At 37.8% G+C, this 922,746-nt stretch carries 735 protein-coding genes, 7 tRNA genes, 1 other RNA gene, 35 pseudogenes and 2 other annotated features (1 of these 780 only partly in view); of the genes and pseudogenes, 384 read left to right on the forward strand and 394 right to left on the reverse strand.

Features of this window, described 5'->3' with window-relative positions:
* The first annotated feature begins 193 nt into the window (after positions 1-193).
* Positions 194-858: pseudogene (locus tag ALW18_00005) on the forward strand (transposase).
* A 397-nt stretch (positions 859-1,255) separates the two neighbouring features.
* On the opposite strand, the gene ALW18_00010 reads toward ALW18_00005, so the two are convergent.
* Complete coding sequence (locus ALW18_00010; protein AOE51041.1) at positions 1,256-1,468, reverse strand: hypothetical protein; 213 nt, start codon at positions 1,466-1,468, stop codon at positions 1,256-1,258.
* A gap of 477 nt (positions 1,469-1,945) precedes the next feature.
* Here ALW18_00010 and ALW18_00015 point away from each other — a divergent pair, with 477 nt between their 5' ends.
* The 5 genes and pseudogenes from ALW18_00015 (at position 1,946) to ALW18_00035 (ending at position 5,127) form a co-directional block, all read left to right on the forward strand.
* Positions 1,946-2,548: a hypothetical protein gene (locus tag ALW18_00015; protein ID AOE51042.1), complete on the forward strand. Its 603-nt coding sequence runs from the start codon at positions 1,946-1,948 to the stop codon at positions 2,546-2,548.
* Between the two features lie 26 nt (positions 2,549-2,574).
* Positions 2,575-2,811, forward strand: a complete 237-nt coding sequence (locus ALW18_00020; protein ID AOE51043.1) for a hypothetical protein — start codon at positions 2,575-2,577, stop codon at positions 2,809-2,811.
* Positions 2,812-3,115: 304 nt separating this feature from the next.
* The gene (locus tag ALW18_00025; GenBank protein AOE51044.1) at positions 3,116-3,712 is read left to right on the forward strand and encodes a hypothetical protein; all 597 of its coding nucleotides are present in this window, start codon (positions 3,116-3,118) and stop codon (positions 3,710-3,712) included.
* A gap of 64 nt (positions 3,713-3,776) precedes the next feature.
* Positions 3,777-4,145 (forward strand): annotated as a pseudogene (locus ALW18_00030) (hypothetical protein).
* A gap of 145 nt (positions 4,146-4,290) precedes the next feature.
* On the forward strand, positions 4,291-5,127 hold the full coding sequence (locus ALW18_00035; protein AOE51045.1) for a hypothetical protein: 837 nt from the start codon (positions 4,291-4,293) through the stop codon (positions 5,125-5,127).
* Positions 5,128-5,176: 49 nt separating this feature from the next.
* On the opposite strand, the gene ALW18_00040 is transcribed toward ALW18_00035, so the two are convergent.
* Positions 5,177-6,004, reverse strand: coding sequence for a hypothetical protein (locus ALW18_00040; GenBank protein ID AOE51046.1), 828 nt, complete (start codon positions 6,002-6,004; stop codon positions 5,177-5,179).
* 138 nt (positions 6,005-6,142) lie between these two features.
* A complete protein-coding gene (locus tag ALW18_00045; protein ID AOE51047.1) occupies positions 6,143-6,781 on the reverse strand; it encodes a hypothetical protein in 639 nt (212 codons plus the stop codon).
* Positions 6,782-7,145: 364 nt separating this feature from the next.
* Here ALW18_00045 and ALW18_00050 point away from each other — a divergent pair, with 364 nt between their 5' ends.
* From ALW18_00050 to ALW18_00080, 7 genes and pseudogenes are all read left to right on the forward strand, one after another.
* Entirely contained in the window at positions 7,146-7,838 is a 693-nt protein-coding gene (locus ALW18_00050) for a hypothetical protein (protein AOE51048.1), read from the forward strand.
* Between the two features lie 11 nt (positions 7,839-7,849).
* A complete protein-coding gene (locus tag ALW18_00055; protein AOE51049.1) occupies positions 7,850-8,638 on the forward strand; it encodes a hypothetical protein in 789 nt (262 codons plus the stop codon).
* 4 nt (positions 8,639-8,642) lie between these two features.
* The gene (locus ALW18_00060; protein AOE51050.1) at positions 8,643-9,839 is read left to right on the forward strand and encodes a hypothetical protein; all 1,197 of its coding nucleotides are present in this window, start codon (positions 8,643-8,645) and stop codon (positions 9,837-9,839) included.
* A 452-nt stretch (positions 9,840-10,291) separates the two neighbouring features.
* Positions 10,292-10,756, forward strand: a pseudogene (locus ALW18_00065) (hypothetical protein).
* A 2-nt stretch (positions 10,757-10,758) separates the two neighbouring features.
* Entirely contained in the window at positions 10,759-11,040 is a 282-nt protein-coding gene (locus tag ALW18_00070) for a hypothetical protein (GenBank protein ID AOE51051.1), read from the forward strand.
* 235 nt (positions 11,041-11,275) lie between these two features.
* The gene (locus ALW18_00075; protein ID AOE51052.1) at positions 11,276-11,605 is read left to right on the forward strand and encodes a hypothetical protein; all 330 of its coding nucleotides are present in this window, start codon (positions 11,276-11,278) and stop codon (positions 11,603-11,605) included.
* Positions 11,606-11,628: 23 nt separating this feature from the next.
* Positions 11,629-12,783: a resolvase gene (locus tag ALW18_00080; GenBank protein ID AOE51053.1), complete on the forward strand. Its 1,155-nt coding sequence runs from the start codon at positions 11,629-11,631 to the stop codon at positions 12,781-12,783.
* Here the strand turns inward: ALW18_00080 and ALW18_00085 are convergent.
* Positions 12,781-12,857 (reverse strand) — tRNA-Arg (locus ALW18_00085). The genes ALW18_00080 and ALW18_00085 overlap by 3 nt on opposite strands.
* A 113-nt stretch (positions 12,858-12,970) precedes the next feature.
* Between ALW18_00085 and ALW18_00090 the strand changes: the two genes are divergently transcribed.
* Positions 12,971-13,483, forward strand: a complete 513-nt coding sequence (locus ALW18_00090; GenBank protein ID AOE51054.1) for an adenine phosphoribosyltransferase — start codon at positions 12,971-12,973, stop codon at positions 13,481-13,483.
* Here the strand turns inward: ALW18_00090 and ALW18_00095 are convergent.
* The 5 genes and pseudogenes from ALW18_00095 to ALW18_00115 form a co-directional block, all read right to left on the reverse strand.
* A complete protein-coding gene (locus tag ALW18_00095; protein AOE51055.1) occupies positions 13,480-13,620 on the reverse strand; it encodes an SsrA-binding protein in 141 nt (46 codons plus the stop codon). The genes ALW18_00090 and ALW18_00095 overlap by 4 nt on opposite strands.
* 1,045 nt (positions 13,621-14,665) lie before the next feature.
* Positions 14,666-15,802 (reverse strand): annotated as a pseudogene (locus tag ALW18_00100) (hypothetical protein).
* Positions 15,803-16,753: 951 nt separating this feature from the next.
* Positions 16,754-17,908, reverse strand: a pseudogene (locus tag ALW18_00105) (peptidase M56).
* 1 nt (position 17,909) lies between these two features.
* Positions 17,910-18,269, reverse strand: a complete 360-nt coding sequence (locus ALW18_00110; GenBank protein ID AOE51056.1) for a transcriptional regulator — start codon at positions 18,267-18,269, stop codon at positions 17,910-17,912.
* A gap of 108 nt (positions 18,270-18,377) precedes the next feature.
* Positions 18,378-19,595: an MFS transporter gene (locus ALW18_00115; protein AOE51057.1), complete on the reverse strand. Its 1,218-nt coding sequence runs from the start codon at positions 19,593-19,595 to the stop codon at positions 18,378-18,380.
* A 135-nt stretch (positions 19,596-19,730) separates the two neighbouring features.
* Here ALW18_00115 and ALW18_00120 point away from each other — a divergent pair, with 135 nt between their 5' ends.
* Complete coding sequence (locus ALW18_00120; GenBank protein ID AOE54255.1) at positions 19,731-20,318, forward strand: hypothetical protein; 588 nt, start codon at positions 19,731-19,733, stop codon at positions 20,316-20,318.
* An 88-nt stretch (positions 20,319-20,406) separates the two neighbouring features.
* On the opposite strand, the gene ALW18_00125 is transcribed toward ALW18_00120, so the two are convergent.
* From ALW18_00125 to ALW18_00135, 3 genes are all read right to left on the reverse strand, one after another.
* On the reverse strand, positions 20,407-21,642 hold the full coding sequence (locus ALW18_00125) for a homoserine dehydrogenase (protein AOE51058.1): 1,236 nt from the start codon (positions 21,640-21,642) through the stop codon (positions 20,407-20,409).
* Positions 21,643-21,654: 12 nt separating this feature from the next.
* A complete protein-coding gene (locus ALW18_00130; protein AOE51059.1) occupies positions 21,655-22,836 on the reverse strand; it encodes a cystathionine beta-lyase in 1,182 nt (393 codons plus the stop codon).
* 145 nt (positions 22,837-22,981) lie between these two features.
* Positions 22,982-23,094, reverse strand: a binding site (SAM riboswitch).
* Between the two features lie 111 nt (positions 23,095-23,205).
* Positions 23,206-24,063, reverse strand: coding sequence for a transporter (locus ALW18_00135; GenBank protein ID AOE51060.1), 858 nt, complete (start codon positions 24,061-24,063; stop codon positions 23,206-23,208).
* 97 nt (positions 24,064-24,160) lie between these two features.
* Between ALW18_00135 and ALW18_00140 the strand changes: the two genes are divergently transcribed.
* From ALW18_00140 to ALW18_00155, 4 genes are read left to right on the forward strand one after another with little or no spacing between them, the layout of a single operon-like run.
* The gene (locus ALW18_00140) at positions 24,161-24,517 is read left to right on the forward strand and encodes a hypothetical protein (protein ID AOE51061.1); all 357 of its coding nucleotides are present in this window, start codon (positions 24,161-24,163) and stop codon (positions 24,515-24,517) included.
* Positions 24,518-26,128: a peptidase S8 gene (locus ALW18_00145; protein AOE51062.1), complete on the forward strand. Its 1,611-nt coding sequence runs from the start codon at positions 24,518-24,520 to the stop codon at positions 26,126-26,128.
* A 31-nt stretch (positions 26,129-26,159) separates the two neighbouring features.
* Positions 26,160-27,269 carry a hypothetical protein gene (locus tag ALW18_00150; protein ID AOE51063.1) on the forward strand — a complete coding sequence of 370 codons (1,110 nt, stop codon included), beginning with the start codon at positions 26,160-26,162 and terminating at the stop codon, positions 27,267-27,269.
* Positions 27,269-28,207: a 2-nitropropane dioxygenase gene (locus ALW18_00155; protein ID AOE51064.1), complete on the forward strand. Its 939-nt coding sequence runs from the start codon at positions 27,269-27,271 to the stop codon at positions 28,205-28,207. The genes ALW18_00150 and ALW18_00155 overlap by 1 nt, the downstream gene beginning before the upstream one ends.
* 33 nt (positions 28,208-28,240) lie before the next feature.
* Here the strand turns inward: ALW18_00155 and ALW18_00160 are convergent, their stop codons facing one another.
* The 3 genes from ALW18_00160 to ALW18_00170 all read right to left on the reverse strand — a co-directional run bounded on the left by ALW18_00160 (position 28,241) and on the right by ALW18_00170 (position 30,804).
* Positions 28,241-28,843: a peptidoglycan peptidase gene (locus tag ALW18_00160; protein AOE54256.1), complete on the reverse strand. Its 603-nt coding sequence runs from the start codon at positions 28,841-28,843 to the stop codon at positions 28,241-28,243.
* Position 28,844: 1 nt separating this feature from the next.
* Positions 28,845-29,312, reverse strand: a complete 468-nt coding sequence (locus ALW18_00165; protein AOE51065.1) for a hypothetical protein — start codon at positions 29,310-29,312, stop codon at positions 28,845-28,847.
* Positions 29,313-29,385: 73 nt separating this feature from the next.
* Positions 29,386-30,804: an alkaline phosphatase gene (locus ALW18_00170; GenBank protein ID AOE51066.1), complete on the reverse strand. Its 1,419-nt coding sequence runs from the start codon at positions 30,802-30,804 to the stop codon at positions 29,386-29,388.
* A 162-nt stretch (positions 30,805-30,966) separates the two neighbouring features.
* On the opposite strand from ALW18_00170, the gene ALW18_00175 reads away from it, so the two are divergent.
* Entirely contained in the window at positions 30,967-31,455 is a 489-nt protein-coding gene (locus tag ALW18_00175) for a hypothetical protein (GenBank protein ID AOE51067.1), read from the forward strand.
* 64 nt (positions 31,456-31,519) lie between these two features.
* Here ALW18_00175 and ALW18_00180 read toward each other — a convergent pair whose 3' ends face one another.
* On the reverse strand, positions 31,520-32,764 hold the full coding sequence (locus ALW18_00180; protein AOE51068.1) for a diaminopimelate decarboxylase: 1,245 nt from the start codon (positions 32,762-32,764) through the stop codon (positions 31,520-31,522).
* A 172-nt stretch (positions 32,765-32,936) separates the two neighbouring features.
* On the reverse strand, positions 32,937-33,440 hold the full coding sequence (locus ALW18_00185; protein AOE51069.1) for a hypothetical protein: 504 nt from the start codon (positions 33,438-33,440) through the stop codon (positions 32,937-32,939).
* A gap of 425 nt (positions 33,441-33,865) precedes the next feature.
* Between ALW18_00185 and sucC the strand changes: the two genes are divergently transcribed.
* Both sucC and ALW18_00195 read left to right on the forward strand, forming a co-directional pair.
* Positions 33,866-35,059, forward strand: a complete 1,194-nt coding sequence (gene sucC, locus ALW18_00190; protein ID AOE51070.1) for a succinyl-CoA synthetase subunit beta — start codon at positions 33,866-33,868, stop codon at positions 35,057-35,059.
* Between the two features lie 170 nt (positions 35,060-35,229).
* The gene (locus ALW18_00195) at positions 35,230-36,180 is read left to right on the forward strand and encodes a glycosyltransferase (protein ID AOE51071.1); all 951 of its coding nucleotides are present in this window, start codon (positions 35,230-35,232) and stop codon (positions 36,178-36,180) included.
* Positions 36,181-36,193: 13 nt separating this feature from the next.
* Here the strand turns inward: ALW18_00195 and ALW18_00200 are convergent, their stop codons facing one another.
* Positions 36,194-37,009, reverse strand: coding sequence for a lipase (locus ALW18_00200; GenBank protein AOE51072.1), 816 nt, complete (start codon positions 37,007-37,009; stop codon positions 36,194-36,196).
* An 87-nt stretch (positions 37,010-37,096) separates the two neighbouring features.
* Positions 37,097-37,528 carry a histidine kinase gene (locus tag ALW18_00205; protein AOE51073.1) on the reverse strand — a complete coding sequence of 144 codons (432 nt, stop codon included), beginning with the start codon at positions 37,526-37,528 and terminating at the stop codon, positions 37,097-37,099.
* 211 nt (positions 37,529-37,739) lie between these two features.
* Here ALW18_00205 and ALW18_00210 point away from each other — a divergent pair, with 211 nt between their 5' ends.
* From ALW18_00210 to ALW18_00240, 7 genes and pseudogenes are all read left to right on the forward strand, one after another.
* The gene (locus ALW18_00210; GenBank protein AOE51074.1) at positions 37,740-38,258 is read left to right on the forward strand and encodes a thioredoxin; all 519 of its coding nucleotides are present in this window, start codon (positions 37,740-37,742) and stop codon (positions 38,256-38,258) included.
* 64 nt (positions 38,259-38,322) lie between these two features.
* On the forward strand, positions 38,323-38,709 hold the full coding sequence (locus tag ALW18_00215; protein ID AOE51075.1) for a hypothetical protein: 387 nt from the start codon (positions 38,323-38,325) through the stop codon (positions 38,707-38,709).
* Positions 38,710-38,751: 42 nt separating this feature from the next.
* On the forward strand, positions 38,752-39,498 hold the full coding sequence (locus tag ALW18_00220) for a histidine kinase (GenBank protein AOE51076.1): 747 nt from the start codon (positions 38,752-38,754) through the stop codon (positions 39,496-39,498).
* Positions 39,467-40,186: a histidine kinase gene (locus ALW18_00225; GenBank protein AOE51077.1), complete on the forward strand. Its 720-nt coding sequence runs from the start codon at positions 39,467-39,469 to the stop codon at positions 40,184-40,186. Before ALW18_00220 ends, ALW18_00225 begins: the two co-directional genes overlap by 32 nt.
* Before the next feature lie 214 nt (positions 40,187-40,400).
* Positions 40,401-42,674, forward strand: a complete 2,274-nt coding sequence (locus ALW18_00230) for a transporter (GenBank protein AOE51078.1) — start codon at positions 40,401-40,403, stop codon at positions 42,672-42,674.
* Positions 42,675-42,685: 11 nt separating this feature from the next.
* On the forward strand, positions 42,686-43,069 hold the full coding sequence (locus ALW18_00235) for a hypothetical protein (protein AOE51079.1): 384 nt from the start codon (positions 42,686-42,688) through the stop codon (positions 43,067-43,069).
* Between the two features lie 161 nt (positions 43,070-43,230).
* Positions 43,231-43,881: pseudogene (locus ALW18_00240) on the forward strand (flagellar motor protein MotB).
* 72 nt (positions 43,882-43,953) lie between these two features.
* On the opposite strand, the gene ALW18_00245 reads toward ALW18_00240, so the two are convergent.
* The 3 genes from ALW18_00245 to ALW18_00255 are packed head-to-tail and all read right to left on the reverse strand — an operon-like array spanning position 43,954 to position 49,657.
* Complete coding sequence (locus tag ALW18_00245) at positions 43,954-45,036, reverse strand: RND transporter (protein AOE51080.1); 1,083 nt, start codon at positions 45,034-45,036, stop codon at positions 43,954-43,956.
* Between the two features lies 1 nt (position 45,037).
* Complete coding sequence (locus tag ALW18_00250; GenBank protein ID AOE51081.1) at positions 45,038-48,256, reverse strand: acriflavin resistance protein; 3,219 nt, start codon at positions 48,254-48,256, stop codon at positions 45,038-45,040.
* Positions 48,257-48,268: 12 nt separating this feature from the next.
* Entirely contained in the window at positions 48,269-49,657 is a 1,389-nt protein-coding gene (locus ALW18_00255) for a transporter (GenBank protein AOE51082.1), read from the reverse strand.
* A gap of 192 nt (positions 49,658-49,849) precedes the next feature.
* On the opposite strand from ALW18_00255, the gene ALW18_00260 reads away from it, so the two are divergent.
* From ALW18_00260 to ALW18_00270, 3 genes are read left to right on the forward strand one after another with little or no spacing between them, the layout of a single operon-like run.
* On the forward strand, positions 49,850-50,890 hold the full coding sequence (locus ALW18_00260; GenBank protein ID AOE51083.1) for a histidine kinase: 1,041 nt from the start codon (positions 49,850-49,852) through the stop codon (positions 50,888-50,890).
* A complete protein-coding gene (locus tag ALW18_00265; GenBank protein AOE51084.1) occupies positions 50,874-51,599 on the forward strand; it encodes a LytTR family transcriptional regulator in 726 nt (241 codons plus the stop codon). Before ALW18_00260 ends, ALW18_00265 begins: the two co-directional genes overlap by 17 nt.
* Positions 51,600-51,625: 26 nt before the next feature.
* Positions 51,626-52,672, forward strand: a complete 1,047-nt coding sequence (locus ALW18_00270) for a hydroxyacid dehydrogenase (protein ID AOE51085.1) — start codon at positions 51,626-51,628, stop codon at positions 52,670-52,672.
* A 110-nt stretch (positions 52,673-52,782) separates the two neighbouring features.
* On the opposite strand, the gene ALW18_00275 is transcribed toward ALW18_00270, so the two are convergent.
* The 5 genes from ALW18_00275 to ALW18_00295 all read right to left on the reverse strand — a co-directional run bounded on the left by ALW18_00275 (position 52,783) and on the right by ALW18_00295 (position 55,981).
* Positions 52,783-53,061 carry a GNAT family acetyltransferase gene (locus ALW18_00275; GenBank protein ID AOE51086.1) on the reverse strand — a complete coding sequence of 93 codons (279 nt, stop codon included), beginning with the start codon at positions 53,059-53,061 and terminating at the stop codon, positions 52,783-52,785.
* 7 nt (positions 53,062-53,068) lie between these two features.
* A complete protein-coding gene (locus ALW18_00280) occupies positions 53,069-53,965 on the reverse strand; it encodes a pirin (protein AOE51087.1) in 897 nt (298 codons plus the stop codon).
* Between the two features lie 73 nt (positions 53,966-54,038).
* Positions 54,039-54,398: a hypothetical protein gene (locus ALW18_00285; GenBank protein ID AOE51088.1), complete on the reverse strand. Its 360-nt coding sequence runs from the start codon at positions 54,396-54,398 to the stop codon at positions 54,039-54,041.
* Positions 54,398-55,027 carry a hypothetical protein gene (locus ALW18_00290; GenBank protein AOE51089.1) on the reverse strand — a complete coding sequence of 210 codons (630 nt, stop codon included), beginning with the start codon at positions 55,025-55,027 and terminating at the stop codon, positions 54,398-54,400. Before ALW18_00290 ends, ALW18_00285 begins: the two co-directional genes overlap by 1 nt.
* Positions 55,028-55,042: 15 nt before the next feature.
* Complete coding sequence (locus tag ALW18_00295; protein AOE51090.1) at positions 55,043-55,981, reverse strand: diguanylate cyclase; 939 nt, start codon at positions 55,979-55,981, stop codon at positions 55,043-55,045.
* Between the two features lie 326 nt (positions 55,982-56,307).
* Between ALW18_00295 and ALW18_00300 the strand changes: the two genes are divergently transcribed.
* The gene (locus ALW18_00300; protein AOE51091.1) at positions 56,308-56,523 is read left to right on the forward strand and encodes a hypothetical protein; all 216 of its coding nucleotides are present in this window, start codon (positions 56,308-56,310) and stop codon (positions 56,521-56,523) included.
* A gap of 65 nt (positions 56,524-56,588) precedes the next feature.
* Positions 56,589-56,813 carry a hypothetical protein gene (locus ALW18_00305; GenBank protein ID AOE51092.1) on the forward strand — a complete coding sequence of 75 codons (225 nt, stop codon included), beginning with the start codon at positions 56,589-56,591 and terminating at the stop codon, positions 56,811-56,813.
* 118 nt (positions 56,814-56,931) lie between these two features.
* On the opposite strand, the gene ALW18_00310 is transcribed toward ALW18_00305, so the two are convergent.
* Positions 56,932-57,831 (reverse strand): transcriptional regulator, encoded by a 900-nt coding sequence (locus ALW18_00310; GenBank protein ID AOE51093.1) that lies wholly within the window; start codon positions 57,829-57,831, stop codon positions 56,932-56,934.
* A gap of 301 nt (positions 57,832-58,132) precedes the next feature.
* Here ALW18_00310 and ALW18_00315 point away from each other — a divergent pair, with 301 nt between their 5' ends.
* The 6 genes from ALW18_00315 to ALW18_00340 all read left to right on the forward strand — a co-directional run bounded on the left by ALW18_00315 (position 58,133) and on the right by ALW18_00340 (position 64,502).
* Positions 58,133-58,555 carry a hypothetical protein gene (locus ALW18_00315; protein AOE51094.1) on the forward strand — a complete coding sequence of 141 codons (423 nt, stop codon included), beginning with the start codon at positions 58,133-58,135 and terminating at the stop codon, positions 58,553-58,555.
* Between the two features lie 111 nt (positions 58,556-58,666).
* Positions 58,667-61,933 carry a peptidase S41 gene (locus tag ALW18_00320; protein ID AOE51095.1) on the forward strand — a complete coding sequence of 1,089 codons (3,267 nt, stop codon included), beginning with the start codon at positions 58,667-58,669 and terminating at the stop codon, positions 61,931-61,933.
* 151 nt (positions 61,934-62,084) lie between these two features.
* The gene (locus tag ALW18_00325) at positions 62,085-62,513 is read left to right on the forward strand and encodes a hypothetical protein (protein ID AOE51096.1); all 429 of its coding nucleotides are present in this window, start codon (positions 62,085-62,087) and stop codon (positions 62,511-62,513) included.
* Positions 62,514-62,714: 201 nt separating this feature from the next.
* On the forward strand, positions 62,715-63,563 hold the full coding sequence (locus tag ALW18_00330; protein AOE51097.1) for a short-chain dehydrogenase: 849 nt from the start codon (positions 62,715-62,717) through the stop codon (positions 63,561-63,563).
* Positions 63,564-63,717: 154 nt separating this feature from the next.
* Entirely contained in the window at positions 63,718-64,080 is a 363-nt protein-coding gene (locus ALW18_00335; GenBank protein AOE51098.1) for a hypothetical protein, read from the forward strand.
* A gap of 179 nt (positions 64,081-64,259) precedes the next feature.
* Positions 64,260-64,502, forward strand: coding sequence for a hypothetical protein (locus ALW18_00340; GenBank protein AOE54257.1), 243 nt, complete (start codon positions 64,260-64,262; stop codon positions 64,500-64,502).
* 32 nt (positions 64,503-64,534) lie between these two features.
* Here ALW18_00340 and ALW18_00345 read toward each other — a convergent pair whose 3' ends face one another.
* Together ALW18_00345 and ALW18_00350 are read right to left on the reverse strand one after the other, a co-directional pair.
* A complete protein-coding gene (locus ALW18_00345) occupies positions 64,535-64,846 on the reverse strand; it encodes a hypothetical protein (GenBank protein ID AOE51099.1) in 312 nt (103 codons plus the stop codon).
* A 68-nt stretch (positions 64,847-64,914) separates the two neighbouring features.
* Positions 64,915-65,844: a hypothetical protein gene (locus tag ALW18_00350; GenBank protein ID AOE51100.1), complete on the reverse strand. Its 930-nt coding sequence runs from the start codon at positions 65,842-65,844 to the stop codon at positions 64,915-64,917.
* 101 nt (positions 65,845-65,945) lie between these two features.
* Between ALW18_00350 and ALW18_00355 the strand changes: the two genes are divergently transcribed.
* Entirely contained in the window at positions 65,946-67,376 is a 1,431-nt protein-coding gene (locus ALW18_00355; protein AOE51101.1) for a GntR family transcriptional regulator, read from the forward strand.
* A gap of 261 nt (positions 67,377-67,637) precedes the next feature.
* Here ALW18_00355 and ALW18_00360 read toward each other — a convergent pair whose 3' ends face one another.
* The gene (locus ALW18_00360; GenBank protein ID AOE51102.1) at positions 67,638-68,663 is read right to left on the reverse strand and encodes a luciferase; all 1,026 of its coding nucleotides are present in this window, start codon (positions 68,661-68,663) and stop codon (positions 67,638-67,640) included.
* 113 nt (positions 68,664-68,776) lie between these two features.
* The gene (locus ALW18_00365; protein ID AOE51103.1) at positions 68,777-69,160 is read right to left on the reverse strand and encodes a hypothetical protein; all 384 of its coding nucleotides are present in this window, start codon (positions 69,158-69,160) and stop codon (positions 68,777-68,779) included.
* 144 nt (positions 69,161-69,304) lie between these two features.
* Between ALW18_00365 and ALW18_00370 the strand changes: the two genes are divergently transcribed.
* From ALW18_00370 to ALW18_00425, 12 genes are all read left to right on the forward strand, one after another.
* Positions 69,305-71,281 (forward strand): 9-O-acetylesterase, encoded by a 1,977-nt coding sequence (locus ALW18_00370; GenBank protein AOE51104.1) that lies wholly within the window; start codon positions 69,305-69,307, stop codon positions 71,279-71,281.
* Positions 71,282-71,439: 158 nt separating this feature from the next.
* Positions 71,440-71,868 carry a hypothetical protein gene (locus tag ALW18_00375; GenBank protein ID AOE54258.1) on the forward strand — a complete coding sequence of 143 codons (429 nt, stop codon included), beginning with the start codon at positions 71,440-71,442 and terminating at the stop codon, positions 71,866-71,868.
* Positions 71,865-73,070 (forward strand): histidine kinase, encoded by a 1,206-nt coding sequence (locus tag ALW18_00380; GenBank protein ID AOE51105.1) that lies wholly within the window; start codon positions 71,865-71,867, stop codon positions 73,068-73,070. The genes ALW18_00375 and ALW18_00380 overlap by 4 nt, the downstream gene beginning before the upstream one ends.
* 18 nt (positions 73,071-73,088) lie before the next feature.
* Positions 73,089-76,724: a histidine kinase gene (locus ALW18_00385; protein AOE51106.1), complete on the forward strand. Its 3,636-nt coding sequence runs from the start codon at positions 73,089-73,091 to the stop codon at positions 76,722-76,724.
* A 17-nt stretch (positions 76,725-76,741) separates the two neighbouring features.
* Positions 76,742-77,107 (forward strand): histidine kinase, encoded by a 366-nt coding sequence (locus tag ALW18_00390; GenBank protein ID AOE51107.1) that lies wholly within the window; start codon positions 76,742-76,744, stop codon positions 77,105-77,107.
* A 10-nt stretch (positions 77,108-77,117) separates the two neighbouring features.
* Positions 77,118-77,927: a chemotaxis protein CheR gene (locus ALW18_00395; GenBank protein ID AOE51108.1), complete on the forward strand. Its 810-nt coding sequence runs from the start codon at positions 77,118-77,120 to the stop codon at positions 77,925-77,927.
* Positions 77,909-78,493: a chemotaxis protein CheB gene (locus ALW18_00400; GenBank protein ID AOE51109.1), complete on the forward strand. Its 585-nt coding sequence runs from the start codon at positions 77,909-77,911 to the stop codon at positions 78,491-78,493. The genes ALW18_00395 and ALW18_00400 overlap by 19 nt, the downstream gene beginning before the upstream one ends.
* A 3-nt stretch (positions 78,494-78,496) precedes the next feature.
* Positions 78,497-78,868 carry a preprotein translocase subunit SecA gene (locus ALW18_00405; GenBank protein AOE51110.1) on the forward strand — a complete coding sequence of 124 codons (372 nt, stop codon included), beginning with the start codon at positions 78,497-78,499 and terminating at the stop codon, positions 78,866-78,868.
* A gap of 369 nt (positions 78,869-79,237) precedes the next feature.
* Positions 79,238-79,831 (forward strand): hypothetical protein, encoded by a 594-nt coding sequence (locus ALW18_00410; GenBank protein AOE51111.1) that lies wholly within the window; start codon positions 79,238-79,240, stop codon positions 79,829-79,831.
* A 6-nt stretch (positions 79,832-79,837) separates the two neighbouring features.
* A complete protein-coding gene (locus ALW18_00415) occupies positions 79,838-80,509 on the forward strand; it encodes a hypothetical protein (protein ID AOE51112.1) in 672 nt (223 codons plus the stop codon).
* Between the two features lie 65 nt (positions 80,510-80,574).
* Positions 80,575-81,213, forward strand: a complete 639-nt coding sequence (locus ALW18_00420; GenBank protein AOE51113.1) for a hypothetical protein — start codon at positions 80,575-80,577, stop codon at positions 81,211-81,213.
* A gap of 10 nt (positions 81,214-81,223) precedes the next feature.
* Positions 81,224-81,898 carry a phosphoglyceromutase gene (locus tag ALW18_00425; protein AOE51114.1) on the forward strand — a complete coding sequence of 225 codons (675 nt, stop codon included), beginning with the start codon at positions 81,224-81,226 and terminating at the stop codon, positions 81,896-81,898.
* A gap of 414 nt (positions 81,899-82,312) precedes the next feature.
* On the opposite strand, the gene ALW18_00430 is transcribed toward ALW18_00425, so the two are convergent.
* Entirely contained in the window at positions 82,313-84,097 is a 1,785-nt protein-coding gene (locus tag ALW18_00430; protein ID AOE51115.1) for a glycan metabolism protein RagB, read from the reverse strand.
* Positions 84,098-84,099: 2 nt separating this feature from the next.
* The gene (locus ALW18_00435; protein ID AOE51116.1) at positions 84,100-87,174 is read right to left on the reverse strand and encodes a TonB-dependent receptor; all 3,075 of its coding nucleotides are present in this window, start codon (positions 87,172-87,174) and stop codon (positions 84,100-84,102) included.
* 410 nt (positions 87,175-87,584) lie between these two features.
* On the opposite strand from ALW18_00435, the gene ALW18_00440 reads away from it, so the two are divergent.
* Positions 87,585-88,655, forward strand: a complete 1,071-nt coding sequence (locus ALW18_00440; protein AOE51117.1) for a hypothetical protein — start codon at positions 87,585-87,587, stop codon at positions 88,653-88,655.
* Between the two features lie 53 nt (positions 88,656-88,708).
* On the opposite strand, the gene ALW18_00445 is transcribed toward ALW18_00440, so the two are convergent.
* The 5 genes and pseudogenes from ALW18_00445 to ALW18_00465 all read right to left on the reverse strand — a co-directional run bounded on the left by ALW18_00445 (position 88,709) and on the right by ALW18_00465 (position 100,980).
* Entirely contained in the window at positions 88,709-90,613 is a 1,905-nt protein-coding gene (locus ALW18_00445; protein ID AOE51118.1) for a metallophosphatase, read from the reverse strand.
* A gap of 1,004 nt (positions 90,614-91,617) precedes the next feature.
* Positions 91,618-98,603: pseudogene (locus ALW18_00450) on the reverse strand (hypothetical protein).
* Between the two features lie 19 nt (positions 98,604-98,622).
* Positions 98,623-99,756: a hypothetical protein gene (locus ALW18_00455; protein AOE51119.1), complete on the reverse strand. Its 1,134-nt coding sequence runs from the start codon at positions 99,754-99,756 to the stop codon at positions 98,623-98,625.
* Between the two features lie 52 nt (positions 99,757-99,808).
* Positions 99,809-100,381 (reverse strand): hypothetical protein, encoded by a 573-nt coding sequence (locus ALW18_00460; GenBank protein AOE51120.1) that lies wholly within the window; start codon positions 100,379-100,381, stop codon positions 99,809-99,811.
* 23 nt (positions 100,382-100,404) lie between these two features.
* Positions 100,405-100,980 carry a hypothetical protein gene (locus tag ALW18_00465; protein ID AOE51121.1) on the reverse strand — a complete coding sequence of 192 codons (576 nt, stop codon included), beginning with the start codon at positions 100,978-100,980 and terminating at the stop codon, positions 100,405-100,407.
* A 439-nt stretch (positions 100,981-101,419) separates the two neighbouring features.
* Here ALW18_00465 and ALW18_00470 point away from each other — a divergent pair, with 439 nt between their 5' ends.
* The 5 genes from ALW18_00470 to ALW18_00490 all read left to right on the forward strand — a co-directional run bounded on the left by ALW18_00470 (position 101,420) and on the right by ALW18_00490 (position 105,787).
* Positions 101,420-101,761 (forward strand): hypothetical protein, encoded by a 342-nt coding sequence (locus ALW18_00470; GenBank protein ID AOE51122.1) that lies wholly within the window; start codon positions 101,420-101,422, stop codon positions 101,759-101,761.
* A gap of 7 nt (positions 101,762-101,768) precedes the next feature.
* Positions 101,769-102,416 (forward strand): hypothetical protein, encoded by a 648-nt coding sequence (locus tag ALW18_00475; protein AOE51123.1) that lies wholly within the window; start codon positions 101,769-101,771, stop codon positions 102,414-102,416.
* A complete protein-coding gene (locus ALW18_00480) occupies positions 102,374-103,168 on the forward strand; it encodes a histidine kinase (GenBank protein AOE51124.1) in 795 nt (264 codons plus the stop codon). The genes ALW18_00475 and ALW18_00480 overlap by 43 nt, the downstream gene beginning before the upstream one ends.
* A gap of 5 nt (positions 103,169-103,173) precedes the next feature.
* On the forward strand, positions 103,174-103,860 hold the full coding sequence (locus tag ALW18_00485; protein AOE51125.1) for a LuxR family transcriptional regulator: 687 nt from the start codon (positions 103,174-103,176) through the stop codon (positions 103,858-103,860).
* A gap of 112 nt (positions 103,861-103,972) precedes the next feature.
* The gene (locus ALW18_00490) at positions 103,973-105,787 is read left to right on the forward strand and encodes a hypothetical protein (GenBank protein ID AOE51126.1); all 1,815 of its coding nucleotides are present in this window, start codon (positions 103,973-103,975) and stop codon (positions 105,785-105,787) included.
* On the opposite strand, the gene ALW18_00495 is transcribed toward ALW18_00490, so the two are convergent.
* Entirely contained in the window at positions 105,788-106,468 is a 681-nt protein-coding gene (locus tag ALW18_00495) for a Crp/Fnr family transcriptional regulator (protein AOE51127.1), read from the reverse strand.
* Between the two features lie 106 nt (positions 106,469-106,574).
* On the opposite strand from ALW18_00495, the gene ALW18_00500 reads away from it, so the two are divergent.
* The 8 genes from ALW18_00500 (at position 106,575) to ALW18_00535 (ending at position 115,231) form a co-directional block, all read left to right on the forward strand.
* Positions 106,575-108,959 (forward strand): ATPase, encoded by a 2,385-nt coding sequence (locus tag ALW18_00500; GenBank protein AOE51128.1) that lies wholly within the window; start codon positions 106,575-106,577, stop codon positions 108,957-108,959.
* A 102-nt stretch (positions 108,960-109,061) separates the two neighbouring features.
* Positions 109,062-109,235: a cytochrome C oxidase Cbb3 gene (locus ALW18_00505; protein AOE51129.1), complete on the forward strand. Its 174-nt coding sequence runs from the start codon at positions 109,062-109,064 to the stop codon at positions 109,233-109,235.
* Between the two features lie 2 nt (positions 109,236-109,237).
* A complete protein-coding gene (locus ALW18_00510) occupies positions 109,238-111,436 on the forward strand; it encodes a cytochrome C oxidase Cbb3 (protein AOE51130.1) in 2,199 nt (732 codons plus the stop codon).
* 5 nt (positions 111,437-111,441) lie between these two features.
* Positions 111,442-111,651: a cytochrome C oxidase subunit IV gene (locus ALW18_00515; GenBank protein AOE51131.1), complete on the forward strand. Its 210-nt coding sequence runs from the start codon at positions 111,442-111,444 to the stop codon at positions 111,649-111,651.
* Positions 111,648-112,568, forward strand: coding sequence for a cytochrome C oxidase subunit III (locus ALW18_00520; GenBank protein AOE51132.1), 921 nt, complete (start codon positions 111,648-111,650; stop codon positions 112,566-112,568). Before ALW18_00515 ends, ALW18_00520 begins: the two co-directional genes overlap by 4 nt.
* 5 nt (positions 112,569-112,573) lie before the next feature.
* Positions 112,574-113,992, forward strand: coding sequence for a cytochrome C oxidase (locus tag ALW18_00525; GenBank protein ID AOE51133.1), 1,419 nt, complete (start codon positions 112,574-112,576; stop codon positions 113,990-113,992).
* 12 nt (positions 113,993-114,004) lie between these two features.
* Entirely contained in the window at positions 114,005-114,451 is a 447-nt protein-coding gene (locus tag ALW18_00530; protein AOE51134.1) for a cytochrome C oxidase Cbb3, read from the forward strand.
* Positions 114,452-114,529: 78 nt separating this feature from the next.
* Positions 114,530-115,231: a hypothetical protein gene (locus tag ALW18_00535; GenBank protein AOE51135.1), complete on the forward strand. Its 702-nt coding sequence runs from the start codon at positions 114,530-114,532 to the stop codon at positions 115,229-115,231.
* A 2-nt stretch (positions 115,232-115,233) separates the two neighbouring features.
* Here the strand turns inward: ALW18_00535 and ALW18_00540 are convergent, their stop codons facing one another.
* The 11 genes from ALW18_00540 to ALW18_00590 all read right to left on the reverse strand — a co-directional run bounded on the left by ALW18_00540 (position 115,234) and on the right by ALW18_00590 (position 128,211).
* Positions 115,234-115,803 carry a cyclic nucleotide-binding protein gene (locus tag ALW18_00540; GenBank protein AOE51136.1) on the reverse strand — a complete coding sequence of 190 codons (570 nt, stop codon included), beginning with the start codon at positions 115,801-115,803 and terminating at the stop codon, positions 115,234-115,236.
* A gap of 56 nt (positions 115,804-115,859) precedes the next feature.
* Positions 115,860-116,087: a hypothetical protein gene (locus tag ALW18_00545; GenBank protein ID AOE51137.1), complete on the reverse strand. Its 228-nt coding sequence runs from the start codon at positions 116,085-116,087 to the stop codon at positions 115,860-115,862.
* Positions 116,088-116,168: 81 nt separating this feature from the next.
* Positions 116,169-117,533, reverse strand: coding sequence for a coproporphyrinogen III oxidase (locus ALW18_00550; protein ID AOE51138.1), 1,365 nt, complete (start codon positions 117,531-117,533; stop codon positions 116,169-116,171).
* Between the two features lie 71 nt (positions 117,534-117,604).
* Complete coding sequence (locus ALW18_00555) at positions 117,605-119,332, reverse strand: histidine kinase (GenBank protein ID AOE51139.1); 1,728 nt, start codon at positions 119,330-119,332, stop codon at positions 117,605-117,607.
* A 3-nt stretch (positions 119,333-119,335) separates the two neighbouring features.
* Positions 119,336-120,463 carry a histidine kinase gene (locus tag ALW18_00560; protein ID AOE51140.1) on the reverse strand — a complete coding sequence of 376 codons (1,128 nt, stop codon included), beginning with the start codon at positions 120,461-120,463 and terminating at the stop codon, positions 119,336-119,338.
* Positions 120,464-120,465: 2 nt separating this feature from the next.
* Entirely contained in the window at positions 120,466-121,845 is a 1,380-nt protein-coding gene (locus ALW18_00565) for a hypothetical protein (protein AOE51141.1), read from the reverse strand.
* A 51-nt stretch (positions 121,846-121,896) separates the two neighbouring features.
* Positions 121,897-122,463 (reverse strand): potassium-transporting ATPase subunit C, encoded by a 567-nt coding sequence (locus ALW18_00570; protein ID AOE51142.1) that lies wholly within the window; start codon positions 122,461-122,463, stop codon positions 121,897-121,899.
* An 11-nt stretch (positions 122,464-122,474) separates the two neighbouring features.
* Positions 122,475-124,508: a potassium transporter KtrB gene (locus ALW18_00575; GenBank protein AOE51143.1), complete on the reverse strand. Its 2,034-nt coding sequence runs from the start codon at positions 124,506-124,508 to the stop codon at positions 122,475-122,477.
* Between the two features lie 10 nt (positions 124,509-124,518).
* Complete coding sequence (locus tag ALW18_00580; GenBank protein ID AOE51144.1) at positions 124,519-126,207, reverse strand: potassium ABC transporter ATPase; 1,689 nt, start codon at positions 126,205-126,207, stop codon at positions 124,519-124,521.
* A 204-nt stretch (positions 126,208-126,411) separates the two neighbouring features.
* Complete coding sequence (locus tag ALW18_00585; protein ID AOE51145.1) at positions 126,412-126,693, reverse strand: hypothetical protein; 282 nt, start codon at positions 126,691-126,693, stop codon at positions 126,412-126,414.
* A gap of 168 nt (positions 126,694-126,861) precedes the next feature.
* Positions 126,862-128,211 carry a chemotaxis protein CheY gene (locus tag ALW18_00590; GenBank protein ID AOE51146.1) on the reverse strand — a complete coding sequence of 450 codons (1,350 nt, stop codon included), beginning with the start codon at positions 128,209-128,211 and terminating at the stop codon, positions 126,862-126,864.
* Positions 128,212-128,658: 447 nt separating this feature from the next.
* Between ALW18_00590 and ALW18_00595 the strand changes: the two genes are divergently transcribed.
* On the forward strand, positions 128,659-130,155 hold the full coding sequence (locus ALW18_00595) for a glycosyl transferase family 2 (protein AOE51147.1): 1,497 nt from the start codon (positions 128,659-128,661) through the stop codon (positions 130,153-130,155).
* Positions 130,156-130,214: 59 nt separating this feature from the next.
* On the opposite strand, the gene ALW18_00600 is transcribed toward ALW18_00595, so the two are convergent.
* The 3 genes from ALW18_00600 to ALW18_00610 all read right to left on the reverse strand — a co-directional run bounded on the left by ALW18_00600 (position 130,215) and on the right by ALW18_00610 (position 133,190).
* Entirely contained in the window at positions 130,215-131,369 is a 1,155-nt protein-coding gene (locus tag ALW18_00600) for a hypothetical protein (GenBank protein ID AOE51148.1), read from the reverse strand.
* A 276-nt stretch (positions 131,370-131,645) separates the two neighbouring features.
* Positions 131,646-132,542: a 3-beta hydroxysteroid dehydrogenase gene (locus ALW18_00605; GenBank protein ID AOE51149.1), complete on the reverse strand. Its 897-nt coding sequence runs from the start codon at positions 132,540-132,542 to the stop codon at positions 131,646-131,648.
* Positions 132,543-132,596: 54 nt separating this feature from the next.
* The gene (locus ALW18_00610; GenBank protein AOE51150.1) at positions 132,597-133,190 is read right to left on the reverse strand and encodes a cyclic nucleotide-binding protein; all 594 of its coding nucleotides are present in this window, start codon (positions 133,188-133,190) and stop codon (positions 132,597-132,599) included.
* A 265-nt stretch (positions 133,191-133,455) separates the two neighbouring features.
* On the opposite strand from ALW18_00610, the gene ALW18_00615 reads away from it, so the two are divergent.
* The gene (locus tag ALW18_00615) at positions 133,456-134,325 is read left to right on the forward strand and encodes a hypothetical protein (protein ID AOE51151.1); all 870 of its coding nucleotides are present in this window, start codon (positions 133,456-133,458) and stop codon (positions 134,323-134,325) included.
* Between the two features lie 242 nt (positions 134,326-134,567).
* Here ALW18_00615 and ALW18_00620 read toward each other — a convergent pair whose 3' ends face one another.
* Both ALW18_00620 and ALW18_00625 read right to left on the reverse strand, forming a co-directional pair.
* Complete coding sequence (locus tag ALW18_00620) at positions 134,568-140,534, reverse strand: hypothetical protein (GenBank protein AOE51152.1); 5,967 nt, start codon at positions 140,532-140,534, stop codon at positions 134,568-134,570.
* A 449-nt stretch (positions 140,535-140,983) separates the two neighbouring features.
* The gene (locus ALW18_00625; protein ID AOE51153.1) at positions 140,984-142,495 is read right to left on the reverse strand and encodes a hypothetical protein; all 1,512 of its coding nucleotides are present in this window, start codon (positions 142,493-142,495) and stop codon (positions 140,984-140,986) included.
* Positions 142,496-142,815: 320 nt separating this feature from the next.
* Between ALW18_00625 and ALW18_00630 the strand changes: the two genes are divergently transcribed.
* A complete protein-coding gene (locus ALW18_00630; GenBank protein ID AOE51154.1) occupies positions 142,816-142,926 on the forward strand; it encodes a hypothetical protein in 111 nt (36 codons plus the stop codon).
* Positions 142,927-143,167: 241 nt separating this feature from the next.
* Entirely contained in the window at positions 143,168-143,929 is a 762-nt protein-coding gene (locus ALW18_00635) for an NUDIX hydrolase (protein ID AOE51155.1), read from the forward strand.
* Positions 143,930-144,004: 75 nt separating this feature from the next.
* On the opposite strand, the gene ALW18_00640 is transcribed toward ALW18_00635, so the two are convergent.
* The 3 genes from ALW18_00640 to ALW18_00650 form a co-directional block, all read right to left on the reverse strand.
* Positions 144,005-144,754: a hypothetical protein gene (locus ALW18_00640; protein AOE51156.1), complete on the reverse strand. Its 750-nt coding sequence runs from the start codon at positions 144,752-144,754 to the stop codon at positions 144,005-144,007.
* A 3-nt stretch (positions 144,755-144,757) separates the two neighbouring features.
* The gene (locus ALW18_00645; GenBank protein ID AOE51157.1) at positions 144,758-145,021 is read right to left on the reverse strand and encodes a hypothetical protein; all 264 of its coding nucleotides are present in this window, start codon (positions 145,019-145,021) and stop codon (positions 144,758-144,760) included.
* A gap of 105 nt (positions 145,022-145,126) precedes the next feature.
* The gene (locus tag ALW18_00650; protein AOE51158.1) at positions 145,127-146,074 is read right to left on the reverse strand and encodes a ribonuclease BN; all 948 of its coding nucleotides are present in this window, start codon (positions 146,072-146,074) and stop codon (positions 145,127-145,129) included.
* A 485-nt stretch (positions 146,075-146,559) separates the two neighbouring features.
* On the opposite strand from ALW18_00650, the gene ALW18_00655 reads away from it, so the two are divergent.
* The 7 genes from ALW18_00655 (at position 146,560) to ALW18_00685 (ending at position 156,917) form a co-directional block, all read left to right on the forward strand.
* Entirely contained in the window at positions 146,560-147,405 is an 846-nt protein-coding gene (locus ALW18_00655) for a hypothetical protein (GenBank protein AOE51159.1), read from the forward strand.
* A 558-nt stretch (positions 147,406-147,963) separates the two neighbouring features.
* Positions 147,964-149,034: a hypothetical protein gene (locus ALW18_00660; GenBank protein ID AOE51160.1), complete on the forward strand. Its 1,071-nt coding sequence runs from the start codon at positions 147,964-147,966 to the stop codon at positions 149,032-149,034.
* Positions 149,035-149,114: 80 nt separating this feature from the next.
* Complete coding sequence (locus ALW18_00665; protein ID AOE51161.1) at positions 149,115-150,563, forward strand: glycosyl transferase family 2; 1,449 nt, start codon at positions 149,115-149,117, stop codon at positions 150,561-150,563.
* A gap of 3 nt (positions 150,564-150,566) precedes the next feature.
* Positions 150,567-153,428 carry a hypothetical protein gene (locus ALW18_00670; protein ID AOE51162.1) on the forward strand — a complete coding sequence of 954 codons (2,862 nt, stop codon included), beginning with the start codon at positions 150,567-150,569 and terminating at the stop codon, positions 153,426-153,428.
* Positions 153,429-153,458: 30 nt separating this feature from the next.
* Positions 153,459-155,531 (forward strand): hypothetical protein, encoded by a 2,073-nt coding sequence (locus ALW18_00675; GenBank protein AOE51163.1) that lies wholly within the window; start codon positions 153,459-153,461, stop codon positions 155,529-155,531.
* 6 nt (positions 155,532-155,537) lie between these two features.
* The gene (locus ALW18_00680) at positions 155,538-156,059 is read left to right on the forward strand and encodes a hypothetical protein (protein ID AOE51164.1); all 522 of its coding nucleotides are present in this window, start codon (positions 155,538-155,540) and stop codon (positions 156,057-156,059) included.
* 237 nt (positions 156,060-156,296) lie between these two features.
* Positions 156,297-156,917 carry a translation factor Sua5 gene (locus tag ALW18_00685; protein ID AOE51165.1) on the forward strand — a complete coding sequence of 207 codons (621 nt, stop codon included), beginning with the start codon at positions 156,297-156,299 and terminating at the stop codon, positions 156,915-156,917.
* 186 nt (positions 156,918-157,103) lie between these two features.
* Here ALW18_00685 and ALW18_00690 read toward each other — a convergent pair whose 3' ends face one another.
* The 4 genes from ALW18_00690 to ALW18_00705 all read right to left on the reverse strand — a co-directional run bounded on the left by ALW18_00690 (position 157,104) and on the right by ALW18_00705 (position 161,235).
* Positions 157,104-157,874, reverse strand: a complete 771-nt coding sequence (locus tag ALW18_00690) for a hypothetical protein (GenBank protein AOE51166.1) — start codon at positions 157,872-157,874, stop codon at positions 157,104-157,106.
* 81 nt (positions 157,875-157,955) lie between these two features.
* Entirely contained in the window at positions 157,956-158,921 is a 966-nt protein-coding gene (locus ALW18_00695; GenBank protein AOE51167.1) for a 3-phosphoglycerate dehydrogenase, read from the reverse strand.
* Positions 158,922-159,027: 106 nt separating this feature from the next.
* Positions 159,028-160,098: an MFS transporter gene (locus ALW18_00700; protein ID AOE51168.1), complete on the reverse strand. Its 1,071-nt coding sequence runs from the start codon at positions 160,096-160,098 to the stop codon at positions 159,028-159,030.
* 78 nt (positions 160,099-160,176) lie between these two features.
* On the reverse strand, positions 160,177-161,235 hold the full coding sequence (locus ALW18_00705) for an acyl-CoA reductase (GenBank protein ID AOE51169.1): 1,059 nt from the start codon (positions 161,233-161,235) through the stop codon (positions 160,177-160,179).
* Between the two features lie 75 nt (positions 161,236-161,310).
* Here ALW18_00705 and ALW18_00710 point away from each other — a divergent pair, with 75 nt between their 5' ends.
* Positions 161,311-161,664 carry a ferredoxin gene (locus tag ALW18_00710; GenBank protein AOE51170.1) on the forward strand — a complete coding sequence of 118 codons (354 nt, stop codon included), beginning with the start codon at positions 161,311-161,313 and terminating at the stop codon, positions 161,662-161,664.
* 63 nt (positions 161,665-161,727) lie between these two features.
* Here ALW18_00710 and ALW18_00715 read toward each other — a convergent pair whose 3' ends face one another.
* Complete coding sequence (locus ALW18_00715; protein ID AOE51171.1) at positions 161,728-162,255, reverse strand: hypothetical protein; 528 nt, start codon at positions 162,253-162,255, stop codon at positions 161,728-161,730.
* A gap of 255 nt (positions 162,256-162,510) precedes the next feature.
* On the opposite strand from ALW18_00715, the gene ychF reads away from it, so the two are divergent.
* From ychF to ALW18_00740, 5 genes are all read left to right on the forward strand, one after another.
* The gene (gene ychF, locus ALW18_00720; GenBank protein AOE51172.1) at positions 162,511-163,605 is read left to right on the forward strand and encodes a GTP-binding protein; all 1,095 of its coding nucleotides are present in this window, start codon (positions 162,511-162,513) and stop codon (positions 163,603-163,605) included.
* A 332-nt stretch (positions 163,606-163,937) separates the two neighbouring features.
* Complete coding sequence (locus ALW18_00725) at positions 163,938-164,621, forward strand: urease-associated protein (protein ID AOE51173.1); 684 nt, start codon at positions 163,938-163,940, stop codon at positions 164,619-164,621.
* A gap of 332 nt (positions 164,622-164,953) precedes the next feature.
* Positions 164,954-165,937: a hypothetical protein gene (locus ALW18_00730; GenBank protein ID AOE51174.1), complete on the forward strand. Its 984-nt coding sequence runs from the start codon at positions 164,954-164,956 to the stop codon at positions 165,935-165,937.
* Positions 165,938-166,062: 125 nt separating this feature from the next.
* A complete protein-coding gene (locus ALW18_00735) occupies positions 166,063-167,913 on the forward strand; it encodes a DNA topoisomerase IV (protein AOE51175.1) in 1,851 nt (616 codons plus the stop codon).
* Positions 167,914-167,985: 72 nt separating this feature from the next.
* Entirely contained in the window at positions 167,986-170,622 is a 2,637-nt protein-coding gene (locus tag ALW18_00740) for a DNA topoisomerase IV (protein ID AOE51176.1), read from the forward strand.
* A 109-nt stretch (positions 170,623-170,731) separates the two neighbouring features.
* Here ALW18_00740 and ALW18_00745 read toward each other — a convergent pair whose 3' ends face one another.
* From ALW18_00745 to ALW18_00755, 3 genes are all read right to left on the reverse strand, one after another.
* Positions 170,732-171,577, reverse strand: a complete 846-nt coding sequence (locus ALW18_00745) for a hypothetical protein (GenBank protein AOE51177.1) — start codon at positions 171,575-171,577, stop codon at positions 170,732-170,734.
* 64 nt (positions 171,578-171,641) lie between these two features.
* A complete protein-coding gene (locus ALW18_00750; protein ID AOE51178.1) occupies positions 171,642-172,649 on the reverse strand; it encodes a glycosyl transferase family 2 in 1,008 nt (335 codons plus the stop codon).
* A complete protein-coding gene (locus tag ALW18_00755; GenBank protein AOE51179.1) occupies positions 172,646-173,098 on the reverse strand; it encodes a restriction endonuclease subunit R in 453 nt (150 codons plus the stop codon). Before ALW18_00755 ends, ALW18_00750 begins: the two co-directional genes overlap by 4 nt.
* Positions 173,099-173,150: 52 nt before the next feature.
* Between ALW18_00755 and ALW18_00760 the strand changes: the two genes are divergently transcribed.
* Genes ALW18_00760 through ALW18_00770 form a run of 3 tightly spaced genes read left to right on the forward strand, consistent with a single transcriptional unit; the run spans position 173,151 to position 176,115 of the window.
* Positions 173,151-174,155, forward strand: a complete 1,005-nt coding sequence (locus ALW18_00760) for a DNA polymerase III subunit delta (protein ID AOE51180.1) — start codon at positions 173,151-173,153, stop codon at positions 174,153-174,155.
* A gap of 49 nt (positions 174,156-174,204) precedes the next feature.
* On the forward strand, positions 174,205-174,381 hold the full coding sequence (locus tag ALW18_00765; protein ID AOE54259.1) for a hypothetical protein: 177 nt from the start codon (positions 174,205-174,207) through the stop codon (positions 174,379-174,381).
* A gap of 39 nt (positions 174,382-174,420) precedes the next feature.
* Positions 174,421-176,115: an ABC transporter ATP-binding protein gene (locus ALW18_00770; GenBank protein ID AOE51181.1), complete on the forward strand. Its 1,695-nt coding sequence runs from the start codon at positions 174,421-174,423 to the stop codon at positions 176,113-176,115.
* Positions 176,116-176,147: 32 nt separating this feature from the next.
* Here the strand turns inward: ALW18_00770 and ALW18_00775 are convergent, their stop codons facing one another.
* Together ALW18_00775 and ALW18_00780 are read right to left on the reverse strand one after the other, a co-directional pair.
* The gene (locus ALW18_00775; protein ID AOE51182.1) at positions 176,148-176,879 is read right to left on the reverse strand and encodes a hypothetical protein; all 732 of its coding nucleotides are present in this window, start codon (positions 176,877-176,879) and stop codon (positions 176,148-176,150) included.
* A gap of 91 nt (positions 176,880-176,970) precedes the next feature.
* Positions 176,971-178,248: a flagellar motor protein MotB gene (locus ALW18_00780; GenBank protein ID AOE51183.1), complete on the reverse strand. Its 1,278-nt coding sequence runs from the start codon at positions 178,246-178,248 to the stop codon at positions 176,971-176,973.
* A gap of 95 nt (positions 178,249-178,343) precedes the next feature.
* Between ALW18_00780 and ALW18_00785 the strand changes: the two genes are divergently transcribed.
* Positions 178,344-179,705 (forward strand): succinate-semialdehyde dehydrogenase, encoded by a 1,362-nt coding sequence (locus tag ALW18_00785; protein ID AOE51184.1) that lies wholly within the window; start codon positions 178,344-178,346, stop codon positions 179,703-179,705.
* A 68-nt stretch (positions 179,706-179,773) separates the two neighbouring features.
* On the opposite strand, the gene ALW18_00790 is transcribed toward ALW18_00785, so the two are convergent.
* The 4 genes from ALW18_00790 to ALW18_00805 all read right to left on the reverse strand — a co-directional run bounded on the left by ALW18_00790 (position 179,774) and on the right by ALW18_00805 (position 188,909).
* Entirely contained in the window at positions 179,774-182,179 is a 2,406-nt protein-coding gene (locus ALW18_00790; GenBank protein ID AOE51185.1) for a transketolase, read from the reverse strand.
* Between the two features lie 190 nt (positions 182,180-182,369).
* Positions 182,370-185,126 (reverse strand): aminopeptidase, encoded by a 2,757-nt coding sequence (locus ALW18_00795; GenBank protein ID AOE54260.1) that lies wholly within the window; start codon positions 185,124-185,126, stop codon positions 182,370-182,372.
* A 192-nt stretch (positions 185,127-185,318) separates the two neighbouring features.
* A complete protein-coding gene (locus ALW18_00800; protein ID AOE51186.1) occupies positions 185,319-186,041 on the reverse strand; it encodes a hypothetical protein in 723 nt (240 codons plus the stop codon).
* 36 nt (positions 186,042-186,077) lie between these two features.
* The gene (locus ALW18_00805; GenBank protein ID AOE51187.1) at positions 186,078-188,909 is read right to left on the reverse strand and encodes an excinuclease ABC subunit A; all 2,832 of its coding nucleotides are present in this window, start codon (positions 188,907-188,909) and stop codon (positions 186,078-186,080) included.
* Between the two features lie 145 nt (positions 188,910-189,054).
* Here ALW18_00805 and ALW18_00810 point away from each other — a divergent pair, with 145 nt between their 5' ends.
* Complete coding sequence (locus ALW18_00810) at positions 189,055-189,531, forward strand: AraC family transcriptional regulator (GenBank protein AOE51188.1); 477 nt, start codon at positions 189,055-189,057, stop codon at positions 189,529-189,531.
* Between the two features lie 95 nt (positions 189,532-189,626).
* Here the strand turns inward: ALW18_00810 and ALW18_00815 are convergent, their stop codons facing one another.
* On the reverse strand, positions 189,627-191,015 hold the full coding sequence (locus ALW18_00815; protein AOE51189.1) for a hypothetical protein: 1,389 nt from the start codon (positions 191,013-191,015) through the stop codon (positions 189,627-189,629).
* 143 nt (positions 191,016-191,158) lie between these two features.
* On the opposite strand from ALW18_00815, the gene ALW18_00820 reads away from it, so the two are divergent.
* From ALW18_00820 to ALW18_00865, 10 genes are all read left to right on the forward strand, one after another.
* Positions 191,159-192,781, forward strand: a complete 1,623-nt coding sequence (locus tag ALW18_00820; protein AOE51190.1) for an ABC transporter ATP-binding protein — start codon at positions 191,159-191,161, stop codon at positions 192,779-192,781.
* 430 nt (positions 192,782-193,211) lie between these two features.
* Positions 193,212-193,745, forward strand: coding sequence for a PyrR protein (locus tag ALW18_00825; protein ID AOE51191.1), 534 nt, complete (start codon positions 193,212-193,214; stop codon positions 193,743-193,745).
* Between the two features lie 24 nt (positions 193,746-193,769).
* A complete protein-coding gene (locus tag ALW18_00830; protein AOE51192.1) occupies positions 193,770-194,699 on the forward strand; it encodes an aspartate carbamoyltransferase in 930 nt (309 codons plus the stop codon).
* 111 nt (positions 194,700-194,810) lie between these two features.
* On the forward strand, positions 194,811-195,143 hold the full coding sequence (locus ALW18_00835; GenBank protein AOE51193.1) for a ribonuclease Z: 333 nt from the start codon (positions 194,811-194,813) through the stop codon (positions 195,141-195,143).
* 76 nt (positions 195,144-195,219) lie between these two features.
* Entirely contained in the window at positions 195,220-196,125 is a 906-nt protein-coding gene (locus tag ALW18_00840) for a ribonuclease Z (GenBank protein ID AOE51194.1), read from the forward strand.
* Positions 196,126-196,183: 58 nt separating this feature from the next.
* Positions 196,184-196,828 carry a pyridoxamine 5'-phosphate oxidase gene (locus ALW18_00845; GenBank protein AOE51195.1) on the forward strand — a complete coding sequence of 215 codons (645 nt, stop codon included), beginning with the start codon at positions 196,184-196,186 and terminating at the stop codon, positions 196,826-196,828.
* Positions 196,829-196,930: 102 nt separating this feature from the next.
* Positions 196,931-197,452, forward strand: a complete 522-nt coding sequence (locus ALW18_00850) for a phosphohistidine phosphatase (GenBank protein ID AOE51196.1) — start codon at positions 196,931-196,933, stop codon at positions 197,450-197,452.
* Complete coding sequence (locus ALW18_00855; GenBank protein AOE51197.1) at positions 197,418-199,526, forward strand: polyphosphate kinase; 2,109 nt, start codon at positions 197,418-197,420, stop codon at positions 199,524-199,526. The genes ALW18_00850 and ALW18_00855 overlap by 35 nt, the downstream gene beginning before the upstream one ends.
* Before the next feature lie 30 nt (positions 199,527-199,556).
* A complete protein-coding gene (locus ALW18_00860; GenBank protein AOE51198.1) occupies positions 199,557-200,447 on the forward strand; it encodes an exopolyphosphatase in 891 nt (296 codons plus the stop codon).
* Between the two features lie 4 nt (positions 200,448-200,451).
* Positions 200,452-200,970: a hypothetical protein gene (locus ALW18_00865; protein ID AOE51199.1), complete on the forward strand. Its 519-nt coding sequence runs from the start codon at positions 200,452-200,454 to the stop codon at positions 200,968-200,970.
* Between the two features lies 1 nt (position 200,971).
* Here ALW18_00865 and ALW18_00870 read toward each other — a convergent pair whose 3' ends face one another.
* From ALW18_00870 to ALW18_00900, 7 genes and pseudogenes are all read right to left on the reverse strand, one after another.
* Positions 200,972-201,868, reverse strand: a complete 897-nt coding sequence (locus tag ALW18_00870) for a hypothetical protein (protein ID AOE51200.1) — start codon at positions 201,866-201,868, stop codon at positions 200,972-200,974.
* 1,086 nt (positions 201,869-202,954) lie between these two features.
* Positions 202,955-203,236 (reverse strand): annotated as a pseudogene (locus ALW18_00875) (hypothetical protein).
* Positions 203,237-203,551: 315 nt separating this feature from the next.
* Entirely contained in the window at positions 203,552-204,049 is a 498-nt protein-coding gene (locus ALW18_00880) for a hypothetical protein (GenBank protein AOE51201.1), read from the reverse strand.
* Between the two features lie 176 nt (positions 204,050-204,225).
* Positions 204,226-205,311, reverse strand: a complete 1,086-nt coding sequence (locus ALW18_00885) for a DNA polymerase III subunit gamma/tau (GenBank protein ID AOE51202.1) — start codon at positions 205,309-205,311, stop codon at positions 204,226-204,228.
* Positions 205,312-205,475: 164 nt separating this feature from the next.
* Entirely contained in the window at positions 205,476-206,717 is a 1,242-nt protein-coding gene (locus ALW18_00890; GenBank protein ID AOE51203.1) for a sodium:proton exchanger, read from the reverse strand.
* A gap of 94 nt (positions 206,718-206,811) precedes the next feature.
* Positions 206,812-207,885 carry a DNA topoisomerase I gene (locus ALW18_00895; protein AOE51204.1) on the reverse strand — a complete coding sequence of 358 codons (1,074 nt, stop codon included), beginning with the start codon at positions 207,883-207,885 and terminating at the stop codon, positions 206,812-206,814.
* A gap of 2 nt (positions 207,886-207,887) precedes the next feature.
* Positions 207,888-208,190, reverse strand: a complete 303-nt coding sequence (locus ALW18_00900) for a hypothetical protein (protein ID AOE51205.1) — start codon at positions 208,188-208,190, stop codon at positions 207,888-207,890.
* Positions 208,191-208,380: 190 nt separating this feature from the next.
* Between ALW18_00900 and ALW18_18160 the strand changes: the two genes are divergently transcribed.
* An RNA gene (locus ALW18_18160) (bacterial RNase P) lies at positions 208,381-208,713 on the forward strand.
* Here the strand turns inward: ALW18_18160 and ALW18_00905 are convergent.
* Genes ALW18_00905 through ALW18_00915 form a run of 3 tightly spaced genes read right to left on the reverse strand, consistent with a single transcriptional unit; the run spans position 208,713 to position 210,688 of the window.
* Entirely contained in the window at positions 208,713-209,258 is a 546-nt protein-coding gene (locus ALW18_00905) for a hypothetical protein (GenBank protein AOE51206.1), read from the reverse strand. The genes ALW18_18160 and ALW18_00905 overlap by 1 nt on opposite strands.
* A 45-nt stretch (positions 209,259-209,303) precedes the next feature.
* Positions 209,304-209,888: a methyltransferase gene (locus ALW18_00910; protein AOE51207.1), complete on the reverse strand. Its 585-nt coding sequence runs from the start codon at positions 209,886-209,888 to the stop codon at positions 209,304-209,306.
* The gene (locus ALW18_00915) at positions 209,885-210,688 is read right to left on the reverse strand and encodes a hypothetical protein (protein ID AOE51208.1); all 804 of its coding nucleotides are present in this window, start codon (positions 210,686-210,688) and stop codon (positions 209,885-209,887) included. The genes ALW18_00910 and ALW18_00915 overlap by 4 nt, the downstream gene beginning before the upstream one ends.
* A gap of 108 nt (positions 210,689-210,796) precedes the next feature.
* Here ALW18_00915 and ALW18_00920 point away from each other — a divergent pair, with 108 nt between their 5' ends.
* Positions 210,797-212,218, forward strand: a complete 1,422-nt coding sequence (locus ALW18_00920; GenBank protein ID AOE51209.1) for an ATP-dependent endonuclease — start codon at positions 210,797-210,799, stop codon at positions 212,216-212,218.
* Positions 212,219-212,240: 22 nt separating this feature from the next.
* Positions 212,241-212,972 carry a 3-deoxy-manno-octulosonate cytidylyltransferase gene (locus ALW18_00925; protein AOE51210.1) on the forward strand — a complete coding sequence of 244 codons (732 nt, stop codon included), beginning with the start codon at positions 212,241-212,243 and terminating at the stop codon, positions 212,970-212,972.
* Positions 212,973-213,057: 85 nt separating this feature from the next.
* Here ALW18_00925 and ALW18_00930 read toward each other — a convergent pair whose 3' ends face one another.
* Positions 213,058-213,720 (reverse strand): spermidine synthase, encoded by a 663-nt coding sequence (locus tag ALW18_00930; protein AOE51211.1) that lies wholly within the window; start codon positions 213,718-213,720, stop codon positions 213,058-213,060.
* Positions 213,713-214,444, reverse strand: coding sequence for a phytanoyl-CoA dioxygenase (locus tag ALW18_00935; protein ID AOE51212.1), 732 nt, complete (start codon positions 214,442-214,444; stop codon positions 213,713-213,715). Before ALW18_00935 ends, ALW18_00930 begins: the two co-directional genes overlap by 8 nt.
* Before the next feature lie 61 nt (positions 214,445-214,505).
* On the opposite strand from ALW18_00935, the gene ALW18_00940 reads away from it, so the two are divergent.
* Positions 214,506-215,054, forward strand: a complete 549-nt coding sequence (locus ALW18_00940) for an acyltransferase (GenBank protein AOE51213.1) — start codon at positions 214,506-214,508, stop codon at positions 215,052-215,054.
* A 208-nt stretch (positions 215,055-215,262) separates the two neighbouring features.
* Here ALW18_00940 and ALW18_00945 read toward each other — a convergent pair whose 3' ends face one another.
* Positions 215,263-215,745 (reverse strand): DNA-binding protein, encoded by a 483-nt coding sequence (locus ALW18_00945; GenBank protein AOE54261.1) that lies wholly within the window; start codon positions 215,743-215,745, stop codon positions 215,263-215,265.
* A gap of 280 nt (positions 215,746-216,025) precedes the next feature.
* Between ALW18_00945 and ALW18_00950 the strand changes: the two genes are divergently transcribed.
* The 4 genes from ALW18_00950 (at position 216,026) to ALW18_00965 (ending at position 220,931) form a co-directional block, all read left to right on the forward strand.
* Positions 216,026-217,183, forward strand: a complete 1,158-nt coding sequence (locus tag ALW18_00950; protein ID AOE51214.1) for a peptidase M14 — start codon at positions 216,026-216,028, stop codon at positions 217,181-217,183.
* An 87-nt stretch (positions 217,184-217,270) separates the two neighbouring features.
* Positions 217,271-217,750 carry a transcriptional regulator gene (locus ALW18_00955; protein ID AOE51215.1) on the forward strand — a complete coding sequence of 160 codons (480 nt, stop codon included), beginning with the start codon at positions 217,271-217,273 and terminating at the stop codon, positions 217,748-217,750.
* 82 nt (positions 217,751-217,832) lie between these two features.
* Positions 217,833-220,409, forward strand: a complete 2,577-nt coding sequence (locus ALW18_00960; GenBank protein ID AOE51216.1) for a phosphoenolpyruvate carboxylase — start codon at positions 217,833-217,835, stop codon at positions 220,407-220,409.
* 3 nt (positions 220,410-220,412) lie between these two features.
* Complete coding sequence (locus ALW18_00965; protein AOE51217.1) at positions 220,413-220,931, forward strand: damage-inducible protein DinB; 519 nt, start codon at positions 220,413-220,415, stop codon at positions 220,929-220,931.
* A gap of 35 nt (positions 220,932-220,966) precedes the next feature.
* Here ALW18_00965 and ALW18_00970 read toward each other — a convergent pair whose 3' ends face one another.
* From ALW18_00970 to ALW18_00990, 5 genes are all read right to left on the reverse strand, one after another.
* Entirely contained in the window at positions 220,967-221,443 is a 477-nt protein-coding gene (locus ALW18_00970) for a hypothetical protein (GenBank protein AOE51218.1), read from the reverse strand.
* A gap of 78 nt (positions 221,444-221,521) precedes the next feature.
* Positions 221,522-221,944: a DNA primase gene (locus ALW18_00975; protein AOE51219.1), complete on the reverse strand. Its 423-nt coding sequence runs from the start codon at positions 221,942-221,944 to the stop codon at positions 221,522-221,524.
* Positions 221,945-221,951: 7 nt separating this feature from the next.
* Complete coding sequence (locus ALW18_00980; protein ID AOE51220.1) at positions 221,952-222,923, reverse strand: deoxyhypusine synthase; 972 nt, start codon at positions 222,921-222,923, stop codon at positions 221,952-221,954.
* Between the two features lie 24 nt (positions 222,924-222,947).
* Positions 222,948-224,354 carry a decarboxylase gene (locus ALW18_00985; GenBank protein ID AOE51221.1) on the reverse strand — a complete coding sequence of 469 codons (1,407 nt, stop codon included), beginning with the start codon at positions 224,352-224,354 and terminating at the stop codon, positions 222,948-222,950.
* Between the two features lie 296 nt (positions 224,355-224,650).
* Positions 224,651-225,718 carry a 3-dehydroquinate synthase gene (locus ALW18_00990; GenBank protein ID AOE51222.1) on the reverse strand — a complete coding sequence of 356 codons (1,068 nt, stop codon included), beginning with the start codon at positions 225,716-225,718 and terminating at the stop codon, positions 224,651-224,653.
* 89 nt (positions 225,719-225,807) lie between these two features.
* On the opposite strand from ALW18_00990, the gene ALW18_00995 reads away from it, so the two are divergent.
* The 3 genes from ALW18_00995 (at position 225,808) to ALW18_01005 (ending at position 227,563) form a co-directional block, all read left to right on the forward strand.
* Complete coding sequence (locus ALW18_00995) at positions 225,808-226,980, forward strand: proline dehydrogenase (GenBank protein ID AOE51223.1); 1,173 nt, start codon at positions 225,808-225,810, stop codon at positions 226,978-226,980.
* Positions 226,981-227,016: 36 nt separating this feature from the next.
* Positions 227,017-227,391: a hypothetical protein gene (locus ALW18_01000; protein ID AOE51224.1), complete on the forward strand. Its 375-nt coding sequence runs from the start codon at positions 227,017-227,019 to the stop codon at positions 227,389-227,391.
* A 97-nt stretch (positions 227,392-227,488) separates the two neighbouring features.
* Positions 227,489-227,563: transfer RNA gene (locus ALW18_01005), tRNA-Val, on the forward strand.
* 65 nt (positions 227,564-227,628) lie between these two features.
* Here the strand turns inward: ALW18_01005 and ALW18_01010 are convergent.
* A complete protein-coding gene (locus ALW18_01010) occupies positions 227,629-229,110 on the reverse strand; it encodes a beta-lactamase (GenBank protein ID AOE54262.1) in 1,482 nt (493 codons plus the stop codon).
* A gap of 87 nt (positions 229,111-229,197) precedes the next feature.
* Positions 229,198-229,773, reverse strand: a complete 576-nt coding sequence (locus ALW18_01015; GenBank protein AOE51225.1) for a DNA-binding protein — start codon at positions 229,771-229,773, stop codon at positions 229,198-229,200.
* 538 nt (positions 229,774-230,311) lie between these two features.
* Between ALW18_01015 and ALW18_01020 the strand changes: the two genes are divergently transcribed.
* Complete coding sequence (locus ALW18_01020; GenBank protein AOE51226.1) at positions 230,312-230,809, forward strand: hypothetical protein; 498 nt, start codon at positions 230,312-230,314, stop codon at positions 230,807-230,809.
* A gap of 1,359 nt (positions 230,810-232,168) precedes the next feature.
* Here ALW18_01020 and ALW18_01025 read toward each other — a convergent pair.
* The 4 genes and pseudogenes from ALW18_01025 to ALW18_01040 all read right to left on the reverse strand — a co-directional run bounded on the left by ALW18_01025 (position 232,169) and on the right by ALW18_01040 (position 236,940).
* Positions 232,169-233,152: pseudogene (locus ALW18_01025) on the reverse strand (hypothetical protein).
* A 70-nt stretch (positions 233,153-233,222) separates the two neighbouring features.
* Complete coding sequence (locus ALW18_01030; GenBank protein ID AOE51227.1) at positions 233,223-234,005, reverse strand: hypothetical protein; 783 nt, start codon at positions 234,003-234,005, stop codon at positions 233,223-233,225.
* A gap of 191 nt (positions 234,006-234,196) precedes the next feature.
* Positions 234,197-235,861 carry a pseudouridine synthase gene (locus tag ALW18_01035; protein ID AOE54263.1) on the reverse strand — a complete coding sequence of 555 codons (1,665 nt, stop codon included), beginning with the start codon at positions 235,859-235,861 and terminating at the stop codon, positions 234,197-234,199.
* Positions 235,862-236,025: 164 nt separating this feature from the next.
* Positions 236,026-236,940, reverse strand: a complete 915-nt coding sequence (locus ALW18_01040) for a hypothetical protein (GenBank protein ID AOE51228.1) — start codon at positions 236,938-236,940, stop codon at positions 236,026-236,028.
* Between the two features lie 169 nt (positions 236,941-237,109).
* Between ALW18_01040 and ALW18_01045 the strand changes: the two genes are divergently transcribed.
* Positions 237,110-238,096 (forward strand): hypothetical protein, encoded by a 987-nt coding sequence (locus tag ALW18_01045; GenBank protein AOE51229.1) that lies wholly within the window; start codon positions 237,110-237,112, stop codon positions 238,094-238,096.
* A gap of 46 nt (positions 238,097-238,142) precedes the next feature.
* On the opposite strand, the gene ALW18_01050 is transcribed toward ALW18_01045, so the two are convergent.
* From ALW18_01050 to ALW18_01065, 4 genes are all read right to left on the reverse strand, one after another.
* Entirely contained in the window at positions 238,143-239,342 is a 1,200-nt protein-coding gene (locus ALW18_01050; protein AOE51230.1) for an alanine dehydrogenase, read from the reverse strand.
* A gap of 53 nt (positions 239,343-239,395) precedes the next feature.
* The gene (locus ALW18_01055) at positions 239,396-239,803 is read right to left on the reverse strand and encodes a hydrolase (GenBank protein AOE51231.1); all 408 of its coding nucleotides are present in this window, start codon (positions 239,801-239,803) and stop codon (positions 239,396-239,398) included.
* 14 nt (positions 239,804-239,817) lie between these two features.
* Complete coding sequence (locus ALW18_01060) at positions 239,818-241,374, reverse strand: chemotaxis protein CheY (GenBank protein AOE51232.1); 1,557 nt, start codon at positions 241,372-241,374, stop codon at positions 239,818-239,820.
* Positions 241,375-241,579: 205 nt separating this feature from the next.
* The gene (locus ALW18_01065) at positions 241,580-241,876 is read right to left on the reverse strand and encodes a hypothetical protein (GenBank protein ID AOE51233.1); all 297 of its coding nucleotides are present in this window, start codon (positions 241,874-241,876) and stop codon (positions 241,580-241,582) included.
* 174 nt (positions 241,877-242,050) lie between these two features.
* Between ALW18_01065 and ALW18_01070 the strand changes: the two genes are divergently transcribed.
* The 8 genes from ALW18_01070 (at position 242,051) to ALW18_01105 (ending at position 249,534) form a co-directional block, all read left to right on the forward strand.
* On the forward strand, positions 242,051-243,295 hold the full coding sequence (locus tag ALW18_01070; protein AOE51234.1) for a phosphohydrolase: 1,245 nt from the start codon (positions 242,051-242,053) through the stop codon (positions 243,293-243,295).
* A gap of 23 nt (positions 243,296-243,318) precedes the next feature.
* Positions 243,319-244,347 carry a UDP-3-O-(3-hydroxymyristoyl) glucosamine N-acyltransferase gene (locus tag ALW18_01075; protein ID AOE51235.1) on the forward strand — a complete coding sequence of 343 codons (1,029 nt, stop codon included), beginning with the start codon at positions 243,319-243,321 and terminating at the stop codon, positions 244,345-244,347.
* Positions 244,348-244,355: 8 nt separating this feature from the next.
* Complete coding sequence (locus ALW18_01080) at positions 244,356-245,744, forward strand: hydroxymyristoyl-ACP dehydratase (GenBank protein AOE51236.1); 1,389 nt, start codon at positions 244,356-244,358, stop codon at positions 245,742-245,744.
* Between the two features lie 10 nt (positions 245,745-245,754).
* Entirely contained in the window at positions 245,755-246,543 is a 789-nt protein-coding gene (locus ALW18_01085) for an acyl-ACP--UDP-N- acetylglucosamine O-acyltransferase (GenBank protein AOE54264.1), read from the forward strand.
* A 58-nt stretch (positions 246,544-246,601) separates the two neighbouring features.
* Complete coding sequence (locus ALW18_01090) at positions 246,602-247,168, forward strand: elongation factor P (GenBank protein AOE51237.1); 567 nt, start codon at positions 246,602-246,604, stop codon at positions 247,166-247,168.
* A gap of 85 nt (positions 247,169-247,253) precedes the next feature.
* The gene (locus tag ALW18_01095; GenBank protein ID AOE51238.1) at positions 247,254-248,183 is read left to right on the forward strand and encodes a UDP-3-O-(3-hydroxymyristoyl) glucosamine N-acyltransferase; all 930 of its coding nucleotides are present in this window, start codon (positions 247,254-247,256) and stop codon (positions 248,181-248,183) included.
* Position 248,184: 1 nt separating this feature from the next.
* Positions 248,185-248,547, forward strand: a complete 363-nt coding sequence (locus tag ALW18_01100; GenBank protein AOE51239.1) for a hypothetical protein — start codon at positions 248,185-248,187, stop codon at positions 248,545-248,547.
* Between the two features lie 114 nt (positions 248,548-248,661).
* Positions 248,662-249,534: a succinate--CoA ligase gene (locus tag ALW18_01105; GenBank protein AOE51240.1), complete on the forward strand. Its 873-nt coding sequence runs from the start codon at positions 248,662-248,664 to the stop codon at positions 249,532-249,534.
* 48 nt (positions 249,535-249,582) lie between these two features.
* Here ALW18_01105 and ALW18_01110 read toward each other — a convergent pair whose 3' ends face one another.
* From ALW18_01110 to ALW18_01130, 5 genes are all read right to left on the reverse strand, one after another.
* On the reverse strand, positions 249,583-250,776 hold the full coding sequence (locus tag ALW18_01110; GenBank protein AOE51241.1) for a peptidase: 1,194 nt from the start codon (positions 250,774-250,776) through the stop codon (positions 249,583-249,585).
* Positions 250,777-250,816: 40 nt separating this feature from the next.
* A complete protein-coding gene (locus ALW18_01115; GenBank protein AOE51242.1) occupies positions 250,817-253,462 on the reverse strand; it encodes a hypothetical protein in 2,646 nt (881 codons plus the stop codon).
* Positions 253,463-253,467: 5 nt separating this feature from the next.
* Positions 253,468-254,253 (reverse strand): hypothetical protein, encoded by a 786-nt coding sequence (locus ALW18_01120; GenBank protein AOE51243.1) that lies wholly within the window; start codon positions 254,251-254,253, stop codon positions 253,468-253,470.
* A gap of 100 nt (positions 254,254-254,353) precedes the next feature.
* Complete coding sequence (locus tag ALW18_01125) at positions 254,354-255,010, reverse strand: hypothetical protein (GenBank protein ID AOE51244.1); 657 nt, start codon at positions 255,008-255,010, stop codon at positions 254,354-254,356.
* A gap of 75 nt (positions 255,011-255,085) precedes the next feature.
* A complete protein-coding gene (locus ALW18_01130) occupies positions 255,086-255,616 on the reverse strand; it encodes a hypothetical protein (GenBank protein ID AOE54265.1) in 531 nt (176 codons plus the stop codon).
* A 318-nt stretch (positions 255,617-255,934) separates the two neighbouring features.
* On the opposite strand from ALW18_01130, the gene ALW18_01135 reads away from it, so the two are divergent.
* The 3 genes from ALW18_01135 to ALW18_01145 all read left to right on the forward strand — a co-directional run bounded on the left by ALW18_01135 (position 255,935) and on the right by ALW18_01145 (position 257,663).
* The gene (locus ALW18_01135) at positions 255,935-256,426 is read left to right on the forward strand and encodes a DNA glycosylase (GenBank protein AOE51245.1); all 492 of its coding nucleotides are present in this window, start codon (positions 255,935-255,937) and stop codon (positions 256,424-256,426) included.
* 359 nt (positions 256,427-256,785) lie between these two features.
* The gene (locus ALW18_01140; protein ID AOE51246.1) at positions 256,786-257,259 is read left to right on the forward strand and encodes a hypothetical protein; all 474 of its coding nucleotides are present in this window, start codon (positions 256,786-256,788) and stop codon (positions 257,257-257,259) included.
* A gap of 209 nt (positions 257,260-257,468) precedes the next feature.
* The gene (locus ALW18_01145; GenBank protein AOE51247.1) at positions 257,469-257,663 is read left to right on the forward strand and encodes a hypothetical protein; all 195 of its coding nucleotides are present in this window, start codon (positions 257,469-257,471) and stop codon (positions 257,661-257,663) included.
* A gap of 60 nt (positions 257,664-257,723) precedes the next feature.
* Here ALW18_01145 and ALW18_01150 read toward each other — a convergent pair whose 3' ends face one another.
* The 7 genes from ALW18_01150 to ALW18_01180 are packed head-to-tail and all read right to left on the reverse strand — an operon-like array spanning position 257,724 to position 261,956.
* Positions 257,724-258,500: a hypothetical protein gene (locus ALW18_01150; GenBank protein ID AOE51248.1), complete on the reverse strand. Its 777-nt coding sequence runs from the start codon at positions 258,498-258,500 to the stop codon at positions 257,724-257,726.
* Between the two features lie 10 nt (positions 258,501-258,510).
* The gene (locus ALW18_01155; GenBank protein AOE51249.1) at positions 258,511-258,882 is read right to left on the reverse strand and encodes a DNA topoisomerase IV; all 372 of its coding nucleotides are present in this window, start codon (positions 258,880-258,882) and stop codon (positions 258,511-258,513) included.
* The gene (locus ALW18_01160; protein ID AOE51250.1) at positions 258,882-259,469 is read right to left on the reverse strand and encodes a hypothetical protein; all 588 of its coding nucleotides are present in this window, start codon (positions 259,467-259,469) and stop codon (positions 258,882-258,884) included. The genes ALW18_01155 and ALW18_01160 overlap by 1 nt, the downstream gene beginning before the upstream one ends.
* Before the next feature lie 2 nt (positions 259,470-259,471).
* Positions 259,472-259,690, reverse strand: coding sequence for a hypothetical protein (locus tag ALW18_01165; GenBank protein AOE51251.1), 219 nt, complete (start codon positions 259,688-259,690; stop codon positions 259,472-259,474).
* A complete protein-coding gene (locus tag ALW18_01170) occupies positions 259,677-260,492 on the reverse strand; it encodes an N-acetylmuramic acid-6-phosphate etherase (GenBank protein ID AOE51252.1) in 816 nt (271 codons plus the stop codon). Before ALW18_01170 ends, ALW18_01165 begins: the two co-directional genes overlap by 14 nt.
* 20 nt (positions 260,493-260,512) lie before the next feature.
* Positions 260,513-261,220 carry a ZIP family metal transporter gene (locus ALW18_01175; GenBank protein ID AOE54266.1) on the reverse strand — a complete coding sequence of 236 codons (708 nt, stop codon included), beginning with the start codon at positions 261,218-261,220 and terminating at the stop codon, positions 260,513-260,515.
* 4 nt (positions 261,221-261,224) lie between these two features.
* Positions 261,225-261,956 carry a methyltransferase gene (locus tag ALW18_01180; protein ID AOE54267.1) on the reverse strand — a complete coding sequence of 244 codons (732 nt, stop codon included), beginning with the start codon at positions 261,954-261,956 and terminating at the stop codon, positions 261,225-261,227.
* Positions 261,957-262,014: 58 nt separating this feature from the next.
* Between ALW18_01180 and ALW18_01185 the strand changes: the two genes are divergently transcribed.
* The 3 genes from ALW18_01185 to ALW18_01195 all read left to right on the forward strand — a co-directional run bounded on the left by ALW18_01185 (position 262,015) and on the right by ALW18_01195 (position 264,111).
* Positions 262,015-263,214 carry a DNA methylase gene (locus tag ALW18_01185; GenBank protein AOE51253.1) on the forward strand — a complete coding sequence of 400 codons (1,200 nt, stop codon included), beginning with the start codon at positions 262,015-262,017 and terminating at the stop codon, positions 263,212-263,214.
* Entirely contained in the window at positions 263,198-263,431 is a 234-nt protein-coding gene (locus ALW18_01190) for a hypothetical protein (protein AOE51254.1), read from the forward strand. Before ALW18_01185 ends, ALW18_01190 begins: the two co-directional genes overlap by 17 nt.
* Positions 263,432-263,499: 68 nt before the next feature.
* Positions 263,500-264,111: a hypothetical protein gene (locus ALW18_01195; GenBank protein ID AOE51255.1), complete on the forward strand. Its 612-nt coding sequence runs from the start codon at positions 263,500-263,502 to the stop codon at positions 264,109-264,111.
* A gap of 32 nt (positions 264,112-264,143) precedes the next feature.
* On the opposite strand, the gene ALW18_01200 is transcribed toward ALW18_01195, so the two are convergent.
* From ALW18_01200 to ALW18_01210, 3 genes are all read right to left on the reverse strand, one after another.
* Entirely contained in the window at positions 264,144-264,767 is a 624-nt protein-coding gene (locus ALW18_01200; protein AOE51256.1) for a hypothetical protein, read from the reverse strand.
* A gap of 45 nt (positions 264,768-264,812) precedes the next feature.
* Positions 264,813-266,987, reverse strand: coding sequence for a peptidase (locus ALW18_01205; protein AOE51257.1), 2,175 nt, complete (start codon positions 266,985-266,987; stop codon positions 264,813-264,815).
* 147 nt (positions 266,988-267,134) lie between these two features.
* Positions 267,135-268,352, reverse strand: coding sequence for a cystathionine beta-lyase (locus ALW18_01210; protein AOE51258.1), 1,218 nt, complete (start codon positions 268,350-268,352; stop codon positions 267,135-267,137).
* 191 nt (positions 268,353-268,543) lie between these two features.
* Here ALW18_01210 and ALW18_01215 point away from each other — a divergent pair, with 191 nt between their 5' ends.
* From ALW18_01215 to ALW18_01240, 6 genes are all read left to right on the forward strand, one after another.
* A complete protein-coding gene (locus ALW18_01215) occupies positions 268,544-268,996 on the forward strand; it encodes an AsnC family transcriptional regulator (protein AOE51259.1) in 453 nt (150 codons plus the stop codon).
* A 48-nt stretch (positions 268,997-269,044) separates the two neighbouring features.
* The gene (locus ALW18_01220; protein ID AOE51260.1) at positions 269,045-270,679 is read left to right on the forward strand and encodes a carboxylesterase; all 1,635 of its coding nucleotides are present in this window, start codon (positions 269,045-269,047) and stop codon (positions 270,677-270,679) included.
* Between the two features lie 129 nt (positions 270,680-270,808).
* On the forward strand, positions 270,809-272,215 hold the full coding sequence (locus ALW18_01225) for a dihydrolipoamide dehydrogenase (protein ID AOE51261.1): 1,407 nt from the start codon (positions 270,809-270,811) through the stop codon (positions 272,213-272,215).
* A 103-nt stretch (positions 272,216-272,318) separates the two neighbouring features.
* The gene (locus tag ALW18_01230; GenBank protein ID AOE51262.1) at positions 272,319-273,608 is read left to right on the forward strand and encodes an aminobenzoate synthetase; all 1,290 of its coding nucleotides are present in this window, start codon (positions 272,319-272,321) and stop codon (positions 273,606-273,608) included.
* A gap of 28 nt (positions 273,609-273,636) precedes the next feature.
* Entirely contained in the window at positions 273,637-274,947 is a 1,311-nt protein-coding gene (locus tag ALW18_01235; GenBank protein ID AOE51263.1) for a potassium ABC transporter ATPase, read from the forward strand.
* Between the two features lies 1 nt (position 274,948).
* Positions 274,949-276,934, forward strand: coding sequence for a disulfide bond formation protein DsbD (locus tag ALW18_01240; GenBank protein ID AOE51264.1), 1,986 nt, complete (start codon positions 274,949-274,951; stop codon positions 276,932-276,934).
* Between the two features lie 33 nt (positions 276,935-276,967).
* Here ALW18_01240 and ALW18_01245 read toward each other — a convergent pair whose 3' ends face one another.
* The 3 genes from ALW18_01245 to ALW18_01255 all read right to left on the reverse strand — a co-directional run bounded on the left by ALW18_01245 (position 276,968) and on the right by ALW18_01255 (position 280,007).
* Positions 276,968-278,332: a flavoprotein oxidoreductase gene (locus tag ALW18_01245; GenBank protein ID AOE51265.1), complete on the reverse strand. Its 1,365-nt coding sequence runs from the start codon at positions 278,330-278,332 to the stop codon at positions 276,968-276,970.
* A complete protein-coding gene (locus ALW18_01250; protein ID AOE51266.1) occupies positions 278,316-279,563 on the reverse strand; it encodes a hypothetical protein in 1,248 nt (415 codons plus the stop codon). The genes ALW18_01245 and ALW18_01250 overlap by 17 nt, the downstream gene beginning before the upstream one ends.
* Before the next feature lie 69 nt (positions 279,564-279,632).
* Complete coding sequence (locus tag ALW18_01255) at positions 279,633-280,007, reverse strand: helicase (protein AOE51267.1); 375 nt, start codon at positions 280,005-280,007, stop codon at positions 279,633-279,635.
* A 167-nt stretch (positions 280,008-280,174) separates the two neighbouring features.
* Between ALW18_01255 and ALW18_01260 the strand changes: the two genes are divergently transcribed.
* Both ALW18_01260 and ALW18_01265 read left to right on the forward strand, forming a co-directional pair.
* On the forward strand, positions 280,175-281,710 hold the full coding sequence (locus tag ALW18_01260) for a magnesium chelatase (GenBank protein ID AOE51268.1): 1,536 nt from the start codon (positions 280,175-280,177) through the stop codon (positions 281,708-281,710).
* Between the two features lie 31 nt (positions 281,711-281,741).
* Positions 281,742-281,969: a hypothetical protein gene (locus ALW18_01265; protein ID AOE51269.1), complete on the forward strand. Its 228-nt coding sequence runs from the start codon at positions 281,742-281,744 to the stop codon at positions 281,967-281,969.
* Between the two features lies 1 nt (position 281,970).
* Here ALW18_01265 and ALW18_01270 read toward each other — a convergent pair whose 3' ends face one another.
* The 8 genes from ALW18_01270 to ALW18_01305 form a co-directional block, all read right to left on the reverse strand.
* A complete protein-coding gene (locus ALW18_01270) occupies positions 281,971-282,822 on the reverse strand; it encodes a metalloprotease (protein ID AOE51270.1) in 852 nt (283 codons plus the stop codon).
* Positions 282,823-282,944: 122 nt separating this feature from the next.
* Positions 282,945-284,303 (reverse strand): hypothetical protein, encoded by a 1,359-nt coding sequence (locus ALW18_01275; GenBank protein ID AOE51271.1) that lies wholly within the window; start codon positions 284,301-284,303, stop codon positions 282,945-282,947.
* Positions 284,304-284,498: 195 nt separating this feature from the next.
* Entirely contained in the window at positions 284,499-285,188 is a 690-nt protein-coding gene (locus tag ALW18_01280; protein AOE51272.1) for a pseudouridine synthase, read from the reverse strand.
* A 21-nt stretch (positions 285,189-285,209) separates the two neighbouring features.
* Complete coding sequence (locus tag ALW18_01285; protein ID AOE51273.1) at positions 285,210-286,028, reverse strand: 3-methyl-2-oxobutanoate hydroxymethyltransferase; 819 nt, start codon at positions 286,026-286,028, stop codon at positions 285,210-285,212.
* A gap of 192 nt (positions 286,029-286,220) precedes the next feature.
* Positions 286,221-287,648, reverse strand: a complete 1,428-nt coding sequence (locus ALW18_01290) for a serine dehydratase (GenBank protein ID AOE51274.1) — start codon at positions 287,646-287,648, stop codon at positions 286,221-286,223.
* Between the two features lie 191 nt (positions 287,649-287,839).
* On the reverse strand, positions 287,840-289,057 hold the full coding sequence (locus ALW18_01295) for an RNA methyltransferase (protein AOE51275.1): 1,218 nt from the start codon (positions 289,055-289,057) through the stop codon (positions 287,840-287,842).
* A gap of 72 nt (positions 289,058-289,129) precedes the next feature.
* Positions 289,130-289,843, reverse strand: a complete 714-nt coding sequence (locus ALW18_01300; protein ID AOE51276.1) for a hypothetical protein — start codon at positions 289,841-289,843, stop codon at positions 289,130-289,132.
* On the reverse strand, positions 289,836-290,741 hold the full coding sequence (locus ALW18_01305; protein AOE51277.1) for a hypothetical protein: 906 nt from the start codon (positions 290,739-290,741) through the stop codon (positions 289,836-289,838). Before ALW18_01305 ends, ALW18_01300 begins: the two co-directional genes overlap by 8 nt.
* A 91-nt stretch (positions 290,742-290,832) precedes the next feature.
* Between ALW18_01305 and ALW18_01310 the strand changes: the two genes are divergently transcribed.
* On the forward strand, positions 290,833-291,192 hold the full coding sequence (locus tag ALW18_01310; protein ID AOE51278.1) for a hypothetical protein: 360 nt from the start codon (positions 290,833-290,835) through the stop codon (positions 291,190-291,192).
* 257 nt (positions 291,193-291,449) lie between these two features.
* Positions 291,450-292,499, forward strand: coding sequence for an oxidoreductase (locus ALW18_01315; protein AOE51279.1), 1,050 nt, complete (start codon positions 291,450-291,452; stop codon positions 292,497-292,499).
* A 188-nt stretch (positions 292,500-292,687) separates the two neighbouring features.
* On the opposite strand, the gene ALW18_01320 is transcribed toward ALW18_01315, so the two are convergent.
* From ALW18_01320 to ALW18_01330, 3 genes are read right to left on the reverse strand one after another with little or no spacing between them, the layout of a single operon-like run.
* The gene (locus ALW18_01320; GenBank protein ID AOE54268.1) at positions 292,688-293,125 is read right to left on the reverse strand and encodes a sensor of ECF-type sigma factor; all 438 of its coding nucleotides are present in this window, start codon (positions 293,123-293,125) and stop codon (positions 292,688-292,690) included.
* A gap of 4 nt (positions 293,126-293,129) precedes the next feature.
* Positions 293,130-293,537, reverse strand: coding sequence for a hypothetical protein (locus ALW18_01325; protein AOE51280.1), 408 nt, complete (start codon positions 293,535-293,537; stop codon positions 293,130-293,132).
* A 30-nt stretch (positions 293,538-293,567) separates the two neighbouring features.
* Positions 293,568-294,110: an RNA polymerase subunit sigma-70 gene (locus ALW18_01330; GenBank protein ID AOE51281.1), complete on the reverse strand. Its 543-nt coding sequence runs from the start codon at positions 294,108-294,110 to the stop codon at positions 293,568-293,570.
* A gap of 173 nt (positions 294,111-294,283) precedes the next feature.
* On the opposite strand from ALW18_01330, the gene ALW18_01335 reads away from it, so the two are divergent.
* From ALW18_01335 to ALW18_01345, 3 genes are all read left to right on the forward strand, one after another.
* Positions 294,284-294,940 (forward strand): ABC transporter ATP-binding protein, encoded by a 657-nt coding sequence (locus tag ALW18_01335; GenBank protein AOE51282.1) that lies wholly within the window; start codon positions 294,284-294,286, stop codon positions 294,938-294,940.
* A gap of 45 nt (positions 294,941-294,985) precedes the next feature.
* Positions 294,986-295,642, forward strand: coding sequence for an ABC transporter ATP-binding protein (locus ALW18_01340; GenBank protein ID AOE51283.1), 657 nt, complete (start codon positions 294,986-294,988; stop codon positions 295,640-295,642).
* Positions 295,643-295,742: 100 nt separating this feature from the next.
* Complete coding sequence (locus ALW18_01345) at positions 295,743-296,432, forward strand: aspartyl beta-hydroxylase (protein AOE54269.1); 690 nt, start codon at positions 295,743-295,745, stop codon at positions 296,430-296,432.
* Positions 296,433-296,440: 8 nt separating this feature from the next.
* Here ALW18_01345 and ALW18_01350 read toward each other — a convergent pair whose 3' ends face one another.
* The 3 genes from ALW18_01350 to ALW18_01360 form a co-directional block, all read right to left on the reverse strand.
* The gene (locus tag ALW18_01350) at positions 296,441-298,138 is read right to left on the reverse strand and encodes a hypothetical protein (protein AOE51284.1); all 1,698 of its coding nucleotides are present in this window, start codon (positions 298,136-298,138) and stop codon (positions 296,441-296,443) included.
* 64 nt (positions 298,139-298,202) lie between these two features.
* Complete coding sequence (locus ALW18_01355; GenBank protein ID AOE51285.1) at positions 298,203-299,486, reverse strand: deoxyribodipyrimidine photolyase; 1,284 nt, start codon at positions 299,484-299,486, stop codon at positions 298,203-298,205.
* Positions 299,487-299,494: 8 nt separating this feature from the next.
* Entirely contained in the window at positions 299,495-299,956 is a 462-nt protein-coding gene (locus tag ALW18_01360; GenBank protein ID AOE51286.1) for a cell division inhibitor, read from the reverse strand.
* Between the two features lie 152 nt (positions 299,957-300,108).
* Here ALW18_01360 and ALW18_01365 point away from each other — a divergent pair, with 152 nt between their 5' ends.
* Positions 300,109-300,960 carry a dihydrolipoamide dehydrogenase gene (locus ALW18_01365; GenBank protein ID AOE54270.1) on the forward strand — a complete coding sequence of 284 codons (852 nt, stop codon included), beginning with the start codon at positions 300,109-300,111 and terminating at the stop codon, positions 300,958-300,960.
* Positions 300,961-301,028: 68 nt separating this feature from the next.
* Here ALW18_01365 and ALW18_01370 read toward each other — a convergent pair whose 3' ends face one another.
* From ALW18_01370 to ALW18_01405, 8 genes are all read right to left on the reverse strand, one after another.
* Entirely contained in the window at positions 301,029-302,738 is a 1,710-nt protein-coding gene (locus tag ALW18_01370) for a sodium:solute symporter (GenBank protein ID AOE51287.1), read from the reverse strand.
* Between the two features lie 158 nt (positions 302,739-302,896).
* Complete coding sequence (locus tag ALW18_01375; protein ID AOE51288.1) at positions 302,897-305,383, reverse strand: LmbE family protein; 2,487 nt, start codon at positions 305,381-305,383, stop codon at positions 302,897-302,899.
* Between the two features lie 6 nt (positions 305,384-305,389).
* Complete coding sequence (locus tag ALW18_01380; GenBank protein AOE51289.1) at positions 305,390-305,914, reverse strand: mechanosensitive ion channel protein MscS; 525 nt, start codon at positions 305,912-305,914, stop codon at positions 305,390-305,392.
* A 3-nt stretch (positions 305,915-305,917) separates the two neighbouring features.
* Entirely contained in the window at positions 305,918-306,511 is a 594-nt protein-coding gene (locus ALW18_01385; protein ID AOE51290.1) for a septum formation inhibitor Maf, read from the reverse strand.
* Positions 306,504-307,397, reverse strand: a complete 894-nt coding sequence (locus tag ALW18_01390) for a hypothetical protein (protein AOE51291.1) — start codon at positions 307,395-307,397, stop codon at positions 306,504-306,506. Before ALW18_01390 ends, ALW18_01385 begins: the two co-directional genes overlap by 8 nt.
* A gap of 48 nt (positions 307,398-307,445) precedes the next feature.
* Complete coding sequence (locus ALW18_01395) at positions 307,446-307,973, reverse strand: 3-deoxy-D-manno-octulosonate 8-phosphate phosphatase (GenBank protein ID AOE51292.1); 528 nt, start codon at positions 307,971-307,973, stop codon at positions 307,446-307,448.
* Positions 307,966-308,721 (reverse strand): hypothetical protein, encoded by a 756-nt coding sequence (locus tag ALW18_01400; protein AOE51293.1) that lies wholly within the window; start codon positions 308,719-308,721, stop codon positions 307,966-307,968. Before ALW18_01400 ends, ALW18_01395 begins: the two co-directional genes overlap by 8 nt.
* 253 nt (positions 308,722-308,974) lie before the next feature.
* Positions 308,975-310,900 carry a peptidase M1 gene (locus ALW18_01405; GenBank protein AOE51294.1) on the reverse strand — a complete coding sequence of 642 codons (1,926 nt, stop codon included), beginning with the start codon at positions 310,898-310,900 and terminating at the stop codon, positions 308,975-308,977.
* A gap of 185 nt (positions 310,901-311,085) precedes the next feature.
* On the opposite strand from ALW18_01405, the gene ALW18_01410 reads away from it, so the two are divergent.
* The 4 genes from ALW18_01410 (at position 311,086) to ALW18_01425 (ending at position 317,560) form a co-directional block, all read left to right on the forward strand.
* Complete coding sequence (locus tag ALW18_01410) at positions 311,086-314,283, forward strand: cytochrome C biogenesis protein (protein ID AOE51295.1); 3,198 nt, start codon at positions 311,086-311,088, stop codon at positions 314,281-314,283.
* A gap of 35 nt (positions 314,284-314,318) precedes the next feature.
* The gene (locus ALW18_01415; protein ID AOE51296.1) at positions 314,319-314,909 is read left to right on the forward strand and encodes a glutathione peroxidase; all 591 of its coding nucleotides are present in this window, start codon (positions 314,319-314,321) and stop codon (positions 314,907-314,909) included.
* 62 nt (positions 314,910-314,971) lie between these two features.
* Complete coding sequence (locus tag ALW18_01420; protein ID AOE51297.1) at positions 314,972-316,630, forward strand: 2-succinyl-5-enolpyruvyl-6-hydroxy-3-cyclohexene-1-carboxylate synthase; 1,659 nt, start codon at positions 314,972-314,974, stop codon at positions 316,628-316,630.
* A 96-nt stretch (positions 316,631-316,726) separates the two neighbouring features.
* The gene (locus tag ALW18_01425; protein ID AOE51298.1) at positions 316,727-317,560 is read left to right on the forward strand and encodes a GntR family transcriptional regulator; all 834 of its coding nucleotides are present in this window, start codon (positions 316,727-316,729) and stop codon (positions 317,558-317,560) included.
* 35 nt (positions 317,561-317,595) lie between these two features.
* Here the strand turns inward: ALW18_01425 and ALW18_01430 are convergent, their stop codons facing one another.
* Positions 317,596-318,810, reverse strand: a complete 1,215-nt coding sequence (locus ALW18_01430; GenBank protein ID AOE51299.1) for a sterol desaturase — start codon at positions 318,808-318,810, stop codon at positions 317,596-317,598.
* A gap of 114 nt (positions 318,811-318,924) precedes the next feature.
* Positions 318,925-320,118 (reverse strand): penicillin-binding protein, encoded by a 1,194-nt coding sequence (locus ALW18_01435; protein ID AOE51300.1) that lies wholly within the window; start codon positions 320,116-320,118, stop codon positions 318,925-318,927.
* A 257-nt stretch (positions 320,119-320,375) separates the two neighbouring features.
* On the opposite strand from ALW18_01435, the gene ALW18_01440 reads away from it, so the two are divergent.
* From ALW18_01440 to ALW18_01470, 7 genes are all read left to right on the forward strand, one after another.
* Positions 320,376-321,209: a 1,4-dihydroxy-6-naphthoate synthase gene (locus ALW18_01440; protein AOE54271.1), complete on the forward strand. Its 834-nt coding sequence runs from the start codon at positions 320,376-320,378 to the stop codon at positions 321,207-321,209.
* A gap of 67 nt (positions 321,210-321,276) precedes the next feature.
* Positions 321,277-321,804 carry a hypothetical protein gene (locus tag ALW18_01445; protein ID AOE51301.1) on the forward strand — a complete coding sequence of 176 codons (528 nt, stop codon included), beginning with the start codon at positions 321,277-321,279 and terminating at the stop codon, positions 321,802-321,804.
* Positions 321,794-323,296 carry a hypothetical protein gene (locus ALW18_01450; protein AOE51302.1) on the forward strand — a complete coding sequence of 501 codons (1,503 nt, stop codon included), beginning with the start codon at positions 321,794-321,796 and terminating at the stop codon, positions 323,294-323,296. The genes ALW18_01445 and ALW18_01450 overlap by 11 nt, the downstream gene beginning before the upstream one ends.
* Positions 323,297-323,329: 33 nt before the next feature.
* Positions 323,330-324,232, forward strand: a complete 903-nt coding sequence (locus tag ALW18_01455; protein AOE51303.1) for a 1,4-dihydroxy-2-naphthoate prenyltransferase — start codon at positions 323,330-323,332, stop codon at positions 324,230-324,232.
* Between the two features lie 38 nt (positions 324,233-324,270).
* A complete protein-coding gene (locus tag ALW18_01460; protein ID AOE51304.1) occupies positions 324,271-324,948 on the forward strand; it encodes a hydrolase in 678 nt (225 codons plus the stop codon).
* Positions 324,949-324,984: 36 nt separating this feature from the next.
* Positions 324,985-325,338 carry a hypothetical protein gene (locus ALW18_01465; GenBank protein ID AOE51305.1) on the forward strand — a complete coding sequence of 118 codons (354 nt, stop codon included), beginning with the start codon at positions 324,985-324,987 and terminating at the stop codon, positions 325,336-325,338.
* A 23-nt stretch (positions 325,339-325,361) separates the two neighbouring features.
* Positions 325,362-326,396 carry a mandelate racemase gene (locus ALW18_01470; GenBank protein AOE51306.1) on the forward strand — a complete coding sequence of 345 codons (1,035 nt, stop codon included), beginning with the start codon at positions 325,362-325,364 and terminating at the stop codon, positions 326,394-326,396.
* A gap of 39 nt (positions 326,397-326,435) precedes the next feature.
* Here the strand turns inward: ALW18_01470 and ALW18_01475 are convergent, their stop codons facing one another.
* Both ALW18_01475 and ALW18_01480 read right to left on the reverse strand, forming a co-directional pair.
* A complete protein-coding gene (locus ALW18_01475) occupies positions 326,436-328,742 on the reverse strand; it encodes an acyl-CoA oxidase (protein ID AOE51307.1) in 2,307 nt (768 codons plus the stop codon).
* 60 nt (positions 328,743-328,802) lie between these two features.
* A complete protein-coding gene (locus ALW18_01480) occupies positions 328,803-329,381 on the reverse strand; it encodes a GDP-mannose pyrophosphatase (protein AOE51308.1) in 579 nt (192 codons plus the stop codon).
* 205 nt (positions 329,382-329,586) lie between these two features.
* Between ALW18_01480 and ALW18_01485 the strand changes: the two genes are divergently transcribed.
* Positions 329,587-329,979, forward strand: coding sequence for a hypothetical protein (locus ALW18_01485; protein AOE51309.1), 393 nt, complete (start codon positions 329,587-329,589; stop codon positions 329,977-329,979).
* Between the two features lie 182 nt (positions 329,980-330,161).
* Here the strand turns inward: ALW18_01485 and ALW18_01490 are convergent, their stop codons facing one another.
* Positions 330,162-330,668 (reverse strand): hypothetical protein, encoded by a 507-nt coding sequence (locus ALW18_01490; GenBank protein ID AOE51310.1) that lies wholly within the window; start codon positions 330,666-330,668, stop codon positions 330,162-330,164.
* Positions 330,669-330,827: 159 nt separating this feature from the next.
* Between ALW18_01490 and ALW18_01495 the strand changes: the two genes are divergently transcribed.
* Entirely contained in the window at positions 330,828-332,744 is a 1,917-nt protein-coding gene (locus ALW18_01495) for a nucleotidyltransferase (GenBank protein ID AOE51311.1), read from the forward strand.
* 4 nt (positions 332,745-332,748) lie between these two features.
* Positions 332,749-333,354 carry a DNA polymerase III subunit epsilon gene (locus ALW18_01500; GenBank protein ID AOE51312.1) on the forward strand — a complete coding sequence of 202 codons (606 nt, stop codon included), beginning with the start codon at positions 332,749-332,751 and terminating at the stop codon, positions 333,352-333,354.
* Between the two features lie 8 nt (positions 333,355-333,362).
* On the opposite strand, the gene ALW18_01505 is transcribed toward ALW18_01500, so the two are convergent.
* The 10 genes from ALW18_01505 to ALW18_01550 all read right to left on the reverse strand — a co-directional run bounded on the left by ALW18_01505 (position 333,363) and on the right by ALW18_01550 (position 343,107).
* The gene (locus ALW18_01505) at positions 333,363-333,542 is read right to left on the reverse strand and encodes a hypothetical protein (protein ID AOE51313.1); all 180 of its coding nucleotides are present in this window, start codon (positions 333,540-333,542) and stop codon (positions 333,363-333,365) included.
* A gap of 10 nt (positions 333,543-333,552) precedes the next feature.
* Positions 333,553-334,026, reverse strand: coding sequence for a hypothetical protein (locus ALW18_01510; protein AOE51314.1), 474 nt, complete (start codon positions 334,024-334,026; stop codon positions 333,553-333,555).
* An 82-nt stretch (positions 334,027-334,108) separates the two neighbouring features.
* Entirely contained in the window at positions 334,109-336,016 is a 1,908-nt protein-coding gene (locus ALW18_01515) for an acetyl-CoA synthetase (protein ID AOE51315.1), read from the reverse strand.
* Positions 336,017-336,100: 84 nt separating this feature from the next.
* Positions 336,101-336,469, reverse strand: a complete 369-nt coding sequence (locus ALW18_01520; GenBank protein ID AOE51316.1) for a transcriptional regulator — start codon at positions 336,467-336,469, stop codon at positions 336,101-336,103.
* A gap of 16 nt (positions 336,470-336,485) precedes the next feature.
* A complete protein-coding gene (locus tag ALW18_01525; protein AOE51317.1) occupies positions 336,486-339,173 on the reverse strand; it encodes a sodium:proline symporter in 2,688 nt (895 codons plus the stop codon).
* Entirely contained in the window at positions 339,166-339,360 is a 195-nt protein-coding gene (locus ALW18_01530) for a hypothetical protein (protein ID AOE51318.1), read from the reverse strand. Before ALW18_01530 ends, ALW18_01525 begins: the two co-directional genes overlap by 8 nt.
* Positions 339,361-339,423: 63 nt before the next feature.
* A complete protein-coding gene (locus ALW18_01535) occupies positions 339,424-339,642 on the reverse strand; it encodes a hypothetical protein (protein AOE51319.1) in 219 nt (72 codons plus the stop codon).
* A gap of 11 nt (positions 339,643-339,653) precedes the next feature.
* The gene (locus ALW18_01540; protein ID AOE51320.1) at positions 339,654-341,189 is read right to left on the reverse strand and encodes an MFS transporter; all 1,536 of its coding nucleotides are present in this window, start codon (positions 341,187-341,189) and stop codon (positions 339,654-339,656) included.
* 22 nt (positions 341,190-341,211) lie between these two features.
* Complete coding sequence (locus ALW18_01545) at positions 341,212-342,585, reverse strand: porin (protein ID AOE51321.1); 1,374 nt, start codon at positions 342,583-342,585, stop codon at positions 341,212-341,214.
* Positions 342,586-342,687: 102 nt separating this feature from the next.
* Complete coding sequence (locus ALW18_01550; protein AOE51322.1) at positions 342,688-343,107, reverse strand: transposase; 420 nt, start codon at positions 343,105-343,107, stop codon at positions 342,688-342,690.
* 157 nt (positions 343,108-343,264) lie between these two features.
* On the opposite strand from ALW18_01550, the gene ALW18_01555 reads away from it, so the two are divergent.
* The 5 genes and pseudogenes from ALW18_01555 (at position 343,265) to ALW18_01575 (ending at position 349,234) form a co-directional block, all read left to right on the forward strand.
* Complete coding sequence (locus ALW18_01555; protein ID AOE51323.1) at positions 343,265-343,879, forward strand: hypothetical protein; 615 nt, start codon at positions 343,265-343,267, stop codon at positions 343,877-343,879.
* The gene (locus ALW18_01560) at positions 343,879-346,185 is read left to right on the forward strand and encodes a salicylyl-CoA 5-hydroxylase (GenBank protein ID AOE51324.1); all 2,307 of its coding nucleotides are present in this window, start codon (positions 343,879-343,881) and stop codon (positions 346,183-346,185) included. The genes ALW18_01555 and ALW18_01560 overlap by 1 nt, the downstream gene beginning before the upstream one ends.
* Before the next feature lie 15 nt (positions 346,186-346,200).
* On the forward strand, positions 346,201-347,817 hold the full coding sequence (locus ALW18_01565; protein AOE51325.1) for a 2-aminobenzoate-CoA ligase: 1,617 nt from the start codon (positions 346,201-346,203) through the stop codon (positions 347,815-347,817).
* Positions 347,817-348,080: pseudogene (locus ALW18_01570) on the forward strand (hypothetical protein). Before ALW18_01565 ends, ALW18_01570 begins: the two are co-directional and overlap by 1 nt.
* 182 nt (positions 348,081-348,262) lie before the next feature.
* Complete coding sequence (locus ALW18_01575) at positions 348,263-349,234, forward strand: aliphatic nitrilase (GenBank protein ID AOE51326.1); 972 nt, start codon at positions 348,263-348,265, stop codon at positions 349,232-349,234.
* 19 nt (positions 349,235-349,253) lie between these two features.
* Here ALW18_01575 and ALW18_01580 read toward each other — a convergent pair whose 3' ends face one another.
* Positions 349,254-350,234: a hypothetical protein gene (locus ALW18_01580; protein AOE51327.1), complete on the reverse strand. Its 981-nt coding sequence runs from the start codon at positions 350,232-350,234 to the stop codon at positions 349,254-349,256.
* Positions 350,235-350,450: 216 nt separating this feature from the next.
* Between ALW18_01580 and ALW18_01585 the strand changes: the two genes are divergently transcribed.
* The 7 genes from ALW18_01585 to ALW18_01615 all read left to right on the forward strand — a co-directional run bounded on the left by ALW18_01585 (position 350,451) and on the right by ALW18_01615 (position 361,681).
* Positions 350,451-352,424, forward strand: a complete 1,974-nt coding sequence (locus tag ALW18_01585) for a hypothetical protein (GenBank protein ID AOE51328.1) — start codon at positions 350,451-350,453, stop codon at positions 352,422-352,424.
* A gap of 68 nt (positions 352,425-352,492) precedes the next feature.
* Entirely contained in the window at positions 352,493-355,396 is a 2,904-nt protein-coding gene (locus ALW18_01590; GenBank protein ID AOE51329.1) for a hypothetical protein, read from the forward strand.
* 76 nt (positions 355,397-355,472) lie between these two features.
* Entirely contained in the window at positions 355,473-358,088 is a 2,616-nt protein-coding gene (locus ALW18_01595; protein ID AOE51330.1) for a hypothetical protein, read from the forward strand.
* An 83-nt stretch (positions 358,089-358,171) separates the two neighbouring features.
* Positions 358,172-358,579 (forward strand): hypothetical protein, encoded by a 408-nt coding sequence (locus ALW18_01600; protein ID AOE51331.1) that lies wholly within the window; start codon positions 358,172-358,174, stop codon positions 358,577-358,579.
* Between the two features lie 269 nt (positions 358,580-358,848).
* On the forward strand, positions 358,849-359,949 hold the full coding sequence (locus ALW18_01605; protein ID AOE51332.1) for an NADPH dehydrogenase: 1,101 nt from the start codon (positions 358,849-358,851) through the stop codon (positions 359,947-359,949).
* 47 nt (positions 359,950-359,996) lie between these two features.
* A complete protein-coding gene (locus tag ALW18_01610) occupies positions 359,997-360,914 on the forward strand; it encodes a gentisate 1,2-dioxygenase (protein ID AOE51333.1) in 918 nt (305 codons plus the stop codon).
* Between the two features lie 11 nt (positions 360,915-360,925).
* On the forward strand, positions 360,926-361,681 hold the full coding sequence (locus ALW18_01615) for an Asp/Glu racemase (GenBank protein ID AOE51334.1): 756 nt from the start codon (positions 360,926-360,928) through the stop codon (positions 361,679-361,681).
* A gap of 107 nt (positions 361,682-361,788) precedes the next feature.
* Here ALW18_01615 and ALW18_01620 read toward each other — a convergent pair whose 3' ends face one another.
* The gene (locus ALW18_01620; protein AOE51335.1) at positions 361,789-362,172 is read right to left on the reverse strand and encodes an XRE family transcriptional regulator; all 384 of its coding nucleotides are present in this window, start codon (positions 362,170-362,172) and stop codon (positions 361,789-361,791) included.
* Positions 362,173-362,408: 236 nt separating this feature from the next.
* On the opposite strand from ALW18_01620, the gene ALW18_01625 reads away from it, so the two are divergent.
* Positions 362,409-362,885: a hypothetical protein gene (locus ALW18_01625; protein ID AOE51336.1), complete on the forward strand. Its 477-nt coding sequence runs from the start codon at positions 362,409-362,411 to the stop codon at positions 362,883-362,885.
* 351 nt (positions 362,886-363,236) lie between these two features.
* Positions 363,237-364,544: a hypothetical protein gene (locus ALW18_01630; GenBank protein AOE51337.1), complete on the forward strand. Its 1,308-nt coding sequence runs from the start codon at positions 363,237-363,239 to the stop codon at positions 364,542-364,544.
* 21 nt (positions 364,545-364,565) lie between these two features.
* On the opposite strand, the gene ALW18_01635 is transcribed toward ALW18_01630, so the two are convergent.
* The 3 genes from ALW18_01635 to ALW18_01645 all read right to left on the reverse strand — a co-directional run bounded on the left by ALW18_01635 (position 364,566) and on the right by ALW18_01645 (position 366,173).
* Positions 364,566-365,507, reverse strand: coding sequence for a cation transporter (locus tag ALW18_01635; protein AOE54272.1), 942 nt, complete (start codon positions 365,505-365,507; stop codon positions 364,566-364,568).
* A 65-nt stretch (positions 365,508-365,572) separates the two neighbouring features.
* Positions 365,573-365,968: a hypothetical protein gene (locus ALW18_01640; protein AOE51338.1), complete on the reverse strand. Its 396-nt coding sequence runs from the start codon at positions 365,966-365,968 to the stop codon at positions 365,573-365,575.
* Positions 365,969-365,978: 10 nt separating this feature from the next.
* Entirely contained in the window at positions 365,979-366,173 is a 195-nt protein-coding gene (locus tag ALW18_01645) for a hypothetical protein (GenBank protein AOE51339.1), read from the reverse strand.
* Positions 366,174-366,426: 253 nt separating this feature from the next.
* On the opposite strand from ALW18_01645, the gene ALW18_01650 reads away from it, so the two are divergent.
* Both ALW18_01650 and ALW18_01655 read left to right on the forward strand, forming a co-directional pair.
* Complete coding sequence (locus ALW18_01650) at positions 366,427-366,933, forward strand: DNA-binding protein (GenBank protein AOE54273.1); 507 nt, start codon at positions 366,427-366,429, stop codon at positions 366,931-366,933.
* Between the two features lie 91 nt (positions 366,934-367,024).
* Positions 367,025-368,242 carry a hypothetical protein gene (locus ALW18_01655; protein ID AOE51340.1) on the forward strand — a complete coding sequence of 406 codons (1,218 nt, stop codon included), beginning with the start codon at positions 367,025-367,027 and terminating at the stop codon, positions 368,240-368,242.
* On the opposite strand, the gene ALW18_01660 is transcribed toward ALW18_01655, so the two are convergent.
* A complete protein-coding gene (locus ALW18_01660) occupies positions 368,234-369,775 on the reverse strand; it encodes a DEAD/DEAH box helicase (GenBank protein ID AOE51341.1) in 1,542 nt (513 codons plus the stop codon). The two genes, ALW18_01655 and ALW18_01660, sit on opposite strands and share 9 nt — an antisense overlap.
* A 167-nt stretch (positions 369,776-369,942) precedes the next feature.
* Here ALW18_01660 and ALW18_01665 point away from each other — a divergent pair, with 167 nt between their 5' ends.
* Positions 369,943-370,650: an endonuclease V gene (locus ALW18_01665; GenBank protein AOE51342.1), complete on the forward strand. Its 708-nt coding sequence runs from the start codon at positions 369,943-369,945 to the stop codon at positions 370,648-370,650.
* A gap of 6 nt (positions 370,651-370,656) precedes the next feature.
* Here ALW18_01665 and ALW18_01670 read toward each other — a convergent pair whose 3' ends face one another.
* Positions 370,657-371,169: a hypothetical protein gene (locus ALW18_01670; protein AOE51343.1), complete on the reverse strand. Its 513-nt coding sequence runs from the start codon at positions 371,167-371,169 to the stop codon at positions 370,657-370,659.
* Positions 371,170-371,297: 128 nt separating this feature from the next.
* Between ALW18_01670 and ALW18_01675 the strand changes: the two genes are divergently transcribed.
* The 3 genes from ALW18_01675 (at position 371,298) to ALW18_01685 (ending at position 373,374) form a co-directional block, all read left to right on the forward strand.
* Entirely contained in the window at positions 371,298-371,669 is a 372-nt protein-coding gene (locus tag ALW18_01675) for a hypothetical protein (protein AOE51344.1), read from the forward strand.
* Between the two features lie 150 nt (positions 371,670-371,819).
* Complete coding sequence (locus tag ALW18_01680; GenBank protein ID AOE51345.1) at positions 371,820-372,122, forward strand: hypothetical protein; 303 nt, start codon at positions 371,820-371,822, stop codon at positions 372,120-372,122.
* Positions 372,123-372,129: 7 nt separating this feature from the next.
* Entirely contained in the window at positions 372,130-373,374 is a 1,245-nt protein-coding gene (locus ALW18_01685) for a mechanosensitive ion channel protein MscS (protein ID AOE51346.1), read from the forward strand.
* On the opposite strand, the gene ALW18_01690 is transcribed toward ALW18_01685, so the two are convergent.
* From ALW18_01690 to ALW18_01705, 4 genes are all read right to left on the reverse strand, one after another.
* Complete coding sequence (locus ALW18_01690) at positions 373,371-373,769, reverse strand: thioesterase (protein ID AOE51347.1); 399 nt, start codon at positions 373,767-373,769, stop codon at positions 373,371-373,373. The two genes, ALW18_01685 and ALW18_01690, sit on opposite strands and share 4 nt — an antisense overlap.
* A complete protein-coding gene (locus ALW18_01695) occupies positions 373,720-374,187 on the reverse strand; it encodes an NUDIX hydrolase (protein ID AOE51348.1) in 468 nt (155 codons plus the stop codon). The genes ALW18_01690 and ALW18_01695 overlap by 50 nt, the downstream gene beginning before the upstream one ends.
* A 125-nt stretch (positions 374,188-374,312) precedes the next feature.
* A complete protein-coding gene (locus tag ALW18_01700) occupies positions 374,313-376,289 on the reverse strand; it encodes a dehydrogenase (GenBank protein AOE51349.1) in 1,977 nt (658 codons plus the stop codon).
* Between the two features lie 121 nt (positions 376,290-376,410).
* Complete coding sequence (locus ALW18_01705; GenBank protein ID AOE51350.1) at positions 376,411-378,015, reverse strand: sodium:proton antiporter; 1,605 nt, start codon at positions 378,013-378,015, stop codon at positions 376,411-376,413.
* 121 nt (positions 378,016-378,136) lie between these two features.
* On the opposite strand from ALW18_01705, the gene ALW18_01710 reads away from it, so the two are divergent.
* The 4 genes from ALW18_01710 to ALW18_01725 all read left to right on the forward strand — a co-directional run bounded on the left by ALW18_01710 (position 378,137) and on the right by ALW18_01725 (position 381,480).
* On the forward strand, positions 378,137-379,093 hold the full coding sequence (locus ALW18_01710; GenBank protein AOE51351.1) for a flavonol synthase: 957 nt from the start codon (positions 378,137-378,139) through the stop codon (positions 379,091-379,093).
* A gap of 66 nt (positions 379,094-379,159) precedes the next feature.
* On the forward strand, positions 379,160-379,510 hold the full coding sequence (locus ALW18_01715; protein AOE51352.1) for an SUI1 family translation initiation factor: 351 nt from the start codon (positions 379,160-379,162) through the stop codon (positions 379,508-379,510).
* A gap of 166 nt (positions 379,511-379,676) precedes the next feature.
* Positions 379,677-380,522, forward strand: a complete 846-nt coding sequence (locus tag ALW18_01720) for an ABC transporter substrate-binding protein (protein ID AOE51353.1) — start codon at positions 379,677-379,679, stop codon at positions 380,520-380,522.
* A 25-nt stretch (positions 380,523-380,547) separates the two neighbouring features.
* Positions 380,548-381,480: a transglutaminase gene (locus ALW18_01725; protein ID AOE51354.1), complete on the forward strand. Its 933-nt coding sequence runs from the start codon at positions 380,548-380,550 to the stop codon at positions 381,478-381,480.
* 3 nt (positions 381,481-381,483) lie between these two features.
* Here ALW18_01725 and ALW18_01730 read toward each other — a convergent pair whose 3' ends face one another.
* Positions 381,484-382,149 carry a uracil-DNA glycosylase gene (locus tag ALW18_01730; protein ID AOE51355.1) on the reverse strand — a complete coding sequence of 222 codons (666 nt, stop codon included), beginning with the start codon at positions 382,147-382,149 and terminating at the stop codon, positions 381,484-381,486.
* Positions 382,150-382,280: 131 nt separating this feature from the next.
* Here ALW18_01730 and ALW18_01735 point away from each other — a divergent pair, with 131 nt between their 5' ends.
* Both ALW18_01735 and ALW18_01740 read left to right on the forward strand, forming a co-directional pair.
* Positions 382,281-384,455, forward strand: a complete 2,175-nt coding sequence (locus ALW18_01735; protein ID AOE51356.1) for a DNA mismatch repair protein MutS — start codon at positions 382,281-382,283, stop codon at positions 384,453-384,455.
* A gap of 1 nt (position 384,456) precedes the next feature.
* Entirely contained in the window at positions 384,457-384,876 is a 420-nt protein-coding gene (locus tag ALW18_01740) for a thiol-disulfide oxidoreductase (protein ID AOE51357.1), read from the forward strand.
* Positions 384,877-384,959: 83 nt separating this feature from the next.
* Here the strand turns inward: ALW18_01740 and ALW18_01745 are convergent, their stop codons facing one another.
* The 3 genes from ALW18_01745 to ALW18_01755 form a co-directional block, all read right to left on the reverse strand.
* Entirely contained in the window at positions 384,960-385,937 is a 978-nt protein-coding gene (locus tag ALW18_01745; protein AOE51358.1) for a hypothetical protein, read from the reverse strand.
* A 129-nt stretch (positions 385,938-386,066) separates the two neighbouring features.
* Positions 386,067-386,969: a hypothetical protein gene (locus tag ALW18_01750; GenBank protein ID AOE51359.1), complete on the reverse strand. Its 903-nt coding sequence runs from the start codon at positions 386,967-386,969 to the stop codon at positions 386,067-386,069.
* 87 nt (positions 386,970-387,056) lie between these two features.
* Entirely contained in the window at positions 387,057-388,100 is a 1,044-nt protein-coding gene (locus tag ALW18_01755; protein ID AOE51360.1) for a chorismate synthase, read from the reverse strand.
* Between the two features lie 146 nt (positions 388,101-388,246).
* Between ALW18_01755 and ALW18_01760 the strand changes: the two genes are divergently transcribed.
* From ALW18_01760 to ALW18_01770, 3 genes are all read left to right on the forward strand, one after another.
* Positions 388,247-389,077: a phosphoesterase gene (locus ALW18_01760; protein ID AOE51361.1), complete on the forward strand. Its 831-nt coding sequence runs from the start codon at positions 388,247-388,249 to the stop codon at positions 389,075-389,077.
* Between the two features lie 307 nt (positions 389,078-389,384).
* Complete coding sequence (locus tag ALW18_01765; GenBank protein ID AOE51362.1) at positions 389,385-389,885, forward strand: hypothetical protein; 501 nt, start codon at positions 389,385-389,387, stop codon at positions 389,883-389,885.
* 58 nt (positions 389,886-389,943) lie between these two features.
* Complete coding sequence (locus ALW18_01770) at positions 389,944-390,336, forward strand: glyoxalase (GenBank protein AOE51363.1); 393 nt, start codon at positions 389,944-389,946, stop codon at positions 390,334-390,336.
* 36 nt (positions 390,337-390,372) lie between these two features.
* On the opposite strand, the gene ALW18_01775 is transcribed toward ALW18_01770, so the two are convergent.
* The 13 genes and pseudogenes from ALW18_01775 to ALW18_01835 form a co-directional block, all read right to left on the reverse strand.
* Complete coding sequence (locus ALW18_01775) at positions 390,373-391,041, reverse strand: hypothetical protein (protein AOE51364.1); 669 nt, start codon at positions 391,039-391,041, stop codon at positions 390,373-390,375.
* Positions 391,042-391,044: 3 nt separating this feature from the next.
* Positions 391,045-391,302: pseudogene (locus ALW18_01780) on the reverse strand (hypothetical protein).
* 258 nt (positions 391,303-391,560) lie between these two features.
* A complete protein-coding gene (locus ALW18_01785; GenBank protein ID AOE51365.1) occupies positions 391,561-393,588 on the reverse strand; it encodes a hypothetical protein in 2,028 nt (675 codons plus the stop codon).
* Positions 393,589-393,637: 49 nt separating this feature from the next.
* Positions 393,638-394,384, reverse strand: a complete 747-nt coding sequence (locus tag ALW18_01790) for a 3-ketoacyl-ACP reductase (protein AOE51366.1) — start codon at positions 394,382-394,384, stop codon at positions 393,638-393,640.
* A 55-nt stretch (positions 394,385-394,439) separates the two neighbouring features.
* On the reverse strand, positions 394,440-395,435 hold the full coding sequence (locus ALW18_01795) for a hypothetical protein (GenBank protein ID AOE51367.1): 996 nt from the start codon (positions 395,433-395,435) through the stop codon (positions 394,440-394,442).
* 33 nt (positions 395,436-395,468) lie between these two features.
* Complete coding sequence (locus ALW18_01800; GenBank protein ID AOE51368.1) at positions 395,469-396,131, reverse strand: Tellurium resistance protein TerD; 663 nt, start codon at positions 396,129-396,131, stop codon at positions 395,469-395,471.
* A gap of 1 nt (position 396,132) precedes the next feature.
* Positions 396,133-396,684, reverse strand: a complete 552-nt coding sequence (locus tag ALW18_01805; GenBank protein ID AOE51369.1) for a chemical-damaging agent resistance protein C — start codon at positions 396,682-396,684, stop codon at positions 396,133-396,135.
* Between the two features lie 3 nt (positions 396,685-396,687).
* A complete protein-coding gene (locus tag ALW18_01810; protein ID AOE51370.1) occupies positions 396,688-397,665 on the reverse strand; it encodes a hypothetical protein in 978 nt (325 codons plus the stop codon).
* 20 nt (positions 397,666-397,685) lie between these two features.
* Entirely contained in the window at positions 397,686-398,777 is a 1,092-nt protein-coding gene (locus ALW18_01815; protein AOE51371.1) for a tellurite resistance protein, read from the reverse strand.
* A 9-nt stretch (positions 398,778-398,786) separates the two neighbouring features.
* Complete coding sequence (locus ALW18_01820; protein ID AOE51372.1) at positions 398,787-399,395, reverse strand: Tellurium resistance protein TerD; 609 nt, start codon at positions 399,393-399,395, stop codon at positions 398,787-398,789.
* Between the two features lie 24 nt (positions 399,396-399,419).
* Positions 399,420-399,971: a chemical-damaging agent resistance protein C gene (locus ALW18_01825; GenBank protein AOE51373.1), complete on the reverse strand. Its 552-nt coding sequence runs from the start codon at positions 399,969-399,971 to the stop codon at positions 399,420-399,422.
* Entirely contained in the window at positions 399,940-400,797 is an 858-nt protein-coding gene (locus ALW18_01830) for a hypothetical protein (protein ID AOE51374.1), read from the reverse strand. The genes ALW18_01825 and ALW18_01830 overlap by 32 nt, the downstream gene beginning before the upstream one ends.
* On the reverse strand, positions 400,772-401,476 hold the full coding sequence (locus tag ALW18_01835) for a phosphoglycolate phosphatase (protein ID AOE51375.1): 705 nt from the start codon (positions 401,474-401,476) through the stop codon (positions 400,772-400,774). Before ALW18_01835 ends, ALW18_01830 begins: the two co-directional genes overlap by 26 nt.
* Positions 401,477-401,693: 217 nt before the next feature.
* On the opposite strand from ALW18_01835, the gene ALW18_01840 reads away from it, so the two are divergent.
* The 6 genes from ALW18_01840 (at position 401,694) to ALW18_01865 (ending at position 404,745) form a co-directional block, all read left to right on the forward strand.
* Entirely contained in the window at positions 401,694-402,059 is a 366-nt protein-coding gene (locus tag ALW18_01840) for a bleomycin resistance protein (protein AOE51376.1), read from the forward strand.
* A 2-nt stretch (positions 402,060-402,061) separates the two neighbouring features.
* On the forward strand, positions 402,062-402,604 hold the full coding sequence (locus ALW18_01845; protein ID AOE51377.1) for a hypothetical protein: 543 nt from the start codon (positions 402,062-402,064) through the stop codon (positions 402,602-402,604).
* Between the two features lie 601 nt (positions 402,605-403,205).
* Positions 403,206-403,469 (forward strand): hypothetical protein, encoded by a 264-nt coding sequence (locus ALW18_01850; GenBank protein AOE51378.1) that lies wholly within the window; start codon positions 403,206-403,208, stop codon positions 403,467-403,469.
* 56 nt (positions 403,470-403,525) lie between these two features.
* Positions 403,526-403,810 carry a hypothetical protein gene (locus ALW18_01855; protein ID AOE51379.1) on the forward strand — a complete coding sequence of 95 codons (285 nt, stop codon included), beginning with the start codon at positions 403,526-403,528 and terminating at the stop codon, positions 403,808-403,810.
* Between the two features lie 86 nt (positions 403,811-403,896).
* Entirely contained in the window at positions 403,897-404,334 is a 438-nt protein-coding gene (locus tag ALW18_01860) for a hypothetical protein (GenBank protein AOE51380.1), read from the forward strand.
* Between the two features lie 93 nt (positions 404,335-404,427).
* On the forward strand, positions 404,428-404,745 hold the full coding sequence (locus ALW18_01865; protein AOE51381.1) for a diacylglyceryl transferase: 318 nt from the start codon (positions 404,428-404,430) through the stop codon (positions 404,743-404,745).
* Positions 404,746-404,772: 27 nt separating this feature from the next.
* On the opposite strand, the gene ALW18_01870 is transcribed toward ALW18_01865, so the two are convergent.
* The gene (locus ALW18_01870) at positions 404,773-405,303 is read right to left on the reverse strand and encodes a hypothetical protein (protein ID AOE54274.1); all 531 of its coding nucleotides are present in this window, start codon (positions 405,301-405,303) and stop codon (positions 404,773-404,775) included.
* A gap of 254 nt (positions 405,304-405,557) precedes the next feature.
* On the opposite strand from ALW18_01870, the gene ALW18_01875 reads away from it, so the two are divergent.
* Positions 405,558-406,244: a lipoprotein ABC transporter ATP-binding protein gene (locus ALW18_01875; protein ID AOE51382.1), complete on the forward strand. Its 687-nt coding sequence runs from the start codon at positions 405,558-405,560 to the stop codon at positions 406,242-406,244.
* 74 nt (positions 406,245-406,318) lie between these two features.
* Positions 406,319-407,083 carry a hypothetical protein gene (locus tag ALW18_01880; GenBank protein AOE54275.1) on the forward strand — a complete coding sequence of 255 codons (765 nt, stop codon included), beginning with the start codon at positions 406,319-406,321 and terminating at the stop codon, positions 407,081-407,083.
* On the opposite strand, the gene ALW18_01885 is transcribed toward ALW18_01880, so the two are convergent.
* Together ALW18_01885 and ALW18_01890 are read right to left on the reverse strand one after the other, a co-directional pair.
* Positions 407,080-407,577, reverse strand: coding sequence for a hypothetical protein (locus ALW18_01885; protein ID AOE51383.1), 498 nt, complete (start codon positions 407,575-407,577; stop codon positions 407,080-407,082). The two genes, ALW18_01880 and ALW18_01885, sit on opposite strands and share 4 nt — an antisense overlap.
* Entirely contained in the window at positions 407,577-409,241 is a 1,665-nt protein-coding gene (locus ALW18_01890) for an amino acid transporter (GenBank protein AOE54276.1), read from the reverse strand. The genes ALW18_01885 and ALW18_01890 overlap by 1 nt, the downstream gene beginning before the upstream one ends.
* A 255-nt stretch (positions 409,242-409,496) precedes the next feature.
* On the opposite strand from ALW18_01890, the gene ALW18_01895 reads away from it, so the two are divergent.
* The 14 genes and pseudogenes from ALW18_01895 (at position 409,497) to ALW18_01960 (ending at position 421,069) form a co-directional block, all read left to right on the forward strand.
* A complete protein-coding gene (locus ALW18_01895; GenBank protein ID AOE51384.1) occupies positions 409,497-410,135 on the forward strand; it encodes an alkyl hydroperoxide reductase in 639 nt (212 codons plus the stop codon).
* A gap of 14 nt (positions 410,136-410,149) precedes the next feature.
* Positions 410,150-410,464 carry a thioredoxin gene (locus ALW18_01900; protein AOE51385.1) on the forward strand — a complete coding sequence of 105 codons (315 nt, stop codon included), beginning with the start codon at positions 410,150-410,152 and terminating at the stop codon, positions 410,462-410,464.
* Positions 410,445-410,702, forward strand: a complete 258-nt coding sequence (locus ALW18_01905) for a hypothetical protein (GenBank protein AOE51386.1) — start codon at positions 410,445-410,447, stop codon at positions 410,700-410,702. The genes ALW18_01900 and ALW18_01905 overlap by 20 nt, the downstream gene beginning before the upstream one ends.
* 88 nt (positions 410,703-410,790) lie before the next feature.
* A complete protein-coding gene (locus ALW18_01910) occupies positions 410,791-411,612 on the forward strand; it encodes a hypothetical protein (protein AOE51387.1) in 822 nt (273 codons plus the stop codon).
* Positions 411,612-412,172: an AraC family transcriptional regulator gene (locus ALW18_01915; GenBank protein ID AOE51388.1), complete on the forward strand. Its 561-nt coding sequence runs from the start codon at positions 411,612-411,614 to the stop codon at positions 412,170-412,172. The genes ALW18_01910 and ALW18_01915 overlap by 1 nt, the downstream gene beginning before the upstream one ends.
* A gap of 104 nt (positions 412,173-412,276) precedes the next feature.
* Positions 412,277-413,026, forward strand: a complete 750-nt coding sequence (locus tag ALW18_01920) for a heavy metal transporter (protein AOE51389.1) — start codon at positions 412,277-412,279, stop codon at positions 413,024-413,026.
* Between the two features lie 128 nt (positions 413,027-413,154).
* On the forward strand, positions 413,155-413,652 hold the full coding sequence (locus ALW18_01925; GenBank protein AOE51390.1) for a thiol peroxidase: 498 nt from the start codon (positions 413,155-413,157) through the stop codon (positions 413,650-413,652).
* An 18-nt stretch (positions 413,653-413,670) separates the two neighbouring features.
* Positions 413,671-414,045, forward strand: a complete 375-nt coding sequence (locus ALW18_01930; protein AOE51391.1) for a diacylglycerol kinase — start codon at positions 413,671-413,673, stop codon at positions 414,043-414,045.
* Between the two features lie 37 nt (positions 414,046-414,082).
* Positions 414,083-416,635 (forward strand): cell division protein FtsK, encoded by a 2,553-nt coding sequence (locus tag ALW18_01935; GenBank protein AOE51392.1) that lies wholly within the window; start codon positions 414,083-414,085, stop codon positions 416,633-416,635.
* Positions 416,616-417,287, forward strand: coding sequence for a hypothetical protein (locus ALW18_01940; GenBank protein AOE51393.1), 672 nt, complete (start codon positions 416,616-416,618; stop codon positions 417,285-417,287). Before ALW18_01935 ends, ALW18_01940 begins: the two co-directional genes overlap by 20 nt.
* Before the next feature lie 7 nt (positions 417,288-417,294).
* A pseudogene (locus ALW18_01945) lies at positions 417,295-418,692 on the forward strand (permease).
* Positions 418,693-419,303: 611 nt separating this feature from the next.
* Positions 419,304-420,437 carry a 3,4-dihydroxy-2-butanone 4-phosphate synthase gene (locus ALW18_01950; GenBank protein ID AOE51394.1) on the forward strand — a complete coding sequence of 378 codons (1,134 nt, stop codon included), beginning with the start codon at positions 419,304-419,306 and terminating at the stop codon, positions 420,435-420,437.
* A 152-nt stretch (positions 420,438-420,589) separates the two neighbouring features.
* Positions 420,590-420,677, forward strand: a tRNA-Ser gene (locus tag ALW18_01955).
* 304 nt (positions 420,678-420,981) lie between these two features.
* A tRNA-Ser gene (locus tag ALW18_01960) sits at positions 420,982-421,069 on the forward strand.
* A gap of 86 nt (positions 421,070-421,155) precedes the next feature.
* Here ALW18_01960 and ALW18_01965 read toward each other — a convergent pair.
* From ALW18_01965 to ALW18_02000, 8 genes are all read right to left on the reverse strand, one after another.
* Positions 421,156-421,869, reverse strand: a complete 714-nt coding sequence (locus ALW18_01965; protein AOE51395.1) for a hypothetical protein — start codon at positions 421,867-421,869, stop codon at positions 421,156-421,158.
* A gap of 156 nt (positions 421,870-422,025) precedes the next feature.
* Positions 422,026-426,801, reverse strand: a complete 4,776-nt coding sequence (locus ALW18_01970) for an endo-1,3(4)-beta-glucanase (GenBank protein ID AOE51396.1) — start codon at positions 426,799-426,801, stop codon at positions 422,026-422,028.
* A gap of 284 nt (positions 426,802-427,085) precedes the next feature.
* Positions 427,086-427,904, reverse strand: coding sequence for a chloroperoxidase (locus ALW18_01975; GenBank protein ID AOE51397.1), 819 nt, complete (start codon positions 427,902-427,904; stop codon positions 427,086-427,088).
* Positions 427,905-428,124: 220 nt separating this feature from the next.
* Entirely contained in the window at positions 428,125-430,701 is a 2,577-nt protein-coding gene (locus ALW18_01980) for a hypothetical protein (protein AOE51398.1), read from the reverse strand.
* 3 nt (positions 430,702-430,704) lie between these two features.
* Complete coding sequence (locus ALW18_01985) at positions 430,705-431,196, reverse strand: hypothetical protein (GenBank protein AOE51399.1); 492 nt, start codon at positions 431,194-431,196, stop codon at positions 430,705-430,707.
* A gap of 40 nt (positions 431,197-431,236) precedes the next feature.
* A complete protein-coding gene (locus ALW18_01990) occupies positions 431,237-441,736 on the reverse strand; it encodes a hypothetical protein (protein ID AOE51400.1) in 10,500 nt (3,499 codons plus the stop codon).
* Positions 441,737-441,844: 108 nt separating this feature from the next.
* A complete protein-coding gene (locus ALW18_01995) occupies positions 441,845-442,705 on the reverse strand; it encodes a hypothetical protein (GenBank protein ID AOE51401.1) in 861 nt (286 codons plus the stop codon).
* Positions 442,706-442,762: 57 nt separating this feature from the next.
* Positions 442,763-443,275 (reverse strand): hypothetical protein, encoded by a 513-nt coding sequence (locus ALW18_02000; GenBank protein ID AOE51402.1) that lies wholly within the window; start codon positions 443,273-443,275, stop codon positions 442,763-442,765.
* A 641-nt stretch (positions 443,276-443,916) separates the two neighbouring features.
* Here ALW18_02000 and ALW18_02005 point away from each other — a divergent pair.
* Genes ALW18_02005 through ALW18_02040 form a run of 8 tightly spaced genes read left to right on the forward strand, consistent with a single transcriptional unit; the run spans position 443,917 to position 450,794 of the window.
* Positions 443,917-444,774 carry an ATP phosphoribosyltransferase gene (locus tag ALW18_02005; GenBank protein AOE51403.1) on the forward strand — a complete coding sequence of 286 codons (858 nt, stop codon included), beginning with the start codon at positions 443,917-443,919 and terminating at the stop codon, positions 444,772-444,774.
* A gap of 6 nt (positions 444,775-444,780) precedes the next feature.
* Positions 444,781-446,070 carry a histidinol dehydrogenase gene (locus ALW18_02010; GenBank protein AOE54277.1) on the forward strand — a complete coding sequence of 430 codons (1,290 nt, stop codon included), beginning with the start codon at positions 444,781-444,783 and terminating at the stop codon, positions 446,068-446,070.
* Complete coding sequence (locus ALW18_02015) at positions 446,063-447,088, forward strand: histidinol phosphate aminotransferase (GenBank protein AOE51404.1); 1,026 nt, start codon at positions 446,063-446,065, stop codon at positions 447,086-447,088. The genes ALW18_02010 and ALW18_02015 overlap by 8 nt, the downstream gene beginning before the upstream one ends.
* A complete protein-coding gene (locus tag ALW18_02020) occupies positions 447,085-448,170 on the forward strand; it encodes an imidazoleglycerol-phosphate dehydratase (GenBank protein AOE51405.1) in 1,086 nt (361 codons plus the stop codon). Before ALW18_02015 ends, ALW18_02020 begins: the two co-directional genes overlap by 4 nt.
* Positions 448,167-448,745 (forward strand): imidazole glycerol phosphate synthase, encoded by a 579-nt coding sequence (locus ALW18_02025; protein ID AOE51406.1) that lies wholly within the window; start codon positions 448,167-448,169, stop codon positions 448,743-448,745. The genes ALW18_02020 and ALW18_02025 overlap by 4 nt, the downstream gene beginning before the upstream one ends.
* Entirely contained in the window at positions 448,742-449,458 is a 717-nt protein-coding gene (locus ALW18_02030) for a 1-(5-phosphoribosyl)-5-[(5-phosphoribosylamino)methylideneamino] imidazole-4-carboxamide isomerase (GenBank protein AOE51407.1), read from the forward strand. The genes ALW18_02025 and ALW18_02030 overlap by 4 nt, the downstream gene beginning before the upstream one ends.
* Entirely contained in the window at positions 449,452-450,204 is a 753-nt protein-coding gene (locus tag ALW18_02035; GenBank protein AOE51408.1) for an imidazole glycerol phosphate synthase, read from the forward strand. The genes ALW18_02030 and ALW18_02035 overlap by 7 nt, the downstream gene beginning before the upstream one ends.
* Positions 450,201-450,794 (forward strand): phosphoribosyl-ATP pyrophosphatase, encoded by a 594-nt coding sequence (locus ALW18_02040; GenBank protein AOE51409.1) that lies wholly within the window; start codon positions 450,201-450,203, stop codon positions 450,792-450,794. The genes ALW18_02035 and ALW18_02040 overlap by 4 nt, the downstream gene beginning before the upstream one ends.
* A gap of 48 nt (positions 450,795-450,842) precedes the next feature.
* Here the strand turns inward: ALW18_02040 and ALW18_02045 are convergent, their stop codons facing one another.
* The 12 genes and pseudogenes from ALW18_02045 to ALW18_02100 all read right to left on the reverse strand — a co-directional run bounded on the left by ALW18_02045 (position 450,843) and on the right by ALW18_02100 (position 462,578).
* A complete protein-coding gene (locus ALW18_02045) occupies positions 450,843-453,653 on the reverse strand; it encodes a hypothetical protein (GenBank protein ID AOE51410.1) in 2,811 nt (936 codons plus the stop codon).
* Entirely contained in the window at positions 453,654-454,670 is a 1,017-nt protein-coding gene (locus ALW18_02050) for a hypothetical protein (GenBank protein ID AOE51411.1), read from the reverse strand.
* Positions 454,667-455,464 (reverse strand): hypothetical protein, encoded by a 798-nt coding sequence (locus tag ALW18_02055; GenBank protein ID AOE51412.1) that lies wholly within the window; start codon positions 455,462-455,464, stop codon positions 454,667-454,669. Before ALW18_02055 ends, ALW18_02050 begins: the two co-directional genes overlap by 4 nt.
* A 30-nt stretch (positions 455,465-455,494) precedes the next feature.
* Positions 455,495-456,055 carry a hypothetical protein gene (locus ALW18_02060; GenBank protein ID AOE51413.1) on the reverse strand — a complete coding sequence of 187 codons (561 nt, stop codon included), beginning with the start codon at positions 456,053-456,055 and terminating at the stop codon, positions 455,495-455,497.
* 125 nt (positions 456,056-456,180) lie between these two features.
* On the reverse strand, positions 456,181-456,738 hold the full coding sequence (locus ALW18_02065) for a hypothetical protein (protein AOE51414.1): 558 nt from the start codon (positions 456,736-456,738) through the stop codon (positions 456,181-456,183).
* Between the two features lie 192 nt (positions 456,739-456,930).
* Positions 456,931-457,458 carry a hypothetical protein gene (locus tag ALW18_02070; GenBank protein ID AOE51415.1) on the reverse strand — a complete coding sequence of 176 codons (528 nt, stop codon included), beginning with the start codon at positions 457,456-457,458 and terminating at the stop codon, positions 456,931-456,933.
* Positions 457,459-457,577: 119 nt separating this feature from the next.
* A pseudogene (locus ALW18_02075) lies at positions 457,578-458,003 on the reverse strand (hypothetical protein).
* Positions 458,004-458,561: 558 nt separating this feature from the next.
* A complete protein-coding gene (locus ALW18_02080) occupies positions 458,562-459,026 on the reverse strand; it encodes a hypothetical protein (protein ID AOE51416.1) in 465 nt (154 codons plus the stop codon).
* 36 nt (positions 459,027-459,062) lie between these two features.
* Positions 459,063-460,307: an ornithine--oxo-acid aminotransferase gene (gene rocD / locus ALW18_02085; protein ID AOE51417.1), complete on the reverse strand. Its 1,245-nt coding sequence runs from the start codon at positions 460,305-460,307 to the stop codon at positions 459,063-459,065.
* A 165-nt stretch (positions 460,308-460,472) separates the two neighbouring features.
* Positions 460,473-461,450, reverse strand: a complete 978-nt coding sequence (locus ALW18_02090; GenBank protein ID AOE51418.1) for a DNA-binding protein — start codon at positions 461,448-461,450, stop codon at positions 460,473-460,475.
* 89 nt (positions 461,451-461,539) lie between these two features.
* Complete coding sequence (locus ALW18_02095) at positions 461,540-461,956, reverse strand: peroxiredoxin (protein ID AOE51419.1); 417 nt, start codon at positions 461,954-461,956, stop codon at positions 461,540-461,542.
* Between the two features lie 71 nt (positions 461,957-462,027).
* Positions 462,028-462,578: pseudogene (locus tag ALW18_02100) on the reverse strand (hypothetical protein).
* Positions 462,579-462,644: 66 nt separating this feature from the next.
* Between ALW18_02100 and ALW18_02105 the strand changes: the two are divergent.
* The 3 genes from ALW18_02105 to ALW18_02115 are packed head-to-tail and all read left to right on the forward strand — an operon-like array spanning position 462,645 to position 465,330.
* Positions 462,645-464,057 carry an RNA methyltransferase gene (locus ALW18_02105; GenBank protein AOE51420.1) on the forward strand — a complete coding sequence of 471 codons (1,413 nt, stop codon included), beginning with the start codon at positions 462,645-462,647 and terminating at the stop codon, positions 464,055-464,057.
* A gap of 21 nt (positions 464,058-464,078) precedes the next feature.
* Positions 464,079-464,612: a hypothetical protein gene (locus ALW18_02110; protein ID AOE51421.1), complete on the forward strand. Its 534-nt coding sequence runs from the start codon at positions 464,079-464,081 to the stop codon at positions 464,610-464,612.
* Positions 464,584-465,330 (forward strand): hypothetical protein, encoded by a 747-nt coding sequence (locus tag ALW18_02115; GenBank protein AOE51422.1) that lies wholly within the window; start codon positions 464,584-464,586, stop codon positions 465,328-465,330. Before ALW18_02110 ends, ALW18_02115 begins: the two co-directional genes overlap by 29 nt.
* Before the next feature lie 51 nt (positions 465,331-465,381).
* Here the strand turns inward: ALW18_02115 and ALW18_02120 are convergent, their stop codons facing one another.
* Positions 465,382-466,044 (reverse strand): hypothetical protein, encoded by a 663-nt coding sequence (locus tag ALW18_02120; protein ID AOE51423.1) that lies wholly within the window; start codon positions 466,042-466,044, stop codon positions 465,382-465,384.
* 81 nt (positions 466,045-466,125) lie between these two features.
* Between ALW18_02120 and ALW18_02125 the strand changes: the two genes are divergently transcribed.
* Entirely contained in the window at positions 466,126-467,217 is a 1,092-nt protein-coding gene (locus ALW18_02125; protein ID AOE51424.1) for a peptidase M42, read from the forward strand.
* 56 nt (positions 467,218-467,273) lie between these two features.
* On the opposite strand, the gene ALW18_02130 is transcribed toward ALW18_02125, so the two are convergent.
* The 3 genes from ALW18_02130 to ALW18_02140 all read right to left on the reverse strand — a co-directional run bounded on the left by ALW18_02130 (position 467,274) and on the right by ALW18_02140 (position 470,066).
* Positions 467,274-467,660 carry an ankyrin gene (locus tag ALW18_02130; protein ID AOE51425.1) on the reverse strand — a complete coding sequence of 129 codons (387 nt, stop codon included), beginning with the start codon at positions 467,658-467,660 and terminating at the stop codon, positions 467,274-467,276.
* 204 nt (positions 467,661-467,864) lie between these two features.
* Complete coding sequence (locus tag ALW18_02135) at positions 467,865-468,812, reverse strand: phosphoribosylaminoimidazole-succinocarboxamide synthase (GenBank protein ID AOE51426.1); 948 nt, start codon at positions 468,810-468,812, stop codon at positions 467,865-467,867.
* 306 nt (positions 468,813-469,118) lie between these two features.
* Entirely contained in the window at positions 469,119-470,066 is a 948-nt protein-coding gene (locus tag ALW18_02140) for a phosphate starvation-inducible protein PhoH (GenBank protein ID AOE51427.1), read from the reverse strand.
* A 103-nt stretch (positions 470,067-470,169) separates the two neighbouring features.
* Between ALW18_02140 and ALW18_02145 the strand changes: the two genes are divergently transcribed.
* The 5 genes from ALW18_02145 to ALW18_02165 all read left to right on the forward strand — a co-directional run bounded on the left by ALW18_02145 (position 470,170) and on the right by ALW18_02165 (position 475,123).
* Entirely contained in the window at positions 470,170-470,997 is an 828-nt protein-coding gene (locus tag ALW18_02145) for a hypothetical protein (protein ID AOE51428.1), read from the forward strand.
* Positions 470,998-471,109: 112 nt separating this feature from the next.
* A complete protein-coding gene (locus ALW18_02150) occupies positions 471,110-471,406 on the forward strand; it encodes an antibiotic biosynthesis monooxygenase (protein ID AOE51429.1) in 297 nt (98 codons plus the stop codon).
* A gap of 92 nt (positions 471,407-471,498) precedes the next feature.
* The gene (locus ALW18_02155; GenBank protein AOE51430.1) at positions 471,499-472,224 is read left to right on the forward strand and encodes an ABC transporter permease; all 726 of its coding nucleotides are present in this window, start codon (positions 471,499-471,501) and stop codon (positions 472,222-472,224) included.
* Positions 472,224-473,909 (forward strand): gliding motility protein GldG, encoded by a 1,686-nt coding sequence (locus ALW18_02160; protein ID AOE51431.1) that lies wholly within the window; start codon positions 472,224-472,226, stop codon positions 473,907-473,909. Before ALW18_02155 ends, ALW18_02160 begins: the two co-directional genes overlap by 1 nt.
* 95 nt (positions 473,910-474,004) lie before the next feature.
* The gene (locus ALW18_02165) at positions 474,005-475,123 is read left to right on the forward strand and encodes a DNA polymerase III subunit beta (GenBank protein ID AOE51432.1); all 1,119 of its coding nucleotides are present in this window, start codon (positions 474,005-474,007) and stop codon (positions 475,121-475,123) included.
* A gap of 281 nt (positions 475,124-475,404) precedes the next feature.
* Here the strand turns inward: ALW18_02165 and ALW18_02170 are convergent, their stop codons facing one another.
* Positions 475,405-476,775 (reverse strand): succinate-semialdehyde dehydrogenase, encoded by a 1,371-nt coding sequence (locus ALW18_02170; GenBank protein AOE51433.1) that lies wholly within the window; start codon positions 476,773-476,775, stop codon positions 475,405-475,407.
* Between the two features lie 71 nt (positions 476,776-476,846).
* Positions 476,847-479,084, reverse strand: a complete 2,238-nt coding sequence (locus tag ALW18_02175) for a trehalose-6-phosphate synthase (GenBank protein ID AOE51434.1) — start codon at positions 479,082-479,084, stop codon at positions 476,847-476,849.
* 80 nt (positions 479,085-479,164) lie between these two features.
* Here ALW18_02175 and ALW18_02180 point away from each other — a divergent pair, with 80 nt between their 5' ends.
* Entirely contained in the window at positions 479,165-480,964 is a 1,800-nt protein-coding gene (locus ALW18_02180; GenBank protein ID AOE51435.1) for a glycoside hydrolase, read from the forward strand.
* A 161-nt stretch (positions 480,965-481,125) separates the two neighbouring features.
* Here the strand turns inward: ALW18_02180 and ALW18_02185 are convergent, their stop codons facing one another.
* The 4 genes from ALW18_02185 to ALW18_02200 all read right to left on the reverse strand — a co-directional run bounded on the left by ALW18_02185 (position 481,126) and on the right by ALW18_02200 (position 486,496).
* Complete coding sequence (locus tag ALW18_02185) at positions 481,126-481,974, reverse strand: arylesterase (GenBank protein ID AOE51436.1); 849 nt, start codon at positions 481,972-481,974, stop codon at positions 481,126-481,128.
* Between the two features lie 108 nt (positions 481,975-482,082).
* Entirely contained in the window at positions 482,083-483,855 is a 1,773-nt protein-coding gene (locus ALW18_02190) for a DNA mismatch repair protein (GenBank protein ID AOE51437.1), read from the reverse strand.
* A 60-nt stretch (positions 483,856-483,915) separates the two neighbouring features.
* On the reverse strand, positions 483,916-484,752 hold the full coding sequence (locus ALW18_02195) for a hypothetical protein (GenBank protein ID AOE51438.1): 837 nt from the start codon (positions 484,750-484,752) through the stop codon (positions 483,916-483,918).
* 130 nt (positions 484,753-484,882) lie between these two features.
* Positions 484,883-486,496 carry a hypothetical protein gene (locus ALW18_02200; protein AOE51439.1) on the reverse strand — a complete coding sequence of 538 codons (1,614 nt, stop codon included), beginning with the start codon at positions 486,494-486,496 and terminating at the stop codon, positions 484,883-484,885.
* 248 nt (positions 486,497-486,744) lie between these two features.
* Between ALW18_02200 and ALW18_02205 the strand changes: the two genes are divergently transcribed.
* From ALW18_02205 to ALW18_02290, 18 genes and pseudogenes are all read left to right on the forward strand, one after another.
* Positions 486,745-488,142, forward strand: coding sequence for a tRNA modification GTPase MnmE (locus ALW18_02205; GenBank protein AOE51440.1), 1,398 nt, complete (start codon positions 486,745-486,747; stop codon positions 488,140-488,142).
* A gap of 250 nt (positions 488,143-488,392) precedes the next feature.
* Positions 488,393-488,944, forward strand: a complete 552-nt coding sequence (locus ALW18_02210; GenBank protein AOE51441.1) for a hypothetical protein — start codon at positions 488,393-488,395, stop codon at positions 488,942-488,944.
* A gap of 59 nt (positions 488,945-489,003) precedes the next feature.
* Complete coding sequence (locus tag ALW18_02215) at positions 489,004-490,143, forward strand: integrase (GenBank protein AOE51442.1); 1,140 nt, start codon at positions 489,004-489,006, stop codon at positions 490,141-490,143.
* 18 nt (positions 490,144-490,161) lie between these two features.
* Positions 490,162-491,725, forward strand: a pseudogene (locus ALW18_02220) (restriction endonuclease subunit M).
* Between the two features lie 239 nt (positions 491,726-491,964).
* Positions 491,965-492,909: pseudogene (locus ALW18_02225) on the forward strand (hypothetical protein).
* Between the two features lie 10 nt (positions 492,910-492,919).
* Positions 492,920-493,972: a hypothetical protein gene (locus ALW18_02230; protein ID AOE51443.1), complete on the forward strand. Its 1,053-nt coding sequence runs from the start codon at positions 492,920-492,922 to the stop codon at positions 493,970-493,972.
* Between the two features lie 31 nt (positions 493,973-494,003).
* A complete protein-coding gene (locus ALW18_02235; protein ID AOE51444.1) occupies positions 494,004-494,498 on the forward strand; it encodes a hypothetical protein in 495 nt (164 codons plus the stop codon).
* Between the two features lie 35 nt (positions 494,499-494,533).
* On the forward strand, positions 494,534-495,613 hold the full coding sequence (locus ALW18_02240; GenBank protein ID AOE51445.1) for a hypothetical protein: 1,080 nt from the start codon (positions 494,534-494,536) through the stop codon (positions 495,611-495,613).
* A gap of 74 nt (positions 495,614-495,687) precedes the next feature.
* Complete coding sequence (locus tag ALW18_02245) at positions 495,688-496,938, forward strand: hypothetical protein (GenBank protein ID AOE51446.1); 1,251 nt, start codon at positions 495,688-495,690, stop codon at positions 496,936-496,938.
* Complete coding sequence (locus ALW18_02250; GenBank protein AOE51447.1) at positions 496,938-499,769, forward strand: deoxyribonuclease HsdR; 2,832 nt, start codon at positions 496,938-496,940, stop codon at positions 499,767-499,769. The genes ALW18_02245 and ALW18_02250 overlap by 1 nt, the downstream gene beginning before the upstream one ends.
* Before the next feature lie 34 nt (positions 499,770-499,803).
* Entirely contained in the window at positions 499,804-500,451 is a 648-nt protein-coding gene (locus ALW18_02255; protein AOE51448.1) for a hypothetical protein, read from the forward strand.
* Between the two features lie 10 nt (positions 500,452-500,461).
* Positions 500,462-501,109, forward strand: a complete 648-nt coding sequence (locus ALW18_02260; protein ID AOE51449.1) for a hypothetical protein — start codon at positions 500,462-500,464, stop codon at positions 501,107-501,109.
* 50 nt (positions 501,110-501,159) lie between these two features.
* Positions 501,160-502,866 carry a hypothetical protein gene (locus ALW18_02265; protein AOE51450.1) on the forward strand — a complete coding sequence of 569 codons (1,707 nt, stop codon included), beginning with the start codon at positions 501,160-501,162 and terminating at the stop codon, positions 502,864-502,866.
* A gap of 103 nt (positions 502,867-502,969) precedes the next feature.
* Complete coding sequence (locus ALW18_02270) at positions 502,970-503,323, forward strand: excisionase (protein AOE51451.1); 354 nt, start codon at positions 502,970-502,972, stop codon at positions 503,321-503,323.
* A gap of 154 nt (positions 503,324-503,477) precedes the next feature.
* Positions 503,478-504,935, forward strand: a complete 1,458-nt coding sequence (locus tag ALW18_02275) for a DNA primase (protein AOE54278.1) — start codon at positions 503,478-503,480, stop codon at positions 504,933-504,935.
* A pseudogene (locus tag ALW18_02280) lies at positions 504,935-506,008 on the forward strand (hypothetical protein). Before ALW18_02275 ends, ALW18_02280 begins: the two are co-directional and overlap by 1 nt.
* A gap of 379 nt (positions 506,009-506,387) precedes the next feature.
* The gene (locus ALW18_02285) at positions 506,388-506,975 is read left to right on the forward strand and encodes a hypothetical protein (protein AOE51452.1); all 588 of its coding nucleotides are present in this window, start codon (positions 506,388-506,390) and stop codon (positions 506,973-506,975) included.
* A 26-nt stretch (positions 506,976-507,001) separates the two neighbouring features.
* Positions 507,002-508,165, forward strand: a complete 1,164-nt coding sequence (locus ALW18_02290; GenBank protein AOE51453.1) for a hypothetical protein — start codon at positions 507,002-507,004, stop codon at positions 508,163-508,165.
* 10 nt (positions 508,166-508,175) lie between these two features.
* Here ALW18_02290 and ALW18_02295 read toward each other — a convergent pair whose 3' ends face one another.
* Entirely contained in the window at positions 508,176-509,060 is an 885-nt protein-coding gene (locus ALW18_02295; protein AOE51454.1) for a hypothetical protein, read from the reverse strand.
* A 94-nt stretch (positions 509,061-509,154) separates the two neighbouring features.
* Between ALW18_02295 and ALW18_02300 the strand changes: the two genes are divergently transcribed.
* Both ALW18_02300 and ALW18_02305 read left to right on the forward strand, forming a co-directional pair.
* On the forward strand, positions 509,155-509,763 hold the full coding sequence (locus ALW18_02300; GenBank protein ID AOE51455.1) for a hypothetical protein: 609 nt from the start codon (positions 509,155-509,157) through the stop codon (positions 509,761-509,763).
* A 733-nt stretch (positions 509,764-510,496) separates the two neighbouring features.
* A pseudogene (locus ALW18_02305) lies at positions 510,497-510,797 on the forward strand (phosphopantetheinyl transferase).
* 839 nt (positions 510,798-511,636) lie between these two features.
* Here the strand turns inward: ALW18_02305 and ALW18_02310 are convergent.
* Complete coding sequence (locus tag ALW18_02310; GenBank protein AOE51456.1) at positions 511,637-511,864, reverse strand: hypothetical protein; 228 nt, start codon at positions 511,862-511,864, stop codon at positions 511,637-511,639.
* A 433-nt stretch (positions 511,865-512,297) separates the two neighbouring features.
* On the opposite strand from ALW18_02310, the gene ALW18_02315 reads away from it, so the two are divergent.
* The 3 genes from ALW18_02315 to ALW18_02325 are packed head-to-tail and all read left to right on the forward strand — an operon-like array spanning position 512,298 to position 514,850.
* Entirely contained in the window at positions 512,298-513,596 is a 1,299-nt protein-coding gene (locus ALW18_02315; protein ID AOE51457.1) for a hypothetical protein, read from the forward strand.
* A gap of 1 nt (position 513,597) precedes the next feature.
* Positions 513,598-514,599, forward strand: coding sequence for a hypothetical protein (locus tag ALW18_02320; GenBank protein AOE51458.1), 1,002 nt, complete (start codon positions 513,598-513,600; stop codon positions 514,597-514,599).
* Positions 514,600-514,610: 11 nt separating this feature from the next.
* The gene (locus ALW18_02325) at positions 514,611-514,850 is read left to right on the forward strand and encodes a hypothetical protein (protein AOE51459.1); all 240 of its coding nucleotides are present in this window, start codon (positions 514,611-514,613) and stop codon (positions 514,848-514,850) included.
* Positions 514,851-515,310: 460 nt separating this feature from the next.
* Here ALW18_02325 and ALW18_02330 read toward each other — a convergent pair whose 3' ends face one another.
* From ALW18_02330 to ALW18_02345, 4 genes are all read right to left on the reverse strand, one after another.
* Complete coding sequence (locus tag ALW18_02330; protein AOE54279.1) at positions 515,311-515,631, reverse strand: hypothetical protein; 321 nt, start codon at positions 515,629-515,631, stop codon at positions 515,311-515,313.
* Positions 515,632-515,711: 80 nt separating this feature from the next.
* The gene (locus ALW18_02335; protein ID AOE51460.1) at positions 515,712-517,628 is read right to left on the reverse strand and encodes a metal ABC transporter ATPase; all 1,917 of its coding nucleotides are present in this window, start codon (positions 517,626-517,628) and stop codon (positions 515,712-515,714) included.
* A gap of 22 nt (positions 517,629-517,650) precedes the next feature.
* The gene (locus tag ALW18_02340; GenBank protein AOE51461.1) at positions 517,651-518,964 is read right to left on the reverse strand and encodes an RND transporter; all 1,314 of its coding nucleotides are present in this window, start codon (positions 518,962-518,964) and stop codon (positions 517,651-517,653) included.
* A gap of 8 nt (positions 518,965-518,972) precedes the next feature.
* Positions 518,973-523,313 carry an acriflavine resistance protein B gene (locus tag ALW18_02345; GenBank protein AOE51462.1) on the reverse strand — a complete coding sequence of 1,447 codons (4,341 nt, stop codon included), beginning with the start codon at positions 523,311-523,313 and terminating at the stop codon, positions 518,973-518,975.
* 1,888 nt (positions 523,314-525,201) lie between these two features.
* Between ALW18_02345 and ALW18_02350 the strand changes: the two are divergent.
* Positions 525,202-525,450, forward strand: a pseudogene (locus ALW18_02350) (hypothetical protein).
* Between the two features lie 75 nt (positions 525,451-525,525).
* Here ALW18_02350 and ALW18_02355 read toward each other — a convergent pair.
* From ALW18_02355 to ALW18_02405, 11 genes are all read right to left on the reverse strand, one after another.
* Positions 525,526-525,810 (reverse strand): hypothetical protein, encoded by a 285-nt coding sequence (locus ALW18_02355; protein AOE51463.1) that lies wholly within the window; start codon positions 525,808-525,810, stop codon positions 525,526-525,528.
* 31 nt (positions 525,811-525,841) lie between these two features.
* A complete protein-coding gene (locus tag ALW18_02360; protein AOE51464.1) occupies positions 525,842-527,212 on the reverse strand; it encodes a peptidase S41 in 1,371 nt (456 codons plus the stop codon).
* A 117-nt stretch (positions 527,213-527,329) separates the two neighbouring features.
* Complete coding sequence (locus tag ALW18_02365) at positions 527,330-528,103, reverse strand: hypothetical protein (protein ID AOE51465.1); 774 nt, start codon at positions 528,101-528,103, stop codon at positions 527,330-527,332.
* 157 nt (positions 528,104-528,260) lie between these two features.
* Positions 528,261-529,121: a hypothetical protein gene (locus tag ALW18_02370; GenBank protein ID AOE51466.1), complete on the reverse strand. Its 861-nt coding sequence runs from the start codon at positions 529,119-529,121 to the stop codon at positions 528,261-528,263.
* A gap of 56 nt (positions 529,122-529,177) precedes the next feature.
* Complete coding sequence (locus ALW18_02375) at positions 529,178-530,530, reverse strand: hypothetical protein (protein ID AOE51467.1); 1,353 nt, start codon at positions 530,528-530,530, stop codon at positions 529,178-529,180.
* Positions 530,531-531,062: 532 nt separating this feature from the next.
* Entirely contained in the window at positions 531,063-534,335 is a 3,273-nt protein-coding gene (locus tag ALW18_02380) for a TonB-dependent receptor (protein ID AOE51468.1), read from the reverse strand.
* Positions 534,336-534,530: 195 nt separating this feature from the next.
* The gene (locus tag ALW18_02385) at positions 534,531-535,379 is read right to left on the reverse strand and encodes an iron dicitrate transport regulator FecR (GenBank protein AOE51469.1); all 849 of its coding nucleotides are present in this window, start codon (positions 535,377-535,379) and stop codon (positions 534,531-534,533) included.
* Positions 535,380-535,662: 283 nt separating this feature from the next.
* Complete coding sequence (locus ALW18_02390) at positions 535,663-536,223, reverse strand: RNA polymerase subunit sigma-24 (protein AOE54280.1); 561 nt, start codon at positions 536,221-536,223, stop codon at positions 535,663-535,665.
* Positions 536,224-536,591: 368 nt separating this feature from the next.
* The gene (locus ALW18_02395) at positions 536,592-542,516 is read right to left on the reverse strand and encodes a hypothetical protein (protein AOE51470.1); all 5,925 of its coding nucleotides are present in this window, start codon (positions 542,514-542,516) and stop codon (positions 536,592-536,594) included.
* A 208-nt stretch (positions 542,517-542,724) separates the two neighbouring features.
* The gene (locus tag ALW18_02400; GenBank protein ID AOE51471.1) at positions 542,725-545,589 is read right to left on the reverse strand and encodes a hypothetical protein; all 2,865 of its coding nucleotides are present in this window, start codon (positions 545,587-545,589) and stop codon (positions 542,725-542,727) included.
* 354 nt (positions 545,590-545,943) lie between these two features.
* Positions 545,944-547,404: a hypothetical protein gene (locus tag ALW18_02405; protein AOE51472.1), complete on the reverse strand. Its 1,461-nt coding sequence runs from the start codon at positions 547,402-547,404 to the stop codon at positions 545,944-545,946.
* A gap of 105 nt (positions 547,405-547,509) precedes the next feature.
* Between ALW18_02405 and ALW18_02410 the strand changes: the two genes are divergently transcribed.
* Positions 547,510-547,752: a hypothetical protein gene (locus ALW18_02410; GenBank protein AOE51473.1), complete on the forward strand. Its 243-nt coding sequence runs from the start codon at positions 547,510-547,512 to the stop codon at positions 547,750-547,752.
* A 1,143-nt stretch (positions 547,753-548,895) separates the two neighbouring features.
* Here the strand turns inward: ALW18_02410 and ALW18_02415 are convergent.
* The 8 genes and pseudogenes from ALW18_02415 to ALW18_02450 form a co-directional block, all read right to left on the reverse strand.
* Positions 548,896-550,605, reverse strand: coding sequence for a hypothetical protein (locus tag ALW18_02415; GenBank protein ID AOE54281.1), 1,710 nt, complete (start codon positions 550,603-550,605; stop codon positions 548,896-548,898).
* 28 nt (positions 550,606-550,633) lie between these two features.
* The gene (locus ALW18_02420; GenBank protein ID AOE51474.1) at positions 550,634-551,926 is read right to left on the reverse strand and encodes an MFS transporter; all 1,293 of its coding nucleotides are present in this window, start codon (positions 551,924-551,926) and stop codon (positions 550,634-550,636) included.
* A complete protein-coding gene (locus ALW18_02425; protein ID AOE51475.1) occupies positions 551,926-552,984 on the reverse strand; it encodes a glycosidase in 1,059 nt (352 codons plus the stop codon). Before ALW18_02425 ends, ALW18_02420 begins: the two co-directional genes overlap by 1 nt.
* A gap of 77 nt (positions 552,985-553,061) precedes the next feature.
* The gene (locus tag ALW18_02430) at positions 553,062-554,537 is read right to left on the reverse strand and encodes a hypothetical protein (GenBank protein ID AOE51476.1); all 1,476 of its coding nucleotides are present in this window, start codon (positions 554,535-554,537) and stop codon (positions 553,062-553,064) included.
* 12 nt (positions 554,538-554,549) lie between these two features.
* Complete coding sequence (locus ALW18_02435; GenBank protein AOE51477.1) at positions 554,550-557,645, reverse strand: hypothetical protein; 3,096 nt, start codon at positions 557,643-557,645, stop codon at positions 554,550-554,552.
* A 177-nt stretch (positions 557,646-557,822) separates the two neighbouring features.
* A complete protein-coding gene (locus ALW18_02440; protein ID AOE51478.1) occupies positions 557,823-562,031 on the reverse strand; it encodes a histidine kinase in 4,209 nt (1,402 codons plus the stop codon).
* 183 nt (positions 562,032-562,214) lie between these two features.
* Positions 562,215-562,795: pseudogene (locus ALW18_02445) on the reverse strand (transposase).
* A gap of 120 nt (positions 562,796-562,915) precedes the next feature.
* Entirely contained in the window at positions 562,916-563,308 is a 393-nt protein-coding gene (locus ALW18_02450; GenBank protein AOE51479.1) for a hypothetical protein, read from the reverse strand.
* Between the two features lie 573 nt (positions 563,309-563,881).
* Between ALW18_02450 and ALW18_02455 the strand changes: the two genes are divergently transcribed.
* The 12 genes and pseudogenes from ALW18_02455 to ALW18_02510 all read left to right on the forward strand — a co-directional run bounded on the left by ALW18_02455 (position 563,882) and on the right by ALW18_02510 (position 583,887).
* Entirely contained in the window at positions 563,882-565,732 is a 1,851-nt protein-coding gene (locus tag ALW18_02455) for a hypothetical protein (protein AOE51480.1), read from the forward strand.
* An 852-nt stretch (positions 565,733-566,584) separates the two neighbouring features.
* On the forward strand, positions 566,585-567,349 hold the full coding sequence (locus ALW18_02460) for a hypothetical protein (protein AOE51481.1): 765 nt from the start codon (positions 566,585-566,587) through the stop codon (positions 567,347-567,349).
* Positions 567,350-569,155: 1,806 nt separating this feature from the next.
* Positions 569,156-569,662, forward strand: a pseudogene (locus ALW18_02465) (hypothetical protein).
* An 88-nt stretch (positions 569,663-569,750) separates the two neighbouring features.
* Positions 569,751-570,998: a hypothetical protein gene (locus tag ALW18_02470; protein AOE51482.1), complete on the forward strand. Its 1,248-nt coding sequence runs from the start codon at positions 569,751-569,753 to the stop codon at positions 570,996-570,998.
* An 11-nt stretch (positions 570,999-571,009) separates the two neighbouring features.
* Positions 571,010-571,954: a hypothetical protein gene (locus tag ALW18_02475; protein AOE51483.1), complete on the forward strand. Its 945-nt coding sequence runs from the start codon at positions 571,010-571,012 to the stop codon at positions 571,952-571,954.
* 41 nt (positions 571,955-571,995) lie between these two features.
* Positions 571,996-573,942 carry a hypothetical protein gene (locus ALW18_02480; protein ID AOE51484.1) on the forward strand — a complete coding sequence of 649 codons (1,947 nt, stop codon included), beginning with the start codon at positions 571,996-571,998 and terminating at the stop codon, positions 573,940-573,942.
* Between the two features lie 129 nt (positions 573,943-574,071).
* Positions 574,072-574,944 carry a hypothetical protein gene (locus tag ALW18_02485; protein AOE51485.1) on the forward strand — a complete coding sequence of 291 codons (873 nt, stop codon included), beginning with the start codon at positions 574,072-574,074 and terminating at the stop codon, positions 574,942-574,944.
* A 36-nt stretch (positions 574,945-574,980) separates the two neighbouring features.
* Positions 574,981-576,303, forward strand: coding sequence for a hypothetical protein (locus ALW18_02490; protein AOE51486.1), 1,323 nt, complete (start codon positions 574,981-574,983; stop codon positions 576,301-576,303).
* A 26-nt stretch (positions 576,304-576,329) separates the two neighbouring features.
* Positions 576,330-578,426 carry a hypothetical protein gene (locus ALW18_02495; GenBank protein AOE51487.1) on the forward strand — a complete coding sequence of 699 codons (2,097 nt, stop codon included), beginning with the start codon at positions 576,330-576,332 and terminating at the stop codon, positions 578,424-578,426.
* 60 nt (positions 578,427-578,486) lie between these two features.
* Positions 578,487-581,489 (forward strand): hypothetical protein, encoded by a 3,003-nt coding sequence (locus tag ALW18_02500; GenBank protein AOE51488.1) that lies wholly within the window; start codon positions 578,487-578,489, stop codon positions 581,487-581,489.
* Between the two features lie 733 nt (positions 581,490-582,222).
* On the forward strand, positions 582,223-582,552 hold the full coding sequence (locus ALW18_02505) for a hypothetical protein (protein ID AOE51489.1): 330 nt from the start codon (positions 582,223-582,225) through the stop codon (positions 582,550-582,552).
* 690 nt (positions 582,553-583,242) lie between these two features.
* Positions 583,243-583,887: a hypothetical protein gene (locus ALW18_02510; protein ID AOE51490.1), complete on the forward strand. Its 645-nt coding sequence runs from the start codon at positions 583,243-583,245 to the stop codon at positions 583,885-583,887.
* Positions 583,888-584,659: 772 nt separating this feature from the next.
* Here the strand turns inward: ALW18_02510 and ALW18_02515 are convergent.
* Together ALW18_02515 and ALW18_02520 are read right to left on the reverse strand one after the other, a co-directional pair.
* Positions 584,660-585,007, reverse strand: coding sequence for a ketosteroid isomerase (locus tag ALW18_02515; GenBank protein AOE54282.1), 348 nt, complete (start codon positions 585,005-585,007; stop codon positions 584,660-584,662).
* Positions 585,008-585,125: 118 nt separating this feature from the next.
* A complete protein-coding gene (locus tag ALW18_02520; protein ID AOE51491.1) occupies positions 585,126-586,130 on the reverse strand; it encodes a hypothetical protein in 1,005 nt (334 codons plus the stop codon).
* Between the two features lie 108 nt (positions 586,131-586,238).
* On the opposite strand from ALW18_02520, the gene ALW18_02525 reads away from it, so the two are divergent.
* Together ALW18_02525 and ALW18_02530 are read left to right on the forward strand one after the other, a co-directional pair.
* Positions 586,239-586,805 (forward strand): hypothetical protein, encoded by a 567-nt coding sequence (locus ALW18_02525; GenBank protein AOE51492.1) that lies wholly within the window; start codon positions 586,239-586,241, stop codon positions 586,803-586,805.
* 490 nt (positions 586,806-587,295) lie between these two features.
* The gene (locus ALW18_02530) at positions 587,296-590,163 is read left to right on the forward strand and encodes an alpha-xylosidase (GenBank protein AOE51493.1); all 2,868 of its coding nucleotides are present in this window, start codon (positions 587,296-587,298) and stop codon (positions 590,161-590,163) included.
* A 70-nt stretch (positions 590,164-590,233) separates the two neighbouring features.
* On the opposite strand, the gene ALW18_02535 is transcribed toward ALW18_02530, so the two are convergent.
* From ALW18_02535 to ALW18_02575, 9 genes are all read right to left on the reverse strand, one after another.
* Entirely contained in the window at positions 590,234-590,536 is a 303-nt protein-coding gene (locus tag ALW18_02535) for a hypothetical protein (GenBank protein AOE51494.1), read from the reverse strand.
* A gap of 94 nt (positions 590,537-590,630) precedes the next feature.
* On the reverse strand, positions 590,631-590,843 hold the full coding sequence (locus ALW18_02540; protein AOE51495.1) for a hypothetical protein: 213 nt from the start codon (positions 590,841-590,843) through the stop codon (positions 590,631-590,633).
* Between the two features lie 194 nt (positions 590,844-591,037).
* Positions 591,038-592,204, reverse strand: a complete 1,167-nt coding sequence (locus tag ALW18_02545; GenBank protein ID AOE51496.1) for a hypothetical protein — start codon at positions 592,202-592,204, stop codon at positions 591,038-591,040.
* Positions 592,201-593,340: a UDP-galactopyranose mutase gene (locus tag ALW18_02550; GenBank protein AOE51497.1), complete on the reverse strand. Its 1,140-nt coding sequence runs from the start codon at positions 593,338-593,340 to the stop codon at positions 592,201-592,203. Before ALW18_02550 ends, ALW18_02545 begins: the two co-directional genes overlap by 4 nt.
* A complete protein-coding gene (locus ALW18_02555) occupies positions 593,337-594,428 on the reverse strand; it encodes an amine oxidase (protein ID AOE54283.1) in 1,092 nt (363 codons plus the stop codon). The genes ALW18_02550 and ALW18_02555 overlap by 4 nt, the downstream gene beginning before the upstream one ends.
* Positions 594,429-594,580: 152 nt before the next feature.
* On the reverse strand, positions 594,581-595,213 hold the full coding sequence (locus ALW18_02560) for a hypothetical protein (protein ID AOE51498.1): 633 nt from the start codon (positions 595,211-595,213) through the stop codon (positions 594,581-594,583).
* Between the two features lie 275 nt (positions 595,214-595,488).
* Entirely contained in the window at positions 595,489-595,878 is a 390-nt protein-coding gene (locus ALW18_02565) for a hypothetical protein (GenBank protein ID AOE51499.1), read from the reverse strand.
* Positions 595,879-595,880: 2 nt separating this feature from the next.
* Entirely contained in the window at positions 595,881-596,717 is an 837-nt protein-coding gene (locus tag ALW18_02570) for a permease (protein AOE51500.1), read from the reverse strand.
* Positions 596,718-596,788: 71 nt separating this feature from the next.
* Positions 596,789-598,516 carry a hypothetical protein gene (locus ALW18_02575; protein AOE51501.1) on the reverse strand — a complete coding sequence of 576 codons (1,728 nt, stop codon included), beginning with the start codon at positions 598,514-598,516 and terminating at the stop codon, positions 596,789-596,791.
* A 230-nt stretch (positions 598,517-598,746) separates the two neighbouring features.
* On the opposite strand from ALW18_02575, the gene ALW18_02580 reads away from it, so the two are divergent.
* The 5 genes from ALW18_02580 (at position 598,747) to ALW18_02600 (ending at position 605,626) form a co-directional block, all read left to right on the forward strand.
* On the forward strand, positions 598,747-599,367 hold the full coding sequence (locus ALW18_02580; GenBank protein ID AOE51502.1) for a hypothetical protein: 621 nt from the start codon (positions 598,747-598,749) through the stop codon (positions 599,365-599,367).
* A gap of 192 nt (positions 599,368-599,559) precedes the next feature.
* On the forward strand, positions 599,560-601,071 hold the full coding sequence (locus ALW18_02585) for a DEAD/DEAH box helicase (protein ID AOE51503.1): 1,512 nt from the start codon (positions 599,560-599,562) through the stop codon (positions 601,069-601,071).
* A 39-nt stretch (positions 601,072-601,110) separates the two neighbouring features.
* Positions 601,111-602,499: a hypothetical protein gene (locus tag ALW18_02590; protein ID AOE51504.1), complete on the forward strand. Its 1,389-nt coding sequence runs from the start codon at positions 601,111-601,113 to the stop codon at positions 602,497-602,499.
* Between the two features lie 59 nt (positions 602,500-602,558).
* Entirely contained in the window at positions 602,559-603,038 is a 480-nt protein-coding gene (locus tag ALW18_02595; GenBank protein AOE51505.1) for an ankyrin, read from the forward strand.
* Between the two features lie 50 nt (positions 603,039-603,088).
* Entirely contained in the window at positions 603,089-605,626 is a 2,538-nt protein-coding gene (locus ALW18_02600; protein AOE51506.1) for an excinuclease ABC subunit A, read from the forward strand.
* A gap of 82 nt (positions 605,627-605,708) precedes the next feature.
* Here ALW18_02600 and ALW18_02605 read toward each other — a convergent pair whose 3' ends face one another.
* From ALW18_02605 to ALW18_02620, 4 genes and pseudogenes are all read right to left on the reverse strand, one after another.
* Positions 605,709-606,878 carry a dehydrogenase gene (locus ALW18_02605; protein AOE51507.1) on the reverse strand — a complete coding sequence of 390 codons (1,170 nt, stop codon included), beginning with the start codon at positions 606,876-606,878 and terminating at the stop codon, positions 605,709-605,711.
* Positions 606,879-606,913: 35 nt separating this feature from the next.
* The gene (locus tag ALW18_02610; GenBank protein AOE51508.1) at positions 606,914-607,135 is read right to left on the reverse strand and encodes a hypothetical protein; all 222 of its coding nucleotides are present in this window, start codon (positions 607,133-607,135) and stop codon (positions 606,914-606,916) included.
* A gap of 61 nt (positions 607,136-607,196) precedes the next feature.
* Positions 607,197-608,078: an oxidoreductase gene (locus ALW18_02615; protein ID AOE51509.1), complete on the reverse strand. Its 882-nt coding sequence runs from the start codon at positions 608,076-608,078 to the stop codon at positions 607,197-607,199.
* Positions 608,079-608,262: 184 nt separating this feature from the next.
* Positions 608,263-608,496: pseudogene (locus tag ALW18_02620) on the reverse strand (hypothetical protein).
* A gap of 217 nt (positions 608,497-608,713) precedes the next feature.
* Between ALW18_02620 and katE the strand changes: the two are divergent.
* Complete coding sequence (gene katE / locus ALW18_02625) at positions 608,714-610,882, forward strand: hydroperoxidase (protein ID AOE51510.1); 2,169 nt, start codon at positions 608,714-608,716, stop codon at positions 610,880-610,882.
* Between the two features lie 327 nt (positions 610,883-611,209).
* Positions 611,210-611,395: pseudogene (locus tag ALW18_02630) on the forward strand (hypothetical protein).
* Positions 611,396-611,491: 96 nt separating this feature from the next.
* Here the strand turns inward: ALW18_02630 and ALW18_02635 are convergent.
* The 7 genes and pseudogenes from ALW18_02635 to ALW18_02665 form a co-directional block, all read right to left on the reverse strand.
* Positions 611,492-612,274 (reverse strand): annotated as a pseudogene (locus ALW18_02635) (hypothetical protein).
* A gap of 308 nt (positions 612,275-612,582) precedes the next feature.
* A pseudogene (locus tag ALW18_02640) lies at positions 612,583-613,293 on the reverse strand (hypothetical protein).
* A gap of 448 nt (positions 613,294-613,741) precedes the next feature.
* A complete protein-coding gene (locus ALW18_02645; GenBank protein ID AOE51511.1) occupies positions 613,742-615,001 on the reverse strand; it encodes a hypothetical protein in 1,260 nt (419 codons plus the stop codon).
* 41 nt (positions 615,002-615,042) lie between these two features.
* Entirely contained in the window at positions 615,043-616,026 is a 984-nt protein-coding gene (locus ALW18_02650) for a hypothetical protein (GenBank protein AOE54284.1), read from the reverse strand.
* 319 nt (positions 616,027-616,345) lie between these two features.
* Positions 616,346-617,491, reverse strand: a complete 1,146-nt coding sequence (locus ALW18_02655) for a hypothetical protein (protein AOE51512.1) — start codon at positions 617,489-617,491, stop codon at positions 616,346-616,348.
* Positions 617,488-619,536 carry a ligand-gated channel protein gene (locus ALW18_02660; GenBank protein ID AOE51513.1) on the reverse strand — a complete coding sequence of 683 codons (2,049 nt, stop codon included), beginning with the start codon at positions 619,534-619,536 and terminating at the stop codon, positions 617,488-617,490. Before ALW18_02660 ends, ALW18_02655 begins: the two co-directional genes overlap by 4 nt.
* 112 nt (positions 619,537-619,648) lie before the next feature.
* Positions 619,649-619,855, reverse strand: a binding site (cobalamin riboswitch).
* Positions 619,856-619,998: 143 nt separating this feature from the next.
* Positions 619,999-621,735, reverse strand: coding sequence for a hypothetical protein (locus tag ALW18_02665; GenBank protein ID AOE51514.1), 1,737 nt, complete (start codon positions 621,733-621,735; stop codon positions 619,999-620,001).
* 218 nt (positions 621,736-621,953) lie between these two features.
* On the opposite strand from ALW18_02665, the gene ALW18_02670 reads away from it, so the two are divergent.
* The 3 genes from ALW18_02670 to ALW18_02680 all read left to right on the forward strand — a co-directional run bounded on the left by ALW18_02670 (position 621,954) and on the right by ALW18_02680 (position 625,183).
* A complete protein-coding gene (locus ALW18_02670; protein AOE51515.1) occupies positions 621,954-624,065 on the forward strand; it encodes a hypothetical protein in 2,112 nt (703 codons plus the stop codon).
* 95 nt (positions 624,066-624,160) lie between these two features.
* Positions 624,161-624,742 (forward strand): hypothetical protein, encoded by a 582-nt coding sequence (locus ALW18_02675; protein AOE51516.1) that lies wholly within the window; start codon positions 624,161-624,163, stop codon positions 624,740-624,742.
* A 60-nt stretch (positions 624,743-624,802) separates the two neighbouring features.
* A complete protein-coding gene (locus tag ALW18_02680) occupies positions 624,803-625,183 on the forward strand; it encodes a hypothetical protein (GenBank protein ID AOE51517.1) in 381 nt (126 codons plus the stop codon).
* A gap of 52 nt (positions 625,184-625,235) precedes the next feature.
* Here the strand turns inward: ALW18_02680 and ALW18_02685 are convergent, their stop codons facing one another.
* The 9 genes and pseudogenes from ALW18_02685 to ALW18_02725 all read right to left on the reverse strand — a co-directional run bounded on the left by ALW18_02685 (position 625,236) and on the right by ALW18_02725 (position 636,558).
* Positions 625,236-626,465, reverse strand: a complete 1,230-nt coding sequence (locus ALW18_02685; protein AOE51518.1) for a hypothetical protein — start codon at positions 626,463-626,465, stop codon at positions 625,236-625,238.
* An 810-nt stretch (positions 626,466-627,275) separates the two neighbouring features.
* Positions 627,276-627,578 (reverse strand): annotated as a pseudogene (locus ALW18_02690) (hypothetical protein).
* A 3,157-nt stretch (positions 627,579-630,735) separates the two neighbouring features.
* On the reverse strand, positions 630,736-631,596 hold the full coding sequence (locus ALW18_02695; protein AOE51519.1) for a hypothetical protein: 861 nt from the start codon (positions 631,594-631,596) through the stop codon (positions 630,736-630,738).
* Between the two features lie 58 nt (positions 631,597-631,654).
* Complete coding sequence (locus ALW18_02700) at positions 631,655-632,110, reverse strand: hypothetical protein (protein ID AOE51520.1); 456 nt, start codon at positions 632,108-632,110, stop codon at positions 631,655-631,657.
* Positions 632,107-632,619, reverse strand: coding sequence for a hypothetical protein (locus ALW18_02705; protein ID AOE51521.1), 513 nt, complete (start codon positions 632,617-632,619; stop codon positions 632,107-632,109). Before ALW18_02705 ends, ALW18_02700 begins: the two co-directional genes overlap by 4 nt.
* Entirely contained in the window at positions 632,589-632,837 is a 249-nt protein-coding gene (locus ALW18_02710; GenBank protein AOE51522.1) for a hypothetical protein, read from the reverse strand. Before ALW18_02710 ends, ALW18_02705 begins: the two co-directional genes overlap by 31 nt.
* Before the next feature lie 19 nt (positions 632,838-632,856).
* Positions 632,857-633,327, reverse strand: a complete 471-nt coding sequence (locus tag ALW18_02715) for a hypothetical protein (protein ID AOE51523.1) — start codon at positions 633,325-633,327, stop codon at positions 632,857-632,859.
* Between the two features lie 97 nt (positions 633,328-633,424).
* Positions 633,425-633,607: pseudogene (locus ALW18_02720) on the reverse strand (hypothetical protein).
* A 1,127-nt stretch (positions 633,608-634,734) separates the two neighbouring features.
* Positions 634,735-636,558 (reverse strand): hypothetical protein, encoded by a 1,824-nt coding sequence (locus ALW18_02725; protein ID AOE51524.1) that lies wholly within the window; start codon positions 636,556-636,558, stop codon positions 634,735-634,737.
* 387 nt (positions 636,559-636,945) lie between these two features.
* On the opposite strand from ALW18_02725, the gene ALW18_02730 reads away from it, so the two are divergent.
* From ALW18_02730 to ALW18_02740, 3 genes are all read left to right on the forward strand, one after another.
* On the forward strand, positions 636,946-637,242 hold the full coding sequence (locus ALW18_02730) for a transcription-repair coupling factor (GenBank protein ID AOE51525.1): 297 nt from the start codon (positions 636,946-636,948) through the stop codon (positions 637,240-637,242).
* A 419-nt stretch (positions 637,243-637,661) separates the two neighbouring features.
* Positions 637,662-638,486: a hypothetical protein gene (locus ALW18_02735; protein ID AOE54285.1), complete on the forward strand. Its 825-nt coding sequence runs from the start codon at positions 637,662-637,664 to the stop codon at positions 638,484-638,486.
* 108 nt (positions 638,487-638,594) lie between these two features.
* Positions 638,595-639,695 (forward strand): permease, encoded by a 1,101-nt coding sequence (locus ALW18_02740; protein ID AOE51526.1) that lies wholly within the window; start codon positions 638,595-638,597, stop codon positions 639,693-639,695.
* Here ALW18_02740 and ALW18_02745 read toward each other — a convergent pair.
* From ALW18_02745 to ALW18_02775, 7 genes are read right to left on the reverse strand one after another with little or no spacing between them, the layout of a single operon-like run.
* Complete coding sequence (locus ALW18_02745) at positions 639,692-640,402, reverse strand: thiamine biosynthesis protein ThiF (protein ID AOE51527.1); 711 nt, start codon at positions 640,400-640,402, stop codon at positions 639,692-639,694. The two genes, ALW18_02740 and ALW18_02745, sit on opposite strands and share 4 nt — an antisense overlap.
* Position 640,403: 1 nt before the next feature.
* A complete protein-coding gene (gene thiH / locus ALW18_02750) occupies positions 640,404-641,522 on the reverse strand; it encodes a thiamine biosynthesis protein ThiH (GenBank protein AOE51528.1) in 1,119 nt (372 codons plus the stop codon).
* 7 nt (positions 641,523-641,529) lie between these two features.
* Complete coding sequence (locus ALW18_02755) at positions 641,530-642,303, reverse strand: thiazole synthase (protein AOE51529.1); 774 nt, start codon at positions 642,301-642,303, stop codon at positions 641,530-641,532.
* The gene (locus ALW18_02760) at positions 642,300-642,923 is read right to left on the reverse strand and encodes a thiamine-phosphate synthase (GenBank protein ID AOE51530.1); all 624 of its coding nucleotides are present in this window, start codon (positions 642,921-642,923) and stop codon (positions 642,300-642,302) included. Before ALW18_02760 ends, ALW18_02755 begins: the two co-directional genes overlap by 4 nt.
* Positions 642,907-643,512: a hypothetical protein gene (locus tag ALW18_02765; protein ID AOE51531.1), complete on the reverse strand. Its 606-nt coding sequence runs from the start codon at positions 643,510-643,512 to the stop codon at positions 642,907-642,909. The genes ALW18_02760 and ALW18_02765 overlap by 17 nt, the downstream gene beginning before the upstream one ends.
* Positions 643,512-645,335, reverse strand: a complete 1,824-nt coding sequence (locus ALW18_02770; GenBank protein AOE51532.1) for a thiamine biosynthesis protein ThiC — start codon at positions 645,333-645,335, stop codon at positions 643,512-643,514. Before ALW18_02770 ends, ALW18_02765 begins: the two co-directional genes overlap by 1 nt.
* 32 nt (positions 645,336-645,367) lie before the next feature.
* The gene (locus ALW18_02775; GenBank protein ID AOE51533.1) at positions 645,368-645,574 is read right to left on the reverse strand and encodes a thiamine biosynthesis protein ThiS; all 207 of its coding nucleotides are present in this window, start codon (positions 645,572-645,574) and stop codon (positions 645,368-645,370) included.
* 591 nt (positions 645,575-646,165) lie between these two features.
* Here ALW18_02775 and ALW18_02780 point away from each other — a divergent pair.
* Positions 646,166-646,519 carry a hypothetical protein gene (locus ALW18_02780; GenBank protein ID AOE51534.1) on the forward strand — a complete coding sequence of 118 codons (354 nt, stop codon included), beginning with the start codon at positions 646,166-646,168 and terminating at the stop codon, positions 646,517-646,519.
* Positions 646,520-646,604: 85 nt separating this feature from the next.
* Positions 646,605-647,060 (forward strand): hypothetical protein, encoded by a 456-nt coding sequence (locus ALW18_02785; GenBank protein AOE51535.1) that lies wholly within the window; start codon positions 646,605-646,607, stop codon positions 647,058-647,060.
* Between the two features lie 60 nt (positions 647,061-647,120).
* Here the strand turns inward: ALW18_02785 and ALW18_02790 are convergent, their stop codons facing one another.
* The 17 genes and pseudogenes from ALW18_02790 to ALW18_02870 form a co-directional block, all read right to left on the reverse strand.
* Positions 647,121-647,426 carry a hypothetical protein gene (locus tag ALW18_02790; protein ID AOE51536.1) on the reverse strand — a complete coding sequence of 102 codons (306 nt, stop codon included), beginning with the start codon at positions 647,424-647,426 and terminating at the stop codon, positions 647,121-647,123.
* Between the two features lie 663 nt (positions 647,427-648,089).
* A pseudogene (locus ALW18_02795) lies at positions 648,090-648,505 on the reverse strand (1,3-beta-glucan synthase regulator).
* Positions 648,506-648,578: 73 nt separating this feature from the next.
* A pseudogene (locus ALW18_02800) lies at positions 648,579-649,091 on the reverse strand (RHS family protein).
* A 64-nt stretch (positions 649,092-649,155) separates the two neighbouring features.
* Positions 649,156-649,794, reverse strand: a complete 639-nt coding sequence (locus tag ALW18_02805; GenBank protein ID AOE51537.1) for a hypothetical protein — start codon at positions 649,792-649,794, stop codon at positions 649,156-649,158.
* A 405-nt stretch (positions 649,795-650,199) separates the two neighbouring features.
* Positions 650,200-653,880, reverse strand: a pseudogene (locus ALW18_02810) (hypothetical protein).
* 347 nt (positions 653,881-654,227) lie between these two features.
* Complete coding sequence (locus ALW18_02815) at positions 654,228-654,611, reverse strand: hypothetical protein (GenBank protein ID AOE51538.1); 384 nt, start codon at positions 654,609-654,611, stop codon at positions 654,228-654,230.
* Between the two features lie 475 nt (positions 654,612-655,086).
* Positions 655,087-658,764: pseudogene (locus ALW18_02820) on the reverse strand (hypothetical protein).
* A gap of 19 nt (positions 658,765-658,783) precedes the next feature.
* Entirely contained in the window at positions 658,784-660,118 is a 1,335-nt protein-coding gene (locus ALW18_02825; protein AOE51539.1) for a hypothetical protein, read from the reverse strand.
* Between the two features lie 2 nt (positions 660,119-660,120).
* On the reverse strand, positions 660,121-661,896 hold the full coding sequence (locus ALW18_02830) for a hypothetical protein (protein AOE51540.1): 1,776 nt from the start codon (positions 661,894-661,896) through the stop codon (positions 660,121-660,123).
* 350 nt (positions 661,897-662,246) lie between these two features.
* Entirely contained in the window at positions 662,247-662,930 is a 684-nt protein-coding gene (locus tag ALW18_02835) for a hypothetical protein (GenBank protein ID AOE51541.1), read from the reverse strand.
* Between the two features lie 105 nt (positions 662,931-663,035).
* Entirely contained in the window at positions 663,036-663,578 is a 543-nt protein-coding gene (locus ALW18_02840) for a hypothetical protein (GenBank protein ID AOE51542.1), read from the reverse strand.
* Positions 663,579-663,598: 20 nt separating this feature from the next.
* Positions 663,599-664,537 (reverse strand): hypothetical protein, encoded by a 939-nt coding sequence (locus ALW18_02845; GenBank protein AOE51543.1) that lies wholly within the window; start codon positions 664,535-664,537, stop codon positions 663,599-663,601.
* A 4-nt stretch (positions 664,538-664,541) separates the two neighbouring features.
* Positions 664,542-664,937 carry a hypothetical protein gene (locus ALW18_02850; GenBank protein AOE51544.1) on the reverse strand — a complete coding sequence of 132 codons (396 nt, stop codon included), beginning with the start codon at positions 664,935-664,937 and terminating at the stop codon, positions 664,542-664,544.
* Between the two features lie 98 nt (positions 664,938-665,035).
* On the reverse strand, positions 665,036-665,425 hold the full coding sequence (locus ALW18_02855; protein AOE51545.1) for a phage tail protein: 390 nt from the start codon (positions 665,423-665,425) through the stop codon (positions 665,036-665,038).
* Positions 665,426-665,580: 155 nt separating this feature from the next.
* The gene (locus ALW18_02860) at positions 665,581-666,894 is read right to left on the reverse strand and encodes a hypothetical protein (GenBank protein ID AOE54286.1); all 1,314 of its coding nucleotides are present in this window, start codon (positions 666,892-666,894) and stop codon (positions 665,581-665,583) included.
* Between the two features lie 64 nt (positions 666,895-666,958).
* On the reverse strand, positions 666,959-667,423 hold the full coding sequence (locus ALW18_02865) for a hypothetical protein (GenBank protein AOE51546.1): 465 nt from the start codon (positions 667,421-667,423) through the stop codon (positions 666,959-666,961).
* 16 nt (positions 667,424-667,439) lie between these two features.
* Positions 667,440-668,429 (reverse strand): hypothetical protein, encoded by a 990-nt coding sequence (locus ALW18_02870; GenBank protein AOE51547.1) that lies wholly within the window; start codon positions 668,427-668,429, stop codon positions 667,440-667,442.
* Between the two features lie 309 nt (positions 668,430-668,738).
* Between ALW18_02870 and ALW18_02875 the strand changes: the two genes are divergently transcribed.
* The 8 genes and pseudogenes from ALW18_02875 (at position 668,739) to ALW18_02910 (ending at position 677,542) form a co-directional block, all read left to right on the forward strand.
* Positions 668,739-669,296 (forward strand): hypothetical protein, encoded by a 558-nt coding sequence (locus ALW18_02875; protein ID AOE51548.1) that lies wholly within the window; start codon positions 668,739-668,741, stop codon positions 669,294-669,296.
* 2 nt (positions 669,297-669,298) lie between these two features.
* The gene (locus ALW18_02880) at positions 669,299-670,228 is read left to right on the forward strand and encodes a hypothetical protein (GenBank protein AOE51549.1); all 930 of its coding nucleotides are present in this window, start codon (positions 669,299-669,301) and stop codon (positions 670,226-670,228) included.
* A gap of 402 nt (positions 670,229-670,630) precedes the next feature.
* A pseudogene (locus ALW18_02885) lies at positions 670,631-671,092 on the forward strand (hypothetical protein).
* A gap of 12 nt (positions 671,093-671,104) precedes the next feature.
* Positions 671,105-672,283: a hypothetical protein gene (locus ALW18_02890; GenBank protein AOE51550.1), complete on the forward strand. Its 1,179-nt coding sequence runs from the start codon at positions 671,105-671,107 to the stop codon at positions 672,281-672,283.
* 13 nt (positions 672,284-672,296) lie between these two features.
* A complete protein-coding gene (locus tag ALW18_02895) occupies positions 672,297-672,812 on the forward strand; it encodes a hypothetical protein (protein ID AOE51551.1) in 516 nt (171 codons plus the stop codon).
* An 11-nt stretch (positions 672,813-672,823) separates the two neighbouring features.
* On the forward strand, positions 672,824-675,265 hold the full coding sequence (locus tag ALW18_02900; GenBank protein AOE51552.1) for an AAA family ATPase: 2,442 nt from the start codon (positions 672,824-672,826) through the stop codon (positions 675,263-675,265).
* Positions 675,246-675,677 carry a hypothetical protein gene (locus tag ALW18_02905; protein ID AOE51553.1) on the forward strand — a complete coding sequence of 144 codons (432 nt, stop codon included), beginning with the start codon at positions 675,246-675,248 and terminating at the stop codon, positions 675,675-675,677. Before ALW18_02900 ends, ALW18_02905 begins: the two co-directional genes overlap by 20 nt.
* Positions 675,678-675,685: 8 nt before the next feature.
* A complete protein-coding gene (locus ALW18_02910; GenBank protein AOE51554.1) occupies positions 675,686-677,542 on the forward strand; it encodes a hypothetical protein in 1,857 nt (618 codons plus the stop codon).
* Positions 677,543-677,642: 100 nt separating this feature from the next.
* On the opposite strand, the gene ALW18_02915 is transcribed toward ALW18_02910, so the two are convergent.
* The 7 genes from ALW18_02915 to ALW18_02945 form a co-directional block, all read right to left on the reverse strand.
* On the reverse strand, positions 677,643-680,744 hold the full coding sequence (locus ALW18_02915; GenBank protein ID AOE51555.1) for a cation transporter: 3,102 nt from the start codon (positions 680,742-680,744) through the stop codon (positions 677,643-677,645).
* 11 nt (positions 680,745-680,755) lie between these two features.
* Positions 680,756-681,847, reverse strand: coding sequence for an RND transporter (locus ALW18_02920; protein AOE51556.1), 1,092 nt, complete (start codon positions 681,845-681,847; stop codon positions 680,756-680,758).
* A gap of 2 nt (positions 681,848-681,849) precedes the next feature.
* A complete protein-coding gene (locus ALW18_02925) occupies positions 681,850-683,115 on the reverse strand; it encodes a hypothetical protein (protein ID AOE51557.1) in 1,266 nt (421 codons plus the stop codon).
* A gap of 139 nt (positions 683,116-683,254) precedes the next feature.
* Entirely contained in the window at positions 683,255-683,644 is a 390-nt protein-coding gene (locus ALW18_02930) for a hypothetical protein (protein AOE51558.1), read from the reverse strand.
* Between the two features lie 121 nt (positions 683,645-683,765).
* Complete coding sequence (locus tag ALW18_02935) at positions 683,766-686,588, reverse strand: beta-galactosidase (GenBank protein ID AOE51559.1); 2,823 nt, start codon at positions 686,586-686,588, stop codon at positions 683,766-683,768.
* An 80-nt stretch (positions 686,589-686,668) separates the two neighbouring features.
* Entirely contained in the window at positions 686,669-687,976 is a 1,308-nt protein-coding gene (locus ALW18_02940; GenBank protein AOE51560.1) for a beta-mannanase, read from the reverse strand.
* Between the two features lie 4 nt (positions 687,977-687,980).
* Positions 687,981-689,696, reverse strand: a complete 1,716-nt coding sequence (locus ALW18_02945) for an alpha-L-arabinofuranosidase (GenBank protein AOE51561.1) — start codon at positions 689,694-689,696, stop codon at positions 687,981-687,983.
* Between the two features lie 324 nt (positions 689,697-690,020).
* Here ALW18_02945 and ALW18_02950 point away from each other — a divergent pair, with 324 nt between their 5' ends.
* The 3 genes from ALW18_02950 to ALW18_02960 are packed head-to-tail and all read left to right on the forward strand — an operon-like array spanning position 690,021 to position 694,756.
* Positions 690,021-691,106 (forward strand): GDSL family lipase, encoded by a 1,086-nt coding sequence (locus ALW18_02950; protein ID AOE51562.1) that lies wholly within the window; start codon positions 690,021-690,023, stop codon positions 691,104-691,106.
* Complete coding sequence (locus tag ALW18_02955) at positions 691,099-692,481, forward strand: sialate O-acetylesterase (protein ID AOE51563.1); 1,383 nt, start codon at positions 691,099-691,101, stop codon at positions 692,479-692,481. The genes ALW18_02950 and ALW18_02955 overlap by 8 nt, the downstream gene beginning before the upstream one ends.
* 1 nt (position 692,482) lies before the next feature.
* Positions 692,483-694,756, forward strand: coding sequence for a beta-glucosidase (locus tag ALW18_02960; protein AOE51564.1), 2,274 nt, complete (start codon positions 692,483-692,485; stop codon positions 694,754-694,756).
* 81 nt (positions 694,757-694,837) lie between these two features.
* Here the strand turns inward: ALW18_02960 and ALW18_02965 are convergent, their stop codons facing one another.
* The 4 genes from ALW18_02965 to ALW18_02980 are packed head-to-tail and all read right to left on the reverse strand — an operon-like array spanning position 694,838 to position 700,322.
* Positions 694,838-696,010 (reverse strand): N-acyl-D-glucosamine 2-epimerase, encoded by a 1,173-nt coding sequence (locus tag ALW18_02965; GenBank protein AOE51565.1) that lies wholly within the window; start codon positions 696,008-696,010, stop codon positions 694,838-694,840.
* Positions 696,010-697,194 carry a glycosidase gene (locus tag ALW18_02970; GenBank protein ID AOE54287.1) on the reverse strand — a complete coding sequence of 395 codons (1,185 nt, stop codon included), beginning with the start codon at positions 697,192-697,194 and terminating at the stop codon, positions 696,010-696,012. Before ALW18_02970 ends, ALW18_02965 begins: the two co-directional genes overlap by 1 nt.
* A 40-nt stretch (positions 697,195-697,234) precedes the next feature.
* Positions 697,235-699,160 (reverse strand): sodium:solute symporter, encoded by a 1,926-nt coding sequence (locus tag ALW18_02975; GenBank protein ID AOE51566.1) that lies wholly within the window; start codon positions 699,158-699,160, stop codon positions 697,235-697,237.
* 19 nt (positions 699,161-699,179) lie between these two features.
* Entirely contained in the window at positions 699,180-700,322 is a 1,143-nt protein-coding gene (locus ALW18_02980; GenBank protein AOE51567.1) for a beta-mannosidase, read from the reverse strand.
* A gap of 191 nt (positions 700,323-700,513) precedes the next feature.
* Here ALW18_02980 and ALW18_02985 point away from each other — a divergent pair, with 191 nt between their 5' ends.
* From ALW18_02985 to ALW18_03010, 6 genes and pseudogenes are all read left to right on the forward strand, one after another.
* On the forward strand, positions 700,514-701,389 hold the full coding sequence (locus tag ALW18_02985) for a transcriptional regulator (protein ID AOE51568.1): 876 nt from the start codon (positions 700,514-700,516) through the stop codon (positions 701,387-701,389).
* 297 nt (positions 701,390-701,686) lie between these two features.
* Positions 701,687-704,854, forward strand: a complete 3,168-nt coding sequence (locus tag ALW18_02990) for a TonB-dependent receptor (protein ID AOE51569.1) — start codon at positions 701,687-701,689, stop codon at positions 704,852-704,854.
* A gap of 48 nt (positions 704,855-704,902) precedes the next feature.
* On the forward strand, positions 704,903-706,411 hold the full coding sequence (locus tag ALW18_02995; GenBank protein ID AOE54288.1) for a carbohydrate-binding protein SusD: 1,509 nt from the start codon (positions 704,903-704,905) through the stop codon (positions 706,409-706,411).
* A 191-nt stretch (positions 706,412-706,602) separates the two neighbouring features.
* A pseudogene (locus ALW18_03000) lies at positions 706,603-707,496 on the forward strand (hypothetical protein).
* A 132-nt stretch (positions 707,497-707,628) separates the two neighbouring features.
* Positions 707,629-708,876 carry an alpha-galactosidase gene (locus tag ALW18_03005; protein AOE51570.1) on the forward strand — a complete coding sequence of 416 codons (1,248 nt, stop codon included), beginning with the start codon at positions 707,629-707,631 and terminating at the stop codon, positions 708,874-708,876.
* A gap of 26 nt (positions 708,877-708,902) precedes the next feature.
* A complete protein-coding gene (locus ALW18_03010; GenBank protein AOE54289.1) occupies positions 708,903-709,841 on the forward strand; it encodes a glycosyl hydrolase family 5 in 939 nt (312 codons plus the stop codon).
* Positions 709,842-709,930: 89 nt separating this feature from the next.
* Here the strand turns inward: ALW18_03010 and ALW18_03015 are convergent, their stop codons facing one another.
* Together ALW18_03015 and ALW18_03020 are read right to left on the reverse strand one after the other, a co-directional pair.
* Complete coding sequence (locus tag ALW18_03015) at positions 709,931-711,286, reverse strand: hypothetical protein (GenBank protein ID AOE51571.1); 1,356 nt, start codon at positions 711,284-711,286, stop codon at positions 709,931-709,933.
* A gap of 196 nt (positions 711,287-711,482) precedes the next feature.
* Entirely contained in the window at positions 711,483-713,354 is a 1,872-nt protein-coding gene (locus ALW18_03020; GenBank protein AOE51572.1) for a TonB-dependent receptor, read from the reverse strand.
* A 64-nt stretch (positions 713,355-713,418) separates the two neighbouring features.
* On the opposite strand from ALW18_03020, the gene ALW18_03025 reads away from it, so the two are divergent.
* Entirely contained in the window at positions 713,419-714,912 is a 1,494-nt protein-coding gene (locus tag ALW18_03025) for a GntR family transcriptional regulator (protein ID AOE51573.1), read from the forward strand.
* A gap of 40 nt (positions 714,913-714,952) precedes the next feature.
* On the opposite strand, the gene ALW18_03030 is transcribed toward ALW18_03025, so the two are convergent.
* The 3 genes from ALW18_03030 to ALW18_03040 all read right to left on the reverse strand — a co-directional run bounded on the left by ALW18_03030 (position 714,953) and on the right by ALW18_03040 (position 718,694).
* A complete protein-coding gene (locus ALW18_03030; protein ID AOE54290.1) occupies positions 714,953-716,380 on the reverse strand; it encodes a beta-xylosidase in 1,428 nt (475 codons plus the stop codon).
* Positions 716,381-716,504: 124 nt separating this feature from the next.
* Positions 716,505-718,037, reverse strand: a complete 1,533-nt coding sequence (locus ALW18_03035; GenBank protein ID AOE54291.1) for a glycoside hydrolase — start codon at positions 718,035-718,037, stop codon at positions 716,505-716,507.
* 192 nt (positions 718,038-718,229) lie between these two features.
* Positions 718,230-718,694, reverse strand: coding sequence for a hypothetical protein (locus ALW18_03040; protein AOE54292.1), 465 nt, complete (start codon positions 718,692-718,694; stop codon positions 718,230-718,232).
* A 510-nt stretch (positions 718,695-719,204) separates the two neighbouring features.
* On the opposite strand from ALW18_03040, the pseudogene ALW18_03045 reads away from it, so the two are divergent.
* A pseudogene (locus ALW18_03045) lies at positions 719,205-719,648 on the forward strand (hypothetical protein).
* Between the two features lie 181 nt (positions 719,649-719,829).
* Here ALW18_03045 and ALW18_03050 read toward each other — a convergent pair.
* Both ALW18_03050 and ALW18_03055 read right to left on the reverse strand, forming a co-directional pair.
* A complete protein-coding gene (locus ALW18_03050) occupies positions 719,830-720,408 on the reverse strand; it encodes a PhnA protein (protein ID AOE51574.1) in 579 nt (192 codons plus the stop codon).
* Positions 720,409-720,581: 173 nt separating this feature from the next.
* On the reverse strand, positions 720,582-721,631 hold the full coding sequence (locus tag ALW18_03055) for an endonuclease (protein ID AOE51575.1): 1,050 nt from the start codon (positions 721,629-721,631) through the stop codon (positions 720,582-720,584).
* A gap of 270 nt (positions 721,632-721,901) precedes the next feature.
* Here ALW18_03055 and ALW18_03060 point away from each other — a divergent pair, with 270 nt between their 5' ends.
* Complete coding sequence (locus ALW18_03060; GenBank protein AOE51576.1) at positions 721,902-722,444, forward strand: hypothetical protein; 543 nt, start codon at positions 721,902-721,904, stop codon at positions 722,442-722,444.
* 401 nt (positions 722,445-722,845) lie between these two features.
* Here the strand turns inward: ALW18_03060 and ALW18_03065 are convergent, their stop codons facing one another.
* Complete coding sequence (locus tag ALW18_03065) at positions 722,846-723,076, reverse strand: hypothetical protein (protein AOE51577.1); 231 nt, start codon at positions 723,074-723,076, stop codon at positions 722,846-722,848.
* Positions 723,077-723,308: 232 nt separating this feature from the next.
* On the opposite strand from ALW18_03065, the gene ALW18_03070 reads away from it, so the two are divergent.
* Positions 723,309-724,004: a hypothetical protein gene (locus ALW18_03070; protein ID AOE51578.1), complete on the forward strand. Its 696-nt coding sequence runs from the start codon at positions 723,309-723,311 to the stop codon at positions 724,002-724,004.
* Positions 724,005-724,086: 82 nt separating this feature from the next.
* Here ALW18_03070 and ALW18_03075 read toward each other — a convergent pair whose 3' ends face one another.
* The 7 genes from ALW18_03075 to ALW18_03105 are packed head-to-tail and all read right to left on the reverse strand — an operon-like array spanning position 724,087 to position 730,427.
* Positions 724,087-724,857 carry a tryptophan synthase alpha chain gene (locus tag ALW18_03075; GenBank protein AOE51579.1) on the reverse strand — a complete coding sequence of 257 codons (771 nt, stop codon included), beginning with the start codon at positions 724,855-724,857 and terminating at the stop codon, positions 724,087-724,089.
* A complete protein-coding gene (locus tag ALW18_03080; protein AOE51580.1) occupies positions 724,854-726,038 on the reverse strand; it encodes a tryptophan synthase subunit beta in 1,185 nt (394 codons plus the stop codon). Before ALW18_03080 ends, ALW18_03075 begins: the two co-directional genes overlap by 4 nt.
* Positions 726,025-726,660, reverse strand: a complete 636-nt coding sequence (locus ALW18_03085; GenBank protein ID AOE54293.1) for a hypothetical protein — start codon at positions 726,658-726,660, stop codon at positions 726,025-726,027. The genes ALW18_03080 and ALW18_03085 overlap by 14 nt, the downstream gene beginning before the upstream one ends.
* A complete protein-coding gene (locus ALW18_03090; GenBank protein AOE51581.1) occupies positions 726,657-727,445 on the reverse strand; it encodes an indole-3-glycerol phosphate synthase in 789 nt (262 codons plus the stop codon). The genes ALW18_03085 and ALW18_03090 overlap by 4 nt, the downstream gene beginning before the upstream one ends.
* A complete protein-coding gene (locus ALW18_03095; protein AOE51582.1) occupies positions 727,442-728,434 on the reverse strand; it encodes an anthranilate phosphoribosyltransferase in 993 nt (330 codons plus the stop codon). The genes ALW18_03090 and ALW18_03095 overlap by 4 nt, the downstream gene beginning before the upstream one ends.
* 23 nt (positions 728,435-728,457) lie before the next feature.
* Entirely contained in the window at positions 728,458-729,033 is a 576-nt protein-coding gene (locus tag ALW18_03100; protein AOE51583.1) for an anthranilate synthase subunit II, read from the reverse strand.
* A 2-nt stretch (positions 729,034-729,035) separates the two neighbouring features.
* Positions 729,036-730,427: an anthranilate synthase gene (locus tag ALW18_03105; protein AOE51584.1), complete on the reverse strand. Its 1,392-nt coding sequence runs from the start codon at positions 730,425-730,427 to the stop codon at positions 729,036-729,038.
* Positions 730,428-730,839: 412 nt separating this feature from the next.
* Between ALW18_03105 and ALW18_03110 the strand changes: the two genes are divergently transcribed.
* From ALW18_03110 to ALW18_03165, 12 genes are all read left to right on the forward strand, one after another.
* On the forward strand, positions 730,840-732,021 hold the full coding sequence (locus ALW18_03110) for an aldose epimerase (GenBank protein ID AOE51585.1): 1,182 nt from the start codon (positions 730,840-730,842) through the stop codon (positions 732,019-732,021).
* Between the two features lie 251 nt (positions 732,022-732,272).
* Positions 732,273-732,905, forward strand: a complete 633-nt coding sequence (locus ALW18_03115) for a chloroperoxidase (GenBank protein AOE51586.1) — start codon at positions 732,273-732,275, stop codon at positions 732,903-732,905.
* A gap of 105 nt (positions 732,906-733,010) precedes the next feature.
* Complete coding sequence (locus ALW18_03120; protein AOE51587.1) at positions 733,011-734,348, forward strand: hypothetical protein; 1,338 nt, start codon at positions 733,011-733,013, stop codon at positions 734,346-734,348.
* A gap of 22 nt (positions 734,349-734,370) precedes the next feature.
* Positions 734,371-735,105, forward strand: a complete 735-nt coding sequence (locus tag ALW18_03125) for a peptidase M17 (GenBank protein AOE51588.1) — start codon at positions 734,371-734,373, stop codon at positions 735,103-735,105.
* A 10-nt stretch (positions 735,106-735,115) separates the two neighbouring features.
* Entirely contained in the window at positions 735,116-737,002 is a 1,887-nt protein-coding gene (locus ALW18_03130) for an amidohydrolase (protein ID AOE51589.1), read from the forward strand.
* An 11-nt stretch (positions 737,003-737,013) separates the two neighbouring features.
* The gene (locus tag ALW18_03135) at positions 737,014-737,445 is read left to right on the forward strand and encodes a DoxX family protein (GenBank protein ID AOE51590.1); all 432 of its coding nucleotides are present in this window, start codon (positions 737,014-737,016) and stop codon (positions 737,443-737,445) included.
* 5 nt (positions 737,446-737,450) lie between these two features.
* Positions 737,451-737,924, forward strand: a complete 474-nt coding sequence (locus tag ALW18_03140; protein AOE51591.1) for a Dps family ferritin — start codon at positions 737,451-737,453, stop codon at positions 737,922-737,924.
* Positions 737,925-737,930: 6 nt separating this feature from the next.
* Positions 737,931-738,617 (forward strand): hypothetical protein, encoded by a 687-nt coding sequence (locus ALW18_03145; GenBank protein AOE51592.1) that lies wholly within the window; start codon positions 737,931-737,933, stop codon positions 738,615-738,617.
* Between the two features lie 69 nt (positions 738,618-738,686).
* Positions 738,687-739,439 (forward strand): hypothetical protein, encoded by a 753-nt coding sequence (locus ALW18_03150; protein ID AOE51593.1) that lies wholly within the window; start codon positions 738,687-738,689, stop codon positions 739,437-739,439.
* Positions 739,440-739,447: 8 nt separating this feature from the next.
* Positions 739,448-740,824, forward strand: coding sequence for a Fis family transcriptional regulator (locus ALW18_03155; protein ID AOE51594.1), 1,377 nt, complete (start codon positions 739,448-739,450; stop codon positions 740,822-740,824).
* 28 nt (positions 740,825-740,852) lie between these two features.
* On the forward strand, positions 740,853-741,155 hold the full coding sequence (locus ALW18_03160; GenBank protein AOE51595.1) for an acetyltransferase: 303 nt from the start codon (positions 740,853-740,855) through the stop codon (positions 741,153-741,155).
* Between the two features lie 9 nt (positions 741,156-741,164).
* Entirely contained in the window at positions 741,165-741,782 is a 618-nt protein-coding gene (locus ALW18_03165) for a tellurium resistance protein TerC (protein AOE51596.1), read from the forward strand.
* Positions 741,783-741,785: 3 nt separating this feature from the next.
* Here ALW18_03165 and ALW18_03170 read toward each other — a convergent pair whose 3' ends face one another.
* Positions 741,786-743,399 (reverse strand): hypothetical protein, encoded by a 1,614-nt coding sequence (locus ALW18_03170; GenBank protein ID AOE51597.1) that lies wholly within the window; start codon positions 743,397-743,399, stop codon positions 741,786-741,788.
* A gap of 432 nt (positions 743,400-743,831) precedes the next feature.
* On the opposite strand from ALW18_03170, the gene ALW18_03175 reads away from it, so the two are divergent.
* From ALW18_03175 to ALW18_03190, 4 genes are all read left to right on the forward strand, one after another.
* On the forward strand, positions 743,832-744,596 hold the full coding sequence (locus ALW18_03175) for an alpha/beta hydrolase (GenBank protein AOE54294.1): 765 nt from the start codon (positions 743,832-743,834) through the stop codon (positions 744,594-744,596).
* A 66-nt stretch (positions 744,597-744,662) separates the two neighbouring features.
* A complete protein-coding gene (locus ALW18_03180; GenBank protein AOE51598.1) occupies positions 744,663-744,971 on the forward strand; it encodes a phosphoribosylpyrophosphate synthetase in 309 nt (102 codons plus the stop codon).
* 3 nt (positions 744,972-744,974) lie between these two features.
* Positions 744,975-745,451 carry a dehydratase gene (locus tag ALW18_03185; GenBank protein AOE51599.1) on the forward strand — a complete coding sequence of 159 codons (477 nt, stop codon included), beginning with the start codon at positions 744,975-744,977 and terminating at the stop codon, positions 745,449-745,451.
* Positions 745,452-745,479: 28 nt separating this feature from the next.
* Positions 745,480-746,481, forward strand: a complete 1,002-nt coding sequence (locus ALW18_03190; GenBank protein ID AOE51600.1) for a glyceraldehyde-3-phosphate dehydrogenase — start codon at positions 745,480-745,482, stop codon at positions 746,479-746,481.
* A gap of 57 nt (positions 746,482-746,538) precedes the next feature.
* Here ALW18_03190 and ALW18_03195 read toward each other — a convergent pair whose 3' ends face one another.
* The 3 genes from ALW18_03195 to ALW18_03205 all read right to left on the reverse strand — a co-directional run bounded on the left by ALW18_03195 (position 746,539) and on the right by ALW18_03205 (position 749,130).
* Positions 746,539-747,558: a hypothetical protein gene (locus ALW18_03195; GenBank protein AOE51601.1), complete on the reverse strand. Its 1,020-nt coding sequence runs from the start codon at positions 747,556-747,558 to the stop codon at positions 746,539-746,541.
* Between the two features lie 63 nt (positions 747,559-747,621).
* Positions 747,622-748,137 carry a peptide methionine sulfoxide reductase gene (locus ALW18_03200; protein AOE51602.1) on the reverse strand — a complete coding sequence of 172 codons (516 nt, stop codon included), beginning with the start codon at positions 748,135-748,137 and terminating at the stop codon, positions 747,622-747,624.
* Between the two features lie 3 nt (positions 748,138-748,140).
* Positions 748,141-749,130 (reverse strand): protein-methionine-S-oxide reductase, encoded by a 990-nt coding sequence (locus ALW18_03205; protein ID AOE54295.1) that lies wholly within the window; start codon positions 749,128-749,130, stop codon positions 748,141-748,143.
* A 236-nt stretch (positions 749,131-749,366) separates the two neighbouring features.
* On the opposite strand from ALW18_03205, the gene ALW18_03210 reads away from it, so the two are divergent.
* Positions 749,367-750,419, forward strand: a complete 1,053-nt coding sequence (locus tag ALW18_03210) for a glycosidase (GenBank protein AOE51603.1) — start codon at positions 749,367-749,369, stop codon at positions 750,417-750,419.
* A 238-nt stretch (positions 750,420-750,657) separates the two neighbouring features.
* Here the strand turns inward: ALW18_03210 and ALW18_03215 are convergent, their stop codons facing one another.
* The 10 genes from ALW18_03215 to ALW18_03260 all read right to left on the reverse strand — a co-directional run bounded on the left by ALW18_03215 (position 750,658) and on the right by ALW18_03260 (position 776,183).
* The gene (locus ALW18_03215) at positions 750,658-756,651 is read right to left on the reverse strand and encodes a hypothetical protein (protein ID AOE51604.1); all 5,994 of its coding nucleotides are present in this window, start codon (positions 756,649-756,651) and stop codon (positions 750,658-750,660) included.
* 128 nt (positions 756,652-756,779) lie between these two features.
* Positions 756,780-763,601, reverse strand: a complete 6,822-nt coding sequence (locus ALW18_03220) for a hypothetical protein (GenBank protein AOE51605.1) — start codon at positions 763,599-763,601, stop codon at positions 756,780-756,782.
* A 170-nt stretch (positions 763,602-763,771) separates the two neighbouring features.
* Positions 763,772-764,926: a hypothetical protein gene (locus tag ALW18_03225; GenBank protein ID AOE51606.1), complete on the reverse strand. Its 1,155-nt coding sequence runs from the start codon at positions 764,924-764,926 to the stop codon at positions 763,772-763,774.
* Between the two features lie 2 nt (positions 764,927-764,928).
* Entirely contained in the window at positions 764,929-766,518 is a 1,590-nt protein-coding gene (locus tag ALW18_03230) for a hypothetical protein (GenBank protein ID AOE51607.1), read from the reverse strand.
* 198 nt (positions 766,519-766,716) lie between these two features.
* Positions 766,717-768,732: an alpha-glucosidase gene (locus tag ALW18_03235; GenBank protein AOE51608.1), complete on the reverse strand. Its 2,016-nt coding sequence runs from the start codon at positions 768,730-768,732 to the stop codon at positions 766,717-766,719.
* Between the two features lie 23 nt (positions 768,733-768,755).
* The gene (locus tag ALW18_03240) at positions 768,756-769,976 is read right to left on the reverse strand and encodes a hypothetical protein (protein AOE54296.1); all 1,221 of its coding nucleotides are present in this window, start codon (positions 769,974-769,976) and stop codon (positions 768,756-768,758) included.
* A gap of 102 nt (positions 769,977-770,078) precedes the next feature.
* Positions 770,079-771,587 carry a carbohydrate-binding protein SusD gene (locus ALW18_03245; GenBank protein ID AOE51609.1) on the reverse strand — a complete coding sequence of 503 codons (1,509 nt, stop codon included), beginning with the start codon at positions 771,585-771,587 and terminating at the stop codon, positions 770,079-770,081.
* Between the two features lie 29 nt (positions 771,588-771,616).
* Positions 771,617-774,547 carry a TonB-dependent receptor gene (locus tag ALW18_03250; GenBank protein ID AOE51610.1) on the reverse strand — a complete coding sequence of 977 codons (2,931 nt, stop codon included), beginning with the start codon at positions 774,545-774,547 and terminating at the stop codon, positions 771,617-771,619.
* A 29-nt stretch (positions 774,548-774,576) separates the two neighbouring features.
* Entirely contained in the window at positions 774,577-775,653 is a 1,077-nt protein-coding gene (locus ALW18_03255; protein ID AOE51611.1) for a hypothetical protein, read from the reverse strand.
* Positions 775,654-775,664: 11 nt separating this feature from the next.
* Entirely contained in the window at positions 775,665-776,183 is a 519-nt protein-coding gene (locus tag ALW18_03260; GenBank protein ID AOE51612.1) for a hypothetical protein, read from the reverse strand.
* Between the two features lie 394 nt (positions 776,184-776,577).
* Between ALW18_03260 and ALW18_03265 the strand changes: the two genes are divergently transcribed.
* Entirely contained in the window at positions 776,578-778,176 is a 1,599-nt protein-coding gene (locus ALW18_03265; GenBank protein ID AOE51613.1) for a hypothetical protein, read from the forward strand.
* Between the two features lies 1 nt (position 778,177).
* Here ALW18_03265 and ALW18_03270 read toward each other — a convergent pair whose 3' ends face one another.
* The 7 genes from ALW18_03270 to ALW18_03300 all read right to left on the reverse strand — a co-directional run bounded on the left by ALW18_03270 (position 778,178) and on the right by ALW18_03300 (position 786,419).
* Positions 778,178-778,477 (reverse strand): type VI secretion protein, encoded by a 300-nt coding sequence (locus tag ALW18_03270; protein AOE51614.1) that lies wholly within the window; start codon positions 778,475-778,477, stop codon positions 778,178-778,180.
* Positions 778,478-778,493: 16 nt separating this feature from the next.
* Positions 778,494-779,543, reverse strand: coding sequence for a hypothetical protein (locus ALW18_03275; GenBank protein AOE51615.1), 1,050 nt, complete (start codon positions 779,541-779,543; stop codon positions 778,494-778,496).
* Positions 779,544-779,557: 14 nt separating this feature from the next.
* On the reverse strand, positions 779,558-780,997 hold the full coding sequence (locus ALW18_03280; protein ID AOE51616.1) for a hypothetical protein: 1,440 nt from the start codon (positions 780,995-780,997) through the stop codon (positions 779,558-779,560).
* 123 nt (positions 780,998-781,120) lie between these two features.
* Positions 781,121-782,587, reverse strand: a complete 1,467-nt coding sequence (locus tag ALW18_03285) for a magnesium chelatase (GenBank protein ID AOE51617.1) — start codon at positions 782,585-782,587, stop codon at positions 781,121-781,123.
* Positions 782,588-782,605: 18 nt separating this feature from the next.
* Positions 782,606-783,724, reverse strand: a complete 1,119-nt coding sequence (locus ALW18_03290) for a hypothetical protein (protein ID AOE51618.1) — start codon at positions 783,722-783,724, stop codon at positions 782,606-782,608.
* 129 nt (positions 783,725-783,853) lie between these two features.
* A complete protein-coding gene (locus ALW18_03295) occupies positions 783,854-785,455 on the reverse strand; it encodes a sodium:proton antiporter (GenBank protein AOE51619.1) in 1,602 nt (533 codons plus the stop codon).
* A gap of 67 nt (positions 785,456-785,522) precedes the next feature.
* Positions 785,523-786,419 carry an oxidoreductase gene (locus ALW18_03300; protein ID AOE51620.1) on the reverse strand — a complete coding sequence of 299 codons (897 nt, stop codon included), beginning with the start codon at positions 786,417-786,419 and terminating at the stop codon, positions 785,523-785,525.
* A 147-nt stretch (positions 786,420-786,566) separates the two neighbouring features.
* Between ALW18_03300 and ALW18_03305 the strand changes: the two genes are divergently transcribed.
* The 4 genes and pseudogenes from ALW18_03305 (at position 786,567) to ALW18_03320 (ending at position 793,536) form a co-directional block, all read left to right on the forward strand.
* Positions 786,567-787,202, forward strand: a complete 636-nt coding sequence (locus ALW18_03305) for a hemolysin III (GenBank protein ID AOE51621.1) — start codon at positions 786,567-786,569, stop codon at positions 787,200-787,202.
* 1,662 nt (positions 787,203-788,864) lie between these two features.
* Positions 788,865-791,309, forward strand: a pseudogene (locus ALW18_03310) (hypothetical protein).
* A 204-nt stretch (positions 791,310-791,513) separates the two neighbouring features.
* The gene (locus tag ALW18_03315) at positions 791,514-792,389 is read left to right on the forward strand and encodes an acyltransferase (protein ID AOE51622.1); all 876 of its coding nucleotides are present in this window, start codon (positions 791,514-791,516) and stop codon (positions 792,387-792,389) included.
* Positions 792,390-792,471: 82 nt separating this feature from the next.
* Complete coding sequence (locus tag ALW18_03320; protein ID AOE51623.1) at positions 792,472-793,536, forward strand: agmatine deiminase; 1,065 nt, start codon at positions 792,472-792,474, stop codon at positions 793,534-793,536.
* Between the two features lie 78 nt (positions 793,537-793,614).
* On the opposite strand, the gene ALW18_03325 is transcribed toward ALW18_03320, so the two are convergent.
* The gene (locus ALW18_03325) at positions 793,615-793,917 is read right to left on the reverse strand and encodes a thioredoxin (protein ID AOE51624.1); all 303 of its coding nucleotides are present in this window, start codon (positions 793,915-793,917) and stop codon (positions 793,615-793,617) included.
* 458 nt (positions 793,918-794,375) lie between these two features.
* On the opposite strand from ALW18_03325, the gene ALW18_03330 reads away from it, so the two are divergent.
* A complete protein-coding gene (locus ALW18_03330) occupies positions 794,376-795,953 on the forward strand; it encodes a l,D-transpeptidase YcbB (GenBank protein AOE51625.1) in 1,578 nt (525 codons plus the stop codon).
* Between the two features lie 126 nt (positions 795,954-796,079).
* On the opposite strand, the gene ALW18_03335 is transcribed toward ALW18_03330, so the two are convergent.
* The gene (locus ALW18_03335; protein AOE51626.1) at positions 796,080-796,607 is read right to left on the reverse strand and encodes a glycoside hydrolase; all 528 of its coding nucleotides are present in this window, start codon (positions 796,605-796,607) and stop codon (positions 796,080-796,082) included.
* Positions 796,608-796,730: 123 nt separating this feature from the next.
* Between ALW18_03335 and ALW18_03340 the strand changes: the two genes are divergently transcribed.
* Genes ALW18_03340 through ALW18_03350 form a run of 3 tightly spaced genes read left to right on the forward strand, consistent with a single transcriptional unit; the run spans position 796,731 to position 797,719 of the window.
* Positions 796,731-796,928 (forward strand): hypothetical protein, encoded by a 198-nt coding sequence (locus ALW18_03340; protein ID AOE51627.1) that lies wholly within the window; start codon positions 796,731-796,733, stop codon positions 796,926-796,928.
* Positions 796,925-797,410: a hypothetical protein gene (locus tag ALW18_03345; GenBank protein ID AOE51628.1), complete on the forward strand. Its 486-nt coding sequence runs from the start codon at positions 796,925-796,927 to the stop codon at positions 797,408-797,410. The genes ALW18_03340 and ALW18_03345 overlap by 4 nt, the downstream gene beginning before the upstream one ends.
* 33 nt (positions 797,411-797,443) lie before the next feature.
* Positions 797,444-797,719 (forward strand): hypothetical protein, encoded by a 276-nt coding sequence (locus ALW18_03350; GenBank protein ID AOE51629.1) that lies wholly within the window; start codon positions 797,444-797,446, stop codon positions 797,717-797,719.
* Positions 797,720-797,763: 44 nt separating this feature from the next.
* On the opposite strand, the gene ALW18_03355 is transcribed toward ALW18_03350, so the two are convergent.
* Positions 797,764-798,051 (reverse strand): antibiotic biosynthesis monooxygenase, encoded by a 288-nt coding sequence (locus ALW18_03355; protein ID AOE51630.1) that lies wholly within the window; start codon positions 798,049-798,051, stop codon positions 797,764-797,766.
* Between the two features lie 2 nt (positions 798,052-798,053).
* Entirely contained in the window at positions 798,054-798,698 is a 645-nt protein-coding gene (locus ALW18_03360; protein ID AOE51631.1) for an NADPH quinone reductase MdaB, read from the reverse strand.
* A 98-nt stretch (positions 798,699-798,796) separates the two neighbouring features.
* Here ALW18_03360 and ALW18_03365 point away from each other — a divergent pair, with 98 nt between their 5' ends.
* Together ALW18_03365 and ALW18_03370 are read left to right on the forward strand one after the other, a co-directional pair.
* Positions 798,797-799,708 carry a LysR family transcriptional regulator gene (locus tag ALW18_03365; GenBank protein AOE51632.1) on the forward strand — a complete coding sequence of 304 codons (912 nt, stop codon included), beginning with the start codon at positions 798,797-798,799 and terminating at the stop codon, positions 799,706-799,708.
* Between the two features lie 83 nt (positions 799,709-799,791).
* Positions 799,792-800,223 carry a hypothetical protein gene (locus ALW18_03370; GenBank protein AOE51633.1) on the forward strand — a complete coding sequence of 144 codons (432 nt, stop codon included), beginning with the start codon at positions 799,792-799,794 and terminating at the stop codon, positions 800,221-800,223.
* Here the strand turns inward: ALW18_03370 and ALW18_03375 are convergent.
* The 4 genes from ALW18_03375 to ALW18_03390 form a co-directional block, all read right to left on the reverse strand.
* Positions 800,220-801,626, reverse strand: a complete 1,407-nt coding sequence (locus ALW18_03375; protein AOE51634.1) for a hypothetical protein — start codon at positions 801,624-801,626, stop codon at positions 800,220-800,222. The genes ALW18_03370 and ALW18_03375 overlap by 4 nt on opposite strands.
* The gene (locus ALW18_03380) at positions 801,613-802,284 is read right to left on the reverse strand and encodes a transcriptional regulator (GenBank protein AOE51635.1); all 672 of its coding nucleotides are present in this window, start codon (positions 802,282-802,284) and stop codon (positions 801,613-801,615) included. The genes ALW18_03375 and ALW18_03380 overlap by 14 nt, the downstream gene beginning before the upstream one ends.
* Positions 802,285-802,346: 62 nt before the next feature.
* A complete protein-coding gene (locus tag ALW18_03385) occupies positions 802,347-803,138 on the reverse strand; it encodes a PA-phosphatase (GenBank protein ID AOE51636.1) in 792 nt (263 codons plus the stop codon).
* Between the two features lie 165 nt (positions 803,139-803,303).
* A complete protein-coding gene (locus tag ALW18_03390) occupies positions 803,304-805,280 on the reverse strand; it encodes a sulfatase (protein ID AOE51637.1) in 1,977 nt (658 codons plus the stop codon).
* Positions 805,281-805,617: 337 nt separating this feature from the next.
* Between ALW18_03390 and ALW18_03395 the strand changes: the two genes are divergently transcribed.
* The 3 genes from ALW18_03395 to ALW18_03405 all read left to right on the forward strand — a co-directional run bounded on the left by ALW18_03395 (position 805,618) and on the right by ALW18_03405 (position 807,281).
* Positions 805,618-806,409, forward strand: a complete 792-nt coding sequence (locus tag ALW18_03395) for an aminotransferase class I and II (protein AOE51638.1) — start codon at positions 805,618-805,620, stop codon at positions 806,407-806,409.
* Entirely contained in the window at positions 806,387-806,770 is a 384-nt protein-coding gene (locus ALW18_03400) for a hypothetical protein (protein AOE51639.1), read from the forward strand. Before ALW18_03395 ends, ALW18_03400 begins: the two co-directional genes overlap by 23 nt.
* 97 nt (positions 806,771-806,867) lie before the next feature.
* On the forward strand, positions 806,868-807,281 hold the full coding sequence (locus tag ALW18_03405) for a hypothetical protein (GenBank protein ID AOE51640.1): 414 nt from the start codon (positions 806,868-806,870) through the stop codon (positions 807,279-807,281).
* A 60-nt stretch (positions 807,282-807,341) separates the two neighbouring features.
* Here ALW18_03405 and ALW18_03410 read toward each other — a convergent pair whose 3' ends face one another.
* Positions 807,342-808,016, reverse strand: coding sequence for a hypothetical protein (locus tag ALW18_03410; GenBank protein ID AOE51641.1), 675 nt, complete (start codon positions 808,014-808,016; stop codon positions 807,342-807,344).
* Between the two features lie 218 nt (positions 808,017-808,234).
* On the opposite strand from ALW18_03410, the gene ALW18_03415 reads away from it, so the two are divergent.
* The 5 genes from ALW18_03415 to ALW18_03435 all read left to right on the forward strand — a co-directional run bounded on the left by ALW18_03415 (position 808,235) and on the right by ALW18_03435 (position 812,932).
* Entirely contained in the window at positions 808,235-808,783 is a 549-nt protein-coding gene (locus ALW18_03415; GenBank protein AOE51642.1) for an AraC family transcriptional regulator, read from the forward strand.
* A gap of 24 nt (positions 808,784-808,807) precedes the next feature.
* The gene (locus ALW18_03420; GenBank protein ID AOE51643.1) at positions 808,808-809,254 is read left to right on the forward strand and encodes a transcriptional regulator; all 447 of its coding nucleotides are present in this window, start codon (positions 808,808-808,810) and stop codon (positions 809,252-809,254) included.
* Positions 809,255-809,617: 363 nt separating this feature from the next.
* On the forward strand, positions 809,618-810,052 hold the full coding sequence (locus tag ALW18_03425; GenBank protein ID AOE51644.1) for a hypothetical protein: 435 nt from the start codon (positions 809,618-809,620) through the stop codon (positions 810,050-810,052).
* A 5-nt stretch (positions 810,053-810,057) separates the two neighbouring features.
* On the forward strand, positions 810,058-810,663 hold the full coding sequence (locus ALW18_03430; GenBank protein ID AOE51645.1) for a hypothetical protein: 606 nt from the start codon (positions 810,058-810,060) through the stop codon (positions 810,661-810,663).
* 4 nt (positions 810,664-810,667) lie between these two features.
* Positions 810,668-812,932 carry a histidine kinase gene (locus ALW18_03435; protein ID AOE51646.1) on the forward strand — a complete coding sequence of 755 codons (2,265 nt, stop codon included), beginning with the start codon at positions 810,668-810,670 and terminating at the stop codon, positions 812,930-812,932.
* Between the two features lie 77 nt (positions 812,933-813,009).
* Here the strand turns inward: ALW18_03435 and ALW18_03440 are convergent, their stop codons facing one another.
* Positions 813,010-813,174, reverse strand: a complete 165-nt coding sequence (locus ALW18_03440; protein ID AOE51647.1) for a serine hydroxymethyltransferase — start codon at positions 813,172-813,174, stop codon at positions 813,010-813,012.
* A 218-nt stretch (positions 813,175-813,392) separates the two neighbouring features.
* On the opposite strand from ALW18_03440, the gene fumC reads away from it, so the two are divergent.
* Positions 813,393-814,790 carry a fumarate hydratase gene (gene fumC, locus ALW18_03445; GenBank protein AOE51648.1) on the forward strand — a complete coding sequence of 466 codons (1,398 nt, stop codon included), beginning with the start codon at positions 813,393-813,395 and terminating at the stop codon, positions 814,788-814,790.
* A gap of 130 nt (positions 814,791-814,920) precedes the next feature.
* On the forward strand, positions 814,921-815,418 hold the full coding sequence (locus ALW18_03450) for a hypothetical protein (GenBank protein ID AOE51649.1): 498 nt from the start codon (positions 814,921-814,923) through the stop codon (positions 815,416-815,418).
* Position 815,419: 1 nt separating this feature from the next.
* Here ALW18_03450 and ALW18_03455 read toward each other — a convergent pair whose 3' ends face one another.
* Together ALW18_03455 and ALW18_03460 are read right to left on the reverse strand one after the other, a co-directional pair.
* Positions 815,420-816,115: a hypothetical protein gene (locus ALW18_03455; protein ID AOE51650.1), complete on the reverse strand. Its 696-nt coding sequence runs from the start codon at positions 816,113-816,115 to the stop codon at positions 815,420-815,422.
* Positions 816,116-816,118: 3 nt separating this feature from the next.
* Positions 816,119-817,201 (reverse strand): magnesium transporter, encoded by a 1,083-nt coding sequence (locus ALW18_03460; protein AOE51651.1) that lies wholly within the window; start codon positions 817,199-817,201, stop codon positions 816,119-816,121.
* 73 nt (positions 817,202-817,274) lie between these two features.
* On the opposite strand from ALW18_03460, the gene ALW18_03465 reads away from it, so the two are divergent.
* Complete coding sequence (locus ALW18_03465; GenBank protein ID AOE51652.1) at positions 817,275-818,510, forward strand: imidazolonepropionase; 1,236 nt, start codon at positions 817,275-817,277, stop codon at positions 818,508-818,510.
* Positions 818,511-818,560: 50 nt separating this feature from the next.
* On the opposite strand, the gene ALW18_03470 is transcribed toward ALW18_03465, so the two are convergent.
* Positions 818,561-819,436: a hypothetical protein gene (locus ALW18_03470; protein ID AOE51653.1), complete on the reverse strand. Its 876-nt coding sequence runs from the start codon at positions 819,434-819,436 to the stop codon at positions 818,561-818,563.
* Between the two features lie 102 nt (positions 819,437-819,538).
* On the opposite strand from ALW18_03470, the gene ALW18_03475 reads away from it, so the two are divergent.
* Positions 819,539-820,573 (forward strand): arginase, encoded by a 1,035-nt coding sequence (locus tag ALW18_03475; GenBank protein ID AOE51654.1) that lies wholly within the window; start codon positions 819,539-819,541, stop codon positions 820,571-820,573.
* A 3-nt stretch (positions 820,574-820,576) separates the two neighbouring features.
* Here ALW18_03475 and ALW18_03480 read toward each other — a convergent pair whose 3' ends face one another.
* The gene (locus ALW18_03480; GenBank protein AOE51655.1) at positions 820,577-821,458 is read right to left on the reverse strand and encodes a cobalt-zinc-cadmium resistance protein; all 882 of its coding nucleotides are present in this window, start codon (positions 821,456-821,458) and stop codon (positions 820,577-820,579) included.
* A gap of 149 nt (positions 821,459-821,607) precedes the next feature.
* Here ALW18_03480 and ALW18_03485 point away from each other — a divergent pair, with 149 nt between their 5' ends.
* From ALW18_03485 to ALW18_03495, 3 genes are all read left to right on the forward strand, one after another.
* Positions 821,608-822,885: an RNA helicase gene (locus ALW18_03485; GenBank protein AOE51656.1), complete on the forward strand. Its 1,278-nt coding sequence runs from the start codon at positions 821,608-821,610 to the stop codon at positions 822,883-822,885.
* A 59-nt stretch (positions 822,886-822,944) separates the two neighbouring features.
* Positions 822,945-823,526, forward strand: coding sequence for a hypothetical protein (locus tag ALW18_03490; protein ID AOE51657.1), 582 nt, complete (start codon positions 822,945-822,947; stop codon positions 823,524-823,526).
* A gap of 65 nt (positions 823,527-823,591) precedes the next feature.
* Positions 823,592-824,425, forward strand: a complete 834-nt coding sequence (locus ALW18_03495) for an endonuclease/exonuclease/phosphatase (GenBank protein AOE51658.1) — start codon at positions 823,592-823,594, stop codon at positions 824,423-824,425.
* Between the two features lie 54 nt (positions 824,426-824,479).
* On the opposite strand, the gene ALW18_03500 is transcribed toward ALW18_03495, so the two are convergent.
* From ALW18_03500 to ALW18_03545, 10 genes are all read right to left on the reverse strand, one after another.
* Positions 824,480-824,911 carry a hypothetical protein gene (locus ALW18_03500; protein AOE51659.1) on the reverse strand — a complete coding sequence of 144 codons (432 nt, stop codon included), beginning with the start codon at positions 824,909-824,911 and terminating at the stop codon, positions 824,480-824,482.
* On the reverse strand, positions 824,911-826,044 hold the full coding sequence (locus ALW18_03505; GenBank protein AOE51660.1) for an N-acetyl-alpha-D-glucosaminyl L-malate synthase: 1,134 nt from the start codon (positions 826,042-826,044) through the stop codon (positions 824,911-824,913). The genes ALW18_03500 and ALW18_03505 overlap by 1 nt, the downstream gene beginning before the upstream one ends.
* A 95-nt stretch (positions 826,045-826,139) precedes the next feature.
* Positions 826,140-826,595, reverse strand: a complete 456-nt coding sequence (locus tag ALW18_03510) for a hypothetical protein (protein ID AOE51661.1) — start codon at positions 826,593-826,595, stop codon at positions 826,140-826,142.
* A gap of 83 nt (positions 826,596-826,678) precedes the next feature.
* Positions 826,679-829,582 (reverse strand): beta-N-acetylglucosaminidase, encoded by a 2,904-nt coding sequence (locus ALW18_03515; protein AOE51662.1) that lies wholly within the window; start codon positions 829,580-829,582, stop codon positions 826,679-826,681.
* 86 nt (positions 829,583-829,668) lie between these two features.
* The gene (locus ALW18_03520; protein AOE51663.1) at positions 829,669-830,151 is read right to left on the reverse strand and encodes an ABC transporter ATPase; all 483 of its coding nucleotides are present in this window, start codon (positions 830,149-830,151) and stop codon (positions 829,669-829,671) included.
* A gap of 11 nt (positions 830,152-830,162) precedes the next feature.
* A complete protein-coding gene (locus ALW18_03525; GenBank protein AOE51664.1) occupies positions 830,163-830,957 on the reverse strand; it encodes a CoB--CoM heterodisulfide reductase in 795 nt (264 codons plus the stop codon).
* A gap of 8 nt (positions 830,958-830,965) precedes the next feature.
* On the reverse strand, positions 830,966-831,412 hold the full coding sequence (locus ALW18_03530; protein ID AOE51665.1) for a phosphoheptose isomerase: 447 nt from the start codon (positions 831,410-831,412) through the stop codon (positions 830,966-830,968).
* Positions 831,412-832,743 carry a Fe-S oxidoreductase gene (locus ALW18_03535; protein ID AOE51666.1) on the reverse strand — a complete coding sequence of 444 codons (1,332 nt, stop codon included), beginning with the start codon at positions 832,741-832,743 and terminating at the stop codon, positions 831,412-831,414. Before ALW18_03535 ends, ALW18_03530 begins: the two co-directional genes overlap by 1 nt.
* A gap of 30 nt (positions 832,744-832,773) precedes the next feature.
* Positions 832,774-833,733 carry an organic solvent ABC transporter substrate-binding protein gene (locus ALW18_03540; protein ID AOE51667.1) on the reverse strand — a complete coding sequence of 320 codons (960 nt, stop codon included), beginning with the start codon at positions 833,731-833,733 and terminating at the stop codon, positions 832,774-832,776.
* 76 nt (positions 833,734-833,809) lie between these two features.
* Complete coding sequence (locus tag ALW18_03545; protein ID AOE51668.1) at positions 833,810-834,949, reverse strand: N-acetylmuramoyl-L-alanine amidase; 1,140 nt, start codon at positions 834,947-834,949, stop codon at positions 833,810-833,812.
* A 121-nt stretch (positions 834,950-835,070) separates the two neighbouring features.
* Here ALW18_03545 and ALW18_03550 point away from each other — a divergent pair, with 121 nt between their 5' ends.
* From ALW18_03550 to ALW18_03560, 3 genes are read left to right on the forward strand one after another with little or no spacing between them, the layout of a single operon-like run.
* The gene (locus ALW18_03550) at positions 835,071-837,779 is read left to right on the forward strand and encodes an organic solvent tolerance protein OstA (protein ID AOE51669.1); all 2,709 of its coding nucleotides are present in this window, start codon (positions 835,071-835,073) and stop codon (positions 837,777-837,779) included.
* A 4-nt stretch (positions 837,780-837,783) separates the two neighbouring features.
* On the forward strand, positions 837,784-841,092 hold the full coding sequence (locus ALW18_03555; GenBank protein AOE51670.1) for a hypothetical protein: 3,309 nt from the start codon (positions 837,784-837,786) through the stop codon (positions 841,090-841,092).
* A 2-nt stretch (positions 841,093-841,094) separates the two neighbouring features.
* Positions 841,095-841,475 carry a reactive intermediate/imine deaminase gene (locus ALW18_03560; protein AOE51671.1) on the forward strand — a complete coding sequence of 127 codons (381 nt, stop codon included), beginning with the start codon at positions 841,095-841,097 and terminating at the stop codon, positions 841,473-841,475.
* Positions 841,476-841,563: 88 nt separating this feature from the next.
* On the opposite strand, the gene ALW18_03565 is transcribed toward ALW18_03560, so the two are convergent.
* The 4 genes from ALW18_03565 to ALW18_03580 form a co-directional block, all read right to left on the reverse strand.
* A complete protein-coding gene (locus tag ALW18_03565; protein ID AOE51672.1) occupies positions 841,564-842,415 on the reverse strand; it encodes an N-acetylglucosamine kinase in 852 nt (283 codons plus the stop codon).
* Positions 842,416-842,566: 151 nt separating this feature from the next.
* Positions 842,567-843,568, reverse strand: coding sequence for a glyceraldehyde-3-phosphate dehydrogenase (locus ALW18_03570; protein AOE51673.1), 1,002 nt, complete (start codon positions 843,566-843,568; stop codon positions 842,567-842,569).
* 29 nt (positions 843,569-843,597) lie between these two features.
* Positions 843,598-844,584, reverse strand: coding sequence for a 6-phosphofructokinase (locus tag ALW18_03575; protein AOE51674.1), 987 nt, complete (start codon positions 844,582-844,584; stop codon positions 843,598-843,600).
* A 208-nt stretch (positions 844,585-844,792) separates the two neighbouring features.
* Complete coding sequence (locus ALW18_03580; GenBank protein ID AOE54297.1) at positions 844,793-849,265, reverse strand: hypothetical protein; 4,473 nt, start codon at positions 849,263-849,265, stop codon at positions 844,793-844,795.
* 158 nt (positions 849,266-849,423) lie between these two features.
* Between ALW18_03580 and ALW18_03585 the strand changes: the two genes are divergently transcribed.
* The 5 genes from ALW18_03585 (at position 849,424) to ALW18_03605 (ending at position 854,423) form a co-directional block, all read left to right on the forward strand.
* Positions 849,424-850,446, forward strand: a complete 1,023-nt coding sequence (locus tag ALW18_03585; protein ID AOE51675.1) for a tRNA threonylcarbamoyladenosine biosynthesis protein Gcp — start codon at positions 849,424-849,426, stop codon at positions 850,444-850,446.
* Position 850,447: 1 nt separating this feature from the next.
* Entirely contained in the window at positions 850,448-851,155 is a 708-nt protein-coding gene (locus ALW18_03590) for a 16S rRNA methyltransferase (GenBank protein ID AOE51676.1), read from the forward strand.
* 261 nt (positions 851,156-851,416) lie between these two features.
* The gene (locus ALW18_03595) at positions 851,417-852,055 is read left to right on the forward strand and encodes a hypothetical protein (GenBank protein AOE51677.1); all 639 of its coding nucleotides are present in this window, start codon (positions 851,417-851,419) and stop codon (positions 852,053-852,055) included.
* Positions 852,056-852,153: 98 nt separating this feature from the next.
* Positions 852,154-853,245: a permease gene (locus tag ALW18_03600; GenBank protein ID AOE51678.1), complete on the forward strand. Its 1,092-nt coding sequence runs from the start codon at positions 852,154-852,156 to the stop codon at positions 853,243-853,245.
* 2 nt (positions 853,246-853,247) lie between these two features.
* Positions 853,248-854,423 (forward strand): SAM-dependent methyltransferase, encoded by a 1,176-nt coding sequence (locus ALW18_03605; GenBank protein AOE51679.1) that lies wholly within the window; start codon positions 853,248-853,250, stop codon positions 854,421-854,423.
* Here the strand turns inward: ALW18_03605 and ALW18_03610 are convergent.
* Positions 854,420-855,838 carry a hypothetical protein gene (locus ALW18_03610; protein AOE51680.1) on the reverse strand — a complete coding sequence of 473 codons (1,419 nt, stop codon included), beginning with the start codon at positions 855,836-855,838 and terminating at the stop codon, positions 854,420-854,422. The genes ALW18_03605 and ALW18_03610 overlap by 4 nt on opposite strands.
* Positions 855,839-855,971: 133 nt before the next feature.
* On the opposite strand from ALW18_03610, the gene ALW18_03615 reads away from it, so the two are divergent.
* The 6 genes from ALW18_03615 to ALW18_03640 all read left to right on the forward strand — a co-directional run bounded on the left by ALW18_03615 (position 855,972) and on the right by ALW18_03640 (position 859,114).
* Positions 855,972-856,544 (forward strand): hypothetical protein, encoded by a 573-nt coding sequence (locus ALW18_03615; GenBank protein AOE51681.1) that lies wholly within the window; start codon positions 855,972-855,974, stop codon positions 856,542-856,544.
* Between the two features lie 156 nt (positions 856,545-856,700).
* A tRNA-Ser gene (locus tag ALW18_03620) sits at positions 856,701-856,784 on the forward strand.
* A gap of 7 nt (positions 856,785-856,791) precedes the next feature.
* Positions 856,792-856,869, forward strand: a tRNA-Pro gene (locus tag ALW18_03625).
* A gap of 27 nt (positions 856,870-856,896) precedes the next feature.
* A tRNA-Arg gene (locus ALW18_03630) sits at positions 856,897-856,970 on the forward strand.
* 67 nt (positions 856,971-857,037) lie between these two features.
* On the forward strand, positions 857,038-857,769 hold the full coding sequence (locus ALW18_03635) for a beta-lactamase (GenBank protein ID AOE51682.1): 732 nt from the start codon (positions 857,038-857,040) through the stop codon (positions 857,767-857,769).
* Positions 857,770-857,890: 121 nt separating this feature from the next.
* Positions 857,891-859,114 (forward strand): multidrug transporter, encoded by a 1,224-nt coding sequence (locus ALW18_03640; GenBank protein AOE51683.1) that lies wholly within the window; start codon positions 857,891-857,893, stop codon positions 859,112-859,114.
* Between the two features lie 5 nt (positions 859,115-859,119).
* On the opposite strand, the gene ALW18_03645 is transcribed toward ALW18_03640, so the two are convergent.
* Positions 859,120-861,474 carry a hypothetical protein gene (locus tag ALW18_03645; protein ID AOE51684.1) on the reverse strand — a complete coding sequence of 785 codons (2,355 nt, stop codon included), beginning with the start codon at positions 861,472-861,474 and terminating at the stop codon, positions 859,120-859,122.
* A 353-nt stretch (positions 861,475-861,827) separates the two neighbouring features.
* Here ALW18_03645 and ALW18_03650 point away from each other — a divergent pair, with 353 nt between their 5' ends.
* Together ALW18_03650 and ALW18_03655 are read left to right on the forward strand one after the other, a co-directional pair.
* A complete protein-coding gene (locus ALW18_03650; GenBank protein AOE51685.1) occupies positions 861,828-862,814 on the forward strand; it encodes a UDP-3-O-(3-hydroxymyristoyl) glucosamine N-acyltransferase in 987 nt (328 codons plus the stop codon).
* 96 nt (positions 862,815-862,910) lie between these two features.
* Complete coding sequence (locus tag ALW18_03655; GenBank protein ID AOE51686.1) at positions 862,911-863,867, forward strand: hypothetical protein; 957 nt, start codon at positions 862,911-862,913, stop codon at positions 863,865-863,867.
* On the opposite strand, the gene ALW18_03660 is transcribed toward ALW18_03655, so the two are convergent.
* A complete protein-coding gene (locus ALW18_03660; GenBank protein ID AOE51687.1) occupies positions 863,868-864,842 on the reverse strand; it encodes a LysR family transcriptional regulator in 975 nt (324 codons plus the stop codon).
* A 167-nt stretch (positions 864,843-865,009) separates the two neighbouring features.
* On the opposite strand from ALW18_03660, the gene ALW18_03665 reads away from it, so the two are divergent.
* The 5 genes from ALW18_03665 to ALW18_03685 all read left to right on the forward strand — a co-directional run bounded on the left by ALW18_03665 (position 865,010) and on the right by ALW18_03685 (position 870,328).
* The gene (locus tag ALW18_03665) at positions 865,010-865,426 is read left to right on the forward strand and encodes a peroxiredoxin (protein ID AOE51688.1); all 417 of its coding nucleotides are present in this window, start codon (positions 865,010-865,012) and stop codon (positions 865,424-865,426) included.
* Between the two features lie 201 nt (positions 865,427-865,627).
* The gene (locus tag ALW18_03670) at positions 865,628-866,806 is read left to right on the forward strand and encodes an acetyl-CoA acetyltransferase (protein AOE51689.1); all 1,179 of its coding nucleotides are present in this window, start codon (positions 865,628-865,630) and stop codon (positions 866,804-866,806) included.
* A 431-nt stretch (positions 866,807-867,237) separates the two neighbouring features.
* A complete protein-coding gene (locus ALW18_03675; protein ID AOE51690.1) occupies positions 867,238-867,999 on the forward strand; it encodes a hydrolase Nlp/P60 in 762 nt (253 codons plus the stop codon).
* 107 nt (positions 868,000-868,106) lie between these two features.
* Positions 868,107-868,946, forward strand: coding sequence for a hypothetical protein (locus ALW18_03680; GenBank protein AOE51691.1), 840 nt, complete (start codon positions 868,107-868,109; stop codon positions 868,944-868,946).
* 119 nt (positions 868,947-869,065) lie between these two features.
* A complete protein-coding gene (locus ALW18_03685) occupies positions 869,066-870,328 on the forward strand; it encodes a glycosyl hydrolase family 5 (GenBank protein ID AOE51692.1) in 1,263 nt (420 codons plus the stop codon).
* 203 nt (positions 870,329-870,531) lie between these two features.
* Here the strand turns inward: ALW18_03685 and ALW18_03690 are convergent, their stop codons facing one another.
* The 5 genes from ALW18_03690 to ALW18_03710 all read right to left on the reverse strand — a co-directional run bounded on the left by ALW18_03690 (position 870,532) and on the right by ALW18_03710 (position 877,694).
* A complete protein-coding gene (locus ALW18_03690) occupies positions 870,532-871,077 on the reverse strand; it encodes a hypothetical protein (protein AOE51693.1) in 546 nt (181 codons plus the stop codon).
* A gap of 122 nt (positions 871,078-871,199) precedes the next feature.
* Entirely contained in the window at positions 871,200-873,089 is a 1,890-nt protein-coding gene (locus ALW18_03695) for a molecular chaperone DnaK (GenBank protein ID AOE51694.1), read from the reverse strand.
* Between the two features lie 208 nt (positions 873,090-873,297).
* On the reverse strand, positions 873,298-874,278 hold the full coding sequence (locus tag ALW18_03700; GenBank protein AOE51695.1) for a hypothetical protein: 981 nt from the start codon (positions 874,276-874,278) through the stop codon (positions 873,298-873,300).
* A 55-nt stretch (positions 874,279-874,333) separates the two neighbouring features.
* Entirely contained in the window at positions 874,334-875,098 is a 765-nt protein-coding gene (locus ALW18_03705) for a hypothetical protein (protein AOE51696.1), read from the reverse strand.
* 94 nt (positions 875,099-875,192) lie between these two features.
* Positions 875,193-877,694, reverse strand: a complete 2,502-nt coding sequence (locus ALW18_03710; protein AOE54298.1) for a hypothetical protein — start codon at positions 877,692-877,694, stop codon at positions 875,193-875,195.
* 96 nt (positions 877,695-877,790) lie between these two features.
* On the opposite strand from ALW18_03710, the gene ALW18_03715 reads away from it, so the two are divergent.
* Entirely contained in the window at positions 877,791-878,852 is a 1,062-nt protein-coding gene (locus ALW18_03715) for a hypothetical protein (GenBank protein AOE51697.1), read from the forward strand.
* Between the two features lie 79 nt (positions 878,853-878,931).
* Complete coding sequence (locus ALW18_03720) at positions 878,932-881,355, forward strand: phenylalanyl-tRNA synthetase subunit beta (GenBank protein AOE51698.1); 2,424 nt, start codon at positions 878,932-878,934, stop codon at positions 881,353-881,355.
* A gap of 70 nt (positions 881,356-881,425) precedes the next feature.
* On the opposite strand, the gene ALW18_03725 is transcribed toward ALW18_03720, so the two are convergent.
* Together ALW18_03725 and ALW18_03730 are read right to left on the reverse strand one after the other, a co-directional pair.
* Positions 881,426-882,718 carry a hypothetical protein gene (locus ALW18_03725; protein ID AOE51699.1) on the reverse strand — a complete coding sequence of 431 codons (1,293 nt, stop codon included), beginning with the start codon at positions 882,716-882,718 and terminating at the stop codon, positions 881,426-881,428.
* Positions 882,719-882,732: 14 nt separating this feature from the next.
* Positions 882,733-885,303 (reverse strand): DNA gyrase subunit A, encoded by a 2,571-nt coding sequence (locus ALW18_03730; GenBank protein ID AOE51700.1) that lies wholly within the window; start codon positions 885,301-885,303, stop codon positions 882,733-882,735.
* Between the two features lie 280 nt (positions 885,304-885,583).
* Here ALW18_03730 and ALW18_03735 point away from each other — a divergent pair, with 280 nt between their 5' ends.
* The 5 genes from ALW18_03735 (at position 885,584) to ALW18_03755 (ending at position 891,317) form a co-directional block, all read left to right on the forward strand.
* Positions 885,584-888,133: a Clp protease ClpC gene (locus ALW18_03735; protein AOE51701.1), complete on the forward strand. Its 2,550-nt coding sequence runs from the start codon at positions 885,584-885,586 to the stop codon at positions 888,131-888,133.
* A gap of 247 nt (positions 888,134-888,380) precedes the next feature.
* Entirely contained in the window at positions 888,381-889,748 is a 1,368-nt protein-coding gene (locus ALW18_03740) for a 30S ribosomal protein S6 modification protein RimK (GenBank protein AOE51702.1), read from the forward strand.
* Between the two features lie 10 nt (positions 889,749-889,758).
* Complete coding sequence (locus ALW18_03745; GenBank protein ID AOE51703.1) at positions 889,759-890,121, forward strand: hypothetical protein; 363 nt, start codon at positions 889,759-889,761, stop codon at positions 890,119-890,121.
* A gap of 147 nt (positions 890,122-890,268) precedes the next feature.
* Complete coding sequence (locus ALW18_03750; GenBank protein AOE51704.1) at positions 890,269-890,673, forward strand: hypothetical protein; 405 nt, start codon at positions 890,269-890,271, stop codon at positions 890,671-890,673.
* A 230-nt stretch (positions 890,674-890,903) separates the two neighbouring features.
* On the forward strand, positions 890,904-891,317 hold the full coding sequence (locus tag ALW18_03755; GenBank protein AOE51705.1) for a hypothetical protein: 414 nt from the start codon (positions 890,904-890,906) through the stop codon (positions 891,315-891,317).
* Between the two features lie 51 nt (positions 891,318-891,368).
* Here the strand turns inward: ALW18_03755 and ALW18_03760 are convergent, their stop codons facing one another.
* Together ALW18_03760 and ALW18_03765 are read right to left on the reverse strand one after the other, a co-directional pair.
* Positions 891,369-892,877 (reverse strand): histidine ammonia-lyase, encoded by a 1,509-nt coding sequence (locus ALW18_03760; GenBank protein AOE51706.1) that lies wholly within the window; start codon positions 892,875-892,877, stop codon positions 891,369-891,371.
* A gap of 68 nt (positions 892,878-892,945) precedes the next feature.
* Positions 892,946-894,445, reverse strand: a complete 1,500-nt coding sequence (locus ALW18_03765) for a hypothetical protein (protein ID AOE51707.1) — start codon at positions 894,443-894,445, stop codon at positions 892,946-892,948.
* A gap of 290 nt (positions 894,446-894,735) precedes the next feature.
* Between ALW18_03765 and ALW18_03770 the strand changes: the two genes are divergently transcribed.
* The 10 genes from ALW18_03770 to ALW18_03815 all read left to right on the forward strand — a co-directional run bounded on the left by ALW18_03770 (position 894,736) and on the right by ALW18_03815 (position 906,656).
* Entirely contained in the window at positions 894,736-897,186 is a 2,451-nt protein-coding gene (locus ALW18_03770) for an aspartate kinase (protein ID AOE54299.1), read from the forward strand.
* A gap of 2 nt (positions 897,187-897,188) precedes the next feature.
* Positions 897,189-898,109, forward strand: a complete 921-nt coding sequence (locus ALW18_03775) for a serine kinase (protein AOE51708.1) — start codon at positions 897,189-897,191, stop codon at positions 898,107-898,109.
* A complete protein-coding gene (locus tag ALW18_03780; protein AOE51709.1) occupies positions 898,106-899,395 on the forward strand; it encodes a threonine synthase in 1,290 nt (429 codons plus the stop codon). The genes ALW18_03775 and ALW18_03780 overlap by 4 nt, the downstream gene beginning before the upstream one ends.
* Positions 899,396-899,480: 85 nt before the next feature.
* The gene (locus ALW18_03785; protein AOE51710.1) at positions 899,481-900,563 is read left to right on the forward strand and encodes a glycine cleavage system protein T; all 1,083 of its coding nucleotides are present in this window, start codon (positions 899,481-899,483) and stop codon (positions 900,561-900,563) included.
* Between the two features lie 2 nt (positions 900,564-900,565).
* A complete protein-coding gene (locus ALW18_03790) occupies positions 900,566-902,611 on the forward strand; it encodes a hypothetical protein (GenBank protein ID AOE51711.1) in 2,046 nt (681 codons plus the stop codon).
* Positions 902,612-902,681: 70 nt separating this feature from the next.
* Complete coding sequence (locus ALW18_03795; GenBank protein AOE51712.1) at positions 902,682-903,392, forward strand: transcriptional regulator; 711 nt, start codon at positions 902,682-902,684, stop codon at positions 903,390-903,392.
* A 197-nt stretch (positions 903,393-903,589) separates the two neighbouring features.
* A complete protein-coding gene (locus tag ALW18_03800; protein AOE51713.1) occupies positions 903,590-904,144 on the forward strand; it encodes an RNA polymerase subunit sigma in 555 nt (184 codons plus the stop codon).
* Positions 904,144-904,695, forward strand: coding sequence for a hypothetical protein (locus ALW18_03805; protein ID AOE51714.1), 552 nt, complete (start codon positions 904,144-904,146; stop codon positions 904,693-904,695). The genes ALW18_03800 and ALW18_03805 overlap by 1 nt, the downstream gene beginning before the upstream one ends.
* A complete protein-coding gene (locus tag ALW18_03810; protein AOE51715.1) occupies positions 904,676-905,728 on the forward strand; it encodes a hypothetical protein in 1,053 nt (350 codons plus the stop codon). Before ALW18_03805 ends, ALW18_03810 begins: the two co-directional genes overlap by 20 nt.
* A gap of 433 nt (positions 905,729-906,161) precedes the next feature.
* Complete coding sequence (locus ALW18_03815) at positions 906,162-906,656, forward strand: hypothetical protein (GenBank protein ID AOE51716.1); 495 nt, start codon at positions 906,162-906,164, stop codon at positions 906,654-906,656.
* 65 nt (positions 906,657-906,721) lie between these two features.
* On the opposite strand, the gene ALW18_03820 is transcribed toward ALW18_03815, so the two are convergent.
* Together ALW18_03820 and ALW18_03825 are read right to left on the reverse strand one after the other, a co-directional pair.
* A complete protein-coding gene (locus tag ALW18_03820) occupies positions 906,722-907,762 on the reverse strand; it encodes a cystathionine beta-synthase (protein ID AOE51717.1) in 1,041 nt (346 codons plus the stop codon).
* Positions 907,763-907,841: 79 nt separating this feature from the next.
* Positions 907,842-909,974, reverse strand: coding sequence for a protease 2 (locus ALW18_03825; protein ID AOE51718.1), 2,133 nt, complete (start codon positions 909,972-909,974; stop codon positions 907,842-907,844).
* A gap of 184 nt (positions 909,975-910,158) precedes the next feature.
* Between ALW18_03825 and ALW18_03830 the strand changes: the two genes are divergently transcribed.
* The gene (locus tag ALW18_03830) at positions 910,159-910,482 is read left to right on the forward strand and encodes a hypothetical protein (protein ID AOE51719.1); all 324 of its coding nucleotides are present in this window, start codon (positions 910,159-910,161) and stop codon (positions 910,480-910,482) included.
* A gap of 63 nt (positions 910,483-910,545) precedes the next feature.
* Here the strand turns inward: ALW18_03830 and ALW18_03835 are convergent, their stop codons facing one another.
* The gene (locus ALW18_03835) at positions 910,546-911,571 is read right to left on the reverse strand and encodes a threonine aldolase (GenBank protein ID AOE51720.1); all 1,026 of its coding nucleotides are present in this window, start codon (positions 911,569-911,571) and stop codon (positions 910,546-910,548) included.
* Positions 911,572-911,835: 264 nt separating this feature from the next.
* Here ALW18_03835 and ALW18_03840 point away from each other — a divergent pair, with 264 nt between their 5' ends.
* The 3 genes from ALW18_03840 (at position 911,836) to ALW18_03850 (ending at position 915,174) form a co-directional block, all read left to right on the forward strand.
* Entirely contained in the window at positions 911,836-912,726 is an 891-nt protein-coding gene (locus tag ALW18_03840) for a peptide chain release factor 2 (protein ID AOE51721.1), read from the forward strand.
* A 240-nt stretch (positions 912,727-912,966) separates the two neighbouring features.
* Positions 912,967-914,199, forward strand: coding sequence for a hypothetical protein (locus ALW18_03845; protein ID AOE51722.1), 1,233 nt, complete (start codon positions 912,967-912,969; stop codon positions 914,197-914,199).
* 57 nt (positions 914,200-914,256) lie between these two features.
* Complete coding sequence (locus ALW18_03850) at positions 914,257-915,174, forward strand: AraC family transcriptional regulator (protein ID AOE51723.1); 918 nt, start codon at positions 914,257-914,259, stop codon at positions 915,172-915,174.
* Here the strand turns inward: ALW18_03850 and ALW18_03855 are convergent.
* The 6 genes from ALW18_03855 to ALW18_03880 form a co-directional block, all read right to left on the reverse strand.
* Positions 915,171-915,545 (reverse strand): UDP-glucose 4-epimerase, encoded by a 375-nt coding sequence (locus ALW18_03855; GenBank protein AOE51724.1) that lies wholly within the window; start codon positions 915,543-915,545, stop codon positions 915,171-915,173. The two genes, ALW18_03850 and ALW18_03855, sit on opposite strands and share 4 nt — an antisense overlap.
* A 47-nt stretch (positions 915,546-915,592) precedes the next feature.
* The gene (locus tag ALW18_03860; protein ID AOE51725.1) at positions 915,593-916,657 is read right to left on the reverse strand and encodes a butanediol dehydrogenase; all 1,065 of its coding nucleotides are present in this window, start codon (positions 916,655-916,657) and stop codon (positions 915,593-915,595) included.
* Between the two features lie 71 nt (positions 916,658-916,728).
* On the reverse strand, positions 916,729-918,231 hold the full coding sequence (locus tag ALW18_03865) for an aldehyde dehydrogenase (protein AOE51726.1): 1,503 nt from the start codon (positions 918,229-918,231) through the stop codon (positions 916,729-916,731).
* A gap of 162 nt (positions 918,232-918,393) precedes the next feature.
* The gene (locus ALW18_03870) at positions 918,394-919,317 is read right to left on the reverse strand and encodes a hypothetical protein (protein ID AOE51727.1); all 924 of its coding nucleotides are present in this window, start codon (positions 919,315-919,317) and stop codon (positions 918,394-918,396) included.
* Positions 919,318-919,384: 67 nt separating this feature from the next.
* On the reverse strand, positions 919,385-920,449 hold the full coding sequence (locus ALW18_03875; protein ID AOE51728.1) for an inorganic phosphate transporter: 1,065 nt from the start codon (positions 920,447-920,449) through the stop codon (positions 919,385-919,387).
* Positions 920,450-920,473: 24 nt separating this feature from the next.
* Positions 920,474-921,118, reverse strand: coding sequence for a phosphate transport regulator (locus tag ALW18_03880; GenBank protein ID AOE51729.1), 645 nt, complete (start codon positions 921,116-921,118; stop codon positions 920,474-920,476).
* Positions 921,119-921,318: 200 nt separating this feature from the next.
* On the opposite strand from ALW18_03880, the gene ALW18_03885 reads away from it, so the two are divergent.
* Positions 921,319-922,746 carry the 5' portion of a methylcrotonoyl-CoA carboxylase gene (locus tag ALW18_03885; GenBank protein AOE51730.1) on the forward strand. It continues 201 nt past the right edge of the window, so only the first 1,428 of its 1,629 coding nucleotides appear in the window; its start codon is at positions 921,319-921,321; its stop codon lies off the right edge, out of view.

Here is a 922,746-nt window from a genome sequence, read left to right on the forward strand (position 1 = left end):
TTAATTCAAAAGAATTATTAAAATCCGATGTTTTCAAACATGGAATTAGATCTTGTTCTCCAGTGTCTAGGTATTTAATTTTTGGTACAACTAAAAAACTGATTTTGAACCAACAAATCCATAAGCATTATTAAAACGGTTCTGTCGCATCTATGGTTAACATCTTATCTTTAGATATTCAAAAATATATTATATGAATACTAAAGGTCATTGTTACCCTAAATCAATTATTCTTCAGGCTGTATATTTCAAACTGAGATTTACATTAAGTTATCGTGACGTTGAAGAAATAATGAAGATGCTTGGTGTTCATGTTGACCATGCTACAGTTCAGCGTTGGGTCTACAAATTACTCCCTTCATAGAAGCACAAATAAGAAATCGAAAACATCGGGTAGGTTATAGCTGGCGACTTGATCAAACATACATAAAAGTGAAGGGCGCTTGGTATTATTTATATAGAGTTGTAGATAAATCATGTAATACCGTTGATTTTCTTTTAACTAAGAGAAGATAGAGGATGAGTGCTCAATCATTTTTGATCAAGGCAATTAACACCAATGGTAAACTCAGAGTAATCACTATAGATAAAAGTTGCTCGAATAGGGGAGCTATCACAGTTTACAACAAGCGTTCGTATTGTAATATAAACGATAAGACAATGTAAATATCTAATCAACATTGTTTAGCAGGATCACCGTTTTGTCAAATAGAGGTTACAAAATGGATTAGGCTTTAAAAGTTTTGAATCAGCCAAAAGGACATGAACGGAATTGAAGTTGTACATATGTTGAGAAAAAATCAGATGATTAAACCTGGGTTAACTATGTTTAAATCGTTTTGTAAATTGGCTTCTTAACTTTTAAATCATTGATTTATCTCGAATTTATTTCACAGATGCGACAGAACCCAAATCAATGATTATATCCTTTGTTTACAAGTGCCACGGCAATACCCAATCTTAAAGTCACAAGGAATGCATAAACACACATTTTATGTAAACCCTCTTTTAAATCCTGGGACAACTATTTCAAATCATTCTTTAAACTGGCAGCATAATTTTAAAGTGCTTGAATTCTTGAACTTTAATACATAGATACAACAGAACCATATTTATACTACTATTTGTAAATCAGATACCTCAACAGGAAATTTTAGTAAGATTATAACCGAATAGTTAATGAGATAATTATAGTATTAGATGAGCAAATGGTTTAATTTTTTTGCAAATCTCTGAAAACTCCTGTTACTGTATTTTAGAGCCTACCAATTGAAATTATTTTCATAATATATATACATGCAAACATTGTATAAGTTACAATAATACCTCTTATTAAATTTTTAGGTTCGTCATTCGGATATTTACTTTTTAAGGTAGATAGTAAAAAAAGGATAAGTGGAAGATCAGCGAGCATGCTAAAAAAGCGCCAATTCGGTCCTTTCATGGAGTCAGGAAAAATTCGCCACATTATTCCACTCCATATAAATCCAACATTAATGCAAATAATAGTTTAGCGCGCTCAGCTGCATGAATATCACTTTGCCATAGTTTAAAAAATTTATAATAGCCCATAGAGTAATACCAGTATATTCTGCTTAATTAGAAAACCTCTGAACTACTATGTTCGCGGGCAGTCTGTATAATCCTACACCGAACTTGAACCTAAATCTGAAAGTGTTGTCTAAATGATTAACTCATAAGTCTTTACAGGTGCATATATAGGGGTTTACATGGAAAGATAGGTTACTTGTATTACTTTTTATTGAAGAGTTTCAGGATAGAATCTTTATGTATTTTTTTTTTGCAACAGAATGCACGAGCCTGCTGGAAAACAGGTAAAAATACCTATATCAGATCATTTGAATTTTAGTTACTTAGCCTTCGGATAACCTTAAATCCGGCAGTAATTAGTTGTAATGACCACAAACTATAAAATACAGGTGTAATGAATTATTCTAAAGAACTAAAAGCGGCAAAGATTTTTAACCTTTCCTCCTTTAACAACCTTACAGATAACATTTTTATCAGCAATCAGGCGGATGTTAATTACTATTCCATGAAAAGAGCTGATAATAATAGGTATCGTAAAGTAAAAGATATCCAGACTTCCAATATTAATATTAACCCCACCGTACGAATAGTGCACCTTTTAGGCGAAAATAAAAAATACTCGTCCTACCTTTCATTTGCCGTTGAACCTAAAGATAGATCTACAGGTATTGCCATCGTTTCGTTATGCAATGAAAGTAACGCATTCCTTTGCGATATAAGAATTCTTCCCCTGAACACCTTGTCGGATATAGCAGACCAAGAAGAGTATTCACAACTCCTTACTGTTAATCTTGACCGCTCAAAATTTGTTCTCAAAACTGACATTACTGTAGCGTTAACAGAAAACTCGGAGCCGCTATACAGCGTAGATGAAGTTGATGTAACTGTTATTGCCGATCTGGTCACGCAGAGTGAGGTGATTGAATTAAAGCGGGAGTTGGAATTCCAAGGTAGCAAGCTGGCCGCACATTATCTTCAGGAGGTTCTCGCTATATAAGGTTACTAATAAATAAACTTTCCACGATGAAGTCTTTTGAAATTCCGGATTTGCTAGTAGATGGACTAAATTTACAGCTTACGGACGCTGAAATTGAAAAATTTCATAATGCTCGTCAGGTTCGGAATAGTATAGCACATGGTGAAACTATTACATTAACTCTGCAGAAAGCAGGAGAAATTAATGATGTCTTGAAATTGATTGCCTATAAACTCGATAAGCATTTGAATGAACATTTTTTAATAAATGAAAATTTTAGCTAATACCTAAATAGCATATAAATTAGAAGTTAATATGGGAGATAAGGAGTTTAAAATTACATAACTACAAAGTTTGGGAAGTAAAAGATAACGATAATTACGATTGGGAAAATGTTGCGAGAGATGATCATGGTTATGTTATTATGATTGATGGTAGCAGGTACGATAGTCCTGAAGATGAATCTCATTATAGAGAAGAACGTGTACGTTGGAATGAACTAAGGAATAAATATAGTAAGTAAATATTGAGTTTCTACTAGTAATAACCCAGGTAGATATTGCCATTTTATCAATTTAAACATTATCGATGTTATCAAATATCAATTTTAAGGACTACACACAATCAAGACTAGATTTTTATAGTCAATTATCAGAATTCCAAATCGATTATGAAGAAATGGCTATTCCTATTGAGCTTGACCAAGCTTTTTTTGATATACTGGGAAGTAATTTTCATTATTATATTGAAAAAAGACTATCAGGACCGAAGTTCAGTAAAGTTGAAAATTTAGCCTACAAACAACTACTAAAAGAATTGTATCCTCAATTATTATCAATCTTTCAATACAATGGGCCAATAGTGTATTGGTTCAAAATAAATTATAGTGATGGATTAACAAACGAGAAGATTCTTACTCACTATATCAAGACAAAAGAGAAACCTAAAAATAGGGGATGGTGGACAAAGGCTAATAAAATATGTAACCACACTACAGAAATACTATATGTCGGAAAGGTTGAACGTGCCTTCGAAAACCGCTTCATCCAGCATATAGGCCTAGGACATAATTATACTACGGCATTAAAGTTACAAAAATGGATACCCGATCTCGAAAACATGTCAGTAACCCTACATTTCTTAAAAATACCTCATAACATGACAAATCACTTAGAGGATAATTGAAAATGTAATATGGAGAGAGCTTCAACCACTTTTGGGTGCGAGCCCACGCATTAAATAACATAAAATGACACAAAAAAGACTAGCAATTATTGTACTTGGTAACAGAAATTCTGGCAAATCAAGCACGTGGTATGAATTATTTGGCAGAACCATCCGTACAGGACATAAAAGACTTAGGCTGAATGGATCTGAGATTGCACACTTTGTGAAAAACTCTTCATTTGAGGAAAATAACGTAGATATAGATGCCGGAGTGTTTGTCAGAAATGCTTCGTTCGAAGAATGGGGTGATCTAGCCGAAGATTTCTTTGATGAAAATAATATGCCACGCATTATACTATGCGCCGTCCAATATAAAGACAAAGGTAAAGAAACGATCAATTTTTTTGTTAGGCATGGGTATGAGCTCTATATTCAATGGCTCAATCCTGGATTTAAGGATAAAGGGAATTATGACGATTTTCTCGGATTTGAATAGACATTTAAGACAGCTGGGGAATTTCATAAAATCGATGGTAAAGAAAAAAAGAACCGGTTGTTAAGGATTAAATCGTATCTCTATAAATGGTTGGAAAATAATGAATAAAGAAATTTATGTAGAAAAACTAGACGAATTGTATGACTCATTATTTGAATTTAATGAAAAACCGGAATTCTGGAGAGCAGCTTTAGGTTCGGCCCCAAGATATTTTGTACACACAAAATTCAATGGAAGTCACTATTTTGGCATGTCTAAGTTCTGTGTCTTAAAAAAAGTAACTATAGAAGAATATATATCCAATTATCGTTATATCACAGATGGGAACAATTCACAGCTAATTATCAAAAACAGATTCAACAGAAAGTGGATTCCAAGGAGTGGTATCAACAGTGATATTAGAAAGGCATTTGATAAATGGATACTGGAGTTCTTCCCAAATTACAGTATTGATAATGCTAATTTTATCAGTCTTCCTGAAAAATCGGTAATCTCAATATCTAAAAAAATAGTTACCCCGGAGGAATTGGAAAATATTCTTGATCTCAAAAGAAAAATAGGTAATATAGGAGAGAATATAGCTTATAATTATGAGATAGAGAGATTAAAAGAAAATGGAATTAAGAATGCTTCCAAGTATATTAAGCACGTGGCATTAACCAATACAGCTTCAGGGTTTGATATATCTTCCATTACAAGGAAGGAGGAGCGATTCATTGAGGTAAAATCATGTGTTTCAAAAACAGATCAATTCTTTTTGACCGAAAATGAAGTGTTGACACTTGAAAGGCTTGCGGATAAGGCATATATTTATTGTGTTGTAATTCCTGATCTAGATCCCCTGCAGGGATATGTTTATAAGGTCATCGAGAATCCAATCAAATTATTTATGGAAAAGAATTTATTAGAACCTGTAATGTATAAGGTAAAGCTTTAGTAAATTGACAAATCCCATGTCAATTGCATAATTAAATAGTATTATCAAATTAAGGATTGTTTTTGTTTTTCTCCAATTCTTCAAGGAAATAACTAAATGGCATCCCCATCTTTTTCTTAAACACATCAGTAAACTGCTGCGCTGTGCCAAAACCAGCCTCTTCTGCTATAGCTGTGAATGTGTAGTTCCTAAGTTTTGGATCTTGTTCGAGTTTCTGAACGATATATGCAATTCTCAAGTCACTTATATAATCAGGATACGATTTCCCCTTGTGATAATTAATCACCTGAGATAAGTATTTGTAATTGGTGCCGAAACTACTTGCGAGTTTCTCTATCTTGATGTCTTTATTTATAAAACAGTATTTGTCTTCAAATTTTTGCAGCTTAGTCAGTAAATCGGTCTCCAGTTCTTCGGATATATTGGGCCGCTGGACTTTGCTTGAGTTCACCTCAACAAGTTGCAGTTTTTGCTTATAAAGCTCAAAGTTTTTTGAATATTGCCTTAACCTGCCATTGCGATATATAAGGAACACGGATAAGGGCAGAAGTACAATTGACGCTATCAACAAAATAATCCTCAGTGCTTTCTCCCTAGCAAAATCCCTTTCAATACTTTCCTTTTCCTTGATCAATTCTGCAGTATCATATTCTTTGAGTATTCTTCCGGCTAAATATTTGAAATTCGAGTGTAATACCCTGTCAGCCTGCAGAAGCCGGGTAATATATAAAAGCTCGGCGTCCCGGTCCCCTTTGCATCTGTAATAGTCAATCAGCATCTCATAATTACGCCTCAAATCCGGCCGAATATATTTCTTATCCGTAAAAATCCTGTCAACTTTTAGCAAGTAGGGAAGTGCTCGTTCGCTTTTACACATTTCCCAGTAGCTGGACGCAATATAAAAGTAGGCCACTGAGAGATTGCCGAAATCTTTTTGCGTTCGCAGATACGGTATGGCCAATCCTATTTTTTCGATCGCACTGCTGTAGGATTTCCTGAAATACTCGTTAATCCCTTACGCATGATTAATATAAGGAAGCATTGAATCATCATCCAATCTTTTACTCTCTTCACAGGCGAGACGGTTCCATTCTGTAGATTCCTGGTAGTTCCCGAGTTTTGTGTTGCATAAGGCAAGTGAATGTAGGCAATTCAGATAAGCGCGGGTATCTTCCTTCTTAAAAAAATCTGTACAGGCAGTAAATAGAGAAATAGCATCGTTATAGAATCCAAGATAATATTTTATGTGGGCAATGTTATACTGTATCTTATGCTTAAGGTAATCGTTTTTGGTTGTCGCAATCAGCCTATTGGCAATCAGGTAATAGTCGAGCGCCTTATTATGTTCCTTGCGGCTGTAATACACAATCCCTTTTGTCAATATTGCAGATCCCAGTAATTCATTGCTATCACTACGCTCTGCTGCATAAATCATGTTATCGACATATGTTACCATCTGGCTGTAATCCACTTCATATATATAATTATTATAGCCATTAATGACCTCTTCAATGTTATCCTCCTCTTTTGCTTTTTGCAGGTAGGCATCGAGATAGTGAATCACGGATTTTTTACCGCTGTTTTGATCAATACGATCATAAATATAATCATAGCTTTTAGAAATGAGCGTATCATTTCGCTGGGCTATAAGCATACATGGGGTAAAAATTAAAGTATACAAAAACAAAATTGTAAGGCGTATAGTCATCTAATTGAATGTTTTATAGCATCAATTGATTTACAGAAGAGTAGTGAGCGACTCAAGTTTTGGGGGTAGCATAAAATTACACAAACCCATTTAAATACAAAGCTTTTCGGAAAAAAAAGCAACATGAATTTCCGGAAATTCCTATCAATGTTTCCGGAACCTATAACGTAATAATTTGCGGCGTTTGGCAGCTGCATCTAAGTTTGCTAACGAATTCACGGACTAGGATTGCACGATCGGCATTCCAGGTTCACTAACTCGGGTTAATGGGCTGACCAACTAAAATTACAAATCATTACCATTAACGATTATGAAAAAAGTTATCTGTATGCTTTTCCTGGTAGGAAGTGTAGCATGCTCAACCGAAGATTCCCCAGAAGATGCTCGCTCAGGAAATGCAGCTCTAAAATCCACTGCTTCTGATGATAGTGAAGCAGCTAATTTAGCAAATCCGTTTGATGACAGAGGTGTGGCGTACCTCCAACTTGCGGATTATTATGAGGCCTTGGATACAAAGCCTTCCGGTAACACAGCCATCATAGATGCCCTTGAAGCTATAGCTGTAAGTCTCAATATCTCCAGTCAGGAGTATGATCCCGAGGTATCGCAAGGTATCCACGAAATCAAACAGCTTTCAGCCTCACAACCCCAGACAGTCTTAGAAGGCTTAAATATAAGTAGTGAAGGACGTGGCCATCTACGTGCCGTGCTCAATGAACTCAAAGCGCTAAAGGACCAAGAGGCCGGATATGATGCAGTCTATAATGCACTTGTAAATCGAGAACAGTCAATCCTGGAATCCAGCCTGGTTCTCAAAGATAAAGAGACGCTGCTATCGACTTTATCCATCCTACGCTATAGCGTCTATAGTAAGAGCAGGAGGAAAAGGAAGGATAGGGATTGGGAGCTTTCGGTAGGCAATGTGATGGCGACATCCTATGGTGCCGTTTCGAGCCGACCTAATGCCATCATCAGCGGGGTAGCATCTGAATACATCAATTAAAAGGTACTTCTATGGATACGGTTAGGGAGAACGTCCGGTTTGCGATTTTTAAAGGAAACTACGAGACCATCCTTAGCCGTATCCTAATTTCTTCATCCCCACGCGATACATTAACCATTCTATTCCCTTTGAATTCTCAGGATAAAACCTTTCTGGCCTTATTTAATTCCGATGCCTCTGCTGAAGTAATAGCGAATAGTATCCAGAGGCTTACCGATAGTGAGTCACGGTTTTATCTGGTTGAAATTTATGAGCTAAAGAATCTGCTTTTTCAATTATCTGTACGATATCACTTTTCAGCCTGTATAATTGCAGAATGCTCTGCTCAGGAAGCCGGACTATTGAAAAAAATTCTAAAGAAGCTTTACCCATATGACAAAGTTGAAAACAATACAACGCAGCGCCTGTATTTAAATATGCTATTACAGTACCTGGATGAGATTTTGGATAAAACAGGTGTAGTGCTTTCAAGGGAAAATGAGCTCGCTAAAAATTTTACAGAGATGCTGCACAAGGCAATAAATCCTGAACATCAGGTTCGTTATTATGCTGAACGTCTATTTGTAAGCAGGAGATACCTTACCAAAGCGGTCCGTGCCAGCGTCGGGGAGACACCAAAAATGCTTATAGATAGGCAACTAATCGCCGTGGCCAAAATTATGCTTAAAAGAAGTGATACCGTTTACAGTATAGCAGAGGAACTTAAGTTTGAAAGCCCGGCCTCTTTTGCCACTTTCTTCAAAAAGCATACAGGATTGACCCCAAGCCAATACCGTACAGCACATTTAAATACTAAATAAGATTATGGTACAGCAATACCCTCTGGAATGGCTTGATTCCCTTATCTCAATAACCTTAAATCTGTCTAAGATGTATATCAGGGATTTGAGCAAAGATGATATACAGAACCTTTCGGATAAAGCGATTATAGAAGCCGTACATATCCAATCCGAATTAAAAAACCAAGTATTCTCATTGCATAAAGAGAGCCAGATCCGGCTTTTAGTACAGAAATACCACTCGGCATTTATCATACTGCTTGATACCTTAAGCGACTACGAAATCAATCCTGCATTCGCTAAAGAGGAATATGGCAATATTGCCAGTACGCTGATCTCAATACTGGATGAGTTGCTGTTCTTTATAGAAACGCGATTTTCCAATTACCTAACCCTCGAGGAGCGTGTCCCACCCACCTACCTGAATGTTTCGCGCAACGAGCTAAAAATGAAACTGGACCGTATCCAGAAAAAGCTAATCGCTGATGTTGCTGATCCCTCATTCACCTCTATCATACTGGACCATCTCTACCGTTTCATACACAATAAAAAAACGGAAAGTGTTACATTACGCGAGGTATTATACCATAAGGAACTTGTACAGAAGCTTGAGCTATTAGGGGCAGGGGATAACCATACGACACTCCACAACGCCCTAAATGAGCTACTGGTATATATGAATTTCAATAGTAGGGAATATATAAGCTATTTTACGCGTTCCATCGCTGAGAAGATCAATACACTGCAAACAAAAGTGGAACGTGTTGACAGCCTCCATTTCCATTATAAGGAGTTTAGCCAGATGCAGAGCCATCAGACCATGATACTGTATCCTCAGCATCAAGACCTTAAGGTTATCCTGGGGAACTGGTTCCAGCAGGAAATACTTTATTTGGAAAAGACCATGCACCTGCCTAATAAAAGTATCAGGGACATAAGAAAAACTTCAGCGGCTCCATTAAAGGTAGAGGAGAAGGTCAGGGTAAACCTATCTTCAGATCAGATAGCCCTTATTCTTAGGGCATTCGACGATTCAAGGCTTTTAGAAGCAAGATCAATGAGCCAGGTCTTTAAAATGATTGTTCCCTATCTCTCTACACCATCTAAAGAAGAGCTTTCATATGATTCCGTACGCACCAAATCGTATAACGCCGAATCAAAAGATAAAGAAGTGGTCATTTCTACCTTAGAAAAAATTATAAAGAGGTTAAACGATTATTAATTGAAATTTTTTATTTTATTTTTATTGTAGAAAAACCTTACAAAATGAAAAAGATCTTAGCTATACTTTATCCTTCGGATATACATACATTCCTTAAAGTAGCGTTTTATGTTGCGGTTGCTTTTATACCAATCTATGAATTCCTGCTTACCGGCTTATACTGGACAGATGCCAGCTACAAGCTGGGAGTGATATTTTCTAAGCTAGGCTATTCTTATATAGCTGCCTCAATCTTTTACATCCTATCACAGTATATCCCTATACTCAGGCCTAAAAGGGAGAGAAAAGAACACATACTTCATCAGGTTTACCTGCAGATCGAAACAATCAATACAATAATAAATAACCTGCAATTTCACCTTGGGCTTGAAGGGAAAAATATTAAGGATACTTATGTGCTACGAGAAGTATTAGAAGCGATACAGGCAGATTCTGAAGTTAATGGTTTTCCTAACAAAGAACTCACCAACAAGGACGAGGAGAAGTATTCAACCTGGGTTCAGTTAGATTTTAAAAATACAGATTCCAAGGGGAATTTCATGACCAACCACTATCATGAGAATTACGGCTTTGACCTTGAGGGGGCACTATCGAAACATCCTATTAAGGAACTGAATACGGCCAAATACAAAGATGATCTTATCAGCTCACTTAAAAAAGGCAACCTGCAATCTGCAACCTTCATAAAAGGCGATAAGGAGGTGAAACAGTTCATAGAAGCCAACCCTCAATTTAAAACCATAACAGTGTATGACGCCAACCTAAAAAGGCTGGATACAAGGCAGCGAAATACAGAAACTATGAGCAACAGCGAATCAAAGACACAGAAGAAGTCCCAAAAGGAAAGTGCTGAAGGCGAAGGAGAGGATGCGGGTACAGCGCAGAAAAATAAACGCGCTAAAAGGCAAGCCTTATGACAATGGATGGGATACAGCCATTGCTGGATTTCTTTGCTGCAATACGCAAAGATTTCAGGATCAGCGCGGCACACATTGGAGTCTTTGCTGCACTTTTAGCTTACAGAATCAGTAAAGGCAACGACACAGTTGTGAAGGTCTTCAGCAAAGATATTATGCCGATAGCAAAAATATCATCACCCTCTACCTACCTGAGGTGTGTGCGGGAGCTGCATGATTATGGCTATATAGTTTATAAACCTTCCTATAAGAAGACGGTAGCAAGTACAATCCAGTTTAAGTAATGAGAAAATCAAATCCATAAAAGCTCCGTAAAGGGGCTTTTCTGCTTAAATAACGAGAGATGATGAAGGAAGAGGATGACATATTCAGAAGCAGGATAAGCCGTGAAAAAGCGATGAAAATGCTGAGGGATAAAGGAATGGATGTGACATTGGAACAAGCAGCGAAAATCTTGGATTTTCTGAGGAAAATAGCTAATATAGCCGTTTCAAATCATTTAAAGAAAAGGAAATGAGTATGATAGCAGATTTGTATGTACGAGTAAGTACCGATGAACAGGCAGAGAAAGGGTATTCACAACGTAATCAGGAAGAGCTTTTAAGAAAATATTGCAGCATACATAATATCCAGATAAGGAATGTAATATATGAAGACTACTCCGCTAAAACCTTTAACAGGCCGCAGTGGAAAAAGTTGCTGCTCAATCTGAAAAAGAACAAGAATAAGATTGATTTGGTCTTGTTCCTGAAATGGGACAGGTTCAGCCGAAATGCAGGTGATGCTTATCAAATGATCAACTTATTACGCAAATTGGGTGTAGAGCCCCAAGCTATAGAACAGCCTTAGACTTTTCTGTGCCTGAAAATAAGATGATGTTAGCATTTTATCTTGCTGCACCTGAGGTAGAAAATGACAGACGGGCACTCAACACTTTTCATGGTATACGAAGGGCCAGGAAAGAGGGACGTTATATGGGAATGGCACCCTATGGTTTCGCAAATAAGGTTACTGAAGACGGGAAAAAATATATTGCACCTGTCCCAAAAGATGCAGCTATGGTAACCTGGATCTTTGAGCAAATAGCTAAGGAGGCCTTCAGTACGGAGTCTATCTATCATTTGGCAAAAGATAGAGGACTGAAGATGACCAAAAGTAACTTTTGGGTGATGCTACGAAATCCTCTATATGCCGGTAAAATAATTGTACCTAAATACAAGGATGAGGAGGAGATCTGGGTTAATGGTCAGCACGAGTCAATTATAAGTGAAGGATTGTTTTACCGTGTACAGGACGTCCTCGACGGTAAAAAAAGAACCTACAGGCCCAAAGCGCTAACAACTGAAAATTTCCCTCTCAGGGGATTCTTTATGTGCCCACAGTGCGGCAGTAAGCTAACAGGAAGCAAATGCAAAGGCCGGCATAAATATTATTTCTACTACCATTGCGACAAAGTATGCAAGTATCGTATTAATTCGGATGTTGCCAATCAACTATTCACCGAACAGCTTAATAGGTACAAGCCTATAGCTGCAGTAAAAAAGCTCTATACTGCAGTTTTGCTTGAGGCATATCGTGAACATACCGGATCCGTTTCTTCCGAAAAGAGAAAGGCACTGGAACAAATCACAGAATATGAGAAAAAGCTTTCTTCAGCAAGGAATCTTCTGGTTACTGAAAAGATTGATGTAGATGATTATAACATCATGAAAAACGAGTACAGGACAATTATCCAAAAATTAGAAAGGCAGCTTAGTGAGGTAAGTGATGACAGGGTAAGTATCGAACAGCTTATGAATAAAGGGATTGACAACCTTTTAAAACTAGGAGGGGCACTTGAAAAAACTTCATTAAGTGAAGCGCGTGACCTGATTGGTTTAATTTATCCCGAAAATTTCACTTTTCGCGGAAACGATTTCCAAACCGCTCGAGTCAATGAAATAGTCAACTGTATTTATTTGGTAAACAATGAGTTACAAGCAAAAAAAACGGGACAAAAGACGATTTTATCGCTTTGTCCCGAGTAGTGACCTCGACTGGATTCAAACCAGTAACCTTCTGAGCCGTAATCAGATGCGCTATTCAGTTGCGCCACGAGGCCGTTTTTGCTCTCAGTATCTAATTATCTGCGATATTTATCATACTGATTGCGGGTGCAAATATAGATATTAATCATTAAATTGCAAGCGTAAACGAATAAAAAATTAGAAAAAAATGACATTGAATCAGTATATACGTGACATTCAGGATTTTCCAAAAGAAGGAATTTTGTTTAAAGATATCACACCTCTGCTTGCAAACCCAAAAGCAGTTAAAGAATGCATGGCGTTACTTCTAAATAATCTAAAAGATCGCAAAATTGATACCGTTGTAGGGGTAGAGAGCAGGGGATTCTTTTTTGCTACTTTACTGGCTTATGAACTTTTTGCCGGTTTTGTACCGGTTCGTAAACCTAAGAAATTGCCATACAAGACGATTTCTGCCTCTTACGAGCTGGAATATGGTACTGATACACTCGAGGTTCATAGTGATGCTATAAAGCCGGGAGATCGCGTTTTAATACATGATGATGTTCTTGCAACAGGTGGAACGGCTAAAGCAGTTTGTGAGTTGGTAGAAAGACTGGGTGGAGAAATTGTGCAATGTAATTTTCTTATGGAACTATCGTTCCTTAATGGTAGAGAGAAATTAGGCAATCGAGAAGTATACGCGCCATTAGTGTATTAATCCAATGAGCGGGTGGTAACATAGTATTTCCAGGCAACAATTGCTTTTTGAAGTTTTGTCGCTTTAGCAAGGTCAAGCTGCTCTTTTGTGTAGTTTGGCAGAAGCCAATGGTTTAGTTTTGCTAGTATTTTAAACATGGCTGTAGGTTTTTGGTATATCAAATATAAGAAAAGGCTGCCCGATTAAGGCAGCCTTTAAGATTTTATTTGGGTTTGTCTATTTGCTTGTAGACACCGCTAATTGACCTTTTATTTTTCCTACATAGATATTTGGTATACTCGATTCATTTTTGTGAGGATCTGATGTTGTATAAGATTTCGAATCATTATTTTGATCTGATATTCTCAGATTGACAGTTGTTATAGCTCCTCTTGAATTTCTTTTGACATCTGAATATGCCATGCGTATTCCATGGTTTTCTAAATCTTCTTTATACGTATTTAGTTGAATGTCTGTAGTGTTTTTGTTTATAGTATAAAAAATATTATCCTTATTGTTATTATAAATAGGCTCTCCGTCTTCTCCTGTTCTTGTTGTTACAACTACTGTTCTTACACTTTGGGTTTTGTTATTTTGCCATATATTTTCATCTAGTTTTACACCTGTAGCTTTAAACCTATTGGTGGCAGTCTCAGACATTTTTTTTCGGTCTGAATATGCTGAAGCCTGATTGTCGTTTTGCCATGCATTTTCATCAATTTTAGCGCCAATAACTTCAAACCGATTTTTAGCGGCGTCAGGCGTTTTCTTTTTTTCTGAATTTGATGAGACAGGATTATCAATCTTTTTAGTTGTTAATACTATCGAACCGTCTTTGGTTTTAACATTGTACAACTTAAGTGTACTTTTGCTATCATAATCAATAATAGATTCAAATTTTTCGCCCGGAGGCGTATCTATATATTTAGATTTTTGGACTTTTCCGTTTATAATAACTACAACATCACTCTTTTTCATTCTGGAATTTATGTATTCAACAGGATTATAAATCTCAGATTTTACCTCCGTATCTGTCGTTGTGTTTAACGCTGTATTTGTTTTGTTCTGTTCAACTTTCTGAAAAGATATTTTATTATCGCTGTCCTTCGTTAATTTCTCAATATAAAGGTTAAAAGGATAGATAGGGGTATTGTCGGTAGAAATGACCTCATAGACAGGATAACTTTTAGTATTGTTTTTGTCTTTTACCATTACTGTGATTGCAGTAATTTCTCCCTTTTTATTTCTTTTCACGTTTTTGAATGTCACATCGGCGTCAAAGATATCTTTATACATTTCTTTTCGCTCGTTCATGGTTTTTTCAGAAAGATTCTTGTCTACGTTGGTTACTGCAAGAACGGGGTATTCAAGTTCGCTTCCGTATACAGCTTCTGATAAATAAGCAACTTTATCTTCTGTCGTATTTTCAGATTGTTTTTGTTTATTTGTGGCTTCACGCTCCTGCGCTATAACTTCTGTCTGAAACAGATAGAAAAATATTGCTGTAGCCGGAAGTATAAAGGCAAATTTGATTAAGCTTAGCCTTTTAGATTGTGGCTTGTTCAGCATAACAATTCGTTTTTTGATTAATGATTGATAAAAGTGATTGGTTATAGCAATACACTCTGGCTGCAAAGTGATTTTAAGCAGCGTTTTTTGATATGCTTTAAGATCTATTATTTCTTTAGCGGCTTCAGCATCAGCAATAAATTCCAGATTTTGTGTAACCTGTTTTTTGTAAAGCCAGCTTATCGGGTTAAACCATAAAAATGTACAGGTTAACTGATTTAAAAGCATATCCAGTGAATGCAATTGCCTGCTGTGTACTTTCTCATGTGCAATTATGTTTTCCAGTTCGTCAAAGGTAAGCGTGGCAGTGTTGTATACTATATACTTAAAGAAAGAGAACGGAGAGTTAACCAATGGCGAATCTATCAGGATAAATCCTTTACTGTATACTTTCTGCTGGCCTTTAAGAAGGCTTATAATTCTGTAAAGATCGATTATTAGTCTGCTAAAGAAAAACAACACACCCGCTGTATATAGTGCTAATGCAACATACCACCAATTGATTTTGAAAGACTGTTCTGCGGCGATATTGATAGCAGTCTGCGGAAGCATTCCCTGCATTATGAGAGGCTCATGAAGAACCGTCGGTGCTACCCATACAATTTTTGTATACACTATAAGCGGAAGCAGGGCAGAAGTAAATATTCCTGCAACAAGGAAAAAACGGCTTGAGTTAAAGAAGGTTTCCTTCCTGATTAGTAAATAATATGCCAGGAAAAATAGTGTAAGCAATCCGGATGCTTTTGCAAGGTATACAAATAAGCTTTCCATAATAATTTATTATTATTGATTATTCTGGTGTAGAAATTTGAAAAATATTGGGGCAGGATGAGCTGCCCCAATAGCTATAATAAATTGACTTATTATATATAACTAACCTCAGTTTTAATTCGATTTTTTCTTAAGTTCAGCTCTTGCTTTTTCAAGCTCTTTTCTTGCACTTTCCAGTTCAGCTTTAGCTTTTTGTAGTTCAAGGAGTATTTCCTTTTCCGATTCAAGATTTTCCTTCTCGCTACGGGCATTTCTCAAGCCACGTGCCGCAATTTTTGATTCCTTTCTCAAAGCCATAGCTTTTCTTACTTCGGGATCTTTAAAAGCTTTGCGAATCTCTGCGCTTGCTCTTTTCATTTCTGCTACGATTTCATCTCTTTCTGCTTCAGAAAGACTTTCAAAGGCCATCTCTTTTTTCCAGTCGATTTCAGCTAAGGCTTTCATTCCCTCATGAACGCCTGTAGATGCATATTCCATTATTTCATCTGTAGATGGCATTGGTGGCATTGGCGGCATCGGCGGCATTGGAGGAAGTTCGTCTCCATTTTGGTTATAAGTATAAGTGTAAAAGTTATTCGGTTTTTTGGTTGTCGTAATTTCTACAACACCTTTCTTACCTTCTTTACCGTATTTTTTTTTACCTTCTTTTGGAGATAATTTGGTTACAATAATGGTCTGGCCACTTGGAAACTGTACTTTGTCAGCATCGCCCTTAGGCTGCTTAACGCCGTTGATTACTACAAGAGCATCTTTATCCACGTTAGCTACTTTAGTCGTATTATCCTCAGATTTTGAATATGAATAAGAGGTTGTTAAAGGCTCTTTTTTAGTTGTCGATTCTGAGTAGCTCACGCTGCTTGCTACCGCATTGTCTTTTTTATCCGGCCTGCCAAAAGCTATGCTGTTTTCCTGCGCATCACTGCCTTTTTCAATTTCAATTGTAAAAGGTGGAATTGGTTTGTTCCCGGTAATCTCATAAACTTTAGATTGTGTTTTGTCTTTTACAAGAACTCTTACTCCGGTAATTTCAGAAGTTTCATTTCGTGTTACATTGCTAAAAGTAACATCGGCATCAAACTGATCTTTAAAGACTTTTGTTTCAGATGCCAGTTCATCATCTTTACTGTCTTTATCAACTGTAATTGCCACTTTAAATTTTTCACCCGTAACACTGTTTACGGTTGTAGCTTTTTCCTGAGCTACTGCCTTTACCTGAAATGCCAGCATGAATGCTGCAAGGGCAGGTAATACAATGGCATACTTCCATGAATTGCGTCTTTTAGACTGTTTTTTGTTTAACATAACGATTCGTTTTTTGATTAATGATTGATAAAAATGATTAGTGATTGCTATACATTCCGGCTGAAGTGTAATTTTCAGCAGGGTTTTCTGGTAAGCCTTTCTATCAGACAGCTGTTTGATTGCGACAGCGTCGGCGATAAATTCCAGATTTTGAGATATTAATTTTTTATAGAGCCATACAAACGGATTAAACCAAAAGGCGATACAGAACAGCTGACTGACTATCATGTCTGCCGAATGTTTTTGCCTGCTGTGTACTTTTTCGTGAGCAATGATGCTCTCCAGTTCTTCAGGCTGTAACACTGCCGAATTGTACACTATATAGTTAAAAAAAGAGAATGGCGATTTTACTTTCTTAGAATCTATAAGTTTGTAGTTTCCTTCTATTTTAATACTGTTGCCCTTTACTATGTGGCGGATAGACTTAAAATCAACCATAAACCGCATTAAAAAAAACAGAACACCAATAATATAGATACAAAATGCTACATAACTCCAGTTTATAGAGAACGCTTCTATTTCAGCCGTTCCTGCCAATTGTTGCTGCAGTATATATTGCTGTAATACCATCATATCCTTAGGAGCGGCTATTTGAGAAACAGCAACAGCTTTCGGAGAAGGTTCTACCCAGACTACTTTAGTGTATTCTACAAGTGGAAGCAGGGCAGAGGTGATTAGGCCTGCCAGCAAAAAGCCACGGTTCGAAGTAAAAAAGGTTTCTTTTCTCAGTAATATATAATAGGCCGTTAAAAAGAATGCAAGCAATCCCGACGCCTTAGCCATATAGATGATAAAAGCTTCCATATCATTCCTTTTTTTCGATCATATCAAGAATTTCACGAAGCTCATCGGCGCTTATTTTCTCTTCCTTTGCGAAAAAGGATATCATGCTTTTATAAGAATTATTAAAGTAATTCTCAATGGCATTGTTCATAAAACCTTTCCTGTAATCTTCTTTACTGACTTTGGGGAAATACTGGTGTGTGTTGCCGTAGGCATTATGGCTAACATACCCTTTTTCTTCAAGGTTTCTTATTATAGTAGACAGGGTGTTGTAATGAGGCTTGTCGTCCTCAATTTCCATCAGCACATCTTTAACGAAAGCTTTTTCGAGCTTCCATAGTATATGCATTATTTCTTCTTCCTTGTTGGTTAACTTTTGCATGACATCTTGTTTATAATTCAAAATTAAAACTATTTTTTTAGTTACACAACTATTTTTATAGTTAAATAACTAGAAGGGTCGTTTTTTGTTTTAGATGCCTGATGTGTACTATGTGTTTTCTTTGAGGAGTATTCGCTGAAGAATAATAAGGGCTATTGCGGCAAGTATACCGAGAAGTCCCATAACAATCCAGTTGGCCATGTAGCCCCAGTGGGCAATAATTTCAAGTCCGGTTTTACCGCTTACAATATGAGCAAGGCTAAAAGTCATTGTATAGTAACCCATATATTGACCCTCGCTGCCACGGGGTGCGCGTTCCATTGCAAATCCGTTAGTTTTTTTTTTCAAGCAGAAGACGGCATACGAGATTATAGCCATGCTTATAATAAGTATTCCTACCCAGCCCTGAAATAGCAGTGCCAGATAGCTTACACCCATAAGTAATGCGCCGAGGGCTATAGGTTTTATCTTTTGAATTTTTTTACGCTCTATATAACCTACAATTGGCATTTCACACAGAAGTACTAACAATCCGTTGAAGGACATTAGGAGTCCTGTATGGAATTCAGATAGTCCGTATTGCTCTTTGTGGTACAGCGGGAGCGTAGTAAACAACTGGAAAAACACCATAGCACCAATAAAACTGCAAAACAGGAAAAGCCAAAATGGTTTGTCATTAGTAATAGATCTTGTATTTTCTATCGTCTCTGTTACATCTATTTCTTCTTTGGCTTTCTTTTTCTCTTTTACCAGTAACATAAAAACCAATATAGATGATATGCACGATATACCATCTGCCCAAAATAATCCTTTATATCCTATGCCTAAAATTATAAGTCCACCCAAAGCAGGCCCTGCCATAAAACCAAAATTCACCGCGAGTCTTACTAATGTAAATGCCCTTGTTCGGTTTTCCGGTTTAGCATATGTGCCCAATGAAACAAACATTGCAGGACGAAACATATCGGCAACAACCATTATGCTAAACATCGCAATACACAACGCGTAAAAAGTGGTTATATACTGAATAATAAAGAACGATGCTCCGCTAATAAGCATGCTGAAAACCATCACTTTATAGAAACCTATCTTATCTGATAGTTTACCTCCAATCCATGATCCTAACATCGAGCCTGCACCAAAGCAAACCATGATCCATCCAACTTGTCCGTAGGTAAAATTGAGATCTTCTTTAAGGTATTTTGAAAGAAAAGGAAACACCATTGTACCTGCACGGTTGATGAAGGTTATGATGGCAAGTATCCAAACCTCGCGGGAAAAACCACGAAAATTATTTATGTAGCGGGAAAATGATTGCTGGAGCATTTGTATAGGTTGGTTTGCTGCAAAGTTACAAATGTTAAGAGTTTGGTTTGTTTACAAAACATAAATAAATTCAGAAGGCAATCTATCTTATATTACCTATTTTTGTGGAAACACAATTGTATGAAAAAGTTTTTTATCATAGCCGCAGCACTTGTATTACACACAGCTTCGGCACAGGAATGCAGTAAAGAAAATTCTCTTAAATACCAACAGCAGCTTAATAAAGAGTATGCTAACCCAGAAGAATCGCCGCTAACTAAAAAGGATATTAAAAAATTTAAATCGCTTGATTTCTATCCAATAGATATGGCCTATTGTGTTGAAGCAAAGTTTGTGCGTACACCCGATGAAAAACCTTTCGCAATGCCAACTACGACCGATCGTAAACCAATGTATGTTAAGTTTGGTGAAGTTGTTTTTAACCTAAACGGAAAAGAACATAAGTTGGATGTATTTCAAAGCCTTGATCTTATAAAACTGGAGAAATACAAAAATGACCTGTTCCTTCCTTTTACCGATCTTACATCTGGCAACGGAAGCTATGGCGGTGGAAGGTATGTAGACCTGAAACAGCCTGCAGCTAATACTATTCTTATTGATTTTAATACAGCTTACAATCCGTACTGTGCGTACAACCATGTTTATTCGTGCCCTATACCGCCCGCACAAAACGACCTTAAGACAGAAATTAAAGCGGGAGTAAAAGAATATAAAAAGCATTAGTATATAAAACACAAATCCCCAAAGTGTATTTCATCTTTGGGGAATTTGCCCTCCTCATAGCGATTTGGGGTTAGGTAGGTCCGGTATTTTATAAAGCCAGGGCAGGTTCAGCATTTGCTGCTTCTTTTTCGGTAACTACATTTAATAATATAAATGATCTGTCCCCGGTATTCCCTGCCTGAATCTTTTTAAGATTTTCCAATGTTATTGTTCCTGTTATGTAGCCAAGCTCATTGTTTGTGTAAGCTTCCTCAATGGTAAGGAACTGTTGTTTAAAGGTATCGGCATCCTCTTTTTTATGCCTTAACAGTACTTTTAAATTTACGTTATCCGAAAGGATAAGGTTTTCCTGCTGTCTTATTTTCTTGTATTCATACCTGTAATTATAACTTAAGGCAGATATATCAGACAATACTGCTGAAGCTGTTGGGTGTGCACCTGCTCCTTTACCTACAAAGAACTGAGTGTCGGCAAAGCTTGTTTTGGTAAGCACGCCATTAAATACATCATCTACAGTATAAAGGCGTTCGTCCGGCGATACAAATTTAGGTATTACAAAAGCTGATAACTGACCGTCTGTTCCTTTAAATGCCTGTGCAATAAGTTTAATCTTAAGTCCTTTTTCACGTGCATATTTTAGTTCCAGGCTACCGATTCCGTCAATACCAATATTAAAGATATCAGCTGGTTTCGCGATGTAACCAAATGAATGCGCAAGAAGTATAAGCAGTTTGTATTTCGCATCAAATCCACCTGTGTCAAGTATCGGGTTGCTTTCTGCAAAACCTTTATCCTGTGCTTCTTTTAATGCCACCTCATACGATAGGTTTTCAGCAAAAGTCTTTGTCAGTATGTAATTGGTTGAACCATTTACAATACCTTCAATAGATTCCAAAAGGTCATTATCATAATACTCTTCAAGATTACGTATAATAGGCATACTTGCACAAGCTGCAGCTTCATATAATAACGGAACATTATATTTTTCCTGAAGTTCCAGTAATTCGGTAAAATGCTCTGCAATCATTTTTTTGTTAGCAGATACTACAGCTTTACCTCTTTTAAGTGCTTCAGATACAATTTCGAAAGCGGCATCGGCATCATCAATAAGTTCAACAACTACATTGATCTCTTCATCATTCAGGATATCATTTTTGTCGAAGGTAAAATTCTCAATACCAATCTCTCTTGGTTTGTTTTTATCCTTAACACAAATGTTTTTTATGTTAGCTTTAAGTCCGGGTGTTTTTTGCAGTACTTCGTAAAGTCCAAAGCCTACACATCCAAAACCATAAAGGCCTATATTTAAAGTTTTTCTTGACATAGCTAGAATATGTTATACAGCAGCAGTTGCGTTCTTGTTAGTACTTTGTTTTACCGCTGTTTCCAGCGCTTGTTTTAAGTCTGCAATAAGATCGTCGGCGTCTTCAAGACCAACAGATAAACGAATAAGGCTATCGGTAACACCAGAACTGTAACGTTTCTCTGTAGGGATAGATTTATGAGTCATCTCGCACGGTAGGCAACAAAGGCTTTTAACACCGCCAAGGCTTTCAGCAAGTTTGAATAGCTTAGTGTTGCTTACAATTGCAGAAGCAATTTCTTTATCGTCAATTACAAGGTCAAAAGCAATTACGCCACCAAAATATTTCTGTTGGCTTTTTGCAATTTCGTGGTTGTGGTGCGATGGCAATCCAGGATAGTAAACGTTCTTAATGAGTTTTTCTTCAAGAAGGAATTCAGCAATTTTCTGAGCGTTTTCAGCATGTTGCTTAATACGAAGCGTTAATGTTTCGATACCGCGGATAGCTAACCAGCTGTCAAATGGCCCCAGTATAGCACCTGATGCATTCTGGATGAACTTAATTTTGTCTCCTAATTCCTGAGTTGAAGTAACAACCAGACCTGCAATAATGTCGCTGTGTCCTGAAAGGTATTTTGTAGCACTGTGTACAACGATGTCAGCACCAAGGTCAATCGGTTTTTGAGCTGCAGGCGATGCAAATGTGTTGTCTACGCAAAGTAGAATGTTGTTTGCTTTTGCCGTAGCTGCAATAGCCCTGATGTCTGAAATTTTAAGTGTTGGGTTTGTTGGCGACTCGATCCAGATAAGTTTAGTTTTATCGGTAACGGCAGCAGCAACGTTTTCTGCATTCGTAGTATCTACATATTTAATGCTGATACCAAATTTCTGGTAAATATGGGTGAATAATCTAAACGCACCTCCGTAGATATCGTCTACAGCAATAACTTCGTCTCCTGCTTCAAGAAGTTTTATAACTGCATCAATTGCTGCAAGTCCGCTCGCAAAAGCGTAACCGTTTGTACCGTTTTCAAGTTTTGCAATAATGTCTTCAAGAACTTTACGGGTTGGGTTATTGCTTCGTGCATAATCATATCCTTTATGAACACCGGGAGCGTCCTGAACGAATGTAGATGTTTGATAAATTGGAGTAGAGATTGAACCTGTTAATGGATCTACCGGAATGCTGTGTAAGATTTGAGTTGACTCTTTCATTTTGTTTTCTAATTTTAGTTTGTAAATTTTCTTTGTCAGTAAAAAACATCCTAAAACCAGTTATCGAAAGAGCATAAAATAAAAAATGCTCTCCCGATAAGTCAGAAGAGCATATAATATTTTTGAGTATTATGTACATTTTCTAAGCTTATCTTTCCGCTGCCATGCAGAGGTTGAATGTGGCACCTTATCATGCAAAAGCATGGCAGGTTGCCAAGACGTCATAGGGTCAAATCCCTCGGTCTTTCTGGATAAGAATAATTTTTTAAAGAACTTGCAGCAAAGGTACGGTACAATAAAATTAAAAACCAAATAAAATTTTATTTATTTTTTAAAGTATTGATTTTTAATAATTTGAAAACGTATTTTTTACTTGTAAATCTGCGAAAGCGTAATAATTACAATGGCAGTCAGTGCTAAAAAGAGTCCGAAATAATTTAGTTTTGTCACTTTTTCTTTAAAAATGATGATGCCGGCTAAGCTTCCGAGTATAATTACACCCATGTTCATAGCAGCGAAAACCGTAGATGGATTTTCGGCAAATGCCTTATGTGCTTTCAGGTAGAAAAGTATATTCCCGAAATTAAAAATACCAATCAACGCCCCAAACGCAAGGTTAACAACACCAAATTTTTGCTTTCCGGAGACAATCTGAATGGTAGCTGCTATAGCACTTACTACTAACGATCCGCAAAAAACAATGAACAATGATGTAGTGTAGGCTAATGTTGTATAGAGAGCGATCTGTTTAAAAAGAATGTCTACAATTCCAAAGCCGATAAGTACAATGGCAGGGTATATCCAGTTGTTGCTTTTGTTAGTATCCTGCCTGGAAAGGATCATCAAAATAGCAGGGAAACCCACACAAAGCCCTATGATTTTTAGCGTATTGAAATCTTCTTTAAAAATGAACCATGCCGCCAGTATAGGAATAAATAATGAGAGGCGTTGGGCGGTATCTGTCTTAACAATTCCCATGTGTTTTATAGATAACGCCAGAAACAAAAAGATAGAGGGCATCAGCAGCATTAAAGGTGCATAAATAGCCCATGGAGAAGATGTGTTAACTTCGCTGGTATCAGGGCTAAAAAAGAGATAACATAGCAGTATCGCGAAAACATAATTCCACGTAACCACTTGCGGAATAGTAACATTATAGCGTCTTGATATTTTAAATAGTATTCCAACTGCTACACTGCAGCATATACTTAGTAGTAAAAACAGCATTGATTATATTTTTTGTAGAGCAAAAGTAATCTTTTACCATATTCACCCAAGCCTGTACTATACTTCTTTTTGTATATTTGGTTTATAATCATTTGCAATGCATAAGCCTAATATACAAACTATCATACCACAGTTGCCTTCTCTGGATTTTGAGGTTTCTAAGCAGTTTTATGTCGAAATCCTAAACTGTATTCTTGTAGAGGAATTTCTTGATCTGCTTATTTTTTTCATAGATGACATTGAATTTCATTTATGGAAATGTGAGGATAAAAACATACCTGAAAACTCCAGTATCTATTTGCACGTAAATGAGATAGACCTGCTGTTTGAATATTACCAGCAAAAGCTTTTCGGAAAGATTGAAATAAGCGACAGGCCTTGGGGTATGCGTGAATTTTATATTACAGATCCCAGTGGCAACCTGCTTAAATTCGGACAAAAAATACAAAACTAAATGAAGAAGTTTTTACTGTGCTTAGCGTTGTTATCTGTTATTTTCTGCTATTCACAGGAAGACGCCTTGGTATATTTTAAAGATAAGCCCGATGCCGAATTTTATTTAGCCAATCCGTTGGAGATGCTTTCGCAGAAAGCTCTGAATAGAAGGGAAAAGCAAGGTATTTCTTTAGATGATAAAGATGTTCCTGTTGCATCACAATATGTTGATACTATTTCATCTACCGAAGGGATTACTGTAATGGCAAAGTCGAAATGGTTTAATGCCTTACATATCCGCGGCAGCATAGAAGCTATTACCTCGCTTAAAAATTTATCTTTCGTAAGTGGTATTGATTTTGCTGATAAAACGTTAAATATTAATGGCAGGGTCAGTATTACAAAAATGCAACATGATGCTGCTGAAAACCTTGAACCGGAGATTGTTTTTGATTATGGAAATTCGGCTAACCAGGTACAAATGCTTAACGGTCATTTACTGCACCAACAAAATTTTACGGGAAAAGGAATGTCTATCGCCGTGCTCGATGCCGGATTTCCCAATGTAGACGTAACTGATCCTTTTAAACGATTGCGCGAGAATAACCAGATTAAAGGCGGGTACAATCTTGTAAACCGAAGTGATAACTTTTACACGGGAGGAACGCACGGAACTATGGTTCTTTCTACCATGGGCGGTTATGTAGATGGCAGACTGGTAGGGACAGCGCCCGATGCTTCGTACTACTTATTCGTGACCGAAGATACCACAAGTGAAAACCCCGTTGAGGAATCGTATTGGGTTGAGGCTGCTGAAATGGCAGACAGCCTTGGTGTAGATGTAATAAATACTTCGTTAGGCTATTTTATATATGATAACGTAAGGTATGACCATACCTACGAACAAATGAACGGAGAAACAGCTTTTATAAGCCGTGGTGCCAATGTTGCTGCTACCCGGGGAATATTATGTGTAGTTTCTGCGGGTAACTCTGCGGCTACAGCGAATCCATACATCAGCGCACCGGCAGATGCACTGGGAGTACTTACCGTAGGTTCTGTAGATGCTAACAGGAATTACTCCAGTTTTAGTTCTATTGGCCCGTCATTCGACGGAAGGGTAAAACCTGATGTCATGGCAAGGGGTTCTCAGGCCACAATTGCTACTGTTGACGGAGATATTGGCGCAAATAGCGGAACATCGTTTTCAGGCCCCATTACAAGCGGACTTGTAGCTTGCCTGTGGCAGGCACTTCCGGAGAAAACCAATGTCGAATTAATAGATATTATACGTCAGTCAGCTGACAGGTATAATGCACCAACGCCACAATATGGCTACGGTATTCCCGATTTTAATGAGGCACTAAAAAGCGGTTGGAGCAGTACTGTTGAAGAAATTAAATTTACAGTATACCCAAATCCTGCCGATGACAATTTATACTTCCTTTTCCCTGATAAAGTAACCAATGCCACTGTGTTTATATTTAATAGCATTGGGCAGAAAGTTATAGACCAAAGTGTTTCAGTAACAGATACTTTTCTTGATATATCGGGTTTAGCAACCGGGGTATACAGTTACAGGATCGAGGCTTTAGGCATAAATCAAAAAGGGAGGATAGTAAAGAATTAATATGAGAAAGTACTTTTCGTTTTTCATTTTATTGACATTTTTTTCATGTGTCAGAAAATCCGATACATCAGCAGAACTGATTTTAGGTAATTGGGTAGAGGTAAAAAAGAAACCCGGCAAAAATGATATTGATTTGCCCCCACCGCCAGGTAATGATACTATCGGTTACGAGTTTAAACAAAATGGGATTTGCGAGTTTAAAAATGGGTATTACGACTGGAATAAATTTTATAATGACACTGTCACGGACAAGGAAACTAGAGTAATTCAATATCTTGGAGCAGAAACCCAATATAAAATATCGAAGAAAAGCTTAAGAATATTTAACCTTGCCAGTAAAAAATGGGATGCTTTCGGTATTAGTAAAATTACTAAGGACACCCTCATATTAAAGAATTATAAAGGCTTAATAACCTTTTCAAAAAATATATATAATACGTCTAAAGTTCCAGATTTTGATGCGATTATAGTTTCTTCTTCGTCTTGTTATGGCGCATGTCCTGCCAATGAAATCATAATATCAAAAAAAGGTGACGTACTTTATAAGGGAAATTTCTATGTTGAAAAAAAAGGTTGGTATACGTCAAAAATAGCGCAATCTCAGTTTAAGGAGATTTCAGAAAGATTTCAGAAAGCCAATTATATAGTGCTTAAAGATGATTACTACACCACGGTAACTGACAACCGTAGTGTTTCTGTTTCTTTTATAAAAAATGGTAAAATTTTTAAAACGATTGAAGATTATGCTGATTCTGCACCTAAAGAATTAATATGGGCTTATGTTCCTGTAATAATGCTGGCGCAAAAGCTAGATCTAAAGCCTAAGCAAGTTACTCCTTTTCTCAGTAATACTATTTTCAATTCAAGTTTAACTACGGGCGATAATTTAAAATCGATGGAGTTAACTGCTTCTGAAGGATTTTATCTCGTGTCACTCTTGCTGGATGCAAAAGTTACTAATGCAACATTCAATGATAATTATAACTGGTCTTACACTACACCCGCAGTTACAAAAATTACTACTGACGGAAGGTATTACAAGATTCGTTATATAGATGACAAAATCGAAATTAGAGATATAGGCTTTAATTTTATAACCGAAAACAAACTAAAGAACAAACTCGAAACCATAAAGAACTAATGAACAGAATTACTCAACTTTTTAATATTAAATATCCCATAATACAGGCGGGAATGATATGGGCAAGCGGATATAAACTGGCAAGTGCGGTTAGCAACGCTGGGGGACTTGGTATAATTGGTGCAGGCTCTATGTACCCGGATGTACTCCGTGAGCACATACAGAAATGCAAGAAAGCAACAGATAAGCCTTTTGCAGTTAATGTACCTATGCTATATCCAAATATTGAAGAGATAATGAATATTATAGTAGAAGAAGGTGTTAAGATCGTTTTTACTTCTGCCGGAAATCCTAAAACATGGACAGCTTTTTTAAAAGAAAAAGGCATCACCGTTGTACATGTGGTAAGTAGCGTGAAATTTGCACTTAAAGCTCAGGAAGCTGGTGTTGATGCTGTTGTTGCCGAAGGTTTTGAAGCCGGAGGACACAATGGGCGTGAGGAGACTACCACGTTCACACTTATCCCTATGGTTAAAGAAAAACTGGATGTACCGCTTATTGCCGCAGGTGGTATTGCAACAGGCGAGGGCATGCTTGCTGCTATGGTTTTAGGTGCTGACGGTGTGCAGATAGGCAGCCGTTTTGCTGCCTCTGTAGAATCATCATCGCATGAAAAATTTAAGCAGGCAATTGTTGATGCGCAGGATGGCGATACACATGTTACGTTAAAAGAACTGGCTCCGGTGCGTCTTATCAAAAATAAGTTTTTTCACGATGTAGTGGCGCTATATGCCAATGCGCCAACTGTCGACGATCTTAAGACACTATTGGGCCGAGCAAGGGCAAAAAAAGGTATGTTTGAAGGAGATCTTGACGAAGGTGAGCTAGAGATTGGGCAGATAGCGGGTATCATTCACGATATAAAACCGGCGGGCGATATTCTTCATGAAATTATCTCCGATTTTGAAAGAGCAAAACAAAAAGCAACAAATTTATAAATTCAAATCCCAACTAATCTAGTTGGGATTTTTTTATTTGTTTACTACTATATATAGAAGTTCGCTGTCAAAGATTGCTGCGGGTGAAATTACCTTTTCATGTTTTGGAATAGTATTGCCATAACGTTCTTTAAGTTTAGCTTTTACGGCTGGGTTAGAAAGATCAAAATCGGCTAATTCTTCAAGTTTACCGATTTCCAGACCCGTTCCTTCTTTGTAAATTTTCCAGATCAATTCTGAACAGTATATTCTGTCGTCACTCCATTCAAAGTAAAGGTCATAATTTTTGCCTGTCATTCTCTTTCCTGCCGCCTGCATTTTTTTCAAGTTATCGGCGGTCAGTACTTTATCATTTTTAAGGCGCTTTACTACGTAATGGCTGTCCTTACCTCGAGCAATCCAGTCGGCAAGTGGTGTTTTCTGTACAGGTTGCATTGCTTCAAAAACATAATATTTCCCATCGTCAAGAAAGATCAGACCACAATGCGAAAATTTAGATTTGGTAGCCAGTTGTATTGCCTGGCTTTGCGCCGATTGCGATGTCTGAAAAATCAGGTCGCCATTCTGTAGGCTTTTAGTATTTACAGGATCTTTTTGACAGCTGATAAATAAAATAGCTATTAAAATTGTCAGAATACTAATTCTCATTTTTTTGATGTTTGAATTTTTGACCTATTTTAAATGCTGAATAGGTTACCAGAATAACCATGGCAAATTGAATTATAGCCATATTAGTAGTGCTCGTAATTGGATAATTATACTTTAGTTCTTTTGATGAAATATCAGGGGTGACATATTGATTGTTTACTATCATCAGAAATGAAAAGGCAACAATAAGAACCTGTACGAGACCTAAAAATAAAATATTTGCTATTTTGTTGTATTTAAATGTAGAATACAAATACCAACTAGTATAAATTATTATGCTGAAAAATATTGTAAGTGCAAGTACGAAATATAAAGGACTTAATACAAAGTAGGTATCATGTATGTTTATATCTATGCTGTTTTCTTTAAATGCCTTAAAACCAAATGCGAAAATGGTCAACAGTATTGAAAGTAGTAATGGTGAAAATAGTAAGATATATTTTTTAAATGTTTTCATTTGTCGTTAAGAAATATCCTTCAAATATAAAAAAAGGCGCTAATAAAGCGCCTTCATTCAGAATTAAAATATATTAAAATTTATTTTCTACTTCTGCCGCTTCCAGCATGAGGTAATGCAGGTCGGTATTTTTAACGAATGGTTTTAGCAGATTGCTTCCCGGGCCAAACATTGCCAGTTCAACATAGTCTGCTGAGTGATCCATGCTTATCCATCCAACAGAATTGCTCTTTTGCTGAATCTGTGAGAATGCTTTAAACGGAACCTTTTTGTAATTATACAGTCCGCCTTCTTCTTTATGTAATCCATCGTAATAGGTCAGGATGGTTTTTGCATCTTCTTCAGACAGTGTAGTTTTATTGGCACTTTCAACAATTTCACGTACCTGCGCAACTGTATTGTTTGGCTTAATAGTATTCAAGATCCACTCGTTAGTGTGTGTGTATTTCTGAATGCTGTCAAAATTATTGTTGGCATCTTTACCATAAATAACACCCGGATTGGCATTACCATGATCGGTAGTTATCACAACCAGTGTATTGCCATCTTTCTCTGCGAAATCTATAGCCACTTTAATAGCTTCATCAAATGCCGCCTGATCGTAAAGTAATGCAGCAATATCGTTAGCATGAGCACCCCAGTCTACCTTACCGCCTTCAATTTGCAGCACAAAGCCATTTTTATGGTTCTTCATACGATCAATAGCTTTTTGAGCCATTTCTGCAAGGGTAGGGGTGTTTTCAGAAAGTTGTTTATCATTTAACCTGTCAATGCTATACGGAAGTCCGTCATCAGCAAAAACGCCAAGGATCGGCTTAGTAATATCGGCAGCCATCATTTCCTTACGGTTACGCGCAACTTGCCATCCTTTGTTTTTATAATAGGTGTAAACATCTTTTTTGTCCTTACGCAGTTCGGGGCTAAAATAGTTGTTACCACCGCCCATCATAATATCAAAACCAAGGTCGGGATATTGCTCTGCAATTTCTTCCTGGGCATTTCGGCTTTTGCTGTTTACACAAAAACCAGATGGAGTAGCGTGTGTAATAGGTACAGTAGTAACACAGCCCGCCATTTTACCGGCTTTCTTGAATTTTTGCCAGATAGGCATGTTTACTTCACCTTTAGGTCCGATGTTTAGCGATCCGTTATTTACGCGTGCGCCGCCGCCCCATGATGAGCTTGCAGCGGAAGAATCGGTAACAATAGAGCTGGCAGAAGCAGTATCCATTAATGCGCGGCTAACGCGCTGGTCTTTATATAACTGAAGCCAGTTAGAACCTTTACCTGTTTTTCTGCTAAGGTATAGGTCGGCCATGTTTAGGGTGCCGTTACTCATACCGTCGCTAACCATAAATATTATATTTTTGGCCTTTTTGTTTTTATTTAAACTATTTATGTCGAGTACATTGGCAGTGCTTTCAAATGGATTTATAAGTGTTGCGCCAAGTGTAAAAAGTGATCCGTTCCTAAAAAACTTTCTCCTGTTCATTGTAAATTAAGTTAGATTTCCAAAGGTAAAAAACTACAGCAAACCAACAGCAAAGGCAATATTATTTAAGCGTTATTTATTACGAAATGCTTTTTTGATATAGTTCATCTTTTATCGTTTATGAAAGAAAATTTTTATATTTGAATAACCAACAATCTCAATATGAAACTTTCAACTATTATTACCGCTTTGTCATTTACATTGTTTACTCTATCAAATTTATCTGCGCAGGAGAGTGAACCAGACGGAATTTTCACACCGGGAACTACCCAAACCATGAAGGCTATTAATGTAACACCAGTTTGCTGGGTGAACACTTCAAATGAATTTAATGCATATATTCCCGGAGAAACCCCAATATTATTAACGATTCAGAATGAAAAGAAACCGGATCTTGGTATGCTCCCCGAATTTAAAACGGTTTTTATGACAGCTTACTGCTTTGTACTTACTTCAGCAGACGATAAGCGCTATTATTTTGGCGTTGAAAGTAAAGAAGAAAAGCAAATGAACGAAATCCTTAAGAACTTGGGCAGTGAATTTATAAAAGCTGATTACGGTTACGGTTTTGCAAAACATACTGTGAAAGATAAAAGCCTTGAAAAGCTAAAGGCGGCTAAAAGTGTGTATGATATATTAGGAAAGGATTGAGATAAAAAAAAACCGCACTTTTCAGCGCGGTCTAAATAACTAAAAACAATTATTGTAATATAACTTATACAGTTACGGCTACAGGCGTAGGTGTTGCAGCAGGCTCAAATTCCATGATAACTTGGTTGCGGATAATGTCTTCAAAAGTTTCACGCTCCCTTATAACGTGGCCTTTGCCTTCGTACCAAAGTATTTCGGCAGGGCGTACGCGCGAGTTGTAATTGCTGCTCATAGAGAAGCAATATGCTCCTGCGTTGCGGAAACTTAATATATCACCTTCTTTAATTTCTGCAATACGTCGGTTGCTTGCAAATGTATCTGTCTCGCAGATATAACCTACAACAGAGTAGAAACGCTCTTTACCTTTAGGGTTAGAGATGTTTTCTATATGATGGTGCGAACCATAGAACATTGGGCGTATAAGGTGATTGAAGCCACTGTCAATTCCTGCAAATACGGTAGAAGTAGTTTGTTTAACTACATTTACTTTAGCAAGGAAAAATCCAGCTTCGCTCACAAGGAATTTACCCGGCTCAAATGTTAGTGTAAGGTCGCGGCCATATTCGGCACAGAAAGCATTAAAACGTTTGGTAAGTTTTTTACCAAGCTCTTCAACGTCTGTCTGAATATCGTCTTTTTTGTACGGAACTTTAAATCCGCTTCCAAAATCAAGGAATTCAAGATCTTTAAAATGTGCAGCCGTTTCAAATAGTATTTCGGCAGCATAAAGGAAAACTTCAATATCAAGTATATCAGAACCTGTATGCATATGTATACCGTTAATGTTCATGCCTGTATTTTCTACAATACGAAGCAGGTGCGGCATCTGGTGGATAGAAATACCAAATTTGCTATCGATATGCCCAACAGATATATTACTGTTTCCTCCCGCCATTACGTGTGGATTGATACGTATACATACAGGAGTAGCAGGGTGTTTAGCTCCAAACTGCTCAAGGAAAGACAGATTGTCTATATTGATTTGTACACCAAGTGCAGCAACAGCCTCAATTTCCTCCATAGATACACCATTTGGCGTATATATAATCATATCAGGCGAGTATCCTGCGAGTAATCCTAATTGTACTTCTTCATAAGAAACAGTATCAAGGCCAGAACCAAGTTGTTTCAGAAGCTTAAGTATAGATATATTTGATAACGCCTTTACAGCGTAGTTTATCCTTAAATGATTTACCTTAGAAAAAGCCTTTTCAAGCCTTTGGTATTGAGATTGTATTTTTGCCGCATCATACACATATAGCGGCCCTCCGAATTCGTCTACTAATTGTAGTAACTGTTTTGTATCCATCGTCGATCTTCTCTTTAATAAGATACAAAAATAAGCACCCTTAACTACTTAAAAAAGTAAATGACAGAAGATTAACAAAATATAACAAAATGTTATAAATATAACAAGTGTTTAATGAATCTTAAATCAAAATAACAATCAACTATTAGTTGAGGTGATTATCTGATGTTTGCTAGTTGCTTTTTACAAAGGTAAGTTTATGACCATCTACATATCTCAGGTCAAGTACCAATTTTCCGGTAGTGTCAATACTGTAGCATCCAAGTTTAGAATCATCAACTTTCATCGATTCTTTGCACTGCGATGATTCTGATTCAACGGTTACAAGATAATTGTAAGTACCACTTTCAAAACCATCATATACGGTATCGTCCTGGTTGTTATTATTCACTACAACTGTTCCATCGCCCTTAAATGTCCATGTAATGGCATTATCATTAAAATTGTGATTAACATCGGTCCATCCGCCACCTGATACATTAGAGAGGGACCAGGTATCTTCCAAGCCTTGCGCAACAGTTTGTTTATTGTCATCATCGTTGCTGCAGCTACTTAGTGTTAGTACAACAGTCATCATTGAAAATAGAATTTTTTTCATGGTTTTATTTTTATTTGTTGGTTTAAAATAAAATCCGGATAAGCCTAAAGTGGCATTTATGAGTTGCTCTAAAGGCATCCCGGAATAAGTTAATAAAGCATTTGCTATAGTAAGGTAACAGGCTAATCTGCATTAGCTTCATTGCTGCGACCCAAATATATAATGGTAAGCGCAATGGTTGTTACAAAGCATAAAACACTTTTCATAATAATTACATTTGATGCGTAAGTTGTTAAATAGAACGGTCTGTACTACTTAGATGTTTAAATGTTAAAAAGGTTGCGTTATATTGTGTTAACTATTGGCTATTTTAACATTTAGTGACTCTATTCCCTTTGGCTTTGATAATAATAAAATTTACAAACATTTTAAATTGACATAATACCCATTTGTAAAGTTTAAACATGCTTATAATTGTAGTGAGAAAAAATTAAAAATACTTATGGTCGTTGGATGTATTTTGCTATTTTTGTTCCACTTTTAATAAGATAAATGCAATACTTATGAATTTACACGAATATCAGGGAAAAGAAATACTGGCCAGCCACGGCGTACGCGTTCAGCGTGGTATCGTAGCTAACAGTCCTGCTGAAGCGGTTGCAGCTGCAAAACAGCTTACTGCTGAGACAGGTACAGGATGGCATGTTGTTAAAGCACAGATACACGCAGGTGGACGCGGAAAAGGCGGAGGTGTTAAGCTTGCTAAAAACCTTCAGCAGGTAGAAGAGATTGCGGGACAGATAATAGGTATGGACCTTATTACACCACAAACTCCTCCTACAGGTAAAAGAGTACACAAGGTACTTATTGCTGAGGACGTATACTACCCTGGAGAAAGTGAAACTTCAGAATTCTATATGTCTGTTCTATTGAACAGGGGTAAAGGTCGTAACATGATCATGTATTCTACCGAAGGTGGTATGGATATTGAAGAAGTTGCTGAGCACACACCACACCTTATCTTCACTGAAGAAATTGATCCGGCTGTAGGTCTTCAGGGCTTTCAGGCAAGAAGGATTGCTTTCAACCTTGGTTTATCAGGTAATGCATTCAAAGAAATGACATCTTTTGTTGCTTCTCTATACAATGCTTACATAGACAGCGATGCTTCTATGTTCGAGATCAACCCGGTGCTTAAAACATCAGACAATAAAATTATGGCTGTAGATGCTAAAGTTGTTCTTGACGACAATGCACTTTACAGACAGAAAAAATATGCCGACATGCGCGACATCCGTGAGGAGAATCCAATTGAGGTTGAGGCTAAAGAAGTTGGTCTTAACTATGTGGATCTTGACGGTACTGTAGGTTGTATGGTAAACGGTGCTGGTCTTGCTATGGCAACTATGGACCTTATTAAATATGCAGGTTTTGAGCCGGCTAACTTCCTTGACGTCGGTGGTACTGCTGATGCTAAACGTGTTGAAACTGCGTTCCGTATTATCCTTAAAGATCCTAACGTAAAAGCAATCCTTATTAACATTTTTGGTGGTATTGTTCGTTGCGACCGTGTTGCACAAGGTGTTGTAGACGCTTACAAAAACATGGGAGACACTATTAATGTGCCTATCATTGTGCGTTTACAAGGTACTAATGCAGATATCGCTAAAGAACTTATCGATAACTCAGGTATGCCAATTCTTTCTGCTACATTGTTCCAGGAAGCTGCAGACCAGGTTAAAGCTGCACTTAGCTAGTATACAAAATATCTTATATATTAATCCCGTCCGCATTGCGCGGATGGGATTTTTGTTTTCTTATGATTTGGGTGTGATTTATCATTTAAAATTTCAATTAATATGACTATTATTGCACCGTGAAAACTAAAATAAAACCTGAGTTTTATTTAAAATAATTTGACTTGTAAATGGAAAGTAACAAACCTGTTATTGGTATCGTATCGCCTTGCTATAATGAAGAAGCTGTACTTAGGGAGACATCTGCCCAATTGCATTCTCTCGTAGAGCAACTTATTGCTAACGGTAAAATATCAGAGAAAAGTTTTATCGCTTTTGTTGATGATGGTAGCAGGGATACTACATGGTCTATTATTGAGGATGAATCGCAAAACAAAGTTCATGTTAAAGGACTAAAGCTTGCAGGAAATGTGGGGCATCAAAATGCGCTGCTTGCCGGGCTTTTAACATTCAATGCTGAAGCTGATGCTCTTATTTCTATTGATGCCGATTTACAGGATGATATTTCGGTTATTGAAGATATGATCGATAAATATAAAGCAGGAACAGATGTTGTGTATGGAGTACGCAACAGTCGTGTTACCGACACTTTTTTTAAGAGAAATACAGCACTTATGTTTTATTATCTCATGAAAAAAATGAAGGTTAATGTACTGCACAATCATGCCGATTACAGACTTTGTAGTAACAGGGTAATTACGGCACTGTCGGGCTTTAATGAAGTAAATTTGTTTCTTCGCGGAATTATTCCGTCAATAGGATTTAAAAAGGACGTCGTTTATTATAATAGGCTCGAGAGATTTGCAGGTGAGTCTAAATATCCGTTTACAAAGATGTTGTCCTTTGCGTGGAATGGCGTTACATCTTTTAGCACGTTTCCATTAAAATTAGTTACTACTATCGGTTTCCTGATATTCTTTCTTTGTATTTTAATGAGTATATATGCACTCTCTGCTGTGTTTGCAGGAAATACAGTTCCGGGATGGGTGTCTACTGTGCTGCCAATGTACTTTCTTGGCGGTATACAACTATTTTGCTTTGGTATAATTGGCGAATATATCGGCAAGATATATTCGGAGGTAAAGCAAAGGCCACGCTACATAGTAGATAAAATAGTTTAATTTTTTAACTGCACTATTTCTTCTCCAATATTCTTTTTACTTCATTAACTAATAAAGGAAAGGCAGGGTACGCCATATTGTGTCCGTAGCCGTCCAATTCCAATAGTTTGGTGTCTTTGTGTCCTGTAAGTTTCATCATTCGTGTCATGTATGCATTCTCTTCATAACGGCCGAGCATTTCAAGTTCTCTGTCGCCGGTAATAAGTAGTAGGGGTGGAGCATCAGACCGAACATGAAATAACGGGGCAAGATCATCAACTAAAGGTTGTGTGTCTTTAATACCCCTTGACTGACGTTCTGTAAAATGGGTAATACACTGACCACTGAAAGGGATAAGCCCTGCGACTTTATTAGCATCAATATTATATTTAGATAGGTATTTTTTGTCGAGAACAGTCATAAGTCCGAGATAACCGCCTGCCGAATGTCCCGATATAAATATCTTAGACGGATCTCCACCGTACTTTTCAATAGAATTGAAAGCCCATGCTATAGCAGCAGCGCTATCTTCAATACATTCTACAACTTTTACCTTTGGGCTAAGCCTGTAGCCAACGCCTATAATACAGTATCCTTTATCTTTTAAGTCCTGTGGAATTTCTTTGCTTCCTTGTGTAAGTCCGCCGCCATGAAACCAAATAATAGTCGCAAAGTTTTTAATGTTTTTAGGGTAATATATGTCTACAACGCAGCGTTCGCTGGCATAAGCATTATCCTTATAAAATGTTTCGGGATAGTATTTTAATGATGTAACTGTAGTATATTCTGTTTTCTGCGCAAGTGTACTAAAGCCCGTTATAATTAATAGGGCTACCAGGAATTGTCTCATAAAAAAAGTGTTTAGCCAAATATAAAAAATCTTTAAGAAAAAACTTTAAACTATTTAGTTAAACACTCTCTGTATAGTAGATAAACGTTATTTTTTTGCTGAAGAAAATGTATTGATATTTTCTTTCCAGTAATCTACAAGGTTTTTAATTTTTTCCTTGTATTTATTATAGTCGTTACCTTTATGGATGTATCCCTGAATAGACAGTTTATTAGCCTGTTTAACGGAGTATTCATCCGCTGCATTTGATATAAAGATATACGGAATATCTTTATCGGCAAGAACTTCTTCTTCAATTATTATATTTCTCAGTTCAAAACCGCCAAGCTTAGGCATGTTGATATCTGATATAATTATAAAAGGTTCAACTTCCGGTCTTCGGATATATGCGAGAGCCTCGGTGCTATCAGAGAAAAACAATATATTATTCTTGTAGCCAAGGTCGCGGAATATCTCTTTTAAAATATCCCTGTCGTCTTCATCATCCTCAATAACAAGTATATCCCTGTGCATTTTCATAACTGGACTGATTTTTGGTTATATGTCTTATATTATAAAAAATATGTCGCAAAATATAAAATTTCCCTAAACAATGGGTTATGATTTGAATACAATTATTTACAATTTTATACGCAGTTGATGTAAGAAAATTATAGTGTATCTTAACTGTTATGTATTTGTTAATTATGTAAATTGCGTATATCAATTACCACTATAAAATTAAGAGATTATGAGACTTAAATCAATATTAGTCAGTGCATTTTTACTGTTTAGCATTACAGCAATAAATGCTCAGGAACAGGCATCTGCCATTATGAATAAAGCATATTCGCAGGCGGGGAAAGAAAATAAAAATGTCTTTTTAATGTTTCATGCCTCTTGGTGTGGATGGTGTAAAAAGATGGACAAAAACCTTACAGGCGACGCTTTGGCTAAATCATTCAACGATAATTATGTTACGGCACACCTTACGGTAAAAGAATCTCCTAAAAACCAAAATCTTGAAAACCCCGGAGGGCAGGAATTGCTTTTGAAATATAAAGCCGACAGGGCAGGGCTTCCATTTTGGGTAATACTTGATCCTAAAGGTAATGTACTGGCAGATTCGTTTAATACTAAAGGTGAAAACCTGGGCTGTCCTTCTACCCCGGAAGAAGTGGCAGAATTTACCACAAAGCTTAAAAGGACTTCAAAACTGACTGAAAGACAACTTGCGGTAGTTAAAGAGATATTTACGATTAAGAAGTAGTTATATTTCTAATTGAAATATCATCAATTTTCCAAATACTGTATTTTTACGAAATATAAATACAATGAAAAAATTAATATTCCTGTTTGTATTGGCTTTGGTTTTTCTTTCTTGTGAAACAAAAACAAAAGAAGGGGCAGTTCTTGTTTCTCCACAGCAATTTTCGCAGGAAATTGCTATGGGCACTGTTCAGCTTGTTGATGTGCGCACACCCGAAGAATTTAACAATGGTCATATTAAAGGCGCGCAGAATATCAATCTGCATGATGATGACTTTGCTAATCAGATCAATAAACTGCATAAAGACAAAACTGTTTATGTGTATTGTAAGGCAGGCCGCAGAAGTGCGGAAGCTACAGCAACATTAAAACAAAACGGTTTTAAAAATGTAGTAGAACTTGATGGAGGTACAAATGCATGGTCAGATGCCGGCCAGCCGTTAATAAAATAGCAATAAAATTTTCGGTATCGCATAATATCCCAATACTCAAAAATGGAAACACTAACTATAATTCTCTCAGTTATCCTTGTCATTTTCTTTGTGATACTATTGTCAGTTATCATTAGACTTCGAAAATCTGAAAAGGTTAAAAAAGATCTTGAGACCCGTTTTGTAGAGATGGAGAATAAAACCAATACGCTTCAGCTCCAAACACTCGAATCAAGGCTTAATCCGCATTTGTTCAAGAATATATTAAATTCTATCCAGTCGCATGCGTACCAGACCTATTTCGCTATGGATAAACTTTCAAACGTATTGGATTATATTCTGTACGAAAGCCAGAACCGCTTTGTAAGTCCGCGTGAAGAAATTGATTTTGCACTTAATCTTATAGAAATCAATAAAATTAAGATCAGTCCGTTATTTGCTATCAACATAAAAAAGAAGATAGACGAACTTGATCCGTTATATGAACAGAAAATACTTGCTCCGTTAATTTCGATAGATCTTATTGAAAATGCCTTTAAGCATGCCGATCTGCAAAGTTCGGATGCCTTTATATCAATGGTGATTGAATTTAAAGAAAGTCATTTTTCAATGATGGTATCTAATAAGATATCGCCAAAATCAACGTTTTTAAAAGAGCATAGCGGTATTGGTTCGGCTACGCTGGAACAACGCCTGAAAATTATTTACAAATCCTGCTTTAAGCTGGAACGTTATGTGGAAGAAGATATTTATATTGCCAAACTAAAAATAAACCTGCTTGAATACAAAAATCAGATGCTTACTGCTTGATGACGAGCTGCCGGGGTTAACATACCTGAAAATGCTTTGTGAACAAATAGACGTGCTTGAGGTGGTTAAGGCTTACAATAGTCCGGAAATACTGCTTAATGAATGGGAATCTATAGATTTTGACCTTCTGATTTCAGACATTGAAATGCCGGGAATTAACGGTCTTCAGGTTGCCGATGCAATAAGGGGCAAGGCTATTATTTTTACTACAGCTTATAAAAATTTTGCCGTAGATGCTTTCGAGAAAGATGCTGTAGATTATGTGGTAAAACCGGTAAAGCGCGAACGTCTGGAGCAGGCGGTTCAAAAAGTGGTTACCCGTATGAGTAAGCCTGTAGAAGCTGTAAAACAAATTCAACTGAATACTGATAAAGGTAAAGCGCTTATTAATGTCGCGAAAGTATTTTGTGTAGTAACGTCTAATGTAGATAGCCGCGATAAGATTCTTTTCTTAAATGATGCTTCTAAGATTACCGTAAAAAACAGTTCTTTTGAAAAACTGCTGGAGTTGCTGCCGAATGATCAGTTTTGCCGTATTAACAAAAAGGCTATAATAGCACTTAAGCACGTTCAGTTTTATAGCCACGATGAAATTACTACTGATATAGTACATGCCGATGGTAGACATTACACATTTCCGCTAAGCGAAATATACCGTAATGATTTTATGAAACGAGTTAAAGCTTAGAGTTAGTCTTAAAGGATATTTTATTGATAGCTATTGTATAAATTCTATCATCTCCATCTTTTTAGAAATTATCTTAACTCTTTTTAACGAAAATTTTCATTACATGATTCATCCCTTTTATTACAAAACCCTTATAACGTAACTATTCGCGTGCTGTTTACGTGCTTATTTCTGTGTAATATTGCCGCACATTAAATGATAAGCCAATAGACACATGATTAAACAATTTAAAACAAGCTTATTTTACGTCGGGGTAATAGCATTTTTCTCTGCTATTATTTACTGGGCGCTTAAAAATGGCAAAACCCTTGAAGCAGGCCAGAACATAGTTTCTAAAGTTTCGGGTAAAGGCCAGTGGGAAGATTTTACAGATTCACTATTTCATAACCTTACACATCCGTTAGCGCTGCTTTTAGTGCAGATTATCACTATTATATTTGTGGCACGCTGCTTTGGGTGGATATGCCGTAAAATTGGACAGCCTACCGTAATTGGAGAGATGATTGCCGGTATTGTTTTAGGCCCATCGTTAGTAGGTACAATGTTCCCGGAATATTCAGCTCTGCTTTTTCCGGCAGCATCTTTAGGAAACCTTCAGTTTCTTAGCCAGATAGGTCTTATACTTTTTATGTATGTTGTAGGTATGGAACTTGACCTTAGCGTCCTTAAAAATAAAGCTAAAGATGCAGTCGTTATCAGCCATGCGAGTATTATAATCCCTTTTACATTGGGTATTATTTTAGCGTACTTTATCTATCAGGATTTCGCACCAAGTGGTGTTGAATTTGCATCGTTTGGGCTCTTTTTAGGTATTGCCATGAGTATTACTGCGTTCCCCGTGCTGGCACGTATTGTTCAGGAACGCGGATTACACCGTACCCGTATAGGAGCATTGGTAATTACCTGTGCAGCTGCCGATGATATTACAGCATGGTGTATTCTTGCGGCTGTTATTGCTATTGTGAAGGCGGGATCTTTTGTTAGCTCACTATATATTATTGGACTTTCGATAACCTATGTTTTCTTAATGCTTTGGGTGGTAAAACCATTCCTAAAACGTATTGGCGACCTTTATGGAAATAAAGATACTATCACGAAACCGGTTATCGCTATCTTCTTCCTTACACTTCTTATCTCATCATACACTACAGAAATTATTGGTATTCACGCGTTATTCGGGGCGTTTATGGCAGGTGCTATTATGCCTGAGAATATGCGTTTCAGAAGCATCTTTATAGAAAAAGTCGAAGATGTATCGCAGGTAATGTTATTACCGCTGTTCTTTGTATTTACAGGACTTCGTACTCAAATAGGTACGCTTGACGATCCGTATTTATGGAAAGTTTGTGGACTTATTATTGCTGTTGCGGTAATTGGAAAATTCTTAGGGAGTGCTATCACAGCAAGGTTCGTAGGCCAAAACTGGCGGGACAGTCTTACCATTGGTGCGCTTATGAATACCCGTGGATTAATGGAGCTTATTGTACTTAACATAGGTTACGATCTGGGTGTGCTTTCTACAGAGATTTTCTCAATGATGGTTATCATGGCACTGGCTACTACGTTTATGACGGGGCCTGCACTCGACTTGATAGGGTACATTTATAACAGGAGGAAAAATTACATTCCGGCGGAGATAAGGCAGGAAAGCAGGTTTAAGGTATTGGTGTCGTTTGATAATCCCGACGGTGGTAAGTCGCTTTTACGATTGGCAAATGCTTTTGTTAAAAAGATGAAAGGCAACGCTATGGTAACTGCTATGCATATTTCTCAAAGTAACGAGATACATACTTTTAACCTTGAAGAATACGAAAAAGAAAGCTTTAAGCCTGTTTTGGCTGAAGCAGATTCACTGGGTCAGAAAGTAACAACTTTATTTAAAGCGTCAACAGATATTGATAGCGATATAGCTACAGTAGCGAATAAAGGCGAGTTTGACCTTGTACTTATAGGTATAGGCCAGAATATTTTTGAAGGTACACTTCTGGGTAAAATATTAGGATTTACAACAAGAATAATCAATCCTGAAAGTTTACTAAACACTTTTACAGGTAAGGAAAAACTTTTCGAAAATTCTCCTTTTGATGAGCGTACACAACATATTTTATCTAAAAGCGAAGCTCCGGTAGGTATATTAGTTGATAAAGAATTTGAAACCACCGACAGGGTTTTTGTAACCATTTTTGACCAGGCAGATGGTTTCCTTATTGAATATGCACAGAAACTAATAAGCAATATGGGTTCTCAGGTTACCGTACTGGATGCTGACGGATCGATCAAGAACAATTCTGAAATGAAGGAGGCTATCCGCAGTATTGAGCATAATGTGCCAAACCATATAAAATTGCTTAGTCAGCGTACACTTGAAAAAGAATTCCTTCAGGAGCAGGATCTTATGATCATAAGTGTGGACAGTTGGAAAAAATTGGTTGAGTCGAGAAGCACATGGCTTAACAATACGCCATCGTTATTAATTATTCAAAAATAACAGCACAGTATATGTACAGTTGTAAAGCAATGCTGTATGCAGTTTTATTAGTAGTATTTAGCGCGAGTGCCCAAGAAACAACTCCTTTTGTAACACCAGCTCCCGAAAAGAAAATTGAAGCAGGTTTTGATGGTATGATCGCCATGTCTTATGGTAGTGACACCTTTGGAATCAACGTAGGAGGACCGAGCCTTAAATACAAGTTTACAAAAGGCTTTAAAGTTGGAGTAGGGGCATTTCCTTCAATAATGATTGCAGATGAAAAAGCAGTACCACGTTTAGCGATTTCGCCAATAATAGAATATAAAAACTGGATGTTTATTACACCCTATTATGGCTATGACACTAAAGACAAACAAATATGGACGTTTGGCCTTGGTTATAAATTCATCTAAAAATTTACATAAAGTTATTTTAATCAAGTTAGTAAAGGATAGCAAAAGCTATCCTTTTTTATGAACCAAAAGATTATAAAAATTTGTTAACTCTTAAGAGTTGAGCGTCATATAACAACATTTTATATAGTTTTAATCCAAATTTCAATCAACCAATAAATATGAAAAACAAAATTATCGCGCTGGCAGCCTTAAGTATTATTCTGGCATCGTGCAACTCTAATTCAACTAGGGTAGAACAACGTTCTGAACCCAAAGACACAATTACAACTGGAACGACATCGACTACGATAACACGTGCATCAGGTGATTTTGATATTACTACTATACCTGTATCTGAAGTCGAATTAGGTGAGTTTCCTTTTATAGATCCGCCAAAAGGATATTGTTATGATTATTGCTCATCTTGGACGGGGAAAGCAAATCCTAAACATATTAAAAGCGCCGACAAAGAGTACTTTGCCGTGAAAGGTAAATTAATTCCTGTAGAAGGTAACGCCTATAAAGAGACCATTGAAAAAAATATGCAGACGGATACTGAGAAATTTAGCAGGGTGTTTGTCGAGAATAGTTATGATAAGGCTATTAAAGCTTTAGGCGGGGTTCAGGTAAATAATGAAACCGTAGCTAATAGTGAAGTAGAAAGAATAGGTAAAGACGAACTAACATCGAAAGGCTTTGGTAATTCAATTGACTTTAATCTTTTGGATCATATAAAGACTTATGTTATACGAACAAAAGACAAAACAGTCTGGATTCAGTTTTTTGGGCTTAACGATGAAAGCGGAAGAATCACTATCCTGGAAACTAAAAACTAATACAAAGCCCCCTGAAAACATTACGTTTGCAGGGGGCTAACCAAACAAAATTACTAGAAAAAATCTTTAGTTTTTTATTTCTGTTCCATCCCTTAACTCTTCGCTGGCTTGTTTAACCAGTTTTTCGTTAGGTGTAAGATCTCCAAATATTTCAGTCTTATCATCGGCATCACGGCCTTTTTTAACCGCTACGCGTTCTGCTTTATTACCTTTTACGCGAATTACAAATACACCTTCAGATGTATTTATAATTGCCGATTTCGGCACCACAAACGTACTTTCCTTAGAATTTAACGGTAGCAATACTTCGGCTACCATTCCCGGAAGCAGTTGGTTATTAGTATTGACAACATCCATTTCTACACGTTCTGAACGAAGCCTTAAATCTAACGCTCCCGACATACGCTGTATTTTCGCTTTAAAAGTTTCATTAGGTAATGAGCGAACTGTAAAACTCATCTCATCTCCATTTTTAAGGTAACCTGTATACATTTCTGGTACCGATACTGCAACCCTTAATTTCTTTTGGTCCTGTACTGTTAGTAACGGCAGGTCAGATCCTTTTCCTGCGGGACCAACATAGGCACCAATGTTTACATTACGCGATGTTACTACACCTGTAAATGGAGCACGTATCTGAAGGTATCCCTGGTTTACCTGAATTTCCCTTACCGATGCCTTTGCTGCCTGAAGCTGTGCATAATCTGAGCTTTTGCGCGATAGTGCGAGGTCGATATCATTTTTAGATATGGTTCCTTCAACTTTACTGGTTTCAAGTATTCGGTTATAGGTTGCGTTACTTGCGGTATAAACAGCCTCCATAGAATGTAGCCTAGATTGTGCCGCTGCAAGCTGCGAACTGATCTCCGGTGCTTCAAGTTCAATTAGCAGCTGTCCTTCTTTTACAACAGAGCCGATATCTACTTTAAGGTCTTTTACGTAACTCGCGACTTTAGCGTAAAGGTCTACCTGGCGGAAGCCCGATACTTCTGCCGGAAGGCTTAGCTGTGAAGAGAGTTTTTCTTTTGTAAGTTCAAATGTTTCTATGGCAGGTTCGGCTTCTACAGGTGCAGCTTTCTTTTCTTCGCCACAGCTGTTAAGTATAAGTGCCGTTAGCAATACTGCCGATGGTATAAATAGTTTTTTCATTTTATTGGTGTTCTATAGTAGGTGGTGCATAAAATTTACTTTCTTCATCTTCAGGATCAAGGGAAACCGACTGTGTAGTGGCTTTACCCTGAGCCCACGCAAAGATAAGCGGAAGGATAATCAGTACGGCAAAGGTAGAAAACAGCAGTCCGCCGATAACAGCCCTCCCTAATGGAGATACCTGTTCGCCTGCTTCACCGTGGCCTATAGCCATTGGCAACATACCAGCGATCATCGCTACCGATGTCATAATAATAGGTCGTAAACGAAGTGAAGCTGCCTCACGTGCCGATTGCAATGCATTGCCGTTCACCTTTCGGAGCTGTTCGGCATTGGTAATTAATAATACGGCATTGGCAATAGATACCCCGACTGACATGATAATACCCATGTACGACTGAAGGTTAAGTGTAGAGCCTGTTATTAGCAACATAAGCAATGCACCCAATACAACAGCAGGAACAGTGGTTAATACCACCAGCGATACCCTAAACGACTGGAAGTTTGCTGCCAGCATAAGGAAGATAACTACAACAGCCACCAATAGTCCCGATTCAAGGCTTTTCATGGTTTCACTAAGTACTTTGCTAAGTCCTATTGGTTCTATGAACAATCCGCGTGGCAATTCTCCAAGTCCGCTTATTACTGCCTGTACATCTTTAGATGCTGTACCAAGATTGGTGTGGTCTGTATTTGCTGTAACCGATATGTACGGCATAGCACCAAGGTTATCGTTTTCACCGTGTGTTTCAGATAACGTAATGGTTGCCACATCGCCGAGTACCGGCCTAACCGAATTCTTAAGCAATGGAATTTCAGCGATCTCTTCTTTGGTCATCATTTTATCCAGCGGAACCTGTACCTGAACATTGTACGAAAGTCCTGCTTTCTCATCGATCCAGGTATTTTTCTCCGTATAACGGGATGACGATGTAGATGCAATAAGCGAACGTGAAATGTCATTCATATCTACACCTAACTGTGCAGCTCTTGTACGGTCTATCTCAATATTGAAAGCAGGGTAGTGGATAGATTGTGCAATCTGTACATCCCTGAAGTAATCTGTCTTTTTAAGCTGAGTGATTATTTTGTTGGCATATTGCTCGTTCAGCTTTTTGTTTTTACCTGCAATTCTTATCTCAATTGGTGTAGGCGAACCCTGGCTCAATACTTTATCGGTAAGTTCTATGGGTTCAAAAGATATTCTAACACCCGGAACATTTTTTTTAATACGTGCCCTTAAATCGTCTTTAAAGGCATCCATATCTTCATTATGGTAGTCTTTAAGTGCAATCTGAAATACAGCCTCATGAGGACCTGCCATGAACATATAAATTGGCGATACCGAGAATAATGATGGGTGCGTACCCACATATACAGATGATATACCAATATGTTCTTTACCAACCTGGTTTTCAATTTGCTTAAGTACGGCCTGGGCTTTCTCCTCGGTACGCTCTAAACGTGTACCATCGGCAAGTCGCATCCTTAACTGAAACTGGCTGGAATTTACCCTTGGAAATACATCCTGCCCAATAACATTTATCATTACAACGGCAAGCCCTGTAATAACTATAAGGTATGTTAGGCTAACAAATTTACGGCGAACTAATAAGGTGTCTATCATTTTCATGAAGCCAATCCTGAAACGCTCAAAACGGCCTATTTTTCCGTTATCGTCATAGTCTTCCCTCTCAGAATACGCACCTTTTTCGCTGGTGCTGTGTTCGTGTTTGCCATGTCCTTCGGCTTTCATCAGCCAGTTGGCCATTACAGGAACAAAGGTTTGCGAAAGCAGAAACGATATTACCATTGAGAACCCAATTGCTAATGCAAGCGGCAGGAACAATGCTCCCGGTATACCTGTCATAATAAATGCCGGGGCAAATACTGCTAGTATACATAATAAGATCAATAGTTTAGGTAATGCGATTTCTTTACAGGCATCCCATATGGCGAGGGCCTTGGGTTTGCCCATGTCGAGGTGCTGGTGAATATTCTCTATAGTTACCGTACTTTCATCTACAAGGATACCAATAGCTAGCGCAAGTCCACTCAGGGACATAAGGTTAATTGTCTGCCCGAATAATTTAAGGAACAGTACTCCCGATATAATTGAAATCGGAATAGTAAGTATTACTATAAGTGCTGCCCTTTTATCGCCTAGGAAAAGTACAACCATAAGCCCGGTTAATACCGCACCAATTATACCTTCTGTAATTAAGCTTTTTACGGAGTTGATTACATAAACCGACTGGTCAAACTCATAAGAGATCTTAACATCTTCGGGCAATGTACTTTGTATTTTGGGGAGGTTAGCCTTAAGATTCTTAACTACATCCCATGTTGAGGCGTCGCCGGCTTTGGCGATACTTACATAAACCGAACGTTTTCCGTTTACAAGAGCGTAACCGTTAGTAATATCGGCACCATCTTTTACGGTTGCTACGTCACCAAGCGATAGATTTTGTACACCGCCTTTAAATAAAGGTATCTTTTCAAAATCTTTTACTTCCTTAATGGTGTTGTTGGTCGGGGTAAGGTAGTTTTTATCACCTATCCTCACGTTACCTGCGGGTGCAGTCTGGTTATTTATTCGTAATGCTTCAACAATCTGGTCCGGGGTAAGGTTATGCGAACGCAGCTGCGCAGGGTCAACATTAATCTCTATTGTCCTGGGACTTCCTCCAAATGGTGGTGGTGAAAGCAATCCGGGAATAGAGGTAAAGGAGGCACGTACGTAAACGTTGGCTAAATCCTGAAGTTCGTTATTATTCCGCGTTTTACTGCTCAATACTAATTGCCCGACAGGAAGAGACGAAGCATCAAAACGAATGATGAACGGCGGTTGCGATCCCTGCGGGAAAGCTGCCTGTATTCTGTTAGAAAGGGCACTTAACTCGGCAGCTGCCTGAGCCATGTTCGTGTCTTCATAGTACGTAACCTTCATCAGGGTAAGCCCCTGAATATTTTTTGTTTCTATAGATTTTACGCCATTGGCAAACAACATAATATTAATGTAGTTTTTGGCGAAATAAGATTCCATTTGGTCGGGAGTGTAACCTCCAAAAGGGTGGGCAAGGTATATAACGGGCAGGTTCATTTTAGGCAGGATATCTACCTTAATGTCCTTAACCGCACCTATACCGAAAAAGAACAGCCCGGCAACCAGCACCAATATGGAAATAGGCTTGCGAAGGGCAAAACGTATTAAATTCATTATTTAATAGTATTAAAATTCGTTTATAAAAAGATTAAAGTCGCCCGTTGCGGCAGCTTTCATAAGCAATGCCTGCCATACATTGGTGTAAATAATGTCGCGGTCGGTCTCGGCGCGGTTAAGCGTGTATAATGCCTGTGTAACATCAACAAGGTTGGTAAGACCATTATTGTAAAGTGTGGTGCGTTGCAGGTAAGCCTGCTGTGCCGCACGTACCTGCCTTGGTGCTTCTTTAAAGTTTTGCATGGCATAATCCATACGTACATTGGCAGCATCTTCCTGCGCCTTAAGCTGAAGGTCTACCGCCTTGTATTCTTCTTCAAGTCCCTGAGATATTAGCTTTTGGGCACTAACTTTTTTAGACGAACGTGCTATCGTGGTAAGATTCCAGGTAACACCAACTCCTAAAAGATAGTTTTGGCGGGTAGGGTTTATACCGTCTGCATAATTTGTAGTATACGAATTCTGATTGGTAGCATAATCGCTGTTAAAGCCCGATCCTCTTGTCTGGTATACACCAAAAAGGCTAAAAGTAGGGTAGTACTCCCTTTTAAAAAGACTAAGCTGATTATTGCTTACTTCTATACGGCTTTTATAGAACTGGCGCACAGGGTTGTTAAGGCTATCTGCCTGACTATTACCTGTAAGTATTGTTTTTGGTACAGACGCGACAAAGGTTGTGTCGACCGTGAAATCTGTAGGCTCTATACCCATAAGTTCTACAAGCCTGTTATTTTGCAGCTTCACCTGCTCTTTAATCTGGTTAAGGGCAATTTTTGCGCGTGATACTTCGGCAGATGCCAATGTAGAATCTACACCCGGAAGCAACCCATTTTTAACCCTTACGGCAGCGTTATTAAGCACAACCTGAGAGCGGTCGAGATTTTTAATCTGCGATCTCTCTAACCTTTGGCTTGCCAGCAGGTTAAGGTAGGCGCCGGCAATTTTTACTTTCTGCTGAAACTGTTCCTGTTCAAAATCTTTTTGTTGCCTTTGTGCATCGGCTTTAGCAATGTTGATACGCTGTTTCATTCTCCCGAAGGTGAAAAAATCCCAGTTCATGTTAACCAGGTAGAGCGCGCCAAAGGCGGCATTCCAGTTTTGTTCTGCAAGTGGCAGTCCCGAAGAAGCTACCCCAAGCCCCCCAAAACCATACAGGGGTCCGTTTTGTCCATTAACGGTACCGTAGTCCTGCTGGGCTGATAAATTCAGGTTAGGCAAATAATCGCGCCTGGCCTGTTTTACAGTTTCCTGTGCTGCTTTAGCATAGCTACCTTTGGCTTTAACCACGCCATAATTGGCTACGCCTGTGTTTATCGCTTCTTTAAGCGAAAGGCGCGTCTGGCTGAAACCGCTCAGTGAGCAGAGCAATAAAAACAGCGTTACTTTTTTTAAGTGCATTGAAATAAGTGAATTATATAGTAGGTGATCTGTGAAATTATGTACAAATTTATGATGGTGTTTCCTGCAAAATCAATTTTAAATGATGAATTCAATTCGTCACGTAATTTTAAATGATGAATTCAATTCGTCACGCAAACCGACGCAGTTACAGTTATATGTATTTACTTTGTAGTAAGAAATGTAATTTGAATGAATAAATTTTTTAAGAATGTAATTGAGAATAAATGGTGGCAGGAATTTTTTATACTGGCATTCTCTTTTATACTTTTTACGCTTAACGACTGGATACTTATTAAGTCATGGCGCGGCATATGGTCGGGTTGTGCCTATTTTCTTATGCTGTATGGGCATGCCCAGCTTAACAGGTTCGTATTGTTGCCGTTACTCATAAAAAAGCATAAGGTATTGCTTTATGTACTGCTAACAGCCCTGTTGATATTTGTGTTTTCGATAGTTATGTACGAGGTTACCACATTGTGGATCTACAAAAACTGTTTCCTATACAAATCATCAGAACAGAAAAGCTATATTTTTCAGGCAGCCACATTAGTAGCTACACTTATATGTATCCTATCGGTAGAAATGATACTTAAATTTTACCGTGACCGTAAAGATCTGGATCAGGAAAAGTTATTATACAATCAGGCGCAGCTAAACTCATTAAGAGAGCAGTTAAACCCACACTTTTTATTTAATACTTTTAATACGCTGTACGGTATAAGCCTTCAGTATCCTGAACGTACTCCTGAACTTATCATGCATGTATCACAGTTAATGCGCTATCAGCTGGAAAGTAACGAAAGGCAGTGTGTAGCACTTGAAGACGAAATTAGCTTTATAAGCAGTTACATAGAGCTTGAAAAAGAACGTGTGGGGTACCGTTGCAATATTAGCTTTAACAGCGAAATTGATAGTGCGAATGCGTATAAGATTCCGCCAATGCTGCTTATCTGCTTTATAGAAAATGCTTTTAAGCATGGTACATGTACCATAGAAAAATGTTTTGTAGACGTTGATATTACTGTTACCGATGGTAAAATGATAATGAGGGTAATGAATTCCCTACCGGAAAAGAAAACAGAAGTAATATCTACTAAAATAGGCATTAAGAACACTACCGAGCGATTAAAGTTGCAATACGGCAGTAATTATGAACTGGATATAGAGGAAACCGATATTTATACCGTAAATTTACAATTACAGCTTAAGCGTTATGAGCCAGCACGTTAAAAAATGTATAATAGTCGATGATGAGCCGGCTGCACACTATGTACTGGCGAACTATATAAGTCAGAATCCTTTGCTTGAGCTTGTGTTTGAAGGTTATAATGGGGTTGAAGCACTTGAATACCTTAGTAATAATAAGGTAGACCTTATGTTTCTTGATATTGATATGCCTGAAATTTCAGGAATAGAGATGTTACAGCAGCTTGCTAAACCGCCTCGCACCATATTGACTACTGCATATAGCGAATTTGCGCTTGAAAGCTATGAATACGGAGTACTTGATTATTTGCTTAAACCGATATTCTACCCAAGGTTTGTTAAGGCTGTAGACCGCTTTTTTGAAATGGAAGGTACCGATGTAGAGCAAGAAGATCCTAAAGAGGAAGTTGTAAACGGAACTATACATGTAAAGGTTGATAGTGATACTATTGGTATTGAAACAAACTCTATACTGTATGCCCAAAGCTATGGTAATTATGTAAAGATATTTACTCAAAAGCGTAATTATCTTGCTACAGTAACAACAAACGACCTGGAAAAAATGTTGCCATCGTCTCAGTTTATGAGAGCACATAAATCATATATTATTGCGCTTGATAAAGTAGATGAGGTAATGAAAGACCATGTGGTTATAAAACGTAACCCTATACCTATAGGCATTACCTACCGCCGGGAACTGGGCGAAAAATTGAAACACTTGATTAGAAACTAAATAAATTAACCCAAAACAAAAGAAGAATGACTCAGGTAAAAGCTTTTGCAGCTTATGACGCGGAAACGCCTCTAAAGCCATTTGAATTTGAACGTAAAGAAGTTGGCCCTAACCAGGTACAGATAGAGATATTATACAGTGGTGTTTGCCATTCAGATATCCACACTGCTAAAGGTGACTGGGGGCCTGCTATATACCCGCTTGTACCGGGTCACGAAATCGTAGGACGAATTGTAAAAAAAGGAGAGAACGTAGCTAAATTTACTGAAGGCGAACTTGCCGGAGTAGGGTGTTTTGTTGACTCTTGCCGTAAATGTTCAAGCTGCCTTGAAGGCGAAGAGCAATTCTGCGAAGAGGGTATGACAGGTACATACAACAGCTATGAGCGTGGTACAACTACACCTACTTATGGCGGGTATTCTACTACTATTACTGTAGATCAGGATTATGTACTGCATGTTTCTGAAAAACTTGACCTTAAAGGTGTTGCACCATTGTTATGTGCCGGTATTACTACATACTCGCCACTACGTTATCTTAAAGTTGGTAAAGGGCATAAAGTTGCTGTGTTAGGACTTGGTGGTTTAGGCCACATGGCTGTTAAATTTGCAGCGTCTTTTGGTGCGGAAGTTACTATGCTTAGTACGTCGCCATCTAAAGAGGCAGATGCAAAAGCGTTAGGAGCTCACAACTTTGCACTTACTACTGATCCTGCAACAATGGAATCGTTAGCAAATAGCTTTGATTTCATTATCAATACTGTTTCAGCTAAGCATGATTACAATACGTACCTTAATCTGTTAAGGAAAAACGGTACTATGGTAATTGTTGGTGCTCCGCCGGCTGGCGAACCATTACAGGCATTCACGCTTATATTTAAGAGAAGAGCTATTATGGGAAGTCTTATCGGAGGTATTAAAGAAACACAGGAAATGCTTGATTACTGCGCAGAACATAACATTACTTCTGATGTAGAAGTTATAGACATGAACTACATTAACGAAGCGTACGAACGTATGAATAAAAGCGATGTTAAGTACAGGTTTGTAATTGACATGGCTTCATTGAAATAAAGGATAAGGAGAAGGCCGCAAAGGTTATATACTTTTCTGAAACCTTTTAAAAAGGGCAACCATTATGGTTGCCCTTTTTTATGTGATAAATGACTTAATTTAAGCATTTATTATGCTGAAAGCACGTCGTGAATTTCGGGTGTCTTATCGAACATTTTTTTAGCGAAAGGGCAAAGTGGAATTATCTGCTTGTTGTTTTCGCGGGCATAAGTTACCGCGGCATCCAATAGTTTTCTGCCAATACCCTTAAAGTCAGGGTTTCCTTCGGTATGATCTATAATGAACTTATCTTTTCCTGCCCATACATAGGTCATTAAGCCGGCTTTTATATCGCCCTCTTTCGCAGCGAAGTAACCTTTAGCACCGTCGTCTGAATGTTTTATTTCCATTGATTGGTTATTTTTTTATTTTGAAATTAGTGTTCTGCGGAGGTAAGGGTACAAAACCGGTTTCTCCCGGTATCTTAGGGAATGTTTGTGCAACCCATCGTTCTTTTGCATCTTCAATCAGTTCCGGGGTAGAAGCCACAAAGTTCCAGTAAATATGCCGTGGTTCAGGAAAAGCGTCGCCACCAAAAATATACACTGTTGTGTTTTCGTTCATTGTAAATTCACAAAGTGAAGCATCTTTAGCTACAAGTAGTTGCTTTGGCTCAAATGTATTGCCATCGCTTTCAATACTGCCTTCTAAAATATAAAGTCCGCTTTCTCCATATAGGTCCTTGCCGATCTGAAGTTTCTCCCTGGTTGTAGTTTTAAGTTCTATAAAGTAAAGTGGACTATACACCGGCACATCCGATTTTTTACCGAAAGCCTCACCTGCAATAAGCTTTGCTTCAACATTGCCTATTTTCCACGTAGGAAGTCCGTTCTCTTCAATATGTGCGAAAGATGGTTCCATTTGCTCCAGATGTTTAGGTAATGCAACCCATATCTGCAACCCATGAAGTGATTTATCCGAATGGCGAAGGTAATCGGGTGTACGTTCTGAGTGTACAATCCCCTTGCCAGATGTCATCCAATTAACCTGTCCGGGTTTAATTTCTACTTCTGTGCCAAGACTGTCGCGGTGCATTATGCTGCCTTCAAACAGGTAGGTAAGGGTAGAAAGCCCAATATGGGGATGTGGGCCAACGTCGAGGTTTTCATGGTCGCTTAACAGGGCAGGGCCCATGTGGTCTATAAAAGCGAAAGGGCCTACGGTTCTTTTTTCCCTGAAAGGCAATAATCTGCCAACCAGAAAATTACCAATATCGCTGGGACGTTCTTCTAAAATTAAGCCGATATTTGACATAGTTGTGTGTTTGTTAGATACGTAAATTTAATAATTTCTAACCGATAAAAAGCCTTAGTTTTAAAAGAACAGTCTAATCCAGCGTTATAAATATATATGATCTTACAGCATCGTTTACATTTTTAGTGCGATGGCCTTTGCCTGTAGTATCTTCTACCAGTAAAACCTGCCCGGCGTTAAAGGTGCGTTTATCGCCAAGAGATGTTTCAATTTCAATAGCACCGTCCATCAGAATTATATACTGCCTGGTGGGTGCATTATGAAAATCGTAATCATAGCCGGCTGTTACTTTCCTGAATATAACCGTACCCGCTTTTTGTGCTTCTGAAAGAAAACCGATTTCTCCGTTATCGTTCAGCGGGATATTTAGATCTTTAAAGTGACTGTGTCCGTTAATGTCACTGTAAACCCTGGTTACCGTAAAGCTTTCCATTATGCAAAATGATTGGCAAACCATTGAACAGACAATTCAAGGTCTTCTCTTGTAAGATTGTGTCCTGTTGGTAAATTGTGAAAGGCGACATTATAACCAAGTTCTTTTAAAGTGTCTACGTATTTAGGAGTAGCTGTAGGAGCTATAGTGGGGTCTGCCTTTCCCGAGCTAAAAAATACAGGAACATTATCGGCTTTAACAGCCGGAATCGTAATCGCTTTAAAAGGTTGCATAGGGCGATATAATACAGCGCCTGCCAAAAATGAAGGGTATTTAACCAATGCAGCACCCGCAATATTGGCTCCGTTAGAGTATCCCAGGGCAATAACCTTTGTACTGTCGAAACCTTTTTCTACTGCTGCGGCTTTTACAAACGCAACCAGTTCATCGGTTCTAAAATCAAGATCCTGTTCGTCAAAAACGCCCATGCCTAAACGCTTAAAGAAACGTGGCATACCGTTTTCGCTTACATTACCACGAACACTTAACAGGTTTAGCGTATCGCCAAAATTTGCTGCCAGTGGTACCAAATCATTTTCATCACCACCTGTACCGTGAAGCAATAATAGGGTATAAGCACCGGGCTGACCCGATGCTTTGTATATATATGTTAATGGCTGAAATTCCATAATCTTATTTTTGAATTAATTAATAGGTACTAAATGGGCTTCGATATCTGCACGTCTTGATTCGTATTGCGCAGGTAGTTTAAGGCCTTTACCAAGATCTTCAAGGGTCTCGTCAATTGTAAAGCCCGGGTTATCGGTAGCAATTTCAAATAATACACCTCCCGGTTCCCTAAAGTATAGTGAGTGGAAATACTGTCTGTCTATTTGTGGTGTAATGTTGAGGTTTTTCTCAGCTACTTTTTCACGGAAATGCATTAGTATTTCATCATTTAAAACCCTAAAGGCAACGTGGTGTACTGTACCATTGGCTACATGCCCATGTTTTTCTGCCGGAAGCTCAACTAAGTCTACAATAGAAGCCTGATCGATAGCATCGGTAGCATAACGGTAACGGTTACTTTCCTGCCCAACTAATTTGTAACCAAAAATATCGGTAAGTACAGCAGCAGTTCCTGTAATACTGTTAAGTGTAAGCGTTACATTATGAAAACCTCTTGTTGCATGGGCCGCTTTAACCTCGTCAGTTTCCCAGGGTTTACGGGTGTCTTCGGTATTTTGTTCGATTAACTCTAATTTAAGTCCGTCCGGATCAAGGAAGGTTAAATATCTTTCTCCAAATTTTTCTGCCGGTTTGTTGTAAATAACATTGTATTTTTCGAAACGCTCAATCCAGAATTCAAGGCTTCCTTTAGGTACAGAATAGCCAATCTCTGTTGCCATACCTGTACCTTTGCGCCCTTGTGGGATGCCTTCGCCCCACGGGAAGAAAGTAAGTATAGTGCCTGCACTACCAATTTCGTCACCAAAGTAGAAGTGATATGTTCCGGGATCGTCAAAGTTTACTGTTTTTTTAATGAAGCGTAAACCTAATATGTTAGCGTAAAAGTTGAAGTTGCGTTTAGCATCTCCTGCAATAGCAGTAATATGGTGGATGCCTAAAATTTTATTTTCCATGATTATATATGTTTTAATTTGATACTGTAAAATTACTGTAGTGTACTAACCCGTGCATTGAACTGGGACAAGAAAGTAAAACAGCCGTTAGCAAACAGGCAATAGGTATGCCTTTTATAGTACCGCCTTTGTTTTCAGGTATTAGAAAATATCGGTATCAGAACGGGAATACGATATATCGTAAATTTATAGGTTGCTTCGTGCTTCTGTGGATAATATCACCCGAAAACGCAGCCAACTTTCATTTTTTAATATATCATTAAGATTTTTGAAGTTGAAAATGTCTATATTTGACCTTATCACTAATCATTTAATAGGAAAACATCATGAAAATCACGTTTTTAAGAAGCACGCTTATGGCTGCTGTACTTGTTGGAGGTCTTAGCCTTACATCATGTAAAGACAAAGAAACAGAAACTACAACAGAAACAGAAACTACAGTAGATGCTGATTCTACAGTAACTACAACTGAAACTGAAGTAGATGCACCAGGTACTGCTAACGATACTACAGTAACTGATACTACTAAGACAGCAAACTAATGATTAAGGCAGCTTTAAGCTGCCTTTTTTTATGCAATAAAGTTAAACACTTAAAACAGTATATTATGAAAGTTACATTTTTAAAGAGCATACTTATGGTTGCTGTGCTTACGGGCGCATTAAGCCTTACATCTTGCAAAAAAGAAACCACCGAAACAACAACTACTACTGAAGTTGACGCAACTACAGCTGAAGATACTTTAACTACAACAGATGTTGAGGTAGATGAAAATGGTGCTAAAGACACTATCTCGGTAACTACCGATACAGTTTTGGTTAAAAAACCGTAACAATACTCCTGCGGCGTTTGCGTGGCAGGCCGTCAATTATTATAATGAAGAAAGGACGACTCTATACAGAGCCGTCCTTTTTTATTTTTAAATCTATACCTAAAGAAAGTATATGGTGTTAACTTCTAAATGATGATGGTGTAGCATTGGTGAACTTCTTAAAGAAGTGGTTAAAATGCGCAGACTCGTCAAAACCTAACGCATAGCTTATTTCAGAGATATTCCAGTCGGTATGCTTAAGTAGTGCTTTTGCTTCGCTTAACAGCCGTTCGAATATATGATCTGATGTTGTTTTACCCGTGGTAAGCTTAATAGCACGGTTAAGGTGGTTAACATGCACATTAAGTTGTCCGGCAAAATCTTTTGCGCTTCGTAGTGAAAACTGCTGAGACGGCGATTCTATAGGGAATTGTCTTTCTAACAACTCTGTAAATACAGATGTAATTCGTGTATTGGCATCTACGTGAGCATATAGTGTTTCACTTGGGCGCATTTTTATCGCATAATGTACCATCTCCATAATATAATTGCGTATCAGGTCGAACTTAAACTGGTAGTCGCCCTTCATTTCATCAATCATTTTAGTAAATACATTAGTGACATATTCGTCATTTTCAACATCCAGTACGTAGGCCGGACTTGCTCCAGGCATATACATAGGCAGGTCTTTCAGGCTGCCTCGCATGTGCTCACTGAAAAAAGCATCTTTAAAAATACAGAAAAAGCCTGTTGTATCGGGAGTAATAGCTTCAAAAGTGTAAGGTACAGTAGGATTAAAAAACAACAGGGTAGTGCCGTTTACTTCAAAACTCTTATCTGCGTAATGATATATATAGTGACCGCGTATCAGGGCAATCTTATAATAGTCCCTTCGGGTATATTTTACAGGTTCTTTTCCCGGACCCATACAGTCTTCATGCCTGAAAACATTAAAGTGACCAAGGTCTTTTTGCAGGCCCTCGGGCATCCAGTTAAATTTCTGCTTGTATAAATCTTCAAGTGTTTCTGTCTTTGCCATGATTTATAATGTTTTAGGATACAATTGATGGTTATTTTACTTTACAAAAGTAGTTTGATACCAACTATAAAGTTATGTAAAAAGAAAAGTAAAAATTGTAAAATTCAAACAATTTTAGTCGTTATAGCCCGATTTCTATTGTTTGAAAATCACAATCAATAGTTTGATGCGGGTAATACCAAGTGTTTGTATAGCTATACCTTTGTAGTGTATGTTGGTTGTATTCTAAATCAATGAAGTATGAAAAATCCGAAAGCTAAAAGAGATAACGCTAAAGCGTATACAGTAGAGGTTGTATATTATGTATAACCTTCACTACCATATCTACCAACTTCCTCAGCCTGAAATTCATAAGAAAGGCTGGTATACATTCTGCCTTTTCAGTTCGGGTAACACAACCTCATTTTTATTACTGGATTCGTCTTCTGCACAAATGCCAAACGGACTTGATAACGGCCTGGTGTTTTCTATACAGGAAGATCAGTTGCCAAAACAGGTAAAAGACAATATAAAAAAATATCCGCTTTTTTATCAGAAAGGGTATGGCCCTTTTACATTAGGTACTTTACAGCAGTGCGATATTTCATCATTGTTCGATAAGATTACAAACCTTATTACTACCACATATATATATAAAGATTATCTGTTGGCAAATTTTGCGTTACAGCTTCTTCATTTTGGCATTAAACATTTTGCGGACGATAAGGCAACTCAAAGCATATAGCGAGTAGTTTTTTGTCGTAAATGTATTACTCTTAAACCTTAAAAGGGGGTATTTCTTTAGAGCTGTTTACAAAAGGTTATATATTTGTGAAAATCATCAATACCCTTTTGTATGCGTAAAAACCTGTTTTATATCGTTCTGCTTGCTGTAAGCAGTGTGTATGCCCAACCCAACTCGGCACCGAAATGGCTTCGTAATTCGGCTATTTCTCCAGACGGTTCCCAGATAGCTTTTTCCTATCAGGGAGATATTTTTAAAGTACCAATAAGTGGAGGCGACGCAGTACGCCTAACTATCCATGAGTCATATGATGCCGATCCCGTTTGGAGTAACGACGGGAAGCAACTAGCATTTTCGTCTATGCGTTACGGCAATAAAGATGTGTTTGTTATACCTTCTGTCGGAGGTGTTGCCAAAAGGCTTACCTACCATTCGACAGATGATATTCCAACGGATTTTTCACCATCGGGTGATAAGGTCATCTTCTCGTCATCACGTCTTGATGATGTGGCTTCGTCGGTATTTCCAACGGCTGTATTATCTGAACTATATGAAATAAATATAGCTGGAGGACAGGAAAAGAGAATTATATCTACACCGGCTGAAATGGCTACCTATAGCCCGGACGGTACATGGCTGTTTTTTCATGACAAAAAAGGATACGAAGATCCGTGGAGAAAACACCATACATCATCGGTAACCCGAGACCTTTGGTTATACAATACTAAAGATAAACAATATTATCCTGTAACTGATAGTACCGTTGAAGAGCGCAATCCTGTATTTGGCTACAATGGATCATATTTCTTTCTAAGCGAAAGAAATGGCACTTTCAATGTATGGAAAGCGAACCTAGCAAATAACAAAGAAAGCAATGCACAGCAGGTAACCAACTTTACAAAACACCCTGTTCGTTTTTTAAGCCGATCTAATAATGGTGTGCTTTGCTATACCTGGGATGGAGAAATATATACTCAGACTGATGGTGGCCAGCCTCAGAAGGTTGCTATAACATTGCAAAGTGACGAAAGGTATAACGAAAAAGTAATGCAGCCAATACGTGAGGATGCCAGCGAATTTTCGGTATCGCCAAACGGTAAAGAGGTAGCATTTGTAGTACACGGAGAAGTATTTGTAACATCGGTAGAATTTGGCCAGACCAAACGAATTAGCAATACGCCAGATCAGGAGCGTGATGTGCAGTTTAGCCCTGACGGAAGAAAATTACTCTATTCGGGAGAGCGTGGCGGATGCTGGAATATTTATGAAACGATTCTTGTAAACAAAGACGAGAAATACTTTTTTGATGCTTCACAGCTAAAAGAAACTGCAGTTGTAAGTTCGGGTAAAGAGTCATTCCAGGCACAATATTCGCCGGACGGCAAAGAGATCGCTTTTCTTGAAGAGCGTACTACTGTAAGGATATTAAACAGGGCTTCCGGTGATGTAAGAACAGTTTTGGCCGGAAAATATAATTATTCGTATAGTGATGGCGACCAGTATTACACATGGTCTCCCGATAGTAAATGGCTTTTGGTGCCTTACTTCGGTTATGAACGTTGGAATACTGATATTGGGCTTTTGAATGTTAATGATGGCGAACTTCCTATAAACCTTAGCGAAAGTGGGTATAATAATCAACAGCCAAAATTCGGGATGGATGGCGAAATGGTTTATTGGGCATCGGATAAAGAAGGGTATCGTTCGCACGGTAGCTGGGGATCTGAAAGTGATGTGTATGCAATATTCTTAACCGAGGCTGCGCACAAAAAATTCCAGCTTAGTAAGGCCGAATATGCTTTGTGGAAAGAACAGGAAGACGCTAAAAAAGACGATAAAGATAAACAATCGGATAAAAAAGAGAAGAATAGCGACAAAAAGGACAAGAAAGACGATGAGAAAGCTGAGCCTGTCAAAATTCTAAAAATAGACTTTGAAGGTCTTCAGGATCGTAAAGAGAAACTTACTATACATTCATCAAGGTTGTCTGACTTTGTGGTTGATAAAGATGCCGAAAACATTTATTACCTTACCCGTTTTGAAGAAGGCACCAACCTGTGGCGTACCAAATTCAGGGAAAAAGAGACTAAGCTTTTTGTTAGCCTTAACAGCGAAGATTCAAAAATTGCACTGGATAAAAAAGAAGAGAATCTTTTCCTTATTGATAAAACGGGAAAATTGCTAAAGATTACGCTGAAGGACGCTAAGAAAGAAACGGTTAATTTCTCCAGCGAAATGAACCTGAACGAAACTGCCGAACGTAACTATATGTTTGAGCACGCCTGGAGGCAGTTTAAAAAGAAATTCTATCTTGAAGATATTCATGGCACCGATTGGGATTTCTACAAAAAGGAATATGCTAAGTTTCTGCCATACATTAATAACTCTATAGATTTTGCCGACCTGCTTGGTGAAATGCTTGGTGAAGCGAATGCGTCGCATACAGGAGGCCGTTATCGTCCGGAACCCAACAAGACAAATGATGCTACTGCTTCTTTAGGTATTTATATTGACAATACATATGATGGCGATGGTATAAGAATTGCTGAGGTTATGGATAAGAGTCCGCTGCTTAAGGCAAAGCAGAAAATAAAAGCAGGATATATTATCGAAGCTATTGAAGATGTTGAGATAACATCCGAACAAAACTATTATGCGTTGCTGAACAGGAGAGCCGATAAAAAGACACTAATCTCGGTATTCGATCCTAAAGCTGGTAAACGCTGGAATGAAGTTATTGAACCTATAACGCTTACGAAAGAAAACCGACTTGCTTATGAGCGTTGGGTTAAGAACAGGGAAAAAGATGTTGAGAAAATGTCGGGTGGACGTTTAGGCTATGTCCACGTTACAGGAATGGATTCGCAGAGTTTCCGTCAGGTGTTTGAAAAAGCATTAGGTAAGTACAACGACCGTGAAGCACTAATAGTAGATACACGATTTAACGGTGGGGGATGGCTGCATGATGATCTTGCGACATTCTTAAGTGGTAAGCCATATATGAGCTTTGAACCGAGAGGGCAGAAGATGGGATCTGAACCATTGTTTAAATGGCAGAAGCCTTCGGCAGTGCTTATAAGCGAGGGTAATTACTCTGATGCGCATATGTTCCCTTATACCTACAAAGCACTTGATATTGGCAAACTAATAGGTATGCCGGTACCGGGAACGGGTACTGCTGTATGGTGGGAAAAAATGATCGATGGCAAAACTATTTTTGGTATTCCGCAAATAGGTATGCGTACCGTAAAAGAAGGGAAGCTAATGGAAAACTTTCAGTTGGAACCGGATGTAAAAGTTAAGAATGAGCCGGGTAAAACTAATAGTGGAGAAGACCAACAGTTGCGAAAAGCAGTAGATGAACTTCTTAAGAAATAAATAATTTACATGTAATGAACAGCCGCCTAATAGCGGCTGTTTTGCTTTTGTTTGAATTTTGTAAGCAATGCTTTGTTTTTTACAATAAGAGGCTATTGTTTCATAGTAATTTTGTATACTGATAATTAACCGTCAAACCAATCTAAGGACTATGAGAAACGAAAAAAATGCTGCTGTTATACAGGGATTGTATATTGCTGTTAACGAAAGGAACTTTGAATACCTTAATACTGTTAGCGATGCCAGAAGCGAATGGTTTGATATTCCTTTTAATATTACAAATTTGGGAATAACATCGGCGGCGGCCTCGTGGGAGAAAAGGTTCAGTCTTTTTCCCGATGTTACTTTCGAAATACAAAATCTTATGGCGTATCATAATTATGTAATAGTACAGGGAGTAGAAAGGGCAACGTTTAAAGGTATGCTGGCTTTTATTGATGAAGATATTATTACCGAAGGTTATCCTGTGGAGATCGCTTTTTGTGATATATACTACCTTGAAGATGGCAGGATATTAAAAGCTAATTCTAACTTCGATGTAAATGCTTTTAAAGAGCAGATTTGTGCGATACCTGTATAGCCATAATTTTATTGGATAGAATATCAGCCGCTTAATAAGCGGTTTTTTTGTTTTATAATTTAAATCTGTTTGTTTTTACACTCATTTTAATTGATTGTTTGATTTGAGCAATTATTGCTTTGTATGCCGCAATAAGTTGACTTTAAAGCCTCTATATCTTTGTGTTATCAAATAATAACAATTAATTTAATAGAATAAGAAATGAAAAATTCAAATCAAAAAGTATGGTTTGTAACAGGTGCATCAAAAGGACTAGGCCTGTCACTTGTTAAACGATTATTAAACGAAGGCCATAACGTAACAGCTACTTCAAGGAGTCTTTCTGACCTGGAGAGTGCTGTAGGAAGCCATATTAATTTTTTACCGCTTGCAGTAGATATTCTAAATGAAGAAAGCGTTGCTGATGCGGTTGATAAAACCATAAACCATTTCGGTAGTCTGGATGTTGTAGTAAACAATGCAGGTTATGGATTGTTAGGTGCATTAGAAGAACTTACCGATGCAGAAAGCAGGCAGAATTTTGATGTTAATGTATTCGGATCGCTTAACGTTATACGTCATGCATTACCACAATTAAGAAAACAGCAATCAGGGCATATTTTCAATATAGCATCAATTGGTGGATTTACAGGTGATTTCCCCGGCTTTGGAATTTACTGCGCTACTAAATTTGCAGTCCATGGCTTTACAGAATCGCTTGCTGCTGAGGTTGCGCCATTTGGCATCCATGCTACAGTAGTTTCTCCCGGTTACTTTAGGACTAACTTTTTAGAAGGCAGTTCTTTGGCAACACCTAAAAATGCTATTGAAGACTATAAATCGGTTAGGGACTCGCAATTGGCTCATGAAAACGACATTAACAATAATCAACCCGGCGACCCCGATAAGGCAGCAGCCGTGCTAATTGAAGTTGCTTCTATGGCACAGCCGCCGGTTCAGTTATTCCTTGGGCCAGATGCTTATCACCTGGCTGAGGTAAAAATGCAGTCGGTACAAAAAGAACTTGAGGCGTTAAGGCATATAGCCGCAGCCACAAATTTTGATAACTAATACACTCACGAACGGCTCCAAAATAAGGAGCCGTTCTTTATTTTTCTTTAAAATGTTTGAATAGTATAAACAATGCTGTGAATCTTGCAATAACAACTTTGTAATCGTGAAGTAACTTTGTTTCAGAAATATAAGGAATAATAAAGTATTTTTTATGGAAAATTCAACGCTTATTACTGCAAAAACTTTACTTGTAAATTTTACAGCAAGAGACAGTCAGTCTTCGACAGAGCTTCAATATGCACTTAATTATCTGGCTGACATCACTAGAAACGAGGAAGGTTTTATACGATATGAGGTGTTCCGCTCAGACAATAACCATCTAGATTATTATGTATTGCAAACCTGGTCTGGAGAGCGTGCTTTGGAAAGGCATCTTAACCAGATACATGTATTAGAATTTGCTGCTCAATGCAAGCTTTGGCTTGCAAGGCCATTTAGTATAGTGCCACTTTCTATGCCGTTTAAGGCAGAATGGCTAAAGCCTTTGATAACAAATAGTATAAGCCTTAACTAAGCTTTATAAGATTATCTATATTTCTAAACCATCAATTATTAATCATAATCAAAAAACGTATGAAAGCAGTTTATATGATGCTAAGTGGATTGATATTATCCATCATGGCAACACTGGCAATGGCAGGACTTTTATCTGTTAGTGCCTTAATAGAACCTAAAACTAATCAATCAATTACAATGGAATCAGAACAAGACTACACAGGAATGTGGGTAACCAAAGATGGTTATATTCGCCACGAATTATTATCTAACGGGCGTTATGATGAAGCAAGGGGTAATAAGCAAAGTGCTTACCAAGGGAGTTATACAATAACCGATGATCATATTGATTATAAGGATGATACCGGTTTTACTGCCGATGGCGACTTTAAAGACGGCGTATTACACCACGGCGGATATCTATTTTACAAACAAAATTAAATGGTAAGGGCAGCTAAATTAGCTGCCCTTTTTTATGAAACGGCAATGTTTAATGCCATTAATATTTCGCTGGTTAGCAGTCCGCTGCCGCCGCCATAATGCTGTACTATTTTGCATTCCGGGTTGTGCTCGGCAAAGAACTGGCGTAGTAACGCTTCACTTTCTTTAGATATACCGCAGCCTAATAGCACGATATCAAAGTCTGTTTTCCTGAAAAGTTCAATAGTTTCTTCGTCGCTGCCTGCGCCGTAGCCTGCCCAATTGTCGTTATTGTTTATGAGGCGTACTACTGTTTCCAGTATTTCGGGGTGCCTGCCTGTATATAGAATGTTTATCTTTTTCATACTTCACGAATTTACAATACAAAATTGAAGCATCCAAATAGTAAAAACATTGAACCAGGACAAGAAAATCAGTTAGCTACTATTTTTTTCTTTATTACTTTGTCTACCGCGCTCCTGTATCCCGAATTAATTAGGTATACCCCGTAGAGCGTTGTAGCCAATGCCAGAACCGTAATCCAGGTAATTCTTTCGCTAAGTATTAGTACACCCAGTAAAATAGCAATTATAGGATTTACATAGGCATAAGTAGATACCATTACTATTGGCAGGTGCTGTATAGCGTATAAGTAACTTAAATAAGATAGTAGTGAGCCTACGATTGTAAGATATAATAATGCCCAAAGGCTATCGGCAGTTATGGCAGAAAGCTGCGCATAATCGTCGAACATTAATGAGAACAGGAACAAACCGATACCACCACTTATAAACTGTATCGAAGCATTAGTGTACGGACTTGTTGTAAAGCTTGTATGTTTCATATAAATACTTCCCAGCGCCCAGAATACACAGGCACCGAATGACGCTACAACACCCCAAAAGTATTCGGGTTTTGCAAGATCGGCAAGGTTATCTTTAAATATCAGGATAATACCAATGCAGCCTAATGCAAACCCACCAATTATTTTCAGGTTGAATTTTTTCTTCTCCTTACCCGATATAATATTCATGATAACTATATAAATTGGCATTACAGAAACTATTAAGGCTGCGAGCCCGCTAGGTATATACAGTTCTGCCCAGCCTATAATGCCATTACCTAAAGTTATTAGCAGAATACCCGGAAGCGCCTGTTTGGCTATGTCTTTAAATGTGACTTTCTCCAGCATTTTAGCAAAATACATAATCACCAGGAGTAACAGCCCTGCACTAACCTGGCGGATACCAGAGAACAGAAAGGGAGGGAAGTCTTTAACACCAATGCGCAATGCCAAGTACGTGGTTCCCCAAAAGATGCATACAATTATAAGGGCAATGATAGCTTTGGTCTTAGTTTCCATTTGTTTTTACTGTGATAATTGAAAAGCCAAATTTCAATGATTTTTTTGAACCAATACAGATACAATTTTAGTATTTTTGACCAGTACAGTTTAAACAGGTTATGGAAAAGCTAAAAACAGAATATATTTACAATAGGATTGCAGCCAATATAGAACAGAAAATACTTGGTGGCGTACTAAAGACTGGTGAAAAGCTGCCGTCAGTACGGATAATAAGCCAGGAAAACGGTATAAGTATCAGTACGGTATTACAATCATATTATGTTTTAGAAAGCAAAGGACTTGTAGAAGCAAGGCCGCAGTCCGGTTACTATGTAACCTACTGTAGCAGGCTGCTTCCCAATCTGGTAGAGACCAGTACACCCAATAATCCGGCTGGACCTGAAGAGACAGAGAGTATTATTTCCCGGGTATATTCTGAAATTGGCAGAAAAGATAAGCTGCAATTTTCTTTGGGAGTTCCGGCAACTGAGTTACTTCCTGTAGCTAAGCTAAACAAAGCTTTTATGCATGCTGTACGTGATATGGACAGTAGCGGTACCAATTATGAACCTGTGGAAGGTAACCTTAAACTGCGCCGCCAGATTGCCCGTCACTCTTATATGTGGGATGGTAATTTAAAAGAAACCGATATTATAACTTCGGCAGGATGTATGAACGCGCTGGCGAATTGCCTGATATCATTAGTTTCTAAAGGCGATACAATAGCTGTTGAGAGTCCGGTTTATTTTGGTATCCTTCAGTTAGCTAATAGTTTAGGGTTAAATGTTTTGGAATTGCCAACGAATGCTATCACTGGGATTGAGATTGAAGCACTTGAAAAAGAACTGAAAAACAATACAATACAACTATGCCTGTTAGTAAGTAACTTCAGTAATCCGTTGGGTAGCTGCATGCCCGACGAGCATAAAAAAAAGGTTGTTGAACTTATGGAGCATTATAATGTTCCGTTAATAGAAGATGACCTGTATGGCGATATCTATTTTGGTGCGCATAGGCCAAAATCGCTTAAGACGTATGATAAAAGCGGCAATGTATTGTGGTGCGGATCGTTCTCTAAAACCCTTGCTCCGGGTTACAGAGTAGGGTGGGTTGCTCCCGGAAAATATAAAGACAAAGTTTTGAAAACAAAGCAGTTTCATAATATATCGTCAACTACTCTAACACAGGAAGCTATTGGTAGTTTCCTCGAAAACGGGCGTTATGAAAACCATCTTAGAAAGCTTAGGAATACACTTCATGGTAATTCGCTAAACTATCTTAGGACGATTGGCGAGAGCTTTCCTGAAGATACTAAAGTATCGCGCCCTAACGGAGGGTTTATGCTTTGGCTGGAACTAAACAAAGATATAGATACTTTCAGGCTCTACGAACAGGCAGTAAAACATAATATCAGTATTGCGCCGGGACGTATGTTTACCCTTCAGCAGCAATATAACAACTGTTTACGACTGAGTTACGGCCTTCACTGGACAGAAGAAGTAGAGCAGGGTTTACGTAAAATAGGCAGCTTGGCAAAAGGACTTTTTTAGGTGTTAATATTGCACTTTCTGTTCTCAAAACGCGGTTTTGCTGCGTAAAATTAAGAGGGGTCATTTGCTTGAAAATCAATTAAGTGAAAAACAATGTTGCACAATTTGGTTTTAAAAAAATGACGAAAAATGATGATTTCTTGTTTGTTTTTTAAAATGTTCGACCAAATCAAAACTGTTTGAATTTTACACTAAAAAAAAATCCCTGCTTTCAGATTTTTACAGATCGGAAAGCAAGGCTTTTTAGTATGTCATATTTGGTTATCCGTTTACTAATGGCATAACTTTACTTCCTATCAGTTCAATTGCATTGGTTAGCTGCTCATGAGAAAGCCCGGCGTTATCCATTTGAAATGTAAATCGAGAAACACCTCCCAGAACTTCACTGTGCCTTAGTAATTTTTCTGCAATTTCTTCGGGGCCGCCAACAAGAAGTGCACCGGTTGGTCCGTTTTGTGAATCGAAATGTGGACGCGTAACTGCCGGCCATCCGCGCTCTTTGCCTATGCGGGTAAAGGTTTCGGCATAGCCCGGAAAGAAAGCTTCAACCGCTTTTTCGGTCGTCTCGGCAACATAACCTAATGAGTGAACGCCAACTTTTAGCTTATCGGGTGAATGCCCTGCCTTTTCTCCGGCTTCCCTATATAGTTCTACCATCTGGCTGAAGTGACGTGTTTCGCCGCCAATAATTGCTATCATAAGTGGTAGCCCCAGAACTCCGGCACGAACAAACGATTCTCTGGTACCACCAACTCCAAGCCATATTGGCAATTCATTTTGTAGCGGACGGGGATATATAGGCTGGTCGTGCAACGCAGGCCTGAATTTACCCTCCCAGTTTATGGTTTCGTTATCGCGAATTTTAAGTAACAGTTCCAACTTTTCAATAAAGAGTTCCCTGTAATCATGAAGGTTAAAGCCAAAAAGAGGAAAAGCTTCGGTAAAAGAACCACGGCCAACTACAATTTCTGCTCTTCCCTGAGATATAAGGTCCAGCGTAGCAAAACTCTGGAAAACCCTAACCGGATCGGCAGCACTCAGTACCGTTACAGCACTAGTAAGCTTAATACGTTTCGTACGTGCAGCCGCAGCTGCAAGGATTATCTCATTTGCCGAATCTAAAAATTCTTTACGATGATGTTCGCCAATGCCAAAAATATCAAGGCCGGCTCTATCGGCAGTTTCAATACGTTCCAGTAAGTCGTTTAGTGCTTTTGCGTTTTGGGCAGGTGTGCCCGGGTTTGCTGTTACAGGTGCGGCAGCAAAACTGTCTATTCCAATTTCCATAATGATCTTTGGTTATTTACTACGAATTTACAAAAACATTACTTGTAAATAAGCAGTCTATAGGTCATGTAAAAAGAATTGCACATTTATTAAATTACCTTTTAGATGGTATATTAATTGCAACCTAGCCAGCTAACAGGATAATTAAATTTCGGTTTTTCTTTTGAATATACCTGATATTTTCCGGCATTGTCTTTTCTGTAAATATATAAGTCTTTAGAACAGGAGGCTTTGGCCACAGAATCTCCCGCCTGATAATTATCACTTTTACCAGGAGAATAATTCCAAAAATAAACCTCGTTATTTTTATTGTCAAAAAATGTTACTTTACTTTGTCTGGACACTTCAATATCTGATACAACAAAATTGTAGGCCGAATGATATTCTTTCCTCGACTTGTAAAACATTCGAATCTGAAATACCAACACTACACCGAGAAAGATAAATACAAAGTTCCTTAGCCTATTATTTCCAGGGGTATTTCTAATTTTATTCATATCGTAAAATTAGTACTAATATAATGAAAAGTTTTTCCTGTTATTAAAGTGTAGGTACCAAATATTACGTATTTTTCGGGTTAGTTTTTATTGAAGTGTTTTTTTCGCTTCAATCCTAATTTCCCAACAAACAAACTATTTATAATGAAATCTTTTTCAGGAAACATTTTCTTAGCCGTTGCCTTATCGGTATGCAGTATATTAACTGCTGAGGCAAAGGTAAAACTACCTTCATTTTTTACAGACAATATGGTGTTGCAGCAAAAAGCAACCGTTCCTTTTTGGGGTCAGGCTGCGGCTAACACCAGTATAAAAGTTATCTCATCGTGGGATAAAAAAAGTTACACGGTAAAAGCAGACACCAATGGTAATTGGACGGTAAATTTAAAGACACCTGCTTATGGCGGGCCGTATACTATTTCTATTAATGACGGAGACAATGTAGAGCTTAAAAATATTCTCATTGGCGAAGTATGGCTATGCTCCGGCCAAAGTAATATGGAAATGCCGCTTGATGGCTGGGGTAAAATAAACAATTTTCAACAGGAAATTAATAATGCCAATTATTCGCAAATACGCCTGCTTCAGGCAGAGCATGTGGATAGCGCCAAACCTTTAAATGATCTTAAGGTTCAGCACGGCGGATGGCAGGTTTGCAGTCCTGCTACAATTGCAGACTTCTCTTCTACAGCATACTTCTTTGCTAAAAAAATATACGATAAGAAACACATACCTATCGGCTTGTTGCATAGCTCTTGGGGCGGTACTTTGATAGAAGCATGGACAAGCAGCGGATCGCTTCGTAAAATTCATGATTTTGATGCAGGCCTTAAAGCGTTAGAATCTGATTTTGATAAAGATGCAATGCAGAAAAAGTACGATGCCGATATGAAGGTGTGGGCTGCCACTGCGGAAAAGGCTGATAGAGGCACTACCGGAAAGTGGGATACTAAAGATTTTAACGACGACAGCTGGAAAACAATGAGGCTACCCCAATATTGGGAATATGATGCGCTTAACGCCGTTGACGGTGTTGTGTGGTTTCGTAAAGAAGTAGACCTTCCTAAAAGCATGATAGGTAAAGAAATTACTTTTGAATTTTTTGCTGACGATGACGATGTGCTTTGGGTAAATGGTAGCCGAATTGGCGCAACTTCGGGCTATAATGTGAAACGTAATTATAAGATTCCTGCATCTTTGTGGAAAGAAAAAGGAAATGTAATTGCTATACGGGTTACCGATGCTACAGGTGGTGGCGGTATTTACGGAAAAGATACGGATATTGCCTTAAAAGCAGGAACAGAAACATTAGAACTTGCAGGTGACTGGAAGTACGCGGTAGGGGTTAACTACAAAGAGCTTGATGCTATGCCGTTTCTGCCTGCGGGGCAAAACAGGCCATCATCGCTTTATAATGCAATGATTCATCCACTTATAAAATTACCTATTGCAGGTGTTATCTGGTATCAGGGTGAAAGTAATGCCGACAGGGCGCACCAGTATCAGACGTTGTTTCCTTTGCTTATTGCCGACTGGAGAGAAAAATTCAATAATAAAGACTTGCCATTTTTCTACGTGCAGCTGGCAAATTTTATGAAAGCATCGGCAGAGCCCGTTCCATCGGCATGGGCAGAACTTCGTGAAGCTCAGTTACAGGCGTTAAAGATACCTAACACCGGTATGGCTGTTACTACAGATATTGGAGATCCGTTAGATATTCATCCAAAAAATAAGCAGGATGTAGGGTACAGGCTGGCAAGTATCGCTTTGGCAAAAGTATATGGAGAGAAAACGGAATACTCAGGACCCTTATATAAATCTTTTGTTGTTAAAGGAAGTAGTGCTGTTGTGTCTTTTGATCATACTACAGGGATGAAAGCGGCTGAAAACGCTACACTAAAAGGGTTTGCAATAGCAGGAGCAGATAAAATTTTTCACTGGGCAAATGCTAAAATTCAGGGAAATACTATAATTGTAACATCGTCAAAGGTTAAAAAGCCTGTTGCGGTGCGTTACAACTGGGCAGATAATCCCGAAGGAAATTTAGTAAATGGGGCAGGTCTTCCGGCTTCGTCATTTAGAACAGATGACTGGCAGGAATCTACCTTTGGTAAAAAATAAAAGATTTAAAAAAAAATTTGTAGGACACAAAGCAACTGTAAATAAGCATTATCATTGATGTTCGTTTACGTTGCGCCGTATAATGTTGTAAGACAAACCGTGTTTAATCATAACTTATATTAACATTTCTTTAACGCATGTTTCGCTACTTTTGGTTTGTGAATAAGAAAATCCAATCAATCCTATTAGTTGACGACGACCAGGATGACCAACTGTTATTTCAGGAAGCCCTGGCAATAGCAGACGTCGCTGTGCGTTATAGCAGCGCATGTAATGGCATAGATGCTTTAGAACAGCTTAGTATTGCCAATCAACTACCTGATGTTATGGTTATTGATGTAAATATGCCAAAAATGAATGGCATTGATTGCCTTAAAGCAATAAAGCAATCTGATAAATTACAGACAATACCTGTAATTATGTATTCTACTTCATGCAGTAAAGAATGCCAGCAGGAATGTCTTAACAGTGGTGCGGTAGCGTTTATGAAAAAACCTTCAGATTTCTCTGAACTGTCTACAAAAATTATACAAATATTAAATTTCGCTTTTTCCGAAAGCGACACACAAATGTCCATTATATTATGATACTAATTGTAGACGATATAAGGGCCAATATATTAGCCTTACAAAAAACACTTGAACTTCACGGATTAGAGGTAGATTCTGCCGACTCTGGTGAAGAAGCATTGAAAAAAATCCTTAAAGTAGAGTATTCCCTTATTATTCTCGACGTGCAGATGCCCGGTATGGATGGCTTTGAAGTAGCCGAGATATTAGCTGGCAGTAATCGTACCAAGGATATTCCGGTTATATTTTTATCGGCGGTAAACAAAGAGAAAAAGTTCATTTCTAAAGGTTATGAAAGTGGAGGGGTTGATTATATCACCAAACCTGTAGACCCGGATTTACTTATACTTAAAGTGAAGACTTTCCTTAAGTTGTATGAGCAAAACCTTGAGCTTAAAAACATACGCGACCTGTTGTCTAAAGAAGTAGAGATACGTAAAGAAGCACAGGAAAACCTTGAAAATAAGGTTGCCGAAAGAACACAGGAACTTCAGTCTAAAAATAGCGAGCTTGAATTTAGTAACCACGAATTGCAACAGTTTGCGTGGGTGGTTTCTCACGATTTGAAAGAACCGCTGCGTAAAATTGAAACGTTTATAAAAATAATTAAGGAGCGTTACCTAAAGGATGATGATATTGCCCGTGATTATGTTTTTAGAACAGTGAGATCGGCAGAACGAATGTCTAACCTTATTACAGATCTGCTTGATTACTCGCGACTTTCATCGGGAGTGGTGGCTGAAAGTACAGACCTTAACCTTATTTTAGACGAGGTTATTGCCGACTTTGATTACCGTATTGAAGAGAAAAAAGCAGCGATACATAAAACAAAACTTCCAATACTTACTGGCGTACCAAGTCAATTGAGGCAATTATTTCAGAATCTTTTGAGTAATTCGCTTAAATTTACCCGCCAGGATGTCGATCCGGTTATTACTGTGACCGCAGAAACTATAGCAGACAAAAGCTTTGACAGTGAGCTGTCTGAGAACGGCAATTATTGCAGAATAACAGTAACCGATAACGGAATTGGCTTTAATGAGGTTTATCTCGATAAGATATTTAAGATTTTCCAGAGCCTGAACGATCGTAATGCTTACGAAGGAACGGGGATTGGACTGGCAATAGCCAATAAGATAATAGAAAAACACAACGGAATAATTACCGCAAAAAGCAGCCCGGGCAGTGGTGCAAGCTTTATTATGGTATTGCCACTATAAAACGAATTTTTACTTACTATGGACGGTAATTTTAGAAGAAACTTATTTGTAAGCTCGGGGGTATCCATAACGATACTCCTTATTAGTTCTGCAGCATCATTTTTTAGTATAAGGAGCCTGCTTGATAGTAACGATTGGGTAAAGCATACCCAGGAAGTTATTTACAATCTTAACGAATCGAAATCGGTAATGGTAGATGCGCAGGGCAGTATGCGTGGTTTTTTAGTTACTGGCAAACAGGATTTCCTGAAACGCTACGAAAATGCTGAAGATGATACTAACGTATACATTGATAGGCTTGATCAGCTTACTGTAGATAATGCAAAGCAACAGGAATCTGTAAAGGAATTGAAACCATTAGTAGCTTCGTTTTATGACTACCTTGAAGATAAAGTAGCCAATAAAATAAAAAATGGTACTGTTACTCCCGACCAGCTGGATAACGGCAGGGAACTGATGGAGCAAATACGCGTATTGCTTAAGCGTATGGAAAATGAAGAGCAAAGGCTGCTTACCGAGCGTAACTCATCGTCAGAAAAATACGGTTTATATAGCTCTATACTTATTATAGCTGCTGCATTGGTAGCATTACTTATCACAATAATATTCTTTGCCAGAATATTGAGGGATTACAATGAGCGCCTTAAACTGCAATTGAAGCTTGAAGAAAGCGAAAGGGAAACGGCTGAAAGGATTATAGCGATAAGTGAAATAGCTACAGAGATATCATCAGGTAATTACGAGATAAGAGTTAATGACAGCCAAAGCGATGCTTTGGGCACAGTAGCAGTATCACTTAATAACATGGCGGTTGAGCTTAATAAATCTTTTAAGACGTTATCAGATAATGAATGGCTGCAATCGGGTATTGCCAAGCTTAATGATGTAATGATAGGTGAGAAAGGAATTTATGAGCTTACTAAAGATGTTATTGAACACCTTGCTGAATATACCAACAGCAGTGCTGCGGTATTATATATATTAGAAGGCGATGAACTTATAGCCTCTTCGGGTTACAGCTATGTTTCTGATAGTGCACGTAAACGTATTAAAGTAGGAGACGGACTTAGCGGACAGGCAGTTTTATCACGTAAAGCAATGGAGATAAAAGGTGTTGCCTCTGGTGACATAACTATATCGTATGCTTTGGGTGAAGCTAAACCGGCGCACATAATTGCTGTTCCGTTGATAGATGATAAAGTAACCGGAGTTATAGAATTGGCATCGGTTAAAGAATATTCTAAGAAACATATTGCATTCTTAACAGAAGCATCTGATAATGTTGGTATAGCAATTTCTGCTGCCCAGAACAGGAAGCGTTTACAGGAGCTTCTTGAAGAAACCGAATCGCAGTCGGAAGAATTAAGGGTACAGCACAGTGAGATGGAAAACATCAACGCTGAACTGGAAGCACAAACGCAAAAGCTTCAGGCTTCTGAAGAGGAATTAAGGGTACAGCAGGAAGAACTGCAACAGACTAACGAAGAGCTTGCAGAACGCAGTGTTTTATTGGAAGAAAGAAACGTTGAGATCCAGAAGAAATCGGAAGACCTTGAGCTTAGCACACGTTATAAGTCGGAGTTTCTTGCAAATATGTCGCATGAGCTTAGAACGCCGCTTAACTCGATATTACTATTGAGCAGGCTGCTTTCTGAGAACACAGACGATAATATGAACGATGAGCAGATAGAGTTCGCGAAAGTTATCCAAAGTTCAGGAAATGGGCTTCTTGGCCTTATTGATGAAATACTTGACCTTTCTAAAATTGAGGCCGGTAAGATGGAACTTGAGTTCATAGATATTTCTACAAAAGAAATTACCGATGTTCTTAAAGCCCTTTTCAGCGAAGTGGCAAAACAGAAAAATATAGAATTTAAGGTTATAGCGGATGACGCACCGATAGTGCTTAAAACCGATAAAATGAGACTGGAGCAGATATTAAAGAACTTAATATCAAACGCTATCAAATTTACATCGGAAGGTTCTGTTACCCTTGAAATTAAAAAACACAAACTAAACGAGAAGTTAGTAAACTTTACGGTTAAAGATAGTGGTATTGGGATACCGAGAGAGAAGCAACCGCTTATTTTTGAGGCATTCCAACAGGCAGATGGTTCAACGAAACGTAAATATGGCGGTACAGGTTTAGGATTATCTATTAGCCGTGAACTGGCTAAGTTGCTAAAAGGCGATATTACGCTTGTAAGTGAGCAAAATATAGGTAGTGAGTTTACACTTACTATACCTATTATTGGTTCCGCTAACATGCAGCCTGAAAGAATTGAAGTTACAAGAAGACCTATTGCCAATACTACTTTTTCTGCTTTAACGGCTTCAACCGCATTGGTTGCGGCTCCTTTAGCTGAAGATGAAACAGAAGTTTCTGCCGAAGAAGAAAAAAACAGCAAATACCTTAGTGCAACTATTCCTGATGATGTTCCTGATGACAGGAATACTATCAGTGAAAACGATAAGGTAATGCTAATTGTAGAAGATGACGTAAACTTTGCCAAATCATTGTTAGAGTTTACACGTCAGCGCGGTTACAAAGGTGTCGTATCTGTACGTGGTGACCATGCGCTTAACCTGGCTATTATGTATAAACCTGTGGGTGTGTTGCTTGATATTCAGTTACCTATTAAGAGTGGTTGGGAAGTTATAGAGGAGCTTAAAGCGAACTGGCAGACCAAGCATATACCAGTACACATGATGTCATCGCACAAAATGAAACAGGAAAGTTTGCTTAAAGGAGCTGTAAACTTCCTTGATAAACCTGTAGCATTTGAGCAGATACCTGAAATATTCAGGCGTATTGAACATATTGTAAATAAAGAATCGCAAAAGGTTCTTATCATTGAAGATAACCCTAAGCACGCTAAGGCACTTGCTTATTTCCTTGAAACGTATAACATCAATTCTGAAATTAAGAGCGATGTTACCGATGGGGTAGATGCGCTTCAAAAGGAAACTGTAGACTGTGTAATCCTTGATATGGGAATACCGGATCAGCAGGCGTATGATATTCTTGACAGGGTTAAAAAGAATCCGGGTCTTGAAAATCTTCCTGTAATTGTGTTTACAGGTAAGAGCCTTTCGATGAATGAAGAGCTTAAGATCAAGAAATATGCCGACTCTATAATTGTAAAAACGGCGCATTCGTATCAGCGTATGCTGGACGAAGTTTCGCTTTTCCTTCACCTTGTGGAAGAAAATAAAAAAGGCGCAAGCAGTAAAAAGGATAGTTATAAAAAATTAACGCTGCTTAACAATGTGCTTAGCGGTAAAACGGTACTTGTAGTAGATGACGATGTTCGTAATATCTATTCGCTTACCAAGTCGCTGGAAGTACTTAAAATGAATGTTATTACCGCTATAGATGGTAAAGAGGCTCTAAAAGCATTAGAAGAAAACCCTGGGGTTGATGTAGTATTGCTGGATATGATGATGCCTAACATGGATGGTTATGAAACGGCAACACGCATACGTGAAAATAGCAAATACAAAAAACTGCCTGTTATTGCCGTTACGGCGAAAGCCATGACAGGAGACAGGGAAAAATGCATTAACGCTGGTGCTTCTGATTATATTACCAAACCGGTAGATATAGATCAGTTACTTTCGCTTTTACGAGTTTGGCTTTACGATCAACTATAATAGTTAACGATTTAGAGATGGAGAAAAAGAAAATTTTAATTGTAGACGATGATCCCCGTAATATCTTTGCACTTACGGCTACGCTAAGGTCAAAATCATTTGACTGCCAGTCGTGCTCAGGCGCACCGGAAGCGATACAATTATTAAAGTCTGACGAAGATATAGACGCCGTATTAATGGATATGATGATGCCTGATATGGATGGTTATGAAGCTATACCTATTATAAAGGGTATTGCGCACAGGCAGGGGCTGCCAATTATAGCAGTTACCGCTCAGGCCATGATAGGAGACCGTGAAAAATGCCTTAGGGCGGGTGCCGATGACTACATATCTAAACCGATTGATGTAGATAAATTGTTAGAAATACTTAGTACTATTTAGAGAGGGAGAGATGATAAATGACCGTGAACTTGAACTGTTGATAAATGAAGTGTTTGAATACCACGGTTTTGATTTTGGAGGATATTCGCGGGCTTCTTTAAAAAGACGTATAGACAGGCTGTTGCAGCTTGACGGCTTTGATAAGTTTGGCGATTTACTATATAAAGTTAGAACAGAACCGGGTTACTTTAAACGCATGGTAGAGGAGATTACGGTAAATGTTACCGAAATGTTCCGCGACCCGTTGTTTTACAAACTGCTGCGTGAAGAAATTATTCCGGTGCTGGCTACAAAACCATTTATAAGGATATGGCACGCAGGGTGTTCTTCGGGCGAGGAAGTCTATTCTATGGCAATACTGCTGCAGGAAGCCAATTTGCTTCAAAAATCTTTGTTGTATGCTACCGACATCAATCCTTTGGTACTAGATACCGCTAAAAAGGGTATTTTTCCTTTGCAGATGATGAAACAGTATTCTGAAAACTACATGGTATCAGGCGGTAAAAAAGATTTCTCGCAATACTATACAGCCAATTACGGTTTTGCAAAATTTAGTAGTGACCTGTCAGCTAAAATGGTGTTTTCAGAACACAATCTTGTTTCAGATGGTTCATTTAACGAGTTCGACATTATACTTTGCCGTAATGTGCTGATCTATTTTGATAAAGAACTTCAGGACAGGGCTTTTGTATTATTCGATCAAAGTCTTGCAAAGCTGGGTTACCTGGCATTAGGAACAAAAGAAACACTTAAATTTTCTTCATTAGGTAAGAGATACAATCAGATCAATAAGGAGAAATTATGGAAAAAGATGGAATGATACGGGGATGTAAAGTGCTTATTATCGGCGGATCCGCCGGTAGCCTCGAAGTACTGATACAAATACTGCCCCAGCTTACCCAAATACCAACTTTTGCTCTAGTTATGGTATTACACCGTAAAAGCGGTGAAGACGCTACTCTTGAAGAGCTAATTGCTATTAAAAGTAAAATACCTGTGGTGGAGGTAGAAGATAAAACCCCTTTAAAGGCTGGTTATATCTATGTTGCGCCATCGGACTATCATTTACTTTTTGAAACCAATGATAATCTTTCCTTAGATACTTCCGAAAAAATAAATTACAGCAGGCCAAGCATCGATGTTTCTTTTGAATCGGCAGCCGAAGTATATGGAGAATCGCTTGTGGCTATACTCCTTTCGGGAGCAAATTCTGATGGTACTGAAGGTCTTCTTGCTATAAAAAATGCGGGTGGTGTTACTGTTGTTCAGGAACCCGAAAGTGCCCAGATGCCCTTTATGCCTAAAAATGCCCTAGAAGCTACCAATCCTGCTTACGTGCTGGATGTTGAGGGTATACTTCAGTTTATCACTTCTATTAATTCATAAAAAATGATTCAGTGTTATTGTGGTTCAGGAATGCCTTTTTCGGCATGTTGTGAACTTTACATTTCAGGAATTGAAAAAGCACCTACTGCCGAGGCATTAATGCGTTCGAGGTATTCGGCTTATGCTGTTCATAATGCTGATTATCTTTGGAACACCACACATCCTAAAGAGCGAAAATACCACAGCAAAGCGGCAATGCTCGACTGGGCAAAAAGTAACCAGTGGCTAAAACTGGAAATTTTATTTGCTAATGATACTATTGTTGAGTTTAAAGCCTATTACCTTGACAATACGCTCAGAGCCCAGGTACATTATGAGAAGTCTGTGTTTGCTAAAGAGGATGATTCCTGGTATTATATAGACGGGACTTATTGATAATTATTTCATATGTGTTTTAATCTTTTTCTTACGTAATTTTACTATAAACCAATTAATATCTAATAATTATGAAAAGATATGAAATTATCGATGGTATTTCCAGCTGGCTTCCACGATCAGATTTTCATCTATTCAGATTATAAGATTTAAAAATAGTATTAAAAGGCGCAGAGAAGCCCCTTTTATTTATTAGGTACCATGTTAAAAATTTATGTTTAAACCACCTGTAAACACTAATAAAATCTTAATACAGGGATTACGTTAAATTCTCTGAAAGACTTGTTTTTTTAAGGTGAAAAAAGTTACATTTGTTAATATTGTATTAAAAAAACCTCACAACTGATTATTAACAAATTAATATTTTTTATGACTACAGAAGAAATTAAGCAGAGCATTGCAAGTTGGACGTCTACCCGTGAAAATGCTAAGGTATTGAATAAAAAATTTCAACAGGGTAACAGCTTTTCGTATGATGTTCCTCCTTACGCTGATGCATCATCATATCTACATGTATATCCTGGTTTGTTTGACGGGCAACTATTGTTCTTTGTTATTCCGGCTGAATATGATAATGAACAGTATGCGGAAGAAATTGACAAGTATACAATTGTTTGTCCTGCAGAGAATGGATTATCCGGAGGCCACAATATAACACCAACCGAAGCGAATGCAAGAATACTTGCCTGGGAAGAGCATCACGTTGCGTGGATACAGCAAAAAGTAAATACTGTAGACGGCGTTTTCCAGGCTTTTGAAATAGCAACTGAAGACTTTGAAGCAGCGAGTGTAGTTATTACTCTAGGACTTAAAAAAACACCTAAAGCAGAACTTGATTTTAACGCAGATATGATTGTAACAAATAAGATTAATACGCAATTGGTTTATGACGATTTCAGCAGACCTATACCACCCTTTAGCTCAACTGCAGATGTACAGTCATTTTATCTGTTATCGGTCTAGTTTCGTATGAGTATAATTGATACCATTTTATTAAATTTTGACTATGCATTACCTATAATATTAATTATAGGAATTTTGGTAAATCTATGTTTTTATAAGTTTATCGCTTCAATGTACAAATGGATTTTCTATTATTTGTTAATTATGCTTTGTATAGATGTTGGTGCTCGAATTTATGGTCAGTTTGGTTCCAATCTAATATTACTACCGATATATAGTGTAATAGAGGTAATAATTATCACTGTATTCTATTACAAATTTCTTTTTGAGGCATCGCACAGGTTAGTAAAAGGCCTGTGCTTTATTGCCTCATTATACATATTGTGGGAAATCATAATTTTGATAGGTATCGAAACCAGTCAGTTTCAATCTTACGCTAAAGTAGCAGACAACTTTGTAGTCGTTACTTTGACATTAGCTTATTTCCATGAAAAAATTTATATTTTTAAAGAATCTAAATGGGATAATTTTCAGTTTAATACAGTTGTATTAGTTTATTTCTTTTTAAATATGATATTTTTTCTTCCTATAAATTTTTTAATAAATGAATCAACCGGATTGAAATTTTATTTTTGGTTTGGCACAAATATTTTAACTCTTTTATTCTATTCTTATTTAACCCATTCTATATGGAAAAATGGCAGGACCCGCAAGTTATTGCCTTCTGGATCGCGATAGTTGTTATTTTCATAGCCACACTTTTATTCTTTGTGGTTAGGATTCTGCATGCCGGTTACAAACGCATGACAGAGGCCAATCTGCGCGAAACACGCCTGCAATTAGAACATCAAAAGAAATTACTCGAAGTTAACCTACAGGCACAGGAAAAAGAACGTATGCGTATTGCCAGCGACCTGCATGACAGCCTCATTGGTAGACTTGTTGTGGTTAAGATGAAAAGCCAGATCGGGGCTACATCAGCCGATATTGACAGCATGCTTGAAGAGAGTATTGCCGAAGCGAGGCGCATATCACATGATCTTACACCGCCTTTATTAGAGTTTTCACGAATAGAAGAACTGGTCGATGACCTGGTGAGTCCGTGGAAGCATAAATTAAATATTGTATATTTAAGCGATATACGAAACACGGAAGACCTGCCGACACAATCTAAGATACAAGTACTTAGGGTAGTGCAGGAGCTTTTGGTAAATATAAACAAACATGCAGCAGCAGATAGTGTTACCGTACACCTTCGGTATACCGATAAATTGTTTACGCTTGTTGTTAAGGATAACGGCCGTGGGTTTGATACCGCAGCACTTAAAAAGGGCCTTGGCCTTGGTAACCTGGAACTCAGGGTGCAATACCTTAATGCGAATTACAAAGTAAAATCGGCACAGGGAAGGGGGACAGCAACAATTATAGCTGCATCTATATAAAATCCTGCTTATGAATAACATTACTATTGCGATCACAGACGATGACGCACTTATTGTAAGCCTCCTACAGGGTTACCTTCAAAGTATTGAAGACCTGACTGTGCAACTAACAGCTAACAGCGGTGAGGAGCTTTTGGCTTCACTTGCCTCGGCAGATACCTTACCCGATATTATCCTCCTGGATCTTAAGATGGCAGGTATGGATGGCATTGAAGTTACGCAAAACTTAAAGGAAATCTATCCCGATATAAAAGTCATCGTTATATCTTCTAATTACCAGAAACTGTTTATGGGTTTTATGCTTAAAACAGGTGTTTCGGCGTTTTTACCAAAGGGTATATCTCCGGTAGAACTAGTAGATATTATCAGGACGGTCTATAAACAGGGCTACTTTTTTAAAGAAGATCAAATGGCGGTACTTAGGGAGCAAATTCCTGCTAAGGCTCCTAAACCTGTATTACAGGACGAAGAATTGTTGTCTGAAAGAGAAAAAGATGTACTAAAGCTTATTTGCCAGCAAAAAACAGCCAAAGAAATTGGCGATGTGCTTTTTATAACGCAACGTACAGCTGAAGGCCATAAGAATAACCTGTTTGTAAAAACCGGAGCAAAAAACATAGCTGGGCTTGTTATATATGCAATACAACAGGGTGTTATGAGCGTAGAAGAGTTGCCCATTATCTAGATATGGACTTATTTATATAAACTACAAAAACCAGGTATTTTTACCTGGTTTTTTAATTCAGGTAATTTCTACCTTCGCTGTGTTGAAGGATTTAACGAGATTTGCCTAGTAAGAATAAGAAACATAAGTTTTATATAAAAGCCAGGCAGGTCTGAATAGTTCGGTTAGTCCCCAAACACTTAAACGAGTTTATGTCCCCCCAAAGAACAGTAATTTAAGAGACCTGCCTGTTTTTTATAGCAACGATAGTTGGACTTTAATAGTAGTTATCAATTTATTAGATGTCTTTGGAGCAGCGTAAGTAGTAAGGCGCTGCTCCTTTTTTTTGTATTTTTTTGAGTACTGGTTATTTATAGCAAAAAGGGCAGCCACATATTGGCTGCCCTTTTGTTTGGGTAATAGTCAAGCTTTTGATTAATCAATATAGCCCATATTCTGGATGAATCCTTTAGTTACATCCATAGTTTGTTGTGGTATAGGAAATATCCTTCTGTAAGGTTGTGTTGCCGGTTTTGCAGAACCCGGCTGTGCCTGGTCCAGAGTTCCAAAACGTACCATTTGAGGGCGTCTCCACATTTCCCAATACATTTCGTAACCTATTTCTTTATAAAGCGTTGCAGCATCAAGAGAAGCGATAGGTGTACCCGGTACATTACCAAACAATGCTTCACGCGTTCTGCTTGTGCGTAGTAAGTTAATATCGGCCAAAGCAGCACCTGTATTTCCGCTACGAAAATAAGCCTCTGCTCTCATTGTGTATATACCTCCTAAACGAAATAACGGAATATCAACTTTACTTGTACCATTATTAGCACCATCTCCCGGGTCAAATTCAAACTTAAAGCAGCGAACACCACGATTAATCTGGTTTTGCGCAAGTATAGACTGTGTTCTGTTATCAAAATCAAGTTCAGGAGTAAAGTTCATAGGTGTGGTAGTACTTTTTTCGCAAACAAGTGCCGATACTTTAATCCTTCCGTCTGATGTCATTTCGAAACCACCACCAGTAGTAAGTTTCGGACCATATTGCTGACCTACAAGGATACCTCTGTTAAAATGGAACCAAGGCTTAACAGTACCAGGAACCATATCTGTAGCAGGAACACTAGTAGTCGTAGCATCATTCATAAACCACGTACCATCGGCATATTGGTAATATCTGTGGAACCTTGGGTCATCATGGTTACCATTCCAGCTTGCATAGAACTCAGGAGTCATACATGACCCGTTGGTTCCCCTGTTACCCGGAGATACCCTCTGGTTACGTTCGCAAGACATATAGGCAAGGTCGTTATCACCATCACGTAATTTGTCAATTTTCTGTGTAATGGCAAACACAAGCTCTTTTGCGCCATTGTTATTGATAGAGAAGTTATCAAAATAGTTTGATGCAAGATTAAATTTACCCGAGTTAATTACTAAGCTGGTGTAGTAAATAACTTTATCCATATCAGTACCATTTCCGTCCAAAGCCGGTTCTGTAAACTTAAAAGTAGAGTTAGCATTGTAACGGTCTTTGTACACGGCACGGTTAAGATACATTTGAGCAAGTATAGAATAAGCAGCCTCTTTAGTGATCCTTCCATTGTGGGTTCTTTGTTCACCCAATGCAGCAAGGCTTGGTATTTGCTCTTCGACCGATTTAATCAGTTCGTCAATACCTTCGGCAGCCTGCTTAATTTCAAGTGGAGCACTTGGTGAAGACGGGTCACGGTAGGGAGCCTGTCCGTAAAGGTCAAAAGTTGTGTAAGTATAAAAAGCTAAAAGTACTTTCGCTTCAGCAAGAAAAATAGTTTTCTCCGGATCGTTACCGTTCTGTATTGTACGGATAGCGGTTAGTGAACGTGTAATACCATTGGTAAGCAGATTCCAGTTATCTGTAACAACAGCATTATCGGGAGCCCAGTTAAACTCGTGCATAGCACGCCATTTTCCACCATCACCCCAGTCACTTCCGCGGGTAGGAAGCATAGCTACATCGCTGCTGTATTCCTGCATGGCAATCATACCACCATTATCTGTAAAAGTCCTGTCGCCCAAACGGTCGTAAGCTGCTGCCAGGGCACTTGCTGCGTTACTAGCTTCATCACCAAGCACTTCGTCCATCACCTCTTCGTCAAGGCTGGTACAACCTGCCAAAACAAGCGCTGCACATGCTGTGATTATCGTTGTCCTTCTAAATATGTTTGTGAAATTCATGATTATAGTTTTAATGTTGTACCGAATAGGAATGTTCTTGATGTTGGGTAGCTTGAATAATCTATACCAATAGACTGGTTACCGCCATTAGGCTTAGGGCTGTTAATAAGCGGATCGTAACCGTTGTAATCTGTAATTGTCAATAGGTTTTGTCCTGTTATATAGAAGCTAATACCTTGTAGCCATTTAATATTTGCAGGCTTAAAGTTATAACCGATGCGTGCTGTGTTAAGACGGATAAAATCTGACTTTTCAAGATATAGTGTAGATATTTGCGGAGAGTTAGCAGGGTTAGCTGCAGAATTTGCATATACCGATGCTACGTTTCTGTCTGATGCTAGATTGTTGATATTCAATGCATTTAAAAATGTGTTGTTTAGGTTATAACCACCTGTCTGACCGATGATAGAGAATGAGAAGTCGAAATTCTTATAGCTCATTTCACTGTTTAAACCGTAAGTAAATGTTGGTATAGCACCCTCTATAATGTAACGATCATTTCCGTCAATAGTACCGTTTCCATCTTTATCCTGGTAAACGTTAGCACCATTCTCATCAAATCCTGTATGTTTAAGCAGGTAGAATGATCCCGCAGAATAGCCGCTTTTGTAAATGTTTGCATTTACACCCGACTGGCCCGGTCCTGATATTGTTCCGGAAAGTATTTCTGATACCGGAAGGTTTTTGATCTGATTGTCAAGTGTTGCACCATTTACATCCATCGACCATTTAAAATTGTCGTTGTCTATAATTTTACCACCCAGCATAAACTCTAAACCTTTGTTTACGATCTCACCATCAATATTTACCCAAACGTTTGTGGTAGGGCTAAGTACCTGAGAAGGTATGTTAAGAATTGCGTCTGTAGTAGTTTTATTAAAATAATCTACACTACCGTAAATTCTGTCGTTAAGGAAACCAAAATCAAGACCAATGTTAAACTGTGTTACAACTTCCCATTTAAGGTCAGGGTTCGGTGTTCTACCAACAGATATACCATTTACAAGCTCTAAATCGTCATACAGGTAGTAGCCATCGGCACCTGCAAGAGCGTAACTTGCTTTAGTAATTTTGTTTTGTACTTCCTGGTTACCCGTTTGTCCCCAGCTTGCTCGAAGTTTAAGGTTGTTTACAACATTAGATGACTTTAAGAAACTTTCCTGAGAAATGTTCCATCCCGCAGCAAATGATGGGAAGTAACCGTATTTGTTGTTTTCACCAAAACGTGTAGAACCGTCTGCCCTTAATGATGCCGTTAAAAGGTATCGGCTGTCAAAAGAGTAGTTAACCCTACCAAAATATGACTGTAGCTCATTTATCTGGGCGAAACCGGCAACACCCGATTGTACTCCTGCAAATGCAGGGTTATTACCCGGTTGGATACCAACATTCCTGTCAGCGATATTATCAATACTGAAGCTTGTTCCCGATCTTTCAAATTTCTGGTAAGAGAAACCTGCCATAGCATCAAACTTATGTTTGTCAGCAGCTATATCATATGTTAAGTAATGTTCTACCAATGAGTTTTTAGACTCAAGGTTGTTCTGTACATAACGTCCTCTTGGGTTAAGGTCGGTAAGGTTAGGATATATTGTAGTGTTCCTTTCTGCGATAGAACGGTCTATACCTAGATTCAGTTTATATTCAAACCCTTTTGCAATACGGAAAGATGATTCCATGTTACCTAATACCCTAAGCGTACGAGTCTCGTCTTCGTAAATGCTAAGCAGGTAAGCAGGGTTGTAGTGTGCATTCATGTTAAAGTTGGTGTACTCACCATTCTCGTCAAACACATTACGCGTTGGGTTAGCCATAAGTGTGTGGATGATTAACTGACCGTTAGATCCACCATCATCACTTGTAGGTACACCGTTATCTTTAGTTTCACTGGCAGTAAGGTTTACTTTAATCTTAAGACGCTGATCGTCTAAGAACGATTCGGCAGCATTAATCCTTCCAGATGTACGTTTAAAGTTACTTTGGTTAACAATACCTTCCTGATCCATTTGTGCAAGAGATACGTAGTAATTACCTGTATTACTTTGCTTAGAGTAAGAAAGAGAGTTGTTTTTGGTTACAGCTTCCCTGTAAATTACATCCTGCCAGTCTGTGTTTCCGCCGTGGTCAAAAGCGGGATCAGAAAGTTTTTCCCTGTATTGCTGAGCACTTAAAAGGTCAAGTTTTTTAGCAACAGTTGAAAGACCTACATAAGAATCCATAGTAAAGGTACCTTCGCCCTTTTTACCCTTTTTAGTAGTAACAATAACAACACCGTTGGAACCCCTTGCACCATATATGGCAGCCGCCGATGCATCTTTTAATACCGATATCGATTCGATATCACTTGTATTTAAGAAGTTTAGAGGATTTTTTGCAGAAGATGCTCCAAAACCAACGTTAGATCCGCCCGGGCTAACATCGTCGTTAGACAATGGTACACCATCTACAACAAAAAGGGGAGTACTTCCACTCCTGATAGAGCCAACCCCACGAATGGTTACGTTAAGGCCCGCACCCGGTTCGCCGCTGGTTTGTACTACACGCACACCGGCAACTTTACCTTGTAAAAGCTGATCTGCAGATGTGTTAACCCCCTGTCTGAACTGTTCCTCTTTTAACTGGGCAACAGATCCTGTAGCATCTCTTTTTGCTACTTTACCGTAACCTACAACAAGAACCTCATTAAGTTCGGATGCGTCCGGTATCATGTTTACAGTAAGAGTACTTCCCTTTACTGTTACTGTTTGGGTTTTGTAACCCACATAAATTACACTAAGTGTTTTGCCTTGTGCAACGGCAATTTCAAAATCACCATCCATATTGGTAACAACACTGTTGTTAGTGCCTGCTTCAATAATGGTAGCACCCGGTAATGGTAATCCGTTTTCATCAAGTACCCTACCTTTTACAGGCTCCTGTACAATTGTTGATGCATTTACTAAAGCCGTTCTGTCCGATTTTAAGGCTTTTGGTGGTTCGTTTACTGTTTTTTTACTGTACCCGGTTTGTAGGGTAAGTAAGGCAGGAACCAAAAAACATAGGTTTTTTAACCTGAAAGTTGTAATTTTAAAATACATTGAATTAAGTTATTGGTTTTACGATGCTTAATTGGGCCGTAGCTGTTGGCGCAGCTGCGGCTTTTTTTTGGTACTATTTGTGTTTCAGTATTTCAATCTTTTTTAAAAGAGCCGATGTGGCTTTTTACGGAAAACCGTACAGGCTCTAATTATTGACTGCGAAATAAGCGAATGTTAAGGGGAATTATTTTGTGTGAAGGTTATCTTTAAATTAAGTGATGGAGCCACTAAAACGCTATAGTTGGCGCTTGTTAACAGAAAAATCATGCTTAGTTTTCGTTTTGTTTTTTCTGAGCTAACAAAGGCTTAACCTGTGTATTCTACATTTGCCCGCATACCAAAATAATAACCCTTGAGACATAAGCTAATAGGGGTTAAATCTAAATTCCCATACTACAAATTTTAATTTTATGAAATCATTTATTTCAGCGGTTACTGTTCTGCTAACTACAGCAGCAGTAACGCATGTGCATGCTCAGAGCGATAATTTAAAGCTGAATCAGTTACAGGTTATAGGCTCGCATAATAGCTATAAAACAGCTATCGAACCCGAGCTTTACAAAGCTTTATATGCAAGAGATTCTGCTATTGCAGGAGTACAATATGAACACATCGCAATTGCAGACCAGCTTACAATGGGGCTTCGCAATTTGGAGATTGATATTTATGCCGATACAAAAGGAGGGAAGTATGCCCATCCTAAAGGGCTGGAGCTTGTAAAGCCAGAAAAAGCATATGATCCAAATGGCGAAATGAACAAGCCGGGCTTTAAGATCATCCACATGGTAGATGTAGACTTCAGGAGCTCTATACTTACGTTTGAAAGCTGTCTGCAAATGCTTAAAAAATGGTCAGACGAGCATCCGGGACATACCCCCGTATTTATTACGCTTGAACCAAAAGATGGCTACACCAATAATTTTGGTACGACCCCCGAAGCCTTTACGCCACAACTTTTTGATGAAGCAGATGCTGTGATACGAAAAAACCTTGGTTCTGATAAACTTATAACACCGGATATGGTGAGGGGCAAATATGCAACGCTGGAAGAAGCTGTACTTAAAGGCAACTGGCCGACACTTAAAACGGCTAAGGGTAAGTTTTTCTTCCTACTAGATGATAGTAAGAACAAAATGAAGATGTATATGGAAGGACATCCATCTTTAAAAGGGCGCGTTGCTTTTGTAAATGCGCAACCCGGAACACCGGAAGCTGCTGCCATGTTTAGGAATGAATCGAATAAGGACACGGATATTACTGACCTTGTTAAGAAGGGGTATATAATCCGCACCCGTGCCGATCTTAATACGGTACAGGCCCGTAAAAATGACTATTCATTGTTTGAACTGGCTAAGAAATCGGGAGCACAGATAATCACTACCGATTATTACCAGCCTAGTAAACTGTTTCCTTCTACGTACCAGATAAAATTTGATGACGGAAAATATGTAAGGACAAACCCTGTAAACGGATCCAAGTAACATATATTCCTAAAAAGGAAAAAAGCCTGCAAGATATAGCCTTGCAGGCTTTTTTATTTATTGTCAAGATTTATAACTTCTCCGGTTTTAAAATTAACAGTAAAATGACCTGCAGGTGCTCCGTTAAGAAATTTATCTAGAATTGAGAAGAATAAACTAAGGCTGTATTGTGTCATATCTGTTGATTGCTTTTTTTTAAGGATACAATCAGAAATTATTTTGTACTGTTTTATTCTGTCTGTTCCGATATCAGAGATTGCAAGCCTGTCTGCACTTCTGATACGATAGAAATCTATAATCAGATCAATACCTTTCCATTCTTTAAAGTCCTCCAGTTTCAATCTGTTCTTCTTTAGAAGATTTTCAGCTTTTTTAGCAGCATTTTTCCATTCGTCTGACGATTTATCTTTTATAAAATTTTCTATCGATTCCGAATTTCGATTAGCTAAGATCAACAGATCATAACCTGATATTTCTGATAGAAATTCTCTGAATTCTAAAGGCCAGTCGTCAGGCATAAACCGTAGCCTTACTAATTCTTTCAGGTGATAATCTGTAAATTCATGATAGCTTTTAGTTTTGAGTATAGCGTCATCCCAAATTTCGGTAGAATTGATACTTTTTAGATGTTTATGTTCTATAGCATACAGATCGAAAAGTTCATTAAAGCGTGGCACATTGTCTATAGTTATAGTTTCAATCTCAGCAATATTTCCCTTCTCAATTGTTAACAGTTTATATGCAGGAATATAAGCAGCCAATGATGGGGTTTGTATGTTAACGATTGTGTTGCCGTTTTTGGTAGTTCGAACACCGGTATCGTTAATATGCATGTGACCGCCAAAATGTATCTGGATGCCGGCATCGGCAAAAGTTTGAGCAACTTCTTCTTCGGGTATCCTGTTCAGTTGCCATTTGCCTTTCCCCATTAGCGATTCAATTTCTGCAGATGCATCATCATTAAATTCTACCATAGGGTAATGACTGAAAGCAATTAACGTTTTACCTCTTTTTTTGGCTTCATCCGCAACTTTTTTCACCCAGCTTACTAAGTGTTTTTTATGCGATAGTACATTGTTGTAACCAAGGTCTGCACCCGAATAATTCTTCGGATTTTTACCATCACCATTGCTATTTGCCTTAGGAATGTAAACGTTACCATCAATTGCCAATAACCAAAGTCCCTCAACAGGCTCGGTAAGATAGCTTACATCAGGAACAGAGTATCCTGGAGCCACATCATAAACCCTATATGACAATGATGATTTATTTTGAGCATTTTCGTATAAATAATTATCGGGGCTGTAATTGCTAAAAGGTGTTTCCCAGTAGATATAATTTGGCTTAGGGAAAAAGCCAAAATTATTTAAATAACGGGTGATGTCTTCATAACCCATTTTCGCAATGTCTTTTGTAACTACTACAGGCAATTCGTTTCGTTTAGGCTTGTACATTCCCTCATTACTAAAAATGGGCTGAGGTTTGCCACCTTCACCTAAAAAATCGTCTTTGCCCGACGGTTGTGCAAAAGGGCCAACCGGATCATGATTACCTGTAGTAATAAAAAATTCAATCCCATATTTTTGAGCGTATTCGTTTAATATGCGTTGTAAACCTCTTAGGTGGATAGGCTGACCATCATCGGTATAATCGCCGGGTAATGCAACAAGTTTGATATTACGTTTGGCAATATCATCTAGTGCGGTAAGAAAAGCAAAATAATTTTCGTTGAAAATGCGAGTGGAATGCAATTGCGAATCCATCGTTCGCAGTAACACATTTTTTCCGTTAACCGCATTTATGATGCCTTTATAATCTGTATCACTAAAAGTACCGTACAAATCCTGAAGATGGACGTCTGCCAGAAAAGCAACCTGTATTTCTTTGGTTTCTGACTGCGATAGTAATTGATGGGGAAGGAGAGTGATGAGTAGTAAAAGGCTATATAATCTGGACATGTAATTTTTAGCGCAAAATTCTGAAATGCTATATAAAGCCAATGTTATATAAAAGCAATATTTAGGTTAGCTATAAAATAAAAGCATCCCCATAAAGGGGATGCTTTCGTTAAAAATAATTTGGGTTTAGACTAAAATTTCTTCGTTACGGCAATTCGTTTCGTGATCACTCCTGCATCAGAAGTTACGTTAAGAATATAAATTGCAGATTCCAGTCCTGTAACATCCATACTAAAGTTTTCTGTAGTAATGTTTCCGTCTCTTACTAATCGTCCGTTAAGGTCATAAAGACTTGCTTTAAGATTGTTGTGAGAAGAGAAATCAGGTACTTTAACAAATACTTCTGTAGAAGCAGGATTTGGATAAATATTTATGTCAAGTTTGCTAAAGTCATCCACTCCAACCAATGGTGATACAACTATTGTAACACTTGCATCGCTGCAATTACCATCATTAATAGCATCGCATATTCTGTAGATTACAATATATGTACCGTCCGGTGTAGAAGCAGGAACATTAATACTTCCGTCTGCGTCAATAGTTACACCGGCAAGTCCTCCTGTGTTAACTATGCTTATTGTTATGTCAGTATCTTCAACAAGCTCGTTGTTGTAAAGGTCGTTAGCGGTAACATCTCCTGCAACACCACCAGTACCTTCAAGTATAGTATTTGCGCTAAAGTTATCATCAACTGCAACTAGTACATTAGTAACATTTAATGTAGCTGCGTTAGATAATTTAAAGCAATCGCTTGTTTGTAATAACATAACTCTGTACTGGTAACCATTGTAGCTTACCGGAACATTTGTTACCGTTAATGCGCTGGTTGTAGCACCAGAATATACAGGGCTTGTACCACCATCTGTAATATCAGTCCAGTTTTCACCGTCTTCACTTACCTGCCATTGGTATCCGGTTATGTTTCCGGCAGCAGTAGTAAAGGTAGCACTGTTGTTTACAGTTATATTTGCAGACTGTGGTTGCGTGGTAATATTAATAGCTTGTGGTTGTGTTATAGTTACGTTTTCAACCTTTACACATCCAATAGCATCTGTAATTGTAACAGTATAATCGCCAGCAGGTAGGTCTGTCGCTTCGGCATTTGTACCACCTGAAGGTAACCATTCGTAAGTATAAGGACCAACGCCTCCACTTACTGTTAGAGCGGCAGAGCCTGTTTCGCCATTACAAAGTGCATCTGTTTTAGTAACTGTCCAGATCAACGCTTCAGGCTGTGTAAGGCTAAAGTCTCTGGTGATTGAACAACCGTTAGCATCTGTAATAGCTACTGAATAATCGCCTGCTGAAAGGTTCGATGCTGTAGCACCTGTGCTAACATTAGGTGTCCATTCATATGTATATTCCTCAGTTCCTCCGGTTACTGTTAACGCAATTTCGCCGGTATTGGTACCACCACATACTATATCTGTCTGAACCACAGTAACGTCAAGAACATCCGGTTGTGTAATGTTGAAAATTTCAGTGGTAACACATCCAAACACATCTGTAATAGTAAGCGTATAGCTGCCAGGAGTAAGACCTGTAGCTGCAGGTCCGTTACCGCCTGTTGGCGCCCACGAATAGAAGTATTCCGGAGAATTACCCGTTACAGTAACACTTGCACTACCATTTGAACCACCGTTGCAAGACACATTTGTCTGTGTAGGAGATACAATTAGCTCAGGTTGTTGTGTTATAGCGAACGATTTAGAAGTTGTACATCCGTTAGCATCTGTTATAACTACACTGTAGTTTCCAACAGCTAATCCTGTAGCTGTAGCAGTTGTACTAACTGCCGGTGTCCATACATATTCAAATGGAGCGGTACCTCCCAGTACAGTTATACTGGCAATTCCCGTAGATGCCCCAAAACAGTTAATGTTAGTTGTAGTTGAGTTGGCAACTAACACACCCGGTTGTGTAATAATAATTTCTTTAGTACCGGTACAACCTGCACTATCAGTTATAGTTACAGTATAAGTTCCTGCTGTAAGTTCTGTAGCTGTGGCTGCAGTACCTCCGGAAGGAGCCCACGAATAGGTGTAGTTTCCTGCGCCACCTGTTGCAGTTACGGTTGCCGAACCGTTGTTCTGTCCGTTACAAAGTATATTTGTTTGTATTGATGTAGCGATTATTGCAGTTGGCTCTGTAATAGTAAACGATTGTGTCGCTGTACATCCATTAGCATCGGTTACGGTTACAGTATATGTACCTGCAGTAAGCCCTGTTGCTGTTGCAGCAGTACCACCTGACGGAGCCCATGAATACGTGTATACACCTGTACCACCTGTAACGTTTACTGTAGCAGACCCGTTAGACGCGCCGTTACAAACTAAGTTTGTCTGTGCACTTGCTGTAGCTACGAGAGCAGTAGGCTGTGTAATAGTAAACAATTGCGTAGCAGTACATAAGTTTGCATCGGTTACAGTTACGGTGTATGTTCCCGGCGCAAGTTCATTGGCTGTTGCCGCAGTTCCTCCCGATGGAGCCCATGAATACGTGTATGCTCCTGTACCACCTGTTACAGTTGCCGTAGCAGAACCATTAGTAAGTCCGTTGCAAGTTACATTAGTGTGCGATGGGGTAATTGCAAGGGCGGTTGGTTGTGTAATAGTAAACGATTGTGTCGCTGTACATAAGTTAGCATCTTTTACAGTTACAACATATGTTCCTGCAGTAAGTCCTGATGCTGTTGCCGCAGTACCACCTGACGGAGCCCATGAATACGTGTAAGTTCCCGTACCACCTATAACATTTACTGTTGCAGAGCCTGTAGCGGCATCATTACACAATATGTTTGTTTGTGCAGCCGGGGTGGCTACAAGAGGAGCAGGCTGTGTAATTGTAAACGATTGTGTCGCTGTACATAAGTTTGCATCGGTTACAGTTACGGTGTATGTCCCTGCCACAAGTCCTGTTGCCGTAGCGGCAGTACCACCCGATGGAGACCATGAATATGTGTACGCTCCTGTACCGCCTGTTACAGTTGCAGTTGCAGTACCATTATTAATACCGTTACAAGACACATTAGTGTGCGATGGGGTAATTGCAATTGCAGTTGGCTGTGTAATAGTAAACGATTGTGTCGTTGTACAGTTATTAGCATCTGTTACAGTTACAACATATGTTCCTGAAGTAAGTCCTGATGCTGTTGCCGCAGTACCACCTGACGGAGCCCATGAATACGTGTAAGTTCCCGTACCACCTGTAACATTTACTGTTGCAGAGCCTGTAGCGGCATCATTACACAATATGTTTGTTTGTGCAGCCGGGGTGGCTACAAGAGGAGCAGGCTGTGTAATTGTAAACGATTGTGTCGCTGTACATAAGTTTGCATCGGTTACAGTTACGGTGTATGTCCCTGCCACAAGTCCTGTTGCCGTAGCGGCAGTACCACCCGATGGAGCCCATGAATAGGTGTAAGTTCCTGTACCGCCTGTTACAGTTGCAGTTGCAGTACCATTATTGATACCGTTACAAGATACATTAGTGTGCGATGGGGTAATTGCAATTGCAGTTGGCTGTGTAATAGTAAAGGATTGTGTCGTTGTACATAAGTATTAGCATCGGTTACAGTTACAGTATATGTTCCTGCGGTAAGTCCTGAAGCTGTTGCAGAAGTACCACCCGTTGGAGCCCATGAATAGGTATATGCTCCTGTACCACCTGTAACGCTTACTGTAGCAGCCCCGTTAGACGCGCCATTGCAAAGTAAGTTTGTTTGTGCACTTGCTGTTGCTACAAGAGCATCAGGTTGTGTAATAGTGATCGATTGTGTCGCTGTACATAAGTTTGCATCGGTTACAGTTACGGTATATGTTCCCGGCGCAAGTCCATTGGCTGTTGCCGCAGTACCTCCCGATGGAGCCCATGAATAGGTATACGCTCCCGTACCGCCTGTTACAGTTACAGTAGCAGAACCATTATTAGCTCCATTACAAGATACATTAATTTGTGACGGAGTAATTGTGATAACAGTTGGCTCTGTAATCGTAAACGATTGTGTCGCTGTACAAGTATTAGCATCGGTTACAGTTACAGTATATGTACCTGCGGTAAGTCCTGTTGCTGTTGCAGCAGTACCACCCGATGGAGCCCATGAATAAGTGTATGCTCCAGTACCACCTGCAACGCTTACTGTGGCAGATCCGGTAGATGCGCCATTACAAAATAAGTTTGTTTGTGCATTTGCTGTTGCTACAAGAGCATCAGGTTGTGTAATAGTGATTGATTGTGTAGCTGTACATAAGTTTGCATCGGTTACAGTTACGGTGTATGTTCCCGGCGCAAGTCCATTAGCTGTTGACGCAGTACCTCCCGATGGAGCCCATGAATAGGTATACGCTCCCGTACCGCCTGTTACAGTTACAGTAGCAGAACCATTATTAGCTCCATTACAAGACACATTAGTTTGTGAAGGAGTAATAGAAATACTGGTTGGCTCTGTAATAGTAAACGATTGTGTCGCTGTACAACTATTATCATCGGTTACAGTTACAGTATATGTACCTGCAGTAAGCCCTGAAGCTGTTGCCGCAGTACCCCCTGATGGAGACCATGAATAGGTATATGCTCCTGTACCACCCGTTACATTTACTGTTGCAGAACCTGTAGTGGCACCATTACAAAGAAGATTTGTTTGTGCTCCTATCGAAGCTACAAGAGCACTAGGTTGTGTAATCGTAAAGCTTCTCGTTATAGAACATCCGCCGGCCAAACTGGCAGTAACAGTATAAGTACCGGCTGTAAGTGCACTAGCTGTAGCAGTTGTACTAACCGACGGTGACCATACATACGTAAGTGCCCCTGAATTTCCGGAAACGTTTATTGTTGCGGATCCTGTAGCAGTACCATTACACAGTATATCTGTTTGAGATGTTGTTGCTGTTAAAGTGTTTGTTGTGATTACAGTAAAGTTTTTCGTTATTGAGCAACCATTAGAGTCTGTAATTACAACACTGTAAGGACCAGCGGCCAGATTTGTTATTGCTTGTGTAGTAGCTCCGTTAGACCATAAATAGCTGTAGGGAGATGTCCCGCCTGAAGGGAAAACAGCTGTCTCTCCGCCAGTAGTACATGTTGCATCTGTACGGCTGGTAGATGCCACAAGCATTGTTGCAGGTTGCGTAATTGTAACCAATTGGGTAGCTATACAATTATTAGCATCGGTTATAGTTACCGTATATGTTCCTGCGTAAAGTCCTGTAGCAGTTGCCGCAGTGCCTCCTGAAGGTGCCCATGAATACGTATAACCTGGTGTGCCTCCGCTTACAGATACGGTAGCCGAACCGCTATTACCATTTCTACATGCCACATTAGTTTGTGCAGTTATCGTAGCAGTAATATCCGTAGGCTGAGTTATTGAAACCCATTGTGTAGTTTCGCATCCATTGGTATCAGTTACAGTTACCGCATATGTTCCTGCAGATAGTCCTGTTGCTGTCGAATCAGTGCCGCCAAATGGAGACCATGAATAGGTAAATGTACCGGTCCCACCTGTTGCTGATACAGTAGCCGAACCGTTAGATCCGTTAGCGCAAGATACATTAGTTTGTGCAGATACAGAAGTAGTGATTGCCGTTGGTTCAGTAAGTGTAAAGCTTTGTGTAGCTTCACAACCATTAGCATCGGTTACCGTTACAATGTATGTTCCGGCACCAAGCCCTGACGCTGTCGCAGCAGTACCACCCGATGGAGACCATGAGTATGTACGTCCGCCTGTACCACCTGTTACATTTACAGTTGCCGTTCCGTTATTTCCTTCAAAACAACTTGGGTTATTTATTGTACCCTGTGAGGCTACCAATATATCTGGTTCAGTAATAGTAAAACTTTGTGTTGCAGTACATAAGTTTGCATCGGTTACAGTTACCGTGTAAGTCCCTGCGTAAAGTCCTGTTGCCGTAGCTGCAGTTCCACCTGAAGGCGACCACGAGTAAGAAAGTGCTCCCGTTCCACCCGAAGCATTTACCGAAGCAGCTCCTGTTGCAGCACCATTACAACCTACATTGGTCTGCGCAAAAGGTGTTACGGTAATAACAGCAGGCTCTGTAATAGTAAAGCTTTGATTAGCTGTACAATTATACTCATCGGTTACAGTAACTGTATATGTGCCTGCAGTAAGTCCTGTAGCCGTAGCTCCAGTTCCACCCGAAGGCGACCATGAGTAAGAAAGTGTTCCAGTTCCACCGGAAGCGCTTACAGTAGCCGAGCCATCAGTTCCGCCGTTGCATGTTAGATTGCTTTGTCCAGCTGCGGTGACTGTAATTCCGGTTGACGGTTCAGTAATAGTAAAGCTTTGGGTTGCGGTACAGTTGTTAATATCTGTCACTGTTACGGTATATGTACCTGCCGAAAGCCCGGTAGCGGTAGCCGCTGTACCTCCTGAAGGTGACCAAGAGTAAGATAATGTACCGGTTCCGCCACTTGCTGTAACTGAAGCTGCGCCCGTTGCCGTACCCTTGCAGGCTATGTTGGTTTGCGAGAGCGGTGTTACCGTAATAGCAGAAGGTTGGGTTATACTAACATTTTGTGTAGTAAAGCAAGTATTCGTATCTGTAATTGTTACTACATAATTACCTGCTGTAAGCCCTGTGGCTGTCGCCGATGTACCTCCAGATGGTGACCATGAGTAAGTTAATCCACCTGTGCCGCCGGAAGCGGTTACCGTAGCAGATCCGGTTGCAGCACCGTTACAACCTACATTGGTTTGTGATGTTATCGAAGATGTAATTGTCGTAGGCTGTGTAATAGTAACACTTGCAGTTGCTGTGCATAAGTTTTGGTCTGTTACTGTTACCGTATATGTACCTGCAGTAAGTCCTGTAGCTGTAGCCGCAGTTCCACCTGAAGGCGACCACGAGTAAGTGTAATCTCCTGTACCTCCTGTAACGGTTGCCGTTGCAGTTCCGTTAGAGCCTCCATTACATGATACATTAGTTTGGCCTGGCGTTATAACTATTTGCGGATTTACAGTAACAGTTACTGTACCGCATGTTCCCGGAGTTACACATCCGCCTTCGCCCCTTACATAATAAGTAGTTGTTGTAGTTGGGCTAACACTAAATGTAGACGATGTAGTTGTGGTTACAGGCGTACCGCCACAGCTGCCTGTATATACATGCCATGCAGTAGCACTGTTAAGTGTTCCTGTAATGCTAACTGTTTTGCTTGATCCGTAACAGTTTATACCCGTGGCTGCAAGTGTAGGCTGCGTAGGTGCAGTACAAGCTGTACAGTCAACATTTGGTGTTACATAATTAGCAGGTGTTATGCCCTGTGTTCCTGAATTGGTTTTTGTCCAATTAAGCCTATTATTTATACTTTCCCTCAAATCATCAGAAGTTCCTGTCAGGGTACCAGTATATTTATTGTTAGGTAATTCTACACTATCACTTAAATTATACAATGCTACACAGTTTACTCCATTTGTCAATCCTAAGGGTATGACACTTTCGGCAGTGCCTAAAGCTATGTCTGACCTATTCCATGATGTAGAAGGGTCATAATTAGTTGAGTTTATATCTCCATGTACACCAGCTATGAAAATAGGGGATAAAGGCCTCATAATGTTTCCTATACTTTGATAAGCTAGTATCTGATCGCCTCCAAATAAATTAAAATTATACGGAGTTCCAGATGGATTAAGTACAAAAGAAGTTCCTGCCACGCCATTTACAGTAAGTGTGTTTGGAGACGTTTCAATAACCGAAATAATAGTACCACAGCTTACGCCACCGGTAGGTATGGTCCATCTAATGTGGGGTTCGCTAGTACTTGCCCATACAGCATTTCCCCATCCCTCTTCTGTGAAATAAATTATTTCTCCAGCAGGTATATCCTTTAAGGTAATAAATGAAAAACCGTCCAGCGTTGCAGTATCATAGCCTATAAAGGCAATATCACCCGCGGCAAGGCTTTGTGCGCTGAGCCCTTGTGAAAATATACAGGAGTATAAAAACACTAAGAGCAATAGTAATTTTTGTTTCATGTTTGGTGTGATTTGATTATTAATGGCAGAGATAAGCGTTATGCCAACCTCCTAAACGTTCCGGAATTTGGATAGCCTCATTCTTTTTTATAAAGTCTCCATTGTTGGATAAAGTCTCTATTTTTTTAAAAGTCAGGCCATCATTGTTATTGTTGGCTTCAAGAGTATATATGTAATGGTCAAATAATGTTTTATTATCTTCGAAATTTATAGTTCCCCTTGGTCCGTCAATTTTTATATCTTCTACAATTTTTATAACTGAATTTATATTTCCTGCTTGTTCAGGCTTTGTAATAATATGGTTTACTATAAGTCCGCTTTCGTATCCCAATAGTGAAAAAATTGAAGGTGCTTGTGAGTATGCAGCCAGATATTGATTTGTAAACTCGCAACTTTTATCGTTACTTTCAAGCCATGGGCTAACAATATACGCAGGTATAGGATTGCTCTTATAGTCTTCTATAAAAGCGTCGCTTATGGAGAATGCAGTAAAATAGAATGGATATTTAGATGTTATCTTATTTTTAGAAATAAATGCTGCTGTTTCTTCGGCATATAAACCGCTGAAAAATCCAAATACAGCGTCCGGATTGGCATTATCTATAACAGCTTCCATATACTTTTCCTCTTCCTCTCTTGGATTTAGTGGTGTTATATAATGTCCTGTAAAGTTTATGTTTTCTGTTAAAGAAGATTCAAGTGCTGATAATATTCCATAACCTGAATCATAATAAGAAGTAGCGGAGGCAATAGAGTTATAATTTTTTTCGGAAAAATATTTACCTAATAAATATCCTGATTCTGCAAGAGCGAAAGAATTTATATATATACCCTTAAAAGACTTTTTTGAATACGGCATAGTCGCACCAAGGTCTGTTGCTAGCACTAAAATATCATTAGCAGATGCATACTCGTAAACATGGCTTATATTGTTATGTCCAAAAAAACCAATTATAATATTAATACCTTCCTGAAAACTCAGCTTCTGTATTTTTTCTATTATTAATTGTTCATCTGCCCCAATCCCTATGCTCTCTACAAATAATTTTGCATTAAGATTGTTTAATTTTAATCCGCGAACAAAATCCCTGTCAAGTGTTTTGTATTGTCTTGACTGGGGGATTAAAACTCCGATTTTTATTTCACCACCCATAAAAAAAATGTAAAAAGAGAGGTAATATAGTACCTTTCTTAAATTATTAATATTAGTTTCTTGAAGGAAAGTAACCTTCAGTACATATACAAGTATTTACAGCCAGATATGGGCTTCTTATTCCAAAAGGTTGGCTACCACCTGCTATACTAAGCGTCCCCGAAATTGTTGTTGTAACTCCTCCTACATAATTGGTTGGATCTGGCGTACTTTCAGAATACATATTAGGAAAAGTTCCACCTGATCCAAAACCAAGGATATTACCATCGGTTTCATTAATAGGCGATCCGGTAGTAACAGGAACTACTGTTTGTGCTTTTACGTCTGATATAGCATGCGTATGCATTGGCATGTTTAGTGGCAACAGTGTCATTGTTTCATATCCACCAATTTCTCCTTGATCTATTGGGGTTAAACCGGGTCCTTGTCCTGGATGTACGATACTACGTCCTTGTAAATTAGGAATTCCAAAAGTTGTTTGTCCATCTCCGCCATAAGTTGTTCCCAATAGTGCAAAAAGTGGTGTGTTTTGAGCGATTGACAGTAATTGCCCGTTGCATTGCATCCAGCCAACCGGAGCAAATTGAAATCCGAAATGGCATATTGCACCTAAAATTTCGTCCATATTTTTTAAATTAGATTAATAAATTAATTTCTTGATGGAAAAATACCAACAAGTGCAATACTCGTATAAATTCCCAGATATGGACTTCTTGATGCGAAAGGCTGGCTTCCTCCAGCTATCGAAGGTGTTCCTGTTAATGTTGTACTAACCCCTCCTACAAAATTTGTTGGGTCTGGTGTGTTTTCAGAATACATATTAGGAAAAGTGCCACCTGAACCAAAACCAAGAGTATTGCCATCTGTCTCATTTATTGGACTTCCAGTTGTTGTAGCAATTACTGTCTTAGCTGTAACAGTATTCATAATATGTGTATGAGCCGGCATATTTGTAGTTAGAAGTGTTACAGATTCTGTTCCTCCTACTTGTCCCTGAACTACAGGTTGTAATCCCGGTCCTGTTCCAGGATGTACTATTGAGCGGCCTCTTAAATCAGGCAAACCGAAAGTAGTTTGTCCGTTTCCTCCATAGGTTGTGCCCAATAGAGAAAAAAGCGCGGTATTTTGGGCAATAGATAAAATTGCCCCATCGCAAAATGCCCATCCTTTTGGAGGAAAATTAAAGCCGAAAGCCTGTATCTGACCTAAAAATTGTTCCATGATTGTATTTTTAATTTGTTGATTATATGGTTATAGCTAATGTATTAATAAGGGAAATACTAAAACCACGTATATTCACCTGTTTTGTAATATTGTAATTTCAGCGTATTTTTACTGTAGCGGCAGCAAAATCTTAATCTTCAGATATTGTACTATTTTCTATTAGTACGGCATCAAATTTAGGTGCTATCAATCATCCGGATATAGGTATAACTACCTGTTTTCTAAATTGGGATCTTTTTCATAATACGTATAAGGCAATTATAATTATTATGTAAGAAAATTATAAGAGAGATGAAATTTGCAACTTTAATCTTATCTTTGAAATATGTTAATTATTTAACAGAAGCCTGTCTTCAAATATTTTTATCTTATTATTTTCATTTACAGGTTTGTTGAAAAATTAAGCTGATTCAATTACAACCAATTAATAATTAATCATATGAGTAAAAAAGAAAACACAATTACTCTGGAAGATGCTAAACGTTTTGCTGCCAGATGGAGAAAAGAGGAAGGGACTTATAATTCCCATCACGAACTTCATGGATTCTTAATTCCGATAGTAGATTTTGCAGAGGTTTTATCCGAAAAGCCGGATGCAGTAAGAGCCTATGTTGGAGTTGATGATCTTGGTGAAGAAAAACTAATGATGGTAGGTACCAGATATAATAAGGATACGGATACTTATGAAGATATTATTGCCGATAAAGGTGAATCTGCTATCTTTGATTTTTCAAGGCCATGTCCAAATTTATGCGATAAAGACAGTCCTTTGAACAAATAGTAATTGAATGTATTTATTAAAGATCCTGACCAATCTCGGTCTTTTTATTCTTTTTATAAATTTGGTATTATATTCTATAGGCTTCGCTAAAAATGGCAAAGCCTATAAATTTTTTGTTGTATATATTATCTCGCTTTTTCTAATAAACGTTATCACAGAGATTTATGCGATATTGAATATTAACAACCATTTTTTAGCTACTTATTACCTTTTTTGCCCCTTTCTACTACTAAGCTTTTTTTATTACTATTTGTTCGCCCGAGTCAATAAAAAAAAACAGCTATTCATTAAATTTTCGGCTGGTATCTTTGCTGCTTTACTTGCCATGCAGTATATGGTAGATCCGGGGCAGTATTTTAAATTTAATTCGATAGGATTACTAGTAACAAATTGTTTAGTAAGTGTTTATGCGGTTTTGTATTTATTTGAATTACTATCAGGTAAATTACCCTTTCAATACGCTACCATTGGCATATGTATCTACTTTATAAGTAGCGCATTAATTTTTGCATCTGCAACATCAATAGTGTCATTCAACGTAGAAATTAGTATGTTTATCTGGAAAATAAACGCATCATTGTTTATTGTATATCAATTACTAATTTTATGGGAATGGAAGCAAACCTTTTATCTAACTCAGAAGAAACAGGGTTAATTATTATAACGGGTATATTTCTTATGTTCTTTATGAGCATGATATTATTGCTGTTCTTTTTCTTCTCTAAAAAGAAGATCGTTCAAAAAGAACTGGAAAAGAAGAATCTTGAGTTGGACTACCAAAAAAATCTTATTCTTGCAACTATCGAGGTACAGGAAAATGAAAGAAAACGTATAGCACAGGATCTTCATGATGATATAAGTTCAAAATTAAATATTGTGTCCTTAAACAGCCATATGTTAACGACACCGGACTTAACACCCGATGAAGTTTCAGAGATTACAGTTAATATTATTAACCTTACAACTAAGACTTTAGAAAGTTCCAGAAGAATAGCACATGACCTTTTACCTCCTGTTCTGGATAAATTTGGGCTTCATGCAGGTGTTGAAGAGCTTTGTTTTGAATTTAACAGTAGTAAGTCGGTGATTGTAAAGTATGAAAATAATGTAACCTTTAATGAAAATGATAAAAACAGGCATCTTCATGTTTTCCGGATAATACAGGAGCTGATGAACAACTCATTACGTCATGGAAAGGCTACAGAAGTTTCATTATCTTTTAATAAGAGTAACGATAAAGTAATTTGTAAATATACAGACAACGGAAAAGGCTTTGACGCTAACAGGCTAAAAGAAAGTAAAGGGCTTGGGATGAAAAATATTGAAAGCCGCATTATTTTCCTTGAAGGAGATATTAAGATAGATTCGGCTGTTGGTAGAGGAATTGACGTAGTTTTTAATTTTTAGTAGTTATGGCAGATACTATAAGAATTGCACTCGCAGACGATGAAGTTCTTTTTAGGAAAGGCGTATCGTTTATTCTACAGCGCAAAAGAAATATAGATGTTATTTTTGAAGCCTGTAACGGAGAAGAAATGGTGTCTTTTTTAAGAGAAAATAAGATCAACAATACTAATCCTGATATAATTATTATAGACCTTAAAATGCCGGTTCTTAATGGCGTAGAGGCTACTAAAATTATACATTCAGAATTTCCGGAGATAAAGATTATTGCACTCACCAGCTATAATACCAAATCGTTTATTGCCAATATGATTGATGTAGGTGCTGCATCTTACCTGGTAAAAAGCACCACACCTCAGGAACTTTTAACTACAATAAACGAAGTGTATGAAAATGGATTTTACTACAACGACGAAGTATTGCAGGTAATACATGAGTGTCTTGCTTCGCCTAAGAAAAAAACGAAAGGTAGATTTCTGGAGGAGCAGCTTACCAATAGGGAGGTGGAAGTACTCAAGCTTATTTGCAAACAGCACAGCGGTGCAGAAATTGCCGAAAAACTATTTCTGAGTACGCGGACTGTTGAAGGTCACAGGAACAACCTGTTGCGCAAAACAGAATGCAAGAATATGATTGGGCTTATTATTTATGCTATCAATAATGAATACGTAACAATAGAGAGCCTTATAGAATAACACCATTTTTTTATTTACATAAGTTTAGCATTGTCAAAAATATCGAACAATGATATTTATCAGGTTTTGTATGCAAACGATATCTAATCTTTGCTGGCTAAACATTTTGTAAATGACATTACCAAAACAACTTCACACATTTCATATCCCCGTTATGGGGCTTGCCTACACAATTGATAGCCCTATAAGGGTTGCTCAATATGGCATAGACTCTGTTATTTCTATTGTAGACGATGAACTGATAGAAAAAATGAATGCTTTTTACAGCGAAAAGTTTGAACTTCCCTATAAAGAGATCACGCAGAAGATACAGGATTATCGTGCCGAACGCATTACAGCTTACCTTGATAAGGTAGATACTATAGTTAAACAAAAGTATGATTCTTTTTTTAAGGAGTTAACTGAAAGTAAAGAGGTATTAACCAACTTTATAGCGATGCTTCCTCAAAAATCTGAAATAAAGCAGGGCTTACAGGAATTTATCTCGGATAAAGCCGAGATGATTAACGGACTCAAAGAATATATTTCGCAAAATCTGTATCCGGGTTCTATTGATGTCAACATCATGACAAAAGTAGATAAAACAAATTTTGAGAAAAAAGAAGCACTACCTGTTATATACAACGATGCACATGCTTCTCTAAGAGGATTTGCAAATAGCAAACTAAGTTCTTCGCTTGTACTGTCGGCAGGTATGAATCCGTCATTATACAATTACATTGCGTCATTTGATGATTTTTTCCCTGATGCCAGTGGGCAGATAAAGAAGAAGATTGTACTTAAAGTAAGCGATTTTCGTTCTGCAATGATACAGGGAAGTTATCTGGCAAAAAAAGGAATATGGGTATCTGAGTATCGTATTGAATCGGGACTTAATTGCGGAGGGCACGCTTTCGCTACAGATGGTTTACTTCTAGGTTCAATTATGAATGAGTTTAAGCAAAGAAAAAGTGAGCTTATGGATACTGCATGCCAGCTTTTAATTAAGGCCCTGGCAAATACTCAGCGTACAGTTCCCTCAAACAGACCAACTCTAAAAATCACCGTGCAGGGTGGGGTAGGAACAACAGAGGAACACGACTTTTTACTTGATGAATATAATGTTGATTCTGTTGGTTGGGGATCTCCCTTCCTAATGGTTCCGGAAGCCACCTCTGTAGATGCAGCAACACGTAATTTATTAGCTGCAGCTAAAGAAAAAGATTTTTATAGGAGCGATATATCGCCGCTAGGAGTACCTTTTAATACAATTGAAGGGACTACCAATGATTTTTTAAAGAGTAAACGTATCTATGATGGTAAAGCCGGAAGCTCTTGCCCTAAAAAGCTCTTGGCACTTAGCCGCGAATATGATGAACAGGGTATATGTACAGCGTCTCGCAAATACCAGCAGATCAAATTAGGGCTACTGGATTCGGAAAAAGATAATCTGTCGGCATTGGAATTTAAGAAAAGATATGAAGCCATAACTGTAAAGTCCTGCCTTTGCGTGGGCTTGGCAAACGCGTCATACCTTGAGAACAATATCGCAATTAAGGGAGAGAAGCAAGGTATAGTTATTTGCCCAGGGCCTAACATGGCTTATTTTGATAAAGAAATTTCTTTAAAAGAAATGGTTGGGCATATCTATGGGTATAATTCGGTGCTGGCAAAAGGATATCGTCCTAATATATTTATTAAAGAACTCGGATTGTATGTTGATTTTCTTTCTAAAGAAATAAATCAGGTTATACCATCTAAGCCACAAATAAAAAAGTGGACAACCTTTAAGAACAACCTTCTTTCAGGAATCTATTATTATGAGGAACTTTTTGATACTACAAATTTCTTTGAATCATCTAAAGCAGATGTATTCGAAAAATTAGCATTTTATAAAGCAATAATAGAAGGTATTGTTATACCGGAAGAAGTTTTAGTAACAGCGTAATTAGTTTACCAGTTTTAGAAGTTTATTGCTGTCCGGGATGATTATTTTCTTTCCGGACAGTTCTATTATACCCTGTTTGTTAAGTTCAGACAATAATCTGATACAGCTTTCGGTTGCTGTACCTACCATACCTGCAATTTCTTCGCGGGATAGTTTAATTTTTAGGCTTTTATCTGTGTCAACGCCGAAAGTTTTATAAAGGTCTACAAGTGTTTCAGCAAGGCGTTGTTTTACCGATTTCTGCGCCATATTAACCAAATGATCATCAGCTTCTTTAAGGTCACCGCAAATGGTTTTCATAACATTCATAGAGAATTGGTTGTTTTCGTTGAAAAAGCCCATAACCTCGTTTTTTGGTATAAAGCACACCTCCATATCTTCAAGTGCAGTGGCAGTAAGATTTACAGGTTCGTCACTAATCATAGAACGTTGACCAAGCAGTTCGCCTTTGGTGATAAGCTTAACAATCTGGTCGTTACCGTTAGGGCTTAGCTTAGTAAGTTTGCATACGCCATCTTTAATACAGAAAATACCATTTACATTTTCACCTTCGGTAAAAATAGGCTCACCTTTCTTAATTGTGTACGAAGATTTGCATTCTGCCATTCTAAGCAATTCATCTTTGTTCAGTGCTTTTAAAGAACTGAATTCCCTCACTATACATTGTTCACACTTGCTCATCAGACTAACGCTTTAAGTTCTGCAAATTTAGTGATTTGGCATGACAATTATCATATTTTATTTACGAAAGGTGGTGCAATTTTGCATCAGGTAAAATGAGCAGATTATGGAAACGAAACATTGTTTTCATTGCGGACTTGATGTTGTAAAAAAGGAAGAAATTATTTTTGATGATAAATCTTTTTGTTGCAATGGCTGTAAGACCGTATATGAAATTTTTAGCCTGAACGGGCTAACCGATTATTACGATTTTGAAACCTTCCCGGGCGCTACACCACAGGATATTAAAGGGAAGTACGACTTTCTGGATAATGAAGCTATAGTAGACAGGCTGCTGGACTTTAAAGAAGAGAGCACACATATCGCCATGCTTTATATTCCGCACATCCATTGTAGTTCCTGCATCTGGATACTTGAAAATCTGCACAGGTTGCAGCCGGGAATCAGTAGCTCCCAGGTTAACTTTCACGAAAAGAAAACCCGTATTATTTTCAATCCCGAAAAAGTTACGTTAAAGCAGATTGTATACCTATTGAATTCTATAGGGTATGAACCTTATATAAGCCTTGATAATTATGACAACAAGCAGGAAAGTGTAAGCCGAAGCCTTATTTATAAGTTAGGTGTTGCTTTCTTTTGTTTTGGCAACGTAATGTTGCTTTCTTTTCCTGAATATTTTGAGGTAGAAGATTACTGGCTTGACAATTACCGTGGCTTTTTCCGTTGGCTGATATTTGTATTATCTCTGCCGTCATTCCTGTATTCTGCAAGCGGATATTATGTTTCTGCCTATAAAAGTCTCAGGGCGGGGATGCTGAATATCGATATTCCCATTGCTTTAGGGCTTATTGTAATGTTTGTGCGTAGTACTATAGACATTGTTTTTGGGTACGGGCAGGGATTCTTTGACAGTCTTTGCGGATTGGTATTCTTTATGCTTCTGGGCAGGTTATTTCAGCAGAAAACATATAATTTTCTTTCCTTCGAGAGAGATTTTAAATCATATTTTCCTATAGCTGTGACCAAAATTATGCCTGATAGGTCGGAAGTATCAGTACCTGTATATGATGTTGCAAAAGGTGATAGGCTGCTTATCCGCAACAGCGAACTTATACCTGTAGATGGCATACTAATAAGTGATACCACGTCTATTGATTACAGTTTTGTTACCGGCGAAGCAGAACCCATTCTTAAAAAGTCTGGCGACAAGATTTATGCCGGCGGCAGGCAAATGGGGAAAGTAGTCGAGATGGATGTGTTGAGTTCGGTTTCTCAAAGTTATCTAACCCAGCTGTGGAGTAACGAGGTGTTTGCAAAAAAAGATATACGGGACTATAAAACGATGACAGATACCATTAGCAGATACTTTACCCCATTGTTGCTTTTGATTGCGTTTGCATCATTTACCTATTGGATTTTTATTGATACGACCACTGCCTTTAATGTATTTACTGCTGTACTTATTGTCGCCTGCCCTTGTGCACTGGCATTAAGTGCGCCTTTTACATTAGGTAATGTATTGCGTGTAATAGGTAATAGGAAACTGTATCTTAAAAATGCTACTGTAATTGAACAAATGGCAAAAGTAGACACCATTGTGTTTGATAAAACCGGAACGATAACCACAAATAAAAAATCGACGATAAGGTTTGAAGGGTTTCAGGATGAAAAGATTGACGGTAAGGAGTTATCATTTATTAAAAGTTTGCTTCGTGGTTCTAACCATCCGTTAAGCAGAAGGTTGTATGATTTTCTACCGAAAACCTCTTTACAAATTGTAGACGATTTTGAGGAAGTGACGGGCAAAGGTATAAAAGCAACTGTAGATGGATTTTTTATACGTGTTGGTTCTGCTGTATTTGTTGGGGCAGAGGGCGAAGACACGTTGCAAACAAATATTCATATTTCCATCAACAGGAATTATATGGGTAAGTATGTTTTTGATAACCAGTACCGCGACGGACTCAAACAACTCTTTTCCGAGCTTAGCAAAAACTACAGTCTTAAAATACTCTCGGGAGATAATGAAGGAGAACTGGAAGTACTTCAGCAACTGCTACCCTCAAACACGCAGTTCGCTTTTAACCAAAAGCCTGATGAAAAACTTGCCTTTATAGAAAACCTGCAAAAGCAAGGTAAAAATGTAATGATGATTGGTGACGGACTTAACGATGCCGGTGCTTTGGCACAAAGCAATGTAGGTATATCCATATCTGAAAATGTAAATGTATTTTCTCCTGCCTGTGACGGTATCCTTGACGCTGGTGAGTTCAAAAAAATAGCATGGTATTTAAAGCTTTCTAAAAACACGGTTAAAACCATTAAGATGAGTTTTACACTGTCACTGCTTTACAATGTGGTAGGATTGTCTTTTGCTGTAACTGGAAAATTATCGCCGCTTACTGCCGCTATCATCATGCCGCTCAGCACTATAACCATTATCAGTTTTGTAACGGTAATGAGTAATTACTACGCCAGGCGAAAACAATAGCAAATTCCACAAAAAATCAATAAACAAAACCCCTAACCATGACAAATATCATGTTTTATCCGGTGGGTCAAAACTAACTTTGTTAACACAAAATTAAGAAGTATGAGCGTAATCTATCTATTAATCACCATCAGCCTTATAGTGGCACTGCTATTTTTATATGTGTTTGTAAGAGCAGTGAAGCAGGGCCAGTTTGATGATGATTACACACCATCTGTCAGGATGCTTTTTGACGATGAGACCAAACAAAACGAAAACAAAACTAACAAGGATTAATTATGGAAATGCAACAATTTTATTACGATAATAAAATAGTTAAAAAGTTCCTCTACGCCACGATAGTGTTTGGTGTGGTAGGAATGCTCGTTGGCTTGCTTATAGCTTCTATGTATATGTTCCCCAACTTAACAGACGGCGTTTCGTGGCTTAGCTACGGCAGGTTAAGACCGCTACATACCAATGCCGTTATTTTTGCCTTTGTGGGTAATGCAATGTTTGCGGGTATTTACTATTCAATGCAAAGACTGCTTAAAACACGTATGTTTAGCGATGTTTTGGGTAACATTCACTTCTGGGGATGGCAACTTATTATAGTGGCAGCGGCAATATCACTACCATTGGGTTACACATCTTCAAAAGAATATGCCGAACTGGAATGGCCTATAGATATTTGTATTGCGCTTATATGGGTGGTGTTTGGTATAAATATGATAGGTACTATCTTAAGAAGAAGGGAGCGTCACCTGTACGTAGCTATATGGTTTTATCTTGCTACATTTATTACAGTAGCTATACTTCACATCTTTAATAGTTTGGCATTACCTGTAAGTGCGATGAAAAGCTACTCGGTGTATGCCGGGGTTCAGGATGCTTTGGTACAGTGGTGGTATGGGCACAATGCTGTGGCATTCTTTCTTACCACGCCATTCCTGGGACTTATGTATTACTTCGTACCTAAAGCGGCTAACAGGCCTGTATATTCCTACCGACTTTCAATTATTCACTTTTGGTCACTGATCTTTATATATATCTGGGCAGGGCCACATCACCTGTTGTATTCTGCATTGCCGGACTGGGCCCAGAATTTGGGTGTTGCCTTCTCAATAATGCTTATCGCGCCATCATGGGGTGGTATGATCAACGGATTGCTAACCCTTCGTGGAGCATGGGATAAGGTGCGTACAAGTCCAGTTCTTAAATTTTTCGTTGTGGCAATTACCGGTTACGGCATGGCAACGTTTGAAGGGCCCATGCTTTCACTTAAAAATGTAAATGCAATTGCCCACTATACCGACTGGATCGTTGCCCACGTACACGTAGGTGCGCTTGCATGGAACGGCTTCCTTACTTTTGGTATGATCTACTGGTTAATACCCCGTATGACAAAAACTACTTTGTACTCTGTTAAACTAGCTAATTTTCATTTTTGGATAGGCACACTGGGTATTATTATGTATGCGCTTCCTTTATACGTTGCCGGATTCACACAGGCTTCTATGTGGAAACAGTTTAACCCGGACGGCACACTTAAATACGGAAACTTCCTTGAGACGATAAAACAGATCATGCCAATGTACTGGATGCGTGCCATTGGCGGAACGCTCTTCGTAATCGGTCTGTTAGTATTAGTGTACAACATCATAATGACGGTTAGACAAGGTCAAAAAATTGAAGATGAACTTGCTGAAGCACCTGCGCTTCAAAAAATAACAAACAAAAGGCTTAAGGGAGAGAAATTTCACCCGTGGCTGGAAAGAAGGCCCATTCAGCTTACAATACTTGCAACCATTGCAGTACTAATAGGCGGTGTAATACAGATTGTGCCTACCATAATGGTAAAATCTAACATACCAACCATAAGTACTGTAAAACCATACAGCCCGCTGGAACTTGAAGGACGTGACCTATATATCAGGGAAGGCTGTGTTAACTGCCACTCACAAATGATACGACCATTTAGGAGTGAGGTTGAACGTTATGGCGAATACTCCAAATCGGGTGAATATGTATATGACCACCCATTTCTTTGGGGATCTAAACGAACCGGTCCCGATTTAATGAGGGTAGGAGGTAAATACAGTGATAACTGGCATTTCAACCACCTTTGGGATCCGCAGAGTACATCAGAAGGTTCAATTATGCCGGCATACAAATGGCTGTTTGATAATGAGAAAATGGATTACTCCCAAACGAAGAAGAAAATGGAAGTAATGGTAAAACTGGGAGTTCCGTATACCGAAGAAGACATTGCCAATGCCGATAAAACAGTAAGCGAACAGGCTTTAAAAATAGAGCAGAGCCTGCATGCCGATCCCGACTTTGTGAAGAGCTATGAAGAAAGTAAAAAAGCTGCGACAGCAAGGGGAGAAGAGTTTGTTGCAATGCGCGACAGGGAAATTATAGCCCTTATTGCTTACCTGCAACGCCTTGGCACCGATATTAAAATTAAAGATACAACCGCAGTAAATAAAAAATAAAAGTCATGCTGAAGTTTGTAAAACATAATTTGGAAAGTATCTCAGGAATTGAGCTATATCCAATCATATCACTTCTTATATTTTTCATCTTTTTCGTAGTGCTATACTCATGGGTATACACCTATAAAAAGGATAAGATAAACGAAATGAGCAACATTCCTTTTACTGAAGGAAATGAAAACGGAAATACTAACAAATACGATACAGTACAATGAAAAAGTTTATTCCCGTATATGTAAGGGTTCCCGTAATATTTGCTCTGGTATTTATGGCTTTAGAGTTTTTTATAGACTCTGGCGACAGGCCTGCTTTTATAAAGTACCCAATGGTGTCGTTGTTTCTGGGCGTTTTTATCTTTATCCAGATTGCCATAGAGATAGTAGTGCTGGCAATAGACAGGGTTACGTACAGTCTTTTAACCGATGAACAAAAAGCAAAACTGGCTGCTGCCGATGCTATAGAGTTTAAAGATAGTGAATGGTTTAAAAAACTGAAAAGGTTCTTTGTGAAAACAAGGCCAATTGAAGAAGAAGGCTCAATCTTGATGGATCATGACTACGACGGTATAAAAGAACTAGACAATGTGTTGCCGCCGTGGTGGATAAAATTGTTCTATGCCTGTATTGTTTTTGCAATTATTTATCTGGCTAAATATCACATCTTCGGATATGGTGATCAGAAAAAAGAATTCGAGACAGAAATGGCTGAGGCAAAGCTGGCTGTCGAAGAATACAAGAAAACGGCTAAGGATCTTATTGATGCCGAAAGCGTAACGCTTCTTACCGAGCCTGCCGATCTTGCTGCAGGTAAAAAAATATTCGAAACCAACTGTGCTGCCTGCCACAGGCCAGATGCCGGTGGTGCTATCGGCCCAAACCTTACCGATGAGAACTGGCTATTGGGTGGAGGTATTAAAAATGTATTCCACACTATTACAGAAGGTGGCCGCGATGGCAAAGGTATGGTGGCCTGGAAAGGTACGCTTAAACCATCTGAAATACAGCTTGTAGCCAGTTATGTATTATCGCTGCAAGGTTCTAACCCTAAAGATCCTAAAGAACCGCAGGGTGATGTATGGAAAGAAGAAGCATCTAAGGCAGCGGATGATAAGGTAGCGGTAAACGAAAAATAAATGCTATGTCAAAACAACAGGATGAAGCGTTCCGGGATAGCATCGGGACGATAAATGATGAGGGTAAAAGGGTTTGGGTCTTCCCTAAAAAGCCTTCAGGTAAGTTCTTTAAATATCGGGTAATTGTCAGCTGGCTTTTACTTGCATTTCTGGTGATATCTCCATTTGTAAAAATCAATGGTAACCAGTTTGTTATGTTCAACATATTAGAGCGTAAGTTTAATATATTTAGTTTTCCGTTCTGGCCTCAGGATTTTCACCTTGTTGTCATTTCAATGATCATAGGGGTAGTGTTTGTTGCACTATTTACTGTTGCTTTCGGACGTATATTTTGCGGATGGATTTGTCCTCAGACCATATTCATGGAAATGGTTTTCAGACGTATTGAGTACTGGATTGATGGCGACCGAGGAGCACAAATAAAGCTGGATAAGCAGGAATGGAATGCTGAGAAAATAAAAAAGCGTGTGCTAAAATGGTTTGCCTTTTTTGTAATATCATTCATAATTGCAAATGTGTTCCTGGCATATTTAACAGGCAGGGATGAGCTTATTGAAATGGTTCAGCAAGGCCCTGCAAACAATATGGGGACTCTTGTAGCTTTACTGATATTTACGGCTGTGTTCTATTTTATTTTTGCATGGTTCAGGGAGCAGGTTTGTATTATCGCCTGTCCTTATGGTAGGCTACAGGGGGCATTACTGGATGATAAATCGGTTATTGTGGCTTATGACCATGTTCGTGGTGAAAGGGAAACCGGGCGCGGCAGGATGGTTAAAGGTGAGAATAGGGAATCTGTTGGCAAAGGGGATTGTATTGACTGTAAACTTTGCGTAAATGTATGCCCTACAGGGATAGACATTAGAAACGGAACTCAACTGGAATGCATTAACTGTACGGCTTGTATAGATGAATGCAATACAGTTATGGATAAAGTAGGGCTTCCGCTTGGGCTTATACGTTATGCCAGTGAAGACGAGATAACCAAAAAAGAAAAGTTTGTCTTTACACCGCGTATGAAAGGGTATGCCGCTGTATTGACAATACTTACAGGTATATTTATTGGTATGCTGTTTTTACGTAACGATGTTGAGGCTACTGTGCTTCGCCTGCCAGGACAATTGTTTGAACATAAGGGCGATAACATTAGTAATGTTTTTACATATAAAATTATAAATAAGACAACTAAAGATTTTAATGATGTGCACTTTAAACTTTCGGATCCCAATGGAATTGCAAAGACGGTAGGTGCAGCACATTTTAAAGTGCCTAAAGAAGCAATGGTTAGCGGAACTCTGTTTGTTGAGATAAACCCGTCTTTCCTTAAAGGCGATAAAACAAAAATTACGCTTGAGGTTCATGACGGTAACAGGCTGATAGAAACAGAAACCACTAACTTTTTAGGGCCGAGGAGTTTTAATTAAATAGAGACGATTATGAAAATTAACTGGGGTACGGGAATAGTAATAGCTTTTGCACTGTTTATGGCATTTATATTGTTTTTTGTTTTCAGGGTGCAAAGTGACAGTGCTTATGATAATGAACTTGTGGTAGAGGAATATTACAAGCAGGAACGGGTGTTGCAATCGCAGCTGGATAAAGAACAAAATGCCGTGTCGCTGGTACACAAACTACAAATACAGGATGTGGGTAACGATATACAAATAGAATTTCCTGAAGGATTTGATATAAATAAAATAACAGGGAAAGTGTCCCTCTACAGGCCGTCCAGCCAAAAGCTTGATTTTGAAATACCTATTTCACTTTCAACAAATCATCTGCTCATACCTAAAAGTGATCTGGCTGGCGGCCGTTGGGACATTACCATTGAGTGGCAGTATGATGGCAAAGGCTACATCAATAAAGAGATGCTTAATTTATAGTTGTCGGTTGTCGGTTACTGATTGTATTAGAAAATTATATTCAGTAACCGATAACTATCAACTATCAACTTCTATACAATGCTTTACTCTGCATTATTATTAGGATTGCTTTCCAGCCTGCACTGTATAGGTATGTGTGGGCCAATAGCTATGATGCTACCTGTAGACAGGCATGATCCTGTAAAAAGGGCGGCACAACTACTTTTATATCATTTAGGTAGAATAACAGCTTATGCAACCTTAGGACTTGTTTTTGGGATACTGGGTAAAGGGCTTTACCTTGCCGGTATGCAGCAGCAGCTATCAATCATTGCCGGATTAGTAATGATAGCCATTGTGATGATACCCGAAAGAATATTTGCACGCTACAATTTTTCTAAGCCGGTATATAAACTCATATCAAATATTAAGCAAAGCCTGGGTAGCCAGTTTCGTAAACGAAACAATAAGGCCCTATTTATAACAGGACTGCTTAATGGATTTTTACCCTGCGGACTAGTATACGCAGCGCTATTTGGCGCTATTGCTATGCAAAGTGAAAGCCTTGGGACTGTTTATATGGTTTTATACGGACTAGGAACCGTACCGCTTATGAGTGCAGTGGTTTATATTTCAGGATTTCTTAATAACCCTATACGAAACACTTTCAGCAAAATAGTGCCTTATGCGGCCGTATTTATTGGTATGCTGTTCATCGTGCGCGGACTAGGGTTAAGTATTCCTTATATTTCTCCCGGAACAATGAGTCTATTTGTGGGAAGCGCGCCAAACTGTGGATAGTTTTATACTCTGGATTTTAACCTGCTAAGCGTTTCCTGTGAAATATTAAGGTATGATGCAACCATTTTATTTGGCAGTCGTTTAATTATATCGGGTTTTTGTTCTAAAAGCTGTCTATAGCGTTCTATGGCATCCATAGTAATAAAAGACATCAATCTATTTGTGTTCGTTACATAGGCATACTCCAGGTATTTACTGTAAAACGTACTCCACTCCGGAATAATTTCTATCAGATCATAAAAATCTTTTTGAGCAATATATAGTAGTTGGGTATCTTCTAATGCTTGTATAAATTCCAATGAAGGTTCACCTGTTATAAAGCTTACCAGTGTGGTTGCAAACGTATCTTCAAAAGCGAGGTGACGGGTAGCTTCCTGTCCTTCCTCGTTGATAAAGAATATCCGTAAACAACCATTGCCAACGAAAAACATACGCTGGCTGGTTTGCCCGTTAGTAACCAAAACCTCATTCTTTTTTGGATTTAGCGGATGAAAATAGGAGAGGATAATTTCCATTTCAGATGATGAAATAGCTATTCTGCTGCTTATGTAATTTTCAAGCTGTTTATACATTTTTTTTTAAGATATCCGTCCTGCGAAATTACAATAATATGGCAAAGAAAAAGCTGCTATGCATTCTGCTTAATAACTTTCTCTGCCATTTTTCGCGCCCTCGGAATAATGATAAACGCAGCCACGTAAGATACAGGCAGCATAATACTCCATGCATTAAGAAATTTAATGAACCAGCATTCGTTAAATCCGTAGTTACGAATTAACCCTACAAATGCCATGATAAGTGTCATGGGTACAACAACAAACAATGTGTTGATGTATTTAAAATACTTTTTGTGCATCTTTTAAATAATTAAATTAATATGAGGCAAAGATGCACAGCCTAAGTACCTTAATTATTGATGTATGTCAAAAAAAGACAATTATATAGTCATAGAAAATAATTTGGTGTCAGGTGTTTTTCGTTTCAGCCGCAGGTCAAATGCCATACAGATGTTGCGTACAAAAGGTTTTCCTTTTTCAGTTACCTGTATATTATTCTTACCAAACTCCAATAAACCATCGGTTTCCATTTCCTTAAGGTTAATCAGTACATTAGGCAATTCGGCGAATGTATCTGCAGTATCATTCCATGACGTATACAGCCTGCACATAAGATTTAGAATATGTTTCCGTATAATAAGGTCTTCATCGGTAAGTAAATGTCCTCTAAATATTGGTAATTCATCAGCTTCAATACGTTTGTAATACTCTTCAAGGCTCTTTTCATTTTGCGCAAAACTGTACCAGCTGTCGCTTATAGAAGAAACGCCAAGCCCAATCATGAGTTGTGTTTTAGAGGCACTGTAGCCCATAAAATTACGATGAAGGTTACCATCGTTAAAAGAGTCAAACATACTATCTGTCGTTATTGCGAAGTGATCCATTCCAATTTCAAGAAAACCTTTATCCGAAAGTATTCTCTTGCCGGTTTCATATAGTTGTCTTTTTTCGTCGTCTTTAGGCAGGTTGTTTTCATCAAAACCACGCTGTCCGTTGCCCTTAATCCACGGTACATGGGCATAACTGTAAAAAGCAAGCCTGTCGGGATTAAGGGCTTTTGTTTTTTCGATGGTATCGATCATACTTTGAACGGTTTGGAAAGGCAGCCCAAAGACAAGATCATGGCTTATCGAGGTATAACCAATTTCGCGGGCCCAGAATGTAACTTTTGCCACATTGTGAAAAGGCTGTATGCGATTAATAGCTTTCTGAACAGTTTCGTTATAATCCTGCACGCCAAAACTAACCCTTGAAAAACCCAAGTTGTATAGGGTTTGAAGGTGCGCCCTGGTTGTGTTATTGGGATGGCCTTCAAAACTGAATTCATGGTGAGGTGCAATATCAGCACGTTCAAAAATGCCATTGATAAGTATTTCCAGGTTTTCCGGACTAAAAAAAGTAGGAGTTCCTCCGCCAAGGTGTAATTCTTTAATGCGAGGCCTTTTGGGTAGCATATTGCAGTACATAGCCCATTCTGTAAGCACGGCGGTTATATAGCGTGTTTCTACCTCATGACGCTTAGTAACGCGTTTATTGCACCCGCAAAAAGTACACATACTCTCGCAGAAGGGTAGATGTATATAAAGACTGATGCCTTCTGTAGCATTACTTTCATTAAATGATTTCAGGCATGTATACTTCCAGTTTTTAGTAGTGAAATTATTTTCTTCCCAGTAAGGTACGGTTGGATAGCTTGTGTATCTTGGACCCGGCACATTATACTTTTGAATCAGTGAATTTTTCATATCGTCATTATTTCCAATATTCAAAATTACTGAGTGCCAGTCTGCTAAAAAATGATAAAAATCATGTAACCCTAATAGGCCCTTTTAAAAACCAGTGTAAAGTTGCTTCCTTCACCGGGATTACTGCTTACTTTTATCGTTCCGCCCTGTGCTTCCATAAATTCTTTGCTAATAGCAAGTCCAAGCCCGGTGCCTTCTTTTTGAGTTCCCGGCACGCGGAAATATTTATCAAATATCTTATCCAGGTAATTCTCTGCTATACCCGGGCCATTATCCTTTACACTTACGCTTATAGTATGCTCTTGAACCGCTGCAATTATCGTTACCACAGTATCTTCGTACGAATATCGTATAGCGTTAGAAATAAGGTTTGAAAGTATCCATTGCGTCTTCTCTCCATCAGCTAAAACCTCAGGTAGATCGTTTGGAATTTGCGATTGCAATGTGATGTTTTTATAGATCGCGGCTGTTTTATGGCTATCTATTGTTTCGGCGGCAATAGTAGTAATATCGCAGGATGATATGTTAATACTGGTTTTACCTGTTTCTACCTGAGTAATATTAAGTAATTCGCCTGTAGTACGCAAAAGTCTGTTTGCATCGTCTTTAATGCTGTCTATTAAATTGTGCTGTTCTTCATTAAGGCTGCCTGTTTGTTCATTTTCTAATAATTGCAAACTCATTTTCATGGATGCAATAGGTGTCTTAAATTCGTGGGATACTGTCGCTATAAAATTTGTCTTTGCTGCATCCAGTTCTTTATGTGCGGTAATATTTCTTAAAATGATGACCGATCCAATTTTCTTTACATCTGTTTCCCCTGCCGGGATTATAGATATTGGAATGATATCTTTCTCAAAATAGCTTTCGCGGTTATTGGCATATATCTTAAGGGGCTGTTCTTTTAGTTGAGATTGCTGTGGATTAACAACCTCTTTGGTCAGGTTTCGTATAAGATCGTTACTAAGTGCTGTTTCCTGTGCCGGTTTGCCTATAAGGTCGGTACTTTTAAGCCCGGTAATCTTTAATGCTTCATCATTAGCAAAGAGTACAGTATAATTTTCATCAAGGCCAATAACAGGATCGTGCATGTTATTAATAAGTGTTTCAATACGCTTCTTTTCCATCATAAGCTTAGAGAAATCGCTGGCATTATATTCCTGTAATTTTCCTGCCATAGAGTTAAACGATTTTGCAAGGGTAGAAAATTCATCATGACCTTTAAAATACACACGTTGCGAATAATTCTTAGCGGCAATCTGACGAATACTTTCGGTAAGGTCGCGGATAGGGTTGGCTATATATCCGGGAAGGTTAACAATAAGCGTAAAGCCAATAACAAAACAGAATGAACTTACTAATGACATCCACATAATAGAATTGTCGGCAGTTTTGGCAGCACTGTTACTCTTTCGCTGAATGGCATCCATATTCAGTTTCATGATACCGTTAAGATCAGATCGAACCCTTTCAAGCAAAGCAATATTTTTGGGTTCTTTCTCAAAGTCATTAAAATGTTCAGAAAGATTATCTGTCAATTCGCTTTCGCCTATTTCAGTAACATTTTTTTGCTGCTTCTGCAAGTAGGCTTTAAACTTAGCTAAGTCGGGACCTGTTTCCTGTTCATCCAGAATGCGATACATATTGCGTGAATAATCAAGCGAATGGTAGTTGTCTGTCAGTATATTTTTGGTTTCTCCGGCAAGTACATTAACCTGACGGATACCTATTGCCGATAGTGCTGTAATCATAAAAAATAACAGGCTTACGGCTATAATGAGTTTGGTTTTTATTTTCATTTTTTATGACAGGATAATAAGGTCAATATCACTCGAAGATAATTTATTTAGCAGTTTGTTGAAAATGTTTGTAGATAAAATAACCTTAAGCAAAGTTAGCCTGGGTTTGCCTATACAAATGGTCGTTGCTTTAAGAATTTCTGCCTGTTGTGTTATAGTTGTGGTTACATGACTGTTTTCAATTTTAATTACTTCGGCTCCAAGTTCTGTAGCCAGCTTAAAATTGTTTATCAGGTGTCGTTGCCTGTCAAGCGGAATCCTGTCAGCACTCTCATTGGGTGTCTGTACATACAATACAAACCATTTACTATTATAGTAATTGGCAAGACGTGCTGTTTTACGAATTACCGTACGTGCTGTTTTATGGTTGCTGCCAATACAAGCTAAAAAGCGCTCATGTTTAAACGATGATCCACCTGCAATTTCGGTTTCTACTTTACGTTCTACCTGGCTTGCTACTTCTTTTAGTGCTAGTTCACGAAGCTGTAATATATGTTCCGGTTTAAAGAAGTTTTTAAGAGCTGATGCAATCTTATCTTCGGTATAAATTTTACCTTCTTTCAATCGGGCAATAAGTTCATCGGCAGTTAGGTCAATATTTACTACCTCATCAGCAGCTTTAAGTACGCTATCGGGTATACGCTCTTTAACCTCAACACCTGTAATTTCTTTTACATCATCGTTAAGGCTTTCAATATGCTGAATGTTTACAGCGCTAATTACGTTAATACCGGCATCAAGTATTTCTAAAACATCCTGCCAGCGTTTCTCGTTTTTGCTACCTTCAATATTGGTGTGAGCAAGCTCGTCTACAATAACCACTTCCGGGCGCAGGTTGATTATGGCCTGTAGGTCCATCTCTTCCAGATGCTTTCCTTTATAAAAAAGAGACCTTTTGGGTACTATGGGTAAACCGTCTAAAAGCTCATGGGTTTCCTTACGATTATGTGTCTCAATAAAACCTACTTTTACATCGATGCCGTTACGTAGCAGTGAATGTGCTTCCTGTAGCATACGAAAAGTTTTGCCTACACCGGCACTCATACCGATGTAGACTTTAAACTTACCTCTTCTTGACTTTTGTATAAGGTCAAGAAAGTGTTTCACATTATTTTCTTTTTCGCTATCCACACTTATAGCCTGAAGTTAACTGCAAGGGTAATCCTGTTTTCGCTCTTTTTTAAATCGGCTGCCCAAGGTGTAGAACCTGTAGGTCCGTTCGTCCATCCGCTTGCCGATGTAGTTCCGCCTGAACCTGTAAAATAAGGCACGCTAGAATTTCTGTAGCCGTATTCTATTCTAAAGGTTACAAAGTCGCTTGGCATAATATCAAAGGTAGTTGTAAACTGAAATATTTTCAGTTTATCACCATTGGCAATAGCCTCGTCATAGTTATTAGGTATATCGCCTGCAGCCGCAGGGGTAAAGGCAAGGTAAGGAGATACATTCACACCATTTACGACCGATTGGTTTGTCATATAATCGCCTCTTAAAGTTAGCGCCATTTTGTTATTGCTAAACCAGATACGGTTGGCAAGTGATGTACCTACCATAAAGTTGTCTTTCGCTTTTACGATATCGCCTTCTTCATTGTTACTCTGAAAACCGTAATGTGAGTTAAGGCTGAAAGCCGCCTGCGTAATGCCTTTAGATTGAGGATCGTAAAAATAACGGCCTACGATACTGTTGTCATGGTGAAAACGAAGCCTTTTAGACTGATTACCTTCTGTATCCGGGTTTTGAGTGTCACGGCCTAGATAGAAGTTAGCTACTAACTGAAGGTTTTCTGTAGGGCGGTAGTAGGTTGAACTTCCTAAGCCAGGACCTTTACTAAAGCTATTGTAGCTCTGCCATCCGTTAAGCAGCCATATTTCCTGTTTCAGGTTTTTTGCTGGATACATTTGTACACGTGCACCTGTAAAATAGAAAGGTGTAAAGTCACATAGCATACTTCTCTGGTAACTCCAGTTTTCCTGCGTTACGTAACTCTCAAGGCCAATATAACTCATAAAGATACCCATCTCTACGTTTATACCATGCCAAACATCAAAATGATAACCTGCTGCTGCCTCACGAATATATTTCAGGTTATTGATGTTAGTATTACGACCCCTGAATACAGAACCATCAACGTCATTAACCACAGATGCCATTTGTCCGTACTGAAGCCATAGCCTTCCTATAATGTTTTTGTAATTGGTTTCTATACCAATACTTGCAAGGTTAAGTGTAAACTCATTATGGCGTCCCATAGTAGCCGAAATGGTTTGGGTATTATCGGTAGGGTTGGCAAAATTATAGTTATAATAAGTGTCAAGGTAGGTTACCCCGGTAAGTATAGTTTCGCCATCTTTGTCTTTAAGGGTAAGTGGAAAATTTTTCTGTCTGTTCTGTCCGTTGATCCAGGTGAGATCCATACCATCAAAAGGTATTTTAGATGTAGTTATGGTGTCCTGCGCCCTTAAGCCCATCACCGCAATAAAAAGCAATACAATTGTGCTAATTGTTTTCATGAGAAATATTTAATTTGTTTAAATGTGTTTGTGTTCTGGAAGATAGTATGACTAATCTTTAGCCAATTTGTCTAAAGCAATATTGAGTTTTAGTACATTGATCTTTTTAGGGCCGAATAACCCCAAAAGTGGTTTATCGGTGTTATTTTCAACAAGAGTTTCCAGTTCGGTCACTTTCAGATTACGTGCTTTGGCAATTCGTTTTATCTGAAGTTTTGCTGAAAGTACAGATATATGAGGGTCTAACCCGCTGGCACTTGCTGTAACCATTTCCACAGGAATATCTTTCGTTCTAATATCCGGATTTTGAGCGAGGATAAGATCAATACGTTTTTGTACATCGGCAAGATATTCGGGGCTAGAAGGCCCTTTGTTACTACCACCGGAACCGGCGGCATTGTATGCCACCGCCGATGGCCTCGCATTAAAATAACCTTCGCTTTTAAATTGCTGTCCTATGTTGGCATAGTAGGTTTTTCCTTTGTCAGCTACTATTTCGCCCCTGCCGCGATTGGGCATTACCTGTGCAATGCCGTATACAACCGACGTATATACTCCCGAGAAGCAAATAATGCAAATAAGGGTAAGTTTCAGGGATTGTAAAAATGTTTTTTTCATGATATAAGTTTTTAGATAAAAAATGCAACAGCTATATCTATAAGTTTAATTCCAATAAAGGGTACAATAACTCCGCCTAAGCCATAGATAAATAAGTTACGCCTAAGCAATGCCGATGCTCCTATAGGTTTATATGCAACACCTTTCAGCGCAAGCGGAATAAGGAACGGTATTATAACCGCATTAAAAATTACCGCTGATAGTATAGCGCTCTCCGGACTATGCAATTGCATAATGTTTAATCCCTGCAATGCTGGAATAGCAGCAATGAATAAAGCCGGAATAATGGCAAAATATTTAGCAACATCGTTAGCAATACTAAAGGTGGTAAGTGTGCCACGTGTCATTAATAGTTGTTTTCCTATTTCTACGATCTCAATAAGTTTGGTAGGGTCGTTATCAAGGTCTACCATATTACCGGCTTCTTTAGCTGCCTGTGTTCCGCTGTTCATTGCTACGCCTACATCTGCCTGGGCAAGGGCAGGGGCATCGTTGGTACCGTCACCCATCATGGCTACCAGTTTGCCTTTTGCCTGCTCATCTTTTATGTAGTTCATTTTATCCTCAGGTTTCGCCTCGGCGATAAAATCATCTACCCCTGCCTTCTCTGCAATAAATTTTGCTGTAAGTGGGTTATCTCCTGTAACCATTACTGTTTTTACACCCATTTTACGAAGCCTTTCAAAACGCTCCTGTATTCCGGTTTTAATAATGTCCTGAAGTTCTATTACCCCAAGTACTTTTTCGTTTTCGGTCACAACCAGTGGCGTTCCACCTTTGCCTGATATCTTAGCTACTTTACTGGCTACCATTTCAGGAAAATGATTTCCATTTTTTTCTACCAACTGGCGCATAGCATCCGAAGCCCCTTTGCGTATCCTTCTATCCTCTATATCTACACCGGAACTTCTTGTTTCGGCAGTGAATTTTATAAAGACAGAATTTTTGACTTTAAAGCTTGGATCAACCCCGGCCAACTCTATAATGCTTTTCCCTTCAGGTGTTTCATCCGCCAGTGAGCTTAATACGGCAGCCTCTATAAAGCGTTTTTCGGTAATGCCATCGGCAGCATAAAAATGAGTTGCTTTACGGTTACCAATAGTTATGGTCCCTGTTTTGTCAAGTAGCAATACATCTATATCACCGGCGGTTTCTACGGCTTTACCAGATTTGGTAATTACGTTTGCACGTAAAGCCCTGTCCATACCAGCTATACCAATCGCCGAAAGCAGTCCGCCTATAGTTGTAGGTATAAGGCATACAAAAAGTGAAATAAATGCCGCAATAGTAATTGGCGCATGGGCAAAATCTGCAAAAGGTTTTAATGTAACACACACGATAATGAAAACTAATGTAAAACCTGCAAGTAGTATGGTCAGGGCTATTTCGTTGGGAGTTTTTTGCCTGCTGGCCCCCTCAACAAGTGCAATCATTTTATCAAGGAAACTTTCGCCCGGGCTGGTAGTAACCTGAACTTTTATTTTATCAGAAAGTACTTTTGTACCACCTGTAACAGAGCTTTTGTCGCCGCCTGCCTCACGAATAACCGGAGCACTTTCACCTGTAATGGCACTTTCATCTATAGTAGCAAGGCCTTCTATAATTTCTCCATCGGTAGGGATAATATCGCCTGCTTCGCAAATAAATACGTCACCTTTAACAAGGGTAGAAGAGGGCACAACGTTTATTTCGTCTACATATACCTCTCCAATTGGAAATATCTTTTTGGCGGGGGTTTCTTCACGCGTTTTTCTAAGGCTATCGGCTTGTGCCTTACCGCGTGCCTCGGCTATAGCTTCAGCAAAATTGGCAAACAACAGGGTAAAAAGCAGTACAAGAAATACCACGAAGTTATAAGCAAAACTTCCCTGTCCCTGTTCACCGTTAAGTATCCACAGACATACGCAAAGCATTACCGCAGTACCTATCTCTACTGTAAACATAATAGGGTTACGCGACAGGCTCTTTGGATTAAGTTTCACAAAAGACTGCTTTAATGCTTCCATTACAAGTTCTTTCTGAAACAATGATTTATTGGTTTTCATACATTAATTATTAAGTAAGAGAAAAGTATTCGGCTATTGGTCCAAGTGCCAGGGCAGGAAAAAAGGACAATGCAGCGATAATAAATATTACGGCAAATACCATAAGCCCAAATGTTGAGGTATCCGTTTTAAGTGTGCCTGAGCTTTCCGGTACATGTTTTTTCCCGGCAAGTATTCCTGCAATAGCAATAGGTCCGATAATAGGGAGGAAGCGTGACAGTAATAGCACTATGCCTGTTGTTATATTCCACCACGGGTTATTATCACCAAGGCCTTCAAAACCGCTACCGTTATTGGCTGCCGATGAGGTAAACTCATACAGTATCTCACTAAAGCCGTGGAAACCTGGATTATTAAGGGTGCTTGCTCCATATTCTGAAAAGGCAGTACTAAGTGCAGTACCGGAAAGTATCAGTAATGTGTGAAGCAAAGCTATAATCATGGCAATCTTCATTTCGCGGGCTTCAATCTTTTTACCCAAAAATTCCGGTGTCCGCCCCACCATCAGTCCGCTTATAAAGACTGCCAGTATAATAAATATGTAGAAGTTAAGTAAGCCTACACCACATCCTCCATAGAAGCAGTTTACCATCATGGCAAGCAATTGGGTTAAACCCGATATCGGCATGGCACTATCGTGCATAGAGTTTACAGATCCTGTAGATATAACCGTGGTAGCTATGCTCCAGTAGCCGGAAGCCGCAGCGCCAAACCGTGTCTCTTTACCTTCGGTAGCTCCTCCCGAAGTATCAATTCCCATCTGGCTTAGCGCGGGATTCCCATTCATTTCGGCCATAACTGTTGGTACTGTGAGCAGTAAGAAGCCAACTGTCATTACGCCAAATATCATTAATGCCAGTTTTTTTCTGTTGAGGTAAAATCCAAGGGCAAATATCATGGCAAACGGCACGATCATTTGTGCGGTCATTTCTATAATATTTGTAAAGTAGTTTGGATTTTCTAAAGGATGCGAAGAGTTAGCTCCGAAGAAACCGCCACCATTCGTACCTATATGTTTTATTGCAGTAAAAGAAGCTACCGGTCCTGTTGAAACCTGAACAGTTTCGCCTTCAAGTGTAACCATGTTTTGCTTTCCTTCAAAAGTCATAGGAGTGCCGTTCAGCATAAGCAATGCAGCAGTTATTATTGATAAAGGCAATAGTATACGTGTACACGATTTAATAAAGTACACATAAAAGTTACCAAGCTTTTCGGTAGTGCGCTCTTTAAGCGCATTAAATAGTATTGCTCCGGCTGCCAACCCTGTACCAGCCGATACAAACTGCAGGAACATCAGGAACAATTGCGACAGGTAACTTACGCCCGTTTCGCCTGAATAATGCTGGAGGTTGCAGTTCACTACAAATGATATCGAGGTGTTAAAGGCCAGGTCAGGACTCATATTCGGATTAGAATCCGGATTGAGAGGTAGCCATCCCTGGCACATCAGCACGATCATCCCCAGAATAAACCATATAAAATTGAGGGACAGTAAAATTTTAAGATGTCTTTTCCATCCCATTTCCTCTGTCTCGTCTATTCCGCTTCCGCGGAAAAACAGTTTTTCAAGAGGATTAAAAATGGGATCAAGGAAAGTTTTGCTGCCCTGGTAAACGCGGGCAATATATTTCCCGAACGGAATTGCCAGTACCAGTGTAAGGACGAACATTAGTATAATACCTAAGATTTCGGTGTTCATAACTTAGTGTGTGGATTGTGAGGTTAAAATTTCTCGGGTTTTATTAGTACATAACAGATGTACACAAAAACAAAAACAGCGAGTATAAAGAGTGCAATCATGGTGTTTAGATTTTATCAAAAAAGTCTATCGATTTAAAACATATGGCAAAAAGTGCGATGCCTGATGCCACGAGGATGGTGGTAAGTATCATAAATAATCTGATTATACCCCAGAGGCATTAACTTGTGAGATGTATTCTTTTCTAAGCGATTGCGGAAATAAGTTTGCTATACTGCAATTGTGCATTTCCATGAATGTAGATACCGAGAATACGTAAATGTTAGAGATTACATTTTTCGTTTCTGCGTTGCCGGTTATAAGTAATTGTTCTGCTATACTAAGGCATTTTTTAACCCTGTGTATATTTCCTTTACGGATGAGGTTTTTCGTGATCTCTGCAAATTGTACCGCTTTTGTGCAAGCAGATTTGGCCTGGTTTTTCATTTTGACATTTGTTTTATGTTCTGCCTACTTATGCCAAAAGATGTACCCTTAATTTGATAATTAGGTTAACGTGTTTATTTATAATGGTTTATTGCATTTTTGATATTGTGCCAAAAAGAAAAACCCTTTCAAAATGAAAGGGTTTGGTATATCAAAATGATATGGTATTTAGGAAATATTGTATTCTTCCAGTTTTCGGTATAGCGTTGTAAGGGCAATATTCAAAAGTCGGGCTGTTTCAGTTTTATTGCCGTTAGTGTGATTGAATACTTTACGAATGTGTATTTTTTCGGCAGATGCCAATGAAAATGCCGAAAGCACTTTACTGTCATCTTCAACCGGACTGTTTTCGTGGTACTGAATTTCGACAGGAAGGCTCGACGGGGTTAGGGTAGTGCTGTTCTCTAAGATTACACTGCGTTCGATAACATTTTTTAGTTCACGAATATTACCCGGCCAGTTGTGCATTTTTAACAGGCTGATAAATTCTGCTGATGCGCCTTGTAACTTTTTATTTGTTTTTAAAGCAAATTGTTTAACGTAGTGTAGTGTTAGCGGTTCAATATCCGATATTCGTTCCCTAAGAGAGGGTAGATTTATCTGGAATATGGAAAGTCGGTAAAACAAGTCCTGACGGAAATGTCCTGCTTCAATTTCTTTCTTAAAATCACGGTTAGTAGCGGCAATAATACGAACATTAACCTTGGTTACTTTACTTTCACCAACTTTAATAAATTCTCCGTTTTCTAATACACGGAGCAATTTAGCCTGAAGATCTAATGCCATTTCGCCAACCTCATCTAAGAAGATAGTTCCGTTATTTGCTTCTTCAAATAAACCTTTTTTATCTTTAGTAGCTCCGGTAAATGCCCCTGCTTTATGCCCAAACATTTCACTTTCCAATAAATCATGGCTAAAAGCCGAACAGTTAATAGCAACAAAGTTTTTAGTATTCCTGCTGCTCGCCTGATGTATAGCCTGCGCAAAAACCTCTTTACCGGTTCCGGTCTCTCCCGTTAGTAACACAGTAGTATCGGTAACCGCAACTTTCTTAGCAAGTTCAATAGTGTCTTTAGTTACTTTAGATGTACCCAGAATGCCATCAAAAGAATATTTATTGCCGAGTTTTTCTTCAAGTTGCTGTACTCTTTGCGAAAGTGTCGCTTTTTCCAGTGCGCGATGTATCAGGGGGATGATCTTGTTATTATCATCGCCTTTTATAATATAGTCAAAAGCACCATTTTTAATGGCCTGTACACCGTCCGGAATATTGCCGTATGCAGTTAAAAGTATAATTTCTACAGATGGAAATTTTGCTTTTATCTGTTCTACCATTTCAACGCCATTGCCGTCGGGTAGCTTTACATCACAGAGAACAAGGTCAATATCCTGATCCAATTTTTTTAAGCCTGTTTTGCAATCACCGGCCTGAATAACCTCAAAGCCTTCCAGGGCAATAATACGTGCCATGAGGGCTCTTAGCTTTTCTTCATCGTCTATAATCAGGATCTTTTTCACGGGATAATTTTTTTACAAAGTTATAGGATTGTTCTGATTCTGCTTACTATACAACAAAGGTTTTATTACAAACAAAAAAGCTCCACTATCACGAATGACGGTGAAGCTTTAAATATAGTTGGGATATGTTTTGTAATTAATACTTCTTATTATATATCTTATAACTCTGTTCCAACCTCACTGGCGCGATACAAACCCAGTATTTCTAGGCATCTTTGGTTGTAGTTTCAATGAAAAAGTGTGGAATTTTTCCACATTTTTTTTATAAGTTCCACACTTTCCTCAAGATTGTAATTTAGTAAAACCCTTATAATCATTGATAAGGCCAATGGCACGGCTCTTGCAAAATGTGTATATGTTAAATTCTTTCAATGTTTCATTACAGGTTCTTATCGAGATCCCATGAAACGAAAAAAAGTCTGACTGAAACCTTAAGCACACACACCTATGAAAAGTGAAACAATTACATCAAAGCAATTATATTCTTCGGAAAATGGCACAATTGAACAAAATCATTTTCGTGTTTACAATAATACACCATTGGAAGTAGCTTCTCCTTTTGAATTTGCAGGGAAAGATTATCTGAATGATGTTTTCGAGAAAGTGACCAGGACATCGCAAAAACCATTTGCACTTTTAGTGCTGGTAGCTACATTTGCGTTAATGTTTGGGTCTGCTTACTTGGTTTACGAATTACAACCGGAGTTTTATGAATTCAATTCAAGCAGGCTAAATTCAACCTGGGGATTTGTTTTTCTGGTTATAACATCTGCACTGCTAGTATTTAAACTGCTTTTCTTTGCCTATAGTATATTTCTTTATTTACGATACAAACCGGTTGAATCTGTATCAGATGAATTGCTTCCAACAGTAACAGTAATAGTTCCGGCATATAATGAAGGTAAATTAGTACTTGATACATTAATAAGCCTTGCAAACAGTGATTACCCGGTAGAAAAATTACAATTACTAGCCGTTGATGATGGTAGTAAAGATGATACATGGTCTTATATGCAACAAGCTAAAGAAATGTTAGGCGATCGTCTTGCAATCTATCAGCAACCAGAAAATAAAGGAAAACGTCATGCATTATATCGCGGGTTTAACCTTGGCACAGGAGAAGTTTTTGTAACTGTAGATAGCGATTCTATTGTAAAAGAAGATACTTTGAGAAACTTAGTTAGTCCTTTTGTAACTAATGAAAATTGTGGTGCAGTTGCAGGAAACGTAAGGGTACTAAATAAAGACAAAGGTATATTACCAAAAATGCTTAATGTAAGTTTTGTAATGAGCTTTGAGTTTCAACGTTCTGTTGAGAGTATGTTCGGTTCAGTAATGTGTACGCCGGGTGCTTTGGCGGCTTACCGTAGTTCTGCTGTCTTTGCGTGTCTTCCTGATTGGATTAACCAGACTTTTATGGGACAGCCTTCTGATATTGGAGAAGACAGAGCAATGACAAACATGATCCTAAAACAAGGGCATCACGTATTGTTCCAGAGAAATTCATATGTACTTACAGATGTACCGGAAAAATTTAGCGGCCTGTCTAAAATGTTTATTAGGTGGGACAGGAGTAATGTTCGTGAAAACATTATGATGTCTAAGTTTGTATTTAAAAACTTCCGGGAGGGTTCTAAAGCCGGGTCAAGATTACTATTCATCAACCAGTTGTTGAAAATTGTATTGACGTATCCGTTCCTATTGTTTATGCTGTTTTTTATAGTAATGCATCCAATATTATTTGTTAGCTCAACACTTTTCAGTATTCTTGTTATGTCTACTTTCCCAGTGTTGTTTTATGCTAAACGATACGATCTTCCACAGTCATTCTGGGCATATTCATACAGCATCTTATATACTTTTGGGCTATTCTGGATTACTCCGTATGCTATTGCTACTGCAAATAAAAGAGGATGGCTAACACGTGGTTTACCTCAAAAATAATTGTCACACTCAAATAATAAAAATGCCTCATAATTCTTTATATGAGGCATTTTTTATTTCTATCTGTTATGAGGATATTCATTTACCCAATGAAATCCTCTGTTCATAAGAGGGTAATCTTTTTCATCTGTTCTTTTAGTATGCAGTTTAAGGGAATCCTTTTTGAAATTACCCTTAAATATATATTGATCTTTATCAGTCTTACGATAGTGTAATTTGGCTACTTCGGTAGAATCAGAATAATTTGAAAGTACAATTTCATGCTTTACTGTATCGGTTGTAATTTTAAAATAGTCAAGATCATCATAAGATGATGTTTTCATTTTAAAAATATTGGCAGATTTACTTTCAATAACAAGGTATTTCCATCGCAAAGTATCGGTAAGTACCGGCGCTAAAGTATCATTGTTAATTATAAATTCTTCCACTTCATAAATACCATGCAAAGCTGTTTTTGGTGCTGCATCTCCGTACTGCGACCTACTCTGTAAATTGTTAAATACTGTAAAACCAAGTCCGGCTACTAGTGCAACACCCTTTATAACTTGTGTTGTAATATTTGCCCACCGTTTTTCAAAAGGGTTGATACTTTTCTGAGGCTCGGCGGCTTTGTTCAGGATGAATACACCAATTAGCCTTTTATAATCTAATGCAACAAGAAATAACGATAACACTACCAGTTGCAGCGAAAACAATTTTACAGGTATGTCATATGACATATTCATTAAAAAGACATTCAGCATAACGCCAAAGCTTATCAGTGCTCCAAGTGTCCTGGTTTTTCTATAAATTAAGAATCCTGCAGCCATGATCTCACAGAACCCAGAAAATATAGTGTAGGTGTCAGAAAATCCTATAAATGTCCAGGCAAGCCCCATTGGTGATTTTTGACCTAATGGTATTAATAATGCAGATAATCCCGGCTGGCCAAATTGAAGTTTAATTACCTTCATTAAACCATAGACCAGTAGAAAGAATGCCAAGTAGTAGCGTATGTATACTTCTTGCCAATACAAAAGTTTATTATAACTATTTCTTTTTCTATCCAGGATGCTCCAAATAAAAGAAATAATCAACGCTACAATAATCTTAAGAGTTATGCCATAAAAGTCGTATAAAGTGTCACCACTTCCGCTTGGATGATGTATTACCGACTCATTAAAAAAATAGCTTCCCGACCATTTTATTAGCTGCGGCCACAGTATATCTGACAAAAATGGAAAAATGGAAACAGCACATAAAATGATAAAGAAACGAAAAATCAGTTTTTTAGCCAAACTCCATGGTTTGGGAGCGATAGTATTGGTTTGGTTCATACAGGTTATTGTTTGGTATTTACTATAACGACTATAGAATCTATTTTGTTGTAATCTTTTTCCTTTGTTTTTTAATTTTCATAAAATTTAATACTATCAAAACACAAAACCCGGATAGTTATAACTATCCGGGTTCAAACAATAATTTTATACGATTGTGACTTTATCTAACAATTACACCGTAAAATAATTAGCGTTTAAAATGTCATCTATAAGTCCTTGCTTTGTCGGATTCCAATCTAAAACTTCTTTTGTTTTTTCGGCTGAAGCCACACATTCTATAGAAGCAAAATGGGTAAACCAACCAAAATGATCGGCTGCCTCATCACCGGTTTTACTCATGACAGGTATACCAAGTCCATTTGCTATAGCAACCGCTATTTCACGAAAGGGGATTCCTTCTTCGGCTACCGGGTGAAATACTTTTAATTCGGGTTGTTTCTCAACAATAAGCCTGTATAACGAGGCTGCATCATGACGATGTACCGCAGGCCAATGATTCTTACCTTCGCCAACATAAGCAGATATATTTTTTTCTCGTGATAAAGCTATAAGCATAGGTACAAAACCATGATCGCCTTCTCCATGTACGCTGGGCGGAAGCCTTACGGTATATACATTTACACCTTTTGCGGCAACAGTTGCCGCTGCTTCTTCTGAAGCGGCTCTTGGCACTACATCAGACCCGGCCTTAATTGTATCATCTTCGGTAATTTTGTTATCAGAGGTAAGCAATCCTATACCCGAAGTAATGACCAGAGGTTTGTTAGTACCGATTAATGCTTCACCTAATGCGGTTATAACAAGGCGGTCGGCTTCACAACTGGCTTTGTACTGCGAAAAATCGTGGTTAAAGGCGGTATGGATTACCGCATCACAGTTAGTAGCTGCCTGTTGAATTATTTTAAGGTCATTTACATCACCACGGCAAACTTCTGCACCGGTTGCCAGTAATTTTTCGGCTGCCTTATTGGAACGAACAAGTCCAAGAACCTCATGATTGTTTTTTAATAAATCTTCAACTATTGCGGAGCCTACAAATCCTGAGGCTCCTGTTACAAATACTCGCATATTTTTAAAATTTTAGTATTACAAAATTCTTATATATACGATTTATAAAATGGGTCATTTGACACTATTTTCAGTTTGTATTTGTGAGTGTCTTATACGATTTAAAGTTTTAAGTGAAATGCCTAAATAGGAGGCAATCATTCGTAGCGGTAAACGGGATTTCAGGTGCGGAAATGTTTTCAAAAAGTCATTATACCTATCTTCAGGTGTGGCCCCAAGGGTAGTAAGCATACGGTGCCTGTTATAATATATGTTTTGCGAGATAAGCCTTTCAGATAGTTTTTTAAGTTCAGGTATGTCCTGAAGTAAAGTATTAAAATCATCTTTTTGCCACAGCAGAACAGTAGTAGTTTCGATAGCATTGATACTTACCAGCGAGGGTATTTGCTTATCATAACTTTCAACATCAAGAGTCCAGGTGTTTTCCGGTGAAAATTGCAGTATATGCTCGTTACCATCCGAGGTCGTACTAAACATGCGGATAAGCCCTTTAACTACAAATATCTTGTTGCGGCATATCTCTCCCGCGTTAAATAAATACTCATTTCTTCCCAAGGTTTTCGATATAGCCAAATCGCTAATTCTACGAATAACTTCTTCAGAAATTCCAGCCTGTGTTTTAAGATAAATTTCAAATTCGGTACGCATAAAGTAAAAGTAGAAAAATCCATTTACATTACAATTTATGATTCAAGGAATTATAACGATATGAGTGATGTAGTTTGCTATAGTATTACTTCATTCTTGAGATGCTTTTTTTTACATATCCATTGTCTGATACTATTTGATAAGGGTGGGTGGCAGGTGTTTTTTGTGTATCCGCTTTATCTTAATACAGAACTTTAAAGAAAATTATGGGAGAAAAAATCATATTTAAATTATATTTTTACGCCTCACAATTTAAAATTTATACATGGCTTCAGGATTTTTTGCAATTTTGGATGATTTGGCTGCATTGATGGACGACGTTGCAGTGGCTAGTAAGGTTGCAACCGGCAAAACAGCAGGTATATTAGGCGACGATTTGGCGGTAAACGCAGAAAAGGCAACAGGATTTCTTTCTTCGAGAGAATTACCGGTATTATGGGCAATCACAAAGGGTTCATTTCTGAATAAGTTGATAATTGTTCCGATAGCTTTACTGTTAAATGCATTTTTGCCCATAGCAATAAAAATTATATTGGTCCTGGGCGGTTTTTATCTTGCGTATGAAGGAGTAGAGAAAATTATTGAATACTTTTTTCATAAATCTAAAGATGGACATGAAGTTATTGCCGAAAGCCAGGAAAATGATAGTGACGCAGAGAAAAGTAAAATTAAGTCTGCTGTAACTACGGACTTTATTCTTTCTGTAGAAATTGTAATTATTGCACTTGGAACTGTTTTAGACAAAAGTTTAACAGTACAAATATTAACTGTATGCGTTGTAGCAATTTTGGCTACAGTTGGTGTGTACGGAATAGTAGCGCTTATTGTAAGGATGGATGACGCAGGATACAAATTGATTAAGCATTCAAACGAAAAAGGCTTTTTATCTACAGTGGGAAATATACTGGTTAAGTCTTTACCTATAGTTATTAGAATTCTGGCTGTAGTTGGTACTATTGCTCTTATTTTGGTATCGGGAGGAATCTTCGTTCATAATATAGAATTCTTCCACCATCTTCTTCCGGTAGTGCCCTCAATCATCAAAGAATTTTGTCTTGGTTTGCTGGCGGGACTAATTGTTGTTGTACTTGTATCAGGTAGTAAAAAAATATTTTCTTTAGTAAAAGGTAAATAATTCACGTAATATAAAAATAAGGATTACTATTTATTAATCATAGATCACGATATCCAACATATATATAACAAAAAACGCTTACAACTTGTGAGCGTTTTTTGTTTAATCAATTTTGCTTTAAAATAATGATGCACATAAATTGATTATAAATAAAAAGGCCACCGGCAATTAATACCGGTGGCCGTCTCTCATACATAGTAAATCATTAACCTAATATTACAATGCCTAAAACATATGAAAGTTTATTCCTCTCTGTTAAGGTATACCCATCCGGTTTTAGATTCACCGTTAGAGCGCTCAACCATGTAAAAGTATGTTCCGGTTGGTAACTCTTTTCCGTTACTTCCCTGACCAACCCATTCGTTGGTATAATTGGATTTAGTGTATACTTCCTGTCCGTATCGGTTAAAGATTGACAGTTTTCTAACACCTAGAGAACTAAGGTCAAAGTTGTCGTTCTTGCTGTCATTATTAGGCGATACACCACGTGGTATATCACAGGTTGTGCTTGTAACAGGCATAGAATCTTCACCTATACATCCGTCTGCAGTTGTAACGGTAACAGTATATATACCTATTGCATCAGGTGTTATAGCACGATCTTTAGATGCAAAACCTTCAGGACCTGTCCAGCTATATTTGGCAATATCGGTATTATAAGAACCATCTATATCATTTGCTGTAAGGGTATATACTCCCGGTTCACAATCTTCAGTAATTACCACTTTTATAGCATCGGTATTTTGGGTAACATTTATAGATTGCGTTGCTTTACAATCTCCAATAGTTACAGTCACGTCATAGCTGCCAAAGTCTGTAGCTGTAATGCTGCTGTCTGTACCTACAACAACACCATTTAGAGTCCACTCATAGATTGCATCTGCAAGTTCAAAGTTCTGCGCGCTTACAGTAATAACCGCATTTTCCAGCATACATACATTTTGATTGTCACCAAGTGTAAATCTCGGCGTAGGGTTTATTGTTACTTCAAAGCTGCTTTCAGCTGTACATACAGGAATAGTGTTGCTTTGCGCAAATACATAAATTGTCTGAGACGTAGTTATAGCTGATCCGGCAGTAATTTCTGTACCTGAACCATTATCACCACCCGTGGCAGTAAAATACCTGTTGCCTGCGCTTAGTGGTAAAAGCGTATAGCTGTCACATTGTTCAACATTTTGAATAACATCGGCTATTGGAGCAGGAAGTGTAGTTACGTTAACACTGTCTGAAGATGTACAGTTGCCAACCCTTACAGTTACTTCATATACGCCCGGTTCGCTTACAGTAATTGCACTTGTTGTTTCAGTAAGTATCACACCGTCTTTAGTCCATGCGTAAGTTGCATCTCCTGTTTCAAAAGCAGTAGATGTTACTTCAAGTATTGTATCTGAGTTTTCGCATATAGAACGATCTTCAGTAAGCGCAAACTCCGGTGCCGGATTCACAGCAAGTGTAAATGTAGTAACGCCATAACATGAGGTAGTATTATCCTCAATCCTTACATAAATAGTCTGCGGATTTTCTATATTTTCATAAGAAGATCCCATCGCATTTTCTCCTGCTTCAGCATCAGCTACAGATGTATGGTAGCTTATTTCATAATTTGTAGCATCCAATTCATCAAGTATAATAGCTGTATTAGAAGTAACATCAAAATTGGCTATACCTTCATTATTACATTGTGTTAGATTTAAAGGCTGCTTAACTGTCGATGTAACATCTGGATAATATTCTATTATAATACTATCTGATGCAGTACAAGAAAGGCCTAATAATTCAGCGTTGATAGCATATGTTCCTGCTTCTGTTACAGTAAGTGTTGCTCCATTTTCATTTGGAATTTCAACACCGTCTTTTGTCCACTTAATTATGAATGCTTCAGCGTCTAAGTTACTATTAAGTACGTGTTCCGATCCTTCACAAATGGCGTTTTCGGCAGCGACTGTAAGGTCAATTCCCAGGTTCAATTTACCCAGGTCAAAACTTTCTGCACCTAGAAATACTGCCGAATCCAGACGTTCGTCACCTCTGTCTGCAATAACCATTTTTATATGGTACGGCTGTCCCATTATAACGTCACCCTGGGCTTTCATAACAGTAGTTCGTCCATTATAGTTTATTGGTGCGTTTGAGCCAAAATTTTCTCCATCGTAAACTCCGTAGTAATCGCTGAAGAAATCACCATTTTCCGAGTCACAAGTATCATTGTATAATCCATCTCTGATTGTAATAACAGAAACTGGTGTGTTTGTTCCAGGTACAACTGCAAGGTTTCTTTTATTTCCCTGAGCATCGGTTAAAATAAATGCAAATGCATCTGAATATTCACATTGATATGTTCCATATTCCTCAGAAGCAAACATAAAGTCAAAACTTATCTGATCTCTAAGTGGAATAAAATCAAATTCAAGGATTGAAGCATTATGAGATACCATCGGTAGCCCTGTGCCTTCTTGGATTATTTGTTCAAGGTCTGGATCTCCAACCCAGCCGTCTGCCATACCGTTTAATGCTTCAAAATTTGGTCCGGCAGCATCGTTAGCATTACCTGTACTTAGTACAATACCTGATTCAAAAGGAAAATCTGAACCATTTTTATTAAAATAACCGATACCGTCCGGTCCGCCAAAAGTAGATCCTGTCGTGAATGTTACATTACTAACCTGAGCACATCCTGAGTTTACAAGTACGTCGCGTACAAGTTCTTCTACCGTATACTGTGTAGTATTTGTAGCGATTGGTTTAACAGGTGTTGAAATACAAATTGAAAAATGAAAGTTAGGGTTAAAGCTATCTTCAGAAATTCTTATTGTGTATTTCTGCCCTACAGTTAAATCTCTAACATAAGCAGAAGTTTCATCACCAAAGCCAGACGCACATAATAAATTATTTAGGTTTCCACAAGCGCCTTCATATAATGCGTATCCAAATGATGTATTTTGGGTTAATGGAGTTATATTAATTGTATGTGTTTGCGCTAATGCGGTAAATGTAAACCATACATCGTTAGATGGTGTACCAAATTGATTACATATTGCTTCGGTTGATATTGTAGCGCCGCTTGTAGTACCTCCGCGTACAATTGTACAATCAGGTGTTGTATTTACAGTAAGATCAATAGCTGTAGCACATTCGTCATTTGTAATCATTGTAGGAACTGCAACTCTATCTGTCCATGCGCCTTTGCTATCCGAGTCACAAACTGCTCTAACATAAGCAGCATACAGAGTACCCGATTCCAAAGGCTGTCCATTTACTGTTGTAGTTGCAATGTATGGACTTGTAGCGGGAAGACCATTTGTTGTTGCGGTAGGAGCAGGAAAAGTCGCTGGTTGAACAATGATTTCCCATTGTGTTTCTGTATCTGCCGGAGACCATGTATATTCTATAGAAGACGTTGTAGTATTACCCTCAGCTAGGTCATCTATGTCAGCACAATCCGGTATTGCTTCAAAAACTACATTATCTATTGCTACAGGAGCATATCCTGCAGATGGAGAATCAGCATGCCATGCAACATAAACCGGTCCGGTATATCCTTGAAGTGATATGATCTCTTTTATAAAACTTTCATTGTTATACACTGCTGAAGGAAGAATTACCGTAGTAAAATCGGCAATATCTTTTCCTGTAGTAGATATCATTACCCTGAAACGCGCGTTTCCACTACCTGTTCTGTAATGAAATCGTAATCTATCATTTCCTGTAAGGATAATTTGAGGTGAAATTAACCAGTCGTTAATATTTGATGCCCCAGTATAAATTTGCGCATATTGGTCGCCTTCATAACCTGCCGGAAATTGACCGTTAAGATTCCATGATGAAGTGCCACCATTGCCGGTTGTCTTCGTCCAACAGGCTTCCGTTTGAGAATTCGAATTAAAGCCTTCGAAAAATGGTACAGTAAAGGCTACACATTCGGTTCTAAATGATACAGGACCTACCCACTCACTAAATTCACCCGATCCGCATGATGCTCTAACATAATAGGTATATTCGGTATTAGGAGTTAAGTTATCGGCAAGGTATGGGTTTGTAGTAACAGGAGTTCCTGCAATTCCGTCGGCAGGAGGTAGAGTACCTTGAGATAAATCTTTTAAAGCAATTTCCCATGCCGTTTCATTGTGGCCTTTCGTCCAGGCTAACTGTGCAGATGTAGTTGTAATATCGCTAACAGATGGCGTTAGAGGAACCGCACAAGCAGGCCAGTTCTCAACATAAACGTCGTCAATTCTCACTCTGGAATATGTTGCACTTCCTGATGGTACATACCATGCTATATTTACATTCTGTCCTTCATAAGCACTTAAGTCAATAATTTTTTCAAGATAACTATTGTTCTCAATAGGTGTTAAAGGTAGTAAGTCTGTTGTAAAATTGTCAGGATCAATACCGGTAGTAGATATTTTAACCGAAAAATGTACTAGAGAAGATGATGTGCCCTGATATTTGTAGCGCAACCTCTGATTTGCTCCAATTGTTAGTGTTGGAGAAATAAGCATATCATCATTATCAGTATTTATATCATTATAAAATGCAGCCGATTGCTGGCTGTTGAAACCATTCCATTGGTCATTTATATCCCATTTTTCGCCATCATTATTTCCATCATTTACTATCCAGCAAAATTCTGTAGCAGAATCTTCTTCAAAACTCTCGTAGAAAGGTGTTGATAACGGATTACATAATGTAGAAAATCTAAGTGGACCTGCCCATGTACTGTAAGTGCCATCGCCACAATTAGCACGAACATAAAATTCGTAGTTTGTAGACGGATTTAATGTAGTTGCATTAAAGTTTGTCGCATTTATATCAGTTCCCGATCCTGTAGGTAGTCCCAGTCCTTCGGTTTGAACAACATATTGCCAAGAAGTCGCAGTTTCCGCTTCAGTCCATGATAGCATTGCTGATGTTGTTGTAATACCACTTACAGTTAAAGCAGTTGGCGATTTACAATTTTCTCTCTGTATTGTAAAATTGTATGAGGTTACACCGTTGCCTGCAGACAATAAAATATAATAGTCAATCCCTGCCGTTACGTCGATTTCCGAAATTGCAAGGTCGCCCAACACGTAGTCATTAAAATCGGCTGCAATACAATTTGTGCCAATATCTGCACAAGAATTATACACAAACATAGATGCTGTGTCGTTTGTTAGTTCTGTAGCTTTAATTGTAATTATCTCATTTGCGATAGGGGTGTATTTATAGATAACATCGTTACCGCCAAGATAGCTTCCCCACTGAGACGTGCCACAATTTGCACCCGGGCTTCCGCTATAATAATTTTTAGCGTTTGATGTGTTGTCTACAATATTATATGGTAAGCTGCTTACCACAATCGGGTCGCTACAAGTATCACCCAAACGATTTGTACTGAAAAAAACAGGCCCAATCCAATCACTTTTACCTCCTAAAACACATACTGCCCTTATTTGGTATTTATAACCTTTATTTATTTCAAGATTTGTAACGGTATAGGGTAAAGTGCCTGTGTAAAGTTGTCCGCTACCTGTAAATGGATCTTGTTCGCCCACAATTTCTATATCCCACTTTGTAGCATTGCTTGGGCTATCCCAATTAAGATCTACTGTAGAAGTCGTTGAATTTGTAGCGGTAAGGTTAGTTGGGTTTAAGCATTTTTCTGTAACACTTACATTGTCAACAAGCCACCTGTCTGCAAAATTTGCTTTCATTATAAAAGCCACGTATACCTGCTGTCCATAAAATTCGGGTGCGAAGTTTAGTGTTTTTAGCACATACTCACGTTGTTGAACACCATTTATTTGAGATTCTGTCCATTCCTGCATAAGAGTATAATCAGCAAGATCTGCCTGATTAGCAGATGTAGAAATCTTAATCTGATAAATACCACCCTGATCGCCAACAATGCCTAATCTGGAGTAAAAATTTAATATACCATTTTCCGGTACTGTAAACTGCTTAGTAATAAGCCAGTCTTCCGGGGTAGTTAGTGCACTTTCCCTTTGTATGTATGCGGCAGTTGCACCTTGATAAGGCGGCAATTGTTGATTACCTGCTGGAGATTTTTGCCATGAGTAGGTAAGCCCTACACCGTTGTCATACACGCCCCAACCCGGAGGTGGAAAAGCGGCACCTTCAAATGTTTCTTCCTCTAATTGCGCATAGCCAAAAAAGCAGCACAACAAAAAAAGAAAACTTAAGGTAATTTTTTTCATAGTCATAGTTTATGTTTAAGATTAGAAAATACAGAAGTAAATTAAAACGGAGATTTACATTTTAGTTATTACGGAAAAATGAATTCTGTAACAGGACAGAATTCGTAACTTATTCTTTAAAATTAATGTTCCTCAGATGCAAAGCTATCAAACCTGTATGCTAAACGGATTTATAAAAGGGTTACAAATCATTTACACAGCCTGTAAAACACCTTACATTTTATGTACATCTTTAAAAAAGCCCTGATATTTAGTATATTGTAACCTCGAAATTTATAAAATCAGCTTATAGTATATCTAATTTTAGATGTACATTAAAGTTGTTTTTAAAGGAAATAATAGCAGGATAAAACGTGACTTTTTTATAGTTTGCAGGGTTATACAACGTATACAGATACATAGCTACAGCTGTAGTGACTATAGGTTTCCGGTATTCAAAAAATAAATATACAGTGTTAGAAATTCTTAAAAAAGACGGTCAGGTTTTGGTTTTCATCCAAACCTATTTTCTTTCTTAAACGGGAACGGGCAACCAAAATACTATTAGCACTTTGTTGTGTTATAGCCGAGATTTCTTTGGTAGAAAAATTCATTTTTGCGAAGGCACAAAGCCTTATCTCATTTTTTGTGAGTGTTGGATACTTATGAAGCAGTTTTTTATAAAATTCTTCATCAGTCTCCACAAACAGTTTTTCAAACTCTTTTTTATTAAATGATTGGTTGCCCTTTTTCAGATCGGAGATTATCTGGGTAAGCATTTTATTATTCGGCGTATCTATAACTGTCTGAAGCTCATTTAGTCCTTTATGGGTGTAGTCTATAATCTCGCTTGCCTGCATTATTTGTATAGCATTACTGGTAAGTTCTTTGTTCTTACTTTCCATCTGCTTAATAAGCAGTTTATTTTCAGTTTTACGTTGTTTTAATTTTATGCGCTGTAGCCTGTACATAAGGAATATAATTACAGAAAGCGGAGCAAGCAATATTATACTGAAAATAAATATATTTTCTCTTCTTCGTGCTTCGGTTAAAGCATCCTGCTGTTTTATTTTTTGATCGTTTTCAAATTCAAGCAGTTCTATCTTCTTTTTATTTTTCTGACTTATATCTTTTTCTGATAGCTGGTTTGTAATACGTAGATAATAATTAGACTTCTTGTAATCATTTTTTTCTTCATACAAGTTTGCCAGCGTTTTAGCAGCAAACAGCCTGGCATCATCTAAATTTAAACTATCACCTAATCGGAATGCTTTGTCAAGATAAAGCAATGCCGAATTTTTGTCCCTTAAAGTATCGTTAGCACCCCGATAATAATATAAATATGCTAAATCGGTTGGCTGTTTTGCCTTTTTAGCCAAGGCGATTCCCTTATCAGAATAAAATTTACTGCTATCGACTTGTTTGAGGTTACTAAAAACAATAGACAAATTTTGAAAAGTTATAATTATTCCAGCTGTGTCCCTTAGCCTTATACTATGCTTTTTATGAATATTAAGCATTTCAAGTGCCTTTATATAATTCTTGCTTTCTATTTCTATAACAGCAAGGTTACTGTAAACAAGGTATGCTTCAACATTTTTTTCACCGGTTGTTCCTTTGGCAAGAGATTCTTTAAGTCCCTTGAGCGATATATCGAAAAATTTCCTTGCTCGTTCAGTATCTTTAAGTTGCATGTAGGCACATCCAATATTATTGTAGATGAAATGCATTTGCGACGGATCGATCTTTTTCTGAAGTGCCAAAGCCTTGTAGCCATAATCCAAAGCCAAAATATTTGATTGCTGGTTTATGCAGGCTACAGTTCCAACTTTATACAGGTATAAAAGCTGATTTTCGCTAATATTGTCTTTATATTTTAAAGCATTGTCGAGGTATATAAGTGCTTTTTCAGGATTGGAACGCATATTATTCGTAGCCTTATTCAATAAGTCTTTTACGAGTGTATTCGTTTCTGAAGATTGTCCCATCAGACATTGACCTGTAAGTAACAGGATGCAAAAAAATATGATGCGTATACAATTTTGGGACATTAATTTTTTATCCAAATATAATTAAAATATCACAGATTGAGATATATCAGTTTTGGTTGTAGAGGGAGTACGGTATGGGACGTTGCCTTTCAAAATTGCAATGATGCCTATTATAATATCCAATTCGCTTTCCAAGAATATCACTAAAAATCGAAGACTATACCTTGGACGTTAAATACTATCAATTAATGAGGTATATAGTTTAATTAGCCTACCTTACAAAATAATGAAATTTAACCCACTTAAATCATAGTACCATGTCAAAAGGCCAGGATACCAAGAAAGGTAGCAAAAAAGAACCAGTAAAGACTGCCAAAGAAAAAAAGGAAGCTAAAAGAGAAAAGAAAAATAACAAAAGCTTTGACTAGCTATTATAAGGCCCCTGTAATTATAGGGGCCTTATAATTTGTTTTACAATAGATATTTATGTTTAATAATAAGTGTTTCTCTGCACGTTTCTTTTCCTGAAATTCATTGGATATTTTAAACGGTTTTGATTGAAATTCATCATTAGACAATGAACTAACTATATGATTGAAAAACGTTAAAAATTGGTAAATGCATGTTTTTTTAAATTAAAAAACGATGTAATTAACTACATTTGTGTAAATGAGGAATAACGAAAGCTTACAAGATGTACTAACAAGAAGGTCGGAAATTGCATGGGAAGAATTCCTTCCATCAATTTCTATTGACTGTGTTGTTTTTGGTTTTCACGACGGTGCATTAAAAGTATTGTTACTGAAAACAAAGGATAGAGAACTTTGGGCACTTCCCGGAGGCTATATGGGAAAACAGGAAGATGTTAATGCTGCTGCTCAACGAATTTTATTTGAGCGTTCCGGTGCAAAAAATATTTACTTACAACAATTTAGCGTTTTTGCCGACCTGAACAGGAGTGAAGGTTTTTTTGAAGGTTTTCCCAATACACTTTGGCATAAGCAAAGATTTGTTTCTTTAGGCTTTTATGCTTTGGTAGATTTTACAGATGTCGTTCCGGTTATTGACGATATTTCTACGCATGCTGAGTGGCGCGATATCAATGATATTCCTGAAATGATGATGGATCACCGTCAGATTTTTGACGAGGCGCTTATTACGTTACGCAGGCAGCTCAATTACAAACCAATTGGTTATAATTTGTTACAGGAAGAATTTACAATGCCTGAACTGCAAAGGCTTTATGAGATCATTTTAGATAAAAAACTTAACAGGGGTAATTTCTATAGAAAGATGATCGCATATGATATTCTTGATAAAATGGATGAGCCCAGAAAAGCAGGCGGAGCACATAAAGCACCAAACCTTTATAAGTTTAATACTGAAAAATACCAGGCGGCACTAAAAAATGGTCTGAAGGAAGAGTGGTAATATTATTTATCTGATGTCGATATTTTCAACAAAAAAGCAGAGTCTATTGGGACTCTGCTTTTTTGTTGAAAATTATTAAATTTCATGTGTCAAAAGTACTACCTGATAGTGTTCAGAAGACTTATACAATGTTATTGATGATAAGATCTTTAGATCATTGGAAAGATTATTCCATAATTCGTCTTTATTTTCATAGTTATAATCCCTTTTTGATCTAAACAAAACATAAATACTAAAGTCATCAGGGCTAATAAAAATATCTCTGTTTTCCTCAAAAACGAGTTTAGGTCCTTTGTACATTATCTCGGCTTCTTTATTATAGATAAGTTTCGCAAGCCTGTCATATAATATTTTATTTCCTTCCATAGAATTTGGATCAAATTCAAGTTCTTCGCGTGTTCCGGGAATACGGACTAAAACTTCCTCAAAGTCAAAAATTGTATTTTCCGTATCGATAACGGCTTCTTCATTTTCTGCCGAAGATAACTCAATTAACTGGTGATGCATATTTTTTTCACGCACCTCCGGAAATTTCAACGTTTTTCCCTGATTACTTAAAGTAGTCCAGATCAGGTCATCATCATCTGTATCATTAAGCGTAATATCCCTGAAAAGGACGTAGGTTTTAAACTCATTGTTATCTTTTGGGAGCAGATGCTGATCATATCTAAAGTAATCTCCTTTATGTACAATATCTGCAGAACGGCTTGAAATAGCCTTTTGCAGTATGTTGTAAAAAATTGTATAGTTATTAGTGTTTCCTATTTCCAGTTCCAGCTCGTTCTGATGGCCGCTTAAGCGTATTACAATGTCTACTGTTCTCATATTTTAGTTGAAATAATGTTTTTTGGTTGTAGTTTGGGCGTTTAGCAGGTCGGTCAGGGATTCTGTATCTGTCATACGAATATCTTCGAGTACAGCTTCATCAAGCTCAAATTCAATTATAGTACTATAATTGAAATCAGGTTTATCGGTTGGCTCATGATAATCTGCATCAGATATAGCATCATCCCATTCTGTATAAAACAGAATTTCTTTCTGCCGGCTATATTCAAAATTCAGCAAAGCAAAAAGTGTTACATGTTTTTCCATAACTGCTTTTACTTAAAGTTACAGTAATTAAAGCCTGCATACCCTGCCATTATCATATAATTAACGTAAGACTGATTAAAAGATGGTGTAGTTTCGATGAAACTATTATTTCTTGGAAGTAGTAGCGTCCACGATGTTCTTATTATCTTTCTCCGTTTCTGTTTCTTCCACATAAACGGCATAATCAGCAGGTATTATTCTTTCGCCCTTAAACGTGGCATAGGCGCGGGTAAACTCTGCACTTATGTAGAGTATAGCGGCTGAATAATAAACCCACAGCATAATTACAATTAACGATCCTGCGGCACCGTAAGGCGATCCAGCCTGGGAGGAAGTAATATAGATTCCAATTATATATCTGCCCAAAAGAAATAAGAATGCAGTAAATAGTGCGCCGGCGCGTACGTCTTTCCATTTTATTTTTGCATCAGGAAGCACTTTATAAATAACGCCAAATATTACAACCAAAACTACAAAACTTACAAGTAAGCTTAACACGCTAAATATAATTACAGATGTATCCGGCAGCCATGATTTAAGTATCGTATTAAATGCTGATAGCGCACCATTAACAATAAGCGAAACAACAAGTATAAATCCAAGGCCAATGATTATCGATCCGGATAGGAGCCTGTCCTTTAAAAGTTTTAGCCATCCTCTTTTCGGTTTAGCTTTAACTTTCCATATCATATTTATAGAATCCTGTAAATCTCCAAATACTGTTGTTGCTGCAATTATAAGTACAATAGCACCAATTATTAGTGAAAGCTGAGTTTTTCCCGATAGCTCCATATTACGTATTACTTCCTGGATTTGAGCGGCTGCTTCATTTCCCAAAAGTCCTTTTAACTCGCTGAATAAACTGCCCTCAATTGCATCTTTTCCAAAGAAAGCACCAGCTAACGATATAACGAGTAATAACAATGGAGCCAAAGAAAAAATAGTATAATAAGCCAGTGAAGCACTAAGTTTTAGCCCCTTATCTTCCGAAAAACCTTTAACGGTGTCTTTTAGAATTTTAAAACTGTTCTGGATTACACTTTTTACTTTCATATGTATTGAGTTTGTACCACTAAAATATAACATGGTCGCCGGTTAAGCCACAGTATTAACATAACTATAATAAGGAATCAATATCATTTTTGTCACCTTATAAATTAGAATTGTCACCTTTTTTACAACCACATTTTATCTATTAGAGTATCTGTTCTATTTGTAAGGTGCTTAATACCTACGTTGTATTTGTGTAATTAGTTCGAGCATGATTTCCACTCTCCCGGGTGAAACAACATATCGATGTTTTATTAGAAAATACACTCTTTTTGAGTATGAAATTTTTTAATTTTTTATATAGAAAGATTAATACTGTTAATTGCTTTTTTTTTCGATGAAACGTAGTATATTTTCGATTAATATCTTCTTAAATATTTCATAAAGTATTCAAAAATAATTATTCTTGTATAAGTAATCTTTAATGTATGTGTTTGATTATCTATTTGTTAGGTAATTGTGAATTTAATGTTTAAAAAAGAAGCGATATGAATTTTAAAACCAGATTATCATACAACAACAGAATATCATTTGTTTACAGAAACGGAGAGGTAAATCAAACACCTTTTACAGAAGTTATTTTTTCTGGAGATGACTATATTTTGGCCAAATCAGATTCGGATATTTTTTATAGTGTATTGGATTTGGATGGTAATCTTACTAAAGACGATTTAAAGATTATTCACCGTTTTCAAAATGGATTACTGCTTACCTATAAACCTTTTCAAAAGACGTATTCGTCGTCCGATGGTTTTGCATATAGTATAAATTACAATGTATTTAGTATTCTTAATTTCAGTTTCTTAAAAAGCAGTACGGTAGCAATAATACAGGCAGATGAAATAGTAGAAGAAAGCACCACTGAAATTTTTAATGTTAAATGTAATAAAACCGTGCTTTGCAACTTTTTGAACAAGCCAGTTTATAAATTTAGAGACTTCATTTTTTCGGAGATACTGGATAACCAATATATTATTACCGGTAATTCATTGTTCGCTAATAAGGGTAACATAGATAAGGCTTCTAACGGTTTCTTTGATTTTGATATTTACAGATCAAGAAAGATATGGAGTGTTGTGAATATTTTTGACCAAGTAAGTCATACAATGGAAACTGATATATCGGGAACAACTGTTACCGGATTGAGTTTTAAAGATGCAGAAATCAATCTTACAAACAGGCTTTCAGTACCTAAGCTACCTAACAAAGAAGATTGTAAGGATGTTAAGATTTATACTGATTTAAAGAACGAATCTGTAATGTACAGAACTTGGAAAAAGAAAAATAAACTGCATGCTATGATTAAAAATGTACTCTCTATATCCATAAACTAGCGTTTTAGAGTTTCTTTAATATTTAAATTCTGATTAAAGAATACTTCTGTCAATTGTTTTAAGTAGTTTTAAAAATTAAACGATCGTTAAAACCTTGTATAATTAGTTAAATAGTGTTAAGCATAATTTGAGGCATCTGTAAAAATTACCAGGTGCTTTTTTGCATTTTAAACGTTTGATATTGTGAACGCTATGTAACTCCAATAATTGTGACTATATATGCATATTATAAATAAAAAATCAAATTTGGATTAATTTTTAATAGTACGCTAACATTTTAGTTTTTCGGAGATTACTTTAAAGACTAATTTTAAACCAACCCTCGAACTTACTATATATTAATTTGCAATGCTCTCTATTTCTTCCTTAAAAAGGAGGGGTGCTAACTATTGCCTATTAACGAAACATCTGAGGGATTGCTAATAAATAAACACTATTAAAATGACCTCATTAATTGATTACGCGCAGTACTGGTGGTATTCCTTCAGTTCCTACACACTCATTGTGAAAATAGCAATTGGAGTTATTTTAGTTTGCAGCGTGGCAACACTTATCCTAATGTCAAGAATTTTTATCGTCCGTAGTAATAAACGGAGAAAAAAAGAAATTATCTTAAAGCTCAGGCCAAAGGTGTTTTCATTTTTACGTAATATTTTACTTTCTAATGATACGTATACGCCAGATGATGTCTATGCATTATATGTACAAAATTTTGACAGACTAAATGATAAGTCATACATATCTGTTGTTCCCACTCTTGAAGATATTGTTAACCAGGAGCGAAAAACAATCAACGCGGCCAATTATAACAGTATCATTAAGGGATTAAAAATAGATAAATGCCTGGAAGAAAGATTGGATTATTCAAGTACCCGCATGAGAATGCTTGCTTTACAGTCGCTATCAAGGCTTGGTCTAACGATTTCAGACAGTAAAATTTTACCTTATGCTTATTCAAATGATGATGCTTTAAGGAAAGAATCCAGAATTTCGTATATGGGTGTCAGTAATAATAATCCGTTTAAATTTTTCGATGATACCGATAACATTAATGAATGGGAAGAGATAAACCTAATGCATCAATTTGAAGTGCATCATAAAGAACACTTACCCAATTTTAGTAAATGGATTGAATATTCTGATGACGCCGAAAAAATTAAATTTTTTATCAGGCAGGCCGCCTTTTTCAACCAGCAAACGGCATTAAACACCGTTGAAAAGTTTATTGAGCACGAAGATTACAGAGTACGTAAAGAGGCGATACTTGCTGTTGGAAAAATGAAATCGCTTGAAAGTGAAACAGTATTGATTGAAATCTATTTCTCTCAGCCATTACAATGTCAGTTTGCTATTATCGAAAGTATATCTTTTATGAATAGTGGAAAATCACTGCAATTTTTGAAGAAAGCTTATGATCTGGCCGAAAACCCGGATTTAAAACGTTTATGTGCAGAAGCTATTTATTTTTATGGAAGCGAGGGGAAGCTTCTGTTTAATAGCCTTCTGAAAACTGAGAGTTTTGACAACAGGACAATTCTGGATCATGTGCAGAATTCCCTGATAATTTCTACGCTCAAAACATTTCATGGTTTTGCTAAAAACTACAACCGTACATCGGTAACATTATAATACCATAACAAACACTACACACCTTACATAACATTACGGCTTGTTAAATTAAAACTGGCCGTATAAAATCATATTATCTAATGGGAGAGACCAATTTTTTTGAGGCTTTCGTGTTTACCTATGCCTCTATGTTACTGCTGCTGTATCTTATGTTAGCACTATTTTCATACATAAACACGAGAAGGTACAGAACGTACAATACCCGGCTTGATGACGGCTTCTTAATGGAATCTCCATTAACACCGGGAATATCTGTAATCGCGCCGGCCTACAATGAAGAGAAAACTATAATTGTAAGTACAAGGTCGTTACTTTCTCTTAATTATCCGCAATATGAAGTAATCATAGTTAATGATGGAAGTACAGATGATTCACTTGATTTACTAATAAGTGAATTTGAACTTGAGGAAACACCATTTGCCTACGTTGAGAGAATTAAAACCGAACCTTATAAAAGGATATTTAAATCAGTAAACCCTGAATACTCTCATCTTATTGTAGTAGATAAGGAAAATGGCGGAAATAAAGCGGATGCTTCAAATGCGGGTATTAATGCTTCTCAATACCCCTATTTTCTTTGTACGGATAGTGACTGTATCATCGATAAGAATGCTTTATTAAAGATGATAAAGCCGGTACTTAATTCGCGTAAAAGGGTTATTTGTGTTGGCGCTACTTTAAGAATGTCTAACAATTGTGAGATAGAGAATGGAGCCATAAAACGTGTGAAGCCGCCCAAACAGTGGATTCCGAGATTTCAGGAACTGGAATATCTTCGTGCTTATTTATTTGGAAAAATGGGGTGGAGCCTTGTAAACTGTGTGCCTAACGTATCGGGAGGTTTGGGCTTATTTGATAAAGAGATTGCCATTACTAGCGGAGGCTATGATCCGGCATCGCATGCGGAAGATATGGATATTATGATCAAGATGTCTGCCTATATGATAAATAATAAAGAGAAATATAAGGTTGAATATATTCCGGTTTCTGCATGTTGGACAGAAGGGCCTCCAGATGTTACAATACTTGGACGCCAAAGGACGAGATGGGCGAGAGGGCTGGCGCAAATATTCTTTGTACATAGAAGGATATTTTTCAATCCCAAATATAAAAGGCTTGGTATGGTAATTTTTCCGATACAGCTCTTAACAGAATTTCTTGCACCGGTTATTGAAGCCGTAGGACTTATCTATTTTATTTATCTTATCGTTACAGGGCAGTTAAATTGGAGTACGGTAGGGATTATATTCCTTTATTCCTATTCAGCCGCAATAATGTTCGGGTCACTGGTAATACTAATGGATAATGTAATTAAAAGGCATTATGAGACTACAAGGGAGATCTTTCAATTATGGATGATGGCATTTTTGGAGCCATTTATTTACCATCCGCTTCAGATATTTTTCTATCTCAAAGGATACTTTAAATTTTTCACCTCAAGCGACATGGAATGGGGAACCATGACGCGCCAGGGATTCCAACAGGACACAATACCGGATTCTAAAGCAATAACAGAAAATAACATATAAACAATGCTAAAAAGATTTATACATATAGCCCTGACATATATATTCACCATTTGTTTTTTCGGAAACGCATATAGTCAGGAACCTACCGCAACTCAATATTACGCTCTCGCTAAGAAAGAAAGTGCAAAGAAAAATTTTGCTAAGGCAACATCCTATTCTGAAAAGGCATTGAAAAAAGCTCCTAAAAACATGGATATTAAAGAGTATTTGGGAAAGTGCTACATGGACACTAAAAAGTTTGACATGGCGAGGTTAACCTTGCTGGAAGTTTTGAAGGAAAACCCTAAAAGGACCGATTCGCGTTACTACCTGATTAATATAGAAAGCCAGACAAAACGTTATTATAGTGCGGTTTGTTACGTAAACGAGATACTTGAAGTAAAGCCTTATGATAAAGAGCTATGGATAAAAAAGATTAACCTTTATAATTTAATGGGTGATACTGTAGAATCTGACAGGCAGTTAAGAAGGCTTTACCAAATATTTCCTGAGGACAACGAGATAAAAGCTATTTATACCAATACGCTAAAAGAGAACGCCGGTAAGCATAATAAAAAAGGCGATGTAGATGATGCAGCCAAACAATATGAAGATGCTTTAGCTATAAATAAAAAAGACGTTGAATCTTACCTAGGGTTAATTAACGTCTACACTAAAGCGGGAAATTATCAGGGAGCATTGAGTACTGCCGATAAAGGCTTAAATGCATTGCCGGGAAATAAAGCCCTCGTTGATAAAAAGATTGGTGTCCTTGAAAAAATGCATAACTATCAAGATGCTATTAATTTGGTAAAACAACAACTTAAAAAAGGACAAGGTGAATACTATAACAAACAGCTTAGCTACCTTACCGCTGAAGCTGCCAGGTATTACAAAAACTCAGATCCGTACGAGTTGTATGGGCAGGTATACGAGAAAGACAAGGCCAATACAGAAGCACATGATTATTTGCTGAACACTGCCGTAAGCAGAGGTTATTATGGCGATGCACAGGCTATACTTAACAAGTCACTTAAAAGTAATCCGCAGTCAAAAGAGCTTTTGGCTAAACAACTGTATGTTTACGAAAACCAGCAGAACAAGCAAGGTGCGAGGGCTACAATACAAAAACTGTTTAACTTCTATGGAGAAGATCCGGATATAAGGCAGAAATATGAATATTATATTCTTCAGGATGCTAAGGATGAATTTAGCGATGGTAATTATGATGATGCTTTGGTATTGTTTGAAACCCTTGGTAATAATTCAGATTACGGTAAATCGGCTAACAATTATATCTATTCAATTTATCTTCGAAAAAAAGAGTACGTAAAGGCGATGGATCATATCGAAAAGCTAATTAAAGCGTACCCTAAAGAGACTGAATATCTCTTAAAGAAAATGGACCTTCTTGCTGATATGGGCGATTATGATAATGCCTACGCCATGGCAAAAAGCTATTATGATCAAAACCCGGAAAGCCTTCAATTTAAGTATATGTATAATGACATGGCTTTTGAATATATGAAGTATCTTCAGCAAAAAGAAGATTATGCAATGGTTGCTTCTATTGCCGATGGATTAATAGTATCAAACCCAGATAATCTGGAAGCATACAACTATGCGATTTCGGCAAGGGTAGCAATGAAAAACTACGATGAGGCAAGGCGACTTACAGAGCAGGCACTTAAATATTATCCGGATTCTAAAGAATTGCGCTTAAAAGAAGCAGGATTGTACTCTGCAAATGGAGAACATGATAAGGCAGTACAGGCGTTACACGAAATTGAAAAAGATTATCCGTACAACAGTACAATACGAAGTTCTCTTATAGAAGAAATGATGGTACATGCAAAGGATAGGGAAGAGCGCGGTGAAAATCGTGAGGCTATGAATATTTATCGTGAAATTACTTTACTTAATCCCAAAGATACACTGGCCCCTGTAAAACTTGCCAACCAGCATATTAAGAGAAAAGAGTACACCGATGCCATGATAATTGTAGATAATGCCCTTAAAGAAAACAAGGATAACAATCAGTTGTTGTATCTTAAAGGTATAATTTACGAAGAAACTAATGATTTTAAAAGAGCGAAAGAATATCAGGGAAGATATAGCCCACCGTCAAACAGGCTTGCCGAATATAAAGAGCACATGCAGTATTTAGATTCCAGATTACTTAAAAATCAAATTAACCTAACATATCTTAAAGCAACAGCCGATACACTACCTTTCAATTTGTCGGTTGGAGCGCTTGAGTATGTTCGCTTTGCGAAAAAAGATACCTACGCTGCAAGGGTAAATTACACAGGCAGAGAGTCTGGAGTTGGCATACAGGGAGAAGTTGACTGGTATCATAAATTCAGGAATAAGTCTTATTTTTATGTAAATGGTGCGGTAGCCAGTAAATTCTTTCCAAAGTACAGGGCTGCGTTCTCATTTTACCAGCCATTTGCAAAAACATGGCAGGCGGAATTGGGTGGTAGATATATGTACCTGCAGGATAACAGGAGTCTTTATACAGGAATCGTTGGGTTAGAAAAGACACTTGGCGATGTATGGCTAAACGCAAGACTGTCGTTACTTACAGAAGGAGATAATTTATATTATAATGTGTTGGGACAGGCTCGTTTTTATATGAATAATCAAAGGCACTATGCACAGGCAATGGCATCTGTTGGTAATGCCCCGGAAGACCTTAGCCTGGACTTTCAGGTAAACAATACGTTATCGTTTCCCACTACAATGGTGGGAGCCGGATATTTTCATTCTGTTGGTTTCAGTACGGTTTTTGGAATAATGGGCAACTGGTACAATTATCACGTAGCTAATGATACTTATCTAGATCAGTACACATTAATGCTAAGTATTAAAACTAAATTTTAAAGAATAATGTTGATAAGGTTAAACTTGATTATGATACTCCTATGTTTCAGTTGCAATTCTCAGCAGACTGACCTTATTATATATAAAAAAAATGAGATTATACCTAACATAATTGTAGAAGGTGGTATTTCTGAGTCAGTAAAAGATCACTTTAATAACTTGTTTGAAAAAGCTACAGGAACTGTTATTAAAGAGAATACGGATTCTTCGGACAGGTTTATTACAATAAGGTTTAAATTATCCGGTAGAGGTAACGAGGACAATTTCAGTATCGTATCGAAGAAGAACATAGTAACTATAGAAGGAGCACATCCTTCAGATATTATAAATGGTATCAATTACTTTTTTAGAAAATATGCAGGCCTGTTCTATATTTCAGGTAAAGGTATAGTCGGCAAAGAAGTAAAGGAAATTGTCGTACCAAAGAATTTATCCTATCGCCAGTCGACAGCATTTGAATATAGAGAGCCATATTTTCCGGATAATTATGATTTGGTGTTTAGACAATGGTATGGCACTCAAGCCATGGAAGATATTTGGGGATTATGGGGGCATAACATTGCAAAAGCAGTAACTCCTTCACCAAAAATGTTTTCTGTTATAAATGGTAAAACCTGCGAAGATCAGTTTTGTTTTACGAGTCCCGAACTAGAAAATGCGTTGGTATCTTATGTAAAAATGCAGACAGAAGAAAACCCGGACTATTCGAAGTTTATGATACAGGCCAATGATAATAGTGTAGTTTGCCTTTGCGATCGTTGTAAAGCTGCGGGTAACACAAAAACTAATGCCAGTCCTACCGTATTCTCGCTGTTAAATAAACTGGCAAAACAATTTCCTGATAAACAGTTTGTAAGTACTGCGTATATCACGACCCAACATGCACCTAAGTTTAAGTTGGAAAATAATACTGCTATCATGATAAGCACTATGGCATTTCCTAAGGGAATAGTTTTGGAGAAATCGCACAAGAAAGAAGAAATCGAAAAGATATTTTCCGAATGGAAAAAGGTAACTAAAACTATTTACCTCTGGGATTATGCTGTGAACTTCGATAACTATTTTAAAGCCTATCCTACGTTGCTTTCTACTCAGGCTAATTTAAAATATTACGAGAAGCTTGGTGTAAAAGGTGTTTTTATGCAGGGTAGTGAAGGGGAGTATTCGGCTTTTTCAGATCTCAAATGCTATATATACGCATTGCTACTGAGCAATCCTAATATTGATGTAAAGCAGGAAATAGTACGTTTCTTTAAAGCGAAATATCCTGGGTCATCAGATTTGTTGGCAGATTATTATTTAGGAATCGAGAATAAAAGCTTTAGTTCTAAAAGAGCCCTCGATATTTATGGAGGCATGGCCGAATCTAAAAGAAAATATTTTAAAGCAGAGGGTTTTAATAACTTTTACAACGCTTTATTAAATAGGACTGAAACACTATCGGATGATGAAAAGAAAGATAGTAAACCCTTATTGCTGTCGCAGACTTTTATTAAACTGGAACTACTAAGGACTGATAATAACGCGTTAGTAAATATACCCGAAGCGAAGTCACTTTTAAACCGATTAAAAGAGCTATCACGCGATACAGGGATTAAAATCTATAATGAAATGGGGTATTTGATCTCTGATTACTGTAAAGAATGGGATGTCGAAATTATCAATCAGCCTTACGCTAATCTTGCATTTGGCAAAGATGTAAAGTTACTATCGAAGCCTGACGATGATTATAACAACCCCTCAATACTAACTGATGGAGATATTGGTTTTAGTGATTATTACAACAATTGGATGTTGTTTACCGACGAGGCAATTTCGGTTAGTTTCGATGCAGATGATGTAAGAGGTGCTAAGACGATAGAAATGGATTTTTTACATGATGTACAACACAATATCTACGCACCTAAAAAGGTTGAAATAATTATCGGGTCAAAAAAATATGGGGCAGCTATAATAACTGATGATAATAAATTAAGCAAGAAGCATGTAAAGATAGCTGTCGAGATAGAACCATCAGATAAAATAATTGAAGTAAAGACTTTTAAAACAGAGGAATTTAAGAATAAGTCTATGGCGTGCGATGAGATATTTTTTAAAAAATAAAACCACATGAAAACATTAATAAACAGGTATACGGTAGTATTGATTTTACCAATACTACTATGCTTTACTAATTGCAAAAAATTAAATGACACAACAGAGCTTACTACTTTAAAAATGGAAGATCCTGTTCGTCATTACAGTCCAATAATGCAGGGGATAAAGCAGAACATCAAAGTAAAATTAACCAATACAGGAAAGAATCCATTGGTTGTAAAAAACGTATTGCCATCCTGTGGCTGTACCATTGCAAAATTTCCATCGCATGGTATAACACCAGGCAATTCTGCAGATATTGTAATGGTTTATGATAGTTCTAAAAACACAGGATATACTGCCGTATACACAACCATATCTACCAACACAAAAGAGCAGGTGCACTCATTCTTTTTCGATATCAATGTAGTTCCCAATTCCTTACATACAAAAGATTATGAAGAGCTGCATTCTGAACAGGTTGGGAAGGGCACGAAATATAACAGGGATGAAATTGATGAAGAAACGAATATAAGGCACTATGAAACAAGGTGATAAATAGTGATAAAAATACAGGAGCGATATCATATATATATATCGCTCCTGTTGTCTTAGTAGTAATTTTAGTTATTGTAAAGCTACAAAGTAGTTATGAGAAAAGATATCCCTATTCATAGGGATATTTTGGATTGATTGATAACACCATAAAAACGTTTATGTTTGCTTTAACGTAACTATTCATACAGAATGGCTAACTTTAACCCTTAAATATATACCTGAAAGATTTACATCATGTCTCAATTTATTAAAATATATCCCGAAAACCCAAACGAAAAGGAAATTGCCAAAGTGGTGAAGATACTTCGCGATGGAGGGCTTATAATATATCCAACCGATACAGTATATGGATTAGGTTGTGATATTACTAATAGTAAGGCGTTGGAACGTATCGCCAAGATAAAGGGCATTAAGCTGGATAAGGCTAACTTCTCTTTCGTGTGCAGTGACCTGAGTAATATATCAGATTATGTAAAGCAGATTGATACGTCAACATTTAAGATACTTAAGCGATCGCTTCCGGGACCATATACGTTTATCTTGCCGGGTAATAATAATCTCCCTAAAGAATTCAAGAAAAAGACAACCGTAGGTATCCGTGTGCCTGATAACAACATAACGTTAGAGATAGTGCGTCAATTGGGAAATCCAATTGTTTCAACTTCAATTTATGACGAAGATGAGGTTTTGGAATATTCCACAGATCCTGAATTGATCTTTGAAAAATGGCAAAACCGTGTTGATGCTGTTATTGATGGTGGATATGGCGATAACGTTGCCTCCACAATCATAGATCTTTCAGGTGATGAACCTGTAGTTGTAAGGGAAGGCAAAGGAGATCCTGACGTTTTTTAGACTACGTATGTCACTACTAGAAGAAACGACTAAGTAATCTTTTATTTTTAGATTGTTACACTCAATTACATTGCATTTAGAATGACAAATGATTCATCATTTAAAAACAATAAGAAATATACTTTATTATCTTGGAGTTTGCCGTCCTTCTATAGCCTGACCTAAATTATAACTCGATATATTTAACTATTTATTGGACAATCGGCTAAAAAATCTTTTTACATTGGCAATTTTTTCTGAGAATGCGTGAAAGATAAAGTTAGAAGGATGTTCAAAACTAAGTCTCCTTCCTTCAATAGCTCCATCATCCGTAAATAAATCGTAACATTTTCCTTTTATAATGTGCCATCCCTCACTTAGTAGTAAATCATCGTTAAGATAGTTTGCCTCAGAAGATAATGTATGTACATTTCCATCTTTACAGAGGTAAAATGCAAATCGATCTTGCTTGTCGCAAAAAAAAAGGTATTCAGGCCCACTGGGATCACAGCGTTCTATCCAAAAAAAAGTTTCAATACATTGTGGTAAATCTTCTAAGTCTACTTCAAAAGATTCATTAGTGTTAGGAATACCGGCTAGCTTTTCAAAACGAGCTACAGAGTCCTTAAGAGGCTTATATTTATTTTTTCTAGCACCTAGTAGCTCCATCTTGAAATGGGAAACAATGTAAAGTTCACTAATGTCTAATGTTGTAAGTAATGTTATTATTTTTTCTGATAGTATTAAGGTAAATGTACTCAAATCGTCATGATCAAAGCCAATTGGCTTGTGATGATATGAAAATTTTTCAAAAGGAATCTCGAGTATGTCAAATAATGAATTATAATCCTCTTTATCTTCATCACTTTCAAATTCAAAATTTTGCCAATCTTTCATATCACCTTGAAATTCGTTGATTATGGATGTAATAAATTTCTTCGATCTGAATATATCCTGACGTAAAACCTGTTTGATCATTATTGGTAAATTTGGAAGGGAATAGCACAAAAAATCCTACGTTTACGGGCGTAGGATTGTAATTTGATATAATATACTTAATTAAGAATTCTCAGTTTTTAGCAAGCTGATGATCTGCTCTGCAAGTTCGGTACCTATACGGTCCTGAGCTTCAAGTGTAGCAGCACCGATATGCGGGGTAAGTGATACTTTTGGATTCATCAGTACCTGTATAGCAGGTTTCGGCTCTTCTTCAAAAACATCAAGACCTGCGAATGCTACTTTACCTGAATCAAGTGCATCAACAAGTGCAACTTCATCAATTACACCACCACGTGACGCATTAACAATACCAACACCATCTTTCATGGCATCAAACTCGGCTTTTCCAATAACATAACCGCCTTCCTGTGCAGGTACGTGAAGCGTAATAAAGTCGGCATGTTTGTAAATATCTTCCATTGGTTCAGTAACGATATCCACATTGATGAATTGTCCGTTGTAGAAATCAACCCTGATCTCTGCATTACCAACAAATTTATCTGACGCAATAACACGCATACCCAGTCCTAAAGCAATTCTTGCAACAGAACGGCCAATACGCCCAAAACCTATAATACCTAATGTTTTACCACGAAGCTCGATTCCATTCGTGTAGGCTTTCTTAAGACCTTCGAAGTTTGTGTCGCCTTCAAGAGGCATATTGCGGTTGGCATCATAAAGGAAACGTACACCGCTAAAAAGGTGTGCAAATACAAGCTCTGCAACAGAATCTGATGAGGAAGCAGGTGTATTTATTACATGAACACCTTTTTCACGTGCATATTCTACATCAATATTATCCATACCAACACCACCACGGCCAATGATCTTAAGACCCGGGCAGGCATCGATAATGTCTTTACGTACTTTAGTAGCACTACGCACCAATAATACGCTAACATTATTTGTGTTTATATAATTGGCAACCTGTTCCTGTGCCACTTTTGTCGTTATAACTTCAAATCCGCCATCTTCAAGGGCAATTACACCGCTTTTAGATATACCGTCATTTGCTAATACTTTCATTTTATTTATTTAAAAATTTAAAGATTGAAAAATTGAAAATTCAATCGGATATTTAGAGAATCTCATTTCGGCAGGAGTAGAGCTACTGCCAATTGCGATTGCTTTACTATATACTTTTTTCCAGTTCCTGCATCGCATTTACTAATACCTGAACGCTTTCTATCGGCATAGCATTATAAATAGATGCTCGGTATCCACCTACAGAACGGTGGCCCGGTAATCCGCTAATACCTTTAGATTTCCAAAGTTTATCAAACGCATCGGCATGTGCCTCATCATTTAGAAGGAAGGTTACATTCATTTTAGAACGGTCTTCTGTATTGGCAGTACCTTTAAATAACGGATTGCGGTCTATCTCAGTATAAAGAAGGGCTGCTTTGGCGTTATTTTTCTTTTCCATTTCAGCAATACCTCCATTGTTCTTAAGCCATTGAAGCGTAAGGTAAGAAGTATATATAGCGAACACAGAGGGAGTGTTATACATACTCTCTTTATCGATATGCTGTTTATAATCAAGTATAGAAGGAATCTGTCTTCCTGTTTTCCCAAGAATATCTTCTTTAATAACAATTAGAGTAGTACCTGCAGGTCCCATATTTTTCTGCGCTCCGGCATATATAAGATCGAACTTAGAGAAATCAAGCTGACGGGAAAATATATCCGAACTCATATCACATACAACGGGAACGCTAACTTCAGGGAAACTTTGCATTTGCGTACCATAGATGGTATTGTTGCTTGTGCAGTGAAAATAATCTGCATCTGCAGGAACAGTATAATCTTTAGGGATATAAGAATAGTTGTCAGCTTTAGAAGAACCAACGATTAGTGTATCACCAAACTGCCTTGCTTCTTTAATAGCTGCGGCTGCCCACGTTCCTGTATCCAGGTAAGCAGCTTTACCATGTTGAGTCATTAAGTTATAAGGTACCCTTACGAACTCAAGGCTTGCACCTCCCGAAAGGAACAACGCCTGGTAACCTTTTCCTGTAAGTCCCATAAGCTCTAAAACAAGAACACGGGCTTCGTCCATAACGGCTACGAAATCTTTGCTTCGGTGGGAAATTTCAAGAAGGGAAAGTCCTGAATTGTTGAAATTTATTACAGCCTGTGCGGCTTTTTCGAAAACTTCCTGTGGCAGGATAGATGGCCCTGCGCTGAAATTATGTTTTTTCATTGAATGAGATGAATTTTGGAAATGCAAATTTCCTAATAATGCGCCGAATAACAACTAATAATAATATAAAAAAAACGGCTATATTTTTGATAAAAATGCAAGAGTGTCAATATTATCTGCGTAATCTAACAGAGTTGGTTTTTGCGTGTTCCCGAAGGGAATACTGTCTTCCGTTAAATTATTGCTCACAACACATTGAAGCTGTTCATGTTCTGTTGCCAGTTTTTCTTTAAGAGCATCTAAATTGTCGTAATATTCATAAAATACGCTAGAAATTGGCGAGGCATACCCCTTATCTTCTTTTATGGTAAGAAATTCGTTATCCAGAAGCTTAAAATTACTCATCAGGAACACGGCTTTATTATAGTCGTAATTGTTCGCGTACTTGTCGTAATGAATTACATCCCTGTACTCGTAAATTGCTTCAAAGAAATTTTTAAAATCATAGCCTTCCGGAACAAATAACTTAGAAACATTACGGCATCCTAAACCAAAATAGCGAAAGATGTCTTCACCTAATCCTATTAGGTTTTCACGTGATTCGTTACCTGTAAGTATAGCGGCAGAGTTTCTATTCTTACGAATTATAGATGGCTTATCTTTAAAATAATATTCAAAATAGCGGGCAGTATTGTTGCTTCCTGTAGCAATAACAGCATCAAAATCCTGAAGCTTGCCTTCTGTGAATATAACAGACTCTGCAAACTCGGGCTCAACAGCAATCAGGTATTTTGCTAAAAAGGGCAGGAGGTGCTGATCGTTACTCGACGTTTTTATTAAGGCTTTATGTCCTGTTATCAGTACAGATAAGAAATCATGAAAACCAACGAGCGGAATATTTCCTGCAAGCACCAGTCCCACAGTTTTCGGCTGAACTTCTTCCAGGTTATAATTTTCCAGCCAGTTATCAAGGTTTTCAGGAGTTAAGGCTTCTGCCCAGGATTCCAATGCAAAAAACACCTGGTCCTCTGTGTACCAGCCATTATGCGATCTTGAAAGGCTTGCAAGTGCAAGCATATTTTCATAGAAAGGGCTGTTGTGTACTATATTGTCTTTTTGCTGGCTGTTATCCAGATGAAACTGGCTTAAAAACTTTCCAAGCTCAATAAAAGCGTTTTTTCTTTTCGTTAACGTCATTATGTTTGCGTATGAATGGATTTGCTCGTAATTTTGTTGCAAATTTACGATTAAATACTAAGATACGAATACGCTATGGCAATCATTATAACAGACGAATGTATTAACTGTGGGGCTTGCGAACCTGAGTGCCCAAATACGGCTATATATGAAGGAGCCGATGACTGGAGATATAAAGACGGTACAAGCCTTCGTGGAAGGATAGTGCTCCCTAGTGGAGAAGAAGTTGATGCTGACGAACCGCGTACACCGGTATCTGACGACATCTATTATATCGTACCCGATAAATGTACCGAATGTAAAGGTTTCCATGACGAACCACAGTGTGCTGCTGTATGCCCTGTGGATTGCTGCGTTCCCGATGATAACCATGTGGAAAGCGAAGAGACGCTTCTTAACAGACAGTCATTCCTGCACAGCGACGAATAATAACAATAAAAAAATCCTGAAGTTAACTTCAGGATTTTTTGTTTTCATAGCAATTGAATATTCTTATGGATTCTTGGTATACGTTTCTACCGTAACTCCATCTGAACTTTTATCATAGGTTTCTACAACAAAGTTCCCTTTTCCGTCAAAATAGCCTACAGAGGTTGTAGTTCCAGTCGTATAGATGTAATTATTGTTAGACGTTTTTCTTAACGTGCCATGATTCACATTGGTTGGCGATGCTATTTTATAGCCGTTAGCATCAGTTACAAACTGGTAACGTTGTCCATTCATTGTGTAAAAGCTTGTCTGATTTATTTGAGTCGGAACACCATCTCCTGAAACAGATGTTGTTGCTGTTACCTGAACTGGTGTAGGCTGAACATCTTTATTCAATTTTTTAGAGTCAGCGTCTTTTAGCTCTATATCCTGTGAAGCATTTCTCGTTTCAGTTTTAGTAACCGATTTTGGGTTTGCACCATCGTTTACTGTTACTTTAGTTGTTTTTGTCTCTTTCGTAACATTTTTGTTTACCTGCGCGCTAAGCGATAAGCTTAACGATAGCATTATAACTGCTGCAATAGTTTTCATGACTTTTTTGTTTTTAGGTTTTATTCACTAACAAAGTTATAGTCTGATTGTTAAACAAGTATGTATAAAAACATAAAGTATTGGTAAAAAAGAGTTGAGTGGCAAAGCGGCAAAGTTTCAAAGTTTTTAAAGTCTGTTGGTGTATTGCTTACAACTATATAATACTTCATTGGACCACTTTTTGACTTTGCTACTCAGCTACTTTGTAACTCAAAATCAAAACCCTATATTTGCACCCTCAAAAAAAGCCAATTCATGAAAGCAGGTATAGTAGGATTGCCAAACGTAGGTAAATCGACACTTTTTAATTGTTTGTCTAACGCTAAAGCACAAAGCGCTAACTTCCCGTTTTGTACTATAGAGCCTAACATCGGTGTAGTAAACGTACCGGATCCAAGGCTTGAAAAGCTGGAAGAACTTGTTAATCCTGAGCGTGTACAGCCTGCAACAGTAGATATCGTAGACATTGCAGGACTTGTAAAAGGAGCAAGTAAAGGTGAAGGGCTTGGTAACCAGTTTCTGGGTAACATCAGGGAGTGTAATGCTATTATCCATGTGCTTAGATGTTTTGATAATGACAATATTATTCACGTTGACGGTAGCGTAAACCCTATTCGTGACAAGGAAACTATAGATATAGAGCTTCAGCTTAAAGATCTTGAAACTGTTGAAAAACGTTTAGAGAAAGTAAAAAGAGCTGCTAAGACAGGAAATAAAGAAGCACAGGTTGAAGAAGCGTTATTGGAAAGAATAAGAGAAGCTTTATTACAGGCAAAATCGGCAAGAACTGTTGAACCTAAAAATAACGATGAAGCTATACTTCTTGAAGATTTTCAGCTTATCACTACAAAACCGGTACTTTATGTTTGTAACGTAGACGAAGGTTCTGCAGCTACCGGTAATAAATATGTTGAACAGGTTCGTGAACTTGTAAAGGATGAGAATGCACAGGTTATGTTCCTTGCTGTAGGTACAGAGGCTGATATTACAGAGCTTGAAACCTATGAAGAGCGTAAAATGTTCCTTGAAGACCTTGGGCTTACAGAGCCTGGATCATCTTCATTGATCAGGTCGGCTTATAAATTATTAAACCTTCAAACGTACTTTACGGCAGGTGTTAAAGAGGTAAGAGCCTGGACTATTAATATTGGAGATACAGCACCACAGGCTGCAGGTGTTATTCATACAGACTTTGAGAAAGGATTTATCCGTGCAGAGGTTATAGGGTATGATGACTATGTAACGTATGGTACGGAAGCTAAAGTGAAAGAAGCCGGTAAACTTAAAGTTGAAGGAAAAGAATATATCGTTAAAGATGGTGATGTAATGCACTTTAGATTTAACGTGTAATTTAATTACGAAATACAAATTATGAGCCTGTTAGAATTTATCTGACAGGCTTTTTTAATTTTGAAGTGTATGCTAAAATATAATATTTTAGCATTTTTATTACAACACATAATAATTCTATCAGCTTTTTAGTTATGGATTTACAAAGTATATTCTTATGAATTTTTTTTTTAAAGGGATTGGTTTTATTTACTATGATATTGTGTAATGATTAATTAAGGAAGGGCAGTTGAGTTGTATTTTGATTACCCAACACGTGCGCAATTCATAAGAATAATTAAGTTTAACAAGTTAGGCTGGGAAAAAGGTATAAAAAGATTAGATCGTAACGTATGAACAAAAAACTGAAACAGGTATTAAAATTTACAGGCAGGTTTATACTCGGTATACTTGCTTTTGTAGTGGTCTATGTACTGGTAGTTTTTATCACATCGCATATACCGATAAATTCCAGTCCGGAAAAAAGCGATGACGTTACTATTTATATTAACTCCAATGGAGTGCATACCGATATACTTGTTCCGCTAAACAATGATGTAAAAGACTGGACGACCTCCATCCGCTTCGATCAGACAAAATCTAAAGATAGTATAATGAAGTATGTCGCTTTCGGCTGGGGTGATAAAGGTTTTTATCTTGATACACCGGAATGGAGCGACCTGAAAGCCAGTACAGCGGCAAAGGCGGCTTTTTATTTAGGAACATCGGCAATGCATACGCGTTTTTACAATGTTGTGAAAGAAGATGCTGAGTGTGTAAAAGTTACAATCAGCAAAGATGATTATAAGGATATGGTAAAATATATTGAGGATAGCTTTTTGTTAGATGCCAACAACAATGTGCAATGGATACCTAACCAAAGTTACGGGCAGTATGATGCTTTCTATGAAGGTAAAGGCAAATACAGCCTGTTTTATACTTGTAATACTTGGGCGAATAACTGCTTAAAGGCTGGTCATCAAAAAGCTGCCTTGTGGACAGTTTATGACAAAGGAATTTTTTATCATTATCAATGATTTTTATAGATAATCCAAAAAGGAACTGGTTGGTTCCGCCATTTTTCTTAATTATATGTATTACGGCTTCGAGTATTCATGATTATGTACGATTTCATTATCACGATTATTTTGCAGTGTTAAATATTACCTTGTTTTTGTCCGCTATACTGGCAATTGTTTTTTCGTTTATAAATTCGCTTTTTATGTTGAAACAAATGATTTACAAAAAGATTAGATATCCATTATTTTTTTTGATAATAAATTTATTGCCTCTACTGTATGTTTTTATTTCAATTATTTACGTCACGTTGTTTAACTAAGTTTGGCACTCTTTTTGCCTTTCTTAAGGTATGAGAAACATAACTAAAACATCCAATACATTTCTTTTGCTGTTTTTGTTCCTTGGTTTTTCGGCGAATGCCCAGGACTATGCAAAAGTAGATGCCACTGTAAAAGGATATCCAAAATCCTTTGCTACACCCGATAAATTAGCCACACAAATCAGAAAGGATTTTAAACGTGATGATGAAAAAGCCCGTGCTATTTTTACATGGATTGCTACCAATGTAAAATACGATTATGCAGCCTACGGCGTTAACGAAAAGCCTGTTGCATACTCATTTAAAACTCAGGAAGAAAAAATTGCCAAGCAGAAAGCTTTGAAGACTGAACTGGCTCAAAAGACCTTAAAATCTAAAAAAGGAGTTTGTCAGGGATATGCAACATTATATACCGTAGTAGCTGATGAGCTTGGGCTTGAGAGTGTGATAATTCCGGGTACTTCCAAATCACACCCAATGCATATTGGTAAAGCACCGGGAGCAAGCGACCATGCCTGGAACGCCGTTAAGATAGATGGGGAGTGGAAGCTTTTGGATGCTACCTGGGGTGCCGGAACGATGACCGGAGCAAAACCTGAATTCGTTTTTAAATTCAACGAAAAGTACTTCTTCAGCGATCCGGATACCTTTTTCCTGAACCATTTTCCCGATGATAAAAAATGGCTGATGACCAACAGGACAGAAAAAGAATTTGCCAATCTGCCCTTATATTATGGCAACTGCCTTATGGGTGGTTATGAGTTTTTAACTCCTGATGCAGGAGTTCTTACTACTTCATCTTCGGGAGCTGTTTCATTTAAGATTAAAAACTTACAACCGGGAGATAAAGTACATTATGCGTTTAGTAAGGATAGGGTTTTTAAAGAAGTTAACCCTGTTGAGAGTGGTAATGTGGCAGCATTTTCAATTCCGTTAAACAATAATTCTGTAGGTACGCTTACCGTTTATATTAATCAGAAATCGGTTGCAGCTTATAAGATAAATAAGGCATAAACCTAAAACAGGCAGTTTGCTCTAAAAATAAGCCGGATTTTGCAATGCTTTTTAATAAGTTTCTGCAATCCGGCTTTCATTTTTTGTACAGAAATGGTACATTAGCAGAAAATCCATAAAACTTTATGCTGGAGCAGAATCAGTACACTGAAGATAACATCCGTTCACTCGACTGGAAAGAACATATCCGTATGCGTCCGGGTATGTATATCGGTAAGCTGGGCGATGGGTCCTCTCCCGATGATGGTATCTACATCCTTATAAAAGAGGTTATTGATAACTCAATTGATGAGTTCGTTATGGGTACCGGTAAAACTATCGAAGTTACCCTTAAAGATAAAACCGTAAGTGTGCGCGACTTTGGCCGTGGTATTCCATTAGGCAAGGTGGTAGATGTTGTATCTAAAATGAATACGGGTGGTAAATACGACTCAAAAGCATTTAAAAAATCAGTAGGTCTTAATGGTGTTGGTACAAAAGCGGTTAATGCTCTTTCTAACTATTTCCGTGTAGAATCGGTTAGGGATGGTATACTTAAAGCTGCTGAATTCTCTGCCGGAGAGTTAACACTTGAAGAAGATCAGGTGGAAACAAGCAAACGTAAAGGAACGAAAGTAATCTTTACTGCTGATGAAGCCATATTTAAAAACTACAAATACCGTAACGAGTACATCATTAAGATGCTTAAAAATTATTGTTACCTGAACACAGGTCTTACAATAATTTACAACGGTGAAAAATATTTTAGCGAAGACGGACTTAAAGACCTTCTTGCTGAAACCATAAGTGAAGACGACAGGATCTATCCAATTATCCATTTAAAGGATGAGGATATCGAAATTGCCATGACCCACAGTAGAACCCAATACAGCGAAGAGTATTACTCATTCGTTAACGGACAGAATACTACACAGGGTGGTACGCATTTAGGTGCTTTCCGTGAAGCAATTGTAAGGACTATCAAAGAGTTTTACAATAAGAACTTTGAAGCGTCTGATATACGCAAATCAATCGTAAGTGCGATAAGCGTTAAAGTTGAAGAGCCGGTTTTTGAGTCGCAAACTAAAACGAAGTTGGGATCTACCGATATGGGACCTGAAGCGCCAACGGTACGTACGTTTGTAAATGATTTTATCAAGAATAAGCTTGATAACTTTTTACACCGTAATCCGGATGTTGCAGAAGCATTGCTTAAAAAGATCTTACAGGCAGAACGTGAGCGTAAAGAACTTTCGGGAATCCGTAAGCTTGCAAGAGACAGGGCTAAAAAAGCATCGCTTCACAATAAGAAACTACGTGATTGCCGTGTACACCTTACCGATGCTAAAAATCCAAGAAGTTTAGAAAGCACACTTTTTATTACCGAGGGAGATTCAGCTTCAGGTTCTATCACCAAATCGAGGGATGTAAATACCCAGGCTGTTTTTAGTCTTAGGGGTAAGCCGCTTAACTCGTACGGTATGAGTAAAAAAATCGTATACGAGAATGAAGAGTTTAACCTGTTACAGGCTGCACTTGACATTGAAGAGGAAATGGAGAACCTGCGTTACAACAACATCGTAATTGCTACCGATGCCGACGTTGACGGTATGCACATCCGCTTGCTGCTTATAACTTTCTTTCTGCAGTTTTTCCCGGAACTTATAAAAGAAAACCACCTTTATATTTTACAGACGCCACTTTTCCGTGTCAGAAATAAAAAGGAAACCATATACTGTTACTCTGATGATGAGCGCAGAAATGCTATAGAGAAACTGAAGGGGAAACCGGAAATAACACGATTTAAAGGTTTGGGAGAGATATCCCCCGACGAATTCAAGCACTTTATTGGGCAGGATATTCGTCTTGACCCTGTTTTGATGGATAAAGCTACACCGATAGAAACTTTATTAGAGTTCTATATGGGTAAAAACACACCGGACAGGCAGGAGTTTATCATCAATAACCTTAAGGTGGAACTTGATGCAGTGGAGTAGATAGATGTAGAGGCTTGCCACAACTACATCTGTACCAAAAAATACAAAAATATATACATTCGAAAGTAATACATGGACGAAGAAAATTTTGAGCCTTTAAAAGAAGGAGAACATTTTTACGACAGGATAGGAGACCCTGAGTCTGGCGATACCATTACCAAGGTAACCGGTATGTACAAAGACTGGTTTCTGGACTATGCGTCTTACGTTATTCTTGAGCGTGCTGTACCTGCAATTGAGGACGGATTTAAACCCGTTCAGCGTAGGATTATGCACTCGCTTAAAGAACTTGACGATGGGCGTTATAATAAGGTTGCCAACGTAGTAGGGCACACTATGCAGTATCACCCGCACGGTGATGCAAGTATTGGCGATGCAATGGTGCAAATTGGCCAAAAGGAACTTCTTATTGATACTCAGGGTAACTGGGGTAATATACTTACGGGAGATGGTGCTGCTGCATCCCGTTATATTGAGGCGCGACTTTCTAAGTTTGCGCTTGAAGTGTTATATAGCCCTAAGATTACGCCTTGGCAAGCGTCTTATGACGGCAGGCGTAATGAACCGATTAATCTTCCGGTTAAATTCCCATTGTTATTAGCTCAGGGCGCCGAAGGTATTGCTGTTGGTTTGTCTACAAAAGTACTTCCACACAATTTTATAGAGTTGATCGACGCGTCTATAAAAATATTAAAAAACAAGCCTTTTACAATTTACCCTGATTTCCCTACTGCCGGTATTGCAGACGTTTCTGCATACAATGACGGTATGCGTGGCGGGCGTATAAGGGTTCGTGCTAAGATTTCTCAGTTAGATAAAAGTACTTTGGTTATCACGCAGATACCATTTAGTACTAATACAACAACTTTAATTGATAGTATCCTTAAGGCGAATGAAAAGGGTAAGATAAAAATCAGGAAAATTGAAGATAATACCGCTGCAGATGTTGAGATCCTGATACATCTTCCGGCTGGTGTTTCTCCTGATAAGACAATCGATGCATTATTTGCCTTTACAGCATGTGAAACATCGGTAGCGCCACTTGGTTGTGTTATCGAAGACCATAAACCATTGTTTGTTGGTGTTTCGCATATGCTTAAGATATCTACTGCACGTACAGTAGATCTGCTAAAACGTGAACTTGAAATTCAGCTCGATGAATTAGAGGAGCAATGGCACTTTCAGTCGTTAGAGCGTATATTTATTGAGAACAGAATATACCGCGCTATTGAGGAAGAAGAGACGTGGGAAGGAGTTATAAAAGCGATAGATGAAGGATTAAAACCTTTCACTACCCATTTAAGGCGTGCTGTTACAGAAGATGATATTGTTCGGTTAACTGAAATACGAATCAAACGTATTTCTAAATTCGATATTGATAAAGCTCAGGAAAAAATTGAAGCACTTGAAGGTGAGATAGAGCAGGTGAAACACCATCTTGCTCATATTGTAGAATTTGCAATAGACTTTTTCCAGGGACTTAAAGATCGTTACGGTAAAGGGCGTGAGCGTAAAACGGAACTTAGAAGTTTTGATAACATCGAAGCTACAAAAGTTGTGTTACGTAACACTAAGCTTTATGTGAACCGTGAAGAAGGCTTTGTAGGAACAGGTTTAAAGAAAGACGAGTATGTCGCAGATTGTTCTGATATTGATGACGTTATTGTATTCCTTCGTAATGGAAGCATGATGATTACCAAAGTGGATGTGAAAACATTTGTTGGTAAAGACATTATTCACGTTGCTGTATTTGATAAAAACGATAAGCGTACTATCTATAACATGATTTACCGTGATGGTAAGTCAGGGCCTTCATACATTAAAAGATTCAACGTATCTGGGGTAACCCGGGATAAGGTGTACGATCTTTCTGCCGGTACTAAAGACTCTATGGTATTGTATTTTTCTGATAATCCTAATGGTGAGGCAGAGGTTATTACAGTATTGCTTCGTCAGGTAGGTAGCGTTAAGAAATTGAAATTCGACCTAGATTTTGCTACCATGGCAATTAAAGGCCGTGCCTCAAAAGGGAATACGGTTACTAAATATCCTATCAAAAAGATTGAGCTGAAAGAAAAAGGTATCTCTACACTTAAACCCAGAAGGGTTTGGTTTGATGATACCGTACACCGGCTTAATGTTGATGGCAGAGGAGAGCTTTTAGGTGAATTCAGGCCTAATGACAGGTTGTTAATAATCAATCAGTCCGGAAAAGTAAAAACTATTATTCCGGAGCTTACCACGCATTTCGATGAAGGTATGATTGTTCTGGAGAAATGGGTTCCTAATAAACCTATTTCAGCTATTTATTTTGATGGCGAAAAAGAACGCTATTTTATAAAACGTTTCCTTGTAGAGAATGAAAACAAAGAGGAAATATTTATTACTGAAAATCCTAAGTCGCAACTAGAGATTGTGTCTACTGATTACCGTCCTGTTGCGGAGCTTGTATTTGCAAAGGTAAAAGGTGTTCAGAAAGAAAATCTTGTTATAGATATGGAAGACTATATCGCTGTTAAGGGCATTAAGGCGTTAGGTAACCAACTTACGTCTGATAAATTAAAACAGGTAAACCTTCTTGAATCATTGCCGTACGACCCTCCTGTGGAAGAAGTTCCTGAAGAAATGGAAGTATTGGGTGAAACAGATGTTAATGATACTAATATCACTCTTGAAGATGATGGACAAATAACATTATCTTTGGATTAGAGGATGAAAATAAAACTAAAAACTCACGCCTGTCGTGAGTTTTTTTATTACTATAAATAAGAAAGGCTCCGCATTGCGGAGCCTTTTGTATGTCATATTAAAGAATGAATTATTTACCAGCTTTCTGGTTTTTCATTTCTTTTTCTATCATGTCGTAGAACTGGTCAATTTTAGGAAGTACAAGGATTCTTGTTCTTCTGTTTGTAGCTCTTCCTTCAGCAGTATCATTAGATGTAAGTGGAATGTATTCTCCACGTCCTGATGCTACTAAACGTTTTGGATCGATACCAAAATCATTTTGAAGTAATCTTACAATTGAAGTTGCACGTTTAACACTTAAATCCCAGTTGTCCTGAAGTACAGGGTTTTTGATAGGCACATTATCAGTATGTCCTTCAACCATACATTCAAAGTCGGGTTTATCCTGAACGATTTTAGCAACTTTACCAAGAACTTCTTTAGCTCTGTCGCTTACCTGGTAGCTACCGCTTTTGAATAGAAGTTTATCAGCGATAGAGATGTAAACCACACCTTTCTCAACGTTAACTTCGATATCCGGATCGTTTACACCAACAGCTCTTTTGATACTTGTAACAAGTGCAAGTGTAACCGAGTCTTTACGTGTAAGTGCATCCTGAAGCCTGGTTATTTTAAGATCTTTCTCTTTAAGGCTTTCAAGCGATTTTTCAAGGTTTTGTGCACCTTTAGATGATAGGGTTGTTAAGTTGTCCCTGGTATTCATCAGGTCACTTTTATCTTTTCTAAGATCATCTACTTGTCTGTTTAATAGGTCTCTTTCTGTAAGGCATGTATTCAGCTTTACAGTAGCGCTATTTAACAAGTCCTGAATTTCTTTGTTTTTTGCTTCCAATTCAGCAATCTTTTTTTTAGAACCGCACGAAGTGGATGTCAGCGTCATGGCTGCTAAGGCAAGTACTAGAATGGCTCTTTTCATAAACTCCAAATTTTAAATTTTAAACTAAATTACATATTAATACTAAAAACTATAACGAGTTTGTCTATAAACTATTGTTAAAATTTTTATCAAATATCTTGCCTTTTGTGACATAATACAAGTAGATGATACTATTAATTTTGTAGTAATTTTTATACTTCTTTGATTCTCTTTTGTTTAGGAAGTGAAAAAATCTTAAATAAAATTGAAAATGAGCACTTAAAATTGCCCATAAGTGTGCAAATTTACCCTGTAATAGAAATCGTATCCCTGCGATGCTATCAAAAAGTAGTCTTATAAACAGTACAGTAAACAATTTTGATGTTGGAAGGTTCTTTATCATCATCCATAACGAGTTCCTGAAATTCAGGAATGTTTTACGCGGATTTTCAGTTTTAAGAGTAGCTCCGCCAACATGGTAAATTACAGATTCGCTGCAAAAACGGACTTTGTAATTCTTGTTGAATGCTCTCCAGCAAAGGTCTATTTCTTCCTGATGTGCAAAAAAGTCTTCATCAAAGCCCCTAAGCTCATTAAATACTTTTCTTCGTATAAAAAAGCATGCGCCGGATGCCCAGAAAATTTCGGTAGTATCATCATACTGTCCACGATCTTCTTCTATAGTGTCAAAAATTCTTCCTCTGCAAAAAGGGAAGCCATATCTGTCTATAAATCCGCCGGCTGCACCTGCGTATTCAAAATGAGTTTTGTTTTTATAATCTAATATCTTTGGTTGAATGATAACCGTTTCATTATCAGCTTCGAAAAGTTCAATTATAGGGTTAAGCCATCCTTCGGTAACTTCTACGTCAGAGTTTACAAGTGCATAAATTTCTTCTTTCACACCTTGCAGGGCCTCATTATAGCCTTTGGCATAGCCGTAGTTGCCTTTGTTATGAATAATCCGTATTTCAGGATAGGCCACTTTTATAAATGCCACTGATTCGTCAGTAGATGCGTTATCGGCAACATAAATTTGCGCCTCCTGAGAATATTTTACTACAGAAGGAAGAAATTCTTCAAGTAGCTTTTTTCCGTTCCAGTTTAAAATTACAACAGCTATGGTTTTCATCGGATAGGTGTATATTCGGGTAAGTCATGCAGGAAAAAGTATTTTTCCTGTTCGTAATCCATCTGGCAAAAGTAGTGATTTAAGCCATTGGTAACCATTAAATGTCCCGCATTAAGGGTCATATTGTAACGTGCAATCTGGTCGAAAGTATGCTGTGAAATTGTTATTGCGGGCGCTTTACATTCAACAAGTAAAAAAATAGTTCCATCAGGATGAAATACAACTACATCATAGCGTTTGGTTAAACCATTAATTTTAATGATCTTCTCTACATTTATATATGATTTAGGGTATTTTTTTTCTTCGAGTAAAAAACGTACCACGTGTTGACGTACCCATTCTTCCGGGGTGAGGATTATAAATTTTTTACGGATTTCATCAAAAATGGCGACCTTATTTTCACTATTTTTGAATCGAAAAGTATAGTTATTGAAATTAAGTTTCTGCATGATGCAAATTTAGTTCTTTTGGCTACAAACCTCATAATTTAATAGCAGTATAGTGGACGAAGTTTCAAAGATTGTAAACGAAATAAAACAGGGCAACATAAAGCCCATTTATTTTTTTATGGGCGAAGAGCCTTATTATATCGACAGGCTTACAGAATATATTGAAAACAATATACTTACTGAAGAAGAAAAGGGATTTAACCAAATGGTGCTGTATGGAAAAGATGTTACTATAGAAGATGTAATATCTAACGCAAAACGCTATCCTATGATGGCCGATCGTCAGGTGGTAATCGTCAAAGAAGCCCAGGAATTGGCACGTACAATCGAAAAGCTGGAAGGCTATGCCGAAAACCCTCAGCCTACTACTGTGCTTGTATTCGCGTACAAATATAAAACGCTAGATAAGCGTAAAAAAGTGACTAAGCTGCTTGAGAAAAAAGGCGTTGTTTACGAAAGTAAAAAAATGTACGATAATCAGGTAGGCGACTGGATTAAGCGGGTGCTTTCCGGTAAAGGTTATACTATAGAACCTAAAGCGGCTGCAATGCTGGTTGAATTTTTAGGTACTGATTTAAGCAAGATCAACAATGAACTGGAGAAGCTTATGATCATTCTTCCTCAGGGGAGTACAATTACGGCGCATGTCATAGAAGAGAATATTGGTATTAGTAAAGATTATAATGTGTTTGAGTTGCGAAAAGCTATTGGTGAACGTGATCAGCTTAAAGCGTATAAAATTGCCGACTACTTTTCGCAGAATCCAAAGGATAATCCACTCGTAATGACGGTAGGTTTAGTATTTGGTTTCTTTTCGCAGCTATTGCAATATCATGGGCTGAAAGACAGAAATCCGTCTAACGTAGCCAAGATATTAAAGGTGAATCCTTACTTTGTTAAAGATTATGATATCGCTCTTCGTAATTATCCTATGAAAAAGGTAAGTGCCATAGTAGCAACGTTACGCGATGTTGATGTAAAGAGCAAAGGGGTGGGGGCGAACGCTATTTCGCAGGCTGACCTCTTGAAAGAGATGCTGGTAAAGATTTTTAATTAAACTTTTTAATCACGATATTTGCAGGCTAAAACCGGAAAAGAAGATGGGAATGAATAAAAATACCATTTTAGGATGGGCTACATTTATAATGATACTTATGGGGCTGCTGCTTATAGCACTTGGCGCTTTTAGATATAATGATATTGCCGGATATGGCTTTGCTGCAGTAGGTATTGGTTTTTTTGCCATTGCCTGGGTCTTTAGTTCTTTAAAAGGCAGAGTATAATAATAGAGGAATAAACAACAATCAATAAACATTTTTAGAATGTCAGACGATAAGAAAGTAATATTTTCAATGTCCCGTGTAGGTAAGACCTTTCCGGGCGCACAAAAACCTGTATTAAAAGATATTTATCTAAGTTTTTTCTACGGTGCCAAAATTGGTATCCTTGGTCTTAATGGTTCGGGTAAATCCTCGCTATTAAAACTTATAGCAGGTGTAGATAAAAATTTCCAGGGTGATATTGTATTTGCACCGGGATATACTGTTGGTTACCTTGAACAGGAGCCACAATTAGATGAAAACAAAACAGTTATTGAGGTAGTTCGTGAAGGTGTCGCCGAAACAATGGCTATCCTTGACGAATTCAACAAAATTAATGACAGTTTTGGTGATCCTGAAGTATATGAGGATGCAGATAAAATGCAAAAACTTATGGACCGTCAGGCAGAACTTCAGGATAAGATAGATGCTTCGGGTGCATGGGAAATTGACACCAAGCTTGAAATAGCAATGGATGCGCTTCGTACTCCTGAACCTGATACTCCTATTAATGTGCTTTCTGGTGGTGAAAAAAGACGTGTGGCTTTATGTCGCCTTCTTTTACAACAACCGGATGTACTATTACTGGATGAGCCTACCAATCACCTTGATGCAGAAAGTGTATTGTGGTTAGAGCAGCATCTTCAGCATTATGCAGGTACAGTAATTGCTGTAACGCACGACCGTTATTTCCTTGATAACGTAGCCGGTTGGATACTTGAACTTGACAGGGGAGAAGGTATTCCATGGAAAGGTAACTACTCTTCATGGTTAGATCAAAAAGCAAAACGCCTTGAACAGGAAGAGAAAACTGCTTCTAAAAGAAGAAAAACGCTTGAGCGCGAGCTTGATTGGGTTAGACAGGGTGCTAAAGGACGCCAGACTAAACAAAAGGCACGTTTACAAAACTACGACAGATTGTTAAACGAAGACCAGAAAGAACTTGATGAAAAACTGGAAATCTACATACCTAACGGACCAAGGCTTGGTACAAATGTTATTGAGGCTAAAGGTGTTGCTAAAGGATATGGAGATAAATTGTTATATGACAACCTTAATTTCACGCTGCCACAAGCTGGTATTGTTGGTATTATTGGTCCAAATGGTGCCGGTAAAACCACTATCTTCAGAATGATCATGGGTGAAGAAACTCCCGATGCAGGTGAATTTACAGTTGGTGAAACAGTTAAGATTGCTTATGTTGACCAATCTCACTCAAATATTGACCCTGAAAAATCTATTTGGGAAAATTTCTGTGATGGACAGGAGCTTATCATGATGGGCGGAAGACAGGTTAACTCACGTGCTTACCTAAGCCGTTTTAACTTTAGTGGTAGCGACCAGAATAAAAAAGTTGCTACGCTATCAGGCGGTGAGCGTAACAGGCTTCACCTTGCTATAACGCTAAAAGAAGAAGGTAATGTACTATTACTGGATGAGCCTACGAATGACCTTGATATCAACACGCTTCGTGCACTTGAAGAAGGTCTGGATAACTTTGCGGGTTGTGCAGTGGTAATTTCTCACGACAGATGGTTTCTTGACAGGGTATGTACGCATATTCTTGCGTTTGAAGGAAACTCTGAAGTATACTTCTTTGAAGGTAGCTTCTCTGAATATGAAGAGAATAAAAAGAAACGCCTTGGTGGTGATTTAACGCCAAAACGTATCAAGTACAAAAAACTTATCAGAGGATAAAAATAAAAAAAGCGGCTAAGCCGCTTTTTTTATTACAATACTATCAGCATTGCTATCTGTACGATTATATTTAGAGGCAATAGCCAGAACAACCAGTTTAAGGTATTGCTGCCAAAGATATCCTGTATAATATAGTCATCTGTTTTTATAAATAATAACCTGGAAGCTTCGGTTTTGTCTCCTGAAATAATCACCGGAGCGATATCAACATTTATAAATTTTACAAACGGAATTTTTTTTAATAAAAGCCACAAAGTTTTTTTAGCAAAGGGAGGAATTATTTTCAGACTGTTATCAAATATGGTGTGCACGTCTGTGGATTTTAGCTTTAGCGCATCATTACCCTTTCTTTTACTAAGAAGTTCTACAGCTTTATCTACCAATGAAAAACAAAATCGCTTTATGATTGGCTGGCAGTCGATGTAGATTGATTTTAGAATATTAATGAAAATGTAACTGTACGTTATTTTAATAGCTAAAAAAACAAAGATAAAACCAAATACCGCTATTGCAAGTGGGGCATACAATGATGTATTTACTGTAAGAAATGATAATAAAACAGCATAAATAAGGAATACGATATTAACAATCGAGAATACAGATGACACAACCAAAAAAGTAGTGACGCCTTTTAAACCTAATTGTCCTGCTTTTTTAAGTAGGTCTACCGGTTTTCTCATTGATTGCAAAATGCTGAGTGTTTCCGGTCTAATATCAAAAGAAATTTCCTTTGTATCTGTTGCTAAAGTGTAATCTTGTTTCATTACTTTCAAGTTTAAATAAATATAAGATAATACTGAACAAAAAAAATCCCGCTATAAGCGGGATTTTAATTTTTAACCTTTGTAGTTAAATTTATTTGATAATAAATGTAACTCTTCTTACAACCTGACGAGCTTGTTTGCTGTCTTTGTTTACAGAAGTATCTTCACCGTTTCCTATGATGTTTAATCTAGAAGCGTCGATACCCGAGTCAACAAGGATTTTCTTAACATTCTCAGCTCTTCGTTGAGAAAGTGCTTTGTTGTACTCGCTGTTTCCAATTTCGTCAGCGTAACCAATTACGTCTGTACTTGCAGATGGATTCTCTTTTAGGTATTTCGTTAAGAAGTTGATACCTGTTACAGAAGCCGAGTTAGGCATATCTTTATTGAAATCGAAGTATACATTAACGTATCCACCGTTGATTAGACCTTGTAGATCTGTACCTGAACCGCCAGCAGCTGCAATTTCTTTAGTTTTGTTTTCTATGTAAGATTCTAATTCATCCGGCACACCATTGTTGTTACGGTCGATAGCTCTACCTTTAGTATCTACAGCAACACCTGCAGTAGTATTTGGTTCAGCATCTAAGTAGTCAGGCACACCATCTTTATCTGTATCGTTCATCATTGTTTCAACAGATCCGATTCTTTCTTCAAGTGCAGCTAGCTCATCAGATTTAACATCTGTAACCCAGTCAGCATGTTGTTCATGTTTACCAAGGTAGAATGTAAGACCTAAAGTTCCGTTAAGTACGGCACCATCTACAGTTTTACCTCTGTTGTTACTAAATCCGTCAAAATTTTTGTTTTGGAATCCGTTAACTATACCTGTAACGTCAGCTGTAAGAACAATGCTTCTTGATAATTTTAATTGTGCTGTTAAACCACCTATTAGGTTAGCTCCCCAGTCTTCGCCTTCAAAAGCGTCATCATTGCTGCTTAGTCTGTAAACACCACCACCACCGTGTGCTAGTAAGCCAATAGTGCTGGTCCAGTCTTCAAAGCTTAAAACTCTTCCAAGGTTAATTACAGCCTGGATATCACCTCTTAAGTAAGTGCTTTCGAATTCCGGAGTTTCATCGTTATTTACGAATCTGTTATAACCAAAATCCAATTTCAAACCGAATTTGTTATTGAACATGTATCTTGTTCCAAGATCTACAGTAAAAAAGTTTGCTCTGTCTGTTCTGTAGCCAGGAGTAAATGTTCTGAATGGTTTGTTAATACCACCGCCTACTTCAATCGACCATTTGTTAAATCCATTGTCGACATTAGTGGTTGTACTTGTTGTGGTCACCTGCATGTCTTGCGCTTGTAAGCTTCCCGTTGCCAGTGTAGCTAATAATAAAGGGAGTGCAATTTTCTTCATAAATATTGGTTATTGTATTGTTGAATTTTTTTGTAAAAGTAGTAATTTAGTTTAACCTAAAAAATTCTAAATCTTAACGAAAACCCTTGCCAACTATGGAAAAATCAACAAAGACGATTAACCCTTTTAACAATAATTTGGTTGCAAACTACCAGTATAGTAGCACTATACAGGTTTTTGAAGCATTAAAAATTAGTCAGGAAAGTTTTACAAATTGGAGTGATTTGAATGTTAAAAATCGTATTGATTTTATCAAAAATTTAGCATTTGATTTAACAAGACAACAACATTTGCTGGCAAAAAGGTGTACTTTAGAGATGGGTAAACCAATTAAACAGTCAATAGCAGAAGTACAAAAGTGTAAACTATTGTGTGATTATTACGTGGAAAATGCCGAAAAATTCCTGAGCGCGGAAAAAATAGATACTGACGGAAGTGAGAGTTTCGTTACTTACGAACCCTTAGGAGTTATACTTGGAGTTATGCCATGGAATTTTCCCTATTGGCAGGTATTCAGGTTTGCCATACCGGCTATTATCGCAGGAAATACTGTAGTGGTTAAGCATGCCTCTAATGTTGCAGGCTGTGCGCAACTATTGGAAGACATTTTTATCGAAGCGGGTTTTCCAAAGGGCGTATATCAGAACCTAATGATTGCCAGTGACCAGGTAGAAGATGTAATTAAAAATCCCATTATTAAGGCTGTTTCGTTAACAGGTAGTGAAAAAGCTGGGGCAGCTGTAGCATCGGCAGCAGCTAAAGAAATTAAAAAAGCAGTATTAGAGCTAGGAGGAAGTAATGCACTTATAATCTGCGAGGATGCAGACTTGGATAAGGCTGTACCCATTGCGGTTACAGCAAGAATGCAAAATGCAGGGCAAAGCTGTATAGCAGCTAAGCGATTCTTTGTTCATGAATCACTATTTGATACGTTTATACGTAAATTTAAGGAAGGGGTTGAAAAGATGAAGATTGGCGATCCGATGAATGATGATACTGAGATAGGTCCACTGGCTAGAATCGATCTGGCAAAAGACATTGAAAAACAAGTTGACAAATCGGTAGAAATGGGAGCAAAGATTATCACAGGAGGAAAACGTACAGATGCCTTTTATGACCCTACCGTTTTAATTGATGTTACTACAGATATGCCTGTGTTTAACGAAGAAGTTTTTGGGCCCGCTGTACCGGTTATGCCTTTTAAAACTTTTGAAGAGGCGGTTGAATTAAGTAATAAAAGTAACTTCGGACTGGGAGTTTCTATTTTTACCGAGGATATTGAAGCGATTAAAAATAAAATACATTTATTCCAGGAAGGAGCAGTTTTTATTAATGCGATGGTAAAATCAGATCCGGCACTGCCATTTGGAGGTGTTAAAAGATCCGGTTATGGAAGGGAACTTGCAGAAAATGGTATGAAAGAGTTTGTAAACGTCAAAACGGTTTACATAAAATAGAAATGTTTATTTACTATAAAAAATGCCACTCAACGGAGTGGCATTTTTTATAGTAAATAAAGCAGTAGTTAATATAACTGCGGATATTCGTTTGGTTTAGCTTCATGCATTATTGCATAAACTTTTTCAAATACGTCTTCTGTAGACGGTTTCGAGAAATAATCGCCATCCGTTCCATAAGAAGGGCGGTGAGCCTTCGCTGTAAGTGTCTCCGGCTTGCTGTCAAGATGTTTGTACGCATCCTGAACATCTACCACTTGTTGGAGGATATAAGCTGATGCGCCTCCCGGTACGTCCTCATCTATAACTAACAGCCTATTTGTTTTAGCAATACTTTTAACAATGTCGTGACTAATATCAAAAGGAAGTAATGACTGTATATCTATTATCTCTGCATCAATTCCAATTTCAAGTAGTTCTTTAGCGGCCTGCTCGACAATGCGTAGTGTTGAGCCGTAAGAAACAAGCGTAATGTCTTTACCTTCCTTAATAGTTTCAACTACACCAAGCGGAGTTTTAAATTCACCAAGGTTAGCCGGCATCTTTTCTTTTAAGCGGTAACCATTTAAGCATTCTACAACAAGAGCGGGTTCATCAGTCTGTAATAAAGTATTATAGAATCCGGCAGCTTTGGTCATATTTCTCGGTACAAGAACATGAATACCACGAATAGCATTTATAATCATACCCATTGGTGAGCCTGAATGCCATATCCCTTCAAGCCTGTGTCCTCTTGTCCTTATAATAAGTGGAGCTTTCTGTCTTCCTGCAGTCCTGTATTGTAGTGTTGCAAGATCATCACTCATTATCTGAATAGCATAAAGCAAATAGTCAAGATACTGAATTTCCGCAATTGGGCGAAGTCCCCTCATTGCCATACCGATTCCCTGGCCTAAAATAGTAGCCTCACGGATACCTGCATCACACACCCTGAAATCGCCATATTTCTCCTGCATCCCTTCAAGTCCCTGGTTAACGTCGCCTATGTTACCACAGTCTTCACCGAAAACAAGTGCTTCCGGATATTTGCTGAATATAGCATCAAAGTTATTACGCATAACCATACGCCCATCAGCATCTTCTGCATCGTCATTATACTCAGGTAAAACTTCTTTCACATTAAGTGCATTTTTCTCCGACTGCGAAAATAGGTGAGAACTGAATTTAGGCTGTATTTTTTCAGTATATGCTGTTACCCATTGCGAAAGGGTAGTTCTGCCATTTTCTTTTACGATAAGACGCAGTATTTTCCTGGCAGTAACCAAAAGATCCTTTCTTATAGGTTCTTTTATTGATGAAAGGTCAGCTGTAAATTTATCGATAAATACTTTGTTTGGGCTTTGTGCAGCGATAGTGTTTAATACTGCTACAAGCTCTTTTTGTTCTTCCTTAATAGGATTCACATAGGCAGACCATGCTGCTTTTTTACCTTCTAGTACATCTTTTTTAGCTTGTTCATCAATAGCGTCCAGCTCTTCAGCGGTCGCCATATTTTTTTCAATCATCCACTTTCTCATTTGGGCGATACAATCGTATTCACTTTCCCATGCAAGACGATCGGCATTTTTATAACGCTCGTGCGATCCTGAAGTAGAATGTCCCTGAGGCTGCGTTAATTGATAAACGTGCATTAATACCGGTACGTGTTCTGTACGGGCAATTTCAGCAGCTCTTTCATAAGCAGATACCAGTTCAGGGTAATCCCATCCTTTTACAGTGATGATCTCATATCCTTTACTGTTTTCGTAACGCTGGAAACCCTTAAGGATTTCAGAGATGTTTTCTTTTGTTGTTTGGTAACGTGCATGAACCGAAATTCCGTACTCGTCATCCCATACGCTTATAACCATTGGTACCTGAAGTACACCGGCTGCATTTATAGTTTCAAAAAATAAACCTTCAGATGTGCTGGCGTTACCTATAGTTCCCCATGCTATCTCATTCCCGTTGATAGAGAAGTTAGTTTTATTATCTATACCTGTCACATTCCTGTATACCTTCGATGCCTGTGCTAACCCAAGAAGCCTTGGCATTTGTCCGGCAGTAGGGGATATATCAGAACTTGAGTTTTTCTGAAGGGTAAGGTTTTTCCAGTTACCATTTTCATCAAGACTGTGTGTAGCGAAATGACCCCCCATTTGCCTTCCGGCAGACATTGGGTCATGTTCAAGATCACTATGACCATACAAACCTGCAAAAAACTGTTGGATATTTAGCTGGCCAATAGCCATCATAAAAGTTTGGTCACGGTAGTATCCTGAACGGAAATCACCATTTTTAAACGCCTTAGCCATTGCAAGCTGCGGCACTTCTTTACCATCTCCAAATATTCCAAATTTTGCCTTTCCGGTAAGCACTTCACGGCGGCCTAAAAGGCTGCATTCCCTGCTTACTGTTGCAATTGTATAATCGTTGAGCACCTCGGCTCTGAAATCTTCAAATGAAATCGATTTTTTTGTTTCTGTATCTGTCATAAAACCGGTTTTGTATGACTACAAATTTAAGTAAAAGAATGAGAAATCATAAAAAGTGAACAAAAAAATGATTTCACTTTTCATAATAAAACTTGCAGACTAAATAGTTTGGATGATTTTATTTTAATAAAAACACATAAAAAGTGTGTTTTGTGTAATTTTATCGCCGAATATAAGTTCGTAGATATTGTTATAACCACTTTCTGGTGAATAGACCTACTAAAGTTCCCGGACTGATTGTCACCACAAAACGTATTTTTTCGCTGTAATTTCCTAAACTTGGTTCGAAACCATTGCTGGATTGTACAGGAAAATATAATTCAAAGTAATCAGGCAACAGGTTTAGGCGTATGCCACTGTCATATACAAATTTAGGATCGGAGTGCTGATTTTTAAATACACCGGCATCTCCATATACTTCTATCCAGTTCCATATATTAAAACTTGCGTTTGCTGTGGTCATCCACTGGTTGGCATAACGCGTGTCGAGTTTAGATTTAAATCCACCCTCTGCCATAATGTATTGCTGACTGAATAACCCTGTAGTTTCAGATCGTCCATAAAAACTGTATTCAAATAGATAATCTGTTGGCCTGTCTAATCCAAAACTGAAAAACTCTGAAGTTGTATTACGATACATAAAGGCGCCGGCAAACAAACGCAGATTGATACGTCGGTTATCATCAAATAATCTTCTGTATTGTATTTCTCCTGAAATTTTACCAAAAGCACCAGCCAGTTGTAAATCTGTATAAAAGTTATAATGGCGGGTAATTTCAGACTCAAACCTGCTGTAACGAGCATTGAATACCGAATAATTTTCGTTTTGCTCATCGGTAGCTACATAGGCTGACTTTTCCCTGTTTACCGTTATCTGTCTTAATACTATAGATTGCTTTTTGTTTTCACGGTAATCGTCTTCGCGGATGCGGAAAAGGACAGAAGGTGCAAATTTAATATAACGTGCATCCGGCGCATAATGATAGGTAGATCCACTTAAATAATAACGAATGCTATATAGCGATCTATCTCTTATGTATTGATTGAATAACAGAGAGAACGAACCGATAAGTTGCCCCGTTTTCATAGAATAGGTTGGTTCTACGTCAAAGAAAAAAGGCTTATCCAGTAAAGACTTGTTGTGAAACCTCAGACCGGGTGAAAAACCGTCATATAGGTTAAAACTAAAACTGGGTACATAAAATATCTGGTTATACCTTGGGTTTTCTACATCCTGAAAAAAGGTAAACTTAATGGGTTTGTTATTAGGAAAGAATTTGTCCACTCTGTACCAGTTGTTGCGGGTATTGAATTCGGGTATTTCATTATTGTAATTCAGGGCAAGCCTGTCTATATCCTGTCGTGAAACTACAAAAGTGCTGTCTTTCTCTACGTTATCAAGCCATTGTTTAAATACAACATTTCCTTTTTTAATTCCGTAAACCGATACCGGTACATTTGTTCGTGTCCTGTTCTTAATAGTAATTCTTAGAGAATCATTTACTTTATCAACATCAGAAAATTTAAAATCAATTAGCTTTCTGGTATTTATAACAGTGTTGAAAAACCAATCGGTATTTTTATCTGTTTTTGATTTAAGGATAGTTTCAAAGTCCTTTCTGTCTGTTTTCGTGCTTTTTACATTAAGATCATAAAATGCTGCTATTGATCGCGGAACGATGCTGTCTCCTAGATAATCGTTTAAATATTGAAGACTCAATCCTGCTCTGTATTTACCTGCAATCTGTTCGTTGAATTTTATAAAAGAATCTTTTGGGTCGCCAATAGGCTGATCCAGATTTTTCCGGGCTGTGATAAGGTAAATGTAATTGTACTGACCATTAAAGGTGATATTAAAAAGGTTGTGCCCTTTTAAGATGCCCCAATTCGAAAGCTGTCCCATCATTTTTCTATCCGGGTGAAACTCATCAATGTATTTCATCATCAAATCCATCTGAATACCGTCATATAGCCAGTTATCTTTACGGGGATCAAGCTTTAGTGTATTTTTTAAATAGGCATTAGTGAATGTTTTGATAAAGCGTATCTCGAACATAAAAGAGTCAGGATACGGGTTAAGGAATGCAGGCAACTGATTTAGCCCATACATAGGACTACGCTCGTAATCCGTCTGGGTAACCATTAGCTTTTCATGAGGATAACTACCCAGATTAGCAGCAGTAAAAGCAGATATTTTATCAATTAGTAGTGCTCTTTGTATTTCAGTAACACGACTGTCTTTAAGGTTACAGCTAATTTCGGCTACCTTATTAACATAAAAATCAAAAGTGTTGTTTCTTTCGATTGCAATGTTAAAATTGGTTCGGTCATTACCGTTTAATTCATACGTTGCAACGCTGTCGTTATCCGTTTTTTTTACTTCGTTTAGATCTGTTGTTATTTTTAAATCTTTTGGAAGTGAAAATGTTACCTGGTAGTCAGATACTGCATTAGCTATATCATCAAGATTCTCATTACTGTACCTTACAAATGTGTTTTTTTCGACACGGGCAGGGGTAAGGTACCAGTCTCTTAAGGCAAAAGCACCTGTTTTATCATCATAACCATATTCTGTAAAACGCTCGTTGGGTATTTTTACGTCATATGTGAGTAGTATCCTGAATTTTTGTCCCGGGTAGATAGGTTTTGTTAGTGTTACATCTACAAGATCCGGGTGTTTATCAGGACGTGTCCAGTTAAGCGTAATATTATTGTCATCAGTAATAGAATTGATTGTAGTGCTTCCTCTTTCGGAATCTTTAGCCAAATGAAATGCCCTTACAAATTCATCAGAGAATCGTTTGGCAAGTGGTGTATTTTTAGCTGAATACGAGTTATTCCAGTCGTTAAGTATAAATTCTCTTAGCGTATCGTTCGTCCGGTTATGATAAACGATCTCCTGCTTTACTTTCAATACCTGCGTTTCAGGATTTACCTGTACTTGCATTGTATTTCGATGCTGCGCATGTATTTGTACCGAAAACATCAGTATACATAAAGAAAATAACCGGACTGTTATATTCAAATTACCTGTAGGATTAACGTTATACGTAAAATATTTCTTACTCCTGTAAAACTATAACAAAGATGCGTAATTGTACCTATGGTTGCCTTACACAATGTTAAATTATGTTTACTTTTAGAAGTTAGGGCTAAGGTTGTATTTTTTATAGAATGCATCTATAACTTCAACAACTTCATCTTCAGTATCTACGACTTTTATCAGGTTTAGGTCTTCTGGATTGGCATTTTTATTTTGTTCAATCATAACTGTCTTAATCCAATCCATAAGTCCGCCCCAAAAATCCCTTCCCACAAGTATAATCGGGAACTTAGCAATTTTCTTAGTTTGTATCAGTGTTATTGCTTCAAACATTTCGTCAAGCGTACCAAAACCACCAGGCATAACAACGAATCCCTGAGAGTATTTTACAAACATTACTTTTCGAACAAAGAAATAGTCGAAGTTCACGTTTTTATCATGATCAATATATGGATTGAAATGCTGCTCAAAAGGGAGCTCAATATTAAGTCCAACCGATGGCCCACCACCTTGTGCAGCTCCTTTATTACCAGCCTCCATAATACCGGGGCCACCACCAGTAATTACGCCATAACCGGCACGTGTAATTTTCTCAGCGATCCTTTCGGCTAACTGATAGTACTTATCTTCAGGTTTAGTTCTTGCAGAACCGAATATAGATACGCAAGGGCCTATCCTTGCCATAGTTTCGTAACCGTTAACAAACTCAGACATTACCTTAAAGATAACCCAGGAGTCGTTACTTCTTATTTCATGCCATGATTTTTGTTTCAGGCTTTCGTTAATCCATTCGTCGTCGTTTTCAAACTTTTCTCTCATGGCGTTTTTTGTGCAGATAATTAATAAATCAGGTTTCTAAGATAATTCTTTTTTTAAGAAATGAGCCGTGTAGCTTTTTTTGTTTTTTGCCACCTCTTCAGGTGTACCTTTCGCAATAAGCTGTCCCCCGCCTTTACCACCCTCATAACCAATATCTATAATGTAGTCTGCCAGTTTTATAACGTCCATATTATGTTCGATAATAAGTACAGTATTTCCTTTGTCAACGAGCTTATTGATAACTTCCATTAATACACGGATATCTTCAAAGTGAAGCCCTGTTGTAGGTTCATCAAGAATATAAAAGGTGTTACCTGTATCTTTTTTAGAAAGTTCAGATGCCAGTTTTATACGCTGTGCCTCTCCACCTGAAAGCGTAGTACTTTGTTGACCCAGTGTAATATAGCCAAGCCCTACATCCTGAATCGTTTTTATTTTTCTGTGAATTTTAGGTATGTTCTCAAAGAAAGGAACTGCTTCATCTACGGTCATATCCAGCACATCAGATATTGATTTACCTTTAAAGCGGATTTCCAGTGTTTCGCGGTTAAATCGTTTACCCTGACATGTTTCACATTCTACATAAACATCCGGAAGGAAACTCATTTCGATAACGCGTAACCCAGAACCTTCGCAGGTTTCACACCGTCCACCGCTCACGTTAAAGCTGAAACGTCCCGGTTTGTAACCGCGTATCATAGCTTCAGGCGTTTGTGTAAATAAAGAACGTATCTCAGAGAATACATCGGTATAGGTTGCCGGGTTAGATCTCGGCGTACGCCCGATAGGTGATTGGTCTATATCAATAACTTTGTCAATATGCTCAAGGCCCCCGATCTTTTTATAAGGCTGTGGTTTCTTAACGCCATTAAAGAAATGGGCATTAAGGATGGGGTATAGTGTACCATTAATAAGCGTTGACTTACCGCTTCCGGAAACACCCGTTACAGCAATCATTTTGCCTAACGGAATTTCTATCGAGACATTTTTAAGGTTGTTACCGGTTGCTCCGGAAAGTTTAAGGGTTTTACCATTGCCTTCACGACGTTTTTTAGGAACAGCGATTTCTTTTTCGCCGTTAAGGTATGCCGCTGTAAGCGTATGCTCTTTTAATAATTCGGCAGGAGTACCCTGGCTTACTATTTGTCCGCCGAAACGTCCTGCGGCTGGGCCAATGTCAATAACATAATCGGCACGCTCAATCATGTCTTTATCGTGCTCAACTACAATGACCGAGTTGCCTATATCACGAAGTGATTCGAGTGATTTTATAAGTTTTTCATTATCACGCTGGTGAAGACCGATACTAGGTTCATCAAGAATATACAATACCCCGACAAGCTGAGAGCCAATCTGTGTTGCCAGCCTGATACGCTGTGCCTCGCCACCAGAAAGCGATCCCGATCCACGGCTAAGTGACAGGTAATTTAATCCGACATCAACAAGGAAGCTAAGGCGCGCCTTAATTTCTTTTACTATTTCTATGGCAATAACTTTCTGTTTTTCAGAAAGGTTACTATCAAGGTTTTCAAACCATTCAGCCAGGTCAGAAATATCCATAGCCGAAAGTTCAGCAATGTTAAGTCCGTTTACTTTAAAGTTCAGCGATTCCTGCCTAAGCCTTGTGCCGTGGCAAACAGGGCAGTCAATCTCATCCATAAAGTCTTTAGCCCAGCGTTTCAGAGAAGCCGATCCGCTTTCATCATACTGACTCTTTATGAAATTTGAGATGCCCTCAAAATCAATTTTATATTCGCGGTTTACACCAAGTGTTTTAGAATTTACGGTAAACTTTTCCTTTCCACCATTAAGAATCATCTCCATGGCTTCAGTGGGGATTTTATCGATAGCATCCGTCAGCTTAAAGCCATATTTCTCACCGATGATCTCAATTTGCTTGAAGATCCATGTGCTTTTGTATTCGCCCAATGGTGCAAACCCGCCTTTTTTGATTGTAAGCTTAGGGTCAGGGATTATCTTTTTAAGATTGATCTCATTTACAGTACCTAGTCCATTACAGTGAGGACACGCTCCTTTAGGAGAGTTGAACGAAAAGTTATTCGGTTCTGGGTTAGGGTAGGAGATACCCGATGAAGGACACATAAGGTTACGGCTGTAGTAGCGTGCTTCATCAGAACCATGCTCTATGACCATCATAACATCCTCACCATGATACATGGCAGTTTTAATACTGTCTGCAAGGCGTTTATCGGTGTCGGCAGTTGTATCAACAGCCATACGGTCTATAACCGTTTCAATATCGTGGTTCTTGTAACGATCCAGTTTCATTCCCGGTTCGATGTCTTTTATCTCACCGTCAACACGCACTTTTAGGAAGCCCTGTTTGGATATCTGTTCGAAAAGTTCGCGGTAATGCCCTTTACGTGTACGGACTATCGGCGCAAGAATAGTAATGCGCTTACCATCAAATTTTTCAATGATCAGGTTTTTAATCTGTTCATCGTTATAGCTTACCATCTTCTCGCCGGTAACGTAGCTGTAAGCATCGGCACCACGGGCATAAAGAAGACGCAGGAAATCATAGATCTCGGTGATTGTTCCTACTGTAGAGCGCGGACTCTTACTGGTTGTTTTCTGCTCAATGGCAATAACGGGGCTTAAGCCGTCTATCTTGTCTACATCCGGTCTTTCCAGGCCGCCAAGAAACTGACGCGCGTAGGCAGAGAATGTTTCAATGTAGCGGCGCTGCCCTTCGGCATAAATGGTGTCAAACGCAAGCGATGATTTCCCTGAGCCTGAAAGCCCGGTAATCACAACAAGTTTTTCACGCGGTATTGTAACATCTATATTTTTAAGGTTGTGCGCACGGGCGCCTAACACTTCTATATTATCGGTAGTATCTAGCATAGCATTTTGTGCAAAACGCAAAGGTACTCATTTTTAGGCTATTTTCGTGTAGGCGGTTTGGGTAAGAAATTGTTAAAGTGAGGAGTATGAATTGAAAGTAATTTTTTACATTTGAGATTTAACAAATTACGATATATTTGAAAGTATGACACCAACCATCCAAACCATCTCCTCTAAAAAACTTATAGGTAAACATATTGCCATGTCGTTTGTTGCTAATAAAACTTTTGAATTATGGAGCAGTTTTATGCCACAGCGTAAGCTTATAGCCAATGCTGTAGATTCTCAGCATATGTATTCGCTGCAATTATACGGTAAAGACTTTTATACTAACTTTAATCCTGCAAGGGAGTTCGAAAAATGGGCTGCACTGGAAGTTGCTAATTTTGATGCTGTTCCTGAAGGAATGGAAACATTGATAATTCCCGGTGGGCAATATGCGGTTTTTCATTATAAAGGGGCACACACCAATGGTTTTGATGTATTCAGTTATATTTTTGGGGAGTGGCTGCCGGCTTCGGGGTATGAGTTAGACGATCGTCCGCATTTTGAGATACTCGGACCTAAATATAAAAATGGAGATCCAGATTCAGAAGAAGAAATATGGATTCCGATAAAGTAGTTTTAAGATTGTCAGAGTTGCAAGTAGCAAAGTTAAATAGTGTAAAGCGTATGATTCTGAAAATTTGCTTCTTTGCTACTTTTAAGCTTAAATATTTACCTCAAATACTCGGTAAACTTTGAATCCATCAAATTGGTGAAAGCATTTTTAATTGTACCATCAGGATTAAGTATAATAGTACGATTGATCTTCGTGAATACCCATTTAAACTTAAGTTCATTAAAGTTGCTGGCGTGGAGTAGTGTGCTGTCGGGCAGGTTGTATTCCCCGATCATTCTTTTCCATTCTTTTTCTTCATCAACATTAATAGCAATGAAGTTTACGTTGGGATGTTCTTCTTTTAATAACTTTATTTTCTCTCCCATCATATCAAGATGAAGCCTCGCGCACGCAGTCCAAAAGAAAATAACGGTTTCCTTTTTTATGTCACCGTCAATAATAAAGTTTTTATTTTTTGTGTCAACAAGTGCAATCTGCGGGATTTTATTTCCGGGTTTAAGTAGCTTGATGGCGCGTCCCATTTTCTTGATATCGTTTTCTTCTTTTTTATCGGAAAGCTTTACATATTCATCGAGAAATTGTTCGTTGTTAGCTATATTTTGGTCTTCAAGAATATAAGCAAACGCAATATTATCAAGCACTTCATTCTTTATGCGCTTATCAGTGAAAATAGAATCAGCTACACGTAGCTTTTCGATATTTTCATGTAGCGATTTATCTTCAGATGTTGTGCTATTATATGTTTTTGCTGATGCTGTGTTATTTAGCATTGCAGTAAGGTATCGTACAAACGGAGAGAAAAAAGTAAGCCTCTTATCGTTAAAATCGATATCCTTTCTAAAACTGTAATAATCTTTTGGTAATTGCTCCCTGATGTTTTCGCCGGTACGCATTGCGTGAAGGTAAGGGTAACGTTCTTTTTTTGTGTTGTTATTCAGGTTAAGCCTGGATTTAGCATAAAAATCAAAACCATCATTCCAGTTAACGGCCTTCTTACGCTGTTCGTAAAAGGCTTTCTTAGTTTTATAAACGGAATCTGTTCTTTTTAAAAACGTCTTTACATCCAGTTCATAAATATCTGCAGACTGTTTACGGTCTTTCTCATTCAGCAGGTACATATCCATAAGGAAGTTGTTTTTGGCTTCACCACGCCCGCTAAAAACAATAGACTCATCAAAATTCATCCCGTTGATGCTAACCATTAAACTATCATTCCTGTCAAAATATACATAATGGTAATCAGGCTCATGTCTAAAACTATATAGTCCGGGAGTTAGCGAGTCGAATTTTACATAAAAGCGATTTTTTTCATCGAGAGGTATCGTGTCCAGTACTTTATCATCCTTGCTGAATATAACGTAACGTGTAGTCGGGTTGTCTACTACGCCGCCAAAATAGGCTGTGTAGTCATTGCGTTCATTTTTACATGACACTAGTGCTGCCAAAAATAATAGCAGTAATCCGTTATAATAAAAATTGCGCATAAGGTGATTTTAGTGCAACAGCAAAAATATTTTTTATATCTCCATACAGTTGTTAAAATACAGTTAAAAAAATTAAAATTATATTATCTGCAAGGGCTCGCGAAAATGGGGTAAATTTTGTATTTTTGCAAAAATTTTTTAAAATGCTATCAGTTTCAAATTTATCGGTACAATTCGGCAAACGTATATTGTTTGACGAAGTTAACACATCATTTACCCATGGCAACTGCTACGGTATTATTGGTGCTAACGGCGCCGGAAAATCTACATTCCTTAAAATTCTTGCAGGAGATATAGATCCCACATCGGGCCACGTGCACCTAGAGCCGGGCAAGCGTATGTCGGTTCTTAATCAGAACCACAATATGTTTGACGAGCATACTGTGCTTGAAACGATCCTGATGGGGAACAAAACCCTGTATGCGGTTAAAAAGGAGATGGACGAAATTTATCTTAAGTCTGATTTTTCTGATAAAGATGGCGAAAGAGTAGGAGAGCTTCAGGTAATATTTGAAGAAATGAATGGCTGGAATGCTGATTCTGACGCTGCAGCGATGCTTTCTAACTTAGGGATAGGTGAAGAATTTCATTATACCCTTATGGGAGAAATGGATGGTAAGCTTAAAGTACGTGTGCTATTGGCGCAGGCATTGTTTGGTAATCCGGATGTACTTATCATGGATGAGCCTACCAATGACCTTGACTTTGAGACAATTTCATGGTTGGAGAACTTCCTTGCAAATTATGAAAATACTGTAATTGTTGTATCTCACGACCGTCACTTCCTTGATGCTGTGTGTACACATATTTCGGATATTGACTTTAGTAAAATAAACCACTTCTCCGGTAACTATACATTCTGGTATGAGTCAAGCCAGCTTGCTGCAAGACAAAGAGCTCAGCAAAACAAGAAAGCAGACGAGAAGAAAAAGGAACTTCAGGAGTTTATTATGCGTTTCAGCGCGAACGTTGCGAAGTCTAAACAGGCTACCAGCCGTAAAAAGATGCTTGAAAAGCTTAAAGTTGACGATATCAAGCCATCAAGTAGAAGGTATCCTGCAATCATCTTTGATCAGGAGCGTGAGGCGGGTGACCAGATTCTGAATGTAAAAGACCTTAGTGCTTCGGTTGACGGTGAACTTCTTTTCAAGAATGTTGACCTTAATATGGCTAAAGGCGATAAAATAGTAGTTTTCTCTAAAGATAGCCGTGCAACATCTGCTTTCTATGAGATTATTAATGGTAATCTTGCTGCTGATTCAGGTTCATTCGATTGGGGTATTACTACAATTCAGTCGTATCTACCGGGTGATAACCACTCTTTCTTTGAAAATGACCTTACGCTTGTTGACTGGTTACGCCAGTGGGCTAAGACAGAAGAAGAGCGTGATGAAGTTTATATCCGTGGATTTCTTGGTAAGATGATCTTTAGTGGTGAAGAAGCTTTAAAAACAGGTAGAGTATTATCAGGAGGTGAAAAAGTACGTTGTATGCTTTCACGTATGATGATGCTTCGTGCTAACGTTCTTATGCTTGATGAGCCCACAAATCATTTAGACCTTGAATCGATCACGGCATTCAACAACTCGTTGAAAAACTTTAAAGGATCGGTGTTATTTACAACTCATGACCACGAATTTGCGCAGACGGTAGCAAACAGGGTGCTGGAGATTACTCCAAATGGTGTTATAGATCGTTACATGACCTTTGACGATTACCTGGATGATGAAAAAGTTCAGGAGTTAAGAAAGAAAATGTACAACTAGTATATATTGAAAAACCCGTAAGTGTAAAGCTTACGGGTTTTTTTATGATAAAATATACGGCTTATTTCCTAAAGCGGCTTATTACCCATATGATAATGACTACAACGAAGATGACTAAAAATACTCCAACACCAACACCGGCCTGGAAAATGTCACCTATCACTTCACAGCTGGTAAGCATTGTTGCTAAAAACAACGCGATGAATCCTAGTTTAAATATTCTACTTTGCATAATTTTTTGTTTTTTAGGTTATTTATAATAAAGTTAAACACACAAAAACAGGATATTGTTAAAATTGAATCAATTGTAATAATATTAAGATGGGCAGGAAGTTGCCTAATAGTGCAGAATTAGTCTAATTAATTGTATTCTTATTTTTTCCAAATCCATTTTTTCCCTACTTTTACAAACCAAACACAATACCGCATTATGAGCCACAAAATATTGCTTACATCAAGAGAAGTCAATATCATCTTACATCGTTTGGCCTGCCAGTTAATTGAAAAACATCTCGATTTTTCAGATACCGTACTTATTGGTCTTCAGCCACGCGGGCGTTTCCTTGCAGAGCGTATCAAACAATTACTGGAACAGGAATATAACGTATCTAGCATAGAGCTTGGTTTTTTAGATATTACCTTCTTCAGGGATGATTTTCGCCGTTCAGACAAGCCTTTAGAGGCTAACAGAACAGAGATAGACTTTCTTGTGGAGAACAAAAAGGTGGTTTTCATAGACGACGTTCTTTATACAGGCCGCAGTATCCGTGCTGCGCTTACTGCTATACAATCGTTCGGCCGCCCATCTGAAATTGAACTTTTGGTTCTTATAGACCGCCGCTTTAGTCGTCACCTGCCAATTCAGCCCGATTACCGTGGGCGCCAGGTAGACGCTATTAACGATGAGAAGGTAAAAGTGTCGTGGAAAGAAAACGACGGAGAAGACAGTGTTTATTTAATATAAGGCTTAACTGCAACAGTAACTACAATGAAAGAATTAAGCGTTAATCATTTATTAGGAATAAAATATATCAACAAAAATGATATTGACCTTATTTTTGAAACTGCCGATCAATTTAAAGAAGTAATAAACCGACCGATTAAGAAAGTTCCTTCGCTTAGGGATATAACTATAGCTAATATATTTTTTGAGAATAGTACACGGACAAAACTGTCTTTTGAACTGGCACAAAAAAGGCTTTCAGCTGATGTTATCAGTTTTTCAGCAGCACAGTCTTCGGTTAAAAAAGGAGAAACGCTTATTGATACCGTAAACAATATACTTTCTATGAAAGTGGATATGGTAGTTATGCGTCATGAAAGGCCGGGCGCTGCACATTTTCTGTCTAAAAATGTAAATGCTAGTATAGTGAATGCTGGTGACGGAGCACACGAACACCCGACACAAGGATTGCTTGACTCATATACAATCAGAGAGAAACTGGGTGAAGTTGGTGGTAAGAAAGTGGTGATTGTGGGTGATATCCTTCACTCAAGGGTGGCGCTTTCTAATATCTTTGCCTTGCAGATGCAGGGAGCAGAAGTTAAAGTATGTGGACCGAAAACCCTTATACCTAAATATATTGAATCTCTTGGTGTAACTGTGGAGCCAAACCTTCGTAAAGCTTTAGAGTGGGCAGATGTTGCTAACATGCTAAGGGTTCAGAATGAAAGGCTCGATGTGAATTATTTTCCTTCTACACGTGAGTATGCGCAACAATACGGAGTTGATAAAGCATTACTTGATTCACTAAATAAAGAAGTCATTATTATGCATCCTGGGCCGATAAACCGAGGTGTAGAGATAACCAGTGACGTGGCAGATTCTCAGCAATCTGTTATATTAGAACAGGTAGAGAATGGTGTTGCCGTGCGAATGGCTGTCATTTATCTACTGGCATCTAAAATCAAACAATAGTAAAAATTGAAGTCGTAATTTCTGTACACGACTATTAAAATATTCTGAAGGAAGTTTTAGTTACCATTCAACTTTGTAACTTAGCTTTTCAGCAACTTTGTAACACGAAAAATGAAAGTAGAAGAAAAAGGACATACAGTTGTATTAAAGGATACTCAAGGTGATTATAATACATTTCTTGAAAAAGTAACTTCAGAATATAATACCTATAAAGAGCGTAATATAATTCTTGATGTGAGTCAGGATAAAAATATTGGGCTTCAGGATATACTGTCATTTCTCTCTTTATCTAATAAACACAGGAAAGCAAAAAAGTCATTCGTACTTGTTGCATCTGATATCGACTTTAATGAAGTGCCTGATGAAATGGTAGTTGTGCCGACTCTTCTTGAGGCTCACGATATTATCGAAATGGAAGAGATAGAGAGAGATCTCGGCTTCTAAAAATTTGATTATTTATAATTTTCTATTGTTTGGGGTTATGGGTAATCTTTAAACCCTAAACCTTAAACGTATCGAAATGAATTTAACTATCCTTGGCTGTTATGCAGCGACCCCACGAACTCTTACCAATCCTACATCGCAGGTGCTGGAAATGAAGAACAGGATGTTCCTGATTGATTGCGGGGAAGGCACGCAGGTACAGCTGAGAAAGCATAAGCTTAAGTTCTCACGAATAAACCATGTGTTTATTTCACATCTCCATGGTGATCATTTCTATGGTTTAATTGGACTTGTATCTACATTTTCGCTTCTCAATCGCCAGTCCGATCTGCATATATATGGGCCTAAAGGGATCAAAGAAGTTACACTTCTGCAATTAAAGTTGTCTGCTTCATGGACAAGTTATAATCTTTATTTTCATGAACTGGACAGTAAAGAATCTCAGGTGGTGTTTGAAGATGATAAAGTAATTGTAACCACTATTCCTCTTACGCACAGGGTGTATACAAATGGTTTTCTTTTCCAGGAAAAAACAGGAGACAGAAAGCTCAATCTTGATGCTGTTAATGAATACGGCATAGAAACCTGTTACTATAATAAAATTAAAAGTGGCAGTGATATGAAACTGGATGACGGAAGAGTAATTCGTAATGATGTGCTAACTTTCGATCCTGTTCCTGCCAAAAGTTATGCGTTTTGTTCTGATACAATGTATGATGAAACGATAGTATCATTAATAAGGGATGTAGATGTATTGTATCATGAAAGTACCTTCCTTGATTCTGAAGAGCACCTTTGTGAACGAACAATGCATTCAACAGCTAAACACGCCGCCGCTATAGCTTTAAAGGCTAACGCTAAACAACTTGTCTTAGGGCATTTCTCTACAAGATATGGTTCAATAGATCCTTTTAAAGACGAAGCAGAAACCGTATTCCCTAATGTCCATTTAGCTGATGATGGGAAAATATTCGAGTTTTAAGAAATTTCAATACCTTTAAGTTAGTTTTTTCCTATCCAGTAATCATAATACAAGAACAATGACTGATCTTAGTAACTATCGCCGTTCATACGAAAAAAGTGAGCTAACAGAAGAGCATCTTCCGGAAGATCCTATGAACCTTTTCAAAAAATGGTTCATAGAGGTAGAAGAATTTGATGGTCCCGGAGAGGTTAATGCTATGACAGTTTCCACTTTTGGATTGGATGGTTTTCCAAAATCACGCGTTGTGTTACTCAAGCAGTATACCTATGAGGGTTTTATTTTTTTTACGAATTATGATTCGGAAAAAGGAAAAGCCATAGCTGCAAATCCTAATATTTGCCTTTCTTTCTTTTGGGAGGGTTTGGAACGCCAGGTTATAATTAAGGGTAAGGCAGAAAAAGTATCTGAAAATATTTCTGACGGTTATTTTGACAGCAGGCCGGAAGGCAGTAGGCTGGGAGCTATAGTATCTCCACAAAGCCGGGTTATTCCTTCACGGGATTATCTCGAAAATAATCTGAAAGATTTGGAAAAAGAGTTTGAAGGAAAAGAAATACCACGTCCTGCGAACTGGGGGGGCTATATTGTAAAACCTATAGAGGTTGAATTCTGGCAGGGAAGGGCTAATCGTCTTCACGACAGGATACGTTTTAAACTTCAGTATGATCTTTCATGGATTGTGGAACGACTTGCTCCATAAGCTTAAATTTTAATATCAAATTAACATATTGTAGGGAAACTGGCTTCGTTATTTTACGGATATTTAAATTATTGATACATAACTATTAAACCTATAGAGCGTATGAAAAATTTAATTCTGATCCGCCATGCGAAGTCAAGCTGGGAAGCACCGTTGGAGGATAAAGACCGCCCTTTATCGAAAAGAGGGATAAATGATGCGCATCTTGTAGCGTCTGAAATTGAGAATCACTTACCTAAATCATATATTGTTTGGAGTAGTACAGCTAAGCGTGCTAAAAATACCGCCTACATTTTTGCAGAAAATCTTTCTATACCACTAGAAACCATAGTCTTTAAAGACGACCTCTATACTTTTGATGCTAAAAGCCTCGAAGATGTTATAAAAAGCTGCAATAATCAATTTGATAACCTAATTCTTTTTGGACATAACGACGCTATTACTAATTTTGTTAATACCTTTGGGAACCATGCTGTAGAAAATGTACCTACGGCAGGTTTTGTATCCCTTTCCTTTCAGCAAAATGACTGGAAAGATATCCGAAAGGGGACGATAGAAAAAGTATTATTTCCAAGCGAATTAAAGAAACATGATCCACCACTCACCGGTAAACCGGTATATTGACAGGGAAAAAAGCTGGCTGGCGTTTAACGCAAGAGTATTGCAAGAAGCAGGAGACGATAAAGTGCCTTTGCTGGACAGGCTAAGATTTTTAGGAATATTTTCAAACAACTTCGACGAATTTTTCAGGGTGCGCTATGCAGCCATACGCCGTTTGAGCCTTACAGGACAGACCGGCGAGAAGATTCTTGGAGGTATATCTGCCCAGCAGCTTCTTACAGAGATTACTGATATTGTTATCGAACAACAATCGGAGAGTCTTCGTATTCTAAGCGTTATTGAAAAAGAGCTGGAGAATGAGAATATTTTCATGGTTAATGAAACCCAGCTTACTAAAGAACAGGAAAGCTATCTAAAAGACTTTTATATCCAGAAAGTAAGTCCGGAATTAGTTACTATTATCCTTAATGATCTTGACGAGTTTCCATTGTTAAAAGATACATCGGGCTATCTTGCTGTGAAGCTGGTTATGAAACCTAAAGTATTACCTGGGTACTCTGAGACTACTCAGCAAATACGTTATGCAGTAATTGAGATGCCTAAAACCGTTAATAGGTTTGTAATACTTCCATCTAATACGGATAAGCAGTATGTCATTATGCTTGATGACGTTATACGTCTTAATCTGCACGGAATATTTAATATCTTCAGGTATGAGAGCATCTCTGCCCACATGATTAAAATTACGCGTGATGCACAGTTAGAAATAGATAGCGACCAGAGTAAAAGCTTAATGGAGAAGATTTCTACTAGTGTTAAAGAAAGACGTATTGGAGAACCTGTACGTTTTGTATATGATCAGGCTATAGGGAAGGATACACTTGATTTCTTTCTTACCCGTATGGAGATAGATTCATCCGATAGTATTATTCCGGGAGGAAGATATCACAATAGGCGAGATTATATGGACTTTCCTAACTTAGGGAGACAGGACTTGCTTTATCAGCAAAATGTCCCATTGCCGGTACCGGGGCTTAGCCTTGAAGGAAGTATTCTTCATAAAATAAGAGAAAGAGATTACCTGCTTAACGCACCTTATCAGTCGTTTGCATATGTAATTAAATTTCTTCGTGAAGCAGCACTTGATCCTAAAGTTAGTTCCATAAGTATAACGTTATATCGATTAGCCAGAAATTCGCAAATTATCAGTTCTCTTATTAATGCAGCTAAAAACGGAAAGAAAGTAACAGTTCAGATCGAACTTCAGGCGCGTTTTGATGAGGCTAGTAATATTTCCTATGCAGAACAGATGCAGACGGAAGGTATCAATCTTATATTCGGCGTAAAGGGCCTTAAAGTGCATAGTAAAATATGTGTTATAGAGCGCGTAGAAAATGGACGTATAAAACGTTATGGATTTGTATCTACGGGTAATTTTAATGAGTCTACAGCTAAAATATATACCGACGTTACATTGTTTACCAGCCATCAGCAGATTTTAAAAGAAACACAAAGGATATTTGAGTTCTTTGAAGTCAACTATCGTGTACACCGATATAAACACCTTTTTGTATCGCCACATTACACCCGTAGTAAATTTTATAAACTGATTGACAGAGAAATATTAAATGCTATAGCTGGTAAAGAGGCATACATAAAACTTAGAATGAACAGCCTTACCGACTTCAAAATGATCGATAAGCTCTATGAAGCCAGCAGAGAGGGTGTAAAAATACAGCTTATTATACGCGGAATATGCTGCTTGATACCTGGTGTACCGGGCATGAGCGATAATATAGAAGCAATAAGCATTGTAGATAACTATCTTGAGCATTCCAGGGTCTATATTTTCGCAAATTCAGGAGATCCGGAAATATTTATTTCTTCAGCAGATTTTATGACTAGAAACCTTGATGCAAGGGTAGAAGTTACATGTCCTATTTATGATCCGGAGATAAAGCAGGAATTGCTTGAAACTTTTGAAATTGGTTGGAAAGCTAACGTAAAAGCCAGGCTACATTCTGAAACGTTGGAAAATAAATACAGGAAAAAGCCTGATGAAAAACCTTTCCGTGCGCAGCTGGAAACTTACAATTATTACAGAAACAAATTAGACGTTATTTACGAACAATTATAAGTGAGGGATAGTTCCTTAGGTGCTTAAAGAATGATTACAATAAAAAAATATGCTGCGATAGATATTGGTTCAAATGCCATGAGGTTATTAATATCCAATATTGTCGAGCAGGAAGGTAAGGAACCACAGTTTAATAAAAGTTCGCTTGTACGCGTACCGGTGCGTCTTGGGCAGGATGCTTTTACTGTAGGGGAAATTACCGAAGAGAATATTGAACGTATGGTGGACTCTATGAAAGCCTATAAACTACTTATGAAAGTGCATAAAGTAGAACGTTATATGGCTTGTGCTACTTCAGCTATGCGTGAAGCATTTAATGGAAAAGAAGTCGCTGATATTATAGAGCAGGAATCGGGTGTGAAGATAGAAATAATCGATGGGAAAAAAGAAGCAGCTATTATTGCTTCAACAGATTTGCATCATCTTGTTAAGACCGATCAGACCTATCTATATGTTGATGTTGGTGGAGGCAGTACAGAGTTTTCATTGTTTGCCAATGGAAAAATCGTTGCCTCTAAATCATTTAAAAATGGTACGGTTCGTTTGCTAAATAACATGGTAAACGAAGTGGTTTGGCAGGAAATAGAAAAGTGGATTAAAGCTGTAACCGAACCTTACGAAACAGTTACACTTATTGGTTCAGGAGGAAATATCAATAAGCTATTCAAAATGTCCGGTAAACAACAGGAAAAACCATTGTCTTTTTTTTATGTAAACAGCCAGTATCAGTTTCTAAATAGCCTAAGTTACGAGCAGCGTATTTCAGAGCTTGGACTTAATCCGGATCGCGCAGACGTAATTATTTATGCTGCCCGAATATATTTAAACGCCATGAAGTGGAGTGGTGCGAGAAATATTTATGTGCCAAAAATCGGACTATCAGATGGTATAGTAAAAGCCATGTACTACGGAAAAATATAAGTTTATGGATAACAGGATAAAACTTATTAAAGGTGATATTACCAAGATGCAGACTGATGCGATAGTTAATGCTGCAAATTCATCGCTACTGGGTGGTGGCGGAGTGGATGGTGCTATTCATCGCGCGGGAGGTAAAGCTATTTTAGATGAGTGTATCGCAATCCGAAATCTTCAGGGTGGTTGTAATACCGGAGAAGCTGTTATAACAACTGCAGGTAATCTTACATCCAAATATGTCATCCATACAGTCGGTCCGGTTTGGAATGGCGATAAACTAGAGAAAGAACAATTATTAGCTAATGCTTACCTCAATAGTCTTACACTTGCGGTTGAAAATTCCATTGAAACAATTGCATTTCCAAATATCAGTACAGGAGTATATCATTTTCCTAAAGATAAAGCCGCTAAAATTGCTATTTCAACAGTAGATGATTTTCTAAGAACAACTACTTCCGTTAAAGAGGTTGTATTTGTATGTTTTGATGATGAGAATTACAATTTATATCAATCTATATTAGAATAATTTACATTATATAAAATTCATCTTTCGTAATAGGGTCCGGTACATCTTTTTCGTGAATAAGCTGCCTGATATTGATCTCAATAGTTCTTGCGATAGCCGTCACGGAAATATCGCTTGGCCTGTTTCTAAAAGGATCCTGCAGGTAATAAGCTGTTTTTTCAAGAATAAAAAATACAAGCGCTATTAGAAGTAACAACGGTATTTCATACGCAAGTATCACACCTTTTAGAGCAATTGATAGTATAGCAACAAAAAGATATATTGTGAAATGAAGGAACATTCTATATGTTGTAGGAAATACTGTAGAATTAATTCTTTCTGCTGCACCCATGCTATCTGAAAATCGTACCGATGTAGTGTTTAGTTGAATATTTTCAAAATCGGTAAGTCTACCGGCTTCTCTTAGTTTACTTATTTGCTTTACATTCATTTGAAGTATTCCCAGAGGTTTATTCTTGAATTCTTTTAAAGATTGTAATTCATCCTCGGGTAAAAAGTTATCGCAACTTTCCAATGGAGGTAATCCTCTTAACGATTGCCCAAGTGAGTAACACCATGCAATTTGTCTATATGCCATTTGTTTTATCTGTTGGTCGGTGTCGTCTCCTTTCAGGAACGCCTGAAGCTGCAAAACCAAACTTCTTGAATCGTTTACTATTGCACCCCATATTTTTCGGGCTTCCCACCAGCGATCGTAAGACTGGCTCATTTTAAACGATAGTAAGACCGATATTGCAGTACCTAAAAATGTTGCTATTGTAAGCGGCATTTCGGGTACGTATGTATAAAATTTTTCGGTAAGAAAATGTATGATTATACCTAATATGAAAACGATAAGCATTTCATATTTTATCAGGTTAAAAAGATAGCGCAGGGGTACGCGTTTGTCTACAAGCATAAAACATTATTTAATACATACTAAAGTTACATAATGTTTTAATGTACACCTTTGATTATAGTTAACATTTACAATAATTTTCACATTACCATTTTTCTTCAAGTTTCGCAGGTATATAATCCTGCCTGTATTCACTATTCATTTTAAAATAGTTGCCGTCAGGCTTTACTATAATATAACCGCAATCTGCCGATTGTTTAAATAAGAGTTTCTTAATAATTTCATTCTTATCTTCATAAACAAAATCCTTTTCGTAATCAAATCGTTTTTCGGTTACAAATACCTGGAAAACAGTTTTGTTTTTCTTTATAAATCTTCGATAGACTCTATCGCTGGTATAGTAGTCTATATTGGGACGTTGTCTCGGTAACGGCTTTTCTTTCTGAAAATAGTTTATAATTATCGAATGATCTGCAGATATGGGAAGGCCTGTTAGCTCTTGCAGTGCACTAATCAGTTCGTCTCTCTTTTCAGGCGTAATCTTTCCATATTCCTATCTGGAAAGCAGGCGGGCATTTATCGAATCTTTATTCTCGCTAATTAGCCATATATATTTTTGTGACTTAATTTTAGCGTCAAATAACTCCTGAGAAATTGTGTTGCCCGTTTCATCAAAAAGATAGCCTTGTTATTTAGTTGCTTGTGCGTGAAAATTTAGAGTAATAAAGCAACAAATAAATGTCATTATCAATTTCATACTTAGCCCTTTATTGTTGTTTTTTGTTCTTGTATAGGCTTGGAATCTTCACGTACTTTCTTCAGTTCAGCTTCATTAATTACACGTCTGGTGTCTTCATCTTCCCATTCATACATTTTTTCAAAACTAATCTCCCGTTGCGCTTTTATGCTTTTCTCGGTAGGAATTGATTTCGTTGTTGTTTTTACCTTTAATGAAGGTCGCGATTCTTCCATTGACTTCTCTAGTGATTCCTGCATTTTCTGTGTAAAGAAAACCGCGAAATTATCTTGTTGTAATATGTGTTGCTGTAGTGTTTTCTTTACTGATTCCTCAGGTGCGGTTATTTTAATTTCATCTTTGCACGGATAACAAATGCTTGTAACTTTAAAACCTACAATTTTTGTTTCATCTTCGGCTTCTAGAATTACACCGGGCAAACCTGATAGTTTCCAGGGACCGTAAGGATAGGGTATGCTTTCGGTAAACCAGACGGTATAGCTTCTACCTCTGAATATTCCAGTTGCTTTTTGAGTTTTCAGCCCATCAACTGTTTTAAATTCATTATGTGTTTTCCACTTTATATTTATCCAATTATCCTCATAAATATAAGGCTCCAGTATTTGCTTAGGCTGACGGACAATTATTTTTTTAGTTGTATAATCTTTGAATATCTGAGCGCCAATAGCGTCATATCCTTTTGTTGTTACTGAAAAACTATTGTTTATTTCATCTGTCTCCATAGATGAATAATCCTGTAGATTTTCTTCCAGATCATATCTAAGCCACTTATAAAGAGACTGAGTTGAATTGAATTCAAGTAATCCGGCTATAGGTTCTTTATTGCCATTTGCTACAAGGTAGTTTATTTTTCCGTTAACGTTATTTTGGGAAAGTAAGGTTAAGTTATAGGTAAGAAATAAAATGAGGAATAGATTGCGCAATTTCATAATCTTGATAGTTGGTTGGTTAGCCAAATATAAGTTATTTCTGAAACTGACGTGTGGTTAGATGTCTAAATCGAACAATTTCCTTAGAGTCTCTACTGCGGGATTTATCGATTTTAGTTTTTCAAACTTTTCGATAGGAGTAAAGGCATGCTTTGTAGATACTATTTCATTCACATGAACATCAATAGTAATATCATGGTTATGAAGTTTACCTCGCAGATAACCTAATAGTTCGTGTTTGGCATTGTCAAAATCTAATTTAGAACCTTCATTTGGAAGTTCCAGCTTAATAGTAACACCATCAAGCACCGGATCATTAATTTGCATATAAGTAGCCATGATCTTCTGTCCCGAATCACTTAAACGCTTTGCAAATTTATTCCATTGCAGCAGCATATCGGTTTCGTTGAATGCCTCACGGGGCAAATCATCAGTATGCCTTACTATAGCTTTCTGGCTTTCCAGTAATTCTTTTTTCTGGCGAAGACCGGCTAATGAAAATGCTGATACTTTGGGTGTTCCGTCATTTGCAGGTTTTAGTACAGGCGGTTTAATTACCTCCGGCTCATCTACCTCAAGCTCTGTAGCGGGTAGTGGAGTAATCGGTGCTGCAGAAACTTCTGCACTGACACTTATAGTTTCTGTGATAGTATTTTCAGTTTGAATAACAGTTTCCTGTACAGTAACTTTAGCTACAGCAGCGGCATTTTCTTTAAAGTAATGGGATGGAATTATAAATTGGTCAGCTTTTTTTTTTCTCCATCAAAGGTGATGGAGGCAAGCTGCATTAAGCATAATTCTACAAGCAACCTTTGGTTCTGGCTGGTTTTATATTTAAGGTCACAATCATTTGCTAAATCTATTGCTTTTAGTAAAAAGTCCTGACTTGTTTTTTGCGATTGTTCCCTGTAAAGATTCTGTGCAACTTCACCTGCTTCTAACAATGCCAATGTTGCAGGATTTTTACTGACTAGTAAGTCACGGAAATGCGATGCAAGTCCGGCTACAAAATGATGTCCGTCAAACCCTTTCGCTAAAATCTCATTATAGGTAAGTAATAGGTCAGGAATACGGTTTTCAATGATCAGATCGGTTACTTTTATGTAGTATTCATAATCAAGTACGTTTAGATTTTCAGTAACTGCCTGACGGGTAAGATTAGTACCGCAATAACTTACGACCCTGTCAAAAATCGAAAGAGCGTCACGCATAGCGCCATCTGCCTTTTGGGCAATAATGTGCAGTGCATCATCTTCGAAAGAGATTCCCTGGCTGCGGGCAACCTCACCAAGATGTTCTTTAGCATCTTTAACGGTTATTCTTTTGAAATCGAATATTTGGCAACGCGATAATATAGTTGGTATTATCTTGTGTTTCTCTGTAGTTGCAAGTATAAATATAGCATGTCTTGGCGGCTCTTCAAGTGTTTTAAGAAACGCATTGAATGCAGCCTGAGATAGCATGTGTACCTCATCTATAATATATACTTTGTATTTACCTGTTTGTGGCGGTATTCGAACCTGGTCTATAAGGCTTCGGATGTCGTCTACAGAGTTGTTAGAAGCAGCATCCAGCTCAAATACGTTAAAGGCAAAATCCTCATACGGGTCGTCATAACCTTCTTGGTTTATTTTTCGGGCCAAAATACGCGCGCAGGTAGTTTTACCAACACCACGAGGACCTGTAAATAGCAGTGCCTGAGCAAGGTGATTATTATCTATGGCATTAAGTAGTGTATTGGTAATAGCCTGCTGCCCAACAACATCCTTAAAGGTTTGTGGGCGATACTTACGGGCTGATACTATAAACTGTTCCATAGAAATTACTGTAGAGCAAATATAGCAATTCCTTTGGGAATTTTGACGATATCCCGCCGCCGATTAATTGTTTTTTGCAACACAAAATATTACGCTCTAATAACACGGAAGTTAGGTTTAAACTATTCTAATGTTAAGGGGAATGTACTATAAAAGTAATATCCTTAAGGCTGTAGTTTTTTAACCAGCCACGGCAACGTTAATCCCTGACCGATAAGTGTGAATAAAACAACGACCACCGATATAAATATTATTTCGTTGCGGAGTGGAAAAGGGGTGCCATCGCCAAGTTCGTGTGGCAAACCTATCGCTATTGCCAAAGATACGATGCCACGCATACCCGACCAGCTTATAATAAGGCTGTTCTTAAAATCCAGCAAAGCATGTTCGCTTATTTTGTGCCTGCCTTTTTTAAAAGCATTCTGCAATCCGGCTTTTTGAGAAAAAACTCTTATCATACGTATAAGAAGTACTGCTATTGTGATAAGAAATGCATAACCTATATAAGGTAATACCATGGCTTTATCAATGCTTCCCAATATGTATGGAAATTGCAATCCTATGAGAATAAATATAAGTCCGTTTAAAAGGAATATAGCAATGTCCCAAATTGATTTCGACTGATTTTTTAATCGTTCTGGAAATACCATATTACTAAACCTCGATATTACAAGTCCCAGCATTACTACTGCAATAACACCGGATACATGGATTTCTTCAGCTATAAGATAGGTAACAAATGGCATAATCAGCATGAAACTGATAACCACTATTGCATCGTCCTTTATCCTTTTAAGTATAATGGCTAATAACTTACCCATTATCATTCCGACCAGTATTCCGCCACCTAATAAGAACACAAATTCCAATGTGGCCTTCCAGAATACAAAAGCTGCTCCTGTAACGGCGGCAACTGCAAAACGGTAGGCAACTAGTGCAGATGCATCGTTTATAAGGCTTTCCCCTTCCAGTATCGTCATTGTTTTATGTGATAATCCGAGTCCCTTTGTAATGCTCATAGCAGCTACAGCATCGGTTGCAGAAAGTATGGCACCCAACACAAAACCTAATGGCCAGTTCATACCCGGGATGCAATACCTTGCTAAAACCGCTATGCCAAGAACTGTAATAAATACAAGTGATATTGCGAGAGTGCTAATCGTATTGATATTGGTTTTAAACTGCGCGAATGATATATTGAATGCCGCATCGTATAGAAGTGGAGGCAGAAATAAAAGGAATATAATTTCGGGGTCAATTTCTACTTTAGGCAGAGTAGGTATAAAACCAATGGCTATTCCTGCACTTATAAGAAGTATCGGGTAGGGCAATTTTATTTTATCGGCGATTGCCGATAGCCCGATCATAAGGGCAAGTATAAATAGTACAATACTATAGTTTTCCATAAATCAACTTTGAAGTTTTCTCAAAAAAGTAAATTTATGAAAAACCTAAGTATTCACTTTTGATAATTTCGATAAGTTGAGTTTCGATTGATGACTATGCAATTACTTCAGCAATATCTTCGTCGGTAAGCAGCCTGAGTAATGCTTTTTCATTAGCGTTAAATTCTTCACTGGTTGTAGATTCGGGTTTGTAATTGTCTATAAGACCTTTCTCATACGTTGCAATAACAGTGGGGTGTATGTAATATTTTTTGCAAACGGTGCGGGTATTTCCCAATTTTTCAGCTACGGAATCTATAACACCTACAATTTTACGTTTACAATCAGTATCGCTGGTAAATTTGCCTATATCTAAAAAAGCGCATAAGGCATTTAGGCTTCCTGCCCACGCACGGAAATCTTTAGCGGTAAAATCTTCACCGGTAATTTCTTTAATATAGCCATTTACATCGCCGGAACCTATAGTGTGTCGATTGCCGTTGTCATCATAGTACTGAAAAAGTTCCTGTCCGGGAATGTCTTTGCATTTTTTTACAAGATTTGCCATCTTACGGCTTTGCAGTTTTATCTTGTGCTTTACGCCTTTTTTGCCTACAAATTCAAACCACACTGTGGTGCCGTCAAATTTAACATGCTTATCGCGAAGTGTTGTTAGCCCGAAAGAACCATAGAGTTTTTTGTAAGCATCGTTACCAATACGAATATTTGTCATCTCTATCAGTTTTACAACTAGTGCAACAACTTTTTCATAGGGCAATCCTTTACGGTTTAAGTCTTTTTCTACCTGTTGGCGTATTAATGGCAACGCATTTGCAAATCTGCGGAGGCGAAAGAATTTTGATTGGTTTCTAATCTTATTCCAGTGCGGGTGATAGCGGTATTGTTTTCTTCCTCTTACATCAATACCGGTAACCTGAAGATGTCCATTTTCAAAGGGTGATATCCACACATTCTGCCATGCCGGTGGAATAACCAGCTTCTTTATGCGATCTATTGTTTCCTTATCCTTAATAGTAATACCATCTTCATTAATATAACTAAAGCCGCTACCTTTGCGTTTTCTGTAAAAGCCTTTATCAGACTTTAGAGAATAACGCAGGCCAACGGCTTTCGCTGTTATTTTAGGATCGCTCCCTATCTTTTCAAGTTTTTTCTGGAGCCTGTTCATGACTATTGCTGTTCAGCCCTGCCTTTAATAGACATATCTAAAAGTACTTTTGCAGCGTCGCTTTCGCTTCCCGGGCTTACTACAAATACACCTTTTTGTCCGTTTTTTGCCTTGATACCATAAACTGTAGCCTCGTCACCCGGGTCGCTTTCGCCTTCGTAACGGTAAATGTGCTCAATTTCAAAATCGTCGCAATGCGTTTTAATACGGTCTTCTTCAAGGTTAAAATCGGTAGTATAACCTTTTTCGTTTAAATCCTGTAATGCCTTAGTTACCGTGGCATAATGATACATCTGTCTGTCCATGATACTGTGTTTTTAAGTTAGTTTGCTTTATTTACTTTAAAATTACAGATTTCATTTTTTTATGCCAGCCAACGAAATGTTAAACATTTTCTCACAGTCGAACGCAAAACGTCAAACCTCTGACACTGGATTATTTACAGAGTTTATTGGGATTGTCGGTAAAGTTTACGACTAAAACACTACTTTTGCGCCCGCAGGCCGTCTTATCGCCGTTGTGTTTACACGAGGGAGGAAAGTCCGGACACCATAGGGTAGCATAGCGGGTAATGCCCGTCATTCTGTTTTAGCTTACTGAAACAGGAGAGGACAAGTGCAACAGAAAGTATGTACAGGTAATGCTGTAGTGAAACCAGGTAAACTCTATGCGGTGAAATGCCATGTACACCGGCAATTAAGGGCTACCCGCCCGATGCCGGGGGGTAGGCAGATTGATCCTTCACAGTAATGTAAGGACTAGATAAATGATAAGAAACCCCGCTTTAGGGCGGGGTTACAGAATCCGGCTTACAGGCCTGCTATTTTTTATAATTTGTAACTAAACATTACACCGGCACGATAGGGTAGCCATTCGCCACTTTTATTATAGCCGGAATGCTCATATCTTTCATTCGTAGATAAAAGGCGACCTGTGTAATGTGCCTGTTGGTTACCGCCACCCAGAAACATATCGATCATCCATTTCTCATTTATCTTTATTTCGTAACCTACAGTTACTCCCAGAAAGAAAGCTTCGCCTTTTTGGTAGTAGTCAGTGTTAAGATAATTCCATTTCTGCATTTTAAAAATAGCCCCACCTACGTGACCACCTACATATATGCCATTAAATTTTTCATTGAAATGGTAACGAACTTCGCTAAATACCATAAGTGTTTTAAAAGGAGCGCCGTTTATGGATTCCCAGTAAGAACCTAAAACATCACCCTGAAATGTAAGCTTTTTACCGATACTCGTTTCAACAGCCACCTGAGGTATTCCCAAAAGCGTAGTCGGAGCATTAAATTTAAGATACGTTTGAGAGAAGCCGCTTGTAGTTACCAGTAAAAATACCAGCATTAATAATTTTTTCATTACGAAAAGAATGGATAATATATTAAGAAAATTTTGGCAGGAAAATTACATATTATCTTCCTCTTCAGCAAGCGAATCGTCTTCTATTTCATTATCAAATTCGAAGAACGAAAATACAGATCCACCGTAGTTTTTCTGAAAAGAAAAATTCATCATATGATTCAGCTTGGTGTATTTAGAGTGCTCAATAACCATCATGCCATCCTGTTGCAGTAACTCATTATCGAATACTAACATTACAATCTCTTCGAATAACTTCTGATCCATATTGTATGGAGGGTCTGCAAAAACAATGTCAAATGCAGCTTTGCTACCCTGCAAATATTTAATGACATCACTTTTTACAGCAGAAATATTAAAATCAAACTCACCGGCAGTCTGTTTAATGAATTTTACACAGCCAAAGTCAGCATCTACGGCTGTAAGGTTAGTGGCTCCACGTGACGCAAACTCATAACATATGTTGCCCGTTCCGGAAAAAAGATCCAGTACTTTTAATCCTTCAAAATCAAAACGGTTATTAAGGATATTAAATAGTGCTTCCTTAGACATATCTGTCGTAGGCCTCACCGGCAGGTTTTTAGGAGCAGTAATTCTTCTCCCTTTGTATTTTCCGGAAATTATCCTCATGAGTTAAATAGTATAAAGTGTTGCAGGGTCTCACTGCTATTCCTGTTCCATTTTTGTTGTAAAGGCATAGTATTAAAAAGTGCTATATGCCTTATATATGTGTATGCCAGTGAAAAATTAGCATCGTTTTCTTCGACCTCACCTAACAGATACACTTTCGCTGTTTCCGGGTTGAGGAATAATTGTTCCATTGTAAACAATAGAAAGTATAGAAAATCTTCCGGCGTTTTATATTCAAAAGAATTGTAAAGGAGCAGTTTCTGATTACGGACTACTACAATTTCAAAATGATTTTCATGGAAGTGTACAAACACCTGCTTGTCGTCTATGTTTTTAGAGGCATCGAGCAATTTGGCTACGAGCACACTATTAGCATTCTTGTATTCAAAAGCACCCAACTGGTCTATAAGAAAGTTATTCACGTTCACCATTGGCACGTAAACATTATTAAGCTCATAGCTATCAAGTTCATCTACTGCAAAAAAGTCGGTATCAAAAACCTTGGTATTGTACTGAAGATAACTTCCAGGATAATTAGAATAAAACAAAGCTGTCGGCACAAAAGTATTAAAGCTATTATCGTGCAACACAACAATTTCATCGTATGTACCAGTAAGCAAGGGATTGTTTACAAATACCTTCCATAATTCTTCTTCTAATGGTGTATACTTAGAAAAAGGCGCAGTTATGCAGTGGGTTATCTCCCTGTTAAGCGTATCAAAACAGCAGAACGATATCCCGCTTGCAGATATCTGCATCGACAATTTCCTGTAATTTTTAGAAGTTATGGTGTTGTTCATTAAGACGAAGTTTCATTGCAAATTTACATTCTTTTTTGGTTTGGTACGGGATGCTCATTAAAATCGTGTTATCTTTGGGCTAATAAACTGTAATACCCTCTACACTTAATGAATTCTGCTTCGTTTTATAAATTGCTCCGTCAGAGATTCCCATTCTCACCAACAGTAAAGCAGGACATATTTTTACAAAAAGCAGCAGAATTTATAACCAACACGAACAAAGATGAAATATTTGTACTTAAAGGTTACGCAGGTACGGGTAAAACAACAATAATCTCCACAATAGTAAATCATTTGGCAGAGGCCAATAAAAAATATGTATTGCTGGCTCCAACGGGCCGTGCAGCAAAAGTAATATCGGGTTATTCTAATAAACCGGCGTTTACAATACATAAGCGAATTTATTTCCCTAAAAAAGGAAGTGGAGGCGGAGTTGGCTTTACATTACAGCCCAACAAATTTACCAACACGATTTTTATTGTAGATGAAGCCTCAATGATATCTGATACTATTCAGGAATCGAAAATGTATGAGAATGGATCGTTACTGGATGATCTGGTATCATTTGTGTATTCCGGCAATAATTGTAAAATGATGCTTATTGGTGATACGGCACAGCTTCCACCGGTAAATTCAGACCTGAGTCCGGCGTTGGATATCGACTCCCTTTCCCTACATTATTTTAAGGACGTGCATCATATTGAACTGGATGAAGTAATGCGACAGGAAGAAAACTCCGGTATACTTTACAATGCGACAGAAATGCGCGAACTGCTAAAGTCTGCCTTTATGGATACGTTTCAGTTTAAGCTTAGGGGGTTTAAAGATATAGTTCGTTTAGTTGATGGTTACGATATACAGGATGCCATAAATCAGGCGTACAGCAATTATAGTATTGAAGACACTGCATTTATAGTACGTTCTAACAAGCGTGCCAATCAATATAACGAACAGATACGTACCAGAATATTATCACGTGAAAGCGAACTTTCTACCGGAGATTTTATGATGGTGGTTAAGAATAACTATTTTTGGCTTAACGAAAAATCAGAAGCCGGATTTATCGCTAATGGCGATATCATAGAAATCCTGGAAATATTCAGGATTGAAGAGTTATACGGATTTAAATTTGCCAGTGTAAAAATAAGGATGGTTGATTACCCTAATCAGGTTACGTTTGAAACACATTTGTTGCTTGACACTGTTGCAAGCGAATCGCCATCGCTAACCTATGAGGAATCAAACCGATTGTATCAGGAGGTAATGAAAGATTATGAGGGCGAAGCGCAATATAAGAAGTTCCTGAAAGTAAAAAATAATCCGCATTTCAACGCACTTCAGGTTAAGTTTTCTTATGCTATTACCTGCCATAAATCGCAGGGTGGACAATGGAATACTGTTTTTATAGAACAGCCCTATCTGCCTGACGGTATAACTAATGATTATATCCGCTGGTTGTATACCGCTGTTACCAGAGCTAAAGACAGGCTCTACCTTATTGGATTTAAAGATGATTATTTTGAAGAATAGATTGTAGTTAAAATAAAGAATTATGAAAATCATAGCTGTAATACCTGCACGATATGCCTCTACTCGATTTCCTGCGAAACTTATGCAGGATCTTGGTGGAAAAACCGTTATTAACCGGACTTACCTGGCAGCCCTTGGTACCGGCTTATTTGATGACGTTTTTGTTGTAACCGATTCTGATATCATTTATAATGAAATTGTATCAAATGGAGGCAAGGCTATAATGAGTGTTAAAGAACATGAAAGTGGGAGTGATCGTATTGCCGAAGCCATAGAAAACCTTGATGTAGACCTGGTTGTTAATGTTCAGGGCGACGAGCCTTTTATAAATAAAGAACCTCTGGCTGATTTACTGGAAGTATTTAAAGGCGATACAGCCCGCGAAATAGATCTGGCTTCTGTGATGATGCATATAACGGATTGGGAAGATATAGAAAACCCGAATAACGTAAAGGTAATAGTAGATCAAAAGAAATTTGCGTTGTACTTTTCACGTTCGGTTATTCCATATCCAAGAGATAAGGAAGCAGGAGTAAGGTATTATCGCCATATTGGTATTTATGCTTTCCGTAAGCATGCATTACTTGATTTTTATAATTTGCCAATGCAGTCGCTGGAAGCTTCTGAGAAATTAGAACAATTGCGTTATCTTGAGTATGGTAAGAAAATAAAAATGGTTGAGACCAGCCATGCCGGCATCGGTATAGATACTCCCGAAGATCTCGAAAAAGCACGAAAAATGTTGTTAGGATAAAGGATTTTTTGTCATTCTAAACAGTGTAATGTGGCGAAGAATCTCTTCTAGTCACGAGCGTTTAGAATGACAAAAATATATAATACTACCCTAATTTTTTAATAGTGTATAACTCATTATGTACTTCGACCTTAGGATACATTCGTACCGAATAATTACTGTCAAACCTTGTTTTATAATGTAAATTCCGTTCGAAATGTTCCTTCGTTAATGTCATGGTGTTGAATAATATAAAACCATTTATATTAAGTAAGAAGTTAATTCGATTTATAAAGAAATCTTCAAACAAAAAGTTTGGCATTTCGGTGTCTTTAAAGATATCTATAATTATAAGGTCGTATTTTTTTCGTGTTTTTAAAACAAACTCAAAAGCATCATCAATTACAATTTCAAGATTGTTAATCTTATCAAGATTAAAGTAGGTATTGGCAATTTCTATAGCTGCTGCATCAATCTCAACACCTGTAATTTTTCCCTTAAATTTTATTTCTTCGGCCAGGGTTTTAATAACACTTCCCGCAGCTACGCCAAGAACCAATATATCCTCAAATCCTCTTATTCTTTCGTAGCCGATGTATTGCAGCCCTTTCCTAAGTATGCGCTGTAGGCTGCCATAAGAATAATTAGTGTTTTTAGAATCGAGTACAAGCTGGCCGTTATTCCATGTGACTTCCAGTTTTTGGCTTATAGCAGAATTCTTTTTATAGATGTTTACCGGTATAAAGTAACTCAGGAATTTTTTAAACATATAATTCCTTTTTTAGATTAATCCTTTCAGCCCATTCTAAGTTGTTAGGGAGTTCTGCATTGCTGAATTCTACATGTATAACTCTTCGGCGAGCATTATTGGTGGTACGCCCGGAGCTATGCAGGAGCATTGGCTTCATTATCATGACACCCCCTTTAGGCACATTACAGTTTACTTCCGTTTCCTTAGACCAATCTATAGTTTCGGGGCGGTAAACCTGCTTATTATGAGAGCCAGGGATAACCTTTAGGGCACCATTATCCTCATTCGTCTCATCAAGATGTATACGAATAGTAAAAATATTTTCAAGGATTTGCAAATGAGGCTGAACTGCAAACTGATTTTGCTTTACAGTCCATGGGCCAAAACCTTCAGTTTCCTGTTTTTTAGTAACCGAAATGGTAAGATCCTGATGGTAGGCCACGAACCAGTTAGATTCTCCCGGTTTATCGAAGTATATCGATTTAACAACAAAATATCCGTCTCCAAAACCTGCAATGATTTTTTTTAACTTTTCATTCAGCAATAGGGGTAATGTTTGAGGTATTTCTTTTAAAAACCGTCGTATTGCAAATAAGTTAGCTGATTTTCTAAACTTGTCAGAAGATGTATCTGCAGCTTCAATTTTGTCGAGGATTTCCTGAATTTCTGCATCAGTATAAATGCTTTCCAGGATGGTAAATCCTTCTTTTTCAATCTGTAAATTTGGCTGGGTTGTTATCATACGCCGTGGTTCAATTCTATCGTAAATATATGTTATTTTTACAGCCTGATTTTTAGATGCTATGAAAAAAATATATCAATTTATCTTCTTTAAGCTATTAGGTTGGCGCATAAAGGGTTTTATGGATCCGCAACTTAAAAAATGTGTCATGATAGTGGTACCACATACAAGTAATTTTGATTTTATAATTGGTGTATTAACAAGAGGAAGTATTGGTTTGCAAATGAATTTTGTAGCCAAAAAAGAATTGTTCAGGTTCCCGTTCGGGGCGTATTTTAAATGGATGGGCGGTGCTCCGTTAAACCGGCATAAAAATGAAAATAAAGTCGACGCTATAGCGGCGCTATTTAAAGAACGTGAAATATTCCGACTTGCTATTGCTCCCGAAGGCACACGTAAAAAAGTAAATGAATGGAAGACAGGGTTCTATTACATTGCTCTAAAAGCAGATGTTCCGGTTATAGCTATAGCATTTGACTATGAAAACAAAGAAGTCAAAGTATCTGAGCCCTATTATCTTACAGGAAACAAGGAGAAAGATTTCGAAATATTGGAGCGTAATTATCAGGGAGTAAGAGGATATAATCATTACCAAAATTATACGAAATGATTAAGAATAGTTTAACGAAGCGTTTTAAGTAATTAACATTTAGTCGTTGTAATTTTACATTAAGAAAAATACGAATGATACCTTATTACCAATAAAGTATATATTGAATATCATTCCCCGGAAAAGGGGATTATCTTATAAAGATAATTTGTGTTTGTTTTATTGGTTAATGGCCCCGGTCAGCTTTTTATAAAGCTATCGGGGTTTTTTAATTTCCGGGGTTATAGTTTTTAAATGTACCATCAGTGTAAAAAATCACAATCTTCTCAATTTCCTTATGCTTGCTGCTTACGGACTTGATTTCTTTCTCTTCCACTGTAGTAAATAAATCAGGTGTGCCAGGTGAGGAGTTTTCCTTGGATGTAGTAATTTCGTCAGAAGAAAACAAATCCATAGCTACGGCCTCATCTTTTTTAGGAGAGGGGGAATTAGCAGGTTGGGTAATTGTATTTTCGTTAATTTCTGTTTTAGGGAAATTACCTTCTCCATTTAGTAACCAATACAAATCGACTTCCGGAAAATTCTCGACAATTTTCATTACAAAATCCAGGCTTGGTTTGTTCCTTCCCGACATTAAATGGGAAAGCCCAGAACGTTGTACACCCATTTTATCGGCAAATACAGAGGCTGAAAGATTATAGAATTCCAACAGTATCTCAAGTCTTTTAATAAAATCATCAGTGTTTACCATTGTAACTTCATTTGATAAATTTGTTATATTACAAATGTAAACAATTCCTTTTAAATACATCTATAATATCATATAATAGGTGTAATGATTAATCTTTTAGTTTAGATTGTGCTGTATAATGTAATGAATAACAGATGTTAAATATTCAATTTTATTTCTAAGTTGAAACATGTAATTGTAAAAAGTTATTTATGTATACAATTGTAAACAATTGACTATAAATATAAATTTACAATTGTAAATTTTAAGATGTTTACTTTTGTCACACAAATATTGAAGTATGAATTTTGAACAGTTATTCTCAGATAATAAGGAAACAAGACTTTTTGGTAGGTACGTTACTAATACACATATAGAACCTATTCTTAAAAATACAGAAGAAAATTTTGATGTTTCGGTTGCGGGTCGTTCGGTATTGGACGAACCTATATATAGTATCAAAGCCGGGTACGGTAAAACCAAAATTTTCATGTGGTCGCAAATGCACGGTAATGAAGCTACAACAACTAAAGCTATTTTCGACTTTCTTAATTTACTCAAGGGAGGTACCGCATTAGCTACGCAGCTTAAGCAATCGTTTACTTTTCTTATCCTGCCAATACTTAATCCGGATGGTGCCAGGCTTTATACCCGCGCTAATGCAGTTGATGTAGATCTTAACCGTGATTCACTAAAACTAACTCAGCCCGAAAGTCAACTGCTTCGAAAGATGTTTGAAGACTTTAAGCCCGACTACTGTTACAATATGCACGATCAGCGTACTATATTTGGCGTAGGCGATATCCCTAAGCCTGCTACGGTATCTTTCCTTGCTCCGTCATATAATGATGATCGTGATATAAATAAATGCCGCCAGAAAGCTATAAATATAATCGCTGCAATGAATGAAACATTACAGGAATTTATCCCCGGGCAGGTAGGTAGATTTGATGATTCATTCAATATTAATTGTATTGGAGATATGTTCCAGTCTTTAAATGTTCCTACAATTTTATTTGAAGCTGGGCATTACGCAAATGATTACGAAAGAGAGCAAACCCGTAAATATATCTTTTTTGCATTATTATCAGGATTTAATGCAATTAACGAAAACGTTATAGTTGTTAACAAAAAGAAGGAATATTTCAATATTCCTCAAAATAAGATTATTTTTTATGACATGATATGGAAAAATGTCAAAATAAATTATGAAAATAAAGAAAAAATAGCGAATTTTGCATCACAATATAAGGAAGTGCTATTTGAGAATTCTATAATTTTTCAAGCTATAATTAGCGAAATAGGCAATCTGGAGGGTTTTTATGGGCATGAGGAATTTGACGCTTTTGGCGCCGAATATCAGGACGAAGAGCTTAACAAAGTGCCAATAATTGGAAATAAAGCAGATTTTTCATTCGGTCCTGACAAGAAATTTGTTAATGGGCAGAAGATAAAATAAGAAACTCACCTTATAGATGAACATTTTTTAATAATAGGTTTTAAATTCAATTAGAGAAACCAATATAACCTTTAAAAAGACACATTTATGAGCAAATTTCGTTTAGATGAAGTTGACCATCAGATTTTGGATATGCTGATTGACAACACAAGGGTTCCGTTTACTGATATCGCTAAAAAATTATTAATCTCTGCCGGAACTGTCCATGTAAGGGTTAAAAAAATGGAAGATGCCGGAATTATAATGGGTTCTTCATTAACGCTTGATTACGAAAAGCTGGGTTATTCTTTTATTGCTTACGTTGGTGTATTCCTTCACAATACGTCACAAACTAAGTTCGTATTGGAAAGGATTAATGAGATTCCGTTTGTAACTGTAGCACATGTTACAACAGGTAAATTTAATATCTTCTGTAAAATCAGGGCTAAAGATACTAAACACGCTAAAGAGGTTATCTTTATGATAGATGACATTGAAGGTGTTTACAGAACAGAAACTATGATATCTCTTGAAGAGAGCATCAATGATAAGAAAAGACTGATGCACACAATATTTAAAGATCTGTAAGGTTTTTATCAAAATTTTATAACCCTCATGTATCAATACATGAGGGTTTTTTTATTAAATTGAACCAACAAAAAACATCTATATGTATCCTGCCACACGAATTGAGCGCTTTAATGAAGAAGTACAGCTCAAATACCAGCTTTTCAACAGTATATTCATGACATTGCCTTTTCAGGCAATTGATAATACGGGAAGCCTATTACCTTTATTCTCAGAATTATGCGACGAAGGTTTCAAAAACAATAAAAGCCCTGAACAAATATTTAATGAGTTTGCCGATAAGTACCTTGCTGAAGCAACTGAAGAAGAGAAGATCGCTATGATGTTCCGTTTTATTCAGTATGTTGAACGCCAGATCGTGCTTTTTGATGCTATTGAAGATGCTGCATTTACCAGCCTTAATAATCTTGAATTAAGCGGATCGTTACGCTATAGCCGCGAAAAAGCCGAAAATCAGGGTCTGATGGAAGAATTAAGGGAATTTCTTGAGGATTTTCAGGTGCGCGCCGTACTTACTGCTCACCCAACACAGTTCTATCCGGGATCGGTACTAGGGATCATTACAGACCTTACTAAAGCAATCAAACAAAATAACCTGGGCGAGATTAAGAATCTGCTGTCTCAGCTGGGTAAGACTCCATTTATTAAGAAGGAGAAGCCTACGCCATACGATGAGGCTGTTAGCCTTATATGGTATCTTGAGAATGTATTTTACAAGGCTGCCGGAGATATGTCATCTTACGTTCAGGATGCAATCTTTAAGGAAGGTGCGTTAAAACATCCGGTGCTATCGTTTGGTTTCTGGCCGGGGGGCGACCGTGATGGTAACCCTTTTGTAACTACCGAGATTACATTGAAAGTAGCAGACAGGCTTCGCACATCAATTTTAAAATGTTACTACGGCGATATAAGACAGCTTAAAAGAAAACTGACCTTTACGGGTGTTGAGGAAAAAATTACTGATATTGAATTGAAATTATACCGTTCGGTATTTTATTCTGAAGGGGAAATCTATATAACACTTGAAGAATTAAAACTTGCACTGGTAGAAGTAAGAGATTTGATTGTAGAAAAACACCAGTCATTGTATTCAGATGAGATAGATGGGCTTATCAATAAAGTTAATCTGTTTGGGTTCCATTTTGCGTCGCTGGATATTCGCCAGAATAGTAAGATACATGATGCTGTTTTTGCCGATGTATTTAGTTTCCTGGCTAAAGATAATAAACAACTTGAGGGATATAGCGATTTAGATGAAGTCGATAAAATTAATATCCTAAACGGTTTAAAAGGCAGTATCAAGCCTGAAGACTTTGAAAGTGAAGATACACGTAATACGCTTGAAGCTATTCTTGCAATAAAAACTATTCAGGAAAATAATGGTGAGTTGGGAGCTGACAGGTATATTATAAGTAATAATGAAAGTGCGCTTAACGTATTGGAATTACTTACAATGTTTAGCCTGCTTGGTTTTGAAAACCCTCCGGTAGATATTGTTCCGCTATTTGAAACAGTAGACGATCTTAAAGAAGCCGATGCAGTTATGAAATTGCTGTACACTAATAAAGTGTATGCAAAGCATCTTAAAGCAAGGGAAAATAAACAGACAATTATGCTTGGCTTCTCTGATGGTACAAAAGACGGAGGTTATCTTATGGCAAACTGGAGTATTTATAGGGCAAAAGAAAATCTTACGCTTATGGCCAGAGAACATGACGTTAAAGTAGTGTTCTTTGATGGTAGGGGTGGACCGCCCGCTAGAGGTGGAGGAAAAACCCATAAATATTATGCATCACAGGGAGCATCAATTGAGAATAACGAAATTCAGATAACGATACAGGGGCAGACTATAAGCTCGAACTTCGGTACGCTTGATACCTGCCGTTTTAATCTTGAAAACCTGCTTAGCGCCGGTATTACCAATGGTGTATTTAATAAAGAGAAGCCACAGTTTACGGAAGAGCAAAAAGACCTTATTGACGACCTGGCAAGACTTGGCTATGAAAAATATACGGCCTTTAAAAAACACCCGAAATTCCTTCCATATCTTGATCAGATGAGTACGCTTAATTTCTATGCTAAAACAAACATAGGAAGCCGTCCATCCAAAAGAAGTAAATCTAAAGAACTTGATTTTGGAGATCTGCGTGCCATACCGTTTGTAGGTTCATGGAGTCAGCTTAAACAAAATGTCCCCGGTTTCTTCGGTGTTGGATTCGCTTTGGGTGAATATGAAAAGAATGGTCAGTGGGATAAAGTACAGGGGTTATATAATAATTCATTGTTTTTCAGAACGTTGTTAGAAAACAGTATGATGTCGTTATCAAAATCGTTTTTCCCGCTTACAGCTTATATGAAGGATGATAAAGAGTTTGGTGCATTCTGGGAGATTATTTACAATGAGTTCCTTGAAACGAAACGATTATTGCTTAAGATATCGGGTTACGAAGAACTGATGGAAAATTATCCTGATGGTAAAGCTTCTATTAAATTAAGGGAGCATATTGTATTACCTTTGCTTACCATTCAGCAATATGCTTTAAACAAAATAAGGCAGATGAAAAATGGGGGAGAAGATGCTGCGCTGATGGAAGTTTATGAAAAGATTGTTACACGTTCCCTGTTTGGGAATATTAATGCCAGCAGGAACTCTGCCTAAAAAATGAAGATTACAGATATACAGCCTGATGAATATGCACCATATCAGGAAGCGTACATTAAACTTGTTGATGATGCATATTCGCTAACGGAAGAGCTTGAAATAAGCGTTCATAATTTTGTCCATTTCGTGAGAGAGATTCCTATGGATAAATATGAGTATCGTTACGCTGAGGGTAAATGGACAATTAAAGAGATTATCCAGCATCTTATAGATTCTGAGAGGATTTTTGCTTACAGGGCACTTCGTTTTTCCCGCGGTGATGAAACCAGTCTACCAGGGTTTGACGAAAATGCATATGCTGAAAATGTTGATGCAGATAACAGAAGTACAAATGACCTTCTTACAGAATTATCGGCATTGCGACATGCTAATATCATGATGTTTAAATCATTTTCTGCCGAGGCTCTTTTAAGAAAAGGGACAGCGTCCGGATATACGGTTTCGGTAAGGGCATTTGGTTTTTTAATAATAGGCCATCAAAACCACCACGTTAAAATATTTAAAGAACGATATTTATAGAAACAATGAGGGCTGCATTTAGCAGCCCTTTATTTTTATTGACAATCTACTTTATTAATAAATAATGGAGTAGCGGTGTTTTTACTTTTGTAGCGGTAAACGTCATCATCACCCTGAATCATTTCGCCAAATTTAACTCCGGCCTGATTATTTTTCAGTATAAAGATAAATTCTTCTTTTTGGGTTTGTCCTTCACCGGTAGCATTTCCTACGGCAGTTACAGTGTCTCCGTTAAGGCTTCCTTCAAAAACAATCGTTCGCTTATCTTTCTCAAATGGAATAGATCTGAATGTACCTGATAAATTGTCCCCATCTTTTTTAATTTTAAGTGACAAAGTATCTTTGGATACAACCTGTAGAAAACATGTTTCTCCGTCGGCGATAGTTTCTTCCGGTGCAGGAGTCTCAGTTTTTACTTCTTCAACAGTGGTTTCTTCTGTTTTCTCTTCCTTTTTTTGGCATGAAACGGATAAAAGTAATCCGAAAGCTAATAGGGTAATATGATGTTTCATTATAGAATTTTTGTTAAAAATAAGATATTGCAAATAAAAAAAGAACTCCGTTAAGAGTTCTTTATATTTTTTCAGGAATTAATCCTCGTCTTCTTCATCTTCTTCCTCATAATCACGATCTTCTTTGTCATCCTCATCGTCGTCGTCGTCATCTCCATCTCCATCAGAATCATCACTGCGGCGTGTTTCTTTTTCAGTCATATCATCATCAGCATCATCATCGTCATCACCAATTTCAAGATCTTTCAATGGATCGATGTCGTCAGCCGGTTCGTCAATGTCATCATCATCAAAGTTCTCAATTCTGTCAGCAAGCTTAGTACTTACTTTTACAAGGTAAATTGTATCTTCCGTTCTTACTTCTACCGCCTCAATAGTTTCATTTTTGGCATTTTTAAAACGAACGATATTGGAATCATCATATCCATCAGGAAATTTCTCAACCAAAAGGGTCAGAATTTCATTAGTTAGCTTTGCGTAGTCAACTATAACTCTTTTCATAAATCTATTATAAATCTAATAAGTAAGCAAATATAAGAGGAGCAACAATTGTTGCATCAGATTCTATTATAAATTTAGGGGTATTGATATCTAGTTTACCCCATGTGATTTTTTCGTTAGGCACAGCACCTGAGTACGAACCATAACTGGTTGTTGAATCAGATATCTGGCAGAAATAACTCCAGAAAGGAACATCATGCATTTCCATATCCTGGTATAACATCGGAACAACACAGATAGGGAAATCTCCGGCGATACCACCACCAATCTGGAAGAAACCAACGCCTTTGCTACTATTTTTGGTATACCAGTCAGCAAGGAACGTCATGTATTCTATACCTGACTTCATGGTTGAAGCTTTAAGTTCACCTTTAATTACATAAGAAGCGAAGATATTACCCATTGTACTGTCTTCCCATCCTGGTACAATTATAGGTAAATTTTTCTCTGCTGCAGCGTACATCCAGCTATCTTTTAAGTCAATTTCGTAATATTCTTCAAGAACACCTGAAAGTAACATTTTGTACATAAATTCATGTGGTAAATAACGCTCACCTTTATCGTCTGCATCTTTCCATATTTTATAAATATGTTTTTGTAAGCGACGGAAAGCCTCGTGTTCAGGGATACATGTATCTGTTACACGGTTAAGTCCTCTTTCTAAAAGATCCCATTCTTCCTGAGGAGTAAGGTCTCTGTAGTTAGGAACACGCTCGTAATGAGAGTGAGCCACAAGGTTCATAATATCTTCTTCAAGGTTAGCCCCTGTACATGAAATGATTTGTACTTTATCTTGACGGATCATTTCGGCGAAAATTTTCCCAAGTTCTGCCGTACTCATTGCTCCTGCAAGTGTAACCATCATTTGTGCACCATCCTGAAGTTGCTTTTCGTATCCTTTAGCAGCATCCACCAAAGCGGCACTATTAAAGTGCAGGTAGTACTTTTCAATAAACTGGCTAATTGGTCCTTTGCTCATTGTTGTCTTTATTTAAATTCAAGTTTATTTCTTTTCTCTGTTGTATCCTAAGATATCAAGTACTTCTTCAGCCTGTTGTTGTTCTGAAAATATTTCGGTTGCTAATATACCATTTTCATCCCTGTCTATCAAAATGTGTTTCGGCTGGGGGATAAGGCAGTGGTGAAGACCTCCGAAACCACCAATAGTTTCCTGATAAGCACCTGTGTTGAAGAAACCAATATACAAAGGTTTTTCTTTATTGTACTTAGGCAGGTATATGGCGTTCATGTTTTGCTCCGAGTTATAGTAATCATCGCTGTCGCAGGTAAGGCCTCCAAGTAGTACTCTTTCGTACTGATCGTTCCAACGGTTAACAGCAAGCATGATGAAACGCTTGTTGATAGCCCAGGTGTCAGGTAGTGTTGTAATGAAAGATGAGTCGATCATATTCCATTTTTCTCTGTCATTCTGTTGTTTTTGGTAAAGGACCTGGTAGATTGCACCACCGCTTTCACCTACTGTAAACGATCCAAACTCTGTGAATATATTCGGCACCGGTACATCAGCGTCATCACATGCAATCTTGATCTGATTAAGGATCTCATCGATCATGTATTGATAATCGTATTCAAAAGCCAGTGAATTTTTGATAGGGAATCCACCACCAATATTAAGGCTGTCCAGGGAAGGGCATTCTTTTTTAAGGTTAACATATACCTTTAAACATTTTACAAGCTCATTCCAGTAATATGATGTATCACGTATACCGGTATTAATAAAGAAGTGAAGCATTTTTAGCTCTACTTTTTTATTCTCGTGAATTTGTTTTCTGTAAAAAGGAAGAATGTTTTTATAACCGATACCCAAACGAGATGTATAAAACTCAAATTTAGGTTCTTCTTCGGCAGCAATACGAATACCGATTTTAAACTTACCGTTTATCTGCTCCTGAAGCAGGTCCAGCTCTTCGTAGTTGTCAATAATAGGAATAGTCCTGTTATGACCTCCATTGATAAGCCTTGCTATGTTTTCTATATACTGGGCTCTTTTAAAGCCGTTGCATATTACATAAGTGTTCTTATTTATTTTGCCGTTAGCTAAAAGATTTTCAACGATGTTAACGTCAAAAGCGGCAGAAGTTTCAATATGTATATTGTTTTTAAAAGCCTCATTCATGATATATTCAAAGTGAGAGCTCTTCGTGCAATAGCAGTAATAATATTTACCGTCGTACTTGGTCTTTTCCATTGCATTCCTGAACCAGCCTTTGGCTTTACGGATATTATTGGAAATTTGAGGCAGGTAAGTAAACTTTAAAGGAGTACCATATTGCTCGACAAGTTTCATCAGGTCTATGTTGTGAAACTGAAGGTTGTCTTTGTTAAGAGTGAATTCTTCCTGAGGAAAGTAAAAAGTCTGGTTTATAAGGTCGAAATATTTTGTGTTCATTTGGAAAGTTAAATAAAAGATTATAAAAATAAGAGCATTTTCCTAAAATTATAATCTGATTTTCAAACCCTTATATTAGCATAGATTATTTGTAGCTTTTCTTTACAGGTATTTTCGTTATATATAACCGACATGTCTCCAAGTTTACGCGGCGAAAAAACCGAACTATTTGCCTCTGCAAAAGCCCTGAATTTACTGATAGTCCCAAAAAGGGAAAACATGTTATGGTTCATTTTCATCTCGGCAAATGTAAAAAATATTACTTCGTATTTAAAAACAAATGTCTTAAAAAATTGTTAGTTTTGATAGTCGTCAAATCCATTGATAATCAGGTTGTTTTCTACGGTTTGGTTAATAACTGTTTTTCCTGTTCCGTCAAGCAGTACAAATTGAACCTCTCCTGACACATTTTTTTTATCGTGAACGAGTAATTTAATTATATTTTGAATATCCTCGGCAGTGAAATTAACCTTATCAAAAATGCCGTTTACCACCGTTTTTATTTCGTGGTATTCCTCAAGTGTTATCAGGTTTTTGTCTAAAGAAAAATAGGCTTCAATGATCATTCCTATCGCTATAGCTTCGCCATGTAATAAAGCTGTAGTATTTGGATTTTCAAGAAAGTAAGATTCAATAGCGTGGCCAATAGTGTGTCCGAAATTTAACGCTTTTCGAATTCCTTTTTCTGTAGGGTCCTGTTCTACAATGTTTTTCTTTATAATTACCGATTGGTATATTAAAGATTCTAAATCATCAGTAGTAAGGCCGGATAAATTTGTGAACTGTTTCCAGTATTTGGCGTCAGCTATAAGTCCGTGTTTCAGCATTTCCGCTAAACCCGAACGCATTTCATTTGCAGGAAGTGTTTCAAGAAAATTAGAGTCAATTAAAACGGCAGCCGGATTATTGATAACGCCGACCTGATTTTTTAGAACACCAAGGTCAACCCCTGTTTTCCCGCCAACAGATGCATCAACCATTGCTAATAACGATGTTGGCACATTGATAAAGTCCATACCTCTCTTAAAAGTAGAAGCAGCAAAACCGCCAAGGTCTGTAACAACGCCACCCCCAACATTAATAACAACGCTCTTACGATCTGCACCAAGCTCAGTCAGCGTATGCCAAACCTGAATACACGTTTCTATAGATTTATTGCTTTCGCCTGCTTCAATCTCTATAATCTCAATAGGAAGCTCTGTAACTACTTGTGAGAGAAATCCCGGAAGGCAATATTGTGAGGTATTGGTGTCTGTAATTATAAATAAAGAAGAGTAATTTTCACGCACTAATATTTCCTGCAAATAAGTGTAGCAGTTGTCATTAAAATATATAGAATAGCCTGTGGTGTTAAGTGTCTCCATGTTTTTGTATTAAAGAAAAAGCAAAATAAGGTAATTAATACTATAAATTCTTGAACAGTATTTATATTTGCACAAATTTTTTATAAACAATGGAAAAAATCTTCAACAATACCGCCGATGCATTTGTATTAAAAAGTGACACCGAGCTGGATAGGGCCTATTTTCTTTTTAAACTTATAGCTTCACAGCCATTGGTGCGAATAGGTACTGCCGTAACCAATTTTGCATTGAAAGTGCACCTTCCTGTAGAAGGGCTTATAAGAGCTACGGTATTTGATCATTTTTGTGGTGGTACAACTGAGGAAGATTGTTTGCCGGTAGTAGATAAAATGTTTACAAAAGGCGTTTCATCTGTACTTGATTATTCGGTTGAAGCTAAAGAAGAGGAATCTGAATTTGATAAGGCTTTAGAAAAGACGCTAAAAACTATTGAGTTTGCTAAAGAAAGAAACGCTATTCCTTTCGCTGTATTCAAGCCAACAGGTTTTGGACGTTTTGACCTTTGGGTAAAGTTAGGTGAGGGAAAAACATTTAGTGTTGAAGAAGCTGACGAATGGAAGAGGGTAGTGGAACGTTTTGACCTTGTTTGTAAAACGGCTCATCAAAATGATGTTGCTCTTTTGATAGACGCCGAAGAAAGCTGGATGCAGGATGCTGCTGATGATCTTGTAGCCGATATGATGCGCAAGTACAATAAAGAAAAGGCAATCGTTTACAATACATTACAGATGTACCGTTGGGATAGGCTTGATTATCTTAAAAAGCTACACGAGCAGGCGAAAGAAGAAGGTTTCTACATAGGGATGAAAATCGTTAGGGGAGCTTACATGGAAAAAGAAAATAAACGTGCCGAAGAAATGGGTTACGTTTCTCCAATATGTATATCTAAGGAAGCTACAGACATCAATTATGACGATGCTATTAAATACATGATCGAGCATATAGATAAAATGGCAATCTTTGCCGGTACTCACAATGAAGACAGTTCGTATAAGCTTATGAAGCTTATGGAGCAAAATGGTATATCGAAGAATGATGAACGTATATTTTTCGGTCAGTTATATGGTATGAGTGACAACATTAGTTTTAACCTGGCGGTTAATGGTTACCATGTTGCTAAATACCTACCGTTTGGGCCTGTAAGGGATGTCATGCCATACCTGATAAGAAGGGCAGAGGAGAATACTTCTGTTGCGGGACAAACGAGCCGTGAGCTTAACCTTATAAGTGCTGAAAGGAAAAGACGTAAACTGAATGATTAGTCGTCTTTTTAAATTAATTTAGAAAAAAAATAAAAAATGAAGTTCGTACACAGGTTAGCATATTATCTTTTTGGTTTTTTAATAGGAGGATTGTTTTTACTTTTTGTATTTAAAAATAAGAAAACAGAATTCTGTTACATGCCAAACTGCAGGGTACTTAAAGATATTCGATCTAAAGGTATAACAGTATCTAAGGAGGCTCAGGCAACACTTAATGAAAAATGGGTGACTATGGATGATATCCAGAACACTCTAAAAAATGGAGATGTTGATTTTTCTAAAAGCAATAAGATAAATCCGGGAGGAGGAAAGATTTATATAATTGAAGGCAGAACTCTTAAAAATCAGCCTATTGTGTTAGAGATAGTAAACAAAAGCGAAAGAGCTATCCTTAAGGATGTAAAAAAATAATAAAATTTTTATAAAAATCCTTGCAAATACAAATAGTATGCGTATATTTGCACCCGTAATAACGAACTAATTAATAGTTAATAATTACAGCAAATAAGGGCGATTAGCTCAGTTGGTTCAGAGCATCTCGTTTACACCGAGAGGGTCGGGGGTTCGAATCCCTCATCGCCCACAGAAGACAAACAACGCCATTGGAAGACAATGGCGTTATTTATATATTTCCAGCACAGTTTTTTACTACCTGTTATTTTCAATATCAATTAATTTCTTTCCCCTTTCCTCTAAATAGTGAACGAGTAATTTATCGTAAAGCTTATAACCTACATCAGAATTAGTAAAGATTGCTATTCCTTGGTTGGTTTTTGGTAACAGAAAGGTAAGGCATTGTGTTCCGTTATCTGATCCTCCATGAGAGATTGCATATTCATCATTTCCCAAATTATATAATTCAAACCCTAGACCAAAGTATTTGTTATCCTTAGTCTTTACCTGCGGTCTTATCATTTCCTGATATACATCTTTACTTAGGTTTCCTCCTTTCAGAATACTAACAAGGAAATTTCCGTAGTCTGCAATTGTAGTGTGCAGGTCATCTGCGGCATTAATTGTTTGATTCTTTACAACACTGTAATGCTTTCCACTGCCATCATAACAAATAGCAAATCTTGATGTATAAAGCTTTTCGTTCCACAGATATGAAGTGTCGCCCATATTCAGGGGGTGAAAAACAAACTCTTTTGCTAATTGTTCCAAGGTCTTTTTGAATTTTTTTTCCAATGCTTTACGCAAACACTCAAAGCCTTCACCTGAATATTGATATTTAGTTCCGGGTTCAAATTCAAATTTCAGCTTATTATCTTTATTCAAATATCTCCAATTTGAGAAGCCGGTTTGATGGCTTAAGATAAATCTTGTAGTCAGCTTTTTATATCGTGGATCATTCTTAACATCTGGATCTGTCCAATAGTTGAAAATTGGCTCATCAAGTTTCCATTTCCCTAAGCTTACCAATTGCAAAGCTACCAGTGTCGTTATCGGTTTTGCGAGCGAAGCAACATTGAATACCGTATTATACGGTGCTGATACCCCTTCTTTAAGTTCACCGTATACTTTAACCTGCTTTAGTTTCCCTCCTTCTATAATGCCGAGCCCCAGTGTTTTGACATTGTTTTGCTTCAACCAGTTTTCAATTTGGGCATCATTCTCAAAAGATAGCGATTGAGTATATTGCTTTGAGTAAGCATGATGGTCGTAGCTTGAAGAAATCGCCAATTTCCAGTTTCCATTTTCCAGTCGCCAAACGTTTGAAAATTTCGCAACGCCCGGTATGTTTTCCGTATTATCATAAAACAGGTGGATACCATTCTGAACTGCACCATATACAACTCCGTCTTTATACAGGGGATATATTTCAGTACTTTCCTTTTGCAGGATTCTTTTCACTTGCCGTGATGCAGGATTCTTACATAACCCATTTTTTAAATCTCTTAGAAATCGCTGCTTGTTGGAGACCCCGTTTTTATCATGAAAGAAAACCAGATTATCACTTAGTAAATTTTCAAATTGCGCAATATCACAGGTATTGAACCCAATCGAAAACAGCAGGCTGTCTTTTTCTAAAATAGTCCTGTAAAGAGTATCAGAGTCCTCAAGTTGGGCGAAACAACCTTGTGAAAACAGTAATAGTGAAATAAATAAGATTTGGATGTTTTTTGCCATCATTTAGTTTTTTGGCAAAGGTTAATATTGCTATATCTACTGCCAAAAAAATAGCACGCCAATAACCCGACAATCGCCCGACAGTTGTTATATAATACTAAAATTCAACTTAAAGCGTAGTTTTTTATTTCGGTCTATTTCGGCGAGGTTTCGAACGATTAAAAACACGTTAGATAGCGCAATAGAAACAATTAGTATAATTGTAAAGGAGCGGCCAAGTTTTAATAATATACCTACCATAAACACTATTGGAGCAAGGATAGTCCACAAAATCTGAAGTGAGATGATTTGTCTCAATAAAACATTATCTTGTTTAAATAAACGAGATAGTATAAATGGGACTATAATATTTAGCGGTGGCAGCACAACAAATAGAACCGACGACAGATTAATCAGTTTCATTTTTTGGTAATCTATATGGCTTGTTGATTCTTCTGTATCAACTGCAAGCGTAGTGGTGGTTATGGTTTCTGTCTTAATAGCTTTCGGCAGCAAATCATTTTCAGGAAGATGAAGTGCTTTAGCTAGTGCCTTGAGTGTATGCCCTTTTGGTGTTACCCCTGATTCTATTCTCTGTATTGTCCTGACAGAAACTCCTGAGCTTGCTGAAAGTTCTTCCTGTGTTAAATGCTGTTGCTCTCTTAGCTGCTTTAATTTTGACATATGTATTTAATACTGGCGACTGCTATCGTAATCAATTATTTTACAAGAGTATCATCCACGCAAATATAGGAAAGATAAATATATGTATAAACCAAACTTGATTGACTCCATTTGTCGATTAAGGATTGATCACGATTTTTTTTGAAGTACAGATAATTAGCAGCGTCATTAAAGTTAATGGAGAATGGTTAACTTAATTAATTTACTCCACTTGACAGTCCTTAGAAGACAAATAACGCTACTGGAGACAGTGGCGTTATTTGTCTATATTTATGTTTATTTTAAAGTTTCAAAAAATGTCAAAACTGGTATCAAATGTTCGACTGCAGTCTCTGACATCCCACACAAAGACAAAAAAATCCATTGGAATCCAATGGATTTTTTTGTTTATTTCCTAGTATCAATAAGGTAATATATTAGCGTATTAATAATTCGGTGTTTTATAATAAATTTAACGTTACTCGATTAATACACAATTAATACGAATCACTACATTGCAACTATAAAAATGTTGAGTGTTCAATAAGTAATTTTTGTTATGAAAACTGAAGATTTTCAAAAGAAAGTAAATTCGCGTGATGCAAATATCTCAAAAACAATTTTATTCAGTTCTATATTATTCGGGCTGTATGCTTTCTATCTTCTCATCGAAACTTTAGATTTCCTAGCATTACTTCATTCTAAAGAGCCAGATTATAGTCCAACGTATACTATTGTTCATGTTGCATACATTATCGTAGAGATGATTGTTTGTATGGGGTTAGCTATATGGATTTATATAATATACTTATCTAATGTAAATAAGAATTTAGTATTAGGAATTATCTTTACAGCAATTGCATTTTTCCGAATTATAATGGTTTACTATCTTTATCACTATTCCGAGCCACAATATCATTTCGTTCCCTACATCTACAAATTGGCAAATCCGCTAAGTAATCTTTTTAGGTTTTCTTTTATCTATTTACAAATATTTGCTGTTGCGGTATGTGCAATTAAATCCTTCAGAGCAAATAGAAATCGTACTCCAAATTAGGGATATCCAAATTTTACTGACTATAATAGAACTATATTTTTTATAGGTATAAACTTATCTGATCACTGAAAAGTGGCCTTTATATTGTCGTCCGTCTTTTCGGTCAACGATAAACCAGTAGTCCGTAGCAGGAAGTGTATTTCCATTGAATTTACCATCCCATCCGGTACTGTTGTTTTGGAGGGATGTAATATGTTTGCCATACCTATCGAATATATGTACCAATAATCCATGTACATTCCATGAATTTTTAATACGCCACGTATCGTTTATCCCATCTCCGTTAGGAGTGAAGAATTTTGGATACATAAGTAAAGTAATTTCATCTGTATCTACACCACATCCGTTTTTATCACGTACGTAAGCAGTGTAGATACCGCTTTTCAAATTCGTAAAGTCAGGGCTATCCTGATATGTAATGCCATCAAGGGAATACTCGCAGCTGCCTGAGCCTGATGTTGATATACTTATAGTGTTACTGTTGTCTGTCCAGTCTTCAAAGTGTAAGTGTGTAATTTTAGGTGCATCTGAAGCATATACTGTTACAGTCTTAGAATTCTCGCACATGCTGCCATTAACATTACTAGCTACAGTCAGGGTATAACTGCCTGGCTCTTTAACGCTGATAATACGGGTAGTCTCACCTGTCGACCACAGATAGGTTTCAAATCCTTCGGGGGCAGTAAGTATTACATTATTTCCCTGACAGTAGTTATAGTTGTCTGGTATATCTATAAAAGGTCTAGGGACAACGATTACATTAAAAGCGGTGGTAGCATAACATCCCGAGGCCTTATTCTGTATTCTGACAAAGATAGTTTGCGGATTCATGGTGTTGGTAAAGTTTACGTCGAGGGTGTTTTCACCTGATTCAGCTTGTTCCAAAAATGTATGGTAGGTAATTATGAAGTCTTCGGGATCTTGTAGGCCAATTATCGAATCATTTTGTGATGCAAGATAAAACAGTGCAGTCTCTTCATTGTTGTGGGAGCAAAGTTTTAAATCGTCTGGTTGGGTTAGGACTGGTATTGACGAAACAAAGACTTCGATTTTACTTACCCGTATGTTTTCCAAGTGTTGTGATGTAAGTGTAATAATGTAGTTTCCGGCATCCTGAAAAATATGTTTGGGGCTTAAAGCTGAAGAAGTATTTCCATCACCAAAATCCCAGATTATGTCTTCAAACTGGCTAAATGATGTAGTGATGCCAAATGATATCTCTTCTCCTGCACATACTCTATTTTGGATATCATTAATTCTGAACATAGGAAAAAGCACGTTGTTTGGAAGCCCCATCATGCTATAATTTTCAAAATCGACTCCTAAGGTTATGGCATTTTCCTGAAATCCGCAACCTGATCCTATAATATCCGGATCATTGATTACAGAAAGATAATTAAGCCCAGACCTCGCAATATAAATTTTGTTGTCTGGTGCCCTTTGTAAAGACGCTATATTACCATGAATTTCAAACATTTGTAAAGCAAAAAGGTCAATCACAGATGCCCCTATATCGCTAGCTAACAAATTGTATTGCTGAAGTACATAGGGAGTAGAGGTATACAAAACATTTCCTGAAGAGGAAAATTCGATCCCGTAAACGCCTGCTCCCTGTAATTGTACAGGATTTGTCACTATCCCAGTTGTAGCATTAAAGTCGAACAAGCAATTACCATCATTTGCTTCAGCTATGCTAAAGGCAAGTTTTTGTCCGCTAGGAGAAACTTTCATAGCGCAATGTCCATTTGCGGCAGCCACTCCGCCAGAAGCACTAATAATGGGATTAACATCAACACCTGCGGAATTTACAAGGTAGGCAGAAAACAAGTTGTTGCCATAATTATGTGTCACTACCCAAATATCCTGGCCATTGCTGTGCCATGTCGCTGTTAAAGCTTCCGTTGTAGGTGTATGGAGCAATATGTTTTTATCAATCACAGCACCCATTCCAGAAGCTGCATCCATATCAATGCTGGAATAGCGTAAACCATCAGAGTATCCGCCGGCAGTAGTTGTAAATATGTAATATGTATTTGAGCTGCCGGGTTTACGTACTATAATTGCAGATTGTGTACTCGAGACATGGCCGGTAAGATCATTGCCGTTTAGCATTACCTGATGATTTCTATTATAAACCGTTATTCCATCAGTGTAAAACAACAAACTCCCGCTACTATCAGCTATCGAGGCGCAGCCTTCCAACGTGTTTGTTTTGCCATCAGTAATTGCAAGTGGGGCACCGCCATTAAAATCCAGTCCTGCGCGCGAACCAAAATACCAAATATTATGCTCTTGTGCGTTGGCAAAGGCCGCCATAAGAAGAAAGATTATAATTTTTTTCATAACAGGTTGTTTTATAAAGTAAAACTACTCTCTGTTAAAGAAAACGGAGTTATTAAAATTCAGGAATGGCTTATGAATTTTTAAGGATCGAAGACTGCAATTCTGACGGTGTAAGTCCGGTCTTACTCTTTACAAATATGCTGAAGTTGGCAGGGCTGTCAAAATTAAGTTTGAATGCGATTTCCTTTAGTGACAGGTCTCCCAACATTAAAAGCCTTCGTATCTCTAATAAAAGTTCTTCGTGTATAAGTTCAAGTACCGATTTCCTAAACTCAGCTTTACAGGCCACGTTCAGTTTATCTCTGGAGCAGTTCAGCATATCACAATAGTCCGCTACTTTTTTCCGGGAGTGTATATTCTGAGATAATACAGATAGAAACTGAGATACAAGATAATCGTTGCCTGCTACAATCTTTTCATCTTGCATCTCGGCCAGGGATATTAGAATGATTTCCAAATAGCTGTAGGATTTATATATAGCAAGAGGTGACATATTTTCGATGGCTAACAGTTCTGCCATTTGTTCGGCAATACTATAAAGACGTTCAAAAACCTTCGGTTCTGGATTAAAGACTGGATTTATAAAGTAAAGGTGATAGTGTTGCAGAGGCCTGATAAATTCGAACAGGTCTTTCCTAAACTGTATTAATAAGCCCTGCGCTGTATTTCGTTGCATGAGGTGCACCTGCCCCGGATATACATTAAAAAGTTGTCCGGCATGCATTTCGAAAGGTTTAAAATCAATATACTGATAGCCCGATCCTTTTTGTATAAATATAATTTCAAAGTAATCGTGCCTATGAGGACGATGGTAATCATATGGATTAGGGTAATCAATAGGTTCGATTACCAACAGTTTATTGGGGTGGGGGAGTCTGACGACAAAGTCTTGATAAAATTCATTATTCATGTGATCAGATACTTAAATCAACTTTGCATAATATACTTTTAATTAACAGATAACAGTATTTTTTGACGGTATGAAAAATACTAAATTAGTTCAATTAGTTTCAAATACGGCGATTAAGATCCTGGAAATATAAATTAAAAATCTTCAAGTACCTCGAAAGCAAGTTTTTCGCTAGTTACAGGATGTGTAAATTCGAGATACGCTGCATGAAGGTACAGTCTTTCATCCGAAGTGCCATACAGGTCATCTCCTACGATGGGCGCATTAAGTCCTAACTCATGAGCTGCGTGCATACGTAACTGGTGTGTTCTTCCGGTAAGCGGCCAAAAGTGAACCTTTGTAGTAGTCTCTTTTGTTTCAATAACCTTCCATTTTGTTATCGCTTTTTTTCCGAATTTAACACAAACAAGTTGCCTCGGCCTGTTATCCAGGTCGCCTCGTAACGGTAGGGTAATTTCTCCTTCTTGTTTATTAATAATTTTTGAGAGTAACGCGGTATAGCGTTTATTAACAGTCCGCTTCAAAAACTGCTTCTGTATATTTTTGTGTACTTCTTTCGTTTTAGCGACTACTAATAACCCTGAGGTAGCCATATCAAGTCGATGTATTATAAGAGGTTCTATATTGACAAACGCAGCCTTTAAGCGTGTGTAAACAGAATCCTGTATTTGAATTCCGGGTACGGAAAGTAATTCGGCAGGTTTATTTACTACTACAAAACTATCATCTTCGTAAACAATTTCCAGTTTCCTGTCTTCTCCCTGATTAATTAGAAGTGGATTATCATCTACGGGAATTCCTTCCAGCATATGCTCCAGGATGGGTTTGCATTTTCCGGTACATGCGGGATAAAATTGTCTATGTTTTCTGATTTCTGATTTAGGAGGTGCTCCCCACCAGAATTCTGCCATAGCAACCGGCCTCAATCCGTTTAAAAAGGCGTATTGTAATAGTTTTGGTGTTGCACATTCACCTGCGGCGGCAGGTGGCTTTCCAAACACAGTGTCACTAAAAATTGCGTGTAGGCTCTTTGTTTTACTATCTTTATTCAGAAATGCATATTGCTCAAAAAGCTGGTGTTGTAAAGCAGCCGACTTTTCTCTGCGTTCCTTTTTTAGTGCTTCTATTGTTTCATCATACGTCTCCATAGCCGATTTAATTTCGTCTATACGTTGCTTCCAAGTGTCAGTTAAAACTTTGAATTGATGTTTATAATGTAAGCTGTGCTGAATTAAATAAGCTTCAAAGGCTGTATAATCTTTTTGGCTTAATACATTTTTTTGTTCTTCGCGAAGATGTTTACGATTGTCTTTATTACTTTTTAAGCGTTTTTTGAATGCTTCTATTTCCTGAACCGATTGTTGAGAAAATTGTTTAAGATCCTCCTTTAGTTTAATGTATTTTTCATCAGATTCAATTTCGTTAACCTGATCATTTATGTCATTCAGAATGTATTGCTCCTTCAAAAAGAAACTGTTTTCAACTAACATGTCAAAAACGGGCGGAACAAACCTGGTATGGGTATTAGAACCCGCGAGTTTTCCTGAAAATGCAGATAAATAACCTAATTTACCTTTTGCATCTTCAATAATCAAAACACCAAACATTTTTCCGATTACAAGTCCCTGCTGATCTTTTACAAGTCCAAAATTATGATCAAGATCCGTTTGAGTTTCTAAATAATGCTGCAGTTCAGTGGCTGCAATTTTAGTTAACTCATGGGGCTCATAAAAAAATGGAAAAGTAAATTTTTCAGGAGCAGTTATTCTTTTAATAACGCTATCTGAAAAATATGTAATGCAATTTTGATTATTTTTCACTTTGATATTTAACTTTCTTTTCGTTTTGCGAAAATACTCTATATTCTCTGGAGATACATATATGTTAGATATTTTTTCATTTGTGCAGGTCCTTTAATGAAAAAAGCCTCTGAAAAGAGGCTTAAGTATTATACATTCGGGATTTAATTTTTAAGTATTTTCTTTGTGAATGAGGCTCCGTTGGTATCTGTGGCTTTTAAAAAATAAGAACCGCTGGCTAACTGGCTTATATCAATGTTTTGTGTTTGTTTCGTTTGTAGAACATTTTGTCCTGTAAGGTTGTAAATTTCAATTCCTGATATTTCAGTGTTACCAGACATCGCCACTGATAAAGTATTTACAGTCGGGTTTGGATAAACCAAGAGTGATGAGTCTTTAAAATTCTCATCACTTAAAGTACCATCGCTGACAACAATATTATCATAATATGCATCATAACCATAATTATTATGTAACATATTAAAGCCAACAATATTAAGTTTTGTAAAGTTTGAAAGTGTCTGTTCTAAAACATTATTGATGTAATATTTTATTTCTGTAGCAGTAACTTCAATTCTAACGTTAATCCATTCATTAGGTAGCCATTCACTATCAGCGTATTCAATTCCATAGTTCACATCTTTAATAAGGTAAACCATTCCGCGGTTTTCAATTCCAACTCCGGCAACGGGAGCGTATTCATCATTTTCATCAATAGCAAATAAGGTAAATTCAAAGTCAGATCCTAATGTATCAGTAACCATGATATCATATGATATTGTAAATTCTGTATAATCTGCCGGTTCGGCAAATGTTTTAGAAGCTCCAAAAATTGGTAGCCATTGAAAGTCAAAATCCGGTTCGTAAGAATTTTTAAATGAGTAACTTCCCTGAGATGCTTTTTCACTACTTACTACTTGGTTCAATAGAAATCCATCTGAACCTTCTGTTATCTCCCATCCATTTTGAGCGTTTAACGTTCCTAATTGATAACCTTCTGCAGATTCAAAGGAGATTGTTTCTTGTGCAAATGTAAAAGAGGTAATCAGTGCGATAAGTGCAGTGTAGATATTTTTCATTATTATTTAATTAAGGGTTACCTAAAATTATCTATTTATTGCGGGATACCTCGGGTGAATTATCCTAAATAAAACATAATATTTATTTTGAGATATTATAAAATAAATGATAATCAAAGCCCTTTTCGTTTATATACCAAATAATCGTTTGATTTTGTAAATTTGCAGAATGACTATTTTTCCTACTCAATATTCGGTGCTTTCAGCGAAAGGCGTCAAAGCTTATTTAGAAGAATATTATAATCTTGGTATTATAAACTGCAAATTAATCATTCACAATGTTAGCGATACTTACATCGCCGAAAGTAAAGATGAAAAATATATCTTTAAAATTTACAGGGATGCACATCGATCTTTAGAAGAGATTAAAGCAGAAGTTGAGCTGCTTACTAAGTATAAAGAAAATGGAGCAAGTGTTTCATTTCCTCTTAAAGATGTTTCCGGAAATTATTTACAATCGTTTAACGCGGCTGAAGGGACTCGTTATGGTGTTATGTTTTCTTACGCAAAGGGTAAGCCTGTTTATGTCCTTAGCGATATACATCTGGAACTTGTAGGAAAAGAAATGGCAAAACTTCACCTTATTTCAAAAGCAGTTCAATTGTCTTATCCTCGTAAAGAATATACAGTAGATACTATGTTGTCCGCTCCTTTAAAAGTCATTAAACCTGCGTTTGATGAATTGCAAGAGGAGTATGAATATCTATGTGAAGCGACACGACAGGTTATAGATGAAATGTCTAAGCTGGATACTTCTAATTTTAGTTATGGATATTGCCAATATGATTTTTTACCGAAGAATTTTCATTTTGAGAACGACAAAAAACTAACATTTTTTGATTTTGACTTTGCAGGTAAAGGATATCTAATAAATGATATTACTACATTTTACATTCATTTTTTCCTGGATGTTTACTACGGAAAAATGAAGAGGGAACAAGCAGACAGATCTTTCAACATATTTCTTAACGCCTATCGAACAGTAAAGCCCGTGAGCAACGAAGAAATAAAGTCAATTAAATTATTTGGCTTTGGTTTCTGGATGTTTTATTTCGGGTTTCATCATGAAAATTTTGATGATTGGTCTAATTTCTTTTACACTCCCAATTTTATAAAAAGCAGGATTGATCTATTTAAAAAATGGATGGAATATTAATGATACCAATAAAAGTAACTAATAAGAATCAAAGCAGGGATTAGTCTTATAACAAGAATAGGTTAATATCCCTGTACGTTAATGAGAACCAGTCGCCAATAGAACGATTGGTTAATACGCCATGGTAACAGTAAATACCATGTTTTAGACCCGGGTTACAACGTATAGAACTCTCAATTCCGCCATCATCAGCCATTTGCAGTAAAAACGGACTTATTATATTACTGATAGATATTGATGCCGTTTTAGAATAACGTGACGGTATATTTGGTACACAATAGTGGATAACATTGTTCTTCACGAATGTAGGCTTTTCATGTGTTGTAACTTCAGATGTTTCAAAGCAACCTCCCGTATCAATACACACATCTATAATAACAGCACCTTTTTTCATGTGCTCTACCATAGTTTCGCTCACAATAATCGGTGTACGGTTCTTGCCTTTCATAGCACCAATGGCAACGTCACAACGCATAAGCGCTTTTAGTAAAGATTTCTCCTGAATAGTTGATGTAAATATACGTTGGTTGAGATTGTTTTGCAGCCTGCGTAGTTTGTTGATAGAATTATCAAATACTTTTACACTGGCACCTAATCCAAGTGCCGTTTTAGCGGCAAACTCGGCTACCGTACCTGCGCCAATTATAACAACTTCCGTCGGCGGAACACCTGTAATGTTTCCCATTAACAGGCCTTTACCGATTTTCTGATTTATCATCAGTTCAGCTGCAATAAGTACCGAAGCTGTCCCTGCAATCTCACTAAGTGATTTTACAGCAGGGTATGAGCCGTCTTCATCTTTGATAAATTCAAAAGCAAGGGCTGTAATTTTTTTAGCAGCTAACGCTTCAAAATATTCTTTTTTTTGTGTTTTTAACTGTATTGCAGATATTAGGAGTGTCTGATGGTTCATCATTTCAATCTCCTTAACCGATGGCGGTTCAACCTTAAGAATCACAGGGCATCCAAACACTTTTTTTGTATCCTGCGTTATTTCTGCACCGGCTTCGCTATATTCTTTATCCGTATAACTGGAACTCATGCCTGCACCTGCTTCAATCATAACACGATGGCCATGAGCGGTAAGCGAATTCACAGCATCAGGCGTAAGGCATATCCTTCGTTCCTGGTAGGATGTTTCTTTTGGTATCCCAATAAAAAGTTCAGTTCTTTGGCGCTCTACTTCAAGTTTCTCTTCTTGCGGCAATAGCTGCTGTTTTGTAAAAGGTGTTAAAGACAATGACATGGTTTGGCTGAATATTTTGCTCTAATTTACAAAAAATATAAATGTTTTTTTAACTATTTTACAGTCAGGTGACGCCTGCCGTCAGGTAACTGTTTTATTGTAATAGACGTATGGTCTATCGGGATAAGATTTGGTGTTTTCTCTGGCCATTCTATAAGACATAGGTTGCCGGAGTAAAAATATTCATCAAGTCCCATATCATACCCTTCCTCTTCGGTGTTTATACGGTAAAGGTCAAAATGGTATAATATTTCACCATTTTTTGTTTCGTACTCATTAACCAGAGAGAAAGTAGGGCTTGAAGTCATATTTTCAACTCCAAGCTGACGCGCTATTGCCTTAATAAATGTTGTTTTACCAACCCCCATACCTGCATGAAACAGGATGGTTTTTTTAATGTTTTGTGTCAAAACCTGTTCTGCGGCGTGGTCTATTTCCTCAAGGGAAAATGTAATTTCCATATAATTTAAAGCTCTTATTTAGGGTTGAATACTAAGAAAGGAATAATCATTTCTTCAAGCGATATACCACCATGCTGATAACTGTTTCTGTAATAGCTTACGTAATGATTGTAATTGTTTACGTACGCAAGGAAGTAATCATTTTTTGCAAAGATAAACGAACTACTCATGTTTATAGTAGGTAATTCAACGCTTTTAGGGTCTTTTACGTGGAAAACATCACGGTCTTCAAAAGTTAGACTTCGGCCTGTCTTGTAGCGTAAATTTAAACTTGTGTTTTTATCACCAATAACTTTACTCGGATTCTTAACGTTAATAGTACCGTGGTCTGTAGTAAGAATTAGTTTCATACCCATTTGCTGTGCCTGTTGAATCATTTCCAGTAATGGCGAATTACGGAACCAGCTCAGAGTAAGCGAACGATACGCCTTATCATTAGATGCCAGCTCTTTTACCACATCCATTTCTGTTTTTGCATGCGAAAGCATATCCACAAAATTGTAAACTATTGTAGTAAGGTCGTTGTCCTTAAGTCCTTTAAAGTTATCGACAAGTTTTTTACCATCTTTAAAGTTGGTAATTTTATAATATTCCTGCTTAAGACTAGTTAATCCAAGTCGGCGAAGCTGCTCAGTTAAAAACTCCGCTTCAAACAGATTTTTACCACCTTCTTCAACATCATTCTTCCAGTATTGAGGGTATTTCTTTTCCATTTCTAAAGGCGTGAGCCCGGAAAATATTGCATTACGTGCATATTGCGTTGCAGTAGGAAGGATAGAGTAGAATGGAGCTTCTTTTTCGAGCTTATAGTGGTTACTTACTACGCTTTCAAAAGCTTTCCATTGATCGTATCGAAGGTTATCGATTACTACAAAAAGAATAGGCTCTTTCTTTTTAAGTTCCGGAACTACAAGTTCCCTAAAAAGATTATGCGAAAGCACAGGTTTATCCTTTTCTTTAGGATCAAACCAGTCTTCGTAGTTTTTCTCAATAAATTTACCAAACTGAGAATTTGCCTCGACCTTCTGAGATTCTAATATTTCAACCATGCTCTGGTCTTCAATATTTTCAAGTTCAAGTTCCCAAAAAATAAGTCTCTTGTACATGTCAATCCATTCTTCCCATGAATTAACCATACCCATATCGATGGCTATCTTACGAAACTCTTTTTGATAATCTAATGTAGTCTTAGAAGATACAAGCCTTGAATGATCAAGGTTCTTTTTTAAGGATAGTAATATCTGGTTAGGATTTACCGGCTTAATAAGATAATCGGCAATTTTAGAACCGATAGCATCTTCCATTATATATTCTTCTTCACTTTTGGTAATCATTATTACCGGTACGGAAGATTTTTTCTCTTTCATCATGGTCAGGGTCTCCAGTCCGCTAAGGCCGGGCATATTTTCATCAAGGAAAACAATATCAAAATTTTCCTGTTCAAATAGGTCTAAACCATCCTGTCCATTATTGGCTGTAGTAACCTTATAATTTTTCTTTTCTAAGAAAAGGATATGAGGCTTTAGCATATCTATTTCATCATCAACCCAAAGTATCTTAATCTCATTCATAGTTATGAGTACAATTTCGTTCTTAAATTAATCCTGCAATTTAGGGTAAAGTAAGGAATTTAATCCTAATTTTTTTATAAAAATAGCGTAGCAGAAACATCTTTTTTATTGCCTGATTTTTACTGTTTTTTTAAACAAAAAAAGCCCTGCAGATATGATCTGCAGAGCTCTCCTTCAATAACCTAAGTAACAAAAAATAACGTTATTATTGTTTTCCAGGCTGTGTTGAAGTCTTTTTAGGTGATGATGAATTGATTGTGTTAGTTGCCTTTTTATCGTCTCCTTTTTTATTCTCTTCTTTTACCGCTTTATTTTCTTTTTCATGTTTTTTCCTTTCCTGCTCTGCCAGTTTAGCATCCTTTTCCACTTGCGCCTGGGTTACCAGTGGCGGCTGTCGTACTGTTTTATCGTGCTCTTCCTGCGCTGAAGCATAAGCTGTAAATGCAAAAAAAGCAATGATGGAAAGCAGTGTGGTTTTCATAGCAGTAAAATTGTTCAGCATCGTAAAGTTAGTTATTCTGTTAGTATTCAATGGTCTGAGTAATACAGATTAACCTATGTTTAACGCTTTTTACTAAATTCCGTTAATATGCCCGTCTTTAAGCGTTAAAAAAGCGGTTTTAGAAGCTTTTGCCTATACCTTAATTAGTATCTTTGTGTAAAATTTAGCAGCACTGTGGGCGAAATAAACAAGCTTAAGATTCTTAATGACCCAATTTATGGGTTTATCACTATAACTAATCCGCTGATATACGATCTTATACAGCATCCTTACTTTCAAAGATTACGCCGTATTTCACAAATGGGTATGTCGTCTTTGGTATATCCCGGAGCACATCATACACGTTTCCACCATGCCTTAGGCTGTATGCATATAATGCAGAAAACAATACAGGTTTTAAAATTTAAAGGTACAGATATAAGTGCTGAAGAAGAAACAGCATTAAATATTGCGATATTACTTCATGACATCGGTCATGGTCCTTTTTCACATGCTATGGAACATAGTATTGCAGAAGATGTACACCACGAAGCCATTTCGTTATTGTTTATGAATAAGCTTAATGAAATATTTGAAGGTAAACTTACGCTTGCCATTCAGATATTTAAGGGAGAATACCATCGCCACTTTATGTTGCAGTTAATTTCAAGTCAGCTTGATATGGATAGAATGGATTACCTTAAACGTGATAGTTTTTATTCGGGAGTTGCAGAAGGAAATATAAATTCTGAACGTTTAATACAGATGTTTGATGTTCAGGATGATATGCTTGTTATTGAAGAAAAAGGCATATATTCTGTAGAGAAATTTCTAGTTGCCAGAAGATTGATGTATTGGCAGGCATACTTGCATAAAACAAGTGTTGCTGCAGAACTTATAATGACAAAAATACTTAAGCGCGCTAAAGAGCTTACACAACAGGGAGTGCATATACCGGCAAGTGATCCGTTGCTGTTTTTTATGCAAAACAAAGTTACACTTGAAGATTTTAATGATGATGTGCTTACCCAATTTTCATACCTAGACGATTTTGATATTATGAGCGCTGTAAAAGCGTGGCAGTTTAATGATGATTTTGTGCTTAGCGAATTAAGCAAGATGATTATTAATCGCGACCTTCTTAAAATAAGAATGCGTTCTGAAAAAGTAGGTAAAGATGAAGTTTCAGACCTTATAAAACGTTTCGTGGAAATGACAGGTTTAAACGAAAAAGAAGCTGAATATTTTGTTTTTAAGGGTAAAATTAAGAATCAGGCATACAATAAAACCGGCGAACCTATACATATATTAAAGAAAGACCGTACTATAGAAGACGTTGTTGAAGCGTCTGATCAGTTAAATTTAAAGGCTTTATCTAAACCCGTAACTAAGTATTACCTGTGTTTTCCAAAAGTGCTTTTGGAAAAAGCAGCAATTTAATTTAATTTTATATTTTTGTCGGGATGAAATTTACAGCAGAACAAATAGCAGGCATACTGGAAGGCGATGTTGTGGGCAATCCACAAGCCGAAGTATATAAGCTGGCCAAAATAGAGGAAGGAATTGAAGGATCTCTTACTTTTTTAGCCAATCCTAAATACCTGCAATACATATACTCCACAAAAGCTACAATCACGATAGTTAACAGGACATTTGAACCTGAAGGCGATATTGCTACTACCTTAATTAAGGTTGATGACGCTTATGCATCATTTTCTAAGCTTCTTGAATACTATAATCAGGTTAAGCTTATGAAGTCGGGTATTGAGCAGCCATCTGTTATATCTGAGAATGTTACCTATGGTGAAAATCTATATCTTGGTAGTTTTTGTTATATAGGCAAGAATGTTAAGATTGGAGAAAACGTAAAAATATACCCTAACACTTTTGTTGGTGATAATGTGACTATTGGCGACAACACGATATTATTTGCGGGTGTTCGTATATACTCTGAAACAGAAATTGGTAGTGGATGTACAATACATTCCGGATCAATCATTGGCTCAGATGGTTTTGGATTCGTTCCAAATGAAGAAAATGTATATAGTAAAATACCTCAGATAGGTAATGTAATTATAGAAGACAATGTAGATATAGGTTCTTGTACTACAATAGACAGGGCTACATTGGGTTCTACAATCATAAAAAAAGGAGTTAAGCTTGACAATCAGATACAAATTGCCCATAATGTGGTGATTGGTGAGAATACTGTCATTGCATCGCAGACCGGTGTTGCCGGATCAACTAAAATTGGCAACAATTGTATTATAGGTGGTCAGGTAGGTATCGTTGGGCATATCACAATAGGTAATGGAGTTCGCATACAAGCTCAGTCAGGTGTGGGTAAAAGCATCCCGGATGGAGAGATTATACAGGGAAGTCCTGCATTAGGATATTCCGACTTCAATAAGTCATATGTTCATTTTAGGAATTTCCCTAAGATCGTAGCAGACATAGATGAACTAAAGCAACAAATCAAACAATATAAATAACAGATATAATGGTTAAACAAACCACAATCAAAAGTGAGATTTCATTAAAAGGAGTTGGCCTGCATACAGGAAAAGAGGTTACTATGACCTTTAAACCTGCTCCTGTTAATAATGGCTATACTTTTGTAAGGGTAGATTTAGAAGGACAACCCATTGTCGAGGCTGATGCTAATTATGTAGTTAACACCCAAAGAGGAACTAACCTTGAGAAAAAAGGAGTTAAAATTCAAACGTCAGAACACGTTCTTGCAGCATTTGTAGGATGCGATGTAGACAACGTAATTATAGAACTTGATGCATCTGAGCCTCCAATTATGGATGGGTCTTCCAAATTTTTTGTGGAAGCTATTGAATCAGTAGGTGTGGAAGAGCAGAATGCAGAGCGTAAAGTTTATGTGGTTAAAGAGGTAATCTCTTATACTGATGAAGCTACGGGCAGTGAAATTATTGTTATGCCTGCAGACGACTATCAGGTAACTGCAATGGTAGACTTTGGAACTAAAGTATTAGGCACGCAAAATGCTACACTTAAAAATATGACCGATTTTAAAGAAGAAATCGCTTCATCACGTACTTTTAGTTTCCTTCATGAACTTGAAGCACTTTTAAATAATGGGCTTATTAAAGGAGGAGACCTTAATAATGCTATTGTTTATGTAGATAAAGAAATATCTCCTGAAACAATGGAAAGCCTTAAAGTTGCTTTTGGTAAAGACAGTATTACTGTTAAACCAAATGGTATTCTTGATAACCTTACGCTTCATTATCCCAACGAAGCTGCGCGTCACAAATTACTTGATGTAATTGGAGACCTTGCACTTATCGGTACCAGGATTAAAGGTAAAGTTATAGCAAACAAACCGGGACATTTTGTAAATACCCAGTTTGCTAAGAAAATGTCTAAAATCATTAAAATTGAAGAGCGCAACCAGGTACCGGTTTACGACCTGCACAAAGAGCCTTTAATGGATGTTAACAAAATAATGAGCATGTTGCCGCACCGTCCACCATTTTTATTGGTTGACAAAATCCTTGAGATGAGCGACAACCATGTTGTAGGACTTAAAAATGTGACTATGAACGAAAGTTTCTTCGTAGGTCATTTCCCTGGCGCACCGGTTATGCCCGGAGTACTTATTGTAGAGGCTATGGCGCAATGTGGAGGAATTTTAGTGCTAAGTTCTGTTCCTGATCCGGATAATTACCTGACTTACTTTATGAAAATGGATAATGTTAAGTTTAAGAATAAAGTGCTTCCGGGCGATACACTTGTGTTTAAATGCGATCTGATATCTCCAATCCGCAGAGGTATCTGCCATATGCAGGCTAATGCCTATGCAAACGGTAAACTTGTTGCAGAAGCAGAACTAATGGCGCAGATTGTTAAAAACAGCTAAACAAAAATTTATGAATCAACCGTTAGCATACGTACATCCGGGCGCAAAAATCGCTAAAAACGTAGTGATTGAGCCTTTTACCACTATCCACAATAATGTTGAGATAGGGGAAGGAACCTGGATAGGTTCTAATGTCACGATTATGGAAGGTGCCAGAATTGGCAAAAACTGTAATATTTTTCCGGGAGCAGTAATTTCAGCTGTACCTCAGGATTTAAAATTTGGAGGTGAAGATTCACTTGCAATAATAGGAGATAACTGCACTATAAGAGAGTGTGTTACAATAAATAGGGGAACAGTTGCTTCAGGTCAGACTGTTATCGGTAAGAACTGTCTTATTATGGCAGCAGCACACGTTGCTCACGATTGCCATATTGGAGATAATGCTATTATCGTAAACGGTGTTTTACTTGGCGGACACGTTACTATTGGTAACTACGCTATCATCGGAGGTCTTTCTGCGGTTCACCAGTTTATTAGTGTTGGAGATCACGCAATGATTTCCGGAGGGTCACTTTTAAGAAAAGACGTGCCTCCGTACACTAAAGCAGCTAAAGAACCATTGTCTTATGTTGGCATCAACTCTGTAGGACTTAGAAGAAGAGGCTTCACTCCTGAAAAAATAAGAGAAATACAAGAAATATATAGAATACTATATCAAAAAAATTACAATACAACTCAGGCATTAAGTTTAATTGAAGCTGAAATGGAAGCTACTCCTGAACGTGACGAGATTATCATGTTTATCAGAAATTCATCAAGAGGTGTAATGAAAGGATATACAGGTATTTATAACTAATACTCGGACACAGTACATCAAAAAAATAGACATACAAACAAAATATAATTAAACAGCAATGGCAAGTACCTCAGATATCAGAAACGGATTATGTATTAAGTTTAACCACGATATATATAAAATTATTGAATTCCTTCACGTTAAACCAGGTAAAGGCCCGGCTTTCGTAAGAACAAAACTTAAAAGTCTTACCAATGGTAAAGTATTAGACAATACTTTTTCTGCAGGACACAAAATTGATGATGTAAGGGTTGAAACCCACAAATTCCAGTTTTTATATCCTGAAGGAGACCAGTACCACTTCATGCATGTTGAAACTTATGAGCAAATATCGCTGCATAAAGATATCCTTGATGCTCCCGATCTTTTAAAAGAAGGCGAAATGGTAATGGTTATCTGGAATACTGAAACTGATGCGCCTCTATCTGTAGATATGCCAGCTTCTGTAGTTCTTGAAGTTACTTATGCTGAGCCAGGTGTTAAAGGTAATACTGCAACAAATGCTACAAAGCCTGCGAAAGTTGAGACAGGTGCAAATGTAAACGTACCATTATTCATCAACGAAGGTGATAAAATTAAAATTGATACCGCTACAGGTCAGTACATGGAGCGTGTAAAAGAATAGTTTATTTTGTAGGTCTGGTTATTTGATTATTTGTACTTTGGCAATGCAAATAACCAGATCACAAAAAATCAAACAAACATAAAAAATGAAATTCCCTAACGTTTATCCTCTTAAAGAGGTGGCAGCTATTATAGGCTGTGATTATGTAGGTGATGATAGCTTCCCTGTGCACGGCATGAATGAAATTCACGTTGTAGAGCCCGGGGATATTGTATTTGTAGACCATCCTAAATATTACGATAAAGCGCTGCAATCTGCTGCAACAATTGTACTAATCAATAAACAGGTAGACTGCCCTGAAGGAAAAGCCCTGATTATTTCAGATGACCCTTTCAGGGATTTCAACTTTCTTACCAGGCATTTCAGGCCATTCCAGTCGTCTAATGTAACTATTGCCGCAACCGCAAAAATAGGTGAGGGGACAGTTATCCAACCTAATACCTTTGTAGGCAACAATGTAACAATAGGTAAAAACTGCCTTATACATTCTAATGTAAGTATTTACGATAATACTGTTATTGGTGATAACGTGATTATTCATGCCGGAACCATTTTGGGTGCCGACGCTTTTTATTACAAAAAACGTCCTGAGGGTTTTGACCAGTTATTATCGGGAGGCCGCGTGGTTATCGAGGACAACGTAGGTCTTGGCGCACTTTGTACAATTGATAAAGGTGTTACTGGTGATACTACAATCGGAGCCGGCTCTAAAATTGATAATCAGGTTCATATTGGTCACGATACTGTGATAGGCAAAAAATGCCTTATTGCAGCACAAACGGGTATTGCCGGATGTGTAATTATTGAAGATGAAGTTACATTATGGGGCCAGGTAGGTACTACAAGTGGCATAACTATTGGTACTAAAGCTGTTGTACTTGCGCAATCAGGGGTTAGTAAATCTCTTGAAGGCGGTAAAGTATATTTTGGCTATCCTGCAGAAGAGTCGAGGGAGAAGCTAAAACAGATGGCGCATATTAAACGTATTCCTGAAATTTTAGAAAAAATCAAATAATATGAGTGCAAAAGAGCTTGTGTCAGAATATTATAGTTCAGGTGCTTTTAAGTCCGGTCCGGACATGAGTAAGTATCTGCATGACGATCTTATGCTGCAATGGCATAGTTCTAAAGGTTTTCTTCAGCTTGAAAAAAGCGATCTGCTTACGCTTGCTGCCGAGTTGGATAAATCATATTCTTCTGCCAGACTTGAAGTTACACATATTATAGCCGAAGGTGACGCTGTAACGGTACGCTACACCCATTATGTAAATGCTATAGAAAATCCCGGGGAAGAAATGATACTTGCCCATTTTGTAGTTATCTGGGAAGTTAAAGATAATAAGTTTTATAAAGGATATCTGATGAGCCAGCTAGGCTAGTCAATATTATTTTTTAGTAAAAATATCTTTATAAAAGTGGTCTAAAGCTTTAATTATATTTCACAAAACCCTATTTTTGCATCACGATTTAAAAAATAATTTAAAAAATATATCATGAGTGTTCTAGTAAATAAAGATTCCAAAATAATTGTTCAGGGATTCACAGGAAGCGAAGGTACTTTCCACGCTACCCAAATGATAGAATATGGTACTAACGTTGTTGGTGGTGTTACACCGGGTAAAGGTGGTACTACACACTTAGACCGTCCTGTATTTAATACTGTAAAAGATGCAGTTGACGTTGCAGGTGCAGATACAACTATCATTTTCGTTCCGCCGGCTTTCGCTGCTGATGCAATTATGGAAGCTGCTGAAGCAGGTATCAAAGTAATCATCACTATTACTGAAGGTATTCCTGTTGCAGACATGATCAAAGCTTATGACTATATTCAAGATAAAGATTGCCGTTTAGTAGGTCCTAACTGTCCGGGTGTTATTACTCCTGGCGAGGCTAAAGTTGGTATCATGCCAGGTTTTGTATTCAAAAAAGGTACTGTAGGTATCGTTTCTAAATCAGGAACTCTTACTTACGAAGCTGCTGACCAGGTTGTAAAACAAGGTCTTGGTATCACTACAGCTATCGGTATTGGTGGTGACCCGATTATTGGTACTACTACTAAAGAAGCTGTTGAACTTTTAATGAATGACCCTGAAACTGAAGTTATCATTATGATAGGTGAAATTGGTGGTCAGTTAGAAGCTGATGCTGCTAAATGGATTAAAGCTGATGGTAACAGAAAACCTGTTATCGGGTTCATCGCTGGTGAAACTGCTCCTAAAGGGCGTACAATGGGTCACGCTGGTGCTATCGTTGGTGGTGCTGATGATACAGCTGAAGCTAAAAAACGTATCATGAGAGAAAACGGTATCCACGTTGTTGATTCTCCAGCTGAGATCGGGAAAAAAGTTAAAGAAGTATTAGGTTAATTCCTTACTATGTATAAAGCAAAAGCTCCATTTTTAATGGAGCTTTTTTTATTTGACTAATTTAAGTGCTTTGCTGTATGTTTCAGTTTCGGTGTCGGTAAGATATTGTGGTAAAAAGTCTTCACGCGGTGTGCCGTTGATGTGATACATACTTTCAGCAGGTATTTGATAACCGATGTTAGTATTTTGTGCCTTAAATGTATATATGGCTCCCAAAAGCCCGGCCATTTTAGTACCGACGATTTTTGCCCGCTTCATGCCGTCAAATCCAATTGCTACACCTTCGCCCATACTACCGGTCCAGTGTCCAACCATAACAACTAATTTCCTCTTGTAAGTGGATTTTCTAGGTGATACATATTCTACCCAGCTTCTTACTGTACCAAATTCTCTTTCATTGATCTGATGCTTTTGATAGGGTAGGGCTTTATCGGTAAATCTCCCCATTATCCCTCTTGCAACTGTTGTATTGCCACCACTCGGTGTGTCAGTCAAATCCAAAATTATTGATTTTGTATTTGTTAATTCTTCCATGGCTCTGTCAAATTCGACAATAAGTTTATTGTCACCTAACGAATTGTTTATTCTGATATAGCCTGTATTCCCATCCAGTATTCTATAATCGAGAAGGGCAGTGGAAGCTATATTGTTTTTTGAATCATCAGGGACAAAATTCTGTTCAATGCCATTATTAAGTACTGTGATTTCACGGGATTTGTCTCTCTTTCCTGCCAGTAACATATTTACAGCGTAAGAATACATACTAACATCATATACAGATGCATATTTAGGCAGGAAATTTTTAATTTGCTCATTTATTGGTTTGCTATTAAATGTAATCAATTGCATTCCGGGTTTAATTCCTATGAGTTCCGCGGCTGAATTTTTCTTGACATCAGTAATAAAAAAAGAATTGCCTCTTTTCTCTGCGAAAACATCTTGTCCGCTGGGAATAATCCTGTTTGATGAATATAAGGCTGTATTTAGTGAAATGTGGCCATTATGTAACTCGTGGGTAACCTGTTCAAGAAAAGATATAAATTCGTCATTGCTTTTTATGTCTTTTGCCAGTGGAAGATAAATTTCTTTTACCTTATCCCAGTCAATGCCCTGTTTTTCGAAATAGGCATAGTATTTCTGAAAGTCAGTCCATAACTCAAGAAAATCAGTTTCATATTTGCTTTGGGCATTGCTTAAAAAATTACAGATCAAAAAACCTCCAATAATTATTCGTTTAAACATATAGTTCTACTTTTCTTACAAATATAAGAAAGCTATATAATTATTCACTTAGTTTATCAAGTACTGCCTTGAGATCGATTGCATCATCAAAGAAGTTTTTCCAAAGATCACCTTTTTCTTTGACCCTCTTTGGCAATGTCTTAATGTTGTAATTTTTCAGGTCGAATTTATTATCCAGTTCGTCCCACTCTAGTGGAGCGCTAGCTGTAGCGCCTTCCCGTGGACGGAGAGAATAAGCACAGGCCATGGTTTTGCCTTTACCATTCTGTAAAAAATCTAAATAAACTTTGCCAATACGTTTTGCAGGACTGCGCTCAAGACTGGTTATTTTAGGTAGTGCTTTGTGTACGGCTTCGCTAATAATGTGAGAGAAATCCCTTGTTTGGTCGTACGTATACTTAGGCTGTATCGGGATGAACACATGCAATCCTTTACCCCCCGAGGTTTTTAAGTAACCTTTTATGCTCAGGCTGTCTAAAATTTCTTTTACTTTTTTAGCTGTAGTAACAAGATCTTTTAGTGAAGCTTTATTTGGGTCAAGGTCGAAAATAATATAGTCGGGATTATTTATACTTCCAACACGGCTACTCCAGGGATTTATTTCAATGCATCCCAGGTTTGCCATATAAATGAGTGTTTCTTTATCATTACATATTAGATATTCAACAGATTCACCTTTTGATGAAGATTTAATTTTTCGGGTCTTTGCCCAGGATGGTGCTTTTCCAGCCATATCTTTCTGAAAGAAACCTTCATTTTTTATACCATCGGGATTACGGCGCATTGATTGTGGCCTGTCCTTTATATAATGAAGTACATAATCTGCCATTTCATCATAATACGCTATAACATCACCTTTAGTATAGCCTTCTGTAGGCCAGAACATTTTATCAGGATTGGATACTTCAACTTTTTCGGTGTCAAAACCCCTAGTCGTCGTCTTTGCTGAAACATTCTCTTTTTTCACAATGGTAGATTTAGCTTTTTTAATGTCTTGAGTCGCTTTTTCTTCGGGTACGATTTTATCGGTTGCTATAGCTTTTTCCCTTGTAACATCTTTTGGTTTCTTATCTGTTCGCAATGCAATAAAAACAGGGTGACGCAGGCTTCCAGTTTCAGTCCACTCAGAATATTTTATCTGGGCGACAAGTTCAGGTTTAATCCAGTGTGCGCCACGTTCTTTAGGTTTGATTTCGAAGTAAGATGTCTTACTTTCCAGCTTAGTAAGCTTTAGGTACATTTCTTTCAATGATTCTTCGTTGAAGCCTGTACCTACTTTACCTGAATATATAAACTTACCATCTTCATAATAGCCAAGAAGGAGCGAGCCAAAGCCTGTACGTGAACCTTTAGGTTCAGTATAGCCGCCAATAACCATTTCCTGTTCTTTAGTTATTTTAATTTTAAGCCATTCTTTAGATCGTTTGTTTACATGGTAGGTAGACGATATTTTTTTAGCAATAAGTCCTTCACCACCATCCTTTTCTGCTTTTGCAAGTGCCTTCGCGCCTTTTCCGATTATATGTTCTGAATATAGTATATCATCTGCTTGGGGCAATAGCGCTTCCAGAATTCGTTTACGCTGAAGTAATTTGAGTGAAGTCAGGTCGTAGCCGTTGAAATAAAGAATATCAAACACGTAACACTTTAATTTGCCCTGATCCGGATTATCCTGAAAGTATTGCAGCCACTGAAAACGACTATTGCCTTTATTGTCCTCAACAACAATTTCGCCATCCAGTATCATGTTATCTTTAATAACCCCAAATGACTTTACAAGCTGTGCATACTTATTATTGAATGATATACCATTTCGCGAAACAAGATCTACTTTACCTTTGTTTATTTGTATAAGCGAACGATACCCATCATATTTGGTTTCAAATATCCATTCATCATTATCAAATATTTCGTCCGCCAAAGTGGCCAATTGTGGTTTCCAATCTTTTGGAAAAGTTTTAAGCGGTTTTGCATTGGCGACATCTTCAGCAGTAAAAGCAGGAGTAGGGTCGGTTTCCTTCTTTAAAGCCTTCTTACTTTTCAAATCATCTTCCAGTATGTTACTGTCATCGCCATGTTTGGTTTTTTCTTCTCTGTTACTTTCCCAAACATCCGATTTTTTATCACTTTCAATTTCTTCCAGCGTACGCCCTGTTAATACCGAATCCTGATCGAATTCTTTTTTATCTGCATATTCATCTTTTCCTTTAAGCAATAGCCATTCATCCTGTTTACCGCTCATTCGTACGAGATGGTAAGAGCCTTTTAGCTTTTTACCACTCATCACAACCTTGATGTTCCCTTCTTTATGCATCTTCTGCAGCATCTTTTCACTTTCCTGAACATCATCACTTCCTTCAGCTAAAAAAGTACCTGTATCCCAAACCATAACAGTACCACCACCATATTGCCCTTTTGGTATAGTGCCTTCAAAATCAATATAATCCATAGGGTGATCTTCAACATGCATCGCCAGGCGTTTAACTGTTGTATCGGCTATCGGCCCTTTAGGAACCGCCCAGCTCACTAAAACACCATCAATTTCTAAACGCCAATCGTAATGCAATCGGGATGCATCATGCTTCTGAACAACAAAGCGAAGTTCCTTGCCTGACTTTTTCACCTTTCCTTTAGGCTCGGCAGTCTTCTTAAAATCTCTTTTCTTATTATATTCAGATAACTTCATGGCAATTAGTTTTTAATAGCAGCCAGGCTTGCTTTAAGCTGTTCTAATAAATCATCCTTAGCTTCAGGTGTCTTTTTCTTTCTGCGGGGCGCAGGAGCTTTAGCACCCGGTTTTTCAGCAGCTTTTTTCTTAATCATTTTGATAAGTTCTGCTTTGTAGGTGTCTTTGTATTTGGAAGGATCAAAAGTATCAGTAAGCTGGTCAATAATACTCATAGCCATATCGAGTTCCTTTTTTGCGATCTTTATGTCTTTAGGAATAAGTTCTGCTTCGTCAGGATCGCGTAATTCATCTTCAAAACGAATCTGAATTAATAATATAGCATCGTCTTCAACTTTTAATATTCCCAGATGTTCGGTAGTACGCATTACAAATTTACACAGACCAACCTTACCTGATTTTAGTAATGCTTCTCTTAAAAGAGCATATACTTTCTTCGCTTCTTTAGCAGGCTCGGTTATATAAGGCTTTTCAAGGTATTTTGACGGAATTTCATCTTCTTTGATAAACTCAAATATGTCCAGGGATTGTGTTTTCTCCGGTAAAACTTTAGCGAAATCATTTTTATCAAGAATAACGTAATCGCCATTTTCTTTGCGGTAGCCTTTAGCAATATCTTCCCAAGGCACTTCTTTGCCATCTTTTTTGCATACACGTACATATTGGATAGAACATTTATCTTTTTGCCTAATCATATCAAGTGCTATCCTGTGAGTTTGTGTGCCGCTATATAATTTTATTGGTATGTGCACCAAACCAAAGCTGATGCTGCCTTTCCATAGTGCTTTCATAGTAAGTGTTTTTTTGAACTAACAGGAATTTTACTGCCAGTGATATTCAATTTACAAAGATTATAGTCTAGTTCTTACTGTTTTAATATGACTTTCACAATTATTCGCCGGTTTCCATGTTTGGTGCATCGACAGGCTTGGATTGCGATGACCCTTTCTGTCTTAAGTAAATAGAAAGTACAATTATAGCGAATACTGATAAAAATTCACTTTGCCAGTTTTGAAACGATTCAAACCAAAATCTCGAATCTATAAGATAATTAGAAACTGATTCTAAAGGCTCGCTTCTTAAAGCATTTTGCTGGTTCTGATCTTTGAGACTGCCATAAAAATGTAGAATAAATGATATTATGAATAGTAGAAACAAAGCTATTGTTAATGAGTGTTTGTATATTTTCAAGATAAAACCACCTTTTCTAACCGGCCAGGGAGCACCTTTTCTATTTGGGTCGGGTTCTCTGTCTACCGGCTCATCTTTTTCAAAACTTTTAGATTCGGATGATCCTTTCTCTTTCAAAAAGATAGTAAGCAGTACAAATAGAGCCATCTGTAAAAATTCACTTTCCCAGTTCTCAAATGTTGATTCTATAAAATGCCCTGTAGAAAAATAGTGCGATATGTTTATAGTTGCAGCTCCCAGCTCGGTTAATTCTTTATTATATTCTTTAAATCCAAAAACTATCTGTGCAACTATTGAAATTACAAAGAGGGAGAAAAAGACAATTGAAAGGCTATTATTCCTAAAGAATGTTTTCATATTTGGTGTATAAATGGTTGTAAACTAAAAAATGGGGTTTACAATAAACCCCATTTTTCAACAATGCTGTAGCATCTATTCCATTTCATTATCGTCCTCTTCAGCAGCATCAAAATTGATAGTGTTGTAAGCGGCTTCAGTTAAAGTGATATCAGCTTCTTTTTCTTCAGCCAGAGTTTCATGTAATAAAGCCGCCGCTTCATCCTGTCCTAATGTTTTTGCAAAGGCACAAATTGTACCATACGTTGCAATTTCATAATGTTCTATTTTTTGGGATGCAGCAATTATACCGGCATCACGAACCGGTCCCGGCTCGGTACTTTCCATAATATCCTGGCCTTCTTTAATAAGACCGTCCATAGCTTCACATTTTTTTGCAACTGCTTTTTTGCCAATAAGGTCAAATACTTTTTCAAGTCTGGCAATCTGTTCTTCGGTTACGGTTAAATGCTCGTTTAGTGCATTCACTAAGTTTTCATTAGTAGCATTCTTAGCCATTTTAGGCAATGCTTTTGTCAGTGCTTTTTCTGCCCAGTAAATATCTTTAAGGCAGTCTATGTAAAGTTCTTTTAGTCCATCGGCTGCTGTAGATTTTGCTTTAACCATTCTACCGGTACCTGTAGATGTTTTAGCAGCCGGAGTTTTAGTTGACGTCGCACTCTTAGCTCTTGAAGCTGCAGCTGTCTTCGTTGCTTTTGCTGTAGTTTTTGTTGCTGTTTTCATAATGTTTTCAATTAATTTTGATTAGTTCAAATACTATAAGTAAATTGTTGATTGGATATCAAAATTAGCTGATGATTATATGCCTTAGTGCTAACTAAATCACAAAATAAAATGTTGTAACAATACTTTAACTCACTGTCTTACAGAATACTTAAAATTATTTACAATAATTATAAAATTGTACATTAAATTTATACTTTAATGAAAAAAGCCTTCCCTCCGTTAATAAACGACGATTCTAAAATCCTCATATTAGGAACTATGCCGGGAGAAAAATCACTTGAATTACAGGAATATTATGGGAATAGGGGCAACCAGTTCTGGAAACTATTATTTACTATGTTTGAAATGCCATTATCAAACGATTATGAACACAGGAAATCATTATTAAAAGATAATGCTATTGCAGTGTGGGATGTGCTTGCCTATTGCGAACGCGAGGGGAGTCTCGACAGCAAAATTAAGAGCGAGCAACCAAATGATTTTACTGCATTTTACAAATCTTTTCCCAACCTTAAAAACATTTTGTTTTCAAGTAAAAATGCGGCGGCATATTATGATAAATATATCGGAAGGAGAGAAGATATAGAATATGATATTTTGCCATCTCCAAGCGGGGCGAATGCAACGAAATCATTTACTGAAAAGTTAGCCATATGGTCTGAAAAAATTTTGCCGCTGATTACTAAATAACCAGCGGCAAAATTTTTCATAGCACTTGCTCTTTAAGACATAAAATATCTTCTAAGCCTTCTTTGTTTGTAACTTCTCATAGCATTATTCACAAGAAGTCTCACTTTCATTTTTAAATTCCCCCATTTCATTGTAAAAATCATTATTGGTTTGTGGACGCAATTTCAGTAAATTGAAATCTATTATTTATAAAATTAAGTTAAATGTGAGTTTTTTAACCTATGCAAGGAATATTTATTAATGATATAGTGTTTCGTTTTAGAACATTTATCTTACAAGTTGTAACAATAAACGTAAGTGATTGTAAGTGTAGATGGCAGTATTAAGTTTTATATTTGCATTACAAATCAGATCAATTTATGGGCAGGTGTTTTCTTTTATTGTTTTTGGCAATTAATTGTTATTCTCAAAGTACCAATTTTGGTGTGAGAAACGAAAAACTATTTTGGGAAAATGTGTACATTTCAAATGAAACGAATATCCCGCAACTCCTTAAAAGACATTCTAAGCTTAAGATTGATTCCGCCTCAAAAAATATTTATAAAGGACATGCCACTTTGCTTAAAAACACCTGTGAAGAAGCCTCAGCTTATCTTAATAACGAATTCAATTTTAACTTTGAGATTGAGTTGCGTGAAGGTAAGTATAGGGTAACGATTACGAAACTAGTTTTTAAGAATGGAAAAAATTCAAAGTCTAAAACCACCGGCTCTGAGGTATATTTCATCGAAAATGGACTTGTAAAATCTTCATCGAAGGAAGATCTTGAATGTTTAGAGGCTTATTTTAATCGTATTTTTTCTTTTACTACACTTTATAAAAGCAAGTCATAATAACGCCAGTATTACATTATCGTTATTTCTTTGTGTTTTAACTTTTATTTAAGTTTTTTTTGTAAATTTATGTCAGAACGAACTGAGAGCATGTTCTCTCATATTTTTTATCAATATAATATTTATGAAAAATAGTTAAAACTGAAAGTACTAAACACCTTATAGTCCTTTCTATTCTTTTTTTGATTAATAGTTTAAATCATTGGATTATGAAAGTATTTGGTTTTATTACTTCGGTTATCGTCTTAATGCTGTCGTTGTTTTATATAATTACAGATTTCCCCAACCTGAACAGCTTTGAGGGCTTTGTATACTTCTGCATAGTATCTATACTTATACTTATATGCATAACAGGAATGATTATTAATATTCCATTACGAAACAGAATGCATAAGAAAGCATAAACGCAAACGTACTTTAATAAAAAAAGCAGGATACTTCCTGCCTTATTTTTTATCAGCCATTTATACCTTTTTCTTTCGCATCTTCATGTTAAGAAATTCAACTGCAAGGGAAAATGCAATTGCAAAATAAAGATATCCTTTGGGTACAGCGCCAACGTGCTGCCCTGCAAGTTCTGCCCCGGAAAGATGCATGCTTTCAGTTATCAGCATAAAACCAATAAGTATTAAAAATGCCAATCCTAATATCTGTATGGATGGATTTGCATTCACAAACGTTCCTACAGGTACGGCAAATAACATCATTATACCAACAGATATTACTACAGCTGTTATCATGATGATTAGAGCGCCTTCAAGGCCATTTGTCATGCCTACGGCTGTAAGTATAGAGTCTACAGAAAATATAATATCAATCATAAGTATCTGAAGTATGATAGCTGCAAAAGATTTTTTTACGCCACCGCCCAGTGTCATTTCTTCTTCACCTTTATGATCTACTTTTTCGTGAATTTCTTTAGTACTCTTGTAAATCAGAAATATACCACCGGCAAACAATATTAACGCCTGCCCGGTAAAATCTGCTTTAAACCAATTCCAGTCTACACTGAAAAACGGTTCTTTCATCGCGATAAGGAGTGTGATTCCAAACAATAGTCCGATACGCATGAACATTGCAAGAAATAAACCTATTCGTGTAGCTCTCTTACGATCTTCCGGCGGAAGCTTTCCCGTAACAATAGAGATAAAGATAATATTATCTATACCTAAAACTATCTCAAGAAATGTAAGGGTTAATAGTGCTACCCAGGCATTTGGATTTGAAAATACTTCGAGCATCAGCTTTGTCTTAGTTAAGTTTGGTTACTGTACCTTTTTGTTTGTTATTATCTCCTACAATAGAAAACTCAAAAGTGTATGAATTGTCTTTTGTAGTTAATATTTTCATTTGCACTGCTTTTTCTTCCTGCATATTCTTAGGATGTATCTTTTGCAGTATATATTCACAATCACTTACCCAACGTACAGACGATGTATCTGTTTTACCTTCAAACGTTTCTATTTCAAGGCTGTTAGTACGTTCAAACATAGTGGTTTTCTTCTGACCGTCAATCTCATATTCAAATTTAAACTTCCCTGTCTTAAAATCTTTACAGTTACGTTCGTTATTATAACATGAAGCTAATATAACAAACAATGGAAGTAGTAATAATTTTTTCATTATTTCTCGCGATTATTAAGTTTGCCCAGTTCGGTATCAATAAAGTTTCTTTTTCCTTTTTCCACAGAAAACTTATCTGTATTATAGCTTGAAGATCTGTTTTTAGGAATGGAAAGGCTGGACCAGGATTCGGTTTTTAAAAGTTTAGCGTAAAATACCATCTGACCTACATGATAAGGATAGTGTGCCAGTTGCCTGTTTATAGCTTCAACTACGGTGTGGCCTTCATTACGTATATAAATAATATCAGTAAGGTTTTCAGATTTTAAATTATCAAGAGTATCAAAAAGGCATTTCCATCCTTCTTCCCATTTATCAAGTAGTGTCTCTTTATCAGTGTACGGATTTTGGAATTCCTCATCTCGATTACGCCATTCTTTTTCACCATCGGTACTTAAAAAATCTGTCCAGCGGGAGAGCATGTTGCCATGAAGATGCTTTACTATTATAGCAATACTATTGGTGTCATCATCGGGTGTATGGAAAAGTTGTTCAGAAGCAAGCTGTTCCATTGCCTTATCGGCCAATGTTTTATAATAAAGAAATTGTTTTCTGATACTTATAAGATAATCATCGGCGATATCCATAGCTAGCTAAATAAACTTTTCATAATAGTTTTTATTCCGAAAAAGACAAGAAATATTGCAATAAGACAAGTAATGATCCCTAAACCCAAAACAGGTATAAACATTGGATGTGCCTGATTCTTAAATGAACTGTGGATAACAACCGGGCCGAGGAAAAATAAGGGCAATGCACCACTTAGGTATTTAATTCCCTTTGCGAGTATCTTTCTATCTGTTGGCATGGGCTTCAATTGCTTTTCTAACGTTTTTATGCTCCTGTAATAATGCAGACGCTTCTTCTTGGGATATGTTAATCTCATCCATTATCATGCGAACACCACGGTCTACAAGTTTATGGTTGCTAAGCTGCATATCTACCATTTTATTGCCTTTTACATGGCCTAATTGTATCATAGATGTTGTAGAAATCATATTCAGCACCAGTTTTTGTGCAGTCCCTGCCTTCATACGGGAACTTCCCGTAACAAATTCAGGTCCTACAACAACTTCAATAGGAAATTTTGATACTTTTGAAAGTGGACTTCCGCTATTGCAGGTTATACATCCGGTGGGAATATTACCTTCATTGCATTTTTCAAGGCCGCCTATTACATAAGGAGTTGTGCCGGATGCAGCAATACCTAAAACAAAATCATTATCGTTGATGTTGTATTCAGACAAGTCTTTCCAGGCTTGTTCACGGTCGTCCTCTGCAAATTCTACAGCTCTTCGTATCGCAGTATCACCACCGGCGATAAGGCCTATAACTAAATCGAAAGGTACCCCGAAAGTAGGAGGACATTCCGATGCATCAACTATACCAAGCCTTCCGCTTGTTCCGGCACCGATATAAAATAAACGACCGCCTTTTTTTAATTGATCAACTACTTTTTCAACCAGTTTTTCAATCTGAGGTAATGCTTTTTCTATTGCAAGTGGTACAGTTTTATCTTCGTTGTTCATGTTATAAAGCAGTTCTGCAACAGGCATCGTTTCGAGGTGATTGTATTTAGAGCTTTGTTCGGTAGTTTTAGTAAACGACATGATTTGGCTTTTACGTAAAGTTAAAGAAAATAGGCCATTATGACCCCCAAAATTATAACCAGAAGCTTAGCGAGATTAAATTTATGGCCTTCACTGCTTTCAAATATTATAGTAGATGATATGTGAAATAGAATACCTACAACTATAGCAGAAATTTCGGTGTAATAATGACTAATAAATTCTAATTGTCCCGATATCAGCGTGCCCAGTGGCGTCATCACGGCAAAGGCAAGCATAAATAACAATATTGCAGGCTTTTTAAGTCCTGAATTTATAAAAAATGCTGTTAGTATAATTGCAATAGGGAAGTGGTGTATAGCAATTCCCCAAGCCATATCTGCATGATGGCTTACAGGCATACCTTCAAGCAATGCATGTATACAAAGGCTGATGAATAATAGCCATGGCATTTTGTGCAGATGCTCATTACCATGAACGTGTACATGCCCGTGCTCGGCACCTTTAGAAAAATACTCAAGTATTATCTGGAAAACAATACCTGCCATTATGAAAATACCTATCGGATTATTATGGTCATGATCATGTCCCTCGTGTGCATGATGTGCACCTTCATAAACTTCAGGCAATAAATGTAAAACTGTAAGAGACAGCAGAAAAGATCCGCTAAATGCAAGTAGCAGTTTAAGGCTTTTTTTATTTGTAGGTTTTAATATAAGTGCAATTCCGTATCCTAAAATAACAGAGAGTAAGGGTAATATATATATCATCATATTACTTAAAGATCATTATTAAACGTTCTGATTCATTTTTAAAGAACTTCTTAAGCTTGTAGTCGCCAAACGTATCTAAGAGATAAATTCCGGATTCTTCCATTTTGCTTTCAAAATCTTCAAGCGTTAGTGCCTGAACTTTTTCTGTGAAATGGAATTGTTCGCCCTTATCTTCAAAATCGATTTCTTTAAAAATATGATTGTCCTTGACGTAACGCTTAATATGGAAATCTATACCATCCACCGTTTTAGTTTCTTCAGGCACCAGATTTTTAATCACTTGGTTTACGTTCATAAAATCGATCACTCCAAAACCATATTCGGTAAGGCTTTCGCAAATAGCTTTAAGGGTTTTTGAGTTATCGCTGTCATTTTCAAAATAACCAAAGCTTGTAAACAGGTTAAAAATAGCGTCAAACTTTTGTTCGAAAGGCTCACGCATGTCATGAACTTCAAAATGAAGTTTGTCGTTACTGTGTTTAGACGCTTCCGCTATACTGTTCTCAGAGAGGTCTGCCCCGGTTACATCATAGCCTAACTGGTTAAGGTAGATGGAATGACGACCTTTTCCGCATGCCAGATCAAGTATTTTGGCATCATCAGGAAGGTTAAGGTATTGTGTAATATTGTCCATAAAGAGCTGTGCCTCTTCATAGTCGCGATCCTTATAAAGTATGTGGTAATAAGGTGTGTCGAACCACGACGCAAACCAGTTCTTATTTTCTTTTTGCATATTCATTGAGTGTACCCGCAAAATTAGTTTATTTTTGCCAAGAATTTGATTCAGGCACATGGAAAATAATTATAAAATGATTGCCAAAACCTTTTTTGGTTTTGAAGAGATACTTGCCAAGGAACTGCAGGTTTTAGGAGCTCAGGAAGTTGAGCAGGGTGTAAGGATGGTAAGTTTTAAAGGAGATAAGGGCTTTATGTATAAAGCAAACCTTGCCTTACGTACTGCCATCAAGATACTTAAGCCAATTTACCATTTCAGGGCTTACAACGAGCAAAGCCTTTATAAAGGTATTCAGGGTATAGATTGGTCAAAATATCTTAATGCAAACCAGTCGTTTGTAATTGATGTTACACTACATTCAGAACAATTTAACCACTCGCAATTTGTGGCTTTAAAAACGAAAGATGCGATTGTAGATCAGTTTAGAGACCGTTATGGCAAGAGGCCAAATATCGATAAAGATTTTCCGGATCTAAGAATAAATATTCATATTCACGATGACCAGTGTTCTGTAGCGTTAGATACTTCAGGTAATTCATTGCACCAAAGGGGATACAAGACAGCGACTAACATAGCCCCAATTAATGAGGTGCTTGCAGCAGGTATGCTGTTGCTTTCAGGTTGGGACGGACAAGGCGACTTTATGGATCCGATGTGTGGATCGGGTACGATACTTGCCGAAGCAGCTATGATTGCATGTAATATTCCGGCTAACATAAACCGTAAAGAGTTTGCTTTTGAAAAGTGGAACGATTGGGATAACGACCTTTTCGATATGATCGTGGATTCATTAATGAAAAAGGTTCGCGAATTCCATTATACTATAAAAGGTTATGATAAAGCACCTTCTGCTGTAATGAAAGCAAAGGATAACATTCAGAACGCTAACCTTGAAGATTATGTTACTATAACGCAGGCTGACTTTTTTACTACCGAAAAAGAAACACGTGGGCCATTACATATGGTATTTAATCCACCCTATGGTGAAAGGCTTGATATCGATCTAGAGCGTTTTTACAGGGAAATAGGCGATACGCTAAAACAAAGCTACCCGGGAACAAATGCATGGTTTATTACTGCTAATCTTGAAGCACTTAAGTTTGTTGGGTTGAAACCTTCGCGAAAAATTAAGCTGTTTAATGGTAAGCTTGAAACGCGTTTTGTAAAATACGAAATGTATGAGGGCAGTAAGAGAACTAAATTTCAACGAGATAATACAGAATCACAAGAAGATAGAGATGAGCAAACAACTTAAATCATTCGTATATAATTTACTTGGGTTTCTTCCCTTTTATGTAATAACATATCTGCTACTGCATAATTTTACAGATGTACAGGGGTTTTGGAAGCCACTTATAGCTGCAGTTGTAACAACAATATTAGCGCCGAAATTTCAAATGGTGAAATATCAGGGAGAAGAAAAAATCTTTATGAAATGGCTCTTTTTTAAAAATGTGAAAGAAGTTAAATAATTTTAAATAACCATATTTTTTGGATACTGTTTTTGATTAAGTTTGCGTCATAAAACAAATCAATCAACATGAAGAAAATTTATTTAATTATTGCAGCATTGGCGCTGACAACTGCTGCTGACGCACAGACGAAAGGCAGTATAGAGTTTGGTTTTAATACCGGTTACAGTATGTCAACCGTTAGCGATGATGACGATTACGCAGAAACGAACCAAACATTTAATATTGGTGCTTCTGCAGATTTTTATTTTTCAGATCGCTGGAGTATTAAAGTAAAAGCGATATATGATAGAAAGGGGTGGGATAAAGATTTTTTGACCGATATTAATGGAAATCTTATTCGTACAGATATAAACCTAGATTATATTACTGTGCCTGTTATGGCGAACTGGCATTTTGGAAGCAAAAGAAACTGGTACCTGAATTTTGGACCTTATGTTGGTTTCCTTATGAGTGCTAAAGAAACTACTTTCGATACAGATATCAAAGATGGTTTTAATACTACAGATGCCGGACTTGCTTTTGGTATAGGTGTAAAAATACCAATTGGTGACAAGCTTAAATTATTCTTTGAATATGACGGCCAGTATGGCTTTAGTGAGGTATTAAAAAATAATGACTTCGACAGGATAACCGGATCCAGGGATGCCATTAACATTGGATTGAATTTTTTACTATAATATAAAACGGAGGCTATCGCCTCCGTTTTTAGTTACATTCTTTTAAATCCGTTTATCCAGCGTTTGTTTTCATAAAGGGTAGAGCGGCTTATCCTGCTATCGGGATTTTTAGTAGCCTCCTTAAGGTAGCCTTTTATCGTATTGTATATCTGCTCCGGCATTTGCTGGTTGATTGTCACTTTACGTATGATATTTATAGGGATATCAATTTCAAAGAAATCCATTTTATCATTGGTTTCATAGATTACTCTATATTCTTCTTCACAACGATATGGCCAGCGTTTCGTGAAAGGCATGGCGTCAATATCTACTTTGTTCTTTTCAATATCCGGTAATTTTCTGTAGGTTACTTTATCGTGTTTTAAACCGGGGATCTTATCTAATAAGGCCAGGAGTTTCTTAGCATCAAATTCAATCACACAGCCACTAGGTCCGTTAGAATACGTTTTCCAGTGATGAATGGTTTCATCATCATGGGAAAAACACAATGCAAACAGATTGGTAATACCTTTACGCGATTTATAATCCAGGATAATTTCAGAATCATTCCGGTCCTCCCAAAGTTTAGGGTTTAGCAAGGTGAGTTTCTTACGCTCCAGCATATCTAAAAGGATAGGCAGGGTAGTAAAGCGGTTAAGTTTTTGAATTTCAGTCATAATAGATAATAAAAAAACGGAGGCTTAAAGCCTCCGTCAATGATATTACTTTTTTAGATAAGTATCAAAATAATCTGCAATTTTTTGGTTCAGGTGAATTCTGTCTTTTCCGCGAACATTATGTTCATGGTTAGGATATAAGAAGTAGTCAACCTGTTTACCTGCTGCGATACATGCATTGATAAACTCCATGCTGTGCTGCTGCACAACTACATTATCCTGAGCTCCATGAATTACCAGAAGTCTTCCTTTTAATTGTTTCGCTTTGTCAATAATGTTTGTTTTAGCGTAACCTTCAGGGTTTTCCTGAGGCGTATCCATGTAACGCTCTCCGTACATTATTTCGTAATATTTCCAGTCGCACACGGGGCCTCCGGCAACACCAACTTTAAAAGTGTCAGCTTGGTCAAGCATTAACGAAGATGTCATAAATCCGCCAAAACTCCATCCTGAAACTCCTATTCTTTCGTTATCTACAAAAGCCTGAGATTTAAGATATTCAACACCTTTCATTTGGTCGGCCATTTCGTTCACACCAAGATTACGGTGAACAACATGTTCAAAATCACGTCCACGGGCATCAGAACCTCTGTTGTCAAGAGTAAATACAACATATCCCTGCTGTGCCAGGTAGTAATCAAATAAAGATGCTCCACCTAACCAATCATTTGTAACAAGTTGCGCGTGTGGGCCTCCGTAAACGTAAACGATTACCGGATACTTTTTGTTGGCATCAAAGTTAGCAGGATAAATCATCCTTCCGTTAAGTGGCGTTTTGCCATCGGCAGAGGTAATTGTAACCAGTTCCATTTTAGGTAAAACCGTTTTACCATCATATGGATTATCTGCTTTAAAAAGTGTATTCTCTTTTTTTGTTTTGATGTCAACAATTATTGCATTGTTGGGAGTTTTAGTATTACTGAACATATCTAGCGCAAGCGAACCGTCAGAATTTACAATGGCAGTATGTGTACCGCTCATAGATGTAACCGGAACGGTTTTTCCTGATTTAAGTTCTACTTTATAAAGTTGCCTTTCAAGTCCGTTGTTTGCAGTACCAATGTAGAACGAATTTTTTGCATCGGCATCAAAGCCTGAAAATTCAGTGATTACCACATCCTGATATCCCAGTTTTTTTAGCTGTTTACCATCGGTATTGTAGTGGTATAATTGTTCAAACCCATCTTTTTCAGATCGGTATAAAAACTCATTATTCTTACCGGGTATAAAAGTTAGATCATGAAGCGGCTCTACATATGTAGGTGCTTTTTCTTCAAATAATGTCTTTTCAAAGTTCCCCGTAACTGCGTCATAACGGTTTAATTTCAGGTCATTTTGTTCCCTGTTCAATACACCTACGTAAACTTTTTTACCGTCAGGCGACCAGGTAACACAAGTTAAAAACTGCTCTTTTGGCCCTTCAGTTTTTAAAGTAACCGATTTGCCTGAAGCTACATCGTATACCACAAGTGTAACTTCTTCACTCTTCATACCCGCCATTGGGTATTTTATGTCTTTATTAGAAGCTATACGCTCATTCCAGTTCGTCAACGGATAGTTGGCAACCATAGTTTCGTCTTTGCGATAAAACAAAAGTTTGTCACTGTTAGGACTCCACCACATGCCCTTATTAATACCAAATTCCTGACGGTGAACATAATCGCTACCGTTTACAATCCCTTTATCGGCATCGTTTGTAACGTTTATATCTTTTCCGTTTTGTGTAACGACAATATTATTCTCTTTAAGCCATGCAGCGGCAGTACCATTTGGAGATAGTGTTTGTTGAGTAGCGTCCTGAGATACAGCTATAGCACTTTTAACTTCTTTTTTATCGGCATCAAAAAGAACCAAGTAGGTTTTGTCTTTTCCGTTCACTTCAAATGCAAGGGTATTTTTGTCATTCCATTTGTAGGTATATGGGAAAATTTGGAGTTCAAAAGTATCGGAAGGGAATTTTGCTTTTAGCGCAGCCGCAAGTTCTGTTTTAGATATAAGCGTAGTTTCAGCCCACTGGCTTTCTGCACTTCTAGCAACAAGGTTAGAATAGGTATTATCTAAATAGGTTATTGTTTTAGCATCTTTTCTCCATGATGGAGCGACAAGTGTTTTTGGAGCATAAACCTGATACTGGCCAAAAGTAGCTTCCTGAACGGTAAGATTTTTTTGTGCTGTTGCAGCCATTCCCGATACAAGGAATAACCATACTAGTTTTTTCATGTGTTTGTTATTAGAGTGGCGAATTTAACTAAACTATAAATTATGCCGAAATATTAATACGTTAATTAGTAGCAAAGTGTAAGTTTTAGTTACAAAAAAATCCGTTTCTTAATTAGAAACGGATTTATAATAGTCAATTCAGTTTGTTTATAATGTTGCTCCCGCTTGAAGAACACCAACATCAACCATGCATTTTTTCATCATTTGATAGGTTCTTTCAATGTCATTATCAAGCCCGATAGAGAAACGGATAAGCCCGTCGGTAAGACCCATTTCTATTTGTTCATCCATTGGTATCTCGCTGGAAGTGGAAGTTCCCGGCGCGCTGAACAACGTTTTATAGAACCCAAGGCTCACTGCAAGATAACCAAGGTTACGGTGCTGCATCAGTTCCATTAGTTCATTTGCCTTATCAAGTGTACCAACATCCAGGGTCATCATGCCTCCAAAACCGTATTCAGGATTTATCATGCTTTTGTATAATTCATGACTTGGGTGACTTTTAAGTCCGGGATAAACCGTTTTAAGCCCATCTTTTTCAAAACGTTCAGCCAGGTATAGAGCATTGTGACTGTGTTGTTTCATTCGTATATGCAACGTACGAAGGTTTTTGAGTACGCTTGCAGCACGAAGACTATCCATTGTCGGGCCAAGAAGCATACTAGCACCATCATTTACATTACGAAGTGTGTCTATGAACTCCTGAGTTCCACAGGTAACACCACCTACAGTGTCGCTGCTTCCGTTTATGAATTTAGTAAGACTATGAATAACGATATCTGCACCCATTTTTGCCGGAGCAACAGATAGGGGAGAGAACGTATTATCTACAACCAATTTAAGATTGTGTTTTTTAGCAATTTTTGCCAGACCTTCAATATCGGCAACCTCTAGAAGCGGATTACTTACCGTTTCACAATAGAGTATTTTAGTTGTAGGTGTTATTGCCTCTTCAACAACATCTAATTTGGTGATATCGACAAAAGATGTTTTGATTTGTAATTTGGGCATGAAGTTTTTCATGAAGGCATACGTACCCCCGTAAATAGTTCGGCTTGAAACAATATGATCACCTGCTGCACACAATTGCAAAAGTACCGGTGTTATCGCTCCCATACCTGAAGCTGCAACATTGGCAGATTCAGTACCTTCCATTGCGGCAAGTGCCTGCCCTAAGTAAAGATTACTCGGCGAAGAGTGCCTTGAGTAAAGGTAACATCCTTCTGCATTACCTTCAAAAGTATCGAACATTGTTTTTGCCGAAAGAAAGGTATAGGTAGACGAATCTGAGATTGATGGGTTAACGCCTCCAAACTCTCCGAAATATTGTAAATCCTGTATTTTATCCGCGGGATTGAATTCCATGACTAAATTTTTAAAATTACTTACTAACTTTTTATAGATTTTATTCTTAACAAATAGAAATATTTACGGTTTAAAAATCAATAATAATGAAGTATATTAGATTATAAATCTATATATTTGGATTTATATAAATAAAATTACATTAAATAACTTCAATTTCCTTGCGATAAAAGAAAATTTCACGGCAAAGTATGGATATAACCGACAGAAAACTGCTTATGCTACTACAGCAGGATAGCACTAAAACAACAAAAGAACTATCTTTGAAACTCAACCTTTCGGTTACGGCAATTTATGAACGTATCAAAAAACTGGAACGGGAAGGGATAATAAATAAATATGTTGCAATTGTTGATCAAAAAATGATCGATAAGAATTTTGTAGTATTTTGCCATCTCAAACTTATTCAGCACACAAAAGAATATCTTACCCGTTTTGAACTGGAAGTTACCAAACTGGATGAAGTTTTAGAATGTTATCATGTGAGTGGCGATTACGATTATATATTAAAGATATATGTAAAAGATATGGAAGCCTATCGTGAGTTTATGGTAACAAAATTGACAACGTTGCAACATATAGGGAGTACTCATAGTACTTTTATGATAGGGGAAGTTAAGAATACAAATGTTATTGTTCTGTAATGAAGCAATAAATGTTTGGCTATATTTGAAAAAATAAAAACGTAAAGTATGAGTAAAAAATATGTTTTATTACTATTAGTGATACAATCTATGTTATCTGCATTCGCTCAAAAAGCGCCAAAGGTAAAAGTAGAACAGGGTACTTTAGAAGGTATTACATTAGCGTCGGGCATACGGACTTTTAGAGGAATTCCATTTGCTGAACCGCCTGTTGGCGAATTAAGATGGAAAGCCCCTCAGCCACCTAAAAGTTGGGAAGGTGTTCGTAAAGCCGATGTTTTTGGCAATAATGCCATGCAAAAACCTGTTTATGGCGATATGAATTTCCGTGCACCAAAAATGAGTGAAGATTGCCTATACCTTAACGTGTGGACACCTGCTAAAAGCCCAAATGAAAAACTTCCGGTAATGGTCTACTTTTATGGTGGCGGTTTTGTTGCCGGAGATGGTTCTGAAAACCGTTATGATGGACAGAGCTTAGCACAAAAAGGAATTGTTACAGTTACTTTGAATTATAGGTTGGGTGTTTTCGGATTCTTTTCGCATCCTGAACTGACTAAAGAATCACCCAATAATGCATCAGGAAATTATGGATTATTGGATCAGAACGCTGCATTGGTATGGGTTAAAAAAAACATAGTGGCATTTGGAGGTGATCCTGATAAAATTACTATCGCCGGAGAATCAGCAGGTTCAATATCTGTATCTGCACAAATGGTTTCACCACTTTCCAAAGATCTTATTGCGGGCGCTATTGGGGAAAGCGGTGCGATGATCAACCCGACGCTGGATGCTATTCCGCTCGCAGAAAATGAAAAACAAGGCACAGCATTCGCTGAAAAAGTAAAAGTCGGTACAATTGAAGCACTTCGTTCTTTACCTGCTGAAACGATTTTAGAAGAGGCTTCAAAACCGGGAGCCTTTAATACCAGAGCAACTATAGATGGTTATTTTCTAACTAAACTGCCGTCAGAATCATTCGCGGCGGGAGAGCAGGCTAAAATTCCATTGCTTGTAGGCTGGACATCGGCTGAGATTCCTTACACAGCATTCATGAAGGGGCAATATCCAAGTGTTCAGAATTATAATAAGAGAATAAAAGAAACTTATAAAGACAAAGCCGAAAAAGTACTAAAGTTATATCCTGCTAAAACTGAAAAAGAGGTGGTTGAATCTGCTACAGCATTAGCCAGTGATGGCTTTATTGTTTACAGTACGTGGAAATGGGCAGAATTACATAGGACAACTGTTAAAGAACCTACTTACGTGTATATTTTCGCAAGGGCACGCCCCACAATGAAGGCTGAAATGGGTAATGCTAAAGCAGGACTGGCAGGTGGTATTATTAAAGGTGATGAAAAAAAAGAAAAAAATACAATGCCTGAACCTTTAAAAGGTGCAGCGCATGCGTCTGATATTGAGTATGCTTTAGGTAATCTTGAAACAAATACAGTGTATAATTGGAGTACAGACGATTATAAAGTTTCGGAATATAATTTGGAATACTTTGCTAATTTCATAAAAACAGGAAATCCTAACGGAAAGAATATGCCGGACTGGCCTGTAAATAAACCGGAAGGTGAGATGGATATAATGACAATTGATCTGGATCTAAAAGCGTCGAAAGAGAAGCATAGAGACAGATACATCTTTCTTGATAAAGAGTTTTCTGTTAAGAAATAATTATTTATGAGATATTAAATGTAACATATTAAAAGGGGAATGTAATTTCCTCTTTTTTATTTATACCATATAAATCTTAATGCCTAAATTTGCCTTACAAAATAAAAATCACACAAAAAGATATATACTATGAGTTCATTTGACGTAGTCGTTATAGGTTCGGGACCCGGTGGATATGTAGCAGCAATCCGTTGCGCACAATTGGGTTTTAATACTGCAATTATTGAAAAATACCCAACTTTGGGCGGTACCTGCCTTAACGTGGGATGTATACCTTCTAAAGCATTACTGGATTCATCGCACCATTACCATGACGCTACTAAACACTTTAAAGAACATGGTATTGATATTGCCGGCGAAATTAAAGTAAACATTGAGCAGATGATTGCCCGTAAACAAGGTGTTGTTGAGCAAAATGTTGTTGGTATTAAATACCTTATGGACAAAAACAAAATTACTGTTTTCGAAGGTGTAGGTTCTTTTGAAGATGCTACACATATTAAGGTAACTAAAAATGATGGTGCTTCTGAAACTATCGAAGCTAAAAACACTATCATAGCTACAGGCTCTAAACCATCGTCACTTCCTTTTATTAAAATCGACAAAGAAAAAATAATTACTTCTACTGAGGCACTTAAGCTTAAAGAAGTACCTAAACACCTTATCGTTATTGGTGGTGGTGTTATTGGTCTTGAGCTTGGTCAGGTTTATCTTCGCCTTGGTGCTCAGGTGTCTGTAGTAGAATACCTTGACAGGATCATTCCGGGTATGGATGCAGGTCTTTCTAAAGAGCTTACGAAAGTTCTTAAGAAACAGGGAATGAAATTCTACACTTCACACAAAGTGAAATCGGTAGAGAGAAGTGGAGAAGGTGTTCAGGTTCAGGCTGAAAACGCTAAGGGAGAAACGATCACTCTTGATGGAGATTACTCACTAGTGTCTGTAGGCCGTCGTCCTTACACTGACGGACTTAACGCTGAAGCTGCCGGAGTAAAAGTTACAGAAAGAGGCCAGATTGAAGTAAATGATCATTTACAGACAAGCGCTTCTAACATTTACGCTATTGGTGATGTTATTAAAGGTGCTATGCTTGCGCACAAAGCGGAAGAAGAAGGTGTATTTGTTGCTGAAACCTTAGCAGGACAAAAACCTCACATTGATTATAATCTTATTCCGGGTGTTGTTTACACATGGCCGGAAGTTGCTGCTGTTGGTAAAACAGAGGAACAACTTAAAGAAGCTGGTGTCGAGTACAAATCAGGAAGTTTCCCTTTCAAAGCTTTAGGACGTTCTCGTGCCAGTATGGATACTGACGGTTTTGTGAAAATCCTTGCTGATGCCAAAACTGACGAGGTTCTTGGTATACACATGATAGGTGCACGAACTGCCGACCTTATTGCTGAGGCTGTAACTGCAATGGAATTTAAAGCGTCTGCTGAAGATATTTCAAGAATGTCACACGCTCACCCTACCTATGCCGAGGCAGTTAAAGAAGCTGCTCTTGCTGCCACTGATAACAGGGCGATACACATTTAATATACTGTATTAAATTATAAAGTTTATAACAAACCCATTCCGCAAGGAGTGGGTTTTGTATTTAGTTGTATTGTATGTACTTTTGAAGTATTAAATAATTGCTTTGAGAACTTCCCGTATCCTTACTATAAATAATACCGATCAGTATAAAAAACAATTGCTACACTGGGCACAACAGTATAGAGAAGTTGTGTTTCTCGATAGTAATAGTTACGATCAGAAATATACATCGTATGATGCAGTATTAGCTGTTGATGCATTGACCTCTATTAAAACGGATTATCACAACGCGTTTGAGGATCTTAAAGCCTATCAGCAAATTACAAAAGACTGGCTTTTCGGCTGTCTTTCATATGATTTGAAGAACGATACCGAAGATTTACAGTCAGCAAATTTTGACGGACTGGGTTTTCCTGACCTGTTTTTCTTTCAGCCTAAAAAGTTATTCCTGCTTAAAGGAGATCAACTGGAAGTCAAATATCTAAATATGTGTGATGATGAATTGGAAGAAGACCTTGATGCAATTATAAACTTCCAACAGCAGTCAACTACTAAGCAACAGTCATTAACCATACAGCAGAGAATATCTAAGGAAAGCTATCTTGACAAGGCAGGCCAGATGCTCGAGCATATTCATAGAGGTGATATTTACGAAGCCAATTTTTGTATGGAATTCTATGCCGAAAATGCGGTTATCAATCCGGTTGAAATGTATGGAAAGCTGAATTTAATATCGGAGCCTCCCTTTGCTGTATATTTAAAAAATCATAAACACTATCTAATGTCAGCATCACCGGAACGTTATATACGTAAAGAAGGTGATAAGATAATTTCGCAACCCGTTAAAGGAACAGCGAGAAGGAGTGAGAATCCGGTAGAAGATAACGCCATTCGGCAGGAACTATATAAAAATGAGAAAGAACGCTCTGAGAACATAATGATCGTAGATCTTGTTCGTAATGACTTATCGAGGACTGCAACAAAGGGCTCGGTGGAAGTTGAGGAACTTTGTGGTGCCTATGCATTTAAACAAGTACATCATCTTATTTCGACGGTTGTTTCAAAAGTAGAAGAAGGTAATTCTCTTGTTGATGTTTTAAAAACAACCTTTCCAATGGGAAGTATGACTGGCGCACCTAAAATATCAGCCATGCAAATTATTGAAAAGTTGGAAGAAACTAAACGTGGTCTTTATAGTGGGGCAGTGGGGTATTTTACACCTGAAGGTGATTTCGACTTTAATGTTGTCATTAGAAGTATACTTTATAATCAGGAAAATAATTATGTATCTTTTTCAGTAGGCAGCGCTATAACTTCTAAAGCAATTCCCGAAATGGAATATGAAGAATGCTTACTTAAGGCAAGAGCTATGAGAAGTGTATTAGAGGTGTAAATTTGCGAACAATTCACTAACTTTGAATATGCTTTCAGAATTAAAAGAACATCTTAAAAATAACCTTCCCTTTTTAAAAGAAAAAAAACTGCTTATCGCCGTTAGTGGCGGGATAGATAGTGTGGTTTTAGTTCATCTTTTAAAACAGCTTGATTACGATATTACTATAGCACATTGTAACTTTAACCTTCGTGGTTCAGAGAGCGATGGCGATGAAGCATTCATAAGAAATTACGCCTCTGAAAATGGAATTAAAATTTTAGTAACCAGCTTTAAAACAAAGAGTTTCGCTAAAGATAATAAACTATCCATTCAGGTAGCTGCAAGGCAATTAAGGTACGTTTGGTTTGACCAATTACTGGAAGAATATAGTCTTGATTACCTGTTAACAGCGCATCATCTTGATGACAATATAGAAACATTCCTTATTAATTTTACGCGTGGCACAGGTGTTGAAGGACTAACCGGAATTCCCCAGCAAAATGATAGGATTGTACGTCCACTGCTTCCTTTTACCAGAAATCAAATAGAGTTTTACGCGAAGAAAAACAATATACAATGGAGAGAAGACAGCAGCAATGCATCTGGCAAATACCTTCGTAACAAACTGCGTCATGATATCGTGCCGAAACTAAAATCTTTAAATCCGGCTTTTACAGATTCATTTCAGCAAACACTGCAAAATTTGCAGCAAACAGCTTCGTTGGCGCATGATGCTGCCATCTTAGTGTATCAGCAGGTAGTTTCGGAAAAAGAAGGGCAAAAACACATAAGCATTGAACAATTAAAGCGTTTACCTAATTACAAAGCGTATTTATACCAGTGGCTAACCTCTTTTGGATTTACCGCCTGGGATGATATTTATGCATTAGTAGATGCTCAATCAGGTAAACAGGTATATTCTCAGGGTTATAGATTACTAAAAGACAGGGAGATGCTAATTTTAGAGCCTTTAAAGCCTGCTGATAGACAGGTCTATGAAATTAAAGAAGGAATAACAGAAATAACTGAACCTTTAGCAATGAAGTTTGAATTAACGAATCAGATTTCGACAGATTCCACAAAAAACACTGTTTTTGTTAATAATAACTTAATAAAATTTCCTTTATTTGTACGTAAATGGCAGGAAGGTGATTATTTTTACCCTCTTGGTATGAACGGACAGAAAAAGAAGGTTTCTAAATACTTTAAAGATGAGAAATTATCTTTATCTGAAAAAGAAGATACATGGCTATTATGTTCGGGAAATGAGATAGTTTGGGTTATAGGCAGGCGTGCTGATAATCGTTATAAGATACGCAATACAACAGACACAATATTAAAAATAGAAGTTTTATAAAATGAAAAAAGCGGGCTTATTATTCTTTTTTTTATTTGCTTTTTTAACCCTTCAGGCACAGCCTCCGGGAGCTAATTTTAAAGATCCGGTAAAATGGACATCAAAAATTGAAAAGAAATCGGATACAGAATATGTATTGGTATTTGATGCTACTATAGAGGATAAGTGGCATATGTATTCTCAGTTTAGCGATGAGAATGGTGCGCTTCCGATGGAAGTTATCTTTAACAATGACAAAGGAAATTTTGAAGCGGTTGGTAAAGCTGAGGAAAGCAAAACTGAAAAAGCTTTTAATGATACTTTTGGTGTTGAAGAAACATTCTGGAGCCATAATGCACAATTAAGACAAACTGTAAAAATTACAAATGCAGCCAATAGCGTCGTTCAGGTTGAGCTTGCTTATCAGGTTTGTAAAGAAGTTTGTATACAAGGAAGCAACCTGTTTGAATTTGATACTAAAGCTTTAACCTCTAAAGAGGTAAAAAATTTCGAGGCTGCATCTCCTGCTGCTGTTGAAAAAAAAAAAGCTGATACAAGCTCAGTAGACTCGCCGAAAAAAGAAGAGCAAAAGGGACTTTTTTCTATCTTTTTTCTAGCGTTTATTTCTGGTTTTGCCGCACTGCTAACACCATGTGTATTCCCAATGATCCCTATGACTGTTAGCTTTTTTACAAAGCAAAGTAAAAATAAAGCAGCCGGTATACGAAATGCATTCATTTATGGTATTTCAATCATCATCATATATGTATTGTTAGGATCGCTTGTAACCGCTATTTTTGGTGCAGATTCTCTTAACGCATTGTCTACCAATGTATGGTTTAATATAGTATTTTTTGTGCTTCTTGTCGTATTTGCTTCTTCGTTTCTTGGTGCGTTTGAAATTATGCTACCAAACTCATGGGCAAATAAAGTTGACAGACAGGCCGATAGAGGTGGTATTGTAGGTATTTTGTTCATGGCTTTGGCTTTAGCAATTGTATCTTTCTCATGTACGGGTCCCATAGTGGGAACATTATTGGTTGAGGCGGCTTCTAAAGGAGGTATTGCACCTATAGTTGGGATGTTTGGATTCTCTTTAGCCCTAGCGTTGCCTTTTATGTTATTTGCAATGTTTCCGGGCTGGCTTAATGGACTTCCAAAATCAGGCGGATGGCTTAATACAGTTAAAGTGTTTTTAGGGTTTCTTGAACTTGCATTAGCATTTAAATTTCTCTCTAATGCCGATTTAGTATTACAATTACATTTACTCGAAAGAGAAACTTTCCTGGCAATATGGATTGCAATATTCGGAACAATGGCGTTATATCTTTTTGGAAAAATAACATTACCGCATGATACTCCGGGTGGGTTTATATCTGTCGGAAGACTTTCGTTAGGATTAATAGTTCTTTCTTTCACAGTATATCTTATACCTGGATTATGGGGTGCTCCTTTGAAACTTATCAGCGGATTCCCACCACCATTAAATTATAGCGAATCACCGTTTGGTTTTGGAGGATCAAACTCTGTAAAGACAGGAGATGGTGCGCTGCCAGAAGGTGCTAAACTTGCAGCGCATGGTATTGTTGCTTTTGAGGATTATGATAAAGGACTTGCTTATGCTAAAGAGGCAGGTAAACCAGTTTTACTTGACTTTACGGGCTATGCTTGTGTAAACTGTCGCAAAATGGAGGATTATGTATGGTCTGATGAACGTGTGCTTTCTATTTTAAAAGAAGAAGTGGTTTTGATTTCACTATATGTAGATTATAAAAAAGAGTTACCTGCTTCAGAACAAAAAATATCAGAAACTACAGGGAAAATGATCAAGACAGTTGGTAACAAATGGAGTGATCTTCAAATAAAAAAATACAAAACAAATTCACAGCCTTACTATGTACTGATGAATCTTGAAGAGGAAAATCTCAATGAGCCGGTCGGCTATACTCCGGATATCGAAGAATATCAGGAGTGGTTAACTTCAGGTATAGCCAACTTTAAAAAATAAAACAAAGGTCTTCAAATTTGAAGGCCTTTGTTTTTAAATATCATTTATAAGTTTTCGGGCTGTAGTTTGAACCGGGTCCCAGACAGGGGAGAACGGCGGTGCATAGGACAAATCTAAGTCAATAATATTTTGTAGTGTGAGATTATGAGTAAGAGCAGTCGCTAATACGTCTATGCGCTTGGCTGCGCCTTCTTCACCGATTATTTGACCTCCTAATAATCGTCCGCTATTTTTTTCCGCTAAAAGCTTTACAGTTATATCTTTCGCGTTTGGATAATAATGTGCCCTGGTTTTACTTTTTGTTGTTCCTGTAATGTATTCTATCCCTAATTCTTTAAGTTCTCTTTCTAATAAACCTGTGCGTGCTACCTCATAACTGCATATTTTGCAAACGGCCGTACTCACCGATCCCGGAAAAGTAGTTTTCTCACCGGCAATACTGCTGCCGGCAACTAGGCCTGTCTTATTAGCTACGGTTCCCATAGCTATATACATATGTTTGTGACTAACCAGGTTTAATGTTTCGGTACAATCACCTGCAGCCCATACATCTTCAACATTTGTTTGTAATTGTCCATTTACTTTAATCGCTCCCTTTACACCTAGTTCAATTCCAGAGTCTTTTAGGAATTCTGTGTTAGGAGAAGTTCCCATTCCAAATACCACAATATCAGCAGGTATAATTTGTTTGTTTGTAACAACTGCCTTAATAGTTTTGCTATCCATTTCAAAGGCAGTAAGCTCTTCTTCGCAATATAGTTTTACCCCTAAGTTTCGAATGGCGTCAGATACCATAGCTCCCATATCAGGGTCAAGTGTATTCATTACCTGCTTACCGCGGTTAATAAGTGTTACGTTTAATCCTCTAATTAGTAAGGCTTCTGCCATTTCAAGGCCAATATAACCTCCGCCAACGATTACGGCATTTTTAGGCTTTTGCTCCTCAATAAAATTTTCAATGTTGATGCCACTTTTAAGTGTAGTAACACCAAAAGCATTATCGGCATCATGACCGTCTATATTTGGGCAATACGACTTTCCACCTGTAGCAATAAGAAGCTGACGGTAATCCTGCCAAATTTCCTTATTCTTGACTTTGTCAAGTACTTTGATACGTTTATTGGCTGTATCAACCTTTAGTACTAAATGCTGAGTACGCACATCTATATTATATTTAGAGCGAAAAGTTTCAGGACTGCGTACAACAAGTTCATCAGCCGACTTTACAGTCTCAGAAATAAAATACGGAATTCCGCATGCAGAATAAGAAGTGTAACTGGATTTTTCGAAAACTATAATTTCTTTATCGGGTAATTCGCGCCTTACTTTAGATGCTGCTGTCATTCCGGCTGCATCGCCGCCAATTATTACTAAAGTACTGTTATTGCTCGTTGTCATATATTTTAATTCGTTTTTGTACCGTCCTGGCAGATATCCCATGTATGATAACTGAGAAAAATATTGTGGCGGTTGTTATAGCAAAAAGTTTGTTTGAGTTTTCAAAATTGGCGGCCTCAAGTGCATATACCAAATAGAATATTGAGCCGATACCCCGCATACCATAAAATGAAAGTACAAATTTCTGGAAACGGCTTAATCCTGTATTAACTAACGACAAATATCCTGCGAGAGGGCGGACAATCAGCACCATACCTAAAGATACCAATAATATATCCGGTTTAAAAAATATATCGTAATGAAAAGAGATAAATATACCGATAGTAATAAAAATTATGGCGACTACAAAACTTTCCAGTTCTTCATTAAAATCGTGGAGGCTATTCATGTGTTCCTGGTTTTTTTCGCAACTGCTAAACATGCATGCAGATAAAAACACAGCAATAAACCCGTAACCACCTATTACCTCTGTAATTGCATAAGGAAGTAAAAGTAATGCTACAGATAATATGCCTCTGCTAATCCTCTCTACAGTTCTATCATTGCTTATCGAGAAAACCAAATGATATAGTAACCATCCTGATGCAAGACCTATTATGGTTCCGATTGCAATTTTTATTAGGAAGTAATGTAGAAACCATTCTCCTGCCCAGTCCTGAAAATCCAATCCTTTTTGATAAGCAAAAATGGCAAAAAATGTAAATGGGAATGCTAGTCCGTCGTTAATACCGGCTTCGGAAGTAAGTCCTAAGCGGCTTAAAGATGTATCTCTTTTTCCTGGTTCTGATGTTTGTAATTCAGAAGCCAGAACAGGATCGGTAGGTGAGATCAATGCCCCAAATAACATTGCAGTTGCGGGTGCCATTCCTAATATCCACCAACCTAAAAATGAAGCAGCCACAATTGTAAGAGGCATTGTTATGACCAGCAGTCGAATGGAATACTTCCAGGTTCGCCATTTAAACGGTTCTTTTATACGTAGTCCTGCATTCATCAATGCAACAAGTATAACAAATTCAGTTATATGTTTTATCGTAGAAAGGTGTTCCAAAGGATGGAACTCATGTTTATGGTAAATTATATATACAATAACACCAATCACTATGTATGCAATAGGGGCAGAGAGATGTTTACGCCTTAAAAGCACAGGGATAATTGAAGCAAATAAAGCTATGAAACCCGCTATGAGGAGTAAAATAATATAGTTATCAATTTTAAAGTATTCGATCATTAAGTTGTAAAAAAATTAGCCAAAACGTTGCGTGTTTTGGCTAGGTATTATAATTAGGTTTAGGTGGTCTTATAAAATATGCTGACTAAGGATAACATAGACTTCGTTGATGTTGTTATCCTTGCCGAATTGTTTTTTAATTGGTTGTACCTCGCCGCGTATCCATATTTTTAATTCTGCATCAAGGTCAAGCAACCCCGCACTTTCTTTAGAAAATTTAGTAATGCTGTGGTATGGAATAGACTGATAATCGACTTTAGATCCTGTAAGTCCCTGTTTATCTACAAGTATGAGTCTTTTGTTTGTAAATACGAACATATCCCTGATTAGCTTGAAAGCTTTTTCTATAGTTTCACCCGGAATGAGCATTGGCTGAAATTCGCCCTGCACTTTTTCGATATTTACCTCAGAAGCATTGCCTAGAATGGCGTTAAATAGTCCCATAAATTGTTTGTTAGGTGATTTAAATTTTATTAAAATTAAGCAGATATTTTGTATTATGAAAATTAAAGGATTTAATTTTAAACGTATTTTAAGAGTTACGCTAAAATTTCTTATTTTCGATCTATAATAATCTTACAATTTATATACGCCATTCAAATTAAAAGTACATGCTGATAAAAGTTTTTGGAAGCGCCGTTTTTGGCGTGGAAGCCACTACAATTACTGTAGAGGTAAATATCGATAAAGGGGTAGGCTACCATTTGGTAGGACTACCTGATAATGCCATTAAAGAAAGTAGCTACCGTATTGCGGCGGCTTTAAAAAATAATGGTTACCAATTACCCGGTAAAAAAATTACTATAAACATGGCACCGGCCGATTTACGAAAAGAAGGCTCTGCTTACGATCTTACACTTGCTGTAGGGATCTTGGCTGCTTCAGGGCAGATATCGTCTGACGAGGTAGATAAATACGTAATTATGGGGGAGTTATCACTAGATGGTAGTCTGCAACCCATAAGAGGCGCACTGCCTATAGCAATTAAGGCAAGGGAAGAAGGTTTTAAAGGTTTTTTTCTGCCGAAACAAAATGTAAAGGAAGCTGCAATTGTAGATGGGCTTGAAGTATATGGAGTTGAAAATGTGGTTGAAGTTATTGATTTCCTTGAGGGAAGGGGAGACCTGAAGCCCACAATTTTCAATACACGAGAAGAATTTTACAAAACGCTCGATTTTCCAGAATTTGACTTTAGTGATGTAAAAGGGCAGGAGTCAATAAAACGCTGCATGGAAATTGCAGCTGCGGGTGGACATAACATTATACTTATAGGTCCGCCGGGCTCCGGTAAAACAATGCTCGCAAAAAGGCTGCCAAGTATTTTACCTCCAATGACGCTTAAAGAAGCACTTGAAACCACGAAAATACATAGTGTTGTTGGAAAAGTAAAGGAAGCTGGTCTTATGAATCAGCGTCCCTTCAGAAATCCTCATCATACTATAAGTGATGTGGCCTTAGTTGGAGGTGGAAGTTTTCCACAACCGGGAGAAATAAGCATGGCACACAACGGTGTTTTGTTTTTAGATGAATTACCTGAATTTAAACGCAGTGTGCTTGAAGTTATGCGTCAACCCCTGGAAGATAGGGAAGTAACAATTTCCAGATCTAAATTTACGGTTACTTATCCATCGTCATTTATGCTTGTAGCAAGTATGAATCCGAGTCCTGGAGGCTATTTTAACGATCCGGATGCCCCGGTGAGTTCTTCTCCGCATGAAATGCAGCGTTATCTTAGTAAAATATCAGGCCCTTTATTAGACAGAATCGATATTCACATTGAAGTTACACCTGTTCCTTTCGAAAAGCTTTCTGAAAAACAGAAGGCAGAAAGCAGTGTAGAAATTCGTCAGAGAGTGACTACTGCCCGTGAGGTGCAAACAAATCGCTTTGCTCATTTAGATTCCATTCACTATAATGCACAGATGAATACCAAGCAGATTCGCCAATACTGTGAACTGGACGACACATCATTGCAACTTTTAAAAACGGCTATGGAAAGGCTTAACCTTTCAGCGCGTGCTTACGACAGGATTCTAAAGGTATCCCGAACTATAGCGGATCTGGACGGATCGGAAAATGTACAGCAACAACATATTGCTGAGGCGATTCAATATAGAAGCCTTGACAGAGAAGGTTGGTTGGGATAAAATTTATAACAAATAGACAAAAAAACATATTATGGTAAAACCACAACTTGAAGAACTATTCAATAGCATGCCTGCGATAGTTCAGGAAAAATTAAAGCCTGTATTGGAAAATATTCTTGAGAGGGCAGAAGATCTTGATGCATTAGGAATCGACCATGAAGATTACGATGAAGAGCATGATCTTATTCGTAAAGAGGTAAATAAAGTAAAATACCTTAACGATCAGTGGCAAATAATGAATTCAAAAAAGAATAACTAAGTTAAAGTTCTTTAAAGGTATCTCCATTATTAAAATCTCCCGATTCAAAACCTCTTTTAAACCAGTACATTCTTTGTTCTGATGTGCCATGTGTAAAAGAATCGGGAACAATATAACCCTGGGCGCGCTTTTGTATGGCATCGTCACCTACAGCATTGGCAGCACTTAGTGCTTCATCGATGTCGCCTTCTTCAAGGACATTGTTCATTTGTTCATTGTAGTGTGTCCAGACACCCGCATAAAAATCAGCCTGTAATTCTAAAGCTACTGAAAGATAATTGGCCTCCTTTTCGCTGGCATTGGCTTGCAGCTGCCTTACTTTAGAAGATGTACCCACAAGCGTTTGTACATGATGTCCTATTTCGTGGGCAATTACATAAGCGATTGCGAAGTCACCGCCTTTAGCGCCAAAGCGCGATTGCAATTCATCAAAGAAAGCCAAATCCATATATACTTTCTGATCTGAAGGGCAATAAAACGGACCTGACGCGGAAGATACTCCTCCACAAGCCGTTTGAACCGCATCCCTGAACAAAACCAGTTTAGGCTTTTTATATGTCATTCCATTCTCCTGAAATATTTTAGTCCATACATCTTCGGTATCGGCAAGTACCGTAGCGACAAATTCACCCATTTCTTTATCCCTTGCACTCAGTTCTGTATTTTGGGTTTCGCTGCCTTGCTGTATTTGGTTGGTGATATCGTTTATTACGGCTGAATTATCTCCACCCATAAACATATTTATTACCAATATAATAACGCCAATAATACCTCCTCCTGCTACAAGTTTACCACCGGACATACCCCTACGGTCTTCCATATTATCACTTTGTCTCCTGCCTAACCATTTCATAGCTTAAATTTTCTATTGAAATTAAAACAATTAGTTTCCATTTCAATGCATTTTGATAAATTATTAGCATTAAAAAAGCCGCATCGTAAAATGCGGCTTAGATTATATATGACGAAGGCGTTCTAGAATCCGAAACGGAAACCTAAATAAGCATCTGCCTGATCTGTATCTGTAAGGGCTGCAGATAATAATGAACCCGAGCCAATGTAGAAACCACCTAAACGAACACCAATACCGGCTGTAAATCCGGATATTTCGTTACTTGAAAATGGCATATAAGCTTCGAACCATTCACCTGAATAACGTGGTGTTACTGTAAATACATTTTGGGAAACAATCTGATCATTTTTAGCATCGTCGCCTAGTCGTTGCTGTAAAAAACCTGTCACGTACCAGTTATTATATACTTTTACATCGGCATATGTCGATAGAAGTGCTGGCTGTTTTACCTTAAAATCCTTTTGAGGTGTCCCTTTTGTTACTAAAGGATCGTTATCAAGAATTGCCTGGATATCCTGTAGGTTATCTACTCCTTCGAACTGACTTAAGTTGAATTCCTGCGCACCAGTTACATTAAGTGAATAATTTGAAGATTCATTGTTATCGTCTTTAAAGGTCATGCTTCCTAAATTACGAAGTGATAAACCTGCATTTATAATGTAGCCGCCATCATTCTCCTGATCTTTTAACTGATAATTAAAACCTAAATCAGCTGCAAAACCATTAAGTCCGCCCGCAAAGAAATCTGTAAAGTTTCCAGCATCTGTAAAACCGTCGGCTAATGATCCGGAATAAGCAACATTTATACTTGTACTTGCATTTTTTAGCACTGCATTACCTTCATTATCACCTGAACCTAGAGCTATATTTCCGGTAAACTTGTCAATACCAATATTAGCATAAGATCCAGGGAAAATTAATTTAAAAGTTACACCCGCCGAGAATTTATGCTGATCATTTTCAAAAATATCCCTCGCTCCCGAAAAGCCAATTTCTCCCCAGGATGTTCCTGTAACTTTTTGATTTGACCCTGCTGCAATTATGCTTCCGGCAATAGTGAGTCCATCACTTCCATTAGATAGTGCTCTTCCAAGCCTGCTATCTACATCGGTTATATTAGCTTTAACTTTTGCTGATGTTGTTATTGAAAATGCCCATTTATCAATTTTATAAGCAAATGCTGGGCCGAGGATTTCAATATCTGCTTTCATGTTTAGCGCTTTATTTCCTGAAAATATCAGATCTTCAAAATCAGAATTTCCACCAACAAGATCTCCAAAGCTAACTTTGTTGTTGGATACATTAGCGCTAAGATTTAAAATATTAACCTCATATTGCGTTTTTATGTTTGTTAACTCTGCCGGGTTAACTGTGGCATTTATAATACCTGTTCTGCGAGATGTATTAATACCTGCAAAATGCTCCTGAGCGTAAACGCCGGTACCAAGTAGAGCAAAAATAAATAGTAAAGGTTTTTTCATATGTATGGTGATTGTTTGTGTCATTAAATTTACTAAAATAATTTTGTATTTTTAATGAATTAACGATAATATCATTTTATACGTAATTTACTTAACATAGGTTTTATGATGCAAATATCATAAAAGAATACACAAAAGCAAATACCCATATCAGGGTATTTTAACATTTGACGTAAGTATGTTATTTAGATAACGTTATACCGCTTTCCATATCACGTCTTCGGGTACAGGTGCAATAATTTGGATCGCTTCTTTTGTTACGGGATGTACAAAATTCAGTTTTCGGGCATGAAGGTGTATACCGCCATCAGGATTGCTTCGGTCAAATCCATATTTAAGGTCACCTTTAATAGGGGAGCCTATAGCGGATAATTGAGATCTGATCTGGTGGTGCCTGCCGGTATGCAGGTTTATTTCGAGTGCAGTGTAGTTGTTTAGCTCTTTAATTATAGTATAATCAAGGCTTGCCATTTTACTTTCGGGGACTTCTTTACTATGAGCTTTTGAAGTATTGGATTTTTCATTACGTTTAAGGTAATGTACCAAGGTAGCCGATTTTTGTTCCGGTTTATTTTTAACAACCGCCCAATATGTTTTTTGGGTTTCACGGTTTTTGAAAAGTTCATTTAGCCTTGTTAAAGCTTTTGTGGTACGTGCAAATATAACAATGCCTGTTGTAGGCCTGTCAAGTCTGTGTACAACTCCTAAAAAAACTTCTCCGGGTTTGTTGTATTTATCTTTAATGTATTCTTTAACAACATCGCTCAGTGGTTTATCACCTGTCTTATCACCCTGTACGATATCGCCAACACGCTTGTTTACAGCAATAATATGATTGTCCTCATAGAGAACCTGAAGATTTGTTTTATTGGAAAGAACTTTCATTTAGATAATCTAACTATCGAATTAATATTGTTCGTTAGTGTTTGGGAAATCTTTTGATTTTACATCAGTAACATATTGACCTATAGCTGTAGTCATACCTTCGTATAGATCCATATACCTTCTTAAGAAACGCGGGCTGAATTCGTTATTCATACCAAGCATGTCATGAATAACCAACACCTGGCCGTCAACGCCACCACCAGCACCAATACCAATAATAGGAATAGATACGCTTTCGGCAGCTTTTTGAGCTAAATGCGCCGGTATTTTTTCGAGTACTATAGCAAAGCAACCTAGGCGCTCCAGCATTTTTACATCTTCAATTAGCTTCTCTGCTTCAGCTTCTTCTTTAGCACGAACAGTATACGTTCCGAATTTATAAATAGACTGAGGCGTTAATCCTAAGTGTCCCATAACAGGGATGCCTGCATTAAGTATTTTTTTGATAGAATCTTTTATTTCACTCCCACCTTCAAGTTTTACAGCATGTCCGCCGCTTTCTTTCATTATCCTTATTGATGAGCGAAGTGCTTCTTTGGGGTCAGACTGGTAGCTACCAAAAGGTAAATCTACTACTACCAAAGATCTTGTTATTGCTCGCACAACAGACGATGCGTGGTAAATCATTTGGTCTAGTGTAATAGGAAGAGTTGTTTCATGTCCTGCCATTACGTTTGATGCAGAATCACCTACAAGGATGACATCTACACCTGCGGTGTCAACAATTTTAGCCATCGTATAATCGTATGCTGTTAGCATAGATATTTTTTCTCCGTTGGCCTTCATTTCAATTAAAGACTTAGTAGTAATTCTTTTATAATCTTTTTTTGCTACTGACATGACATTAAAATTTTGAGGGGTAAATGTACTAAATTGTAATAAGAATAAGCCCTAAGTTCTACTTTTATTAGGTTTTAGTTTACCCTGATTCATCTTCGACCAGGGTTAAAACTATAATCTAAAACAAGTTACGGATTCGAATAAATTAAGCACAAAAAAAAGCCGCAATGTTTAAAATTGCGGCTTTCTACATTAACAGTCGGCATTGTTTACTGTAACAGCAAGTCCGCCTTCGGATGTTTCTTTGTATTTATTATTCATGTCCTGAGCAGTTTTCCACATGGTGTCTACTACCTTATCTAATGGCACTTTAGCGTTTTTAGGGTCGGTTTCCAATGCAAGTTCAGCAGCGTTAATGGCTTTAATAGCGCCCATTGTATTACGTTCGATACATGGAATCTGTACAAGCCCACCGATAGGATCGCAGGTCATCCCTAAGTGGTGTTCCATCGCGATCTCAGCAGCCATAAGGCATTGTTCAGGGGTTCCTCCCATAAGTTCAGAAAGTGCTGCTGCAGCCATTGCCGAAGATACGCCTATCTCAGCCTGGCAGCCACCCATTGCGGCAGATATGGTAGCACCTTTTTTAAAGATACTTCCCACTTCTCCGGCAACCATAAGGAATTGTTTAATGTGGCTCTCATCTGCATCGTGGTTTTCAATAACCATATAATACATAAGTACCGCCGGAATAACACCTGCACTACCATTGGTAGGAGCAGTAACCACACGGCCAAGTGCAGCGTTAACCTCGTTTACGGCAAGTGCGAAACAGCTTACCCATTTAAGTATCTGACGGAATTTAACCTCGGTACCTCTAATTACCTCCAACCATTCCTGAGGGTTATTGTACGGCATTTCGCCTATAAGATTCGCATGCATATCGAAAGCCCTGCGACGAACGTTAAGACCGCCCGGTAATATTCCAGAAGTATGACAACCTGTGTACATGCATTCCAGCATAGTATTCCAGATGCGCATAAGTTCTTTATCAATATCTTCTTCGCTACGAATTGACTTTTCGTTCTCGTATACTATCTCAGATATCTTTTTATTTTCAGATCTGGTATACGCCAGTAATTCATCCGCTTTATCTATAGGGAAGGGGAAAGCACATTTTATAAGCTCTTTCTGTTTTGCTACAGTACGCTCTTCTTTAACTACAAACCCACCGCCAATAGAATAGAAAGTAGATTCATATTGTGTATGATCATCAATATAAGCAGTAAACATGAATCCGTTAGCGTGAAATGGCAGGAAGTTTTTATTAAAAACAATATCTGTATTTATAAAAAACGGAATGATCATCTTACCTCCAAGATTTATCTGATAGGATACAGTGATTGTATCTATAATAGATGAAATGCTTTCAATCGGAACATATTCGGGGTCGGCACCGCTAAGCCCAAGCATTACTGCAAGATTTGTAGCATGGCCTTTTCCTGTAAGGGAAAGTGAGCCATATAGGTCTACCTTAACACGGTTTACTTTTTCAAAGATACCTTCATCATGAAGTTCTTTTAAGAAGCGTTCAGCACCACGCCATGGTCCAAGTGTGTGCGAGCTCGATGGTCCCACACCAATTTTTAGCATATCAAAAACAGAAATACATTCGTTCATAGCAGTTTAAAGCAATAGTTGTAAAGATAGTTATTTTACAGCCCGCAAATGTATGTAAAATGCAAATACTACAACGATATCGAAATAAAATTATTGATTTAATAAAACCTAAATAACAAAGGAGGTTAGAGTTGTGATAATGTTTAAATATAATGCAAAAAAAAAGCCTCCCGATTGGGAGGCTCATATAACTATTTATTTTTTCTTTCGAGTAACGCCATGTAGAAACCGTCGAAGCCGCTTTCTGAAGCCAATACCTTATTTTCTTTTACAAAAGTAAATTCTTTACCAATCTCGGTCGTAAGGAATTTTTTAACCTGCTCTTCATTTTCTGATGGAAGTACCGAACATGTAGCATATACCATTTTGCCACCCGGTTTTACGATCTTAGAATAGTTTTCAAGCACTTCTGCCTGTACTTTTCTAATGTTATCTATAAACTCAGGCTGAAGCTTCCATTTACTGTCAGGATTACGCTTAAGTACACCTAATCCGCTGCATGGTGCATCAATAAGTACACGATCGGCTTTTTCATGAAGCTTCTTGATTACTTTAGTACTGTCAATAATACGGTACTCAATATTGAAAGCACTATTTCTTTTCGCACGAAGCTTAAGCTGTTTCAGTTTACTTTCATAAAGGTCCATTGCAATAAGCTGGCCTTTGTTTTCCATTAGTGATGCCATGTGGAGTGTTTTACCACCTGCACCTGCACACGTATCTACAACACGCATACCCGGCTCAACTTCAAGAAAACGCGCTACAAGCTGAGATGAAGCATCCTGTACTTCAAACATTCCTTCCTTAAAAGCATCGGTTAGAAATACGTTTGCTCTTTCTTTAAGGATAAGTGCATCCGGATAATCTTTTTCGATTATCGTATCTATATTTAAATCCATAAGGATAGCGCGAAGCTTTTCTCTAGTGGTTTTAAGCGTATTTACTCGAAGTATTACTTTTGCCTGCTGGTTTTGTGCAGCAAGTTCTTTTTCCCATTTTGCTTCGCCAAGCTCTTTTACACCAACTTCATCCATCCAGTCTGGAATAGACTCACGGTACTTACGTATTTTAGAAAGTTCATCAAAGCGACCCTTAATACGGCGTATTGGAGTATCTTCAAAATATTTCCAGTCCGGAAGCGTTACGCCACGAAGCACAGCCCACACAGCAAAAATACGCCATAGGTTATCCCTGTCAAGAGGTTCTTTAACTTCGGCAATTTCTATATAAAGGCGTTTCCAGCGAACAATTTCATATATGGTTTCGGCTACAAATTTTCTATCGGCGCTTCCCCAGCGTTTATCTTTTTTAAGTGCACGTGCAACAACCTTATCGGCGTATTCTCCATCATTAAAGACAAAGCCAAGTGAATCAATAACCGTAAAAACTAAATTCCTGTGTAATCTCATTATCGTAATTTGAAGCTGCAAAGGTATTATATTTTAAGCAGAACTTATAACTATGTTTTGTTATGCTTTTTATCAGGGTTTATTTTGGCTGTCCCATTGTTTAAGCATCACTTCCAATTCATGATATTCCTCAGCATAAGCACCATCTAAAACTTTCATTTTTAATGGGAATTGTTCAAAATATTCTCTCGCTTTATTGCTTCCCGATACCGTAGCGATGAATAATTTATTGACTAATTCCATCTTTTTCTCATCAATAGTAGAATCAGTTTTTTCATATTCAGATAAGACTTCTGTAATTTGACTACTAGTGTATTTAGGGAACTCAGTGTTAACTACGTTTTTTTGATTAATAATATCTTTATCGAAATATATTTTCCCGATATTCCATGCTATTGAATCGTATTTAAAACTTTTTGATACCGGTAGAAATTTAATGTCACTTACATATAAAGTGTCATTTTTAGATTCAATACGACATTTTTTAACTGCACCCCAAAAATCAATAACTTTATTACTATTACAGATAGATAGCGTAAATTCCGAAAAATCACCATTCTCATTCCGGTAACCGCATAGTGCTATTATCTTATTCTTGGATAATGAAAAAACAGTATCGGCTACACTACCTTTTTCATGATACTTACTATCAGGGCAGTCGCAGGTAATTTCGCTGTTTATAATTGTATCTCCCTTGGTCTCTTGCTTTTCTATCACTGTTGTCTTTTCCTTTTGACAAGCAGCGATAGCTATAACTGCTAATATAAGAATAGTAATTTTACTCATGGTAATGGTTTAAATGGTTGTCTCTTTTATATCTTCCTAAAAATGCAGATGGTGTTTCACCGGTTTTCTTTTTGAAGAGCCTTGAAAAATAAGCATAATCATCGTACCCCAATGAATAGCCAATTTCAGCAAAACTATCTTTTTGAAGGATAAACGCTTTTTTAGCTTCAAGCAGCACACGATCCATAATTACATCAGAAGCTGTTTTATCAACAACTGCCTGCGTAATTCTGTTAAGATGTTTAGAGGTCATATTTAGCATTCCCGCATACGCAGAAGGCGATTTTTTATTTGTAAAATGTTCACCAACCAGTTCTTCGAAATGCCTGAACTTAGCGTAATAGTTGTTCCTGTTTTCTATAGGTACTATATTCTGATGCTTGTAATATCTTGTCCCTTCATTATATACAAGATCTGTCAGGCTAATTATATACTCACGCTTTAATATGTTTTGAGATTGATTTTCTTGCAGTATTAATCTGAACCAATTAGTAATGTTTTGATATTGCTTACCCGCGAGATAAATACATGGCGAGTTGTGCATACTGAAAAAGAAAGGAAAATGGCTTAATCTGTTATTGGTGTAATGCAGGTCATAAAAAGCCTGAGTGTGGAAGAAAATATACCCCTCGGTATCTTTCGATAACTCCCAATGATGCGTCTGCCCCGGATTTAGAAAGAATAATGCCCCGGGTTTTACATCAAAAACAGTAAAGTCAACTTCGTGTATACCGCTTCCTTTAGTAAATAGTATAGCAAGATAGAAATTATGCGAATGGGGTAGTGCAATGTCCTTATGGCTTGTGACTAAATGATTTTGTAATGTGTTTGCATAGAAATCTTCAGGGCTAGTTCCTGCCTGAAACTGCTGCATCTGCAATACCGATACTTTTTTCATATTAATGTAATATGTCCTAAAAGTACAAATTCCTGCGAATATATGCTATTGCTATAAACTGCTGTGTGCAGTAAATTTGAATAAAAAAACAATGTCACAATTTACAGATATATTAGAAGAAAAATGTCCGAAATGCGGACAGGGAAAAGTGTTCAGTAAAAAAGGTAATCCATTGTTGTTTCAAATGCCAAAAATGCATGAGAACTGTGCCGTTTGCGGACACAAATTTGAGAAGGAACCGGGTTATTTCTTTGGTTCTATGTATGTAAGCTACGGTTTAACAGTTGCCGAAATGATAGCTGTATTTGCAGTAGCACATTTCTTTATTAAAAGTTTTATAGGTATGGTTAGCCTTATAGGTGTGATGTCAGTACTGTTAAGCACATTTAATTTCAGAATTTCCAGAATGGTATGGATATATATGTTTGATGGGCGGAAGAGGCACGTGTAATCTTTAGTAATGATAAATTGTAAAATAGCCGGATATCGCTTGTCAATAAAAGTGATATCCGGCTATTTGTCGTTAAGTTCATCTTTAACACGATCATCATAAAATTTATAAAATGTAACATTCTAGACAACTATGTGTTGTTTTGTAAGTAATTATTGATTTATCATCACAAAACAAATCGTTTTAGTATTAAAAATTCATACAAAGTAAATTTTCAATCTTTATTTTTTTATACATTAGCTAACCAAATTTACAAAATGAATAAAAGCATAATATTATTAATGGTGCTCTCGTTGCTTTCCTGTAAGAAGGAAGACAGCAAAAATTTTAAAGCTTCTTTCGATACTGTTAAAGTTGATACATTATTACAGGACGAGATAAGTATCAGGGGAATTGCTATTGATGGCGATAAAGCCTGGTATGCCGGAAACAATGGTAAATATGGATGGGTGTCATTAAATGGAGGCAGGAATTTTACTGGTGTTGCGGTACAGGATACCTTAATGCCGGAATTTCGCGCTATAGCTCAGACAAAATCTGATATTTTTATACTTAATGTAGGTACGCCTGCGTTATTATATAAGATATCTAAAGACGGAAAACAATCTAAGCTTGTATATACCGAAACAGGTGAAAAAGTGTTTTACGACAGTATGCAGTTTCGCAATGATAAAGAAGGTATAGCCATAGGTGACCCTATAGACGGATGTTTATCTGTTATTATCACTAACGATGGAGGAAATACATGGAAGAAAATACCTTGCAGCCAGTTTCCTGCTGTAGCAGATGGCGAGGCAGCTTTTGCAGCAAGTAATACCAACGTTATCGTTAAAGGCGATAACACCTGGATAGTATCAGGTGGTAAAAAGGCGAGAGTGTTTTATTCTTCCTCCCTTAAAGAGAAATGGGAGGTTTTTAATACCCCAATAGTTCAGGGTAGAGAAATGACAGGAATATTTTCTGCCGATTTTTATAATGATGAGATTGGTTTTGCCGTAGGAGGTGATTATGAAAATCCTCAACTTAATAAGGATAATAAAATACTTACCGAAGATGGTGGTAAAACCTGGAGGAAAGTAGGGCAGGACAAAGGTTTTGGATATGGCTCATGCGTACAGTTTGTGCCGGAAAGTGATGGAAATGAATTGATAACGGTGGGAGCTTCAGGTGTTTATTATTCACACGACAGAGGAGAAAACTGGAAACAATTGTTATCAGATAAAACATTACATACGTTACGATTTGCAGATTCTAAAACAATTATTGCCGCAGGACAGAATAAAATTATACGATTAAAATTAAAGTAGATTTACAATAAAATACCGGCGGATAGTCGATAATAACAAATGTTTCTTTGAAGGAATGAGATACGTACTTATGATTAGTGCATAAAAAAAGGAAAGAGAAGCTGTAACTTCCCTTTCCCAAACTTAAACTAAACATAAACTAACTAATTAATTAATCTCGCGATTAATCAATTAACTTTCATAAACTACTAATCTTTTCGTCCTTTGTATTTACTTAGAAGCAACTTGTTAAAGTCGTCTTCCGCCGTTTTTAATTTTAGGACTTTCTTCGCGCCAATTACTGATCGTAAGTCAGATACCAGTTTTTTGCGCAAATTAAATATCTCTTCTTCCGCCGACTCAAGCTGACTTAAATACAATTGTGCTTCTTTTGGTGTAAGTGCATCAATCCCTTTTTCCTCGAGTTTATTGGTAAGGGGACGAATTTTATTATACCTTATATCATATATCTTTTCTTCACAATTAAGATACATAGGCCAAAACTTCTGCGATTCAGCAGGAGTAAGCTTTAATGCACCCTCAATATGTGTTGATTTCAACGCTTTTAACTGATCTCTCCTGTCGGTTTGCCCATAGGCCAACATTGTAAAAAACAGGAAGAACAACATTACATGTCTGATCTTCATTATTTTATTCATATAAGTAAACATTTTCGCCAGCAAGATACTCTTCAATGGCCTCATCACTTATATTTACCGATTCCTGTAATTCGCTTACATCTTCAACATCGAGGTTTTGTAGCAATTCGTACGAGCTTATGTCAGCCTGGTAAGCAAAGTAATTTTCAATTGCTTTGTTGTCCGGCAGTGCAGGTTTTTTTGCAGCCTCATTTTTGTTAAGTATAAGCGATAATGACAGCACAAGCGCAGCCGCAGCAGAAGTAACCCATACAGGCCTTCTTTTGTAAAGCGGTATTACTTTTACTTCCTGCATAGGAAGGTTAAGCATTACCCTGTTGGCTAAGCTTTCAAAATAAGCATCAGGAGCTTTAAATCCTGATTTTATATTTGGTCTGCTATCTAGTTTGAAATCGTTCATAGTGATTAGACTTAATTAATTTAAAAAGGTTTAATGGCTATTTATAAAATCTTCAATTTTTTTTACTGCATGGTGGTAAGATGCTTTTAAAGCACCAACTGATGTTCCCAATATTTCTGATATTTCTTCATATTTAAGGTCTTCATAATATTTCATTTTAAATACTAATTGTTGCTTATCTGGTAGCGACGTAATTGCCTGCTGAAGTTTTAACTCCATAGCATCGCCTTCAAAATATTCATCTGCCTGAAGGTTTTGCAACGCTTTTTGTTGCACTTCTTCATTGCTGATATTATTTTTTTTCGCTTTAGAACTCACAAAGGTTATTGCCTCGTTGGTGGCAATACGATATACCCAGGAGAAGAGTTTACTTTCACCTTTAAAACTTTTAAGGTTCTGGAATACTTTAATAAACGTGTTTTGCAGTACATCATCTGTATCATCGTGATCTATCACGATGTTACGAATATGGCTATAGAGAGGCCGGCTGTATTGAGATACGAGCTGCCTAAACGCAATGTCCTGCGTTTTGGGATTTAGCAATGATGCTATAAAGGCCTTCTCGTCCTGCAACTTTGGTTAGTGTTTATTGTTGGACTAAAAATAAAGCAAAAGGTTTAATCTGCAATTTTTATAATTTAAGTATTACAAGGTTTAACAAGGGTTTGAAGTTTAACTACAGCTTAATAGCTCTTAATTTTATATAAACGTAGTAATGTTGTACTTTTGCGACTTTAAAATACAATATGATAAAGACTGTTATTTTTGATATGGATGGGGTTATTGTTGATACAGAGCCTGTTCACCACTATGCTTACCACCAGCATTTCAAACATTTAAATATAGATGTAACTGCCGAAATGTATGCTTCGTTTACAGGTAACTCTACCAAAAATGTCTACCAGCGCTTAAAAGAATCTTTTGAAATACTTGAGGAAGTAGAAGATCTTGTGCAGAAAAAACGCTCACTTTTTAACGACGCTTTTGATGAGAAAGAAGATCTTGACCTTCTGCCCGGTGTACGTGAGCTTATAGTTAATCTTTATGATAATGGCATACAATTAATATTGGCATCATCAGCATCTAAAGTAACTATAGAACGTGTATTTAACCGTTTTGGGCTTCATAAATATTTTACGCATATTGTAAGTGGAGAAGATTTTCCAAAGTCAAAACCGCATCCTGCTATCTTTGAACATGCTGCTTCGTTATCAGTAGCGCCTAAAGAAGAATGTATAGTTATAGAAGATAGTACAAATGGTATCAAGGCCGCAAAAGCTGCCGGCATATACTGTGTTGGCTATATGAGTGAAAATTCAAAATTACAGGAATTGGCAGAAGCCGATATGGTGATCAATCATTTTAATGAGCTGGACGCTGATAAGGTTAAAAATTTAAACTAAAGATTTTGTCTTCGTTTGTTTAAGCGGAGGCAACTAAATTCTATTATGACAAAAGCAGTAATTTTCGACATGGATGGGGTAGTGGTAAACACCGAGCCAATTGGCTACCGTGCTAACCAAAAGCTATACAAAGCACTTAATATAAATGTATCTGATGAAGTATACGGGACGTTTATTGGTAATTCTGACAAGATGATCGTTCAGAAACTGAAAGATTTATACACTATTCCGCTTACGCATGAAGAACTGCTTGATGAAAAATATAAGTATTACTTCGATGCTTTTGACAACGCTGAAGATCTTGAAATGCTTCCCGGAGTAAAAGATCTTATTATTGATCTGCATAAAAATGGAATGAAGCTTTTATTAGCATCATCTGCGTCAAAAAGAAAAATTGAAAAAGTGTTTACACGTTTTGGTTTACACCAATATTTTGACTGTACTATTAGCGGCGAGGATTTTGAGGAGTCCAAACCGAATCCGGCTATATTTCTTGAGGCCGTAGCAAAATCAGGTTTTGAGAAAAATGAATGTATTGTTATTGAAGATAGTACCAATGGAATTAAGGCTGCGAATGCTGCCGGTATTTATTGTATTGGTTATAATAGCGGACATACCATGGGACAAGACACCTCTTTGGCAAATAAGGTAATCACCGATTTTGGCCAGGTTAATTTTGAAATAATAAGAGATATTCAGTAATAAAGAATTTTGACGGAATTGTCATACATCCATATTAGTTTTATATTTTTAAGGTATTATTTTCAACTATGGGAAATGCTTAATTTATAAGATGTTAGTTATGGATAAATTAGTACGTTCAATAAAGTTTCCGGTTTTATTTGATGTAGAAAAGCTACAGAATGACGTTAAGAAGATTATAAATACAGACTGGACTGATCATTATAATAAGAATGATTATTCGGGTAAGTGGACTTCTATAGCATTGATGTCGCAAACAGGAAAGGCAGATGCCATTTTTGCGCTGCCAAATAGTGATAAGAAACTTATTGCTACAGACGTTTTGAATTCCTGTTTATATTTTAAAGAGATACTTGATGGCTTTTTGTTTGAGAAAACAGCTGTAAGATTGTTACAACTAGCTGTCGGCGCAGAAATTAAACCGCATAGTGATCATTGTCTTGGTTATGAGGACGGTTCTTTCAGGCTACACATTCCAATAATTACAAATAGTGATGTTGAGTTTATTTTAGATGGTACGCGCCTTATTATGAATGAGGGTGAGTGCTGGTATATTGATGCCAACTTTATACATTCTGTTGCAAACAGGGGATCGCGTGATAGAATTCATCTTGTAATTGACGGTATCAGAAATGACTGGACAGACGCCATGTTTTATAATGAGGCGCAACAGGAAGCATTTGTAAAACCTGCTCCGGTTATTACTGATGAACAAAAAAAGCTAATGATTGCAGAGCTACGCCGAATGAATACACCTACAGCAAATAAAATGATTGGTGAATTAGAGTAGCGTAAGCACTATTTTTCTAAAATGTAATTCTCAATTACCAATACATCAAGTGCGGTAACTTCAAATAAATGAATAGCTTCTTCGGGAGTTTCAACCATTGGCATTCCTTTTTTGTTCAGGCTAGTGTTTAGTAATACGGCAATTCCGCTCTGGTTGTAAAATTCAGTCAATAAAGCAGCGAAATGAGGATTCCAGCTTTCCTCAACGGTCTGCACACGCGCAGATCCATTCTTATGTGTCACGTTTTTTAGCTTATCAATATATTCAGGTCGTGTTTTATCAACAAGAATCATATACGGACTGTTTCTACCCGCCTTAAAATAATCATCTACCTTGTCTTTTAATACAGCTGGCGCAAAGGGGCGAAAGTCTTCCCTGAATTTAATATCCCTGTTAATGTGATCTTTCATTCCCTCTATACCGGGATGCGCCAAAATACTCCTTCTACCTAACGAACGTGGACCAAACTCAGATCCTGACTGAAACCAGCCAATTGTTTTTCCGTGATTCAATTTCGCGGCACAATAGCGAAGCATCTCTTCACGATCATCAAAGATTTTTGGCTTGTATTTATCGTTTTCCGGCAGATTAAATGCAGTTTCTATACAAGTATCTGTGTATTCTTTACCAAAACAGGTACTTCCATCATGCTCAACCTTAGGCTTCTTTAGATATTCCAGCCACCCATAATAGGCGCATCCCAAAGCGAGGCCATTATCGGCAGCGGCAGGTTCAAAATAAATGTTTTTTGCAATACCACTATCTTCCAGTTTAGCATTTGCCACAGCATTTAAAGCTACACCGCCTGTATAACATAAATTTTCATGGGGAAAGCGCTCCAAACGATTTTCGATGCATTGCAATACCGCTTTTTCTACCTGTTCCTGCGCCCAATAGGCAACATTAGCATAATAATCAAAGTTTTGTTTAAAGTGTTCATAGCCCTGAAACGGATTTACAAATTGACTCTTCCAGTCATCGTTAACATACAGATTTCCATTAATAAATTCAAAGGCTTCAAAATTAAATACACCCGAATTTCCGAATGGTGCAAGTCCCATTAATTTTCCAACATCATCCATATCTCCAAAAACATAATTGCTGACAGCAGCATAAAAGCCACCTATAGAGTGTTGTGTAGTTGGGAGTGAAAACAAGCTTTCTCCTGATTCAGCCATTTTACTAAAATCTTTTGATAGAGGAGTAAGTATTTGTCCATCAAAATGATAAAAACTGTCTTTTTCGCAAACCATTTGAATTTCATTCAGTACATCTTCTGAAATGGATTGTTTTTGCTCAGGGTGAAGTTCTATAAATTGATGTAGCGGACTTCCGCAGCCATCAATCACCATTACTGCGCATTCAGAGAAGGGAGACGTTCCTACAGCACTATAGGCATGCGCCAAATGATGGGAAATAGTAACGACATTAAGAAGTTCGTTTCCGGCAAAAATCCTTTTACCTTTATATTGGTTGCGTTCGGGAATTTCAAAATTAGCACATTGTACAACGAGTGAGATATCTTTTAGTTCAATACCCTCTGCATCCAGGCAATATTGAATAGCTAGTGTATCATTGCCTCCGTCATGCTTTATCCTGGTAAGGCGTTCTTTTTCAATACCAACACAAATCTTTCCGTCTTTTAACAGAACCGCTGAACAATTATGTGATAATCCGGTTCCTAAAATATAAATTGGAGAACTCATCTGAGAATACATTTTTGTAAATATATTGCGACAGAATATATTAATAGTAAGTATTTCTACCTGTTTATTTAACCGCTTCCTTATATACCCGCAAAGCACGTTCTCTGGCTTCTTTATGGTCTACAATTGGCCTGTAATCAAGGTCTTCAAATTCAGGAACCCATTTACGTATATATTTCAGGTCTTTATCAAATTTCTTAACCTGTTCGCTGGGATTAAAAATCCTGAAATAGGGAGCTGCATCTACGCCACTGCCTGCTGCCCATTGCCAGTTACCAATATTACTGGACTGCTCATAATCAAATAACTTTTCAGCAAAGTAAGCCTCTCCCCAACGCCAGTCAATTAATAGGTGTTTGCATAAAAAGCTTGCAACAACCATACGCACACGATTGTGCATCGTTCCTGTTGCATTTAGTTCCCGCACACCTGCATCTACGATAGGGTATCCTGTTTTTCCTTCGCACCACGCTTTGAACTCAGTTTCATTATTCCGCCATTTTATATCGTCATATTTAGGGCGGAAACTTTTTGTTACCGTTTCAGGGAAATGCCAAAGTATCTGCATGAAGAATTCGCGCCATATTAATTCATTAAGAAATGTTTCTTTACTGTTCTCCGAAGCTTTCTTAACAACTTCCCTGATACTTACGGCTCCAAATCGCAAATACGGACTAAGGTGTGATGTACCGTCAATTGCGGGAAAATCACGGGTGTCTTTATAATTTGTAATTACCGGACCGGAAAGATCAAAAGTTATAGGTTTGATTTTAGATTCAGTAAAACCAATATCATGTAAGCTTAAAAAAGGGTAGGAGTGAGATGCGATATTTTCAATTTTATTCTCTGAATGATGCATCCTTAGAGATTGTTTATGAAAGGCATCCTTCCACTTTTTCATATAAGGGGTGTATACAACATAAGGAGTTCCATCATCTTTCACGACCTGGTTTTTTTCGAATATAACCTGATCCTTAAATGTTTCAAAATCAATAGTATTATCCGCTAACAACTGATGTATTTGTTTATCCCTTTTTAAAGCATATGGCTCATAATCATGATTGGTATACACTGCTGTAATATCATGCTCTTTAAGTAATTGCGTGAAGATATTTTCAGGTTCGTCATGAAATACGGCCAATGACTTTTTATGCTTTTTAAGTTCGCTATTTAAATCGTCAAGGAGCTTATGTATAAATGATACGCGGGCATCATCTTTCGATAATTCAGCGAGTATATTTTTGTCAAAAATAAAAATTGGAAGCACATTGTCGTCAGCACTTAAAGCTTCAAAAAGTCCTGTGTTATCTTTTAAACGCAAATCACGTCTAAACCAGAATATCGTCATATAAAATATTATTTCATTTCACCAAAAAGCTCAATCAGCTTTTTTTCACGGAAGTCAAATATCTCCTTAAGTTTTGGTTTTACCAAAAAAGGATGTACCATTTTACCAAGAAAACCAAAGGGTAATTTGTAATGTACAATGTCTTCCATTTCTACGCCTCCGGGAATTTCTTTTAAAAAATGTTTATGATGCCAAAAGCTGTAAGGACCAAAACGCTGCTCGTCAACAAAATATTTCAGATTTTCTGCGTGTGTTATTTCAGTTACCCAACCAACTTTTATACCTAGTAAGGGAGTAACAGTATATTCAATTATTTGTCCGGGAAAAATCGACCTGTCATCACCGGATAAGGTTACAAATCCCATAGATGGCGGGGTAATTACGGCAAGGTTTTTGGGATCTGATAAAAAATCCCATGCCTGTTGTACGCTAATAGGTAGCTTTTGCGTTGTGTGTACAGAGTTTAGCATATTTTTGAAGTAAGGGGATTGCTAATAAAGTTAGCAAACGTACTTGATATTTGTGACTGTACGATGTTTATTTTTAATATTTTTTAACAATCGTACCACCTTTAATGATTAATTTCGCAGTAACAAACTATATAAAAAATAACAAAAATTTTATGAGAAAAATATTCATTACCGCCGCATTTGTGCTGGCATTTATGGTGAATGGTTCGGCGCAAGTTGTAACACCACAGGCAAGTCCTAAGGCAGTTATAGAACAAACTGTAGGTTTAACAGATGTTAAGATCGAGTACTCTCGACCTAGTTCTAAAGGAAGATCTGTTTACGGAGAACTTGTTCCTTTTGGTAGAATGTGGAGAACAGGTGCTAATGCCAACACTATTGTGTCTTTTAGCAATGATGTTGTAATTGGCGGTAAAAAGCTTCCTGCAGGTCATTATGCGCTCTACAGCCAGCCGAAAGCTGATAGCTGGGACGTGATTTTTTATGATGACACTAATAACTGGGGCCTTCCTGAAAAGTATGATGACAAAAAAGAAGTATTAAGAACAACGGTTAAACCGGAATTCCTTAGCCGTAATGTAGAAACACTTACAATAGGAATAAATAATCTTGATAACGACTATGGTTTCCTTGAAATTGCATGGGAAAAAACTATGGTAGCTGTTAAGTTTGAAGTACCAACTAAAGCTACTGCAATGAAAAGTATAGAGACAGCAATGGCAGGCCCATCTGCTAACGATTTATTCTCTGCGGCTCAGTATTACTATCAGTCTAATGGGGATCAGGCTAAAGCTTTAGCATGGATCAACCAGTCTGTTGCTAAATTCGGACAAGAGCCTCCATTTTATATCTTAAGACAAAAATCGCTTATACAGGCTAAAATGGGAGATAAAAAAGGTGCAATCGAAACCGCTAAACTTTCTTTGGCAGCAGCCGAAAAAGCTCAGAATAACGATTACGTTAAAATGAACAAAGATTCAATCCAGGAATGGAGTAAAAAATAATTAGCGCATTGCTATGAAAAGAGAAGGCTGCCTGTAATGGGCAGCCTTTTTTGTGTTTTATCATTGTCTTATTCTGTTTCCTGAGTAACAACAGGAGCTTTAGTATTTCCAATAAACACCTGAAGTATAAGCGCCAGGATTATAGTCATAGCTGCACCTACAACGTTTAGCCATAAGTAACTCATTATTTCCATCTTATATATAACGATAACTACAGACTGGGTAACAATCGCACTCCAGAATATAGCTTCTGCCTTTATGTATTTTATGTAGAATGCCACGAGGAAAATACCTAACACTGTACCGTAGAATATAGACCCTATAATGTTTACCATTTGTATCAGGTTATCAAACAACGATCCGATACAGGCAAATAGTATAGCTATTACACCCCAAATAAGCGTAAACATTTTGGTAGCATCCACAAAGTGTTTTTCATCTTTTTCCCCTTTAACGTGGCGCATATAGATGTCTATGGTTGTCGTTGAAGCTAAAGCATTAAGACCTGATGCCGAAGAAGACATTGCTGCAGATATAATTACTGCCAACAGTAAACCTATAAGACCTTTAGGTAAGAAATTAAGTATAAAGTACAGAAAAACATAATCTTTATCGTTGGTTTCTGCGGTAGCGTCGGCTTTACTAATAAGCTCTTTAGCCTGATCCCGTAAATCTTTCTCCCTCGTATTAAGGGCTATCATTTTATTATGAAGCTCTTTGTTATCGTAGTCTTTACTAAGCTGGTCTACATACAGCATGCTTATTTCTTTTTTCTCTTCTGCTACAACATCAAGTTGTTTTTCCAGATTATGGTAAGGCTCTTTATACTGTGAGTTCTCAATGATCTTTGTATTGTTCGGATTGAAATGTAATGGTGCCGAATGGAATTGGAAGAAAACAAATACCATAACGCCTATCAAAAGGATAAAAAATTGCATAGGTACCTTTAAAAGACCGTTCATTATTAATCCCATTTGGCTTTCACGAACCGACTTACCAGATAGATAACGCTGCACTTGAGACTGGTCTGTACCAAAATAGGCAAGGGCTAAAAAGAAACCTCCTGCAATACCACTCCAGATTGTATATCGTTTTTCCGGATCGAAAGAGAAATCTATAATATTTAGTTTTTCGTTCGCACCTGCAATATGCATTGCATTATTAAAATTAAGCTCTTCCGGTAGGTATTGCATAATGATAAAGAATGTAATTGCCATACCTGTAAATATCACGAACATCTGCTGCTTGTGGGTTACATTTACAGCTTTAGTGCCTCCCGAAACAGTATAGATGATAATCATTACCCCTATAACAACATTCATAAGGTTAAGATTCCATCCTAACAATGACGATAAAATAATAGCCGGGGCATAAATTGTAAAACCCGTTCCAAGACCACGCTGCACTAAAAAGATAAGTGCCGCAAGTGAACGCGTCTTTACGTCAAAACGTTGCTCAAGATATTCGTACGCTGTATAAACTTTTAATCTATGATAGATTGGAATAAATGTGATGCATATTACCACCATTGCCAGTGGCAAACCAAAGTAGAATTGCACGAAACCCATACCGTCATGGTAGGCTTGTCCCGGTGTAGAAAGAAACGTAATGGCACTGGCCTGTGTAGCCATAACAGATAAACCCACAGTCCACCATGGGGTCTCGTTATTGCCACGAATATATTCGTTTACGTTTTTGCTGCCTTTAGTCCGTAGTGCGCCATAGGCAACAATGAACAGTAGGGTAGCGGATAGGATAATCCAGTCTAATAACTGCATACTAGTAAATTTGCATTATAAAATAGAACAGCACTATGTAAATGATGTTGAGCAATAGTACCAGCGAGTAGCTCTTTTTCCATCGTGTCGGATTATCTTTCATGTGCGTTTATTTTTGGGTTCTGTATAAGACTCTTTTCTTCTTGTTCTGTTACAGGTTATTTTCCTGCACCTATGAGGTTAGCCATAATTCTGTAAGCTCCTGGTACACCTTCCGGTAATTCACGGAAAAAGCTTAGCCCTGTATATATGTAATATCCTTTTCCATGTTTAGCTACTAGTAATCCGCCTTTTTTCGCGTCTTCTCCTTTATCGTTAGAACTAAATATTGGTGTAAACTCTTTTCCCCATTCATCAGGATAATACAATCCCTGTTCCTGCACCCATCCCTTAAAATCCTTTTCCGTTATTCTATTAGGGTAATTAAGCACCGGATTTTTAGTATCTAGAAAAGTAACAGTGGCATCTTCTTCTGTAACCCTGTCTCTCGATATTCGTAACGGATAAGGAGCAATATCTCTTGTTACCAGATCTCCGGTTGTATTATACTGTACAACCATAGTACCTCCATTGGCTACATAGTCAAACAGTATTTGTTGTTTAAATACAAGAGCGTCAAGAACATTATAAGCACGGATACCTACAACAACAGCATCAAAAGTTTTAATATATTCAGGTGTAATCGCGTCAGACTTAACAAGCGTTACATTGTAGCCCATTTGCTTAAGGCTTTCAGGAATATTATCTCCGGCACCCATTATATATGCGATATTTTGTCCTGCAATTTTCAGGTCTGCTTTTGTAAACTTAGCCGTAGAAGGCATTAGTACCTGCTGTAAAGCAATGTGCGGATAATCTACAATGATCTGTTCCCTGTCAAAATCCTCTCCATTTATAGTTGCAATACATTTCGCTGTAGCTTCAGAAGAACTGTCAGGAGGTGTAACTTCAAATGTAACTACGGTTTCACTGCCTTTTCGCGTTAAGTCAAACGGAATAGAAGCGGGGGTAACTTTCCATCCTGATGGGAGTTCCAATCTTAAATTTCCTTTAGCATTATCTTTACCTGCCTTAATTTTAACGCTTGCAAGCTGATTCTTATTATCTTTAAATAACTGAACCTTATTAAGTATACGTGTGGTTACTGCAGGAATAATATCAAGAGGCTGATAAACTTCCCCAGCTACAGGATCGTTGTATTTGTAAGCGATAGTACGTTCAAAAGGAATATCTGTTCCATCAATATTAACAACAAAAACAGCCGACATTTGCCTGATGATATCGGGAAGACCTATTTTTTGCAGATCGTCAACCTTATACATGCCGGTATCTCCTTTTTCAGTAAGCCAGTAAGGTGAAGTATAATTTGCCGTTTTTGGCACAACAGCATCAATTGTATTTTCTACACCAATATTTTTAGACAATTGTATATCCTGATTTATAGTTTTTTGTTCAGGAAAAAGTGTCACCGATTGCAATTTCATCGGAACGCTGCTACGATTAGTCGCCTCATATCTTATTTTAAGATCGCTACCGGGAGTAACCGACTGAACTTCTGTAACCGCTTCAAGATATAGCCCGCTGCATCCGGCAATAATTTCACTAACTTCTTTCAGTTTAATAGTTTTCCAGTGTTCATCCTCAAGCTTTTTTATAGCTAAATACACTTTTACAAGTGCAGGAACAGACGCCGCCGGATTGGCAAAATCAAAATCCTTAATGATAACTGTTATCGCATCACCAATAGCTTTACCGCCTTTAACACGGTTCCATGACGTATCTACACCTTCAAAAAGGTTTTGTTTATCTTTGAGATTATCACCCTTAATAAGTTCAAGGTATTCCATATCGTCACCACGAACACCTGTAGAACCAAATCCCTGTGATTTGTGTTTGCTACGGCTAAGTGCTGCTATTTCCTGGTTAGAAACACCCAGGGTAGGGAAGTAGGTACCTGTCTGCAGGTTGATATATTTTGTTTTATCGACCTTATCAAATTTATCTTTTCCTCCGAAAAACCACCACGAAACGTTGAACATTACCCGTTTAGGCTGCCATGTCTTGGTGAATTTCAGTTGGTTTGGCTCATAATTCGGATCTGCCGCCAGTATATATGCATCCTGCGTAAGCATTGCAGATGATGTGTGATGTCCATGCGTTGTACCGGGAGAACGGTGGTCGAACCTATTAATAATAATATCCGGCTGAAATTTCCTGATAACCCATACTATATCCTGCAATACCTTTTCTTTATCCCAAATCTGAAGTGTTTCATTTGGTACTTTAGAAAAACCAAAATCGTTGGCACGGCTAAAGAACTGCTCCCCACCATCAATTTTACGTGCCTCTATAAGTTCCTGCGTGCGAATTACACCAAGCAATTCCCTCAATTCTAATCCTATTAGGTTTTGCCCGCCATCACCACGTGTTAATGATAGATAGCCGGTTCTTGCTTTCACGTCATTCGCCAGATAGGATATAAGTCTTGTGTTCTCGTCATCGGGATGGGCCGCTAAATAAAGGGCTGTGCCTAGAAAGTTTAACTTTTCAAGTTTGTTATATAGTTCAGACGATTTTGGCTTTTGCTGTTGTGCAAAACCCAGTGCGTAAGCAAATAGAAAAAGGTATAATAGTTTTTTTTGCATGGAATGTTAGTCGTAAAATTCTTTATCCTCCTGTTTTAAAGGCACAATGCTCACGCCCTTTTGCAGCAGGAGGCTGTTAGGATAGGTAATAAGCTCGCCATCCCTGGTTCTTAAAATAGTATGAAAAGCCTTTATGTCTTCAATCTGGGCTTCTATAGGAAAATCTTTATCATGAACTTTAATTACATCACCAATGCGGAACGGAAAGCTAAAAAACAATATAATCCCTGATGTAATATTGCTAAGTATAGACCATTGTGCAAAAAAGGCAACACCAATAATAGTTAATATACCTCCCAGATATTGAAACAGATTTTCTGCTTTTAATCCCCAGACAGCAATTATAATCACGATATATACCGCCATCATGAAGAAGTCGATATATTTAGATATAAGGTTAGTACGATGTTCTGACAGGTGAGAAGCACGTGCGTAACGCTTAATAAGCTTTTTAATAATTACGCTAAGAATTATAAATACGACCGTTGTTATTAGTGTACCTATAACCTCATTGTATACTTCCTGAATCATAAATTATGCTTTTAACGTAAATTTTAGCAGATTTTGATAAACTTTATCTACCGGAAGACCTACGACATTAGCATAAGAACCTTCAATTCTGGCTATTGCAACAAGACCTATCCATTCCTGTATACCGTAGGAACCGGCTTTATCATAAGGCTGGTACTTGTCAAGGTAATAGTTTATCTCATCGTCCGACAACGGATTAAATGTAACACGCGTCGTCTCATTAAATGTTTCGCTATTGCCTGCATTTTTAAGACATACAGATGTAATAACCTCATGTGTCTTGCCGGAAAGTGACTTTATCATGGTAAAAGCGTCCTCTTTATCTTTAGGTTTGCCAAGTGCCCTATTTTCGTGCCATACTATTGTATCGCTGGTAATAAGTATTTCGTCATCAGAAAGGGATTCACTTAAAGCTGCTGCTTTAAGTTCAGCCAGATAATCTGTTATTTCGGCGCCTTGTAAAGTATCGGGATAAATTTCGTCTACCTCTTTAAGGCGAATTTCAAAATCAGCATCCAGTTCCCTTAAAAACTGCTGTCTGCGGGGTGATCCCGATGCAAGTACAATTTTAAAACCTTTTAATTTTTCTTTAAGCATGATTCTGAATATTATAGGTTATTACAGCAACAGATGCCGCTGCAAAAAACAATATCGCTTTTAAAACAACCTCTAAAGTTGTAAATTCTTTACTTGTTTTAGCTGACCATATATTAATAAGAAAATATGCTAACGGCCCCAGTACTAATAATAGAATGAAGCCCATGGCCCATACCAGTTCTTTTAAATAAGTGTTTATATAATAAAGAAGCATACCTACGGCAATTATTCCAAAAGCAAAAGCGATTTTCGCAGCACGCGCTTTACCAATAGCTATCGGTAATGTATTTAATCCTGCATTATAATCCTCATCCGTATTTTTAAGATCATTGACCAGTGTAACGGCGAAACTTACAACGACTATAAAAATCGAGAAATCTATAATAACGCCAAACACAGTAGCCAACTGTACAGGCTCTGAAGTTCCTGCGACTGGATACATGCCCAGTATTCCAACTATCAAAACACCCAAGCCGCTTAAAAGAGCGACTATAAGATTACCTAACAACAGACTCTGCCTTAAATTACTTGCATAAAAATACATTGTTGCTGCAGGTATGCCAAATACCATTAAAAACTCCGGTCTTCCAATAGCATTACAAACAAAATATCCCATTACTAATCCGGCGATAGTAAGCGCGGCATAAATGTAATAGGATGACGAGTCGCTCAAGCCATAAGACTGACTTCCGTTTGCAGTAATGTTATTAATTAAAAAACCGCCTGCCGTAATAAGCACACTTGCCCATATAAGCATAGAAAACATCACATCATTAAGTGAAAGGAATAAACCTTCCTGATAATTCAGGAAACCATATTTAAAGATAAATTGGGCAAAAGCCAGTATGATTAGGTTTTCAAAACCTATTAGTTTTAAGAATTTCATTCAGAATAATTAATGATTCAAATTAAAAACACAACTCGTTATTTACTGTTAATCGTAACGGGCATTAAAATGTTCCATCCATTTGCCCTGCACTTTCATAACCTGTTCAATAACATCTCTTACGCAACCTGTACCTCCATTTTTATGCGATATGTACTTACTAATCTCTTTAATTTCCGGAGCTGCATCCTGAGGACAAGTAGGCAACCCAACGAGTTTCATAACATGATAATCCGGAATGTCGTCTCCCATGTATAACACTTGCCCAGGGTTAATATTGTAGATATCTGTAAATTCGTCAAATGTTTCAACTTTGTTAGGAACACCAAGATAAATGTCGGTAATACCAAGATTTCTAAGTCTAATACGTACACCCTCATTCAATCCCCCGGAAATAATACATACAGTATAGCCATTTTCAACCGCAGCTTTCATAGCATAGCCGTCACGTATGTTCATATTGCGAAGCATTTCTCCGGTAGGAGTTACATGTATGCTGCCATCGGTAAGTACTCCATCCACATCAAAAATAAATGTGGTAATATCATTCATTAGTTCTTTATAGCTTTTAGCCATGTGTTCTTTGTATAGATTGTGTTAATAAGGTATATATTGCTTTTTGATTGTCATCTGTAATAAAGTCCAGATGCCTTTGTATCGTTGTTTTATCATTCCTTCGCGCCGGACCTGTCTGTGCCTGTTCAGGTGTAAGAGTTTTTATCTTATCTGCTGTTTCCTGTATCAGAGGCCTCAATATGTCGAACGGAATCTTGTTTTCGTTACAAACATCATTGCCAATTTTATAAAGATGATTGGTGAAATTGTTTACAAAGACTGCTCCCACATGCAATGCCTGACGTTGTTTGGTATCAATATTGTAAACTTGAGAAGAAATGCTTTGTGCTAGTTTATCAAGTATTTGATAGTCTATATCCTGTTCGCTCTCAAGACAAACGGGAATGGTATTAAAATCGACTTCCTTTGATTTAGAGAAAGTTTGTAACGGATAGAAAACGCCTCTGCGATTCTTACTATCAATATGCTCCATACCGGTACTACCTGATGTATGCACTACAAGCCTGTCGGCAAAAGGTAGTTGCGAGGAAACTTCTGTTATGGCATCATCGCTGACAGATATGATATAAATATCCGCTTCCGAAAGATTACTGATATCACTAGTAATCTGACTTGTCTCTAGCAGATGCGATAGATTTTTAGGGGTACGCGCATAAGCCTGCACCAATTGTGCTTTCTCCGATTTTTGAAAAGCTTTTATAAGGTGCTGCGCTACGTTTCCCGAACCTATTATGACTACTTTTAACATGGTCGCTAAATTAGTAAAAAAGTTTCAGGTATTAGGGAAGGGTAGGATATGTAAAATGATGTATTCAATTCGTCATAATAGATTTTAATAATTGCTATTTACATCAAAAAGCAGAAAGTACAACATTTTTTTATTAAAGATTAATTATCAATAGTTTATGATTCTAATATTACACATTTCAAAAAACGGGATCGGAAGCAAAAAGTGCAATATTAAAAAAGGCGGCTTACTACTGTAAACCGCCTTGTAAATTTTATTTTATCCATGAGTTGTCGCTCGAATCAACATCGGGAAGGAATCTTCCCGGATCAATATCAATCGCTTTCACTTTTTTAGGAGAATTCAGTAGATAATCCCACTCATTTGTCCTTTGCCATATCTCTACAGGTAGTGTTTTTATCTCTTTGGTATCGTCTTCATAAACAACTTTAAATACTACCGGCATAGGTACTTCGCCTTTATTTACGAAAGTTATAACGGCAGAATCAGGATTCTGAACAACGTTAGTAACTCCTAAATCGATGTTGCCATTGCCAACAAACCAGCCTTTCCAGAACCAGTTAAGGTTTTCGCCAACACCGTTATCCATTGCATTAAAGAAATCAGATGGTTGAGGATGCTTGTAGGCCCATGCTTTTATATAGGCTTTAAAAGCATTATCAAAACGTTCAGCATCAAGTATATATTCGCGAAGCAGTATAAGTCCTGTTGCAGGTTTAGAGTAGGCTGTATAACCAAGATTCATTGGCCTTGCGATATCCGGGTAAGTACTTATGCTTTCCCTTTGTTTAGACCTGAACCAAAAAACACCATTTCGGCCTTTTGCAGCAGTTGAAGGATATTCACCATTATTAAAAGCAAGGGTACTGTAATGGTTAATGAACGTATTAAAACCCTCGTCCATCCATGCATAGCGGCGCTCATTAGATCCAACGATCATTGGGAACCAGTTATGACCAAATTCATGGTCGGTTACACCCCAAAGATCCTCACCACGGCTTGATGCATGGCAAAAAGAAACGCCGGGATACTCCATACCACCAACGTTTGACGCTACATTTACTGCATTAGGGTAGGGATATTCAAACCATTTGGCAGAGTAATGCTCTATCGACGCTTTGGTATATTCTGTTGAACGTCCCCAAGCACTTGTTCCGTCACTTTCTTTAGTATAAACCGATTGTGCGAGTGCTTTTTTACCGCTTGGCAGGTTAATTTTAGCAGCATCCCAAATGAATCCTTTAGACATTGCAAATGCAATATCGCGGCTGTTCTTCATTTTAAAGTGCCATGTAGATTTTCCGCTTTGCACAGGCCTGGTTAGTTTCGTATTGCCAACTTCGTTAGGTGCAATAAGGTAAACTGTCTTGTCACTTTGTGAAGCTTTATCTAAACGGCTGATAAGTTCTTTGGTAAGTACCTCTTTAGCATTTACTAATTCACCCGATCCAACAACTATATAATCATAAGGAAGGGTAACTTTATAATCAAAATCTCCATATTCAACATAAAATTCACCTGCACCTAGATAAGGTTCAGTATTCCATCCTGTTACATCATCAAAAACACAGGCTCTGGGATACCATTGTGCCATTGAATATACTATACCGCTTTTGGTTTTAAGCTGACCCATCCTGTCCATTCCTTCCTCAGGAATTTTGAATTCAAAATTCATTGAAACAGTCGCAGTACCGCCTTTGGCAGGAATAGGTTCGTCAAGTAGAACCTGCATCCTTGTATCTGTAATAATAAATTTAGATGAAGCATCTCCTTTTACCTTTGCCGAAAGGTTACTAATTTTAAAGCCACCGTCGGTATCGCCTGCATAACGGTTCATACCATTTATAGGAGTAGTAAGTGTACCTCTCGAATCTGCAGTGAAACGGTTTTGCTCGACATACATCCCTATATAGCTAAGCTCTTCAGGGCTGTTATTACGGTAGGTCATAACTAGTTTACCCTTTAAAGTATTCGTTGTATCATCAAATTCGGCTTCAATGGCATAGTCGGCTTTATTTTGCCAGTATTCAGGTCCGGGTACACCCGATGCAGAACGGTAACTGTTACCACGTCGGTACATTACATCGTCAAATTTCGACTGGTTATTCGGTATAACTTCCTGTGCAAAAGATGTCAATCCACTCAGGCACAAGAGTAAAAATAATTTCGGTATCTTCATTAATGTTTAGGGTTAGTTAGGGTACTAATAAATTGGGTTGACTGTAATTGTCAAATATACCTAACTTAACTTTATATAAAAAATTATTTGTAACTGAGAATTACTCAATTTTTGTAATTAAATAGGGGCTTAAAATGAAGTTTTGAGTACTTTTGCATCAATTTACAAAAACAACTTCCGTACACATGGATAAAATTATATCGTTCTTTTCATCAACCCGTTTAATGGCAGTTCTTTTTATCGTTTTTGCCTTTGCAATGGGGATAGGTACTTTTATAGAAGATGCTTACAATACAGATACTGCGCGCATTTATATTTACAACGCAAAATGGTTTGAAGCCATAATGCTTTTATTTGTAATTAACTTTTTTGGTAACATTAAGCGTTACCAACTAAACAAAAAAGAAAAGTGGGCCACTTTACTGCTTCACTTATCTTTTATTTTTATCATTATAGGTGCTTTCGTTACCCGTTATATTAGCTTTGAAGGCATGATGCCAATAAGGGAAGGCGCTACCGAAAGCCGTTTTTATTCTGATAAAACATACCTTACCGTTTTTGTAGACGGTGAGCATGAGGGTGAAATTCGAAGAAAAACTTTTGAAGAAAACCTTTTACTATCTCCTGCTGCAAACAACAATTTCACTATATCTGAAGAGTTTAGTGGTACTCCATTTGAAATTAAATATAAAGATTTCAAACTGGGAGCTAAAGAAACCATTGTTGAAGACCCTAAAGGAATTTATTACATTAAACTTGTTGAAGCAGGTGATGGAGGCCGTCACGAACATTACTTGAAAGAGGGCGAAGTACAAAACATCCATAATATTCTTTTCGCTTTTAATGTACCTACAGAAGGTGCTATTAACATCGGGTTTAAAGATGGTAAGTACACTATAAAAACTCCATTCGAAGGAGATTACATGCGAATGGCAGACCAAATGAAAGGCAGTGTATCTAAAGATACAACTCAACCGTTGGTAATGCGCTCGCTATATAATGTTGCTAATGCGCGATTTGTTTTCCCTGAGCCTGCGATACGAGGCAAGGTAGATTATATTTCTAACAATGACTACAAAACAAAAGAAGAGTCGGCTCTTACTTTAGTTGTAAAATCAGAAGATCAGGAGCATGAGGTTACATTATTAGGTGGCAAATCTCAAATGGGAGTGCCACAATCATTCAAGCTTGGTAAATTGGAATATACACTTATATACGGAAGCAAAACGTATGAATTGCCATTTGCAATAAAAGTGAATGATTTTATAGCTAACAAATATCCCGGAACTGAATCCAGTTACGAGTCATTTGAAAGTAAAGTAACTATTGAGGACAAAGAAGAAGGAAAGAACTTTGATGCGAGAATCTATATGAATAACGTTCTTGACTACAGGGGGTACCGTTTCTTCCAGGCTGGTTTTGATCAGGACGAACTAGGAACAAAACTTTCGGTTAATCACGATTTTTACGGAACATGGATAACGTACATTGGTTATTTCCTTTTATACATAGGCCTTATGGCGATATTATTTGATAAAAATACCCGTTTTGGTGACCTGAAACGTAAGCTTGAAAAAGTAAAAGCTAAGAAGGCAACATTATTTGCTATTGCATTATTTTTCTTTGCGTTTGCAGGATATTCTCAAAACCATATGCATGAGCAGCCTACGCAAAAGCAAATGGATTCCCTTATTCAAAAGTACAAGGTAAGCGATGAGCACGCTGCTAAATTTGGACGATTGATAATCCAGGATGCAGGTGGAAGGATGAAGCCGGTTAATACCTTCTCATCTGAACTTTTACGTAAGGTAAGTAAAAGCGATACATACAACGGATTAAATTCTGACCAGGTATTTATGTCGATGCTTATGATGGACCAGATGTGGTTTAGTGTGCCGATTATAGAATTGAAGCGTGGTAATGACAGTTTACGAATTGTTGCGGGCCTTGATAAGGAAGCTGAATTCGCATCTTTATCTAACTTCTTTGATGCCCAGGGTAACTATAAATTGTCAAATATACTACAGAGAGCACATCGCGAAAAAGAACCTACACAGTTTGAAAAAGATTATATAAATATTGATAAAAGGGTAAATCTATTATACTCTGCACTTACAGGACAGATACTAAAAGTATATCCTGTACCAAACGACAAAGGCAATAAATGGGTTTCTTATCTTGAAATACCGCAAATTAAAAACGCAGAGTTAGATAAGATTAAAAACGTACTTCCGTTTTATCTTCAGGCAGTAGGAGAGGCGACTCAAAAAGGTGACTATAAATTATCAGATAGCCTTCTTGAAGGGCTTATAAAATACCAGCATAAATATGGAGGCAGCATTATGCCAAGCGATGACAAGGTTAATGCGGAGATACTTTATAATAAATACGATATTTTCAAAAAGCTTTTCTCTTGGTACTGTTATGCCGGAGTTTTAATGTTTGTTTTTGCAATCATTAAGATATTTAACTCAAGAAAATGGGTTACAATTACATTAAACGCCTTTAGATGGATAATTGGAATCTTGTTTTTACTTCATACTGCCGGACTGATAGTTCGCTGGTATGTTTCAGGCCACGCGCCATGGAGTAATGCATACGAGTCGGTTATATATGTAGGTTGGGCAACCATGTTTTTTGGTATGGCATTTGGTTTTGGCTTTAAACTTAATATTGCTTATTACCTGCTTTCAAAGCTGTCATTCGTCAAGCCAAAATCCGAACTTACACTGGCTGCCACCGCATTTGTAACCTCAATGGTACTTATGGTAGCACACTGGAACTGGACAGATCCTGAAATAGGCAACCTTGTTCCTGTTCTTAACTCTTACTGGTTGATGATTCACGTTGCTGTTATCGTTGGTAGTTATGGACCGTTTACACTGGGAATGGTGCTAGGGTTGGTATCGTTGATACTAATATTGTTTACTAATAGTAAAAACAAAGCGAAAATGGATTTAAACATACAGGAACTTACATATGTAAATGAAATGGCACTTACAATTGGCCTTGTGATGCTTTCAATTGGTAACTTCCTTGGTGGGCAATGGGCGAATGAGAGTTGGGGTCGTTACTGGGGCTGGGATCCTAAAGAAACATGGGCACTGGTAAGCATTATGGTATATGCCTTTGTAATACATATGCGTTTTGTACCGGCACTAAGAGGTAAATGGATATTCAACTTCTTTACTGTGCTGGCATTTGCTTCTATACTTATGACTTATTTTGGGGTTAACTTCTATCTAACCGGATTGCACTCGTATGCAAGCGGAGAGGTAAGGACACCAATATATTTCTTATATATGGCGCTTATCGTCCTGGCAATAGGAGTCCTTTCATATATCCAGTACAAGAAGCATTTTAAAAAGCAGGTTAAGAAGTAATTTTTCGTAATTTTATATAAATAAAAAAATCAACGATGAAAAAATTTGCAATAGCAGTAATGGGTTTAGCTCTTTTGTGTAGCTGTCAGAATCAGGCACAGACCAAGGCTGCTAAAACAACAAAACAAACAACCAAGACTATGTCAGCATCCAATATATATCAGTTTAAAGTAACCGATCTTTACGGCAAAGAATTTGATTTTGCTTCTTTAAAAGGCAAGAAAGTCATTATTGTAAATACAGCATCTAAATGTGGACTTACGCCGCAATACAAAGATCTTGAAGCTATCTATAAAGAATACAAGGACAAGAATTTGGTTATAGTTGGTTTCCCTGCAAATAACTTTGCATCCCAGGAACCGGGCACCAATAAAGAAATCGCTGAGTTCTGTGAAATGAATTACGGTGTGACATTCCCAATGATGGATAAGATATCTGTTAAAGGAGATGATATGGCTCCGATTTATCAGTTCCTTACTCAAAAAAGTAAAAACGGCTTACAGGATAGCGAGGTAGAATGGAATTTCCAGAAATACCTTATTAACGAGAATGGCCAGCTTGAAAAAGTAATAAGTCCACGTACGCTACCAACAGATCCTGAAATTGTTAACTGGATCAAAGCTTAATATTTTCAGAGCAGGGGTCAGGGTTATAAAATCCTGACCCCTGACTACTTAAACTCCAAAAAATGATCTACCCTAAAATACCTTTAGCGCAAAGCATATTAGAAATATGCCTGGCTAAAGGAATTACTGATATTGTAATATCTCCCGGTTCACGTAATGCCCCGTTGACGATTGGTTTTGCTAACAACCCTAACTTTAATTGCTATAGTATCGCTGACGAACGTTGTGCTGCATTTTTTGCTACTGGTATGGCACAACAGCTTAAAAAGCCTGTTGCTGTGGTTTGTACATCAGGATCTGCGTTGCTTAATTATTATCCGGCTGTTGCAGAAGCTTTTTACAGCCAGATTCCATTGATCGTTATTTCTGCTGACAGGCCGCATGACAAAATAGACGTAGGGGATGGGCAGACTATACGCCAGGAGAACGTATATGCCAATCACATACTTTTTAATGCAAATTTACATGAGGATGCATCAGATGAAAATGACAGGCTTATAAACGAAGCTATAAATGTTGCCTCGTTACAAAAAGGCCCAGTACACATTAACGCACCGTTTGAAGAACCATTGTATGAAACAGTGACTGAGCTTTCAGTACAGTCACAGGTATTTGATATTTTAATTGAAAAAGAGTCGGAAATAGAAAATCTTACACCGTATATCAGTAAATGGAATGCCGCTAAAAAGAAATTAATATTAGTTGGGGTTAACAATCCTGACAGCATTGATACTGCAATTATTGAGCGGCTTGCCAATGATCCTTCGGTAACAGTAATGGTAGAAACTACATCAAACCTGCATCATGCTACTTTTTTAAATAGCATAGATACTATAATTACACCGTTTACCCATGACGATTTTGAAACCTACAGACCGGAAATACTAATCACATTTGGTGGTATGGTAGTTTCTAAACGTGTAAAAGCCTGGCTGCGCAAATATAGCCCTGCTGAACACTGGCATATTGATACCCTAAGAGCCTACGACACTTTTGGAGCGCTTACCAAACATTTTAAAGTTGAGCCAAATAAATTCCTTAATGAATTTCTTCCTGAAACAATAGCTGTAGAAAGTGGTTACCACACTATGGCACAGGAACTCAATACTTTCAGGAGAATAAAACATGACGAATATCTGGCAAAGATCCCGTTCTCAGATTTTAAAGCTTTTGAAATTATTTTGCCACAACTTCCCGATAATTCACAGTTACAGATAAGTAACAGTTCTGCAATACGTTATCTCCAGTTATTTGATGTAAAAGAATCGGTGGAAGTATTCTGTAACAGAGGTACCAGTGGTATCGACGGAAGTAGTTCAACAGCAGTTGGAGCAGCTGTAGGGAGCGGAAAGGAAACTGTGCTTGTAACAGGTGATGTTAGCTTTTTATATGACAGTAATGCGTTGTGGAATAACTACATTCCAAAAGACTTTAAGATCATAGTAATAAACAATGGCGGAGGCGGTATTTTCAGAATATTGCCAGGGCATAAAGAAACACCCGTATTTAATACTTACTTCGAAACTGCACACCATTTAAACGCAGAGCATCTTGCGAAAATGTATGGCTTCAGTTATCACACGGCATCTAATGAGGCAACTCTTAAAACTGAATTAGATACATTTATTCAGAAAAGCGGTCAGCCAAAAATTCTGGAAGTGTTTACACCAATGCTGGAAAATGATAAGATATTATTACAGTATTTTAAAGAACTTACATAATACAAATTAAGCCGGTATCAGCAGGCTTTGTTGTTTACAATAGTTAAGGAAGATATTACTGTATTCTTTGTACCTTTACGCCAGAAATTTATACGAATGATTGAAATAGGAAAATACAATACGCTTAAGATAGTTAGGGATACACAGGTGGGGCTTTATCTTAGCGACGGAAAAGAAGATATATTATTACCCAATAAATATGTTCCCAATGAATTTGAGATAGGTGAAGAACTTATCGTTTTTGTTTATCTGGATCAGGAAGAACGCCCTGTTGCTACTACACTGGAGCCTTATATTTACCTTAATGAATTCGCATTATTGCGTGTAAATTTCACAAATAAATTTGGTGCTTTCCTTGATATGGGATTAGAAAAGGATTTGTTTGTGCCTTTCCGTGAGCAGGCCCGTGAAATGGAAAAAGGCAAGCGTTACCTTGTACACATGTACCTGGATGAAAAATCGAACAGGCTTGTTGGTACAAGTAAGATCAATCAGTTTCTTAACAACGATGAGTTAACTGTTGAGAAAGGAGAGGAAGTAGACCTTATCATTTCTCATATTACCGAGATGGGTATTAATGTAATCATCAATGAGCAGCATAAAGGTTTACTTTATAAAGATGAAGTATACGAAGATGTTCGTACAGGAGATAGGATGAGAGGGTATATTAAAAACATCCGCCCCGACAAAAAAATTGACGTTACGTTACAAGTACAGGGATTTGAAGGTATTGAACCCAATGCTGAAAAAGTATTGGATGAACTTCGTGCAAGCCGTGGCTTCCTTCGTTTAAACGACAATAGCCATCCGGAAGATATTAAAACTGTTCTTAGAATGAGTAAAAAAACATTCAAGAAAGCTATTGGTACCTTATACAAACAAAAGCTTATAGAAATAAAAGAAGATGGAATTTATCTTCTAAAGGAGTAATTCCATACTAAATTTTTGTATTACAGACTACTTATCTATTTAGTCTGTAATACATATCCCTGATACCATTTGCTGAGTGAAAATATTTTTTCTGCAGCAATCATAACAAATACCGGAACTAAAAGTAATTCTGCATGTCCTTCTATGTAGAGTAAGTAAGAGAATAAAATTCCTAAACGGAAATATTCAAGATAATAAATCCATTTTCGTTGTTCGAGTAAAGCCCCACAGTTGATAAGAGTTATAAGTATAAAGCTGAGATAAAAAGCTTTGTCGGCATATTCATAAGAACTATAAAAGAAGGTGAACCAGGTTAACATCACTACAGATAGTGAAATCTGGAACGCAAGGTAACTTTTAAATTTGAGTTCTTTAAGGCGTAATCTTCTGTCCTGAAGAAATTTCTTTTCCAATTCCGGGCGTATATCCTGATCCATGTAGGCAGGGCTTCCAAAAACGGCCTTCCATTTTCCTTTAAAAGTATCTGCGCGTCTGTAAGATTCGTATATCTCAAAATAATAGTGAAAATGCATCCATAGAAAACTGTAACTTTTTAGCGGATGTGTTAGTCCATATTTTGGTTGTTCTTCTTCAGTCTGAAAAGTACCAAACATCTTATCCCAAAATACAAACATATCGCCGTAGTTCTTATCGAGGTATTTTTCATCAGAAGCATGGTGTACGCCGTGAAGTGATGGGGTTATAAAGACATACTCAAGCCATTTTACTCGTTGTAAAACCTGCGTATGTGTGAAGAATGAATATGCTCCGTGAACCAACAGCATTGTGATGACCATAGTAGGGTGAAAGCCTATTAATGGTAAGACACTCCAAAATACAGTTCTAATTAAAGCCTGTATAGTTGTAATTCTTGCAGATGCAGTTAGGTTAAACTCTTCGCTTTGATGGTGCACAATGTGAGCAGCCCAAAACAAGTTTACTTCGTGTCCAAGTCTGTGATACCAATACCAAACAAAATCGGTTGCCAGAATTAATCCTATCCAAACCATCCAGTTATTTGGAATATCAAATAATTTATAATTATTGTATACCCAATAATAAACCTGATAGAAACTAGCAGAGACAAAAAGATTAATAAGCCTTTCTGCTATCCCTATACTTATGTTAGATACTGAACTTTCATATTTAAAAAGGTGTTCTTTTTTTCTGTGTTGAGCAAGCTTATATTCAATGTAAACAAACAGGAAGAAAGCAGGCATGGCAAACGCCAGATAATTTAAGTTTTCCATTTTATTTGATTATTGATTTTGCAAATATAGCTATTACTCTACTAGTTTGGTAGACTAATTATCAACAACCATAGTTAATAAAAAGAAAAAGCCCTTAAAATAAGGGCTTTGGTGTTACTCGAGTTCGTCGTCTTTATCCGGTTTTATAGGGTAGTGACCAAATAGAGGTGATAATTTCCACACTTTATAGGGCTTGTAAGAGAACTTATTTGATAATGCTATAATAGCAACAGTATCTTTTTTAAGCGTAACATAGGATGATGTATTACCATGCCACCAACCGTTGTGATAGAATAGTTTTTCACCGGTTTCCCATTCGTGCATACGTATCCCGAGTCCATAATTTTTAGTCCCTTTATGCTCATAACTGTATCCTTTAAATACTTCGTCATAGAGTTTAGGATTCAGGAAGTTTTTACTGTATGTGGCAAGATCAAATTTCAGCAAATCGCGAGGCGTAGAATAGATGTTTTTATCGCCATATACATCATCAAGAAAGTCAAATCCGTACAATACATTGTTTCCTTTATAAGACTGGCTCGCTGTAGCACGGTCTTTTTGGTAATCGAAAACATAAGTATTTTTCATGCCAAGCGGATCGAAAAGTATTTTTTTCATTGCATCACGATAATTCATGTGCGTTACTTTTTCAATTATTAGGGCAAGCATAGCATAATTGGTATTGCAATAGCCAAATTTCTTATCCGGTAAAAAGTAAAGATTGAATTTATGCTGTGCAAAAAGATCCAGAACATCCTGATTAGTAAGCACGCTACGATCCCAAATTTTACGATCATCACAAAAATAGGCGTAGTTGGGTAATCCACTGCGGTGATTCAATAGCATCCTCACAGTAATATCTTCATAAGGAAATGTTGGCAGGATTGAGTTTACTTTCTGGTCCAGTTGAAGTTTTTCCCTGTCAACAAGTTTTAAGACTACAGCTGCCGTAAGCACTTTACTCACAGAAGCTATATGTATAGGTGTTTGCGAGTTTATTTCAAGTTTACTGCTTCTATTAGCGAAACCTCCATATTTTTCAAAGATTACCTTTCCATTTTTAGCAACGATAAAACCTCCGCTTAAATCATTTCGGCTCCATAGTTTATTATAAAAATGTTCAACGCTTGCAGTTTTAGCATTAATAAATTTCTTGCTGACTTTATTCAGCTTAACATTTAACGGTGCTATCCGTAAGACGGTGTCTTTAACTTCCTCTTTGGTATTTTCTGCCAGTTCAGATTTCTCCTTAAGGCATGAAACAAATGTAAGTGCAAATATATAGGGTAGTAATCGTAATAACTTCATCTTTTGGTAACGGGTAAACAGCAAATATAATTAAACCATAACTTTTGAAAAGCGTTTTCGTACAAGGTTAACATTAAAAAATTTTATTTATTGCCCACAAATGCTGTAATATTTTGAACTAAAACAATTTAGCACAATATTAGATTTATACCTATATTTTAAATATGTAAGGTAACTTGTAGGAGTGGTTATATTTTTATTGATGAATGCAAAAAATGGCTTATTTTTACGGTAAATTATTATAGAGTATGAGTACTATAAACTGGACAACCGTAAAGGAATTTGAAGATATAACATACAAAAAAAGTAATGGTGTAGCACGTATTGCATTCAACAGGCCGGACGTGAGAAATGCTTTCAGGCCAAAGACCACAGCCGAACTTTTCGAAGCTTTCCTTGATGCAAGGGAAGATACCTCTATAGGTGTAGTATTGCTTTCTGCAGAAGGTCCATCATCAAAAGATGGCATATATTCGTTCTGTAGCGGCGGCGACCAAAAGGCACGTGGTCATCAGGGCTATGTAGGCGATGATGGCATGCACCGACTTAATATACTTGAAGTACAGCGTTTGATACGCTTTATGCCTAAAGTAGTTATAGCTGTAGTTCCCGGATGGGCGGTAGGAGGAGGGCATAGCCTTCATGTTATCTGCGATCTTACGCTTGCCAGTAAAGAGCATGCAATATTTAAACAAACTGATGCCGATGTAACCAGTTTTGATGGTGGTTACGGATCTGCTTACCTTGCTAAAATGGTAGGGCAGAAACGTGCACGTGAAATATTTTTTCTGGGACGTAATTATTCTGCTCAGGAAGCTTATGAAATGGGAATGGTTAATGCAGTTATTCCTCATGACGAACTGGAAGATACTGCGTACTCATGGGCTCAGGAAATACTTGATAAATCGCCAACATCTATAAAAATGTTGAAATTTGCCTTTAACCTTACGGATGATGGTATGGTAGGTCAGCAGGTATTTGCCGGTGAAGCAACCCGCTTAACATATATGACCGAAGAAGCTAAAGAAGGCCGTGATGCTTTCCTTGAAAAAAGAAAACCTAACTTTAGGGATATCAAATGGATACCATAATGTAAAAATAGTATTGTTTATGGTTTGCTGCTTATAACCATGAACAACAAACCATAAACATATACAATTGGAAAATTATAGTAACGAACTTATAAATACTGCCGGATTACCCAGATTTGAAGATGTAGAACTTACACCACTGCATCCTTCTTATCTTAAAGTGATATTACTAAATCTTGCTCTGGTATACGGTATTATTACTATAGTTGCAGGAATAGCTTTCTACTTTATAGAGGAATTACATAATTATTGGGTGCTTATTACAGCAGCGTATATAATTATTGTGGTTCTTTCTATACTACTCTCATTTATAAGTTTCAGGAACAGGGGATTTGCTTTCCGAACTCATGATACTATTTACCGCAGTGGTGTAATTAGCCTTACCACTACTATTATTCCGCATAACAGGGTACAGCACGTAGCCATGCACGAAGGATTTATTTCCCGTTATTTTGGACTGGCATCTGTAGAAATATTCACTGCCGGTGGCGATCAGAGCGATATAAATATTCCGGGCATTGAAAAAGAACATGCGGAAAAGATCAAACAACTTCTTATGGGTAAAATTATAAACCAGGTAGCCGATGGAGAATAGTTTCAGCCAGCCTCAGCGCCAATCTCTTATTGGTGTAGTTGTTATGTTTGCTGATACTTTTCAGGGTGCATTGCGTTCGCTTTGGCCTGTGCTTGTACTTTGGGCTTTTAGGATAAAGGAGATAAGCAGTTTAGGTCTTTGGGTTGGAGTTAGTGTTATTTTTTGCGGTATATGCATTGTTGCCTATCTTAAATACCTGAATTTTACTTTTTTCCTTGATGAGGAAAATGAAGAATTTGTTGTAAGTAAAGGAATATGGAATAAAAGCCGAATTGCTATACCATTGGATAAAATACAGCAGGTTAATATTAATCAGTCACTTATACAGAAAATGATAGGGGTTCACGCTCTTGAAGTTGATACAGCAGGAAGTAGTAGTAAAGAAGTTTCTATTAGGGCAATCAAGCATGATATTGCACTTTTATTAAAAGAAAGGCTTTTAGAGACTGATAGAAAAATATCTTCAGAAGATCTAATTCAGGAAAGCACCTCAAAAAAATCTCACCCATTTATACATATAAGCCTGTTGAGTCTATTTAAAACAGGTATTACATCGAACTATACAAGAAGCTTCGCTTTACTACTGGCTTTTATAATATCCTCGTTTCAGTTCGTTGAAGATATAATTAAGGCTGCCGGTTACGACGAAGATCCGCTTGATGATTATATAAACACAGATGTATTATTACGCTTCCTTACATTTATTATCGTTGGGATCATGATAATAACGCTTATAATAAATCTTGTCAGAACAATCGTGAGATATTATGACTTTAAGATCACAAAACAGAAAGATTCATTACTGTTATCATACGGATTGATAAATACCAAAAACACCATCCTGAGGCCAAATAAAGTTCAGATAGTTACTATCGGTCGCAATTTTTTTCAAAAGAAATTCAATATTAACGATCTTAAAATACGTCAGGCATCAGGTGTAGAAGCTAATGATAGAGATCAGAAGAAAACTGCAATTGAAATTCCTGGCTGTAGTGATGAAGAAAAAAGTGTATTGCTCGAATTTCTATTAGGAAAGATCCCGGAAAAGGGCATTGCATTGAAGCCGAGTATGAGAAAGATAATAATGGAATTATTACAGTTTATTATTATTCCGCTTTCAATATATTTCGCTCTTGCATATTTCGCTTTTCCCTCAATCAAAGAATATATCATTTTCCTTCCCTTGTATGTCGCTTTTTCATCAACACTGATATATTTTGGATTCAGGCACAGCAGGTTGTTTGTGAATGATGATTTCATTATAAAACAAAGTGGCGCCTGGGATATTGATAAGGAATTTATAGCACCAAATAAAATACAAACCATTTCTATAAAGCAATATTTTTGGCATAAAGGCTCGAATATTGGAATAATTACGCTACACACAGCAGGAGGCACATTATCATTTGGTCTCGCTGATTATACCCATCTTAAACAATTGGTTAATTACTGGTTATACCAAGTTGAAACAGGAACAAAACACTGGATGTAAATCCTCTAAAAATAAAATAAGATTTAGATTAAAATGTCAAATACAAAAGCATGGCTTCAGGCCGCACGTTTAAGAACACTTCCCTTATCAGTTTCAGGAATACTAGTAGGTTGTTTCTATGCCTTTTCGCAAGGGCTTGTCAATTATGCAATACTTGGTTTTGCATTACTGACAACATTAGGATTGCAAGTGCTTTCTAATTTTGCTAATGATTATGGCGACGGTGTAAAAGGTACAGACAATGAAAACAGAATTGGCCCACAACGTGCCATACAAAGCGGTGCTATTACAGTACAGGCAATGAAGAAAGGAATTGTATTTACATCAGCTCTAACGCTGGTTGCCGCAATCATACTTATCTATGTTGCATTCGGGAAAGATAATTTTGGATATTCGTTATTTTTCTTTGTTTTAGGTATTGCGGCAATAGCGGCAGCAATCAAATATACTGTAGGGAATTCCGCCTATGGTTACAGAGGATTAGGTGACGTGTTTGTGTTTATCTTTTTTGGTTTGGTAAGCGTTATAGGATGTTATTTTCTGTTCGCTAAACACGTAGACAATCTTGTAATATTTCCTGCAATAACTGTAGGTCTGCTGAGTGTTGCAGTACTAAATCTTAACAATATGCGTGATCAGATTTCTGATGCATTATCAGGCAAGAATACCCTTGTGGTAAAAATGGGATCGAAAAAAGCTAAAATATACCATTACAGTATAATTATTGCAGCATTGTCATTAACACTGTTATTTGCGATACTTTCTAACTTTAAACCTGTACAATATCTTTTTCTTATCGCATATATTCCCTTTATACTGCATATTAAAACAGTGGTTAGAAATACAGTTCCACGTGACCTTGATCCGGAACTTAAAAAAGTAGCGTTGGGAACTTTTTTTCTTTCTGTGTTGCTTTGTATAGTATTGCAGTTTTAAATCTATAATTTCCAAAAACACACATTAAAATTAAATCTATGAAAATCACATTTTACGGCCACGCGAGCCTTGGTATAGAAGTTGGAGGCAAACATATTATTGTTGACCCGTATATTACTGCTAACGAAAAAGCGAAACATATTGACATTATGCAGCTTAAAGCTGATTATATCTTTATTACACACGCTCATGGCGACCATATCCTCGATGTTGAGGCTATCGCTAATAATACAGGAGCTACAATTGTTTCTAATGCAGAAATTACAGGCCACTATGAAAAGAAAGGCTTTAATGTACACCCAATGAATCATGGTGGAAGCTGGAACTTTGACTTTGGTAAGGTAAAGTATGTTGTAGCACATCACTCAAGCTCTTTCCCTGACGGAAGCTATGGAGGAAACCAGGGCGGCTTTGTTATAGAGGGTGAGCATAAGAACATTTATATAGCAGGAGATACAGCGGTAACTTTCGATATGAAACTTATACCGATGCGAACTAAGTTAGACCTTGCAATTCTTCCGATAGGCAGCAACTTCACTATGGATGTGGAGGATGCTATCATTGCTGCCGAATTCTTAGAATGCGATAAAATCCTTGGTTATCATTATGATACTTTCGGTTACATTGTAATTGATCACGAAGATGCAGTTAAAAAATTCTATGATAAAGGTAAAGATCTTATGCTTCTTGAAATCGGAGCGTCTATAGAACTATAATATAATTATGAATTACGAATTTTAAATTACGAATTCATGAAGGCAGACAATGTCATTCAGATAAAAAGTTATGCGTTTGCTATCAGAGTTGTAAATGTCTATAAATATTTGACATCTGAGAACAATGAGTATGTTTTATCTAAGCAACTTTTGAGATGTGGTACTTCTATCGGAGCCAATATAGAAGAGGCTATTGGTGGACAAAGTAAAAAAGACTTTATTGCTAAGCTCGCAATTTCCTATAAAGAAGCAAGGGAGGCACATTATTGGATTAGAATATTAAAAGATACCGATTATTTAAGTCAGGAGCAAAGTGCAAGTTTACTGAATGATGTTGATGAACTTCTTCGAATAATTGGAACTATTCAGAAAACTATGCGTAATTCGTAATTTGAAATTCATAATTTATAAAAATGGTTGCTAAATACAAAAAATACGTTCTTGACTTTAAGCGTGCAAGCGGTACATCCCGCGGGGTGCTTACGCAAAAAGAAACCTGGTTTATTATTCTTGAAAAAGATGGCAAACAAGGGATAGGGGAGTGTGGTATATTACGATCATTAAGTATTGATGACAGGCCGGATTATGAAGATCAGTTGAAATGGACCTGCGATAATATTCATTTAGGCGAAGATCAATTATGGGAGGCGTTAACAGAATTCCCTTCGATTCAGTTTGGAGTAGAAATGGCCTTTCAGTCATTAAAATCAGATTCTCCATATTTGCTTTTTCCTTCGGATTTTACAGATGATAAGAAAGAAATTGCCATAAACGGACTGGTTTGGATGGGTGAAAAAACCTATATGAAGCAACAAATTGAAGAAAAGCTGCAACAGGGATTCAACTGCATTAAATTAAAAATAGGTGCTATCGATTTTCAGAATGAGCTTGATCTTTTGGCGTTTATTCGTGAGCACTTTTCTGCAGAAAAGATAGAAATTCGTGTAGACGCTAATGGTGCTTTTACTTCTAATAACGCTTTATATAAATTGAATCAATTACATAAATATCAATTACATAGTATTGAACAACCTATAAAGCAGGGGCAGACTGAAGCCATGGCAGGATTGTGTAAAGTTACTCCTTTCCCAATCGCCTTGGATGAAGAACTGATAGGTGTTTTTGGTTACGAGAACAAGAAACGATTGTTAGAAGATATACAACCCCAATACATCATTTTGAAGCCAAGCCTTGTTGGCGGTTTCCGAGGATCCAAGGAGTGGATAGAACTGGCAGAAAAACTTAATATTGGATGGTGGATAACATCTGCACTGGAAAGTAACATCGGACTAAATGCCATTGCGCAATGGACATACCTCCAAAATAATCCTATGCCACAGGGGTTGGGAACCGGTGCATTATACACCAATAATTTTGATTCTCCATTAGAAGTTAAAAACGGAAAACTATTTTATAACCCAGATATTAACTGGAATGTAAATCTTTAATAAAGAAAAGGCGGTAACATTTATTACCGCCTTTAAATTTTATGCTTCTGCAGCTTTATTGGTAACAATAGCACCTAGGCAACTTTCCGGTATATTAAATGCGTTTACTAAAGGAACAGCATCCTGTCTTATTTCCCAACACAACTGGCTAACAAGCTTACGAACAGCTTTGGTTTTTACACCTTCCATATAACCTTGCTCTAAATACCATGCTTTGTGTTCTTCAATTTTATTAAGGGCAAATAAATTGTATAGCTTTTCTAATACTTCCTTAACTCCTGCATCGGTAACTAATTCCAGATTTGCCTGAAACTGTTCAAGGAAAACACGATCAAGATAGCTATCCGAAATTTGTATCATGTGAGGATGCATGACATTGGCTGCATCAAATGCATCAAGACCATCATCAACAAGTTTTTTAAACCTTCTTGCCGCAGAACTTACTATTTCTTTCTCTCTGTATAAAAATGCCTGTAGATGAAAGTTTTTATCTTTTAAATGTTGCTCGTCTGTGTTTCGTGTAGCAAAAGGATTTTTTTCTGTAATTGAGGTCTTTGCCTGATCCAATACGTAATTAAATATCGTTGAAACATTCATTTCTCCAAACTGTTTACGGAATTCACCTAAACGGTTTTTAGCAGTAAGCTGCATCAATACAGTATTGTCACCTTCAAATGTGGTATATATCTCGGTGTCATTTTTAAGATCGTCTATACGATTCTCGCTAAGATATCCTTTACCGCCACAGGCTTCACGGCATTCTTGAAGAGTATCGCGGGTATTCCAGGTAGAATATGATTTCATTCCTGCAGCTAACGCTTCGATCTCCTGCATTTCTTCTTCCTTACGATTGACAAAACGCTTGGTTAAATATTGTAATCCAAAGTGAATAGCATAGGCGTTAGCCAAATAAGGCATAAGCCTGCGTTGGTGCATTCTGTAATTCAGAATCGGAACTTCAGTTCCTCCTTCTGGCCCAAACTGCCTACGTTTGTCGCCATACTTAATAGCAATAGTCAATCCTGTTTTAGCAGCTGCCAAAGCAGAACGCGGAATACCAATACGCCCGCCAACTAGTGTGCCCAGCATGGTGAAAAAGCGCCTGTTATCACTTGGTATTGGGCTTTCGAATTCTCCATTTTCATTAACCTGCGCAAAACGGTCAAGCATATTTTCATAAGGAATAACAACGTTTTTAAACGTAAGTATTCCGTTATCGACACCATTTAAACCCATTTTATGGCCACAGTCTTCAATAGTAACTCCTTCAAGCACATTTTTTTCAGTATCACGAATAGGAACTACAAAAGCATTTACGCCATAATCCTTATCGTTAATTACAAGCTTGGCAAAAACAGTAACCATTTCTCCATGGTTAGCCGTATTACCAATATACTCTTTACGATCATATTTTTCAGGAGTATTTATGGTGAAAGTCCTGTCGTTGTGATTATACGTAGCTGTTGTGCGTACACCCTTCACGTTAGACCCATGATGTGTTTCTGTCATAGCGAAACCTCCGGGTAATTTTAACGTACCGATATCCTTTAGATATTTCTTATAATGTTTTTCTGTACCTAGTGAAAGTATACTCATTCCCCACAGTCCAAACTGTACGCCGAACTTAATCACAAGACTTAAGTCATGGTAGCTAAGCGTTTCCATTACAGAAAAGTAACCTTCAATGTCATCTTTACCGCCGTGTTCTTTGGGGTAGGCATACGCCCCCAAATCATGTTTTGATAGCGACTTGCTCCAGTCTAAGACTTTTTCCCTGTACTCCATAATATTCTCCGGAATATCTAAAGCAAATTCAGGGGAAGATATAAGTTCTTTGACCTTGTTTATGGTTGTTGCCTGGCTACCATCAAGAAAATCAGTTAGCAGCTTTACATCAAAGCTTTCAACTGTTTTATACTTATCGGTTATCGTGTCACGTTTTTCATTGAACCCGGAGATAACCTCGCGGCTCATAACACCAAGCTCAGATTCCATTTTAGCAAAAGCTTCCCCGATATTTCTTATATCTTCATCGTTTAACGACTGTCTCTCTGAGTTAGCTATAAGAATGCCCAGTTCGGTAAGGTTTGACGGCTTTTGAATAGTATCCAGCGCTTTATCTATCTTTTCTTTCCAGTGAAAAAGTTCAGAGCGGCTAGGAGGGGAGGTATAATCTATTTTCGATTTAAGGAATTCTTTTTCAGCCTTAGTAATCCAGTCTTGTTTGTTTATAAAATCATTAAGCGTTGTAAATTCATTCTTGGTTAAAAAATCATCCTGCCACGCTAAGTAAAAGACAGGAATAAGTATGCTGAGTTTGGGATCGTTATTAAAAGTAATGTCCATAATGTGAGTTTTAAAACTTAAAAATAAGCAATTAGCCCCAGCTATATATGAAAAATAGTGTTAAACTAAGTCGTGAATCTTAGCATATTGTAACAACATAATTGTCTTAGCATCTTTAATTTCACCGGTTTCAATCATTTGCATTGCTTTGCTAAAAGAAAGTTCTAAAACTTCAATATTTTCCTGTTCTTTATCCAAACCGCCACCTTCGCTAGTTTTCATAGTATCAGAGTAAGCTGCAACATAGAAATAAAGTATCTCAGTTACGGATCCCGGAGACATATATACTTCCATAATTTTCTTTACATCGGATACAGTATATCCCGTTTCTTCTTCAGTTTCACGGCGTATGGTTTCCTCGGGATTATTTTCATCAATAACACCTGCACAGGCTTCAATCATAAGGCCGTCTTTATTACCATTAAACCAGGTGGGTAGTCTAAATTGCTGTGTAAGGATAACTGTTCCTTTTTGCTTGTTATACAGCAGAATAACGGCGCCATTGCCACGATTATATACTTCGCGTTCCTGAGTTTGCCATGAGCCATCTTTAAGCTGATAATCGTATTTTACTTTATTTAATTTTCCCCAGTTATCAGATAATACAGTAGTTGATTGAATATTTACTTTTTCAGACATAGAATTGTTTTGGAATTAATATTTATAGATAACGCACTAATTAAATAAAATTACGCTAATCAGGAAAGTTTTTACAGAGCTTTATATTATGTAAAGTATTAAAATTACTTTTTTAACTATAATGGTATTCCCTGAACTTTAAAACTTTTTATATTTACGCAAATATTAATCTGATTTAAACCAAATGAAAAAATTACTAATCTGTATGATGCTGGCGTTTGCCTTTAGCATGAATGCCCAGGATAAATCTGTGCCATTATCAATTAAAAATTTTGAGCTGTATTCAAATTTAAAAAAATCAAATTCGTTTAAAGATTTTCCGGCGTTGCCTGAAAATGTCACTGAACATTATGTTGGCGGAGAATTACAATACACAACAGCAGAAACAGAAAAATTTACGCTTAAGATTATGGCTGATGGTGAATTTAGGTTTAAGATGAAAAAGCCGGCAACAACATTTATAGATCAGTCGTATTACATAAGGTTTCCAAATAATACAGTATTTGGATATGCAATGCAGACAAGGAAGGACGGAACAGTTCAGCTGACTGTTTACCAAGGAGAAAAATTTGTATATACCGGAGAAGTTAAGAAATAGCTTTAAAACAATATATTAGCGGGTTCTGCCCGCTTTTTTATAATCCTCCATTTGACTTATAATGTATATTATGTAAAATAATAAATATACTTTTTACTTCTTTTTTATGGTTTCAGTTATAAACAATAAAAAAGCACATTACCATATTAAGATAATGTGCTTCTATTTAAATTGAGCCTAAATTATTTTACAGATACCGGAATATCTAAATGTTCCCAGCTAAGTGTAATATTATTTTTTCCTACTGTGTAAACAAGTCCTTCGTTAGCTTTAGAAGATTTCTTTGTCTTAACGTTTACACGTAATTGATCCTGAGCTTCATCATAATTAAAAGCATTCATTTTTGCATCTTTGCTAAAAATTACTGTAGCATTACCTTTTTCGGGAATTACATAAACGTTATATTTTCCTGCAGGTAAATCTTTACCTGCAACTTTAAGTGCTTTATCTGTTTCAATTGTCGTAGCAGCATTAGCACCAGCACGCCAAACTTTTCCGTAAGGTACTAATTCACCCCATATAGTTCTTCCTTTAACAGATGGGCTACTATAATTAATAGTAATGTTAGCACCATTAATTGTTCCTTTAGCCGTCGCAGCCGGACTTGCAGGTTTTTTGTCCTGTGCTACAGCGATTGTTGTAAAAAACACTGTCATAAACAGTGTTGCAATTTTTGCAGTAAATTTCATTTTTATAATGTTATGGTTAATTAAAGCGTAAATTTAAACAAGCATTTCTGCATAAATTATATTGATGCCAATTTTAACAAACCTTTAAGGATTTGCTGTAGGCTTTTTACTTTCATACAATCTTAAAAAGCATTACTTTTAAAATTCATTACTATCATTATGAAAAACCCTGTTGCCCAAAGCATTGTAGATTTTCTTAAGCATTTTCCTCCATTTAGTTTTTTGGAAAGTGCTGAACTTAGCAGTATTGCAGAACATTCTAAGATTATATATTTGGAAAAAAACCAGATTTTATTTAAAGGTGGCGATGCTACACACACCGACTTTTACATTGTAAAAGATGGTGCGGTTGGACTTTCAATTACTTCTGATGCAGAAGAGACACTTATAGACAAATGTGACGAAGGCGATATTTTAGGATTACGCCCATTTTTTGCTAAAAATGATTACTTAATGACGGCTAAAGCCCGTGAAGAAGCCATTGTGTGTGCTGTCCCTATCGCTGTTTTTCAGCCATATGTTACGGAAAATTCAAAAGTTTTGGAGTTTTTACTTGAGAGTTTTGCTTCGCAAACACGTAATCCATACGATAAGGAACGCCAGGGAAAACTTATTTCTGAAAATAGCTTTAGCGATCAGGTAGCCGATATACAATATTTTCAACCCATTAAATATACAAGGAATCCTATAACTGCAAATGCAGACGATATCCTGAAGTTTATTGCCAAAACTATGGCTAACAGCGCCATTGGCAGTGTCATAATTCAGGAAAATCAATTGCCTATTGGTATTATTACAGACAGGGATCTACGGTCTAAAATTGCAACTGGCCTCTACTCTATTGATATTGATGCCCGTACAGTAATGACAAGCCCTGTAATAACCGTGCCCGAAAATATTTCTATAGCTGAGGCTCAAATGATTATGCTTAAACATAATGTTGGGCATTTATGTGTTACCCGCGATGGAAGTAATAAGTCAGCTATTAGCGGTATAATCAGTGAGCACGATGTTGTTGCTGCCCAGTCTAATACTCCGGGTGTGTTGCTTAAGCAAACCAGGCGTTCAACAAATGCTAAAGAACTTAAATATGTTCGTGAAAAACTCACTGATCTTATTCAGAGTTCTATAGATACAAACATACCTGTATCACATATATCTAACATCGTTGCCGAGATAAACATTGCGCTTACACGACGTGCTATTGAGCTATCTGTAATTAAAATGGGATCTCCCCCACCAGTTGGATTTACGTGGGTAAATGTTGGTAGTCAGGGGCGTAAAGAGCAATTGTTACGTACAGATCAGGATAATGCACTTATATTTGAGGATGTTCCTGCGGAAAAATATGAGGATGTAAAAACATACTTCCACGAACTGGCAGAACACGTAAATGAAATACTTGAGAAGGTAGGTTATGAACCCTCTCCTACCGGTCTTTTGGCTAGCAATCCGTTATGGTGCAAATCATTATCAGGATGGATCAAGCAATACAATTCATGGATCAACACTCCGGCAGAGAAAGGTGTTGAATTAAGCACTACTTTTTTTGACTTTGACTTTATATATGGAGCGCCTGACCTTGAAGATGCATTAACCGAGAACATATTACACAACATCAATCACAATAAAAAATTCTTCGGATACCTCGCAGCAGATACGTTAAGAAATCCACCACCACTTGGTTTCTTCAGGCAGTTTCTTGTTGAGAATGATGGCGAACACAAGGACAGTTTCGACATTAAAAGCCGCGCACTTGAACCTCTTATAGATGCAGCCAGATTGTTATCGCTTAGCCTTAATATTCTGGAAGTAACGAATACATACCATCGCTTTAAAAAGCTGGCTGAAATAGAACCTAAAAATGCTGAACTTTATGAAGAGTGTGCTGAAGCATTTAATATCCTTATGCGTTTCAGGACCGAGGAGGGTTTAATAAACAATTCTAACGGCAGGTATTTAAATCTGGATGAGTTATCAAAAACAGATAAAGTTAAGCTGAAAAATTGTTTTCAGCCAATCAATGATATCCAGGATATGATTAAAAACCGTTTTCCCATCACCTATATAAACTAACACTATGGCTTTTGACTGGTTAACAGGTAATAACCTTCCTCAATTTTGGAAAAATTATGTTTCGCTTTTTGACGACGACGATGAGAAGTCGCGAAAACGTTACGTTGTTTTTGATATGGAAACTACAGGACTCGACTGGAGAGAAGATGTTATTCTTTCTATAGGAGGAATTGGGGTTGCTTCAAATGCTATACATATAGGAGATTATTTTGAGGTATCAATTAAACAGGATGGTTTTTCGCCTCAGTCTGTAGCTTTACAGGGAGCGTTGAAAGATGATGAAAAAGTTGTAGAAGCTGAAGCTTTGATCCAATTCCTTAACTTCGCTAAAGATGCAATACTGGTTGGTCATAATGTAAATCTTGACATCGAAATGCTAAATCAGGCTTTGAAACGCCTTGACCTTGGAAGAATTAAAAATCCACTAATGGATACTAATGTGTTGTACCAGCGCTGGAAAGATTTGCCGGATGATACCCAATCTACACTTGATGAAGTTTGTGATGCGTTAAAAATCAAAAAAAACGAATTACATACTGCTTCCGGAAATGCTTACATCACCGCGCTGATATTTTTAAAACTAAAAAAGAAATTAGGAATTCAGGATTGATCGTATTGCTAGCGACAATCTATATCTATTATTATAATTTTTTTGGTTGCTATATATTGTACCAAATGCATTTCAGATTCTGCAGTGCTGTTTTTTACAACAAAAACCTCCTTTATTATTCCATTAGGAATAGTACTATCTTTCTTCCACTTTCTATACAGTAATCCGGTAGGATATAGAAAAGGCATTTTAAAATTATTAGTGTTGTCCAGAAATATAATACGTCGGCAAAAGATTCTTTTTCTTTATCTCCTTTTTATTTAATGGGTTAACCACAAAACAATTATACCTGTTGGTGTTTATAATGGTGTCAGAAAGTTTTCTAACCTCATAATCTTTTAGATTTTCATAATCGCTGTTTCTTTTAGTCCATGTTTTAGGACATTTTAAACTTATAGCTTCCACAAAAAAATCCTCGCGTTTTATTTTATCATAATACCGTTGTCCGCTCTCTAAGGTAAGCCACATGTGTATGCTTTCATTATCGTCGTTAACCCATAACATATAGCTATTATCTTTAGAGTTATAAAATTGATATTGAGTTGTAACCATAGAGCGATTTATGCCTCCCTTTATTTTATATTCCGCTACATAATCGAATTCAAAACTTTTTTGGGCATGACCCGAAAATAGAGAAGACAAGCAGATAAATAATAATAGTCTTAAAATCATCACAAATAGTTTTAATATCCTAAATAAAATAAAAAAAGCGGCCTTACTACAAAGCCGCCATCTTCAATTTAAATAAAAAAATCTAAAGTTTTCCATCCTTAATCTCGTCCACGATTTCAGGATTTAATAATGTCGATGTATCTCCGAAGTTAGAGAAATCGCCTTCGGCAATTTTTCTAAGTATTCTTCTCATAATTTTACCCGAACGTGTTTTTGGTAAACCGGACACGAATTGTATTTTATCAAGCTTCGCAATTGGACCAATATGACTGGATATGTGCTCGTTAATCTCTTTTTGAAGATTTTCCCTGTCACGTCCTGAACCTGACTCTTTAAGGATAATAAATCCGTAAAGCGCATTTCCTTTAACATCGTGAGGGAAACCAACAATAGCAGATTCTGCTACGGCCGGATGCTCATTAATTGCATCTTCAATAGGTGCTGTACCAAGGTTATGCCCTGAAACAATAACAACGTCATCTACCCTACCGGTAATCCTGTAATAGCCTACTTCATCTCTAAGTGCACCATCTCCTGTGAAATATTTACCCGGGAAAGTAGTGAAGTATGTTTCTTTAAAACGCTGATGATCGCCCCATATTGTCCTCGCCATCCCCGGCCACGGAAATTTAATACAAAGGCTGCCTACCACTTGGTTACCTTCAATTTCATTGCGTAATTCATCCATAAGTACCGGTTGCACTCCCGGAAGTGGTAGTGTTGCATAAGTTGGTTTTGTAGGTGTTACAAAAGGAAGCGGCGATATCATAATACCTCCGGTTTCGGTTTGCCACCATGTATCTACAATTGGCGATTTCTTTTTACCAACATGGTCATTGTACCAGTGCCATGCTTCTTCATTAATAGGCTCTCCTACAGATCCTATCACTTTTAGCGTAGAGAGGTCGTGTTTATCTACCCATTCCCAGTTTTCTTTCGCTAACGATCTGATTGCTGTAGGTGCTGTATAAAATTGGGTTACTTTGTGTTTGTCAATTACTTCCCAGAAACGTCCAAAATCAGGATATGAAGGAATACCTTCAAAAATTACGGTTGTAGCACCGTTCAATAATGGTCCGTATAATATATAAGAGTGACCTGTTATCCAGCCAATGTCGGCAGTACACCAGTAAATGTCGTTTTCTTCGTATGCAAATATGTTTTTAAATGTATAAGCAGTGTAAACCATATATCCAGCTGTAGTATGCAACATACCTTTAGGCTTACCTGTAGATCCTGAAGTGTAAAGAATAAATAATGGGTCTTCAGCATCCATAATTTCAGCTACATTGTTACCGACAGCTTCGTCTAATAAAGGCTGAAGCCACTGATCACGGCCTTCTTTCATGTCAACTTTGCCATTAGTTCTCTTGGCTACAAGTACCTTTTCTACAGAAGGGCATTTCTGTAATGCTTCATCTACAATAGATTTCAGTTCAATAGTTTTGTTGCCACGGAAACCACCATCAGAGGTTATAACCATTTTACATGCTGAATCATTAACCCTTGCAGTTACAGCAGAAGCTGAAAAACCTGCAAAAACGACAGAATGTATAGCACCAATTCTTGCACATGCTAAAACAGAGATAGCAAGTTCGGGAATCATAGGAAGATAGATACATACCCTATCCCCTTTTTTTATACCCTGATCGCGAAGAACATTTGCCATTTTAGATACGCGCTCGTACAGTTCGTTATAAGAGATGTGGACTGCCTCTTCTTTCGGGTCGTTCGGTTCAAAAATTATAGCTGTTTTTTCACCTCTTTTAGCCAAATGTCTATCTATACAGTTCTTAGTAATATTAACTTTTGAATTTACAAACCATTTTACCTCGGCTTCCTGCATATCAAATTCTACAACTTTGTCCCATTTCTGGTACCATGTAAAATTTTCATCTGCAATTTTATCCCAAAATTTTCGTGGCTCGCGTATAGATTTATTATAATGCTTAAAATATTGTTCTAAATTTTTAACTTGATAGTAACTCATATCTTTAGTAGTAGTTGTTTATTCGTTAATTAATGTAAATATAGCAAAACATAAACTTTCAATCGATGTATTTATGCTAAAATTCTATACATGACTTACAAGCGTATTCACCTCTTCTACAAGCTTTTTAACCGAAAATGGCTTTGTCATATATAGGTCTGCACCTAATGCTATACCCTTTTCTATATCGCTTGTTTTATTTTTTGCAGAGAGGAAAATTACCCTGCATTTGTTAAGTCTTTCATCCTGTTTAATTTGCTCTAAAGTAGCATATCCGTCAACCATTGGCATCATAACGTCTAAGATTATAATGTCCGGTAATTCCGTTTTTAATATGTCCAGAGCTTCCTGTCCGTCGCGGGCAATAAAAACCTGAAAATTGTTCTTTTTAAAAGTATATTCAAGAGACATAACGATGTTTGGTTCGTCGTCTACTATCAGCATTTTCTTCATATATACACTTTATATTTTAAAGCTTTTTAGGCAATGTAAAGATAAGGCAAGCCCCACCATCTTGGTTATTTTCTGCCCAGATTTTTCCCTTATGATGCTCTATGATCTGGCGGCTGATAGCAAGCCCTAGCCCACTACCTAAAGGCTTCTTAATGTTTTGATTGATCGATTGATAAAACTTGTCGAAGATATTTTCCATATCTTCTGTATTAATTCCTTTACCATTATCTGCTACAAATGTTGTAATTTCATATTGCCCATCATTAGCAGATATCGTAATTATTCCATCCTGATCCGGACAAAATTTAATAGCATTTGACAAAAGATTTGTTATTACCTGAATCATCCTGTCTTCATCATACATAGCAGTAAGATTCTCACTTTTACTTAGTTTAACCTTTATGCCTTTATTCCTTATTAAATGCTGAAGCGGTTCCAAAGCTTTCTCTAAAGTAGCATCAAAATTATGCTGCTGTGCGTTTAATACCTGCTTACCTGTTTCAAACTTTTCAAGGTCAAGTATCTTATCAATAAGCCTGCTCAGCCTGTCTGATTCCGACATTATATTCTGTAAAAACTGTTTTCTTAAATCTTCAGGCATATCTGAATCATCATGCAGTATTTCCCCAGCTGCTTTAATGGCTGTAATTGGAGTTCTTAGCTCATGAGTAACCGTATCCAGAAATTCATCCTTCTGATGATCTTTCCACAGCAGTTTTTCATTTGCTTTTTGAAGTTCTGCAGTAATAGATTTTAACTCATTTGATGTTTCTGTCAGCTTTTTATTGATGATAATATTTTCCTTAGATTCTTCAAGTATTTTAAGTACTTCCGGCAGTGTAATTTCTTCTTCTTTTACCACACTTGAAATCAATATTTTTGCCGAAGCAGTTCCAATATGCCCTGTAAGCAGGTTTTCGGCGAATTTAACGAGCCTGGCATCTGCCAGTTCCTGATTTTTATCTACATCATATTTTACCTGAAAAATATTCATTGCCCTTCGTGTTCTTTCTTCACCAAGGAAACGCTTTAATATCATTGTAATATCACTTGTATAGGCAGTACCTTTCCAGATAAAGGCGTTTTCATGCATCGTAATATATTTGTCAATATCCACAAACATCTCTGCATAGTTGCGCTCCCTGTAGTTCCCTTTAAAGCTGACTGATACGGCCATATAAGTGAAAATATTAAAGAACATACTCCAAAATACTGCATGCGGTACCGGCGACAGATAATCTAATCCTAAAAAAGCGAAAGGTTTTAAAAGCGCTATACCAAAAGGACCGTCATTGATAAAAGTATTGCCTACATGCGTTACGCCTGTAGCATAAGGTATGAGTACGCAATAAGTGCAGACTAAAAATCCTGCTATAATACCTGCTGTCGCGCCATAAAGCGATCCTCTTCTCCAAAATATTGCGCCGAAAAATGATGGTGCCAACTGAGCAATAATCACGAATGATAAAAGCCCTATTGAAACCAGATCGTAATCTAAAACCAAAACCCTGTAAATAAAGTACGAGATAATGATAAGGCTGAAAATGCCCACCTTACGGATGTTTACAATACGCTTTGTGTTCTCTACCTGGTTACCTGTTTGTAACGACCCTAAAAAACCATACGGAATTAATATATTGTTACTCAGCATAGTTGAAAGGCCTATTGACGATACGACAATCATGGATATTGCTGCAGAAAATCCCCCAAGAAAAACCAAAACAGTAATGGTTTGATTGTTCATGAATTGAGGTATGAGTAGCGAATACGTATCTGCGTTTACATCAGACCCTTCAAAAAGTATGTTTCCTCCCCAGGCTATCGGGTATACAAAAATATTAATAAGCAGCATATACAACGGAAACACCCATACTGCGGTTTTTATATGATTTTCGCGATTGTTTTCTATTACCCCCATCTGAAATTGCCTCGGAAGCAAAAAGATTGCAAACAGCGATAACACACACAAAAAGGACCAATTAATTGCTTGAGGTATTCCGCCGATAGTATTCTTCTCTGTAAAATTATTAAGCAGCGACGCTTTTTGGTAAATATCATCAAAACCATCAAAAACAAAGAAAGTTACGTACAAGCCAACCAGTAAGAAGAAGAACAACTTTAGTAGCGATTCCATTGCTACAGCAGTAACAATACCTTTTCTTTTCTCCGATGCATCTACATAACGTGTTCCGTAATAGGATGCAAACAACGCCAATGCTATAGCTACATAAGTAGTTGTATCGTTAAAAATACTATCAGATGAATTTGTCATTGTCACTACATGGAAAGTTTCAGCTATAGCCTTAAGCTGGAGTGCTATATAAGGTAAAATTCCAAGTAAGCATATAAATGTAACCAGTGCTCCTAGTGAGCGGCTATTACCGTATCTCAAAGAGATAAAATCGGCAATACTGGATATTTTATTAACCCGCGATATTCGTATGATCTTACGAAGAATAAGCATCCAAGCCGGAATAATTAATATAGGCCCGATATAGACAGGTAAATAAGTGATTCCCGAATTTGCTGCGACACCAATGCTTCCATAGTATGTCCACGCAGAACAGTACACCGCTAGCGATAATGAATAGATGTACGGATTATTCGTCCACTTTGTATTGGCTTTTTTTTCAGCCCAATGCGCTACAAAAAATAGCAGCGCGAGATAGAGCGATAAAATAAAAAGTAATGCGGCGCTACTCATAATATCGTTTAATTACATATAAGGAAACAAGTATTGAGGCTAGCCATACCGAAAAGAAATAAACATAAATAACGGGAACTCCAAATACAGGCTGTGCACTATCAAAAAGCAATAGCAAAGGCATATTGAATGCCATTAGCAGCAATATAGATAAGATAATTAGTTTTTGCTCGTGCCTTTTTTTCATACCTGATAGTAAAAACCGTAGCCCCTTAAGAGGAGCTACGGAAAATTATAAAAAATAAATCAATTATACGTTGTCATACTCTCCTCTAAGGGCATAATAACCAAATGTTCCTAACCCTAAAGAAATTAGCGGCGTTAAAACAAATAGCAGGATAATGCCAAATACCAGGTCGTCAATTTTGCCCGAAGTAAATCTTGGCCATCCAAAGGTTATGCAATAGTACGCAGCTGCAGCAGCCAGTAAAAGCCATAAAACTCCAAGTACTCTTTTTAATGCTTTCATATTTCTTTGTTTTAATCGTGTTCTACATTATTTTTAGACTTAAGGTAAATCATACCTATGGCAAAACTGATAGCCGCTATTATAATCGGATACCATAAACCTTCCAGGTAAAACTTAGCATCGCCTGCATCTTTAGCTGTTGTTACGAAGTAAGTTGAAACAGCAGGAAGCAGTCCGCCAAATATACCGTTACCCACATGATATGGCAGTGACATAGATGTATACCTGATCTTAACAGGAAACATTTCTACAAGGAATGCCGCAATAGGACCGTAAACCATAGTTACAAATATTACCTGAATAAATACAAGGAATATTAACATCCATCTGTCAGATGAATTTATCGTAATAGTCGTTTTAGTATCTGCTTTTGCCTTACCATCAACTATTATTGGCTGACCATCTTCTAAATGTACAGTTTTTACCTGTTTGTAAGCAGTACCGTCAGAATATGCTTTTGTAGTTGTGTAAATAGAGTCTAGCTGACCGTTTTTGGTTTCTTTAATAATGGCATCAAGTTTAGTATCTGTAACTACTTCTGTTTTATTGGCAACATCTACAGTTGTATACATTTTATCATAAATTGGCCTGTATAACAATATTGCACAAAGCATACCCAGCATCATAATAGCCTTTCGCCCTACTTTGTCACTCAACCATCCGAAGAATACAAAGAAAGGAGTAGCAAATAGCAACGCTAAACCAAGTAGTCCGTCAACTTGAGAAGACTCGACAAACATTACGGTTTTCATAAAACTCATTGCATAGAATTGTCCCGTATACCATACAACACCCTGACCCATCGCTGCTCCGAAAAGCGCAAGAAGGATAAATTTAAGGTTAAATTTGTTACCAAAACTTTCTTTAAGCGGATTTGTACTTGTTTTACCTTCAGCTTTTGCTTTGGCAAATACCGGAGATTCATGCATTTTTCTCCTGATGAAATAAGAAACAACAACCATTAGGATAGAAATCCAGAATGGTACCCTCCATCCCCATTCGTCAAAAGCTTCTTCAGATAATGTTCCTCTTGTAACGAGGATCACCATAAGCGAAATAAACAAACCAAACGTTGCTGTAGTCTGTATCCAGGATGTCCAGTAACCACGTTGCCCTTTCGGCGCGTGTTCAGCTACATAAGTTGCAGCCCCACCATATTCGCCACCTAATGCAAGTCCCTGTAATAATCTAAGAACTAGTACTAATAATGGTGCCATAAACCCAATGGTCTCGTAACTGGGAATACAACCTATTAAAAACGTTGCCCCTCCCATTAACAACAGGGTTACCATGAACGTATATTTACGCCCAATTAAATCTCCCAACCTTCCAAAAAATAGTGCTCCAAACGGTCTTACAACAAAACCAGCAGCAAATGTTGCCAGTGTAGACAGGAATGCTGCGGTTGGATTATCGGCAGGGAAAAATTTTGTAGATATTACAACAGCAAGGCTTCCAAAAATGTAGAAGTCATACCATTCTATCAGTGTTCCCAGGGATGATGCAGTAATAACTTTCCAAATCCCTTTAGTAGATGTATTGCTCATACGAATAGTGTTTTATTGGATTTTATAAATAGATTTGTAATTGTACAATAAATTCGCCTTTAAGGCTTGACGTATCCGGAGTTGTATAAACAGGCCTTGTAGAATATTGCGCTGTTATTTTGGCATGCTGTCCGTCAAGATGGAAATTAGTCCCGATATCGAACTGGCTGCTGGATTTTTCTAAAGCCTCAAAGTTTTTATAGGTAAAGGCACCGAAAGGCTGAACCCTTACTGCCGGTTTAGGCGAAGAATCGGGTATCATGAAACCAGCCTGGGTGTACCAGATGTTTCCTGTGCCCATTGTAGGCTGTAGGTTTCCTGCTCCTGCCAATGCTGCCTGACCTGTAAAGTCCGGGTTAGCGACACCAACATTCATAATACCAAGGTTCCTTAAGTAATTCGGACCAAAATTGTAGTTATAGAAAACACTGTACGCCGTAATTGCCATTTTCTTTTCTGGTGCTCCTAAAGGCATATCCAGAAAAGCATCTAAAGCAAAAAGCTTTATATCATGTTTTCTTACGTTTCCATCGACAGAACTTCTTGTAGCATCCGGAGCTGTGTAAAAGCCCGCACCTATATTGAAAACTTTTTTGGTTCCAAGATAACTTCCAACCTTATAAGGTAGCAGGTTAGATTCCTGATCTAAAAACTGGTATTCTACATATCCGGCTTTAGACCATTTGGTGTTTCCGCTATTGTCAACTGCCACTTCCCTACCGCCTCCGGGAACATCTGTTGGAACCAGGTTTGTAGCAAACGGTTTGTTTACACTAAAGCGATATTCAAATTTTCCGTATTTACCTTTGGCGAATATACCCATCTGACGTGCAAACTGATCTGAATTTTCAATCAGAGGCCAGTTAAAGATTGGAGCATCAATAGCTAAATAGTTCAATGTAGATGACATTGTCATACGGGAAAGACCCATGTAGTAGTGTAACCCTCCTCCTAAAGTAAGGCTGAATTTCTTATCGGCCTGCGGAAGCACTACAGCATATTCATTCCATACATCATGAAAAAACATTCCCGGTTTTTTACCCTGGCCATAACCTCCGGTACCTGTTGTACCTGCGGCGCCGCCATTGGTAAAGGTTTGGTTATTAATACCGAAGTGTGTAAGTATCATATACCTCTTAGATATCTGGGCATATAACAACATACGAAGCCTGCGGTTACCAATATCGGTACTTGAAGAGGCTTCCTCACCGTTAATCATGGTTCCCGGATTCATTTCACTGGACCTGAACCATATTTGGTTCCATGCAATGATACGCATGTATTTGGTACCTGTGGTGTCAAGATTAAATTTTAATCCTGATCCGTATTCCGTTGACCCCTGAGAGAACGCAGCCATCGAAAACAGTAGGCCGGCAATAACGTAAATTCGTTTCATAGAGTGTTTGGTTAGGTTAGAAAATCGTTTTCGTTACTGCCAAATTCTTAAATTGAAACGAAGAAATATATATTGAATATATATTTCTGTAAAGTAGTATAGCTAGTCTTTAAAACGTTCCCATTTTATAAGCATAAACTTATCACCGAGTTCAGTAATAATCATACCGGCACCCGATAACTGATCTTTGTTTTTAAGATGCTCTATAAGCTCTGTATGGTTAAATATCTTATAAGTAGGATGATAATCGCCATGGGACGGCTTCTTGATTTTAAACTCTTTTACCCAATTACTCACTGTAACGTGCGAAACACCAATAATACGTTCAATTTCCCTAAAACTAAGGCCTTCAAGGTAAAGTTGCAAAGCCTTGGTAACATAGTAATTATCTATCTTTTTACCAAGTTTGTTAACAGTGAAATAGTATTTGCATTTTTTACACAAATACCTTTGTTTATCATTAATCACACCACTTTTAACGATAGTGCTACTTTGGCATTTTGGACAGGCTAAAATCTCCATGTATAGTATTTTTGCATAAATATAGTATTTTAGCAAATATATAAAAATGAATAATTAAAATAATTGCCAATATTTTTATTTACTGTAAAATTTAATCAAGTAAAGTTTGAATTATTCATATTAAATTTTCTTTTATTTGCAGTAATCATTACTACTAATTATGAAAATTTACCCTGAGCATACCAGCCAGAAGGATATATATAAAATACTTACAGGAACTATTATACCACGGCCTATCGGCTGGGTGTCCAGCATAAGTGAAGACGGAGTTCCAAACCTCGCTCCTTTCTCTTTTTTTAATGCTGTTGGCGAAGATCCACCGCATGTAATGTTTTCTACTGTACGAAGCGGAAACACCAATAAAGATACATTAAATAATGTTCTGGCGACAAAACAGTTTGTAGTAAATATGGCTACCGAAGAGTTAGTAGATGCCATGAATGCTACGTCAGTTAACTTGCCTCCAGATGGCAATGAATTTGATTATGCAGGGCTTACAGCTATAACCTCAGATTTTGTCAAAGCACCACGAGTTAAAGAAAGTCCCGTCTCTATGGAGTGCGAACTTGTACACCATTATAGTCTTGAAGATCATAAAGATGGAGGAGCAACAATAATGATAGGGCGTGTAGTAATGTTTCATGTTGATGAATCGATATTGTTGCCTGACTATAAGATAAACCTGGAAGCCTACAGGCCCATAGCCCGTTTAGCAGGAGCTAATTATGCTAAGCTTGGTGAAATTTTTTCAATTAAAAGACCTTTTAAATAATGAGAGTAACAGTTATAGGCGGAGGCCCGGGCGGATTGTATTTTTCAATTCTACTAAAAAAGGCTATGCCTGATTGCGATATCCATATTTACGAGCGTAACAAAGCTGATGATTCTTTTGGATTTGGCGTTGTATTCTCTGATGAAACACTTAGTGAGTTCCTTACAAGAGATCCGCAATCATATGATTTAATACGCACCAAATTTGCTTACTGGGATGAACTCGATGTAGCCCGCGACGGCGAAAAAGTACGCATCACCGGAAATGGTTTTTGCGGATGTTCGCGCAAAACACTTTTACAACTATTACAGCAACGCTGCATCGACGAAGGAGTTAAACTGCATTTTGAAGCTAACGTGGACGATTTAGGCCAGTTTGAAGATTCTGATATAATTGTAGCTGCTGACGGTATAAATAGCAGCGTGCGTGATAAATTCGCAACTGACTTTGGAACCAAAACAGAACTTAAAAGCAATAAATTTGTATGGATGGGTTCTACCCGCCCACTCGATGCTTTTACTTATTTCTTCAGAACTACGCCTTATGGAACATTTGTAGCACACACCTATCAATACGAAGAAGGTATGAGTACATGGATTTTTGAGACAACTGACGAAACCTGGCAGAAAATTGGCTTTAGTACTACTGATGAAGAGGACACTATAAATAAGCTTTCTGAAATATTTAAAGAAGAACTTGATGGTCACGGATTGATATCAAACCGCTCTCATTGGAGACAGTTCCCTGCTATTACTAACGACAAGTGGAGTAAAGACAACATAGTTTTACTTGGAGATGCTAAAGCAACGGCCCACTACTCTATCGGATCGGGCACAAAACTGGCAATGGAATGCGCTATCGCATTAGCAGATTCTGTTATAAAATATAAAACGGATATACAATCGGTTTTTGCTAACTACGAAAAGCTACGCCGCAACCGTGTTGAAATGATTCAGCATGCTGCGAACGTGTCGCTTGATTGGTTCGAACACATGGACAGGCATATCCAGCATCCCTTTATGCAGTTTGCCTTTAGCGTAATGACAAGAGCCAAAAAAGTTACTTTCGAAAATCTCGCATTACGAGACCCATCATTTCCTCAGAAAGTACAGGAAGAATTTAACAAAAATACAAATCAGCCTACAACATCACCGGCCTTTACTCCTTTTACTTTAAGAGGTATGACTCTAGATAACCGTATTGTTCTGAGTCCGATGGAGCAATATTCCGCTAATGATGGATTGGTTTCAGACTGGCATTTAATGCATTATGGTTCGCGCGCAACAGGAGGTTTAGGACTAATTCTTACTGAAGCTACAGCCATATCACCAACAGGAAGAATCACTTTAGGATGCCCTGGAATATGGTCTGAAGAACAAACAATTGCATGGAGAAGAATAACTGATTTTATTCATCAAAACAGCAGTTCTAAAATAGGAATCCAGCTGGGGCATTCGGGACGTAAAGGAGCCGTACAATTTCCTTGGGAAGATGCAGGCAACCCTATAAACGAAGCATGGCAGCTGATCTCTGCATCCCCTATTCCATTCAGTTCGAAAATGGCTATTCCCATAGAATTGACAGTGGAAGATGTGGACTGCATTACGAACGAGTTTGTAAACGCCGCAAAGAATGCTGATGCTGCAGGGTTTGATATGATTGAACTGCAGGCGCATCATGGTTTTCTATTGGCTTCTTTTCTTTCTCCACTAACAAATATCCGAAAAGATGAATTTGGTGGAAGTATTGAAAACCGGTTAAAATTTCCAATAAGGGTATTTACTGCAATGCGCGAAGTTTTTCCAAAAGACAAGCCTATGAGCGTTAGAATCTCAGCATCAGACTGGGCAGAAGGCGGAATTACGCAAGATGATGTGATTATAATTGCCCAGGCATTTAAAAATGCAGGTGCAGATATTATAAATGTATCAACAGGGTTGACTGTAGAACATCAAAAACCGGCTATAGGCAGAATGTGGCAAACACCTTTCTCTGATATGGTTCGTAATGAAGTACATATTCCCACGATTACCGCAGGTTATATTCAGGACATAGACCAAATAAATACAATACTATTAAATGGCCGTGCCGATTTAGTAGCCCTTGGCAAAACACTATTACTAGATACTGCGTTTGTGCGCAATGCACAGGCATATGAACAATATAAAGCTAACGACCTGCAATCGGCAGGAATACCTAAACAATACATGGCAGCGGCATCGCACCATTATCCGTACAAAAATGGTGAACGTAAAGCTATCGAAGGCATGAAAATGGCATTAAAACCGGTAACACATAAAAAGTAATATTACAGTATAGTGATGAAACATTACGAAGATAATTTTGCGCACGATCATCTGCCCAAACAGTCTTTACAGGCTGAATGCTTTACAGGTCATCCCGATTTTGAATTCCCTGAAGATCTCAATTGTGTAGAAAAGCTTTTGGACAGGCATATTGCTGAAGGTAATGGCGACAGGATTGCTATTAGAACTTTTGAAATCTCATGGACATTTAGTGACCTGTATGAAAAAGCAAACCAGATCGCCCATGTATTAACAGATAACCTCGATTTTAAATCGGGGAACAGGGTATTGATTCGTTCGGCAAATAATCCAATGTATGTAGCTTGCTGGTTCGGTATATTAAAAGCAGGAGGCATTGTTGTTGCAACAATGCCACTGCTTCGTGAAAAAGAACTTAGCGTGATGATTGAAAGTGCCGAAATTAGTCACGTACTGTGCGATTACAGGCTTGAAGACGCAATGACAGAAGTTAAATCTTCATTCCTTAAACACATTATAACTTTTGATGGTTCAGGTGAAAGGGTATCTAAACTGGAAACACTTATGGGTAACAAACCTAAGGTATTTGCAAACTATCCAACCAAAGCTGACTCACTTTCTATTATAGGGTTCACATCGGGTACAACCGGTAAGCCAAAAATGACAGCACATTATCATAAAGATATATTGTTGATCTGTGAAGCATTTCCTAAATATTCATTAGAGCCTATACCGGATGATGTATTTACCGGAAGCCCCCCATTGGGCTTTACTTTCGGATTGGGAGGGTTAGTGTTATTCCCTTTTTATTACGGGGCATCAACATTCCTAATAGAAAAACCAACACCCGAATTATTGCTTAAAGCTATTGAAGACTACAAAGTAACAGTATGTTTCACCGCCCCGACAGCCTGGCGTGTACTGACATCTAAAGTACATGAATTTGATATTTCAACGCTGCGTAAATGTGTGTCGGCAGGGGAAACACTTCCTGTAAAAGTTTGGGAAGACTGGTATGAGGCTACGGGATTAAAAATAATTGACGGCATAGGTTCGACTGAGATACTACATATCTTTATATCATCGAATGAAGAAAATATGCGTAAAGGCGCAACAGGAAAAGCAATTCGTGGTTATGAAGCCAAAATTGTCGATAAAAAAGGTAATGTGGTTGAAACCGGAATGCCGGGCCGCCTTGCTGTCAAAGGAATTACAGGGTGCAAATACTTAAATAGCCCCGATAAACAAAAGGAATATGTTGAAAAAGGCTGGAACATTACCGGGGATATCTTTAAACAGGATGAAGATGGCTATTTTTGGTTTGTTGCCCGTGGAGATGACATGATAATTTCTTCAGGGTATAATATTGCAGCTATTGAAGTAGAAAGTGTTTTGCTTTGCCATGAAGATATTGCTGAATGTGCTGTTGTAGGCCTTGCAGATGAAAACAGAGGGATGTTAGTTTGCGCCTATATCGTACTTAAGAATAAAGAAAAAGCCTGCGACGAATTTACCAGAACTATACAGGACTGGTTTAAACAGGTTGCAGCACCTTATAAATACCCAAGAGAAATTCGCTATATGGATGCACTTCCTAAAACAGAGACAGGTAAAATACAGCGATTTAAACTTAAAACTATATTACAAGCCTAATGGAAAATGCATTTATAAAAAAAGAAAAAGTACGCTTTCAGCATGTAGATTACGCAGGCATAGTATTCTATCCCCGCTTTTTGGAGATGCTAAATTGCCTTGTTGAAGATTTTTATGAGGAAGCACTAAATCTTCCGTTTAAAAACATTCATAAAACAGGCGGTATTCCCACAGTTGACCTTAAGGTTCAGTTTAAAAAAGCTGCCCGCCTCGGAGATGAACTTACAAAGTACTTCTGGATTAAAAAACTGGGAAGTTCATCTATGAATTGCGGATTTAAATTTGAACATGAAGACGGATCAATATGCCTTGAAGGCGATGTTACCCTGGTTAAAGTAGATTTTCTTGATGATCGCGGCGGTATTAAAGCCAGTCCGTTTACTGATGATATGCGGATGAATCTTGAGAGATATAAAATTGAAGAATAATATAAATTCCATATATAATGCTGGATTTACCAAAGTTTAAAGCTGCTGCCGTACAGGCATCTCCCATATTTTTAAATGTTGATGCTACAGTTGACAAGGTTATTTCAATTATAAAAGAAGCCGCCGGCAACGGGGCATCCTTAGTTGCATTTCCTGAAGTTTTTATAGCAGGCTACCCATACTGGAACTGGATCATGACACCAGTACAGGGCAGTAAATGGTATGAGAAATTATATGTAAATTCTATCACAGTGCCAGGCCCGGAAGTTGACCGTATCTGTGAAGCTGCAAAAGAAACCAATACTCATATTGTTATTGGCGTTAACGAACGCGGGCAAAGCTTTGGAGAATTATACAACACCAACCTTATTATTGACAACAAAGGTAATCTAGTTGGCAAACACAGAAAATTAGTTCCTACCTGGGCGGAGAAACTTACCTGGACGGGAGGAGACGGATCTTCATTAAAAGTTTACAATACTGAAATTGGACCCATAGGCACACTTGCCTGCGGTGAAAACACTAATACCCTGGCGCGTTTTGCGCTCCTTGCTCAAGGCGAACTAATTCATATTGCAAATTATATATCACTACCTGTTGCCCCTCCCGACTATGATATGGCAGAAGCTATTAAAATTAGGGCAGCAGCACATTCTTTTGAAGGTAAACTGTTTACGATAGTTTCATGTTCTACAATAACGAAAGAAATAATTGATATCATGAAAGAGGATGTTCCTAATGCCGAAGAACTACTTACAAGGAAGAACAGTGCTTTTTCGGGTATTATTGGTCCGAACGGAGCTGTAATCGGTAAACCGCTTATTGATGAAGAAGGAATTGTATATGCTGATATCGATCTTTCGAAATGCATTCAGCCTAAGCAAATGCATGATATACTGGGGCACTACAACCGTTTTGATATCTTTGACCTTCGTGTTAATACAGCATCCCGAAAAAATATTACATTTACAGACGAAACACCTGAATAGGATCTAAATGTTATACGGCTTACTTCCTGAATTTTTCGGGAGTAATGCCGTATTTACTTTTAAATGCAGTTGAAAAAGACTGAACGTAAACATAACCGCATTGTTCTGCTATTTCCGCTATACTTTGCGAGGTTCCAATGAGCAAATCACGAGCGGTGGTCATTCTCAGATCACGGAGGTATCCAAATACTGTAGCACCAAATAATTCTTTAAAACCCTTTTTAAGCTTAAAATCGTTAAGCCCACTCTTTCTGCTAAGTTCAGTAAGTGAATGGTTGTCTGAAATATTTTCTTCCAGTAGTCTTCTTACCAACTGTAATTTTTCTATATCATATACTTTTACCGATTTATATTCTTTTTTTACGAAGGTGGTTTCATATTGCTCAAATTGTAATAGTAAGAGCTTTAAAACGCTTGTTTCAATAAACAATTGTTTTATAACTCCCTCTTTATCGCAATGCACGATATCATTAAGAATAGTATACATTTCCGGAGTTATCTGCAAATCTGAATGACTTAAGATCGAAAGTTCTTTGTCGTCAATCTGTTCAACGAATGTTGAAAATAACGGATGTCCTATCGGCAGAAATCTTTTAAAATAATCTTCAGTGAATTGTACCTGTAAGCTTATGTTTTCATAATCATTTACAGATGGTTCAATATAAAATTCGGTATCTGGAATATAATATAAATTATGATAGCCCTCTCTTACTGAATCTCGCTGTTTACTTTGGGTAAAATAGATATCTCTACTCCCCTTTAAAGAAAAATACATTTCTACATAAGGGTTTTTGTTATGAACAGTTATCGGCACGGGCTTTATAAATGTGAGCTTACCATATAGCAACCTGATTCCGTTGAAATTTATTCTTTTAAATGATGTTTTACCCAAGTCATATGAAAAAGAAATCTCATTTTCTCTTATCTCTTCTACAGAATTAATATCTATTGGCATATTCGCCTCAGAAATTTCTCCATTTAAAAACGCATCTCTTTCCATTGCTGCTAATTATCCGTTTGGCTTATTTAAAAATCCGTTTGGCATACAACATTCTTTCAACTGTTGATGAAATTTGCGCAAACTTAGCTATTATTATTTAGACTAATTATTAATAAATGAGTTTAGCGTGGTATAAACTGACAAAATCACAAAAAGGATTCTTATTGTTATGTTAACCATTAGCTATGAAATTGAAACCTAATATTATTCAATAAAATGTCAAATTTTACAAATTTTAGCAAAAGGTCTGCCTTATCAGGCAGTGCCCTAGTGCTTTGCTCATTCTTATTTCTGAATAGCACTTACGCACAGGATTGTGTGGTTCCCTCAGAAATTACGCCTTCATCTTTGGGTATTAAACATGCCAGGGTAAGTTGGGAAAATGATACCCAACCCCAATTTGGTTATGAATGGAAAATAACATTGCCTGGCAACAGTGAAGTCCTACAATCGGGTACCGCAAAAAATCTTTCCGTTCTTATTGCCGGCTTAAATACAAACACAGAATACAAATTAAGTGTTCGTGCACATTGTGCAGATGCTGAATACAGCGAATGGGCAATTGAAAATTTTACCACTTTGCCTGTAATTTCTAACCTAAATGGCCAGATAGGCTTTGGCGCCTCGGCCAGTCCGCTCTTTGGATCAAGCTACGGCCCTATTATGTATGCCGGTATTGCTCAAAGAAATGGCTCTGTAGCAAATATGCTATTTACACAAAATGAAATAGAACAACTTAAGATACCTGTTGGCGCAAAAATTAAAGGCGTTGCTTTTGATAAAATAAGCAACGCTAAGGGAGGCGATGAATATCCGGATCTTAGAATGAGAATGTTTGTGAAAAATTCTGATGCGGCAGCTCCATTAGATCCTGCAACAACTTACGGCGACCTATTGACTTCTCACATAGAAGTTATGGATAATCCGGCCTACGACCTACCCGCTGCTACCGGCTGGGTAGATTTTAACTTTGATACCCCTTTTGAATATGGAGGGCAAGGCATAGAATTAGCTACAGCTATGTATCAAAATGGACAAACGGCGCAATTTAGTACTTATGTTATCTGGCAGTTTACTGCAGGCTATAAAGATTACCTTATTGGTGCATGGCCGATAAATACTGTGCCAATGGATGAGAACCTTATATTAAGCCATAACAGTGGTGGAGGACAATATAAAGATCGTCCGAATATGAAGCTATACTATGACGTAGATAACAGTCCTAAAGATATTACTGTAAGTACAGAAAATGATACTGCTGCAGAAATTACAGAAAACCAGGGATCGTTGCAACTGATTTCATCAATTGAACCTGCCTATGTAAGCCAGGAAGTAGTTTGGGAAATGGTTTCGGGTGCAGAATTTGCAACTCTGGATCAAAATGGGCTTGTAAAAGCATTTGCTAATGGAACTGTAGTTATAAGAGTTTTATCTGCTGATAACAATGAAATACTTGATGAGATAACAATAACCGTTACAAACCAGGCTCCGTGTAAAGTTTTGTTTCCCGGCAATGTTGAGCCAATAACCTCGGTATTATTTGCAGGTATTAACAACCAGTCGTCTGCAGTTGCAGGAGGAGAAACACCCGCTCAGGAAGATTTTACTACGTATACAGCAGAAGTTGCTTGGAATAAAGAATATACACTTACCGTTAAGGGAAATACCAACGGAGACTTTACACATTACATTACTGCTTATGTGGACTGGAACAGGAATAATAATTTTGAGGACGAGGGAGAAATATATCCTATAGGTATACTTGTAAATTCTACCGGAGAAGATAATGTATCTGTTACCGGTACTATCGCTGTGCCTGCTGATGCCCCTTTGGGTATTACAAAGATGAGGGTTATAAAGAAGTTTAACTCGGAAGCATTATCATGTAACAGTTTGGGTTATGGACAGGCTGAAGATTACAGTATTAATCTACATGAAGAAATCGTAGTTGGCCTGGATGATTTTTCAAAGAGAAGCATTTCCCTATACCCCAACCCTACCTCGGATATGATTTATCTGCAATCACAAGAAACCATTAATGATATAGAGATAATTAATTCGCTTGGGCAATCTGTAGCTAAAGGTAGAGGAAAAGAAATAAACCTTTCTACTCTCAGTAATGGTATATATGTGCTAAGAGCCAATTTTGGCGCCGGAAATTCGGAAACATTTAAAATCATAAAAAAATAATTTATTTCAACTAAATAAAAATGCCTTGAGTTATCAGGGCATTTCCTTATTTACAAGGTTACTTTAAAATGAAATCAAAATATAATCTACTACACCTTCTAGCTTTACTATTTTTGTGTATCGCTGCAAATGCACAATATACTAACAAGCATTTTATAGCACTGTCGCCTTGGCAATACTGGAGCAATGCTAACGAAATTATCGTCACAACAACAGAAATCGGTACTGTAACCGCAACACTTACCAAAAGTAACGGAGAAGCTATTATAAACTTAACAGTAACAGCAGACACACCGGCTGTTTATCGTTTTACAGGCATCCCTTCTCAAACACCTAAAAACTGGACTGAAGTTGTATATGATAACAGAGGCCTGATAGTTGAAGCTACAGGAAAAATATCGGTAACATTGCGAAATGTAGCATCCGATCAGGGAGGTACGTCGGGAGACAACGCAGGTGATTACATAAAAGGAAATGCTGCTATGTTAAGTTATGGCGATCAGGGAAAAGGAACTGAATTTCTTTTAGGTTATTACCGAACCAATTTTACTGGTATTTCCGGTAATGCGCCGGTATACAGCGTAATGGCTACCGAAGACAACACCAACGTGAAGTTAAATGGAGTATCATTTATAAATCTTAATGCAGGACAAAGCTACTTGTTTAAAGCAGCAATCGGGAGTAAATTAAGTACTGATAAACCAGTTGTAGCAAATGTCGGTGCCTACGCCGATACCCCTGTTGTATGCTCAGATGGGGTTGTTACGCAAATAATTCCTACGCATAACATTGGATTGAGATATCTTATCGTAAGAGGAAGCGGTCAGGCCGGTACTCTTTCAAATTTCCCCGAACAAACTACCATAATTGCTTCTGAACCGGGAACAGTTGTTGTGATTACTAATAATAGTTTTAACGGAATCATTTTAAACACTACAACACAAACGCTTGCCAATGCAGGTGATTCATTTTCGTTTTTTCATGGTGATGCGGCAAACGAATATTCAACCAGTCATGTGGTTTCATCAAAGCCAATAATAGTTTATTCTGGAATAGCAAACGGATGTGAGATAGATATGCACACCGTGATGCCAATAGGTAATTGTACAGGTGCTGAATCTTTTACAATGCACAAGTTTACAGACTATAGTAACACTGATCTTGACGCATTTGGATATGTTATTACAGAAAGCCCCACCGAGCCTGTTTTTGTAAACGGGCTTAATCTTGAAACTTTAACAGCCTCATTTAGAACTACACTGGGAAATTCCGGATATTTTATGCTGCGCTTTACCCCATCTGACTTTGATAATGCCGCTAACCTTAAATTTACTTCAGCTGCAAAGATGAATGCCGGCCTTATTCAGCGTACCAATTCGCACAATATGGCAGAATTTTTCTCGGTTTTCAATGAGCCGCTTGCAACACCTGAAATTTCAGACAACGGCACCTGTACTCCTGTAATAATAGCTGCAGCCGGCATGGCGCCATACCAATGGTATCTAAGCGGAATTGCAATAACCGATGCAACCGCACAGCAATACAGCCCGAAAATTACAGGTAATTATACTGTTACTGCAACTAGAGACTGTGGTGTTACGAGCCAGTCTGTACCAGTATATGTAAAAGTTTGTAGTGATCTTGAAATCATAAAAGAGATAATTGATGTAGTTAATGGTCAGATTACATTTAAACTCACAGCCAAAAACAATGGCCCGGAAAATGAAACAGTAGCTCAGGTTACCGACATGCTTCCTTCAGGTTATACATATGTTTCTTCTGTTACACAAACAGGTTCATACAATAACACAACAGGCGTATGGTCTGTGGGATCGCTTAGCGTAGGCACTGAAGCATCGCTGTTGATTACAGCACAGGTAAATACAACGGGGAATCACACCAATACAGCTACCATATCCGGATTAAATACTGATGCAGATAGTTCAAATAACACATCATCGGCAACACCAAATGGCAAACTGTATTTAAGTAAAAAAACGCAAAAAGAGGTATACTATAACATAGGAGAGATTATACTCTATGATATAGTGCTTATGAACACAGGTAACGTCACGATAAATGATATTAAAATTACAGATGCTAATGCCGATGCAGGAAGTATAAATCCGTCTCAGGTAAGCAAACTAGCCCCGGGTGAAAGTATTTCAATTACCGCTCAACACACTGTTACCTTAGCAGATGCACTCGCAGGACAAGTTGTAAACCAGGCTAATGCTGTGGGTGAAAGCTATAATGAAATATTTGTAAAGGTTATTTCTGATAATCCTGAGACTACAATAATAGAAGATAAAACGATAACACCTATTGTTTACCAGGCAGATCTTTCTATCACAAAAACGAACAATCAGGATATATATAAAAAGGGAACACAGGTAATTTATACTATTACAATTACTAATAATGGCCCTTCAAATACTATCGATGTGACTGTAACCGATGCCCTGCCTGCCGGTATAATGATTATGGAGTGGTCTGCTGACAATCAAACCTCTGGTAATGGAGCGCTAAATGATGTAGTACAGCAGCTAAATGTTGGTGAAAGTATTACGTATTCTGTTACTCTAACGGTACCTGAAACGTACGAAGGTAATTTATCTAACACTGCGACAGTAAATAGTGCAATAACCGACAAAGACCTTTCTAACAATGAGGCTACAGATATAGATACACCGTGCACTACTTGTGGTGCGATTGTTATACCAAGAGGTATCTCACCGAATAACGATACTAAAAACGATGTGTTTGACCTTTCGGCGCAGCCACAAATAGAAAAGCTGGAAGTATATAACCGTTATGGCCAAAAAGTATATAGCCTTACTAATTATACAAATCAATGGAATGGAAATAACGATAGTGGGAAAGAATTACCTACGGGTACTTATTACTATGTGATCTATTACCTTGAAAATGGAACAAAAACTGGATGGGTATATATTAACAGGGAGGAATAAAAGCTGATTGTTCTATAAGAATATGAAATATAATACTGCATTTTTACTTATACTCTTATTCATAATTTCCACTAGTTTGCCTGCTTTTTCCCAAAGCGGGCAGCAGGAAATTTGCAATAATGGTATTGATGATGATGGTGACGGATTTATAGACCTGAATGATCCTGATTGTATATGCAATCAGTCGCAGGTAAATTCACTTATACCTAATCATTCTTTCGAAGATTATAGCGAATGTCCGTCGGGACTGCATCAGATCGATAAGGCTGTCCCCTGGATACAGCCTACTGCTTACGAAAATCACTGGCAGGCAACTACAGATTATATTAATACCTGCGGACACATGGGAGACGCAGGTGAACTCCTTCCGTTTCCCGATGGCAATGGTCTGGCGGGTTGCGTTATCGAACAACTATACAAAGAATATGTTGGAACGTGCTTAGAATCTCCATTACAGGCTGGCAAGCCTTACAGGATAACGTTTAATGTTGCAGCTATTGAAGATGGTCCTCCGGCATGCAAAGATGGCGACATGAGTGCTTATGAGGCACTGGATCTAACCATTTACGGAACCCAGAAGTGCGAATATCTTCCCGCTAAAAACACTCAGGATTATCCAACAACCGATCCAAATTGGGTTGTTTTAGGTCATGCCCGTTACAAACCGGAGTCAAACTGGAGCCTGGTTACAATTGCTTTTACTCCCAAGACTGATATTAACGCATTTATGCTTGGCGGACCAGAAGTTTTGCCACCTACGTATCCTGTATGGGATTTAAATACAAACACCTGTTACCCCTATTTTTTCTTTGATAACCTTATATTAAATTCAGGTTCGGCATTTGGACTCGAAGTTACTCAATCGGGGAATTTATGTGATAATAACCTTATACTTAATGCCACCCCTACTCAACCTTTAAGTAATTTGGCAACCTACCAATGGTATAAAGAAGGTATTGCAATTACAGGTGCTGTAAATCCTACCTATAACATAGTTCAAAATAATAATGCGTATGGGATTTACGCTTTAAGAATAACAGATGGTAACGATTGCTTTACGGGCTATACAGAAGTAAATGCAGATTTACTGGCACCGAAAGCATCATCTGTCCCGGTATGTAAACCCGGAACAGGAAGTATTGCTATAACTACTCCCGCCCCATTTTATAGTTTTGACAAAGGGGAAACATGGACAGCTGACCCTATAGCGCAAAACCTTACTGTTGGTTTCTATGGGGTAAGAATTAAAAATGAACAGGGTTGTATTTCTGATCCGACGTACATTGAAGTAAAAGAATTTACGCTACCTGCTCCTGATTTCGAGATAATTCAGCCGAAAGATTGCGTAAATGGCTGGAAAATAACCATCACTACACCTGCTTCCGAGTATAGTTTTGATAATGGATCTACATGGCAGGATGTCAATTTTATTTCAGGACTTTTAGGTGGTGACTATCGTTTACGTGTTAAAAATCAAGATGGGTGTGTATCTGATTCAGTATTTACCCATATCAATGAATTTTTCACACCTGCACCTACTTACATCGCGGCACAACCAAACTGTAGTACTGATGGAAGTCTTACTATAACAACACTAGCCGATGCATACAGCATTGATGGCGGAACCACATGGCAAAATGAACCATTGTTCGATAATCTTATCTCGGGATATTATGAAATGAAAGTAAGATATAACAACGGCTGTATATCCTATTCTTCATATCAGCTCATTGCACCGGCAGAAACCCTACCGGATGCACCTTTAGTAACAGTACAGCTGCCTTTATCATGTCTCATACCTTTCGGAAAAATAATTATCACAACGCAGGCATCTCAATATAGTTTTGACAATGGATTGACCTGGATAAATAGTAATACGTCAACAAACCTGACTCCCGGTACTTATCGGGTAAAGATAAAAAATGCAGCAGGCTGTCAATCACCAGACACTATTGTTACAATAAATCCTCCTGCAGATACTCCTGTAACACCTCTTATTTCTGTTATTCAGCCTACATGCAGCCAACCTACAGGAACCATAACCATATCTACCATATCAGATCACTATAGTTTTGACAACGGGACTAGCTGGGAAACTACAAATACCAAAACAGGATTAACTGCCGGATCCTATACCGTAAAAATCAGGAATACTGCAGGATGTGAATCAGAAGGTATAGAAGCAGTTATCAATACAATCAATCTACCTTCAAAGCCTCTCGTTTCGAATATCATTTATTGTGAAGGAGATGTTGCATCAGCACTTATAGCAAATGGCGTTAATTTGTTGTGGTACAGTGAAGAAAACGGCAACACTGGGAGTTCAACTTCACCCATTCCAGACACTAATACTACAGGAACAACATCGTATTATGTCTCCCAAACAGTAGATGGATGTGAGAGCGAAAAAGCTGTACTATTGGTAACGATAAATGCTATACCAAGTTTACCAATTACCGAATCTACAATTGTCTACTGCCAGCATCATCCTGCTGAACCACTTACTGCAACAGGAACAAACTTATTATGGTATACATCAGCAAGCGGAACAGGAACAACGATAGCTCCTACTCCTTCAACAGAAATAGTTGGTTCTACCGTTTATTTTGTAAGTGAATATAATGATGGATGTGAAAGCGGACTCGTTGCTATTACGGTTGTTGTTAATCCCGCACCAGAGCACCGGAGGTAACCTCGCCTGTTATCTATAACTATAATGATAAAGCCTTACCACTTGTAGCCAAAGGACGGAATATTGCCTGGTACGATTCTGATATGAATTTCATATCTTATACACCACCTTTACCGTCTACTAATCAAACAGGTGAAACTATATATTATGCGGTTCAGATTCCTGAAGCTTGTGCTAGCCTTCCTTCCGAAGTTATTGTAAATATTGTCCCTGAGGATCTTGCTTTTAACTATCCCAAATTCTTTACTCCAAATGGTGATAATGTTAATGAGAGATGGAATATAACAGACCTTAAAGATCAAAAGGATGCCAAGATTTACATTTTTGACCGTTACGGAAAAGTAATTATTGCGCTAAAACCAAATGAATTAGGTTGGGATGGCACATACCACGGTTATAAACTTCCTGCTACTGATTATTGGTTTAAAGTATTATATTTCGAAAATGGCAGTGAACAGGAATTTAAAGCGCACTTTTCACTTATAAGATAATCCATTTTAATTATTATTTAAGCCGGGCTAAAGCCCGGCTTTTTATTTTGTTTAAATCAAAAATATAAGAATTCAATAATTTTTTACGATATAATAAATATACCGTATATTTTTTCAGTATATTTTTTATAATTTTACCATATTTTGCAGAATGTAGCTAATAATGTACATCTGTCATTAAGTCTAATTCATCGATTACTCTGAGAAACGAAAAGTTAGAATTAAAGAAAAGCTATTTGCAATACTATAAAGACTGAACCAATCTAATTATGGATAAAAAATATGACGATAGTGTTCTGGGACGTGCACGCGTGCAGGATACCCCGGAACTTGAAGCCTACTATGAAGAGCTTGAAACCCTTGGCGCGGGTGCTTTATGGACTGTCGCTAATGATATTGAACCATGGGAACCAAGAACATCTTCTATACCTATGTTATGGAAGTATGAAAAACTTCGCGAACTGGTACTTAAATCATCCGAATTAGTAACACCGGAACAGGCAGGCCGTCGTGTTGTTTATCTTGTAAACGATAAACGTAAAGATGTTAGTGCCGCAGTAGGCTGGCTGTACACCGGAATTCAGGTAACTCGCCCGGGAGAAAGCACATCTGCCCACAGGCATAAAGCTTCTGCACTGCGTTTTATTATGGAAGGCGAAGGTGGCTATACCGTGGTAGACGGAAACAAAATAATGCTTGAAGTTAATGACTTTGTAATTACCCCAAACAGTACATGGCATGAGCATGGTGTTGAAGAAGGCGGAAAGACATGTATTTGGCAGGACGGATTAGATATACCGCTTATTAACGCTCTTGAAGCAAATGATTATGCTGTCTACGATGGCAAACAACCCTTATCTGCTCCGGTCAACCACTCTCCTCTTACCTATGGTGGAGCAGGTTTAGTTCCTGCCGATATCGCCTGGAATAAGCCTTACTCTCCCCTATTTAAATATTCATGGAAACAAGTATACCCTGCACTATTAGAAGCTGCTAAAGTTAATGAGAGTTCGCCTTACGATGGTATACTCATGCATTATATAAACCCGGTAACGGGAGGCCACGTTATGCAGACTATGGGTGCTTCTATTCAGTTGCTACGTGCAGGAGAACACACTAAAGCACATAAGCACACAGGGTCTTTTGTTTACCAATGTGCAAAAGGTCACGGCTATTCTATTATTGGAGGAAAACGCTTTGACTGGAAAGAACGCGATATTTTTTGTGTTCCATCATGGGAATACCACGAACATGTAAACCTTTCTGAAACTGATGATGCATGCCTGTTTTCTTTTAACGATCTGCCAGTAATTACCTCTTTAGGATTGTATCAGGAGAAAGAACATCCCGAAGGATATCAAACAATATAATTTTAATCCGGACTACTTATAATTGATATATACCCAAAAAATAATAAATGAAATTAGTTACATACAGAATAAACCATACTCCATCGCGTCTTGGTTTTATAGAGGAGAAAATGATTATTGACGCTGAAAAGTTAGGAAACATTAAAAGCAGTCCATTACCGGATAATATGCTTGATTTCATAGATTTAGGTATTGATGGAATTAATCATGCTGTCCGACTTATAAATACCGCTACAAAAGAGGAATTACTTGATTGTTCAATCCCTTTAGCGAATGCAACATTGCTGGCACCAATCCCAAAACCGCGTAAAAACATATTTGGTATCGGACTTAATTACACAGAACATGTAGCTGAGTCTGCCCGCACGTTAGATACTTCTAAAGATCTGCCGCAAGAACCTGTAATCTTTTCAAAGCCAACTACAGCTGTCACCGGCCCTGATACTAATATTATTCACAATCAAAAATTAACCAAGCAACTTGATTATGAAGTAGAGCTTGCAGTTATTATTGATAAAGGCGGAAAGAATATAACCAAAGAAACAGCAATGGATCATGTATACGGATATACAATAATTAATGATGTAAGCGCCAGGGATTGCCGACGTGCCGGTCAATGGATAGTATCTAAAGGACAGGACACCTTCGCGCCTATGGGACCAGTTTTGGTTACACGTGACGAAATTTCAGACCCTCAGAATTTAAATCTTAAGTTAAGCGTAAATGGTGTAGAGAAGCAGAATTCTAACACAAAATTCATGTTGTTCAATATCAGCGATCTAGTTCACGATTTAAGTACTGTATTTACATTGGATACAGGAGATATTATCGCTACAGGTACTCCTGCAGGTGTCGGTGCCGGTCGAAACCCACAGGAATTTATGTGGCCCGGCGATGTGGTTGAGGCTACAGTAGAAGGTATAGGAACACTAAGAAATACAATTGTAGATTCCGAAGAGGTTTAATATTATTCATAATGATTAAATTAAAATATAAAATAGGCCAGATTGTTCCAAGTTCTAATATTACAATGGAAACTGAGATTCCGGCCCTGTTTCGCTCACGTGAGACGATATCTCCCGAACGTTTTACATTCCATTCCAGTAGAATGAGAATGAAAAAAGTTACGAAAGAAGAATTAGAAGCTATGGATGCGCAAAGCTTAAAATGCGCACAGGAATTATCGGATGCACGTGTAGATGTTATGGGGTATGCGTGCTTAGTTGCAATTATGAGCATGGGCCGCGGTTACCACTGTGTTTCTGAGACTAACCTTTACGAAGAAACTGTAAAAAACGATGCCCCTGCACCTATTGTGACCAGCGCAGGAGCTTTGATAAACGGTCTTAACGTGTTGGGTGCTAAAAAGGTTGCTGTCATAACGCCTTACATGAAGCCATTAACCGAAATGGTTGTTGATTATATTCAGCACCAGGGGTTTGAGGTTTTAGATTACATTGCGTTAGAAATTTCAGACAATCTTGAAGTCGCGGCACAAAACCCAATGAATCTTCTGGATATCTACAAACGCCTTAATCTTAAAGATGTTGACGTTCTTGTAGTTTCAGCGTGTGTACAGATGCCCTCTCTGGAGGCAATAGATGCGATAGAAAAAGAAATTGGCATACCGGTAACGTCTGCTGCAGTATGCACAACCTATGAAATGTTGAAAAAAATGGGACTTGACACTAAAGTTCCAATTGGCGGTGAACTTTTGAGTGGAAAATATTAAAAAGTTGGTAATTATATTACATTTAAAATATAATAATTAGTTATATAACAAAAGCAGCTATTATAAGCTGCTTTTGTTTATTTTGAGTTTTAGTATCTATATAGAAATTATATTTCGCCAAATTTATTTTTATAACGTTCTACTTCCGCTTCAGTTTTTTCGAGGAGCTTTTGAAGCAGTTTTATTTTGTCTTCATATAAGCTTTTGATAAAATCTGAACTTTCATCACCTATTGTCGCGCCTAACAGGTTGTTCGTTTTCAATTTATTACGGTTGCTTAAATACTTCTGACTATCAAATGCGATTATGTCTTCGATATTAATTTCCAGAATTTTGGCGATCTGTGTTAATTTTGCATATGTAAGTACGGTACTACCATTTTCAAGCTTACTATAGCCAGCCTGTGTTATGCCAAGTTTATCTGCCATATACTCCTGAGTAAGATTTTTAAGCTCCCTGATATTTCTAATTTTCTCTTCAACTGTAGCCATTTATAAGTTTTAAATTATAACTAATAGGAATATAATACAACTCCAATTTTAATATTTTATTAATCAATAGTAATAGTTTTGATGCGCCTTACAATTATACCCTAAACAGCATTACTTCTGCTGAAAGCTATATGGATTAAACCAAATAGCCTCATATTCTTATTTAACAACTATTCTCAATGTAATACGATTTTTTACATTATGATAGTATTGTACTCAAATGATAAATAAAATATATGCGCCATTTAGGAGAAATCCACGTCATCGATAAAATAATTACTATCAAAGATGATATCATAACGATCAGGTACAAAAAAGAAGAAATATCTCATTATTTTTCTGAAGTACACGATATTAGCCTTACTAAAATTAAGATAAAGAAAAACGTTATAGCGCTAAAAATTACCTTAATTATCCTAACGCTGTACCCAATTTTATTCTTTTTTATAAACCATATTTACGCTATATTCCCCTACGTACTGCAACTTTTGTTATCCATTTACTTTAAAAGTAATCGCTATGAACAAGGTTATTTCTTAAAAATAATTTTGAATAACGGATCAAGATCACGTTTAAGAATACATTCAAAGGACAGACTAAACATAATAAGAGAAATAACCAATTATATTGATTATCGCTTTAAGAAATCTATGCAGGAATTCTTTATGGATTTAAATCTAAATGAAACCATTTACAATATTAAGGTTTCGTAATCTACTTAATCAATAATAATCAAATTAACAATATCACTAATAATTTTTCAACTTTTATCACCACAATAATCAGGCGATACGGTAATCTGTTGTCAATTCTACAAATATAGTTGGGAATATTCGATTAAAAAAAAATATATATAGACATTTAATCGACACACATATCATATTATTGGGGAAAGATATGATCAACTGTATCATTATCAACATTTTATTTTAAAATCCAAAAAGAATAAAAAAACACTTTCAAAATCAATGAAAATAAATACTTTCATAACTAAAGAATTACCTCTTAAAGCCTTCAAACCAAAAAAATAAATTACATTTATAGTATAGTTTTATTTGTTAGATATGACCCCTTTAGAACACCATTTCCAGGAAGACATTAATAATGTTGGAAAGATTACAATTATACCTACTATACTAAATGTAATCTGTCAAACGACGGGGATGGGATTTGCCGCTATTGCAAGGGTAACTGACAGCAGATGGATAACATGTAGCGTTCAGGATGATATAAATTTCGGATTAAAACCTGGTGATGAACTAGAGATTAAGACTACTATATGTAATGAAATACGTGAATCTCAAAAGGTAGTTGTTATAGATAATGTTGCGGAAAGCCCGGAATTTCATGATCATCATACTCCAGCCATGTATGGGTTCCAAAGCTACATCTCTGTACCTATAATGAGGAAAAACGGCTCTTTTTTCGGAACATTATGTGCCATAGATCCGAATCCCAATATCCTTAATACCCCGGCAGTACTCGGAATGTTTGACCTCTATGCAGATCTGATAGCATTTCATCTCAATGCTATTGAGCAACAACAAATTAGTGATATTAAACTTAGAGAAGAAAGAGGTTTTAAAGATGCACTTGAAAAGGAAGTAAAAGAACGGACTCAGGAATTAAAAGAATATAATATATCGCTGGAGAAGATGAATAAGGATTTGCAGGCGTTCGCCTACATCTCCAGCCATGATTTGCAAGAACCACTTAGAAAAATTCAGACTATAGTTTCTATTATCGAATCGAGCGAAAGCGATAATTTATCAACTAAAGGAAAAGATTATTTTGAAAGAATGAAAAATGCTGCCGAGCGAATGCAGACACTCATAAACGATTTATTAGCTTATTCTAAAACCAGCCTTGTTGAAAAGATTCTCGAAGATACTGATCTAAAGACTATACTTGATGACGTGAAGGAAGATTTATACGATGATCTGCAGCAGATAAATGGAGAAATTATTTCAAAAGAAATGTGCAGGATCGCTGTAATTCCTTTCCAGTTTAGGCAGCTTATCTATAATTTATTAAGTAACTCGATAAAATTTAGCGATCCCAAAAAGAAACTGGTTATTACTATTGACTGTGTTATTGCAAATGGACGCGCATTACAATATGAAAGATTAAACCCTGTTACAAAGTATTGCCACATAAGTATAAGCGACAACGGAATAGGCTTTAATCCAAAATTCTCCGACAGAATCTTTGAGCTCTTTCAGCGTCTTAATGATAAATCAGAATACAAGGGTACCGGCATTGGGTTATCAATTGTAAAACGTATCGTAGAAAATCACAAGGGTTATATTACCGCCAGCGGAGAAATTAACAACGGAGCTACATTCGATATTTATTTACCTGTAAAAGAGTAACAATTATAAAATTTTATTTATCTAATCAGTAGCTTCAATCATCCAGGGACGATTTCGTCCTCCAAAATTCTTAGCCTCGATATAGATTTTCTTTACATTAGGAAACGCTTTCTTAATCTGATCTTCGAGTTGACTTACTGCGTCAAACAACTCTTCAACAGTCATATCTTTTTTAAACTCAACATCCAACGCAAGTAAAATCTCATTTGGAGCTAAATGCATTGTTAACGGAAAATAAAGTGTTTCAACCCTCGGCTCTTTATTTACGATATCATATATACCATCTACAATTTCGCGATTAGCACTCTCGCCTACCAATAATCCTTTACTCTCCTTAACCATGGTTATAGCGACCAGTATCAGCACTAGCCCAATTAGCATAGATGCAAGTGCATCGAACAATGGGTTATTAAAGTAGTGTCCTAAAAACACTCCTAATAAGGCAATTGTAAGCCCGGCAATGGCAGCGCTTTCTTCATATATAACTGCAAAAAGACCAGGATCTTTACTCATACTAAGTTCTTTCCAAAAACCAAATCTACCTTTAGTTTTATTAAATTCACGAACAGCGTATACGAGCGAGGCTCCCTCGAAACACATTGAGGCCACTAAAACCACATAGTTCCAAAACGGATTTTTTAATTCTTCAGGATGTTGTAAATGACTTATACCTTCATATACAGACATTCCGCCTCCAAGCGAGAAAACAAGTATAGCAACTATTAGTGACCAGAAGTATATTTCTTTTCCATGTCCAAACGGATGACCTCTATCCGGCGGACGTTGGCTGCGCTTCATACCTAACAATAGTAGTAATGAATTACCACTATCGACAGTACTGTGAATACCTTCGCTGATCATTGCAGAACTCCCTGTAATAGAAGCTGCTATAAATTTCACAACAGCAATACCTATGTTTGCAGCGAGGGCGCCATATATCGCTATCTTAGAGTTTCCGGTCATAATTGTGTTTAAAAAATCCCCCATATCAAATTGATACAGGGGATAATTATATATAATTCAGTAATTTAATATCTTTCGTTTGTTTCTTCAAAGTCTTCATCATCACTTGATATCGACTGATTTTGGTCTTCATCAAGATCCAGATTGTCTTCAAGGATATAATCGTCCTGATTAAAAGCCTCGGAGTTCTTACTGTTCCCCCCATCTTCGCTCCATCGCTTTTTCTGGCTTTCACTTCCAAAATCTGACTGATCAGAATTGAGTGTCGGATCTGTGTCGTGTGTAAAAGATACACCGGGTTGCTCCATAGCCAGATATTTATCGGTATCGTCTATGTCATCCTGATCATTCTGAACATGATGTTTATGTTCAGAATTTTGATTATGTTTTTTCTCATTAGCAGTGTTATCCTGCTGATGAAACTCTTTATTATCTGCGTGTTTTTTAGGTTGGTTTTCCATAGCATTATTTTTAAAATAGTAACATTGATCGTATTTCGTTGATCTTAAGCAACTTTAAATTATTCATCAAAAGATTTTTCAGCAAAAGACTGCAGCTAACATCTTCAGTTCTTTCATTTTCTTCAGCAAATTCTAAGGCTGCCTTTTCATAAGATAAAGCATTGAGTGCCTTGTCGTGGCCTGGCTGTGTAATTATACGTTCCATGGTAATAGTATTTTTTAGTATGTAATTGCTTGTTTTAAGGTTCTCCTAAGTTACTCACTTTAATTCTAAATATTCTATAATGTTCTATTAAATAATAGCCAATTTCGTTCTCATAATAAGCTGTTGATACTGAATTACTACTTTCAATTCATAGACATAATTATCACTTTATGATTTTGTTATCTTATTTTATATAACCTGACAGCTAACTTTAACGTCATTAAAAATTTACATTATGAAAACACTTTCACTTATACTACAATTAATCCTTTTCACAACCTTTGGAGTAAATACATCAATCGCTCAACAGACAAAACCTGAAATACCACGTTACACAAAAGTACCGGCGGGATATCTAATGGTACTTCGAGAAGGTGATAACATTCTACGGGAAATTGAAGCACTGACAGAAAAGGAGAATATACCATCAGCAAACTTTACGGGAATGGGCTTTGTAAATATGACTTTTGGTTTTTATGATTTCAAACTTAAAAAATTTGACCCTAAAGCATTTAAAGATATGGAGCTTGCAAGTATGCATGGTACTATTGCATGGCAAAAAGGCAAAGTGTCTATTCATGCGCACGGCACATTAACAGGCAAAGATTTTAAAGCTTACGGAGGACATATTTTATCGGGTACAGTTGGCACAGGTTCGTTAGAAATATTAGTTACTGTACATGATAAAAAACTGGAACGTGTTAAAGAAGAAAAACTTGGAGCAAATGTGCTTTGCATAGCCCCTTCCTGCCCTGAATAGTGATATCGTTAAAAACCTGCTTTACAAATTAAGAAAGTAGTATTCTAAGTATCTTTGCTTAACCAAATCTACTTTTACAAATCCACTATAAATGAAACGATCCGGTTCTGCCGACTTACCCCTTCATGGAGGCCATGTACCACTTTGGTTATCTGAACGAATGGCGAAGCTTGGGCTTGCTATTGTAGAAACCATTGCTATGGAGTTCTCAACCTCTGAAGTGATAAGTAAATTAGCAAATCCATTTTGGTTTCAAAGTTTTGGAGCTGTTATGGGTATGGATTGGCATTCGTCAGGTATTACAACATCTGTACTTGGCGCATTAAAACGATCGGTAAACCCGCATGCTAAAGAACTGGGTATTTACATCTGTGGAGGCAAAGGGAAAAACTCTACTAAAACGCCTGATGAATTGCTTATAGTTGGTGAACGCACCGGACTTAACGGAATGGAACTTGCAGGATTAAGCAGGCTAACTGCTAAAGTAGATAATACTGCAATACAAGATGGGTTTCAGTTGTATCAGCACAATTTTATTGTAAACGCTAAAGGTGACTGGTGTGTTATTCAGCAGGGCATGAATAATACTACCGGCACAGCACGCCGTTATCACTGGCACTCAGAAAACTTACAGTCTTTTATTAACGAGCCACATACTTTTATATACGGACAAAATCAGGGCAAAATACTTAATCTGACCGATGCTATGGCAGCTAGTACAAGAGAAAAATCGTTGCTTATTATGAACGAACACCCAGACAAGATAATTAAAGAAATTAATCATCTTGTGATGCCTAACCATCATGATGTTAGAATGAAAGATGTAAACATGAAACGCCTTGGCGCTATGTTATGGGTGGCTCATGAGAACAAACCCGAAGATTTTGAAGATCTTTTAATGCTAAAAGGAATGGGCCCGAGAACTATACAATCTGTTGCCCTGGTAAGCGAAATCATTTATGGCACTCCTACCCGATTTGACGACCCTGCACGTTATAGCTTTGCGCATGGTGGCAAGGACGGACATCCGTTTCCCGTACCCATAAAAGTGTTTGATGAAACAATAAATACATTACAAACAGCTATACAACGTGCTAAGATTGGTAACAGCGATAAAATGGATGCTATAAGAAAGCTGTCTGAAATTTCGCGTAATGCCGAAAAAGACTTTACACCTAACACAAACTTTGACGCCCTCATACAAAAAGAACGAAATGAATCTTATAAATATGGAGGTAAAACTATCTTTGGGGATGCAAAACCGCCCAAAAACAAAGGTGGCGATAGTAATCAATTAAAATTATTTTAATTCTACATCGTCATCTTCAGCTTTATATGTATTAAAAAGACGTCCGATAAGAATACCTAAACGTGTTTTATAATCTTCTATAAGCCACTCCCTGTAGTTTTTTGTTGTCTTCGCCAGAAGTTTTGCATATTGCTTTACACGATATTCAATATCCGGTTCGAGCAGTTTAGAAAGTCTACGGGCTTCAGGTATAGTTTCAGCATTTTCAATGCACATAACCGCATGTTGCGTTATAGATTTATCAATAACAGCTTTTGGCTTTTGCTTTTCTTCTGCTGCAAGGCGAAACTCCTCCTCTACATTAAATGAAATATCAACGCTTTTAGCAAATTTCGCACGCACTTCATCAGGCATACTGTAACTGTGGAAACTTTCAATATCTGCATCTGTCCTTATATTTTCAAGGAATTGCTCTGGATGCTTAAAAATGTATTGCCAGTCCATCGGATCTTTCCATAAACCGAAACGCTGTGCATTGTTACCTAAGTCAATAACCGTAAATATATCTTTTCCGGGAAGTTTACGCGATCCACGTCCTATCATTTGGAAATAAAGAGTAAGCGAGCGTGTTGCTCTATTCAGGATGATCGCTTCAACTGTAGGTTCATCGAAACCTGTTGTTAAGATGGATACCGACGTTAATATAGCATCGGGTGTCTTCTTAAACCATGTCAGTATCTTTTTACGTTCAAGATCGGGTGTTTTATTATCAAGATGCTTGATTGGTAATCCGGCAGCTTTAAAGGTCTCATAAACATACAAAGACGTAAAGATACCGTTGTTGAAAATCAGTGTCTTTTTACCTCTCGCACGGGTATCATACGCCTGAAGCAGTAAGTCCTGCATGGCTGACCGTGAATATAACTCGTCTGATGAGCTAACGGTATAATCACCATTTATACCCAGTTTGAGCGAAGTAAGTTCTACGTCATAGCCAAACATGACGGCTTTTGCTAAAAACCCTTTATCTATAAGTGACTGTATCGGTTCACCTACAATAAGTTCATTATAGGTTTCATACATCGGAAGTTCTATATTTGAACTAAGCGGTGTAGCAGTAACTCCCAGAAAAAGTGAGTTCTTGAAATATGTGAATAGCTTTCTAAAAGAATTATAATGCGCCTCATCCACAATAACAAGACCTACATAATCCATGTGGAATTTTTTATCTTTAAGACGGTTATTAAGTGTTTCAACCATAGCAACATAACATGAATAGTCATTATCGTATGGTAACTCTTTCACTGCACTGTCTATAATTGTATTTTTTACGCCAAAACTTTTCAGCATTTGCGAAGTTTGCTTGCTGAGCTCTATCCTATGTGTAAGCACGAGTACCTTACGCTGATATTTTTCAATAAAGCGTCTGGCAATTTCAGAAAATATAACAGTTTTACCGCCTCCTGTAGGAAGCTGGTACAATAAATGATAGTCATTAGGTTTGCCCTCAAACTTTTCAAAAATGGCATCTATATCTTCTTGTTGATAATGGTACAGCTCTTTCCTGTCCTCGACATTGTCTTCTCTTTCCATGTAGGTATGATAATTCCCAAAAATAAGCCATTTGTCTGCATTATTTTGTATATAAAATCATAATTCTTACAAGTTGAGGTGAAATTTAATACAACATTGGCAGGCAGTATCACGAAATCAGCCATTTAAATAATTAATTTTATAGAAAAGATTTATGTAGGAAGAAAATGAAAAATTATGACGGAACATCGCTTACAGAAGCTACTGAAATACAAAACCAGTTACGCAATAGCGTATCGCTTATAACTGAAAATAAACATATTACCACAATAGCCGGGGGTGATATATCGCACAATAAAGATGCGGATATCGTATATGCTGGTATAGTTGTTCTTAGTTACCCGCAAATGCAACTCCTATCCTACTCACTTGTTGTTTCAAAAACTATTTTCCCTTATGTTCCCGGTTATCTCGGCTTCAGAGAAGTACCCTCACTACTGGAAGCCTGGCAGCAACTACCACAAAAACCGGATTTAATGATTCTTGACGGGCAAGGTGTTACCCACCCCAGAAGAATGGGAATAGCCTCTCACTTTGGCGTCTTAGCCAACCATCCGAGTATTGGCTGCGCTAAGAATATGCTATATGGTAATTACCGGCCATTAGGATTAGAAAAATTCAGTACCAGCCCTATTATCAGTCAGGAAGAACATATGGGTTACGCAGTTAGAACAAAAGACAATGTAAAGCCGGTATACATTTCACCGGGACATAAAGTTTCTGTTACCGATAGCCTTGAGCTGATAAAACCCTGTATTTTAAAACACAGAATACCTGAGCCCACACGATTAGCACATGAAAAAGTAAATTTATTTCGGGTAGGTAAATTAAAAGAGGGCTACCATACAGTAAATGTTCAGGGAGAATTATTCTAAACCTAATTACTCGAAGTTGTCGTAAATGCGCTCAAATTCTTTTTTATTTTCCCAACGCTGCCTAAAGGTTTCATCATAAATACCTTTAATACGTGAAGCAAAATTAGTGTTCATGCCATTGGCGGCGACATAATCTACCGCCTGCTTATACGAATTGAGTAAACTCTTGTAGAATGCTGACGAGCTAAGTTCCCTTCGCTGAGAATACGTTTGTGCAATTTCGATATTATAAAGCATGACATCTGCAACAACATAAGGGTCAACACCCAGCGATATAAAATGCTTTATATATTTTTGAGCTGTAGACCTGCGCAGCTTAGGCCTTTTTCCCCTCGTCGGAAAATATTCATTAGAAATTTTCACTTTAGCTTCCTGCTCAAGCTTTTCTTCCTTAGGATTAAATACAAAATCATAATACGCCTTTACGTCAGCAAATTTCTCGTATAAGGCCAGCATCTGCTCTTCAAGTTCTTCCTTTGGTAGTGAAGTCAGGTATTTTTTTAAGTCACGTTTACTCATCGTATTCAAAATTAAGCCTTAATTTTACCATCAGCAATAAAAACTAAAAAAGAATGCTGAAAAACTAGATAAAATAGTATTTTTGCATTCCTTGAAATTAAAGTCAAAAAACTAAATCAACTTTTACTGTGGAAAATCCGAGTGCACAAAAACTGATCAACAAAATACAGCTTGACCTTTTTAAAAAAGGTTTTAATGCAGAAACATTAATTAACGATCTGAAAAAATTACGCGAATATTCCCTTGAAGAGCAAAACCCTGTACTTACAAAGGCGATACGCTTAACGTATGAACACCTTGAAGCAAACGGCGCTTTTCTTATCGCTATTCCTGATGATGAGCCTGTAGATGAAGAAACAGAACTTGTAAAAGGTGAAGATGTTACTTCTGAAAACAATGTTGAAAGCCTTGAGTACCTAATATCACTATTCAGTGATCTTAGCCATAAAAATAACCTTCTTGACCTAAGGGAATACAACAAAGCTTTTTTAGCATTTTAATATTTTTATCACCGGTTATATAATTATCAAAGCTGTTTGGAAACAAACGGCTTTTTTATTGTTATAAAAAGTAAGTAATTATCCGTGTTTTTGTTTTTATAAAAAAGCAGTATCAACTACCTTTGCACCATTAACTTAAACCCCCGCCTTATGACACGTTTATTTAAAATTATTGCTACACTGGAAGGTGTATCCCTTTTAGCCTTACTATTTGTAGCTATGCCTCTTAAATATGTATACGACATGCCCGAGTATGTTCGTGTAGTAGGTATGGCTCATGGATTGCTATTTATTGTTTATATTGTTATTGCCTGTATGCTTAAAGCTGAGCTTAAATGGCCATTAAACAAGTTCCTTATCATTTGCCTGGCATCCGTAATACCTTTTGGTACTTTCTACATAGAACACAAGTACTTTAAAGATTCTGCCGATACCGATAACAAAAACATTTAAATTCTAAATGGAAATACTAAATTGGGCTTATAAATTATTAAAAGGAATTGGATTTGGCCATATTACAGCCATCTACATTAACCTTGTAATTAATTTGGTGATTATTGCCTTTGTAGCTTATGTTATAGATAAGATTGCAAAGGCAATCCTTATCATCGGGTTTACAATTCTTGCAAAAAGAACCAAAACCACTTTTGATGATTTCCTGGTTGAAAATAAGACTACCAAATATATTGGCCATTTAGTACCTATTTATTTTATTTATAAAAGTGTACCCATTGCACTTAAAGATTTTACCTATTGGGAATACCTGTTTTCTAAGGGTGTAACGATATTAATTATACTTATAAGTCTTTGGATAATACGAAGTATTTTTAATGCAATCCGTGATTATTTAAAACAGCAGCCGGATTATAATGACAAACCGATAGATAGCTATGTTCAGGTAGTTATGATTGTATTATGGATATTTGGCACCGTAGCCATTATTCTTATATTATTTAACTTAAGCCTTGGAAGTATATTAGGAACGTTCGGTGCAATATCTGCTGTTATAGTGTTGATTTTCAAAGACACTATTCTTGGCTTTGTTGCAAGCGTTCAGGTAACTGCAAATGATATTGTGCGTATTGGAGACTGGATCACTATCGAAAAATTTGGCGCAGATGGCGATGTTATCGAAATTAACCTGGCAACTGTAAAGGTTAAGAACTTCGATAATACAACAACAACGATACCGACATATAGTCTTATTTCCGATTCATTCAGAAACTGGAGGGGAATGCAAAACTCTAACGGAAGACGTATAAAAAGGCATATTCTTATAAAGGCGAATAGTGTTCGTTTTGTGCATAAAGACGAAATGAATGACTTAAAGAAAATTCACCTCATTTCTTCTTACATAGAACACAGACAGGCAGATATCGACAAATATAATTATCAAAACGGCATTGATAAGACATTGTCAATCAACGGTCGTAACCTTACAAACCTTGGACTATTCCGTAAATACATAAACAGTTATATTGAAACACATCCGGGAGTGAATAAGGACATGACCATCATGTGCCGTCACTTACAGCCTACCGAAAAAGGTATCCCTATAGAAATTTATGTATTTACTTCAGATAAGCGATGGATAAACCACGAGTATATTATGGCTGATATTTTCGACCATATCATTGCCTCTGTGGCTTACTTTGATCTGGAGATATTTGAGTTACCTTCCGGAAAAGGATATATAGACGCTTAAGGTTTAATAACCCCTATTCTATCTTTAACGTACTCAATTTTCGTTTTTCCGTGAGCAGACGGACGTCCGAAACTATCAAGATTCACCATTGTAATATTATCAACGGTAATTATTTTCTCCTGCGTCATTTTGTTTCGTACTTCAGAGCGAAGCACAATAGATGAAGTTCCAAAACGCACGACATCTATACCAATTTCAATAATATCGCCCTGTTTAGCAGAACTCATAAAATTGATTTCCGACATGTGTTTTGTTACTACTCTTTGATTTTCAAGTTGTATAATAGAATAAAGTGCTGCTTCTTCGTCAATCCAGGCAAGCAATTTACCTCCAAATAAAGTTCCGTTAGGATTTAAGTCTTCCGGTTTTACCCATTTTCTGGTGTGAAATCTCATAGGTGATATTTTTTTCAATGGCTAAAGTTACGATATCTGCATGGTCAAATGCCAATTCAGGCAGGTTTTTAACCGAAAACCATTTCGCTTCATCGGCATCGTCAGCTCCGAAAACTTCTGCATTTTCTTCCGCAAAGCCTGTATAAGCTATAGACACTGTATGTTGCCTTGGGTCACGACCTGGTTTACCGAAAGCGCCCAACTGTTCAAGCTGCGTAACCTTAAGTCCGGTTTCTTCTAAAAGCTCGCGTTGTGCTGCCACGATAAGATCCTCTCCTTCATCTACAAAGCCGCCCGGTAAAGCCCATTTACCTTTAAAAGGATCATTTTTCCTTTTAATAAGCAGTAGTTCATGATCACCCTTTGTTTTCCTGAATATTACAGCATCAACCGTAACAAATATCTTTGATGTTCTCATATCCCAAAGTTAAGAAAACCATCTATTTCATTAAGGTATATTTAAGAGATTTTGTCTATATGCATATAACTGAAATGCTCTGCTTAATAAGGCAGAGCATTTTAAATTATAAATAGTGAAATTTATTAATAGGCAATCAATTCTTTTAAAGCAATTTCAAAACGCTGTTTAGGCAAATACTGATCTTCTAATGCTTTTGTAAATGGTATAGCGCTTTCAAGGCTACCAACCCGTTTAACCGGTGCATCAAGATATTCAAAACATTCTTCCATGATCATTGCAGATATATCACTTGCAATTCCACCAAATAAAGTATCTTCCTGAAGGATGATTACTTTACCGGTTTTTTTTACCGAACTGAATATTGTTTCTGTATCCAGAGGCTGTAACGAACGTAAATCCAGTAGGTCTGCTTTTATATCCGGATTCTTATCCAGTGTTTCGAGTGCCCAATGTACACCTGCACCAAAAGATATTACAGTTACATTCTCACCCTCTTTAAGTATCGCTGCTTTTCCAAACGGAATAGTATAGTAATCTTTAGGCACATCCTGATAGATACTTCTGTATAACGCTTTATGTTCGAAGAACATAACCGGGTTAGGATCGTTTATAGCTGTAGCTAGTAATCCTTTTGCATCATACGGAAACGCAGGGTAAACAACTTTAAGTCCGGGCGTTTTGGTAAACCATGCTTCATTGGTTTGCGAGTGGAAAGGCCCTGCCTGTACACCTGCTCCACAAGGCATACGTACTACCACATCGGCATTTTCCTGCCAACGGTAATGTACTTTTGCCAGATAGTTTACAATCGGATTGAATCCTGTCGATACAAAATCAGCAAACTGCATCTCTATAACCGATTTATATCCGTTTATAGAAAGTCCCATGCCTGCCGATACAATAGCTGATTCGCATATTGGTGTATTACGTACACGATCTTTACCAAACTCAACTACAAAGCCATCTGTTATTTTAAAGGCTCCACCATATTCCGCGATATCCTGCCCCATAATTACAAGGTTTTCATGACGCTGCATTGACTGTTTTAGCCCCTGCGATATGGCATCAATCATACGTATGTAATCTATAGCATTACTAGGAGCAACTTCTTGATATTTATAGGGTTTATATACATCATTTAACTCTTCACTTAAATTTGCTTCTATTGCAGGCTCAGCTGACGCTTTGTGATAGTTTTCATCAATTTCATTTTTCAGCTCAGCACGCAGCTCTTCATCGTATTGTTCGCTAAGCACACCTTCCTGTTGCAGGTATTTCCTATAATTATCTACGGGATCTTTTATAGCCCACATGTCCATAAGTTCCTGCGGAACATATTTAGTACCGCTTGCCTCTTCATGCCCGCGCATCCTGAATGTTTTAAATTCTAATAAAACAGGTCTAGGATTTTCACGTAGCGAAGCAATGATCTCAGTCAGTTTTGTAAATACTTCAAGAATATTGTTACCATCAATAATGTGCGATTCCATTCCGTAACCAATACCTTTATCGGCAATGTTTTCGCAACGGTATTGTTCATTAGTAGGCGTAGATAATCCGTAACCGTTATTTTCCACAATAAATAGTACAGGAAGCTCCCAGACCGCTGCGATATTAAGTGCCTCGTGAAAATCACCTTCGCTTGTAGCACCTTCGCCGGTAAACACAGCCGTTACTTTTTTGTTATTACTTAGTCTATTAGCGAGCGCAATACCATCTGCTACGCCCAGCTGAGGTCCAAGGTGCGATATCATTCCGATAATCTTATATTCCTGTGTACCAAAGTGAAACGACCTGTCGCGACCTTTAGTAAAGCCACTAGCTTTACCCTGCCATTGTGCAAATAGTCGTGACAAAGGAATATCCCTGCCTGTAAACACACCAAGGTTGCGGTGCATAGGTAGAATATATTCGTCTTTATCCAGCACAGCAGTTACACCTACAGATATGGCTTCCTGCCCAATGCCGGAAAACCATTTGGACACTTTACCCTGACGAATAAGGATAAGCATCTTCTCCTCTATTAGTCGCGGTTTTATCAATTTCTTATATAAATCGAGTAATTGTTCGTTGGTTAATTCTTTTCTATCGAAATTCATTGTGATTTTTGAATAATCTTTATTTTTCAAAAGTAGTAAAATAACATTATCAGAATGAGATGTGATAAAAATTATTTTCAAACGTTTTCAAATGAAATTTAATTCGTTGACAACACATGTTCTAAACTTTATTCAACCTTGCTTCTTCAAGATCTAAATTGTGTTCCATTTCTCTAATTACTTCATCATCATATTTCTTTTCAAGCCGAAGTTCATACAGCCCTGTCCTTCTTAAGTCGATAAGTTCCAACATAATGTCTCTGTATAATTTACGCACTGAAGCCAAAGCTCTTTTCTTATGGTCTTCGTTAAGGGTTCTTTCAGTAGCGTTAATACTGCGTTCCAACTGCTCTTTAATACGATAGATCGTTTCGTATTGCTGCATTTCGTCGGTATAGTTTTCTTCAAGATATTGCACAGCATTTTTAGCAAGATGCAACCTGATAGATTCTATCTGATCTCCTGTTGGCACGTATTCATCTACTTCCTCAACTTTTAGCCATTTAATTATAAACGGAAGCGTTAATCCCTGAAAAACAAGTGTTATTAGTATAACAACGAAAGTGATAAATAAAATAAGGTTCCTATGCGGAAAAGCCTCGCCATTATCTAACGTTAATGGAATTGATAATGCTGAAGCCAGCGAAACTACTCCTCTCATACCTGCCCATCCTGTTACAAAAGGCAATTTCCATCCGGGGCTCTTTTCTCTGTTTCTGATTTTCTTTGAAAGCATTCTTGGTAGAAAAGCAGAACCATAAACAAGAATAATTCTTAAAACAATCACTATTAAAGTTATCACCAAAGAGTAGTATATCGCTTCCTCTAAAGAATAACCGTTTAAACCATCTACAATCGAAGGAAGCTGGAGGCCTATAAGCATAAATACAAAACCATTCATTAAAAAGCCAACGGTGGCCCAAACCTGCGTAGCCTGTATCCTGGTGTTGTAGTTAAAGAAATCCTGGGAACGAAATGAAAGAAACAATCCGCCGCTAACTACAGCCAGCACACCAGACCAATGAAACTGCTCTGCCGTTAAATACATTAAATAGGGCGCTATTAACGTTATTGGTGTTGTTATACTGGACGATTTCGCCCAGTATTTCAGAATAAAATACAGAATATGTGCTATAACCAAACCTATTACTATTCCCATAAACGAGAGTATAAAAAAGTCTAACGCAGCATCCTGAAACACAAAATGGCCTGTAAGTATTGCAGCAATAGCAAATCTAAATACGGTTAATGAAGCTGCATCATTTACAAGGCTTTCACCTTCAAGTATTGTCAGGCCTCTTTTGGGTACAGGAAGACCTTTTAGCACCGATGTTGCAGCAACTGCATCGGGAGGAGATATTACGCCTCCTAAAAGAAATCCTAATGCGGGTGTAAATAGAGGAATCAGACTTACAGAAACCATAGATACAACAAGAGATGTAACCAATACCAGACCGAATCCTAATATTGCTATCGATCGTTTCCATTTCCAAAACTGCCTCCACGATGTATACCAGGCTGCCTCAAACAATAATGGCGGTAGGAAGATAAGAAACACGAGATCCGGCTCTACATTTATTCTGGGTACACCCGGAATAAAGCTAATTCCCAGACCACCTATAACTAGAAATATTGGATATGAGATTTTTAAACGCTGACTAAGGAGGTACAATATTGCCATTGCAAAGAAGAGTACCAGTATAACTAAAAGATTTTCATGTATCATGACATCAAAATTATAAAAAACTCTCGCTAGAAGTCCGGGAAAATTTAGAAATATGAATTCCCTGCACACAAATATTTATACCTTTGTTCCTATTTAAAAAAAACACTAACAGCACTACTCCATGCAGAATATACCAAGTGTAAATCTTAGCGATTTTCTTTCAGACGATCCTCAACGCAAGCAAAAATTTGTAAATGAGTTAGGTAGAGCCTACGAAGACATTGGTTTCGTTGCCCTGAAAGGTCATTTTCTTGATGACAAACTAGTTGACGAACTTTACGCTGAAGTGAAAAGTTTTTTCAATCTTCCTTCTGAAATAAAATCTCAGTATGAGATTCCCGGTATCGGGGGCCAGCGTGGCTATGTTTCTTTTGGTAAAGAAAAAGCAAAAGGACATACTCAGGCAGACCTTAAAGAATTCTGGCATTTCGGTCAATATCTTCCAGAAGATTCAAGATACAATGGTCATCCGCATTACCATAATAATGTTGAAGTTGCTGAACTTGAAAAGTTTAATACAATCGGTAAACAAGCTTATAAAATGCTCGAGAAAACGGGTGTTTACGTATTAAGAGCGTTAGCTATCTATTTAGGACTTGATGAATTTTATTTTGATAATCATGTAGCAGAGGGCAATAGTATACTTCGTCCAATTCACTATCCGCCTATTACTCAGGAACCAAATGATGCCGTACGTGCAGCAGCACATGGAGATATAAATCTTATTACCTTGTTAATGGGTGCCCAGGGTCGTGGCCTTCAGGTACAAAATATAAACGGTGAATGGATAGATGCTATTGCAGAAAATGATGAGTTAGTAATCAATGTCGGCGATATGTTATCCAGACATACTAATAATAAACTTAAATCTACAATACACAGGGTGGTAAATCCGCCGAGGGAATTGTGGAGTAGTTCGCGCTATTCTATTCCGTTTTTTATGCACCCGGTAGCTGAAATGAAATTGGACTGTCTTGACAATTGTATTAGCGACGAAGAACCGAAACAATATGAAGATATTACTGCAGGCGATTTTCTATATGAACGCCTGGTTGAATTAGGGCTTATAAAAAAATAATCATTATTTTTATACCGTTATAAAGGCATTAGGTATTACGCCTGATGCTTTACTTTTTTTACTACTATGGCAAAGAAATTAAGCAGTTTAGACGATTTAGGTGGATTTGTATTTTCTACTAATAAGGATTTTGAATTTGAAAACAATGATGAACAACAGGAAACGTTGGCTAACAACCAGCAAAAACTTGAGGCACATCTTGATAAAAAAAACCGCGGTGGTAAAGTTGCAACGGTTATAAAAGGCTATGAAGGCAATGATGACGATTTTAAAGCCATTGCAAAAAAACTAAAGACACTTTGTGGTGTTGGAGGAACTGCCAAGGACGGTGAAATTATTATTCAGGGAAATTTCAGGGAAAAAATAATGGATTTTCTTGCGAAAGAAGGCTATAAAGTAAAAAGGGTTGGCGGATAATCGCAAGCCCTAATGAATATTAGTTAGTGCAATCATAAAACCATCCCAATTTAATTTTCGAAAAGACTCGTAATCATCCCTAAAACAATTTTTGTTTCAGGGATTTTTTATTCTTGTTTGTTAAATCTTTATTCTCTTACTACCTTTATACTTTAATAGAAAGATAATGACATCACTAAATATTGCCGGAGTACCCGAACACTTTAATCTTCCCTGGCATTTATGCATAGAAAATGATGAATTTGAAAATGCAGGCATAGATCTTGCATGGACAGATGTACCGGAGGGAACAGGCAAATTATGTCAGATGCTTCGTGACGGAAGTACAGATATTGCCGTAATTTTATCTGAAGGCATTATTAAAGATATTGCAGCCGGAAACGACAGCAAGATCGTTCAGATATATGTTGAAAGCCCACTTGTCTGGGGAATACATGTCGCAGCAGGATCGTCTTACAAAACTTTGTCTGATATAGAAAAAGGCAAGATTGCTATAAGCCGCTATGGATCAGGTTCGCATCTTATGGCCTTTGTAAATGCGGAAAATCAGGGATGGGATACAAAAAATCTTGAATTTGAAATAGTAAACACACTTGATGGCGCAGTTGAAGCTTTAACAGAGGAGAGAGCCGATTATTTTATGTGGGAGCGTTTCATGACAAAACCTATTGTAGATAAAGGTATCTTTAGAAGAATTGATGACTGTCCTACTCCGTGGCCTTGCTTTGTAATAGCAGTTCGCAATGAGGTTTTGCAAAACAATAGAGAAGCAGTAGATAAAGCATTAGAAATAATAAATACTACGACGGAAGATTTCAAAGAGATTCCGAATATAGATAAAACACTTGCCAGCCGCTACGATCAAAAAATTGAGGATATACAGGAATGGCTTAAAATAACAGAATGGTCTCAAAAGAAACTTGATAAAACAACGTTTGATAAAATACAGAATCAACTGTTTGAGCTTAATATTATAGAAAATAAAACTGAATTTGAAACCACAGCAGAATAAAACATAGCGTTTTATTTAGTGCCTAATGATAAAACTGGATTCCAACACCATAAGAGATCTTAAAGCAAAGCTTCAGATAAAGAAGCCCTGGGATTCTGTTATCATTTTTGTACTGAATGTGCTTATAGCAATTCCACTATTTATCATAATTCACCAAAATTTAAAAGACCCTGAGTGGCCGTTTCATCTGGACAGGATTTTAATTTTTGTAGTCTTAGTTACAGTCATCCAGCTAATCTTAAGATTATTAAAGACTGTGCTAATAATCTGCATATTTTTTTATTTGTTAGCACTTCTGTACGGTTCGGTATTTGGAAATTATGGTTTTAATGCCGTTTACGAAGATTACAGGTCGATGGTTTATACTATGGCTGATGACGCCAATCCGCAGGACATTATTATATCTAAATTGCTTCCGTTCCCAAATAAATCTAAAATTATTGATGCAGTAGAATATGACAACCCTAAGGTTAGAAATTTTGCATTGATGGCAACAACAAAGTATTTTAGAGACGTTAAAGGATATAAGAAACAACGTTTAATGATACAATGCTTTGCTGTGTTTAAGGAAATTAGAAACCGATGGAATTATGTAAACGATCCTAAAGGAAAAGAATACATAGCTGCTGCAACAGAATCACTGGAGCATTTCTCAGGCGATTGTGATGACCATGCAATACTTATGGCTGCTGCTATAAGAGCTGTTGGCGGAACCCCAAGGATAATTCATACCGGCGGCCATCTGTATCCGGAAATGCTTGTAGGATCTAAAGCAAATTTGGAAACTGCAAACTACCTGATAAAAGAGATACTGTTCGTTGAAGAAAGCCGTGGTAAAGAAGTTCACTATCACATAGATGAGCGCGGACAGGTCTGGTTGAATCTGGACTATACCGCTACATATCCCGGAGGGCCATTTATGAGCGAAGAAATTTTGGGAGCACTTACTTTTAACTAAGAGTTACCATTCAATTGGCTTCTTACCTTTTTCGGCTAAAAATTCATTTGTTTTACTAAAATGTCTGTTACCAAACCAATGACCTTTATTAGCACTTAACGGCGATGGGTGACCGGATTCTAAAACCAGGTGTTTGTTCTTATCGGCACGGGCACCCTTCTTTTTCGCTGAGCCTCCCCATAATAAAAACACAACATCTTTTTTGCTGTCGGAAATTTTCTGAATAACAGCATCAGTGAACAATTCCCACCCTTTACCCTGATGACTGTTAGCCTCACCGTTGCGAACCGTAAGCACAGCATTAAGTAACAAAACACCCTGATCTGCCCAACGTTCAAGATTTCCGGTTGGAGGAAAAGGTTTACCAAGGTCTGTTTGTATTTCGCGGAAAATATTCTGAAGTGATGGCGGCATTGGTATTCCATCACTTACAGAAAAACACAAGCCATTAGCCTGGCCCGGACCATGATAAGGGTCCTGACCCAAAATAATCACTTCTACTTTATCAAAAGGACAGTGGTCGAATGCAGAAAATATCTTTTTGCCCGGTGGATAACATGTGTGTTCAGTATATTCGCTCTTTACAAAATCTATAAGGGCATTGAAATAAGGTTTTTCGAATTCATCTTTTAATACATCTTTCCAGGAGGACTCAATATTAACCTGCATATAATTACTTTTTGACAAATATAATGATTGGTTACAAATACACTTTATAAAGCCCTCTTAAACTTTACAACTCGAATATACAACCCGGCTAAATATGTAGTATTTTTGTATAAATTTGCTTATAAACTATAATGATCAGCATAACAGATAAAACCCTTAAAGACTTAGAATTCTATACTGTGCTTGAAGCTGTTGCTTCCAGCTGTGTTACAGAACCCGGTCAGGAAAAAGCACTCCAGATCACACCTTTTAAAAACAAGGAGGAATTAATGGATTCGCTTTTACAAACATCAGAATACGTATCGTCTTTTGATAATAATAATGCATTACCAAACCATGGATTTGAACCGATAAATAATGAGGTCAAATTTCTTTCTATAGAGGATAGTTATCTTGAAGCTTCAGGATTCAGGAAAATTGCTGTAGTATCCGATACGGTGAATACACTAATAAAGTTTCTTGAGAAATTCGACGATTATTACCCAAAATTAAATTTAAGGGCTCAGGATGTAGAGTACACAAAAGAGATACTTAAGAACATTGACAAAGTAGTAGATAAATATGGCGAGATAAAAGATGATGCTTCCCCTGAACTTCAAAATATCCGTCGTGAAATGAATCTGGTTAAGACAAAAATAAATCAGAGTTTTGCTTCTGCACTTAGCCAATACAATGGTATGGGGTATCTTGATGATATTAAAGAAAGCGTTGTCGAGAACCGACGTGTATTAGCTGTACTGGCAATGTATCGCCGTAAAGTAAAAGGGTCAATACTTGGAAGCTCTAAAACTGGAAGCATAGCCTATATTGAACCGGAAACAACACTGAAATACTCCCGCGAATTAAATAATTACGAGTATGAGGAAAAGGAGGAAATAAAACGCATATTGCTACAACTAAGTAATGTAATACGGCCTTTTGTCTCTCTTTTGTATGACTACCAAGAATTTCTGACTGACATAGATGTTATTTCAGGAAAAGCAAAATACGCAAAAAGAATCAATGGGTTGTTACCAAATATAACAGAAGAAAAACGTCTTTTCTTTAGAGAAGCCTTCCACCCTATTCTTTATGTAAATAATAAGAGAAAAGGAGAAGTCACTTATCCACAAACCATAGAGCTAACCCAGGATAATAGGATAATTGTTATTTCGGGACCAAATGCCGGAGGTAAAAGTATCACGCTGAAAACGATAGGATTATTACAATTGATGCTGCAAAGTGGCATGCTGATACCTGTTCACGAACGCAGTGAAACATTTTTATTCGACAGGATAATGACAGATATTGGCGATAACCAATCAATTGAAAATCATTTAAGTACATATAGTTACCGATTAAAGAACATGAACTACTTCTTAAAGAAGTGCAACAACAAAACATTGTTCTTAATTGACGAATTTGGTACTGGATCCGATCCAGAACTTGGTGGTGCGCTGGCAGAGATATTTCTGGAAGAGTTTTACCACCGTGAAGCTTTCGGAATAATAACTACCCACTATACTAACCTTAAAATATTAGCCAACGAACTTCCATTTGCCACAAATGCGAATATGCTATTTGATGAAAAGTCGCTGGAGCCGATGTATAAACTTATACTGGGACAAGCCGGTAGTTCTTTTACATTTGAGGTAGCACAGAAAAATGGAATTCCCTACGGGCTTATTAACAGGGCCAAAAAGAAAATTGAAGGAAGTAAAGTACGTTTTGACAAAACTATAGCAACGCTACAAAAAGAACGCTCTAAACTTGAGAAGACCTCACAGAATCTAAAAGAAGAGGAAAGCAAAGCACGTGAAGAAGGCAAAAAAATGGAAAACATTAATACAAAAATCCAACAGAAACTTGAAAGCTACCAGGAATTGTATGATGCAAACCAACGCCTGATTTATATGGGACAAAAAGTTGATGATATAAGCGAAAAATATTTCGGCAATAAAAACAAGAAAGAATTAATAGGTGAGTTTTTGAAAATGGTGGAGATAGAAAATTCAAAACGAAAAAAAGCTACACCAAAAGAGAAAAAAGAAAAAGAGGTTCAGCAAAAACAAGTTATTGCCGAAGTGCAGGAAAAAGTTGAAGAAATTAGGGTTGAGAAAAAAGAAAAGAAACTCAAAGCCATAAAATTAGAAGCAGAGAAACCTAAGGCTATACTTAAAATTGGCGACAGAGTAAGGATGATTGATGGTAAAGCTGTTGGAACACTTGACGCTATAGAAAAGAAAAAAGCAACGGTTAATTATGGGCTATTCACATCTAAAATAGATATTGAAAGTTTAGAGCTTGTTGAAGCTAAAAAGAAATAAGATGGAAAATTTAAATCTCCCACAAGATAAAAAAATAATATTATTTGACGGTGTTTGCAACTTATGTGACAACACTGTTCAAAAAATCATTAAAAACGATAAAAACGATATTTTTCGTTTTATTCCAATTCAATCAGAGCTAGGAGAGAAAATAATAAAATATATCGGAATAGACACAAGCAAAACAGATTCTATTATTTTATATGAACCGGGACATGCTTACTATTATAAAGCCGAAGCAGCAATAAAAATAGCAAAAAATCTTGGGGCTATATTTTCAGTATTAGGTATATTTTCAGTATTTCCAAATTGGTTATCCAATATAGTTTACGATTACGTTGCCAGAAACAGATATAAATGGTATGGCAAAAAAGATGCATGTATGATGCCAACTCCTGAACTTAAGGCTAAGTTTTTATAACTACAATCAAATCTTTCTCGACTAATTAAAGCATAAAAAAAGTCCCGCAATTGCGGGACTTTATTTTATCTATAAAACTATAATTAGTTTTTAACGATTTTTTTAGTTGTAGTACCTTTGTCTGAAGAAATAGTCATCATATAAACACCTGAAGAAAGGTCAGAAAGATTTACTTGAGCTTCAGCAACACCTGCAAATTTAACTGTTTTAACTGTACGACCGTTAAGATCAACAACTGATAGTCCATCTACAAGGATGTTCTCATTGTTAGCAATAGTTACAACATCATTTGTTGGATTAGGGAAAACAGAAAGAGAAGCAAGAACATTTTCTTTAACACTTGCAGTTTCAGATCCATCAACCTTAACATTATCAATTAGAGCAGTAGTACTAAGATTGTTAGTAACAAAAATAGCGTTTTCAACTGCGTCAGCACCCCAAGCAGTAGACTGACCCATTAATTGATCATTAAGATAATAGTTGATTAAATTATCTGCAAATAAATGCTCCACTCGGATGTTATACCAAGTATTTGCTTGGCCAACAAAAGGAGTAAAAGTTTCTCCTGAAATAGTTCCAAATAAATAACCATCTAAAGCAGTTGGATCTTCTTCATTTACATCGTAATATACAAATCTACCATCAGGCAGTGATAAAACATATGATGTAGCTAGTTGCTGACTTGGAGCCTGAACAGCAATTCTAACTGTAGAACCAGCTGTTGCATCAAGAGTTGGACGCTTAATATCAAAGGTAAAATCTACATCACCTGCAACGTTTGTAAATTCAGGACCATATGCACCTACAAAAGCACCATTGCTTAAAGGCTGATTAGTGGTTCCTATTAAAAGAGAGTTTGTTCCGTTAGTAGCATCTGTGCTTACTATCTCAGTTGCTGGAGTATTTGTCCCCCATCCGTTTTGTGCATCTCCAGTCTCTTCGTTTACAACGAATGCCCCAACAGTGTAACCTTCTGATCCTTCAAAAGAATACGAAACTTGCGCCTGAGCAGCAAAAAAAGAAGCTAAAAGTAAAGCTCCGGTAAGTAATTGTTTTTTCATGATGATAAATAGTTTTTAATTTTCCCAAAAATAGGAAAAGTTTTTATAACAAGTACCAACCATCATTAATATTTTTTTAAAAAAAATGAGCCTTAAAAGGCTCATTTTATATAATACACTGAAAATTAACTAGTTTTTGATAATTTTCTTTGTCGTTTTTCCCTGATCAGAAGTTAAATTCATCATATAAACACCTGATGAAAGATCTGAAATATTTATTTGCGCATCTGAAATACCGTTGTAGGTAGCTGTTTTTACAGTTCTACCGTTCATATCCACAATTTCCGCTCCATTAATTAATGCATTATTGCTACTATTAATATTTATGATGTTATTTGCAGGATTAGGCGATACCGAGAATTGTGAAGCAAGATTATCATTTAACCCTACCGTTCCGGTTGTTGTAACACTGAAATCGTCAACTAACAATGCAAAAGCATCATCGGTAACATAATTAATTGCTATATACACATCCTGTCCATTATAGGCATCCAGGTTCAATGAATACTCTGTCCAATCGACTGGAACTTCCACATAATTACCTGCTGTAATAACAGTAAAATCATCTGTGTTAGTATTACCAGTTGTGGATACAGCAACCTTTATCCTTTCAAGACCATAATCGGCTGTAATTGAGCGCGCGGAGAATTTAACAACATTACCTGTCGATCCCAATCTTATTTTAGGAGTAATTACCCAGTCATTGTTGGCTGTAGGTATAGCAGCAAAAAAATTTAATGTCTTAGCTCCCGAAACAGGTGTCCAAGTGTCTAAAACGGGATCAGTAGCACTTTGATTAAACACAATCGCTGTACCAACATATCCTGAATTTTGAAAAGCCACACTTGTTTGTTCGTCAAGTTGTATACCATAAGTTGGAGCGCCGTCAAGATCAATTTGAGTCCACGATCCAATTGGATCAATAATAAAATCGTCATAGCTATCAAAGTTATCCTGAAATAACGTTTGTTGTGCATTGGCTGAAAATAGAGCAGTTAACAATAATGCTCCGGTAAGTAATTGTTTTCTCATGATTTAAATATTTTAGCTTTATCCTAAATTAAGAATAAAACCCTTTAAACCAATATATGTTGTGATATTTTTAAGATTTCACCTAAATCACAAATAATAATCAGCCAAAACTAAAGCAGCCATTGCCTCTACAATTGGCACTGCACGCGGAACAACACATGGATCATGCCTTCCTTTTCCAATCATCTCTATAATTTCACCCTTATTATTAATTGTTTCCTGTTTTTGCATTATCGTGGCAACTGGTTTAAATGCTACCCTAAAATAAATATCCATACCATTACTAATTCCACCCTGTATTCCACCTGAGAGATTTGATTTCGTAGAGCCATCCGAATTGAACAAATCATTATGTTCACTACCCTTCATCTTTGCACCGCAAAATCCACTACCATATTCAAATCCTTTTACAGCATTTATAGATAACATAGCTTTTCCAAGTTCTGCATGGAGCTTATCAAATACAGGCTCGCCAAGTCCCACAGGGACATTCTGTATAACGCAGGTTATAGTTCCACCAACGGTATCGCCTTCTTTTCTAATCTGCTTGATATAATCTTCCATTTTCTTTGCAGTCTCAATATCAGGGCAACGAACATTATTGGTTTCAGTTAGATTAAAATCTAAAGCCTGATATGGTTTATCTATAAATATTTCTCCTACAGATGATACAAAAGCATTTATTTTTATTTCAGGCATTACCTGCTTGGCAATTGCACCCCCTACTACCCTACTGATAGTCTCACGGGCTGAGCTCCTCCCTCCGCCTCTATAATCTCTTATACCATACTTCTTTTCATAAGTATAATCAGCATGTGAAGGTCTGTAAACATCTTTTATGTGAGAATAATCATCAGATTTCTGATTTGTATTTGGTACGATAAAGCCAATAGGAGTTCCGGTAGTTTTACCTTCAAAAATACCTGAGAGAAATTGCACCGTATCAGATTCTTTTCTTTGGGTAACAATTGACGACTGCCCCGGCCTTCTACGGTCTAGTTCTTTTTGAATTTCATTAATATCTAATTCAATTCCAGAAGGACATCCATCTATAACACCTCCTATTGCTTCCCCATGCGACTCTCCAAATGTAGTCAGCGTAAAATTTCTACCAAATGTATTACCGGCCATATATTAAATTCTGTTTATACAAATATACAACTAACCAAATAAATGTGTTTGAAGCAAAACAATTAATAAGGACACTTTTTAATAACGTTAGCTTAAACACAACTATATATATATGTAGGTAATTTGCAGAAGAAAAAACACTCTGAATGAAAAAAAGGACTGTTGATGTGGTTGTACTATCTGATGTACACTTAGGCACTTACGGATGCCATGCTAAAGAACTTTTAGCCTACCTTTCTACCATCAAACCAAAAACACTTATCCTTAACGGAGACATTATAGATATCTGGCAATTTAGGAAATCCTATTTCCCAAAGACTCATTTAAAAGTTGTAAAAAAATTATTGGACTTTGCATCAAAAGGCACTAAGGTTTATTACATAACTGGTAACCATGATGAGATGCTTCGGAAATTCAGTGATACAAGCATGGGGAATTTTTCAATTGTAGACAAAGTAGTACTTGAACTCGACGGCAAAAAAGCATGGTTCTTTCATGGTGATGTGTTCGACAGTTCGGTACAGCATGCTAAGTGGATAGCAAAGCTGGGAGGCCTGGGGTATGATTATCTTATTTTATTAAACAGATTTGTCAACTGGATACTAAATAAAATGGGCAAAGAGCCGTACTCGTTATCAAAGAAGATAAAATCAAGTGTAAAAAAGGCGGTTAAATTTATTTCTGATTTTGAAGAGACTGCGTCTGACCTGGCAATAGAAAACAACTATGACTATGTAGTATGCGGACATATTCATGAACCGGTTATAACGATTAAAGAAAACAAGAAAGGAAGCGTAATGTATCTCAATTCGGGCGATTGGATAGAAAACCTTACTGCATTAGAGTACAATAAAAGACGATGGAAATTATACCGACATGCCGATGTTGAAATTATTGAGCAGGAGGAAGATTATTTTGAATTTGAAACCAAATTTGGTGATCAGCTTATCGCCTCTATGATATTTGGAAATAGATAAATTCAATTAATCTTTATATGTAAGAATTAACTTTAATATTCAATACGTACTACACTGTCATTAAATTAAGCATTAAATATTTGGTCGAATAATTTCATTCCGAAAAACGCTTTAGGATTTGATATTCGCATTATCCAAACATTTGAAATCCAACATCAGATATACGGGCGGCACACTGGGAACGCTAGTAAAACATAGGGTTCCATGATTTTTTAACATAATGATAACTGTTAAAATGTTAACATTTTTCTTTTCTTACAAATGAAGTCGATTTATATTTGTTAAATAAATAACCTAATAAATCATTATGAAAAAAGTATTGTTATCAGCCTTTTTGCTAATAGGGTTAGCATTTAGCGCACAAGCACAGGACAGAAATGCGTTAGGTCTTCGTCTTGGAGACAACGACGGTTTTGGTGGAGAGATATCTTACCAAAGGACCCTAGGCACCGGAAACAGGTTAGAACTTGACCTTGGATGGAGAGATTCTGATTATTATGACGCTATTAAGCTAGCTGCTTTATACCAATGGGTATGGAACATTGAAGGCGGCTTTAACTGGTACGCCGGTGTTGGTGGTGGTCTTGGAACGTGGAATTTTAAAAATGACCGTATTCCGGGATACTATAATGGTAATGATGATAGCGGAACATTTTTATTTGTTGCGGGAGATCTGGGTATCGAATACAACTTTGATATTCCACTTCAATTATCGTTAGACTTTAGACCGGAAATTTATTTTGGAGACGATTATCGTGAGAACAATTTCGGACCAGATATTGCTTTAGGTATCCGATTCAAATTCTAAATATTCAAGAAACCCTGTAATTACTTACAGGGTTTTTTATTATCTTTAAAAGAAAAACATGGAACAACGCGATACGCAGATACTTGCTCTTCGTGGTGAAACTCTAGGAGAAATACATCCTCAATCATCAAAAGAAGAAATTTTCCAGAACAGAACTTTAAGACCTATATTAAAACTTCAGAACGATCTGTTTTTAGAGTCCTTTATAAACTATGTAAACAAATCTAAAAGCGATTTTTACGCTTTTAATACTGACAGGAAGTTGCAATTTATTGACAACGCCATTCATAAGGATATAAAATTCAGAAATGCTTTGAAAGGTATGGTTATCGCTTTTTTTACTGTGGAAGAGTTCAGGGAATATATACAGGATTCATCTAGCCTAAATAAGAGAATGATGAACCTACTTATAGAGCGACTGAAAGATCAGGTGCAATTAATTGTTGCCTAAATAAAAAGCGAGGATTGAAAAATCCTCGCTTTTTATTTATTCTATTATGCTTTCTCCATTGAGATTCGTTGTTAAGACATCGCTCATATAATCAAAATAAGGCCGCATTGCCCTAAAGGTACTTAAAACTTCATTTTTGAAATTTTTATCCAGTACTTCTTTATCTTTAAAATTCCTGATCACCAAAAATTGCTTTTTCTTTATCAGATCAATAGCTTTATGACTTCTATCAAAATCTTTAGGCGTTGTCTTTAGCTCCTCGCCTTCCAAGCCGTTAAAATATTTTCTAAAATCCGGAGCATTCATAATTTCCCGAATTTCGCTATCGTCCAATTCAAACTCCTTCCTAATTCTTTTTAGGTCATCCGGGTTCGGATTCCAAAAGCCACCTTCAACAAAGCTGTTACCCGGTTCGATGTGCAAATAATAACTTCCTCTGAAAAAAGGTTTGGTTCTCGAATACCAAACACTTAAATATTTTTTATAGGGCGATTTATCTTTAGAAAAACGTATATCCCTGTAAATTCTGTATATATTGATACTTTCAATTGAGTCCTGCTTTTGCAAATCAGTATATACTTCATTAAAGAAAACTTTAGCTTCGCTTTCAATATTCTGAAAAGCAGTCTTATTTTCAGAAAACCATTCCCTGTTATTGTTTTTACCTAGGCTGGACATAAAGTCCAGAACTTCTTTTGAAATCATTAATTATCCTTTTTTCGGAACAAAAGTTAAAACTTCCTGAGAACCATTAATCAAAGTAAGTTTTTCTTTTTCGGCCTTAAAAGAAGTAACACCACCCAAAGACTTCATATATAATTCTTCGCCACCACCGGGACAAAACATTTTTGTAGAAAGCATTCTACCAAAAGTTAGTTTATCTCCTTCTAACGTATACTCACCGCTATAGCGGTTACACCCACCATGACCGCTTACTTTATTTTCTTTAGTAAAACCAATTGTGGGCAAACCCCTGCTGTATTGCTCGGCAGATGGTGCTGCATTATTTACTGAGGATAATTCCCATTCTGTTACAGATGTAAGCACATCAGTCTGACTTGAAGCATTTGTATTTTTACTTTTACAGCCTGTAGATATTACGGCCATACATATAATAACAAAAGCCATAACTGAATTTTTCATAGTATTTTTATTTAAAATTGATACAATAAAAGTAAGACAATTAAAATAGGCAAAAATTATTTTACCACTTTTTTAATATAGCTAAAGGAGTCCATTATACTTTCTAACAAACCATTCTGCTGCAAGAGTAACAGCTAGAATAACCAAAAGCCATATCCAGTCGATTAGTGGAGATTTTGTAGTGATCTCCTTCTGAATTGCCTTATAATTTTCATTATTTACAAGAAAATCAATTAGCTTATCCGCTGTATCAGGATAGTAAACAGAACCTGAAGTATTTACCGCTACTTGTTGAAGACGGGCAAGATCCGGGTTCACAAATTGTTTCTCAATTTCAAAATCCAAAACCTCAAAAGAACCACTGTAACTGGTTTTTGACGCACTTTCACTTACTGTAAATGTATATACGCCCGCATCAAGGCCATCAAGGTTAACCTTATATTCGTTACTGCCTTTAAGGAAGTCATATGTTTTAGACGAATTTGTTTTCTTATTCTTAAGCTGAATTGTAAGCCTTGCGTTCTCGTCAAACTCATAATTCTTGTTAAAGTACTGCGCCGTGATTGGAATAATTTCACCTGAATTGTAAAAACTTTCATGGTTAACAACCAACGATTTACGCTTTGAACTAGAAGCCAGGTACTGAATAGTTTTATCAATAAACAAATCGAACTGTTCGAAAGATTTAGTATTCAGGTTAGTTTCAACCCTCCATTTCCAGATATTCTCACCAAATATAAAAGCGTTGCGCGATGCTCCACTTTCAGAAAAAAGCATAAGTGGGCTTTCCGTTTTTACATTTCTTATCCTTGCCTGTAACAGTGTCGTGGCATTGCCCTTTATATTAATCGTTCCAAAAGGATTTTGCAAAGGAGGTAATTGCTCAAAGCCTATATTATCTATTGCAAAAGAATTAAAACCCGACTGAAAATCTGCCAGATAATCTTCTCTTTGTGAGGTCATTTTGAAGTTGACAACGTTTTGACCCTGATTTAAAAGATTGAAATCAGTGCTTAATCCGGTGATGGTTAACGTATTCAATCCTGCATTTTTGTTTTGATCTAACACAGCTTTAAAAGAAGCATCCGGCTGATACAAGATCAACACATTATAATCCTGTAATGATTTTACATCTGCGGGTTTGAGTATAGTGACCTTTCGTTGCTGGTTCGTTTCTATAGAACGCTTAAAGGCACCAAGATCGGGATGGTTAATGGTAGCAACCAACGCAACTTCAGATCTTTGATCTATAACTTCTACTGCAAAGTTTTTTACGTTGTTGTATTTGTTCTTTTCAGGTTCTGCAGATGATATTACAGCCCTGTATGTTTGTACACCGACCTTATCAGCATTTAGCAGTACTGATAAGGATACTGCTTTTTTATCTTTTGAAAAATTAATGTTTTCTTTATGCAGCACTGTATTTCCCTGCATTATATTGAAAACAGTATTTAAGTTTTTATTTCCACTGTACTGAAGAAACACTTCTACCGGAAATTTATTTTTTAAGAAGGCATACTTATTTACATTAACCTGGCTAACCCTAAGATCTAGTAATGTAGTTGTATCACCTAATACTAGTGGATATACAGCCGTGTTTTCGCGGAAGCTATATACGTAGTCATTACCGATAGTTTGGTTACCATCAGTAAGCATTATTACAGGATATTGGATATTCCTGTATAATTGTTTTAAATTTTGAGCAGCCTGATCTATATGTGTTTGTTTACCGCTAAAGTCAAGAGGTTTCCCATTCTCAAATCCTTCGGCAAAACTATACAGCTGAACATCATATTTATCTTTAAGTGCTTTACTTGAAGTAATTTTTTCAACGAGCTGTTTTGCTATAGAATCTGCTCCTAATTCTTTTATAGATTGCGAATTATCTGCAATAACAGGGAGTGGTGTTTTTACAATTTCAAGATCCTTCGTGGTAATCACAGGATTGATTAATAACAGAAAAATTGAGAACAAAGTAACAAAACGTAAAAAAGCTAAAAAGAAGAACAGCCTGCCCTTCTTTTTAGCCTTAAAAAGATATTGGTAAAACGATAATCCAAATGCTGCAAAAGCAGATAGCACTAACAATAAAATTGTAGATCCGGTCATTGTAAATTATCGTGTATTTCTAATATTCTTAAATTTTGTATTCTATAGATTAGGTAAGCATACCTCCATCTACATTAAGCGTTTGTCCTGTAACATAAGCAGACATATCTGACGCTAAGAAAAGACATGCGTTAGCAACGTCTTCTGTAGTACCGCCCCTTTTTAGAGGAATGTTGTCAGCCCATCCTTTTACTACGTCTTCGGGAAGCTTTGCAGTCATCTCTGTTTCAATGAAGCCCGGAGCAATAGCGTTGCAACGAATATTTCTCGAACCAAGCTCTAACGCGATAGATTTAGTAAATCCAAGTACTCCCGCCTTTGATGCAGCATAGTTAGACTGTCCTGCGTTACCTTTAACACCTACAACAGAACTCATATTGATAATAGATCCTGAACGCTGCTTAAGCATTGTTCTTTGTACCGCTTTAGTCATGTTGAAAACCGATTTAAGGTTCACTTCAATAACCTTATCGAAATCCTGTTCAGAGATACGCATAAGCAGGTTATCTTTTGTAATACCTGCATTATTGATAAGGATATCAACTGTACCGAAAGTTGCAACTACATCGTCTACCAGCTTCTGAGCCTCGTTAAAATCAGCAGCATTAGACTGGTATCCTTTTGCCTGTATACCGTACGTTTTAAGTTCTTCTTCAAGAGTTTGCGCAGCTTCAGCAGAAGCACTGTACGTAAAAGCAACATTAGCGCCATGTTGCGCAAAAACTACGGCAATACCACGACCTATCCCCCTGCTTGCGCCGGTAATAATAGCCGTTTTTCCTTCTAATAATTTCATAATTTGTTTCAGTTTGTTTCTTTACAAAGTCACAAATATAGCAAAATGTTTGTGGTTAGTCCTGTTTTTCTGCTTCCGGTTTTTCAGGAAACAGTACCGATACAATCACTGATAACACAAGTACACCGCCAACGACCATTAGAGAATGCAGCGACTCAATATGGTATAGTGGAGAGATTACCATCTTAACACCTATGAACGCCAATATAATAGCCAGTCCGTATTTCAGTTTACTGAATAAGTGGATAAAGTTAGCCAGTAAGAAATACAATGCCCTTAAACCTAATATTGCAAAAATGTTTGATGTGTAAAGAATAAAAGGATCATCAGGAGCAATAGCAAATATCGCAGGTATTGAATCCACCGCAAACAAAAGGTCGGTAAATTCAATTACACCAACTACAACTAATAATGGCGTAGCTAGCTTTTTACCATTTTCTATAGTGAAAAATTTATCTTTGTCATAGCTCTTACTCACATTGAAAAACTTGTGAACTACTTTAGCTCCGGGACTTTTATTAAAGTCTTTTTCCTCATCTTCATCCTCGTCTGCAAACCATGACTTAATACCCGCATATATTAGGAATATACCAAATAAGGTAAGCAATACGTTGATCTTAACATTATAGCCAAGCACTTCCATTTCAGGAAGGTAAGTAAGCTTGATAAGCCCTACTCCACTGAAAATGAAGATTGCCCTAAGCACTAATGCACCTATAATACCCCAGAATAATACTTTGTGGTGGTTTTCTTTAGGAACATTAAAAAATCCGAATACAAGAATGAAAACGAAAAGGTTATCTACTGATAATGCCTTTTCAATCCAATAGGCAGACTGGAATTGTGAGAATTTCTCAACTCCCATGTAGTAGTAGATGAATCCACTAAACGCCATAGAAAGGCTTATCCATACTAATGACCATGTAATAGCCTCCTTGTTTGTAACGGCATGGCTGTTCTTATTAAAAACACCAAGATCCAGCAAAAGCATTATTACAACTACAACAGAGAATATAGCTATAAGGCCGGGATGATTAATTAAATTATCCATTTGATAATGTATGTGTTGTTTTATTGGTTAAATTTAAAGGTAGTTCTTTACTATCCTTTGTATTGTCTGCCCTAAGAAAGTGTCTTCAGTCGGATCACCTATAGCGCTGAATTTCCACTCATCTCCCCTTTTGTAAAGCTTGCCCATAATTATAGAACGCTTGTTAGCATACTGTCCTTCGGCAGATACATTGTAAGATGCGAATTCAGAAATCACTTTGGTAGGTGTACCTTCATACATCCTGATCTTTGAATACGGAATCTGTGCGAAATCTTCTTTCCCTGCGTTGTTCAGGAAAAAGAAAATCTGAGTTACTTTAGGATTAATTCTTGAAAGATCTACAGTTATAATCTCGTTATCAAGACCATCATCACCACCGGAATCTCCCTGTAGGTCATCACCTGTGTGTTTCATCGCACCATCTGTAGTCTGAAGCTTTCCTTTTGAAAGTCCAAACTGCCTAAGCACTTCTTCTTTGTATAACGGAGAGTACAAATGGTCTGCTATTTTGTTTTGATCGTCTATAAGTACACAACTAAGATCCAAATCTATGCTTTGTACTTTTTTAGATAGTCCGAACAAACCACCTTTAGTTTCTATAGCACCCCAGTTAACCCCCACACAAAAATTGTTAAGCGTTTCACCTGTACTTTTCTTAAGATCAATTTTCTGACCTTTGGTTAGATTAATTGCCATGTTAGTTGTATTTGTTTAAGAAATCCTGAAGCCCACCTTTCATACCTGCCCCTACTGCTTCAAATTTCCATTCATCGTTTCTTTTGTAAATTCTTCCGAATTCTACAGCAGTCTCGATAGAGAAATCTTCATCCAACTCATATTTTACAAGCTCTGTATTATTGGTGTCTACAATACGGATAAATGAATTTCTTATTTGTCCGAAATTTTGCCTTCTTGTGTCCGCACTATGAATAGTTACAACGAATGCAATCTGAGATACATCAGAGCTTATTTTAGATAGGTCTATTACAATCTTCTCATCATCTCCATCACCCTCACCCGTAAGGTTGTCGCCTGTATGAATTACAGCTTCATCCGGAGATTTCAGGTTGTTATAGAATATAAAATGGCTATCGCTTATCAGCTTGCCATTATCGCCAAGAATAAAAATTGACGCGTCAAGATCAAAAGCCTCACCTGTACTACTCGAGTTAGTATCCCAACCAAGACCAACAGTAAACTTTGGTGCTGATATGTTTTGTCTTTGTCCTTTTTCTAAATTAATTGCCATTGGTTATTTTGAATTAATATTAATGTTTAGCATTGCCCTTAAAATATTGGTCTGCTCATCTACATTTTGCAGTTCATCAAGAAAATCTACTCCCGATATCTTATGCAGGTAACTTGCCAGTACCTCTTCCACATCCGGTGCTATGTACGACTTTATTGTGGCCTGCTTCTCTCTTAGCGAATCTGACTTTATTTTAAGATCAATTATAATACTTGTTTTGTTTGATGTGTTTTTAGACAGATCAATGCTATTGGACATATCTTCATCTAAAAAATAAAATGACTTGGAACTATTGATGAAAATAAACTTATCGTTAGAATCTACAAAGTCAAAAACCTCGGCAACTTCATCATCACAGATGAAGCCACATGAAAATTTCATCCTGAAATTGTAAATATTAAGCCTCCCTAAAAGTTTACGCTCAATCGTAACAAATTCGTTTTCATAACTATTCCTATTTTCCGCTTTGGTCAGCTGAGAATACTGTTCCGAATCAAGCTGCCTGAAAAATTCACCGCGCATGCTCTGCGAGAAAGACATTGTATCTCCCCAGCTAAAAGCCGATAGTGTACCTCCCGCCAGCATATCATACAATTGCTTTATCTTTTCGGACATAGCTTTTGAATGACTACGGGCCGCAGCATTAAAATTAGCACCTGTGGCCTCACCCTCCAGTTTACGAACAAGATCTTGGTTAATATAAATTTCGTCCGAAAGCAAAAGATACTGCTGCTCTTTCGCTTTTTTAAGCTTTAGAAACAAATCAATAAGCGTACTTGTGTACTGTACATGAAACAGATCCAGCTTATTAACATCAAGGTTTTTGTTCGATTCAAAAAGATTATGAATAACCTGCGTCCTTACAAAAACGGCAAAAAGATCTTTATGGTTAAAAAAATTAGATAATGTTTTTAAAACCACCAGTCTTTTGCTGCTCTCCCTGATTATCTGAGCATATATTTCTTCCTGCTCCTGCGTCATTTATAGTCTCCTCCTGTTTTCTAGCTGATAACGCCTTTTTTAAGTTCTGCCTCAAGGTTCTGAAGTCCTGCATCAAGCTCCCTCCTTGTCTGGGTTCCCTGCTCGTGTATCTGTTTCACCTCGGTAAGCGTTTCTATGAGCGATTGCGTTGTCATTTTTAAAGTGTCAAGCGATACGATAGTATTTTCGTTTTCTCTTGCTACTTCAATACTATTTTGTTTCAGCATTTCCGCATTCTTTCTAAGTATAGTATTGGTAGTTTCAGACACTTTTCGTTGAACCTCAATATTTTGTTTCTGTCTTTGTAAAGCAACAGCAAGCGTAAGTTGGTTTTTCCATACCGGCATTGTAGTGGTAAGGATAGACTGTGCTTTTTCAGCTAATGAAGTGTTGTTATTCTGAACAACCCTTATTTGAGCTAATGACTGTAACAATATAAAACGAACTACCTTCATATCGGCAAGCCTTTTGTCAAGCCTATTAATAAAGGTCCTTTTGTCTGCTATTTCATAATCCTGATAATTAGCAGGATTACCCTCCATTACTGCAAGTTCTTCGCTAAGTTCTTTAAAACGTATCTGACCGGCAACAATATACTTTTCAATTTCTTTGATAAGATTAACGTTTCCATCAAACATAGTTTGCAGCGACGTATTATCCTTTACAGAATTGATCATACCTGCTTTTACCTTGTTGCTTATCCTGTCAACATTTGCAGTTATCTTATCGTATTTCTGGAATATCTTTTTAACATCAATCACCAGCTTGTTTAGCAATGGCACTCTTGATATAAACTTCTGAAATCCTGTCTTGTTAAGCTCATCTACATCTATGTAGTTAAGCTCTGCCAAAAGCTCATTGATAAGTGTTCCTACTTCTCCGCCCTGCTGTGCACGAACGTTAGAAAGGAATGTGTCACTCTGTTTAGCAATGGTGTTTTGTATTTCAGCACCATAATTAAGTATAGAGTTTACATCGCCCTCATTAAGCTGATTCGCTATAGGCCTGTAGGTAGTATCAAGATCTGTTGCAGTTACATTTGCCAGATTTACATTTCCTTCTTTATCAATTGGGCTGCCATTACCCGTCAATACAATTTCGTTATTTTCCATGATTGCAGTTTATAGGTGGTTTTGCTGAATTGTCACTATCGTCTGCTCCAGCTTTTTATCGGGTGTCGGTGTTCCAACAGCGTTGAATTTCCATTCGCCATTCTTCTTATAGAAAACGCCCAATACCATAGAAACGTTACCTTCAAATGCTTTCTCGTTTGCAATGTCATATTTAGCAAACACTTCATTTACACGTGTAGGCGTTCCTTCATAAATTCGTATAGAAGCAAAAGGAATATCTTTAAAATCCTGTCCTCTAAAGCTATTGATAAAGAAACCTAAATAATTAGCTTTAGGGTTAAGCTTAGAAAGGTCAACAGTTATAATTTCGTTATCAAGGCCATCATCACCGTTAAGATCTCCTGTGAGGTCATCCCCACTGTGCTTTATCGCCTGATCGTTACTTTTAAGCTGCCTGAAACTTACGGTATCAATGTTGTTTTTGTTCTCGTCATATATAGCGCAGCTTGCATCAAGATCTACAGGTTCTTTCTTAGTACCAAAAAATCCTTTTTTCTCTATTGCTCCCCAGTTGATACCAACACAAATAGTTGTAAGCTTTGTGCCATTGCTCTTCTCAAGGTTTATGCGCTGTCCTTTTTCTAAATTGATTGCCATTGGTTTATAATTGGTTTTGGTTGATTAATTGTATTTGTTTAAATAATCCTGAAGGCCTCCGCGCATTCCTGCACCTACTGCTTCAAATTTCCATTCATTATTTCTTTTATAGATCCTGCCGAATTCAACAGCAGTTTCAATAGAAAAATCTTCTTCAAGTTCGTATTTAAGCAACTCTGTTCCGGAAGCATCTACAATGCGTACAAAAGAATTTCTTACCTGCCCAAAGTTTTGTTTTCTCGTGTCGGCATCGTGAATTGTAACCACTATACAAAGTTCAGAAACTCTTGTATCTACTTTAGACAGGTCTACAAGGATAGCTTCATCATCGCCATCACCGTCACCTGTTAGGTTATCACCTGTATGTTCTACTGCTTCGTCCGGCGATTTTAGATTGTTGTAAAATACAAAAAATTCGTCTGCAAGAAGTTTTTTATTATCGCCCATAATAAATACCGAAGCATCAAGGTCAAACTGTGCTCCTGTAGATGATGAATTGGTATCCCATCCAAGACCTATTGTAAATTTAGGTGCACTTAGTGTTTCACGTTGTCCTTTCTGTAAATTGATAGCCATAATTAGATTTTTTATTGGTTAAACTAGTGTTTATAAAATTAAGGTTGGTCGTATAATCATCTATCGTATGATAGTTATTACTAACAGCAAGATCAAAAAGTTTTTGCATAAGCGATCCCGGTATTTTACCCAGAAGCTTTAGAAAATCATTTTGTTCCAGCTTGAGAATATACTTAACAACACGGGTGTTAAATGTAAATGTAGCCGAATTAATAACTGAGCTAAGACTCTCTACATCTTTAACATAGAAATAGTTGTAGTAATTTTCGATATTAGGATGTATATCTTTATTCAACAGTTCAGCATAATAAAGGAAAGCAAACTCTCCTTGTATATTATATTGATCGAGAATTTTCTTTACAATATGTTCATGACTTCCTGTAATCTTTATATCATCGATAAAGAGACATAACTTACCGCTTATGTAATTTCTGTCTATGTAATAGGTATCATTAGAAATAAGCTTTACCCTGTCATCATAACTAAGATTTCCATAATCTGTAGTATACGTCTGGTTCCTGTAAATTTTAGATTCTGCCAGGGATTTTTTGCCGTGATCGAATAGAAATTTATTCATTCGTAGCTTAAAGTAATGGCAAAGGTAATTTGACGCTGTTGGTATAGCCAGGTAAGGACTTGGCAATATTACAATCTCATCGTGAGATAGTATAAGGTCTTTATGTTTTGCAATAAAACCTTCAAAAAGTTCATCGCCAAATTTTTCGGCGTACGAATTCACACCAAATTTAAATTTGCTGTATTCGGCTTCGGAAAATGGGCAATTGTTTTTATCGTTAATTTTATGCAGGCTGTAGGTTTGGCTCATTGATTGGTTGGTTTGTAATTAAATAGGCATCGAATCCAAAATTTTTTGCTCCATTATAATCTGATATGCGGTTATCCCCCACATGCAGAATCTCATTCTTTTCGATAGTATCCAATTTAAGAATTTCATTATAAGCATAGTTATACATTTCAACTCCCGGCTTAGAATATCCTGTTTCATCAGAATATGCCTGGAATGAAAAATAATCGGTAAGCCCGTAATGCGAAACGATTTTACGTAATGAACTCCCCTTAATAAAAGCAGTATTACTCAGAATATTCGCCGTTATCCCCTTTTTATGCAAAGATGCAAGGGTTTGCGGAATATCATCCGATAACAATAATGGCTTGTACTCCATTAATAACGCTTCTGTATGGTTGTAAAAAACATCAAGATCATTACCCGAATATTTTTCAATATCACCACCCAGAGCATCAAGAATAAGGTAATAAATTTCGTAAGTATTAAAATTGCAGCAAACCTTTTCGTTAATGCTATTGGTAAGCACATCAAATTTGCGGATAACTGCCGCAACTTCATCTATAGGTTTATCAATGCTGAAAAAGTCCTTAAATAAAAGGTTTCTTTTATTTTTAAACTCAGGGTTAGATTTAATTAGCGTAAGCCATAAATCAAAAGAAATGTGTCTGTATTTATATAATTCCGGTATCCGCTCCATCTTAAATTTAGTATCATCAAAAATATAAACAGGGTAAATATAGAGTTTAAATTTTTTTAAAGCAATTAAATTATCATTAACAATAGCCTCAATAATTAATTTAACTTTTATAGAATATTATCATAAAATCAAAAAATACGGCTTAAGCATTTGATTATCTTTGTATAAGAGAAACCTTATGTTCACGATTTAAACACTATATAAAAATCCTACAATAATGAAATCAGCAATTTTAGGCTTAAGAACAGTTTGTTATAAAGTGTCAGATATAACAAAAGCAAAAGAATGGTATTGTAACGCATTTAATACACAACCTTATTTTGACGAACCTTTTTATGTTGGATTCAACATTGCGGGATATGAACTTGGCCTTCAGCCCGACGAATCTGTAAAAGGTGACAATGTTGTTACATATTGGGGCGTGGAAGATATTAATACAGAATATAATCGCTTCCTTAAACTAGGTGCAACAGAACATGAAGCTCCACAAAATGTTGGCGGCGATATTACTACTGCATCTGTAACAGATCCGTGGGGAAATGTTATAGGACTTATATATAACCCGGAATTTAAACTGCCTTAGTCATGAAAACGCAGCCTGAAACCCATTTTACAAAAGAGGGTAAGGAAATAATTATCCGCGAGGCAAATGAAGATGATGCACTTAATCTAATTGAACTTAAGCGGAGTTATATAAAGGATACTACCAGTATTCCTATATATGAGTTTGAATACACAAACGATATTCAAACCGAGAAAGACTTAATAAACAAATATCTCTCTGAAACGAACAGCCTGCTGCTTGTAGCTGAGCATGGAAACAAACTTATAGGCAATATTGACCTTAATGGCAACCAGCGAAAAAAACTTTTTCATACGGGAATGATAGGCATGGGGATAGCATACGACTGGCAAAATAAAAAGATTGGCAGCCTGCTTATGGAAGGTATTATTAAATGGGCTACAAATAAATCATCATTACGTATTATATGGCTGGAAGTTTACAGTACAAATAAAGGAGGTATGAAGCTTTACGAAAAATTCGGCTTTGAAAAGTGCGGACTCATTAAAGATTTCTTCGAAGAAGAGAATCCTGCAGACAAAATCACAATGGTTAAGCACCTTTAGAAGCTAAAAAATAAGTCTTATCAAAGCCTCTGAAAATTTCATTACACGAAAGTTCCTTTTCGTTGCAAATTAAAGGTTTGTCTATTAAAATTATGCCAATAAATGAGGTTGGAAAAATGATAATTTGTAATTTCAGCCTATCAAACAGGAAAATATTTAATAAAAGCCATGAAAAAAGACATTAACCTTAAAAACGCGGACGACATGAAACTAGCAAAATTTTTCTTAGCAGCACTAGCCGGATTTGGACTGGTAAAATTCTTCGGTTATATTACCGAAGCTGAATTTGATGATGAAGGTGAATTTGATATGTATGACGAAGACGAATATCCACTTTTTGTCTAATTGTGTTCAATATACCTAATAAATATACAGCACCCTTCAGGGTGCTATACCCTTTATGCCCTCGTTTTAAACGGGGGCATTTTTTGTTTAGTAAAATTCTACACCAACATAAAACTCTTAATTATTTTAACACAAACTAACTGATTCAAAACACTTTAATTAATTAAAAGTTAAATCGAAAAACTTTAAGAGAACCTTAGCAAAGCTTCCTTTTTACAATGGCTAACTTAGTACTGTAATAAAAAACAAGGGACATATGAATGTTCTTTTAAATTATAAAGCCATGAAAAATCCAGATCAAAACCATGAGGAATTTATTCCGGAAAATGAGGATATGCAGGCAAAAGCGCATAACCCGAACCCGGATAGGGATACTACAGGTAACTGGGACGAAAAAGCTCATATGAGCCGTAACATTGAAAGTAATATCCAACATAACGAAAGAAGGAACCTTAATCCTGACCGTGAAAAAAGAACAGGCAGTAACCTGAATCCAGACAGAAATAGCGATGACAGGTAGACTTTCAAATTATTAGAGAAAATCAATAAATTATAATTCAATTAAATCTAGAAGCTATGAGTAACAAAAAATTAATTATAGGTGTTGCAGCAGGAGTTGCAGCCCTAGCAGTAGTAGGAATCATTCTTAAGAGAAGGGGTCATTTAGACGGTATTATTAGTAAAGCTGAAGAGCTAGGAAGCGATCTTGCCGACAAATATTCAACCATTAAAGACTCTGCACGCAAAAAATTTGACGAAGTAGTTGAAAAAGGTGGTGAAATTGCAGATAAAATATCTTCGCATGCTGATACAGCAGCGGCAACTGCAGCAAAAGCTACTAAGCCTACAGCTACAGCATAAGCTGATTTGAACAGCTTGTAAATAAAAGGCGCCCGCAACATTGTTGGGCGCCTTTTATTGTTTAATTTTATAGTAAAGCCGCAATTATGAAAACATCTATTTTTATAATCATTTCAGTTCTATGTATTGTCATTGGCTGTGCCACAAAATCTACGCTGCCTAAACATAATTCGTCAACGGAAACGGCCACTGCGTCGGGCGATACAATAAGAATAGCAAACGATTCGCTGGAATACGAGATAATAATTATAGATCCCGGGTTTAACAGTTGGCTAGTATCCCGAGCAAGACCTAGGGGATATTATAATCAGTCTTATTTTGAAAACAGGAATAGGATGTGGGTAATGGAATGGAATAACCGTGCCCTTAACCCTACCCGATTTGGCGACCTGTATCAGATGCAAATTGACTACCAACATCAAATTGATTACGGATATGAAGTAAACTATATGCTATACAATTATCTTGTGTATTTTCAGATAAACAACAGGCAACGTCTTGGCGGTAACATTCCTCAGTATTAATCTTTATTGCAATTTGGAATAAATTAAAATAAAGAAGCTAAAAGATTGCTGTAATTGACTAAAACCAATATATTTGCCGTTTTATTAGCCAAAATGGGAAATCTTAAACAGCGTTGGGGAATTACGAGCAACTTTCAGTTAGTTGTTATATTCATAGTGTTTGCCATAACAGGTTCAACATCTGCCTACCTGTCTAAACCTGTTCTTGCATGGATGGGATTAAGTAAAGATGACATTTCGCTTTGGCTCTACTACCCTCTTTACATCATCCTTATTTTTCCTATTTACCAGGTATTACTTGTCTCTTTTGGTTTTATTTTCGGACAATTTAAATTCTTCTGGTGGTTTGAAAAGAAAATGCTTAAATCTTTAGGATTAGGTTTTCTTTTTAAAACAGAAAAGCCCTCTTAAAGAGAGCTTTTCATATTATTTTAATCTTTACGATTTTAATTTCGACTTATAATTCTTTTTAAGCTTTTCGAGCTTAGGTGTAATTACTGCCGCACAATACGGCTGGTTCTTGTTCTGCGCATAGTAATCCTGATGATAATCTTCTGCAGCGTAGAATGTTGAAGCCTTAGATATTTTTGTTACAATCGGGCTTTTGTATAAATGCTGATCTGTAAGCAGCTTTATAAAATTTTCTGCTGATGCTTTTTGAGCGTCATTAGCGTAAAATATCTCGCTACGGTATTGTGTACCAACATCAGCACCCTGCCTGTTTAAGGTTGTGGGATCGTGCGTAGCAAAAAATATTTCAAGTAAATCTTCGTAGGCTACCTGTTCAGGATCAAAAGTTATTTTAATTGCCTCTGCGTGACCGGTAGTACCTGTAGAAACTTCGTTATAAGTTGGATTGGCATTCTTACCGCCAATATATCCGGAGACAACCTTTTCGACACCTTTTAAATCGGTAAAAAAGGCTTCTGTACACCAAAAACATCCACCGGCAAAAATGGCAGTTTCCATTTTTTTACCATCTATGTTTGTTTCTCCTTTACCCGATTCTACAATTGCCTTTTCAGGACTTTCTTTAGACTGGCACGAGAAAGAAACTACCGCCAGTACAAGTGCTATTACGTTTTTCATATTATATATCCAAAAATTAATTTATTGAAGCTCTATACCAAGAGCAATAACTAAACTATACATACGAAATATTGTGCCAAAAAAGATTTCTTATTCTTTAAAATGTTTGTTTCTTTGTGGTAAACGGTACATTAATGATCCAGGCTAAAAACATTCATAAATATTACGATAAGCTTCACGTTTTAAAAGGTGTAGATCTTCATATTCAAAAGGGCGAAATTGTTTCTATAGTAGGTGCATCAGGAGCCGGTAAAACTACCCTGCTGCAAATATTAGGAACACTAGACAGGCCCAAAAAAGAAAAGGCAGCAACTAATCTTGTTATAAATGGCGAAGATGTCTTAAATATGAAAGATAAAGCTTTGTCTAAATTCCGTAATACACAATTGGGCTTTATATTCCAGTTTCACCAGCTATTACCTGAGTTCACAGCACTTGAAAATGTATGTATTCCTGCCTTTATCGCAGGTAAATCTAAATCTTCCACGGAAACAGAAGCAAAACGCTTATTAGATTACCTGGGACTTTCGCACAGGATAAACCATAAACCCGGGGAATTATCCGGTGGCGAGCAGCAACGTGTGGCTGTTGCGAGAGCTTTGATAAATAAACCTGCCGTTATTTTCGCCGATGAACCTTCTGGAAATCTGGATACCGCTTCTGCCGAGAACCTTCATCAGTTATTTTTTAAGCTTCGTGACGAAATGGGTCAAACTTTTGTTATTGTTACCCACAATGAAGAACTCGCCAATATGGCCGACAGAAAACTGGTAATGAGCGATGGGCAAATTGTAAATACTGTTAATTCGGTTATTGGGTAATTTGATTTTCAGAATAGAATTCTTCGCTTTGAAACTTTACCTCTATGCATTACTTTTGCACTATGGAAGTGAAAATGAATGCCGATGAACTGCGCTCCTTTCTTGACGAGAAAGTACTACAATACAATACTAAAAACTTTATAGACAGTGATCCTGTACAAATACCCCATCTTTTTACCCTAAAAGAAGATGTGGAGATTTCAGGATTTTTAGCTGCGACCATTGCGTGGGGTAACCGTAAGATGATCATCAACAATGCCAAAAAGATGGTAACACTCATGGGGAATAGCCCATATGATTTTATTATGAATCATAAAGACCACCATCTGGATGATCTGGAAGGTTTTGTTCACCGTACATTTAATGCTACCGACTTTACTACATTTATAAAAGCCTTGCGTCATATATATCAGAATCATGGAGGCCTTGAAGCTGTATTTGCTAAACACCAGCAGGAACAGGGTATGCAGAAAGCTATTCATGAATTTAAGAAAGTATTCTTTGAAATTGATCACCAACACAGGACGCATAAACATGTTTCTGATCCATTAGTGGGTTCGGCAGCGAAGCGGATAAATATGTACCTAAGGTGGATGGTTCGTAACGACAGTAATGGCGTAGATCTTGGAATCTGGAAAAGCATCTCCTCCGCAACACTTTCATGCCCATTGGATGTACATTCCGGGAACGTTGCAAGAAAACTCGGGATACTAACCCGAAAGCAAAATGATGCTAAAGCGCTACATGAGCTTGATACCCAATTGCGTTTGATGGATAAAGCCGATCCGGTTAAATATGATTTTGCCCTTTTTGGGTTAGGTGTTTTTGAGGGATTTTAAACTTTGTAAAGAGATTTTATTTTATCTTCATTCAAACTTTTCGAAAGATCAACAAAATAATCCAGCTGCCACTTTTGAGTTTTCTTTGCCTGTACATTTTCTGTTATATCCCAGAAAGGATAAACACGGATAGCGCGTTTGCCGTCTTTACAAGCGGTTGTGAAAATTCCTTTTTTTAATAAAATCGACTTCGGAAATATAAACTGTCCGTAATGATTATCAGACCTGACAGAGATTATTACCAGATCTATAGCGTCCGTAGCATCATAAGGCATAATTGGGCCGTCTCCTAACCTCTTCCATAAGGTAACAAACTGACCTGTTTTCTTCGGTGTGATTTTGGCAGACCTAAAAAGTACCTTTGAACCATTGAGATCAAAAGTAAAGGCATCATATTCGGTACTTTCTTTTTCAGCTGCAGGATTTTCAAACAAAAATCCGCATCTGTCATAAACCAAAGATTTTGTCAGGAAAGGTTCTGAAAGAACTTGCATTATTTTGGAACGTGAGCTGTATTTACATTTAGCTTACTCTTATTGCGTCCATATATAAAGTAAATGACCAGGCCTACAAGTAACCATAGCCCGAACCATTTCCAGTTAGAAAGCTCCATACCCGTTAGCAGGTAACAACAAGAAACAAGTCCTAACAGTGGTATGAGAGACAGATTTTTAAGGATGGACAACACCGCCATGATGATACAAAATACAAAGAAAACAACCATTGTTACATTTGCTGTAAGCGCATCACTATTACCTGTAAAATCAAAACTATCTGTAAAGAAACCGGGGAAAGCATAATGAATAATAGCTACTGAAACAGCAAGCAACGCAGGGAAGATAAATTTAGAATTAATATAAGGTATCCTGAATTTTCCTTTTGTTTGTCTTTCTGCAATCTCTGCCTCGCTCTGCGGTGATAATACCAAAACTCCACCACAAACCAATACAAACGCGAATAAAGTACCTATACTTGTAAAGTCGAGTACAAAGTTTTCATCAGTAAAAAATATAGGTAAACCAACAACAATACCTGTAATTATAGTAGCAAATCCCGGTGTCTTATATTTAGGATGTATCTTGGAAAACTTCTCGGGCATAAGGCCGTCACGGCTCATTGTCATCCAGATACGTGGCTGACCAAGCTGAAACACAAGCATAACACTGGTCATAGCTACCACAGCTGCTACAGATACTATAAATAGCATCCATTTAACGCCTTTTAGTTTAAATATCTCGGCAAGCGGATCACTAACACCTAATAACTCGTAAGAAACCATTCCTGTAAGCACAAGTGCAAGGATAATATACAATACTGTACAAATTACCAATGAATAAATCATACCCCGTGGTAGATCACGCTGGGGGTTTTTAGATTCTTCCGCCAGTGTCGACACTGCATCAAAACCTATATACGCAAAGAAAACTGCCGATACACCGGCCATTACACCACCAAAACCGTGCGGCATAAAAGGTGTCCAGTTTTCTATATCAACATAAAATATACCTACAAAAATAATAAGCACTATGATTAGCAGCTTAACAATAACCATAGCATTACTAAAGTTCTTAGACTCTTTAGTTCCGCGGTATACAAGGTAAGTAATAAGGATATTGATAAGCAATGCCGGAAGATCAAATATAATTCTTAAACTACCTATCATCGGTGCGGTTTGCCATGCAAAAAGCCCCTCACCTGCTTTATTTACCGTAAAGGCTTCGTGTGCCGCATGGTAATTTATAGTAAGCCATTCCGGAAGATGGATATGGATCGCTTCAAGCAAATTTGTAAAATAACCACTCCATGAAAATGCGATATAGATATTACCTATAGAATACTCCATAATAAGTGCCCAGCCAATGATCCATGCAAATAATTCACCGAAAGAAACATAGGCATAAGTATATGCACTACCCGAAACCGGAACTCTTGAAGCAAACTCTGCGTAACACATAGCAGTAAAACCACAAGCAATCGCACACATAATATAAAGCAATATAACACCAGGTCCGCCTGAAAAACAGGCATTCCCGATAGCACTGAAAGTACCTCCGCCAATTATAGCTGCTATCCCGAAAAAGGTTAAGTCGCGTACCGTAAGTACTTTATTAAGTCCGGAATGTTCTCCGTCGCCACCCTGTTGAACAATTTTTTGAATTGACTTTTTCCTGAATAAATCTTTAAATGCCATCTATATGATTATTATTAGCTGCATTTATAATGCATATAACAAATATAGAAACTTAATCTAAAAAAGCACGACTACAATCTACAAATGCTATAGCAACTATGCGTGACACATAGGAATTTTCTATATACTCATAAGCAATTATGATAAATGTCATAAGATGAAAACGGTAATTATACCTATTTTTGTGACAGTAAAAAGAATATTCATTTAAATCATACATCTATGTCTTTAGTAGGAAAAAAATTTCCAAACCTTGCAATTGATGCTATTTCAGAAATGGGCGACAACCTTAAAATCAACATTTTTGAAGAAGCTGTAAATAATAACAAAAAAGTTTTATTATTCTGGTATCCAAAAGATTTCACATTTGTATGCCCAACTGAGCTTCACGCTTTTCAGGCTGCTTTAGGTGAATTTGAAAAAAGAAATACAATTGTAATTGGTGCTTCATGCGATACTAACGAAGTTCACTTTGCATGGTTAAACACAGCAAAAGATAACGGTGGTATAGAAGGTGTAACTTACCCTATACTTGCAGACACAAACAGAAACCTTGCAAACATTCTTGGTATTCTTGATATCGAGTCTTCTGAATATAATGACGAAACTGATTCTGTAATCCTTACAGGTTCTAACGTTACTTACAGAGCAACTTACCTTGTAGACGAAACAGGAAAAATTTTCCATGAAAGTGTTAACGATATGCCACTTGGCCGTAATGTGAACGAATACCTAAGATTAATTGACGCTTACACTCACGTACAGACTAAAGGTGAAGTTTGTCCTGCTAACTGGGAAGAAGGAAAAGAAGCAATGACAGCTGACCGCGACGGTGTAGCATCTTACCTTGCTACTAACTAATAAAAAACAAAACCATGTTACAAGAACTTGAGAAGGATAATTTAGCAGAAATCGTTGCCGGTAACAAGGTAGTAGTAGTACAATACTCTGCCGGATGGTGCGGAAACTGCAGGATAATGAAGCCAAAATTCAAAAAAATGGCTACAGAGAATGAGAATGTAACATTTGTTATTGCCGATGCTGAGAATTTTCCTGAATCAAGGAAACTTGCCAGGGTAGATAACCTGCCAACATTTGCAACATTTAGAAATGGAACACTCGTTAACCAGGTACAAACAAATAAAGTAGAAGTTTTAACTGATTTAGTCAATGAAATTACCAGTAATTAAGCATTTAACTCAATTTATTGAGGATAACGACCAGGATTATATTATAGAAACCCTTGATGTGCTTGAAGCTATGGTGGAAATCCCTTCGTTAAAAGACGAAGAGCTGGATGTTATAGGCGAGCTTATCTCTAATATGTATGGCGCGCTTGAGGTAAACAAAATGATTAAAGACGGAATGGACAAAAAAGAGGCCCTTAACAGCTTTATGATGCGTGTTTTAGGTGCTATAGATAAATAACCCGGCTTCACTCACTTTACATATATCCAAAACGCTTCCGGAAACGGGAGCGTTTTTTTATTTATTTTTACTAAAATTAATAATTCAAATGAGAATCCTTTCTTTCATAATATTTCTTTTATTATCGGCTTGTACTTTAAATGCGCAGGCTTATTCAGATATGATCAATCTGTCGTATGGAGAACATAAACAACAAACACTGGATTTATTCCTTCCAAAAAAGTTCAACAAACAAACACCTTTGATCATAATGCTTCACGGCGGTGCGTGGGTAATGGGCGGCAAAGAGTATACCGATAAAACTTCGAAAAACCTTAGGAACAGAGGCTTTATTGTAGCTAATGTAGATTATAGATACGTAGATGCCGACACGCATGCTAAAGATTTATTGAATGACATAGATAATGCAATTACTTACCTTCAAAAAACCGGCGTTGAAAAAGGATTCAGCACGAAAAATCTACATCTGGCAGGTATAAGTGCAGGCGCTCATTTAGCTCTATTATATGGTTACACTACACAAAAAAATATTTACTCCATATCGGTACTCTGCCCACCCGTCCGACTCGACAATACAGAGGAACTAAAAAGACTGGCTACTATAGGGCTGCTTCAAAATGTTGAATATCTGGCAAATTCAAAATTTGAAAATCAGGCAGATAAACGCTTTACAGATGTAAGTCCGTATTCACATATTAAAAACATCCCCACCCTCTTGATACACGGCAATAAAGACGACCTTGTTCCGCATGAACACTCTGTATTCCTGTATAACAGACTTCAGGAGAAAAAGGTTAAAACAAAGCTTGTAACCATGGAAGGCAAAGGTCACGATGCAGGAATGAATCAGCCGGATAGTGAAGAAAAAGTTTTAAAAGAAATTACCAACTGGATTAAAACCAACCTTTAATGCATTTATATATAAAAAATATGGTCTGCCCACGTTGCATTACAGCAGTTCGCAATGAACTTGAGCAGATGCACCTTAATATAACTTCAATAGAACTTGGTGAAGCAGAAATCGCCAATGACCTTTCTACAGAAGAACATAAAAACCTGGAACAATCATTAAAAAAAATAGGCTTTGAACTCATCGGCGACCGCAAAAGCAGGATGATAGAACAGGTAAAAACAGAAATCATTTATCTTGTTCATCATTCCGAGGAGGTAATGAAGACTAATCTTTCGGCTTGGCTTTCTGAAAAAATTAATTACGACTACACGTACCTTAGCAATCTGTTTTCTGAAGTTGAAGGAACTACCATCGAAAAATATTATATAGCGCAGCGCATTGAAAAGGTAAAAGAGCTATTGGTTTACGATGAGCTATCGCTTGCAGAAATTGCCAATAATCTTGGATATAGCAGCCCGGCATATCTTTCAAGCCAGTTTAAGAAAGTTACAGGCCTCACTCCCACCTTTTATAAGTCAATTAAAGAAAAGAAGCGTAACAACATAAATGACCTGTAAATGTTATTAGCTTTTCTAAAAATTACATATGTGCTAATGAATAGTTTATTCCGAAATTTGTTGTGTACATTAACAAGCATATTTGCTTTACAAAACAAAACAAAATGACACATACATATAACGTAACCGGAATGACCTGCGATGGCTGCATATCTAAAGTTAGCTTTTTACTTAAGAAAACGCCTCATGTAACCGATGTAGATGTTAACCTTGAGAAAGGCGAAGTTTCGGTAACTATGGACGAACATATTACTACAGCTACATTACAGGAAGCACTAAAAGATTACCCAAAATATCAGCTAAACGGGCAGGGTAACTATCATGCAAAACAAGAGAAAAACATCTTTGCAGAACAAGCCAAAGAAAGCAGAAGCTGGATTGAAACATATAAACCTATAGTATTGATATTTGGATATATATCTATCATATCTTTAATAACAGCTTCAGTACCAGAAAATTTCAGTACAATGACATTTATGCGGGTATTCATGGCCGGATTTTTCCTTTTATTTTCTTTCTTTAAAATACTTGATCTAAAAGGTTTCGCCAACAGCTATTCTATGTACGATATCGTAGCCAAACGATTTAAGGGATGGGGCTACATCTATGCGTTTTTAGAACTTACACTCGGACTTGCTTTTGCTTTAGATTTTGAACCAGTACTTACAAATGCTTTTACTGCTCTACTTATGACTGTAAGCCTTATTGGAGTGTTACAAAGCGTACTTAATAAAAAGAAAATACAATGTGCCTGCCTCGGCGCTGTATTTAACCTACCAATGAGTACTGTAACAATTATAGAAGATGGATTAATGATAGCTATGAGCATCGCAATGCTTTTTATGTACTTATAAAGATATTCAATCTACACAATATCAAACGCTTCCAAACCGGAAGCGTTTTTTTATTTACAGCACCATATTTATAATGTATACCAATGTAGAAATTCTTACTTTTGCTTTTCTAAAACAAATCACATAAAATGGCTAATATCACACTTGGCGGAAATCCCGTTACTACATCAGGCGAACTACCTCAGACAGGAACTCAGGCACCTGATTTCAAACTTGTAAAAACAGACCTTTCCACTGTTTCTTTAGCAGAATTTAAAGGTACTAAGTTGGTACTTAATATATTTCCAAGTGTAGACACGGGAACTTGCGCTGCATCGGTACGCAAATTCAATGAAAAAGCTGGAAATCTGGAGAACACAAAAGTATTATGTATTTCACGCGACCTGCCGTTTGCACAAAACCGTTTTTGTGGTGCTGAAGGATTAGAGAACGTTGTTAGCCTTTCTGATTTCAGGGATGGAAACTTCGGTGAAAACTACGGGCTTACAATTACAGATGGTCCTCTGGAAGGATTGTTATCGAGGGTTATTGTTGTTATCGATGAAAATGGTACTGTAAAATATACAGAACAGGTTGCAGATATTAAAGATGAACCTAACTACGAAAGTGCCCTTGCAGCACTATAATATAACCTGCATATTTTAATGAAAGACAACAGGTTTGTTAAAGGAAGAATGAAGAGTGTTGAGTACTCGGTTAAGGGAGCTTTTAAGCTTTTAACAACCGAGCATAGTATAATGGTTCAGTTTGCTATAGGAATCGCTATGACAATAGCCGGTTTTTATTTTAATATTTCTTCAACCGAATGGATGTTACAAATACTGGCTATTGGGATAGTTCTTGCAATAGAAGGGCTTAACACGGCCGCTGAAAAGATAGCTGACTTCATTCATCCTGAATATCACGAAAAAATAGGGTTTATAAAAGATATAGCCTCCGGTGCTGTATTTTTCGCTGCTATGGCTGCTATAGCTATTGGCGGAATTATATATTACCCTAAAATTGTGATGCTTTTTTAAATTTATTGATATTTTTACATCGCGATACTTATTATAAATGGCAAAGAGCAAAAAAGAGACAGCAGGAAAAACTGCAGAAAAACCAACTACCGAAAAGAAAAAATGGGCTTTATCCCGTCAGCATAAAGTACTGATAGGCGTATTGTTTTTTCTGTTTTCGATAGCATTGCTATTATCTTTTATTTCGTATTTCCTGTATTGGGATTTTGACCAAAGTACACTTGCTTCTTTTAACGATAGAAATCAGGCTGTACAAAACTGGCTTGGCAAGTTTGGTGCTTCTTTAGCCGATTTCTTTCTTTACAAAGGATTTGGTGTTGCGTCATTTATATTAATCCGCTTTTTCTTTTTAACGGGGGCATATCTGGTATTAGACCTTCCGGTGAAAAAACTCAAAAAAACATTATTTTGGGATTTATTCCTTGTAATAATACTTTCTGTCCTCTTTGGATTCTTCAATCCTTATCTTCCAGAACTTGGAGGTGTTATAGGCTTTGAAATGAATCTTTTCATGCAGGATTATCTTGGTAAAATCGGTACCATACTGGTTATTGTATTTGGTCTTTTCATCTTCCTGATTTTCAAGGTCAAAATGTCTCCTGATGCTATTAAAACTTTCTTTGAAAGCAGGCAAAAAGAGGAAAGTGAAGAAGAGGAAAAAGTGACTGAAAACAGGCAAAATATCCCTGTGGTCGCTCCTACTCCAATTCAGGTTCAAAAACCTGCTGTTACTCCTCAGTCTAAATTATCGAACAAAATTGAGGACGAGGATGATTTTATTGACGATGAAGATGACGAAGAGCTAAACAATATCGAGCTTAAGACGATACCTACACCTACACCTACACCTACACCTACTCCTCCTCCATCTCAGTTTGAGATTAACCGTGAGTCGTTAAAACCAACTATTTCTAATTCATCAGAAATTAAACTGGATCTTGGCAAACCAAAACAACCTGAGCCTGCACCTATTCATGAAAAAATAGAAACAGGGGATGAAAATTTTGTCATTGAAAAATTTGAAGAGGAGGCAACTGTAGAAGAAAACCTTGCGGCAAGGCTTGTTAAGGATTTTGGAGAATTTGACCCTACCCTGGAACTTTCAAATTACCAGTTTCCTTCTATAGAACTTTTAAAAGATTACTCTTCGGGTGGTATAACTATCAATCAGGAAGAATTAGAAGAAAATAAAAATAAAATTGTAGAGACACTACGTAACTACAAAATTGATATTGCACAAATTAAGGCAACTGTAGGCCCTACGGTTACACTATATGAAATTGTACCAGAGGCAGGTGTGCGTATATCTAAGATAAAAAGTCTTGAAGACGATATAGCACTTTCGCTTTCCGCTTTAGGGATACGTATTATTGCCCCTATTCCCGGTAAAGGAACTATAGGTATTGAGGTTCCGAATAAGAACCCAACTATGGTTTCTATGAAAAGCGTAATTGCCGCTCCTAAGTTCCAGACTGCAGAAATGGAATTACCTATTGCTTTAGGAAAAACCATCTCTAATGAGACATTTGTTGTTGATCTTGCCAAGATGCCCCATCTTCTTATGGCGGGTGCTACAGGTCAGGGTAAATCAGTTGGACTTAATGCTGTACTAACATCGTTATTGTATAAAAAACACCCAGCCGAAGTTAAATTTGTACTGGTTGACCCTAAAAAAGTTGAGCTTACGCTTTTCAATAAAATAGAAAGACATTACTTAGCGAAGTTACCTGATGATGGGGATGCCATTATAACTGATAACACGAAGGTTATCAACACACTAAATTCTCTATGTATAGAGATGGACAACCGTTACAACCTTCTTAAGGATGCTATGGTTCGAAATATAAAGGAATACAACGAAAAATTCCGTCACAGGAAATTAAATCCTGAAAATGGACACCGTTTTCTTCCGTACATTGTCCTTGTTGTAGATGAGTTTGCCGACCTTATTATGACAGCCGGTAAAGAGGTTGAAACTCCTATTGCCCGTTTAGCGCAGCTTGCACGTGCTATTGGTATTCACCTGATTATTGCTACACAACGTCCGTCTGTTAACGTTATTACAGGTATTATCAAAGCTAACTTCCCGGCAAGGATTGCATTTAGGGTAACATCTAAAATTGACTCCCGTACTATTCTTGATAGTCAGGGTGCAGATCAGCTTATTGGTCGCGGAGATATGCTATACACACAAGGTAACGACCTTACACGTGTACAGTGTGCTTTTGTTGATACTCCCGAAGTTGAAAAAATAACTGAATTCATAGGCTCTCAAAAAGCATATCCGCAGGCTTATCTCCTTCCTGAGTATTTTGGAGAGGAAAGTGGCATCAATCTTGATATAGACATATCCGAAAGAGATTCGATGTTCAGGGACGCGGCAGAGGTAATTGTTACAGCTCAACAGGGTTCGGCATCACTATTGCAGCGAAAATTAAAATTAGGCTACAACCGCGCCGGAAGGCTTATTGATCAGCTTGAAGCAGCAGGTATTGTTGGCCCTTTTGAAGGCAGTAAAGCACGAAGTGTAATAATCCCCGATCTCGCATCTCTTGAGCAATTTTTCAAAAATGAAGAAAATAACTTTTAGCATGCGCACTTTTTACGGGATATCAATAGCTCTGTTTTTAATTTTTACCACTGCCTTACAGGCACAAAATGCCGAGAAGGCAAAAGGATTACTGGATCAGGTAACCGGCAGGGTAAAAAGCTATGATAATATATCTATTGACTTTAAATATTCTATGAGCAACCCAAGGAAAAACCTGAATCAGGAAAGTAAGGGTTCTGTTGTGCAAAAAGGCAATCTTTATGTTTTAGACTTTATGGGAACCACCCGTATTTTTGACGGCAAAAAGATATACAACATCGTTCCGGAAGACGAAGAAATTTCTATTTCTAAATATGACGATCAGAAATCAGACGATCTTACCCCTGCTAAAATGCTTACCTTTTACAATTCGGGATACAAGTATGCCTGGGATATATTACAGAACATTAAAGGCAGGAAGATTCAGTATGTAAAACTTACCCCTATTAACGCTAAAGATCAGACTAAGGAAGTACTTATAGGTGTAGATGTTCAGACAAAGCATATCTATAATTTTATACGTACAGAGAAAGATGGAACCAAAATAATTATAACCATAAATTCTTTCAAAACTAATCAGCCTTTGTCAAAAAATCATTTTACCTTTACAGAGAGTAAATACCCTAATTACTATATTAATAGATTAGACTAATTTTTTGGTGAAAATATTAGACCGTTATATCCTAACCTCGTTTATTACGACATTTGCATCGGTATTTGTTATCCTGTTTTTCATTTTTGTATTACAGGGCATCTGGCTGTTCATCTCTGAACTTGCAGGCAAAGATCTGGACATTTGGCTTGTACTTAAATTCCTTACTTTTTACTCTCCTAAGATAGTTCCATTGGTATTGCCTTTGTCTATACTATTGGCTTCCATCATGACTTTCGGAAGTTTCTCAGAACATTACGAGTTTGCCGCGATGAAATCATCGGGTATTTCTCTTAGCAGGGCTATGAAAGGCCTTACCATATTTATATTTGGACTTAGCGTTGTTGCCTTTTTCTTCGCCAACAATGTTATTCCGAAGGCAGAGTATAAATTTATAAACCTCCGTAAAAATATTATACAGCGAAAGCCTGCAATGGCTATAGTTGCCGGTCAGTTCAACGCTATTGGTAACTTTAATATCAAGGTCGATAAAAAATCCGGGGACAACGATGAAAAACTCACAGGGGTCACCATTCATAAACGGGTTATAGGAAGTCCTAATGTTACAATTATACGTTCTAAAACAGGTTTATTAAAAAGTAATGAAAGCTCTAACTTGTTACAGCTTGAACTTTTTGACGGCTATTATTATGAAGAAGTAAGCAGTAAAAAACCATCTGATCGTTTAAAGCAGCCTTTTGCAAAAAGTAGCTTTACAAAACAGATCATGAACATAGATCTTACCATGTTAAACTCAAACGACATGGACGATGAAAAAATTGCACACACCAACACAATGCTTAATATCAGTGAATTATCATACACACTCGATTCACTTGAAAGCAGTTATGTGAGAGAGTCAAAAAGTATAGCCGATAACGTCTCGCAACGTTTTAATAATGTGTTGCAAAATCAGTTTACACATAAACTGGCTGATAGCATAAATACTATAAAGAAGGACAGTCTTCCGAAAAATCTTCTGAACCTGATTAAGACCAATGAAGATAAAACGCGTATACTGGATGTTGCAACAAACAACATAAGCAGTGCGGAATATCTTATGAAATCCGGTAAAGACCAATTATATGACAGAACTAAAAATATTAACGGTCACTGGCTGGCGCTGTATGAAAAGTTTGTTATCGCCTTTTCATGCCTCTTGATGTTCTTTATTGGTGCACCGCTTGGAGCTATCATACGCAAAGGTGGATTAGGCCTACCTATTGTATTTGCAGTATTAATATTCATTATTTTTCACTTTATAAATACATTCGGTAGAAAGCTTGCGGGTGAAAATGGTATCCCACCATTCTTAGGCTCATGGATGTCATCTTTTGTTTTGAGTCCACTAGCAGTAGTATTGACTTACAGGGCTACTAATGATCTTGACGTAAGTATAAGTTTTGATTGGCTTACATCTCCTATCAAAAAATTATTTGTAAAAGATAAGAGCGACGAGCAGCCTAAGATTAACCTAGATACAGTACGTATTACCGACTCTGAGGAATGGATTGGCTTAAAAGAAATGACAGACGATGCATTAATACACATCGTTAAAAACTCAAGACAATTAGGGCACACAAATGAGTACAGGAAGAAAGCATTAAAAATACTGGAAGGAAGAGATATACTTCAGGACCAGCTTAAGGAAGATAATAATCTATACGATCTTTACTATCTTAAATCTGAGTTCCTTTATAATAAATTTAAAATTTCAGCCAATACGGCGTTAGCGGCATATATTATTCTAATAGGGCTCGCCCCTTTAATCACTAAAGCTAAAATGGGTATAATTTTACCTGCGCTTATATGCCTTGCTATTTTTTATATCACTGTATTCAAGGCAGCACAAAGTATTAGCCGTACGGGAAAAATATTGAAGGAAAAAATCAGTATAGGATTAATCCTGAATATGATACTGGCGTTACCTTTTTACCTTATACTATATTTCTACAATAAGACAGCGCTTAAGAAAACACTGGCGCGACACAATTATAAATTTTAAAGACAGTTAACATGTCAGCTATCGAGATAAAACTTAATACAATAGAAGAAGCTATAGAAGACATCCGCAATGGTAAAGTTGTGGTTGTTGTTGATGATGAAGATCGTGAGAATGAAGGAGATTTTATTGCAGCAGCAGAAAAAGTTACTCCCGGGATGATCAACTTTATGGCTACTCACGGACGTGGACTTATATGTGCACCTTTAACAGAGGCGCGTTGTAAAGACCTTGACCTTCACATGATGGTTACTAACAATACTGTATTGCATGAGACTGCATTTACAGTGTCTGTTGACCTTATAGGGCATGGATGTACTACAGGTATATCTGTACACGACAGAGCAAAAACTATTAAGGCTTTAGTGGATGACACTACAAAGCCGGAAGATTTAGGGCGTCCTGGTCATATATTCCCTCTAAAGGCAAAACAAGGTGGTGTGTTACGCAGAACAGGCCATACAGAAGCTGCTATTGACCTTGCAAGGCTTGCGGGATTTAAACCTGCCGGAATACTTGTAGAAATTTTAAATGAAGACGGTTCTATGGCGCGTTTGCCGGAACTTTACGAAGTTGCTAAAAAATTCGACCTTAAACTTATTTCTATAGAAGACCTTGTTGCATACAGGATGCAGCACGACAGCCTTATACAGAAAAAAGAAGATTTTGAAATAGAAACCCGCTTTGGTACATTCCGTTTAAGAGCTTATGTTCAGACGACAAATAAACAGGTTCATTTTGCACTTACAAAAGGTAGCTGGAATATTGGCGAGCCTGTATTAACTAGAATTAATTCGACACAGGTTAACAGTGATATTTTAGGTACGTTAACCAATGATGCCGACAGAAAGCTTGATAATATGTTCCGTCGTATAAATGAAGAAGGAAAAGGCGCTATCTTATTTATCAATCAGGAAGTACAGCCTTCGGAATTATTAACACGCATAAAAGAATTAAAAGAGTTACAGTCTGAAGGAATAACCAAAGCTCCCCAGGTAAAAATGGACGACAGGGATTTTGGTATTGGTGCGCAGATTTTACACGATATAGACATTTGTAAAATTCGCTTGCTTACAAATTCCGGTCAGACAAAACGTGTTGGAATGATCGGTTACGGCCTTGAAATAACAGAATACACTGAATTTTAGAAAAAAGTTTCATCCTTAAAGTTAAGGTAATGAAATGTTTATAAAATAGTATGCGATTTACTGCGATTTTAGTGTAAATAGTTTTTGGCAAAACCAAAAACCTTGCTATATTTGCAACCGCAATAAGGAACTTACTTATTGTAACACATACTGGAGGAATGGCAGAGTGGTCGATTGCGGCAGTCTTGAAAACTGTTGACTGTAACAGGTCCGGGGGTTCGAATCCCTCTTCCTCCGCTAAGCTTAGAAAGCTTCAAATTTTATAAGCCTTTAAATAGAAATATTTAAAGGCTTATTTTTATTTTATATATCTTTTCGAAACCTTGAATTTTAAAGGCTAATCAAATAATGCGGTAAATAGTTACGTGTGTTTTTTCTTTGGAATTGTTCTATTTAAATTGATTTCTAGCAGATTAAATATCTAAATTAATGACATTTTTCTTTACTTAAAATTTATATTGAAATAACTATGACAAGTGTTTGGAAATAATAAAAACCTTACTATATTTGCAACCGCAATAAGGAACTTATTGTAACACATACTGGAGGAATGGCAGAGTGGTCGATTGCGGCAGTCTTGAAAACTGTTGACTGTAACAGGTCCGGGGGTTCGAATCCCTCTTCCTCCGCTAAGCTTGAAAGCTTCAAATTTAAAAGCCTTTAAATAGAAATATTTAAAGGCTTTTTTTATACATTAAAATTGATTGATATAAATTTATCAAAGCGTGATTTTCTTTTTAATCCCAAAAAAGTAAACATCCTTACCACTAATCCCGTAAAGTTTCTCATCGACAATCTTTACCGAAAAATCAGAAGGCTTAACTTTGTATAGTTTTTTTAAACCCTTGCTCAAAGTATTTACAAAGTAGACGTTATTCCGGTCAAAAGCGTAATACGCATGACTTTGATCCAAATGAAAACTATCAAAACATCCCGGTACCGTCTTAAAGGTAGTTATATCCACTTCCGCTTCCTTTTTACCCTTAAAAAATAAGTTATTGTTATCCTTGCCTATATTCTGCCAAAGTATACTGAAGGAGTCGGCATCAGCATCTTCTACATACTCGGTAATAAAGAAAACTTTTTGGCCATCCCGCAAGTAATATTCATTATACTTTTCTGCCTTGCTGAAGTCATAAGGAAGAACTTTATTATACCAGTAATAGTCATTCCCATCATAGCCAATTCCGTCGGCAGCGTTAACTACTTTAAAAGTTTCGGGATTTGCATTTTCGAGGACAGAAGATGTACACATATAACTGCTAACATAAACATGGTTTTTATCCTTAAAATAAAATGTTTTTTCTTCGAAAGCCTCTATTAATTTAAACGAATTGTAATCAATTGTTTTTCTAAGGCTGGTAAATGTTTCTGAATCATGATATAAAATACTCTTGTCGATAAGCCTGAAGCCATGTCCTAGATCTTGCATGTAATTGATATTTTAAACGTTTTACAAATTTCACAGTTAGATATATAAAAGCAAATTGCTTATAAAACTTTTAACAACGAAAGGATAAAATTAATAGAGCCTTTAAATAATAAATATTTAAAGGCTCGTATTTAATGTAATGACGGATAATTGAGCTTATTCAACAATTAGTTTCTTTATCGCCGATTTATTTCCAAGATATACTTTCACAATGTATACGCCTTTCGACAAACCTTCAGTGTGAATTTCATTCTTAGTCGTTTCAAGTATTTTACTTCCCAATAATGAATAAACTTCAATTTTTGATATCGCTGAAACTTTAGACTCAACATAAGCGATATCCTTTGCCGGATTGGGATATAATACTAATGCATTATTAAGCTCAGGATTATCTGTTCCCATAATACAATCATCGCCTACAGTATAGCTAACATATTCAGTAACAACTAACCCTCCCGCATAGGCAAATTTAACAGCATACGATATCGTTTCACCAATAGTCTGCCCTGTAAGAGTCTGCGAGAATTTAAGACCTGAAACATTAGTCATCGGTATCTCTGCAAACGGTGTTTCCTTCCATAAATAAGCAACTACGCCTTCTTTATCTGTATCTAGCATTTCGAAAGTGATGGTAACATCAGTTCCCGAAGTTTTAAATGCATAATTATATCCGGTTGAAAAAGTGCCTTGCTGCACTTCAGAACCTGTTCCGGAACAATCTGTGCTGTCATCTCCAATAGTGGTTGCTTGCAACACAATAAGATTAACAACTTTATTACCTGTAACATCACCGGCATCAATAGTAAAACTGTACGATGTTTGCGGAGTAAGATTATTTATAACAACTGATTTTTGGACTCCTGAAACACCATTAATGGATGTTGAGTTTTCACCATATGCTATATCATAAACAACGCTTCCTGAATTATCGGTTGCCTTAAGCACCAATTCTACTGACGTTGCTGTTATAGCTCCAACCGAAGCTGTAAAACCTGATGGAGCGTCGGTGTCAGTTCCACCTTGATTACAATTACTACCGACAACGTAGCTTATGTATTTTGTTACCGAAAGCCCTCCTGCATAAGCAAATTTAACGGCATAATTAATGGTCTGCCCTAATGTCTGACCACTTAATGTTTTAGAAAAAGTCGAGCCCGAAACATTATCCATAGCTGTTTCTGTAAATGGCGACTGCTGCCATAAAAATGCTACAACTCCCGTTTTGTCTGTATCAAGTAATGCTATTTTAATTGTAACATTAGTGCCAACTGTTTCAAACGTTGATTCATAACCTACAGAAAACGCCCCTTGTTGCGCTTCACTGGCTGTTTCGGTACACGACATTACCTGTGAAACAGATAGATTAACTACCTGAGAGGTTGCCTGAGCCCCACCACTGTCAGTAGCTACCGCTGTTATACTATGGTTTCCTACACTGGCTGTTGTCCAGTTAAAATTATACGGAGCCGCAGTGGCCTCCCCTATTTTTACAGTTCCATTGTAAAACTCAACTAGAGTTATTGTACCGTCTAAATCACTAACCGTTGTATTAATGCTAATTGGAGTTCCCTGTATGTAAGAATAGCCATTTACAGGAGATGTTATAGACACAGAAGGTGCAGCATTTCCTGAAGCTGAAACAATGATGAAGACTTCGTCTGTTGCGCTGTAGGTTCCGTCGCTTACAGTTAACTTACATTTATAAATACCCACAGCTAAATTGGAAATGGCTGGTGATACAGCAGTAGCATTACTGAAATTTATTACTGATGGCCCATAAACTTGTTCCCAGCTATATGTTATAGGCTGCCCTTCAGGGTCATTACTTAATGAGCCGTTTAGCGTAGCAGTTGCAGCAGGTAATACAACCACAACGTTTTGCCCTGCGTCCGCAACCGGTGGAACATATGCTAAAGGCGAAGCGAATGTAAAGTTCATAGTACCGAGGTTAAATTCACCATTAGTCACAACCAACCGTAGTATATGTTTGCCTTTGGTAAGGGCAACATTATTTACCGTTTTATTTACCCATGTCCCCCAATCACCTGTAGTTGGTAAAACAACATCAGGGCTTATTGCAGCGCCGTCAATTTCAAAATGAAAAGGCCCACCACCACTTGCATTTCCCGAAGCATATCTTAAAACCACGTTATACAATCCTGAGTCTTGAACATCAATTGTATATTCCATCCATTCGCCAGAAGTTATCCATCCAACAGTTGGGCCTTCCTGTGTATCTATTGCAGCATCTACATATTCGGCTGCCCGGTAGCCTCCCTGGTTATTTAACGATGAATCATTATAAGATATATTCTGCCCTATACCACCTTCAAAAACATCATAATTACCTGCCTGAATAGTACCCGGAATCTGGAAGGCTGTTGTAAAAGGCACTTGTTCACCTACCTGTACAGAAATGATATTTGTTATATTGAATTGGTCGCCTACAAATACTTTTGCATACATACCATGAATTCCTAATGCTAAATTAGCCGCCTGAATCTGGTAAGGAGCGGTTACATCTGATCCTATAGACGTTTCACCATCAAAAAATTCTACTTTAGTTATGCCACTCCCTGTAACTGTAGCAGTAAGATTTACGCTTCCGTTTGGATAAGCCTGGTAAAAATCTGACGCCAGCACACCCAAAGCATTTATATCCCTGCTTGTTTTCATTTTTCGCGCCGGTACGTTAAGTATGTATCCATCAGAAAATGTTACATCAATTGCCGATGCAGAATAATTATGTGCAACGTATGTAGTAACTCCATTATCCACAAAAGAAGCTGCTATTGGATAATCAGCGGTAACAGAAGTATTTACTCTTCCGAGTGCGTTCATTGCATGCAGCCAATGGTAAGTCTGTGCATCCGATATACCAAATTTCAATTCCCTGTCAGGATAAGAATCATATAAATTAATTGCAGCCTGCGGATCTATAAATGATAAATACTGCCAATAAGTATCGTGCCATAAATTAGCATTTGCTTCATTACTTAGTATTCCTGTTTTTGCTGAAATTTCATTCCATAGTGATTGCGCATAATCAGGATTATGACCAAGATATAGCGATCCGCCATGAATAGGATACATTTCTATACCGTATGCAGCGGCAATATCAGAAGTCCAGAATGTCTGGTTGTCATATCCGTTACCCCAAATTCTTGAAGCAATACTAAATCCATATCCCGGTTTAAAAGTTCTATGGTTTATGTCGAACCAATACTCTTCTATAGCTGTTTGCTCTGTGGTATAAATATATATACCAAGATCTCTTATAGTATTATTCTGGGTAAGCGTTCCCCAATGTATTAATGAGGAGGCAAACTGCATACTTTCGGATGTTGATTCCTGATCGTTTCCAAATGGAAAAGTAGCAAAACCATTTGCCCAGCTATGCCCAGCGTACGGACTAAAATTCCTTAAATAAGGAAAAAGCGTGTCATTTCTGTCTGTTGAAGCAGCATCACGAATCAATAAATTTATCATACCACCCCATTTTGCTGCCCATCCCGGTTCAAACTGTTCCATAAAAGCGGCTGCATGAATAAAATATCCCCAATGGAAATGGTGGTCGTTTATATTATTGTCCTGTCCGTGGCCTGCAGGATATCCTAATAGCGTCGACCAGTTACTATTATAGTAAAACAGAAAAGCAACCTCTCCCGATTCTACTTTGAGCCAGTCTTCAAGACGCGCCTTAATAGTAGCTACAATTTTATTTCTCGCTTCGGTATCTCCCATTTCGTCAGCAATCCGGGCAGTTTGTATTAGCCTGTTCATTACCTGTCCTTCGTTGTATGAATCTGTCCACTCTGCCAGTCCATCGTTTTCAATCTGAGCAATCTTGCTGTCAAGTTTAGCCGGGTTAAATCCTTCACTATAATTATCAAGATAAGGCAGCGTAGGCAGTATACCTTTAAATGTGTTTTCTACGGTAAATGTATTACCCGCAAGTGTTTTAAGTTCTCCCCTTATAGAATTATAGCTCTGTCCTGTAGGCTGTGGAGAAGCGGAATTTAAATGCGCCCATTGATGGGGTAAAAGTCCTAACAGCACTTTTGTTTCGGCACCTTCTTTTACATCCGTAGCTACCGTAAAAGTTGTAGTCAGCTTAGAGGTATTTTGATTGTAATTCCATGTAGCTGTTGTATTTGAAGGAAACACATAAGCGTACTTTTTATATTCATTGGCAACTACAGGTATATCAGTAGCACTAGGAGGCAAATATGCCAAAGACCAATAGTTTTTTCCACTTAATGTAGAAGTATACGTATTTCCGGTTTGCTGCCATGTGCTACCAACAGGTGCATAAATTGCAAAATCGGCACCCTGATGTGAGTTGGTTACAACAAGCATTTCATTGGCTATAGTAACTGTGCCTTCAATAATATCAATCTTAGCGACGTCGGCGGTATTTTTAGTAAAATAGACAAATGGCATGCCTATACCGGCTGTAGCTGTAAATGAATGAGAACTGTTAGCCCAGTTCATTGTAACAGTCCAATCGGAGTAATCCGATACAGTAGCCTGCGTAGCATTCAGGTCTGAAACTCCAACTACTATTGGTAACGCATCATCCAGGGGTTGACTGGATCCGTTTGGCGTTGAAGTTGGAACTATATAACTCACAACCAATCCCTGATTTACCGTCCGCATGGCAAGTGGATAATTAAACAGGTTAGCAGCATGGTTCTCTTTTACCAAAGAAGACCACCAGTCATTTGTTGGAACAGGTTTTCCTAAGGCGTTGCCACTAAGTTGTGGTGATCCCGATGGAAAAGAGTTTCTTCCCGCGGAATCTGCTCCGGGAAATGTTCTTGTATAACTTCCGTTACCCACCGAAGTAATCTGAGCGGAAAGCAACTGCACAGAAAATGCGATAATTAAGAAGAAGGACAACTTAATATACTTTTGGTAATTATATGCCATTATTTTTATATTTTATATTATTTAATGGTAAAAATATTAAAACATATTCAATAAACAGCACACAAACAAACTATACAGCGAGCCCAAAACAGGCTAAAACATAGCCTATTTACCTATACAATAACACTACACATATTTTCACAACCGTAGATTTTTCTGATATTTTCGCCTGGATAATTTGAGTGTTTGAATTGGAAATTATTCGATGATTTATTTGTAATAAAATGGAAAGCTGCCAATATATATTGACAGCTTTTAATAAATATTTACTAATTTGATTTAGCTTATGATTTGATAAAAGCTAAAATATCATTATTAATTGTTTCTGCTTCTGTGGTAGGCATACCGTGAGGGAATCCCGGATAAGAAATTAGCTTACCATTTTTAAGAAGTTTTGCAGCTCTTGGTGCCTGATTAAAAGGTACAATCTGGTCATCTTCTCCGTGAAGTACAAGAACAGGAATCTCAACACTTTTAAGATCTTCAGTAAAATCTGATTCAGAAAAAGCTTTAATACCTTCGTAATGTGCCAATACAGACCCCATCATTCCCTGGCGCCACCAGTTATATTTGATACCCTCCTGAGCTTCTGCTCCTTCACGGTTCCATCCGTAAAATGCTGTAGGGAAATCATAGAAATATTGTGCCCTGCTAAATCCTGTACCCTTACGGATTTCATCAAAAATTGACAATGGCACACCTTCAGGATTGCTTTCATTTTTTACCATGATTGGCGTTACAGCACTTATTAATACCGCTTTGGCAACGCGGTCTTTACCATATTGCGCAACATAACGAATAGCTTCTCCACCACCTGTTGAATGCCCAATATGAATAGCATCTTTTAAATCTAACGCTGCTGTTAGTTCTGCAACATCAGATACGTAAGTATCCATATTGTTTCCTTCAGAACTCTGACCTGAACGTCCATGTCCTCTGCGGTCATGAGCGATTACCCTATACCCCTGTTTTAGGAAAAACATCATTTGTGTGTCCCAGTCATCGGCTGATAAAGGCCATCCATGGTGAAAAACAATAGGTTGCCCTGTTCCCCAGTCTTTGTAATAAATCTTAGTTCCGTCTTTTACTTTAAGTGTGCTCATTTTGTATATTTTTTGGATTAATAAATTTTATAGATATGTTTCTGTTTTTGATATTAAACAAACATCCCCTGCCAAAATAAAAACAACTTTAAGCCCAAAAACATATACCTTTAAAAATCAACACTTTAAACATTAAGCGTAGTTTTTAAAAATACGATATATCGTATTTTTATATATTGTCTTCCTTTTTATTTATTAAAGGTATCACAAACAGATAAATTTACCTCAACGGTTTAAGTATAAAGTTAATACCATCTATAAAAGAGCCTTCGATATTACGAACCACAGTAAAACTAAATGAGGTGGTGTCAGTTGTTAATTCCAGTTCCCTCAATTTATCCGAATCAATTTTTGCGGTGTATTTACCCGGTAACAGACCCATATAAGAAAAATAACCATCAACTTCAGTTGTAGTCTGTCCAACCTTAATAGACTTCTCATTATAAATTGATATTACAATACCTCCCCTGCCTCTTTCGTTTTCATCATCAAGCTCAGATACCTTACCTGATACCTCAGCGAACACCGATACTGGTATCTCAATGTTTTTTACGAAATTTGGATCTATAGCCACAGCATAATTCTTTTTAAGCAGTTTCCATCCCAAAGGTTTAAATCCTGAAGGATCTAATTCAATATTGCAATTTGTGTACGGTTCGAGATCCATTATAAGGATTGTATTGTCTTTAGCAGATCGTTTTACACGTCCCCCGTTTACATTTACATTTAGTCCTTCTGCAGATGGTTCATCTTTGTCACGTCTCATATTACCATTAAGATCCAAGTAAGGAATTAACAGTACCGATCCCTTACCAATACTGGTGTAGTTATTAAATTCTGTTTTACCGGATTTCGGATCATGTATCAGGCTTCCACTTGCACCCTGCAATGTTCTGTACAGATCGTTTGTTTTCCTGACTGACGCTCTTGTCTGGGCAAAAGAGAAATTGTAGCGTAGTCCAAATTCAATGTTATTGATATTACTAACGTAATTTCTTTCGAACGAAAGATTCGCGTATCCATTTAAAAATATTCTTTTCTCTAATTCTGTACGTATACCTATAGCTTTATTAGCACTATACTCATACTGAAGCTGCTGGGTAATTAAAAGATTTTTAAAAGCCCTAACCCCAACCGAATATATACTATAAATATAGGCATCGTTATTTGGAAAAAACAGTCCAAAAGTATTAGCACTAACATTAACGTTCGCTAAAACCCCGGAAAGCATCCATTCTGCTGTGGTATACTTGCTATTGGGTAGTTTTATCTCCTGAAGAGATAAACGTGTAAACGCAGAGAAAACTTTCCCCCTGAACGGAACTGTTAGTATTGCTTTATGTTCTTCTACAAAGGTGTTATTTATAGCTGTCTGCCCTTCCTTATACCAATTGTTATACAATTCAAATTGCAACCCCGAGGGCATGCTATAACTCAAAACAGCCCTTGTCCTTACATTGTAGTCGTATTCGGCAGAGACAAGTAAGTTAGGAAGCAAACGGAAGAAAGTGTTCACAAAAGGAATTTGACTTCCTGATGTGATAGAAGAAAGATATTCATACCCCGCCCCCACGGTGATATGCCTGCTTAGCCCATAATTGCTGCTAAACCTGGCAAATCGTGTATCCTGTCCATCTTCAACAATACCTCCGCTTGCTGTGTATTCAAATTCGTTTTTGGGTAAAAAGTTAAAAGGAATATTAATGTTCTGCTCTGTTGCCCGTTCTTCTCCAAAAGGACCATAAAACCTCAACTTCACATTTGTATTTCCGTACACAAGGGGTACATTAAAAGTGTAAAAACCGGCAGCATCTGCCTTAACATAATTGATAAGTACACCGTTTACATACAACTCTACAGTCCAGTTAGGTTCTGTATAGTTACTTAGGGTATAACTGCCAAATGATCTTCTGAATGTTGTAGGTGTGTTAGTAACCTGAGCTCCGACAATAGGTGAATAAATAGACGAAATTGTCTGAGGCCTTATCTTACCTGCCAGATATTGTTTTGCAAAAACACTTTTGTTATCTACATAACGCCATAAATAATACTGCTGCCTGCTTGAAAATGCAATGTTATTCTGATAATTTAAAATAACATTAGTTTCTCCACCCGCAATAATACCTCCCACACCTACGCTTGCCCTAACGTCTCTGGGTGTATTTTCATTCCCCCCTGACGTAACAAATGCGTAGTCTGCTGCTCCAAAAGAAAATGCCGGCCTGCTGCGCCCTACAACAACATCAGCCTTAAAAACTCCCTGCAATTTACCAAGGTTGTTTCGCATTTGCTCCAGCCTCATTTCGCGTAATATTGGTAATTCCAGATCGGTACTCAGCACAACTGAAAGGTTACGGAAACTAAAAGTACAGTTCAGCCCGAAGATCTCACCGAAATATTCTGACCGTAAATACACATTACTGGCCGACTTGATAATGCTATTGGGTTTTAGATCAAACGTTTTCCCCTGATATACAATACGGTTTTTCGGCTGATCTATAAAATAGTGTGATTCCGGATGAATAAACGTTCCGGTTACCGAATCCAGTTCTCTTGATATAATTCTTATTTTTAAATAATCAAATAGGTCAATTACCGGTAAATAGGCTTGCTCATCATTTATCAAAGCCGTCATTTCTGTTGATCCGATTCGCTGAATATTAAAAAAAACAGGTATCTCATCATATTCAACTGCTGTCTGAGCATTACATGTTGCACCCTGCCCCATCATTATAATGCATATAGTGATGATCTTCAATAAAAAGAACGGATTTAAACCTGGGGGGGCTAAACGCATAAATCAGGGTTGAATAAATGTTACCGAAAATGTTCCGTTATAATTACCTGGCGGGCTCGCCAATGGGTTACCCAATGTAAGGATACCCCCTATTCTTATCATTGTTCTTGACGGAGAAGTCGCTGTAGCAATAAACGGACTTGGCGGATCTGAATCACCTATCGTTAAATTTATTGTTCCTCCGTTACTACCTGTAAGTGTTATATCGGGGCCATTTAAAATAGTAATTAGTGTGCCCGGCTCTGCATCAACTTCAAAAATTGCGGGAGAAAAAGAGTAGCCCTGACTAGTTTGTATTACACTTCCTGTTGTTGCTCTTGCCCCACTGGGATAAATAATTATAGTTCCGCCCGAACCTCCTTGATAAAATGCTCCAAAGTTCAAACCCTGTGCAGGGTTAACATATATCTGTACCGGTCTTGGAGGATTCTCCGGCCCCTGTGCTGTAGCTGAAAAGCCAACGAACGACAAGACAACCAGAAAAGCAGCCTTCATCAATAATTGAGTAGTATTTAGTACTATCATAATTTCCGGTTTATCTGTCTGTTGTTATTATTTTTAATGTATGATCTCCTTTGGGAGTTATAAAACTTACCACATAAACTATATTTGATGTTAGTCCTTCAAGTTTGTAATCTCCATTACCCTGCACCTGCAATTCTGAAACTACCTGACCCAGTAAATTTCTTACGACCAGGATGCCCGGTTGTTCGCTCATTAAATTGATTTTTACATACGTGTTGTTAAACGCCATTCCATAAGCATAATAAATGTCACCAGTTCCATTTACAGGTGTACAAACAAGTGAGAATCTATTTTCTACAATTCCCATTTTTAAATTAACCGTATAAGCAGCATCCTTTTGCAAGTCGGTATTTACACCTGTCACAGCATCTCTCAAATAAATATTCAGATTAGATGGCCAGTTTTCAATATCACGAAGATTAAAACTTACTTTACCATCTCTTTCGGTTTTGATACCCAGCGGAATTACCATAGTGGAATCTATCTTGGAAATTGCATTTATTACAAGCTTCGAAGCATCTCCAGCTATAGTGTAGATACTTGGCACAAACTCATCTATATTCATTAGTTTGATAGCATCATATGTGCCGTCAAACTTAGAGGTGGCATCATCCGCAGTGTAAACCACCAACGGATCGGCAGATTTAACCTGATCTGTAAAACCAGCACTAAGTCTTATTAGCGTTCTTTGACTATCAGGTTCTACAGTCCTGAATGTTGATTTGTGGAAAACCGCAGAAAGATCATTTGTCCTTGCACTATTATTTACACCAAAGGTTGCTGTAACAGGATAACTTCCATCGCTTACGTGTACAAAGAATCCCTGCATAGAAGCAATAATTGGCCCGGCAACACCGTCGCTTGATACTCCATTAATGTAAGTGCTATAAGCTCCTGTATACTGGCTTGTAGTTCCAGAATTAAAGAAATACAGTGCATTATCAACATTAGTTTTTGTCCATCCCGTCGGAGAATCCCAATCAACAGGAGAAGGATACGGATTGCCAACCAAATTAAATCCTTTTGTATATGGATGATTATTGTTGTATAATGTTTTAGAAAGCGGACCGTTATTTACCAAACCTGTCATTACAACAGTTTTTTGCACTTGCGATGGTCCAAAATCGGCTGCATAACCCTCTAATGGGTTTAAAGGACTTGTAGGGTTTGTATATGTTGTAAATCCGCTGCTTACCTTATTTTCTATATAATTATAAAAATTAGGGAAACTGCCATTAAGATCTACCGTAGAAGCAAAACTGGCCACAGTTGCATCCTGAAAAGGAGAACTAAAATATTTATAACCAAACCCTGCAACAAGATAACGCTGCATAGTTACATTACCCGTTACCTGTCCTGCACCACTACCTGATATCAATGCTGTCTTTTCTTCTGTTGATAGCAGCGTAAGATTACCCGCTGTATTAAAAGTTCCTGTATTTACCTTTAATATTTCGGTAAGGCTTATCGCGCCACCCAAACCTACACCTGCATTGTTAGTAACAGTAAGATTTTTAATGAGGTTGCCTGTAAATGACGATGCAGCTATAGACTGTGCATTGGTTCCATTCATTTCAACGGTTCCATTGCTTACGATAAAGCTACCCGTACTGGTAATGTTACCACCTATTCTTATTAACCTGTCATTTATGTTGAGGGTTCCGGCAGTGACTGCTACATTATTAGTAACTGTTAAATCATTATTGATTAATGGAACTGTAACACCAGCATTACCGACTTCTAAATTGTAAAGCGGACTAACTGTATTAATATTCATCGTCTGAGTGCCTGTTGTCATAGACCCTCCAATTTTCAATGTGCCTCCGGTAAATCCTGCACCTCCTGTAGATAGGTTTTGATAGCCAAGATTCTGACCTACCGATCCGCCTGCATTATGAATTACAATTCTGCCTCCGCTTACGTTAAAAGCACTGGCGACATTATCCATATTAAAAGGGGCTGTTCCACTCACGTTGCCGCCAAGCGTATTTAAGTTTACGGTACCCCCTTGCATATCAAAACGCCATGCTATGCCGGGGTTACTTATGGCTGAAGCAGTATTCAACGTCCCTCCACTTATAGAGAAGTGTGCCTGACCTTTCGGTATAACAGTATTATTTACGGCACTACCCATGTTCAGCGTCCCGCCACTCACCCTTACCAAGCCGTCAATCGTCCAGTTCATTGCAGATGAGTTAATCGTTCCTGCGTTTACCCAAAGCCCTGCGGTAGCAGGTATCAAATAATGATCTGTGGTAATGTCATTTAAAAAAGGCGTAACGGTAATTCCTGCATTATCCAATTTAAATGTTCCATTACTCAATGTAAGAAATCCTGCCGGAGCTATAAAATTCGGAATTGTTACTTCGAGGGTGTTGACATTACTATTCCCCTGATTTAAGGTAATTTCATGGAAATCTGTTGTTCCTGTTCCAGATATTGTTTGATTTCCTTCCCTTATAAAACTTACAGATCCAAGGCTATTGGCATCGGCAGTCATGTCTAACACACCATTACTAATTATATCTCCACCAATATTTATTGAATGCTTGACGTCGGAAGACGGTGATATAGTCAAAGTTGCGCCATTGGCAACAGTAATATCATCATACACATTAACCTTACGTACGCTGTTGCTATTACCTATATGAACTGTACCGCTACTTACGCTAAACAGCATTTTTACCGTTACATCCTGAAGTGTAACAATTCCTGTGGGGTTTGATGTATCAAGATTATAATACGTTAAATCGGCTACGGTTTGGTTAGCCGTTCCGTTATAACTGATGGTATTTACATTTGTTTCGGCATCTGCCCCAACACCTGTAGCAATAGTTAAGCCGCCTGCAATACGCGTAGTACCTACAGCAAAGGTCTTTTTGCCTGCATTATCCAATGAAAGATTATTATAAGCCGTTGCCGCTACCGTTTGTGATCCGCTGCCATTATAACTAACGGTACTGCCAGTAACGGTGTACACATTTGTTCCGGGTGTAAAGGAATTAGCAATACCAATTATGCCGCTTGATGCAAATACCCTTGCACCTGTTGAACTGCTGACAAGATTGTAATAATTATAGGCCGGTATAGTTTGCGAAACAGATCCTGTAAAGCCAACCGTTCCTCCTGAGAAATCTACCAATCCTGTTACTGAGGGAAATGCTCCCGCCATATTAAAGGTCCCCGAGGCAAGGGTAAGGTTGCCCGATACAGATAATGTATTTGTACCAACTGTGCTTAAAACAAGGTTAGGATTGCTTAATAACAAATTCTTTGTAACTGCAGGAACATTAATATTGATAGTATATGCTCCTGTAAGCTCTACATTATCGTTAGCAGTTGGTACTCCATCGGTATTCCAGTTGGCTGCATCTCCCCAATTTGATGTATTTGCACCTCCATCCCATGTTTTAATAGAAATCGCGAGTTGTCCTATCTGAAAATCTGCAAACGATGTAATCTCCGTTGCTGTAAGACTTGTGCCCGTTAAACCACTCACTCTCGGATAGACCCACGATCCGTTGATGTATTGCGCCGAAACAAAAGCTGATGTTACCGCACCCGAATCAATATCAGCAGCTACATAGTTAAATGTAACAGAAGCAGTGGTAAAAACTATTCCGCTGTTGGTAAGTGTCCAATACCTGTTTACACTTAAAGCCGGATTAAGCAACGAATTGCTTATACTCGGATGATCTCCGTCTATTGTAGATGCCGTTAAATTTCCCGCTGTTGAAACATTATCAAAAACAACTGATACCGGAAGGTAACTTGTTGCGTTACCAATTTCAAAAGTTTTGGTAACGGCTCCCGTTCCGGTATTCTTTTGTAGTTTACCATATACCCATCCTGTATTTTGTGTTGCTCCGGAAACCGAACCATTTGCCGGTTGTATAAGTACATAATTTCCTGTAACGATTTTTCCTGTAATAAATGTCAGTACATTATTTACCGTTACGTTTGAAGATATAGTTACAATACCACCGGTATTATTTATAATAACATTGGAAAACGGCGACACTGAAAGTATATTCTGAACCGCAGATCCGTTTAAAGTAAAAGATGAAGTATTACTATTTAAAGTTCCATTGTTTATAATATTACCTCCAATCGAATAAGCAAAACTCCCGGCATTAAATATCGATCCGCTATTGATTGTAAAGTTCCTTGTAATCGTAAGGTTGGAAACAGAAGTTATCCCGGCTACATTTGAGTTTGCTATCGTTACATCGCGTAATGATATAGGATTTCCCGCAAGCGTGATTGCCCCTATGCCACCGAAAACTACAGTGCCGGTACTTGTAAAATTAGTCCCCATATTAAGCAAAGCTGCTGCTGCAGGTGTAAAATTTATAAACCCTGAACTTGTAATGGTACCGTTATTCGTTAAAGTACCTAATATAGTGTGAGTAGAAGAACCTCCATTGAAAGATGCCCCGGTACCTACTGTAAGTGCGTTTGCTATAGTCCACCCGACACTTGGGTTGACACCTGCTGTATTATTAACATTAAGATAGCCGAATTGAGGTGGTGTTGTAGAATTTAATACAGGTGAAACGGACCCGTTAAAATTGACCGTAGTAGCTATAGTTGAGACAGCGTTGATAAGGCTCAGGGTTTGTAAAACATTCCCCGTAAATGTGGTTGTGCCTAATGTTTCTAATTTACCTCTATTGGTAAGGTCGGCATTTAGCGTGGTCGTAATAGTTGATTCTCCTGTCAATATTCCTGAAGCTGTAATTTCAAGCAGTCCGTTAAAAGTTATATTGCTTAAAATTGCATAGTTTCCTGAAATAGTCGCTTTATTAAATGTGGTTATTCCTGTAATTGTTTTTCCTAAACCCGAAAATAGTACAGTGCTGGTTGCCGGTACATACGTTCCGTTATTAAGCCAGTTTCCATTTAAGGTGATTGTATTAGCTCCGCCATTAAGCGTAGCAGTATTTTCTATAGTCAGGTTATTTTTAACCGTAATCGGTGTGCCTAATATTTTTGTCCCGGAATTCCTGAAAATTATATTTCCATAGGAAACGCCCGGCAACGCAAGGTTTTGTGTCGCAGTGCCATTAAAGACAATAGAGCTGTTAGTACTTAAAGCATAATTAGCAAATCTGGTAGGTGCATTGTTCGCTCCGATGATAAGAGTAGCAGCATCATTTATTGTTGCAGTTCCACCCTGAACATCCCTGTTAAAATCGAACGATTGAATATCTAAAGTTCCTGACGTACCGATCAGATTTCCTTTAATAACTACATTACCTGTTAATGTAGCAACAGTGCCAACCGTTTTATTGAATTGAAGATTATTAAACGTAGACGCTGATATGCTTTGCGCCCCAGCCCCATTAAAAATGACACTTGTACCTGAATTATTTGAAACAAATGATCCGCTATTCAGCCAATTGCCCCCAACCGTTACAGTACTGTTATTCTGATACGTAGCACCCGAAGCTATTGTTACACTACCTATAATAGTATTAGCGGCATCACTATCAAGTTCTCCGGCAGTTATTGTAAGGTTACCATTTATGGTTAAAGCACCCGAAGCTGTCGCAACTGCACCGACAGTGGGTTTATTAATAATCAGGTTGCCATATGTCACAGCTCCCACAATTTGGTTTGAAACACCGTTATAAGTTACCGTACCCGATGATGGTGTAAAGGTACCGCTAGAATAATTAAAGTTACCTCCGATGCTCAAATTGCCGGCACCCGAGAAAACAATATTAGCATTGCCACTTTGAGTTAATGCACCCGTAACAGCTAAAGTCCCTGATGTAATGTTTAAATTGATGGCACGCCCTGCCGTACCCTCACTTAAAGTTAAATCACCATTAACAGTTATTGTTTGTGCATTTACGTTAATAGTATGTATTGCATCAGCACTCCAGTTTCCTTTAATACTTCCTGTAGTAAGAGAACCGCTTGCACCCATCGTAAGGTTAACAGCCTGTACACTTCCAAAATTTATATTTTTTGCTACAGCAGCGGTGGTAATTATGGGCTGGTTGGTAAATGCTGAAGTCCCAATATTAACTGTACTTGTCGTTGCAGGCACGCTCGCAGGCGACCAGTTTGAGGCTGTATTCCAATCGCTACTTGTAGTTCCTCTCCACTCTACTACACTTGGGGTATTTGCAAGTGTCCAACGATATGTACCAAGGCCCGGTACGCCGGCTTCCACATAATTACTTGTTGTATTACCACCGGTTTTAGCTACAGCTGTCCATCCTGTACCGTTGTTACGCCAAGGAACCATTGTAGCTTCATTGTTTCCGTTTAACTCATTGTCCTCATAATGAAAACGAATTGCTCCAATCAACCCAAGTCCATTCGGTATGGTAACAGTATATGTTCTCCTGATAGATGCATTAGATGGAAAATCGCCCGGAGGTTCTATTGCCACCGAAACCGTTACGTTACTGACACCTAGTGCCGCTGTAAAAGCTATTATATTATCTGGGCTCTCAAAAGCATAACCCGCTAATAACACTCCAAATGTATGAGCCCTCGTTATTGTACCTAATATAATTCCGGGCCCGGTTCTGTCGGTGGTCATTGTTATTGTATTTGCTCCGGTATACATTATACCTGAAGTCATATTTACAATGGAAACGGTAACATTGTTTAACAACGTAACACTGACAGCAGCACTGGTTTTTTCAAGGGTTAATATATTAAACGTTGTAGCGCCACTGATTATGGAGTTTTGACCACCTGCAAGTCGTATAATACTCGCTGCATTTGTAGTAGGCGTAAAAGTACCGTTGTTGTACCAGTTGTTATTAATAGTATGCGTAAAGTTGCCGGGGGTAAACGTTGTATTCGCTCCTATAGTTATATCGTTATTTACTGTTATTATGCCGGCAGCTGTTTTATTTCCCCCGACACTAAGTACTAAATTATTATATGTTATTGCGTTAATGTTTTGATCAATACTTCCGTTAAAATTTACCGTATTTGGTACTGAACTTACATTTACCGTAGAAGTGGTAGCATTAGTAAGCGTAAGAGCGCCGGCAACACCCAATGTTGCATTAGCCGATAATTGAAGTGCAGTTGCTGCGCTAACAGTTACATTAAATAAATTAGCAACACCGCTTAAACTGGTGGTGGTCCCTGTAAAAGTTACCGTACCTGCCGATGCCGTGAAACTTCCGTATACTAGTAAACCAGATGTAATTGTAAAGTTTACCGCTGTTGTAACAGTACCGGTTATTGCCAGTATACCAAATGATCTAACGGCTATACCAGTACCTGATATGGTTTTTGAGGCACCGCTCATTGTTATAGTACCTGTAGTTGCTGTAAAACTTCCTGGATTGGATACGGATAAATTACCGGTAATTGTAATTGATGATGTGGTTGTTACCGATCCGGTAATAATTAAGTTGTCCGGTGAAATAGATGTGCCGGTTATTGTAGTATTAGTTCCTGTCATTGTCAGGGTTCCACCTGATGCCTGAGTAAATGCACCTGCCCCTGTAGTAGCAAGATTACCTGATAATGTAAGCCCTTCTGCCGTAAAGCTGACCATCGGTGCAGCAACAGTAAGGTTATTGAAATTTTGTGCGCCTGAACCACCTACAGTAGCGCCTGAACCATTGAAAATTACAGTACTGGTAGCGCCTGTAAATATTCCGCTGTTGCTCCAGTTACCGCCGATTGTATGTGTAAAGCTGGCTCCATTAAATGTAGTAGCTATTCCTAATATAACATTTCCGTTTACGGTAATATTTGATGCCGCTGTAAATAAGACAGCTGTACCTGAACCTACAGTTGTAGTTAGATTACCAACTATTGTTAACGCAGTCGATGGAAAATTTTTTGTTGCCGAACCACTTGAACTTGTCAGCCTAAGATTACCATAGACCTGATTTGCAACTGCTTGATTAGTACCCGAATATTCAACATTACTAGCTGTTACTAAGGTATTTGTTGCGTAATTTGAAGGAAAAGTGTTAGTACCGCCTATTCTAAGTGTAGCATTGTTAGCAACAGTGAGCGTGCCTCCATTGGTTGTACGGTTTGCAGTAAAACTGGCAAGGTCAAATATTCCTGCACTTACAGAAAGATTACCTGAAACATTTATACTCACCGCAAGCGTAAGTGTAGCTGTTGTATTTACAATAAGATTATTGAAGGTCGTAGAAAAACTTCCGCCGATAATTTTAGCTGTAGTATTGCTAAAGACAACCGTATTTGTGCCGCCTGTAAAAGCTGTAGCCGATGCATTATTAATCCAGTTACCTAGTATAAATATACCAAAATTGTTAGCATTTAATACACCTGAGGTAATTGTTAAATCGTTATTTATAGTTATTGTTACAGGTAATAGCAGCCCATTACTGTTGTTAACTGTAAGATTAAAAAATGTTGAAACTCCCGAAAATGTCTGTTGTCCGGTTGTTCCGTTAAAATTTACAGTACCATTATTTGTAAATGTGCCATTGTTAGTTAGTGTGCCTGCAATATTTAAAGTTCCTGTAACTGCAAGCGTAACACTCGCTCCACTATTAATTGTAAGGTTTCTACAAATAACGCTTGTACTAATATTTGGCATATTGGCTACTCCGGTGGTAATTACAACATCTGTAGTAGCTGTCGGCAAAACTCCATTACACCAGTTACTTGTATTAGACCAGTCAGAGCTCACGTTACCTGTCCATTGTCCGCTGGCGGTGGTAGATGTTACAATTGTAGAAGCTGTTGTAGGAGCTGCACACCCGGGAGCAGTAACCTGAACAGTATACGTGCCGGCATTTGCAGCTGAATATGTAAGTGTTGGATTTTGCTGTGTTGAAGCAAAGCCGTTAGGTCCTGTCCATGAATATGCAGCGCCTGCAATAGTTGTTGCTGTAAGATTTAATGTTGCACCAGCACAAACAGGAGAATTACTACCTGCTCCATCAGCTCTGTTATACAGTGTACCTACTTCTGATGCGGAAAGCTCGCGGTGGTAAATCACCATATCATCCAAAGTGCCTGAAAAGTAATAGCTGGAAGATTCGTTTGGCCATGATGAAATGTCACTATGCCCTAATCGCCAGTAGCCTGTGGTTACTTCCGCAGATGTTACGGTTAGATCACTAGCCGATAATACACCATCAACATATAATTTCATACCACCAGCACCAAGGGTTGCTGTAACCTGATGCCAGTTGCCATCGTTGTATGCAGTTGTTGTGTTAATATATTTTTTTACCGCTCCGGGAGCCACTCCAAAATACAGAACCCCTGCATTTGTCATGTAAAGAAATCTATCCCTATTTCCGTTTGGTCCGGTCTGAACGCTTGAAAACCCCATTAAAGCACCTCCCGAAGTAGAGCTCGTTCTAAACCATGAGGATATACTGAAAGAGGACGGATTTACGTAAGAATTTGTTGTAGAAATGTAGTTAGAGCTTCCATTAAAGGTATACGCCCTGCCCGCGTTATTAAACCTGTCCGCAGATGCTGTTGGAGTTCCCCCCTGAAATGTGCCGTTATTATTTCCAGTTGCGTCATTAGCGTTACCTTCAAATTTATAATTTGCAATTAAATTTGATGCCGGCAATTGAGAAAGTGCTGGACCTGTACATCCTGTAGCTTGTGTGCCACTAAGAGCATTGCTTAATCCACCTTCAGAAACTGCATATACTCTCCAATAGTACGTTGCGCCTGTTGTAAGTCCGGTTTGAACAGATGATGTTGTATTGGCAGCTGTCTGACTAACGAAAGAATAATTTGCCCCGTCAGTAGAACGGTAAATTAGGAAACCTCTTTCTGTAGTAGAGTTATCTGTCCAGTTAAGTGTTATTGAGGTTGGAGCGACTGCTGAGAAAGTTAAACTTCCCGGTGCCGCCGGTATTGGTGGTGTAAATCCGTAAGTTGTACCTGTTGCACGTTTGGTCGTTACAGAGGCTTCTGATGTTGAACTTACATTTGTTCCTGCGTTATTCACTGACAAAAAATTCCCAGACCCGGTTGCTGTTGTCGTTATACCTATGGATGCAGATGGCGAACTGGCACCAAAAAGGTCAGATCGGTAAACGAATTCAACCTTTCCTGTAGTTTCATAAAAATTTACCTGAAAAGAACACACCGCCGCTATTGCAAGGTAATTCCATTCAACATTAAGATACTGAACAGTAAAAATCCTGCTTCCTGCTGTTCCTGTAGTTCTGTAGGTTACGTTTGAAGTAGAGCCAACATTAAGGTCATCCCATAATGGAGCAATAACAGGCCTCGGCGTTCCACCTGTTGATAGGTTATTAGCGTAACCGTAATCTGTCGGGATAGCTCCTAGCGATAACCAACCGTTGGTAGTTGCAGATACATTAGTATAGCGGGTACCCATATACCAAAAATCAAAGCCAATAGGAATGAGCGCTGACGCTCCATCATCGGCAGATCCGGTCCATGTAGTAGTACTACCGCCTGTTATCGGCGTAAATGTAGTAGTTGAGTTTGCAAATGCGTAACTAGTAATTGTCTGACCAAAAAGGCCGGGTGCAGCCCAAAGCAGCAAAATAATTATAAGTGTACATCTACACGACAAAGTAAAAATAATTTTTCTTTTCATGTGTTGAGTTTCTTAATTTGTCTGCCTTATGGTTATTTTGAGCTATTGGTTGGATCAAAAAAGATCAATTTGGGTGGTAGTTAAAACTACAGGTTTTGATTCTGCTGAGGTTGAATAGGTGATAATTAGTTTTCCTTTTTTATAATCTATTGCCGGATTTTTATCCAGTTTTAATATCAGACTGCGAGATGGGTTTGGAGTATACACTGCAAGTCCTTTTGCCATGCCTACCTGTGTAATTTTACCCTTATCTGACACGTGTTCTACTTTTACGTCTCCATAAACAGATATATTTCCTGTTCTGGTAAACGTCATATTTAACTCCTGTACACCATCTTTGTTTACCGATAATACCGGTTTCTCAATTTTTACATTTAAGGTTGTAATACCGCTTCTTACGATAATAGGTATAGCAATACCAAATGTGGGTGTTAATGTTACCGATACAGACTCAGGCTTTTTTACAGGTTTATCTCCCGGAGCTGGCTCTTTAGGAACAGCCCTGAAATAAAGATGTGATCTGTATTCCCCGGCTTTTAATTCTCCCGTATTGACAGCCTGAACTTTAACTGTTTGAGATTCGTTTGGACCAAGCGTAACACTTCTCGGAAAAAACCTGATATTTTTATTCGCAAAGTACTGGCCCGAATCGGGAACTGTAATCTCTTCAAAAGCGCCACTGGCAAGCATCCTATAATGAATAACTGAAATAAGGAATTTTGCGCTATCTGATCCCGTGTTTGATACACTGAGTTCCTGTGTTCTTTTAGAAGCATCAAGCACTACCCTGCGTGGCATAATAACTAAATCGCCCTGGGCAATGCTATCAGTAGTGTATAGCCATTGCCCAGATACGATAATAGTTAACATCATAACTATGGTAAGCCCTGTTTTTACAAATAGGGTATTATTCATAAGCTGTTATAATTATTTATTAAGTTAACTTGTTGATATCCGCTAAGGGATAAATATTTAGTTGTAATTAACTGTAACTGCAAAAGGAACATCAGAAATATACTCGCCCGCTGCTTGTCCTGCTGCCAAATTTAATGTTGCACCTACGTTTACAACCTGTGTACCGCTAGTTGCGTCTAATACACCTGTAGATGATGGATTACTCGTAAATGTGTTAACAATCATTGAATTTCCACCGTCGCTAATTGTTACAGAAGCAGGTAAAGTAATTGCATAAGTGTATAAGCTAGAACCCTCAACTTCAAAAGATGCTGCTGTTACTGTGCCATTATCTGCAGGTAAGGTTACCCCACCTGTAGAGGTGCGTCCACTTTCAGGTGATAGAACCACTGTACCTACCTGACCATTTGTAGCAACATTACCAAAGTTCATGTCGGTTACTTTAGTAATACCTATTGGTGCCACAATTGTAGCAGCAGCGGTTGCCGTTGCCGTTGCCTGTCCAAAAACAGAAGATGAAAATAAAAGACCTAAAACACAAAAAGTTACTGATGTAAATACTTTTTTCATAATGTTAAGTTGTAATAAAATTTATAATTAAAAGGGGATCTGTTATAGTAGACGATGTCCCTCACCATCAACCTTATCATCCACAGGGTCAAAGGTATAAACAGGAATAATATGTGATTTCAAAATGAAAGAAACAACGTCAAAATGCTGCTTTTAATCTATGAATGAACTTATCGACACTAAAACAATACTTCATTTCTTAATAAAAAGTTAATCACCTATCACATTGATACAAAAAAGGGTCACATACTAAGATATATTTTATCTAACGTTGATTTTTTGTACAATTATTCATTTTTTAGATACACTATGTTGTTACAATGCTTGCATAGCACTATATGGTATCGTATTAATAATTATTTAGATAATCAAGTCTTGAAATTCTATTATGATTGAAAATATTTTCAATCATAATAGAATTTCAATTATAATTTTTATATTTGCAATCACAAGACAACAAAATCCCATGATTTTTAATCAGCTACATCATCATCATTTTCAAACTGGCTCAAAGGCGAGAAGGAAATGATATGTTAGCAACCTAAAATATTTTCTAAACCCGTTTGAGTAAAATCAGACGGGTTTTTTTATTTAATCGAGCTCCTCCCTTCTAATTTTACTCAGGCATTATCTTCAATAAAATGAGTAAATTAAAAATAGCCGTCCAAAAAAGCGGCAGGCTGAGCGAAAAATCACTTCAGTTATTAAACGAATGTGGCATAAGGCTTTCTAACGGAGAGCGCAAACTTAAAACTACCTCTTCAAACTTTCCTATCGAAATTTTATTTCTTCGAGATGACGATATTCCGCAATATGTTGAACAGGGCGTTGCAGATATTGGTATTATTGGCGAAAACGAAGTCTGGGAAAAAAACAAGAACGTTACTACTATTAAAAAACTGGGATTTGCCAATTGCAGACTTTCTTTGGCTGTACCTAAAGATGTTGACTATTCAGGTATAAGTTATTTTAACAATAAAAAAATAGCCACAAGTTATCCTGTTATACTTCAGCAATTCTTCAATGAAAATAACTTAAAGGCAGAAATAGAAACCATTAGCGGCAGCGTTGAGATTGCTCCGGGTATTGGCCTGGCCGACGGGATATTTGATATTGTAAGCACCGGGAGTACCCTTCAGATCAACGGACTTAAAGAAGTTGAGGTTGTTACCAACAGTGAGGCAGTTCTTATAGCTAATTCAAGTCTGACAGCAGATAAACAGGATATTTTAGACAGTCTTTTATTCAGGATGCAATCGGTTAAGAATGCTGCTGAAAACAAATACATTTTACTTAATGCTCCAAATGAAGCAGTTTCACAAATAGCGGCTCTCCTGCCGGGTATGAAAAGCCCAACTATACTTCCATTAAATGAGGAAGGCTGGAGCAGTATGCATTCTGTTATCAAAGAAGATGATTTTTGGTACATTATAGATAAGCTCAAATCACTAGGTGCGCAGGGAATACTCATTACTAATGTTGAAAAAATGATTTTATAAGCCATGATACAAAAGATAATAAACCCTCCGACAGAGAAATGGTCAGAAATAAGCCAACGACCAGTATTGCAAAGCCTTGAACTGGATGATCTTGTACAGCAGATCTTTATTGAAATTAAACGAAACGGCGATAGCACATTAAAAAAATATACTAAATTATTTGACGGTGCTACTATTGAGAATATCAAAGTAAGCGAAGATGAAATTACTGAAAGTGTAAATCTGGTTTCAGACGAATTGAAAGCAGCCATTCAACTGGCTAAAGCTAATATTGAAAAATTTCACACAGCACAGGCAGAAAATAAACAAATAATTGAAACTACTCCTGGAGTTAATTGCTGGAGAGAAAGCAGGCCAATTGAAAAAATCGGTATTTATATACCGGGAGGTTCTGCCCCACTGTTTTCTACTATACTAATGCTTGGTGTGCCTGCACAAATAGCAGGATGCCGCGAAATTGTATTGTGCACTCCACCAGATAAAAACGGAACAATTAATCCTGCTATTTTATACACTGCCCAACTTATTGGGATAACAACAATTTATAAAGTAGGCGGTATTCAGGCAATTGGTGCCATGGTTATTGGAACTGAAAGTATCGATAAAGTTGATAAAATTTTTGGCCCTGGAAATCAGTATGTAACAGCTGCCAAACAAGGTGCCTTAAAATATGGTGTCGCTATCGATCTGCCTGCAGGGCCAAGCGAATTACTCGTAATTGCCGATGCAAATGCTAATCCCGATTTCGTGGCTGCCGATCTTTTATCGCAGGCGGAACACGGTGCCGATAGTCAGGTTATACTTTTATCTGACGATGAGACTATAATCGATAAAACCATAATTGCCATCAGTGCACAGGTAGAAGAATTACCCCGTAAAGAAATTGCATTAAAAGCGCTGCACAACAGTAAAGCTTTACTTCTTGCTGATTTAAAAGCCTGTGTTGATTTTAGCAATTTATATGCCCCCGAGCACTTAATTATAGCATGTGAGAATACGGATGACTTGACCAATAATATCATAAATGCAGGATCGGTTTTTATCGGTAATTACAGTTGCGAAAGCATAGGTGATTATGCAAGCGGAACAAATCATACGTTGCCTACAAATGGTTTTGCAAAAAATTATAGCGGTGTTTCGTTGGACAGTTTCGTGAAGAAAATAACCTTTCAGAAAGTAAGTGCGGAAGGAATTAAGAATATTGGCCCCGCTGTTGAAATAATGGCTGCAGCAGAACAACTGGAAGCGCACAAAAATGCCGTATCAATACGATTAAAAGCTTTTGAAAATGATTGATGTAAATAAACTTGTCCGCCCTAATATACTTTCATTAAAACCTTATTCTTCTGCAAGGAGTGAGTTCAAGGGAAGCCACGGAATATTCCTGGATGCCAACGAGAATCCGTTTGGCTCGCTCAACCGATATCCTGATCCGCTGCAAAGCGACTTGAAACAGAAGTTATCTGAAATAAAAGCAGTACCCGCAGAACAGATATTTATAGGAAACGGTAGTGATGAGGTTATAGATTTATGCTTCCGGATTTTTTGCGAACCAGGAAAAGACAAGGCTTTGATATTTACACCTACATACGGAATGTATCAGGTTTGTGCTGATATTAATAACATTGAGCTGCTACAACAACCTTTGAATGAAAATTTTCAGATAAATCCGGATGCAGCAAAAGAGGTATTAGCCGCAGAAAATTTAAAGCTCGTGTTTATTTGCTCACCCAATAATCCTACAGGGAATTCTATTGATGCCATAGAAGAGATACTATTTAATTTTAACGGAATTGTAGTTGTTGATGAGGCTTATATCGACTTCAGCCGAAATGAGTCCCTATCGGAAAAGCTTAACCAATATCCTAACCTTATCGTTTTGCAAACGCTAAGCAAAGCCTGGGGATTGGCCGCCGCAAGAATAGGCATGGCGTTTTGCAACACTGTTATTATCGACCTACTTAACAAAGTGAAGCCGCCGTATAATATTAGCCAGCCTAATTATGAGGCAGCAATAGAAATTCTTAATAAAAAGGGGGATTATGAATACAATAAAAATATCCTGCTCAACGAAAGGGATAATATGATTGCAGCTCTTAAAAATATCGCTACCGTGCTAAAGGTACACCCAACCGATGCCAATTTTATTCTTATAGAAGTTAAAGACGCAAACAAAATATATAACCGGTTAAAGAAGAATTTTATAATTATTCGAAACAGGGATAAGGAAATTAAAAACACATTACGAATTACAGTAGGCAATCCTGCCGAAAATAAGGCATTAATGGATGCCCTAGAAAATATTAAACTATGAAAAAGTTACTTTTTATAGACAGGGATGGTACCCTTGTAATAGAGCCGCCATTAGATTATCAGCTTGACAGCCTTGAAAAACTGGAGTTTTATCCCGGTGTTTTTCAAAACCTGTCAAAAATAGTTACAGAAATGGATTATGAGTTGATTATGGTTACTAACCAGGATGGATTAGGTACAGATTCATTTCCTGAAGATACCTTTTGGCCCGCACAAAATAAAATTATTCAGGCTTTTGCAAATGAAGGGATTACTTTTTCTGAAATTATAATTGATAAAAGTTTTGAGCACGAAAATCTGGCTTCAAGAAAACCGGGTACTGCCCTACTTACACGTTATTTAAATGGCAACTACGATCTTGCAAATTCCTATGTAATTGGCGATCGACAGACAGACATACAATTAGCAAAGAATTTAGGCTGCAAATCCATTTTTATAGGCACTGATGCAAAAGCCGACCTAGTAACAAAAAGCTGGTCTGATATTTATAATCACCTAAAAAAAAATCCCCGTGTTGGCTATGTTAACCGAAACACGAATGAAACTAAAATATATGCAGAGGTAAACCTTGACGGAAACGGTAGAAGCAATATATCAACCGGACTTGGCTTTTTTGACCATATGCTGGAACAGGTTGCCAAACATGGAAATATTGACCTTACCATAACTGTCTCCGGAGATCTTCACATAGATGAACACCACACTATTGAAGATACATCTATTGCTTTAGGAGAAGCGTTCCTTAAAGCATTAGGAAGCAAAAAGGGTATCGAACGCTATGGTTTTTTGCTTCCGATGGACGATTGCCTTGCCCAAACTGCAATTGATTTTGGCGGTAGACAATGGCTGGTTTGGGAAGCCGATTTTAAAAGAGAGAAAATTGGAGAAATGCCAACAGAAATGTTTATGCACTTTTTTAAATCGTTTAGTGATGCTGCAAGATGCAACCTAAACATTAAAGCCGAGGGAACCAACGAACATCACAAAATTGAAGCGATTTTTAAATCGTTTGCAAAGGCTATAAAAATGGCAGTTAAGCCTACAGGAGATTATTCTATACCAAGCACTAAGGGAACATTATGATAGCAATTATTAAATACAATGCAGGTAATACGCAGTCGGTGGAAAATGCTATCCGCCGATTAGGCTATGACTGTAGCATTACAGATGACAACGCTGAAATTATAAAAGCAGATAAAGTGATCTTTCCGGGTGTAGGCGAAGCTTCAAGTGCCATGCACTATCTTAAAGAAAATGGACTCGATGTACTTATCCCCTCTTTAAATCAACCTGTGTTAGGGATATGCCTTGGTATGCAATTAATGTGTCGACTTTCAGAAGAAGGTAACACTAATGCTTTAGGAATATTCGATATTGATGTAAAAAAGTTTCCTCCTACTGAGAAAGTTCCACACATGGGATGGAACAACCTGCAGAATATAAAAGGTGACATGTTCCGGTCAGTCAAACCCGAAGACGATCTTTATTTTGTACATAGCTATTATGCGGAGTTATCGCAATATACTATTGCACAATGTGATTACATACTGCCGTTTAGCGCTGCACTACAGAAAGATAATTTTTATGCCACGCAATTTCACACTGAAAAATCGGGTTCCATAGGCGAACAAATACTTAAAAACTTTTTAGCGTTATGAGGATAATACCAGCTATAGATATAATTGACGGAAAATGCGTCCGCCTCACAAAAGGCGACTACGGTACCCAAAAGATATATAATAATAATCCTGTTGAAGTAGCCAAACAGTTTGAAGATGCAGGAATACAATATTTGCACCTGGTTGATCTTGACGGCGCAAAATCAGGAAAGATCATAAACCATAAGGTTCTTAATGCAATTGCAACAAATACCAATTTAAAAATTGATTTTGGGGGCGGCCTAAAAACTGATAATGATCTGAAAATCGCCTTTGAAAATGGTGCTTCACAAATAACTGCCGGCAGTATTGCTGTTAAAGATCCTGAAACAGTATATGACTGGATATTGGAATATGGTGCCGAAAAGATAATCCTTGGCGCAGATTGCCGTAACCGGAAAATAGCTACTAATGGCTGGCAGCAGGACAGTTCCCTTGATATACTTTCTTTCATCACAGATTACAAGAGAAGGGGTATCACAAATGTTATTTGTACTGATATCGAGAAAGACGGAATGCTTAAAGGACCGTCTAACGCATTATACCTGGAGATTATTACTGCATCCGCCAACATTAACCTGATAGCAAGTGGTGGAGTATCAAATATAAAAGATGTAATCAGGCTCAGAGAAATAGGCTGTGAAGGTGCTATTATTGGCAAAGCAATCTACGAGGGAAACATAACATTAAAACAACTGAGTAAGCTATGTTGAAGAAAAGAATAATTCCCTGTATGGACATAAAAGATGGCCGTGTAGTAAAAGGTATTAACTTTCTAGGATTAGCCGATGCCGGAGATCCCGTAGTGCTCGCCACAAGATATGCTTTAGACGGAGCTGATGAACTTGTATTTCTTGATATAGCTGCAACTCTTGAAAATCGTAAAACATTATCTGATTTGGTATTAGCAATAGCCTCAAAAATTAATATTCCATTTACTGTAGGTGGAGGTATTAACAGTGTAGAGGATGCCGAAAAACTAATTAGATGTGGTGCAGATAAGATAAGCATTAACTCTTCGGCTGTTAAAAATCCGGAGTTAATCACAGAAATTTCAAAGTCACTGGGTAGCCAGGCTGTTGTTGTGGCTATAGATGTAAAAAACAACTATGGTCGTTGGGAGGTATTTATTAACGGAGGCACAAAGCCAACAAAACTTCACGCTGTTGATTGGGCTAAAAAGGTTGAAGAACTTGGAGCAGGAGAAATTTTACTTACTTCTATGAATAGCGACGGCACTAAATCAGGATTCAGTATTGAGATTACCGACAGTATTTCTAAAGCTGTAAACATTCCGGTTATTGCATCAGGTGGTGCAGGCAGCAAAGAACACTTTAGAGATGTATTTACCAAAACTTCTGTCAGTGCTGCATTAGCAGCGAGTATTTTTCACTACGGTGAAATTCCGCTTCCTGAATTAAAAAGCTATTTAAAAACACAAAACATTCCAATACGATGAAACCTGACTTTAACAAAACAAACGGCCTTATACCCGCAATCATTCAGGATGCCAGAACAATGAAGGTGCTAATGCTTGGATACATGAATGAAGAGGCGTTCATAAAAACACAAAAAGAAGGACGCGTAACTTTCTTTAGTAGAAGCAGAAACGCACTATGGACAAAAGGAGAAACATCGGGAAATTATATATTGGTTGAACGTATAACCATAGATTGTGATGATGATACATTACTTATAATGGCTATTCCAACCGGACCGGTATGCCATACGGGATCTCAAAATTGCTTTAAAGATGAAACATCGAAAGGGTTTCTTTACGAGCTTGAAAGCGTTATAGAAGATAAGATTAAAAACGATGATACAGCCTCATATACCAACAGTCTCTATAAAAGCGGCATTAATAAAGTTGCCCAAAAAGTGGGTGAAGAAGCAGTTGAATTAATTATTGAAGCAAAAGACACTAATGTTTTGTTATTCAAAAATGAAGCGGCTGATTTATTGTATCACTACATGATACTTTTACAAGCTAAAAACTTTAAACTGGAAGATATAGAATTAGTCTTGAAAGAAAGAAGCAATAAAAAATAAAGCTGATTTACAATAACCAATAAGCTATTATAATCATATGCTTATTGGTTATTTCTTTTTATCGTCAGTTTTTGCCGGAGCAGGGAAACCACGCGAACTAAACTTCTTTGTCTCTACACGTTTCTCTTTAATTGTAAGGTCAAATTTCACCTCTTTAATATCATTTGGTTCAGCGTTGACCTGAGTATTATTGTTTTCAATTTCAACATATTCGGATATTCCTGATTTTTCTAATGTAACAGTATATGTCCCTTTTGGCACATACAAAGTAAAGCTACCATTATCATCTGTTTTGGTTGTAAACACTTTTCCATTGCCATCAATAGCAATTACAGATAAGCCGTTCTTTCTTCTGGTTATATCAAAACTTTTTTCTGTTGCTATATAGGATAAAGTTCCTTTTATAGTTGCCGTACGGGTCAAGCCAATTGCGATTTTCGTATCTAAATTTATTTCGACAGTACGCTCAGCGGCATACCATTCGTTTGTGTTTAATGTTTTAACAGCATAACTGCCGGCGGGAAGCGATTTATAAATCAGGATACCCCTACTATTTGTCCTAAAAGCCTTTCCATTGATAATTACAAGTTGTCCGGCAGCAGGTTTACTATTTTCTACACTAGATTTACCTCCCTGCTCATAATATACGTATATTTCAAGATCACTTTTAGACCTGTCTGCTTTAATAGGATTAAATCGTTTAGTAAGCCCTACCTGATAGGTGTTTATTGGTTTAGGGCTGGTTGAAAAATCACTGTAATAATTATAAAAGAAAAGTGTAAAATCAGTTGTAATATCATATTCAATACGGCCATTAAACTGCAAAGATTCCGCAACAAGTGAGTTGTCAGAATAAGTCATACCGGCGGTTACAGATAACTTATTATTGAAAAATTTCTGTTGCAGGGTTGGGGAAATAGTAAGATTAGTATATTTCCCTGTTTTACCGGATTGTACATTGGCAATAATTTCACCTAAGTAAAAATTGTTATACTGATAAAACGTGAACAAGCTTAGCATTTTCCAATTATAGATGGCGTTTGCCTTAAAATGATATTGTCCGCCACTAAAGGTATTTGTGTTAAACTGCCCCCCTTCTAACGAAACCGTTACATTTTGTTTGGTAGGCATATTATAATAGCTCATTCCGAAATTTAGCCTCGCAGCATTCATCTCGTATTGTTTAGCAAGGCCTACAGAAAAAAGCTGTTCTTTACGTTGTTCTTTATATAAATATGGTGCAAGTGTTACCATCAGCGAACCAAAACGTGTAGACATACCAATATCGTAACGTGTTGAGGAAAAATTAGAAACCCCATATTGGTTAGCGTATATTTTCGGCTCTACAGAAAGGTAATTAAATGCTGTCCATATATTTAATTTTCCGACCGGAATGTTAATCCTTTCATTAAGGTTAACTACTCCCCTTCTCATTCCCGAGAAATAGGCAGAGCTGACATAATTAGAACTACTATAATAAATACCTTTTGTTTTACCATTAAGCTGTACCTCCCCAGATCCACCCGCCTGACTATCTAAACCAAGATTTGACGTTACATTACTAACCGCCCCACCAGCCCTAAGATTAAAATTATCATAGCTTAAAACTCCAAAACGCGCCGATGCCAAATAGTTATTTACTCCGTAATAGCTATCATTATCATATATAGCCATAGCTTCATATCCTTTCTTTTGCATCCAGCCTCCATTGTGCGTAAATGATGTCCAGGCCGATTTACCAAAAGACAAACCGGAATCGTCAATCAAATTATATGCTTTGTCTACGGCACCTGCTTCAATCAAATTTTTGTCGTCAGGATTATAGTATACTTCTGCACCACGCCCCATAAGGTTAAAATCGGAGAATCTGGAAATTGAACCTATAGTCGCTCCGTATTTTTTTTCCTTATATGCAAGCCATGTGTTTCTTAAAAATACCTGTTCTGAATTCTCCCAGTAATTAAGATCAATGTTAGCCTGAATAACAGCATCCTTAACTTCAGCCTGTACATTTGCATATAAAAAATATGCTTTAGACTTATCATTGTTAAACTGTGTACTTGCCGTCAGTTGATTTTCCTGTCGGAATGTTAGGTTGTAATCATCATTATAAGGCGTAGTATACCTTCTGTTACTTTTTATAGAACTAGCCTTAACTGTACCACTGTTGATTATATTACCATTGTGATATAAAGTAGTAATACTAATGTCGAAATCTTCCTGCTTAAGTATGTTTTTGTTTATTTCTTTCGTTAGATAAATTATAGTATCGGTAAAAGCACGTACATCAATAGTCCTGTTTTCCAGGGTATTGCGTGCAATAAAATTGGGGTATCTTGCAAGTATGGCTATTTTTTGAGTTGTATTACCGTCATTAAATATATGCACAGGTACAGAAAGGCTGTCACCTGCATTTTCATATATCACATTCAATTCGGGAAACATAACTTTTACCAATTTCCTTTCATGGATAATTACAGGTATGGCAATGCTTTTTAACTGACCTGACTTTAAAGTAAATACGGCTTCAATATCACTTTGGTTACCTGCTTTTGCCGACGACGAAACTATTGCTTTTACAGAAACAAAAACACTGTCATTAGCTTTGAGAGTAATTTGCCTTGGCTTTCGCTGCGACATATAGATATCTTCATGGCTGCTGTGAACTTCAAACTGCCCCTCGAGAACATTTGATGAGATGTTTACTATCTTAACTCTGGCTTCAATTAAATCTGAGCCGTTAGTTTCTATTTTATCTGAAGCAAAAGATATCGTAAACCCTTCACTCTGGGAGCGGGCGGTAATACCTGATAACAACAGAATAAATAATAACGATAGTTTACAGCCCTTGAAAAGCATTTAATTAGGTATAATTAAAAAATAAACGTGTGTACTATAAGTGCCCGGAGGCGCGCTAAGACCTGGACTGTTGGCCGGAATGTAAAATTTCACATTGAACAATATTTCCTCTGCGGTACTACTGGTTCGGTAAGCGACTGGCTGTGCCGCCGTAGATAGCGTAACCGGAGTAACTATCTGTAATCCGGGATAACCCTGGTTCACTGACAACTGTAATTTTAAATTTGATAAAGGGAGTGTTTGTGATGATGACGCAGAAATAAAATTGCCCGATGCCTGAACGGCCAACTGGTAATTATATGTTTTAAGTTTAAGTGCATTAGCTATAGTAACCGATTTTTCTACCGTATAATCTGCTGCTGTAGTGTACGACAAATTAAACTGTTGTGCCCCATTTTGCAGCATAACGCTTTGGTTACCATAATTTCCACCGTAATTAAGCTGAAAGCGTGCATCGCCGACACCTGATGTATAGATACCTATAAGCTGCTCTACTCCGCCAGAAATTTTATAAAGCTTAAATTCATACGCCGAATTATACATACCATTTGGACTAACCAAAAGATGATTACCTCCTTTTATAAAAAGATTATATCTGAATAAACGGTTAACCTGAGGGTTTAGGCTTACAGTACTTTGTATAAGCGTTATTTCGTTGTATTTACTTAACTGAAATAACTGCGTAGGCACATTTATAGAAGTACCATTAGCCGAACCACTATTATCCTGGCTGTTAAACTGCAAATATGCATATTGGGCTCCTACCGTATAAGAAGAGTTACTCTCATTAGCAAAATCCTGTGTTAGCCTTGCGGTAAGTTTCCATTCGCTCACATTAAGGTTATTACCATAATATTGTATAGGAATAGCTATCTGGTTATTAGCCGTTTTACCCGAAGTCATCTCGGCGTAAGTGCTAAAAGAAGGCTGCCCACCATTATAGGCACCAAGTGTATATTGTGCTTTTAGTGTATAAGAGCAAACTAAGAAAGCACATAAAGCTATAAGCTGTTTCATAAGCTAAATTCCAGTTCGGCAATTTTAATTACATCATTTTCACCATAAGTAACTATAGCCGAAAGCGTATAATTACCTTTCGACAAGTCATTTGGCAAAATTTGCTTTATAACCCTAATATCTTTGGGAAGCGTATAAAACTCAGTATCTCTTAAAGTCGTTTTTTTACCGTTACTGTTGTTAAACAGTTCCCATTTTACTTTTCCATCAGCCCAGGTAGTTCCCGGATTTTCTAATTTCAGTTCAACAATTTTATTATTTGCTTCATCAGCCGAATTTGTAAAATCGATAATTTCCAAAAGTGGGGTTGACTGTTGTACAAAACTATGGTACACTTTTACACCCATTCTGACAGTTACCTGGATTGCAGCACCGTTCTGGTCTTTTGCTTTACCCGGATTAAGCTGTGTGAAGAATATCATACCGGTATGTACGGGTACTTTTGTGTCGGCATTCGCCGGAACATTAAAAACCACCTCTACCTGTTTCGTTTCTCCAGGCTGAACAACAAAGTAAGAAGATGGTAAAATTTGAATCCAGTCAGTACAGGAAGTAGCAAGAGTTTTGGTCTCTGCGATTTTATTGCTTCCGGAAGGATCATATTCCCAATCACTAAATGACACACCTACCTCGAGTTCCTTTTCGGTAGGATTGGTAACATTCACTGTTTGTTTACCTGATGCTCCTGATGCAAGTTTATAATACAATCGTCCCGGCGAAACAGATATACCTGCCTGAGCTTGCATACCTATTGTTGTTATAACCGTAAAAAACACCAATAAAAACTTTTTCATTTCCTAAATTTTAGCTTGGTAAAGATACATTTATTGTGGAACCAAAGTATACATAACGGTTGTAGTATATGCACCCGGAGTTCTGTTGAGATAAGCAGGCGATTGTTGTGCCGATATACTATATTCAACATTGTAACCACGTCCATACTCACCTGTAGGTGATGTAATTATAGTATTTGGCGATGTAGAAATAGAAGCCTGGGGCGCCACTTGTAATCCGCTGGGTGGAGCTGTATTGGTATTGGAAAGGTCGTTACCCACTGTTGTTTTTATGGCAACAGTATTTACCGGAAGTGTAGTTACACTTCCATTAAGGGAAAAATACTGAGTACTCGCTTTTGCAGTTACCTGATAACCTGCACTGGATATTACCTTTACATGGTTAACTTGCTGCCCCGATGAGTTTCCATTTAAAAAATGAGAAACATTGTTCATATTAATACTTACCGAGGGCTGCGAAACTTCTATACTTTGTACCTGATTAATTACTATGTTTACCTGGGTCTCTGCAGAACCTATCTGTGAAAAAACAATAATAGGGAATAACAGTACTAGCAGGAATAAATTACGTAGGGGGGTGTGGGGATTCAAATGTAATTAATTTCCAAAAACTAAAACGCACCATTTGTAAGGCCATAAAATTACAGCCTGATGTATAGCATAAAATAGCACTAACCTAAATGGCTAGCGCTACTTTAAGTAATATTTCTTTATTGTTAGTCTGCTGCTATAGTGTAAGTCAGCGTTGTAGTGTAAACACCTGTTGCTTTATCAAGGTAAGCAGGTGTTTCTTCAGCAGGAATAGTATATGTTACATTAAAACCGCGGAAATCTCCTGTAGAAGACTCGATGATTTGAACAGGAGCTGTTGCGCTTAACGCAGGCTCTGTAGTTGGGAAAGTTGGTGTTGTAGTAGGAGCTGTACTTCCTGACGCACCAAGATAAGATCCTTTTTCTGTTTTGATTTTTACTGTAGATACAGGAATTTCAACACCTCCGTTAGTTAAATCTGTAGAAGCCTGAACAGTAACAGTATAACCTTCTGTAGCAGTAACCTTTACGTGATCTGACAATTCACTTGAAGAATTACCGTCTCTAAGGTGAGCAGCGGTTGTCATTTGAATTGTTACGCTTGGGTTTGCAACCTCTATAGCAAGAACGCTTCCAAGGTTTACATTAAGAGTTGTTGTTCCGGTTTTTGAATCTTGAGCGATAATTGAATTAGCAGACAATAGAATTGCAGCCAATGCAGCAGTTTTGAAAAACTTGTTCATTAGTAAGGGGGTTATGGGGATTAATTTTTAAAGTACTGATTTTTAGGGGGTCTAAATTTCTTAACTTTTATGGTGCAAAAGTATAACACAAGAATGCATAATGAATAGTCAAAATGAGAATTTTTAATATCATTTTGCGCTAACGGGTATTTTCTTATTAAGTTTAAGCTAATTAATCTCCTGATAAGCAGATTAAGGCATTAGTATAGTATAGGTAACTAATGTAGAATAAGTCCCGACAGGCTTGTTAAGATACGCCTCACCGCCTGAAACTTTGTAATTAACATTAAAAGAACGCTGTGCATCGCCATGAGATGATGACACAAGTGTAGTCTCGCCTAATGAAAGAGCAACTGCGTTAAGATTAAGGTTTCCAACCGGCGCAGCGCCTACGCTACCCAAACTTGGTGTTAGTGTTACAGTACCTATATCAATAGATGATGCTTCGTTTATAAGATTTGAAGCTGCAGAAACTTTAATTTCGTAATTAGAGCTGCTTGTTATATTAATATGATCTGCTTGTTGCGAAGTTTTTCCGTTACGGTATTCTGAAGCATTAGTTAATGAAATACCAACATTATTCTGGGCTTCATTAATTGTAATACTTTGAATGTTTTGTAACTCAACACTTAAATTAGTGCCTGCCGAACTTTGCGCATAGCCTCCCCAAGCTAAAGCACAAAAAATAGAAGTTAATATTTCGGCATACATCTTTTTCATAATATCGACTGTTTAATCCCCTTTTCAGTCATAAACAAATATAACCATCAGATGCAAACAGTGTGTTAAAACGGGGTAATAAAACGATTAACTAATGAAAAAAATCGATAAAAGACATACTACATAGAAAACTCCTTTTTACCCCTGAACATATCACGGTATTCTTTTGGTGACATATTAACAGATTTGATAAAAAAGCGAATAAAATTACTGGGTTCAAGAAACATCAAATCAAAAGCAACTTCCTTCACACTCATACTGCTGTGCTGCAATAAACGCTTTGCTTCCAGAACAACCTGTTCTGTTATCATTTTTTTGGGATGCATACCATAGGTCGTGTGACATACGTCATTAAGGCGTTTTATGGAAATGTTAAGCTTATCGGCATAAAATTTAACCTGTTTGATCTCCCTGCAATTTTCTTTAACAAGATGCCTGAAATGATTTGCAATATCCTGATCTGTTTTCTTTATAATAGCAATAGGACTGTATTTACTTGCCATAAGTTCTTTTTGCGCAAACAAAAGCAATCGTTCTACAGTATTATGTGAAAATTGATATAATAGTTCCTCAAATGGCTGACTACACATTTCCATTAAAGATTTATGGTAATGCTCTATTATCGGATTTAATGAAGAATGTACTTTGTATTTCTGAATCAATTGTGCATCAAAAAAAGTACAGCTTTCTAAAAATCTTTCATCAAGGCCGTTTCTTATATAAAACGCCTCTGTAAAACAAACAAGAAGTATCTCAAATCCAATGGTCGGTACAAAACTAAACACCTGGTTGGCTCCAATAAAAACGCATTCGTTTCTATTTACAGATAATGTTTGGTTATCTACATTAACCACAATAGAACCACTCTTAACCCAAAACATATGATAAAATCCACCCCTGTAGGGCTTGTCCGGCAATGAGTAATCGCCAGCCTTTATATGCTGGGCACTAAATCCGGACGGGAATTTAGTTTTATCAATATTTAGTATCTCGATCATTTATGTAGTAAGTAATGCTAAAATTACGCAAAATAATCTGTACTTGGAGAAATGTTAAAAAAAAATCCCGGGCTAGCCGGGATTCTATATGAAATCATGTAAATATTACATTCCTGCCGCTGCAGATGCGCCTATAGCCACTGCTGCAATTGCTGCAATGATATAAAACACTATTATGATAATAGTGAATATACCTAAAAATTTGAAGTACGATTTCAGGTTACCTAAGCTTTCAGTTAGCTCAGCAGTCGTACTGTTGTTAACAGCTTGCTTTGCTTTCGAACCGAATTTGAAAAGATAAAGTGTTGGAAAAAAACCCAAAACAGCAAATACCAGGTATATACCACCCAGCACTCCACCAGACATCATACCCATTGCACCACCTCCGGCCATACTTCCTAAAGCACTACCTAACGAGAACATTGCCAAAGCACCAATAACCATAAAGCCTAACCCGATAAAACCAATGATAGAAAGGAAAGTAGCCCATTTTCCTGCTATTGCTAAATAATCTTTAGCTTCATTTGTAAATTGTAATTCAAAAGAATCGAAATGTGATTTTTCTTCCATAATAGATAATTGATTGGTTATAAAATATTTAATTGATTATTTTTCAAATGAGGTTAGTGTTTTGGTAATAATGCTAACACAATCTAAAAGCTGCTCTTCATTTATTACCAACGGCGGCGCAAAACGTATAATATTACCATGTGTTGGCTTTGCAAGCAAACCATTGTCTTTTAGTGCAACACATATATCCCACGCAGTGGAACTTTCTTCGTCGTCGTTAATAACGATAGCATTTAAAAGCCCTTTACCCCTTACTAACGATACTATGTTGCTCTTTGCAATATAGTCATTTAGTTTTTCACGGAAAAGTATGCCCATTGCTTCTGCATTTTCTGCCAGCTTTTCGTCATTAACAACCTGAAGTGCCGCAATAGCAACAGCCGCAGCCACCGGATTACCACCAAAGGTAGAACCGTGCTGACCCGGTTTAATAACATTCATAATATCATCGTTAGCCAATACGGCAGAAACAGGATATGCTCCGCCTGAAAGTGCTTTACCTAATATTAAAATATCCGGTTGTATACTCTCATGATGTACAGCTAACAATTTACCTGTACGGGCAATACCTGTTTGCACTTCATCAGCAATAAAAAGTACGTTATGATCTGCACAAAGTTGTTTTGTTTTTGCAAGATAACCTTCGGCAGGAACATAAACACCTGCTTCACCCTGAATAGGCTCGACAAGGAAACCTGCAATATTTTTTTCAGATTTTAGAACATTTTCCAGTGCCTCTACATCATCATAAGGTATCTTTATAAATCCTGCCGTGTATGGACCAAAGTTCTTTCTGGCGTTTTCATCGTTAGAAAACGATATTATAGTAGTGGTCCTACCGTGGAAGTTGTTTTCGCAAACTACAATTACAGCTTCCTGCTCTGCAATTCCTTTTTTCTCGTATGCCCATTTACGGCATAGCTTAATTGCAGTTTCTACAGCTTCGGCACCGGTATTCATTGGCAGTACTTTATCGAAACCAAAATATTTGGTTACGAATTCTTCATACCTGCCTAACTGATCGTTGTAAAAAGCCCTTGAAGTAAGTGTAAGAGTTTGTGCCTGAGCCACCATGGCATCGACAATTTTTGGATGGCAATGGCCTTGATTTACCGCTGAGTAAGCCGATAAAAAGTCGTAGTATTTTTTTCCTTCCGCATCCCACACATTAACACCTTCTCCCCTGCTTAATACAACAGGTAACGGGTGATAGTTATGTGCTCCGTATTTGTCCTCTAAAGCTATGGCATCTGCCGAGCTCAATTTTTCTAAAACTGACATTAGTTTTGTAGTTTTTATTTTTCAAACAGCAATTCCTTCTTAGTGGAGAGAAATCATCCTTATTGAGCACGCAAAATAATAAAAATAAAATTATTTTACGTTTAATTTAAATTAAATGCATCGAAAATAGACATCTCCCTAAATGTGAGCATTTTTGCCGTTTTATTACCTGACACTGATTTCTTCGATTTTAAACAATGGGTGTTTTTGAAGTATATTATTTAAATGTTTTGCAATACTGTCTTTAAGAAGCTGCGGTTCTACTATATCCACATGATCTGCAAACATAATTAACCATCTTGCCAGCCCCTCTTCAATTGACATAGAAAGAAAAGTCATTTCAATGTAATCATCTCTTTCGATTTCAGATACAAACCCAAAAAAATATTTACGGTCCTGCATAAAAACGGCCACGCTTTTACTAACACGGATAACTGCTTTTTGTGTTACAAAATCAGATTTCATGGTTTTTCTTAATTCCTGAAAATCTTTAAGTGACGTTCTTTCTTCCTGGTCCTGACTGGTAAGTTCTATGGTAAGAACTCTGTCAATCCTAAACTGCCTGTATTCCTGGCGTAAATGACAAAAACCTATTGTATACCAATAGTCATTTTCGTGAAAGATACCTATAGGCTCTATAAGCCTCTCATTACTGTCTTTATCAAAAGCCTTATACAATATCTTAACCGCTTTTTTATCGGCTATTGCTTTCAGCAAAAGATCAAGAATATTACCGGGAAGCGAAACAACATTTGTTTTCTGAACAACCATGATTTGTTCTTCGAGATTTTCAACCAGATCTTTTTCTGCACCGCGAAGTACTGCTTTAACCTTAAACATCGCCGAACTGAAGTTCTTCTTTAGTTCGTTATCGGTAAATTTCGACATTAGCTTTTCGGCAGTAATAAAAGCTACTGCTTCTTCCTTTGTAAACATAACGGGCGGCAGTTTGTATCCATCTACAATAGAATAGCCTATACCCGCTTCACCATACAAAGGCACACCTGCTTCTTCCAGCGTACGAATATCGCGGTAAATAGTACGAAGACTTGTACCAAACCTATCGGCAAGATCCTGGGCTTTAACTATTTTCTTAGATTGAAGCTGTATTAATATGGCAGTTATCCTGTCAAAACGATTCATAACTATTGGTTTGGTGTATCCAAAGATATGAATTCCTTAAAAGAAAATGCCCCGCAGTGGCAGGGCATTTTATGAAATCAAAAATCAACTTAACTCCTTACTAAAGTTGCGCTGGATGTGATTGCTGTATTTAACAGCCTTGATATTGGGCAATTTGTTTCCGCTTTGGTGACCAGTTGCTGAAACTCGTCAGTTTCTATATCATCAATCCTTGCAAGTACCGAAAGATGCGAACCTACAACGCTTCCATCCTGAAAATCGATGTCGCATTTCGTTTCAACCGAAGCAACATTATAGCCTGCTTCGTTGATGTATGCTGTAAGCTGCATAGTGAAACAGCCTGCGTGTGCTGCTGCTATAAGCTCTTCGGGGTTTGTACCGTTACCACTTTCAAAACGTGTTTTAAAAGAATATTGTGTATTACTTAATACGTTGCTCTGTGTAGTTATTTTACCTTCTCCTTCTTTTAGTGAGCCAGACCATACGGCTGTTGCATTTCTTTTCATGTAATTGTTTTTTTATTAGAGTTCCTAAATTACACAATCATGAAAACGATTGCACTGTTTTTAACAAAACATTAAAACTCCATCATCTTCAAAAGTTTAAGTGTCGTATTCCAGTTCCTCGTGGTGGCACTCACCTTTAGTTTGCTTTCAATAAGATTGTTGGATAGTTTAGAATCGGATGCTTTCGATTCCAGCTTAAAATAGAGTACATCTCCGATAACCTCTATAAGGTCATCTCCAATAGAAGACTGGAGAAGCTTTTCCATGTTTTCATCAGATGGTGTTTCTGATAAAAAGTTACGTAAAGCTTTTTAAAACCCGGAGCCTCTTCTTCCCTTCCCTCTGTGAAAGGATTGTTTATTACAGCCTTATCAAGTTTATCTTTATCTACTACAAATACCGAAACGTCAAAGCCATATTGTTTTTCGATAGCTTCTTCTATTGTCTTTTCGATCAAAGCCTTATCTCCTTCAGGGTTACTGAATATAACATTACCGCTTTGAATGTAGGTCTTAACGTCTGCATAGCCCAAAGTTTCCATAAGCTTACGCAAATCTTCCATTTTAATAATCTTTTTTCCGCTGACATTGATGCCGCGAAGCAGGGCTAGATAAACAGGCATAGTAATTGTTTTACATGATTATTACAAAAATATTTAAATTTTGTAATAATAGCTTATTTTTGCCGCATGGGAAGAAAGAAGACAGACAAGATCGTATTTGATAACATTACAGTACTGGACGCCGGAGCAAAAGGCGTATCGGTAGCAAAAGCCCCAGATGGTAAAGTAATTTTTATACCTAATGTGGTACCGGGTGATGTGGTAGACGTACAGACTTTTAAAAAGAAAAAGTCGTATTATGAAGGCAGAGCCATTAATTTTCATGAATATTCCAAGCACAGGATAGAACCTGTATGCAGCCATTTTGGTTCATGCGGAGGCTGTAAATGGCAAAATATGGAATATCCGCAGCAGTTATTCTATAAAAACCAAGAGGTATACAATAACCTTAAACGCATCGGTAAAGTTGACCTGCCCGATTTTGAGCCTATTATGGGTTCTGAAAAGCAGTTCTTTTACCGTAATAAAATGGAGTTTTCGTTCTCTAACGCACGTTGGAAAACTCAGGCCGAGGTAGATAGCGGCGTCGAGATATCGGACGCTAACGCACTTGGTTTTCATATTCCTAAAGCATGGGATAAAATTCTGGATATTACACATTGCAGTCTTCAGGAAGATCCGAGTAACGATTTGCGTAATAGTATAAGAGAGTTTGCCAATGCAAACGGGCTTAGCTTTTTCAATCCGCGCAACCACGAAGGGCTACTGCGTACACTTATGATACGTACTGCCTCTACCGGAGAGATCATGGTATTGATACAGTTTTTTGAAGACGATAAAGAAAAGAGAGAGCTACTGCTTAACTTTTTAGCAGAACGTTTCCCTACTATTACATCACTCCAATATGTCATCAACAGTAAAGCTAACGATACATTATATGACCAAGATATAATTCTGTTTAAAGGGCGCGATTATATTCTTGAAGAGATGGAAGGCCTTAAGTTTAGCATTAATGCTAAGTCGTTCTACCAAACGAATTCAGACCAGGCCTACGAGCTTTACAGCATAACACGCGAATTCGCCGGACTTACCGGTAATGAGCTGGTATACGACCTTTATACAGGCACAGGTACAATTGCTCAATTTGTTTCTAAAAAAGCGCGTAAGGTTATAGGTGTTGAAGCCGTTCCGGAAGCTATTGCGGATGCCAAGGAAAATGCTAAACGCAATAATATTACCAACTGCGAGTTTTTTGTAGGTGATATGAAAGTTGTATTCAACCATGACTTTATCACCACACACGGAAGACCCGACGTTATTATTACAGATCCGCCGCGTGATGGTATGCACAAGGATGTTGTAGAACAGATATTACAGATAGCTCCTGAAAAGGTTGTCTATGTAAGCTGTAATTCGGCTACACAGGCACGTGACCTTGCCCTTATGGACGAGAAATATAAAGTTACACGTGTTCGCCCGGTAGATATGTTTCCGCAAACGCACCATGTGGAAAATGTTGTACTTTTGGAAAAACGATAATTAAAAACAGGCACGGCCTCTATGAAAAGATTAATAGCTTCTATTGCCCTTTTGCTTATTATTACCAGCTATCTGCTGAGTTGTGAAAAGGATGACCTTTGCGCTGAAGGTACGCCTACTACGCCCGGCCTTGTTGTTGAATTTTATCAATATGACAATACACCCGTGCTTAGTCCGGTTACTAACTTGTCGTACCAGGTTGTAGGTTCGGAGAAAGTTATTGATTCTATAAGCGGCTCTAAATTTGTTTTCCCGTTAAAGGCAGATGCCGAAAGCGTTAAGTATTCAATCACGTATAATTTTACAAATACCGGAGGAACTGTAACTACAAATACAGATATATTTGAAGTTAAGTATAGCCGCACAGAAACTTTTGTATCACGCGCATGCGGCTACAAAACTACATTTACACTTTTACCAAGTACACCGGAAAATCCGAATTTTGTGGTGACGCCCGGAACCGATAGAAATGGGCAGCCCTGGATAAGACGTGTTGAGGAAATTACAAATAACATAGACAACGAAGATGAAGTACATATCAAATTCTATTTGTAGCCTATTACTTCTTGCTTCGGCAGCCGTTTTCGGACAGGAAGAACAACCCGCTGCCGATACAGTTGCTGTTGCTATTGCTCCATCTAAAATAGACCGTTACGGTATTCGCATAGGTGCCGATATTTCAAGGCCTGCCCGCGCCATTTACGATAAGGACTTTAAAGGTATAGAACTGGTTGCGGATTACAGGCTTACCAAAAAGATATACGCTGCAGGTGAAGTAGGCACAGTAGATTTTAGGATACCTGACGACCTGCTTGATTTTACTACGAAAGGAAGTTACATAAAACTAGGTTTTGATTACAACGCTTACGAAAACTGGCTGGATATGGAAAACATGATCTATACAGGAGTAAGGTATGGTTTTTCTTCGTTTAGCCAAAATCTAAATGCGTATACTATTTACGACACCAATCCTTATTTTGACGATGTGGTAGTAAGACCCGATAAGAAATTTAGCGGACTTTCTGCACACTGGGTTGAGATTATAGGCGGACTTAAAGCGGAAATTTTTGATAATCTATTTATGGGCTTTAGTGTCAGGCTGAATATTCTACTAACAGAAAAAGAACCGGATAATTTTGCCAACCTTTATATTCCGGGTTTCAACCGTACCTACGATGGTAACTTTGGAGTAGGCTTTAACTACACATTATCGTACTTTATACCACTGTACAAAAAGAGCAACGACAAACCTAGAGAAGAAGTGAAAAAATAAAAAACGCGCCACAGAAATGTGGCGCGTTTTGTTAAAACTCTTATGTAAGATTTACTCATCTTTTTTATTCTTTTCTTTCCAGTTTTGGGTTATGGAGGCATAGTTAATTGCGAATGCAGGTTCCTGTCTCGGCAACCTACCGCTTCTGAAGGCCTGAATTAAAAATCCTTCTATATGATAATCTTCTGCCACAGTAGCAGGGCTGTATTTTCTTTTCAGGTCGATATTAAATAATTGGGCAACACGGTTAGACCAAAATGCCTTCCAGCCACTCTTATGTTCTTTAATAAGATCGAAGGTGCTATGGCCAGTTTGCCTGTAGATAAGCTTAACAAGTATCTGACCTTCTTTTTTAGAAAGTTTTTTAAGCTGGCCTTCAAATTCGTCTTCAAGATATTTTTCTACTATTTTGGCGTATTTTTTTTTCTCCCTGTCAGTTTTTAGCATCGCCAGGTTTTTATTCAGCATTGTAAGCCTGTCTGCCGCCGCTTTAGCAAACGGAAAAACCTTTAGCGTTCTCCTTTTAAGCAATGCCAGGTTTTTTAGCTCCTCGGCAGATATGGTATCCTTAACGTTGGAGATTACAAGTTCCTGCATCTCAATAAACATTACAGAATCGGTTTCTGTAGTCGGAACAGTATCTTTTACCACCACCTGAGCCTTTGCTCCAAGGGTTGCAAATAACAGGAACAGCAGGCAAATCTTTACTTTCATGAATTAAAAATTTTACATCAAAATTATACAATAATACGTAACTCTGTAATGTAATTTATATTTTAGCGAAAAATTAAATTTATGTCTTCAAAAACAGTTCTAAACGACAACTCCATATCATTTCTTGAGCAATATTTAAACAACCCATCCCCTACAGGTTACGAGTCTGAAGGACAAAAAATCTGGATGGAGTACCTAAAACCATACGTTGATACTTTTATTACCGATACTTACGGCACTGCGGTAGGTGTTATCAATCCGGATGCTCCTTACAAAGTGGTTATTGAAGGCCACAGCGACGAGATATCATGGTATGTTAACTATATAACGGAAAACGGACTTATTTATGTTATCCGAAATGGAGGGTCTGACCATATGATAGCTCCTTCTAAAAGGGTAAACATTCATACTAAAAACGGAATTGTAAAGGGTGTTTTCGGATGGCCGGCAATACATACCCGTAACCGTGGTAAAGAAGAGCCTGCTAAAATTGAAACGATCTTTATTGACTGCGGATGTAACACTAAAGAAGAAGTTGAAAAACTTGGCGTACATGTTGGCTGTGTCATTACCTACCCAGATGATTTTATGATACTAAACGGCGATAAATTTGTTTGCCGTGCTATTGATAACCGTGTTGGCGGTTTTATGATTGCCGAAGTTGCCCGTTTACTGCACGAAAACAAAAAGAAACTTCCGTTTGGACTTTACATTACCAATTCAGTACAGGAAGAAGTGGGGCTTCGTGGTGCAGAGATGATCACTAAAACTATCCGCCCTAATGTAGCAATTGTTACCGATGTTTGCCATGACAGCACTACCCCAATGATTGATAAACGCATAGAGGGCGAAACTCAGATTGGTAAAGGCCCGGTTATTACCTATGCTCCGGCAGTTCAAAACAACTTAAGGGAACTTATTATAGATACAGCAAACAAGAACGAAATACCATTCCAAAGACTGGCATCGTCCCGCGTTACAGGTACAGATACCGATGCTTTTGCGTACAGCAATGGTGGTGTAGCTTCGGCATTAATATCGCTGCCGCTGCGCTACATGCATACTACAGTAGAAATGGTACACAGGGATGACGTTGAGAACGTAATTAAACTTATTTACGAAACTCTGCTAAACATAGAAAACGAAGAGACATTCTCTTACTTTAAAGCTTAAAATTAAAAAAGCTTCCTGTTTCCAGGAAGCTTTTTTAATTACAGTTCAATAGTAGATTAAGCGTTTAATGCCTGCTTAATTACAGTGGCAGCATCGTTAGCGTTTGATGCCTCTGCATATTTAAGAGCAGTTATACCTTTCTCATCTTTAATTTTAAGATCTGCACCTTTCTCGATAAGCAGTTTTAAAATTTCTACCTGGTTGTAACGTGCAGCGATCATAACCGGTGTTAAACCGTTAGATTTCTCGTTTACCGATGCACCATACTCAAGAAGTTTTTTTACTGTTGCAACATCCCCTTTAGAGATTGCCATACCAAGCGGTGTGTTTGTTTTAACGCTTCCTACTAACTCAAATTTAGAAGTTGCTTCAACATTGTTTGCTACTGTTACATTACTAAATGCTACAAGAGCCAAGCCTAAATAAATGATCGTTTTTTTCATGATAATTGATTTGATGTGATGATTGTTTTTAAATTTCCAGACTGATTAGGTCGTTTAAGGTAATAGACGTGCACAACCATGAAAACGTTACAGCGAATATCTATTTTAACATAATTTTAACAATTTAAAACTTACTATGCCTGCATATATAAACAAAAAAACCGCCTTATTTATAAGGCGGTTTCATATAATTTTTCCTGTAAATTATTTATTCAGGAAAGCAAGAACATTTTTTTCAATTCGCTCGTTGATATTAGAAATATCTGCTTTAGCGAACTTCTCTCCCGAGATATTTTCATACAACTCGATATATCTTTCAGATACAGTTTCAATGTACTCATCAGTCATTTCAGGAATCTGTTGACCATCTTTTCCCTGAAAACCATTAGCTATAAGCCACTGGCGTACAAACTCTTTAGAAAGCTGTTTTTGAGACTCTCCGCTATTCTGACGCTGTTGGTATCCTTCAGCATAAAAATAACGTGAAGAATCCGGTGTATGTATCTCGTCAATAAGAACGATCTTACCATCTTTAGTCTTACCGAATTCGTATTTGGTATCCACAAGGATCAAGCCTCTTGAAGCAGCGATCTCAGTACCTCTCTGAAAAAGGTCACGTGTGTATTTTTCTAATACTACATAATCTTCTTCAGAAACAATTCCGTTTTCAAGGATGTCTTCTCTCGAAATATCCATATCATGCTCACCATTATCCGCTTTGGTTGTTGGTGTGATAATTGGCGAAGGGAATTTATCATTCTCTTTTAAGCCTTCAACAAGCTCAACACCGCAAAGTACCCTTTTACCTTCAGCATACTCACGCGCAGCGTGTCCTGAAAGGTATCCACGGATAACCATTTCTACTTTAAAAGGCTCGCAAAGGTGACCTACAGCAACGTTAGGGTCTGGTGTATCAATCAGCCAGTTAGGAACCACATCTTGTGTAAGGCGCATAAATTTAGTAGCTATCTGGTTAAGTATCTGCCCTTTGTAAGGGATACCTTTTGGCATAACTACGTCAAAGGCAGAAAGCCTGTCTGTAGCTACCATTACCAATAGCTCATCGTTGATATTGTATACTTCCCTTACTTTACCGCGGTAAACCGATTTTTGCCCCGGAAAATTGAAATCAGTGCTTGTGATGGTATTCATGAAACTGTTATACGTTTATAGTTTTTGAAGTTGCAAAAATAAGAAAGTTAATTGTCTAATCTTTTCTTTTGTCATACAATTTATATGAGATAGAGAAAACAACATTGATAAGTAATAAAATGATGCCTAAAACAGTAAGTAAAATCCTTGGGATGCATAAAAATCCCTGTGAAGAACTCAGAAGTAAAAATCACAATGTAATGTTTCGGTTTTGAAAAATTAAACATTATATAAATTTAAAAACCGGCAGCGTTACACACTGCCGGTTTATCGTTAAGACTTTATGACTTCATGACTTTAAAATCGTTAATCAAGATTCTCAATACTCTTATACGCCTCAATTACTTTCTTAACAAGACGGTGGCGAACGATATCTTTATCGTCAAGATATAATATACCTATACCGTCTACATTTTTAAGTATAAGAATTGCTTCTTTAAGGCCAGATGTAGTGCGGCGCGGTAAATCTACCTGACCGGGATCTCCTGTAATCATGAATTTAGCATTTTTACCCATACGAGTGAGGAACATCTTCATCTGCGAATGTGTGGTATTCTGCGCTTCATCAAGAATTACAAAAGCATTATCCAGTGTGCGTCCCCTCATGAAAGCAAGCGGGGCGATCTGTATAATTCCTTTTAAAATATAATCTTCCAGTGTTTGTGGCGGAAGCATATCACGCAATGCATCATATAAAGGCTGCATGTAAGGATCAAGCTTTTCTTTCATATCTCCTGGAAGGAAACCAAGGTTCTCCCCTGCTTCTACCGCCGGACGTGTCAATATGATACGCTTTACCTGTTTTTCCTTTAGTGCTTTTACGGCAAGGGCAACACCAGTATACGTTTTACCTGTACCCGCGGGGCCAATAGCAAAAACCATATCATTTTTATACATAGAGTCTACAAGCAACTGTTGGTTTGGCGTAAGGGCTTTTATAAGTTTACCGCCTACACCGTGTACCAGTATTTTGTCGCTTGGGTCCATCTGCTGTACCTGTGAGTCATCCTGAATTACCCTTTCAATAACATTATCATCAATATTATTATAGCGTGTGAAATGTAGCATAAGCCTCTTGAAGCGCTTTTCAAATTCATCAAGAATTTCTTTTTCGCCAAAAGCTTTCAGGGTAGTTCCCCTTGCAACAATTTTTAGCTTTGGATAGTATTTTTTAATGGTTTCAAGATGAGCGTCCTGAGTTCCCCAAAAATCTTTTGGAGCGATGTCTGTTAATTCAATTATTCTTTCGTTCAAAAGCAGATGATTTTAATTAGAGAAATAAGCCATATAATTGTTAGCTTTGCATTCAAATTTAGTGAAATTTAATCTCGCTTTTTTAAAAGTTTTACACAATTTTATGTCAATAATTACCCTTACAACCGATTTTGGCCTCAAGGACCATTTTGTGGGCGCTTTGAAGGGAAAAATTATTTCCGGCTATAACGAAGCCATGATTATTGACGTTTCCCACGACATAGATCATTTTAATGTATCTGAAGCCAGTTATATTGTTGGTGCGGCATACAGTAGTTTCCCTAAAGGAACAGTACACCTTATCGGCGTAGACGCCGAACTTACCAAAGATAACAGGCACCTTGCCATGCAGTGGAACGACCATTATTTTATCTGTGCAGATAATGGCATATTAAGCATGCTTACGCAGAAGATCATCCCACAAAAAATTGTTGAGATAAACATACACGACAGGCTACCGGAAGGGTCGACCGAAATGGATGTATTTGTAGCCGTTGCCATTCACTTAGCAAAAGGCGGACAACCAAGCGTTATAGGCCGAGAGATTACCGAAATTAAAGACATGAACGAACTGCAGCCAGTGGTTGCAGCCGACAATTCTGCCATAAAAGGCTATATTGCTTACATCGACCATTTTGGTAACTGTGTAACCAATATTCCGCAGAAACTGGTTAAAGAAGTAGCCAAAGGGCGTGACTTTGAGATTACCTTTAATACTAAGAATATAAAATCGGTCAGGAAAAGCTATTCTGACTTTATAGTAAGGGAACCATTTACTATTAAAGACCACGAGGGCGATAAACTGGCTATATTTAATGAGGCAGGCTTTCTGGAAATTGCCATTTACCGAAGTAACCCGTTAACTGTAGGCACTGCAAAAACATTATTGGGACTTAGATTCAGAGATGTTGTAAATGTGGTTTTCAGGTAAGGGATTTTGCGATTTGTTGATTTGGTTATGTGATAGATACTAAAAGCTAATGATCTTTTTTTAAGAGGTTTCAACCTAAAAAAATAGAAATAAAAAAACAATAAAAAACTGTATGTTTGTACGCATTGTAAAAATGGGTTTCCACGAAGACAAGGTTGATGCCTTTCTTAATAATTTTGAACAGGTTAAGCAGGATATACGAAACTTTCCCGGAAACCGTTTCTTAGAGTTGTACAGGGATAAAAATGACCCTACGGTATTTTTTACCTATAGCTATTGGGAGACCGAAGATGATCTGGAAAACTACAGAAAATCAGAGCTTTTTATTGAAGTATGGGCATTTACAAAACAATTATTCAGGCAAAAGGCAGAAGCCTGGAGCGTTGACAAATTAGTTACATTACCATAGACTATTGAGACGTAGCACCGTTACGTCTGTAATAAATAAAATTTACAAATTTAGGCGTAGCAACACTACGTCTCAATAACTAGAAATTATAAATGAAAGCATTGTTATTACGGGAGATCAAATCCTTTTTCGGTTCGCCGATAGGTTATTTGGTTATCGCTATTTTCCTGTTACTCAACGGCCTGTTTTTATGGGTTTTTGAAGGTGATTTTAATATACTTAACAGCGGTTTTGCTGATTTGAGTCCGTTTTTTACCATATCACCCTGGATACTTATTTTTCTTATCCCGGCGGTTACTATGAGAAGTTTCTCTGACGAAAAAAAGCAAGGGACTATCGAATTGCTTTTCACTAAACCGCTAAGCATTTGGGAAATTGTAAACGGAAAATTTTTCGGCGCGTTTATCCTTATCGTGATGGCTTTATTACCAACTATAGTGTATGTAATGGTGCTTTCATGGTTTGGAAATCCTGAAGGTAATATTGATATGGGAAGCACCTTAGGTTCTTACTTTGGTTTGCTTTTCCTTATTACGGGTTATACAGCAATTGGCGTTTTTACCTCTACCCTTTCCGACAATCAAATTGTTGCTTTTATAGTTTCGGTATTCTTTTGCTTTATATTTTACTTTGGCTTTGAAGGCCTTGCAGGATTTGCAGGCAATATGAGCGGACTGGTTTCTGCCTTTGGTATGGATTATCATTTTAAAAGTATGAGCCGTGGCGTACTGGATACAAGGGACATTATTTATTTCCTTAGCATCACTATTATTTTTCTGTCGTTAACTGTTTACAAACTTAAATCGCTTAAAGGGTAATGGAAACAGTACAACAAAAAAACCTGAAACAGCTGCTTATTATTGTGGGCGTTTTACTTGCGCTAAACTTTGCAGGCTATTATATTTTTAAACGATTTGACCTTACGCAAGACAAACGTTATACGCTGTCTCCTACCACACTTAAAATCGTTAAAGAAGTAGAGGAACCCCTATACATAGACGTTTTTCTTGACGGTGAGTTTCCTGCAGAATTCAAAAGGCTTCAGAATGAAACCAGACAATTACTGGAAGAATTCCACGCTATTAATCCCAATATAATTTTCCAGTTTATTAATCCCTTAAAAGATGAAGCAGGTCGCGACCAGGCAATGCAGGATCTTTACAAGATGGGCATGACACCTGTAAGCGTTACCGTTGAAGATAAAGGCAAACAGTCTCAGGAAGTTGTATTTCCGTGGGCGATGGTTAATTACAATAAGAAAACCGTAAAAGTAGCCCTGCTTAAAAACCTGATGGGTGCTACCACTGCTGAAAAGGTAGTGAGCTCGGTTCAACACCTTGAATATGCTATTACAGAAAGCATCAACAAAGCTGTTTCTGAAAAAGAAAAAAAGGTTGCTGTAATAAAAGGCAACGGTGAAATGACTGAGCGCCTTATGGGTGACTTTATAAAAAGTATAAGTGAAAGCTACCATATCGGTCCGTTTACTCTGGACTCTGTCGGCAAAGACCCTCAGAACACACTAAAGGCACTTAACAAATATGACCTTGCTATTATAACAAAACCTACTGAGGCATTCACCGAAGCAGAAAAACAAGTCCTTGACCAATACATCGTTAATGGAGGTAAAACGCTCTGGATGGTAGATGCTGTACAGATTGAAATGGACAGCCTTTACAATCAGACAGGCAACACGCTTGCCTTTCCAAGGGAACTGAACCTTACGGATATGTTCTTTAAATACGGCATCAGGATCAATCCAGATATTATTAAGGATGAAATGGCAACTCCTATAAAGCTTGCCAGTGGATCTCAAGGCAGCCAAACGCAATACCAGGAGTTTTTCTGGAAATATTCTCCATTTGTATATCCTGATTCTGACAATCCTATTGTGAAGAACATGAGCGGTATTAAGTTTGAATTTGCCAATCCTATAGATACACTTAAAAACGGCATTAAGAAAACAGTACTGTTACGTTCTTCCAAATTTTCGAGGAAGGTAGGTACTCCGGTGGAAGTAAAACTTGCAATGGTTTCAGAAGAGACTAATCCAAAAGATTATGATGGCAGGGGCTTTCTTCCTGTGGCAGTATTACTTGAAGGTAAGTTTCATTCCGCATTTGAAAACAGGGTGCTTCCGTTTAAAGATGTAACTTTCAAAGCGCAAAATGCACCCGGCAAGATGATCGTTATATCTGATGGCGACATCGCAAAAAACCAGCTTGATAAAGATTATCAGCCAATGGAACTGGGCTACGATAAGTGGACAGGCAATATGTATGACAACAAAGGTTTCCTTATGAACTGCATAAATTACCTGTTGGATGATAGCGGACTTATTAACATCCGAAGTAAGGATGTGGAGCTGCCAATGCTGGATAAACAAAAAGTTTACGACAACTATACAATCGCAGTATTTATAACTGTCGGATTACCAATAGTCATTTTAGCAGTGTTCGGAATATTATTTACTTACCTGAGAAAAAGGAAATATTCTAAGTAGTGTTAATAAATAATGTTGCACTATTCAATTTGATTACGATATATTTGTGAAACGTAAATTCCGATGGATTTTACAATTAAATAAACCAAACAGAAATGAAATTTATAGTATCCAGTTCATATTTGCTAAAACAATTACAGGTTTTGGGAAGTGTTATCAACAGCAGCAACACACTGCCTATTTTAGATAACTTTCTTTTTGAATTAGACAATACTGAATTAAAAGTATCAGCTTCAGATTTAGAGACTACAATGTCTGCTACACTGGAGATTGACTCAGACAGCAAAGGAAGTGTTGCTGTACCTGCCAAACTGTTACTGGAAACTCTAAAAACGTTCCCTGAACAGCCGCTTACTTTTACTGTTGAAGATAACAACACCATAGAGATAAGCTCTAATTCAGGCAAATATGCACTTGCGTATGCATCAGGCGATGAATTCCCAAAAGCAGTATCGCTTGAAGACCCTTTCTCTACCCTTGTGCCTGCAGAAGTACTTGCAACAGCAGTTAGCAAAACAATATTTGCAGCAGGTAATGATGATTTAAGGCCTGTAATGTCGGGTGTATTCTTCCAGTTTTCACCGGAAGGGTTAATCTTTGTTGCTACTGATGCTCATAAACTTGTAAAATATTCAAGAACAGATGTTAAAGCTTCTCAGGTTGCTGATTTTATCATGCCTAAAAAGCCTTTAACAATACTTAAAGGTATACTTGGTTCATCTGATGCAGAGGTTAAGATAGAGTATAACGACTCTAACGCTACTTTCTCTTTTGATAACTATGTACTTACCTGCCGACTTATAGATGGTAAATATCCTAACTACGAGGCGGTTATACCAAAAGAAAATCCTAACAAGTTGTTGATAAACAGGTCTCAGATACTGAGCTCTGTGCGTCGTGTGGCTATTTTCTCTAACAAGACTACACACCAGATTCGTCTTAAGATTGCCGGTACTGAACTTAACATATCTGCTGAAGATATCGATTACTCAAACAAAGCTGAAGAGCGTTTGACATGTGATTATCAAGGAGATGATATGCAGATAGGTTTCAATTCACGTTTCCTTACAGAGATGCTTACCAACCTGCAAAGCGATGAGATCATGCTTGAAATGTCTTTACCAAACCGTGCGGGTATCCTTACCCCGGTTGACGGTCTTGATGAAGGCGAAACTGTTACCATGCTGGTGATGCCGGTTATGCTTAACAACTAAAAAAGCTATTCAACTAACCCTTTTTTATATAAAACCCGTATTGCTAACGCTTTACGGGTTTTTTCTTGTCATTTTTCGAAAATTAATATTGCACTTTATGTTCTCAAAACGCACTTTTGCTGCGTAATATTAATCGCTGTAAACCGTTGATTTTAAACACCTGTAAAAACAATGTTACGCTTTTTGGTTTTCATTTTTTAGTCGATTTTCGCTCTTTTTTAAGCATAAAAAAACCTGCCGAATTTCATTAGCAGGTTTCATATTATTAAAATTATCAGATTTTAATTTTCTGTAATTCGAATGAGTTTTTTGTTTACGAACTCTTCAATTCCCAAACTTGAAAGTTCCCTTCCGTAACCCGAACGTTTTGTTCCGCCAAATGGCAATTCCGGACTCGAGTTTGTTGGTGAGTTGATAAATACCATACCTGTCTCGATTTGTAGTGCAACTTTCTCTGCACGCTTGATATCCTTACTGAATACAGCACCACCAAGCCCAAAATCAGAATCATTAGCCAGTTTAATAGCTTCATTTTCATCTTTAACCCTGTAGAAAGAAGCAACGGGCCCAAATAACTCCTCGTGGTAGGCACGCATACCCGGCTTAATATCAGTTAGTATAGTTGGTTCCATAAAGGCACCTTCCCTATCCAGGCGTTTGCCGCCAATAACAGCTTTAGCACCCGCTTTAATGGTTTCTTCAACTTGCTCTGCCAGTTGTTTCGCAGCACCTTCGCTGCTTAACGGACCAATTTCTGTAGCTTCGTCGGCAGGGTCGCCCACTTTAAGACCCGACATTTTCTTTGTAAGCTTTTCAAGGAATTCATCAGCAATAGATTCTACAACGATCATACGTTTAGCAGCCGTACATGACTGTCCCATATTTTTCATACGACCATCAAAAGCCTGTGAAACAGCATGGTCAAGATCGGCATCTTCCAAAACAATAAACGGGTCGCTACCGCCAAGCTCCAATACCGATTTCTTAAGGTTTTTACCCGCGGCTTCTGCAAGACTTGCGCCTGCTTTCTCACTCCCTGTAAGAGACAAACCTTTTATCCTGTCGTCTTCAGCAAGTTTACCAATCTTATCTCCACCTATAAAAAGGTTAGTATATACACCTTCTTCAGCACCGGCCTCTTTAAAGATATCTTCAATCGCCTGGGCACACTGCGGTACGTTACTGGCGTGCTTAATCATAATTACGTTACCAGCTGCAAGGTTAGGTGCGGTAATACGCGCTACCTGGTAGAATGGGTAATTCCACGGCTCAACGCCAAGTATAACACCAATCGGGCTGTAACGCACATACGCTTTACCTTCTTTTACCTCAAATGGTTTATCTTCAAGGAATTCAGCAGCATTATCTGCATAATACTTGTAAATAGCCGAACTGATATCTATCTCGTCCTCACTTTCACTAATAAGCTTACCCATCTCTAAAGTGATAAGCTTCGCCAGTTCTTTTTTTCGCTCCTGCAATAAAGCAGCAACTTTAGTAAGCAGTTTGGTACGCTCCTCAACAGGTTTTTCTTTCCATGAAGCATAGGCCTTATCGGCAGTGCTTATTTTTTCTTCAATCTGTTTTTCGCTTAACGCTTCAAACGTTTTGACTTCTTTGTTATTGTAGGGATTAATGGTTGCAATAGCCATAACAATTTAAATTTTTTGAATTAATAATTTTCGATTTAATAAGTACTATTTGCTCATTTCTATAGGTTTAGTTACGCAAACTGATCGTTGGTCATTTTCTTTTTATCGGTAAAGCTTTCAAGTATGTTCCTCACCTGCTTGTTGTCTTTAATAAAATAACGTGCATGTGTTTTTTGCGATCCGATCTTTACGGTGTGAGCAGTCTCAGGCAATTCTTCAAACATATATTCGTCGGTCCAGTCATCACCGATAGCGAATATAAAATCGTAGTCACCACCTGCGAGTAACCTGCCTGCTGCGCGGCCTTTATTTACATTACTGTTCTTAATTTCCAGCACTTTATTTCCTTCAAGTACTGCAAGCGCATTATTAGCAATAAGGCTGTTCAGTACAAATTCCAGCTCTTTGGCACGGATATTTGCCAGTTCGCTATCCGCTTTGCGATAATGCCATGCGAGAGAATAGTTTTTCTCTTCTATAAACGAGCCTGGCGTCCTGTCTACAAACGTTTCCATAATGGGGCGTATATTTTCCTTCCAGTCGCTTTTAACGCGCTCTATAGCCTCCCATTCCTGTCCTTTACGTCGAAGCCACACACCATGATCGGTAATAAGTGTGTAATTTTTATGCCCAAACCATTTACCAAGGGTATCATGGTCACGTCCGCTTATTATGGTAACTTCATTATTCTCATCTTCTGCAAGCGCATCCAGTAATGTAAATAACGATTCATCAGGCATTGCTTCTTCCGGTGTATTCCTGAAACCAACAAGGGTTCCGTCATAATCCAAAAGGAAAAGCCTTTTTTGCCCTTCTTTACAGTTTTGGGTCATCGCTGTAAGCAGTTCTGTATTCAGCTCGCGTGTAACCGATGCGTCGGGCAGTTGTTTTGAAGCGTCAAGCGCTTTCATGAATTCCTCTGCCCACTTTTCAACGTTGTAACGTGATATCCTTTTCTTCAGTTCCCTCATACGGGTGAACTGCTCCTCGGGTTGCATTTCAAGCGCCTGTTTTAAAGTATCGGCAATCTGTTCGAAGTTATTCGGGTTGATTAAAAGTGCTTCATGCATCTCTTTAGCTGCGCCCGCCATCTCACTGAGCACCAGAACTCCGTCATGATCTGCTCTTGATGCTACATACTCCTTAGCAACCAAGTTCATACCATCCCTGATCGGGGTGATAAGCGCTACCTGCGACGATGCATACAAATCGATCAGATCCTCAAAAGGCATCGACCTGTAAAAGTACCAGATTGGTGTCCAGTTCACGGTGGCAAACTGTCCGTTTATACGTCCTACAAGCTCGTCGGTTTCCCTTTTTAATTTTTGGTATTGGGGAACATTAGATCGTGACGGTACGGCAAGCATGACCAACCTTACCTTCTCTTTGTATTCGGGATATTTATTCAGGAAGTATTCAAAAGCGCGAATCCTGTTCGGTATACCTTTTGTATAATCCATCCTGTCTATGGAAAGTATCAGCTTGTTATCGCCAAAATGCTGGTTATGTTCTTCCAGTTTTCGCATCAGGTCAGATTTCTTTTCTTCCGGCCTTGTTTTGTGTTCCAGGGCAGCATCGTGAAAATGGTTGTAATCTATTCCCATAGGGAAAGAATCTACCTTTACAGTACGTCCATCATACAGCACATCGTTAAACTTTGTTTCAAGGCCTGTAATTCGCTTTACAGAGCTTAAAAAATGACGGACATAGTCGTAGGTATGAAAACCTATCAGATTGGCTCCTAAAACGCCGTCAAGGAGTTCTTCACGCCACGGAAACGTCCTGAAGATCTCATACGAAGGATATGGTATGTGCAGGAAGAAGCCAATAGTAAGCGACGGATTTTTATCGCGTATCATTTTAGGAACAAGCATCAACTGGTAATCGTGCACCCAGATAGTATCGCCATCGTTGGCATGTTCCAGTACAGCGTCGGCAAATTTTTGGTTTACCTCTTTGTATGAGTTCCATTGTTCCAGTTCAAACTCGGTATATTCCATAAAGTAATGAAACATAGGCCAGAGTGTCCTGTTGCTAAATCCATAGTAAAAATTTTCTACATCATTTTCATTTAAACTTACGGTTGCACATTTCTCTTTTTCGAGCGCAGCATCTACCTGTCGGCTGAGGTCATCATCAAGTTGTTCTTCTGTAAGGCCAGACCACCCTATCCAGATGCCGTTCCCTTCAGAATGTACAGACTTCATACCCGTTGCCAGTCCTCCTACACTTGGTTGGGCACGCAAAATGCCATGGTCAATTTGAAGATTTACGGGCAGACGGTTAGAAACTATAATTGTTTTATTCATGCTAAAGTGTTTGCGGTTAAGGTTTACTTTTTATAAATTTAGTGAACAATGAGCCGAAAGGCTAGTAAATCCAAGACTTTATGAAAAATTTAAATTATGGCATTATTGGAAATTGTCGCAGCGCGGCCCTTGTTTCTGACAAAGGATCAATGGATTGGTGCTGCCTTCCCAAGTTCGATTCGTCTTCTATTTTTGCAAAACTGCTTGATGAGGAAATTGGCGGAAGCTTTGAGATAATTACCGATGAGAGCTATAGTATACGCCAGCACTATCTTGAAAATACCGCTATCTTGGTTACTATATTCAGTAACGGTACCGATGCTTTCGAGGTAAACGATTTTATGCCGAGATACTATAAAGAAGATGGCTCTTACAATACGCCGCCGGAAATTATACGCTACATAAGGAGATTATCAGGTAAACCTGTGTTTAGCGTTAAATATGACCCGAAACTGGAATATGCAGCAGGAAAAACAATTACGCATGTTAAAGACGACTATATAGTAAGTCTTACTAACAGCACAAAATTCAATTCACTGTTCCTGCATACTAATTTTGACAAACAGGCCGTTGCCAATAGTACGCCGATGGAACTTAATGGGGACGGATTTTTCCTTCTTGCCTACAACGAAAAGATATTTAACCAGACCGTTGAAAAGATTTATCTTGAGTTTGAACGTACTAAGACGTATTGGTTAAACTGGTCTGACAAAACTACCTCATACAAGCGATTCAATAGCCAGATCTCAAGAAGTGCCATAACCCTAAAGCTGCTTACGTACGATAAAACCGGGGCAGTACTGGCGGCGGCAACAACATCGCTACCCGAAACCATTGGGGAAGTACGAAACTGGGATTACCGTTTCTGCTGGATACGCGACGCCTCTATGGTAGTTAAGGTAATTTCTGAAATCGGACATAAAAAACAGGCCAGTGATTACCTGCAATTCATTGTCGACATTATGCCGGATAAGGATGAGAAGCTCCAGATCATGTACGGTATCAATAAAGAGAAAAACCTGAAGGAAGAAACATTGGAACACCTTAGCGGTTATATGGACTCGAAACCTGTACGAATAGGTAATGCAGCTTTTACACAGCGCCAAAATGATATTTACGGCATCTTAATGGACGTTATTTACCTGCAGTTGGTCAACTTTAGTAATGATGTTCAGAATGCAGAAGAATTATGGAATATAACTAAAGGAATTGTTTGGGTAGTGGGCAGCCACTGGCAGGAACCTGATAAAGGAATATGGGAGTTCCGTACAGAGGAAAGGCATTTCACCTTCTCTAAAGTTTTGTGCTGGACGGCCATAGACCGTGCTATTAAAGTAGCTAAGATATTAGGAAGAAAATCCAAACTTGCCAAATGGGAACTGCTTGAAGAATCTATCCGCAGAGATATTATGGAAAATGCATGGAATGAAAAAGTACAGGCATTTACACAATCGTATGGATCGGAAGACCTTGATGCATCGGTACTGTTAATGGAAAACTACGGTTTTATAGACGCACGCGATCGTAAATATATAGCTACCGTCCATGCCATTGAAAGAGAACTGAGCAATGACGGCTTACTGTACCGCTACAAGAATAAAGATGACTTCGGGTTGCCATCATCATCGTTTACCATTTGTACGTTCTGGTTCATTAACAGCTTATACAAAATTGGTGAAACCAAAAAAGCCGAGAAGCTTTTCGAACAGTTATTATCTTATAGTAACCATTTAGGTTTATTTAGTGAAGATATTGATTTTAAGACAAAAAGGCTGTTAGGTAATTTCCCTCAGGCTTACTCCCACTTAGCATTAATTGAAACTGCTATCAACATAAGCAACGTTACACACGAGGAAGAAGTAATGGATGCTATGCGATAGATAATCTTTGATATTTAAACCTGCAAGGTTTTAAAAACTCGTAAGGATTAAAACCCAAAAAGCCGTGACACATTAGTATCACGGCTTTTTTAATGCAACAAAAAACCGCAACAGACAATTAAGTCATATTGCGGTTCAAAGGTGGGGGCACTAAAAATTATTTATGAATTTATAAAATTCACAATGTCTTCGTTGAACTTGTTTTTATGTGTGTAGTATAGACCATGCGGCGCGTCATCATACACCACATATTGAGCATGCGGTATAATTTTAATCGTTTCTTCGGCAGATGCATCAATAGGCACCGTTTCATCGGCTTTACCGTGCAATACCAGTAAAGGCACACGAATGTTACGTAAATCGTCCCTGAAGTCGGTTGTAGACCAGGCCTGCATTGCTTTAATCGTTGAATATCCTGCCGACTCTAATGCCAGCGTCATATCCCTTTGCAATATTTCATCGCTTACAGGATTACTGAACAAATGCACACCATAGAACATTTTAGAGAAACCTGCCAGGAATTTAGGCCTGTCTTCTTCAATCTGTTCTTTCATAGTGGTAAACATTTCCTGAGGAAGTCCTGTCGGGTTATCTTCTGTTTTACGAAGGAATGGCGTTACTGCACTAATAAGCGCGGCTTTAGTTACCCTGCCTTCGCCATTGTATTTAGAAAGGTATCGTGCTACTTCTCCCCCACCCATAGAAAAGCCAACAAGTGTAACATCCCTAAGGTCAAGTTTTTCTAAAAGAAGGGCAAGGTCTGATGCCAGAGTATCATAATCATACCCTTCCCAAGGGCGTGAAGACAAGCCGAATCCTCTCCTGTCATAGGCAATAACACGGATATTATGTTTAGGTAGTTCGTTTAGCTGGTATTCCCACATTTGGTAGTTAAGCGGCCAGCCGTGTATTAATACTACGGGCTTGCCCCTGCCAATGTCCTGGTAAAAAATATTTACTTCTTCGGCACTTCCTGATAAGCTTACAGAGGTTGTTGTGATAAAAGGCATAATTTTGTTTTTTGTCGTTAATAATGTTACATAAAATTACTAACTACTAAAAACAGCATTGCGCTCGTTAAGAAATCCTTAGCTGTTAATTAAAGGCTAATTAAGATTTTATACAACGCCCATTTTTTCCATGAGAAAGGTTGCGCTTTTATTTCGGCAGATGCCATCACGCAGGCGGTAATCAAAATAAAGTTCGTTATCTATAATCTGTGCCTCGAAACAACGGTTAACCAGTTTAGAAGGATATTCAGTAACAAGTTCGCATACCTCGATATCGTGGGTTGCTATGGCACCGGTAGCATTAAGCCCTATCATACGCTTTATAACTTTTATGGTTCCCGTACGCTTATCATCAGAGTTTGTTCCTCTTAGTATCTCATCCAACAATACGAATGCACGCTTTTCCTGCAATTCATCCATAATATACCTAAGGCGTTTTACCTCTGCAAAGAAATACGATTCACTATCGGAGAGCGAGTCAGACAATCTCATAGACACCAATACCGGTAATGGATGTACCTCTGCCCTGTCGGCACATACTGGTGCGCCTGCGCCTGCAAGTACCATATTAATGCCCAGGCTACGTAAAAATGTACTTTTACCGGACATATTAGAACCCGTAAGTATCATAAAGTCCGAATTGAAATTTATATCGTTCCCTATCCTGCCTTCTTTTCGAAGCAGCGGATGCGAAAGATTGGTAAATTCTATTCTATTCTCTGTATTAAGGATTGGGAAAGTAAAATCAGGATTATTATAGTACAAGTTAGCGAAACCAGATAAAGCCTCTGTTTCAGCAATAACATCAAGCCAAAGCGCTATGGTTTGTGAATGTCGTTTTTTCCAATGCAGTAAGCCTTTTAATGCAAAAAAATGATACAGCATAATGCCATTCATAACGGCAGCACCAAACAGGTTATCCAGGCTATCGAGCTTAGAGAAGAACTTTGCGAGCCTTTTTATTTCCTTCGATGCCGTTTTACCTTCTGTAACCAGTTTAGCCTGTATTGCTTTTAGTTTTGGCGCAACAAATTCCTGGTTTTCTATTTGTTCAATTATAAGTCCGTAATGATGAATAATATCGTGTATATCGGCGGTATCTTTCATCTCAGCTTTGATCAATTTTAAGTGAGAGCCAATAAAGATAAGGTTAAAACCAAAAACCCACCCGGCAATAGTAGTAAATAGACTGTCACCAGTTATAAAGTAAGTTGCTACACATCCTAACAACAACACAGGAGTGACTAGTGCGATAATTCCTTTAACCGCTGATACTTGTCCCGAGCTAGTATTTGCCCAATCTAAAAGGGTATCGTATACTTTCTGACTATCCTTTCGTGCCTTACCTAATGCCATTATTTCCTGCCTGAACTCAGGCTTTTCAGCCAGTTCTTTAACAGCCTCCTGATTGGCAATTATATCTTCCTGAGATAAAACGTCTGTAAGTAAGCCGGCAAGTTTTTGCTGACCTTTAAAAGTCTGGGTACGGTTTATATTGTGATAAAGTGATCTGTTTCCAAAAATATCAAGATCGTGCGAGTACGGATGTGTATAATCTATAAACTCGCTACCGTTTTCAAACGGAATAGCGTTACCTGAAAGGTAATCCATCTCGTCATGGTTTATCTTAACCATGGCTTCAGCACGCAATCTTTTGTTCTGAACCAATCCGTGGCGGTTCATCAATAGTATGAATTCTACAAAGCAAAAAGCGATACAACAAAGGAGTATTGTTGGGTCTTCTGCCTTAAAAGCAAAATAAACCAATACAATTATAGCAATAGCCATAAGCAGCCTGCATGTGCTTATAATATTGTATCGCCTGTTAAGCTTTTTAAGTTCGTGTAAATGGGCAGCTTTTTGTTTTTGATAAAATTCCATAAGTAAAGTGTAAAGGACAAATATAAAATAAAAAAATCCTGCCGTAGCAGGATGTATGTTTTAACCTTCGTGAAATACAAGTAAAGGTATTTTTGTATGATAAGCCAACTTTTTAGTTAGGCTTCTGTGAAACAGGCTTTCAAAAAAGCCCCGCTTGTGCGTACGCATTACAAGCATTCCAACATTTTGATTATCTATAAAATCTAATATTGTTTGTTCTATATGGTCGCCTGCAATATTATAGAAGTCTATATTTTCACTACGGTAGAAGATCTTCCACTCGTTAATCCTTTCTTCGATATCTTCGGGATCATCAGCATTTTTAATATAAAGGCAAAGTACGGAAGCATCAAATTTACGGGCAATTTCCAATGTTCTTGCCAATGCATCGTTATCTTTATCCTTGTACTGCGTTGTAAAAGCTACACTTTTTATAGGGTGGTACTCAGCCTCGGCAGGTATCCCTAATACAGGAACTTTAGCATTCGCAATAACCGATGCTGTAGACGAACCCAAAAATGTTTCTTTTAACCCCGTAGCTCCTTTTGTTCCCATTACGATAAGATCGATATTTTCATCGGCGCAAACCTTATTGATATTATAAATAAGATCGCCATAATGAAGGATGTTACGCATTTTAACATGTCCGAGATTTCTTCTGTCTGCCATTTGATGCAGTTCGGGAAGCTGTTCCCTGAAACTTTCAAACTGATTCATTTCTACAATATCAAAAATTTCTTTGGTAGATTCCGGTAATGGCGGGGTTTCTACAATAGGCAGGTCGTATACGTGAAGTATAACAAGTTCAGCCCCGAAAGAATCAGCAAACCGCAAAGCATAAATAAATGCTGTATTTGCAGCTTCAGAAAAATCGGTAGGAAAAAGTATTTGTTTCATGATCCGGTTTATTGGTATCTCATAAAATTACTAAAAATTACCGTGGCTTCCTACATTTAGACTGTCAGGGTTTTGTTAAAAAAAAGAGGCTGCCAAATGGCAGCCCCGATTCCAAAATATGTTGTTTTAATTATAGCTTGTTAGAAGTATAGTTACCTGTTATTGTAACATTGCTGTTTTTAGTAACATTACCAAAGATTGTGATTGAAGATCCCTGACCTACAAATTCTACTTTAGCACCACTGTTTAGTACAAGGTTACCGTACACTACTACAGATCCTTCTACTCTAAGTGTACCGTTTACTGTTAGAGGCTGTCCGAATAAAACTGTACCCTGTGCAAGAGAACCTTTTATTGAAAATACTCCACCGCTGTTTACATTAAGTGCCTGAGATACTGAAAGCGAACCACACCATGTAAGGTTAGCATTTACGTTTACAGTTGATAAAGCTGCTGCACCCTGATATTGTTTAGTCTCGCCAGAGTTAACATTAAGGTTAGCTGAAAGGCCAAGGTATAGAGGGAATGAAGTACAATCTACTGAGCTCGCAACCATCTTAACAATTTTTAAACCTCCGTTACCCATTGCAGCGAATATATAGTCTCCTGAACTTGTAAGGTAGTTGCATGAGCTGTTTCCGCTAAGAGAGATAGAACCTAAGAAGCTTAACACTGAATTCGTGTTTTTATATATGTACATACCTGCACCACCGTTTGCTACGAACACATTATCGTCGTTTACAGATACCGCGTTTGTCGTGATGTCGCTTGCGTTAACACCATTTACGTTTGTTGGTACAGCAATTGTTTGTGTTTTTGCACCGGTAGAAGTATTGTAAACACCAAGTCCGTTATAACCTTCAGATACAAGTACTCTTGTAGTTCCAAGGAAATCGATAGTTCTTTTAGCATTTTGAGTATCCTGAGAAGTGTTGAATGAAGAAAGTAAGGCTAATCCATTCGCGTTGTATACTTTTACACCCTGAGTACCGCTTAATACTACGATTCTGTTATTGTTTAATCCTACAGCTCTAAGATCTGCTAATGGAATTGATACCTCTATAGCGTTACTAGTTTTATTAAGCTGAGATATAGCGCCATTGTTACCAGATACAGCATAATATTTGCTCGATGACGATGTTACAGAAGTACCTGTGTTACCCGGTAACGATTTCTGAACAAAGTTTGTGCTTAATAAACCATTGTTAAGAGTCATTGCTGCAGAGAATGCAGCTGTACCGGCAGTAGGGAAAGCATCTGTGCTTCTTGCACCTGCAAGGTAAAGAACTCCGTTATCATAATTTACACTACTTAAATCTGTATTAGGAAGTATTGCCTGAACTACAAGTTGTGGTGAGTTTGGATTAGAAATGTTAATTACGTCAATTGCTCCACCGTAAGGTTCACCTTCAACATTATAAGAAACATAAGCGTAGTTACCGTTAATAGCAACGTGAGTAGCTTTAAGTGTCATACCGTTATACGTTGGTGGCGCTACCTCTGCAACCATTACAAGCGGAAGCGTACCCGCAACCTGCTCATCTCTGCCTAACGGATTACTGTCCTGACGCATTGACAATACTCCTGAGTTATCAAAACTAATACGCTCGTTAAGTCCTTGAGAATCATTATTAATGATAACTCCATTCTGAGGATCATTACCTACCGTGTCATCATCATTTTGACAAGAAGCCAGAAATAAAACAGCTACTAAAGCAGAAACGCGTAAAAAATTAAGTTTCATATATAAATTTTTATGTTGATTAAAATTATTAATTAAGTGTTAATTCGAAAACACATTTAACGTCTTCTTTGCATGTTCCTTTATAAAAAAGTAAAAGATCTATGCTAACCGTGTAAAATACATTCTGTTCCATAACCCTTAATTTGATGAAGCAAAGATATATTGCTAATTTTATATAAAATAAAAATAGAGGTAAAGCGAATATTTAGTGAGGTAAATAGGTTTATCTTTGCCAAAAAGGTTAAAAAATGATACCACAGGATACCATAGTTGCCCTTGCTACCCCTTCAGGATCAGGGGCAATCGCCATAATTCGATTGTCCGGCGATGATGCCATAACTATTGCTTCACAAGTTTTCACCTCTATTAGCGGTAAAGATATTAACCGCCAAAAAACACATACTATACATTTAGGCCATATAACAGACGACAATAAAACCTACGATCAGGTATTGCTATCGATATTTAAAGGGCCTAATTCTTATACAGGAGAAAACACGATAGAAATATCTTGTCACGGCTCGACCTATATACAGCAGCAAATAATACAGTTATTGCTTCGTAAAGGATGCCGTATGGCAAATGCAGGAGAGTTTACCTTGCGAGCTTTCCTTAACGGTAAACTCGACCTATCTCAGGCAGAAGCTGTAGCCGACCTGATAGCATCTGACAACGAAGCTTCTCACCAAATAGCTATGCAGCAAATGCGCGGTGGGTTCTCAAATGAAATTGCCAAGCTACGTGAAGAGTTATTAAACTTTGCCTCTTTAATAGAGCTTGAACTGGATTTTGCAGAAGAAGACGTAGAGTTTGCCGACCGTTCTCAGTTTACCGACCTTTTAGATCGTATAAATTTTGTACTAAAACGTCTTATAGACTCTTTTGCCGTAGGCAATGTAATAAAGAATGGTATACCTGTCGCTATTGTGGGAGAACCTAACGTAGGTAAATCTACCCTACTTAATTCGCTTCTAAATGAAGAGCGGGCCATAGTATCTGATATTGCTGGAACAACTCGCGACACTATTGAAGATGAATTGGTTATTAACGGTATCGGATTTAGGTTTATAGATACCGCAGGAATACGCGAAACTAAAGATGTGGTAGAAAGTATTGGTATTAAGAAAACATTCGAAAAAATAGAACAGGCGCAGGTTGTTGTTTACTTAGTAGATGGCCATCAGCTAACAACAGATAGTATACAGCTTGAACATTTACGAATTGAAGTCGAAAGGATAAAAAACCAATTTCCTTTAAAGCCATTAGTTATTATAGGAAACAAAGCAGACAAGTTAACTGATAATCAAAAAGCAGAAATACTTACTACTTTACCCGAGCTTCTTTTAATATCTGCTAAAGAAAATATTGGTGTTGAAGAATTAAAAGACAAGTTGTTGTCTTTTGTTAATACAGGTGCTCTTCGCAATAATGAAACTATTGTGACCAATACCCGTCATTATGATTCGCTATTAAAAGCACTGGAAGAAATTCAGAAAGTTCAGTTCGGAATTCAGTCGGGTATTTCAGCCGATCTTATGGCTATAGATATTCGTCAGGCATTATTTTATTTTGGTGAAATCACAGGGCAGGTTACAAACGACGAATTGTTAGGTAATATTTTTGCCAATTTCTGTATCGGAAAGTAACCAATACAAAACATCAATATACCAAACATATAATAAACCACTAAAACCCTTGTAAAATCCAGGGTTTTTATATTTATACACTACAGGGTCACTTTGTGATGATATATGCATTTTTTTATTTTATTTGTACCTTATTTGTACCTTTTGTTTTGAGGTACAAATTTTAGAGTATATTTGGCAAAATAATGGCACTTAAATACACTTAATACTTCATAATAATATTTAAAGCATATTTATTACTTCTTAACCAATGAGTACAAATATCAAAATACAGCGTATCTGTCAATTTTGTGGTAGTGAGTTTACGGCTCGCACTACCGCTACCAAGTACTGCTCTCATAAATGCAATAGCAGACATTATAAACAAAAGGTAAAGGATGAAAAGATTGAAACCAGCAACAACGAAACCCTAAAAATTACAAACCGGGATATTGAAGATGTAAAATCAAAGGAGTTTTTAACCGTTCGCGATGTATCAATATTATTAGGGTGTTCTTTGCGCACTGCTTATAGATTGGTAAATAATGGCACTATAAAAGGTGTTAACCTCGCCGAAAGAATGACCCGGATAACAAGAACTGACCTCAACAGTGTATTAGAAAAACCAAAAAAAGAGATAACACTCCCCCAGCCTACTGAATTTTTAATTGACGAACATTATTCTATTAATGAAGTTCAGAACAAATTTGGCATTTCTCAAACTGGCTTACAGTTACTTATCAAAAAGAATAGCATTCCTAAAACAAAAAGGGGTAAATATACTTATGTCTCCAAAGTCTTAATAAATGAACTATTAACTTAAAAGAAAGTTTCTTTTTCCACTTCACAAAATTCACTATTTTCACAAACGGAGAAAACGCAATGGCAATTAAAGTAACACTAAGACAAAAAAACATAACTAAGGGGCGTAAAAGCCTATACCTTGATTTTTACCCGGGCGTACCTAATCCTGAAACGGGAGAAATTACACGCAGGGAGTTTTTAGGTATGTATATATTTGACACACCAAAAAACCCAATTGATAAACAGCACAATACTGACCAGTTGAAAATTGCCGAAAGTATACGCCAACAAAGAGAAAACTTCTTTAATAAGCCTGAGATTTACAGCCAATACGAAAAAGAGCAATTACGTATAAAAGAAAACGGAGAAAGGAATTTCCTTGAGTATTTTGAAAAACTTGCCGATAAACGTACCGGCACAAATACCGATAATTGGGCAGCTGCATTAAAATACCTTAATAAGTTTAACGCTAAGCTTAAATTTGCCGACCTCAACGAAAGAATCCTTGAAGATTTTAAAGAGTTCCTGTTATCTGTAAAAAGTAGCCGCAGCGATAAGACAACTCTATCACAAAACTCTGCTGTAGCCTATTTCAATAAAGTTAAAGCTGCTTTGCGCCAAGCCTATAAAGATGGCTTACTACAAACTGACCTCAACGCTAAAGTAGTACCTATAAAAGCAGAAGAAACCCGCCGTGTTTTCCTTACTTTAGATGAGCTTAACAGGCTGGTTAAAACACCTTGCAATAACGACTTGCTTAAACGTGCCGCTTTGTTTTCTGCTCTTACAGGTTTACGACATTCAGATATAAAGAAAATGAAATGGAGCGAACTTGAATTTGTCACCGGACAGGGTTACTTCCTAAACTTTAGCCAGCAGAAAACCAAAGGTATTGAGGTATTACCTATCTCGGAACAGGCTTATAATTTATTAGGAGAGCCGGGCGCAAAGGAAGCACAGGTATTTGATGGTTTAAAATATTCGGCCTACCAAAATAAACACCTTTTTCAATGGATTGGTGCAGCCGGAATAACTAAAGATATTACTTTCCATAGTTTTAGGCATACTTACGCCACTCTACAATTGTACAATGGTACAGACATTTACACCGTAAGCAAAATGCTTGGACATAAAGATTTAAAAACAACACAGATTTACGCTAAAATTGTTGATGAAGCTAAGCGTGAAACTACTAATAGAATAATATTAGATTTATAATACATTCCCAATAACCAAATGAGCGAAGAACAAAAAAAGCTGCTGGAAGCGCAGTTATGGAACATAGCAAACGAACTGCGCGGCAAAATGGATGCCGATGAATTTAGAGACTACATACTAGGCTTTATATTTTATAAATACTTAAGTGAGAAGCAATTGCTTTTTGCTAACAGGCTACTGGAAACCGAAGCCATTAAAGACTATACGCTGGTAACGGATACTGATGACCTTGCAGCTATTAGGGAGGAGTCTTTATTGCACCTGGGCTATTACCTGAAACCGGAAGAGCTTTTTGATGCTATTGCTAAAAAAGGTAATGCCAATACCGAACACGAAAGCGACTTCATACTGGAAGACCTTAAAGGCATACTGAACAGCATAGAGCAAAGCACTATGGGTACGGACAGCGAAGACGAATTTAACAAGCTGTTTGAAGACCTTGACCTGAACAGTACTAAACTGGGGCGCACCGTTGAAGCCCGTAATAAACTGATAAGTAAAATACTTTCGCACCTTGCTAAGATTGACTTTGAACTGCATGATGCCAACAGCGATGTACTAGGCGATGCTTACGAGTACCTTATAGCACAGTTTGCCAGCGGCGCGGGAAAAAAGGCGGGTGAATTTTATACACCACAGCAAGTTAGTAAAGTGTTGGCAGGTATTGTTACTGCCGGAAAAGCAAGACTGCGCAGCGTGTATGACCCAACCTGTGGCAGTGGCTCGCTATTGTTACGCGTAGCCCGTGAGGCCGATGTAGAGGAGTTTTATGGGCAGGAACTTAACCGTACCACCTATAACCTTGCCCGTATGAACATGATTTTGCACGATGTGCATTTTAGCCGTTTTGACGTTAGGCAGGATGATACACTGGAAAACCCACACCATACCGACAAACGTTTTGAGGCCATTGTAGCCAACCCGCCCTTTAGTGCTAAATGGAAAGGCAAAGAAAACCCACTGAACGAAACCGATGAGCGTTTTAGCCAGTATGGCAGACTTGCACCGAGTAGTAAAGCCGATTTTGCCTTTGTGCAACACATGGTATACCAATTGGCTGATAACGGTACTATGGCTTGCGTATTGCCTCACGGCGTACTATTTAGGGGGGCAGCAGAGGGCGTTATACGCGAATACCTTATTAAAAAGCTAAATTACTTAGATGCCGTTATAGGCTTACCGGCCAATATATTTTATGGCACAGGGATACCTACCTGTATACTGGTATTAAGTAAATGCCGTACCCAACCTGAAAACATACTGTTTATAGATGCCTCACAGGGGGTTTGATAAAGTGGGTAACCAAAACCGTCTTACCCCCAACGATATTGGTAAAATACTGACGACCTACCGCAACCGCGAAAGTATAGAAAAGTACAGCTACGTTGCCACTATAGAAGAGGTAGCTGCTAACGACTATAACTTGAACATACCGCGCTATGTAAATACCTTTGAAGAAGAAGAACAGATTGACATTGCTGCCATTGCTACCCAACTGCACGAACTGGAAAAAAGCATGACCATAACCGATACACAAATAGAGGCTTATTGTAAAGAATTGAACATACCAACACCGTTTTAAATATGGAAAAGCACAACATACCACAATTGCGCTTCCCGGAATTTAGCGGTGAGTGGGAAGAAAAGAAATTAGGGGATATTGCAGATATAATCGATGGTGATAGGGGAAAAAATTATCCAAATTCTTCTGATTTTTTACAAGAAGGTTATTGCTTATTTTTAAATGCTAAAAATGTTACAAAGAATGGATTTTCTTTCAATGAAAAAATGTTTATAAGTGCTGAAAAAGATGCAAAACTTAGAAAAGGGAAATTAAAAAGACACGATGTTGTGTTAACAACAAGAGGCTCAATAGGTAATATTGCATACTATGATAAAAGCATTTCTTATGAAAATCTAAGAATAAATTCAGGAATGGTATTAATAAGAACTAACGAAAGTATTAGCCCTAGTTATCAATATATATATTTTTATACTCCAAATTTAGTAAACAATATAAACGAAATTGCCTTTGGAAGTGCCCAACCTCAATTAACAGTCAAAGAAATAAATAAATTTATTATTAAGCACCCCACTTTACCCGAGCAACAAAAAATAGCTTCATTCTTATCAGCCACGGATATAAAGCTGGAGCAGCTACAGCAAAAGAAAGTCTTGCTGGAGCAATATAAGAAAGGAATGATGCAAAAGCTGTTTAATCAGGAGATAAGGTTTAAGGATGATGAGGGTAAGGATTTTCCGGAATGGGAAGAAAAGGAATTGGGAGAGATTGCTTACACAACAACCGGAAGTTCTAACAGAGAAGACTCTAATTTAGATGGTGAATATACTTTCTTCGATAGGTCAGAAGACATAAGAACAAGTAACATTTACCTTTTTGATGGTGAGGCAATAATTGTTGCTGGTGAAGGTCAACAATTTAAACCTAAATATTTTATTGGAAAATTCGATTTACACCAAAGGACTTATGCTATAATGAACTTTCATAAGAGTGTCGGAAAGTTTATCTATTTCGTTATTGATTATCATAAAAACTATTTCTATTCTCAGGCTGTAGGCTCAACAGTAAAATCTCTTAGGCTGCCAATGTTCAATAAAATGCCTGTTAATTTGCCTTGCCATTCAGAACAAATAAAAATAGCTGATTTCCTTACGGTTATAGATAATAAAATTAATGCAGTAAGCGCACAAGTAGATAAAGCCAAAGCGTTTAAAAAAGGGCTGTTACAGCAAATGTTTGTGTAAAAATGTAATGATGAAACTAACCAAACAAGCCATAAACGAGTCTTTAAATCAAATTGAAGGAATTGAGGGATACTATCTTCTGATAAATAACATTGAAGATAATATTGAATTCCATCCGGATATTGCTATAGAAGTTTGTAAATCATTAATTGAAGGTCTATGTAAAAAGGCCTTAGAACTTTTAAGCGATGAATACAATGCGGATAAAAAATTAATTAAAGATTGCAACCATAAATTACCGACGTTATCACTTACCGCCTTTAATCATGTGTTTCAAGAGGCATTTGAATCTAAGCTCTATTTTGGTCTATACAGTTTGATTGCTAATGAAGTGCGTTTAAGAACGATTATAGATTCTTCAAAAAAGAAAATTTATAACAATATTAATGATACATTACAACAAATAAATAGAGTTAGAGGAGATAGAGGAGATTTATGTCATGGACGTTCATATCCAAAAAATATCGAAAGCTCGGTATACTTTGCCAATTCAATTGTATCAATAACTGATGGAATTTGCTCATATCTAATCTACAATATTCTTGAAAACGTTAGTGAAAGAACTTTACAGATTAAAGATGATTACCCAGACTTGGAGGAATATAACAAATGGCTAGATGAGTCAATAAAGGATTTCCCAATAGTCAATGAACGTTTTAGTAAAATATTATTTATGCATGATAAAGACATATACTATAATAGGTATAATGATGAATTTTTAACATTAAGTCAATTAGATGATGAAATAGATACAAACTCAGATTTTGATAATGAAACCTTTGTTATTTCAGATAAAGCTCATCCAACAGCAACAGACTCCCAACCTGAGTATTCAATACTTTCAGAGGAACAAATCGAAGCAATAAATCAATTTTCCGAAGAAGAGCTTGTAAGAGCCGAGGAACTTCGAGAACTTGCAGAAAATATAATTAATACAAAAAGAGAGGTGTCGAGGAATGACGTTTTTGAATTAATGTTATATGAGCCAAGTCTGAGAGAAAGAAAACGAATAACAGAACAATTAGCAGAAAAAATAAATAGTTTTATAAAAACTTTGGTGTAGAAATGTAAGTATTCAATTCAAAAAAACATCTATGATACTGGAATTTTCCAACCAACAAGTAAAAACATTTATTGAAGCTTTTGAAAAAGAGCTTTTAGCTGCTCCACGCCATAAGATAGATTTTAGTAATCGCTGGAGTAATACAGTAGATAAAAAAGCTGGCGTATATTTCATTTTTGCTAAAGATGTATTGGTATACATAGGTGAAACAGCCAATCTTTATAAGCGTATGGGCGAAATAGGCCGTACTTATAACCATTCATTTAGGAAGAAGTTAGGTAAAAGATTGCAGCCCAATGCAGTTATATTAAAAGAAGAGCGTACCTACTCCCTCGAATTAGAAACCCTGCTTACCTCCTATTGCAACAGTAATATTTCTGTGGCCTGTAAGCCTCTTGCCTTTGGGAGGCTGGAAGTAGAAAGTTACCTTATTCATAAATACACCAAACTGGATAAAGAACAGGGAATAAAAAATTTATTGAATTCTGTAGGAAAACGTAATAGTATACCTACTTTTGAGGAGTAGACTTATTTGCAGCACAACCAACCAAAACCAATGCAATGCAAGACGAAACCACAATTATAAATTATGGAATACTGGCTTCCATAGCATGGAATAGTAATAAATGGGCAGCAGAGCCATCTAAAGAAGACTTAAGGACTTCAAAATATGAGTATGTAAAGGAAAATGCCCATATGCACGAAAGCCTGAACTTTGGGCATGACATTTTACCTATAGAAGATGATGGCTATTACATAGGCTATACTCCTATGTTCAGAAAACAACCGAGTGAAAACAAAACAAGAAATATTCAGATTGTTTTCTTTTTCAGTTCCGACTATAAAAACTCCAACCGTAAATCAATAATAGGCTTTTATGGTAAACCTGAAATTGGTGAGATATTTGACAGAACAGCAAAGCACCCTTTGTATAAAAAATACAGCGAAGGCAATATTATGGCCTATCCTGAAAACATCATTTACTTTGATAAACCTATCATAATAGACAATGAATTTGTAATTAAACATAATCTTTTACCTGACGACAGAAAAATTGGCCTTCAGGGCTTTAATTACCTCAACTCAGATAATGTATATAATTTTATAAAGCTGGCTTTAGGCTTAAACCCCAACAATGTTAAGCTAAAAACGTTTGTTCAAAATTTCCCTCACATCGTAGGATTAGACAAAGAGGAATTTGACGTTTTAGATTATACCGAATTAATAGGCGACACCTCAGCCGATACACTATCAGAAATTGCAAAACTGGAAAAGAAAATGAAAAACCAGCTGCCGGGTGTTAAGCAAAGAGTATCATCATATATAGAGCGGGGCGCAATTTCAACTAAAATCAAGAAGCATTGCAATTATAAATGTTCGGTATGCGAGGCATTAGGAATGCCTACAAATTCCTTCACAAAAAGCAATGGAGAACCGTATATTGAAACCCACCACGTTGAACCGGTATCAACATTAAATTCAGGTGTATTAGGAGTAGCTAATCTAATGACAGTTTGCGCTAATCATCACAGGCAATTGCACTTTGGCAATGTTCATTTACTCGACAACAATAAAGAGTATTTTGTTTTCAATATTGACGGTGATGAGGTGAGGATAAAGAAGGTAAAATTATCACAGTAAATTAAAACAGGTAAAATTACCTGTCATAGAGAATTTTAAACTATAAATTTATTAGGAGATTTAAAAGAAATATAATGGACATACCTATTAATAATGAACGGGAATTCCTTTCATATATGGAAAGTTTAATAACCATAGAAAAAAACAATTCGGAATTTGCATTGATTGTAGCGGGGAATAGTGAGAATAGATATCTAATTAATTATGATTTTAAATTTCCACTAAGTAAAGAGGCTAAAAATGCTTTAAAGGCTGCCAAATTAACACGGGTATGGAAAAATTATAACTTCAAAATTAATAATTGCGTTTTTACAAAAGAAGTCAATATAAATTTTGACCATAAAGATATCACTTTCGAAAATTGTAATTTTGATGAGAATATTATTTTTAATGACTATGATGGGATATTAACATTTGCTAACTGTAATTTTAAAGAAGGATATGAAGTAAATGCTCAAGACACTATCTTCAAAGGCAAAATTCGTTTCAGAACTTGTCATTTTAAAGGCAATGTAAACTTCAGGAATACTACATTTAATGAACTTGCTGACTTTTGGCGATGTACATTCTACAACAAAACCATATTCTATAAAACAGATTTTAAAAATATTGTAGTATTTTCTGCAGTAATATTTAAAGAAAATGTTCTTTTCACATATTCATTAATCGATAAGCTATTACTGCTTCGAGGTGCAAAAATGCAAAAGGGATTAGATTTGTCTTTGGCAATAATTACTGGTAAATTAGGTCTGTTCGATTTTAATCTAAACGATTATAAAACTACAATCACGTCTACAGAAGAACAATATGAAACCTTCGTTTCAGAAACTGCCAACATACCGGTAAAAAATAAAAGAGAAACGTTCAGAATCCTCAAAGACAATCTCGAATCTCAGAAAAATTTAGCAGAATCATTAAAATTTAAAGCAATAGAAAAAGACATTCTTTCACATGAATTAAAACATGAAACTTTTAGCGCATCCATTTTTTTGGACAGAGCAAATTTGTTTTTTAATTGGTTATCTAATAACCATGGAAATTCTTATGGCAGAGCATTCTTATTCATCTTAGGATTTGGATTGTTTTTCTTCTATTTTTCATTAATATCATTAGATTTATTTTCTTTTACATTAGACTATAAAGAATGGGCTTTTAATGAGAGTTTTAGATATTATATGGAATTTTTGAACCCTATCCATAAATTTGACTATCTAGGAGAAGACATCACGCTTTCAAAAAGATTTTACGTTTTAGATTTTTTAGGGAAAACGTTTGTAGGCTACGGCATTTATCAGTTTATCCAAGCATTTAGAAAATATAAATAATGACCAAACAACCGGAATACATATTAGAAGAAAACTTAGTAAACCAGCTTGTAGACTTAGGATATAAAAAGGTAATCATTAAAGATGAAGCCGAACTTATAGCTAACCTTAAAACCCAGCTGGAAAAACATAATGCTACTACCCTATCAGATTACGAGTTTAAGCAGGTATTAAACCACCTTGCTAAAGGCAATATTTTTGAAAAGGCCAAAACTCTGCGCAATAAGGTTGCCTATACTAAAGACGATGGTAATACGGGTTATATCGAACTGGTAAACCAACTTCAGTGGTGTCAAAACCAGTATCAGGTTACACACCAAATCACGATGGATGGTATGTATAAAAACCGTTATGATGTTACCATACTGGTTAACGGCCTCCCATTGGTTCAGGTAGAACTTAAACGCCGTGGCTTAGAGCTTAAGGAAGCTTTTAACCAAACAGGGCGTTATGAAGGACAAAGTTACCACAGTGGTAGCGGGTTGTTTGGCTACGTGCAGCTGTTTGTTATCAGCAACGGGGTAAATACTAAGTATTATGCTAATGCACCGCTAAACCAACGCAGCTTTAAGCAAACTTTCTTTTGGGCAAATCCTGACAATAGCAAAATTACCCAGCTGCAGGATTTCGCCAATGTATTCTTAGAGCCGTGCCAACTCAGTAAAATGATAACCAAGTACATTGTACTTAATGAGTCGGCTAAGATATTAATGGCCTTGCGCCCCTATCAGTACTATGCTGTAGAGGCTATTGTAGAGCGTGTAAAGACGACTACTAAATTTGGTTATATATGGCATACCACCGGCTCAGGTAAAACACTTACCTCTTTTAAAGCCAGCCAAATACTCACTAACCTCGATGAGGTACATAAAGTAGTATTTGTTGTAGACCGCAAAGACCTGGACTATCAAACCATAAAAGAGTTTAACTCCTTTAGCGATGGCAGTGTAGATGGTACGACAAATACAAGCGCACTGGTAAAGCAATTTGGTAATGATACCAAGCTTATAGTTACAACCATACAAAAACTAAACACAGCGGTACTTAAAGAACGTCATTTAACCCATATGGATAAGCTGAAGGATAAGCGCATAGTGTTTATTTTCGACGAATGCCACCGTAGCCAGTTTGGCGATACCCATAAGCGTATTAAAGAGTATTTCACCAATGCTCAGATGTTCGGGTTTACCGGTACACCAATATTTGCACCAAACGCCGCTAAGAATGACCACGGTAAACGCACGACCAAAGACCTTTTTGAAGACTGCCTTCACAAGTATGTTATTACCGATGCCATTCGTGACCAAAATGTACTGAAGTTTAGCATTGAATATATAAGCACCTTTAAAGGAAAAGAAGGTGTTGAAGATATTAACGTAGATGACATTGACCGCGCTGAGGTTATGGAAGCCCCAGAGCGGCTTAATGCTGTTGCCGATTATATAATAGCCAACCACAGCCGCAAAACGCATAACAGGGCATTTACGTCGATATTTTGTGTTCAGGATGTAAATTCGCTTACCCGCTATTACGACCTGCTAAAAAAGAAAAAAGATGAAGGCAAACACAATTTAAAGATTGCGACCATATTTTCTTATGAGGCGAATCCCGATATAGATGATAGCGATGCAAATGGCTTTGTAGAAGAAGAAAGTCTTTCATTTTTAGGCGAACCCGAAACACGTTACGGCATACACCCGCGTGAAAAGTTAGAAAGCTACATAGCCGATTATAACGGTATGTTCAGTACCAACTATAGTACTAATGAATTTTACCAGTATTACAACGACATTGCAAAACGCGTAAAAGCCAAACAGGTAGATATATTGCTTGTGGTAAATATGTTCCTTACCGGGTTTGACAGCAAAATACTTAACACCATTTATGTAGATAAAAACCTGAAATACCACGGGCTTATACAGGCGTATTCGCGTACTAACCGTATTTTAAACGAAGTTAAATCACAGGGTAATGTAGTTTGTTTCCGTAATCTAAAAGAAGCCACAGATAAAGCCATAGAGCTTTTTGCAAATAAAGATGCTGTTGAAGTAATATTACTTAAGCCATATGAGAACTATGTGGATAGTTTTGAGAAAGCCGTAGAAAAGCTTTTAGCAATAGCCCCAACGGTTGACAGCATTAATAACTTACCAAGCGAAGAGCAGGTACTAGAATTTGTTACCGCATTCAGGGAACTAATGCGTATTAAGAACGTTCTAAACACTTTTACAGAATTTACCTTTGATGATTTGCCTATCACTGAGCAGGATTTTGAAGACTACAAAAGCAAATATCTTGACATTAGGGATACAGTTAAGAATGAAAAGGAAAAAGTATCTATACTAAATGATATTGATTTTGAGCTGGAATTAATTCACCGCGATGAAATCAATGTGGTATATATCCTTAACCTATTGGTTAAACTCAAAGAAACAACCAGTAAAGCCGAACGCGAAAAGCAGGAAAAGGTTATCAGTGACATTATGGCTTCAGATATTCAGCTAAGGAGCAAGAAAGAACTTATTGAAAAGTTCATACTTCAAAACCTGCCAAATATTGAGGACACCTCTAACCTTACAGATGAATTTGAAAGTTATTGGAATTTAGAAAAGCTCAGAGCTATTGAACATTTGGCTACAAATGAGAACCTCAGCTTTGACAGATTGCAGGTTTTGGTAGGCCGATACCTGTTTACGCAAAAAGCCCCTCTAAGGGAAGATATTATTGAAGTAATGAACGAACGCCCCGGACTTAAAGACCGTGCCACTGTTACGCAGCGGGTGCTAGATAAAATTGTAGATTTTGTAGAAACCTTTATAGATGGGATGTAAATGAGTTTTTTAAATTTAACCAACTAACATAAGTATGAATAGAGTAGAACAAATACTTAAATCAATTGTAAAAGACAAGAGCTTAGTAAAATGGCATAATAACTGGGGCTATTACATACAAGTTCCTTTTGCTGAAATAAATATGATAGGTTTAATCGATAAAAGCAATCATTATGAATTAACTTTATATTTTGGAGATACACAAAGTCAAAGCCGTGCTTTTTATGCCACAAATCCTAAAATTGAACGTCTTTCAAAAGATTTGTCAGTACATGGAAACTTTCATTTTTCAAGTGCTTTTGGTAAAGGATTAATTTGGTTTGAAAGTGATATTAATCCAAAAGATTACATTAATTTTTGGAGAGGAAACACACAGTTATTACATCGACATAACGTTAGTGATGCAAGAAAATTGATTACTCAACTCAAAAAAGATGGAGTAATAAAACTAAGTAGTAATAAGACCAATGAATTAAATAATAATATATATCATAAAAATTATTCAGTTTTAAATATTAATGCTGGATTAGGTATAATTTATAAAATACCAAAAACCAAAATAGAAAACGGTAGCCTTTCGGAATTAAGAAAGCTATTGATTACTAAAATAAATGAGGGGCTAAGCATTATTGATAAGGATGCAAACAAATTTTTAAATGAAGGCGACCCAATAGGGTTATAAAACATATAATATGAAAGTTGAGGAACTAAAAAAATATAAGGATAGTTTATATACATCGCTATCAAGAGATTTAGATGCTTTTGAAAAAAACTTTATTTTAATCGCTTCAGGATTACTTGCATTTTCTATCACCTTTATTAAGGATATTGTAAAAATAGAAGGTGCACTCTGCCTATGTTTATTATTTTTAGGATGGCTGTTTATTTTAGCAGCTGTTGGAGTAATGATGTATGCATTTTTATCTTCTGTTAATGGCAGTAACAAATTATGGAAAATAACTGATGATTTTATCATTGCCAATACTTTATATAATCCAACAACGCCTTTAACAATTAATCAGGCAACGACTATTAAGAATGATATTAATAAAGAGTTTTATAAAATAAAAAATAGGCTAAAATGGATAAGAGCTATTGCTGTGGCTTTATTCTTAATTGGAGTCTTCTCATTTGGAGCTTTTGTAAGCATAAATCTTTATAAAGAGAATAATCCAAACAAAACAAAATCAACTGATAAGTCAAAAAGTAAAACAGAAATTATTGTTGAGAAAGCTACAATAACTACTTCTGACAGTGTAATAATAAAAAATCCTATAGTACAACCTCAAGTACAAACGTCATCGCAACCTAATCGTTCAAATGCTAATTCTACTCGATAATAATTTTATTAAATAATAACTAGGGTTATGTTTGTTAGTCATTGCTAAATATGGAAAAACCGTTTATAGAAATAGATGCCGATAATATTATATTGCATCCACAAGAGGCACATCCTATTGAGGGGTTTAAATTTTCTGTAAATGAAGAAACAGGGAAACAATTCCCTTATTGCTGTGAAACTCATACCACTGTATATAATAGGGCTTTAAAATGGTTTGATAGGTTTCCTAATTGCTGTGAAGGACACCGGAAATTTGCAACAAAACCTTTCTTCAGAAAATCAATTTACAATGGTGTAGCGGAGCGTATAATCAATCAATGTTCTTACACTATGACAATGATTGAAAACCGTATAAATAATGAAGATTGGTATGAAGATATAACCGACTATCTTGAGTACAATATAAAATGTTTCGGCCAACCGGCAGCAGGGCTACATATCTACATTGATTATGTTTCTGCAAACATCAACAACGATAAGATAATTTCAGATATTAGTAAACAGGAAAAGTTACAGCAATATTTAGACACATACTTTAACCCGGAAGAAAAAAAACAAAAGGAAAAAACAGACTTCAACGTTCTTTACGAAACATACCAAAAGTGGCTAAAGATATTTCCCTTTGAAATAAGCTTTTTTACTCATTTGAAACCTCAGTTTGAAAAGACAATTCCTTTTTTACGTGGAGAAGGAAAAACGAACCGTTATACTGGGTTAACGATTTTTAAACCACATACCAAGCGAAGTCTTATAGATACATTAATAGAACTAACAAATACAATAATAAGTCAGCTTAATACCCACTATTTATATAACAAAGGTGCTTTAAACGAACCCGAACGGATTAGGTTGGAACTAACTCTTAGTAAACGTAAATTAAAGCTAAGCAAAGGCTATATTAATAAATCGGCTACAGAAGAACAACGCTATCGTAAAATATTAAAAGAATGGCTTTCTGACGAAAAGAAATTCATTGACGAAATAACACTTCAGTTAAAAGCAATGCCTGTAAATACTCTACAAATTGAGGATTCAAAAGCTAATATTAGTAATGATGAAATTATCAACTGGTTAGAGCTTTTCGACGAAATTAAGCCTGAAGAGCCTATTAAACCCAATGCTTATAAAACATCAACGTATGAGCAAAAGGGAAATTATTTTTCAGAAGCATCATTTAATTTGACTTTGCAATATCTTACTGATTTCAAGAAACAAACATCATTCTTATCTAAGGCAAGAAAACTGCAATACATTGATGCGCTAAACTTAGCGAAGCCAAGTATTAGCTATTTAGAAAGTCCGCATTTCAATCAGGTTACATTCAATGCCCAAAGCAATTATTACGAATTTATACAAGAATATAAAAAGTCTTTAACCAATCCTGAAGAAGATAATAATAAGAATGCCACTTGTATTATCAATGCAGAAGAAAGCAAAACTTTACTTTTAATCAAAAGCCATATTGAAGCTATAGATAATAATGGTTGGCAGTACTCATTTCAAAATGAAAATGATTACAAGACATTTACATCCCTTTTAACAGCTTATTTTGAGCAAATCGAATATACATTACCTGTTGAGGCTATAAGGCTTAAAAGAGGCTGTAAAACTAGATTAGCGAAGGCTTTTCACGGAATATTAAAGGAACTTGGCAATAAGGATAAGCTAAATCAGGAAACGGAGTATTTTGATATTATCAGAAAGCTAAATCATTTTGAAAAAGAAAAAGATTTATACAAAGCCATCACAAGATAAATCCAAATAAAAAGTAATAAAAAGGGTAACCCATAAAACCCACCTTTTTACCCATAAAACCCACACCTACTATTGCAGTACATAATTCAAAAATACTGCAAAAATGGAACAGGTTTTAACCTTTGAACAATTACCCAAAGCGGTAACGATGCTAACCCAACAAGTTAGCGAACTAAAACAACTATTGCTGGAGAGCCGCCAGCTAAATACTTCCATCTCCCAACCCGAGCAGCTTTTAAACATTCAGCAGGCAGCAGAATTCTTAAATCTTACTGTTGCTACAATGTACACGAAAGTAAGCAAAGGTGAACTGCCAGTAATGAAGCGTGGAAAACGCCTTTATTTTAGTCAAACTGAATTGCTGGAATATCTTAAGACCGGCCGCAAAAAAAGCTATGCTGAGGTACAGGCTGAAGCTGCCAACTACCTAAAAAAGAAAGGAGGCTATAATGGCTAAAACCACCAATACCTCCTTTATTTCTTTGAATAAAACGCAACCCAAAGATAATGAAAAGTTAAGCAAAAGTATTGAATTAAACCCTCAATTTGAGCCCTTAAACAATCCGGAAACATTTAAAGACCATGTAAAACTACTAGCAAAGAAACCGGACGTGTTACCTCATTATGAAATTTTACAGGAGCTTATTGAGCAGATTGAGCAGCTGGACTTTCATATACTGGCTTTTCCTGAAATTTTAAAATTGCGTGAAAAATTAGTTAATACAAAACCTGAAAGTGAAGAAGCAGATAACTTACGTAAACGAATTGATAAACACAAGATTAACAATAAGCATTTATTGGTTTTAAGTATTGAAAATTTAATTTCTATTGCTACAAGTAACCGATGGGGATTATGTAAAAACAATGATTTTATTTACCTGTATAATAGCACCTACTGGGCTGCTATCGAAGAACCGGTATTTCAAAAGTTTTTAGGAGAGGCAGCTGAGAAAATGGGTGTAACAAAATTTTCGGCGAGGTTTTACCAATTTAGGGAAAGCCTATTAAAACAGTTCCTTGCAACCGCTTATTTACCAAGCCCCAAAACTGATAACAGTAAAGTACTTATTAATCTTCAAAATGGCACATTTGAAATAAGTGGGAATGATTTACAATTACGCCCTTTTAATCACAATGATTTTATCACCTATCAACTCCCCTTTGATTATGACCCACAGGCCAAAGCACCCCTGTTTGAGAAGTACTTAAATACCGTCTTGCCCGATATACAACGTCAAAAAGTATTAGCCGAATACCTGGGTTATGTGTTTATAAAAAATGGCTCAAATGCAGTAAAGGAAGAAAAGGCACTAATCTTATATGGAACTGGAGCAAATGGCAAATCGGTTTTCTTTGAAGTGGTTAGTGCTTTACTAGGTACTGAAAACACGAGTAATTTTTCATTGCAAAGCTTAACCAATGATAACGGTTATTTTAGGGCTGCTATTGCTAATAAACTGGTAAACTATGCTAGTGAGATAAATGGTAAGCTGGATGCTGCAATATTCAAACAGTTAACATCCGGCGAACCTGTTGAAGCCCGACATCCTTATGGCCGTGCATTTCAAATATCACAATACGCAAAATTAATATTCAACTGCAATGAATTACCAAAAGATGTAGAACAAACTAATGCGTTCTTTAGAAGGTTTCTAATAATACCTTTTGATGTAACCATACCAACAGAACAACAGGACAAGCAGCTCCATACCAAAATTATCGAAAATGAATTATCAGGTGTCTTTAACTGGGTATTAGATGGACTTAACAGACTTTTAGAACAAAAACGATTTTCTGATTGTGATGCGGCGCAAGTTGCTGTTGAACAATATAAAACGCAATCAGATAGTGTAAAGATGTTTGTTGATGAAAATGGTTTTATCAAAAGTGCAGCCCAGTACAAGCTTATAAAAGAACTGTACCAAGAGTATCGCTCTTTTTGCAGTGAAGATGGTTTTATCCCTGTCAACAAAAGCAATTTCATTAAAAGATTGTCTGCAATTGAAATATACATAAACCGCATCAATATTGGCAATGTAGCTTATATTGAAAGTAAAGCTAATTTCTAATGAAACATTATATCTACAAATTAGAGAAAGGCAGTAAAAAGCATTTATGCCCGGGCTGTGGTAAGAAAAGCTTTGTCCGTTATCAGGATACCGAAGAGCAGAATTATATCCCGAAACAATATGGCCGTTGTGACCGTGAAAGCAAATGCGGGTATCATATTAACCCTTATAATGATGGCTATGTTAATAAGGATAGTGAGCAGCGAGATTACAATGAGGCTAGGCAGAAACAATACGCGCACGCACGTGGGGCAAAACAAGAAAAAACAGATGCTCCTGTATATATCCCTAATGAGATTTTAAATCAAACTCTTAAAAATTATGGACAAAATATTTTCATACAAAACCTACTCAAAAACATTCCATTTCCTTTTGAAGAAGAGCAAATTAATAAGGTTATATCAATGTATTATTTAGGTACTGTTAGCAATGGGTATAGAGCTGGAGCTATAACCTTTCCGTTCATTGATTTTGATGGAAACGTGAGAGCAATTCAGGTAAAGCAATTCGACGAAAACAATCATACTAGAGGTACAGACTTTTTGCATTCAATAATAGAAAAACATCATAACAAAAACAATTTGCCACAACCGGACTGGTTGCCAAAATATATAAAACAAGACAAACGCATTAGCTGCCTTTTCGGCGAACATTTATTAAAGAGATACCCACTTAACCCTATTGCATTAGTTGAAGCTCCTAAAACAGCTGTATATGGCTCATTGTATTTTGGATTACCCAATAACCAAAATAATTTTATTTGGTTGGCTGTGTATAATAAAAGTAGCTTCACATTTGATAAACTAAAAGAGTTAAAAGGGCGTGATGTATTTGTTTTTCCTGACTTATCTAAAGATGGCGAAACATTTAAAGAATGGAAACGAAAAGCTGAGTTTATTGAAAAACAACTTCCGGGAACACGATTTATTTTTTCTGATTTACTTGAACAGTTTTCGCCGAAAGACAACCGCGATGATGGATGCGATATAGCAGACTTTCTAATAAAATTAGACTGGCGAAATTTTAGAGTTAAAGAATTAAAAATTGAGAATGAACAGGAGTTAGCCATAATAGAACCGAGTGAAAAAAGTGAAAAGAATGAACCTTTAGAAACAACTTTTTTTTATCTATCTGAGCAGTTCCTTGAGCAAGATGATATTAATGATTTTATAACCAAAGAAAAGCCTGATTGGAATACTGAAATAAAAGACCTTGAAGAATTCTTTAAACCACCTTTACCACCAATGCTGCCATTAAAGTCTAATCATTATATCATTTCCGACATGGATAAGATGATTAAAAGTCACCTTTCCATAGTTAAGTCAAATAACGGAAATACTATATACCGACCTTACCTTGAAAGGTTACAGGAATTGAAACATTATGTAATAACAACAGCTGACCGCAAATAGCAAAGTTCCTTAATAATTTAGGTTATAAAAATTAAATATCATGCCAAAACAAAGCACCTTCCCCACCCTCTTTGACGATGTTCTACAGTTACAAATAAGTAAATTAAAAGAATGGGGATATTTAAACCCCGAACAGCATATTCGAGGTACAGTAAACTGGAGTACTAATGGAAACTCAGTTGGTAGTATCTCTATCGCGATTAACACAAGCGTAAACCAACCTTATATTGAACTTGATTACAAGTACAGGGATGAACCTAGAAATTATAAGGTGTTTCTAATTACCAAACTCAGTAATTTAGGTAAAGGCGAATTATGGTTTTTCGTTTGTCCACATACCGGCAAGCTCTGCCGCAAGCTTTATTCAATCATTGGTTATTTTTTACATCGCGATGCTTTTAAAGGGATTATGTATGAAAGTCAAATCCAAAGCAAAAAATGGCGTGACATGGATAAATTCTATGGTTCTTACTTCAAAGCGGAAAAACTTTATGAGCAGCTATATAAAAAGCATCTTAAAAAAACGTATGCCGGTAAACCCACAAAGAAATATGCGAAGCTAATAGCTGAATTACAGAAAAGTGAAAGTTATACGATAGATGATATTGAGAGGATGTTTATCACATAATTTGTAAATTGCTTAAAAAATAAGTGATGACAAAAAAACTCACTGTACTACTTGGTGCTGGCTTTTCTGCTAATGCTGGTATGCCTGTGGCAAGCACCATTGCCAGTTATTTTAATAGAGATTTGAAAGAAAAATTATTGTGCTTTTCGTCAAGTGAATGGATGTGGGCAGATAACAAAGACGATGCTTCATTAAATAATGGTCGTTTAAATTTTGACTGGCTACCTTATTCATATGTTCTAAATGAATTGGTTAAACAATATATTAATGAGAGAGAAGAATTAAATAACTACGAAGATTTTTACCAGTATGTAATTGACATTTCTAAAGATAAAAATCTACTAACAGAAGTTTTTGAAAAAGGAAAAGCAGAATTATTAATTGACAAGCCTCATTTAAACGACCAATTAGAAGGCTATAATGATTATTATGACAGCTATATATTTGCCTTTACTAAAAAACAGTATCAAAAATTAACTGATATAATAAATTATTTAATTGCTGATATTCTTAATATTCAAATTTCTGACGAAACAATATTTGAAACATATTCAGATTTTATTGAATATTTAAAACGTTTTGATGAAATTGATATTTTTACTTTAAATCATGATATTTTATTAGAGAGGCTCTTAAGAATGTCAGGAATGGAATATAGTCGCGGCTTTAATAAAAATAATTCTCCAATACATGCTAATGGCAAATCGATTGAATTCTACAATGGTAACTTTGATAAGAAAATTAGAATTTACAAGTTGCATGGTAGTTTAGATTTATACAGATTTGACCACCATACACAAAATGTAAATGTTTATCAACGAACCGGAGCTTATGATTATTTTTTGACTACAAACTATTATGATAAGCATCGTGTAGAAAGAGTTAATCCTGAAACAGGTGAAGTTTTACAAGAATACAATTTCGATATAGTACCCAAATTTATTACAGGTACAAACAAAACAGAAATAATTAGTGCTGATAATATGTATAAGCAGTTGTTTGATATATATGAACAAACAATTGCAAAAACAGAAAATTTATTAGTTTCCGGTTATTCATTTTGTGATGAACACATAAACACTAGTTTAAAAAAAAATGAAAATCTCACTTTTATAAATCACCGAAGAAGCAAAGATTATCCATTTTCTGATAATGGTAAAAATATTACTTACTTTGAAGAGTTACTTTAATATTTTTAATTTAATCGATTCCTAATCTTTTATGCATTTCTCGCCATTCTTTTCCAAATTCGATAATTTCTAATGCTGCTTTCCGCTTATCTTCGGGTAAGCATTGAATACAGGTTTGGTATTGAATGCCTTTGTAATTTTCTTTACATTTTGGACATAATTCCATATTGTATAAGTCGAAACTACCGGCACATTTTCGACAAGCAGTTATTGTATCTTCAAATGAAAGATACTTAATATTGTCATCTAAATATTTTAAAAAAGCCTCTTTCTCAATCGTTTCTGAGTCTTTATCTTTTGCACATTCTCTTTGCATCCAATACCTAACATTTGATAGGTTATTCTTATTTCTCCATTTATCCTTAGATACAAAGCATTTATCTCGTACTTCATAAGCATCTTCATTTTCATAAAAAATAGTTATAAGCTCATCTACCGTTCTATAAATAGCTTCATCAAATTCATGTTTACAATCTGCGCAATAATATTTTGGAGTTTTCCTAACCCTTGTATTAGGATTTTTGTTTTTGCAATTAGGGCATAAAGGAACTGGCTCATAATCATACTTTTTTAGAAGATAATTACTAAACTCAGATTTATCAACTATCGAGTTTTCTCCGATATATTCATTTGTATACTCTCTAGTCGTTTGTCTTTTGTATTCAGAAAACTTTCTTGGATGAGAAAGATGCTGAAGGGTTAATACATCTTTACTACTACATATTTCGCATTTCTCTTTAATGAATTTAGACCTTCTTTCTTTCCAGTCTTTTGTATGCCAGGAACGTTGTCCTTCTTTGAAATCATTCCAGAAATCAGCTTTTGCGCTCTCTAGTGAAATTTCGCTATTTGCTAATCTATCTCTTAACTCCAAAAGTTCGTTATATGTCATCATACTAATTACTTCTCTTATTCGACAAAAAAATTATAATCATATATTTGTTTAACTAAATTACTTAAATAATTGATATTTAAAAACTTTCAAAGAAATGACAGATGAAGAAATAACAACAAAAATTAATGAGTATAGAGAAAGAGAAATTAGATGGACAGATAACTCCCTTTCTCAATTATCATTTTTTAATAGTTTACTATTAACTTTAGGTGTAGGCTTCTTATCGTTCAGTTATGAGAACTTTTTCAAAGAAAAAACGTCTTTTTCAATTTGCAATCTTGATTGGAATTTGACCTTTACGGCTATTTCTATCTTTTTTATTTTTCTTTCAATATACTATGGTCTGATTGTTTCGATTAATCGTTTGTACAGTTTTCGTATAACAAGGTATATTAATCGAACAAGACATCTCATTATGAAACATTCAGGATTACCAATGCCGGAAGGAACTACAAAAGAATTTAACAAGGTGCGAAAATTGTTTCTAACTTTTGAAGTAATGATTGGCTATCCAAAAATTACATTTGAACAATGCAAAACATATAAAATTCTCGACAATAAAGAAGAAGTAAAATCTAATTTTAATGAATTAAGAAATATAGCTCATAATTTAGGAATCAATACATGGAGAAATACTAATTATCAAATTGTAACTTTCTTTCTTAGTGTTTTCTTTTATATTTTGTCCATACTTTTCAATTAATAACATTTACCCCTTTTTATTCAATTTGTACCTTATTTGTACCTTGTAACAATTAAACCCTTGTAAATAAAGGAAAGTTAGATTTTGTATCGGGAAGTAAGAAGGTATAAAAAACACAAAACGACTTTCTAAAAAACACGTTAAATCACTACTCACCAACAATGTAGTGATTTTTTTAATCCCAAAAACTTTCGTTTTATTTGCGCAACTTTGTTCTGATTTGTACCTCCCTTGTACCTCGAAAATGATTTTAACATTGAGGTACAAATGACCGGACAAATTATGGCAAAGTTTGGAACGTGCTGGCACATAAGAGCACGCCGGGACACTTTGTGGCACGCCAAATTATAAAATGAAATGAGTTCAAATATCTGGATTGAAAAAGCATGTGAATAATGTAGGAAAATATTCACATCTAAGACTACAAAGACACGTTATTGTGACCTAAAGTGCAATAGGAGGGCCTACAAGGCCATTCAGAGGGAAGCGAAATTACAATCAAAAAGCTGGGACGCAGGACCATTGTCAAGAGGTCAGATGTCAATACGTATTTCGAATTTCCGGATATAACAATTCCTGACAGCAAGCTCCCTTACCTGAATGACTGTTACACCGTCAATGAAATGCACGAAAGGTTTGATATCTCTAACGGAGCCCTGTATAATCTCATCAGGAGGGAGCAGATTCGCAGGTTTGTCAAGGTAGAAATAATAGCTGCCAAACTTGACGAAAAATGATCGGAATGATTGTGGTTGACATATCTCAATCGCGACTTGAAAGTGATTGGCGGCGCTCGGGTTTTCTACAAAAAATTTTTACAGATGTTGAGCAGCAATACATCATTGACGCAACTGATCCTGAAATTTTGGTATGGCTTCTATGGAGCATGAAGGAAGCCGCCTATAAAATCTATAACAGGCAGGCCGGAATAAGGTCGTATATACCTAAAATTAGGCTGTAAAATTTTATTTAAAGGAAGCGCGGATTACACCGGGTTGGTAGTATGCTATAATAATCTATTTTATACTTCAACTGTTATAATTGGCGATAGCTTACATACCGTAGCTGTCAGGTTTTTGTCTGACTTGGAGAAAATTGTAGAAGTAGATAAAAAATTTATAATAAAAAAGGTAATGGTGTTTCCTACTTGTACAATAGTCTTAGAAATATATATCAGGACGCTTAAGTTAGCAACCGCGGGCGGTATGAAAAAATAGTAATCCTACGACTAATTTAACGAATAGATCTGATCCATTAAAATAAAATTCAGGTTTAAATCTTTTTCCAGAATTCAACGAGCGGGGTTTTATTCATTCTTCAGGCTTATCATGTAACAATTGTTAAACTTTTTTTATCCCGGAATCGTTTCGTTAGTACACTTCTGAACAATGTATTTGCTTTGTTGGTTAATCCAATTGTATAATTATTAATTACAAATTTAAAGATGGTTAAAACAATTTATATGTTTTAATCTTATCCAGTGATTCAAACCATTCAATTTAAATCCTAGTCCTAGATACTTGCATTAATTTTTTTTTCTTGATTTCGATAGACAGTATAATTACTCTTTACATTGTATAAAATAGCTTCTATAAATTTCATTATAAAGGTTATAAAAATTAGAATAAATAAGATAGCTAAATTTCATGATTGATTGGAATTATAACTAAAATTTAAAGTTAGACGATTAAAAAGTTTCTATATGCTAGGTAATCATTGTAAGATATTTAGCCGTAAAAATTTGCAATCTGTCGACTTACAGTTCTTGGATTATTTTTTCGAGAATATTAAATTTGATTATAAAAAAATGGCTGTTCGATATTTCGAACAGCCACTACGTTTATAGACCTAAGCTATTAATTTAATCTAAGCTTTAATTGGCTTGATATCTTATTGCAGTTGCTATTCGTGTCACCTGTCCAGTAGTATTTTGTGTTACGTAAAAGGCAAAGGTATCACCAGCATTAATAACCACACTTTCATTACTAAAGCCCGTCGTACTGACATTAATGGCACTACTTGTAGGTACCGTAATCGTAACACCAGTTGCTACGTTATTTATGTAAAGCGTAACCGTTATATTAGGGGCAGCACTAAACACCTATTAGCAAATCATAGTCGCTTTCGAACTGATCGACCTGATCGCTATCTCACTCACTGATATTTTGGCATATCACTATCCGACCTGATAAGGAAATTCCCCCAACCAGCAGATGACAGATTTTGAACAGATCTTTTTTTTAAGGCAAGCTGTAGTGATTGGAGAAGAAACAGGCACGTGCCTTACATAAAAATGTTAATAAACCCGCTAAGTCACTGATATACAAAACTCCATTCTTCTTAGAATATCCTTCTCCAATCCTGAAATAACAAGTTGTAAAATCATAGATAGAGAACTAGGCCCGGCACGATTTATATAAATATTTGTTAATTAGACTACATGCCGCTACATCGATATATTTCGCATTCCATTAAATCTTTATATTTGAGTAACGATACTAAACTACGAGTAAAAATATATCTTTCTACAATACATGGCCAGGGAAATAAAAGCGATACAATGCCCTAAATGCGGCTCCACACAAAAAGTGGAAATCAGGACAGATTATTACAGGTGCACGAATTGCGATACCGAATATTTTCTGGATGATGATGACATCACCATTACCCATAATGTAAACTATAATCCTGCCCACACCGGACACATACCCCTCAAAAGGCCTGCAGCGGTTATAGGCGTTGTGTTTTTAATTATTATTATCGGTTTCTTGCTGACCTTTTGGTTAACAGGCAGTTCATCAGAGTCGCCTGATACCATGGTGGGCATCGGTAAACCGGATACCGAATACAGCTGGAGGGATCACGATGTTGTGGCTTTTACGGATGAAAACAATATGCCAATTTTACTGATGTTTGGGCAGCGGGACATAACAACAGGTGATGATACTTCAAAATCGGCTAAGTATGCCATCTATTACGACTTTTTATCCGGTAAAGAAATAAAGGCGGAGCGCTTTGAGATACCCAAAGCGGAACGCGAAAATTTTGTTTTTAAGACCTTTACCAATGGTGATACCTACGCCATAGTAAATAACATGCTACTATACAAACTAGACAAGCGCTCGATGAGCCTCAAACCAGTTACAGCATTACATAAAGAGCATCCAGAGCTGGCTGCCGGCATCGCAGATTACGATTTTATAAATGAAAATTATGGCGACGGGATGAAGCTGCTTACCAACGACGGTAAAAATTATTCTTATTTTCCCATTGCTAACGTTGTATATGATAAGGACCAGGTGCGGCAAGCAGAGCGTTCACTGTCCATTAAAGATCCCAAAGCCAAAACAAGGACATTTTTGGACTTTAGCTTAGCCAGTACAAGTTTCCCGGATGAAAAAATTCAGCTTTATAAGTGGGCACAAAAGGATAATTTGGGAGGCCCTAATGACTGGACATATTTTGAATGGAGCAGCTATTACGGCCACAACGGGAAGCTTATAAAACAGCCGTTCAGGGGGACTGGCGACCTACTTATTGATTATAAGGACCTCACCCCCGGCAGGTTATATTTTTCGCCAAAAATGCTTTATTATGATAAGGACTATATCCTAATCAGTATGAATACAACTGCCGGCAAAAATGCCAAGGTGGCTTTACAGTGCCTTGATGCCAAAACGGGTGAGATCGTGTTTACTTATCCCTTCAATGAAGACGTTTATTTGGATGAAAATGCTATCAGGTATAAAGACGGCTTTGTGGCATTTTCCGGCATGTTTGCCGTGGCCGTGGATATGGAGGGTAAATTGGTTAAAGAATTTAAACTATTATAATATGGGATTAGTGGATTTTTTCAGGAGCCAGCTCTCACAGGTTATTGAGTGGAAAGACCAGCAGCCGGATGTATTGGTCTACAAATTCCCGTCTCAAAGTGACGAGCTTAAAAATGCATCAAAACTTATTATAGCTCCAGGACAGGGCGCTATTTTGGTATACGAAGGTAAAATGACCGACCATTTGAGCGAAGAAGGAATATTCGACCTCGAGACCGATAATCATCCGTTTGTAACCACATTGCTTAAGCTGCGAACCAATTTTGAAAGCGAGCATAAATTAAAGGTCTATTTTTATCGTACTACCGAAGTTCTTAACCAGGGATGGGGAACCTCGCAGCCCGTAAAATATGTGGATCCGTTTTATAAGATCCCGATAGAACTTGGTGTCAACGGAAGTTTTTCTTTTAAGATAGCCGACCCGTTATACCTTTTCTCAAACGTCATCGGCTCGCAGGATGTGTATTACATTTCCGAGGCGCGACAGTTGTTGCAGAGCAGGTTTCCCCAAAGCTTTTCTTCGGTACTGGCACAAAGTGGCCTCTCCTACCACCATATCGACGCGCAGCTGCCCAGCCTTTCTGAAAAGATAAGTGAACAGCTCCATCCTGAAGTTGCGAAGCTTGGGTTTGCCCTTACCGACTTTAAAATAAACGGGACGCTGTTTGACAAGTCTACCAGTGAACGTATTGGTAAAATAGCAGACGTTACCTCAGACACGATGGCGGCGGGCGAAGGTGGGCTTACCTATGTAGAAATGGAAAAGCTGAAAGCCCTTCGAGATGCGGCTCGCAACGAGGGCGGCCTTGCAGGTGCGGGGTTACAATTGGGCGTAGGAATGGACTTGGGTAAAACATTTAATGTTGCCAAGGAAGCACAATTAAACGCCAATTCACCGGACATCGTTTCCAAATTGCAACAATTAAAACTATTGCTTAACGAGGGCATTATAACCCAGCAGGAGTTTGAAGATAAGAAAAAAAAATGGTTGGATAAATTTTAAAATAATTCATCATGAAACGTATCGTTGGCATTATACTATTGCTGCTCAGCATTGCGCTGACAGGGATTCTTGTACTCCGCATTTGGGATATTGAAATTGTCAATCTCAATACTGTAATAAAAAGTACCGCAACCCTGGTATTACTGGGCATTGCAATTATTTTCCTTATAATCATCTACGGTGCTTTATTACGTAATGACCGTCGCAGCTTTGACCGCAAAAGCGGCAGCAGGGCGCATCCAAAACTCTGACTGAAAAAATGTAGCGATATAGGTATGCAAAATAAACTGAATTAGTTTTTCTTATGTTAATAACAACTATGTATGCTAAAATATATTAGTATCAATTCCACTTAAATAGGATTACCTTTATTAGATTCCATCCTGTTGATTAGAGGTTGAACTGCAATTTAATAAAGATCATTTTTTCCATTTGGACGATTCAAAGCGAAAGGTTTAGAAAGGAATAAGCATATCTGTATGCTCTTTAAATTTGACGTAATCGAGGACTTCCATTGATATAAATTTTCACGTGTTGACAAAACTTTGGTCCTATGACAGGGAATGAATAAATCCTATCTTTGAAGTAAAACTAGCACCGTTGAACTTAATCTTTCAATGTCGAGTTTTCATGAAAAGTTTTTTAACACCTCATCTTTACTGTGATAGGAATTAGAAGTCAGGTTGTAAATTTAGCGTCCAATTAAATATTTTACTTTTTACAACATCCATCAAGGCTTGCGTAGGCGGCAGTATCAGCTTTCACCTCATCAGCATCATAACCAAGTTTGCTAATAGCCATCTTTATTTTCTCTAGATCCGTCTTTTTTGAGTTATAAGTAACTTTAATTGTCATCGCTTTCTCGTCAAGAACAACCATCTGCACTCCCTTCTCTTTTAGTATGGTTTGGTTAAATTTTGGCCCACAAGTTTCGCAAGCTTTACAGTGATCGCAGTATATAGCCGTTTTAATGATTGCTGTTCGGATTGTTTTCTTTTCCTGAGCGAACGTTCCATTAGAGAATAAAAGCACGGTAAAGGCTACTAAAATAGTTTTTAAAAATGTTTTCATTTTGTTAATTGTTAGGGTTTGTCGCAAATATAATAATTGATTTATAATTTCATCTTCTGTATCCTAACAGCATTGAGGATAGCCAAAAAAGCTACACCGACATCTGCAATAACAGCTTCCCATAAAGTGGCAATGCCCCCAGCTCCCAAACCGAGGACAATTAGTTTTACTACCATAGCCAAGACAATATTTTGCCAGACAACCTTTTTTGTTAGCTTCCCAATTTTTATTGAAGTGGCTATTTTAGAGGGCTGGTCGTTTTGGATGACAATATCAGCGGTTTCTATAGTAGCATCGCTGCCTAACCCTCCCATAGCAATACCGGCATCTGCGAGGGCAACTACAGGAGCATCGTTAACTCCATCGCCTACAAAAGCAATGCGCAAACGTTGGTCTTTCAGCGCCTGAACCTTTTCAACTTTTCCTTCCGGTAGCAAGTCACCATACGATTTTTCAACTCCAAGCTTTGCAGCTACCTCGTCTACAACGGCCTGCTTATCACCCGAGAGCATGATAGTTTTTATCTTTAGGGCATGTAGCTCTTTTATAGCAACTTCAGCATCATCTTTAATCCTGTCTGCAATAGTGATATACCCACTATACTTTTTATCGACAGCAAGCACTACGATAGTAGATCCAATGCTGTCAATTTCCGAAGGATAAGTAATATTGAACTTTTTCATCAATTTTGTATTACCTGCAAGCACTTCTTTACTATCAATAATCCCTTTTAGGCCATGGCCTGAAATCTCTTCAACCTCACTTATTGCTACTCCTTTTATAGCATCCTGGCTAACATGCTCTAGTACAGCCAATCCGATTGGATGGGTTGACTGGCTTTCCAACGCCGCAGCCAATTTTAGCAATTCTTGTTCTGCAATATCTCTTGTCCTGACTTCCTTAACTTTGAAAACACCTTCTGTTAATGTCCCAGTCTTATCCATTACAACAATATTTATATCTGTCATAACATCAAGAAAATTTGAGCCTTTGAATAAAATGCCATTGCGTGAGGCAAGGCCTATACCTCCAAAATAACCTAAAGGGATAGATACGACAAGTGCGCAGGGACAACTGATCACAAGGAATACCAAGGCTCTGTAAAACCACACTGTAAACACATAAGGATCAACAAAGAAATAAGGTATAAAGCACACAGCTAATGCCAACACGAAGACTATAGGTGTATATATTTTAGCAAAACGGCTAATAAAGAGTTGTGTCTGCGATTTCCTGGCAGTAGCATCCTGCACCATTTCCAAGATACGACTAAGCTTACTGTTTTGAAAAAGCGCAGTAACCTTTAGTTCTGATACAGTATTCAGGTTTATCATTCCAGCGTAAATTTTTTCACCTTTCCTCTTATTATCCGGCTTGCTTTCTCCAGTCAGGGCCGCAGTATTAAAGGTTGCTTTTTCAGAAAGCAATTCTCCGTCAAGTGCCACTTTCTCCCCCGGTTTTATTTGTATGATTTCACTAATAGCTACCTCTTTAGGATTAAGCTCGATTACGCTACCATTCCTAATGACCGTTACCTTTTCGGGTCTGATATCAAGCAATGCTTTAATGCTCCTTTTGGTACGGTTAACCGCCGCATCCTGAAACCACTCTCCTACTGAATAAAAAGCCATTACCGCTACCCCTTCGCTATAAGAGCCTAAGGCAAAAGCGCCAATTGTAGCAACGCTCATAAGGAAAAACTCATTGAAAAAATCAAGCCTTATCGCTTTTCGCCATGCCAGATATAAAACATTATAACCCGATAATAAATAAGCGATTCCGAAGATAATGAAGCTAAAAATAAATTTAGGTACATAGCCGAACCCAAATTCCAATGTGAGCATTATAACTAATATAACGACCGCCAAAAGTAACTTCCAATGGCTTTCCCATCCGTCTGCTTCCGCTTTGTTGTGGTTATACTTATCTGTAGTTTCTAGTGTTTTTAAATCATCCATACTTTCATAGTATTAGTTAGTATTAATGCTGATGACCGCCACCACCTTCACTTTTAAGTAAATGGCTTTGAATATAATAAGCTCCTTTCAATACAATTTTCGCATCCTTATCCAATTCCTGTAACAAAGTAACCTGGACATATCCCAACTGCGCCGTTCCAGTTTTAACTTCGATACGTTGAAAGTGAAATGTTTTACCCTCTTTGCGTTCCGCTTCTTCATGATCATGACCGTCATCATGAGAATGTCCTTTAACTTCATCGTGTGATTCTTTTGCATGGTCATGTTCCTCATTATGCCTTTCCACCAGAACAAAAACGAATTCCCTCCCATCTGCCTTAACAATCGCATCAACTGGTAAAGCAGGCACTTGCTTAGTTCCAACATCAATAAGGGCATTGACATACATACCGGGTATGAGAGAGTGATTGTTACTGGTGATATCAGCATGGACAGCTACCGATTTTGTATCATTCTCGAATGACTGACTTACATTAAACACTTTCCCTTTTATTTCGGTGTTATCCTGATTGGTAAGTGTGAAACGTATATTCTGACCAGCCTTTACCTTTTGAAGGTCTTTTTCATAAACCAGAAGGTCTATGTGAAGTTTTGAATTATCGACAATATTGAACAAAGGCTTACCCACTTCGGCATTACTGCCAATCTTTACATTTACCTCCGTTATAGAACCTGATATTGAAGCTATAACCGGCATAGTGGGTGTAGACCCCTTGCTACTACCTATATTTAGGATATTCAGCTGTTTTTGAAGTGAATTAAAACGTGCCTTTTCAATCTGAAAGTCAGATTTAGTTCTCTGGAATACCTTCTTAGAGTTTACATTCTCATCACTTAAGGTCTTTTGCCTATCATATTCTAATGTTAGAAATTCAAGATTGCTTTTTGAAGTAAGGTATGCTTCCTGAAGTTTAGCAAATTCTGGGCTTTCAATCGTCGCCAATAGTTGTCCCTTCTTTACATATTGTCCTTCAATAACTTTAATAGACTTTACAACACCAGATAGATGAACTGATATATCAGCCTGATTCTGGGGAGGCGATTTAGTATACCCATTCGCGTTAACCACCTCGCTCAGGTTTTTCATGGTAAATATACCAAGGCTAATTTCTGAAGCATTGTACTGCGCCTCATTAAGCTCTACTTCCCTAATTGCTGATTGAGCTTTTGGTTCTTCGCTATGAGCTTCTTCTTCTTCGTTATGGTTATGGGGGTCATCCGCCTTGGTGTTTCTCAGCAGGTAATAATCAAATGCTACAACAGCAGCAAGACCAAGGATGATATACAGGACGGTCGAAAGTTTTATCTTTTTCATCTTAAATATTATTGATTTACAAGAAACTGAAGGTTAATTACAGTCACATTGAATTTGTTTACAGCATTAATATGGTTCAGTCTAATGGTCAATGCCGTTTCAAGACCCTGTACATATTCTACATAAGCAATGTCACCGTTCAGGTAAGCTTTTGTAGAATTGTTGGTAATAATGTCCGCATTGGGTAAGGCTGTGTTTTTGTAATAGTCTAATAATGACTGATAGGTATTCAGCTGCTCGATTTCTTGTTGATACTGACTTTTTAATTGCTGTTGCAAGTAATCGGCATTTTTCTGCTGCATTTCAATATTAGTTTTAGAGGCCTTTATTCGTGATGATGTGCCTCCTGCAAAAATGGGAAGTGATAGACCTACCGAAAACCCCTGAAAACGTAATGAATTGTCGTAGTACTGTGTTTGTCCATCAACATCCTGATTACCTGTAAGAGACTGGATAAAATAACCTGCTGATACATCAGGCCACAGAGTAGATTTTTCAACACTATTGTTTGCCTCAGCAACTTTAACCTCCTGTAGAGCGAGTTGGACATTCGCATTTTGTTTTATACGGGTCGTATCTAAAACAGTTAGCGAAGAAAGAGCGACATAGGAAGTATCTGCAATTATAAAATCACTGGTACTATTAAGATAAACACTCATTCTTGATTTTTCAACCTTAATAATGGCCTCGTTTTGTTTTATTTGCTGCTGCAGTTCCTGTTGCCTTGCAGTAGCTGTTACTTTTTCGAGAGAACCCGTTTCACCTGTTTCAAATTTTAGGGTCGCTGCGCGCACAAAACGGTCCATAACGGTGTTTTGCCTCTGAAGGATAGCATTCAATTTTGAGTAATAAAGTATGGTATTCCACGACTGTCTTATACTGAATAGTACCTCCTGCTTAGTCACGCCCAACCTCAACTGACTTGCATTCCAATTTGCCGTTAAAAGTTTTTTCTTAGCACCGAATTGGAATGGACTGAATGTCTGTGATACGCTAAGGTTCTTATCCTGAGCCTTGCTGTTTATCTGTCCAAACATCCCATTAACCTCTGTTTTTGGAAGTGCATAGGCAGTACCACGCAATTGCTCTTGCATCTTAGTATCTAATTCTGAGACCTGCACCGACTGGTTGTTTTTTACCCCTTTCTCTATAGCTTGTTCAAGAGTAAGCTTTTCCTGTGCATTTCCATTGAAAGAAATAAACAACAATAATAGAACTGGCAACACTGAATTTCGTTTATGGTTCGGTTTGAATCCTTTTTCAAAATAATAATACAGTATTGGCAATACAATGAGCGTAAGCAATGTTGCTGTTATCAATCCACCAATAACCACTGTGGCTAAAGGCTTCTGGACTTCGGCCCCTGCACTGCTACTTATGGCCATTGGCAGGAAGCCTAACGAAGCTACCGAAGCCGTTAATATTACAGGCCTCAATCTTACCTTGGTGCCTTCTTTTATACGTTCATAAACACTATCCATGCCCTCTTTTTTTAACTGGTTAAAATATGCTATCAATACAATTCCGTTTAATACCGATACTCCAAACAAGGCGATAAAGCCCACACCTGCTGAAATACTGAATGGCATATCCCTAATCCATAGAGCAAATATACCCCCTATGGCAGATAATGGGATTGCTGTGAAAATCAGTATTGATTGTTTGATGGAGTTAAATGTGAAATATAACAGCACGAATATTAAACCCAATGCAATCGGTACAGCTATCATTAATCGTTTGTTTGCATCAATTAGGTTTTCAAATTGCCCTCCATAGGTTACATAATATCCATCAGGTAACTTAAGACGGTTCTCAAGCTTATCCTGTATGTGTTCTACCACCCCCTGAATATCTTTACCTCTGACATTAAACCCAACAACAATCCTGCGTTTACCGTCTTCACGGCTAATTTGCATTGGCCCGTTTTCATATTGGATATCAGCCACCTGTTCTAATGGAATTTGGCTACCTGATGGGAGTGTTACAAATAATGATTTAAGGCTTGATATGTCCTGACGGCTGTCTTCAGCGAGACGGACCACCAAATCAAAACGCTTTTCACCTTCGTACACCAGACCTGCTGATTCGCCAGCAAATCCCATTCTTATAACCCTGTTTAAATCACCTATATTAAGGCCATATAATGCTAATCTATCTTTGTTGTATCTTACGGTTATCTGGGGTAATCCCGATACTCTTTCAGCTTTAGCATCCGATACACCATCAATCCCTTTAATCAGTTCCAGAACCTCATCACCTTTGCTTACAAGCATATCTATATCCTCACCAAATATCTTAACGGCTACGTCACTACGGACTCCCGTCATAAGCTCATTAAATCGCATCTGGATGGGTTGTGAAAATTCGGTGGTCGCTCCTGGTATTTCATTAAGGGCTTCTTCCATTTTTTCCATCAATTCTTCTTTGTTTTCAGCTGATGTCCACTCACTTTTATCTTTAAGGAGAATAATCATATCACCCGCTTCAATAGGCATTGGGTCGGTTGGTATTTCCGCACTACCGATTTTAGTCACCACCATTTTTACCTCTGGGAATTTAGATTTTAGGATTTTCTCAGCTTTAGTAGTGGCTTCAATTTCCTGCGATAATGAACTACCTGATGCTATGATAAGGTGGGTAGCGATATCGCCCTCGTCTAAGGTTGGGATAAACTCACCACCAAGGGAATTAAAAATTAATAATGAAACAACAAATAATGCTATAGATGCACCAACTATAATACCCTTTATCTCTAATGCTTTGTTTAGTAATGGACGGTAAAAATTATAAATACTATCAATGATTCGGTCGCTGATATTCGGCTTGTGACCCGTTTCTTTCTTTAACACCAAAGAACTCATCATTGGCACATAAGTAAGAGACAAAATAAACGCTCCTAAGATGGCAAAAGATACCGTCTGAGCCAGTGGACCAAACATCTTACCTTCTATGCCTACGAGGGCTAAAATTGGTAGATATACAATAAGGATTATGATTTCCCCAAAGGCAGCACTGCTTCTAATTTTAGATGACGCCTCATACACTTCATCATTCATCTCCTGTGTGGTTAACTGACCCGTTTTTTTGACCTGAAGCCTGTGTATAATTGCCTCTACAATGATAACCGCACCGTCTACTATGATACCAAAATCAATAGCTCCCAAACTCATCAGGTTACCGCTAACTCCGAAGAGTTTCATCATGGTAATAGCAAACAATAAAGCCAACGGTATAACTGAAGCGACCACAAGACCTGCACGCCAATTGCCCAGTAACAGCACCAATATAAAGATTACGATTAGAGCTCCTTCAATCAAGTTTTTCTGTACGGTACTAATAGCATTATCAACCAGTGTTGTCCTGTCCATGAATGGTTCTATGGTAACGCCTTTAGGTAAAGTTTTTTTTATCTGTTCCATCTTTTCCTTTACACGCTCAACAACCTGACCACTATTCTCTCCTTTAAGCATCATAACCATGCCGCTCACCTCTTCGCCTTTACCATCTTTAGTAACGGCTCCGTAACGGATGCTACTCCCTATTTGGACCTTTGCTACATCACGAACAAGAATCGGGATTCCGTTCTGGTTCTTAATGACAATCTTATTGATGTCTTCAATTCCGCTAACTATACCTATACCCCTTATGAAATAAGCATATGGCTTCTTATCAATATATGCACCACCAGTATTTTCGTTGTTGGATTCCAATGCCTGAAATATTTCGGCAATAGTGGTGTTCATACTCTTTAGACGGTCAGGCTGAACGGCAATTTCATATTGCTTCAGGTTACCACCAAGAGTATTTACTTCAGCAACCCCTTTAGTACCTATCAACTGGGGTTTTATTATCCAGTCCTGAATAGTTCTCAGGTCGGTTGCATTAAACTTGTCTTCGAAGCCTTTCTCAGGAAAAACTACATACTGGTATATCTCACCGAGTCCTGTGCTTATAGGGGCCATTTCAGGTATACCCAAATCTTTAGAGATAACATCCTCGGCCTCTTTAATACGTTCTGATATCTGAGCCCTTGCCCAATAGATATCTACATCCTCTTCAAAGACAACTGTGACAACGCTCAAACCAAATCGGCTGATAGAACGGAGTTCAACAACTTTAGGAATAGGCTTTACCGACTGTTCAATAGGATATGTTATAAATTGCTCCACTTCCTGAGTGGCAAGTGTGGGCGAACTTGTAATAATTTGCACCTGATTATTGGTAATATCAGGGAGGGCATCAATCGGCAGGTTGTATAGTGAATACGTCCCTGTGATGATTAATGCTAAGGTAAACAACCCAATAATAAACTTATTATTGATGCTGAAATGAATAATCTTATCTAACATAGATTATGAATTAATATAATGACTGAAAATTTCAGGGCATTCCTGAATGTAATAGCATGTTTAAGAACACGCTTAATCAGCCGACTTTCATCGGCACATCATTATACTAATTGGGGCGGTTGCCAGATGGAACCGTAAAAGGAAGAAACTACAGATTCGTATAAACTTGATACATTTCTATAGTGTGGTTGAAAGTGCAATACTTCAAATGTAATTACTGGTTGTAATATTACTGCTGCAGTACAACTGGAGCAAACACAGAAAGGAGAACATATCTCAAAATCGTGGTGGTCTTGACCAGATTGTGAAACCTCTGTCTGGTTAATCGCTCCCATTTTTGAATGGGCATCAGTACAAGGCATAACCATAAGCACCAGTAAATATACTGATAAGATGGTGGTTATTAGCTGCCTTGTGTATTTCATTGGTGTAAATGTAGAAAAAATATTTATTCAGCATTTACTTTTAACCGATTATATTGAGTATTCGGAGTCAATGCCACTGGCTGTCCTATAAGTCCGAGCTCCTCAAGCCTGCAACAGGCTATGTAGAAGTTATCTATCGATGTTTAACCACTTCTATTTAGAAACCATAATTATTTCGTCATAGATTGCAAAGCAGCATGACTGTCTTCCAACAGTCTATATATCTTGATTCATCTTCATAAATCTAAATAGAAAATAATGAATCGAATGACCTCCGTGTAGAGAGTATTTTCACGGATAACTCCCCTGTAATTACTGCATATCCCTTATCGATGAAGACGTTATCAATTTGCGTGGAAATTGGCTCTACGTTTTTCCACAATAACTCAAAATAGTCAGGCACTCGCTGTGGCTTTGTTCTCTCCCCCAGCCATGCCAATTTACATTTTCCGTAAACAAGCTTACCAGATCTGCTAAATTTCTCTTTATTATCAATGTTTGAACAAGTTCTCCTGTTGAATCTTCAAGGGTTACTTCCTTTTCATTTATATATTTAGTTTTACAGTGATTGCTAACCACCAGCTATGACCAGACACGTTATACTTATAAATTTTGAAATCAGTTTTTCTTTATTAGCTACCAGTTTAATCATGCATCGGGCAGTTATTAATTTTAAAAGCCTAATCCATAATGGTCTTTGTATAGACAAAATTACCTATTTTAGCTAACAAAAAAGCAGTAGTGTTTACGTGGTTCTGTCGCATCTGTTTATTAAAGTCCAAGAAATTCAAGCACTTTAAAATTATGCGGCCAGTTTACAAAATGATTTGAACATAGTTATCCCAGGATTAATCATCTGATTCTTCCTCAACATATGCAAAACTTCTATTCCGCTCAATGTTCTCTTAGCCGATTCAAAACTTTTAAAGAATAAACTGTTTTGTACTCGACATTTAATGAACGATCTAATTTAGATATAATAAAACTGTTTAAGGATTAACAAGTAAAAACATATTTACTATTATATTTTCTGACAAAAGAAAAATACAAATCCCTCATACCGGTTGTATTTCCTGACTAGTATCACCAGTAAAACTTAACATTGGGCAATGGTAAAATAGATTAAATTTACTAACCTTAAACTTACAATTAAGAAACGCTAAAGTAAAAGAGTCAAGATATTCCAATTTAAACAATTTTAAATGATACAACCTAATAAAGAAGAGCCACAAGCCGCTGATCCCGGTCTTAACGATGCAGATACTAATACGCCTCATGAAACTAAGGTTAATTCCGAGGGGAATAATGATGTAGAACCTAAGCAGGTTAAAGGACAGAGAAAAAATTCCAACGCTGTTACCAACGCTGTAGTGCAATCGGTGGTAGAAGTGGTAAACGATAAGACTGAAACAGCCGTAGCTGCAGCAGAAACAGAAAATAATGATTTACATACTGAGGCTGCGACCAGCATTACGAAATTAAAAACTAAAAAAAAGAAAAGCAAAAAAATGAGCGATAAAGAAAAAGCCAAAAAGAAAGATAAAGTGAAAGCACTGAAAGAAAAGGAAAAAGCCAAAAAAGCTAAAGCTAAAAAGAAAGAAAAAGCTAAAAAACAAAAGGCTAAAGATAAAGCTAAGGCTAAAAAGAAAGAAAAGGCAAAGAAAAAAGCTAAAGCTAAGAAGAAAGCTAAAGCTAAAGGAAAGAAAAAATAATCCTTAAAGTAAATAAAATGCGGGCCATATGGTTCGCATTTTATCTAATATATGCCTTATAAACAACATCATATTCTACTTCCGGCTTCCCTTATTAACTTCCGAGTTCATCTTACGAATTCTTTTATACATTACACTTTGTATAAATTTTCTTTGCTTAGAATATTCCTTAGTGCATTTTTCGAGTTCAGATAAGAGTACCTTGAAACGATTATAGGTTTCAGTTAGTTCAGACATACCATCGCGTGTTAATATATCTTCCTTAGTAACATCTTTATTTTTGATCTTCAAAGAGATATCTTCAAATTTTCGAAACCCCTCTAACATGCCTTCATGTTCTTTTGCACTAATTCCCTGCATTGGCGTATTACGTTATAAATTTTAAACGGATTTAGTTATAAACGGATTGACTTCGCTTTATTACTACAGATTCAGACTCTAAATAAGCATTTTTTATTGGTAAAGACAATATAGCATTACTCGCATTATTTTCAGTATTCAACTTACCTCCCAAAATAGAGTTTAATGCCTGCTTAAGCAATACTTCACGCGTGTCTCCTAATGGATAAACCTCTAGTTTTTTAAGCTCATCAGACTGGATAACCGGGGTAAGGCCATCGGAATAATCACCTTCCTTGTTGGAATTGTAAATTTTATATATTGCAGGATGTAATACCCACCCTGACGGTCCGGCTTCCCTTTCATCTTCAATGGCAAAACCTGCAACATCTTTGCCTAATGTCTGATCTCCAATTGTAACAACTTGCATAAACGGATTTAGGTTATTAATCATAATTTCCGATGCTGAAGCTGTACGGTTCCCGCAAAGGATATAAACTCTCTGAATTAAAGGATGAGCAGCCCTCAACGCGTCGTAACTTACCTGAGCCTCATTCATTTCAAGTGCTTCTTTAAAAGTCTGTTTTATCTCCCCTCCATTTTTATTTCCTTTAAACAGAAGAAACTGATCGGTAGCCTGAATATTAGGGGCTAAGAGAATACCTAATGCTGTGGCAGACGAAACGTCCCCGCCGCCATTATATCTCAAATCAACTATCACATCGGTAACCGATTTATTTTTAAAATCATGAAAAATATCTAAAAGTGACTGTGTCAGTCCTACATCAAAATGAGGTATCTCGACATACCCTACCATATGATTTTGCTGTGTAATAATTTTATGATTAACTGGCTGTAAAAAAGTAAACCCGTCGGATAGTGTGACCGCTAGCGAATTAAAAAAACCAATATTTTCTGAATATTCAGTTAGTTGTAAACGCACATTATCTGCAATTGCAAAGCTCTTATAAAGATTTTCGTAATTGTTTTGATCGATAGCTACACCTCCTATAGCTGTTATCAACTGCCCCCGGTGCAGTTTCGACCGCTGCGCGGGAGAATCTTTTAATACATATAAAATTACCCCATACACCTTTTCCTCATGATTCACAAAAGATATATCAAATCCAAATTTGCTTCGTATGCTTTTAGAAAGTGTTTCCGCCATAGTAGAATTGTATGCATAGGAAAAACGGTCAGATGGATTCATAAGGCTTTTAAAATAATCCTTTGGCATAAGTGCTAAATCACCCTGTTCTCCAATTCCCTCATTCCAATAGTAATATTTTTTCATCTGTTCGTACATCCACTGATTAGTATATTCATTACTACCTGGCACATATACCTTTGGTGCATCGTCAGTCTGACATGAAAAGGCAGATAATAGTAAAAAAAACGGTGCTATTTTTATATAATATTTCATTTTATTATATAGTATAAATATTGAAATTTTTAATGTTGGTACAATAACAAACTTTTACCACAAGTATCTGCTTGGTTCTTTCTATTGCTTCCATAAATTTCAGAAAATTATTTAAGGCTAAAAATCAAAGAAGTCAACAAGGTTAAGAGTGCCGTCAACGCCTGTAAAAATTCCGTTTTCATTAGCTTTTTCATCCAATACAATTAGCCTTGACTTATTATTTTGCATTACTATCTGGACCAGAACTTTTTGTCCGCTTACATATGATTCTGTAGTGCCATGCTTTACCAGTTCTATATTTAATATAGGTGGAGATCCATAAGGGAATTCTAAAAAAGTACTGAAGGAGTCTTTAGTAATATTTTCGGCTATACCTAGTACCTGCCCGTTTACTTTTTTAATAATAGCATCCAATGGCCCATCATAGCCACTATTAGAAAAGCGATTAAGCGTTGGAAAAGTAAAACGATAACCTGTCTGACCTGTTGAACTAAGCGCTCCGGGTGGATTAGACATAACATTTTCTACCCAAATATTTTCCTTACCGTAGAAGGATAATGTATCAATAGGCTTTTTGGTAGTAAACGTATACGATTGTAAAATATCACCGGTAGCTTTGTTTATGATATTTATATGCCTTTCTGCGTTATTGTAAAAAACGAATTGATAATCTGTTACTATTTTACCTTTAAAAGCGTCTTTTTTATTGATCTGAAGAAATTTTCCTCCTGCATTGATCTGAAGGGAATCCTGCATAGCATTATAACTTCTTATTACTACCTTACCCTCTATGCCTTCAGGGTATTGCAATGCCATATTTTCATTGGTACAGGCTGTAACAAATACTGCAAATAATAAACAAGGAATTAGTTTTTTTAGTATGTTTTTCATGTAGATTATAACTTATCATATAAATATTGATCACCGCGTTCGCACTTTAAACACATCTGCAGTATTCTTGGGGCTCTTTCGAACAAAAAAAGGATAAAAACACTGTTCATACACAAGTATAAACAGTGGTTTTTATGGAGTGATTACCAGAAATGAATTATTTTTTAATGAACTTTAATTGGTCCTGAGCTTTACCATCATTCAGTAGTACAAAGTACATACCACCTGGTAGATCAATCACTGAAATACCATTTTCATTATATTTGGTATTTTTAACCAAAATACCATTTACATTATATATTTGTAACTGTAGTGTATCTGCAGTTACAGAATTTCCTAATTTAAATTGCAGCATTTCCGCTACAGGATTTTGCATTATTATGGTAGATGTGTGTCCTGCAAAATCATCCATACCAACGACTAGCTCATCTGCTGTAATAGCGACTTTTGTAAATTCGATTGCATTTCCCGGAGCCTCCTCGCCTACTGTTCTACGGTAAACAATTGCAAAATGTACATTTTCAACATTATATAATTCCGGGATATCTGTAACTACCGGTACTTCTTCCGATGGGTCGTTATCCATCCCTGTCAGCACTATAGTTGCTACAGGCTCAGTAGTCAGAAAATTTTCTATAGTTGGTACCTCTTCAGATACATGGGCATACAATAAAATTTTAGCATCTGTTTCAAGTTCAAACAAGCCTTTCAAATACGTAAGATCTAAATGAATTCCTTTATAAAATGATAGATCCTGCACAGGCAAAATTGCCCACTCATCACCGGACGAAGCCCCTCCTAAAGACTTAAGGCTTAAAACCTTAATAGGATCTGTTCCCATCAATTCAGAATATGCATCGTTTGTTATACTCCATGTTGACGCCGCTGAGGAATTATTGTCTATAATTGTCCATCCTTCAAGAGTATCTCCATTTTTAAAGTCGTAAGCAGCAACTTCCAATTGCGCCTGAGAATAGATAGAAAAAAGAATAAAAACAAAAATGATAATTTTTTTCATGTTTAAAATGTTTAAAAACTTAGGCAGGAAAAGCCTGCCTAAGTCAAATTAATTTTTTAGAAATTACTGAATTTAGTCCAGTTGTCAATCCATGTAGCACCGTCAACAAATGCACCGTTTGTAGCACCTGCAAAGTTGATTGTACCGTTGTTAAAGAATGGCTGTGTCATTCCGAAATTATTAGATGATACTTCTGTAACATTTGCAGAAATAGAACCCGGAGTAGTAAATGGAGATGTTCTGAAAGCATTTACCTGTACATTCGAGAATCCACTATCTGTATTTAAAGATGGCGATTCGAAACGAATAGCCCAAGAATCTGGAGTAGCAGGAGTAGTCGTTGTATTCGCATTAACACCGTAACCCGCAACAGTAGAGTTTTGTAATGTTATACGCCCATTTCTTCTAATATGTATACCATTTTCATATCTAGCAGCATCCGTCGAAGATGAAACTCCTATGATAGATAGGTGATTAACAATAGGTCTTGTAAATGGAGTATTAGTAGAACCTGTAGCATCGTTGTCTAATTCAATTCCATTAGAATCCGGATTAGTTCCACTTAAACTATGAGTAGAATTTTTGTCTGCTAAAGCAACTGCATAGTTAACTGTACCTGTATAACCAAGGTCAAAGTCAAAAGCATCGTCATCTTGTCCAAAAGCCACTAAATAACGGGCGTCAGCATTACCTCCGAAAAATTCGAAAGCGTCATCAAGTCCGTAAGTAACCTGTACGTGATGTATTTTTGTGCTAGCTGCGCTTAGACCAGCATCACCAACACCACCAAGTGTTAAACCGTTGATCTCAACGTTTTCAGTAAGTTTACGTCCCGCATATTCTATACGAACATATTGGAAGCTACCAACATCATGAGTTGAATTAGTACCACCATACTGAAAGTCAGCAGCTGGTGACTGGTCACCTAAACCTTCAATAACGTTAGTTACACTACCTGTGTTTACAGGTGCATCACCTAAAAATACCACTCCACCAAAATCACCAGGTTTAGGAGTAGTTGCAGCATCGCAATCTAATAATGCAGCACTTGTAAACACGATTGGGTTTGCAGCAGTACCAATAGCATTTATTTTTCCTGTTTTCGTAATTACCAATACTCCGGTTGGAGCAGCATGGCTAAGATCCGCTTTAATGTAAGTACCGGCTTCGATTGTAAGTGTTGCACCACTTTTTACACGAACTATTCCGCTTATTACCCATACATGGTCATTATCCCATGTTGTATTGGCAGTAATTTCTCCTGTTACAGTTGTTACAGGTAAAGTACAAGCTGATGAATAATCTGCAGCTGTAGCTTTCATCGCGAAAGAAGAATCTGCTGTAGCTTCCTCTTTATCGCAAGAAGTCAACACAAGGGCAGCCATTGCGAATGCAAAAAATTTTTTCATATTAGTTAAAATTTAATTACCTTTGCTACTATTATTTTATTGAGGCCTTAAGGGGAGAGCAGCAAATATCTTCCCTGAGGTCTTTTCGCTTTTTGGTAAATTTTTTTAATAAGCTACTCCATTTTACCACCAGAGGCCTATCCCTAACCTACTACTTTCACTTTTAGAGATTTTATGTGAAAGAGTTACCTTTTAATAACTGCAACAATAGGAAAGTCAATGTTTCAGGACGTGATGAATCCCGTTTTACCTTTTCGTTTTTTACGATGGTAGTTGGTTGGTGAGGATTCCGTACTCCGGTTACACTAATTTATTGCTGCAATTTCCAAAGAACCAAATCTGTCGTGATTTGCTTTTACTAAAGCGGTTCACAACGTTTACTATATGTATTAGATTTCTTTTGTTTAAAAAATCACGCTTTACGACAAGGCTTAACTGTTTCTTCATTTTAGTCCTGTTTTATGTAAATAAACTTTACATTTAACTTATTTTGAAGATGATTTGAGTTACCTCTTTAATGCTTTTAGGAGCTTTAAAAAGAGTAGTTGATTGAAAGCATCATTGTTCTTCCCACCCAAGATCTAAACATTACTCTGTCTATGCGCTCATCATATTTTTTGCCTGCACCCTGAGTAAGTGTATACCTGTCCCTCGGATTATCTCCATACTGGTAACCTTCTTTCAATTCACCACGATAGCTATTAGCATTATTATAGGTTTCATACACACTATCGAAAATATTTCTAACACTGAATTTAATATCAAGGTTTTTATCTTTAAAAAACTTCCAGTTTACCTGTGCATCAGTAGTAGAAAATGGCATACGGATCTCTTCTGCATCATAATCAAAACCTACAAGGAGATACTGGTCTCCCGAAGCATTGTGTCGTGCGCTAAAACCAAAACGATCACCTGTGTAGTCAATTCCTAAATTATATGCATAATTAGTTTGTCCATAAAGCGGTCTATCTGCTTTATATGTACCTCCGGTTCCATCAGCATTAACATATGATGTTACCTTAGTATCATTAAATGTTGCATTACCAGACAGGTATATATTTTCCAATGCTTTACCATCCCCTAAAAAAGTAAGATTCTTGCGAATCTCAAATTCCAGTCCGGACAAATTTGCATTGTGCGAATTCATATTGTATATAAACCTGGAACCACCATCACCCGATATTTGATTGATAGCTTCAATAGGTTTATCCATATCTTTATGATATACACCAACAGACAGTAATTCGCCCGCAGTAGGGAACCACTCTACTTTAAAATCGTAATTATTAGAAACAGATGAAACAACGCCTGACCAGTTGGCTAAGACAACTCCACTTCGTACCGGATCAAAATATGGGATATCAAGCCGCTCTGAAAATTGGGGACGCATGACTGACTTATTATATCCAAAACGAATGTTTAAGTCAGAGACAGGGCTTATGGTAAGACTTGCAGATGGCATATATTGCCATTTTTTATCATCCAACTCTTTAGTCTCAATGGCTCCTAAATCCTGCGCCTGAGATGACAATTGTTTATATACATAACTTTCTGCCCTTAATCCCCAAACAAAACGAACGACACTTCCGAATTTATGATCAAACATTAGAAAAGGAGCATGCATATCTACTTTTCCTTCATACTTATTACCATAAAATGCGAACTTCTCCCAACCAAATCCACCCCAACGATAATTAGAGCCATTTACTATTTCTGAAATTGGTGTGAAAACATTAGCGGTGCCACCACTACCGCCATTTTCACCTACAATTCTTAATGCCGCTCTTTCCTGCATGTTCTCAGCTTTCTTTATACTACCAAAATAGCCGGCTTTAATATCATTTTTTACTATCCCCACATTAAAATTCCAGTTGAAATTAGCACCCCAGTTTAAGTCATCTTCTTTATTCCAATAGTTTTCTCTTCGGATATCATTGGCACTATTAGAGATTGCATAATAAAGTAGTTCGTCTTCACCAAGCCTAGTTCTGGATGCATTCATGAACGTGGCATCCTTAGTATCTTTTGAAGTATGGGAATAGGCTCCAAACCAATTGATAGCAATAGTACCAAAACGATGGTTGCCTTCAATTTTGTTCTGGTTAAAATCCTGAAAAACAGGGTAATTGGTAGTTTGTGTTTGGGGAGGTACTTGCCCATTTAAAATTTCCGAGACTGAATTGTTGTAATAATTCCAGCCTGTAACCTGTGTAAGTTGATTTTCATAAATATGCAGATAGGTATTTCGAAGGCTTAACCTGTGATTACTTCCTAATTGTATACCGGCATTAAACATTCCTCCAAGAGTAGTATTGTAAGTATACTGAGCACCTGAATTTTTAAAACCATACTGCCTAAAATCGTTATACTGATAAGTTCCTCCTCCACCATCCTGATAATTGGTACCAGCAGGAAAAAATAACGTATTACGCATATTTGTACCTCTTTCTGTGTGATCTATTTCCTGGGTACTTTGAGTATTTCTCAGGTTGAGGGCAGCAACAAAACCCCAACGACTGTTGTCTTTTAAATCGAATGCACGACCCATCGCAAACTGATAAGCAGAATTCATAGGGGTATACGTGCGGTGGTTGGTAAAATTGTCCTCTGTAAAAGCTTTCGACTGTTCCAGAAAAGGCACGGACTCAGCTTCTGTATTCGGCACGTCCAAAGCCTTTAAACCTTTCGGAAAATCCCTTGTACCGTCATCAAAACCAAAATAATCATTTTTCCCCCTCTGTTTGGTAATCTGGTCTTTAAAGGTACTTCGGCTGTTATAAGACGTTGATATTGTGAAATTTGTAAAATCTTCACGGGGAATGTCTTTGGTTTTTACCTCGATATAGCCACCTGCAAAATTAGCGTTCATATCGGGAGTAGCTGTTTTACTTACCACAACACTTTCTACTAAAGCAGTTGGAATTATATCAAATGAAAAGTGCTGTTGGTATGCATCTGTACTCGGTAGATTAATACCATCCATTACTGCCTGGTTCCAACGCTCTCCCATAGAGCGAACCACGACATACTTATCATCAACCGTGGTTACACCCGTAATTCTTTTCAAAGTACTTCCAACTTCGTTATCCGGTGTCTTCGCAATCTGCTCGGCAGATATACCGTCAGAGAACTGAGCGGCTTTCCTTTGCTGTGATAGCATGCCTTCAACCGAAGCCGTTGCTTTTTGGAAAGTTTGAGTAATTACAACTTCATCAAGGGCCTGTGCATCTTCCTTAAGCGCAATATTTAATGTTGTAGGATCATTTCCCGATACCTTTACACCTGTAATCCGCTGTGTCTGAAACGACATGTAACTTGCCTCAACAGTGTAGGTACCTGATTCAACAGCAAACGAATAATTACCTTCGCTATCTGAAATGGTAGCCAGGCCGGTTTCAATAAGCCTAATAGTCGCTCCGGGTAAGGAAAGACCAGTATTATCAACCGCCTTTCCTATAATCTTTCCCATCTTTTTAGGAGCAGATTTTTTATTAACAGCAATATTATTCTCATTTCTTCTGAAATTAAAACTTGTTATTGCCTGTAATTCTTTTAAAACATCATCTATAGATACATTGTCTTTTTTCAGTGTAACACGTGGTGAATCAAGATCAGTATCATTCTGGTATACAAATTTATAAGGAGTCCTTGACTCCAGATTCTCAATAATTTCTTTTGGGGAAGCATTTTTAAAATCTACCGATACAGTACCAGATTGCGCACGCAGGAAATTTGAAGAGAGTAATAATCCGAAAAGCAAAATCCGGTAAGCTAAAGGAAATGGCTTTGAAAAAGCATTGTTCATAATTAGATAATTAGTAATTATTGTCTATAATAATTCGATTGTAATTGTAATTTTATAATATTGAGCATAGTAAAACATATAAAAAACTTATATTCAATAGTTTAGCCTTATTAAATTTGCTAATTCTAAGACATAGAAGTCCCTGTACGCTATAATTAGTTAAGCGTAGTTCCTTATTAAATATGTAAATAGGAATTATCTGCTTATAGCATAATTATTTCCACTTTTCGTGCTAATTGTAAGATTTAATGCAAATGCAATGGTTTCTAGCATATCACCAACTCCCTGCCTGGCATCTAGGGTACCTTTAATTTTTAAGCCTTTGAGGTCTTCACTATTATATTCCACAGATAAAGTGTGGTCCAAACTAAGTCTATCTATTACTTGCTCTAAGGTGAGGCCATCTATATCAAGTAATGATTTTTTCCATTCAGGTTCTAATACCAAAATTTTTTGTTTCTGCATTATTTTATTGTCAGCAAGTGCTATGGCGGCGTAACCTTTTTCTAAGAAAACAGTATTTTGGTTACCTTCTACTTTTACTTTACCTGTTCTTACCCTAATCTCTGCCGGCTTACCTAAATAAGCTTTTACATTAAAAGATGTACCTAGAACGGTTGTGGTAACATCTCCTGAAGTGATTACAAAAGGCTTTGAAGGATCTTTAGCTACTTCAAAAAATGCTTCACCGTTTAGTGTAACTTTTCTTTCATTACCTATAAATTCCTTTGCATATTCAATGTGCGTATTTTGATTAACCCAAACTCTGGTTCCATCTGGAAGACGCAATAACCTGACATCATCCGGATAGGTATTTGTTGCTATTACCTCTACCTTTTCAAAACGTGAATTTGTAAAAGACTGGTAACCCATAAGAGATATAAATAGTATGGCGCATGCTGCTGCGATCCACTTATAATTGCGTTTTCTCCTATCAAGAGTCTCGCTGCGAATGTTCATCCACATACGTGACTTAACTTCATTAGGAAGTATTCCATTATATGGAATTTCATTCCATTCTTCCTCAATTTCTTTGTTCCCCATAAAACAATAATTAATTTTACGAGTGCATCCAAAACAATAGAATATGCATCTCTAACTATAATAGACTTTCAGTAGGTTGAATGTCACGGGCAAGAATAAGTGTTAATAATTTCTTAACGGACAAAAAAGAAAACAAGACGTTACAAAATCACAACTGACTGATAAATAAATATTTAAACTTTATTTATCACGATGAAAATTATAAACTACTTTCTACAACACCTGAATTTTAATTTAATGTAAACTGCATTAGGAATAAGGGTAAATAAAAACCTTAATACGGTTAACTGAAATAAAATATAAACGCAAACCAAAACAAACAATGGTCTTCTACTAAATTTTCTTTAAGGTACTGAATGGTTTTTGATATCTGATTGGCAACGGCACTAGGAGTCATTTCCATTTCCACTGCTATTTCTTTATAGCTCCTTTCTTCAAATTTATGGAGAGTAAATATTTTTCTTCGTTTTTCCGGTATTTGGTTTAACAGGATCTTGATCTTCCTAAGTTTGATACTGATATCCTCTTCCCATTCAGGGATAATGTCAATATCTTCTCTCAATTTTTCTTCCAGAGAAGGAAAATTATTTTGCTTTTTGTACCATCTGGAAATTTCTTGCCTTGAACTTTTAAACAAAACAGCGTCGAGTTCAACCTGAGCATCTATTTTTTTACGGTACTTCCAAAGGTGGATAAAAACGTTTTGCACTATGTCCTCCGTATCTGCAGGCTGGTCAGTGTAGCTATTTACAAAAAGGTAGACCTTAAAATGATAGAGTTCGTAGATTTCTTTAAAACACGAATCATCTCCCTCACGCAACTTTATTATCAAATTAGTTTTCATATCCATATTAGTTGGAAAAAGATATGGTAAAATTAGTAGAAAGCTGCTCCCATAATTTAAGCTTTATCTCATTTAATAATTTAGTAACTTTAGGATTTTACTTATAATAAATTTGATTGAAACTCACATCTATTATGAGATTTTAATCTGTGATAATAACACTTCGTCATCGAAACATTAGAACTAAATTTCTTGTTATCAAAAACTTAAAACATATGAAAGGCACTAAATTCTAAAAAAATACAATTTATATATAATCTTAAACCATTTATCATCCTTTTAAATCATGATATTTTCACATTTAAAAAAACAAACCCCGGGCAGTGAAAGCTGTCCGGGGGTTTGGTTATTGTGGTTTTCTCTTTGTTTTATCGTTTCAGTGAGAAATGTGATTTAAATTCTTTGGTTGCCGTTGTGGTGCCATCAAACTCAGGGTAGGTCACCGTGAACCAGTAGTCCGTTGCCGGTACCGGGGTACCGTTTAGTGTTCCGTCCCATCCGCTGCTCTCAAGGTCCGGGCTTATCTGTTTGATAAGCTTGCCGTAGCGGTCAAAGATATAGATCACCGATCCTGTACCGCTTAAGCCTATGATGTTCCACGTGTCATGGAAACCATCACCGTTAGGGGTAAAGAAGTTAGGGTAGTCTACAATGCTTACTCCATTTAAGACCAGCTCCTGGCATGGAAAATCTGTTTTCTCATCCCATACCGTAACACTGTGGTAGCCCGGGGATACATTGGTGAATACCGGAGATTCCTGCCTTGGGCCGTTATCCAGCTGGTAGGTGTACTCCCCGTTTCCTTCTATGGTTACCGTTATGGTCTGGTTATCGCTAAAGTAGTTGGTTACATAGTACCCCTGGCCTATTGCTGATGCCTGCCCTGATTCGATTACCGTAAAGCCTGCCGATTCATCCGACACACATTCCAGTGGCGCAGGGCCCGTTACTACTACGGTGTATACGCCGCCTGTTTTGGCGATGTAGCTTCCTGAGTCATCACTATCGGTTAGCAGTACCCCGTCTTTGTACCAAAGATAGGTGTGCCCGTTTGGTACTACACCACTGTTAAGTTCCAGCTCGCCTTCGCTTGCCCCCCATTCGATACATACTGTATCGCTGCCATCTGCTGTGGTGATAACAGGCTCTGCCCTGCGCTCTACCCTTAGGGTTACCGTAGTGGTGGCACTGCATGGAGTGTCCTGTACCGTATCGCTGTTGGTTACTACGATCCAGATCACCTGGCTCTCCGGAGTCTGGTTGGTATAGTTTTCAGGGTCTTGTATCGGTTGCGGTGCAGGTACTGTAGACGGGTCAATATCGTAATAGCTTACAAGGAACACAGCCGGGTCCTGAGCGCCAAGTACTTCAGGTGCAAGTAGGGTTAAATCCCATCCTGAGGCCCTGCCGTCATTCTGGTCGTCGGTATCACATACCGCCGCAGGGTCTGCCACAGGGTTGGCTACTGCCTGCTGCTCTACGATAAGCTCAAGCTCTTTTACGATCCTGCACCCTGTGTCGTTGTTCACTACTTCTATGTATACCGTTGCACTGCCTGTTACTACATACCCTGTTATTGGCGTGGCACGTGTGGTAAGGGCTGCATCGCTAAAGTAGCCTATAGTGTAAATGGTACCTGTATTACCGCCAAGGGCTGTCTCTACATACTCCTTCAGGTTAAAGGCTGTCGGGGATGCAGGGGTGTCGTTACAGATACCATAGTCGGCAAGGTCGGCTATCGGTGGCAGTGGGTTCACTATTAGTTCAAGCTCCACTATCTGGAAGCACCTCAAATCAGATGGGTTATTGGTATTGGCCTCAACCCTTACCCATACACTGCCACTGGCACTGTTGTGGCTGGTTGGGTCAGGTATCGCATTGGTGCCTGCCTGGGCATCCTCTTCTGTGGTATAATAGCTGAACAGGTAGTTAGTACCGTTGTTGCGGATATCATCCTGTGCAAGGGTCAGGTCAAAGGGCTCACTGCCTACCTCTGTAGTATCCTGGTCGCATACCTCAAGTGGGGCTGGGTTAAAGTTGGGTACAGGTAGCGGAAGCACCCTTATGGTTAGGGTGGTATAGCTAACACACCCTTGGGTGGTGGTTACCCTTACCCAGATCGTTCTTGGGTTTTGGGCTGCTCCATTGCTGTCTGTATTTACATACGCCTTAGGGTCAGCGATTGCCACGGCGGTGCTGTCTGTTTTTGGGTCGGTGGTAAAGTAGTCTACAACGTAGTCCATGCCTACCCCATCAGGGCCCAGTATCTCATCGTCTTTTTGTGTAAGGTCAAATTCTGCAATACCGTCATTTGGCAGTGCCTCGTTACATACGGCAAGGGGTGTTGGGGTTACCAACTGGTGTGGCTTGTTGATATGGATGGTAAAGCTCGTAAGGCTATAGCAGCCTGCGGTATTCTCTACCCTTACCCAGATCACCTGCCCATCCCTGGCAATGTGCCTTGCAGGGCTGGCAATACCGTTACTACCCGCATCAGCATCAGCCTTGGAAAGGTAATAGGTGATTGTTACTTCCACAGGGGCTACTGCTTCTTTTATCTGTGTTTCATATACTGTAAGGTCTGTCCTTAGCGCCCCGTCCTGCCCATTGTTGTCGGTATCATCACAAAGGGTGATATCCTGTAGCTTTGGTGCCTGCGGTGCAGGGGTTACTATAAGGGTAACCGGGAATGGCGTGGTGTTAAAGCAGCCTGTAGTACTGCTCACTGCCCTTACCCAAAGGGTTTGTGTGCCCGGGTGGTCATTCCTGTAGTCGGTCGTATTACCGATCGGGTTGGCCCCCGATAGTGCTTCCTCCGCCGTTAGGTGGAAGGTGATCACAAGGCTTGTATCACCATTGGCAAGGGTTTCTTTTAAGGCTTCAAGGTTAAACTCACCGATACCGTTGCCATCGGTATCACATACCGTTAGCTCATCCTGTGAGGGAAGGGTAAGTACCGGCTGCGGCTCTACCCTGATATCAAGGTAGCCAAGCCTGAAGCAGCCTGTAGTGGTTACCGTAAAGCGCACATAAAGGCTCTGTACCTGTGAAGTGTTCTCATACGCCTGTGCCTGGGCGTCGGTAAGGGCATTGGTGCCCCCTTGCGCATCGGCAAGGGTGGTATGGAAGGTTACCGCTACACCGTTTAGGTTTTCATCGGTGATGAATTTATCGATGGTAGTGGTAAGGTCAAAGGTCTCTTTGTTGGCCGGCAGTGTGGTATCACACAGCGAGTAGCTGTACTCATTGGTAATAAGCACCGGAAGGGCATTCACCACAAGGCGTACCGCTACGATATAGAAACAGCCTGTGGCTGTATTGGTTACTTTGGCATACACCGTAGCTGTTGCCGATGGGTAGTTGCCCGGTGTACCGATAAGGCTGGCAGGTGTAGCTGCAGCGTCGGTGTAATAGTCTACTGTGTACTGCGCAGGGTCTAAGCCTGCAAGTATCTCAGCACTCTGGCTGTTCAGGTTAAAATGGGCTATGCCATCAGTATCGCTGGTACCGTCATCACACAGCGCATAAGGCTGCGCCGGGCTGTGGGCATCAGGCCTTGGGTTTACAATCAGCACAAGGGTTACCGTATCATAGCAGTCCGTAAGGTCCGACTGTACCCTTAGGTACAGGGTCTGGGTACCTGCTACGATATTGTCATAGGCCTCGGGTGACGGTATTACATTTACATTTAGGTCAGCATCGCTCTGGGTCTCAAAGGCGCTTACCGTTACATCGGGGATAGCGGCCTCAATAGCCTGCATGGCTGGTGTAAGGTTAAACCTTGCAAAGCCGTCGTTGTTGTCATCACATTCTGCAATAGGTGCAGGGGTGGTGGCAATAGGGGCAGGGATTACGTTTAGTTCCACACGGGCTACCCTTACGCAGTTCGTGGTAGGGTTAATTACCCTGGCCCAGATATCGGCATCGCCTGACAGGTAGGTTGGGCCCGGTTCAAAATCAGCGCCACCGGCCAGTGCCTGGGCTTCTGTCTGGTAGAAATACACCACATAGCTTGCTGAGCCTGCCGTTACCGCTGTTGCAATTTCATCAAGGTCAAAATCAGCCTCGCCAGGCAGTTCTTCACACTCGGTGGCAATGAAGTCTGCAGGGTTATCGCTTAATACCGGTAACGGGTTTACTAAAATGGTAAAGCTTGTGCTGTTACTGCAATTAAAAGTATTTTGTGTTGAGACAAATATGGTCTGCTGGCCGGCTAATGTATTGCGGAATGCTCCCGGGTCAGTAATAGTGGTTAGCGTGCCATTATTATCATAGGCGTAGGTAAGGACAAGGCCTGTATCGTTGGTGATGGAACTATACCTGCTGATAAGGTCAAAGACTTCAAAGCCATCCCCAGTGTTGTTCATATCACAAAGGCTGTAAGGTGCTATATTGTTTTTTAAAACCGGAAGGGGGTTTACCTTTAGCTGAAGTTCGCCGGTTGATGTGCACTCGGGCAAAACAGGATCTGTAACCTGGAAATATAGTGTTTCTCCACCAGCAACAGTATTAGTGTATGATGTTGGCGTAACTATAACAATATTGTTAAGTAAGTCCTCCTGAGATTTATAAAACTTAACGCTTAAATTCATATTACCTAAGTTTATCTGCGGGATTACCTGAGTAAGATCAAAATTTGTAATACCTGTACCCTCTTTATTTTCACAAGCTTCAAGACCATCAGGAACAGCAAACTTAGGAACAGGGTTTACTGTTAAGGTAAACGAAGTAATATCATAACAGCCGGTGGCAACATTAGTAATACGTGCATAAACAGTTTGAGGATTAACGATATTGTTATAATTCAACGGGAGTGGTGCGCTGCCCGCAATAGCCGCATTTTCATCCGGATAATATACTACTGTATAATCCGCTGCCGGTTGCGTACCCAATATGGACGGGGTTTGTCCCGCAAGGAAAAACTCTGAAAAACCGTCATTAGGTAATACGTCACAAACTACAAGATTAGCAGCCTTATTCGCAATTGGAATGGGTATTACTATAACGGTGTTAGTTACCGTTATAACGTTTAGTCCGATCGTAATATCTAAAGTTATTGTATATGAACCCGGTTCATTATAACTATGCGTAGGGTTTTCTTCTACAGAAGTATTTTCATCTCCAAAGTCCCAATGAACTGTCCACGAAGGCAAAACGCCACCATTAAAACAATAACTAAAATCAATAGGTTCACCAGTACAAAATGTTTGGACATCTTCTTTACCATTTATAAAAAGATTAGCATTGTAAAAAGGCTGTGGAAAACCAGCTAATCCAAGAGCATGGAGTTTTCCCCCTAAAAAAACACTAAATAAATCTAGGTTGGGGGCATCAAAATGATTAGGGTCATTAATAGCAGCAAGATAAAATTGATTATTTAGACGTGCATAATAAATTTTCCCGTCCAATCCGGTTTGTAAAGCTCCGCTTGTCCCATTAGGTGTATTATAAAAAACGACTTCTGAATCGGGTATAGATGCCGCTGTAAGATCATAACGAACTAATCCGCTATATGTAGCATATAGTACTTTACTATTTGGAGAAAATTCAGCACTATAATATAATCTATCATTAAGCGTCTCCCCTTCAAAGAGCGTCTCGCCGTTAGACACAGTTCCGTCTATATTATTAAAGTCATACAAAAGTAAACTTCCTTTATAATCTGTGAAACATGCTGCTAGTTTCTTACCGTCAGGTGAAACTCTAATCCCCCCTACCGTATCATCATTATCTGTAAAGGGACTTGATTCTGATATTATAGGGTTTTCAATATCTATGCCTTCATCAGTAAGTGAAAACACATAGAATTTCTTTTTATAATACGTAATTATCCAGTAACCTGAACAATCTCCTTTTACAGTCGCGGCAAGCTTTTCGGATACATTATTTTCTCCTCCGAGAGAAATAGGAATGTTTTTTTGCCCGGATACTACCTCTCCCTCTGTACCCAGTGTCATATCTACAATACTATACCTTAAACCATGCTTTGGACTGATTTCAATAGCGTCTGTTGTAAAAATATAAAACAGATCGGAAATTCCCGGACCGGGAACAATAAGTGTAGACTGCGTACTAGATCCACTACCGGTCAAATTCTCCCCATTACTCATAATCATATGACTCTTGGTATATACAGTAACCCCATCTGTGTAAAATAACAAATTACCAAATTCGTCTGATATACTTGAAGTACCTTCTTTTGTATTTAACGCACCATCAGTAACAGCGACAGGAGAACCGGAAGAAAAGTCTACTCCCGCATTGGCACCAAAATACCAATGAGCAGTTTGCATTTGAGCTTGTGAACTCAAAAAAGAAAAGATAAACAATACTACGTAAAATACTTTTTTCATTTATTTGTCTGGCATTTAAGAATGTACTGTATCAGAATTAAATACTTCATTTTGGTTGCCTCCAATAAAGCGGTGCACCTTTTCTATAATAAAATTTACCGGCTGAATCATCAACCGGTAAACTAACTTTAATATTATAAATGGTTTATTAATGGTTTCTGTTTATATAAACCCAGCCCGTTTGCATAGTGCTATCCGTTTTTTCAATGGCGTAGAAGTAGGTACCATCAGGTAATTCTTTACCGTCCTTGTCCTGACCACCCCACTCTTTTACATAGCCCAAGCGGGAGTAAACATCTTTCCCATAACGATTATATATAATCAGGTGGCGAACGTCCAGTCCTGTTAAATCAAACCAATCGTTCATATCGTCACCATTAGGAGAAATTCCTCTTTGGATCTGACAAATATTGATAATTACCTCTGTCTCAAATTGTGTAAAAGCCAAACACGAATCCAGATCTTCCTCCACCCTATAACGAACAACGTATAATCCGGGTTGACTCGCCTTTACATTTATTTCTCCTGTTTCAGCATTGATAGTAAGACCTGAAGTAGAACTAAAGGTTCCTCCATCAGTAAAACTTTCACTCAATACCGGAAGAGCAGAAATATCATTGGTACAAACCTCACCATAGTTGAACGAAATTGCGGGAGTTACCGAATCTGTTATGGTAATGACTGACGAATCTAAATCACCCTGTAAACACTCTATCGTTTCAACAGTGTAGGTAATCGTATAAGTTCCTTTTTGGCTTGAAGATAAATCTATTTCTCCCGTTAAAGGATCAATACTTAATCCTGAAGCTGCGCTAAACGTTCCTCCCCAGGTAAAATTATCAGCAACTACCGGAAGGAGGTTATCAGCCAATATACACACAGGGTTAACATAACTAAATTCAACAACAGCTAATGAAACCGGATTAACTTTTATAGTGATTTCTGTTCTTTCGGAAACACAATTGGTTTGAGGATTGGACGCCTGCACCCAGTATGAAACATCTCCTGTAAGTACAGGCGTAGTAAATTCTGAACCTGAAGCAATCGATTCTAGAGCATCTTCACTATCATACCAAGCAATGAGATTACCCTGCTGCGTACCTGCTACAAGAACTGCTTCCATACCTTCACAAATACTAACGGCAGTATTTGTCATTACTACAGGCAACGGTGTAACTGTAATTTTAATTTCTATTCTATCTGAAACACAAAGCGTTTGTGCATTATAAGACTGTACCCAATAAGATCTGTTTTCTATAAGCAAGGGAGTGGTAAAATCTTCTCCGGAAGCAATTGATGTTGTAGCTTCGGCACTATCATACCAAAGTATAGAGTTTCCTGTTGATGTACTTGCTGTAAGTAGTGCTTCTGTATTTTCACATACAGAGATCTCGTCATTTTCAACCGTCAGGTCAGGACGGGTATTTACTGAAACTAAAACCTCTGTTCTTTGAGAGGTACAACCTGTAGGAGAAACAGCGTCTACCCAATACGATACTCCTTCTGTTAATGCATGAATAACGAAATCCGATCCTGTAAACAATATATCTGTTGCTGTTTTTGACGAATACCAATTAATTGTATTTCCCTCTGAGGCAGCGGTTAGTGTAAATTCGGTATCCGAACAAACAGTGTAAGCTGTTTCAGCGGTAAGAACAGGTACTATACAGTCAGGTCCCAACTTTACTACCCAGTAATCAAAACCACCTATATTTGCACTTATATCGCCATCGACAGACCAACTACTTCCTATGGTGACAAACCCTCCATCAGGGGCAAGTGTAAAGCCCCAAAAATTGTCATTTAGGCTTCCCCCCATGGTTTTAGTCCAGATAATATCTCCGGTCTCCTGATTTAACTTCATCAGGAATTCATCGGTTCCTCCGCGTCCGCCTATAACTTCTCCATCTGTTGATTTTATATTGATTATGTAGCTTCCACCTATTACGTAGTTGCCATCAGGCATGATTTTAACATCATTAGCACTTCCTCTGGTTCCATAGGTTTTTTGCCATATTACTTCTCCAGAATCATTTAATTTCAACACCCACGGTGATGGAGAATTATCCGGATCGGGATGACCTACAGCGTCCCCGTCTCCCGAATATGTCATACCTGCAACCACAAAGTTACCCTCCGTAGTTTCTACAATAGAATAGCCTTCTTCCAAATTAGTACCACCGTAAGTTTTAGCCCATTGAAAGGTTCCGGCAGCATTAATTTTAAGTACCCAAAGACGACCATTAGGGTCATAAAAACCAGGGGAAATTTCATGCCCGGGAATAGCTTCAGAAATTTCTGCGCTTGTCCATCCGGTAGTAATATAGCCTCCGTCTGAAGTTTGGATAATATTAAGTAGATGCGAAAATGTAAATTGCCCTGATCCTTGATAAGAATTAGTCCACTCTATATTTCCCTGTGCATCTAGTTTGCTAATCTTAGAACCATATACATAATTATTATCGTCAGATGTTCCGTAAGTCATAATAAAACCGCCATCGCTGGTTACCTTAATATCAAAAAAAGCATCTTCCCCTTCGTCACCGTAATTTCGCTCCCACTCAATATTTCCGACATTATCAATTTTTACCAGCCAAACATCGGATCCACCTATATTACCTGACACGTCAAAATCATCTGATGAGCTGTTAGCCCCAAGTATATAGCCTCCATCCGGGGTTTGCCTTATTTTCGAAGTATCAACCTTTAACCCGCCGGCAGCAGCTCCTTCAAAAGAACTACCTCCATAAGTTTTTTCCCATTCGAGAATACCCATAGCATCAATTTTTGCAATCCAGTAATCGCTGGTGCCATAGTGATTGGTTACATTTCCTGAAAGACTAAATACATTTCCAAACACGATGTAACCGCCATCTGACGTAAATGTAATACCTCCCGCTCCATCATTGGATTCACTTCCTAAAGATTTCTCCCATTCAATCTGGGGTATTATAGTTTGTGCTTTTGAACATAGTACCGTGAGCAATATTAGTAAAGTAAATATTTTGTTCATATTTTTTTAGTTTAAGTTTTAGTGTAATAGAATATTTGTACAGTACACCACAAAACTAACAGGTATTAACATAAAATTCCGAATTAAACAGGGTACAACAGGTGCATAACGTGTATAATTTAATATGCACAACACAAGCATAACATTCATACAGATAACCATAAACAATTAAAGATCAATATCTAATATTTAGATAGCGTTTTAATAGTTAGTTTTATAATTCGAAAAATTTCAAACAACAGAAGTTATTGTGTCAAATGGCATTTTGCTATACTAAAATGCATCTTTATAAAAAGAAAGGGTAAATATGCTGAACAGCGACATTACTTGTAAAGGCTGTTAAAGATAAATTCTTTAGAATTTATTAAAAAAATAATACAGTTCCACATCAACAGGAATAGATAATCTTTTTCGAATTCTGTTTTTCTTATTTTTTACCGTTGCTGGTTCTATGCATTGTATTTGAGCAATCTCTTTGGTAGATAATTTCAATTTCAGAAATGCACAAAATTTAATTTCCGATTCTACCAGCTTCGGGTTTATTTCTAAAAGTTTTTCGTAAAACCCGGGAAATTGGTCGTGAAAAGCAATAATAAATGCCTGATCATCATTTCTTGCTAACTCGGCCAACCGTTTATAGACATCTATATCCTGAATCTTTACCAATTCATTAATCTGCAAATAGGCTTCTTCTGCCTTTTCCTGTTTCTCCAATAACTTGTTCTTTATATACAAGCGTATCATGATACCAAGACTGATAAGCAGCAATATTCCGGATGCAATTCCTATATAAACGGTATAATTTTTCTCTTCAAGCAGCTTGTCATTTATTATTTTGTGCAACGATTTGTTTTTGTTTTGCTCCTGCTGCAATAAACTGTTTTGTAATTTTTCAAGGTAATGGTTTGCTTGTTGAAGACTGTCGGTTGTCTTGTATATTTCAGATAAGCTACTATAAATAGTATTAATATTTTCTATTGTAGGATTGATATAAGATACTTTATTTTCAGCTTTTTTATAATTTAATATAGCTTTGGTGTACTCTTTCCTTTCTTTATGTACATAACCCAAAACAAGGTAATTATTGAATTGAACAATATCGGGAGTTTTGACCCTATCACTTAGCAAAAGTGACTGATTTATAAAGTATTCTGCGGAGTCAATATCAATTTTGGAATAGATCTCTCCCAGGTTTGTGTTGTTAATACGCAAAAGAAATTTTCTGTTGTCGGAATCTTTAAGTTTTTTTATTTCTTCATTTGCTTTTAATAACATATTTGCCGCCTCATGTGATTTTCTCATATGTCGATAAGCGGCAGCAGCGGCGGAATAAGCATTTATTCTGAGAGTTATAAGATCCTGTGGATCTGCCTTATAGTTTGTTTTATCAAGAAGTTCTGTTATTACTTCGAACTCTTCTAACGCCTTAGCCGGCAAATCACTACTTAAATAAATATTCGAAAAATGCAGGTGTGCGGTAGCTAAATAATGTAAGTTTTTATATTCTTCGGCTTTAGCTTGCAGCTTTTTTGTAGCATCTATTGCTTTTTTTAAATCTTTATTAGTATAATACCAACACTGGCGCGATATTAAAATAAGTTCCGTTTCCTTATCTTTTTCTTTTATTGCCCAATCCAGTAAGTCGTCAATATCATTAAAAGCTTTATCAGAATTGGTCAGTAACAGTTGGCGGTTTTCAACAACACTCTCTTTGAGTGTTCTAGTCTTTCGTCTAGCGGTATCGCTTTGTGGAAAGACAGAAAATGTACTAAAAACTGCAAAAATAAATATGACCAACAGAATTCTTCTATTCATTGTAAGCGCCGTAAAACATTAGGTAAAACCAAAGATATATTATTTTAGGGTATATCGGTTAAAATTGATTTTTAACTAAGTAAATTCTTTAAGCCAGTTTTAAATATGGTTCTGTTGCATCCGTTTTTTAAAATCTTGGAATTAGAGCACGGCTACTTTATGATGACATTTACAGAATTATTTGAACATAGTTATATCACGATTAGTCATCTGATTTTTCCCTATCATATGTATAACTCTATTCCACTCAATGTTATTTTAGCATTCAAAACTTTTAGAGAATACTGTTTTGTACTCGACATTAATGAACAATCTAATTCGGATATAATAAAACTGTTTAAGGATTAACAAGTAAAACATATTTAATCCTACTAATAAACGTCAAATCTCAATCGCCTTTTTAACTAGTATCGATTCCCGGTGAGAACCTAATCGAAGTTTAAAATGTTAATTTTTCATTGCTTACAACCAATGGGAAACTGTCTTAAAATTACATGTAAAACTTGTCCCTCATTGTACCACTGAGATTTAAAACGCCTGTAAAATCAAGTGTATGACTTTCTGTATCGGTATATAGAGGAAAAAATGACAAAACAACATCACAAACAAAACCAGTTAAAGCTTTAAAACAGCCATTTAACTGGTTTTTATTACAGACTTGCGTGATTCCGTCGCACCCATATAATAGTATAAAAGTTTACACCATTTATTTATACACAGATGAAGAGAAAAGATAAAGTAGGGAATAGCTGGTGAATGGATGAAACGTTTATCAAAATGGTAGTTGTTTGGTATTATTAGTATAGAGCTGCTGATAAGTCAGGTGTTACAGTTGGTTTTTTATTGACCAGAAAAAGAAAGTGCACTTTCTTTTTCTGGTCAAGCAATAGCTATTAATTGTAGACTAAGTAATTACAATTGACAAAAGTGGTTCTAATACTGGGATTATCAATGTTTATAATAAATATTTTTCTCAAAAATTAAGCCACTACAATGTAAATATCTCAACAATATTGTTGAACACATCATCGTTTTATTAAATGTAGAATACAAAGTATCTTAGGCTTTAAAAATTTTGAATCGGCTAAGAGAACATTGAGTGTATGTTCAAATAATTCTGTAGACTGGCAGGATAAAGTTATAGTGCTCGAATTTCTTGGATTTTAACAAACAAATGCGACAGAACCTTAATTATAAAGGCTTTGAAGTGTTTTATAATTGTCGGTTGTAGATCAACTTTAATAACCAATTATAAACTATTCACTAAACGACACCGATGCCATAAATAGATATTTAATTCAGTCTTTCCACTTTAAGTTTCCTTTTCACAATTTGCCAAGTACTCAATCATGCTACTTTCATGTTTAGAAACTCCCGACCGCGTATGTATTTAATATTCATGAATAAACATTTTTAAAGATTAAAATGAAATTAGTAAGTTATCGCTGATCTCAAATAAATTGCTAGATGCATTTGACAAGGCGATTAATATTATTTTTCAGGTTGTATGTAGTAGTCCACTACTACACCATTAACCAGCATTTTATTTTCCGAATAAGTTACCTTTCCTTTGGCTGGTACCATAACAAGTATTAAAGAGTTTTTAGCCCCGATTTTTACCTTGGCAGAAGATATATTTCTGGCAACGAATGTTCCCGACACTGTGTCATACAAATCTACTTTCTTTCCTTTCTGAGCCTTGACAGCAATTGTTTTTTCCACAGTAAAGGGGTTATAATACAGATAGGATGGATAAGCCTTACCGTGAAAGAAATCGGTGGCTAATAGGTCTAACTGCAAAATACCTTCAACATTTGTCTCCTTTATAATACTACCAAAGATTCCAACATGCCCACTTCCGTAAACGCTTAACTGAGATTCCTGAGGATTCTTGCCCGGAACCCACAGCGGTCCGTCGCCCTGTGCTACAGGGGCATGCAAGTTTTGGTACTGGTCGTGATTGGATTTTTTGATAATACCCTCATAAGCAATAACATTTTTACCCTCGCCTGCAAGGCCGGGAATAACCTCATGATCATCAGGCATATACTGCGGGTAAAATAATTTAGAGGCATTGGCGGCATTAAGCATCCATTTACCAATGGCGTTAGCATAGGATTGGTTGTACCTTACCATGGGCACCAAAGGCCATGCAGCATCGTAGGTATTCATTAAGAAGCCGTAACCGCCATGATCTACTATACTGCCCACGATGCCCGATATGTCGTAGCCATTCCAGTTACCAACAAGAGCGCCCCAGCCTTCACGGCAAATTGGGGTTCCGTCAAAACTCCAGTGCAGCATTTTGTCAAGATCGTATGATTTGCCATGTTCTGCATTTATACTGGCTGCCAGGTATGCCCCAAAAGGCATAAGCAGTTCATAGGTTGGATTAGTGGTTTGCGACTCTAAAGCGGACAATGCCGACAGTGCACCATCAAGATATTTTTTATCGCCAAATTTCCTGTAGGCAGCATACAATATCCACGCGTGCCCTGCAGCGGCATCGGGCTGTGAACAGATATTGTTTTTCATGGGTTTCATCTTGCCATAATCAAAATAGGAATAGTCGTAATTACCACCTAGTATAAGGTCGGCCTCATAAAACTTATCGGCAATTTTGCGTGCCATCCCTTCAAACCCGGGTTCATTTGGATATTTATCGTATATACCATAGAACAAAAGGTTAGGATACACATCATACCACCAGTCGCGCCCGTAGCCTCCCCCTAATAAAGCCACCTCAGGGCAGGTATTGTTCATCATGATATCCCAGCCAGTCTCACTGTTGAAATAATTTTTAAGCATACCCACATAATTGCGCTTTTGGTGGTCTGCCTTATCAATACCTACAAGTGTTGCGCCTAAAGTGGCCCCCATAGTGGCGAGCGCTTCATGAAACATACCATTGTTATTGGCTGGGCCCTGGCGCACATCTCCTATTGCAGTATACAGTCCTACGACATCCTGAGGATAGTTTTTTTGTGATGTATCGACCCACACCAAAGGCCAAAATTTTCCTTTGGCATTGAAATCGTAAACCGTGTTGTCAAAATCATGTGCCAGTTTATAATAGTCTATTATTTTAAAAGGTTCAGGCATATCAGTCATCATAGTTACACGTGGTATGGCCTGCTGCTTAACCTGTGCAATAAGGCTGGCACCGGTAAGTAAAAAACCGAAAAGTACGGATATAAAAATAATATTCATGAATTGATGATTGTTTGTGTTAAACTAAATTTGCTGCAGTTTCTTCCATTGCTTTTTCTTTGGGTACTTCCGCAGTATCCGGGGCTATCTTGTTACCATGGGCAATAATTCTTTTGCTGATAAAAATAGAGCACAACTGAAGAATTGCGATAATGCCGATGGCGTAGCGAAGTGCGAAATCTTCTGAAACCACAAAATATAAAACCAGGAATGTTCCCGCACCTATGAGCCTGCCCATATATAAACCCGACTCGTGGTTTAATATATAAGTAAATTCCCCTCTCTTTTCAATGCGCGATACTATATCTATGACGCGCAATTGTATTGGATAATAGGCAAGGTCCATTAGGGGCTTGGCTATAAGCAATAACAAGAGGAAAATGATAACTCCCGTCTGGTTATAAAGCAATCCGTTCAGGCAAGCGCCCAAGGCAAATAATATAAGTCCTGCTGAGAACGTCTTGATTCTGTCCGACGGCTTGGATAAACGACCGATAAAATAGATAACGACAGCAGCGAGGATTGCCCCTACCGATAACGCATTTCCTAATGCCCCTTCTTCACCTAGTATCTTAAAGATAAGCATAGCCGGTGCAGTAACTAAGAAACCCTGAGCCAGACCTTTAAACATTGCCAATGATAGTAATTTGTACCACAATGGGTGAAATTTGAAAAAGATGTACTTTTTTTGCACAGGATTCTCAAATTTCCCCTTAAAGCACACTAACGAAGCTAAAAAGGTAATTACAAAGACAATACCTGTAATTATTACATACGCTCCATGCTTTTGGTCATCTCCAGACTTCGATTGTATGAACCAGCCAATTGCCGCCGGAACTACAATAGCTATGATGGTATAGATAAAGGTCTCAAGGCCATAGTAATAATTCCTGTTTTCATCATTCGTAACCGATACGGCAAGATAATCCCGGTTTGACCAGTACAGCCCGAAAGAAAGCCCCATAGTAATGCCTGCCACGCCTATTCCAAAAAGGTCAAGATTCTTTAGCGACATCATAATGATCATGGATATGCCGCTAAGCATCATCCCTATAGCATACAGTTTTCTTATGTTAACGTATTTCAATAAAAAGCCGTTTATCAAAAAGGTCAGCGGAATACCGGTATATATAGCCAGTTGGTAAATTACAACTTTTGAGGTATCGTCAGAGTTCCGCATTATATAGGCAGCAACAAAAATGTCGATGACCGGCTGCACCAGTGCATATACCAGATTCGTCCAAATAAGTATCTTGAAATTATGGGTCTGGCTTTTAAAATGGTTAACTTCAGATGTAAGTTTCTTTAACATTAGTTATATTTTAAAAGTGAAAGTATCTCTGTAATAGAAAAATTGGCACCACAAACAAATTCGTCAGATGCACCATAATATACCCTTACTGTATCGCCGTCAGGCTCCACAATATGCCCGTTGGTAAACACTACATTGCCAAAAAAACCGCTTATTTCATAGTCTGCCGTTGGCACCATAATAGGATCTTCTGTTCTTGCCACTACTTTAGAGGGATCATTCAAATCCAGTAAAAAAGCCCCCAGGCAATACTGATGATTTTCATTGGCACCGTGATAAATTTCAAGCCAGCCTTTTTCTGTCTTAATAGGAGCGGCTCCCGCTCCTACCCTCTTACTGTCCCAATTCCCTTTTCGTGTTTTTATTATGCACTTATGGTTACCCCAGTGAACACAGTCAGGGGATGACGCTATCCAGATGTAGTTACCGCCAATATCGACACTGCTTGGACGGTGGAGAGCGTAATAAAGGCCGTTAATCCTTTGTTCGAAAATGGCGCAATCTTTATTATGGGCAGGCAGTATCATGCCGTGCTTATCAAATTGTTTCCAGTTGTTTGTAGTACGCAGGCCAACTCCGACACCGTTATCTGAGACCGAGGTAAAAGTCAGGTAATATGTACCCTCGATCAGGGTAACACGGCAGTCTTCTATACCAAATGTTTCTAATAGGCCTTCGCCTACCAGCAAGGGATAATTTTCCGGCTCGTAGAATGTAACCCCGTCGTCGCTGCACATAAGTCGAAGATGTGACAGGGTGGTCAAATAGTCGCTACCTCTGTAATTAATTACCCTGGCGTCGGTGGCAACCAGTTGCGGATCATCAGTGGCAATTTCCATAATGGTAATACTTCCGGTCTGAGTAAGTACAGGGAACGAGATAATCCCCTCTTTTTGATGCGGCCTTTCTGCAACGCGGACAATAAGCCATGTTTTATCCTGGAAGGTAAACACACCCGGGTTAAGCAGGCATGTAATTTCAAGTCCATCGCTACTCGAGGGTATATCTTTTGGAGAAAGTAGAGGATTTTGGGCAAAGCGTTTTGCAATGTCTTTCATTCTTGAATATTTTTTGGAAAGAAAAGAGTTAACCCAGACCTGCGTATGCAAGGCCTGAGCTAACCCAAATTTATGTTTTAGTATCCCGGGTTTTGTTTCAGGGTTCCCGCAGAGGCATCAATTTCCGATTGAGGTATGGGATAAAGCATATGTTTATCCTGGAAGTTTTTGCCATGGTCTGCCATTACATCTTTGGCGATACCCCAGCGTTTAAGGTCAAGCATCCTTTGATTTTCAAAACCAAGCTCCACCCTACGCTCTGTGATAATCCAGTTCTTAATTGTTGCCTTATCAGCAGAAGCCGGCCTATCGGTAAGCGTACCTGTGGGTGCCAATACACCAGCCGCGTCTGGAGTGGTTCTTGCTCTCTCTCGGATCCGGTTTATTATAGCAATAGCCCCGCTATGATCACCAAGTTCATTTAGGGCTTCTGCTTTCCACAAAAGCACATCCCCATAGCGCATATAGATTTTATTGTTTGGAGCCTCATCGTTGCCTTTGTTAGACCCATCAGTACTGCCAAGCATCTTATTAATATTTTGTGCTTCAGTATTTACAGTGTATAATTTTCTTGGATCATTCGGTTCAAATGCATCCAGGAAATCCTGCGATGGTGCAAAAAATCCCCATCCTAAAGGCGCGCAGATACCATTACCTCTTCTTGGTACAGCATTGGTCTGGTGGTCGAATGCAAAAATGACCTCGTTATCGGTAAATTCACTGCGGAACGCATCAAAGTAATGGGTATTAAGGTCAAAACCTAAAGCGTTTAACTGATCTACTAACGCAGGTACATCGGCCCAGTTTTCATTGTATAGTTGTGTTTTGGCTAACAGGGCTATAGCGGCACCTTTTGATACCCGCCATTTCTCTGATTCAGAAGAATATTTTGACTGTGGCAACAATGGTATAGCCGCATTAAGGTCAGTTTTTATTTGCGCCCATACCTCTGCCTTGTCAACGCGCACCGCAAGTTCAAAAGACTGTTCATATGTCCTTACGGGCTCTAATAGTAACGGTACATCGCCAAAATTCGTTACCAGAGAGAAATAGAAATAGGACCTAAGGAAATAGGCTTCGGCAAGCAATTGATTTTTCCTTTGTGTTGTAATTCCTGTTACCGATTCTATATCGGGTTTAGTCAGGTGGAAAATAGCGATATTAATTCGTTTTATCCCTTCAAAGTTATATTTCCAAAGGCCATTAGGCCCGCCATTCGTTGACGTAAGGGTGAAATTATTGATCTCATCGATCCACGGCTGGTCTCCGTCACTGACCCATTTTTTTTCCATATCGTCAGATGCTATATCCTGCATCACATAATCATTTTGAAAAACCAGGCCGCCTGCCCAGTTCCATGTACCCAAAAGATTAAGGCTGTTCGAAAGCATGTCATACGATGATCGCACAGAATTTTCCAGTATTGTCACCGTTGGTGTACTATCCGATTGATCCAGGGTCACATTACCGTAAGGCGGTTGATCAAGATCATCCTCGCACCCCGTTACTACCATAATTCCGACCAACAGGCTAATTTTTATAAAATTTTTCATAGTGTATTTTATCTATAGTTTTATTTTAGCGCCAAACATTATCGCAGCGGATTGTGGATAGGTACCCATATCTACCAGCGCGGTTGATTCGGGATCAAGCCCCGAATACTTTGTCCATGTTACTAAATTTTGACCGGATACATAGATTCTCAGGTAATTCACCCCAGCCAATGCATCGCTGCTAAATGTGTATCCCAACTCTATGTTTTTCAGTCTCAGATAAGATGCATCTTCTACAAAAGTGCTCGAGATCTTTTCTCCTCCAGTCCTGTTGAAAGTAAGCATTGGTATGGTATTGCTTGTTCCCTCTCCATTCCAGCTCCCAAGTACGGCGGTTGTCGAGTTAAAAAAGCGCGTATCATAATCGATGATCTGTTTAAGGTCATTATAGCGGTCTACATCTTCAACCCCTTGCAAGAGAAACGATAAATCAAAGTTTTTGTAGGATGCGTTAAAGGAAAGTCCATAGGTTATTTTCGGGACAGGGTTTCCTATAAAGGTGCGGTCATCAGCGTTTATCTGTCCATCGCCATTAAGGTCCTTGAAACGCATTGTTCCCGGCTTGCTGTCGCCTACCTCTGTATACAATTGGGAATCTACCTCAGCCTGGTTCTGATAGATACCCTCGGTAACGTAACCGTAGTAGGCATTAAGGGGCTGGCCTATAACCGTGCGGCTTCGACCGCCAGCATCTTCCAACAGACGCACATTTTCGTGAAGTTTTGTAACCTCATTGTTTAGTGTAGCCATATTTGCATTAACGCCATACTTAAATTCATTATCATTGTTTTGAAAAGCAACCCCCAGTTCAAATCCTTTATTTACAACCGTGCCTGAATTCACATATGTTGCCGCAATCGTGCTACCCGCTGTAACTCCCGGAGGGAGCACTGCCAGCAAGATATCATCTGTTTTCTTATGAAAATAGTCCGCGGCAAGTGTTAGTTTATTATCCAGCAGGCCAAAGTCAAACCCTACATTTGTTTGAGTGGTCGTTTCCCATTTTACATCATCATTTCCAAAACGCGTTATCGTAGGCCCCAAAGGCGAAGTAACGTCAACAAAGGTCTGGTATGCTCCGTTTGGTATTTCCTGGTTACCGGATTGCCCCCAGCTCGCCCGTAGTTTCAGGTTGGATAGCCAAGCCGTGTCTTTTAGGAAATCTTCATTACTTATTATCCAGTTACCGGCAAACGATGGGAAATACCCCCATTTATTGTTTGGCCCAAATCGCGATGATGCGTCAGCCCGAAATGTAGCTGTTGCGTAGTACTTGTTATTGTAACCGTAGGTTCCCGACCCGAAGAAAGACAACAGGCTCCAACTTTGGGCACTGCCGTCGTTTGATGGACGTGGATAGGGTGAATCACCCAATGCTTGGCCGCCGTTTCCTAAATATCGGAACGGGTCGGTCGTGTTATCATAATTTGACCTCGCACCCACGATATTAGACCATTTATTTTTAATAAACTCGTGCCCTAAAAGCAGGTTTACACTATGTACATCATTAAATGTTTTAACATAGTTCAGGGTATTCGACCAGGTAAAAGTAACGTCCTGCGCCCTGCTTTCGCTTAAGCTGTTAGGCCTGTTTACTCTTCCAAGATTATAATAAATATCGTTTACGTCGGTGATATCCCTGTCGCCATAGTTTTCATAGAACGCTTTGTTATGGTAAAACTTCAGGTCCATGCCCAGGTTTGTCCTGAGTTTAAGTGATTTGTCCGATAAGAAACCATATTCTGCAAAAACATTACCGAAATTTTGGAATGTTTGTCTTACATCATCTGTAAAATGTACGATCGCCAGCGGATTTGAAGTAAACTCATACCTGTTGCCAAGATAATTCGTCGGGCTAACGTAAAATGGTAGATCTGTATATGGATTCCTACCTGTGTAGGTCGGGTCGTTTGGATTTTTGTAGACAGGAATTACCGGAGGACGTAAAAAAGCGTGTCGAATTACACCCGGCGCGTCGCCACTGGAAGACAATTTGTCCTGATTCTGAAAGGTAATCTGCATATTTGCACCCACGGTAAAACGGTCACTTATCTTGCCATTAATGTTGGTCCGAAAATTTACACGCTTGTACTGATCATTATTATCTGTAACAATTCCATCCATGTCATAGTAACCACCCGAGATAAGATAACTCATCTTTTCCGAACCCCCACTGGCAGATAACTGGACGTTTCGTGAGACGCCCATAGTAAATAATTCATCCAGCCAATTGGTATTGGCAAGGTCAGTTCTTGTTCTCCTGTCAATAGCATAAGGGCTTTCGGATCCTGGAGCATTACCTGTAGTATTGTGCCACGATGTGTCCATCACCGATAAGTACTGGTCTGCATTAAGCATCTTGGGAAGGTTCGTGGCATAATGGATGCCTGTAAAAAAATCAGCGTCAAAGCTTGATTTACCTTCAATACCTTGTTTAGTCGTAACTATCACTACACCCCCCGATGCCCTTGAGCCATAAATGGCAGTCGCAGATGCATCTTTTAAGACAGATAAAGTTTTAATATCCTGCTGGTTAAGAAAAGTAATATCTCGGGTTGGAACCCCGTCAACAACATACAGTACTTCATTATTACCAATGGTGCCTTCACCCCTTATTCGTATTTTACTTCCATCGCCTGGTGCCCCGGTATTTGCTGCTACAAACACGCCAGCCGCTTGTCCCTGCAACGCTTGGGCAACATCGGGTACCCTTGTCTTGGCTAAATTCTCCATATTTACCTGTGTTACTGAACCGGAGATAGAACTTTTTCGTTGTCCTATATACCCAACCACTACAACCTCGTTAAGCGTTTTTATATCGGCTTTAAGAGTTACACTTATCTGTGTGTGTCCATTTACTTTGACCTCCTGGATAAGGTAGCCGACATAGCTGTAAACAAGTACAGCATTAGGGTCGATCCCGGCGATCGTATAGTTGCCATCAAGGTCTGTCATTGTGCTCACCGATGTACCTTTTACGGTAATAGTGGCACCTAGTAGCGGACCGGTTTCATCGCTAACAACGCCTGTTACGTTTTGAGCGTATATGACATTTCCAAAAAACAATGTCAATACCATCAGAAGATTGTAAATAATTTTTTGATTCATAGCGATACTAATGATTGATTAATAACTGAGTTGCTTGTTTTCATGTTGATAAATTTTGGGCTTGTTGAACTAAAGTTAGTTTACTATATCGTTTGCGTTATAAAAGTAATTTATACATAAAAAAACAGTGTACACTATTTCTTCAATTGTGTACACTGCGTATTAAAATGTTGATTTTCAGTTGTTTGAAAAAAATGATTTCTTTAAGCTGTATTTCATCTGGTAGTTCTTTGGCGTTGTGTTATACAACTTTTTAAACTCGCGGTAGAAATAAGAGCGGTTGTTAAATCCCGATCTATAGCAAACCTCAGAAACTGTCAGCACATTTTTTCTCAAAAGCTCTGCAGCATATTTTAACCGGATCGTACGTATAAGATCACTTGGCGAAAGCCCAAAAATTTCCTTCGTTTTTCGGTACAGTGCGGAATTGCTTATGGCAAGTATTTTTTCTAAGAAAGCACTGTTCAAATGTTCACTATCAACATTCTTACGGACTAAGTCTATAACGACCTTTATAAAATCCTTGTCACTGTTACTCACATGGATCTGGGCAACTTCACCTGTCACTATATCGCTCGTAAAATGCTGTAGTATCCTTTGTTTCTCCTCTAAAAGCTTTTTTATCCTGATTAATAAATGATCCGGATAAAATGGTTTTGGTATATATGAATTGGCTCCATTTTCCAACCCTTCTATCCTGTGTACTACAGAATTTTTAGCAGTAAGCATAATAAAAGGAATATGGCATGTCCTGAGATCAGTTTTCACCGTTTTACATAATTCTACCCCGTCCATTATAGGCATCATAACATCGCTGATAATAATATCGGGAAGTTCAACTGCAATAGCTGCCAGTGCCTCTACTCCATTATAGGCTGATACTATCCGATATTCTTCTTTCAAAAGGTCGCTTAAGAAAAGGTGTATTTCTTTTTCATCTTCGACAATAAGTACTACTTTCTTTTGATTTTCGACTACTTCAAAAGCTATGATTTTATCCGATCTTATTTCACCGGTATCGTTGACCGATAATTCAACTACGTTTTTTAAGTGGTTTGAGATGGTGGCTGCGGACAGAACAGTGTCGATTTCTTTATCGCTAAAAGCTGAACGATCGCATGGTATAAGTATCTTAAACCGTGTTTCTTCATTAGGAATGCTTGATACAAAAATATCACCACGCAATACTGTAACAAGCTTTTTGATAAAGGCAAGGCCAATTCCGGTCCTAAACAATTCCGTATCAGAGGTCTGATTGGTATCAGATAGGAAAAAACGGTCAAACAGCGACTCTAGCTTATCTTTCGAGATACCTTTGCCTGTATTGGTAATAGTAAAATCAAACATTTTTGTACCGGTATTTTCTATAGTACAGCTGATGTTGATTTTTCCGTTTGCAGGAGTATATTTAAATGCATTGGACAGTAAGTTAAATATTATTTTCTCCAACTTATCTTTATCGAACCAACCCGATAACTCTTGCGGTATGTCAATCGTATAATCAATATTCTTATCAAAAGCCCAATCATCAAATAGTTCGGCAATCTGTTCCAAAAGATTCACCAGATCAAAATGTTTTACCGATACATCAAGATAATCGTATTCCGCCTTACGGAACTCTAGCAACTGTTGGGTAAGAAGCAGTAACCGTGATGTATTCCTTTGAATCATGGTTACAAACTTTTTATTTTTTACGTCAAGATTCCCTGATTCTGCTATTTTTTCGATAGGACCCGCAATTAAAGTTAATGGAGTCAAAAACTCATGGGCAATGTTTGTAAAAAAGGTAAGCCTGTTTTCATGCAGTTCTTCTTCGTTTTTTATAAACAAAAGCTTCTGCCTTAACGATTTTCTCTTTAAATAATAACTCCTTACAAAAAACACAAATAATATTATGAGAATGCCATAAATCACTACGGCTGTGTTCGACTGCCACCACGCGGGATGTATTGTAATTGCAATGGCACGAACAGGTTTTGTCCAGACACCGTCAGCATTTGACCATCTAAGCCGCAACAAATAGTTCCCCCTTGGCACGTTTGTAAAGGAGATAACTTTACGGTTATCAATTGTATTCCAGTTCTTATCGAAGCCTTCGAGCTGGTAGGCATATTTGCATTTCTCATTATTGGTAAAAGTTAAGGCAGTAAGATGGATATCGAAGAAATTCTGGTCGTGGTTCAGTGCTATAGACGAGGGGATGGTGTGGTAAGGGGTTATCAATACACTTTGGTAGTAAGGCATATCCCTGTTTTGACCGCTTATCCGGTCAATGAAAAGATCGGGGAGCACTTTAGACTCCATTATTTTTTGAGGGAGGAAGTAGTTAAATCCTTTTATGCCTCCCATAAAGATATATCCAGAAATACTATCTCTATAAAAGGCGCCATCGGCGAACTCATTATTTTGGAGACCGTCATTTTTCGAATAATTAATGAATTTATCAGCATCGGTTATAAAATTCGATAGGCCGAAGTTAGTGCTTAACCAAATACTCGATTGGTCAGCAGAAACTATTCCGTGTATTGTGTTATTGGGCAGCCCATCCTTTACAGTGTAACTTTTAAAAATAGATTTTCCTGCATTATTTGTTTCCAGCGCATTCAGCCCAAAGCTTGTGCCAATCCACAATTTATTGGCTGAATCCTTTACAAGGCACAAAACATCGTTACTTGAAAGACTTGCAGGATCACCCGGATTATTCTTATAAGCGACAAATTTTTCTGTTTTCTTATCAAACAGATTCAAACCGCCCAAACGCGTGCCAATCCAAAGTTGTTCATCGTTACCTGGAATAATCGAGAATATAATGTTACTGCTTAGATTGCCCTGGCCTTCGGCATCAGCAGTATATCTTTTGAAATCCGATATCTTTAAGCCCACACCAGTTCTTACAATCCTGCACCGTATCATCCCATAACCATTTGTACCAAGCCAAATAAATCCGTTTTTATCCTGATAGATTGCATAGGTCGATTTAAAGTAGTCACATTTATTGGTTCCCACTATTTGCTTCCAGCTTATTAATCTTGAGCGTTCGCTATCAAAAACCTGGATTCCTGTACCGTCGGACCCGATATAAACAAGATTATCCGATCCGTTGTTTAGTGCAAACACCGAATTATGAATAGCGCTGTTATTTTCATCAAAGTTCTCGTACCTAAAAGGTTTCTCATTATGTTGTAAGAAACCGGATGGAAAGCGGAACAATCCTTTTCCTTTTGTACCTATAAAAAATGTACCGTCGCTGGCTTTAACAAAAGTCCTTACAATTCCACCATCAAGCTCATTCAGCTGTGTTTTGGTGACCAGGTTAAAGGACTTTTTTTGCGGCTGAATTTTAAAAACACCCTCTCCGTCTGTACCTATCCATAAAATATCTTCATTGCCTTCTCTTAAAGCTGTTATTTTTTGGCTGACGATATTTTTAATCCGGGATGTTTTAACGACCTTACCGCCAGCATCTATGGTCAAATAACCTGACTTGCATAAGAGTACAAGTCCTTCCTTGCTGTTGCCAATAATACTTTCAACATTTTTTTCTGCATCTACCCGATGTGTTTTGTTATCCATAGACAGTATAATCACCTTACCTGGAGTTGTCACCATACAAATATTCTGGTTCGGCATAATCTCAAATGTATCCACCTGCCCTGAAATACGTTTTGATGTGTCAATTGATTTTTTACCTGTGCTTGAGGTTTTAAGGTTCAGGCGGAAAAGATCGTTATCCTGCGTTAGCGCGATGAGTGTCCCGTTCCTTAAGAATCTTAGTTTCTTAATGGTTTTACCATCCAAAAAGCCACTGTCTATCTTTGTAAAGGAAATACCATTATAAAAACCTATCCCCCAGCCCTTAACCGCACAAAATACATTTTTAGAATTGTCAATAGCCATATTAAATTGAGCCTCAGACAAGGGTGTATTGCTGTCCTTTGAAAATTGAAAACTCGTAAATGTATTGGTGTGTTTATCATAACTGTTAAGCCCATGCATGGTAAGTATCCATATTTTTCCAGCCCTATCTTCACCTATGTTTAATATTACCTGGTTGCTTAGCGACTTTCTATTGCCTGGTTCGGGTCTGAAAATTTTAAATTCATTACCATCATAACGGTTTAAGCCATCCCAGGTTCCAATCCAAATTAAACTTTCAGAATCCTGAAATATGCAATTTACCGAACTGTTCGAAAGTCCTTTTGTGTTATCTAATTGCTCTACAGTATGAGCATCGGATATGGCATCACTGTTTTGTTTAAGTGCCCTTAAACCGGTTTTAGCTTTTAGTATTCTTCCGTCCTTTATATGCAAAGCCGTCTTTGCACTATTTTCGCATGAAAACAATGCAATAAGACTTGCGATAATAGGTAAAATTTTTGCTTTCAATGTAAGTATGTTACGCTGCGATGAATCTAGCTAATATACAAACAATAAATGCCCCATTGTCATTATATACTATGTTTAATTGTTGAATCGTTAATATTACCACGTTATAATTAAGCTCTTGTGTATCCTATTTTCAAGAGTTACTTTATGCATCAAATCGCACGCCAGTTCAGTCGTATCTGATTATTGATTCTTCCTCAACATATGCACAACTTCTATTCCACTCAATGTTCTCTTTGCCGATTCGAACCTTTTTAAGCCTAAACCATTTTGTATTCTCTATTTAATAAAACGATGATCCTCCTCCAAAATATTATTTAAATATTTACATTGTCGAATCTTAATTTTAGACAACGAACGTTTATTATAAACCTTGATAGCTCCAGTATTGGAACCACTTTTGTCAATAGTAATTACTATTGGTTTACAATTATTAGTAATAGCTTTGATTAGAAAAGACTGGGCACTCATCCTTTGCCTTCTTTTGGTCAACAGAAAATCAACTGTATTACCTGATTTGTCAACTGCCCTATACAGATAACACCAAACAACTTTCATTTTAATGTATGTTTCATCCATACTGTAGCTCTACCAACTATGAGTTTTCTTTTTTTCATTTGCAAATCTATAAATAGCGTAAACTTATACACCCAAGGTTGGATTGTAGTATGTTCAACCTGAATGCCGCGCATCTTCATTATCTCTTCGACATCCCTATAGCTCAATATGAACCTAAGGTTAAAATATACTTCCTGAAGAATCATATATTCGAATAGCAATGAGTTTTAGTATCCGTGAAATAAAGATTTTAAAGATTAAAATGTAGATGTGATAGACCCATTATGTTTTGGCTGTTTATATTTCTAAATTAAACATATGATTCTCTACACTAATTTTAGAAAATCCAAATATAGTTTGTGCCGATCCGGTGGCAATTCAAATCCCGGTGTTTCATAATAATTACAAATTTCCGAAATCTTCTTTAATGCGCTAGTTTGCACTCCAATATATATAGTATTGGAGTTTGTCTGTACATAGGGTATAGCGCAATTACCTTTTTTAAGAGGCTCTATAACAGAGATTGGATAGGATAAATTTTCAAATGCAGTAAAAACAGCGTCTATTGTGGTAAAATAATTTACATGATATAATAAGTCACTAATAAGTGAAGAGATATATCGAAGTTCAGTCTCCGATGAACCTGTTACTTTATCTTCAGGAATAAATTTGAGGAGAAATGACTCCAATAAATTTTGATCGATAATTTTTGTTGACATACCTAATAATTTATATAGTTGATTTATTTAAATAGTAAATAATTACTGGTCATAATAAAATCATACCTGGGGCCTAATGTAATTTACAATAAAATAGTATTGCGTTTATAAATTCATAACTAATCGCTAGAATTTACTATGATTAACTATACAGATTTAAAGTATATTTGCTAAAAAAAACACAAAGCCTAACTTACAACCTTACTACGATGTCAGTGCATTTCAATGTTTTAATCCCTAGACTTTTTACTACAAAAAATCAATTATTAAATTACAATTTAATAATTTTTTTCAATCAAATTATTCATCCTGACAATTATTTGTTAGCTTATAATTCCTCATCTATTAATCTTTAGAATTCACGCATACAAACTGATTTTAATTAGATGTTTTGAACTGACAGCTCAGATATTTAACTAAAGATCTGTGCAGCCCTCAGAGCTAGATACAAAGCAATCATTTAATTATTTATTATTTATTATCAGAGTGATAGCATAGAGACTTTTATTTTATCCATACTTAAATATGGGTAAAATAATTGTTTCTATTTCTACATACTTATAACTATTCCTGATGCCATATTTTAAAAAAAACGTGTTAATACTAGTTTCAGTATTTGTAAATTATTTCAGTTACGGACAATCTTCTATATCTTCCAAAGAAGCTTTAATACTAAAAAATATAAGGTCAAACCCTGAAATTGTATTGAAACTAGTTCGAGAAGTATTAAGCAGTGATGAAAAACTTGCAGATACTACGTACGCCAACATATGTATTTATATAGGATTTTCACATTCCCAACTCAATACTCCTGACTCTGCTATATATTATTTCAAAAAATCTCTTGCCTACAGCGAAAAATATCCTAAACACAAAGCTAAGGCATATTTAAATTTGGGGACTCAATATCGAAAAATGACAAACTATGATATTGCTCTTGACTATCTTTCGCGTTCGGAAATTTTAAATCGTGAACTTAAGAACAAAAGTGGAACGGCAATGGTTTATGGTGAGATCGCATCAATCTACAACCAACAGGGTAATTTTAATAACTCTATTGGATACTTATTAAAATCACTTGATATTTTTAAGGAACTAAAAAAACCTAATTTGATAAACCCTGTAATGCAGCGACTGGCAAGTACATACATGGGCACAAAAAATTATCAATTTGCTGCTGATATGTATGTTGAAGTTCTAGCTTATTTTAAAGATGTAAATTTAAAAAATTATTATGTAACGTTGGTAAATTATGGACAATGTTTATTATTATTGAACAAATATCAAGAAGCGGAAATCACATTAAATGCTGCATTACCTGGGCTTTTAAAATATAATGATGTTGAATCTATTGCAATGGCCAACTCCTGGCTCGGCGCAATAGCATTTAAAAAAGGGAAAATAGATAAAGGTGAAGAATTATACGACAAAGCATTAATAACATTATATGATAATAAATCATATAGCCTTCCCGTTATTTTAGGACATTATATTACAAATCTCAATCAAAAGGGTAGATATAAGAAGGCGGAAAAAGTATTTTCATATTCGGAAAAATATTTAACAAATTTAACATCTAATGTGGAAACTCTAGCTGAATTGGAAGAACAAAAAGCTATAACATATAAAAACATCAATGCTAAAGATAAAAGTATTGCTTCGCTAGAAAAAGCATTAACTATAAAAAACAAAATCAATTATAATGACAATCAAGCTGTACTACGCAAACTACAAGCTCGCTATCAAAACACATTACAGCGTGAAAAAAACCTTAGTCTAAAAACAAATAATCGGCTATTAAAAGCAAAGGTAGAAAATGAAACACAACAAAAAATTATTGTTACAGTATTATTTCTAGCCACGTTAGGAATTATTGTAATAGGCTATCATTTTTACCTTGCAAAGAAAAAACTTATTTCTGAAAAATTGAAAACCATAATATTGAGCAAAGAGACGGCTACGCTACAATATGAGCAGGAACAACAATCAACTAAACAGTTAAAAAAATCACTTCTTGAGAAACAGGCAGATCTCGTGTCAGGAGCTATGAAACTTGCTATAGTACAGGAAAATATAAATGAAATTCTATTTACAGTAAAAAAAAACCAAAATAATCTAGATACAACATTTTTGACAAGCAAACTAGAAACACTTATTAAGCAGGAAGACTACTGGGAAGTCTTTGAGAAAAAGTTTAGCGAAATACATCCCTACTTTACAACACACTTATCTGAAGCCTATCCTACATTAAATAAAACTGACCTATTTTTTGCATCTTTATTGAAGTTAAAACTTCCGTACAAGGAAATAGGAAAACTAATGGCAATTTCACCCGAAAGCGTCATTAAAAAAAAATATCGCTTAAAAAAGAAAATGAAAATTGAAAGTGAAGATGAATTCGAAAAAGTATTTTTAGAACTGTAATTAACTCTTAAAAAACAGAACCTATCCTAAATGTTAAAAATTAACATTTAATTGAGTTTTTTAGTCGTTTTGTCCATATAATTGTCCATGTAAGAATCTATCTATATCAGTAGTCTTGAGGTATTTTTGAAGTCAATCAAAATAAATAAATCCTTACTATTTATGAAATACTTACTATGCATCTCAAGACTAATCTTGTTAAAATCCAACGCTAATCCAAATGTATTTTTGATCACAATATCTTACGACTGGATGAGTGTTTTCAGATTTTTGTTACTCCCAACTTGAGCTAAATATTTGCTGTAGTTACAAAAAACACTACAAATCTACCAAATGAGTTTGCCAAATGACAAGTTTAAATTATTGTGATTAATCGAATATCGTTGCATTTATAAGATTTAATCATATAATTTATTACTCGATACTATAATATTTAGCAAATCAAAAATGTCCATTAAGGAGATTGAATGACATTAATTACGTGCGATATTAACATAGTGAACATAAGTAATCCATCTTAACTTATGTCCGCATATTGCTATGTATAAATTATTAATAAACACATCCAGGCTAATTTGAGTATAGTATATGGATTTACTATAAGACTAAAAACATGTCGCTAACACAGCATCTACTCTTACAACAGAAATAGTAGAAGCATTCTTATAAGAGAAACAGTTTACCTATTTGCTATTAAATCCAATTAGTGTCTGCAAATAAACTATCAGCCTGATAACTTAAACGTATTCTCCCAATGCTAAATTTGAAATATTCGGGAAATCCCAACACAAAAAACACTTGCATAAAACACTTTACAAGTAGTTCAATACAAATTTACAACCCCATAAGTAAATGAATCGAAAAAATCTATCCAGCCTTTTTTCCTCACTTAAGGAAAATAAATACCCCGAAGTACAGAATCAGGTAAAACCGTTTGATATGGAATTTATCCCTGAAAATCTTAGCTGGCAGCTAATGTTAGCTGATGAGAAGTTCAGATTTATTGGAAAGACAGAAATATTTGGGCTTTATGCACATCTTATAAACATTAGCTTTATGGAATTTATAAAATTGGTCAAACAACCATTTTTACAAACCCATATTGATCTTCTGCAATACATATTGACTAAATATCCTAGCCAGCAAAATCTTTTACGCAATCATATAACTTTTGAAATATTACTGCCGCTCAAATTAGCTGACGAATATTATTACGTCAAACAGTCAATAACTCCCTTGAGGATTAATAATGCTATGTACGGCTTACAGTTTGTAAATATACCTATTAAAAAATATAATAATGAACCTTATAAAATTGAGGTTTTATTTAATTACAAAAAGGATGAACAGCTTTCTAAAAATATTGTCGAAAAACTAGCAACACCTAACATTTTCACTAAACAAGAAAGCAGCAATTTGGAAAATATAATTCAAAAACTTTCAGCAGAAGAAATTGCGACACTTCAAAATAAGACTAAAGCCGCTGTTTATAAGCTAAATAGAAAAATATTGGAAAAAATTTCTTCATTTTTTGATATGGAGTTTACTAATGTTTCAGAGGCAGCACAATTTTTTTTTGAATGTTTTCCGCAAAAAAACAAACAGAATCATAATTAAAATGACCGCAAGGTATTACACTGATACCAATACTAGAAAAGTGACACGATAATTTTGCTCTATAATGCTATAAAAGTAGAAATAAATTTTTACCCCAGGAACAATAGTTATATATAATTAACACTTTTTAACATGAACAAAAAATTATTATCGGTTGCTGCTCTCCTACTTAGCGGATATGCAGCTTATTCACAGGTTGGTATTGGCACTACTACGCCAGACCCAACGAGCCAGCTAGAGGTTCAGGCTCCAACAAAAGGTATTTTAACTACACGCGTAGCTTTATCGTCTATTACTTCACGCGCGCCTATAACAGACGCACTTGGAGCTCCTGCAACTTCGTTGCCAAACGGTTTGCTTGTTTATAATACCGCAACAGTTGGTACCGATATAGTCCCTGGATTTTATTATTGGGATAGCAATAAGTGGAAACAAATTCTTAATGCTGACGACGAAATTTTAACAACATTAAATTATGACACGACAACCAACTTTTTAACATATACTGATGAGGAGGGTGTTGCGACTAATATTAATCTTAAAACTATCGTCGACGATTTAGAAACTGTAACAACTCTGACTTATGACGATGTTGCAAACACTATAACATATACTGACGAGAATGGACAGCCTAACGTTTTACCGTTGGCTCCGGATGTTCTTACTACTATTGGTTATAGTAGTGTTACTAAAAATTTAACGTATACTGACGAAGAAGAGCAGCCCACAGCAATAAACCTTGATCCTATCGTTAAAGACCTTGAGACTACAACAACTCTTGCCTATGATGATCTCACGAATAAGTTGACTTATTCTGATGAAGACGGGAACAATACTGTAATTACATTGGAAGAAGACGTGCTTACTACACTTGGCTATGACAATGTTAGTAAAAACCTGACATATACAGACGAAGAAGAGCAGCTCACAGCAATAAACCTTGAGCCTATTGTTAAAGACCTTGAGACTACAACAACTCTTGCCTATGATGATCTCACGAATAAGTTGACTTATTCTGATGAAGACGGGAACAATACTGTAATTACATTGGAAGAAGACGTGCTTACTACCCTTGGCTATGACAATGTTAGTAAAAACCTAACATATACAGATGAAGAAGAGCTGCCTACAACAATAAACCTTGAGACTATTGTTAAAGACCTCGAGACTACAACAACTCTTGCCTATGATGATCTTACGAATAAGTTGACCTATTCTGATGAAGATGGGAACAATACGGTAATTACATTGGAAGAGGATGTACTCACTACTCTTGGTTATGACAATGTTAGTAAAAACCTGACATATACAGATGAAGAAGAGCAGGCTACATCAATAAACCTTGAGACTATTGTTAAAGACCTTGAGACTACAACAACTCTTGCCTATGATGATCTCACGAATAAGTTGACTTATTCTGATGAAGATGGGAACAATACTGTAATTACATTGGAAGAGGATGTACTTACTACCCTTGGTTATGACAATGTCACTAAAAACCTAACGTATACAGACGAAGAAGAGCAGCCTACAGCAATAGACCTAGCCCCTATTGTTAAAGACCTTGAGACTACAACAACTCTTGCCTATGACGGTGTGACAAATACACTGACCTATTCTGATGAAGACGGGAATGATACCACTCTGCCTCTTGTAGATACTAATACAAAATTAGCCTTAGCTGCAGGTCAACTGGAGTATACTAATGAACTGGAAGATAATCCGGCTATTCAACTGGTTTCTGCAGATGCTGAAAATTCACTTATTGCAGGTACAGATGGAGCTCTTTATGTAAAGGCGGTTGAGCCTTGGTTTATACAAGGAACTACAGATAAAGCGACTTTAAATACCGATAACATATACAGTACAGGTATGGTTGGTATAGGTACAGATAATATGTTAGGTACAACTAATACAGCTGTAAAACTTGCTGTGAATGGTGCTATCTTGACTACAAATTCAATTTATGCCGATTATGTGTTTGAAGATTATTTTGATGGATTTTCGGAGCTAAATAAAGAGTATTCTTTTAAATCACTTTCAGAAGTTGAAGCTTACATAAATGCTAACAAACACTTACCGGGTGTAACAGGTATCAACGAATTAAATAAGAATGAGAAAGGCGACTACATGGTAAATATATCAGAGCTTTCAATTCAGGTCTTAGAAAAAGTTGAGGAATTATACCTACATACTATTGCTCAGCAAAAAGAAATAAAAGTCAAAAACGACCAGATCAATGAGCTTAAAGCTCAAATTAAAGAAATGGATCAAAGGATGCTGGAACTGGAAAAGGTTATTTTAAAAAAATAACAACTGGTAATCTGGTACGTTAACCGTACCAGATTATTCCTATTTATCCGCCACATATTTAAAGGTAGACAACTAATAACCTTAAAGAATGAAAAAAAATTCGCTCCAGTTTTATCTAATTACTCTTGTATTCATTAACGTTTATTCTCTTAACGCACAAACTATAAATTTAGGAGAGGTAGCAGTGTCAACCGACACTAAAGTATCGGTACACTCTGACTTTATTAATAGCAACGCCGCAGATTTTATTAATGATGGAGAATTATACTTTTATAAAAACATACGAAATGAGGGCTTATTTACCTTTACAACCGGTGTTGAAAGTTTTGTATTTCTAAATGGCAAAACTCCTCAATCTATTGTTGGTGGGTTACCTATTGAATTGTATAACGTTCAATTTAATAATACAGCTTCTCAACCGGCTTTCCGCCTTGGTGGCGATTTAAAAATATTTGGTACCGCTGACTTTATTAATGGTATTGTAGACAATAGCTCATTAGGAGGGTATGTAACATTTGATCAGGGATCGTCTAGTTTTAATATGGCTGATGATAGCTTTGTCAGTGGATCAGTCGAAAAAAGAGGCCAGGATGCCTTTACCTTCCCTATAGGAAGTAATGGATTTTACAGACAGGCAGCTATTGCAACTTTAAACGTTACTGATAAAATTATTTCGAAATATAGTTTAGAAAACTCTAATACTGAATTTCCACATGCTAACGTTTCGGGAAATACAATTGAATTTATTAATGATACTGAATATTGGAAAATTGAAGGTATAGCACCAAATGTCGAAATGGTACTGACATTATCATGGAATAATAGTACCACATCGCAACAATTGTTAGCAGGATTAAATGAAAACAATGTTCACATAGTACGCTGGGATTCACAAACAAAAAAGTGGTTGGACGAAGGAGGTATTGTCGATATCGCAAACAAAACGATTACTACCCCTACACATGTGTCAGGGTATGGAATTTTTACCATTGCACGAGTAACAATTCCTACCATTCTTCCGATGCTTGACATTTATAATGCTGTCAGCCCTGACGGAGATGGGAAAAACGACTATTTCGTTATTGGAAACTTAGAGAAATATCCAAATAACACTGTAGAAATATTTAACCGTTGGGGAGTTAAAGTTTTCGAGACAACTAATTACGGCTCTTCTGACAATGTATTTAGGGGTATTTCAGAGGGAAGGGCGACGCTTAATCGTGATGGAAAACTACAGACAGGAACATACTTTTACATTATTCAATACCAGTACACGGAAGACGGAAAAACAAAAACAGATAAGAAATCTGGCTATTTGTATCTCAACAACGACTAACAAAATATATAATGAATACTAAGCTAAAATATCGTTTTAAGGTAACCCTACTCCTACTTGTACTGCAATCTGGTATTACCTGGGCACAACGTGAGGCCCAGTTTACCCAGTATATGTATAATACGACAATCATTAATCCCGCTTATGCAGGTTCACGTGGCATGACAAGTATTTTTGGAGGATACAGAGCGCAGTGGATTGGCCTGGACGGAGCACCCAGTACTGGGGCTTTTTCAATTCACGCACCTGTCCGTGAAGATTCAAAAGTTGGTCTTGGACTATCTTTTATAAATGACCGTATTGGTCCATCAGACTTAAACAGTATTTCTGTTGACTTTTCATATAAAATTGATTTTGGATATGGTTACGATAACCACTTATCTTTTGGATTGAAGGGAACGGCTGATTTATATAACGTAGACTATAGTAAATTAAACATAAGGGACGATGACCCGCGCTTTCGCTATAATATAGAGGACAGATTCTCACCAAATATTGGTGCCGGAGTTTATGTTTACGGCGATAAATATTATGCAGGACTTTCAATACCAAATTTTCTGGAAACTAAATTTTATGAAGGCAATTCACAGTCGATTGTATTGGACAAGGTAAGCTACTATGTAATGGGAGGCTATGTTTTTGACCTTTCGGAGAGTTTAAGGCTAAAGCCTACAATGCTAACTAAAGTAGTAGCCGGATCACCGCTACAAGTTGATCTGAGTACTAACATGATTGTGCATGATAAGATATCTTTTGGAGTTGCGTATCGATGGGATGCCGCAATAAGTGCTATGGCCGGATTTCAGATTACAGATTCCTTTTTCTTCGGTTACTCGTACGATGCAGATACAAAAAACCTTGGAGACTACAACTCAGGATCCCATGAAGTTTTCTTACGATTTGAAATTATAAACAATAGGAATTTAGGTAAAATAATGTCCCCGAGATTCTTTTAAATACAATTGCATTAATTACTGCGATTTTTAATCCATTATAAATGAGACACATATTACTATATATAATAGTTTGTATTGCTTTAATTCCAAGGGTATATTCTCAAAAAAATAAAGTTGAAAAGGCAGACTCTCAATTTCAGGACTACGCTTTCATAGACGCTATAGGAACCTATGAAAAAGTAGTTAAGGAAGGGTATAGATCTCCTGAATTGTTTCAGCGATTAGCAGATTCTTATTATTTTACAGGCGACTACACGCAGGCAGCAAAATATTATAAGGAACTCTTCGAAGAGAATCCGAATCCCAATTCAGAGTATTATTACAGGTATTCCCTCTGTCTAAAATCCCTGGGAGATTTCACAAATGCAGACAAAATGATGGATATATTCATTAGTCAGAACTCTAACGATCAGCGCGGAAGAATATTTACAAGTAATTCAGATTATCTAACCCTTATAGATGAAAATTCTAATCGATATGATATAAGAAGCCTTGATCTCAATTCTGATCATTCTGATTATTCGCCTGCGTTCTTTGGTGAGAGTATCGTATTTACATCAAATAGGCCTATTCCTGGTAAACGCAAACCTAAAATTGATAAATGGTCTAATGAGCCATTTTCAAATTTATATATTTCTAATATAGCTGAAAATGGCAATTACGGAGACGTACATTTACTTAGCGAAAATCTTAACTCTGAATTTCACCAATCTAGTGCCGTTTTTACAAAAGATGGAAAAGTAATGTATTTCACCGCTAACACCTATTCCGGAAGAAAGGGCAAAGATAAAGGTATAAAGACCCTTGTATTATTAAAGGCTACTTTAAATGATAAAGGTTCATGGACAAATGTCTTAGAAGTACCAATTGACCAAAAAGGTAGTAACAATGCACATCCGGCTCTGAGTCCAGACGAAAAAACATTATATTTTTCATCAGACCGTTCCGGTAGTTTTGGAGAATCAGATCTATACAGAGCAGTTATTAAATCAGACGGAACATATGGTAAACCTGAAAATCTTGGTTCGGCAATAAATACAGAAGGAAGAGAAACTTTTCCTTTTATCTCAGAAGCTAATGAACTTTACTTTTCTTCTAATGGCTATCCGGGAATGGGTGGGCTCGATATATACCGGGCTATTATTTATCCTAACGGAACGCTAAGTCAGCCTGTTAATGTTGGAAAGCCTGTTAATAGCACAGAAGATGATTTTGGATTTATAATTAACAGTGTAAGTAAAGATGGCTACTTTACATCGAACAAAAAAGATAAATATGGTTCTGATAACATCTACAAAATTAAGGAAACTAAAAGTTTAAAGGAAGATGCAGGCCAAAGTAAATTAATCTCAGGCAATATAAATGAAGTTACAACAAACCTGCCAATTACCGGTGCAAAAATAACACTATACGATAATCAGTATACCAGAATACTTGAAACACAATCAAAAGAAGCTGGCTCCTATGCCTTGGGTAGATTAGGATATGGCACATATAGGCTAAAAGTTGAAATGACAGGCTATGAGACAGTAGAATTTTTTACAACAGTTTCAAACACAGAACCCGAAGCTCTTAAGCTTCAGCAGAGCCTTGTAAAAAATTATACTAATGTAACGGCGGGAACCAATCTAAACGAAATACTTAATACTCACGATCTATACTTTGAGCTTAACAAATGGGATTTAAATTCTCTGGCTGAAGCTGATTTAGCCAAAGTATTAATGTTTATGACTAAGTATCCTAAAATAATGGTTAATGTGGAAGCACATACAGACGTACGCGGAAGCGATGATTATAACCTTAAATTATCAGCCAGGAGAGCGGATGCAGTGGTAAAGTGGCTAACTAAAAATGGAGTGGCAAAGAAAAGGCTTCATCCTGTGGGCTATGGAGAGACTAAAATTACTAATCAATGTAAAGATGGTATCGAATGCAGCGAAAAAGAACACAGACTCAACAGAAGAATAGATTTTGTTGTGACACACTAAACCTGAGGCATTTAAAAGCAAAAATGTATAAATACAAAAGATTTCTGAATGATATATTTTGTACCGTAAACCTCATTCTCAGAGGTAGATTATAGTGGTACTGTTATAAAACATAAATTGAAATTAAAAATGAAAAAAATACTACCTATACTGTTACTTTTTATAACCCAGTTATGCCTGTCACAATCGGGAATAGGTACAGCAACACCACAGCAAAGCGCAATATTGGATTTGTCATCTCCTAATAAAGCTTTATTACTATCAAGAGTCAACAATGCCGGTACGCTTGCAAATCCTAAAAATGGCATGATAGTATTTGATACATCAACATCATGCATTAAGATGTATCAGGATGGAGCATGGTCTGACTGTATATATACACTTCCGGGAACAATAACTTCTATTGATTGTTCGGGAATGTCTAGTTACGGTAAATTAAAAGAAGGTACAGCATCTTTAGCGTATACAGTAATGCGTTATTTTGGAGGTAATGGTAAACAGCATCATGGACAAAGCGTATCATCAACCGGTATAACCGGATTAACGGCTACATTGGGAGCAGGAAATTTTATTAATGGTGACGGAACATTAGTTTTCAATATTACAGGAATCCCCTCAGGTCCGGGAGAAGCAAGTTTTGCAATAAACATTGGCGGAAAAACGTGCAGCCTGATTCGTACCATATTGCCAGCGCCGAAGATAACAACTCTTAATTGTGCAGAATCGAGTACTAGCGGAACATTTCGAAATGGTGTACCTACTTCAGGCGCATCTTTTACAATTACCTACTCAGAAAATAATGGCGGTGAGTATGACACTCAGACGATCAACTCTACAGGAGTTACAGGTCTCACTGCGACTCTTTCGGCAGGTTCATTAACATATAATGGTGGTATACTTAACTATGTTATTACTGGTACCCCTTCCTCTGCCGGAACTGCGGCTTTTGCTGTTAACATAGGTGGTAAAAACTGTACCATAAACATAACTGTAGCACCTTAGAAAATAAGTCAATTGATAACAAACAACTATTGTAACATGAGGCAAACAGTTTTATATCTTTTAGTTTTAGTAAGTAGCAATATTTACGCACAGTACAAATCTGTTACCGGTTCAGGAGCTGCTTTTGCAAAACAAAAAATATCTATCAAGGGTAATGATACGTTTAATGAGTTTATTATTGGATCTGCAATAGCAGATAGTCTTGGAAAATTTACTTTAAATTTTGATTCCAAATACAGAGGAGCTTCAGTCTTACAGGTTGACGATGTGAATAAAGTAGTATTGCTGATAAATAATGAGAATGTAAATGTTCTTTGGACTGATGAAAACGATTTTAAGACATTATATATTGACAGTCCCGAAAATCAGTTTTTCGCAGATGGAATGGAAATATATCAAAGCGCAGCATCTAAACAACTTGGGCTTGAATATTTAGAAACATTATATAAAAACGATCCTGTAAAAAATCATTTTTTTAAAACAGAACTCGACACCGTTAAACTACAGTATAGCCGTTTTATAGATCGTGTAAGCGACAAGATGTACGCAAAAAAATATTTACAATGGCGTGGCTTCATTTCTGACATGCCTCAGACGGCACAGAAATATACAGACCGATTTTTGACACATGAGGCTTATTTCTCTTCTATCGATTTTGGTGATCAGGATCTGCTTACATCCGGTTTACTAAAAGATATAATTGAAGGATATACGCAGCTGTGCGAATCGTTAGGTAAAAATGTGGGGTCAAAACATCTTACTGCCGCTATATCTCATGTCATGAATAACTTAACTAATAAACAAGAAGTGATGACAGCGGTAAGCGACATGTGGTTTAAGTTTCTTGAACAAAGAAATCAAATAGAACCAGCTGCTTTTCTTGCCACTTATATGCTTAATAACGATAAATGCATAATAGATGAAAAACAGATAGACCGTTATGAACAATACCGAAAAATGAGTATTGGTAATTTGGCACCTAACATTAACCTATCAGAAAAAAGTAATCTTTTAAAATTAGACAATGATTATAAGCTTGTAATATTTGGAGCCAGCACGTGTCCGATGTGCCAGGAAGAATACCCATTACTTATTGAAAAATATAAAGAGTTAAAAGATAATTACAATATGGAAATTGTCTATATATCGTTGGATAAAGATCCAAAAGCATATTCTGATTTCTTTAAAGATTCACCTTTTGTTACTGTGTATGGTGGAAAAGGATGGGAAACAAAAACTGCAAAAGAGTATCATGTGTTTGCTACCCCTACTCTATTTCTACTGGATAAAAATTTAAAAATAATACAAAAGCCGGAAAATCTGGCACAGGCAGAGGCCTGGCTTAGTAACAGATATTAACTATTTGCAATTCAAAAGATAAAAATATGAAAAAGACATTACTTGTACTATTACTTTTTTTCGGAAAATTAATTTTTGCCCAAACCGGTATAGGTACGGTAACTCCTCAGCAAAATACCATCTTGGATCTTAATGCTGCAGATAAAGCATTGCTTCTTCCCAGGGTAGATAATATCGGTGTAATTAACACACCTGCAAATGGTATGGTTATATACGATAAGTCTTCCCAATGCATAAAGGTTTTTCAAAATAATTTATGGTCTGACTGTATTTACGCATTGGATGGAATTATAACTGGTATTAATTGTTCTGGCATCCTGGATAGCGGATCTCTAAAAGAAGGGATAGCTGCACAGGATACATTTTCTGTTATTGCTTATTCAGGTGGTAATGGGGCAAGGCACAACGGGCAAAGTGTTGCTTCAACCGGAGTGACAGGACTAACAGCTGCCCTTAGTGCTTCAAACTTTGTAAACGGAGATGGAACACTAGTATATAGTATTACAGGTACCCCTGTAAGTTACGGAACAGCAACTTTTGCAGTTAATTTAGGCGGACAAGCCTGTACCATTACAAGAAAAGTATTGCCAGCTATAGGTACAATTGCGTCATTAAACTGTGCAGGCGTAACTCAGGCTGGTACATTAAACGCAGGTACAGCAACAACAAGTGCCGCTTTTACCGTTAGTTACACAGGCGGTAACGAAGGTGAGTATGCTGCGCAAACCTTACCATCTACAGGAGTAACAGGACTAACAGCAACATTGCAGGCAGGTAGTTTTGCAGCAGGAAACGGTCAGCTTACATATACAATAACAGGTACACCTAATATGGCAGGATCTGCCAACTTCAACCTATCTGTCGGCGGCCAAAGCTGTACTGTTAATATTATTGTAGGTATCGTAATACCTACAACCATAACCCTTGAGCAGGGATTTGCATATCTTCTTTCGTCTATTTATGATACAGATTACCTGCCATATAGCTTTCCTACATCTGCTGCAACTACATCAGCATCGAATGCAGATGGAGTACCAGACACTACAGTTGATATCCAGGGCAGCGTTACCACAGCCGGAATAACATTTTCGCTTCCTGTAAAAGCCACCGGTAGCGGAACATTACCCGCTTATATAACCAAACCTGTTACCATACCTGCAGGGCTAACACAAGATGGTATCGCCCGTGAGGTTGTGCTATCATGGGCTAGTCAGCCATATACAGTAAGTACTAAAACAATTACAGTCACTATAAAAGCTGTTGGCAGTACTTTAAATGTTAAAAAAATGGATATTAATTCCGGTTTTGGCAGCAACGCGCTCGGGGTAGTTTTAGGTGCTCTTACCTACCCTTACAACAATGCTAATACTACAACTACTTTGGCCCTTAGAGCTGTAAGCGGTATACCTGACCGAATGTTTAATGTCGCGGATAATGCCGGAAGCACAACAACACACCGCTATATATATGCTCCAGTAATGGGTGAAGATAAAAAAATATGGCTTAAAAATGATTTAGGTGCAGATTATGCCAATTTAGATAAAACGGGCATATTTAATCCCGGACAACAGGTGGTGACTATTACAGATAACAAGGCATATGGCAGTTTATTTCAATTTGGAAGGAGACCCGATGGCCATGAACTTATAAATTGGACAAGTTCTACCGCAGGTGTGAGTGTATATGGCACAACTACTACACGTACAAATGCGCCGACACATGCTAATTTTATATATGATAATACTAATAACGATTGGAGGACTACTGTTAGCAATACATTATGGTCTACAGAAGCAGCTGCTAATAATCCTTGTCCAAAAGGGTTTAGAGTTCCTACAAACACCGACTTTTCCAACTACAATACTACATCTGGAATATCATCCGGTACAGACATGATGAATAATTTAAAATTCATGTATGGTGGATATCGAAGAGGTAATACGGCAGGTTTTCTGTACGTTGGAACCGAAGGCCATTATTGGTCGAGTTCTCCAAATCAGGCTGATGCCACTTTACCCGAAGCTCTGTATTATTTAATTCGTGCAGATAACGGATCTAATCCTCCAACTCTTATAACCTCTCCTAGAATTCATGGTGCTAATGTTCGTTGCATTATGAATTAAAAATTTAAATACAATACAACTTATATACTATAGAAAATACGGGCTTTAAAAAGTAAAATGATGAAAAAAGAATTACTGCTGTTCTTAATTATGGTTGTTGGCCAGTTATCTGCCCAAACCGGTATAGGTACCGTAACACCAAATGAGAGTGCGATATTAGATTTAATGTCTGCCGATAAGGTTTTACTACTACCTAGGATAAATAATACCGCATTGATAACCGATCCTCAGGATGGGATGATAGTGTATATTGAATCCTCAAAATGTTATAAAATTTACCAAAACGGAAACTGGTCAGACTGTATTTACAGAAAAAACGGTACTGTAACGGGCATTAACTGCGCCGCATCTCAAAATAGCGGGATATTAAAAGATGATAAATCTGCAATGGGGGTATATTCTGTTATTGCATACACAGGCGGCGACGGAACATATCATCATGGGCAAAGCGTTACATCTACGGGTATAACAGGATTAACGGCTACACTCGATGCGACAAATTTTGTAAACGGGAATGGTACTTTACTGTATACTATAACAGGCAAACCAGTAGGCTATGGTACAGCAAGTTTTGCCATAAATATTGGCGGACGCACCTGTACTCTTACAAGAAGCGTCCTTCAGTCTGTTGGTACTGTTACCTCGCTAGACTGTGCTGGGGCAACACAGTCAGGCGGATTAGTAAGAAACCTACCCGCTTCAATAACATTAGAACTACCTTACGCAGGAGGTAATGAGGAAAAGTATCCTGCACAAACTATAGCATCTACAGGCGTAACAGGCTTAACCGCTACCTTACAGGCAGGTACTTTTGCATTAGGAAACGGCTCAGTAATCTATACAATAACAGGCACACCTACAACAAGTGGTACTGCCAGTTTTGCAATAGCCCTGGGAAGCAAAAACTGTACCCTCAACTTAACGGTTGATAATGCTACAGTTGCCACGCTTAACTGTGCAGGAGCTACTAAAACCGGTACATTAGTTGAGCGCGTAGCGGCCTCGGGTGTTTCTGCTGTTATTGGCTATACAGGAGGTAATGGCGGAAGCTATAGTGCTCAAACACTGATCTCTACAGGGGTAACCGGACTTACGGCAAGGCTTACGGCAGGCAATTTTGCTACAGGCAGCGGAAGCCTTACATATACTATAACCGGGACACCAACAAGTTCAGGAATAGCTAACTTTGCCATAAGCATTGGCGGGAAAAGCTGTACACTTAGCTTTACAGTTGCTGCTACTACAGTTGCTACCCTAAACTGTACAAGTGGAACGCAGGCAGGTACATTAGTTGAACGTTTAGCAGCCTCCGGCGCTTCTAAAACCATAAGTTACACTGGTGGTAATGGTGGTGGCTATATTGCACAGACGATAACCTCTACAGGAGTAACAGGTTTAACAGCAAGCCTTGCCGCAGGTAATCTGGCAACAGGTAGTGGTACCCTTACATATACTATAGCGGGCACACCATCTACTGGAGGAACAGCAAACTTTGCTATAACTATTGGTGGTAAATCATGTACCTTAAGTGCTACAGTTGCGCCTACTACAGTTGCTACGCTAAACTGCGCCGGGGCAACCCAAACGGGTACATTACGTTCTGGCACAGCAGTTACGACTGCAAGTTTTACCGTTAATTACACCGGCGGTAATCGTGGTGGCTACATTGCACAAACCATAACTTCTACAGGTGTAACAGGTCTGACAGCAAGACTGGTTGCAGGAAATTTGGCTTCAGGTAACGGCAGCCTTACGTATACCTTAACAGGTACACCATCTGCCGGAGGTTCAGCAAACTTTGCCATTACCATTGGCGGACAGAGCTGTACTGTAAAAGTTACTATCGACTTTACGATACCTACAAATATTACGCTCGAAAATAACTTTTATCATCTTGTTTCCTCAATTTATGATACAGATTACCTACCCTATACCGCGCCAACCACAACAGCCAGCTTAACACCGGTAAACGCAGACGGCTCAACCGATCCCACAATTGATTACCAGGGAAGGGTAACAACCACCGGAATAAAATTTGTGCTTCCTGTTACAACTACAGGAAGTGGAACGTTGCCGGCTTTTATTTCAGAACCTATAAGCGTAGCCGTTAGCCGTACACAAGATGGAATTTCACGAGATGTCGTATTATCCTGGGAATCTCAAACATATACAGCCAACACCAATAGGATATACGTAACTGTGAGAACACTTAGCGGTACACTGAACATTAAGAAACTTGATATCAACTCCGGTTTGGGTAATGATGCTCTTGGTGTAGTAATAGCTAACATTATATTTCCTTACAATAATGCAAAAGCTGACGGAACGCTTAGGCTAAGAGGAATAAGCGGTGTACCGGATAGAATGTTTAATCTACCGGATAACAGCAGTTCCGGTAACATTACGACGCATCGATTTATATATACACCTGTTATGGGAGAAGATGGCAGGATATGGTTAAGACATAATTTGGGTGCCGATTATACAAATTTAGAAAAGGACGACTTTAACCCTGGGCAAGATGCTACATCTGTTACCGACTACAGAGCCTATGGCAGCATGTTCCAGTGGGGAAGAAAACCCGATGGACACGAACTTGTAAACTGGACGGATTGTTGTAATAGTACCGCCAGATATGGTACTATTGCTCTAAAAAGCGATATACCATCACACGCAAATTTTATCACCGTTACATGGACTTCAGTAATTGACTGGAGAGCAAGTACAAATTACAACCTATGGTCCGGTTTAGATGCCGTAAACAATCCGTGTCCTGATGGTTTTAGAGTACCAAATAGAAATAATTTCGAAAATTATGTTTCCGTAACCAGTAGAAATGCTATGGCTACTAATTTAAAATTTGTACTCAATGGATTACGCCGTGGTAATGAAGCAAACGGACCTTTCTACAGGCGTGGCGTTCAGACAAATCTTTGGACATCTGTATCCCGTATTGACAACGCCTACGACTATGCAAATGCACTGTTCTTTGATGAAAACGCATGGGAAGTGAATGCTTTTCCAAAATCTAATGGCGCAGGTGTACGTTGTATTTTTAATTAGATAAATGTCCTACTTGGCTATAAAATAAATTTACCCCAGGGCATAACGTAGTAACTTAATGCATGAAAAATTAATATTTGAGTTATGTAATATATTGATGCATTAAAAACAGTAATATCCCCCACTTTGTTAGTTGTCCTGAGTAATTAATTACTTGGGGCAACTTTTTTGAGGCAGATCAATAGTAGCTATCACACTAATACCATTATAATAATTAGCAGATTATAATTTAGAAGATTATTCCTAAGTTTCAAGGTATCTTGAAGTTTATAATTACCGTAATATCCCACGAATTAACGATTAAATATTTGAATTATGAAAGTGCGCCATTTATTAATTGTATTGCTAATTGCAAGCAACTTTGTATGTCTATATCGTAGCGTTGAATTGCTAAGCTATGAAAAAATGATCAGTTTTCTAATTGATACTAATGATCACCTACCCAACCCACAATATATAAGTATTTTGTTTTTAGTTACATGTATGGCAAATATATTATTTATCTCTGCCACACTTATGAACAGCATTATCAATAATGAGAGTCGTAAAAAGTCAACCAGATGGTTCTTGTAATGGATATACTTGTTTTTACTACCCCATAGTTATATGGTAAACATGCAATTGAGCGAATTACACGAACCTCTCCTGTTATATGGAACTGCTATACCTTTTCAATATACAGATGTAATCACACACCTACAGCACTATTTTTGAACCGGTAAAATAAATATATATGGATGCTAGTTTCATGGACGATAACAATACAAATGCCGAACTGCTCGAAAAAAAAATTTTAGCCGGCATTATGAAATTAAAAGATGAGCAGCTGACAGAAAATGTCATCCTTTTCTACGATACATTGTATAATAGTTTAAGAGAACTGACGCCAATTGATTTTAGAGATGAAAACAAGTTCAATAAGTATCGTAACTACCTTGTGTATGTAGAAAGTGAACTGGCATCGGTTCATCATTCGGTAATAAATCTGGATCAAAATTATATTGATAATGATTTTTTGTTAATAAGGGTTGCTTTAAGTTCAATGTTAGCAGCATTCCAATAGTCGTCTATCATAAGCAAACAACCTCATTAGATTTTTTTTTATAATATTTTGGGTAAGTAGTAGTGTGATACCTGTTGTTTTTTAGATCGTTAGTATTTTTGTTGTGTAAGGTAAAAATAAAATGATAGTCCTTTGGGGGGAACACATTTTATATGCAATTAGCTCGTAAGGCAGCGCACCCTTATACACCCTCTCCGTTGGAGGGGGTTTGTTTTTTTAGTACAATTATCCTCTCAATTCTAATAAATTTCGCCTACTAACTAGCTATATCAGCCTGGTACCCTTTTCATCTTAAATTCACACTAATTTTGTGAAAATAATATAGTCCTAATACTCATTCGTACTGAAGGTTATTGTATTTATAGTATTATAAACTAATTATTAGATTTGTTTAGGCTAATCTCCGCTCAATGCGGAGATTTTTTATTTACAGTTCATGTGTAGCGAATTTATCTATGAGGATATTCAGTAACGTAAATAAGCACCTAAAGCTCTACTATCAAAATAAAACGCAAATAATCAGCCATCTATCTCATTAGTGTAATTTCATCCGACTCTACATTGAGAGGCTTAGTAGGCAATTTTAATAGGCAATTATTCAATTAAACTTATAGTATAAAAATTACGTAAATAGGTATGTTTTACATGTTTATAATTTTTACCTTTAATATTTAACTTATTAATGACCTAATGGCAACAGTAGCTCCTCAGAATTCCGTTGGAACAGAAAAAAATGTCCGTATGCCAGTTCCACGTTTAGAAAAACTTATAATTAAAAATTTCCGATATATCGGCTCGGAAAGCTTAGAGATAGATGGTCAACATCTGGCGATAATCGCAGGATATGAAAACCCCGAAAACGACTCAATATCCAGAACATACGATGTTATAATGCATCACCATTACGTTCAACCTCCTTTAGATTTGGAAGATTTTCATAATGGGTTAGTAGATCCGGAAAATTTACCGGAAGTCGAACTGCATTCTATCACGAATACTGAACGTATTGATGCTCAATGGTTAGATAAAATTAAGGAAGGAGAATATGTATTTAAGGAGAAGTGGATATGGGAAAGACCAAGCCTAAACCCCACCCATACAGTGTTTAACACGAAAACCAACACATGGAGTGTTTCAAATATGTCCAAAACTGATAAATTAAATCCTTTAGATAATAAAGATGTTCAATTATGCCTTTTAGCAATTGTGGATAGGGCAATAAACGTACAAAGGGATATTGATGGCAGAATTTTCGAAAATCAGAAACTAGTTGAGAAATTAAGACAATTTCAGGATAAAATTATTAAAAAGTATAATAATAAATTTAGGTTATAAATGGCTATGGTAGGTTTTGTCGCATTTGTTTGTAAAGATCCAAGATTTTCGAGTACTCTAGTTTAGGTGACCAATTACAAAATGATTTAAACACGGTCATCCCAGGATTAATCATTCTGATTTTTATCAACATATTTATAACTTCGATTCCGCAAAATGTTGCTTTAGAATTCAAAACTTTTTAAGAATAAACTGTTTTGTAATCGACATTTAATGAACTATCTAATTCGGATATAATAAAACTGTTTAAGGATTAACAAGTAAAACATATTTACTCTTATAATAAACGTCAGATTAATGGCCTTTTAACGAGTATTGATTCCCGGTGAGAAACCTGATCGAAGTCTAAATGTTAAAAAATGTTAATTTTTCGTTAATTATAATAAATAGGAAACCATCTTAAATTACTTGTAAAACTTGTACCTCCCTTGTACCTTAGAGATTTAAAACACCTTCAAAATCAAGGGTGTGACTTTCTGCATTGGAAAGTCACAATTGCCTGACTCAATTATACAAATTTTAAATCTAAAATGTTACTTCGACATTTAATTACCTATTTTTGATCCAATCCTCAACCGGACATCCAAACCGCTTTTTTAAGTGTTTTCTAAAATTTTGTCCTACAGATAATAGGCTAATTTCTTCAAATCATGCATAAAATGGTTTGGAATTTGTCCGCTCGGGGTCACACAGCCAAGTGGCGCCAATTGTTTTCAATTGGCGCCACTTTTATTTTTAAAAACGATCAGGTTTTTATCTAAGCACCTTATATTCAAGGCTTTTTCTCGATGACAAATGCTTTGAGCTCTGCTATCTTCCCATCTTCGAATCGCCAGATATCACAATAATCAAAATATTCATATTTTCCGGCCTTATTTCTTAATCGGATTTCCCCCGTCACCATAACAAAATTGTCTTCTTCGATTGCCTTTTCCACACTGAACACCGGTGGCTCCAAGTAGAACTCTTTCATATAAGCACGGACTTCTTCTTTCCCATTAAGAATACGTTCGCCAACGAAAACCCATTTGGTATTGGGAGTACAGTAAGCTAAAAAACTTTCATTATCGCCATTTTTCACAAATTCATTGGCTTTGTGCAGTATTGCTGTATTTGTCATTTTTATCTGTTTTAAATGATTATTTTTTGTTTGGGCACTAACATTAGATGTGACAATAAATAGTGCGATAATTATTAATGATTTTTTCATCTTGAATTGCAGTAAAATGGTAAGGAAATTAGACATATTCTTCAATAGTTTGAATTCCAAATGCTGCCAAACGGTTTATAATATTATCCGAGGAGACTATGGTTTCAGGAAGGTAAAGACCTCCTATTTCCTGCGCAGTTTGTCCGTTAAGTCCAAGAACCCTCTCTGCGATCAGATAGACGCCGACCGCCGTCAGGTGAGAATTCCCTTTTGGACCGGACACAATGGTCCTGACTTTCTTGTGTTCTCCGGATGATGAGGTCCCTTCTATCTCAATATACAGATCGTGTGATGCTGTCAAACCTTTACTGCTGCCTATTGATTCCCCAATAATGAAATCAAACCGAATATTTCTGGCACCTGTAAAAGCGGCTATACTCGGAACATCCAGCGTACTTATTGGATGGCCAATAGCCGATGATTCACCATAAAGTTTAATTGATCTTGCATTATTTTTTGAATCCGCATACAGCCAATTTCCATCATGGCGCATCAGTGCCTTACCTACAAAACCGCTGACTTCTTCCTCAACCAATGGTCCTACCGGATCTTTTTGATCGTATAGTCCGGCAGTTTCTATATGAGTGATTCTGCTGAATCCAGAAGCCATCTGCTTTACAACTAACGTCAACAGTCCTGCCTGCCAATGCCCTGCGAAAACTATAGGAGCAGAAATTGTTTTATGAAGGCTGAGAAATGCTGTAGTAGAAATCTGATCAGCCAATTCGCTTACCGTAATACAGGCAATACTATTTAAAATACCTGTTTCCCTTAAAATATTGCTGTGATCATCCAAAGCTGATATTATAAGGTCAATTTCTGGAAATTGAGCTAAATTGAAACCTTCTTCCAAATTGATATAGGCTGTTTCAGCGTGGTCTAATTCTTTAGCCAGCAACTCTCCTTTTTGGGGATTTCTACCTGCAAGAATAAGTTTGACAGTCTCGTCAGCGTCTCTTATCAAACGTGCAATGTTGGCTCCTACCTGCCCGTAACCGCCAACAATTAGAATTCTTTTTTCTTGTAATTGCATATTATAATATTTAAAAATTATATTTAGGTCAAACGACCTAGTACAAATATAGGTCAAACGACCTAATCTAAAAAAATGTTTTTAATATTTTTTATTTAATTTTACAGTATGGACAAAAAAGAAGAGCGATTAAATCAGATCTTATCGACAACAATAGAGTTACTAATAAAGGAAGGTGCGGAAAATCTCTCTATGAGGAAAGTAGCGAAAAATGGGAATTTGTCTTTAAGTAATCTGCAATACTACTATAAAGATAAAGATCTTCTCTTGATTGCCACAGTGGAATTTTACTTTGATAGCTGCAAGAAAGAACTGACGCAGGCTGTTAAACTTCTGGCAGCTGACAGCACACCTGATAAAAAGGTTTTTCTGGAAAAGGTTTTGAGTATGTTATTGATTGACGGAAGATCCAGTCATCAAACTTTGATGTTTCAGGAAATATGGACTTTAGCATCCAGAAATAAGGAATTGCAAAATGCTGTGGAAACCTACTACAAAACCTATTGCTTATGGATGATAGATTTAGTCTCTGCATTTTGCAGTAAACCTGAAGAAATCGTAAGTTTTCTTATCCCTTTTGTAGAAGGATACACCATTGTTAATAATGTAATCCCTCTTACTAAGGAAAAAGTAATCGAGATGATGGTAAAGCTGATCACAATTGTGGAAAAGTAAAAAAGTTGAACGCTATCAAAACAAAACACAAATTTCATGTCAATCTTCAACCGGACATCCAAATCGCTTTTTTAGTGTTTTCTAAAATTTATCCTACAGATAATAAGCCAATTTCTTCAAATCATGCATAAAATGGTTTGGAATTTGTCCGCTCGGGGTCACAAGCAAATAGCTCCAAATTGAAAAATTTGGAGCTATTTTTATTTATAATCTATAGATTTAGAGGAAACTCGAAAATTATTGAGATTTACTGCTGGTTTGTACATTTCTAGTATTATGTATCTTGAAATCAAATTTAATTGAATAATTAAACACCGCATAATTTTTAATCTGGCTTTAAAAGTTTAATTCAAAGCTATTAGACATGCGAAATTTAAAATATTTTAAAATAAACTTATGGTCAAATTGACCTTATTGTATTTGAATTTGTAAATTGCGGCAAGTTTTATTAAATTAATCTAACCAGTACGAAAAAATAACGCATTATTTGATGATACGAAAAAAAATACACCTCCTAATTGCGGGAATGTTACTAACAGCGTGCTCCACTAAACAATACCAGATGATAGATAATGGTGTTGTTGTAAATGTCAAGAAAAAAAATAATACAGAAACCCGTAAAGTACGATTACAGGTACTAGGTGACGAACTTATACGCGTTTCTGCTACACCGGAGAAGGAGTTTCCAAAGGATTCTACACTTATTATTATACCTGGAATAAAAGGAGTTCCTTTTACCGTAGACACCAGCCATAAAGATTCTGTAGCAATAGTTACTAATAGGTTAAAGGTATTAGTTTCGCAAAATGATGGTGGTGTAAATTTTAAGGACAAAAACGGAAAGGTTATTTTAACTGAAAAGACCGGCGGTGGAAAGACATTTACCCCTATCGAGGTTGAAGGCACAAAAGGTTTTTCTGTACGTCAGATTTTCAACTCTCCTCCAGATGAAGCCTTTCATGGATTAGGACAGCATCAGGCAGATGAATTCAATTATAAAGGTAAGAGCGAAGAATTATTTCAGTATAACACTAAAGTATCTGTACCGTTTATAGTATCAAATAAAAATTATGGTTTGCTATGGGACAGTTACTCGTTGAGCCGTTTTGGCGACAGTCGTCCGTACAAACAACTAAATAGTGTTTTTAAACTTTATGATAAAAAAGGAAATCCGGGTTCTTTAACAGGAACATACACTTCTGAAGATAAGGGTGTGGAAACTCTTGTTCGTAAGGAAGAATCTATCTTTTTTGAAGATATAAAAAGTATAAAAAACCTTCCTAAAAATTTCCCTCTTAAAAACGCTAATGTAACTTACGAAGGAGAAATTGAGGCACCGGAAAGTGGTAATTATAAATTTACCCTTTACTACGCAGGTTATGTAAAAGTCTATTTAAATAACGTACTGGTTGTGCAGGAGCGCTGGAGAACAGCATGGAATCCTAACAGCTACAAATTTACTCTTCCGCTGGAAGCAGGAAAACGTGTACCTCTACGTGTTGAATGGCAGCCGGACGGTGCAACATCATACTGCGGATTACGAGCTCTAACACCACAGCAGGCGGATGAGAAAAACAATCAGGTTTGGTGGAGTGAAATGAATAAAAAACTGGATTACTATTTTGTTTATGGTAGTACTACAGACGAGGTTATTAAAGGTTATCGTACTCTAACAGGAAAATCTCAGATTATGCCGAAATGGGCTATGGGATACTGGCAGAGCCGCGAACGATATAAAACACAGGGTGAAATTCTTTCTAATTTAAAAGAGTTTAGAAAGCGTAAAATTCCGATTGACAACATTGTTCTTGACTGGAATTACTGGGAAGAAGATGCCTGGGGAAGTCATGAATTTGACAAAAAACGTTTTCCGGATCCAAAAGGTATGGTAGATTCTATCCATGCTATGAATGGAAAAATGATGATATCTGTTTGGCCAAAATTCTATAAAACAACAGAACATTTTAAAGAGTTCGACAGAAAAGGCTGGATGTACCAACAGGCAATTAAAGATAGCGTTCGCGACTGGGTTGGCCCGGGTTACGTTGGCTCTTTTTACGATGCCTATTCCGGTGGTGCACGTAAATTATTTTGGAAACAAATCTATGATAATTTATATCCTTTAGGAATTGATGCATGGTGGATGGATGCCAGTGAACCTAATGTACTTGACTGTACTGATATGGATTACCGTAAAGCATTATGCGGCCCTACAGCATTGGGATCGTCTACAGAATTTTTCAATACCTATGCATTAATGAATGCTGAAGCTATTTATAACGGACAACGCAGTGTTGCTCCTAATAAAAGGGTATTTTTATTAACACGTTCAGGATTTGCCGGTTTACAACGCTATTCTACCGCAACCTGGAGTGGTGATATCGCAACACGTTGGGAGGATATGAAAGCCCAAATTTCTGCAGGTTTAAATTTTGCTGTTAGCGGTATCCCTTATTGGACAATGGATATTGGTGGCTTTTGCGTAGAAGACAGATACGTAAGCGGACAACAGCAATACGACAAAGATGGAAAAGAAAATAAAGATTATAAAGAATGGAGAGAACTAAACGCACGCTGGTTCCAGTTTGGTGCTTTTGCTCCATTGTACAGGGCACACGGGCAGTTTCCTTTCCGTGAGCCATGGAATATTGCTCCAGAAGGACATCCTGCTTATAAGTCGATTGTGTACTATACCAACCTTAGATACAGGCTTATGCCGTACATATACACAATGGCGGGTATGACGTATTTTAACGACTATACAATTATGCGTCCGTTATTTATGGATTTCCCAACTGATAAAAAAGTGGAAAATATAAGTGACCAGTTTATGTTTGGACCTGCATTTATGGTATGCCCTGTGTATAGCTATGAGGCACGTAACCGAAATGTATACTTCCCTGCTGACTCTAACTGGTATGATTTTTATACCGGAAATTATATAACAGGTGGTAAACAGATAAATGTTGATGCTCCGTATGAACGTATACCCCTTTATATCAGAGAAGGATCTATCATTCCTGTTGGACCTGAAATACAATATACAGGTGAAAAACCAGCAGACAAAATTGTGTTATACGTGTACAAAGGAAAAGATGGCAGCTTCACACTATACGAAGATGAAGACAATAACTACAATTATGAGTCGGGCAAATATTCTAATATAGCTTTCACTTATAATGATGCCAATGGAACATTAACTATTGACGAAAGAAAAGGCCAATTTGAAGGAATGTTGAAGAGTCGTACGTTTGAAATAGTGACTGTAAGTAAAGACAAACCTAAAGCGTTTAATTACGATGCAAAAGGTCAAAGTGTAACTTATGACGGTCGTAGGCAGACAATTACATTAAAGTAATTACAAGATAAACCACAAAAAAAAGCTCTAAATCATAGATTTAGAGCTTTTTTTATACAGACATCTTATGCTACTTAAAGCTAATGTCAAATTTTTCAAACTGAATCAGCCTGTATCGTTCTGTCGATTCAACAATCTCAAGACAGCAGGCACTCGCAGTCTGCAACTTAATCGTTTCTTCAATTTCTCCTGAGTCTGTTAATTTAGATGGAAAATCAAATTGAATATAGGTGGCAAATTGTGTATCCTGATCTATATTTACGATAGAAAATTTATTGTAGTCATCTAGGTGCACTATTTCGTAACTACGGTTTTCTACTGCAATATCGACCTCACACATAAGCTCCTTATGATTTATCGGCGACGAATTCATATAGTTTTCACCGATAATTTTAACTACACAAATACTGGATGATTCCATAAAAATATTCCGGGTTTTATTTAATTACGTTTTTTGGTTTGCTCTCTTACTGATCATTATTCTCCTTAGACGGAGTCGCTCCAGGATTACTCCCTGACCCCTCATTATCCCCGGGACTTTCAGATCCTCTGGTATCTCCATTAGCATCTTCACCCGCGGTTGTACCGCTCTTCTGACCGGATGTATCCCTACATGATACTGAAAGTATCAACAAACAACACATCATAGATTTTAATAGTATTGACTGAACTTTTTTCATGTTGATTAGTATTAAATTATTTATGCATTTTAAATTGTTAGTCTACTAAGAGGGCCTAACAACAAATGGAATGTAATTAAAACAACTAGTCTATATTTAAACTTCTAATTAAATTTCACTTTTAAATTTCAGAATGTTGCCAATTTTATCCCAAAAGTAAAAGCCGACTTCTAATTATTTATGAGATAATTATCTTATATAAATTCGGTTGCTCTAATGTAAGTTATCGGCTGAATCTGGCTCAGTTCCGCCATTTTACTATTGATAACCTCCCGCCCCCTCAATATGGCCACTACAACATCGAGATGCGCTACCCTCTCTTTCGTATCATTAAGATCCCAGATACCACAATCATGATATCGTTCCATATCATCCCAATCCGGCCTGTCTATAACGGGATAAACACAAGCACCCAGTAATGGTATGCCCTTTTCCAACGTTTTTTTGCATTCGGCAGTAACCTCTTCCATCCATAAGGCACGCCCTTCACCAAAATGCCCGGTTTCAGATAAGAAGAGTGGCCGTTTGTAACGCAAATAGGCCATCTCCAAAAGAGCTGCAATGCCTGTCCTCTTTACCTCTATTTCCGGCCATAGTAACGGCCCGATACCGTGGTCCCACTGGCTGTTCCAATAGTAATTAAACCCAAGAATATCAAGATTTTCTTCGCTACCACCTAACTCAGGACACATACGACCACTGACAATATCCATCGCCTGAAACTGGTGAACATTAAGGTTATCTATATGCTCACTGTCGATTTCATAACCCGGGTGAATTTTTATAAGAGGCTCTACCAAAATAATTCTGCAATCAGGTATAATTCGTTTTAGTACTTCAATGCCTTTTATAGCCGCCTTACACAAGTGATATTTGATGTCCCAGCCGCTGTTAACGGCAAAAGGTACAGTTCCCCTTACATCTCCCGAATGCCAGGATAAAAAGCTAATCTCATTAATAGGAACAACAAAAAGCTTCTGACTTGTAACTCCTTTATAAAAAATTGCAAATGCTTCGCACATGGCCACGAATCGATCACAAAAATGAGGATGAGTAGGATAAATTCCGTCAGGATACCCAAAATGGCACAAATCCCATATAATCTGGATACCCAATTCTTCGGCAACCACTATCCTATTTTTAACCTCCGAAAAATCAAACTGTTTAGGGGACACTTCAACGGCACTCCAACAGATACCTTCCCTTACTACCTCAATACCTAGAGTCAACAAATCATTATAATCATCGCGGACACGCACATCATGCTGGGTTTCTCTTAAAAGGTTTATACGATTACCGGAACGGTTAATATGGTCAGCGCATTCATAGCCACCCATAAAGAAAGACTTGAAAATACTCATAATACATTATCTGTTTTAGATAGTTCAGGACTAGCCTCGAGCTGGCTAAACAGATCTAAGGCATTTTTAAAAGCCTGATCCATATTAAAATACTTATAGTTTGCCAACCTGCCTACAAAATAAACATCTGTTAGTGCTTCCGCATCTTTTCTGTATTTCTCATAGATCAGCTGGTTTTTATCGTTAGGTACAGGATAATAAGGGTCTCCTTCATCTGTTGTAAATTCTTTTACCACAGTAGTTTTCGATGACTGTTGATTACCGAAATGCTTGTATTCTATAATCCTGGTAAATTCTACCTCATTACCCGGATAATTTACAACAGAGTTTTGCTGGAAATATTCGGTATCAATGGTTTCACTAACAAAATTAATAGAACGGTACTCCAACTTATCTTCAAGGCTATGTTTAAACTCAAAAAAGCGATCTATAGGCCCCGTATAAAAGAGCTTTTCATAACCTGAAACGTCATCCCTGATATCAAAGAAATCAGTATCAAGAAGTATTTCGATATTAGGATGGTTCAGTATAGCTTCAAAGAGTTTTGTATATCCGCCTTCGGGTAATGCCTGAAACGTATCCGAAAAATAACGGTCATCATAATTAGTACGCACCGGTATTCGATCGAGAACAGAAGCATCTAATTCTTCAGGATATTTATCCCATTGTTTTTTTGTATAATGGCGAAACATTTTTTCGTACAACACTGCTCCAACTTTATTTAAAGCAGCTTCTTTACCATTTTTAGGCGATGCAATAAACTCCCTGTTTTTATCCAGCCAGACTGCCATTTCAGCTTCTGATGCAATAGCGGTATCAAACAAGTTATTTACAGTTGTAATATTTACAGGGATAGGGACTAATTTGCCTTCAACATCAGCAATAACCTTATGTTCCCATGGATACCACTGGCAAAATTTATTTACATAATTCCAAACCTGCTGATCGTTGGTATGAAAAAGGTGCGCGCCATATTTAGAAACCAAAATGCCGTTGTCATCAATATAATCATAACAGTTACCTGCAATATGATTGCGCTTTTCAATGATTAAAACCTTTTTACCAATAGCAGCATACTTTTGCGCTAAAACCGCCCCGGAAATACCTGCACCTATAATTACTATATCTGCTTTCATACCGTTTGTGTTTTAATAATTATAGCAGTCATAGCGTCTACCGTAGCATCCCAGGATGTTTTTTCGAGTATGGTATCATAATCTATAGTAACACCTATTGTAGGCGCCATGAACAGAAAGTCTTCTATAGCAGTAGCAAAATCTGTTGCAGAATCTATAATTTTAACCACAGTACTATAATCACGTACCACGTCATGTATTGCTGTAGAAATAATGGGCTTTCCCGCAGCCATATATTCAAGTGTTTTAGTAGGGCTGATATATTTTGTAGCATCGTTAAGTGCGAAAGGCATCATAGCAATACTAAAAGCTTTAAGATATCCCGGCAGTTCTTTATAATCTTTTATTCCAAGGTAGTGAATGTTGTTTGCACGCGGAAGATCGGCTTCACCAATTTTTGCAAGTGGTCCGATCATTACAAACTTAACCTCAGGCAGCAGTATGGCAGTTTCATATATCAATTGCAGGTCAACACGTTCATCTATAACGCCAAAATATCCAACGATAGGTGTATTTATAGAAGTTATGTCCTCGGGCAGAGCAAGTCCGTTAAGTGCTTTTGCAAAATGGTGTCGGTCAACCGAACTTGGAAAACAGTATACATTATTATGCATCCCTGCCTTTGATTCATATAGCGATTTACCTCCGGTAAACACAACGTCTGCCCTACTCATTAGCGTTCGCTCCTGTTCTACAAGTTGCTGTGATGCGCCTTTAAAAAGCGATAGTTCATCCATGCAGTCGTATACCAGGGTATCAAAAGTAAAATAGTCTAATAATGGGATGAACGATGCAGAGTAAAACCATCCGAGGTTTATCTGGCCACCAGTATATTGTGGAAGCACAGTTGCTATTTCAGCAATCGACATTACATTAGGTTGTAAAACATGTAAATTTTCCGATTCAATAGTAAGCCTGCTACCCTGCTCTTCCGGACGGTGCCACGGCTCTTCTATTAAAAGTATTTTTAAATTTTTTGAAAGCCTGCTAATAATATGTTGTGGGCGCTGATATACAAAATCCCAGCGAAGATGACAAAACACCACAAGACCATATTCATTATTGTTATTTACGTTATCTGAAGCCAATGGACTGCTTACAGCATTTTCTAATGATGGATTATACATGATAAAAATATTAGGAGTTATTTTAGGCCGCCAGCAATAGAAGCATCAAAAAACACCTCCTGTATGGAGGTGCTTAATACGCTATTTAGCAGATTTGTTATGCGTAAGTAGATTTATTCAGCTTCTTCAATCTGATCTTCTGCGTCTTCGCCTGCCGCATCAAAATTGATTGTGTTGTATGCTGCCTCGGTAAGCGTAATATCTGCCTCTTTTTCTTCGGCAAGGGTTTCCGCTAGTATGCCGGCTGCTTCGTCTTCGCCAAGGGTTTTGGCAAAAGCTACTAATGTGCCATATGTAGCAATTTCGTAATGTTCAATTTTTTGAGAAGCCGCAATAATACCTGCATCACGAACAGGCCCCTGCTCGGTGCTTTCCATTATTTCCTGGCCTTCTTTAATTAAACCGTCCATTGCCTCGCATTTTTTAGCAACTGCTTTTTCATTTAGCAATTCAAATACTCTTTCAAGACGCTGTACTTGTTGCAGCGTAACATCGGTGTGCTCTTCAATAGCCTGTACCAAAGCTTCAGTAGTAGCATTTTTAGCCATTTTAGGTAAAGATTTCGCCAGTGCTTTTTCAGCCCAGTAAATATCTTTCAGGCTATCAACAAATAATTCGCGAAGACCTTCCGCGGCATTTGATTTTGCTTTTACTTTACCGGATGATGTTGTTTTTTTAGCTGCCGCTCCCGCAGTAGTTGTTTTTTTTGCAGTAGTTGATTTCGAACTGTTAGGTGTGGTTTTCATAAATGTATAATTACTTAGTTTTCATGTAAAAGTCATGATAACCAAAGTAGTTACTGCCAATGTTGTCACAAATAAAACCTATTTAAGAAAACATTACAACTTGTTGAATTACAGGAAACAATAACACATAAATAAGAAACACAAGACAACGAAAAACCCCTTACACGGCTATACAAATAGAAGTGCTTTACGCGACCACTAACTTTCTATGGCAGCGTATTTACTAAATTTGAAATTAAACAATTGCTAAAATTTAATAACAGGATTACAAATTACTAATGCGAAAAACCAAAAGTAATGCTTGTTATAATTATTAAAATTACAATCATCGTGATTACTGCATAGAGATAATCTTTTTCTAAGATAAAAGATATAAGGGATAATATAATCCTAAACACAGGTGTTAAGAATAACAAAATTACTCCAAAGAAAATAACCGACTCGCCTCTTCCTTCCAAAGCACCTTTAATTACAGATTCAGCTACAGAAAATAGATTCCTGTCATTTTCTGTAAAATTAGAATAATCTTCTATGTCACCCCCGTGATGAATAAGGTAAATTATACCACCTAAAGCAGCAAAAAATAGTGATATCCAAACTCCGTATCGCAAAAGATTACCTATAATCTGTTGAAAATCTTTATCGTTATATGTGCGTTCTTCCATCCTTAAATTTTTCCTGTTAATCCATTGTATATCATATTCACGGCAAGCACAAAAATTAATACTGAAAAGAATACCCTTAACTTTTTAGGATTCGTTTTCACTAGTATTTTAGACCCTGCCATCGCTCCAAATAATACACCTATTACAACCGGCATACATATACCGGGTTCTATGTATCCTTTCTGAATGTAGATTACAGAACTCGCAGTAGCAGTTACGCCCATCATAAAATTACTTGTTGTGGTAGATACCTTCAATGGAATTCGCATAATGTTATCCATCGCAATAACTTTAAATGCACCGGAACCTATACCCAGCAGTCCGGACATCATCCCTGCAATGCCCATCATACCAAAACCGCCCACTACGTTTTTGGTGCCGTATTGTATCAGTTTTCCGTCATGAGAAGGGTAAGTTCCTGCCAGCCTGAATTTTTGGGCAAGTGGACTCGATTCTTTCACTACGTGTTCTTCCTTTTTGCGTAAAGAATTAAGTGCCGAAAATAGTAAGGTTAAGCCAAATAATACGGCTATAAATGATGTGGGTGCAATAGTAGATAATAATGCACCGCAAACAGCACCTACTGTGGTACCTACTTCCAGGAATATTCCCAATCTCATATTCGTGATTCCCTCACGTACATAGGCAGCGGCAGAGCCTGATGATGTAGCGATAACAGATACCAATGCCGTACCTATGGCGTAATGAATATCCACCCCAAGAAAAATAGTAAGTAATGGAATTATGATAATACCCCCGCCGAGACCTGACAAAGAACCTATAAGACCCGCAAGGAAAGCTCCGATAAGTATTATGAGCGTAAATGTAATAATAGTCATAGTAAAAAACTTGGAACTGCAAAGTTACCAAATCGAACAGGATTACTAAGTATCATTTAGTTTCAAAGTGATCAGTTTACTGTAACTAATATATTATCTGAAATCCATTTTACAATACGACCTGAAGCCTCTTCGCAAAAATCCAGTCCGGAATAGTCAGGATTGTAACCGCCAATATAAGGTACAGCCATTATAAATATTCTGTCATTATAAGCTCCATAATTATCCGTAACCTGAAAATTATCATTGATTGCAATACCTGAAACCTTTAACCTGTAACCATCGCTATGTTGCTCCACCTTATCAGGATGTTCGTCAAATACATCTTTTCCTTTTTCATTATCTTTAAAACGTATCGTTGCAGGATATATCGTCTTGTCATCCCGCATACTTTTAAATGGAAAATCTTTATAGTTAAGGTGTGGCTGCCCAACACAATCTACATATGTTTTAAAATAAGATGATGTTACTTGCCCTGACTTAGACGTATATTTTAAGCTTACACCACCATCTTCATGAACTTCGTCATCGCTATCATTGCCAACAGCTTCAAGTTCAAGCCTGCCGGCTGCATGTAACGCCATCAACTCCCTGCACGACGTCTGTGGAATAAATGCTATAACCAGAGAGATTAAAGGCTGCAACGTTTTTTGCATCCTCAGTGTATCTTCAGCTGATAAGTATTTTGCAGGATAGTTCATAGCAAAACTTAATATCGCAAGCATTTCTTTCCAATATACCGACTCATGTCTTTTTATTGATTTTTCCGCTTGTATGTATTCCGCCCTCAAAAGATCGAAAGGATCGAGTTCTTCACGTAACTCCATCATAGTTGCTACGAACTCTTCCATTTTCATATCTTTTATTTTCAAATAGAATTCGGGATCTTTTTCTTTGAACTGGTCTTTAAAATCTTTTTCAAACAGATAATCCAGAGACAGGAAACCACCATTTTGCTCTCTGTGCAGGGATAATTCTTCCTCTGTTAATAATGAGTTGCTTTTTAACTGTGAGTCTTCCAGGTGAAAGCGCACTGCGGGTAAAAAACCATTTCGGGTATGCATAACTATTTTAAAATCGGGAGTATCTTCTAAAGTTTTAAAAACAAGCTCACCAGATTCATTTTCAAAAAAATTACCATTGTGTCTTGCAATAGTCCGTATAGCATCAATCGCTGTAAGCGATGCCCCTTTAATTCCCACCGGATGGTTAAAGGTATGCCTTAGTTTAGACGGAGGATACGGACTATCGTAGTAGCCCGGCACTTTGCCCTCGTAACGTTTAGGCCAGTTATGGCCTGTACAGATTATGACGGTATCAAATAGTAAAAAGTCTTCATTGTTCACTTCTACCCTTACCTCCTGGGTTTCAGGCAGGTCTTTAATATCGGTTATCTCACTTCCTAATTTAAGAAGTGTTTCTATACCTTTTTCTTTAGCCATATCAATAAGCAGATCAAACTGACCTGATAAGTATTTGCCAAAGAAAAGTCTAGGTAATACCTTGTATTCATTAAAGCGTTCTGCCTCTATAGAAAAAATATCAAGTATATCCCTCGATACCGTCTGTGTCCATTCTTTTATGGAAGTAACGATATGTGGAATCTCATTGGCAGATACATTTGTTATATGTTCTTCATTGGCTCCTTCCCTGCTGTAAGGCATGCCAGATCCCAATTCCTGCTTTTTCTCAAAAATGGTTACCTGGATATTTTTACTATCTGTTTCGATTAATCGCTTAAACATAAATAATGCGGCAGGGCCTCCTCCTATTATAGCAATACGGGTAGTTTTTTCCATGACTTGTTTCTTCAGAATATAGATTTGGTAATTGCTATAAATGTAAGTGCTGTAAATGGCATAGTTTCCCCATTAAATCATAAATAATAGTGAAGGTATTGCCAATATATAATAATTCGCGTTTGCAGGTTTTACAGATTTGGTTAATGTTTTGCGAATTAGCAAATCCTTAATAAATCCGCAATTTTAAAGACCTAATTTTATTCTGAAATTATAAAAAAACAGATACAATGAAATTATTTAAATTATTGACAATGGGTGCTTTTATGATGGGCGCCATTACAACAGCATCAGCACAGGACAACGGAAGCAATGAACAATCTATGGCTGTAAGTTTTGGTGTAAAAGGTGGAGTAAACCTGGCTACTATCAACGGAAGCATTGACAGCCCCGATTCAAGAACAAGCTTTCACGCAGGTGTATTTGCAGAATTGCCTGTTGCAGAGATTTTCTCGATTCAGGTAGAGGCACTTTATTCAGGACAGGGCGCACAGTTTAATTTTGAAGGAACAGATGGCGATAAGGCAGAACTTCAACTGGACTATATAAACGTTCCTGTACTTGCTAAGTTTTATCTTTTTAAAGGGTTTAGTGTAGAAGCAGGACCGCAGTTCAGCTTCCTACTTAATGATGAGATAGATGTGAATCCTAATTCAAATGACGGTGACTCTCCAACTCCATTTAGAGATGATCTAAAAACTTTTGAGTTTGGTGTAGCCGGTGGTGTAACTTTCCAGACAGATCTTGGCTTATTTGCCACTGCGAGATACATTCAGGGAGTAACAGATATTGCTGACGATATCAACGTTCAAAACTCGGTATTTCAAATTGGTATTGGTTATAAATTTTAAGAACCGGACTTTACGTCAATAATGATATTTGATAACCTGCAATTAAAATTGCAGGTTATTTTTTTTTTATAAAACTAATTATCAATTAATTATATCACAAAATTAACAACCTCATTCTTGTATTATTTACCAAATATTTATAACTATTCTATTTTGGACTGACTAATTTAGATAACAATAAATTACCTTACTATGGAAACGATACCTTCTCCCATTATACCAAAGAAAAAAGTTTACGACTACCAACAAAGTGACATTCAAACACTGTTATCTAAGGTAGATTCTGTTCCTCCGGGAAGCAGGCTATTGTATCAGCTTCCTACAGGTGGTGGAAAAACAGTTATATTTTCTGAAATCGCAAAAAACTACATTCAGAAATATGCACGACAGGTTGTTGTACTTACGCATCGCGTAGAATTGTGCAGGCAAACATCATCTGTTCTTAAAAAAATGGGGATTAACAATCTTGCCTACACCAGTGAGGTAAAGAAAAAACCACGTGTACAACCCGACTGTTACGTCGCCATGATTGAAACGCTTAAAAACAGGATAAGGGATAAGCAGTTTAACCCCGACGGTGTTGGTTTGGTTATTATAGACGAAGCGCATCATAATTCCTTTCAGAAACTGCTTGATAAATTCAGTAATGCCATTATAATTGGAGTGACTGCTACACCTCTGAGCTCAGATATTACGATGCCGTTACATAAAAATTATAGCGAACTGATTGTTGGTGAAAATATCCAGTCGCTTATAGCGAAAGGATATCTTGCAAAACCAAAAACACATAAGTATACGGTAGAACTTAATTCGCTTGTTGCAGCATCACATGGTGACTACACAGTTGCAAGTTCTGACCTGTTGTATGCATCAGACCCAATGCTGGAACTGCTTAGCGAAGCCTACAAAAACCTTTGTATTGGCAAAAAGACCTTGATTTTTAATAATGGGATTTTCACATCGAAAAGGGTTTTTCAGATGTTTACCGACGCCGGTTATGCTATCAGGCATCTTGACAACAAAACGCCAAAAGAAGAGCGTATAGCTACTCTTAAATGGTTCAAGGAGACCAAAGGAGCTATCTTGACGTCTGTATCATTATTAACAACCGGTTTTGATGAGCCATCTATACAAGCTATTATACTTTACAGAGCAACAAATTCATTGACGCTATACCATCAGATGATTGGAAGGGGCTCGCGACGAATGAGCAATAAAAAAACATTTACGATAGTAGATCTTGGTAACAACACAGAACGCTTCGGTGAGTGGAATGCACCAATGGACTGGAAATATATATTTGAAAATCCGGAAAGTTACCTGACCAAAGAAAGTAAAGGATCGGATTACGAGTCGCATACAATCAGCAGCGAACTACGTTCTAAATTTCCTAAAACACTTGAGCTGTCATTTGATATTGAAAGTGCATACCTGGATGCATTGAAGAACAATGAAAAGCCAAAAATAGTAATACGTGATTCGATAAGGCAACATACACTGATGTGCATTGAAAATGCAGAAACTATTAGTGAAGCACTCCATTTATCTGACGAGTTGGAGAGCGAAATAACCTGGAGGGTTAAGCAATACTGCAAATGCCTTGAAAACACAACAAAAAATTATACCGACTGGCTTCAACAGGATTATAAGGCAAAATTAAGGGCAATGATCCAAAAACTGATGCACCGCATTGCTGCACAATAATAAAATTTACATCTGTAAGATGTATAGCAATAATAAGTTATGAAGTCTAAAAAGGCATTGGGTATACTAAAACATTTTAAAGGAAGCGTTTCCAAGGATGACCGCTATAATTATGGTGCCTCTTTACGGGAACACTGCCCTATTGTAAACCATGCCCAATTGGATATTACCGACAGGGTTAATCCTGTAGACCTTCATCTGGAAAGCGACAAAGGCAGGATGTCTTCATTATTGCCTATCCGCTATGAAAGAATGATGGAATCGCCTTTTACTTTTTTTAGGGGAAGTGCGGCGCTTATGGCATCCGATCTATCTCAACTACCATCGACAAAAATGTATCTTCAGGCCTGTGGTGATTGCCACCTTTTAAATTTTGGTGGATTTGCCACACCCGAACGAAAACTGGTTTTTGATATCAATGATTTCGATGAAACGTCTGTTGCTCCCTGGGAGTGGGATGTAAAGAGGCTGGCAGCCAGCTTTGCGATAGCGGGGATTGACAAAGGTTTTTCATTATCTGAAAGTCAGGATGCTGCAGCTACAGTGGCTAGTAGTTACCGTAGTCATATGAATGAGTATGCAGAAATGTCGGCCCTGCAAATATGGTATTCCCAAATCAATCTTAAAGATCTTATTCAAACAGGAAAGATTAAAAACGCAAAACAGTTTGATCCTGCACAAATAAAAAAAGCCATTAAAAGGCAGCCACATATAAAGGATTTTACAAAACTGGTATATTCAAAAAATGGCAACCCCAGAATTAAAGATATACCACCGCTTATCTATCATTTCGATGATGAAAGACAGGCTAGATTTTATAATCAGGCCGAAGGCGCGTTTAACCGTTACCTGAAAACACTCCCAAATGATCGCAGAACGTTATTGCAGCGGTACAGTTTATACGATGCTGCAATAAAAGTTGTAGGTGTTGGCAGCGTGGGCACGCAATGCGGAATCATGCTGTTGCTATCTGCAACGGGAGATCCTTTATTCCTGCAGTTTAAAGAAGCAAAGCAGAGCGTACTCGAACCATACGTTGGTAAAAGTAGATTTACTAATCATGGGCAACGCGTTGTTGAAGGCCAAAAGCTAATGCAGTCTGCATCTGATATATTCCTTGGATGGACACATGATGATACCGGCAAGCAATTTTATATGCGCCAGCTTAGGGATGCAAAAGTTAAGCCTATTCTTGAATACATGGAATACAGCACATTTATAACGTATGCCCGTTCGTGCGGTTGGGCTTTGGCAAGGGCACACGCACGCACCGGAGATCCTGCTATTATAAGCGGATATATCGGTGGAGGCACATCTTTTGACGAAGCTATTTCCGAATTTTCAATAGCTTATATGCATCAGAATAACAATGACTTTTTACGGATGCAGAATGAGATTAAAACAGGGAATATACCTTACGCAACGTAATATTAACCATTCATTGGAAAATTAAAAATCATAATATAACACACCTTAATAAAATAGATATGGACGAAATTACACAAGCTTTATTTGCAGCATCACGCCAGGGAAATGTTCCTGTATTAAAAGAAATTTTTGCACTTAAAGATAACCTTAACGTTTACGACGAAAAAGGTTTTACGCCACTAATTATAGCGGCTTATAACAATCAGCCTGAAGCCGTAACAGCACTTCTTGATGCAGGTGCCGATATAAATCTGGCAGATAATAGTGGAAATACTGCTCTAATGGGTGCATGCTTTAAAGGTTATGCAGATGTTGTACAACTACTTTTAGACCGCAATGCTGATATAGATGCGAAACATGGTAACGGCGGTACAGCACTTATGTTTGCAGCTATGTTTGGCCGTAACGATATCGTTAATATGTTATTAGAAAAAGGAGCTGACAGCTCTATTAAAGATATGCGTGGTTTTTCAGCACTAGATCTGGCTGCACAGCAGGGCAATACCGAAGCGGTAGCCAAACTTGAGGGGCAATCATAACAATACACTTACAGTTTTACTAAGTTTGCAAAAGCAAAACAAGCAGCAGAATGGCTAAAGACCCTAAGGATACAAATAAAGAATTTACCGGTTTTGTAACCGTAAAAGGTGCACGCGAGCACAACCTGAAAAACATAGATGTAAAAATACCCAGAGATGCTTTGGTAGTATTTACAGGTATTTCCGGTTCGGGTAAATCATCTTTGGCCTTTGGTACTTTATATGCCGAAGCGCAACGCAGGTATCTCGATTCTGTATCTCCTTATGCAAGAAGGCTTTTCAACCAGATGGCAATTCCCGAAGTTGATGAAATTGAAGGGTTGCCACCCGCTGTAGCATTACAGCAACAGCGAGGATCAGTTAGTACAAGATCATCCGTGGGTAGTGTTACAACTATTTCTAATCTGTTGCGGATGCTCTATTCCCGTGCAGGCGATTATCCTGCCGGACAATCTATTATTTATGCTGAGGCATTTTCTCCCAATACTCCTGAAGGCGCCTGCCCCGAATGCCACGGATTAGGTCGCGTATATGAAGTTACTGAAAAATCTATGGTACCCGATGACTCGCTTACCATACGTGAGCGTGCAGTTGCAGCATGGCCCTCGGCATGGCAGGGACAAAACCAACGCGATATTCTTACAACCCTAGGGCATGATGTAGATATTCCCTGGAAAGATCTGCCAAAAGAAACACGCGACTGGATTCTGTTTACCGATGAACAACCTGTAGTACCTGTATACCCAAACTATAGTTCTGATAAAGTAAAAGAAGCTCTTAAGAAAAAACTCCCACCCGACTACATGGGAACTTTTACAGGCGTAAAACGCTATGTGATGCACACTTTTGCAAATACACAAAGTCCGTTAATGAAAAAACGCGTGGCGCAATATATGCTTAGCAGCGAATGCCCCGCATGCCACGGTAAAAAGTTACGAAAAGAATCACTATCAATAAAATTTGCCGGCCTTGATATCGCAGAGATGAACAGGGTTCCGTTAGAAGAAATGGCTACTATATTTGCGGCATTTGCTACACCTTTAGCTAAACAGCTTTCAAAATCTGACAAAGAACATCCTGAAAAAATTACTGTTGCTTACCGCATTGCAGAAGACTTGCTGGCCAGGCTTAATGTTATTTTAGACCTGGGTCTTGGTTATCTTACACTGGAACGTAGTACTCCTACCCTTTCACCGGGCGAATTGCAAAGATTACGGCTTGCAACGCAGGTACGCTCCAACCTTTTTGGTGTTGTATACGTATTGGATGAACCTTCAGCGGGACTTCACCCCGCAGATACCGAGGCGCTGCTCCGTTCTTTAGACAGGCTTAAGGCTTCTGGAAATTCTTTATTTGTGGTCGAACATGAAATAGATGTAATTCACCATGCCGACTGGATCGTAGATGTTGGTCCTGCTGCCGGAGAAATGGGAGGCCAAGTTTTATATAGTGGCCCACCTGAAGGATTGAAAGGTATTGAAGCATCAGTAACAAGACAGTATATTTTCTCCGATAAAAAGACTTTGCAAAATAATATAATTGAACCAAAAGGCTGGCTAAAATTAGAAGGCGTAACAATAAACAACCTCACCAATCTTTCAGCAGAATTTCCGCTGGGTGTCTTTACAAGTGTTACGGGTGTGTCGGGTTCGGGTAAAAGCAGCCTTGTTAGCCAGGTACTTGTAGAACTTGTCGCCGATTATCTCGGAACTGCTGTAAATAATGCCTCATCTGAAGAAGAAAATCCATTAGACCAGAATGTAGTTGAAACGTTAGGCGGAACTATTACTGAAGGTATGGAATTCATTAAACGATTGGTTGTTGTAGACCAAAAGCCTATTGGCAGAACGCCGAGGTCTAATCTTGCTACTTACACCGGCTTGTTTGAAAACATACGTAAATTATTTGCAGCTACTAAGCTGGCAAAATCACGAAAATACGATGCCGGAAGATTTTCATTCAATGTTGCTAAAGGACGCTGCCCACATTGTCAGGGAGAAGGTTTTGTAATGGTAGAACTTTTGTTCCTGCCAAGCGTATACTCGCCTTGCCCTACCTGTCATGGTACGCGATATAATCCTGAAACCCTTGAAATAAAATACAACGATAAGAATATTGCCGAAGTATTAGCTATGACTGTGAATCAGGCCTATGAATTCTTCGCTGATGATAAAGCTGTAGCACATACCCTTGACGTAATTCGTCAGGTTGGTTTGGGGTATTTACGACTGGGACAGTCCGCTACAGAACTCTCGGGTGGCGAGGCCCAACGTATTAAACTAGCAACAGAGTTGCAAAGACAGCAGCATGGCAACACCCTTTATATTTTAGATGAACCAACAACGGGGCTTCACCCTTCAGATGTTGAAAAACTAATGATACAATTAAAAGGCTTAGTTTCGGCGGGAAATACCGTAATCGTGGTAGAACACGATATGGATGTTATTGCCGCCAGCGACTGGGTTATTGACGTAGGCCCCGGAGCAGGCAACAAAGGTGGAACTATTGTAGCAAAAGGAACACCATCGGTTGTAGCTAAAAATAAAAATAGTCGGACGGCTTCTTATCTCGCTAAACATATAATATAGTTTCTGACTTTAATAGTATGCAAAAAGCAGAGCCGTTTTAGACTCTGCTTTAGTAAAAATATTTAACCCCATTTATCTATTATTATGCCCACGGATCTAAAACGACCTTAACGCAACCATCTTCTTTTTTATCGAAGATGTCGTAGCCATGTGCAATTTCAGTTAACGGGAGCCTGTGAGTAATAATGTCGTCTAAAACTACTTTTCCTTCCGTTACATATCCAAGTAGCTTGTCGATATGTTTATGTGCAGGAGCCTGACCACCCCTCAGGATAATACCTTTATCAAAAAACTGGCCTATCGGGAAGTTGTCATAGTTTGCCGGATATACACCCAACACTGATACAATTCCACCACGGCGTACTGCACTCATACAAGCTTCTAAAACTTTTACAGAACCTTTTTCGAAATTAACCACAGCTTTTGCCCTGTCTAAAAAACTTCTTTCGGGTTCAAAACCAACAGCTTCTACACATACATCGGCACCACGGCCTTGCGTAATGGCACGTATCTGTTCTACAACGCCTTTAGGGCCATCTTCCCACAATATGGTTTCGCAATGTGCTGTCGCTTTTGCTTTATCAAGGCGGTATTGCAGCGTATCAACGACAACAACTCTTGCAGCACCTCTAAGCCATGCACTTTTTGCTGCCATTATTCCAACGGGTCCGGCACCAAAAATAGCAACAGTCTCACCACCTTTTACCTGCCCCCAATCAATTCCGGTATAACCGGTAGGAAATATATCCGTTAAGAACAAAGCCTGTTCATCCGTAAGATTTTCCGGCACAACGCGCGGCCCGAAGTTTGCATAAGGCACGCGCACATATTGTGCCTGACCGCCATCATACCCACCATACAGATCGGTGTAGCCAAATAGTGCTCCACCTTTTTCGGTTGCTATTCCTCCTTCAGGCCCATAATGTTCTGGGTTACTGTTTTCACAATGTCCCGGTAATTCGTGGTCACAAAAAAAGCAGGTTCCGCAGGCAACAGGAAATGGCACTACTACCCTGTCGCCGCGCTTTAGGTGCGTTACTCCTTTTCCAACCTCTTCAATTATTCCCATGAACTCATGTCCTAACACCATAGGCCTTGGTTGTGGAATACCTCCTGAAAAAATATGAAGGTCAGACCCACAAATGGCTGTAGAAGTCACTTTTAATATAATGTCATCCTGATTCAAGATTTTTGGATCATCGATAGTGTCACAGGTTATTTTACCCGGACCGTGTATTACAGCTGCTTTCATAATAGATTGATTAGATGTTGTTTTTTATTAAATTTTTAAGGCGTTTTATTTAACGTATCTCCTATAGTAGCCGATCCGGGTCCTGTTTCATGGGCTACAGTATCTCCTGTTGCTTCATCATTTTCAGTCGGCATTTCACTTCTTGATGTTTCTGTAGGTCCGTAAGATTCCTCGTTTGTAGATCTGTCCTTACACGAGTAAAATGTCGCACTTAGGACTATAAGAGCCACAAGACCAATTGTTTTAAGCTTTTTCATAATACATTTATTTACAGATTAGTATTTAATTACAAAATATCCATAGCATTACGTTTTGAGATTAGTAATCTCCGTTAACACCCTCTTTTTTAGAATTGATACTGCTGCGTTCGCGTTGCGATGCAGGATGTGAGCTTTCAAGACGCCCGTCTTCTTTCATGCTCGACTCCATCTGTTTTTCCATATTGGCTGCAATAGCACTATCGGGCATTATTGTATTCATTACTTTCTGTGCCTTGTTCATAAAGCCGGGTGAGACAATAGTAGTTCCGTTCATCAACCCATCAAAACCTGCTTTAGCTACTTCTTCCGCAGTATACAGATCGCTTTCTTTATAGGTAACTGTATTTTCTGCTTTTGCTTTATGGAAGAAGTCAGTATCGGTAGCACCCGGTTGAAGGGCCGTAATACGTACTTCTGTTTCTTTAAGTTCTTCTGCTACTGCTTCTGTAAATGATAAAACAAAAGCTTTGGTTGCTGCATATACCGATAAGTATGGTGATGGCGCTTTAGATACCGATGAAGCCAGTTGCAATATCCTTCCTTCATTTCTTGATACCATTTCTTTAAGGTAGAATTTGGTCAGACTGATAAGGGAAAGAATATTTAACTGAACAAGATCGGTTTCACGTTTAAGATCAGTTTTTATAAACCTTCCCCACTCGCCCTGTCCTGCATCATTTACCAATACATTTACTGTAATGCCCAGCTCTGTAGTTTTATCATACACTTTTTGTGCTGCGTCACTTTCAAAAAGGTTGGCTGCAATTACATGTGTGTGAATACCACTGTTAAGCTGCTCCATTTCCGATGCCGTTTGTTTTAAATTTTCCTCATTACGGGCAACCAGTACAAGGTTGTAACCATCTTTAGCAAAAAGTTTTGCCAGTTCGTAACCAATACCGCTTGTTGCTCCTGTAATTAGTGCATGTTTCTTTTCCATAAAATTTATTCTTAGTTGTTGTTTATCAAATTATTCCTGGCTTCATTAAAATTTAAATGGGAACAGATAAAATCTATCCCCAATTAAATTAAACTGTAATATCTCTTTCAGGTTCAGCATAATCGCTGATAGGATGCTCTTCTGTAAAAGCATCATAGCCTGATTCGAAATTTTTACTTTTCTTGTCGCTGCCTTCTAATTTCACTATTTTGTTATAAAGACCTAATAGTAAAAATGGTGCTGCCCACTGTCCCACAAATAAGGCCGTTTTGTCTTTGCTAAGACATTTTAAAGTAGCCGATGCTGCCATAGCGCCTAAAGCGGCCCATAAAAACACATCTGACGGAAGTTTTGAAGTCTGTTTTTCGATAGCCTTTGCAACAGGCCCTTCTGAATGGTCATTTTGAATGATTGACATAGCTTGGTTTTTTAAATTAGCATTTTTCGTTTGAAGTGTTGTAAAGGTAAACAGGCTGGTCTTAAGCATTTTATAGTGTTATGTTAATAAGTGGTAACGGCGCGTTAAACTCTGAGGGGTAAATTGTGACGGCGTTAATCATGCGTTAATATTAGTATTGCTTAATTACTGATACCTAACTTTATATGGAATAAACAAAAACTAAAAGCGTACTGAAATGAAAAAAAATGACACACCTTCTACAAATCCTACAGACAATGCTAAGCTGCAGGATCTGGAAAAAAACAGGGAGTATAGCGAAGGCCAGTTTATTACTACCGATCACGGCGTAAGAATTAACAACGATCACAACAGCCTTAAAGCTGGAGAAAGAGGTCCTTCATTACTGGAAGACTTTATAATGCGTGAAAAGATTACGCATTTTGACCATGAGCGCATACCGGAACGTATAGTCCACGCAAGGGGATCTGGAGCACATGGTTATTTTGAAGCCTACGGAAATGCAGGTGAATATACAAAAGCCGCATTTTTAAATGATACTTCAGTAAAAACACCTGTTTTTGTTCGTTTTTCAACCGTTGCAGGCTTTAGAGGATCAACAGACCTTGCCCGCGATGTTCGTGGCTTTGCAGTAAAATTCTATACACAGGAAGGTAATTTTGACCTTGTTGGCAACAACATTCCTGTATTCTTTATTCAGGATGCCATGAAGTTTCCTGACCTTATACATGCTGTAAAACCTGAACCTCATAATGAAATTCCACAGGCAGCTTCTGCACACGATACTTTTTGGGACTTTATCTCACTGATGCCTGAGTCTATGCACATGGTTATGTGGGCTATGAGTGACAGGGCGATTCCAAGGAGCCTGCGTATGATGGAAGGTTTTGGTATTCATACCTTCCGATTTATAAATGAAAACAATGAGTCAGTCTTTGTCAAATTCCATTGGAAACCTAAATTAGGTACACATGCCGTAGTATGGGATGAAGCATTGAAAATATCAGGTAATGATCCCGATTTCCACAGAAGAGATCTATGGGAAGCAATTGAAAACGGCGATTTCCCCGAATGGGAATTCGGTGTACAAATAGTTCCTGAAGCTGATGAACATAAATATAATTTCGACCTGCTTGACCCTACCAAAATTATTCCTGAAGAACTAGTTCCGGTAATCAAAATCGGCCGAATGGTTCTAAACAGAAATCCTGACAACTTTTTTGCAGAAACAGAGCAGGTTGCATTTCATCCGGGCCATGTAGTTCCCGGAATTGATTTCTCAAACGATCCACTGTTACAAGGAAGGCTTTTCTCGTATACAGATACACAGCTACTGAGGTTAGGCAGCCCTAACTTCCATGAAATTCCGATTAACAGGCCAATTGCACCAATGCACAACAACCAGCGTGACGGGCACATGAGGCAGGAAATCAATGTTGGCCGTGTAAGCTACAGCCCTAATTCTTTAAACAATGGGTACCCAGAGCAGGCTAAAGAAGCTGAAGGCGGATTTGTAAGCCATTACGAACGTGTTGAAGCTCATAAAGTACGCGAACGCAGTGAGAGCTTTGCCGACCATTTCAGCCAGGCAGCCTTGTTTTTCAAAAGCCAGACTAAAGTTGAACAGAACCATATTATTAGCGCTTTGCGTTTTGAATTAAGTAAGGTAGAAACTGTTGCCATAAGGGAAAGGATGCTGGGATTATTATCTCAGGTTGATGAAAATCTTGCCGATAAAGTAGCTGAAGGTTTAGGACTTACAGTTCCTGCCCAACCCGAAAAACCAATGAATCATGGCATAGGTGCCGATGCAGATCCTCAAAAACATGAGCCAAAACCTTTAGATAACAGTTACCAGCCATCTGATGCTTTAAGCATGCTTAAAAACCCAACTGTTACTAATACCATAGAAACAAGGCAGGTTGCATTTTTATGCGCAGACGGAGTCAGCGAGACGTCATTGAATACTCTTAAGAAAGCGTTGGAAGCAAAGGGTGCGACAGCTAAAATTATAGGCCCTCATGCAGGAAATATAAAAACCGATACCGGAAAAGAGATTAAAACTGATCATACCTTCTTTTCATCTTCTTCCGTATTATTTGATGCCATTTATATTCCAAAGGCAACTAATATGAGTGTATTGGAGAGCAACGATAATGTTATAGAATTTATTAACGATGCTTACAGGCATTGTAAAGTAATTGGTGCCGATGAAGGGACCGATAAGTTACTTTCTACAACCACTATTGGTAACAAACTTGCCGACAAAAAAGAAAAAACATTGCCTGGAGTGGTTATGGGTAATGACGCTAATTTTGCCAATGAGTTTATTACAGAATTAGGTAAGCACCGAATCTGGGAAAGAGAAGAAAAAATAGTAGAATAAATTAGTTGGAGGAAAGCAATTGCTTTCCTCCTCTATTATACATCAATTAATATGAAAGCATTCGAAAAAATAATAATTGCAGGTGTAGTAGGTACAACATTTATGACGCTGTACAGCTATCTGAAAGCAAAAAAAGAAAATCAGGAATATGTAGAGCCTATAATGATAAACAAGCTTATAGATAACTCTAAAAACCTACCTTCAATCAAAGACGAAGAGATTCATCCTGCAGGTTGGGGATTGCATTATGCAACAGGAATAAGCTTCGTAGGATTGTACTGGCTACTATGGAAAAAAGTGCTTACAAAGCCCACTACCACTAAAATTCTAATTGTTGGATCGATAAGCGGACTTGCAGGTATTGCCGTTTGGAAATCATTATTTACACAACACGATAGGCCGCCTAAAAATTATAGGAATGGTTACTACAGGCAGCTTTTTGTTGCCCATATTATTTTCTCCCTATTCGCACTAACTACCTACAAATCGTTAGAGCAAAATCAGGTGAAGTAAATTTTAAAAATTTGGGATTTAAAGAATCTTTAAAATTGAACTAAAAAATAAGAGCCATTTTTTTAATGGCTCTTATCATAAAATATTGTTTTTTTCTTAGTCAACCCTTGTTACAGAAAGTTTGTCTAAACAAAAGTAGGCCGCAGTATTCATTCCGTATACCGGATCTGAATCTGTTGAATTCATCTGGAAAATAAGATATTTTACATCTCCTAAACTTTTAAGCTTCGATGCCGTTACATTTACCCATCCTGTTGGCATAACCAATGAAGACCCGGTATAATCTGCTAACGAATGTGTAATAGGATCTGAAATAACACCATCTTCATCAACACCATAAATTAATAATTCGAAATGGTCTCCAGATGTAAACGGCTGAGCAAACCCATCACCATTTAAACAGCCATAATAAGGCCATGGGTGCATATTTATTTTCAACCCCTTAACTTCATATAGTCCCGTGTCTCCAACTTTAATCCAGTTAGAAAAATTAGTTTCACTAAAAACATCACCTTCCGGATTTTTAGGATCTATATAACTCGACCAGTAAGCTACAATAAACGGACTACCGGTTGTTCCCGGAGTTCCCGGGGCAATTGTAGTTGAAGTATTAAATCCACTTCCTGCCATTGCTCCCCACTGATGAGATATCCAGCCATCAGAACTGGTTGACCCTGTACCTATACCATAATCTCTTATATCATTTGCGTTTGATACAATGAAACCATCCCAGTAATTATACCCCGATGATACGGCAGTGTGAGAGAACGTGAATATGTCTACATTCAGTTTTGTATTAGACACGTATGTATTTGACCAATATTTACCACCTGTTGTAGTAATTCCGTTAGTTAATAACGCACTCGTAAGGTTAAGCGTTGTAGTTGTTCCTATAGCAGGATCTGCTGCTAATCGTAATGCTGATGCTGCTGCATCCGGGCTGTAATTGGTTAGAACATCATCCTGGTTACTACAAGACGAAAGTCCCAAAAACAAACCTAAGGTCAAAAAATAAAATACTTTTTTCATTATTGATAAAGTTTAAAGTTACTATTAATTGGTTATTTTAAAAACAGCATATTTTAAGGGTAAATATGATTTATCTAGTCTACAAAATTTAAATCCTGCGCCTGCTTAAATGAATTTGTCAATAGATCTAAAGATCCTAGTTCCACAAAAGTTGGCACATATACTTTTACGAAGTCTATTCCCGGTAAATACACTTTATTTCCATTTTTATCTACAGCCCAGCTTATATCAATAGTAGGATCTTTAATGCCGCCATAACCCCATTCGAATGTACCTACGTTCCAGTTTAAAGCTTGCCCGTCACTTACATCTTTTACAGGTAAATTTACTTTGGTACCCTTCATAGTGTAAGAATCTCCAAGCCATTGAGGATAGTAATTATAGCGTCTCCATTTCTTTGTTTTTGTGATAGTACCTGATATATTTTTATTATCAGACCATTTAAGATAGTCAGTATCAAACTGCCAATCAGCCGCACCTGCTACAGCCTCCTTGTCCGGATCAGGCTTATGGTATGTAACTTCATAATTTTTAACGGTAGTAGATTTACTGTATTCACTTCCTGCTATCTCATACCATTCATTTTCATCGGCAACACCGTTTTTGTTCGCATCATACGCTACATATATGCTAACCGGAGTAATTTTTGCATTACCCCCATCGGTATTCATTTGAATATCAAAATCGCGTTTTCCGTAGGTATTTATTACCGTATGGTCAAATTTCGTAACAATATAACCTCCAAAAGTACCCAGTGGTATCAATTCACCGTTTGTAAGATCAGACTGAACTCTTTCAAAAACCTCTGCTTTCGTGGTGTATTCATAATCGTCTATAGTATATCCCGGAGACGGTAGAAAATCTACTAGCGACAATGCTATAGAATTATACATCTTTCCAGTTTCTGCTACTGTGACTGTAGTTGAGGCCTGTTGTACAAGTTTATCAAGTGTTACTGTAAAATCTACAATGTACTTGTCTGCTTTAGGTGCTATAAAATACAATGTTTTTGTATCACCAATAACGGAATCTTTTACAATTCCATCTTCACCGGTAATTTTAATTGTCCATTTATAGTGCGGAACTAAACCGTTATCATTTTCAATAGTTACCTGCGGATCGATAACCACAACATTGTACCGGTCTACAGCAAACGCTGATGCTAAATTTATTACTACGGATGTTTCAGGTGTAGGCTCCGGCGTAGGTTCTTCGGTAATAGGTTCCTCTACCGGTTTTGTATCATCGCTGCTGCAACAGTATAACGCGCTAATAGTCAACAGACATAATCCGTAATTTATATACTTTTTCATATTCTTATTTTTTGATTTGTCTAAGATTGTATTTTTTTAATATGTGAAGGTCTGCTGCCCCCGAAAACTTAGTAGCCATTGAAGATTGCTGGTGGCAAAGACCCATTGGCTCGCTTACGCAGTTAACGATTTTTATAAAATCTACACCCGGTAGATTTGCTTTATTTCCGTTCTTATCTACTGCCCAATCAATATCAATATCAGGGCTTTTAGCATTTACATATCCCCACTCCGGAGCTTCAAATTCCCATAAAGTGGTTTGCCCGGGACGAGTTGGTTCAAAATTCACATCTAATTTTAATCCTTCAAATACAGACGTATTTTGGGATATCCATAAAGGATAGTATTCCTTTTTGTTTTTAGACCTTGCCATGTAGTACGACTCATCCTGGTTGTTTTGACAAAACAGGTGTTCATGATCTAAGAACGGATCGTTAGGACCGGTTACAACCACCGGTTTTCCTTCTTCAGGCCTGTGATAGGTAATTTTAAAATTCTTAATTGTATTTTCTTTATTATGACTGCTTCCCACAATTTCATACCATTCATCCTCATCCGGTTTTCCATTTCCGTTTTTATCATAAGCAACATATATTAAACCCGGTGCAGGCGGATCGGCTTTATCTGTAAGGTTACCTCCAAAAACCCTAAGATCTTTTTCTCCCGGAATGTTTACAACAGTGTGGTCAAACCCTACAATAATAGAGCCTCCAAATCCACCTAAGTCTAACGGATAACCAACACTTGTTTCATTTATCCTGCCTAATGCAACCTGCATAAACTCTTTTTTTGAAGCACCTTCCTTAAATAAGTCATTAGCAAACGTACCCGGCGCCGGATTAAAATCATAAATGTTTTTTACATAAGGATTATAATTTTTCTCCTCGTTAATTACATTTATAACTGTTTTTTTACTGCCTTTTTTACCGTCTGCCGAAACATTTAATGTAAGTTCATAAATACCCGGATATAGCGTTATAAACCTTAGATCTTTAGTGGTTCCTACAATTGAATCTGTTACCTGGTTAACCGGATTTTTTGTCATTACCCACTCAAATTCCGGATTGGTAATCTCAGCCGAAACAGTGATGTTTAAAACGCTGAATGTAGCAACCTCATGCTGTTCCTTAAGTGTAATCTTAATAGGATCTGCAACCTCGTCTACTGGCGGTGTAACAACATCTTTTTTATCATCATCGCTGCTGCATCCAATATATAAGGATGCCAATGCAAGTAATAATAAATGGGTAAAGTTTTTTTTCATAATGTTTGATATAAATAGATTTAATTTGACATACTGTTTATTTATTTTCGGGTAGGAATGTTTTCACCTAAAAGATGCAAGTCTGTTGCCCCCATTATTTCGGTGGAAGTTTCTCCCAGCCATCCTGCCTGCTGGTTAAGCCCGTTATAAACTTTTACAAAATCTACCCCGGGAAGGTGTACTCTGTTTCCTTTACTGTCAATGGCCCAGTCGATATCTATCGCAGAATCGTCATCATTATTAGGGGCATTATCTGCATAGCCATATAAAAATGCATATTGAACAAAATAACTTCCCGTTCCGCTTTCATCTACCGCATTATCGGGGAGTCTTGTACCTTTAAAAGTTAGTGTTTGTTGATCACCAAGCCATTTTGGCCAGTAATCAAGAGAGTGATTATAGGCGTTGTTTTGTGCGAAATAACCGTCTTTACCCTGATTATCTTTCCAATATATGTACTCCATATCAGTAAATACTACTGTTCCTGTGCTTCCGCCGGGAACAGGAATTTTGTTTGGGTCGGGTTTGTAATATGTGATTTCATAATTGTGAACCGTTTTCTCCATGTTGTGTCCCGCCCCTTCAATTTCGTACCATTCGTCATCAGGAAGTCCATTCTTATTTTTATCGTATGAAACCATGATAACACCTGCCTCGCTACTGCCGCCCCTCATTGTTGAGTCGGGGTTAGGGTTGGCCTCTGCCCAGAATGCATTACCTAATATTCTAAAATCACGTTTGTCTTTTACGTTTACGATTGTATGGTCAAAACCAAAAACAATGTAGCCCCCAAACGCACCAAGCGAAACAAGGTCTCCGGCTTTCTTGGCTAAATAAGTATTTGCCCTGCCTAAAATTCTTTCCGGCGTATCTCCATTGTTAGCAGCCGGCAAATCGTTTATAAATTGTCCCGGAGCAGGCTTGAACTCGTGTACTTTAGCTATGTAAGTTTTGTACTCTTTGGTTTCTTTGTTTACAAACACTTTTACTTTTTGCGTACGTGTTTTTCCCTGATCGTTTACTATAACTTCCAGTTCATAAACTCCAACTTCTGTTGCTGCAAATAGAGCTTCTTTTGCTGAAGCATTAGCTAATGAATAATTATCTGACGGAGCATTAATTACAATCCAGCTATATGTTGCATCTGCACTAACATTGTTATTTGCGGCAATAGCCACTATCGTAGATCTGGCAACATTGTATTCACTATTCTCTATGACTCCCCCACCATTGGTATCATCTGCATTTTTATCATCACCGGAGCAACTGACAACCACTACGGCCGCAAGTAAAAGCAAAATTGATCTAAAGCATTTTGAAGATTGGTTACACATATTTTCTATTTTAGTTTTTATATATAAAAGCAAAGTGCGCAGGAATATTTCCCGCTGTAGTTTTCCATTTTAACCTGCCATCGGGGGTAAAGCAGTAGATATATCCTGTTACGACATAGTTTTGCGCATCGGATATATAAATTTCTTTTGTTTCGGGATTTACCTGAAGCCCGTACGGAATCATGATTTGTTTATCTGTACCGTCAGTAATTATCTTATCGCTAATTACTTTTTTGGTCTTAGTATCCAGTATTCCGTAGGTAACATTATTGCTGTTAGTAAGATAACTCCACTCTACACTGTAGAAGTACAGCAAATCGTCTACAAGGCACATTCCCAGAACTGGAATATTCAATTGCATTTTTTTCTCGTCTGTTTTTGTATCAATGACAAAAAGGTTGGAAGATGTATTGTAATAGTCTCCTCTGGAACTAACATAAATATCTCCCCTGCTGTCTATCTGCATACTAAAGAGATTAATACCTACATCTATCTTTTTTATTTCTGTAAAAGTTTCAAGGTCTATTACAGATACTGTCCTGTCATAATTAGGTACCCTGTAACCACCGGAATTGGCAACATATAATTTACCGTTATGCACAACCATTTGTTCCGGCTGATAACCAACGGTAACTTTACGGGTTATTTCCAGTGATGTAGTATCAATTTCTGCCACAAAGCCAATCTCTGCATTAGGGTTAATTGCTACCGGCCCGGAATAAGAACTTACATATGCTTTGTCTTTATAAAAAGCCATATACCTGCAATTGGGAACATCAATTTTTTTAACGCGCTTTGCAGTCCATTTATCGATTACTTCAACCTTGTTAGAACAGTTAATAACAGCATACACTTTATTACCATATATTTTTATATCGTTGCCAACGTCTCCCAACTCTTTTACAACGGTAGGGTTACGTTCTGAATAGATGTCTGTCGTATAAACTCCCGTCCTGTAACTAAAGAGGTCTATACTTGCCCTGTTCATCCCCATGTTACCTTCGTTAAGAAGATAAAAGCCTTCTATATTACCGTCGTTCCTTGGCTGGGCAACTGTTGTATCTGATGACAGGAAAACCATTTCTTCTTCTCGGCAGGAGATAAAAGTTATGGCTATACATAAACCTGTTAGTAATTTTGTTGTTATGTTTCTCATAGCTCAATACCAATTATAAATTTTAATGTACGCCCCGGCATAGGATAATTATATATTACCTCATAGTGCTGATTGAGTGCGTTATTAAGCTCTACTGTTCCTTTTATTTTGTAATTGTTAACTGCGAAAGATTTCTGTACCGATAAATCGTGGGTATACCAGGGCTGAACTTCATTTACCTTGATATTATTTACATTACCGTTATATCTCTTACCAACATATATATAGCTGTAATTAAAATTCCATGATTCATATTCTGCATTAAGTATAGCAGATCCGCTGTGCCACGGTGTGTAAGGAATCTGGTCTCCATAGGACGATATTTCTAAACCGGAGAACTTTGTGTAATCCCTGCTTTCAGTATAGGCATAAGTAAGATTAGCGGATAGGTTTACTTTATTAATATGCATCCCTAAGTTAATTACAGACTCAATTCCTTTACCTCGCACCTGCCCCATATTTGTCATCATCCAGCGAAACAGGTTTCCTGTTGGGGCGGCTACTATCTTATCTTTAGTATTGGTGTAATAGGCATCTGCCTGAATCGAAAATTTGTTGAGAAAATCTTTTTCAACAGGTAAATTATAAGTGAAACCTATATCATACTGATTCATGTACTCAGGGTTTAGCGTGCTCGAACCAACCATTGTATAATACAAATCATTAAAGGTGGGCATCCTGAAAATACGCTTAGCAAATGCACGTAGATTAAAGTCGTATTCTTTAAAGGGTTTGTAACCTAAAAACAATGCCGGTGTAAATTCGGTTTTATCTGGAGCTTTGGCATTGTATCGTACCTGTTCCTGTACATGTGTGCCCACCACACTACCAAGAACTTTAAATTCTCCCAATCTTAGAGAACTCGCTAATGAAAACAATGCGGTATAGCGCTGTGGATAAGAAAACTGGGTTTGTATACCTCTCCGGGTTGCGTTAAGCCTGTTATACTGAAAATCGGTAGATAATGAAACGTCCCAAATTGGTAATATGCTGTACATATGTACAGCAGAGAAATAGACTTCCTGCTGATAATAGCTATCGTCTGATTGTGCTCCCTCGGTTACTGTTTCACCCAATACATTGGTGGTATCCCTTGCGATATAGTGTGTATAATCGTAGGCATATTTTACCCTTGCCTGAAATTTATATTTTTCGGTAAAATCTTTAACCAAAAAGGCCTGTGCAAAAAAGTTCTTATCATATTGCCTGAAACCATCAGAGAATTTATTCTCTACAATAGCACCCGGCGCTCCCCTTTCAGAATCATAATAATAAACTTTTGCATCCCAGGATCCTTTGTGTAATTTACCGTATAGCCCGGATTCTATTCTTAGTGCCTGTATATCGCTATTCAATCGTGTTGCAGTAGTATCGTAGGCTACCGTTCCATCCTGATTGTTTCTTTTGTACCTGAATTTATATTGCCCGTTGGACTTAATAAATTCTGAACTAATACTCATGCTAACCTTGTCACTCAGTTTTTGTTCCCACCTGAAAGATGGATCATGATAATTGATAGACATGGTTTTGTAACGTACAAGCAAATTCGTTTTTTTACCATCCTCAAAAACAGGACGCTTAGTCCTCATGTAAATGGTTGAAGCTGCTGCGAAATCTTTTGCCGATTGGAAAATCTCACTTTTCTGCCCGTTATACATCGTAAGGGCTTCCATGTCATCAAGCGAATACTTACCCAAGTCTGTAACACCGTTCTGCGCGTTACCCAACTGAATGCCATCGTAAAAAACACCAACATGGTGTGTACCCATATTACGCACATCCACAGTTTTAAGGCCTCCAAGTCCACCGTAATCTTTAATCTGGGTTCCGGCAAAGTATCTAAGTGCGTCGGCAACATTATGGCTCGCCAAATTTTCAAGCTTCTTCCCTGAAAGGCTTTGTACCGGAATTACTTCCAGATAAGGTTTTGCTTTTAATATTACTTCATCTAAAACCTGTATACTATCGACAGGGACCTGAGAATAAAGTAAAAACGGAGCAAATACGATAAAAATGAGTAAAAGTGTTTTTTTCTTATTATACATCACTAATAAATTATAAAAACCGTCAGAGGATGTAATAAGAAACCATAAGAAAAAATACCGGTTATAAAAATAACAGGTTAATTCTTGTTGCTCAACTTTGCTCCCCGAAAGTCTTGAACTATGTGATATTGGCAGGTCTCCTGACTTGTTCTATCTTTAAACAGCCTTCCCATTTCCTACAGAAACAGTGGCATTAGTAGTGTTTAAAGACTTTTTTAGAACTTACAGTAGCGGGCCTGTTCAGGATTTTCACCTGATTCCCTTTTAACTGTTTCTGATAAAATATTTACAAAAACAGACCAAAATCTTCGGTAAAGATAACAACAATGTTTGTAATAAAAACAATCATCAATTACGATAACTACATTTATCACAAAAAAAACATATGAAACGTTATAAAATATGAAGAATATATAAAGTAGAATTTAATTTGATGATCAATCGGATTCTTACAAAACCGACCTAGAAACTTCTTAGAAAATCATCCAGGTTTTCATCTTCGCCAAGCCTTAATTTCTTTTTAAGCCGGTAGCGCCCGTTTTTCACTGTTTCCACAGAAATATTAAGTATCGCAGCAACCTGCTTATTAGACATTCCCATTTTAAAATACGCACAAATTCTAAGGTTGTTTTCCGTTAAGTCCGGACAAAGATCTTTAAGTTTATTAAAAAAATCAGGATGTACCTCATTAAAATGATACATGAATTTATGCTGTTCGGGGTCTTTATTTAGATTGTCATTAATGGTTTTTATAATGTTTTTATAAGCAGTTTCTGCCCCCGGATTAAGTACTTTTTTTAGTTGCCTGGTTTCTGACAGTACTTCCTGAAGCACATTATTCTTATTAGACAGTATTAGTGAATACGAAGTAACCTCCCTTTCTTTGGCGGCAAGGACTTCTTTGTGTTTTTCGGCGTTTATCTGATGAATTGTCTTTTCAAACAACAGTTGTTTCTCAAGGGCACTTTTCTCTGATTCTTTTATTATAGCCATCTGGTGCCTCTTTTGCTGTACGATTACAAGTATTGCAGCGGTAAGAAGAACAAGAAAGAGTCCGAAAGCTAAATAGATTAACCCTCTTCTTTTTTCCATTTTCGCTTCTTCCCTGGAAATAGTAACTTCCTTTTCAGCAGATTTTAGAAAAGACGAAACATATGCCTGATAAGAATCTATAGTGCTGGAACTGCTAGCTATTTTATCTTTTAATACATTATACTTTTTCAGGTATTCATGCGATTTTGGCAAATCATTTATACTTTCATATAAACTAAAAGCAACCAGATATACTAAAGAAATCTGTTCGGCATTATTAAGATGTAATGCAATTTTTTCGGCTTCGTCAATATAGCGCTTTGCATCGGCATATTTTCCATTTACAACACAATAGGTAGTGTAGTTAATTAGTAAAGAAACCGTAAACGATTCGTTTTGTATTCGTTTGTTTACTCCTAAAGCCTTTTCGTAAAAAGGATATGCTTTATCTCTTTCGTTATTTAAAAAGTAACCGCCACCCAGATTTAAATATAATACGGCTTTAAGACCTTTGTCATTATATTTTTCAATAACGGGTATCAGGGCATTCATCGATTTAATAGCACCAGGCTTTTTATCAGGAATTAGCAACTGTGCCGAATGCATATTGATTAGCGATTTATAATATTCATTTGTGGGCGACTCTTTAACCAGCGACTCTTTTAAAAAATTTTCAGCCATCTCGTAATTTCTTGTCCTGTGGCATATAACACCAAGCAACTGTAATACCCTCGCTGCAAATAATGGATTGTCCAGTTTTTTATACACTGTAAGTGCGTTTAAGGAATTGGCCAGGGCTTCGGTATAATTTCCTATTATAACATCATTTAAAGCTAATGAATGGAGCAATAAGGCGTGTTCAAAAGGATATGTTCCTTCATTGTACTGCTTTAGGGTTTTACTAATTCTGCCTTCTATTTTATCGTCAGCAATTCCCTGTGCGTAAAATAAAACCGATTCCCAATAGAGGCATAATGGTAACAGCTGTTTTTTTTCGGGATGGCTCTTGGCTATAGCATATAAATTGTTTACCAACTTATGCGCAGTACCAGGTTCGGTAAAGCTAAGCCTTCCGATTTGATCTGCTATCTTATCGAAATCATTCCGAGATTTCGCATAAAAATTCAGTGTAAGAAATAATAAAACTAAGATGTATATCGACCGCATAAAAAAACTCTCCTGAATGTAAGATTACCTGATAATAAAATGCAAAGTAACTGATTTAGTTGCTACAATGCTATAAATGCACACCGTTTGCAAGACCTCTTTTTCACAATGCACACCATTTGCACACCCTGTATTAAGGTATAAACATAACTACTGCCTGTAATTTTGTGTTACCTCAAAGCATGTTTGCTTTCAAAAAAAAATTACACTAAATAAAAATGTTTATGAAACAAAGAAACTTTATGCTCTGTTTAATTTTACTATTAAACATATCTGCATTTGCACAATTTTCGGGAGCGGGAACCGGAACTTTACAAGACCCGTATGAAATAACAACTGCATCGCAATTAAATGAGATCCGCAACTATTTGGGTGAAGCAAATGCAAGCGTTCATTTCGAATTAAAAAATGATATTAACCTGTCTACATTCATCACTCAGGAATCACCCATTACAGGATGGAACCCTATTGGAAATGATGAAGAGAACAATGCTTTTTACGGATTTTTGCATGGCGGCGATTTTACAGTTTCTAACCTGTGGATAAACAAACCCGAAAGTAATTACCTTGGATTATTCGGATACATCAGGGGCGGCGGTGTAGGTCATATAACAATTAAAACTGATGATACCCATGGTATAGCAGGAACTGATTATATTGGTGTACTTGCAGGTAAAATTGAGGATGCTGCTGTAACAAACAGCAACGTTCAGGTAAAAATTGTTGGTGGCAATTACGTAGGAGGATTAGTAGGCGAAACTACATCTACGGTATCTTTCGCTACCGCATCGGGCACTATTGACTCGTTTGGGGATAATATTGGCGGTCTTATTGGTTTTACTTCTGCCGCGGTATCTAACTCTTCAGCAAATTTAAACATAAAGAACACAGCTGATGTATTTGTTGGTAACTTCATGGGAGGCCTTGTAGGAACGGCTCAATCTACAGTTACAGATTGCAGTGCTACAGGAACAATTAAAGGTACTAATGTAATTGGAGGGCTTGTTGGAAACTCTTTCGGACACATATCAAACAGCCATGCCAGTACCGAAGTTACAGGTAATGAACGTATCGGCGGACTTATAGGTGTTTCAAGCGCCATTACTAACTGTTACGCAACAGGGAAGGTAACCGGAGATAAGGAATTTGTTGGCGGACTTACTTCTCAATCATACGGAAATATTACACAATCGTACGCTACAGGTAATGTGTACGGAGCAAAAACGCTGGGTGGCCTTGTAGGTATGAGTTATTATGACATTACTATATCTTTCGCGTCAGGTGATGTAACGCAGGTATTGCCTAATTCGTTGCCAGAAGGTGGTTTAATTGATGTTGGAGGTCTTGTAGGTAATGCATTTGGCATTATAAATAACTGTTACGCTACCGGAAATATTACTACAATTGAGAACAGCAGATATGTTGGCGGTCTTGTAGGCATCTCTACATTAGAAGTTTCAAACTGCTACGCTTCCGGAAATGTTCTGACTAAAGCATACAGTATGGTTGGAGGCCTTATTGGCGACGCTTGGGGTCCTGTAACAAACTGTACCGCTGCAAATCCAGTAGTAACAAGTAACACAGCCGGCAACCTTACTAATGTACACCGCTTGGTAGGTATCTTAGAATTTGAAGCTACAGTGACAAATTCATTCGCACTTAAAACAATGCGTCTAAATGGAGAAACTCTGGCAATTACAGATGCTAACGATCAGCATGGTAAAGACAAGACAGCGGCAGAACTGCAAAATGAAATTACTTATGGTGCTGATCTGGATTGGAATTTTGATGAGGTGTGGACAATTCGTGAAGGACAGGGCTATCCTTACTTCGGATGGAAAGAATATCTTACCAACATAATATCTGCAAGTGTAAATGAAGAAAGCCGCGGAACTATATCTCCTATTGGTGATATTGCCGTGCAAACCAACACTTCTAAATCATTTACCATTACACCAAAAGAAAATTTCGAAATTGAATCTGTAATTGTAGATGGAGAAAATGTGGGTACGGATGCTGAATATACTTTTGAAGATATCGCCGCAAACCATACTATAGTGGTAAACTTTGTGGCTAAAAACCTTGGTATTAAAGATCCAACGCTTTCAGGAATTAATGTTTACCCTAACCCAGTTAACAACATACTAAATGTTGTAAATAGTCAAAACTATGACATTGAAGTATACAACCTTTACGGTCAAAAAGTAATTACCCAAACTGCGGGTGAAGAACTGGTGAAAATTGATATGTCAAAACTTCCAACAGCAACCTATTTAGTAAAAATAACCAATGGTAGTTTAACGAAGACTATTAAAGTTATAAAGCAATAACATTCAACTAAAAAATTGCATTGATAAATCCCGGCTACACAGTCGGGATTTTTTATTTGCACTATATTAGCATTTCACTTTTATAATTGATACTTATGGATGCATCTATACTGGATAATATCGCACTACACATTGATATTAACAAGGAAGAAGCCAATCATTTCTTATCACTTTTAGAATATAAATCACTCAACAACAAAGAAATTCTATTACAGGCCGGCACTGTATGCCGTACCATTAATTTTGTCGTAAATGGTTGCATTAGAATGTATACTACAGATGAAGGTGGTAAAGAACATAACGTTTTGTTTGCCCCCGAAAATTGGTGGTGTACCGATCTGTTTAGTTTTCATACCAACTCCCCTTCTACGCATAGCATAGAAGCACTGGAAGAAACAAAAGTGGCACAGTTAACGCACCAGAATTTAGAAAAGCTATGTTTAGACGTTCCAAAATTTGAAAGGTTTTTCAGGGTGCTGTTTCAAAATGGTTTTATTATGTATCAAAACAGGATTAACAGTGAATTATCGCTTCCTGCCGATCAGAAATACAAAAGCTTTAAAAAGTTATATCCGGGGCTTAACCAGCGCATAGCCCAAAAGCATATCGCTTCTTATCTTGGTATCACTCCTGTATTTTTAAGTATGTTACGTAAAAAATATAATGATATAAATTAAACTACTTTAATTTTTAGCAGATTGTTATAACGGTACTTTGTCGTATAAAATAATATACACATGGAACAATCTAAAATTGAACGCAACATTTCTTTATACGTTGCCGCATGGAATGAAGAAGGCCTCGATAATATAAAATTTGCACTTACCGCCTTTTGGACAGATGAAAGCACTTATACGGACGATCAGACGCCAACAGTTACAGGTATAGACGCTATGGCCAACCTTATGTTAAAATCATACGAAATGATACCGGGAAGAAGGTTCAGCCAGATTACCCATCCCGACATTCATAACAATACGGGCAGGTACACATGGATGCTGCACCGACCGGATGAAACCACCTCAGCAGGAATGGATTTCTTTGAATTTAACAGCAATGGATACATTACCAGAATTGTTGGATTTACCAAAACCTTAAAACCATTTTACCCTATATAAAAAAGAGAATAGCCAGTTAATAACTGGCTATTTTTATATGATATTAAACTATTTAATCTGGTGCGCCAACTGAGTCAAACTGGCTGGCGTACTCTGCCATTTTTTGCAGATTTTCAAGACCGTAATAATTATTACGTTTAAAATCTGCCAGAGTTTTATCCCATGCCTCATCTCCTATAAAATCGCGGTAATCTGCTAATATAGTCATAGTACCCCATTGGTTATTTTTGTTATGATTGGCTTTAAACAAAGGGTCAAAAGTATTTGCTAGATGAGCAACTATTATATTTTGCTCTGCCTCAGTATATTTATTGCTTTTATTCTCAATTATTTCTGCACTGTAATATTTTAGAGGCAGAATTTTATTGATGTCCTGCTGTTCCTGATAAATCGCTCCATATGATTTTAATAGCCCTCCCCTAACCTCAAGTTTTCTATCACAGCTTTTAGCAAATATCACATCGTGTAAAAAGGCAACATTTTCTTTTGCTGCCTCTTTTATTACAAATTCATTAAACTTAGCGTCTTTATCATACCCAAATGTTTTAACAAGCTGTAGTACGAAGTTTTTATCGTTAGTTGCCAGCCATAAAGCATGCGCTTTACTGTTGTTAAACAGAAACATATTCCGCGCTACAAAAGAGGTTACATTTTTCTTGCGGAGTTCAGGCAGTTCTGCAAAATCTTTCCACATGTTAATTTTTACAGATTCGCCACTTGCATCCGTAGTTTCAGCTTTCATTTTTGCTTCTTCTGCCGCAAGCTCGGGGAACTTCTTTTTATAGTCTATAATCTCAGGTATGGCATAAAGTTCGGTAATAAAGCTTTCCTTTTTCGCTACGTACATTGCGAAAGGCCTTATATCAATTTCATTTTCATTTCTATAGAATTTAGCCTCCTTATCACACTTGTTTTCGAAATTAAGATACAAAAACCTCGTTGATACTGAAGGGTCTATCACCCTCCCAAACACCTCTTTGATCCTGGCATTAAAATCAGCCTCTGATGGATATTTATATCCGTTTGCTGCAAGGGCATCTTTTAATAGCTGAATGCTCTCGGTCAGGTCATTTTCTGTATATGTGTAAGAAGGCGCGTCTGCTGTATTATTATATAAAGCCGATCGTCCTTTAGTAAGTTGTTGTTGTAATACTCCACTCATGGTTTGGGCTGTTTTAGTATCGTTTTTTTTACTTTCATCCTGATTGTTCTTTGCCTGGCCGTTACAGGAAATCTGAGCAGAGGCCAGTAAAATGAAAAGTATTATTTTGGTATATCTCATTGTATGTAAAGTTTATCGTGATGTTGAAGCATCAAGTTCTTCACCGCTGGTACTCAGTTTAGGTAACTTCTTTATTGCCGGCGACGGGGTAAAATCTGACGGTTTAGATATAAATATTTTAGTTCCCATGTTAGACTTACTGGTTTGGTTTATAGAAATTGTTCTCTGTCCGGGACCATCACCGGGGCCACCGTCTGATTGGTTACCACCCAGATACACGAATTTCTTTCCATCTTCCGATTCACCGATTATAAATGCAACGTGTGAATAGTCGAACATTACTACTGCTCCCACAAAAACATCCTCCGCTTTTTCTATAAGTTCGCCATTTTCCCATCCGTCTACATCTGTTCTAAATTTTTGGGCGGTGGCTTTTGGAGCCCAATCCTGAGCGGCAACGTTTGCTGCTTTGTTGGTACCCTGATAATCGTCCGTCTGTTCAAAACACCAATTAATGAATGCAGCACACCAAAATGTGGTGTGATTACCGGACGGAAGTGAGCTCGAATCAAAATAAACAGATACCTGCTCTTTCAAAGGCGAGTTAGTTTGCCTAACGCCTCCAAAATTCTTAAGCTCTTCATAAGCAAATGGCATCCATGGAGCAGCACCTGCAAGGTTTAGATTGGATGTTTTCCCCTTAAGGCACTGAGGCACTTTAAAAATCGCTTTAGTACCCTTTGCAAAAGAATATTCTTTCTTTTTAAATGTATATTTTCCGCCCTGAAAAGATGCTCTTCTTTTATCCCTTGAGTTTGTTTTCGAATTGATTACGTTAACAAGATCTTCCAGTGCTTTCGTTTCATTTTTGCTATCGGCTTTTTCATTTAAACCTTTGGAAACCCAAAAATCGACAGCCGATAAAACAGCATACTTAGGTTCGGCGAGCATTTCAGGATTTTCATTTTCGAATGTTGGGCTTATAAACGTTACATCCGGCAGATCCAGCAGTTTCTTGTTCTTATCATAAAAAGTCTGAAAAGAAGTGTAATTAACCCTACCGGTAACCATGATAAAGCCACGCCCTCTAAAATTATAACCATCATCTGTACCAGCCCTGTTTTTAAGCCTCGAACCATATGCATTATTACCAATTGCCTTCTCGTTACGGGCATCATTCCTACTTCTTTCCCTATTGCCTTTATAATAGGCAAGGTCGCTGGTAAAAAGTGTGTCTTCGCTATATTTTAAGTTTTCGGTAAGGGTTACAAGGTCGGTTTCTACACGTACCTGCCCAAAGAAATGAGCCTTTCTTCTACACGTATTTATTTTAAATTTCTCAAAATAGTCATTAATAAATGGCAAACAGGTTTCCATAAGTGCCGAAGATCCTCCTGTAAAGATTTCCTTCAGTTCTGCCATAGTTACTTTTGCCGTGCAACGTGGACATGTACCTGAATCTCCCTCAATTTCTGCCATTTCAACAATTACCGGAGAAATATCATTTTCTATAACTTCCTGCGCTGTAGTGTTAGAAACTTTAAGGCAGCCATTTTCATAAAACAGGTATTCTTTTCTCAGCCTGGCCATTTCTTCCTGCGTAAATGGCGTACCGTCTTCTTTTGCAGCACCTAGGCCTACCGCTTCCATATCTTTACTGTTTACCAACACTACTTTTGAGTCGGCATTGCTTAGCGTCACCTGGCTTTTTACAGGAATTAGAATATCTTTTCCAGAGTCGTCTTTGCCTTTTTTACTTACTGAAACAAAGTAAAAATCGACATTTTTCTTTTCGGGTTCATTCCATGCCTTTTCCGGAGTGAAATCAAGTTTGAGCATGCTGTCGGTACCTACCTTTTCATTTTGATAAGTCTTTTTAGAAGTTAGTGCGCTTACTGTTCCCTCTTTCTCAGTCATTGCAAGATCCGAAATTTCCTTATACACATTTACCTGCAATTCATCATCCTGCATGTTTACAGTATGTACCCATATTTTATGTGTTTTTCCATAGAAGGTTTGGGCACGCTGAATGTTTTTACCCGCTTCATCTGAAAACACTATCGACTTAATTTTTTGTTCTGATGTTAGTGATAGTACCTCATTATTATCTAATACCTCATAAAGCGTTTTCTCACCAACCTTAACCGGTCTTGCGCTTTTTATTGCTAAATCGGCAGGCAGCGTAACATTTGCGCCTTCTGCCGCAACGAGTTCTATCGTAAAAATAAGCTCATGTCTCGGATGAGGGTTATCAGCCGTTGGTGGTATTGCTTTTTCTATTTTTGTCTTGTAATCATCATTGGTAACAACCTGAAAAGACCCCTTACCTTCTTCGTTCAGGGTAAGTTGTTTTTCTTCCAGGAAGAATTTATTTTCAGGATCGGCATAAAAACTGTCGTCCGGTCCTTTCAGCCATATTTTACCAATAAGCTGCTGATTGGCTAATCCTGCTATCTCAACAAACGCATACGATTCCTCTTTGTAGCCTGTCTCTGTTCTCTTGTACCCCGACTCATAAGACCATAATGCCTTTTTAATCTCCGGGGCTGCAACCTTAACCTTTTTTGCCAGCTTTACAGGATCTGAGTCCCCGCCTTCCATATGGATGTTTATAGTATACTCGCCTTCTTTGGTAAAGGTAAGAGTACCATCTTCGTTCTTTTTTACGTCACCGCTTTCGGGCTCTGTAATGATTCTTTCATCTGAAGCAAGTTTTAACCTGGTTTCTGCCGTAAATTTCACATTGGAATTTAGCGGAATTGTTTCGGGAAGATTTGCACCTGTAACGCTGTTTCTCACAACTTCAAAGTGATAACAGTCCATATAAGCACCCGATTCTTTAAAGTCAGGATCTTTACCATCAGGAAGTGCAGATGCATAGGCCTCAAGTATATAATTTCCATACAAAGCCCCTGCAAGTTTCGCATCATTGCCTAATAGTTCACTTACCTTTTTATTGATTGCGGTGGCTCCCGATATAGGTGATTGTTCAAATACATTTATCCTGGCTTCTCCTTTTTTAAGATACCATTGTATGGTTCTTGGAGCATCGCCTATATAGGCAACATTATAATTTGCCACCTTTGCAGAAATAGAATCACTTATTCTCAATAAAGGATCGCCATGCGTTATGCTCTTAACCCCTAGTTTATTTTCAACTGTAATATCTTTGGTAAAAGGTTTGCCTTCTGCGTTGGTGGTAGCAGATACTTTGTATTTACCACCATTATAAAAAGCTATGGTAGCTGCATTTCCTGAGCCCATTACCCTAACAACGTTTGTTCCAGTTACTGCGCCGGTTCGGTATATAATACTTTTATCATCACTCACAGTCCAGATAACCGAAGATGGTGCCTGAAATATAGTCCTGTTTAAAATTTTAGCTTTAAGGTCATTAGGGTCTACCTTAAATTTCAACGTAAACGGCATAGCAACATTTCTTAATACGCTATCGCCTTTTGCGGTTATACTTTCAACAAAGTTTTTTACGTAGTCAATAAAAAGGCAGCATTTAGGATCGCCCGGTTTACTACCATAAGCTTCAACCCGGTACTTACCTTCTTCAAGATTTTTAAAAAGGTTTTCTAGTCGTAACACAATACTTTTCCCTAAACCTATATACGTCTGGACCTTATCTTTGGTATCGGTTCCTTTAAAAATTGCCCAGACAATTTTAGATTCGTCACCGGTATAATCTGCATTTAACTGCAGTTTAGTTTCGGCAGCGGGTGCGATAATGCTGTCAAAACTAAAGGCATTCTTTTTATGGTCGAGAAAAAATAATGTTTCTCCTGCATTAGCAGCAAAGGGAACAGAAGCTTTAATACTCTTAACCGATGTTTTGGTTGCACTATTTGCAATAGGCCACTGTCCACTTACGGCATTAACCTCGAAAGCATCTTTTTCGTTAACCTTGATCGTAGATGTTTTTTCTTTCTGCCCGGAGTCGGCTACCATGATATCTCCTTTTTTACCGTAGCCGGGACACGTTCCTGTAGATACATCAAGCAGGATTTTCATGCTTTTATTGAACTCTACATTTTCGTAGTAATCTTTGTATTTAATGTTACACTTAGCTGCACATGGCATTTGTTTGCCATCGGGTGTAATGCACTTTCCAAAACCCTGGCCATTATTAAAGCTGGTAGCTTTATCATCCAGATAAGTACCTATAGGTTTATCATGAGCAAAGTACTTATTATCTTTAAGTACTTTTTTCTGACTCATTACATTAAGAGTTGCAGCAGTACCCGGAGAATTATGGTCTGCCGAATTGGTACAGTAAAATTTTGCACCTTCTACAACTAATTTACCTTTATCAGCCATAATATCATGCTATTTCATTATTAAAAACAATGCTTATTTCTTCTTTATAATTTAACTGATCCTCGATCATCAAGTCCAATACAGCTTTCTTACTTATCAGCTTACGGCTTCCTTCTTCAGTAATAGTATCTATTGTAAAATTTATAGATGGCGCGTACATATCATAAACAGGTTTTAATCCGTAAATATCAATAGCACGCTCAATAAATTCTTTATCCAAAAGTTCTTTACATTTAAAATGCTGAATGAACTTATTGCCTGAAACATATCCTGTCGCCTTCCCTTTCAACTGCTTTGTACCAAGCTGCATTAAATCCCAGGAGAATGACTCTTTAACTGCATACGCAGTATCTAAAGGCACTGCGATTTTAAAATTCAGAAAAAGCAGTTTCCAAAAAGATTCGCGGTTCTTATTTTCCAAAAATTTCTGCCCGTTACGTATTATCTCATAAAACTGCTGAAACATATCCAGATTACCGGCAACATCATATTTTTCGTGTGCCAGCTTCTTTGCCTTTACTCTCCAGCCCTCAACCCAATCACTGTGATCAACCAGTTCAATAAAGTTACCGCAGGCATCTACTTTTACCTCTATCGGATACGTAAATGCTTCGAGTGTTTTTAATAGCTGTAGCGATTTATCTTTTTCATCTATATTTTTTATAACCGGCTCTGTTTTGTTAATCTCCCAAATCCTGCCATCCTCTTTATCATCTACATATTTTAATTCGATAGTAAAATCAGATTCAATGGTTCTTGGATACTTTTCGATAACAATTGTTCTAATGTGCTTTACGCTATATATTCTTTTTGTATTCCAGGGATGTATAATAATTCCCTTTAACTTCTTAATATCGTGATTCATAATTTGCTGTCCTGCATTTAAGAAGTCAGTATTAATGCCTTAATCAATAACTTTATAACTATTTATATTTAATATTTATCTGATAATCATCGTTATCAACATGTTCACCATTAAGCCTAAACGATTTGATCATATTTGATATATAATATCTCTTGCTCAGAGTAAATGTCCTTACCATTGTATCCCTTACAATCACAATATCAGATAACTTAAATTCAACACTATCATTTACAATTAGCTTTATGTCTGATGTCACCACCCCTTCATTATCAAAATTCGGAGTTAGATACATTTCTTTATTGATTTCACTCTGTACAATTTCAAAATCCGAACTTTTAAATTCTAACGTTTTATAATTTGTCCCTTTTTTATATTTCAGCATTTCTGCCTTGTTAATTATAAATGGTTTACCTGTTCCGGATATAACTATAGATTCAAATGCTGTATCTGTAGCCTCATAACTGGTACAGGAAATCATAATAAGTGTAACTGTAAGAAGCAATAGTCTTTTCATATACCATCGATAAATAAACTACAAATACCTCCTATTAAAAAACTAAGCAGATTCGCTACAAAGCTGAAAACAAAAGCCAATTTTATAGTCGTAAACCTTGAAAGCGCTAATGCCTCCGCAGATACAACTAATATTTCCAGTAGCAACAGATTTGCATCATAATGCGAATGAACATAACAAAGCAATGTATGTGAAACTATATTTATTAAACTGATCAGAAGTACGAGTTGCACTTTAGATAGTTTAAACCATTTTCTACGCAAAAGTCCCATAGCCACCTCAACAAATAAGGTAATGGCAAACATTGTAAAATAGAAAGCCCAACTTGTATAAAACAGCGGCGATATATCTTCGAGCCTGTCTACCCCTACATTAAAACTAATAACATCTTTACTCGCATTGAGATTAATTACATTGCTCTCATAAATGTTATTTTTATATATTAGCTTTATAATTATCGGATTTGAATTTTTTACATTCAGATAATAATTGTATTCACCTTCCTGCAATTTGTTACTGTCCAGTAATCGGCTGTTGTTCTCCTTTTATTTATAGTATCGTATATGTTTCCAACTTCTTCTAAAACGAATAACTTATAGTTATTTAAAGGCAACATTTTACCATTTTCATAAAAATATAGCTGTACCTCATCTTTAAATTTCGGGCCTGCATCGGCATAGATAAAGCCGGTGCAAAAAAGCAATACAACATAAAAGATGTGTTTCATAATGTACTAAGCCAAAGAACTATTTTTTTAATAAAACCATTGTATGTTTTTTATACAGATATATGCCTTCATGATCTGCCGCGATTGCATCTTTTCCTGATTTAGCAGATATTTCACCACCCCGATTTTTAGGCAGTACGGTAAAATCGTGTATTTTACATTCTATTGTATCATCTACAACAAGCTTATAGTCAAAACCTGTGGTTAGCTTGTCAGGCACTCTAAAATCGATCCGTAAGAACTTCCGGTTATTTAATGTGTCATCTGCTATTGTAATAGAACTGTTTTTATATTCACCAGCACTATTTTCAAATCCACTATCCTTTTTATATTTAATCAATGTTGCTTTTTCAGGTAAGTCATTTGGGCTCCACTCATAAATCATTACCGAATTACCAATTTCTACTTCCTTGCTATAATCATGACAGCTGATAAAAAAGACAACTACTATTGCAACATAAAAAGTTTTAAGAAACTTCAATATACCCATAGTAATTACTTTTAAACGATTTAACTTTAATACCTGTTGTCCTGAATTTTGTAACTGCAGAATCTATATATTCCTTACCGTCGGTATAGCGCCTGTATACAGAAGTAGTCGGGTTCCTTCCCCATGTAAAAATTTGGAATTTTAAAGATTTTACATCACCCAGTTCAGTCGTTGCATTACCTTCTTTATCAAAAAACTCTAATCCACCCTCATAAACTACCCAGTGTGAATCTCTTGCTATATCAACCACAGAATAATAACTTCCTTCATCATCAATCATATCGGCATCAATCATCAGTAGTATCTGTTTTCCTGCTTTGTATTTTGTATCTATTTGCTGTAACGCTCTAAGATCAGTATCAAATAGAAAATCCGCTGTTCTTCCAGATATAGGTGCTTTTTTTGCAGCGATAGAAGGTTTGCTCAATCCGTAGGATACTGATGAGCCAAATACACCTACATTTTTACACATATTGGTTAGCATTTCCGGCCAGTTTACAGCTTTAAGCTGATCTATAGAGCCAGTCTCAGTACCCTTATAAACAAATTGGTCATTAAGGCTTTCCTTACTTCTTGCGGTGGCCATTACAATCCAGTCTGCAGCATATATATGCATACCATCTATAGAGGCCGGAGTCCTGTCATACATTTCCAACGCCTTTTCATGCGGTTGAAATGTATAGTTACCTATTGTATGTTCTCCCATCCTAAAAAGATTCTTTGCCATTGTTTCGTAGGCTGCACTGTCTTTCTTTATCATAGCATAAAACAAGGCTGCCATTCCGCACAAAGAAGTACCTCCCTGTTGTATCCTCCAAGGTTGTGCCATTCTCTCCGCAATCTGATCGTATACAGTTTTCTTATCAAAGTAGCGGAACCTGTTATGATGCCAGGTTTTTTCAAACTCAACACTTTCTTTACTATTTATATAGGCTTTTAAGTGGAAAAACCTCCCGCAAAGATCCGGCTCGTTAAACTCAAAAACCACTTTGTTACCGGTAGCTTTTGCATCCCATTCTTTCCAGGTATTATCTTTTAAAGAATGATATCGCATTACCCATTTTATAGATGAAAGGTCTCTTGGAGGTTTGTTTGTGTAGCTTTCAACCTCGAAAGTATACTTCCTGCCAAAAACCAATCCCAATTGTAATTGAGTATCCCCTAAATTTGCAGAGCCTGCATCTAACGGTGTAACAAGTCTTATCTTTTTTACTTCAGTAGTTTCGGTAGGCGGTTCAGAACCGGGTGTAAATTCATCCAGTTTTTTACCCGTTTTTTTTCCTATCATCTTAGCTTCCTGCGGCGTCATTATATCATAATTGCCACCCGATGCCCTAAAAGACATCCCTTCCGCCCCTTTGGAAGACAGGCCGAATATATTCCTGGTGATAGTTCCGTCTTTCATAATTACTGCATTTTAACCTGTTGACCGCTATTTACGTTAACCTGCGTGGCACTTTCTATAAAAATATCTTTCATAGAGCTAACAATCTGCCCCTCATGCATATTTTCATTAATGGTCTGAGCGTTAGATGTCCTTCTTCGTGCAGCAGTTTCTGTAATGTTACTGGCTGTAAGGCTATAATCATCATTAGCCATTTCAGATATATTCTCTCCGGCAATAAGGTTAACATCTACCTTCGCAGTAGCAACAATATTATTACCTGCGTTCATTATAATACTTTCTCCGGCATCCATTGTTATGTTTTTAGGTGCGGTAACAGTTATATTACCTTTACCATCCATAAACCAGATATTACCGCTAGGATCTTCAACAGTTACAGATCCTTCCTCATCATTCATCTTTACTTTAGTACCCGATCGTGTCTGGATTACTTTTAAATTGTTCTTAGGGTCTGCATAACCACTGGCGGCACTTCCATTATACATAGCACCAAGTACAAATGGTTTTTCGGCATTACCACCTTCAAAACCAATAAGTACCTCTTCGCCAACCTCCGGTATAAAATAAAAGCCTTTGCTTCCTCCCGAGTGCGGATTTGTCATTCGTATCCACGGAGTGTTTGCTCCGTTTTCTTTTTGCCATGCAAAGCCTACCCTAACCCTGCCCAGTCCCGCCGGGTCGTCATTGGCTATTACTGTAGCAGGCTGCGATTCGGCAACCGGAAAACTGTGTACGTTTCCATAAGGCGGCGATACTGAATTTTGCGGAATGGCATCAAACGTGTTATGATAACTGCCCGACTCATCGCAAAAATGCATAATATCGGTAACTATATAATTGCCGAAATTTTGCTCCTGTAACCCATCTAGCATATTGCCTGTAAGCGAGAAGGATGGCTCTTTGATAGATACCACATCCCCAATCCTTATGCCTGTTTCGTCTGAGTCACCCTTAACGGTAACAAGGTCGGCAGATCTTGATTGCAGCTGTGTTGTTACCCTATCAGTAAGATGTGTTTTTGAGTTTCCTTCCTCAAGCGCATGCGAATACAGCATCGTAGAGTTATTAGGATATAATTTTTTGGATGATTCGAATAATGTTTTGGAATAGCCATCCGGCTGATAATTGACTTCTGCCGAGTTAGCCTTTTGCACTTCCCCACTTGACGGATCATAACCGACATATTCAAAACCAAGTGATTTGGCGCGCATTTCTATGTTAAAGGAGTGTAGCGTCCTCCCGTATTCCAGTGTAAAATCTTTAGATGCCTGTCTTCCAAACATTAGTTCTTCACCATTATAGTAAAACCATTGTCCTTTTTTTTGAGCCATACGGCATAAAAAGGCAAAATCACTTTCGTTGTATTGTACTGTATACGGTAACGATGCGTCTTTATCTACCTTAACCGATGGTTTTAACTTATCACCCGGATATTTACCCAACACCTCATTTACTACATCCGTTAATGACTTATCGCCAAATGACGTGATATTAGGCGTGCCTTCTAATAAAATAGTAGGGCTAAATCCGTTAATTATTATACCTCCCGATGCACCCGCTGTTCTAACCATTTGTGCCTCGGTAATTATACCATTAAAAACCATGGGAGACGTAGTAGACATATTAGTAGATTTAATACTAATCTTTATAGACTTGCCCACATAGTTCTGAGCCTTCTCTATAGCCTCACTAACAAACTCTTTTGGTAATGGCTGCAATACCGAAAAACGGTGGTGCGTATGCACTTTCTGATTGATAACAAGCTTGGAAAAACGGGTAAGGGTTTCTCCTTCAATCTGTATCTGTATTTGCGTACTTATGGGCATAACAGTAGATTTTAGAAATTAATAGGTATTAACAAAAAAGGTGATTATTGATTGTGAATTTAATATTTTCCCAAATTGAGAGACGACGTTTTAACTTTTGATTAAGGATTTTAACTATAAATTGCCCTACAAATACATGATTTTGTCAGTAAAATGATATTAAAATATTTTCTTACAGGATATTTTTTTAACATCCGGACACCAAATACATATTTTGTTACATAGCATTTATGAATAACTAAGTAATGTTACACACGTAACATATCTAATAAGGATTAATGTGTTTTATTTCACAAATAAGTATCTGGATTTTATGAATAGTGAAGAATTATAACCTGCTTTTCAAAGTGCTTTTTTTACATTTGTATTAAATACAAAACCAAAAAAATGATAGCACATCACGTATTGTTCTGGCTTAAAGCCGATACTACAGATCAGCAGAAAGCTGATTTTTTAAAAGGACTACAATCACTGGAAGAAATTGAAGTTGTAAAAAACTTTCACGTTGGTGTACCCGCACCTATTGAGCGCGCAGTGGTAGATACTACATACACTTTTAGCCTTATACTATTTTTTGAAGATCTTGCTGCACACGATGTATACCAGGTTCACCCTATTCACAAAGCATTTCTTGAAGAATTCAGGGTATTCTTTGAAAAAGTTGTTATTTATGACGCAAACTAGAATGACATCTCTGACAACAGGATAAAAAACCGGCAATTGATAGTCGGTTTTTTTTTACAATAGTAATCATCTGATATAATATAGTTACCAGACTAATTAAATTATTAATTTGGTAAATATCAGGCATCGCTATAAATACAACACCTAGATTAAAAGGTTTGGTTATTATTTTTTTGTACTTTTAAATAATGAAACTTCAGTTACTATTACTTGCTTCAGGAATCTTGTTTTCTTCCTGCGCATCACAATTACCTACTACTTTTACAGAAAAATCACTTAACGAAAAGGTCTTTGTTGAAAATCACAACAACAGGTACACACTTCATACTTCAACGAAAGTTCAACACTTACAAATTGAAAGCGAAAATGGCACGACGCTAAAAACAATTGTAAATCCTGATTCGGTATTTCAATATAAAATTAGCACAGAAAGGCCGTTATTTACGCTTTATGATAGTGATACAGTAGTAATAACCAACCGTAATATCAGCTTTAAAAAAGTTTTCAATTTCAGGGATATTGGCGGATTAACCACTACCGAAGGCAAAACAGTAAAATGGGGAAAAATATTCAGGTCAGATAATCTTTCCACTTTAAAGGATAAAGAATTTAAAAAATTCAAATCCTTAAACATACAGACTGTATATGATCTACGGACACCTTCTGAAATTGCTCCCAAAAAGGATAATCTTCCCGGTAATGTAAACTACATTCCGTTTGCCATTATAAATGATAACGGCGACCTGTTATCTAAAATGAAAAGCAAGGTGATTAATGGCGAGGTGTCTGAAGAGCAATCGAGAGAAATGATGCTGGATCTTTACAGAACAAGTGTAACAGACAATTTATTGCTAAAAGAACTGATCCATAATATTATCAATTCGGATCAGCCTGTATTGTATCATTGTTCTGCCGGAAAAGACCGTACAGGTGTAGTTACCGCATTGTTATTATCTATTTTAAAAGTAGACCGAGAAACTATTATAAACGAATACCTGCTATCTAATTTTTACAGGAACCAAAAAGTGAAAAGCATGCTTGGCAAAGCTAAACTTGCAACTATCATAAAACCTCATTTACAACTCAAAGTAATAGAAAACTTTATGAGTGTAGACAGGGATTATATTAACGCTATTTTTGAAGTGATTGACTCTAAATATGGCGGGACAGATAGTTTTATTGCCAATCAGCTTGGAATAACGGATAAAGAGCGTTCACACATTATTTCGAAACTGACATATTAAGATTACTCCGGCGTACTGTATAAGATTTTTGTAGCAATAACATAAGTGTAATCAGATGTTATGGATTACTTTTAATACCTCAACCAATTATAAAAAAATCATTACCGAATGAAACAAACTCTACAATTCCCGTTTTATGCCAAATTTGCATTCGTACTGATTATTTTTATAGCGATAACCATAATTTACTATTACGGACAAAGCGTAATATCTCCTTTGTTGCTATCACTATTATTTGCTATACTATTACGTCCCATATCGGCTTTTCTTAATACAAAACTCCGGGTTCCACATACGCTTGCATGCATTATAACAGTACTATTGTTTGTTTTGTTCTTTGGTACGATATTATATTTTATATCTACCCAACTTGCTGTAATGGCTAACGACTGGGATAAAATAAAAGCAAACCTTTTTACACATTATCATAACCTTCAGGCTTATATTAACGATACTTTCAGTATTACCAAGTCAGAACAGGATGAAATGATCAATAAGGCGACAAGCGACTCTATGAGTACAGGCAAACAAATTGTAAGCACTACAGTGTTATCTTTTAGTGATTCCCTGATGTCTCTTATCCTGATACCGATTTACATCTTTTTGATATTACTGTACAGAACACATTTTGTTGCCTTTTTATGCCAGCTTTTTAAAGAGAAGTACCATCCTAAACTACAGGATATACTTAAAACTATTAAAACAGCAGTGCAAAGCTATATCATAGGATTACTGTTTGAATTCATTATAGTTTCAGTACTTACCGCTGTCGGTCTAATGTTCTTAGGTTTAAAATATGCTATTCTTTTAGGTGTTATCACCGGACTACTAAACCTGATACCTTACATTGGTATTCTTATAGCGGGAGTATTAACGGTTATTGCTTCGTTAACCGGAACCAGCGACTTATCTATTATTGTCGGAATAATAGTCGTAAATGTTGTTGTACAATTAATCGATAACAATATCCTGGTACCAATGGTGGTAAGCTCCAAAGTTGAAATTAACTCGATAGCCTCTATCGTAGGCATTATCATCTTTGGAATGATTGCAGGTATTTCGGGAATGTTCCTTGCTATACCGATCATGGCTATTATGAAGGTAATTTTTGACCGTATAGATTCGTTAAAACCGTGGGGCTATCTCTTAGGCGACGATCTCCCGAAAAGCTTTAACTGGCGCAAAAGCAAAAGAATGAAAAGCGTTTAAAATTTTAACTTGGTAAAGTTGAGATTCAGGGTGTCAAAAAGTACTATTTCATCATGAAGTACAGGTAAGCCCATAACAAGCTTAAGTGTTTCCTGAGCCAACATTGTGCCAATAATACCCGGTAAAGTGCCCAACACGCCATTAAGGCTGCAATTGGGTACATCTTCAGGATTTGGAGGTTCGGGAAATATATCTCTTAAATTTTTACTACCGTTATGATTGAAAACTGCCATCTGTCCTTGAAATTTCAGGATGCTTCCGTAAACTAATGTTTTACCTAATAGTACACATGTATCGTTTACTAAATAGCGTGTATCAAAGTTGTCGCTGCCATCTACAATTACATCAAAATTGCTAATAATAGTGGTACAATTTTCGGGGGTAAGCTTCTCATTATAAACAATATAATTACCTACAGGGTTTAATTCTTCCAATACTGTCTTTGCAGTAATTGCTTTAGACTGACCAATATTTTTACCGGTATATAAAATCTGTCTGTGGAGGTTATGCAGTTCTACAATATCAAAGTCAACAACCCCAATAGTCCCCACTCCGCACGTGGTCAGGTATTGTAAAATTGGACAGCCGAGGCCACCTGCACCGATAACAAGAACTTTAGCATTCAGCAATTTTTCCTGGCCTTCTTCCCCTATTTCAGGAAGCATCATCTGGCGGTTGTATCGTAAAAAATTATCTATAGAAATCATATTATAAAGGAGTATATATTTTGTCCCAGTCTTTCCACACCGGCTCATATCCTGCTGATGTTATTATAGCTGCGACTTCTTTGGCAGAACGCTCATCACTGGTTTCAAACTGTTCGAGCGATTGTGTATCTACAACATAACCACCGGGATTGGTTTTAGACCCGGCACTCATGCTGGTAGCACCTAAGCTAATTATATTATCCCTGAACTTTTCGTTCTCACGGGTGGATATCGAAATTTCCAGATCTTCATTCCATAAACGATATGCACATATAAGCTGAACCATATCTTTATCGGTCATAATGAAATTCGGTTCGATTATACCTTCAGCAGGGCGGAGCCTCGGGAAAGATACCGAGTATTTACTCTGCCAATATTTCTTTTGAAGATAGTCAAGATGTAGTGCCGTAAAAAAACTATCGGTTCGCCAGTCTTCCAGTCCCAGTAAAACTCCTAATCCTATTTTATGTATTCCTGCACTGCCAACCCTGTCGGGCGTCTCCAACCTGAAATCAAAATTTGATTTTTTCCCTTTGGGATGATACTGTTTATACACCTCCCTGTGATAGGTTTCCTGATACACCAATACAGTATGCACTCCTGCATTATGCAATGCTTGATACTCTTCGGTACTTAAGGGCTGAACCTCAACAGATATATTAGCAAAACTATCTTTTAGCAGACCAATAGCATTCAGAAAATAGTTGATATTTACCGTATAGTTAGCCTCACCTGTTACAAGCAGCACATGATCAAAACCTGCCTGTTTTAAAGCTTCAGTTTCAATTGCTATTTCTTTATCCGATAATATTTTTCGCTTTAGTTTATTATCAAGGCTAAAACCGCAGTACGTACAAATGTTCTGGCATTCGTTACTCAGGTACATGGGCGCATACATCTGCATTGTCTTGCCAAAACGCTTTTGTGTAATTGATCTGCTTTGCACAGCCATCAGTTCGAGATAAGGCGCAGCAGCAGGAGATATCAACGCCAAAAAATCATCCAGGGATCGTTTAGTACTTGCAAGGGCACGTTCCACATCGCCGGAAGTAGCGCTATATATCTTATCCTGAACAATCTGCCAGTCGTACGTATCAAAAATGCTCTTAAAAGTAGTCATAGGCTAATTAGTTATCATATAAAAAAGAAGTCAGCGGACTCGAAGCCTGCGCTGTTAAACCTATGCCAGCCGGTTTTGCTTCAAAAGCCTTTCTTCCGGCAATTACAGCTTCCTTAAAAGCTTCAGCCATCAAAACCGGATTATGGGCTACTGCAATGGCAGTATTTACCAACACAGCATCGGCACCCAGTTCCATAGCCCTTGCTGCATCAGACGGTACACCAATACCTGCATCTACAATAACAGGCACCCTGCTCTGCTCAATTATTATCTCTAAAAAATCAACCGTCTTAAGTCCCTTATTACTACCAATTGGCGAACCTAGTGGCATTACCGCTGCTGTACCTACATCTTCCAATCGTTTGCATAAAACAGGATCAGCATGTATGTAAGGTAAAACTATGAAGCCCAGCTTAGCCAGCTCTTCTGTAGCCCTTAATGTCTCTATAGGATCGGGAAGCAGGTATTTAGGATCAGGATGTATTTCCAGTTTAAGCCAGTTGGTCTCCATAGCTTCACGTGCCAGTTGGGCTGCAAAAACAGCTTCTTTCGCATTTCGCGCTCCTGATGTATTAGGAAGCAGGTTAATGTGGCTGTATTCCAAATACGATAATAAGCTATCAGTATATTTAGTAAGGTCAATTCTTTTTAATGCTACAGTTACCAATTCACTGCCGGACGCCAGTACAGCATCCTGCATTTGCTGGTTTGACCCAAATTTCCCTGTTCCCAGAAATAAACGGGATTCAAATATTTTATCTCCTATTTCTAATGGTTTCATAATGCGTGTAATTGATTGAATAATTCTTTTTTATCAGGATGAAAAGTCACCAGTCCCGAAACAGCAACCCCGTGTACTCCTGTAGTAAGTATCGACGATATATCATCTTGCTGAATACCGCCAATAGCATATACAGGGAGAATTATATCTCGGTACTGTAACTCCTGCATGATTGAAGTAAAGCCTTCCAACCCTAATATCGGACTTAGTTTCTCCTTTGTCTTTGTAAACCTGAAAGGCCCCAGCCCAACATAATCGCACTTTTCTTCGTAGCGTTGCAGTACGTCATCTAAGGTATTAGCTGTACCGCCAATTATTTTATCATATCCCAATATAGTGCGTGCTTGGTCAACGAGCATATCATTCAACCCTAAATGGATACCATCAGCATCAATAGCTTTTGCTACGTAGGGATAATCGTTAACGATAAAAGTACAGTTATAGGCTTCCAAACTTTTTTTTACTAATTCAGCCAGATGAAGAACCTCAGCTTCAATAACATTTTTATACCGAAGTTGCACCCAGTTACACCCGGCATCTACCGCAGATCTTATGTTATTTATCTGCTCAGTGATTGAATTTCCCTGAGAGATATACTGTATTTTATTTATTAAATTCATTATAAATGGTAAAGCATTTTTTAAATTCTTTAAATGGGTTATCTGCAATCCAGATAGAGCCTAAAAGAGCGATATCGTCAAAGCCATTCATCAGTGTTTCATTAATATTTTTATTGGTGATTCCTCCTAATGCAACAAGTTTGGTTTTAAAATTTGTTCGCTCATTAACCGATTTTATTATATCTACTTCCGATACATATCCTGACTTTGAAATACTCTCATATACCGGACTCAAAAAAGCATAGGCAAACTGATCGGGTAGCTTATTGAATGTTTCAATACTGTGCGTTGATGCAGAGAATACCCACTCTTTTTTATTTCCTAAACCTGTTGTTATCTTTTTAAAATCCGGCCTTGTCTTTTCTGTAAAATGGATACGACGGATATTGAATTCTGATGCCAGCCTATATTCCTGATGCAAAACCAGTTTTGAATGGTGAACTGGTTTGATGCTTTTTATTATACTAACAACATCATTTTTGGTAGCATTAGGTTTCCTTATATGCAATAGCTTTAATCCTTCATTGAAAAGGTTATTAATTATTTTACTTTCGTTTGCTACTGAAGCCGGATTGGTTATAACAATCATTACAGGTAAATTTCCTTTCCGCTTTCTACAAACTCTTCTGATTTTTCTTTCATACCTTTTTCCGCGACATCTCTTATCTCCTGAGATATTTTCATCGAACAAAATTTTGGCCCGCACATAGAGCAGAAATGTGCAACTTTAGCACCATCTGCCGGAAGTGTTTCATCGTGAAATTCACGTGCAGTATCCGGGTCTAACGCCAGGTTAAACTGGTCTTCCCATCTAAATTCAAACCTTGCCTTACTTAATGCATTATCGCGGTACTGCGCACCCGGATGCCCTTTAGCCAAATCGGCAGCATGAGCAGCTATCTTATAGGTAATAACCCCATCTTTTACATCTTTTTTATTGGGAAGCCCTAAATGTTCCTTTGGTGTAACGTAACATAGCATAGCCGTACCATACCACCCAATCATTGCAGCACCAATGGCTGATGTTATATGGTCATACCCCGGGGCAATATCTGTAGTCAATGGTCCTAACGTATAGAAAGGTGCTTCGCCACAATGCGCAAGCTGTTTATCCATATTCTCTTTTATCATATGCATGGGTACATGTCCCGGGCCTTCGATAAACACTTGAACATCATGTTTCCATGCAATTTTGGTAAGCTCACCCAACGTTTCCAATTCAGCGAACTGCGCAGCATCGTTAGCGTCCGCGATAGATCCCGGACGCAAGCCGTCACCCAATGAAAATGCTACATCGTAGGCTTTCATTATCTCACATATTTCTTCAAAATGGGTATAAAGAAAATTCTCTTTATGATGGAAAAGGCACCATTTTGCCATGATGGATCCGCCACGGGAAACGATCCCTGTTACACGGTTTGCCGTTAGGTGTATATATCGCAACAAAACGCCCGCATGTATGGTAAAATAAGATACCCCCTGTTCTGCCTGTTCAATAAGCGTATCTCTGAATATTTCCCAGGTAAGGTCTTCTGCAACGCCCTTTACTTTTTCCAATGCCTGATAAATAGGTACAGTTCCAATTGGCACAGGTGAATTCCTGATAATCCATTCCCTTGTTTCGTGAATATTTTTACCGGTAGAAAGATCCATAATCGTGTCCGCTCCCCATCGGCATGCCCAAACTGCCTTTTCAACCTCTTCTTCAATACTCGAAGTCACCGCACTGTTACCAATATTAGCATTTATCTTTACCAGGAAGTTACGCCCTACTATCATAGGCTCACTTTCGGGATGATTAATATTATTTGGAATTATGGCACGACCGCAGGCAACCTCGTCCCTTACAAATTCAGGTGTTATTTTATGTTTCGGGGTATTAGCACCAAAACTATTACCTGCATGCTGGGCAGATAGTGATCTATTATTATCCTGCTGGAATTCTTCCAGCCTTTGATTTTCCCTAATCGCTATATATTCCATCTCAGGAGTAATTATACCCTGTTTGGCGTAATATAACTGCGTAACATTTGCCCCCTTTTTAGCACGCATTGGTTTATGCAGGTACTCGAAACGAAGGTTATCCAGTTTGGTGTCGTTCAAACGTTTCTTTCCGTAATCCGATGATATTTCTGTCAGTTCTTCGACATCATTACGATCCATAATCCACTGCTCACGTATTCTGGGAAGCCCTTTACGGATATCAATCTCAAAATCCGGATCAGTGTATGGCCCCGATGTGTCATATACCGTAACCGGCGGATTCTTTTCCAGGCCACCGTTAGAAAGGCGGGTATCGCTTAATGTAATTTCCCTCATGGCAACCTTTACAGGGTGGAGTTCACCTTCTACAAAAATCTTTTTTGAGTTAGGAAATGGTGTACGCGATATTTGATGTTCGTTATTTTCCATATTTTTTTTGGTTAGTTTTTAGCAATAGAAGTTTACCCGCCCTGTGTTGCAGAAATGATAAGGATTTGATCGGTAGGATTAAGGAGATGCGAATTCCAGTCGGTTCTCGGAATTACGTGATTGTTTACGGCAACAGCAATGCCTTTTTGTTTTTGAGGAGACTCTATATCAAGCAGTGCCTGAACAGTAAGTTCATCAAAATCAAAATTCCGGGTTTGGTTGTTTATAAATAATTCCATTCCTTATTGGTTAAGTATATTATAGAGATATACTTTAGGAATGGCTGCAGTATGTACGCAAAGTGGTACAATGAAGTCATCTTACTTTTCCCTACGGCAGTATGAACTGCATCAGGTTCAGAGGGTAAAATCTCAGCCTACATAATTGTAGACACCCCTAAAGTGTAAGCAAATGTAAAATTTTAATTTTAATAACCGTAAAAAAATTACATCTATTGCTAATTGATAAACTCGTCTGTTAAATTTAAACCCTGCTCCACATAATTATAAAGCTAAATGTTTTATAAAATTAAGATTCACTAAAAATGAAATTGATAACTTTATAATAATTGTTTGCTCTGCTTGTTATAAAACGAAGATGACGGGTAGGCAGCTTGTCGAGGAGGCTGTAAGGGGCCATGCACTTTCCACCCGTTCGTGTATGGCATAAAAACTAACGTCGGCGTGCTTTGCACGGAAACCGATCAGCAACGCGGCAGGATGACAGGCAGAGAACAATTTTTTAATCTCTAAGGTAGAAGTGTTGATAATTGATTTACAGTTTAAAGACCAATACTTTTATCCTCTTTAAATATATACTATATTTGGCAGATGAAATGGTTAAGGGACTTTGCAGCCTGCCTGCTTCTGCTATTCACCTTCCTCCTTTGTACAAATGGAGCCGAGGCTTCGTGGAAACCCTTAAAGAAACCCACACAAGACGCTATTGATAAAATTGATTTTGTTAAGGATGCAGCTTTAATTGCCAAACCTTATACAAGTCAAAACCTTTCAGAAGATCAGCGTACACCTTCCCCGCTTACGGCAAAATGGTTTGTTTCGTACATAGAAACACATTTCACCGATTTTAGTCCCCTAACTAATAATTCCTTCTTTATCAGGCAGGACATTAACCGATGCCATAAGGTATCACTCCTGCTCTTTCCTTTTCATATTTTCTGGTAAATAACACTGTACCACAGCGGTTTAATTTATGGCCTGAACTATACCTAATGTTCAGCCTGACTTATTATTTACTTAAAACAAAAACATGGATACATCGTCATTACTAATTGGCCTTGTGCTTATATTAATATGCGCACTACCAATTATCTACATCATTAATACGCAGAATAAAAACAAGAAAAAAAAGTCCGAAATATTTAAAATGTACGGACAGGGTAAGTATAAATTTAAAACGGTTGAAAACCATTACCGTAAATTATATGCTCTTGATACCCAAAACAAAGGATTTCTTTTTGCAGATCTGGATCAGCCCAATACCGAAGCGTCATTTATCGACCTTACAAAAGTTAGTTCATGCCGCGCTGAAGAAACTACTATCGGTACAGATGCAAGGATATCACTTCACTTTAAATCGCCCCAGAGAGACGATGAAGATATTATTCTGTATGATTCAGGAAAAGATAAACTTAGACATTCTTACTGGAATGAAAATATAATTATTGCCAAAAAATGGCAACAACTTTTAGAAGACAACATTTAAGTTTTGTTTGGTTAATTATTGTTCAGAAGAAAGGGGTCGTTTACGATCCCTTTTTGATTTTTAGATTATGCTAACATCGGTTTTCTGAAAGCGACTGAAATAAGAAATAACTCTCTTAATGATAATTTTTTTTTCATCTGCCGCTATATTTTTTCCATTATCCCAACGGATTAACGAGTTTTCAAAAATGGTGTCATTTCTAACCTGAATGTCAATTATTATAGCGCGATCACTATCTATTTCGTGATAAAATAATCCTTCACCCCTATTTACTATCCTAACTTTATAATTAGAAACAATATTATATTCGACCATTGGCCCTACAGCCTGGTCATTTTTTAATTCCTGTATATAATCTAGTTTCATGGTTAAGAAAATTAATTATTGCCATCTTCCTGTTGCCAGATTATCATAATATAAGTCTAACTAATCTTTGTCGATAACTCCTGCTCCACTAAGATAATCAATTATTTCAATGGCAAACTCTTCATCTTCAGCACAACCGGTAGTACGTGCTATCTTATCGTATTAACAAGGTAGTATTTGAAAGATTTAAATATCAATGAAAATTTTAAAATTTTAATCACATTTTCACTTGTATTGTAGATAATTTGCCGACAGAACAATATTCAAGATAATACTTTCTAAACCGATAAGCATTTCTTTTACAACTCTTTCTTCAACGTCAAAATTATCCAGGTTTTCAAAATCATGTTCATCAAAATTTAAAATATTTTGGTGAGATGGATCTATAAACAACTCATTAAAAGAAATTTATAAGTCATTATACCTGAATACCAAATTACTAGCTTCATCAAATACTGAATAAAATTTATTAGAAACATTTATATGTTTGACATCACTTAAGCTTTATAAATCCCAAAAAAGCTTCTCGTTGTAACTTAGATTTTCAAATTTCGAATTTATAAATTTTACATATTGTTATGTATCATCAGAGATTTATTTAGAAACGAATAGTAATTAATTGTTGCTTATACTTAAATACAAACGAGGTTTCTTTCCAAGTTTTTAATCTGGGAGATTATCTTCTATCAATTTTTCAAAAGAGTCGGCTAATACTACATATTCACCATTATTATGATCAAATAAAAGAATTTTGCCTTCGCTATCTATCATAATGGGACTACCTGAACCATCAAATGAAATAACATATTTATCTTCAAAATCAGGAATCCATGATTTTCAAATTACTTATTTAATTCAATAATATCGACGTTTTCTAAATCGTTTAAATTTTTAAAACTATAAATACTATATCCTACATAAGCCCCTCCAAACAATTTTATAAATTGTTTATAATCACTATCAAATGAGACTTTGAGTAGATTTTCAGCTCTATTTATTTCCTCATCAGTTGCTAAATTTTGCGTGTAGTCTTCGTCTTCCAAAAAAGCTTTTATTCTTTCAATGACTTCGTTTTTCATACATATATGTTTATTTACATTCAATCGAAATACCTCTCGTATTTAATTCCTTTTCAGCTCTGTCCTTCCAATATTATTTTCTCAATTGATCAAACCTTGCTCTATCTACAGGATCTAATGGGCGTGGTTTTGGAAAAAATGGATGTTGTTTCTTATTTCCAAGATTGTGCGCCGATCTTGGCATTTCGATTATTGGTCCTATATTCTGTTGTTTTTGATGATGTAAAATTATAGTTTCACCTTTAGCATTAATAGGAGATTTTCCAGACCCTTTAGGATTATTATTAGCATGATAAATTTTTGTTAATTCTTTATCTGATAAATGACTTAAATCTTGTATGTTTTTAACTTGTAATGTTAGACCATCAGAAGATGTAAAAACGGTAGAAGGCCCTCCAGATAAACCAAAAACATCTATTAAAATTAGAGAATCATTTATATAGCTATATAGGTTTTGCATTCCTCCTTCAAGCCCAATAGGATCCTGACTCAAATAACTCCCCGTATCACTGCTGTAATACCTAAACCTATTGTAATACAATCGGGTTTCTATATCCTCATACTGCCCCTGATACCTAAACGGTACAAGCATTTCTCTAATTAATAAAAAAAGAGCCGTCCATTTGAACTGCTCTTTTTCTGATATTAATTTATTTACGTACTAATACTATCCTATCTTTAGTACCAGTACTTAAAACTGTTGGATCGTTAGAATAGATCTGATATAATAACTCGTCAAATTCTAAACCCTTTGGAGGAGAACATGTAGAGAGATCACAATTGTAAAAATTCACAAATTCTCCAAATTCAGCATTAGTAAAATCTACCCTATTTAGGCAAGCATCTTTCGATGGATTTGTTTCATATATACCGTTAAAAGATACATCATTAAATTTTCCTGATAATTTACAATCTCTAAAAATACTCCCATTAAAATTTACATTGTTAAATTTCATTTTTTCAAAAGTGCAGTCTATAAATTGGGTAAAGTCAAATTCTTTACCTTTGTAAACACACTTTTCAAATTGGCAATTTTCATAAATACCTTTGTTACTTCCTAAGGTAGTATTTGAAAAATTTAAATCTATGAATGAGCAATTTTCAAATTTTGACTCATAAAAAATTTTTGTGCCAGATAGATTAGATTTTTTAAAAACACATTTTTTAAACGTTACATTTTCAAAAATAGCACTATTAAAATCTGTAGCAGTAAAATCATATTCCTCAAAAACCTTATTAGTGATTTTTGTCTTTAATTCCCAAATCTTTCCTTTTTCTGTTTCGTTCATAATATAAATAATTTACCAAAAAATGCCCGTTCCCTCCCCGAAATCAGGATCATATTTATTTTGATGTGTTCCTTTAGCCCAATCTTTTTCCGTTGTTAAATCCCAATATTTATTTTCTTTTGGATCGTAGACATCAGGCCCTACCTTTCCTCTCGGAGTCGTAGATAAATGAGATAGGTCAGGATCTGCATCAACTTTAGCTTTAAATTTTGTATCAATTTGTGTACCCATATATAATCTCTCTTTTTTAGCTGCCATCATTTCATGATATGCTTTAATTTTGGGATCTGAAGTAGCTACAGAGCGATTCAATGACCTTTGAATTGACGCTTGCTGTTTTAATGACAATTGAGCTTCCGATTTTGCGGCATCTGCATGAGCCTGAAGTTTTTTTGTTGTTGCACAATCAAGACCGGAGGGATCAAGCCAAATATTAGAATCCTTGACATATCCGTATAATGTGGGATTATTACCTGCCAATCCAATAGGATCCTGGCTAATATACAATCCTGTAGTAAAATCATAATATCTAAATCTATTATAATACAGCTTTGTCTCCAAATCTTCATATTGTCCCTGATATCTAAAAGGTATAAAAGAATTTTCTCCTTCAAGTTTACGGATTTTACCATAAATATCCAATTCGGCTTCCCATACTTTTTCACCGTTTTCATTAAATGCCTGACATGGTGTACCTAAATAGTCGGTAACAATAGAATATTTTTGATTCCCTTCTATTTTTGCTGTTGGCTTAAAGGTGCCTTCCTCAAATATCCAGGTTATTAAATTGTCAGATACCGGTTCCGGCTTGTCTTTTACAAGGAAGTCAGAGTCATCAACCAGCCACTGTGGCCTTTCATTTATATTATACTTCCATTCGTGTAGCGGCGTATTACCGTCCCAAACAAAACGGTTTATAGTATCATTTACAATTTTCGCAGTCCTTCTTCCCAGTGCATCATATTCAAAAGCAACTTTGCTATTATCAGGCTTAGTTACTTGTTTCAGCATACCGTTACCTAACCAGTCGTATTTCCAGGTGTCCTTTCCTTCTTTAGCTATAAGGTTGCCTTCCCCATCATAGGCATATTTATATTCCGTATCTCGAAGCAGTTTCCCTCCTGCCCCGTATTTCCTGTCGTTTTTCTGTTTTGTCTTAAACAGATTACCAACCTCATCGGGTAGTTTATAGTCGTACTGCCCGTCTTCATATTTTGCCCATGCAAGATTGCCAAAAGCATCGTGGGCATAGCCAGTTTCACCTCCTGTAATCTCATTGACCGTGCGCCACAGGCGGTTGTTAGCGCTCCAACTGTATTTTCTGTTCCTTGCCGACCTGCCTTTTGATTGCACTTTGTGCAATACCGGGTGACCACCATTATCATACTCCCAGTGGCTTTCTATACCGCCACTCATAACCCTGCTTACTTCCTGACCCATAGCATTATGCTGAAGCCTCATCTCCCATGAACTTTCTAACAGTTCTGTTTGTGCCTCCGTCGCTGAGAGGTTACCCATTTTATCATACTCGTGGGCTATCTGTGCACCAAGGCTGCTTGTAACTATCGTTCTGGCACCACTACGGTTGTAGGTACTTAGTACGCTGTGCTCCCCTTGGGTGTCCCGGATTATCCTGCCTATGGCATCTCGCTTTAGCTCAACAGTTACCTGAGGGTTAACAGCCTCAATAAGCAATCCCCTTTTATCGTAACTGAATGCTTCCCAGGTTTCATCATAATATTCGGCTCTAATAATTCTGCCTACAGCATCATATTCATACTCTGTCCAGCGGTCATCGGGCCTGTCGATGCGTACAACTTTTCCTGTCCTGTCTCTTTGGTAATAGCGCCTAAGGTCATCAAAGCCTATTTCTTCTACTACTTCGCTATTGGCATTTCGTACAAAACGGTACAGTTCGTTGTGTTCGTTTTTAATATTGACAAGATCTTCGTTACGATTGTAGTTGAATTCTACCTTAACACCATTTTCTTCCCTCATCTTAAGGCTTCCAAGTGGCGTATAGGCAAACTTTACATCATGCTCGTTGTCTTTTGCATGGATAACTTCATCGTAGGCATTATAGCGTAATTGCACCGAAGTATGGTCAGGATGTATAATTTGTGTTACACGGCCTAAAGGATCGTAGCTAAATTTTTGCACACCCCCTTCAGGGTTAACGGCTCTTTCTACCTCGCCTTTTTCATTGTAAGTCCATGTAGCAACTTCACCATAAGGCAGTGTAAGTTTTAAAAGGTTAAACTCCGCATCATATTCCAGTTGAGTAATGCCTTTGTTTACATCGCGTATTTCGCTTACAAGTCCACTCTCATTATAACTGAATGCGGTAATTCCTTTATCAGGAGCTATCGTCGTCTTAAGCTTTCCGTCCTCATTGTAATTCCATATCGTTGTACCGCCTTCAGGGTCATTGGCAATAACAAGACGGTCATTTTCATCATATACATAAGTATACTGTGCACTATCGGGCTGTATAACAGCTGTTAGGTTACCTTTATCATCATAGGTATAACCGGTAAGATATCCTTCCTCGTCTATTTCCCTGTATAGTTCGAAGGTTTCGGTGTATTCAAAAAATCTGGAATTGCCAAGTGCATCTCTTATCTGCGTGCACAGAAAATCTTCATTATAATAGTAAACCGACTGGTTACCCAATGCGTCGGTAATTATATTATAGCCAAGTTCAGGGTGGTATTCCAGCCAGCCCTCAAGAAGCCCTTCATCGCCCCAGGTATGTGTACAGCGTTTCGCAGCATCATATTCCCAGTAAAAGGTCTGCCCGTTCCTGTCGGTCTTGGCAACCATTAAGTGGTTATCATATTCTATAGTTACCGCTTGTAATAATGCATCTTTAATCACAGCAAGATCACCGGCTTCGTTATACTCATACGCTACCAAAAGGAACCTGCCTTTCAAAGATTCAAGGTAAATACCCGATATGCGGTTTTTATGGTCAAGGTCAAATGTAATTACTCTGCCACAGCTATCGGTAATACCCACCAATGATTTTCCGCTATAAAACAGGCTTACTGCCTGCCCTGATGTATTGCTTATGCTTACAGGTACATAATATTCGCTGTCAACCGGTGTGTAATGGTAGTTTAATCGTTTGGTGTGGTGATAAAGGTTGTAGTTGTTTCCTTCGCGCTTTAAGGTGAGGCGTTCCATGCGGTGGTAAAACTCCTGCCCGTCTTCCAATATCGGGAAACCGCAGGTTCTGCCATCCGGAACGCACACCGCAATTACCTGGTCATCGTATACTATTTTCATCGGAAGGTCATAGCTATGGTGGTAGCCATGCCCTAACTGGTGTTCATTTTCTGCATCGGAATTCCATACACGTTCCCATACTAGTGGTATAGGGCCGGGAAGTTCAAAATCGGTATACTCATAAAATACAATGCCCTGTATAAGGTCTACGGGTTCAAACCCTTTTTTACACAAAAATTTACTTAAACGGTTCGATTTTCCAAATGCCTTTTTCGCCAGTTTGTTCAATTTTTTAAGCAACTTGCTCATGGCTTTGCCTAAAACTTTAAACAGTGCCCCAAAACCATAGCCCGCCAAAAGGTTGATAAGCATACCCATAAAGTCGGGTACATAAGGGCCTGCTATATTCACAGGCATGCCTGTAGGGATAGGTAAACTGAAGCTTGTCGGTGCAAACAATGACGGTATCGGCCTCATTTTCTTACCGGGGGTAAGGCTAAGTGGAATACCAATATCGTTACACGTCATTTTCATGTAGCCCTTTGGGCTGATGCGCCTGCCTTCTATGTACGAGTTTACACTTCCAAAAAAATTCATCGACTCATGCCCTATCATGGGCATCATGGCAAACGGACCTGTAAATAATGGTATGTGTATAAAGGTTAGAATGTTTCCTCCGGTGTCGGTAACACCTCGCGGAATACTGTTAACATTTACTGTAGAACCTATAAATGGTATATAATCCATAATATCCATCACAATGCCTATGTACGGATGTATAGGGTTAAACGGAGGCAGGGTATTAAAGTGAATATCAATCCCTATTATAGGTGTAAAATGGTTGTTGGTTAACAGCATGGCTTACAGTTTAGGTATTATCGTTTTGTCCTACATGAAATCATAACCTTTTTGAATAATTATTATTAAACAAATCACCTTCTTAATATTGTTGTCCTAACGCATTAATCTTATTACAGTTTTAGAAATATTTTTCTCACAAAATAAATTTAATCTACTGTAACTTATCTTTCACTATATACATCCGTATATAGAAAAGCTTTTAATTCTGAAAAAATTCTTTCAGGATATAGAAGCTTTACCAAATAACAAAAACTCTACCTCTCATTTTATCATTGAACAAACCTATTTAAACTCCATCCTATTTTTTGGTTTAAAACCATACACCATTATTGCCTATTGTAATTCTATTTTGTTAACGAAAAATCTGAAAAGGTAAAATCTACCAAACTAAAATTACACTTCGTTTCATAATTTTGATTTTGTGGAGTTAGTAGCACAACAGTCTGATCCGTTTTGCCTTCTATATACCAAATTGAATAAACGCCTTCAACTGTTGTACCTATATTCGGCATAGCCGGATTAGCAATAATTTTTCCAGCAGTATCATAAATAAATAGGTTACGCTCCCCTACTTCCCGATAGTCGGCTATAATCAAAAATTGCTGTAAACTTTCCATAAATTCTATCTGGAAAATTTTCTTTGAAAATGAAAGGTTTACTTCGCTTCCATTATAAACCCACTGTATAATTTTATCGTCTGTTACTTCTAAGCTTTCTAAATTTTTCATTCTAAATTGGGTATTGCCCTATTGGTTTTAAATAATCCATTCGGTCTGCAGGATTAACTGTCATTTGAATTTGAGAACCTCCACCTGGTAAATACTCACCTGTAATGGCGTCTACCTGAGGCCCTACCGGACCTGTGTTTACAGGAATGTCTTTTATAACCTCATATTCCTGAACATGTGAAAGTTCGGGTTTAAATTCTTTTGTGACAGCTAGTTTTTCCCTCACAGTATTTGCATCCGGTATAGCGTCTGTGGTTGCCCATCCGCCCGGCCTGTTTGCCGGTTGCCCGGGAGACATTGCCATTCTTATTTTTTGCCCTGCCTTAATAGTACCAGGTGTAGGTGTAACGCCAATTGGCCATGGACTTTTACCTACTTTTAAATTATCATAAGCAGCTGCAGCTTCAGCGGGAGAATTAAATCTTCCCTTATGCTGCTTTTGAAAAGCATTCCAGCTGTTCGGCGAACATTCGCTTAAACCAAGTATATCTATATATGAATTTACATCCTGCACATAAGCATACATATTAGGATTAGATCCTGCCAACCTAATGGGATCCTGACTTATATATGTTCCACTATTGGGATCGTAATACCTGAATGTATTGTAATACAATCCGGTTTCTATATCCTCATATTGTCCCTGATATTTAAATGGTATAAAATCTTTTTCTCCTTCAAGTGTACGTATTTTACCATATATATCCAATTCGGTTTCCCATACTTTTTTACCATCTTCATCAAATGCCTGGCATGGTGTACCTAAGTAATCGGTAACAATAGAATATTTTTTATTGCCTACTATCTTGGCTGTAGGTTTAGCCGTGTTTTCTTCAAAAACCCAGGTTATAGAATTTTGATCAACCGGCTCAACACGATCCTGTTTTAAAAACCCATTTTCATCTACAATCCATTTTGGCTTGTCGTTAATATCATATTCCCATTCGTGTATCGGATTATTACCGTCCCAAACAAAACGCTTTACCGTATCTTTTACAATTTTAGACGTACGTCTGCCAAAAGCGTCATATTCAAATTCTATTACACTTCCGTCCGGTTTATAGACACTTTTCAGCATACCATTACCAAACCAGTCGTATTTCCAATTATCCTTTCCTTCTTTAGCTATAAGGTTGCCTTCGCCATCATACGAATATTTGTAGTTTGCATCACGAAGCAGTTTACTTCCTGCACCATACTCTTTATCGTTTTTTTGTTTCGTTTTAAATAAATTTCCAACTTCATCGGGTAATTTGTAATCGTACTGTCCATTTTCATATTTTGCCCAGGCAAGCTTACCAAGTGAATCATGGGCATATCCGGTTTCATTGCCGGTAAGCTCATTCATCATTCGCCATAAACTATTATTGGCACTCCAGCTGTAACGTCTATGTCTTACAACTTTATTCTGAGACTCTACTTTATGTAATACAGGACGCCCATAATTATCATAATCCCAAATAGCATTCACATCTCCACTCATTTTACGCCATAACTCCTGTCCGGCCGCATTATAACCCTGCTGCATCTGCCAGGAATCTTCCAAATCCTTTGCATATGCTTCAGTTTTAACTAAGTTACCCATTTTATCATAATCATAGGTAACATTTGCTCCAAGGCTACTTGATAATATTTTTCTGGATCCGTTTCTATTATAGACACTATTCACAGAATGTTCTCCCTGAATATCCTGAATTATCCGCCCAATAGCGTCCCGCTTTAGCTTTACAGAGATTGTATTGTTGACTCCTTCTATAATAACACCACGCTTGTCATAACTATAGGTTTCCCACGTATCATCGTAGTATTCTGCTCTGATAGTTCTTCCTAAGGCATCACGTTCAAATTTTGTCCAGCGGTTATCAGGCCTTTCAACTTTCACAACCTGCCCTGCTCTATTTCTTAGATATTTTCGGGATAAACTATCAAAACCTATTTCCTCAGCAACTTCGCCATTAGCATTCCGTACAAAGCGGTACAGTTCGTTGTGCTCATTTTTAACGTTGATAAGCTCTTCATTTCGATTGTAGTTGAATTCGACCTTAACACCATTCTCTTCCCTCATTTTAAGGCTTCCAAGTGGCGTATAGGCAAACTTTACATCATGCTCGTTGTCTTTTGCATGGATAACTTCATCGTAGGCATTATAGCGTAATTGCACCGAAGTATGGTCAGGATGTATAATTTGTGTTACACGGCCTAAAGGATCGTAACTGAATTTTTGCACAGCGCCTTCGGGGTTAACGGCTTTTTCTACCTCGCCTTTTTCATTGTAGGTCCATGTGGCAACTTCACCATAAGGCAGTGTAAGTTTTACAAGGTTAAATTCAGCGTCATATTCTAACTGGGTAATGCCTTTGTTTACATCACGTATTTCACTTACAAGTCCGCTTTCATTATAACTGAATGCCGTAATTCCTTTATCAGGAGCTACAGTCGTCTTAAGCTTCCCTTCCTCATTATAATTCCATATCGTAGTACCGCCTTCTGGATCATTGGCAATGATGAGGCGGTCATTTTCATCATACACGTAGCTGTATTGTGAACTATCCGGCTGAATTAGTGTTGTTAGGTTACCCTTTTCATCATAGGTGTAACCGGTAAGATATCCTTCTTTATCAATCTTTCTATATATTTCAAAGGTTTCTGTGTACTCGTAAAATTCTGAATACCCCAACGCATCCTTTATCTGAGTGCATAAAAAGTCTTCGTTGTAATAGTAAACCGACTGGTTACCCAATGCGTCGGTAATTATATTATAGCCAAGTTCAGGGTGATATTCCAGCCAGCCCTCCAACAGGCCTTCATCACCCCAGGTATGGGTACAGCGTTTCTCAGCATCATATTCCCAGTAAAAGGTCTGCCCGTTCCTGTCGGTCTTGGCAACCATTAAGTGGTTATCATATTTTATAGTTACGGCCTGAAGAAGTGCATCTTTAATCACAGCAAGATCGCCGGCTTCATTATACTCATACCCTACCAGAAGCGACCTGCCTTTTAACGATTCAAGGTAAATGCCCGATATGCGGTTTTTATGGTCAAGATCGAATGTTATTACCCTGCCACAGCTATCGGTAATTCCTACTAATGATTTTCCGCTATAAAACAGGCTGACTGCCTGCCCTGAAGTATTGCTTATGCTTACAGGTACATAGTATTCACTGTCAACCGGTGTGTATTGGTAGTTTAATCGTTTGGTGTGGTGATAAAGGTTGTAGTTGTTTCCTTCACGCTTTAAAGTTAAGCGCTCCATACGGTGGTAAAACTCCTGCCCGTCTTCCAATATCGGGAAACCGCAGGTTCTGCCATCAGGAAGGCATACAGCAATTACCTGGTCATCGTATACTATCCTCATCGGAAGGTCATAGCTATGGTGGTAGCCATGCCCTAACTGGTGTTCATTTTCTGCATCGGAATTCCATACACGTTCCCACACCAATGGTATAGGCCCGGGAAGTTCAAAATCGGTATACTCATAAAATACGATGCCCTGTATAAGGTCTACAGGTTCAAAGCCTTTTTTACATAAAAATTTGCTTAGGCGGTTCGATTTTCCAAATGCCTTTTTTGCCAGCTTGTTCAGCTTTTTAAGCAACTTGCTCATCGCTTTGCCTAAAACTTTAAACAATGCCCCAAAACCATAGCCCGCTAAAAGGTTGATAAGCATACCCATAAAGTCCGGTACGTATGGGCCTGCTATATTCACAGGCATGCCTGTAGGGATAGGTAAACTGAAGCTTGTCGGTGCAAACAATGACGGTATCGGCCTCATTTTCTTACCGGGGGTAAGACTAAGCGGGATACCAATATCATTACACGTCATTTTCATGTAGCCCTTTGGGCTTATGCGCCTGCCTTCTATGTACGAGTTTACACTTCCAAAAAAGTTCATCGACTCATGCCCTATCATGGGCATCATCGCAAACGGGCCCGTAAATAACGGTATGTGTATAAACGTTAGGATATTTCCCCCGGTGTCTGTAACACCTCGTGGAATACTGTTAACATTTACTGTAGAACCTATAAATGGTATATAATCCATTATATCCATAACAATGCCTATGTAAGGATGTATAGGGTTAAATGGAGGAAGGGTATTAAAGTGAATATCAATCCCTATAATAGGTGTAAAATGATTGTTGGTTAACAGCATGCTTTAAAATTTAGGTATATTATTTTTGCTGTTCTACTTCATCAAACTTTTGTTGAAGGTCAGTCTGCCAGTTAACTCCGAAAAGCTGTTCCATTCGCTGTCGTAAAGCTGCTGTTTCATTCGGAAGTTTGTAGTGGTTGGCGTCTATGTAATGATAGGCTATAAAGCTATAATCGGTAACGCTTAGGTCATCATCTGTAAGCTCCAGCCCTATCAGGTAACCGTCCTGTAAATGTTCTAAATATTCAGGAGCAAAACCATGCGTATGGCACAGGTAAATAATAGTTTTGTATGCAGATATGGCGTTCGCCAACTGATTATGCTCTTTGCTTAAATTAGCCTGCTTTATAAAATAGTCAAGAGCTGTTCTGTGATCGCTATGCATAGAGGCCAAAGCTCCCATATATCCGTATATCTGTATTAGTATCACCACATGATTGGCATCCTGCTGTACTGCTCTCTTGGCAATCCCTTCTGCTTTTTCAAGCATTAGCTGTGTCTCTTCCTTAGCCGGAAAATGCATTAGGAAACCGGCATATATTAAATGCGCCGATGCAAACATGCTTTGATCTCCGGATCGCTGTCCGGCATCTATCAGCCTGCTTCCCCAATGATCAAGATCCTGTCTTTTATTGTTACCCGCAGCCTCACCCATTTTCATCATACAGGTTCTAAACTGTACCTGCGGATCGTTAGGGTTACCCATAGCAGCCAGTTCGTTTACCGCACCACGCATATCGAGATTTGGCGGTGCAACAGTAATTACCTTTCTGTTTTCTATGTTCTGAACCGAATCAAAATAATTATGCCCTGCATAATCTACAATCGCAAATTTTATAGCATAGGCAAAATCATTTCTGCCTACAAAAGCGCTTATCCATTTTGCATATGCGTCGTTTTCGCTAATACTTCTGGGAATAAGCGTTACAACCAACGGACGCGTTTCGCCACTGGCATATTTAGAAAAATCATGAAGCATTTCTTTTAAAAGGCCTGCCCCCGTATCACCCTGTGGTAAATCGTTTAATCTATCGCGGTATATAGCAAAATCCCAGGCTTTAGCCTGTGGCTGCTCTTCAATACCCTGCTTGTACATATCAATCCAGTCAGAAATTAGCATTCTGGCAAAAGTTTCCTTAGATCCAAATGGCGTAAACAGCACAACAAATATATCCTCGAGGCTTCCATGCGGAGAAGATTCCAGTTTAAAGAAACCGTTTAAAAAATCTACATCTTCGTTATGTATAACCCAACGTGCTAAATTATAAGCAGGTACCTTCTCGGTAGCTTCCGACCAAATATTCTGAAGCTTGCTTATCCTTACAGCGACAGGGTTGTGTTCATGGTTCATCATAACTAATTCAGATTTAGAATTGTTCCTTTCACATTAGTTGTAACAGATCCGTTCACATTTACCTGCATACCATCTATACTAACATCTTTTTCACCTGTAAGGCTTAACGATGGTGCTCCGGCTTCCACCTGCGTATTACTCGATATACTAACCGAATCGCTACCGTCTATCGCAGTAGCTTTAGAACTTACATTTACATTGTTCTCGCCGATTATATTAATTTCCTTAGAAATAAAATCTATTCTTTCGGGCGCATTTATGGTTATCGATTTTTCGTTGGTATTTAATACAACGGTATTACCATTTTTATCAGATATCGTAATAGATTCCGCTCCATCGGTATCGTCAAATCGTATTAAATGCCCTCCTCGGGTTTGTATCGCTTTAAAGTTGTTGCTTGAGTCGTTCTGGCCACTTTTACCAGATCCGTTATACATAGAACCTAATACAAAAGGTTTCTCTGCATTACCGCCTTCAAAACCTACAAGCACTTCTTCGCCAACTTCCGGAATAAAATAAAATCCTTTGCCGTTACCCGAATGCGGATTTATCATCCTTACCCATGGGCTATTACCTCCTTTATCTTTTTGCCATGCAAAAGCAACTTTTACCCTACCTAATCCGGACGGATCATTATTATCTATAATTGTTGCCGGCTGCGATTCTGCCATCGGGATGCTGTGGACGTTACCATAAGGCGGCGCCTCAACAGTATCGGGAACAGCATCAAAAGTGTTATGATAGTTACCCGATTCATCACAAATGTGAGTAATATCGGTAATTAAATAGTTGCCATAGCTCTGTTCTTTAATACTATCGGCAGAAATACCCGTTAACGAGAACGATGGCTCTTTTACCACCACAATGTCTCCCGGTCGCAGTCCTGTTTCATCGGAATCTCCTTTGGCTGTTACCAAATCGGCAGCACGCGATTTAAGCTGCATGCTAACTCTTTCGGTAAGATGGCTTTTAGAATTACCTTCTTCAAGCGCGTTAGAGTATAAGAGTGTAGATGTGTTGGGAAACATTTTCTTAGAAGCATCAAATACTTCTTTTGCATATCCCTGTGCCTGATAACCGGCTTCAGATGAATTTGCTTTTTGGGTATCTCCGTTAGAAGCGTCATACCCTATATATTCAAATCCAAGCGATTTGGCTCTCATCTCGATATTGAAAGAATGCAGTGTTCGGCCGTACTCTAATGTATAAGTTTTAGATTTCGGCTTGCCAAATTGAAGTTCTTCGCCGTTAAAATAAAGCCATTGCCCTTTTTTCTGTGCCATACGGCAGATGAAGGCAAAGTCGCTCTCGGCATACTGAACTGTATATGGAAGCGTAGAATCTTTTTGGATATCAACAGATGGTTTCAATTGCCCGGATGGATACGATTTCATTACATCGTTTACAATGTCCGTCAATGTCATATCATTAAAAGAACGGATGTTAGGGGGGCCTTCCATCAATATGGTTGGGCTAAATCCGTTTATTATAATACCGCCAGATGCTCCGGCAGTACGTACCAACTGTGTTTCGGTAATTACGCCGTTAAAATTTAAGGGTGCTTCTGCAGACATATTGGTCGCTGTTATGCTTATGTTTATAGTTTTACCTATATAACCCTGTGCTTTTTTAATAGCTTCTTCAATAAACTCTTTAGGGAGCGGTTGCAATAGCGAAAACCTATGGTGCGTATGTACCTTTTGGTCTATCACCAGTCTTGAAAATCTGGTAAGATCCTCTCCATCTATCTTAATGGCTACACTCGTGTTAATTGGCATAACTTAAATTTTTAAATTTGTAATTTAGAGCAGGATGATTTGATTGTGAAATTACATTTTTGAAAAGCCTATTAGCATTTTTTAACAATACCTTTTAAAAACTTTATGATTTAAGAAACACAATTAACCATCTAAAAAAGAACATATTACACATAAGTAAATTTAATATTAACGTAAGATTAAATAAAGGCTGCCACAACAGCAGCCTTCTCTCACTTTAACCAAATCCAGGATGAATAATCACCCCACTACTTATTTTTAACCGGAATATTTTCTCCGGATATTTTATATTGTTGTGGCATTAGCAAAGCCAGTATTTTCAATTCAATAACTAACCTTTTCACACATGGTTAATTTAAACTATCTGCCTGCAACTGTGCCCTTTCATAATCAGGCTGAATAACCAGTGCAGCTTTGTAATCTTCAAGTGCTTTGTCCTTATTTCCTAAATGTAGGTATAAGTCGCCTCTGTTGGTCAATATCTGTGCGCTTTCGGGCTGACTTTTAATAGCCATTACGTACGCTTTTAGCGCATCAGTATCTTTTCCAAGATTGTGTAGTAAAGCGGCCTTAAAGTTGTAGCCTATACTCCACTGTGGATATTTTTTGTTTAAGGCATCGATAGTTTTTAGTGCTTCAAGTATTAAATTCCCCTCTGCTTCTGCAGTGGCTTTATTTATATAAAACCATTTATTATCAGGGTTTAATACCAGTGCCTGGCTAAACGATTTTATAGCTGCTGCGTTATGGCCCAGTTTAGACTGCATTTTACCTTTAAAATTTTTTACATCTGGATTTTTAGGTTGTAGCTCTTCAAGCTTAAGAGCAACAGCAAGTGCCTTAGCGTAATCTTTATTTCGTATCGCCTGCCCTGCTTCCTTATTGATATCCTGAAATGCAGCAGACTGTGCATTTATCCTTTCGGTTAACCGAGTGTTCTCAGCCATCATTTCTTTCATGTAGGCATTATCAACGTCATTTGTACTATAGGAATTTTGCTGTGCCTGCAATGCATTGCAAACCAGCATAAGCATATAAATATGTATAATAAACCTCAACATACCTGTTTTTTAACAAGCATGGCATTACCATGTTAAGCTGTAAATAAACGGGAGAAAAATAGAATTATACTTTGAAGGTTACCATTGCGGTTTACCTTCAACCATATTCAACGGATGGAAAACATAATATTCCTTATAATAATCTGTAAAGTATTTATCGTCAAATTTTCCTTTTCCTTCATGGGTTGACTTAACAATTACAAAATTGTTACCGTCAACGTAACCGTATTTATATTCAAACTGCTTTCGTGGTACTACTACACTTTGTATAATTAATTTACTACCCCGCTGCTTAAAATAACCTTCAAACAGGGTGTGATCTTTTTTAATAAAGTCTTTCTTTACGACAGTAATGTAGTCCTGATCTGTTTTAATACTATTTTCAGGATCGAGCGTTAAATTGCTTTGTCCGGTAGCATAAAATTTATAAAACCTATGCTCTTTTGGCTGTTTTGTTGTTCCTCCGTTTTCGTCTGTCCAGATACGATCAAGAACATACACGCCATCGGTTCTTACTGCAGAACCTGGGCTAATAGTAAAGCTTTCATCATAAAATGAATAATCGTTTTTTTGATAAAGCTTCTGGGCACATGAGGAGAATAATCCTAAAAGCAATAGCATACAACAAAATCTAAACTGCATTAAAAGCCTTTGTTTAATGTGCCGGGGCTGTATTGAAATTCCCACTGGTTAGGCCTTTCAGATGGTATAAGGTGGAAGTTTATAATCCTGTGGATCATATCCTGAGAATACATATGTCCGCCACCAAGCCCGTTTGCGCCGTAGTTACCCTGAGGCGTTCTTAGCCTGAAAGAAGTTCTGCCCTGGTTTAAGTTAAAAGAATGCTGATCTGGAGTCCATGGAACATTATTCCTGTTCTCCTTTAAAAAGTCAGTACCTACTTCGGTAGCTGTGGTTGGGGTGTAATCAAAAAGTTTATTTTTTGTTTGCTGCATCCAGCTTCCTGTATTAGAGGCTTCAAAAGCTTCTAAATTCCTGTCTGCTGCAAGCCTGTCTGTTTCGCTGTCAGAATCTGTATCAGCAGTAAAAACATCACTGGCAATAATAAGCTGGTAATTGCTGTTTTTTGCACCAACGGTAATATTACCACCACCGGTCCACCAGCGATCATAGCCGTCGCTTATACCTATCTTTTTAAAACCACCAAAGTCGTTGTACGTCTGAAAACTGAAATCTTCAGCCCTCAACTGCACAAAACCTACATGCTGGTTCCTGTTGCTGTTGTTAAAAATTAAACTTGACCCTACAGTAGCAGAATATCGATAGTTGTCTTCCATACCAGTGCCACTGTCTAAATGCAGCGGGTAAATATCCATAGGGTTGCCTTTTCCGCCCCCAACAGTTACTTTACCTGTAAGAACAGTATCAAAATGCCATTTGTTAGAGTCCTGTCTGGATCCAATACCGCCATTATAAAAATTTACGGCCAGATTAGCTCCGGGGTTTACAAAACCCATCTGCTTGCTAACCCCCACACCAGCTGTTCCGCTCATGTAAGGTTTACCTGCACCAAAGTGCCAGGTTAAGCCTGCAAAAAAAGTAGTTTCAAGTTCATTCATAACATTACAGCTTTAAAGGCCAGTTTCTTGCGAACTGAGAACCATTCATATTTATTTCTTTTGCTGAGACTACAATTTCTATTCGCATAGACATTGTGTTGTATGCCACAAATGCTTCGTCATACCTTATGCAATAGCCTTCTTTAAACTGAAGTTCGCGCATTTTAGAAATGGCGTCTCTTCTGTAAAAAGTAAGCTTACCGTTTTTAGTTTGAGAATTACTTACCATCCAGTCAAAAAGCATTGTACTTTTACTGGATTCTACCACTACCCTTATTTTTCCCCCTGAAGGATCTGCCGAAGGTTTTCCACTTTTGTCGGTGTCCTGTCCTAAAGTACATTGAAATTCAAGTACATTCATTACTTCACCATCAATTTCAAGCTTTGCTAAGAAAGACATAATAAATGAGTTATTTAGTTAATAATGAATTAGAAAATTGAAATGAAAAGGGAGTGCGATACTGCAAACCCTTTTCATTGTTCAATACTTTTCTAATCTTAATTAGCCCATTCGTTTATGTGCTCTGCGTTTCCTGAAGAAAATTCTTTAGCAGAAATTGTGAATGTTTCAACTAGAGGATTATCTCCTGTAGCATCGAATTTTTCATTGTACTTAACAAGGTAACCTTCTTTGAAAGTCATCTCTTTAAGTTTAGCATCGGTATCACGCTTTACATACTGAATTGAACCGTCTTTTCTTTCGAAGTTGTTGGTCATCCATTCAAAGAAGAATGAATCGCCGGTAGATTCAACAGTTAATGTAATTGTACCTCCACGGGTAACAGATGATGGGCGGCCTGTTGCATCAATGTCCTGATACAGGTCATATGTAGCATTTAAAATGTTTAGTTCTTTTCCGCCAACTTTAAGTTTTGATTTGAATGACATAATAAAAAAATTTAAGAATTAATTTTAGGTTGATTTAATAAGTAAGTAGTAGGGTGATTTATTATGCACGCATCTAAATTAGTGAATAGTATTTTCTTTATTTCTTAATAATATATTAAATAAAATATAAATATTTAAGGTTCAGAACCTTAAAACTATGCTTCAGCATATTCTGTATCCCATTCTGTACCTTCATCTCCTTTTTGACCGTCCATTCTTATAAGAAAATTCTTAGCTGGGAAATAAGGTTTTAAACGTATATCTACGAATATTCTGTCTTTTTGATTTAAGTCCTGCTCAAAACGTTTGATCTCGAAATCCTCAATAAGTTTATCCGGTCCAGATACGTTATCCAGGAATTTCACAATCTGGTTAAGTATCTCTTTTCTGGTTTTAGCATTAAAGTTTTCAAATGCCCTACGGTTAAGGAAGTCCATAAGTACTTTAGTAACGTAATCAAATACGCGTACTACAGAGTAAGTTTGAAGCCCTAGGTTGTCTCCGCTAAACAATGTTTTACCAGAGAAAGCCATTACTTTACCATACTCATTTACCATTGGTATCAAACCAAGGTTTTCAAGGTTGGCAATTTCGCTTTTCTTAAGATCAAACTTAACACCGTCTACCTCGTTAATACCACCATGTTTTTTACCGGCAGTTACTTGAGACATAAGCGTATTGTATACTTTACCGGCAAGTGCTGCAGAAGGCGCTATATATAGATTTTCTTCTTCTTCAATTTCGTCATATTTTCCACGCCCTACCAGCCAGTTACACGTCATCATAACGTTAGACCTGAATGTATCGCCACCGGTAAGGTTAGCCGATTCAAACATTTCCATAACATCATCCGGTTCATCCAGATGCTGGAAATCTGTTATAAGCATAACTTTATTTTCGTAGGCAATTTTACCCCACTTTTCAATAACTTTATTTGACCCAAGATATCCCGGAATAACAAGTAATGCATAGTTTTGCCTTAAATCAAGACGGTCAAAACCATTAACAAGCTCCTCGTGAATATGATCTATAAAACGTGAGTTATCAAGATCTTTAAGCTGGTCTAATTCAGCATTAAGAATAGAAATATTTTTAATTTTACTTTCTTCTGTATTTTTATAAAATAACTGAAGCGTTCTGTAACTCTCTTCCAGTTCTTTAACCTCTTCTACAGCAGTAGCAAGATTCTTTTTAAGTGACTTTTCAGATTCTTCAGATCGCGTTTCGCATTCCTGTACAAGATCAAGAATACTGTCAGACTGTTTTAATGTATCTGCCCAAAGCTTAAGAACAGTTTGAAGTTCGCTGCGTTCTGCTTTTTTAGCATTTTCGCTTAAAAATATATTTTTTCTTGCTTTACGTTCTGGGTTAAGATTCTGTACTCCTTCAATCGCTCCTTCAAGCAGATCAAAACCTCCATATTGCAAAAAGGAATCAAGGTTTTGTTCCAGGGAGCGGGATGTAAGCACATCCTGTTCTTTTACATTGCTTGCAGCAGTGGCTTTACTATTGTCAGGGTTTATCATACAACTACTATTTATCGGTTTGTTCAAGTTCAGAAATAAGATTTTCGATTGATGCTAAAAGTGCTTTTTTAGCCTCGGGATCCTGCAATGCAAGCTTTAAAACCTTATTGGTTTTAAGTTGTTTGATTATTTTTTGATATTGCTCATTTTTTGTTTTAAGCCCCTGTAAAAAAGGACTCTGTGCGATTAAACCGTTTAATGTAAAATCTCCAACATTTTTAAAAGCAAGTTCTTCGCGGCTAATGTGCCCTTTGTCATCTTCAAAAGCTACTTTAACTCTTGGGTCAAAATGCTCAAACACTTCATCCATGTTTTGCAGTCCTGTAACAATTTCGGGTTTTACAGGTGTATTAGGGGTAAGTTTCTGCGCAATAAGAGTTTTGTTTTGTGGTATTTCCAGGATAGCTTCCTGTCCTTCAACCCTCACCTCATTACCACCTATACCATAACTATTGTTAAATGTATTAGCCATACTATATTAAAGTTTTTTAATTGAACAACGTTTTATATTTATAATCCAGCACAATAAGAGATGCGCATCCGTCTTTATCTTTATGAATTGCAACACTCTTAATTCTTATAGACCTGCTGCGTATAGCATCGTCAAGCGCCTTAAGAGAAATTGACTCTTTTTTTCTAACCTGTACCAACGGCAGGTTATCTCCACAGAAATATCGCAACATATTATCATATGAAAGCCTGTTTTCAGACACTCCCAATAACAACGATTTAAGTTTCGCTTCGTTAAGGTCTTTTAGTTCCGGACCGCGTGTCGGAGCATCGGGTATACTATTAAAGTAATCACCTATCGCATCTCCCCTGCCTTCTCCTTTTCTTTCAAGCCTTTCTTTAACCCAGTCTTTCTTTTCTTTTTTTGCCGGAAGTACAGTAATAGACTGGGATGCAGCATATTTTGTATTACCATTTACCACCAATGAAATCACTTTTTTTCCTGGTAACATAAAGGTGTATGACGGGTTTTTATCAATAGCGTCTATTTTGCCGCTGTCTCCAAATCTCCATTCCCAAGATTTTGCATTAGCTGTAGCATCATTAAACTGAACTGACTCTCCCTGGTAAACAACTTTGGGAGCCGATAATTTTGGAAACAGCGCTTTATCAAGAACTTCTTTCTTCGGTATGATCGTAATTACCTTTTCAACGGTGCAATTATTATTTACTATAAGCTTTACCGTATATTTACCTTCTTTAGCAAATGAGTGTGCAACTTTAGATCTGTAAGACGGATCTGTACCATCTCCAAAATACCATTTCCACTCATAAGAATCTGAAGTTTTATCAGAAAATGTTATAAGTTCATCTTCTTTAAATGATGGAGCGTTTACCTCAAATTCTTTTATAGAACACGAGTCTTTAGAGTTAATTTTAAAGGCAAGCAGTCCGCAGGAAATAATAAAAATAATTATGAATGTCATAATTATCTTCCCGTCGAAGTGCGTCTTGATCTGAGATGCCATATTGCTTCATTTTTAAGCGTGGAAACCATTACTAATCAGACTATAAAGATTAACACTCCCTAGTCATTCTCTAACAAAGCAATCAAATTTTTTGTAAACCAAAACCGACATTAACAAAACATTTTAAAAGAATTAACATAACGGTATGAATTATCATACTTATCCTATAAATGTTTGTTAAAACTTATATAATGAAAAGTTAATTGATTTAACGCGGAGCCAAAAAATATTAATTTAACACTGTTTTTTAAGGGTAATAACCCGAATATGTTCGTATAAATCGCTTAACAGATACTAAATATTAAATTAATGATTTCTTGTCGTTTTAACAAAATACTTATTGTATGTGCAGTAGCCTCATTTTACTCGTCTTGCGGGCCAAAAAAAGACTTTGTAATTACTGACGATTATGTGAGTAAAGAAATGGGAATAAATCCTATAGAAAAAAACAAAGGAGTGCTTAGTGAAGATGATAAAAATTACGTAGCAAAAAAGCTTGGTGTAAAGCCTTCACAACTTACAAATGATAATTTATACTCATTTATAAAAAAGAATGAAAACAGGAATAATGCTAGCGCAGGAATTACTGCCCGATTGTATGCAGAGGTATATAACAAAAAGGTTTTAGGCGAGCCGGTAGACATACTGGCGGATAAAAGACTGGAACTATTTAAAGATACCGGCAGCTTAAGAGAAGGGGATCTTGTATTCTTCAGGACAAATAGCGAAGAAGTAGTAACACATGTTGGTGTGTACTTAAAAAATGATCACTTTTTTTCCAGCCAGAATAACAAAGCCGAAATATATAATTTAAAAAAAGGAAGCTGGAGAAAGAATTTTGTTTCCGGTGGCAGATTTAAGCAATAGATATGCTGGACAACCAATTTTTTACAGAAAATTATCGTCGCTTAGCCCGCTTTGATGTTAAGGTAGAAGTGCTTTTTAACGCACTACTGGAAAATAACATTAAAGATGCTAATATTATAATTAAGCCAAACGGCCTGTTTTACAGGAAGTTTAGCAAAGACCTTATGTCTATAACTGAAGATCCTGTTAACCCGGATATACTTAATATTTCGGTTAGCCGTGATGGTTTTTATGACATACTTCCGCAGAGTATAACCCACGATTATAAAGGCCGTGAGGTACGTGAAGATCCGGTACAGGATTTTAAAAGCAGGAAAAAAGAGGAAAAAGAGGCACGTTTCTTTTTCAATCCGCTTGAAAATGAACTTTTTCGCTTTAGGCATTCCATAGAAAAATACGAATCGGGCTTTTTTGCCTCGATGAGTACTTACGGCATCGCCGACATTATCAGGACTATACTGGGTGTCGAGAAAGAATTACCCGATTTTTTAGTCGTAAAAATGTTTTATGCCCTGATGAGGCAAAAAACAAATCCAAAAAGTAAAATTGAAGATTTATGCATTATTCTCGAAGAGATTATGGGTGAGCATGTCTCATTTACATCAGACAATATTCGTCTTGAGCATGTTTTTGATATAGAGGAAAAAGCAGAGGACATGATAATGGGCATTAACACAACACTTGCCAGCAGTGAGAAAATATTTTTAAAGAAATATAATTTTAGTGTTGGCCCTTTGCAAAACCCGGACAACCTGCCGTTATATTTTGGTGGTCAGGTATTGGAAAATTTCCTTACTACCTTTTTTAACCTGTTCATACCGTTTCACTCTCAATTCTCATTTGAGATACATTTAAACCCTGAGGACGAACTGTTCTCAATGGACGATAACACGATATACAAATCCAGATTAGGAATTTCAACAGTTTTATAAATGCGTAAATATTTAACTCAATTAGGTGGTGCAGAAGTCTTAGTCTATATTTTGTTAGCAGTAGCAATTGCTATGATGCTTACTATATTAATAGGCATTAAAGTTCCTAAATTAAGAAAGGAAAAGAAAAAATATATAATTTATATACTAATACAAGGGCTTGTATTTCTTGTATTCGGTGCAATACTCTATAATCTTAAGGGTACCACATTAAACGCCCGTTTTATTACCACACAGATCTACATGCTTATTGCAGGATCTGTTCACTTAGCTACTTTCAGGGGTTATTTTAAAAAGTTTGAAACCAATGCTATTTATAAAGAAATATGCATTGCATTTATTTCTGCTGTTTACCTAAGTGCCTTCGTCATTATGATTGTAGTGCACTTTAGGGAATTGACGTATTTGCCATATACACTTGGCACATTACTATTTTTCCTTGTGCCTACCCTGTGTTACGAGCTATTTGAAAGCGCTGTATCTATTCCTGCAAAGTTGCACAAAAGATGGTTTTATCCTGTAAACGTAAAATATCCGTCGCCACAGGCAGCAGATATGAGAAACATAATTATCCTAAACTTCGTTTTCCAGAAAAAAGAAAACGATAGCCAGATGATCAATTTTAAAGTTAAAGCACCCCGTGCTTTTGAGTTTGGAAAACTGTTTTACTATTTCATTAATGATTATAATGAAAAGAACCCTAACAGCCAGATACACTACCTCGACAACAAGAGCGAACCTTATGGCTGGTATTTTTACACTAAACCCAAGTGGTTTGGCTCTTCAGAATATATAGACCCGGATCATGCCATAGACATGAACAATATAAAAGATGGGGAAACAATAATATGTCAAAGAATCTAACACAATAAAAAAATGGCTGAAAATATTAAACATTTTCCTGTAAACTGGATTGATGGAATGAAGATCAATAAAAATCATTTTATTGACTTACAGGACAATATTGAGGACTTAATACGCGATGCAAGATCACTTGGGGTTAATCATAACAATTATGGTCTACTGCCTACAAACCTAACACGCCCTTTTCAGTATTCTATATCTATAGATGCGCACAAGGAGCTAAGTGTAACCATTAAATTCCTTAAGGCGGTTACGCCGGGCGGAGGCAGAATAGAAATTACCGATTTTACCGGTGAATTCTCTGAAAGAATGGAATTGCAGGATTTTGATTTTAAAGAAAATAATTACTTCCTGCTTCTTAATATAGATCCGTTTCAAAGGATACCCTCGGGTGAGCAAAACATGAGCGAAGTACCACCAAGGTTTCCTAATGCACTGCCCCATTACTTTTTAACCAGTGTAATTGAAACTGAGATCAATCAGAATAATATTGGGGCATTACAGTTCCCTCTGGCAAAATTCAGGACGTCGGCAGACAGTTATGAAATACTAACCGATTTTGTACCTCCATGCCTTATGGTAAACAGCCACCCTGCCCTGCTATCGTTGTTTGAAAATTACGAGTCGTTCTTTAAACAGCTTGAATTTAATGCAGTACAGATCTGCCAGAAAGTTCGCTTCAGGAATACTACCGAAGACGAGAACATTATTGCAAAAATGGTATTTGATGCCTGCGAAAAGATTAAAATATTTACAGCTCAGCACATTACCAAAAACAAATGGGTAGGTTTTGATATGAGCCCAATGGAAGTATTGGAAAATAATGTAAGCTTGGCCAGAATAATCAAGAACACTTTTGATTCTTTCTCAGGAGATGGTAAAGAGATGCTTTTCAACTACTTCTCTGAGTGGACCGAAATATCAAGCGGCGATTATGAAAGGCTGTTTACAGATACTATTAATGTAAAATACTATGCCTACGATATTGCTCCGTGCATTGCGCAGGTAAGCCGTTTTATTGATAAGATAGAACACTTGTTTAACATACTTAACCAATTGGATTACATCGGTAAAAAACGTGATGCCGGTATTTTTGTTAACGAGAACATTTTACGAACTGAAAAGCCAAGTTATATGGGCAGCAGTAGTAACGAATCACAAAACTCTTCACCTTCATTTTTAGCAGAATAGAAAAATAAACGCCATGGAAATATTAAATAAAAAAGAACGCGTATCGGCATTTTTGCTTTTCCTTTTGATGTTTGTAATTACAACAGGAACATTACTTGCTGCAATATTTACAAATTACAGGCTGCCGCTTAAAGAAAACGAAGTTTTAAAAGCTGAAAATGAAAAAATTCTAAACGAGTTTAATTTTCATAATGCCTTTTCCGAGAGAATTGAGCACGTAGCCAAACTTGTAGATTCTTTGGATAAGTCACCGGAAAGTTTTCAGTTTACAGAACAGAAGATCAATTACGAACTTGTAGACCTTCAGAAAAAATTACCTACAGACTCTGACAACAGTCTTAAACTGTATGATAATTATATACTATGTGTTACAGACCTTGTAAACACTAAAAGACAACTACAACAAGTAGCTGATTCTAAGAAAGAAATTGAAGGCCTTAAAGAGCAGATCAAAGCTTATGAAGAGGACAATAAAGAATTAGAACGCACATTAAACTTAACGAGGCAGCTTAACATGAGGCCTAACTAATAAGCATTCGCATGGCTAAAGAAGACATACTGGAAATTATACATGTTGCCAAACAGGTAGCTAAAGATAACTTTAATGCTAAATGTTCGCCCGGCCATTTTTTAAAGGCTTTGCTTAACAGGCAGTTTTCGTTTATAAAAGAACTTGATGCCGCCGGTATCGACGTTTTTTACCTTGAAGAATGGGCAGACATACGCGTTAGCGAATATGCTAAAGCATCGCGACCTTGCGATGACCCCGATACTGACAGTGCCGTTATTGTTGTTATTGCAGAGGCAGAATCTATTGCCGATAAAAGTGGCAGTGATATTAGCTTCATCCATATGCTTATTGCTTTGGTTACACCGGGGGTTGGCTTTTCTCACGATCAGCTTAAATCATTACCGATATCACCTTCCGAACTGGAAGCGTCATTTGGTATCGGACAAAAACCGGGTTCAGTTAAAAGTGCTGCTGCGCCAAAAGCAACGATTAATCCGGGCACATCTTCCCTTGAAAAATTTTGCATCGATAAAATCAAGCAACTGCACGGCAAGGAAATCATTCCCATTATTGGGCGTGACAACGAGCTAAAAACAATAACCGAAGTTTTAAACCGAAGGCTTAAACCACATATTATTGTTACCGGCGACAGTGGCGTTGGAAAATCTACCCTTATTGAAGGTTTCTTTCATAAGATAGCTAATAAATCGGTACTTAACATCTTTCATGATGCATCGGTATTTGAAATTAATATAGGTACCTTATTTGCGGGTGCATCTTATAAAGGGGAGGTTGAAGACCGCCTTCAAAAAATTTTCAACGAAATTAAACAGTACGAAAAGCCTATTGTTTTTATAGATGATATTCACGAATTGTTTGACACCAGTCAGGGGTCGGGTATTGCAAGCGTTGTAAAATCTGAACTTTCTAAGGGGGATATTACATTTATTGGCGCAACCACTACCGACAGGTTTAGAAAATCTTTAGGTAAAGATGATGCGCTATCACGCAGGTTTGAAACCCTTGAGATTTTTGAGCCTAATGCCGACCTGGCTTTAAAAATGATTAAGAATGTTATAAGCCATTACCAAACGCATCACGATTTCACTATAGATGACGAAGGATTATCAGAATCTATACGCTTATCTAAACGTTACCTAAAAGAAAAATCATTACCGGATTCGGCACTTGACCTTATCGACAGAACAATGTCATCCCTTAAGGTAGCTAAGGAAATGATCAAAAAAGAGCTTCCGCAATTAAAACAACAACTGGAGGAACTTCAAAATACAGAGGAAGAAGACAAGGAAGAGAAATTGCTTGACCTTCATTTGGAAATTCACGGCAAAGCCGGCAACCTGTTTAATGACAGCGATGAGTCGGTAATTGATAGTGAAGATAAACTTCAGCACATTGTTACACTTCTTGAAAAGCTGGAACAACTGGATACTGAAGAAAATAAAGTATTGCCCGCTCACCTTTCAATAATAGTATCGGGTATTACTGGTATTCCTGCAGGGAAAGTAAAATCTGATGAGCGTGAGCGCTTAATGGACATAGAAAACACGCTTAAGAAAAGAGTTATCGGTCAGGATCATGCGGTGAAAGTTGTGGCAGATGCAATACTTGAATCGCGATCCGGTTTAACTAAGCCCGGTCAGCCTATAGGGTCGTTCTTCTTTTTAGGGCCAACAGGTACTGGTAAAACGGAACTTGCCAAATCGTTAGCTGATTTCCTTTTCGGCAATGAAAGCGCAATCATCCGTTTTGATATGTCGGAGTTTAAAGAAGAGCATTCAGCAGCCTTGCTGTATGGTGCACCTCCGGGATATGTAGGTTACGAAGAGGGTGGACTTTTAGTGAATAAAATAAGGCAGCAGCCCTACTCTATTGTGCTTTTTGATGAGATAGAAAAGGCACATAAGTCGGTTTTTGACGTATTTCTTCAGATATTGGATGAGGGTAAACTGCATGACAGGCTTGGTAAAGAGGGAGATTTCTCTAATGCTGTAATATTATTTACATCGAATATAGGATCTGATTATATCGTAAAATCATTTGAGCAGGATATTATTCCGGAATCTAATGATCTTATAAAGATTATGAGTGGTTTCTTCAGGCCTGAATTCCTGGGAAGGCTAACAGAAATTATTCCATTTGCACCCATCAGCTCTAAAAGTGTTGCAAGGATATTTGAAATCCACCTTAAAAAAGAGCTATTGCAGCTACTTGAAAAACTTGACATTACACTCGAAATTGACCCAGCTGATAAAGAGCTTATCGCCCTTAAAGGTTTTAGTCCCGAATATGGCGCAAGGCCCATTAAAGGTATCATTCGTAACCAGCTGAAAAGGCCGCTTTCAAGGATGATCATATCTAATGAATTAAAGAAAGGCGACTCATTAAGAGTAAGCCTTGATGAAAACGGTACGATACAATTTGTAAAAGAACATGAAGGATCTTTATTATAAAATACCCATAGACTTTAAGAACCTTACGCGTGGTGAGGATATAAAAAAAGTTACCATAGAAGAATCTCTGGCGCAATACATCTCGCTCGTTATAACCACGATTTTCGGGGAATATAAGTATGATGAGAATTTTGGCACCATGATCTGGGAAACTGATTTTAACCTGCTCGCTAATGCAAATCAGCTTAAGGATGCCATTAAAGATTCTGTTTTCAGTAAGGTTAAAGCGTACGAAAAACGACTTACAATTACAGATGTCACTTTGGCTATAGGTGAAGATACTGTAAGCTACACAACCAAAATACGCGTAAAAAAACGCCTTGACATTGTGGTATACGGCATAATCAAAAAAACCAACCAGCCTTATTATTATAAAAGCTCCTATTTTCTGGCGCCATTTTCTACTAAATAATTACAGCTATGAACCAATTATCTAAAGACCAGATAAAAGACCGTTTACTAAAAAGGGCTGCAAAACAATGGGGCTATACCGATATTGAACTTGAAAACGTTTTTGACCCAATAGTAAATATGCTTTTTGATGTTTGCGCAAAAGAACTTGAAAAAGTATCGGGCGAAATTTCATCAAGTCGTAGAAGGATGACCGAGCGTTTAATCGACATTCTTACACCTACCACTGCTACTAAAGCAACACCAGCAAGGGGTATACTAAAAGCTTATCCGGTTGAAAATGAAGTTACTCTTAACGATTATCATCAGTTTTACTTTCAGAGAAAAGAAACCAACCCTTATAACCCGGTTGAAACCACTATAAAAAATTACTTTTTCGGGCCAACAATTCCGTTAAAGCTTACACGTAATAAATTACGCTATGTGGTGACACCGCAATCGGTTAACGAAATTGCTAAAGACCAGTTCAGGGAAACACTTAATCGTGAAAATTATACACAGCCATCGCCATATGGTACAGTGTGGCTGGGTGTAAAACACGAAGGCAGCGGAATTATTAAGGACCTTATGTTCTATTTCTACCTAAAGAATATAGATACAAGAAATACCTTCTTCCACTTTCTACCGAAAGCCAAATGGTTTATTAACGATTACCAGCTTCAGTCGCAGCAGGGATACAATACCGATGAAGGCTATGATTTTACCCGTGATGACTTAAGTAACGAAAGCTTTTATCACATTGAAAAAACACAAGATCAGGTAAACGACTTCTATAAAAAACAATTTATAACAATTAAAGATGTTATTACTGTAGACAATAGTGATTTGACTCCTCCTGCCGAATTCAGTAAATTTATTCCCGCCGAAAACCTTAAGGAACTGGCCAATGAAAAACTGTTATGGTTAAGAATTGAATTTCCTAACGTAATAAACAATGACATTCTTTCGGAAATGTTTTGTGCAAACAATTGTTTTCCGGCTATAAATAAGAAGCTTAATGAAGTACAGGGAAGTATTAAAAACCTACTTAACATTTACCCGTTAAGCCTTAATAATGAATTTTTCCTTGAACTCCTATCTGCCGTAGACCACAAGAATAAAGAGTTTGAAATTGTCACCTCGGGTACTCAGGAACACGATGAGGACAGTGACTACACTTATTTACGCTTTGGTGGTATTGCCCGTTTTGATGAACGTAATGCTGCCGAAGAAATAAATTACCTGATTGATCTGGTACGTGACGAAGCGGCTGCTTTTTCAAGGCTGGGGCACGATTTTACCGATAGTAACCTTAAGGAGATAAACCAGATAATTTCTAGGTTTAAAAATAAAATGTCGCAGGTTGGAATGCAAAATGCAAACAGTCCTTACCTTGTTTTCAACACAAAAGACAAAGAGAACAAAGGAACGCTGTTTGTAAAATACTGGACTACCAATGGTGAAAGTGCTAACAAAATAAACACTTTCTCAAGGCTTGCCGTGCATAAGGGTGCCGATTTTGAAAAGGACAGTATTACGTTTTTATCTACTACACAGGGTGGTAAAGATGAGCTATCGAATTCGGAAAAAATATATGCTTATCGCGAAAACCTTATTTCTAACCAAAGGGTCGTAACAAGACAGGATATTATAATTCTGTGTAAAAACCATTTTGGCGATGCAATAGGAACTGTAGAAGTTAAAAATGGAATACAAACCAGCCTCGAAGATAATGTAGGCTATACTCCTACTATAGATATTTATCTACAGAAGAAAGATCCCACTTTATACAACGAAGAAGAATGGTATTACTTAAGCGAAAATCTTAAGCTTACGATAGAAAAAAGGGCAGTAAACATTGTGCCTTTCAGAATATTATACAATTAGTATAATAAATATTTAATAGTCCCCACAAAACAAAACCCGCCCGAAAGAAATCTTACGGACGGGTTTTTCAATAATCAACCAAACAAAAAACTTAATTTTCTTATTCCATCATATTTTGATGCTTCTTGCGCATTGCCCAGTAAAAGAAATTAGGGAATACCAATAGCGTAAATACTGTTGCTGTTACAAGTCCGCCGATAATAGAAACTGCAAGAGGTTTTTGTGATTCAGATCCGATACCTGTAGATAATGCTGCAGGCATAAGTCCGATAGCAGCCATAAGTGCAGTCATAACTACCGGCCTTGTTCTCGATTTTACACCTTCAATAATAGACTCTGTTAATGAAAGCTTGTTCTTGAGGTTCGTGTGGAATTCCGAGACGAGAATTACACCATTCTGAATACAAATTCCCAAGAGTGCAATAAAACCTACACCTGCCGATATACCAAAATTGATTCCGGTTAAATGCAACGCCAGGATACCTCCTATAACTGCAAATGGTACGTTTACCAGTACAAGCAGCGAATCTTTTATATTACCAAACATTACAAATAGCAGTACAAATATCAACACTAACGATATTGGTACCACCTGAGCCAGTTTGCCACTTGCACGAATCTGGTTTTCGTACTCACCCGTCCAGCCTATAGAATAACCTTCCGGAACTTTCACAGCCTTAACCTTTGCCTGTGCATCGGCAATAGTACTACCAAGGTCACGGTCACGTACCGAGAATTTCACCCCGATAAAACGTTTTGTATTATCCCTGTAAATCAGTGCAGGGCCTGTTTCGGTAGTCAGTGTTGCTATTTCTTTAAGCGGCACTTTAGTACCACGAAGCGTTGGCACCATAAGGTTCATAATGTCCTGCTCATCCTTACGGTAATCCTGCTGGTAACGCAGCCTTATATCGAATTTCTTCTCACCTTCGTATTTCTGGGTAGCTGTTTTACCGCCAATAGCCATTTCTATAATGCTTTGCGCATCGTTTTTCTGAACGCCATATAGCGCCATTTTCTCTTCATCAAACTTAACGCTTATCCCCGGCTGTCCCAGGTTACGAAGCACACCAACATCTTTAACACCATCTATGTGTTTAATCTTTTCCATTACTTCGTTAGCAAGCCTATCGAGAACCTGAAGGTCATCACCATAGATCTTCACAGCGTTAGATGCTTTAAATCCGGCTACAGCCTCGGCAACGTTATCGATAACAGGCTGCGAATAATTCCATGTAATACCCTGGTATCGGCTTAACTTATGGTTCATTTCCTCGATAAGTTCATCCTGAGAAACGCCTCTCGTCCACTCGTCTTTTGGCTTAAGGTCTACCTGAAATTGAAGAAAACCAAATCCATTAGGATCAGTACCGTCATTGCTTCTCCCTGTTTGCGATAATACGTCATCAACCTCGGGGAATTCTTTTAATTCTTTACGGATGATCTTCGCCATTTTCACACTTTCGGTAAGCGAGTTACTTATTGGTAATTCGGCAGTAACCCAAAGTGCTCCTTCGTTAAGCGGAGGAAGGAATTCTGATCCTAAAAAACGGGTAGAAAACAATGTAACAACCAGTATAACAACCGACACTACAATAGATATCTTCTTATTTTTAAAAGTTACATTAAGCCCTTTAGCAACTATTTTATTGAAAAATTCAACAAATACATTGTGCTTCTCCTTTACATTTTTGTTCAGTAAGATTGAACATAACACCGGTACCAACGTCAACGTAAATAATAACGCACCTAGTAGTGCAAAACCAAGTGTCCATGCTAATGGGGAGAACATTTTACCCTCCACTTTCTCAAAAGAAAAAATAGGAAGCAATGCCGAAATAATAATAAGTTTACTAAAGAATATAGCAATACCCAGTTTCGATCCGGCTTTACGGATAAGTCCAAGTTTAGAAAGCTTATTAAAACGCTCAACACCAACATTCCGCTGGAGCTGGTCTAGCGTCACAAAGAGTCCTTCCACCATGACGACGGCCCCATCGATAATAATACCAAAGTCAACCGCACCAAGCGAAAGCAAATTGGCACTCATACCCTTCATCTTTAAGCAGAGGAATGCAAAGAGTAATGATAATGGAATAATGATGGATACAATAAGTGTTGTACGCCAGTCGGCCATAAAAAGAAATACAATAACAGTAACCAGTATAATACCTTCAACAAGGTTGTGGGTTACCGTATGTGTACAATATTCCATTAGCCTGTCCCTGTCGTAAAATGTTTCCATTTTTACATCTTTAGGCAATACATTAGCCTGAACATATTCTATTTTCTCCTTAAGGCGTTCCAGTACTTCAGATGGGTTTTCGTTTTTACGCATTACCACGATACCTTCTACAACATCATCATTATCATTAAGTCCCGCTTGTCCCACACGCGGAATGTTAGACTCTGTAACCTTAGCTATGTTTTTGATAAGTATAGGGTTACCATCAGATTCGGCAACGATAGTGTTTTCAATATCTGCCCGTGAATCCAACAAACCAATACCCCGGACAACGTACGCCTGCCCATTCTTTTCAATAATATCCCCACCAACATTTACATTGGCGTTGCTTATTGCTTCGTATACCTGTGGGGATGAGAGTTCGTATTTCTGTAATAAAATAGGGTCGATCTCAACCTCATATGTTTTTTCACGCCCACCAAAAGCCACAACATCGGCAATACCAGGTACCGCCCTTAGCTGCCTGTCTATTACCCAGTTTTGTATGGTAAGCAGTTCACGGGTATCCTTCTCCTTACTATTTAATGTATATCTGAAAATCTCACCTGTAGGGCCATATGGCGGCTGCACCTCCGGATCTACATCATCCGGTAATTGTACATTTTTCAACTGGTTATTCACCTGCTGCCTGGCAAAAAAGTCATCTACATCATCATCAAAAATGATCTTTATAACAGAAAGCCCAAACATGGTAACACTGCGCACATTTTCTTTTTTCTGCACCGAGTTCATTGCAATTTCAACCGGAGATGTAACAAAACGCTCTACCTCTTCGGCACTTCGTCCCGGCCATTGTGTTACTATAATTATCTGTGTATTGGTAACATCCGGAAATGCTTCAACGGGAATATTTTTATAACTTATAATACCTGCAATAACTACTACACCAATCCAGAAAAAGGTAAACAGCTTATTGCGTAGGGAAAACCCTATTATGCCTTTAATTAACTTGTTCATTGCTGTTTAATTTAATCGTTAATAGCGTCATATATCAATAAATTACCTTTAACGATTACCTTTTCGCCTTCTTTAAGGCCTCCCGAAAGGTATGTTTTATCGTCCAGTGCCCTGTAAACAGAAACCTCACGTGTTTCTACATCATCCTTGGCTTTATACACCATGATAAAGTTTTTGTTCTTATCAAAAACTACCGATGCAGACGGTACAGTAATATATTTTTGGTTCTCTGAATAATGTACCGTTACAGTAGCATTCATTTCAGGCTTTAAAGAGCCATCTGCATTAGGTACTTTTATAAGTGCCTTTGCTGCCCTTGTCTGAGGGTCTATCACATTGAATATCTTATCAATTTTTCCTGTAATTTTCCTGTCAGGGTAAGCAATGGTCTGTATGCTAACCTCCTGCCCTTCTTTAATCCTGGCAAGGTCGCTTTCGTTTACATTAGCCAAAACCCAAACGTTATCAAGCTTTGCGATAGTAAATACCGCCTCGTCTCTACTGTTACTTAGTATTTCGTTAGGGCTTATATCTTTGGCTACAACATAACCGCTAATAGGCGCATACAGATTATAAACCGACCCACTTTTTAGGCGATAAATTTTATTTACCTCTGTCATTCTTTCTTTTTCTGCACGCGCTTTGTCAAGCTCTTTTTTAGCCATTACCAGCTCTTTTTCAGACGCCAGTTTACCATCGTATAAATCTTTCACACTTTGAAGGTTACGTTCTGCAATGCTAACATTGGCATCGGCATCACTAGTTTGGCTTTGGTAACCTGCTACTTCGCTACTTTGAATACTAGCCAGTAGCTGACCTTGCATTACATAGTCGCCTAATTCAGCTTTAATAGTTATTACACTTCCGCCAACTGCCGGAAATACCTGAGCCATATTGTTATTCTCGGCTGTTACCTTTCCAAACAACCTAATTTCGTTTTGGGCATCTTCTGTTTTAGCATCAGCAAAAGTGCTGGTGCTATACATCGTGTCGCTCATTACAAACTTTTTATTCTCTTCGGTATGTGTTTCCTCTTTTTTAGAACATCCGGTTAAAGCTGATGCTGCTACTGCTGAAAGGAATATATATTTAAATTTTTTCATTTTTAAAAGTTATTTGTGCCGGTTACATAATTAATCTGCGCTGCTGCGATAGCAAGCTGTTTCTTCACTCTTTCCACTTCGGTCTGTGCTTCGTTGTATGCCTCAAAAAAATCGGCAAATTCAATCATAGACACATTTCCTTTCTGAAAATTGGTGTTAATACCATTAAATACGGCATCAAAATCCTGATTAATAATTGCATTGATGTTCTTATATTCATCTACGCTTCGGGTAAAATTCTGATAGGCAGCTAAGACCTGATTTTGTATTTCCAGCTGTTTATAAGAAACATTTTGGGTCTGTTGCTCCTGGGTTATCTTAGCCGATTGTATATTACCTCTGTTCCTGTCGAAGATTGGAAGTGGTATACCTATACCTAAGTTGTACTGATGCAAAAATGCATCACCCTGTTGGTTGTAACCTGCCCTTAGGGTAATGTCCGGGATGTTTTGTTTTTTCTGTAGCGAAACATTCAGTTTAGCCGATTCTATCTCAAGTTTTGCCTGGCTTAGATCGGGCCTGTTCTCTAACGACTGATTTAATACAAAGTCATACAAAACGGGTTTACCTGCGTAAGAAACAGCATCTGTTCCGGTATACACTGTTTGTATTGTTGCATTTGTTCCCAGCAGAATATTAAGCTTAGATTGCTCTTCTATAAGTACTGCAGTCTCTTCCGATTTGTCATTGTTGATCTTAACATAAACCGATTTTAAACGGACTAAATCTTTAAGTGCAATATTATTTTTGGCGACCTGAGCCTCATAACTGGTTATAAGCGATTGAAGTTTACTTAAAAGGCCGTTATATTTTTCAATCAGCTTTTGCTGATGATGAAGTGTATAAAATGATTGCCATATTTCGAGTTGAAGATTACGGGTAAGATCTGTAAGTTCTGCCTCGGCAATCTTTTTGTCGAGCTTAGCAATCTCTATTTGTTTACGGCGTTTACCCCCCATTAGTATTACCTGTTCAAGCCCGGCTACAAAGTTGTTACCGTTACCCGTTGGGAAATATTTATCGTTCTGCGCTTCATAAGCAATAACATCGGCAGTAACTTCCGGATTAGGATAGACTTTCGACTGAATGATTGCCGCTCCGGCTTTATCTATATTATATTGCTGTGCCAACAGCATAAAGTTATTTTTAAAGAACAGTTCCTCGGCCTGTTTTATAGTGAGCGTGACTGACTCAGGAGCCTGCGCCATACCCACTGCCTGGATAAACAATACAGCTATCCAGACAAAGAATTTATTTTTAAATTCCATGATAAAATTGTGTTTAAAATACTATGTAAGAAATAGTAATGCAGCTTTGTGCAAAACATAGATATACCGGATATACTCCAAAAACAGGAATACGCAAAAGCACCCCAGCAAAATGCTGAGCCGGCAGATAAATAGTATTTTAAGCCTCGGGCGGCGGGGAGAAAATATTCACCAAAGGTGAATCGTAAATAGGATTTTTGTAAAGAACGTCGGGCACAACGATTTTAAAATTTATAGCCATTGGCTCGCTAAATTTTAAAGGTTCTGTCTGTTCAAACGTCCATACCATTTTCTTTGCATTAAACTTATGGCTCAACGGCGTTTTGCTATGATGCTCGGGTATTGCATTGTCAATACCAAAAACATCTTCAAGAACAAGCTCTACAACACTATCCACCTCTTCAAAGTCGTTATCAACTTTGTTATGCTCAAAAAGTGTGTGAGGGTTATCAATACTAAAGTTTAGTATGTGTAATGCCATAAGCACCCACAACGCACGTAAACCTATATGTATTTTATTTATCCTCATTTAGTTTGCAAAAGTATCACATTAAATTGACGTAACACAAATCCTGCCAAAAAAATATTTTTCAAACAAAATGTTACGATTTTCCATAATGCTCCGTTAGCGTTAAGAAATCAGATAGTTATTACTTAGAATTTATCTCTAATGTACCCGTTTTTAATCCGTTACATGTAGCGGACAAAATAATCTTGTTTCCTGTTCCATCAGGTTGTATAATTACCTGAGCGAGTCCGTTAAATAATTTTCTTTTCCATGGCTCAGAAGGAGTTATAACCTGAATTACTCCAGGATTTATATTTATAACATCCCATTCACGTACTTTATGTATTGGTGTGGCAACAATATAAATGTCATTTTTACCAGTCCTAAGTATATCCTGATTCAAAATATATTTTTGGGCATCTTCTTTAGATGGCTCAACGATATTTCCATTTACAAATACTCTGGCATTAACCCCTAACTTTTGGTAATAGAACGAAACTATACCGCTTTTTGTTGTTGCACCCAATTCAAATTGCCCTTTATAAACATATGCAGGAGCTAAATTTTTATAATCCCTGTCTTTAAAAGCTTCCTTCCATTTATCATTTGGATATGACGATAATTGCGAAGGTAAGTCAGCTGTAGTAACAGATTGCTCCTGTAAATCTGTTATCGGTACAAGAGCCAGATCATCGATGAACTTGTCTTTTTCTAAAGATGTTGGGTTACCATTTCCCACCCCGATTATTTTTCCTCCTTTTACAGAAAAAGTTATCTCATTGTCGGCAGTAGGTACATGGAGCCCGTTTTTATCTGTAACTTCTACAGATACAACAGCCACGTCATTTGTTTTAGCAATCGTTTCAGAAACCAGTTTTATAGCCTGTGCATTTCCGGTAGTTTTCTGAATATCAGTAAGCACTTTTTTACCGTTTTTATATCCAACGGCTTCTAATGTTCCGGGGGTGTAGATCACTTTCCATTCAAGATGGCTTAACAATTCCATCTTCTTTTTACCAAGGCTTTTTTTATTGAGGAAAAGTTCCACCTCATCGCAGTTAGAATGTACCCAGACATCTATTTCTTTGCCCTCCATACCCTGCCAGTTCCAGTGCGGCATAATATGTAAAACGGATTCTCTACCCCACCATGATCTAAGATAATAGACATTATCTTTCGGGAATCCGCAAACATCCATCATCCCAAAATATGACGTAACCGAAGGCCAGCCGTATGGTGTTGGCTCGCCACGGTAATCAAATCCTGTCCAGATAAACATTCCTGCCAGATATGGCCTTGCAGCATAAAATTTCCACCCTTCTTCTATAGTGTAAAAGGTTGGACGTGGTTTAAGATCGTACGCTGTCTGGTAATGTTTTTCATCATCTTTAAAATAAATACCACGCGTTGTAAACGTAGAGCCTTCTTCTGTCCCCATACCAGGCTGCTGTTTAAACTCATTTCTGTGTGCATCTATATCGCCATTACCCATATAGTTATAGCCAATAATTTCAACAACAGAAGAGATACCACTCTTAAATCCACTACTTAAACCAACGGTCACCGGTCGTGTTGGGTCTATACTTTTCGCAAAAGACTGCATAATATTTGTAATGCGTTCACCAGTAATATTTCCCTCTATAGCCCATTCCTCGTTACCAACAGACCAACAGAAAATACTTGGATGATTCCTGTCGCGCTCAATCATGTATTTTACATTATCAAGGTGGTAATCGTTGATACCCATTAGTCTTGTTTCATCTATAACAAGCATCCCCAGCCTGTCGCATGCCTCCAGTAGTTCAGGTGTCGGAGGATGATGTGAACAACGATAGGCGTTCGATCCCATTTCTTTTAGCTTCTGTATACGGAAATACTGTAATCCATCAGGCAATGCTGTACCTACGCCTGCATGATCCTGGTGATTATTTGTACCTTTTAATTTTACAGATTTACCATTTAGAAAGAAGCCTTTTTCAGGATCGAAATAGGCAGTGCGTATCCCAAAAACTGTTTCGTATAAATCTACAGTTTTACCTTCTTGTTTTACCTGTGTTACTAAGCGGTACAGGTTGGGTGTGTCGATATCCCATAACAACGGGTTACTAACTCTTAGCTTTGACACAAGCTTAAGCGATTTATAAAAATCCGGCGCATTAGTATTCTCTGTAACAGAAACAACTTCTTTCCCTGACGGATCAAAAATTGTTTGCTGTACTGTTACACTCCCTTTATATGTTCCCTTGTTTTCAATAGTGGATTCAATATTTACATCTGCAAAACCGCTTTTAATATCTGTTGTTATATAAGTGCCATTTGTAGCAACTCGCAATGGATTTGTTTTTTGAAGATGTACATGCCTGTAAATGCCTGCTCCTTCGTAAAACCATCCTTCTTCCATTGAAGCATCTACCCTAACGGCAATTGTATTTTCTTCACCATACTTGATGTATGCTGTAACATCATACTCAAATCCGTTATAGCCGCTTTCTTCAGTTCCCAGAAAATGCCCGTTAAACCATACTTTCGAGTTTCTAAAAACACCATCAAATTTTAGGGTTATTAGGCGCCCAAGATCGCTGTTGGGAATGGTTATTTTTTTACGATACCATCCAATACTTTTATCCGGAAAACCTTTACCTGCATCCTTAAATCCGTGGCTAAAGCTACCTTTTTCACTAAACGTCTGCTCTACTGCCCAATCATGAGGAAGATCCAGTTTTCTCCATGCCCTGTCATCAAATGCGGCGGCGGCTGGACCGTCGCCATTTCCCGTTTTTGTGAGATAGGAAAAATAAGCCGTACCATGGTCAAAGTCTTTTTTGGTATCATATAAATGTCCGAAAGAAAAATGCCATCCTTTATCTATTAAATATTCTTCCCTGCCTAAATTATTTTGTGCAGAAGATGTAAAAACAGATAGTAGAAGAAATACAACGTATAATTGGTAAGGCATTAATTTCATAGTTGGCATTTTAATTTAAAGAACGCTAAAATAGATTTTTTTAAACGGAAATAGTAAGTATTATCTTATTTATATTAGAATTATTTCTGAAGTTCATTCAGCTTACTGTTGTAATCCCTAACCAGTTTTAAAGTACTGATATCAGAGGCGAAAACCGAATTTAATCCCTGAGGTTCCTGAGGTGGATCTGCAGTAAAAGTATCACCTACATTCCATTTGCCTTCGGCATTTACAGCTTTGCCTTCGCCTCCAAATCCCCAGAAATTAATGCCTGCCAATGATTGCTTGTTTTGCTGACTTTTAAGCAGCCTGTCAAAAAAGGATGTGTAAAGTGCATCTCTGTCGCTAACATCAGAATTGGCAAGAAGGATTTCATGCTGTCTCGGTAAACCGAATTCTTCTATAATTATCGGTCTATTTAAACGTGTAGCGGCAGCAATGTGCTCGTCTATGTAAGCGTTAGCCTTTACTAATGCATCCGGAAAAGTATTTTTCGGATCTTCTGCCTTATACCAACTCCAGTTTTTTGGCCATATGTGCATTGTTAAATAATCAATATTTGCATTTTTATGTGTTCTTTCAAAAGTAGCAAGGTCATCGTTAGACCCGGCTTTACCTTCAGACCCTGTCGATATAAGATGGTTTCTATCCAATGAATCTATATAATCTACAACATCATTAAGCCACGCTGTAAATTTCACTTCATTTTCGGGAGTAAACACCCTTGGCTCATTACCCACCTGCCACGCCATTATGGCTGTATCTTCTGTATATTTCTTTTTATTGTACCGGTTCCTTCTACCCAATATAAATTTGATATGTTTTCTAAATGCTTCCATACAAGGTTCACAGCTATGATATTGGGCAGTATACTTCATAAACTGCGGCCATGTATTAGGAGGAATGTTAGCAATAGGAATTTTTCCGTAGCCGTTCCACTCCAGGTATTGTGACATACCGCCAGACCATTCCCAATTGTTGTTAAGGTACAAAACCGCATACATATTACGCTTGCCCATTTCAGCAATTAAAAAGTCAAGCCCATCTAATAAATCCTCATCATACTTACCCTGTTCATACTGAAGCGCCGGCCTTACGGTAAAATCGTAGGTACCTCCATCTGCCCCCACAAGAACACGCAGATTATCTATACCATTCTTTTTCATTAAATCCAGTTCGCGAAGCAGTCTCGCCCTGTCACCTACTTTTTTTGAAGCAAGCAGGCTACCGTACCAATAATTGGCTCCAATATAAGAATAGGGTTTGTCACCTTTAAAGAACTGCTGCCCTTTTACAGTGATTTTTTCAGGTTTTTGTATACTGCAATTTATGAGGGTGAAACTTAGTAATATTAGTAAAAATGGTGTTAGCTTGTTTTTATATGTCATTATGTTATTGGTTATCTATTATTACAAATACTGATGATCTTGCCGGTAGCGTTACGTTTGGAGTTTCACCTATTGTAGCAGAAAATGGTTTTATGTCCTTATACCCAGACGGCCCTCCTGCTGTTAATAAAGGCCCTGAACCATTAATTATTACTTTTCGGGAAAACTCACCATTGTCGTTATCACCAACTAAATTGTACCAGTACATTCTGTTACCTTTTACAAAGTTTTTAAGGTTTATTTTCACATTAATCGCAGAAGATGCTTTGTTTACAAAAGTCAGTCCCAATTTACCGTTCGAAAATGATGAAGCATATACTTCATAATTTCCCGATGCATCTTTAACAGCTTCAATAAGCCTGTCTCCCATACATTTCTGGAAATAGTACATATGGTAAAATGCAGGCCTGGGAGTACCTTTTGGTATGTTAGGCTCGTCTCCATTACTAAACATACCGTGGTCGTCGCCGTTAGCCCAGCCATTGGCAAAATCCCAACGGGCAGCCAAGCCAATATTATTTTTAAGCACTTCGCCCAATAATAACACAGCATGCATACCATTAATATGAGACACCTGCTGTTTACTGCCAACTGCAAAAATATTCCATTCATCAAGCGCAAGAGGTTTAACCTCTTTTACATTTGAAGAAAGCTCCGATTTTACAAACGTCATCATTTCTGCCGTTTTTACTTTAGGGGTTTCCAATATTTCGGCAGCATTAGAATTCGTATTATAGTTAGTGTAGTAATTGTGTATTACATAATAATCTGCATCCTCACCAATATTTTGCAGCATTTTGGCATTCCATGTTTTATGGCATTCGGGTAAATAACTTGCAGGAGCCCCCTCAACCATAACTGCACCAATTTTGATATTGGTATTCCCTACCGAAGCAGCAGCAGTACGCATAGCTTGGGCAATAATTTTAAAATGCTGGGCATACAAACCACCATTTAATAGCTCTGGCTGGCCGTCTTTATTATCCGCTGTATTAATGCGGTAGCTTGCTTCCCAATCGGCATACACCTCATTACCAATTTCCCAATACTGTGTTCTTCCGTTATCATGCTTAACCCAGTCGGCTGCAAGTTTCGCTGCATCCTGAACCGGATTTGCACCCGTACCGTAACGTGCATAACCGTAGTTTATAGTGATTATACCTTTACTGTTTGTGGATTGCAATAATTCGTAGTAATTAGCTAGTGAAATAGTCCAGTCAGCATCATTTAACCCGAACCAAAAATTAGATGGTTCTACGGTTCCATCGGCTTTTATTAGTGATGATGGTGCGGTTGTTGGGATACTGGCAGCATTCCAGAAATATACATCGCTTATACTTCCGCCAGGAAAACGGATAATGTTAGGTTTCAGGTTTGTTATATCATTAACCAGCGTTGCATCGTTAATCATCTTACCCGACCATAGATTGGCATTATTACCATATATAGATGATGGTATTTTGGTAAGTACTTTTGCATAATCGACGGTCACTGTTGAAGCCGTTGCTGTTGGAACTGTTGCTTCTGTAAAAGATACCGGCAAATCCAGATTTTTTGGCGTCCAGGTATCAAGAAAAAAACCTGTTGTTTTTGCTACAACGGGGTCAACCTGTGTAGAAATATTTTCAGGCGTTTCAGTTTCTGTGATTTTATCCTGACTTGAACAGGCAACGAACGGAAGTACAATTACTATATAAAAGGCCAGAAATTTATTTTTCATATTATAAATTGATGATAATTTTATATTAATTCTACTTATTGTAAAAAATAACAAACCATCAATTTCAAATATAAATTATATAGTACCCTTACAAATAATATTATTTAATCAATTGTATATTATATAATTACAACGCAATTCTCACGATTAAAGATCTAATAACCTGGTTATTAATACATTTTACTCTTTCATATATCAATCGTTGTAGTTATAGTTGAAATTCAGAATGGTTAAGAAGGCAATATATTACGTTAATGAAATGATAATATAGTATTATTAGCGACTACAGCGATTTCGTATTTTAGTCACAAAATAATATTACTGATGTTCACAATTAAAAAGTTTCCTTTCATTTTACTTACAGCGCTACTTTGGTGCTCATTTTTAAGCTTTACCGAAATAGATTTCAAAACGGCATATACTGTAAAAGGAAGAACCGAGATTTTTAAAGATAGTATAATATTGATAGGTTCAGCATCCTCTGTGAACTTTACATTTAAAGGAAAACAATGTTCTGTCGTACTTAAATCGGGCAAACTGCATCATGGCTATATCGCATTAGAAATTGACGGTAAATACATAGGACGTAAAAGAATTGAGAGCACACCTACCGAAATTACAGTCGATCAAACTAAATCGGGAACTCATACCGTAGCGATCTATAAAGCTACCGAAGCCGCTAATGGCAATATTACTTTTCTGGGCGCTACAGGAGATATCAAAAAAACTAAAGAGAAAAAGAGAAAGAAAATAGAATTTATAGGTGATTCTATTACCTGCGGCATGGGCAATGACCTAAGTGCGTTGCCTTGTGGTGAAGGAGAATGGTTCGACCAGCACAATGCATATTATTCGTATGCTCCAATAGCTGCAAGAGCTTTAAATGCAGATTATCTGCTAAGTTCAGTCTCCGGTTTTGGTATGTACCGAAACTGGAATGATGAGCATGATAAAGAAGCCATTATACCCGATGTATATAATAACTTATACCTAAATACAGATACTTCTAAACCTTACGATTTTAGCTTTATGCCCGATGTAGTTTGCATTGCACTTGGTACAAATGATTTTTCTGAAGGCGATAAAATAAAGCCAAGACTGCCTTTTAATGAAAATAAATATATAGATAGCTATATTAAATTTATAAGGAATATATATGCTCATTACCCTCATGCTAAAATTGTATTGCTGAACAGCCCAATGGTTAGCGGCGAGAAGAACGAATTATTTGTAAAGTGCCTTACAAAGATTAAAGACACTTTTAATAACGAAAAAAATCATAAGCCTATTTCTGTATTTAAGTTTACCGAAGTAACACCTCATGGCTGTGGATATCATCCTGAAATTGAAGATGATAAACTAATGGCTTCTCAATTGACTCCTTTCCTTCAAAAACTTATAAATGAATAGTATGCGTGTTTATCTTGTTATCCTTCTTGCCTCATTATGTAGTAATAACTATGCTAACATAAACCTACCTTCATTCTTTTCAGACAATATGGTGTTGCAAAGAAACTCGGAAGTTACAATTTGGGGATGGGCAAACCCCGGAGAAGAAATTACAGTAAGTACGGGGTGGACAAAAGAAGAATTTAAAACTAAAGGCGACAACCACGCCTTTTGGAAAATAACGCTTAACACACCGCAAGCAGGCGGGCCTTATACTATCAATATTAAAGGTTATAACGAAATTACTCTAAAAAATGTAATGCTCGGCGAGGTTTGGTTTTGTTCGGGTCAGTCTAATATGGCGTGGTCTGCCAATGCAGGGATAGACAATGCCGCCGAAGAAATAGCAAAAGCAAATTATCCGGATATACGATTCTTTTCTGTGCCTTTACTTGCAGACTCTACCCCTCAAATGAATATACCGGGGAACTGGCAACCCTGCACTCCCGAAACAATGAAATACTTTAGTGCCATTGGTTACTTTTTTGCCCAACGGCTGAAAGAAGATCTTAAAAATGTACCAATCGGTATAATTAATTCAAGCTGGGGTGGCACACCAGCAGAGATTTGGATTCCCGAAGGTATTATTTCAAATAACAAAACACTTTCGGATGCAGCATCGAAACTTCAACCGTCAGAATGGGGACCTGTTGAGCCGGGGTATGCTTATAACGCAATGATACACCCGTTTGCAGGGCTTAAAATTTCAGGTTTTCTTTGGTATCAGGGCGAAAGCAATGTAGGGTCTGAAGTGTATGACCAAACTCTATCGGCACTCATAAAATCATGGCGGGAACAATGGAAAGAAAACCTTCCGTTCTATTATGTTCAAATAGCACCGTACAATTATGGCAGCGAATATCCAAGTGGTGTAATTATAAGAGATGCCCAGCGAAAAGTACTTAAGGAGGTTGATAATACTGCCCTGGTGGTAATTAGTGACGTAAGCCCTACTGATGATATACATCCAAGAAATAAAAAACCGGTCGGTGTACGCCTGGCTGAAATTGCTTTACAGTCACACTATAAAGTACTGAATAAACAGGTAAAGTCTCCTTTTTACAAAGGTATTACAGTACAAAAAAATAAGCTTACCGTTATTTTCGATAATGCTGAAGGACTTCATTTTACTACAAAAAAAACGACACAGTTTGAGATTGCAGGAGCAGACAAAATATTTCATCCTGCGGAAGCAAAGATCAAAAACAATACTGTGATTGTGCATTCTAAAAAAGTTGAAAGTCCTATATATGTACGCTACGGATGGAGCAACACTGCACAACCCAATCTGTTTAATAAAGCAGGGTTGCCTGCTTCCTCATTTTTAAGTGAATAATATGAAAAAAACAATAGTACTACTTGCCATCTTAAGCTTTTATAATGGCAACGCCCAAAAGAAAAACAGCATGCAGAAAAAACATGAAATAGAACAAAAGGTAGAAAAGTTATTGGCAAAAATGACCCTTGAGGAAAAAGTAGGCCAGATGAATCAATATAATGGCTTTTGGGATGTAACTGGCCCGTCGCCTAAAGAAGGCAATGCCGCACTTAAATATGAGCACCTTCGTAAAGGATGGGTGGGCTCTATGCTAACCGTCAGAGGTGTGGAACAGGTACGTGCCGTACAAAAAATAGCCGTTGAAGAAACACGACTGGGTATTCCGCTAATTATAGGATTTGATGTAATACACGGTTATAAAACATTAAGTCCTATTCCTCTTGCCGAAGCTGCAAGCTGGGACATGGATGCTATAAAGAAATCGGCCCAGGTAGCTGCAGATGAAGCATCGGCTTCAGGGATCAACTGGACGTTTGGGCCAAATGTCGACATTAGCCGCGATGCCCGCTGGGGACGTGTTATGGAAGGTGCCGGTGAAGACCCATATCTTGGAAGTAAAGTTGCAGTAGCAAGGGTTAAAGGATTTCAGGGAGATGATCTTTCAGCTCCAAATACTATCGCTGCCTGTGCAAAACATTTTGCAGGCTATGGGTTTTCTGAATCCGGAAGGGATTATAATACGGTAGATATAAGCAATGCCACATTACACAACACGGTGCTCCCTCCTTTTAAAGCAGCACATGATGCAGGCGTTCGTACGTTTATGAATTCTTTCAATATTCTTAACGGTGTGCCTGCTACAGGTAATAGTTTTCTGCAAAGAGATATCCTTAAAGGTAAATGGGGCTTTGACGGTTTTGTAATTACCGACTGGGCTTCTATCCGCGAGATGATCGCACACGGCTATGCAAAAGATGGTGCCGATGCCAGTGTAAAAGCTGTCGTCGCGGGTGCAGATATGGATATGGAATCACATCTTTATGTGGTAGAATTGGTAAAACTGGTAAATGAAGGTAAGGTCGATATTAAACTAATTGATGATTCGGTAAAAAGGATACTAAGAGTTAAATATGAACTTGGATTATTTGACGATCCTTACCGTTACTGCAACGAAAAAAGAGAAAGAGAGGTTATAAACAGTAAAGCGAATCATAAAGCTGTATTGGATATGGCTAAAAAGTCGGTAGTGCTTTTAAAGAATGATAAAAATTTATTACCTCTTAAAAAAAGCGGACAGAAAATAGCCCTTATAGGTGCCTTGGCTAATGACATGAACAGCCCACTTGGTAGCTGGAGGATCGCATCAGATGATAATACGGCGGTATCTGTACTGGAAGGCATGCAGCAGTACAAAGGAAATATCCTGACTTTTGAAAAAGGACCTGAGCTTACTATCGGCAAAACTACTTTCCTTGATGAACTGGTGTTCAATACTAACAATCGTGATGGATTTGAAGCAGCTAAAAAAGTAGCCAAAGAAGCAGATGTTGTAATTATGGTATTGGGTGAACACGGTTTCCAGAGTGGCGAAGGCCGCAGCAGAACCAATCTTGACCTGCCGGGATTACAGCAGGAACTACTTGAAGAAGTTTATAAAGTAAACCCTAATATTGTTCTGGTACTCAACAATGGCCGACCTCTTGCATTGCCATGGGCAGCGCAACATATACCAACAATTGTAGAAGCATGGCATTTGGGTTCTGAAACAGGTAATGCAGTTGCACAGGTTCTGTACGGAGATTATAACCCAAGTGGTAAGCTGCCTATGAGTTTTCCGCGTAATGTTGGGCAGGTGCCAATCTATTACAATCAGCACAGTACAGGAAGACCAGTTAATAGCGATAATAATGTCTTCTGGTCGCACTATAGTGATGTAGAGAAAACACCTCTTTTTGCTTTCGGTCACGGACTGAGCTATACAACTTTTAAATATGGAGTTCCTAAGATTGAGAAAAAAACTTACATTAAAGGAGAAACTGTAAAGGTATCGGTAGAAATTACCAACACAGGTAATCTTGATGGTAAGGAAGTGGCTCAGCTTTATATAAGAGATATTACTGCGAGTCTTTCACGCCCCGTAAAAGAACTCAAAGGTTTTGAATTGCTTGATCTTAAAAAAGGGGAAACCAAGACCATAACTTTTAACCTGACGGATAAAGAATTAGGTTTCTACGATAATAACGGTAGTTACCTTGTTGAACCCGGAATATTCAAAGTGTTTGTGGGTACAAGTTCTGATAATGTTCAGGAGACAGAATTTGAATTGAAATAAGATTCTCATCCATATGATATGTATAAAAAAACACCCCTTTACAGCGGTGTTTTTTTATAGTCTATTATCAAGCTACGCTACTTATAATCTTTTGAAAAGTTCAATACAGGCACGGGAATTATGATACGGGCATTTCCAAAACCCTGTCTTATCTTTTTGTATAGCAGAGTAATCTTTATTTATACCCCATATCCATTCACCATTCTCTTTATCAAGTATATAATCCTGAACAAAATGCCAATTGTTAATGGCTGCATCAAGGTATTTTTTATCTCCGGTTAATTGCCAGACGTTTATCATTCCAATCATCAATTCAGATTGCGGCCACCAGTGTTTTTCAGCAATCAATTTTCGTTCTTTAGGATCGTACTCATACCACAAACCACCATCTACATCTATACCCTCAAAGGTGGCATCTGCCATGGTTACAGCATGTTTTTTGTATATGGCAATTAATGTATCATCTTCTATCATTTCGGCACACCATTGCAGTAGCCAGGCTGCCTCAATATCATGTCCGTACGAAATAACATCCGGCTTTTCCACCCATTCTTCGTTAAAGAAAAGATGAAGATGCCCCATGTCTTCATTAATGAAATGCTCATTAATTGTATAAAGCAGCTCTACAATTTTATTTTTTAATCCTTCGTCTTTCCAAACCCTGTAAAGATTAGCATATCCTTCTACTATATGCAGGTGGGTATTCATAGTCTTTTTCTCGTTTGCATCCTTATCGCTAAGGCGCAAGTCATCTATAGGCTGCCAATTTTGGGTAAAAGCTTCAAAATAACCTTTATGTATCGGGTCATAACTGTGTTTTTCTATACTATTGTAAAGTACTATAGCAAGGTCAAGTGCTTTTTGGTCTTTAGAGATATTGTAATATTCCGATAGTCCATAAATAACAAAAGCAAGCGCATAGATTTGGTTTTTAGCATCCTTTGGTTTTCCGTCGAACGTAATGCTCCAGAAAATACCATTATTCTCCCTGTCATAAAGATACTCGCTGATGTAGTCAAAAGCCCTTTTAGCCATCTCAAGATCCGAATCGTTTTTTGTGATGGGATAAGAAGCCGAAAATGCCCATAAAATACGGGCATTTAATACGGAGCCTTTATCGGCATTATACTCTTTTGTATCTGTGTAATCTATTGTACCGATAAAACCGCCATTCTCTTCATCTAAAGCGTTAGTGCTCCAATACTCAAGAATAGAAAGCAGTTCATTGTACATTTCTGCTTTAAGGTTCGCCATTATAGAAACTTACTGTTGTTATCTACCAGTTTAATAATTGTATTTACAGAACCTGCCGAAGTCAAAGTATCTTCAGGCGAGTTCATAACATAATCTACCAGCTTATCTACTGTAGAAACAGCTACGTGCATACGTGTATCTGAAGAAGCATAGTAAACATAAACCGTTCCGTCTTCATCGGCTATCCATCCGTTAGTAAATAATACGTTTGATACATCCCCTACTCTTTCTTCGTTTTCCGGAGCCATAAAATAACCTGCCGGTACATGGGTAACTTTACCAATATCATTAAAGTCGGTCATAAACATATACAATGTGTAACGAAGCCCGGCCGCGGTATTACGAACACCGTGTGCCAAATGAAGCCATCCTTTATTGGTTTTTATTGGCGCAGGGCCAAGGCCATTCTTAAGTTCGTATATGGTATGGTATATTTTCCCGAATATTATCTTTTCATCCTTTACTATCGGGTTTTCCATGTTATCGATAAAGCCAAGACCTACACCTCCGCCACTTCCAACATCTATAAAACCATCCTGCGGACGCGTATATAATGCATACTTGCCATCTACAAATTCAGGATGAATTACAACATTACGCTGTTGCCCCGTGTTGGATATCAAATCGGGAAGCCTTTCAAAATTCACAAGGTCTTTCGTACGCACTATACCTGCATTGGCTATAGCAGCACTGGTATCGCCTGCCGGCGCATTTGGATCTTTTCGCTCAGTACAAAAAATACCGTAGATCCATCCGTCTTCGTGCAACGTAAGCCTCATATCATATACATTGGTATCATGATCTTCAAGCTGCGGAATAACACATGGTTTATCCCAAAACTTAAAATTATCTATACCATTCGGACTTTCGGCGATAGCAAAAAATGATTTTCTGTCGGTACCTTCAACACGAACACACATAATATATTTACCATCCCATTTCATGGCTCCGGCATTAAAGGCGGCGTTAATGCCAATGCGCTCCATACCAAATGGATTGGTTTCGGCATTAAGGTCATACCTCCAGGTAATTGGGGCATGAGCAGCAGTAACCACCGGATTTTTATATCGTGTATACACCCCATTGTTTTGGGCAATAGGCTCGTTTTTCTTTTCAATAAGCTGCTGGTGCTGACTAACAAGTGCATCATAGTTTGCAATCTTGTTCAGCTGGTCAGTAATCATATCATTCCCCATTTCACTATAATCTTTAATTTGTATTCTTTTAATAATCGGTTAGCCTGTTCCACCAGGTTTTTCTCATAACAATAAATATTACCGCCAATAAGGCCAGTACAACACCAAAACCTGTCCATTTAGATAATATAAAATACATCGGTAGCAGTGTTAGTAAAATCTGCCCGGCGATTCCCATACCAACATTAAACATGTTTATACCAAAGTTTTTATTTCTTTCAATAGTTGGGTCTTCTGCCTGAAGCATTTCGCGTACAGGTTTCCAGAAACCCCAAGGGCGGACATCTTTGTAAAAGCTTTTAAGTGTAACTTCATCTGTAGGTGGTGCGGCATAAGAACCCAGCACGCAGGCAATAAACTGTATAACAATAAACACCGGGAAGAAGTACAGCATTCGTGTACCGTCAAAATATGTAGTGATACCACTTACCGAAAGTATTGGAGGGATTGCGCTTGCCGTGATTCCTGCAAACATACCCCAGAAGAAGCCATTTGCGTTGAAACGCCACCAATACCACTTAAGCACGTTTGCACAAACAAATCCGCCATATAAGCCCGCCGTAATAATATTGAATATCATATTAACATCTCTGATAAACAATCCAAGCCCTACACCCAATATTACCATTACAGCACCCGAAAGGTATCCCATATTGATAATCTGTTTCCTTCCGGCATCGGGCTTAAAGTACTTCAGGTAAATATCATTGACTATATACGCCTGTCCGGCATTAAGCGTTCCTGAGAAATTACTCATAAATGCTCCAAGGAAACCGGCAAGCACAAGGCCGACCAAGCCTACAGGAAGATATTTATTGATAACTGCAGGCATAATACTTTCAAAATTTACACCATCAGCAGTACGGCTAAGAGCAAGATCTTTAAAGTACAGTACTCCAAGTATGCAAAGCCCCATTGTCATGAAATAGCGGATAGGCAATAATATAATAGAAATAAAACCACTCATTTTACTGGCTTCTTCGGGCGATTTTGTACTTAAGATCTTCTGGCAGTCATAATTAGGCGCAGGACCTGCGAGGCTTTTAAGAACACCCGAAAAGAACATCATAGCTACAACTGCAGAGAATAATTTGTATCCGTCTCTTTCAAGTTTAACCTGTGCATCTGCCAATATATTATGCCAGTCAAGGCCAAGTTCGGCACCAAACATCGGGCTATCCCAACCAAGAGGCATCTTATCTGCGAAAATAATACCTGAATCTGCGAGGTGAAGCATGGCGATAGTACCCACAAAAATAGAACACACTATCATGATCATGTATTTAATAAAGTCGGCCAGTACGATACCATGCATACCACCTACTATACTATAAAAGGTAGCCACAATACAAATGCTTACACCGTAAAACTGGGCTGTAGTGTGCTTTGCAGCATATAGTGCTGTTGTATATGCGTCTGATCCTGCTGTAAATTGTTCTAAATTCTGATCCAGGAACGGAACTACTTCTTTAATACTCTCATACGGAATAAATATTTCTAAAAATTCACCCACACCTACAAAAGCATATGCCATATAGCCGATACATAACATAAGGGCAAAAACAACAACAATAGCGTGGCTTTGTTTTACTCCCTTATCGGTCAACCCGAAACGGGTGCCTAACCATTCTGCCCCTGTAGTTGCATTACTCCTCCTAAGCCATTTACTCAGGAACACCATAAGGAATACCTGGTTGAATACAGGCCACATCCACGGAATCCATACACTTTTAAATCCGTACAAAAAGGCCATGCTAACAAGCAGCATGGTGCCGCTAATATCAAACATATCGCTGGCATCACTTAATCCAAGCATATACCATGGTAATTTTTTACCACCCATCAGGTAGCTGTCTTTACTGCGCTTAGCGCGATTTTTCATAATGATACCAATAACGATCATCATGATAAAATAGAGGGCAATAATAGTTAGGTCAATAGAGGTTAGTCTCATATCATAAATGGCTTGCAGCCTATTTGTATAGTTTAAATTTGGTCACTTCTTTCTGAAACAGCGTGTTGTCTTTTTTATAATATTCAATAAAGTCATCTGCCGAAACCTGTCCTTTATACGGCGCATAATAGTGCATACGCGGTGGTGTCATACCTTCGTTCCAGCCGTGGTTACGCCATAAAAGAACGTATGATATTTTTTTGTCACCTATAGCATCAGTTAACGTTTCCGTCCACCATTTACTATAAGGAACAGCCTCGTAACCTGTCTCTGCAATAGCTGAAAGCTTATTATGCTCTCTTGCAACTTTATCTATAATAGTAACCAGTCTTTTAGTATCATTTACAAATTTTAGTTGCTTTTCACCGTCGCCCCCTTGGTAGATATCAAAGCTTACCATATCTACCCATTCATCACCGGGATAATACTCCATAAAATCGGCTTCCGTCTGTACATTACTGTCAGAGGTATTGTAAATATAAATAAGGTTATGGACACCTTTCTTTTCAAAATACTCTACTGTAAATTTCCACAAAGCTTTAAATTGCTCAGGAGTCGTAGTATTTTTACACCACCAGAACCAATTCCCTGTAAATTCATGGTATGGTCTATACAACACAGGTATAAGTTTACCGTCAGTGCCCTTCAATGTAAGCAGGTACGCAGCAGCATTATCCATCCAGTCCTTAAATTTTTCATGTTCTGAACCACCCGGTAATATAGACGCAACAGTACCCTGCGGGTTATCCCATGCATTTTTACCACTGAGGGGGTTGTCGGCATGCCAGCTAAAGGTATTTACGCCTCCCCTGTCATACACCTGCCTTACAAAATCTGTTTGTTTTGTAAACGGAATGCCATCAATCTGCTTTTCAGCATTATTTTCTATCCCTCCAAGATCCCATCCGTAAACCGCCGGATAATCGCCTGTAACATCTTTAACATCGCTTCGCTCCTCTTCATATTTCCATTCCACTCCGTAGGCAAGCGCATCCTGATGCCCAAACATATAACCCTTATCCCTTAGTTTGAATAGGTTTTTATACAGCGTAACAGTTTCATTAGTTGCCTTTTTATCTACCGGCACATTGGCAGTCTGCGAAATACTTTTGCAGGAAACTATCAGCGCAACGCCAAGCACAAGTATTATTTTATTCTTCATTTAGCTTGTATATCAGTTTGAAAACGAATTTACGCGTTTTGACAAATTCTTAATTAATATTATTTATTATTTGGAAGACTGCAATTTTAAAGACAGTTTTTTGATAATGCCAAAGATAAATTTCATCTTAAATTTTCGTTAATATTATTTTATCAATTTTATATCATATAATTGCAAATAAAAATTTAGCCATGGACAACCATAAGTTTCACAGGGAAATTCCACCATTAACTAAGGGAGACAGTTTCTTAGTTTTCGACCGTCTTAAGGATGCTTTCGACTTTCCTATTCACTATCACCCTGAATATGAAATAAACTTTATACTTAATGGAAAGGGTGTTAAAAGAATAGTTGGCGACCATATTGAAGAGATAGACGATGTTGAATTAGTACTGGTTGGCCCTAATTTATATCACGGCTGGGAACTTAATAAATGTAAAAACAGCGGCATTCATGAAATAACAATACAATTTCATAACGATCTGTTTAGCGAATCTCTTTTACAACGTCGTATCATGATGCCTATAAAAGATATGTTCAACAGGGCAAACCATGGAATTCTTTTCTCTAAAAAGACAGGAAGCGAACTTGCCGACAGGATCGTGAAAATTTCTAAACTCGATGGTATGGATTATTTTCTCGAAATAATATCCATCCTGCATGATATGGCAAACTCACGTAACCAAAGATTGCTTTCTACTTTTACAGTAGATTATGATACTTTTGAAGATGATGACAAAATGAAACTCGTGTATGAATATGTACAGAAAAATTTTTCTAATAAAATTACACTCGATGATGTTTCTGATATTGCCAGTATGAGTCCGGTTTCTTTTAACCGATTTATTAAAAAACGTACAGGCAAAACTTTTGTAAACTACCTAAATGACATCAGGGTTGGCTATGCTGCTCGATGGCTCGTAGAAAAAGACCTTAGTATTTCTGAAATTGCATTTAAATCCGGATTTAATAATATTGCCAATTTTAACCGCATATTTAAGGGTATAAAAAATACCACTCCTAGTCAGTATCGGGAAGAGTTTTATGGTATGAAACGCTTTTTATAAACCGTATTTTGATTAAAAAATACAATACTACATAAGCAACTCCGACATGACAAAACGAATTTAAAACACTCATAAACAATATTTTAAATATACAAAACACTAAGGATATACTATATTGTATATAATCTACGCAAACGTTAGAGGAAATATTATCATGAAATGATAAAATAATATTAACAAACACTTAACAACTCACATAAATTTGTTTTTGTCAATAAATGAACCTTTATATTACCAATTGCGAAATTAAAATGTTTATTTATTATGAAGTTTTAACTAACCTAACACAAATTTATTATGGGTAACACTTTACATGATCTTACGGAATGGTATAAAAAAGGGAGATTTTTATCCCTGATTATACTTCTATTCTGTACAATGGGTTCTTTACAGGCCCAAAATGTTGTAACAGGTGTCGTAAAAGACCCTACCGGATTAACTATACCGGGGGTAAACGTATCTGTTAAAGGAGGAACGGGCGGAGTCGCCACAAATGTTGACGGAGAATATAGCATAACAGCTCCTGCTAACGCAACACTCGTATTCAGTTTTATAGGTTTTGCTTCTCAGGAAATAGCTATTCAAAACAAAAAACAGGTTAATGTTACCCTTACAGAAAACTCTGAAGTTCTTGATGAAGTAGTTGTAATTGGATACGGAACTCAAAAAAAATCTGATGTAAATAGTTCTATTTCTTCAGTAAAAGCCTCAGATATTCAAGACCTAAAACAAGTATCTATAGACCAGATGCTACAGGGTAAAGCAGCTGGTGTTACAATTACTAATAACTCTGGGCAACCAGGCAGCCAGGTATCCGTAAAAATTAGGGGAAACACGTCTATTAGTGGAACAAATGAACCTTTGTACGTTATTGATGGTATTCCGGTTTCAGGTGACGGTTTAAACAAAGCAACAACCGGTAGGCCTGTTGGAGGCGGTAACTTTTCAAATGCGGGTAGCGTTGCCTTTAGCCCACTGTCAGCTATAAATCCAAATGATATTGAGTCTGTAGATATCTTAAAAGATGCATCTGCGACTGCTATTTACGGTTCAAGAGGTGCCAATGGTGTTGTAATTATAACTACAAAAAGCGGTAAAAAAGGTACTGGAAAATTAACCTATGATAACTCCTATTCAATACAAACCCAGTCAAGATTACTTGATGCAATGAATTTGAGACAGTATGCAGCATTGCAAAACGAACTTGCTAAAGTATACGGCGTTGCACCAAGGGCAGAATTCTCTAACCCAAGTTTGTTGGGTAATGGTACAGACTGGCAGGACGAAATTTACAAGAATGCCATAATGCAACAACATCAATTATCATTTTCAGGTGGCAAAGAAGGCATAAATTACTATTTGTCCGGAAGTTATACAGACCAGGCTGGTACAGTAATTGGTTCAGGATTTAAGAGATATACGTTTAAAACAAACTTAGATGCTAAATTGAAAGACTGGCTTAAAGCAGGTGTATACATTAACGGTGGTGTAACCAATGAAGATATAACACTTAACGGCCAGCAAAATGGTATAATTAGCACATCGCTGTTAAGCACGCCTGACACTGCGGTTAGAAATCTTGACGGAACATTTGCAGGTCCTCCCGCAGATGGAACGCTTGGAAGTTTTATAAACCCAGTCGCTGCTGCTTTGCAAAAGAAGAACAAACTGATACGAAAAAGCTTCTCTGCTAACTTTTTTACAGAAGCAAAGCTTTTGAAAGGATTAGAATACAGGTTTGAAATTGGTGGTTATGCCGATTTTTCTAACAATAAAGAGTTTAATCCGACATATGCTTGGGGAAGTGCTATAAATGCTTTTGCTACATTAGATCAAAGGACACAAGAATCGTACTCGATGAACATTAAAAACTTACTAACATATAAGACTTCAGCTGATAAACATAATTTTACAATTTTGGCAGGTCAGGAAGCAAACGACAGCCACTGGCAGGGTCTTAGTGTTCAGGGTAGAGGGTTTTTAAGTAATGATCTTCAGGAGTTAAGCGTTTCAGCTGCAAAAGATTTCACATATCAGGGGCAATTTAAAGGAAGTCAGGCACTTTATTCTTTCTTCGGAAGGCTTATTTACGACTACGATAACAGATATAGTGTTACTGCATCCATGAGGGCTGATGGTTCATCTAAATTTAGTGAAGGTAATAAATGGGGCTATTTTCCTGCAGTTTCCGGTTCATGGAAATTATCGGAAGAAGCATTCATGGAAAGTACGCGAAAATATATCAGTGATATTCGATTCAGAATTGGATATGGGGAGACAGGTAACCAGCAAATACCAAATTACTTGTATGGATCAGCTATCAATTCCGCTATTACAGGGATAGGTCAAGGCTTCTTGGTAAGTAATTTCTCAAATCCAAATCTACAATGGGAAACATCTAAACAAACCAATTTAGGACTGGACTTCTCGTTATTCAATTCTAAACTAACAACTACAATCGAGGTTTATAAAAAGATATCATCTAAATTCCTTATACAGGCTCCACTCCCTCTGTTTCTGACAGGAGGAGATAGTTACGAGGGTGGTATGGCACCTCCATATGTTAATGCCGGAGAAATGCAGAATACAGGTATTGACCTTACGCTTAATTATAAAAACACTTTTGCAAATGGTCTTTCATGGAACTCAACACTTGTTGTGTCGAGGTATAAAAACAGGGTTAACGAAATTTCATCGGGACTTGAAATACCGCAGACAATAAACTTTAATGATTTCACGTCCAGTACAGTAACCAACACATCTACTGGTAACCCGATTGGAATGTTTTACGGTTTAAAAAGCGACGGAATTATAAGAAATCAGGAACAGCTTGACGCTGCACCCCTAATTGGATTTTCTAACACTATTCAAACATCGCAACTTGGAGATGTATTGTATGTAGATCAGAATGGTGATGGAATTATCGATGATAAGGACATAACTACAATCGGCAATCCGCATCCTGATTTCACATTTGGTTTTACAAATAGTTTTGCATATAAAGGTTTAGACTTATCTATTTTCCTTCAGGGATCTGTTGGAAACGATATAATGAACCTAACAAGGAGAGCAGGTACATTAAACGCAAATTTATATGTAAATCAGTTAGCTGATGCTGCTGATTTCTGGACTGCAGATAATGTTAATGCATCATTGCCAAGGCCTGTGGGTGCATTGAGCCACCAAAATCTAAATGTATCTGACAGATTTATTGAAGACGGATCATATATGAGGCTACAAAATTTAACATTAGGATACTCCTTTCCAACTGAAATATTGTCTCAATTAAAAATTACAAGATTACGTATTTATACTAGTATTCAAAATCTTTATACGCTAACTAATTACAAGGGATATGATCCTGAGGTAGGCTCGTTTAACCAAAATGTATTACTTAGTGGGGTCGACAATGGACGCTATCCTACTCCAAGAACATTTTCAATGGGACTAAATGTTGAATTTTAAAAATCAGTTATGAAAAAAATAGTAAAAAATAAAAGAGGAATACTGTTAATGCTGGCACTATCGATGGTAATGGCTTCCTGCTCTGAGGAGTTTCTGGACAGACCCATTGAGGATGGATTTAATATTGACGAATTTTATAGCTCTGATGCTCAGGTAGCGGCTAGTACCAATGCACTTTATGGAAAGGTGTGGTTTAATTTTCACAATAAAGCATTTTATGCTATTGGCGAAGTGGGATCGGGAAACTCTTTTTCATATTCAAGCGACATAAATAGCTTAAGAGAACTTAATATTACGACTACAGATCCTGAATTATTAAACGCATGGAAATCATGTTGGGCTGTAGTAGCACAATCTAATGCATTGATTAATTTGCTCCCGCCACGGGTTAGTGCTTCGGTAAACCCAGCCGTTGTAAAAAACACCATTGCGGAAGCTCACTTCATGAGAGCGTTAGCTTATTTTTATCTTGTAAGATTATATGGACCCGTACCAATTATAGAAAACAATCAGGATTATATAAACGATCCTCAACTTAACACGAACCGAGTTGAAGATGTTTACACTTTTATTGAGAATGATCTTAAATTTGCAGCAGAGAATCTAGTTGCAAAAATTAGAAGCAGCAGTTATTCAGATAATGCACATGTATCTCAAGGGTCTGCAAAAGCAGTACTCTCTAAAGTATATCTTTATCAACAGGAATATGCCAATGCAAGATTAATGGCTGAAGAGGTAATAAACAGCGGAGAATTTAAACTTTTAGGAGGTACAGCGATGCCTTCGAAGTCATTTGGCGATTTATACCTTATTGCAAATAACAATAATGAAGAATCGATTGTTGCATGGCAGTGGACTACAGGAAATTACAATACAGGAAATTACAGCAATACACAATTTGCTTATTCTACAGCAATAAACAACGCACCATACGCAGGCGTTTTTGCTCCTTCACAGGATTTATTGGCAACATTTGAGCCTGGAGATCTACGTCGTAAAGAAACAGTTATGCTTCCCGGTGATGTTTATCCTAATTTACCTACTGCCACAGGAGTTGGCTTTACAGTACCTGCAGACATAAATGCTCAGAATTCTGGTTCAGGTATAAAAAAATATGTTATAGGAAGAGATGGTATAACAGACGCATGGTATGGTAGTGCGAATAATAGCTATGTAATGCGATATGCAGAATTACTTCTTATACATGCGGAGGCAATTTTAGCTGGTGGAGCAAGCACGTCAGACGCTGCCGCTTTGGCTTCATTCAACGCTGTACGAAACAGAGCCGGACTCGGAAATTTCCCGTCGATAACATTTAATGATATTCTACATGAAAGAAGAGTTGAACTAGCATTTGAAGGAGATTATTGGTTCGATCTTGGAAGAATACCAAGGTCTCAGGCTATGGCTATTGTAGCTGCCCAAAATAGAGGCGACAAAGACAATGTGATATTTATAACGCCGGATGAAAACGATTTTATATTACCTTATCCTTCTTCAGAATTAATAAAAAATCCTAAACTTGGAGAGGCGCCAGTGCCATATGTTTTCGATTAATTTTAAAATTGTAAATCATGAAAAAAATAAATATTAAAAAAGTACTGGGTTCATTGCTTTTAATGACAGTAATTTCATTTACAGCAGCTTCATGTTCCGATGATGATGCTAAAGGCACATCTGATGCATTATCAATTGAAAGTGTAAGTCTTACGGGATATAATGTTGTAAATGGGGAAAACATACCGAAAGATTCTATTACAACGACAGGGTCTATAGGAAATATGTACATTATAAGAGGTAATGGATTTCTTAACACTCAAAAAATTTATTTTAATGAGGTTGAGGCGACATTTAATCCTACGCTAATTACAAACAATATAATTTTTGTTCAGATACCTGAATCTGTACCTTTTTCTAACGATAACACTTCGAACAAATTAAGGATAGTAACGTTAAACGGATCTGTTCAATATGACTTTATGATAGGTCAGCCCGGTCCAAGAATAACAAGTTTCGACCCTGTTGCCGGTGGTGAGGGTACAATTGTAACTATAAAAGGAACACTATTTGATAATCTTCAGGCTGTACGATTTGACGACATACCTGCTACAATCATATCAGCAACAACTACAGAAATTAAAGTTGAAGTTCCCGAAGGAGTAGTACAGTCTTACATTTTTGTTGAAACTACCGGGGGCATAACAAGATCGTCCGGACAATTTGGATTTAAATTTATAGTGTATGACGAAGCCCTTGCACCAGGATGGTGGGTTGGCGGCTGGGGAGGAAGTCAGGAGTTTGATAACACCGAAGTTGTTAGACGTGGCACCTTCGCTATTAAACGAACTACCGATGCCTGGTCTGGTTTCCAGATAGGTAATGGCGGGGCGACCATAGATTTAGCAAATGATTATACCGCGATTAAAGTTTCTATACAAGCTACGACTACCGGAAGAGTATTACTTGCAATAAATGGTAATTATGATGGTGGTAAAACTTTAGACGTTGTCGCTGGCGAATGGATCGACTTTACAATTCCATTCTCAGAACTTGGCAGTCCTGCTACACTGAATGAGATAGTAATTCAGGAATTTAGTGGTGCCGGTAACGTGCTATATATTGATGACTTAGGTTTAATATAAGTTGTAACTGTTTTTTGTGTAACATTCCCTGATTATTCAGGGAATGTTTTTTGCAATTTAGAACTTACGATATGCTAGTAAAAACCAAATTATAATCTATTTTTAAACGCCAACTAATTAAATTATATAATAATGAAAAAATTACCTATTTCAATTTTACTCTTTTTAACCTTTTGCTCTTTAGCTTTTTCACAGGGAAATAATTACATACAGGATTATACAAAATATCAGGGTCTCGCCCTTACCCCACCTATGGGATGGAACAGCTGGAACAAATTTTCATGTAATGTAGATGAGAACCTGATAAAACAAATGGCCGATGCAATGGTTTCAAGCGGTATGAAAGATGCAGGTTATACATATATCAACATAGACGATTGCTGGCATGGCGATCGCGATGAAAAAGGATTTATACACCCTGATCCCAAACGTTTCCCTTCAGGCATTAAAGCATTAGCAGATTATGTACATAGCAAGGGCCTGAAACTGGGAATTTACAGCGATGCAGGAAGCCAGACTTGTGGCGGAAGACCCGGAAGCCGTGGTTATGAATTTCAGGACGCTTTACTTTATGCAGAATGGGGAGTAGATTATCTTAAATATGACTGGTGTAATTCTGAAGGGCTTAAGGCAGAAGGTGCTTATAAAACAATTGCTGCTGCATTAAAAAAAGCAGGCCGCCCTATTGTTCTCAGTATTTGCGAATGGGGTACTGATGAGCCTTGGAAATGGGGACAAAACGTTGGGCACCTATGGAGAACAACGGGAGACATTTACAACTGTTTTGACTGTATTAAAGACCATGGTACTTGGAAAGCTTTTGGTGTAATGCAAATTCTCGACAAACAGGACGGACTTAGAGGTTACGCAGGTCCTGGCCATTGGAATGATCCTGATATGATGGAAATTGGCAACGATGCACTTACACCCGGTGAAGACAGGGCACATTTTACCATGTGGGCGATGATAGCATCTCCACTAATTGCAGGTAACGATTTACGTACCATGAGCAAAGAAACCACAGAAGTACTTACCAACAAAAACATTATCGCTGTTAACCAGGATAAACTGGGTATACAGGGTTTTAAAGTTTCTGCCAAAGATGGCTTGGAAATATGGGCTAAACCTTTAGAGAATGGCGATTGGGCTGTAGCATTTTTAAACAGAAGTACCAAAGCACAGAAAGTAACATTTGACTGGTCTAAGGAAAAAATATATGATGAAATCAATAAACTTGATGCTTCGTTAAACAATACTGTATATACCATTAAAAATCTTTGGGATAAAAAGGATAAAGGCAACGCCACAACCAAAAAAGTATTTAGCGCCGATATACCGTCGCACGATATAATAGCACTTAGATTAACCAAAAAGAAATAACTATGCTAAGGTTTAAAGTAACATTTATAGTAGTACTAATAAGTGCATTGGGTTTTTCTCAGGTTGTAAAAGAACACGGGCAGCTTAGCGTAAAAGGTACACAGCTTGTAGACAAGAACGGAAAGCATGTTGTGCTTAGGGGCATGAGTTATGGGTGGCATAGTTTCTGGCCGCGTTTTTATAATTCAGAAAGTGTAAAATGGCTTAAGGAAGACTGGAATGCTAACGTTGTAAGAGCTGCAATGGGTATTGAAACAGGCTCTCCGGGAATGACATACAAAGAGAATCCTGAAGATGCCAAGGCAAAAATTAAAGCGGTAGTAGATGGCGCCATTGCGGCGGATATCTATGTAATTATAGACTGGCACAGCCACAACATAAACCTTAAAGAAGCAAGCCTGTTTTTAGATGAAATATCAAAAACATACGCTAAGCATCCTAATGTTATCTATGAAATTTTTAATGAGCCCGATGAGGAAACATGGCCGGAGATCAAAGCGTATAGCGAAGCCATTATAAAAATAATCCGTAAGAATGACCCCGATAATATCATTCTTGTTGGCTGTCCGCATTGGGATCAGGATATTAATTTGCCCGCAGCAGATCCTATTAAAGGATATAAAAATTTAATGTATACCGTCCATTTTTATGCTGCCACACATAAGCAGGAATTAAGAGACCGTACAGACGAGGCTTTAAAGAAAGGACTACCTGTTTTTGTATCTGAATGTGCCGGAATGGAAGCAACCGGCGACGGCCCGTTAAACATGGAAGAATGGCAAAAATGGATTGACTGGATGGAAAACCGGGAGATTAGCTGGATAACCTGGTCGGTTTCCGATAAAGATGAAACCTGTAGTGTTTTAAAAAAATCAGCTTCTTCAACCGGAAACTGGAAAAAAAGTGACCTTAAAGAAAGTGGTATAAAATCACGTGAATATTTAAGGGCGCTAAATAAAAAATAGTTGAGTTAGTTTAATACTAAAATCCCCATTTACTTAATTGTAAATGGGGATTTTTTATTGCTGTAAAACATTACTTTAGTAAAAGTAATTTACTTTTTCATAACTTTTTTTATAAGTATTTCACTTGTAGACATTGTAACTTTCACAATATAGATACCAGATTGATACCCTGAAAAATCAATTTTATTAGAATTAACTCCTTGGTAGACAACCTGCCCTATTGCGTTTACTACTGATACACTACTAATAGCATCACCTTTTGTATCTATTGTAAGTATATTATCAACAGGATTAGGAGACACAGTTAGTTTATCCTGCGTGAACTTGTTTGTACCCAAAGTTACAGATCCTGCCTGTAAATAAGCTGAAACAGGTATATTACCATCCTGACCAACAAATTGAGCAGTTGGCACTTCTATTTTAAACGAATGAGAACCGGCAGCGAGATCACCCACTTCTATCGTACGAATAGGTATTGCGTCTCCGGGACACCAGTTACTGAATGATGCCCACTCATCGTCTGATTGAGGTGAGTTTCCATAAATACCGTTTGGCTGTGTATTGTAAATTCTGTAAGGCTCACAAGATTTACCGCCGGGTATGTAACTTAATTCTTGCTCATTGTCGAAATAAATATTATGAACTCTCCTATTATATTCTTCTCCTCCCGAGTTAGCACCGTGATTAGATGTTATAAAATAAACTGTCGCATTAGTAACAGCTTCTTGCAGTTCAAAAGTAAATGTTCTTGTTGTCTGCCCAGGTACATCTGTAGCACCGCTCTGGTAATTATTAAGGTTAGCCTTATTTGTTATCGGGGTGAAATAGTGATCTGTTCCATATATTACATTAGGATTCTGATCTGAAACAAATTCTAACGATCCAAAAAACACATCAGATCTACCGGAACAACCTGCTACCTGAGTATTGGCCGAATATGGAACTCCAAAAACCTCAAGTTCTACCCAAAAATCGAATTCAGCACTTAATGTTTGGTCTTTCAAAATCCTTGTAAGGTTGTTTACTTCATAACTGTACGGAACCTCAGTAGGAGTTCTGTTTTTATTCATAAATGGTGTGATATATCTTCCAATTTCTATCCTTGAAACACTATCGTAATTATAAGAAGTCTGGTTTTTAGGAACCAATGCAAGGTTAATGTTACCTATTCGGTCGTAATTATCGCAGGCTGCTTTTATAACCACATTCATAGTCAAAGTATTTCCAAAAGAGGATATTTGCTCTTCCGTAAGTTTCACAGCATACGAATCATTTCTGTGACGGATAACTCCACTAGGTACAGGTTGATCTACAACTGCTGCATATCCATCATAAAATAGAACCTGATCTAATACAGTAACTGAATAAGGAAAATCCTGAGCTATTGTTGCAAAAGGAAAAAATAAACCTGAACACAGAAATGCACTAAGTAGATTTTTTTTCATTGAATTTATTTTAAGTTAGTAGTTTTATTAACCGAAGCGGTTATTTGGTAAATTTATTGAATAATTACAGTAAATTCACATTGTGTACAAAGAAAATTTTAATTTTTTAACCATCACAAAAAATGGCCACCTTTAATTTATCGGTGGCCATTTTGGAAAAAAATAGCAAAATGTATTTTGTAACTTAAGTCATTTATTATAAATCTACATATTTAACTCCTAAGCTAAACCATCTTGATGGAAGTGGTATTGCACCAACTTCAAAATAAGTTGTGTTGAATATATTTTGTGCATCGAAGTAGATCATCACTTTATTTATTGACTGGCTCACTTTAAAGTCATTAATCCAGTATGACGGGCCTGATGCTCTTTCATTAAAGCGCGTAGCGAATAAAATAGTGAAATTTTTATACTGTAAATCTACTGTATTTGTTACCTGATGTTTTAACGAAGATATAAAGTATTTAGAATTTATATCGGATTGTATGTCTTTAAACTCCGAATCTAAATACGAATATGCTAGGTTAGTAGTAAACCTTGTGTCTGTACTAAAATTAGTACTGTAGTTTGAACGCATATTGATACCGTTTGTAATAAGGTTTCCGTAATTATTACTTTGAAATGGTTCGGTATCAACCATTCTTGTCCAGTCGATAAAATCGCTGATCTTTCTGTAAAAATAATTTGCATTGAAGCTAAAATTCTGAGCGGTAAATTTAAATCCTAATTCACTCTGAAATGCATTCTCGGAAGTAACATCAGGATTACCTATATTACCCGGACGCTGGTTTAAATACAAATCTGTAAATGACGGTATACGCTGGCTTGTACCTATGTTTCCTATTATTTTGAATGTATTGGTTATTGCGTAGCTGGCATCCAGCCCCGGATAAACCTGCCATTTAAAGTCTGAATTATAATTAAGGTATGTACCAATATTTACATTTAGCTTTTCGGTAAGATTTGTTCGGTATTGCACAGAAATACCCACATTCTCGCGGCTGTGCTCCCCAATATTAGAAGAGTTGATGTCTTCACTCCTCGCCTCAGCTCCAAAGCCAAGTTCTCCTTTGTTTGTTTTATAAGACGTATTAAATTCGGCAGCCACTGAATTTGTATAGTGTTTACTTCTACCTGCATTTAGGTTAGAAATACCAAAGTAGCGGTAATCGTCGTAATTGTACCTGTAGCTTAGTCGCGGCATTAACGTCCATCTGTCCGACACAAAGTGTTTAGATTGTAGTGAGGCCATTGTAGTTTGCACGATTTCGCTTGAATTTCTGTCACCGGGTGCAGCATAAAATCCGTTAGCACCAAATCCGTTGTTGATATAACCAAATGATCCCGAAATTTCATTTAGACTGTCTATTTGAACATTGCCCTGATAAAAAAGCTTATTGTTTTCAAACGCAGTGTTGTAGCGGTAGCCATTACTTTTATCATGTGAAGCAAAAAGCGAATGCTGGTGCTTTTCTTTACTATAAACACCGCCTATCTGAATTCCCCTACCAAAAAAGGTGTCTCCTGTATCTTCAGAATCTTTCTCAAAATTAGACCCCATATATGTATTTACTAAAAACCCTGACGTAGTTGGTTTCTTAGTAATAATATTTATCGCACCGGTTAAGCTATTAATACCGTAAATTCTGGCTGCAGGGCCTCTGATTATTTCAATTCTCTCAATAACTTCAACCGGAATAGGCAGGTTAAGCATATTGTGTGCTGTCTGGGAATCAATAATCTTTGTTCCGTTTAAAAGAACCACGGTTTGCTCAAAGCTTCCACCGTCTATGCTTATATCAGCCTGGCTGCCAAATGGCCCCCTTTGCCTAAGGTCTACCCCATTAGCATATTGCAATAATTCCTGTACCGTCCTGCCCGGTAATTTTTTTATCGCCTCACTATCTATTACATAAACATTCCTGTTTTGTTTAGAAATAGGAGTACTGAAACGGTTTTCATTAATAATTACCTCATCAAAAGTTACAACAGTGTCCTTTTTTACCTGCGCATATACATCTGCACCTAAAAGCGTTAGAACAAGAATAGCAAAATATTTTTTTTTCATTCGTTTAAAATTTTGGCAAATGTAGTACCTTGCCGTACTACTAAAGTATACCAGTTTTCTAATAATGGATAGTCCGGTTCAAATTCCCTTTAAAAGTTTTATCCAGCTTAAGCCGGAAGAAACAACAGCAATATACCTTCAAATTGTTTTTGAGTTTATTAAAGCCATACAAACAGGGCTACTTCCTGAAGGTACAAAGCTTCCCGGCACCCGTATATTGTGCAAATTATTGTCGGTTAACCGAAATACACTCATCAAAGCTTTCGAGGATTTAGAATCACAAGGCTGGATTGAAATTTTACCTAATAAAGGTACATTTATCTTATCCCAACAAAAGCAGGACAAAAAAAAAGTCTTTACTCACTTAAAAAGTAAAGAATCATCAAAAGTGAGTACCGGCTTCACGTACAAACGCTCGACAATACTCGAAAATCCAAAGGACACAAGTACCCTGCCCTATCAGTTTAATGATGGTATGCCGGATCTTAGGCTCGTTCAGACCGATGTTTTAGCAAGGCTATATGTTTCTAAACTAAAAAGACAAAAAAGCACAAATACGTGGGAACAGATCCAGGCACAGTCGCATTTAAATTTTAAAATGCATTTTTCCAATTTTCTGAACCTTACAAGGGGGTTGCGTATTGCTACATCAAATCTTCTTACGACCAGCAGCCATGAGATTAGCTTGTATCTGGTTACCAAACTGCTTATTAGCCCCGGTGACAAAGTAGTAGTTGCTTCTCCTGGCTATTATATATCCAACATGACATTATCTGATAGCGGGGCACAGATCATTTCTATACCCGTTGATAAAGATGGTATCAACACAAAATACCTCAAACAGATTTGCGAAGAGCAAACAATACGAATATTATATCTTACTTCTACTTATCATTATCCAACTACAACTTCCTTAAGTGCCAAAAGACGGCTTGAGGTACTTGAGTTGGCAAATCAGTACCGATTCGTAATTCTTGAAGATGATTATGATTTTGACTTTCACTATGACAACAACCCGGTGTTGCCACTCGCTGCGTTTGATACTAATGAAAGGGTTGTTTACATCGGGTCATTCGGTAGGTCGTTGCCTTCGGGTTTTGGATATGGTTTTATTGCAGCACCATCAGAATTTATTAAGGAACTCGAAAAACATCAGAATATACTTGAACCCGGAATAGATGTTATTAAAGAACAGGTTTTGACCGATTGGATCAAAGAGGGTGAAGTGCACCGTCTTTCTAAAAAAAATAAAAAGATCTATAAAGAGCGCAGGGACTATTTTGTCTCGCTTCTGAATGCAAAACTTAAAGGCAAAATTAAATTTAAAGTCCCACCCCGTGGATTAGCTATCTGGGTTGAATGGCTCGGCAACTTTAATTTAATAAAGTTTCAAAAAGAATGCGCTACAAATGGATTGTTCCTGCCAAAAACCATTTTATACCAAACAAAAAGCCTAACAGCCACACGCTTGGGGTTTGGCCATTTGGATAAAACCGAAATGGAAGAAGCAATATCAATTTTAAGCAAATCGCTTACTATCGTCACTCAAATAAATTAAGTAAAAATAAAGGCTCATAAATAAATATGAGCCTTTATTTTTACAATGCGGTATACTTAAAGTTTTTAAAAGTAACTGTTCCTTCCCCTATAGAGCATAACGCTATACGTAAGCCTAAAAATCCACTTAGTGCATTATGGTTATATGACGAAACTTCTGCCGAATTCTCAATTTTAAGCCAGTCTTTACCATTAAGGCTGTAGTACATATCTACATTATTATTTATATTTTTAAGACGAAGATATACATGTCTTTTGTGCACTTTTTTCTCTGTAGGAAACTGCCATCCCCTAAGGTTAGCCAGAATATTTTCGTTGTCTGCTAAAATACCGGAAAAGTAAGTGTTATTGTAAAACAGAACCAATCCACCTACAGCATCACCTTCAATATCCATTTCCACATCAGCTGTGTATGAATGCTCCGAAGGTACACATACCAGTGGAGAGCTATCTCCTACTCCTTTACCCTTGCCTTTTATTGTAATACTATTATTTGCTACTTTAAATCGCGAATTGTCTACGCCGTTAAAGAACTTCCATTGCGGTTTAAGTTCTGTACCCGAAAAGTCATCACTTTGCGAAAAACGCGCAACTTCCTTCCCCTTCGGTTTGGTAATAGGTTTATCTGTTTCAATACCTTCCGGAATTTTATACCATCCGTCTTTAGTCCACTCTACAGGTTGTAGTAGGGTTTGACGCCCTAAATTATAAAACCCTTTTTCGTAAGCATGTAAAATCATCCACCACTTACCATTAGCATCTTCAAAAATAGTACTGTGTCCCTTAGACCACCAGCGTTCATCGCTGCTCTTTGTCCTTACTACAGGATTATATGGCGAATTTTCCCAAGGTCCAAATGGTGTTTTGGAACGAGCCGAAACTACCATATGGCTGGTAGCGGGTCCGGCAGTTCCACCTTCTGCAACAGTAAGATAATAATATTCGCCTTTCTTAAAAAGTTTAGGGCCTTCCATACAAAAACATTCTATTGACCAATCGCGTGGTATAGGCCATCCGTCGTAAGCATGTTTTACCTCACCGGTTGTTTTTAATCCGTCCTGAGATAATCCTATATAATCACCATTACTGAAATATAAATAGCGGTTTCCGTTGTCATCAGTTACGTGTCCGGGGTCAATATTACCAATCTTCAAATCAACCGGCTCACTCCACGGACCCGCTATATTATCTGAACTTACAACAAAATTGGTATTATTTGCAGGAAAATAAATGTAATACCTGTTTTTATACTTAATCAGGTCGGGAGCCCAGACGTCGCCGACGTATTTGTGTAACGCATTAGTAACAGGTATCCAGTTTATCAGATCCTGGGAATTCCATATGGTTAGACCGGGGTAGTAATCAAAAGATGAATGTACTATATAATAGTCTTTTCCCTCACGTAACAGGCTTGGATCGGGGTAGTCACCTCCGAAAATTGGATTTTGATATGTCGATTTATTCGCCATTGTCTCCGGTTGGTTTTGCCCAAACGTATTGAAAAACAGTAAAAGCGTAGATAAACTTAATAGTATTGTTTTCATTTCTTTAATGAATGTAGTTAACAATTAATTAGAGTATATAACCGTAATGTTAGATCCTTACAAGGTTTACAAGTATAACATCATTCTCGCGCATATCTAATTCTTTAGAAAATCTGCCATCACCCTTAATTGTAGCCGTTTCACTAAAGAAAGGTTTACCATCATTTGAAGTTTTTATTTTTTCTACCTGTTGTTTAGAAAGCTGTGCAGGCTTTCCCATTTCGTAATAGGTTGTATATGCATCGTTAGACTTATAGCCTATTTTATAAAGCTCAACACGGTATTTGCCTTTAGGCAATCCGGTTAATGAAACGGTAGTTTTGCCTTTTGCCTTAGAAGGCAGGTCGCGAATATAATACTGCTGATTGTTTACCCCTTCTCCACCATCGGTATATGTGCAGTCCCAAAACAGCACCTGTACATCGCCTTTACTGTTCTTCGCTGCCCAGGAGTGAGTATCTGTATTGGTAAGTTCGGTATCTCCCAACTTATTCATAAACTGGTACGAATAAAATGCCGGTTTATTTATACCCTGAATAGTTAGTAACCCGAAACCACCATGAAAGGGCGTATATCTTGGTCCCGGTTCTTCAAAAATATCGGTGAATACCCAATACGACATCGAGTTGGCAGCTTTACCCACTTGTTTTATTTTTTCCAGAATGTATGCCGCCTGATGGTAACTATCGTGTATTGGGTCGGCTGGCGTGTACGACGAACTCCACTCTGTATAATGAAGTTCTGTATTTGGAAAAGCAGAGTTTTCTATTTCTTTACGGGACTTAATTACATCGCTGCTAACCGCCTTAGGATCTTTACTCAGCACAGTACCCGAGTTACCAAATTCATCAAGATACCCCTGATTTACTCCGTAAGAATGCGTGCTGGCAAAATCGATGGGTACATTATTGTTTTTACAGAATTCTAATGTTTCAGGAATCCATGCTGCGCCTGCCGTAGCAGGGCCACCCACTTTATAGTCGTTATTGACACTTTTAACTGCTTTCGCCGCGTGCGCATAAAGTTTAAAGTATTCTTCCTGTGTGCCTGCCCAAAAACCGTCAAGGTTTGGTTCATTCCAAACCTCAAAATACCATGTCTTTACTTCTTCGGCACCGTAGCGCTCTGTAAAATGGTTTGTAAGATTACGAATTAAAGCTTCCCATTTGTTATAGTCTTTAGGAGGTGTAACATTACCTCTCCACCAAAATATTGTTTTATTGCCGCTGGCAAGCGCATTCGGCATAAAACCAAGTTCTACAAATGGTTTAATATCAATGCTTAGCAGGTAATCAAAAAGTACATCTACGTACTGGTAATTGTACTCCGGATTACCCTTACTGTCTTCTGTATAAACAGCCATATCATCAGTTAAAAGGCCATGCATACGGATGTATTTAAAATCGCATTCCTTTTTCACATAGGCTAATTGCTGTTGCCAGTCGGCGCGAAGGCCTTCATTTGCACGTCCGGCTCCAACAGATTCTTTGAACATTGTGTTGAGCTTGCCTGATGATTTGGTGTAATCAATTGATATGGTGCGATTCGTAGTTTGCGCCGTTGCTACGCCTGAAAACGACATAACAATTGCAAAGGCTGAAACTACACAATTTCCCATTTTATTATATAATCGGGAATCTATAGCAGATAAAAATATTGACATAGTAGTTTATTTGTCGATTAAAAGACAAATATACATTTTCATTCGATACTTATAGTCTTTTATACCATAAGGTTGAAAATATTTTTCAAACGATTTAGCATACAATCATTTTTAATGCGCCGGGCCGTCCACTTTATTTATTTTTTCTACTTTGTCTTTCCAGTATTGCATAAGGGTAAAAGCGACAATTACTGCAGCAGCAAATCCTTCTATTAGTAAACCAATAGCAAATTCATGCGTAGAAGGTTCTCCCCCTCCAAATATGTAATTGACAGCCAAAGAATGAAGGTATGATTCCCCTCCTCTGTATTCGATGTAGGACAATAATGCTATAATTCCCAGAACTAAACTTATAAGAGCCGTAAAGAACGCTGCCTTAAGATTAGTAAGATAACCGTTTATATGGTCATGATAATTCGATTTTATAGTCCTGTTAACCCCGTAAATTACAAATACAAAATTTACGAGTCTTAAATATACTTGATCTGCAAGGCCAAATGCTTCCATTAGAAGGAAAAATGCTGCGATTGCTGCAAAAATGATAAGTCCGTTAATTACTATTCTTCTTTTTTTCATATTTTTTTTATTTGTGTCAGTACTCATACTTTAAATTTAATAATTGCACTTTTAAAGGAAGGTAACCTTAGCAAAAGTTTAATAAATAGCGTTTCAAATACCGATAAGGATTCAGCTGACATAAATAAAATATTGTAAATTGTGTACCGAAAAATTCAGTCTATGAAAACCATGATTTATCTTATTGCTGCACTGGTAATAAATTGCCTGCCAATTTATGCGCAACAAAAGACAGCTAAAAAGCCCGAGAACATCATCATAATTAATAATGAACTTGTTACGATGGAACAAGTCGAAAAGTATGCTGCTGATGGCTATATCAAGTCGTTGTCTAAAGGTGTTACTGAAAGCGAACGAGATGTACTGGCAAAAAAATATGGAAATAAGATTGGTGACAAGGAGTTTATCACCGTAGTGGGATTGTTTACCGAAAAAGAAAAAATTGAGAATGACAAAAATACAAACCAGTCTGCCACTAAAGCGGAACCGGTCGCTCCCGTAAATGAATATCTTCTGAACATAAACGACAAGGCAAAAGATTTTACTGTTCAATTGACCGACGGTAAAAAAGTTAAGCTTTCCGATCTTAAAGGAAAAATAGTACTGGTAAATTTTTGGGCAACATGGTGTGCTCCATGCCTGATGGAATTTTATGATATCCCTTCTAAAATATTGGAATCATTTAAAAAAGAAGACTTTGTATTCTTAGCTATTTCTATTGGTGAAAACGAACAAAAAGTAACCAAAAAGGTACAGAAGCTTCGCAAAGATGGCATGGACTTTAATTACGGGATTGACCCTAATAAAGAAATCTGGAATCAATATGCAGTTAATTCAATACCTAAAAACTTCCTGATTGACCAAAACGGTATTATACGATTTGTGGCTACCGGAAACGCTGAAGGAAATCTGGAAACCATTGCTGCAGAGATAAAAAAATTGGTTAAGAAATAAATTAAAACGGGCATCTTGGTAAGATACCCGTTTTTTTTTTCCGATAGGTATCGGAACTTCTATTATAATAAATAACTTTCTCTTTCAGTTATTGAACCATTGTATGGTCAATAGATATTTCAATGCTACAAAAAAAAACACCTGATCTCTCAGGTGTTTTTGCTTAAAGAACCATAACAGCTTATTTTTTCACATATTTAGTCAGGATAACTATTAACTGTCCGTCAATTTTACCTTCAATTTGTTCGTGGTTATCATGCACTAAACGAATATTTCTAACCGCGGTACCAATCTTCGCATTCAGTGTAGATCCTTTTACATCAAGATCTTTTATTAATGTAACGGAGTCACCGTTCTGAAGAATGTTACCATTACTATCTTTATGGAATTCTATAGTGCCGTCTCCTGTATGGTCACCTGTTGCTTTTGCCCACTCCAGGTTGTTATCCTCAAGATACATCATATCCAACGCGTCAGATGCCCAGCTTTCATTACGGAAGCGGTTAAGCATACGCCATGATACCACTTGTACAGCAGGAACTTCGCTCCACATAGAAGATAAAAGGAAATTCTCCCAAAAAGCCCCATCTAACTCTTCCTTTTTTTCAATCTGATTAAAACATTTTGTACTGATTAAAATAGATCCATCTGCCCCGGTATTTTGAGCAGGCGGAACTTCATAAACAATCAGGTCATCGGTAGTTCCACTCAATTCACATACATTTCCGCTTCTCTTTTGAAGTAATTCTTCTAATTTCATTTGATGATCTTAATTTTGCGCTAAGGTATAAAATGCAGGAAAATATTTAAGAATAACACTATAAATTTATTTATAAATTCCCGTGTTTCGTTTCATGGCTCCCAGAAGAGAATTGTATTTAACAGGCAAATACTTCATATTCAAAAGAAGTGGTGCAATCTATCCCCATATAATTATGTAGTAGCTGCCTTTTTCTCTTCAGCCAGTTGTTTATCTTCCTGATCTACTTCCATAGATTCCTGTTGTTGTGATGCTTTTGCTTCATACTGAACATGAATGTATATTGGAAAATGATCTGAATCGAAGTTGTGAAGACGTTTCATTCCCACAAGTTTAAAATCGGTAGAAATGAAAGTATGATCCAGCGGAAAGCGTAAAAACGGATAATGCGCATGAAAAGAGTTGAAAAAGCCTCTGCCCCTTCGCGGATCTAATAACCCACTCATTTTAAGGAAAAGTTCTGTTGTATAGCTCCATGCCACATCGTTGAGATCTCCCACGACAATCACAGGGATATCAGAGGTCTTAGCAAGATCGGCCACTAGCAACAATTCTTTATCTCTTTCTGTAGAACGCGGATTTTCATTGGGTACCGGCGGCGTAGGGTGCAATGCATACAATTGTATTTCTTTTCCGCTCTTTAAAATAACTTTAGTGTGAATTGAAGGAATATCGTCTTCAACCATATACTTTACAAAACTATCTTTAAGTTCCAGTTTAGAATACAAAAGCATACCATAAGTATTCTCTAAGGCTACTTTTACAGAATATGGATAAGAATTATCCAGATCGTTAGTTCCGTTTTCCCACTTTGCATCTGTTTCTAATAACAAAACTATATCCGGATTGGCTTTCTTAATTATATCAAGACACCCTTTATGATTAGTATTTTCCTGATAGACGTTAGAGATCATTATACAAACCTGATCGTCTTTCTTTACAACTGTAACTTTCCGCACATGCTTTTTTGCAAAGACTGTAAAGGGTAAGATAAGCCATGCAAGATAAATTATGTTGGCACCAATTAGCGGTAGTAGCAAAGCATACAGCCAGTTAGCACCATCATAAAATACAATCAACAGGAAAAAACAAATAACTGATACTACAAACTTCTGAAGTCTCGGATAATCGAAAATTCTAAATGTCCAGTAATCATTTTTGATTAGTGACATAATAGTAAAAACAAGAAGTAAAAAAGACAGCGATACAATAAAAATAGTCATGTAGAATTATACAGTAAGTGGTTACTACAAATGTAGGCTATAAATATGCCATGATGAAATTGTATGGCACACTGTAAATCATAAACTTCAGCCAAAAAAATCAATTAATCTCACAAAATACACTTAACAAAAACAAACACCAAAAATACAATCCGTTATTATTCAGAACATTAAAAATATACATACGTATTTTCCTCTTTATATTTTTAAGATTTAACAGATTGGAATTCAGTAACTTTAATAAGAAATTTTAAACTAAATTACCCTATTATGAAAACACTCTTACTATTTTTATTTATAAGTACCAGCTGCCTTGCGCAGGAATGGACAGTTATTACAACCGGACTAGTGGCTAAAAATGATGATACTAAAAATTACATTATCAGGGAATATTCTAATATTCCAGCTGATACGTTATTTGTTGTAGCAAAGAAATACATACAGTCTAAATACGGTGGCGCTATTAACGTGATTAAGAGCGAAGAGGCTGGAAAGTTTTTGAACTTTGAAATTGCAGACCGTTCAGTTTCTAAAGTGAAAAGAAACAAAGCCGACGTTGAGTATTTTGTAACTTATAAAGGAATACTTGAATTTAAAGACAACAAAGCAAAAATTACATTTTCAACTGTAGAACCATATTATATAGATTCTGCTAATGAAAAGTTCAACCTTCCTTTTACATCATACTGGAATAGCGATAGAAAGCTGGTAGATAAAGAATCTAAAAAACTGATTGAAACTCATTTCAATACCTTTACAAAACAATTGTTTGATACGCTTAATATTAATAATAAAGTATCTTCCGAATGGTAAAATATTCATCGACGTATAAAAGAAAAGCCCATCAATTGATGGGCTTTTCTTTTATAGCGACCTGACAGGATTATTCAATAATTTTACTTTTTCAGTAAAAAAAGTTTAGGAACGGCTGGCGTTTCTGCGGCATAACCCAATGCTATATTTATAGCTATCTCATAACCCTCCAGTGTATATAGCAAACTAATATATCTTTGTTATCCGTTGTAGCGCCTTATGCTAACCTATTTAGCTTTAAAATGACGAATTGAATTCATCAATAATGTAAAATAAGGGGTTTACAAACATCAGCCTACTATATTTATAATAGCAGGATAGTTTTTTTGCAGGCGAAATAAATAATTTGGAAAATACTTATGAGATTTAATGGTATCTCAAAAATTGACTTATTGCACGGATTATTGCAAATCTATAGTAAGCAATTCTTTTGGACTAACACCCAAACCTTTTGCTAATTCTAAAAGTGTAGTGAATGCAAGATTCTTGCTTCCCTGCTCAATAGAAAGAAGGTCGCTTTTGCTTAATGAAGTTCTTCCCGCAATATCATTATGACTAAGGCCAAGATTTTCACGGAGCGTACGCACATGCTCGCCAAATATCACCAACCTTCTGTCTTTAAATTGTAACATAGTATCTGTTCTGTAGTGTTTTAATAGTCTCAATTATTCAAATATAAATATTCTAAGACATAATAAAATAGGTCGACCGCTATTCATATCTGGTATAAATTAAAACTGCAACTTAACCGCTGAAACAACAACAACTTATACTCTACATGTATATGCATTTATATAACATTTTGTTAAATATTTTTATTGAGGTAGTCATTGGAATAACGAAAAATCACATAACTTTATCGCTATGGATGTACAATCTGAAAAACATTTTATAACCCGTAGCGGATGGCTAAGAGCTGCTGTGCTCGGTGCAAATGACGGTATACTGTCTACAACAAGCCTTGCTATAGGTATCGCAGCAGCGAGCGATTCACGCAATCCTATTCTGCTCGCAACCCTTGCCGGCGTCGTTGCAGGTGCGTTATCAATGGCGGCAGGCGAATATGTATCTGTTAGTTCGCAATCTGATATTGAACATTCTGATCTGGAACGGGAGAAAAATGAATTGATTACAATGCCGGAGGAGGAACTTGCCGAACTCGCTGAGATTTATATCAACAGAGGACTTGAGCCAGATTTAGCGAAGAAGGTGGCTATACAATTGACGGCACACAACGCTCTGGAAGCTCATGCGCGAGATGAACTGGGCATCACCGAAATTACGCAGGCAAAACCATTTACAGCTGCGGCTGCATCGGCTTTAGCCTTTACAATAGGCGGTTTGCTCCCTATACTTGTAGCGATGTTAGCACCATTAAAATATATGGTGGTTATACAATATGCTTCAGCAATTGTATTTTTGGCTTTTTCGGGTGCCTTGGCAGCAAAAGCAGGCGGATCTACCCCTATGAAATCTGTATTGAGAATTTGTATCTGGGGGACGCTTGCAATGTGCGCTTCTGCAATTGTAGGCTATATTTTTGGCGTACAGACGCCTTAACCCAGAAAACATATTGGAAGTGAAACTGCAATTGCACAGTAAAAATGAACAACATACCTAAAATTGTTTATCATTTTACTGCTTACTTTATAATACTATCAACAAAATGTTTTATACTTTCTTTTGATGTTCCATTTTTCGCTATATGGTTGATAAACGCACTGCCTATTATACAGCCACTACCATAATTTGAAGCATTTTTAAAACTTGCATTATCATGAATACCAAACCCAATAAGGCGGTTGTTGTTAAGTTTCATGTTTTGTGTACGCTCCAGATATTCTTTCTGAAAAACCGTTCCCGTTGTTCCTCCTGTTATACTATTTGACGATACCATATATATAAACCCATCTGAATTATCATCAATTTCATGAATCCTTTCTTGCGATGTTTGAGGGGTTATAAGTAATATGTTTGAAATATCTTTTTCTTTACACAACTGCTGCAAATTTTCCTGATAGTAGGCTAAAGGCATATCGGGTATTATAATACCATCTATTCCTGTTTCATGGCATTTTTCTATAAATTCGGTTTCTCCAAATTGCAATACAGGATTCAGGTAACCCATTAGTACTATGGGTAACTTTGTTATAGCTCTTAGTTCTTTTAACTGATTAAACAGAATCTTTAGGGTCATACCGTTAGCAATAGCCTGTTCACTGCTTTGCTGAATTACAGGCCCGTCTGCCAGCGGATCTGAAAACGGAAACCCGATCTCTATCATATCAACACCTGCTTCATCAAGTCCCTTCACGATAGATAGCGTATCGTTAAGCTTAGGAAAACCGGCTGTTATATATATGGATACTATATCCTGCTGCTTGTGCTCAAATAATTGTTTTATTCTATTCATAGTGCTAAATGTTTTTTATAGGTTATCATGTCTTTGTCTCCGCGTCCCGACAAATTCACTACTACGACATCTTCTTTTTTAAATTTCATTTTATGCAGGTACGCCAAAGCATGCGCCGATTCTAACGCAGGGATAATACCATCTTTTTGTGATAGGTTAAGCGCTGCTGCCAATGCCTCGCTATCGGTAACATTAACTACTTCTGCCAACCCAGAATCGTGCAGATAAGAGTGCGCCGGACCGATACCCGGATAATCTAACCCTGCTGAAATAGAATGAGGTTCAACTATTTGTCCGTCTTCTGTTTGTATTAAATAGGTTTTACTGCCATGAATAATTCCTTTTTTGCCTAAGGCAATAGTTGCCGCAGTCTTACCGGAATACACGCCTTCTCCTCCTGCTTCAACGGCAATAAGTTTTGTTTTTTTGTCGCCTATGTAATGATAAAATGCGCCCATAGCATTACTGCCACCACCCAGACAGGCAATAATATAGTCCGGATTTTCGCTGCCTGTTTTATCTTTTAACTGATATTTTATCTCTTCGGATATTACCGACTGAAATATTGATACCATATCGGGGTACGGATGCGGCCCTACAACCGACCCTATTATATAATGTATATCCACAGGATTATTGATCCATTGTCTTATGGCCTCGTTTGTAGCATCTTTAAGGGTTTTGCTTCCGCTGGAAACGCCAACTACTTTGGCACCCAAGAGTTTCATCTTTTCTACATTCGGTCCCTGTCGTTGTATATCAATTTCGCCCATATAAATGGTACAGTCCATATTCATAAGGGCACAGGTAGTTGCCACAGCCACGCCATGCTGGCCTGCGCCAGTTTCTGCAATAATCTGTTTTTTATTCAAACGCTTTGCCAGCAAGATCTGTCCTACTGTGTTGTTTATCTTGTGCGCTCCTGTATGGTTAAGATCTTCCCTTTTAAGATAGATGTTCGTATCAAACATAGCCGACAGGCTCTTTGAATAAAACAAAGGCGTAGGCCGGCCTACATAATCGCGTAACAGTGTACGGAATTCCTCCTGAAAATCTGCAGAAGCTATTATATCTTTATAGTTTTTTTGTAATTCCTGCACATTCGGGTATAGCATTTCGGGGATAAAGGCACCGCCAAATTCACCGTAAAATCCATTATTATCGGGGCTAAATGTGTTCATATCTTTTTATTTTTTCAATTAATGATTGTACTGATATTACGTCTTTTAGTCCCGGATCTATTTCCATCCTGCTGTTAAAATCGTAGCCATACAACATTGGGTGTTTAAATTCTAATAATTGCTCAAGATTGTGCAAACCGAGTCCACCGCTTAAAAAGAAGGGGGTACTTAATTTGTAATTACTTACAACCTGCCAGTTGAAAGAATTTCCACTACCACCATAATCTGGGGTAACGGTATCAAAGAGAAAGTAGTCTGCACTGTCTTTATATTCTGTAAGTGATAAAAAATTAAATTCTTCACCAACTGAAAACGCCTTGATAAGCCTGTAGCCTTTTTGCTTTAAATCATTGCATTCCTTTGCAGATTCACTACCATGCAATTGCAATACATCGAGTTTATATTTTTTAGCAAGGCATTCTATTACAGGGATAGTTTCATTTACAAACACACCTACCTTTTGAATATTTTCGGGGATACTATCCAGACTTTTCGGTTTAAGGCTATCAACGGCAAACCGCTTTGACTTTGCATAGAAAATAAACCCTAAATAATCGGGCGAAAGCAATGCTATATCCTTAACATTATCGGCATACTTCATTCCGCATATTTTAATTTTCATAAGCTTAGTTCTTTGATTAAACTGTTGCATTTTCCTCCCGGATCTGTATTCTTCATAAAATATTCGCCTATCAAAAAACCCGAAAAACCACTTCTTTTAAGCTGCTTTATAACAGCAGCCGATTCAATACCACTCTCTGCAATTTTCACACAGTCCGCGGGAAGCATTTCGGCCATGCGAATACTGTTTTCAATATCTACCTCAAAAGTGTTGAGGTTGCGGTTATTAATGCCCACCAAATCGGCTGTGGTATCAATGTTTTGTACTATTTCCTTTTCGGTATGCGTTTCCAGAAGTACTTCCATTCCCAACTGATGAGCTACATTTGTAAAATCACATATTGTTTTAGGCGTAAGCATTTTGGCGATTAGTAAAATAACATCTGCGCCCATAGCTTTATACTCAAAAATTTGGTATTCATCAATTATAAAATCTTTTCGCAACATTGGAATTTTACTGATATGCTTTGCTGATCTAAAATCATTGTCTCTTGCACCGAAAAAGTGTTCATCGGTTAAAACAGACAATCCCGATACTCCCGCTTCAATATAACCAGATATTACTTTCTCGATATCCGCATCGATATTAATATTTCCCTTTGAAGGCGATTTCCGCTTAAATTCAGCAATAATTCCACTGCTATTTACATCGGTCAGTGCTTTCTTTAAAGAGATGCATTCCCTCTCAAAACCAGGACTTTGCTCTAGTACATTTAATGGATAAGCTGCCATACGCTGCTGCACTTCAAGTACTTTTTGTTGCTTAATGGTGTCTAATATTTTCATCGGATTGACTTTAAAGTATTGAATGCATTTTTTGCTTTCAGGCCAAATAGCGAGTCTTTCGCTATTGCAACGGTTTCTTCATATTGTTTTTCCGGATAGTATGTTTTAATAGCAGTTGCAGCATTTGCAAGCACAACATTATTTTGCTGTACCGTACCTTTTCCCTCTATTATTGTTGTGAAAATAGCAGCAGCATCTGCAACCGTTTCTCCTCCGTACAAATAGTCGGCAGACGTATTTTCAAAGCCCAGGTGTTCTGCTTTTAAGATACTTTCTCCTTTATTGCTAAACACTTTAGCATTACCGGTAAGTGTTATTTCGTCGTAACCATCTAATGAATGTATTATACTGTACTGTATGTCCTGCTTCTGAAAAAGGTACTGGTACATTCGTGCCAGTTCCAAATTAAAAACGCCTGCCATCTGCACCTTTGGCTGCGCAGGGTTTACTAAAGGGCCGAGCATATTAAAAAAGGTTTTTACCCCCAATTCTTTTCGAACCGGAGCTACATGCTTTAATGCAGGATGAAATAGCGGTGCGTGCAAAAAACATATGTTAGCTTCAGCGGCCTGTTTCTTTAATATATCCTCATCGGTTTGAAATACTAAACCTAAATGTTCTAAAACATTAGACGATCCCGAAATAGAAGACACACCATAGTTGCCATGTTTTGCAACCGCAATTCCTGCTCCCGCTACAACAAAAGATGTTAGCGTTGAGATATTGAAAGTATTTTTTCCGTCGCCGCCCGTACCGCAAACATCCATTGGGTTGCAAAACGACAGATCGACTGTATTACATAACGATAATAATGCCTCCCTAAATCCGCTAAGCTCTTCAAGGGTTATGTTACGCATTATAAATGTAGTAACAAATGACGCTATTTGGTTGTGATTGTAATTACCTGATGCAATATCTGTTAGCACTTCCTGTGCTTCGTGTTTTCTCAGGGTTTTATGTTGGTATAAATATTCCAGTATATCTTTCATTGTAATTGTCTTTGTAGTTAAAATTATTTGCCTGAGTTCCCTTTTAACCAGTTTGCTATCATTGCTATTCCGCTTTCTGTGAGTACCGATTCAGGATGAAACTGCAAACCTCTTACGTCATATTCTTTATGCCTTAGCGCCATGATATTTCCTGACTCATTTGATGCCAATACTTCGAGCGTATCCGGTAGTTTATTATCTACGATCCATGAATGATAATGTCCAACACTAATCCCCGATGAAATTCCGTCAAATAAATAATCCTCCTGTGTAATCGTTAAAGCAGAAGCCACCCCATGCAATGGCGTTTGCATATTAATTAGGCTGCCACCAAAACTTTCGGCAATAGCCTGATGACCAAGGCATATTCCCAGTATACTTTTTGACGATGCAAAACGTTTAATGATTTCCGGCATTAACCCCGCTTCTTTAGGAATTCCGGGACCGGGAGACAACAATATTTTATCAAAATTATTGATACTATCTAAATCTATCTTATCATTTTTAAGCACTTCTACCTCATCAACGCCAAGGTTATACAGTGTATGAACCAGGTTAAATACAAACGAATCGTAATTATCTACAACTAAAATTTTCATAACTAAATAGTATTTGCTATTTCAATGGCTTTTCGCAATGCCATTAGTTTATTATTAACTTCCTGTAATTCACTTTCCGGGTTGGATTTTGCCACTATACCACAACCTGCCTGATATGTAAGTTCATTATTCTGACTCAGGAACGATCGTATAAAAATGGCGTGGTTAAATGATCCGTCAAACCCTATTATGCCAACCGCTCCGCCATAAAACCCACGGCTCTCGGGTTCGTTATCATCAATAATTTGCATTGCCTTGTGTTTGGGCGCACCCGATAACGTACCGGCAGGATAACTCTCTCCAAATATTTTTACCGGATTGTAATCGGCATCCAGCTGGGCACTTACTTTAGAAACTATATGTATAACATGCGAATAATATTCTATCTGTTTAAACTCTTCAACTTTAACATCGTGGCTATTTCTGCTCAGATCGTTTCTTGCAAGGTCAACAAGCATAACATGTTCGGCATTTTCTTTTGGGTCTTCACTAAGGCTAACAGCAAGTCTTTTATCTTCTTCCGCATTTCCTGTACGTTTGAAAGTCCCCGCTATAGGATATATTAAAGCCTTGTTATTATTTATGGTTAATTGGGCTTCGGGCGAAGACCCAAAAATTTTAAAATCGCCGTAATCAAAATAAAAGAGATACGAAGACGGATTAACAGAACGCAATGCGCGATATACATTGAACTCGTCGCCCTTAAATTTTTTACGAAACTTTCTGGATAGCACTACCTGAAAAACATCGCCTAAAAAGCAGTGTTCCATCCCTTTTCTTATGGCTTTAAGAAAATCTTTATCATTAAAATTAGAGGTTTCGTTTTCTTCGGACGTAAAACCAAAATTGGTTACTGCACGATTTACGATGATATCGTTGATACTGTCAATCTGGGAGGTTTCTCCTTCCTGTAAATGTTCTAGCAAAAACATTTCATTGTTAAAATGGTTGAAAACAATGAGATACCTGAAAAACTGGTATTGTATAAGCGGCAGGTTAAAGGATTGATTTTTAAACTCAATATCTTCAAATAATGGAATGGCATCGTATGATGTGTACCCAAACAGTCCGCTGTTTACAAATCCAAAATCCAGTTTATCTGTTTTAAAAGATTTTGTAAACACGTTGAGTGTATCGGCAATGTTTATATCAGCATTAATAAAAATTTCTTTTTTACCGTCAGGATATTGCAAGGTTGTTGTCTCTCTTTCCGAAACAAAAGATGCCAATGGTTCAAGGCATATGTACGAGTAGCTGTTTTCCCTGCTTTTGTATTCTGAACTTTCAAGCAGAAAACAGTTAGGGAATTTATCTCTTAATTTTAAATACATCTCTACTGGTGTATTTGTATCGCTAAGCCTTTTTTGTACTACGGTTTTAAATGGATAAATCATTTTATATTGATTTAAGGATAATAAAAATGGAATGGGAGTTTTGGGGAAATAAAAAAAGCCCGCTGATCCAGCGGGCTTCTAATTATTTATTTTAGACACAAAATAATATATAGAAGTTTACCAACCGAATCCTGAGGATTTAGCTAGCCACCACCATGTATTATTTTGAGAAATGTTCTTCATAAGTCCTGCAAATGTATATAAATAGTTTTTACAATTCAAAATAATGCCTCTAAAATAAATTAAAATAACATTTTGTTAAGGATTATCCGGGTACAAAATTCTAACTCACATACGTACCTTATGTGCGTAGTTGCAGTAAACCAAATTATTATTAACTTGCCCGAAACGTACAACCAAGCCCGATGTAAGCACCATATTTACGTCGGGAAAAATCAACAGAATAAACTTTATGAAAAATTATAGGCTATTAGCTATATACATGGTAAGCATACCATTTTTTATTTCATGCAACGGAAAGAAAGAGTTGGAAAAAACCATCAATGATACTGCTAAACACGAAACTACTGCTTACAATACCAACCTAAAAGAAGCAGATTTTAAGTCGACCATAGACGGTAAAGAGGTGTCGCTATATTATATTAAGGCAAAGAACATTAATGTTGCTTTTACAAACTTCGGGGCGCGTATCGTAGGGCTATGGGTACCCGATAAAAACGGAAAGATGACCGATGTTGTGGTGGGTTTAAACAGTACGAAAGGCTATCAGGATGCTACCGAACCATATTTCGGAGCCACCATTGGCCGTGTAGGAAACCGAATTGCGAAAGGTACTTTTAAGCTTGATGGTAAAGAATACCATATTCCGCTTAACAATAATGGAAACACCCTTCATGGTGGTAAAAAAGGATTTCAGTATGTGGTTTGGAATGTGGAGCAACCCAACGATAAAACATTAGTTTTTACTTATAACTCACCTGATGGCGAAGAAGGTTTCCCCGGTAATGTACAGGTTAAAGTAAAATATAGTGTAGATGATAATCAAAATCTTAAAATGGCTTACGAAGCCGTAACCGATAAAAAAACGCCTGTAAACTTAACCAATCATGCGTTTTTTAACCTTAATGGCGAGGGCAGCGGAACTATACTGAACCACAAAGTTTTAATCAATGCCAACGAATACACTCCTGTAGATGCAGGTCTTATTCCATTTGGGAAACTTGAAAAGGTTGCAGGTACGCCATTTGACTTTACAACTTTTCACACTATCGGAGAAAGGGTCAACACAGATAACATTCAGCTTAAAAACGGAAAAGGTTACGACCACAACTTTGCACTTAATGATGGCATTACTAAAGAACTGCGCGATGTAGCCACTGTTGTAGGCGATAAATCGGGTATTGTAATGAAGGTGTTTACTGTAGAACCGGGTCTGCAATTTTACAGCGGTAACTTTATGCTGGGAAAAAACACTTTTAAATCGGGTGTTAAAGATGATTTTAGAACAGCATTTGCTATGGAAACACAACATTTTCCTGATGCTATAAACCAACCGGTATTTGCTCCTATTGTTTTAAAACCGGGAAGTACTTACAAAACAGCATCTGAATATCGTTTTAGTACAGAAAAGTAAGGACGAATACGTTTTTGAATAGTCCTGTTTCATCTGAGAAAAATATCAATATAAAGCCCGCTTAATTTTTTAAGCGGGCTTTTGCATCTTACATATCATGGTAATTTATGTGATGATTAACCCAACTCATAAAATTACGATATATCGTAAACTTAAAGCACGCTAAAAACAGCTAATCCCCTATTTTTAAAGGCTTTCATAACAAGGCATCGTATTGGCATAAGTAATAGAAAATCTTAATCTATTATTTTATGAAACCATCAGCAAACTTACTTTCCCCGGATAACCACGCTCTTGTGCTTATCGATTTTGAAGGTCAAATGGCCTTTGCTACAAACAGCATTGCTATTAGCGAACTTAGAACAAATGTAGCCGTTATATGCGGAGCTTCAAAAATTTTTAATGTTCCAACTATTGTAACCACTGTTGCAGAAGAAAGTTTCTCAGGCCCGGTATTTCCGGAAATCGAAGAATTCTATCCAATGGCAACTTCGGGTTATATAGACCGTACAAGCATGAACACCTGGGAAGATGAAGCTGCTTACAAAGCAATAACAGGTACTAAAAAACAAAAACTTGTACTTGCAGGTTTATGGACAGGCGTTTGTATTGTTGGCCCTGCACTTTCTGCACTTGCAGAAAATTATGAGGTATATGTAATTACAGATGCTTGTGGAGATGTTACTGCAGAAGCTCACGAACGTGCTATTCAGCGTATGGTACATTCAGGTGTAAAACCTATTACCTCAATTCAGTATTTACTGGAGCTTCAAAGAGACTGGGCACGTCAGGAAACGTATGTTGCCGTTACAAATCTTATGAAAAAATATGGCGGTGCTTACGGTTTAGGCATTCACTATGCACACAACATGCTTAAGCATTAATATTTTTAAAACAAGCTAGTCAACATTATACATAAATATCTGCCAGTGCTATCAATCCGTACCATATTATTTAAAAAGTTAAGTCATTTATTTGTCTTTGCCTTCTTGTGCCTTTGCGGCAATACTGCTTATGCACAAAGCTTTAAGCTTATGCGTTATGACGAGAACTACGAATATCTTAAAGACTCGTCACGCAACTTTTACGAGCAGGTAAAATACATTCCGCTTTCATCTGACGGGGCGACATGGTTATCGTTTGGTGGAGAGGCAAGGTATGAATATGTTGATTTTAGTAATGAGGACTGGGGCCGTTTAAATATCGGACATAACAATTTTTTGCTACAACGTTACGACCTTCATGCCGATTTGCACTTAAATAAAAGATTCAGGGTATTTGCCCAGCTTAGGAGTGCCCTGCAGGATGGCAGAAAAAACGGCTCCCGCCCTATTGACGAAGACCACCTTAATGTTCAGAACTTATTTCTTGATGCCATTGTTTACCAAAAGGAAGACAAAGCGATAACCATGCGTGTAGGAAGGCAGGAAATAGATTATGGCTCGGGAAGGCTTATCTCTGTACGCGAAGGCCCTAACGCAAGGCTTTATTTTACAGGAGCTAAGGTAATGTATACATCTGAAAGATTATCGGTAGATGCTTTTGCTATGATGGCAGATACTACACATACAGGTATTTTTGATAATAAGCCTTCGAAACAAGTTAATCTTTGGGGTGGATATTCTAAATACATTATTCCGCGTAGTGGTAATCTCGACCTGTACTATGTAGGCATAAGGAGAGACCTTTCTGTATTTGAGGAAGGTGCTGCTAAAGAAGTGCGCCATACTATTGGTACAAGGCTATGGAAATATGGTGGCGGCTTTATCTATAACCTAGAGGCAGCTTATCAGTTTGGCTCATTTGCTAACGGAAACATAAGTGCCTGGACTGGCTCTATAGATCTTGGCTACTCTTTCGAGAACATCAAATTTAAACCTACCATAAACCTGCGTAACGATTACATATCGGGAGATAAAAAAGCGGGAGACGGCACACTGCAAACCTTTAACCCCATATACCCAAAGGGAGGATATTTTGGTTTTAGTCCGCAAATAGGTCCCGTGAACCTTATAGATATCCATCCGTACGGGACACTGGATTTATTACCTCAGCTTAAAATGCAGGTCGATGTAGTATTTAACTGGCGTTACTCGCTTAACGACGGTGTTTACAGGCCAAGCGGAGGCTTTAACCTTCCGGGATCATCATCAGACAAACGATATATAGGTACAGCCTATCTGGCTAATTTCTCATATACCGTAAATAAATTTACCTCACTGGTAACAGGTATTCAATACTTTAAGACGGGAGAATTTATAAACGATATTATTCCAAATTCAAAAAACGGCCTTTTTTATAATATACGACTAGGCTTTAAATTCTAATACAATCTAAAAAAACCACATTATGAAAAATCTATCAATACGCATTTTTATAGCTGCATTACTATTAACAGGTTTAACCCCTGCAACAGTTATAGCACAACAAACAAAAACAGAAGTTAAAACTACACCTATAGGCACAAGCGTTGCCTGGGGTAAAGTAGATGGTGTAACTATCGAAGGGCTTGTTCAGGGTCCGTCGGCGGCAGTGGCAGACCTTCAGGTTGCCTGTGTTTTTGAATATACAGAAGGTGACATTTTTAACTCGCCCCCAGCTCTCCCTGCACAGTTAAACGGTATGGTTCATTTAGACGAGGCGCTAAAAGGTATTATTACAGAAGCACGTAAAACCGGAAAATTTAAGGGCCATGCTTATGAAACATTGCTTATAACACCTCCGGCAGGAATGCTTGCCGCTAAAAAATTATTGCTTATAGGTTTGGGAGACAGGAATAAATTTACGCCCGATGTTATGACCACCGTAGGAAGTGTTGCCATGAACGAAGCACTTAGGCTTGGCGTAAGCCACTATGCTTTTGCAAGCGACCTGAAAGATGCAGGTATTGATTCTCCTACTGCTTTAGTAGCCGAAAATGTTGTTTTAGGTTCGTTTGAAGCTTACAGAACTCAACAATGGTTAAAAGATAAAAAAATGGCAAACCACAAACCCCTTGTAAAAATTACATTGCTTGCAGGGCCTGCTTTTTATACGGTAGCCGGTGATGGTATTAAATCGGCAATTGCCAAATTAAACAAATAAGCCGCGACGTATGAAAGCTGATATAATATTATACAATGGTAAAGTTCACAGCTTTGCTAAAGTGAACGCCAACGCTACGGCTGTTGCCATTAAAGACGGAAAATTCATAGCCGTGGGCAATGATGCTGATGTGATGGAAATGGCTTCTGAAGGCACAAGGATAATTGACCTTGAAAGAAAAAGGGTTGTTCCGGGAATTAACGATTCTCACATTCACCTTATTCGAGGCGGATTGAACTATAATTTAGAATTGCGCTGGGATGGTGTACCATCATTAGCCGATGCTTTACGAATGCTTAAAGAACAAGTAGACCGTACCCCTTCCCCACAATGGGTACGCGTTGTAGGCGGCTGGTCTGAATTTCAGTTCGCCGAACGCCGCATGCCTACATTGGAAGAGATAAATGCAATTGCTCCCGAAACGCCTGTTTTTATCCTTCATTTATACGACAGGGCAATAATGAACAGGGCTGCCCTTAAGGCAGTTGGCTTTACTAAAGACACGCCTGCACCTCCGGGAGGGCAAATACAAAAAGACAGCAAAGGCGAGCCTACAGGATTAATTATAGCAACACCAAATGCTATGATACTGTACTCTACCCTTGCTAAAGGCCCTACACTTTCGTATGAGCACCAGGTAAATTCTACCCGCCATTTTATGAAAGAGCTTAACCGTTTTGGTATAACAAGTGTTATAGATGCCGGTGGAGGTTTTCAGAATTTCCCTGACGATTACAAAGTAGTTAATGAGCTTAATGAGAAAAAGCAATTAACCGTTCGTATTGCTTACAACCTGTTTACACAAAAGCCCAAGCACGAGTTCGAAGATTTTAGCGACTGGATAGACACCGTTAAACTATATCAGGGTGACGATATGTACCGCCACAATGGTGCGGGTGAAATGCTTGTGTTTTCTGCTGCTGATTTTGAAGACTTTTTACAGCCACGTCCGGATCTTACTGAAAACATGGAAGCCGATCTTGAAAAAGTGGTACGTCTGCTGGTTGCCAATCGCTGGCCTTTCAGGCTTCACGCTACCTACAACGAAAGCATAACCCGCTTTTTAAATGTGTTCGAAAAAGTAAATATGGATATTCCGTTTAACGGGCTTCCGTGGATATTTGACCATGCCGAAACTATTGATGAACGTAATATTGAGCGTGTAAAGAACTTAGGTGGCGGTATTGCAATACAAAGTCGTATGGCATATCAGGGTGAATATTTTACGGAAAGATATGGTGCCAAGGCTGCCGAAAATACACCTCCGGTTAAACGCATGCTGGAAATGGAAGTTCCTGTAGGTGCAGGATCTGACGCTACAAGGGTGAGCAGCTATAACCCATGGGTTTCTATGTACTGGCTTACAGTTGGTAAAACGGTAGGCGGGCTTCAGTTATATAACGAAAGCAGGTTAAACCGCGAAACCGCTTTAGAATTATACACTCGTGGCAGTGCGTGGTTCTCTCAGGAACAGCAGAAAAAGGGCGATATTCAGGTAGGTATGTTTGCAGATCTTGCGGTACTGGACAGGGATTACTTTAGCGTAGTTGATGAAGATGTAAAGAAAATTGAAGCCGAACTTACCATTGTAGACGGAAAAATAGTGTACGCTAAAGGCGATTTTTCTTCTTACTCTCCTCCTTCGGTGCCTATCCTTCCGGACTGGTCGCCTACCAATATTTACAACGGTTATTATCCGGCAGGCGGACATGCAGCGCATAGTCACCAGCATATTGGTAAAGCAGGAACAAAAGGAATTACTTCTGAGATTCATAGCTGTATAGGCAGTTGCGACGTACACGCCCACGACCATAACAAGGCACGTTTAAGTAACGTTCCCGTAAACAATTATACCGCATTTTGGGGCGCATTAGGCTGCTCATGTTTTGCATTTTAATTTAAACTATCATGATAGATTTTATAAAACAAATACTGTCTTCAGATCTTGGCAGCGCATTCAATAACTCGGCTATGCTGGTCTTCAGGATACTGCTTGCGCTGGAGTTATTCAGGGTTCACGGTATTAAAAAGTTTAGGGTAGAAAACGGGCAGAAAGAACACGTGCCAAACCCTCTTCACTTACCTGAAAAGCTTAACGGACTGGTAGCTACGTTTTCTGACACCGTAGTTCCGTTTCTCATTATGCTGGGTATTGGTACACGTCTGGTTGTATTGCCAACTATCGGCGTAACTGCTATAGGATATTTTGTGGTTCACCGTAAAGATTCGCTCGAAGTAAGAGATGTACCTTATATGTACACCTTGTCTTTACTATTGATACTTGCATTAGGCGCGGGAACATATTCACTAGATCATAATTTATTAACCATTTTACAATAAAACAGATGGAAACTAAAATCGGAATTAAACAGGAATATCTTGCTGAAGTAGCTTATGCTTTAAGTAAAGTACTGGCAGATGAATTCATATTATATACAAAAACCAAAAAAGCGCACTGGAATGTAGAAGGCCCGGACTTTTACAACAAACATCTTTTCTTTGAGCAGCAATATGAACAGCTTGATGACCTTATCGATACCATTGCAGAACGCATCAGGACGATAGGTCACTACGCTCCGGCAACACTAAAAGAATATTTGAGCCTTACACATCTTTCTGAACAATCAAGAGAAGGAAATGACAGCTTAGGATATATTAAAGAACTTTTGGCAGACCATGAAAGTATCCTGATTCATTTACGTGAAAACATAAACAATTTTGCGGGCGCACAGCATGATCTTGGTACTAGCGATTACATTACAGGACTAATGGAAACTCACGAAAAAATGGCGTGGATGCTGCGTGCACACTTAAAATAATAAAGTATGGAAGTTCAAAAAAATATTAGCACCGTAACGCTTATGCTTACCGCTGTTGCAGGCTACTGCGATACGGTTACTTTTGTGGCAGGAGATAACATTTTCTCGGCACACGTAACGGGTAACTTTATCACTTTTGCCTACCAGATGGCTATCGGCGGAAGCCCGGGTGCATGGGTAAAACTTATTACGTTTCCGGTATTTGTAATTGCAGTAATGCTTGGCGGATGGATGGCTACACGTTCACAACAGAAAAACAAAGTACTGTTTATAGAAGCCGTTTTACTTGTTATTGCAGGTTTGTCGGCATTTATATTTCACTTACAACAGGACGATAAAGTTATAACATACACCATAGTTATGATTGTTGTTTTTGCGCTCGGACTGCAAAATGCCTTTGGTAAATTGTTTACTAAAGAAACATACGGGCCTACAACAATGATGACAGGTAATGTAACCCAAGCATCCCTTGATCTCGGAAAGTTATTATTTAACAGATTTCAGGGGCCTGATGCTATGGTGAGCTTTAAAAAACAAATGGTTACACTTTCTGGTTTTTTACTGGGATGTGTAGGCGGTGCTTTCGCAGGCAGGGAACTTGGCCTTTTCTCTATTACATTCGCCGGGGTAGCCATGCTTATATGTTATTTCCTGTCGGACAGAAAACCGGAAACAATACCATCAGAAATATAAAAATACAGGAGATAAACTTATAACGATACTATTTTGCTATACATAGGAGGTTGCATTGTTCTGGCACTATTGGTTGCTTTGCTTATTAGCTACTACAGGTTAAAACAGCAAAGCAGCAGTGTATTAAAAATTAAAGAAAAAGAAATAAGCAGGCAAAACGAACTGATAAAAAAACTTCAGCACGAAAAAGAATGGATGATCAACGAAATTCATCATCGTGTAAAAAATAACCTTCAGGTAGTTATAAGCCTTCTCAATACACAATCTGCCTATCTGGACAATAAAGATGCTATATTAGCAATACAAAACAGCCAGCACAGGATGCATGCCATGTCGCTTATCCATCAGAAATTATATCAGTCGGAAAATCTGGCAACAATAGATATATCATGGTATATTTATGAACTGGTAAATTACCTGAGTGATTATTTTGATCCGGAAAGGAAGATTGATTTTGAAATTGATACCCAAAAACTGGAACTTGACGTGGCACAGGCGGTACCTTTAGGGCTTATTTTGAATGAAGCGATAAGCAATGCTATAAAGCATGCTTTTCCTGAAAATGAAAAAGGCAAAGTAAAGATCTCGTTAAAGAAAGTACACACAGAAACTAACGAACTTACTATAGCCGACAATGGTGTAGGCCTGCCGGAAGATTTTAAATTTGAAAACAGCAATTCGCTGGGCATGAATCTTATGATAGGCCTTAGCGATCAGCTGGACGGTACATTTGATTATAAAAATGCAAACGGACTTACCATTATTATAACTTTTATAAAGAACGAAAAAATGGGTTCTGAGTATAGTTCCCAAAACGCCTAACAGAACTGATGAAGGAAAAAATCTTAATTGTAGAGGACGAGTTTATTGTTGCAAACGACCTTAAAATGATGCTTACAAAGGGCGGGTACCAGGTTGTTGGCATAGCCTCTTCTGTAGTACAGGCACGTAAGGTTATCGAAACAAAAAAACCGGACTGGGTGCTATTGGATATTATGCTTAAAGGCGACCTGACAGGTATTGACCTTGCCTGGGAACTTGTTGAGCAACGATTGCCATTCTTATATATTTCTGCCAATACGAACCAAACTACTATGGAAGCTGTAAAGGCTACACAACCCTATGGCTTTATGGTTAAACCGTTTAGGGAAAGAGATTTAATGGTGATGCTGGATATTGCCCGTTATAGGCACAGCATAGAACAATCCGGACACAATTTAGAAATTTCCCAGATCGATTCTACCGAACAGTATCGTATTGAAGGCATTATAGGCCAGAGCGAGCAACTTATGGAAGTTCTGGAAAAGATACACATTGTTGCCCCGACCGATACATCTGTACTTGTATTAGGAGAAAGTGGCACTGGCAAAGAAAAGATCGCACATGCTATCCATGACCTGTCAGACAGGAAGTCGAAACCTGTAATAACGGTAAACTGTGCTGCCCTACCCCATTCGTTAATTGAATCGGAACTTTTTGGACATGAACGCGGCGCATTTACAGGAGCCAATACAGTCCGTATAGGCAAATTTGAACAAGCCGATGGCGGTACCATTTTCCTGGATGAGATTGGCGAACTGCCCTTAGATTCTCAGGTAAAGTTGTTACGCGTATTACAGGAACGTGAAATAGAGCGCCTTGGCGGAGACAAGACCATCAAAGTAAATGTGCGTATCGTAGCTGCTACAAATCGCTCGCTCGAAAAAGAAGTTGCCGACGGGCGTTTTAGATTAGACCTTTATTACAGGCTTAACGTATTCCCGATAGAGCTGCCTCCGCTACGAGACAGACTGCAGGATATAGAAGAACTTGCACTTTATTTTCTTAAAAAATACGCTGCGAAATCACGTAAGAATGTAGTGGGTATAGCTCCTGCTGCACTACACCAATTGATGCAATATAACTGGCCCGGAAATATAAGGGAGCTTGAACATTTAATTGAACGCAATGTACTTTTGGCTAAAGTCACAGAAATAGAATCGTTTGATATTAGTATTGTTCCTGTTATTGCTACTACGATTATGACAGAGCCACAAGGAACATTAAAATCTATGGAAGAAATGGAGCGCGACCATATTATGAACGCTCTTAAAACCTGCGATGGAAAAGTTTTTGGCCCTGGAGGTGCCGCAGAACTGCTAAAAGTGCCTGCACAGACATTATATTCTAAAATGAAGAAACTCGGCATTAAACAAGGTTACTCTTAATTAAAAATCAAACCAAATATTTTGAATTATGACAGATATAAAACTGGAACTTGACGAAAAAAAGCACGGTGCTTTTAATCTTTACGAAGACGGTAAAAAACTTGGTGAAATGGTAGTAAGCATTAAAGAAAATATTCTTACTGTTTACCATACCGAAGTTGACCCCGAAGCCGGAGGCAAAGGTTTTGCCAATTTACTTTTAGATACAATGACAACGTATGTTAGAGAAAACACATTGAGGGTTAAACCATTATGTCCATACGTACATGCGCAGTTTAAAAGACATCCTGAAGAATATAACGACATATGGCTTAAAGCCGAAAACGAATAATAAAACACAATGGAAAAAGAAACCGTAAGAATGGAAGGTTTTAGCGATGCTATATTTGCCATTGCTATAACACTGTTGGTATTGGATCTTCATGTTCCTGAATCTGTAGATGGAAATATAGATCTCGGCGCATATTTAAAAGAGCAGTGGCCGGCTTTTCTGGCATTTACCATTTCTTTTTTCAGCATTTTTATAATGTGGGTAAACCACCATAAATTATTTAAGCAGATTTACAGCCGCAATACTGCCATTACTTTTGCAAACGGACTGACACTTTTTTTCGTTACAGCAGTGTCGTATCCTACTGCCCTGTTGTCTAAATTTTTTACCGGTCCGTCTGCAAATGTAGCAGTAGCTGTATATACGGGTCTTTTTGTACTGATAAATTTATCCTATAATCTGTTGTGGTATGTGGCGGCAAGAAATAAAGAACTGCTTCGCCCGGGCATTTCAGATCAAGCCATCAATAAAATTAAAAAAAATTACCTGTACGGACTGCCTACCTACTGTATCGCTTTTGGATTATCTTTTCAATATCCGGATATCGCTTTAGTAATCTGTATAGCCTTATGGATTTACTGGGCATTTTCATCGGGCAAAATCCATCAGGATGAATTTGCTGAATAAAACTTATTCTTTGTTTACCGTATGTCCTTTTTTAATACCGAGCTTTTGCATTTTAGATATAAGTGTAGTAGCCGGCATATCAAGAATCATAGCTGCACCATAAGGTCCTGATATACGTCCGTTACATTTGGCGATCACTTTTAAAATATGCTCCTTTTCAACTTGCTGCAAAGTCTTTAAGTGAAATTCTTCATTATCATCAGTTCCGGCAATAGCTAATGCATCGGGAAAATGTATTTCTTTAATGGTGTCACCTTTAGCGAGTAGTATATTCCTCTCAATTATATTTTCCAGTTCCCTAACATTACCCGGCCACGGATAAGCCATCATCCCCTCCATTGCCTTGTGTGAAAATTTGGTGACTTTTTTACCTGTCTTTGCCGCATGATATTTCAGAAAATGACTGCTAAGCAAAGGCATATCTTCTATACGGCTGCGTAATGATGGAACACTTATAGGGTACACGTTAAGTCGGTAGTACAAATCACTTCTAAAGCGGCCTTCGGTAACTTCAGTTTGTAAATTACGATTTGTGGCGGCAATTATCCGCACATTCACTTTTATGCTACCATTGCCCCCAATACGTTCAATTTCCCTCTCCTGTAATACCCGAAGCATTTTTGCCTGGAGTTCTAATGGCAACTCGCCAATTTCGTCTAGAAATATGGTGCTGTTGTTAGCCAGTTCAAACTTACCGATCCTGCGTTCTGTTGCGCCAGTAAAACTACCCTTTTCATGCCCGAATAATTCGCTCTCTATAAGGTGCGACGGTATCGCAGCACAATTCACCTTGATCATTTCTTTTTCATGAAAAGGCGAATTACTATGTATAGCCGCCGCAACAAGTTCTTTACCTGTACCGGTCTCGCCAATTATCAAAACATTACTTTCGGTATAAGCTACATTGTCTATCAGGTCGAAAACAATATTCATAGCTTCGCTTTTTCCAACAATGCCCGAGAAACTATCTTCATCAGCCGCTACTTTCGGTGCGGCATAAAATTTTTCCTGCTCGGTTTTCTTTTTAAGTGCGGTAAGCTCTTCCTGCTGCTTTTCCCAATCTTTAAACCGATTGATATTTAATAGTGTTATCGCCAACTGATTCCCTATCCCTTTCAGAAAACGAACCGACTGCCTGGATAGCCCATCAGGTTTCCTGAAAAATAATAACAGGACAACAGGCTGCTGTTTTAAATTTGGCAGCGCAATACCTATCGCATGTTTATTACCGGACGTAATTGTTTTCTGAATATAGTCAGGTAACACCAGTTTCTTCATAGCAGACCCGGAAAAATCAAAATGTATGTTTTCTGCCGATGCCATACATGCGTCAAAAAAACCATCCTCAACGGTATACACGTTATCCTTTTTTACAGGATTTATGTCCGAGTAATGATAACGGATACCATACTCCTGCTCTTCAGCGTCTGTACTGCATATAATAATATCTTCAAAACCCAGAATATCTTTAAGATCATTACATACCAGGCTTTTTAACGCATCGATATCAGTTATTTGAGAAAGCGCATTGCATGTAGAAAATACAAGAGCTTGTTCTCTTTCACGCTCCTGCAGATTTCTTAGCAGTGCATCGGTTGCAGCAGTATTTTGTTCCATGTAAGGTGTTGTTTTAGAAATACTGCAATTTCGGCTAAAAATATTACACGCAAAAATAAAAGCATCATAAATGCAACACACATGGCGCATAAAATTACGATATAACGTAATTTACAAACACCGGTACAAAAATCAAACAACTAAATATCAATCACTTAACTTAGAGGCATATCGTTTGGCTATTACAATTCGAAAACATCTCATAATCACTAATTAAAACCTAAAATGTTACCCTGTGTAACGAAACAAATTATGAAAAATATCAAATCATTAGGCCTTGCCCTATTTATCGCGGCAAGTACACTTACCGGATGCTCATCTAAAGAAGAAGAAAAAAAGGAAAGTACAGAAAACACAACGCAAAACAGTGAAAAAGCTGCCAGAAAAGAATACATTGAAGTTGCAGAGAATGTACGACTTCATGTTACCGATATGGGAGACGGGCCTGCTGTTGTGCTAATTCATGGTTATCCGTTAAGCGATGCTATGTGGGAATATCAGTATCATGCACTGCTTAATGCAGGTTACAGGGTTATAGGTATTACACTTCGTGGTTTTGGACAGTCGGACAAACCATACGGAAGCTACGACTACGATCAGTTTGCTGATGATATTAAAATTGTCTTAGACAAACTGGATATTAAAGATGCTACGATTGGCGGACACTCAATGGGCGGTGCAATTGCACTACACTACGTTGCAAAATACAACGCTGCACACATAAACAAACTGGCTTTGTTTTCTGCTGCTGCACCCTGCCATACTAAAAAAGCCGATTATGATCTGCCATTCTTCACTAAAGAAGATATTACACAATGGGTTAACCTAAACAATAGTGACAGGCCTGCTTTACTTGCAGCAGTTGGAGAGAAATTTACGCTATCTGCTACTTCTGTATCTCCGGGTCTCGGCGCATGGTTAGGCGGTATCGAAATGCAATCTTCTCCATACGCTATGGAACAGGCCCTAATTGCACTTCGTGATGAAGACCTTCGTGGCGACTTACCTAAAATTAAAGTGCCAACACTAATTTTTAATGCGAAAGAAGACAAGATCGTTGCTTTTGCTTTGGCAGAAGACATGCACAAAAAAATTGAAGGTTCTACCCTTGTGCCTTTTGATAAAAGCGGTCATGCTTCATTTATAGAAGAAAAAGACAAATTTAATGAGGAGTTCATCAAATTCCTTAATAACTAATTATCAATTACTTAACCTCATAATGTTATATTTACATTATGAGGTTTACTATTAATACCAAATACCATGGAAAAAATACAGCCATCATTTGACACTGTAACCGAAACATTAAACTGGCTAAGAACAGAAGGATTTACACACGATTTTAATCTTGATTACGATTGTGTAGTATACGGAACTACTTCATTATCTCCCGATGAATTTCATATTCAGTGGGTTTTTAGGTTTGAGGGAGAAACAGATCCTGGCGATGAAAATATCGTTTACGGAATAACATCAGAAAAATATAATCTTAAAGGAGTATTGCTAAGCGCATACGGTATGTATGCCGACCCAATATCTGACCAGATGATTAAAAAACTTGCAATTCATTAGAATATGGAAAATATAGCATTCAATAAAGAAGATTTCAGGCTTGTAGGGCCCCGTACTTTTAAAGAATTAAATATCGGCGATATATTCAGAGCACCAAGCAGGACATTAACAGATGCTCATGCCTCTGCTTTTCAGGCTGTATCAGCCGATAACCATCCCATTCATTATGATATGGAATATGCCAAACGTTTTGGCCACACAGCACCTGTTGTTCATGGCTTACAGGTATTGGCATTTACAGCACCGGGAGCAACTTTGTTTCCGCACTATATAGGCGATGTGTTTATAGCCTTTACATCGCTATCGTGTGAATTTTTAAAAGAAGTTCACTCAGGTGATACGCTTTACCCGGCTATTGAAATTGTTGAGCTTATAGACGAAGGCAATACAGGTACCGTGGTAACCCGCGCAACGGTATACAACCAAAATAAAGAACTGGTGTTAAAAGGCGAACACCGTTACAAACTAAAAAACACCTAATAGTAACAAATCCAAAAAATTAAATAATATGGCTAAAATAGCATTATACGGATTCGGCCGCATAGGCAGGCAGTTTCTACGCGTAGCACTTACCAACAAATTATTTGTACCGGAGTACATTGCAGATATTAAAGATATAAAAACACTGGCTGCTCTGTTTAGTGTAGATACCAATTACGGACGTTATAGCGAAAGTGTATCTGCCGAAGGCGAAAGCTTTACAATTGGCGATAAAAATATAACCTACCTTAATTCATCTAAAGAAATTCCGAACTGGAGTGAACTGGAAATTGATTTTGTGGTAGACTGTACAGGACTTAGCTCTACAAGAGCCGGTGCACAATTGCATTTAGACAAAGGTGCTAAACACGTATTGATAAGTGCGCCAAGCAAATCGTTAGCCGATTGCGACGCAGTACTTTTAAAAGGAATCAACCTTGAAACCTTTGATCCTGAAAACCATAAGATCATCAGTATGGGTAGCTGTACTACAAATGCATTAGCTTCGGTAGTTAAGGTAATCCTTGAAAATTTCGGTATTCAGTACGGACTATTTTCAACGGTACACTCGTATACAAATACACAGTCGCTTACCGATCAGCCAATGAAAGACAGGCGTGATTCTTGGGCAGCGGCAGAAAATATTATTCCTTCGTCTTCCGGAGCTGCAAGGGCACTCCAGTTTATCTGGAAAGACTTAAAAATTACAGGTAAAGCATACAGGGTACCTACACGTACAGGAAGTATCGCTGAACTTAACCTTGTAACCGAAAAAGATTGTACAGTACAGGAAGTTAACGATGCATTTAGAAGAGCAGCAAGCGAAGGACAGCTTAAAGGTGTCTTAGATGTATTAGAAGAAGAATGGACATCTGCACGTATTGTTGCAGATCCGCACTCATCTATAATAGATTTACCGCTTACGGTTAAAGAAGGTAACTTGTTATCGGTTGCTACATGGTATGATAACGAATGGGGATTTGCCAACAGGCTTGCAGAAGTTACTGCATACCTTAGCGAGAAGATATAATTTCATAGTCAGTACTAAAAAAGCCTCATCGTCTTACCGATGAGGCTTTTACTCATATTATGCTTTATCAGCGTTTATCTCGTTCATTATCTCTGAGAATATCCTGTATGATTTCACCCTATCATCATGCCCGTAGATGTTAGATACAACCATAAGTTCGTCTACACCTGTTTGCTGAAGGAATTTCTCAACCTCTTTCTTTACAGCTTCTTTTCTTCCCACAAATGAGTATTTAAGCATATCGCGTACAGCAGGGTTATGTTGTACCATCATGTAATCGTCAGACATTGGTTCTGGTGGCTGCAGGTGTTCTCTTTTACCTGTCAGTACGCCAAGAAACATACGTATTAACGATGTAAAGTTTTCTTCTGCTTCAGCATCAGTATCAGCAGCAATAACATTTATCCCTGCAATAGTGTAAGGCTTATCTAAATATTCTGATGGCTGAAACTCCCTTCTGTATATTTCAAGTGCTTCATGAAGCAGCGATGTAGCAAAATGACTGGCAAAAACATATGGTAATCCCAGTTTTGCAGCGAGGTGGGCACTATCGGTACTAGAACCCAATATGTATAGGGGTACATTTACACCTTCGGCAACTGTAGCCCTAACCTGCGCCATATAGTTATCTACAGAAAAATATTCCTGTATCTCCTCAATCTCTCCACCAAAATTATGCACAGATTTCATCCTGTCAGACCTGATAGCATGTGCCGTAACCTGGTCGGTTCCGGGAGCTCTTCCAAGTCCAAGATCGATACGGTTAGGATAGAGTCCCCCTAGCGTACCAAATTGCTCTGAAACAATTAGTGGAGAATGATTAGGAAGCATAATCCCGCCTGATCCTACACGTATTGTCTTTGTCCCGCCTGCTATGTACCCAATGAGCACAGATGTTGCCGAACTGGCTATACTTATAGTGTTATGGTGTTCTGCAAGCCAAAATCGGTTAAAACCCATCTCTTCCGCCTTTTGAGCAAGGTCAAGGCTGTTCTTAAACGTATCCGGAATAGTACTGCCGCTTGATATAAAAGCCAGTTCTAATATAGAGTACGCAGTGTTTTTATTTGTATTCATAATATAAAAGCATACACGCTTTAGTGCTTGTATGCAGGATTTACGGCTCATGCCGCATTGTAATTAGTCGGGATTTTGCAGGTGTTGCAATTTCCTTGTATCGGTAACATCCGAAAATTGATTTAACAACAGTTTCAACTTCGGATTAATATAGTTCTCACAAAATGGCCTTTCGGGATCGCTGAAATAATAATTCAGAGAATCTTCCCTATTCAGCGTGAAATCGGCATAGGGCAATACCTGGGTTATTATAAGTTTATCAAAGTCCGTTTGTAAAACATGTATAGCCTCTTTAGCCAATTGCGCGTCCTCTTCATTAAATATGTAAACAGCCGAACGGTATTTTTCTCTCATAGAATGAGATGCAGTACTGCTATGTGTATGCAAATGCACCGCTATAAGTACATTCAGCGATATTCGCTCAGTATCATAGTCAACAATAACACCTTCAGAAAACGATTTGTTTTCCGAATCTGACGCAATCCATCCCTGCTGTACCGATACAACACCTTTTAAAGCAGAAAATACTGCTTCGGTACACCAATGACATCCTCCCCCAAATCCGGTTCTTTTAATCATATTTTATCCCTCAATGTTTGATACATCTTTTAATTTATCTTTAAAAAGCTGTTTGAACTTTTTAAGCTTAGGGTCTATCACAGCCTGGCAGTAACCCGCTTCACTATTATTTTTATAATAATCCTGATGGTATTCTTCCGCTTTATAAAACTGCTCGAATGGTATTAGCTCAGTCACAATACGCTCATCATATGCCCGCTGTACTTCATCAATTACACTTTGGGCAGCAGCTTTTTCATCTTCGGTACGATAAAAAATCACACTCCTGTATTGTGTTCCCATGTCCGCGCCCTGTTTATTAAGGGTCGTAGGATTGTGAGTACTTAAATGTATACTAAGCAAATCTTCAAAAGATATCTCTTCAGGATTGTAAGCAATTTCAATTACTTCCGCATGTCCGGTCATACCGCTGGAAACTTCTCTGTACGTGGGATTATCAATTTTCCCACCACTATATCCACTTTCAACTTTGGTAACACCTTTAAGCAATGTAAACACTGCCTCTGTACACCAAAAACAGCCACCGCCAAAAGTTATTTTCTTTTCGTTGCTCTCAACTTTTTTTAATGAAACAGCGTTCATGCAATACCTAAGTCCGCTAGGTTTTGGCCCATCAGGAAATACATGCCCCAAATGTGCATCGCAGGTATTGCAAAGTGCCTCTATCCTAACCATACCGTAGCTTATATCTTTATGATATGCCACAGCGTTATCTGTAACCGGCTGTGTAAACGATGGCCAACCTGTACCACTTTCAAATTTTTCATCACCATCAAATAATAAAGTACCGCAACAAACACAGGCATATTTTCCAGGTTCGAATAAAGAACACATTTCAGAGCTATGCGCACGCTCGGTACCTTTAAGCCTTGTAATCCTGAATTCTTCCGGACTCAATAAAGCCTGCCACTCTTTATCAGTCTTTTCTACTCTGCGTTCCGGTATAGGGATACCGCTACCGGCAAACTTTACTATATCTATCCATTTTAACATGATAAATTCCTTTCTTTTATTTCGTTGTGAAGTAGTATTAAATGTATAAAAATTGTGCCAAAGCTGCATTATCAGTATAACATATACTGTAACAGTTAAAATGTCAGTTAACATGCCAATATGTGTAAATTTAAAGTGTAATGGCAGACGAAGGATAAATTTAAGAGTACTTTAGCTTTAGTGTTTCGCTATGCAGTTAAAAATCATAGTAACTTTAAATGCATAATTATATAGTTATGAAAGATATAGCACATCGTTTTCCGCAGAACCCTATTTTGGTACCAAAAGATTTAAAACCCAGCAATAGTAAGATGCAGGTTATTTGCCTTTTAAATCCAGGGGTATTTACCTATCAGGGGAAAACGTGGCTATTAGTTAGGGTAGCCGAAAACATTCCGGAAAAAGAAGGATTTATATGCTTTCCGGTTACCAATGCAGAAGGAAAAACAAAAATACTGGAAGTCTCCCTTAACGATCCTGACCTTATAGCTAATGATGCGAGAGTAATAAACTATAAAGGTTCAGATTATCTTACTACTTTATCACATTTGCGATTGGTTTGTAGTGATGATGGCATACAATTTACCGAACCTGAAGGATATGATATTGTATCGGGTAAAGACTATTTGGAGCAATTTGGTATTGAAGATTGCCGTGTAGCAGAGATTGATGGCACTTACCATTTAACATATACCGCCGTATCAGAAAATGGTGTGGGCGTTGGTTTAAGAACAACCAAAGACTGGAAATCGTACGATTTTAAAGGTCTTATTTTTCCTCCCCATAATAAAGACTGTGCTATTTTTGAAGAGTTGATAAACGGCAAATATTATGCCTTGCACCGTCCGAGCAGCCCCAAAATTGGCGGTAACTATATTTGGATTGCCGAGTCGTTTGACGGTTTACATTGGGGAAATCATCAGTGCATCGTTAAAACCCGTTCAGCACTTTGGGATAGTGCACGGGTTGGTGCCGGGGCAGCCCCCATTAAAACAGAACAAGGATGGTTGGAAATTTACCATGGTGCCAACAAAGAAAATCAATATTGCCTGGGTGCATTTCTAATGGATTTAAATGATCCTTCAAAAGTTATATCCAGGACGGTTACTCCTATTATGGTTCCAACCGAAACATACGAACTAAGTGGCTTTTTTGGCTTTGTTGTGTTTACAAACGGTCATATTGTTAAAGGCGATGAACTTACCATTTACTATGGAGCAGCAGATGAATTTATTTGTGGTGCCAAATTTTCTATAACTGAAATTTTATCTCTGCTCGAAGAGGTTTAAAATAGTACTTTAAGAAGCCCAATCTAAGCGTATTTATTTAAAGCTATTTCCTGCTATCGGCTGTATCTGCCCTTTGGCTCTGCCGGGCAGGATGCCGCCTCTATCAGGGCTAGGCACAAACTGTAACAATTTCTTTAAACTTTTTTTCTGCCGTTTTAACTTTTACATTACTTATAAAAACAAACCCCGGGCAGCTTTCGCTGTCCGGGGTTCTTAGTTATTATGGTTTTCTATTTGTTTATCTCTTCAGTGAGAAATGCGATTTAAATTCTTTGGTTACCGTTGTGGTGCCATCAAACTCAGGGTAGGTAACGGTGAACCAGTAGTCCGTTGCCGGTACCGGGGTACCGTTTAGTGTTCCGTCCCATCCGCTGCTCTCAAGGTCCGGGCTTATCTGTTTGATAAGCTTGCCGTAGCGGTCAAAGATATAGATCACCGATCCTGTACCGCTTAAGCCTATGATGTTCCACGTGTCATGGAAACCATCACCGTTAGGGGTAAAGAAGTTAGGGTAGTCTACAATGCTTACTCCATTTAAGACCAGCTCCTGGCATGGAAAATCTGTTTTCTCATCCCATACCGTAACCGTGTGGTAGCCCGGGGATACATTGGTGAATACCGGAGATTCCTGCCTTGGGCCGTTATCCAGCTGGTAGGTGTACTCCCCGTTTCCTTCTATGGTTACCGTTATGGTCTGGTTATCGCTAAAGTAGTTGGTTACATAGTACCCCTGGCCTATTGCTGATGCCTGCCCTGATTCGATTACCGTAAAGCCTGCCGATTCATCCGACACACATTCCAGTGGCGCAGGGCCCGTTACTACTACGGTGTATACGCCGCCTGTTTTGGCGATGTAGCTTCCTGAGTCATCACTATCGGTTAGCAGTACCCCGTCTTTGTACCAAAGATAGGTGTGCCCGTTTGGTACTACACCACTGTTAAGTTCCAGCTCGCCTTCGCTTGCCCCCCATTCGATACATACTGTATCGCTGCCATCTGCTGTGGTGATAACAGGCTCTGCCCTGCGCTCTACCCTTAGGGTTACCGTAGTGGTGGCACTGCATGGAGTGTCCTGTACCGTATCGCTGTTGGTTACTACGATCCAGATCACCTGGCTCTCCGGAGTCTGGTTGGTATAGTTTTCAGGGTCTTGTATCGGTTGCGGTGCAGGTACTGTAGACGGGTCAATATCGTAATAGCTTACAAGGAACACAGCCGGGTCCTGAGCGCCAAGTACTTCAGGTGCAAGTAGGGTTAAATCCCATCCTGAGGCCCTGCCGTCATTCTGGTCGTCGGTATCACATACCGCCGCAGGGTCTGCCACAGGGTTGGCTACTGCCTGCTGCTCTACGATAAGCTCAAGCTCTTTTACGATCCTGCACCCTGTGTCGTTGTTCACTACTTCTATGTATACCGTTGCACTGCCTGTTACTACATACCCTGTTATTGGCGTGGCACGTGTGGTAAGGGCTGCATCGCTAAAGTAGCCTATAGTGTAAATGGTACCTGTATTACCGCCAAGGGCTGTCTCTACATACTCCTTCAGGTTAAAGGCTGTCGGGGATGCAGGGGTGTCGTTACAGATACCATAGTCGGCAAGGTCGGCTATCGGTGGCAGTGGGTTCACTATTAGTTCAAGCTCCACTATCTGGAAGCACCTCAAATCAGATGGGTTATTGGTATTGGCCTCAACCCTTACCCATACACTGCCACTGGCACTGTTGTGGCTGGTTGGGTCAGGTATCGCATTGGTGCCTGCCTGGGCATCCTCTTCTGTGGTATAATAGCTGAACAGGTAGTTAGTACCGTTGTTGCGGATATCATCCTGTGCAAGGGTCAGGTCAAAGGGCTCACTGCCTACCTCTGTAGTATCCTGGTCGCATACCTCAAGTGGGGCTGGGTTAAAGTTGGGTACAGGTAGCGGAAGCACCCTTATGGTTAGGGTGGTATAGCTAACACACCCTTGGGTGGTGGTTACCCTTACCCAGATCGTTCTTGGGTTTTGGGCTGCTCCATTGCTGTCTGTATTTACATACGCCTTAGGGTCAGCGATTGCCACGGCGGTGCTGTCTGTTTTTGGGTCGGTGGTAAAGTAGTCTACAACGTAGTCCATGCCTACCCCATCAGGGCCCAGTATCTCATCGTCTTTTTGTGTAAGGTTAAACTCCGCAATACCGTCATTTGGCAATGCCTCGTTACATACGGCAAGGGGTGTTGGGGTTACCAACTGGTGTGGCTTGTTGATATGGATGGTGAAGCTCGTAAGGCTATAGCAGCCTGCGGTATTCTCTACCCTTACCCAGATCACCTGCCCATCCCTGGCAATATGCCTTGCAGGGCTGGCAATACCGTTACTACCGGCATCGGAATCAGCCTGTGACAGGTAATAGGTGATGGTTACTTCCACAGGGGCTACTGCTTCTTTTATCTGTGTTTCATATACTGTAAGGTCTGTCCTTAGCGCCCCGTCCTGCCCATTGTTGTCGGTATCATCACAAAGGGTGATATCCTGTAGCTTTGGTGCCTGCGGTGCAGGGGTTACTATAAGGGTAACCGGGAATGGCGTGGTGTTAAAGCAGCCTGTGGTACCACTCACTGCCCTTACCCAAAGGGTTTGTGTGCCCGGGTGGTCATTCCTGTAGTCGGTCGTATTACCGATCGGGTTGGCCCCCGATAGTGCTTCTTCCGCCGTTAGGTGGAAGGTAATCACAAGGCTTGCATCACCATTGGCAAGGCCCTCTTTTAAGGCTTCAAGGTTAAACTCACCGATACCGTTGCCATCGGTATCACATACCGTTAGCTCATCCTGTGAGGGAAGGGTAAGTACCGGCTGCGGCTCTACCCTGATATCAAGGTAGCCAAGCCTGAAGCAGCCTGTAGTGGTTACCGTAAAGCGCACATAAAGGCTCTGTACCTGGCTAGTGTTCTCATACGCCTGTGCCTGTTGGTCGGTAAGGGCATTGGTGTTCCCTTGCGCATCGGCAAGGGTGGTATGGAAGCTTACCTTTACTCCGTTAAGGTTTTCATCGGTGATGAATTTATCTATGGTAGTGGTAAGGTCAAAGGTCTCTTTGTTGGCCGGCAGTGTGGTATCACACAGCGAGTAGCTGTACTCATTGGTGATAAGCACCGGAAGGGCATTCACCACCAGGCGTACCGGTACGATATAGAAACAGCCTGTGGCTGTATTGGTTACCCTGGCATATACCGTGGCACTTGCCGATGGGTAGTTGCCCGGTGTACCGATAAGCCCGGCCGGTGTAGCTGCAGCGTCGGTGTAATAGTCTACTGTGTACTGCGCAGGGTCTAAGCCTGCAAGTATCTCAGCACTCTGGCTGTTCAGGTTAAAATGGGCTATGCCATCACTATCGCTGGTACCGTCATCACACAGCGCATAAGGCTGCGCAGGGCTGTGGGCATCAGGCCTTGGGTTTACAATCAGCACAAGGGTTACCGTATCATAGCAGTCCGTAAGGTCCGACTGTACCCTTAGGTACAGGGTCTGGGTACCTGCTACGATATTGTCATAAGCCCCGGGCGACGGTATCGCATTTACATTTAGGTCGGCATCGCTCTGGGTCTCAAAGGCACTTACCGTTACATCGGCAATAGCAGCCTCAATAGCCTGCATTGTAGGTACAAGGTTAAACCTTGCAAAGCCGTCGTTGTTGTCATCACACTCTGCAATGGGCGCAGGGGTGGTCGCAATTGGTGCAGGGATGACATTTAGTTCCACACGGGCTACCCTTACGCAGTTCGTGGTAGGGTTAATTACCCTGGCCCAGATATCGGCATCGCCCGAAAGGTAGGTTGGGCCCGGTTCAAAATCAGCGCCACCGGCCAGTGCCTGGGCCTGGGTCTGGTAGAAATACACTACATAGCTCGCGGAGCCTGCCGTTACCGCTGTTGCAATTTCATCAAGGTCAAAATCAGCCTCGCCAGGCAGTTCTTCACACTCGGTAGCAATAAAGTCTGCAGGGTCGGTGCTTAATACCGGTAGCGGGTTTACTAAAATGGTAAATGAAGATACACTGCGGCAGCCAAAGGTTGTTGCTACCCCTACCCAGATTGTCTGCTGGTTAGGGGTTGCATTTGGATAGGTCTGCGGTGTTGTTATCGGGCTGGTATTGTTTTGTGCGTCTGCCTGGGTAAGGTAATACTGAACCGTAAGGCTCGCATCCCCGCCCCTTGCGGCATCGTCATTCAAGGTTAAGTCAAATTCTTCTATACCGTCCGGTGAATTGTTGTCATCACACAGGGTAAGCTGGCTTACAACCGGTACTGCCGGGCGTGGATGTACTATCAGTGTCAGCGGTACTATGCTGCGGCAGCCTGTTGTGGTGCCTTCCTGTACTACACCTGCATATACCACTGTCGAGTTGCTGTAATGGCTCGATGGGTCCGGGATGGCATTTACATTTAGCTGTGCATCACTCAATGTTGGGTACCATGTAATGGTTAATCCCGACTGACCGTTTAGCACTTCAGCATTTCTTTGGGTCAGATCAAAAGTGGCAAAACCTGCATTGTCAACTTCGCATGCTTCTAACGCGGTAGGCTCAACTATGGTCGGGGCGGTAACCGTCATCAAGGTAAGCGTTGTGTAACCTACACAAACAGAACCCTGAGCTGATTCAACTCTTACATACACCAACTGATTATTAGAAATACTCTGATATGGAGAAGTTAAAGCATTTATATCCTGCTGTGCTTCAACTTCAGTTAAATGATATGTAATAGTATACGTTGAATTTCCTCCGGAAATAACCGGATTATTGCTTTCTAAATCAAAAATTCCCAATCCTGCTGCACACTGGCGCATAGACTGTGGATTTGTTATTTGTGGCGGAGAGTTTACAACTATTGTACCTGTTGCCGTTAAAGGTTTGGAACAAAAAGGATCTGTACTGTTTGTTACGCTTACAAGAGAATAGTTTGTGTTTGCAGTAAGCCCTAAAATGCTAATTGTACTTTCCCCCGACGCATTAAGCACAGTACTTTGAGTACCGGTTATCCCCTGAACAGTATACTCTACAGTAGCATTGGGTGGTCCTGTAAAAGTAAATATACCTGTCCCTGTTCCGCAAAGTGGAGAGTTTGTTGTAACTGTTACATCGCCAACCTGTGAAATAGTAACGGTGACACTATCACTTAGCGTCTGACTGCATATAACCTCATTATTAGAATTGGTTATATTGACGTCTACTAATGCATAGGTGGTAGTTGCTGTTATAACCTGATTGAGCGCGAAAGATCCTGACGCATCAAGTACTGCGGCCTGAGCAGGTCCTCCGTTAATTGTATAATGAAAGTTTGCATTTGGCGTTCCTGTAAAAGTTATTGTTGTATTATCTCCTTCGCAAATAGCAGGAGGCGCACTAATATCTACATCCGGTACAGGATAAACCCTCAGTAAAAAATCGGTAGTGGTAAAACATCCGGTAGTATTATTTGTAACTCTGGCGTAAATCTGTTGCGGATTAACAGTATTCGATATAATATCACTTAAAGGAGATATGTTATCTACCGCATTAGCCAATGTCGAGAAAAAATTTATTGTATTTCCAGTCGTATCTGCATTAATTTGAGACCTTAAAGATCCTAAATCAAAAATTCCGATATTCGGTGCAGTACTACACGTTCTTACTTCTTCAATATTATTTGCTAACGGCGGCTCCTCAAATGCACCTGTACCTGCCATTGCAGAACCGATCCACTCTAAAGTGAAGCCTCCTTCACCTTCCGGCCTATCTATAGCTATATAATACGATTGTCCCGGCGAAACGGTTAACCACCTCACATATCCCGTTCCAAGACCACCCGGGCCACCCTGTGTAGCCAGTGTAGAGCCATTCATACCGGTATGATTGCTATTTAAATTTGCTGCATCCGGGTTGGTTGTAGAACAACGCAAGGCACTACCTAAAGAACCACAAGATGCATTAGGCCCAAAAACCCAAAAGTCGTAGTCCACAGAAGTACTGGGATCATCCGGTATCAGGTTAAAACCTAATGTTCCGGCCTGTACAATATTAATCTTAAGCCATAAAGAATTATGCTCAAGTCCTCCGCATGACGACACTTCCTGTACATCTCCTATACCTTGGGCATTAGAAGAAAAGGCACCGTTTCCACACACCGTGATTGCATTTACACAATCGTTTGGCTCATTTTGTGCAATAACCTTGCAGCAAAGCAACAATAATAACCCAAGAGAAAAAATCTTTTTCATTAGCATCATTTTAAAACGAGAAAAATAGGCAGCCCATTGCGGCTACCTATTTTGAATAGTAATTTATTTTTGGCAGGCCAGCCCGCCATGAAGCGGACAGACCAACCAATCAAGCAGTTAACCTAACATTACTTGTTTATATATATCCAGCCTGTTACATTGGTACTATCACTTTTTGTGATAATGTAAAAATATGTACCATCAGGAAGTTCATTGTTATTATTATCCTGCCCGTGCCAGTTGTTTGTATAGTTAGCACCATGGCTGTATACTTTTTTACCGTAACGGTTAAATATGGTTATATCTTTAATTGAATATCCCGATAAATCCAGCGTATCGTTAAAGCCATCGCCGTTTGGCGAAATTCCGCGAGGAATATCACACATAAGGTTAGTAACAGTATATTCAATTTCATTAGAACAATCACCCGATGTTACAGTTACTGTAAATTTAAGCGGCAATGCAGTACTATTGTTGTCTGCAAAATATTGTGTCGCATTAAAATCTACGTTGCTACCTACAGTTGTACCAGCTTCATTTCTCCAAACGTAATCAACCGTTGCCGAATCGAAAGAATCATCAAGCGGATCTACAGTAAGCCAAACATCATTTTCCCTGCATTCCTGAGTAATCAGTCCATCAAGACCTTCTGCAATAAATACAGTAAAGCTATGTGAACCACCTGTATTACAAACAGAAGCATCGCCTTCTACAGTATAGGTTATTTCATATGAGCCAGGAACACTAGCTTCAACATTAATTTCTCCTGTTGCTGCATCTATAGCCAAACCATTTGTTGAGCTAAACACACCTCCTGTATAAAAATCTGTAGCCAGTTGCGGAAGCGCATTTTCTGATCCCTCACAATATGAAGTTTCATACGTAAACGCTACAATAGGAACAATCTTATCTGTTACTATAACATCTATCTGAGCTCTTACCCCCTCACAGCCATCTGCATTAACATAAGCTACATAGTATGAAGTCGTACCAACATTAGATGTTGCTGGTGTTGGAGCAGTTGTTTCTGCTGTGCCACCTGTTGCCTGAGTATACCATGCCAGAGTGTAACCGTCTGTAGCAGGAGCCGTTAACTGAGCAGCTGTAGTGTCAAGACAGTATTCAACCGGTGTAACAACTGCAGGTGTCTCATCTACTGCTTCTTTGGTAACCACAACACTAAACTCGCAGTAACGTGTTTTCCAGTAGAACTTGTACTCTCCCGATTTTGTAAAATCTGTAACAGTAGTTGTTATACTACCCGGCGTAGTTATTACCACATCGGCAGGATTGTTCTCGTCTGCTGACCAAACGCCCACCCCATCTGCTTCAAGAGTAGTAGAAAGTTCTGTACAGCTTAAGGTGTGCGCGGTCGTAATTATTTCGTTTTTAGCTATAATGCTTACCGCATCAAGCATATTACCAATTGCATTGTCTTTGGATCTGAAAATAAAGCGGGTAACATTTTGCCCTGCAGGAACATTGTATGTGCCTTCATAGTGACTCCATGTCATTAAACCTACGTGTTCTTCTAATAATACAAACGGACCAGTAGGCGGACCCGCATACAATTGTACCGAGTTGTCCTGCGCTCTTGATAAGTGAGCAAAGCTATAAGCAAACTTCGTGATCTCAGAGCTGTCAAGATCCTGGAACATACCTTTAATATTTACAAGATCGTTAGGATCCGGTAGTGGCTGCTCTGTGTCAGGACTCATTAACTGAATCATCTGTCCACCCTCATATGTTGTAAATCCGTCAACGCCTAAACCGTTTTGAATATATAGCGTTTCGTATAATGACGGAGCATCACTTTCTAACAGGTTATTTCTCCATCCGGGCACTATGTTCTGAGAATAGAAATTACCTAATCCGCCTGCACCGGCACGTGGGCTTTCAAAACCACCGTTAACAATATCCAGTTTACAAGCATCAAGAGGTGTTTTAACGCAAACATCAAATGTGCTTAAGTTTGGTTTTGTATCACTTAGGGTTAATCTTACTTTATAAGTAGCGCCAACTTCAAGTTCTGTACTGTAAGCAGCAACAATTACGTTGTTGTATGTACATGCCATTTCCTGTAAAGTTGTACCAACAACTTTGTATAATGTAAGTGTAATTTTTGGTTCAGTTACGTCTGCACTGTTACCTGCTTCATACTGATGTTTTGCTGAGAAATTACCCAGTTCAACAATGTGTACTTTTGATGCTGCAACAAATTCAAACCAAACATCTCCTGCATTTGCTCCTGTACATGACATTGGTTCTGCCGAAACAGTAGCACCCATAAAACTTGCCATTGTAGCAGACTGCTCGCAAACATCACCTGCATTTACAGGCACTGTAATTGCTTTTGAAGCATCGTCATTACGTACAAACCTGTACGGACCAGACCAGAAACTTGTATCTCCTGATCCACAAAGTGCCCTTACAAAGAATTCATAGCTCCCTGATTGTAAGTTAGCAAAGTCAGAACCCTGAGGTGTATATGAATTTGTTGTTACAACTGTACCGGATTGTGGTAATGTATTATTAGCCACAGGCTGAACAGCAACTTCCCATTGTGTTTCTGTACCACCTGCTGTCCATGAAAGAACCGAAGTTCCACTAACTGCTAAGTCGGTAGGCTGAGGACAGCTGATAGCACCGCATATTGAAACTGTTTTAAATATAGTAGTTCTTGGTGTTATGTCTCCTAAATCGCCTGTCCAAACTATGTTTCCTTCACTGTCTTTTACAGTTACAGTCGATCCCGGATACTGACCCGGCGCTGTTCCCACAGAATCCCAGAATAATGAGAATTCAACTCCTGTACATAACAGTAGAGGATAATCTATAGGTTCAGGTGTTTCATTCCATGCACTTGTTGGAAATTCCATTGTCTGAAGTAAAACGCCATTTTGCATAACGTTAATTCCTCCACCTACACCACCATTAAATGCACTGTTTAAAGTAATGGTATAGTCACAAAGGTTTTCAAAACTACACATAGTAGTAAATTCAAGCGGGCCTATCCACTCGCTATCCGTATCGCCACATGCAGCTCTTACGTAGTACTCATATTTTTGAGCAGGTATTAAACCTTCGATAGTGTAAGGATTAGTAGATACCGAATGGCGGTATTGGTCATCACCATCTCCAACAGGAGCGGCTAGTTCAGCCGGCTGTACATAAACGTCCCAAGCTGTTTCAGTTCCGTTAGCATCCCACGAAAGTTTAGTTGTTGTATCTGCAATTTCACTTACAGAAAGATTTGAAGGTATAGGACAAGCAGGAATATCTTCTATAATTACTTTGTCTATAAGCAAAATCTGCCCTCTATATCCTTCCCAATGCGGATCTTTTGTAGGTATATGCCATGCAATGTTAATATCGCCTGTAACACCAGCCGGAATATTGATTACTTTCTCTTTCCACTCTACGTTGTTTAGTGGTGCATCATCATAAAAATCTGCCGAATAAAGTAATGTTGTAAACGCAGCCGTATCAATACCTGTTGTTGATAACCTTACATCAAGATCTTCATGAAAATTAGAATTATTTACCCTATAATAATAACGTAGGCGCTGACCTGCTGTTACAGTAATTGTTGGAGAAATAAGCCAATCGTTATTAGCACCGTTAGAGCCTGTAAACATACCTGCTGCCTGGTTGCCTTCGTAAGTATCAATAGTCGTATTCATATTCCAGGCAAACGAATCAGAGTTTCCGTTAAGAACCCTCCAACATGCTTCTGAAGAAGAATCGGTATTAAACGTTTCTGTGAACGGCGCAGTAAATGCCTCACATAATGTTATAAATGTAAACGGCCCTACCCATGCACTTTGTTCAGTTGCACTACAATATGCCCTTAAATAGTATTCATATGTCGTGTTAGGCAATAATGATGCAGCCGGATAAGCTGTATTGTTAGTTGTTAGTTCTCCGGCAGTTGTAGGAACTCCTGTTCCTGCAGGCTGAACTTTAATTTCCCACTGTGTTTCCTGATATCCTTTTGACCATGACAGTTTAGCTGTATTTTTTGCGATCTCAAAAGCTGTCAACTCTGACGGATTTGGACAAGCAGGTGCTTCCTCTATGCGTACATTATCAATGTTAAGTATAGAAGTGCCTTCTGCAGTAGAAAATGTTGGTGGTACTCTGAAAGCAATATACACAGGGCCATTAGCCGTAATGTAAACTGATTTTTCAAGATACTCAATATTGGTAAAGTTCATTAATGGCATTACCACACTAAAACTTTCAGGATTAGTATCTGTAGTAGACATTAAAACTTCAACACCAAATCTTGGATTAGGGTAAAAAATTGAGAATGCCGCTTTATAATCAAATTTGATTGCTTTTGTTCCCGTTACATTGATAGCCGGAGATATTAACCAATCATCATACGACGGGGTACCCCAGAACCTGTTACCCTGAATTGATGCTTGTGTAGCTGCTATCTGCCATGCAGTACCATCTTCATTTGCATCGTTTGTTGTCCAGCACGATTTGTGTGTGTTTGGGTCGTTATCGTTAAAGCTTTCATAGAAAGGTACATCAAACACACTACAAAGGGTTGTAAAGTAATACGGCCCTACCCAGTTACTTTGTTGTGTAGACGAGCAGTATGCCCTTACATAATATTCGTATTGCGTTGCATGTGTAAGATTAGTCGCTGCGTAAGTGTTGTCGCTAATAAGAATACCTGCACCTGTAGGTACACCTGTATCTTTTGGCTGAACTACAATTTGCCATTGTCCTTCTACATCGCCTGTTTCCCATGTAAGGTTAGCGGTATCGGTTGTGATAGTACCGGCAGAAAGTGCTACAGGATCCGGACATGCCGGTTTATCTTCAACAACAATATCGTCGAGAATTAAACTGTATGTAGTTTCATCTGCTCCCGGATCTACATACCAAGCAATATTTACATTACCGGTAATGTTAGTAGGTATGTTAACTATTTTTTCTACCACTTCATAGTCAGTATCCTGGCTAATGGTTGGCATTATTACGGTTGTAAAATTACCTGCTCCAATACCAGTTGTAGATAGAACAACCGAAAAACGGGCTACACCTCCTGAAGTCTGGTATTTAAATCTCAGTCTTTTTGGTGTCGTTCCTAAGTCTATGTTTGGAGAAACAACCATATCGTTGTTATTTCCCTGATTGTTACCTGTAGATATCATAAAATTCTCCCATGAATGTCTCCACGTCAGGTCGTCTCCATTAATATCTAAAACTGTCCAACACGCCGTGGGCGTAGTTTCCGTAGCACCGTCAAATGGCTCTATATACGGTGTGCTAAAAGGAGTACACTGTGTTGTAAATTTGTATGGAACACTCCAGCTTCCCGGAACACCGCCACATACAGATCGTACATAAAAATCGTAAGCTGTACCAGCTGTTAATCCTGTGTTTATTAAATTGTCTGTGTTAGTATTGGTTGAAGTACCTGTTGCAGGAGCCGGAGACCCTGACGGTACAACTGCATACTCCCATGAAGCTGCAATCGCTAAAGGATTGTTCCATGAAAAAGTTACACTATTCTGAAGTAAGTTCTTGTATGTAATTACATTTGGAGTAGGACAAGTTGAAAAGTTCAATTCAAAATTGAAACAGATGCTAGTTCCTGAATCAAAAAGTGAAGATATCACAATGATGTAGTTATGACCCGCCTCAACACTTAAATTTGAAATATATTTAGGTACATCTGCCGTTGTGGTATTTAAACCAGCCAAACAGTTAACACCTACCGATGCGCAGTCTTCGTAGACAAAAACACCAGTGTAAGCATTTCCAAAACATCCTGACCCCTGCGAATACGGAAGAGCCAATTGTTTGATATTTATAACACCGTTTTGAGTTGGCGTATACGAAAAGAAAGCCTTATCGCCATTCAGATAATTATCTGTTATGTTAGATGGCAAACAGTTACTACCCTGAGTAGTGTATGTTACTGCGGGATTTTGAAATAAGTCTAAGTTTGATGCATAGACATAAGGTGTATTTGTTACCGGAATAACAATTGGTGTTTCACAAGAAGTTCCAATAGCGGGGGTGCTGAATGCAAACGGGCCCGCCCAGGCACTTGAATTTTGTGGACATAGTGCTTTTATATAAACCTGGTACGCTGTACCGGGAGTAAGATTATTTGCTGTATAAGTATTTCCTGTTGCAGTTCCGTTAGCAGCCGGAGCCTCTCCTGTTGGCACTACCTGTATCTCAAATTGCGTTGCCGTTGGATGTGTCCACGAAAAAGAAGCAGAGGTTGGTGCATTGCTTGTAACGCTAAAATTATCCGCAAGTACGTTATCACAAGGCTGGGCTGTCTGAAGGCTTACGTTGTCAATAAACCATGTATCAGCATCGGGTGTAGCACCCGGTTGATTGTTCACCAAAACAAAAGCCACATAGATATTAATACCCGGAGCAATGTTAGTAGGCATATTTACAACCTTTTCCTCATACACAAGAGGATTGCTTGTATTAAGCTGCGTTTCTGTCCAAGAAGTAAGAAGCGTCGTAAAACCACTTGGATCTAAAGGATTCGCAGTAGATAATCTTATTTCATAGATGTTTCCATGATCTGTAAGACTCGATTGTTTTGTAAAAAAACGTAACTGCCCATTTGCAGGAACAGTGATTGATGGTGTTACCAGATAATACCTTGCAGTGTTACCACTACCAATATTTTCTGTAGTAGGATCTATGAAGGCTGCCCCCGTACTCATGTAGCCATCGGTAGATGTTGCCCATGCGGTTGTTCCTCCAACTGCAGGTGGTTGAAACCATGTAGTTGGTATACCACTTTCAAAATCCTGGATTGGCAACTGTGCAAACCCTTTTATCGACATGAGGCCGAAAAGAATTACAAGCGATAATCTGCCCATAAATTTTTTCAAACCCAAAGAACGATAGATTCCCGATTTAAGAACGGGCGGTCTTTGTAATAGTTTTTGTTTCATAGTTAACAGGTTCAATTAATAGTCCTTAGTTTAAGTAAAGACAAATCTTAACATAAAATACCTATTATACTAATGTTAACCTTTGTTAATTCGGTAATTTTAAAACCCTAAAAACACAATAAAACTACTCTATAACAAGGAGTTAAAACAAAAAACCATCAATGATTAAATTATTGTTTCTTCAGTTTGGCTTTTATCTGAGTAACCTCATAATTTAACATTTTAAGCGCTTTTTTACTTCGCATCTGATATTTGTACAGTAGTAAAAGTGATACTAAAATCAGTAAACTAACAATTGCAATTATAGAATAATATTGCTTTTTAGCCTCCGATAATTTCTGTTTATTGGTAGCCGTAAGTTCATCTATTGAGTCGCCGATAGATCTTCTTTCGGACTCTCTAATTATCGATTGGTTCTCTAAAAAAAGCCTATTATATTTTTGGTAACCCTCCCAATTATTTACAGCGAGGTAGTTATTAGCTAACGAAATATACAAACCTCTGTTAAGTACTAAGTCGCCCACATTTTTAGAAATAGTAACGGCGTCCTGCAATACGCTTATAGCTTTCTCATACTCCTTTTCGTTATAATACACCTCTCCAAGCCCTTTTTGGGCAAAGGCCTTCAGACTATTTGCATTTACCGTTTCAGCATAATGAATCGCTTCCCTAAAGCTTTGTTTTGCCGCCTCCAGGTCTTTTAGCAGAACATAGCAATTGCCTTTATTGTAGTAGGCTATGCTTAGATTAGGCTGATTCATTATTGTCTTTGACTTTTTATACTCTTCAATACCCCTGTCGAAATAACCTATCGCGATGTCGCAATTGAGTTGATCCTTATAAATAAAGCCTTTCACAACGCTGTTTGTGGCTTTTGTAAAATTATTTGGGTCTGCTGATGGATGAGCCTTAATAAGCCTGTCGGATTCATCTAAAAAATGGATAGCCTTATCGTACACCTGCATCTGTTGATACTTTACACCTGTCTTGGTGAGTATTTTAATTTGAAGCCCTATATCATTAGATTTTTTTGAAAGCTCATTAGCTGTTAGAAAATACCTGAGTGATTTTTGATAATCCCTTTTAGAAGAATAGGCATCAGATACAAGCATCAGCCCCATAACCTTATCTTCAGTAGAGCTTTTAGGATCGTTATATATAGAATCGCCAATTTTAATTACCCTTTCAGGTTTTTCATATATGTCCAGTTTAGCTTGTTTAAGTATGCTGTCCACCGCCGGCGTTTGTTGCGCAAAGGTGTTTAGGCTTAGCATCAACAGGGCCACACTAATATAAATCCTTTTGAAAATAAACATCTTAGCCATAACTATGCTTTTTTCTGGTTTACCTCTTTACCAATCAAATCTATAAAGACTGTAGGCGCAATACCTGTGATAGATTTGAAGACAGTTGCAAAGCTGCTGTGCGACGAAAATCCGCTTTCTTCTGCCAGATAGCTTATTTTATAATTAAGATATTCCGGTTCATTCTTTAGCTTTTCAATAATATAATTTATCCTTAACCTGTTAATGTAGGTATTAAAATTGTCGTTGTAATGTTTATTAATTATCTCCGACAAGTACTTGGTATTTACATCCAGTTGCGCCGATAAGGTACCTAAAGACATATCTTTACTGGTATACTTGGTTGACACTTCAAATTTTCTAAGCTTGGCCAATATAACCTGCTCTGTTTCTGTTGAAATGGTTATTTTTTTAGAGGGCTCTTTTTTGTCTATAGTGTATGATTTTACCAAAAGGTTATTGGTTACCTCAAGATACCCCATAATCTCTTTTAAACGTCTTCTCCTGCTCTTATTCGCTATATACAGCAAAGTCCCCGCTACTATTATTAATACCAGTATACCTATTGCGCTGTATGTATATATTTTCAGATTGGTTAATTCAGAAAGATAATCAGACTCCTGCTCTTCACCGATAAGATTAAAAAGCGAATTAACAGCTTCATTATCAAGATTCATCGCCTGTGTATTCAGCGTCAAAAACTTATCATAATTTTGCTGATAAATTATCTTGTTATTAAGGGCAAGATAATGTGCCGCCAGCTGATAATGAATATCTTCCTGCAACGGAATGTTGTTTATTGCAACAGCTCTTTCCAGTAGCGGCAATAGTAAATCTATAGCTATTTGATTTTGGTGAGCTGACAAATATGCTTTTGAAAGTCCCATTTTTACCCTGCTCTCAAAAACAATGTTCGGTTTATTTAACGAACGATATAGCTTTAGCGCTTTATTAAACTCATTCTCGGCAGCCTTATTATCACCGGTTCCGAGTAAGGCGGTGGCTTTAGTATATGCAATAGATTTTTGTGTAGAAACTTCATTACTTTTTATTGCCGCCAGTATCTCTAACGCCTTTTTATATTGCTGAAGCTCTATAGCTATCAGCGCCTTTTCAAGTGCCATGCGAATTTGCAGTGATTTGTAGGTTACCGGTGCTACTTTATCAAACAAAGCATTTGTGTCATCAAGATAGTCATCTGCCTGTTTAAACAAGTGTACTTTACGCGATACTTCAGCCTTTACAAGCAATACTTCGGCTACTAATGAGTCGTTACCCTCTTTAGAATTCCTGCCGGCTTCAAATAAATATTCAAGCGATTTGTTGTAATCTCCTTTTGTGATATATCCTCTTGTAAGCAGCAGGTTTAAAACCGTTTTATTTTCGTCTGACTGTGTTTTTTTAAGAAGATGGTTGGCTATTTTAATACTCTCATCGGGGTTAGAAAAAACCAGTTCATTAGCCTTTACCTGCAACAGATCCTGTTCTGCATTTTCCTGAGAATATAGCGTAGCACTAGCCAGGAGCATAAAACATGCTGCAAGCAGACCCGAAAACATACTAACACTAGGTTTCATTATTAATGTATTTATCAGGATATAACTAATAAACATTGCCGTTTACAGTTCTATCTGAAAGACAAATATAGCTACAATTCAATTTTAAAAGTCTATAATAAAGTAACATTATTCAGTCAACTTGTTACCCTTTTCACAAAAAGTTATAAATAGCGGATTAGAGATAAAAAAAGCGGGGCTATAAAAGCCCCGCTACACAAAAACAATATATAAAAAGTGAATTTATAACAAATATTATTTGCTAACAACTGTAAACCGAACTGCTGTACCACCACCGGAAGCCATATCTAAAGCTAAAACTGTTTTGCTGTTAACCTCTTTTGTAGATATCGTTACAGGATACGGATTTGTTTTATAATTGGCTCCTGCTCCATCAGCATAAATTTCAGCTTTATAAGTCCTACCAGCCTCTAAAAAGCTTAACGGAACATTAATTTTACGGGCGTCGCTATTAGTAATAGCACCAAGATACCAGTTGTTAGTATCCCAGTCTTTACGCGCTATTGTAACATACTCGCCTATTTTAGAATCTAATACCTTTGTTTCAGACCAGTTGCATGGCACATCTTTTATAAACTGAAACTCCGGTTTGCCTTCATAGTTTTTAGGCTCGTCAGATGCCATTTGTAACGGACTGTAAATAACCACATACATTGCAAGCTGTTTAGCAAGCGTAGTTTGCACTTTTGCACCGGATGGGGTTTTATAACTAAAATCAAACGTACCCGGAGTAAAGTCAAGCGGACCGGCAAGCATCCTGGTAAATGGCAATATTGTAGTATGTTCAGGCGTATTACCGCCATCGGCAGACCACGCATCATATTCCTGGCCTCTTGCGCCTTCCTGCGCCATAAGGTTAGGATAAGTACGCTGTAAACCTGTACCTTTTACCGGTTCATGGTTGTCTATCATTATCTTGTATTTGGCGGCAGTTTCTATAACTTTTCTGTAATGACGAACACCATACTGGCTGTCATGCCATTCCTTTTTATCAAGATATTTGTTTACATATCCTGTTTTTACCGTGTTTACGCCCAGCTTATTGTATAGTTTAAAAGCTTCGTCAAGCTGGCTTTCATAATGCTTAGTAGCGCCCGCTGTTTCATGATGCCCTACTAAACGAACGTTTTTAGAAGCAGCATAACGTGTAATTTCTTCAATATCAAAATCAGGGTATGGTTTTACAAAGCTAAAAGTACTCCCATCAGCTGTCCAGTCGCCATCCCAGCCATAGTTCCAGCCTTCAACAAGAACGCCTTTAAACTTATTTTTGGCTGCAAAATCAATATATTCTTTAGTAATTTTTGTCGTAGCACCATGTTTAGGCCCTTGTCCCCAAGTGTAGTTATCTAAATGGATACCCCACCATATACCAATATATTTAGATGGCTCTATCCATGAAGTATCTTCAATTTTAGAGGGCTCGTTTAAATTAAGCGTAAGCGTAGAAACCGCAAGATCGCCGGGGTTTGACCCAACCATAACAGTTCTCCATGGTGTATCAAAGGGAGTTTCTGCATAAACTTTAACGCCATCAGACCAAGGCACAAGATCACTTTTGTACTGATTGCTCTTGGTTCTTACCAATGTCATAGAAGCAAAATCGGTTAAATTTGCCTCATGTATAGCCACATACAGCTTGTTTTTCATTTCGAAGGTTGCCGGCGTGTTGATAGTATCAGTCTGGCTAATAGGCGATTTTTTGTAATAGCTTTCGTAGTAGCTATTTTCGCTATGTACCGGTGTAGACCAAACATCATTATTGTCAGCAAATGTAAACTGTGTTATCTCGTTAGATATCTTCACCTTACCCAGTTTAGGCTGTTTAGGAAAATGATACCTAAAGCCCAATCCATCGTCAAAAACTCTGAAGATGATATCTACAAGCCTCTGCTCCCCTTTTTCTTCTTTAAGGTGAACAATAAGCTCATTATGGTTGTCTTTTACTTTTTTAAATTCTCCCCACGGCTGCTCCCAGGTTTCATTCACCGTTTTGCTTTCGGTATTTATAACTTTAAAACCATCTGTCATCTTTGCAAGGCCGGCAAATTCAAAGCCCAGTAATGAAGGTTCAATTACCGATTTTCCATTTGATGAAAAACGGTATTGCGGCTGACCTGCTTTTGTAAGGTCAAAAACCAATTCATTTTTCTTTCCGGGAGATGATACCTTGTAGTTTTTTTGCGCACTACACGAAAGCGACACTAATACAAATGCCGCCAGGCAGTACTTAAAAATTTTGTTCTTCATTATTTAATTACATTTATTACAACTTATTTTATTTCATTAAGTATCTGTACAGCTTTTTCAGGTTGCATTGAAACAAAATAGTTAAAAGCTTTATCCAGTTTAGTCTGTATGGCAGCGTTGCCTTTATACTGTTTCCTTAAATTATACAGTTTGCTTATTTCGGCAAACGAAACAGTTGCGTTTTGAACACCTGCAAAGGTTTTTACTTTTTCAATGTATGAATAGCCAAACTCTACAGTTGGCTCAAACATTGTGCCTTCTCCGAAGTCATTCCAGGTTATTAACTGTAAATAGTCAAGGTTGGCATTCTTTGCCATGTTCAGGGTTTCGTCCAGCGTTGCACCGTTGTTATGTTCAATAGTCCAGCCTATGGCATCTCCGCCGCCGCCCTGCTGGTAAAAATCTTTAAAACCCGGATATGCAGACCCCATGCCTACAGCCAGACCCGGTAATTTGTTGGCATAAAAGTTACTAATATGCGTATTGTCCTGATATACCCACGAATATTCTCCCGATGCATTTGCGCCGGCATCTGCCGACTCATACCACAACGTTAAGAACGTAGGTTTAGGATCAAGATTACTGAAAGCACTTGTCCATTCAGCCGGTGTAGTAAGCGTAATTGGTCCGAAATTCAACAATAGCGGCTTACCATTAACCTTTATGTAATTAGCATCGTTAAAATAGTTGTTCTGCAAATAGCTGAAATCGGTTTTAGCGGCACTCACCACAGTAGGCGAAAGTCCTGCATTTACTATATTGGTTAAAAATCGGTCTTCATACACAATAGCATATTCCAGCCCTACTTCGTCCAGCATTTCAATAAGTTGTTCGGCGTTGTCTTTATTAATCCTGTAATCGTTCAGGTTATAAGTACCATACCAGTCTATAAGTACTCCATCTATCCCTGCGTATTTCATCAACAGCAAATGGTTTTCTATAACTTCTTTATTACCGGAATGGTAGGGCCCGATAAGCGGATAGTAATGCGAGGCTATTTCCCTTCTGCCATTAGCATCTGTCTTGTCCGGATTTTTGTTTGCCATTGTCCAGTGATAGCCCCATTTACCGTCCGGGCTGCTTTCATTGGTTTCAAACCATGGCATATAATGCATGTAAATTTTAGTTTTGTTGGTTTTGGCAACCGCAACAGGATCTAAAACTTCATTTTGTTCTGTAACCTGATTTTTATCATCGTTGCTACAGCTCATTACCGAAGTAATACTTACTAAACCTATAAGCAGCAGTGTAGTATATTTTTTCATTAGCTCTATTTAATGGTTAATAAAAAAATGCCGGACCTTCTATGACTAACCCAAAAACATAGAAGACCGGCATTAAGCAACCTAATTAGGATATCCAGGATTTTGATTCAGGTTTGAATTGGTATCCAAAACAGTTTTAGGAATTGGGAAAATAGCTTTCTCCGGAGCAGTAGACCCTTTTTCCCACCATGGTTGGAAGAATGTACCAAACCTAATATTATCTGTCCTTCGTCTTCCTTCAAATATAAATTCGCGAAGAAGTTCTTTATCAATAAATTCAAGGTCTATCGTAGCAGGCATTTCCAGACCTGCACGTTCTCTAATCTGCTCAACAAATGGTGCTGCAAGACCTGCCTGCCCTAAACGAACGTAGCATTCTGCCTGCATCATAAGTATTTCAGAGTAACGCATAATAACCCAGTCATGGTCACGCTCCCACTGCTCACCCGCTTTCATTTCATATTTACCAAGCCTTACACCTTCGTTTTGTTTAGCATTGGTAAAGTTTGTAATGTCTTCGGTATATATAAGCGGTTCGCCGCTATCCATAATAATTACAGATCCTGTAGCAAGGTTTATCTGCTCACCTTCAATCATAGACGCTTTTCTTTTATCTGTGTCTTCAAAAGAAGAGAATACACCAGGCTGTGCACATATACCATTTCCACTCCATGGATAGTCTCCTGTCGCCGAAATCGCAAACCTATGTAGATAATGGCAGCTCATCGAAGAAAGGTAGTTGCCTACAGTACCCGCTTTTTGGTCGTAAGGAATAGCGAATATAATTTCTGATGATGTCTGGTTATTTGTAGCAAAACTTGCAAAATAATCAGGCGTTAATGTATATCCTGAAATGTTCTGGCACATAGTTAAACAATCCTGCCAACGGGCAACACCAACATACGCTTCAGAGTTAAGGTATAACCTTGCCAATAATCCGTAAGCTACATTTTTAGTGAATTTAGAATACACTATGTTAGCGTTTAGGTATGGCAGGGAAGCCACCAATTCTGACTCAACAAAATCGTAAACTTCTTTACGTGTAGAGTTAGAAGGTAAACCAACATCTTCAAAATTCGTAACAATTGGCACATTACCAAACATATCAAGCAGTTGATAGTAATAGTATGCCCTGATTGATTTTAATTCTGCATAAATAGGCATTTTAGCCTGTTCTGTAAGTCCTGATTTATCTACCTGATAAATTATGGAGTTTACTTTTGCTATACCTGCATAGCAGTATCTCCATGCCGATAGTATCATGGCATTGTCAGATGCCCACTCGTGTCGTTGCACCTGCTGGTAACGACCAAGGTCAAACCAGTCAGTTCCTCTTGTTGGGATTGTAGCCTCATCAGACGCTACTTCGTTAAGAAAGAATACATATTCGCAAGTAGGGAAAGAGTTTGAAATGGCATCGCTAAATCCTCGTAACGAAGAATAAGCACCACCTACAAGAGCTTCGATCTCTGTTGGTGTCTGACCAAACTGATCATCGGGAACCCTGTCGTACAGTTCTTCATCAAGGTTTGTACATGATAAAGTAAAAAGTGTGCTAAAAAATACAGCAGCTATTATTTTGACTTTCATTTTTTTTAATTTATTGTTAATCAGATTGCTTAGTTAGCCAAAGTAAAATTCAGTCCGAACGTTATTGTCCTTGGCCTCGGATAGTTGTTAAACCTGTCAATTCCCGGGTTATCCAAACCACTCATATTCACCTCAGGATCTACACCGCTGTAGTTTGTAAATACAGCCAGGTTTTGTCCTGTTACATACAATCTAAGTTTAGATTTTGAATCTTTAAACGGAACCGTATATCCTACGGTTACGGTTTGTAACCTGAAGAACGAACCATCTTCTATCCAGTAGCTTGAGAATTTAGGAGACGATGTTATACCACTCCCTAAGAAATCGTCTGTTACATTGTAAGAAGGCAGCCTGTTAGGATCGTTAAGCATCATGTTTGATGCATTTAATATATCCTGACCGAACATGCCATAACCTGTAAAACCAAAATCGAAGTTTTTGTATGTAAAGTCCATACCTAAACCAAGACTGAAATCAGGCTGGGCATTACCAATAGCTTTACTATCTTCTGATACTAAGATGTTACCTTCTGCATCAAGTCCTTCTGAAGTTGGTCCCCAGAAAGTACCTACCGCATAACCTTCTTTTATGATTTGAGAGAACTGGTTAGACATACCCGAAAGTCCGTGAAGCGATCCGCTATAAATTATATCTGTCTTATAAGTCTGGTTAGACAGTTTCTCAATTTTCTGCTTGTTCTTTGCGAAGTTAAAGTTAGCATCCCATGTAAAGCTATCTTTCTTAATGATGTTTGCATTCAGCGTAAGCTCTACCCCTTTGTTTGAAAGGTCACCTACGTTTGCAAGCATAGTACCTACTAAGTAGGGCGGCTGAGGCACCTGGTATGTATACAAAAGGTCTTCCGTTTGTTTGTCATACACCTCAATTGATCCAGTAATCCTGTCGAAAAGGCTAAAATCCAAACCAATATTTAATTGTTTAGTAGATTCCCATTTAAGGTCCGGGTTAGGATTTTGAGTTGGCGAATAGGCTAGGCTCCATGTACCTGTAGCAGGATCATAGTAACTGTCACGGCCAACTCCTAAAATAGAAAGTGATTTGTACTCGCCAATACCGTCCTGGTTACCGGTAACACCGTAACCTGCCCTAAGTTTTAAGTTAGAAAGCCAGTTAGATGTACCGCTCATAAAATCTTCGCCTGAAATTTTCCATGCTGCCGACGCAGAAGGGAATACACCCCATTTGTTGTTAGCACCAAAACGGCTCGATCCGTCTCTCCTTACTGTTCCGGTAAACATGTATTTACCATCGTAAGAATAATTTGCCCTACCAAAGAATGAAACAAGGTTAGATTTTCCCTGATATGAATACACATCACCTAAACGGTAATTGTATCCTGCGCCAAGGTTGTTATAGCCAAACAAATCGGTTACAAAACCACTTCTTTGTGCGCCAAAGCCTTTGTAAATATTCTCATAGAAAGAGTAACCTACCAAGCCATTAATACTGTGTTTTCCTAAAAGCTTATTGTAGCTAAGGTAACTTTCAAGCTGTGCATTGGTATATTCTTCGTATGTTTTTTGGGCATAACCACGTTCGGTTCTTCCTTCCATCATCGCGTAGCTTGGCTTGTATGTGTTGCCCTGCATTGCATTATGTTCTAACGAAAGGTTTACTGTAGCTGTAAAGTCGTTTAAGAATTTAGCTTCTGTTTTAAAGTAACCTAACACCCTGTGTCTTTCGTTATCTGCAATCCTGTTGTTCATTATCTCAACAGGATTTTCATTAAGCGTACCCCCTACCTGAGTATAGTTACCCTGAGCATCTCTAACGGGAATTGTAGGATTAAGGTTAAATGCCCTTTCAAATATCCTGTAATCCAGCGGATGCCATTTGTCTATATTCGCAAATAAGCCTGTATCAAATTTAAGGGCTTTATCGGCTGCATACTGTGTACCCGCCACATTTGCGCTTACACGCTCTAAATTTGTAGTTTTAATTACACCCTCATTTTTAAGGTACAATAAAGAGGCACGAAGCGTGCTGTTCTCACTACCAGATGCGATGCTAATGTTGTGTGACTGTGTAAAACCTGTCTGCTGTAATTCTTTTTGCCAGTTGGTATTTCCACCGTAATCAACTGCGTCAGCTAAGTTGTTAGCACGTACATAACCTCTCCACTGATCAGCAGAAAGCAAATCTAAATTATTAGACGCCTCGCTTATACCTGTAAAACCATTGTACACTACAGATGTACTTTTCATTCCGTTTTTAGTGGTAATGATAATAACACCATTAGCACCCCTTGAACCGTATATTGCAGTTGCCGATGCATCTTTTAATACGTCTACTGATTTAATATCCGAAGGCTGAACCACATTGATATCAACTCCTGCAATACCATCCACTACAATTAGGGGGCTGTTGCTAGCAGTTAAAGATGTTCCTCCCCTTAATCGTAATGTAGCACCACTTGCAGGGTCACCGGTACTTTGTGTTACCGTTAAACCAGCAACCTTACCTTGTAATGCCTGCTCTGTAGATGTAATAACACCTTTTACAAGGTCTTCTCCTTTTACAGAAGATATAGCACCTGTAAGGTCAGACTTTCTCATGGTACCGTAACCTACAGAAACTACCTCTACACCTTCCAGCATAATAGCACTTTCTTCAAGGTTAATATTTAGTGTAGATGTAGATGCGTCTACCACCACATTTTGAGTTGTAAACCCTATTGAGGAAATTACAAGCGTACCTCCTACTTTAACTTCAATAACATATTTACCGTTTTCATCGGTACTTACTGCATTGGCTGTACCGGCTTCCAGTATGTTTACGCCCGGTAACGGCATTTTTGTATTATCGTAAACTACACCTGATATCAGCTTTTTGTTCTGGGCATACATTCCTGCCGAAAGCAAAAGCATGAAAATCATGAATACCAACGATAGGTTAGCCCTTCCAGTCTGCGGGGCTGTATTTGTATTTTTACTATTCATTAGAATTGATTTTTGGTTAATCATACTTGTTAGTCCAGCGTTTTAAGAGGAAGGATAGAATCTGAAATTACCCTGTCGTTATTGTCTTTTACAACCACATGAATTTCTGTTACATCCACACCGTTAAGTTCTGAAACCAGATTAACAAAGCCTTTTATCTCGCTTACAGTACCCGAAAATTCTCCGGTAATTACTTTACTTCCTGCGGTAACAGTATAAACAAGCTTGTTTACGTTTGTCTCGTTGTTTGTTCTTATAATACCCAAAAAGTCTTTTTTGCTTATCTGAGTTGGGAAGAACATGAATTTTGGAGGTGGCGGCGGAATAAATTCGGCAGCATTCAGTACCTGGTCTGGAGTAGTTTTAGCCCAGTTATCTTTAACCATTAAAAAGTTAAGGTTTTGCATAACATAACCTGCAGGTGTATTATAGTATTGTGATGGAATAAGATCCATTTTATAGATACCGTCACCCAGGTGCTTTAGTTTTGTTTTCTCAACAATTTCGGGCACAATTGCCTGATATTCTACTTTAACATCCCAGTTATTAAGGCCACTATGAAAATGTACACTTTCTGCACCTTCAAAACCTTCTGCATTGTTAGCGTTAAATAATATACTTAAGCCTCCGTCTAACGTTGGTTTTGGTGGGTATGCCCTTACCAGTTCTCCCGATGTAGCAAAATCGTCAAACGGTGTATATGTTACACTTGAAACCTCGCTTTGTCTTGTGCCCGTTTTATTTTTCAGCCTGCACCAGAAGCCTGCACTGTCTTTAATTTCCTGCGGCGTTCTTGAAAAGTATACTGTAGGCGTTAACGTAAAGCTCCATACTTTGTTACCTACATAGGTTAATTTTGCAAATTCTGATGAATTTTCAAAATTTCCTGCATCCGGTTCAGATGGTGACCATATCCATAAATACACGTCTTCAGTTTCCGCAAACGTTGTAGTGGAAAGGTCAAAAAACCAGGTTACCTGTTCGTCGTACTTATATACAACAGGGTACGACCATATTTTAGCCGGAGTACCCACGTTTTCCTGTGCCTTAACAAGAGCAGGAAGCATTATAAAGGCAAGTAATACTATATGTATTAATTTTTTCATACTCTTTTAGATTAATTGATTGCGTTTAGTTTAAATGCATAAGACACATAAGGAGTACCTCCCGATGATCTTACTAACTGAAGTTCCATTTCTTCATTGCTGCCCGGTACAGATGTAAGTCGTAACTCATCTGTCTTTTGGGTTTTCTGTGCATCGCTGTACAAATAGATTCGAACTGCTTCACCTGTTGTAGTCTGGAAATCTGAACTTAATTTCCAAAAACCGTTAAGTGCAAATAAAGGAGGAACGTTTCCTGTAACCTCGTAACTTGTTGGGTTGTTACTTCCGTCTACATTAAACTTAATCCTGAAATCGTCATAGTTGAATAAAGTACTTAAAGTCTGTTCAGATGGTTCAAGCTTGTTCGATTTTGCAATCTCGTCTACCATCTTCAGGCTCATTAGTCCCCATTCGCCTGTAACTTTTTCGTGAAGCGAAATCGGGTCCACATGGTTGCCATCATCCATTTCGTTGCAGCTTACTGCAAGCAAACTAAAGACGGCTAACAAATAGATAATTTTAACTCTCATAAATGTTTTTGTTTTTTGTTAGGTTAAATTTGTTTGTTCTTAAAAGTTAGGACGAAGCTACCTGTTAAAATCCTCTTAAAAAAAACATAAAGCAAAAATCAAGATACTATAACGATATAATTACACTTAATAATCTAATAAACAATTAATTGACGACAATTGTGTTTTAAAAAAATCAAGATAGAATTGAGAGTCATTTTTGAGTTTTAAAGGCTAAATAAATAGCGATATGAAAATTAATAGAACTAAAATTTTAGGATTGTTCACGTATGCTATTATTTTATTATCGAATTGCAATATTTTGACCTATATTTAGCATCTTTAAAAATTCTGTTAAAGAAATCACCTTGATTATCACAAATCCAATGATAATAAGGGCTTCAAACTTATAGTCATGCGTACCATATATCTTTTATTATTATCCGTCTTATCCTTCAGTGCTTTTGCTATTGAGATTGACCCAATACTGGACAGTCTGGATAAGGCTATCTTAAAAAAAGACGTTTATACCAAGCAAAAATATGCCCGCATCAGAGAACTTAAAAAGAATGTGCATAAGTATACGCTTAGTAACGACAATATAAATTTATATCATGATTATATGCGCCTGTTTGAAGAATATAAGTCCTTCAAATACGATTCGGCATATTATTATCTGGAGTCTGCAAAGTCAAGGGCACATGTTCTAAAAGATGGAAAATTGCTTTCTAAAACTAAAATAAAGGAAGGGTTTGTTTTGCTTTCATCGGGCTTGTTTAAAGAAGCTATTGATACACTCGATAGTGTAGATATATCCAAACTTGATATCGCTAATAAATACGAGTTTTATTCGGTTAAGGCACGTGCTTACTATGACCTTGCCGACTACACAAAAGATCAGCGCTATAACATTAACTATATTCAGCAGGGGAATCATTTACTGGAAATAGCAATATCTCTCATTAAACCAAATACAAATGATTACTGGGCTGCAGAAAGCCTTAAACGCCTTAAGCAACAGGACTGGAAAGGTGCCGAAGATGCTTTTAGCTATTGGGTCAATAACTTTAAACTACCGGCAGAATACTACGGCATTGCCACATCCAGCCTTGGTTATATTTACTCTGAAAAAGGGCAAACCGATAAAGCCGTATACTACCTTGCTTTAGCGGCAATTGCCGATGTTAAGAATGCTACCAAAGAAACCGTTGCCTTACGCAATCTTGCCAACGAGCTTTTTAAAATGGGGTATCTAGAAAAGGCCAACCATTACATCAACCTCGCTATGGATGATGCTACCTTCTATGATGCAAGACACAGAAAGATAGAGATATCTTCCATACTCCCCATCATCGAAAAAGCACAGCTAAATAAAGTAAATGATAAAAATGATCTGCTTGAAAAGATAGTTATACTGCTTACCATTTTAGCTCTAATCATTATACTGTTCCTTATTATCATATTCAAGCAGCTAAAGGCACGAAATGCTTCCCGAAAGGCTATGGCAGCATCGTATGATAAATTGCAGCAGATGAACAAAAGCCTGAGCGAAGCCAATACTATTAAAGAAGAATATATCGCTTACTTTATAAGAGTTACTTCTGAGTTTATTAATAAAATAGACAATATCCAAAAGAGTACTATACAAAAAATAATAGCCAAAAAGACCGACGAAGTTATTACAAGCCTTAAACGCTATAATGTAAAAAAAGAAAGGGAAGACCTCTTTCATCAGTTTGATGAGATCTTCCTTAGATTGTTTCCTTCTTTTATTGCCGATTTTAATGCTCTTTTTCCTCCCGACAATAGAACTATTGTTAAAAAGGGTGAACTGCTTAATACCGAATTACGAATCTTTGCCCTTTACCGATTAGGTATACAGGATAGTAATCAGGTAGCCGACTTTTTAGAGCTTTCTGTTTCTACAATATATACTTATAAAACGCGTATTAAAAGTAAGTCAGATTGTAAAGAGGTGTTTGAAGAAAAAATAATGGCTATAGAAACGATATAGTTTATCCTCCAATCATTACAGTAAATGCTCCCAATACTATTGAGCCGCCATGTGCTGTCGGATCACCCATTCTGGCTGCAGGTTTCCCTCCTATCATTACAGTTGAAGATCCTTTTACTATACTATCAGGCGATCCCACACAGACACATATATCTCCCACGACGGCTGCTGGCATTTGCGCTATTAAAACTGTAGGTACTCCCGGTCCCACTATTGGCCCTCCTACATGAGGAATTGGTACAACTCCCGGTGTTGACATAGGGCACTGATGAAAATCTGTTATTCTTGCTGCTGGTGGCATACTTATTTTTTTTTTATTAATTGATCGTTACCATTGCTCCTTTTACCGTAGTTTGCAAGCCCGAGGAAAGCTCCGCCTGTGTTCCGCCTTTAGCTACAAAAGACATATCTGCTATAGCTTGTATTAGTGCAGCTTTTAATTTTACGCCAGTCACTGAGCTTATGTTAATATCGCTATTGGCAGCAATATTTATACCCGTTGCAGCCTTAAATGTTAGGTTACCGGAAGATTCTATTGAAATACCATCGCCTGACATTTCAATCCTATTATTATGCTGATCTGATAATTTAACCGATCTCAGGTCATCGCTTAACTCTATTTTGTTACCAGCCACGGTTTCAAGGGTTACAACTCTTTTGGTTTCATCAGACGTTATTTTCACTTCATTAGCGCTGACAGATTTGAAAGCAACACTATCATTATACTTCTGTTCGTCGTAACCGACACTTACTGTAGTAATCCAGTTGCCATTTTCTATGATATGCTCTACACTGCTTACATAAGATAAGCCATTAACTCTTTTTGAGAACCCGTCAATTTCTATAGTCGTGTCAGGCGTAGCTATAGCACTCCCCTGAAATGAAACTTCTCCTAACAAAGTACCCCACTTAACTATGGTAGCTTGATCTGTATTTAGTTTTGCATTGAACGCTATTACATTATCGGGATATGTTACTTTTAGAACAGGCTGCGATGATGTAGCAGGATTTGCATCATAAGCATTTTTATCACTAGTTACGCAACTTACCTTCAGTCTTAACTGATCTCCACTTGCCATTACTAACTCCTGTGTATGTACAAATCCATGAAACACTACAGCGTTACTGTTATCGTAACCACATTCTATTCTTATACTGTTGCCTTCAGCAAAATCCGCATGTTCAAGCTCAAACAAATTTTCCATAGCCTCAGAAGGGGCTAAAGTTATCAGGGCTCTTCCTATTGTATTAACTTCATGATTAACATGAATACCAGTTACCTGTATGCTATTATTTATCTGTACGCCATTGCTGTAAATAGCAAAACTTACCAGATCACTCCAATTGTTATTTGGGGAAATATCCATTTTATTTATATTTTTTAATTAGCTTTCTGTAGTTGTTGTACAATTGATATTTGCACAAATTCTGCAGGGCGTACGGGAGCAACCAAAACACTTATACGTAAGATTCCATTCAAAATATCTTCGTTTGTCATTGTCTCGATTAATCCAACCCTCACACTAAATGAATCATCAGGCGATGAACCAACAAGGCTACCACGCTTCCAGAGGCTTAGCAGAAAATTATTTATCATACTTTTCAATGCAGACCATGTATTTTGATCGTTCTGTTCAAAAACAAATACCTTAGCAATATTTTTAATAGATTCTTCTATCATTATAACTGTACGGCGCACATTTACGTATCTCCAGTCCTGAGAATTCCCATCAAGGGTGCGCGCACCCCAAACCAAAGTACCCTCTCCTGGAAAATTACGCAACGCATTTACAGCCATCCCATTTAATGGCACATTAAGATCCTCCTGATCTGAATCAGAAATAGTAACAACAGAATTTGTAACGTTACTGAGGGTAACATTGGCAGGTGCTTTCCATACTCCTCTCGTGTTATCCATCATTGTATATACACCGCCCATGGCTGAGGACGGTGGAAGGATATTTAATTGCCTCCTTATTTCCGCCATAATATCGTTGTACAATTTACTTTGGCTTTTAAATAATTTATCAACTGCCAAAAGCTCGTCGTGACTAACATCCTTTACAATTTTATCGGTTTCAGTTTTTAATTTAGGATTCTCTGCGATGAGTATTTTTCTAAAATCTTCAAGACCTTCCGTAATATTTGAAAAATCCACTTCACTATTTGAAACAATAGTTGTATTTACCCACGGATAGTATGAAGCTCCGTATGAAAGACTGTTACTTCCTATTCTTTCTCTAAACACAGTTACTATGTCATTTTCATCGTTACTACGTTTTTTATATCCATCATAGATATCAAGTATCGCTATCCTGTTTTGTAATTCACTACAGTGTTTCAACATTTGCTGCTGAATTACATAACAGTCATCTGCCTTTTTAAGGTTAACCGCCTCGGGAATAATAAGCATTGTTGCTTCATCCGCTTTTGAGGCAGCACTAATTCCGGCAGATAATCTTTGTTTTGTAATATCTTCCGAATAATTACCCACAGAAATTATGTAACACGGTCCACCTCCATTGCTAAAGAAAAATCTGACTGCATTGTAAAAGTTGTAATTATCAATACGCGAAAGGCTAAAGCCGGAATTATCGGTAGGCTTAAATTTAAAGGAGGCCTTAGGTGCAAGCCCAAAATGTTTAACAAAATCTGCCATCGAGTTGATACGTAGAGGAGTGTTAATGATTGAACCGGAATTATCCAGAGCAAATTCAGTATATCCAACAAAAACAGGTATAGCGGTTGCGGCCTCAACAATTGAGTTTGGAAAAGCATTCTTCTCTTCGATATACACACCGGGGGTTCCATATTTTGGCATAATCTCTTTTTTATAATTATGATGCAAAATAAAAAATCAATTGAATGCTATAGTACGTAGAATTACCTGTTTTGAATAAAGAAAGCCCGCTCAATGAGCGGGCTTTCTTCTGATATGTGATTCTTATAAATTCTTACTGATGTAACTTCCATAAAGATCTTTAAACTGATACCCTTCGGTATAGCGGTCTTTGCTCAGTTTCTTGAATTCTGATAATCCCCAAAGGATAAATTCTTTTAAGAAGTACTGGTCTTCTTTAGCAGCATCCGGCTGGTATTGTTGAACTAACTGTTTCAACGGAATGATTGAATCCAGTTGTTTTCTGTATTCAGCATCAGATGCATCATCAGCAAGGTCGAAACCACTTTCGTTAAAGAACCAGTCAATAACTTCCTGGTAAGGACCTTTTTCGTTTTGGCGTTCCAGCTTTTCTATTTTAGGGAAGAAATCGGGGAACAATGTTTTTACTGCTTCACTCAATAAATGTTCGGCAACAACGGCTGCTCCCTCCTGCTCTCCTTCATAAACCAGCTCTACCTTACCGGTAATAGCAGGAATAACCCCCATAAAGTCAGAAAGCCTTACAGTAGTATTGTCATCACCTGCGCGTAATGCCCTTCTTTCGGCGGTACTCAACAGATTTTCAAATGCTGTTATGCTCATCCTCGCACTCACGCCACTCTTATAATCTATAAATTCGCTTTCACGGGCTTCAAAGCTTATTTGCTCCAACAAGTCTTTTGCCAGCGAAGGCACATAGATAAAGTCGCTCTGGCGACCGTCAAGGTTAGCTTCCTGCTCGGTAATAGTCCTTGCTATTTTAACCGTTTCAGGGTAGTGTGTAAGTATCTGTGATCCGATACGGTCTTTCAGAGGTGTAACTATACTTCCCCTGTTGGTATAATCTTCGGGGTTAGCAGTGAATATAAACTGAAGGTCAAGGTTCATCCTTACTTTAAAGCCACGTATCTGGATATCACCTTCCTGTAGTATATTGAATAACGCTACCTGTATTCTTGCCTGAAGATCGGGCAGTTCATTAATTACAAATATGCAACGGTTAGCGCGTGGTATCATACCAAAGTGAATTACCCTGTCATCGGCATACGATAGTTTAAGGTTAGCTGCCTTAATAGGGTCAATATCTCCGATAAGGTCGGCTACTGTAACATCGGGCGTAGCCAGTTTTTCATAAAAGCGTTCGCTTCTGTGCAGCCAGCTTATAGGTGTAGCATCGCCTTTCTCTGCAAGAATATCTTTTGCATAACGCGATATTGGCGCTAACGGATCGTCGTTAATTTCTGAGCCTTCCACAAACGGAATGTATTCATCAAGAAGGTTAACCATTAGCCTCGCAAGCCTTGTTTTTGCCTGGCCTCTTAATCCCAGAAGGTTTATGTTATGGCGTGATAAAATAGCGCGTTCCAGTTCCGGTATTACGGTGTTTTCAAACCCCCATACACCTTCAAAAACCGTTTCGCCTTTGCTTATTTTCGTTCTTAAGTTATTTCGTAATTCGTCTTTTATGCTTTTGCTCTGGTATCCCGCTTTTTTCAGTTCACCCAGCGTTTTTATATTCTGTATATCCATCGTTCCTTCTGTAAATTCTTATTTAACTCGTTTTTTCCTGTTGGTCTCGTAATCTTCAAAAATCATTTCGCCCAACCCTTTAAGTCCTGTGTAAAAAGCCTTCCCCTGATTTGCCTCTGTAAATCGGTTTACAAATTTTTGTAAGTAAGGGTCGCTTGCAATCATAAACGTAGTAATAGGTATGTGCAGTTTTCGTGCCTGTTGCGCCATGTTGTAACACTGGTCAACAATATACTCATCAAGCCCGTTACTGTTCATGTAGTAACTTCCGTCTTTCTCTTTAATACAGCTTGGCTTACCATCGGTAATCATAAAGATTTGCTTATTGGTATTTCGTTTCCTGCGGAGCAAATCCATCGCCAGTTGAAGCCCCGCCACCGTATTGGTGTGAAATGGCCCCACCTGTAGGTATGGCAAATCTTTAATAGCTATAGGCCATGCATCGTTACCAAAGACTAATATATCAAGCGTATCTTTAGGGTAACGTGTAGTTATCAGCTCAGCCAATGCCATCGCTACCTTTTTTGCAGGAGTTATCCTGTCTTCACCATACAAGATCATACTGTGGCTAATATCTATCATCAGCACTGTACTCATTTGCGATTTATGATGGGAGTCTTCTACAACCAGGTCATTCTCTGTAAGCATAAAGCTTTCTACACCATTATTTACCTGAGCGTTTTTAAGGCTTTCGGTAAGCGAGATCCTGTCCAGGCCGTCACCAAAATGGTATTCCCTGAATTCTCCGGTATGCTCATCGCCGCTGCCGGCATGTTTAGTCCTGTGGTTTCCTGAGCCGCTTCGTTTTAAGTTTCCAAAAATCTGGTTCAGTGCCTGCTGCCTGATCGACCTTTCGGTTTTTGCCGTAATCTTTAACCCGCCGGTACCATCGTCTTTAACCTCATCTTTTATATAGCCTTTTTTCTTAAGGTCTTCAATAAAGTGGTCTATGGTATAGTTTGCGTCGGTAAGCTTATATTCTTTATCCAGTTCCCTAAGCCAGTCTAATGCTTCATCCAGATCGCCTGATGTATGGGTTATCAGTTCGGTAAAAATTTCGAAGAGTTTATCAAACGGAGACACATTTGGAGCTTCGTATTGCCTGAATACAAAGCCTTTTTTGTTATTTGTTTCCATAGCCTATAAAATTATTATATAATTAAACTGCTTCAACAAAAAGGAGGAATAATTTTTAGTTAAATATGACGAATGAGATACATCATTCTTATTATGAAAGCACAAATTAATAATTCATGTTATTAATCGCTACCCCTCATACATATCCATATTCAGCCTTGTTTCTTCGAGATCGAGTTCGCGTTCTATTTTGCGGAGTATGTCTTCGTTTACCCTACCTTCTTTATGCAGTTCGCCTATTTTCCTACGCTCCACATTCAAAAGGTCAATTTGTAATTGGGTGTATTCGTTAAAGATATTGGTAGACAATAGCTCGCCATTACCAAAATAGTGTGATGGAAGTTCCGTTTTTTGCAGTCGGTTAAATTTAACCTCGTACTTGCTTTTAATGTTATTTAAAAGCTCATCCTGCAATAATGCGTAGGTAGATTCTATATGCGCTATCGTTTCAGACACGATTTTGTTTCGCACCTCATATTCCTCCGCATAAATAGAATACGGTTCTATTTTTAGTTTTTTAATGATCCACGGCAGTGTTAGCCCAAGTATTACCAGTGTTGAAAGTATCACACAGAAAACAAGGTAGATAATCAGGTTTCGGTGCGGAAAGTCGGTTCCATCCGGTAATGTTAAAGGTATGGCCAGTGCCGCAGCCATAGATACCACGCCCCGCATACCTGCCCATCCGAATACTACTAGGTTTCGTTTGTCAAAAGCTTCTGTAGTGCGTATTCTTTTACTGAAATAACGTGGCAGCATCGTAGCCGGAACCACCCATAAAAAACGGACAATGATAACCACAAAGCTAACAATACCGCCCCAAAGCAGTAACGACCCTGTAGAATATCCGCCAATACCTTCCATTATAACACGCAGCTGAAGGCCAATTAGGATAAATATAAGTCCGTTAAGTATATAGGCTACTACATCCCAAACAGTAACCGTCATTACCCGGCTTTGGTGCGAGAATATCTCTGACGACCTGTACGACAAATACAAACCTGTAGACACTACTGCAAGCACACCTGAAAAATGGAAATGCTCTGCCAATAAGTATGCCGCAAATGGCGTAAGAAATGTCAGGGTAACCTCTATAATTGGGTCACACACAAAATTCTTATGAATCAGGTACATAATATATCCCAGGCCAAGGCCAATAGCAACACCCGCAGATGCCACTACAAAAAAGTTTAGCCCGGCCTGCCAAAGCACAAAATTGCCGGCCATTACTGCCGCAAGAGCATATTTGTAAGCTACAAGTCCGCTGGCATCATTAACAAGGCTTTCGCCGTCCAGTATGGTAAGCAATCGCGGATTAAGCCCTAATCCTTTAGTAACAGATGTTGCCGCGACAGCATCCGGTGGTGAAACAATAGCACCTATTAAAAACGCAAGCGGCCAGCTGATGTCGTCTATCAGTTCGTGGGCTACAACAGCAACAGCAATTGTGGTGAATAATACCAAACCGACAGCTGCCAATGTTATTGGCCGTAACGCTCCTTTAAAATCGTGCCAACTGGTATGCCATGCCGCATGGTACAATAACGGAGGCAGGAATATAATGAATACTATATCCGGACTCAAGGCTATTACAGGAAGCCCCGGAATTATACTTATAAGTACGCCACATATTACTAAAACTATGGGGAAAGGGAAGTTATATCTATTACTCAGCAAGCCCAGAAAGGCAATGCCAAACATCATCATTATTATAATTGTAACGTTTTCCATATTGTATGTTCTCTCTCTTTGGAGGGATTAAATATACATACAATTTTTTAACGATCTTAACCGGTATTTACCTGTGCTCTTTATAGACATTTCCTGACCAAAGACCTTGTAATTGCTTCCACTCTTCCACATTTAAGGCTGTGGCATTCGCCGAAGACAATGCATCTTCAAGTTGCGGCATCGTACGAATTCCGGCGACGGCTGTTGTAACTGCAGGGTTGTCTATAACATATCGCACTGCAGCCCCGGCGGCTGTTTTGCCTTCCGGCAGATGATGTTTCAGCTCCTTTACAATTTTCTCTACTTCAGAAGACTTAAGGTCAAGGTAATCGGTAGCCGGTTTATCTATCAGCAATCCGCTTGCCATGCTGCCACGTGCCAGTACACCAATCTTGTTTTCATGGAGCAGGTTTAACGTTTCTTCTTCAGGCCTGCGGTCTAAAAAACTATACTGCGTCATAATAGCTGCAATGTTAGAACGGCTAACAAATTCCCTTATAACATTCGGGCGGATAGATGACAAGCCGTAACTCCTTATCTTACCCATATCCACTAGCCGCTCAAAAGCTTCAATGCTTTCATCCATGGGGTCATCCATAGTGCCGCCATGTAAAAGGTATAGGTCTATATAATCTGTCTGTAATCTTTTAAGGCTGGCATCCACCGCTTTAAGAATGTACTCTTTACGCGGATACCATTCCCAGCCCGAGCCATCTTCTTTCCAGCGGTTTCCCACTTTGGTCGAGATAAAAATATCCTTACGCTTCCCTTTTATAGCATTGCCTAAAAGTTTTTCGTTCTCTCCTTTTTCATATAGGTCCGCTGTGTCAAAAAGGGTAATTCCCCCATCTATTGCTTTATTAATTATAGCCTCATTATCTGTCGCAGAACTTTTAAGCGACATGCAGCCAAAACTGACTTCGCTCACATTAAATCCCGCTTTATGCAGTGTGTTATATTTCATATTTATTCAGTAAATATCAAAAATACGCATCACTATTTTAAATGTGATGTATTTTTTAAAGTTTCGTAGATTGTAACAAAATATTATAATTTCTATAATATTGTTAAAAAGACTAAAGCTTACCTTTGTTAGAAGTTAACTATCATTATGCCAAAGAAAAACAGGAAAAGTGAAGAATTGTGGAATGTTATCACACACGGTACCGGTGCATTGCTTTCTGTAGCAGCATTAATAGTACTGGCTGTGTTTTCGGCATTTAAAGGTACCGCCATGCACTTGGCGGCTTCGCTAGTGTTTGGTGTAAGCCTCGTACTGCTGTATTCTGCTTCAACAATCTATCACGCAGCTTATAAGCTAAAGTGGAAACGCTTTTTCCAGAAGGTAGATCATCTTTGTATTTATGTTCTTATTGCAGGTACCTATACCCCTATTGCCCTTTTAGGGCTTAAAGGCGTTTGGGGCTGGAGTATCTTCGGATTCATCTGGGCGTTTGCTATATTGGGCTTTATATTCAAATTTTCGCCTTTGAGAAGGTCCGAGAAACTATCATTATCCCTATATGCTTTAATGGGATGGCTTATTATAATCGCCATAAAACCGCTTATTGAAAATGTAGCTGCGGGTGCATTATACTTTTTACTAGGAGGCGGGTTGTGTTATACGTTTGGTATTTATTTTTATGCTAAAGAGAAAATACCTTATAACCATACCATCTGGCATTTGTTTGTACTTGGCGGCAGCGCCCTGCATTTTTTCGGGATCTTTTTTTATCTGATTCCGTAATAACAATTAATCTGTACTTTTAAGAATATCTTTTATCACCTATAACTATTGAACACTACTAAACAACACTCATACTTTTTAGGAGGCGGAGAAATGGCAGAACGCACCAGAAACCACGACTGGGCTTCTACCACATTGGGCCCAATTGAACAATGGCCTCAAAGTCTTCGCAATACAGTTGCTATGGTGTTGTCGTCTAAATTTCCTATGCTTTTATGGTGGGGCCCGGATCATATACAATTTTATAACGATGCCTATCGACCAAGTATGGGAGATGATGGTAAACACCCTAAAGCTCTGGGGCAAAATGGTGAGAAATGCTGGCCCGAGATATGGAATACCATAAATCCGCTAATGGAAAAGGTTTTAAACGAAGGTGAAAGTGTTTGGCGCGAGGACCTTTATTTACCCATTTACCGTAACGGAAAGCTTGATGATGTATATTGGACATTTAGCTATAGCCCTGTAATGGATGAAAACAATGTTGTTCAGGGTGTATTGGTTATATGTGACGAAACTACCGAAAAGGTTCTAACTATCAAGAGTCTTACAGAAAGCAAGAAAGAACTTGAATTTGCTATTGAAGCTACCGAACTTGGCACTTTTGACCTGAATCCATTAACTGGATTGTTTACAGGTAATGCAAGACTTAAGGAGTGGTTCGGGCTTAGACCTGATGAACATATTCCGTTAGGCCATGCTACATCTGTTATTGCACTTAAAGACCGTAGCCGTGTTGAAGAAGCCATCGCTTACAGCCTTCAGTATGAATCGGGTGGATTGTATGATACCGAATATACAATTGTGCATCCGGTAACAAAAACGGAGCGTATTGTAAGAGCTAAAGGACGTGCGCAATTCAACGAATATAAAATTGCATACCGCTTAAACGGTACACTTCAGGATATTACAGAAAGTATCACTTCTAAAAGAGAAATTGCGAAGGCCAACGAGCTTAACGACCTTATACTTAAAAATGCCGGAGTTGGTTTATTTAGAATAGACCTGCTTACCGGACAGATAGAATATAACAAAGCTTTTTCGGCTATACTTACCGGAGATCCCGATAAAACAGAGATCTCCAGGAAAAGCTTTGCTAAACACATACATCCTGACGACGTTGCCGACAGGGATGCCGCACTGATTGAAGGTGCAAAAACCAATGAATTTTATTACTCACCCCGTATGATATGGGATGATGGGTCTGTACACCGTGTTCACGTTATGGGTACAAATACCCTTGATGAAACAGGAAAACCAATCGTTTTTTCGGGTACAGTCAGGGATATAACCATACTGGAAGATCAGAGAGCGGCACTAGAGACTGCCGAAACGTTAAAACGCGAAGGTGATGCAATGTTTCGCAATGTAACTGATACCTCACCTGTGGGGCTTTGGCTTTCGGATGAAAACGGAGAGATAATTTATGTAAACAGGATATTTTCTGAATGGACAGGACTTTCACAGCAGGAATTCATGCAAAGTGGCTGGGCAAATTCAATTGTTGAAGAAGACAGGGAACGTTTACTTGTAGAACTAAAAAAGGCTGTTTCTGAAAGAGTTCATTATGACACTATATTCAGGCAGCAAAATATAGACAAAGTAGTATGGTGCCGCGTTGCAGGCGATCCGTACTATAATGAAGACGGCAGTTTTGCGGGATATTCAGGCTACGTACTGGATATAAATGAAATTATTGAGAGCCGCAAGGCGTTAATGCAAAGCGAAGAACGTTTCCGTTCTATGATAGAGCAGGCTCCGGTTGCAACATGCCTGTTTGCAGGGAAGGAAATGCTGGTTGAAGTTGCTAACGATATTATGATAGGCTATTGGGGTAAAGATAAATCGGTAATGGGCAAACCGCTAAGTGTTGGTGTACCTGAACTAGTTGGACAACCTTTTCTTGATATACTTGACAAAGTATATACTACCGGTATAGCACATAGTGACACCTCAACACCTGTACTTTTAGAGGTAGGTGGCGTTTTAGGCACTTACTATTTTGACTTTACTTATCAGCCGTTATTTGACACCAAGGGAGAAGTATACGGCGTAATGGATATGGCAATAGATGTTACCGAACGTGTTCTTGCACAGCAACGTGTTGCCGAAAGCCAAAAACAGATATTGGATTCATTCGAGCAATCTCCCGTTGGTATCGCTATTTTAGCAAAAGAAAACCTTGTGTTTACAATGGCTAATCCTTTTTATGGGGAACTTGTGGGCAGGGACAGGGATTCACTTATTGGTAAACCTTTAATGGAGATTTTACCTGAACTTGATGGCCAGGGATTTGATAAATTGCTTGATGAAGTTATTGCTACGGGAGTACCATTTACAGCAAAAGAAATATCCGTAAACTTAAAAAGAAATAATCGTCTTGAGACTATATATGTAGACCTTACCTATCAACCCATGTATGATGGTAATAAGAATGTTACGGGTGTGCTTGTAGCAGCTAACGATGTTACACAGCAGGTACAATCCAGGGCGCAGGTTGAACAAAGCGAAGCTAAGCTACGATCTATTATTGCTACAGCTCCGGCAGGTATCGGGCTGTTTGTAGGCAGGGAACTGATAGTTGATATGCCTAACCAGACATTCATAGATATAGTGGGTAAAGGATGGGATATTGTAGGAAAACCACTTCGCGAAGCTATGCCCGAACTTATAGAGCATGGACAGCCTTTCCTTAAAATACTTGATGATGTATTTACCACCGGAAAAATGTACCAAAGTTACGGTGATCAGGTTATTATCGTTCAGAATGGTGTAACCACATATAATTACTACAATATTACATATACCCCTCTCTTCGATGAGAACAATGAGGTATACGCCATATTAGACATCGCTATTGATGTTACTGAAGCGATAGAGGCCCGCCAAAGGGCAGAAGATATTGGTAGTGCTCTTCAAAGAGCTATTGAACTGGCAGAACTGGCTACATGGCGTTATAACATAAAAGAAAATACTTTTACATTTTCACAGCGTTTTCTTGACTGGCTAGGCTTTACCGGAGATTATACTACGTCTGTCGAAAAAGCTTATGATACCCTGCCGGGAGATTATGTTGAACAAATAGATGATGCTATAGCCATTGCTATTAGTAAAAATTCATCGGGTAAATATGATAAGGAGCACCCTATAATCAATAGACGTACAGGTCAGATACGTATTATTCATTCTCAGGCAGAGGTAACGTATGACAGTGCGGGAAATCCTGAATTCTTAACCGGAAACGCACGTGATATAACAAAAGAGAGACGATTACAACAGGAACTTGAGTATCAGGTGGAACAGCGTACCGAAGAATTGCAGGAAGCCAATATAGAGCTCGCCGATGCTATTAATGCATTGGAACAAAATAACGAAGAGCTTCAACAGTTTGCATACATTGCTTCTCACGATTTACAGGAGCCTACACGAAAAATCAGCATTTTTGCAAAGATGCTTGCAGATAGCCTTAGCGGCATCGACGAAAGGCCAAAAATGTTTTTGGATAAAATATCCACTTCTGCGGAAAGAATGGCGGCCCTTATCAGTGATATACTAGCCTACTCGCAATTATCTAAAGATAATAACTTAATAGAGCCTGTAGACCTTAACAAAATTGCTGCCGAAACCATTACCGATTTCGAACTTATTATAGAGCAGTCTGACGCTGTTGTAAATTACAATAAGTTGCCTGTTGTAGAAGGGATTCCGAGACAGATGTCGCAGTTGTTTGGCAACCTGATATCGAACTCATTGAAATACAGACGCCCGAATGTAGCCCCCATTGTAAGTGTAACTGCTGAGTTTTTGCCTGAGGAAGAAGCTATAAAAATTAATGGCTTTACAAAAGGCAGGGATTATTACAGGATTACATTCAGTGATAATGGGATAGGTTTTAACCAGGAATATGCAGATAAGATTTTCAACATTTTCCAGAGGCTTCATGGTAAATCGGAATATTCCGGAACTGGAATTGGACTATCTATTTGTAAAAAAATTGTGCTTAACCACCACGGAACGATAGAGGCAAAAGGTTCTAAAGACGAAGGTGCTACATTTGTGGTTATACTTCCTGCAAAACAAAACTTCGACGAAGAGTCTGAACAATAATTCGTTATATCCGGGCAAATCTGCGTGAGGGATAGTAGCGGCATCCCTGTAGTGCAACGGAAGGATATAGCGGATAGCCCGGCGCGTAATGCAATGGAGCGGCACGCCCAAAGGAATTTTACATTTAAGAAAAGGCTAACAGCGGTATCCCTGAAAAAATAAAACTTTTTGCGTAAATTTGCCCCTCAATTTTTATGTAAAGCCATGAGTAAAGTAAAAGTAGGATTAGTACAGATGAGCTGCGTAAAAGACAGGCAGCCTAACGTTGACAAAGCCATTAGGGAAATTCGGAAAGCTGCTGCCGATGGAGCACAAATTATTTGCCTTCAGGAGCTGTTTACCTCGCTGTATTTTTGCGATGTTGAAGATTATGATAACTTTCAGTTAGCTGAAGCCATTCCCGGCCCGTCTACCGCTGCACTTACCGAAGTTGCAAAAGAACTTGAAGTGGTAATTATTGCTTCGCTGTTTGAAAAACGCGCCGAAGGCCTTTACCATAACACTACTGCGGTTATTGACGCTGATGGTACTTACCTTGGTAAATACCGCAAAATGCACATTCCGGATGATCCGGCATTTTACGAAAAATTCTATTTTACCCCGGGCGACCTGGGCTATAAAACATTCCAGACACGTTTTGCCAAAATTGGTATTCTTATCTGCTGGGATCAGTGGTATCCAGAAGCGAGCCGTATAACGGCGCTTATGGGTGCAGAAATCATGTTCTACCCTACTGCTATTGGCTGGGCTACAGACCAGGATGAAGAAACTAACAAAGAACAATATGACGCATGGCAAATTATTCAGCGTTCGCATGCCGTTGCCAATGGTGTTCACGTAGTGAGCGTTAACCGTGTGGGCTTTGAGCAGGACGGTGCTATGAAATTCTGGGGCGGTAGCTTCGTAGCGAACCCGCAGGGTAAACTACTATACTTAGGTTCTCACTACAACGAAGAGACTACTGTTGTAGAAATTGATACTAAGAAAACCGATCATTACCGTACGCATTGGCCTTTTCTTCGCGACAGAAGAATTGACAGCTACCAGCCGATAACAAAACGCTACCTGGACGAGGAGTAAACTATTTTCGGGTTTTTGAGTTTCGGGTTTCGGGTTGACTGGCTCCTGAATAGTTTTAATACGGTTTCTATACTTATAAATAATGACTTTCGATACACCAACACCCAAACAGCTTGGATTCCATTTTCCGGCTGAATTTGCAGAACAGCGTGCACTTTGGCTTTCATGGCCTCACAAAGAGGCTTCATGGCCGGGTAAACTGCATACTATATACAAGCCTTACTGTGAGTTTATACTTCAGGTATCGCGTCACCAAAAGGTTTGCATTAACGTAGCCGATACTGCAATGCAGCAGTTTGCACTAACGGAAATTGAGAAATTTGCGTCTTCTGTTCCGGGAGCAAGGCTAAATGAAATCAGTTTTTACCTGCACCCTACTAACGATGCATGGTGCCGTGATCACGGTCCCGCATTCTTAGTAAACAAACAAACAGGCGAAAAAGCTATTGTGGATTGGGGCTATAATGCGTGGGGCGATAAATATCCTCCGTATGACCTTGATGATGTTATTCCGACTCGTATTGGGGAGGCTTTAGGACTTAAAGTCTTTCATCCCGGTATTGTAATGGAAGGTGGATCTGTTGAGTTTAACGGCAGAGGCACGTTAATGACTACTACTGCATGCCTGCTTAATAAAAACCGTAACCCGCATCTTAGCCAAAAGCAAATTGAAGAATACCTTACCGAGTACTACGGTGTAGAGCATATTCTTTGGTTAGGAGATGGTATTGTTGGCGATGATACTGATGGACATATTGATGATATTACCCGTTTTGTAAACGAAGATACTGTGGTTACCGTGGTGGAACACGACAAGAATGACGAGAACTACGAACTGCTTAAGGAGAACCTGAAAAGCCTTCATACGATGCGTCTTGAAGACGGCAAACAGCTTAATGTAATTGAGCTGCCAATGCCAAAGGCTGTAATTTATGAAGACCAAAGGCTTCCTGCATCATATGCTAACTTTTATATAGCGAACAAAAGTATTATCGTGCCTACCTTTCAGGATAGTGTAAACGATATTAAAGCTTTAGATATAATTCAATCCTGCTTTAAAGACCGCGAGGTTATCGGCATAGACTCTACGGACCTTATCTGGGGATTAGGTAGTTTCCACTGCCTTAGCCAGCAGGAACCGGTTTAATACAGTAAGCAGTGTTCAGTAATCAATCGTTACAATTATTATATAAGAACCAATTAATTACTGGACACTGTAAACTTATTACTGAAAACTATTTATAGTACGTATCAATTCCTCTTTCGGTACAACACCACTATGCCTCCAAAGCATTTTTCCGTTTTGGAAAAGCATCAAAGTAGGTACTCCCTTCACCTGAAACTGCGGGCTCGACATTAATGCCTGATTTTTATCTACATCTACTTTGATGATCTTTATACGGTCACCAAGGGTATCTTTCACTTCTTTTAGTATAGGTGCCAGCATTTGGCATGGCCCACACCAGGTAGCGAAAAAGTCCACTAATACAGGTTCGGGGCTATTTATAATGGCATTGAAACTATCCATAGTTATAGTATTTTAGGTTTATACCAAATTTACGAAAAAAGCTCCGCCATTATAAACCAACAGAGCCGCACCGCGTTAATTTTTAGTTATAATAAAGTAGTGGTACACGTATGATCGGTTTTTGGAACAGCGTTTCTATCACTTGCTACCGATCCAAATGAAGGGTTACTTAACGAAGCGGATCTACAATTGTGGCCTCGCCGTTGCTCTCTATATAATAAGCCGCATGCGATAGGCAGCCGGTATACATTTGTTCTATTTTCATGATATATTCCTTTAATGACAAAGGTAAAATTACAGCTCTATAGCCCGTAAACTATGACAATTGTCAGTTTCGATCGCGTATTTGTAATCTGTTAAGGGATAATCACAATTGTTAGTTAAACTACCTGTCTGTTGCTATATTCGTTATCGTTCTAACAAAATATTTCTTACTTTTATTAAAAACATAAAACAACATGAAAAGAATAAATTTAGTATTAGCCATAGTGTTGGGATGCCTGCTAACAACGGTTTCCTGCAAGAAGAAAGACGGAGAGGTTAATGCCAATACCGAAGTGCACGACCATGATGATGCAAGTATACCTTTGGACACTACGCAGATCGCTTCATTCTTTACTAAACATGCAGAGTTTAAAGAGTTTGAAAAAGATGTAAGAAAATTGTATTCTAAGCACAACCATTTTATATGGCACGATAGAGGTGGGCTTATTGAGTTTGCCGATGTATTGCATAACAGGGTAAACCAGATGGATAATGAAGGGCTTGAATTAAAGATTCCGTACAAAGAACAACTGAACGACATTTTTGATAGCCCTAAAAGTAAGCCGGATACCGAAAGTGAATTGCTTATAAGCTCATTATACTTTTATTACACCAAAAATGTACTTGAAGGCCTTGATAAAAGTAAAAGCCAGCAAACAGGATGGTATCTGCCACGTGAAAGGGTTGACTATGTAGCGTATCTGGACACGTTAATGCAGGACCCTAAGCTTATTAAGCAGGACAAATCTGAAATGTTCAGTCAATACTATAACCTTCGCAAAGGATTACAGAAATACCGCGAAATTGAGAAAAAAGGCGCATGGGGAACTATTGCCCTTGGTGAAGGTGTAAAATCACTTAAAGAAGGTGATTCTGCTGCGGCTGTGGTTCAGATACGAAAAAGATTAGCTCTTGAGGGTTATCTTAAAAGTGATTCTGGAAAATCGGTTTACGATAGTGAACTTGCCGAAGGCCTGAAAGCCTATGAGCAGAAACACAACCGTGAATTTGACGGTAAGATAGGCCCGGCTATGGTAAAGGAACTTAATATGTCTATAGGCGACCTTATTAAAGCCATTACTGTTAATATGGAGCGTTGCCGATGGATATCGCCTAAAATGGATCAGGCACCGGAAGTTATAGCAGTTAACATACCTTCATACCGATTGGTATATTATAAAAAAGGCAAACCTGCTTTCACCTCTAAAGTTGTGGTTGGTAAAGAACTGAATAAGACAGTTGTTTTCAGCGGGCAGATGAGTTACCTTAATTTTGCACCGTACTGGAATATACCGACCAGTATATTAAATAAAGAGATTAAACCGGGTATTGCAAAAGACCCTAATTATCTTTCTAAACATAACATGGAGTGGGTAGATGGCAAACGTGTACGCCAGAAACCGGGAGGACAAAACTCTTTAGGAAAAGTAAAATTCATGTTCCCTAACTCAAACAACATCTATCTTCACGATACACCCGCTAAGAGTTTATTCAATAAAGATGACAGGGCATTTAGTCATGGTTGCGTACGTGTGGAAAAAGCACGTGACCTTGCCATCATGATTACAAAAGAAGATGGCAACTGGACAGAAGCTAAAGTTGATAAAGCCATGAATGCCGGAAAAGAAAGCACTTACAGCCTTAAGAAAAAGATTCCTGTATACATTGCTTACTTTACAGCATGGGCCGATGAAAACGGAAATGTTTCTTTCTATGAAGATATTTATAAACGTGACGAAAGGCTTGCAGGCTTATTATATGCGGCTAAATAGTAGAAGAGTTTCAGGGCCGAATTATCTTACTTATAACTATAATATTGATTACACATAAAAAAACAGGTTATTCCGAAATGGATAACCTGTTTTTTTATATAATATGAGACTTCCATCCAAATCCAACTATAATTCAAAAGGATCTATACATTTATAAAATCTCCTGGTATACATATCAGATCCTAATTCGCTAATCGTAACTGCCATTTCTTTACCTGAAGAAGCATGAATAAATTTCGATTTCATTCCTTTAGCCTCAGCAACTATACCCACATGCCCAACCGATTTGCTATCACGATAGCCGTAAAACACCAGAACATCCCCTACTTTAAAATCTTCCGGTTTTAAGGCTTTTCCAAGTTTGGTAAACCCCGATGAGCTTCTTGGCAATTCTATATTAAAATGTTTATAGACAAAGTTTACAAAACCGGAGCAGTCAAAACCTTTTTTAGGGTCACCCCCTGCATAACAGTATTTGGTACCCATATACTTTTTAGCAAATGTAAGTACCTCATCACGCTTCGCTTTTTCGGCAGTGGCTTTAGTATCGGTAATCTCTGATTTGTTTTCCGGCAGTGGCTTTTTGTTTTCGGCACGGCAAAAAACAAAGGTCGCAGCAAGGGTTAAAAGCAATGGTATTTTGTATAATTTCATAGGCTTAGCTTTTTACAAAGACTGCAAAGTAACCAAAAACTACGCCATTATCGGCAAGGTCTTGTAAATATCTGTAAAACTTTATATGTTGGACAAAGTGAAAATTTTGTTAAAACAAAAGAAATGAAGAACGGAAAAATTTTAACCTTAAGCATTGCAATTCTGGCTTTTGCACTGCTGTCATGGGTATTTACGCAGGCTTTCCATCTGCTTTCTGCACCATCAGATGTATCTGTTATTGGAGGAATTATCTTATTATGTGCCTCCTTTTTAGCCTGTGTTAAATTATTTTCTTACCTATTAAAAAACTATCTTAAATGAGATCTAAAATTATCTATGCCGTTAGCGGACTATTCGCCTTTATTTTTATTCTTTTATTATTTAACTCTTGTAACGAACGTATTGATGCCGGTTATGAAGGTATACTTGTGAAACTATATGGATGTGATAAAGGAGTTCAGGATTTGAGCCTGGTTACGGGGCGTGTATGGTACAATCCTTTTACCGAAGATGTATATGAATTCCCTACCTATGTACAAACTATAAACTATTCTGCTTTTACAGTAAATGCAAAGGACGGATCTGTCTTTACTGTAGACCCTACACTTTCATTTAAAGTAAAAGACGGATATAGCCCTGTAATCTTTAAAAAATACAGGAAAGATATTGCAGAAATTAAAGAAACAACCCTGTTTAACTACATTAAGGATGCCTTTCGTATTGAATTTAATAAATACACAACAGATAGCATTATAAGCAACAGGGAGAAGTTCGAACATTCCATACAAACTAATATGGGTTAGCTATTAGATACCGAAGGTTTCCTTTTAGAGCAAATGACAAGCGGCATACAATATCCTGAAGCTATTACTCAGGCCATTAATGATAAAAATGCTGCTGTTCAACAGGCAATGCGTGTAGAAAACGAACTTAAAATTGCCCAGGCAGAAGCAAGAAAACTTATTGTTTTGGCAGAGTCTGAAGCAAAAGCCAACGAACTTAGAAAACAGTCGCTTAATGCATTACTGATACAACAACAGTTTATAGAAAAATGGGATGGTAAAACCGCCATATATGGCAACGCCCCCGCTTTCTTTAAGAGTGTGCAATAAATTAAAGGGGCGCTATAAAAATTATAGCGCCCCCTTTAATTCCTTTAAATCCTATCGGTTATATAAATTGCAGGCGTCTCTGCAAGTAAAAGTGCGGCATCTTCCTTAAATTTAAGTACATGCGCCGTAATGTTATGTTGTTGCAGCTTTTCTACATCCTGCCATATTTCATGAAAAATAAACACATTTGGTTCATCGGCGGCCTGATGCAAATCATATTGAATGCAGGCTGCTTCCTGAGTTGATCCTGCTACAAGCTCTAAAAGCACAGCTTTCATTTCTTCCGATTTACCGGGCAGGCTTTTTATTATTGCAGTTACATTAACACTCATAATTATTGAAAAATTTCAGTGTTTTTAGCAGCAAGTCCACTATTGGTCGCTTTCGCTGAAAGAAACAGAGTAGTTAAATGCTCGTTGTACAATTGAAGGTCGCGCGGCACATCGGCATTTTTCTCTATATCATGAAAATGCATTGACGGAAGCGGTTCCATACCGGTAAAGGCATTCATGCGGTGGAAACCAAACAATGGCCCGTCGTCAACACTACGTTCATTAAAAAACTCTCCCGGAAGCGTAAAGGCTTCTTTTGGCGCATTCCATGAAGTGGTAAGCATATATTTACGTCCGTGCATTGTTCCGCCTGTTCCGTAGTTAATGGCAGGATTAGCGGACGAACGTCCGTCGCTGTTGTAAATTCCTTTGGTATGGCCTTCAGTAAACACCACATCTATATATTTCTTAAAGTTGTGCGGTAATTGAAACCACCAGATTGGCGTATGGTAAATAACCACATCCGCCCAGACGTATTTAGCAACCTCTTCAACCGGATCGTAGCCATTACTGGTAGTAGTTATCTTCACTTCAAAATCTTCATTATTAGTAAAGAAATCAAGGGTTTGTGCTGCGACCGTATCGTTGAATTTTCCTCCGGAATGGCCAAAATCCTGACCGCCATTGATGATGAATATCTTTGTCATAATTGTATCTTATATTTTATGATACAAATTTACGGCAGGATATACTATTATAAAAATAAGATAATTTATAACTTTGCATCATAATTATAATAGTTAGCATGGTAAATTTAGAATGGTATCGCACATTTAAGGCCGTATATAAAACCGGAACCTTAACAGGAGCCGCTCAGGAGTTGTTTATTTCGCAACCCGGGGTCAGCCTGCATTTAAGTTCGCTGGAAAGTTATACCGGATACAAACTGTTTGACCGTAAAGACCGGCGCATGGCTCCTACCGAACGTGGTAAAGCCCTGTATAACTTTATAATAGATGCAATGGTTAAGCTGGAAGAAGCTGAGAAACACTTTCAGCGAAGTACTGAAAAACATACGCCAACCATTAGTGTAGGTATGTGTTTTGAGACCTTTCAGATCACTTTGGAACCTTATATTGCCACATTGCCATTTAATGTTATTATTCAGTTTGGAGAATATCCTGAGATGGTAGAAAACCTTGAAAAAGGAATTCTTGACCTGATAATTACACCACAGATGGCTGTAAGCAAAGATGTGGACTATGAAGCCTTTAGTAAAGAAACCATTGTACTTGTTGGCGGCAACGATATTGATAAAGATGCATTAAATATTGTAGCAGCCCTTAACGATCGTAACGCTCTCGAAGACTGGCTGAAACAACAAAAGTGGTATGGCACCACCGGAGATATGGAACATTTGCGCCGCTTTTGGCAACTTAACTTTAATAAATATCCCGATTTCAGGCCTAACTATATTGTACCCAACCTTAACTCAATTGTTCGTTGTCTTAGCAGTGGTATTGGGCTTGCCGTGATACCCGACTTTTTATGCCGACGCGAAATTGAAAGCGGACAGATTCAGCTGATATGGGAGGGCGAGCCAAAGCTTACGAACACACTGCATTTTGCCACCCGCAAGAAAACTTTATATGCCGACGAGATAAATGTTATTAAAAACATCTTTAAAGGAGAAACGGTACTTGCCGGGGTGGTTTAATACTATGTATCTTAACCTGTTCTTAACTGATGCACACGGATTAGTTTGCTATTTTTATGTAGTAAACATTAAACTAACCAATTATGAAAGGTACTTACATAGCAGAAACATCTGTAACCATTGACGCTCCTGCCGAAAAGGTATGGAAAGCACTAACAACACCTGAACATATTGCCAAATATCTTTATGGTACCAAAGTAACATCAGATTGGAAAGAAGGTAGCCCAATTGACTACAAAGGTGAATATGAAGGAAATGAATACTATGACAAAGGCGTTATTAAAACTTTTGAGCCAAATAAGGTCTTCGCGTCTACGTATTGGAGCTCTATGGGCGGTAAAGAAGATGAGCCCGAAAATTATAACCTGGTTACCTACACCCTTGAAGAAGGCGGCGACAAAACCCTGCTTACAATTACCCAGGATAATATAGCCACCGATGAAGAAAAACAGCAGATGATTACTAACTGGAATGGCGTACTAGCCGAATTAAAAATTGTTGCCGAATCGATCTAGCGATTAGTATTTTGAAAAAAACGAAGAGTTACTGTGGTGCCTGTACCTTTAATACTCTGAATATCAATATTGACATTAAGTATGTCACACAAACGCTTTACAATAGACAATCCTAATCCGGTACCTTTTACATTGCTATGTTCTAATGCCTCTGAGCGGTAAAACTGACCGTAAATCTTATCTAAGTTAGCTTTAGCGATACCGATACCGTTATCAACAATTATACAAGTTGTTATGTCACTGGTAGAAGAAAGTAAAATGGTAAGCAATCCATTATTATGAGAATATTTTACGGCATTAGATAGTAGATTTTCAATAATAAGTGCAGTCATTCCGCTATCTGATACTATCTCAAAATGTTCGGCAACATCAAAATCAATAGTCAGGTTTTTAGCCTCTATTTTTGGCGAATACCGTTCAAGACTCTGCAATATCACTTCATCTAAATTTATCTTTTGAGGGATTGACGCCATTTTTTGATGTTCATATCTGGCAAGAAGTAATAATTGATCTACCATATTGGCAAGACGGTTCACTTCACTTATGCAGTACGCTATTTTTTCGTTGTATTCTTCGACGGTACGCGGTTTACGAATAAGTACTTCCAATGTGCCTTTTATTGCGGCAAGAGGTGTGCGCAATTCGTGTGATGCATCAGAAGTAAATTGTTTTTCCCTGGTAATAGCACTCTCTACCCTTTCTAAAAGTGCATTTATAGCGGAGGATAGTATATATAATTCATCTTTCTTTTTTGGAAGAGCAATACGTTCATCAAAATTATTGTCGGTTATATTACGTGTTGTAGTTATAATATCGAGCGTAGGTTTAATGCTACTCCCTGCAATTACCATTGTAATGAAAGATAATATCATCAAAACTAACGGGTAGGCAACCAATAATACCCATAGTAAATTATCGAGTACCATATGTGGTTGTTCTACAGACATGCCTATTATCACATACCCTTTTAACGATCCCTTAAAAAATAAACGTGCCTGCAACTGCCTTACGGCAATCCCAGCAACTGTAGTATCGTAATAGTTCTCAGAACGCTTGTCGGTATACAAAACTAAATTTTCTCCTTTGAGATTAGGTGATTTTTCAACAGTCTTTCCATCTGTATCAAATACCTGTACAAATACAGGATTGATTATTATCTCTTTATGCTCACTTTCATCCCATTCGGCTTTGTCTACAAGTCCTTTAAATTCCGTTTGATTTTCAACAAAAGAAGTATGTAGATTAACTTCTATCTGCAAATCGTCATTAATGTCTTTATTTACAGAGTACGATACTATTCTGTAAATAAAGACAAATACAATAAGTATCAGTAAAGCACTGCTTAAAAGGTTATACAGGGCTATCCTGTTTTTTATTGATGATGACTTTTTAATCGATTTCATTCGCTATATATCCTACACCACGTATGGCTTTAATATAATTTTCATCTTTTGTAAGCCCTAGTTTCTTACGAATACCATTTATAAAAACATCAATTACACCTGTATCATAATTAAAATGAATATTCCAAACTTGTTTAATAATTTCGGTGCGTGTACAAACTGTGCCTTTATTTTTTAGCAAAAATTCTAAAAGAGCAAATTCTTTTTGTGTTAGTATAACCTCATCGTTATTATAAAAAACCTTATAAGTATCGGTTCTTAAAGTAATAGGCCCTAAGGTATATTGCGGTTTTTCTTCGGTAACGTTACGTAACTGAACCTTAATACGTTCCAGTAATTCTTCAAAACTAAAAGGCTTTTTTATATAGTCGTTTGCACCAGCCTGAAGACCAACAATAGTTTCCTGAACGGTATCTTTAGCAGTAAGAAAAATTATAGGCGTTGTTTTATTAGACTTGCGTATTGTTTTGCAAATTTCCAGCCCGGAAACTTTTGGCAGCATCCAGTCAAGAAGAATAATGTCAAAATGGATTTTAAGCGCAGCAACCAAGGCATTATCGCCTCCGGATTCTACCGTAACGCTATAACCTTCTTCTTCAAGCCCCTGTTTAATAAAATTTGAAATGCCTATTTCATCCTCGACAACAAGTATATCCATCGCCTAATTTTTATTAAAGTTATATAATTTACTTAAGTTTTATCGGTTGCCACTCAAATTTTTCAAAACTGTACAACTACCGAACATCCAAACTGGTTTCCGTTATAAAAAGGCGCTATTGCAGTTTTATATTTTAGGTTTTCTGTACTTTTTTTACCAAAAAGAACTTTACTAATATGTGGCTGAAGCCAATAAGCTATCTTGGTACTTAATATACCTATACCTGCGCCGGCAGCCACATCGGTAATCCAGTGCCTGTTATTGTATATCCTGAACAAACCCGTACCTGTGGCAACTGCATAACCCGCTATACCATACCAAACCGACTTATCTTTATATTCCTGCCATAAAAATTCGGCACCGGCAAATGCTGTAGCGGTATGACCCGAAGGAAATGAATTCTTGGAACTACCATCCGGCCGATCAACTTTGCAGATAGATTTAAGGCTAAGTACTGTACTGCTCATTATAAGATATGACGTTGCCATTATAACCGTACGGTCTTTAAAATTATGCTTGCCCTGTATTCCCATGGCATTTAAGGCATATACGGATACCATTGGTGCATATTGCGAAAAGTCATCAATAGATGTTTGCTCATCTATATCCTCCTTAACTTCTTCGCGCATTTGCCTGTTTAATCCGATAAGGGTATGGCTCTCTAACCCTACCACGCCATACCCAATAAGTACAGATGGGATGATTAGCTGCTTAAAACCAAAATGGTGATTGTTTGTTTTATGTAAAGTGTCAGCTATTGACCCTAATAAATCTTTTGCTATTGAATCTGTTTTAACCTGTGCGTTAAGCAACATTGTACATAGCATCGTTAGTAATAAAAATTTCGCCTTCATAATATAATATAGTATAGGGGGTGATAGCATGCCCTCACAGCACGCATAGCGTAATTTTTAATTCATACTATTATATTTATTGTTATAATTAAGAGGTGGGATTACAGACTTGAGGCATTTATATAAACATGCCTCAACATTAATTCCAGCATTTCAATAGTTATGTTACTCTTTTAAAAGTTTATGACTAAATAAATAATCGGCGGTCTGATACCAGGAGATGGCCTCTTTAAGAAATTCATTTTCTATTTTCTGAGGTTTTAGGCTATTGGTTGAAACAGAATATGTGTAAAAATTCTGTTTCTTCTGATCTGAAAGTATCATAACTTTATTCTTTTTCATAAGAGTCAGCTTTCGGTAAGTACCCATTAAAGCTCTCTCTGTAAAATCGGACTGAAGTACATCTTTACCATAAAAATTAGAGGTATAATCCCAATTTATAAGCGAGAATAGTGTTGGGAAAATATCAATTTGCGAACATTGCTTTTGTATTTTCTGATTAATGCTATCGGGCAAATTGTAAATCATCGCGGGAATATGGTAGTTGGCGACATCAATTTCATCTTTACCTGCACTGCTGGCACAATGGTCGGCAACAATAACAAAAACAGTATTTTTAAACCATGGTTTTGCACGCGCCTGTTCAAGCATCTTTCCAAGGGCGAAGTCGGCATATTTAACTGCACCATCCCTACCTGTACCCGAAGGTATATCTATTTTATTATCGGGATAGCTATACGGCCTGTGATTAGAAGTCGTCATTACGAAATTAAAGAATGGTTTGCCTTCTGTGTAATAGGTATCGGCAACCGAAAGCATTTTATTATATATATCTTCATCGCAAACGCCCCAGGCATTTTCAAAAGTTACCTCATTGTCCTCAATATTATTTCGGGCAGCTTTGATATCGTCATTAAGCACACTCCCCCTGCCCCGGTCGTAAATTGTAAATCCGTTGCCTCCAAAATAGCTATTCATATTATCAAAGTAACCGTCTCCGCCATAAAAGAAACTATTATCATACCCCCTGTTTTTAAATACAGTTGATATTGTAAATAGATTGTGATTGTCCGGACGCTTAACAATACTTTGTCCGGGTGTTGGCGGAATGCAGAGTGTAACCGCCTCCATACCACGGACAGTACGTGTACCTGTAGCATAAAGATTAGAGAATAATATACTGTTCTGCGCAAGGTTATCCATATATGGTGTTATGTTTTTATTGTTACCAAACTCAGTCATAAACGCGGCACTCATACTTTCCATCAGGATAAATACCACATTAGGCTTCAACACATTTCCTGTTTCGTCAACTTTTCTTTTAATGGAAAGGGTGTTGTTTTCAAAATGACTATTCGTTTCGCTCAAATTTTTACGAGCAACATCAAACGCATCTTTATTATTTACAGTGGTATAAAAATCAGTGTAATCCATACGGTTGTTACGAAATTCGGCAAAGAAGGAATAAATTCCCGATTTGGATATCTCATTGTTATAACGATTAGCAGACCACTCGGCATCGGTATTCTTAACAAAACCAATAAAAAAGAACATAACTGCAAGTCCCAATCCTAACGCTGCAGCCCTTTGCCCGAGTGATATACCATTTGAAAATGTATGTTTAAAAACCTGTTTTTTAAATAACAAAAACACAATTAACGCCGTTGTAAGTAACACTACGCCTACCAACAATGGCAACGGATAAGACTCCCGTATATTACCTATAACCTCGTGGGTATAAATAAGATAATCTACAGCAATAAAGTTAAAACGTGTTCTAAACTCTTCCCAAAAAGTAATTTCAGCAAGAAAAGTGAACATCAATATGAAAAGTGTCAATGCAAAGAAAAATAGGGTAAGCACTTTATCCAACCATGAACCTATAAATCGATTTGGAACCATGGCAATGTAAAGTAATGCCGGAAAAACTATAAAACTGGATGTACCCATATCGAAGAACAGACCTGTAATAAGTGTTCGTGTAAAATTGATCGGATTCCAAGATACATCTGTAGCCTGCCAAAAGAAAAATACCACTCTCAACAACAAGGATAGCAGTATGTATAATTTTAAAAACGTAAGTAATAAACTTAGCCTCTTTGAAGGATGAATTTTTAATTTTATTAAGTCTCTTTTGTTCATGATCGTAACTTTGTGTTACAAAATAACGCCCATCAAAAATTAAAATTGAATAACAAGATCAGTCTTAAGCGAATCTTAAGAATGGAAAAATAAAATTGAAATGTAAAATCTATGGTTGACAGCTATAAATATGATAATGCACTTTTATACAAATTCACTCAAAACCGCAAAGTGCAATATTGTTTTTTAATCCACTAATTTTCAACACTCTGACTACCTCTAATTTTATGCAGCAAAATCGCGTTTTGAGAGCAGAAAGTGCAATATTAAATTGCTGTTTTAGTGGGTAAAAATCGGTATATTTACACTTCAATAAAGCTGAAACAGCCCGTAATATATGGATAAACCACATTTGCGTACGGTTAACGTTACGCGCTATCTTACCCCTCTTCGGGAAGGCGGCTCCCTGCCTGCTCTCGCCGAAGCTGACGATGAATATAAATATGTATTGAAATTTAAGGGCGCCGGTCATGGCACAAAAGCCCTTATAGCCGAACTTATAGGCGGTGAAATTGCCAGGGCTCTGGACCTCCCGGTTCCTGAACTGGTTTTTGCCAACCTTGACGAAGCTTTTGGACGAACAGAGGCTGACGAGGAAATTCAGGACTTACTGCAAGGCTCACAAGGACTTAACCTTGCGCTGCACTACCTTTCGGGTGCTATAAACTTCGATCCTGTAGTTACGGCTGTAGATGCTAAAATGGCATCGCAGATTGTCTGGCTGGACGCTTACATTACCAATGTAGACAGGACATTCCGTAACACTAATATGCTGATATGGCATAAGGAATTGTGGCTTATAGACCATGGTGCAAGTCTTTACTTCCATCATTCTTTTGACGATCCTATCGGGCACGCTAAGAGTCCGTTTGGGTTGATAAAAGATCACGTACTGCTGCCACAGGCATCACTTTTAGAAGAAACTGATACCGAATACAAAGCTATTTTAACGGAAGAAAAAATACGCGGCATAGTAAACCTTATACCCGACGAATGGCTTCATTGGGAAGAACTTGAAAAATCGCCATCAGCCATCAAAGAGGTGTATGTAAGCTTCTTAAAGACCCGTTTAGAGAATTCTGCAATATTTGTAAAACAAGCTACCGATGCAAGAAAAGCACTTATATGAGTATGCCGTTATTCGCGTGGTGCCAAGGGTAGAACGCGAAGAGTTTGTTAATGCAGGTATAGTTGTATTCTGTAAAAGGCAGCGGTTTATAAGGGTTTTGTTTACTATAGATGAAGCCAAATTAACCATGCTATCGCCTGAGCTTGATGTAGATCAGATACGCCTTAACCTTGAATCGTTTCAGAAGATCGGACAAGGCGCTAAAGATGGCGGCCCTATTTCGCGCATGGAAGTTCCGGAGCGTTTCAGGTGGTTAACAGCTGTTAGAAGTTCTGTAATCCAAACATCAAGGCCACACCCCGGTTTATGCGATAACCTGGAAGACAGGGCACAAAAGCTATTTGAAGACTATGTAATGTAATATTTGTCCTGAAATACCCTGTTAGTTGTCGTATCTGCACAGCAGTGTTATTGCATTCGTTAAATAACTTTGTAGTATAACATTAAAAAACCAGACAATGACAGCCATTAAACAAATTTTTGTAAACCTGCCGGTGAAAGACCTTAACAGGACCGTTGAGTTCTTTACAAAACTGGGCTTTACATTCAATCCTGATTTTACCGATGAAAACGCTACATGCATGATTATTGGCGAGAACATTTTTGCCATGCTGCTAACAGAAAAATACTTTAGTACTTTTACAAAGAAACCTTTAGCAGATGCTAAAACAAGTACCGAAGTTATAAACGCATTTTCTTTAGGAAGCAGACAGGAAGTAGATGACATTACCGAAAAAGCAATTGCAGCAGGCGGTAAACAGTACAAAGAAGCCGAAGATCATGGGTGGATGTACGGCCGTAACTTTGAAGACCTTGACGGACACCAGTGGGAATTCTTCTTTATGGACATGAGCGCAATGCCACAACAATAAAGACAATAATATATTATACAAACCCGCTTTAGGTGGGTTTTGTTTTTCTGTAATCTTAAATTAAGTCTCTAAATTGTTTTTATTAATTAGATAGATGTACTGAAACATGCAAAACGCAGCAACTGCACCAAAGGTGTGCCAAAGAAAATGAGTACCCCATTCTGTTAGTTGCCAGCCATCGGTCACCCTGAAAGTTAATGCCGCAATAAATGCAAGAAGTGCAAAACCTACCCATTTGCCATGTTTAAACTGAGTGCTTACAAGATAAGCCAATACAGGAAACAGCACCATACCTGCCATTACTCCGTAATTTATATTGATAAACAATTGCATATTTCCGTGCTCTGCCATTTGTGCCCTGCCAAAAAACTGAAAGCACATATATAGCACTATAAAAGCCACAGCATAATACCACTTGGTAACTTTACCTAAGAAGTAAACACCCGCTGCAACACAAAGTAACATAATCGGCAGCCAGTCCATCATTATAAAAAAGCGCCATTGCCTGAGGCCATGATATATAGTTCCGCCAATTCCTCCTATATAAAGTAAAACCACAGCGACAGATAAAAACGTATGTTGTTTAAATTTTCCCCATAATTTTATGGTCCAGTAGATTGCTATAGCAAGGAAAAAACAGGAAGTAATGGTATTGAGCGGTTCGGGAAAAAGGTGCTGTAGGTTTGTTTCAGCATACAACATACCTCCATCGGGCGGATTTTGGTTAAAAAGCATCGTTATAAGGTTTTCTTTATTTAAAATTAACTAATCTTTTTTTTAGAAGCATAACCCTTTAATAAACAATTAGATATTTAGTACAATTTGTATGTTTTGGCAAATATGTGTAAACATATTATTACAATTAAATACATAGGTTTTATAATTTTATACACACTATGTAAAATGTTAAAAAAATTGCTTTATTTTTACTCACTTTTAAGCGAGCACTATACATGGAACTTTACATAAAATACAATATTGACATGATGTGTAAAGTCCTGTTGCAGCAACAACTGGATAAGTTTAAGATAGATTGCAAGGTTACAGAACCCGGATACGTTAAGTTCAGGGAAAACATTCCAATGGAAACCTACAATGCTCTCATTAACTCCTTAAAAGAATTTGGTATCGAAATTGTAGATAACCAAAAAAGCATACTGGTACAAAAGATAAAAAATGCAATTATTGAGATGCTTTACGCCGATAAAGGTGTACAGTCGTTAAAAATTTCTTCGTATCTTAGTGAAAAGCTGGGTGAGAGTTACCGTACATTATCGCAGGTATTCTCTGAAGTAACATTTATTTCGATTGAAAATTTCATCATTTTGCATAAGATTGAAAGGGTAAAACAATTACTGTTAACAGAAAACCTGTCTCTTACAGAGATTTCGTTTATGATGAATTATAGTAGTGTAGCCTACCTGTCCCAGCAATTTAAGAATATTACGGGTGTAACCCCCACAGCGTTTCAGAAGATTATGAAACAAAAACGCTATGCATAACCATAAATTAAGTTAATAACATTGATGCGACCTACAACACTGCACATAATGCTTGCCGATGACGATGAAGATGATCGCCTTTTTTTTAAGGAAGCATTTGAAGAAGTAAAAATTAACTACGATATCTCGGCGTTTAACGATGGCGAACAGCTAATGGAACATCTGTACAACGATGCAAATCCGTTACCAGATATTATTTTCCTTGACCTTAACATGCCACGTAAATCGGGTATAGAATGCCTTAAAGAGATAAGAGCCAACGAACGTCTTAAAAGAATTTCGGTAGCTATCTATTCTACCTCTTCATCAGAACAGGATATTGAAGATACATTTGTATCTGGTGCCAACGTATATATTAAAAAACCGAATGATTTTAATATGCTTAAAAAAATACTTAGTGATGTGGTACACATCAACTGGCAGTATATTACAGACGGATTAAACAAAGATAGTTTTATCCTTAGTCTGTAAGATCTAAACTATATAAATAAAAAAAGGTATCTGCCCCCCAGCAAGATACCTTTTTTATTTTGTTGGACTTTTTTCCCGATTTACGGCCGTAAAACGAACTTAACAAGTACCATTTGTTATTCTACTAATGACTAACAGAGCAAAAATACATCAGCATATTCCTAAAGGGTTATACTATTTTACGCTATCTGTTATGATTTAGAACTAATGTGTGTTAAAATTTATAAATAGGCAAATATCCTGTATTCATACGGGATTAATTAACATATGTTTTCTCTAATTTTTTTGTAAAAATTAAATCATGAACTTTTAAAATAAGTATATTTGTTAAGCAACATCGCTAATCTAAAATTCACCTGGTAGATGAACCATGAATTCACAATTTTTTACACCGATGACGACCAGGATGATATAGAATTCTTCAGGGAAATAATTAATAGTTTTGGCAGCGGCTACTCGTTAGTAACTCAAAACAACGGAGACCAGTTATTACATGCCCTGAACAATCCTCCTCCTCACCCACATCTTTTGTTTCTTGACATTAATATGCCCGGGCTTAACGGGCTCGAAGTATTAAAAAAAATCAGGGAATCAAGAAATCCTGAAAATTTACCTATCGTCATGTTCTCCACATCCGGAGATGTAAATACCATAAATAAAAGCAGGGAACTGGGTGCCAATTATTATGTTCAGAAATCGAACGTATTTGACCAGCTAAAAAGATCTATAGAGCATACTCTTGCTATTAACTGGGGGAGCTTTGTACCCACAGAGAATAATTTTATTTACAATCATTAATTACAATGAACGACACAATTTCAACCCCGTCATTTTTAGAAAATCTTCGTAACAAAACTGCTCAATCTCACGTTGGCCTTGAAGATTTACCGATATCAAAATCGATAATAAACCCAGAGGTAACCAAAGAAGAGTATATTTTGTACCTTGACCTTATGAAGGATGTTATTAACGATGCTGAAACAAACATATTCCCGTTAACAGCAGCTATTATTACCGACAGTACCGATAGACAAAGGAATCACTTGTTAGACAATGATTTTAAAGCATTAGGCCATACTAAAAAAACTACTGACGCAAAACCGCTTAGTGCAGGCATTACAAACCTGACACCTGCTTTTGCATTGGGTATTTTTTATGTACTTGAAGGATCTAACCTTGGTGGAAGGGTTATCTTCAAAAACATTAATACTGCTTTGGGTTATGATGTAGAAAGTGGCGCATCATACTTTGCTGGTTACGGAGGTACAACAGGCAGCCACTGGAAAACATTTATTGAGATGTTGACCAAATATGAAGCAGTTAGCGGCAATGCTGATGAAATTATAGCCGGAGCAGATTATTGCTACAATGCTATAAGTAATTATTTTATAGAAAACTCCCCTAAATAATTTTATGCAGATAAAAGATATTGTAAACCGTGACATAGTTAACCTTACTAACTGCGAGCAGGAACCCATACATATTCCAGGTAGCATTCAGCCGCATGGTTTTTTGCTCGGACTTAAAGAAAACTCTTTTGTAATAGATTTTTGCAGCGCTAACAGCGAGGAATACATTGGCATCAGCCACACATTGCTTTTAGGCAAAAAATTGCAGGATATTTTTGGTAATGATGTTTTAGCCTCACTACAAAAATATATTGCCGATGAGCAAATGCTTTCGTCTTCGCTTTTAAAGCTTACACTTGAGGGAAAAGATTTTCTATGTACCGTTCACAATAGCAATGCTACTTATATACTGGAAGCAGAACCGGTAAGTAATAACAACAGGAAGGTAAGCGACGTTTACGACCAAACGTCGCAGTTCCTTCTTTATATGCATGATACCCACACTCTTAAAGAACTCTGCCAGCTTGTAGCCAATGGCACCCGCGAAATTACGGGGTACGACAGGGTTATGGTGTATCGTTTTGATAAAGATTATAATGGTGAAGTATTTGCAGAGGCCGTTCGCGATGATTTAGAGCCTTTCTTAGGGCTTCATTATCCGCATACCGATATTCCGCCGCAGGCAAGGGAACTCTACATGAAAAACCTCCTGAGGCTGATTACCGACATTGATTATACTCCGGTACCTATTTACACTGTGGATGACAGTACCGAAAAAAATCTTGACCTAAGTCTTTCAATATTAAGAAGCACCTCACCTATCCATGTGCAATACCTGCATAATATGGGGGTTGGTGCAACACTTACTATATCGCTTATCTATAAAAAGAAATTATGGGGCCTTATTGCATGTCACCATTATTCTACTAAAAATTTATCACCCGAGATTAGGCTTGCAGCGCAGCTCCAAGGGCATTTTATAACCTCTCAGATTGACCTGAGACAGGCGACTGAAGAATATGAAGTGGCGCGAAAAACAAATAGCGATCTCGAAAAAATAAATACTTTTAGCCTTACAGGCAAAGCCGATGGTACGCTTAACGAACTTGTAAAAGCACCCGGCATTTTAGAGTTATGTAATGCCGCAGGCGTTGCAGTGCTTTTTAACGGTACTATTTACAGAAACGGACTTACACCCGATAATGACGAAGTGCAGGATATCGCTAACTGGCTTGCTACCTACACAAACAATACTAGTTTTAGCACCGATAAATTAATTGACTACCTGCCCAATAAAGCAGAAGTATGCGGACAGACATCTGGGCTAATATACCATTCTCTTGATATTGACAGCAACAACTGTATCATGTGGTTTAGGCCCGAAACAAAAACCGAAGTTAACTGGGGAGGCGATCCTAACAAAGCCATTGTTAAAGATAAAAACGGACTTTACCCAAGGAATTCGTTTAAGCTTTGGAAAGAAATTGTAAGCTGCACCAGCAAACCTTGGCTAAGGCCCGAAATAGCTACAGCAGCAACCTATGCCAACAGCCTTCAGCGCCAGATAAATCTGCTTATAATTACGCAGGAAGAAGAAAAATACCGAAAATTGAGTGAATTGCTTAAAGAAACCAACTCCGAATTGGAGAATATCAACTGGATAAGCACGCACGATCTTCAGGAGCCGCTTAGAAAAATTCAGGTGATATCGTCTAGAATATTAAGTAAGGACAAAGAAATATCTGAGGGCGTTCAGGACGCTATACAGCGAATGAACCTTTCTGCAAGCAGAATGCAAACACTCCTGTTAGATATATTAAAATATACCCGCCTTAAACATACGGATGATGCTTTTAACACTGTAAACCTTAATGATATTATCGACGAACTCCGCGATGAAATGTCGGAGACTATTAACGAGAAATCAACTATTATACAATCGGAACAATTGCCAAATGTAAAAGGGATATCGTTCCTGCTGAAGCAATTGTTTGCCAACCTGATAGCAAATTCAATAAAATATGCAGCTGTTGACAGAAACCCTTTCATAAAAATTTATGCAAGCCCTGTACCGATGACATACAACGGCATTGACAGCGATTTTTATAATGTTATACATATAGAAGATAACGGCATTGGTTTTGAATCTCAGTTCTCTGAACAAATATTCAACATCTTTACAAAACTGCATGCTTCATCAGAATATAAAGGTTCGGGTGTAGGATTGGCTTTGTGCAAAAAGATAATGCAAAACCATAAAGGTTACATTACAGCCGTAAGTGAATTAGGAAAAGGAACTACAATAAGTGTTTATTTCCCTGTTCTTTAATTTACAGTAAAAACAAAACATAAAAAAGCCCTGATAAATATTTATCAGGGCTTTTTTATGTAGAAACAATACGATTATTACTTATTGTTTAGTTTTTTCTGAGCTGCTCTTTCTTTATAAAGTTCTATAGCACCACCGGTTACCCAGTACATTACAAAAGGTACAAGGAACATCATTAACCAAAAGCCTATTGAGATGATGGTAAGGAAAGCTAGAAAACCTAAGTATTGTGTAAATTCCATTTTTCAGATTGTTTGAATTCAGCCCCAAATATAAGGCGAATATTTATTTTAACCAACAACTGCTACTTAAAATGAGTATAAATTATTTAGCAAATCATTTTTTAAACCTGTGTATAATGCGTATTTTTGGCAGGCTCTTAAAAGTGCCCGGCACACGTTCAGGCACTTAGGCAGCCATTAGCTTTAACAAACAAATACAACAATAAAACATTCTGAAAATGGAATACAGGATTGAAAAAGACACCATGGGTGAAGTACAGGTACCCGCAGAGAAATACTGGGGTGCACAAACTGAGCGTTCAAGGAATAACTTTAAAATAGGCCCTTCGGGATCTATGCCAAAAGAAATCGTAGAAGGCTTTGCGTACCTTAAAAAGGCTGCAGCTTATGCTAACCACGATCTTGGCGTATTATCTGTAGAAAAACGTGATGCTATTGCACAGGTTTGCGACGAAATACTTGCCGGTAAACTTGATGACGAGTTTCCGCTTGTAATTTGGCAAACAGGTTCTGGTACACAAAGTAACATGAACGTTAACGAAGTGGTTGCTAACAGGGCTCAGGTACTAGCCGGAGGTAAAATTGGCGAAGGCGAACCGGTACTTAAAGCTAATGATGATGTAAACAAATCGCAATCATCAAATGATACCTACCCAACAGGTATGCACATTGCAGCTTATAAAGCTGTTGTAGAAGTAACAATTCCCGGAGTTGAAAAACTTCGCGATACACTTCAGGCAAAATCAAAAGAATTTATGAATGTGGTTAAAATTGGCCGTACCCACTTAATGGACGCTACTCCCCTAACTTTAGGTCAGGAGCTTTCGGGTTACGTTGCGCAACTAAACTACGGACTTAAAGCTGTTAAAAATACACTGGCACATCTTGCAGAGGTAGCCCTTGGTGGTACTGCAGTAGGCACAGGACTTAACACTCCTGATGGTTACGATGTAAAAGTAGCTGAGTACATTGCTAAATTTACAGGTCATCCGTTTGTTACAGCTGAAAACAAATTCGAAGCACTTGCTGCTCACGATGCTATTGTAGAAACGCATGGTGCCCTTAAACAACTTGCTGTTTCACTTAATAAAATAGCGAATGACATCCGTATGATGGCATCAGGACCACGTTCCGGTATTGGAGAAATCCTTATCCCTGAAAACGAGCCGGGATCTTCTATCATGCCGGGTAAAGTTAACCCTACGCAATGTGAGGCACTTACTATGGTTTGTGCTCAGGTTATGGGTAACGATGTTACTATTACAATTGGTGGCACTCAGGGTCATTACGAGCTTAATGTGTTTAAACCGTTAATGGCTGCCAACTTCCTTCAGTCAGCAAGATTGTTAGGAGATGCTTGTGTATCATTCGACGAGCATTGTGCACAGGGTATTGAGCCTAACTATGTACGTATTAAGGAACTTGTAGACAACTCTCTTATGCTTGTTACTGCGCTTAACACCAAAATTGGTTACTATAAAGCTGCTGAAATTGCACAAACTGCACACAAAAACGGAACCACACTTAAAGACGAAGCTGTTCGTCTTGGATATGTAACTCCGGAAGATTTTGATGCATGGGTTAAACCTGAAGATATGGTTGGATCGTTAAAATAATCCTTCCTCTATAATAAACCAAAAGCCTTCTGAAAAGAGGGCTTTTTTTTGGCTACGACTGGCGCTAATTAAATTTTTCATTTGTGTCAAATCGTGTAATTCGTGCCTTTAAAAATTTCTATATTTGACTATGCAAACCATCATCCGCCCTGCCGAAATTAAAGACCTTCCTGAAATACTGGAAATCGTCAATCATAATATACTGCATAGCACAGCTATTTATGACTATGATACGCGTTCATTAGCCGATATGGAACTATGGTTTGGCGACAGGCAAAAGGATAACTGGCCTGTTATTGTAGCAGAATTAGAGGGTAAAATCGCAGGATATGCAACCTACGGAACATTCCGGTTTAAAGTCGGCTTTAGATTTACAGTAGAGCATTCAGTTTATGTAGCTGAAAACTTTAATGGAAAAGGCATTGGTAAATTACTGATGACAGAACTAATCGCCCTGGCTAAAGAACAGAGGCTTCATACAATGATAGGCTGCATCGACGCAGAAAACAAAGGAAGCATAGAATTTCACAGGAAATTTGGCTTCACCGAAGAAGGTGTACTCAAACAGACAGGCTACAAATTCGATCGCTGGTTAGACTTATTATTTATGCAGCTAATGCTGAAATAAGCTACTTTTTTTCCATACGTTTCAGTATATCATTCATCATCTCAATCTGTACCCTTTGTATTTCAATTAGTGATTGTTCCTGATGCAATACTAAATGGTCTATTTTTTCATGCAGCATTCTTATTTCAAGTTCTGATTTTAAGTTGATCATATAATCATTCTGCGCTTTTTCACGGTCTTTTTCTCCTTGTCGGTTTTGACTCATCATAATAACCGGCGCCTGAAGTGCAGCAACGCAGGAAAGTATTAAATTTAGAAGAATAAAAGGGTATGGGTCAAATCCTTTATTAGCCAGCAGCAATACATTCCCTGCTATCCAGGCGGCAAGTATTGTTATAAAAATAATAATAAATGTCCAACTACCTCCAAAGGATGCAACTCTGTCAGCAACACGTTGCCCAAAAGTACTTTTCGCATCGTCATCGTCAGGATCATCAGCTAACAACGTTTTGTTTTTAAGAGACTCTACAACTTTAGCTTCGGTTGCTGATAGATCACCGAGTTCGCGTTCCAGAAATTCTGTAATATATTTTTCACGATACTGGTTCAGTTCAGTTACAGAAAGATGACAGCTGTCGTCAAAAAGCGGATTTTCCTGTTTTATTACATCGTAAATAGGCTGACGAACCATTTTAGCAGAAACTTTTTCATTACCTGGAAATTCTTTCCCTGATATATCGCTTTTAAACTTTTCCATATATTAAAACCAGTCTTTCTTTTTAAAATAAATTGTCATGCATATCGCTATAAAAGCCATGATTCCCAGTACCCAGTAATAGCCATTCTCTGTACGAAGTTCTGGCATATTATCAAAGTTCATTCCATACACCCCTACAATAAATGTAAGCGGCATAAAGATAACCGAGAATATGGTAAGTGTCTTCATAATCTGGTTCATTCTTTGGCTTTGCGCCGAAAAATGAAAGTTGGAAGCGCTATCCAGTGAGGTAAGGTCATACTCCACCTGATCCAGCATTTCAAGGCATTTTTGGTGCAGGCGCGCAAAAAACGTATGGCTGGATTTGTTTATGGTTTCATAATCTTCAAATTCATCTTTTTGGCTCTTAAGGTTATACAGCGCATCCCGAAGAGGCGCAATAGCACGCTTTATATAGTTAAGGTTGTCTCGGCTTTTCTCTATACTTGCAATAAAATCTACTTTGTAGTTTACTTTGCCATCGTGCAATGCTTCCACCCTGTCTTCATAACGCTCAATTGTCAAAAAGAAGTTTTCCATGATAGCATCCAGAAGCAGGTAAAGTAAATAGTCGTTTTTCTTTTTGCGAACAATACCACCTCCGGTACGTATACGCTCGCGAATGTGCGCAAAGTAGTCGCTTTTCTTTTCCTGGAAAGAGACTATAACATTGTCTTTTAGCAGAAAGCTCACCTGTTCGGTTTTAATGCTGCCCTCCTCCTCTTCCGGCAATACCGACTTTACGCTAAAAAACAGCACATCGCCAAGTTCTTCAATACGGGTACGCCTTGAAGTATTTAAAATATCACCAACAATAAAAGGTTCTACCTGAAATAGTGCAGCAATTTTCTTTATAAGTTCTACATCGTGAAGACCATGAACATTCAGCCACTTAACGTCATTCGCCTGAAGTTCATCTTTGCATTCGTTAATTACCCTGTCCAGCGATACATTGCTGTATTCTTCGTAGCCTTCTTCATCAAAAACGAATAGCTGCATAGTTACGGGATCGGTTTTGTATTCGCCTGTATACTCAAAGTTATACGGCTGTACTTTACGTACTTTGTTGTATTTAATTCTTTTCACAAATACAGTATTTCTTCCTATAAATATAGGCGTTTTTTAAAAATCCATTCTATTTTTACAAAAAGTTTAATTCATGAAAACCCTTATTATAAATATAAAAGAGCTGTTACAGGTGCGTGAAGCAGGCATTACAAAAGTTTCCGGAAAGGAAATGGCTCATCTGCCGCTACTTAACAACGCCTGGCTGCTTATTGAGGATAATCTTATCGCCGGTTACGGCACAATGGACTCCTGCCCCGATACAGCGGGTCTTACCATTATTGATGCCGCTGGAAAAGCAGTACTACCTGCATGGTGCGACAGCCACACCCATATTGTATATGCCGGCAACCGCGTTCAGGAATTTGTAGACAGGATAAATGGGCTTACCTATGAGGAGATATTCAACCGCGGGGGCGGTATACTTAATTCTGCCAAAAAACTCAATGAGAGCAGCGAGGATGATATTTACGAGCAATCTAAGCAGCGTCTTGAAGAAGTTATGCAGCAGGGAACAGGGGCTGTTGAGATAAAATCGGGTTACGGACTTACCGTTGAAGGCGAACTGAAGATGCTTCGTGTTATAAAACGCCTTAAAGAAGAATCTCCTGTAGCCATAAAGGCTACGTTTTTAGGAGCACATGCTTTTCCTGCCGAATATAAAGAAAACCATAGTGGCTACATTGATTTGATTGTAAACGAAATGCTGCCGAAAATCGCCGAGGAGAAGCTGGCCGACTATATTGATGCTTTTCTTGAAACAGGTTATTTTTCTGTTGAAGAAACCGAACGCATTATGGAAGCCGGAAAAAAATACGGCATGCCTGCCAAAATTCACGTTAACCAGTTTACCGCTATAAATGGTATCGAGGCCTGTGTTAAACATGATGCGCTAAGTGTAGACCACCTGGAAATTGTTACCGATGAAGATATTGAGGCTTTAAAAGACAGCAATACCATGCCTGTTGCTTTGCCTACCTGCTCTTTTTTTATAAGTATTCCGTATACACCGGCACGCAAAATGATGGAAGCCGGACTTCCGTTGGCACTGGCTACCGATTTTAATCCGGGCACTACCCCATCAGGTAATATGAATCTTGTTATAGCGACAGCATGCATTAAAATGAAAATGACCCCGGAGGAGGCCATTAATGCTGCAACTATAAACGGTGCGTATGCAATGGGATTAACAGAAACCCACGGTAGTATTACCGTTGGCAAAAGGGCAAACCTTATCATTACCCAGCCAATTGCCTCATACTATCAGCTACCTTACGCTTTTGGAACTAATCTAATAGAATCGGTTATTATTGAAGGTAAAACGGTATAAAATAAAAATGGAGCCTAATGGCTCCATTTTCATACCTTATTATTTTTTTCTTATTTCAATGTAAATGTAGTGTTACCCGCAAGTTGTCCTTTATCAAAGACGTTTACGTGGTATAGACCCTTAGCAAAATCCTGTCCGGAAACAGTCTCGCTTACATCCATAGTTTTGTTTTGATAGATAGCATTAGTAATAAAGCTATATGTTAGTGTTTTGTCTCCAAACACTTCTGTCGCTTTTTCGCCTATTACATTATTATTCGGGTCAATTACCTGTACATAGTACATTTTGTTACCCGACATAGCAACTTCATTAGCTGCAAGTGTAAAGCTGATTTTAAGAACATCAACACGTTTCGCTCTTGAAGTTTCAACAAGCTTACCTGAGCTTTTCTCTTTAAACGGCTCTGCTTTAATGTTAAGAACAGAAACTTTAGATGCCTTTTCAACTTTTCTTGAAAGGTTATCGTTTTGAGACATAAGGGTATCATTATACCTTCTTGTTTCGTCAAGTGCATTCCTAGTACTGTCGCGTTGCGCCATAAGGTTTGCATTTTCTCCTTTTAGCACCTTATTTTCAGCTAAAAGAGAGTCGTGCTCACGCTTAAGTTTAAAATAATCGTTTTTGTAACGCGCAAGTGCAGCAGCATCACCTTTAGATTTTTTAACTTCAGCAAGCAGTTCTTCAATTTTTGCACGCTCTGCTTCTAAGTCTCCTTTAAGCGAAGAATTGTCTGCAATCGCTGCATCATAACTGGCTTTGGTTTCCTCAAGATCGTGCACAAGCTTGTCTTTTTCAGACATTAACGTTTTTTCTGTAGTCTCGCTATCTGTACTCATTTTGTACATGTAAGCAAGGCTTCCCACAAGTAGTATCGCTAATACTACGATAATAGCCTTTAAGCTAGAGTTACTTTTTTGATTTTCCATTGTTAAAATATTTTTCCCAAATTTATATATATTTTAATTTGGCGTTATCATTTTAACGTAAAATTAGCGGAAAATAGTATTTTTGACTCCAACAAAATTATCATGGAAAACATCATCAGGTTCACTGTAAACGACCTTACAAAGTACACTTCACAACGCAGCGGGGAGATTAAATTCGGCGAAAGGATACTAACAGTGCCAAAAGAAGAAAATACAATAGATTTCTTAAAATCCTGCGATGCCCAGTTTGTGCTTTTAGGAATTCCGGAAGATATCGGGGTACGCGCCAACTTTGGCAGGCCCGGCACAGCATCTGCCTGGGAATCGGCTATAAAAAGCATCGTGAATCTTCAGCACAACAAATTCACCAAAGGCAGCAACCTGCTTATTCTTGGTAAAATTGATGTAGAGGAGTCAATGAAAACCGCAGAAACCCTTGATGCTACAACCACCGAAGGCCGTAAAGCACTATCTGAACTGGTTGAAAAAATTGATAAGGATGTTGCACATGCTGTCTGCCAGATTATCCTTGCCGGAAAAACGCCAATTATTATCGGCGGAGGCCATAATAACGCCTATGGAAATATTAAGGGTACTGCCCTAGCCAAAGGAAAGCCTGTAAACGCCATAAATTTTGACGCTCATACCGATTTCAGGGTGTTGGAAGGCCGCCATAGCGGAAATGGTTTCTCCTATGCTTTTGAGGAAGGTTTTCTAAAGCGTTATTTTATTTTTGGACTTCATGAAAACTATACATCAAAAGGTGTCATGGAGACCATCAAAAAACACAGCGATGCTATTAAATTCAATACCTACGAGCAAATATCGGTTCGAAAAGAAAAGAGCTTTTCGGAAGAAAAAGTATTTGCCCTGTCGTTTATAAGTGATGAGCCTTTTGGTATTGAAATGGATCTTGATGCTATGCTTAATATTGCAAGCAGTGCTATAACGCCAAGTGGCTTTAGTGTTGAAAAAGCAAGGCAGTTTTTGCATTACTTCGGCCAGCATAAACATGCAGCCTACCTGCATTTATGCGAGGGTGCCCCCGATCTGGATAACGAGAAGAACAGCCACATTAGCGGGAAACTAATGGCCTATCTTATCACCGACTTTATGAAAGCAAAAGGTGATCATTAAATTTTAGTGGTGGTGCCCATCGGGCTCAATATGAATCATAACATCTGCAAACTGCGGTAAAGCCTGCTGTATGTGGTCTTTAACTGCATGCGCAATAGTATGCCCTTCGGTTACAGATAAATCCCCGTCCACCCATATATGAAGGTCGGCGTGGTTAAGAACGCCCATTTTACGGGTATGGCATTTCTCTACATTGGTTACCCCTTGTACTTCTGCAGCAAGTGCCCTTACTTTAGTGTTTAACGACGGGTCAAGGTCTTCATCTAAAAGTTCGCCAATAGCAGGCCTGACGATCTGGTAGACATTGATAAGGATAATTACGCCTGCAAATAATGCGGCATAATCATCGGCAACTTCATACCCCTCTCCCCCTATTAATGCAATGGAAATTCCCACAAATGCGGCTGCCGAAGTGATAGCATCACTCCTATGATGAAAAGCGTCTGCCTTAATTGCATCGCTGTTCAGGTCCTGTCCGGTTTTCTTAACATAGCGGTATAATATTTCTTTGGTAGCGATAACAACCAGTAATATTATAAGCGTGTAAGGTTTAGGGCTTTTGTGCGGGGTTAAAATATTATGAACGCTCTCCTTGCCTATTACAAATGCAGCAATGGTAAGGGCTGCACCTATACCAATAGCAATAAGCGCTTCTGCTTTACCGTGTCCGTATGGGTGGTCTTCATCGGCTGGTTTGGAAGCCCACTTTAGTCCGAGCCACAACATACTCGATGTAAAGATATCGGCTGTAGATTCTATAGCATCGGCAATAAGCGCATAAGAGTTACCAAATATACCGCCCAATGCCTTTAGTATAGCCAGTATACCGCTGACCACTATTCCGACAAATGTAGATTGTAAGCCTTTATTTTCAGATATTGCCATAATAAAAATTGGTATATGCCACGGGTAAATTTGAGCCTGTAAAAATACTGATTTTAAAAGCCCGAAGCCTAAATCGGGGACTTAATTTTTTTCGCCTATCTTTGCACATTCTTTAGTACTTAACACAGAGTACTTAATATTACTTATACATGACATTTCAGGATCTTAAATTACTTAAAAATATACAACAGGCACTTGCAGACGAAGGGTATGAAAACCCTACCCCGATACAGGAACAGGCCATCCCTATTATTTTAGAAGGAACCGACCTCGTAGGCTGCGCGCAGACAGGTACGGGTAAAACCGCTGCCTTTGCCATTCCTATACTTAACTCGCTGCACCACATTGTAGGCTCGGCTAAAAAAGTTAAATACATCCGCACACTTGTAGTTACACCTACTCGTGAACTTGCTTTACAGATAGGCGAAAGCTTTGACACATACGGAAAATATACAAACATTCGCCAGCTAACCATTTTTGGCGGTGTAAACCAGGTTTCACAAACAGATCAGCTTAAAAAAGGTGTAGACATTCTTATTGCTACCCCTGGAAGGCTGCTTGACCTCCACAAACAGGGATTCATCAATCTAGATCATCTGCACACACTTGTACTTGATGAGGCTGACCAGATGCTGGACATGGGCTTTATTAACGATGTAAAGAAAATTATCAAACTTACACCTGATAACAGGCAGACACTATTGTTTTCTGCTACTATGCCTGTAGCTATACGCGAACTGGCAGATAGTTTCCTTACCAAACCAAAATACGTTTCTGTAGCACCTATATCGTCAACAGCAGAAAGAGTTAAACAGCAAATATACTTCGTAGATAAGGGAGACAAGCGTAAACTGCTTTACCACCTTATACGCAACGAAAACCTTGATAACGTGCTTGTGTTTACACGTACAAAACATGGAGCAGACAATGTTGTAAAAGCACTTAAGAAAAATGGCGTTGAAGCAGGTGCTATCCACGGTGATAAATCGCAGGGAGCAAGACAGCGTGTGTTAGACCAGTTTAAAAATAAAGAAGTGGGCGTACTTGTTGCTACCGATATCGCTGCCCGTGGTATTGATATTGAAAGCCTGCCTTACGTTATAAACTTTGACCTTCCTAATATTCCTGAAACCTATGTACACCGTATTGGCCGTACCGGAAGAGCAGGAAGAGAAGGATTATCTATATCGTTTTGCAGCAAAGACGAACTTCCTTACCTAAAAGATATCGAAAAGCTTATCCGTCTCCAGATAAAGGTTATCGACGGTCACCCTTATCCATACCCTGAGGAAGTTGCTCCGGCACCGGGTGAAAAGAAAAAACCCGATCTTAGGAATAAGAATAAAAACAAGCCTGCCGGAAACGGAGGAAACGCTAACTCCAGAAAATCTGAAGCTTCGAAAAAAAATAAAAAACGCTGGTATTAATACCAGCGTTTTTGCGTTATAACATAGATTAATTATCTTCGCCCGAATAAAATAGAAACATGAAATACCTAATTATATCTCTTCTATTCGTCTGCACATCGGGATGGTCGCAGACAAAAAAGAAAACTGCACCTGCAAAACCAGTAGCCACAAAACCGGTTGTCTCGCCTGCAAAACCTGCTGCGGTCATAAAAGCAACTACAGCCGCAGAATGGGATGAGCTTGATAAAACATTCGTAGCTTTCTTTAAAGCGTTAGAATCACAGAATAAACAATCCTTCAGTTCGATAAGCCTTAAACAGGTTGATTGTGCCGAATGTCCCGCATCTGGTGAAGCCGGTGATGTTACCCACTTTGTACCTAACGAAATATTCTATATTACGGTAGCGTCAGATTTTAAAAAATCTCCGGTATATAAAGCCGTAACTAAAAGAGGGTATGCTTTCAACAGCATGATCTTAAAAGACTTTAAACCTGAGTTTTTACCCAAGGATGCTCCCGAAGACCTTAAGGTATATGAAGTTTGGGTTCAGACGTATAAGCCTGATGAGTTATCCAAAGGGCACAAAGGAACCAGCCATGCATTTCAGTTTGTAAAAGTTAACGGGGTATTTAGATTCTTCGGACTTACATCTCAATAAATTTTCATAACGTCGGGATTACCGGCGTTTTTTATAGTTACCTATCTCATTCAAACCAATCAACTATGAAACAAATAGTAACATCAATTATCCTAATTTTTACATTCGCCAGTACTACTGCACAAAATGTAAAAGTAATGAGTTATAACATCCGGCTGGATGTAGCCAGCGATGGCGAAAACCGCTGGGATAACCGTAAAGATATGCTGACTGCCCAGGTGCTGAAACTATCCCCTGATTTTATGGGCGTTCAGGAGGCACTTCCACAGCAGATAGACTATCTCAATGCAAATCTTAAAGGTTATAAATACATAGGTGTTGGCAGGGATGATGGTAAACGCGACGGCGAATTCTCGGCAATATTTTACAATGCATCGCAATACAAAATGTTGCAGCAATCGACATTTTGGTTATCTGAAACTCCTGACAAAGCTTCTTTTGGCTGGGATGCTGCCTGCAGAAGGGTATGCACCTACGGCCTTTTTGAAAATAGTAAGACCAAAAAGAAGATATGGATATTCAATACCCATTTTGACCATATAGGCGATGTTGCACGTGTTAACAGCGCTAGAATGATATTGGCTAAAATAAAGGAAGTGAATACAGAAAATCTTCCTTTTGCCCTTACGGGAGATTTTAACCTTGAAGACGACAGCGAAAGCATTAAGCTTCTAGGTGCAGACCTATCCGACGCTAAAAAAGTTGCCAAAAAAGTAAGCGGCCCGGTTGCAACTTTCAATAATTTTAATACAGATGAACCAGCTACTAAACGTATCGATTATATATTCGTTCCTAAAAATGGTGTCGATGTAACGAATTATAGGGTTATTGAAGAATTAAAATCTAACCGTTATCCTTCAGACCATTTTCCTGTATATGTTGAATTAAAAGTGAAGTAATCAAAAAGCCCTGAAATGATTCAGGGCTTTTCGTTTTTTCAAAATAATATATTGTTACTTAACAACCACTTTTGCTGTCTTTGTAAGTGCAGCAACACAAAACGGATTCGTAATTGCCATAGTTACCATACCGCCTTCCTGAGGGCTGTTTTTCTCTACATTTATAGTAGCAGTGTCGCCGTTAAACTGTACACTCTTTATACCAATACTGTTGCCTCCTGAATTTTTCTGACCAAGGAATAACACCACAACATTGTTTTCGGCAAAGTTTACAGCAGGTGCTTTTTCAAGATTTAATTCCCTGAAAATAACATCCAGTTCCTCCTGGGTATGAATTACTTCATATGACTCTGTTTCCCTTCCTCCATACTCACCTTGTTTTAAAATAGTGTAGGAGTTTTTAGAATCTGTCGCAGTTCCCTGTTTCGTTGAGCATCCCGTAATTACGGTAAGCAGCAATACGCTAAGCATTAAGATCTTTTTCATTATTTATGCATTTTTAAAGCTTTTCGGTATACCCTTTCATACATTGGCATTACTGCCTGTATGTCAAACTCCTGGGCAACCTTAAGCGCGTTAGACTTAAATTCAAACAGTACATTATCGTCAGACAATATAGATATTGCTTTTTGCGCCATATCATCTATATCACCAACATTACTAAGGTAACCCGAGTAACCCTCTCTATTCACTTCCGGTAGTCCCCCAGTATTACTAGAAATTACCGGTACTCCACTTGCCATTGCCTCAAGTGCTGCAAGTCCGAAACTTTCTGTTTCCGATGGTAAAAGGAAAAGGTCGGAGAAACACAAGATCTTACTGATCTCGTTGCTATTTCCAAAAAAGATAACCTTATCGCTAATACCCAGCTCTTCACAAAGTGCTTCTGCCGGAGCTTTCTCGGGGCCATCTCCCACCATCATTAGTTTTGCAGGCATAACTTTCTGCACCTCATTGAATATCCTTATAACATCAGGGATACGTTTTACTTTCCTGAAGTTACTAATATGGGTTAAAATCTTCTGTGTTTCTGTAGCCATTAACGAACGATGGCATTCAGACGTTTCATCGATACGGCTTTTATCTATCTCTATAAAGTTCGGGATAACTTCTATATCCCTTTTTATATCAAAAAGTCGGTAGGTAGCGTCTTTTAAGTCCTGAGATACCGAAGTTACGATATCTGAATGATTAATACTAAAGCTTACTGCCGGTTTATAGAACGGGTGGTTACCTACCAGTGTAATATCTGTACCGTGAAGCGTTGTAACCATAGGAATCCTAATTCCCTGTTCTTTCAGCATTTTCTTAGCCATATACCCAGCATACGCGTGTGGAATAGCATAGTGAACATGCAGCAATTCAATTCCATGTAACTTTACCATGTCTACAAGCTTGCTTGAAAGCGCTAACTCATACGGCTGGTAATGAAACAAAGGATATTCGGGAACGTGTACTTCGTGGTAATGTATATTGGGGTTAAGTAAAGCCAATCGAACGGGTTGGCTGTAAGTAATAAAGTGAATTTCATGACCCCTTCGGGCCAGTTCCAATCCAAGTTCGGTAGCAACAACACCACTACCTCCAAAGGTTGGATAACAAACTATTGCGATTTTCATATAATGTCAAAATAAAGGTAACGAAATTACATAAAAAAAACAGGCTACGCCTGTTTTGGTATTGAAATTAACGTAATAGTTATCTGTCATGAAAACTAGCGTTTCAGCATCTTTTCATAAAGGTCTATCCAGTTTTGCGGAGTCATTTTAGAAACCAGCTGTCCTATAAGTTCATACGGAATAGCTTCCGGTTTTTTGAACCGGATGCAACTCTTCCCCATATCCAGTTTAAACTTGCTATGGTTAGGAAATTCACCCACGAACCAATCGTATAATGCTGCATCGGCGTAAACACCCATGTGGTAGACGGCGACGAAATTCTTTTGGGAAGCGATACTTAAAAACGGCAATGGCAGCTTTGGGTCGCAATGGTAGCCCGGCGCATAGATTGCATGCGGAATAACCCATCCCAGCATACCGTAACTAATGCATTCCTCAAAACCTGAAGGAAGGTTAGTAGAAATTACCTCTCTAAGCTTTTCTATAGCCGCTTTCCTGTCCTCGGGAAGGCTATCTATATATTCCTGCGGTGTAGTTGCTGACGATTGCATATTCTTAGGTTTATAGTTTTGGTTACCTTGCTATTATGTTTATCAATTCAAATTACCGAATCACCAAATAACCAAATGATCGTTTATTCTATAATTGCGTCCTGAATTGCTTTCTGAATATCTTCCCTGATGTTTTCCTTAGAAAGCCTGTTTTCCGATGCTTCCGGATACGTACGGTTAGACAGGAACACATACACGATTTCCGTTTCGGGATCTGCCCAAGTCATAGTACCTGTAAAACCAGTGTGCCCAAAGCTCGACTTAGAAACACATCCGCATGTTGGCCCCGATTTTTCAATCTGTGGCTTATCAAATCCAAGTCCCCTCCTATTACCCTCCTTACAGGCATAGCACGTATTAAAGGTATCAAATGTTTTAGCCGAAAAATACTGCTTACCACCATAGTTACCTTTTTGAAGATACATCTGCATGATCTTGGCAACATCCATAGCATTAGAGAATAGCCCTGCATGGCCCGCAATACCATCTTCCATCGCTGCGCCCATATCATGAACATATCCCTGAATTACCTGGTAACGGAAATAGTTATCAATTTCTGTTGGCGGTATGTTACACATATCCCATTTACGCAAAGGGTTATATGATGTATATGCCGCCCCAAGTGGCTTATAAAAGGCGTCCTGACTCAATACATCAAGCGGTTTGCCCGTCATATTTTCAAGATATTCTTTAAGCAGTATAAAGGAGAAGTCGCTGTATTTATATTCTTTTTTCTTAAGCAGTTTACTATCGGCAATGCGTTTCACGATTGTATCTTCATACCCTTTTACAAGGAAAAGGTTTTCCGCCACCTGATTAGGAAATTCTGCACTATACATTTTCCTGTATAACAGCGAATCCGGCCTCTTGTTGCTGTCAAGCGTTTCCTGATAGAAAGGTATCCATGCCTGGAAACGTGCCTGGTGTAACAACATATCTTTCAGCGTAATGTTTTTCTTGTCGGTATCAGCAAAAGCCAGAAGCATATCCCCTAGTTTAGCATCAAGGTTCACTTTTCCTTTATCGTACAATTGCATAAGGTTAGGCAAAGTAGCAAGTATCTTTGTTAATGATGCAACATCATATACATCGGCATTTTTTACTTTCACATCATTATCATAGGTATGGTAACCAAACGATTTCTGATAAATGACTTTTCCCTTTCGTGCCACAAGTACCTGTAGTCCGGGTGTCATCTTCTCATTAATAGCACGTTGTGCAATCAAATCGATCTTACTTAGCTTAGCCGAGCTCATAGCTACGTTTTCAGGCGTAGTAAATCCGAGCCTGTTGGTTGTTTTGGTAAACAATCCATCATTAAGTTTAAACGAAGATCCTAACGTTACCGGTAATTGCCCTTTAGAGCCTAAAGCACCAAAAACAATTTCGGCGGCAACGGTCTGCGATATCTCATTATTTTGGTACGCAAGCACAACCGTTTTAATATTCTTAAAGCTTTTAATAGGCATTAGCGAATACGGCTTGGCAAAATGCGTAAATATTACACGTTTGTTTTTAGCGATAGTATCAAGCCATACCAGCTCCTTAGCCGATAATTCGTGTTTTTTCCATGCGCCATCAGCCTTATGATAACCCACAATAACTGTGGTATAATCTTTAAGTTTAGCCGAAAGTATCTTAAGTGTATCCTCCTGAACTTCGGTAACGTCTGCATATTTCTGAAGCGTCTTCAGGTAAACCGAACCGTCATCATCACCCAACTTTACATAGGCTATCTTTTCTTTTTCAATATCCATAACCGGTACTACTTCCTGATCATTCTTTAAAACCGTAACTGCATTTTCGTACAATTGGTAATTCAGGTCGTCGTACTCATGTCCGTTAAGTTCATTGTATAAATTTTTAAGGTCGATAGGCTTATATTTATTAAGCCCTCCCCTGAATTTATATGCTAATATTTTCTTTACCGAAAACTGTAAACGTTCATCAGATAAAGTACTATCAGCATACGCCTGACGGAACTTTTCTATAGCCACAGGTACATTTTCTGCAAACAGTAACACATCGTTACCCGCTAAAAATGCCTCAAGGTCTATGTCTCCCGGTTGCATGTAGCCGCTGGCACCTTTCATATTAAGCGCATCGGTAAAAATAAGGCCTTTAAAGCCCAGCTCATCCTGAACAATATTCGTCACCACATTATACGATAGTGATGTAGGATAGTTCTTCGTAGGCTCAAGGCTTGGCACATTAAGGTGCGCGACCATTATACTGGACAAGCCCTCCGCAAACAGTTTCCTGTAAGGATAAAATTCAATATCGTAAAGTCGTTCTTTTGTAAAGTTCAAGAAAGGTAATGAGTGGTGCGAATCGGTTGAAGTATCTCCATGCCCCGGAAAGTGTTTTCCTGTAGCAAATACACCCTGGCTTTGTATACCACGCATCAATGCTGATGCCCTTTCGGTAACCTTAAACCTATCTTCACCAAACGATCGGTTACCGATGATAGGATTAACAGGATTTGTATTGATATCTAATACAGGTGCAAAGTTAAAATGGATACCCATTCGTTTTGCCTGGATAGCCATCTGCTGACCCATTTTTTCAATGAGTTTCATATCCTGCACTGCACCAAGTGTCATATTCCACGGATAGCGATAAGTAGAATCAAGCCTCATGCTTAAGCCCCATTCTGCATCAATGCCGATGAATAACGGTAGTTTTGCTTTCGACTGAAAACGGTTGGTAAGCCTTGCCTGCCTAACCGGACCACCCTGAAAAAAAATAAGCCCGCCGATCTTATAGTCCATAATAAGTTTATCTATCCCCCTTACATGGGCAGAGTCTTTATTAGAATAAGCAGCGACCATAAACAGCTGTCCGACTTTTTCCTCGAAAGAAAAGCCATTGTACACGCTGTCTACCCATTTTCTCTCAGCTTCTGACTTATAATCACTGAAAACACGTGCCTTTTGGGCAGATACAACCTGAACGGCTAACAAGAAAACTACTATGAAAAACCTCATTAAATAATTGTATTTTTTTAAATAACAAATCATCATTACCGATTGCTAATGATGATTCTTATATTGTTCTATTGGTGTAAAGTATGCTAAAAAAAGCGACTGTGCCAGCTTTCTCCTGCAGGTACTTCCCAATAATCCTGCCATTCTCCTACGGTATTCACTAAATTATTAAACACAATGGTATTAGCAGATACGGCTTTTTCTTTCGCCATTTTCTTAAAGTCGATAAGCGTTTTATAAGCGATATGTTCCCCCAGTTTAAAGGTTACATTCATCTTATCCAGCAGGTCAACTCCAAACTTTTGTTCCAACGCCTGTATAAACTGTACAGATGCATCTATAGAACAGCCTGTAGCAGCCTGAACCTCCTGATTAATCGCGATAATAATAAATCTGTTGTATTTTATTTGATAAGAAGCCTCAAGTCCGGCGCCATGAGCTGCCCAGCCTTCAAGAAATGCTTGTAGTGATGCTTCTATCTCGGAAACTTCCTCTTCAGAAAATTTCCTGTTCGACTGGTAAATCCAAATTCTGGATTCTTCAGGCAGTGTTTCAAACGGAACGTACATAATTGTTTTTCTTATAAATCCTTCGCATTGGCAATTAATTCTGCCACATCCATTACTTTAACGTCATGCTCCCTGTTTTTAGCTTTAACGCCATCAGTTAGCATGGTATTGCAAAACGGACAACCCGCTGCAATAATTTCAGGCTGAGTTTCAAGAGCATCTTCTGTTCTCTCTACGTTCACATCCTTATTTCCTTTTTCAGGCTCTTTAAACATCTGGGCACCACCGGCACCACAACAAAGCCCGTTAAGTTTAGAGCGTTTCATCTCTACAAGCTCGGCATCCAGTTTTTCCATAAGGTCACGCGGAGCCTCATAGATATTATTGGCACGCCCGAGATAGCAAGGGTCATGAAACGTAATTTTCTTACCTTTAAACTGGCCACCTTCAATAGTAAGCCTGCCATCATCCAGAAGCGATTTTAAAAACTGCGTGTGGTGAACCACCTCATAGCTTCCGCCAAGTCCCGGATATTCATTTTTTATGGTATTGAAGCAATGTGGGCATGCGGTTACAATTTTCTTAACCTCATACGCATTAAGTACCTCAATATTCATCATTGCCTGCATCTGGAATAAAAACTCATTACCAGCTCTTTTAGCGGGGTCTCCGGTACAGCTTTCTTCTGTTCCCAAAACAGCAAAAGGTACCTTTGCACTGTTAAGTATCTTTACAAATGCTTTGGTTATTTTTTTAGCTCTGTCATCAAAACTTCCTGAACAGCCAACCCAGAATAAAACTTCCGGTTGCTGTCCCGAAGCCATCATGTCGGCCATCGTGGGAACTGTAAAATTTTCCTGATTCATAATCTTGATTATTCGTGCTTTCCGTCGTCAAAAACCTGGATAGTAACTTCTTTATCAATTAGGTTGGTAAATTTACCTCTGTAACGTGTTGCTTTAACAAGGTGGTTGTCTATCCAGTGATAGTTACCTCCCCTTGGTTTGCCCATAAGCATACCGTGGTATTTAAAACCATGCTCTTTAAGCCAGTTTTCGGTAATTTCCCTGTGCGCCTCAGTACGCGATGTAAAGAAGAATATAATATGCCCTTCATCATACCATCCGTTAAGTGTTTCCAATGCATCAGGATACACCGCCGCTGTAACCATCCTTTCGGGCTCCTCATTGGGTATATCGTCACAAATAGTGCCGTCTATATCAATAAGGTAGTTTTTAATCCCATCAGGAAGTATAGGGCTTAAATGTTCGCCATTTTCTGTAATCGGCTGTAAGTTTTTGTCGATGTCTTCCGCTTTCATTATGCTTCGTCTTTCCAGTTTAACCTGTCCATCTGGCTGTACTGCCATGGCGCTCCATTGTTCTCAATATTTGTCATCATCCCGTTAAGCTCAACAGGTGCAGCACTCTGCTCCATTACAAGGAACCTTCGCATATCCATGATAATAGAAAGCGGGTCTATGTTTACAGGGCAGGCCTCTACACAACCGTTACAGGTAGTACAAGCCCATAGCTCTTCGGGGGTAATATAATCGTTAAGCAGCGATTTGCCGTCGTCAACAAATATGCCTTTATTTTTATCAATATTTCTGCCAACTTCTTCCAGCCTGTCGCGGGTATCCATCATGATCTTTCTTGGAGAAAGTTTCTTTCCGGTAATATTTGCCGGGCAGGATTCGGTACAACGACCACATTCTGTACACGTGTAGGCATTCATCAACTGAACCCAGTTAAGATCCTGAACATCGCTTGCACCAAATTTGGCAGGTTCCTCACCTTCGGCAGCCGGCGGTGCAGCAGCAAACAGATCGGCATTTGGATCCATCATTAGTTTAACCTCATTGGTAACCGAATCAAGGTTCTCAAATTTACCCTTCGGTTTAAGGTTAGCAAAGTATGTGTTGGGAAATGCAAGTAATATGTGAAGGTGTTTAGAAAAGTACAGGTAATTCATGAAGATCATGATACCAACTATATGCAGCCACCACGCTGTTCTTTCGATGATAATTACCGTCCCTTCAGACATACCATTGAAGATAGGCGATAAAAATCCTGAAACAGGAAAAGCACCGGCCTGTGTGTAATGATGCGCCCCTATCGACTGAAGATACCCATCGGCAGCATTCATCGTCAGGAAAAACACCATCAATACCATTTCAAAGTATAAAATGTAGTTAGCATCGCTTTTAGGCCATCCTTTAAGGTCGCTATGTATAAATCTTTTTAGTTTGATGATATTCCGTCTGATCCAGAAAACAGTAACAGAGAAAATTACACCAAAAGCCAGTATCTCAAAAAAGCCGATAAGGAAATTATAAAAGCCTCCCATAAATGAGAAAAGCCTGTGCGTACCAAAGATACCGTCTATTATAATTTCAAGAAGCTCAACGTTTATAATTACAAAGCCAACGTAAACAATAATGTGTAAAATACCCATTACCGGTTTACGTACCATTTTAGATTGCCCCAGTGCTATAAGAGCCATATTGCCCCAACGCTCAGACGGATTATCAAAACGGTCTATATCCCTTCCTAATTTTATATTGCGGAAAAGTTTTTTCACATTGAGTGCAAAATAGCCAAAGCCTACAGCAAGCACTACAACAAAAAGGATATTATCTATATAGCTCATATAATAAGGGTGATTGGGCTAAACCGTTTCCTATTTTTTCTCTTCAACAACTACTTTTTCTGTGTAAGGCGTAGCTTTCTTACCAAATACAGAGAAATGAACGTAACGCTTAGGATTGTTTTTAAAGTCCGCCAAAAGTTCTTTCAGCTCTTTAGAGGCATCCGTAAGGTTATTATACATCGCTTCGTCTTTCATAAGTTTACCAAGTGTACCTTTACCAGACTGAACATCGTTCATAAGGTTATCCACCTTCGCCAATGAATGCTCCAGGTTTCTAACTGTCTGTGCAATATTAGCCGCATCTATTGAATCCGATAATTTTGCGAAGTTAGCCGAGGTACGGTTAAGGTTTTTCATTGTAGCATCAATGTTTCCTTTATTTCCGGCTATCGATCCGTTTAACGAACGTGCAGCACTGCTAAACTCTTTCATGGTATTGCTCATTTCGGCAATAGCAATGCGAAGGTTTTGCTGTGTCTTATCGTCGAATATATTATTAACCCTGTGCAATAAACTATCCGCAGAAACAACAGTAGCCTCAACTTTAGTTTGTAGCGGAGAAAGTTTTTCTCCTACCGCAGAAAGCATTCCCGGCTTAAGTCCGGCCTGGAAATAATCGTTATCCTCTGCTAAAGTTTTATCGTTCATATTCGGGATAATCGCAATTTGCTTACCTCCAATAAACCCCGGCTCATATAAAGTAGCATTACTGGTTTTGGAAATAGGGAAATCGGTTTTAACCTGCATTTCGATTAGAAGATCTCCTTCTTTATGATCTGTAAATGTTATTGAAGTTACTTTACCTACTATAAGTCCGTTAAGGGTTACAGGTGCTGATGGTGAAAGCCCTTCAACATTTTTATAGACAACGTAATATGTTTTATACGAATTAAATAGATCCCTTCCCTTTAAAAAGTAATAACCCCATATAAATAATAATATGGATCCTATAACTAATACCGCGGTTTTAACTTCTCTAGATACTTTCAAAATGAATAATTTTTTAACAAATGTAGGACAATAATTTTACAAAAATGTGAATATTACTTTAAAGCTTTACAACACTCTATTTTTTAAGTGCTTCTTCCATTTTTATTTTTTTGCCGTCTTTAAATGGAACTAAAAACGCCGAAGAAAAGCCCTTTGCTTTAGCTTGGGCCAGCAGTTCTTTAGCATCATCATAGTCAGAAGTCTGTCCGTAAAAATATTTTATAACAGCAGTACTGTCATCTTTACTCAGGTCTTTAAGTCCGTTAAAGTTAGACGGCACAAGTTCCAGCTGCTTGCCACTAGCGGCAATCTGAACTTTAAATATAACTCCTTTAGCAGATCCTGCAGCTGCAGGTGCCGCAACAGGTATCGGTTTATCGTCTGCTTTCGGCTTTGTGTCTTTTACTGCTACAGGCTCTTTATAGTCATGATTTGTAACACTTCCCGATATAAAATAATCCTTTTTATAAGCCAGGATAGCTTTAACAATAGCCTCTGCCATATCATCCTGCCCGCTGTCTGAACTTAAAAATTCTCCTTCCGGCTTGTACGATATAAAACCAAGTTCTATAAGAATACTTGGCATAGCAGTTTGGTTAAGTACTAAAAACGGTCCCTGCTTTACACCTCTCTTTTTTCTCTTTACATTATCTGTAAAGTTCTCTTCAACTTTACTTGCAAGATCAAGGCTCTGATTGATAAAAGCTTCATGCTGTAACGTCAGTCCTAATAAAGATTCCGGTCGGTTAGGATCAAATCCGCCATAGGTAACCTTATAATCTTTCTCTAACGTAATAACAGCATTCTCCTTTTTAGCTACTTCAAGGTGTGAAGCATTCTTTGTTGGACCCATCACGAAAGTCTCTGTACCAAATGCTGTTTTCTTTGCCTCACCGTTGCAGTGTATAGACACGAAAATATCGGCATTAGCCTTATTCGCTATTCTCGGCCTGTCGATAAGTTCTATAAAGACATCTGTTTTTCGTGTAAAGATCACATCTACAGAAGGATCTTTTTCAAGAAGCTTACCTACCTTTAATGCTACATTAAGCGCGATATTTTTCTCGATATAATCGTGATAAATTGCACCGTAATCTTTACCGCCGTGCCCTGCGTCAAGGACAACTTTAAATTTTGAATTATCCTGCCCAAAAGTTGCAGTAGTAAATGCAATAAATGTAAAAAACGCCAGTTTTAGATTCATGTTCCCCGTCATTGTAATATAGATATTTTTCTGCTTGTGTTATAATTACATTTAGTGATTTATTTTGCCAAAAATATTGTAAGTTTGACACTTTTAAAATAAGCCACTTTTTACAAAAATAGTATTAAAACCGTTGCGTACAAACTTATTTCATATCGTTTTATTATCAATTTTCCTAACAATGGGAAGCTTGAAGCTTTCGGCGCAGGAAAAAACCATTAAATCTAATCCGATACCTGCTGAAAAACAGAAGAATACTTTCCCTGAAGCAAAAAAAGAAACAGACACTTTACCTGTAACCGAAATTCCTGTAAAATTATCTGTAAACGATACTAATAAGAAAAAGAACGGCCTGGATGCTATTATTAGACGTACTGCTGAGGACTACGAAAAAATAGATCAGGTTAAAAAAGAGATAGAGCTTTATAATAAAGCCGAGCTATTCTATAAAGATATAGAACTCAAAGCTGGTAAAATTATTATGAAGTATGACAAAGACGAGGTTTTCGCCGGAAGGATAAAAGACTCGCTTGGCAACTACTCACAATACCCGTATTTTAAACAGGGAAATAATATCGTTGAGGCCGACTCCATTCACTTTAACAGCAAAACTAAAAAAGCAAGGATTTGGAACTCACGTTCTGATCAGGGCGAATTTAGGGTGAAGGGTGAAATTACAAAAAGGGAAAACGACTCTGTATATTACATTAAAGGCGCACGATTTACTACATCTAAAAACATAGACGACCCGGAATATTATTTCTATGCGAGAAAAATAAAACTGGTACCCGGAAAAAAAGTTGTTGTGGCAACCACTAACATGTACATTGCAGATGTACCTACTCCCCTTGCCTTACCATTTGCTTTTTTCCCAATGAGCGATAAAGCCGAATCAGGTTTTATACCGCCAACGTTTGGTGATAATAACAGGCAGGGATATTTCCTTCAGAATGGCGGATATTATTTCGCCATGGGTGAGCATTATGACTTAGCAGTAACAGGAGATTACTATACTAACGGAAGTTACGGTTTGCGTTTTGCTTCACAATACGCCAACAGGTATAAATATAGCGGTAATATTAATATCCGTTTTGAAAACATCATTAACAGCGAAAGAGGCTTGCCGGATTATTCCCGTTCAAAAAACTACAACATTCAGTGGAGCCATAGCCAGGATGCTAAATCGAACCCTAACTCAAGATTTTCTGCAAGTGTAAACTTAGGTTCGAGTAAGTTTTACCGAAATTCACTTAATACTATAAATGTTGGATCGTCGCTAAATAATACACTTTACTCATCTGTGTCGTATTCCAAGACATTCCAGTCGGTGCCGCAGGTTAACATGTCGCTTACTGCTACACATAGTCAAAACACAAACAGCCAGTCTATAACTATGTCTCTACCTACCTTTCAGGCAAGTGTAGACCGTATTTTCCCTTTTGCATCAGAAGACGCTCCTAAAAAAGGTATCATCAAAAATATTAACCTTCAGTATAGCGTAAAAGGTGAGAACAGAATAAATACTACCGACTCACTTTTCTTTAAACCAGAGATGTTCAGGGATGCAAAAACAGGAATGCAGCATATTATCCCTATAAGTACCAACTTTAAGGTATTTAAACACTTTAGCGTATCTGCGAGCAGCACTTACACAGAAAGCTGGGTGCTAAACACTATTAGAAGAGAATACAATCCGGTAATACAAAAAGACACACTTATTTCTAACGTAAGAGGTTTTGACTCTTTCAGAACCTATAACTTTTCATCAAGTGTCGGAACAACCATTTACGGTATGTTTAATTTTGGTGAAGACAAAAAGATACAGGCAATACGCCACGTAATGCGTCCTTCAATATCATACACCTATACACCAAGCTTCGACAGATATTATGACAGGTATGAAATTGATGCTACAGGAACACAATACAGAGAATATTCAAGATTTCAGGACGGGCTTTACGGAGCACCTAACCAAAACTACTCGAATCTGATAGGAATTTCAGTAAACAATACTTTTGAAGCCAAAGTTAGAAACGACGACGAGAACGACACAAAAGGCGAACCTAAAAAAGTAATGTTATTAAATAATCTTACGTTCAACACCAGTTATGATATGGCTGCTGATTCATTAAAGTGGTCGCCGTTAAGAGTATCAGGTGGTACAAATCTTTTTAAAGATAAGATGAACCTTAATTTTGCTACAACTTTAGACCCATATGCTATAAACAGTGCCGGAAGAAGGATAGATACTTACAACATTAATAATGGTGGTAGCCTTTTCAGGATGACAAGCGCCAACGTTACGGTAAACTACTCTATATCGAGTAGTGATGGCAAAGGAGATGGTAAAGATAAAAACAGCCAGACGGCACGTAATGGTGGCCGTGAGGATGATCTGTTTGGGCAGGCGGCAGATCAGCTAACTGACAACAGAACAAGTATGTTTAAGGACGAAGATGAGGAGGATGCGGAGTCGGATAAATCCGAAGGTGGTTTCTTTAGCGCTAAACTCCCGTGGAATTTAAGGCTTGCCTATTCCCTAACCTACGGAAACAATAACAGGGAAAGAAAAATTACAGGAAATTCAGTAATGGTTTCAGGAGACCTGGATATCACCCCCCGTTGGAAGATGGGCTTTTCTACAGGTTATGACTTTGTACAAAACGGCGTAACCTTTACGCAATTACGTTTTGAACGCGACCTGTTAAGCTGGAGAATGGACTTTAATTGGGTTCCATTTGGAGACAATACTTATTGGGGCTTCTTCATAGGAATTAAATCATCTGTACTTAGCGATATCAAATGGGATAAACGACAAGTACCGGACAGGCAATTACAGTAGTTTTATGAGCACACGTTTACTAATCCTGATTTTTAGTGTACTTTTTTTTAATCTTAATTACGCTCAGGATTTCCATTGGGTTAGACAATTAAGGGGCGTTAATTCAGATTATAGTGATGAAATAAAAGCTATAACTGTAGATAATAACAATAATTCCTATGTTATTGGAGAAACAAATTCTTACTCTTTCGATCTTGACCCGACAGAATCAGGTACAGATATTGTAATTAACAATATTCAAAACTTCCACGCAGCTTATATTGTAAAGGTGGACGAAGACGGAAACTACAAGTGGGGTAAAATGTTCGGAAATTTCAGGCGTGGAGATTATCCTATAGGAATAAAAGTTGGCACAGACGGTAATATTTATGCCGCTGTAAGTGTAAGCGAGGAGATAAGTGATAATAATGCTGACACTTATATTAATGTTATGAAATTCACCCCGGAAGGTATAATTCTTTCGGAAAATAAAATACCCCAACATTACAGCCAAAATAATGGTCTACATCCATTATCTTTTGAATTGGATGCGCAAAACAATATTTACATAACCGGATGGTTCACCGGTGTAATACCTATCAGCACAACCAATACTTCATTAAACTTATCTGCTATAGGAGCTTCTTACTTTCTAATAAAAATAAATAATATTGGAAACATTGCCTGGACAAAACAGTTTGATCTTAATTCAAATATGTATTCAAATATTAAAATACGGCCTGATGGTAATTTAAATATTGCTTTATATTCAGATGCTGATACTAACTATAAATTATACAATATAAATACTACTAACGGATCTATAATCTGGGAAAAAGAATTTCAGAATCAGTCAGCTCAAAATCTACATGTTTCAAACAATGCGATTATAATTTCGGGAACAAACGGTTTTGATGTACCAATTGATGTTGATCCATCTGCAACATCTGTCGTTACTGTAACCGCACAAAATTATCTTCTTTTTCTTGACCTCAATGGTAGCTTTGTAGACGTAAAGGAATTTTTTAACCCATCAAGCTTTGAGCAACTACGCATCACCGCTATTACTACAGACGAAAATAACAAATGCTTTATAACCGGTACATTTTATAATACGGTAGACTTTAATCCGAATCCGTCGGGGATTTTTAACATGACGGCAACAGGACAATACGCCGAAGCATTTTATGTGATATTTGATGAAAACAGGAATTTTGAAGATGCTTTTAAATTTGGTGATGAAAACCCTAAATTAGATCCATATCACAATTGCTACAGTATCAAAATTTCAGATTTAAAAGTTATTGACGATATCAGTTACATTGCGGGTAATTTTTTTTGGTCCTGCGACTTTGACCCTTCGCCAGTGGCAGCAAATACGTTGAAAACAATACAAATTTCAACAATAAACAGCGATGGGTTCATTCAAAAACTTGGTACATGTAACGATAACCCTCCGGTAAGAAATCAAAATCAAGAATTTTGCTCCGCTGAAATACCAACTGTTAGTAGCTTAAGTCCACAATCATCTTCTATAAAATGGTATGGCGCACAATCTGATGTCGCTCCGCTTGCCGGCAATGTTGCTCTTATTGACGGGCATACTTATTATGTTTCTAAAAAATCTGGCAATTGCCCTGAAAGTGCAAGAATGGCGGTAACTGTAACAATAAAGCCCAGCCCTGGCCCACCAACTTCAACAGATCAGATATTTTGCAAGTCAGAAAATGCAAAACTTCAGGATATGATTATTTCCGGACAAGATATAAAATGGTATAATACAGCAAACGGAGCAGAAGAACTTTTACCTGAAACTTTACTCTTAAACGCTACATATTATGCTACACAGACTTTAAATGGATGTGAAAGCTTAAGAAATGCTATTAAGGTAACTATTGACGACACTCCTGAACCAATAGTAGCAACAGAACAAACTTTTTGTTTTAAAGACAATCCTTCGATAAATTCAATTTCAGCTACTGGCCAAAACATTAAATGGTATGCATCATTAACTGATAGCACTACGATTCCCTCCGAAACATTGCTTCAGGATGACACAATTTACTATATCACGCAAACCCTGAATAATTGTGAAAGCTTAAGAAAATCTATTCATGTTGTAATTCAGAATACTCCTCCGCCTGCCGCTTCTCAAAATCAGACACTATGTGCTATGCAAACTCCAACATTAGATGATATAGTAATTGAGGGCAGTAATATAAAATGGTATGACAATGATATAAATAGGACCGTAGTTCCTGCTACAACAGAACTACAGGATGGTTATACATATTTTGCCACACAAACTATAAACGGATGCGAAAGTATATTACGCACACCTATAAAAATAACGCTTATAACTAAATTAAACGGTAATGATTATCAGGAAACAATTTGCGACAAGTTAAACGACGGTATAGAAAATGTAGATCTTAAAGGTTTTAATAATCAAATCATTGAGGATGCCTCAAGCTATAACTTCGAATACTATCTTACACTTAACGGCGCTTTAAAGGAATTTGCAACAGAAAGAATTTCGCAACCTGAAAATTATGTAATTCCATCTGGCGATAAAACTATATATGTCAGGATAACGGCTACAAATGGCTGTTTTCAAGTAGTAAAGTTAAATCTAACATTATTTACATTTACTAATGTAAATCTAAACGAAGATATAATACTTTGTAAAGACAAAAGTGTAATGTTAAATGCCGGTAATAATTTTGATAGTTACGTATGGTCTACTGGTGCCAAAACAGAATCGATACTAGTAAGGAAACCAGGAGATTATAAAGTAGAAATTACAAAAAATATTGGAAATGTTTTCTGTACATCTCTTAAAAGTTTCACAGTAACAGAATCTCAGCCCGCTGTAATTACTAATATCAAAACCACAGACTGGACAGATAACAACAATGCCATTACAATATACACTGAAGGATCAGGAAACTATGAATACTCAATAGATGGCATTTACTACCAGTCGGATAACACCTTCTCAAACCTAGCATACGGATTATATACTGTTTATGTTAAAGACAAAAATGGATGCGGAATCACCGATGAAGAAATAGTATTATTAATGTATAGTAAATTTTTCACACCAAATGGTGATGGTACAAATGATACCTGGTCTATAAAATACTCTTTCTATGAAAAAGATATAAAAGTAAATATCTTAAACCGATATGGTAAAATCTTAACAAACCTTAAACCCGGAGAATCCTGGGATGGAAAATATAATGGACACGAGGTCCCTTCTGATGATTATTGGTTCGTGGTCAACAGAGCAAACGGAAAACAACACAAAGGTCATTTCTCACTAATACGATAAATATGAAAAAAATCATCTTTACCGATAAGGCACCCGCCCCTATCGGTCCGTACAGCCAGGCGGTATTATCAGGCAACACACTTTACACATCTGGACAAATACCATTACACCCCGTAACAGGAGAGCTTGTAACAGGCGATATCGAGACTGAGACCAAACAGGTTATGGAAAACATGAAAGCTGTTTTAGAAGCTGCCGACATGACGTTTGAGAATGTTGTAAAGTCGACAATCTTTATTAGCAACATGGACGATTTCGCTAAGATAAACGGCGTATACGCTGCTTATTTCAACGAAAAAACCGCTCCTGCAAGAGAAACGGTTCAGGTGGCAAAACTGCCTAAAAACGTAAATGTAGAAATATCTATGATTGCTGTGCAATAGCCTGCAAAAAACAAATCTGCCGATGCGGGGTTTGTGGCTAGTGACACGTTGTGCACATCGCAAACCCTAATCAGCATATTTACATATATTATTTGTTTAGTTCATGGTATTCAATGAGACCATCAATTGGCCTTCTTAATACATTCCCTAATTTAAGTCCATTTTTAGAAAGTACCTCTCCAAGCTCTGCTTTAAGATAAAATGCAATAGACCCTACAAAATGCACAGGCACTTCGTGAGCGTTGTCATACTGCGTAATGTAGCAATCTACAAACACCTGCATTGCCTCAGTAATAATTCCTTTAATAAACTCATTATCTTTATTCTGGATAAGGAATTTAGCAAACGTTGCAAGGTATGCATTTGGGTTTGGCTCTTTGTACAGGTTATGCTTAATTACATCAGCATCAAGATTGTACTCAGATTCAAATTTTTTAGCCAGGTCAGCCGGCATTTTATTGAAATAATAAGCACGTACAAGGTCACGTCCAAAACGGTTACCACTACAGTCGTCCATAGCAATATACCCTAATGACTGTACTTTTTGGTGAAGCTCTTCTCCATCAAAATAGCTACAGTTAGAACCTGTACCAAGTATACATACTATAGCTTTATCATTGGTTGGGTTTGTGGCGTAAGCAGCTGCGTACGTATCTTCTTTCACCGTAATTTCAGCTTTAGGAAAAAACTCCTGAAAGATACCTTTCATAAAATTCTTCATCCTATCTGTACCGCAACCGGCACCGTAGAAAAAAAGTTCTGTAACTTCGTTTCTGTTATTGTATATATCAAATCGGGCTTCAAGACGCTCTAGAGCTTCCTCCCTATTAATAACTTCGGGGCTCAGTCCTAAAGTCTGGGTGTTAAAAAGCCTGTTGCCATTGTCGTCAAGAGCAATCCAATCGGCTTTTGTAGCACCACTGTCTACTAATAATTTCATTTTCTTTGGGTAAATTTGAGTTAAGTTTGAGTCTTGTTTGTAAATGTAACTGCCTAACCAGGTTACTCTTAAGTTAAATAAATATTAAGCTCTACATAAAAAAACAAAGTCCCGCCTTTCTTTTCAAAAAGCGGGACAAGTTATAAAAATATTATAAAGATGCAATGTGCACCGATAGATCTATAAGTTTGCTTGAGTAACCATACTCATTATCATACCATGAAACGATCTTGAAGAACGTAGAATTAAGGCCAATTCCGGCTTTAGCATCTACAATACTTGTTCTTGAATCTGAAACGAAATCCTGAGATACTACGTCATCTTCAGTAAATCCAAGAATACCTTTAAGGTTAGTTTCAGAAGCATTCTTAAGAACGCTCATTATTTCTTCATAAGTAGTTTCTTTAGCCACTTTTACGGTAAGGTCTACTACAGACACATCAACTGTAGGAACACGGAAAGACATTCCGGTTAGTTTTCCGTTTAGAGCCGGAATTACTTTACCTACTGCTTTTGCAGCACCTGTTGACGATGGAATAATATTTACGCTTGCAGCACGTCCGCCTCTCCAGTCTTTTCTTGAAGGTCCGTCTGTTGTCATCTGCGTAGACGTTGTAGCGTGAACAGTTGTCATTAATCCTTCTACGATACCAAAGTTATCATCGATAACTTTTGCCAGAGGAGCAAGACAGTTTGTAGTACATGAAGCATTAGAAACAACAGTGTCTGAAGCTGTAGCTTTATCATGGTTTACCCCCATTACAAACATTGGCGCATCTGCCGATGGCGCAGAGATAATAACTTTTTTAGCTCCACCTGTAATGTGCTGTTGTGCTGTTTCAAGTGTAGTGAAAAAACCTGTACACTCAGCAACTACGTCTACACCTACTTCATCCCACTTAAGGACTTTCGGATCTTTTTCAGCAGTTACCCTGATGTGTTTACCGTTTACATAAAGCTGTCCGTCTTTAACTTCTACAGTTCCTGCAAAACGGCCGTGTACTGAATCATATTTTAATAGATAGGCCAAATGGTCTACGTCAAGAAGGTCGTTGATTGCTACAACCTCAACATTATCCCTGTTGAAGGTTTCGCGGAAAACAATTCGACCAATTCTGCCGAAACCGTTTATTCCTAATTTAACTTTTGTCATTGTGAATAGATGTTTTTTGTTGTTGTTAATTATATCGAAACGATGTCTGATACCCTAATTAATTCTTTATCCACTTGTGATTTGCCTTTAACAGCCAGCTCTAGCGGAACGAGCACTATTTCATCTTTTATAAGGCCAGCCATATAATTAGACTCACCTGCTAAAAGGCTTTCTACAGCTTTAACACCCAGTCTGCTTGCCAGTACCCGGTCAAAACAAGATGGCGCGCCACCACGCTGCATATGCCCTAATATAGATACACGCACGTCATACTCCGGCATGTTCTCCTCTACATAATCTTTAAGCTCAAAAGCATTCTTACCAATCTTATCACCTTCAGCGATAACAACGATACTGGATGATTTGCCCGATGCCTTACTTTTGCGTAATGAATCAAGTAGCCTGTCAAGTCCCATATCTTCTTCAGGAATAAGGATCTCCTCTGCACCTGCACCTATACCTGTATTCAACGCAATGTGTCCTGCATCACGCCCCATAACCTCTATAAAGAAAAGCCTGTTATGTGAGCTGGCAGTATCCCTGATTTTATCTATAACCTCAACAACTGTATTAAGTGCTGTGTCATAGCCAAGTGTAAAGCTTGTACCGAAAATATCATTGTCAATAGTTCCAGGTATACCTATTACGGGGAAGTTAAATTCCTGGTTGAAAAGAAGTGCTCCGGTAAAGCTACCGTTACCACCAATAACCACAAGGGCATCAATGTTATTCTTAACCAGGTTTTCGTGAGCTTTTACACGTCCTTCAGGAGTCATAAACTCTTTAGATCGTGCCGATTTTAATATCGTACCTCCTTTGTTGATTATATTATTTACGCTACGCGGGCCCATCTCTTTAAAATCGCCTTCTATCATTCCCTGGTAACCTCTGTAGATACCTGCACATTCTATGTTATGGTAAGCACATGTACGCACTACAGCTCTGATAGCGGCATTCATTCCCGGTGAATCTCCACCCGATGTAAGCACGCCTATTTTTTTTATGTTAGCTGACATTTTTTAGTATTTGATTGTAAAATTAATAATTTAATATAATTTATTTATTCGATTTTGCATTCTATTATTAAATCTGCAACATTTCAAACGTTTTCGTTAATAAGTTTTTCCTAAAATAATCTTAAAGAAACTAAAAAAGCAGCTATTTCTCTTTGAAATGGCTGCTTTTTTCTTTAAATATAGAATTTTTTCCCCGATAAATTATCAATTAATCGGTTTCAGGTATGCGTTGAGGCTGCTTTTCTTTACTATTCGTTTTTTTCTTATTCCTACTCTCCATGAATTTTATGTATTCCGGTGAAAGATCGGAGTCTGGAATATCATTACCCGTATTGTCTTTTTCCTTCTCCTCCGTCTTATTGAATAGTTTTCTCCAAAGTTCACGCACTGTATCAAAATCTACTTCATAAGTAAGTCCGACACCTTGCGTGTAGCCAATTCCCTCACCTAAGAAGTTAATATCATTTTCACGGTTAAACACTCTTCCTTTTAACGTATTTTCATCATTAAGGCGAATTTGTGCTTCTACATTACCTACAATCTGCGATTCGTTCACACCTCCAACAGGAACACCCACCTGGCCGTTAACAGTAATCCTGTCATTAATTTGCGATGACAATGTAAGTCCGACCTGAGAATTGGTTTCTACATACGGATTTCTGTCGGCCTGTACATAGTTAAAACCAATATTCACTTTACTATCCTGATCGGAGAAAATATCATTTACAAGGCTACTTGCCCTTTCAAAAAGGTTACCCGCTACTGCCGTACCTGCATTCATACTGTTAGGATTAACAAAGCTTCCTGTAGAAAGCAATGATAACGCCTGGTTTTGCCTTGTGGTCATATCACTAAGCCTGTATTCTAAATCAGACTTCAGTACCGAACTTACTCCAGGGAATGTAATCACGAAATCGGGCTCAGGACTTGTAAGATTACCGGTAAGCACGATACCTACCTCAACAGGTATATTTCTATTGAAAGTAGACGCCTCAAGTAATGCCGAAGGGTTTGCCCTGGTGGTGTAAACCGCTTCAAGGTTTAACCTTGCACGTGTAGGGTCACCCTCCCAGTTAATAGAACCACCCGGTTTTACGGTGAACTTTTTATCTATTAGCCCGGCATATTTAAAGTTGTAAGTTCCACTAAGTACAGAGAAATCTCCAAACATATTAAACTTACCTAGTGTATTAATATTTAGTAACAAGTTACCATTACCGGTAGCTGTAAGCCCATGACCCGTATTCTTATCGATTATAACCTCAAGTTTTGCATCCGAATTTACAATAAGGTCAAAGTTAAGTTCCAGACCTTTATAGGTTTTCGATCTATCCTCCACCACGATCCCCTTAAGCCTGTTTTCTTTTTCTTTCGGACTGAGGAATTTTATAAATGCAGCACTATTACTACTCGGTCCACTATTATTAATCGGTATTTTAATATCGGTACCTGCTGCGGATGTGGCATCTACCTTAATGAGTAGTGAAGTTACAGGGCCATCTATACTGGCTTTACCTTTAATGAAAGCCGTACCGTAATACATCGCCTCATCAGAATCCTGTGTATCCAGTACCACCATCCTGTCCGATTCAATAGTAAGATCTTCCAGTCCCCATTCTTTAAACATCTTATGCTTTACCTTACCATTAAGCCTGCCCTTTGTTCCATATTTGGTATCGGTCATTTCTATATTCCTGAACTGGAACATCTCCTGATTAAAATCTACCGTGGCGTTGTGTTCAAAATTATAATCGGTATTCAGGTAACCCACTTTCAGTCCGGCCTCTTTAAGGTAGAGTCGGCCGTTTATCTCAGGATTCTTTACATTACCTACAATAGCCGCCCGTCCGGAAGCTTTACCTCTAATATCCGGAAATACCGATTTAAGGAATATTTCAAGTGGCGACATATCAAAATCGGTAAATATAGCATCCATAGATAGTAGGGTTTGTTTATCTACTATCTCAATAGCACCACTGGTATAAAAGTTTTCATCGCCGTTTGTTGATAATGATGTACTAACGTTGAATTTTCTAAAGGAGTTATCTCCGGTAACCTGCATAGAGAGGTCGCCAAGGTTAAACTTATTAATTCTTAATGTATCTACTGTTATTGACGATGACGGATGAAACTCCTGCTTATTTTGTTTTAGGCTAATTTCCCCGTTTAACCTTCCTCCAAAACTAAGACTATCAATAGAAGGTGTAATCTTATGGAGGTCGACATCGTTAAACGTTAGCTTAAGGTCTTTAAAGTCTTTGTTTCTAAGCATACCTGCCAGCTCAACCTTTTGGTCGTTGTGTGACATCGTAAGCTTGTCAATAGTAAAGTCGGTCAACTTTTTATTGAATACAATTTTATTCTGTCTCCCATCTTCTTCATTAATATACCATAAATAGTTTTTAAGTTTTATCTCCGATTTCTTAAATCCTACTACCGACTTATTATCTTTATCTATAGTATGGTACAGGTTTAAATTGAAATTATCTTTACCCTGGCTGCCGCCTTTAAACTCAGAACGCAGGTATAATGTATCGTTTTGAGTTACGTTAACAACTTTAAAGTCTGATATTTTGTAATTTTTTAGTTTAATGCTATCCATGCTTACGTAAGCATTGTACAACGGATTCCTGTTATTTACGTCGATATCAATATTATTAAACTCATTATTGAATGCCGTTATCAAAGGCGAATCAAATGCAAGCACAAATTCCCCCTTATCAGCATTAATCCTTCCTTTCACGGTAGTATTATCCCCCACTACAATTCCCGGGTTTATAATTTCAACTATCTTATTATAAATAACAAAATTAAAGTCAAAGAACTGTCCCTTCTTGACCTTATACGGTGAATAATTGGTGTAGAGACTTCCCAAAGCATTTTCAACCAGCTTAGGCACCTCTTTTATATCGTAGATACCTTTAACATAGCCTTCAATAATATCTTTAGAGTCAAGAGTTACTGTCCTTACCTTATTTTCATCATAAGATGCTTCTACTGTAAAATCGTCAAAGTAATAACTGTCCCTGTTATTTTGATACGAAAGATTCGTAACATGAAGTTTACCGGCCAGGGTATTAAGACTATTTCCGCTGGCATCGGCCACAATATTTCCTTTAAAGATAGAAAGGGTGTCTTTCTTCATAAAGTTAAGCATATGCAGATCGGCATAATCAACCTGCGCATGAAAATCGTAATTAACACGGTTGTTGCTCATATCAAGCAAACCGTCAAACGACATCAAAAGGTTAGGATCGTTACTTTCTATGCTTCCGTTAAAGAAAGGCCACTTTAACTGACCGTCTACAGTTATATTTTTGTAATTGTACTTATTTGCAGCAAAGCTGGTAATATTTCCTTTTACAATAGTATTAAGCGATTGTTTGTTGAATCCCTGCCCGTCTACATCTACATGAAGCGTAGCAAGACCAAACATTTTATTATCTAACAGCCCGCCAATATTAAAGCCGTCAAGGTCTATCGTTCCAAAGTATGACGCTTTATCCGGATTGTTATAGTCATTAACCGAAAGATCCGTTGTTGCCTCCCCTAATTCAGACATTATATACATCTGGGTGGTAAGGTCGGTTTTAGTAAGCACTACATCACCAACAAGATCTATACGTCCAAATTTTTCAAGTATAGTCGGTAAGCTTTTACCCAGTATTCTTGGCATTATTCCTTTAAGGTTGGCATAATTTGAAGTTATCCTGTCAAAGTTACCGTTCATATAAAAGCCCGGGCCCTGTTTGTCAAACAAATGCCTGAAGTTAACCGAACCTATAATTTCAGAATCGTTAGCATCCAACAGCTTAAGATCATGAAGCACGAAATTGTTCATAGGCCCTGTAAGCTTCGTAGAAAGATAAAACTTTTGATTAGGCCCAAATTCGTTATAGAAGTAATTAAGTTCATTAGATGATACTGAAGCCCTTTTTACCAAAAAGTCAAAATTAACACGGTTCACAAAATCCTTCATGTCATTTTTGCCATAGGTAAGCTTAACCGCTCCGGTAAGTGCAGACTCTGCCGTTACAAGTTCCAGATTATCCAGTTTAATATTGGTCTTGGTATATGTAAATTTCGCTTTAAGATTCTGCACAAAAAGCTTCCTGTGATCCAATAAAGAAAGTTTCCTTATATCTGCAGTAATATCGCTACCCTTAATATAAAAGTCTTTCAGCTCGCCGTTAAGCTTTTTAAAATCAAGAATTACAGGCGTAACTGCATTTTCATTCGTCAGGCGAAAACGCCCATTGCTTACAACAAGGTCTTTTGTCCTTAACCTGAATTTACCTTTACCCGGTTTACCGTCATCAAAGCGCTTTATAAAAAAATCAAGGTTAGATGTTTTTTCGTCTTTATAGGTTTTCATATGAAAGTTTAGCTTCTCTGCTTTTATAGAACCAAACTTTAACTGGCTGTTTAAAAAGCCCCTAACGTTGAGGATATTTGTTTGAAGCCTCGTTGCTGAAACCAGTGTATCTTTATGATGATCGAGAATAAGCACACCTTTTAACTTAACACCCCCGAATACAGAAACTGCAATTTTTTCGATCTGGATGTTTGTTCCAAAATCTTCATTTAGCTTATCTGTAGCATAATGCGCTATCTTTGTCTGTACAAAAGGTAAAGACAAGGCTATGCCTAATAGCAGTATGAACACGATAATTCCGATTATCGTCCTGAGAAGTATTTTTTTAAATTTTTTGATACTGCTAATTGTTTTAAATTTGTGCGCTGCTAGCTGGCTAACAAGCAACAAAAATAGGAATTTTATATACTTGTTAAATTCGCTTTAAGGCTTTTTTATAATACCAAATTCTGTGCCTGAAAATTATGACGGAAAAACCTACATATATATTATCTATCGAAAGCTCATGCGATGATACCGCTGCAGCCATACTTGAGAACGGAAAAGTACTCTCTAATGTTGTTGCAAGACAGGCTATCCATGAAGAATATGGCGGCGTTGTACCCGAGCTTGCCTCGCGTGCGCACCAACAGAATATTGTTCCTGTAATAGATGTTGCTCTGAAAAAAGCGAATATTTCGAGGGAACAGCTTAGTGCTGTAGCCTTTACACAAGGCCCCGGACTGATGGGATCTTTACTGGTAGGCAGTTCTTTTGCGAAATCTATGGCACTTGCATTAGGTGTTCCGCTTATTGCGGTGAACCATATGCAGGCACACATACTGGCACATTTTATAGATGAGGAAGGTTTCGACAAACCCGATTTTCCTTTTTTAGCGATGACCATAAGTGGTGGCCACACTCAGATCGTAAAAGTGAAAAGCTTTTTTGAAATGGAAGTTATCGGCGAAACCACCGATGACGCCGTTGGTGAAGCTTATGATAAAAGTGCAAAAATACTGGGACTACCTTATCCGGGCGGGCCTTTAGTTGATAAGTTTGCCCAGTTAGGTAACCCTAAAGCCTTTCCTTTTACCAAACCTAAAGTCCCGGGATTAGACTTTAGCTTTAGTGGACTTAAAACGCAGATATTATATTTCGTGCAAAAAAATGTAGTTGCCAATCCTGATTTCATTAACGAGAACATGAATGATATTTGTGCTTCCATACAGCACACCATTATTAATATCCTTATGGATAAGCTAAAGCTTGCCGTAAAAGACACCGGTATTACTCAGGTGGCAATTGGGGGCGGTGTTTCTGCCAATAGCGGCATCCGTGCCACACTTAAGGAAGCAGAGAAAAAATACGGTTGGAAAACCTTTATCCCAAAATTTGAATATACTACCGACAATGCCGCAATGATTGGCATTGTAGGCTACCATAAATACTTGGAACATCAGTTTAACGATGCTTCTGTAACCTCTAAAGCGCGAATAGAACTTTAATATGCAATTATTTTATAACCCACAAGTACAGCCCGGCGATACTGCCTTTACATTTGATAAGGAAGAAAGCAGGCATATTGTAAAAGTACTCCGCAAAAAAGAAGGTGATACCATACACATTTCTAATGGAAACGGCTACCTGTTTACTTCTGAGATAAATTTTGCGAACGAGAAAAAATGCGAGGTTCAGATAACTGCTGAAAAATTCCATGAGCCGGCTCCTTATTCTTTGCATCTTGCAGTAGCACCAACTAAAATGAACGACCGTTACGAATGGTTCTTAGAAAAAGCTACAGAAATTGGCATTACTGAAATAACACCCATTATCTGCGAACACAGCGAACGCAACAATTTTAAAGCCGACCGTTTCGAAAAGATTCTGCAAAGTGCCATGAAGCAGTCGTTACAATTTTATATGCCTAAACTAAACGAGCCAATAGCTTTTAACTCGTTTGTATCAGCGCAGCATGAAGGTCAGCTTTTTATAGCCCACTGCGAGGAAACCGAAAAGCGTCTGCTTAAGAACGCCATTGAACCCAAAAAACAAGTTACTATCCTTATTGGCCCTGAAGGCGATTTTTCCTCTAAAGAGATCGCTTTGGCCTTACAGCAACATTATATACCTGTATCTTTAGGCAATACCCGCTTACGCACTGAAACTGCAGCCATTGTAGCGGCACACAGTGTGGCATTTGTGAATGAGGAGTAATTAGTTTTCAATCGCAATCGCATTTTTCAGTTGATATTGTTTGTCTGAGTGATGCTAAGGCATCAGGCTGCGTGGCGTTAAGAAAATTATAAGTGAAGCGTTAAGAAGCATCCGTTGCCTGAGCCGCAGGCGAGTTCGGATGGTTTAGCTAAATGCAATAATTTTTAGCCTAAGGAGTCTTAGCCTTGACTTTTTGGTTCTTTTGTGTCAAGACAAAAGAACACACAAACTTTCCTTATATTTACACCACAATCATTATTCATGAAAAAATTGCTTTACATATTATTGCTTTCTCCTGCACTGCTAATGGCACAGGAAATTGCAGTACTTAAATACTCCGGTGGTGGCGACTGGTATGGCAACCCTACTTCCCTACCCAACCTGGCTAAATTCTGTAATCAGAACATACGTACCAAAATAAATCCTAAAACTGCTACTGTTGAAGCAGGTAGCGCCGATATCTTTTCGTACCCCTTTGTTCACATGACAGGACACGGAAATGTGGTATTTAGCGACAACGATGTCATCAACCTTAGAAATTATCTTACATCGGGTGGCTTTCTACATATTGACGATAACTACGGTATGGATAAATACATCCGTAAAGAACTTACTAAAGTATTCCCTGATAAAGAACTGGTTGCCGTTCCTGCAAGCCATGAAATATTTAAGGGTCCGTTTTCCTTTCCTGCCGGAATCCCGAAGATTCATGAGCACGATAATAAACCACCACAGGCTTGGGGCATTTTTGTAGAAGGCAGGCTTGTACTGCTTTACACTCTTGAAACCGACCTTGGTGACGGATGGGAAGATCAGGAAGTGCATAACGACCCTAAAGAAATTCGCGAGAAAGCTTTAAGAATGGGAGCCAATATCGTTAACTATGCTTTTAACAACTAAGCCCATTTTACAGCTTAAAAACTCATAATCTTGTATTAAAGCGGAAAGATTTTAGTAATTTAACCGTAAATTCGGGCTACTAAAAACAAATACACTTTATGGTCACCTCTAAAACTATCGCTAATGGGCTATTGCGTGCAATTGCCATCTTAGCTGGCGTATTCATATTACTTTATGTCCTTTACCAGGTTCAGACAGTTATATTATTCCTTTTTATTGCATTAATAGTAAGTATGATAGCAAGCCCTATCGTTTACTTCCTTAAACGCAGATGCAAGTTTCCGCATACGCTGGCTGTAATTGTGACACTGGTATTTTTAATATCGTTGCTTGCCGGCTTCATCTTTATGTTTGTTCCCTTGATCATATCTCAAGGAGAAAACCTGTCATTGCTTAATACAGCGCAACTGGAGCAGGATTTTAATGAGGTGATCAATCAGGTTAATACCTACCTGTCAGGCCACAACATTGACGCCCAGAAGCTAATGAAACAAGCTGACCTTACTTCAAAACTTAATTTTGATTTTATACCCAATTTTATCAATTCACTTATCGGCATATTAAGCGGATTCGGTATTGGTGTGGCATCGGTAGTATTCATTACATTCTTTTTCCTTAAAGACAGGAAACTGTTCTCCAGGGCCGCTAAAAAACTACTGCCGGATACGCACGAAGATAAGATCGTTAATTCTTTCAGGAAGATAAACTACCTGCTTAGCCGTTATTTTATAGGGCTTATAATACAAATGTCCATTCTGTTTGTAATATACCTTATTGTATTATTAATCTTTGGGGTAGAAAATGCTTTTATTATAGCCTTTATAACCGCATTGCTTAACATTATCCCTTATATCGGTCCGCTTATCGCAACAGTGCTGGTAATCATACTTACAATGCTTGGAAACATTGGCCCCGAAACACAGGGAGAAATGCTTTCAACTACATTATATGTATTTATAGGTTACTGTGCGGCTCAGTTTATAGATAATAATATTACATCGCCACTTATATTCTCTAATAGCGTAAATTCGCACCCGCTGGAAATATTCATCGTGATACTTGCAAGCAGCTTCCTTTTCGGAGTATTGGGAATGATAGTTGCCATACCAATATATACGGTACTGAAAGTTGTTGCTAAAGAATTTTTCCCTGAGAACCCTGTAGTTAAAATACTGACCAAAGACATTTAGATTTGCTTTTCGAAAAACTTTTATCGCCCAAAGTACAGCAGTATATTGTTGAGAATACCGGCAGGCCTGTTACACAACTGGCACTGCAAAAAAATCCTTTTCACGATATTGAATGGACAGAAATACTCAACCAGATTGCTGCACGCGAGAAAGCAAAAGATAAGCTGCCTACATGGTATGCCGCAGAAAATATAATATATCCTTCTAAAATATCGGTAGAGCAAACCTCATCAGAGGCTGCCGCACAATATAAAGCCTCCCTGGTTTACGGCGAATGCCTGATAGACCTTACGGGAGGTTTTGGCATTGATGATTATTACTTCTCTAAAACAGTAAACAAGGTAACACACTGCGAACTTAACCTGGAGCTTTCTGCAATTGCTAAACACAATTTTAAAATACTCGGTGCCGGTAATATAGAGTGCCTGCCGGGCGATAGCCTTGATACATTACAGGTGCTTGAAAGACAATACGACTGGATATATATTGATCCTGCAAGACGCAGCGATGCCAAAGGCAAAGTTTTCATGCTGAAAGACTGCCTGCCTAACGTTCCGCATCTTTTAGACACCTATTTTAGGTATAGCGACAATATATTAATTAAAACCGCTCCAATTCTTGATATAAGTGCCGGTCTTGCCGAACTGCATTCGGTAAAAGCAGTACATATAGTGGCTGTAAATAATGAGGTAAAAGAGTTACTTTGGCTATTAGACAAAGGCTTTAAAGGCACACCGATGCTGACTGCAGTAAACGTTACTAAAGAAGGCAAAGAAACATTTTCGGCTTCATATGAACCTGCCGATGAAGCCCCTTATTCGTTACCTTCAATGTATTTATATGAACCGAATGCAGCCATAATGAAATCGGGGGCGTTTGACGCTGTTGCCCATCATTACGGCATAACAAAACTGCACAGACATACACAATTGTACACCTCAGATGAACTAATTTCTTTTGAAGGACGACGATTTACTATCGATTCTATTCTTGCTTATCAAAAGGTAGAGATGAAAACACTCGAAGGTAAAAAGATGAATGTAACCACCCGTAATTTCCCGCTTTCAGTAGAAGATATCCGCAAAAAATGGAAACTTAAAGATGGAGGGGACACTTATGCGTTCTTTACTACCAATATCAAAAATGAAAAGGTAGTGCTTGTCTGCTCTAAAGTTTAGTTAACAGGAACGAGCCTGAAAATAGATCCTTTATCATCTTCAACCGCTAAATAAATATAACCGTCAGGTGCCATCCGTACATCGCGAAGACGGCCTATATTCTTTAGCAGCTTTTCCTGTCCTGTTATTTTCTTTCCGTCAAGGTAACAAAGATTAAGGTATTTAAATCGTAATGATCCCACCAACAGTGCGCCTTTCCAAGGCTTGTATTTATCACCGGTTACAAAAGCAGTGCCCGATGGCGCTATAGAAGGCAACCAATATAATAAAGGTTCTTCTATACCCGGAGCAGCGGTTTTGTCTGTAATAATAGCGCCATTGTAATTAATACCATAGCTGGTAACAGGCCAGCCATAATTAGTGCCGGGAGTAATTATATTTATTTCGTCTCCACCCCTTGGGCCATGCTCGGTTTCCCAAAGTTCACCCGTTACCGGATGCAATGCCATACCTTGCGGATTCCTGTTGCCATAAGAATATAATGAAGTAGCATTTCCCGACTTATCTTTAAAAGGATTATCTGCCGGAATGGAACCATCTGCATTTATGCGGTGAATTTTACCCAATGCGTTTTCGAGGCTTTGAGGGTTTTGTTTCTCATTACCTCTTTCCCCTACCGATATAAACAGGTAATTATTCTTATCAAAAACCAAACGGCTGCCGTAATGGTGGCGTGTCGAGGCATACGGAAGGGCTTCAAAAATTATTTTCTGACCTGTCAACTTATTTCCATCCAGTTTTGCCTGCATTACAGCGGTAGTAGCCTGTCCGCCTTTAGGTTTTGAATACGAAAAATATAACAATCGGTTTTTTTCAAAATCAGGATGCAGGATAATATCCATAAGTCCGCCCTGCCCTGCTGCCAAAACATCCGGCACTCCTTTTATTTCCGTATTCTTCCTGTTCTTTACATTATAGAGTTTTCCGCCTCTTTCTGTAACCAGCAGGCTGCCATCGGGCAAAAACGCCATTCCCCACGGCACATCAAGTCCTGTAGCCACTGTATCCAGTTTTACTGTAAGCTTTTCACTTTTAAAGATGTTAGATTTTGGTGCATCCTCAAAATCATAAGCCTCCCTATTTTTAATGCCCTTCAATATATAAGCCGCCAGTTCTTCAATCTCCTTTTTACTAAAAGCTTTTTCAAACGCAGGCATACCTTCATCGGCATAACCTTTTGTTATACCTTTTACCAAATCAGCCTGGGAGTTCCCGTGTTTCCAGCCCCGGTCTACAAAAGCATCCATTTTTTCGCCGTGACAGCTACTGCAATAATTCTGGTAATTTTCTGCAGGTGTTTTATCTACAGGAAGGCTTATCGCTGACACAGCAGTATAATTCTCTCTTGCCTGAAAACTAAAAAGCGCTATGCCACAGGCAAGCAATACGGGAAATATGATATAAGGTTTTAGCATAATCTTTAAAATATGGGTTGATGGAACTATAAAGCTATTATATTTTTTGGTTGTAAAGGGTTTGTAAATTATTAAATATGATCAATACGTACCATTTTGATTATATTTGACACTCAAAATACTATATAAACTAATGAAGAAACTGTTTACATGCCTGCTATTAGGATTAACTCTTGTAGCCGGTGCACAAACAAAAGACTGCGATTACACTGTAGTGAGTGGCAATGATGGCCAGGAAATGAAATCTACAAAAGAAGCCCTGATGCATGAAAAAGTGTTTGCGGGATCCTCTCAATTTATGTTCTTTTCGCTTTCCAATAACGACGGTGTTCCTGTTCTTAACTTTCAGCTTCTGGCAAAAAGCAAGGAATTCCCAAAAGTATATTGCTTAGACAGGACGTCAAAAATTTACATTCAATTATCAAACGGTAAAATTATTACACTTATCAGCGCTACCGAAGATCAGTGTTCCGGACTTATTTATGACGGTGCCGAGAAAAATAATATAAGGGTTCTTACAGGAATGTTCCTGTTTACAAAAGGATCTTTAGAAGAGCTTGAGAAAAATGCTATTTCTTTTATAAGGGTAAAATATGTAGATGAGCTGGTAGATTACCCGCTAAAGAAAGAACTTGTAAGCGAAAGCATGGGTCAGAAATACTATCCGGAAGCCTATTTCATAAATAATCTGAAATGTATCCAGTAAATTTCTTGAAAAAAGTTGATTTGTTATTGTATTGATTGCTAAAGACTTTACATTAACATTACAAAAAAATAAAAAAAACCTTCAAAAATAGTTGCAGATAATAGAATCAACTGCTACATTTGCAACCGCAAAAAGGGTACAACTTTATGCAAAACAGGAGAGGTGCCGGAGTGGTAACGGAGCAGATTGCTAATCTGTCGACGTGCAAACGTCGCCAGGGTTCGAGTCCCTGTCTCTCCGCTGTTTTCGGGGTGTAGCGTAGCCCGGTCATCGCGCCTGGTTTGGGACCAGGAGGTCGCAGGTTCGAATCCTGCCACCCCGACGAAAACTTATATTGGAATTGATCGATCAGGGTCGCGTAGCTCAGCTGGATAGAGCACCTGCCTTCTAAGCAGGCGGTCTCAGGTTCGAATCCTGACGCGATCACGTAGATTAGGAAAACCCACTCTCTGAGTGGGTTTTCTGTTTTTAACAACTTTCAAAATCCCGCCGTATGAAAATCATAGCACTAAACGAAGGAACCTACGCCGTTAGTAAACAAAAAGAATTCAACCTACTTACAGATGGGAACAGGGACGAGAAAAATCCCGGGTACCTAACAATGGCTGTATGCCCTTTCCTGATTGTTACCAGTGACGATGTAATTCTGCTTGATGCCGGATTAGGTTTTACCAACAACGGACAACCCATACTAGGGCTGCTGGATCAAAACGGGTACACTACAGGCGACATTACCAAAGTATTGATGTCTCACCTGCACAAAGACCATATTGACGGCATAGGACAGCTAACAGAAAACGGAATTATATCTAACTTTCCTAATGCCACTATTTATATCCAGCAAAGAGAACTGGATTATGCATTATCGGAAACCGAAAGCTATTCCTTCAACCAGGAAACCCTGAAAGAAATAATGTCACTTTCTAACCTGTATTTAATGAATGAGGATAAAGGAAATATTGGCGACCATATAACATTTGAAGTTACAGGTGGGCATTCACCCTATCATCAGGCCTTTTGGATTACAGAAGATGACGAGATCGCTTTTTACGGCGCAGACAACCTTCCGCAAAGAAGTTACCTAAAATTCCACATAGCTTACAAAAGCGACCACGATGGTAAAAAAGCAATGGAACTACGCCAGCTTTGGGAAAAACAAGCCAAGGATGAACATTGGTCGGTACTGTTTTACCATGACATTAAAAATAATGTGGTGAAGTTTTAACGATTACCTTAACGGTATAATCATCTCTTATCAAATGATTATTGCTGTTTTTATCCTTAAATTTGCATCCTTCTAAAATCACTTCGGTTTCACGATCGAGACACATCTATCCAATTCGTTTATGACACGCAAAAAATATATTTCGTTAATACTTATACTCGGTTCCTTAACAGCGTTAGGTCCTTTTACGATTGATATGTACTTACCGGGCTTTAAAGCCATCGCCGATGACCTGCATACCGATGTAAACAAAGTATCCTTATCGCTTTCCAGCTACTTTATAGGCATAGCTTCGGGTCAGTTGCTTTACGGCCCACTACTGGATCGTTTTGGACGTAAAAATCCGCTATATGCAGGATTATTGGTTTACATCCTCGCATCTATTGGTTGTGCCATTGTTACCGACATTGATATGTTCATTTTATTACGTTTTATACAAGCAGTAGGTAGTTGTGCAGCATCGGTAGCAGCAATGGCTATGGTACGTGACCTTTTTCCTGTAGAAGACAGCCCCAAAGTATTTTCGCTACTAATGCTTGTCGTTGGGCTTTCGCCAATGCTGGCACCAACCATAGGCAGTTATGTGATTGCAGGCTTTGGATGGCATACTATTTTTATAATACTTGCTATTATGGGTTTTGCCGTGTTACTGGCTTCCCGTTTTGGATTAGGCCACACCCGAAAACCCGACACCACACTATCGTTAAAACCAAAGCCTATCATTAAAGGTTTTTTAAGCGTTGTTTCTCATCCGCAGTTTTATACGTATGCATTTTCGGGTGCTGTAGCATTTTCAGGACTGTTTACATATGTAGCGGGCTCTCCCCTGCTGTTTATGGATATCTTTAAAGTATCAGGTGAAGCTTACGGATGGATCTTTGCACTGATGTCGGTTAGCTTTATCGGCACCAGCCAGCTTAACTCGGTATTGCTTCGCAAATACAAAAGCAGGCAATTAGTATATGCCGGGTTACTAATACAAAGTGTAATCAGCGTATGCTTTCTTATTGCAGCTATGAATAACTGGCTTAATCTTTACACCACTATCGGAATGTTATTTTTATACCTGGGTTGTTTAGGATTAACCAACCCCAATACAGCAGGGCTTTCGCTTGCACCATTCTCAGAAAATGCAGGAAGTGCTTCTGCCCTTCTTGGCGCACTGCAATTAGGACTTGGTGCTGTAGCTTCTATGCTTGTGGGTATATTGGTAAAAACATCTATGGTGCCAATGGTCGCTATTATGGCAGGTGGTACACTTACAGCACTAGTAATACTTTTAATAGGAAAAAGAAACATTAAAGTTGTTACCGAAGCCGATAGCGATGTTCCTGTAATGCATTAATAGCGTTACAGCCTGTTTTGCTCTTCGGCGTTTTTATTCTCGCGTTCATTATTCTTGACATCGCCACCAAAAGAATAAAGCACGGTAAAGCGAAGCATTTTTAAATCGCTGTAATTGCGATATGATGTTTTTACATTATTAGAAACACCCGTATAAGTTGTTTTGTGAGTAGCAAGTATATCATTTCCGTTAAGGCTAAATTGTAGCTTTTTATTTAGCAGAAATAGTTTTAACGTTGCGTTCAGCTGACTAAAAGCAGTATTTGTGTCAAGATTGGCTGTTCCGGCGGTAACATACATGTAATTTACATTGAATAGAAATGTCTTGCTTTTGTTCAGGGTAAAATCGCTGTTAAGCCTGAACTCACCATTCCAGCCATTTAAAAATTGAAGCGTTACCGGTATGCTCGATCTTGAATCGCAGTAGTAAACATCGGCATTAAAGTTTAACTGATACCATTCAAATGGTTTAAGTGTTACGTACTGGGTTAACCCAATTGTTGTGTTGTTTATGAAATTCAATGGACGGTTCGCCTGAACTCCTGTTTCGGCATCAATAATGGCAAGATTCTCAAAATCGCCTTTTATTTTGGAATAGTATAATGCTACCGTATAATTATCCTTATAACCGTACTCAAGCTCAAGAGCATTAGCAAAAGAAGGCTGCAGGTAAGGATTACCTTCTGAGTAAGAATACTGTGAGTTGATGAATCGAAACGGGTTTAAAAATTCAAAATTAGGACGCTGTATCCTTCTTCCGTAATTCAGCGAAATAGAATGATCTTCCGTTGGTTTGAAAACCAAATACGCTGTTGGGAACAGCTTGGTATAGTCGATGATGTTTTGCTGACCCGTCGTTAAAGATCTGCCATTAGTATGAGTACTTTCAACACGCAGTCCCGCCTTTGCTTCCCATTTACCAAACTCTTTTGCCGCATCTATAAATCCGGCATAGGTATTTTCTTTAAATACAAATTCATTACTCTGGCTGGCATCCCACACAGGCACGCCACTACTAAGGTTGTACAACCCAAAATCGCTTGACGTTTTAGTATTGGAATACCGGGCACCGTAATTCATCTTCATAAACTTTAAAGGATGTTCCATATCAGCATTCGCCGAGAAGTTATCTACCCTCCTATTTCCCATATTATTGAGCGATGTAAAACGCTCTGGTAGTATAATTCCGTTTACATCGTAAGTATCGGTTTCAAATGTTCTGTCGCTTTTGGTAGAATACCTAAAATAATCAATATCAAAAGACAGTTTCTTCCCTATCGTATCCATCGTATAAACAAAATGGTAGTTTATTGAGTTGTATTTATTTTTAGCGGTATCATTACCTAAAGTTTTTATGATAGAATCCCGAACCTGAGTAGTATTGTTTATAATATTTACAGTAGTAATATCATCTGTTTCATAGTTATTCCGCTGCCCATAATACTGAATTCCGGTAGTAAATTTATCGGTAAGCTTATAATCTGCACTAAACCTTCCATTTAATAAATCAAATCGGCTGTTATTACCGGAAACTTCATCCCATAAATACTCAGGGTACGAAAACCACATTCTGTTTATCGGCCCGTTTGCACCATCCGTTTTTCCTACCGAAGCCTGAATTGCCAGTTTATCCTTCTGGTAATTAAATCCGGCATTATTAAGTCCGGATGCATAGGTGTTCTGTTTATAGGTTGATTGAATATATCCATTCCAGGCATTGTGCTTTGCCTTTTTAAGTCTGATGTTTATAATTCCGCTATTTCCCTCGGCACTGTATTTTGCAGGCGGGTTGGTTATTACTTCAATGCTCTTAATATCATCTGCCCTAATCGATTTTAAAAAGGCCGTAAGCTCGTCGCCGGTTAACCTCATGATACGATCGTCTATCATAACCAATATACTGCCTTTCCCAATTATGGAAACCACATCATTTTCTACCTTAACCCTCGGCACCAATCGTAACGCATCAAGAGCATCGCCACCCGATGCTGCTATGGTATTCTCTACATTAAAAATCAGGCGGTCTACTTTACGCTCTACAAGACGTTTCTTTTGTTCTACCAAAACCTCATCGAGCTGTTTAGCAATCTCCACAACTATCTGACCTAAATTGATATCTTTATTGACTTCAATCTCTTTTCGGAATACTTCAGATCCCATAAAAGAAATATATAGACTGTAATTACCTGCACCGGAAGTAAGTGTAAAAAAGCCTTTTTCGTTAGTGAGTGTAGAAGAGGTCATTGTTTTTTCGCTACCCGTCACTATAACTTCAGCAAATTCTACAGCATTGCCTACCTTGTCCTGAAGGATTCCGGATACTGTATATTGCGAATAGCTTAATGCAGGCAACATAATCATGAAAAACAAAACGATAGCACTAAACAAAGTAAATTGCCTCATGTAAGCATAATCTTATACTACAAATAGACCGCTTTTCTTACAGAATGTTACACGAAAAGATGTTAAATTTTATAATTTTCTGAAGACGACTATACATTATGTGCTTATCTGCCGTTATTAATGAAAGCTGGTTATCAAAGCATTTAATTTTGTAACCAATTATTTAACATTGCAAAACAGAAGCTTTGGCATTTAATTTGAAACTTCTATAATATCTTTTCTATATTTACCGCGATGATTTGAAATTACTGCAATAAATAGAATCTTTTGTTGCAAACTTTACATTCCAAAAACATACAAACAATAATCTTATGAAGTTTTACTCAATTGAAGAAATCAACACACTGCTTAAAGGTGAAATCGTAGGCAGTACAAATAATAGTGTTTCTTCACCCCAACAGCTTGAACTTGCAGAAGACAATCAGATTTCTTTTATAGGGAATAAGAAATATGAGAAGTTTTGGGCAGATAGTAAAGCACCGATAGCTTTGGTTAACGAAGATATCTCCATTGAACCCGGCGAAAACAGGGCCTTTATTAAAGTAAAGAATTCTGAACTTGCAATGACACAGCTGCTTGAGCTTTTTGCTCCGGCACCGCCACAATTTGACGTTGACATACACCCCACAGCAGTTGTAGATACTACAGCAGTTCTTGGAGCCGGTACAAGAATAGGCGCCGGATGTTACGTTGGCCCTAATGTGCAAATTGCAGATAATGTAACCCTTTATCCAAATGTTACCGTACTTGACGATTGTACTATCGGAAAAAACTCGGTACTATGGTCTGGTGCTGTGGTGCGCGAAAGATGCCACATTGGGGCGTACTGCATACTTCACCCAAATGCGACAATTGGTGCAGATGGCTTTGGCTTTACGCCATGCCCGCAACGCGGACTGGTTAAAATTCCACAAATTGGTAATGTTGTTTTAGGTAATGGTGTAGAAATAGGTGCTAACGCTTGCGTAGACCGAGGCAAATTCAGCTCTACCATTTTAGGCGATGGCTGTAAAATTGATAACCTTGTACAAATAGGCCACAACAGTGTGTTGGGGAAATTCTGTATTATGGCTGGTAACAGTGGTCTTGCAGGATCTGTAACCCTTGGTGACGGTGTTATTATTGGTGGAAGCGCCTCTATTAAAGATCATACCACAATTGGCAGCGGAGCTACCATTGGCGCAGGTTCTGGTGTTACCGGAGATGTTGAAGCCGGAAAAGTAATGCTTGGCTACCCTGCAGCAGAAGCACGTACTACACTTAAACAATGGGCAGTTCTTAGAAATTTAGCCAAATAATATCTTCAACCATACAAAATACTTTAGACCCTGCCTTTTGGTGGGGTTTATTTTTATAACAAACTATTATTATATTCGTAGTTCATTATTTACAAAATGGGCGAAAAAAGACTGTCGACTAAAATACTATTTAAACGTTTATTAAAAATTATCATTGGTGTATTCATTCTGATGAATATCATCGCGATATTTCATGCTTATAAATTCACGCACTTTTCCGATAAGATCTATGAGAAAACGGATGCTAACACACTTACGGCAACACAAAAAGCAGGCATATTGTTTTTTGGCATAGACAATCCGAGGCCTGTGAATAGACACAAACCATCGCAACCGTATTCAACAGTAAAGCTTAAAAGCAATGTTACAATTGAATGCTGGAGCATAAAAACAAATAATCCCAAAGGTACAATTATACTATTTCACGGTTACGGAGGAGATAAATCGGGAATGCTGGACAAATCTGATGCATTTGTAAAGATGGGATACAATACACTGCTGGTTGATTTTATGGGATCGGGAGGATCGGAAGGCAACTCTACAAGCATAGGTTATTTTGAAGCCCAACAGGTAAAAACCTGTTTTGACTACCTGAAACGTAAAGGCGAAAAAAACATACATCTATTCGGCACTTCTATGGGAGCGGCCGCTATACTTAAAGCAATCAACGACTACAATATGCAGCCTGCATCGATAATGATTGAGTGTCCGTTTGGCTCAATGTACAAAACAGTCTGTGCCCGTTTCAGGATAATGGGTGCGCCGACCGTTCCTATGGCCGGACTTCTTGTATTTTGGGGCGGTGTTGAAAATGGCTTTTGGGCATTTACCCATAATCCAGAAAACTATGCAAAAACAGTAAATTGTCCGGTATTGCTTATGTATGGTGAAAAAGATAACCGCGTGAGCCGGGAAGAAATTGATACCATTTTTGCCAACCTAAAAGGTAAAAAACAACTGGCAACATATCCATTGGCAGGACACGAGAATTATCTCAAAAAATATAACGACAAATGGAATGCTGATGTCAAAGCATTTCTGAAAAGGCTATAATTAAAGAAAACCTGCTGTAGCATTTATAAAGTAAGGTGAGTCGTTCCATCGTATCTTTTTATAGGCATGTTCCTGTTTTATGGTTTCAGGCAGGCAGCTCCATATTGTCTGGCTCATTTTTTCAAGCAACAACTTTCTCGAAAAAGTATCGGAAGTTACAAGGCTTATTTCACGCACAGGCTTAGGATCTTTAAAAGGCTTGAATAATGTACTTTCTTTTTCATTGAGTACAGACAGTTGCGGGATGATAGCAAAGCCAAGTTCTGCCCTCACCAGGTTTTTCAGGGTTTCGATAGAATTAATATCATAATTAAACTGCTCCCCTACTTTATCGTAGCTATCTTTCAATTCGCAGATATCCAGCATTTGCGCGTTGTAGCAATATTCATGCTCTAACAACAATAGGTTAGGCCTGTCATCGGGACTCAGCTCATAAAATTCGGCTTTCGCCATAGAATGTCCTTCGGGTAAAAAAGCAACAAATGGCTCATTAAAGACAGGATATTCCTTTAATCCCGGCATACCTGTAGGCGTTGCCATAAGGGCAATATCAATATCGCCGTTTTGTAAGCCATGAAGTAATTGTCCCGTACCGGTTTCCTTAATCGTAAAGTGCATATCGGGAACGACGCCCTTCATTGCTTTTATAAACTGCGGAATAAAATAAGGTGACAATGTGCTTATCACTCCAAGTGTTACATTACCTTCAAGGTCATTTTTTTGATGTACCACAAAATTGCGGATGGCATCGGCCTCATGTAGCACCCGTTTAGCCCGAAGAATAATTTCAGCACCTAGTAAAGTTGGCTTTAATGGTACTTTGGTTCGGTCGAAAATCCTGACACCTATTTCTTCCTCTAAATTTTTAAGTTGAATAGTTAATCCGGGTTGAGTAACCATACACACCTCTGCCGCCCTCGCAAAATGACGGTGTTCGTCTAGTGCAACGATGTATCGCAATTGCTGAATTGTCATGATTATAAATTTATTTTATAAACATACAAAATTATTAATTTGTTTTATACGTGTCTAATCAGATATCTTTGTAGTATCAAAATGGAAATGCAACCTTAACCGGACTAATTTGAAAATTTGATACATTTAATCTCACAAATAATAAACAACTTTTAAAATTTAATATCATGAAATTTACAAGAAAAGCAAACGCAAACTGGCAAGGTACAGGTATGGAAGGTAAAGGATTAATCTCTACTGAAAGCACCACTTTAGATAAGGCACAACTATCATTTAAAACACGTTTTGCAGATGGTGTTGGTACAAACCCAGAAGAACTTATAGCAGCGGCACATTCAGGATGTTACACCATGCAGCTAAGCTTCTTATTAAACGAAGCAGGATTTACGGCAGACAACCTTGACACCGAAGCCCAGGTTACTTTTGAAGATGGTACAATTACTAAAATTCATTTGAAACTGGAAGCTACAGTACCCGGAATTACAGAACAAGATTTCCAGACTGCTGCACAAAAAGCAAAAGAAATATGCCCTGTTTCTAAATTACTAAAAGCAGAAATTACATTATCTGCGACTTTAGTATAATTAGAATTCATATAAGCCAAAGCCTATTCATATGAGTAGGCTTTGGCTATTGGTATAATTGTTGTTTTGATTTAAAAAGCAAACTTTATTCAATACACAACCAAAAGCGGTTTTTTTATACTTTTTTTAAACATATTATTTTTATATGCACTAAAATTCATTAATTTCGCAACGTTAACAAACAAAAAAGATATATCTATCATGAATAAGAAAGTAGTTATCGTTTCTGCAGTACGTACGCCGATAGGCAGCTTTATGGGTGCATTATCTACCGTAACAGCTTCCCAGCTTGGAGCGGCTGCAATTAAAGGAGCGCTTGATAAAATAAAATTAGATCCTAAACATGTAGACGAAGTTATAATGGGTAATGTGGTTCAGGCAGGTGTTGGCCAGGCTCCGGCAAGGCAGGCATCACGTTTTGCAGGGCTACCTGATTCTGTTATTGCTACTACAGTAAATAAAGTTTGTGCATCGGGTATGAAAGCCGTTATGCAGGCTGCTCAGGCTATTCAACTTGGCGATGCAGATGTTATCGTTGCAGGTGGTATGGAAAACATGAGCCTTATACCGCACTATGTTCAAATGAGGACTGGTGCTAAATTTGGACCTGCTACTATGGTAGATGGTTTACAAAAAGACGGACTTACAGATGCTTATGACAATAACGCTATGGGTGTTAGTGCAGATGCAACTGCTGTTGAATATAAAATTACACGTGAAGAGCAGGATAACTTTGCCATCGAATCGTACACGCGTTCTGCTGCGGCATGGGATGCAGGTAAATTTGATAATGAAATAGTGCCTGTGGCAGTACCTCAGCGTAAAGGTGACCCGATTATGGTTACTAAAGATGAAGAGTATACTAACGTAAAGCTTGACAAAATTCCTTCGCTTAATGCAGTATTTACTAAAGACGGTACTGTTACTGCGGCTAACGCTTCTACCATTAATGATGGTGCTGCTGCACTTGTAATAATGAGCGAAGATAAAGCCAACGAACTTGGCCTTAAACCTCTTGCTTACATAAAAGGTTATGCAGATGCAGAGCAGGAACCAAAATGGTTTACTACAACTCCTGCTAAAGCACTTCCTAAAGCACTAGACAAAGCAGGCATCTCTAAAGATGATGTTGATTTCTTTGAATTCAACGAGGCATTCTCTGTAGTCGGTCTTGCAAACTGCAAAATATTAGGTCTTGACGCTGCTAAGGTTAACGTAAACGGTGGAGCTGTGTCACTTGGTCACCCACTGGGATGTTCCGGTGCAAGGATTATCGTTACGCTTTTAAACGTACTTGAGCAAAACAACGCTAAAACAGGAGCTGCGGCTATCTGTAACGGTGGTGGTGGTGCTTCTGCTATTGTTATTGAAAGAGCTTAATCAACATAAAATATAGTTTAAAAGGCAGCCAAGGCTGCCTTTTTTTATTATGGTCAACAGCAGTTTCATTTGCAGGTATATGATCACGGTTTGAGTGAAGCGTAGGCATTGGGCTTTGTGGCGTAAAGAAAATTATAAATGAGGCGTTTAAAATCATCCGCTGTTTGAGAAAAGGCGAGTTCGGATGGTTTAGCCGAATAAAATAATTTTTAGCGTAAAAAGTCTGAGCCTTGACTTTTTGTTTCTTTTGTGTCAAGACAAAAGAAATATATTACTTTATCCTAAAATGAAACTCATCAATTAAATCTAAAATCATAGGTAGAGAATGTTCAAAATTCTATTAAGACGCTTCAGAATTAACTACTATATTTGTAGCTTTGAGAAGACCTGCAATTAATAAGTATAATCAGTAAAAATAATAAATCCAAAGGATGTTCGGTATTTGTAACCTTGCCATTGTGCCCCTACGTTTAGAACCAAGCGACAGAAGCGAAATGACAACGCAGGTGTTGTTTGGGGAACATTTTAAAATATTGGAGCAAACCGAAAAATGGTCGCGCATCGAACTGGCTTTTGACGGTTATAATGGCTGGATAGACAATAAGCAATTCCGACTTATTAGTGAATCTGATTATCATACATTAAGCAACAGCCCCGCTGTACTTAATGGCGACCTTATTGAATACCTTACTACTCCCGATAATCAACTGTTATCGGTACCCATTGGTTCATCACTTACTTTTTTAGATCACCCGTCTATTAATACCGATAAGTTTATTTTCGAAGGACTTAAAACATCGGGCATTACCAGCAAGCAGGATTTAATTCAAACGGCTTTCATGTATCTTAATTCACCTTATTTATGGGGTGGTAAGACGCCATTTGGCATAGATTGTTCCGGTTTTACACAAATGGTATATAAACTCAACGGTTATTCGCTTTTAAGAGATGCTTCACAACAGGCTACGCAAGGCGAAGCGCTTAGTTTTATTGAAGAAAGCGAACCCGGCGACCTTGCTTTTTTCGACAATGAAGAAGGACGTATCATCCATGTTGGTATCATTATGGAAGACAATCATATTATCCACGGACATGGTAAAGTACGCGTAGACCGCCTGGATCACTTAGGTATTTACAATATCGATACCAAAAGACACTCGCACAAATTACGTGTGATCAAGAAAATCATATAATATATACCAGCTGAAAATCTTATCTATCAAATCTTAATGGTTTGACGGACTACTATTTAATGGCATAAATTTTGGTACGTATTAGGAAACCTAAAACCAAACCTAATATGAAAAAACTATTGGCTCTACCTCTATTATTCTTGTTTCTGATAACGGGATGCAGTAACTCCGACGACGACAACAATGCTCCGTTAGTTGCTCAAACATTAATGAATGTTTCTTACGGCACTGATGCAAAGCAAAAAATTGACATCTACCTGCCCGAAGGACGAAACGAAAACACTAAAGTAGTAGTTTTGCTTCACGGAGGCTCTTGGGTAGAGGGCGATAAAAGCGACCTGTCTTACCTTATTCCTGTTATACAATTACAGTTCCCCGATTATGCAATTGTAAATGTAGGCTACAGGCTTGCAACACTAAACAGTCCTGCATTTCCGAAGCAAATTGACGATATTAAAAGTGTAATTCAACACCTTGAAAGTAACGATTACCATATTTCAGACGACTATGCCTTTATAGGATTTAGCGCAGGCGCACACCTGTCTATGCTTTATGGTTATGCTTACGATACCGATCACGATGTAAAAGCTATCTGTGATGTTGTTGGACCTGCCGACTTTACCGATCCTGAATATACATCGCATCCGTTATATTCTTCTGCGGCAACAGCATTAATAGGCACACCAACACCTACACAAGACCAGATACTATCGGTTAGCCCGGTTGCACATATAACGGCACAATCTCCGGCAACATTATCATTCTATGGCGGACAGGATCCGTTAGTACCTGCCACTCAAGGCCCACGTTTAAAATCGGCCCTGGATACCGCCGGTGTACAAAACGAATTTAATTTTTACCCTGATGGTGGCCACGGAAATTGGGATGATACTACATATAATGAGGTATACAGTAAGATAGCTGCATTCCTTACGAAACATCTGTAATAAGACCTCAGAAAAATATACAATCCCTCATGTTTAAAGCATTGAGGGATTTTTTTGGTAAAATTCAATCTTACAATTTGTTTATCTTAGCGTTCCAACAAACATTCAAACCCACGTTGATGAAAAACAAACTGAAACTAATTGTCGCATTTATCTCTACCGCTATACTGGCATCTTGCAGTTCTTATAACTCAGGATACTCTAACACCGATAAAAACTATAAAGGAGCTATTCCTACCACTAAGGGACAACAGATTATTGATGCCAATGGGCAACCAATGATCTTAAAAGGCACTAATCTTGGTAACTGGTTGGTTCCAGAAGGTTATATGTTTAAGACTGAAAAAGTAGCTTCGCCAAGGCAAATTGACCAGCTATTAAACGAGATGATTGGTCCTGATAATACAATTGCATTCTGGCACAAATTCCTTGACAATTATATTACACATGACGATATTAAATATCTAAAGCGAACAGGATCTAACCATATACGCCTGCCGTTTCATTATAAGATGTTTACTAACGATCTTTATATGGGCAAACGCAATGCGGGTTTCGAATACTTTGACCGTGTAATAGAATGGTGCCGTCAGGAAAATATATATGTGTTGCTTGATATGCATTGTGCGCCGGGAGGCCAGACAGGTGATAATATTGACGACAGTTATGGTTACCCCTGGCTTTACTACAGCGTCACCTCGCAGGATGAAATGAGTGCTATCTGGACATCCATTGCCCAACGTTATAAAGATGACCCTATCATTCTTGGCTATGATGTTTTTAACGAGCCTTTCGCGCATTATTTTACAAAAGAGATACCTGATTATAACCACAGGCTATTTATGATCTATGAGCGTATGGTTAAAGACATTCGCAATGTCGACAAAAAACATACTATCTACCTTAACGGATCGGTTTGGGCGGGAGACTTTGGTGTGTTCGAGCGTATCCTGGATGATAATATTGTTTATGAGTTTCACAAGTACTGGTTTGATATTAATCAGGAATCGGTTCAGAAATATGTCGACTTCCGTGACAAACATAATGTCCCCATTTATATTGGTGAAACCGGAGAGAATACAGATGAGTGGGTAATGGAATTCCGAAAACTGCTGGATAAGAATCAGATCAACTGGGCTTTTTGGCCGTATAAGAAAATGGATAACACCAAAGGCATCATAAACTTTAAGCAACCGGAAGATTACCCACTTATTACTAAATACGCTGAAAGCGACCGCAGCTCTTTCGGGAAGATAAGAGAAAATATGCCTGACAGGTTGAAGGTACAAAAAGCATTAGACCAGTTTTTAGAAAACTCATTGTACAAAAACAATTTTCAGAACAAAGGATATATAGAGGGATTAGGGTTTAGTGTTGAATAAATTTGATTCGGTTATTTGGTGATTCGGTTATTTGTTAGCTATTAATTATACAAATCTACTTATCAAAGTATACTTCCAAAAAGGAGTATCAAACTAGAGATTTTTCAACTCCGCTGCGCTTTCTTAAAACGGCACTCAAGAGCATGTCAAAACAAAAACGCCCCACATTTTCAATGTGGGGCGTTTTACATTTCATGTTCATATTATTGTTCGTACACAACATATTTAACATTGGTAAATACACCGTTTGTAACAACAATATCTTCGGGAGTTACAATCTGATTTTGAAGTTCTCCAATTTTAGAAGATGTAAAATTGAAAGTACCTGAGGCAGTTTTGCTATCTGCATTTGTATTGGTAAGTGTAACGGTACCAAAATCGCATAAGTGCTCCATAAAATTGTTACCGTTTATTTGGTAGCTGTTAGTAAATAACGCATCTCCTCCATTTTCCTGATCAAAATGGTATGCTTTTAATGGCATTGAACCTGTAGTAGCAGTGCTGGAGCATGAAATGGTTATTAACTGTCCGTTAGCTTCTGCGCTGATATCAAAACGTTGCTCGCCATTTACACGGATAAGAGTTGCGCTTTTAACCGTACCCTGCCAGTCCTGACCATTGATTACAGCCGAAATAGTTTGCGCTGCATTATTACCATCATCGTTAGTAGAGTTGCTATCATCATCACTACATGACACTGCAAAGCTCAAAAACAGAGCTATAGCTCCAAATCTTAAAAGTTTTTTCATTTTTGGTTATTGGTTTTAAATTTGGTACAAATACGTAAAAACTTTAACAAAAAACAAATAAAAAACGCCCCAAATGTGGGGCGTTTCCTGTTATAACAAATCTCTTCTATAGTAAGAAAAAATTATTTTACTTCTTCGAAGTCTACATCCTGAACGTTGTCACCTTCAGCTTGCTGACCTGCCTCTGGCTGGCCTTGAGCTGCACCCGCATCACCTTGCTTGTACATTTCTTCAGAAGCATTTTTCCATGCTTCGTTGATTTTGTCAAGTGCCGGTTGAATAGTGTCAACATCTTTAGCTTCATAAGCCATTTTCAGTTGCGTAAGTGCCATTCCGATTGCATCTTTATTACCATCTGATAATTTATCTCCAAATTCTGAAAGTTGTTTTTCAGTTTGAAAGATCATAGCATCAGCTTCGTTTAATTTTTCAACACGCTCTCTTGTAATTTTGTCAGCATCAGCATTAGCTTCAGCTTCTTTACGCATTCTTTCGATTTCTTCCTGAGTTAATCCTGAAGAAGCTTCGATACGGATATCGTGAGATTTACCTGTTCCTTTATCTGTAGCAGATACTTTGATGATACCGTTAGCATCAATATCAAAAGTAACTTCAACCTGAGGAACTCCTCTTTGTGCTGGTGGAATACCATCTAAGTGGAAACGACCGATAGTTTTATTATCTGTAGCCATTGGTCTCTCACCTTGTAAAACGTGGATCTCAACAGAAGGCTGGTTATCAGATGCTGTAGAGAATACCTGCGATTTTTTAGTAGGGATAGTTGTATTAGCTTCAATAAGTTTAGTTAATACACCACCCATAGTTTCGATACCTAAAGAAAGTGGAGTAACGTCAAGAAGCAATACATCTTTAACATCTCCTGAAAGTACACCACCCTGAATAGCAGCTCCAATTGCAACAACCTCATCCGGGTTAACACCTTTAGATGGTTTTTTGCCAAAGAATTTTTCTACTTCTTCCTGGATACGTGGTATACGTGTAGAACCACCTACAAGGATAACCTCATCAATATCAGATGTAGAAAGACCTGCATCTTTTAAAGCTTTAGCTACCGGTTGCATAGAACGCTGTACTAAAGTATCTGCCAATTGCTCAAATTTAGCTCTTGTAAGAGACTTAACTAAGTGTTTTGGTCCAGAAGCAGTAGCTGTAACGTATGGTAGGTTTATTTCTGTTTGTGTAGAAGCAGAAAGCTCAATTTTAGCTTTTTCAGCAGCTTCTTTAAGACGCTGAAGTGCCATTGGGTCTTTACGTAAGTCTACACCTTCTTCACTGTTGAATTCGTTTGCTAACCAGTCAATAATTACCTGGTCAAAGTCATCACCACCAAGGTGAGTATCACCATTTGTAGAAAGAACTTCAAATACACCGTCACCTAGTTCAAGGATAGAGATATCAAAAGTACCACCACCAAGGTCATAAACAGCGATTTTCTGGTCGATACCTTTTTTATCAAGACCGTAAGCAAGTGCAGCAGCAGTAGGCTCGTTGATGATCCTTCTAACTTTAAGACCTGCAATTTCACCAGCCTCTTTAGTAGCCTGACGCTGAGCATCGTTAAAGTAAGCAGGAACGGTAATAACCGCTTCAGTTACAGTTTGCCCAAGATAGTCTTCAGCTGTTTTTTTCATTTTTTGAAGTGTCATAGCAGACAACTCTTGCGGAGTGTAAAGACGACCATCGATATCTACACGTGGCGTATCGTTGTCACCTTTTACAACGCTGTATGGCACATTGCTTGCTTCTTTTGAACTTTCAGTGAATTTGTTACCCATGAAACGTTTTACAGAAGCAATAGTTTTTGTGGGATTGGTCACTGCCTGTCTTTTTGCAGGATCTCCAACTTTGATCTCTCCGCCTTCAACAAATGCAATTACTGACGGGGTTGTTCTTTTTCCTTCAGCATTAGGAATAACTACCGGTTCGTTACCTTCCATTACGGCAACACACGAGTTGGTTGTTCCTAAGTCAATTCCGATTATCTTACTCATTTTTCTCTTGTTTATTATTTTGTTTTTGAATCTTATTATCTAAGTGGACGATTTACATTAGACAATCTTTGTGCCAAGAAATAAAATGACATAAGAATATGACAAGATGACATTTACAAGTCAGAAGCAATTTCCCGCTATTCGCTAAATCTTTGTCAGTTTATCAACTGCCAAAGGATATCGCTACTATCGGGGTTATGCTTTTCGTTTATTCAAAATATTCAAAGGCATCAATAATATCAAGATATACGCCGTCAAATCCCGCCGATGTAATTTTACTTAAATAAGAATCAGAATTTTTATAGATAAGTCCCTGCCAGTCGTCGTTCCAATACTGAACTTTAAAGTTACCGGGCCAGTCAGGATTTTCAGCAGCTATCCAGGCAGGCTTATTATTATTCCATGACGACTGCCAATAATACCTGTAGTCTTCCGCCTCACCAATAGACATATAGCAGATAACTAAACGTTTACCACCATTGGCTTTATTACGTAGCTGATTGATCTCATCAGCAGTAAATGCAACGTCGTTTAAAAAAAGGTCTATTATAACAGCGTCATAATTAGTAGCTGTAACCGCATTTATAAAGGTGGTTTTAGACGCAAAATTCTCAGGATTTATAAGGTATAGGAAATTCTTTGCCAGAGAAAGATTTGTAATAACATTGGCATTTACGTTAATCGGTACTGACGTAGGGATAACGCTCAGGCTTCTTTCGGGTGCAGCATATGACACATAGCCAAATGAAGTATTGGCAGAATAAGAATCTGACATTTTTGATGGCGTAGAACAGTAATCTGTAACTAATACAGTATTGCCTGCATTTTTAGAAACATCCAGAAAACTTTTTATGTAAGAAGTTACGTCTGCCGGTGTTGCATCATTATCGTTGTCGTAGCCATACAACAAATCCTCTTGTCCATTACCATCGATAGCGTCGAGATATGCCAAATGCGGATTTCCACCCTGCTCTCCTGTAGTTGTAACCAACTCAATGCCATTTTGAGGAATAACAATAAAACCCGGTTTCGCAGTTTTCCCTTTTTGGCTTATGCCGATAACAAAATCGCGCATATCCTGCTTAAAATCGCGATCGCCAATAGTACCGCTGTTATTATCTGTACCTGAGTCGCAATTGTCACAAGCTGTAAAAACTGCCAATACTAAAATTAAAATACCATATTTCATAAACTGTCATTTTCCTTATAACCTAAAATAACAGTATTTATTACAAATACAGAAATTAAAACGGGTTTTCAATTATAATATCGACAGCGAGGTAACTGGCATCGGTAGTATGATTTCCGTGTCCGATAAGATCATTCATATAACCCATGTCAAATGTCACAGGAAAGTTATCGGGAGAATAGCAATAGTAAAGACAAAAACGGCTTTCTTTATATTCCGGCTTTCCCCAGCCAGTATTACTATCATTAGCCACAGCAAACAAGGCTTCTGCACTGCCCAAAATACTATTTTCCTTATCGCTATCCAGCGGAAAAAGGATTTGTGTTTTTAATCGGGAACGCAATTGCAGGTCATCGGGTACATTGGCGAAATCTGCAGTATAAAACTTTCTTACCTCCTGGCGCAGCGTGGTTGTCCATTTAGAATTGCCAAGATCTACAGTATACTGCAACCTTCCATACAACCTGAATTCCTGATTTATTGCTGAAGATTGTTGTTCATCGAAACTTTCATCATATTGGTTTTGTCTACGATAGCTCAGTGCTCCTGTGTACGTCCAGTTAGGATTAAGCTTGTGATAAAACTCCTGATTAACAACAAATATAGACGGCAGGCTAAACGGGTTACTTTCGCCCCTGCCGCTTATACGCCCCATTCCGACATAAGTTGTAGAACTGTTTTTTTCATCAAGCTTTTGCTTTACCCCTACTGCCGACCAAAATGCTGTATTTGTTGATCCTAATCCCGGAGGGCTTATCTGCGCAATAGCTGTAACAGAAAAAATCAGTGAAATATATAGCGTTAATAAAAGGGCTCTCATAGTCATAGTATTTAAAGTATACCACAAAGATGAGAACTGAATCTGTAAAGATTTAGGAACTTTAAATTTTTACACAAAGTTTAAGATATTCAAATTAGTTCACCAGAAACAATGCATTACTAAAAAGGAGGTTACCATTCTCCCAGAATCCTCTGAATAAAGGATTATCTACCATATAGATTATTGAGCCTTTCCCCTTTTGTTCTACAGCAAAAGTCACTGTATTTTCAAGTTTCTTTTTAAGGCTTTTACCAATAAACCCGAAGTTCTTATACCCTGTTGGTACATAAGCAACATTCCAGGCACTTTTAAGTAATTGGTAACGGCTCTCAGACGTTTTAAGGCTAAAATATTTATCTCCCAAACCATACGATAGCGGATGGCTTTTATCAAGTACATTCTCGACAATCGCTCCCGGTACCGAACCCGAAATGGCACGGCGCTCTGCATTTTGATAATCGTAAAACCTTGACTTGAGTTCTTCTTCATCGCGTTCCGAATTTTCAAGGTCTTTTGCATATGTACTTGCAAATTTGGTAAGGCTATACCCTGCCCTGTCTTCAAAAAGATTTAACGCATTAGCAATAGCTATTACTTTGCCGCCATTTATAACAAAATCATCAATTTGTTTCCTTTGGCTTTCCGGCAGGTCATACCATCCGTCTGCCAGTATAAGTGTATTAAAGTCAGACATTGTCACTCTTCCCAGTTTATCCGCATCTACAATACTTACCGGATAATTAATAATCTCATCCATATAAAACCAGGCCTGCCCAAAATCGGTAGCGCTCACATTATCACCCGAAAGCAACAATACTTTTGGCACTTCAAGCAATGGATAATTCTCACCACCCAAATCACCTCCCGCTAAAGAGAATCCACTTTCTATAACTTCATAGTCGGGCTTCTTTTCAAGAAGGGTTTCCATGATATATTTAAAGTCGTTAAGCTGTGCATTGTCTCCTTTAAGTATAACCAAGTCACCCGGGCTTACTTTTATCCCCCTAAATGCTGAGGCCTTGTGCGACGAGCGTACTTTTATCCCGCTTTTTAAAAGAAGGCTTAGCGTTCTTGCCGAACCTCTTCCGTTCCAGGGCACATAATAGGCATAAATTCGCTCGTACTCAAATTTACCTTTTCGTGAAATTTCCTTTTTTGTATCTATAGAAAGATTTCCTTTTAAAGCATAGCTATCTACACCGTAAGCGTGCGGAAGTGCCCATGCCGTAATGTCGTAAGACAGGCTATCGGTAAGTCGCTGTGCAGGCTCAAACAAAACCTGGGTTAATATTGCCTTTGGCTGATCTGCCCTAACGATAAGGTCGTTTGGTTCTATTGTAAAATCTTTATCCTTATCACTTTGGTAATGGTAACCTGATGTTTTTTTAGATTCGGCAGCAAAGGAATACTGAATTTTATTACGCTCCAGTAACCTTGTCAGCTGTTCTGTCTTACCCGAGTTCTTGACCACATAGGTTTTATATTTACCTTTAAGATCCTGCCTGCTATCCTTAAAATAAGCCCTGAAATCTTTAACAAGTTTATCTTTCTTCCACGAAGATGTTTCAACTGCCGTAAGAACTGCCGCTGTGTGATGGTCTATTCTGTCCTGAAGCGTTAGCACATTACCATTATTTAAAGTAACAGCACGCCCTGCTCCAATACCTCCCTGTTCATAGGTCATACCAATAGCACCGTTAAAACTTGGGTACGTATCGCCATAGCTTGGATAGAACAAATCAAAACGTTCGCGGGTGTAATAGTTCCAGCCTTTTGTATCAAACTTTTTGGCTGTCATATCGCCAATGGTATAATGGAAATCACGCTGTGCCTGAGTTATAAAATCGTGCATTGGTTCGGCAGCAGGCGGAAAGAAATAAGGCTCATTAAAACCCATCTCATGAACATCTACATGCACCATAGGCATCCACTCATTATAAAGAGCTACACGTTGTTGGGTTTCAATCTGTGTCTGCCACGCCCAGTCACGATTAAGGTCGTATGCATAGTGGTTTTGTCTTCCCCCTGGCCACGGTTCCATATGCTCACGGTCGTAAAGGCCGGGGTGTGTATTTTTTCCTGATATATCCCTAAGCCAGTTACCATAACGCGAAAATCCGTCAGGATTAAGACACGGGTCTACTATTACTATTGTATTCTGAAGCCATTCTTTCGTGTTTTTGTTTTCAGGATTAATCAGCTCATAAGCAACAGACATTGCACTTTCTGTAGCCCCTGGTTCGTTACCATGCACATTAAAGCTTAGCCAAACTATAGCTTTATCGTTAACTGATGCCGGTTTAGCATCGCTCATCCCAATCTGGTTGAGATTCGTGAGCCGTATGTTTTCGAGTTCCCTTAAATTTTCGGGGGTGGATATATAAAACACATTCAAATTCCTTTCCTGGGTTGTCTGTCCGTAAGGCTTTTGCTTTATATAGTCCGAATTCTGTGTAAGGTGTGCAAAATATCCTTCTACCTGATGGTAGTAACTAACCGTTTTACCATAATTGGGCAAAAACTCATCGGGACTTTTTAACTGGGCATTTACAGAGATACTAAATAATAATGCTATAGCGAAGAAAACGTGTTTCATGAAAATAATATTTCGAATTTCAAATGTAGGAATTTTATTTGTTGTAAAATTTTTAGCCCTTATATTTGAAATATAAATAGCATTATCCTGAATAGTATGGAATGGCAAAATGACTTAACTACTTTATTGAACATTAAATATCCTATTGTCCAGGCACCCATGCTAGGTGTAACCTCACCCGAAATGGTTGCTGCAATCTCTAATAGCGGAGGCTTAGGCTCGTTACCCGTTGGCGGCCTTTCACCTGAAAAAACACTGGAACTGATACAAAAAACAAAAGCTCTTACATCAAATCCTTTTGCTGTTAATCTCTTTGCGCACCACATTAGTGCTGTAGACCATAACCAAGCTAATAATATGCTCGATTTTCTGGAGCAATTGGGTAAAGATAATGGCGTATCATTTGAACGGCCCGATCCTTCATCTTTCCGGTTTTATTCTTATAAAGAACAGATCGATATTTTAATTAATGAAAACATACCTATTGTAAGCTTTACATTCGGAGTACCAGCCGATGAAATAATTACACGGCTTAAACAAAATGGTACAATACTAATTGGTACAGCAACTTGTGTAGAAGAAGCACTTATCCTGAAACAAAAAAATATCGATGCTATTACCGCTCAGGGAATTGAGGCAGGCGGGCATCGCGGCAGTTTTATAACAGGGTCATTACCCAATGTTGGAGTAATGGCGCTTGTTCCGCAGATTGTAGCAAAAACAGGTTTGCCAGTATTGGCTTCCGGAGCTATAAACGATGGTAAAACTATTTCAGCTGCTTTTGATTTAGGAGCATCAGCGGTTCAGATAGGGACTGCATTTATTGCAAGTAACGAAAGCCTCGCCATACCATCTTATAAAAAGGCTGTCAGAGATTATTCTGACACTGACACAACGCTCACAAAGAGTTTTTCGGGTCGGTGGGCACGCGGCATTAGGAATACCTTCATGGAAGAAATGGAAAAATCAGGTCCCCTTATCCCGGACTACCCTATACAGAATAGTTTAACGGGCGCTTTTAGGACATCGGCACAAAAAAACGACAATAACCAAATGACAAATATGTGGGCAGGACAATCTGCTCCAAAAATTAAACGTAACATGTCTGCAGAAATTTTTAAAGAGATGATTGCCCAGACAGAACAATTACTACAATAAGATGTGAAAATCACCTTAAATAGTAACCCGATTTTTGTTCTGTAATCATTATCTTTGCATGCTTTTAAAATAAACTACAATGCGTATATCCTATAACTGGTTAAAACAATTTATAAAATTAGACTGGAAATCTGAAGAAACAGCTGCCCTACTTACCGATCTTGGCCTTGAGGTTGAGGGCGTAGATAAGTTTGAGTCGCTTAAGGGCGGCCTTGAAGGCGTAGTGGTGGGTCACGTGCTTACCTGTATTCAGCACCCTAATGCAGACAGGCTAAGGATTACTACTGTAGACCTGGGAGACGGTACACCTCTACAAATTGTATGCGGGGCACCAAACGTTGCTGCCGGACAGAAAGTACCAGTAGCGACTATTGGCACTACCCTGTACGACAAAGATGGTAACGCTTTCCAGATTAAAAAAGGAAAAATAAGAGGCGAAGAAAGCCACGGTATGATATGTGCGGAAGATGAGCTTGGCCTTGGCCAGGGGCATGACGGCATACTTGTTCTTGCTGAAGATCTTAAACCTGGTACTCCTGCTTCTAAAATATTCAACATAGAAAGCGACGAAGTTTTCGAAATTGGCCTTACGCCAAACCGCGCCGACGCTATGAGCCATTGGGGTGTTGCCCGTGACCTTCGCGCAGGACTTACCCAGAAAAATGTAAATACAGAACTTATAACGCCATCGGTTAGTAACTTCAGGGTAGACAAACGTACCCTTAAGATGGATGTTAAAGTTGAAGATAATAAACTTGCGCCAAGATACTGCGGTGTTACCATTTCGGGCATCACTGTAAAACCATCTCCCGCATGGCTACAAAACAGGCTTAAGTCAATTGGGCTTGCGCCGAAAAACAACATTATAGACGTTACCAATTATGTGCTTCACGAACTTGGCCAGCCTTTACATGCTTTTGACGCTGCCAAAATAAAAGGCAATAAGGTTATTGTAAAAACGGTAGCAGCAGGCACAAAATTTACAACACTTGATGATGTTGAAAGAACACTGCACGAAGAAGACCTTATGATTTGCGACGAAACAGGCCCAATGTGTATTGCAGGTGTGTTTGGCGGAAAAAATTCTGGAGTTACAGAGCAAACATCAACAATATTCCTTGAAAGCGCTTACTTTAATCCGGTTTCTATTCGTAAAACCGCAAAACGCCACGGACTTAGTACTGATGCGTCTTTCCGTTTTGAAAGAGGCATCGACCCTACTGTTGCTGAATATGCACTTAAAAGAGCTGCGTTACTGATTCAGGAAACAGCAGGTGGTGAAATTACTTCCGACATTATTGACATCTACCCTAAAAAGATAGAAGACAATTCGGTAGTGGTTAACTTTAGTAATGTTACCCGCGTTATCGGACAGGAGCTTTCTAAAGAAACAATTAAAAAAATACTGGTATCATTAGATATTAAGATAAACAACATGTCTGACGCAGGTCTAGGGCTTGTAGTACCTGCTTACCGCGTAGACGTTACAAGAGAGATTGACGTTATAGAAGAAATCCTTAGGGTATACGGATATAACAACATTTCGTTTACTCAAAAACTGAACGCTTCAATATCTAACTCCGCACGTAATGAAGATTATAAACTTCAAAATATTATAGGTGCGCAGATGGTTTCGCTTGGCTTTAACGAAATGATGGCCAACTCACTTACCACTCCCGATTATGTAAAACTTTCTGAGAACCTTAAAGAAGAGTTCAACGTGATGATGCTTAATCCGCTAAGCAGCGATTTATCTGCTATGAGGCAGTCATTGTTATTCAGTGCACTTGAAGCAGTATCGTTTAACGTTAACCGAAGAAGAGCCGATCTTAAATTGTTTGAATTTGGTAAAAGCTATCACAAGCTGCCTTCTGGTTACGACGAAAACAAACACTTAACATTTACTGTTACAGGAAGCCGCCTTAACGAAAGTTGGTCGTACGCACAAAAGCCTACAGACTTCTTTATGTTTAAAGGATACGTAAGCCTTGCGCTTACACGATTAGGCATTTCCAAGATACAGACTCAGCCGATAGCTAATGATGTATTTGCAGAAGGCATCGCCCTTGCTGTTGGCAGTGAGACCATAGTTGAATTCGGTACCATTAAAAAAGGCATCCTGAAACATTTTGATATCAAACAGGAAGTTTTCTTTGCCGATTTTAACTGGGGTACTATTATTAAACTAGTGACCGGAAAAATTAAATACACAGAGATATCTAAATTCCCTGAAGTACGAAGAGACTTAGCGCTACTTGTCGATCAGGGAGTTTCTTTTGAGAAGATACACACTGTTGCAAAGCAATCTGAAAAGTCTTTACTTAAAGATATAAGCCTGTTTGACGTTTACGAAGGGAATAACCTTCCCGAAGGTAAAAAGTCGTACGCAGTAAGCTTTATGCTTCAGGACAGCACTAAAACACTTACTGATGAACAGATCGATAAGATCATGAACAAAATAAGACAGAACCTGGAAAAAGAAACAGGTGCACAACTTAGATAGGTTTAAACATACAGCAATAAAAAATGCCCTCGCTAAGCGAGGGCATTTTATTTATATCAAACACTACGAATTAAGCTTTAATCTTAGCTTTCATAGCTTTATATTCTGTTTGTCTGTCAAGAGCCTGGTAAACACTTGCAAGTGTAGATATCACATACTGGTTATCAGGTGCATCTTTATATGCTTTTTCAAGGTATGGAAGTGACTTTAAGTAAAGGTCATCCCTTTGCTTTTTAAGCGCATCATAACGCTGGTTATCCTTAGCAGTTGTACCGGTGATTTTATTCATCTGGTCAACAATCTTCTGCTCATCTTTAAGCATTAAGATTCCAAGGTTAATATTAGCATTTACATATTTAGGATTAATTTCTAAAGCTTTTGTATAATACTTAACTGCTTCTGCCGGATCTGCATCAGACGTTACTACACCAAGGTTATAGAACAAATCTGCATCATTCGGGCTTTTCTGAACCGCCTCTGTAATAAGCTGCTTGTACTTATCCATGTTCTTAGTTTTAAGATACATGTCAGCTTCAGCAATTATAAGGTTTACGTCATTAGGGTTAGCTTTTCTTGCATCGCCCATAGCGGCAATAGCTTTTTCAGTTTCACCTTTTTGATTATAAATAAGCGCAATGTTTTTAACTATCTCTCCTTTAACAGAAGGCGTTTTTTCATCTTGCGGCTGTATATACTGACCTGATTTTACAGCGATATCCCTTGTACTTTTATTAGGGAAACCTTCTACAACGCCGGTAGCTTTATTTTTTGCAGTAAAAGCTGTTCCTTCACCTGTGAAGCCTGTTTTATTAAGCTCAAGATAATAATTAAGTGCATTATCCCAATCCTGACCATTAACAGCCATAGCAGCAGCATTATAAAGTACAGCGTGATCTTTAGGATCTACTTTGTATGCCGCAGCAAATGCCATACCGGCTTCCTTGTACATTTTCTTTTCAGCAAGCTGTTGAGCCATTGTCTGCGCTGCAGTTTTCATCTCAGGAAGAATATCTTTCTGAATTTCTTCAGTATATTTTTTCTTTCCTGTTTTTTCAATTTCAATAACTTTATTAAAACTTTCTAAAGATTTAGAAAAATTAACAGCTGCTGTAGCAGGATTTGTCATCATTTCTACCATCGCATAATTTCCTCTATAGAAGTTATATTCTGCCTGTTGTTCCGCTGTAGCAGCCCCCATTTTAGGTTCAACCTCAGTCAGAAGCCTTTTAAATTCTGTTAGATCAGCTGCAGTAGGCGGCGTTTTCTTGTCATCAAGTTTTTTCAACGCCTTAAGCTCTTCTTTTTGTGCATAAGCACCTATGGAAAGCAGTAAAGACGCAGCAATTGCATATTTAATTTTCATAGTTATTATTTTAATTATTCTTCTGTTTGTTCTTCTTCAGTATTATCAGCTGCGGGGGCTTCATCATCAGTAATATCAAGATTAACTGCCGAAGGATCAATTACGCCTTCTTCGATTAATTCCTCTATACCTTCCTCAATCGCATCTTCTTCACGAACTACTTTAGTTACAGCAGCAATAGAGTCATTACCCTTAATATTAATAAGACGTACACCCTGTGTAGCACGGCCCATAACCCTAAGGTCAGACACCATCATACGTATAGTAAGTCCCGATTTGTTAATAATCATAAGGTCATCTGCATCGGTAACACCATTAATAGATACAAGCTTACCTGTTTTATCAGTAATGTTCAGCGTCTTAACCCCTTTACCACCACGGTTAGTAATTCTGTAATCATCAAGGCTTGAACGCTTACCATATCCGTTTTCTGACACTACAAGTATTTCACTATTCATATCATTTACAGAAACCATACCAATTACTTCATCTGTATCATCAGCAAGGGTAATACCACGCACACCCGAAGCACTTCTACCCATTGGTCGGGTCTTACCTTCTTCAAAACGAACAAGCTTACCAGACTTCACAGCAATAAGCACCTGGCTTTCGCCTGTAGTTAGTTTAGCCTCTAATAACTCATCATCTTCCCTAATGGTAATGGCAGCAATACCATTAAGCCTTGGACGCGAATATTGCTCAAGCAACGTTTTCTTAACTATACCTTTTTTAGTAGCCATAATTACATAATGACTATTTGTATATTCCTGGTTCTTAAGATCCTGAGTACAGATAAATGCTTTTACCTTATCGTCATTCTCTATATTGATAAGGTTTTGTATTGCACGGCCTTTACTTGTTTTGTTTCCTTCAGGAATTTCATAAACACGCATCCAGAAACATTTACCTTTTTGGGTGAAGAATAACATATAGTTATGGTTTGTAGCTACAAACAAATGCTCAAGATAATCCTGATCACGTGTTGCCACACCTTTTTGTCCAACTCCTCCCCTGTTTTGTGTTTTGTATTCGCTAAGCGGCGTACGCTTAATATAACCTGCGTGAGAAATGGTAATAACAACATTTTCATCCGCAATAAGGTCTTCTATACTTACATCGCCACCTGCATATTCAATTTGAGAACGACGGTCATCACCGTATTTATCCCTTATCTCTATAAGCTCTTCTTTAATAAGCTGCATTCTTAGCTCTTTGCTTTCTAAAAGGGCTTTTAATTCACCTATTAATTTCATGATCTCTTCATATTCAGCACGAAGTTTATCCTGCTCCAGTCCTGTAAGCTGCCTTAAACGCATCTCTACGATTGCACGGGCCTGGATTTCAGAAAGCTTAAAGCGCTCAATTAATTTGCCCCTTGCCTCTTCACCGTCTTTAGATCCACGGATAAGCGCAATAACCTCATCAATATTATCAGACGCAATAATTAAACCTTCTAATATGTGCGCACGCTCTTCTGCCTTACGAAGTTCATATTTTGTCCTTCTCACAACAACATCGTGCCTGTGCTCTACGAAATAGTGAATAAGGTCTTTCAGGTTAAGCATTTGTGGCCTACCATCTACAAGTGCAATGTTATTTACACTGAAAGATGACTGAAGCTGTGTATACTTATATAATGTGTTAAGTACCACATTAGGCACAGCATCACGTTTAAGTATATATACTATACGCATACCATTTCTATCCGATTCGTCACGGATATTGGCAATGCCTTCTATTTTCTTTTCGTTTACAAGGTCAGCTGTTTTCTTGATCATGTCAGCCTTGTTCACCTGGTAAGGGATTTCGGTTACAATGATACATTCCCTGCCATCAATTTCTTCAAAATTGGTCTTAGCACGGATAACAACACGTCCACGACCGGTTTTAAACGCCTCGCGAACACCTTCGTAACCATATATAATACCGCCGGTAGGAAAATCGGGTGCCTTAACATACGTTATAAGCTCGTCAATTTCAATTTCCGTATTATCTATATAAGCTAAAGTACCGTCTATAACCTCGGTAAGATTATGCGGCGCCATATTTGTAGCCATACCAACTGCAATACCCGAAGCACCATTTATCAAAAGATTTGGTACCCTTGTAGGCATTACTGTAGGCTCATGTAAAGTATCATCAAAGTTAAGCTGGAAGTCTACTGTTTCTTTATCAAGGTCTGCCATAATATCTTCAGATATTTTACGCATCCTTGCTTCTGTATAACGCATTGCTGCAGGGCTGTCGCCATCTACCGAACCAAAGTTACCCTGCCCGTCTACCAACAGGTAACGAAGGCTCCATTCCTGTGCCATACGTACCATGGCATCGTATACCGAAGTATCACCGTGCGGGTGGTATTTACCTAATACCTCACCTACAATCCTTGCCGATTTTTTATGCGCCCTATTGGAAAGAACGCCAAGTTCGTACATTCCGTAAAGTACTCTTCGGTGTACGGGTTTCAAGCCATCTCTAACATCAGGAAGCGCCCTCGATACAATTACCGACATCGAATAATCGATGTATGCCGATTTCATTTGGTCTTCGATGTTAATAGGAATTAACTTTTCTCCTTCAGACATAAGTAGTTATATTAAAAAATTATAGTTATTACAAAACGTGCCAATATACGTATTTTTATTAGGATTTTAAGGCTTTAAATCTAATAATTTAAACACTTTATTAACACCGTAAACATCAGCAATAGTTGATAAACTATTATTAAATCGCTTTTATTTTCGGCTTTTTTTTCGTCACTTAGCATGACATACAATTTACAGCACTGTCATGCACCTTTAATTAGGTATGGTTTTTGTAAAATCTTATGTAAATAGTTAAATTTACACTATCAAATATAACATTATGGATGATAATTTTTCACCAAGAGTTAAAGATGTGATTACCTACAGTAAAGAGGAAGCTCTTCGCCTGGGTCACGACTTTATTGGTACAGAGCATTTAATGTTAGGAATTTTGAGAGACGGAAATGGTAAAGCTATTTCCATTTTAAACAACATTTCTGTCGACCTGGATCATTTACGCAGAAAAGTAGAGATATTAAGCCCCGCTAATCCTAGTGCCGAACGCAATAATGAGAAGAAAAACCTCCACTTAACGCGCCAGGCAGAACGTGCACTGAGGACCACATTCCTTGAGGCAAAGGTTTTCCAGAGCACCTCTATAAGCACAGCTCATTTACTGTTGTGTATATTACGCAATGAAAATGACCCTACTACAAAATTGCTTAACAAACTAAAAATTGATTACGAAACCGTTAAAGAACAATTTATCAGTATGACATCAAACGAAGAAGAATACCTAGAAAACCTTCCAAAAGCAGAGTCATATAATGACGATGCAGGACAAGATGACAGTATGCGAGAAAGCAACTTCAACAATCCTTCTTCCGGTGCCAAAACCAACAAAAAATCAAAAACCCCGGTTCTTGATAATTTTGGGCGTGATTTGACCGAACTTGCCGAAGAAGGCAAACTGGACCCGGTTGTGGGCCGTGAAAAGGAAATTGAACGTGTTTCGCAGATATTAAGCAGAAGAAAGAAAAACAACCCACTACTTATTGGTGAGCCGGGTGTGGGTAAATCGGCAATTGCCGAAGGACTTGCATTACGTATCATTCAAAAGAAAGTATCACGTATACTTTTCAACAAACGCGTAGTAACATTAGACCTTGCAAGCTTAGTTGCAGGAACTAAATACCGCGGACAGTTTGAAGAGCGTATGAAAGCGGTTATGAACGAGCTTGAAAAGAATGACGATATTATTCTTTTTATTGACGAGATACATACTATTGTTGGTGCAGGTGGTGCAACAGGATCGCTTGATGCCAGCAACATGTTTAAACCTGCTTTAGCAAGGGGCGAAATCCAATGTATTGGTGCCACTACCCTTGATGAGTACAGACAATATATTGAAAAAGACGGAGCATTAGAGCGTCGTTTCCAGAAAGTTATAGTAGAACCTACAACTGTAGAAGAAACTATTACTATTCTTAACAACATCAAGAATAAATACGAAGATCACCATAATGTAATCTATACACCGGAAGCTATTGAGGCTTGTGTTAAGCTTACAAACAGATACATGAGCGAGCGTTTCCTTCCGGACAAAGCTATTGATGCTTTAGATGAGGCAGGATCACGCGTTCACATTACAAACATCGATGTTCCGAAACAAATCCTTGATCTTGAAAGACAGCTTGAAGAGGTTCGCGAACTTAAAAATTCTGTTGTTAAGAAACAGAAATATGAGGAAGCTGCTAAACTTCGTGATGACGAGAAACGCATTGAGAAAGACCTTGCCATAGCTCAGGAGCAGTGGGAAGAAGATTCTAAAAACAACCGCGTTACCGTTACTGAAGATAATGTTGCCGATGTAGTATCTATGATGACAGGTATTCCTGTAAACCGTATTGCACAAACTGAAAGCAACAAACTGGCTAAATTGCCGGAACTTATTAAAGGTAAAGTTATAGGACAGGATGAAGCAGTTCAGAAAATTGCTAAGTCTATCCAGCGTAACCGTGCAGGTCTGAAAGACCCCAACAAACCAATTGGATCTTTTGTTTTCCTTGGGCAGACAGGTGTTGGTAAAACCCAGCTTGCTAAAGTAATTGCTAAAGAACTTTTTGATAGCGAAGATGCCCTAGTACGTATCGACATGAGCGAGTACATGGAGAAATTTGCTATATCAAGGCTTGTAGGAGCGCCTCCGGGATATGTAGGATATGAAGAAGGCGGACAGCTTACTGAGAAAGTAAGAAGAAAACCTTATTGTGTTGTACTTCTTGATGAGATTGAAAAGGCCCATCCGGATGTATTTAATATGTTGCTTCAGGTTCTTGATGATGGGTACTTAACAGATAGTTTAGGACGCAAGATCGACTTTAAAAACACTATTATTGTAATGACATCTAACGTTGGTGCACGCCAGCTTAAAGATTTCGGACAAGGTGTTGGTTTTGGTACTGCTGCTAAAAAAGCACAGGCCGACGAACACACGAAAGGCGTTATTGAAGCGGCACTTAAGAAAACTTTTGCTCCGGAGTTCATTAACAGGATCGATGATATTATCGTGTTCAACGCTCTTGAAAAAGAAGACATTGACAAGATCATCACTATCGAGCTTGAAAAACTATATTCAAGAATTAAAGATCTTGGATACAGCATAGCATTATCTGACAAAGCAAAAGATTTTATTGCCGAGAAAGGTTTCGACAAACAGTATGGTGCAAGGCCGCTTAAAAGAGCTATACAGAAATATGTAGAAGATACTCTTGCAGAAGAGATCATCACTTCTAAAATATCAAATGGCGATGAGATTTTCATGGATCTTGATGATAACGGAACAGAACTAGCCGTTACTATTAAGAAAGCAGAAAATCCTGCAAGCTAATACCGATTGAGACTGGTAATTATACTATCCCCAAAGGTTTTAAACCTTTGGGGATTTTTTTATGATAAAACGTGTCGCGCAGTAAATTTATAATCAGTCTAAGCAAAACTCAAAACACTGGTAATAAACTTTTTAAACACATTTTATATTTTAAGCACATTACCATTTCATTAAATTTTCACAAAAAAAGGGCTACCGCTTTTTACAATTAAAAAAAGTAGTAATTTAGATTACAAATAGAACAAAAATGCTGGACAAAGTAATTGTAGGAAGTGAAGAATGGTGCGCATTTCCACACCTTGGAATACCTACCATAAAGGCACGTGTAGATTCAGGAGCTAAAACATCTGCGCTTCACGCCATTAACATCTCCCCTTTTCAGAAAGACGGAGATAACTGGGTTAAATTTGACATCAACCCAATACAAAACAATTCTAAAACAATTATACATTGCCAGGCTCCGTTGGTGGATAAACGCGTGGTAAAAAGTTCCAGCGGATTCCGTGAACAGCGATATGTTATAAAAACCGAGATTCGCGTAGGCGATGCCAACTGGGATGTAGAGCTTACCCTAACTAATCGTGACTCTATGGGTTTCCGTATGCTACTGGGACGCGAAGCCATGAGCGGGCGTTTATTGGTAGACCCTGAACAAAAATACCTTTTGGGTCAGCCTACGAGAGAAAAACTTAAAGAACTATATGACAACAACGAAGAGCAGAAAAAAGGTCTTCGTATAGGTGTATTAGCCAGTAATCCTGAGCTTTACAGCAACAGGCGTATTATGGAAGCGGGTGAAATGAGAGGGCACGAAATGCACTTTTTAAACCTTAAATACTGCTACATGAAACTGGATGCCCATACACCTGAAATTCATTACCGTGGCGGAAGGATACTTAACGATTTTGACGCTGTTATTCCACGTATACGCCCCAGCATGACTTTCTACGGATGTGCATTAACACGTCATTTTGAAGCACTTAAAGTTTTTAGTTTAAATTCGTCTTCTGCGATAACACAATCAAGGGATAAACTGTACTCACTACAGTTGTTACTTAATAGCGGCGTAGATATACCAACTACAGGTTTTGCAAGTTCTCCATTAGACACGAACGATCTTATACAAATGGTTGGTGGCCCTCCACTAATTGTAAAGCTTCTTGAGGGAACTCAGGGTAAGGGTGTTGTACTTGCCGAAACCAAAAAAGCTGCCGAGAGTGTTATCAATGCCTTTAAAAGCCTTAATGCCAATATACTTGTTCAGGAATTTATTAAAGAAGCCAATGGTAAAGACCTTCGTCTTTTTGTAATTGACGGAAAAGTAGTTGCTACTATTCAGCGCGAGGCACTTCCCGGAGAGTTCAGGGCGAATATTCACCTTGGTGGAACAGCCTCTGTAATACGTGCTACACCCGAAGAAAAGCGTATCGCTATTAAAGCAGCAAAAGCCATGAACCTAAAGGTCGCAGGTGTAGATATTATCCGTTCGTCAAAAGGACCTCTATTACTGGAAGTAAACTCATCGCCCGGACTAGAGGGTATTGAAGGCGCAACCAATAAAGATATTGCCGGCGAAATGATACGCGCTATCGAAAAAAACTTTAAATTACTATAAATCAAAACTTATGCATCTTATCGCTAAAATAATTATTGCATTTGTGGCTCTGATTCATATTTATATTTTATGGCTGGAAATGTTTGCCTGGATGACAAAAGCACGAAAAGTGTTTAGAACCATACCGGCAGAAATGTTTGCACCAACAAAAACAATGGCGGCAAACCAGGGATTATATAATGGATTCCTGGCTGCCGGACTTGTATGGTCATTAGTGATAACGGATGCGGTATGGAGTGTTAATGTAGCTAATTTCTTTTTAGCGTGTGTGCTTGTTGCCGGTTTATACGGTGCTGCCACAGTACAGAAAAAGATATTTTTTGTACAAGGTATTCCAGCTATAATAGGGCTTTTGGCTGTTAACATACTTTAACCAAAAAAAGCATGTAGTACTGGCGTATTATTATTATTTTTATCCTTGGTTAACTTCTTTATATTGTAAGATCATTCTTCAAAATAAGAGATTATCTAAGTTTGCTTTTACTTCTGTAAAAGCAGTTTATAAGTCAAAATAAAATATATGAAAGCCTCTATAAAATTATCCGCCGTAATGCTATTACTATCTGTAATGGGTTATAGCCAGTCTAGCTGTGAAAAATTCAAGAATGGAACATTTAAATTCACAGATCCTGCAACCAAAAAAGTATGCATTATTACCCGTGATGGCGATAAGCAGACTGAAAGAATGGAGGAAAGCGAAGAGACGTATGATTTCGACCTTGTATGGTTAGACGATTGTACATATACCGTGTCACCCACTGCCACGACAGCCGCACGTAACCAGGAGGTTTTAAAATCCGGTTTAATGACGGTTAAAATCATTAAAACAAAAGACAGCTCATATACTCAAAGGATTACAGTTGCCAACAACAGAAAATTCAGGAGGCTTGATGAAGTTTTTGTAGTGCCGGATAAGAAGGATTAACAAAGCCGTTATTACTATTTTTGCTGCTTGCTACATTAATTGGGTGTGCTACTTAAAAACTTCCCACTACAATTTATTCGCAATATAGCGCACCACGTGATGTAGTCTTTAGGAACGACTCTATAGTGATTACGCTTCACAATATTTTGAAATTGCCTAATCGAGTTTGATTTTAAGGTGGTTATTAGAGTAAAAATTTAAAGAAGGCATTGTGGTAAAACATAAGTAACATGGCAAAAGAAAAACTTTCAGGATCAGAACAAGTTTCACAGTTTATTAGCGAGTCTCTTCATCCATTGAAAGAAGTGATGCAAGCCATACGCGAGATTATTCTGGGCACGGATACCACAATTGCTGAGCATATAAAATGGAACGCTCCCGCCTTTTATTATAATTCCGAAATGGCAGCTTTTGACGCTAAAGAATACAAAAGGGATCTTGTTGTGTATAACGTTCGCAAGAACGATTATATCCTTCTTATATTCCCAACAGGCAATGTAATTAGTGATGCATCCGGATTACTTGAAGGTAGTTATGAAGATGGACGGCGCATGGTTATTATTAAAAACTTAGAAGACCTCAGCGCTAAAAAAGAAAAATTACAATCAATTATAAAACAATGGATTGATAAAGTAGAGAAATAGCCAAACAAACTATAAGCAAAAAGCTCCCACTTTCGTGAGAGCTTTTGTTATTTATTCAAATACCGTTTCATCTATCTGCAGATTGTGCAAGAACGAGATCGTGTTTTCTATATCATAATGCAGTATCCTGTCTTCTGTTACCAATGGAACTTCTTCCCTGTATGATTTTACAAAAGTTTCAAGGAATTCACTTGATTTTAATGGCCTTCTGAACTCAATTGCCTGAGACGCATTCATAAGCTCAATAGCTAAAATACGTTCAAGGTTTTCAACTATCCTAAGCGCCTTTGTAGCTCCGTTAGCACCCATACTTACGTGGTCTTCCTGTCCGTTAGATGACACGATACTGTCAACGCTGGACGGCGTAGCCAATTGTTTGTTCTGGCTTACAATACTAGCAGCAGTGTATTGCGGAATCATAAAACCTGAATTAAGTCCGGGGTTGCTCACAAGGAATGGTGGTAAACCACGTAGCCCTGATATAAGCTGGTAAGTTCTTCTTTCAGAGATACTGCCAAGCTCGGCAAGGGCTATCCCTAAAAAGTCAAGCGTAAGCGCTAAAGGCTGTCCGTGGAAGTTACCGCCCGAAATGATCTGGTCACTTTCAATAAATATATTAGGGTTATCTGTAACCGAGTTGATCTCAGTACGGAAAACCTTCTTAACGTAATCAATAGTATCTTTAGTTGCGCCATGCACCTGTGGTATACAACGGAAAGAATACGGGTCCTGAACATGTTGCTTTGCCTGTACAATGATCTCGCTGTCTTCAAGCAATTCGTTAAAACGTCTTGCTGTTACAATTTGTCCTTTATGCGGTCGAACCATATGTATAAGCTCGTTAAACGGCTCTATACGTCCATCAAAACCTTCTAATGAGACCGCTGCGATAACATCTGCCAGATATGATAGCTTAACCGATTTAAGAAGCACATATACTCCATAAGCACTCATAAACTGGGTACCATTAAGCAATGCAAGACCTTCTTTCGATTTTAAAACAATAGGCTTCCATCCCATTTTATCAAGCACTTTGGCAGCAGGCTGGCGGAAACCATCCATATAAACTTCTCCTTCTCCTAATAAAGGAAGTGATAGGTGTGCCAGCGGCGCAAGGTCTCCCGATGCTCCAAGCGATCCCTGGTTATAAATTACAGGAAGTATATCGTTATTATAAAATTCTATAAGTCGTTCAACCGTCTCAAGCTGAACACCTGAATGTCCGTAGCTTAATGATTGAATTTTAAGTAACAGCATTATCTCAACGATAGCTTCAGGTACTTCTTCACCTGTACCGCATGCATGCGATTTTACAAGGTTTTCCTGTAGCTGTGATAGGTTTTCATTAGATATCTTTACATTATATAGTGACCCGAAACCGGTATTTATACCGTAAATAGGATCACTGTGCGATTTCATTTTCTCATCAAGGTATGTACGGCACTTTTCGATATTGGCCCTTGCCTCTTCAGAAAGCGCAAGCTTTTTATCCTGAGAAATGATATCGTTCACAATTTCAAGTGATAATAGCTCGCTGCTTATATAATGTATTGTTTCCATGGTATGGTTTATTTGAAAGTCCAAAATTCACTAAACCATAATTAAAAAACAACATTTTTGATAACTTTTCATTTTTGATGCATTTCAGCTTCAATTTTAAGGTAGGCTTTTCCGAGGTATTTTATGATATCTGATGCCGTGAACGACTGCATTGACGTTTCTTTTGCACCAATATCTGCCGAAAGTCCATGCAGGTATACTCCAAAAATTGCAGCATCTACAGGATTGTAGGACTGGGCAAGCAATCCGATTATAATTCCTGTAAGCACATCGCCCGTTCCTCCGGTTGCAAGTCCGGCATTACCTGTTGAATTTATATGCACCTGATCATTGTAAACCACCATAGTGTTAGAATCTTTAGCTACAACTACCAGTTTATATTCTGTTGAAAAGGATTTCAGTTTTTCAATTTTTTCAAAATCGTCTTCCCAGCCTCCCATAAGGCGTTCCAGTTCTTTTGGATGGGGAGTAAGAATTGTATTCTCCGGCAAAAGCTTTAACCATTCTTTATTATATGATAGTATATTCAAAGCGTCGGCATCAATTACTAAAGGGTCGGAAAGCCTTTTTAAAAATTCGCCAAAGGCTTTTTGGGTTTCAGGCTCCTGCCCTATCCCCATACCTATTCCTATTGCTTTTGGCTTTAAGTCGAAACTAATATTAGTAATATGCTTTTCACCATCGGTAAGCACCATCGCTTCAGGAAATACCGACTGAACAACATCGTACCCACATTCCGGGATATAAGCTGTAACCAATCCGCATCCACTTTTAAGTGCTGCTTTGGCCGAAAGGCATACTGCACCTATTTTTCCATAGCTGCCACCTATAACAAGCGCATGCCCCTGGGTTCCTTTGTGCGCGTGGGGATGTAGTGGTTTATAGCGGTTATAAATATCAAATCTATCCGTGAAGAGGTAACTACTTTGGGTTGCATCGATATATTCTTTATCAAGTCCGATATCTAACACAACGATATCTTTGGTGAAATTGCAGTTTGAAGCAAGGTAAAATGCGAGTTTGGGACACTGAAACGTAAGCACAATATGTGAATTCACCGCAAAATCGGTTTTCCTATCAAGAAATAGTCCCGATGGTACATCTATAGATACCACACAGGCTTTCATCCCATTAATTCTGGTTATAACCTGTTTTACCTCATCAGGAAGTTTCCGGGAAAGCCCTATGCCAAATAATGCATCAACAACTACCAGCTTGTGTTTTTTAAAATTATAATGCTCGCCGGTGTTATATTTAAAATCGGCTTGATTTACTTTTTCAAGATTCGCATTAAAGTCAACTGTTGGCTTCCCTGCCTCATTAATAATTTCCAGGATTACGAGATAGCCATCTTCGCGTAGCTGACGCGCAATTACCAGTCCGTCGCCACCGTTATTACCCTGTCCGCAAAAAACATGAAATACCGTTTCCTTATCCGGAAATTTTCGCTTAAGCCATAAAAATACTTCATTCGCTGCACGATCCATCAGTTCGGCAGAAGTAATAGCCTGCCTTAAAATTGTAGTTTCGTCAGCCTGTCTTATTTGTTGTGCGTCAAAAATTTTCATAATGTAGTATTTTGTGTGCTTTTTTCAACATTTCGCAAAAAGCGTAATAACTGTCTTACAGCTACGTAAATTTATTACATTTGTAAGCATATGTTAGTAAACAGCAACAAATATTTAACTTCATTAAGCCCTGTATCTCTAGGGTTTGCTGCTGCCGTTACTACAACTACAACAACTACTACCCCGTTAGGGGTATAATCATTTCATATAGCCCCGTTCGTGGTCATTTAATTTAAATGGCAGGAACAACCTGTGTTATTTCCACATCCATTTCCCTGAAAACAATCTATATGAATATTATAAAGTTCGGCGGCACTTCTGTAGCCAATGCCCAAAACATAAGTAAATGCCTTAGCATCATCAACAATAAAAAAAAGTATGCTCCCATAGTTGTTGTATTGTCAGCGTTCGGCGGTATAACCGATATATTATTACTGGCAGCGCAATACGCATCACAAAAAGACAATCAATATCAATCACTCCTGCAGCAAATTGAAGACCGGCATCTGGAAGTAGTTAAAAACCTTTTACCGGCAACGCATCAAAGTGCCGTATTAAGCCATGTAAAGCGTGAACTTAACCTTCTTGAAACATTGTTAGACGGTTGTTTTCTTTTAGGGGAATTATCTGAAAGGACAAAAGACCTTATATTGTCGTTTGGAGAATTATTGTCGTCATACATTATATCAGAAGTTATTAAATCGCATGGCGAAAACTGCAGCCTCGCCGACAGCCGCGAGCTTATTAAAACCAACAGTCATTTTGGTAAAGCTGTGGTTAACTTTGAGATCAGCAATTTGCTTATACAGCATTATTTTGATAAGAATAAATTTGATGTAACCGTAATACCGGGATTCATAGCACAATCTGAAGATGGTCATACAACTACACTTGGCCGGGGCGGATCTGATTACACAGCTGCCATTCTCGCATCCGCACTTGACGTGCCTTCACTGGAAATATGGACCGACGTAAACGGTATTTACACTGCCAACCCTAAATTGGTAAAACAGGCAGAGCCTATCGAGCATATAACTTTTGAGGAAGCTATGGAACTATCGCATTTTGGTGCAAAGGTATTATACCCTCCTACCATACAACCAATACTTACCAAAGATATTACCCTTCATATTAAAAACACTTTTGAACCCAATGCACATGGTAGCATCATTAATAAAGATCCAAAGGTTAAAAGTTCAAACCCTATCCGTGGCATCAGCAATATAGATAATATAACGCTGATTACGCTTGAAGGATCGGGTATGGTGGGTGTTGCAGGATTCTCTAAAAGATTGTTTGAAGTTACATCTAAAGAAAATATAAGCGTAATATTCATTACACAGGCGTCGTCAGAACATTCTATCTGCCTTGGTATTGTTGACTCTGATGCTCAAAAAGCGAAAAAAACTATTGATGGCGAATTTGGTTTTGAGATCAGGCAGCAGAAAATAAAACCTGCCATACTTGAAGACGGATTATCTATTATTGCCGTTGTAGGCGAGAACATGAAAAACCACCAGGGACTTAGCGGTAAGATGTTCAGCACACTAGGACGAAATAACATAAACATAAGAGCTATTGCGCAGGGTGCATCAGAAAGGAATATCTCGGCAGTAATTGATCATAAAGATGTAAAGAAAGCGCTTAACACGCTCCACGAAACCTTTTTTGAGGACAATACCGTTCAGCTTAACCTTTTTGTTATGGGCGTGGGTAACGTGGGCGATAAGTTTTTAGAGCAGATCGAATCTCAGAGAAACTACCTGAAAGACAACCTGAAGATGAACGTACGCGTTATTGGACTGGCAAATTCCCGTAAAATGCACTTTGATGAAGACGGGATAAACCTTGCCAACCGTAAGGATCTTTTGGCTGCCGGAGAACCAGCAAATGCTAAGGCGTTTATCGACAGCATTAAAAAGCTCAACCTGCGTAACAGTATATTCGTTGATAATACAGCCAGTGATGAGGTAGCGTTAACCTATACCGAATACCTGTCTGAGAATATTGCTGTAGTTACCTGTAATAAAGTAGCCTGCTCATCGGGTTATAAAAGTTACAAAAAATTAAAAGACCTTTCCCGCCAATATAATGCTCCGTTTTTATTTGAAACCAATGTTGGAGCCGGGCTGCCTATAATAGATACATTGAAGAATCTGGTAGCGTCTGGAGATAGGATACATAAAATTCAGGCGGTGCTTAGCGGAAGCCTTAATTTTATTTTTAATAACTTTAATGAGGATACTTCTTTTTATGATATTGTAAAACAAGCGCAAACAGAGGGTTACACCGAGCCCGACCCAAAAATTGACCTTAGCGGTATTGATGTGAAACGAAAACTGGTTATCCTTATCCGCGAAAGCGGCTATGAAATGGAAATTGACGATATAGAAAACAGGTCATTTCTGCCTCAGGAGTGCCTCGATACCGATAATGTTGATGATTTTTTTGAATCGCTTAAGGTAAATGCAGGTCATTTTAATGATTTATATAAAAAAGCATCGGCGGAAGGGTCACGTTTAAAATTCGTCGCCTCATTTGAAAATGGCAAAGCCAATGTCGGCCTGCAATTTATCCCTAAAGAGCATCCGTTTTACAATCTTGAAGGCAAAGACAATATTGTTTTATTTTATACCGATCGGTATATAGATCAGCCATTGTTGATAAAAGGTGCGGGTGCGGGTGCAGCAGTAACAGCATCGGGCATTTTTGCCGATGTAATACGAATAGGAAACAAATAACTATGGATACTATTAAATTATTTTGCCCGGCTACAATTGCTAATGTTTCCTGCGGATTTGACGTGCTTGGCCTTTGTCTTGACTTTGGCGATGAAATGACTATTACAAAAAGTAGTCATACAGGTATTCGTATTACTGAAGTCATTGGAGCAGATCTTCCGTTAGATACGAAACATAATGTTGCAGGTGTGGCCGGACTGGCATTACTTGAAAAATTAGATCCTGATTTCGGTTTTGAAATAAGCATACGTAAAAATATAAAAGCAGGAAGCGGCATTGGCAGCAGTGCAGCAAGCGCGGCCGGAGCGGTATTTGGTATTAATGCATTATGCAGTTATCCGTTATCTAACAAAGAACTTGTTTATTATGCTATGCAGGGTGAAGCCTTAGCCAGCGGCACTGCACATGCCGATAATGTATCTCCTGCCCTGTTAGGTGGTTTTACGCTGATACGCAGTTACGAGCCGTTAGATATTATTAGTATTCCATCGCCGCAAGAATTATATGTAACCGTAATTCATCCGCAGATAGAATTAAAAACTAAAGATGCCCGGTCTGTTTTAAAAGAAAATATAAGCCTTAAAAAAGCTACGATACAATGCGGTAACCTGGGTGGACTTATTAGTGGACTTTACACTGGTGACTATAAGCTCATAGGACGATCGCTGCACGATGAACTGGTAGAGCCTGTGCGTTCTATACTCATTCCGCATTTTGCCGAATTAAAGCAGGCTGCTGCCGATAGCGGTGCTTTAGGGAATGGTATTTCAGGTTCAGGTCCATCGGTTTTTGCTTTATCGAAGGGATTAGAAACTGCCCAAATAACTGCAAATGCAATGTCGGCTATACTTACTACAACCGATATACCTTTTGAAACCCACGTATCTGCCATTAACCCTAAAGGAATACAACTACTATCATGAAATATTACAGCCTTAACAACCATAATGTAATAGCCAGTTTTGCAGCTGCCTCAATTACCGGTATAGCACCGGATAAAGGGCTTTACTTTCCGGAAAGCATTCCGCAACTCGATTCAGATTTCATAAATAATATAGAAAATTACAGCAATATCGAAATTGCCCTTAAAGCCATAACGCCTTTTATTGGTGATGAAATTCCGCTGGGAGAGCTAAAAAAGATAGTGGAAGAAACATTATCATTTGAATTCCCAACAGTAGAAGTTGAAAATGGTATTTATGCCTTAGAATTATACCACGGCCCTACCCTTGCCTTTAAAGATGTAGGTGCTCGTTTTATGTCACGCTGCCTTAATTATTTTACGCAGGGCGAAAACAAAAAGATTACCATCTTAGTTGCAACATCCGGAGATACAGGTGGTGCTGTTGCCAGCGGCTTCTTAGGTGTTGAAGGTATAAACGTGGTTATACTATATCCATCGGGTAAAGTGAGCGATATCCAGGAAAAGCAGCTCACCGCTTTGGGGCAGAATATAACCGCCCTGGAAGTAAACGGCAGTTTTGATGACTGCCAGGATATGGTGAAACAGGCTTTTCTGGATGAAAACCTAAAGAACATAAATCTGACATCGGCGAATTCTATAAATATAGCACGCTGGCTTCCGCAGATGTTTTATTACTTTTTTGCCTATAAGCAGCTGAAACATTTGGGTAAGCCGTTAGCAATATCAGTGCCAAGCGGCAACTTTGGCAATATTTGCGCCGGACTGATGGCAAAACATATTGGCCTGCCTATTGCTCATTTTGTAGCAGCAACAAATGTAAATGACACCGTACCCAGATATATGGATTCCAAAAAATACAGTCCGTTGATTACTAAAGAAACCTTATCTAATGCTATGGATGTAAGTAATCCCAGCAACTTTGCACGCATACTGGAATTATTCAATAATAACTTTGGTGACCTTCAAAACGAATTATCTTCTTATTCTTTTACCGATTCTCATACGTTAGACACCATTAATAAATTATATACCAAAAATAGCTACCTGGCAGATCCGCATGGTGCTGTAGGCTATCTTGGATTAAAAAGACACCTTGAAAACCATCCTGATCGTACAGGGGTTTTTCTTGAAACAGCACATCCGGTTAAATTTCCGCAGCATATAGAAAAAGAGTTGGGTATTAAAATACCTGTTCCGACTTCTTTAGCCCCTTTACTGGCAAAGAAAAAACAGTCAATTGCCATAAAAAGTTATAATGAGCTTAGAGATTATCTTTTGTTGTGAAATAAATGATAATTAATGAAAATATCCTCGTCATAATTTGTAAATTTCAATAATTTTGCGCTTTCAATCCATTTAAACAAACAAAATGAGAAATACTGCGCTTACGCACATTCACGAAGGACTTGGAGCCAAAATGGTACCATTTGCAGGCTACAATATGCCTGTTCAATATGAAGGAGTAACTGCTGAACACGAAACAGTGAGAAACGGTGTTGGCGTTTTTGACGTTTCGCACATGGGCGAATTTATACTAAGCGGGCCTAAAGCGCTTGACCTTATACAGAAGGTGACTTCTAATGATGCATCGCAGCTTACAATCGGCAGGGCACAGTATTCTTGCCTTCCAAACGATAACGGTGGTATTGTTGATGATCTTATTGTTTACAAAATGAAAGAAGAGCAATACCTTTTAGTGGTAAATGCTTCTAATATAGATAAAGACTGGAACTGGATTTCGTCTAAAAACGATCTTGGTGTAGATATGCGTAACATCTCTGATGATTATTCACTTCTTGCTATCCAGGGTCCTAAAGCTGTTGAGGCTATGCAGGCATTAACTCCGGTTGATCTTTCTGCTATAAAATACTACCATTTTGAAGTAGGAGAATTTGCAGGTGTAGCCGATGTCATTATCTCTGCAACCGGTTATACAGGTAGCGGTGGTTTTGAGATTTACGTTAAGAACGACCAGGTTGAACAATTATGGAACAAAGTATTTGAGGCAGGCGCATCTTTTGGCATTAAGCCGATTGGACTTGCTGCACGTGATACACTTCGTTTAGAAATGGGCTTCTGCCTTTACGGAAACGATATTAACGATACTACTTCTCCTCTTGAGGCAGGTCTTGGATGGATTACTAAATTCACAAAAGACTTTACTAACGCGGAGGCGCTTAAAAAGCAAAAAGAAGAAGGCGTTACTAAAAAACTTGTTGGCTTTGAGCTTACCGAAAGAGGTATCCCGAGGCATGATTATGAAATAACAGATAAAGACGGAAACGTTATTGGTATCGTTACATCGGGTACTATGGCACCGTCGCTTAACAAAGGCATTGGTCTTGGTTATGTTCCTGTAGAATTTGCTACAGAGGGCAGCCAGATCTTCATCCGCATCAGGAAAAATGATATTCCTGCTCAAGTGGTGAAACTGCCTTTCTACAAAAAATAAATATGAGGAAATTATCCGCACTTGCTTTTTTATTATTTGCTGTAACGCTTCAGGCTCAGAACCATGAAAAAGCGTGCGTAACATTTTCTAAAATAAACGATGTCCTTCAAAAGAGGCATTTTAAGCCCAAACCGGTAGACGACAGTCTATCGGTTTATGTTTATAATACAGTTATGGAAGGGCTTGATGAGAACAAGACACTCTTCCTTCAACAGGAATATGATAAGCTCGCAGAGCATAAACTCAAGATAGACGATTACGTACTTAACAGTGATTGTTCGTTTTTTGGCGACTTTATTTCATCCTATAAAAGCGCTTTGCAGCGCAACAGGGATTTTGTCGTAGAGATAGGAAAAGAAACACTTCCATATACCACAAAAGATACTATCTATTATTCTAAAAAAACATTCCCCTACTTAAAAGATCCGGAGAAGATTAAGAAATTCCTTCGTAAAAAAATCACCTATGACATTTTGGAAGACGTAGCCAAGATGAGCAAAAACAAGGATTCGCTACAGCAGCATCTTGAAACACTTGGCAAAACTTCCAAACAAAAAGTTTTAGAAAGCTACCTATGCAGGCTGGATAATCAGCTATCGCCATCGGAAGGATTTGAAAATAGTATTTACAACCGTTTTTTCTCGACTTTCTGTAATTATTTCGATCCGCACTCTACTTATTTTAATTATAATGAAAAGGCATCGTTTGTATCATCTATTTCTACCGAAAATTTTTCTCTTGGACTTTATGTAAGCCAGAATGAAAAAGAAGAAATTATAGTTGAAGAACTAGTACCGGGCGGCCCTGCTTATATTGCCCAAAAAATTGACAAAGGTGACCAACTTATAAAACTTGCTGCCAACGACACCGAATACACCGTTTCTTGTGCATCGTTAGAGGCTATTACAGAAATAGTATATTCTGACACATACAAAAATGTACTCCTTACGCTTCGAAAAAAAGACGGCACGATATATTCTGTAAATCTCGAGAAAAAGGTAATGAAGGCCGACGACCATAGTGTTTACAGCTTTGTTTTAGGGGATACAAATCCGGTTGGTTATATTAAGATTCCTAGTTTTTACACTGCTTTTGACAACGAATTGAACCAGGGTTGTGCGGATGATGTTGCAAAAGAAGTCGCAAAACTTAAAAAAGACGATATCAAAGGTCTTATTATAGACCTTCAGTTTAATGGTGGTGGGTCTATGGATGAGGTTATCCGTATGGCCGGTATGTTTGTTAATTTTGGTCCGATAGCCATTATTACAGATAAGAAAATGACATATAATGTTGTGAAAGATTATAACCGAGGCATGTTATACAATGGCCCAATGGTGGTTTTGGTTAATGGAATGACGGCATCGGCAAGTGAATTTTTTGCAGGTGTAATGCAGGATTACAACCGCGCACTGATTGTGGGTAATACTACTTTGGGCAAAGCTACAATGCAGACAATACTGCCTATTGATGACAAAAAAGAGCCGGAAGACTTTGTAAAAGTTACACTTGATAAGTTCTACAGGGTTACAGGAAAAAGCAGCCAATATACCGGCGTAATACCCGATGTGGAACTTCCATCGTTTTTTGAAGATCTTTTACCCCGTGAAAGCAGTATGCCTACAGCTATAAAAAACGATAGTATTACATTAAACCTTGCTTTTACAAGAATGCCCGATTTAGGTAATGACCAAATTATCACCCAAAGTAAGGCGAGAACGAAAAACAATGCCGATTTTAAACTTATCGGCGCTGTAAACACAAGGATCAACTGGCTGTATGATGGCACAAAGTCGCCGTTGCCGGTAAACTTTAGTACAGTGTTTACCGACACCCACAGCATGGATGACATATGGAAGGATATAAGCACAGCTTCTGAAAAAGAACAGGATTTTGCAATACGGCCAACAACATATACAGCTAAAAATTCGAATGACGATTACAGTGTGAGTGCACGGACGTACAAGATTAAAGCGGCTAAAACCGACGTATATATAAACGAAGCGATTAATATTTTAAATGATATAAACAGTATTCGCAATCATTAAAATAAAGTATTCATTTTGTTTTTGCAAAAACAGGGAATAAGTTTATTTTTGTGCTGCAAACAAATAAATTATGGGAAGAGCGTTTGAATTTAGGAAAGCCAGAAAAATGAAACGTTGGTCGGCAATGGCCAAAACGTTTACAAGAATTGGTAAAGATATTGTAATGGCCGTTAAAGAAGGCGGACCAAACCCTGAAAGCAATGCACGTTTAAGGGCTGTTATGCAAAATGCAAAAGCAGCAAACATGCCTAAAGATAATGTTGAAAGGGCTATTAAAAAAGCATCTGATAAAGATACGGCTAACTTTAAGGAAGTATTATTTGAAGGTTATGCACCTCACGGTATTGCCATACTTATTGAGACCGCTACCGACAACAATAACCGTACTGTAGCAAACATACGCAGTTACTTTAATAAATGTAATGGTGCAATGGGTACACAGGGATCTGTAGAGTTTATGTTTGACCATACATGTAACTTCCGTATACCTTCAGAAGGACAGGATGTGGAGGAACTTGAACTTGAAATGATTGACTTTGGTGTTGAAGAGATTTTTGCTGACGAAGATGGTATCTTAATGTATGCCCCTTTTGAGAGTTTCGGCTCTATTCAAAAAGAACTCGAGAACAGGAATATTGAAATTCTTTCTTCAGGTTTTGAGAGGATCCCTCAGATCACAAAAGAACTTACTGCTGAACAGGTAGCTGACGTTGAAAAACTTCTTGAAAAAATTGAAGAAGATGACGACGTTATGAACGTATACCACACTATGCAGGAATAATCTACCTGATTAAACCGCATTTCTATTATAATCTAAGCGCCTATTTCGGGCGCTTTTTCATTTAAAATAAAACATTAATTATCAATACATTAAGTCCTTAAATTGAAACATTAGTATAGTAGATCTTAAAAAATTAACTCAAAAGTGTAACAATTAGATAACACTGACAGTCATTATATAAACCAGCCAATAAAAGTTTGACAAACGCAATTCAGGATATAGATTCTTTACTGGAGCTATGCAAATCGGGAAGCCGCAATGCACAGTTCGAGGTTTATAACAGGTATTATAAGCCCATGTACAATACTGCCCTTCGCATAGTAAAGGATAGTCATTGGGCTGAAGATATCATGCAGGAATCTTTTTTAAAGGCTTTTACAAAACTGGATACGTTTAAAGGCGAGGTTACTTTTGGGGCATGGCTTAAAAAAATTGTGGTAAACCACAGCCTGGATAATTATAAGAAGATAAACAAAAATGCACTCGATTCGCTGGATGATGTACTATACAAAGTATCCGATAGCAGCGATAGAGATAATGAAGAGAAGCTGGAGTTTCAGCAAATGAAAGTGCAACAGGTGGCTGCAGCCATACAATCGCTCAAAGAAAATTACAGGATAGCGCTTACACTGTTATACATTGAGGGATATGACCAGGAAGAAATTAGTGATATTATGGGAATTACCCCCGGTAATACCCGCACAACAATAAGCAGGGCGAAAGAAAGCCTGCTGAAAAAACTGAGTGAATAATGAGTACCGAGAACAACAAATTTGATGAGATGTTTGGTCATTTCGACGGTCAGTGGGATAACGAAGAACCTGCCAAAGGGCACCAGGATCGTTTTCTCGAAAGGCTGGAGAAAAAACATAAACCTAAAGGGAAAAGGCTGATTTACTGGATTGCTATGCCGGCCGCGGCGGTGATAGCTATATTATTAAGCCTGCTGTTTACCTTCTCCCCTTTTGACAATGGCGAAAAAATAGCGAAAGTATCTCCTAAAGTAAAAGAGACACAGATGTACTTTGCCACGATTATTAACAAAGAACTGGTAAAGGTAAAAAAGGAAAACAGCCCCGAAACGAAAGTTTTAGTGCAGGATGCATTGCTGCGCATGGAACAACTAGACAAGGATTATGAGAAAATAACTCATGAACTTGCGAAAAAAGGCGAAAGTAAACAGTTGATACATGCTATGATAACCAATCTACAAACAAGGATTTCCTTCCTTGAAGATGTACTGGTAAAAATTGAGAATATTAAAAAAATTAAAGAAAGCTATCATGAAAACAATCAGGCTTAATATACTACTGCTATTTGTAATGCTGCTCCCGGGTATAGTTACAGCCGGTGAAGGTGAAAAAATAACAAAAGAGAAACGAATAAGTAAAACCTACATAGTAAACGCTAATGCAGGACTTGAAATAGACAATAAATTCGGACAGATATACATAACAACCTGGGATGAAGACAAGACATCTATAGAAGTACTAATACGTATAAGCGCAAAGAACGAAGAAACAGTCAATAAAAGGCTAAACTCTATTGATATTGAATTTGAAGCGCTTAAAAGCCTTGTAAAAGCGAAAACAATTATTGGTAATTTTTCGGGACGTAATGTTAGTATGGAAATTAACTACACCATTAAAATCCCTAAAAATGGTAGCATCAATCTCGATAATCAATATGGAGCTATTAAATTTGGCTCTATTAATGGCCCATCAATTATAAAATGTCAATATGGAGATGTACATGGTGATGCACTTAATAATATGGATAACTCCGTTAAAATTGAATATTGTAGTAAATCGCAAATTGGATACATTAAAAACGGAACTGTTAAGGCGGCCTATTCAGGTTTTGTACTGACAAAAGGAGGTACTATTACGCTTAACAGCGAATACACAAACGTTAACATCGGTCACGTAAACGAAATAACCTACCGTTGTGATTACGGTGATGTAAAAATTGCCGAAGGCGGTAAAGTAAGTGGTAACGCTAATTATACAAATACACGAATATCTAACCTATCATGGCAACTTAATCTTAGCACCAATTATGGCGATGTAAATGTAATCAAAGTAGAAAAAACTACCCGTAATATTGCTATCAACAGCACCTATACAAACGTAAGAGTAAAATGTGACCCGGATTACGCTTTCGACTTTGAATACCAACTTGATTATGGTAACCTTAATGGCACCGGTGACTTTAAGTTCACAGAGAAAATAGAAAAAAATACAAGGGCAAGTTATAAAGGATATTATAAGAGTAGCGGCGTAAACCGTATGTATGTAAGGGCAGAATACGGTGATATTAGCCTTAGCAAAGGTTAAATGTCTAAAAATGGCACTGCCATGCAACCATTTTGATATCCTAGTCGTCTATAAAAAAATACACTTAACTACTCATCACAGTTAAGCTAACTGTCCTCATCAGGCAGGAGTTCAACCATCAATCAAGCTTTCGTTAAAACGGAAACAAAGTGCTCAAATACGTTCCAAAACGTAACATGCTGTAAAAAACACAAGCCAGCCCTATTAAAGGCTGGCTTTTATATTTAAAATCCCCACTAATAGGTATTGCCTGATTTTCAAAATCAGAATACATTAGCAGTACAATAAATTTTACAGTTAAGTTAGTTAAAAGAGCAAGCTTCGGACATAAAATCTCCGGAGCTTATTTTTTTAGTTACTATATGAGGAATAATTTCCTAAATCAGAGAAATTGCTTTAAATAATTATTTTTGTACAATAATTTATACGTAAAATGGTAAAACAACAAATTACAAAAATTTTATCCGGAGTCGTCTTAGCACTTACGACAACTTTAAGCATAAATGCATTTAAACCTAATCAAACTGATGACAAATGCCTCATAGTGGTAGGTATAGCCAGTAAGGATTTTAAATGCCAAAAGGGTGATGATAAGGTGGCCTATCCTACCCATGCCGGCTATCAGGCTGTATACCATACTAACAGCGACAATTATTACAATACAGCAAATTACGTTAAGACTTTGTTACGTGATAAATTTAAAGTGCCGGATAAGAATATCACTTTATATTCTTCAGACAAATCTACCTGTGTAATTATAAGCTATAGGCAGGAAATCAAAGAATGGAAATGTACTGTGGTAAAATGCGCTGTTGGATTTGGAGAAAGTAAAGATGCTGCACTAGCCGATGCCGTTGCACAAAAAAATAGTCTAGTAGGCCCCAAAGTTCCCTATCTGGAAATGGATACGTTTAATTGCCCTGAATAAATCTTGATATTTATAAAACGAAAAACTCCGGCTAGTACCGGAGTTTTTTAATATGTAGTATTGAATTATTTTATAAATTCAATCTTCTGTGCTTCTTCAAGGTTAACGCTGTCAAAAAAGCCCTGTTCGTTCATCCAGTCATCGCTGAATACTTTACTCATATAACGTGAGCCGTGGTCAGGGAAAATTAAAACAACATTACTATTTTCATCAAACTCTCCTAATTCTGCATATTGCTTAACAGCCTGGAAAGTTGCTCCACTTGTATATCCTACAAACAGGCCTTCAGTTTTAGCGATATGCCTTGCTGTATGTGCACTGTCCTCATCAGATACTTTTATAAACTTATCAATAACATCAAAGTCTGTAGCCGTAGGAATAAGGTTTTTACCCAATCCTTCTATCCTGTACGGGTAGATCTCTTCGCTGTCAAACTCTTTAGTCTCGTGGTATTTTTTTAATACAGATCCGTAGGCATCTACACCAAGAATTTTAACCGCCGGATTTTGCTCTTTAAGAAAACGTGCCGTACCTGATATAGTACCACCGGTACCGCTACAAGCAATAAGGTGCGTTATCTGTCCTTTAGTCTGTTCCCAGATTTCAGGACCTGTGGTTTTGTAGTGTGCGTCTACGTTAAGATCGTTAAAGTACTGGTTAATGTAAACCGAACCCTTGATCTCTTCATGAAGCCTTTTAGCTACGTTATAGTATGAGCGTGGATCGTCTGCAGAAACATTAGCAGGACATACATACACTTTAGCGCCCATAGCGCGAAGCATATCTATTTTATCTTTCGAAGACTTAGAACTTACTGCAAGTACGCAGTCGTACCCTTTAATAATGCTTACCATGGCAATACTAAAACCTGTATTACCGGAAGTAGTTTCGATAATTGTGTCGCCCGGTTTCAGGAGACCTTTTTTCTCTGCTTCTTCAATTATGTATAATGCAATTCTGTCTTTGGTGGAATGTCCCGGGTTAAAAGCTTCTACTTTTGCGTAGAAGTTACCCTTTAATCCTTCAGTAACTTTATTGAGCTTAATAAGAGGTGTGTTACCAATTAATTCCAACACATTATTATAGGCTTTTATTTCTTCTTTCATAAAAAATAAGTTAGTAAGGTAAAACTGCTACAAAGTTTATTGACCTCAAAACCTTGCAAAGCTAACAAAAAAAATTTAATTACTTTTTAATTCCTTCTAAATCTAATAAAAAACTGTATTCTTTGGCAACTTCCTTAATCGCTTCGAAACGTCCGGATGCCCCGCCATGCCCAGCTTCCATGTTGGTATCCAGGTATAAAAGATTGTTCCCGGTCTTGGTAACCCTTAATTTTGCTACCCATTTAGCCGGTTCCCAATATTGTACCTGCGAATCATGCAGACCAGTAGTAACCAACATATTTGGATAGTTTTGAGCAGTAATATTATCATATGGAGAATACGATTTCATATAATCGTAGTATTCTTTGTCGTTAGGATTACCCCATTCGTCATATTCACCTGTTGTTAATGGTATACTATCATCAAGCATAGTCGTAACAACATCTACAAAAGGTACCTGCGCAATAACACCGTGATAAAGTTGTGGTGCTATATTTATAATAGCTCCCATAAGCAAACCTCCGGCAGATCCGCCCTCGGCATACAAATGTTCGGCAGAAGTATATTTCTGGTCGATCACAAATTTAGAACAGTCTACAAAATCGGTAAAAGTATTTTTCTTTTTAAGCAGTTTTCCGTTATCATACCATTCACGGCCAAGATCTTCCCCGCCCCTGATATGGGCGATAGCATAGATAAACCCTCTATCCAAAAGGCTTAGCCTTATCGAAGAGAAGTAAGCATCCATAGAAGCCCCGTAAGAGCCGTAAGCATAAAGTAATAAAGGATTTTTACCATTCTTGGTAATTCCTTTACGATACACCATAGAAATCGGCACCTTAGTACCGTCTGCAGCAGTAGCCCAGACTCTTTCTTCGGTATAATTATTTTTATCAAATTTACCGCCAAGCACTTCCTGTTCTTTAAGGATAGTTTTCTCTTTGGTCTTCATATTAAAGTCTATTACAGAAGATGGCACTGCCAGCGACTGATAGCTGTAACGAAGTATTTCTGTATCAAAATCAGGATTGGTAGACGTTCCTGCTGTGTAAGTTTCGCTTTCAAAAGGCAGGTAGTACTCGCCTTTTCCATCCCAAGGGCGAATTCTTATTGTATTAAGTCCGTTGCTGCGTTCAGAAATTACCAGGTAGTTTTTAAAGATATCTATATCTTCCAAAAGCACCTCATTACGGTGTGGTATAAGGTCTTTCCAGTTCTCTTTTCCGGTTTTGTTTTCCGGGGTAACCATTAGCTTAAAGTTAGTCGCTTTATCTTTATTGGTAACTACATACCAGTTGTCACCATAATGCGAAATACTGTATTCAAGCCCTCTTGTTCTTTTTTGGAATACTTTAAAGTCGCCATCAGGCTTTTTAGCATCCAGTATACTAAATTCGCTTGTAAGCGTACTGCTGGCACCTATTACAAGGTATTTTTTAGATTTTTCTTTATAGATAAATGCACTAAAAGTATCATCTTTTTCATGGTATACAAGTACATCATCTTTAACATCTCTGTTAAGCTTGTGCTTGTAAATTTTATCCGAACGCAATGTTACCTCATCTTTACGGGTATAAAAAAGGGTGTTATTGTCGCCTGCCCATGTAGAGCCACCTGTAGTATTTTCAATTTTAAACGGAAGTGTCTCGTTCGTCTGAAGGTTTTTAACCTGAATTGTATATTGTCTTCTTGAAACAGTGTCTACACCAAACGCAGCCCATTTATTATCTTCACTTATATTTAAACCTCCAAGCTGAAAATAAGAATGTCCTTTTGCCATTTCGTTGCAATCGAACAATATTTCTTCTTTCGCCTCAAGGCTGCCTTTTTTACGGGCATATATAGGGTAGTCTTTTCCTTTTTCGTAACGGGTAATGTAAAAATATCCGTTGTAAAAGTAAGGTACAGATGAATCGTCTTCTTTGATCCTGCCTTTCATTTCTTCGAACAGGTCTTTCTGGAACTGTTTCTGACCGGCAGTCATTGTGTTGTAATAGTCGTTTTCTTTATTAAGGTAGTCTATCACTTCAGGATTTTCCCTTTCGTTAAGCCAGTAATAGTTATCTGTCCTTACGTCGCCGTGTTTTTCCAGTTTTTTTGGTTTAACAGTTGCCAGCGGCGGAGAAATGGTTTCGGTCATCTTAGTTTTATTAGATTGCGCATTCGCTGCAAAAATAACACAAACACAACTTAAAAGTAAGTGTTTTTTCATTTGTTTTATAGTTAGTTATAACTCTGCAATTTAGTACTTTTGACATACAGATCTTATTCCTAATCTAAAATATATTAAGAAATTATGAACATTTTTAGTAGATTTTTCAACACTCACACTGCGCTATAAAAAATGTATTTTTAATATATTTGCTTTAGAAACAAAAAATTTAAAATTATATACAATGTTTGGAGATATCATGGGAATGATGGGTAAACTTAAAGAAACCCAGCAAAAAATTGAAGATACTAAAAAAAGGCTTGACACTGTTTTGGTAGACGAGCAGAGCAATGACGGATTATTAAAGGTTACCATTACAGCAAACAGAAACATCAGGTCCCTTGCTATTGACGATTCTTTACTGGAAGATAAAGAACAACTGGAAGATTATTTAGTACTTGTACTTAATAAAGCTATTGCAAAGGCAACTGCTGTAAATGAAGCTGAGCTTGCTGCTGTAACTAAAGAAGGCATGCCGGATATACCGGGACTGGATATGTTTAAGTAATATAAATAACAAAGTTTCAAAGTCGCTAAGTATACTTACTCTGCCACTTTGAAACTTTGCTTATTAGAAACTTAATTTCTGCAAAGTTTCTATAACATAGTTATGCATCACTTCCTTATAATCAAGATGCGTGACAATTCGTAGTTTACCTTTACCTAACGAACTAATAAATATACTTTTTTGCTTTAGTTTCTCCATTAATGCAGCTTCGCTGTATTGTGGTTTAAGTGAAAAGATAAGGATATTAGTTTCTACAGGTTCTACTTTCTCTATCCACGGTAATTGCTGTAAAAAATTAGCCAGCTGCCTTGCACGCCTGTGGTCTTCTTCCAACCGGCCAACATTGTGTTGCAATGCGTAAAGTCCGGCAGCCGCAAGATATCCTGCCTGACGCATACCGCCACCAAATACTTTCCTTATTCGAATTGCTTTATTGATATGTTCCTGCTTCCCAACTAACAACGACCCTACGGGCGCTCCTAATCCTTTAGATAAGCATACTGATATAGTATCAAACAATTCACCAAATTGCTTAGGGTGCTGTCTTTTGGCTACAAGAGCATTCCATAAACGGGCACCGTCAAGGTGGTATTTAAGATTATTGGTTTTACATACCTCACCTATTTCCATAAGCGTTTGCAGGTCGTAACACGCTCCTCCGCCTTTGTTGGTTGTATTCTCTATACTTACAAGTGTTGTTAACGGACTATGGTAAAAATCGGGAGGGTTTATAGATTCTGCCACCTGGTTCGCGGTTATCATACCTCGGTTGCCATCTATCAATCGGCTCGATACGCCGCTGTTAAAGGCAACACCACCGCCCTCATAATTAAAAACGTGCGACCATTTATCGCATATCATTTCATCACCCGGATTTGTATGTAATTTTATTGCTGTCTGGTTTGCCATGGTGCCCGAAGGAAAAAATAATGCAGCCTCCATACCAAAAAGGTCGGCTACGGTTTCTTCGAGCTGTACAACGGTAGGATCCTGTTTATAAACATCATCGCCCACCTTTGCCCTGAACATTTGCTGAAGCATTTCATGCCCCGGGCGGGTTACCGTGTCACTTACTAAATTTATTTCCATATTATTGAAAAGGATAGCTTATTTTTGCTTAATACAAAACTACATTATTTATGACAAATACCGAACAAATTAAAGGTATTATAGAGCGTCTTGGTGCGCTGAGGAGGTATCTTTGACATTGACAGGAAATTAATTGAAATATCTAACGAAGAGGAAAAGACTTTTGCTCCCGATTTCTGGAACAACGCCAAAGAAGCCGAAATAATCGTAAAAAACCTGCGTACTAAAAAAAAGTGGGTTGAAGACTACGAGAAAGGAAATACAATGGCCGAAGAACTCCAGATTCTTTATGAATTTTTCAAAGAAGGTGCCGCTACCGAGGAAGAACTCGACAATCAGTATAGCGTGACTGCGACACATATAGAAAACCTTGAGTTTAAGAATATGCTTTCGGATGAAGGCGATACCCTAAGTGCCGTACTGCAAATTACGGCAGGCGCCGGAGGCACAGAAAGCTGTGACTGGGCTGCTATGCTTATGCGTATGTATATTATGTGGGGTGAAAAAGAAGGCTATAAAGTTAAAGAACTTAACTATCAGCCCGGTGAGGTTGCCGGTATTAAAACCGTGACCATTGAATTTGAAGGCGATTATTCTTTCGGCTACCTGAAGGGCGAAAATGGCGTACACCGTTTAGTACGTATTTCTCCTTTTGACAGTAATGGTAAACGCCATACATCATTTGCATCGGTATATGTTTATCCACTTGCAGACGATACCATTCAGATAGAGATAAGCCCGGCAGATATTTCATGGGAAACCATGCGTTCGAGCGGCGCAGGAGGGCAAAATGTAAATAAAGTAGAGACGGCAGTGCGACTTCGCCACCACCCTACGGGTATTATCATTGAAAACTCCGAAACACGTTCGCAGCTTGACAACAAAACCAAAGCCATGCAGTTGCTGAAATCGCAGTTGTATGAAATTGAACTTAAAAAACGCCAGGCAGTACGTGACGAAATTGAAGCCAACAAAATGAAAATTGAGTGGGGTTCGCAAATTCGCAACTACGTAATGCACCCATATAAGTTGGTAAAAGATGTGAGAACACAATTTGAAACCAGCGATGTTGATGGCGTTATGAACGGAAATATCGACGCCTTTTTAAAGGCATATCTGATGATGATGGGCCAAAAAGAAGAAGATCAGGTATAAAGTATGCTTATTAAAAAATTAGTCCTCCAAGTTGACTCTTGGGGGACTTTTTTTAACATTTCCTGTTATACAGCGGGATTCCAGCAAAATAGGCTTAATATTAGAATTTTTAACCTTACAAAATCGTGTAGCATTTGTTACAACATTAGTTTTTAACACTTTATTGTGAGTATTTAGTCGTACTTTCACATTCGGAATTATGACATGTTTAACATTCAATAAAGTTCCCATTCAAAAACTATGAGCTATAAAAAGCCAGTTTATTATATACCCGACAATGAGGCTCTCAGGCTGGAAAAGCTTAGTGAGTACGATATCCTTGATACCCATTCAGAAGATACTTTTGATAAGATCGCTCTTATGGCATCGCAGGTATTTAACTGTCCGAGTGCTTTTATAACTTTTATAGATGAAAAGAGGGCTTTTTTAAAGTCTAACCTTAGCTCATTGACTTTTAATGAGGTAAACCGTGAGGGTACTTTATCTTCTATTGCAATTTTAAACGATGATGTCACCGTTTATAACGATACCAACGATTTTACTGAACTTGCAAACCATGCATTTGTTAAAGGCGAAAACGGGGTGCGTTTCTACGCAGGAGCACCATTGAAATCGCCGGAAGGTTACAATGTAGGGGTTATTTGTGTTACTGACCAGGTACCGCATGAAGCCTCCGAACTACAACTGGATATGCTAAAAACATTAGCTAAAATTATAATTGATAAACTGGAAAACAGGCTGCGTTATAAAAAATCCATTCAGTCGCAGATCAACCTTATGAACATTGCCCTGCATGAGATCAAAAATCCGCTTGCTTCTATAAGCCTTGCGAACGATGTTATAAGAAAAGATGCTTCTACTCTGCCGCGTATGACAGACATGATAAAATCATCTGTTGCCATGATGCAGAAAAGGCTTGCAAACCTGCTTACACAATCTGAACTTGAAGAAAAAGACTTAGTTCTTTCTATAGAGCAAATTAACCTTAAAGATATGTTTACAAGGCTGGTTAATAATTTTGAATTATTAGCAAACCGTAAAAAACAGGTTATTGAGTTAAACTGCGACGAAACGCTTATTGTTGAAGGTGACCGCTCTAAAATATCAGATGTACTGCATAACTTACTAAGCAACGCTATAAAATATTCCTACCACAATACTGCTATTAGAGTTTCTGCGCGCGAAGCCGGAAATTATATGCACATTGAGGTAAAAGACGAAGGTCAGGGACTAAATTTTGATGACATACAGAAACTGTTTACCAAGTTTGCAAAACTTAGCTCTAAGCCTACAGGCAAGGAAACATCAAATGGATTAGGCCTTTCTATTACAAAATCGTTTGTAGAACTTCACAGGGGCAATATTTATGCTATGAGCCCGGGTAAAGATAAAGGAACAACATTTATTGTATCTATTCCGCTTAAATACCGCATGCCAAATGATATTGAAGCAATAGCCGAATTTAACTCGTAAAATTTCGCTGCATCGTTTTATATTCTTAATTTAAGGGCTGCTTTAAATTAGGTAACTATGAACAATCAAAGGGCATTGCTTGATACTCCATCGTTAACCAGCGAAAAATCATTAAAAACTCTTGTAGAGAACAGAACTGTATATTCACTAGATAACTGCGAACTTAATCTTTTTGAAACCTATCAGGAATCATTGAGAGTACCATTGAAATTTAACGACCTTGTTGTTACAAGCATGCTAAGGGGCAAAAAAGTAATGCACCTGTTTGATGATCCCGGTTTTGAATACCTGCCCGGAGAAACAGTTATTGTTCCCGGAAATGTAGAAATGAAGATCGACTTTCCTGAAGCATCGGTTCAAAACCCTACCCAATGCCTGGCACTCGCTATAGATCATAATAAGATAAATGATACTTTGGTATTTCTTAACGAACGCTATCCAAAAGAAGATGAGTTATGGAAACTGAACCACGAAAATTATTTCTTTTATAATAATACTGAATTAGCCACCACCATAAATAAACTTATTCGGGAATGCATGAGTTATTCTGTAACTAAAGATGCACTGGCAGATCTTGCCCTTCAGGAATTGCTTATTCGGATTATTCAGACACAGACCGCACAAAGAGTAAACGAGGAAACCACAATTGATACCAACAGCACTATTTACATCATTACAGAGTACATACGTGAAAATATTACCTCCAGTATTAACCTGAAAGAGCTCAGTAACAAAGCTTGTATGAGTACTACTTCTTTTTATCGCTATTTTAAACGGGAACTGGGCATGAGCCCGATTGAGTTTATACTCAATGAAAAAATTAAACAGGCAAAAAAGCTACTCAAAAACCCCGGGATACAAATAAACGAAGTGTGTTTTATGTCGGGGTTTGAAGACTGTAATTATTTCATAAGGCTGTTTAAAAAACACGAAGGCATAACACCAAAGCAATATCAGCTGCTTTACGTTAACTAGTCTTCTATAAAACTAACAGGCTCCAGGTCTTTGGCTTCCTCTTCTGTAAATAATCTCGATTCAATCATGAATCGTTTACCAAGCGGTATTTCCAAAGAAAAGCTTGCTCCTCTTCCATCAATAGCATTAAGCGTTAAATGCGTATGCTTCCAGTATTCAAACTGGTCTTTACTCATCCAGAATTCGCAATCTTCTATAACTCCAAGGCAAACATCGCTGTAACCGAGCTTAAAATCGCCTTTTTCAAAACACATGGGCTGGGAACCGTCGCAGCATCCTCCGCTTTGATGAAACATTAATTCTCCATATCGTTTCTTAAGCTCTGCAATAAGTGCAATAGCCTGAGGTGTAACATCAATTCTTTTATACATAGCTGTTTATTTATAACAGGGCCGTGGGGCTTAGCCCTGTTTTTATATTATCCGTTAATATCAACAAGTATTTTTACCTGCGATGGATTAGAAACCAGAGCTTCAAAGCCATCTGCAACAATATTATCCAGTTTAATTTTCTGGGTAACCAGTTTTTCTACAGGCATACGTCCCGAATCGATAAGGGCGATAACCTGCGGAAAGATATTCCTGTAGGCAATAATACCCTTAATAGTAATTTCCCTCACCACCTGATCGAATGCATCGTGGGTAACAGGTTTACCAAATAATGCTACTAAGACAGCTGTTCCGCCGTTTCTAAGGCTTTTTAGGCCGTTCTCATATGTTGCTTGAACTCCGGCAGCATCAAGATACACATCTGCACCGCCATTGGTTAGTTTTTTAACCTGTCCCGGAATATCTTCTGTTTTGCCATTAATAACATGGGTCGCACCAACTTCAGTTGCTTTTTCAAGGCGTTTATCGGCAACATCTACCACAATAACATTGGGCGATCCGGCAGCAATAGCCGCCTGTACACACAATAACCCGATTGGCCCCGCACCAAATATTACGCATGACTGACCCAGCTTCAATCCGCTTTGTAAAACACCATATACTGCAACCGCAGCAGGTTCTACAAGCGCACCCTGCTCAAAACTCATGCTATCCGGAATCTTGTGCACCATATAATCTTCCACCACCGTATATTTCGCAAAGCCACCATTAGATGTTAACCCCACAAAGCCAAGGGGCTCAGAAAGGTTGTATTCTCCGTTAGCAATAAATGGGCTTTCAGGATTTTTAAACAGTGGCTCTATCACTACCCTGTCGCCTACTTTTACGTTTGTAACACCTTCACCAACTTCGCTAACTATACCCGAGAATTCATGACCAAGTGTTGTAACCCCCTGATGCCCGTTAAGCGAATACGGTTTATCAACCGGAATCAGCATTGGCCCGTGTGTATACTCATGTAAATCAGATCCGCATATACCGGTAAACTGAACCTCTATTTTTACCTGTTTTTGTCCTGCTGTAGGAATTTCTGTTTCTTCAACCCTAATATCTTTTGCAGCATGCCAGCGTGCCGCCTTCATTGTATTTGACATTCTAAAAAAATTAAATTAATATATAATAAATCAGGCCGCCTAAGCAGCCTGACTTCCAAACATTCTAACAATTAGAAAAAGCCCAATTTCTTTTTATCGTAAGAGATAAGCATGTTTTTTGTCTGCCTGTAATGCTCTAACATCATTTTATGGTTTTCACGGCCAAAGCCCGATTTTTTATAGCCACCGAATGGCGCATGTGCAGGATACGCGTGATAATTGTTAACCCAAACCCTACCTGCTTTTATTGCACGGGGCACCTGGTAAAGCTCATGTGCGTCACGTGTCCACACGCCGGCACCAAGTCCGTAAAGGGTATCGTTGGCAATTTCTATAGCTTCCTCTGTAGTTTTAAAGGTAGTGACACATACAACAGGCCCAAATATCTCTTCCTGGAAAATCCTCATTTTATTATGTCCTTTAAATATAGTCGGCTGAATGTAGTATCCCCCGCCAAGTTCGCCATCCAGTTGATTGACTTCACCGCCTGTAAGCACTTCAGCACCTTCTTCTTTACCAATTTTAAGGTACGATTTTATCTTCTCGAACTGGTCGTTAGAAGCCTGGGCCCCCATAGCTACAGTTCTGTCAAGTGGGTGTCCTATTTTTATGGCTTCGGTACGCTCTATTACTTTAGCGATAAATTTATCATAGATATCTTCATGAACCAGCATACGTGACGGGCACGTACATACCTCACCCTGATTTAAGGCGAACATTACAGCTCCTTCAACGGCTTTATCAAAATAATCATCGTCGGCATCTGCAACAGATTTAAAGAATATGTTCGGCGATTTTCCACCAAGTTCCATCGTAGACGGAATAATATTTTCGGCAGCATATTGCATAATAAGACGGCCTGTAGTAGTTTCTCCTGTAAATGAAACTTTAGAGATACGTGGCGATGTAGCAAGCGGTTTACCGGCTTCTACACCAAAACCATTAACGATATTAATTACACCCGGTGGCACCACATCTTTTAATAACTCCATCAATACGATAATTGATACAGGAGTCTGCTCTGCAGCTTTAACCACCGTACAGTTACCCGCTGCAATAGCCGGTGCAATTTTCCAGGTAGCCATTAGTAACGGGAAGTTCCATGGGATGATCTGCCCCACAACACCCAAAGGTTCATGAAGCACAATACTTACCGTATTTTCGTCATGTTCTGAGATTGTTCCTTCTTCTGCGCGGATTACACCTGCAAAATACCTGAAATGGTCGATACAAAGCGGTAAATCGGCAGCAAGGGTTTCACGGATGGCTTTACCGTTGTCTATGGCCTCAACAGTAGCAAGGTATTCCAGATTAGCCTCCATAACATCGGCAATCTTATTTAATACATTGCTTCGAAGAGCAGGAGATGCTTTTCCCCATGTTTTAAAGCCTTCATGGGCGGCATCAAGAGCCAATTCTATATCTTCTTTGGTAGAACGTGCCGCTTTTGCAAACACTTTTCCATCTATTGGCGATACATTATCAAAGTATTCACCTTTAACGGGAGGTACAAATTTGCCTCCAATAAAATTATCATATTTATCCTTAAATTCAGGACGTTTTTCAATACTCATAGTCTTGTAGTTTATTTGTTGTCATTCAAAGTTAAACTACTATATCGTTAGAGTATAGCATAAATCCTTCATTCAATAGCACAAATCTGACATATTGCTGTTTTCAGGCACTGAAATATATAAAAGATTTAAAAAATAACAATATAAATTATTTATTCAGAATTATAACCATTCAACCAGTGAAACACCTAATCCAATGGTTGTCTGTTTGTTATTATAATCGATAAGTGTTTCACCATAACCGTGTGTCAGCTGAAAATAACCACGAAGATTACCGGAAAGATTACGTGACCACGAAAATTCGGCATATCCTTTTAAATGCCTGTTGAAAGATAGGTTACTGCTTGTAGTAAGCGACAGTACATTTTTACCCATAGCATAAATAACTGTAGCATCGCCACGACCTATATATTCAACAATATCGGGATTATCGTCTTCATTGTTCTGATCGGGCAGCCTAAACCACGGACGAAGGTACACCTGCCAGTTTCCGCTTTCAAAGCCGGTATGCAATATTATTCTGTTCCAGCTTCTCGACAACGGCATACTACGTCCATTAGACTGGTGGTTAAAGCTTATGCCTGCCATTTTATTGGTAAGACCAAACAGTTTAAAGTTGGTTGCGAAGTTTAATAGTACTTCCGGTTCATAATTAGTCTCCCTGAAAGGACGCGACAAACTTTTGTTATACAACTGCCAGTGCGATTTTTGTGTGTAGGCTCCCCATATATCGCCATGCCCCCAGAAAAGTCCCTGAAAAACTTTAACCTTGAAACTAATTTGGAATTTAGCCTCCAGGTTATTCAGGTCCTGGTTATCTACCACTTCGTAACCAGGGCTAGTATTACCGCTATGCGGTTTTCCATTGGGTTCACTTGACCAGCGTACCGGAAGTATATATAATGGTTTATAAGGTGTTATGATAAACGTACCGGAAGATGTAAGAGTATCCAGCTCCCAACGCTGTGCCATAGATTTTGGCCTGTCGTTATTGAAAAGAGACGACACCTGAGCGGTGCTTAGACTACTGATAAACAATAGAAAAACTACAACGTAGTTGCGAACAGAATATAAAAAAACAGGCATAAAAGGTTTTGTTTAAAAACAAAGATACCTATTATGCCTGTTAAAATTTATTTAAAGAAATTTCCCTTTATGTAAATAGAGAAACGATATAGTACATGATTGCTGCAATTACTGCTGATACCGGTATTGTAAGTATCCATGCCCAAAGAAGGCTGATAGTTACCCCCCAACGTACCGCTGATACCCTTTTAGTGATACCAACACCAATAATTGAACCTGTAATAGTATGTGTTGTAGATACCGGAATACCAAAATGTTCGGCAGTATAAAGTGTAATTGCACCTGCTGTTTCGGCTGTTACACCTTCAAGCGATGTAACTTTTGTAATTTTAGATCCCATAGTTTTCACAATCTTCCAGCCACCGCTCATTGTACCAAGGCCTATCATAGCAAAACTCACAAGAGGCACCCATCCATAATGCTCAACAAAATATTTAAACGGATCTGCAGCAGTTAAGTAAGCCGTATCAATGTCAATCTTAGTATGATAGTAGATAACTGCTGCACCAATAATACCCATTACCTTTTGCGCATCGTTAGCACCATGCCCAAGACTAAATAGTGCAGATGAAATCAATTGAAGCCTTTTAAACCACTTATCAGCTTTAGACGGGTTTGCTTTACGGCAAATATTGAGTATAAGTATAGTAAGAAAATATGCGACGACCATACCAATTAAAGGAGCAGCAAAAATAAATAATACGATAGGAATTACTTTTGCGTAATTAATAACAGTATTAAGATCTGCACCGGGAATTGTGAAAGCATGAGCCATAGCAGCACCCATAAAACCACCGATAAGTGTATGCGATGATGACGATGGTATACCTAGTTTCCAGGTTAAAAGGTTCCAGGTGATAGCCGCAATAAGTCCTGCAAAAATAACCTCAAGTGTTATAAAATCTTCGCCAACAGTTTTAGCGATCGTGTTACCAATTTTAAACTCTCCAATCCAGTATTTAGAAATAAAATAAGCAAGAAAGTTAAAAAAAGCTGCCCAAAGTACCGCCTGAAAAGGCGTTAATACTTTCGTAGCAACTATGGTAGCTATAGAGTTTGCAGCATCGTGAAATCCGTTGATGTAATCAAAGATTAATGCTAAAATAATAATTACTACAAGTAATGTAAACATAGATAATAGTTTAGTGAGTTGTTATTATGAATGCTTAACAGAGATAGACTCTAATACATTCGCAACTCCCTTACATTTATCAGCAGCTGTTTCAAGAGAAGAAAGTACTTCTTTATACTTAATAATGTTTTTAGCATCTGTTTCGTTCTCAAAAATATCAGCTACAGCTTTATCAAATACGTTATCCGATTTGTTTTCAAGCTTGTTTATTCTTTTACATGCATCTGCAATACCTTTAAGGTTTTTCATATCCTTAAGATCTGCAACCGCAATCTGGATAAGCTGGCAACTTTCCAGTGTAATTTCGGTCATTTTTCGTATTGACTTCGTGATCTTTTCAACCTGGTATAGCCTCATTCTGTTGGCAGCACCGTAAAGGTAATCTGCAACGTTATCAATAGCTGAAATAAGCGCGTGGATATCTTCCCTGTCAAAAGGAGTTATGAAGTTACGGCTTAACTCAAGGTTAGTCTGGTGTGCAATCTCTTCGATTACAGCCTCTAATTCTTCAATTTTCCTGTAGTAAGCTTCTCTCTCTTCTTTAGGAGTGTTAACTGCTTCGTGAAGTGTTTCTGCTAGTATAACAAGGTTTGATGTTGCCTGTTCAAAAAGGGGGAAAAATTTCTTATCTTTTGGTACAAGAAATTGGAAGATACTGTTAATAGACATTAGCTTTCGTGTTTTATGGCGCAAATGTACTCTTCCAATGTTAAGAAATCATTAAGTTATCATGAATATGAGGTTATTTGTTCTAATCGTTTGTTAACCGAATAAAACAAAGGAATTCTCAATAATTTCTAAAGATATCAAACGTTTTCGTATTTTTGCTACTCAAAAAATACATTCAATACACAAATATACAACGTAACATGGATATTAACTTCAATAAAAACGAAGATCATAATAAACTTTTGCTTTCAGAATACAAACAAAAGTTAGCCAAAGTAAAATTGGGCGGCGGCGAAAAACGTATTGAAAAGCTTCACAACGAAGGCAAAATGACTGCACGTGAGCGTATTGAGTACCTTCTGGATAAAGATTCAAAAAGCATAGAGATTGGGGCATTTGTAGGCGATGGTATGTATGCAGAACATGGCGGATGCCCATCTGGCGGTGTTGTTATAAAAATAGGCTACGTTCGCGGTAAGCAATGTATTGTTGTAGCCAATGATGCTACCGTTAAAGCCGGGGCGTGGTTCCCTATTACTGGAAAGAAAAATCTGCGTGCACAGGAAATAGCTATGGAAAACCGCCTGCCTATTATTTACCTTGTAGACAGTGCCGGGGTTTACCTACCACTTCAGGACGAAATTTTCCCCGACAAAGAGCATTTTGGACGTATTTTCCGCAACAATGCTATTATGAGCAGTATGGGCATTACCCAGATTGCAGCCGTTATGGGCAGCTGTGTTGCCGGTGGTGCTTACCTGCCAATTATGAGTGACGAAGCGCTTATTGTAGACAAAACAGGAAGTATTTTCCTTGCAGGAAGCTACCTTGTAAAGGCTGCTATTGGCGAAACCATAGACAATGAAACACTTGGCGGTGCCACGACACACTGTGAAATTTCCGGGGTTACTGATTATAAAGCCAAAGACGATAAAGATGCCCTTGACAAAATAAAGAACATTGTCGATAAAATAGGCGATTACAACAAAGCAGGGTACAACCGTATAAAAGCGGAGAAACCTGCATTGCCGGAACAGGATATTTACGGTATAATTCCGAAATCGCGCTCTGAGCAGTATGATATGATGGAAATCATCAAACGACTGGTAGACAACAGCGAATTTGAAGAATATAAAGCAGGCTACGGACAAACTATCATTACAGGTTATGCCCGTATAGATGGCTGGGCTGTTGGTATTGTGGCCAATCAGCGTAAAGTGGTAAAATCTAAAAAGGGTGAAATGCAGTTTGGCGGTGTAATTTATTCTGACAGCGCCGATAAAGCGACACGCTTTATTGCTAACTGTAACCAAAAGAAAATTCCTCTTGTCTTCCTTCAGGATGTTACCGGATTTATGGTGGGCTCTAAATCAGAACATGGCGGCATTATCAAAGATGGAGCTAAAATGGTAAATGCCGTTAGTAACTCGGTTGTACCTAAGTTCACTGTTGTTGTGGGTAACTCGTATGGCGCAGGTAACTATGCAATGTGTGGAAAGGCATACGACCCAAGGCTTATTTTTGCATGGCCAAGTGCCGAGCTTGCCGTTATGGGTGGTACACAGGCTGCTAAGGTACTATTACAAATAGAAGCTTCATCGCTTAAAGCAAGGGGCGAAGAAATTACA

The organism is Flavobacterium psychrophilum (assembly GCA_001708385.1).
Lineage (GTDB): Bacteria > Bacteroidota > Bacteroidia > Flavobacteriales > Flavobacteriaceae > Flavobacterium > Flavobacterium psychrophilum_A.

Coding starts and splice junctions, on each gene's coding strand:
- ALW18_00010 (AOE51041.1), bottom strand. CDS start 1,468: ATGTGGCGAATTTTTCCTGACTCCATGAAAGGACCGAATTGGCGCTTT.
- ALW18_00015 (AOE51042.1), top strand. CDS start 1,946: ATGAATTATTCTAAAGAACTAAAAGCGGCAAAGATTTTTAACCTTTCC.
- ALW18_00020 (AOE51043.1), top strand. CDS start 2,575: ATGAAGTCTTTTGAAATTCCGGATTTGCTAGTAGATGGACTAAATTTA.
- ALW18_00025 (AOE51044.1), top strand. CDS start 3,116: ATGTTATCAAATATCAATTTTAAGGACTACACACAATCAAGACTAGAT.
- ALW18_00035 (AOE51045.1), top strand. CDS start 4,291: ATGAATAAAGAAATTTATGTAGAAAAACTAGACGAATTGTATGACTCA.
- ALW18_00040 (AOE51046.1), bottom strand. CDS start 6,004: ATGTGTAAAAGCGAACGAGCACTTCCCTACTTGCTAAAAGTTGACAGG.
- ALW18_00045 (AOE51047.1), bottom strand. CDS start 6,781: ATGCTTATAGCCCAGCGAAATGATACGCTCATTTCTAAAAGCTATGAT.
- ALW18_00050 (AOE51048.1), top strand. CDS start 7,146: ATGAAAAAAGTTATCTGTATGCTTTTCCTGGTAGGAAGTGTAGCATGC.
- ALW18_00055 (AOE51049.1), top strand. CDS start 7,850: ATGGATACGGTTAGGGAGAACGTCCGGTTTGCGATTTTTAAAGGAAAC.
- ALW18_00060 (AOE51050.1), top strand. CDS start 8,643: ATGGTACAGCAATACCCTCTGGAATGGCTTGATTCCCTTATCTCAATA.
- ALW18_00070 (AOE51051.1), top strand. CDS start 10,759: ATGGATGGGATACAGCCATTGCTGGATTTCTTTGCTGCAATACGCAAA.
- ALW18_00075 (AOE51052.1), top strand. CDS start 11,276: ATGATAGCAGATTTGTATGTACGAGTAAGTACCGATGAACAGGCAGAG.
- ALW18_00080 (AOE51053.1), top strand. CDS start 11,629: ATGATGTTAGCATTTTATCTTGCTGCACCTGAGGTAGAAAATGACAGA.
- ALW18_00090 (AOE51054.1), top strand. CDS start 12,971: ATGACATTGAATCAGTATATACGTGACATTCAGGATTTTCCAAAAGAA.
- ALW18_00095 (AOE51055.1), bottom strand. CDS start 13,620: ATGTTTAAAATACTAGCAAAACTAAACCATTGGCTTCTGCCAAACTAC.
- ALW18_00110 (AOE51056.1), bottom strand. CDS start 18,269: ATGCAAAAGTTAACCAACAAGGAAGAAGAAATAATGCATATACTATGG.
- ALW18_00115 (AOE51057.1), bottom strand. CDS start 19,595: ATGCTCCAGCAATCATTTTCCCGCTACATAAATAATTTTCGTGGTTTT.
- ALW18_00125 (AOE51058.1), bottom strand. CDS start 21,642: ATGTCAAGAAAAACTTTAAATATAGGCCTTTATGGTTTTGGATGTGTA.
- ALW18_00130 (AOE51059.1), bottom strand. CDS start 22,836: ATGAAAGAGTCAACTCAAATCTTACACAGCATTCCGGTAGATCCATTA.
- ALW18_00135 (AOE51060.1), bottom strand. CDS start 24,063: ATGCTGTTTTTACTACTAAGTATATGCTGCAGTGTAGCAGTTGGAATA.
- ALW18_00140 (AOE51061.1), top strand. CDS start 24,161: ATGCATAAGCCTAATATACAAACTATCATACCACAGTTGCCTTCTCTG.
- ALW18_00145 (AOE51062.1), top strand. CDS start 24,518: ATGAAGAAGTTTTTACTGTGCTTAGCGTTGTTATCTGTTATTTTCTGC.
- ALW18_00155 (AOE51064.1), top strand. CDS start 27,269: ATGAACAGAATTACTCAACTTTTTAATATTAAATATCCCATAATACAG.
- ALW18_00165 (AOE51065.1), bottom strand. CDS start 29,312: ATGAAAACATTTAAAAAATATATCTTACTATTTTCACCATTACTACTT.
- ALW18_00170 (AOE51066.1), bottom strand. CDS start 30,804: ATGAACAGGAGAAAGTTTTTTAGGAACGGATCACTTTTTACACTTGGC.
- ALW18_00175 (AOE51067.1), top strand. CDS start 30,967: ATGAAACTTTCAACTATTATTACCGCTTTGTCATTTACATTGTTTACT.
- ALW18_00180 (AOE51068.1), bottom strand. CDS start 32,764: ATGGATACAAAACAGTTACTACAATTAGTAGACGAATTCGGAGGGCCG.
- ALW18_00185 (AOE51069.1), bottom strand. CDS start 33,440: ATGCCTTTAGAGCAACTCATAAATGCCACTTTAGGCTTATCCGGATTT.
- sucC (AOE51070.1), top strand. CDS start 33,866: ATGAATTTACACGAATATCAGGGAAAAGAAATACTGGCCAGCCACGGC.
- ALW18_00195 (AOE51071.1), top strand. CDS start 35,230: ATGGAAAGTAACAAACCTGTTATTGGTATCGTATCGCCTTGCTATAAT.
- ALW18_00200 (AOE51072.1), bottom strand. CDS start 37,009: ATGAGACAATTCCTGGTAGCCCTATTAATTATAACGGGCTTTAGTACA.
- ALW18_00205 (AOE51073.1), bottom strand. CDS start 37,528: ATGAAAATGCACAGGGATATACTTGTTATTGAGGATGATGAAGACGAC.
- ALW18_00210 (AOE51074.1), top strand. CDS start 37,740: ATGAGACTTAAATCAATATTAGTCAGTGCATTTTTACTGTTTAGCATT.
- ALW18_00215 (AOE51075.1), top strand. CDS start 38,323: ATGAAAAAATTAATATTCCTGTTTGTATTGGCTTTGGTTTTTCTTTCT.
- ALW18_00220 (AOE51076.1), top strand. CDS start 38,752: ATGGAAACACTAACTATAATTCTCTCAGTTATCCTTGTCATTTTCTTT.
- ALW18_00230 (AOE51078.1), top strand. CDS start 40,401: ATGATTAAACAATTTAAAACAAGCTTATTTTACGTCGGGGTAATAGCA.
- ALW18_00235 (AOE51079.1), top strand. CDS start 42,686: ATGTACAGTTGTAAAGCAATGCTGTATGCAGTTTTATTAGTAGTATTT.
- ALW18_00245 (AOE51080.1), bottom strand. CDS start 45,036: ATGAAAAAACTATTTATACCATCGGCAGTATTGCTAACGGCACTTATA.
- ALW18_00250 (AOE51081.1), bottom strand. CDS start 48,256: ATGAATTTAATACGTTTTGCCCTTCGCAAGCCTATTTCCATATTGGTG.
- ALW18_00255 (AOE51082.1), bottom strand. CDS start 49,657: ATGCACTTAAAAAAAGTAACGCTGTTTTTATTGCTCTGCTCACTGAGC.
- ALW18_00260 (AOE51083.1), top strand. CDS start 49,850: ATGAATAAATTTTTTAAGAATGTAATTGAGAATAAATGGTGGCAGGAA.
- ALW18_00265 (AOE51084.1), top strand. CDS start 50,874: ATGAGCCAGCACGTTAAAAAATGTATAATAGTCGATGATGAGCCGGCT.
- ALW18_00270 (AOE51085.1), top strand. CDS start 51,626: ATGACTCAGGTAAAAGCTTTTGCAGCTTATGACGCGGAAACGCCTCTA.
- ALW18_00275 (AOE51086.1), bottom strand. CDS start 53,061: ATGGAAATAAAACATTCAGACGACGGTGCTAAAGGTTACTTCGCTGCG.
- ALW18_00280 (AOE51087.1), bottom strand. CDS start 53,965: ATGTCAAATATCGGCTTAATTTTAGAAGAACGTCCCAGCGATATTGGT.
- ALW18_00285 (AOE51088.1), bottom strand. CDS start 54,398: ATGGAAAGCTTTACGGTAACCAGGGTTTACAGTGACATTAACGGACAC.
- ALW18_00290 (AOE51089.1), bottom strand. CDS start 55,027: ATGGAATTTCAGCCATTAACATATATATACAAAGCATCGGGTCAGCCC.
- ALW18_00295 (AOE51090.1), bottom strand. CDS start 55,981: ATGGAAAATAAAATTTTAGGCATCCACCATATTACTGCTATTGCAGGA.
- ALW18_00300 (AOE51091.1), top strand. CDS start 56,308: ATGAAAATCACGTTTTTAAGAAGCACGCTTATGGCTGCTGTACTTGTT.
- ALW18_00305 (AOE51092.1), top strand. CDS start 56,589: ATGAAAGTTACATTTTTAAAGAGCATACTTATGGTTGCTGTGCTTACG.
- ALW18_00310 (AOE51093.1), bottom strand. CDS start 57,831: ATGGCAAAGACAGAAACACTTGAAGATTTATACAAGCAGAAATTTAAC.
- ALW18_00315 (AOE51094.1), top strand. CDS start 58,133: ATGTATAACCTTCACTACCATATCTACCAACTTCCTCAGCCTGAAATT.
- ALW18_00320 (AOE51095.1), top strand. CDS start 58,667: ATGCGTAAAAACCTGTTTTATATCGTTCTGCTTGCTGTAAGCAGTGTG.
- ALW18_00325 (AOE51096.1), top strand. CDS start 62,085: ATGAGAAACGAAAAAAATGCTGCTGTTATACAGGGATTGTATATTGCT.
- ALW18_00330 (AOE51097.1), top strand. CDS start 62,715: ATGAAAAATTCAAATCAAAAAGTATGGTTTGTAACAGGTGCATCAAAA.
- ALW18_00335 (AOE51098.1), top strand. CDS start 63,718: ATGGAAAATTCAACGCTTATTACTGCAAAAACTTTACTTGTAAATTTT.
- ALW18_00340 (AOE54257.1), top strand. CDS start 64,260: ATGGAATCAGAACAAGACTACACAGGAATGTGGGTAACCAAAGATGGT.
- ALW18_00345 (AOE51099.1), bottom strand. CDS start 64,846: ATGAAAAAGATAAACATTCTATATACAGGCAGGCACCCCGAAATACTG.
- ALW18_00350 (AOE51100.1), bottom strand. CDS start 65,844: ATGGAAACTAAGACCAAAGCTATCATTGCCCTTATAATTGTATGCATC.
- ALW18_00355 (AOE51101.1), top strand. CDS start 65,946: ATGGAAAAGCTAAAAACAGAATATATTTACAATAGGATTGCAGCCAAT.
- ALW18_00360 (AOE51102.1), bottom strand. CDS start 68,663: ATGGAAATTGGAATAGACAGTTTTGCTGCCGCACCTGTAACAGCAAAC.
- ALW18_00365 (AOE51103.1), bottom strand. CDS start 69,160: ATGAATAAAATTAGAAATACCCCTGGAAATAATAGGCTAAGGAACTTT.
- ALW18_00370 (AOE51104.1), top strand. CDS start 69,305: ATGAAATCTTTTTCAGGAAACATTTTCTTAGCCGTTGCCTTATCGGTA.
- ALW18_00380 (AOE51105.1), top strand. CDS start 71,865: ATGATACTAATTGTAGACGATATAAGGGCCAATATATTAGCCTTACAA.
- ALW18_00385 (AOE51106.1), top strand. CDS start 73,089: ATGGACGGTAATTTTAGAAGAAACTTATTTGTAAGCTCGGGGGTATCC.
- ALW18_00390 (AOE51107.1), top strand. CDS start 76,742: ATGGAGAAAAAGAAAATTTTAATTGTAGACGATGATCCCCGTAATATC.
- ALW18_00395 (AOE51108.1), top strand. CDS start 77,118: ATGATAAATGACCGTGAACTTGAACTGTTGATAAATGAAGTGTTTGAA.
- ALW18_00400 (AOE51109.1), top strand. CDS start 77,909: ATGGAAAAAGATGGAATGATACGGGGATGTAAAGTGCTTATTATCGGC.
- ALW18_00405 (AOE51110.1), top strand. CDS start 78,497: ATGATTCAGTGTTATTGTGGTTCAGGAATGCCTTTTTCGGCATGTTGT.
- ALW18_00410 (AOE51111.1), top strand. CDS start 79,238: ATGACTACAGAAGAAATTAAGCAGAGCATTGCAAGTTGGACGTCTACC.
- ALW18_00415 (AOE51112.1), top strand. CDS start 79,838: ATGAGTATAATTGATACCATTTTATTAAATTTTGACTATGCATTACCT.
- ALW18_00420 (AOE51113.1), top strand. CDS start 80,575: ATGACAGAGGCCAATCTGCGCGAAACACGCCTGCAATTAGAACATCAA.
- ALW18_00425 (AOE51114.1), top strand. CDS start 81,224: ATGAATAACATTACTATTGCGATCACAGACGATGACGCACTTATTGTA.
- ALW18_00430 (AOE51115.1), bottom strand. CDS start 84,097: ATGAATTTCACAAACATATTTAGAAGGACAACGATAATCACAGCATGT.
- ALW18_00435 (AOE51116.1), bottom strand. CDS start 87,174: ATGTATTTTAAAATTACAACTTTCAGGTTAAAAAACCTATGTTTTTTG.
- ALW18_00440 (AOE51117.1), top strand. CDS start 87,585: ATGAAATCATTTATTTCAGCGGTTACTGTTCTGCTAACTACAGCAGCA.
- ALW18_00445 (AOE51118.1), bottom strand. CDS start 90,613: ATGTCCAGATTATATAGCCTTTTACTACTCATCACTCTCCTTCCCCAT.
- ALW18_00455 (AOE51119.1), bottom strand. CDS start 99,756: ATGGGTGGTGAAATAAAAATCGGAGTTTTAATCCCCCAGTCAAGACAA.
- ALW18_00460 (AOE51120.1), bottom strand. CDS start 100,381: ATGGACGAAATTTTAGGTGCAATATGCCATTTCGGATTTCAATTTGCT.
- ALW18_00470 (AOE51122.1), top strand. CDS start 101,420: ATGAGTAAAAAAGAAAACACAATTACTCTGGAAGATGCTAAACGTTTT.
- ALW18_00475 (AOE51123.1), top strand. CDS start 101,769: ATGTATTTATTAAAGATCCTGACCAATCTCGGTCTTTTTATTCTTTTT.
- ALW18_00480 (AOE51124.1), top strand. CDS start 102,374: ATGGAAGCAAACCTTTTATCTAACTCAGAAGAAACAGGGTTAATTATT.
- ALW18_00485 (AOE51125.1), top strand. CDS start 103,174: ATGGCAGATACTATAAGAATTGCACTCGCAGACGATGAAGTTCTTTTT.
- ALW18_00490 (AOE51126.1), top strand. CDS start 103,973: ATGACATTACCAAAACAACTTCACACATTTCATATCCCCGTTATGGGG.
- ALW18_00495 (AOE51127.1), bottom strand. CDS start 106,468: ATGAGCAAGTGTGAACAATGTATAGTGAGGGAATTCAGTTCTTTAAAA.
- ALW18_00500 (AOE51128.1), top strand. CDS start 106,575: ATGGAAACGAAACATTGTTTTCATTGCGGACTTGATGTTGTAAAAAAG.
- ALW18_00505 (AOE51129.1), top strand. CDS start 109,062: ATGAGCGTAATCTATCTATTAATCACCATCAGCCTTATAGTGGCACTG.
- ALW18_00510 (AOE51130.1), top strand. CDS start 109,238: ATGGAAATGCAACAATTTTATTACGATAATAAAATAGTTAAAAAGTTC.
- ALW18_00515 (AOE51131.1), top strand. CDS start 111,442: ATGCTGAAGTTTGTAAAACATAATTTGGAAAGTATCTCAGGAATTGAG.
- ALW18_00520 (AOE51132.1), top strand. CDS start 111,648: ATGAAAAAGTTTATTCCCGTATATGTAAGGGTTCCCGTAATATTTGCT.
- ALW18_00525 (AOE51133.1), top strand. CDS start 112,574: ATGTCAAAACAACAGGATGAAGCGTTCCGGGATAGCATCGGGACGATA.
- ALW18_00530 (AOE51134.1), top strand. CDS start 114,005: ATGAAAATTAACTGGGGTACGGGAATAGTAATAGCTTTTGCACTGTTT.
- ALW18_00535 (AOE51135.1), top strand. CDS start 114,530: ATGCTTTACTCTGCATTATTATTAGGATTGCTTTCCAGCCTGCACTGT.
- ALW18_00540 (AOE51136.1), bottom strand. CDS start 115,803: ATGTATAAACAGCTTGAAAATTACATAAGCAGCAGAATAGCTATTTCA.
- ALW18_00545 (AOE51137.1), bottom strand. CDS start 116,087: ATGCACAAAAAGTATTTTAAATACATCAACACATTGTTTGTTGTTGTA.
- ALW18_00550 (AOE51138.1), bottom strand. CDS start 117,533: ATGAAAAATTCACTGATTCAAAAGTATAATGTGCCGGGTCCAAGATAC.
- ALW18_00555 (AOE51139.1), bottom strand. CDS start 119,332: ATGAAAATAAAAACCAAACTCATTATAGCCGTAAGCCTGTTATTTTTT.
- ALW18_00565 (AOE51141.1), bottom strand. CDS start 121,845: ATGAAAACAATTAGCACAATTGTATTGCTTTTTATTGCGGTGATGGGC.
- ALW18_00570 (AOE51142.1), bottom strand. CDS start 122,463: ATGAAAAAAACATTTTTACAATCCCTGAAACTTACCCTTATTTGCATT.
- ALW18_00575 (AOE51143.1), bottom strand. CDS start 124,508: ATGAAAACCAATAAATCATTGTTTCAGAAAGAACTTGTAATGGAAGCA.
- ALW18_00580 (AOE51144.1), bottom strand. CDS start 126,207: ATGAACACCGAAATCTTAGGTATTATACTAATGTTCGTCCTTACACTG.
- ALW18_00585 (AOE51145.1), bottom strand. CDS start 126,693: ATGAAAAACCAGGCCAAATCTGCTTGCACAAAAGCGGTACAATTTGCA.
- ALW18_00595 (AOE51147.1), top strand. CDS start 128,659: ATGAAAAGTGAAACAATTACATCAAAGCAATTATATTCTTCGGAAAAT.
- ALW18_00605 (AOE51149.1), bottom strand. CDS start 132,542: ATGCGAGTATTTGTAACAGGAGCCTCAGGATTTGTAGGCTCCGCAATA.
- ALW18_00610 (AOE51150.1), bottom strand. CDS start 133,190: ATGCGTACCGAATTTGAAATTTATCTTAAAACACAGGCTGGAATTTCT.
- ALW18_00615 (AOE51151.1), top strand. CDS start 133,456: ATGGCTTCAGGATTTTTTGCAATTTTGGATGATTTGGCTGCATTGATG.
- ALW18_00620 (AOE51152.1), bottom strand. CDS start 140,534: ATGACTATGAAAAAAATTACCTTAAGTTTTCTTTTTTTGTTGTGCTGC.
- ALW18_00625 (AOE51153.1), bottom strand. CDS start 142,495: ATGGGACAATCTTCAGAAACGAATACACTCGTAAAAGACTTATTGAAT.
- ALW18_00630 (AOE51154.1), top strand. CDS start 142,816: ATGTCAAAAGGCCAGGATACCAAGAAAGGTAGCAAAAAAGAACCAGTA.
- ALW18_00635 (AOE51155.1), top strand. CDS start 143,168: ATGAGGAATAACGAAAGCTTACAAGATGTACTAACAAGAAGGTCGGAA.
- ALW18_00640 (AOE51156.1), bottom strand. CDS start 144,754: ATGAGAACAGTAGACATTGTAATACGCTTAAGCGGCCATCAGAACGAG.
- ALW18_00645 (AOE51157.1), bottom strand. CDS start 145,021: ATGGAAAAACATGTAACACTTTTTGCTTTGCTGAATTTTGAATATAGC.
- ALW18_00650 (AOE51158.1), bottom strand. CDS start 146,074: ATGAAAGTAAAAAGTGTAATCCAGAACAGTTTTAAAATTCTAAAAGAC.
- ALW18_00655 (AOE51159.1), top strand. CDS start 146,560: ATGAATTTTAAAACCAGATTATCATACAACAACAGAATATCATTTGTT.
- ALW18_00660 (AOE51160.1), top strand. CDS start 147,964: ATGTCAAGAATTTTTATCGTCCGTAGTAATAAACGGAGAAAAAAAGAA.
- ALW18_00665 (AOE51161.1), top strand. CDS start 149,115: ATGGGAGAGACCAATTTTTTTGAGGCTTTCGTGTTTACCTATGCCTCT.
- ALW18_00670 (AOE51162.1), top strand. CDS start 150,567: ATGCTAAAAAGATTTATACATATAGCCCTGACATATATATTCACCATT.
- ALW18_00675 (AOE51163.1), top strand. CDS start 153,459: ATGATACTCCTATGTTTCAGTTGCAATTCTCAGCAGACTGACCTTATT.
- ALW18_00680 (AOE51164.1), top strand. CDS start 155,538: ATGAAAACATTAATAAACAGGTATACGGTAGTATTGATTTTACCAATA.
- ALW18_00685 (AOE51165.1), top strand. CDS start 156,297: ATGTCTCAATTTATTAAAATATATCCCGAAAACCCAAACGAAAAGGAA.
- ALW18_00690 (AOE51166.1), bottom strand. CDS start 157,874: ATGATCAAACAGGTTTTACGTCAGGATATATTCAGATCGAAGAAATTT.
- ALW18_00695 (AOE51167.1), bottom strand. CDS start 158,921: ATGAAAGTATTAGCAAATGACGGTATATCTAAAAGCGGTGTAATTGCC.
- ALW18_00700 (AOE51168.1), bottom strand. CDS start 160,098: ATGAAAAAACATAATTTCAGCGCAGGGCCATCTATCCTGCCACAGGAA.
- ALW18_00705 (AOE51169.1), bottom strand. CDS start 161,235: ATGACGTTAACGAAAAGAAAAAACGCTTTTATTGAGCTTGGAAAGTTT.
- ALW18_00710 (AOE51170.1), top strand. CDS start 161,311: ATGGCAATCATTATAACAGACGAATGTATTAACTGTGGGGCTTGCGAA.
- ALW18_00715 (AOE51171.1), bottom strand. CDS start 162,255: ATGAAAACTATTGCAGCAGTTATAATGCTATCGTTAAGCTTATCGCTT.
- ychF (AOE51172.1), top strand. CDS start 162,511: ATGAAAGCAGGTATAGTAGGATTGCCAAACGTAGGTAAATCGACACTT.
- ALW18_00725 (AOE51173.1), top strand. CDS start 163,938: ATGAACAAAAAACTGAAACAGGTATTAAAATTTACAGGCAGGTTTATA.
- ALW18_00730 (AOE51174.1), top strand. CDS start 164,954: ATGAGAAACATAACTAAAACATCCAATACATTTCTTTTGCTGTTTTTG.
- ALW18_00735 (AOE51175.1), top strand. CDS start 166,063: ATGCTGGAGCAGAATCAGTACACTGAAGATAACATCCGTTCACTCGAC.
- ALW18_00740 (AOE51176.1), top strand. CDS start 167,986: ATGGACGAAGAAAATTTTGAGCCTTTAAAAGAAGGAGAACATTTTTAC.
- ALW18_00745 (AOE51177.1), bottom strand. CDS start 171,577: ATGAAAAGAGCCATTCTAGTACTTGCCTTAGCAGCCATGACGCTGACA.
- ALW18_00750 (AOE51178.1), bottom strand. CDS start 172,649: ATGAAAACCATAGCTGTTGTAATTTTAAACTGGAACGGAAAAAAGCTA.
- ALW18_00755 (AOE51179.1), bottom strand. CDS start 173,098: ATGCAGAAACTTAATTTCAATAACTATACTTTTCGATTCAAAAATAGT.
- ALW18_00765 (AOE54259.1), top strand. CDS start 174,205: ATGAATAAAAATACCATTTTAGGATGGGCTACATTTATAATGATACTT.
- ALW18_00770 (AOE51181.1), top strand. CDS start 174,421: ATGTCAGACGATAAGAAAGTAATATTTTCAATGTCCCGTGTAGGTAAG.
- ALW18_00775 (AOE51182.1), bottom strand. CDS start 176,879: ATGAAACAAGATTACACTTTAGCAACAGATACAAAGGAAATTTCTTTT.
- ALW18_00780 (AOE51183.1), bottom strand. CDS start 178,248: ATGAAGAAAATTGCACTCCCTTTATTATTAGCTACACTGGCAACGGGA.
- ALW18_00785 (AOE51184.1), top strand. CDS start 178,344: ATGGAAAAATCAACAAAGACGATTAACCCTTTTAACAATAATTTGGTT.
- ALW18_00790 (AOE51185.1), bottom strand. CDS start 182,179: ATGACAGATACAGAAACAAAAAAATCGATTTCATTTGAAGATTTCAGA.
- ALW18_00795 (AOE54260.1), bottom strand. CDS start 185,126: ATGCAAGTACAGGTAAATCCTGAAACGCAGGTATTGAAAGTAAAGCAG.
- ALW18_00800 (AOE51186.1), bottom strand. CDS start 186,041: ATGAGAGAAAAGTTTGAAAACGACGACGAATGGATTAACGAAAGCCTG.
- ALW18_00805 (AOE51187.1), bottom strand. CDS start 188,909: ATGCTAGATACTACCGATAATATAGAAGTGTTAGGCGCCCGTGCGCAC.
- ALW18_00810 (AOE51188.1), top strand. CDS start 189,055: ATGACACCAACCATCCAAACCATCTCCTCTAAAAAACTTATAGGTAAA.
- ALW18_00815 (AOE51189.1), bottom strand. CDS start 191,015: ATGCGCAATTTTTATTATAACGGATTACTGCTATTATTTTTGGCAGCA.
- ALW18_00820 (AOE51190.1), top strand. CDS start 191,159: ATGCTATCAGTTTCAAATTTATCGGTACAATTCGGCAAACGTATATTG.
- ALW18_00825 (AOE51191.1), top strand. CDS start 193,212: ATGAGCCACAAAATATTGCTTACATCAAGAGAAGTCAATATCATCTTA.
- ALW18_00830 (AOE51192.1), top strand. CDS start 193,770: ATGAAAGAATTAAGCGTTAATCATTTATTAGGAATAAAATATATCAAC.
- ALW18_00835 (AOE51193.1), top strand. CDS start 194,811: ATGAAAGTAGAAGAAAAAGGACATACAGTTGTATTAAAGGATACTCAA.
- ALW18_00840 (AOE51194.1), top strand. CDS start 195,220: ATGAATTTAACTATCCTTGGCTGTTATGCAGCGACCCCACGAACTCTT.
- ALW18_00845 (AOE51195.1), top strand. CDS start 196,184: ATGACTGATCTTAGTAACTATCGCCGTTCATACGAAAAAAGTGAGCTA.
- ALW18_00850 (AOE51196.1), top strand. CDS start 196,931: ATGAAAAATTTAATTCTGATCCGCCATGCGAAGTCAAGCTGGGAAGCA.
- ALW18_00855 (AOE51197.1), top strand. CDS start 197,418: ATGATCCACCACTCACCGGTAAACCGGTATATTGACAGGGAAAAAAGC.
- ALW18_00860 (AOE51198.1), top strand. CDS start 199,557: ATGATTACAATAAAAAAATATGCTGCGATAGATATTGGTTCAAATGCC.
- ALW18_00865 (AOE51199.1), top strand. CDS start 200,452: ATGGATAACAGGATAAAACTTATTAAAGGTGATATTACCAAGATGCAG.
- ALW18_00870 (AOE51200.1), bottom strand. CDS start 201,868: ATGCTTGTAGACAAACGCGTACCCCTGCGCTATCTTTTTAACCTGATA.
- ALW18_00885 (AOE51202.1), bottom strand. CDS start 205,311: ATGGAACAGTTTATAGTATCAGCCCGTAAGTATCGCCCACAAACCTTT.
- ALW18_00890 (AOE51203.1), bottom strand. CDS start 206,717: ATGGAAAACTATAGTATTGTACTATTTATACTTGCCCTTATGATCGGG.
- ALW18_00895 (AOE51204.1), bottom strand. CDS start 207,885: ATGAACAGGCTCCAGAAAAAACTTGAAAAGATAGGGAGCGATCCTAAA.
- ALW18_00900 (AOE51205.1), bottom strand. CDS start 208,190: ATGGACAGACAGATGTATCATTATGCCACGGTAACTAAGGCATTACAG.
- ALW18_00905 (AOE51206.1), bottom strand. CDS start 209,258: ATGAAAAAATTATTAATGCTGGTATTTTTACTGGTAACTACAAGCGGC.
- ALW18_00910 (AOE51207.1), bottom strand. CDS start 209,888: ATGAGGATAATTTCCGGAAAATACAAAGGGAGAAGAATTACTGCTCCT.
- ALW18_00915 (AOE51208.1), bottom strand. CDS start 210,688: ATGAACAACACCATAACTTCTAAAAATTACAGGAAATTGTCGATGCAG.
- ALW18_00920 (AOE51209.1), top strand. CDS start 210,797: ATGAATTCTGCTTCGTTTTATAAATTGCTCCGTCAGAGATTCCCATTC.
- ALW18_00925 (AOE51210.1), top strand. CDS start 212,241: ATGAAAATCATAGCTGTAATACCTGCACGATATGCCTCTACTCGATTT.
- ALW18_00930 (AOE51211.1), bottom strand. CDS start 213,720: ATGTTTAAAAAATTCCTGAGTTACTTTATACCGGTAAACATCTATAAA.
- ALW18_00935 (AOE51212.1), bottom strand. CDS start 214,444: ATGATAACAACCCAGCCAAATTTACAGATTGAAAAAGAAGGATTTACC.
- ALW18_00940 (AOE51213.1), top strand. CDS start 214,506: ATGAAAAAAATATATCAATTTATCTTCTTTAAGCTATTAGGTTGGCGC.
- ALW18_00945 (AOE54261.1), bottom strand. CDS start 215,745: ATGGTAAACACTGATGATTTTATTAAAAGACTTGAGATACTGTTGGAA.
- ALW18_00950 (AOE51214.1), top strand. CDS start 216,026: ATGAATTTTGAACAGTTATTCTCAGATAATAAGGAAACAAGACTTTTT.
- ALW18_00955 (AOE51215.1), top strand. CDS start 217,271: ATGAGCAAATTTCGTTTAGATGAAGTTGACCATCAGATTTTGGATATG.
- ALW18_00960 (AOE51216.1), top strand. CDS start 217,833: ATGTATCCTGCCACACGAATTGAGCGCTTTAATGAAGAAGTACAGCTC.
- ALW18_00965 (AOE51217.1), top strand. CDS start 220,413: ATGAAGATTACAGATATACAGCCTGATGAATATGCACCATATCAGGAA.
- ALW18_00970 (AOE51218.1), bottom strand. CDS start 221,443: ATGAAACATCATATTACCCTATTAGCTTTCGGATTACTTTTATCCGTT.
- ALW18_00975 (AOE51219.1), bottom strand. CDS start 221,944: ATGAAAAGAGTTATAGTTGACTACGCAAAGCTAACTAATGAAATTCTG.
- ALW18_00980 (AOE51220.1), bottom strand. CDS start 222,923: ATGAGCAAAGGACCAATTAGCCAGTTTATTGAAAAGTACTACCTGCAC.
- ALW18_00985 (AOE51221.1), bottom strand. CDS start 224,354: ATGAACACAAAATATTTCGACCTTATAAACCAGACTTTTTACTTTCCT.
- ALW18_00990 (AOE51222.1), bottom strand. CDS start 225,718: ATGGAGACACTTAACACCACAGGCTATTCTATATATTTTAATGACAAC.
- ALW18_00995 (AOE51223.1), top strand. CDS start 225,808: ATGGAAAAAATCTTCAACAATACCGCCGATGCATTTGTATTAAAAAGT.
- ALW18_01000 (AOE51224.1), top strand. CDS start 227,017: ATGAAGTTCGTACACAGGTTAGCATATTATCTTTTTGGTTTTTTAATA.
- ALW18_01010 (AOE54262.1), bottom strand. CDS start 229,110: ATGGCAAAAAACATCCAAATCTTATTTATTTCACTATTACTGTTTTCA.
- ALW18_01015 (AOE51225.1), bottom strand. CDS start 229,773: ATGTCAAAATTAAAGCAGCTAAGAGAGCAACAGCATTTAACACAGGAA.
- ALW18_01020 (AOE51226.1), top strand. CDS start 230,312: ATGAAAACTGAAGATTTTCAAAAGAAAGTAAATTCGCGTGATGCAAAT.
- ALW18_01040 (AOE51228.1), bottom strand. CDS start 236,940: ATGAAAAATATCTACACTGCACTTATCGCACTGATTACCTCTTTTACA.
- ALW18_01045 (AOE51229.1), top strand. CDS start 237,110: ATGACTATTTTTCCTACTCAATATTCGGTGCTTTCAGCGAAAGGCGTC.
- ALW18_01050 (AOE51230.1), bottom strand. CDS start 239,342: ATGTCATTGTCTTTAACACCTTTTACAAAACAGCAGCTATTGCCGCAA.
- ALW18_01055 (AOE51231.1), bottom strand. CDS start 239,803: ATGGAAATTACATTTTCCCTTGAGGAAATAGACCACGCCGCAGAACAG.
- ALW18_01060 (AOE51232.1), bottom strand. CDS start 241,374: ATGAATGAGATTAAGATACTTTGGGTTGATGATGAAATAGATATGCTA.
- ALW18_01065 (AOE51233.1), bottom strand. CDS start 241,876: ATGCTGAACAATTTTACTGCTATGAAAACCACACTGCTTTCCATCATT.
- ALW18_01075 (AOE51235.1), top strand. CDS start 243,319: ATGAAATTTACAGCAGAACAAATAGCAGGCATACTGGAAGGCGATGTT.
- ALW18_01080 (AOE51236.1), top strand. CDS start 244,356: ATGGTTAAACAAACCACAATCAAAAGTGAGATTTCATTAAAAGGAGTT.
- ALW18_01085 (AOE54264.1), top strand. CDS start 245,755: ATGAATCAACCGTTAGCATACGTACATCCGGGCGCAAAAATCGCTAAA.
- ALW18_01090 (AOE51237.1), top strand. CDS start 246,602: ATGGCAAGTACCTCAGATATCAGAAACGGATTATGTATTAAGTTTAAC.
- ALW18_01095 (AOE51238.1), top strand. CDS start 247,254: ATGAAATTCCCTAACGTTTATCCTCTTAAAGAGGTGGCAGCTATTATA.
- ALW18_01100 (AOE51239.1), top strand. CDS start 248,185: ATGAGTGCAAAAGAGCTTGTGTCAGAATATTATAGTTCAGGTGCTTTT.
- ALW18_01105 (AOE51240.1), top strand. CDS start 248,662: ATGAGTGTTCTAGTAAATAAAGATTCCAAAATAATTGTTCAGGGATTC.
- ALW18_01110 (AOE51241.1), bottom strand. CDS start 250,776: ATGTTTAAACGAATAATTATTGGAGGTTTTTTGATCTGTAATTTTTTA.
- ALW18_01115 (AOE51242.1), bottom strand. CDS start 253,462: ATGAAGTTATCTGAATATAATAAGAAAAGAGATTTTAAGAAGACTGCC.
- ALW18_01120 (AOE51243.1), bottom strand. CDS start 254,253: ATGAAAGCACTATGGAAAGGCAGCATCAGCTTTGGTTTGGTGCACATA.
- ALW18_01125 (AOE51244.1), bottom strand. CDS start 255,010: ATGAAAACATTCTTTAGGAATAATAGCCTTTCAATTGTCTTTTTCTCC.
- ALW18_01130 (AOE54265.1), bottom strand. CDS start 255,616: ATGGTTAAAGCAAAATCTACAGCAGCCGATGGACTAAAAGAACTTTAC.
- ALW18_01135 (AOE51245.1), top strand. CDS start 255,935: ATGAAAAAAGCCTTCCCTCCGTTAATAAACGACGATTCTAAAATCCTC.
- ALW18_01140 (AOE51246.1), top strand. CDS start 256,786: ATGGGCAGGTGTTTTCTTTTATTGTTTTTGGCAATTAATTGTTATTCT.
- ALW18_01145 (AOE51247.1), top strand. CDS start 257,469: ATGAAAGTATTTGGTTTTATTACTTCGGTTATCGTCTTAATGCTGTCG.
- ALW18_01150 (AOE51248.1), bottom strand. CDS start 258,500: ATGCTCGAAGTATTTTCAAATCCAAATGCCTGGGTAGCACTATTAACC.
- ALW18_01155 (AOE51249.1), bottom strand. CDS start 258,882: ATGAAAAAATTATTACTACTTCCATTGTTTGTTATATTAGCTTCATGT.
- ALW18_01160 (AOE51250.1), bottom strand. CDS start 259,469: ATGGATATCGCCGATGATTATCTTATAAGTATCAGAAAACAATTTCTT.
- ALW18_01165 (AOE51251.1), bottom strand. CDS start 259,690: ATGCCAACAGATAGAAAGATACTCGCAAAGGGAATTAAATACCTAAGT.
- ALW18_01170 (AOE51252.1), bottom strand. CDS start 260,492: ATGTCGTTTACTAAAACTACCGAACAAAGCTCTAAATACAATCACCTC.
- ALW18_01175 (AOE54266.1), bottom strand. CDS start 261,220: ATGATATATATATTACCCTTACTCTCTGTTATTTTAGGATACGGAATT.
- ALW18_01180 (AOE54267.1), bottom strand. CDS start 261,956: ATGCAAAAAGAAAATAAGAACTGGTTTGCGTCGTGGTTCGACACACCT.
- ALW18_01185 (AOE51253.1), top strand. CDS start 262,015: ATGGAAAATAATTATAAAATGATTGCCAAAACCTTTTTTGGTTTTGAA.
- ALW18_01190 (AOE51254.1), top strand. CDS start 263,198: ATGAGCAAACAACTTAAATCATTCGTATATAATTTACTTGGGTTTCTT.
- ALW18_01195 (AOE51255.1), top strand. CDS start 263,500: ATGAAGAAAATTTATTTAATTATTGCAGCATTGGCGCTGACAACTGCT.
- ALW18_01200 (AOE51256.1), bottom strand. CDS start 264,767: ATGACTGAAATTCAAAAACTTAACCGCTTTACTACCCTGCCTATCCTT.
- ALW18_01205 (AOE51257.1), bottom strand. CDS start 266,987: ATGAAAAAACTAGTATGGTTATTCCTTGTATCGGGAATGGCTGCAACA.
- ALW18_01210 (AOE51258.1), bottom strand. CDS start 268,352: ATGGAATTCAATCCCGCGGATAAAATACAGGATTTACAATATTTCGGA.
- ALW18_01215 (AOE51259.1), top strand. CDS start 268,544: ATGGATATAACCGACAGAAAACTGCTTATGCTACTACAGCAGGATAGC.
- ALW18_01220 (AOE51260.1), top strand. CDS start 269,045: ATGAGTAAAAAATATGTTTTATTACTATTAGTGATACAATCTATGTTA.
- ALW18_01225 (AOE51261.1), top strand. CDS start 270,809: ATGAGTTCATTTGACGTAGTCGTTATAGGTTCGGGACCCGGTGGATAT.
- ALW18_01235 (AOE51263.1), top strand. CDS start 273,637: ATGCTTTCAGAATTAAAAGAACATCTTAAAAATAACCTTCCCTTTTTA.
- ALW18_01240 (AOE51264.1), top strand. CDS start 274,949: ATGAAAAAAGCGGGCTTATTATTCTTTTTTTTATTTGCTTTTTTAACC.
- ALW18_01245 (AOE51265.1), bottom strand. CDS start 278,332: ATGACAACGAGCAATAACAGTACTTTAGTAATAATTGGCGGCGATGCA.
- ALW18_01250 (AOE51266.1), bottom strand. CDS start 279,563: ATGATCGAATACTTTAAAATTGATAACTATATTATTTTACTCCTCATA.
- ALW18_01255 (AOE51267.1), bottom strand. CDS start 280,007: ATGGGACTATTTAACGCCATTCTAGGCAATGCTTCTGAGGTAAATATC.
- ALW18_01260 (AOE51268.1), top strand. CDS start 280,175: ATGCTGATAAAAGTTTTTGGAAGCGCCGTTTTTGGCGTGGAAGCCACT.
- ALW18_01265 (AOE51269.1), top strand. CDS start 281,742: ATGGTAAAACCACAACTTGAAGAACTATTCAATAGCATGCCTGCGATA.
- ALW18_01270 (AOE51270.1), bottom strand. CDS start 282,822: ATGAAATGGTTAGGCAGGAGACAAAGTGATAATATGGAAGACCGTAGG.
- ALW18_01275 (AOE51271.1), bottom strand. CDS start 284,303: ATGAAAAAACCTTTACTATTTATTTTTGCTCTACTTGGTACCGGCGTT.
- ALW18_01280 (AOE51272.1), bottom strand. CDS start 285,188: ATGAAAGTTCTTTCCAATAAAACAAATCTTCAGGTTCTCTATGAGGAC.
- ALW18_01285 (AOE51273.1), bottom strand. CDS start 286,028: ATGTCAGTAGCAAAAAAAGATTATAAAAGAATTACTACTAAGTCTTTA.
- ALW18_01290 (AOE51274.1), bottom strand. CDS start 287,648: ATGAACGAATGTATTTCTGTTTTTGATATGCTAAAAATTGGTGTGGGA.
- ALW18_01295 (AOE51275.1), bottom strand. CDS start 289,057: ATGAGATTACACAGGAATTTAGTTTTTACGGTTATTGATTCACTTGGC.
- ALW18_01300 (AOE51276.1), bottom strand. CDS start 289,843: ATGAGTAAAATTACTATTCTTATATTAGCAGTTATAGCTATCGCTGCT.
- ALW18_01305 (AOE51277.1), bottom strand. CDS start 290,741: ATGAAAAAAGTATCGGTATTGCAGATGCAGCAGTTTCAGGCAGGAACT.
- ALW18_01310 (AOE51278.1), top strand. CDS start 290,833: ATGTCACAATTTACAGATATATTAGAAGAAAAATGTCCGAAATGCGGA.
- ALW18_01315 (AOE51279.1), top strand. CDS start 291,450: ATGAATAAAAGCATAATATTATTAATGGTGCTCTCGTTGCTTTCCTGT.
- ALW18_01320 (AOE54268.1), bottom strand. CDS start 293,125: ATGAAGATCAGACATGTAATGTTGTTCTTCCTGTTTTTTACAATGTTG.
- ALW18_01325 (AOE51280.1), bottom strand. CDS start 293,537: ATGAACGATTTCAAACTAGATAGCAGACCAAATATAAAATCAGGATTT.
- ALW18_01335 (AOE51282.1), top strand. CDS start 294,284: ATGATAAAGACTGTTATTTTTGATATGGATGGGGTTATTGTTGATACA.
- ALW18_01340 (AOE51283.1), top strand. CDS start 294,986: ATGACAAAAGCAGTAATTTTCGACATGGATGGGGTAGTGGTAAACACC.
- ALW18_01345 (AOE54269.1), top strand. CDS start 295,743: ATGGATAAATTAGTACGTTCAATAAAGTTTCCGGTTTTATTTGATGTA.
- ALW18_01350 (AOE51284.1), bottom strand. CDS start 298,138: ATGAGTTCTCCAATTTATATTTTAGGAACCGGATTATCACATAATTGT.
- ALW18_01355 (AOE51285.1), bottom strand. CDS start 299,486: ATGACGATATTCTGGTTTAGACGTGATTTGCGTTTAAAAGATAACACA.
- ALW18_01360 (AOE51286.1), bottom strand. CDS start 299,956: ATGCTAAACTCTGTACACACAACGCAAAAGCTACCTATTAGCGTACAA.
- ALW18_01365 (AOE54270.1), top strand. CDS start 300,109: ATGAGAAAAATATTCATTACCGCCGCATTTGTGCTGGCATTTATGGTG.
- ALW18_01370 (AOE51287.1), bottom strand. CDS start 302,738: ATGCAGTTATTAGACTGGATTATCCTATCCGCTACCCTACTGTTCATT.
- ALW18_01375 (AOE51288.1), bottom strand. CDS start 305,383: ATGCAAAAAAAACTATTATACCTTTTTCTATTTGCTTACGCACTGGGT.
- ALW18_01380 (AOE51289.1), bottom strand. CDS start 305,914: ATGATTCAGGAAGTATACAATGAGGTTATAGGTACACTAATAACAACG.
- ALW18_01385 (AOE51290.1), bottom strand. CDS start 306,511: ATGCTTAAAGAAAAATTAAAAGGTTTTAAAATTGTACTTGCATCGGGA.
- ALW18_01390 (AOE51291.1), bottom strand. CDS start 307,397: ATGAAATTCTTAAAACTAATAGGTTTTGAAAACCTAATCATACTGGCT.
- ALW18_01395 (AOE51292.1), bottom strand. CDS start 307,973: ATGGCTAAAAGCTATAAAGAACTAATGAATGATATTACCACATTTATT.
- ALW18_01400 (AOE51293.1), bottom strand. CDS start 308,721: ATGTTAAAAGTAGTCATAATAGGTTCGGGAAACGTAGCGCAGCACCTT.
- ALW18_01405 (AOE51294.1), bottom strand. CDS start 310,900: ATGAAGATACCGAAATTATTTTTACTCTTGTGCCTGAGTGGATTGACA.
- ALW18_01410 (AOE51295.1), top strand. CDS start 311,086: ATGGATAAAATTATATCGTTCTTTTCATCAACCCGTTTAATGGCAGTT.
- ALW18_01415 (AOE51296.1), top strand. CDS start 314,319: ATGAAAAAATTTGCAATAGCAGTAATGGGTTTAGCTCTTTTGTGTAGC.
- ALW18_01420 (AOE51297.1), top strand. CDS start 314,972: ATGATCTACCCTAAAATACCTTTAGCGCAAAGCATATTAGAAATATGC.
- ALW18_01425 (AOE51298.1), top strand. CDS start 316,727: ATGATTGAAATAGGAAAATACAATACGCTTAAGATAGTTAGGGATACA.
- ALW18_01430 (AOE51299.1), bottom strand. CDS start 318,810: ATGGAAAACTTAAATTATCTGGCGTTTGCCATGCCTGCTTTCTTCCTG.
- ALW18_01435 (AOE51300.1), bottom strand. CDS start 320,118: ATGAAGTTATTACGATTACTACCCTATATATTTGCACTTACATTTGTT.
- ALW18_01450 (AOE51302.1), top strand. CDS start 321,794: ATGGAGAATAGTTTCAGCCAGCCTCAGCGCCAATCTCTTATTGGTGTA.
- ALW18_01455 (AOE51303.1), top strand. CDS start 323,330: ATGTCAAATACAAAAGCATGGCTTCAGGCCGCACGTTTAAGAACACTT.
- ALW18_01460 (AOE51304.1), top strand. CDS start 324,271: ATGAAAATCACATTTTACGGCCACGCGAGCCTTGGTATAGAAGTTGGA.
- ALW18_01465 (AOE51305.1), top strand. CDS start 324,985: ATGAAGGCAGACAATGTCATTCAGATAAAAAGTTATGCGTTTGCTATC.
- ALW18_01470 (AOE51306.1), top strand. CDS start 325,362: ATGGTTGCTAAATACAAAAAATACGTTCTTGACTTTAAGCGTGCAAGC.
- ALW18_01475 (AOE51307.1), bottom strand. CDS start 328,742: ATGGACATTACTTTTAATAACGATCCCAAACTCAGCATACTTATTCCT.
- ALW18_01480 (AOE51308.1), bottom strand. CDS start 329,381: ATGTCTGAAAAAGTAAATATTCAATCAACTACTGTATTATCTGATAAC.
- ALW18_01485 (AOE51309.1), top strand. CDS start 329,587: ATGATGCTGGCGTTTGCCTTTAGCATGAATGCCCAGGATAAATCTGTG.
- ALW18_01490 (AOE51310.1), bottom strand. CDS start 330,668: ATGAAATTTACTGCAAAAATTGCAACACTGTTTATGACAGTGTTTTTT.
- ALW18_01495 (AOE51311.1), top strand. CDS start 330,828: ATGAAAAACCCTGTTGCCCAAAGCATTGTAGATTTTCTTAAGCATTTT.
- ALW18_01500 (AOE51312.1), top strand. CDS start 332,749: ATGGCTTTTGACTGGTTAACAGGTAATAACCTTCCTCAATTTTGGAAA.
- ALW18_01505 (AOE51313.1), bottom strand. CDS start 333,542: ATGCCTTTTCTATATCCTACCGGATTACTGTATAGAAAGTGGAAGAAA.
- ALW18_01510 (AOE51314.1), bottom strand. CDS start 334,026: ATGATTTTAAGACTATTATTATTTATCTGCTTGTCTTCTCTATTTTCG.
- ALW18_01515 (AOE51315.1), bottom strand. CDS start 336,016: ATGAGTTACTATCAAGTTAAAAATTTAGAACAATATTTTAAGCATTAT.
- ALW18_01520 (AOE51316.1), bottom strand. CDS start 336,469: ATGAAGAAAATGCTGATAGTAGACGACGAACCAAACATCGTTATGTCT.
- ALW18_01525 (AOE51317.1), bottom strand. CDS start 339,173: ATGAGTAGCGCCGCATTACTTTTTATTTTATCGCTCTATCTCGCGCTG.
- ALW18_01530 (AOE51318.1), bottom strand. CDS start 339,360: ATGAAAAAAAGGCACGAGCAAAAACTAATTATCTTATCTATATTGCTG.
- ALW18_01535 (AOE51319.1), bottom strand. CDS start 339,642: ATGAAAGCATTAAAAAGAGTACTTGGAGTTTTATGGCTTTTACTGGCT.
- ALW18_01540 (AOE51320.1), bottom strand. CDS start 341,189: ATGAGCAATACATCTACTAAAGGGATTTGGAAAGTTATTACTGCATCA.
- ALW18_01545 (AOE51321.1), bottom strand. CDS start 342,585: ATGAAACGAATTTACGTTATTGCCGGCCTACTGTTTTCGATGGCTGCG.
- ALW18_01550 (AOE51322.1), bottom strand. CDS start 343,107: ATGGAGATTTTAGCCTGTCCAAAATGCCAAAGTAGCACTATCGTTAAA.
- ALW18_01560 (AOE51324.1), top strand. CDS start 343,879: ATGAGAGTAACAGTTATAGGCGGAGGCCCGGGCGGATTGTATTTTTCA.
- ALW18_01565 (AOE51325.1), top strand. CDS start 346,201: ATGAAACATTACGAAGATAATTTTGCGCACGATCATCTGCCCAAACAG.
- ALW18_01575 (AOE51326.1), top strand. CDS start 348,263: ATGCTGGATTTACCAAAGTTTAAAGCTGCTGCCGTACAGGCATCTCCC.
- ALW18_01580 (AOE51327.1), bottom strand. CDS start 350,234: ATGGAAAGAGATGCGTTTTTAAATGGAGAAATTTCTGAGGCGAATATG.
- ALW18_01585 (AOE51328.1), top strand. CDS start 350,451: ATGTCAAATTTTACAAATTTTAGCAAAAGGTCTGCCTTATCAGGCAGT.
- ALW18_01590 (AOE51329.1), top strand. CDS start 352,493: ATGAAATCAAAATATAATCTACTACACCTTCTAGCTTTACTATTTTTG.
- ALW18_01600 (AOE51331.1), top strand. CDS start 358,172: ATGAATTTCATATCTTATACACCACCTTTACCGTCTACTAATCAAACA.
- ALW18_01605 (AOE51332.1), top strand. CDS start 358,849: ATGGATAAAAAATATGACGATAGTGTTCTGGGACGTGCACGCGTGCAG.
- ALW18_01610 (AOE51333.1), top strand. CDS start 359,997: ATGAAATTAGTTACATACAGAATAAACCATACTCCATCGCGTCTTGGT.
- ALW18_01615 (AOE51334.1), top strand. CDS start 360,926: ATGATTAAATTAAAATATAAAATAGGCCAGATTGTTCCAAGTTCTAAT.
- ALW18_01620 (AOE51335.1), bottom strand. CDS start 362,172: ATGGCTACAGTTGAAGAGAAAATTAGAAATATCAGGGAGCTTAAAAAT.
- ALW18_01625 (AOE51336.1), top strand. CDS start 362,409: ATGCGCCATTTAGGAGAAATCCACGTCATCGATAAAATAATTACTATC.
- ALW18_01630 (AOE51337.1), top strand. CDS start 363,237: ATGACCCCTTTAGAACACCATTTCCAGGAAGACATTAATAATGTTGGA.
- ALW18_01635 (AOE54272.1), bottom strand. CDS start 365,507: ATGACCGGAAACTCTAAGATAGCGATATATGGCGCCCTCGCTGCAAAC.
- ALW18_01640 (AOE51338.1), bottom strand. CDS start 365,968: ATGGAAAACCAACCTAAAAAACACGCAGATAATAAAGAGTTTCATCAG.
- ALW18_01645 (AOE51339.1), bottom strand. CDS start 366,173: ATGGAACGTATAATTACACAGCCAGGCCACGACAAGGCACTCAATGCT.
- ALW18_01655 (AOE51340.1), top strand. CDS start 367,025: ATGAAACGATCCGGTTCTGCCGACTTACCCCTTCATGGAGGCCATGTA.
- ALW18_01660 (AOE51341.1), bottom strand. CDS start 369,775: ATGGAAAGAGAAGACAATGTCGAGGACAGGAAAGAGCTGTACCATTAT.
- ALW18_01665 (AOE51342.1), top strand. CDS start 369,943: ATGAAAAATTATGACGGAACATCGCTTACAGAAGCTACTGAAATACAA.
- ALW18_01670 (AOE51343.1), bottom strand. CDS start 371,169: ATGAGTAAACGTGACTTAAAAAAATACCTGACTTCACTACCAAAGGAA.
- ALW18_01680 (AOE51345.1), top strand. CDS start 371,820: ATGACACGTTTATTTAAAATTATTGCTACACTGGAAGGTGTATCCCTT.
- ALW18_01685 (AOE51346.1), top strand. CDS start 372,130: ATGGAAATACTAAATTGGGCTTATAAATTATTAAAAGGAATTGGATTT.
- ALW18_01690 (AOE51347.1), bottom strand. CDS start 373,769: ATGAGATTTCACACCAGAAAATGGGTAAAACCGGAAGACTTAAATCCT.
- ALW18_01695 (AOE51348.1), bottom strand. CDS start 374,187: ATGAGAACATCAAAGATATTTGTTACGGTTGATGCTGTAATATTCAGG.
- ALW18_01700 (AOE51349.1), bottom strand. CDS start 376,289: ATGAATTTCGATAGAAAAGAATTAACCAACGAACAATTACTCGATTTA.
- ALW18_01705 (AOE51350.1), bottom strand. CDS start 378,015: ATGATACATGAAAATCTTTTAGTTATACTGGTACTCTTCTTTGCAATG.
- ALW18_01710 (AOE51351.1), top strand. CDS start 378,137: ATGCAGAATATACCAAGTGTAAATCTTAGCGATTTTCTTTCAGACGAT.
- ALW18_01715 (AOE51352.1), top strand. CDS start 379,160: ATGGCAAAGAAATTAAGCAGTTTAGACGATTTAGGTGGATTTGTATTT.
- ALW18_01720 (AOE51353.1), top strand. CDS start 379,677: ATGACATCACTAAATATTGCCGGAGTACCCGAACACTTTAATCTTCCC.
- ALW18_01725 (AOE51354.1), top strand. CDS start 380,548: ATGATAAAACTGGATTCCAACACCATAAGAGATCTTAAAGCAAAGCTT.
- ALW18_01730 (AOE51355.1), bottom strand. CDS start 382,149: ATGCAGGTTAATATTGAGTCCTCCTGGAAAGATGTATTAAAAGATGAA.
- ALW18_01735 (AOE51356.1), top strand. CDS start 382,281: ATGATCAGCATAACAGATAAAACCCTTAAAGACTTAGAATTCTATACT.
- ALW18_01740 (AOE51357.1), top strand. CDS start 384,457: ATGGAAAATTTAAATCTCCCACAAGATAAAAAAATAATATTATTTGAC.
- ALW18_01745 (AOE51358.1), bottom strand. CDS start 385,937: ATGAAAAAACAATTACTTACCGGAGCTTTACTTTTAGCTTCTTTTTTT.
- ALW18_01750 (AOE51359.1), bottom strand. CDS start 386,969: ATGAGAAAACAATTACTTACCGGAGCATTATTGTTAACTGCTCTATTT.
- ALW18_01755 (AOE51360.1), bottom strand. CDS start 388,100: ATGGCCGGTAATACATTTGGTAGAAATTTTACGCTGACTACATTTGGA.
- ALW18_01760 (AOE51361.1), top strand. CDS start 388,247: ATGAAAAAAAGGACTGTTGATGTGGTTGTACTATCTGATGTACACTTA.
- ALW18_01765 (AOE51362.1), top strand. CDS start 389,385: ATGAAAAAAGTATTGTTATCAGCCTTTTTGCTAATAGGGTTAGCATTT.
- ALW18_01770 (AOE51363.1), top strand. CDS start 389,944: ATGGAACAACGCGATACGCAGATACTTGCTCTTCGTGGTGAAACTCTA.
- ALW18_01775 (AOE51364.1), bottom strand. CDS start 391,041: ATGATTTCAAAAGAAGTTCTGGACTTTATGTCCAGCCTAGGTAAAAAC.
- ALW18_01785 (AOE51365.1), bottom strand. CDS start 393,588: ATGACCGGATCTACAATTTTATTGTTAGTGCTATCTGCTTTTGCAGCA.
- ALW18_01790 (AOE51366.1), bottom strand. CDS start 394,384: ATGAAATTATTAGAAGGAAAAACGGCTATTATTACCGGCGCAAGCAGG.
- ALW18_01795 (AOE51367.1), bottom strand. CDS start 395,435: ATGGATAATTTAATTAATCATCCCGGCCTTATAGCTATATTCTCTGTT.
- ALW18_01800 (AOE51368.1), bottom strand. CDS start 396,131: ATGGCAATTAATCTAACCAAAGGTCAGAAAATTGATCTTAAGAAAAGT.
- ALW18_01805 (AOE51369.1), bottom strand. CDS start 396,684: ATGGCAATTAATTTAGAAAAAGGACAAAGACAAAACATATCAGCACCA.
- ALW18_01810 (AOE51370.1), bottom strand. CDS start 397,665: ATGACGCAGGAGCAGGAAGAAATATATGCTCAGATAATCAGGGAGAGC.
- ALW18_01815 (AOE51371.1), bottom strand. CDS start 398,777: ATGGAAAATAACGAAATTGTATTGACGGGTAATGGCAGCCCAATTGAT.
- ALW18_01820 (AOE51372.1), bottom strand. CDS start 399,395: ATGGCAATCAATTTAGAAAAAGGACAGCGCATAAACCTTGAGAAGAGC.
- ALW18_01825 (AOE51373.1), bottom strand. CDS start 399,971: ATGGCTATCAATTTACAGAAAGGACAACGTGAAACACTAAGTGCACCT.
- ALW18_01830 (AOE51374.1), bottom strand. CDS start 400,797: ATGAGCCAAACCTACAGCCTGCATAAAATTAACGATAAAAACAATTGC.
- ALW18_01835 (AOE51375.1), bottom strand. CDS start 401,476: ATGGAGCGGATACCGGAATTATATAAATACAGACACATTTCTTTTGAT.
- ALW18_01840 (AOE51376.1), top strand. CDS start 401,694: ATGAAATCAGCAATTTTAGGCTTAAGAACAGTTTGTTATAAAGTGTCA.
- ALW18_01845 (AOE51377.1), top strand. CDS start 402,062: ATGAAAACGCAGCCTGAAACCCATTTTACAAAAGAGGGTAAGGAAATA.
- ALW18_01850 (AOE51378.1), top strand. CDS start 403,206: ATGAATGTTCTTTTAAATTATAAAGCCATGAAAAATCCAGATCAAAAC.
- ALW18_01855 (AOE51379.1), top strand. CDS start 403,526: ATGAGTAACAAAAAATTAATTATAGGTGTTGCAGCAGGAGTTGCAGCC.
- ALW18_01860 (AOE51380.1), top strand. CDS start 403,897: ATGAAAACATCTATTTTTATAATCATTTCAGTTCTATGTATTGTCATT.
- ALW18_01865 (AOE51381.1), top strand. CDS start 404,428: ATGGGAAATCTTAAACAGCGTTGGGGAATTACGAGCAACTTTCAGTTA.
- ALW18_01870 (AOE54274.1), bottom strand. CDS start 405,303: ATGGAAACTGCCATTTTTGCCGGTGGATGTTTTTGGTGTACAGAAGCC.
- ALW18_01875 (AOE51382.1), top strand. CDS start 405,558: ATGATCCAGGCTAAAAACATTCATAAATATTACGATAAGCTTCACGTT.
- ALW18_01880 (AOE54275.1), top strand. CDS start 406,319: ATGAATGCCGATGAACTGCGCTCCTTTCTTGACGAGAAAGTACTACAA.
- ALW18_01885 (AOE51383.1), bottom strand. CDS start 407,577: ATGCAAGTTCTTTCAGAACCTTTCCTGACAAAATCTTTGGTTTATGAC.
- ALW18_01895 (AOE51384.1), top strand. CDS start 409,497: ATGTCTTTAGTAGGAAAAAAATTTCCAAACCTTGCAATTGATGCTATT.
- ALW18_01900 (AOE51385.1), top strand. CDS start 410,150: ATGTTACAAGAACTTGAGAAGGATAATTTAGCAGAAATCGTTGCCGGT.
- ALW18_01905 (AOE51386.1), top strand. CDS start 410,445: ATGAAATTACCAGTAATTAAGCATTTAACTCAATTTATTGAGGATAAC.
- ALW18_01910 (AOE51387.1), top strand. CDS start 410,791: ATGAGAATCCTTTCTTTCATAATATTTCTTTTATTATCGGCTTGTACT.
- ALW18_01915 (AOE51388.1), top strand. CDS start 411,612: ATGCATTTATATATAAAAAATATGGTCTGCCCACGTTGCATTACAGCA.
- ALW18_01920 (AOE51389.1), top strand. CDS start 412,277: ATGACACATACATATAACGTAACCGGAATGACCTGCGATGGCTGCATA.
- ALW18_01925 (AOE51390.1), top strand. CDS start 413,155: ATGGCTAATATCACACTTGGCGGAAATCCCGTTACTACATCAGGCGAA.
- ALW18_01930 (AOE51391.1), top strand. CDS start 413,671: ATGAAAGACAACAGGTTTGTTAAAGGAAGAATGAAGAGTGTTGAGTAC.
- ALW18_01935 (AOE51392.1), top strand. CDS start 414,083: ATGGCAAAGAGCAAAAAAGAGACAGCAGGAAAAACTGCAGAAAAACCA.
- ALW18_01940 (AOE51393.1), top strand. CDS start 416,616: ATGAAGAAAATAACTTTTAGCATGCGCACTTTTTACGGGATATCAATA.
- ALW18_01950 (AOE51394.1), top strand. CDS start 419,304: ATGTCAGCTATCGAGATAAAACTTAATACAATAGAAGAAGCTATAGAA.
- ALW18_01965 (AOE51395.1), bottom strand. CDS start 421,869: ATGCAAGATCTAGGACATGGCTTCAGGCTTATCGACAAGAGTATTTTA.
- ALW18_01970 (AOE51396.1), bottom strand. CDS start 426,801: ATGGCATATAATTACCAAAAGTATATTAAGTTGTCCTTCTTCTTAATT.
- ALW18_01975 (AOE51397.1), bottom strand. CDS start 427,904: ATGAGCACACTTAAAGTAAAAGACGGAACTAAGATTTATTACAAAGAC.
- ALW18_01980 (AOE51398.1), bottom strand. CDS start 430,701: ATGCGTTTAGCCCCCCCAGGTTTAAATCCGTTCTTTTTATTGAAGATC.
- ALW18_01985 (AOE51399.1), bottom strand. CDS start 431,196: ATGAAGGCTGCTTTTCTGGTTGTCTTGTCGTTCGTTGGCTTTTCAGCT.
- ALW18_01995 (AOE51401.1), bottom strand. CDS start 442,705: ATGAATAATACCCTATTTGTAAAAACAGGGCTTACCATAGTTATGATG.
- ALW18_02000 (AOE51402.1), bottom strand. CDS start 443,275: ATGAAAAAAGTATTTACATCAGTAACTTTTTGTGTTTTAGGTCTTTTA.
- ALW18_02005 (AOE51403.1), top strand. CDS start 443,917: ATGAGTAAATTAAAAATAGCCGTCCAAAAAAGCGGCAGGCTGAGCGAA.
- ALW18_02015 (AOE51404.1), top strand. CDS start 446,063: ATGATTGATGTAAATAAACTTGTCCGCCCTAATATACTTTCATTAAAA.
- ALW18_02020 (AOE51405.1), top strand. CDS start 447,085: ATGAAAAAGTTACTTTTTATAGACAGGGATGGTACCCTTGTAATAGAG.
- ALW18_02025 (AOE51406.1), top strand. CDS start 448,167: ATGATAGCAATTATTAAATACAATGCAGGTAATACGCAGTCGGTGGAA.
- ALW18_02030 (AOE51407.1), top strand. CDS start 448,742: ATGAGGATAATACCAGCTATAGATATAATTGACGGAAAATGCGTCCGC.
- ALW18_02035 (AOE51408.1), top strand. CDS start 449,452: ATGTTGAAGAAAAGAATAATTCCCTGTATGGACATAAAAGATGGCCGT.
- ALW18_02040 (AOE51409.1), top strand. CDS start 450,201: ATGAAACCTGACTTTAACAAAACAAACGGCCTTATACCCGCAATCATT.
- ALW18_02045 (AOE51410.1), bottom strand. CDS start 453,653: ATGCTTTTCAAGGGCTGTAAACTATCGTTATTATTTATTCTGTTGTTA.
- ALW18_02050 (AOE51411.1), bottom strand. CDS start 454,670: ATGAAACAGCTTATAGCTTTATGTGCTTTCTTAGTTTGCTCTTATACA.
- ALW18_02055 (AOE51412.1), bottom strand. CDS start 455,464: ATGAAAAAGTTTTTATTGGTGTTTTTTACGGTTATAACAACAATAGGT.
- ALW18_02065 (AOE51414.1), bottom strand. CDS start 456,738: ATGAACAAGTTTTTCAAAACTGCTGCATTGGCTGCAATTCTATTGTCT.
- ALW18_02070 (AOE51415.1), bottom strand. CDS start 457,458: ATGAAAAAGATGTATGCCGAAATATTAACTTCTATTTTTTGTGCTTTA.
- ALW18_02080 (AOE51416.1), bottom strand. CDS start 459,026: ATGGAAGAAAAATCACATTTCGATTCTTTTGAATTACAATTTACAAAT.
- rocD (AOE51417.1), bottom strand. CDS start 460,307: ATGTCAGTTTTAGAAAAATTGAGCTCGGCAGATGCCATAGCTTTAGAG.
- ALW18_02090 (AOE51418.1), bottom strand. CDS start 461,450: ATGAATCGTTTTGACAGGATAACTGCCATATTAATACAGCTTCAATCT.
- ALW18_02095 (AOE51419.1), bottom strand. CDS start 461,956: ATGAAAAGAAATGCAACAGCCGTATGGTCTGGCTCACTAAAAGAAGGA.
- ALW18_02105 (AOE51420.1), top strand. CDS start 462,645: ATGGGAAGAAAGAAGACAGACAAGATCGTATTTGATAACATTACAGTA.
- ALW18_02110 (AOE51421.1), top strand. CDS start 464,079: ATGAAAAGATTAATAGCTTCTATTGCCCTTTTGCTTATTATTACCAGC.
- ALW18_02115 (AOE51422.1), top strand. CDS start 464,584: ATGAAGTACATATCAAATTCTATTTGTAGCCTATTACTTCTTGCTTCG.
- ALW18_02120 (AOE51423.1), bottom strand. CDS start 466,044: ATGAAAGTAAAGATTTGCCTGCTGTTCCTGTTATTTGCAACCCTTGGA.
- ALW18_02125 (AOE51424.1), top strand. CDS start 466,126: ATGTCTTCAAAAACAGTTCTAAACGACAACTCCATATCATTTCTTGAG.
- ALW18_02130 (AOE51425.1), bottom strand. CDS start 467,660: ATGAAAAAAACGATCATTTATTTAGGCTTGGCTCTTGTAGCATTTAGT.
- ALW18_02135 (AOE51426.1), bottom strand. CDS start 468,812: ATGAATACCATCACAAGCACTGATTTCAATTTTCCGGGGCAAAAATCG.
- ALW18_02145 (AOE51428.1), top strand. CDS start 470,170: ATGTCAATAATTACCCTTACAACCGATTTTGGCCTCAAGGACCATTTT.
- ALW18_02150 (AOE51429.1), top strand. CDS start 471,110: ATGTTTGTACGCATTGTAAAAATGGGTTTCCACGAAGACAAGGTTGAT.
- ALW18_02155 (AOE51430.1), top strand. CDS start 471,499: ATGAAAGCATTGTTATTACGGGAGATCAAATCCTTTTTCGGTTCGCCG.
- ALW18_02160 (AOE51431.1), top strand. CDS start 472,224: ATGGAAACAGTACAACAAAAAAACCTGAAACAGCTGCTTATTATTGTG.
- ALW18_02165 (AOE51432.1), top strand. CDS start 474,005: ATGAAATTTATAGTATCCAGTTCATATTTGCTAAAACAATTACAGGTT.
- ALW18_02170 (AOE51433.1), bottom strand. CDS start 476,775: ATGGCTATTGCAACCATTAATCCCTACAATAACAAAGAAGTCAAAACG.
- ALW18_02175 (AOE51434.1), bottom strand. CDS start 479,084: ATGAATAAAACAATTATAGTTTCTAACCGTCTGCCCGTAAATCTTCAA.
- ALW18_02180 (AOE51435.1), top strand. CDS start 479,165: ATGAAAAATTTAAATTATGGCATTATTGGAAATTGTCGCAGCGCGGCC.
- ALW18_02185 (AOE51436.1), bottom strand. CDS start 481,974: ATGCCTTTTATCACAACAACCTCTGTAAGCTTATCAGGAAGTGCCGAA.
- ALW18_02190 (AOE51437.1), bottom strand. CDS start 483,855: ATGGAATTTTATCAAAAACAAAAAGCTGCCCATTTACACGAACTTAAA.
- ALW18_02195 (AOE51438.1), bottom strand. CDS start 484,752: ATGAAACAAATACTTTTTCCTACCGATTTTTCTGAAGCTGCAAATACA.
- ALW18_02200 (AOE51439.1), bottom strand. CDS start 486,496: ATGAAACTTAATTTTTTACGCGTTTCTGCTTTAGTAGCTGTTTTATTT.
- ALW18_02205 (AOE51440.1), top strand. CDS start 486,745: ATGATACCACAGGATACCATAGTTGCCCTTGCTACCCCTTCAGGATCA.
- ALW18_02210 (AOE51441.1), top strand. CDS start 488,393: ATGAGTACAAATATCAAAATACAGCGTATCTGTCAATTTTGTGGTAGT.
- ALW18_02215 (AOE51442.1), top strand. CDS start 489,004: ATGGCAATTAAAGTAACACTAAGACAAAAAAACATAACTAAGGGGCGT.
- ALW18_02230 (AOE51443.1), top strand. CDS start 492,920: ATGAAACTAACCAAACAAGCCATAAACGAGTCTTTAAATCAAATTGAA.
- ALW18_02235 (AOE51444.1), top strand. CDS start 494,004: ATGATACTGGAATTTTCCAACCAACAAGTAAAAACATTTATTGAAGCT.
- ALW18_02240 (AOE51445.1), top strand. CDS start 494,534: ATGCAAGACGAAACCACAATTATAAATTATGGAATACTGGCTTCCATA.
- ALW18_02245 (AOE51446.1), top strand. CDS start 495,688: ATGGACATACCTATTAATAATGAACGGGAATTCCTTTCATATATGGAA.
- ALW18_02250 (AOE51447.1), top strand. CDS start 496,938: ATGACCAAACAACCGGAATACATATTAGAAGAAAACTTAGTAAACCAG.
- ALW18_02255 (AOE51448.1), top strand. CDS start 499,804: ATGAATAGAGTAGAACAAATACTTAAATCAATTGTAAAAGACAAGAGC.
- ALW18_02260 (AOE51449.1), top strand. CDS start 500,462: ATGAAAGTTGAGGAACTAAAAAAATATAAGGATAGTTTATATACATCG.
- ALW18_02265 (AOE51450.1), top strand. CDS start 501,160: ATGGAAAAACCGTTTATAGAAATAGATGCCGATAATATTATATTGCAT.
- ALW18_02270 (AOE51451.1), top strand. CDS start 502,970: ATGGAACAGGTTTTAACCTTTGAACAATTACCCAAAGCGGTAACGATG.
- ALW18_02285 (AOE51452.1), top strand. CDS start 506,388: ATGCCAAAACAAAGCACCTTCCCCACCCTCTTTGACGATGTTCTACAG.
- ALW18_02290 (AOE51453.1), top strand. CDS start 507,002: ATGACAAAAAAACTCACTGTACTACTTGGTGCTGGCTTTTCTGCTAAT.
- ALW18_02295 (AOE51454.1), bottom strand. CDS start 509,060: ATGATGACATATAACGAACTTTTGGAGTTAAGAGATAGATTAGCAAAT.
- ALW18_02300 (AOE51455.1), top strand. CDS start 509,155: ATGACAGATGAAGAAATAACAACAAAAATTAATGAGTATAGAGAAAGA.
- ALW18_02315 (AOE51457.1), top strand. CDS start 512,298: ATGGCCAGGGAAATAAAAGCGATACAATGCCCTAAATGCGGCTCCACA.
- ALW18_02320 (AOE51458.1), top strand. CDS start 513,598: ATGGGATTAGTGGATTTTTTCAGGAGCCAGCTCTCACAGGTTATTGAG.
- ALW18_02325 (AOE51459.1), top strand. CDS start 514,611: ATGAAACGTATCGTTGGCATTATACTATTGCTGCTCAGCATTGCGCTG.
- ALW18_02335 (AOE51460.1), bottom strand. CDS start 517,628: ATGGATGATTTAAAAACACTAGAAACTACAGATAAGTATAACCACAAC.
- ALW18_02340 (AOE51461.1), bottom strand. CDS start 518,964: ATGAAAAAGATAAAACTTTCGACCGTCCTGTATATCATCCTTGGTCTT.
- ALW18_02345 (AOE51462.1), bottom strand. CDS start 523,313: ATGTTAGATAAGATTATTCATTTCAGCATCAATAATAAGTTTATTATT.
- ALW18_02355 (AOE51463.1), bottom strand. CDS start 525,810: ATGCAGGGAATTAGTGCAAAAGAACATGAAGGCATGTTAGAGGGGTTT.
- ALW18_02360 (AOE51464.1), bottom strand. CDS start 527,212: ATGAAATATTATATAAAAATAGCACCGTTTTTTTTACTATTATCTGCC.
- ALW18_02365 (AOE51465.1), bottom strand. CDS start 528,103: ATGAAAAACATACTAAAAAAACTAATTCCTTGTTTATTATTTGCAGTA.
- ALW18_02370 (AOE51466.1), bottom strand. CDS start 529,121: ATGAAAAAAATTATCATTTTTGTTTTTATTCTTTTTTCTATCTATTCT.
- ALW18_02375 (AOE51467.1), bottom strand. CDS start 530,530: ATGAAAAAATTTTTTGCATTCGCAATGGCTGCCCTTGTGTTGACTTCT.
- ALW18_02380 (AOE51468.1), bottom strand. CDS start 534,335: ATGAACAATGCTTTTTCAAAGCCATTTCCTTTAGCTTACCGGATTTTG.
- ALW18_02385 (AOE51469.1), bottom strand. CDS start 535,379: ATGGGGAACAAAGAAATTGAGGAAGAATGGAATGAAATTCCATATAAT.
- ALW18_02390 (AOE54280.1), bottom strand. CDS start 536,223: ATGAAAACTAATTTGATAATAAAGTTGCGTGAGGGAGATGATTCGTGT.
- ALW18_02395 (AOE51470.1), bottom strand. CDS start 542,516: ATGCAAACTGCTCATTGGTATTTTGGTGCCAATGCGGGAGTAGACTTT.
- ALW18_02400 (AOE51471.1), bottom strand. CDS start 545,589: ATGAACAAAATATTTACTTTACTAATATTGCTCACGGTACTATGTTCA.
- ALW18_02405 (AOE51472.1), bottom strand. CDS start 547,404: ATGAATAGAAGAATTCTGTTGGTCATATTTATTTTTGCAGTTTTTAGT.
- ALW18_02410 (AOE51473.1), top strand. CDS start 547,510: ATGGTTCTGTTGCATCCGTTTTTTAAAATCTTGGAATTAGAGCACGGC.
- ALW18_02420 (AOE51474.1), bottom strand. CDS start 551,926: ATGTTAAAGAAACTTACATCTGAAGTTAACCATTTTAAAAGCCAGACC.
- ALW18_02425 (AOE51475.1), bottom strand. CDS start 552,984: ATGAAAGACATTGCAAAACGCTTTGCCCAAAATCCTCTACTTTCTCCA.
- ALW18_02430 (AOE51476.1), bottom strand. CDS start 554,537: ATGAAAAATTTTATAAAAATTAGCCTGTTGGTCGGAATTATGGTAGTA.
- ALW18_02435 (AOE51477.1), bottom strand. CDS start 557,645: ATGAATCAAAAAATTATTTACAATCTTCTGATGGTATTGACATTGTTT.
- ALW18_02450 (AOE51479.1), bottom strand. CDS start 563,308: ATGTCAACAAAAATTATCGATCAAAATTTATTGGAGTCATTTCTCCTC.
- ALW18_02455 (AOE51480.1), top strand. CDS start 563,882: ATGCCATATTTTAAAAAAAACGTGTTAATACTAGTTTCAGTATTTGTA.
- ALW18_02460 (AOE51481.1), top strand. CDS start 566,585: ATGAATCGAAAAAATCTATCCAGCCTTTTTTCCTCACTTAAGGAAAAT.
- ALW18_02470 (AOE51482.1), top strand. CDS start 569,751: ATGAAAAAAAATTCGCTCCAGTTTTATCTAATTACTCTTGTATTCATT.
- ALW18_02475 (AOE51483.1), top strand. CDS start 571,010: ATGAATACTAAGCTAAAATATCGTTTTAAGGTAACCCTACTCCTACTT.
- ALW18_02480 (AOE51484.1), top strand. CDS start 571,996: ATGAGACACATATTACTATATATAATAGTTTGTATTGCTTTAATTCCA.
- ALW18_02485 (AOE51485.1), top strand. CDS start 574,072: ATGAAAAAAATACTACCTATACTGTTACTTTTTATAACCCAGTTATGC.
- ALW18_02490 (AOE51486.1), top strand. CDS start 574,981: ATGAGGCAAACAGTTTTATATCTTTTAGTTTTAGTAAGTAGCAATATT.
- ALW18_02495 (AOE51487.1), top strand. CDS start 576,330: ATGAAAAAGACATTACTTGTACTATTACTTTTTTTCGGAAAATTAATT.
- ALW18_02500 (AOE51488.1), top strand. CDS start 578,487: ATGAAAAAAGAATTACTGCTGTTCTTAATTATGGTTGTTGGCCAGTTA.
- ALW18_02505 (AOE51489.1), top strand. CDS start 582,223: ATGGATGCTAGTTTCATGGACGATAACAATACAAATGCCGAACTGCTC.
- ALW18_02510 (AOE51490.1), top strand. CDS start 583,243: ATGGCAACAGTAGCTCCTCAGAATTCCGTTGGAACAGAAAAAAATGTC.
- ALW18_02515 (AOE54282.1), bottom strand. CDS start 585,007: ATGACAAATACAGCAATACTGCACAAAGCCAATGAATTTGTGAAAAAT.
- ALW18_02520 (AOE51491.1), bottom strand. CDS start 586,130: ATGCAATTACAAGAAAAAAGAATTCTAATTGTTGGCGGTTACGGGCAG.
- ALW18_02525 (AOE51492.1), top strand. CDS start 586,239: ATGGACAAAAAAGAAGAGCGATTAAATCAGATCTTATCGACAACAATA.
- ALW18_02530 (AOE51493.1), top strand. CDS start 587,296: ATGATACGAAAAAAAATACACCTCCTAATTGCGGGAATGTTACTAACA.
- ALW18_02535 (AOE51494.1), bottom strand. CDS start 590,536: ATGAATTCGTCGCCGATAAATCATAAGGAGCTTATGTGTGAGGTCGAT.
- ALW18_02540 (AOE51495.1), bottom strand. CDS start 590,843: ATGAAAAAAGTTCAGTCAATACTATTAAAATCTATGATGTGTTGTTTG.
- ALW18_02545 (AOE51496.1), bottom strand. CDS start 592,204: ATGAGTATTTTCAAGTCTTTCTTTATGGGTGGCTATGAATGCGCTGAC.
- ALW18_02550 (AOE51497.1), bottom strand. CDS start 593,340: ATGAAAGCAGATATAGTAATTATAGGTGCAGGTATTTCCGGGGCGGTT.
- ALW18_02560 (AOE51498.1), bottom strand. CDS start 595,213: ATGAAAACCACACCTAACAGTTCGAAATCAACTACTGCAAAAAAAACA.
- ALW18_02565 (AOE51499.1), bottom strand. CDS start 595,878: ATGGAAGAACGCACATATAACGATAAAGATTTTCAACAGATTATAGGT.
- ALW18_02570 (AOE51500.1), bottom strand. CDS start 596,717: ATGACTATTATTACATTTACGCTCATAATACTTATCGGAGCTTTCCTT.
- ALW18_02575 (AOE51501.1), bottom strand. CDS start 598,516: ATGGAAAAAACTACCCGTATTGCTATAATAGGAGGAGGCCCTGCCGCA.
- ALW18_02580 (AOE51502.1), top strand. CDS start 598,747: ATGAAATTATTTAAATTATTGACAATGGGTGCTTTTATGATGGGCGCC.
- ALW18_02585 (AOE51503.1), top strand. CDS start 599,560: ATGGAAACGATACCTTCTCCCATTATACCAAAGAAAAAAGTTTACGAC.
- ALW18_02590 (AOE51504.1), top strand. CDS start 601,111: ATGAAGTCTAAAAAGGCATTGGGTATACTAAAACATTTTAAAGGAAGC.
- ALW18_02595 (AOE51505.1), top strand. CDS start 602,559: ATGGACGAAATTACACAAGCTTTATTTGCAGCATCACGCCAGGGAAAT.
- ALW18_02600 (AOE51506.1), top strand. CDS start 603,089: ATGGCTAAAGACCCTAAGGATACAAATAAAGAATTTACCGGTTTTGTA.
- ALW18_02605 (AOE51507.1), bottom strand. CDS start 606,878: ATGAAAGCAGCTGTAATACACGGTCCGGGTAAAATAACCTGTGACACT.
- ALW18_02610 (AOE51508.1), bottom strand. CDS start 607,135: ATGAAAAAGCTTAAAACAATTGGTCTTGTGGCTCTTATAGTCCTAAGT.
- ALW18_02615 (AOE51509.1), bottom strand. CDS start 608,078: ATGGAAAAGAAACATGCACTAATTACAGGAGCAACAAGCGGTATTGGT.
- katE (AOE51510.1), top strand. CDS start 608,714: ATGAAAAAAAATGACACACCTTCTACAAATCCTACAGACAATGCTAAG.
- ALW18_02645 (AOE51511.1), bottom strand. CDS start 615,001: ATGAAAAAAAACTTTACCCATTTATTATTACTTGCATTGGCATCCTTA.
- ALW18_02655 (AOE51512.1), bottom strand. CDS start 617,491: ATGAGAAACATAACAACAAAATTACTAACAGGTTTATGTATAGCCATA.
- ALW18_02660 (AOE51513.1), bottom strand. CDS start 619,536: ATGTATAATAAGAAAAAAACACTTTTACTCATTTTTATCGTATTTGCT.
- ALW18_02665 (AOE51514.1), bottom strand. CDS start 621,735: ATGCGGTCGATATACATCTTAGTTTTATTATTTCTTACACTGAATTTT.
- ALW18_02670 (AOE51515.1), top strand. CDS start 621,954: ATGTTTATGAAACAAAGAAACTTTATGCTCTGTTTAATTTTACTATTA.
- ALW18_02675 (AOE51516.1), top strand. CDS start 624,161: ATGGATGCATCTATACTGGATAATATCGCACTACACATTGATATTAAC.
- ALW18_02680 (AOE51517.1), top strand. CDS start 624,803: ATGGAACAATCTAAAATTGAACGCAACATTTCTTTATACGTTGCCGCA.
- ALW18_02685 (AOE51518.1), bottom strand. CDS start 626,465: ATGAGATATACCAAAATAATACTTTTCATTTTACTGGCCTCTGCTCAG.
- ALW18_02695 (AOE51519.1), bottom strand. CDS start 631,596: ATGAATCACGATATTAAGAAGTTAAAGGGAATTATTATACATCCCTGG.
- ALW18_02700 (AOE51520.1), bottom strand. CDS start 632,110: ATGAAAAGACTATTGCTTCTTACAGTTACACTTATTATGATTTCCTGT.
- ALW18_02710 (AOE51522.1), bottom strand. CDS start 632,837: ATGAAACACATCTTTTATGTTGTATTGCTTTTTTGCACCGGCTTTATC.
- ALW18_02715 (AOE51523.1), bottom strand. CDS start 633,327: ATGGGTATATTGAAGTTTCTTAAAACTTTTTATGTTGCAATAGTAGTT.
- ALW18_02725 (AOE51524.1), bottom strand. CDS start 636,558: ATGCCCATAAGTACGCAAATACAGATACAGATTGAAGGAGAAACCCTT.
- ALW18_02730 (AOE51525.1), top strand. CDS start 636,946: ATGATAGCACATCACGTATTGTTCTGGCTTAAAGCCGATACTACAGAT.
- ALW18_02740 (AOE51526.1), top strand. CDS start 638,595: ATGAAACAAACTCTACAATTCCCGTTTTATGCCAAATTTGCATTCGTA.
- ALW18_02745 (AOE51527.1), bottom strand. CDS start 640,402: ATGATTTCTATAGATAATTTTTTACGATACAACCGCCAGATGATGCTT.
- thiH (AOE51528.1), bottom strand. CDS start 641,522: ATGACTACTTTTAAGAGCATTTTTGATACGTACGACTGGCAGATTGTT.
- ALW18_02755 (AOE51529.1), bottom strand. CDS start 642,303: ATGAAACCATTAGAAATAGGAGATAAAATATTTGAATCCCGTTTATTT.
- ALW18_02760 (AOE51530.1), bottom strand. CDS start 642,923: ATGAATTTAATAAATAAAATACAGTATATCTCTCAGGGAAATTCAATC.
- ALW18_02765 (AOE51531.1), bottom strand. CDS start 643,512: ATGATTGTTATAACCAATCCGGCTTCAGTAGCAAACGAAAGTAAAATA.
- ALW18_02770 (AOE51532.1), bottom strand. CDS start 645,335: ATGGAAAATAACGAACATCAAATATCGCGTACACCATTTCCTAACTCA.
- ALW18_02775 (AOE51533.1), bottom strand. CDS start 645,574: ATGGAATTATTTATAAACAACCAAACCCGGAATTTTGATTTTGATGAA.
- ALW18_02780 (AOE51534.1), top strand. CDS start 646,166: ATGAAATGGTTAAGGGACTTTGCAGCCTGCCTGCTTCTGCTATTCACC.
- ALW18_02785 (AOE51535.1), top strand. CDS start 646,605: ATGGATACATCGTCATTACTAATTGGCCTTGTGCTTATATTAATATGC.
- ALW18_02790 (AOE51536.1), bottom strand. CDS start 647,426: ATGAAACTAGATTATATACAGGAATTAAAAAATGACCAGGCTGTAGGG.
- ALW18_02805 (AOE51537.1), bottom strand. CDS start 649,794: ATGAACGAAACAGAAAAAGGAAAGATTTGGGAATTAAAGACAAAAATC.
- ALW18_02815 (AOE51538.1), bottom strand. CDS start 654,611: ATGAAAAATTTAGAAAGCTTAGAAGTAACAGACGATAAAATTATACAG.
- ALW18_02825 (AOE51539.1), bottom strand. CDS start 660,118: ATGATGAACCATGAACACAACCCTGTCGCTGTAAGGATAAGCAAGCTT.
- ALW18_02830 (AOE51540.1), bottom strand. CDS start 661,896: ATGCCAATTAACACGAGTGTAGCCATTAAGATAGATGGAGAGGATCTT.
- ALW18_02835 (AOE51541.1), bottom strand. CDS start 662,930: ATGCTTATGCTGGTTTGCAATGCATTGCAGGCACAGCAAAATTCCTAT.
- ALW18_02840 (AOE51542.1), bottom strand. CDS start 663,578: ATGCTATTGCTTTTAGGATTATTCTCCTCATGTGCCCAGAAGCTTTAT.
- ALW18_02845 (AOE51543.1), bottom strand. CDS start 664,537: ATGAATGAACTTGAAACTACTTTTTTTGCAGGCTTAACCTGGCACTTT.
- ALW18_02850 (AOE51544.1), bottom strand. CDS start 664,937: ATGTCTTTCTTAGCAAAGCTTGAAATTGATGGTGAAGTAATGAATGTA.
- ALW18_02855 (AOE51545.1), bottom strand. CDS start 665,425: ATGTCATTCAAATCAAAACTTAAAGTTGGCGGAAAAGAACTAAACATT.
- ALW18_02865 (AOE51546.1), bottom strand. CDS start 667,423: ATGGCTAATACATTTAACAATAGTTATGGTATAGGTGGTAATGAGGTG.
- ALW18_02870 (AOE51547.1), bottom strand. CDS start 668,429: ATGGCATCTCAGATCAAGACGCACTTCGACGGGAAGATAATTATGACA.
- ALW18_02875 (AOE51548.1), top strand. CDS start 668,739: ATGATTTCTTGTCGTTTTAACAAAATACTTATTGTATGTGCAGTAGCC.
- ALW18_02880 (AOE51549.1), top strand. CDS start 669,299: ATGCTGGACAACCAATTTTTTACAGAAAATTATCGTCGCTTAGCCCGC.
- ALW18_02890 (AOE51550.1), top strand. CDS start 671,105: ATGGCTGAAAATATTAAACATTTTCCTGTAAACTGGATTGATGGAATG.
- ALW18_02895 (AOE51551.1), top strand. CDS start 672,297: ATGGAAATATTAAATAAAAAAGAACGCGTATCGGCATTTTTGCTTTTC.
- ALW18_02900 (AOE51552.1), top strand. CDS start 672,824: ATGGCTAAAGAAGACATACTGGAAATTATACATGTTGCCAAACAGGTA.
- ALW18_02905 (AOE51553.1), top strand. CDS start 675,246: ATGAAGGATCTTTATTATAAAATACCCATAGACTTTAAGAACCTTACG.
- ALW18_02910 (AOE51554.1), top strand. CDS start 675,686: ATGAACCAATTATCTAAAGACCAGATAAAAGACCGTTTACTAAAAAGG.
- ALW18_02915 (AOE51555.1), bottom strand. CDS start 680,744: ATGAACAAGTTAATTAAAGGCATAATAGGGTTTTCCCTACGCAATAAG.
- ALW18_02920 (AOE51556.1), bottom strand. CDS start 681,847: ATGAAAAAATTTAAATATATATTCCTTTCAGCAGTAGCAGCATCAGCT.
- ALW18_02925 (AOE51557.1), bottom strand. CDS start 683,115: ATGGAATTTAAAAATAAATTCTTTGTCTGGATAGCTGTATTGTTTATC.
- ALW18_02930 (AOE51558.1), bottom strand. CDS start 683,644: ATGAGGATAAATAAAATACATATAGGTTTACGTGCGTTGTGGGTGCTT.
- ALW18_02935 (AOE51559.1), bottom strand. CDS start 686,588: ATGAAATTAATGCCTTACCAATTATACGTTGTATTTCTTCTACTATCT.
- ALW18_02940 (AOE51560.1), bottom strand. CDS start 687,976: ATGACATATAAAAACAAGCTAACACCATTTTTACTAATATTACTAAGT.
- ALW18_02945 (AOE51561.1), bottom strand. CDS start 689,696: ATGAAAAATAAATTTCTGGCCTTTTATATAGTAATTGTACTTCCGTTC.
- ALW18_02950 (AOE51562.1), top strand. CDS start 690,021: ATGTTCACAATTAAAAAGTTTCCTTTCATTTTACTTACAGCGCTACTT.
- ALW18_02955 (AOE51563.1), top strand. CDS start 691,099: ATGAATAGTATGCGTGTTTATCTTGTTATCCTTCTTGCCTCATTATGT.
- ALW18_02960 (AOE51564.1), top strand. CDS start 692,483: ATGAAAAAAACAATAGTACTACTTGCCATCTTAAGCTTTTATAATGGC.
- ALW18_02965 (AOE51565.1), bottom strand. CDS start 696,010: ATGGCGAACCTTAAAGCAGAAATGTACAATGAACTGCTTTCTATTCTT.
- ALW18_02970 (AOE54287.1), bottom strand. CDS start 697,194: ATGATTACTGACCAGCTGAACAAGATTGCAAACTATGATGCACTTGTT.
- ALW18_02975 (AOE51566.1), bottom strand. CDS start 699,160: ATGAGACTAACCTCTATTGACCTAACTATTATTGCCCTCTATTTTATC.
- ALW18_02980 (AOE51567.1), bottom strand. CDS start 700,322: ATGAAGAATAAAATAATACTTGTGCTTGGCGTTGCGCTGATAGTTTCC.
- ALW18_02985 (AOE51568.1), top strand. CDS start 700,514: ATGGACAACCATAAGTTTCACAGGGAAATTCCACCATTAACTAAGGGA.
- ALW18_02990 (AOE51569.1), top strand. CDS start 701,687: ATGGGTAACACTTTACATGATCTTACGGAATGGTATAAAAAAGGGAGA.
- ALW18_02995 (AOE54288.1), top strand. CDS start 704,903: ATGCTGGCACTATCGATGGTAATGGCTTCCTGCTCTGAGGAGTTTCTG.
- ALW18_03005 (AOE51570.1), top strand. CDS start 707,629: ATGAAAAAATTACCTATTTCAATTTTACTCTTTTTAACCTTTTGCTCT.
- ALW18_03015 (AOE51571.1), bottom strand. CDS start 711,286: ATGAAAAAAAATCTACTTAGTGCATTTCTGTGTTCAGGTTTATTTTTT.
- ALW18_03020 (AOE51572.1), bottom strand. CDS start 713,354: ATGAAAAAAAAATATTTTGCTATTCTTGTTCTAACGCTTTTAGGTGCA.
- ALW18_03025 (AOE51573.1), top strand. CDS start 713,419: ATGGATAGTCCGGTTCAAATTCCCTTTAAAAGTTTTATCCAGCTTAAG.
- ALW18_03030 (AOE54290.1), bottom strand. CDS start 716,380: ATGGCGAATAAATCGACATATCAAAATCCAATTTTCGGAGGTGACTAC.
- ALW18_03035 (AOE54291.1), bottom strand. CDS start 718,037: ATGTCGTTTTCAGGCGTAGCAACGGCGCAAACTACGAATCGCACCATA.
- ALW18_03040 (AOE54292.1), bottom strand. CDS start 718,694: ATGAAAAAAAGAAGAATAGTAATTAACGGACTTATCATTTTTGCAGCA.
- ALW18_03050 (AOE51574.1), bottom strand. CDS start 720,408: ATGAAATTAGAAGAATTACTTCAAAAGAGAAGCGGAAATGTATGTGAA.
- ALW18_03055 (AOE51575.1), bottom strand. CDS start 721,631: ATGACTATTTTTATTGTATCGCTGTCTTTTTTACTTCTTGTTTTTACT.
- ALW18_03060 (AOE51576.1), top strand. CDS start 721,902: ATGAAAACACTCTTACTATTTTTATTTATAAGTACCAGCTGCCTTGCG.
- ALW18_03065 (AOE51577.1), bottom strand. CDS start 723,076: ATGTTACAATTTAAAGACAGAAGGTTGGTGATATTTGGCGAGCATGTG.
- ALW18_03070 (AOE51578.1), top strand. CDS start 723,309: ATGGATGTACAATCTGAAAAACATTTTATAACCCGTAGCGGATGGCTA.
- ALW18_03075 (AOE51579.1), bottom strand. CDS start 724,857: ATGAATAGAATAAAACAATTATTTGAGCACAAGCAGCAGGATATAGTA.
- ALW18_03080 (AOE51580.1), bottom strand. CDS start 726,038: ATGAACACATTTAGCCCCGATAATAATGGATTTTACGGTGAATTTGGC.
- ALW18_03085 (AOE54293.1), bottom strand. CDS start 726,660: ATGAAAATTAAAATATGCGGAATGAAGTATGCCGATAATGTTAAGGAT.
- ALW18_03090 (AOE51581.1), bottom strand. CDS start 727,445: ATGAAAATATTAGACACCATTAAGCAACAAAAAGTACTTGAAGTGCAG.
- ALW18_03095 (AOE51582.1), bottom strand. CDS start 728,434: ATGAAAGATATACTGGAATATTTATACCAACATAAAACCCTGAGAAAA.
- ALW18_03100 (AOE51583.1), bottom strand. CDS start 729,033: ATGAAAATTTTAGTTGTAGATAATTACGATTCGTTTGTATTTAACCTG.
- ALW18_03105 (AOE51584.1), bottom strand. CDS start 730,427: ATGATTTATCCATTTAAAACCGTAGTACAAAAAAGGCTTAGCGATACA.
- ALW18_03110 (AOE51585.1), top strand. CDS start 730,840: ATGAAAAATTATAGGCTATTAGCTATATACATGGTAAGCATACCATTT.
- ALW18_03115 (AOE51586.1), top strand. CDS start 732,273: ATGAAACCATCAGCAAACTTACTTTCCCCGGATAACCACGCTCTTGTG.
- ALW18_03125 (AOE51588.1), top strand. CDS start 734,371: ATGAAAAATCTATCAATACGCATTTTTATAGCTGCATTACTATTAACA.
- ALW18_03130 (AOE51589.1), top strand. CDS start 735,116: ATGAAAGCTGATATAATATTATACAATGGTAAAGTTCACAGCTTTGCT.
- ALW18_03135 (AOE51590.1), top strand. CDS start 737,014: ATGATAGATTTTATAAAACAAATACTGTCTTCAGATCTTGGCAGCGCA.
- ALW18_03140 (AOE51591.1), top strand. CDS start 737,451: ATGGAAACTAAAATCGGAATTAAACAGGAATATCTTGCTGAAGTAGCT.
- ALW18_03145 (AOE51592.1), top strand. CDS start 737,931: ATGGAAGTTCAAAAAAATATTAGCACCGTAACGCTTATGCTTACCGCT.
- ALW18_03155 (AOE51594.1), top strand. CDS start 739,448: ATGAAGGAAAAAATCTTAATTGTAGAGGACGAGTTTATTGTTGCAAAC.
- ALW18_03160 (AOE51595.1), top strand. CDS start 740,853: ATGACAGATATAAAACTGGAACTTGACGAAAAAAAGCACGGTGCTTTT.
- ALW18_03165 (AOE51596.1), top strand. CDS start 741,165: ATGGAAAAAGAAACCGTAAGAATGGAAGGTTTTAGCGATGCTATATTT.
- ALW18_03170 (AOE51597.1), bottom strand. CDS start 743,399: ATGGAACAAAATACTGCTGCAACCGATGCACTGCTAAGAAATCTGCAG.
- ALW18_03175 (AOE54294.1), top strand. CDS start 743,832: ATGGGAGACGGGCCTGCTGTTGTGCTAATTCATGGTTATCCGTTAAGC.
- ALW18_03180 (AOE51598.1), top strand. CDS start 744,663: ATGGAAAAAATACAGCCATCATTTGACACTGTAACCGAAACATTAAAC.
- ALW18_03185 (AOE51599.1), top strand. CDS start 744,975: ATGGAAAATATAGCATTCAATAAAGAAGATTTCAGGCTTGTAGGGCCC.
- ALW18_03190 (AOE51600.1), top strand. CDS start 745,480: ATGGCTAAAATAGCATTATACGGATTCGGCCGCATAGGCAGGCAGTTT.
- ALW18_03195 (AOE51601.1), bottom strand. CDS start 747,558: ATGAATACAAATAAAAACACTGCGTACTCTATATTAGAACTGGCTTTT.
- ALW18_03200 (AOE51602.1), bottom strand. CDS start 748,137: ATGATTAAAAGAACCGGATTTGGGGGAGGATGTCATTGGTGTACCGAA.
- ALW18_03205 (AOE54295.1), bottom strand. CDS start 749,130: ATGTTAAAATGGATAGATATAGTAAAGTTTGCCGGTAGCGGTATCCCT.
- ALW18_03210 (AOE51603.1), top strand. CDS start 749,367: ATGAAAGATATAGCACATCGTTTTCCGCAGAACCCTATTTTGGTACCA.
- ALW18_03215 (AOE51604.1), bottom strand. CDS start 756,651: ATGAAAAAGATTTTTTCTCTTGGGTTATTATTGTTGCTTTGCTGCAAG.
- ALW18_03220 (AOE51605.1), bottom strand. CDS start 763,601: ATGAAACAAAAACTATTACAAAGACCGCCCGTTCTTAAATCGGGAATC.
- ALW18_03225 (AOE51606.1), bottom strand. CDS start 764,926: ATGGCTAAGATGTTTATTTTCAAAAGGATTTATATTAGTGTGGCCCTG.
- ALW18_03230 (AOE51607.1), bottom strand. CDS start 766,518: ATGTTTATTAGTTATATCCTGATAAATACATTAATAATGAAACCTAGT.
- ALW18_03235 (AOE51608.1), bottom strand. CDS start 768,732: ATGAAGAACAAAATTTTTAAGTACTGCCTGGCGGCATTTGTATTAGTG.
- ALW18_03245 (AOE51609.1), bottom strand. CDS start 771,587: ATGAAAGTCAAAATAATAGCTGCTGTATTTTTTAGCACACTTTTTACT.
- ALW18_03250 (AOE51610.1), bottom strand. CDS start 774,547: ATGAATAGTAAAAATACAAATACAGCCCCGCAGACTGGAAGGGCTAAC.
- ALW18_03255 (AOE51611.1), bottom strand. CDS start 775,653: ATGAAAAAATTAATACATATAGTATTACTTGCCTTTATAATGCTTCCT.
- ALW18_03260 (AOE51612.1), bottom strand. CDS start 776,183: ATGAGAGTTAAAATTATCTATTTGTTAGCCGTCTTTAGTTTGCTTGCA.
- ALW18_03265 (AOE51613.1), top strand. CDS start 776,578: ATGCGTACCATATATCTTTTATTATTATCCGTCTTATCCTTCAGTGCT.
- ALW18_03270 (AOE51614.1), bottom strand. CDS start 778,477: ATGCCACCAGCAGCAAGAATAACAGATTTTCATCAGTGCCCTATGTCA.
- ALW18_03275 (AOE51615.1), bottom strand. CDS start 779,543: ATGGATATTTCCCCAAATAACAATTGGAGTGATCTGGTAAGTTTTGCT.
- ALW18_03280 (AOE51616.1), bottom strand. CDS start 780,997: ATGCCAAAATATGGAACCCCCGGTGTGTATATCGAAGAGAAGAATGCT.
- ALW18_03285 (AOE51617.1), bottom strand. CDS start 782,587: ATGGATATACAGAATATAAAAACGCTGGGTGAACTGAAAAAAGCGGGA.
- ALW18_03290 (AOE51618.1), bottom strand. CDS start 783,724: ATGGAAACAAATAACAAAAAAGGCTTTGTATTCAGGCAATACGAAGCT.
- ALW18_03295 (AOE51619.1), bottom strand. CDS start 785,455: ATGGAAAACGTTACAATTATAATAATGATGATGTTTGGCATTGCCTTT.
- ALW18_03300 (AOE51620.1), bottom strand. CDS start 786,419: ATGAAATATAACACACTGCATAAAGCGGGATTTAATGTGAGCGAAGTC.
- ALW18_03305 (AOE51621.1), top strand. CDS start 786,567: ATGCCAAAGAAAAACAGGAAAAGTGAAGAATTGTGGAATGTTATCACA.
- ALW18_03315 (AOE51622.1), top strand. CDS start 791,514: ATGAGTAAAGTAAAAGTAGGATTAGTACAGATGAGCTGCGTAAAAGAC.
- ALW18_03320 (AOE51623.1), top strand. CDS start 792,472: ATGACTTTCGATACACCAACACCCAAACAGCTTGGATTCCATTTTCCG.
- ALW18_03325 (AOE51624.1), bottom strand. CDS start 793,917: ATGGATAGTTTCAATGCCATTATAAATAGCCCCGAACCTGTATTAGTG.
- ALW18_03330 (AOE51625.1), top strand. CDS start 794,376: ATGAAAAGAATAAATTTAGTATTAGCCATAGTGTTGGGATGCCTGCTA.
- ALW18_03335 (AOE51626.1), bottom strand. CDS start 796,607: ATGAAATTATACAAAATACCATTGCTTTTAACCCTTGCTGCGACCTTT.
- ALW18_03340 (AOE51627.1), top strand. CDS start 796,731: ATGAAGAACGGAAAAATTTTAACCTTAAGCATTGCAATTCTGGCTTTT.
- ALW18_03345 (AOE51628.1), top strand. CDS start 796,925: ATGAGATCTAAAATTATCTATGCCGTTAGCGGACTATTCGCCTTTATT.
- ALW18_03350 (AOE51629.1), top strand. CDS start 797,444: ATGACAAGCGGCATACAATATCCTGAAGCTATTACTCAGGCCATTAAT.
- ALW18_03355 (AOE51630.1), bottom strand. CDS start 798,051: ATGAGTGTTAATGTAACTGCAATAATAAAAAGCCTGCCCGGTAAATCG.
- ALW18_03360 (AOE51631.1), bottom strand. CDS start 798,698: ATGACAAAGATATTCATCATCAATGGCGGTCAGGATTTTGGCCATTCC.
- ALW18_03365 (AOE51632.1), top strand. CDS start 798,797: ATGGTAAATTTAGAATGGTATCGCACATTTAAGGCCGTATATAAAACC.
- ALW18_03370 (AOE51633.1), top strand. CDS start 799,792: ATGAAAGGTACTTACATAGCAGAAACATCTGTAACCATTGACGCTCCT.
- ALW18_03375 (AOE51634.1), bottom strand. CDS start 801,626: ATGAAATCGATTAAAAAGTCATCATCAATAAAAAACAGGATAGCCCTG.
- ALW18_03380 (AOE51635.1), bottom strand. CDS start 802,284: ATGGATATACTTGTTGTCGAGGATGAAATAGGCATTTCAAATTTTATT.
- ALW18_03385 (AOE51636.1), bottom strand. CDS start 803,138: ATGAAGGCGAAATTTTTATTACTAACGATGCTATGTACAATGTTGCTT.
- ALW18_03390 (AOE51637.1), bottom strand. CDS start 805,280: ATGAACAAAAGAGACTTAATAAAATTAAAAATTCATCCTTCAAAGAGG.
- ALW18_03395 (AOE51638.1), top strand. CDS start 805,618: ATGGATAAACCACATTTGCGTACGGTTAACGTTACGCGCTATCTTACC.
- ALW18_03400 (AOE51639.1), top strand. CDS start 806,387: ATGCAAGAAAAGCACTTATATGAGTATGCCGTTATTCGCGTGGTGCCA.
- ALW18_03405 (AOE51640.1), top strand. CDS start 806,868: ATGACAGCCATTAAACAAATTTTTGTAAACCTGCCGGTGAAAGACCTT.
- ALW18_03410 (AOE51641.1), bottom strand. CDS start 808,016: ATGCTTTTTAACCAAAATCCGCCCGATGGAGGTATGTTGTATGCTGAA.
- ALW18_03415 (AOE51642.1), top strand. CDS start 808,235: ATGGAACTTTACATAAAATACAATATTGACATGATGTGTAAAGTCCTG.
- ALW18_03420 (AOE51643.1), top strand. CDS start 808,808: ATGCGACCTACAACACTGCACATAATGCTTGCCGATGACGATGAAGAT.
- ALW18_03425 (AOE51644.1), top strand. CDS start 809,618: ATGAACCATGAATTCACAATTTTTTACACCGATGACGACCAGGATGAT.
- ALW18_03430 (AOE51645.1), top strand. CDS start 810,058: ATGAACGACACAATTTCAACCCCGTCATTTTTAGAAAATCTTCGTAAC.
- ALW18_03435 (AOE51646.1), top strand. CDS start 810,668: ATGCAGATAAAAGATATTGTAAACCGTGACATAGTTAACCTTACTAAC.
- ALW18_03440 (AOE51647.1), bottom strand. CDS start 813,174: ATGGAATTTACACAATACTTAGGTTTTCTAGCTTTCCTTACCATCATC.
- fumC (AOE51648.1), top strand. CDS start 813,393: ATGGAATACAGGATTGAAAAAGACACCATGGGTGAAGTACAGGTACCC.
- ALW18_03450 (AOE51649.1), top strand. CDS start 814,921: ATGCAAACCATCATCCGCCCTGCCGAAATTAAAGACCTTCCTGAAATA.
- ALW18_03455 (AOE51650.1), bottom strand. CDS start 816,115: ATGGAAAAGTTTAAAAGCGATATATCAGGGAAAGAATTTCCAGGTAAT.
- ALW18_03465 (AOE51652.1), top strand. CDS start 817,275: ATGAAAACCCTTATTATAAATATAAAAGAGCTGTTACAGGTGCGTGAA.
- ALW18_03470 (AOE51653.1), bottom strand. CDS start 819,436: ATGGAAAATCAAAAAAGTAACTCTAGCTTAAAGGCTATTATCGTAGTA.
- ALW18_03475 (AOE51654.1), top strand. CDS start 819,539: ATGGAAAACATCATCAGGTTCACTGTAAACGACCTTACAAAGTACACT.
- ALW18_03480 (AOE51655.1), bottom strand. CDS start 821,458: ATGGCAATATCTGAAAATAAAGGCTTACAATCTACATTTGTCGGAATA.
- ALW18_03485 (AOE51656.1), top strand. CDS start 821,608: ATGACATTTCAGGATCTTAAATTACTTAAAAATATACAACAGGCACTT.
- ALW18_03490 (AOE51657.1), top strand. CDS start 822,945: ATGAAATACCTAATTATATCTCTTCTATTCGTCTGCACATCGGGATGG.
- ALW18_03495 (AOE51658.1), top strand. CDS start 823,592: ATGAAACAAATAGTAACATCAATTATCCTAATTTTTACATTCGCCAGT.
- ALW18_03500 (AOE51659.1), bottom strand. CDS start 824,911: ATGAAAAAGATCTTAATGCTTAGCGTATTGCTGCTTACCGTAATTACG.
- ALW18_03505 (AOE51660.1), bottom strand. CDS start 826,044: ATGAAAATCGCAATAGTTTGTTATCCAACCTTTGGAGGTAGTGGTGTT.
- ALW18_03510 (AOE51661.1), bottom strand. CDS start 826,595: ATGCAATCGTCAGCAACTACACCGCAGGAATATATAGATAGCCTTCCC.
- ALW18_03515 (AOE51662.1), bottom strand. CDS start 829,582: ATGAGGTTTTTCATAGTAGTTTTCTTGTTAGCCGTTCAGGTTGTATCT.
- ALW18_03520 (AOE51663.1), bottom strand. CDS start 830,151: ATGTACGTTCCGTTTGAAACACTGCCTGAAGAATCCAGAATTTGGATT.
- ALW18_03525 (AOE51664.1), bottom strand. CDS start 830,957: ATGAATCAGGAAAATTTTACAGTTCCCACGATGGCCGACATGATGGCT.
- ALW18_03530 (AOE51665.1), bottom strand. CDS start 831,412: ATGAAAGCGGAAGACATCGACAAAAACTTACAGCCGATTACAGAAAAT.
- ALW18_03535 (AOE51666.1), bottom strand. CDS start 832,743: ATGAGCTATATAGATAATATCCTTTTTGTTGTAGTGCTTGCTGTAGGC.
- ALW18_03545 (AOE51668.1), bottom strand. CDS start 834,949: ATGACGGGGAACATGAATCTAAAACTGGCGTTTTTTACATTTATTGCA.
- ALW18_03555 (AOE51670.1), top strand. CDS start 837,784: ATGAGCACACGTTTACTAATCCTGATTTTTAGTGTACTTTTTTTTAAT.
- ALW18_03560 (AOE51671.1), top strand. CDS start 841,095: ATGAAAAAAATCATCTTTACCGATAAGGCACCCGCCCCTATCGGTCCG.
- ALW18_03565 (AOE51672.1), bottom strand. CDS start 842,415: ATGAAATTATTAGTAGACAGTGGTGCTACAAAAGCCGATTGGATTGCT.
- ALW18_03570 (AOE51673.1), bottom strand. CDS start 843,568: ATGACAAAAGTTAAATTAGGAATAAACGGTTTCGGCAGAATTGGTCGA.
- ALW18_03575 (AOE51674.1), bottom strand. CDS start 844,584: ATGTCAGCTAACATAAAAAAAATAGGCGTGCTTACATCGGGTGGAGAT.
- ALW18_03585 (AOE51675.1), top strand. CDS start 849,424: ATGACGGAAAAACCTACATATATATTATCTATCGAAAGCTCATGCGAT.
- ALW18_03590 (AOE51676.1), top strand. CDS start 850,448: ATGCAATTATTTTATAACCCACAAGTACAGCCCGGCGATACTGCCTTT.
- ALW18_03595 (AOE51677.1), top strand. CDS start 851,417: ATGAAAAAATTGCTTTACATATTATTGCTTTCTCCTGCACTGCTAATG.
- ALW18_03600 (AOE51678.1), top strand. CDS start 852,154: ATGGTCACCTCTAAAACTATCGCTAATGGGCTATTGCGTGCAATTGCC.
- ALW18_03610 (AOE51680.1), bottom strand. CDS start 855,838: ATGCTAAAACCTTATATCATATTTCCCGTATTGCTTGCCTGTGGCATA.
- ALW18_03615 (AOE51681.1), top strand. CDS start 855,972: ATGAAGAAACTGTTTACATGCCTGCTATTAGGATTAACTCTTGTAGCC.
- ALW18_03635 (AOE51682.1), top strand. CDS start 857,038: ATGAAAATCATAGCACTAAACGAAGGAACCTACGCCGTTAGTAAACAA.
- ALW18_03640 (AOE51683.1), top strand. CDS start 857,891: ATGACACGCAAAAAATATATTTCGTTAATACTTATACTCGGTTCCTTA.
- ALW18_03645 (AOE51684.1), bottom strand. CDS start 861,474: ATGATTATGTTGCCTGCATTAAGCTATTCGCAATATACAGTATCCGGA.
- ALW18_03650 (AOE51685.1), top strand. CDS start 861,828: ATGAAGTTTTACTCAATTGAAGAAATCAACACACTGCTTAAAGGTGAA.
- ALW18_03655 (AOE51686.1), top strand. CDS start 862,911: ATGGGCGAAAAAAGACTGTCGACTAAAATACTATTTAAACGTTTATTA.
- ALW18_03660 (AOE51687.1), bottom strand. CDS start 864,842: ATGACAATTCAGCAATTGCGATACATCGTTGCACTAGACGAACACCGT.
- ALW18_03665 (AOE51688.1), top strand. CDS start 865,010: ATGAAATTTACAAGAAAAGCAAACGCAAACTGGCAAGGTACAGGTATG.
- ALW18_03670 (AOE51689.1), top strand. CDS start 865,628: ATGAATAAGAAAGTAGTTATCGTTTCTGCAGTACGTACGCCGATAGGC.
- ALW18_03675 (AOE51690.1), top strand. CDS start 867,238: ATGTTCGGTATTTGTAACCTTGCCATTGTGCCCCTACGTTTAGAACCA.
- ALW18_03680 (AOE51691.1), top strand. CDS start 868,107: ATGAAAAAACTATTGGCTCTACCTCTATTATTCTTGTTTCTGATAACG.
- ALW18_03685 (AOE51692.1), top strand. CDS start 869,066: ATGAAAAACAAACTGAAACTAATTGTCGCATTTATCTCTACCGCTATA.
- ALW18_03690 (AOE51693.1), bottom strand. CDS start 871,077: ATGAAAAAACTTTTAAGATTTGGAGCTATAGCTCTGTTTTTGAGCTTT.
- ALW18_03695 (AOE51694.1), bottom strand. CDS start 873,089: ATGAGTAAGATAATCGGAATTGACTTAGGAACAACCAACTCGTGTGTT.
- ALW18_03700 (AOE51695.1), bottom strand. CDS start 874,278: ATGAAATATGGTATTTTAATTTTAGTATTGGCAGTTTTTACAGCTTGT.
- ALW18_03705 (AOE51696.1), bottom strand. CDS start 875,098: ATGAGAGCCCTTTTATTAACGCTATATATTTCACTGATTTTTTCTGTT.
- ALW18_03710 (AOE54298.1), bottom strand. CDS start 877,694: ATGAAACACGTTTTCTTCGCTATAGCATTATTATTTAGTATCTCTGTA.
- ALW18_03715 (AOE51697.1), top strand. CDS start 877,791: ATGGAATGGCAAAATGACTTAACTACTTTATTGAACATTAAATATCCT.
- ALW18_03720 (AOE51698.1), top strand. CDS start 878,932: ATGCGTATATCCTATAACTGGTTAAAACAATTTATAAAATTAGACTGG.
- ALW18_03725 (AOE51699.1), bottom strand. CDS start 882,718: ATGAAAATTAAATATGCAATTGCTGCGTCTTTACTGCTTTCCATAGGT.
- ALW18_03730 (AOE51700.1), bottom strand. CDS start 885,303: ATGTCTGAAGGAGAAAAGTTAATTCCTATTAACATCGAAGACCAAATG.
- ALW18_03735 (AOE51701.1), top strand. CDS start 885,584: ATGGATGATAATTTTTCACCAAGAGTTAAAGATGTGATTACCTACAGT.
- ALW18_03740 (AOE51702.1), top strand. CDS start 888,381: ATGCTGGACAAAGTAATTGTAGGAAGTGAAGAATGGTGCGCATTTCCA.
- ALW18_03745 (AOE51703.1), top strand. CDS start 889,759: ATGCATCTTATCGCTAAAATAATTATTGCATTTGTGGCTCTGATTCAT.
- ALW18_03750 (AOE51704.1), top strand. CDS start 890,269: ATGAAAGCCTCTATAAAATTATCCGCCGTAATGCTATTACTATCTGTA.
- ALW18_03755 (AOE51705.1), top strand. CDS start 890,904: ATGGCAAAAGAAAAACTTTCAGGATCAGAACAAGTTTCACAGTTTATT.
- ALW18_03760 (AOE51706.1), bottom strand. CDS start 892,877: ATGGAAACAATACATTATATAAGCAGCGAGCTATTATCACTTGAAATT.
- ALW18_03765 (AOE51707.1), bottom strand. CDS start 894,445: ATGAAAATTTTTGACGCACAACAAATAAGACAGGCTGACGAAACTACA.
- ALW18_03770 (AOE54299.1), top strand. CDS start 894,736: ATGAATATTATAAAGTTCGGCGGCACTTCTGTAGCCAATGCCCAAAAC.
- ALW18_03775 (AOE51708.1), top strand. CDS start 897,189: ATGGATACTATTAAATTATTTTGCCCGGCTACAATTGCTAATGTTTCC.
- ALW18_03780 (AOE51709.1), top strand. CDS start 898,106: ATGAAATATTACAGCCTTAACAACCATAATGTAATAGCCAGTTTTGCA.
- ALW18_03785 (AOE51710.1), top strand. CDS start 899,481: ATGAGAAATACTGCGCTTACGCACATTCACGAAGGACTTGGAGCCAAA.
- ALW18_03790 (AOE51711.1), top strand. CDS start 900,566: ATGAGGAAATTATCCGCACTTGCTTTTTTATTATTTGCTGTAACGCTT.
- ALW18_03795 (AOE51712.1), top strand. CDS start 902,682: ATGGGAAGAGCGTTTGAATTTAGGAAAGCCAGAAAAATGAAACGTTGG.
- ALW18_03805 (AOE51714.1), top strand. CDS start 904,144: ATGAGTACCGAGAACAACAAATTTGATGAGATGTTTGGTCATTTCGAC.
- ALW18_03810 (AOE51715.1), top strand. CDS start 904,676: ATGAAAACAATCAGGCTTAATATACTACTGCTATTTGTAATGCTGCTC.
- ALW18_03815 (AOE51716.1), top strand. CDS start 906,162: ATGGTAAAACAACAAATTACAAAAATTTTATCCGGAGTCGTCTTAGCA.
- ALW18_03820 (AOE51717.1), bottom strand. CDS start 907,762: ATGAAAGAAGAAATAAAAGCCTATAATAATGTGTTGGAATTAATTGGT.
- ALW18_03825 (AOE51718.1), bottom strand. CDS start 909,974: ATGAAAAAACACTTACTTTTAAGTTGTGTTTGTGTTATTTTTGCAGCG.
- ALW18_03830 (AOE51719.1), top strand. CDS start 910,159: ATGTTTGGAGATATCATGGGAATGATGGGTAAACTTAAAGAAACCCAG.
- ALW18_03835 (AOE51720.1), bottom strand. CDS start 911,571: ATGGAAATAAATTTAGTAAGTGACACGGTAACCCGCCCGGGGCATGAA.
- ALW18_03840 (AOE51721.1), top strand. CDS start 911,836: ATGGCCGAAGAACTCCAGATTCTTTATGAATTTTTCAAAGAAGGTGCC.
- ALW18_03845 (AOE51722.1), top strand. CDS start 912,967: ATGAGCTATAAAAAGCCAGTTTATTATATACCCGACAATGAGGCTCTC.
- ALW18_03850 (AOE51723.1), top strand. CDS start 914,257: ATGAACAATCAAAGGGCATTGCTTGATACTCCATCGTTAACCAGCGAA.
- ALW18_03855 (AOE51724.1), bottom strand. CDS start 915,545: ATGTATAAAAGAATTGATGTTACACCTCAGGCTATTGCACTTATTGCA.
- ALW18_03860 (AOE51725.1), bottom strand. CDS start 916,657: ATGTCAAATACAATGAAGGCGGCACGCTGGCATGCTGCAAAAGATATT.
- ALW18_03865 (AOE51726.1), bottom strand. CDS start 918,231: ATGAGTATTGAAAAACGTCCTGAATTTAAGGATAAATATGATAATTTT.
- ALW18_03870 (AOE51727.1), bottom strand. CDS start 919,317: ATGCCTGTTTTTTTATATTCTGTTCGCAACTACGTTGTAGTTTTTCTA.
- ALW18_03875 (AOE51728.1), bottom strand. CDS start 920,449: ATGTTTACATTACTTGTAGTAATTATTATTTTAGCATTAATCTTTGAT.
- ALW18_03880 (AOE51729.1), bottom strand. CDS start 921,118: ATGTCTATTAACAGTATCTTCCAATTTCTTGTACCAAAAGATAAGAAA.